682 protein-coding genes, 7 tRNA genes, 9 pseudogenes and 2 riboswitches are annotated in these 772,204 nt (G+C 65.6%); of the genes and pseudogenes, 396 read left to right on the top strand and 302 right to left on the bottom strand.

Annotated elements, in window-relative coordinates; all coding sequences use genetic code 11:
- Nucleotides 1-144: 144 nt before the first annotated feature.
- Together JFY56_RS08995 and JFY56_RS08990 are read right to left on the bottom strand one after the other, a co-directional pair.
- Nucleotides 145-2,094 (bottom strand): oxidoreductase, encoded by a 1,950-nt coding sequence (locus JFY56_RS08995; RefSeq protein WP_208313198.1) that lies wholly within the window; start codon nucleotides 2,092-2,094, stop codon nucleotides 145-147.
- 36 nt (nucleotides 2,095-2,130) lie between these two features.
- Nucleotides 2,131-2,481, bottom strand: a complete 351-nt coding sequence (locus tag JFY56_RS08990) for an AraC family ligand binding domain-containing protein (protein WP_208313196.1) — start codon at nucleotides 2,479-2,481, stop codon at nucleotides 2,131-2,133.
- Nucleotides 2,482-2,784: 303 nt separating this feature from the next.
- On the opposite strand from JFY56_RS08990, the gene JFY56_RS08985 reads away from it, so the two are divergent.
- Nucleotides 2,785-3,828, top strand: a complete 1,044-nt coding sequence (locus JFY56_RS08985) for an ABC transporter substrate-binding protein (RefSeq protein ID WP_208313194.1) — start codon at nucleotides 2,785-2,787, stop codon at nucleotides 3,826-3,828.
- Between the two features lie 301 nt (nucleotides 3,829-4,129).
- On the opposite strand, the gene JFY56_RS08980 is transcribed toward JFY56_RS08985, so the two are convergent.
- Genes JFY56_RS08980 through JFY56_RS08970 form a run of 3 tightly spaced genes read right to left on the bottom strand, consistent with a single transcriptional unit; the run spans nucleotide 4,130 to nucleotide 7,618 of the window.
- Nucleotides 4,130-4,915, bottom strand: a complete 786-nt coding sequence (locus tag JFY56_RS08980; protein WP_408004392.1) for a class II aldolase/adducin family protein — start codon at nucleotides 4,913-4,915, stop codon at nucleotides 4,130-4,132.
- Nucleotides 4,916-4,934: 19 nt separating this feature from the next.
- Entirely contained in the window at nucleotides 4,935-5,873 is a 939-nt protein-coding gene (locus JFY56_RS08975; RefSeq protein ID WP_208313190.1) for a CobW family GTP-binding protein, read from the bottom strand.
- Nucleotides 5,870-7,618 (bottom strand): amidohydrolase, encoded by a 1,749-nt coding sequence (locus tag JFY56_RS08970; RefSeq protein WP_208313188.1) that lies wholly within the window; start codon nucleotides 7,616-7,618, stop codon nucleotides 5,870-5,872. The genes JFY56_RS08975 and JFY56_RS08970 overlap by 4 nt, the downstream gene beginning before the upstream one ends.
- 101 nt (nucleotides 7,619-7,719) lie before the next feature.
- On the opposite strand from JFY56_RS08970, the gene JFY56_RS08965 reads away from it, so the two are divergent.
- The 6 genes from JFY56_RS08965 (at nucleotide 7,720) to JFY56_RS08940 (ending at nucleotide 14,106) form a co-directional block, all read left to right on the top strand.
- Nucleotides 7,720-8,745, top strand: coding sequence for a helix-turn-helix transcriptional regulator (locus JFY56_RS08965; RefSeq protein ID WP_208313186.1), 1,026 nt, complete (start codon nucleotides 7,720-7,722; stop codon nucleotides 8,743-8,745).
- 390 nt (nucleotides 8,746-9,135) lie between these two features.
- On the top strand, nucleotides 9,136-10,059 hold the full coding sequence (locus JFY56_RS08960; RefSeq protein WP_208313185.1) for a LysR substrate-binding domain-containing protein: 924 nt from the start codon (nucleotides 9,136-9,138) through the stop codon (nucleotides 10,057-10,059).
- A gap of 125 nt (nucleotides 10,060-10,184) precedes the next feature.
- Entirely contained in the window at nucleotides 10,185-11,270 is a 1,086-nt protein-coding gene (locus JFY56_RS08955; protein WP_208313183.1) for an ABC transporter ATP-binding protein, read from the top strand.
- A gap of 54 nt (nucleotides 11,271-11,324) precedes the next feature.
- Nucleotides 11,325-12,437, top strand: a complete 1,113-nt coding sequence (locus JFY56_RS08950) for an ABC transporter substrate-binding protein (protein ID WP_208313181.1) — start codon at nucleotides 11,325-11,327, stop codon at nucleotides 12,435-12,437.
- A 16-nt stretch (nucleotides 12,438-12,453) separates the two neighbouring features.
- The gene (locus tag JFY56_RS08945) at nucleotides 12,454-13,290 is read left to right on the top strand and encodes an ABC transporter permease (protein ID WP_208313180.1); all 837 of its coding nucleotides are present in this window, start codon (nucleotides 12,454-12,456) and stop codon (nucleotides 13,288-13,290) included.
- Nucleotides 13,291-13,293: 3 nt separating this feature from the next.
- Nucleotides 13,294-14,106: an ABC transporter permease gene (locus tag JFY56_RS08940; protein ID WP_208313178.1), complete on the top strand. Its 813-nt coding sequence runs from the start codon at nucleotides 13,294-13,296 to the stop codon at nucleotides 14,104-14,106.
- Nucleotides 14,107-14,250: 144 nt separating this feature from the next.
- On the opposite strand, the gene JFY56_RS08935 is transcribed toward JFY56_RS08940, so the two are convergent.
- Nucleotides 14,251-15,711 (bottom strand): TolC family outer membrane protein, encoded by a 1,461-nt coding sequence (locus JFY56_RS08935; RefSeq protein ID WP_208313177.1) that lies wholly within the window; start codon nucleotides 15,709-15,711, stop codon nucleotides 14,251-14,253.
- A gap of 174 nt (nucleotides 15,712-15,885) precedes the next feature.
- Nucleotides 15,886-15,992, top strand: a riboswitch (TPP riboswitch).
- Nucleotides 15,993-16,101: 109 nt separating this feature from the next.
- On the opposite strand from JFY56_RS08935, the gene thiC reads away from it, so the two are divergent.
- Both thiC and cytX read left to right on the top strand, forming a co-directional pair.
- On the top strand, nucleotides 16,102-17,985 hold the full coding sequence (thiC, locus tag JFY56_RS08930) for a phosphomethylpyrimidine synthase ThiC (protein ID WP_208313176.1): 1,884 nt from the start codon (nucleotides 16,102-16,104) through the stop codon (nucleotides 17,983-17,985).
- Between the two features lie 153 nt (nucleotides 17,986-18,138).
- A complete protein-coding gene (gene cytX / locus JFY56_RS08925) occupies nucleotides 18,139-19,407 on the top strand; it encodes a putative hydroxymethylpyrimidine transporter CytX (protein WP_208313175.1) in 1,269 nt (422 codons plus the stop codon).
- Nucleotides 19,408-19,545: 138 nt separating this feature from the next.
- Here the strand turns inward: cytX and JFY56_RS08920 are convergent, their stop codons facing one another.
- Nucleotides 19,546-20,298 (bottom strand): RsiV family protein, encoded by a 753-nt coding sequence (locus JFY56_RS08920; protein ID WP_208313174.1) that lies wholly within the window; start codon nucleotides 20,296-20,298, stop codon nucleotides 19,546-19,548.
- A 216-nt stretch (nucleotides 20,299-20,514) separates the two neighbouring features.
- Between JFY56_RS08920 and JFY56_RS08915 the strand changes: the two genes are divergently transcribed.
- The 9 genes from JFY56_RS08915 (at nucleotide 20,515) to JFY56_RS08875 (ending at nucleotide 29,832) form a co-directional block, all read left to right on the top strand.
- A complete protein-coding gene (locus tag JFY56_RS08915) occupies nucleotides 20,515-21,132 on the top strand; it encodes an NUDIX domain-containing protein (RefSeq protein ID WP_208313173.1) in 618 nt (205 codons plus the stop codon).
- Entirely contained in the window at nucleotides 21,123-21,581 is a 459-nt protein-coding gene (locus JFY56_RS08910) for a DUF1249 domain-containing protein (protein ID WP_208313172.1), read from the top strand. The genes JFY56_RS08915 and JFY56_RS08910 overlap by 10 nt, the downstream gene beginning before the upstream one ends.
- Nucleotides 21,582-21,743: 162 nt before the next feature.
- Nucleotides 21,744-22,559, top strand: coding sequence for a 3',5'-cyclic-AMP phosphodiesterase (gene cpdA, locus JFY56_RS08905; protein WP_208313171.1), 816 nt, complete (start codon nucleotides 21,744-21,746; stop codon nucleotides 22,557-22,559).
- A gap of 86 nt (nucleotides 22,560-22,645) precedes the next feature.
- Entirely contained in the window at nucleotides 22,646-23,254 is a 609-nt protein-coding gene (locus tag JFY56_RS08900) for a YqiA/YcfP family alpha/beta fold hydrolase (protein ID WP_208313169.1), read from the top strand.
- 10 nt (nucleotides 23,255-23,264) lie between these two features.
- The gene (parE, locus tag JFY56_RS08895) at nucleotides 23,265-25,163 is read left to right on the top strand and encodes a DNA topoisomerase IV subunit B (protein ID WP_208313167.1); all 1,899 of its coding nucleotides are present in this window, start codon (nucleotides 23,265-23,267) and stop codon (nucleotides 25,161-25,163) included.
- Nucleotides 25,163-26,170, top strand: coding sequence for an esterase-like activity of phytase family protein (locus JFY56_RS08890; RefSeq protein ID WP_208313166.1), 1,008 nt, complete (start codon nucleotides 25,163-25,165; stop codon nucleotides 26,168-26,170). Before parE ends, JFY56_RS08890 begins: the two co-directional genes overlap by 1 nt.
- Nucleotides 26,167-26,691, top strand: a complete 525-nt coding sequence (locus tag JFY56_RS08885; RefSeq protein ID WP_208313164.1) for a retropepsin-like aspartic protease family protein — start codon at nucleotides 26,167-26,169, stop codon at nucleotides 26,689-26,691. The genes JFY56_RS08890 and JFY56_RS08885 overlap by 4 nt, the downstream gene beginning before the upstream one ends.
- 7 nt (nucleotides 26,692-26,698) lie before the next feature.
- Nucleotides 26,699-28,963: a DNA topoisomerase IV subunit A gene (gene parC, locus JFY56_RS08880; RefSeq protein ID WP_208313163.1), complete on the top strand. Its 2,265-nt coding sequence runs from the start codon at nucleotides 26,699-26,701 to the stop codon at nucleotides 28,961-28,963.
- Nucleotides 28,964-29,112: 149 nt separating this feature from the next.
- A complete protein-coding gene (locus tag JFY56_RS08875) occupies nucleotides 29,113-29,832 on the top strand; it encodes a PqiC family protein (protein WP_208313162.1) in 720 nt (239 codons plus the stop codon).
- Between the two features lie 49 nt (nucleotides 29,833-29,881).
- Here the strand turns inward: JFY56_RS08875 and JFY56_RS08870 are convergent, their stop codons facing one another.
- Nucleotides 29,882-30,421: a metal-dependent hydrolase gene (locus tag JFY56_RS08870; protein ID WP_208313161.1), complete on the bottom strand. Its 540-nt coding sequence runs from the start codon at nucleotides 30,419-30,421 to the stop codon at nucleotides 29,882-29,884.
- Nucleotides 30,422-30,458: 37 nt separating this feature from the next.
- The gene (locus JFY56_RS08865; protein ID WP_208313160.1) at nucleotides 30,459-31,976 is read right to left on the bottom strand and encodes an AhpA/YtjB family protein; all 1,518 of its coding nucleotides are present in this window, start codon (nucleotides 31,974-31,976) and stop codon (nucleotides 30,459-30,461) included.
- Between the two features lie 209 nt (nucleotides 31,977-32,185).
- Between JFY56_RS08865 and serB the strand changes: the two genes are divergently transcribed.
- Nucleotides 32,186-33,409, top strand: coding sequence for a phosphoserine phosphatase SerB (serB, locus tag JFY56_RS08860; protein ID WP_208313159.1), 1,224 nt, complete (start codon nucleotides 32,186-32,188; stop codon nucleotides 33,407-33,409).
- A gap of 48 nt (nucleotides 33,410-33,457) precedes the next feature.
- Here serB and JFY56_RS08855 read toward each other — a convergent pair whose 3' ends face one another.
- From JFY56_RS08855 to rhdA, 5 genes are all read right to left on the bottom strand, one after another.
- Nucleotides 33,458-35,527, bottom strand: a complete 2,070-nt coding sequence (locus tag JFY56_RS08855; RefSeq protein WP_208313158.1) for an EAL domain-containing response regulator — start codon at nucleotides 35,525-35,527, stop codon at nucleotides 33,458-33,460.
- A gap of 63 nt (nucleotides 35,528-35,590) precedes the next feature.
- The gene (locus JFY56_RS08850; RefSeq protein ID WP_208313157.1) at nucleotides 35,591-37,393 is read right to left on the bottom strand and encodes a molecular chaperone; all 1,803 of its coding nucleotides are present in this window, start codon (nucleotides 37,391-37,393) and stop codon (nucleotides 35,591-35,593) included.
- A gap of 117 nt (nucleotides 37,394-37,510) precedes the next feature.
- Nucleotides 37,511-38,488 (bottom strand): HPP family protein, encoded by a 978-nt coding sequence (locus tag JFY56_RS08845; protein ID WP_208313156.1) that lies wholly within the window; start codon nucleotides 38,486-38,488, stop codon nucleotides 37,511-37,513.
- A 71-nt stretch (nucleotides 38,489-38,559) separates the two neighbouring features.
- A complete protein-coding gene (asd, locus tag JFY56_RS08840; protein WP_208313155.1) occupies nucleotides 38,560-39,426 on the bottom strand; it encodes an archaetidylserine decarboxylase in 867 nt (288 codons plus the stop codon).
- A gap of 3 nt (nucleotides 39,427-39,429) precedes the next feature.
- Nucleotides 39,430-40,245: a thiosulfate sulfurtransferase gene (gene rhdA, locus JFY56_RS08835; RefSeq protein ID WP_208313154.1), complete on the bottom strand. Its 816-nt coding sequence runs from the start codon at nucleotides 40,243-40,245 to the stop codon at nucleotides 39,430-39,432.
- A 239-nt stretch (nucleotides 40,246-40,484) separates the two neighbouring features.
- On the opposite strand from rhdA, the gene motA reads away from it, so the two are divergent.
- Entirely contained in the window at nucleotides 40,485-41,336 is an 852-nt protein-coding gene (motA, locus tag JFY56_RS08830) for a flagellar motor stator protein MotA (protein ID WP_208313153.1), read from the top strand.
- A gap of 3 nt (nucleotides 41,337-41,339) precedes the next feature.
- Nucleotides 41,340-42,371 (top strand): flagellar motor protein MotB, encoded by a 1,032-nt coding sequence (motB, locus tag JFY56_RS08825; protein WP_208313152.1) that lies wholly within the window; start codon nucleotides 41,340-41,342, stop codon nucleotides 42,369-42,371.
- Nucleotides 42,372-42,515: 144 nt separating this feature from the next.
- Here motB and rsgA read toward each other — a convergent pair whose 3' ends face one another.
- Complete coding sequence (rsgA, locus tag JFY56_RS08820; RefSeq protein WP_208313151.1) at nucleotides 42,516-43,547, bottom strand: small ribosomal subunit biogenesis GTPase RsgA; 1,032 nt, start codon at nucleotides 43,545-43,547, stop codon at nucleotides 42,516-42,518.
- Between the two features lie 90 nt (nucleotides 43,548-43,637).
- Here rsgA and orn point away from each other — a divergent pair, with 90 nt between their 5' ends.
- A complete protein-coding gene (orn, locus tag JFY56_RS08815) occupies nucleotides 43,638-44,180 on the top strand; it encodes an oligoribonuclease (RefSeq protein WP_208313150.1) in 543 nt (180 codons plus the stop codon).
- A gap of 112 nt (nucleotides 44,181-44,292) precedes the next feature.
- Here orn and queG read toward each other — a convergent pair whose 3' ends face one another.
- Nucleotides 44,293-45,357 (bottom strand): tRNA epoxyqueuosine(34) reductase QueG, encoded by a 1,065-nt coding sequence (queG, locus tag JFY56_RS08810; protein ID WP_208313149.1) that lies wholly within the window; start codon nucleotides 45,355-45,357, stop codon nucleotides 44,293-44,295.
- A 75-nt stretch (nucleotides 45,358-45,432) separates the two neighbouring features.
- Here queG and JFY56_RS08805 point away from each other — a divergent pair, with 75 nt between their 5' ends.
- The 12 genes from JFY56_RS08805 to JFY56_RS08750 all read left to right on the top strand — a co-directional run bounded on the left by JFY56_RS08805 (nucleotide 45,433) and on the right by JFY56_RS08750 (nucleotide 58,438).
- Nucleotides 45,433-46,932: an NAD(P)H-hydrate dehydratase gene (locus JFY56_RS08805; protein WP_208313148.1), complete on the top strand. Its 1,500-nt coding sequence runs from the start codon at nucleotides 45,433-45,435 to the stop codon at nucleotides 46,930-46,932.
- Entirely contained in the window at nucleotides 46,923-47,387 is a 465-nt protein-coding gene (gene tsaE, locus JFY56_RS08800; protein WP_208313147.1) for a tRNA (adenosine(37)-N6)-threonylcarbamoyltransferase complex ATPase subunit type 1 TsaE, read from the top strand. Before JFY56_RS08805 ends, tsaE begins: the two co-directional genes overlap by 10 nt.
- An 8-nt stretch (nucleotides 47,388-47,395) precedes the next feature.
- Entirely contained in the window at nucleotides 47,396-48,823 is a 1,428-nt protein-coding gene (amiB, locus tag JFY56_RS08795) for an N-acetylmuramoyl-L-alanine amidase AmiB (RefSeq protein WP_208313146.1), read from the top strand.
- Nucleotides 48,820-50,724: a DNA mismatch repair endonuclease MutL gene (gene mutL, locus JFY56_RS08790; RefSeq protein WP_208313145.1), complete on the top strand. Its 1,905-nt coding sequence runs from the start codon at nucleotides 48,820-48,822 to the stop codon at nucleotides 50,722-50,724. The genes amiB and mutL overlap by 4 nt, the downstream gene beginning before the upstream one ends.
- A gap of 93 nt (nucleotides 50,725-50,817) precedes the next feature.
- Entirely contained in the window at nucleotides 50,818-51,771 is a 954-nt protein-coding gene (gene miaA, locus JFY56_RS08785) for a tRNA (adenosine(37)-N6)-dimethylallyltransferase MiaA (protein WP_208313144.1), read from the top strand.
- Between the two features lie 105 nt (nucleotides 51,772-51,876).
- Nucleotides 51,877-52,125 carry an RNA chaperone Hfq gene (hfq, locus tag JFY56_RS08780; protein WP_003095657.1) on the top strand — a complete coding sequence of 83 codons (249 nt, stop codon included), beginning with the start codon at nucleotides 51,877-51,879 and terminating at the stop codon, nucleotides 52,123-52,125.
- Nucleotides 52,126-52,137: 12 nt separating this feature from the next.
- Entirely contained in the window at nucleotides 52,138-53,439 is a 1,302-nt protein-coding gene (gene hflX, locus JFY56_RS08775; RefSeq protein ID WP_208313143.1) for a ribosome rescue GTPase HflX, read from the top strand.
- A 96-nt stretch (nucleotides 53,440-53,535) separates the two neighbouring features.
- Nucleotides 53,536-54,699, top strand: a complete 1,164-nt coding sequence (hflK, locus tag JFY56_RS08770) for an FtsH protease activity modulator HflK (RefSeq protein WP_208313142.1) — start codon at nucleotides 53,536-53,538, stop codon at nucleotides 54,697-54,699.
- Entirely contained in the window at nucleotides 54,699-55,568 is an 870-nt protein-coding gene (gene hflC / locus JFY56_RS08765) for a protease modulator HflC (RefSeq protein ID WP_208313141.1), read from the top strand. The genes hflK and hflC overlap by 1 nt, the downstream gene beginning before the upstream one ends.
- A gap of 106 nt (nucleotides 55,569-55,674) precedes the next feature.
- Entirely contained in the window at nucleotides 55,675-55,860 is a 186-nt protein-coding gene (locus tag JFY56_RS08760) for a DUF2065 domain-containing protein (protein ID WP_208313140.1), read from the top strand.
- A 34-nt stretch (nucleotides 55,861-55,894) separates the two neighbouring features.
- Nucleotides 55,895-57,073 carry an ATP phosphoribosyltransferase regulatory subunit gene (locus tag JFY56_RS08755; protein WP_208313139.1) on the top strand — a complete coding sequence of 393 codons (1,179 nt, stop codon included), beginning with the start codon at nucleotides 55,895-55,897 and terminating at the stop codon, nucleotides 57,071-57,073.
- A 69-nt stretch (nucleotides 57,074-57,142) separates the two neighbouring features.
- Entirely contained in the window at nucleotides 57,143-58,438 is a 1,296-nt protein-coding gene (locus JFY56_RS08750) for an adenylosuccinate synthase (protein WP_208313138.1), read from the top strand.
- A 221-nt stretch (nucleotides 58,439-58,659) separates the two neighbouring features.
- Here JFY56_RS08750 and JFY56_RS08745 read toward each other — a convergent pair.
- Both JFY56_RS08745 and JFY56_RS08740 read right to left on the bottom strand, forming a co-directional pair.
- Nucleotides 58,660-58,746 (bottom strand) — tRNA-Leu (locus JFY56_RS08745).
- A 134-nt stretch (nucleotides 58,747-58,880) separates the two neighbouring features.
- Nucleotides 58,881-58,967, bottom strand: a tRNA-Leu gene (locus tag JFY56_RS08740).
- 205 nt (nucleotides 58,968-59,172) lie between these two features.
- Here JFY56_RS08740 and rnr point away from each other — a divergent pair.
- From rnr to JFY56_RS08660, 16 genes are all read left to right on the top strand, one after another.
- Nucleotides 59,173-61,884 (top strand): ribonuclease R, encoded by a 2,712-nt coding sequence (gene rnr, locus JFY56_RS08735; RefSeq protein WP_208313137.1) that lies wholly within the window; start codon nucleotides 59,173-59,175, stop codon nucleotides 61,882-61,884.
- Nucleotides 61,881-62,636, top strand: coding sequence for a 23S rRNA (guanosine(2251)-2'-O)-methyltransferase RlmB (gene rlmB, locus JFY56_RS08730; protein WP_208313136.1), 756 nt, complete (start codon nucleotides 61,881-61,883; stop codon nucleotides 62,634-62,636). Before rnr ends, rlmB begins: the two co-directional genes overlap by 4 nt.
- Nucleotides 62,637-62,918: 282 nt before the next feature.
- The gene (rpsF, locus tag JFY56_RS08725) at nucleotides 62,919-63,329 is read left to right on the top strand and encodes a 30S ribosomal protein S6 (protein WP_208313135.1); all 411 of its coding nucleotides are present in this window, start codon (nucleotides 62,919-62,921) and stop codon (nucleotides 63,327-63,329) included.
- A 29-nt stretch (nucleotides 63,330-63,358) separates the two neighbouring features.
- Nucleotides 63,359-63,589, top strand: coding sequence for a 30S ribosomal protein S18 (gene rpsR / locus JFY56_RS08720; protein WP_003095634.1), 231 nt, complete (start codon nucleotides 63,359-63,361; stop codon nucleotides 63,587-63,589).
- A 34-nt stretch (nucleotides 63,590-63,623) separates the two neighbouring features.
- Nucleotides 63,624-64,493 (top strand): hypothetical protein, encoded by an 870-nt coding sequence (locus JFY56_RS08715; protein WP_208313134.1) that lies wholly within the window; start codon nucleotides 63,624-63,626, stop codon nucleotides 64,491-64,493.
- Nucleotides 64,494-64,514: 21 nt separating this feature from the next.
- Nucleotides 64,515-64,961 carry a 50S ribosomal protein L9 gene (gene rplI, locus JFY56_RS08710; protein ID WP_208313133.1) on the top strand — a complete coding sequence of 149 codons (447 nt, stop codon included), beginning with the start codon at nucleotides 64,515-64,517 and terminating at the stop codon, nucleotides 64,959-64,961.
- Between the two features lie 117 nt (nucleotides 64,962-65,078).
- A complete protein-coding gene (gene dnaB / locus JFY56_RS08705) occupies nucleotides 65,079-66,473 on the top strand; it encodes a replicative DNA helicase (protein WP_208313132.1) in 1,395 nt (464 codons plus the stop codon).
- A 68-nt stretch (nucleotides 66,474-66,541) separates the two neighbouring features.
- Complete coding sequence (gene alr, locus JFY56_RS08700) at nucleotides 66,542-67,618, top strand: alanine racemase (RefSeq protein WP_208313131.1); 1,077 nt, start codon at nucleotides 66,542-66,544, stop codon at nucleotides 67,616-67,618.
- Between the two features lie 218 nt (nucleotides 67,619-67,836).
- On the top strand, nucleotides 67,837-70,089 hold the full coding sequence (locus tag JFY56_RS08695; protein WP_208313130.1) for a YgiQ family radical SAM protein: 2,253 nt from the start codon (nucleotides 67,837-67,839) through the stop codon (nucleotides 70,087-70,089).
- A gap of 151 nt (nucleotides 70,090-70,240) precedes the next feature.
- Nucleotides 70,241-71,092, top strand: coding sequence for a mechanosensitive ion channel family protein (locus JFY56_RS08690; protein ID WP_208313129.1), 852 nt, complete (start codon nucleotides 70,241-70,243; stop codon nucleotides 71,090-71,092).
- A gap of 292 nt (nucleotides 71,093-71,384) precedes the next feature.
- On the top strand, nucleotides 71,385-71,885 hold the full coding sequence (locus JFY56_RS08685) for a GspH/FimT family pseudopilin (protein ID WP_208313128.1): 501 nt from the start codon (nucleotides 71,385-71,387) through the stop codon (nucleotides 71,883-71,885).
- Nucleotides 71,882-72,424 carry a type IV pilus modification protein PilV gene (gene pilV, locus JFY56_RS08680; protein ID WP_208313127.1) on the top strand — a complete coding sequence of 181 codons (543 nt, stop codon included), beginning with the start codon at nucleotides 71,882-71,884 and terminating at the stop codon, nucleotides 72,422-72,424. The genes JFY56_RS08685 and pilV overlap by 4 nt, the downstream gene beginning before the upstream one ends.
- Before the next feature lies 1 nt (nucleotide 72,425).
- On the top strand, nucleotides 72,426-73,184 hold the full coding sequence (locus tag JFY56_RS08675) for a PilW family protein (RefSeq protein WP_208313126.1): 759 nt from the start codon (nucleotides 72,426-72,428) through the stop codon (nucleotides 73,182-73,184).
- Complete coding sequence (locus JFY56_RS08670) at nucleotides 73,181-73,750, top strand: pilus assembly PilX family protein (protein ID WP_208313125.1); 570 nt, start codon at nucleotides 73,181-73,183, stop codon at nucleotides 73,748-73,750. The genes JFY56_RS08675 and JFY56_RS08670 overlap by 4 nt, the downstream gene beginning before the upstream one ends.
- A 14-nt stretch (nucleotides 73,751-73,764) precedes the next feature.
- Nucleotides 73,765-77,343, top strand: a complete 3,579-nt coding sequence (locus tag JFY56_RS08665; RefSeq protein ID WP_208313124.1) for a pilus assembly protein — start codon at nucleotides 73,765-73,767, stop codon at nucleotides 77,341-77,343.
- Nucleotides 77,344-77,352: 9 nt separating this feature from the next.
- Complete coding sequence (locus JFY56_RS08660) at nucleotides 77,353-77,793, top strand: type IV pilin protein (RefSeq protein WP_208313123.1); 441 nt, start codon at nucleotides 77,353-77,355, stop codon at nucleotides 77,791-77,793.
- Here the strand turns inward: JFY56_RS08660 and JFY56_RS08655 are convergent.
- Nucleotides 77,790-78,377, bottom strand: a complete 588-nt coding sequence (locus JFY56_RS08655; protein ID WP_208313122.1) for an LOG family protein — start codon at nucleotides 78,375-78,377, stop codon at nucleotides 77,790-77,792. The genes JFY56_RS08660 and JFY56_RS08655 overlap by 4 nt on opposite strands.
- 313 nt (nucleotides 78,378-78,690) lie before the next feature.
- On the opposite strand from JFY56_RS08655, the gene azu reads away from it, so the two are divergent.
- Nucleotides 78,691-79,137: an azurin gene (azu, locus tag JFY56_RS08650; RefSeq protein WP_208313121.1), complete on the top strand. Its 447-nt coding sequence runs from the start codon at nucleotides 78,691-78,693 to the stop codon at nucleotides 79,135-79,137.
- Between the two features lie 62 nt (nucleotides 79,138-79,199).
- Here the strand turns inward: azu and JFY56_RS08645 are convergent, their stop codons facing one another.
- The 3 genes from JFY56_RS08645 to JFY56_RS08635 form a co-directional block, all read right to left on the bottom strand.
- On the bottom strand, nucleotides 79,200-80,219 hold the full coding sequence (locus JFY56_RS08645) for a DUF1338 domain-containing protein (RefSeq protein WP_208313120.1): 1,020 nt from the start codon (nucleotides 80,217-80,219) through the stop codon (nucleotides 79,200-79,202).
- 264 nt (nucleotides 80,220-80,483) lie between these two features.
- Nucleotides 80,484-81,311, bottom strand: coding sequence for an ammonia-dependent NAD(+) synthetase (gene nadE, locus JFY56_RS08640; protein ID WP_208313119.1), 828 nt, complete (start codon nucleotides 81,309-81,311; stop codon nucleotides 80,484-80,486).
- 264 nt (nucleotides 81,312-81,575) lie between these two features.
- Nucleotides 81,576-82,469: a LysR family transcriptional regulator gene (locus tag JFY56_RS08635; RefSeq protein ID WP_208313118.1), complete on the bottom strand. Its 894-nt coding sequence runs from the start codon at nucleotides 82,467-82,469 to the stop codon at nucleotides 81,576-81,578.
- 114 nt (nucleotides 82,470-82,583) lie between these two features.
- Between JFY56_RS08635 and amaB the strand changes: the two genes are divergently transcribed.
- From amaB to lhpI, 8 genes are all read left to right on the top strand, one after another.
- On the top strand, nucleotides 82,584-84,074 hold the full coding sequence (gene amaB / locus JFY56_RS08630) for an L-piperidine-6-carboxylate dehydrogenase (RefSeq protein WP_208313117.1): 1,491 nt from the start codon (nucleotides 82,584-82,586) through the stop codon (nucleotides 84,072-84,074).
- Between the two features lie 119 nt (nucleotides 84,075-84,193).
- Entirely contained in the window at nucleotides 84,194-85,477 is a 1,284-nt protein-coding gene (gene amaA, locus JFY56_RS08625) for an L-pipecolate oxidase (protein WP_208313116.1), read from the top strand.
- 397 nt (nucleotides 85,478-85,874) lie between these two features.
- The gene (locus JFY56_RS08620; protein ID WP_208313115.1) at nucleotides 85,875-87,008 is read left to right on the top strand and encodes a branched-chain amino acid ABC transporter substrate-binding protein; all 1,134 of its coding nucleotides are present in this window, start codon (nucleotides 85,875-85,877) and stop codon (nucleotides 87,006-87,008) included.
- Between the two features lie 224 nt (nucleotides 87,009-87,232).
- Nucleotides 87,233-88,147, top strand: coding sequence for a high-affinity branched-chain amino acid ABC transporter permease LivH (gene livH, locus JFY56_RS08615; RefSeq protein ID WP_208313114.1), 915 nt, complete (start codon nucleotides 87,233-87,235; stop codon nucleotides 88,145-88,147).
- 14 nt (nucleotides 88,148-88,161) lie between these two features.
- Entirely contained in the window at nucleotides 88,162-89,466 is a 1,305-nt protein-coding gene (gene livM / locus JFY56_RS08610) for a high-affinity branched-chain amino acid ABC transporter permease LivM (RefSeq protein WP_208313252.1), read from the top strand.
- The gene (locus JFY56_RS08605; protein WP_208313113.1) at nucleotides 89,463-90,347 is read left to right on the top strand and encodes an ABC transporter ATP-binding protein; all 885 of its coding nucleotides are present in this window, start codon (nucleotides 89,463-89,465) and stop codon (nucleotides 90,345-90,347) included. Before livM ends, JFY56_RS08605 begins: the two co-directional genes overlap by 4 nt.
- Nucleotides 90,344-91,060, top strand: a complete 717-nt coding sequence (locus tag JFY56_RS08600; RefSeq protein WP_208313112.1) for an ABC transporter ATP-binding protein — start codon at nucleotides 90,344-90,346, stop codon at nucleotides 91,058-91,060. The genes JFY56_RS08605 and JFY56_RS08600 overlap by 4 nt, the downstream gene beginning before the upstream one ends.
- A 168-nt stretch (nucleotides 91,061-91,228) precedes the next feature.
- On the top strand, nucleotides 91,229-92,152 hold the full coding sequence (gene lhpI, locus JFY56_RS08595) for a bifunctional Delta(1)-pyrroline-2-carboxylate/Delta(1)-piperideine-2-carboxylate reductase (RefSeq protein ID WP_208313111.1): 924 nt from the start codon (nucleotides 91,229-91,231) through the stop codon (nucleotides 92,150-92,152).
- Nucleotides 92,153-92,675: 523 nt separating this feature from the next.
- On the opposite strand, the gene JFY56_RS08590 is transcribed toward lhpI, so the two are convergent.
- Complete coding sequence (locus tag JFY56_RS08590) at nucleotides 92,676-93,221, bottom strand: NUDIX hydrolase (protein WP_408004387.1); 546 nt, start codon at nucleotides 93,219-93,221, stop codon at nucleotides 92,676-92,678.
- The gene (locus JFY56_RS08585) at nucleotides 93,221-94,291 is read right to left on the bottom strand and encodes a DUF2333 family protein (protein WP_208313110.1); all 1,071 of its coding nucleotides are present in this window, start codon (nucleotides 94,289-94,291) and stop codon (nucleotides 93,221-93,223) included. The genes JFY56_RS08590 and JFY56_RS08585 overlap by 1 nt, the downstream gene beginning before the upstream one ends.
- 1,714 nt (nucleotides 94,292-96,005) lie before the next feature.
- Between JFY56_RS08585 and JFY56_RS24725 the strand changes: the two are divergent.
- Nucleotides 96,006-96,530: pseudogene (locus JFY56_RS24725) on the top strand (methyl-accepting chemotaxis protein); the annotation flags it as partial.
- On the opposite strand, the gene JFY56_RS24510 reads toward JFY56_RS24725, so the two are convergent.
- The 3 genes and pseudogenes from JFY56_RS24510 to ccoG all read right to left on the bottom strand — a co-directional run bounded on the left by JFY56_RS24510 (nucleotide 96,527) and on the right by ccoG (nucleotide 99,993).
- Entirely contained in the window at nucleotides 96,527-96,655 is a 129-nt protein-coding gene (locus tag JFY56_RS24510) for a hypothetical protein (RefSeq protein ID WP_268968845.1), read from the bottom strand. The pseudogene JFY56_RS24725 and the gene JFY56_RS24510 overlap by 4 nt on opposite strands.
- A gap of 215 nt (nucleotides 96,656-96,870) precedes the next feature.
- Entirely contained in the window at nucleotides 96,871-98,280 is a 1,410-nt protein-coding gene (gene mapR, locus JFY56_RS08575) for a GntR family transcriptional regulator MpaR (protein ID WP_208313249.1), read from the bottom strand.
- 74 nt (nucleotides 98,281-98,354) lie between these two features.
- A pseudogene (gene ccoG, locus JFY56_RS08570) lies at nucleotides 98,355-99,993 on the bottom strand (cytochrome c oxidase accessory protein CcoG).
- Here ccoG and JFY56_RS08565 point away from each other — a divergent pair.
- The 3 genes from JFY56_RS08565 (at nucleotide 99,930) to JFY56_RS08555 (ending at nucleotide 102,210) form a co-directional block, all read left to right on the top strand.
- Nucleotides 99,930-100,226: a DUF934 domain-containing protein gene (locus JFY56_RS08565; RefSeq protein WP_208313247.1), complete on the top strand. Its 297-nt coding sequence runs from the start codon at nucleotides 99,930-99,932 to the stop codon at nucleotides 100,224-100,226. The pseudogene ccoG and the gene JFY56_RS08565 overlap by 64 nt on opposite strands.
- Before the next feature lie 168 nt (nucleotides 100,227-100,394).
- Nucleotides 100,395-101,279, top strand: coding sequence for a sugar nucleotide-binding protein (locus JFY56_RS08560; protein WP_208313107.1), 885 nt, complete (start codon nucleotides 100,395-100,397; stop codon nucleotides 101,277-101,279).
- Nucleotides 101,272-102,210, top strand: a complete 939-nt coding sequence (locus JFY56_RS08555; protein ID WP_208313106.1) for an NAD-dependent epimerase/dehydratase family protein — start codon at nucleotides 101,272-101,274, stop codon at nucleotides 102,208-102,210. The genes JFY56_RS08560 and JFY56_RS08555 overlap by 8 nt, the downstream gene beginning before the upstream one ends.
- Here JFY56_RS08555 and JFY56_RS08550 read toward each other — a convergent pair whose 3' ends face one another.
- The 6 genes from JFY56_RS08550 to JFY56_RS08525 form a co-directional block, all read right to left on the bottom strand.
- Nucleotides 102,211-102,567 carry a SirB2 family protein gene (locus JFY56_RS08550; RefSeq protein ID WP_208313105.1) on the bottom strand — a complete coding sequence of 119 codons (357 nt, stop codon included), beginning with the start codon at nucleotides 102,565-102,567 and terminating at the stop codon, nucleotides 102,211-102,213.
- Nucleotides 102,568-102,632: 65 nt separating this feature from the next.
- Entirely contained in the window at nucleotides 102,633-103,334 is a 702-nt protein-coding gene (locus JFY56_RS08545; RefSeq protein ID WP_208313104.1) for an OmpW/AlkL family protein, read from the bottom strand.
- A 119-nt stretch (nucleotides 103,335-103,453) separates the two neighbouring features.
- A complete protein-coding gene (locus JFY56_RS08540; RefSeq protein WP_208313103.1) occupies nucleotides 103,454-103,975 on the bottom strand; it encodes a DUF3299 domain-containing protein in 522 nt (173 codons plus the stop codon).
- A gap of 11 nt (nucleotides 103,976-103,986) precedes the next feature.
- Nucleotides 103,987-105,252 (bottom strand): ABC transporter permease, encoded by a 1,266-nt coding sequence (locus tag JFY56_RS08535; RefSeq protein WP_208313102.1) that lies wholly within the window; start codon nucleotides 105,250-105,252, stop codon nucleotides 103,987-103,989.
- 1 nt (nucleotide 105,253) lies between these two features.
- Nucleotides 105,254-105,961 carry an ABC transporter ATP-binding protein gene (locus JFY56_RS08530; RefSeq protein ID WP_208313101.1) on the bottom strand — a complete coding sequence of 236 codons (708 nt, stop codon included), beginning with the start codon at nucleotides 105,959-105,961 and terminating at the stop codon, nucleotides 105,254-105,256.
- A gap of 8 nt (nucleotides 105,962-105,969) precedes the next feature.
- Nucleotides 105,970-106,518, bottom strand: a complete 549-nt coding sequence (locus JFY56_RS08525; protein ID WP_208313100.1) for a DUF2796 domain-containing protein — start codon at nucleotides 106,516-106,518, stop codon at nucleotides 105,970-105,972.
- 128 nt (nucleotides 106,519-106,646) lie between these two features.
- Here JFY56_RS08525 and JFY56_RS08520 point away from each other — a divergent pair, with 128 nt between their 5' ends.
- Complete coding sequence (locus JFY56_RS08520; protein ID WP_208313099.1) at nucleotides 106,647-107,000, top strand: hypothetical protein; 354 nt, start codon at nucleotides 106,647-106,649, stop codon at nucleotides 106,998-107,000.
- A gap of 85 nt (nucleotides 107,001-107,085) precedes the next feature.
- On the opposite strand, the gene trxA is transcribed toward JFY56_RS08520, so the two are convergent.
- The 3 genes from trxA to JFY56_RS08505 form a co-directional block, all read right to left on the bottom strand.
- Nucleotides 107,086-107,955 (bottom strand): thioredoxin, encoded by an 870-nt coding sequence (trxA, locus tag JFY56_RS08515; RefSeq protein WP_208313098.1) that lies wholly within the window; start codon nucleotides 107,953-107,955, stop codon nucleotides 107,086-107,088.
- Between the two features lie 75 nt (nucleotides 107,956-108,030).
- On the bottom strand, nucleotides 108,031-108,687 hold the full coding sequence (locus JFY56_RS08510; protein WP_208313097.1) for a class I SAM-dependent methyltransferase: 657 nt from the start codon (nucleotides 108,685-108,687) through the stop codon (nucleotides 108,031-108,033).
- Nucleotides 108,684-109,127, bottom strand: coding sequence for a YbaY family lipoprotein (locus JFY56_RS08505; protein ID WP_208313096.1), 444 nt, complete (start codon nucleotides 109,125-109,127; stop codon nucleotides 108,684-108,686). The genes JFY56_RS08510 and JFY56_RS08505 overlap by 4 nt, the downstream gene beginning before the upstream one ends.
- A 139-nt stretch (nucleotides 109,128-109,266) precedes the next feature.
- Between JFY56_RS08505 and nrdR the strand changes: the two genes are divergently transcribed.
- The 9 genes from nrdR (at nucleotide 109,267) to JFY56_RS08460 (ending at nucleotide 116,360) form a co-directional block, all read left to right on the top strand.
- A complete protein-coding gene (nrdR, locus tag JFY56_RS08500; protein WP_208313095.1) occupies nucleotides 109,267-109,731 on the top strand; it encodes a transcriptional regulator NrdR in 465 nt (154 codons plus the stop codon).
- Nucleotides 109,728-110,831: a bifunctional diaminohydroxyphosphoribosylaminopyrimidine deaminase/5-amino-6-(5-phosphoribosylamino)uracil reductase RibD gene (ribD, locus tag JFY56_RS08495; RefSeq protein WP_208313094.1), complete on the top strand. Its 1,104-nt coding sequence runs from the start codon at nucleotides 109,728-109,730 to the stop codon at nucleotides 110,829-110,831. Before nrdR ends, ribD begins: the two co-directional genes overlap by 4 nt.
- Nucleotides 110,832-111,048: 217 nt before the next feature.
- A riboswitch (FMN riboswitch) is annotated at nucleotides 111,049-111,197 on the top strand.
- A gap of 142 nt (nucleotides 111,198-111,339) precedes the next feature.
- Nucleotides 111,340-112,002 carry a riboflavin synthase gene (locus JFY56_RS08490; protein ID WP_208313093.1) on the top strand — a complete coding sequence of 221 codons (663 nt, stop codon included), beginning with the start codon at nucleotides 111,340-111,342 and terminating at the stop codon, nucleotides 112,000-112,002.
- Nucleotides 112,003-112,012: 10 nt separating this feature from the next.
- Nucleotides 112,013-113,092 carry a bifunctional 3,4-dihydroxy-2-butanone-4-phosphate synthase/GTP cyclohydrolase II gene (gene ribBA, locus JFY56_RS08485; protein ID WP_208313092.1) on the top strand — a complete coding sequence of 360 codons (1,080 nt, stop codon included), beginning with the start codon at nucleotides 112,013-112,015 and terminating at the stop codon, nucleotides 113,090-113,092.
- A gap of 99 nt (nucleotides 113,093-113,191) precedes the next feature.
- Nucleotides 113,192-113,668: a 6,7-dimethyl-8-ribityllumazine synthase gene (ribH, locus tag JFY56_RS08480; RefSeq protein WP_208313091.1), complete on the top strand. Its 477-nt coding sequence runs from the start codon at nucleotides 113,192-113,194 to the stop codon at nucleotides 113,666-113,668.
- On the top strand, nucleotides 113,665-114,147 hold the full coding sequence (gene nusB, locus JFY56_RS08475; RefSeq protein WP_208313090.1) for a transcription antitermination factor NusB: 483 nt from the start codon (nucleotides 113,665-113,667) through the stop codon (nucleotides 114,145-114,147). Before ribH ends, nusB begins: the two co-directional genes overlap by 4 nt.
- A 17-nt stretch (nucleotides 114,148-114,164) precedes the next feature.
- Nucleotides 114,165-115,124: a thiamine-phosphate kinase gene (thiL, locus tag JFY56_RS08470; protein WP_208313089.1), complete on the top strand. Its 960-nt coding sequence runs from the start codon at nucleotides 114,165-114,167 to the stop codon at nucleotides 115,122-115,124.
- A 2-nt stretch (nucleotides 115,125-115,126) separates the two neighbouring features.
- Nucleotides 115,127-115,642 carry a phosphatidylglycerophosphatase A family protein gene (locus JFY56_RS08465; protein WP_208313088.1) on the top strand — a complete coding sequence of 172 codons (516 nt, stop codon included), beginning with the start codon at nucleotides 115,127-115,129 and terminating at the stop codon, nucleotides 115,640-115,642.
- 76 nt (nucleotides 115,643-115,718) lie between these two features.
- Nucleotides 115,719-116,360 (top strand): retropepsin-like aspartic protease family protein, encoded by a 642-nt coding sequence (locus tag JFY56_RS08460; RefSeq protein WP_208313087.1) that lies wholly within the window; start codon nucleotides 115,719-115,721, stop codon nucleotides 116,358-116,360.
- A 150-nt stretch (nucleotides 116,361-116,510) separates the two neighbouring features.
- Here the strand turns inward: JFY56_RS08460 and JFY56_RS08455 are convergent, their stop codons facing one another.
- Nucleotides 116,511-116,879: a hypothetical protein gene (locus tag JFY56_RS08455; RefSeq protein ID WP_208313086.1), complete on the bottom strand. Its 369-nt coding sequence runs from the start codon at nucleotides 116,877-116,879 to the stop codon at nucleotides 116,511-116,513.
- 356 nt (nucleotides 116,880-117,235) lie between these two features.
- On the opposite strand from JFY56_RS08455, the gene ribA reads away from it, so the two are divergent.
- Genes ribA through JFY56_RS08440 form a run of 3 tightly spaced genes read left to right on the top strand, consistent with a single transcriptional unit; the run spans nucleotide 117,236 to nucleotide 119,072 of the window.
- Entirely contained in the window at nucleotides 117,236-117,859 is a 624-nt protein-coding gene (gene ribA / locus JFY56_RS08450; protein WP_208313085.1) for a GTP cyclohydrolase II, read from the top strand.
- The gene (locus tag JFY56_RS08445; RefSeq protein ID WP_408004386.1) at nucleotides 117,856-118,272 is read left to right on the top strand and encodes an MFS transporter; all 417 of its coding nucleotides are present in this window, start codon (nucleotides 117,856-117,858) and stop codon (nucleotides 118,270-118,272) included. The genes ribA and JFY56_RS08445 overlap by 4 nt, the downstream gene beginning before the upstream one ends.
- Nucleotides 118,272-119,072 (top strand): helical backbone metal receptor, encoded by an 801-nt coding sequence (locus JFY56_RS08440; protein ID WP_208313084.1) that lies wholly within the window; start codon nucleotides 118,272-118,274, stop codon nucleotides 119,070-119,072. The genes JFY56_RS08445 and JFY56_RS08440 overlap by 1 nt, the downstream gene beginning before the upstream one ends.
- A 113-nt stretch (nucleotides 119,073-119,185) precedes the next feature.
- Here the strand turns inward: JFY56_RS08440 and JFY56_RS08435 are convergent, their stop codons facing one another.
- Nucleotides 119,186-120,499, bottom strand: a complete 1,314-nt coding sequence (locus tag JFY56_RS08435; protein ID WP_208313083.1) for a bifunctional DedA family/phosphatase PAP2 family protein — start codon at nucleotides 120,497-120,499, stop codon at nucleotides 119,186-119,188.
- A complete protein-coding gene (locus JFY56_RS08430) occupies nucleotides 120,496-121,215 on the bottom strand; it encodes a DNA-3-methyladenine glycosylase (RefSeq protein WP_208313082.1) in 720 nt (239 codons plus the stop codon). The genes JFY56_RS08435 and JFY56_RS08430 overlap by 4 nt, the downstream gene beginning before the upstream one ends.
- Before the next feature lie 186 nt (nucleotides 121,216-121,401).
- On the opposite strand from JFY56_RS08430, the gene JFY56_RS08425 reads away from it, so the two are divergent.
- The 16 genes from JFY56_RS08425 (at nucleotide 121,402) to JFY56_RS08350 (ending at nucleotide 138,448) form a co-directional block, all read left to right on the top strand.
- Nucleotides 121,402-122,667 (top strand): glutamate-5-semialdehyde dehydrogenase, encoded by a 1,266-nt coding sequence (locus JFY56_RS08425; protein ID WP_208313081.1) that lies wholly within the window; start codon nucleotides 121,402-121,404, stop codon nucleotides 122,665-122,667.
- Nucleotides 122,668-122,677: 10 nt separating this feature from the next.
- The gene (nadD, locus tag JFY56_RS08420; RefSeq protein WP_208313080.1) at nucleotides 122,678-123,328 is read left to right on the top strand and encodes a nicotinate-nucleotide adenylyltransferase; all 651 of its coding nucleotides are present in this window, start codon (nucleotides 122,678-122,680) and stop codon (nucleotides 123,326-123,328) included.
- Between the two features lie 23 nt (nucleotides 123,329-123,351).
- Nucleotides 123,352-123,705, top strand: a complete 354-nt coding sequence (gene rsfS, locus JFY56_RS08415) for a ribosome silencing factor (RefSeq protein ID WP_208313079.1) — start codon at nucleotides 123,352-123,354, stop codon at nucleotides 123,703-123,705.
- 7 nt (nucleotides 123,706-123,712) lie between these two features.
- Nucleotides 123,713-124,180 (top strand): 23S rRNA (pseudouridine(1915)-N(3))-methyltransferase RlmH, encoded by a 468-nt coding sequence (gene rlmH, locus JFY56_RS08410; protein ID WP_208313078.1) that lies wholly within the window; start codon nucleotides 123,713-123,715, stop codon nucleotides 124,178-124,180.
- A 20-nt stretch (nucleotides 124,181-124,200) separates the two neighbouring features.
- Entirely contained in the window at nucleotides 124,201-126,093 is a 1,893-nt protein-coding gene (gene mrdA / locus JFY56_RS08405) for a penicillin-binding protein 2 (RefSeq protein ID WP_208313077.1), read from the top strand.
- 44 nt (nucleotides 126,094-126,137) lie between these two features.
- Complete coding sequence (gene rodA, locus JFY56_RS08400; RefSeq protein WP_208313242.1) at nucleotides 126,138-127,241, top strand: rod shape-determining protein RodA; 1,104 nt, start codon at nucleotides 126,138-126,140, stop codon at nucleotides 127,239-127,241.
- An 8-nt stretch (nucleotides 127,242-127,249) separates the two neighbouring features.
- Nucleotides 127,250-128,272 carry a lytic murein transglycosylase B gene (gene mltB / locus JFY56_RS08395; RefSeq protein WP_208313076.1) on the top strand — a complete coding sequence of 341 codons (1,023 nt, stop codon included), beginning with the start codon at nucleotides 127,250-127,252 and terminating at the stop codon, nucleotides 128,270-128,272.
- A complete protein-coding gene (locus JFY56_RS08390; protein WP_208313075.1) occupies nucleotides 128,269-129,300 on the top strand; it encodes a septal ring lytic transglycosylase RlpA family protein in 1,032 nt (343 codons plus the stop codon). The genes mltB (JFY56_RS08395) and JFY56_RS08390 overlap by 4 nt, the downstream gene beginning before the upstream one ends.
- A 99-nt stretch (nucleotides 129,301-129,399) precedes the next feature.
- Entirely contained in the window at nucleotides 129,400-130,560 is a 1,161-nt protein-coding gene (locus JFY56_RS08385) for a D-alanyl-D-alanine carboxypeptidase family protein (RefSeq protein ID WP_208313074.1), read from the top strand.
- A gap of 71 nt (nucleotides 130,561-130,631) precedes the next feature.
- Nucleotides 130,632-130,910 (top strand): DUF493 domain-containing protein, encoded by a 279-nt coding sequence (locus JFY56_RS08380; protein ID WP_208313073.1) that lies wholly within the window; start codon nucleotides 130,632-130,634, stop codon nucleotides 130,908-130,910.
- Nucleotides 130,911-131,564 (top strand): lipoyl(octanoyl) transferase LipB, encoded by a 654-nt coding sequence (lipB, locus tag JFY56_RS08375; RefSeq protein WP_208313072.1) that lies wholly within the window; start codon nucleotides 130,911-130,913, stop codon nucleotides 131,562-131,564.
- Complete coding sequence (lipA, locus tag JFY56_RS08370; RefSeq protein ID WP_208313071.1) at nucleotides 131,564-132,538, top strand: lipoyl synthase; 975 nt, start codon at nucleotides 131,564-131,566, stop codon at nucleotides 132,536-132,538. Before lipB ends, lipA begins: the two co-directional genes overlap by 1 nt.
- A gap of 488 nt (nucleotides 132,539-133,026) precedes the next feature.
- Nucleotides 133,027-133,560 (top strand): fimbrial protein, encoded by a 534-nt coding sequence (locus JFY56_RS08365; RefSeq protein WP_208313070.1) that lies wholly within the window; start codon nucleotides 133,027-133,029, stop codon nucleotides 133,558-133,560.
- 85 nt (nucleotides 133,561-133,645) lie between these two features.
- The gene (locus tag JFY56_RS08360) at nucleotides 133,646-134,389 is read left to right on the top strand and encodes a fimbrial biogenesis chaperone (protein ID WP_208313069.1); all 744 of its coding nucleotides are present in this window, start codon (nucleotides 133,646-133,648) and stop codon (nucleotides 134,387-134,389) included.
- A 112-nt stretch (nucleotides 134,390-134,501) separates the two neighbouring features.
- Nucleotides 134,502-137,375, top strand: a complete 2,874-nt coding sequence (locus JFY56_RS08355; protein WP_208313068.1) for a fimbria/pilus outer membrane usher protein — start codon at nucleotides 134,502-134,504, stop codon at nucleotides 137,373-137,375.
- A 74-nt stretch (nucleotides 137,376-137,449) separates the two neighbouring features.
- Nucleotides 137,450-138,448 carry a fimbrial protein gene (locus JFY56_RS08350; RefSeq protein WP_208313067.1) on the top strand — a complete coding sequence of 333 codons (999 nt, stop codon included), beginning with the start codon at nucleotides 137,450-137,452 and terminating at the stop codon, nucleotides 138,446-138,448.
- A gap of 56 nt (nucleotides 138,449-138,504) precedes the next feature.
- On the opposite strand, the gene JFY56_RS08345 is transcribed toward JFY56_RS08350, so the two are convergent.
- The 5 genes from JFY56_RS08345 to leuS all read right to left on the bottom strand — a co-directional run bounded on the left by JFY56_RS08345 (nucleotide 138,505) and on the right by leuS (nucleotide 144,645).
- Complete coding sequence (locus JFY56_RS08345; protein ID WP_208313066.1) at nucleotides 138,505-139,842, bottom strand: lytic murein transglycosylase; 1,338 nt, start codon at nucleotides 139,840-139,842, stop codon at nucleotides 138,505-138,507.
- Nucleotides 139,843-140,026: 184 nt separating this feature from the next.
- Nucleotides 140,027-140,179 carry an alternative ribosome rescue factor ArfA gene (arfA, locus tag JFY56_RS08340; protein ID WP_208313065.1) on the bottom strand — a complete coding sequence of 51 codons (153 nt, stop codon included), beginning with the start codon at nucleotides 140,177-140,179 and terminating at the stop codon, nucleotides 140,027-140,029.
- 90 nt (nucleotides 140,180-140,269) lie between these two features.
- The gene (holA, locus tag JFY56_RS08335) at nucleotides 140,270-141,307 is read right to left on the bottom strand and encodes a DNA polymerase III subunit delta (RefSeq protein ID WP_208313064.1); all 1,038 of its coding nucleotides are present in this window, start codon (nucleotides 141,305-141,307) and stop codon (nucleotides 140,270-140,272) included.
- A gap of 36 nt (nucleotides 141,308-141,343) precedes the next feature.
- On the bottom strand, nucleotides 141,344-141,958 hold the full coding sequence (locus JFY56_RS08330) for an LPS-assembly lipoprotein LptE (RefSeq protein ID WP_208313063.1): 615 nt from the start codon (nucleotides 141,956-141,958) through the stop codon (nucleotides 141,344-141,346).
- A 65-nt stretch (nucleotides 141,959-142,023) separates the two neighbouring features.
- Nucleotides 142,024-144,645, bottom strand: a complete 2,622-nt coding sequence (gene leuS, locus JFY56_RS08325; protein ID WP_208313062.1) for a leucine--tRNA ligase — start codon at nucleotides 144,643-144,645, stop codon at nucleotides 142,024-142,026.
- Between the two features lie 236 nt (nucleotides 144,646-144,881).
- On the opposite strand from leuS, the gene JFY56_RS08320 reads away from it, so the two are divergent.
- Nucleotides 144,882-145,325, top strand: a complete 444-nt coding sequence (locus JFY56_RS08320) for a hypothetical protein (RefSeq protein ID WP_208313061.1) — start codon at nucleotides 144,882-144,884, stop codon at nucleotides 145,323-145,325.
- Between the two features lie 36 nt (nucleotides 145,326-145,361).
- The gene (locus JFY56_RS08315) at nucleotides 145,362-146,123 is read left to right on the top strand and encodes a YdcF family protein (RefSeq protein WP_208313060.1); all 762 of its coding nucleotides are present in this window, start codon (nucleotides 145,362-145,364) and stop codon (nucleotides 146,121-146,123) included.
- Between the two features lie 68 nt (nucleotides 146,124-146,191).
- On the opposite strand, the gene lnt is transcribed toward JFY56_RS08315, so the two are convergent.
- The 5 genes from lnt to miaB all read right to left on the bottom strand — a co-directional run bounded on the left by lnt (nucleotide 146,192) and on the right by miaB (nucleotide 151,699).
- The gene (gene lnt / locus JFY56_RS08310) at nucleotides 146,192-147,724 is read right to left on the bottom strand and encodes an apolipoprotein N-acyltransferase (protein WP_208313059.1); all 1,533 of its coding nucleotides are present in this window, start codon (nucleotides 147,722-147,724) and stop codon (nucleotides 146,192-146,194) included.
- 224 nt (nucleotides 147,725-147,948) lie between these two features.
- On the bottom strand, nucleotides 147,949-148,788 hold the full coding sequence (locus JFY56_RS08305) for an HlyC/CorC family transporter (protein ID WP_208313058.1): 840 nt from the start codon (nucleotides 148,786-148,788) through the stop codon (nucleotides 147,949-147,951).
- Between the two features lie 25 nt (nucleotides 148,789-148,813).
- Nucleotides 148,814-149,278 carry an rRNA maturation RNase YbeY gene (ybeY, locus tag JFY56_RS08300; RefSeq protein ID WP_208313057.1) on the bottom strand — a complete coding sequence of 155 codons (465 nt, stop codon included), beginning with the start codon at nucleotides 149,276-149,278 and terminating at the stop codon, nucleotides 148,814-148,816.
- Complete coding sequence (locus JFY56_RS08295) at nucleotides 149,268-150,272, bottom strand: PhoH family protein (protein WP_208313056.1); 1,005 nt, start codon at nucleotides 150,270-150,272, stop codon at nucleotides 149,268-149,270. The genes ybeY and JFY56_RS08295 overlap by 11 nt, the downstream gene beginning before the upstream one ends.
- Before the next feature lie 89 nt (nucleotides 150,273-150,361).
- Nucleotides 150,362-151,699, bottom strand: coding sequence for a tRNA (N6-isopentenyl adenosine(37)-C2)-methylthiotransferase MiaB (gene miaB, locus JFY56_RS08290; protein WP_208313055.1), 1,338 nt, complete (start codon nucleotides 151,697-151,699; stop codon nucleotides 150,362-150,364).
- Nucleotides 151,700-151,828: 129 nt separating this feature from the next.
- On the opposite strand from miaB, the gene JFY56_RS08285 reads away from it, so the two are divergent.
- Complete coding sequence (locus JFY56_RS08285; protein WP_208313054.1) at nucleotides 151,829-152,158, top strand: DUF1820 family protein; 330 nt, start codon at nucleotides 151,829-151,831, stop codon at nucleotides 152,156-152,158.
- A gap of 127 nt (nucleotides 152,159-152,285) precedes the next feature.
- Here JFY56_RS08285 and JFY56_RS08280 read toward each other — a convergent pair whose 3' ends face one another.
- From JFY56_RS08280 to JFY56_RS08265, 4 genes are all read right to left on the bottom strand, one after another.
- The gene (locus tag JFY56_RS08280; RefSeq protein WP_208313053.1) at nucleotides 152,286-152,828 is read right to left on the bottom strand and encodes a tetratricopeptide repeat protein; all 543 of its coding nucleotides are present in this window, start codon (nucleotides 152,826-152,828) and stop codon (nucleotides 152,286-152,288) included.
- Between the two features lie 233 nt (nucleotides 152,829-153,061).
- Nucleotides 153,062-154,345, bottom strand: coding sequence for a glutamate-1-semialdehyde 2,1-aminomutase (gene hemL / locus JFY56_RS08275; protein WP_208313052.1), 1,284 nt, complete (start codon nucleotides 154,343-154,345; stop codon nucleotides 153,062-153,064).
- Nucleotides 154,346-154,393: 48 nt separating this feature from the next.
- Nucleotides 154,394-155,023, bottom strand: coding sequence for a thiamine phosphate synthase (thiE, locus tag JFY56_RS08270; protein ID WP_208313051.1), 630 nt, complete (start codon nucleotides 155,021-155,023; stop codon nucleotides 154,394-154,396).
- 12 nt (nucleotides 155,024-155,035) lie between these two features.
- Nucleotides 155,036-155,833, bottom strand: a complete 798-nt coding sequence (locus JFY56_RS08265) for a hydroxymethylpyrimidine/phosphomethylpyrimidine kinase (protein WP_208313050.1) — start codon at nucleotides 155,831-155,833, stop codon at nucleotides 155,036-155,038.
- Nucleotides 155,834-156,051: 218 nt separating this feature from the next.
- Here JFY56_RS08265 and JFY56_RS08260 point away from each other — a divergent pair, with 218 nt between their 5' ends.
- From JFY56_RS08260 to deoC, 5 genes are all read left to right on the top strand, one after another.
- Nucleotides 156,052-158,439: a hybrid sensor histidine kinase/response regulator gene (locus JFY56_RS08260; protein WP_208313049.1), complete on the top strand. Its 2,388-nt coding sequence runs from the start codon at nucleotides 156,052-156,054 to the stop codon at nucleotides 158,437-158,439.
- Nucleotides 158,440-158,662: 223 nt separating this feature from the next.
- Nucleotides 158,663-159,316: a TetR/AcrR family transcriptional regulator gene (locus tag JFY56_RS08255; RefSeq protein ID WP_208313048.1), complete on the top strand. Its 654-nt coding sequence runs from the start codon at nucleotides 158,663-158,665 to the stop codon at nucleotides 159,314-159,316.
- A complete protein-coding gene (locus JFY56_RS08250; RefSeq protein WP_208313047.1) occupies nucleotides 159,313-160,962 on the top strand; it encodes an acyl-CoA dehydrogenase family protein in 1,650 nt (549 codons plus the stop codon). Before JFY56_RS08255 ends, JFY56_RS08250 begins: the two co-directional genes overlap by 4 nt.
- 120 nt (nucleotides 160,963-161,082) lie before the next feature.
- Nucleotides 161,083-162,558: an AMP nucleosidase gene (amn, locus tag JFY56_RS08245; protein WP_208313046.1), complete on the top strand. Its 1,476-nt coding sequence runs from the start codon at nucleotides 161,083-161,085 to the stop codon at nucleotides 162,556-162,558.
- A gap of 140 nt (nucleotides 162,559-162,698) precedes the next feature.
- Nucleotides 162,699-163,466 (top strand): deoxyribose-phosphate aldolase, encoded by a 768-nt coding sequence (deoC, locus tag JFY56_RS08240; RefSeq protein WP_208313045.1) that lies wholly within the window; start codon nucleotides 162,699-162,701, stop codon nucleotides 163,464-163,466.
- Here the strand turns inward: deoC and JFY56_RS08235 are convergent.
- On the bottom strand, nucleotides 163,456-164,499 hold the full coding sequence (locus JFY56_RS08235; RefSeq protein WP_208313044.1) for an MBL fold metallo-hydrolase: 1,044 nt from the start codon (nucleotides 164,497-164,499) through the stop codon (nucleotides 163,456-163,458). The genes deoC and JFY56_RS08235 overlap by 11 nt on opposite strands.
- 248 nt (nucleotides 164,500-164,747) lie before the next feature.
- Between JFY56_RS08235 and JFY56_RS08230 the strand changes: the two genes are divergently transcribed.
- Complete coding sequence (locus JFY56_RS08230) at nucleotides 164,748-165,368, top strand: pseudouridine synthase (protein ID WP_208313043.1); 621 nt, start codon at nucleotides 164,748-164,750, stop codon at nucleotides 165,366-165,368.
- A gap of 254 nt (nucleotides 165,369-165,622) precedes the next feature.
- On the opposite strand, the gene JFY56_RS08225 is transcribed toward JFY56_RS08230, so the two are convergent.
- Nucleotides 165,623-165,826, bottom strand: a complete 204-nt coding sequence (locus tag JFY56_RS08225; RefSeq protein WP_208313042.1) for a DUF2788 domain-containing protein — start codon at nucleotides 165,824-165,826, stop codon at nucleotides 165,623-165,625.
- Nucleotides 165,827-165,939: 113 nt separating this feature from the next.
- Complete coding sequence (locus tag JFY56_RS08220; RefSeq protein ID WP_208313041.1) at nucleotides 165,940-166,419, bottom strand: Lrp/AsnC family transcriptional regulator; 480 nt, start codon at nucleotides 166,417-166,419, stop codon at nucleotides 165,940-165,942.
- 429 nt (nucleotides 166,420-166,848) lie between these two features.
- Between JFY56_RS08220 and JFY56_RS24385 the strand changes: the two genes are divergently transcribed.
- A complete protein-coding gene (locus tag JFY56_RS24385; RefSeq protein WP_236032482.1) occupies nucleotides 166,849-167,844 on the top strand; it encodes a DUF6515 family protein in 996 nt (331 codons plus the stop codon).
- On the opposite strand, the gene JFY56_RS08210 is transcribed toward JFY56_RS24385, so the two are convergent.
- Genes JFY56_RS08210 through JFY56_RS08200 form a run of 3 tightly spaced genes read right to left on the bottom strand, consistent with a single transcriptional unit; the run spans nucleotide 167,837 to nucleotide 169,663 of the window.
- A complete protein-coding gene (locus tag JFY56_RS08210; protein WP_208313040.1) occupies nucleotides 167,837-168,733 on the bottom strand; it encodes a cation diffusion facilitator family transporter in 897 nt (298 codons plus the stop codon). The genes JFY56_RS24385 and JFY56_RS08210 overlap by 8 nt on opposite strands.
- On the bottom strand, nucleotides 168,730-169,245 hold the full coding sequence (locus JFY56_RS08205) for a DinB family protein (protein ID WP_208313039.1): 516 nt from the start codon (nucleotides 169,243-169,245) through the stop codon (nucleotides 168,730-168,732). Before JFY56_RS08205 ends, JFY56_RS08210 begins: the two co-directional genes overlap by 4 nt.
- A 1-nt stretch (nucleotide 169,246) precedes the next feature.
- Nucleotides 169,247-169,663: a polyribonucleotide nucleotidyltransferase gene (locus JFY56_RS08200; RefSeq protein ID WP_208313038.1), complete on the bottom strand. Its 417-nt coding sequence runs from the start codon at nucleotides 169,661-169,663 to the stop codon at nucleotides 169,247-169,249.
- 186 nt (nucleotides 169,664-169,849) lie between these two features.
- Here JFY56_RS08200 and JFY56_RS08195 point away from each other — a divergent pair.
- Nucleotides 169,850-170,233, top strand: a pseudogene (locus tag JFY56_RS08195) (DEAD/DEAH box helicase); the annotation flags it as partial.
- A 99-nt stretch (nucleotides 170,234-170,332) separates the two neighbouring features.
- On the opposite strand, the gene JFY56_RS24720 reads toward JFY56_RS08195, so the two are convergent.
- The 5 genes from JFY56_RS24720 to JFY56_RS08175 form a co-directional block, all read right to left on the bottom strand.
- Nucleotides 170,333-170,527 carry a type IV toxin-antitoxin system AbiEi family antitoxin domain-containing protein gene (locus JFY56_RS24720; protein ID WP_408004385.1) on the bottom strand — a complete coding sequence of 65 codons (195 nt, stop codon included), beginning with the start codon at nucleotides 170,525-170,527 and terminating at the stop codon, nucleotides 170,333-170,335.
- A 229-nt stretch (nucleotides 170,528-170,756) separates the two neighbouring features.
- Complete coding sequence (locus JFY56_RS08190; protein WP_208313037.1) at nucleotides 170,757-176,636, bottom strand: DEAD/DEAH box helicase; 5,880 nt, start codon at nucleotides 176,634-176,636, stop codon at nucleotides 170,757-170,759.
- A 12-nt stretch (nucleotides 176,637-176,648) separates the two neighbouring features.
- Entirely contained in the window at nucleotides 176,649-178,685 is a 2,037-nt protein-coding gene (locus tag JFY56_RS08185; protein ID WP_236032481.1) for a hypothetical protein, read from the bottom strand.
- 81 nt (nucleotides 178,686-178,766) lie between these two features.
- Entirely contained in the window at nucleotides 178,767-181,307 is a 2,541-nt protein-coding gene (locus JFY56_RS08180; RefSeq protein ID WP_208313035.1) for a hypothetical protein, read from the bottom strand.
- Between the two features lie 286 nt (nucleotides 181,308-181,593).
- The gene (locus JFY56_RS08175) at nucleotides 181,594-182,793 is read right to left on the bottom strand and encodes a DNA cytosine methyltransferase (protein ID WP_208313034.1); all 1,200 of its coding nucleotides are present in this window, start codon (nucleotides 182,791-182,793) and stop codon (nucleotides 181,594-181,596) included.
- A 63-nt stretch (nucleotides 182,794-182,856) separates the two neighbouring features.
- Between JFY56_RS08175 and JFY56_RS08170 the strand changes: the two genes are divergently transcribed.
- Entirely contained in the window at nucleotides 182,857-183,306 is a 450-nt protein-coding gene (locus tag JFY56_RS08170; RefSeq protein WP_208313033.1) for a very short patch repair endonuclease, read from the top strand.
- 147 nt (nucleotides 183,307-183,453) lie between these two features.
- Nucleotides 183,454-185,985 carry an ATP-dependent helicase HrpB gene (hrpB, locus tag JFY56_RS08165; protein ID WP_208313032.1) on the top strand — a complete coding sequence of 844 codons (2,532 nt, stop codon included), beginning with the start codon at nucleotides 183,454-183,456 and terminating at the stop codon, nucleotides 185,983-185,985.
- Between the two features lie 7 nt (nucleotides 185,986-185,992).
- Here hrpB and JFY56_RS08160 read toward each other — a convergent pair whose 3' ends face one another.
- Nucleotides 185,993-186,853 (bottom strand): LysR substrate-binding domain-containing protein, encoded by an 861-nt coding sequence (locus JFY56_RS08160; protein WP_208313031.1) that lies wholly within the window; start codon nucleotides 186,851-186,853, stop codon nucleotides 185,993-185,995.
- Nucleotides 186,854-186,987: 134 nt separating this feature from the next.
- Between JFY56_RS08160 and JFY56_RS08155 the strand changes: the two genes are divergently transcribed.
- The 4 genes and pseudogenes from JFY56_RS08155 to JFY56_RS24715 form a co-directional block, all read left to right on the top strand.
- Nucleotides 186,988-188,037, top strand: coding sequence for an agmatine deiminase family protein (locus JFY56_RS08155; protein ID WP_208313030.1), 1,050 nt, complete (start codon nucleotides 186,988-186,990; stop codon nucleotides 188,035-188,037).
- Nucleotides 188,038-188,041: 4 nt separating this feature from the next.
- Nucleotides 188,042-188,950, top strand: a complete 909-nt coding sequence (gene aguB, locus JFY56_RS08150) for an N-carbamoylputrescine amidase (protein ID WP_208313029.1) — start codon at nucleotides 188,042-188,044, stop codon at nucleotides 188,948-188,950.
- 2 nt (nucleotides 188,951-188,952) lie between these two features.
- On the top strand, nucleotides 188,953-190,053 hold the full coding sequence (locus JFY56_RS08145; protein ID WP_208313028.1) for an extracellular solute-binding protein: 1,101 nt from the start codon (nucleotides 188,953-188,955) through the stop codon (nucleotides 190,051-190,053).
- Nucleotides 190,049-190,257: pseudogene (locus JFY56_RS24715) on the top strand (hypothetical protein); the annotation flags it as partial. The gene JFY56_RS08145 and the pseudogene JFY56_RS24715, both read left to right, overlap by 5 nt.
- 128 nt (nucleotides 190,258-190,385) lie before the next feature.
- On the opposite strand, the gene JFY56_RS08140 reads toward JFY56_RS24715, so the two are convergent.
- Complete coding sequence (locus JFY56_RS08140) at nucleotides 190,386-191,528, bottom strand: endonuclease/exonuclease/phosphatase family protein (RefSeq protein ID WP_328824844.1); 1,143 nt, start codon at nucleotides 191,526-191,528, stop codon at nucleotides 190,386-190,388.
- A 55-nt stretch (nucleotides 191,529-191,583) separates the two neighbouring features.
- Between JFY56_RS08140 and JFY56_RS08135 the strand changes: the two genes are divergently transcribed.
- Nucleotides 191,584-191,823, top strand: a complete 240-nt coding sequence (locus JFY56_RS08135; RefSeq protein WP_208313026.1) for a CDGSH iron-sulfur domain-containing protein — start codon at nucleotides 191,584-191,586, stop codon at nucleotides 191,821-191,823.
- Between the two features lie 10 nt (nucleotides 191,824-191,833).
- Nucleotides 191,834-192,673, top strand: a complete 840-nt coding sequence (locus tag JFY56_RS08130; RefSeq protein WP_208313025.1) for an SDR family oxidoreductase — start codon at nucleotides 191,834-191,836, stop codon at nucleotides 192,671-192,673.
- A gap of 110 nt (nucleotides 192,674-192,783) precedes the next feature.
- On the opposite strand, the gene JFY56_RS08125 is transcribed toward JFY56_RS08130, so the two are convergent.
- Nucleotides 192,784-193,443: a hypothetical protein gene (locus JFY56_RS08125; RefSeq protein WP_208313024.1), complete on the bottom strand. Its 660-nt coding sequence runs from the start codon at nucleotides 193,441-193,443 to the stop codon at nucleotides 192,784-192,786.
- A gap of 176 nt (nucleotides 193,444-193,619) precedes the next feature.
- Between JFY56_RS08125 and JFY56_RS08120 the strand changes: the two genes are divergently transcribed.
- Together JFY56_RS08120 and JFY56_RS08115 are read left to right on the top strand one after the other, a co-directional pair.
- Complete coding sequence (locus tag JFY56_RS08120; RefSeq protein ID WP_208313023.1) at nucleotides 193,620-194,096, top strand: LabA-like NYN domain-containing protein; 477 nt, start codon at nucleotides 193,620-193,622, stop codon at nucleotides 194,094-194,096.
- Nucleotides 194,097-194,257: 161 nt separating this feature from the next.
- The gene (locus JFY56_RS08115; RefSeq protein ID WP_208313022.1) at nucleotides 194,258-195,592 is read left to right on the top strand and encodes a DEAD/DEAH box helicase; all 1,335 of its coding nucleotides are present in this window, start codon (nucleotides 194,258-194,260) and stop codon (nucleotides 195,590-195,592) included.
- Between the two features lie 288 nt (nucleotides 195,593-195,880).
- Here JFY56_RS08115 and JFY56_RS08110 read toward each other — a convergent pair whose 3' ends face one another.
- Nucleotides 195,881-196,249: a VOC family protein gene (locus JFY56_RS08110; protein WP_208313021.1), complete on the bottom strand. Its 369-nt coding sequence runs from the start codon at nucleotides 196,247-196,249 to the stop codon at nucleotides 195,881-195,883.
- Nucleotides 196,250-196,415: 166 nt separating this feature from the next.
- Between JFY56_RS08110 and fdnG the strand changes: the two genes are divergently transcribed.
- The 8 genes from fdnG (at nucleotide 196,416) to JFY56_RS08070 (ending at nucleotide 206,689) form a co-directional block, all read left to right on the top strand.
- Nucleotides 196,416-199,490 (top strand): formate dehydrogenase-N subunit alpha, encoded by a 3,075-nt coding sequence (gene fdnG / locus JFY56_RS08105; RefSeq protein WP_208313020.1) that lies wholly within the window; start codon nucleotides 196,416-196,418, stop codon nucleotides 199,488-199,490.
- Between the two features lie 11 nt (nucleotides 199,491-199,501).
- Nucleotides 199,502-200,425, top strand: a complete 924-nt coding sequence (gene fdxH, locus JFY56_RS08100) for a formate dehydrogenase subunit beta (RefSeq protein ID WP_208313019.1) — start codon at nucleotides 199,502-199,504, stop codon at nucleotides 200,423-200,425.
- Between the two features lie 45 nt (nucleotides 200,426-200,470).
- Nucleotides 200,471-201,097, top strand: a complete 627-nt coding sequence (locus tag JFY56_RS08095) for a formate dehydrogenase subunit gamma (RefSeq protein ID WP_208313018.1) — start codon at nucleotides 200,471-200,473, stop codon at nucleotides 201,095-201,097.
- A 187-nt stretch (nucleotides 201,098-201,284) separates the two neighbouring features.
- Nucleotides 201,285-202,217 carry a formate dehydrogenase accessory protein FdhE gene (fdhE, locus tag JFY56_RS08090; RefSeq protein ID WP_208313017.1) on the top strand — a complete coding sequence of 311 codons (933 nt, stop codon included), beginning with the start codon at nucleotides 201,285-201,287 and terminating at the stop codon, nucleotides 202,215-202,217.
- A 325-nt stretch (nucleotides 202,218-202,542) separates the two neighbouring features.
- The gene (gene selA, locus JFY56_RS08085; RefSeq protein WP_208313016.1) at nucleotides 202,543-203,949 is read left to right on the top strand and encodes an L-seryl-tRNA(Sec) selenium transferase; all 1,407 of its coding nucleotides are present in this window, start codon (nucleotides 202,543-202,545) and stop codon (nucleotides 203,947-203,949) included.
- Nucleotides 203,946-205,877, top strand: coding sequence for a selenocysteine-specific translation elongation factor (gene selB, locus JFY56_RS08080; RefSeq protein ID WP_208313015.1), 1,932 nt, complete (start codon nucleotides 203,946-203,948; stop codon nucleotides 205,875-205,877). Before selA ends, selB begins: the two co-directional genes overlap by 4 nt.
- Nucleotides 205,874-206,311 carry a nuclear transport factor 2-like protein gene (locus tag JFY56_RS08075; RefSeq protein WP_208313014.1) on the top strand — a complete coding sequence of 146 codons (438 nt, stop codon included), beginning with the start codon at nucleotides 205,874-205,876 and terminating at the stop codon, nucleotides 206,309-206,311. The genes selB and JFY56_RS08075 overlap by 4 nt, the downstream gene beginning before the upstream one ends.
- 99 nt (nucleotides 206,312-206,410) lie before the next feature.
- Nucleotides 206,411-206,689, top strand: a complete 279-nt coding sequence (locus JFY56_RS08070) for an antitoxin of toxin-antitoxin stability system (protein WP_208313013.1) — start codon at nucleotides 206,411-206,413, stop codon at nucleotides 206,687-206,689.
- A gap of 168 nt (nucleotides 206,690-206,857) precedes the next feature.
- Here JFY56_RS08070 and JFY56_RS08065 read toward each other — a convergent pair whose 3' ends face one another.
- Nucleotides 206,858-207,502, bottom strand: a complete 645-nt coding sequence (locus tag JFY56_RS08065; RefSeq protein ID WP_208313012.1) for a hypothetical protein — start codon at nucleotides 207,500-207,502, stop codon at nucleotides 206,858-206,860.
- A gap of 195 nt (nucleotides 207,503-207,697) precedes the next feature.
- Here JFY56_RS08065 and JFY56_RS08060 point away from each other — a divergent pair.
- Nucleotides 207,698-207,793 (top strand) — tRNA-Sec (locus tag JFY56_RS08060).
- Nucleotides 207,794-207,932: 139 nt separating this feature from the next.
- Here JFY56_RS08060 and JFY56_RS08055 read toward each other — a convergent pair.
- The 8 genes from JFY56_RS08055 to JFY56_RS08020 all read right to left on the bottom strand — a co-directional run bounded on the left by JFY56_RS08055 (nucleotide 207,933) and on the right by JFY56_RS08020 (nucleotide 212,335).
- On the bottom strand, nucleotides 207,933-208,607 hold the full coding sequence (locus tag JFY56_RS08055; RefSeq protein ID WP_208313011.1) for a M15 family metallopeptidase: 675 nt from the start codon (nucleotides 208,605-208,607) through the stop codon (nucleotides 207,933-207,935).
- Between the two features lie 7 nt (nucleotides 208,608-208,614).
- A complete protein-coding gene (locus JFY56_RS08050; RefSeq protein WP_208313010.1) occupies nucleotides 208,615-209,076 on the bottom strand; it encodes a glycine cleavage system protein H in 462 nt (153 codons plus the stop codon).
- Nucleotides 209,073-209,447, bottom strand: coding sequence for a DsrE family protein (locus JFY56_RS08045; protein WP_208313009.1), 375 nt, complete (start codon nucleotides 209,445-209,447; stop codon nucleotides 209,073-209,075). Before JFY56_RS08045 ends, JFY56_RS08050 begins: the two co-directional genes overlap by 4 nt.
- Nucleotides 209,431-209,928, bottom strand: coding sequence for a GNAT family N-acetyltransferase (locus JFY56_RS08040; protein ID WP_208313008.1), 498 nt, complete (start codon nucleotides 209,926-209,928; stop codon nucleotides 209,431-209,433). Before JFY56_RS08040 ends, JFY56_RS08045 begins: the two co-directional genes overlap by 17 nt.
- 12 nt (nucleotides 209,929-209,940) lie before the next feature.
- Nucleotides 209,941-210,504 carry a DUF4136 domain-containing protein gene (locus JFY56_RS08035; RefSeq protein WP_208313007.1) on the bottom strand — a complete coding sequence of 188 codons (564 nt, stop codon included), beginning with the start codon at nucleotides 210,502-210,504 and terminating at the stop codon, nucleotides 209,941-209,943.
- Between the two features lie 122 nt (nucleotides 210,505-210,626).
- The gene (locus JFY56_RS08030) at nucleotides 210,627-211,226 is read right to left on the bottom strand and encodes a DUF4136 domain-containing protein (RefSeq protein ID WP_208313006.1); all 600 of its coding nucleotides are present in this window, start codon (nucleotides 211,224-211,226) and stop codon (nucleotides 210,627-210,629) included.
- 54 nt (nucleotides 211,227-211,280) lie between these two features.
- Nucleotides 211,281-212,033, bottom strand: coding sequence for a methyltransferase domain-containing protein (locus JFY56_RS08025; RefSeq protein ID WP_208313005.1), 753 nt, complete (start codon nucleotides 212,031-212,033; stop codon nucleotides 211,281-211,283).
- Nucleotides 212,030-212,335 carry a nucleotide pyrophosphohydrolase gene (locus JFY56_RS08020; RefSeq protein WP_208313004.1) on the bottom strand — a complete coding sequence of 102 codons (306 nt, stop codon included), beginning with the start codon at nucleotides 212,333-212,335 and terminating at the stop codon, nucleotides 212,030-212,032. Before JFY56_RS08020 ends, JFY56_RS08025 begins: the two co-directional genes overlap by 4 nt.
- 268 nt (nucleotides 212,336-212,603) lie before the next feature.
- On the opposite strand from JFY56_RS08020, the pseudogene JFY56_RS08015 reads away from it, so the two are divergent.
- From JFY56_RS08015 to JFY56_RS07975, 9 genes and pseudogenes are all read left to right on the top strand, one after another.
- Nucleotides 212,604-212,948: pseudogene (locus JFY56_RS08015) on the top strand (helix-turn-helix transcriptional regulator); the annotation flags it as partial.
- A gap of 330 nt (nucleotides 212,949-213,278) precedes the next feature.
- Entirely contained in the window at nucleotides 213,279-214,658 is a 1,380-nt protein-coding gene (gene amrB / locus JFY56_RS08010; RefSeq protein WP_208313002.1) for an AmmeMemoRadiSam system protein B, read from the top strand.
- A gap of 36 nt (nucleotides 214,659-214,694) precedes the next feature.
- Nucleotides 214,695-215,762 carry an AmmeMemoRadiSam system radical SAM enzyme gene (gene amrS / locus JFY56_RS08005; RefSeq protein ID WP_208313001.1) on the top strand — a complete coding sequence of 356 codons (1,068 nt, stop codon included), beginning with the start codon at nucleotides 214,695-214,697 and terminating at the stop codon, nucleotides 215,760-215,762.
- 269 nt (nucleotides 215,763-216,031) lie between these two features.
- The gene (gene yedA, locus JFY56_RS08000; RefSeq protein ID WP_208313000.1) at nucleotides 216,032-216,943 is read left to right on the top strand and encodes a drug/metabolite exporter YedA; all 912 of its coding nucleotides are present in this window, start codon (nucleotides 216,032-216,034) and stop codon (nucleotides 216,941-216,943) included.
- Between the two features lie 143 nt (nucleotides 216,944-217,086).
- Nucleotides 217,087-218,097 carry a taurine ABC transporter substrate-binding protein gene (tauA, locus tag JFY56_RS07995; RefSeq protein ID WP_208312999.1) on the top strand — a complete coding sequence of 337 codons (1,011 nt, stop codon included), beginning with the start codon at nucleotides 217,087-217,089 and terminating at the stop codon, nucleotides 218,095-218,097.
- A 216-nt stretch (nucleotides 218,098-218,313) separates the two neighbouring features.
- Nucleotides 218,314-219,105 (top strand): taurine ABC transporter ATP-binding protein, encoded by a 792-nt coding sequence (locus JFY56_RS07990; RefSeq protein WP_208312998.1) that lies wholly within the window; start codon nucleotides 218,314-218,316, stop codon nucleotides 219,103-219,105.
- A complete protein-coding gene (locus JFY56_RS07985; RefSeq protein ID WP_208312997.1) occupies nucleotides 219,095-219,910 on the top strand; it encodes an ABC transporter permease subunit in 816 nt (271 codons plus the stop codon). Before JFY56_RS07990 ends, JFY56_RS07985 begins: the two co-directional genes overlap by 11 nt.
- A 260-nt stretch (nucleotides 219,911-220,170) precedes the next feature.
- A complete protein-coding gene (gene tauD, locus JFY56_RS07980) occupies nucleotides 220,171-221,007 on the top strand; it encodes a taurine dioxygenase (RefSeq protein WP_208312996.1) in 837 nt (278 codons plus the stop codon).
- A 133-nt stretch (nucleotides 221,008-221,140) separates the two neighbouring features.
- Nucleotides 221,141-221,914: a Crp/Fnr family transcriptional regulator gene (locus tag JFY56_RS07975; RefSeq protein WP_208312995.1), complete on the top strand. Its 774-nt coding sequence runs from the start codon at nucleotides 221,141-221,143 to the stop codon at nucleotides 221,912-221,914.
- A 109-nt stretch (nucleotides 221,915-222,023) separates the two neighbouring features.
- Here JFY56_RS07975 and phaC read toward each other — a convergent pair whose 3' ends face one another.
- The gene (phaC, locus tag JFY56_RS07970) at nucleotides 222,024-223,700 is read right to left on the bottom strand and encodes a class II poly(R)-hydroxyalkanoic acid synthase (protein WP_408004384.1); all 1,677 of its coding nucleotides are present in this window, start codon (nucleotides 223,698-223,700) and stop codon (nucleotides 222,024-222,026) included.
- A 291-nt stretch (nucleotides 223,701-223,991) separates the two neighbouring features.
- Here phaC and JFY56_RS07965 point away from each other — a divergent pair, with 291 nt between their 5' ends.
- Nucleotides 223,992-226,052, top strand: coding sequence for an OPT family oligopeptide transporter (locus JFY56_RS07965; RefSeq protein ID WP_208312993.1), 2,061 nt, complete (start codon nucleotides 223,992-223,994; stop codon nucleotides 226,050-226,052).
- 321 nt (nucleotides 226,053-226,373) lie between these two features.
- Here the strand turns inward: JFY56_RS07965 and JFY56_RS07960 are convergent, their stop codons facing one another.
- The 8 genes from JFY56_RS07960 to JFY56_RS07925 all read right to left on the bottom strand — a co-directional run bounded on the left by JFY56_RS07960 (nucleotide 226,374) and on the right by JFY56_RS07925 (nucleotide 235,726).
- Complete coding sequence (locus JFY56_RS07960; RefSeq protein WP_208312992.1) at nucleotides 226,374-228,026, bottom strand: alpha/beta hydrolase family protein; 1,653 nt, start codon at nucleotides 228,024-228,026, stop codon at nucleotides 226,374-226,376.
- Nucleotides 228,026-228,217 carry a hypothetical protein gene (locus JFY56_RS07955; RefSeq protein ID WP_208313256.1) on the bottom strand — a complete coding sequence of 64 codons (192 nt, stop codon included), beginning with the start codon at nucleotides 228,215-228,217 and terminating at the stop codon, nucleotides 228,026-228,028. The genes JFY56_RS07960 and JFY56_RS07955 overlap by 1 nt, the downstream gene beginning before the upstream one ends.
- Entirely contained in the window at nucleotides 228,214-229,359 is a 1,146-nt protein-coding gene (locus tag JFY56_RS07950) for a PepSY-associated TM helix domain-containing protein (RefSeq protein ID WP_208312991.1), read from the bottom strand. The genes JFY56_RS07955 and JFY56_RS07950 overlap by 4 nt, the downstream gene beginning before the upstream one ends.
- Before the next feature lie 26 nt (nucleotides 229,360-229,385).
- On the bottom strand, nucleotides 229,386-231,809 hold the full coding sequence (locus JFY56_RS07945; RefSeq protein WP_208312990.1) for a TonB-dependent receptor: 2,424 nt from the start codon (nucleotides 231,807-231,809) through the stop codon (nucleotides 229,386-229,388).
- A 237-nt stretch (nucleotides 231,810-232,046) separates the two neighbouring features.
- Nucleotides 232,047-233,012 (bottom strand): FecR domain-containing protein, encoded by a 966-nt coding sequence (locus JFY56_RS07940; protein WP_208312989.1) that lies wholly within the window; start codon nucleotides 233,010-233,012, stop codon nucleotides 232,047-232,049.
- Complete coding sequence (locus JFY56_RS07935; RefSeq protein ID WP_208312988.1) at nucleotides 233,009-233,512, bottom strand: sigma-70 family RNA polymerase sigma factor; 504 nt, start codon at nucleotides 233,510-233,512, stop codon at nucleotides 233,009-233,011. Before JFY56_RS07935 ends, JFY56_RS07940 begins: the two co-directional genes overlap by 4 nt.
- A gap of 414 nt (nucleotides 233,513-233,926) precedes the next feature.
- Nucleotides 233,927-234,835, bottom strand: a complete 909-nt coding sequence (locus JFY56_RS07930; RefSeq protein WP_208312987.1) for a sigma 54-interacting transcriptional regulator — start codon at nucleotides 234,833-234,835, stop codon at nucleotides 233,927-233,929.
- Nucleotides 234,836-234,946: 111 nt separating this feature from the next.
- Nucleotides 234,947-235,726, bottom strand: coding sequence for a MetQ/NlpA family ABC transporter substrate-binding protein (locus tag JFY56_RS07925; RefSeq protein WP_208312986.1), 780 nt, complete (start codon nucleotides 235,724-235,726; stop codon nucleotides 234,947-234,949).
- Between the two features lie 458 nt (nucleotides 235,727-236,184).
- Here JFY56_RS07925 and JFY56_RS07920 point away from each other — a divergent pair, with 458 nt between their 5' ends.
- Genes JFY56_RS07920 through JFY56_RS07910 form a run of 3 tightly spaced genes read left to right on the top strand, consistent with a single transcriptional unit; the run spans nucleotide 236,185 to nucleotide 238,762 of the window.
- Complete coding sequence (locus JFY56_RS07920) at nucleotides 236,185-237,612, top strand: cytochrome ubiquinol oxidase subunit I (protein ID WP_208312985.1); 1,428 nt, start codon at nucleotides 236,185-236,187, stop codon at nucleotides 237,610-237,612.
- Between the two features lie 3 nt (nucleotides 237,613-237,615).
- Nucleotides 237,616-238,623: a cytochrome d ubiquinol oxidase subunit II gene (cydB, locus tag JFY56_RS07915; RefSeq protein ID WP_208312984.1), complete on the top strand. Its 1,008-nt coding sequence runs from the start codon at nucleotides 237,616-237,618 to the stop codon at nucleotides 238,621-238,623.
- Nucleotide 238,624: 1 nt separating this feature from the next.
- Complete coding sequence (locus JFY56_RS07910; protein WP_208312983.1) at nucleotides 238,625-238,762, top strand: DUF2474 domain-containing protein; 138 nt, start codon at nucleotides 238,625-238,627, stop codon at nucleotides 238,760-238,762.
- A 122-nt stretch (nucleotides 238,763-238,884) separates the two neighbouring features.
- Here the strand turns inward: JFY56_RS07910 and JFY56_RS07905 are convergent, their stop codons facing one another.
- The 4 genes from JFY56_RS07905 to JFY56_RS07890 all read right to left on the bottom strand — a co-directional run bounded on the left by JFY56_RS07905 (nucleotide 238,885) and on the right by JFY56_RS07890 (nucleotide 244,197).
- Nucleotides 238,885-240,096: an MFS transporter gene (locus JFY56_RS07905; RefSeq protein ID WP_208312982.1), complete on the bottom strand. Its 1,212-nt coding sequence runs from the start codon at nucleotides 240,094-240,096 to the stop codon at nucleotides 238,885-238,887.
- Nucleotides 240,097-240,400: 304 nt separating this feature from the next.
- Nucleotides 240,401-242,425 (bottom strand): TonB-dependent receptor family protein, encoded by a 2,025-nt coding sequence (locus JFY56_RS07900; protein ID WP_208312981.1) that lies wholly within the window; start codon nucleotides 242,423-242,425, stop codon nucleotides 240,401-240,403.
- Nucleotides 242,426-242,551: 126 nt separating this feature from the next.
- Nucleotides 242,552-242,926, bottom strand: a complete 375-nt coding sequence (locus JFY56_RS07895; RefSeq protein ID WP_208312980.1) for a DUF2946 domain-containing protein — start codon at nucleotides 242,924-242,926, stop codon at nucleotides 242,552-242,554.
- Nucleotides 242,927-243,072: 146 nt separating this feature from the next.
- Nucleotides 243,073-244,197 (bottom strand): methyltransferase, encoded by a 1,125-nt coding sequence (locus JFY56_RS07890; RefSeq protein ID WP_208312979.1) that lies wholly within the window; start codon nucleotides 244,195-244,197, stop codon nucleotides 243,073-243,075.
- 70 nt (nucleotides 244,198-244,267) lie between these two features.
- Between JFY56_RS07890 and JFY56_RS07885 the strand changes: the two genes are divergently transcribed.
- Nucleotides 244,268-245,044 carry a ferredoxin--NADP reductase gene (locus JFY56_RS07885; protein ID WP_208312978.1) on the top strand — a complete coding sequence of 259 codons (777 nt, stop codon included), beginning with the start codon at nucleotides 244,268-244,270 and terminating at the stop codon, nucleotides 245,042-245,044.
- 134 nt (nucleotides 245,045-245,178) lie between these two features.
- On the opposite strand, the gene mscL is transcribed toward JFY56_RS07885, so the two are convergent.
- Nucleotides 245,179-245,577 carry a large-conductance mechanosensitive channel protein MscL gene (gene mscL, locus JFY56_RS07880; protein WP_208312977.1) on the bottom strand — a complete coding sequence of 133 codons (399 nt, stop codon included), beginning with the start codon at nucleotides 245,575-245,577 and terminating at the stop codon, nucleotides 245,179-245,181.
- A gap of 186 nt (nucleotides 245,578-245,763) precedes the next feature.
- Between mscL and JFY56_RS07875 the strand changes: the two genes are divergently transcribed.
- The 3 genes from JFY56_RS07875 (at nucleotide 245,764) to radA (ending at nucleotide 247,884) form a co-directional block, all read left to right on the top strand.
- A complete protein-coding gene (locus JFY56_RS07875; protein ID WP_208312976.1) occupies nucleotides 245,764-246,006 on the top strand; it encodes a YdcH family protein in 243 nt (80 codons plus the stop codon).
- A 76-nt stretch (nucleotides 246,007-246,082) separates the two neighbouring features.
- The gene (locus JFY56_RS07870) at nucleotides 246,083-246,325 is read left to right on the top strand and encodes a hypothetical protein (protein WP_208312975.1); all 243 of its coding nucleotides are present in this window, start codon (nucleotides 246,083-246,085) and stop codon (nucleotides 246,323-246,325) included.
- Between the two features lie 194 nt (nucleotides 246,326-246,519).
- Nucleotides 246,520-247,884, top strand: coding sequence for a DNA repair protein RadA (gene radA / locus JFY56_RS07865; RefSeq protein ID WP_208312974.1), 1,365 nt, complete (start codon nucleotides 246,520-246,522; stop codon nucleotides 247,882-247,884).
- Between the two features lie 113 nt (nucleotides 247,885-247,997).
- On the opposite strand, the gene JFY56_RS07860 is transcribed toward radA, so the two are convergent.
- Complete coding sequence (locus JFY56_RS07860; protein WP_208312973.1) at nucleotides 247,998-248,363, bottom strand: PilZ domain-containing protein; 366 nt, start codon at nucleotides 248,361-248,363, stop codon at nucleotides 247,998-248,000.
- A gap of 216 nt (nucleotides 248,364-248,579) precedes the next feature.
- On the opposite strand from JFY56_RS07860, the gene JFY56_RS07855 reads away from it, so the two are divergent.
- From JFY56_RS07855 to JFY56_RS07835, 5 genes are all read left to right on the top strand, one after another.
- On the top strand, nucleotides 248,580-249,086 hold the full coding sequence (locus tag JFY56_RS07855) for a DUF3015 domain-containing protein (protein ID WP_208312972.1): 507 nt from the start codon (nucleotides 248,580-248,582) through the stop codon (nucleotides 249,084-249,086).
- 202 nt (nucleotides 249,087-249,288) lie between these two features.
- A complete protein-coding gene (locus JFY56_RS07850) occupies nucleotides 249,289-251,355 on the top strand; it encodes a carbon starvation CstA family protein (RefSeq protein WP_208312971.1) in 2,067 nt (688 codons plus the stop codon).
- Between the two features lie 12 nt (nucleotides 251,356-251,367).
- Nucleotides 251,368-251,571, top strand: coding sequence for a YbdD/YjiX family protein (locus JFY56_RS07845; protein WP_208312970.1), 204 nt, complete (start codon nucleotides 251,368-251,370; stop codon nucleotides 251,569-251,571).
- Nucleotides 251,572-251,738: 167 nt separating this feature from the next.
- A complete protein-coding gene (gene yjiA / locus JFY56_RS07840) occupies nucleotides 251,739-252,722 on the top strand; it encodes a GTPase (protein ID WP_208312969.1) in 984 nt (327 codons plus the stop codon).
- 175 nt (nucleotides 252,723-252,897) lie between these two features.
- On the top strand, nucleotides 252,898-253,560 hold the full coding sequence (locus tag JFY56_RS07835) for a YceH family protein (RefSeq protein ID WP_208312968.1): 663 nt from the start codon (nucleotides 252,898-252,900) through the stop codon (nucleotides 253,558-253,560).
- Nucleotides 253,561-253,711: 151 nt separating this feature from the next.
- Here JFY56_RS07835 and JFY56_RS07830 read toward each other — a convergent pair whose 3' ends face one another.
- The 3 genes from JFY56_RS07830 to JFY56_RS07820 all read right to left on the bottom strand — a co-directional run bounded on the left by JFY56_RS07830 (nucleotide 253,712) and on the right by JFY56_RS07820 (nucleotide 257,412).
- Complete coding sequence (locus JFY56_RS07830; RefSeq protein ID WP_208312967.1) at nucleotides 253,712-255,337, bottom strand: NADP-dependent glyceraldehyde-3-phosphate dehydrogenase; 1,626 nt, start codon at nucleotides 255,335-255,337, stop codon at nucleotides 253,712-253,714.
- A gap of 109 nt (nucleotides 255,338-255,446) precedes the next feature.
- The gene (locus JFY56_RS07825; protein ID WP_208312966.1) at nucleotides 255,447-256,799 is read right to left on the bottom strand and encodes a GntP family permease; all 1,353 of its coding nucleotides are present in this window, start codon (nucleotides 256,797-256,799) and stop codon (nucleotides 255,447-255,449) included.
- Nucleotides 256,800-256,890: 91 nt separating this feature from the next.
- Nucleotides 256,891-257,412 (bottom strand): gluconokinase, GntK/IdnK-type, encoded by a 522-nt coding sequence (locus JFY56_RS07820; RefSeq protein WP_208312965.1) that lies wholly within the window; start codon nucleotides 257,410-257,412, stop codon nucleotides 256,891-256,893.
- A gap of 201 nt (nucleotides 257,413-257,613) precedes the next feature.
- Between JFY56_RS07820 and gntR the strand changes: the two genes are divergently transcribed.
- The 8 genes and pseudogenes from gntR to JFY56_RS24705 all read left to right on the top strand — a co-directional run bounded on the left by gntR (nucleotide 257,614) and on the right by JFY56_RS24705 (nucleotide 270,141).
- Nucleotides 257,614-258,645: an HTH-type transcriptional regulator GntR gene (gntR, locus tag JFY56_RS07815; RefSeq protein WP_208312964.1), complete on the top strand. Its 1,032-nt coding sequence runs from the start codon at nucleotides 257,614-257,616 to the stop codon at nucleotides 258,643-258,645.
- 347 nt (nucleotides 258,646-258,992) lie between these two features.
- The gene (locus JFY56_RS07810; RefSeq protein ID WP_208312963.1) at nucleotides 258,993-260,777 is read left to right on the top strand and encodes a DUF1302 domain-containing protein; all 1,785 of its coding nucleotides are present in this window, start codon (nucleotides 258,993-258,995) and stop codon (nucleotides 260,775-260,777) included.
- Nucleotides 260,778-260,828: 51 nt separating this feature from the next.
- A complete protein-coding gene (locus JFY56_RS07805; protein WP_208313238.1) occupies nucleotides 260,829-262,178 on the top strand; it encodes a DUF1329 domain-containing protein in 1,350 nt (449 codons plus the stop codon).
- Nucleotides 262,179-262,375: 197 nt separating this feature from the next.
- The gene (locus JFY56_RS07800; RefSeq protein ID WP_208312962.1) at nucleotides 262,376-263,944 is read left to right on the top strand and encodes a long-chain-fatty-acid--CoA ligase; all 1,569 of its coding nucleotides are present in this window, start codon (nucleotides 262,376-262,378) and stop codon (nucleotides 263,942-263,944) included.
- 431 nt (nucleotides 263,945-264,375) lie between these two features.
- Entirely contained in the window at nucleotides 264,376-267,042 is a 2,667-nt protein-coding gene (locus JFY56_RS07795; protein WP_208312961.1) for a bifunctional diguanylate cyclase/phosphodiesterase, read from the top strand.
- A 148-nt stretch (nucleotides 267,043-267,190) separates the two neighbouring features.
- The gene (locus JFY56_RS07790; RefSeq protein ID WP_208312960.1) at nucleotides 267,191-267,658 is read left to right on the top strand and encodes an aminoacyl-tRNA deacylase; all 468 of its coding nucleotides are present in this window, start codon (nucleotides 267,191-267,193) and stop codon (nucleotides 267,656-267,658) included.
- A gap of 488 nt (nucleotides 267,659-268,146) precedes the next feature.
- A pseudogene (locus tag JFY56_RS24710) lies at nucleotides 268,147-269,283 on the top strand (HAMP domain-containing protein); the annotation flags it as partial.
- 144 nt (nucleotides 269,284-269,427) lie between these two features.
- On the top strand, nucleotides 269,428-270,141 hold the full coding sequence (locus JFY56_RS24705; RefSeq protein ID WP_408004391.1) for a methyl-accepting chemotaxis protein: 714 nt from the start codon (nucleotides 269,428-269,430) through the stop codon (nucleotides 270,139-270,141).
- A gap of 222 nt (nucleotides 270,142-270,363) precedes the next feature.
- Here JFY56_RS24705 and JFY56_RS07780 read toward each other — a convergent pair whose 3' ends face one another.
- Entirely contained in the window at nucleotides 270,364-271,143 is a 780-nt protein-coding gene (locus tag JFY56_RS07780) for a TatD family hydrolase (RefSeq protein WP_208312958.1), read from the bottom strand.
- A gap of 11 nt (nucleotides 271,144-271,154) precedes the next feature.
- Complete coding sequence (cra, locus tag JFY56_RS07775; RefSeq protein WP_208312957.1) at nucleotides 271,155-272,144, bottom strand: catabolite repressor/activator; 990 nt, start codon at nucleotides 272,142-272,144, stop codon at nucleotides 271,155-271,157.
- Nucleotides 272,145-272,360: 216 nt separating this feature from the next.
- Here cra and ptsP point away from each other — a divergent pair, with 216 nt between their 5' ends.
- The 3 genes from ptsP (at nucleotide 272,361) to JFY56_RS07760 (ending at nucleotide 278,006) form a co-directional block, all read left to right on the top strand.
- Nucleotides 272,361-275,243 carry a phosphoenolpyruvate--protein phosphotransferase gene (gene ptsP / locus JFY56_RS07770; protein ID WP_208312956.1) on the top strand — a complete coding sequence of 961 codons (2,883 nt, stop codon included), beginning with the start codon at nucleotides 272,361-272,363 and terminating at the stop codon, nucleotides 275,241-275,243.
- The gene (pfkB, locus tag JFY56_RS07765; RefSeq protein ID WP_208312955.1) at nucleotides 275,243-276,178 is read left to right on the top strand and encodes a 1-phosphofructokinase; all 936 of its coding nucleotides are present in this window, start codon (nucleotides 275,243-275,245) and stop codon (nucleotides 276,176-276,178) included. The genes ptsP and pfkB overlap by 1 nt, the downstream gene beginning before the upstream one ends.
- A gap of 100 nt (nucleotides 276,179-276,278) precedes the next feature.
- Complete coding sequence (locus tag JFY56_RS07760) at nucleotides 276,279-278,006, top strand: PTS fructose-like transporter subunit IIB (protein WP_208312954.1); 1,728 nt, start codon at nucleotides 276,279-276,281, stop codon at nucleotides 278,004-278,006.
- A gap of 120 nt (nucleotides 278,007-278,126) precedes the next feature.
- Here the strand turns inward: JFY56_RS07760 and JFY56_RS07755 are convergent, their stop codons facing one another.
- From JFY56_RS07755 to JFY56_RS07730, 6 genes are all read right to left on the bottom strand, one after another.
- Complete coding sequence (locus JFY56_RS07755) at nucleotides 278,127-278,597, bottom strand: REP-associated tyrosine transposase (RefSeq protein ID WP_208312953.1); 471 nt, start codon at nucleotides 278,595-278,597, stop codon at nucleotides 278,127-278,129.
- A 136-nt stretch (nucleotides 278,598-278,733) separates the two neighbouring features.
- Nucleotides 278,734-280,317, bottom strand: coding sequence for a peptide chain release factor 3 (locus tag JFY56_RS07750; RefSeq protein WP_208312952.1), 1,584 nt, complete (start codon nucleotides 280,315-280,317; stop codon nucleotides 278,734-278,736).
- 148 nt (nucleotides 280,318-280,465) lie between these two features.
- The gene (gene fecA, locus JFY56_RS07745) at nucleotides 280,466-282,817 is read right to left on the bottom strand and encodes a TonB-dependent Fe(3+) dicitrate receptor FecA (RefSeq protein ID WP_208312951.1); all 2,352 of its coding nucleotides are present in this window, start codon (nucleotides 282,815-282,817) and stop codon (nucleotides 280,466-280,468) included.
- 195 nt (nucleotides 282,818-283,012) lie between these two features.
- Complete coding sequence (locus JFY56_RS07740) at nucleotides 283,013-283,972, bottom strand: FecR domain-containing protein (protein ID WP_208312950.1); 960 nt, start codon at nucleotides 283,970-283,972, stop codon at nucleotides 283,013-283,015.
- Nucleotides 283,973-283,976: 4 nt separating this feature from the next.
- Nucleotides 283,977-284,483 carry a sigma-70 family RNA polymerase sigma factor gene (locus JFY56_RS07735; protein ID WP_208312949.1) on the bottom strand — a complete coding sequence of 169 codons (507 nt, stop codon included), beginning with the start codon at nucleotides 284,481-284,483 and terminating at the stop codon, nucleotides 283,977-283,979.
- A gap of 139 nt (nucleotides 284,484-284,622) precedes the next feature.
- The gene (locus tag JFY56_RS07730; protein WP_208312948.1) at nucleotides 284,623-285,894 is read right to left on the bottom strand and encodes a cation:proton antiporter; all 1,272 of its coding nucleotides are present in this window, start codon (nucleotides 285,892-285,894) and stop codon (nucleotides 284,623-284,625) included.
- A 573-nt stretch (nucleotides 285,895-286,467) separates the two neighbouring features.
- Between JFY56_RS07730 and JFY56_RS07725 the strand changes: the two genes are divergently transcribed.
- Nucleotides 286,468-287,631 carry a type III PLP-dependent enzyme gene (locus JFY56_RS07725; protein WP_208312947.1) on the top strand — a complete coding sequence of 388 codons (1,164 nt, stop codon included), beginning with the start codon at nucleotides 286,468-286,470 and terminating at the stop codon, nucleotides 287,629-287,631.
- A 262-nt stretch (nucleotides 287,632-287,893) separates the two neighbouring features.
- On the opposite strand, the gene JFY56_RS07720 is transcribed toward JFY56_RS07725, so the two are convergent.
- Nucleotides 287,894-288,682 carry a tetratricopeptide repeat protein gene (locus tag JFY56_RS07720; protein ID WP_408004383.1) on the bottom strand — a complete coding sequence of 263 codons (789 nt, stop codon included), beginning with the start codon at nucleotides 288,680-288,682 and terminating at the stop codon, nucleotides 287,894-287,896.
- Nucleotides 288,679-289,359 carry a Fe2+-dependent dioxygenase gene (locus tag JFY56_RS07715; RefSeq protein ID WP_208312946.1) on the bottom strand — a complete coding sequence of 227 codons (681 nt, stop codon included), beginning with the start codon at nucleotides 289,357-289,359 and terminating at the stop codon, nucleotides 288,679-288,681. The genes JFY56_RS07720 and JFY56_RS07715 overlap by 4 nt, the downstream gene beginning before the upstream one ends.
- Nucleotides 289,360-289,563: 204 nt before the next feature.
- Between JFY56_RS07715 and JFY56_RS07710 the strand changes: the two genes are divergently transcribed.
- The 5 genes from JFY56_RS07710 (at nucleotide 289,564) to JFY56_RS07690 (ending at nucleotide 297,236) form a co-directional block, all read left to right on the top strand.
- Nucleotides 289,564-291,819 carry a TonB-dependent receptor gene (locus JFY56_RS07710; protein WP_208312945.1) on the top strand — a complete coding sequence of 752 codons (2,256 nt, stop codon included), beginning with the start codon at nucleotides 289,564-289,566 and terminating at the stop codon, nucleotides 291,817-291,819.
- Nucleotides 291,820-292,211: 392 nt separating this feature from the next.
- Nucleotides 292,212-294,776, top strand: a complete 2,565-nt coding sequence (locus JFY56_RS07705; RefSeq protein WP_208313234.1) for a PepSY domain-containing protein — start codon at nucleotides 292,212-292,214, stop codon at nucleotides 294,774-294,776.
- A 125-nt stretch (nucleotides 294,777-294,901) separates the two neighbouring features.
- Nucleotides 294,902-295,648 (top strand): 5-oxoprolinase subunit PxpA, encoded by a 747-nt coding sequence (locus JFY56_RS07700; RefSeq protein WP_208312944.1) that lies wholly within the window; start codon nucleotides 294,902-294,904, stop codon nucleotides 295,646-295,648.
- Nucleotides 295,645-296,319 (top strand): 5-oxoprolinase subunit PxpB, encoded by a 675-nt coding sequence (gene pxpB, locus JFY56_RS07695; protein ID WP_208312943.1) that lies wholly within the window; start codon nucleotides 295,645-295,647, stop codon nucleotides 296,317-296,319. Before JFY56_RS07700 ends, pxpB begins: the two co-directional genes overlap by 4 nt.
- Nucleotides 296,316-297,236: a 5-oxoprolinase subunit C family protein gene (locus JFY56_RS07690; protein ID WP_208312942.1), complete on the top strand. Its 921-nt coding sequence runs from the start codon at nucleotides 296,316-296,318 to the stop codon at nucleotides 297,234-297,236. The genes pxpB and JFY56_RS07690 overlap by 4 nt, the downstream gene beginning before the upstream one ends.
- A 2-nt stretch (nucleotides 297,237-297,238) precedes the next feature.
- Here the strand turns inward: JFY56_RS07690 and prfH are convergent, their stop codons facing one another.
- From prfH to JFY56_RS07640, 10 genes are all read right to left on the bottom strand, one after another.
- Entirely contained in the window at nucleotides 297,239-297,850 is a 612-nt protein-coding gene (prfH, locus tag JFY56_RS07685; protein ID WP_208312941.1) for a peptide chain release factor H, read from the bottom strand.
- Nucleotides 297,850-298,986, bottom strand: a complete 1,137-nt coding sequence (locus JFY56_RS07680; RefSeq protein WP_208312940.1) for an RNA ligase RtcB family protein — start codon at nucleotides 298,984-298,986, stop codon at nucleotides 297,850-297,852. The genes prfH and JFY56_RS07680 overlap by 1 nt, the downstream gene beginning before the upstream one ends.
- Nucleotides 298,987-299,435: 449 nt before the next feature.
- Nucleotides 299,436-300,089, bottom strand: a complete 654-nt coding sequence (locus JFY56_RS07675) for a hypothetical protein (protein WP_208312939.1) — start codon at nucleotides 300,087-300,089, stop codon at nucleotides 299,436-299,438.
- Nucleotides 300,090-300,251: 162 nt separating this feature from the next.
- Nucleotides 300,252-301,223, bottom strand: a complete 972-nt coding sequence (locus tag JFY56_RS07670; RefSeq protein ID WP_208312938.1) for a peptide ABC transporter ATP-binding protein — start codon at nucleotides 301,221-301,223, stop codon at nucleotides 300,252-300,254.
- Nucleotides 301,223-302,194 (bottom strand): ABC transporter ATP-binding protein, encoded by a 972-nt coding sequence (locus JFY56_RS07665; protein ID WP_208312937.1) that lies wholly within the window; start codon nucleotides 302,192-302,194, stop codon nucleotides 301,223-301,225. The genes JFY56_RS07670 and JFY56_RS07665 overlap by 1 nt, the downstream gene beginning before the upstream one ends.
- A 151-nt stretch (nucleotides 302,195-302,345) precedes the next feature.
- On the bottom strand, nucleotides 302,346-303,257 hold the full coding sequence (locus JFY56_RS07660) for an ABC transporter permease subunit (RefSeq protein ID WP_208312936.1): 912 nt from the start codon (nucleotides 303,255-303,257) through the stop codon (nucleotides 302,346-302,348).
- A gap of 11 nt (nucleotides 303,258-303,268) precedes the next feature.
- Nucleotides 303,269-304,279 carry an ABC transporter permease subunit gene (locus tag JFY56_RS07655; RefSeq protein WP_208312935.1) on the bottom strand — a complete coding sequence of 337 codons (1,011 nt, stop codon included), beginning with the start codon at nucleotides 304,277-304,279 and terminating at the stop codon, nucleotides 303,269-303,271.
- A gap of 223 nt (nucleotides 304,280-304,502) precedes the next feature.
- A complete protein-coding gene (locus JFY56_RS07650; protein WP_208312934.1) occupies nucleotides 304,503-306,095 on the bottom strand; it encodes an ABC transporter substrate-binding protein in 1,593 nt (530 codons plus the stop codon).
- Between the two features lie 414 nt (nucleotides 306,096-306,509).
- Nucleotides 306,510-308,111, bottom strand: a complete 1,602-nt coding sequence (locus tag JFY56_RS07645; RefSeq protein ID WP_208312933.1) for an ABC transporter substrate-binding protein — start codon at nucleotides 308,109-308,111, stop codon at nucleotides 306,510-306,512.
- Between the two features lie 209 nt (nucleotides 308,112-308,320).
- Complete coding sequence (locus tag JFY56_RS07640) at nucleotides 308,321-309,037, bottom strand: SIMPL domain-containing protein (RefSeq protein ID WP_208312932.1); 717 nt, start codon at nucleotides 309,035-309,037, stop codon at nucleotides 308,321-308,323.
- A 184-nt stretch (nucleotides 309,038-309,221) separates the two neighbouring features.
- On the opposite strand from JFY56_RS07640, the gene JFY56_RS07635 reads away from it, so the two are divergent.
- The 3 genes from JFY56_RS07635 to JFY56_RS07625 all read left to right on the top strand — a co-directional run bounded on the left by JFY56_RS07635 (nucleotide 309,222) and on the right by JFY56_RS07625 (nucleotide 312,192).
- Complete coding sequence (locus tag JFY56_RS07635) at nucleotides 309,222-310,478, top strand: ATP-binding protein (protein WP_208312931.1); 1,257 nt, start codon at nucleotides 309,222-309,224, stop codon at nucleotides 310,476-310,478.
- A 24-nt stretch (nucleotides 310,479-310,502) separates the two neighbouring features.
- The gene (locus tag JFY56_RS07630; protein WP_208312930.1) at nucleotides 310,503-311,063 is read left to right on the top strand and encodes a response regulator transcription factor; all 561 of its coding nucleotides are present in this window, start codon (nucleotides 310,503-310,505) and stop codon (nucleotides 311,061-311,063) included.
- 187 nt (nucleotides 311,064-311,250) lie between these two features.
- Entirely contained in the window at nucleotides 311,251-312,192 is a 942-nt protein-coding gene (locus JFY56_RS07625) for an AEC family transporter (protein ID WP_208312929.1), read from the top strand.
- A gap of 104 nt (nucleotides 312,193-312,296) precedes the next feature.
- Here JFY56_RS07625 and JFY56_RS07620 read toward each other — a convergent pair whose 3' ends face one another.
- Nucleotides 312,297-315,128: an AMP-binding protein gene (locus tag JFY56_RS07620; RefSeq protein WP_236032479.1), complete on the bottom strand. Its 2,832-nt coding sequence runs from the start codon at nucleotides 315,126-315,128 to the stop codon at nucleotides 312,297-312,299.
- 383 nt (nucleotides 315,129-315,511) lie between these two features.
- On the opposite strand from JFY56_RS07620, the gene JFY56_RS07615 reads away from it, so the two are divergent.
- From JFY56_RS07615 to JFY56_RS07585, 7 genes are all read left to right on the top strand, one after another.
- Nucleotides 315,512-316,819 carry an MFS transporter gene (locus JFY56_RS07615; protein ID WP_208312928.1) on the top strand — a complete coding sequence of 436 codons (1,308 nt, stop codon included), beginning with the start codon at nucleotides 315,512-315,514 and terminating at the stop codon, nucleotides 316,817-316,819.
- A 126-nt stretch (nucleotides 316,820-316,945) separates the two neighbouring features.
- Nucleotides 316,946-317,749 carry a YfaP family protein gene (locus tag JFY56_RS07610; RefSeq protein WP_208312927.1) on the top strand — a complete coding sequence of 268 codons (804 nt, stop codon included), beginning with the start codon at nucleotides 316,946-316,948 and terminating at the stop codon, nucleotides 317,747-317,749.
- A 16-nt stretch (nucleotides 317,750-317,765) separates the two neighbouring features.
- Complete coding sequence (locus JFY56_RS07605) at nucleotides 317,766-319,508, top strand: DUF2138 domain-containing protein (RefSeq protein WP_208312926.1); 1,743 nt, start codon at nucleotides 317,766-317,768, stop codon at nucleotides 319,506-319,508.
- Nucleotides 319,505-320,125, top strand: a complete 621-nt coding sequence (locus JFY56_RS07600) for a DUF1175 domain-containing protein (protein ID WP_208312925.1) — start codon at nucleotides 319,505-319,507, stop codon at nucleotides 320,123-320,125. The genes JFY56_RS07605 and JFY56_RS07600 overlap by 4 nt, the downstream gene beginning before the upstream one ends.
- Nucleotides 320,059-324,642, top strand: a complete 4,584-nt coding sequence (locus JFY56_RS07595; protein WP_236032478.1) for an alpha-2-macroglobulin family protein — start codon at nucleotides 320,059-320,061, stop codon at nucleotides 324,640-324,642. Before JFY56_RS07600 ends, JFY56_RS07595 begins: the two co-directional genes overlap by 67 nt.
- The gene (locus tag JFY56_RS07590) at nucleotides 324,642-326,282 is read left to right on the top strand and encodes a DUF2300 domain-containing protein (RefSeq protein ID WP_208312923.1); all 1,641 of its coding nucleotides are present in this window, start codon (nucleotides 324,642-324,644) and stop codon (nucleotides 326,280-326,282) included. The genes JFY56_RS07595 and JFY56_RS07590 overlap by 1 nt, the downstream gene beginning before the upstream one ends.
- A gap of 4 nt (nucleotides 326,283-326,286) precedes the next feature.
- Nucleotides 326,287-327,084, top strand: a complete 798-nt coding sequence (locus JFY56_RS07585) for a YfaP family protein (RefSeq protein ID WP_208312922.1) — start codon at nucleotides 326,287-326,289, stop codon at nucleotides 327,082-327,084.
- Between the two features lie 179 nt (nucleotides 327,085-327,263).
- On the opposite strand, the gene JFY56_RS07580 is transcribed toward JFY56_RS07585, so the two are convergent.
- The 5 genes from JFY56_RS07580 to gatC are packed head-to-tail and all read right to left on the bottom strand — an operon-like array spanning nucleotide 327,264 to nucleotide 331,322.
- Nucleotides 327,264-327,650: a carboxymuconolactone decarboxylase family protein gene (locus JFY56_RS07580; RefSeq protein WP_208312921.1), complete on the bottom strand. Its 387-nt coding sequence runs from the start codon at nucleotides 327,648-327,650 to the stop codon at nucleotides 327,264-327,266.
- 17 nt (nucleotides 327,651-327,667) lie between these two features.
- The gene (locus JFY56_RS07575; protein WP_208312920.1) at nucleotides 327,668-328,048 is read right to left on the bottom strand and encodes a septal ring lytic transglycosylase RlpA family protein; all 381 of its coding nucleotides are present in this window, start codon (nucleotides 328,046-328,048) and stop codon (nucleotides 327,668-327,670) included.
- A 51-nt stretch (nucleotides 328,049-328,099) separates the two neighbouring features.
- A complete protein-coding gene (gene gatB / locus JFY56_RS07570) occupies nucleotides 328,100-329,545 on the bottom strand; it encodes an Asp-tRNA(Asn)/Glu-tRNA(Gln) amidotransferase subunit GatB (protein WP_208312919.1) in 1,446 nt (481 codons plus the stop codon).
- Nucleotides 329,546-329,559: 14 nt separating this feature from the next.
- Nucleotides 329,560-331,014, bottom strand: coding sequence for an Asp-tRNA(Asn)/Glu-tRNA(Gln) amidotransferase subunit GatA (gene gatA, locus JFY56_RS07565; RefSeq protein ID WP_208312918.1), 1,455 nt, complete (start codon nucleotides 331,012-331,014; stop codon nucleotides 329,560-329,562).
- A 20-nt stretch (nucleotides 331,015-331,034) separates the two neighbouring features.
- A complete protein-coding gene (gatC, locus tag JFY56_RS07560) occupies nucleotides 331,035-331,322 on the bottom strand; it encodes an Asp-tRNA(Asn)/Glu-tRNA(Gln) amidotransferase subunit GatC (RefSeq protein WP_208312917.1) in 288 nt (95 codons plus the stop codon).
- 236 nt (nucleotides 331,323-331,558) lie between these two features.
- On the opposite strand from gatC, the gene mreB reads away from it, so the two are divergent.
- The 8 genes from mreB to tldD all read left to right on the top strand — a co-directional run bounded on the left by mreB (nucleotide 331,559) and on the right by tldD (nucleotide 342,516).
- A complete protein-coding gene (mreB, locus tag JFY56_RS07555) occupies nucleotides 331,559-332,596 on the top strand; it encodes a rod shape-determining protein MreB (protein ID WP_208312916.1) in 1,038 nt (345 codons plus the stop codon).
- Nucleotides 332,597-332,627: 31 nt separating this feature from the next.
- A complete protein-coding gene (gene mreC, locus JFY56_RS07550) occupies nucleotides 332,628-333,677 on the top strand; it encodes a rod shape-determining protein MreC (protein ID WP_208313229.1) in 1,050 nt (349 codons plus the stop codon).
- Entirely contained in the window at nucleotides 333,677-334,165 is a 489-nt protein-coding gene (mreD, locus tag JFY56_RS07545) for a rod shape-determining protein MreD (protein ID WP_208312915.1), read from the top strand. The genes mreC and mreD overlap by 1 nt, the downstream gene beginning before the upstream one ends.
- A 70-nt stretch (nucleotides 334,166-334,235) precedes the next feature.
- A complete protein-coding gene (locus JFY56_RS07540) occupies nucleotides 334,236-334,820 on the top strand; it encodes a Maf family protein (RefSeq protein ID WP_208312914.1) in 585 nt (194 codons plus the stop codon).
- A gap of 50 nt (nucleotides 334,821-334,870) precedes the next feature.
- Nucleotides 334,871-336,328 (top strand): ribonuclease G, encoded by a 1,458-nt coding sequence (rng, locus tag JFY56_RS07535; RefSeq protein WP_208312913.1) that lies wholly within the window; start codon nucleotides 334,871-334,873, stop codon nucleotides 336,326-336,328.
- Between the two features lie 13 nt (nucleotides 336,329-336,341).
- A complete protein-coding gene (locus JFY56_RS07530) occupies nucleotides 336,342-340,166 on the top strand; it encodes a YhdP family protein (RefSeq protein WP_208312912.1) in 3,825 nt (1,274 codons plus the stop codon).
- A gap of 54 nt (nucleotides 340,167-340,220) precedes the next feature.
- Nucleotides 340,221-341,069 carry a carbon-nitrogen hydrolase family protein gene (locus JFY56_RS07525; RefSeq protein ID WP_208312911.1) on the top strand — a complete coding sequence of 283 codons (849 nt, stop codon included), beginning with the start codon at nucleotides 340,221-340,223 and terminating at the stop codon, nucleotides 341,067-341,069.
- 4 nt (nucleotides 341,070-341,073) lie between these two features.
- Nucleotides 341,074-342,516 carry a metalloprotease TldD gene (gene tldD / locus JFY56_RS07520; RefSeq protein ID WP_208312910.1) on the top strand — a complete coding sequence of 481 codons (1,443 nt, stop codon included), beginning with the start codon at nucleotides 341,074-341,076 and terminating at the stop codon, nucleotides 342,514-342,516.
- 43 nt (nucleotides 342,517-342,559) lie between these two features.
- Here the strand turns inward: tldD and yjgA are convergent, their stop codons facing one another.
- Nucleotides 342,560-343,084 carry a ribosome biogenesis factor YjgA gene (gene yjgA, locus JFY56_RS07515; RefSeq protein WP_236032477.1) on the bottom strand — a complete coding sequence of 175 codons (525 nt, stop codon included), beginning with the start codon at nucleotides 343,082-343,084 and terminating at the stop codon, nucleotides 342,560-342,562.
- A 122-nt stretch (nucleotides 343,085-343,206) separates the two neighbouring features.
- On the opposite strand from yjgA, the gene pmbA reads away from it, so the two are divergent.
- The 6 genes from pmbA (at nucleotide 343,207) to JFY56_RS07485 (ending at nucleotide 348,491) form a co-directional block, all read left to right on the top strand.
- Nucleotides 343,207-344,556 carry a metalloprotease PmbA gene (gene pmbA / locus JFY56_RS07510; RefSeq protein WP_208312909.1) on the top strand — a complete coding sequence of 450 codons (1,350 nt, stop codon included), beginning with the start codon at nucleotides 343,207-343,209 and terminating at the stop codon, nucleotides 344,554-344,556.
- A 115-nt stretch (nucleotides 344,557-344,671) separates the two neighbouring features.
- Nucleotides 344,672-345,064, top strand: a complete 393-nt coding sequence (locus JFY56_RS07505) for a FagA protein (RefSeq protein ID WP_208312908.1) — start codon at nucleotides 344,672-344,674, stop codon at nucleotides 345,062-345,064.
- A complete protein-coding gene (gene fumC, locus JFY56_RS07500; RefSeq protein ID WP_208312907.1) occupies nucleotides 345,057-346,433 on the top strand; it encodes a class II fumarate hydratase FumC in 1,377 nt (458 codons plus the stop codon). Before JFY56_RS07505 ends, fumC begins: the two co-directional genes overlap by 8 nt.
- A 32-nt stretch (nucleotides 346,434-346,465) precedes the next feature.
- A complete protein-coding gene (locus JFY56_RS07495; protein WP_208312906.1) occupies nucleotides 346,466-346,915 on the top strand; it encodes a hypothetical protein in 450 nt (149 codons plus the stop codon).
- A 9-nt stretch (nucleotides 346,916-346,924) separates the two neighbouring features.
- Nucleotides 346,925-347,554, top strand: coding sequence for a superoxide dismutase (locus tag JFY56_RS07490; protein ID WP_208312905.1), 630 nt, complete (start codon nucleotides 346,925-346,927; stop codon nucleotides 347,552-347,554).
- A 37-nt stretch (nucleotides 347,555-347,591) separates the two neighbouring features.
- A complete protein-coding gene (locus JFY56_RS07485) occupies nucleotides 347,592-348,491 on the top strand; it encodes a ZIP family metal transporter (protein ID WP_208312904.1) in 900 nt (299 codons plus the stop codon).
- 109 nt (nucleotides 348,492-348,600) lie between these two features.
- Here the strand turns inward: JFY56_RS07485 and JFY56_RS07480 are convergent, their stop codons facing one another.
- The 10 genes from JFY56_RS07480 to JFY56_RS07435 all read right to left on the bottom strand — a co-directional run bounded on the left by JFY56_RS07480 (nucleotide 348,601) and on the right by JFY56_RS07435 (nucleotide 355,717).
- Nucleotides 348,601-348,873 carry an HPr family phosphocarrier protein gene (locus JFY56_RS07480; protein WP_208312903.1) on the bottom strand — a complete coding sequence of 91 codons (273 nt, stop codon included), beginning with the start codon at nucleotides 348,871-348,873 and terminating at the stop codon, nucleotides 348,601-348,603.
- Between the two features lie 69 nt (nucleotides 348,874-348,942).
- Entirely contained in the window at nucleotides 348,943-349,800 is an 858-nt protein-coding gene (gene rapZ, locus JFY56_RS07475; RefSeq protein ID WP_208312902.1) for an RNase adapter RapZ, read from the bottom strand.
- 5 nt (nucleotides 349,801-349,805) lie between these two features.
- Entirely contained in the window at nucleotides 349,806-350,270 is a 465-nt protein-coding gene (gene ptsN, locus JFY56_RS07470; RefSeq protein WP_208312901.1) for a PTS IIA-like nitrogen regulatory protein PtsN, read from the bottom strand.
- Nucleotides 350,271-350,279: 9 nt separating this feature from the next.
- Nucleotides 350,280-350,588 carry a ribosome hibernation-promoting factor, HPF/YfiA family gene (gene hpf / locus JFY56_RS07465; protein ID WP_208312900.1) on the bottom strand — a complete coding sequence of 103 codons (309 nt, stop codon included), beginning with the start codon at nucleotides 350,586-350,588 and terminating at the stop codon, nucleotides 350,280-350,282.
- 78 nt (nucleotides 350,589-350,666) lie between these two features.
- Entirely contained in the window at nucleotides 350,667-352,160 is a 1,494-nt protein-coding gene (locus JFY56_RS07460) for an RNA polymerase factor sigma-54 (RefSeq protein WP_208312899.1), read from the bottom strand.
- 225 nt (nucleotides 352,161-352,385) lie between these two features.
- Nucleotides 352,386-353,111, bottom strand: coding sequence for an LPS export ABC transporter ATP-binding protein (gene lptB, locus JFY56_RS07455; protein ID WP_208312898.1), 726 nt, complete (start codon nucleotides 353,109-353,111; stop codon nucleotides 352,386-352,388).
- Nucleotides 353,111-353,647, bottom strand: a complete 537-nt coding sequence (gene lptA / locus JFY56_RS07450) for a lipopolysaccharide transport periplasmic protein LptA (protein WP_208312897.1) — start codon at nucleotides 353,645-353,647, stop codon at nucleotides 353,111-353,113. The genes lptB and lptA overlap by 1 nt, the downstream gene beginning before the upstream one ends.
- Nucleotides 353,634-354,209, bottom strand: a complete 576-nt coding sequence (lptC, locus tag JFY56_RS07445; RefSeq protein WP_208312896.1) for an LPS export ABC transporter periplasmic protein LptC — start codon at nucleotides 354,207-354,209, stop codon at nucleotides 353,634-353,636. The genes lptA and lptC overlap by 14 nt, the downstream gene beginning before the upstream one ends.
- 8 nt (nucleotides 354,210-354,217) lie before the next feature.
- A complete protein-coding gene (locus JFY56_RS07440; RefSeq protein WP_208312895.1) occupies nucleotides 354,218-354,742 on the bottom strand; it encodes a KdsC family phosphatase in 525 nt (174 codons plus the stop codon).
- The gene (locus tag JFY56_RS07435; protein ID WP_208312894.1) at nucleotides 354,743-355,717 is read right to left on the bottom strand and encodes a KpsF/GutQ family sugar-phosphate isomerase; all 975 of its coding nucleotides are present in this window, start codon (nucleotides 355,715-355,717) and stop codon (nucleotides 354,743-354,745) included.
- Between the two features lie 244 nt (nucleotides 355,718-355,961).
- On the opposite strand from JFY56_RS07435, the gene JFY56_RS07430 reads away from it, so the two are divergent.
- The 10 genes from JFY56_RS07430 (at nucleotide 355,962) to hisC (ending at nucleotide 364,037) form a co-directional block, all read left to right on the top strand.
- Nucleotides 355,962-356,771 carry an ATP-binding cassette domain-containing protein gene (locus tag JFY56_RS07430; protein WP_208312893.1) on the top strand — a complete coding sequence of 270 codons (810 nt, stop codon included), beginning with the start codon at nucleotides 355,962-355,964 and terminating at the stop codon, nucleotides 356,769-356,771.
- Nucleotides 356,771-357,568 carry a lipid asymmetry maintenance ABC transporter permease subunit MlaE gene (mlaE, locus tag JFY56_RS07425; protein ID WP_208312892.1) on the top strand — a complete coding sequence of 266 codons (798 nt, stop codon included), beginning with the start codon at nucleotides 356,771-356,773 and terminating at the stop codon, nucleotides 357,566-357,568. The genes JFY56_RS07430 and mlaE overlap by 1 nt, the downstream gene beginning before the upstream one ends.
- Nucleotides 357,568-358,044: an outer membrane lipid asymmetry maintenance protein MlaD gene (mlaD, locus tag JFY56_RS07420; RefSeq protein ID WP_208312891.1), complete on the top strand. Its 477-nt coding sequence runs from the start codon at nucleotides 357,568-357,570 to the stop codon at nucleotides 358,042-358,044. Before mlaE ends, mlaD begins: the two co-directional genes overlap by 1 nt.
- A gap of 11 nt (nucleotides 358,045-358,055) precedes the next feature.
- Entirely contained in the window at nucleotides 358,056-358,709 is a 654-nt protein-coding gene (locus JFY56_RS07415; RefSeq protein WP_208312890.1) for an MlaC/ttg2D family ABC transporter substrate-binding protein, read from the top strand.
- Nucleotides 358,706-359,014, top strand: coding sequence for an STAS domain-containing protein (locus tag JFY56_RS07410; protein WP_208312889.1), 309 nt, complete (start codon nucleotides 358,706-358,708; stop codon nucleotides 359,012-359,014). The genes JFY56_RS07415 and JFY56_RS07410 overlap by 4 nt, the downstream gene beginning before the upstream one ends.
- Before the next feature lie 125 nt (nucleotides 359,015-359,139).
- Complete coding sequence (locus tag JFY56_RS07405) at nucleotides 359,140-359,379, top strand: BolA family protein (RefSeq protein ID WP_208312888.1); 240 nt, start codon at nucleotides 359,140-359,142, stop codon at nucleotides 359,377-359,379.
- Nucleotides 359,380-359,399: 20 nt separating this feature from the next.
- Complete coding sequence (gene murA, locus JFY56_RS07400; protein ID WP_208312887.1) at nucleotides 359,400-360,668, top strand: UDP-N-acetylglucosamine 1-carboxyvinyltransferase; 1,269 nt, start codon at nucleotides 359,400-359,402, stop codon at nucleotides 360,666-360,668.
- Between the two features lie 18 nt (nucleotides 360,669-360,686).
- Nucleotides 360,687-361,322: an ATP phosphoribosyltransferase gene (gene hisG, locus JFY56_RS07395; protein ID WP_208312886.1), complete on the top strand. Its 636-nt coding sequence runs from the start codon at nucleotides 360,687-360,689 to the stop codon at nucleotides 361,320-361,322.
- 266 nt (nucleotides 361,323-361,588) lie between these two features.
- The gene (gene hisD, locus JFY56_RS07390; RefSeq protein WP_208312885.1) at nucleotides 361,589-362,899 is read left to right on the top strand and encodes a histidinol dehydrogenase; all 1,311 of its coding nucleotides are present in this window, start codon (nucleotides 361,589-361,591) and stop codon (nucleotides 362,897-362,899) included.
- Nucleotides 362,900-362,981: 82 nt separating this feature from the next.
- Nucleotides 362,982-364,037 (top strand): histidinol-phosphate transaminase, encoded by a 1,056-nt coding sequence (gene hisC / locus JFY56_RS07385; RefSeq protein WP_208312884.1) that lies wholly within the window; start codon nucleotides 362,982-362,984, stop codon nucleotides 364,035-364,037.
- 34 nt (nucleotides 364,038-364,071) lie between these two features.
- Here hisC and algW read toward each other — a convergent pair whose 3' ends face one another.
- A complete protein-coding gene (gene algW, locus JFY56_RS07380; protein WP_208312883.1) occupies nucleotides 364,072-365,244 on the bottom strand; it encodes a Do family serine endopeptidase AlgW in 1,173 nt (390 codons plus the stop codon).
- Between the two features lie 112 nt (nucleotides 365,245-365,356).
- Between algW and JFY56_RS07375 the strand changes: the two genes are divergently transcribed.
- Nucleotides 365,357-366,115 (top strand): Nif3-like dinuclear metal center hexameric protein, encoded by a 759-nt coding sequence (locus JFY56_RS07375; protein ID WP_208312882.1) that lies wholly within the window; start codon nucleotides 365,357-365,359, stop codon nucleotides 366,113-366,115.
- A 58-nt stretch (nucleotides 366,116-366,173) separates the two neighbouring features.
- On the opposite strand, the gene mltB (JFY56_RS07370) is transcribed toward JFY56_RS07375, so the two are convergent.
- Nucleotides 366,174-367,268 carry a lytic murein transglycosylase B gene (gene mltB, locus JFY56_RS07370; RefSeq protein ID WP_208312881.1) on the bottom strand — a complete coding sequence of 365 codons (1,095 nt, stop codon included), beginning with the start codon at nucleotides 367,266-367,268 and terminating at the stop codon, nucleotides 366,174-366,176.
- A 308-nt stretch (nucleotides 367,269-367,576) separates the two neighbouring features.
- On the opposite strand from mltB (JFY56_RS07370), the gene cysD reads away from it, so the two are divergent.
- The 4 genes from cysD to JFY56_RS07350 all read left to right on the top strand — a co-directional run bounded on the left by cysD (nucleotide 367,577) and on the right by JFY56_RS07350 (nucleotide 371,187).
- Nucleotides 367,577-368,494 (top strand): sulfate adenylyltransferase subunit CysD, encoded by a 918-nt coding sequence (gene cysD / locus JFY56_RS07365; RefSeq protein ID WP_208312880.1) that lies wholly within the window; start codon nucleotides 367,577-367,579, stop codon nucleotides 368,492-368,494.
- Nucleotides 368,495-368,506: 12 nt separating this feature from the next.
- Nucleotides 368,507-370,408, top strand: coding sequence for a sulfate adenylyltransferase subunit CysN (gene cysN / locus JFY56_RS07360; RefSeq protein WP_208312879.1), 1,902 nt, complete (start codon nucleotides 368,507-368,509; stop codon nucleotides 370,406-370,408).
- A gap of 192 nt (nucleotides 370,409-370,600) precedes the next feature.
- Nucleotides 370,601-370,927, top strand: a complete 327-nt coding sequence (locus JFY56_RS07355) for a type II toxin-antitoxin system Phd/YefM family antitoxin (RefSeq protein WP_208312878.1) — start codon at nucleotides 370,601-370,603, stop codon at nucleotides 370,925-370,927.
- Nucleotides 370,927-371,187: a Txe/YoeB family addiction module toxin gene (locus JFY56_RS07350; protein WP_208312877.1), complete on the top strand. Its 261-nt coding sequence runs from the start codon at nucleotides 370,927-370,929 to the stop codon at nucleotides 371,185-371,187. Before JFY56_RS07355 ends, JFY56_RS07350 begins: the two co-directional genes overlap by 1 nt.
- Before the next feature lie 132 nt (nucleotides 371,188-371,319).
- Here the strand turns inward: JFY56_RS07350 and JFY56_RS07345 are convergent.
- The 10 genes from JFY56_RS07345 to JFY56_RS07300 all read right to left on the bottom strand — a co-directional run bounded on the left by JFY56_RS07345 (nucleotide 371,320) and on the right by JFY56_RS07300 (nucleotide 378,501).
- Nucleotides 371,320-371,396, bottom strand: a tRNA-Met gene (locus tag JFY56_RS07345).
- A 193-nt stretch (nucleotides 371,397-371,589) separates the two neighbouring features.
- Entirely contained in the window at nucleotides 371,590-372,690 is a 1,101-nt protein-coding gene (ychF, locus tag JFY56_RS07340; RefSeq protein ID WP_208312876.1) for a redox-regulated ATPase YchF, read from the bottom strand.
- Nucleotides 372,691-372,716: 26 nt separating this feature from the next.
- Nucleotides 372,717-373,301 (bottom strand): aminoacyl-tRNA hydrolase, encoded by a 585-nt coding sequence (gene pth / locus JFY56_RS07335; RefSeq protein WP_208312875.1) that lies wholly within the window; start codon nucleotides 373,299-373,301, stop codon nucleotides 372,717-372,719.
- A gap of 35 nt (nucleotides 373,302-373,336) precedes the next feature.
- Nucleotides 373,337-373,945, bottom strand: coding sequence for a 50S ribosomal protein L25/general stress protein Ctc (locus JFY56_RS07330; protein WP_208312874.1), 609 nt, complete (start codon nucleotides 373,943-373,945; stop codon nucleotides 373,337-373,339).
- A 121-nt stretch (nucleotides 373,946-374,066) separates the two neighbouring features.
- Nucleotides 374,067-375,008, bottom strand: a complete 942-nt coding sequence (locus JFY56_RS07325) for a ribose-phosphate pyrophosphokinase (RefSeq protein ID WP_208312873.1) — start codon at nucleotides 375,006-375,008, stop codon at nucleotides 374,067-374,069.
- A 54-nt stretch (nucleotides 375,009-375,062) separates the two neighbouring features.
- A tRNA-Gln gene (locus JFY56_RS07320) sits at nucleotides 375,063-375,137 on the bottom strand.
- Between the two features lie 60 nt (nucleotides 375,138-375,197).
- Nucleotides 375,198-375,272 (bottom strand) — tRNA-Gln (locus JFY56_RS07315).
- A gap of 32 nt (nucleotides 375,273-375,304) precedes the next feature.
- Entirely contained in the window at nucleotides 375,305-376,153 is an 849-nt protein-coding gene (gene ispE, locus JFY56_RS07310; protein WP_208312872.1) for a 4-(cytidine 5'-diphospho)-2-C-methyl-D-erythritol kinase, read from the bottom strand.
- 1 nt (nucleotide 376,154) lies between these two features.
- Entirely contained in the window at nucleotides 376,155-376,772 is a 618-nt protein-coding gene (gene lolB, locus JFY56_RS07305; protein ID WP_208312871.1) for a lipoprotein insertase outer membrane protein LolB, read from the bottom strand.
- 4 nt (nucleotides 376,773-376,776) lie between these two features.
- Nucleotides 376,777-378,501 (bottom strand): tetratricopeptide repeat protein, encoded by a 1,725-nt coding sequence (locus JFY56_RS07300; RefSeq protein WP_208312870.1) that lies wholly within the window; start codon nucleotides 378,499-378,501, stop codon nucleotides 376,777-376,779.
- Nucleotides 378,502-378,662: 161 nt separating this feature from the next.
- Between JFY56_RS07300 and hemA the strand changes: the two genes are divergently transcribed.
- The 6 genes from hemA to JFY56_RS07270 all read left to right on the top strand — a co-directional run bounded on the left by hemA (nucleotide 378,663) and on the right by JFY56_RS07270 (nucleotide 384,029).
- Nucleotides 378,663-379,931, top strand: coding sequence for a glutamyl-tRNA reductase (gene hemA, locus JFY56_RS07295; protein ID WP_208312869.1), 1,269 nt, complete (start codon nucleotides 378,663-378,665; stop codon nucleotides 379,929-379,931).
- Nucleotides 379,928-381,010 (top strand): peptide chain release factor 1, encoded by a 1,083-nt coding sequence (prfA, locus tag JFY56_RS07290; protein ID WP_208312868.1) that lies wholly within the window; start codon nucleotides 379,928-379,930, stop codon nucleotides 381,008-381,010. Before hemA ends, prfA begins: the two co-directional genes overlap by 4 nt.
- Before the next feature lie 18 nt (nucleotides 381,011-381,028).
- Nucleotides 381,029-381,859 (top strand): peptide chain release factor N(5)-glutamine methyltransferase, encoded by an 831-nt coding sequence (gene prmC, locus JFY56_RS07285; protein WP_208312867.1) that lies wholly within the window; start codon nucleotides 381,029-381,031, stop codon nucleotides 381,857-381,859.
- Nucleotides 381,853-382,608, top strand: a complete 756-nt coding sequence (locus tag JFY56_RS07280; protein ID WP_208312866.1) for a molybdopterin-synthase adenylyltransferase MoeB — start codon at nucleotides 381,853-381,855, stop codon at nucleotides 382,606-382,608. Before prmC ends, JFY56_RS07280 begins: the two co-directional genes overlap by 7 nt.
- The gene (gene murI / locus JFY56_RS07275; protein ID WP_208312865.1) at nucleotides 382,601-383,395 is read left to right on the top strand and encodes a glutamate racemase; all 795 of its coding nucleotides are present in this window, start codon (nucleotides 382,601-382,603) and stop codon (nucleotides 383,393-383,395) included. Before JFY56_RS07280 ends, murI begins: the two co-directional genes overlap by 8 nt.
- Nucleotides 383,396-383,507: 112 nt before the next feature.
- Nucleotides 383,508-384,029 carry an acyloxyacyl hydrolase gene (locus tag JFY56_RS07270; RefSeq protein ID WP_208312864.1) on the top strand — a complete coding sequence of 174 codons (522 nt, stop codon included), beginning with the start codon at nucleotides 383,508-383,510 and terminating at the stop codon, nucleotides 384,027-384,029.
- Nucleotides 384,030-384,369: 340 nt separating this feature from the next.
- Here JFY56_RS07270 and JFY56_RS07265 read toward each other — a convergent pair whose 3' ends face one another.
- Nucleotides 384,370-385,323 carry a MerR family transcriptional regulator gene (locus tag JFY56_RS07265; protein ID WP_208312863.1) on the bottom strand — a complete coding sequence of 318 codons (954 nt, stop codon included), beginning with the start codon at nucleotides 385,321-385,323 and terminating at the stop codon, nucleotides 384,370-384,372.
- A gap of 263 nt (nucleotides 385,324-385,586) precedes the next feature.
- Nucleotides 385,587-386,570, bottom strand: coding sequence for an NAD(P)/FAD-dependent oxidoreductase (locus JFY56_RS07260; RefSeq protein WP_208312862.1), 984 nt, complete (start codon nucleotides 386,568-386,570; stop codon nucleotides 385,587-385,589).
- 284 nt (nucleotides 386,571-386,854) lie between these two features.
- On the opposite strand from JFY56_RS07260, the gene JFY56_RS07255 reads away from it, so the two are divergent.
- Nucleotides 386,855-387,757: a TIGR01777 family oxidoreductase gene (locus JFY56_RS07255; protein WP_208312861.1), complete on the top strand. Its 903-nt coding sequence runs from the start codon at nucleotides 386,855-386,857 to the stop codon at nucleotides 387,755-387,757.
- A 179-nt stretch (nucleotides 387,758-387,936) separates the two neighbouring features.
- A complete protein-coding gene (gene hemH / locus JFY56_RS07250; RefSeq protein WP_208312860.1) occupies nucleotides 387,937-388,959 on the top strand; it encodes a ferrochelatase in 1,023 nt (340 codons plus the stop codon).
- Nucleotides 388,960-389,111: 152 nt separating this feature from the next.
- Here the strand turns inward: hemH and JFY56_RS07245 are convergent, their stop codons facing one another.
- From JFY56_RS07245 to JFY56_RS07220, 6 genes are all read right to left on the bottom strand, one after another.
- Nucleotides 389,112-392,171, bottom strand: coding sequence for a multidrug efflux RND transporter permease subunit (locus JFY56_RS07245; protein ID WP_208312859.1), 3,060 nt, complete (start codon nucleotides 392,169-392,171; stop codon nucleotides 389,112-389,114).
- A 1-nt stretch (nucleotide 392,172) separates the two neighbouring features.
- The gene (locus JFY56_RS07240) at nucleotides 392,173-393,300 is read right to left on the bottom strand and encodes an efflux RND transporter periplasmic adaptor subunit (protein WP_208312858.1); all 1,128 of its coding nucleotides are present in this window, start codon (nucleotides 393,298-393,300) and stop codon (nucleotides 392,173-392,175) included.
- A gap of 350 nt (nucleotides 393,301-393,650) precedes the next feature.
- Nucleotides 393,651-394,745 (bottom strand): DUF1513 domain-containing protein, encoded by a 1,095-nt coding sequence (locus JFY56_RS07235; protein ID WP_208312857.1) that lies wholly within the window; start codon nucleotides 394,743-394,745, stop codon nucleotides 393,651-393,653.
- 4 nt (nucleotides 394,746-394,749) lie between these two features.
- The gene (locus JFY56_RS07230; protein ID WP_208312856.1) at nucleotides 394,750-395,811 is read right to left on the bottom strand and encodes an imelysin family protein; all 1,062 of its coding nucleotides are present in this window, start codon (nucleotides 395,809-395,811) and stop codon (nucleotides 394,750-394,752) included.
- 14 nt (nucleotides 395,812-395,825) lie between these two features.
- Nucleotides 395,826-397,244, bottom strand: a complete 1,419-nt coding sequence (locus tag JFY56_RS07225) for a di-heme oxidoreductase family protein (protein WP_208312855.1) — start codon at nucleotides 397,242-397,244, stop codon at nucleotides 395,826-395,828.
- A 320-nt stretch (nucleotides 397,245-397,564) separates the two neighbouring features.
- Nucleotides 397,565-398,902, bottom strand: a complete 1,338-nt coding sequence (locus tag JFY56_RS07220) for an imelysin family protein (protein ID WP_208312854.1) — start codon at nucleotides 398,900-398,902, stop codon at nucleotides 397,565-397,567.
- A gap of 163 nt (nucleotides 398,903-399,065) precedes the next feature.
- Between JFY56_RS07220 and JFY56_RS07215 the strand changes: the two genes are divergently transcribed.
- Together JFY56_RS07215 and JFY56_RS07210 are read left to right on the top strand one after the other, a co-directional pair.
- Complete coding sequence (locus tag JFY56_RS07215) at nucleotides 399,066-399,638, top strand: LemA family protein (protein WP_208312853.1); 573 nt, start codon at nucleotides 399,066-399,068, stop codon at nucleotides 399,636-399,638.
- Between the two features lie 40 nt (nucleotides 399,639-399,678).
- On the top strand, nucleotides 399,679-400,554 hold the full coding sequence (locus JFY56_RS07210; protein WP_408004390.1) for a GIDE domain-containing protein: 876 nt from the start codon (nucleotides 399,679-399,681) through the stop codon (nucleotides 400,552-400,554).
- A gap of 11 nt (nucleotides 400,555-400,565) precedes the next feature.
- Here the strand turns inward: JFY56_RS07210 and JFY56_RS07205 are convergent, their stop codons facing one another.
- From JFY56_RS07205 to JFY56_RS07195, 3 genes are all read right to left on the bottom strand, one after another.
- The gene (locus JFY56_RS07205; RefSeq protein WP_208312851.1) at nucleotides 400,566-402,614 is read right to left on the bottom strand and encodes a putative bifunctional diguanylate cyclase/phosphodiesterase; all 2,049 of its coding nucleotides are present in this window, start codon (nucleotides 402,612-402,614) and stop codon (nucleotides 400,566-400,568) included.
- Between the two features lie 281 nt (nucleotides 402,615-402,895).
- Nucleotides 402,896-403,477 (bottom strand): superoxide dismutase [Fe], encoded by a 582-nt coding sequence (sodB, locus tag JFY56_RS07200; RefSeq protein WP_208312850.1) that lies wholly within the window; start codon nucleotides 403,475-403,477, stop codon nucleotides 402,896-402,898.
- A 356-nt stretch (nucleotides 403,478-403,833) separates the two neighbouring features.
- Nucleotides 403,834-404,436: a LysE/ArgO family amino acid transporter gene (locus JFY56_RS07195; protein WP_208312849.1), complete on the bottom strand. Its 603-nt coding sequence runs from the start codon at nucleotides 404,434-404,436 to the stop codon at nucleotides 403,834-403,836.
- A 96-nt stretch (nucleotides 404,437-404,532) separates the two neighbouring features.
- Here JFY56_RS07195 and JFY56_RS07190 point away from each other — a divergent pair, with 96 nt between their 5' ends.
- Nucleotides 404,533-405,435 carry a LysR family transcriptional regulator ArgP gene (locus JFY56_RS07190; RefSeq protein ID WP_208313225.1) on the top strand — a complete coding sequence of 301 codons (903 nt, stop codon included), beginning with the start codon at nucleotides 404,533-404,535 and terminating at the stop codon, nucleotides 405,433-405,435.
- Here JFY56_RS07190 and JFY56_RS07185 read toward each other — a convergent pair whose 3' ends face one another.
- Nucleotides 405,436-406,497 (bottom strand): saccharopine dehydrogenase family protein, encoded by a 1,062-nt coding sequence (locus JFY56_RS07185; RefSeq protein ID WP_208312848.1) that lies wholly within the window; start codon nucleotides 406,495-406,497, stop codon nucleotides 405,436-405,438.
- 84 nt (nucleotides 406,498-406,581) lie between these two features.
- On the opposite strand from JFY56_RS07185, the gene JFY56_RS07180 reads away from it, so the two are divergent.
- The gene (locus JFY56_RS07180) at nucleotides 406,582-407,571 is read left to right on the top strand and encodes an NAD-dependent epimerase/dehydratase family protein (RefSeq protein ID WP_208312847.1); all 990 of its coding nucleotides are present in this window, start codon (nucleotides 406,582-406,584) and stop codon (nucleotides 407,569-407,571) included.
- 299 nt (nucleotides 407,572-407,870) lie between these two features.
- Here JFY56_RS07180 and JFY56_RS07175 read toward each other — a convergent pair whose 3' ends face one another.
- Complete coding sequence (locus tag JFY56_RS07175) at nucleotides 407,871-408,140, bottom strand: hypothetical protein (protein WP_328824842.1); 270 nt, start codon at nucleotides 408,138-408,140, stop codon at nucleotides 407,871-407,873.
- 264 nt (nucleotides 408,141-408,404) lie between these two features.
- Between JFY56_RS07175 and JFY56_RS07170 the strand changes: the two genes are divergently transcribed.
- A complete protein-coding gene (locus tag JFY56_RS07170; protein WP_208312845.1) occupies nucleotides 408,405-409,259 on the top strand; it encodes an ATPase in 855 nt (284 codons plus the stop codon).
- An 88-nt stretch (nucleotides 409,260-409,347) separates the two neighbouring features.
- Here JFY56_RS07170 and JFY56_RS07165 read toward each other — a convergent pair whose 3' ends face one another.
- The 8 genes from JFY56_RS07165 to JFY56_RS07130 all read right to left on the bottom strand — a co-directional run bounded on the left by JFY56_RS07165 (nucleotide 409,348) and on the right by JFY56_RS07130 (nucleotide 416,922).
- Nucleotides 409,348-410,679 carry an OprD family outer membrane porin gene (locus JFY56_RS07165; RefSeq protein WP_208312844.1) on the bottom strand — a complete coding sequence of 444 codons (1,332 nt, stop codon included), beginning with the start codon at nucleotides 410,677-410,679 and terminating at the stop codon, nucleotides 409,348-409,350.
- Between the two features lie 103 nt (nucleotides 410,680-410,782).
- Complete coding sequence (locus JFY56_RS07160; protein WP_208312843.1) at nucleotides 410,783-412,156, bottom strand: 4Fe-4S binding protein; 1,374 nt, start codon at nucleotides 412,154-412,156, stop codon at nucleotides 410,783-410,785.
- Complete coding sequence (locus tag JFY56_RS07155) at nucleotides 412,153-413,004, bottom strand: FTR1 family iron permease (RefSeq protein WP_208312842.1); 852 nt, start codon at nucleotides 413,002-413,004, stop codon at nucleotides 412,153-412,155. The genes JFY56_RS07160 and JFY56_RS07155 overlap by 4 nt, the downstream gene beginning before the upstream one ends.
- A gap of 13 nt (nucleotides 413,005-413,017) precedes the next feature.
- Nucleotides 413,018-413,344 carry a cupredoxin domain-containing protein gene (locus JFY56_RS07150; protein ID WP_208312841.1) on the bottom strand — a complete coding sequence of 109 codons (327 nt, stop codon included), beginning with the start codon at nucleotides 413,342-413,344 and terminating at the stop codon, nucleotides 413,018-413,020.
- Nucleotides 413,345-413,403: 59 nt separating this feature from the next.
- Nucleotides 413,404-413,934: an iron transporter gene (locus JFY56_RS07145; protein WP_208312840.1), complete on the bottom strand. Its 531-nt coding sequence runs from the start codon at nucleotides 413,932-413,934 to the stop codon at nucleotides 413,404-413,406.
- Between the two features lie 234 nt (nucleotides 413,935-414,168).
- On the bottom strand, nucleotides 414,169-415,218 hold the full coding sequence (locus JFY56_RS07140) for an alkene reductase (protein ID WP_208312839.1): 1,050 nt from the start codon (nucleotides 415,216-415,218) through the stop codon (nucleotides 414,169-414,171).
- 22 nt (nucleotides 415,219-415,240) lie between these two features.
- Nucleotides 415,241-416,404, bottom strand: coding sequence for an MFS transporter (locus JFY56_RS07135; RefSeq protein WP_208312838.1), 1,164 nt, complete (start codon nucleotides 416,402-416,404; stop codon nucleotides 415,241-415,243).
- A 203-nt stretch (nucleotides 416,405-416,607) separates the two neighbouring features.
- Entirely contained in the window at nucleotides 416,608-416,922 is a 315-nt protein-coding gene (locus tag JFY56_RS07130; protein ID WP_208312837.1) for an ArsR/SmtB family transcription factor, read from the bottom strand.
- A gap of 134 nt (nucleotides 416,923-417,056) precedes the next feature.
- Between JFY56_RS07130 and JFY56_RS07125 the strand changes: the two genes are divergently transcribed.
- Nucleotides 417,057-417,674 (top strand): acyl carrier protein phosphodiesterase, encoded by a 618-nt coding sequence (locus tag JFY56_RS07125; protein WP_208312836.1) that lies wholly within the window; start codon nucleotides 417,057-417,059, stop codon nucleotides 417,672-417,674.
- Nucleotides 417,675-417,718: 44 nt separating this feature from the next.
- Nucleotides 417,719-418,582 carry a universal stress protein gene (locus JFY56_RS07120; RefSeq protein ID WP_236032476.1) on the top strand — a complete coding sequence of 288 codons (864 nt, stop codon included), beginning with the start codon at nucleotides 417,719-417,721 and terminating at the stop codon, nucleotides 418,580-418,582.
- A gap of 197 nt (nucleotides 418,583-418,779) precedes the next feature.
- Here the strand turns inward: JFY56_RS07120 and JFY56_RS07115 are convergent, their stop codons facing one another.
- Complete coding sequence (locus tag JFY56_RS07115) at nucleotides 418,780-419,541, bottom strand: lysophospholipid acyltransferase family protein (protein WP_208312835.1); 762 nt, start codon at nucleotides 419,539-419,541, stop codon at nucleotides 418,780-418,782.
- Nucleotides 419,541-420,296 (bottom strand): L-ornithine N(alpha)-acyltransferase, encoded by a 756-nt coding sequence (olsB, locus tag JFY56_RS07110; RefSeq protein ID WP_208312834.1) that lies wholly within the window; start codon nucleotides 420,294-420,296, stop codon nucleotides 419,541-419,543. The genes JFY56_RS07115 and olsB overlap by 1 nt, the downstream gene beginning before the upstream one ends.
- 144 nt (nucleotides 420,297-420,440) lie before the next feature.
- On the opposite strand from olsB, the gene JFY56_RS07105 reads away from it, so the two are divergent.
- The 7 genes from JFY56_RS07105 to JFY56_RS07075 all read left to right on the top strand — a co-directional run bounded on the left by JFY56_RS07105 (nucleotide 420,441) and on the right by JFY56_RS07075 (nucleotide 426,131).
- A complete protein-coding gene (locus JFY56_RS07105) occupies nucleotides 420,441-421,337 on the top strand; it encodes an acyl-CoA dehydrogenase middle domain-containing protein (protein ID WP_208312833.1) in 897 nt (298 codons plus the stop codon).
- Nucleotides 421,338-421,535: 198 nt separating this feature from the next.
- Nucleotides 421,536-422,651, top strand: coding sequence for a serine hydrolase domain-containing protein (locus JFY56_RS07100; protein ID WP_208312832.1), 1,116 nt, complete (start codon nucleotides 421,536-421,538; stop codon nucleotides 422,649-422,651).
- Nucleotides 422,648-422,986 (top strand): amidase, encoded by a 339-nt coding sequence (locus tag JFY56_RS07095; protein ID WP_208312831.1) that lies wholly within the window; start codon nucleotides 422,648-422,650, stop codon nucleotides 422,984-422,986. The genes JFY56_RS07100 and JFY56_RS07095 overlap by 4 nt, the downstream gene beginning before the upstream one ends.
- 39 nt (nucleotides 422,987-423,025) lie before the next feature.
- Complete coding sequence (locus JFY56_RS07090) at nucleotides 423,026-423,613, top strand: YceI family protein (protein ID WP_208312830.1); 588 nt, start codon at nucleotides 423,026-423,028, stop codon at nucleotides 423,611-423,613.
- A gap of 134 nt (nucleotides 423,614-423,747) precedes the next feature.
- Nucleotides 423,748-424,323 carry a YceI family protein gene (locus tag JFY56_RS07085; RefSeq protein ID WP_208312829.1) on the top strand — a complete coding sequence of 192 codons (576 nt, stop codon included), beginning with the start codon at nucleotides 423,748-423,750 and terminating at the stop codon, nucleotides 424,321-424,323.
- Nucleotides 424,320-425,477, top strand: coding sequence for a phospholipase D-like domain-containing protein (locus JFY56_RS07080; protein ID WP_208312828.1), 1,158 nt, complete (start codon nucleotides 424,320-424,322; stop codon nucleotides 425,475-425,477). The genes JFY56_RS07085 and JFY56_RS07080 overlap by 4 nt, the downstream gene beginning before the upstream one ends.
- 72 nt (nucleotides 425,478-425,549) lie before the next feature.
- Nucleotides 425,550-426,131: a DJ-1/PfpI family protein gene (locus tag JFY56_RS07075; RefSeq protein WP_208312827.1), complete on the top strand. Its 582-nt coding sequence runs from the start codon at nucleotides 425,550-425,552 to the stop codon at nucleotides 426,129-426,131.
- A 204-nt stretch (nucleotides 426,132-426,335) separates the two neighbouring features.
- Here the strand turns inward: JFY56_RS07075 and JFY56_RS07070 are convergent, their stop codons facing one another.
- Both JFY56_RS07070 and JFY56_RS07065 read right to left on the bottom strand, forming a co-directional pair.
- Complete coding sequence (locus JFY56_RS07070) at nucleotides 426,336-426,482, bottom strand: hypothetical protein (RefSeq protein ID WP_208312826.1); 147 nt, start codon at nucleotides 426,480-426,482, stop codon at nucleotides 426,336-426,338.
- Between the two features lie 146 nt (nucleotides 426,483-426,628).
- On the bottom strand, nucleotides 426,629-428,152 hold the full coding sequence (locus JFY56_RS07065) for a fumarate hydratase (protein WP_208312825.1): 1,524 nt from the start codon (nucleotides 428,150-428,152) through the stop codon (nucleotides 426,629-426,631).
- A gap of 228 nt (nucleotides 428,153-428,380) precedes the next feature.
- On the opposite strand from JFY56_RS07065, the gene JFY56_RS07060 reads away from it, so the two are divergent.
- The gene (locus JFY56_RS07060; protein WP_208312824.1) at nucleotides 428,381-429,319 is read left to right on the top strand and encodes an iron-sulfur-binding ferredoxin reductase; all 939 of its coding nucleotides are present in this window, start codon (nucleotides 428,381-428,383) and stop codon (nucleotides 429,317-429,319) included.
- A 16-nt stretch (nucleotides 429,320-429,335) separates the two neighbouring features.
- Nucleotides 429,336-430,109: an enoyl-CoA hydratase gene (locus JFY56_RS07055; protein WP_208312823.1), complete on the top strand. Its 774-nt coding sequence runs from the start codon at nucleotides 429,336-429,338 to the stop codon at nucleotides 430,107-430,109.
- A gap of 336 nt (nucleotides 430,110-430,445) precedes the next feature.
- On the opposite strand, the gene pyk is transcribed toward JFY56_RS07055, so the two are convergent.
- Nucleotides 430,446-431,897, bottom strand: a complete 1,452-nt coding sequence (gene pyk / locus JFY56_RS07050; RefSeq protein WP_208312822.1) for a pyruvate kinase — start codon at nucleotides 431,895-431,897, stop codon at nucleotides 430,446-430,448.
- Between the two features lie 78 nt (nucleotides 431,898-431,975).
- Nucleotides 431,976-432,884, bottom strand: a complete 909-nt coding sequence (locus JFY56_RS07045) for a universal stress protein (RefSeq protein WP_208312821.1) — start codon at nucleotides 432,882-432,884, stop codon at nucleotides 431,976-431,978.
- Nucleotides 432,885-433,010: 126 nt separating this feature from the next.
- On the opposite strand from JFY56_RS07045, the gene JFY56_RS07040 reads away from it, so the two are divergent.
- The 3 genes from JFY56_RS07040 (at nucleotide 433,011) to JFY56_RS07030 (ending at nucleotide 434,325) form a co-directional block, all read left to right on the top strand.
- Nucleotides 433,011-433,379: a tetratricopeptide repeat protein gene (locus JFY56_RS07040; protein ID WP_208312820.1), complete on the top strand. Its 369-nt coding sequence runs from the start codon at nucleotides 433,011-433,013 to the stop codon at nucleotides 433,377-433,379.
- A 103-nt stretch (nucleotides 433,380-433,482) separates the two neighbouring features.
- Entirely contained in the window at nucleotides 433,483-433,905 is a 423-nt protein-coding gene (locus tag JFY56_RS07035; RefSeq protein WP_208312819.1) for a DUF4124 domain-containing protein, read from the top strand.
- A gap of 60 nt (nucleotides 433,906-433,965) precedes the next feature.
- Entirely contained in the window at nucleotides 433,966-434,325 is a 360-nt protein-coding gene (locus tag JFY56_RS07030; RefSeq protein ID WP_208312818.1) for a PilZ domain-containing protein, read from the top strand.
- A 160-nt stretch (nucleotides 434,326-434,485) separates the two neighbouring features.
- Here the strand turns inward: JFY56_RS07030 and JFY56_RS07025 are convergent, their stop codons facing one another.
- From JFY56_RS07025 to JFY56_RS07000, 6 genes are read right to left on the bottom strand one after another with little or no spacing between them, the layout of a single operon-like run.
- Nucleotides 434,486-435,817 carry a DUF58 domain-containing protein gene (locus JFY56_RS07025; RefSeq protein ID WP_208312817.1) on the bottom strand — a complete coding sequence of 444 codons (1,332 nt, stop codon included), beginning with the start codon at nucleotides 435,815-435,817 and terminating at the stop codon, nucleotides 434,486-434,488.
- Nucleotides 435,814-436,839 carry an AAA family ATPase gene (locus tag JFY56_RS07020; RefSeq protein ID WP_208312816.1) on the bottom strand — a complete coding sequence of 342 codons (1,026 nt, stop codon included), beginning with the start codon at nucleotides 436,837-436,839 and terminating at the stop codon, nucleotides 435,814-435,816. Before JFY56_RS07020 ends, JFY56_RS07025 begins: the two co-directional genes overlap by 4 nt.
- Nucleotides 436,836-438,077, bottom strand: a complete 1,242-nt coding sequence (locus tag JFY56_RS07015; protein WP_208312815.1) for a DUF4350 domain-containing protein — start codon at nucleotides 438,075-438,077, stop codon at nucleotides 436,836-436,838. The genes JFY56_RS07020 and JFY56_RS07015 overlap by 4 nt, the downstream gene beginning before the upstream one ends.
- Nucleotides 438,074-439,654, bottom strand: a complete 1,581-nt coding sequence (locus JFY56_RS07010) for a DUF4129 domain-containing protein (RefSeq protein ID WP_208312814.1) — start codon at nucleotides 439,652-439,654, stop codon at nucleotides 438,074-438,076. Before JFY56_RS07010 ends, JFY56_RS07015 begins: the two co-directional genes overlap by 4 nt.
- Nucleotides 439,641-440,627, bottom strand: a complete 987-nt coding sequence (locus JFY56_RS07005) for a stage II sporulation protein M (RefSeq protein WP_208312813.1) — start codon at nucleotides 440,625-440,627, stop codon at nucleotides 439,641-439,643. The genes JFY56_RS07010 and JFY56_RS07005 overlap by 14 nt, the downstream gene beginning before the upstream one ends.
- Entirely contained in the window at nucleotides 440,624-441,361 is a 738-nt protein-coding gene (locus JFY56_RS07000) for an RDD family protein (RefSeq protein WP_208312812.1), read from the bottom strand. Before JFY56_RS07000 ends, JFY56_RS07005 begins: the two co-directional genes overlap by 4 nt.
- Before the next feature lie 145 nt (nucleotides 441,362-441,506).
- Between JFY56_RS07000 and sbcB the strand changes: the two genes are divergently transcribed.
- Entirely contained in the window at nucleotides 441,507-442,937 is a 1,431-nt protein-coding gene (gene sbcB, locus JFY56_RS06995) for an exodeoxyribonuclease I (RefSeq protein WP_208312811.1), read from the top strand.
- Nucleotides 442,938-443,007: 70 nt separating this feature from the next.
- Here sbcB and mvaT read toward each other — a convergent pair whose 3' ends face one another.
- On the bottom strand, nucleotides 443,008-443,382 hold the full coding sequence (gene mvaT / locus JFY56_RS06990; protein ID WP_208312810.1) for a histone-like nucleoid-structuring protein MvaT: 375 nt from the start codon (nucleotides 443,380-443,382) through the stop codon (nucleotides 443,008-443,010).
- A gap of 405 nt (nucleotides 443,383-443,787) precedes the next feature.
- On the opposite strand from mvaT, the gene purU reads away from it, so the two are divergent.
- Together purU and JFY56_RS06980 are read left to right on the top strand one after the other, a co-directional pair.
- A complete protein-coding gene (gene purU, locus JFY56_RS06985) occupies nucleotides 443,788-444,639 on the top strand; it encodes a formyltetrahydrofolate deformylase (protein ID WP_208312809.1) in 852 nt (283 codons plus the stop codon).
- Nucleotides 444,640-444,677: 38 nt separating this feature from the next.
- On the top strand, nucleotides 444,678-444,869 hold the full coding sequence (locus tag JFY56_RS06980; protein WP_208312808.1) for a hypothetical protein: 192 nt from the start codon (nucleotides 444,678-444,680) through the stop codon (nucleotides 444,867-444,869).
- Between the two features lie 154 nt (nucleotides 444,870-445,023).
- Here the strand turns inward: JFY56_RS06980 and JFY56_RS06975 are convergent, their stop codons facing one another.
- From JFY56_RS06975 to upp, 3 genes are all read right to left on the bottom strand, one after another.
- Complete coding sequence (locus JFY56_RS06975) at nucleotides 445,024-446,010, bottom strand: lysylphosphatidylglycerol synthase transmembrane domain-containing protein (protein ID WP_208312807.1); 987 nt, start codon at nucleotides 446,008-446,010, stop codon at nucleotides 445,024-445,026.
- Nucleotides 446,011-446,165: 155 nt separating this feature from the next.
- Entirely contained in the window at nucleotides 446,166-447,455 is a 1,290-nt protein-coding gene (locus JFY56_RS06970) for a uracil-xanthine permease family protein (protein ID WP_208312806.1), read from the bottom strand.
- A gap of 3 nt (nucleotides 447,456-447,458) precedes the next feature.
- Entirely contained in the window at nucleotides 447,459-448,097 is a 639-nt protein-coding gene (gene upp / locus JFY56_RS06965; RefSeq protein ID WP_208312805.1) for a uracil phosphoribosyltransferase, read from the bottom strand.
- Between the two features lie 155 nt (nucleotides 448,098-448,252).
- Between upp and JFY56_RS06960 the strand changes: the two genes are divergently transcribed.
- The 4 genes from JFY56_RS06960 (at nucleotide 448,253) to JFY56_RS06945 (ending at nucleotide 450,344) form a co-directional block, all read left to right on the top strand.
- Nucleotides 448,253-448,810, top strand: a complete 558-nt coding sequence (locus JFY56_RS06960) for a hypoxanthine-guanine phosphoribosyltransferase (RefSeq protein ID WP_208312804.1) — start codon at nucleotides 448,253-448,255, stop codon at nucleotides 448,808-448,810.
- A 154-nt stretch (nucleotides 448,811-448,964) separates the two neighbouring features.
- Nucleotides 448,965-449,456: a hypothetical protein gene (locus JFY56_RS06955; RefSeq protein ID WP_236032475.1), complete on the top strand. Its 492-nt coding sequence runs from the start codon at nucleotides 448,965-448,967 to the stop codon at nucleotides 449,454-449,456.
- A gap of 93 nt (nucleotides 449,457-449,549) precedes the next feature.
- Nucleotides 449,550-449,837: a PA4642 family protein gene (locus JFY56_RS06950; RefSeq protein ID WP_208312802.1), complete on the top strand. Its 288-nt coding sequence runs from the start codon at nucleotides 449,550-449,552 to the stop codon at nucleotides 449,835-449,837.
- Nucleotides 449,838-449,939: 102 nt separating this feature from the next.
- Complete coding sequence (locus JFY56_RS06945) at nucleotides 449,940-450,344, top strand: VOC family protein (protein WP_208312801.1); 405 nt, start codon at nucleotides 449,940-449,942, stop codon at nucleotides 450,342-450,344.
- A 135-nt stretch (nucleotides 450,345-450,479) separates the two neighbouring features.
- Here JFY56_RS06945 and mqo read toward each other — a convergent pair whose 3' ends face one another.
- On the bottom strand, nucleotides 450,480-451,967 hold the full coding sequence (gene mqo / locus JFY56_RS06940; protein ID WP_208312800.1) for a malate dehydrogenase (quinone): 1,488 nt from the start codon (nucleotides 451,965-451,967) through the stop codon (nucleotides 450,480-450,482).
- Between the two features lie 905 nt (nucleotides 451,968-452,872).
- Between mqo and JFY56_RS06935 the strand changes: the two genes are divergently transcribed.
- Complete coding sequence (locus JFY56_RS06935) at nucleotides 452,873-453,460, top strand: YajG family lipoprotein (RefSeq protein ID WP_208312799.1); 588 nt, start codon at nucleotides 452,873-452,875, stop codon at nucleotides 453,458-453,460.
- Between the two features lie 57 nt (nucleotides 453,461-453,517).
- Here JFY56_RS06935 and JFY56_RS06930 read toward each other — a convergent pair whose 3' ends face one another.
- Nucleotides 453,518-453,724, bottom strand: coding sequence for a hypothetical protein (locus JFY56_RS06930; RefSeq protein ID WP_208312798.1), 207 nt, complete (start codon nucleotides 453,722-453,724; stop codon nucleotides 453,518-453,520).
- Between the two features lie 246 nt (nucleotides 453,725-453,970).
- Here JFY56_RS06930 and JFY56_RS06925 point away from each other — a divergent pair, with 246 nt between their 5' ends.
- Entirely contained in the window at nucleotides 453,971-454,243 is a 273-nt protein-coding gene (locus JFY56_RS06925; protein WP_208312797.1) for a hypothetical protein, read from the top strand.
- 166 nt (nucleotides 454,244-454,409) lie between these two features.
- On the opposite strand, the gene JFY56_RS06920 is transcribed toward JFY56_RS06925, so the two are convergent.
- From JFY56_RS06920 to JFY56_RS06905, 4 genes are all read right to left on the bottom strand, one after another.
- Nucleotides 454,410-457,259 carry a valine--tRNA ligase gene (locus JFY56_RS06920; protein ID WP_208312796.1) on the bottom strand — a complete coding sequence of 950 codons (2,850 nt, stop codon included), beginning with the start codon at nucleotides 457,257-457,259 and terminating at the stop codon, nucleotides 454,410-454,412.
- A 176-nt stretch (nucleotides 457,260-457,435) separates the two neighbouring features.
- Nucleotides 457,436-457,837 (bottom strand): DNA polymerase III subunit chi, encoded by a 402-nt coding sequence (locus tag JFY56_RS06915; RefSeq protein WP_208312795.1) that lies wholly within the window; start codon nucleotides 457,835-457,837, stop codon nucleotides 457,436-457,438.
- A 17-nt stretch (nucleotides 457,838-457,854) separates the two neighbouring features.
- On the bottom strand, nucleotides 457,855-458,283 hold the full coding sequence (locus JFY56_RS06910; RefSeq protein WP_208312794.1) for a DNA polymerase III subunit chi: 429 nt from the start codon (nucleotides 458,281-458,283) through the stop codon (nucleotides 457,855-457,857).
- A 150-nt stretch (nucleotides 458,284-458,433) separates the two neighbouring features.
- On the bottom strand, nucleotides 458,434-459,921 hold the full coding sequence (locus tag JFY56_RS06905) for a leucyl aminopeptidase (RefSeq protein ID WP_208312793.1): 1,488 nt from the start codon (nucleotides 459,919-459,921) through the stop codon (nucleotides 458,434-458,436).
- A gap of 199 nt (nucleotides 459,922-460,120) precedes the next feature.
- Here JFY56_RS06905 and lptF point away from each other — a divergent pair, with 199 nt between their 5' ends.
- Nucleotides 460,121-461,236 (top strand): LPS export ABC transporter permease LptF, encoded by a 1,116-nt coding sequence (gene lptF / locus JFY56_RS06900; protein ID WP_208312792.1) that lies wholly within the window; start codon nucleotides 460,121-460,123, stop codon nucleotides 461,234-461,236.
- On the top strand, nucleotides 461,229-462,296 hold the full coding sequence (gene lptG / locus JFY56_RS06895; protein WP_208312791.1) for an LPS export ABC transporter permease LptG: 1,068 nt from the start codon (nucleotides 461,229-461,231) through the stop codon (nucleotides 462,294-462,296). The genes lptF and lptG overlap by 8 nt, the downstream gene beginning before the upstream one ends.
- A 119-nt stretch (nucleotides 462,297-462,415) precedes the next feature.
- Here lptG and JFY56_RS06890 read toward each other — a convergent pair whose 3' ends face one another.
- Nucleotides 462,416-462,925, bottom strand: coding sequence for an RDD family protein (locus JFY56_RS06890; RefSeq protein ID WP_208312790.1), 510 nt, complete (start codon nucleotides 462,923-462,925; stop codon nucleotides 462,416-462,418).
- A 60-nt stretch (nucleotides 462,926-462,985) separates the two neighbouring features.
- A tRNA-Leu gene (locus JFY56_RS06885) sits at nucleotides 462,986-463,072 on the bottom strand.
- A gap of 104 nt (nucleotides 463,073-463,176) precedes the next feature.
- Between JFY56_RS06885 and queA the strand changes: the two genes are divergently transcribed.
- The 6 genes from queA to JFY56_RS06855 all read left to right on the top strand — a co-directional run bounded on the left by queA (nucleotide 463,177) and on the right by JFY56_RS06855 (nucleotide 469,305).
- The gene (gene queA, locus JFY56_RS06880) at nucleotides 463,177-464,220 is read left to right on the top strand and encodes a tRNA preQ1(34) S-adenosylmethionine ribosyltransferase-isomerase QueA (RefSeq protein WP_208312789.1); all 1,044 of its coding nucleotides are present in this window, start codon (nucleotides 463,177-463,179) and stop codon (nucleotides 464,218-464,220) included.
- 12 nt (nucleotides 464,221-464,232) lie between these two features.
- Nucleotides 464,233-465,351, top strand: coding sequence for a tRNA guanosine(34) transglycosylase Tgt (gene tgt / locus JFY56_RS06875; protein ID WP_208313221.1), 1,119 nt, complete (start codon nucleotides 464,233-464,235; stop codon nucleotides 465,349-465,351).
- A gap of 35 nt (nucleotides 465,352-465,386) precedes the next feature.
- A complete protein-coding gene (yajC, locus tag JFY56_RS06870) occupies nucleotides 465,387-465,722 on the top strand; it encodes a preprotein translocase subunit YajC (RefSeq protein WP_208312788.1) in 336 nt (111 codons plus the stop codon).
- 68 nt (nucleotides 465,723-465,790) lie between these two features.
- Nucleotides 465,791-467,653 carry a protein translocase subunit SecD gene (gene secD, locus JFY56_RS06865; protein ID WP_208312787.1) on the top strand — a complete coding sequence of 621 codons (1,863 nt, stop codon included), beginning with the start codon at nucleotides 465,791-465,793 and terminating at the stop codon, nucleotides 467,651-467,653.
- A gap of 12 nt (nucleotides 467,654-467,665) precedes the next feature.
- Complete coding sequence (secF, locus tag JFY56_RS06860; RefSeq protein ID WP_208312786.1) at nucleotides 467,666-468,583, top strand: protein translocase subunit SecF; 918 nt, start codon at nucleotides 467,666-467,668, stop codon at nucleotides 468,581-468,583.
- Between the two features lie 158 nt (nucleotides 468,584-468,741).
- Nucleotides 468,742-469,305: a glycine zipper 2TM domain-containing protein gene (locus tag JFY56_RS06855; protein WP_208312785.1), complete on the top strand. Its 564-nt coding sequence runs from the start codon at nucleotides 468,742-468,744 to the stop codon at nucleotides 469,303-469,305.
- Between the two features lie 56 nt (nucleotides 469,306-469,361).
- On the opposite strand, the gene suhB is transcribed toward JFY56_RS06855, so the two are convergent.
- Complete coding sequence (gene suhB / locus JFY56_RS06850; protein ID WP_208312784.1) at nucleotides 469,362-470,177, bottom strand: type III secretion system regulator SuhB; 816 nt, start codon at nucleotides 470,175-470,177, stop codon at nucleotides 469,362-469,364.
- 152 nt (nucleotides 470,178-470,329) lie between these two features.
- On the opposite strand from suhB, the gene trmJ reads away from it, so the two are divergent.
- The 21 genes from trmJ (at nucleotide 470,330) to JFY56_RS06745 (ending at nucleotide 489,098) form a co-directional block, all read left to right on the top strand.
- The gene (gene trmJ, locus JFY56_RS06845) at nucleotides 470,330-471,109 is read left to right on the top strand and encodes a tRNA (cytosine(32)/uridine(32)-2'-O)-methyltransferase TrmJ (protein WP_208312783.1); all 780 of its coding nucleotides are present in this window, start codon (nucleotides 470,330-470,332) and stop codon (nucleotides 471,107-471,109) included.
- On the top strand, nucleotides 471,102-471,878 hold the full coding sequence (gene cysE, locus JFY56_RS06840) for a serine O-acetyltransferase (RefSeq protein ID WP_208312782.1): 777 nt from the start codon (nucleotides 471,102-471,104) through the stop codon (nucleotides 471,876-471,878). The genes trmJ and cysE overlap by 8 nt, the downstream gene beginning before the upstream one ends.
- A gap of 140 nt (nucleotides 471,879-472,018) precedes the next feature.
- Nucleotides 472,019-472,510 carry a Fe-S cluster assembly transcriptional regulator IscR gene (gene iscR, locus JFY56_RS06835; protein WP_208312781.1) on the top strand — a complete coding sequence of 164 codons (492 nt, stop codon included), beginning with the start codon at nucleotides 472,019-472,021 and terminating at the stop codon, nucleotides 472,508-472,510.
- 28 nt (nucleotides 472,511-472,538) lie between these two features.
- Complete coding sequence (locus tag JFY56_RS06830) at nucleotides 472,539-473,753, top strand: IscS subfamily cysteine desulfurase (RefSeq protein ID WP_208312780.1); 1,215 nt, start codon at nucleotides 472,539-472,541, stop codon at nucleotides 473,751-473,753.
- A 26-nt stretch (nucleotides 473,754-473,779) separates the two neighbouring features.
- The gene (iscU, locus tag JFY56_RS06825) at nucleotides 473,780-474,166 is read left to right on the top strand and encodes a Fe-S cluster assembly scaffold IscU (protein ID WP_208312779.1); all 387 of its coding nucleotides are present in this window, start codon (nucleotides 473,780-473,782) and stop codon (nucleotides 474,164-474,166) included.
- Between the two features lie 25 nt (nucleotides 474,167-474,191).
- Complete coding sequence (iscA, locus tag JFY56_RS06820; protein ID WP_208312778.1) at nucleotides 474,192-474,515, top strand: iron-sulfur cluster assembly protein IscA; 324 nt, start codon at nucleotides 474,192-474,194, stop codon at nucleotides 474,513-474,515.
- Between the two features lie 7 nt (nucleotides 474,516-474,522).
- Complete coding sequence (hscB, locus tag JFY56_RS06815) at nucleotides 474,523-475,044, top strand: co-chaperone HscB (protein ID WP_208312777.1); 522 nt, start codon at nucleotides 474,523-474,525, stop codon at nucleotides 475,042-475,044.
- 37 nt (nucleotides 475,045-475,081) lie between these two features.
- Nucleotides 475,082-476,947: a Fe-S protein assembly chaperone HscA gene (gene hscA / locus JFY56_RS06810; RefSeq protein WP_208312776.1), complete on the top strand. Its 1,866-nt coding sequence runs from the start codon at nucleotides 475,082-475,084 to the stop codon at nucleotides 476,945-476,947.
- Between the two features lie 6 nt (nucleotides 476,948-476,953).
- Nucleotides 476,954-477,292, top strand: a complete 339-nt coding sequence (gene fdx / locus JFY56_RS06805; protein WP_208312775.1) for an ISC system 2Fe-2S type ferredoxin — start codon at nucleotides 476,954-476,956, stop codon at nucleotides 477,290-477,292.
- A 19-nt stretch (nucleotides 477,293-477,311) separates the two neighbouring features.
- Nucleotides 477,312-477,512, top strand: coding sequence for a Fe-S cluster assembly protein IscX (gene iscX / locus JFY56_RS06800; RefSeq protein ID WP_208312774.1), 201 nt, complete (start codon nucleotides 477,312-477,314; stop codon nucleotides 477,510-477,512).
- A 270-nt stretch (nucleotides 477,513-477,782) separates the two neighbouring features.
- On the top strand, nucleotides 477,783-478,214 hold the full coding sequence (gene ndk / locus JFY56_RS06795) for a nucleoside-diphosphate kinase (protein WP_208312773.1): 432 nt from the start codon (nucleotides 477,783-477,785) through the stop codon (nucleotides 478,212-478,214).
- A gap of 25 nt (nucleotides 478,215-478,239) precedes the next feature.
- Nucleotides 478,240-479,388, top strand: coding sequence for a 23S rRNA (adenine(2503)-C(2))-methyltransferase RlmN (rlmN, locus tag JFY56_RS06790; protein WP_208312772.1), 1,149 nt, complete (start codon nucleotides 478,240-478,242; stop codon nucleotides 479,386-479,388).
- A 16-nt stretch (nucleotides 479,389-479,404) separates the two neighbouring features.
- Complete coding sequence (pilW, locus tag JFY56_RS06785) at nucleotides 479,405-480,163, top strand: type IV pilus biogenesis/stability protein PilW (protein WP_208312771.1); 759 nt, start codon at nucleotides 479,405-479,407, stop codon at nucleotides 480,161-480,163.
- Complete coding sequence (locus JFY56_RS06780) at nucleotides 480,160-481,230, top strand: helix-turn-helix domain-containing protein (RefSeq protein ID WP_208312770.1); 1,071 nt, start codon at nucleotides 480,160-480,162, stop codon at nucleotides 481,228-481,230. The genes pilW and JFY56_RS06780 overlap by 4 nt, the downstream gene beginning before the upstream one ends.
- A gap of 1 nt (nucleotide 481,231) precedes the next feature.
- Nucleotides 481,232-482,341: a flavodoxin-dependent (E)-4-hydroxy-3-methylbut-2-enyl-diphosphate synthase gene (ispG, locus tag JFY56_RS06775; RefSeq protein ID WP_208312769.1), complete on the top strand. Its 1,110-nt coding sequence runs from the start codon at nucleotides 481,232-481,234 to the stop codon at nucleotides 482,339-482,341.
- Between the two features lie 20 nt (nucleotides 482,342-482,361).
- Nucleotides 482,362-483,651, top strand: a complete 1,290-nt coding sequence (gene hisS / locus JFY56_RS06770; protein WP_208312768.1) for a histidine--tRNA ligase — start codon at nucleotides 482,362-482,364, stop codon at nucleotides 483,649-483,651.
- Nucleotides 483,652-483,676: 25 nt separating this feature from the next.
- On the top strand, nucleotides 483,677-484,321 hold the full coding sequence (locus JFY56_RS06765; protein WP_208312767.1) for a YfgM family protein: 645 nt from the start codon (nucleotides 483,677-483,679) through the stop codon (nucleotides 484,319-484,321).
- Between the two features lies 1 nt (nucleotide 484,322).
- Complete coding sequence (gene bamB / locus JFY56_RS06760; RefSeq protein WP_208312766.1) at nucleotides 484,323-485,465, top strand: outer membrane protein assembly factor BamB; 1,143 nt, start codon at nucleotides 484,323-484,325, stop codon at nucleotides 485,463-485,465.
- Nucleotides 485,466-485,549: 84 nt separating this feature from the next.
- On the top strand, nucleotides 485,550-487,037 hold the full coding sequence (der, locus tag JFY56_RS06755; RefSeq protein WP_208312765.1) for a ribosome biogenesis GTPase Der: 1,488 nt from the start codon (nucleotides 485,550-485,552) through the stop codon (nucleotides 487,035-487,037).
- Nucleotides 487,038-487,167: 130 nt separating this feature from the next.
- A complete protein-coding gene (locus JFY56_RS06750; protein ID WP_208312764.1) occupies nucleotides 487,168-488,316 on the top strand; it encodes a pyridoxal phosphate-dependent aminotransferase in 1,149 nt (382 codons plus the stop codon).
- On the top strand, nucleotides 488,304-489,098 hold the full coding sequence (locus JFY56_RS06745) for an amidohydrolase (RefSeq protein ID WP_208312763.1): 795 nt from the start codon (nucleotides 488,304-488,306) through the stop codon (nucleotides 489,096-489,098). The genes JFY56_RS06750 and JFY56_RS06745 overlap by 13 nt, the downstream gene beginning before the upstream one ends.
- A 195-nt stretch (nucleotides 489,099-489,293) precedes the next feature.
- Here JFY56_RS06745 and JFY56_RS06740 read toward each other — a convergent pair whose 3' ends face one another.
- A complete protein-coding gene (locus JFY56_RS06740) occupies nucleotides 489,294-490,247 on the bottom strand; it encodes an aldo/keto reductase (protein WP_208312762.1) in 954 nt (317 codons plus the stop codon).
- 130 nt (nucleotides 490,248-490,377) lie between these two features.
- On the opposite strand from JFY56_RS06740, the gene JFY56_RS06735 reads away from it, so the two are divergent.
- On the top strand, nucleotides 490,378-490,713 hold the full coding sequence (locus JFY56_RS06735) for a DUF5629 family protein (RefSeq protein WP_208312761.1): 336 nt from the start codon (nucleotides 490,378-490,380) through the stop codon (nucleotides 490,711-490,713).
- A 90-nt stretch (nucleotides 490,714-490,803) separates the two neighbouring features.
- Here JFY56_RS06735 and leuA read toward each other — a convergent pair whose 3' ends face one another.
- Entirely contained in the window at nucleotides 490,804-492,474 is a 1,671-nt protein-coding gene (gene leuA, locus JFY56_RS06730) for a 2-isopropylmalate synthase (protein ID WP_208312760.1), read from the bottom strand.
- 468 nt (nucleotides 492,475-492,942) lie between these two features.
- Here leuA and JFY56_RS06725 point away from each other — a divergent pair, with 468 nt between their 5' ends.
- From JFY56_RS06725 to JFY56_RS06700, 6 genes are all read left to right on the top strand, one after another.
- Nucleotides 492,943-493,305, top strand: a complete 363-nt coding sequence (locus tag JFY56_RS06725) for a DUF2946 domain-containing protein (protein WP_208313219.1) — start codon at nucleotides 492,943-492,945, stop codon at nucleotides 493,303-493,305.
- 118 nt (nucleotides 493,306-493,423) lie between these two features.
- Complete coding sequence (locus tag JFY56_RS06720; RefSeq protein WP_208312759.1) at nucleotides 493,424-495,511, top strand: TonB-dependent copper receptor; 2,088 nt, start codon at nucleotides 493,424-493,426, stop codon at nucleotides 495,509-495,511.
- 64 nt (nucleotides 495,512-495,575) lie between these two features.
- Nucleotides 495,576-496,943, top strand: a complete 1,368-nt coding sequence (locus JFY56_RS06715; RefSeq protein WP_208312758.1) for a PepSY-associated TM helix domain-containing protein — start codon at nucleotides 495,576-495,578, stop codon at nucleotides 496,941-496,943.
- 58 nt (nucleotides 496,944-497,001) lie between these two features.
- Nucleotides 497,002-497,499: a copper chaperone PCu(A)C gene (locus tag JFY56_RS06710; RefSeq protein WP_208312757.1), complete on the top strand. Its 498-nt coding sequence runs from the start codon at nucleotides 497,002-497,004 to the stop codon at nucleotides 497,497-497,499.
- A 160-nt stretch (nucleotides 497,500-497,659) separates the two neighbouring features.
- Nucleotides 497,660-498,070: a DUF6491 family protein gene (locus JFY56_RS06705; RefSeq protein ID WP_208312756.1), complete on the top strand. Its 411-nt coding sequence runs from the start codon at nucleotides 497,660-497,662 to the stop codon at nucleotides 498,068-498,070.
- Nucleotides 498,071-498,245: 175 nt separating this feature from the next.
- The gene (locus JFY56_RS06700; protein WP_208312755.1) at nucleotides 498,246-498,659 is read left to right on the top strand and encodes a DUF6491 family protein; all 414 of its coding nucleotides are present in this window, start codon (nucleotides 498,246-498,248) and stop codon (nucleotides 498,657-498,659) included.
- A gap of 6 nt (nucleotides 498,660-498,665) precedes the next feature.
- Here the strand turns inward: JFY56_RS06700 and JFY56_RS06695 are convergent, their stop codons facing one another.
- The 3 genes from JFY56_RS06695 to xseA form a co-directional block, all read right to left on the bottom strand.
- Entirely contained in the window at nucleotides 498,666-499,502 is an 837-nt protein-coding gene (locus JFY56_RS06695; protein ID WP_208312754.1) for a peptidoglycan DD-metalloendopeptidase family protein, read from the bottom strand.
- Nucleotides 499,503-499,574: 72 nt separating this feature from the next.
- The gene (locus tag JFY56_RS06690; RefSeq protein ID WP_208312753.1) at nucleotides 499,575-500,333 is read right to left on the bottom strand and encodes a M15 family metallopeptidase; all 759 of its coding nucleotides are present in this window, start codon (nucleotides 500,331-500,333) and stop codon (nucleotides 499,575-499,577) included.
- A gap of 5 nt (nucleotides 500,334-500,338) precedes the next feature.
- Complete coding sequence (xseA, locus tag JFY56_RS06685; RefSeq protein ID WP_208312752.1) at nucleotides 500,339-501,718, bottom strand: exodeoxyribonuclease VII large subunit; 1,380 nt, start codon at nucleotides 501,716-501,718, stop codon at nucleotides 500,339-500,341.
- A 172-nt stretch (nucleotides 501,719-501,890) separates the two neighbouring features.
- Here xseA and guaB point away from each other — a divergent pair, with 172 nt between their 5' ends.
- The 4 genes from guaB (at nucleotide 501,891) to tadA (ending at nucleotide 507,211) form a co-directional block, all read left to right on the top strand.
- Nucleotides 501,891-503,360 carry an IMP dehydrogenase gene (guaB, locus tag JFY56_RS06680; protein ID WP_208312751.1) on the top strand — a complete coding sequence of 490 codons (1,470 nt, stop codon included), beginning with the start codon at nucleotides 501,891-501,893 and terminating at the stop codon, nucleotides 503,358-503,360.
- 214 nt (nucleotides 503,361-503,574) lie between these two features.
- On the top strand, nucleotides 503,575-505,155 hold the full coding sequence (guaA, locus tag JFY56_RS06675) for a glutamine-hydrolyzing GMP synthase (protein ID WP_208312750.1): 1,581 nt from the start codon (nucleotides 503,575-503,577) through the stop codon (nucleotides 505,153-505,155).
- Nucleotides 505,156-505,301: 146 nt separating this feature from the next.
- A complete protein-coding gene (locus JFY56_RS06670; protein ID WP_208312749.1) occupies nucleotides 505,302-506,693 on the top strand; it encodes a multicopper oxidase family protein in 1,392 nt (463 codons plus the stop codon).
- Nucleotides 506,684-507,211, top strand: a complete 528-nt coding sequence (gene tadA, locus JFY56_RS06665) for a tRNA adenosine(34) deaminase TadA (protein ID WP_208312748.1) — start codon at nucleotides 506,684-506,686, stop codon at nucleotides 507,209-507,211. Before JFY56_RS06670 ends, tadA begins: the two co-directional genes overlap by 10 nt.
- 107 nt (nucleotides 507,212-507,318) lie before the next feature.
- Here the strand turns inward: tadA and mltF are convergent, their stop codons facing one another.
- Complete coding sequence (gene mltF, locus JFY56_RS06660; RefSeq protein WP_208312747.1) at nucleotides 507,319-508,788, bottom strand: membrane-bound lytic murein transglycosylase MltF; 1,470 nt, start codon at nucleotides 508,786-508,788, stop codon at nucleotides 507,319-507,321.
- Between the two features lie 299 nt (nucleotides 508,789-509,087).
- Between mltF and purL the strand changes: the two genes are divergently transcribed.
- From purL to JFY56_RS06645, 3 genes are all read left to right on the top strand, one after another.
- Complete coding sequence (purL, locus tag JFY56_RS06655) at nucleotides 509,088-512,984, top strand: phosphoribosylformylglycinamidine synthase (protein ID WP_208312746.1); 3,897 nt, start codon at nucleotides 509,088-509,090, stop codon at nucleotides 512,982-512,984.
- 46 nt (nucleotides 512,985-513,030) lie between these two features.
- The gene (locus tag JFY56_RS06650) at nucleotides 513,031-513,303 is read left to right on the top strand and encodes a CDGSH iron-sulfur domain-containing protein (protein ID WP_208312745.1); all 273 of its coding nucleotides are present in this window, start codon (nucleotides 513,031-513,033) and stop codon (nucleotides 513,301-513,303) included.
- 178 nt (nucleotides 513,304-513,481) lie between these two features.
- Nucleotides 513,482-513,799 carry a Nif3-like dinuclear metal center hexameric protein gene (locus tag JFY56_RS06645; RefSeq protein ID WP_208312744.1) on the top strand — a complete coding sequence of 106 codons (318 nt, stop codon included), beginning with the start codon at nucleotides 513,482-513,484 and terminating at the stop codon, nucleotides 513,797-513,799.
- A gap of 108 nt (nucleotides 513,800-513,907) precedes the next feature.
- Here JFY56_RS06645 and JFY56_RS06640 read toward each other — a convergent pair whose 3' ends face one another.
- Both JFY56_RS06640 and JFY56_RS06635 read right to left on the bottom strand, forming a co-directional pair.
- Nucleotides 513,908-514,408 (bottom strand): L,D-transpeptidase family protein, encoded by a 501-nt coding sequence (locus JFY56_RS06640; RefSeq protein ID WP_208312743.1) that lies wholly within the window; start codon nucleotides 514,406-514,408, stop codon nucleotides 513,908-513,910.
- 43 nt (nucleotides 514,409-514,451) lie between these two features.
- Entirely contained in the window at nucleotides 514,452-515,012 is a 561-nt protein-coding gene (locus JFY56_RS06635) for an NUDIX hydrolase (RefSeq protein WP_208312742.1), read from the bottom strand.
- A 139-nt stretch (nucleotides 515,013-515,151) separates the two neighbouring features.
- Here JFY56_RS06635 and JFY56_RS06630 point away from each other — a divergent pair, with 139 nt between their 5' ends.
- From JFY56_RS06630 to purT, 4 genes are read left to right on the top strand one after another with little or no spacing between them, the layout of a single operon-like run.
- Nucleotides 515,152-515,748: a CoA pyrophosphatase gene (locus JFY56_RS06630; RefSeq protein ID WP_208312741.1), complete on the top strand. Its 597-nt coding sequence runs from the start codon at nucleotides 515,152-515,154 to the stop codon at nucleotides 515,746-515,748.
- 40 nt (nucleotides 515,749-515,788) lie between these two features.
- A complete protein-coding gene (locus JFY56_RS06625) occupies nucleotides 515,789-516,313 on the top strand; it encodes a gamma carbonic anhydrase family protein (protein WP_208312740.1) in 525 nt (174 codons plus the stop codon).
- Nucleotides 516,310-516,498 (top strand): DUF1289 domain-containing protein, encoded by a 189-nt coding sequence (locus JFY56_RS06620; protein ID WP_208312739.1) that lies wholly within the window; start codon nucleotides 516,310-516,312, stop codon nucleotides 516,496-516,498. The genes JFY56_RS06625 and JFY56_RS06620 overlap by 4 nt, the downstream gene beginning before the upstream one ends.
- Before the next feature lie 39 nt (nucleotides 516,499-516,537).
- Nucleotides 516,538-517,719: a formate-dependent phosphoribosylglycinamide formyltransferase gene (gene purT / locus JFY56_RS06615; protein WP_208312738.1), complete on the top strand. Its 1,182-nt coding sequence runs from the start codon at nucleotides 516,538-516,540 to the stop codon at nucleotides 517,717-517,719.
- 261 nt (nucleotides 517,720-517,980) lie between these two features.
- Here the strand turns inward: purT and JFY56_RS06610 are convergent, their stop codons facing one another.
- Together JFY56_RS06610 and JFY56_RS06605 are read right to left on the bottom strand one after the other, a co-directional pair.
- On the bottom strand, nucleotides 517,981-519,267 hold the full coding sequence (locus JFY56_RS06610) for an HlyC/CorC family transporter (protein WP_208312737.1): 1,287 nt from the start codon (nucleotides 519,265-519,267) through the stop codon (nucleotides 517,981-517,983).
- A gap of 12 nt (nucleotides 519,268-519,279) precedes the next feature.
- Nucleotides 519,280-520,080, bottom strand: a complete 801-nt coding sequence (locus tag JFY56_RS06605) for a cytochrome C assembly family protein (RefSeq protein WP_208312736.1) — start codon at nucleotides 520,078-520,080, stop codon at nucleotides 519,280-519,282.
- A gap of 197 nt (nucleotides 520,081-520,277) precedes the next feature.
- On the opposite strand from JFY56_RS06605, the gene ffh reads away from it, so the two are divergent.
- The 5 genes from ffh to rplS all read left to right on the top strand — a co-directional run bounded on the left by ffh (nucleotide 520,278) and on the right by rplS (nucleotide 523,730).
- Nucleotides 520,278-521,654, top strand: coding sequence for a signal recognition particle protein (ffh, locus tag JFY56_RS06600; protein ID WP_208312735.1), 1,377 nt, complete (start codon nucleotides 520,278-520,280; stop codon nucleotides 521,652-521,654).
- A gap of 146 nt (nucleotides 521,655-521,800) precedes the next feature.
- The gene (gene rpsP, locus JFY56_RS06595) at nucleotides 521,801-522,052 is read left to right on the top strand and encodes a 30S ribosomal protein S16 (RefSeq protein ID WP_208312734.1); all 252 of its coding nucleotides are present in this window, start codon (nucleotides 521,801-521,803) and stop codon (nucleotides 522,050-522,052) included.
- A 5-nt stretch (nucleotides 522,053-522,057) separates the two neighbouring features.
- The gene (rimM, locus tag JFY56_RS06590) at nucleotides 522,058-522,591 is read left to right on the top strand and encodes a ribosome maturation factor RimM (protein ID WP_208312733.1); all 534 of its coding nucleotides are present in this window, start codon (nucleotides 522,058-522,060) and stop codon (nucleotides 522,589-522,591) included.
- A gap of 3 nt (nucleotides 522,592-522,594) precedes the next feature.
- A complete protein-coding gene (gene trmD / locus JFY56_RS06585) occupies nucleotides 522,595-523,338 on the top strand; it encodes a tRNA (guanosine(37)-N1)-methyltransferase TrmD (protein WP_208312732.1) in 744 nt (247 codons plus the stop codon).
- Between the two features lie 41 nt (nucleotides 523,339-523,379).
- The gene (gene rplS / locus JFY56_RS06580; RefSeq protein WP_208312731.1) at nucleotides 523,380-523,730 is read left to right on the top strand and encodes a 50S ribosomal protein L19; all 351 of its coding nucleotides are present in this window, start codon (nucleotides 523,380-523,382) and stop codon (nucleotides 523,728-523,730) included.
- 132 nt (nucleotides 523,731-523,862) lie between these two features.
- On the opposite strand, the gene JFY56_RS06575 is transcribed toward rplS, so the two are convergent.
- A complete protein-coding gene (locus tag JFY56_RS06575) occupies nucleotides 523,863-525,722 on the bottom strand; it encodes a cation:proton antiporter (RefSeq protein WP_208312730.1) in 1,860 nt (619 codons plus the stop codon).
- A gap of 96 nt (nucleotides 525,723-525,818) precedes the next feature.
- Here JFY56_RS06575 and xerD point away from each other — a divergent pair, with 96 nt between their 5' ends.
- The 5 genes from xerD to JFY56_RS06550 all read left to right on the top strand — a co-directional run bounded on the left by xerD (nucleotide 525,819) and on the right by JFY56_RS06550 (nucleotide 530,898).
- Nucleotides 525,819-526,715 (top strand): site-specific tyrosine recombinase XerD, encoded by an 897-nt coding sequence (gene xerD / locus JFY56_RS06570; RefSeq protein ID WP_208312729.1) that lies wholly within the window; start codon nucleotides 525,819-525,821, stop codon nucleotides 526,713-526,715.
- Nucleotides 526,716-526,856: 141 nt separating this feature from the next.
- Nucleotides 526,857-527,585: a bifunctional protein-disulfide isomerase/oxidoreductase DsbC gene (gene dsbC / locus JFY56_RS06565; RefSeq protein ID WP_208312728.1), complete on the top strand. Its 729-nt coding sequence runs from the start codon at nucleotides 526,857-526,859 to the stop codon at nucleotides 527,583-527,585.
- A gap of 114 nt (nucleotides 527,586-527,699) precedes the next feature.
- Nucleotides 527,700-529,004: a homoserine dehydrogenase gene (locus JFY56_RS06560; protein ID WP_208312727.1), complete on the top strand. Its 1,305-nt coding sequence runs from the start codon at nucleotides 527,700-527,702 to the stop codon at nucleotides 529,002-529,004.
- Nucleotides 529,005-529,060: 56 nt separating this feature from the next.
- Nucleotides 529,061-530,470: a threonine synthase gene (gene thrC, locus JFY56_RS06555; protein WP_208312726.1), complete on the top strand. Its 1,410-nt coding sequence runs from the start codon at nucleotides 529,061-529,063 to the stop codon at nucleotides 530,468-530,470.
- Between the two features lie 146 nt (nucleotides 530,471-530,616).
- Nucleotides 530,617-530,898 (top strand): DUF3509 domain-containing protein, encoded by a 282-nt coding sequence (locus JFY56_RS06550; RefSeq protein WP_208312725.1) that lies wholly within the window; start codon nucleotides 530,617-530,619, stop codon nucleotides 530,896-530,898.
- Nucleotides 530,899-531,100: 202 nt separating this feature from the next.
- Here JFY56_RS06550 and JFY56_RS06545 read toward each other — a convergent pair whose 3' ends face one another.
- Entirely contained in the window at nucleotides 531,101-532,300 is a 1,200-nt protein-coding gene (locus JFY56_RS06545) for a CaiB/BaiF CoA transferase family protein (protein WP_208312724.1), read from the bottom strand.
- Nucleotides 532,301-532,547: 247 nt separating this feature from the next.
- Between JFY56_RS06545 and JFY56_RS06540 the strand changes: the two genes are divergently transcribed.
- From JFY56_RS06540 to recJ, 3 genes are all read left to right on the top strand, one after another.
- Nucleotides 532,548-533,720: a GGDEF domain-containing protein gene (locus JFY56_RS06540; RefSeq protein WP_208312723.1), complete on the top strand. Its 1,173-nt coding sequence runs from the start codon at nucleotides 532,548-532,550 to the stop codon at nucleotides 533,718-533,720.
- A gap of 71 nt (nucleotides 533,721-533,791) precedes the next feature.
- Nucleotides 533,792-534,331: a YaeQ family protein gene (locus JFY56_RS06535; protein WP_208312722.1), complete on the top strand. Its 540-nt coding sequence runs from the start codon at nucleotides 533,792-533,794 to the stop codon at nucleotides 534,329-534,331.
- Between the two features lie 35 nt (nucleotides 534,332-534,366).
- On the top strand, nucleotides 534,367-536,082 hold the full coding sequence (gene recJ, locus JFY56_RS06530) for a single-stranded-DNA-specific exonuclease RecJ (RefSeq protein WP_208312721.1): 1,716 nt from the start codon (nucleotides 534,367-534,369) through the stop codon (nucleotides 536,080-536,082).
- 240 nt (nucleotides 536,083-536,322) lie between these two features.
- Here the strand turns inward: recJ and JFY56_RS06525 are convergent, their stop codons facing one another.
- From JFY56_RS06525 to JFY56_RS06500, 6 genes are all read right to left on the bottom strand, one after another.
- Nucleotides 536,323-538,734 (bottom strand): TonB-dependent siderophore receptor, encoded by a 2,412-nt coding sequence (locus JFY56_RS06525; RefSeq protein WP_208312720.1) that lies wholly within the window; start codon nucleotides 538,732-538,734, stop codon nucleotides 536,323-536,325.
- 103 nt (nucleotides 538,735-538,837) lie between these two features.
- Complete coding sequence (locus JFY56_RS06520; protein WP_208312719.1) at nucleotides 538,838-539,803, bottom strand: FecR domain-containing protein; 966 nt, start codon at nucleotides 539,801-539,803, stop codon at nucleotides 538,838-538,840.
- The gene (locus JFY56_RS06515) at nucleotides 539,800-540,336 is read right to left on the bottom strand and encodes a sigma-70 family RNA polymerase sigma factor (protein WP_208312718.1); all 537 of its coding nucleotides are present in this window, start codon (nucleotides 540,334-540,336) and stop codon (nucleotides 539,800-539,802) included. The genes JFY56_RS06520 and JFY56_RS06515 overlap by 4 nt, the downstream gene beginning before the upstream one ends.
- A 120-nt stretch (nucleotides 540,337-540,456) precedes the next feature.
- Nucleotides 540,457-540,774 carry a hypothetical protein gene (locus JFY56_RS06510; protein ID WP_208312717.1) on the bottom strand — a complete coding sequence of 106 codons (318 nt, stop codon included), beginning with the start codon at nucleotides 540,772-540,774 and terminating at the stop codon, nucleotides 540,457-540,459.
- Entirely contained in the window at nucleotides 540,771-541,304 is a 534-nt protein-coding gene (locus JFY56_RS06505) for a thiamine pyrophosphate-binding protein (protein ID WP_208312716.1), read from the bottom strand. Before JFY56_RS06505 ends, JFY56_RS06510 begins: the two co-directional genes overlap by 4 nt.
- On the bottom strand, nucleotides 541,301-542,476 hold the full coding sequence (locus tag JFY56_RS06500; RefSeq protein WP_208312715.1) for a PepSY-associated TM helix domain-containing protein: 1,176 nt from the start codon (nucleotides 542,474-542,476) through the stop codon (nucleotides 541,301-541,303). The genes JFY56_RS06505 and JFY56_RS06500 overlap by 4 nt, the downstream gene beginning before the upstream one ends.
- A gap of 569 nt (nucleotides 542,477-543,045) precedes the next feature.
- Here JFY56_RS06500 and JFY56_RS06495 point away from each other — a divergent pair.
- The 7 genes from JFY56_RS06495 to JFY56_RS06465 all read left to right on the top strand — a co-directional run bounded on the left by JFY56_RS06495 (nucleotide 543,046) and on the right by JFY56_RS06465 (nucleotide 550,650).
- Nucleotides 543,046-543,348 carry a ferric uptake regulator family protein gene (locus JFY56_RS06495; RefSeq protein ID WP_208312714.1) on the top strand — a complete coding sequence of 101 codons (303 nt, stop codon included), beginning with the start codon at nucleotides 543,046-543,048 and terminating at the stop codon, nucleotides 543,346-543,348.
- 15 nt (nucleotides 543,349-543,363) lie between these two features.
- Nucleotides 543,364-544,530, top strand: coding sequence for an efflux RND transporter periplasmic adaptor subunit (locus JFY56_RS06490; RefSeq protein ID WP_208312713.1), 1,167 nt, complete (start codon nucleotides 543,364-543,366; stop codon nucleotides 544,528-544,530).
- The gene (locus tag JFY56_RS06485; RefSeq protein ID WP_208312712.1) at nucleotides 544,527-546,479 is read left to right on the top strand and encodes an ABC transporter permease; all 1,953 of its coding nucleotides are present in this window, start codon (nucleotides 544,527-544,529) and stop codon (nucleotides 546,477-546,479) included. The genes JFY56_RS06490 and JFY56_RS06485 overlap by 4 nt, the downstream gene beginning before the upstream one ends.
- On the top strand, nucleotides 546,476-547,834 hold the full coding sequence (locus JFY56_RS06480; RefSeq protein WP_208312711.1) for an efflux transporter outer membrane subunit: 1,359 nt from the start codon (nucleotides 546,476-546,478) through the stop codon (nucleotides 547,832-547,834). The genes JFY56_RS06485 and JFY56_RS06480 overlap by 4 nt, the downstream gene beginning before the upstream one ends.
- 96 nt (nucleotides 547,835-547,930) lie before the next feature.
- Nucleotides 547,931-549,037 (top strand): NADH:flavin oxidoreductase/NADH oxidase, encoded by a 1,107-nt coding sequence (locus JFY56_RS06475; protein ID WP_208312710.1) that lies wholly within the window; start codon nucleotides 547,931-547,933, stop codon nucleotides 549,035-549,037.
- A 157-nt stretch (nucleotides 549,038-549,194) separates the two neighbouring features.
- On the top strand, nucleotides 549,195-549,524 hold the full coding sequence (locus tag JFY56_RS06470) for a hypothetical protein (protein ID WP_208312709.1): 330 nt from the start codon (nucleotides 549,195-549,197) through the stop codon (nucleotides 549,522-549,524).
- A gap of 88 nt (nucleotides 549,525-549,612) precedes the next feature.
- Nucleotides 549,613-550,650: a zinc-dependent alcohol dehydrogenase family protein gene (locus JFY56_RS06465; RefSeq protein WP_208312708.1), complete on the top strand. Its 1,038-nt coding sequence runs from the start codon at nucleotides 549,613-549,615 to the stop codon at nucleotides 550,648-550,650.
- 323 nt (nucleotides 550,651-550,973) lie between these two features.
- Here JFY56_RS06465 and JFY56_RS06460 read toward each other — a convergent pair whose 3' ends face one another.
- The 12 genes from JFY56_RS06460 to algD all read right to left on the bottom strand — a co-directional run bounded on the left by JFY56_RS06460 (nucleotide 550,974) and on the right by algD (nucleotide 567,705).
- Nucleotides 550,974-552,419 carry a mannose-1-phosphate guanylyltransferase/mannose-6-phosphate isomerase gene (locus JFY56_RS06460; RefSeq protein ID WP_208312707.1) on the bottom strand — a complete coding sequence of 482 codons (1,446 nt, stop codon included), beginning with the start codon at nucleotides 552,417-552,419 and terminating at the stop codon, nucleotides 550,974-550,976.
- Between the two features lie 266 nt (nucleotides 552,420-552,685).
- A complete protein-coding gene (gene algF / locus JFY56_RS06455; RefSeq protein ID WP_208312706.1) occupies nucleotides 552,686-553,333 on the bottom strand; it encodes an alginate O-acetyltransferase AlgF in 648 nt (215 codons plus the stop codon).
- 34 nt (nucleotides 553,334-553,367) lie between these two features.
- Nucleotides 553,368-554,531 carry an alginate O-acetyltransferase gene (locus JFY56_RS06450; RefSeq protein ID WP_208312705.1) on the bottom strand — a complete coding sequence of 388 codons (1,164 nt, stop codon included), beginning with the start codon at nucleotides 554,529-554,531 and terminating at the stop codon, nucleotides 553,368-553,370.
- A gap of 14 nt (nucleotides 554,532-554,545) precedes the next feature.
- Nucleotides 554,546-556,018 (bottom strand): MBOAT family O-acyltransferase, encoded by a 1,473-nt coding sequence (locus JFY56_RS06445; protein WP_208312704.1) that lies wholly within the window; start codon nucleotides 556,016-556,018, stop codon nucleotides 554,546-554,548.
- 230 nt (nucleotides 556,019-556,248) lie between these two features.
- Nucleotides 556,249-557,355 carry a mannuronate-specific alginate lyase gene (locus tag JFY56_RS06440; protein ID WP_208312703.1) on the bottom strand — a complete coding sequence of 369 codons (1,107 nt, stop codon included), beginning with the start codon at nucleotides 557,353-557,355 and terminating at the stop codon, nucleotides 556,249-556,251.
- 6 nt (nucleotides 557,356-557,361) lie between these two features.
- Nucleotides 557,362-558,780, bottom strand: coding sequence for an alginate O-acetyltransferase (locus tag JFY56_RS06435; protein WP_208312702.1), 1,419 nt, complete (start codon nucleotides 558,778-558,780; stop codon nucleotides 557,362-557,364).
- Nucleotides 558,781-558,792: 12 nt separating this feature from the next.
- Entirely contained in the window at nucleotides 558,793-560,430 is a 1,638-nt protein-coding gene (gene algG / locus JFY56_RS06430) for a mannuronan 5-epimerase AlgG (protein ID WP_208312701.1), read from the bottom strand.
- 98 nt (nucleotides 560,431-560,528) lie between these two features.
- Nucleotides 560,529-561,947 carry an alginate export family protein gene (locus tag JFY56_RS06425; protein ID WP_208313217.1) on the bottom strand — a complete coding sequence of 473 codons (1,419 nt, stop codon included), beginning with the start codon at nucleotides 561,945-561,947 and terminating at the stop codon, nucleotides 560,529-560,531.
- A gap of 83 nt (nucleotides 561,948-562,030) precedes the next feature.
- A complete protein-coding gene (algK, locus tag JFY56_RS06420; protein WP_208312700.1) occupies nucleotides 562,031-563,416 on the bottom strand; it encodes an alginate biosynthesis TPR repeat lipoprotein AlgK in 1,386 nt (461 codons plus the stop codon).
- An 11-nt stretch (nucleotides 563,417-563,427) separates the two neighbouring features.
- On the bottom strand, nucleotides 563,428-564,594 hold the full coding sequence (locus JFY56_RS06415; RefSeq protein ID WP_208312699.1) for an alginate biosynthesis protein Alg44: 1,167 nt from the start codon (nucleotides 564,592-564,594) through the stop codon (nucleotides 563,428-563,430).
- Between the two features lie 46 nt (nucleotides 564,595-564,640).
- The gene (gene alg8, locus JFY56_RS06410) at nucleotides 564,641-566,122 is read right to left on the bottom strand and encodes a mannuronan synthase (protein ID WP_208312698.1); all 1,482 of its coding nucleotides are present in this window, start codon (nucleotides 566,120-566,122) and stop codon (nucleotides 564,641-564,643) included.
- Between the two features lie 272 nt (nucleotides 566,123-566,394).
- On the bottom strand, nucleotides 566,395-567,705 hold the full coding sequence (gene algD, locus JFY56_RS06405; RefSeq protein WP_208312697.1) for a GDP-mannose 6-dehydrogenase: 1,311 nt from the start codon (nucleotides 567,703-567,705) through the stop codon (nucleotides 566,395-566,397).
- Nucleotides 567,706-568,144: 439 nt separating this feature from the next.
- Here algD and JFY56_RS06400 point away from each other — a divergent pair, with 439 nt between their 5' ends.
- The 3 genes from JFY56_RS06400 (at nucleotide 568,145) to JFY56_RS06390 (ending at nucleotide 570,087) form a co-directional block, all read left to right on the top strand.
- The gene (locus JFY56_RS06400) at nucleotides 568,145-568,552 is read left to right on the top strand and encodes a hypothetical protein (protein ID WP_208312696.1); all 408 of its coding nucleotides are present in this window, start codon (nucleotides 568,145-568,147) and stop codon (nucleotides 568,550-568,552) included.
- A gap of 80 nt (nucleotides 568,553-568,632) precedes the next feature.
- The gene (locus JFY56_RS06395) at nucleotides 568,633-569,277 is read left to right on the top strand and encodes an MBL fold metallo-hydrolase (protein ID WP_208312695.1); all 645 of its coding nucleotides are present in this window, start codon (nucleotides 568,633-568,635) and stop codon (nucleotides 569,275-569,277) included.
- A 96-nt stretch (nucleotides 569,278-569,373) separates the two neighbouring features.
- Nucleotides 569,374-570,087 (top strand): OmpA family protein, encoded by a 714-nt coding sequence (locus tag JFY56_RS06390; RefSeq protein WP_208312694.1) that lies wholly within the window; start codon nucleotides 569,374-569,376, stop codon nucleotides 570,085-570,087.
- A gap of 123 nt (nucleotides 570,088-570,210) precedes the next feature.
- On the opposite strand, the gene JFY56_RS06385 is transcribed toward JFY56_RS06390, so the two are convergent.
- The 4 genes from JFY56_RS06385 to JFY56_RS06370 form a co-directional block, all read right to left on the bottom strand.
- On the bottom strand, nucleotides 570,211-571,125 hold the full coding sequence (locus JFY56_RS06385) for an acyltransferase (protein WP_208312693.1): 915 nt from the start codon (nucleotides 571,123-571,125) through the stop codon (nucleotides 570,211-570,213).
- Nucleotides 571,126-571,197: 72 nt separating this feature from the next.
- Nucleotides 571,198-573,330: a phosphate acetyltransferase gene (gene pta, locus JFY56_RS06380; protein ID WP_208312692.1), complete on the bottom strand. Its 2,133-nt coding sequence runs from the start codon at nucleotides 573,328-573,330 to the stop codon at nucleotides 571,198-571,200.
- A 58-nt stretch (nucleotides 573,331-573,388) separates the two neighbouring features.
- Nucleotides 573,389-574,573, bottom strand: a complete 1,185-nt coding sequence (locus tag JFY56_RS06375; protein WP_208312691.1) for an acetate kinase — start codon at nucleotides 574,571-574,573, stop codon at nucleotides 573,389-573,391.
- 44 nt (nucleotides 574,574-574,617) lie between these two features.
- Nucleotides 574,618-574,980 carry a DUF3565 domain-containing protein gene (locus JFY56_RS06370; RefSeq protein WP_208312690.1) on the bottom strand — a complete coding sequence of 121 codons (363 nt, stop codon included), beginning with the start codon at nucleotides 574,978-574,980 and terminating at the stop codon, nucleotides 574,618-574,620.
- Here JFY56_RS06370 and JFY56_RS06365 point away from each other — a divergent pair.
- The 7 genes from JFY56_RS06365 to JFY56_RS06335 all read left to right on the top strand — a co-directional run bounded on the left by JFY56_RS06365 (nucleotide 574,949) and on the right by JFY56_RS06335 (nucleotide 583,040).
- Nucleotides 574,949-575,434 carry an FKBP-type peptidyl-prolyl cis-trans isomerase gene (locus JFY56_RS06365; RefSeq protein ID WP_208312689.1) on the top strand — a complete coding sequence of 162 codons (486 nt, stop codon included), beginning with the start codon at nucleotides 574,949-574,951 and terminating at the stop codon, nucleotides 575,432-575,434. The genes JFY56_RS06370 and JFY56_RS06365 overlap by 32 nt on opposite strands.
- A gap of 207 nt (nucleotides 575,435-575,641) precedes the next feature.
- A complete protein-coding gene (locus JFY56_RS06360) occupies nucleotides 575,642-576,124 on the top strand; it encodes a glutathione peroxidase (protein WP_208312688.1) in 483 nt (160 codons plus the stop codon).
- A 132-nt stretch (nucleotides 576,125-576,256) separates the two neighbouring features.
- Nucleotides 576,257-576,994: a nitroreductase family protein gene (locus JFY56_RS06355; protein WP_208312687.1), complete on the top strand. Its 738-nt coding sequence runs from the start codon at nucleotides 576,257-576,259 to the stop codon at nucleotides 576,992-576,994.
- Between the two features lie 180 nt (nucleotides 576,995-577,174).
- Nucleotides 577,175-577,765, top strand: a complete 591-nt coding sequence (locus JFY56_RS06350; protein ID WP_208312686.1) for a TetR/AcrR family transcriptional regulator — start codon at nucleotides 577,175-577,177, stop codon at nucleotides 577,763-577,765.
- Between the two features lie 37 nt (nucleotides 577,766-577,802).
- Complete coding sequence (locus JFY56_RS06345; protein ID WP_208312685.1) at nucleotides 577,803-578,915, top strand: NADH:flavin oxidoreductase; 1,113 nt, start codon at nucleotides 577,803-577,805, stop codon at nucleotides 578,913-578,915.
- Nucleotides 578,916-579,121: 206 nt separating this feature from the next.
- The gene (locus JFY56_RS06340; protein WP_208312684.1) at nucleotides 579,122-580,081 is read left to right on the top strand and encodes a DegV family protein; all 960 of its coding nucleotides are present in this window, start codon (nucleotides 579,122-579,124) and stop codon (nucleotides 580,079-580,081) included.
- A gap of 121 nt (nucleotides 580,082-580,202) precedes the next feature.
- Complete coding sequence (locus JFY56_RS06335; RefSeq protein ID WP_208312683.1) at nucleotides 580,203-583,040, top strand: autotransporter outer membrane beta-barrel domain-containing protein; 2,838 nt, start codon at nucleotides 580,203-580,205, stop codon at nucleotides 583,038-583,040.
- An 82-nt stretch (nucleotides 583,041-583,122) separates the two neighbouring features.
- On the opposite strand, the gene cysZ is transcribed toward JFY56_RS06335, so the two are convergent.
- Together cysZ and JFY56_RS06325 are read right to left on the bottom strand one after the other, a co-directional pair.
- Nucleotides 583,123-583,863 (bottom strand): sulfate transporter CysZ, encoded by a 741-nt coding sequence (cysZ, locus tag JFY56_RS06330; RefSeq protein ID WP_208312682.1) that lies wholly within the window; start codon nucleotides 583,861-583,863, stop codon nucleotides 583,123-583,125.
- A 92-nt stretch (nucleotides 583,864-583,955) separates the two neighbouring features.
- The gene (locus JFY56_RS06325) at nucleotides 583,956-585,905 is read right to left on the bottom strand and encodes a sensor domain-containing diguanylate cyclase (protein WP_208312681.1); all 1,950 of its coding nucleotides are present in this window, start codon (nucleotides 585,903-585,905) and stop codon (nucleotides 583,956-583,958) included.
- Nucleotides 585,906-586,237: 332 nt separating this feature from the next.
- On the opposite strand from JFY56_RS06325, the gene trxB reads away from it, so the two are divergent.
- The gene (gene trxB, locus JFY56_RS06320) at nucleotides 586,238-587,185 is read left to right on the top strand and encodes a thioredoxin-disulfide reductase (RefSeq protein WP_208312680.1); all 948 of its coding nucleotides are present in this window, start codon (nucleotides 586,238-586,240) and stop codon (nucleotides 587,183-587,185) included.
- 226 nt (nucleotides 587,186-587,411) lie between these two features.
- Here the strand turns inward: trxB and JFY56_RS06315 are convergent, their stop codons facing one another.
- From JFY56_RS06315 to folM, 5 genes are all read right to left on the bottom strand, one after another.
- A complete protein-coding gene (locus JFY56_RS06315; RefSeq protein ID WP_208312679.1) occupies nucleotides 587,412-587,750 on the bottom strand; it encodes a HopJ type III effector protein in 339 nt (112 codons plus the stop codon).
- 12 nt (nucleotides 587,751-587,762) lie between these two features.
- Nucleotides 587,763-588,074, bottom strand: a complete 312-nt coding sequence (locus JFY56_RS06310; RefSeq protein ID WP_208312678.1) for a DUF1244 domain-containing protein — start codon at nucleotides 588,072-588,074, stop codon at nucleotides 587,763-587,765.
- 107 nt (nucleotides 588,075-588,181) lie between these two features.
- Nucleotides 588,182-588,553, bottom strand: a complete 372-nt coding sequence (gene folX, locus JFY56_RS06305; protein ID WP_208312677.1) for a dihydroneopterin triphosphate 2'-epimerase — start codon at nucleotides 588,551-588,553, stop codon at nucleotides 588,182-588,184.
- Between the two features lies 1 nt (nucleotide 588,554).
- Nucleotides 588,555-589,115: a GTP cyclohydrolase I FolE gene (gene folE, locus JFY56_RS06300; protein WP_208312676.1), complete on the bottom strand. Its 561-nt coding sequence runs from the start codon at nucleotides 589,113-589,115 to the stop codon at nucleotides 588,555-588,557.
- A gap of 27 nt (nucleotides 589,116-589,142) precedes the next feature.
- Nucleotides 589,143-589,853: a dihydromonapterin reductase gene (folM, locus tag JFY56_RS06295; protein ID WP_208312675.1), complete on the bottom strand. Its 711-nt coding sequence runs from the start codon at nucleotides 589,851-589,853 to the stop codon at nucleotides 589,143-589,145.
- Nucleotides 589,854-590,118: 265 nt separating this feature from the next.
- Here folM and JFY56_RS06290 point away from each other — a divergent pair, with 265 nt between their 5' ends.
- Entirely contained in the window at nucleotides 590,119-590,574 is a 456-nt protein-coding gene (locus JFY56_RS06290; protein WP_208312674.1) for a flavodoxin, read from the top strand.
- 3 nt (nucleotides 590,575-590,577) lie between these two features.
- The gene (locus JFY56_RS06285; RefSeq protein ID WP_208312673.1) at nucleotides 590,578-591,045 is read left to right on the top strand and encodes a cupin domain-containing protein; all 468 of its coding nucleotides are present in this window, start codon (nucleotides 590,578-590,580) and stop codon (nucleotides 591,043-591,045) included.
- 119 nt (nucleotides 591,046-591,164) lie between these two features.
- Here the strand turns inward: JFY56_RS06285 and JFY56_RS06280 are convergent, their stop codons facing one another.
- On the bottom strand, nucleotides 591,165-592,055 hold the full coding sequence (locus tag JFY56_RS06280; protein ID WP_208312672.1) for a LysR family transcriptional regulator: 891 nt from the start codon (nucleotides 592,053-592,055) through the stop codon (nucleotides 591,165-591,167).
- A gap of 93 nt (nucleotides 592,056-592,148) precedes the next feature.
- On the opposite strand from JFY56_RS06280, the gene JFY56_RS06275 reads away from it, so the two are divergent.
- The 5 genes from JFY56_RS06275 to JFY56_RS06255 all read left to right on the top strand — a co-directional run bounded on the left by JFY56_RS06275 (nucleotide 592,149) and on the right by JFY56_RS06255 (nucleotide 595,493).
- Nucleotides 592,149-592,520: a CidA/LrgA family protein gene (locus JFY56_RS06275; protein WP_208312671.1), complete on the top strand. Its 372-nt coding sequence runs from the start codon at nucleotides 592,149-592,151 to the stop codon at nucleotides 592,518-592,520.
- Complete coding sequence (locus tag JFY56_RS06270; protein ID WP_208312670.1) at nucleotides 592,513-593,193, top strand: LrgB family protein; 681 nt, start codon at nucleotides 592,513-592,515, stop codon at nucleotides 593,191-593,193. Before JFY56_RS06275 ends, JFY56_RS06270 begins: the two co-directional genes overlap by 8 nt.
- A gap of 110 nt (nucleotides 593,194-593,303) precedes the next feature.
- Entirely contained in the window at nucleotides 593,304-593,597 is a 294-nt protein-coding gene (locus JFY56_RS06265; protein ID WP_208312669.1) for a hypothetical protein, read from the top strand.
- A gap of 110 nt (nucleotides 593,598-593,707) precedes the next feature.
- Complete coding sequence (locus JFY56_RS06260) at nucleotides 593,708-594,619, top strand: SDR family oxidoreductase (protein ID WP_208312668.1); 912 nt, start codon at nucleotides 593,708-593,710, stop codon at nucleotides 594,617-594,619.
- A gap of 106 nt (nucleotides 594,620-594,725) precedes the next feature.
- Nucleotides 594,726-595,493, top strand: coding sequence for a crotonase/enoyl-CoA hydratase family protein (locus JFY56_RS06255; protein WP_208312667.1), 768 nt, complete (start codon nucleotides 594,726-594,728; stop codon nucleotides 595,491-595,493).
- A 150-nt stretch (nucleotides 595,494-595,643) separates the two neighbouring features.
- On the opposite strand, the gene JFY56_RS06250 is transcribed toward JFY56_RS06255, so the two are convergent.
- Nucleotides 595,644-596,087, bottom strand: a complete 444-nt coding sequence (locus JFY56_RS06250) for a YqaA family protein (RefSeq protein ID WP_208312666.1) — start codon at nucleotides 596,085-596,087, stop codon at nucleotides 595,644-595,646.
- A gap of 210 nt (nucleotides 596,088-596,297) precedes the next feature.
- Here JFY56_RS06250 and JFY56_RS06245 point away from each other — a divergent pair, with 210 nt between their 5' ends.
- The 15 genes from JFY56_RS06245 to JFY56_RS06175 all read left to right on the top strand — a co-directional run bounded on the left by JFY56_RS06245 (nucleotide 596,298) and on the right by JFY56_RS06175 (nucleotide 612,286).
- Nucleotides 596,298-597,917 carry a methyl-accepting chemotaxis protein gene (locus JFY56_RS06245; protein WP_208312665.1) on the top strand — a complete coding sequence of 540 codons (1,620 nt, stop codon included), beginning with the start codon at nucleotides 596,298-596,300 and terminating at the stop codon, nucleotides 597,915-597,917.
- Between the two features lie 25 nt (nucleotides 597,918-597,942).
- The gene (locus JFY56_RS06240) at nucleotides 597,943-598,416 is read left to right on the top strand and encodes a chemotaxis protein CheW (protein WP_236032472.1); all 474 of its coding nucleotides are present in this window, start codon (nucleotides 597,943-597,945) and stop codon (nucleotides 598,414-598,416) included.
- A complete protein-coding gene (locus tag JFY56_RS06235) occupies nucleotides 598,413-599,654 on the top strand; it encodes a CheR family methyltransferase (RefSeq protein ID WP_208312663.1) in 1,242 nt (413 codons plus the stop codon). The genes JFY56_RS06240 and JFY56_RS06235 overlap by 4 nt, the downstream gene beginning before the upstream one ends.
- Nucleotides 599,647-600,333 (top strand): chemotaxis protein CheW, encoded by a 687-nt coding sequence (locus JFY56_RS06230; protein ID WP_208312662.1) that lies wholly within the window; start codon nucleotides 599,647-599,649, stop codon nucleotides 600,331-600,333. Before JFY56_RS06235 ends, JFY56_RS06230 begins: the two co-directional genes overlap by 8 nt.
- A complete protein-coding gene (locus tag JFY56_RS06225; protein ID WP_208312661.1) occupies nucleotides 600,330-602,570 on the top strand; it encodes a hybrid sensor histidine kinase/response regulator in 2,241 nt (746 codons plus the stop codon). Before JFY56_RS06230 ends, JFY56_RS06225 begins: the two co-directional genes overlap by 4 nt.
- Nucleotides 602,567-603,565: a chemotaxis-specific protein-glutamate methyltransferase CheB gene (cheB, locus tag JFY56_RS06220; protein WP_208312660.1), complete on the top strand. Its 999-nt coding sequence runs from the start codon at nucleotides 602,567-602,569 to the stop codon at nucleotides 603,563-603,565. The genes JFY56_RS06225 and cheB overlap by 4 nt, the downstream gene beginning before the upstream one ends.
- A 40-nt stretch (nucleotides 603,566-603,605) precedes the next feature.
- Entirely contained in the window at nucleotides 603,606-604,607 is a 1,002-nt protein-coding gene (locus JFY56_RS06215; RefSeq protein ID WP_328824821.1) for a diguanylate cyclase, read from the top strand.
- 123 nt (nucleotides 604,608-604,730) lie between these two features.
- A protein-coding gene (prfB, locus tag JFY56_RS06210) for a peptide chain release factor 2 (RefSeq protein ID WP_208312659.1) occupies nucleotides 604,731-605,826 on the top strand; the annotation gives its coding sequence in 2 pieces (ribosomal slippage) (nucleotides 604,731-604,802 and nucleotides 604,804-605,826; 1,095 coding nt in all).
- A 181-nt stretch (nucleotides 605,827-606,007) separates the two neighbouring features.
- Entirely contained in the window at nucleotides 606,008-607,528 is a 1,521-nt protein-coding gene (gene lysS / locus JFY56_RS06205) for a lysine--tRNA ligase (RefSeq protein WP_208312658.1), read from the top strand.
- Between the two features lie 217 nt (nucleotides 607,529-607,745).
- Nucleotides 607,746-608,459, top strand: a complete 714-nt coding sequence (locus JFY56_RS06200; RefSeq protein WP_208312657.1) for a TetR/AcrR family transcriptional regulator — start codon at nucleotides 607,746-607,748, stop codon at nucleotides 608,457-608,459.
- Between the two features lie 76 nt (nucleotides 608,460-608,535).
- On the top strand, nucleotides 608,536-609,099 hold the full coding sequence (locus JFY56_RS06195) for a hypothetical protein (RefSeq protein ID WP_208312656.1): 564 nt from the start codon (nucleotides 608,536-608,538) through the stop codon (nucleotides 609,097-609,099).
- A complete protein-coding gene (locus JFY56_RS06190; RefSeq protein ID WP_208312655.1) occupies nucleotides 609,096-610,400 on the top strand; it encodes a flavohemoglobin expression-modulating QEGLA motif protein in 1,305 nt (434 codons plus the stop codon). Before JFY56_RS06195 ends, JFY56_RS06190 begins: the two co-directional genes overlap by 4 nt.
- 148 nt (nucleotides 610,401-610,548) lie before the next feature.
- Nucleotides 610,549-611,466 (top strand): alpha/beta hydrolase, encoded by a 918-nt coding sequence (locus JFY56_RS06185; protein WP_208312654.1) that lies wholly within the window; start codon nucleotides 610,549-610,551, stop codon nucleotides 611,464-611,466.
- The gene (locus JFY56_RS06180) at nucleotides 611,463-611,786 is read left to right on the top strand and encodes a hypothetical protein (protein ID WP_208312653.1); all 324 of its coding nucleotides are present in this window, start codon (nucleotides 611,463-611,465) and stop codon (nucleotides 611,784-611,786) included. The genes JFY56_RS06185 and JFY56_RS06180 overlap by 4 nt, the downstream gene beginning before the upstream one ends.
- Nucleotides 611,783-612,286, top strand: coding sequence for an O-acetyl-ADP-ribose deacetylase (locus tag JFY56_RS06175; RefSeq protein ID WP_208312652.1), 504 nt, complete (start codon nucleotides 611,783-611,785; stop codon nucleotides 612,284-612,286). Before JFY56_RS06180 ends, JFY56_RS06175 begins: the two co-directional genes overlap by 4 nt.
- 301 nt (nucleotides 612,287-612,587) lie before the next feature.
- On the opposite strand, the gene JFY56_RS06170 is transcribed toward JFY56_RS06175, so the two are convergent.
- Complete coding sequence (locus tag JFY56_RS06170) at nucleotides 612,588-614,783, bottom strand: heavy metal translocating P-type ATPase (protein ID WP_208312651.1); 2,196 nt, start codon at nucleotides 614,781-614,783, stop codon at nucleotides 612,588-612,590.
- Between the two features lie 207 nt (nucleotides 614,784-614,990).
- On the opposite strand from JFY56_RS06170, the gene cadR reads away from it, so the two are divergent.
- Entirely contained in the window at nucleotides 614,991-615,458 is a 468-nt protein-coding gene (cadR, locus tag JFY56_RS06165; protein WP_208312650.1) for a Cd(II)/Pb(II)-responsive transcriptional regulator, read from the top strand.
- Between the two features lie 89 nt (nucleotides 615,459-615,547).
- Here cadR and JFY56_RS06160 read toward each other — a convergent pair whose 3' ends face one another.
- Nucleotides 615,548-615,892, bottom strand: a complete 345-nt coding sequence (locus JFY56_RS06160) for a pilin assembly protein (protein WP_208313213.1) — start codon at nucleotides 615,890-615,892, stop codon at nucleotides 615,548-615,550.
- A gap of 192 nt (nucleotides 615,893-616,084) precedes the next feature.
- Here JFY56_RS06160 and ppc point away from each other — a divergent pair, with 192 nt between their 5' ends.
- The 8 genes from ppc to JFY56_RS06120 all read left to right on the top strand — a co-directional run bounded on the left by ppc (nucleotide 616,085) and on the right by JFY56_RS06120 (nucleotide 623,997).
- The gene (ppc, locus tag JFY56_RS06155; RefSeq protein WP_208312649.1) at nucleotides 616,085-618,721 is read left to right on the top strand and encodes a phosphoenolpyruvate carboxylase; all 2,637 of its coding nucleotides are present in this window, start codon (nucleotides 616,085-616,087) and stop codon (nucleotides 618,719-618,721) included.
- A gap of 159 nt (nucleotides 618,722-618,880) precedes the next feature.
- Entirely contained in the window at nucleotides 618,881-619,528 is a 648-nt protein-coding gene (adk, locus tag JFY56_RS06150; protein WP_208312648.1) for an adenylate kinase, read from the top strand.
- Nucleotides 619,529-619,618: 90 nt separating this feature from the next.
- Entirely contained in the window at nucleotides 619,619-620,296 is a 678-nt protein-coding gene (gene tsaB / locus JFY56_RS06145) for a tRNA (adenosine(37)-N6)-threonylcarbamoyltransferase complex dimerization subunit type 1 TsaB (RefSeq protein WP_208312647.1), read from the top strand.
- Between the two features lie 146 nt (nucleotides 620,297-620,442).
- Complete coding sequence (locus JFY56_RS06140) at nucleotides 620,443-620,730, top strand: hypothetical protein (protein ID WP_208312646.1); 288 nt, start codon at nucleotides 620,443-620,445, stop codon at nucleotides 620,728-620,730.
- Nucleotides 620,730-621,584, top strand: a complete 855-nt coding sequence (locus tag JFY56_RS06135; protein WP_208312645.1) for a DUF72 domain-containing protein — start codon at nucleotides 620,730-620,732, stop codon at nucleotides 621,582-621,584. The genes JFY56_RS06140 and JFY56_RS06135 overlap by 1 nt, the downstream gene beginning before the upstream one ends.
- 49 nt (nucleotides 621,585-621,633) lie before the next feature.
- Nucleotides 621,634-622,464: an isocitrate lyase/PEP mutase family protein gene (locus JFY56_RS06130; RefSeq protein WP_208312644.1), complete on the top strand. Its 831-nt coding sequence runs from the start codon at nucleotides 621,634-621,636 to the stop codon at nucleotides 622,462-622,464.
- Nucleotides 622,465-622,468: 4 nt separating this feature from the next.
- Nucleotides 622,469-623,164 (top strand): extensin-like domain-containing protein, encoded by a 696-nt coding sequence (locus JFY56_RS06125; protein WP_408004389.1) that lies wholly within the window; start codon nucleotides 622,469-622,471, stop codon nucleotides 623,162-623,164.
- Nucleotides 623,165-623,208: 44 nt separating this feature from the next.
- Complete coding sequence (locus JFY56_RS06120) at nucleotides 623,209-623,997, top strand: class I SAM-dependent methyltransferase (RefSeq protein ID WP_208312642.1); 789 nt, start codon at nucleotides 623,209-623,211, stop codon at nucleotides 623,995-623,997.
- Here JFY56_RS06120 and JFY56_RS06115 read toward each other — a convergent pair.
- Nucleotides 623,994-626,369: a DEAD/DEAH box helicase gene (locus tag JFY56_RS06115; protein ID WP_408004382.1), complete on the bottom strand. Its 2,376-nt coding sequence runs from the start codon at nucleotides 626,367-626,369 to the stop codon at nucleotides 623,994-623,996. The two genes, JFY56_RS06120 and JFY56_RS06115, sit on opposite strands and share 4 nt — an antisense overlap.
- A 236-nt stretch (nucleotides 626,370-626,605) precedes the next feature.
- Nucleotides 626,606-627,469, bottom strand: coding sequence for a DMT family transporter (locus JFY56_RS06110; protein ID WP_208312641.1), 864 nt, complete (start codon nucleotides 627,467-627,469; stop codon nucleotides 626,606-626,608).
- A 161-nt stretch (nucleotides 627,470-627,630) separates the two neighbouring features.
- On the opposite strand from JFY56_RS06110, the gene JFY56_RS06105 reads away from it, so the two are divergent.
- On the top strand, nucleotides 627,631-628,986 hold the full coding sequence (locus JFY56_RS06105) for an aminotransferase-like domain-containing protein (RefSeq protein WP_408004381.1): 1,356 nt from the start codon (nucleotides 627,631-627,633) through the stop codon (nucleotides 628,984-628,986).
- Nucleotides 628,987-629,035: 49 nt separating this feature from the next.
- Here the strand turns inward: JFY56_RS06105 and JFY56_RS06100 are convergent, their stop codons facing one another.
- From JFY56_RS06100 to JFY56_RS06090, 3 genes are all read right to left on the bottom strand, one after another.
- Nucleotides 629,036-629,929, bottom strand: a complete 894-nt coding sequence (locus JFY56_RS06100; protein WP_208312639.1) for a prohibitin family protein — start codon at nucleotides 629,927-629,929, stop codon at nucleotides 629,036-629,038.
- 110 nt (nucleotides 629,930-630,039) lie between these two features.
- Nucleotides 630,040-630,801: an enoyl-CoA hydratase/isomerase family protein gene (locus tag JFY56_RS06095; protein ID WP_208312638.1), complete on the bottom strand. Its 762-nt coding sequence runs from the start codon at nucleotides 630,799-630,801 to the stop codon at nucleotides 630,040-630,042.
- A 3-nt stretch (nucleotides 630,802-630,804) separates the two neighbouring features.
- Nucleotides 630,805-631,806, bottom strand: coding sequence for an NADPH:quinone oxidoreductase family protein (locus JFY56_RS06090; RefSeq protein ID WP_328824818.1), 1,002 nt, complete (start codon nucleotides 631,804-631,806; stop codon nucleotides 630,805-630,807).
- Between the two features lie 321 nt (nucleotides 631,807-632,127).
- Between JFY56_RS06090 and JFY56_RS06085 the strand changes: the two genes are divergently transcribed.
- The 3 genes from JFY56_RS06085 to JFY56_RS06075 are packed head-to-tail and all read left to right on the top strand — an operon-like array spanning nucleotide 632,128 to nucleotide 634,270.
- On the top strand, nucleotides 632,128-632,424 hold the full coding sequence (locus JFY56_RS06085; protein ID WP_208312637.1) for a DUF3649 domain-containing protein: 297 nt from the start codon (nucleotides 632,128-632,130) through the stop codon (nucleotides 632,422-632,424).
- On the top strand, nucleotides 632,421-633,947 hold the full coding sequence (locus tag JFY56_RS06080; RefSeq protein ID WP_208312636.1) for a PepSY-associated TM helix domain-containing protein: 1,527 nt from the start codon (nucleotides 632,421-632,423) through the stop codon (nucleotides 633,945-633,947). The genes JFY56_RS06085 and JFY56_RS06080 overlap by 4 nt, the downstream gene beginning before the upstream one ends.
- Nucleotides 633,947-634,270 carry a DUF3325 domain-containing protein gene (locus tag JFY56_RS06075; RefSeq protein WP_208312635.1) on the top strand — a complete coding sequence of 108 codons (324 nt, stop codon included), beginning with the start codon at nucleotides 633,947-633,949 and terminating at the stop codon, nucleotides 634,268-634,270. The genes JFY56_RS06080 and JFY56_RS06075 overlap by 1 nt, the downstream gene beginning before the upstream one ends.
- Before the next feature lie 28 nt (nucleotides 634,271-634,298).
- On the opposite strand, the gene JFY56_RS06070 is transcribed toward JFY56_RS06075, so the two are convergent.
- The 11 genes and pseudogenes from JFY56_RS06070 to JFY56_RS06020 form a co-directional block, all read right to left on the bottom strand.
- On the bottom strand, nucleotides 634,299-635,534 hold the full coding sequence (locus JFY56_RS06070) for an EAL domain-containing response regulator (protein ID WP_208312634.1): 1,236 nt from the start codon (nucleotides 635,532-635,534) through the stop codon (nucleotides 634,299-634,301).
- A 9-nt stretch (nucleotides 635,535-635,543) separates the two neighbouring features.
- Nucleotides 635,544-636,608, bottom strand: coding sequence for a protein-glutamate methylesterase/protein-glutamine glutaminase (locus tag JFY56_RS06065; RefSeq protein WP_208312633.1), 1,065 nt, complete (start codon nucleotides 636,606-636,608; stop codon nucleotides 635,544-635,546).
- Complete coding sequence (locus tag JFY56_RS06060) at nucleotides 636,605-637,108, bottom strand: chemotaxis protein CheD (protein WP_208312632.1); 504 nt, start codon at nucleotides 637,106-637,108, stop codon at nucleotides 636,605-636,607. Before JFY56_RS06060 ends, JFY56_RS06065 begins: the two co-directional genes overlap by 4 nt.
- Nucleotides 637,105-637,947, bottom strand: a complete 843-nt coding sequence (locus JFY56_RS06055; RefSeq protein ID WP_208312631.1) for a CheR family methyltransferase — start codon at nucleotides 637,945-637,947, stop codon at nucleotides 637,105-637,107. Before JFY56_RS06055 ends, JFY56_RS06060 begins: the two co-directional genes overlap by 4 nt.
- 7 nt (nucleotides 637,948-637,954) lie before the next feature.
- The gene (locus JFY56_RS06050) at nucleotides 637,955-638,488 is read right to left on the bottom strand and encodes a chemotaxis protein CheW (protein ID WP_208312630.1); all 534 of its coding nucleotides are present in this window, start codon (nucleotides 638,486-638,488) and stop codon (nucleotides 637,955-637,957) included.
- An 11-nt stretch (nucleotides 638,489-638,499) separates the two neighbouring features.
- Nucleotides 638,500-640,143 carry a methyl-accepting chemotaxis protein gene (locus tag JFY56_RS06045; protein WP_236032471.1) on the bottom strand — a complete coding sequence of 548 codons (1,644 nt, stop codon included), beginning with the start codon at nucleotides 640,141-640,143 and terminating at the stop codon, nucleotides 638,500-638,502.
- A 60-nt stretch (nucleotides 640,144-640,203) separates the two neighbouring features.
- Nucleotides 640,204-642,378, bottom strand: coding sequence for a chemotaxis protein CheA (locus JFY56_RS06040; protein WP_208312628.1), 2,175 nt, complete (start codon nucleotides 642,376-642,378; stop codon nucleotides 640,204-640,206).
- On the bottom strand, nucleotides 642,375-642,713 hold the full coding sequence (locus tag JFY56_RS06035) for an STAS domain-containing protein (protein ID WP_208312627.1): 339 nt from the start codon (nucleotides 642,711-642,713) through the stop codon (nucleotides 642,375-642,377). Before JFY56_RS06035 ends, JFY56_RS06040 begins: the two co-directional genes overlap by 4 nt.
- An 11-nt stretch (nucleotides 642,714-642,724) precedes the next feature.
- Nucleotides 642,725-643,093: a response regulator gene (locus JFY56_RS06030; protein WP_208312626.1), complete on the bottom strand. Its 369-nt coding sequence runs from the start codon at nucleotides 643,091-643,093 to the stop codon at nucleotides 642,725-642,727.
- Between the two features lie 29 nt (nucleotides 643,094-643,122).
- Nucleotides 643,123-643,695 (bottom strand): annotated as a pseudogene (locus tag JFY56_RS24700) (methyl-accepting chemotaxis protein); the annotation flags it as partial.
- Nucleotides 643,696-644,445: 750 nt separating this feature from the next.
- Nucleotides 644,446-645,318 carry a helix-turn-helix domain-containing protein gene (locus JFY56_RS06020; RefSeq protein WP_208312625.1) on the bottom strand — a complete coding sequence of 291 codons (873 nt, stop codon included), beginning with the start codon at nucleotides 645,316-645,318 and terminating at the stop codon, nucleotides 644,446-644,448.
- 136 nt (nucleotides 645,319-645,454) lie between these two features.
- On the opposite strand from JFY56_RS06020, the gene JFY56_RS06015 reads away from it, so the two are divergent.
- The 3 genes from JFY56_RS06015 (at nucleotide 645,455) to JFY56_RS06005 (ending at nucleotide 649,251) form a co-directional block, all read left to right on the top strand.
- A complete protein-coding gene (locus JFY56_RS06015; protein WP_208312624.1) occupies nucleotides 645,455-646,354 on the top strand; it encodes a DMT family transporter in 900 nt (299 codons plus the stop codon).
- A 127-nt stretch (nucleotides 646,355-646,481) separates the two neighbouring features.
- Complete coding sequence (locus JFY56_RS06010; RefSeq protein ID WP_208312623.1) at nucleotides 646,482-647,537, top strand: MBL fold metallo-hydrolase; 1,056 nt, start codon at nucleotides 646,482-646,484, stop codon at nucleotides 647,535-647,537.
- Nucleotides 647,538-647,658: 121 nt separating this feature from the next.
- On the top strand, nucleotides 647,659-649,251 hold the full coding sequence (locus JFY56_RS06005; RefSeq protein ID WP_208312622.1) for an AMP-binding protein: 1,593 nt from the start codon (nucleotides 647,659-647,661) through the stop codon (nucleotides 649,249-649,251).
- A 406-nt stretch (nucleotides 649,252-649,657) separates the two neighbouring features.
- Here the strand turns inward: JFY56_RS06005 and JFY56_RS06000 are convergent, their stop codons facing one another.
- The gene (locus tag JFY56_RS06000) at nucleotides 649,658-650,671 is read right to left on the bottom strand and encodes a patatin-like phospholipase family protein (protein WP_208312621.1); all 1,014 of its coding nucleotides are present in this window, start codon (nucleotides 650,669-650,671) and stop codon (nucleotides 649,658-649,660) included.
- A gap of 255 nt (nucleotides 650,672-650,926) precedes the next feature.
- On the opposite strand from JFY56_RS06000, the gene JFY56_RS05995 reads away from it, so the two are divergent.
- The 8 genes from JFY56_RS05995 (at nucleotide 650,927) to JFY56_RS05960 (ending at nucleotide 661,987) form a co-directional block, all read left to right on the top strand.
- A complete protein-coding gene (locus JFY56_RS05995) occupies nucleotides 650,927-652,831 on the top strand; it encodes a gluzincin family metallopeptidase (RefSeq protein WP_208312620.1) in 1,905 nt (634 codons plus the stop codon).
- A 4-nt stretch (nucleotides 652,832-652,835) separates the two neighbouring features.
- Nucleotides 652,836-654,266, top strand: coding sequence for an MBL fold metallo-hydrolase (locus tag JFY56_RS05990; RefSeq protein WP_208312619.1), 1,431 nt, complete (start codon nucleotides 652,836-652,838; stop codon nucleotides 654,264-654,266).
- Nucleotides 654,267-654,337: 71 nt separating this feature from the next.
- On the top strand, nucleotides 654,338-655,108 hold the full coding sequence (locus tag JFY56_RS05985; RefSeq protein ID WP_208312618.1) for an N-acetylmuramidase domain-containing protein: 771 nt from the start codon (nucleotides 654,338-654,340) through the stop codon (nucleotides 655,106-655,108).
- Nucleotides 655,109-655,429: 321 nt separating this feature from the next.
- A complete protein-coding gene (locus JFY56_RS05980; protein ID WP_208312617.1) occupies nucleotides 655,430-655,948 on the top strand; it encodes an Hcp family type VI secretion system effector in 519 nt (172 codons plus the stop codon).
- Nucleotides 655,949-656,043: 95 nt separating this feature from the next.
- A complete protein-coding gene (tssI, locus tag JFY56_RS05975) occupies nucleotides 656,044-658,128 on the top strand; it encodes a type VI secretion system Vgr family protein (protein ID WP_208312616.1) in 2,085 nt (694 codons plus the stop codon).
- Nucleotides 658,125-658,964 (top strand): DUF4123 domain-containing protein, encoded by an 840-nt coding sequence (locus tag JFY56_RS05970; protein WP_208312615.1) that lies wholly within the window; start codon nucleotides 658,125-658,127, stop codon nucleotides 658,962-658,964. The genes tssI and JFY56_RS05970 overlap by 4 nt, the downstream gene beginning before the upstream one ends.
- Nucleotides 658,961-659,818 (top strand): hypothetical protein, encoded by an 858-nt coding sequence (locus tag JFY56_RS05965; protein ID WP_208312614.1) that lies wholly within the window; start codon nucleotides 658,961-658,963, stop codon nucleotides 659,816-659,818. Before JFY56_RS05970 ends, JFY56_RS05965 begins: the two co-directional genes overlap by 4 nt.
- Before the next feature lie 6 nt (nucleotides 659,819-659,824).
- Nucleotides 659,825-661,987, top strand: coding sequence for a lipase family protein (locus JFY56_RS05960; protein ID WP_208312613.1), 2,163 nt, complete (start codon nucleotides 659,825-659,827; stop codon nucleotides 661,985-661,987).
- Between the two features lie 70 nt (nucleotides 661,988-662,057).
- On the opposite strand, the gene JFY56_RS05955 is transcribed toward JFY56_RS05960, so the two are convergent.
- From JFY56_RS05955 to JFY56_RS05885, 15 genes are all read right to left on the bottom strand, one after another.
- Entirely contained in the window at nucleotides 662,058-663,383 is a 1,326-nt protein-coding gene (locus tag JFY56_RS05955; protein WP_208312612.1) for an ATP-binding protein, read from the bottom strand.
- Between the two features lie 148 nt (nucleotides 663,384-663,531).
- Entirely contained in the window at nucleotides 663,532-668,970 is a 5,439-nt protein-coding gene (locus JFY56_RS05950) for an eCIS core domain-containing protein (protein WP_208312611.1), read from the bottom strand.
- A gap of 2 nt (nucleotides 668,971-668,972) precedes the next feature.
- Nucleotides 668,973-670,295, bottom strand: a complete 1,323-nt coding sequence (locus JFY56_RS05945) for a contractile injection system tape measure protein (RefSeq protein ID WP_208312610.1) — start codon at nucleotides 670,293-670,295, stop codon at nucleotides 668,973-668,975.
- 4 nt (nucleotides 670,296-670,299) lie between these two features.
- Entirely contained in the window at nucleotides 670,300-673,527 is a 3,228-nt protein-coding gene (locus JFY56_RS05940) for a hypothetical protein (protein ID WP_208313254.1), read from the bottom strand.
- 11 nt (nucleotides 673,528-673,538) lie between these two features.
- The gene (locus JFY56_RS05935) at nucleotides 673,539-676,583 is read right to left on the bottom strand and encodes a hypothetical protein (protein ID WP_208312609.1); all 3,045 of its coding nucleotides are present in this window, start codon (nucleotides 676,581-676,583) and stop codon (nucleotides 673,539-673,541) included.
- Nucleotides 676,576-680,379, bottom strand: a complete 3,804-nt coding sequence (locus JFY56_RS05930) for a baseplate J/gp47 family protein (RefSeq protein WP_208312608.1) — start codon at nucleotides 680,377-680,379, stop codon at nucleotides 676,576-676,578. The genes JFY56_RS05935 and JFY56_RS05930 overlap by 8 nt, the downstream gene beginning before the upstream one ends.
- A 4-nt stretch (nucleotides 680,380-680,383) precedes the next feature.
- Nucleotides 680,384-680,782 carry a GPW/gp25 family protein gene (locus tag JFY56_RS05925; protein WP_208312607.1) on the bottom strand — a complete coding sequence of 133 codons (399 nt, stop codon included), beginning with the start codon at nucleotides 680,780-680,782 and terminating at the stop codon, nucleotides 680,384-680,386.
- Between the two features lie 11 nt (nucleotides 680,783-680,793).
- A complete protein-coding gene (locus tag JFY56_RS05920) occupies nucleotides 680,794-681,081 on the bottom strand; it encodes a PAAR domain-containing protein (RefSeq protein ID WP_208312606.1) in 288 nt (95 codons plus the stop codon).
- 11 nt (nucleotides 681,082-681,092) lie between these two features.
- Nucleotides 681,093-682,838, bottom strand: a complete 1,746-nt coding sequence (vgrG, locus tag JFY56_RS05915) for a type VI secretion system tip protein VgrG (RefSeq protein ID WP_208312605.1) — start codon at nucleotides 682,836-682,838, stop codon at nucleotides 681,093-681,095.
- A 4-nt stretch (nucleotides 682,839-682,842) separates the two neighbouring features.
- Nucleotides 682,843-683,550: a CIS tube protein gene (locus JFY56_RS05910; RefSeq protein WP_208312604.1), complete on the bottom strand. Its 708-nt coding sequence runs from the start codon at nucleotides 683,548-683,550 to the stop codon at nucleotides 682,843-682,845.
- A 3-nt stretch (nucleotides 683,551-683,553) separates the two neighbouring features.
- The gene (locus JFY56_RS05905; protein ID WP_208312603.1) at nucleotides 683,554-683,736 is read right to left on the bottom strand and encodes a DUF5908 family protein; all 183 of its coding nucleotides are present in this window, start codon (nucleotides 683,734-683,736) and stop codon (nucleotides 683,554-683,556) included.
- Between the two features lie 10 nt (nucleotides 683,737-683,746).
- The gene (locus tag JFY56_RS05900) at nucleotides 683,747-684,187 is read right to left on the bottom strand and encodes a phage tail protein (protein WP_043252300.1); all 441 of its coding nucleotides are present in this window, start codon (nucleotides 684,185-684,187) and stop codon (nucleotides 683,747-683,749) included.
- A gap of 7 nt (nucleotides 684,188-684,194) precedes the next feature.
- Nucleotides 684,195-684,626, bottom strand: a complete 432-nt coding sequence (locus tag JFY56_RS05895; protein ID WP_208312602.1) for a phage tail protein — start codon at nucleotides 684,624-684,626, stop codon at nucleotides 684,195-684,197.
- Between the two features lie 17 nt (nucleotides 684,627-684,643).
- On the bottom strand, nucleotides 684,644-686,110 hold the full coding sequence (locus JFY56_RS05890; RefSeq protein ID WP_208312601.1) for a phage tail sheath family protein: 1,467 nt from the start codon (nucleotides 686,108-686,110) through the stop codon (nucleotides 684,644-684,646).
- Nucleotides 686,111-686,214: 104 nt separating this feature from the next.
- Complete coding sequence (locus JFY56_RS05885) at nucleotides 686,215-686,781, bottom strand: DUF4255 domain-containing protein (RefSeq protein WP_208312600.1); 567 nt, start codon at nucleotides 686,779-686,781, stop codon at nucleotides 686,215-686,217.
- Nucleotides 686,782-687,206: 425 nt separating this feature from the next.
- On the opposite strand from JFY56_RS05885, the gene JFY56_RS05880 reads away from it, so the two are divergent.
- From JFY56_RS05880 to JFY56_RS05835, 10 genes are all read left to right on the top strand, one after another.
- The gene (locus tag JFY56_RS05880; RefSeq protein ID WP_208312599.1) at nucleotides 687,207-687,659 is read left to right on the top strand and encodes a PaaI family thioesterase; all 453 of its coding nucleotides are present in this window, start codon (nucleotides 687,207-687,209) and stop codon (nucleotides 687,657-687,659) included.
- Nucleotides 687,660-687,908: 249 nt separating this feature from the next.
- A complete protein-coding gene (locus tag JFY56_RS05875) occupies nucleotides 687,909-689,165 on the top strand; it encodes an acetyl-CoA hydrolase/transferase family protein (protein WP_208312598.1) in 1,257 nt (418 codons plus the stop codon).
- Between the two features lie 562 nt (nucleotides 689,166-689,727).
- Nucleotides 689,728-690,366 (top strand): response regulator, encoded by a 639-nt coding sequence (locus tag JFY56_RS05870; RefSeq protein WP_208312597.1) that lies wholly within the window; start codon nucleotides 689,728-689,730, stop codon nucleotides 690,364-690,366.
- A gap of 125 nt (nucleotides 690,367-690,491) precedes the next feature.
- On the top strand, nucleotides 690,492-692,702 hold the full coding sequence (locus JFY56_RS05865) for an Ig-like domain-containing protein (protein ID WP_208312596.1): 2,211 nt from the start codon (nucleotides 690,492-690,494) through the stop codon (nucleotides 692,700-692,702).
- A 408-nt stretch (nucleotides 692,703-693,110) separates the two neighbouring features.
- On the top strand, nucleotides 693,111-698,864 hold the full coding sequence (locus tag JFY56_RS05860; protein WP_208312595.1) for an Ig-like domain-containing protein: 5,754 nt from the start codon (nucleotides 693,111-693,113) through the stop codon (nucleotides 698,862-698,864).
- A 277-nt stretch (nucleotides 698,865-699,141) separates the two neighbouring features.
- On the top strand, nucleotides 699,142-703,191 hold the full coding sequence (locus JFY56_RS05855; RefSeq protein ID WP_208312594.1) for a VCBS repeat-containing protein: 4,050 nt from the start codon (nucleotides 699,142-699,144) through the stop codon (nucleotides 703,189-703,191).
- A 385-nt stretch (nucleotides 703,192-703,576) separates the two neighbouring features.
- A complete protein-coding gene (locus JFY56_RS05850) occupies nucleotides 703,577-703,783 on the top strand; it encodes a hypothetical protein (RefSeq protein WP_208312593.1) in 207 nt (68 codons plus the stop codon).
- Between the two features lie 355 nt (nucleotides 703,784-704,138).
- Nucleotides 704,139-705,422 carry a TolC family protein gene (locus tag JFY56_RS05845; protein WP_328824816.1) on the top strand — a complete coding sequence of 428 codons (1,284 nt, stop codon included), beginning with the start codon at nucleotides 704,139-704,141 and terminating at the stop codon, nucleotides 705,420-705,422.
- On the top strand, nucleotides 705,419-707,563 hold the full coding sequence (locus JFY56_RS05840; RefSeq protein ID WP_208312592.1) for a type I secretion system permease/ATPase: 2,145 nt from the start codon (nucleotides 705,419-705,421) through the stop codon (nucleotides 707,561-707,563). Before JFY56_RS05845 ends, JFY56_RS05840 begins: the two co-directional genes overlap by 4 nt.
- A 51-nt stretch (nucleotides 707,564-707,614) precedes the next feature.
- Nucleotides 707,615-708,814 (top strand): HlyD family type I secretion periplasmic adaptor subunit, encoded by a 1,200-nt coding sequence (locus tag JFY56_RS05835; RefSeq protein WP_208312591.1) that lies wholly within the window; start codon nucleotides 707,615-707,617, stop codon nucleotides 708,812-708,814.
- A gap of 82 nt (nucleotides 708,815-708,896) precedes the next feature.
- On the opposite strand, the gene JFY56_RS05830 is transcribed toward JFY56_RS05835, so the two are convergent.
- The 22 genes from JFY56_RS05830 to paaF all read right to left on the bottom strand — a co-directional run bounded on the left by JFY56_RS05830 (nucleotide 708,897) and on the right by paaF (nucleotide 731,854).
- On the bottom strand, nucleotides 708,897-709,127 hold the full coding sequence (locus tag JFY56_RS05830) for a hypothetical protein (RefSeq protein WP_208312590.1): 231 nt from the start codon (nucleotides 709,125-709,127) through the stop codon (nucleotides 708,897-708,899).
- A 107-nt stretch (nucleotides 709,128-709,234) separates the two neighbouring features.
- Entirely contained in the window at nucleotides 709,235-709,612 is a 378-nt protein-coding gene (locus JFY56_RS05825) for a type II toxin-antitoxin system VapC family toxin (RefSeq protein ID WP_208312589.1), read from the bottom strand.
- Nucleotides 709,609-709,956 carry a type II toxin-antitoxin system Phd/YefM family antitoxin gene (locus JFY56_RS05820; RefSeq protein WP_408004380.1) on the bottom strand — a complete coding sequence of 116 codons (348 nt, stop codon included), beginning with the start codon at nucleotides 709,954-709,956 and terminating at the stop codon, nucleotides 709,609-709,611. The genes JFY56_RS05825 and JFY56_RS05820 overlap by 4 nt, the downstream gene beginning before the upstream one ends.
- The gene (locus tag JFY56_RS05815; protein ID WP_208312587.1) at nucleotides 709,931-712,996 is read right to left on the bottom strand and encodes an error-prone DNA polymerase; all 3,066 of its coding nucleotides are present in this window, start codon (nucleotides 712,994-712,996) and stop codon (nucleotides 709,931-709,933) included. Before JFY56_RS05815 ends, JFY56_RS05820 begins: the two co-directional genes overlap by 26 nt.
- A complete protein-coding gene (locus tag JFY56_RS05810) occupies nucleotides 712,993-714,405 on the bottom strand; it encodes a Y-family DNA polymerase (protein ID WP_208312586.1) in 1,413 nt (470 codons plus the stop codon). The genes JFY56_RS05815 and JFY56_RS05810 overlap by 4 nt, the downstream gene beginning before the upstream one ends.
- A gap of 7 nt (nucleotides 714,406-714,412) precedes the next feature.
- Nucleotides 714,413-715,030 (bottom strand): translesion DNA synthesis-associated protein ImuA, encoded by a 618-nt coding sequence (gene imuA / locus JFY56_RS05805; protein WP_208312585.1) that lies wholly within the window; start codon nucleotides 715,028-715,030, stop codon nucleotides 714,413-714,415.
- Between the two features lie 248 nt (nucleotides 715,031-715,278).
- Nucleotides 715,279-717,333 (bottom strand): phenylacetic acid degradation bifunctional protein PaaZ, encoded by a 2,055-nt coding sequence (gene paaZ / locus JFY56_RS05800; protein ID WP_208312584.1) that lies wholly within the window; start codon nucleotides 717,331-717,333, stop codon nucleotides 715,279-715,281.
- A gap of 117 nt (nucleotides 717,334-717,450) precedes the next feature.
- Nucleotides 717,451-718,686: an OprD family porin gene (locus tag JFY56_RS05795; protein WP_208312583.1), complete on the bottom strand. Its 1,236-nt coding sequence runs from the start codon at nucleotides 718,684-718,686 to the stop codon at nucleotides 717,451-717,453.
- A gap of 24 nt (nucleotides 718,687-718,710) precedes the next feature.
- Entirely contained in the window at nucleotides 718,711-720,351 is a 1,641-nt protein-coding gene (locus tag JFY56_RS05790) for a cation acetate symporter (protein ID WP_408004388.1), read from the bottom strand.
- Entirely contained in the window at nucleotides 720,351-720,659 is a 309-nt protein-coding gene (locus tag JFY56_RS05785; RefSeq protein WP_208312581.1) for a DUF485 domain-containing protein, read from the bottom strand. The genes JFY56_RS05790 and JFY56_RS05785 overlap by 1 nt, the downstream gene beginning before the upstream one ends.
- A gap of 383 nt (nucleotides 720,660-721,042) precedes the next feature.
- Nucleotides 721,043-722,119 (bottom strand): 1,2-phenylacetyl-CoA epoxidase subunit PaaE, encoded by a 1,077-nt coding sequence (gene paaE, locus JFY56_RS05780; RefSeq protein ID WP_208312580.1) that lies wholly within the window; start codon nucleotides 722,117-722,119, stop codon nucleotides 721,043-721,045.
- A gap of 25 nt (nucleotides 722,120-722,144) precedes the next feature.
- On the bottom strand, nucleotides 722,145-722,678 hold the full coding sequence (gene paaD, locus JFY56_RS05775) for a 1,2-phenylacetyl-CoA epoxidase subunit PaaD (protein ID WP_208312579.1): 534 nt from the start codon (nucleotides 722,676-722,678) through the stop codon (nucleotides 722,145-722,147).
- Nucleotides 722,665-723,426: a 1,2-phenylacetyl-CoA epoxidase subunit PaaC gene (gene paaC, locus JFY56_RS05770; protein ID WP_208312578.1), complete on the bottom strand. Its 762-nt coding sequence runs from the start codon at nucleotides 723,424-723,426 to the stop codon at nucleotides 722,665-722,667. Before paaC ends, paaD begins: the two co-directional genes overlap by 14 nt.
- A 10-nt stretch (nucleotides 723,427-723,436) precedes the next feature.
- The gene (gene paaB, locus JFY56_RS05765) at nucleotides 723,437-723,718 is read right to left on the bottom strand and encodes a 1,2-phenylacetyl-CoA epoxidase subunit PaaB (protein WP_208312577.1); all 282 of its coding nucleotides are present in this window, start codon (nucleotides 723,716-723,718) and stop codon (nucleotides 723,437-723,439) included.
- A gap of 23 nt (nucleotides 723,719-723,741) precedes the next feature.
- Nucleotides 723,742-724,734, bottom strand: a complete 993-nt coding sequence (paaA, locus tag JFY56_RS05760) for a 1,2-phenylacetyl-CoA epoxidase subunit PaaA (RefSeq protein WP_208312576.1) — start codon at nucleotides 724,732-724,734, stop codon at nucleotides 723,742-723,744.
- Nucleotides 724,735-725,070: 336 nt separating this feature from the next.
- Nucleotides 725,071-725,424, bottom strand: coding sequence for a DUF1428 domain-containing protein (locus tag JFY56_RS05755; protein WP_208312575.1), 354 nt, complete (start codon nucleotides 725,422-725,424; stop codon nucleotides 725,071-725,073).
- A gap of 253 nt (nucleotides 725,425-725,677) precedes the next feature.
- Nucleotides 725,678-726,994: a phenylacetate--CoA ligase PaaK gene (gene paaK / locus JFY56_RS05750; RefSeq protein WP_208312574.1), complete on the bottom strand. Its 1,317-nt coding sequence runs from the start codon at nucleotides 726,992-726,994 to the stop codon at nucleotides 725,678-725,680.
- A gap of 85 nt (nucleotides 726,995-727,079) precedes the next feature.
- The gene (pcaF, locus tag JFY56_RS05745) at nucleotides 727,080-728,300 is read right to left on the bottom strand and encodes a 3-oxoadipyl-CoA thiolase (RefSeq protein WP_208312573.1); all 1,221 of its coding nucleotides are present in this window, start codon (nucleotides 728,298-728,300) and stop codon (nucleotides 727,080-727,082) included.
- Nucleotides 728,293-728,736 carry a hydroxyphenylacetyl-CoA thioesterase PaaI gene (gene paaI, locus JFY56_RS05740; RefSeq protein ID WP_208312572.1) on the bottom strand — a complete coding sequence of 148 codons (444 nt, stop codon included), beginning with the start codon at nucleotides 728,734-728,736 and terminating at the stop codon, nucleotides 728,293-728,295. The genes pcaF and paaI overlap by 8 nt, the downstream gene beginning before the upstream one ends.
- Nucleotides 728,729-730,246, bottom strand: coding sequence for a 3-hydroxyacyl-CoA dehydrogenase PaaH (paaH, locus tag JFY56_RS05735; RefSeq protein WP_208312571.1), 1,518 nt, complete (start codon nucleotides 730,244-730,246; stop codon nucleotides 728,729-728,731). Before paaH ends, paaI begins: the two co-directional genes overlap by 8 nt.
- Nucleotides 730,247-730,249: 3 nt before the next feature.
- Nucleotides 730,250-731,041, bottom strand: a complete 792-nt coding sequence (paaG, locus tag JFY56_RS05730) for a 2-(1,2-epoxy-1,2-dihydrophenyl)acetyl-CoA isomerase PaaG (protein ID WP_208312570.1) — start codon at nucleotides 731,039-731,041, stop codon at nucleotides 730,250-730,252.
- A 39-nt stretch (nucleotides 731,042-731,080) separates the two neighbouring features.
- Nucleotides 731,081-731,854: a 2,3-dehydroadipyl-CoA hydratase PaaF gene (paaF, locus tag JFY56_RS05725; RefSeq protein ID WP_208312569.1), complete on the bottom strand. Its 774-nt coding sequence runs from the start codon at nucleotides 731,852-731,854 to the stop codon at nucleotides 731,081-731,083.
- A gap of 414 nt (nucleotides 731,855-732,268) precedes the next feature.
- Here paaF and paaN point away from each other — a divergent pair, with 414 nt between their 5' ends.
- From paaN to JFY56_RS05645, 16 genes and pseudogenes are all read left to right on the top strand, one after another.
- Nucleotides 732,269-733,963, top strand: a complete 1,695-nt coding sequence (gene paaN, locus JFY56_RS05720; protein WP_208312568.1) for a phenylacetic acid degradation protein PaaN — start codon at nucleotides 732,269-732,271, stop codon at nucleotides 733,961-733,963.
- Nucleotide 733,964: 1 nt separating this feature from the next.
- Nucleotides 733,965-734,564, top strand: a complete 600-nt coding sequence (paaY, locus tag JFY56_RS05715; RefSeq protein WP_208312567.1) for a phenylacetic acid degradation protein PaaY — start codon at nucleotides 733,965-733,967, stop codon at nucleotides 734,562-734,564.
- Between the two features lie 77 nt (nucleotides 734,565-734,641).
- The gene (paaX, locus tag JFY56_RS05710; protein WP_208312566.1) at nucleotides 734,642-735,565 is read left to right on the top strand and encodes a phenylacetic acid degradation operon negative regulatory protein PaaX; all 924 of its coding nucleotides are present in this window, start codon (nucleotides 734,642-734,644) and stop codon (nucleotides 735,563-735,565) included.
- Between the two features lie 138 nt (nucleotides 735,566-735,703).
- Nucleotides 735,704-736,618 carry a transcriptional regulator FeaR gene (gene feaR / locus JFY56_RS05705; RefSeq protein WP_208312565.1) on the top strand — a complete coding sequence of 305 codons (915 nt, stop codon included), beginning with the start codon at nucleotides 735,704-735,706 and terminating at the stop codon, nucleotides 736,616-736,618.
- Nucleotides 736,619-736,846: 228 nt separating this feature from the next.
- Nucleotides 736,847-737,245, top strand: a complete 399-nt coding sequence (locus JFY56_RS05700) for a c-type cytochrome (RefSeq protein ID WP_208312564.1) — start codon at nucleotides 736,847-736,849, stop codon at nucleotides 737,243-737,245.
- 103 nt (nucleotides 737,246-737,348) lie between these two features.
- The gene (locus JFY56_RS05695; protein WP_208312563.1) at nucleotides 737,349-738,839 is read left to right on the top strand and encodes an aldehyde dehydrogenase family protein; all 1,491 of its coding nucleotides are present in this window, start codon (nucleotides 737,349-737,351) and stop codon (nucleotides 738,837-738,839) included.
- 296 nt (nucleotides 738,840-739,135) lie between these two features.
- A complete protein-coding gene (locus tag JFY56_RS05690) occupies nucleotides 739,136-741,634 on the top strand; it encodes a type VI secretion system Vgr family protein (protein WP_208312562.1) in 2,499 nt (832 codons plus the stop codon).
- A gap of 22 nt (nucleotides 741,635-741,656) precedes the next feature.
- Entirely contained in the window at nucleotides 741,657-743,834 is a 2,178-nt protein-coding gene (locus JFY56_RS05685; RefSeq protein WP_208312561.1) for a T6SS effector phospholipase Tle3 domain-containing protein, read from the top strand.
- Nucleotides 743,827-745,386: a type VI lipase adapter Tla3 domain-containing protein gene (locus JFY56_RS05680; RefSeq protein ID WP_408004379.1), complete on the top strand. Its 1,560-nt coding sequence runs from the start codon at nucleotides 743,827-743,829 to the stop codon at nucleotides 745,384-745,386. The genes JFY56_RS05685 and JFY56_RS05680 overlap by 8 nt, the downstream gene beginning before the upstream one ends.
- A 22-nt stretch (nucleotides 745,387-745,408) precedes the next feature.
- On the top strand, nucleotides 745,409-745,669 hold the full coding sequence (locus tag JFY56_RS05675; RefSeq protein WP_208312560.1) for a PAAR domain-containing protein: 261 nt from the start codon (nucleotides 745,409-745,411) through the stop codon (nucleotides 745,667-745,669).
- A 20-nt stretch (nucleotides 745,670-745,689) separates the two neighbouring features.
- A complete protein-coding gene (locus JFY56_RS05670) occupies nucleotides 745,690-745,911 on the top strand; it encodes a hypothetical protein (protein WP_208312559.1) in 222 nt (73 codons plus the stop codon).
- 52 nt (nucleotides 745,912-745,963) lie between these two features.
- The gene (locus tag JFY56_RS05665) at nucleotides 745,964-746,647 is read left to right on the top strand and encodes a hypothetical protein (protein ID WP_208312558.1); all 684 of its coding nucleotides are present in this window, start codon (nucleotides 745,964-745,966) and stop codon (nucleotides 746,645-746,647) included.
- Nucleotides 746,648-746,742: 95 nt separating this feature from the next.
- Nucleotides 746,743-746,910: pseudogene (locus JFY56_RS05660) on the top strand (hypothetical protein); the annotation flags it as partial.
- Nucleotides 746,911-746,912: 2 nt separating this feature from the next.
- A complete protein-coding gene (locus JFY56_RS05655) occupies nucleotides 746,913-748,517 on the top strand; it encodes a type VI lipase adapter Tla3 domain-containing protein (protein WP_328824814.1) in 1,605 nt (534 codons plus the stop codon).
- A 247-nt stretch (nucleotides 748,518-748,764) separates the two neighbouring features.
- Complete coding sequence (locus JFY56_RS05650; RefSeq protein ID WP_208312556.1) at nucleotides 748,765-748,971, top strand: DUF2388 domain-containing protein; 207 nt, start codon at nucleotides 748,765-748,767, stop codon at nucleotides 748,969-748,971.
- Between the two features lie 51 nt (nucleotides 748,972-749,022).
- The gene (locus JFY56_RS05645) at nucleotides 749,023-749,283 is read left to right on the top strand and encodes a PAAR domain-containing protein (RefSeq protein WP_208312555.1); all 261 of its coding nucleotides are present in this window, start codon (nucleotides 749,023-749,025) and stop codon (nucleotides 749,281-749,283) included.
- 38 nt (nucleotides 749,284-749,321) lie between these two features.
- Here JFY56_RS05645 and JFY56_RS05640 read toward each other — a convergent pair whose 3' ends face one another.
- A complete protein-coding gene (locus JFY56_RS05640) occupies nucleotides 749,322-750,821 on the bottom strand; it encodes a PAS domain S-box protein (RefSeq protein ID WP_208312554.1) in 1,500 nt (499 codons plus the stop codon).
- A gap of 201 nt (nucleotides 750,822-751,022) precedes the next feature.
- Between JFY56_RS05640 and JFY56_RS05635 the strand changes: the two genes are divergently transcribed.
- The 8 genes from JFY56_RS05635 (at nucleotide 751,023) to JFY56_RS05600 (ending at nucleotide 757,869) form a co-directional block, all read left to right on the top strand.
- Nucleotides 751,023-752,174: an acyl-CoA dehydrogenase family protein gene (locus tag JFY56_RS05635; protein WP_208312553.1), complete on the top strand. Its 1,152-nt coding sequence runs from the start codon at nucleotides 751,023-751,025 to the stop codon at nucleotides 752,172-752,174.
- A 38-nt stretch (nucleotides 752,175-752,212) separates the two neighbouring features.
- Nucleotides 752,213-752,584, top strand: coding sequence for a hypothetical protein (locus tag JFY56_RS05630; protein ID WP_207887365.1), 372 nt, complete (start codon nucleotides 752,213-752,215; stop codon nucleotides 752,582-752,584).
- A gap of 3 nt (nucleotides 752,585-752,587) precedes the next feature.
- Nucleotides 752,588-753,103, top strand: a complete 516-nt coding sequence (locus JFY56_RS05625) for a nuclear transport factor 2 family protein (RefSeq protein WP_208312552.1) — start codon at nucleotides 752,588-752,590, stop codon at nucleotides 753,101-753,103.
- Complete coding sequence (locus tag JFY56_RS05620) at nucleotides 753,100-754,248, top strand: amidase (protein WP_208312551.1); 1,149 nt, start codon at nucleotides 753,100-753,102, stop codon at nucleotides 754,246-754,248. Before JFY56_RS05625 ends, JFY56_RS05620 begins: the two co-directional genes overlap by 4 nt.
- Before the next feature lie 10 nt (nucleotides 754,249-754,258).
- Complete coding sequence (locus tag JFY56_RS05615; RefSeq protein WP_208312550.1) at nucleotides 754,259-755,527, top strand: aromatic ring-hydroxylating oxygenase subunit alpha; 1,269 nt, start codon at nucleotides 754,259-754,261, stop codon at nucleotides 755,525-755,527.
- Nucleotides 755,524-756,024: an aromatic-ring-hydroxylating dioxygenase subunit beta gene (locus tag JFY56_RS05610; RefSeq protein ID WP_208312549.1), complete on the top strand. Its 501-nt coding sequence runs from the start codon at nucleotides 755,524-755,526 to the stop codon at nucleotides 756,022-756,024. The genes JFY56_RS05615 and JFY56_RS05610 overlap by 4 nt, the downstream gene beginning before the upstream one ends.
- A 10-nt stretch (nucleotides 756,025-756,034) precedes the next feature.
- Nucleotides 756,035-756,775 (top strand): SDR family NAD(P)-dependent oxidoreductase, encoded by a 741-nt coding sequence (locus JFY56_RS05605; protein WP_208312548.1) that lies wholly within the window; start codon nucleotides 756,035-756,037, stop codon nucleotides 756,773-756,775.
- 140 nt (nucleotides 756,776-756,915) lie between these two features.
- A complete protein-coding gene (locus JFY56_RS05600; protein WP_208312547.1) occupies nucleotides 756,916-757,869 on the top strand; it encodes a PDR/VanB family oxidoreductase in 954 nt (317 codons plus the stop codon).
- Between the two features lie 307 nt (nucleotides 757,870-758,176).
- On the opposite strand, the gene JFY56_RS05595 is transcribed toward JFY56_RS05600, so the two are convergent.
- A complete protein-coding gene (locus JFY56_RS05595; protein ID WP_208312546.1) occupies nucleotides 758,177-758,821 on the bottom strand; it encodes a response regulator transcription factor in 645 nt (214 codons plus the stop codon).
- Between the two features lie 259 nt (nucleotides 758,822-759,080).
- On the opposite strand from JFY56_RS05595, the gene hpaC reads away from it, so the two are divergent.
- Nucleotides 759,081-759,593 (top strand): 4-hydroxyphenylacetate 3-monooxygenase, reductase component, encoded by a 513-nt coding sequence (hpaC, locus tag JFY56_RS05590; RefSeq protein ID WP_208312545.1) that lies wholly within the window; start codon nucleotides 759,081-759,083, stop codon nucleotides 759,591-759,593.
- A gap of 54 nt (nucleotides 759,594-759,647) precedes the next feature.
- Here the strand turns inward: hpaC and JFY56_RS05585 are convergent, their stop codons facing one another.
- From JFY56_RS05585 to JFY56_RS05545, 9 genes and pseudogenes are all read right to left on the bottom strand, one after another.
- Nucleotides 759,648-760,628 carry an IS110 family RNA-guided transposase gene (locus JFY56_RS05585; RefSeq protein ID WP_208312544.1) on the bottom strand — a complete coding sequence of 327 codons (981 nt, stop codon included), beginning with the start codon at nucleotides 760,626-760,628 and terminating at the stop codon, nucleotides 759,648-759,650.
- Between the two features lie 277 nt (nucleotides 760,629-760,905).
- Nucleotides 760,906-761,430: pseudogene (locus JFY56_RS05580) on the bottom strand (methyl-accepting chemotaxis protein); the annotation flags it as partial.
- Nucleotides 761,431-761,576: 146 nt separating this feature from the next.
- Nucleotides 761,577-762,914, bottom strand: coding sequence for an alginate export family protein (locus JFY56_RS05575; protein ID WP_208312543.1), 1,338 nt, complete (start codon nucleotides 762,912-762,914; stop codon nucleotides 761,577-761,579).
- A gap of 230 nt (nucleotides 762,915-763,144) precedes the next feature.
- On the bottom strand, nucleotides 763,145-763,669 hold the full coding sequence (locus tag JFY56_RS05570) for a cytochrome c family protein (protein ID WP_208312542.1): 525 nt from the start codon (nucleotides 763,667-763,669) through the stop codon (nucleotides 763,145-763,147).
- Between the two features lie 16 nt (nucleotides 763,670-763,685).
- Nucleotides 763,686-764,207 (bottom strand): methylamine dehydrogenase light chain, encoded by a 522-nt coding sequence (locus JFY56_RS05565; RefSeq protein ID WP_208312541.1) that lies wholly within the window; start codon nucleotides 764,205-764,207, stop codon nucleotides 763,686-763,688.
- A 14-nt stretch (nucleotides 764,208-764,221) separates the two neighbouring features.
- The gene (gene mauD / locus JFY56_RS05560; RefSeq protein ID WP_208312540.1) at nucleotides 764,222-764,836 is read right to left on the bottom strand and encodes a methylamine dehydrogenase accessory protein MauD; all 615 of its coding nucleotides are present in this window, start codon (nucleotides 764,834-764,836) and stop codon (nucleotides 764,222-764,224) included.
- 3 nt (nucleotides 764,837-764,839) lie between these two features.
- Nucleotides 764,840-765,379 (bottom strand): MauE/DoxX family redox-associated membrane protein, encoded by a 540-nt coding sequence (locus tag JFY56_RS05555; protein WP_208312539.1) that lies wholly within the window; start codon nucleotides 765,377-765,379, stop codon nucleotides 764,840-764,842.
- Nucleotides 765,380-765,392: 13 nt separating this feature from the next.
- Nucleotides 765,393-766,547 (bottom strand): amine dehydrogenase large subunit, encoded by a 1,155-nt coding sequence (locus tag JFY56_RS05550; protein ID WP_208312538.1) that lies wholly within the window; start codon nucleotides 766,545-766,547, stop codon nucleotides 765,393-765,395.
- Between the two features lie 245 nt (nucleotides 766,548-766,792).
- Nucleotides 766,793-767,506, bottom strand: a complete 714-nt coding sequence (locus tag JFY56_RS05545) for a nitroreductase (protein ID WP_208312537.1) — start codon at nucleotides 767,504-767,506, stop codon at nucleotides 766,793-766,795.
- Nucleotides 767,507-767,919: 413 nt separating this feature from the next.
- On the opposite strand from JFY56_RS05545, the gene JFY56_RS05540 reads away from it, so the two are divergent.
- The gene (locus tag JFY56_RS05540) at nucleotides 767,920-770,013 is read left to right on the top strand and encodes a TonB-dependent receptor family protein (RefSeq protein ID WP_208312536.1); all 2,094 of its coding nucleotides are present in this window, start codon (nucleotides 767,920-767,922) and stop codon (nucleotides 770,011-770,013) included.
- A gap of 37 nt (nucleotides 770,014-770,050) precedes the next feature.
- Here JFY56_RS05540 and JFY56_RS05535 read toward each other — a convergent pair whose 3' ends face one another.
- Both JFY56_RS05535 and JFY56_RS05530 read right to left on the bottom strand, forming a co-directional pair.
- The gene (locus JFY56_RS05535) at nucleotides 770,051-771,031 is read right to left on the bottom strand and encodes an IS110 family RNA-guided transposase (protein ID WP_208312535.1); all 981 of its coding nucleotides are present in this window, start codon (nucleotides 771,029-771,031) and stop codon (nucleotides 770,051-770,053) included.
- A gap of 270 nt (nucleotides 771,032-771,301) precedes the next feature.
- Nucleotides 771,302-771,712, bottom strand: a complete 411-nt coding sequence (locus tag JFY56_RS05530; protein WP_208312534.1) for a hypothetical protein — start codon at nucleotides 771,710-771,712, stop codon at nucleotides 771,302-771,304.
- Nucleotides 771,713-772,204 lie beyond the last annotated feature (492 nt).

Genomic DNA, 772,204 nt, shown 5'->3' with positions numbered 1-772,204 from the left:
CCGATGGATTCCTTATCGGCGCTTGTCGTGAGCGCGTGGGTGGGGGAAGTCTCCTACCGTCTGGCTTGCAGAAGCGGGTCTTGTCCCTCCACCCCCGACAGGTTCCTACCCTACCGCCATACAAGCGAGCCATGCCCGCGATCATCAGATCGCCCACGCGGCCTTCAGGCCCTCGAAGATCGCCTCCTCGGCGGTGCGTGGCGCCAGGCAGTCGCCGATGCGCTTGACCTCCACCAGTCCGGCGAGTTCGCCGGCCAGGGTGTCCACCGGCTCGTGGCCGTGGCAGAGCACCAGGGTGTCGATGTCCTCGAACAGCATCGGCTCGCCGCTGGCGGTGTGCTGCATGTACACGGTGGTGTCGTCGCAGCCGTAGAGGCGCGCGTAGGGCGTGACCGGAATGCCCAGGCGGTGCAGCTCGCCGGCCATGTGGTCGCGCACGTAGAGCGGCAGGCTCTCGCCGCAGTGGATGCCGTTCACCGCCAGCTGCACCTGATGGCCGTCGCGCACCAGGCGTTCGGCGATGCCCGGGGCGATCCAGTCGCAGCGCCAGTCGGTGACCAGCACCGAGCGGCCGATCTTCACTTCGCCGCGCAGCACCTGCCAGGCGTCCACTACCTGCAGCTCGCCGCCGTTCTCGAATTGCGGCCAGTAGGGCTTGGCGCCGGTGGCGACGATCACCACGTCCGGGCGCTCGCGTTCGACCAGCGCGCGGTCGACGCGGGTGTTGCGCAATACACGCACGCCGGCCAGTTCCATCTCGCGCTGGAGGTTGGTCGAGGCGCCGCCGAATTCGGCGCGACGCGGCAGCAGCTGGGCGAGGTTCACCTGCCCGCCAAGCTGCGAGGACGCTTCGCAGAGGGTGACGTCGTGGCCGCGCTGTGCCGCAACCGCCGCCGCCTTCATGCCTGCGGGACCGCCGCCGGCAACCAGCACCTTCTTGCGCTGGCGGGCCTGTTCGATGCGGCCGTAGATCAGCTCGCGGCCGGTTTCCGGGTGCTGGATGCAGGAAATCGGCAGGCCGCGGTGGAAGTGGCCGATGCACGCCTGGTTGCAGGCGATGCAGGCGCGCACGTCGTCATGGCGGCCGGAGCCGGCCTTGTTCGGCATCTCCGGATCGGCGATCAGCGCGCGGGTCATGCCGCACACGTCGGCCTGGCCGCGGGCGACGATCTGCTCGGCTTCCTGCGGCTGGTTGATGCGCCCGGTGACGAACAGCGGGATATCCAGGCGCGACTTGAAGCTGCCGGCGGTGGGCGCCAGGTAGGCGGCTTCCACGGCCATCGGCGGCACGATATGGATGGCGCCGCCGAGCGATGCCGAAGTGCCGGCGACGATATGTACGTAGTCCAGTTCGCCCTGCAGCGCCTGCACGGCCTGCAGCGACTCGTCCTCGGTCAGGCCCTCGGGGTCGCGCTCGTCGGCGGAGATGCGCAGGCCGACGATGAAGTCCTCGCCGGTGGCCTCGCGCACGGCGGCGAGCACTTCGCGGAGGAAGCGCAGGCGTGCGTCGAGGTCGCCGTTGTAGCCGTCCTCGCGGCGGTTCACCCGCGGGTTGAGGAACTGCGCCGGCAGGTAGCCGTGGCTGGCGACCACTTCCACGCCGTCCAGCCCGGCGGTCTTCAGGCGGCGCGCGGCGGCGGCGTAGCCGGCGACGATCTCGTCGATCATCGCCTGGTCCAGCGCGCGCGGCATCACGTGGAAGCGCTCGTTCGGCGAGGCGGAGGCGGAATAGGCCACCGCCAGCAGGCCGTCGGCGGACTCCATGATCTCGCGGCCGGGGTGGAAGATCTGCGACAGCACCACGGTGCCCTCGGCATGGCAGGCCTCGGCGACCCTGCGGTAACCCTCGATGCAGGCGTCGTCGGTGGCCATCAGCACGTGCGAGGTGTAGCGCGCGCTGTCGTGCACCCCGGCGACCTGCATGACGATCAGGCCGACGCCGCCTTCCGCCCGCGCCTTGTGGTAGGCCACCAACTGGTCGTTGACCAGGTTGTCGGTGGGCATGGAAGTGTCGTGGCCGGTGGACATGATGCGGTTCTTCAGGCGCTTGCCACGGATTTCCAGCGGGCTGAACAGGTGCGGGAAGGCGGTCATCGGGAGGCTCCGTTTCTTGTTATGGGTGGGACCGGATCAGGCGTTGCGGGCCTGCCAGTCCACGGGGTACAGCGCGTAAAAGACCGTCGCCTTCTCGCCCTCGTAGGCCAGCGGCGTGCGTTCCGGCACCCAGATCACGTCGCCGGGACGGGCGTCGATGACGCGGTCGGCCAGGCGCAGGCGGAAGTTGCCCTCGATCACCACGATCAGTTCGTCGTAGAGCACCGTCCATTCGATGGAACAGCCGTCGAAGCGCGCCATGCCGGCGCCCATGGTCTGGCTGTCCGCCGGGCCGATCAGGCGGCAGATGGCAGCGCGCTCGGCGGGCTGGCCGCCGTAGGGTTGGAACTGCAGTTCGGGCTTGGAGAAATGGATCACGTCGGACACGGTCGGGCTCCTGGGCGGGTCATCTAACGTAGATCCATAGAAATTTACCTTCAGTAAAAAATCAACTTGTTTTTTTAAAATCGACTGGGTAGTTTTTAGCCAGGCCCGCTGCCAAGGCGGGCGCTATCAGCGACGTGCTCCACAACAACAACAACGGAGATGCGCATGAATCCATTGCAACGGTCCGGCCGTCCCGGCCGCCGTATTCCGCTGTCTGTTCGCCCGGTGCACCCGCCACTTCACCGTCCGCCCTGCCTGTTCCCGGCCGGGTGCGCGGCATCTGTCCCGAGGAGGTAATGCCCGATGATTTTGCGGAAGAACGCTTTGCAACCCTTGCTGCTGGCCCTCGGGCTCGGTGTCGGTGCCGCCCACGCGGCGGAAAGCATGGTGGTGGTCGGCTACGGCGGCGCCGGTCAGAAGGCGCAGGAAGTCGCCTTCTTCAAGCCGTTCACGGCCAGCACCGGGGTCAAGCTGGTGCAGAGCGAGTACAACGGCGAGATGGCCAAGATCAAGGTGATGGCCGACACCGGCCATGCCGACTGGGACCTGGTGCAGATCGAAGGGCCCGACCTGGCCCGCGGCTGCGATGAAGGCCTGTTCGAGCGCCTGGACTGGAATGCCATTGGCGGCGACCAGCAACTGATCCCCAACGCGGCCAAGGAATGCGGCTCGGCGGCGCTGGTCTGGGGCGTGGCGATCGCCTACGACGCCGACAAGCTGAAGGCTGTGCCGACGTCCTGGGCGGATTTCTGGGATGTGCAGAAGATCCCCGGCAAGCGCGGCCTGCGCAAGCGCGCGGTGTACAACCTGGAATTCGCCCTGATGGCCGACGGCGTCAAGGCCGAGGACGTGTACAAGACGCTGGCGACCAAGGCCGGCCAGGATCGCGCCTTCGCCAAGCTCAACCAGATCAAGCCCTACGTGCAGTGGTGGGAAGCGGGCGCGCAACCCGCGCAGTGGCTGGCCGCCGGCGACGTGGTGATGACCTCCACCTACACCGGCCGCATCGCCGACGCGCACAAGGGCGGGCGCAACCTGGCGCTGGTCTGGCCGGGCAGCCTGTACGGCATGGACTACTGGGCGATCATCAAGGGCTCGCAGCATGTCGATACGGCCAAGCGCTTCATCGCCTTCGCCAACCAGCCGGACGCGCAGGTGAAGTACGTCGACAACATCCCCTACGGCCCGACCAACAAGGAAGCGGCCGGCAGGCTCGAACCCAAGCTGGCCAGTTGGGTGCCGACCTCGCCGCAGAACCTGGCGGTGGGGCTGGCGATGGACGATGAGTTCTGGGTCGATCACGGCGAGGAGCTGGAAGAGCGCTTCAATGCCTGGGCGGCGCAGTAGGTCGGGCATCTAGTGGTGGATGACTTCGGTCATCCACCCTACGCATTAACCGCGTTCCCGTAGGATGGGTTGAGCAACGCGATACCCATTACCTGTCGGCAAACTTCCGATGGGTATCGCTGCGCTCAACCCATCCTACGGTGTTGGGATGCCTCGCCGTAGGGCGGGTGAAACCCGCCGAATCGGTGGCACGGAGGGTGGCGGGTTGCACCCGCCCTACCGGCTGCACTCAACTCCTCCTACGACACTACGCAGAGCGGCAATGTTGGGCTTCGCAGGCTCAGCGCCAACCTACGGAACCTCAGTCCCGATATCCCGGCGAAACGCGGTCGAGCATGCGCAGCAGCGCTTGCCAGGCCAGGTCGTTGGCGTCGGTGTCGGTCAGGTCGCCTTCGGCTTGTGGCTGTGCCGGGGCGTTGAACTGGCGTTCGGTGCGTTCGCAGACTTCCTTCGACGGGATCACCAGTTCGCCGCCGGCCTGGGCGGCCAGCTGGATGTCGCAGGCCTTCTCCAGGTAGTACATGCGCAGGAACGCCTGCTGCACGGTTTCGCCGATGGTGAGCAGGCCATGGTTGCGCAGCATCAGTACGGAATGCTCGCCGAGGTCGCGTACCAGCCGTTCCTGCTCGTCGAAGGAGAGGGCGATGCCTTCGTAGTCGTGGTAGCCGATGCGCCCGTAGAACTCCATCGACATCTGGTTCAGCGGCAGCAGCCCGCAGGCCTGCGCGGCCACCGCGCAGCCGGCGCGGGTGTGGGTGTGCAGCACGCACTGGGCATCCTCGCGGGCGGCGTGGATGGCGCTGTGGATGACGAAGCCGGCCGGGTTGACCTTGTACGGCGTCGGTTCCACCGGCTGGCCGTCGAGGTCGATCTTTACCAGGCTGGAGGCAGTGATCTCGTCGAACATCAGCCCATACGGATTGATCAGGAAATGATGTTCCGGCCCCGGCAGGCGCACGGAAATGTGGGTGAAGATCAGGTCGCTCATGCGGAAATGCGCGATCAGGCGGTAGCAGGCCGCCAGCTCCTCGCGCAGTTTCCATTCCTCGGCCGGGCAACTGGCGCGGGAGATTGTTGGGGTCGGCATGGTGGTCATTCTTGTCTCCTCATTGGCAAACCGGGGCGCCCACCAGGCAGGCGGCCAGGCCTTGTTCAAGCTGCGCGCGCAGTTCGCTCTGGCGCCCGGCGATGAACACCAGGCAGTTGTCGCCCGCTTCCGACTCCGCGGCAAGGAACTGGCTGCGCCCGCCGACGTACTGCAACCACAGCGGCTCATCACGGCCGCTCAGGTGTACGCGACCCTTGAGGCGGAAAAGTCCCTGCGGCAGGCCGTCCAGCCAGGCGCGCAGGCGTTGCGGGTCGAGTTGGCCGGCGGAGCGCCACAGCCAGCTTTCGAAGAGTTCGGCGTGGTTGTTCATGGCCAGCGGCAGCAGGCGTTCCGGCCGCTCGGCGGGAAGTTCGCCGAACAGCAGTGCGTCGGGCAGTTCGGACTGGATCGTCTCGACCATCCGCTCCGGTTCGCCGAAGCGCCGGCGCAGCTCGTCCAGTTGCTCGCGGCTGGCCAGGTCGCACTTGTTCAGCAGCAGCAGGTCGGCGGCGGCGGCCTGGCGGCGTTCCAGCCGGGCGTATTCGCCATCCAGCGGTTCCGTGCGTGCGGCGTCCACTACGGTGATCAGCGCGTCGAGGTGCAGGCGCTTGCGCAGCTGTGGATAACCCAGCGCCTGGACGATCGGCTGTGGGTCGGCCACGCCGCTGCATTCGATGACGATGCGCTCCACCGGCGGCTGCACGCCCGCCAGCCGGCCGAGCTGGGCCAGCAGATCGTCCTGCATGGTGCAGCACAGGCAGCCGTTCTGCAGGCTGTACACCGCGTCGCTCTGCTCGGCGATCATCTCGGCATCGACGTTCAGTTCGCCGAAGTCGTTGACGATCAGCGCCAACCGCCGCCCCTGGCTGCGCTGCAGCAGGTTGCGCAGCAGGGTGGTCTTGCCGGCGCCGAGGAAGCCGGCGACCACCGTGACCGGGATGCTCGCCGCCGCGCTCATTTGCCGTCTCCTTCCAGCACGGGCGGCTCGCCCTGCCAGGTCGCCTGCAGCGGCGTGCCGGCGAATGCGCCCTGTTGGTCGTAGACCGGGCGGCCCTCGACGAAGGTCAGGCGCACCTGGGTGCGGTGGATGTAATTGCGCGCCGGCTGGGCGAACAGGTCGCGGTCGAGGACGATGAAGTCCGCCGACTTGCCGGGCTCGATGCTGCCGGTCAGGTGCTCCAGGTTCATCGCATGGGCGCCGTTCAGGGTGACCACGCGTAGCGCCTGCTCCAGGCTGATCGGCTCGCCGAAGCACGCCGGGTCGTCGTTCCACGGGTTCTGTCGGGTGACGATGGTTTCCAGCGCCAGCCACGGATCGATGGACGCCACCGGCCAGTCGGTGCCCATCACCGCGATGCCGCCGGCGGCCAGCACGCCCTTGTAGTCGTAGATGCGCTTCAGCCGCTCGGCGCCGTAGCCGGAGCGCGCGCCGCTGGCGAAGGGCGTCGGATACCAGGCCGCCGGGGAGAACTCGGCGATCACCTCCAGTTCGCGGAAGCGCTTGAGGTTGCCCGGATGCAGGATGGTGCTGTGCGCGCACTGGTGGCGAATGCCGCTGGAGCCGTTGCGCCGGCGCGCTTCGGCCACCGCGTCGAGGAACACGTCGGAGGCGCCATCGCCGGTGCAGTGGGCGATCACGCGGATGCCGCGGCGGTCCATGTCCACCACCATGTCGGTGATGTGCTCGGGCGTCAGGTTGAGCTTGCCGCGCCAGCTGTCCTCGCCCGGCCAGGGGCTGATGAGGAAGGACGAGCGCGGCTCGACGGTGCCGTCGAAGTGGAATTTCACCGCGTTGGCGCTGAGTCGCGCGCTGCGATAGTAGTGGCGCTCGCCGCTGAGCAGTTCCCAGCGCCGGCGCACCGGGAAGATGTCGTCCTGCCAGCTGATCGCCGCTTCCACCCGCAGGCTCAGCTCGCCGGCGTCGTCCAGTTCCTTCAGCGCCTGCAGGCGGTGCTCGCAGACGTGCACGTACTTGCTCGCGGTGACGCCGCGGGCGCTCTGGAAATGCACGCCGTCGCGGTAGGCGCGGCGCAGCACGGCGACCGGCGTCGGCGGCATGGCGGCGTGGATCAGCGCGTAGGCGCCGTCGATCAGCAGGCCGTTGGGCTCGCCGGTCAGTTCGTCGCGCTCCAGGTAGCCGTTGCGCGGATCGGGGGTGCTGGCGTCGATGCCGGCCAGTTCGAGGGCGCGGGAGTTGACCATCATGGTCCCCCACATGCGGTCGAGCAGGGCCACCGGGCGGTCCGGCATGACGCTGTCGAGCCACTCGCGACCCGGCTTCAGCCCCGCCTCGCGGAAGGTGTAGCGGACCCAGTACTGGCCGTAGATCCAGCCGTCGCCGGGGTGGCTGTCGGCGTAGGCGCGGATGGCGGCGGCCACCTGCTCCGGCGTCGGGTCCTCGATGCCAACGTCGAGATCGTCGGCGTAGCGCGGCGCCAGGGCGAGATCCGGGTGGGTGTGCATGTCGTGCAGGCCGGGCATGCAGAAGGCGCCGTCGAGGCTGTGCACGCGGGTCTGCGGACCGACCAGATGCTCCAGCTCCGCCAGGCGGCCGACGGCGAGGAAGCGGCCGTCGCGGATGGCCACCGCGTCCGCCCAGGGCTGAGCCGGGTCAAGGGTGTAGAAGCGGCCGTCCTTCAGCAGCAGGTCGGCATGGCGGCTGGTCGGCGAATGGCTGGAGCGGAAGGTATCCGGTGCGATCATGGGAGCGGTCCCGTGTTGTTTTTTCGCGAGTATAGGGAGCGCTTTTTCGATGCCGGCTAGCATAAGATGACAATCGACTAGCGCTACACGACAACTTCGCCATGCCCGACCAGCAGTCCGATATCGACTACGCCGCGCGTCAGCAATACCAGCGCTTCCTTGAGGAATGGCAGTCTCGCCCCGGCTTGCCGCCGCTCGATCCGCTGCTCGCCGGTCTCGGCCTGCCGGCGGGGGCGACGGCCGCCAGTGCGATGACCTTCGACCGCTACTACCGCCTGCTGCGCCTGGCCGCCGGGATGCTCTGGCCGGGGGATTTCTTCCTGCGCCTGGGGCAGCGCTACAACCTGTTCGACATGGGAGTGATCGGCTATGCGCTGATCAGCGCCGCCAACCTGCGGCGGTCGTGGGATATCTCGCTCGGGCAGCGTTCGAACCTGCTACCGCATCCGATCCATGTCGCGCGGGAGGAAGGGCCGCGGCACATGAATCTGGTGCTGAACCTGCCGCCTTTCAGCGAGGCCGAATGCCATGCTCTCTGCGACGAGTGGCTGAGCAGCACCTGGCGCTGGCTGTGCCAGCGGCTGCCGGAGCTGGCGGAATGCCGGGAGATCGAAGTGCGGCTGCCTTTTGCGCCGCCGCCCCATGCGGCGGTGTATTCCGAGCTGTTCCCCGGGCGCGTGCTGTTCTCGGCGGAGCGGGCGGAGATGCGGGTTCCCGGGGAATTCCACGAGCGGCCGTTCACCACGTCCAATCCTTCGGTACTGCGCCTGTGCCTGACCCAGGGCGCGGCGACGCTGGCCGGTTTCGAGGGCGGGCAGGGCTTGCCGGATGACGTGCGCTTTTTCCTGCTGCAGAACGCCCGCGTGCCGCTGCCGGACCTGGAGGAAACCGCCGCGCACTTCCGCCTGCCGCCGCACACGCTGCAGCGCCGGCTGCGGGCGCATGGGCTGACGTTCAAGGGCATCGTCTACGAGGTGCGGATGGCGCTGGCGCAGCGGTATCTGCTGGCGAGCCGGATGAGTGTGCAGGAGATTGCGTTTCTGCTCGGGTATGAGCATGTGACGAGTTTTCACCGGGCGTTCTTGCGGCAGGTGGGGACGACGCCGGAGCGGTTTCGGGAGAGGTGAGATGCTCGGGAACCTGGCGTCGTCGGAAGGTCCCTGCCACCGCAACCCTCACCCCCGCCCTCTCCCAGAGGGAGAGGGGGTATTCGAGTGGCCGGAGAGCACCGTGCCAACCACATGCACCGGACAGCCCCCTCTCCCTCTGGGAGAGGGTTGGGGTGAGGGCGATCACCAGCAAGTGGGTATTCCTGCGCGCAGTCCGTAGGGCGGGTGCAACCCGCCACGGTGCCCGGTCCGTTCTGGCGGGTTTCACCCGCCCTACGTCTGACGCATCGCCAGCAAGCTGGCTCCTACAGGTAAGGCCAAGGCAGTGCTCCCAATAACGTAGGATGGGTCGAGCGAAGCGATACCCATCGCCGCCATAATTCGAAAGACAGAAACCGGAGCCCACCCATGCGTTTCCCCTCGATGACCGCCCTGCGCGTGCTCGATGCCGTCGCCCGGCTGGGCAGCCTGTCCGAGGCGGCCAGTGAGCTGAGCCTGACCCGCAGCGCGGTGAGCCATCAACTGCACGCGCTGGAAGACTGCCTTGGTATCGCCCTTACCGAGCGCGCCGGGCGCGGCATCGTGCTGACCTACCAGGGCGAATGCTTCGCCCGCGAGACGCAGCGTGCGCTGGCGATCCTCAACGAGGCGCGGCGCTTCGCCAATGCCGAGGAGATTTCCGGGCGGCTGTGCATCAGCTGCACGCCCGGTTTCGCCACCTACTGGCTGTGCCACCAGATCGGCAAGTTCCAGCGCGCCCATCCGCAGGTGGAGCTGAGCCTGGTCTCGCCGCGGGTTCCCGACGACGTCAGCAACCGCGACGTCGATCTGTTCATCGCCTATGGCGTCGGCGACTGGCCGGACCTGCATGTCGAGCTGATCGCCACCCTCGACACCTTCCCGGTGTGCAGCCCGTCGCTGCTCAACTCCTGCGGCGGCGTCGACTCGCCGGAAGACCTTGCCAACCTGCCGCTGCTGCACATGGTCGACCACTCCGACTGGCTGCTGTGGGCCACCGCCGCCGGCGTGCGGGATCTCAATGTGCGCAATGGCATCGTCTTCTCCGATGCGCACCTGGTGCAGTCGGCGGCCATCGCCGGGCAGGGCGTGGCGATGGGCGATGCGCTGGTCAGCGGCGACGCCATGGCCAAGGGGCAGCTGGTGCGGCTGTTCAACGTCGCCATCGAACCGCCGAACCGCTACCACTTCGTCACCGACCCGGCGAAGACCGAACGTTCCGACGTGCGGGCCTTCAAGGCGTGGATGATGGCTGAGCTGCGCATGTCCGAGCAGTTCCGCAATGGCAGCCGGAATGCCTTGATTGGTGAATAAAATTGGACAATGACGTCGAAAAATAGCGATTGATGCTGAAGGAGATTTGACAATACTGCGGAAAAGGCCGGTTTTCTCACCAACCGGCTCATTCCAAGAATAAGAACAAAGACGAGGTAAGCGCAGTGGAGCAACAGCCCCAGCTTCGTGCCATCGGCATTGGCAAGAACTACGGAAGCTTCCGTGCCCTGGATTCCGTCTCAATCGATATCGAGCAAGGCGAATTCCTCACCCTGCTGGGGCCGTCCGGTTCCGGCAAGACCACCTTCCTGATGATCCTCGCCGGTTTCCAGAACCACTCCCACGGGCGTCTGGAAGCCAACGGGCAGGATATCTCCCGCGTCCCGGCGGAAAAGCGCAACTTCGGCATGGTCTTCCAGGGCTACGCGCTGTTCCCGCACATGAGCATCGAGGACAACGTCGGCTTCCCGCTGAAGATTCGCGGGGTGAAGGCCGAGGAGCGCAACCGCCGCGTGCGGCACATGCTCGACGTGGTCGGCCTCGGCGAGCATCGCGGCAAGCGTCCGAGCGAGCTTTCCGGCGGCCAGCAGCAGCGCGTCGCCATCGCCCGCGCGCTGGTCTTCGAGCCGGACCTGCTGCTGCTCGACGAACCGCTCTCGGCGCTCGACAAGAACCTGCGCGAGCAACTGCAGGCGGAACTGCAGCGCATCCACCGGCAGATCGGCACCACCTTCGTCTTCGTCACCCACGACCAGAACGAAGCGCTGGCGCTGTCCACCCGCATCGCCATCTTCAACCGCGGCCAACTGGCCCAGGTCGATACCCCGGAGCGCATCTACAACCAGCCCGGCAACCGCTTCGTCGCCGAATTCCTCGGCAAGATGAACCTGTTCCCGCTGAGCCAGGTGGACCGCTCCGGCGCACTGGCCCGCGGCCGCTTCGGCGATGCCGAGCTGCATGCCGAACCTTCCGCCGCGCTGCAGGCCGACAAGCCGCTGCTGGCCGTGCGTCCCGAACACATGCAGCTGCATGCCGCGCCGCCGACCGTCGAGGGCCATAACGTGGTGTCGGCGGTGCTCACTTCCCGTACCTACCAGGGCGCCAGCACCGAGCTGGGCCTGGCCACCGCCACCGGTGAGGCCGTGCCGATGAGTCTCGCGGTGCACGCCGATCATCACGCCTCGCGCCTGGAGCAGGGTTCGCGGGTGTGGCTGAGCTGGCCCATCGAAAAAAGCCTGCTGCTGGCCTGAGCCGGCGCAGCGATAAACAGATTTCCCCTTCGCCCCACCGTTCAGGGAACCGCCATGCACACTCCGCATCAGCAAGACTGCATCGAAATCCTCATGGAAAAAGCCCGCCGCGGGCAGATCGACCGTCGCTCCTTCCTCAAGGGCATGGGCCTGCTCGCCGCGCTGCCGCTGGCCATGCGCAGCGGCGTCAGCTTCGCCGCCGACAAGCCGCTGGTGGTGGTGAACTGGGGAGGCGACGCGATCAAGGCGTTCGGCAAGGCCTGGACCGAGAGCTTCACCAAGGCCACCGGCATTCCGGTGAAGATCGACGGCAGCGGCCCGACCGAGGGCGCCATCCGCACCCAGCTGAGCAGCGGCCGGGTGAGCTGGGACGTGGTCGACGCGGAAAGCTCGATCCTGCAGAACCTCGGCAAGGAAGGCCTGGTGCAGCCGATCGACTACAGCATCGTCTCGCGCGACAAGGTGCTGCCGGGCTTCGCCTACGACTACGGCATCGCCGACTACATGCTCAGCTACGTGATCGCCTACGACAGCGAGCGCTTCGGCGACAAGGTGCCGAAGACCTGGAAGGACTTCTGGGACGTCAAGACCTTCCCCGGCAAGCGCACCCTCTACAAGTGGATGAACGGCATGCTGGAGGCCGCGCTGCTGGCCGACGGCGTCGAGCCGGCCAACCTCTATCCGCTGGACGTGCCGCGTGCGCTGGCGAAGATCGAGGAACTCAAGCCGCACGTGCTGGCCTTCTGGGGCTCCGGCGCGGAGACCCAGCAACTGCTGCTGGAGGGCGAGGTGTCCATGGGAGCGATCTGGAACACCCGCGCGCAGGTCATCACCGAGGACAGCGAAGACCGCATCAAGTGGACCTTCGACAACGCGCTGCTCGGCTGCAGCAACTGGGGCGTGCTGAAGGGCAACCCGGGCGGCACCGAGGCGGCGATGCGCTTCATCGCCCATGCGCAGGACCCGCAGTCGCAGGTCGAGCTGTTCACCATGTTCGGCAACGGCCCGGCCAACCCGGCCGCCGCATCGATGATTCCGGCCGACCGCAGGCACCTGAACTGCACCGACCCGGACAACCTGCCGAAGCAGATCATGCTCAGCCACGAGTGGTACACAGACCACTACGCGGTGGCGCTGGAGCAGTACCTGACGCATATCTCCAAGTGAGCGGGAGGCGGAATCCATGGCCGATAACGCCCCTTCGCGGCTGAAGCTGGGAGCGCTGCTCCTGCCGCTGCCGCTGGTCCTCCTGCTGTTCTACGTGCTGCCGTTCGCCGGCGTGGTGGGCTGGAGCTTCACCCTGCCGGAACCGGGCATCGAGCAGTACCAGCGGATCGCCACCGACCCGGCGATCCACGACGTGCTCTGGCGGACGTTCCGCCTGTGCACCACGGTGACGCTGGTGTCCGTCGCCATCGCCTACCTGATGGCGTACTGCTGGGTGTTCAGCTCGCCGTTCTGGCAGCGCATGGTGGAAATCTGCGTGTTCATCCCGTTCTGGCTGTCGGTGCTGGTACGCGCCTTCGGCTGGCTGATCGCCCTGCGCAGCAACGGCATGCTCAACGGCTGGCTGCAGTCGCTGGGGATCGTCAGCGAGCCGCTGCAACTGACGCGCAACGAGCTGGGCGTGGTGATCGGCATGGTGCACTTCATGGTGCCGTTCGCGATCTTCCCGCTGGTCTCGACCATGCGCCGCCTCGACCCGCGCGTGCTGCTCGCCGCCCGCGGCCTGGGCGCCGGCCAGCTGCGCACGTTCTGGAACATCTTCGTGCCGCAGACGGTGCCGGGTGTGCTCGGCGCCTTCATCATCGTCTTCGTGTTCTGCCTGGGCTTCTTCATCACCCCGGCGATCCTCGGTGGCGGGCAGACGGCGATGGTCGCCGAGTACGTCTACCTGCAGATGTTCCAGACCAGTAACTGGGGGCTGGGTGCCGCACTCAGCGTGGTCCTGCTGGCGCTGGTCAGCGGGCTGATCTGGGCGCTGCTGCGCATGACCCGCGTCGACAAACTGGTGGGCTGACCTATGAATGAACATCAAAGCAAGGCTGGAAGCCGCCTGCTGGCGGTGATGGCGATGATCTTCATGCTGTTCCCGCTGCTGGCGGTGATCCCGGTGTCCTTCACCTCCAAGCGCTTCCTGTCGATGCCGAACGGCAACTGGTCGCTGCGTCACTACGAGGCGCTGGTGAGCAGTCCGGAGTGGATGTCGGCCATCGGCCAGAGCCTGGTGGTGGCGACGGCGACCTGCGTGATCGCCACGGCGCTGGCGGTGAGCTTCAGCCTCGGCATCTGGTACCTGCGCTCGCGCCTGGCGACCCTGCTGATCGGCCTGGTGCTGCTGCCGATGGCGATCCCGCCGATGATCTCGGCGATGGTCCTGTACTTCATGGAAACCACCGTCAGCAAGTTCGCCCCGGCGCTCGGCTACGACACCCTGTTCGGCCTGACTATCGCGCACATCGTGATGGTCGTGCCCTACGGTGTGGTGACCATGCTGGTGGCCCTCAGCCAACTGGACCGGCGCATCGAACTGGCGGCGCGCAACCTCGGCGCCAGCCTCGGCCAGACCACCTTCATGGTGGTGCTGCCGAACCTCAAGCTGGGCATCGCCAGCACCGCGCTGCTGTACTTCGCGCTGTCCTGGGAGGAGATCGCGGTGACCCTGTTCGTCACCAGCACCGAGGTGAACACGCTGCCACGGCAGATCTGGTCCGGCCTGCGCGACAACATCGATCCGGCAGTGGCGGCGATTTCCGTGCTGCTGATCGGGTTGACGCTGGTGGCGCTGATCGGGCGGATGGTGGCGCAGCGTTTTGCGGCGCGGATACCCGTGTAGGTTGGGCTGAGCCCGCGAAGCCCAACGAACCGGAGGACACTGACGTTGGGCTTCACTGCGTTCAGCGCCAACCTACGGTTACCGATCGGGACGTGCGGCGGAAACGAAAAAGCCCGGCATCCGCCGGGCTTCTTCCATTTCCACTCAGTACCGCGCGCCACCCTTCATCTGCTCTTCCGCGGCCTTTGCCAGGTCCGGCGGCAGGAAGTCCTTGTCCGGGTCGTAGTCCGGCTTCAGGTAGCTGCTCAGGGCCTGCAGGTCGGCCGGGCTGAGGGTGCCGGCGGTCTGCTTCAGGCGCAGGTTGTCGAGGATGTAGTTGTAGCGGCTGTTGTTGTAGTCGCGCACGGCACTGTACAGCTGGCGCTGGGCGTCGAGCACGTCGACGATGTTGCGGGTGCCGACCTGGTAGCCGATCTCGGTGGCTTCCAGCGAGCTCTGGTTGGAGATGATCGCCTGGCGCCGCGCCTTCACCGTTTCCACGTCGGTGTTCACCGCGCGGTGCTGGTTGCGCGCGTCCTGCACCACCTGGCGGCGCTGGCTTTCGCGCAGCTGTTCGCTCTGGCTCAGGCGCTGGTACGACTCGCGCACCTGGGAGCTGGTCAGCCCGCCGCTGTAGATCGGCACGTTCAACTGCACGCCGATGGCGGTCTGGTCGACATGACCGCCGAAGCCGCTCTGGCCAGGGAGGCCGCCGGGGGTGTTGGTGAAGCCGAGGGCGTCGTTGTCGCCCTTCTGGTATTGCACCACCGCATCCACGGTCGGCAGGTGGCCGGACTTGCGCTGGCGCAGGGTTTCCTCGGCGGAGCTCACCGCGTAGTTGCTGGCCTGCAGCAGCAGGTTCTGCTGCACGGCGGTATCGACCCAGGCCTTGGCGTCGTTCGGTGTCGGCGTGACCACCGGCAGGGAGTGCAGGATGCCTTCGATGGAGCTGTATTCGCGGTTGGTCAGGGTGATCAGGGCCTGGAAGGCATCTTCCACAGCCTGCTCGGCGATCAGCCGGTTGGCCCGCGCGGTGTCGTAGCCGGCCTGGGATTCGAGCACGTCGGTCTTGTCCGACAGGCCGACGTTGAAGCGTTCGTTGGACTGGTCGAGCTGGCGCTTGAACGCCGCTTCCTCGGCCTTGCTGGCGGCCAGGTTGTCCTGTGCCTGCAAGGCGCTGAAATAGGTGACCGCAGTCTGCAGGATGAGGTTCTGCTGGGTCGCGGAGAACTCCAGTTCGGCCTGCTGGCTGACATCCTTCGCCGCCTTCAGCTGGAACCAGCGATCGAGGCGGAACAGCGGCTGGCTGAGGCTGGCCTGGATCAACTGGGCGCTGCGGTTCAGCGTGATGTCGGGCTCGTCCAGCGAGGTGCGCAGGTCGGTGATGCTGCCCCCGGCATTGACCTGCGGCAGCAACCCGGAGCGCGCCTGCGGCACGACTTCCTTGCGCGCCAGGTAGTCGGCCTGGGCGGCGGCAAGGTCGGAGTTGTTGTCCACGGCATCCTTGTAGACGCTGATCAGGTCAGTCTTGGTCGGCAGCTGGGATGCGGCCGGAGCAGGCTGGGCCGCCCAGGCGAAGCCTGTCGTTGCGGCCACGGCGACAGCCAGGGAGAGTCTGCGCAGCATTCGTTCGTCCTGAAAAGTATGCGGGTTGGGCAAGGCTACGGGCGTCGCCAGGGGCGGTCAAGGCGCCTCTCTGCGGGCGCTCAGGTAGAAGAGTGTAGTTAACCCCGGGAAAGGCGGGCCGAACATTTGGTCCGGTGATGTTGGCCAATCGGTTACGGGTTGTTTAGACTGCGGGCGTTCTTGTCGGGGCGCCCTATACGAGGGGCTGAGATCGGATAGTTCCGGATCCCGTTGAACCTGATCGGGTTAAGACCCGCGTAGGGAACAAGAAGTACGCGTCCCCCAGAGCCTTTCCGGCCGGCCCCAGCCCTCCTGGACGTGTCCTTTCGCTGCAATTCCGCAGCGCCCGCGAAGCCAGGTTCTCCCGACAATCACCCAGGAGAGCCAGCGATGAAAGCCAGCCAGAACAACAATGTCACCCGCCTTGAACAGCTTGATCGTCAGTCGACCCAGCCTTTCCCCAATTCGCGCAAGGTCTACCTGACCGGTTCGCGTCCGGACATCCGCGTGCCGGTACGGGAAATCAGCCTCGCCGACACCCCCACCGCCTTCGGTGGCGAGAAGAACGCCCCGGTATTCGTCTATGACACCTCCGGCCCCTACACCGACCCGGACGTCCGTATCGACCTGCGCAAGGGCCTGCCGGACGTACGTTCGCGCTGGATCGACGAGCGCGGCGACACCGAAATCCTCCCCGGCCTGACCTCCGAATTCGGCCAGTCGCGCCTGGCCGACGCCAGCCTCGACGCCCTGCGTTTCGCCCACGTGCGCACCCCGCGCCGCGCCAAGGCCGGCGCCAACGTCTCGCAGATGCACTACGCGAAGAAGGGCATCATCACCCCCGAGATGGAATACATCGCCATCCGCGAGAACATGAAGCTGCAGGAAGCCCGCGCCGCCGGCCTGCTCGACCAGCAGCACCCGGGGCACAGCTTCGGCGCCAGCATTCCGAAGGAAATCACCCCCGAGTTCGTCCGTGAGGAAGTTGCCCGCGGCCGCGCGATCATCCCGGCGAACATCAACCACACCGAGCTGGAACCGATGATCATCGGCCGCAACTTCCTGGTGAAGATCAACGGCAACATCGGCAACAGTGCGCTGGGCTCTTCCATCGAAGAGGAAGTGGAAAAACTCACCTGGGGCATCCGCTGGGGCGCCGACACGGTGATGGACCTGTCGACCGGCAAGCACATCCACGAAACCCGCGAGTGGATCCTGCGCAACAGCCCGGTGCCGATCGGCACCGTGCCGATCTACCAGGCGCTGGAGAAGGTCAATGGCATCGCCGAGGACCTGACCTGGGAAATCTTCCGCGACACCCTGATCGAGCAGGCCGAGCAGGGCGTGGACTACTTCACCATCCACGCCGGCGTGCTGCTGCGCTATGTGCCGCTGACCGCCAAGCGCGTCACCGGCATCGTCTCCCGCGGCGGCTCGATCATGGCCAAGTGGTGCCTGGCGCACCATAAAGAGAACTTCCTCTACACCCACTTCGAAGACATCTGCGAAATCATGAAGGCCTACGACGTCAGCTTCTCGCTGGGCGATGGCCTGCGCCCGGGCTCCATCGCCGACGCCAACGACGCGGCGCAGTTCGGCGAGCTGGAAACCCTCGGCGAGCTGACCCGGATCGCCTGGAAGCACGACGTGCAGGTGCTGATCGAGGGCCCCGGCCACGTGCCGATGCACCTGATCAAGGAGAACATGGACAAGCAGCTGGAGTGCTGCGACGAGGCGCCGTTCTACACCCTCGGCCCGCTGACCACCGACATCGCGCCGGGCTACGACCACATCACCTCGGGCATCGGCGCGGCGATGATCGGCTGGTTCGGTTGCGCGATGCTCTGCTACGTGACGCCGAAGGAACACCTCGGCCTGCCGAACAAGGATGACGTGAAGACCGGCATCATCACCTACAAGATCGCCGCGCATGCCGCCGATCTCGCCAAGGGCCACCCGGGCGCGCAGATCCGCGACAATGCGCTGTCCAAGGCGCGCTTCGAGTTCCGCTGGGAAGACCAGTTCAACCTCGGCCTCGACCCGGACACCGCGCGCGCCTTCCACGACGAGACGCTGCCGAAGGACTCGGCCAAGGTCGCGCACTTCTGCTCCATGTGCGGACCGAAGTTCTGCTCGATGAAGATCACCCAGGAAGTCCGCGACTACGCCAAGGAGAACGGCCTCACCGATGAGCAGAAGGCCATCGAGACCGGCTTCCAGCAGCAGGCCGCGCGCTTCAAGGACGAGGGCTCGGTGATCTACAAGCAGGTCTGATCCGTTCCGCGACCCGTAAACCCGTAGGATGGGTCGGGACGCGCAGTCTGAGCGGTAAGCGATACCCATCGATGGCCGCCAGCATGGGTATCGCTGCGCTCAACCCATCCTACAAAAGAAAAAAACACCAATATCCAGAGTCAGGCGCGCATCGTGACCACCACCATCGCAACCAGCTACTCCCCGACCATCCCGGTCGCCACCGCCCAGCGTGTGCTCGGCCTGCGCGACATGTTTTCCCTGTGGTTCTCCCTCGGCCTCGGCCTGATGGTGCTGCAGACCGGCGCGCTGCTGGCGCCCGGCCTCGGCCTGGCCGGCGCGCTGGGCGCGATCCTGCTCGGCACGCTGGTCGGCGTGCTGCTGCTGGCCTCCGCCGGGGTGATCGGCAGCGATACCGGCCTGGCCGCCATGGCCTCGCTCAAGCTCAGCCTGGGCAACCACGGCGCGGCGTTGCCGGCGATCCTCAATCTGCTGCAACTGGTGGGCTGGGGCGCCTTCGAGATCATCGTCATGCGCGATGCCGCCAGCCTGCTTTCCGCCCGTGCCTTCGGCGAGAGCAGCCTGTGGAACAATCCGGCGTTGTGGACGCTGGTGTTCGGCGCGCTGGCGACCCTGCTGGCGGTCGCCGGCCCGCTGGCGTTCGTCCGTCGCGTGCTGCGCAGGTGGGGCATCTGGCTGCTGGTCGCCGCCTGCGTGTGGCTGACCGCTGACTTCATCGCCCGCGCCGATTTCGTCGCGCTGTGGAGCAAGACCGGCGACGGCTCCCTGCCGTTCGCCGTGGGCTTCGACATCGCCATCGCCATGCCGCTGTCCTGGCTGCCGCTGATCGCCGACTACTCGCGCTTCGGCAAACGCGCCGGGCAGGTGTTCGGCGGTGCGGCGATAGGCTTCTTCATCGGCTGCTTCTGGCTGATGGGCCTGGGCGTGGCCTACACCCTGGCGTTCGCCGAGGGCAGCGACGCCAATGCGCTGCTGCTGGCGCTGGCCGGTGCGGGCATGGGCATTCCGTTGCTGCTGATCCTGCTCGACGAGTCGGAGAAGGCCTTCGCCGACATCCACTCGGCGGCGGTTTCCAGCGGCATCCTGCTGCCGCTCAAGGTCGAGCACCTGGCGCTGGCCATCGGCGCAATCTGCACGCTGATCGCCTGGTTCGCGCCGCTGGCGGAGTACCAGAACTTCCTGCTGCTGATCGGCTCGGTATTCGCCCCGCTGTTCGGCGTGGTGCTGGTGGACCACTTCATCCTTCGCCGCCGCGCCGCCGCCGAAATTCCCCACGGCCTGCGCTGGGGCTCGCTGCTGGCCTGGGCCGGTGGCGTGGCCACCTACCACCTGCTGGCGAACTGCCTGCCGGACGTTGGCGCGACCTTGCCGGCGCTGGTGGTGGCAGGTGTTCTGCAGCTCGTACTGGGTCGCCGCTCGTAACGGGTAGGGCGGGTGCAACCCGCCATTGGCGCTACGGCGGGTTGCACCCGCCCTACATGTATCGCTTCGCTCAACCCAACCTACACCCGTAGGTTGGCGCTGAGCGCAGCGAAGCCCAACATCTATCCGACATTGCGACTACGACCCGCGCCCTGGAAAGTAGTTGGGCTTCACGATCCCGTTCAATCGCGGATAGGGAATCTTCAGCTCCGGATGGCCGACCGAGTGCGGCGCGATGCTGTCGATGTCGTACTTCAGGGTCAGCGCGCCGAAGGTCAGGGCGATGTGCGGGGTGCGCTGGAACGGCCAGTCCTTGAGGAAGTTCGGCTCCTGCTCCTCCAGCTTGTTCTGCACCAGCCAGGCCCGATGGGCCATGCGCGCGGTCTTCCAGAATTCCTCTTCCTGGCCGGGCAGCAGGATGTCCTGCAGGCTCAGTTCGCGATGCAGGCGGCGGTCGTAGTTGATGAAGGAACGGCCGGGCTGGCCGTATTCGCCGCCGGTGAAGCGGTAGCTGGACAGCTCGACGATCACCAGTCCGTCATGCTGCTCGCGTACCTTGGCTTGCAGATAGGCGCTCCAGCCGGGCTCGGCGCTGTTCAGGAAGGTCTTCTCGTAGCTTTCCAGCGAAAGCGGGCGCGGGCCCTGCGGACCGTTGCGGGCGAGGTCGAGCAGGTGCTCGTTGATCGCCGTGTTCAGCGCCGGCTCATCCTCGAAACTCAGGGTGTCGATATTCACCAGCGGGCACTGCTCGCCCTGGCAGCCCGGCTGCAGGTGTTCCCACGTGCTGCGCGTGGGCGTGAGCGGGTCGTCCATGCCCGGTTTGAACAGACTCTGGCAGGCCCCGAGCAAAAGGCACAGGCTGCCGGCGGCGGCGATTTTCAGAAGACGCATGCGATTCCCTGGTTATGCGTAGGAGATTGGCTTCGACCGCCGGGACCCCGTCGGGTTCGGCGCGCAAACCCGGCAGTATGGACCATCCGCGGCGGCCTTGTATGGCGGGATGACGGGCTGCGGACTCGCCGCCGGGCGGCCTGCGAAAGAGGCTGCACGTGGCGTGGCGGCGCGCTAGGATGACCCGAAGTTCACCAGATCAACGAGTGGTTCAGGATGTCGGAATTCTTCAAACCAGGCCCGGATGATGTCGAAATCACCCAACGCGAGCATTGCTTCCGTGGTTTCTATCGGGTCGATCGCCTGCACCTGCGGCACCGGCAGTTCGCCGGCGGCATGGGGCCGGTGATCAGTCGTGAGCTGTTCGTGCGCCACGATGCGGTTTGCGTCCTGCCCTACGACCCGCAGCGCGACGAGGTGGTGCTGATCGAGCAGTTCCGCGTCGGCGCGCTGGAGGCCGGGATGAATCCCTGGCTGCTGGAACTGGTCGCCGGCCTGATCGACAAGGACGAGGAGCCGGAAGAGGTCGCCCGCCGCGAGGCCGTCGAGGAGGCCGGAGTGACCCTCGGCTCGCTGTGGCCGATCAGCGACTACCTGCCCTCGCCGGGCGGTAGCAACGAGCGGGTGCACCTGTTCATCGGTCGTTGCGACAGCAGCAACGCCGGCGGCGTCCATGGTCTGGAAGAAGAGGGCGAGGACATCCGCGTGCATGTCATGCCGTTCGAAGAGGCACTGGCGGCCGTGCGCGACGGGCGCATCAACAATGCGGCGAGCATCATCGCCCTGCAGTGGCTGGCGCTGAACCGCGCCGAGGTCCGGGGATTATGGGTGTGAACCTGCTGCGCGAGCGCTACCGCGTCGACCTGGTCGGCATGCAGTCCACCTGCGAGGCCAATTACCTGCGCCTGATGCGTTTGCTGCCGGACATGCGTGAAGCCCAGTCATCCCGCCGCGTGGCGCTCAGCGAGGGCGAGCGGCTGCTCGGTGTGCTGGCGCTGGAAGTGATCGAATCCTGCCCGTACACCACCACCCTGCAGGTGCGCCAGGAGCTCGGTCTGCCGTGGCTGCCGGCGCCGCGCCTGGAAGTCCGCGTCTACCACGATGCGCGCATGGCCGAGGTGATCGGCGCGGAGCAGGCGAGGCGCCTGCTGGCGATCTATCCCTATCCGAACCGGGCGATGCACCAGCCGGACGAGAAGAGCCAGCTCAATCTTTTCCTCGGCGAATGGCTCAGCCATTGCCTGGCTTGCGGGCATGAACTGGAGCCGGTTCTGCAGCGCTGATCGCCTGGTGGCATGAATGATGGCGCTATGACATGATTCGTCCGATCAACGGCGTCCGCTAATCTGTGATCTGTGACGGTTTCCCGGTTTGCGCTGCGCCGGGGCTGTCACCATATCAGCCCAATAATTCGTGGACGCCTCGCCTCACAGGAGTAGGGCGCCTTGCCTGCACAACCGATTCCCCCTGCCGATTCCGCGGTGCTGCTGGTGCAGCTGTCCGACAGCCATCTGTTCGCCGAGGCTGGCGGCCGTCTGCTGGGCATGGATACCACCGACAGCCTGCAACAGGTTGTGAAGCTGGTGCTCGATGAACAACCGTGCGTCGACCTTCTGTTGGCTACCGGCGACCTGTCGCAGGACGGCTCGGTGGAGTCCTATCGGCGCTTCCATGAGATCAGTTCCGCCATCGCCGCGCCGGCACGCTGGTTCCCCGGCAATCACGACGAATTGCAGCCGATGCGCGAGGCCACCGCGGGCAGCGACCTGCTGCAGCCGGTGATCGATATCGGCGCCTGGCGCATCATCCTGCTCGACTCGACCATCCCCGGCGCCGTGCCCGGCCATGTGGCCGCCGAGCAGCTCGACCTGCTGGAGCAGGCGATCCAGGACGCAGCGGACAGGCATCTGCTGGTCAGCTTCCACCATCATCCGGTGCCGGTCGGCAGCGAATGGATGGACCGCATCGGCATCCGCAACCCGCACGACCTGTTCGCCGTGCTCGACCGTTATCCACAGGTGCGCTGCCTGCTGTGGGGGCACGTGCACCAGGAAATCGACCGCATGCGCGGCAACGCCCGCCTGCTGGCCTCGCCGTCGACCTGCGTGCAGTTCGCTCCGCAAAGCGCGGATTTCTGCGTCGACCGCCTGGCGCCGGGCTACCGCTGGCTGCGCCTGCTGCCTGACGGTACGCTGGAGACCGGCGTATCGCGGGTCACCGGCATCGATTTCGAGATCGATTACAGCGTCAAGGGCTATTGACCCTCCGGGGCGCAGGCGTGACGGATTTACGCTGCCGGAAGCCTGCGGCTTGCAGGGCGCAGCCCCTGCTTGTAGCCTGCCGCCCCATGACCGCACTTCTTTATATCCACGGTTTCAACAGCTCGCCCGCCTCGCACAAGGCCCGCCAACTGGTCGCGGTCATGGAGCGGCTCGGGCTGGGCGACCGTTTGCGCGTGCCGACGCTGGACAATCACCCGCACCAGGCCATCGCGCAACTGGAAGCGGCGATTGCCGAACTGGGCCGGCCGCTGCTGATCGGCAGTTCGCTGGGCGGCTACTATGCGACCCACCTCGCCGAACGCCATGGCCTGAAGGCCGTGCTGATCAATCCGGCGGTGCTGCCGGGGCAGTCGTTCGAAAGCTATCTCGGCCCGCAGCAGAACCACTACAGCGGCGAAACCTGGGAGCTGACCCGCGAACATGTCGCCGCCCTGGCCGCGCTGGAGATGCCGCCGCCGCGGGACCCGGCGCGCTACCAGGTGTGGCTGCAGACCGGCGACGAGACGCTCGACTACCGGGTCGCCGAACGCTTCTATCGCGCCTGCGCGCTGCGCATCGAGGCCGGTGGCGACCACTCCTTCCAGCGCTTCGCCCGCCATTTCCCGGCGCTGCTGGCCTTTGCCGGCGTGCCTGCGGAACTGTGGCGCGACATCGATTTTTCGACCTTTGACTGAACAGAGACCTATGGCCCAGCAGAACGCCTATACCGCAGAAGCCATCGAAGTCCTTTCCGGCCTCGATCCGGTGCGCCGCCGCCCCGGCATGTACACCGACACCACGCGGCCGAACCACCTGGCCCAGGAAGTCATCGACAACAGCGTCGACGAGGCCCTGGCCGGGCACGCCAGGAGCATCCAGGTGATCCTGCATGCGGACAACTCGCTGGAAGTGATCGACGACGGCCGCGGCATGCCGGTGGACATCCACCCGGAAGAGGGCGTGCCGGGGGTCGAGCTGATCCTCACCAAGCTGCACGCAGGCGGCAAGTTCTCCAACAAGAACTACGAGTTCTCCGGCGGCCTGCACGGCGTCGGCATCTCGGTGGTGAACGCGCTGTCGACCAACGTCGAAGTGCGGGTGAAGCGCGACGGCAACGAATACCGCATGACCTTCGCCGACGGCTTCAAGTCCGGCGATCTGGAAATCGTCGGCACAGTGGGCAAGCGCAACACCGGAACCAGCGTGCATTTCTGGCCGGACGCCAAGTATTTCGACTCCGCCAAGTTCTCGGTCAGCCGCCTCAAGCATGTGCTGAAGGCCAAGGCCGTGCTGTGTCCGGGGCTGGAAGTCAGCTTCGACGACCGCAACACCGGCGAGCGCGTCGAGTGGCACTACGAGGACGGCCTGCGCTCCTATCTGATGGACGCCGTTTCCGAATGGCCGCGCCTGCCGGAAGAGCCCTTCTGCGGCACCTTCGCCGGCAGCAAGGAAGCGGTGGACTGGGCCCTGCTGTGGCTGCCGGAAGGCGGCGAGTCGCTGCAGGAAAGCTACGTCAACCTGATTCCCACTGCCCAGGGCGGCACCCACGTCAACGGCCTGCGCCAGGGCCTGCTCGATGCCATGCGCGAGTTCTGCGAGTTCCGCAACCTGCTGCCGCGCGGCGTGAAGCTGGCGCCGGAAGACGTCTGGGAGCGCATCGCCTTCGTCCTCTCGATGAAGATGCAGGAGGCGCAGTTCTCCGGGCAGACCAAGGAGCGCCTGTCCTCCCGCGAGGCGGCGGCGTTCGTCTCCGGCGTGGTCAAGGACGCCTTCAGCCTCTGGCTCAACGCCCATCCCGAGCTCGGCATGCAGCTCGCCGAACTGGCGATCAGCAACGCCGGGCGGCGTCTCAAGGCGGGCAAGAAGGTCGAGCGCAAGAAGATCACCCAGGGCCCGGCGCTGCCCGGCAAGCTGGCCGATTGCGCCGGCCAGGACCCGATGCGCGCCGAGCTGTTCCTGGTGGAGGGCGACTCCGCCGGCGGTTCGGCCAAGCAGGCGCGGGACAAGGAATTCCAGGCGATCATGCCGCTGCGCGGGAAGATCCTGAACACCTGGGAAGTCGACGGCGGCGAAGTGCTGGCTTCGCAGGAAGTGCACGATATCGCCGTGGCCATCGGCGTCGATCCGGGCGCGGCGGATCTCACCCAGCTGCGCTACGGCAAGATCTGCATCCTCGCCGACGCAGACTCCGACGGCCTGCACATCGCCACGCTGCTCTGCGCGCTGTTCGTCCGCCATTTCCGTCCACTGGTGGAAGCCGGCCACGTCTACGTGGCGATGCCGCCGCTGTACCGCATCGACCTCGGCAAGGAAGTCTTCTACGCCCTCGACGAGGCCGAACGCGACGGCATTCTCGAGCGCCTGCTCGCCGAGAAGCGCCGCGGCAAGCCGCAGGTCACCCGCTTCAAGGGCCTTGGCGAGATGAACCCGCCGCAGCTGCGCGAAACCACCATGGACCCGAACACCCGCCGGCTGGTCCAGCTCACCCTGGACAACGCCGAGGGCACCATGGAGATCATGGACATGCTGCTGGCGAAGAAGCGCGCCGGCGACCGCAAGTCCTGGCTGGAGACCAAGGGCAACCTGGCTGAGGTGCTGGCCTGATGCGTTGGCTGCTGGCCGCTGCCGCACTGTTCGCCGGCGTTGCCCTGGCCCAGACGCCCGCCGTACCGCCGGCAGTCTCGCTGCAACTGCTTTCCGAACACGCGGTGGAGGGCATGAACGGCGGCAACCTGTCCGGCCTTGCCTGGTGTGGCGACACGCTGTGGGCGGTTTCCGATCGCGACGATGACGTGGTCTATCGCCTGCAACCCGACGAAGCCGCCGGCAGCGTCTGGCAGGCGGAGGCCGATCGCTTCGTTTCGCCGCCGGTGCCGGACACCGGTTTGTCCTGGGGCTCCAAGGCGCGGGCGCGGGTCAGTGGCCTGCTGCGTGGCGGCGAAGAGGACTTCGAAGGGATTACCTGCGACAAGTTCGGCAATCGCTATCTGGTCAGCGAAGCCTATGCTGCGGTGCTCAAGTTGCCGTTCTCTGGCGATCCGGCCTGGCTGGAACTGCCGTCAAGCCTGCTGCGCCAGGCCCGGGCCAGCGGCATGCTGATGGACATGAACGCGCTCTACGAGGGAATCGCCATCGATCCCGAAGGCAAGCGCCTGTGGCTGGCGGCGGAACGCCAGCGCCGCGGTCTGCTGGCCGTGCATCGCGATGCCAGCACGTGGAAGTGCGGCGACAGCTGCGTCCTGCTCAGCGAGGGCGGCAATGTCGAGCCGCCGGCCGAGCTGGGCGACGACCAGCCCCGTTCGCCGGACTTCTCCGATCTCGTCTGGTATGGCGACAAGCTGTTCACCCTGGAGCGCCTGGAGCACCAGATCTGCCGCCGCAGCCTGGTCAACGGCGCCGCGGAGCGCTGCTGGTCGTTCACCGCCGAACTGCTGACGCCGGAGCGCCGCTACGACTCGCAGTACGGTGGCCTGGCTGAAGGCCTGGCGATCGACGACAAGGGCGCCTGGATCGGCCTCGACAATGGCGACCATGCCCGCGCCGATGGCGACTCGCGCCCGCGCGTGCTGCGCTTCGCCGCCCCGGCGGGCGGCTGGCTGGGTGGCAAATGAGCAATCAGCCACCGGGCAAGCGCCTCGGCCGGGTCATGCTGATCCTCGCCTGGGGCGCCGGCATCGTCCTGGCGACGCGCTACTTCGGCCAGTGGGAGGCGCAGCAGCACAATCCCAACATGCAGCCGCAGTCGCTGCATGGCGACGGCTACGTGGAAGTGCGCCTGCTCGGCAATCGCCAGGGCCACTATGTGCTCGACGGAAGCATCGACGGCCATCCGGTGACCTTCCTCCTCGACACCGGCGCCACCCAGGTGGCGGTGCCGCAGGAACTGGCCCGGCGCCTGGACCTGCCGCGCGGCGCGCCGGTCACCCTGAACACCGCCAATGGTCGAACCGAAGGCTGGCGCACCCGCCTCGGCAGCCTCGACCTCGGCGACATCCGCCTGCATGACGTGCCCGCCCTGGTGGCGCCCGGCATGGAAGGCGGCGAGGTGCTGCTCGGCATGAGCGCCCTCAAGCAACTCGAATTCTCCCAGCGCGACGGCACCCTGGTGCTGCGCCAGAACACTTCCCCGTGAGGCACGCATGAGCGACATCCTCGATCTCAGCCTGGAAGGCGTGGAACGCCGGTCCCTGGCCGACTTCACCGAACAGGCCTACCTCAACTACTCCATGTACGTGATCATGGATCGCGCCCTGCCGCATATCGGCGACGGCCTGAAGCCGGTGCAGCGGCGCATCGTCTATGCCATGAGCGAACTGGGGCTGGATGCCGATTCCAAGCACAAGAAGTCGGCGCGCACCGTCGGCGACGTGCTCGGCAAGTACCACCCGCACGGCGACTCGGCCTGCTACGAGGCCATGGTGCTGATGGCCCAGCCGTTCTCCTACCGCTATCCGCTGGTGGACGGCCAGGGTAACTGGGGCGCGCCGGACGATCCGAAGTCCTTCGCCGCCATGCGCTACACCGAAGCGCGCCTGTCGCGCTATGCGGAAACCCTGCTCTCCGAACTGGGCCAGGGCACCGCCGACTGGGTGCCGAACTTCGACGGCACCCTGGAAGAGCCGGCCGTGCTGCCGGCGCGCCTGCCCAACCTGCTGCTCAACGGCACCACCGGCATCGCCGTGGGCATGGCCACCGACGTGCCGCCGCACAACCTGCGCGAAGTCGCCGCCGCCTGTGTGCGCCTGCTCGACCAGCCGGATGCGACGGTCACCGACCTGATCGAGCACGTGCCCGGTCCGGACTTCCCTACCGAGGCGGAAATCATCACCCCGCGCGCCGACCTGCAGAAGATCTACGAGACCGGCCGCGGCTCGGTGCGCATGCGTGCGGTGTACCGCGTCGAGGATGGCGACATCGTCGTCACCGCTCTGCCGCACCAGGTATCGGGCGCCAAGGTGCTCGAACAGATCGCCGCGCAGATGCAGGCGAAGAAGCTGCCGATGGTCGCCGACCTGCGCGACGAGTCGGACCACGAGAACCCGACCCGTATCGTCATCATTCCGCGTTCCAACCGGGTGGACGTCGAAGAGCTGATGACCCACCTGTTCGCCACCACCGAGCTGGAAAGTTCCTACCGGGTCAACCTCAACGTCATCGGCCTGGACGGCAAGCCGCAGGTCAAGGACCTGCGCCAGTTGCTCAGCGAGTGGCTGACCTACCGCACCGACACCGTGCGCCGCCGCCTGCAGTTCCGCCTGGACAAGGTGGAGAAGCGCCTGCACCTGTTGGAAGGCCTGTTGATCGCCTTCCTCAACCTCGACGAGGTGATCCACATCATCCGTACCGAGGACCAGCCCAAGCCGGTGCTGATGGAGCGTTTCGCCCTGACTGACGTGCAGGCCGACTACATCCTCGACACCCGCCTGCGCCAACTGGCCCGCCTGGAAGAGATGAAGATCCGCGGCGAACAGGACGAGCTGGCCAAGGAGCGCGCCAAACTGCTGGCGATCCTCGGTTCCAACGCCAAGCTGCGCAAGCTGGTGCGCGACGAGCTGATTGCCGACGCGGAAACCTACGGCGACGACCGCCGCTCGCCGATCGTCGCCCGCGCCGAGGCCCGCGCGCTGTCGGAAACCGAACTGATGCCGACCGAGCCGGTCACCGTGGTGCTTTCGGAAAAAGGCTGGGTGCGTTGCGCCAAGGGCCACGAAATCGATGCCGCCGGGTTGTCCTACAAGGCCGGCGACACCTTCAAGGCCGCCGCGCCCGGGCGCTCCAACCAATACGCGGTGTTCATCGACTCCACGGGGCGCAGCTACTCGCTGGCGGCGCATAGCCTGCCGTCCGCCCGTGGCCAGGGCGAACCGCTGACCGGTCGTCTGACGCCACCGCCGGGGGCGAGCTTCGAGCGCGTGCTGCTGCCGGAAGACAGCGCGCTCTACGTGCTGGCTTCGGATGCCGGCTACGGCTTCGTCGTCAAGGGCGAGGACATGCAGGCCAAGAACAAGGCCGGCAAGGCGCTGCTCAGCCTGCCGAACGGCGCGCAGGTCATGCCGCCACGGCTGGTCAACGATATCGAGCAGGACTGGTTGGCGGCAGTGACCACCGAAGGCCGCCTGCTGCTGTTCAAGGTCTCCGACCTGCCGCAGCTGGCCAAGGGCAAGGGCAACAAGATCATCGGCGTACCTGGCGAGCGGGTCGCCAGCCGCGAGGAATACCTGACCGACCTGGCCGTATTGCCGGCCGGCGCCACCCTGGTATTGCAGGCGGGCAAGCGCACGCTGTCGCTGAAAGGCGCGGATCTGGAGCATTACATGGGCGAGCGCGGCCGCCGGGGCAACAAATTGCCACGCGGTTTCCAACGAGTGGACAGCTTGCTGGTAGACTCTGTGTCTCAAATCTGAAACTTGTCTGGATACACTCTTCGCTGGAGCTATGGCGTCGGTTAGGGGATGATAGCTCCCCGTTATCGGCGCCAGGGCGCGTTGCCGGTAATGTTTCGGAAATAGTTGTGGGTTGTGCCGAGATCTTCGGCGAATTACGGTGATACACGATGAGCGCGTTGCGCGTCCTCGCCTATCTTTCCCTGGTCAGCCTGCTCGGGCTGACCGGTTGCACAATGAATCGACCAACGCAGTTGTACCAGCTGGATGCCGGGGTTGCCTCGGTACCCAGTCAGGACAAGGGCGTAGCCGTGCTGCTTGGTCCGATTCATCTGGCCGACTATCTGCAGCGCGAGGCCATGGTCCAGCGTCAGGCGGATGGCATTCTCAACCTGTCCAGCGATGCGCGCTGGGCCGGCAGTCTGGAAACCAACGTCAGCCAGCAGCTGCTGCGCCTGCTGTCCAGTCAGCTGGATAGCACCCGCCTGGCGCTGTTCCCGGAGAAGCCCGGCTTCGCGCCGCAGGTGCAGGTGATGCTGACCATCAGCCGCCTGGATTCCGGCCCCAAGGAGCCGGCCGTGCTGGAGGCCCGTTGGCGCCTGCTCGACGATAAGGGCAAGCTGCGCGACAGCCGCCTGTTCCACGAGGAAGAGCAGCACCAGGGCAGCATGCAGGACCAGGTTCGCGCTCAGAGCGAACTGCTGCGTCGTCTGGCTGTGCAGTTGGCGCAGGATGTCCGTCCGGTCGCGGCAGCCCTGGAGCAGCCGCCGGCGACTCCGCCGCGCAAGCCGCCCACCGCGAGCAACAGCAAAGCCAAGCCCAAGGATGAGGGGCCGAAGATTCCGCTGGTGGTGCCGACGCGCACGGATGTCGAGGTGTTCCGCTTCTGAGCGGTTCATCGGGATGAATCGGAAAACGGGTGCCAACTGGCACCCGTTTTCATTTGTGTCGTGACTCCAGGCCGCGGCGAATGGCGATTCCTCCGGCAGCCAGCGTCAGGCTGGGCAGCCAGACCCAGCGCGCCTCGGAGAGCAGCACCTGCCAGCCGCGGTCGCTGAGGAAGCGCGACAGGCCGATTGGCGATACCTCGATGGGGTGCCAGGGCAGGAAATGCCGCCGCTCGCTCCACGGCCAGAACCAGGCCACGCCCAGGCCGCCGTTGGTCAGGGCATCCAGCGCGCTGTGCGAGGCCGTGGCGAGGAACAGCCAGAGCGCTGCCTTTACCGGGCCGCAACCCAGGGCCTTGTGGGAAATTGCGCCGATCAGCCCGATAATCGCGGCGAACAGCAACGAATGGCTGAATCCGCGATGGCCAAAGGCATCCGCGTAGGCAATGCCGAGCTTGAAGGCGACGACGTCCAGATCCGGCAGGCAGGCGGCGAGCATGCCGGCGATCAGCAGGCGCGGGGGAATGAACCGGCTGCCCAGCGCCAGGCCGGCGGCAAGCACCGGCATGGGATGGGTGATCAGCGTGGTCATCGCGTCCGGCTCGCCCGGCGGGGCTTGCGCCCCGGCCTCAGTGTGCGCGTAGCGCGCGCATGCGGGTCAGCTGGCGCTCGAGCATCGACGGGTAGGGGTCCTTCAGCCACTCCACGCAGGAAGCGTCGGCGGGGGAGGCGATGGCGCGGATGCGCGCGCGCTGGCGAACCAGTTCGTCGCTGGCGATGGCACGTTCCACCAGCAGCAGGTTGCGGCTGTGCTGGCTGAGCGCGAGGGCGTTCTGCACGGTCGGCGCGAGCAGCAGCTCGGCCTGGCTGAGTTCGGCCAGGTTGTCGCCCTGGCTCATGCCCAGTTGCAGTTGCAGGGTGATGCCGCTGTCGGCTATCTCGATCTGCAGGGCATGGCCCAGTGCGCGCATCAGCTCGCCACAGCAGAGTGCGTGGGTGAGGTATTCCTCGTCGGAGTCCCGGCTGTGGAAGAGAATCAGGCTGCCGCCATCCTTCAGGGTGTGCAGCGTGCCCTTGTACAGGCGGGCGGCCTGCTCCAGGCAGTCGCGGTAGCGTTCGAGCAGGTCCACCAGGCGGGTACGCGGCAGGCGGCGCAACTGCTCCTGGTTGCCGAGCTGGATCGCCAGCACGGCGCTGGGTTTGGGCTCTGCCGTTGCTGCCGGTTCGGCGTCCGCTTCCTCGTCGGGGGTTTCGTCGGCAGCCTCGGGTTCGGGCGTCTTCGCTGCGACCGGTGGTTGCGGCAGTTCGTCCTCGGAGAAGATGTTTTCGTCGAAGACTTCGTCCTGCTCGTCGATCGGCGGCAGCGGAGCGACTTCGCTGGCGCCTTCCGCGGCGGCCGGCTGCTTCGGCTTCTGTGCCGCCGGGGCGGGTGCCGGTTCGGGAGCCGGCGGTTTTTCCGGCACCAGGCGCGCCTGCAACTGGCGGGCAAGATCGCCGATCTCGTTCTGCAGGCTGGCGCCCGGGGCGGGGTCGTCCGGGTCGCGCAGCCACACCCGCAGCTGCAGCAGCGGAGTGGATATCTGCCGGCCGAGGCGCAGGCTGAGGCTGAGGGCGAGCAGCAGCAGGATCAGGCTCAGCAGCCCCATGCTCTGCAGGCTGATGGTCATGGGCTGCTCGAACTGCTGCATGTCGAGGCTGATGCGCAGGTGGCCGGCGATCACTTCCTGGAAGGTGATCGGCGTCGAATAGAGCCCTTCCGTCTCGCCGAGCAGGCTCTGCTTGGGCCGGCTGCCGGACTCCGCGAGGATGCGGTTGTCCACGCTGTAGATGGCCGCATGGGCGACCAGCCTGTTCTTGGTGAGATTGCTGAGCAGCACATTGAGGCTGAGGATGTCGTTCGACACCAGCAGCTCGGTGGCTGACGAGGCGGTCTGGGTCACCAGACTCTTGCCGAGTTCGTCGGCCTGCTGCTGCATGGCGTGCTTGAACTGCATGCCCATCACCCAGGCGTAGATCAGCATGGCCGCAGCCAGCAACAGCAGGCTGTGGATGGCGATGCGCAGGGCGATCGGCACCCGGCGCTGGCGCAGGGCGTGGAACAGCAAGAGGAAGAAATTGTCGGGCTTGACGGAGGTGGGCCGGGTCACAGCGGGCTCGGTCTGTGCTAGGGGAGTTGCCGGGCAGTATAACGACGGGCCCGGTAGGGGCAAAGCGCTGATCGGTCACCAGGCTGGTTGATTTCCGTGGGTTTACCGGCAGCCGATCGACGGTTCGCTGCTGGCGGAGGGGCGGAGAACGAACCGCACGCCGCGAAAGTCGGTAGAATGTGCGCTTTTTCCATGGCGGAGGCTGCGCCTTGCGCGAAATCGTCCTGATCAACATCACCGGGGAAGATCGCCCCGGCCTCACCGCGGCCATCACCGGCGTGCTGGCGCAAGGCGGGGTGAATATTCTCGACATCGGCCAGGCGGTGATCCACGACACCCTGTCGTTCGGCATCCTCGTCGAAATCCCGGATACCGAGCAGGCATCCTCGGTGCTCAAGGATGTGCTGTTCACGGCCTACAAGCTCGACCAGCAGGTACGCTTCACGCCGGTATCGGAAGAGGATTACCAGCAGTGGGTCGACGGCCAGGGCAAGCCCCGGCACATCGTTACCCTGCTGACCCGGCGGGTGACCGCCGAGCAGTTGCAGCGGGTCAGCTCGATCACCGCCAAATACGGCCTGAACATCGACCATATCGACCGCCTGTCCGGGCGCATGCCGCTGAACATGCCGGCTGACCAGGGCAAGGGCTGCATCGAGTTCTCCGTGCGTGGCGAGCCGGCCGACCCTGCGGCGCTGCGCGCGGAGTTCCTCAGCGTGGCCCAGGAGCTGAATGTCGATATCGCCTTCCAGCAGGACTCGCTGTTCCGCCGCAACCGCCGCCTGGCGGTGTTCGACATGGACTCGACGCTGATCGAGGCGGAAGTGATCGACGAGCTGGCCAAGGCCGCCGGGGTCGGCGAGAAAGTCGCCGAGATCACCGAGCGGGCGATGCGCGGCGAGCTGGACTTCCGCGCCAGCTTCAAGGAGCGCCTGGCCTTGCTGCAGGGGCTGTCGGAAGAGGTGCTGGAGGATATCGCCGCCTCGCTGCGCCTGACCGAGGGCGCCGAAGTGCTGTTCGCCGAGCTCAAGCGGCTGGGCTACAAGACCGCCATCCTCTCCGGCGGCTTCAGCTACTTCGCCAAGCGCCTGCAGGACAAGCTGGGGATCGACTATGTGTTCGCCAACGAGCTGCAGATCGTCGACGGCAAGCTGACCGGCGTGGCCATCGAACCGATCGTCGACGCCCAGCGCAAGGCCGACCTGCTGCGCGAGCTGGCGGCGAAGGAAGGCCTGCAACTGGAACAGACCATCGCCGTGGGCGACGGCGCCAACGACCTGCCGATGCTTGGTCTGGCCGGGCTCGGCGTGGCGTTCCGCGCCAAACCGCTGGTCAAGCAGTCGGCCAAGCAGGCGATTTCCACCCTGGGCCTGGATGGCGTCCTCTATCTGCTGGGCTTCCGTACCCGCGAAGGTGGGGATGGGATGGTCTGATCCGTCCAGCAAGAAAGAACCCGCCATCTGGCGGGTTTTTCTTTGGCTTCACTCTTCTGCGGCGAAGTCGTAGTCCATCGCCAGGCTCGGCCCCTGCAGGTACTGGCCCTGGATGTAGTTGGCGCCGGCCTGCCAGAGGGTCGCCAGGGCGCTGGCGCTCTCGACCATCGGCACGATGGTCAGCTTGGCCTGGGCGTGCAGGCTGGCGATCAGCGCCTTGAGGTTTTCCTGGTTTTCCGGCTTGCTCAGGTCATGCACATAGGAGCTGTCGATCTTCACGAAGTCGACGGTCATGTGCTTGAGCGTGTTGAACGGGTTGAGCGCGCAGCCGAACTGGCCGAGGGCGACCTGGCAATGCAGTTCGGCGAGTCCCTGGCTGAGCGCCTTGGCCTGCTTCAGGTAGGTGACGGCATCCGGTTCGCTGATCTGGACGATCAGCGAGTCGGCCGGCAGGCGCGCTGTCTTCAGGGCGGAGCTGAGCCAGGGCAGCAGTCCGGCATCCTGCAGGCTCGAACTGGTCAGGTGGACGAACAGCTTGGTGTCGTGGCCCTTGGCCCGGTGTTCGGCCAGCAGCCTGATCGAGCTGAGCAGCACCCAGCGGTCGATCCGTTCGGCCAGGCCGGCGGCCTTGGCTGCACTGAACACCTCGCAGGTCGGCAGTTCCTCGCCCTGCGGATTGAGCAGGCGCAGGAGCACTTCGTAATGTTCGTGGGTGTCGCCGCGCAGGCTGATGATCGGCTGGAACATCAGGCGGAAGCTGTTCTGCTCCAGGGCCTGCTGGATGATCGCGACGACGTCGCCGCGGCTGGCGGCGGCGGCCAGTTCATCGGCCGGGTCGAAGAGCTTCAGGTCGTTGCCGTTCTGCTGTGCGACGGTGTCCGCGCAGCGATGCGCGCGGCCGATGACCTGCTGGGCCTTCGAGGTCTTCTCGTCGAGGCCGGCGGCGCCGATGGACAGGGTGACCTGGGCGGAGCGGCCGTTGATGTCGAACAGGTAGGATTCGACCTTCTTCAACAGGCTGGCGAGCAGGTTGCCCGCCTGTTCCGGCGTCTGGTCGCTGAGCAGCGCGGCGAATACGTCATCGCCGAAGCGGGCGAGCTGGGTGCCGCGCGGGAAATGCGCACGCAGCAGGCTGGCGAGGTCGGCGAGCAGCAGGTCGATGCTGGCGATGCCAAGGTTCAGCTGCAGCGCCGGGGCGCGGTCCACCAGCATGTAGACGAACGTCGCCGGCTGGCCGGCAGTGATGGCACGCTCCACGGCGGCATCCATCAGGTCGAGGAAATGCGCACGGTTGAACAGGCCGGTGACCAGGTCCTGGCTGCTGACTTCGCGCAGTTTCTCTTCCAGCTGGCTGCTGTCGTTCTCCGCGCGGATCACCAGTTGGATGCACGGCTCGCCGTCGTAGGTTGCCGGCGAGCAGCTCATCCGGGCGTTGAACGAGCGGCTGTCGGCGCGGATGCCGCGGCACAGCAACTCCTCACCGCTCTCGCTGTTCTGGTAGCCCTTGAGGAATTCCTTGAAGGCGGCCTGGTCGCTGCTGGCGATCAGGTCGATCATCGGCATGCCTTCCAGCTCTTCCGCATCCTCGTAGCCGAACAGGCTGGCGTAGGCGCGGTTGGCATAGATATGCATGCCATCATGTACATAGGTGATGGCGTCCACCGAGCTGTCGAGCAGCATCTGGCAGCGCTTCTCGGTTTCCCGCAGGGCCACTTCGGCGGCGCGGCGGGCGCGGCGTTCCTCGAGGTTGCCGAACTCGCGGTTGGCTACCAGCACCAGTCGCTCGTCCTCGCCTTGCGGCACGGCGTCCTGGGCGCCGAGGGCCAGGGCTTCGGTGATGGCGTCCGGATCGTTCCCCTGCACCAACTGGATGAAGGGAATGTCGCGGGCCTGGCGGCGAATGCAGTGGAGCGCCTCGGTCGGAGTCATGGCGCGGCTTTCCGGCGCCGAGATCAGCAGGTCCCAGCCCTGCTGGAGGATCTCTTCGAGGTCGGCGCTGGACGTGATGCGGTGGACGCGGGTGGCGCGTCCGGAATTGCGGAACAGGCTGACCAGACGTTCGGCCTCGTTCTGCGAGTCTTCGAGGATCAGCAGACGGATGGTTTGCTTGATGGCCATTGGCGAGCTGCTTATACCGTATGGGACGGCAGCGAGGTGGCAAGAATGGGGCGTCAGCCGAATCTACAGCGACTTCCAGAGTGAGTCAAAATCTTCCGCCCCATGCTCCAGTTGGTCTCCCGAGGCTGTGACAGGCTTATCGCTGATGGTCCTGTTTTCCTGCGTGCGGTACTCGAACTGGCTGAAGCTGCCGGTGCTGGTCAGCTTGCGAGTCAGGCTCGCGCGGCGCTCCTCGCCATGCACGTTGATCTGCACGCGGTTGCCTTCCTGGAACGGCAGGCGCGGCGTGATCAGGGTCGCCGGGCGCGAGATCACGGCGATTTCCGGCAGCAGCAGGGCACGCAGGTACTGGCTGCTCTGTTCCGGCTTGCGCAATAGCTTCAGGCCGCAGGGCTGCGCCACGGGTGCGATCAGCTCGATGCCGACCTGGGTGCCGCCGGCGCGGACCTGGCGAATCCAGCGCACCACCGCGACGCTCCAGGAGTGGTCGGGGGTGTCCTGGATGCCGAGCAGTTCACCGGCCTGCAACTGGCTGGGAATGTCCTTGGTCCAGCTCAGGCAGTAGCCGCCCGGGCTGTGGTTGACGATGGGCAGGCTGTAGATCGGGAACTCTTCGGCCTCCCCCTCCGGTTGGGGAATCTTCCCCTCAGTCGGGGTGAACGGGGTGTATTCGATGACTTCCAGCGACACGCTCGATTGCCATTCGCTGGGTTTGCCCGAGTCGAAGGCTTCGCCCCAGACATCCTGAACCCCGGTCCTGAAGGTGGGGGCCTGGGAGTACTCCTGCATCCGCAGCACGTCGGCAAAGGACTGCCGGCCGGCCAGGTAGTAATGCAGGGCGCTCATGCCGATGCAGATGGTCAGCTGGCCATGGCCCGGCGTGCGCTGGAAGCTGCGCTCGGCGATATCGCCCCAGGCGGCGGCCAGGTGCTGCAGGAGATCGATGGAGGTGCCGGTGCCGACCTTCAGCGACAGCTTGGCGCGATCCTCCGGCGTTTCCTCGATGTATTCCTTGAGTGCGTTCACCAGCATCTGCGGGTTGATGCCGATGCTGGTGCCGATGTCGCTGTCCTTGAACAGCGTGCGATAGCGCGGCGGGCCGTCCACCTGGGTGGCGACGATGAACAGCGACGAAGGGAACTCGGCGTCCTGCAGGCGGGCCAGTTCGCTCCACGACTCGAGCATCTCCGCCAGGCTGGCGATGCTGCCCTGGCGCATCTGGTTGCAGCGCGCGCTGCCCAGCAGCAGGGTGATCAGGTAGGACTGCTCGATGGTGAGCTCGCGGACCTGCTTGGCCAGGTTGTCGCGTACCGGCGTCTGCTGCACGCCGAACTCCCGGGCCACCAGATAGAGCTGGTGCAGCTCCAGCCACAGGCCTTCGGGAACCGGGCAGTACAACTGCGCGGAGCGGACCAGCGCGGCGCTGAGGCTGCGGATCGCCCGTTGCAGGGCGAGGGTGAGCGTCGGTGCGCGTTCGCGTTTGAAGTTGGAGGCACGGCGCACGACGACCAGCTTGTAGCCGATCGCCAGATGGTTCTGCAGCGCCTGGCAGAGGCTGGCGACCTTGCGCGGGCGCTCGTCGAGGACGATCGATTGCTGGAGGAAATAGCGCTCCAGGTGATGGCAGACCGAGTGGACTTCCGGGCGCAGCAGTTCGAGCAGCTGCAGACGCGCATCGGTCGGCAGCTTCATCCGGTTCAGCTCGATCAGGCCCTGGTAGAGCAGGCGTGCGGTTTCCCCGAGGTTGGCCTTGGGCAGGTGGTCCAGCCAATACTTCAGCTCGCGCGGCGTCGCGTTGCAGAAGCTCAGGCTTTCATGCGTGGGCGTTGGAACACGCAGAAGCTGATGAGGACTCGGGTTGTCCATGATTACTCCAAGATCTTGGCCGCTTGGCTGCAATTCCCCAGCACATCTGGCCTTTGTGAAACTCTAGCAAGATCCATGACAGCCCGCAGCCGTGAATGACTGGGCGTGTGATTTGACTCAATCCGTCGAGTCAAGTTGCTGCAATTGCCGGTTGAGCGCCTCGCGTGCCGAGGTCTCGGGGCTGACGCGAATCCAGCCGTCACCCTGGCGGATCACCGCATGCGCGGCCCAGTCCAGCAGGTCCTGGCGCCGGCATGCGCCGGTGTTGCCCTTGCCGGCGCCGGCCACCACCTTGTAGATCAACTGGTCCTGGCGCCCGCGCTTGCCCGGATTGTCGTCGATCACCTGGCGCACTGCCCAGCCGTCGCCGCTGAGAGCGTTGCTGTAGCAGGCGCCGAGCAGGATGTCGTCGAGCCCGAGGCGATGGGCCTGGGCATGCTGCTGGGCCAGCTGGAGAATCTTCAGCAGGTCATCGAATTGTACGTCGATGAACGAGTCCATCTGCCGCAATGCGTGGTAGAAATCTTCCGGCGCCGGTCCGGCCGGCAGCTTCGGCGATGCCGGCAGCTTCGCCAGCGGTGCGGGGTAGCGGCGCCAGGGAAACAGGCCGTTGAACAGCACGGCGACCAGCAGGATCAGCACCACGTTCAGCAGCACCGGGCTGATCACGTAGTCGAAGCCCAGGGCGCCGATCGCCGGCCCGCCGGATACCGCCGCCAGTGCGGTGGCGCCGCCGGGCGGATGAATGCAGCGGGCGTAGTGCATCACCAGGATCGCGCCGCCGACCGCCAGTGCGGGGGTGAACGGCTGGTCCGGCCAGAGCTTCTGGCAGATCACCCCGACCACGGCGGAAAGCACCTGTCCACCGAACACCGCCCACGGCTGCGACAGCGCGCCATGCGGAACGGCGAACAGCAGCACGGCGCTGGCGCCCATCGAGGCCACGACCCAGAGCGCCGCTTCGCTCGGCAGAACCCAGTGGGTGACTGCATAGATGGCAGCGATGCCGCACAGGGCGCCGAGGGCGGAAAGCCATTTTTCCAGATGGCTGGTGGCGTTGGCGCGCCAGCCCAGCAGATGCAGGACGCGATTCATACGGATGACGGCAGGCAAGACTATGGGCAATGGCGGACAGCTCATTGGCCGTCCGCCTTATGGTTGGGGCATCAGCCCCGGGCGTTGGCGATTGCCTGGCCCATGCGTACGGGGGAGCCGGCGCCCAGCTGTTCCGCCCAGCGCACCTGTTCCGGTCCGAACAGTACGATGGCGGTGGAGCCGAGCTTGAAGCGGCCGAGTTCCGCGCCTTTTTCCAGGTGGATCGGCGCACGCGCGGCTTCGTCGTAACGGAAGGTCTTCAGCTGGCGCTTCGGCGGGGTGACCAGGCCGGCCCAGACGGTCTCGATGGAGGCCACGATCATCGCGCCAACCAGCACCACGGCCATCGGCCCGCGCTCGGTATCGAACAGGCAGACCACCCGTTCGTTGCGGGCGAACAGTTCCGGCACCTGCTCGGCGGTCAACTGGTTCACCGAGAACAGCCGGCCCGGCACGTAGACCATCTCGCGCAGGGTGCCGGCCAGCGGCATGTGCACGCGGTGGTAGTCCTTCGGCGACAGGTAGACGGTGGCGAACTCGCCGCCCATGAACGGTGCGGCGAGCTCGGCATCGCCGCCGAGCAGTTCGGTCAGGCTGAAGCTGTGGCCCTTGGCCTGGAAGATGCGGCCGTGCTCGATCGGGCCGAGCTGGCTGATGGCGCCGTCGGCCGGGCAGAGGATGCTGTCCGCTGCGTCATCCAGCGGGCGGGCACCGTCTTTCAGCGCGCGGGTGAAGAAGGCGTTGAAGTGTTCGTAGGCGTCCAGCTCCTCGACCCGCGCTTCGCGCATGTCGACCTGGTAGCGGCGGGCGAACCAGGCGATCAGGCGGTTCTTGAACCACGGGGCGCGGCACTCCGCGGCGCAGCCGATCAGGCGCGACAGCAGGTGATGCGGCAGCAGGTACTGGGAGAGGATGAACAGGCGGTCTTTGAACGGCATTCCTTAAACCTCTACAGGAGTGTCGGGGTGGTTGCCCCATTCCGACCAGGAGCCGGCGTAGCCCTTGACGCGGGGATAGCCGAGGGCCTTGGCCACCAGGTAGGTGAAGCCGGAGCGGTGATGGGTCTGGCAGTGGGTGATCACTTCCTTGTCCGGGGTGATGCCGAGCTGGCGGAGGATTTCCGCCATGTCGCTGCGGATGCGCAGGGCGCGGGCCGGGTCCATGCCGGCGGTCCATTCGAAATTGATTGCGCCGGGCACATGGCCGCCCTTTGCCGCGAGGACTTTCTCGCCACGGTATTCGGCCGGGCTGCGGGCGTCCCACACCGCCAGGTCGGCGGCGCCGAGGCGGCCCTGCAGGTATTCGCGGCTGGCGGTGGGCTCGTCGTACAGGGTCAGCGGCAGCGGGCCGCCGACCGCAGCAGGAACCTCCTGGCTCCGCTCGCGCCCTTCGGCGACCCAGGCATGCAGGCCGCCGTCGAGGTAGTGGTAACGGCCGTGGCCGATCACGTCGAGCAGCCAGATGAAGCGTCCGGCCCAGCCGCCGCCTTCGTCGTCGTAGACCACGTAGACCGCGTCGGGGTTGTGTCCGAGCTCGCCGAACAGCGCTTCCAGGTCGGCCTTCGCCGGCAGCAGGCCGGGAGCGGGCGGCTGGCCCAGCTGGGTGCGCTTGGGATCGACGAAGCGGGCACCGGGGATATGCCCTTCGGCGTAGCGGGCGGCGCTGGTCAGGTCGACCAGGATCAGTTCGGCGGCGTCGAGGCGCGCGGCCAGGTCGGCCGGCTCGATCACCAGGGGCAGCGCGGAGAAGGCGGACATGTCGGAGTCTCCCTGAGCGGCCGGGCGGCCTGCGGCTGCGGGCCCGGTCCATCGATTTCGAAAACCCGGCAGTTTAACGGAAACCGACGTTCGTCGTGCCATTTATCGGGCTGGAGCCGGCGCGCCATGCATTGTGCAAGGCGGTGCAGGTTTTTGCCCGGTCGGCCCTATAGTCCTGCGCGCCCTGGCCGATAACCCGGACGAGTCCCTCCACCCTCAACTCTCGCAGTCCGGTTTCTATGGCAAAAATCATCGGCATCATCGTGGTCCTGGGGAGCATCCTCGGCGGTTACACGCTCTCCGGCGGCAAGATCGCGGCCATCATCCAGCCGTTCGAGCTGCTGATCATCGGCGGCGCGGCGCTCGGCGCGTTCCTCCAGGCCAACCCCGGCAGCACCTTCCGTACGGTGCTGAAGAAGGCGCCGAAGATGTTCAGCAACCGCTTCACCCATACCTTCTACCTGGAAGTGCTGGGCATGCTCTACGAGGTGCTGAACAAGAGCCGCCGCGAGGGCATGATGGCGATCGAGGCGGATGTCGAAGACCCGCCGGCCAGCCCGATCTTCAGCAAGTACCCGGCGATCCTCAAGGACGAGCGGATGACCGCCTACGTCTGCGATTACCTGCGCATCATGTCCTCCGGCAACATGGCGCCCCATGAGCTGGACAACCTGTTCGACATGGAGCTGGGCAGCATCAAGGAAGACCTGGCCCATGTCGGCCACGCCGTCACCCGCGTGGCCGACGCGCTGCCCGGCTTCGGCATCGTCGCCGCGGTGCTCGGCATCGTCACCACCATGGCGCTGCTGGGCAGCGGCACCCAGGCGGAAATCGGCCATCATGTGGCGGCCGCGCTGGTCGGCACCTTCCTCGGCATTCTCGCCGCCTATGGCTTCGTCGGTCCGCTGGCGAATGCCCTGGAGCACGATGCCAAGGAGGAGCTGAACCTCTACGAAGCGATCAAGGCCTGCCTGGTCGCCTCGGCTTCGGGGATGCCGCCGTCGCTGGCCGTGGAGTTCGGCCGCAAGGTGCTGCTGCCGGCCCACCGTCCCAGCTTCAGCGAGCTGGAACAGGCCGTGCGCGGGCGCTAAGCGATGGATGCGCAACCGATCATCGTCAAGCGCATCAAGCGCTACGAAGCTGGCCACCACGGCGGCTCCTGGAAGATCGCCTTCGCCGACTTCGCCACGGCGATGATGGCGTTCTTCCTGGTGCTCTGGCTGCTGTCCTCGGCGACGCCGGAGCAGCGCCGGGTCATTTCCGGCTACTTCCAGGACCCCATCGGCTTCACCGAAAGCGCCAGTCCCTACGTGATCGACCTCGGCGGCACGCCGACGCCGGCGCCGGACAAGACCCTGAACCCGCAGGTCCAGGCGCAGCCGGACACCAGCGAGACACGCATCAGCCCGAAGCCGGACATGCGCATCAGCTCCGACCAGGCTGAAGGGCTGGCCGAGCAGGTCGAGCGCGAGCGCCTGGAGCTGCTGCTGCAGGAGCTGCAGAACAAGGTCGACGAGAACCCGACGCTGAAGCGCTTCAAGGAGCAGATCCTGTTCGAGATCACCCAGGACGGCCTGCGCATCCAGATCGTCGACGCCGAGAACCGGCCGATGTTCGACCTCGGCAGCGCGCATCTGCAGCCGTACTTCGAGGACATCCTGCTGGCCCTGGCGGACACCATCAAACAGGTGCCGAACAAGATCAGCATCAGCGGCCATACCGACGCCAAGCCGTATGCCGGCGGTGGCGATTTCGGCAACTGGGAGCTTTCCGCCAACCGCGCCAACGCCGCGCGCCGCGCGCTGGTGGCCGGCGGCTATCCGGAAGGGCAGATCGCCCGGGTGGTCGGCTACGCCTCGTCGGTGCTGTTCGACGCCAGGGACCCGCTGAACCCGGTGAACCGCCGCATCGACATCATCGTCCTGACCCGGAAGGCGCAGCATCGCATCGAAGGGCAGGATGGCGGCGGCGAAGCCAAACCGGCGGAAAGGCCGGTTGCCCCGGCGCAAGGCCAGCAGCCGCCGAAGACCGAAGGAGAACCGCTATCGGCGGAGCAGTTGCGCGAGAAGCTCAACCTGTTCGATGACGGTGGCACGCTGAAGCTGGATGAGTTGCGGAGACCGTGACGCTGGCGCAGGACCTTGTAGGAGCCAGCTTGCTGGCGATCCGCGGTTTCATGCGGCTACGGCATTGTCGGTGAACACCGATGATCGCCAGCAAGCTGGCTCCTACAAAAAGCGACGCGGTCAGGCCTTGCCGTCGCATGTTCCTCAATAATCGTCTTCCGGCAGGCTGGCGATGATGTGCCGGTAGCTGGCCATCCGCTGCGGCTGCACGCGGCCTTCTTCCAGCGCCTTGAGTAGCGCGCAGCCCGGTTCGCGGTCGTGCTTGCAGTCGCGGAAGCGGCAGTGCCCGAGCAGGTCGTGGAACTCGATGAAGCCGGCCTCGACATCGTCGCGGCTGACATGGCCGAGACCGAATTCGCGGATGCCGGGCGAGTCGATCAGGTCGCCGCCGGCCGGGAAGTGGAACAGCCGCGCCGTGGTGGTGGTGTGGGTGCCCTTGCCGGTGACTTCGGAAAGCTCGCCGACGCGGGTATCCACCCCCGGCAGCAGCGCGTTGACCAGCGACGACTTGCCCACCCCCGACTGCCCAACGAACACGCTGACATGCTCGTTCAGCGCGGCGCGCAGGGCGTCCATCGCCAGTCCGTTGAAGGCCGAAACCTCCAGCAGTGGATAGCCCAGTTCGCGGTAGGTGCCGAGCAGGGTGTCGATGCTTTCGACGTTCGAGTCATCGATCAGGTCGGCCTTGTTCAGCAGCAGCAGCGGCTTGATACCGGCGTGCTCGGCCGCCACCAGGTAGCGGTCGATCAGGTTGGCGTGGGGCTCCGGGCGCGGCGAGAAGACGATGACGATGCGGTCGACGTTGGCCGCCACCGGCTTGAGCACGCCGCGCATGTCCGGCCGGCATAGCTCGGAGGTGCGCGGCAGTTGCGCGACGATCACGCCGATGCCCTGGTTGCCCGGGCGCCACACCACCTGGTCGCCGGTCACCAGCGGCGGCAGGTTGGCGCGCAGGTGGCAGCGGAATACCTGGCCGGCGCTTTCGCCCTCCAGAGCCTCGACCTCGACCTGTACGCCGAAGTGGGCGATCACCTGTCCGTGCTGCTCGGGGCCGAGGTCGCCACCTTCCAGTTCCTCCAGGGCGCGCGATTCGCGCTTGGCCGCGCGGGCGGCGCGTTCTTCCTGGACTTTTTCGATGCGCCAGCTTTGCCGGCGGGTAAGGTGACGCTTGGCCATATCCGATCCATAGGGAAAATCGCCGGCGAGTTTAGCATGCGTCCGCGCGCTTCCCGCTAAACTACCGGGCTGTAGCCTAGGAGCCGCATCATGCAGAACCCGCAGAACCTGATCTGGATCGACCTGGAAATGACCGGGCTGGACCCGGACCGGGACGTCATCATCGAAATGGCGACCATCGTCACCGATAGCCAGCTCAACGTCCTCGAAGAAGGCCCGGTGATCGCCATCCACCAGCCGGAGGAAATCCTCGCCGGCATGGACGAGTGGAACACCCGCCAGCACGGCCAGTCCGGCCTGACCCAGCGGGTCCGCGAGAGCCGCATATCCGCCGCCGAGGCTGAGGCGCAGACCCTGGTCTTCCTCGAAAAGTGGGTACCGAAGCGCGCCTCGCCGATCTGCGGCAACAGCATCTGCCAGGACCGCCGCTTCCTTTATAGGCACATGCCGAAGCTGGAAGCCTACTTCCACTACCGCAACCTCGACGTCTCAACCCTCAAGGAACTGGCGGCACGCTGGGCCCCGCAGGTGCGCGACAGCTTCAAGAAGGGCAACACCCACCTGGCGCTGGACGACATCCGCGAGTCCATCGCCGAGCTGAAGCATTACCGCGAGCATTTCATCAAGCTCTGATCCGCGAAGGGGCTTTCGTAGGAGCGGGCGCTCAGCCATCGTAGGATGGGTTGAGCGCAGCGATACCCATGCCGCCCGCTGGGTGTTGGGCTTCACTGCGTTCAGCGCCAACCTACAGGGCGCCATGCCGCCCCAGCGCCCACTGCACATGCTCGCGCACCAGCTCCGACGGAAACTCCCGCCGCGCCCTGAGCGCTTCCAGTACCGGAATGGTCGACGGCGCATTGCCCAGCCCGACGGCCAGGTTGCGCAGCCAGCGCTCGTAGCCGGCGCGGCGCAGCGGCGAGCCTTCGGTGCGGGTGAGAAACTCGTCCTCGGTCCAGAGGAACAGCTCGGCCAGCCCGGCATTGTCCAGATGGTGGCGGGGCTGGAAGTCGCCCTTGTCGGTGGCGCGGGCGAAGCGGTTCCACGGGCAGACCATCTGGCAGTCGTCGCAGCCGAACACCCGGTTGCCGATCAGTGAGCGCAACTCCACGGGAATCGAACCCTTCAGCTCGATGGTCAGGTAGGAAATGCAGCGCCGCGCGTCCAGCACATAGGGCGCGACGAAGGCCGCGGTCGGGCAGATGTCCAGGCACGCCGAGCAGCGCCCGCAGTGTTCCGTGCCGTGCGGCGGATCGACCGGCAGCGGCAGGTCGGTGAACAGTTCGCCGAGGAAGAAGTAGCTGCCGGCCTTGCGGTTCAGCACCAGGGTGTTCTTGCCGATCCAGCCGAGCCCGGCCTGTTCGGCGATGGCCTTCTCCAGCACCGGCGCGCTGTCGACGAAGGCGCGGTAGCCGAACGGGCCGACCGCCTGCTGCACGCGCTCCGCCAGTTGCTGCAGGCGCTTGCGGATCAGCTTGTGGTAATCGCGGCCCAACGCATAGCGCGAGACGTAGGCTTTCTCCGGAGCGGCGAGGACTTCCGCCATGCGCGTGTCGCCCGGCAGGTAGTCCATGCGCAGGGAAATCACCCGCAGGGTGCCGGGCACCAGTTCGTCCGGCCTCCAGCGCTTGCTGCCGTGGGCGCCCATGTAGTCCATCTCGCCGTGGTAGCCGGCCTCCAGCCAGCGCTGCAGGTGCGCGCCGTGGGTTTCCAGGTCGAGGCCGCTGATGCCGACCTGCTGAAAGCCGAGCTCGCGCCCCCAGTCCTTTATGTGCTGGGCGATATCGTGGAAGTTGGGGGCTGAATCATGCATGCGGAGCGGGAAAGCGGGGCCAGGGTGGGTATAATTCTGCCAGACCTTCACTCAGTCGCCGAATTTCCCCGCCAGATGAATCCGCATCCCCACGACGATCTGCCGACCGCTCTCTACAGTGCCGCCCAGGTGCGCGACCTCGATGCGCGCATCATCGCCGCCGGCACGCCGGGTTTCGAACTCATGCAGCGTGCCGCCCACGCCACCTGGCGCGCCTTGCGCCGGCGCTGGCCGGATGCCGGGGCAATCACCGTGCTGGCCGGGCATGGCAACAATGCCGGCGACGGCTACCTGATCGCCGCCCTGGCGCAGCGCGCCGGCTGGAGCGTGCGGGTACTGGCGGTGGGCGAAACCTCACGGCTTGCCGGCGACGCCGCATCGGCCCATGCCGAGGCGCTGACGGCCGGGGTCGCGGTGCAGCCCTGGACTGACGATTGCGAACTGCATGGCGTGCTGGTCGATGCCCTGCTCGGCACCGGTCTGGGCGGCGCGGTGCGTGAGCCCTATGCCGGGGCGATCCAGCGGATCAACGCCAGTGGTCTGCCGGTGCTGGCTGTGGATATCCCTTCCGGACTCAGCGCGGATACCGGCGAAATCCTTGGTGTGGCGGTGCGCGCACAGCTCACCGTGACCTTCATCGGCCTGAAGCTCGGCCTGTTCACAGCCCACGGTCCGGACTGCTGCGGCGAGCTGGCGTTCGCCGATCTCGATGCCGATCCGGCCCTGCTGCCGGCCAATCCGCTGGCGGTCCGCCTGGCTCCGGCCAGTCTCGGCAGGCTGGCGCCACGCCCGAAGGCCGCGCACAAGGGGCTCTACGGGCACCTGCTGGTGATCGGCGGCGACAGCGGCATGGGCGGCGCCGCGTTGCTGGCGGGGGAAAGCGCGCTGCGTTGCGGCGCCGGCCTGGTCTCGCTGGCGACCCGCGAGCAGCATGTCGTCAGCGCCCTGGCCCGGCGGCCGGAGCTGATGGCGCATGGTGTGGTGTCGTCCTCCGATCTGCTGCGCCTGGCCCAGCGAGCCGATGTGCTGGTGGTGGGGCCGGGCATTGGTCGCAATGCCTGGGGGCGCTGTCTGGTCAGTGCGGCGGCCAGCCTGGACAAGACGCAGGTGTGGGATGCCGATGCGCTCAACCTTCTGGCCGAGGAAGCGGTCACCCGGCCGACGCAGTCCTGGGTGATTACCCCGCATCCTGCCGAGGTGGCGCGCCTGCTGGGGCGTTCGACGGCGGAAGTTCAGGCGGATCGTCCCGCTGCCGCGCGCGAACTGGCCAATCGTTACCAGGCGGTGGTCGTGCTCAAGGGCGTAGGCAGCCTGATCGCAGCCCCGGACGGTCGCCTGGCGCTGTGTTCCCATGGCCATCCGGCGATGGCCGGGGCAGGGCTGGGGGATGTGCTGTCCGGTGTGGTCGGCGCCCTGCTGGCGCAGGAAATGGAAACATTCGATGCGGCCTGTCTGGCCGTCTGGTTGCATGCCCGAGCCGGCGAGAGTCTTGGTGGCGCCGGGAGAGGCCTGGCCGCCAGTGATCTGATCCCTGCCGTTCGTCAGTTACTTGAGGAGTCGAACCCATGTCTTTGAATCTGTTCGCCGATGGCGAGGAAGCCATGTACGAACTGGGCGGGCGGATCGCGGCGGTCAGCGGGGGAAGGGGCGTCATTTACCTGCACGGCGACCTGGGCGCCGGCAAGACCACCCTGTCACGCGGCATTCTGCGTGGCCTCGGCCATGTCGGAGCGGTGAAGAGCCCGACCTTCACCCTGGTCGAGCCCTATGAGATCGATGGCAAGCGCGCCTTCCATTTCGATCTTTACCGCCTGGCCGATCCGGAAGAACTGGAATATCTCGGCATCCGCGACTACTTCGAGGGCGATGCGCTGTGCCTGATCGAGTGGGCCGAGCGCGGTACGGGCATTTTGCCAAAGGCGGACCTGGACATTACCATTGTCCCGCAAGCGGGTGGCCGCACGCTGCGCCTTGAACCGCACGGTGCGCGGGGCGAAGCCTGGTGCGCCACCCTGACCACAGGAGCATGAGAATAAACATGGGTTGGGGGTTGCGCCTGCGGGCGTTGTTGACCGGTTTCATCGTTCTGCTGACATTCGGTGCCGGCGAGGTTCTTGCCGCCACGCAAATCAAGAGCGTGCGCATCTGGCGCGCGCCGGACAACACCCGCCTGGTGTTCGATCTGTCCGGCCCGGTGCAGCACAGCCTGTTCACCCTGAGCGCGCCCAATCGCATCGTCATCGACGTCAATGGCGCCCAGCTGACCACTGTGCTGGACAAGCTCAAGCTGTCCAACACCCCGATCACCGCGGTGCGTTCGGCACAGCGCACGCCGAACGACGTGCGCCTGGTGCTCGACCTGTCCACCCAGGTAACGCCGAAGAGCTTCGTCCTGCCGCCCAACCAGCAGTACGGCAACCGTCTGGTGGTCGATCTGTATGACCAGGGCGCCGACCTCGCTCCTCCAGTCCCGGCCACGCCGACGCCGAACGCACCGGCCGTGCCTGTCACGCCAACCCAGCCTGTGGCCAAGCTGCCGGCTCCGGCTGGCGGCAAGCGCGATGTCGTCATCGCCATCGACGCCGGTCACGGCGGCGAAGACCCGGGCGCACTGGGCCCTGGCGGCCTGCACGAGAAGAACATCACCCTGTCGATCGCCCGCGAACTGCAGCGGCAGATCAACCAGATGAAGGGCTTCCGCGCCGAACTGACGCGTACCGGCGACTACTTCATTCCGCTGCGCAAGCGCACCGAGATCGCCCGCAAGAAGGGCGCCGACCTGTTCGTCTCCATCCACGCCGACGCCGCGCCCAGCCGCAGCGCCTTCGGTGCCTCGGTATTCGCCCTGTCCGATCGCGGCGCAACTTCCGAGACCGCCCGCTGGCTGGCGGACACCGAGAACCGCTCCGACCTGATCGGCGGTGACGGTGGCGTCAACCTGGATGACAAGGACCGCATGCTGGCGGGCGTGCTGCTCGACCTGTCGATGACCGCGACCATGTCGTCGAGCCTGGACGTCGGCCACAAGGTGCTGACCAACGTCGGTCGCATCACCTCGCTGCACAAGCGGCGGGTCGAGCAGGCCGGCTTCATGGTGCTGAAGTCGCCGGATATTCCGTCGATTCTGGTGGAAACCGGCTTCATCTCCAACCCGGGCGAATCGCAGAAGCTGGCCAGTATTTCGCACCAGCAGGCCCTGGCGCGCTCGATCTCCAGCGGCATCCGCCAGTACTTCCAGCAGACGCCGCCGCCGGGCACCTACCTGGCTTCGCTGCGCGACAGCGGCCAGCTCGCCGTCGGTCCGCGCGAGCACGTGGTGCGTTCCGGCGAGAGTCTGTCGATGATCGCCAGCCGCTACGACGTCAGCATGTCGGCGCTGCGTAACGCCAACGAGCTGAAGAGCGACAGCGTGCGCATCGGCCAGGTACTGAAGATTCCCGCTACGGCGCTGGCGGTACAGCAATGACCGATGATCGCCGTATCCAGCTGCTGAGTCCGCGGCTGGCCAACCAGATCGCCGCGGGCGAGGTGGTCGAGCGCCCCGCCTCGGTGATCAAGGAACTCCTGGAAAACAGCCTGGATGCCGGCGCCCGGCGCGTCGACATCGAGGTGGAGCAGGGCGGCGTCAAACTGCTGCGCGTGCGCGACGACGGCGGCGGCATTCCGGCCGACGACCTGCCGCTGGCCCTGGCGCGCCACGCCACCAGCAAGATCCGCGAACTGGAAGACCTGGAACGGGTGATGAGCCTGGGCTTCCGCGGCGAGGCGCTGGCCTCGATCAGCTCCGTCTCGCGCCTGACCATGACTTCGCGCACCGCCGATGCCGAGCAGGCCTGGCAGGTGGAAACCGAGGGCCGCGACATGCAGACGCGCGTGCAGCCGGCGGCGCATCCGGTCGGCACCAGCGTGGAAGTCCGCGACCTGTTCTTCAATACCCCGGCGCGACGCAAGTTCCTGCGCGCCGAGAAGACCGAATTCGATCACCTGCAGGAAGTCATCAAGCGCCTGGCGCTGGCCCGCTTCGATGTGGCCTTCCACCTGCGGCACAACGGCAAGACCATCTTCTCCCTGCACGAGGCGGCCGATGAACTGGCTCGCGCGCGGCGCGTGGGCGCGGTGTGCGGCTCGGGCTTCCTCGAACAGGCGCTGCCCATCGAAGTCGAGCGCAACGGCCTGCACCTGTGGGGCTGGGTCGGCTTGCCGACCTTCTCGCGCAGCCAGCCGGACCTGCAGTATTTCTACGTGAACGGTCGCATGGTGCGCGACAAGCTGGTCGCCCATGCGGTGCGCCAGGCCTATCGCGACGTGCTGTACAACGGCCGTCATCCTACCTTCGTGCTGTTCTTCGAGGTCGATCCGGCGGTGGTCGACGTCAACGTGCATCCGACCAAGCATGAGGTGCGCTTCCGCGACAGCCGCATGGTCCACGACTTCCTCTATGGCACCCTGCACCGGGCGCTGGCCGAGGTGCGACCGGACGACCAACTGGCGCCGCCGGGGGCGACCACCCTGACCGTGCAGCGCCCCACCGGGCAGGCAGCGGGCGAGTTCGGTCCGCAGGGCGAGATGCGCCTGGCGGAGAGCGTACTGGAAGCTCCGGCTGCGGCGCGTTCCTGGGAGACGCGCGCGAGCGGCGCGCCGTCTTCCGGCTCCGGGTACGGCTATCAGCCGCCGCGCCAGGAGGTTCCGCCGCTGGCCGAGGCGCAGGGCGCCTACAAGACCTTCTTCGCGCCGCTGTCCGACACGTCGGCGCCACAGGCGTTGCCGGAAAGCGCGCAGGACATCCCGCCGCTGGGCTACGCCCTGGCGCAGCTCAAGGGTATCTACATCCTCGCCGAGAACGCCCACGGTCTGGTGCTGGTGGACATGCACGCGGCCCACGAGCGCATCACCTACGAGCGCCTGAAGATCGCCATGGCCAGCGAAGGTTTGCGCGGCCAGCCGTTGCTGGTGCCGGAGTCCATCGCCGTCAGCGAGCGTGAGGCCGATTGTGCCGAGGAGCATTCCGGCTGGTTCCAGAAGCTCGGTTTCGAACTGCAGCGGCTGGGTCCGGAGACCCTGGCGATCCGCCAGATTCCCGCCCTGCTCAAGCAGGCCGAGGCGACCCAGTTGGTGCGCGACGTGATCGCCGACCTGCTGGAGTACGGCACCAGCGACCGCATCCAGGCGCATCTCAACGAGTTGCTCGGGACCATGGCCTGCCACGGTGCGGTGCGTGCCAACCGCCGCCTGACCGTGCCGGAGATGAATGCGCTGCTGCGCGACATGGAGATCACCGAGCGCAGCGGCCAGTGCAACCATGGCCGTCCGACCTGGACCCAGCTCGGCCTGGACGAGCTGGACAAGCTGTTCCTGCGCGGTCGATGAGGTAGCGCGGGCGATATCCATTGATGGGTATCGCTTCGTTCGACCCATCCTACATACTCGATCCACCCTGCGTACCTTTCATACGAGCTTTCGATGTCTTCGCTGCCTCCCGCCATCTTTCTCATGGGCCCGACCGCCGCCGGCAAGACCGATCTGGCGCTGGACCTGGCGCGCGTGCTGCCCTGTGAGTTGATCAGCGTGGATTCCGCACTGGTCTACCGGGGCATGGATATCGGCACCGCCAAGCCCTCCCGCGAGGTGCTGGCAGAGTTTCCTCATCGCCTGATCGACATCCGCGATCCGTCGGAGACCTATTCCGCCGCCGAGTTTCGCGCCGACGCCCTGGCGGCGATGGCGGAAATCACCGCGGCCGGACGCATTCCGCTGCTGGTCGGCGGCACCATGTTGTATTTCAAGGCATTGCTGGAAGGGCTGGCCGACATGCCCAGCGCCGATCCCGCGGTGCGCGCGGAAATAGAGGCGCTGGCCGCCGTCGAGGGCTGGGCGGAGGTGCATCGGCAGCTCGCCGAGGTAGATGCCGAGTCGGCGCAGCGCATTCATCCCAACGATCCGCAGCGCCTGACCCGCGCCCTGGAGGTCTATCGCGTCAGCGGAATTTCGATGAGCGAGCACCGGCGGCGCCAGGCGGGGGAAAATGCGCCTGAAGGCAGTCAATTGCCGTATAATGCCGTCCATCTGGCGATCGCCCCGCTGCAACGCCAGATCCTGCACGCGCGTATCGCGCAACGTTTTCGCCTGATGCTGGAACAGGGCTTCGTTTCCGAGGTCGAAGGTCTTCGCGCAAGAGATGACTTGCACGCCGGCCTGCCGTCCATTCGCGCAGTAGGTTACCGACAGGTATGGGATTACCTGGATGGCAAACTGTCCTACGCTGAAATGGAGGAGCGCGGAATCATTGCCACCCGGCAACTGGCCAAGCGCCAGTTCACCTGGCTGCGCAGCTGGAGCAATCTACACTGGTTGGACAGCCTGGCAGGCGACAATCTGCCGCGGACCTTGAAATACCTTGGGGCCATCTCCATATAGGATCGAGACCTGATTTGGCCGTCTATCCTTGGGGCTAAAAGGACGGCGTTTAGCCAATACGACTACTACATCTAGATATTTATTACCCTTAAAGGAGTGCGGCATATGTCAAAAGGGCATTCGCTACAAGACCCTTACCTCAATACCCTGCGGAAAGAGCGCGTCCCGGTTTCCATTTACCTGGTCAACGGCATCAAGCTGCAAGGCCAGATCGAATCCTTCGACCAGTTCGTAATTCTGCTGAAGAACACCGTCAGCCAGATGGTGTACAAACACGCCATTTCCACTGTGGTTCCCAGCCGTCCGGTGCGTCTGCCGAGTGGCGATCAGCCGGCCGAGCCGGGCAACGCCTGACGGGAGCCTGTCTTGTTCTTTGAGCGCCCGGGCGGTGGGGAACGGGCCATCCTGGTCCATCTGGAAGGTTCGGACCCCGAGGCGCGCGAAGATCCTCAGGAATTCCAGGAGCTGGCTCGTTCGGCGGGCGCGGAGTCCGTGGCTTTCATCAGCATTTCGCGCCACCAGCCCTCAGCCAAGTTCCTGATCGGCAGCGGCAAGGTCGAAGAGCTTCACGACCTTGTGCAGGCCGAAAAGGTCGAGCTGATCATTTTCAATCACACCTTGACCCCCAGTCAGGAGCGTAACCTCGAGCGGGCGCTGGAATGCCGCGTGCTCGATCGCACCGGACTGATCCTCGACATCTTCGCCCAGCGCGCCCGTACCCATGAGGGCAAACTGCAGGTGGAGCTGGCCCAGCTCGAACACATGAGCACGCGCCTGGTACGGGGCTGGACTCACCTTGAGCGGCAGAAGGGTGGTATCGGTCTGCGTGGTCCGGGTGAAACCCAGCTGGAAACCGACCGCCGCCTGTTGCGTGGGCGTATCCGGCAGATCAAGCAGCGCCTGGAAAAGGTCCGCAGCCAGCGCGAGCAGGCTCGGCGCGGGCGTCGTCGCGCCGATATTCCCTCGGTTTCGCTGGTGGGTTACACCAACGCCGGCAAGTCCACACTGTTCAACGTGCTGACGACCTCCGAGGTGTATGCCGCCGACCAGTTGTTCGCCACCCTCGACCCGACCCTGCGCCGCCTCGAGCTGGAGGACATCGGGCCGATCGTGCTGGCCGACACCGTGGGCTTCATTCGTCATCTGCCGCACAAGCTGGTCGAGGCCTTCCGCGCTACGCTGGAGGAGTCGAGCAATTCCGACCTGCTGCTGCATGTGATCGACGCCCATGAGCCGGATCGCACCGCCCATATCGAGCAGGTGCATGCGGTGCTGGACGAGATCGGTGCCAACGAGCTGCCGATGCTCGAGGTGTACAACAAGATCGACCTGCTGCCGGACTTCGAAGCGCAGATCCAGCGCGACGAAAATGGCAAGCCGGTGCGGGTCTGGCTTTCCGCCCGCGAGTCACGCGGTCTTGAGCTTCTCGAACAGGCTGTGGCCGAATTGCTCGGCGACGACCTGTTCGTGGGTACCCTGTGCCTGCCGCAGCGCCTCGGACGTTTGCGTGCGCAATTCTTCGCGCTGGGTGCGGTGCAGTCGGAAGAGCACGACGAACAGGGACATGCGCTATTGCAGGTTCGCCTGCCGCGAGTGGAGCTGAATCGCCTGGTGAGCCGCGAAGGCTGGCAGCCGGCGGAGTTCATTGCGCAACACACTTTGCAATAAAGCCCGGGGCGCTGTTTTTGGCAGCGGCCCAGGCATTCTGTAGCATTGGTGGGCGCGCCGTAGGCGCGTTTTCGCGTTATTCAGATGGAGAGCGCTATGGCCTGGAATGAGCCGGGTGACAACAAGAACGACCAGGACCCCTGGGGCGGTCGCCGTGGTGGCGGTCGTCAGGGACCGCCTGACCTGGATGAGGCCTTCCGCAAACTGCAGGACAGCCTGAACGGTATCTTTGGCAAGAAGCGCAGCGGCGGGGGCTTCGGCTCCGGCGGCAAGGGCGGCGGGCTGGGCATCTTCGGCATCGGCCTGGCCGTGCTCGCCGTGCTCTGGCTGTACAACGCCATCTACGTGGTCGACGAGCAGGAGCAGGCAGTGATCCTGCGCTTCGGCAAGTTCCACGAAACGGTTGGCCCCGGCCTGAACTTCTATTTCCCTCCGATCGACAAGAAGTTCCAGGAGAACGTCACCCGCGAGCGTGCCTACACCAAGCAGGGGCAGATGCTCACCGAGGACGAGAACATCGTCGAAGTGCCGCTCACCGTGCAGTACAAGATCAGCAACCTGCAGGACTTCGTGCTCAACGTCGACCAGCCGGAAGTCAGCCTGCAGCACTCGACTGAGAGCGCCCTGCGCCACGTGGCGGGTTCCACCACCATGGACCGCATCCTCACCGAGGGGCGTGAGCAGATGGCCACCGAGGTACGCGAGCGCCTGCAGCGGTTCCTCGACACCTACAAGACCGGCATCACCGTGACCCAGGTGAACATCCAGAGCGCTGCCGCACCGCGTGAGGTACAGGAAGCGTTCGACGACGTGATCCGTGCTCGCGAGGATGAGCAGCGCGAGAAGAACCAGGCCGAGGCCTACGCCAATGGCGTGGTTCCTGAGGCGCGTGGTCAGGCACAGCGCATCATCGAGGAGGCCAATGGCTACCGCGATGAAGTCGTTTCCCGTGCCCAAGGTGAGGCGGATCGCTTTACCAAGCTGGTGACCGAATACCGCAAGGCGCCGGATGTCATGCGCGAACGCCTGTACATCGACACCATGCAGGAAGTCATGAGCCAGACCAGCAAGGTCATGGTGACTGGCCAGCAGGGGCAGAACAACCTGCTCTACCTGCCGCTGGACAAGATGGTCGGCGGTAGCCGTGCCGCGACTGGCGCGAGCGCTGCGCCCAGCACTACGAGCGGCGCGCCGGACCTGGGTTCGCGGGTGGCGAATGACTTGCAGCAGCGCGATATGCGTTCCAGGGAGAGTCGCTGATGAGTAACAAGTCTCTGATCGCCCTGATCGCGGGCGTGGTGGTCGCCGTGGTCCTGTGGAGCTCGGTGTACGTGGTCCAGCAGACCGAGCGCGCCGTGCTGCTGCGCTTCGGCCGCGTGGTCGAATCGGATGTGAAGCCGGGTCTGCATTTCAAGATTCCGTACGTCAACCAGGTGCGCAAGTTCGACGCCCGCCTGCTGACGCTGGATTCGCCGACCCAGCGTTTCCTCACGCTGGAGAAGAAGGCGGTGATGGTGGATGCCTTCGCCAAGTGGCGTGTGGCTGATGCCGAGCGTTTCTACACCGCGACTTCCGGTCTCAAGCAGGTTGCCGACGAGCGCCTGTCACGGCGTCTGGAAGCGGGTCTGCGCGACCAGTTCGGTAAGCGCACCCTGCATGAGGTGGTCTCTGGTGAGCGCGATGCGTTGATGGCTGACATCACCGCTTCGCTGAACCGGATGGCGCAGAAGGAGCTGGGCATCGAGGTGATCGATGTGCGGGTCAAGGCCATCGATCTGCCGAAGGAAGTCAACCGCAGCGTGTTCGACCGTATGAGCACCGAGCGTGAGCGTGAGGCGCGCGAGCACCGTGCCAAGGGCCGCGAGTTGGCCGAGGGCATCCGTGCCGACGCCGATCGCCAGCGCCGCGTGCTGCTCGCCGAAGCCTATCGCGAGGCGGAGGAAACCCGCGGTGATGGTGACGCCAAGGCGTCGGCCATCTACGCCAAGGCCTACAGCCAGGACCCGGAGTTCTATGCGTTCACCCGGAGCCTGAAGGCCTATCGTGAGAGCTTTGCCGACAAGAAGGACGTGCTGGTGCTCGATCCGGGCAGCGAGTTCTTCCGCTATCTGGAGAAGTCCAGGCAGTAACCGCGTTCTCCGGCGGGCGGCAGCGCCCGCCGGAGAAAACGTGTTATCATGGGTCAGCCGGGAAATCCCGGCTTTTTTGCGTCCGCGAGATTCATGTACGAGAGCCATGTGGCAGGAATTCGGCAAGGCATTCTGTCTGATGCTGGTACTGGAAGGCATCCTTCCGTTCCTCTGGCCGCGTGGCTGGCGTGACGCCGTGAGCGGGATCAGTCGCCTCGGCGACCGTCACCTGCGACTTGTCGGGCTGGGCAGCATGCTGCTCGGCACCGTCCTTCTTTACTGGATTCACTGATGAATTGCCGCCCGGCTGAAAGGGGAGAGGCGACATGGCAACGGTAGACCGCTGGCTGCTGCCAGATGGGATCGAAGAAGTGCTGCCACCGGAGGCGGCGCGCGTTGAAGCAGCCCGCCGTCAGGTGCTGGACCTGTTCCAGCGCTGGGGCTACGAGTTCGTCGTCACCCCGCATATCGAATACCTGGAGTCCCTGCTGACTGGTGCTTCCGAGGATCTGGCTCTGCGCACCTTCAAGGTGACCGACCCGGCCTCCGGACGCCTGATGGGGTTCCGTGCGGACATCACGCCGCAAGTCGCCCGCATGGATGCGCACAGTCTGCATCGCGAAGGGCCGAGCCGCCTGTGCTACGCCGGCAGTGTCCTGCATGCGCGTCCGCGCGCGCTGGCCACTTCGCGCAGCCCGATCCAGCTCGGTGCCGAGCTGTATGGCGACGCGAGTCCGGCGAGCGACATCGAGGTGATCAGCCTGATGCTCGACATGCTGGGCATGGCTCAGGTGCCGGACGTGCACATGGACCTCGGCCATGTCGGCATCTACCGTGGCCTGGCCCAGGCGGCCGGGCTCTCGGGCGAGGTCGAGCAACTGCTGTTCGATGCCCTGCAACGCAAGGCTGTGGACGAAGTGGCGGCGCTGACCGAAGGGTTGCCGGCCGATCTGGCTGCAATGCTGCGTGCGCTGGCCGAGCTGTGTGGCGGACGCGAAGTGTTCGCCCAGGCCCGCGAGTGTCTGGCTGAGGCGCCGGCGCCTGTGCAGGCCGCGCTTGCGGAGCTGGAAATCATCGCCGATGCGCTGACTGCGCGTTTCCCTGATCTGCCGCTGTACTTCGACCTCGGCGAGCTGCGTGGCTATCACTATCACACCGGTGTCGTATTCGCGGCTTTCGTGCCGGGCGTTGGCGAGTCCATTGCCCAGGGCGGTCGTTACGATGACATCGGTGCCGACTTCGGTCGTGCGCGCCCGGCAACCGGTTTCTCTACCGACCTGAAGACCTTGGTGACCCTGGGGCAGGCGGAGTTGGATGCGCCGCTTTCGGGTATCTGGGCGCCGGTCGATGGCGCTGGTTTGTGGCAGGCGGTGCAACGACTGCGCCGCGACGGTCAGCGCGTGGTTCAGGCGCTGCAAGGGCAGGACGCGGCTTCTGCGCGCGAAGCGGGCTGCGACCGGCAGCTGCTGGAGCGCGATGGTAATTGGCAGGTGGTGTCGCTCTAACCGAGTGCGGCATCCAGAGTTTTCGCCGGCCGCGGCCGGCATCGAACATCCACGATGGGGACAAGTGTTATGGGTAAGAATGTCGTAGTCCTGGGCACCCAATGGGGTGATGAGGGCAAAGGCAAGATCGTCGACTTGCTCACCGACCAGGCTGCTGCCGTTGTGCGCTACCAGGGTGGCCACAATGCCGGCCATACGCTGGTGATCGACGGTGAGAAGACCGTTCTGCACCTGATTCCGTCGGGCATCCTGCGCGAAGGCGTGCAGTGCCTGATCGGCAACGGCGTGGTGCTGGCGCCGGATGCGCTGATGCGCGAGATCGCCAAGCTGGAAGAGAAGGGCGTGCCGGTGCGTGAGCGCCTGCGCATCAGTCCGTCCTGCCCGCTGATCCTGTCCTTCCACGTTGCCCTTGACCAGGCTCGCGAGAAGGCCCGTGGCGATGCGAAGATCGGCACCACCGGTCGTGGCATCGGCCCGGCATACGAAGACAAGGTCGCCCGTCGCGGTCTGCGCGTTGCCGACCTGTTCCACCGCGAGCGTTTTGCCGCCAAGCTGGGCGAGCTGCTGGACTACCACAACTTCGTCCTGCAGAACTATTACAAGGAACCGACCATCGACTTCCAGAAGACTCTGGATGAGTGCATGGGCTACGCCGAACAGCTGGAGCCGATGCTGGCCGACGTCACTGCGACCCTGCACAACCTGCGCCGCGCCGAACAGAACATCATGTTCGAGGGCGCCCAGGGTTCTCTGCTGGATATCGACCACGGCACCTATCCGTTCGTGACCAGCTCCAACACCACCGCTGGCGGCACCGCTACCGGATCGGGCTTCGGTCCGCTGTACCTGGACTACATCCTCGGCATCACCAAGGCCTACACCACCCGTGTCGGTTCCGGCCCGTTCCCGACCGAGCTGTTCGATGACGTCGGTGCGTACCTGGCGAAGAAAGGCCACGAGTTCGGCGCCACCACTGGCCGCGCCCGCCGTTGCGGCTGGTTCGACGCGGTGATCCTGCGTCGCGCCATCGAGATCAACAGCCTGTCCGGCCTGTGCCTGACCAAGCTGGACGTGCTCGACGGCCTGGAAACCATCCGCCTGTGCACCGGCTACAAGAATGCCGCCGGCGAGTTGCTGGTCGATGCGCCGACCGATGCCGACAGCTACATCGGCCTGCAGCCGGTCTACGAGGACATGCCGGGCTGGAGCGAATCCACCGTCGGCGCCAAGTCGCTGGAAGAACTGCCGGCCAACGCCCGTGCCTACATCAAGCGCGTGGAAGAGCTGGTCGGTGCGCCGATCGACATCATCTCCACCGGCCCGGATCGCAACGAGACCATCATCCTGCGCCATCCGTTCGGTTGATCTCTCGCTGTACGTGCAACGGGCCGCTCATGCGGCCCGTTGTCGTTTCAGGGTGATGCTTTCCGTAGGAGCGAGCTCTGCTCGCGAAGCTTTTTGTATGGCCGGTGTTCGCGAGCAGAGCTCGCTCCTACAGGGGTTGGTCGATATCCGCGGATGACGAGGGAAGAATAAAAACGCCAGAAAGCAAAAAGCCGAGCAGTGCTCGGCTTTTTGCTTGAAGATGGTGCCCAGGAGAAGACTCGAACTTCCACGGTGTTGCCACCGCTAGGACCTGAACCTAGTGCGTCTACCAATTCCGCCACCTGGGCATGCTTTTCAGCATGGGGTGCGATGATCGCTCATCGTCTTGCGGTAGTGCAACCTTTCGGTCGCTGGCGGTTGATGTTCGGTTTCAGGGTTCCGAACCCGCCGTCAATAAAGCTGTAAGCTCTATCGATAAATATGGTGCCCAGGAGAAGACTCGAACTTCCACGGTGTTGCCACCGCTAGGACCTGAACCTAGTGCGTCTACCAATTCCGCCACCTGGGCACTGGAGTCGATGATTGATCATCGTTTCCGTGTTACAACGTCTCAGCGACGCTGTGGGCGCGAACTATACGGAGCCCCTTTCCGCTTGTAAACCCCTGATGTGATAAAAATTTTATTCTTGGCCGAAGCTGACCGACGAGCGGATTTCGCGCTTCAATAAGCACATGACTACTACATCTATAGACAAAAAGGTGATCTCACCCTGATGGCCGATTGGCAAAACCTCGATCCCGAGGCCGCCCGCGAGGCGGAAAAATACGAAAACCCCATTCCCAGCCGCGAACTCATCCTGGCGCATCTCGCCGAGCGCGGCGCGCCGGCGACACGGGCGCAACTGCTGGACGAATTCGGACTTGCCGGTGAGGAGCCAGAAGAAGCCCTGCGCCGTCGTCTGCGCGCCATGGAGCGCGACGGCCAGCTTATCTATACCCGCCGTGGCGCCTATGCGCCGGTGGACAAGCTCGACCTGATCCGCGGCCGCATCTCCGGCCACCGCGATGGCTTTGGCTTCCTTATCCCGGATGACGGCAGCGACGACCTGTTCCTCAGCCCGACGCAGATGCGCCTGGTCTTCGATGGCGACCGCGCGCTGGCGCGGGTTTCCGGCTTCGATCGCCGCGGGCGCCGCGAGGGTGCCCTGGTGGAAGTGATCGAGCGCGCCCACGAAGTCATCGTCGGCCGCTACTTCGAAGAGGGCGGTATCGGCACGGTGGTCGCCGACAATCCGAAGATCCAGCAGGAAGTACTGATCCCGCCGGGCAAGAGCGGCAAGGCTAAGCACAACCAGTTCGTCCAGGTACGCATCGACGTCTGGCCGAGCGTGCATCGCCAGGCCCAGGGCGAGGTGGTCGAAGTCCTCGGCGACTATATGGCGCCGGGCATGGAGATCGAGGTTGCGCTGCGCAGCTACGACCTTCCGCATGTCTGGCCACAAGGCGTGGAGAAGGAAGCGGCCAAGCTCAAGCCGGAAGTGGCGGAGAAGGACAAGGAGAAGCGTGTCGACCTGCGTGCCCTGCCTTTCGTCACCATCGATGGCGAGGACGCTCGCGACTTCGACGATGCGGTGTATGCCGAGACGCGCAAGGGCGGCGGCTGGAAGCTGTACGTCGCCATCGCCGACGTCTCGCATTACGTCAAGGTCGGCTCGGCGCTGGACGAGGAGGCGGTCAAGCGCGGCAACTCGGTGTACTTCCCCGAGCGCGTCATCCCGATGCTGCCGGAAATCCTGTCCAACGGACTGTGCTCGCTGAACCCGCAGGTCGACCGCCTGGCGATGGTCTGCGAGATGAACCTGTCCAAGGCCGGCAAGATGACCGGCTACCAGTTCTACGAGGCGGTGATCCACTCCCACGCACGGCTCACCTATACCAAGGTCAGCCAGTACCTGGAGACGCCGGACAGTGTCGAGGCCAAACGCCTGGCCGAGCAGTTGCCGGGCGTAGTGCCGCATCTGAAGACGCTCTACGCGCTGTACAAGGTGCTGGTGGCGGCGCGTCACGTGCGTGGGGCCATCGACTTCGAGACCCAGGAGACGCGCATCGTCTTCGGCGCCGACCGCAAGATCTCGGAGATCCGTCCGACCCAGCGCAACGACGCACACAAGCTGATCGAGGAGTGCATGCTGGCGGCCAACGTGGCCACCGCGCGCTTCTTGGAGAAGCATGAGATTCCCGCGTTGTACCGTATCCACGACGGCCCGCCGCAGGAGAAGCTGAACAATCTCCGGCAGTTCCTCGGTGAGCTCGGCCTGACGCTGTATCGCGGCAAGGGCGAGCCGACTCCGGGCGACTATCAGGCGCTATTGGAGAAGATCCAGGGGCGTCCGGACTTCCAACTGATCCAGACGGTGATGCTGCGTTCGCTCAGCCAGGCGGTATACAGCCCGGAGAACCACGGCCACTTCGGCCTGAACTACGAGGCCTACACCCACTTCACCTCGCCGATCCGCCGTTATCCGGACCTGCTGGTGCACCGGGCGATCCGCGGGTTGATCCGTTCCAAGCGGCAGTCCGAGCACGTCCAGCGTGTCGGCGCCGCGGCCATGCCCAAGGCGCGCATCTATCCCTACGACGAGCAACGCCTGGAGCAGCTCGGCGAGCAGTGCTCGATGACCGAGCGGCGCGCCGACGAGGCGACCCGCGACGTGGTCAACTGGCTGAAGTGCGAGTACATGCGCGAGCGCGTGGGCGAGACCTTCCCGGGGGTGATCACCGCGGTGACCGGCTTCGGAATCTTCGTCGAGCTGACCGATATCTTTGTCGAGGGGCTGGTGCATGTGACCGCGTTGCCGGGCGACTACTACCACTTCGATCCTGTGCACCATCGCCTGGCTGGCGAGCGCAGTGGCCGCAGCTACCGGCTGGGCGACATCGTCGAGGTGGTTGTGGCGCGGGTCGATCTCGATGAGCGGAAGATCGACTTCGAACTGTCCAGCAATGTGCTGAGCACGCCGGTCGGACGCAAGAAGCGCAACGACAAGGTCGAGCCGAGCAAGCCGGCCAAGGGGCGCAAGGGCAGGAACCGCGAAGAGCCGGCTCCGGCTGGCTGGACACCGGAGCCGGTGCCTGCGGCGCAGCCGCGCAAGCGCAGGGTCGGCACCGTGCAGGCGCTGCCGGCGGTTGCTCCGGAAATGCTCGCCCAGACCGACGAGATGCTTGGCAATACGGATGTGAGTCGCAGTCGTGCGCTGAAGCAGGCGCTGATGGCCGAGGCCCGGACCGGCACGAAGGAGGCCGGGAAGGGCAAGAACAAGGCAGCGTCCGGCAAGCCCGGCGGCAACGCTGCAGGCAAGGCGAAGGCCAAGGCCGCGAGCAAGCCGGCCAAGCCCGGCAAACATCGCAAGGGGCCTTCCAAGCCGAAGGCCGAAACCGGCGCCGCCAAGGGTGGCGCAGTACGCAAGCGTAAGGCCAAGTCATGAGTCAGTGGGAAAGGGTCTACGGCGTGCACGCCGTGGAAGCATTGCTGCGCCATCACCCGAAGCGGGTCAAGCAACTGTGGCTGGCCGAGGGTCGCCACGATCCACGGGTTCAGGCGCTGGTCGAACTGGCCGGGCAGGTGCGCGTGCCGGTCGGCACCCGTGACCGCAAGGAGCTCGACGAGTGGGCCGAGGGCGTGCACCAGGGCGTAGTCGCCGAGGTCAGCGCCAGCCAGGTGTGGGGCGAGAACATGCTCGAAGAGCTGCTCGAACGCACGCCAGGGCCGGCACTGCTGCTGGCCCTGGATGGGGTCACCGATCCGCACAACCTCGGCGCCTGCCTGCGTACCGCCGATGCTGCCGGCGCCATGGCGGTGATCGTGCCGAAGGACAAGTCGGCGACGCTCAACGCCACGGTGCGCAAGGTGGCCTGTGGCGCCGCCGAGGTGATTCCGCTGGTGGCGGTGACCAATCTCGCACGCACCCTGGAAAAGCTCCAGCAGCGTGGGTTGTGGGTGGTTGGCACGGCTGGCGAGGCGACCCAGACGCTCTACGAACTGGATCTCACCGGGCCGACCGTGCTGGTGATGGGCGCCGAAGGCAAGGGCATGCGCCGGCTGACCCGCGAGCACTGCGACTACCTCGCCAAGCTGCCGATGGCCGGCAGCGTCAGCAGCCTGAACGTGTCGGTGGCCACTGGCGTGTGCCTGTTCGAGATCTTGAGGCAGCGGAGTAGCCCGAAGGCTGCCGAATAGCTGTCCGCCTTACCTGTAGGAGCCAGCTTGCTGGCGATCCGGAGTTTCACCTGGCACCGAGATGCCGGCTGACACCAATGATCGCCAGCAAGCTGGCTCCTACATGACTGCAACTGCTCAAATAATCGTCAATTCGCCTTGCGCGGCCTGGGGGGCTTCTCTAGAATGTCGCCCCTTGCCGTCCGGGCAGGCGTTCGCGCGCCTTCCCAGCAGCAAGCAAAAAAGACATTCACTCCTTGCCTGACCGCGTTGTCGGCAGGCTGCAACCCGTAAGGAGCATTTATGCGTCATTACGAAATCGTGTTCCTGGTTCACCCGGACCAGAGCGAACAAGTCGGTGGTATGGTCGAGCGTTACACCAAGGCCATCGAAGAAGACGGCGGCAAAGTACACCGCCTGGAAGACTGGGGCCGTCGTCAGCTGGCTTACGCCATCAACAACGTGCACAAGGCTCACTACGTTCTGATGAACGTCGAGTGCACCGCCAAGGCCCTGGCCGAGCTGGAAGACAACTTCCGCTACAACGACGCCGTGATCCGTAACATGGTGATCCGTCGCGACGAGGCCGTCACTGGCCAGTCCGAGATGCTGAAGGCCGAGGAAAGCCGCAACGAGCGCCGCGAGCGCCGTGAGCGCCCCGAATCCAACGAGTCCGCTGACGGCGAAGACAGCCGCGACAGCGCTGACGAGTAATCACGGACCAGTATTGAGGAGCCAATTCCATGGCACGTTTCTTCCGTCGTCGTAAGTTCTGCCGTTTCACCGCTGAAGGCGTGAAAGAGATCGATTACAAAGATCTCAACACCCTGAAGGCCTACGTTTCCGAAACCGGCAAGATCGTTCCGAGCCGCATCACCGGCACCAAGGCCAAGTACCAGCGCCAGCTGGCTACCGCTATCAAGCGCGCCCGCTACCTGGCCCTGCTCCCCTACACCGACAGCCACGGCCGTTGATCGGGCAGTCGACACGAGGTGATGGATAGATCGCATGCGCGCATTGGCTGAGTTCGTCATGCGAGGCCGCATGCAGGCGACCCTGGTGGTCGTCGCAGCCGCGGTGCTGCAGCCGGTGTTCTGGCTGGGTGCCGCAGCAGGCAGTCTGGTGCTGTTGCGCCGCGGCGCGAGCGATGCCATCGGCATCATCGCCTGGGCGCTGCTTCCGGCACTGGCCTGGTGGTACCTGGGCGATCCCAGCGTGACCCTGGTGATGGTGGGTAGTGCGGTGCTGGCGCAGGTTCTGCGCAGCGGCGCTCCCTGGAACCGGGTGATGCTGGCGAGCGTGGGGCTCGGCGTGCTGTATGCGCTGCTGCTCTCCACGGTATCGGCGGGGTTGATCGAGGGGCTGGCGGAAGCATTCCGCAAGGTCCTGCCGCAAGTGCTGTCGGAGGCGAAGCTTCCGGCGGAGCAGCAGGCCAGCCTGCAGGCGGAGATGGTTCCGGCCATCACCGGTCTGATGGCGGCGTCGCTGCAGTCGATCAGCCTGTTGTGCCTGATGCTGGCGCGCTACTGGCAAGCGGCGTTGTACAACCCGCAAGGGTTTGGCCGCGAGTTCCGCGCACTGCGCCTGTCGCCGGCAACGGCGATCGCGCTGCTGCTGGGCGTGCTGGTACTGCCGATGCTGGGGCCGCAAGCCACCGTGCTGGCGCCGATCTGCGCTGTGCCGCTGCTGTTCGCCGGGCTGGCGCTCGGTCATGGGCTGGTGGCGCTGAAGCGCTTGCCGGGGCCCTGGCTGGTGCTGCTGTACCTGCTGGTGCTGCTGCTGGGAAATGTGATCTGTCTTGTCGCCGTGGTCGACAGTCTGTTTGATTTTCGTGGTCGCCTGGCCCGTCGCCAGGGCTCCACGAACGGTGAAGGTTAAAAGTTAAGAGGTAAGACTCAAATGGAAGTCATCCTGCTGGAAAAGATCGCCAAACTGGGCAACCTGGGCGACAAGCTGAACGTAAAGGGCGGTTACGCCCGTAACTACCTGCTGCCGCAGGGCAAGGCCACTGCCGCTACTCCGGCCAACGTCGCTGCGTTCGAAGAGCGCCGCGCCGAGCTGGAAAAAGCTGCTGCCGAGAAGAAAGCCGTTGCTGAAGCCCGTGCCGCTCAACTGGCCGAGCTGATCGTCACCATCGGCGCCAACGCCGGCGACGAAGGCAAGCTGTTCGGTTCCATCGGCACCCGCGACATCGCCGAAGCCGTTTCCGCTGCCGGTTACCCGCTGGAGAAGGCCGAGGTTCGCCTGCCCACCGGTCCGCTGCGTACCGTCGGCGAGTACAACGTCGAAGTGCAACTGCACACCGACGTCGAGTCGACTCTGCACGTGGTCGTGGTCGCCGAGTAAGCGATCCGTCGCAGGACTGTGCGGTCAACGCACTAGTCCGCTAACATCGGGCACGGTACTGCGAGCGGTACCGTGCCCTTTGTTTTTGTACGTCCCCCTTTTTTATTCTGCGAGCCCATGAACGACATCACCCTCCCTGAGCAATACGACCTGCAAACGGCAGCCCTGAAGGTGCCGCCGCATTCGATCGAAGCCGAACAGGCGGTGCTGGGTGGTCTGATGCTCGACAACAACGCGTGGGAGCGTGTGTCGGATGCGGTTTCCGATGGCGACTTCTATCGCCATGACCACCGCCTGATCTTCCGTTGCGTGTACAAGCTCGCCGAAAGCAACCAGCCCATCGACGTGGTGACACTGTCCGAGCAACTGGAGCGCGAAGGCCAGCTGTCCCAGGTCGGCGGCCTCGCCTATCTGGCCGAACTGGCGAAGAACACGCCGTCGGTGGCGAACATCAAGGCGTACGCGCAGATCATCCGTGAACGGGCGACCCTGCGGCAGCTGATCGGCATCAGCAGCGACATCGCCGACAGCGCGTTCAATCCGCAGGGCCGGGGTGCCAACGAGATCCTCGACGAAGCCGAGCGGAAGATCTTCGAGATCGCCGAATCGCGCCCGAAGACCGGCGGACCGGTGGGGATCGGCGACATCCTGGTGAAGACCATCGATCGCATCGACCACCTGTTCAACACCAACGACGCGTTCACCGGCATTTCCACCGGTTTCACCGACCTCGACGAGAAGACCAGCGGCCTGCAGCCGGCCGACCTGGTCATCGTCGCCGGCCGTCCGTCCATGGGTAAGACCACCTTCGCCATGAACCTGGTGGAGAACGCCGTGCTGCGCTCCGACAAGGTGGTGCTGGTGTATTCCCTGGAGATGCCCTCCGATTCGATCGTGATGCGTATGCTCTCGTCCCTCGGCCGCATCGACCAGACCAAGGTGCGTTCGGGCAAGCTCGACGACGACGATTGGCCGCGCCTGACCTCGGCGGTCAACCTGCTCAACGAGCGCAAGCTGTTCATCGACGACACCGCCGGTATCTCGCCGTCGGAAATGCGCGCGCGGACCCGTCGGGTGGCGCGCGAGCACGGCGAGATTGCCCTGATCATGGTCGACTACCTGCAGCTGATGCAGATCCCCGGCTCCTCGGGCGACAACCGTACCAACGAGATCTCCGAAATCTCCCGCTCGCTGAAGGCGCTGGCGAAGGAATTCAACTGCCCGGTGGTGGCCCTGTCGCAGCTCAACCGCTCGCTGGAACAGCGCCCCAACAAGCGCCCGGTGAACTCCGACTTGCGTGAATCCGGAGCGATCGAGCAGGACGCCGACGTGATCATGTTCGTCTACCGCGACGAGGTGTATCACCCGGAGACCGAGTTCAAGGGCGTCGCCGAAATCATCATCGGCAAGCAGCGTAACGGTCCGATCGGCACCGTGCGCCTGGCCTTCCTCGGCAGGTACACACGCTTCGAGAACCTCGCGCCGGGCATGTACAACTTCGAGGACGAGTAACCGCGCATTCCTTGCCAGCAACGGGCGCCATACTATGGGCGCCCGTTTTGCTTTCAGGACTCAACGAAATGCGCCCCCTCGTCGCCACCATCGACCTTTCCGCGATCCGCCACAACTACGCGCTGGCCAAGCGCTGCGCACCGGGGCGCCAGGCGTTCGCGGTGGTCAAGGCGAATGCCTATGGCCACGGGGTGCGCGAGGTGGTCGATGCGCTACGCGACGAGGCCGATGGTTTCGCCGTGGCCTGTCTGGAAGAGGCGGCGGAAGTTCGCTCGGTGCACGCCGATGCGCGCATCCTGCTGCTGGAGGGCTGTTTCGAGCCGGCGGAATATCTGTTGGCCGCCCAGCTGCGGCTGGACGTGGCGGTGCAGGGCGAGGAGCAGGCTTGCGCCTTGCTGGCCGCCAACCTGCCTGCCCCGCTGAATGTCTGGCTGAAGCTGGATTCGGGCATGCACCGCCTCGGCTTCGCGCCGGCTGCGCTGCGCGCATGGCATGGCCGTTTGCGCGGCGCCGCGCAGGTTGCCGAGCTGAACCTGATGAGCCACTTCGCCTGCGCCGACCTGCGTGGCGATGCGCAGAACGAGGACCAGTTGGAGTCCTTCCTCGGTCTGCTCGACCTGGATTTCGACCAGCGCTCGCTGGCCAATTCCGCGGCGATCCTGACCATCCCGGCCGCGCATATGGACTGGCTGCGTCCGGGCATCATGCTCTACGGCGCCACGCCATTCGCCGATCTAAGCGCCGCCGAACTGGGCCTGCGCCCGGCGATGAGCCTGCAGGCGCAGCTCATCGCGGTGCATGAGGTCGCGGCCGGGGAGAGTGTCGGCTACGGCGCCAGTTGGGTCGCCGGGCGGCCTTCGCGTATCGGCACGGTGAGCTGCGGTTATGCCGACGGCTATCCGCGGCATGCGTCCGCTGGCACACCGGTTCTGGTCAATGGACAACGGGTGGCGCTGGCGGGGCGGGTGTCGATGGACATGCTGACGGTCGATCTGACGGAGCTACCCGCGGCGAAGGTCGGCGATCCGGTGGAACTGTGGGGCGAGAACCTGCCGATCGACGAAGTGGCCGCCCATGCCGGCACCATCGGCTACGAATTGCTGACCAAGGTCACGGCCCGCGTTCCACGGTGCTACCGCGGCTAGTTCAGCGAATCCAGAGCTCCGATCCCGTCCTCGCGGCGCGCTCTCCCTGTGCCTGGGTGCATCGCCAGGCGCGGCGCAAGCACGGCTATATGACGGCTCTGCGCTGCTGCCTGGCAGGATTCATGTCAGAGTGCTGTGGTCGGAATTGTTCAATTTTTGTGCTATATTCCGCGCCCGCGTTTTTGCGCCCCTATTATTCGAGATTCCCGGTGCCCGTGATGCAAGCCGCCAAGCCGCTGTTCGACTATCCCAAGTTCTGGGCCGAGTGTTTCGGCCCGGCACCGTTCCTGCCGATGAGCAGGGAAGAGATGGATCAGCTCGGCTGGGACTCCTGCGACATCATCATCGTCACCGGTGATGCCTACGTCGACCATCCGTCGTTCGGCATGGCCATCATCGGCCGCCTGCTGGAAGCCCAGGGCTTCCGCGTCGGCATCATCGCGCAGCCGGACTGGCAGTCGAAAGACGACTTCATGAAGCTGGGCAAGCCGAACCTGTTCTTCGGCGTCGCCGCGGGCAACATGGACTCGATGATCAACCGCTACACCGCCGACCGGAAAATCCGCTCCGACGACGCCTATACCCCCGGCGGTAACGCCGGCAAACGCCCGGACCGCGCCAGCATGGTCTACAGCCAGCGCTGCCGCGAGGCGTACAAGGGCGTGCCGATCGTCCTCGGCGGCATCGAAGCCTCGCTGCGCCGCATCGCCCACTACGACTACTGGCAGGACAAGGTGCGCCATTCGATCCTGATGGACGCCAAGGCCGACATCCTGCTGTTCGGCAACGCCGAGCGCGCCGTGGTGGAAGTCGCCCAGCGCCTGTCCGCCGGCGAGTCGATCGAAACCATCACCGATGTGCGTGGCACCGCCTTCATCCGCCGCGACACGCCCGAGGGCTGGTTCGAACTGGACTCCACCCGCATCGACCGTCCGGGCAAGATCGACAAGATCATCAACCCGTACGTGAACACCCAGGACACCGCCGCCTGCGCCATCGAGCAGGAGAAGGGCCCGCAGGAAGACCCGAACGAGGCGAAGGTCGTGCAGCTGCTGCCGAACCCGCGCCTGGAGCGCGAGCACACGGTGATCCGCCTGCCGTCCTACGAGAAGGTCAAGAGCGACCCGGTGCTCTACGCCCACGCCAACCGCGTGCTGCACCTGGAAACCAACCCGGGCAACGCCCGCGCGCTGGTGCAGCGCCACGGCGAGCAGGATGTGTGGTTCAACCCGCCGCCCATCCCGCTGACCACCGAGGAAATGGACTACATCTTCGGCCTGCAGTACGCCCGCGTACCGCATCCGGCCTATGGCAAGGATAAGATTCCGGCCTACGAGATGATCCGTTTCTCGGTGAACATCATGCGTGGCTGCTTTGGCGGCTGCACCTTCTGCTCGATCACCGAGCACGAAGGGCGGATCATCCAGAACCGCTCGGAAGACTCGATCATCCGCGAGATCGAGGACATCCGCGACAAGGTGCCGGGCTTCACCGGGGTGATTTCCGATCTCGGCGGGCCGACCGCGAACATGTACCGCATCGCCTGCAAGGACCCGGAGATCGAGAAGCACTGCCGCAAGCCGTCCTGCGTGTGGCCGGGCATCTGCGACAACCTCAATACCGATCACTCGTCGCTGATCCAGCTCTATCGCCGCGCCCGCGACCTGCCGGGGGTGAAGAAGATCCTCATCGCCTCGGGCCTGCGCTATGACCTCGCCGTGGAGTCGCCGGAGTACGTCAAGGAACTGGTGACCCACCATGTCGGCGGTTACCTGAAGATCGCCCCGGAACACACCGAGGAAGGCCCGCTGTCGAAGATGATGAAGCCGGGCATCGGCAGCTATGACCGCTTCAAGAAAATGTTCGAGAAGTACTCGAAGGAGGCGGGCAAGGAGCAGTACCTGATCCCGTACTTCATCGCGGCGCACCCGGGCACCACCGACGAGGACATGATGAACCTCGCCCTGTGGCTCAAGCGCAACGGCTTCCGCGCCGACCAGGTGCAGGCCTTCTACCCGTCGCCGATGGCCACCGCCACGGCCATGTACCACTCGGGCAAGAACCCGCTGCGCAAGGTGACCTACAAGAGCGACGGCGTGGACATCGTCAAGGGTGAGCGTCGCCGCCGCCTGCACAAGGCCTTCCTGCGCTACCACGACCCGAACAACTGGCCGATGCTGCGCGAGGCGCTGAAGGACATGGGCCGCGCCGACCTGATCGGCAACGGTAAGCACCAACTGATCCCGGCCACCCAGCCGGTCGGGGATGGCGGCTACCAGAGCGCGCGCCGGAAGAACTCCACGCCGGTCGGCAGCAAGAAGACCGGCAAGCCGCTGCTGACCCAGCACACCGGCCTGCCGCCGCGCGCCAGCGATGGCTCGAAGCCGTGGAACAAGGCTGAAGAAGGCCAGGCCAGGAACTACGCCAAGGGCAAGAAGCGTCCCGCCCGCCAGCCGAACATCCCGCGCTGATTCCGGCGCGGGTTCTTTCCCGCAGCATCAGTACACTCCCGCGCAGGCCGAGCCGGCCTGCGCAGGACGTTCGCATCGCCTCTGCAACGGGCGCTTCGCCATTCCCGTGCTAGCTTTTCTGGGGACTTCTCAATTCGCTGGGGGACCCACCATGGACGAAACGACCATAGTCAACGTCGGCACGGAAAAGATCAGCGCCCTCTGGGCCACCGTATCGCAATACGCTGTCGCTTTCGGCATCAAGATTCTCGCCGCCATTGCCTTCTGGATCATCGGTCGCTGGCTGATCGGCCTTGCCGTCCGGTTGGTGGGAAGGGCCCTGGCTCAACAGAACGTCGATCCGACGGTAATGCGCTACGTCGGCTCGATCATCAGCGTGACCCTGAACATCCTGCTGGTGATCGGCATCCTCGGCTATTTCGGCGTGCAGACCACCAGCCTCGCCGCACTGATCGCCGCTGCCGGCGTGGCCATCGGCATGGCCTGGTCCGGGCTGCTGGCCAACCTCGCCGCCGGCGCCTTCCTCATCGTCCTGCGTCCGTTCAAGGTTGGCGATTTCATCTGCGCCGCCGGCGTGACCGGCACGGTGAAGGAAATCGGCCTGTTCGCCACGGCGATCAACACTCCGGACAACGTGCAGACCCTGGTCGGCAACAACAAGATCTTCGGCGACACCATCCAGAACTTCAGTCACAACCCGTTCCGCCGTGTCGAGTTGAAGGCCCAGCTTTCCGGGGCGGCCGATTACCAGGCGGCCGTCGCCCTGCTCAAGCAGCGCATCGCCGCGATCCCCAACGTGCTGGAAGACCCGGCGGTGGATGTGGAAATCCTCGAATTCAACCTGGTCGGTCCGGTGCTGGCGGTGCGGCCCTATTGCCACAACGACAATTACTGGCAGGTGTACTTCGACACCAACCGCACCATCAAGGACGCCCTCGGCATCGACTTCCCGGCACCGATGCCGGCACAGACGGTGATCGTCCAGCAAGCAGGCAATAGCTGAAGCGAGCGGTTGCCAGACAAAGAGCCACTCCACGGAGTGGCTCTTTTTTTGCGCTTGCCGAGGATGAGCGGTGTGTTTTGGCGGATAAGCGGTCTGTCAGATGAGGGCTGACACTAACCTCGGTTCGAGGGCTTTCTCGTACAAGAAAGTTCTGGCTCGCATTGAAGATCATCCTGATCCGCTCTCCTGCGCGATTTACGTAGCCTTTTACTGTCGTTCGACGGTCTAGCAAACATCCCACTCTGCTTCTCGCGAACGGTACTTCGGCAACCCTTCGCGTCGAGGCAAACCCATGCATCGCCCCATCGCATTGAGCGGATTCACCCTGATCGAGTTGCTGGTCACGCTGTCCCTGCTGGCCATATGCGCCACGATTGCCGTTCCCGGCTTCACCCAGTTCATCCGTAACAACCAGGTGCAGAGCGCCAGTGACGAGCTGTACGGACTGTTGCTCTACGCCCGCAGCGAGGCAGCGATCCGCGGAGTCACGGTGTCGATCGATGCGCCTGCCGCCAACCGCTGGAATGACGACCTGGTGGTCAGGACCCTCGGCGAAGTGCTCCGCCGACTGGGCGCCGCCGGCTTGAGCGCAGGCAACGTGACCGCCAAGGGCAGTGCCGCCGGTTTCGCCTTCCAGTCCAGCGGGGCGCTCGCTGCCGGCGGGAATGGTTGCCTGACCGTCTGCCATGCCGATGCGACGGATATCCGCTGCCGCTACATCGGCATTCGGGCTTCCGGCCAGGTGCTGCCGCCAAATGCCGAAAGGCCGGAGACAGGGGAGTGCGGCGCATGAGGCGACAGGAGGGATTCAGCCTGATCGAGGTGCTGGTCAGCCTGCTGCTGATCTGCATCGGTCTGCTCGGCATGGCGGTGGCGCAGGGGCGGGCAGTGCAGTACACCCACGACGCCACGCTGCGCGGCAGTGCAGTCATGCTGGCCAATGAGTTGCTGGAGCTGATGCGCAGCAACCGCGGCGCCCTGCTCGGCGCCAACGATCGTCTGGCCGCTTCTTCCGCCTACTACAAGGCGGATGGCGATGACCTGCCCACGGTCGCGGATGGTTTCGACTGTGCCGGGCGTGACCGCAGCGGAGGTGGCGCGAGTGTGGCGAAAGTCGATCTGGGGTGCTGGCGCAGGGCGGTCGAGCGCTTGCTTCCCGTCGACGATGAGCTCCTGCGCAGCGAGTTCATCATCTGCCGGAGCAAGGATGGCGATTCCCTGTGCTCGGCGGGGGCAGGCTCCAGCGTGACGATCCAGGTCGCCTGGCGCGATGCGAAGTCCCGGATGTGCGACGCGGACGTTTGCACCTACACCCTGCGTACGGAGCTGTGAGATGGGCCAGACATCCCGCACGCTGCAGACAGGCCTGTCGCTGATCGAGCTGATGGTGGCGCTGCTGCTGAGTTGTTTCCTGATCCTTGGCGTCACTCAGGTCTACGTCGACGACAAGCAGCATTACCTGTTCCAGCAGAACCAGATCGGCAACGAGGAGAGCAGCCGTTTCGCGGCGCTGTTCCTGCAGGACATCCTGGCCAGGGCCGGTTACCGGGCGAAACCGCAGGCACAGTCGATGGCGCTCGCGTTTCCTGCCCGCGGCGGACTCAACGGCTGTCCGGCGTTCGACAACGGCGAGGTCATCAAGCTGACTGCCGACCGGCAAGGCATCTGCATCCGCTACCAGCGTGGCATGGAGAGCAAGGAGAGCGACTGCACCGGCGCGGCCATCGACTTCAGCGAAACGCCAATAAACGTACTCACCCGCTTGTCCTTCACCAAGGGCGCCGCTGGCAAGGGCGGCGAAATTTCCTGCAGCAGCGTTCTGGAGAGCGGAGGTGTCCCGGTTACCGCCAGCGTCCTCGGCGGGGTGCTGGATATGCATATCTCCGCTGCGCCCGGCAGGACCATGCGGACCCAGGCTGTGCTCCTGAGCCTGCTGTTCGCCAGCGATGGCGGCACCCGCGGGGGAGAGGGAAAGCCGGTCATCGATAAGTGGAATGAACTCACCTCCAGCAAGCTGACCATCGCCGACAGCGACCGGCGCATCTTCCGTATCAGCCAGAACATAGTCACCTTGAGGAACCTCACGCCATGACGACGCGTAATCTGGGGCGCCGGGAGAGTGGTGCAGTCCTGCTGGTGGCGCTGGTCATGCTGCTGGTACTGACCGCGCTGACACTGACCGGCATGCGTGGTGCCGCACTGGAAAACCGCCTGGTCGGCAATCAGGCGGAGGAGCGGCAGGCCTTCAATGCCGGCGAGGCTGCGCTCCGCGAGGGCGAGCGCAAGCTGGCCCGGCTGCCGGGTGCGGACGACGGCCGCAACGATGTCTGCATCGCGGACATGGACCTGTGCGTGGTCGGCAGGGAGCAGGTGCAATCCGCCAATGGGGGCGCCGTCGGCTGGCGCTGGGCGGGTTCGCCGGCGGATTGGTGGATGAAAGGAAGCCATGCACTGGCTTATCGCGGCTCCGACAACCAGACCCGATTCTCGCTGGCCCCGCGTCTGAATGCCGCTCATTTCGACAGCGATTCGGGGTGTTCATTGAACGGCGATGGGGTGTGCACGGATTACTACTACGTGACGACCTATGCCACGGCAGGAGCCGGTCGCACGCCGCTGATCCTGCAAAGCGTTTTTGCACGGCGCTATTTGAACTGAGGGAGATGTTGCCAATGGACTATCGTGCCCTGCTAGGCGCATGCACCGCCGCCGGCATCCTGATCGCAACCGGGGGATCGCAGGCGGCGCAACTGGATATCAGCCAGCAGCCACTGTTCCTGCTGCAGACCGTTGCCCCCAACCTGATCCTGACGCTGGACAACTCCCAGAGCATGCGCTGGGCGTTCGTTCCCGACGCCATGGGCGACAACGTGGGGGAGGGCAGCCTGTACCTGACCCGCCGGGTCAAGTCGGCCAGCTACAACCCCATGTACTACGACCCCAAGGTCACCTACCAGGCGCCGAAGAAGGTCATCTTCAGCGGTGGGCAACTGCTGAGCGTCGACTATCCCGTCAGCGCCGGTGACGACACCTTCGACTTCACCCGGGTCTACGTGAATGGCTTCAACCCGGCGCGCGGCACCCTGGACCTGAGCAAGAACTACCGGGTGACCTGGCAGTACAAGACCAACGGGCCGGAGATTTCTAACTACGGGACCTACACCAACGAGTACGCCGTCCCCAAGGGTTCGCTGTATTCCCTGGCGCCGAACCCGGCGGCGGATTTCAAAGTGGGGTCAGTCGACAGGACCAGGGTTGGCGTACCGGCTTATTACTATGTCTACGACCCTTCCCTGGCCAGCAACTGCAACGCGGAAAACGATGCCTGCTATCGACTGGTGACGGTCTCGGCCACATCGGGGCCGGACGGCACGGATGAGCGGAAGAACTTCGCCACCTGGTACGCGTTCTATCGGATTCGCGGCCTGGCCATGCAGAGCGCGGCCAACCGGGCCTTCCTTTCGTTGCCGGAGAACATTCGCCTGACCTGGCAGGATCTCGGTTATTGCAAGACGCTCAGTGGCACCAGCGGCTGCAAGGGCATCAGCTATAGCGGCGAGAATCTGTTGGCACCGTTCAGCGGAGAGCATCGCGCCAACTTCTTCGGTTGGGCGGCCGATATCGGTTTCGACTCCGGGACTCCGTTGCCTTCCGCATTGATCCGGGCCGGGGAGTTCCTGCGGCGCAAGGACGTCAACAACCCCTACGCCCTGGTGCCGGGCGTTACGCAAGCGCCGGAATACACCTGCCGCGCCAGCTATCACCTGCTGATGACCGATGGCATCTGGGTCGACAGCAACACGTCGGTCGGCAATGCCGACAACACCGGCAGCACACTTCCGGATGGCACCCGCTATACGCCGCGTCCGCCCTTTGCCGACGTTTCGGCAAACAGTCTGGCCGATGTGGCTTTCAAGTACTGGGCGAGCGATGCCCGCCCGGATCTGGCCGACAATCTCAAACCCTATACCCGCAACGCCAATGGTACTGCTGCGGAGCGCTACTGGGACCCCGGCAACGATCCCGCGACCTGGCAGCACCTGGTCAACTTCACCGTGGGCCTCGGCCTGGGAAAATCCCTGACCCGGCCGGCATGGGGTGGCAGCACCTATGCGGGGGACTACACGGGGCTGCTGGATGGCAGCATCGGCTGGCCGCCGGTTTCCTCCAACAGCCCGAACAACGTCTATGACCTCTGGCATGCGGCGCTAAATTCGCGCGGCGAGTTCTTCAGCGCCGATACTCCCGAGCAACTGGTCGGCGCGTTCAACAGCATCCTCACCCGGATTTCCAGCCGTAATACGTCCGCAGCCAGGCCTGCTGTCATTTCACCGACGAGCGAGTCCGCCGAGACAGGGGCCTTTACCTATACGCCGAGTTTTTCCAGTGAGGACTGGAGCGGCGATCTGATCAAGTACCGGCAGGACCCGGTGTCAGGTACACAAGCGCAGGTCTGGAGTGCCAAGGCCAGGCTGTTGCAGCGCGAGCAGAAGCGCGGCATCTGGATGCGTGGGCGCAATGGCAATCTGGTGGAGTTCACCTGGAGCAACCTGAACAGCGAGCAGCAGGCCGCGTTCAACAGGACGCTGGATGGCGATGCGGATTCCCTGGGATCGGCGCGAGTCGATTACCTGCGTGGCGATCGCAGCAAGGAAGGCACGCTGTTCCGCAGCCGGCAGAATCTTCTCGGCGACATCGTCGGCTCTGCGCCGGTGGTGGTCGCTGCGCCTTCCCGGCCGGCCTATCTGATGAATGCCCTGGATGGACAGGGCTCGTACTCCGACTTCAAGGACGCACGCAAGAACAGGGCGACACGCATCTACGTCGGCGCCAACGACGGCATGTTGCACGCATTCGACCCGAACGGCGAAGAAACCTTTGCCTTCGTGCCGACTGCCGCCCTGGAGAAGATGAACCGGATTCCCGACCGCAAATACACCGGCAACCAGCACCAGTATTTCGTCGACGGCCCGCTGGTAACTGGCGACGTGTATTTCGGCGGCGCCTGGCACAGCGTGCTGGTGGGAAGCCTGGGCGGCGGTGGCCGATCCATGTTCGCGCTGGATATCACCGATCCGGCGAACATCAGACTGTTGTGGGAAATCAGTGCCGGCGACAGCGCCTACCGGGACCTCGGCTACACCCTGACGAAGCCGAGCATTGCGCGTCTGCACGATGGCCGCTGGGCAGTTGTGGCGGCCAATGGCTACGACAGCATCGACGATCATGCAGTCCTCTATCTGGTCGACATCGGCGATGGCAGCCTGATCAAGTCCATTCCTGTGAGTGACGGCGGCAGCGCCCCGAACGGGCTGTCCACCCCGCGGGTGGTGGATATGGATGGCGACGGCATCGCCGACTACGCCTATGCCGGCGATATCCGCGGCAATCTCTGGCGCTTCGATCTGTTCGCCCCGGGCACGCCGGGCAAGCCTTACGGAGAGGCCTCGTCGTTCGCTGCCACCAGCAGTTTCAGAGCCTCCTTCGGCGGCGCGCCGTTGTTCCAGGCCGTCAGCGGCAGCGGTGGTTTCCAGCCGATCACCTCCGCGCCACGGGTGGCCAGGCATCCGGGCGGTACCGGCCTGCTGGTGATCTTCGGCACGGGCAAGTATTTCGAAACGTCCGATGCGGTGGTGGGCAGCGGCAAGGCGATGTCCCTGTACGGTATCTGGGACCGGCAGACGGCGGGGGAGAGTGCGCTCAGCACGCCCAGCGTGACGCGGAGCAGGCTGCAGGAGCAGACCTTGGTGACCAAGGAGGGCGTCACCATCGGCAACGGTACGCGGAACATCCGCATCGTCAGCGACAAGGCGGTGGCCTGGACCAGCACATCCGCGGGCGCCACTGTCGTGGAGAAGTATGGCTGGTATCTCGACCTGCCCGATACCGGCGAAAGGATCGTCAGCGACCCCACCACCAGCGGAAACCTGCTGCTGATCACCACCCTCGCTCCGCGCAGCGACCCTTGCGAGGACGGCGTCCGTACCTGGCTGATGGCGCTGAATCCGCTGACGGGCGGTGCTCCAGACATGGATGCGCTGGACCTGAACCATGACGGGACGATCGATGAGCTCGATCGCGCGGCGGACTCGGTCATCGTCTCTGGCATCGAGTTTCCCGGGATCACCGGAGGCCTCGCACCTGGACTCGACAGCGAGCACAACCTGGTGGGTTGCGGCAGCGATGGCTGCCTGCGGATAGATGATGGAATCCGGCCGGGCCGCCTGAGCTGGCGGCGCATGCGGGACTAGGAGAGTGCAATGAACGTCGTTCGAGTCCGGGGCTTCACCCTGCTGGAAATGATGATCGTCGTGGTGATCATCGGCATCCTCGCCACTATCGCCTACCCCAGTTACCAGCAGTACGTGCTGCGGGCCAACCGTGCGGAGGGGCAGGCGATGCTCAACGACGCCGCTGCACGAGAGGAGCGTCACTTTGCCCAGAACAATGCCTATGTGACCGATCCGGAAGACATCGGCAAGCTGGGCATGCGCAAGACCACTGGCACTGCCGTCATGTCGGACACCGACAAATACAGCCTTGCGGTAAGCAATCCGGCCGGCAGCGGCGGCTACCTGCTGACGGCCACCCCGCAAGGAGCACAGGCCCGGGACACGCAATGTGGCAGCCTGACATTGAATGCCGTTGGCGAGCGCGGCAAAACGGGGAGTGCCGCATCGGCTGCCGAGTGCTGGCGCTAGCCCGGCGTGTGGTCCACCCACTTCGGCGCGGCGAGCGGCTTCCAGGCTTCCATGGCATCCAGCAACTGCGCGGGCGTTGAGCCGCGCTGGAGGATTTCGCGGTGCTGCGGGCGGACGAAGCGCTCCGTCACCAGGTGGTCGAGGAAGGTCAGCAGCGGATCGTAGAAGCCGTTCACTTCCAGCAGGCCGAGCGGTTTGCCGTGGTAGCCGAGCTGACCCCAGGTCCACACCTCGAACAGTTCTTCCAGGGTGCCGAGGCCGCCGGGCAGGGCGATGAAGGCATCGCTCAGCTCGGCCATGCGCGCCTTGCGCGCGTGCATGCCGTCCACTACCTCCAGGCGGGTCAGCCCCTTGTGACCGATCTCGGCGTCTTTCAGGCTTTGCGGGATGATGCCGATGACTTCGCCGCCGGCGGCCAGGGCGGCATCCGCCACCACGCCCATCAGGCCGACCGCACCGCCACCGTAGACCAGGCGCAGGCCGCGTTCGGCGAGATGCCGGCCGAGGGCTTCGGCGGCTTCGCGGTAGATGGGACTGGCGCCGGGGCTGGCGCCGCAGAATACGCAGATCGAACGCAGGGACATGGACAACTTCCGTAGCAGAACAAAGCGTTCAGGGTAGCGGTTGACGGCGTGCAGACCAAGGCTTGGGCGAGCGGCGATCACATCCTGACGCCATTCGATTGTCGAACAGGGCCGTCAGGATCGGGGATGCCGTCTATGCTAGGCGGGGTGTGCTGGTTTGCCTCGTGCCGTCTGGGATGGTCCTGTCAGGAGTTTTCCGTTGCACCGTAGTGGTTCCGCCAGTGCCGTCTTGATCCACATCAGGGGAACCTGCCTACGCTTCCGGCAGTCTCCCCCTACAGGATTCACCGCCCAACCTGCCTAGGAGGCTTGTATGTTCCGCAAACTCGCTGCTGTAACCCTGCTCGGTCTGTTCAGTGCGCCGCTTCTGGCTGCCGAATGCTCTGTGGATATCCAGGGCAATGACCAGATGCAGTTCAGCACCAACGCCATCACGGTCGACAAGAGCTGCAAGACGTTCACCGTCAACCTGTCCCACCCCGGCAGCCTGCCGAAGAACGTGATGGGGCATAACTGGGTGCTGACCACCGCTGCCGATATGCAAGGCGCCGTCACCGACGGCATGGCTGCCGGCCTCGACAAGAACTACGTGAAGGATGGCGATACTCGCGTGATCGCCCACACCAAGATCATCGGCTCCGGCGAGAAGGACTCGGTGACCTTCGACGTGGCCAAGCTGAAAGCTGGCGAGCAGTACGCATTCTTCTGCTCCTTCCCCGGCCATTCGGCAATGATGAAGGGCACCCTGGAAGTGAAGTGACCTTTCCGCGCAATCCGCAATCGTGATGCAAAAGCCCGGCCCTCGTGCCGGGCTTCTGCATTTCAGGCGCTGCGTGAATCGGTCATCTTGAAGATGCCCTGGGCGTTGCTGCTGTCGAAGTTCAGGTCCAGCCTGCCGCTCTCGCCATCTACCCTGCGCTGGATGAACTCGACGAAGGAACCCGGAACCGTGCGCGTCACCAGTTCGCCCTGCGGGCCGAGGAAATCGCGCTGCACCTGGGCAGCGCGGTAGGCGGTCTGCAGCACGCTGCCCGAGCCGGACACCTCGATGCTGTCCTTCATCGGTCGCCCCAGTGCGCGTTGTTGTTCCACCGCCGCTTCGAGGTCGCCGACCCGGTCGGTCAGGTGGTTGAACATGTTGCCCTCGGTGGCGATCCAGGCCATTTCCGCGCTTTCGCCGAGCAGGTTGCGATAGTCCTCTTCGCGCACCACGCCGTGCTGGCGGCCGAAGGCAGCGTGCAGGGCCGGCAGGACGATCCGGGCTTCCTCGACGCTGCAATGGCGGGTCAGGCGCAGGCGGCGGAGGATCGACAGGTGCTCGCTCGACAGCGGATCGCGGCTGCTTTCGACCACGCGCGTGACGCTGGCCTGGAACGCCTCGCTGAAACGTCCCGGATGCAGTTCGGAGACGAAGAACTGGGCGATCTCCTCCGGCAGGTCCTGATGGCAGTAGGCGTAGCCGGTCATCTTCAGCCTGGTCAGCGGGTAGGTGCGCACGTCGGTGAAGCCCAGTGGTTCGAGGATGCGCGCGAAGGCCAGGCGGCCGCGCGGCAGCTCGCCGTTCTCCGGCCAGTCGACCGTGCGGATCGCACCATGATCGAACAGCACCTTGCGCCCGGCCTGGCGCTGCTCGACGACATAGCGACGGCCGTCGGGCACGGCCTCGACCAGCTGGTGGAACAGGCAGAGGTTCAGCGCTTCGGCCAGCCAGGAACGGTGGACGCCCTCGCGGGTGAAGGCGAAGCGGGATAGACCCTGGGGGACTTCGACGTGATTGCCCAGCCAGTCGGCGGCCTCTGCGCCGACCACAGCGGAAACCAGTTGGAACAGACCTTCGTGCATGACGCTCGCCCTTGGTTGCATTCGAGGCCAATGAGAGCGGCACGGGCAGGGTGGTCGCAAGCGAAAAGAAGTGCTCGATGCATTCCTTTTTTTCCGCTTGCGTTCCGTAGGTTGGCGCTGAACGCAGTGAAGCCCAACACCTGCAGAGTCTGGGTGCCACCGTTGGGCTTCGTACCTCAGCCCAACCTACGGGAGTGAAGCCCAACATCTTCCGGGCGTGGCATCGTTGGGCTTCGCAGGCTCAGCGCCAACCTACGTATCGCGTTACGGGGTCTTCGGCAGTTCGCGCTTGTGGCGGGTCTTTTCGAAGGTGCGCTGGATGGTCGCGGCGGCTTCCTCGTGGACCGGGTGGCCGTGCAGGAAGGCGTCGATATCCTGGTAGGCCACGCCGTGGGCGTGCTCGTCCGGCTTGCCGGGAGCGAGGTCTTCGAGGTCGGCGGTTGGGGTTTTCATCACCAGTTCTTCCGGCGCGCCGAGGGCACGGGCGACGGCGCGCACCTGGTTCTTCACCAGGCCGGTGAGCGGGGCGAGGTCGCAGGCGCCGTCGCCGAACTTGGTGAAGAAGCCCATCACCGCTTCGGCGGCGTGGTCGGTGCCGACCACCAGACCCTGGCGGGCGTTGGCGATGGTGTACTGGGCGACCATGCGGATGCGCGCCTTGGTGTTGCCGAGGGCGAAGTCCGCGGTGCCGGCCGGCAGACCTTCGAGGGCGGCGGTCTCAGCGGCCAGCGCCTTGACTGCCGGGCCGATGTTCACGGTGTGGCGCTCGTCGGGCGCGATGACGTCCATCGAGGCCTGGGCATCGGACTCGTCGCCCTGCACGTTGTAGGGCAGGCGCACGGCGAGGAAGCGATAGGCGTCGTCGCCGGTCTGCGCGCGCAGGTCTTCCACCGCGCGCTGGCAGAGCATGCCGGCGGTGAGCGAGTCGACGCCGCCGCTGATGCCGAGTACCAGCGTCTTCATGCCCGACTCGCGCAGGCAGTCCTGGATGAAGCGGATACGCCGCTGGATTTCCGCCTGGATGTCTTCCGGGCCGTTGAACGGCGGCTGGACATTCAGTTCGCTGGCGATGGCGTGTTGGATGGATTTCATGGGGTGGTCCTTGTGAATACTCAGGCCGGCAGCTTGTAAACCCTGAAAAATACCAGCGTCGGGGCGGTTGGGTCGATGCATTTGTCGGCTGGAGATTCCGCTCCTACGGATACTCCGGCGTTGCGATTCCCTCACCCCAGCCCTCTCCCGGAGGGAGAGGGGGGCAACGGCGTTGAGTTGTATGCCGTGCCATCCGGCAACGCCGGGCAGCGAGTAGGGCGGGTGCAACCCGCCATCCTGCCGATTCGGCGGGTTGCACCCGCCCTACGGATTCGCTCGCTCGCCGATCCACTCGACGAAGGCGCGCACCTTGGGCACCGCCGCGGCGTGTTCCGGGTAGGCCAGGTAATAGGCGCTGCGGCTGGCGAGGGCGTGGTCCCAGGCGATCGCCAGCTTGCCTTCCTGCAGTTCCTCCTCCACCAGGAAGCGCGGCAGCAGCGCCACGCCGCAGCCGGCCTGGGCGGCGCGGATGCACATGTAGAAGGTGTCGAAGCGCGGGCCGTGGTAGCTGTGCTCGCTGTGCCGGTCGAGGCTGAGGAACCATTCGTGCCAGGCCTCCGGGCGCGTCGCGTTCTGCAGCAGGACCAGTTCGGCAAGTTCGGTCGGATCGCTCATCGGTTCCGCAGGCAGGACCGACGGCGCGCAGACCGCCACCATTTCCTCGCCGAACAGGCGGATGCACTCGGCGCCGGGCAGGGTGCCCTGGCCGAAGTACAGGGCAATGTCGCAGCGCGACTGCAGCAGGTCGCCGGGCTCAAGTTCCTGGCGCAGGTCGAGGTGGATGTTCGGATGGCGATGGCGCCAGCCATTCAGCCGCGGGATCAGCCAACGCGCGCCGAAGGTCGGCGGCGTCGCCACGCGCAGCACCTCGGTTTCGCCGCCGTAGGACAGCAGGTAGTGGGTGGACATCTCCACCTGGGTGAGGATCTTGCGCACTTCGGTGAGATACAGCTCGCCCGCCGGGGTCAGCTGCAGGCGCCGGCGCACGCGGCGGAACAGCAGGTGCTGGAGCATTTCCTCAAGTTGCGCCACCTGTTTGCTGACCGCGCTCTGGGTCAGGCTGAGCTCCTCGGCGGCGCGGGTGAAGCTGAGATGGCGGGCGACCGCTTCGAAGCATTGCAGGGCGGCCATGGATGGCAGATGGCGTTTACTGAGCATCGGTTGTATGAATTTAAGGAATGATGTGTGTAGGAAACGTCGTTTGTTGCGGTTAGGCAAGCCAGTTATTACTGCCGGCATTCCAACCGTTCATCGGTACGCACAGGAGTCCCCATGATTTCCGCACTGCTCGCAAAACTCGGCGTCGACGCCCGGCTGTATCAGGACGGCGAACTGGTCATCCACACCCCCATCGACGGCAGCCGCCTGGGCGCCGTGCACCTGGAGAGCGCCGCCGAGGTGGAGCAGAAGATCGGCCGCGCCGCCCACGCCTTCGAGGCCTGGCGCAAGGTGCCGGCGCCGCGGCGTGGCGAGCTGGTGCGCCTGTTCGGCGAGGAACTGCGCGCGTACAAGACCGAGCTGGGCGAGCTGGTTTCCTGGGAAGCCGGCAAGATCACCCAGGAAGGCCAGGGCGAAGTGCAGGAGATGATCGACATCTGCGACTTCGCCGTCGGCCTGTCGCGCCAGCTCTACGGCCTGACCATCGCCTCCGAGCGCCCCGGCCACCACATGCGCGAAACCTGGCAGCCGCTCGGCGTGGTCGGGGTGATCAGCGCGTTCAATTTCCCGGTTGCGGTGTGGTCGTGGAACACCGCGCTGGCGCTGGTCTGCGGCAACCCGGTGGTGTGGAAGCCGTCGGAGAAGACCCCGCTCACCGCGCTGGCCTGCCAGGCGCTGTTCGAGCGTGCGCTGCAGCGTTTCGGCGATGCACCGGCGCATCTCAGCCAGGTCGTCATTGGCGACCGCTCCGCCGGCGAGGCGCTGGTGGACGACCCGCGCGTGGCGCTGGTCAGCGCCACCGGCAGCACCCGCATGGGCCGCGAAGTCGGGCCGAAAGTGGCGGCGCGGTTCGCCCGCAGCATCCTCGAACTGGGCGGCAACAACGCGATGATCCTGGCGCCCAGCGCGGACCTGGACATGGCCGTGCGCGCTATCCTGTTCAGCGCCGTCGGCACCGCCGGGCAGCGCTGCACCACGCTGCGCCGGCTGATCGCCCACGAGTCGGTGAAGGACGAGATCGTCACCCGCCTGAAGACCGCCTATTCGAAGGTGCGCATCGGCCATCCGCTGGAAGGCAACCTGGTCGGCCCGTTGATCGACGAACGCAGCTACCTGGCCATGCAGGGCGCGCTGGAGCAGGCGAAGGGCGAGGGCGGCGTGGTGTTCGGCGGCGAGCGCCAACTGGCCGACCGTTATCCCAATGCCTTCTACGTTTCCCCGGCGATCGTCGAGATGCCGGAGCAGAGCGACGTGGTGCGCAGCGAAACCTTCGCGCCGATCCTCTACGTGGTGACCTACCGCGACTTCGACGAGGCGCTGGCGCTGAACAACGCGGTGCCGCAGGGATTGTCGTCGTGCATCTTCACCACCGACGTGCGCGAGGCCGAGCAGTTCATGTCGGCGGCGGGCAGCGATTGCGGCATCGCCAACGTCAACATCGGCCCGAGCGGCGCGGAGATCGGCGGCGCCTTCGGTGGCGAGAAGGAAACCGGCGGCGGCCGCGAATCCGGCTCGGACGCCTGGAAGGCCTACATGCGCCGCCAGACCAACACAGTGAACTGGTCGCGCGATCTTCCGTTGGCGCAGGGGATCGTGTTCGATTGATGCACGCGTAGGGCGGGCGTAGCCCGCCGTTCCAGGTGCGCGATGGGCGGATGGCGGGCTGCGCCCGCCCTACGAGTCCCGTGGCCAACATTTGAAGCCTCGTTAAGAAGGATCGCTGGATGTCGCTTCGCCAGGAATGTCTTTGGGAACACCTGACCCCCGAGCGGCCGCAGGCGCCGTCGTTGCGGGGGGAGCACAAGGCCGATGTGTGCGTCATCGGCGCCGGGTTCACCGGTCTGTCGGCGGCGCTGCATCTGCTGGAGCAGGGGCTGTCGGTCTGCGTGGTGGAGGCGCACTCCACCGGGCACGGCGGTTCCGGGCGCAACGTCGGGCTGGTGAATGCCGGCATGTGGATTCCGCCGGACGAGATCGAAGCCGGCCTCGGCGTGGACATCGGCGGGCGCCTCAACCGCATGCTCGGTGCGGCGCCCGCGCTGGTGTTCTCGCTGATCGACAAGTACGCCATCGACTGCCAGGCGCGCCATGAAGGCACCCTGCACATGGCGCACAACGCGCGCGGACTGGCCGATCTGCGCAGCCGCTGCGCCCAGTGGCAGCGTCGCGCGGCGCCGGTGGAGCTGCTGACCGGCGCCGCCTGTGCCGAAGCCTGCGGCACCGAGAGGATTGCCGGTGCGCTGCTCGACCGCCGCGCCGGCACGCTCAATCCGATGGGCTATGTCAGCGGGCTGGCGCGTGCCGTACAGGGGCTCGGCGGGCAACTGTTCCATCACTCGCCGGTCACCGGACTGGTCCGCACCAACCAGCGCTGGAGCGTGTTCACCGACGGTGGCTCGGTCAGCGCCGAGCGGGTGGTCATCGCCTCCAGCGCCTACACCGAAGGCGAGTGGACCACCCTGCGTCGCACCTTCTTCCCCGGTTACTACTACCAGGTCGCCTCGCGCCCGCTGGACGGGCCGGAGGCCGCGCGCATCCTGCCCGGCGGGCAGGGCTCGTGGGACACCCGCCAGGTGCTCAGCAGCATCCGCCGCGACGCCGACGGCCGCCTGCTGCTCGGCAGCCTGGGCAAGGGCACCGGCAAGCCGGAGTGGTTCATTCGCAGCTGGGCCGACCGCATCCAGCAGCACTACTTTCCGCGCCTCGGCAAGGTCGACTGGGAGTTCACCTGGACCGGCTGCATCGACTTCACCCCCGACCACCTGATGCGCCTGTTCGAGCCGGCGCCGGGCCTGCTCGCCATGAGCGGCTACAACGGCCGCGGCGTCACCACGGGCACAGTGGTCGGCAAGGCATTCGCCGATTTCCTGGTCTCCGGCAGGGCCGATTGCCTGCCGATGCCATTGCGGCCGATGGAGGAAATTTCTGCCTCCGGACTGCGCAGTTGCCTGTACGAAGCGGGCTTTTCCCTGTACCACGCGGGGCAGTGCCTGCGTGTCGTTATCTGAACGACGGATGTCGTTCCTGGGGATGTTTATTTCCGTGGCATAAGTGGAAAGTTCGGCACGAACCTAAGGAGTTTGGCTATAAGAAATAACGACTGATCGCACGAAACAGTGCGTAGTCGCACCAGCGGTGGGCAGCCATCGCAGTGTCGTCAGGTTTCCCCGATTTGTTGTCGTAGCCCCACCGGCTGCGGGCTGCGGCACACCGGGAGATACTTGAAAGTTTTGCCTAAGTATTTGATTTCCAATAACAAAGATAATAACGGAAAGGAGGGCTAGAGTTTTGGTGGCATGCCTGTGCACTACAAGAACGAATGGCACGCCGCTTGCTCACGCTACTTGTCGTTGCGCAAGTAGTCGTTTCAGCGCCATCACAAAAACCCTCAGGAGCAAAACTCCCATGTCGAAGACGATTTTCAGAAAAGGCTTTCTGGCTCTGGCGGTAACCTCCGCAATGAGCGTCTCTTCTCTTGCAATGGCGGACGTTGTCATCGGGGTCGCCGGCCCGCACACCGGGGCGAGCGCGTCCTTCGGCGAGCAGTACTGGCGTGGGGCGACCCAGGCTGCGGACGACATCAACGCCGCCGGTGGCATCAACGGGGAAAAGATCAAGCTGGTGAAGGCTGACGATGCCTGCGAACCCAAGCAGGCCGTGGCCGTCGCCAACCGCCTGGTGGACCAGGACAAGGCCATCGCCGTGGTCGGGCACTTCTGCTCGTCCAACACCATTCCCGCCTCCGAGGTCTACGACGAGGCCGGCATCATCACCGTGACCCCCGGCTCGACCAACCCGAAAGTCACCGAGCGCGGCCTGACCGGCATGTTCCGCATGTGCGGCCGTGACGACCAGCAGGGCATCATCGCCGGCAACTACATCGTCAACGTGCTGAAGGCGAAGAAGGTCGCGGTCATCCACGACAAGGACACCTACGGCCAGGGCCTGGCCGACGCGACCAAGGCGCAGCTGAACAAGCTCGGCGTCAAGGAAGTGCTCTACGAGGGCCTGACCCGTGGCGAGAAGGACTTCAACGCCCTGGTCACCAAGATCCGTGCGACCGGCGCGGAAGTGGTGTTCTTCGGCGGCCTGCACCCGGAAGCCGGCCCGCTGGTACGGCAGATGCGCGAGCAGGGCCTGACCGCCGTGTTCTTCTCGGATGACGGCATCGTCACCGACGAACTGGTCACCACCGCCGGCGGCCCGCAGTACACCAAGGACGTGCTGATGACCTTCGGCGCCGACCCGCGCCTGATCCCGGACGGCAAGGCCATCGTGGAGAAATTCCGCGCCAGCGGCTTCGAGCCGGAAGGCTACACCCTGTATGCCTACGCCTCGGTGCAGGTGCTCGCCGCAGCCTTCAACGGCGCCGGCAAGAACGATCCGCAGGCCGCCGCCAAGTGGCTGCATGGCAACCCGGTGCAGACCGTGATGGGCAAGAAGGAGTTCGACCAGAAGGGCGACCTGAAGGTCTCCGACTACGTGGTCTACAAGTGGGACGACAAGGGCAAGTACCACCAGTTGGAGCAGCAGAACTAAGCGCGTGGTCGCCGGTTCATGAGCGGCCGCGTGCCGGCGCCATCTCCATCGGCGCCGGTTCCGCCCGCGTTTGAACGGGCCCCGAGCCTCACGCCTGACCTGCCGGCGGCGCCACGAGCGGTGCCGGCAATCCCCGCAGGTCGTCGGTCGCATGGCTCCGGTCACGAGCCGGCCAGCCAGCGCGCCGTCAGCCTTTCCTGCCCTGTTTGCGCGAGTACCCAATCGTGGACGGTATCTTCTTCCAGCAAATGATCAACGGGCTGACCCTCGGGTCGGTCTATGGCCTGATCGCCATCGGTTACACGATGGTCTACGGCATCATCGGCATGATCAACTTCGCCCATGGCGAGGTGTACATGATCTCCGCCTACCTCTCGGCCATCGCCCTGGCGCTGCTGGCCTTCTTCGGACTCGAATCCTTCCCGCTGCTGATCCTCGGCACGCTGGTGTTCACCATCGTCATCACCGGGGTCTACGGCTGGACCATCGAACGCATCGCCTACAAGCCGCTGCGCAACTCGACGCGCCTGGCGCCGCTGATCTCCGCCATCGGCATGTCGCTGATCCTGCAGAACTACGTGCAGCTCAGCCAGGGCGCACGCCAGCAGGGCGTGCCCACGCTGCTCGACGGCGCCTTCCGGCTGCATATCGGCGAAGGCTTCGTGCAGCTCACCTACACCAAGGTCTTCATCCTGGTGGCGGCCTTCATCGGCATGGCCGTGCTCACCTACGTGATCCAGTACACCCGGCTCGGCCGCATGTGCCGCGCCACCCAGCAGGATCGCAAGATGGCGTCGATCCTCGGCATCAACACCGACCGGGTGATCTCCTACGTGTTCGTCATCGGCGCCTCCATGGCGGCGCTGGCGGGCGTGCTGATCACCATGAACTACGGCACCTTCGACTTCTATGCCGGCTTCGTCATCGGCATCAAGGCGTTCACCGCCGCGGTGCTCGGCGGCATCGGCTCGCTGCCCGGAGCGATGCTCGGCGGGCTGATTCTCGGGGTCGCCGAGGCGCAGTTCTCCGGCATGGTCAACACTGACTTCAAGGACGTGTTCTCCTTCTCCCTGCTGGTGCTGATCCTGATCTTCCGGCCGCAAGGACTCCTGGGTCGTCCCCAGGTAGCGAAGGTGTGAGCATGAGTGCAGTGATGCAAGAGCCGACCCGCTCACAGGCGGCCGCACCGACCCGGGGCTTCGACATGAAAAAGATCCTGCTGGACACCGTCCTTGCCGGGCTGATCGCGCTGATCGTGTTCGGCCCGATCGTCGGCGTGGTGCTCGATGGCTACGGCTTCAACCTGCACATCGACCGCCTGGTCTGGATCATCGGCGCGGTGATGGCGGGGCGCTTCCTGCTCAGCCTGTTCCTGCAGACCAGGTCCGGTGTCGCCCTCCTCGAACGCTTCGAGACCTCAGACTCCGGCATCAGCGTGCTGCCCCACGACTACAAGTCGCGGCTGCGCTGGATCATCCCGCTGATTCTGGTCGCCGCGGTGATCTTCCCGTTCTTCGCCAGCAAGTACCTGCTCACCGTGGTCATCCTTGGCCTGATCTACGTGCTGCTCGGCCTCGGCCTGAACATCGTGGTCGGTCTCGCCGGCCTGCTCGACCTCGGCTACGTGGCCTTCTACGCCATCGGCGCCTACGGCCTGGCGCTGGGCTACCACTACCTCGGCCTGGGCTTCTGGACGTTGCTGCCGCTGTCGGCATTGCTGGCTGCGTTCTCCGGCGCGCTGCTGGGGTTCCCGGTGTTACGGATGCACGGCGATTACCTGGCGATCGTGACCCTTGGTTTCGGCGAGATCATTCGCCTGGTGCTGAACAACTGGCTGTCCTTTACCGGCGGGCCGAACGGCATGTCCGTGCCTGCACCGACCTTCATGGGGCTGGAGTTCGGCCGCCGGGCGAAGGAGGGCGGCGTTCCGTTCCACGAGTTCTTCGGCATCGAATACAACCAGAACTTCAAGTTCCTGTTCATCTACATCGTGCTGTTCCTGGTGGTGATCGCTGTCCTCTACATCAAGCACCGCCTGACCCGCATGCCGGTCGGCCGCGCCTGGGAAGCGCTGCGCGAGGATGAGGTGGCGTGCCGCTCCATGGGCCTCAACCACGTGCTGGTCAAGCTCTCGGCGTTCATGCTCGGCGCCTCCACCGCCGGCCTCGCTGGGGTGTTCTTCGCCACCTACCAGGGCTTCGTCAACCCGTCGTCGTTCACCTTCTTCGAGTCGGCGCTGATCCTCGCCATCGTCGTGCTCGGCGGCATGGGCTCGACGGTCGGCGTGGTGATCGCCGCCTTCGTCCTCACCGTCGCCCCGGAACTGCTGCGCACCTTCGCCGACTACCGCGTGCTGCTGTTCGGCATGCTCATGGTGCTGATGATGATCTGGCGACCGCGCGGGCTGATCCGCATCAACCGTAGTGGCTTCGCCACCCGCAAGGGGGTGGCGCCATGAGTGACCCACGCACCGATAAAATACTCAGCGTCGAACACCTGATGATGCATTTCGGCGGCATCAAGGCGCTCAACGACGTCAACCTGGACGTCGAGCGCCACTCGATCACCGCCCTGATCGGCCCCAACGGCGCCGGCAAGACCACCGTGTTCAACTGCCTGACCGGCTTCTACAAGGCCACCGGCGGGCGCATCGAACTCAACACCCAGGGCAAGTCCATCGATGTGATCAAGGTGCTCGGCGAGCCTTTCCGCAGCGCCGACTTCGTCAACCCGGCGCAGTTCGGCAGCCGCCTGTACTACAAGATGTTCGGCGGCACCCATCTGGTGAACCGCTCGGGCCTGGCGCGGACCTTCCAGAACATCCGCCTGTTCCGCGAAATGTCGGTGGTGGAAAACCTGCTGGTGGCGCAGCACATGTGGGTCAACCGCAATCTGCTCGCCGGCGTCCTCAACACCCCCGGCTACCGCCGCGCCGAGAACGAGGCGCTGGACCATGCCTTCTACTGGCTGGAAGTGGTCGACCTGGTGGACTGCGCCAACCGCCTGGCCGGCGAAATGTCCTACGGCCAGCAGCGCCGTCTGGAAATCGCCCGCGCCATGTGCACGCGCCCGGAAATCATCTGCCTGGACGAACCCGCCGCCGGCCTCAACCCGGCGGAAACCCAGGCGCTGAGCCGGATCATCCGCTACCTGCGCGACCACCACGGGATCACCGTGCTGCTGATCGAGCACGACATGGGCATGGTGATGAACATCTCCGACCACATCATCGTGCTCGACCACGGCGACGTGATCGCCCGGGGCAACCCGGCGGAAATCCGCAACGACGAGAAAGTGATCGCCGCCTATCTCGGCGCAGAAGAAGAGGACCTTGCATGACCGCGCCGATGTTGGAATTCCGTGATGTCGATGTGTTCTACGGACCGATCCAGGCGCTGAAGAAGGTGTCCCTGCAGGTCAACGAAGGCGAGACGGTGGCGCTGATCGGCGCCAACGGCGCCGGCAAGTCCACGCTGCTGATGTCGATCTTCGGCCAGCCGCGCGCGGCCGCGGGGAATATCTTCTTCAGGGGCCAGGACATCCGGCAGAAGTCTGCGCACTACGTCGCCTCCAACGGCATCGCCCAGTCCCCGGAAGGGCGTCGGGTGTTCCCCGACATGAGCGTCGAGGAAAACCTGCTGATGGGCACCATTCCCATCGGCATGGACCATGCCCAGGAGGACATGCAGCGCATGTTCGACCTGTTCCCGCGCCTCAAGGAGCGGCGCAACCAGCGCGCCATGACCATGTCCGGCGGCGAGCAGCAGATGCTCGCCATCGCCCGCGCGCTGATGAGCCGGCCGAAGCTGCTGCTGCTCGACGAACCGTCCCTCGGGCTGGCGCCGATCGTGGTCAAGCAGATCTTCCAGACCCTGCGCGAACTGGCGAAGAGCGGCATGACGCTGTTCCTCGTCGAGCAGAACGCCAACCATGCGCTGAAGCTGTCCGACCGTGGCTACGTGATGGTCAACGGGCAGATCCGCATGAGCGGCAGCGGAGCGGAACTGCTGGGTAACCAGGAAGTGCGCGACGCGTATCTGGGTGGGCATTGATGCTGGCTCCATTCCCCTCACCCCAGCCCTTTCCCGGTGGGAGAGGGGGCTACACGGAGTAGCGGGTAATTGCGGAGCTCCGCCTCACACCGAACGATTCCCTCTCCCTCTGGGAGAGGGTTAGGGTGAGGGGCTCTTGGCCGCCTCCACTTGCTCAGGAACATCCCCATGCACGACCTGCGTTTCCTCACCAACGCCGACGTAGCCGCACGTCTGGCTTATCCACAACTGATCGAAGCCCTGCGCGCCGGCCTGGCCGGGCCGTGCGAGGCGCCGGTGCGTGGCTGCCACGTGCTGCCGGAGAACGCCTCGCTGCTGACCATGCCGGTCTGGCGGCCGGGGCAGGATATCGGCGTCAAGCTGGTCACCGTGTTCCCCGGCAACGGCGCACGCAACCTGCCGGCGGTGGCCGCGCTGTTCTGCCTGTTCGATGGCGAGAACGGCCGTCCGCTGGCGATGCTGGAAGCCTCCGAACTCACCGCCCGGCGCACCGCCTGCACTTCGGCGCTGGCGGCGGACTACCTGGCACGCAAGGACGCCCGGCGCCTGTTGATCGTCGGTAGCGGCACCCTCGCCGCGCACATGGTCCGCGCCCACAGCGTGGTGCGCGAATACACCAACATCGCCATCTGGGGCCGCCAGCCGGACAAGGTTGCGGCACTGGTCGAGCGGCTGGTCGCAGAGGGCTATCCGGTACGCGCCTGCTCCGATCTGCGCGAAGGCGTCGGGCTGGCCGACACCGTCACCTGCGTCACCACCTCCCGAGAACCTATCGTGCTAGGCGAATGGCTGCGGCCGGGCGTGCATCTCGACCTGGTCGGCGCCTTCCTGCCGAGCATGCGCGAGACCGACAACGAAGTGGTGCGCCGCGCCCGCATCGTCGTCGATACCCGCGAAGGCGCGCTGGAAGAGGCCGGCGACCTGCTGATCCCGATGGCCGAGGGAGTGATTGGCGAGGCAGATATCCACAGCGAACTGCGGGACCTGCTGCAGGGCAACGGGCACCGCCAGAAGGAAGACGAGATCACCCTGTTCAAATCCGTCGGCTACGCCCTGGAAGACCTCATCGCCGCCCGCCTGCTGGTCTCGTAGGTTGGCGCTGAGCTTGCGAAGCCCAACGTCGAGCGGGGAATGTTGGGCTTCGCTGCGCTCAGCACCAACCTACGGAACCTCCTCCGGTTGGGGCCGTAGGATGGATTGATGTTGGTTCCCGGAGTTTTCCAGCGAATCTGTGGGCGTTGCTGTGGATAAGATGGGAGGCAAACGCTGGAGGACTCATCGTGCGGGCTTTCCGGAGGATCGGGTGTTTTTTGAACGGTGGATTTTTGCTCTGTATAAACAACCAGTTAGCCTTTCGCGCGACTGTGGATAAGACGCGAAGGGTTATTCCCGGATTCTGTTGGAAGGGCTGTGGATAAGCTTGGGAAGGATTCTGCAGTGGCAGTGATGGCAGGGGTTTCAGAGGGGTGAGCGTTTTTTGCTCAGCGGATGCCCCCTCACCCTAACCCTCTCCCGGAGGGAGAGGGGACTGCCTGGCGTTGCAGGATGGCACGGTGCATCAGCCCGCTCCGAACGGCCCCCTCTCCCTCCGGGAGAGGGCTGGGGTGAGGGCAGCTCAACCCCCCTCTGACCCCAGATACCGCCTCAACGCCTCCAGCGAGTCCGGACAATACGGCACACCCGAATCAGCCTCGGCTACCGCTTCGCGCGGATCGATGAAGCGCGCCTCGATCACCTCTTCCGGTTGCAGCCGCAGCGGCCCGTCCCACACCGCGGAGAACACCGCGCACCACAGGCGGTTGCCCGGCCCGTCGAAGAAGAAGGTGCCGTGGTCGCGCAGCGGCACGCCGGCCACGCCCAGCTCTTCCTCCAGCTCACGCTCGGCGGACAGCGCGTAGCTCTCGTCCACCAGCACCATGCCGCCGGCGGCCGGGTCCCAGTAGCCGGGATAGAGCGCCTTGCTCAGGGTGCGCCGGTGCACGCACAGATCACCAGCGCTGTTGAACAGCAGGATGAAGCTGCCACGGCCGATCAGCCCGCGCTCGCGCAGTTCGGCGCGCGGCAGGCTGCCGAGCAACTGGTCCTGTTCGTCGACCCAGGCGATGTTTTCGGCATCCGAGGCGGCGCGGTGCGCCGCCTCCTTGTCGCTGATCCCGTCCATCAGCCCTGCGCCAGCAGTTGACGGAGGTCGATGATCGCGGCGTTGGCGCGGGAGATGTAGTTGGCCATCACCAGCGAGTGGTTGGCCAGCACGCCGAAGCCGCTGCCATTGAGCACCATCGGGCTCCACAGCGGGTCCTGGGCGGCCTCCAGCTCGCGGATGATCTGCCGCACGCTGACCGTGGCGTTCTTCTTCGCCAGCACGTCGGCGAAGTCGACCTCGATGGCGCGCAGCAGGTGCGACAGCGCCCAGGCCTGGCCGCGGGCTTCATAGAACACGTTGTCGATCTGCAGCCAGGGGGTTTCCTGAATCTCTTCCTCGACCTTCGGCGCCTCGCCCGGAGCGAGCTGTGCCTGCGCCTTGATGTTGGTGTTCAGCTTGACCCGGCCGACACTGGCGGACAGCCGCTGCGACAGCGAACCCAGGCGGGTGGCGACGTCGCCCAGCCAGTTGTTCAGGTTGTCGGCGCGGGCGTAGAACTGCGCGCCGGGCTGGTTCGGGTCGGCCAGGCGAGCCAGGTAGCGGTCCAGCGACTTGATGCCTTCCTGGTACTCCGACTCGGAAGCCGGCAGCGCCCAGCTCTTGTTGTCGAAGTTGAAGCGCGGTTCGGCGCGTGCCAGGTCGGCATCTTCGGTGGACTGCGACTGCGAGCGGGCGAAGTCCTTGCGCATGGCACGGGTGAGGTCGCGGATCTGCACCAGCACGCCGTATTCCCAGCTCGGCATGTTGTCCAGCCACAGGCCCGGCGGGAAGATGTCGTTGTTGATGTAGCCGCCCGGCTTGTTCAGCAGGGTGCTGGAGACTTCCTTGAGGGTTTCCACCGTGGTGTAGCCGACCACCATCTGCCGGCCGGCCTGTTCGGCGGCAGCCTGGGCGTTCTGCTGAACCGGGAACAGGTCGGGCTCCTGGCTCCAGTACCAGCCGATCGCCCCGGCGACCAGCAGGTAGGCGCCGAGCAGCCCACCAATCACGCGGCTCAGCCAGGGGCCGCCGAAGTAGGCACGCACATCGTCCACAGAATCGTCGACGCGATCGCGCACGGAGCCGCCGCGTTTCTTCCAGTCCCACATGGCAAATTCCTTAGCATTTCGAAAACGGAGAGTATGGACCTCTGGCAGCTCCGGGGGTTGCTTCCGTCGCTGCGCTCCATACGTCTAAGCATGCCCCAGTCGGAGCGGCATGGGCAGTCCAACAGTAGTATGAGGCCGGCAAACCCTCCCGGCCGTTCTGCCTGCGCTGCTCTGGCGCACGGTTTGCGGCCGGATGCTGGCCGCCTGTCACCATGCTGTAACCGAACCGCAATAACCTCCCGCCTCGCCGTTATGCCGTCGGTCGAGACCCGCCATGCGCCTGAAGCTGCTGACCAACCTGAATACCTTCCTCCTGCTGCTCGTCTGCGTCGCCCTGGGCGCCACGCTGTGGTGGTCGCAGCGCGCCATGGAGCGCCCGTTCGCCATGCTCGACCGTTATCTGGAGCTGTCGCGCAGCTTCGACGAGCAGGTGGCGCGCAATGTCCAGGATTACCTTGGCAGCGGCGACGCCTTGCGCCTGACCGCCGCGCAGCAGGCCATCGACGGCCTGGCCGGCGCGCTGCCGGAACTGCCCGCCAGCCTGACCGGTAACCTCGGCTCCAGCCTGGAGGAACTGCGCAGCTTCGCCGATGGCGAACTGCTCGGCGCCGGCAAGCTGGCCGGCGATCCGCAGGGTTTGCTGCTGCAGGCCGAGCGCGATATCGGCGGGGTGCTGGAGCAACTCGCCGCCTACGCCGATGCCGCGCAGAACCCGGCGGCGGCCGACTATCGTGCGCCGCTGCTGCAGGCCGGCCTGCACCTGGCGCGTCTCGCCCATGCCCGCGCCAAGCTGGTGGAGAGCGGCAATCCGGCACTGGCCGACGATATCCAGCGCGAGCTGGCCAGCCTGCGCCAGTCCGCCGAACGCCTCGACGGCCTGCCCGATCTTGGCGTACTGGAGGAACAGTCCTCGGCATCCGATGATTTCGCTGCATTGATGGGGCTGAATACCGAGGCCACCGAACGGCAGGGCGTTGATCGCGGCATCGCCCTCAAGCGCGACCTGGGCAGCCTGCTGCGGCGCTATCCCGACGAACTGGCGCGTACCCGCCAGTTGATCGAACAGCGCCGGCAACTGGCGCAAACCACCGGCGAACGCCTGGACGCGGTACGTGGCGCACTCGCCGCGCTGGAGCCGCAGGTGCGCGGCGAGCGTGCGCGCATCCAGCAGCAGGTGCGGGTGATGCAGGGCGCGCTGATCGTGCTGATCCTGCTTGGCGCACTGACCATCGATACCCTGCAACGGCGCCTGGCGCGGGTGCTCGGGCGGCTGGTGCCGCTGCTGTCGAACTGGGCGCGGGGCGACTTCAGCCAGGCCGTCGCGCTGGATACGCGCACCCGCGATCTGCTGGAGATCCAGGATTCGCTGAATCACCTGCGCAGCTTCCTCGACGGCCTGGTCGGCACCATCCACCAACGTGCCGAACAGGTCGCCGACAGCAGCCGCACCCTCGCCGAACTCAGCGGCGGCCTGCATGCCAGCGCCGAGCGGCAGGACGGCGATACCCGGCAGATCCGCGATGCGCTGGGCGACATGGAGGCGGCGATCCGCCAGGTGGCCGACGATGCCAGCCAGACCGCCGCGGCCAGTCAGTCTGCCGGTCTGGCGGTCGACCAGGGCCAGCAGGTGATCGGCGCCAGCCTTGCCGGGTTGCGCGCGCTGGCCGAGGAGGTGCGGGTCAATGCGCAGTCCATCGAAAGCCTGGCGGAGGAGTCGGCGACCATCGGCAATGTGCTGGGGGTGATCCGCTCCATCGCCGAACAGACCAACCTGCTGGCGCTTAACGCCGCCATTGAGGCCGCCCGTGCCGGCGAACAGGGCAGGGGTTTCGCGGTGGTCGCCGAAGAGGTGCGCTCGCTGGCCCTGCGCACGGCCGACGCCACCGGGGAAATCCAGCGGCTCACCGAACGCCTGCAGCAGGCGGCGCGCCAGTCGGTGGAGGCGATGCGCAGCCAGGTCGAGCACGCCGAGCTGACCGCCAGCCAGGCCGGCGCCGCCGAGGGGGCATTGGACGAGGTAGTGGCGGCGATCCGCAGCATCGCCACGATGGCCGAACGCATCGCCGATGGCTCGGCGCAGCAGAGCGGCGCGGTCAGCGATATCCGCTCGCACAGCGAACGCATTCATGCGTTGGGAAGTGAAAACCTGCGACTGATCGGCTCAGGCCGCAGCGAGGGCGAACGCCTGCTGGAACTGGGCGACGCGCTGCATACGGCGGTACGCGCGTTTCGCGTCTAGGCCAGCCAGTCGTCGCCGCGCTTCTCCGGTGCGGCGGCGCCATGGCGGATATACCAGCGTACGCCGACGTGCACGCCGAGGGCGGCCAGCACAGTGAGGATGATCTGCAGGCTTTCCGTATCCATAGGCGCTTCTCCGCAGCGCAATCCGTAGGAGCGAGCTCCGCTTCGCTACGTAGGTTGGTGCTGAACGAAGTGAAGCCCAACATTTGCCGAGCCGTTGCACCGTTGGGCTTCGCAAGCTCAGCGCCAACCTACGAACGGCAGGCGCTCGGCACACTCTATCGCTGCGTCAACCTGTCGCACAGATACAGTTTGTAAACGGATGTCCGCCGCGGCGCTCACAGGGAGTGGATGATCCTTCCCAGCGTCTCCATCGCCTGCTCGCTGCGGGCGTTCCACGGATGCCCGTAGTTGAGCCGCAGGCAGTGGCCGAAGCGCCGGGTGGCGGAGAAGATCGGCCCGGGCGCGATGCTGATGCCCTGCGCCAGCGCCAACTGGAATAGCCTCAGCGCGTCGATGCGTTCCGGCAGTTCCAGCCAGAGGAAGTAGCCGCCGCTCGGCCGGGTGACCCGGGTGTCCTCCGGGAAATGCCGGGCCACGGCGGCGAGCATGGCGTTCTGCTGGCTTTCCAGGGCATGCCGCAGCTTGCGCAGATGACGGTCGTAGCCACCGTGCTGCAGGTAGTCGGCGATAGCCGCCTGCGCCGGGATCGAGGCGGACAGGCTGGTCATCAGCTTCAGCCGTTCGATCTGTCCGCTGAAGCGCCCGCCGGCCACCCAGCCGACCCGGTAGCCCGGCGCCAGGCTCTTGGAGAAGGAGCTGCAGTGCATCACCAGCCCTTCGCTGTCGTAGGCCTTCACCGGCTTCGGCGCGTGCTGGGCGAAGTACAGCTCGGCGTAGACGTCGTCCTCGATCAGCGGCACCTGATGCTGCGCCAGCAGGGCGGCGAGGGCGCGTTTCTTGTCCTCGCTCATGCTGGCGCCGAGCGGGTTCTGGAAGTTGCTCATGAACCAGCAGGCCTTCACCGGCAGGCGCGCCATGCTGTCGGCCAGCGCATCGAGATCGATGCCTTCGCGCGGGTGTACCGGGATTTCCACCGCCTTCAGCTTCAGCCGCTCCAGCACCTGCAGGGTGGCGTAGAAGGCCGGCGCCTCGATGGCTACCAGATCGCCGGGCTGGGTCACCACCTGCAGGCACAGGTTGAGCGCCTCCAGCGCACCGTTGCTGACCACCAGTTCCTCCACAGCCAGCGGCATGCCGGCGACCATGTAGCGCAGGGCGATCTGCCGGCGCAGGGCGTGGCTGCCGGGCGTCATGTCGGCGACCACCGCGCGTGGGTCCATGTCACGCATGGCGTGGGCCATGGAGCGTGCCAGGCGCGGCAGGGGGAACAGCTCCGGCGCCGGGAAGGCCGACCCGAAGGGCACGGTGTCCGGGTCCTTGATCGAGCCGAGCACCGAGAACACCAGTTCGCTGACGTCCACCTCGGTGGTCTGCGCCTGCTGGCGGGCGATCTCCGGCTCGGCCAGCGCGCGCTTCACGTGCTCGCGGACGAAGTAGCCGGAACGCGCGCGGGCGACGATCAGCCCGCGGTCCTCCAGCAGGTAGTAGGCCTGGAATACGGTGGAGGCGCTGACCCCGTAGGTGCGGCTGGCGTGCCGCACCGAGGGGACTTTCTGCCCGGGGGCGAGCACGCCGCTGCGGATCAGCCCGGCGATCTCGTCGGCGAATTTCTCGTAGCGCTTCATCTTGTCCTGCGGTGCGGATGGATCGCTGAACTCTAAGCGCTGCGGGACGTTGCCGCCATGCCGGGCGTTCATGCTCAGCGCCTCGGTGAGACGAAGGTGCTGGGAGCGTCCACCTGCTGTGCGCCGTCGTCCGTGCGCACGCGGAAGTGCAGCGGCACCGAGCCACCTTGGCTGGTCGCAGCAAGCTGCGCCACCGATACGGCGAAGTCGCGGATTTCCCCCGGCGCCAGGCGCTGTTCCAGCTCGCCCTGCAGGCGATAGCCGGCGCCGTCGGCGAGAGTCAGTTGGTAGTGCTGCGGCTGCTGGGTCTTGTTGATCAGCTTGAGGTTGTAGACGTTCTCGATCTCGCCGGCGGCGTTCTCGCGGAACAGGCCGCGGTCGCGGGCCACGTCGAGGTTGATCAGCGGGCGGGCATCCAGCGCCCAGACGAAAGCGCCGATCATCACCAGCAGCACCGCCGCGTAACCGACCAGCCGTGGCCGCCAGAGGTTCGTCCGGCCGCCTTCGAGCGCGCGTTCCGAGGTGTAGCGCACCAGGCCGCGGGCATAGCCCATCCTGTCCATCACCGAGTCGCAGGCGTCGACGCAGGCGGCGCAGCCGATGCAGGCGATCTGCAGGCCGTCGCGGATGTCGATACCGGTCGGGCAGACCTGCACGCACTGCTGGCAGTCGATGCAGTCGCCGAGGCCGAGTGCCTTCGGATCGGCGTCCTTCTTCCGCGCGCCACGGGATTCGCCACGGGCGGCGTCGTAGGAAATGACCAGGGTGTCCTTGTCGAACATCACGCTCTGGAAGCGCGAGTACGGGCACATGTGGATGCACACTTGCTCACGCAGCCAGCCGGCGTTGGCGTAGGTGGCGGCAGCGAAGAAGGCCACCCAGAAGGTGCTTTCCAGGTCGAGGCTGGAGCTGAACAGGTCGGCCACCAGCGGGCGCACCGGGGTGAAATAGCCGACGAAGGTGATCGCCGTTGCCAGGCTGACCAGCAGCCACAGCCCGTGCTTGGCGCCCTTGCGCAGGAGTTTCCCGGCGCTGGCCGGGGCCTTGTCGAGCTTCATGCGCTGGTTGCGGTCGCCTTCGGTGATCTGTTCGCACCACATGAAGATCCACGTCCACACGCTCTGCGGGCAGGTGTAGCCGCACCAGACGCGGCCGGCGAACACCGTGATGAAGAACAGGCCGAAGGCGGCGATGATCAGGATCGCCGACAACAGGATCAGGTCCTGCGGCCAGAAGGTCGCGCCGAAGATGTAGAAGCGGCGCTCCGGCAGGTCCCATAGCACGGCCTGGCGGCCGTTCCATTGCAGCCAGAGGGTACCGAAGAACAGCAGGAACAATGCGGCGCCACCGAGGCGACGGAGGTTGCGGAACAGTCCGGTAAAGCGCTTGGTGTAGATCGGCGGGCTGACCGCGGACAGAACCTTGGCGGGTTTGCTGGGTGCGACCTCGATGACGGTCGCGGGGATTCTTTCACTCATAGTCATGGCCCATCAGGCAGGAGAGGCGCCGCGACTATAGGAATCGCCCTGTTTGCAAAACAGATTCAGATCGGCCGGCAAAAACCATATCAGATGCTCGAAACGGGCTGGATGCCGTGCTGATGCCGCCTGATCGACGGCGAGGCGCGCTGCGTGGCCGCCGATCCCTGGATGTTGCTGCGCGAGGTGGGTGAGGAACTGCCCTGTGGACAACTGATCCTGCCGCTGTCGGCATGGCTGCTCGCTGGCGACGGCCGTCGGCACGGCGTGTGGCTGGCGCCGGAGGATGATGTGGAAGTGCTGCGCGATCAGTTGAGCCATATGCGGCAATGCGGTTTCGATGCTTTCGCCGTGCGCGAGGACAAGAGCGTGGAGGATGCGCTCAAGGGATTGGCGGGGTTGAGCGTGCTCTACGGCCGCTCGGTGATCGAGCCGCGGCCGCTGTTCCGCCGGCGCACGACGGGCTAAACGGTTGCTCTCCGGGGTGTCGGGTCGCGCCCGATGCCGCCTGCGACGCAGGATTCGTCCGACCGGCACGCTTGACGCTGTGCCGGTGCACAGGAAGAATGCAGGAAATATTGCCGGCATATTCTAAAGTCCGGTTGTGACCCACCGATTTCGAGTGCCCCCCTTACGATGCGAATGCGCCTGATGCTGTTGGGTGGTGGTAGTGCCCTTGGACAGGCGCTGATCCGCCTGGGAGCCGAGGAAGACATCGGCTTCCTTGCACCCAGGCCGCCGGAACAGGGCTGGGATACCGCCAGTCTGACGCTGCTGCTGGACGAGACCCGTCCGGACGCCGTGATCAATCTCGGCTACTACTTCGACTGGTTCCAGGCCGAGTCCGTCAGCGACGAACGCCTGGCCCGCCAGGAGCGCGCCGTGGAGCGCCTCGCCGAACTTTGCCAGCACCATGACATCCTGCTGGTGCATCCTTCCAGCTACCGCGTCTTCGACGGCACCCGCGCCACCGCCTACAGCGAGAAGGACGAGCCCAATCCGCTCGGCCCGCGCGGTCACGCGCTGTGGCGCATGGAGCAGCGTGTCCGTTCGACCTGCCCGCGGCATGTGCTGCTGCGCTTCGGCTGGCTGCTCGACGACAGCGCCGACGGCATTCTCGGGCGCTTCCTGCGACGGGCCGAAACCGAGCACACGATGCTGCTGGCCGATGACCGGCGCGGCAATCCGACCCCGGTGGACGACGCCGCACGGGTGATCCTCTCAGTGCTCAAGCAGCTGGACTGCCAGGCGCCGCTGTGGGGGACCTACCACTACGGTGGTCTGGAAGCCACCACCACCATCGCCCTGGGCCAGGTCATCCTCGCCGAAGCCCGCGCTTTCCGTGGCCTCACCGTGCAGGAGCCGAGCCCGCAGGCGCACGCCGAGCGCCCGGATACCCACGAGGAACCGCAGCACGCGGTGCTCGCCTGCAAGAAGATTCTCCACACTTTCGGCATCAAGCCGCGCGCCTGGCGCGCCGCGCTGCCGACACTACTGGACCGCTACTATCGTCATGGCTGACATCACTCCCTCTTCGGCAAAACCGATCCTCATCACCGGCGGCGCCGGCTTCATCGGCTCGCATCTGGCCGATGCCTTGCTGGCGCAGGGTTTCAAGGTGCGGGTGCTGGACAACCTGTCCACCGGCAAGCGCGAGAATCTGCCGGCGGCGGTGGAGCTGCTCGAAGGCGATGTCGCCGACGCCGCTCGCCTGCGCGAGGCGGTGAAAGGCTGCCAGGCGGTGGCGCATCTGGCCGCCGTGGCTTCGGTGCAGGCTTCGGTGGATGACCCGGTGGCGACCCACCAGAGCAACTTCATCGGCACCCTCAATCTGTGCGAGGCCATGCGTGAAGAGGGCATCCAGCGCGTGCTGTTCGCCTCCAGCGCGGCGGTCTACGGGCAGAACGGCCAGGGCGCCGCGATCGACGAAGACACGCCCAAGGCGCCGCTGACGCCCTATGCGTCGGACAAGCTGTCCAGCGAGCACTACCTCGATTTCTATCGCCGCCAGCATGGCCTGGAGCCGGCGATCTTCCGCTTCTTCAATGTCTACGGCCCGCGCCAGGACCCGTCTTCGCCCTATTCCGGGGTGATCAGCATCTTCACCCAGCGTGCCCAGAATGGGCTGCCGATCACCGTGTTCGGCGATGGCGAGCAGACCCGCGACTTCATCTACGTGGGCGATCTGGTGAAGCTGCTGGTGCAGGCGCTGACCGCGAGCCAGGTGGCGGACGGCGCAGTCAATGTCGGTCTGAATCGCACCACCAGCCTGAACCAGTTGCTGGCCAGCGTCTCCGAACTGCTCGGCGGCCTGCCGCCAGTCACCTATGCCGATGCGCGGCCGGGGGATATCCGCCACTCGCGGGCGAACAACGCGCGGTTGCTGGCGCATTACCGGCTCGACGAGCCGACAGCGCTGACGACCGGTCTGGCCCGCCTGCTGGGACGCTGATCACCACCAGGGCTTCTGCAGCGCAAGGAAGAAGATGCCGCCCAGCGCACCGAGGCTGAGGGCGCTGAACAGGGCCTTGCGCGCATGCAGATCGGTGCGGATCGCCATGGCGGCGAAGCCGATATAGAGCAGCAACAGGCCGATCTTGCCCTGCAGCCATATCGGCAACGGCCAGGGCATGGCCAGATGCACCAGCCCCAGTGCGCTGAGCAGCAGCAGGGTGTCGACCAGATGCGGCGCCCAGCGCTGCCAACCCTGGGTTCGCCGTCCCCGCCAGCTCAACCCCAGCCGCCAGAGGAACAGCAGGCTGCTGACGACGGCGAGACTGATGTGCAGGTGCTTCAACCAGAGGTACATGCCTTTCTCCGTATGAACATGAAAAAAGCGCCCGAAGGCGCTTTTTTCACATGGCTTGGTGGCTATCAGAACTTATAGCCGAAACCGACCATGTAGACCCAGGGGTCGACGTCCACATCGACCTTGGTTTTCTGTACGCGCAGAGCGGTCGGGCCGTTGACACTGGCTTTGGTGTCGATGTCCATGTACCAGACCGCCATGTTGAACAGGGCGTGTTCGTTGAGCATGTAGTCGAAGCCCAGTTCACCGGCCAGACCCCAGGAGTCCTGCAGCTTCAGGTTGCTGAAGCCCTGGTCTTTGCGAGCGCTGCTCAGGTCTTCGTCGAAGAAGGTGGTGTAGTTGACGCCGACGCCGGCGTAGGGCTGGAAGGGATTCTTGGTGCCGCCCATCGGGTAGTACTGCAGCAGCACGGTCGGCGGCAGTTGCTTGATGTCGGCCAGCTTGCCGTCGAGCCCAGGAATACCGGTGAAATTGCTGACGCCTTTGACGTTCACCTGATGCTGGAACGGAGTGGCGGCAACCAATTCAACACCGATCTGATCGGTGACCAGATAGCTGAAGGTCAGGCCCAGTTGGGTATCACTGTCGACGGTGGCTTTGGTTCCGCCGGCCTTGGCGCCATCGAGCTTCAGCGCGGAGCTGTCATCGTTCGGGTCTACGGTGGCGAAACCGCCACGTACGATGAAATCTCCAGCCTGGTGTGCCTGGGCGAGAGGCGCGGCGATGGCGAGGGAAAGGGCGGATGCAGCGAGCCAGAAGGTGCGCATGTTGGACTCCATGATTTTAGAATAAGCATTGGCAGCCGTCATGCTAAAGAGCGTGGTTCCTGGCCTTTTGATTCAACTCAATAAAGTCCCTTCGGAAAATACTGAAATAGGTCGTAGTCCTATTCCTGGTCTGAGTAGTCGTAGGGTTTGATGGCGTTCGACTGCAACTGATAGCCCGCTTCGGCCAGATCGCTCTCCATCGCTTCCACCTTCAGGCGGCCTTCGACCCAGAACGGCTGGTACAGGTCGTCCATCTTCAGGCCCTTGGCGCCGTGCACGTAGACGATCTGGTTGGCCGGTGGCGGCGGGACGTGGATGCAGGCACCGTAGTAGGGCACCAGCAGGAACTGGCTGACCATCCCCTTGTCGTCGACCTCCAGCGGTACGACGTAGCCGGGCAGCTTCACCTCCAGACCGTCCAGTTCCTTGACCACCGGCGCGCGCACCGGCTGCTGCCGCGCCGCCGGGCCGCTTTCGGCGCTCAGGGCGTCGGCCAGTTGCGACAGGTCGTGCAGCGCGACCGGCGGTGGAGGAGGCGGGGCGCCCTTGGGGATCAGCTCCGACCAGCTCAACTCCCGTGGAGAGGCGCCCCAGGCAAGGGAAACGATGAGCGTCAGCAACAGTGCGACGAAAAGGCGCATCAGGGATTTCCTCAGAGTCGGACGGACAGGCCATCGGCCAGCGATTGCCGGTAGGCGCGCCACGCCGGTACGCAGCCCATCAGCAGCCCGGCGATCAGGATGCCGGCGAGCAGCGACCATTCATAGGTCGTCGGCGCCGCCAGGGGCAGGTCGATCCCGTAGTTGCCTTGCACATAGTCGCGGCCGACGGCGATGCCTAAATAAAGGAGGCCGAGCCCGATCGTCACGCCGGCCAGCGCCAGGGCGAAGGCTTCCGCCACCAGCAGGCTGAAGATATGCCAGGGTCGCGCGCCCGCCGAGCGCAGGATGGCCATTTCCCGCCGGCGCTCGTTGAGGCTGGTGAGGATGGCGGTGAGCATGCCGATCAGCCCGGTCAGCACGACGAACAGAGAAACCACGAACAGCGCCTTTTCCGCCGTGCCCATCAGGCTCCAGAGTTCCTGCAGGGCCACACCGGGCAGGATCGCCAGCAGCGGCTCGCCCTCGTACTCGTTGATCTGTCGCTGCAGGGCGAAGGTGGCGACCTTGCTTTTCAGGCCGAGCAGGAAGGCGGTGATGGCCCTGGGCTGCAGATCCATGCCGCGCGCCTGTTCCGCGCTGATCCGGCCGTCACCGTGGGCCGGCGCGCCGTTCTTCCAGTCGACGTGCAGGGCCTCCATGCCCTGTAGGGAAATGTGCAGCGTGCGATCCACCGGCGTGCCGGTGCGTTCGAGGATGCCGACCACGGTGAAGGGCTTGTCGTCGTGCTGCGTCAGGCTGATGGTGCTGACGCCGTGAGCCAGCACGATGCGATCGCCGAGCTGGTAATGCAGCGCCTTGGCCACTTCGGCGCCGAGCACCACGTCGAACAGGTCCTGGCCGAACGGACGCCCTTCCGCCAGCTTCAGCGGCTTGCCGCGGCCATAGCGGTAGTGCTCGAAATAGCCGCTGTCGGTGCCCATCACCCGGTAGCCGCGATGCGAGTCGCCCAGGGAGATCGGGATCGCCCACTTCACCAGCGGGCTGCCGGTCACGGTCCGGTAGCTCTCCCAGCGGATGTTGTTGGTCGCGTTGCCGATGCGGAATACCGAGTAGAGCAGCAGGTTGACCGAGCCGGAGCGTGCGCCGACCACCAGGTCGGTGCCGGAAATGGTGCTGGCGAAGCTGGCTCGGGCTTCCGTACGCACCCGTTCCACCGCCAGCAGCAGGCAGGCGGAGAGGGCGATGGCGAAGACCGTGAGCAGGGCGGTGAAGCGGCGGTTGGACAGGCTGGCCAGGGCCAGGCGCAACAGATACATCTCAGATCCCCGGGGCAGTGGCGGCGCGGTTGAGTTCGGCGAGCGACAGGCTGCGGTCGAACAGCTTCGCCAGGCTCTGGTCGTGGCTGACGAACAGCAGGCTGGCGCCGGCCGCGCGGCATTCGGCGAACAGCAGTTGCAGGAAGGCTTCGCGGGCGTCGGCGTCCAGCGCGGAGGTCGGCTCGTCGGCGATCACCAGTTCCGGCTGGCCGATCAGTGCGCGGGCGGCGGCGACCCGCTGCTGCTGGCCGATCGACAGGCTGTCGGCACGGCGTCCGATCAGCGCGGCATCGCCGAGACCCAGATGGCCGAGCAGCATCCCCGCAGCCTGCGCCACACTGCCGTGGCGCGCCCTGGCCCGCTCGGCGCGGGTGCGGGAGAAATGGCAGGGCAACTCGACGTTCTCCCGCACCGAGAGGAATGGCAGCAGGTTGAACTGCTGGAAGATGTAGCCGGTGTGGTCGACGCGGAAGTGGTCGCGGCGCGCCGCGGAGAGCCGGGTGATGTCCTCGCCGAGCAGGCGGATGCTGCCGCGCTGCGGCTTCTGCACGCCGCCGAGCAGGCCGAGGAGGGTGGTCTTGCCGCTGCCGGAGGGGCCCTTGAGGAACAGCGTTTCGCCGCGCTGCAGGCGGAATTCCGGGATATCCAGCAGTTCCGCCTGGCCGGGCCAGGCGAAGCCGAGGTCGTCGATCTCGATCAGTGCGTTCATGGGCTGGATCAGAATTCGAGGATGCTGCTGGCCGCGCTCAGGTCGCCGCCTTTCTGGCCTTGCGGGCCGATCACCTGCGACTGGATCTTGTGCATGCCGGGGAAGCTCTTGAACAGCGGCGCGAGATCCACCTGGGTGACGGCGCCGGGGTTGCTGCAGGTCAGCCGGTAATGGGCGTGGATATCGCTGTGCTCGTGCTCGTGTTCGTCATGCTCGTCGGCATCCGGGGCATCGCCGAACAGCGGGCTGTGCAGCTCGACTTCGCTGACGCCGCAGCCGGCCGCGGCGGGCAGGGCGATCAATTCCAGCGGCTTGCCCAGTTGCGCCTGCACCTGCACCACGCGGGCCTTGTCGGCTGCGCTGCTGGCTGCGTGCTCGAAGCCCACCAGGTTCATCGCCGGGCTTTCCAGTTCGAGTTCCAGGGTGTTGCCGTCGAGGGCCGCGTTCAGTTGGGCGACACCGTGCTCGTGCTTGCCGAGGCTGCCGTGCTGGTGTTCATCGTGGGCGTGGGCGGAAACCAAAGGCATCAGGGCCAGGGCGAGCAGCAGGGGGCGCATGGGGAGCTCCAGTCGGATCATGTTTTGTTACGTTATAACAAAGTTGATGGCGAAAGCCAGAGCGTTCTGTTCGATTGGCGGCAAGCGCGACCCGTGGGAGCATTGGGGATCGCGGGAGGAGAACGGACATGCGAATTCGCGGAATGATTGGTGACTGGCCGGTGGACCTGACCGTGGAGCTGGATGCGTCGGACTGGCAGCGACTGGCTGGCGTGCGGCAGCCGCAGGCGGGGAGTGGTGTTGCAGAGTCGGCGGCCGCGTTGACGGCAAGCCCGGCCGATCAGCTCTGGCTGGCCGCGCAGGACCTGCTGCGCCGGGCCGGATCGAGCGAGGGGCCGCAACTGCTCGATGAGCTGGAAGCGCTGGCCGGCAGCGTCGGTGGCGCCAAGGGGTTGTTGGTGCGTCTGCGCCATAACCCCCATGTGAAGGTGGAGGTGCGGGAGGGGACTCAGGTGTTTATCTGGGACGAGAATCTGGCCTGATTGCCTGATTGTTGGGCTTCACTGCGTTCAGCGCCAACCTACGTGTAGGTTGGTGCTGAGCTTGCGAAGCCCAACACCTGAGGGATCAATACATAGAATTGGCCAGCTTGCGGCGGTAGGTGACGACCAGCGGGTGGTCGTTGCCGAGCAGGTCGAACACCTGCACCAGGGTCTTGCGCGGCAGGTCCTCGCCGTAGGCGCGGTTGCGCTGGAACAGGCGCAGCAGGCCGTCCATCGCCGCTTCGTACTGCTGGCGGGCGAGTTGCTGGATCGCCAACTGGTAGGCGGCCTCGTCGTCGTTGGCGTCGGCGGCCAGGCGGGTCTTCAGCGTGGCGGCGTCGGGCAGTTCGGCGGCCTGGCGGAGGAAGGTCAGCTGGGCCTTGGCGGCGGCCAGCGCCTGCTTGTGCTCGTCGCCCTTCACCGCGCCGAGGACGATCTCCGCCTCGCCCAGCTCGCCGCGTTCGGCCAGGCAGCGGGCGTAGAGGATCAGCGCCTTGGCATTGCCGTTGTCCTCAGCGAGAAGCGCCTTGAGCTGGGCCTCGGCGTCGGCGAAGCGGCCTTCGGCGAACGCGGCTTCGGCGGTATCCAGCGGATTGCCGGCGGGAGCGGCGGGTTGCTGGACATGCGGTTCGAGCATGCCGCGGATCGCCGACTCCGGTTGCGCGCCGGCGAAGCCGTCGACCGGCTGGCCGTCCTTGAACAGCACCACGGTCGGCAGGCTGCGGATGCCGAAGCGCATCACGATGTCCTGCTCGATGTCGCAGTTGACCTTGGCCAGCAGCAGTTCGCCCTGGTAGGACTCGGTGATCTGCGCCAGCAGCGGCATCAGCGCCTTGCACGGGGCGCACCAGTCGGCCCAGAAGTCCACCAGCACCGGCTTGTGGAAGGAGTTCTGGATCACCAACTGGTCGAAATTGGCGGTTGTGACATCGAAGATGTAGGGCGTATCGCTCATGAAGGATCTCGGTGTACGAAAAGGGCGACAGAACAGCGTGCCACTATAAGTGGGGGCGCCGCGCGGCGAAACAAGTCAATCGCGACGGGCGTGATACAGGCTTACCCGGCGGAATTCGGCCGGTTCTGCGAGATCCGGCCAGGTGCAGGCGTCGAGTACGTCCAGGCGCCGGTACAGCGGGTGCTGGAAGTCGCGCACGCGGGAGTCGGCGACCAGCGCCTCGCGCCCGCGGCTGAGGAAGGCGTCGAGCAGCGGCAGGTTGGCGCGGTCGTAGAGCACGTCGGCGACGATGATCAGGTCGTAGCGATCCTCTTCCTTGAAGAAGTCGTCGGAATAGCTCAGCTCCACGCCGTTCAGCGCCGCGTTGGCGCGGCAGGCCTCCAGCGCCAGCGGGTCGAGATCGCAGGCCACCACTTCTGCCGCACCCGCCTTGGCCGCGGCGATGGCGGCGATGCCGGAGCCGGCGCCGAAGTCCAGCACGCGCTTGCCGCGCACCCATTCCGGCTGCTCGGCCAGCCAGCGCGCCAGCACCAGGCCGCTGGCCCAGCAGAAGCACCAGTAGGGCGGTTCTTCGAGGATGCGCCGGGTTTCCTCCGGGCTGAAGGCGCGGTCCATGTTTGCCGCATCGATCAGCCACAGGTCGATATCCGTGCCAGGCAGGCGTTCCGCGCTCAGGTGCGCATCGCCGAGCAGGTCGCTCAGCGCCTGTTGCAGGCTGGCCGGCGGCGTCATGGCGCACGCTCCAGGCGCAGTTCGCCGAGGGCGCGGGATTCCGCCTGGAGGATCTGCAGCGGGCGCAGGCGCCAGGCCAACTGGCCGGATTGGATGACCCGGGCGCGCAGCTCGACGCGGGCACTGTTCGGGAAGGATTGCGGATTGAACACCAGGCGGAACGGCATGGCGCCGCCGGTGGCGACCAGCCTGTCGCTGGCCAGCAGTTGCCGGGGGCGGTCGCGGTCGTCGACCACCAGCAGGGCGACTTCCACCTCGCTGCCGGCCGGCAGGTAACCCTGGGTGCTGCTGAGCATGCCGCTCAGTTCACGCATATGCGCGGGCAGCGCGGCCTGGACGGGGATGGAGGGCGTCGCTTCTTTCTCGGTGGGCGCCGGCTCGTCGCTGGCGCAGGCGGCGAGCAGGGTCAGCGCGAACAGGCAGGGCAGGCGTAGCTGCATGTGGGAGCTCCTTGCAACGGATTCCGGGCGGGCGCCTGTATAGCCTAGATGGCTGTGGTTTGTCTCGGGGCGGCGAGTGTTTCATTGCCGGGGGGATGCGCTACCATGAGGCCCCTTTCCGTTCAAGAATTGCCCGCCCATGCACTGTCCCTTCTGCAGCGCCCACGACACCAAAGTCATCGACTCGCGCCTGGTCGCCGAGGGCGATCAGGTTCGCCGCCGCCGCGAATGCCTGGCCTGCGGCGAGCGTTTCACCACCTTCGAGACCGCCGAACTGGTCATGCCGCGTCTGATCAAGCAGGACGGCAGCCGCCAGCCGTTCGACGAGGACAAGCTGCGTGCCGGCATGCAGCGCGCGCTGGAAAAACGCCCGGTCAGCGTCGAGCGACTGGAAGCGGCGCTGGCGCATATCAAGCACAAGCTGCGCGCCACCGGCGAGCGCGAGGTGAAGTCGCGGGTGGTCGGCGAACTGGTGATGGGCGAGCTGCAGAAGCTCGATGAAGTCGCCTATATCCGCTTTGCCTCGGTTTACCGTCGCTTCCAGGATCTCAACGAGTTCCGCGAGGAGATCGAACGTCTCGCCCGCGAGCCGGCCAAGCAATGATTCCGTCCGACCAGGCTTACATGGCACGCGCGCTGGAGCTGGCGCGCAAGGGGCTGTACTCCACCCATCCCAACCCGCGAGTCGGCTGCGTAGTGGTCAAGGACGGCATGGTGATCGGCGAAGGCTGGCACGTGCGCGCCGGCGAGCCGCATGCCGAGGTCCACGCGCTGCGCCAGGCCGGCGAGAACGCCCGTGGCGCCACCGCCTACGTGACGCTGGAGCCGTGCAGCCACTTCGGCCGCACCCCGCCATGCGCCGATGCGCTGGTCAAGGCCGGCGTGGCGCGGGTGGTGGCGGCCATGCAGGACCCCAACCCGCAGGTCGCCGGCAGCGGACTGCGGCGCATCGCCGAGGCCGGCATCGCGGTCGAGTCGGGGATGCTGGAAGCCGAAGCGCGGGAGATCAATGTCGGCTTCATCAAACGCATGGAAAGCGGCCTGCCGTTCGTGCGGGTGAAGCTGGCCATGAGCCTCGACGGCCGCACCGCGATGGCCAGCGGCGAGAGCCAGTGGATCACCGGGCCGGCGGCACGCCGCGCCGTGCAGCGCCTGCGGGCGCGTTCCAGTGTGGTGCTGTCCGGGGCCGACACGGTATTGCTGGATAACGCCCGCCTCAACGTCCGCCCCGAAGAACTTGGGCTGGATGCCGAACTGACCGCCCTGGCCGCCCAGCGCCAGCCGTTGCGGGTGCTGGTCGACGGGCGCCTGCGGGTGCCGCTGGATGCGCCGTTCTATCAGGCCGGGCCGGCGCTGGTCGCCAGTTGCGCGGCGGACGAACGCTATGCCGCCGCTGGCCATGAGCTGCTGGCGCTGCCGGGGGCGGACGGGCATGTCGATCTGCGCAGACTGCTGCTCGAACTGGCCGCCCGTGGCGCCAACGAAGTGCTGGTGGAAGCCGGGCCGCGCCTGGCCGGCGCCTTCGCCCGTCTCGGACTGGTGGACGAGTACCGGATCTTCATGGCGCCCAAGCTGCTCGGCTCCAGCGCCCGCCCGCTGCTGGACCTGCCGCTGGAAAGGATGGCCGAGGCGCGCGAGCTGAAGATCAGCGACATCCGCGCGGTGGGCGACGACTGGCTGATCACGGCACATCCCGTACCGTAGGTTGGCGCTGAGCGCAGCGAAGCCCAACATCTCCCGAACCTGGGCGCCAATCCCGTTGGGCTTCGTGCCTCAGCCCAACCTACGGGAGCGAACCCCAGCGATGTAATGGCCTGGCAGGTGTCGTATGGCATTCCGCGGTCTGAAAGAACCCTCCGACTTGTTCCGCAGAATTGGCAACTGTGGTAAAACGCCACACGCGGTTGCAAGGCAGCCGCGATGACGTTCTCAGGGCGGGGTGCAATTCCCCACCGGCGGTAATGGCGCGCAAGGTGCCTAGCCCGCGAGCGCTTGCCGATTCGGCAAGGTCAGCAGACCCGGTGCGATTCCGGGGCCGACGGTCACAGTCCGGATAAAGAGAGAACGGGATGAGCCAATGGGGTGCGTTCGTGCGCGCCCATGTAGTCCCTTCGATCCGATACGCCCTGTTTTTTCCAAAACAGGAGTTCGCACAGATGCAACATCCAATTCCTTCTGCCCGCGCAGCGGTGGCAGCGTTCCGGGAGGCCTCATGTTCACAGGCATAATCGAGTCCATCGGCACGATCCGTTCGATCACACCGAAGGGCGGTGACGTTCGCCTCTACGTGCAGACCGGCAAGCTCGACCTCGGCGACGTAAAACTCGGCGACAGCATCGCGGTGAACGGCGTCTGCCTGACTGCCGTGGAGCTGCCGGGCGACGGCTTCTGGGCCGACGTCAGCCGCGAGACCCTGGCGCGCAGCGCCTTCCATGATCTCAAGGTAGGCAGCCGGGTGAACCTGGAGAAAGCCCTGACCCCGACCACCCGCCTTGGCGGCCATCTGGTCAGCGGCCACGTCGACGGCGTCGGCGAGATCGTCAAGCGCGAGGAAAACGCCCGCGCCATCCAGTTCACCGTGCGTGCGCCGCGCGAACTGGCCAAGTACATCGCGTTGAAGGGTTCGATCACCGTGGATGGCACCAGCCTCACCGTCAACGCGGTGAACGGCGCCGAATTCGAACTGACCATCGTGCCGCACACGCTGGTCGAGACCATCATGGACGACTACCGTCCGGGCCGCGCGGTCAACCTCGAGGTCGACCTGCTGGCGCGCTACCTGGAGCGCCTGCTGCTGGGCGACAAGGCCGCCGAGCCGAGCGCATCCGGAATCACCGAAGCTTTCCTGGCCGAAAACGGCTATCTGAAGAATTAAGGAACTGCCCATGGCACTCAACAGCATAGAAGAACTGCTCGAGGACATTCGTCAGGGCAAGATGGTCATCCTGATGGATGACGAAGACCGCGAGAACGAAGGCGACCTGATCATGGCCGCCGAATCCGTGCGCACCGAAGACATCAACTTCATGGCCAAGTACGCCCGTGGCCTGATCTGCATGCCGATGGACCGCGAGCGTTGCGAGCGCCTCGGCCTGCCGCTGATGGTGCAGCGCAACGGCTCCGGCTTCGGCACCAAGTTCACCGTCTCCATCGAGGCCGCCGAAGGCGTCACCACCGGCATTTCCGCCGCCGACCGCGCGCGCACCGTGCAGGCTGCCGCGGCGAAGAATGCCGTCGCTGCCGATATCGTCAGCCCCGGCCACATCTTCCCGCTGATGGCCCAGCCGGGCGGTGTGCTGGCTCGTGCCGGCCACACCGAGGCGGCTTGCGACCTGGCGCGCATGGCCGGTTTCGAGCCGTCCGGGGTGATCTGCGAGATCATGAACGACGACGGCAGCATGGCCCGTCGTCCGGAGCTGGAAGCCTTCGCCGAGCAGCATGGCATCAAGATCGGCACCATCGCCGACCTGATCCACTACCGCCTGATCCACGAGCGCACCGTCGAGCGCATCGGCGAGCAGCCGCTGGACAGCGAACTGGGCCACTTCAACCTGATCACCTACCGTGACTCGGTGGAGAACGAAGTCCACCTGGCGCTGACCGTCGGCAATATCAGCCCCGAAGAGCCGACCCTGGTGCGCGTGCACAACATGGACCCGCTGCGCGACCTGCTGCAGGTCAACCAGCCGGGCCGCTGGAGCCTGCGTGCGGCGATGAGCAAGGTCGCCGAGTCGGGCGGCGTGGTTCTGCTGCTCGGCCACCAGATCGCCGGCGACGACCTGCTCGCCCACGTTCGCGAAAACGCCGCGGCGAAGTCGCCGACCACCTACAGTACCGTGGGTGCCGGTTCGCAGATCCTGCGCGACCTCGGCGTGCGCAAGATGCGCCTGATGAGCGCGCCGATGCGTTTCAACGCGATATCCGGCTTCGACCTGGAAGTTGTAGAATACCTGCCCGCTGAATGAGCCCTGGCCGTCACGCAGTCCGTGGCGGCCGGCCTTTCAACCCATTTTCGCGGAGCGCCCGAACGTGCGCTCCGGCTCTTTAACAGACGAGACCTGCACATGACCCTGAAGACCATCGAAGGTACCTTCATCGCCCCCAAAGGCCGTTACGCCCTGGTGGTCGGCCGCTTCAACAGCTTCGTGGTGGAAAGCCTGGTGGGCGGCGCCATCGACGCCCTGGTCCGCCATGGCGTGTCGGAAGACGACATCACCATCATCCGCGCTCCGGGTGCCTTCGAGATCCCGCTGGTGACCCAGAAGGTCGCCCAGCAAGGCGAATACGCCGCGATCATCGCCCTCGGCGCCGTGATCCGTGGAGGCACCCCGCACTTCGAATACGTCGCCGGTGAATGCACCAAGGGTCTGGCGCAGGTTTCCATGGAGTTCGGCATTCCAGTCGCCTTCGGCGTGCTGACCGTCGACTCCATCGAGCAGGCCATCGAGCGCTCCGGCACCAAGGCCGGCAACAAGGGCGCCGAAGCCGCTCTCTCCGCCCTGGAAATGGTAAGCCTGCTGGCGCAGCTGGAGGCCAAGTGAGCAACAACGACAGCGGCACTCCGGCGCCCAAATCGGCTAAGCCGAACAAGATCGCCATGCGCCGCAAGGCCCGCAGCCTCGCGGTGCAGGCCTTGTATTCCTGGCAGATGGCCGGCCAGCCGCTCAACGAGATCGAAGCGCAGTTCCGCACCGACAACGATTTCAGCGAAGTCGACGGCGCCTACTTCCACGAGATCCTCCACGGCGTTCCGCGCCTGAAGAGCGAGCTGGACCAGGAGTTCACGCCCTGCCTGGATCGCCCGCTGGAAGAAATCGATCCGGTCGAACTGGCGATCCTGCGTCTCTCCACCTACGAGCTGCGCAACCGCGCCGACGTGCCGTACAAGGTGGTGATCAACGAAGGCATCGAGCTGGCCAAGATCTTCGGCGCCACCGACGGGCACAAGTTCGTCAACGGCGTGCTCGACAAGCTGGCACCGCGCCTGCGCGCGGCCGAGCTGCGCGGCGGCAAGCGCTAAGCGCTACGTCCGTCGGCATGGGTGAGTTCGAGCTGATCCGCCGCTACTTCGCCTCGGCCGCCTGCGCGGCCGGGGCCGAAGGCGTGGCCCTGGGCATCGGCGACGACTGCGCCCTGCTGGCTCCCGCACCCGGCGAGCAACTGGCGGTATCCACCGACACCCTGGTCGCCGGGGTGCACTTTCCCGAAGTCTGCGATCCCTTCCTGCTCGGCCAGCGCGCCCTGGCGGTATCCGCCAGCGATCTGGCGGCGATGGGCGCAACCCCTCTTGCATTCACGCTCGCGCTGACCCTGCCGACGGCCGATGCCGCCTGGCTGGAAGGTTTCGCCCGCGGCCTCAACCGGATGGCGCACAACTGCGGTCTGGCGCTGGTCGGCGGCGATACCACGCGCGGGCCGCTGAGCATGACCGTCACCGTGTTCGGCCGGGTGCCGGCCGGGCAGGCGCTGACCCGTGCCGGTGCGCAGGTGGGCGACCTGCTCTGCGTCGGCGGCGTCGTCGGCGAGGCAGGTGGCGCGCTGGAGCTGGTGCTCGGCCGCCAGCAGGTTGCGGCGGAAATCGCCGAGCCGCTGCTGGCGCGCTACTGGTCGCCGCAGCCGCAACTGGCCTTCGGTCAGGCGCTGCGCGGCAAGGCCACGGCGGCGCTGGACGTTTCCGACGGCCTGCTCGCCGACTGCGGGCACATCTCCCGCGCCTCGGGCGTCGCCCTGGTGATCGAGTCCGAACGGCTGCCGGCGAGCGCCGCGCTGGAAACCCTGCTCGGCGCCGAACGCGCCCTGCAGCAGAAACTCGGAGCCGGTGACGACTACGTGCTGGCCTTCACCCTGCCACCGCGCCACCTGGCGGAACTGCAGGCGCAATGGCCGCAGATGGCGGTGGTCGGCCGGGCCGAGGCGGGCGAGGGCGTGCGGGTGCTGGATGCCCGCGGACAGGACATCACGCCGCGTCAGGGCGGCTATCTGCATTTCATGGAGTAGCAGTGGTAGAGCATCCCGATCAGGCGCCGGCCCAGCCGGTACCGCATTCCGTCTGGCACAACCCCTGGCACTTCATCGCCTTCGGCTTCGGCTCCGGCACCCTGCCCAAGGCGCCGGGCACCTGGGGTTCGCTGGTCGCCTTGCCGTTCATTCCGCTGTGGCAGATGCTGCCGGACTGGGGCTACTGGCTGATGCTCGGCGTCACCATGCTGTTCGGCTTCTGGCTGTGCGGCAAGGTGGCGGACGACCTGCGCGTGCACGACCACGAAGGCATCGTCTGGGACGAGATGGTCGGCATGTGGATAACCCTCTGGCTGGTGCCGGAGGGGTGGTGGTGGCTGCTGATCGGCTTCGTCGTGTTCCGTATAGTCGATATCGCCAAGCCGTGGCCGATCAGCTGGATCGACCGCAATGTCCACGGCGGCGTCGGCATCATGCTCGACGATGTGCTGGCCGGCGTCTTCGCCTGGCTGGTCATGCAGGGACTGGTCTGGGGCTGGGCCAACTGGCTGCTGTGATCGGCACGTCACTGACGGCTGGTCGCGGCGGTTGTATCGTGGCGGTCCACAGGTGAATTTCGCCAAGGAGTAGAACATGCTGCGTGCGTTGCTGGCCCTGACTCTTTCCGCGCTCACGGCGGTCGCCCTGGCGGCGCCGCAGGTGCGCGTGGTCGGCCTGTTCGCCGGGGCCGCGGTGGTCAACATCGACGGCCAGCGCCGGCTGCTCAAGGTCGGCCAGAGCAGTCCGGAAGGCGTGCAACTGGTCAGCGCCGACAGCCGCAAGGCGGTGCTGCGCATCGGCGGCGTGGAGCGCACCTTCGAACTTTCCCGCGAATACAGCGACGGCTATGCCGCGCCGCAGCAGCAATCGCTGAGCATCGCCCGCGGCGTTGGCGGGCACTACTGGGTGGCCGGCTCGATCAATGGCCAGTCGGTGCAGTTCCTGGTCGATACCGGCGCCACCGCCGTGGCGATGAACGAGGCGCAGGCGCAGCGCCTGGGACTGGATTTCCGCGTCAACGGCCAGGCGATGATGGTCAACACCGCCAGCGGCGTGGCCAAGGCCTGGCGGATGAAGCTCGACCGGGTCAAGGTCGGCGGCCTGGAAGTGCTCGGGGTGGACGCCATCATGATGGAAGGCGGCTCGCCGGCCGACGTGCTGCTCGGCATGAGCTATCTCAATCGCGTCGGCTGGCGCGAGGATCAGGGGATGCTGATTCTCGAATCCAAGCACTGAGAGCCTGTTTACGATCTGCTGCGCGTCGGCATAACTGCGTTGAAAACGGGCTCAGGATGCTCATTTACTGCGTGTAAACTCCGCTCCCTCGCCCATTTTCGCCTTGTTCTGCTCTAGCTCGCGAGATCCTAAACAGGCTCTGAGGCCTATCTACAGGTAGCGACTCCACTGCAGGGTGGCCACCGTACTCTGGTTGCCGTCACCGGGTTCGCAACCGTTTCCGCACGGCTCGTTGCCGCTCATGTCGGGAAGGCTGCACGGGTTGAAGCTGGGCGGCAGGTTCTGCAGGTCGATGGTTGTGCTGCCGCCCCATGAATTCCTGCTTGTCGAGTTACTTTGTTTTGCTGCGGTGATATAGCCGTTGATCCTGGTGCTGCCGCCGGTATTCAGAAAATCTCCGGCGACCACGCTGCCATAGATCTCTGTCGAACTACCGAGCGTAATGATTCCGCCGCTGAAGGCGTCGCCAACATAGCTGCCGGCCAGGAGCGCGACATTGCCCAGCGAATTGGACTTCATCTGGGTGGGATCGCAGAAGTTGGCCGGGTACAACCCTGCCGTTGACGTTGCGCACGCTGACCTTCATCTGGCCGTCGTACTCGAATATGTAGTTGGCGGAGTTCTTCGGTTCGTATGCGTCGACGTGCGGTTTGGGAGGGGTAAAGCATTGGAGGGGCAGACCCTGCAGGTTGACGTTGGCGTCGGATTTGCCCGATGGGCAGTTGATCGTCTTGCCACCGAGATGCAGGCCTGTGAATTCATTCCACTCCACCTTCGGGCATTGAACGTCGGTCTTGCTGCTATTTCGCCTGCCAGCCACGCCCGCCCTGCTGTTACAATGCACACCCTTTGTATTTCCAAGACAGGAGCATCCGGTGTCCGTTGTCTTTGTCGCCGCCTCCAAGCTGCCCACACCGTTCGGCGAATTCACCATGCATGGCTTCCTCGATGAGGAAACCGGCAAGGAACATGTCGCCCTGACCATGGGCACGATCGACGACGGCCTGCCGGTGCTGGGTCGCCTGCACTCCGAATGCCTGACCGGCGATGCGCTGTTCAGCCTGCGTTGCGACTGCGGCTTCCAGCTCGAAGGCGCCCTGGCGGCCATCGCCCATGAAGGCCGCGGCGTGCTGCTCTACCTGCGCCAGGAAGGCCGTGGCATCGGCCTGTTGAACAAGATCCGCGCCTACGAGCTGCAGGATGGCGGCGCCGATACGGTGGAAGCCAACCTGCAACTGGGCTTCGGCGCCGACCAGCGCGACTACGCCATGTGCCTGCCGATGCTGCAGCACCTGGGCGTCTGCGCGCTCAAGCTGATGACCAACAACCCGCGCAAGGTCAAGGCGCTGGAAGGCTACGGCCTTTCCGTCGCCCAGCGCGTGCCGTTGCAGAAGGGCCTGAACCCGCACAACAAGCGCTACCTGGCGACCAAGGCGGGCAAGCTCGGTCATCTGCTGGGCAACATGCATCAGGGTGAAGCCGAGGCCGAAGCCCAGTGAACAGGATCGCCATCCGCCGCCGCATGGCCGCCAACTGGTGGCTGCATGTGCTCCTCGCCATCGTGCCGGTGCTCGCCGTGGCCCTGCTGGTTGGCGACAACACCTGGCTGGCGGAGCTGGCCACGCCGGCCTTCGTCATCGGCCTGCTGTCGATGTTCCTGACCCTGTCGCTGTTCCGCGACTACCGCAGGGCGCTGGTGGCCACCCAGCAGGCGCTGGATACCCCGGACGAGAACTCCGCCTGGCTGCGTCTGGCCCAGGCTCGTCGCAGCGGCGCGCTGGGCGCCAGCCTGCCGGCATGGATCGCGGCGGTGGCGGCGCTGTTCGGCCTGAACGGCGTCGCGCTGATCCTGCTCGGCCTGACCAGCCTGGTCATCCTGATCCTCTACCGTATTCCCCGCCAACTGCGCTGATGCGCCTGCTTGCCTGGCTCCTGTCGCTGTTCGCGGTTCTGCCGCTGGCGGCGGCCGAGCGGGTGGTCAGCCTGTCGCCGTCGATGACCGACATGCTGCTGGAGCTGGATGCCGGCGACCGGCTGGTCGGCATGCTCGACAGCTACGAGCGGCCGCCGGCGCTTGTCAGCGTGCCGTCGATCGGCCGTTATGGGCAGATCGACATGGAGCGCCTGCTCAGCCTGCAGCCCGACCTTCTGTTGCTGTGGCCCGGCAGCGTGCCGCCCGCGCAGTTGGACATGCTGAAGAAGTTTGGCATCCCGCTGTACATCGCCGAACCACACCGCATGCAGGACGTTTCCCGGCAACTGGCCGATCTGGGCGAACGGCTCGGTCAGGGCGAGAAGGGCCGGCAACTGGCGCAGGACTTCGACCGGCGCGTCGCGCAGCTGCGCAGCGAGTACCGTCGGGAGCGGCCGTTGCGGGTGTTCTACCAACTGGGTGAACGACCGCTATATACCCTCGGCGGCAACCAGGTGATCAGCGATGCCCTGCAGGTCTGCGGCGCCACCAACCTGTTTGCCGACCTCGACCTGCCCGCCCCGCAGGTCGGCATGGAGTCGGTGCTGGCGCGCGACCCGGAAGTGATCCTCGCCGGCAGCAACACCGACCTGACGGCCTGGCGCGACATGCCGCAACTCAGCGCAACCCGCCTCGGCCAGCTCTGGCAAATCCCCGACCTCAACCTGGAGCGACCGAGCTACGCGATGCTCGCGGCGACCGAGAAGCTGTGCCGGTTGCTGGCGACGGCGAAGCGCTGATCAACATGCAACGCTGGGCTTCGCAGAGCGTAGGTTGGCGCTGAGCGCAGCGAAGCCCAACACCTGTCGAGCCGTGCTCCGTTGGGCTTCGCTGCGCTCAGCGCCAACCTACGTTAGAGCGGGGTGTAGCGGTGGATCGCTTCGGTCAGCCCCCAGCCGCTGGCGATGGCGAGCACCAGCAGGCAGGCCGGCAGCAGCGTCCACCAGATGCGTGGCGACAGCGCCGGCAGCGGCTGGCGACGCTGGCACAGCCACAGGCAGGCCGCGCAGACGGATGAGGCGAGCAGGGCGCCGGCGATGATGTCGCTCGGCCAGTGCGCGCCGAGGTAGACCCGCGACATGGCGATGCTGGCCGCCGGGATCAGCGCCAGCAGCAGCCAGACCAATCCCACCCGTGGCGGTTTCTCGCGGCTGGCGAGCAGGCCGAGGACGAGGAAGAAGGCGAAGGCGGCGGAGCTGTGCCCGCTGGGCATGCTGAAGGCACCGAGCGGGTCGGCGATCACTTCGGGGCGGGCGCGTTCGAACAGCTTCTTCAGGGTGTCGGTCAGCAGTGCGGTGCCGAGCATGCTGGCAGCGGCGAACAGCGCATGGCGCCACAGCCGCAGGGCTGCCAGCAGCAGCGCGAGGATGGCGCCGGCGGCGAGCTGGGTGCGGAAGTCGCCGACCCGGGTTACCGCTACCATCAGCTTGTTCATCCACAGCGTGCGGCGTTCCTGCACCAGTGCCATCAGGCCGTGATCGAGGGCGTCCAGGTGCGACCAGCCGAGCAGCAGGACCAGCAGCAGAATGAAGTTCAGTCCGGCCGCCAGCGGGGCCGTCCACACGTGCCGGCGCAGGTTCGCCCGCACCAGCAGGCCGATCATCAGTGCCAGTCCGGCGGCGACCACTGCCGCTTCCGTCCAGAAGCCCGGCGGCAGCGGCAGGCGCATCGCCGCGCCGGTGGTCCAGCCGGGCAGCAGGTAGGCGACCGACCAGCCGGCGGCGGCGACCACGGAAACCGCGAGGAAGCGCCCGAACGGCATGTCGAGCATGCCGGCGATCATCGGCAGGAACGGCCGGAAGGCGCCGATGAAGCGGCCGACCAGCAGGCTGGCCACGCCGTTGCGGGCGAAGAAGCCTTCCGCCCCGGCGATCCACTCGGGGTGGTGGCGCAGCACGGGCAGGCGGCGGATGTTCTGGTGGAAGTGGCGGCCGAGCCAATAGGAAAGGATGTCGCCCAGCAGCCCGCCGACGAACGCCAGCAGCAGGGTTTCGCCCAGCCCGAGGGCGCCGCTGCCGGCCAGCACGGCGATGGCGAAGAGCATCACCACCCCGGGCAGGACGATGCCGACGATGGCCGCGCATTCGAGGAAGGCGACCAGGAACAGGACCAGCGCCAGCCATTGCGGGTTGGCGCCGATCCAGGCGTTGAAGGCTTCAATGTTCATCGCAGGATGTCGTCCTGACTGCCGAGAATGTGGAAATCCTGCCCTTCGACCTGGCCGCGGCGCAGCGGGTTTCGTGTGCAGAAGGGCGCGAAGGCGGCGTCGACGAAGCGGTACATCAGGTGTTCGTCGCGGCCATGGGGAATGCCCAGGCGGGTGGTCTGGATGACCTGCGAAGGGCGTTCGCCGATGTCGTCGACGAACAGCCGCCGCGGGTCGAAGCGCTGGGCATCCCAGTCCGGCACCTTGAGGCCGAGTGCCTTGCACAGCAGGGTCTGGCCGGCACAGAGCTTGCCGTTCGGGCGGGCTGCGCCGCGGCTGTCCGGATTCAGGCGTTGCATGCAGGTCAGCGCATCGTCGCCGGAGACGCGGTCCAGCCAGGGATGCCCGGACTTGATCAGCACCGCGTTGCCGGCGCCGCCGGCGCTGAAGTTCAGCGAGTCGCCGCCGCGCGCGTAGTACATATAGATGTGCCCGCCGTCGAGGAACAGCGCCTTGCGCTTCTCGGTATAGCCGAGGGAGGCGTGGCTGCCCTTTTCCGCCAGGTAATAGGCTTCGGTCTCGATGATCCGCGCCGACAGCCAGAGATCGCCGAGCCGGTGGCGGATGATCTTGCCCAGCAGTTCGCGGGCGACCTGCATGGCGTCGCGGTTGAAGAAGCTGTCCGGGAGGGGACTGGCTTCCGGCCAGGGCAGGGCTGGAATGGGATCGCGGGGCATGGGACGGCGCATTCGCGGCAGTTGTGACGGTCGGGGATGATACTGCGGGTGCAACGGGCGGGTCATTACTGAGGGGCTGACGCACCTGGTAAGAATCGCTTGCATACCGGCCGGCTGTTGTGGCTGGGCGGGCAGGGGCAGGCTCGCTATAATCGCGCATTTCCCTCACGCCAGACGCCGAGACCCATGACCGAGTCCGTCCTCGATTATATGAGCCGCCTGGGCCGCGCCGCCCGCGAAGCGTCGCGCGTCATCGCGCGCGCTACCACCGCGCAGAAGAACCGCGCCCTGCTGGCCGCCGCCGATGCCCTGGACGCCGCCCGCGCCCAGCTGACCGAAGCCAACGAAAAGGATCTGGCCGCCGGCCGCGCCAATGGCCTGGAGCCAGCGCTGCTGGACCGTCTGGCGCTGACTCCGGCGCGCATCGACAGCATGATCGAGGGCCTGCGCCAGGTCGCCACTCTGCCCGACCCGGTCGGTGCGATCCGCGACATGAGTTCGCGTCCGTCCGGCATCCAGATCGGCAAGATGCGCGTGCCGCTGGGCGTGATCGGCATCATCTACGAGTCGCGGCCGAACGTGACCATCGACGCCGCCAGCCTGTGCCTGAAGTCCGGCAACGCCACCATACTGCGTGGCGGCTCCGAGGCGATCCACTCCAACCGTGCGATTGCCGCCTGCATCCAGAAGGGCCTGGCCGACGCCGGCCTGCCGGCTGCCGTGGTGCAGGTGGTGGAAACCACCGACCGCGCCGCGGTGGGCGCGCTGATCAGCATGCCGGAGTTCGTCGACGTGATCGTCCCGCGCGGCGGCAAGGGCCTGATCGAGCGCATCAGCCGTGACGCCCGCGTACCGGTGATCAAGCACCTGGACGGCATCTGCCACGTGTTCGTCGACGCCCAGGCCGACCTGGACAAGGCGCGCAGCATCGCCTTCAACGCCAAGTGCTACCGCTACGGTATCTGCGGCGCCATGGAAACCCTGCTGGTGGACGCCTCCGTGGCTGCCGCCTTCCTGCCGGCGATGGCCGCCCAGTACCGCGAGAAAGGCGTGGAACTGCGCGGTTGCGAGCGCACCCGCGAAGTGATCGAGGCGCTGCCGGCGACGGAGGAGGACTGGAGCACCGAGTACCTCGCGCCGATCCTCTCCATCCGCGTGGTCGACGGCCTGGAGCAGGCCATCGAGCACATCAACCACTACGGGTCGCACCACACCGACGCGATCGTCACCGAACACCAGGGCCACGCCCGGCGCTTCCTCGCCGAAGTGGACTCCAGCTCGGTGATGCTCAACGCTCCGACCTGCTTCGCCGACGGCTTCGAGTACGGCCTGGGCGCGGAGATCGGCATTTCCACCGACAAGCTGCACGCACGCGGCCCGGTCGGCCTGGAAGGCCTGACCTGCGAGAAGTACGTGGTGATTGGCGACGGCCAACTGCGCGGGCAGGCCTGAGCCCTTGCCGATGAAAGACTGCAGGCGCATCGGCCTGTTCGGCGGCACCTTCGATCCGGTGCACATCGGCCACCTGCGCAGCGCGCTGGAGGTCGCCGAACTGCTCGAACTCGACGAACTGCGCCTGTTGCCCAGCGCCCGCCCGCCGCACCGCGAAACGCCGCAGGTATCCGCTGCGCAGCGGCTGGCGATGGTCGAGCTGGCGGTGCAGGGTGTCGAGCCGTTGCGGGTGGACGATCGCGAACTGCGCCGCGACAAGCCGTCGTACACCATCGACACCCTCGAATCGCTGCGTGGCGAGCTGGGTGAGCAGGTTCCGCTGTACCTGCTGGTCGGCTGGGATGCCTTCTGCGGGCTGCCAACCTGGCATCGTTGGGAAGAACTGTTGGAGCACTGCCATATCGTCGTGCTGCAGCGTCCGGATGCCGACAGCGAAGCGCCGGAAGCCCTGCGCGACCTGCTGGCAGCGCGCAGCGTGGCCGATCCGGCGGCGTTGAGCGGCGCGGGCGGGCAGATCGCCTTCGTCTGGCAGACGCCGCTGGCGGTATCCGCCACGCAGATCCGCGCCGTGCTGGCGCAGGGGCGCTCGGTGCGCTTCCTGGTGCCGGACGCGGTGCTCAACTACATCGAGGCGCACGGGCTTTACCGGGCGTCAAACTGAACTACGAAACTAGAGAGTCATTCATGCAAACCGAACAACTCGTCGAGCTGGCCATCGCCGCTCTGGAAGATCTGAAGGCGCAGGACATCCTGCCAATCGACGTGCGCGAGAAAACCAGCGTTACCGACGTGATGGTGATCGCCTCCGGTACCTCCAGCCGCCAGGTCAAGTCGCTGGCCGAAAACGTGCTGATGAAAGCCAAGGAAAACGGCGTCAAGCCGCTGGGCAGCGAAGGTCTGGACAGCGGCGAATGGGCGCTGCTCGATCTGGGCAACGTGGTGGTCCACGTCATGCAGCCGGCCACCCGCCAGTTCTACGATCTGGAGCGCCTGTGGCAAGGCGCCGAGCAGAGCCGCGCGCACCACAGCCAGGAGTGAGCCTGCCGTGCGTCTGCGTCTGATCGCCGTCGGTTCGCGCATGCCGCGCTGGGTCGAGGAAGGCTGGCAGGAGTACGTCAAGCGCCTGCCTTCCGAGCTGTCCCTGGAGCTGGTGGAGATCCCGCTGAACACCCGCGGCAAGAACGCCGATGTCGCCCGCCTGATCCGTCAGGAGGGCGAGGCGATGCTGGCCAGGGTGCAGCCCGGCGAACGCGTGGTGACCCTGGAGGTCGAAGGACGCCCCTGGAGCACCGAGCAACTGGCGAAGGAGCTGGACCGCTGGCGCCTCGACGCGCGCACCGTCAACCTGATGGTGGGCGGCCCCGAAGGGCTGGCGCCGGAAGTCTGCGCGCGCAGCGAGCAGCGCTGGTCGCTGTCGCCGCTGACCCTGCCGCATCCGCTGGTACGGATCCTGGTCGGTGAGCAGATCTACCGGGCCTGGACCGTGCTGTCCGGCCATCCCTATCACAAGTAGTCACGAGTCGTTCCGCGCAGATGCCGCAGCCGATCCAACTGAAAGACCACGAGAAGGACGCGCGACAGGTTCGCAGCCGGGTCATCGTCGGTGCGGTGGCTATCGTCCTTCTCGCGCTGGTGCTGGTGGCGCGCATGTACCACCTGCAGGTCACGCAGTACGACTACCACTCGACCCTGTCCGAGAACAACCGCGTGCACGTGCAGCCGATTCCGCCGAGCCGTGGGCTGATCTTCGACAGAAACGGGGTGATCATCGCCGATAACCGGCCAAGTTTCAGTCTGACCGTCACCCGCGAGCGTACCGAGAACCTCGAACAGGTGATGCAGACGCTGGTGGAAATCCTCGGCCTGACCGAGGAAGACCGGGCGATCTTCCAGAAGCGCATGAAGCAGGGGCGCCGGCCGTTCGAACCGGTGCCGATCATGTTCGAGCTGTCCGAGGAGCAGATCGCCCGCATCGCGGTGAACCAGTACCGCCTGCCGGGCGTCGACGTGACCGCGCAGTTCGTCCGCCACTACCCGATGGGCGAGCATTTCGCCCACTCGGTCGGCTACGTCGGGCGGATCAACGAGCAGGAACTGAAGAAGCTCGACCCGGTGGCCTATTCCGGCACCCACCACATCGGCAAGACCGGCGTCGAGAAGTTCTACGAGGACGAACTGCACGGCACCGTCGGCTACGAGGAAGTCGAGACCAACGCCCGCGGCCGCGTGCTGCGCGTGCTCAAGCGCACCGAGCCGGTTTCCGGCAAGGACATCGTGCTGAGCATCGACAGCAGGCTGCAGGCCAAGGCCGAGGAGGCGATGGCCGGCCGGCGCGGCGCCATCGTGGCGATCGAGCCGTCCACCGGCGATGTGCTGGCGATGGTCAGCCAGCCGAGCTATGACCCCAACCTGTTCGTCACCGGTATCAGTTTCAAGGCTTACGCCGCGCTGCGCGATTCCATCGACCGCCCGCTGTACAACCGCGTGCTGCGCGGCCTGTACCCGCCGGGCTCGACGGTGAAGCCGGCGGTGGCGCTGGCCGGCCTGGACGCCGGGGTGGTCACGCCGTCCTCGCGGGTCTACGACCCCGGCTATTACCAACTGCCCAACTACGATCACAAGTACCGCAACTGGAACCGCTCCGGCGAGGGCTGGGTGAACCTGGAGCTGGCGATCATGCGCTCCAACGATACCTACTTCTACGACCTTGCCCACAAGCTCGGCATCGACCGCCTGCATGACTACATGAGCCGCTTCGGCTTCGGTCAGCGGGTGTCGCTGGACATGTTCGGCGAGGCGGACGGGCTGATGCCGTCGCGCGAGTGGAAGCGCGCGCTGCGCCGCCAGGCCTGGTTCCCCGGCGAGACGCTGATCCTTGGTATCGGCCAGGGCTACATGCAGTCGACGCCGCTGCAGCTGGCGCAGATGACCGCGCTGATCGCCAACCACGGCAAGTGGATTCGCCCGCACCTGGCCAAGACCATCGACGGCCAGCCGCCGGTCGACCCCAATCCGATGCCGGATATCGTCCTGCGCGATCAGAACAATTGGGAGCGGATCGACAGCGATATGCAGCAGGTCGTGCACAATACCCGCGGCACTGCGCACAAGGTCGGCGCCGGTTCGCTCTATCGCATCGCCGGCAAGAGCGGTACCGCGCAGGTGGTGGCGATCCGCCAGGGCGAGCGCTACGACCGCTCCAAGCTGCTCGAACGGCATCGCGACCACGCGCTGTTCGTCGGCTTCGCTCCGGCCGACAACCCGCAGATCGCCATCTCGGTGATGGTGGAGAACGGCGAGTCCGGCTCCGGCGTCGCCGCGCCGATCCTCAAGCAGGTGGCCGATGCCTGGCTGCTCGACGAGCAGGGCAGGCTCAAGCCCGAATTTGCGCCCCCGGCCCAGGTGGCAGAGGGTGCCAAACCATGAACATGAGCAGCAATTTCGACCGCACCCTGTCCAACGAGGACGTGATGCGCCGCCGTGCCAGCCTGCTGCAGCGCCTGCACATCGACGGCCTGATGCTGCTGTTGCTGGTGACCCTCGGCGCGGTCGGCCTGTTCGTCCTCTATTCCGCCAGCGGCAAGAGTTGGGACCTGCTGTTAAAGCAGGCGACTTCCTTCGGCCTGGGACTGGTGATGATGATCGTCATCGCCCAGCTCGAACCGCGCTTCATGGCGCGCTGGGTGCCGCTCGGCTATCTGATCGGCGTGGCCCTGCTGGTGGTGGTCGACGTGATGGGCCACAACGCCATGGGCGCGACGCGCTGGATCAACATCCCCGGGGTGATCCGCTTCCAGCCGGCGGAGTTCATGAAGCTGCTGATGCCGATGACCATCGCCTGGTACCTGTCCAAGCGCAGCCTGCCGCCGGGGCTCAAGCACAGCCTGGTGAGCCTGGCGATGATCGTGGTGCCGTTCGTGCTGATCCTCAAGCAGCCGGACCTCGGTACGGCGATGCTGGTGCTCGCCTCCGGCGCCTTCGTGCTGTTCGTCGGCGGCCTGCGCTGGCGCTGGATCATCATGGCGGTGTCGGCGGCGGTGCCGGTGGCCGTGGCGATGTGGTTCTTCGTCATGCACGACTACCAGAAGCAGCGCGTGCTGACCTTCCTCGATCCGGAAAGCGACCCGCTGGGCACCGGCTGGAACATCATCCAGTCGAAGGCGGCGATCGGCTCCGGCGGCGTGTTCGGCAAGGGCTGGCTGCTCGGCACCCAGTCGCATCTGGATTTTTTGCCGGAAAGCCACACGGACTTTATCATTGCCGTGCTCGGCGAAGAGTTCGGCATGGTCGGGGTGTGCCTGCTGCTGGTGCTCTACCTGCTGGTGATCTGTCGCGGCCTGGTGATCACCACCCAGGCGCAGACGCTGTTCGGCAAACTGCTGGCCGGCAGCATCACCATGACCTTCTTCGTATACGTATTCGTCAATATCGGTATGGTCAGCGGCCTGTTGCCAGTGGTGGGCGTGCCGCTGCCCTTCATTAGTTACGGCGGAACTTCGCTGGTAACCCTGATGTCAGGGTTCGGGGTTTTGATGTCGATCCATACCCATCGGAAGTGGATTGCCCAGGTTTGAGACCAAGAGTGAAAAAAGGAATGCAATTACTGCGCGCATGGGCGGCCAGGGGCGTCCATTGGGTCGGGCTTGCAGGGGCGATCGGCATTTCCGGCGCCGCTCAGGCTGGCGACTACGATGGCTCGCCGCAGGTGGCGGAGTTCGTCAGCGAGATGACCCGCGACTATGGCTTCGCCGGCGAGCAGCTGATCGCGCTGTTCCGCGACGTCGAGCGCAAGCAGTCGATCCTCGATGCCATTTCCCGCCCGGCCGAACGGGTCAAGTCGTGGAAGGAATACCGGCCGATCTTCGTCACCGACGCGCGCATCAAGCGCGGTGTGGAGTTCTGGAACCAGCACGCCGAAGTGCTGGCGCGTGCCGAGAAGGAATACGGCGTGCCGGCGCAGTACATCGTTTCGATCATCGGCGTCGAGACCTTCTTCGGCCGCAACACCGGTGGTTTCCGGGTGATGGACGCGCTGTCCACCCTCGGCTTCGACTATCCGCCGCGCGCCGACTTCTTCCGCAAGGAACTCAAGCAGTTCCTCCTGCTGGCCCGCGAGCAGCAGGTCGATCCGCTCAGCCTGACCGGCTCCTATGCCGGCGCCATGGGGCTGCCGCAGTTCATGCCGAGCAGCTTCCGCGCCTACGCGGTGGATTTCGACGGCGACGGCCACATCAATATCTGGAACGACCCGGACGATGCCATCGGCAGCGTCGCCAGCTACTTCAAGCAGCATGGCTGGCAGACCGGCGAGCCGGTGGTGTCCCGTGCCGAACTGGGCAAGCCGAACGCCGAAGAGGCGCTGACCCAGGGACTGGACCCGCAGATGAATCTCGGCCAGCTGCGCACCCAGGGCTGGCGCACCCAGGACGTGCTGCGCGATGACCTGATGGTCACCGCGATCCGCTTCGAGGGCGACCAGGGGACGGAATACTGGGTCGGTTTGCCCAACTTCTATGTGATCACCCGTTACAATCGCAGCGCCATGTACGCCATGGCAGTCCATCAGCTGGCCGGCGAAATCGCCCGTGCGCGAGGTGTCCATTGAGCAAGCGACTGAGCAACAAGGGATTCTGGCCCGCGCTGTGCTGTTTCGGCCTGACCGCGGCGCTGCTCGCCAGCTGCACCAGCAGCCGTGCACCGCAACCGCAGCCCACCACGGGCGGCGGCCTGTCCGGTCCGACCGACTACAATCGCCCGCATCGCGACGGAGCGCCGTGGTGGGATGTGGACGTGTCGCGGATTCCCGACGCGGTGCCGATGCCGCATAACGGCCCGTTCAAGAACAACCCGTACACGGTGCTGGGCAAGACCTATTACCCGCTGAACGAATCGGGTACCTACAGCGTGGTCGGCACCGCCTCCTGGTACGGCACCAAGTTCCACGGCCAGGCCACCGCCAACGGTGAGATGTACGACCTCTACGGCATGACCGCCGCGCACAAGACGCTGCCGCTGCCGAGCTATGTGCGGGTGACCAACCTGGACAACGGCCGGAACGTGATCGTGCGGGTCAACGACCGCGGGCCGTTCTATTCCGACCGGGTCATCGATCTGTCCTTCGCCGCGGCGAAGAAGCTCGGCTACGCCGAATCCGGCACCGCCCGGGTCAAGGTCGAGGGGATCGACCCGCAACGCTGGTGGGCCCAGCAGGGCCGCTCGATGCCGATGATGCTGGCGCCGCCGAAGATGGCGCCGCAGCAGCCCGCGGCGAGCGCACAGCCGCAGGCGGTTGCCATGGCCCAGCCGATCGAGGTCTACACCCCGCCGCCGGCACAGCACGCAGCGCCCGTGGCGCCGGTGCAGATCGACGCAAAAAAAAACGCTTCATTACCAGCCGATGGCCTGTATCTCCAGGTGGGTGCATTCGCCAATCCGGACGCTGCGGAGCTGCTCAAGGCGAAGCTGGCCAGCCTGACCGGAGCCCAGGTCTTCATCAGCTCGGTCGTTCGCAACCAGCAGACCCTGCACCGGGTGCGCCTGGGGCCGATCGAGACGCAGGCTGAGGCGAGCCGGATGCAGGACAACATCCGTGTGGCGAACCTGGGACAACCCACCCTGGTGCGTCCGGAGTGAAACCGGGCTGCCCTGGAAAGAAATGACGGCACAACCGATGCCGAAGAGATTTCCCGCAAGGGATCAATTGACCATTAGATAGCGACCCCCGAGAGACGGATGAACATCACCACCTTTGCCAAACGCCTGTCACTGCTTGTCCTGCTCGCCACCCCGATGGCCGGCTGGGCGGCCGAAACCATGGTCCCGGCCCCGCCGCAACTGGCGGCCAAGGCCTTCGTGCTGATGGACGGCGCCAGCGGCCAGGTCCTGATCGAGAACAACGCCGACGAGCGCCTGCCGCCGGCCAGCCTGACCAAGCTGATGACCGCCTACATCGCCACCAAGGAGATCGAGTCGGGCAACATCAAGGAAACCGACCAGGTCACCGTCAGCGAGCACGCCTGGCGCACCGGCGGTTCGCGCATGTTCATCCAGGTCGGCACCCAGGTTTCGGTGAGCGACCTGCTGCACGGCATCATCATCCAGTCCGGCAACGACGCCAGCGTGGCCCTGGCCGAGCACATCGCCGGCAGCGAAGACGCCTTCGCCGACATGATGAACACCACCGCGCAGAAGCTGGGCCTGACCAACAGCCACTTCATGGACGCTACCGGTCTGCCCAACCCGGACCACTACTCGTCGGCGCGCGACATGGCCACCCTGGCCCGCGCCATCATCTACGGCGAGCCGAAGCACTATGCGATCTATGCGCAGAAGGAATTCCTCTGGAACAACATCAAGCAGCCGAACCGCAACCTGCTGCTGTGGCGCGACAAGACCGTCGACGGCCTGAAGACCGGCCACACCGAAGAGGCCGGCTACTGCCTGGTGGCTTCCGCCGTACGTGACGGCCAGCGCATGATCGCCGTGGTGTTCGGCACCAACAGCGAACAGGCCCGCGCCGCCGAAACCCAGAAGCTGCTGACCTACGGTTTCCGCTTCTTCGAATCGCAGACCTTCTACAAGAAGGGCACCGAGCTGACCAAGTCGCTGGTGTGGAAGGGTTCTGAATCGGAAGTGAAGGCCGGCCTGGCCGAAGACCTGACCATGACCGTACCGCGCGGCCAGCTGAAGAAGCTGCAGGCCAGCATGGTCCTCGAACCGCAACTGATGGCGCCGATCCAGCAGGGCCAGGTGATCGGCAAGGTCGAGGTGAAGCTGGACGACAAGGTCGTGCGTACCTCCGATCTGGTCGCCCTCAATGCGGTCGAGGAAGGTGGCTTCTTCCGTCGCATGTGGGATAGCATCCGTCTATTCTTCTACGGTCTGTTCAACTGACCCTCTGTTCCACCCAGAATGCCCCGACCCGGGGCGTTCTTCCTGATGCGGGCCACGAGTCTGCCGCAGCCATGACCGATACCGAAGCTCAACCCCCGAAAATCGAATTCCCCTGCGAACGCTATCCGATCAAGGTGATCGGCGATGCCGGCGACGGCTTCTCCGACATGGTGATCGAGATCATCCAGCGCCACGCGCCCGACTTCGACAGTACCACCGTCACCATTCGCGACAGCCGCAACGGCCGCTTCCTGTCCGTGCAGGTGCTGATCACCGCCACCGGTGTCGACCAGTTGCAGAACATCCACAACGACCTGCGCGCCACCGGGCGCGTGCACATGGTGCTGTAAGTGCAGTCGAGGGTACTGGGCTTCCGCGAGCTGGGCCGGCTGCCATACGAGCCCACCTGGCATGCGATGCAGCGCTTCACCGCCGAGCGCGACGCGCAGACGGACGATGAAATCTGGCTGCTCGAACACGATCCGGTGTTCACCCAGGGACAGGCCGGCAAGGCCGAGCATGTGCTGTTCCCCGGCGATATCCCGGTGGTGCAGGTGGATCGCGGCGGCCAGGTCACCTATCACGGTCCCGGCCAACTGGTCGCCTATCTGCTCCTCGATGTGCGCCGTTCGGGCATCGGCGTGCGCGAACTGGTCTCGCGCATCGAACGCAGCCTGATCAGCCTGCTCGCCAGCTATGACGTGCAAGCCATGGCCAAGCCCGATGCACCGGGTGTCTACGTGGATGACAAGAAGATCGCCTCCCTCGGCCTGCGCATCCGCAACGGCTGTTCCTTCCACGGCCTGGCCCTGAATGTGGACATGGACCTGGAACCCTTTCGTCGAATCAATCCCTGCGGCTACGCCGGGATGGCAATGACCCAGCTCAGCGAGCTGGCGGCCCCCCTCACCCTGGCCGACGTGCGCGAGCGCCTGCGTGGCGAACTCGTCGAACACCTTGGCTACAAAGAACAGAAGACCCTCATGGGCGGGATCGAAATCTGATGAGTACCGTTGAGACAGCCGGCAAACCGGGCAAGGTGGAAGTCGGTGTGAAACTGCGTGGCGCCGAGAAGGTTGCGCGCATTCCGGTGAAGATCATCCCCACCGACGAACTGCCGAAGAAGCCGGACTGGATTCGCGTGCGCATCCCGGTATCGCCGGAAGTCGACCGCATCAAGCAACTGCTGCGCAAGCACAAGCTGCACAGCGTGTGCGAGGAAGCGTCCTGCCCGAACCTGGGCGAGTGCTTCTCCGGCGGCACCGCGACCTTCATGATCATGGGCGACATCTGCACCCGCCGCTGCCCGTTCTGCGACGTCGGCCACGGCCGGCCGAAGCCGCTGGATGTGGACGAGCCGAAGAACCTCGCCATCGCCATCGCCGACCTGCGCCTGAAGTACGTGGTGATCACCTCGGTGGACCGCGACGACCTGCGCGACGGCGGCGCCCAGCACTTCGCCGACTGCCTGCGCGAGATCCGCAAGCTGTCCCCCGGCATCCAGCTGGAAACGCTGGTGCCGGATTACCGCGGCCGCATGGACGTCGCCCTGGAAATCACCGCCAACGAGCCGCCGGATGTGTTCAACCACAACCTGGAAACCGTGCCGCGCCTCTACAAGTCCTCGCGCCCGGGCTCGGATTTCGAGTGGTCGCTGGACCTGCTGCAGCGCTTCAAGCAGATGGTCCCGCACGTGCCGACCAAATCCGGCCTGATGCTCGGCCTCGGCGAGACCGACGACGAGGTCATCGAAGTCATGCACCGCATGCGCGAGCACGACATCGACATGCTCACCCTCGGCCAGTACCTGCAGCCGTCGCGCAACCACCTGCCGGTGCAGCGCTTCGTGCATCCGGACACCTTCGCCTGGTTCGCCGAGGAAGGCGCGAAGATGGGCTTCAAGAACGTCGCATCCGGCCCGCTGGTGCGCTCGTCCTACCATGCCGACCAGCAGGCGCATGGCGAGAAGATCGGCTGATCCGGCTGTTCACTGAAAAAGGCGACCTTCGGGTCGCCTTTTTCATTTCTCGAATAACGTGACGGAAAGTGGCGCGAGAGACTTTCCGGCGTTTCTCGTGGTGTAGTGGTCGTAAATGATTTGATCGTGAATTTGGGTTTTTTCGAGTCCTGATTGGAATATTTTTACTTTTTAAAGTCTCGAAATTTCTTGTAGTCCAAGTCCCTCAATATTTTTTGTAATTCGATTGCTTGGAGAGGTGAGAATTTTCTCTCATAGTTCTTTGTTTGCAATACACCTTCCCTGTAAGGATGGTTCCTATGTTTGGCTTGCGTGCTGTCTGATAGATCACGAAATTTTATACCCGTAGTCTTGTTGTGTGCGGTGGCTAACGGAAAAAGTCGATCCGCCACAGGAGGGCTACTGAGTTTTGCTCGGCGTATAAGCTGATATCCCTTCGTGGAACTTGGTAGTGCTACCTGGAAATTCAAACTTCGAGGATAAGCACGATGAAAAAGATTCTCCCACTGGCTCTGCTCGGCATAGCCATTTCCACCGGTGCTTTTGCTGTAGATGGCACCATCAACATTCAGGGGAAGGTTATCGACGAGAGCTGCACCATTGACGGCAACTCTTCCCGTCCAGTCGACAAGCTTGTCGTTCTGCCGACCGTTTCCAAATCGGCACTGGCCAGTGCCGGCGCCGTAGCAGGTTCCAGGAAGTTTGACTTCGTTCTGACCAACTGCCCGGCGAAGACCATCAACGTCTACTTCGAGCCGTCCCATGTGAACGTTCTGGCAAACGGCCACCTGAAGAACACCGAGCCGGCTGCTACTGCTGCCGGCAACGTGGAAGTTCAGTTCCTGAACAACGCCGGTGCTCCGATCAATCTGCGTGATGGTAGCGGCAACACCCAGACCGTCACCGTCGCCGCTGCCGGCGGTGGCGGCACCCTGTCCTACTTCGCCCAGTACTACGCTACCGGCGCGGCAACTGCCGGTGACGTGAAGAGCGCCATCACCTACTCGCTGGAATACAACTGATTGGCCCCGGCTCGGGGGAAACTCCGAGCCTCCACCAGTTTCAGCCCGGGGTTTTCCCCGGGCATCCATGGTTTCGGTGGGTGAAATGAACAGATTTTTCTTGAAAGGATTCTGGGCGCTTTGTGCCGCCTCTCTGTTGGCAGTCAATATTGCCGAGGCGAATGTGGTAATCACCGGTACGCGCGTGATTTATCCAGCCAAGGAGCGCGAAGTAACGGTCAAATTGACCAATCGGGACAGTTCGCCGGCCTTGGTTCAATCCTGGGTCGACAAGGGCGACCCCAAGACTCTGCCCGATCAGGCCGATGCACCATTTCTGGTAACCCCGCCCATTGTGCGAATAGAGCCGGGCAAGGGACAGGCTTTGCGCCTGACCTATACCCAGGAGTCTCTGCCGCAGAACAAGGAGTCGGTCTTCTGGCTCAATGTGCTGGATGTGCCATCGGTTCCTGCCAACAAGGATGCAGCGAACTACGTTCAGTTCGCTTTCCGCTCGCGAATCAAGGTCTTTTTCCGTCCTGATGGATTGCCCGGCGACGCGGTAGAAGCGGCCCAGGGCCTCCGGTGGACGATTGTTCCCTCAACTGGCGGCTACGTTCTCCGTGCGCTCAACAGCAGTGCCTTCCATGTGTCGGTCAACGATGCCGCCATATCGCTGAATGGCAAGTCCATCCGTAGCCAGGACAGCGGAATGGTCGCGCCTGGTGGCTCGAAAGATTTCGCCCTGAAAGGTGTGGGTAGCCCGCCGGTGGGGGAGGTGAAGGTCGTTTACCACTGGGTCAACGACTACGGCGGAGTGATCGAGGAGACATCTCCGTTGGGGCATTGACCGCCCACAGCCAGTCCACTTCTGGCACCGCTCAAGTAGTCATTTTTCTCCCATGCCCCGATCTTCGCTGGAAGGGCAGGGGTTCGTTCGGCCTCGCGGCCGGGGGTTCTTTATGTCCAGGGTCAAGACAAACAATCACAGACAACAGGGATGCGATAAGTACGTTTCTTCACGTGCGGGCGTAAATGGCTTCAGTCCGCTGCTGTTGGTTACGGCCATTCTCGCAGCTCATGCCACCGGGGCAGGAGCTGCGGACTATGCCGGGCGATCCCTTAATCCGCAGGCAGATGTGGGGGGCACGGAACAATCCTTCGCCCCTGCTGGCAGTTCGGATAAGCCTGCCAGCACAGCCGGTTTGCCGTCCCTCTCCTCCGAGTCGCCATCCCAACCCGCCGAAAGCGCCAAGGGCTCTCCCATCACGGATCAGCTGCTGGCAGCAGCGAAGCCTGTCGGTAAGCGCGAGCCGCAATTCGCTGCATTCGACCCATCTTTCATCCGCGGTAGTGGAGGGGAGACAGTCGACCTGACGCGTTTCGAGCATGGCAATCCCGTAACGCCGGGAATGATGCGTCTGGATATCTATCTCAACCAGAGCTGGATCGGTCGCCAGGATGTGAAGGTCGAAGCTGGCGCCGAGCCGGGGCAGGCACGTTATTGTTTCCAGAGCCAGCAGCTTACGCAGTGGGGACTGGTCGCCAGCAAGCTGCCCGATCCGGTGGCGGCGCAGAGCATGCTGGACAGCAGTCCGTGTGTCGATCTGCAGAAACTGGTGCCGTCTGCCACCGTCGATGTCGACATGTCCGAGCTGACAGCCAATGTCACCATCCCCCAGGCATACCTGGGACGGGTTGCTCGCGGCTATGTCGATCCGAAGTACTGGGATGGCGGCGTGACGGCTGGTTTCCTGGGCTACAACGCCAGCGTTACCAAGACCGACCTGGATCGTACTGGCGAAAGCACCCAGACATTCGCCGGAGTCAATGCGGGCCTGAACGTGGCGGAATGGCGTCTGCGCTACAACGGCTCATACTCCAAATCCCGTGAGGCGAACCAGCCGAGCAGGGATCGTTACAGTTCCATCAGCACCTATGCCCAGCGCGATATCGACCAGTTCAAGTCACAGCTGACCCTGGGGCAGTACTACACCTCGAGTGAAATATTCGACAGTGTCCCCTTCACTGGCGTGCAACTGGCCAGTGACGATCGCATGCTGCCGGATTCCATGCGCGGCTTCGCTCCAACCATCCGCGGCGTGGCGGATAGCAATGCGAAGGTCACTGTGCGGCAGGGCGCGAACATTCTCTACGAGACCACCGTCGCCCCGGGACCTTTCGTCCTCGATGACCTCTATAACACCGGTTATGCCGGTGATCTGACCGTCACCATTACCGAGGTGGATGGCCGCACCAAGACGTTCGTGGTGCCTTACGCGTCGGTAGCGCAACTGCTGCGCCCTGGTGTGTCGCGCTTCAGTCTTGTGGGTGGTGAATACCGTGATGACAGGCTGAACAACCGGCCGAACTTCCTCCAGGGGACTTATCAGTACGGCATATCCAACCTCTGGACGGCATATACCGGCGGCATCGTTGCAGAGGACTATCTGGCGGCGCTGGGCGGCCTTGCCTTCAGCACCCCTTATGGCGCGTTCGCAGCGGATGTGACGCAGTCACATGCGTCAGACATGGATGTTTCCGGCTTCGGCCAGCAGCGTGACCGCCTGAGCAGCAGCATGAGTGGGCAGAGCTATCGCCTCACCTATAGCAAGTTGATGGAGGCCACCCAGACCAACTTCATGCTTGCTGCCTATCGCTTCTCCAGCGAGGGATATCTCAACCTGGCCGACTTCGCCGAACTGCGCTCCGAGCACGGCAATGGGTACATTCCCTATCGCGAACGTAATCGTTTCCAGATCAACGTCAATCAGCCGCTAGGGGATCGTGGCGGCAACATCTTTGCCAGTGGTATCGCGAGGAACTACTGGAATTCCGAACAAGGCAGCGATATCAGCTACCAGGTTGGTTACAGCAATGGCTATCGCTGGGGCAGCTTCAGCATTGGCGCGCAACGCACCCGTAACCAGGATGGAGATTTTGACACTCAATATCTGTTCAGCGTGTCCATTCCTCTTGGCCATACCGTGCATTCTCCATACCTGAGTTCGTCGGTGGCTTACGAGGATGGCGGTAATTACTCGTGGCAGAACACCGTGAGCGGCAGTGCGGGCGAGCAGAACCAGATGGGCTACAGCGTTTCCGGCATGCGCAACCGTACGGATGGCGACAACTTCGATACCGTTGCCGCGAACATGCAGTACAACGCTCCGGTGGCCACCTTCACCGCTGGTGCCAGCGCTGGAAGCGACTATAGCCAGGCCAACCTGGGGATTGCCGGAAGCGTCGTGGCTCACCCGGGAGGCGTGAACTTTACCCAATACCAGGGCGAGACCATGGCTGTGCTGGAAGCCAAGGGGGCGGAGGGCGCACAAGTCAACAGCAACGTGGGTGCGCAGATCGCAGGCAACGACCATGCGGTGGTCTCCGGCCTTATGCCCTATCGGCAGAACGACATCGAGCTCGATCCGAAGGGGACTTCCGAAGATGTGGAGATGGTGGCAACCACGCAAACCGTGGCGCCGCGTTATGGCTCCATCGTAATGCTCAAGTACCCCACCATCACCGGCAAGCCAGTCCTGATTACCGTGAGCCGCCAGGATGGGCAACCCTTCCCGGTCGGCGCCGAGGTTCTGGATGCGAAGGGCGATGTCGTGTCGATGGTTGGCCAGGGAGGGCGCATTTTCCTGCGTGGGTTGCCGCAGCAAGGGCAATTGCTGGTCAAGTGGGGGGAAGGCGCCGGCAAGAGTTGTTCCTTCGATTATCGGCTTCCGCCGGATACTCGCGGCAAGGGAAATACGAAGGCGCCGTTCCTCAAGACGAGTGCGATGTGTGTGCCAAATCTGGGTAAACCCCAGGTTGCTGGCCTGAATTGATGCAGGAAACTGAATGTATGGCGCGCAACGCAAGTCTCGTCGAGTTTGCGGAGACGGCGCCTGGTGGAGGTGCCATGAGTTATCGTCGCTGGATTCCAGGGAAACTTTCCATACTCTCCATCGTGCTGGCGGGCGTATGTTCGCCCCTCAGTACATGGGGTGCACCCTGTGATATTACGAGTGCCGGGGGGCCGCAGGTCGCCTATCTGCAGTTGAATAATGTAGGGTGGCCGCGTGATGCTGTAATAGGTAAGACTTTCTATGAAAAAATCTTTTATGAAGGGCCGGATTTTCCTGATCTGTTTTACACCTGCCCTGTCATTAATACTACAGTTAACGCGAATTTGCGTGCAGGGGGAGCGGTTCCTGGAATGCAGAATGTTTTTCAGTCTGGAATTCCGGGGATTGGAGTGAAATTTTCACGTAATACTTCGATTGGCGGTTTGAGTGGGTGGAGAAACTTTCCTTACAGTTGGCCAACTTCCAACTGGGATTATAACTTCACCACCTGGAGGATTAAGGTAGAGCTGGTAAAAATATCGAATTCAGTGAATGCTGGGGTGTCGAATCAGATCCATATTGCTGATTATGTGGCGGGAGGGACAAAGCTTTATGATTGGTATTTGCAACCCTTCGAGATCAGAAACCCCACGTGCACAGTGACTACTCCATCAATAAGCAAAGTGTTGCCAGATGTCAGCAATATGAGCTTCCCCAGTATCGGGTCTACTTACGGAAATGTGGATTTCAAGGTTGGCTTGAATTGCAGCTATGGCGCGTCCCTGTATATGACGCTGACCGACAATAGCAACGCGGGAAATCGGACCAATGTCCTTGGTTTGACCTCTGACTCGAGTGCTGCCGGCATTGGCTTCCAGATTCTACGGGGCGGCAACCCTGTGAGCTACGGGGCGGATTCGCCGGCAATCGGCAACCCCAATCAGTTCTATGTGGGAGAGTCGCCGGAGGGTCTGATGGAGATTCCGTTTTCTGCCCGCTATATCCGCACAGAACGCATCGTCACGCCTGGAATAGCGAAAGGGCGGGCAACATTCACGATGTCATACCAATAGGGGCGTTCAGACTCATGAAGGCGGACGGGAAACCATCCGCCTTTTCTCTGGAGCAGTTAAGGAGTCGACGCTCCCAGCGTTTTCAGCAATGCCGGAGTGGGATATCCATCTGCCGGCCAACCGAGGGACTGCTGGTAGGCGCGGATTGCCTTGCGGGTATTGGCGCCGATGATGCCGTCTGCCGCGCCAGGCTGATAGCCGTGATTAGCCAGCCCTTCCTGCAGGGCGATGCGTTCGGAACGGCTCAACGGCACATCCTCCAGCGGCCAGCGACCCGCGATTGCGCCGCCGCCCTTGAAGCTGTCCGCCAGCAACCCGACCGCCAATGCGTAGGAGGTGGAGTTGTTGTACCTGAGGATGGCGCGGAAGTTGTCCGTCACCAGGAAGGCAGGACCGCGATGGCCTGCGGGCAGCAGCAGTGAGGCACTGCTCTGCGGATTGGCGGGCAGGCTGCCGTTCACCGGTTGCACGCCGAGGCTCTGCCATTCGCTCAGCGGTTTGCGAATGCTCATTTCCGCCAGGGCATAGTCGAAGCTGGCTGGCAGGCGTACTTCGAAGCCCCAGGTCTGGCCTGCCTGCCACCCGGAGGCACGCAGGTAATTCGCCGTAGAGGCCAGGGCATCGGCGGATGAGCGCCAGATGTCGCGCTTGCCATTGCCGTCGAAGTCCACCGCGTACTGGTTGTAGGTGGTGGGGATGAACTGCGTCTGGCCCATGGCGCCAGCCCAGGAGCCGACCATGTCGCTGGCAGGCACATCGCCGTGTTCGATAATCTGCAGGGCGGCAATCAACTGGCTGCGGCCGAACTCCGGACGGCGCCCTTCGTAGGCCAGGGTGGCCAGTGAGCGGATGACGTTCTTGTCGCCCATGTGGCTGCCGAAGTTGCTTTCCATGCCCCAGATCGCCACCACGGCTTCCCCATCCACGGCGTAACGGGCGTCGATCTGTCCCAGCACATTGGCATTCTCTGCCAGCTTGCCCTGCCCGTTGCGCACGCGCAGCGGAGACACGGCGCTTTCCAGGTACTGCCAGACCGGGCGAACGAATTCGGGCTGGCTGCGATCGGCGTCGATTACCGCCTGGTCGGGCGTGATGCCTGCGAATGCCTGGTCGAACGTGTGGGCACTGATGCCGCTGGCCAGGGCATGAGTACGGAATTCATCGCGCCAGGTGGAAAAGCTTTCCGCGGGCAAGGGCGCGGCAGGCGGCGTCGGCGCAGTGCTTTTCGCAACCGCAGACGACTGCTGGGCGGTGTTCGAGGAATGAGCGGGGGAGTCGGCGCAGGCGGCCAGGACTCCGATGGTCAATACCGACAGGGTTGTCATGAGCAGACGGCTCGATGCAACTTCACTCACGAATTTCTTCCGCATTGCACTCCTCGGCGGATGTCTCATCAGCAGGGGCTCACCTTAGCATGGCGCCCCAGGGGCGTCTTCCCGGGACCGGCGCTGTGCCGGAGGTCAGGTCAAACTAAGGCAATCGATACGCGGAATCGTTCTGGTGGGCGGATTACCGGTCGGTGTGCAGGTAGCGAGGTGCGGGGCGAGGAGGGAGGCGGAGGGAGAGCGGGCGAGCTTTTCAGGCTGCCATAAAGCAAGAAGCCTCCCAATTTTGGGAGGCTTCGCGGCGGTAGCTGCCTTTGCCTTTCAGTGGCTTTTCCTGGCGGCTGCGGAACAGGGGTTGCGCTACCAGGGATTTGGCCTTGTTCGGCCGTTTGCTCTTCTTCGCCATGCTGCGGTCCTCATGCGGGAACTGGCGGGGTTGCCAGTTGCGCGCATGATCTGCTCATCGTGGAGCGCTGTCCAGACCTTCGGTCCGAACCTAGCCCGCTGGCAGGTTCAGGCGTTGTCCGGCGACCAGCAGGGTCAGGCGCGCCAGGCCATTCCACGGATCGCCCGGAGCCTGGCCCTTGATCTGCGCGTCAATCATCTGGGCGTCCTGCAGCAACTGGCTCCAGCGCGACGCGGTGTGGCGCTGCAGGGCCTTGCTGAGCAGCGGCCGGCGCTTTTCCCAGACCGGCGGCTTGGCGCTGGCGAAGACCCGGTCCAGCGGCACGCCCTGGCCGTGCTGCTGGGCGAAGCCGGAGAGCTGGCGGATTTCCCGGGCCAGCGCCCAGAGGATCACCGGCGGTTCGACGCCTTCGCCACGCAGCCCTTCGAGCATGCGCAGGCTGTGCGCGGCTTCGCCATTGAGGGCGGCGTCGAGCAGGCCGAACACATCGAAACGCGCGCTATCGGCGACGGCGGCCTGGACGGTGTCCACATCGATCTGGTTGCCTTCGGCGAGCAGCTTGAGTTTCTCGATTTCCTGGGCTGCGGCCAGCAGGTTGCCCTCGACCCGCGCGGAGATCAGCTCCACGGCTTCCTGGCTGGCGGCGAGACCGGCTTGCGACAGGCGCTGGCGAATCCACTGCGGCAACTGGTGGGCATCGACCGGCCATATCTGGATGAACTGCGCGACGTTACCGTCGATCAGCGCCTTGGCCCATTTGGTCTTCTGCGTGTTGCCGTCGAGCTTGGGCAGGCTGATCAGCAGGACGGTGTCTTCCGGCGGACGCTGCAGGTATTCGAGAAGGATCGGCGCTCCCTTGTCGCCCGGCTTGCCGGACGGCAGGCGCAGCTCCAGCAGGCGTTTCTCCGCGAACAGCGACAGGCTGGCGCCCGCTTCGATCAACTGACCCCAGTCGAAATTCGCTTCGGCGTTGAATACCTGGCGCTCAGTGAAGTCGCGCTGGCGACAGGCTGCGCGGATGGCGTCGCAGGCTTCCTGGCAGAGCAGCGGTTCGTCGCCGCTGACCACATAGACGGCCGCCAGATTGCCCTGGAGATGCTTGGAGAGTTGCGCGGAGGTGAGCTTCATGCGGGAGTCGGGGCCGGTTGGCCGGCCCCGTTTGCCTTACTGGGCGCGCGGTAGTTCGATCGGCGACTGCTGCGGCTGGGCCTTGGCGGCCTCGTCCGCGGCGCGGGCGGCGTCGGCTTCCGCCTGGGCCTGGGCTTCGGCCTTGCGCTGCAGCTCGTCCAGCTGGGCCGGGGTGAGCATCTGCAGGCGCAGGGACATCTGCTGGACCAGCTCGCGACGCATTTCGCGGTGCAGCTGCGCGGCTTCCTGGTCGGAGCCGGTCAGGTTGTTCTCGTCGTGCAGGTAGACCTTCTGCACCTGGATCTGGTCGCTGATCAGCAGCAGATCGTTGGCGCCACGCACCTCGTAGCTGAGGGTGTTGGTCAGCTCGTATTCGGCGCTGCGCGCAGCGCTGGTGTAGCTGGCGGTGCGCTGGGTCACGTCCTCGCGGGCCAGGACCAGGTGATAGGGCGCCCGGGTGTCGACCTTGACGCCGCTGTTCTCCAGCACGGTGCGCAGGTCCCTGACGGTTTCGCCGTAGGCGTTGCGGGCGGAAAGATCGATTTCCTTCAGGGCGAAGTTCGTCTCGCCCACGCCGCGCAGGTGAAAGCCGCAGGCGGCCAGCACGGTGGTCATGCCGATCAGCGCGATGCTGGTCAGGATACGTTTCATCAAGCTTCCCTCACTCCTGTTGATCCTCGACCCGTGGCGCGCGGCCACGGGCGGATGCGTCATGCTCAGTTGGCGACGATGTTGACCAGTTTGCCCGGAACCACGATCACCTTGCGAATGGTCAGGCCGTCGGTGAAGCGCAGCACGTTCTCGTTGGCGCGTGCGGTGGCCTCGACGTCCTCGCGGCTGGCGCTGGCCGGTACTTCGATATGGCCGCGCAGCTTGCCGTTGACCTGAACCACCAGTTGCAGACTGTCCTGCACCAGCGCTTCCTCGTCCACCTTCGGCCAGGAAGCGTCGATCACCGCGCCGTCCTTGCCCAGCTCGTGCCAGAGCACGTGGCTGATGTGCGGGGTGATCGGCGCCAGCAGCAGGGTCACGGCCTCCAGGCCTTCCTGCAGCAGGGCGCGGTCTTCGGCGTTGTCCTGCAGGACCTTCTCCAGCACGTTCATCAGGGTCATCACGGCGGCGATGGCGGTGTTGAACTTGTGGTTCTGGCCAATATCCTGGCTGGCCTGGCGGATGGCCAGGTGGATGGCGCGGTGCACGCCCTTCTGCTCGTCGTTCAGCGCGGCGCGGTTGACCGCACCGACGAAGCCCTTCTGTACGTGACCCTGGGCCAGACGCCAGACGCGGCGGAGGAAGCGGCTGGCGCCCTCGACGCCGGAGTCGGACCACTCCAGGCTCATGTCCGGCGGCGAGGCGAACATCATGAACAGGCGGCAGGTGTCGGCGCCGTAGGCATCGATCATCGCCTGCGGGTCCACGCCGTTGTTCTTCGACTTCGACATCTTCTCGGTGCCGCCGATTTCCACCGGCAGGCCGTCGGTCTTCAGGCGCGCGCCGATGACCTTGGCCTTGGCGTCACGCTCGACTTCCACGTCGGCCGGGTTGAACCAGTCCTTGCTGCCGTTCGGATTGGCGCGATAGTAGGTCTCCGCGACCACCATGCCCTGGGTCAGCAGGTCCTTGAACGGCTCGTCGCTGCCCACCAGGCCTTCGTCGCGCATCAGCTTGTGGAAGAAGCGCGCATAGAGCAGGTGCAGGATGGCGTGCTCGATGCCGCCGATGTACTGGTCGACCGGCAGCCAGTAGTTGGCCGCCTTCTGGTCCAGCATGCCGTCCTCGAACTGCGGGCAGGCGTAGCGGGCGAAGTACCAGGACGACTCGACGAAGGTGTCCATGGTGTCGGTTTCGCGCTTGGCCGGCTGGCCGCATTTCGGGCAGCTGCATTCGTAGAATTCCGGCATCTTCGCCAGCGGCGAACCGGCGCCGTCCGGCACCACGTCTTCCGGCAGGGTTACCGGCAACTGGTCGACCGGGACCGGCACGTCGCCGCAGGCGGCGCAGTGAATGATCGGGATCGGGCAGCCCCAGTAGCGCTGGCGGCTGATGCCCCAGTCGCGCAGGCGGAACTGGGTGCGCGCCTGGCCGAGGCCCTTGGCGGCGAGATCGGCGCCGATGGCGTCGAAGGCAGCCTGGTAGCCGAGGCCGTCGTACTTGCCGGAGTTGACGGTGCGGACGCTCTCGTCCTTCACGCCGTACCACTCCTGCCAGGCGCTGCTGTCGAAGTCGTTGTCGCCTTCGACCTTGGCGATCACCTGCTTGATCGGCAGGGCGTACTTGTTGGCGAATTCGAAGTCGCGCTCGTCGTGGGCCGGAACGGCCATCACCGCGCCTTCGCCGTAGGTCATCAGGACGTAGTTGGCGATCCACACCGGCAGCTTCTCGCCGGTCAGCGGGTGCTCGACGAACAGGGAAGTGGCGACGCCTTTCTTCTCCTGGGTGGCGATGTCGGCTTCGGCGACGCCGCCGCGCTTGCACTCGTCGATGAACGCCTGCAGCGACGGATCGCGCTCGGCGGCGAGGGTGGCCAGGTGATGTTCGGCGGCGACGGCGACGTAGGTCGCGCCCATCAGGGTGTCCGGACGGGTGGTGAACACCTTCATCTGGCCGGCTTCGCCGATGGACGCCTGGTCATAGGGGAAGGCGATCTCCATGCCGCGCGACTTGCCGATCCAGTTGCGCTGCATGGTCTTGACCTGTTCCGGCCAGCCCGGCAGGTGGTCGAGGCTTTCCAGAAGCTCTTCGGCGTAGGCGGTGATCTTGAAGTAGTACATCGGGATTTCGCGCTTCTCGATCAGCGCGCCCGAGCGCCAGCCGCGGCCGTCGATGACCTGCTCGTTGGCCAGTACGGTCTGGTCCACCGGGTCCCAGTTCACGGTGCCGTTCTTGCGGTAGATCACGCCTTTCTCGAACAGGCGGGTGAACAGCCACTGCTCCCAGCGGTAGTAGTCCGGCTTGCAGGTGGTGACTTCGCGGGACCAGTCGATCGCCAGGCCGAGGCTGTTCAGCTGCGACTTCATGTAGGCGATGTTGTCGTAGGTCCAGGCGGCCGGGGCGACGTTGTTCTTCATCGCGGCGTTTTCCGCCGGCATGCCGAAGGCGTCCCAGCCCATCGGCTGCAGCACGTTCTTGCCCTGCATGCGCTGGTAGCGGCTGATCACGTCGCCGATGGTGTAGTTGCGCACGTGGCCCATGTGCAGCTTGCCGCTCGGGTAGGGGAACATCGACAGGCAGTAGAACTTGTCCTTGCCGGCGACTTCCTCGACGCGGAAGGAGCTGTGTTCGTTCCAGTATTTCTGGGCCTGGGATTCGACTTCGAGAGGCTGGTATTGCTCGTGCATGGCGCTGCTTGAACCTGTGCGGAAAAGGATATGCAGTCAGGAAAGCGGATGGCCGCTTTCGCCTTGCCAGGTCTGCGGGGAGACGGCTGGCAAAGCAGCTACAGAAAGCCTCGTAGCATACATGACGCCTCCCCGAGCCGGTAGCCCGCGCCGTTTGTCGCACGCTCGGTGGGGCCTGGGCTGGAACGCTAAGCTTCCCCTGAAGGCGGGAGGTTTCCGCCTGGTTGAGGTGACTGATGGCTGAGCTGCATCGCGCAAGTGTGTCGGGGTCCGGTTTGTATGAACGGTTGCTGCAACGTCTCGCACTGGCCCTGGACGAGGCCGATACCGCCGAGCGATTGCGCGATGAACACCCCGCGGAGTTGGAATTGCGTGGGCTCAGCAGTGCGGAAATGGAGTTGATCCGGGCTTATCTCGACCAGGACGTGAACTGGCTGCGCGGCTGGCATGCGGCGGCGGAGGAACTGGCGCTGCTGGAGCGTTCTTCCTCCAGGGGAATGCGTCCGCAGCGACAGGTGGCGAGTTCGATCAAGCCGCGCCTGGCGACCCGGCGGCAGGTCCTGCAGTGCGCACTCTGCGGCACGCCGGTGCTCTGGAGCCGCAGCCAGGGCGTCCTGCCCTGCAGTTCCTGCGGCTCGCAACTGTTCCGCAGTTCGAAGGCGGGCACTTCTTCGCGTTGATCCGTTAGGCTTTGGCGCTCGTCAAAGGAGCTGCCGATGCCGTTTCGCTATTTCCTCAAGCAAATCCTGATGCCGCCAGGTCTTTTGCTGATCCTGCTGTGCCTGGCGTTCTTCCTGCGCCGGCGCTTTCCGCGCCTTGCCGCGACCTGCTTCGTGTGCGGGCTCGGAGGCTTCTGGCTGATGAGCCTGCCGGTAACGGTTGAATGGGGCGCGCGCCTGCTGGAACAGGGGCCGCCGCTGGCACGTTCGGAGTGGGTGAATCTGGCTGGGCGGGCGGATGCCATCGTCATCCTTGGCGCCGGCCGCGAGCGCGGCGATCCTGCCTGGGGCGCCGACCAGCCCGGCGTCATGGCCCGTGAGCGCCTGCGCTATGCCGCGCGTCTGGCCAAGGCCAGCGGCCTGCCGATCCTCACGTCCGGTGGCCTGCACTACGGCTCGCCGCCCAGCGAGGCGCAGATCATGGCCGACAGCCTGCGCGACGACTACGGTGTGCAGGTGCGCTGGCAGGAAGGGCATAGCCGCACCACCTGGGAGAACGCCCAGGACAGCGCGGCGATCCTGCGTCAGGCGGGGATCAGGCGGGTGGTGCTGGTGACCCAGGCGCTGCACATGCGGCGGGCGGTGTGGAGCTTCCGTCAGGTGGGGCTGGAGGTGATTCCGGCGCCGCATGGCTTCATCGGCGTCGACAATTCCCGACCGTTCGGCGGCTGGCTGCCGGAGGGCAAGGCGATGTGGCAGAGCGAGCAGTTGCTCAACGAGGCGATCGGGTTGGCGGGGTATAGGGTGTTTTACAAGTAGGTTGGTGCTGAGCGCAGCGAAGCCCAACGCCAATGTTGGGCTTCGCTGCGTTCAGCACCAACCTACGTTCAGCCGAAGATGCGGCGCTGCTCCGGATGCGTCTGGCGGCGCACCACGGTCCAGACCAGCAGGATCAGCGACAGGGCCGCCAGCGGCCAGATGCGCCATTGCAGGTATGGCGTCAGGCCCTGCATCGGCGTGACTTCGCCGTGCAGCACGCCGCGCTGGAATTGCGGGATCTGCGTGGCGAGATTGCCCTGCGGATCGATCAGCGCGGTGATGCCGTTGTTGGTGCCGCGGATCATCCAGCGGCCGGCTTCCAGGGCGCGCATCTGCGCCATCTGCAGGTGCTGGATGGGGCCGATGGAGGTGCCGAACCAGGCGTCGTTGCTGATGGTCAGGAGGATCTGGCTCTGCGCGGCGAGGCCGGCGGCGAATTCCGGGTAGACCACTTCGTAGCAGATGTACGGCGCCAGCGCGTAGCCCTTGGCCTTGAGCAGGGCCTGGTCGGCCGGGCCGCGGGCGAAGTCGGACATCGGCAGGTCGAAGAAGGCGATCAGCCCGCGCAGCACGTCCTGCAGCGGTACGTATTCGCCGAACGGCACCAGCTTCTGTTTGAGATAGTCACCCCCGCCGTCGCCGACTACGGTGATGCCGTTGTAGTAGCGAACCCCGTCCGGCGTGCGCTGGCGCACCGGGACGCCGGTGATCAGTGCCGCGTTCTTGCCCTTGGCCAGCTCGTCGACCATGCCCAGATAGCCGGTGGCGAGGTCCTTGAGTATTGGCACGGCGGTTTCCGGCCAGACGATCAGGTCGACATCATGCAGCTCGGCGCTGAGATCGCGGTACATGCCGAGCTGGGCGGCGACGTGCTCAGGATTCCATTTCATTTCCTGGGCGACGTTGCCCTGGATCGCGGCGACCTTCAGCGGCGCGCCGGCCGGAGTGGTCCAGGCGTGGCCCTTGTAGGCGATGCCGGCGATCCACGGCGTGAGCAGCAGGAGCAGGCCGGCCACCAGACGGGCGGGATTGCGGATCAGCTCTGGCAGATTGATCAGCAGCGCTGCGCTGAGGGCGATGCTGAACGAGATCAGCCATACGCCGCCGAGCGGCGCCAGTCCGGCCAGCGGGCCGTGCAGCTGGCTGTAGCCGGCATAGAGCCACGGGAAGCCGGTGAGGAACCAGCTGCGGAACAGCTCCAGGCCCAGCCACAGGGCGGCGAAGGCAAGGGCATCGCTGATCGGCGCGTTGTTGCGGCGCAGGGATCGGGCCCAGAACCAGGCCGGCAGGGCGAAGAAGAAGGCCACCCCGGCGCTGAAGCCGGTGACCAGGAAGGCCGCCAGCGGACCGGAGGCGCCGCCGAAGTCGTGGATGCTGTAGTAGATCCAGCTAGTCCCGGCCATGAAGGCGCCGAAGCCGTACCACCAGCCGCGCCAGAGCGCCGAGCTGGCCGGCGTGTGGCGCAGTCCGAGGTAGAACAGGGCGACGGAGAGCAGGGCCAGCGGCCAGTAGTCGAACGGGGCGAGGAACAGCGGGGTAAGGGCGCCGGCGGCGAGTGCCAGGAGGTGGCCCGGCCAGCCGGGGCGAGTGATCCAGCGCATCGGTATTCCTTGGGATCGGTTAAGCGATGCGCAAGAGTAATGGAGAGACGAACGGTAGGCTACCGGCGGCTTGGCAGGAAGCCATTACCGGTCATGTCGGCCGTTTCCGAAGGAATCGGCGGGTTGCACCCGCCCTACGCCTACCGTAGGGCGGGTGCAACCCGCCACCGCGTTCGCGCCGATCAGCCTGTAGGGCGGGTGAAACCCGCCACCGCAGGTGTCGCTCAGTCCTGCAGCGGAGTGAGGCGCAGCAGATGCAGTCGGCGGCTGTCGGCGTTCAGCACGCGGAAGCGGAAGCCGCCCATCTCGGTGGTCTCGTTGCGCTTGGGCATGTAGCCGAAGGCGCTCATCACCAGGCCGCCGACGGTGTCGAACTCCTCGTCGGAGAACTCCGCGCCGAAGAAGTCGTTGAAGGCTTCCACCGGGGTCAGCGCCTTGACGATGAAGTCGCCGCTGGGCAGCGGCTTGATGTAGCTGTCTTCCTCGACGTCGTGCTCGTCCTCGATGTCGCCGACGATCTGCTCCAGCACGTCCTCGATGGTCACCAGGCCGGCCACGCCGCCGTATTCGTCGATGACCACGGCCATGTGGTTGCGGTTGGCGCGGAACTCGCGCAGCAGGACGTTGAGGCGCTTGGATTCCGGGACGAAGGTCGCCGGGCGCAGCAGGTCCTTGATGTTGAAGCTGTGGCTGGCGTCGTGAAGGATCAGCGGCAGCAGGTCCTTGGCCAGCAGGATGCCCATGACATCGTCGAGGCTTTCGCCGATCACCGGGTAGCGCGAGTGCGCGGCGTCGATGATGGCGGGGAGGAATTCCCGGGGAGTCTGGGTCGACTTGATGGTGATCATCTGCGAACGCGGGACCATGATGTCGCGTACCTGCAGATCGGCGACCTGGATGGCGCCCTCGACGATGGACAGCGCTTCGCTGTCCAGCAGTTTGTTCTCGTGTGCCTCGCGCAGCAGCTCGAGGAGCTCCTGGCGGTTTCTCGGTTCGTGGGCAAAAGCCTGGGTGATCTTGCCCAGCCAGGACTTGTGCCCGTTACTCGATCGGTCTTCGCTCATTGTCGTGCTCATTGGCTCTTGTTCTTCATTGTTCGTCGGCCGCATAGGGGTCGGGATGGCCCAGTTCGGCAAGCAATTCCCGCTCCAGCCCTTCCATCTCTTCCGCTTCCGCGTCCTCGATATGGTCGTAGCCGAGCAGGTGCAGGCAGCCGTGGATAACCAGGTGCGCCCAGTGCGCCGAAAGTGCCTTGCCCTGTTCGGCGGCTTCGCGGGCGACCACCGGGGCGCAGATCACCAGGTCGCCGAGCAGCGGGATGTCCAGCAGCTCGTCGGGCACGTCGGCCGGGAAGGACAGCACGTTGGTGGCGTAATCCTTGTGCCGCCAGGTGTGGTTCAGCTCGCGGCCCTCCGCCTCGTCGACAAGGCGGATGGTCAGTTCGGAATCGTTCTGGCGCTGGCGCAGGGCCAGTTCGCACCAACGGCGGAAGTCTGCTTCCGTGGGCAGGTCATCGGCGTCCGATGCGACTTGCAGATCCAGCTCAAGCACCATTGCGGCTTTCCTTCGCCGGCTCGCCGTGCAGGCGGTTCTCGTGGCGCTCGTAGGCCTCGACGATGCGCTGGACCAGTGGGTGACGCACCACATCCTTGGGTTTGAAGTGGGTGAAACTGATCCCCGGTACGTCGCGCAGCACCTCGATCACGTGGTGCAGGCCGGAACGCGTGCCGCGCGGCAGGTCGACCTGGGTGATGTCGCCAGTGATCACTGCGGTGGAGCCGAAACCGATACGGGTCAGGAACATCTTCATCTGCTCGATGGTGGTGTTCTGACTCTCGTCGAGAATGATGAAGCTGTTGTTAAGGGTACGGCCGCGCATGTAGGCCAGCGGCGCGACTTCGATCACCTGGCGCTCGATCAGCTTGGCCACGGTCTCGAAGCCGAGCATCTCGTAGAGCGCGTCGTACAGCGGGCGCAGGTACGGGTCGATCTTCTGCGACAGGTCGCCAGGCAGGAAGCCGAGCTTCTCGCCCGCTTCGACCGCCGGGCGGACCAGCAGGATGCGGCGGATCTGCTCGCGCTCCAGCGCATCGACGGCGCAGGCCACGGCCAGGTAGGTCTTGCCGGTACCGGCCGGGCCGATGCCGAAGTTGATGTCGTGATCGAGGATCGCCTTGACGTAGCGCTGCTGGTTGGCGCCGCGCGGGCGGATGTGCGCCTTGCGCGTCTTCAGGGTGATCGCCGGGGCATCGTGCGGGCCGGCCAGGTCCTCCAGGCCTGATTCCTGAAGGAACAGGTGGACCATGTCCGGGGTCAGCTCGGTGCCGCTCTGCGCCTCGCGGTAGAGGCGCTGCAGCAGGTGCTCGGCAGCCTGGGTGCGGATCGGGTCGCCAACCAGTTCGAACTGGTTGCCGCGATTGCGGATCTCGATGTCCAGGCGTTTTTCGATCTGGTGCAGATGCTCGTCGAATTGCCCGCAGAGGTTGGCGAAACTGCGGGCGTCGAAGGGGTCCAGGGTGAAGCGGTGAAATTCCAGGGGGGCGTTCAAGGTGTTGTTTAGTTGCCGTTTTGCAGTGAAGGATGTCCGAAGAATAAACCCAGCGGCCCGACTGCGAAAGGTCGGGCGCCGGTATGGGATCAGTGGCGGGTTTCGACCAGGCGGCCGCGCAGGGAGTTGGGCAGCGCCTCGTAGATTTCCACGTCGACGAACTGGCCGATCAGGCGCGGGTTGTCGCTGGCGAAGTTGACCACTCGGTTGTTGCCGGTGCGGCCCTGCAGTTTGCCCGGGTCGCGCTTGGAGTAGTCGGTGACGAGGATGCGCTGGATGCTGCCGACCATCCGCCGGCTGATCTCGAAGCCCTGCTGCTGCAGGCGGCTGTTGAGGATCAGCAGGCGTTGCTTCTTCGCCTCTTCCGGGGTGTCGTCGACCAGGTCGGCGGCCGGCGTGCCCGGGCGCGAGCTGTAGATGAAGGAGAAGGAGTAGTCGAAGCCGACTTCTTCCACCAGCTTCATGGTCTGTTCGAAGTCCTTGTCGGTCTCGCCGGGGAAACCGACGATGAAGTCCGAACTGATGCAGATGTCCGGCACCGCCGCCTTCAGCTTGCGGATGCGCGACTTGTACTCCAGCGCGGTGTGGTTGCGCTTCATCGCCGCGAGGATGCGGTCGGAGCCCGCCTGCACCGGCAGGTGGACGAACTTGACCAGTTCCGGCACCTCGGCGTGCGCGGCGATCAGTGCGTCGGAGAATTCCAGCGGGTGCGAGGTGGTGTAGCGGATGCGCTCGATGCCATCGACCTCGGCGACCACGCGGATCAGTTCGGCGAAATCGGCGATGCGGCCGTCGTGGGTGGCGCCGCGATAGCCGTTGACGTTCTGGCCGAGCAGGGTGACTTCCTTGACGCCGTTCTCCGCCAGGTGGATGACCTCGGCGAGCACGTCGTCGAACGGCCGGCTGACTTCCTCGCCACGGGTGTAGGGCACCACGCAGAAGGTGCAGTACTTGCTGCAGCCTTCCATCACCGAGACGAACGCGGTGGGGCCGTCGACGCGCGGTTCGGGCAGGCGGTCGAACTTCTCGATTTCCGGGAAGGACACGTCCACCTGCGGTTTGCGGGTGGCGCGCGCGGCGTCGATCATCTCCGGCAGGCGGTGCAGGGTCTGCGGGCCGAACACCACGTCGACGAACGGCGCGCGCTCGCGGATGGCGGCGCCCTCCTGGCTGGCCACGCAGCCGCCTACGCCGATCACCAGTTGCGGATTCCGCTGCTTCAGGGAGCGCCAGGCGCCCAGTTCGGAGAAGACCTTCTCCTGGGCTTTTTCGCGGATCGAGCAGGTATTGAGGAGAATCACGTCGGCTTCTTCGGGCTTCTCCGTGAGCTCAAGCGCCTGTTGCTCTCCCAGCAGATCGGCCATGCGCGAGCTGTCGTACTCGTTCATCTGGCAACCGTGAGTCTGGATGAAAAGCTTCTTGGCCATGGATTTCGTCGAAGAATTGAAAAAGGACCGCGTATTATAGGGGCGTGGCGTGGTCCTTCCTAGGGTTGCATGCCGGATGGCTGTGCTATGATTCGCGCCCTATTTTTGCATGGCTGTCATCTTTCGCACATGAACAAGCGCGAGAACCCGATCTACAAGGTTGTCTTCCTGAACCAGGGCCAGGTGTACGAGATGTACGCCAAGCAGATCTACCAGAGCGATCTGTGGGGCTTCCTGGAAATCGAGGAATTCGTCTTCGGCGAGCGCACCCAGGTCGTGGTCGATCCCAGCGAGGAGAAGCTCAAGGCCCAGTTCGAAGGGGTGATCCGCAGCTTCGTGCCGATGCACGCGATCATCCGCATCGACGAGGTCGAACGCCTCGGTACGGCGAAGATCAGCGAAGCCAAGGCTGGCAGCAACGTCATGCCGTTCCCGGTGCCGATGCCGGACAAGAACTGAGGTAGGTTGGGCTGAGAGTTGTAGGTTGGGCTGAGGTACGAAGCCCAACGGACGTGGCTGTCGGCAATTGTTGGGCTTCACTGCGCTCAGCGCCAACCTGCGGCAGCGATACCCGTGGGTTCGGGAATCACGGCAGCGGCGCGAACGGCGTGTTGCCGGCGGTCTGCAGTTCGATCAGGTAGTTGCGGAAGATCTGCCCGAGCACGCGGGTAGCGATGTCCAGTTCGTCCTTGTTCATCTGCTCGGCGACCAGGTCGGCGCTGTCCATGGCGTCTTCGGCGCCGTTCACCGCTGCCATCTTCAGCACGATGTAGGCCTGCACATTGCTGGCCTTCACCCCTTCACCGCGGAAGAACATGGTGCCCAGGCGCAACTGCGCATTGGCGTGGCCTTGCAATGAGGCTTTCTCGAACCAGTGCACCGCCGCCTTGAAGTCGCGAGGGGCGCGTTCGCCGCTGTAGAAGAATTCACCCAGCTCGTACTGCGCCTGCGCATCGCCGCCGTTGGCGATCTGCTGGCAGGTCGCCAGCGCCTGCTGCAGCTGCTCGGGAACGGTATTCAGCGTGCAGCGGCCGGTCGCCGGAATCAGCAGCGTGTTGCCTCCTGCCTGCGCAAGCAGGGGAACCAGCATCAGGCAACCCAGGATCAGGGTGCGACCGGAGCGGAACATAGGGAGAAAGGGCCTCCAGAATCGGGGGCGGGCGACAGCCCGGCCAGCGAGATGCACTGACCTTCGCATTATGAAATAAGCCTGCGGCTTGTTACAAAGCCTTTGCCTGCTTTTCTGTCCGAACGGGCGGATTACGCATTGCCGACGTGTGGCCTGGAGTGGTCGTAGGTTGGTGCTGAACGTAGTGAAGCCCAACATCGCGTGACGTTGGGCTTCGCAGGCTCAGCACCAACCTACATTGCGGCGAAGGCGCGCTCGGCGGCGTCCAGGGTCAGTTTCAGCTCGGTTTCGCCGTGGGCGATGGAGGTGAAGCCGGCCTCGAAGGCGCTCGGCGCCAGGTACACGCCGCCGTCCAGCATCAGGTGGAAGAAGCGCTTGAAGCGTTCCACGTCGCTGCCCATCACGTCTTCGAAAGTCACGATGTCGTCGGCGCCGGTGAAGTACAGGCCGAACATGGCGGCGCCCGCCTGGGTGGTCACGAAGGGCACGCCGGCGGCGTCGGCACGGTCCTGCAGGCCTTGCAGCATGCGGGTGGTGTAGGCGGTCAGTTCGTCGTGGAAGCCCGGACGGCTGATCAGGCGCAGGGTGGTCAGGCCGGCGGCCATGGCCAACGGGTTACCCGACAGGGTGCCTGCCTGGTAGACCGGGCCGAGGGGGGAAATCTGCTCCATGATCTCGCGCTTGCCGCCGAAGGCGCCGACCGGCATGCCGCCGCCGATGATCTTGCCGAAGGTCGACAGGTCCGGGGTCACACCGTAGAGCGCCTGGGCGCCGCCGAGGGCGACGCGGAAGCCGGTCATCACTTCGTCGAAGATCAGCACCACGCCGTGTTTGTCGCACAGGCTGCGCAGGCCTTCGAGGAAGCCCGGGGCCGGCGGTACGCAGTTCATGTTGCCGGCGACCGGCTCGACGATGATGCACGCCACTTCGCTGCCAACTTCCGACAGGGTCTTTTCGACGGCGGCGATGTCGTTGAACGGCAGGGTCAGGGTGTGCTTGGCGAAGGCCGCCGGCACGCCCGGGGAATTCGGTACGCCGAAGGTCAGGGCGCCGGAGCCGGCTTTCACCAGCAGGCTGTCGGAGTGGCCGTGGTAGCAGCCCTCGAACTTGATGATGCTGTCGCGGCCGGTGAAACCACGGGCCAGACGGATGGCGCTCATGGTCGCCTCGGTGCCGGAGCTGACCATGCGCACCATCTCCATCGACGGCACCAGCGAGCAGACCAGGTCCGCCATTTCCACTTCCAGTGCGGTCGGCGCGCCGTAGGACAGGCCGTGCTCCAGCTGCTTGCGCACCGCATCGAGGACGTCCGGATGGCTGTGCCCGAGGATCATCGGGCCCCAGGAGCCGACATAGTCGACGTAGCGCTTGTCGTCTTCATCCACCACGTAGGCGCCGGCTGCGTGCTTGAAGAACAGCGGCGTGCCGCCGACGCTCTTGAAGGCGCGGACCGGGGAGTTGACGCCGCCGGGGATGTGCTTCTGGGCATTGGCGAACAGCGTTTCGGAACGGGACATGCGGAACCTCGCAGATATATCTGAATTCGGAATTGGGTCCGGCCAGCCTCAGTCGGCCTGGAACAGGGCGCTGAAGGCATGGGCGCGGCGTTCCACCTCGGCGGCGGAGTCGGCGGCGAACAGCGCGTGGATCACGGCGATCAGGTCGGCGCCGCGGCCGATCAGTTCGGGGGCGTTCTCCACGGTCACGCCGCCGATGGCGACGACCGGCAGGTTGAACCGGGCGCTGGCCTGTTCCAGCAGCTCGACGGTGGCTGCCGGCGCGCCGGGTTTGGTCTGGGAATTGAAGAAGCGGCCGAAGGCGATGTAGCTGGCGCCTTCCTGCACGGCCTGCGCGGCCAGGTCGAGGCTGGCGTGGCAGGTGCCGCCGACCAGCGCGTTGCGGCCGAGCAGGGCGCGGGCGGCGGAAATCGAGCCGTCGGTCTGCCCGAGGTGCACGCCGACGCCGAGACGTGCGGCGAGTTCGGCGTCATCGTTGATGATCAGCTGCGCGCCGTGGCGCTCGCAGAGTTCGCGCAGGCTTTCCGCTTCACGCAGGCGACGGGATTCGTCGCTGGACTTGTCGCGGTATTGCAGCAGGCGCGCGCCGCCTTTCAGCGCGGCCTCGACGTAGGGCAGCAGGCGGCCGTCGGCGAGCAGCTGGCTGTCGGTGATGGCATAGAGTCCACGGAGCTTCATGGGGGCCTCGGATCAGGAGCAGAAGTCCAGCGGCAGCCGGCGCGGCACGTACTGGCCACGGCCCGGTGCCTCGGCGTCGCGCAGGGTGCGCCAGGTGTAGTCGAGGGCGCTGCGCACGGCGCTGACCAGTTCCTCGCCGAGCGCCAGGCGGCCGGCCAGGGTGCTGGCCAGGGTGCATCCGGAACCATGATAGCTGCCCGGCAGGCGCTGGCAGGTGAAGGTGTGCTGGCTGCCGTCGCGGCAGTACAGGCGGTTGTGCACCTCGGCCTCGTCGCCGTGGCCGCCGGTGATCAGCAGGTGCTGGACGAACGGCAGCAGCTTCTCCGCGCACTGGTCCGCCGTGCCTTCCGGCAGTTCGGCGAGGATGCGCGCTTCCGGCAGGTTCGGCGTGGCGATGGCGGCGATCGGCAGCAGGCGCTCGCGCATGGCGTAGCCGACGTCGTCCTTGCCCAGGGCACCGCCGCCGCCGGCGCGCAGCACCGGATCGCAGACCAGCGGCACGCCGGGCAGCGACTGCATGATTTCCAGCACGGTTTCGACCATCTGCACCGAGCCGAGCATGCCCAGCTTGACCGCCGCTACCGGCAGGTCGGCGATCACGGCGTTGGCCTGGGCCAGCACCCACTCGCGGTCGAGCACGCGGAAATCGGAGACGTTGACGGTGTCCTGCACGGTCAGCGCGGTAACGGTCGGCGCGGCGTGGCAACCCTGGGCGATCAGGGCTTCGATATCGGCCTGCAGGCCGGCGCCGCCGCTCGGATCGTGACCGGACAGGCAGAGCACTACGGGGCGGGAGGTTGGTGTTTTCATGGCGCGGCAGCTTATCACTAATCGGTGGGTGAGGCCCGGCGGCGGGCGGAAGAGGCAGCTACCTACCACATCGGGGAAGACTGTGCGAGCGCCGGCGATGAAATCCCCTCTGCCCGGCCGAAGATTGGCCGTGGGCCTATGCTAGAGTTCGCCGGTTTCAGACAACGACGGCGCGCGCATCCAGCGACGCGCCGCTGCCAGGGAGTTCGCGGGGCGACATGCGCTATTGGCTGATCCTTTTCCTGTTCATGCTGTCGCCAATGGCGGGCGCCGTGGCGTTCGACGAGTCTCTGCAAAGCCTGCCGCTCGGCCGCGAAATGGATGTGTTCGAGGACGTGCGTGGCCACGCCGACATCGCCGAGATCAGCTCCGCTGCGCTGGCCGGCAGCTTCCGCCGGCACGAGGGCGACGTGCTGAATGCCGGCTACTCGCGCTCGGTGTTCTGGCTGCGGGTGGACCTCGAATACCGCCCGCGCAAGCCCAGCGATCCCACCCTGCGCCTGCTGGAACTGGCCTACCCGCCGCTGGACAAGCTGGAGCTCTACGTACCGGACGGCAAGGGCGGCTATCGCCTGCAGAGCCGCACCGGCGACACCCTGGCGTTCTCCAGCCGCGACGTCCGCCTGAACAACTACGTGTTCCGCCTCAAGCTGCCGCCGAACGAGCCGCAGCGCGTCTACCTGCGCCTGGAAAGCCAGGGCTCGATCCAGGTGCCGCTGACCCTCTGGTCGCCCATCGCCTACCTGGAGGCGCAGCCCGAGCGCATCTACGTGCTCGGGCTGATCTACGGCGTGCTGCTGGCGATGCTGGTCTACAACCTGTTCATCTTCCTCAGCGTCCGCGATACCAGCTACCTCTACTACATCCTCTATATCGCCTCGTTCGGCCTCTACCAGGTGTCCGTGAACGGCGCCGGCATCGAATACTTCTGGCCGGACAACCCCTGGTGGGCGAACGCCGCGACGCCCTTCCTGATCGGCTCGGCGGGGCTGTTCGGCTGCCTGTTCGCCCGCAGCTTCCTGCAGACCCGCGACCACAGCCCGTGGGTCGACCGCCTGCTGCTGGTGCTGGCTGGCATCGGCGCGCTGGTGATGCTGCTGGCGCTGACCGTCAGCTATGCGATTGCCCTGCGCCTGGCGACCTACCTGGCGCTGGCCTTCACCGTGCTGATCTTCACCGCCGGCATCTTCGCCTGGCTGCGCGGCCTGCGCGTGGCGCGCTACTTCATCTTCGCCTGGACGGCCTTCCTCCTTGGCGGGGTGATCAACACCCTGATGGTGCTGGGCTTTCTGCCCAACGTGTTCCTCACCATGTACGCCAGCCAGATCGGCTCGGCGCTGGAGGTCGGGCTGCTGTCGCTGGCGCTGGCCGACCGCATCAACGCGATGAAGGAGGAGCGCTCGCGCATCCTCCAGGAGAGCAGCGCCAAGCTGGAACAGCTCAACCACGAACTGGCCGCCAGCAACCGCCTGAAGGACGAATTCCTCGCCACCGTCACCCACGAGCTGCGCACGCCGATGAGCGGGGTGATCGGCTCGCTGGAGCTGATGCAGACGGTGCCGATGGACATCGAGCTGGCGCAGTACCAGAAGACTGCCACCAGCTCGGCGCGCGACCTGATGCGCATGGTCAACGACATCCTCGCCCTCACCGAACTGCAGGCCGGCAAGCTCTACCCGCGGCGCGAACCCTTCAGCCTGCGCGGCCTGTGCGACAGCCTGCGCGCGCAATACGCGCCGCGCGCAGAGGAAAAGGGCCTGCAGTTCATCCTGCAGCTCGACGAAAGCCTGCCGGACACCCTCGAAGGCGACGCGGCCAAGCTGGCCCAGGCGCTCGGCTATCTGCTGGACAATGCCATCAAGTTCACCGCCCGCGGCAGCGTGACCCTGCGGATCGGCGGAAACCGCTGCAGCGATGCCGTCGCCCTGCGCGCCGAGGTGCTGGATACCGGCATCGGCCTCACCACGCCACCGGGCGATTCGCTCTACCAGCGCTTCTTCCAGCTGGATGGCTCGATGACCCGCGAGTACGGCGGCCTCGGCATCGGCCTGGCGCTCTGCCGGCAACTGGTCGAACTGATGGGCGGTTCGCTGATGCACGACTCCGATCCCGGCCGGGGCAGCCGCTTCGCCCTGGCCCTGCAACTCAACCGGCCACTGCAGAACATCGCGCCGCCGCCCCGGCGCGCGGGCGGCCAGGCGCTGCGCCGGCCTGAGCAATGCACGGTGCTGGTGGTGGAGGACGATGCGATCAACCAGTTGGTGATCCGCGGCATGCTGCTCAAGCTCGGCTACCGCGTGCGCACCGCCGACAATGGCGCCGACGCCGTCGAGCTGCTCGGCCGCGAGCCCATCGATGCGGTGCTGCTGGATTGCCAGATGCCCGGCATGGACGGCTTCGCCACCTGCCGGGCGATCCGCGCGCTGCCGCAGGGCGCGGACCTGCCGGTGCTGGCAGTCACCGCCCACAGCCACAGCGACGACCGCACACGCTGCCTGGCCGCCGGCATGAGCGACTACCTGGCCAAGCCGGTGCGCTTCGAGGAACTGCAGACCCTGCTGCACGACTGGCTGCTGTGCCAGCCGGGTGTGACGGCGGTCCTGTAGGGCGGGTGCAACCCGCCAATCGGTGAAATGGCGGGTTGCACCCGCCCTACACCCAACTCCGCCGCCAATGGCGGGTATCGCTGCGTTCAACGCCACCCTGCGGCATGCATGTCGTTCCTTCCCTTGGCGGAAGTGCCTGCTGATTCGATTCACGCAAAATTCCACTTGACCAAATTATGAATCGTGATTCACTACATGGAAGAAATGAATCAGGATTCAGATCATGGCCTACCGCATCACCGAAGCCCGCTTGCAACGGGACAACGCCCAGCGCGAGCGCATCCTGGAGCTGGCCCAGGCGCAGGTCGCCGAAGGCGGTTTCGCCGCGCTGACCATGCAGGGGCTGGCCGAGCAGGCCGGCATGGCCACCGGCAGCCTCTATCGCTACTTCCGCAGCAAGGGCCAGCTCGCCGCCGAGGTTTTCGCCCGCGCCAGCCAGCGTGAGGTGGATGCCCTCGGCGAAGCCCTTGGCGCTCCCGGCGACCCCACCCGGCGCCTGGCCGACGGCCTCCACCGTTTCGCCGCGCGCGCCTGGGAGAGCCGCCAACTGGCATTCGCGCTGATCGCCGAGCCGGTCGATCCGGAGGTCGACGAACAACGCCTGATCTTCCGCGAAGCCTATGCCGAGCTGTTCGCCAATCTGCTCGAAGAGGGCGTCGCCCGTGGTGTGTTCCAGGTCTCGCAGATCCACCTGAGCGCCGCCTGCCTGGTCGGCGCCATCGCCGAAGCGCTGGTCGGCCCGCTTTCACCCCCGGCGCGCGCAGCCCGCGATGTCGGCGAAACCACGCTGGACCTGGAGCAAGTCAGCCAGGCCCTCGTCCAGTTCTGCCTGCGCGCCGTCGGCGCGCCACTGTTCACACAGGAGAATAAGAAATGAACCCGCACAAGTACGCCGAAACCCACGAAGTGACCAACCAGGTGCCGCCGCTGGACGGCGCCAACCTCTACCGCATCGACCTGCCGCTGCAGGAATGGGTCCGCCGCTTCGATGGCGGCTGGGCCGAGCAGAAGATGGATGCCTACGGCGCACTGGCCGGCGGCCCGCTGCTCGCGGCCGGCTTCCTCGCCAACGAGAACAAGCCGGTGTTCAAGACCCACGATCGCTACGGCCATCGCATCGACCTGGTGGAATTCCACCCGGCCTACCATGAGCTGATGCGCGCGGCCATCGAGCATGGCCTGACGTCGCTGCCGTGGACCGATCCGCGTGCCGGCGCTCAGGTCGCCCGTGCCGGCCTCTATTACCTGCATGCCCAGGCCGAGGCCGGCAGCGGCTGCCCGCTGACCATGACCTTCGCCGCCGTGCCGGCGATCAAGCTGCAGCCGGATCTCGCCGAGAAGTGGCTGCCGAAGATCCTCGCCACCCAGTACGACCCGCGCAATGTGCCGATGGAGCAGAAGGCCGGCGTCACCATCGGCATGGCGATGACCGAGAAGCAGGGCGGCACCGACGTGCGCGCCAACACCACGCGCGCCTATCCGGTGGCCGCCAACGGCCCGGGCCAGCCTTACGAACTGGTCGGGCACAAGTGGTTCTGCTCGGCGCCGATGTGCGATGCCTTCCTCACCCTGGCCCAGACCGACAAGGGCCTGACCTGCTTCCTGCTGCCGCGCCACCGCCCGGACGGCACGCGCAACGAGTTCTACGTGCAGCGCCTGAAGAACAAGCTGGGCAATTGGTCGAACGCCTCCAGCGAGGTGGAATTCCGTGGCGCCCTGGCCTGGATGGTCGGCGAGGAAGGCCGCGGCGTGCCGACCATCATCGAGATGGTGGCGATGACCCGCTTCGACTGCATGCTCGGCTCCAGCGCGCTGATGCGCCAGGCGCTGACCCAGGCCGCGCATCACTGCGCCCACCGCAAGGTCGGCGGCCGCGTGCTCGCCGAACAGCCGCTGATGCAGAACGTGCTCGCCGACCTGGCCCTGGAAAGCGAAGCCGCGCTGGCCCTGACCATGCGCATGGGGCGTGCCCTCGACCACATGCACGACGAGCAGGAGGACAAGTTCGCCCGCCTGGTCACCGCCGTGGGCAAGTACTGGATCTGCAAGCGCGCCCCGGCGATGGTCAACGAGGCCGCCGAATGCATGGGCGGCGCCGGCTACGTCGAGGAAACCATCCTGCCGCGTCTGTACCGCGAGGCTCCGGTCAACTCCACCTGGGAAGGCTCCGGCAACGTGCAGTGCCTGGACGTGCTGCGTGCGCTGTCCAAGGAACCGGGCGTGCTCGACGCGCTGTTCAGCGAACTCGGTGACGGCCATGGCGATGCACGCCTTGCCGCGCATATCGGCAACCTCAAGGCCGCTTTCGCCGACACTGCCGACATCCAGTACCGCGCCCGCCAGCTCACCGAGGACGTGGCCATTGCGCTGCAAGCCAAGCTGTTGCTGGAGGCTGGCAACAGCACCGTCAGCGACGCCTTCATCGCCAGCCGCCTGGGCGAGAGCGGCCGCGTCTACGGCACCCTGCCGCGTGGCGTGGACGTCGGGGCGCTGGTGGCACGGGCTATGCCGCAACTGTCCTGACCGACGCTTCCCCATGCCCGTCTGTCGGACGACGACGGGCACGGGGATCGAAAAATCGTCATCCCTTTCTGAGATGGATGCAGGCAAGATGTAGCTGATCGCTCAGACAGGAAGCCAATCATGAATTCCTTCATCGACGACACATTCATCGTCGCAGAGACCGCCGAGGAAGCGGTCGATCGCCTGGCGGAACTGCACCAGCGCGCCACCGGCGCCCTGAGTCAGGCGCTGAGGCATTACCTCAAGGAGCGCATGGTGCCGGACGCCGCCCAGCGCGCCATGTTCCGCTACCCGTTGCTGCGCGTGACCTACCTCTGCCAGGGCGAAGTGCCCTCGACCACCCGTGCCTACGCCAAGGTCCAGGTGCCCGGCACCTACTCCGTCACCATCACCCAGCCCGCAGCCTTCCGCAAATACCTGCTGGAGCAGCTGCGGCCGCTGATGGAGGACTTCACCGTGCGGGTGGAAGTCGGCCCCAGCGAAACCAACATCCCCTATCCCTACGTGGTCGAGCAGGGCGACGAGCTGGCCGGGTCCGGCGTGACCGCTGCCGAGCTGGCGCGGGTGTTCCCCAGCACCGACCTGTCGGCCACTTCCGACAGCATCGCCGACGGCCTCTACCAGTGGGAGAACGCCGACCCGATGCCGCTGGCGCTGTTCGACGCCGCGCGGGTCGATTTCTCCCTGCGCCGCCTGGTGCACTACACCGGCAGCGACTGGCGCCATGTGCAGCCGTGGATCCTGCTGACCAACTACCACCGCTACGTCGACCAGTTCATCCACCTCGGCCTGGAGCGCATGCGCGACGACCCGCGCTTCGTGCGCATGGTCCTGCCGGGCAACGTGATCATCGAGCGCGGCATGGACGACGGCGAGGCCAACGCCATCGTCGCCAGCGTGGAATGGCACCGCTTCCAGATGCCGGCCTACCACCTGATCGCCAACGACGGCGACGGCGTGACCCTGGTGAACATCGGCGTCGGCCCGTCCAACGCGAAGAACATCACCGACCACCTTGCCGTGCTGCGCCCGCACTGCTGGCTGATGATCGGCCACTGCGGCGGCCTGCGGCAGTCGCAGACCATCGGCGACTACGTGCTGGCCCATGCCTACATGCGGCGCGACGGCATTCTCGACCGCGTGCTGCCGCCGCACATCCCGATCCCGGCGCTGGCCGAGGTGCAGGTCGCCCTGCAGGAAGCCGCCGCGCTGGTCACCGGCGAACGCGGCGAATCGCTGAAAAAGCGTCTGCGTACCGGCACCGTGCTGACCTACGACGACCGCAACTGGGAACTGCACTGGGCGCAGGAGCGGCCGCTGATCAACCTGGCGCGGGCCGTCGCGGTGGACATGGAAAGCGGCACCATCGCCGCCCAGGGCTACCGCCTGCGGGTGCCGTACGGCACGCTGCTGTGCGTGTCGGACAAACCGCTGCACAGCGAGATCAAGCTGCCCGGCGCGGCTACGGCGTTCTACCAGCGCGCGGTGAGTCAGCATCTTTCCATTGGCATCGCCGCGGTGGACCTGTTGCGCACGCAGCTGAATTCGCTGCATTCGCGGAAGTTGCGGAGCTTTGACGAGCCGCCGTTCCGTTGAGGGGCACCCTCACCCCAGCCCTCTCCCAGGGGGAGAGGGGGTAACTTGGTGCACCTTGCGAGCACGCGACTCCGGACAGTCCCCTCTCCCTCCGGGAGAGGGCTAGGGTGAGGGGTAGAGGGAACAAGGAGGAACACCCCATGACCGATCCACGCGAAACACTAGAGGGCCGAGTATTGGCCCTGCTCGACCTCACCTCGCTCAACGACGATGACGACATGCCGCGCATCGTCCAGCTGTGCAGCCACGCCCTGACGCCGTATGGCGATGTGGCGGCGGTCTGTGTCTACCCACGCTTTACCCATATCGCCCGGCGCACCCTGAACGGCCTCGGCGGGCGCGCCATCAAAGTGGCCAGCGTATGCAACTTCCCCTCGGGCGATGCGCCTGCGGCGGAGGTGGTGGAGGAGGTGCGGCGCACGCTGGGCGACGGCGCCGACGAGATCGATCTGGTCTACCCGTACCGCAAACTGCTGGAGGGCAAGCCGACCGGCGCGGTCGAGCTGATCCGCGCCTGCAAGGCGCTGTGCGGGCCGTACCATACGCTCAAGGTGATCGTCGAAAGCGGCGAATTGCGCGATCCCGAGCTGATCCGCACGGCCAGCCGCGAGGCCATCGAGGGCGGCGCCGATTTCATCAAGACCAGCACCGGCAAGGTCCCCGTGAACGCCACGCCGGAAGCGGCGCAGGTCATGCTCGAATGCATCGCCGAGGCGGGCGGCAAGGTTGGCTTCAAGGCTTCCGGCGGGCTGCGCACGCTGGAGGATGCGCAGGTCTATCTGGAAATGGCCGAACGTCTGCTGGGGGCGCAGTGGATCAGCCCGCAGCACCTGCGCTTCGGTGCTTCCGCGCTGCTCGACGACCTGCTGCGCCGGTTGAAGGCGATGCCCGCCGATATCATTGCCTGAGCGGCTCGATCCGCCAGTGTTCGCCGGGTTTCGGCGCGCGGAAACGCTGTGGATCGACGCCCTGTTCGGCGAGCGCCTGCGCCAGGTCCTGCGGCGGGGCGAACTGGCCTTCGTCGCTCAGTTTGAAGGTGCCGAAGTGGATCGCCATGCTGCACTGCGATTCGAGGGCGCGGTGTGCCTGCACGGCGTCCGCCGGGCTCATGTGGTGGTGGCCCATGAACCAGCGCGGCTCGTAGGCGCCGATGGGCAGGGCGGCGAAGCGGAACGGGCCGAAGCGCTCGCGCATCAGGCCGAATTCCGGCCCCAGCCCGCTGTCGCCGGGGAACAGCACCGGGCCGTCCGGCGATTCGAGGACGAAGCCGAGCCACAGGCTGCGGTTGGTGTCGCGGGTGGTGCGCGCCGACCAGTGTTGCGCCGGTACACCGGTCAGCAGCATGCCGCCTGCCAGCGGCACGCTCTGCCACCAGTCGATCTCCTGCACGTTGCGGCAGCCGCAGGCGCGGATCAGCCCGGCGTTGCCCAGGCCGGTGACCACGCGGGCGTCGGGAAAGCGCCGGGCCAGTTCGGTCAGGCTGTATAGGTCGAGGTGGTCGTAGTGGTTGTGGCTGACCAGGATCAGGTCGAGCGGCGGCAACTGGTCCAGCGTCAGTCCTGGCGGGTGGTGGCGGCGAGGGCCGAGGAAGCTGAACGGGCTGGTGCGCTCGCCCCAGAGCGGGTCGGTGACGATGTTCAGGCCGCGATGCTGGATCAGCACGGTCGCGTGGTTGATGTAGGTGACCCGCAGCTCGTCGCCGCTGACCCGCTGCGGCACCTGCGGTGGCGTGTCCGGGCCCGGCTGGTCGATCCATTCCTGCTTCGGCCGTTCCAGTTGCCAGCGGACGACGTCTCTCCAGCTGTGATGCGGCCGGGCGTGGATATTGTAGAAACGGCGGCCGTCGAAATGATCGGACGACGGGCCGCGCCAACCCCGGACGAAGCGGCCGGCGAGGGTCAGCAGACTGAGCAGCCAGGCGGGGCGCGGAACGTGGGACATGGGCGATGCTCTTGCGGTGGGCTGCTACGAAACCTAGCATGCCGCTCCGCCATTGGTATCCGGCCTTTCATTGCCTGGTGGCCTGTACGGCTAATTCGTGCATTCAAGTTCGAGTGCCTGGGTTTGCCAGACAAGGCGCCATGACGAGTCGTAGCTGGCTACGGCGAGGAGTGGCAACGCCGTATGGCGAAGTCAGGCGCCGAAATTGAGTATTCGAATTAGCCACACAGGCCACTAACATTTCCGTCATGTCCAGACCTCCCCGACCCACCCAGCACCGATCTCCAGCCCGCCCCGCGCCGCGTCGCGTACCCAAGGCGCCGCCCGCGCAGCCGCGGCTGATCCTGCTGAACAAGCCGTTCGACGTGCTCACACAGTTCAGCGACGGCGAGGGCCGGGCGACGCTCAAGGATTACGTGCCGATACCTGGTGTCTACCCGGCCGGACGGCTGGATCGCGACAGCGAAGGCCTGCTGCTGCTGACCAACGACGGCCGCCTGCAGGCGCGCATCGCCGATCCGAAGCACAAGCTGCCGAAGACCTACTGGGTGCAGGTGGAGGGCGAGCCGAACGAGGAACAGCTGCAGCGCCTGCGCGACGGCGTGCAGCTCAATGACGGCCCCACGCTACCGGCCGAGGCGCGCCGTCTAGAGGACCCGCAGCTATGGGAGCGGGTGCCGCCGGTGCGTTTCCGCAAGTCGGTGCCGACGTCGTGGCTGGAACTGGTGATTCGCGAAGGACGCAACCGTCAGGTGCGACGGATGACGGCGGCGGTGGGGCTGCCGACGCTGAGGCTGGTGCGGGTGAGGATCGGGCCGTGGAGCCTGGATGGTCTGCAGCCGGGGGAGTGGCGGGAGGTCCGCCCCTGATGGGGTTTACTACGTGGCTGGACCATAACCCGCGTAGGTTGGTGCTGAACGCAGTGAAGCCCAACGATGGCGATGTTGGGCTTCGCGTTGCTCAGCGCCAACCTACGGTCAGCCGTGGCGCGAATTTCTGTAGGTAGGAGCGAGCTCTGCTCGCGAACGCCAGCAACGTAAAGGCTTCGCTGGCGGGTTGCACCCGCCCTACGGGTGCCGATCGGGTAGGGCGGGTGCAACCCGCCATATGGCCGACAGCAGGCTCAGAACCCGCCTTCGATCCCCGCCACCACGAACGACTTGATCACGAAACCGAGCACGCCCAGACCAAGAGCGAAGAACAGCACCATGGTGCCCATGCGGCCGGCCTTGGACTTCTTGGCCAGGTCCCAGACGATGAAGGCCATGAACAGGACCAGGGCGGTGACCAGCCCGTACATCATCAGGTCTTCGAAACTCGAATTCATTGCTACTCCTGCCCGGCGGGGCGTAATCGCGACCGAGCCGCGCCGGGGGCTCCGGCGGGCACAACAAAGCCGCGCATTATACGCTTCCCAGGGAGAAGTTGAGCAAATAGCGATCAGCTGCGCAGGTGCTCCAGCGGCAGCTCGGTACTGGCCATGATCTGACGCAGCACGAAGCTGGAGCGCACGCTGGTCACCCCTTCGATGCGGGTCAGGGTGCCGAGCAGGAACTGCTGGTAGTGCTCCATATCCGGCACCATTACCTTCAACTGGTAGTCCGCATCCATGCCGGTGACCAGGCTGCACTCCAGCACTTCCGGGCATTTGCCGATGATTTCCTGGAAGTGCTCGAAGCGCTCGGGGGTGTGCCGGTCCATGCCGATCAGGACGAAGGCGGTGAGGCTCAGGCCGAGCTTCTTGCTGTCGAGCAGGGCGACCTGGCGGGCGATGTAGCCGTCGTCCTCCAACTGCTTGACCCGCCGCGAACAGGGCGACGGCGACAGACCGATGCGTTCGGCCAGCTCCTGGTTGGAGATGCGCGCGTCATGCTGCAATTCGGCGAGGATGCGAAGGTCATAGCGGTCCAGCTTGTTCATATTGGCTCCTGCTTATGTATGAATTGCGCGTGATGTTTGTTTTCTGGAGATTAGTTGCGCAATCTACCCTCTGGTTAGCAATCTTCGCAATCCTCTGTCGGCGCGCCTACCTTATTATTTCTCCCAGATTCACGGCCCGGACAGCACGTCCAGCACGAAGCGCCCAATCAGGCGCATCGTGGCCGCCGACCCCACAGGGTCGAGCCGGCCCCCGGGCTACGCACCGCCCAGAAGGTGGAGCGAGGTGAGCCGGCGCCAACAGCGACGAGCCAGGACGAGTGATCCCGAAGGGAGGTCCCAGACCTCCCTTTTTCTTTGCCCGGCGAAAATCTGGAGTACTCTTTTCTGATCGAAGAGCGTGCACGGTGCCCGGACGTCAGCAGTAGGCGACACCGGCGTTTCCGGCCGGCTGGCCGGGGTGAGGAAGCCATGAGAGCGAGCGTCTGGCAGGTTGCCGGGGCGGGTTTGTTCACGGTGTCGCTGGTTGCCGCGCCGGCGGTTGCCGCCGAGGATGGCGATGCCCAGGCATCCGGGCCGCCGGTGGGGCAGTGGCTGCAGCAGTCGAGCGGCTACTACGGCGGCCAGGGCAGCGGCGTCGGGCAGTGGCTGGACCAGTACGCCTATCCGAGCTACCCGGCCTTCCCCGACAGCCAGCGCCTGAACCAGGGGCGGCGCATCGGCCAGTGGCTGGATACGATGTCCTATCCCGGCGATCCCCATGACCAGCCGCAAGCCCTCGGCCCCGGGCAACTACCCGGCACGCCGATCTACGTGGGGGCGCAGTGGGTTCTCGGGACGACCGCGCCGCTGCCGAAAGACCAGTACGGCGAAGTGATCCGCATGCAGCCCGGGCCGACGCCGCCGAAGAGTCCCGAAGAATCGAAGCCGTCGCGCGGCAACTGGGGCCCGTATCCGGCCAGTCAGCGCCCGGGGCAGGCGGTGGACCAGTTGCCGGCGGGCAACAGCCAGGTGTCCTGGCAGGGGCGCAGCTACTACTTCAAGGACGGTTACTGGTATCGCCCGATGGGCGCGCGCTACATGCTGATCGTGCCGCCCTACGGCGTGAGCATTCCGTACATGCCGACCTATGCCCAGCAGGTCTGGATCGGCGCGGTGCCGTACTTCTTCGCTGCCGGCAACTACTACATCTGGCAGCCCGATTCGCAGACCTACCAGGCGGTGTCGCCGCCGCAGGGCGAGTCGACCACCCTGGCGGAAAGCAGCTACGACGTGGTCGCCTATCCCGAGAGCGGACAGGCGCCGGAGCAGCAGGATCGCGACCGCTACGAGTGTCACCGCTGGGCCGTCGGCGAGAGCGATTTCGATCCGGCCGCGGCGTCCAATGCGCCGCCCCCGGACGTCGCCGGCAAATACAAGCAGGCGATTGGCGCCTGTCTTGCCGGGCGCGGCTATAGCATCAACTGATGGTTTCCTTGCCCACCACTTCCTGCGGGTCGGCGTGCACCAGCACCTCGGCCCGCGGGAATTCACGGTGAATCGCCAGCACCGCTTCGTCGCACAGGGTATGTGCGCGTGACAGCGTCAGTTCGCCGGGCAACTCCAGGTGCAGCTGGACGAACCAGTGGGTGCCGGAAATCCGCGTGCGCAGGTCGTGGGCACCGAGCACCCCGGGCACGCTGCGGACCAGCTGGTACATGCGCTCGCTGACCTCGGTGGGCAGTTCCTCGTCCATCAGCACGGTGACCGACTCGCGGGCGATGTGCAGCGAACTCCACAGGATGTACAGCGCGATGCCCAGGCCGAACAGCGGGTCCAGCCAGTGCCAGCCATAACTGGCGAGGACCAGCGCGACGAGAATGCTGGAGTTCAGCAGCATGTCCGAGCGGTAGTGCAGGGAGTCGGCGCGGATCGCGCTGGAGCCGGTGGCCTTCACCACCTTGCGCTGAAAGGCCAGCAGGGCGGCGGTCAGTACCAGCGACAGGACCATCACCGCGATCCCCCAGCCGGTCGCTTCCAGCGGTTCGGGATGCTGCAGACGGCTCACCGCCTGGGCGGCGATCAGCAGCGCGCTGACCGCGATGAACAGCGCCTGGGCGAGCCCGGCCAGCGATTCCGCCTTGCCGTGGCCATAGCGGTGGTCGTCGTCCGCCGGGCGGATCGCATAGTGCACCGCCAGCAGGTTGAGGAACGACGCCGCGCCGTCCAGCAGCGAGTCGGTGAGTCCGGCGAGCAGGCTGACCGAGCCGCTCAGCCACCAGGCGATGGCCTTCGTCACGATCAGGATGCAGGCGACGCTCAGCGAAGCGAGGGTCGCCAGCCGCAACAGCTTGGCGTGGCTGGCGCCTTTGATCATCGGATGTCTTGTCGTTCCGGGAGGAAGTAGATGTAGTCGAGCATTGGCGCCGGCTGGCCGAGGGCGGTCAGCGCCGCGCTCATCTGGCCGCGGTGGTGGGTGCCATGGTTGACCACGTGCTGGACGATGTTGGCCAGCGACTGGCGCTGCTCCTGGCCGGCCATGTTGCGGTACTCCAGCAGGGTGCCGAGCGAGCGGTCGCTCTGCTCGCTCAGCCAGCTCTGCCAGCCGGCCACGCCTTCGCGGAGGAAGGCGGCGAGCGCTTCGCGGTCGGGGGCCACCTCGCTGTCGAGCCGCTCGAACTGCCACGGCTCGTTGCGGATGCGGCCGAGCCATAGGCGGTCGATCAGCGCGAGGTGGTTGAACGTGCCGTGCAGGCTGCCGAAGAACAACCCGCGCGGCGCGCGGTAGGCGTCTTCATCCAGCGGCGCCACGGCTTCCAGCAGTCGCTCATAGGCCCACAGGTGGTAGGCCAGCAGTTGTTCGAGGTGTATCGCGAGGGGTCCGTGCATCTCAGGCCTCCGGGGCTAACCCCAGGCTGGCAAGTTGTTGGAGGTTGCCGCTGTGCTGGATCAGGCGCGGATCGTTCAGCGGCAGGTCGCGGCCGGTCTCGCGCTCGATGATCGCCTTCAGTTTAGCCCGGTCGATGGTGCCGTCCGCGCCGACCGCGTCTTTCAGTTTTTCCGGGGCAACCGAGTATTTGGCGTCCGGCAGGTAGATCGCGCCGGTGGCGAAGTCTACGCCGAAGGCGATCAGCCCCGGGATGACATAGAACAACAGGCCGATGGCGTCGAACACGGCGACCGCCGGGTCGATGCGGCCGTCGATCTGGCCGCGGCGATCCGGATAGAAGAGGGTGCCGCAGGCGGCCAGCTGGCTGAGCAGGGTTGCACTGAGAACCGCGCAGGAAACTCGGGTGGCGAAACGCATGGAGAACCTCCGGGGGAATGGATGCGGGCAACTATATCAATGCGGCGTGGGGCGCCTCTATCGCCCCAGGCGCAAATACTGCTGTCCTCTTTCTGAGACTGCACGGGGTGCCGGCCGGTTCGACGTTTATAATCGCCGGTTCTCACCAGCCTTCCATTGCGGATGGCCGAAGTATCAGGAGCCGGCATGAATTCCCTTCCCATCGACAGCGTGCTTCCCGCCCTGCGCGGGGCGCTCGCCGCCCGCCATGAGGTCGTGCTGGAAGCGCCGCCGGGAGCCGGCAAGACCACCCGCGTGCCGCTGGCGCTGCTCGACGAGCCGTGGCTGGCCGGGCAGGGCATCCTCATGCTGGAACCGCGCCGGCTGGCTGCGCGGGCGGCGGCCGAGCGGCTGGCCAGCGAGCTGGCCGAGAAGGTCGGCGAGACCGTCGGCTACCGCATCCGCCTGGAAAGCCGGGTCGGCCCGAAGACCCGCATCGAGGTTGTCACCGAAGGCATCCTCGCCCGCCGCCTGCAGGACGACCCGGCGCTGGAAGGCGTCGGTCTTGTCATCTTCGATGAATTCCACGTTTTGCCATTTGCATCAAAAAACCTTCGTTTCTTGTCAAAAATTCGGGCCTTGGTGAGAGCTTGGCGGCTTGAGCAGTGGTGCTCGTGGCGCACCCCAACTCTATACGCCTCGGCACACACGTTCCAGCTCGCCAGACTGCACCATCCTTGTGATGGCCTTTCCAACAGTCTCTTGAGCCTGGCTTCCCAAAGAGTTGAAACGTTTCAGTGTGAATGGGCGCCCTTTTGAAATCTCTTCACGCGTTGCCTGACCAACTCGGCGGTGGAGGCCACTTCTGAAATCATATGTAATCACCTGGTCAACTTACGAAACCTAGTCTGCGCCTGCGAAGGTTTGTCCTTCGGCTCGGTGGCGAGCCAGATGGCGTCGATGCGGATCATTGCATGAGCCTACGCACGAAGCGGGCGCAGCCTTCAGGTAGGTGGATTTGCCGGGCGGTTACATATTATTGACGACACAGGAGTTGATCCGCCAATGGGCGCGAAAAGCCCCTGGATTATCCAGCCAGGGGCTTTAAGATCGACTAACGAGCCGAGAAGGGCGAGGTCATCGCCTTGAGTGGACGACGCTCAAGGTTAAAGGTATCCACAAAACGCAGATCTGGTGACCAGTCGGATCCTAGCAATTCGGCCAGCGCACTCGACTCAAGACTCCAAAGGGGGTGAACGACCACGTATCGCGTTACGCGCCCGGCAATCCGTTCTACTAGGCAGGGCAATCCAGAATGCGGCATGCAATCAGGAGTCAATGTGCCAGGTCGCATCTGAGCAACATTGTCCGTCAGCCATTCGGCCCGAGCGCGCCAGCCATGGATTTCAGGGTAATGCGCGTCTTGCGATTTTAGCCCGCATGCGTAGTCCGGCATGGACATGGCCCGTAGATAAGCTAGACCCAAGCGCCAATCGAGTAGACCGTGATAGCGCCGGTTACCGAAACGCTGAATGCAGCGGTAGCAAGATGTGTGGCATTGCGCCGCGTGCTCGCCCTCCGCCGACAATCTTAGAAAATCCATCAGGGGCCACTGATCGTGGCTTTCCAGAATACTACTGAGAATATTGAGGATTTTCGGCCGCGAGCCGCCCGGAACAGTTTCACCAAGGCGACGGCATAAGCCGGACCCGTTGATCAACGCATCGGCAATCTGCAGCATTGGCTTTCCAGATCGCACTCGCGGCTCAAGCGCCTCGAACTCATCGGCGGACACGTCCAGCTCCAAGGCTGCCCTTTGCACAAGGATCTGCGTAGCACTGATCGCGGCCGCGCGCGTCGGCAGGTGGGCGAATTCGCCTCGTCGAGCAACGTTCGCCAAGTTCAGCCGGGGGTCAAACTGTCCAAGCTCTAGGTGAACTGAATCCGTCTGCTTGCAGGAAATCAGGCCGACCCTAGGCAGCGGATCACCAAGCTTGCCCCATCGCGCCTGGCCCCAACTGCCGTTGCGTGCACTCCTGAGCCAACCCGCCTCAAATGCCTGCGGCATCCCGTCAATTTGCGGAGACTTTTTAGAGCCCGACGGGATGGGGACCTTCAAATCTTGCGCTTCTTCGATTAGGAACCCCTCGCCGTCGCCTTCAATATTGGCGACACCATCATTCATCTGCATGATGGTGATATCAGCCCCGTGCAGCACCGTAACGTTTCCATGTGACAGGCGCTCACCCTCACGCACCAACGTCGCCATACTGCGTACAGACATGCGTCCGGCGTCTTCTTCGTCATTCTTCGGAGTGAAGTCCGTTCGAAAGCCAGCAGGCGTGACATAGGGCTTAAAATCGCTTGGCAGAATCTCTGCTTGACAGTCACTACAGGGCAATGGCACCTGCGGTAAAGCGTCCCTACGAGTCGCTGAACCACAGGCCGGACAGAGCGCCACATTCGTTTCGGTTTCATACCAGCGGGACAATGCTTTTATCGAAAGATCATCCTTTTTGAAACTTTGGGGCGTTGACAGGCTACCGGTAAAGCCGACCACTCGGTGCTTTTGCTTGTCCTTAACAAGAACCGAGCCTGGTGCGTACTCGTAGACCGCAAGATCAAGGTCACGGTCCATGGTCGACCATTCATATTCTTCCTCTTCACCCACCTTCACAGTGCGAAGGCCTAGGTAAAGATTTCGGACACGGGTAGGCATACCATACATTGGCAATAAGCCCCATTCCGCCAGGAAGCGCGCGAGCCCCATATTAGAGTCTGGAGCGTATTGTCTCAGATCCTCAATCTCATTCAGCAGACCGTCGACCTCCGCTTTCTCGGCAAGGCGAACGCACTGATGCGGGTCGAAAGAGGAGGTAGCAATGAAATTGTCTCGCTCTGCAATTGTTTTTTGCAGGGCCCCACGCAAACGCTCTGGCCAGTTCGCTTGAGCGTCATGATAGTAATCGTGGGTCGAAACGTATTCACCATGCACGTCAGGGGGCATGAGCAGATCACCCGGGTACTCGTCCCCAGAGTTGGCACACTGATCGCGCAGATACTTGAACGCAGTGCGTAGCCAATTCTTACGTACCAAACGCAGCGGAATGGGATCATGGCCTATAGCAAGGAAAGGCGGCGGCGGCGGGTCCCCAGTGATCGCGTGCGGATGTGCGAAATAGTAGGCGTCGTGACTGCGGCCACGGCAGAAAGTGATTACCAGCGAGAAGGCCTGACCACGGCGACCGGCTCGGCCAACCCTCTGTTGATAGTTGAACCGTTGGGGCGGCATGTTGGCTTGGTACACGCTTTGTAGGGCCCCAATGTCAATTCCCACCTCCATCGTGGTAGTAACCGAAAGCATGTCGATTTCCCGAGCACTTTTTTGGATCTCGTTCTCGCCGTCAACAAAGATCCCCTTGAACTTGCGCAGGCGATCTGAAAAGTCATCCGTCTGGCCTGTTAACTCCTCAACGCGCAACCGGAATCGACCGACTCCTTCCTCTTGCCCTCGAACGATGCGACTTCCCAAGAAGTTATTGCGCCACAGTTCCCCTGCCTGCCCGGTCGGTTGCTCGTCAAGGGCTTCTCCGCAGCGAGTGCATCGGCCGGGCCCTCGGTGAAGATGTACCCGTTCGCAGTTGCCACAGCGCCAATAGGAATCGTTCTCCCTTGCGACTTTGAGATACAACTTGCCAATGTGAATGATGCAGCTCTGATGCTCAAGGGCCGAGAACTCATTCAGAACGTTACTTAGGCCATCCGTGGCGGCACCGGATCCGAACACCGCCTGAGCAAAGCGCTGCACGCGCTTGTTCTTCACATCAGATCCCAACACCCATTCATTCAAACGCTCGCCGTCTACAAACTTATTGTCCAGGACACGATAAGCACCGGCAAATACACGCAGCCAGGCGTCCAGATGATCCGCTTTTGATTCATCTCCATCCATGATGGATGGATAGGCTAGGCCCGTCTCTTCCAACGCGAAAAACGTGTTCGCGAAAATTACGTCATCAATTAACTCGTACTGACCTGAGAGTATCTCTTGGTTGAGGCCAGCTTGCTGTACACCATTTAGCTTGGGCGAGTAAACGAGTCGACCACCGCTCTCGCTCTGGCTGAACAGTTCGTGCCACTGCTTTCCCTCGAAGGTCTTCTTGCCAATGCGATCGAAAGGGTGGACTCCAAGCGAAACGAATTCCGCGGTAAGCGCGCCGATGTCGGTACCGGCGCTGCACTGAAGCAGTTTGCCCAGCGGGATTTTACCGCTGCCTTTCTTCGTGCCCGAGGCCAACTGTTCGCTGTACTTCGTAATAATTGAGTTAATTTCCTCTTGGTTGCCAGCAGCGTCCGCCAAAAGTTGTTGGAGTTGCGCCGGGTCGATCCAATCTGCATCCGCCTGATCAACCAATGTGCGTGCAGCAGTAACCAGCATTTCACGTCGCAGGTCCCGGAGATGTAGTGTTTCGATTTCCAACGCTTGGTTGGCCGCATCCTGTCGGCTGTCCGAGAACACAATCCCCTTCGGTTGAGCGCCGATCGCGTGCAGCAACTCAAATAGCTCCGTAGCCACCAGCTGCGAGGTTTTAGTGACACCGGTGCGGAAGGCGCGAATCGGCGAACGCGAACGACTCGAGATGGGGCGGTTAGAGTAGTCTGTGCCGCACTTCGGACAGCAGAACGGTTGCGCCATCAACGGCCCCATTACCTTACCGTTGCGACCTTTCACCGCCGCCTCCAGCTGTCGATACAGGTACCCGCCAACATGTCCGACAGGTACGGCTTGCTCGATCGACACCAACCCTGTTTCGGGATTCAAACTAGCGGCTTCCCAAGCGTCGTAGTCCCGCTCTGAACCAGACCATTGTGTTCGTCGTGGCCAGAAGACCGCGAATTCGTCGAGCGTCATCTTGTCGTAGTATTCCGAACCGACTTTCTCGGGCAGATTGTCGAGGTCTGCCGCCGCCGGTAGCAGCTCGGTCACGCAGCTATCCGCGATCTTCTGCCCGCGCTGGCCGCCGATCAGCAGATCGCCGCAGGCCTCGCAATACAACAACTCGAAGAGTCGACGACCGCGACCGCCTTCCTTTTCGGGCTTCGCATGAGTCACCCCACGCTCCACCGTGAAATCGCTGAAGACCGGGGTAGAGCCGTCGGGTGTGACCGAGGCGAATAGCCCCTCGATGTTGCGGATGAAGGTGTGAACGCGAAATGCTGGAGTGGTTTGCGAGACGCTCACTGGCCAGGAATTCGATTCAGGAAGGGCACGCGCCAGTAACAGGCCCCGCAAAGCTTTGTCGAGGTCGACAGAACCAGCCTTGAAGATGCGTGCGGCCATATCTTTTGCAGCAGTCGCCCGAACATCGCTTCCGTCGTAGCAGGCTTGCGTCAGCACTGCTCCAGCAGCTTCGGCTAGCGCCTTAACTCGTTCTCCTGCCTCGGTCGCAGAGACGGATAGAGCATAAGCCGCCTGTTCCACGGCTAAACTCATCGCCTCCGCACTACCGATCTTTGCGACGAAATCCTTTTTGCCGCCCAGCGCTGCCTCAAGGAGGTCGACGAAAGGCTGTGCATCAATCGGTCCCTTGGCGAAAGTCGGAAGGTGTGGAGTCCCGACCACGATGCAATCGCGCCAGAAATCCAGATTGGTGACACCCGGGTCGTTCGCATTGCAGCTGGTGCCGTAGGGGGCGAATAGATCGCGTAGGTAAGCCAGCGACTGCGGCCCCTCTTCCCCGTCGATTGGCAGAGAGGCCGAAGACGCCAGCAAACGCAATTTATGCCGATGCGCCGGCTGGTCGAGACCCAGCCGTTGGATGAGCGTTTTCACTAGGAACGCTGTTTCTGTGCCGGCAGAACCGCGGATCAGGTGCAGTTCGTCAAAGACCAGATAGAAATAGGCATCCTCGTTGTTCAGCAACCATTCACGAGTCTGGGTGAATACCGGCTCTTCGACTTCTCGCGAGAGCATGGTTCCAAGCATCGAAGCGTTAGTGACAAGGATGTCCGGCGGGTTAACCTGCATGTCCCAGCGCGAAAGCATTTCGGCACCATCAACCGCCGGGAATATGTAGCGAGTCTTGTCGGACGTCTCCTTCCCCTCGCGAAGCGCAGTAGCCTCTGCTTCGCGATCGAATCGTAGCGCCGCGTCTTGGTCGCGCTTGAATCTTCGCATCGCCTCGCGCAGGCGCGTGACGCGTCGGGCCCGACGCTGCCTTTCGTCTTTGTTATCGGCAATGCGCGGGTGCCGTTCGAACCCCGTGACGGGGGTAGAGCTTGTATATTGGCCAAAGAAAATCCGATTACCTTTAAATCGCTCCTGCATCACCTCACGTGCGTCGTCCGAGTCGAGCGATTTGCGTAGACGCTGCATCTGGTCTTCGACCAGGGCGTTCATGGGATATATCACTAGTGTCCTGACAGCGCTTGGACGGCTTTCACGCTGTCGCTGCGGCGACCACTGCGCTCTATCTTCGCTCCACCAGTTCTTTTGAAGGTAATCACCGCCGGGAGCGTCCCACGTCACTGCTTCGTTGGCGATCGCTGCCAACACAGGCAACATGAAGCTTTCGGTTTTACCGCTGCCGGTTCGTGATGTAACGATACCTGGCATACCGGGTAGCAGCCCCCGTCGGAGCATTTCGACCTGGTGGTCATACGGCGCATAAGGCGATACTCGACGAATTTCATCCTCACAATGCCTACCATCGAACAGACCAGAAAGTGCAAGTTCGACAAAGGCGCGCTTACCTTCCCACGTCATCGGTGCGAGCGGACCCTCATCGTCCTGGGCGAGCTGCTCAAGTGTCTTTGAATGCGACTTGTATCGCAGCACCGGCTCAATGAACGGCTCGGTGGCGAGTACGTCTACCTTCTCCAACAGTTTGCGCCTGGCTTCGGCGGCCACCTTATTCGAAATGCGGAAGTTGGTTTCAACATAGTTGATGACGAAATCTTGGATACGGCGGAAACCGCCTATTGGGTCTAGCACGGACTCATCTCCTTATGACTTCGTTTGAGTGCGACCAGCTTGGCGGTGCTGATTCATGAATAATTCGGAAAGTGCCGCCGGGGTCTGTTCATATCGGGCTCCCTGATTCAAGCGAATCCATTCGGTGGCCGTGCGGGCCAGTCGCAGCGCATTTGCCAGCGTCAGTTGGTGGACTAGCGGTGCCACCGCCGTCATGGCGGGTGTAAGGTCCTGCGGGCGCTCACCTGGGTCTAATTGCCGAACATTGGTAGGGGCGAGAGCCATTGGCGCCAATGCAGGTGCCGACGGCGCTATAGTTCCGCTGACTTGGAGCCATGGAGAGTGGCTGCGAATTGCCCGAGCCTCTTCACAATCTCCGTCCTCGACCGTTGCGCAAACAAAGAATCGCCGCGGCAGCTCACCACGGCGAGCACGCTCCGCAAGTGCCGGGAGCCAGAAACGGGCCCCGGATCGCTCAGCGCTTTCGATAACAGCCAGTACGGTTGCAGGCTCACTTGCGCGGGCAAGTTCCAATCCATGGGTCAAAGAAGTAGCCAGCTGCGTGCCAGCGCGCAACCAGAGATCTTCGAAAGTGATAACTGTGGGATCCGCCTCCAGGCGCACCGATCGCCCGGACGAAAGTAGAGTCTCAGCCGCTATGAGGAAATCCTGCGCTCCTTCGCCATACAACACCGGTAATTCGCCCGCCAGCAACAATGCAAAAAAATGCATCATCCGCTCTTTGCCTACCGGTGTAAGCAGAATGCAGCCTTCAATTGCCTGCACCATGTCCCCAACGCCAAGAGTTGGAACGCTCTGTGGCGGATTGAAGCGCAATGCTGACTCAAGCCTGACGCTCTTCGGTACCTGGATTGAGGCAGCATCCTCTTTGAGCCGCTCGATCTCTTCGACAGCTACGGCTTCACACACCTTAAGGTCCGCCAGGGTCCGATAACCGGTTTCAATCTCGGCGTTGACCCTCTCCTGCTCACCTCTCTGCGCCTCGCGCTGCGCGGTGAGCACATCAAGGTCCTGCAGCAAGTTCTTGCGTCGCGCTTCAAGCTCGACTTCCAACTCCGCTTGGCGGGCCGCTATACGTCCCTCCATAGCCAGCATTTGCGACCTCGTCTGCTCCTTGAATTGGCTTTTCAATGCCTCAGATTGCTCTGTTTCCAGTTTCTTCAACTCGATATCGACTGCCGACAAACTCTCCTCGCGCAGCGTCACGATTTCCTGCGCTAGCTCATTCTTAAGCGAGTCACGAATAGATTCGCGCTCCTGCTCAGCAATTGCTTGAATTTCATTTTCGAGGTGAGCGCGCATCCTCGCATCCGCGAGGAGCAAATCCGTCACTTCCCCAAGCAGTTCCTTGTCAGCCAGCAGCCGTTTTGCCAGACCACCTGAACGGGCGGCTTGTTGCGCCGCCAATCTATCATCAGGGCTTGTCCCAACTTGATGTGTTGCTTCATTGGCGTGACGCTTCAACCATCGTATAACCGCCTCAGCACTTGGGTCGTGCGCCCCCGCCATAGCGCGCACGATGCGCTTGATGTACCCCTCATCAGGCGACCAGTCGAGTTCATCTAGGCATTCGGCACCCCGCTTCCCTTCGTAAAGGAGAATCTCTCCCGCACTGGACGGTATGCGATGCAATAGCTCTGATTCGTATGCATACACATAGAAACTACTGCCAGTCGCCATTCGGTAACGGTTATCTGGCGAGCGCATCAGGGCAAGCATGATGATGCGGTCTTCGCTATAGCGAATCGCCCACGCGCCAGGACGATCAGGCCCGTCTACCCCCTCTTCTGTTAAGCGGCTGCGAAGCGCATCTAGATTTCCTATGCCCTGCAGGTCAAGGAACGGCGTAAGGCGCCGAAAGGTGGATGCTTTCCATTTCCCCCGGGGCTCTTTGTAAGCAATTTGGAAACAGACCCAATCCTCCGGATGATGCTCCGATGCGGTCCGTAACCGAATTTCCACCTCGCCTGACTTAGGGAAGACCTTTTGCGGGTTGTCGAGCAGTGACCATCCTTCTTGGGACCGGATAGCAATGACCTTCACGTTCATGTTGAGATCGTGCCGCTTTGCGCATTGCCCGGCATACCACGCCAAGTTTGCTGCCATAGTTAACTTGACTCCAAGAGAAAGCTAGAGAGTGGTTGAGCCGTTGCGCCATTGCAGACGCAATCGACCGAGAGAGCGGCGGGCGAGTCCAGTCAGGTATGACGCATTCTGCGGCGTCTCGGTGGATAGACCGGAAATGCAGCCAGGCAATTGCCCAGCGAGCCAATGCGCCACTTCATAGTTCGCGGGATAAATGTACTCATCACCACACGGCCCGCCATTTCGAAGCATGCGCCGGCGTATTTCTGTAGCAAGTGCATCGGGGAGTCCGCCTTCACGTGTCTTTAGGACTAGCACCTCATCCCCCGGACGCCATTCAAGCAGTGGCATGCGGGCTAAGGCATAAGCTGAGGCGATGGCGGCGGTACGCGAAAGATAGTGACGGGTGCAACCGTTCTGCTCGACGCGGTAGATATCGTGATCCCGCCCGCCGATGTGGGTCAGTCGCACCAGTCGAACATGTTCCTTAGCACCCTTGCCGGGCAGGAAGCGCCCTACATGCCAAGCCCAGGCATCAGTCGGCGCGTAGTGAAGGGCTTGATGTCTAGTTTCGGCAAACGCGAAGGGGTTTCCTTCCGCTCCCACAGGTTCGACCACGAAGTGCCAGCCGAGAAGCTCGGCGAGCGCTTTGGCCGAAACGCCTTTAGCACCGAGCACTGGCGGGGCCCAAGGGGTATCGCCTAGATGGCGGAAAGCGGCCCCACCAAAGCCTCCAACAGCCAGCTTAAAGTCGTCGACCATCCTCGAGCAAAGCGCGCCTTCCACCAGTGCCAGCACACTATCTCCATGGTGGACTTCGATAATGCTTGGCTCTCTCAGGGTCCAAACGCGCCCTTTCCAGCCCGCACGCAGACGTGGCTCGACGATGCCAGCATCCCGCAGACTTCGTAGCAGATGCCAAGGATTCGTATTGTCCTCGGCCCGCCCCAATAGAGCGATGATCTGTGCTTCTTCCCATCCACTTCGGCCGCTGGCGTAGACCGCCTCGAGAAGATCCGCACAAGCTGGCTCTTCCGGCTCCCACGCCAGTATGGTCGGCGTACTAACGTTAAGGCGTTGCGACGCAGCCACTTTCCAGTCACGTAATGGCGGCAACTTAGAGCGCGCGCACTCAAGTGTCGCGTGTGCGAAGGCGTTGCTAACAAATTGCAAACGAATGCTCCAAGGAGCATGTTCTTCACCACGTAATAGGGTCGGATGAATAAAGAATGCGCCCTCAAGCGGCTGCAAGGCTTTGAGCTGGCCCTGCTCGATGCTCAGCGAGACCTCTGCTGAGTATGCTAACGGGCTGCGGATAACATACTCAGAGGTATCGGACTCGAGAATGGGTAGAAAGCGTGGACGGCCCAGCCAGCGGCCATTGCTGCGCACACCACTGGACAAATGAGGACGTACTATCCGCTCCTGGTTCGGAAAAAGCAGCTTGGCTTCCCTAAGTGCATCCTTGATAGCAGCAAGGGTCAGAGGTTGGGGCGTAATCCACCATGCGCCTACTTCAACAAGCACGCCAAGTCGATCACCGATTTTCCGCTTGTGTCTCTCCGCCACGGCTACATGCAAGCCAAAAGCAGAATCGTTTGCTTCCGGCTCGGCGCGCCACCGCCCAGCGCCGACCAGTCGAAAGAAGACAACACCTAATGCGGCGGCGGTTGCCAGGTTCTCGCTTTGCGCGACACCGGCAGCGGCCAGCGCATCATTCAGCGAAGCAAACGGCTCCGGCTCGCCTTCTTCATCGCTGCAAGCAAAAAAAAGCGCCCGCTTGTCCGCATCAAAAAGCATTTCGACCGTGACGCTTGGGCGAGTCGATCGCCCAGTCAACGTCGAGGCGCGCTCCAGCAGCCGCCAGAAGCGCAGATCGCCCAACGCGCGACGCTGATTGTAATAAGCGCCTCGAAATTCTTCGAACGCGCTTTGGAGGCCCCAAGAGGCGCGATCATCCGACAGTTCTCTCGGAAACGCCGCAATGCTGACGTGCAGGTTGCGGAGAACATCCGGGTGCTCTTGGCAAAAGTGGGCGACCAGGCGAAGGTCAGCGTTGCTCGGAAACGATAGGCGCCGGGTGTAGCCGATATGCGACCAACTACCAGGATTGGGTAGGATCAGGCGGCGAAACTGCTCTCCCGCCTGGACGCGCCTATCCAGCCAACTCGCGAGGCTCTCCCACATAAGAGCGATCCCGCGGAGATTTGAAACAGCAGCGTCAATCCCCAGCCATTTCATGAGCTTATGACGAAACTCTCCGCTTTGGGTTGTGTTGCCTTCCAGAAGGCTGTCGATTAGCAAAGTGAATGCAAGATAGGAAAAGCAGTTGGGCACATCCATCTTTTCATAGCGCTGGGACCCTAAGCGCAGCGAGTCCATTAGTAGTAGGTCGCGTGACAGCATGGAGCGAAAGGCATTCTCGACTTCGCTCTCAAATTCGCGTGGGGCGCCGCAGGCTAGCGCCAGTGTGCGCGGGGTGACTTCGAACGAACGGATGGGGCTAGCGTCGCCATCCGGGCCGATGGCAAGGAAATAGTTGACGAGTCGTTTTTCCCACGCATCAAAAGTACGCGGCAAATCCATAGCATCCTTCCTTGATGAACACGTGATACCCCCTCAGCCCGACTACGGTGTCCATGCTCCCTAGCCTATAAATGGATCAGGACACCTGCCAAAAAAGCCTACCATCGCGGTCAATGTAAATGCATCAACCATTCTGAGTTGGCTGCTTCCAGCCCTAGTAGTAGCAGAATTGATAATATAGAGGCCTTGTGGGTGCTCATCTAATTTGGCGCCAGCAAGCCAGTAATGCTGAGCAGAGTAATGTCATCCAATTTTGTGGCATAAAATCAATCAGCAAGGTGCTAGGCTAAGCATTTGCATAAATTTTTACAGGCCAATTTTCACTGCCAGTAGCTGTACTTTCCCGCGCAACGATAGTCAGCGGCTCTAGCAGACGATCAGCAAGAAATCGAACCGAGGGGACTGCAACACCATCTCCTATTACCTTAAATGCATGGTGATAGATTTCAGGTAGCACATATGTATTTCCCAGTCCCATCAAGGCAGCTGCTTCTTGAATAGAAAGTAGGCGAGTCCTAACCTGCCCTCTCCCCGCTACAATAATTCTTGGCCGGGAGCCCCCGCCCCTCGGCGTTCTTAGGCATCCCAAGATTGGAGCGAATGTTATCTCTGCACGCTGCTTGTTAGTGCCGCCTTCTCGGCGCATTCGTAAATAAAGACTGCCAACTGTGACGTTCTCTGCAAGCTTTGCTTCTTCTAGTCGAGCCAGATGGGTGGGCGTCATCATATTGATGAATCGTTTGGTTTCGTCAGGTGTATGCCATTCAACTCCCTCGAGCTTAATTAGATTCTCTAGAGCATTTTCCTCTAGTGCAGGAGCAGGCCCTAAGTCCCACCAGACCCACTCTTCGTGTGCCAGTTGGGGTAGTGTTTTGTGTGCACGAAGGAGAGTCGGAGTGTGCCACGAGGCCGTTGCCATTCCGTGAGAAAGCTTTCGGGGAATTTCGATGTCGCGTCGCACTGCTATGATAAAAACCCTCGGGCGTGACTGGGGCAGAAAGTGTTTTGCATCGATAATAACTGCCCCGTAGCGATACCCAATCTCTCCCAGCCTTAAACAAATCGCCGCGAAGTCACGACCTTGTTCCAGAGTTAGCAGCCCAACTACATTCTCTAGAACTAATAGAGGAGGCTGCCGGGATTCCTGGCGCATCTCTTCTATTAGATCAAGAAATGGCCAGAGCGCGCCAGACCGTGTAAATTTTTCGGTGCTAGAACTACCAATTCCCAAACCATTTCCAGCGACAGATAAATCCTGGCATGGGAACGACGCCCATGCCAGATCACCAAAAGATTTTAGGTCTTCCGTTTTAACTTCTCGAACATCTCGACCGTCGAAATGACAATCCCCCCAATTCTTTACATACGTTGACGCTTTAACGGAATCCATGTCGTTGGCAAACAAGCATTGCCATTGATCGCCAAGCCCAGCCCGAGCCATACCTCCGCCCGCGAAAAACTCAAAGAAACTATATTTGTCGCTCATTTTTTCCTTGCAAGCGGGCTAAAAGCGGGTCTCAGCACGCCATGTTGGTCTATATTAAAAATAATGGCTTTTTACTTGACGGCCAGAAACTGTGGCGCCAGTGCGCGATGCGAAGGTGTGGACGTGGAACGCGCAGAGATCATGAGGGCCGTGAAGTCTAAGAATACTGGGCCAGAACTTGCAGTGAGAAGGATCGTTCATGCTCTCGGTTATCATTATAGACTGCATAGGCGAGACCTCCCTGGTAAGCCTGACTTAGTATTCCTTGGGCGACGCAAGGTAATATTTGTCCATGGCTGCTTTTGGCACGGGCATTCTTGCTCGCGAGGAGCCCGCGAGCCGAAAACTAATGCAGAATACTGGCATTCCAAAGTTTCCCGCAACCGTGAGCGAGATGCGAAAAATGTGGCCCGACTGACGGCGCTCGGCTGGCGCATCCACATTGTGTGGGAGTGCGAACTCAGAGACCGAGCTGCGCTGACGCATCGATTAAGGTTTTTTTTGGAAGGCTAAGCTTAGTAAAAGTAGAGCAGCCTTAGGCAGTTTCGCGGCTATCTATGAGCGACCCGAACTGAGCAGGGCACCGGGCGTGATTGACATATCGCCGTGCCGTAACTGTCTCCCTCGTCTCTATAATTGGTGGCTCAGCTAGGAGCCATCATGAGTCTGTTGCCGATCGAATCTGCTTTGCCCGCTTTGCGAGATGCCTTGTCTGCACGTAATGAAGTTGTACTTGAGGCCGCGCCGGGGGCAGGCAAAACAACGCGAGTCCCAATAGCGCTGCTGGAAGAGCCATGGCTGGCTGGCCAGGCCATTGCCATGCTCGAACCACGTCGACTAGCTGCCAGAGCCGCAGCTGAGCGATTGGCGAGCCAGCTGGGTGAAAGCGTTGGGCAGACGGTTGGTTATCGAATTCGCTTAGAAAGTAAGGTCGGTCCGCAGACGCGAATTGAGGTCGTGACTGAAGGCATCCTCGCCCGCCGCCTGCAGGACGACCCGGCGCTGGAAGGCGTCGGCTTGGTGATCTTCGACGAGTTCCACGAGCGCAGCCTGGACGCCGACCTCGCCCTGGCGCTGACTCTCAACGGCCGCGCCCTGCTGCGTGACGAGCCGCCGCTGAAGGTGCTGGTGATGTCGGCGACGCTGGAGGGCGAGCGGCTGTCCGCGTTGCTCGACGATGCACCGGTGGTCCGCAGCGAAGGCCGCATGTTCCCGGTGGATATCCGCTGGGGTCGGCCGTTCCAGCCCGGTGAGTACGTCGAGCCGCGCGTCGTGCAGACGGTGTTGCAGGCGCTGGCCGACGAGTCCGGCAGCCTGCTGGTGTTCCTCCCCGGGCAGGCGGAGATTCGTCGCGTCGCCGAGCAACTGGGCGATGCCCTGGCCGGCCGCGACGAGGTTCTGCTCTGTCCGCTGCATGGCGAACTGGAACTGTCCGCCCAGCGTGCCGCCATCGAGCCGGCGCCGCCCGGCAAGCGCAAAGTGGTGCTGGCCACCAACATCGCCGAGACCAGCCTGACCATCGACGGCGTGCGCGTGGTGGTGGACGCCGGGCTGGCGCGGGTGCCGCGTTTCGATCCGGGCAGCGGCATGACACGTCTCGATACCCAGCGCATCTCCCGCGCCTCCGCCACCCAGCGCGCCGGCCGCGCCGGGCGCCTGGAACCGGGCGCCTGCTACCGCCTGTGGTCGGAGGCCCAGCATGACCAACTGCCCGCCCACGGCACGGCGGAAATCCTCCAGGCCGACCTCGCCGGCCTGGCCCTGCAACTGGCGCGCTGGGGCGTCGCGCCGGGCGAACTGGCCTGGCTGGATGCGCCGCCGTCGGCGGCTTATGCACAGGCGCTGGACCTGCTGGAACGCCTCGGCGCGCTGGCCTCGCGTACCGGCGGCGGCAGCCTGACCGGTCACGGCCAGGCCATGGCCGAACTGCCGGCGCACCCGCGCATCGCCCATCTGCTGCTGCGCGGCCATGCCCTCGGCCTCGGCCAGATGGCCTGCGATCTCGCCGCGCTGCTCGGCGAGCGCGACATCCTCCGTGGCGGCGATGCCGACCTGCATCACCGCCTGGCCCTGCTCGCCGGCGAACAGGGCGCGCCGCGTGCCAGCCGAGGCGCGGTGCAGCGGGTGCGACAGCTGTCGCGGCAGTTCCGTGGCTATCTGCGTGGCCAGCCGAACGAGCCGGTGGCCGATCCGGATCATCCACGCTGGCTCGGCGGCCTGCTGGCCTTCGCCTATCCCGACCGCATCGCTTTGCAGCGCCGCGCCGGGGGCGGGGAATACCGGCTCGCCAATGGCCGCGCCGCGCTGTTCGCCGAGCCGGATGCGCTGATGAAGGAACCCTGGCTGGTGATCGCCGACCTCGGCAGCCGTCAGGGCCAGCGTGAGGAACGCATCTACCTGGCGGCGGCGCTGGATCCGGCGCTGTTCGAGTCGATCCTCGCCGAGCAGGTGGGTGTGCGCGACGAACTGGACTGGGACGAGCGCGAAGGCGTGCTGCGCGCCGAACGCCAGCGCCGCGTCGGCGAACTGGTGCTGAGCCGCGAAGCCCTGCCGGGCCTGGACGAGGCCGCGCGCGGCAAGGCGCTGCTCGGCCTGGTGCGGCGCAAGGGGCTGGAGCTGCTGCCGTGGACGCCGGAGCTGCGCCAGTGGCAGGCGCGGGTGCTGTTGCTGCGCCGGCTCGATCTGGAAGCCAAGGGTGAAAGCGAATGGCTTGATGTCAGCGACGCGTCCCTGCTGGACTCGCTGGAAGACTGGTTGCTGCCGTATCTCGGCAAGGTCTCGCGGCTGGCGCATTTCGCCAATCTTGAGCTGGCCGGGATTCTTCACGCCGTGCTGCCCTGGCCGCTGCCGCAACGCCTCGACGAACTGGCGCCGCGCACGCTGCAGGTGCCGTCCGGCTCGAACATCCGCCTGGACTATAGCGAGTTCCCGCCGGTGCTGGCGGTGCGACTGCAGGAGCTGTTCGGCCTCGCCGACACGCCGCGCATCGCCGGCGGGCGGGTAGCGGTGAAGCTGCACCTGCTGTCGCCAGCGCAGCGACCGGTGCAGGTGACGCAGGATCTGGCCAACTTCTGGCGCAGTACCTATGCCGAGGTGAAGAAGGATCTGAAGGGCAGATATCCCAAGCACTACTGGCCTGATGATCCCTTGATAGCGGAACCTACAGCCCGAGCCAAACCGCGTAAGCCGTGAATCTCGGCTAGCCCACGCCCAGCGCCTCGCCCAGCCAACTGCAGAAACTCCGGGTCAGCGGGTCATCCGCGCTGTCGCGGTTCACCAGCCAGCTCCAGTTCGGGCCGCGCACCGTCTGTTCCGTCAGGGGCGCCAGCAATCCCTGTGCTCTGGCGCACTCTGCCAGCAGCCGGCTGACCAGGGCGATGCCCAGGCCCTGGGCTGCGGCATCCAGCAGCAGTCCCGGATCGGAGAAGTTCAGGCCCTGGCTGCGCTGGCCGACGTCGGCGCCGCCTTGCAGTTCCCAGTGACTCCAGTCCATCTCGCGTTCGCCGTGAAGGGTGCAGCGAGCGTCCTGCGCTTGTGCCAGCAGATCCGGGTGGCTGGCCGGGTAGAGGCGGTCTTCCAGCAGGATTCGATAGTCGCATTCGGCCTGGGCGCTGAGGTCGTCGCGCACGGCGATATCGATAGTCTGGGTGGCCATGTCCGGCGTGTCGTTGGTGGTGAACAGCCAGAGATCGACCTCGGGGTGACGCCGGTGGAAGTCGGCCAGATGCGGCACCAGCCAGTGCCGGGCGAAGGCCGGGGTGGTGTTGACCACCAACTGGTTGGGCTTGCGGTACTGCTCCAGGCGGCGAATGCCGACCGCCAGTTGCTGCAGCAGCGACTGGGTGGTGCTGAGCAGATCGAAGCCGGCGTCGGTCAGCGCCACGCTGCGGCCACTGCGGTAGAACAGCGGCTGTTCGAGGAAGCCTTCCAGGCTGCGGATCTGCTGACTGATGGCCGACTGGGTGAGGTTCAGCTCTTCGGCAGCCTTGTGGAAGCTGCCGAGGCGGGCGGCGGCTTCGAAACCGCGCAGGGCGTTCAGTGGGGGCCAGTGTTTGAGCATGATCGATAAGCCGTGCTGATCAGGAATGCGCAAAATCTATCGTTTGTTCGTCCGTTTTCACAGGCTTAGCATTCATTCCACCACCGCGGCCGCGGTTTCCAGCGATTAATAAAACTTAACTCAAGGAAACCTGTATGCATTTCAACGAAACGCAGAGCGGCTGGATCATGCCCGCAGAATGGGCAACCCATGCGGCGACCTGGATGGCTTTTCCACACAACCGGGCGCTGTGGGAGGCGGGTTGGCGCGTGACGCTGGCCGATGTGCAGGTGGACTTTGCCCGCGTGGCCAACGCCATCGCCCGTTTCGAGCCGGTGAAGATGGTGGTCGACCCTTCGGCGCTGGAGCGTGCCCGTGAACTCTGCGTGGCCAACGTCGAGTTGGTCGAGATGCCGATCAACGACAGCTGGTGCCGCGATTCCGGCCCGACCTTCGTCTGTCATCCGCAGCTGGGCACGGCCGGTGTCAGTTGGCGCTTCAATGCCTGGGGCGGCAAGTCGGCCCATGACCTGGACGAGACCCTTGGCCCGCGCATCCTCGCCAGCCTCGGCCTGGAATGCTTCCCGGCGATGCTGACCAACGAGGGCGGCGCCATCCATGTGGACGGGCAGGGCACGCTGATCACCACCGAGTCGGTGCTGCTCAATCGCAACCGCAATCCCGGCATGAGCAAGGCCGAGATGGAGGAAATCTTCGCCCGCCTGCTGGGGGTGAAGAAGACCATCTGGCTGCCGGGCGACCCGGATTACGTCACCGGCGACATGACCGATGGCCACGTCGACGGCGTGTGCGCCTTTGTTCGGCCCGGTGCGCTGCTGGTGGATGCCACGCGCGATACGTCGTCGGTGTACGCCGAGGTGGCGCGGGAAAATCGCCGCGCGCTGGAGCTGGCGACCGACGCCCAGGGTCGGCATTTCGAGATGGTCGAACTGTTCGAAGCCAGCGAGGCGGTGGACAGTGAGGCCGAGGTTTTCTGCGCCTCCTACACCAATTTCTACATCGCCAACGGCGCGATCATCATGCCGGCCTACGGCATCGCCGCCGACGACGAAGCGGCGGCGACCCTGCGCCGGGCGTTCCCGGGACGCGAAGTGGTACCGGTACGCATCAACCATCTGGCCCACGGCGGCGGCGGGGTGCACTGCATCACCCAGCAACAGCCGGCCTGGCCGCTGAAGGGGTGAGACGATGAGCCTGCTGACTGTCGCCACCACCCAGTTTCCCTGCAGCTGGGATCTGCAAGGCAACCTCGACGAGGCCGAACGGCTGGTGCGCGAGGCTGCCGCCCGGGGCGCGCAACTGATCCTCCTGCAGGAGCTGTTCGCCACGCCGTACTTCTGCATCGAGCAGGATCACAAGCACCTCGCGCTGGCTGAGGAATATGCGCAGAGCCGAGTCCTGAAACGCTTCGCCGACCTCGCCCGGGAACTGGGCGTGGTATTGCCGCTGAGCTGGTTCGAGCGGGCCGGCAACGCCTGCTTCAACTCGCTGGCGGTGGCCGACGCCGACGGGCGCCTGCTGGGGGTGTACCGCAAGACGCACATCCCCAACGCCATCGGCTACCAGGAGAAGGAGTACTTCAGCCCCGGCGATACCGGGTTCCGCGTCTGGGACACCGCTTTCGGCCGCATCGGCGTGGGCATCTGCTGGGATCAGTGGTTCCCGGAAACGGCGCGGTGCCTGGCGCTGATGGGTGCCGAGGTGCTGCTGTATCCCACCGCCATCGGTTCCGAGCCCGGCGCCGCGGCGCTGGATTCCCGCGACCACTGGCAACTGGCCCAGCGTGGCCACGCCGCCGCCAACATCCTCCCGGTGATCGCCGCCAACCGGGTGGGCGAGGAGGTCGCGACGACCGACCCGGAGCTGCGCATGCGTTTCTACGGCTCGTCCTTCATCACCGACCACAAGGGCGCGCTGCTGGCCGAAGCCGACCGCGACTCCACCGGCGTGCTGGTGCAGACGCTGGACCTCGACGCCATGCGTGAGGAACGCCTGAGCTGGGGCATCTACCGTGACCGCCGCCCGGAAATGTACGGCCCGCTGCTGGGTCTTGATGGTCGTCACCCGCACAACCACTGGCAGCGCCAGGGAGCCTGAACATGAACGCGATGAAGAAACTCCTGATCGTCTCGCTGGGCCTCGGCCTGGGCTGTGCCCAGTTCGCCGCCCAGGCCGAGGAAAAGCTCCTGCGCCTGTACAACTGGGCGGACTATTTCGCCCCGGACACACTGGCCAACTTCACCAGGGAAACCGGCATTCGGGTCATCTACGACGTGATGGACAGCAGCGAGACGCTGGAAGCCAAGATGATGTCCGGCAACAGCGGCTACGACCTGATCTTCCCCGGCGACACCGTGGCCGAGCGCCTGATGCGCGCCGGTGCGCTGCAGAAGCTTGACCAGGGCAAGCTGGAACACCTGGATGAGATCGAGCCGGGGCTGCGCAAGCTGCAGTCGCGCTATTCGATTTCTCGCGATGCGACGGTGCCGTACACCTGGGGCACCATCGGCCTGACCTACAACCAGGCGATGATCGACAAGCGCCTGCCCAGTGCTCCGGTCGACAGCCTGGACCTGCTCTTCAAGCCGGAACTGGCGTCGAAGTTCGCCGACTGCGGCATCTCCATGATCGACTCGCCCGACGAAGTCCTCGCCGTGGTGCTGCACTACCTGGGCCACGATCCGCGCAGCGCCAGGCCTGAAGACCTCGCCGAGGCGGTAGCTCTGCTCAAGGGCATCAAGCCCTACATCCGCAAGTTCCAGTCGCAGCCGGTCACCCAGTTGCTCAATGGCGATATCTGCCTGTCGCTGGGCTACAGCGGCGACATGACCCAGGCCCAGCGCGCCGCCAACGAAGCCGGCAAGCCGCTGCGCTTCCAGTACCGCATTCCCCGCGAAGGCACCACCGTGTGGATGGACACCATGGCCATCCCGGTGGACGCTCGTCACCCGGAGTACGCCTACGCGCTGATCAACTTCATCATGCGCCCGCAGAACATGGCGGCGATCAGCAATACCACCGGCTATCCCACCTCCAGCGCCAAGGCACGACCGATGGTCAACGACGACATGCGCAACAACCCGGACATCTACGTCGACGAGGCCACCTACGCGCGGCTGATCCCCGGCAAGGACATCCCCCAGCGCGAAATGCGCGCGCGGATGCGCGCCTGGACCACCTTCAAGACCGCCACGAACTGAGCGACCCATGCCAACCCGCAAGGTCCAACTTTTGTCGGGCAGTAGTCGTTGGGCTTCGCTGCGCTCAGCGCCAACCTACGGTCTGTTGTCGGCGCAGCGGCCGGTGCAGGTGATGCAGGACCTGAAGGGCAGGTATCCGTGCATTACTGGCCGGATGATCCATTGATCGCCGAACCGACGGCCCGGGCGAAGCCGAGGAAGTAATCCGCAACTCCAAACCTGTAGGAGCCAGCTTGCTGGCGATCAACCGTGCTCACCGGCAACGCCGTACCCGGAAGGAAACCTCGGATCGCCAGCAAGCTGGCTCCTACAGGTGCGGTAGAGCGCCGGACTCAATGCGGCAACAACAACCGCGCCGTCAGCGGCAGATGGTTGGAAATCCGCAGCGTATCCTCGCTGCGCACCGCCGCTTCGAGCCGGCTGATCGACGGGCTGTAGAACAGGTAGTCGAGGGTGCGGTCCGGCTTGTTCACCCGTGGGTCGTTGGGGAAGTGGGTGTACCAGTTCTGCTGGTCGGCGCCGCTGGCTTCCGGCAGGGAGGGGATCATCGGGTAGCGGGCGGCCAGCAGGTTCAGCTCGCTGTTGGCGCGGTACGGCCGGCGCAGCACTTCCGGCAGGTAGGGGTACTGGCCCAGCGGCAGCAGGCCGAAGTCGCCGCCGAGCAGCCAGGGCGTGTGGGCGGCCTGCAGCCTCTCCAGATGCTTTTCCAGCACGCTGATCTGCTGCTGCGGATGGTCGTTGGCCTTGCTGCGTGGGCGTTGCAGACGGGTGTTCAGCACGTTGAGGGTCTTGCCGCCGCGAATCGCCAGTTGGGTGTGCAGCAGCGCCGGCTGCCGGGCGAACAGCCGCGCCAGCGGGATGCCTTCGTGATGCAGCAGGGACAGGCGCTCTGCGCTGGCGATCTGGAAGCGGCTGAAGGTGACCAGCTTGCGGCCGACGCGGCCGAGCACGTGCGGATCGGGATTGAAGCTCGACTTCCAGTCGAACGCCTGGGCGCTGCACGGGTAGAGATCGGCCAGGCGTTCGGCGAGCAGCGCCTGCTGGTCCTGGTAGCCGGTGGCGATGGCGCCGTCGTCGACATCCTGCAGCAACAGCACGTCGGGCGCCTCGTCGCGGATCACCCGCACCACTTCGTCGAGGGTGTAGGCGATGTCCTCGGCGGTGGGTTTCTCGTCCGGCCCGGTGGCATCCGGCAGGTCGTTCCAGAACACGTAGCGCTTGCCGGCGAGGAACTGGATATTCCAGGTCATCACCTTCAATGCCTGCCCGGGCTGCAACTGCGGCGCCTGGGCGCGGCACATGGGTGTCACGTCTTCCCGTGCGGCGGGGTGCCAGGCGAGCAGGTAGGCGAGGGCGGCCAGGGAGGCGATGGCGAGGAGCAGGGCCAGCAGTACGACACGTAGCGATCGGGACAGGCTCATGGATTCCAGGGCTATGCTTTGTTGGACGAGAGCATAGAGGCTGCGACCGCGTATTTCACCCGGGATTCCCTGCGGCATGAATGCGCGAGCGCCAGCAGAGGGCAGCAGCATGACCGAACCCATGGTCGCCCAGCGCGGTCCCTACGAGGTGGCGGTAACTGCCGGCGAGGATTATTTCTGGTGCCGTTGCGGGCGCAGCGCGACCCAGCCGTTCTGCGACGGCTCACACAAGGGCACCGATATCCGCCCGCTGAAGTTCCACGCCGAGCGGGACGACGTGCTGTACTTCTGCGGCTGCAAGCACACCGCGACGCAGCCGTTCTGCGACGGAACCCACAACACCCTGTGAGGTGCTCCGGATGCAACGCAAGGTCTTCTCCAGCAAGGTCTTCCTGCACAAGGTCGTGCTGGTCACCGGCGGCTGTTCGGGGATCGGCCGGGCGCTGGTGCTGCGTTTCGCCCAGTCCGGAGCGAAGCTGGTGATCCTCGATCTCGACCAGTCCGCGCTGGACAGCCTGGTGCAGCACCTGCAGCAGCACCTCAACGTCGAGGCGCTCGGCCTGCGCTGCGACGTGGCCGACGCCGAGGCGGTGCAGCGCGCGGTGGTGCTGGCGGTCGAGCGTTTCGGCGGCATCGACGTGCTGGTCAACAACGCCGGCATCACTCACCGCAGCCTGTTCGCCGACACCGATCTGGCGGTGTTCCAGCGGGTGATGTCGGTGAATTTCTACGGCGCCCTGCATTGCACCCAGGCGGCGCTGCCCAGCCTGCTGGCGCGGCAGGGGCAGATCATCGTGCTCAGCTCGCTGACCGGCTTCGCGCCGCTGCTCTACCGCAGCGCCTACAACGCCAGCAAGCACGCGCTGCACGGGTTGTTCGACACGCTGCGGATGGAGATCGACGGCAGCGGCGTGGCGATCACTCTGGTTTGCCCGGGCTTCACCGCCACCGACCTGCGCAAGAACGCGCTGGTCGGCGACGGCTCGGTGATCCGCCAGCCGGCCTCGGTGCTCGGCAGCGAAGTGGCCTCGCCGCGCGACGTGGCCGAGGCGATCTACCAGGGCGCGCTGCGGCGCAAGCGCCTGCTGATCCTGTCCAACGTCAACTGGCGCGCACGCATCCTCGCGCGCTTCTTCCCGCGGCTGTTCGAGAAGCTGCTGGTGCCAAAGATGTCGGGGTTGAAGCCGGGCAAGTTGTGAGGTGCGGCGGTGGCGGGGGGATTGATGGGTATCGCTTTGCTCAACCCATCCTACGGTCGGGCGTGGCGATACCTGCCAATCAATGTTTGTGGGGCTCGATGTAGAGCTCGTCAGGCCGGGGGCAGTTCTTCGTCGGGGCAGAGGATGAAGATGCGGTAGGCCGCGACCGTCAGCAGCAGCTGGAAGAAGCCGCTGATCGAGTTGAGCAGCACCGCATACAGCGGCGACTCCTGGCTGACCTGGGTGACCCAGCCGTCCGCCAGCCACACCGGCATCAGGATCGCCAGGGCGGTGAGCAGCAGCAGGAAGAAGTGCCCGTTGGTGCGGCGGAAGCTTTCGCGCATGGCATCGATGGGGCGCAGGCCGTTGCCGATCAGGAGGAATTCGGCGAAGGCCAGTTTGATCATCACGTAGATGCCCGGGAGGATCAGCAGCGACAGGCCGATCACGATCAGCAGCGAGGTCAGTGCCGAGAGCAGGGCGAACGCCGGCCACAGGCGCAGCGCCGCGTTCCACAGCTCGCCCATGCCGCGCTGGCGGCCTTCGCCGCGGTCGCTCATGTAGAGGATCAGGCTGGCGGTGTAGATGGGGTAGAACACCAGCCCGGCGGCCAGCCCCCACGGGCCGATCTGCGGGCTGCCGGAGGCCTGGTTGATCTGCTGCTGGACCAGCGATTCGAAGACGATCCAGGGCAGGCACAACGGCAGCAGGGCACCGATATGGCGGCTGTAGAAATACCAGGCGTCGCGAAGAATGGAGATGGGATTCATCAGGGATGCTTGCAGACAGGGTCCTTCTGGACTCTAAACCATGCACGCAGGGCAGGCCAGAGCGACGCCGCGATGGCACGCCTGGCCCGAAGCCATGCGCGGCGGTCGGCGGGGACTGGCGGTGATCCGCAAGGTTGCGATAATGCCCATCCACAAATTCCCCCGCGGAGCTCCCGTTGAAGACCATCGCCCTGTTCGCCGATGTGCAGAACCTCTACTACACCGTGCGTCAGGCCTATGGCTGCCACTTCAACTACTCCGCGCTGTGGGCGGATGTCAGCCGCGGCGGGCGCATCGTCGAGGCCTACGCCTACGCCATCGACCGTGGCGACGCGAAACAGCAGCAGTTCCAGCAGATCCTGCGCAACCTCGGCTTCACCGTGAAGCTCAAGCCCTACATCCAGCGCAGCGACGGCTCGGCCAAGGGCGACTGGGACGTCGGCATCACCATCGACGTGCTGGACGCGGCGTCGCGGGTGGACGAGATCGTGCTGGCCTCCGGCGACGGCGATTTCGACCTGCTGCTGGAGCGGGTGCGCGCGCAGGGCGTCGAGGCGACCGCCTATGGCGTGCCGGGACTGACTGCCCACGCGCTGATCCGCGCGGCGAGCCGCTATGTGCCGATTGAGGGCGGGTTGTTGCTGAAGAGCTGACCCCAGCGCTCCGTCGGTTGGGCTGAACTCTGTAGGTTGGCGCTGAGCGCAGCGAAGCCCAACATTGCCGGCGACACAGCGTTGGGCTTCGCAGGCTCAGCACCAACCTACAGGTTCGCTACAATGCGGGCCATTCCACCGTATTGCGTTGCGAGCCTTCCATGACCTTCGCCTCCCTCGGCCTGATCGAACCCCTGCTGCGCGCCCTCGAAGGGCTCGACTACAAGACGCCCACACCGGTTCAGGCCAAGGCCATTCCCGCAGTGCTGAAAGGCCGCGACCTGCTCGCCGCCGCCCAGACCGGCACCGGCAAGACCGCCGGGTTCGCCCTGCCGCTGTTGCAGCGGCTGCTCCAGGAAGGTCCGCAGGTGGCGGCCAACTCGGCGCGCGCGCTGGTGCTGGTGCCGACCCGCGAGCTGGCCGAGCAGGTCCATACCAGCTTCCAGGCCTACGGCCAGCATGTACCGCTGCGCACCGCCGTGGCCTACGGCGGGGTCAGCATCAATCCGCAGATGATGAAGCTGCGCAAGGGCGTGGACGTGCTGGTGGCGACGCCGGGGCGGCTGCTCGACCTGTACCGGCAGAACGCGGTGAAGTTCACCCAGCTGCAGACGCTGGTGCTCGACGAGGCCGACCGCATGCTCGACCTCGGTTTCGCCCGTGAACTGGACGAGCTGTTCGCCGCGCTGCCGAAGCGTCGCCAGACCCTGCTGTTCTCCGCGACCTTCTCCGATGCGATCCGTCAGATGGCCAACGGGCTGCTGCGCGATCCGCTGACCGTCGAGGTCAGCCCGCGCAATACCGCTGCGAAGTCAGTCAAGCAATGGCTGGTCACGGTGGACAAGAAGCGCAAGGCAGAACTCTTCCTGCACCTGCAGCAGGAAAACCGCTGGCGCCAGGCGCTGGTGTTCGCCAAGACCCGCAAGGGCGTCGAGGAGCTGGTCGGCCTGCTGCAGAAGGAAGGGCTGGCGGCCGACTCGATCCATGGCGACAAGCCGCAGCCGTCGCGCCTGCGTGCGCTGCAGCGGTTCAAGGCGGGGGAGGTGGACTTCCTCGTCGCCACCGACGTCGCCGCGCGCGGGCTGGATATCGAGGAAATGCCGCTGGTGGTCAACTTCGACCTGCCGATAGTCGCCGAGGACTACGTGCACCGCATCGGCCGCACCGGCCGCGCCGGGGCGACGGGGCAGGCGGTGTCGCTGGTCTGCGCCGACGAGGTGCAATTGCTGGCGGCCATCGAGACGCTGATCGGCCAGACCCTGCAGCGCCGCGACGAACCCGGCTTCGTGCCGGACCACCGGGTACCGCAGACCGCGCCTGGCGGACAGGTGATCAAGAAGCCGAAGAAACCCAAGCAGCCGAAGGTGCCGGACGCCGGTAAGCCCGGCCGCGTCCACCTCGGCGCCCTGCTCGACGACAAGCCGCAGGTCAAGGCCATCCGCAAGGCACCCGGTTTCGCCAAGGCGGCGCCGGGGAAGGCGAAGAAGCCGAAGTAAATCGTTCCCACGCTCCCGCGTGGTAACGCATCCTGCGGCGCTCCTGCGCCCTGGGACGCGGAGCGTCCCCAACCTCGCGCTCCCACGCAGGAGCGTGGGAGCGATGCCACGGGCGTTATCCGGGTAGCGCGTAGGATGGGTTGAGCGAAGCGATACCCATGGGTTTCAGGCGCAGCGCCAATGATGGGTATCGCAAGCTCAACCCATCCTACGTTCCGCAGCAGCCGGGGCCGCATGCGCGGCCATGGTGGATCGATGGAGCGTGATCCACCCTACGCCCAGGTAACGTCAGGTGTTCTGCGCAATCCTCCACAACACCCCGCTCGGGTCATTCAGGGTGAAGTCGCGCATGCCCCACGGCTGGTCCTGCAGCTCGCCGCAGCGCACGCCATACCTGCCGGCCAGGTCGGCTTCCTGCACCTTCGCCCACCAGGCGTCCACGTCCTCCACCAGCAGGTGCATCATCAGGTTCTCGGCGAATTCCTTGACGTAGAAGTTCTGCAGCAGGAAGGCGCAGTGGTCGCCGTGGTGGAAGTAGGTCAGTTCGTCCGAGATCGAGCCGGTGGAAAAGCCGAGATCCCGGTAGAAATTCTGCGACAGCGCATAGTCGCGGGCGGGGAGGAAGGCTTTCAGTTCGACGCTGCCGAGCGTGCTCATGGGCGGGTTCCTTGGCGGAGAGGGTGGCGACCAGTCTAGCCGCCAGCACGCCTTCTGATGCAAGGATCGTGCGCCAATGCTGGCACTGCGCAGCTTCTTGACTATCTTTAAAGGTTGAGACCTCCGGCCATGTCCCGGAGTCCGCTGCCTGATCAGGAGACGCACGATGGATATGAACCGTCGGCAATTCTTCAAGGTCTGCGCCGTAGGCCTTGGAGGATCGAGCCTGGCGGCTCTGGGGGTAGCGCCCCCAGCAGCTTTCGCCGACCAGGTCCGCCACTTCAAGCTCGCGCGAACCGTCGAGACGCGCAACACCTGCCCCTACTGCTCGGTTGGCTGCGGCCTGCTGATGTACAGCCAGGGCGACGCGGCGAAGAACGTCGCGCAGAACATCATCCACATCGAAGGCGACGCCGACCACCCGGTCAACCGCGGCACGCTGTGTCCGAAGGGCGCCGGTCTGCTGGACTTCGTCCACAGCCCGAACCGCCTGAAGTACCCGGAAATCCGCGAACCCGGCTCGAAAGAATGGAAGCGCATCAGCTGGGATCAGGCGCTGGACGACATCGCCAAGCTGATGAAGGCCGACCGCGACGCCAACTTCATCGAGAAGAACGCTGCCGGGCAGACGGTTAACCGCTGGCTGACCACCGGCTTCCTCGCCGCCTCGGCGTCTTCCAACGAGGCTGGCTACATCACGCACAAGGTGGTCCGTTCCCTCGGCATTCTAGGATTCGACAACCAGGCGCGTGTCTGACACGGCCCGACGGTGGCAAGTCTTGCCCCGACGTTTGGCCGCGGAGCCATGACCAATCACTGGGCCGACATCAAGAATGCCGACCTGGTCCTCATCATGGGCGGTAACGCCGCCGAAGCGCACCCGTGCGGATTCAAGTGGGTCACCGAAGCCAAGGCGCACAACCAGGCACGGCTGATCGTGGTCGATCCGCGCTTCACCCGTTCCGCCTCGGTGGCGGACATGTATGCGCCGATCCGTGCCGGTACCGACATCGCCTTCCTCGGCGGGTTGATCAAGTACCTGATCGACAACGACAAGATCCAGCACGAGTACGTGCGCAACTACACCGACGCGACCTTCATCGTGAAGGAAGGCTTCGGCTTCGAGGATGGTCTCTTCAACGGCTACGACGCCGAGAAGCGCGCCTACCCGGACAAGTCCGCCTGGGGCTACGAACTGGGCGAGGACGGTTTCGCCAAGGTCGACCCGACCCTGCAGAACCCGCGTTGCGTGTTCAACCTGATGAAGCAGCACTACAGCCGCTACGACGCGGACATGGTGAGCAACATCTGCGGCACGCCGAAGGACGCCATGCTCAAGGTCTGGGAGACCATCGCCGAGACCTCGGCGCCGGGCAAGGTCATGACCATCATGTATGCCCTCGGCTGGACGCAGCACTCGGTCGGATCGCAGATGATCCGCACCGGCGCCATGGTGCAGCTGCTGCTCGGCAACATCGGCATGCCGGGCGGCGGCATGAACGCCCTGCGCGGTCACTCCAACATCCAGGGGCTGACCGACCTCGGCCTGCTCTCCAACCTGCTGCCGGGCTACCTGACCCTCGCCGGCGACGCCGAGCAGGACTACGCCGCCTACATCGCCAAGCGCACCACCAAGCCGCTGCGGCCGGGGCAGCTGTCCTACTGGCAGAACTACGAGAAATTCCACGTCAGCCTGATGAAGTCGTGGTACGGCAAGAACGCCACCGCCGGCAACAACTGGGGCTACGACTGGCTGCCGAAGCTGGATATCCCCGGCTACGACGTGCTCAAGGTCTTCGACATGATGTACCAGGGCAAGGTCAACGGTTACTTCTGCCAGGGCTTCAACCCGATCGCCTCGTTCCCCAACAAGGCCAAGGTCAGCGCGGCCCTGTCCAAGCTGAAGTACCTGGTGATCATGGACCCGCTGGCCACCGAGACCTCGGAGTTCTGGCGCAACGCCGGCGAATACAACGACGTGGATACCGCCGGCATCCAGACCACCGTGTACCGCCTGCCGACCACCTGCTTCGCCGAGGAGGACGGCTCGCTGGTGAACAGCGGACGCTGGCTGCAGTGGCACTGGAAGGGCGCCGAACCGCCCGGCCAGGGACGCACCGACATCAGCATCATGGCCGGCCTGTTCACCCGCCTGCGCGAGATGTACGCGAAGGACGGCGGCGCCTATCCGGACCCGATCTTCAACATCGACTGGCCGTACCTGCGCTCGGATGAGCCGAGTGCGGAAGAAATCGCCCGCGAGTTCAGCGGCAAGGCGCTGGCCGACCTCACCGACCCGGCCACCGGCGCGCTGCTGGCCAAGGCCGGAGAGCAGTTGCCGGGCTTCGCCATGCTGCGCGCCGACGGTTCCACCGCCAGCGGCTGCTGGATCTTCTGCGGCTCGTGGACGCAACTGGGCAACCAGATGGCGCGGCGCGACAACGCCGACCCCTACGGCATGGGCCAGACCCTCGGCTGGGCCTGGGCGTGGCCGGCCAACCGGCGCATCCTCTACAACCGCGCCTCGGCCGATCCCAGCGGCAAGCCGTGGGACCCGGAGAAAAAACGTCTGGTGTGGTGGAACGGCAAGGCCTGGGCGGGCACCGACGTGCCGGACTTCAAGGTCGACTCGCCGCCGGATGCGGGGATGACGCCGTTCATCATGAACCCGGAAGGGGTGGCGCGCTTCTTCGCCGTCGACAAGATGGCCGACGGGCCGTTCCCCGAACACTACGAGCCGTTCGAGACGCCGATCGGGCGCAACCCGTTGCACCCGGACAACCCGAAAGCCACCAGCAACCCGGCGGCGCGGGTGTTCAAGGGCGACATGGAGCTGTTCGGCAAGGCCGACGAGTTCCCCTATGCCGCGACCACCTACCGGCTGACCGAGCACTTCCACTTCTGGACCAAGCACTGCCGCCTCAATGCGATCACCCAGCCCGAGCAGTTCGTCGAGATCGGTGAGGCGCTGGCCAGGGAGATCGGCATCGCCGCCGGCGATCGCGTCAAGGTGTCGTCCAACCGTGGCTACATCAAGGCGGTGGCGGTGGTCACCAAGCGCCTGATGCCGCTGCAGGTGGACGGCAAGACCGTGCACCAGGTCGGCATCCCGCTGCACTGGGGCTTCTCCGGCGTGGCGCGCAACGGCTACCTGACCAACACCCTGACTCCCTTCGTCGGCGACGGCAACACGCAGACGCCGGAGTTCAAGGCGTTCCTGGTCAACGTGGAAAAGGCATGAGGAGCTGAGCCATGGCATCACAAGACATCATCGCCCGCTCCGCCACCACCACGCCGGTATCCTCGGTGCGCCAGGTCGACGAAGTGGCGAAACTCATCGACGTATCCAAGTGCATCGGCTGCAAGGCCTGCCAGGTCGCGTGCTCGGAGTGGAACGACCTGCGCGACGAGGTGGGGCCGAACCTCGGCACCTACAACAACCCGGCGGACCTCACCGCCGAAAGCTGGACGCTGATGCGCTTCACCGAGCACGAGGAGGCCGGCAAGCTGGAATGGCTGATCCGCAAGGACGGCTGCATGCACTGCGCCGAGCCGGGCTGCCTGGCGGCCTGCCCGAGCCCGGGGGCGATCGTGAAGTACGCCAATGGCATCGTCGACTTCAACCAGGACCACTGCATCGGCTGCGGCTACTGCATCACCGGCTGCCCGTTCGACATCCCGCGCATCTCGCAGAAGGACCACAAGGCGTACAAGTGCACCCTGTGTTCCGACCGCGTTTCCGTGGGGCTGGAACCGGCCTGCGTGAAGACCTGCCCGACCGGCGCCATCGTCTTCGGCACCAAGGAGGACATGAAGGTCCACGCGGAGGAACGCATCGTCGACCTCAAGTCGCGCGGCTTCGAGAACGCCGGGCTGTACGACCCGCAGGGTGTCGGCGGCACCCACGTGATGTACGTGCTGCACCACGCCGACAAGCCGTCGCTGTACGCCGGCCTGCCGGATGAGCCGCAGATCAGCCCGATGGTCAGCCTGTGGAAGGGCGTGGCCAAGCCGGTCGGCCTGCTGGCGATGGGTGCGGTGGCGCTGATGGGCTTCTTCCACTACATCCGCACCGGACGCAACGTGGTGGAGGAAGACGAGGCGCCGGTTGGCGAGTCGCCGGTGCACAAGGTCGATCCGTCGGTGCATTCCTACGATCCGAAGGGGCCGCAGTGACCAGACCAGGGAGAGGGTGAAAATCCCTGCTCCGGGGAGTTGGACATGAAAAAAGAAATCCAGCGCTACAACGCAGGCGAACGCAGCAATCACTGGGCGGTGGCGATCCTGTTCTTCCTGGCAGGCCTGTCCGGGCTGGCATTGTTCCACCCGGCACTGTTCTGGCTCAGCCACCTGTTCGGCGGCGGGCCGTGGACGCGCATCCTGCACCCGTTCCTCGGCCTGGCGATGTTCCTGTTCTTCATCGTCCTGGCGCTGCGCTTCGCCGCGCACAACGGCATCAGCCGGCAGGACCGCCAGTGGCTGAAGCAATGGCGCGACGTGGTCAACAACCGCGAGGACAACCTGCCGGAAGTCGGCCGCTACAACGCCGGGCAGAAGCTGCTGTTCTGGGTGCTGCTGATCAGCATGCTGGTGCTGCTGGTGACCGGCTTCATCATCTGGCGCGAATACTTCAGCGCCTGGTTCGGCATCGAACTGATCCGCCTGGCCGTGCTGCTGCATGCGTTCGCCGCGTTCGTGCTGATCTGCTCGATCATCGTGCACATCTACTCGGCCATCTGGGTCAAGGGCTCGATGGACGCCATGCTCACCGGCTGGGTCAGCCGCGCCTGGGCGCGCAAGCACCACTCCGGCTGGCTGAAGGAGGTCGGCAAGGGCCGCGATTCGTAGCCTCGACCAAAGCTCGCTCCTATGCCATACCGTAGGAGCGGGCCATGCCCGCGAAGCTCTTGCGGTGCGGGTATTCGCGAACCCGTAGGATGGGTTGAGCGCAGCGATACCCATCAACGTAGGGCGGGTGCAACCCGCCACGGAAAGCAACGCCTCTCGACGATCAACACCACCCAAGGAGTCCTGCGTGCCAGGCACCATTCTCGAACCCGGCCAGATCGAGGCCGCAGCGAACATCCCGCCATTCCTCAACCTGCCGCCGGCCAACCTGTTCGCCCGCCGCGCCGCCCGCCTGCGCCAGCTCGCCGATGGTCATCCACTGGGCGACTACCTGAAGCTGATCGCCAGCCTCTGCGATGCCCAGCAAAAGGTGCTCGAACAGACCGCAGCCCTGCCGCTGCCGGACACCACCGCGCTGGAGCGCAGCATGGAGCACGGCATGCCGCCGCTGGCCTACGAGACCCTGGTGCGCGACGGCGCCTGGCTGCCTCTCTTGGACGCGCTGCTCGAACTCGCCGACGCCGCCGGCAACCCCGCGGTGGAGCAGGCCCTGCAACGCCTGCGCGAGGCGGAGGACGGCCAGCGCAAGGCCTGGGCGCTGGCACTGCTCAACGGCCAGTACGACCTGCTGCCGGCGGCGCTGGTGCCGTTCCTCGGTGCGGCGCTGCAGGCCGCCTTCAGCCACTGGGTGCTGGAGCTGCCGGACGGCGCGGTAACCGAAACCGGCGCCACGACACTCTGCCCGGTCTGCGGTGCGCCGCCGGTGGCCGGGATGATCCGTCATCGCGGCAAGCAAACCGGCCTGCGCTACCTGTCCTGCTCGCTGTGCTCCTGCGAATGGCATTACGTGCGGGTGAAATGCAGCCACTGCGAAGAGAGCAAGGGCCTCGCCTACTACTCGCTGCAACGTGAAGGTATCGCCAGCGACCAGGCGCCTCTGCGCGCGGAAACCTGCCCGGGCTGCCAGGGCTATCTCAAGCAGTTCTACCTGGAATACGACGCCAATGCCGAAGCCCAGGCCGACGACCTCGCCAGCCTCGCCCTCGACCTGCGCATGACCGAAGACGGCTACCTGCGCCGCGCCCCGAACCTGCTGATGGCTCCCGGCGATGCCGAGTGATGGCACGTCCCTGTAGGAAGCCAGCTTGCTGGCGATCCAGCCAATCGTAGGGCGGGTGCAACCCGCCACAATGGTACGCTGTTGCCGCATGGGTATCGCTTCGCTCAACCCATCCTACGGAACTCCATGCCAACCCCCTCTCCCTCCGGGAGAGGGCAGGGGCGAGGGCGCCGGCAACTCCATAACCCAAATCGTAGGGTGGACAACGCTCCGCTTGTCCACCACATGGCTACCAACCCGCTCGATACTCATGCGTGATTGCCGCAATCCCCAGCAGAGCCACACGCACTAGACTGAACCCACGCCCTCCACCCAAGGACCGTCCATGACTTCGGTTCGCCTGCCCTCCATCGACCGCCTGCTGCGCAGCCCCGCCTGCCAGCCCCTGCAACAGCGCTACGGCCGCGACGCGCTGCTGAAAACCCTGCGCGACCTGCTCGACGAACTGCGCGAACCGGCCCGCCACGGCCAGCTCGCCGTCGTCGAACTGAGCGAAGCGGTGCTCGCCGGACGCGCCGGCGAACGCCTCGCCGCCTGGCATTCGAGCAAGGTGCGGAGGGTGTTCAACCTCACCGGCACGGTGCTTCACACCAACCTTGGCCGTGCCTTGCTGCCGGAGGAAGCGATCGAAGCGATCACCCTGGCCGCACGCTACCCGCTCAACCTGGAGTTCGACCTTGCCAGCGGCAAGCGCGGCGACCGCGACGACTTGATCACCGGCCTGATCCGCGAGCTGACTGGCGCCGAGGCCGTCACCGTGGTCAACAACAACGCCGCCGCCGTGCTGCTGGCGCTCAACAGCCTCGGCGCGCGCAAGGAAGGCATCATCTCCCGCGGCGAATTGATCGAGATCGGCGGCGCTTTCCGCATCCCCGACATCATGGCCCGCGCCGGCGTGAAGCTGGTCGAGGTCGGCACCACCAACCGCACCCACGCCCGCGACTACGAGGCCGCCATCGGCCCCCGCAGCGGCCTGCTGATGCGCGTGCACACCAGCAACTACAGCGTGCAGGGCTTCACCGCCAGCGTGCCGACCGCTGAACTCGCCGCCATCGCCCACGCCCACGGCCTGCCGCTGCTGGAAGACCTCGGCAGCGGCACCCTGGTCGACCTCACCCGCTGGGGCCTGCCCAAGGAGCCGACCGTGCAGGAAGCGCTGAAGGACGGCGCCGACATCGTCACCTTCAGCGGCGACAAGCTGCTCGGCGGCCCGCAGGCCGGGCTGATCCTCGGCAGCAGGGAACTGATCGGCAGGATCAAGAAGAACCCGCTCAAGCGCGCCCTTCGGGTGGACAAACTGACCCTCGCCGCGCTGGAGGCGGTGCTCACCCTCTACCGCGACCCGGACCGCCTGGCCGAACGCCTGACCACCCTGCACCTGCTCAGCCGCCCGCAGGCGGACATCCGCGCCCAGGCCGAACGCCTGGCGCCGTCGTTCGCCAGTGCCGTCGGCGAAGGCTGGAGCGTGCGCGTGGAAGACGCCCTCGGCATGATCGGCAGCGGCGCCCAGCCCATCGCCCGTCTGCCCAGCGCCGCCCTGTGCCTGCGCCCGCAGCTGTCCAAGCGCCTGCGCGGACGGGCGCTGCTGGCGCTGGAAGAACGCCTGCGCTGCCTGCCGATCCCGATCCTCGGCCGCATCGACGACGATGCCCTCTGGCTCGACCTGCGCCAACTCGACGACGAACCGGCGTTCCTCGCGCAACTGCCGCTGCTGGCGGAGGGCGAGGCTTGATCGTCGGAACCGCCGGCCATATCGACCACGGCAAAACCGCCCTGCTGCGCGCCCTCACCGGCGTCGAGGGCGACCGCCGCCCGGCGGAACGCGAGCGCGGCATCACCATCGACCTCGGCTACGTCTACGCCGACCTCGGCGACGGCGCGCTGACCGGCTTCATCGACGTACCGGGGCACGAGCGCTTCGTCCACAACATGCTGGCCGGCGCCTGCGGCATCGACCTGGTCCTGCTGGTGGTGGCCGCCGACGACGGCGTGATGCCGCAGACCCGCGAACACCTCGCCATCGTCGAACTGCTCGGCATTCCGCGCGCGCTGGTGGCCCTGACCAAGACCGACCGGGCAACCGCCGGGCAGATCGCCAATGCGCGGTCGGAAGTCGAAGCGCTGCTGGCGCCGGGCCCGCTGGCCGGCGCGCCGATCTTCCCGCTGTCCAGCGTGACCGGCGAAGGGGTGGACGAGCTGCGCCGCGCCCTGGCCGAAGCGGCCCGCGAGACACGGGACAGGGCCGGCGAGGGCGGCTTCCGCCTGCCGGTGGACCGCGCCTTCAGCGTCAGCGGCGCCGGCGTGGTGGTGACTGGCACGGCGTTCTCCGGCCGCGTACAGGTCGGCGACGAACTCCTGCTCGGCAACGCCGGGCGCCGCGTGCGGGTGCGCGGCCTGCACGCACAGAACCGCGCCGCCGACAGCGCCCACGCCGGCCAGCGGGTAGCGCTGAACATCGTCGGCGAACGCCTCGGCGTGGACGACATCCATCGCGGCGACTGGCTGCTGGCGCCACCGCTGCACGCGCCGACCACCCGCATCGACATCGAACTGCACCTGCTCCCCGGCGAACCCCGCGCGCTGGCGCACTGGACGCCGCTGCATGTACATATCGCCGCACAGGACATCACCGGTCGCGTTGCCCTGCTCGAAGGTGAGCGCCTGCTTCCCGGCGAACGCACCTTCGCCCAACTGGTGCTGAACGCCCCGGCACACGCCGTACACGGCGACCGCCTGGTCCTGCGCGACCAGTCCGCCCAACGCACCATCGGCGGCGGCTGCGTCCTCGACCCCTTCGCCCCGGCGCGCAACCGCCGCAGCCCAGAACGCCTCGCGCAACTCGCCGCATTGCGCAGCGACAGCCTGGAAGCGGCGCTGCCGACGCTGCTCGAATACGCCGACAACGGCATCGACCCAGCCCTGCTGGCCCGCCAGTTCAACCGCCCGCAGGAGAACTGGACGCTGCCCGCCGACGTACAGGAAATCGCCACCCGCCAGGGCCCGCGCCTCTTCGCCCGGGCCCGCTGGCAGGCGCTGGAAAACCAGCTGCTCGAAGCCCTGCAACGCTTCCACACCGAACAACCCGACGAACTCGGCCCCGACCGCGACCGCCTGCGCCGCTACGCCCTGCCTCAACTGGAACGTCCGGTCTTCATCGCACTGCTGGAACAGCAACTTGGTAGCGGACGCATCCACAGCAGCGGCCCCTGGCTGCACCTGCCAGACCACCGCGTCCAACTCGGCACCGACGACGAACGCCTCAAGGAACGCCTCTGGCCCCTGCTGGAACAGGGCGGCTTCGACCCACCCTGGGTCCGCGACCTCGCCCGCGAAGCAAACGCCGACGAAGCCACGGTGCGCCTGCTGCTACGCAAACTGGCCCGCCTAGGCCTGCTGCATCAGGTGGTGAAGGACCTGTTCTACTCCGACTTGACCCTCCGCCACCTCGCCACCCACGCCCTGCAACTGCGCGACGAGGACGGGATCATCCGGGCAGCAGCCTTCCGCGACCGCCTCGGCATCGGCCGCAAGCGCTGCATCCAGCTACTCGAATACTTCGACCGCATCGGCCTCACCCGCCGCATCGGCAACGAACGCAGAATCAGGGAAGACTCGGCGCTGGCGCAGTCGCCGGTTCATCCACACCCGGAGGGCAGATGATGGAAGCCAGCGTGAGAAAGCTCTTCGAAAGATACAAGCGCCTGTTCAACCAGTCCCTTGGCGGCGACACGGACATGGACGAGGTCGCATCCCTGTATGCGCCCGAATTCATAGGCGCCGCGCCTGCCGGTGTCAGGACCGGAAAGAACGACGACCAGTTCAGGCAGCTCCTGGCGCAGGGGTATGCGCACTACCGGGCAATGGGCACCAGGGAAATGCGCATACGCAACGTCCACCTCTCTCCGATCGACGACCGCCATTGCATGGCCCACGTCGCCTGGACAGCAACCTATGCCCGCAAGGACCAGCCGGACGTGGCAATCGATTTCGATGTTCACTACCTCGTCCAGAAACTGGACGGAGAGGAGCCGAAGGTCTTCGGTTGGGTGACAGGCGATGAGCAGACGCTGCTACGGGAGCATGGGATTATCTGAAGCCACTGCGGCCTTTGGTCTGGAATGGGACTCTGGAAGGGCAGAGCCGACTTGGACGGAAGGGCGTATTTACGAGAGGTTTATTTATCAGGCCCCGCTATGAGCAAGAAAGCTGTCTTCACCATGAAGCTCGAACCGGAGCTGCGGGCCGATTTCATGGCTGCGGTAGAAGCAGTTCATCGCCCGGCATCCCATGTGATGCGCGAGCTGATGCGTGAATTTATTCGGCAGCAACGTCAGTCTCAGGACTACGACGAATACCTGCGCCAGAAGGTCGACGCGGGCCGTGAGTCGATGGAAGCGGGGCGTGGTCGTTCGAATGATGACGTTGAAGTCGCCTTTGCCGCCCGTCGTGCTCAGGCACTTGGTCGTAAATGAAAGTCTGAAGTGGCATTCGGAAGATGCTAGCTATGGAAAGGATGTGAACGGGGCCAGAGCTAGGGGCCAGAAAATAAATCTGTCTCCATTTTTCCCAGTCTGCTTTCATGTCTTCACTCCCTTGAATCTTCCGGCGGTTATCCCTTTCTATTGAGCCAGCGTGGGATGCTAGTTCCGGTTGCGGTAGTGAAGCCCGACGCCGAATTTGCAATTTCGCTTCTCGATGCTGCCTTCTCGGAAGGGCCAGCACGCGGCTTCCTTCATGTCGTGGGTCTCGCCGACGATGGTGACTCGAACGCCTTTAGTCTGCTGGGGCTGTTCGGATTGGAAGCTGATAGCGGGCATGTACGACGGCACTACGTTATCTACGCCGCGAGGGGCGTAGTTGCGGTCGTTGAAGACGGTTTGCTTGGCGATCGGTATTGGCTGGTGTTGGTCGATCGACAACTTCTTGCCTGGATCGCTTCGATTTGCCACCTCTTCCACTATCTGGTCCCACTTGTCCTGTTCGTTGGCAGCTTCTGAGCGGCTGATCTGTGCGATAGGAGTGGAGTGTGGGATGTGTTTTTCCGCGAGGCTGCGGACGGTATTTTGGAGTAATGCTGAGCTACCGACGTAAAGCAGGCCAAGCGCAATGCAGGTGCCGATGATTCCGGGAACAGTCCATCTTTTGGCGGTGCGTCGCCATCCTTTCGTGCGTAGGTAAGCGGGTGCGTCGTCCCAATCTGCTTTCATTGTTGCCTTCACTCCTTTGAATTTCCCGACACCGTCGCTGCGACGGTAGTCGTTCTCCCTGTCTATCGAGCCAACCATGAGCGGCTTTCCTTGTCACCGCTCTTCCCCGTTGGGCGCGCCTCGTACAACTTTTGTTGTCTTCGCGATCAGGAGGCGTTGGTCTATCGTTACCTGAGTGATTCAGGATCGGCCCATTTTGCAAGTTCTTGAGCGTTTTCGACACTTCACCGGAAGCGACAGCGGAAGTCGAGGAAGAGCCTCGTAGATCAACATGGAAGGCAATCACGCCCGGTGGCGTGGCCGGGCTTCAAACCCGGTGGGGGACGGCAGCCGTTCCTGGGTGAGTTCGACTCTCACTGCCTTCCGCCATTTTCATTGCGAGCAAAGCCACTGGCAGCGCTACTCGTGGCTCAGTTGGCGTGCTGCTGCTCGTAGGTTGGCGCTGAACGGAGTGAAGCCCAACGATGGCGGTGTTGGGCTTCGCAAGCTCAGCGCCAACCTACGGTAGTTACTCCACCGGAAAATCGAAATACGTATCCGGCCACGGTTCGTTGCGCAGGGTGTAGTGCCACCACTCCGCTGAGTAGGCTTCGAAGCCATGCCGTTCCATCGCGCTCTTCAGCATTTCCCGGTTGCGCGCCTGTGCCGGGGAGATGAGCGGGGTGTCGTGGTGGGAGATGGGGCCGAAGAAGTCGAAGGGGCTGCCCATGTCCAGTTCCTGGCCGGTCGTTGCGTCGATCAGTGTCAGGTCGACCGTGCTGCCACGGGAGTGTCCGGAGTTCCTGGCGATGTAGCCCTTGCCGAACAGGGCGCTCTTGTCCAGGTCGGGGTAGAAGTGGCTTTTCATTCGCGTATCGGTCGGGTCCGACGCCCAGCGTCTGAAATGCTCCACGGCCCGGCGCGGGCGGTAGCCGTCGAAGATCTTCAGGTGCAGGTCTTTCCCTTCCAGCTCCTGTTCTGCTGCGGCGAGGGCGGTGGCGGCTTGTTGGCTGAGGATGATGCGTCCGCTCCGGTAGCCGTCGATGCGTTGGCCGACGAAGTTGTTGCCGTTGTGGTAGCGCGCGTCGTAGGTGGCGGTGTGCAGGACCTGGTCCAGGTAGACGAAGCCGGGGTGGGGGGAGTCGCTGCGGGTGACGCAGGCGGCCAGCAGTAGGAGCAGCAGCAGGGCCGGGCGGCGGATCATGCCTGGGTCAGTGGCGCAGGGCCTGGACGCCGTCGTCGTCCGGGTCGAAGGCGTCGAGGCGCATGCGTTCGGCGAAGGCGTCCAGCGCGGCCTGGCCGGTGAGGAGTTCGCTGCGCGCGGCCTGCCAGTCGTCCGGCTTCAGGCGGATCATCCAGCCTTCGCCGTAGCAGTCCTGGTTGATCAGGCCGGGGCGGCGCACCACGGCGTCGTTGCTCACCAGCAGTTCGCCGGCCAGCGGGCTGCGGGCTGCGGAGGCGGCCTTGGCGAATTCCACCACGCCGAAGCCGCGATCCTTGTCGATATGCCAGCCGTCGCGCTTGGGGGTGAAGGCGAATATCTGCCCGTACAGCGCGCAGCCATAGGCGGTGAGGCCGATGGTCAGGCTGCGGTCGCTTTCCGGGCGCAGCCAGAGGTTGTAGTCGGGGGCGTAGAGCAGCGTTTCCGGGAATTCCAGGCGGCCGATTTTCACAGTGTCAGCACCCGGTCGAATTCGAGGATCATCCGCGCCAGTTCGCCGCCGCTGGCGATTTCGTCGAGTTCGGTGATCAGCGTGCGTTCGTCGATGGCGATGCCCGGGGCGCGGCACATCAGCAGGCGCACGCCGGCTTCCTTGGCCTGCTGGATGAAGTGGCTGATCGGCTCGCCGCCATCCGCGGCATAGAGGTTTTCCACAACCTCGCGCTGGGCCAGGAGCATGCCTTCGCCGCTGAGGAACACGGTCACCTCGGCGTCCATGCAGGCGAGCAGGGTGGCGGTGTAGAAGGGCGCGGCGCAGCGGGCCGGGGTGCTCGGTCCGCTGTTGACGATGATCAGGACGCGCTTTTCAACTGCTTGGCTCAAGTGGCTTCTCCAGTTGCACCAGGGCGATCCGCCGGCCCTGCGGGTCGCTGCGCTCGACGATGCCGCACGGGCGATATCCCAGCCGAGTGTAGAGCAACAATCCGGCGCTGTTGGTGCAGAAGCAGGAGACTTTCATGCGCGGCGCCGCGTAGCGCTGCGCGGCGATGCGTTCCATCGCCTCGATGAGGTGGCGGGCCACGCCGTGCTGGCGCGCCCAGGGAGCGACCAGCATGTTGCCGAGGGCGCAGTATTCGCCGGGCTGCCACTGGTAGAAGTTGGCGAAGCCGGCGACGCGCCCGTCGAGCAGGGCGACGGTGCTTTCCCGGCGTTCGGCCACGGCGGCGGCGAGCTGGTCCAGCGTCAGTGGCCAGCGTGCCTTCGGGTAGGCGTAGTAGAGTTCGTCGCGGTCCTGGGGGAAGCCGATCACCTCGGCGAGGTCGCCGGCCTCGGCGGGGCGATGGGCGATATGGGGGTTATCCACAGGCGTTCCCTGTCAGTGTGGCGGGTATTGGGCGAGCACCTTCTGCACGGCTTCGCGGATGGCCGATTCGCGTTCGGTCGGGGTCGGTGCGTCGTTGTAGACGGTCTTTTCACCGCTGCCGCGCCAGACGAGCTTGCCGTCCTTGCCGTCGAGCAGGTCGACCTGGATGGTGGCGACCTTGTAGTAGACGGTGCGCGACTCGACGTACGGGGCGCCCCAGTAGCCGCCGCAGCAACCGCCCCAGTAGCCCCAGCCGCCGTAGTTGCTGGTGTACTGCTGCTGGCGCTGGTCGACGATCAGGTAGGCGCGGGCCTTGAGGTCTGCGGCGGAGCCGGATTGCGCCGGACGCAGGCCGCGCTGGTCGAGCTGGTCGGCGACCGCCTCGCGGATGCGTTGCTCGGTGATGTCGCTCTTGATCCGTGGATCGTCCGGACGGTACTCGAAGGCGGGTTGCGCCCAGGCCCAGGTACGGTACGCGGCGAAGTCGCGGCTTCTGTCGTAGTCACGGTCGAGGCTGATGGTTTCGCAGCCGACCAGGCCAAGAATCAGACCTAGAACCAACAAGCGGCGGAGCATGATCGCGATCCTCAGGACAGAGATACCATCGAAGCGCAGAGTCCCCGGCAGCGCAAGTGATTCTTATCAAGCGGACGGCTCTGGCATGCAGGTTCCTGTCCGGAAATATGGACAGTCGCCGCTCAGTATGGCGGGTAGCCGGCGAGGGCCTGCCGGGCCGCTTCGCGCAGCGCCGCGCCCTGCTCGCGCTGGCTGCCGCTGGCGTCGAATTCCGCGCTGCCGCTCCATACCCGCTGGCCGTTGCGTGCGTCCAGCAGGTCGATGCGCAGCACCCCGACCACCACGTTGTAGGTGCGGGTGACCGGGATCGCGGCGCCGTAGCCGTACCACGGGTCGTGCCAGCCGTAGTAGCCGTAGGAGGCGCTGTAGTAGTCGGTGACCTGGCGGGTGCGCTGCTCGTTGTGCGCCTCTGCGCTGACTTGCAGGTCGGGCGCGTTGCCGGGGCGCGCCGGGCGCAGGCCGAGCTGGTCGAGCTGCTGGCTGACGGCGTCCTGCAGCGGCGTGCCGTAGGTGCCGGCGACGTCAGCCGTGCCGCTCCAGTTCCACGAGCGGTACTGGCCATAGTCCAGCGGCGCTGCCGGGTAGCTGCCGGGATCGAGTGCCGGATTGGCGGCGGCTGCCGGCGCGGGCGGGTACGGCAGCGATTGCGCGGTGTAGGGGTTGCCAGCCTGGCAGGCGGCCAGGGCGAGGAAAAGCGGAAGCAGGATCGACTGACGCGGCATGGCAGGCTCCCGCACGCCGCCGGGTGCGACGTGCGACTTTCGATGATTCTGCGCCTAATCCCGCGGCCGGCACAGCCAGTGCAGATAGCGGCCGAGATTGGCGAAGGCCGGATGGCGGCGGTATTCCAGCTCCATCTCGATCAGGTCCAGCGGCTCGGCCTTGTTCTGGAATTCCACCGGCATGTAGTCGTGGAACACCCGCACGCCGCTGCGTTCCTCGATGCGCCAGGTGTCGGCCATGGCCGCTTCCAGATCGCGCGGATCGAGCGGCTGCTGCGGCGTCAGGCTCTGCCCTTCGCCGGCGAAACGGTGCTTGCGCAGCTTACGGAAATGCCCCTTCAGCAGGTTGCGGTAGATCAGCGCATCGCGGTTGTAGAAGGCCAGCGACAGCCAGCCGTCGCGGCGAGTGAGCTGGCGCAGCACCGGCAGGATCGCCTTGGGTTCGGCCAGCCATTCCAGCACGGCGTGGCAGAGCACCAGGTCGTAGGGCTCGTCGAGCTGGCCGAGCAGTTCCTGCCACGGCGCCTGGATGAAGGTGGCGTCATGGCCGGCCTCGGCGAAGCGCTGGCGGGCGCCTTCGAGCATCGGTGCGGCGGGCTCGGCGAGGGTCACCTGATGGCCGCGCCCGGCCAGCCAGAGGGACATGTGGCCGAGACCGGCGCCGACATCCAGCACCCGCAGCGGCCGTTCCGGCAGCGCTTCGGCGAGGTCGGCCTGGAGCACGGCGAGGCGGATCGCGCCCTTGGCGCCGCCGTAGATCTTCTCGGCGAAGCGTGTCGCCAGTTCGTCGAAATGCCTGTCGCTCATGTGCGGAACCGCCGTTCGCTGTCGGTCAGCTTGGCGCGGACCACCTGCTCCATGTCGATGCCCAGCTCGGAGCAGAGCAGCAGCAGATAAAGGACGATATCGCCGACCTCCTGGCCGGCGTGGTCCAACTGGTCGGGCGGCAGCCGGCGCGATTCGTCCTCGCCCAGCCATTGGAAGATTTCCACCAGCTCGGCCATTTCCACGCTGGCGGCCATCGCCAGGTTCTTCGGGCTGTGGAAACGCTTCCAGTCGTTGTGATCGCGGATCGCGTGCAGGCGGGCGGTGAGTTCGCTGAGGTTCATCGATGGGCTCCTGTGCTGCCGCATAGCTTCGGCCTTCGAGGGGCGGGCATCAAGGGCGGAAGTGCGCCAGCCTGCAGACGATTCCTACTTTCACAGGGATAGTTTCTTGAGCGGAGTTCGGATAGATGCCTAAGATTAGTGACCTCATGGATAACAAGAAAAAAACGCCATGTGCAATCCGATCGATGCTGTAACGCCGGCGCTTTCTGCGCACGGCGCCCGGGGGAGAATTGCCGGCGAGGACGCAGCCACGCAGTCCGATTCGCCGGAGCTGGTGCGGGAAGTGCGGCGGCTGATCGCCGAGCTGCTGCTGGATGGCGATGTCACGCTCGAACGCGTCGCCGCGCGCCTCGGCATGCCGGTGCGACGCCTGCGCGACCGGCTGGAGGCGGCCGGCGTGCGCTTCAATGAACTGCTCGCCGACTACCGCGCGCAACTGGCCAAGGAACTGCTGCTGCAGACCGACGAAAGCATCCAGGCGATCGTCGAGCGTACTGGCTTCTCCGAGCCGAGCACCTTCTACCGGGCGTTCAAGCGCTGGGTGGGGGAGACGCCGGTGGCGTTCAGGAAGCGCGGCAGGCCTCTGGTTCAGCTTGGCGCCGGCCCGCGCTGACCAATGGCGGTGGCCAATGTGTGACCACCACCGCGAATCGGCAATCCAATACCCGAGGCGGCTTGCGGCCGCCTCGCGATGTAAGCAACTCCGTGACTTCGGGCGGCGCCGTGCACGCGGTGCCGCCTTTTTTTGTGTTGGTGGACGGAGCACGAGGTAGGGCGGGTGAAACCCGCCACAATGCGGCGCCAATGGCGGGTTGCACCCGCCCTACAGATTTAAGCCATGCCCGCGAAAAACCTCTGCCGTTTGTCAGCGGTCTGCCCCGCATCGGTCCCGTACCGGCATGCTTCCTATACTGGATGGATCACCTTTCCCCGGGCGCCGACCATGTCTGTACAGAGCATCCGCCCGGCCGCTGTCGCCGGACTTTTCTATCCCTCCGATCCCCATCAGCTCTCCGCGCAACTGCACGAGATGCTGGAGCGCGCCGCCGTTCCCGCGGGTGTGCCGCCGAAGGCACTGATCGTGCCCCATGCCGGCTACATCTATTCCGGGCCGATCGCCGCGCATGGCTATGCGCAGCTCGCGCCGCTGCGCCAGGTGGTGCGGCGTGTCGTGCTGCTCGGGCCCAGTCATCGCGTGGCCTTCCAGGGTGTGGCGTTGCCGGCTGCCGAGGCCTTCGACACGCCGCTCGGCAGGGTGCAGGTGGACGTCGAGGCTGTCGCCACGCTGGCGCAGATGCCCAGCGTGCTGGTCGATGATCGCGCCCACAGCGCCGAGCATGCGCTGGAGGTGCAACTGCCGTTCCTGCAGACGGTGCTGGAGGATTTCCGCATCGTCCCGCTGACCCTCGGCATGGTCGAGCCGGCGCTGGTTTCCCGGTTGCTGGACGTCCTCTGGGGCGGGGTGGAGACGCTGATCGTGGTCAGTTCCGACCTGTCGCACTATCTGGATTACCGCCACGCCAGGCTGACCGACGCGGACAGCGCCGAGCATGTCCTGCGCCTGCACGCCGATCTCGATCACGAGCAGGCCTGTGGCGCCACCGGCATCAATGCGCTGCTGCTCAGCGCGCGCCGCCGCCAGTTGACCCCGCACCTGCTCGACCTGCGCAACTCCGGCGACACCGCCGGCGACCACTCGCGGGTGGTCGGCTATGCCTCTTTCAGCTTTATCGAAGCCGCGCCCGGCGAGCCGGAGCAGGTGGATTTCGACAGCCAGGCGCTGGGCCGCGCGCTGCTCAGCCAGGCGCGCGACTCCATCGATGAATTCCTCGGCCTGCCGTGCCGGGACGAGCCACTGGAGCACCCGCTGCTGGACGAGCCCGGCGCCTGCTTCGTGACCCTGCGCATCGACGGCGAGCTGCGCGGCTGCATCGGCCAGTTGCAGCCGGAACACCCGCTGCGCCATACCGTGCGCGCCAACGCCCGGGCAGCGGCGTCCCAGGACCCGCGCTTCCCGCCGCTGAGCCTGGTGGAGTGGGCGGACATCACGCTGGACGTGTCGGTGCTCAGCCCGGTGCAGTTCCACGCCTGTCCCGACCTGGACAGCGCGCTGGCGCTGATCGAGGCCGGCGTCGATGGCGTGGTGCTGGAGGGCGGCGGCTGCCGCTCGACCTTCCTGCCGCAGGTCTGGCGGCAACTGCCCAACCCCCACGACTTCCTCCTGCACCTGCTGAGCAAGGCTGGTCTGGACGTGTGGCCGGACGATATGCGGCTGGGCCGCTACCGCGTTTGGGAGCATCATGAAACAGGTGACAGCCCGTAGGTGAGCCGCCCGCGCCCGGGCGGTGAGAGGTGCGACATGAGCTATCCCGGCCGTTGGTGGCATGCATTGGAGGATGGCCGCATCCAGTGCGATCTCTGTCCGCGCGAGTGCAAGCTGCATGACGAACAGCGTGGCGCCTGCTTCGTGCGTCAGCGCGAGGGCGGGCAGATCGTCCTGACGACTTACGGACGCAGTTCCGGCTTCTGCATCGACCCCATCGAAAAGAAACCGCTCAACCACTACCTGCCGGGCTCCAGCGTGCTGTCGTTCGGCACCGCCGGTTGCAACCTGGCGTGCAAGTTCTGCCAGAACTGGGATATCTCCAAGTCGCGCGACATGGACCGCCTGATGGATTCCGCCGAGCCGGCCACCATCGCCCGCGCGGCCATCGAGACCGGCGCGGCCAGCGTCGCCTTCACCTACAACGACCCGGTGATCTTCGCCGAGTACGCCATCGACATCGCCGCCGAATGCCGGCGGGTCGGCGTGCACAGCGTGGCGGTCACCGCCGGCTACATCGGCCAGTGCGCCCGCGAGGAGTTCTACGCGGCGATGGATGCGGCCAACGTCGACCTCAAGGGCTTCACCGAGGAGTTCTACACGAAGTACTGCGGCGCGCACCTGGCGCCGGTGCTCGACACGCTGGGCTTCATCTACCACGACACCGACACCTGGCTGGAGATCACCACCCTGCTGATCCCCGAGGCCAACGACAGCGACGCTGAGATCACCGCGTTGTCGCGCTGGGTGGCGCGGGAGCTGTCGCCGGAAGTGCCGCTGCACTTCACCGCCTTCCACCCGGACTTCAAGCTCACCGACCGCCGGCACACGCCGCACCAGACGCTGCTGCGCGCACGGAGCATCGCCCTCGCCGAAGGACTGCGGCATGTGTACGTGGGCAACGTGCGCGACCTGGAAGGGGCGACCACCTACTGCACGCATTGCAGTGCGCCGCTGATCGTCCGCGACTACTACGCGATTCTCGACTACCGGCTGACCGAGGATGGCTGCTGCCCGGATTGCGGCACTCCATTGGTCGGCCACTTCGCCCGCAGCGCCGGGCATTTCGGCAATCGGCGCATTCCGGTAAGGCTGGCGTCGTAGGTTGGTGCTTTCTGTAGGAGCCAGCTTGCTGGCGATCCGGACTCACCGGCAAGCACAGAGCCGCCGGCTGACATGGCTGATCGCCGCCGTAGGGCGGGTGCAACCCGCCATATATGTATGAGCGCGTCCTGTGGCGGGTTTCACCCGCCCTACGATTTGTGATCGCCTCAAGGCAAAGTGTTCCGCTCCCTTGCACCCTGACTGTGCCTAACCCTCGCCGCAGACGGCTCCTAGAATGATCGGTCCCGCTTTCCTGCCGAGTCCGTCCCATGTCTTCCCCCGCGCGCGTCTCGCTGACGCTGATCGCCTCCTTCTTCGCCCTCTATTTCATCTGGGGCTCGACCTACCTGGTGATCCGCATCGGCGTCGAGTCCTGGCCGCCGATGCTGATGGCCGGCTGCCGCTTCCTGATCGCCGGGGCGATCATGTTCGGCTGGATGCTCTGGCGCGGCGCGCCCCTGCCCACCGCGCGCGAGTGGGTGTGCGGCGGGATCATCGGCATTCTCCTGCTCAGCTGCGGCAATGGCGGCGTCACCGTCGCCGAGCACTGGGGCGTGGCCTCCGGCGTCGCGGCGCTGGCGATTGCCACGGTGCCGCTGTTCACCCTGCTGTTCGGCATGCTCTTCGGCCAGCGCAACACCCTGCTGGAATGGGCGGGGATCGGCCTCGGGCTGGTCGGCATCGTCCTGCTCAACCTCGGCTCCAACCTGCAGGGCAGTCCGGCGGGGGCGGCGTTGATCCTCTTCGCTGCCGCCGCCTGGGCCTTCGGGTCGGTGTGGAGCCGGCGCCTGCCGCTGCCGGCCGGGCCGATGGCCAGTGCGGTGGAAATGCTGGTCGGCGGCGCCGCGCTGCTGCTCGGCAGCCTGTCCAGCGGCGAGCGCATGACCGAACTGCCGACCGCCGCCGGCTGGGGCGCGCTGGCCTATCTGGTGGTGTTCGGCTCGATCATCGCCTTCAGCGCCTACATGTACCTGCTCGACCACGTGCGCCCGGCGGCGGCCACCAGCTATGCCTACGTCAACCCGGCGGTGGCGGTGTTGCTCGGGGTGGTGTTTGCCGGCGAGCACGTCGGCATGGCGGAAGCGGCGGCGATGGCGGTGATCATCGGCGCGGTGGTGTTGATCGGCCTGCCGCAGTGGCGAGGCGGGAAGGTGGCCGAAGCGGAACCGCAAAGCACATAAATTAATTCCTAAAAATTATTTATTTTAAGTTTTTTATACCTGTAATCTTCGCTTTACCGGACCACCGGACATTTCTCTCCAGCATTTTGTCCAGTGGTCCGTCCTTGCTCCCGCAGGCGGCCCAGCCCCCAAAGGAGTACAGCATGAAACGCACCTTCTCCCCGCGCCGGCTGCTGGCCGCGCTGACCCTCGCCGGTATCGCCGGTGTCGCCCAGGCCGACATCACCCTCGGCTACCAGACCGGCATCGACCCGACCAAGGTTCCCCAGGCCGACGGCACCTATGAAAAGGCCATCGGCGAAAAACTCGACTGGCGCCGTTTCAACAGCGGTCCGGAAGTGATCGCGGCCATCGCCTCCGGCGACGTGCAGCTCGGCAATATCGGCTCCAGCCCGCTGGCCGCCGCCACTTCGCGCGGACTGCCGATCGTCGCCTTCATCGTCTCCGCGCAGATCAACGCCGCCGAGGCTCTGGTGGTGCGCAACGGCAGCAAGATCGACAAGCCAGAGGACCTGGTCGGCAAGACCATCGCCACGCCCTTCGTGTCCACCTCGCACTACAGCCTGCTGGGCGCGCTGAAGCATTGGAAAATCGATCCAGCCAAGGTGAAGATCGTCAACCTCAACCCCAGCGAGATCGCCGCCGCCTGGCGTCGCGGCGACATCGACGGCGCCTTCGTCTGGTCGCCGGCCCTCGGCGAAATCAAGAAGAGTGGCAAGGTCCTGACCGATGCGGCGGAAGTCGGCCAGTGGGGCGCGCCGACCTTCGAAGTCTGGGTAGCGCGCAAGGACTTCGCCGAGAAGCACCCGGAAGTCATCGCCAAGTTCGCCAAGGTCAGCCTGGATTCCTTCGCCGACTACAACGCGCACAAGGCCGAGTGGACCGCCGATTCCGAACAGGTGAAGAAGATCGCCCGGCTGACCGGCGCCGATCCGAAGGATGTGCCTGAACTGCTCGCCGGCTCGGCCTTCCCCGAAACGAAGGAACAGCTTTCCAGCGCGCTGCTCGGCGGCGGCACGGCGAAGGATATCGCCGGCACTGCGGCGTTCCTCAAGGAGCAGAAGCGTGTGCCCACCGTTCTCGGCGATTACTCGCCGTATGTCAGCGCGGAGTATGTGCGGCAGGCGGAGTCGGTGCAGGTGGGGCAACGCTGAGTTCGGTTTCCCCTCACCCTAACCCTCTCCCGGAGGGAGAGGGGACTGGCACGGCGTTGCCGGTAAGACCGTAGGGTGGATGGCGCTCTTCCATCCACCATTGCGCGGCCGCCTGCGCGGCCATGGTGGATCGATGGAGCGTGATCCACCCTACGCCCGCCCCGGCCCATTGGAGCGATTTCCCGAGTTTCTTCTCACCCTGCGGAGGGCAGAATCATGAGCCGTTTGACGGCCGAGGGGGTCAGCCTCTCATTCCAGCAGCATGGCCGCACCCGCCAGGTGCTGCGCGACCTGAACCTGAGCCTGGCCAAGGGCGAGTCGCTGGTGGTGCTTGGGCCGTCCGGCTGCGGCAAGTCCAGCCTGCTCAATGTGCTGGCCGGGTTCCAGGCGCCGGACAGCGGCCGCGTGCAGATCGATGGCCGCACCCTCGAAGGCCCCGGTGGCGAGCGCGGTGTGGTGTTCCAGGACGACGCCCTGATGCCGTGGCTGAGCGCGCTGGAGAACGTCGCCCTCGGCCTGCGCATTCGCGGCCTGGGCAAGGCCGAACGCGAGGCGCGGGCGCGTGAAGTGCTGGAACTGGTTGGTCTGCAGGAGCACACCGACTACCGCATTTCCCAGCTTTCCGGCGGTCAGCGCCAGCGTCTCGGGCTGGCCCGCGCGCTGGCGGTGGAGCCGGATTTCCTCCTGCTCGACGAACCCTTCGGCGCCCTCGATGCGCTGACCCGCGAGCGCATGCAGGTGCTCACCCTCGACCTCTGGCGCAAGACCGGCAAGGGGTTGTTCCTGATTACCCACAGCGTCGACGAGGCGCTGTTCCTCGCCACCGACCTGCTGGTGATGGACGGCCCGCCGGCGCGCATCGTCCGCCGCCTGTCGCTGGACTTCGCGCGGCGTTATGCGGCCGGCGAGCCGGTGCGCTCGATCAAGGCCGATCCTGAATTCGCTCGTTTGCGCCAGGAGCTGCTTGACGAGTTCCTTGAAGAACCGGAGGCCGAAAATGCCCACTGAAGCGCTCGCCGCAAAACTCCCGCCGGCCGTTCGCAAACCGCGTCCCACCGGCATCGACCAGCGCTGGGCCGCCGCGGGCTCGCTGGTCGGCCTGCTCGTCCTGTGGTGGCTGGCAACTCACCTGGGCTGGGTCGACACCCTGTTCCTGCCGGCTCCCGAACAACTCTTCGAGGCCCTGCAGCGCCTGCGCGCCGAAGGCTACGTCGACGCCAGCCTGTGGCAGCACATCGGCACCAGCCTGCTGCGCGTGCTGCTGGCGCTGGGCGCGGCGGTGCTGACGGCGATTCCGCTGGGCGTGCTGATGGGCCTGAATCCGCTGGTTGGCGCGGCGTTCGATCCGCTGGTGGAGTTCTACCGGCCGATTCCGCCACTGGCCTACCTGCCGCTGATCGTCATCTGGTTCGGCATCGGCGAGCTGTCCAAGGTGCTGCTGATCTATCTGGCGCTGTTCGCCCCGCTGCTGATCGCCACTGCCGCCGGCGTGCGCCGTGTGGACAAGTCGCGCATCCAGGCGGTGCGCTGCCTCGGCGCCAACCGCTGGCAGGTGGTGCGCCACGTGGTGCTGCCCAGCGCGCTGCCGGAAGTCCTGACCGGCCTGCGTATCGCCCTCGGCGTCGGCTGGTCAACCCTGGTCGCCGCCGAACTGATCGCCGCCAATCGCGGCCTCGGCTTCATGGTGCAGTCCGCCGCACAGTTCCTTGCCACCGATGTGGTGGTGCTGGGGATTCTGCTGATCGCGGGGATTGCGCTGGCGTTCGAGGTGGGATTGCGGTGGGTGCAGAAGAGGTTTGCATCGTGGGAGTGAGGGCATGCGTAGGTTGGCGCTGAGCGCAGCGAAGCCCAACGATCAGCAGCGCCGGGGAGAGATGTTGGGCTTCGCAAGCTCAGCACCAACCTACGGGATTGGAAGCCCCTCACCCTAACCCTCTCCCGGAGGGAGAGGGGACTGGAATGACGTGGCCGGGTGCCATTGATTCCAGCCGGCACCATTCAACCCCCTCTCCCTCCGGGAGAGGGCAGGGGTGAGGGAACGGCCTACACCCGAATCCAGAACGAGAAAACGAAATGACCAACCTCACCATCGAACCCCTCAGCCCCGCCCTCGGCGCCGTGGTTTCCGGCATCGACCTGAGCCAGCCCATCGACGAGAAACAGCAGCACGCCCTCGAACAGGCCCTGCTGCAGCATCAGGTGCTGTTCTTCCGCAACCAGCCGCTGCAACCTCAGCAACAGGCGGCCTTCGCCGCGCGCTTTGGCGATCTGCATATCCATCCGATCTACCCCAGCGTGCCGGAACAGCGCGAGGTGATCGTGCTCGACACGGCGGTCACCGACATGCGCGACAACGCCATCTGGCACACCGACGTGACCTTCCTGGAAACCCCGGCCCTCGGTGCGGTGCTGGCCGCCAAGCAGGTGCCGGCGTATGGCGGCGATACCCTCTGGGCCAGCGGCATCGCCGCCTTCGAGGCGCTGTCGAAGCCGTTGCAGACGCTGCTCGACGGGCTCACCGCGACCCACGACATCGGCAAATCCTTCCCGCAGGAACGCTTCGGCGCCACCGACGCCGACCTCGCGCGGCTGGAGCAGGCGCGCCGCGATCATCCGCCACGCGTGCACCCGGTGGTGCGCACCCATCCGGTCACCGGGCGCAAGGCGCTGTTCGTCAACGATGGCTTCACCCTCCGCATCAACGAACTGGAACCAGCGGAAAGCCGCGCGCTGCTGAATCTGCTGTTCGCCCACGCCAGCCGTCCGGAGTTCACCGTGCGCTGGCGCTGGCAGGCCAACGACGTGGCGTTTTGGGACAACCGCGTGACCCAGCACTACGCCACCGACGACTACCGCCCGCAGCGGCGGGTGATGCACAGGGCAACCATCCTCGGCGACAGGCCGTTCTGACACGCTCCGCCTTGAACGGCTTTTTCTGACAGTTTTTTCGCCCCGGTCAGCGGCTACGTTCCGATCGCGTCAACTTTTGCTAAGGTGCGATGAGAGCAGGAGTTTTCGTGATCGAACTGCCAGGGACCGACGTGTGAAGAGCATCTTTCAACTGTCTGAACAGCATCGCGCCGTACTGATGAGCAACCCCTGGTTCGCCGGCCTGCCGGAGGAGTTGCGCGAGGACATCATGGCGCGCGGGCAACTGCGCACGCTGATGCCCGACGAGTGCCTGTGCCGTCGCGGCGAGGACCCGAAGGGCTGGTATGCCGTACTGGAAGGCGCCATTCGCCTGAGCTCCGTGTCCTGCGAGGGGCAGGAGAGCGTGATGCATTTCTACGACCCGGGCAGTTGGCTCGGTGACCTGGCGATGATCGACGGACTGCCGCGCGCCTATGACTCCTACGCCCACCTGCCCAGCGTGCTGCTGCAGATCAGGCTTGCGGATTTCGTCGAGCTGCAGCAACGGCATCCGGTCTTCAGGCAGCAACTGCTGGAACTGCAATGCCGGCGCGTGCGCTACCTGCTGTCGATCTACGAAGCGGCCAGCACCCAGGCGCTGGAAAAACGCCTCGCCAGCCGCCTGCTGATCCTCGCCCTGGGCTTCGGTTCGAACACGTCCGACGGGGTCGTCAGCATCGCACTGCATCTGCCGCAGGAAACCCTGGCGCAGTTGCTCGGCGCGTCGCGCCAGCGCATCAACCAGGTGCTCAAACAGTGGGAGGCGGATGGGATGATCGAGCAGAAATACGGGCGCATCACGCTGCTCGACAAACCCCGGCTGGAACGACTGGCGGAGGAGTGCGAGCGGCCGCTCAGGGAGTTCGGCTACGACGTGCCCTTCGGCTCGGCGCGGCAGTTCATCTGAGGGCGGCTGGAGCGACAGTCGCTTCAGGGCGCTACCCTCACCCCAGCCCTCTCCCGGGGGGAGAGGGGGTTGACTGGGAAGGCCGGGACAAGTCCCGGCCTTCCTCATATCAGCACAGGTGCACGTAGGTGCCCGGCGCCGGTTCCGCGGCCGGGTGGGCCTTGTTGCCGAGGCGGGTCGGCGCCTTCTTGAACTCGCCGGAGCGCTCCTGCAGCCAGGCATGCCAGTGCGTCCACCAGGAACCGGGGTTCCTGCTCGCACCCACCAGCCACTCTTCATGGCACTCGCCCTGTTCGGCGTTGGTCATGAAGCTCGCCTTGGGGTTGCCCGGCGGGTTGAGGATGCTCTGGATGTGCCCGCTGTTGGACAGGATGAACTGGCCGTTGCCGCCGAACAGGTGGGACGAGCGGTAGCAGGCATCCCAGGTGGTGATGTGGTCGGTGGCGCCGGCGACGCAGTAGTAGTCGCAGGTCACCTGCTGCAGGTCGATCGGCGTGCCGCAGACTTCCAAGGCACCGGAGCGGGTCAGCGGGTTGTTCTGGTACAGGTCGATGAACTCGCCGTGCAGCGCCGCCGGCAGGTTGGTGGTGTCGTTGTTCCAGTAGAGGATGTCGAACGCCGGCGGCTCGTTGCCGAGCAGGTAGTTGTTGACCCAGTAGCTCCAGATCAGGTCGTTCGGGCGCATCCAGGTGAACGCCCGCGACAGGTCGCGGCCTTCGAGGATGCCGGCCTGGTAGGAGAAGCGCTTGGCGTTTTCCAGGGTCTTCTCGTCGACGAACAGCGCCATCTGGTTGTCGACATGGGTATCCAGCGCCGCGACCAGCAGGGTGAAGGCATTCACCTTGGGTTCGCCGATTGCCGCGTAATGGCCCATCAGGGCGGACATGGTGATGCCGCCGGAGCAGGCGCCGATCATGTTCAGGTCGGCGCTGCCGGTGATGGCGAGCACCACGTCGACGGCTTCCTTCAGCGCCTCGACATAGGTGGACAGGCCCCACTCGCGATGCATCTTGCCGGGATTGCGCCAGCTCACCACGAAGGTCTGGACGCCGTTCTCGACGATGAACTTCGCCATGCTCTTCTCGGGCGAGAGGTCGAACACGTAGTACTTGTTGATCTGCGGCGGCACCACCAGCAGCGGGCGTTGCTGCACCTGGGCGGTCACCGGCTTGTACTGGATCAGCTCCAGCACCTCGCTGCGGAACACCACGGCGCCCTCGGTGATGGCCAGGTTGCCGCCGACTTCGAAGGCGCTCTTCTTCACCTGGCTGGGCATGCCGCCGTTGTTGATCAGGTCCTGCAGCAGGTTGGATACGCCGTCCAGCGCGCTCTTGCCGCCGGTTTCGAAGAAGCGGCGGAGGGCTTCCGGGTTGGCGATGCCATTGGTCGGCGCCAGGGCGTCGGTCACCAGGCTGACGACGAACTGGCCGCGCTTGGTGTCGTCGTCGGAGAGATTGCTGGTGCTCAGCCAGTCGTTCAGCTCGTTGCTCCAGGCCAGGTAGGTCTGCAGGTAGCGGCGGTACAGCGGGCTTTTCTGCCAGGCCGGGTCGTTGAAGCGCTTGTCGCCTTTCTGCGGTTGCAGCTCAGAGCGGCCGAACAGGATGCTGGTCAGTTCGAGGCCCAGCGAAGTGGCGTGCTTGGCGCTGTGCACCGGTTGTTTCAGGGCTTGCACGAGCACCTTGCGCACAGTGCTGAGCAGGTCGCGCCGACGTGGGCTGATGACCGGATTGAGGCTCAGGGTGTGTTCGGATGCTTGCTGAGAGAGTTCTTGGTCTGTCTGGGACACGGGTAAAGCTCCACGCATGGCACTTAGGGGTCAATCGGCACGTCGGTCGCAGGTGTTCAGGTCGTATCGCCTGTTCGGCCGGCCATGATGCGCGTAACGAATGATCAAATCTGTCCGAAATTGGCAGTTCCGGTCACGCGATGACTATTTGTGTTTTGTGCGGTCTGCCGGGATATGGCTTGACGCACGACATGGAAGTCGCACGGCGGGCCTCCGTCGGGCGGGCCGAACCTCGCCGCCTCAGAGCCTCTGGCCTACGCTTGCCAGACTGCTGACGAAGAGATTTCCTCCATGCGAGAACGGATTCCTGACGAGGCGAACCTCGCCGAACTGACCCTGCGCGGGCTGATCCTCGGTGCGCTGATTACCGTGGTATTCACGGCATCGAACGTCTACCTCGGCCTCAAGGTGGGCCTCACCTTCGCCTCGTCGATTCCGGCGGCGGTGATCTCGATGGCGGTGCTGCGCTACTTCGCCGGCTCGAACATCCTCGAGAACAACATGGTGCAGACCCAGGCCTCGGCGGCCGGCACCCTGTCGTCGATCATCTTCATCCTTCCCGGCCTGCTGATGATCGGCTACTGGAGCGGCTTCCCGTTCTGGCAGACCGCGGCGATCTGCTCCATCGGCGGCATCCTTGGCGTGCTCTACACCATCCCGCTGCGCCGGGTAATGGTGGTGAAGAGCATGCTGCCCTATCCGGAGGGCGTGGCCGCCGCCGAGATCCTGCGGGTCGGCAGCCACAACGAGGAGGAGGGCGCGGCCAGGACTTCGGGCAATGCCCCGGGACTGCGCGACATCCTTGGTGGAGGGTTGGTGGCGGCGGTTTTCAGCCTGTTCAGCACCGGCTTCAAGCTGCTCGCGGAAAGCTGCAGCTTCTGGATCACCGCCGGGCAGACGGCCTTCCGCCTGTCCACCGGCTTTTCCCTGGCGCTGGTCGGCGCCGGCTACCTGATGGGCATCACCGCCGGCATCGCCATCCTCATCGGCCTGGTGATCGCCTGGGGCGTCGCCGTGCCGCTGCTCACCGTCAACGCCGTGCCGGCGGCCGGGCAGGGGCTGCCGGAGCTGGCGACCCAGCTGTGGAGTTCGCAGGTGCGTTTCCTCGGCGCCGGCACCATCGGCGTGGCCGCGCTGTGGACCCTGGCCTCGCTGTTCAAGCCGATGGTGCAGGGCGTCTGGTCGTCCCTCGAAGCGGTGCGCGGCGGCGGCGAGGTCAGCGAGCTGCGCACCGAGCGCGACATGCCGGCGAAATGGATCCTGGCCATCGCCGGCTTCCTGCTGGTCGCGCTGTTCGTGGTGTTCGGCTACTTCCTCGAACAGGCCGCGCCGGACATGCCGGGCTGGCAGTTCTGGAGCCTGCTGACGGTGTGCGTGGTGTTCGCCTTCTTCTTCGGCTTCCTGATCGCCGCCGCCTGCGGCTACATGGCCGGCCTGGTCGGCTCGTCGAGCAGCCCGATCTCCGGCATCGGCATCATCGCGGTGATCCTCGTGTCGCTGCTGATCCTCGGCTTCGGCAGCCTGGAAGGCGGCCTGCTCGACCGCATGGACGGCAAGCTGGCGATTGCCCTGGCGCTGTTCACCACCTCCGTGGTGCTGGCCATCGCGGCGATCTCCAACGACAACCTGCAGGACCTCAAGACCGGCTACCTGGTCGGCGCCACGCCCTGGCGCCAGCAGGTCGCGCTGATCGTCGGCTGCCTGGCCGGCGCGCTGGTGATCCCGCCGGTGCTGGAGCTGCTGTACAACGCCTACGGCTTCACCGGCGCCCTGCCGCGTGCGGGCATGGACCCGGCGCAGGCACTGGCCGCACCGCAGGCGACGCTGCTGACCGCCATCGCCAGCGGGATTTTCCGCCACGCGCTGAACTGGAACATGATCCTCATCGGCGTCGCCCTCGGCATCGCGCTGATCCTGGTCGACGTGATGCTGCGCCGCAGCACCGGCAAGGCCAGCCTGCCGGTGCTGGCGGTGGGGCTGGGCATCTACCTGCCGCCGACCATCGGCATGACCCTGTTCATCGGCTCGCTGCTCGCCTGGCGCCTGGAAGTCGGCCTGCACCGCCGCGCCCTGCTGGCCGGCGTGCCGGAGGAACGCTACGCCGAGGAACCCAAGCGCCGAGGCGTGCTGCTGGCCTCGGGGCTGATCGTCGGCGAAAGCCTGATGGGCATCTTCCTTGCCGCGCTGATCGGCGGCAGCGGCAAGGACGCCCCGCTGGCACTGGTCGGCCCCGGTTTCGAGGACGTGGCGCAATGGCTGGGGCTGGCGGTGTTCGTGGTGGTGTGCGTGCTGTTCTACCGCAAGGTGATGAACGGCTCGCACGAGGCGGCGGGGGTTACGCGGCAGAGGTAGGTGGGTGCTGAGACGCAGGTTGGCGCTGAACGAAGTGAAGCCCAACATCACGGTGCTACCGGAGACAGTTGTTGGGCTTCGCAGGCTCAGCGCCAACCTACGCGTGCCGCCCGACGTTTGTGTGGCCGGGTGTCGGGTTTCGCGGGCATGGCCCGCTCCTACGGTTCAGCCCTGGCGCGACTTTTGTAGGAGCGGGCCATGCCCGTGAAAAAATTGTCAGCACCGTAGGATGGGTTGAGCTTGCGATACCCACCAGCGGCGCTTGCCCGTATCCGATGGGTATCGCTTCGCTCAACCCATCCTACTGTCTCAATGCGCCGGTTACGGATTTGCCGGCGGGCTGCCACGCATCGCCTTCATCGCCGCGATGCGGCGTTCCCAGCTTTCCCGTTCGGCGGCCGGTTTGGCCAGCCACCAGTCGCGTACCGCGTGGTTGTCCCGGCGCGTTACCCAGCCTGGGTAGCGCGCGTACTGCGACTGTGGGAAGCCGCTGTCGAGGCCGCGCAGGTAGCGGTCGAAGAAGCCGACCACGAAGGCATTGGGCGCGCCGATCAGTACCTCGACCGGCGCCGTGCCGGCCAGCACGTCGCGCAGTGGGCGGCGCATCAGCAGGGCGTTGTCGGTGAAGCCGGCGTGCACCGAATCACGCAATACCAGTCGGTAGACGTCGTCCCGCTGCCCGGCATGTTCGAAGCGCTCGTAGGAGAAGTTGTTGAAACCTTGCAGCTCGCCCTGCGGTTCGACGCCGAGCATCCGGTAGAAGTTGCGCAGGTCGGCGTGGAACATCAGCAGCGGCACCGGCAGGTCGGTGTCGAACGGGGTGAAGTGGAAGTCGCCGCCGTCGAGGTTGACCGCCGCCGCGCAGCGCCGGTCGACCGTGCACACTGCGCCAGTGGTCGAGCCGCCATATGACATGCCCATCTCGCCGGTCCGCGTGAAATCGCTGGCGGCGACCAGCTCGGCGACATTCGCCGGCACCGCACCGCTCTGCAGCGCGTCGTGGGCGAACAGCCGGTCGGCCAGCCAGATCGGCGGGCTGAGGGTGATCACCCGGTCTCCCGGCGCGCCCAGGCCCTCCGCGGTGCGCAACTGGCCTTCGAGGCGTACGTCGAGGTCGCTGTCGGTATAGCCGCGCACCATCTCCGGCGGGAAGCCGGCCTTGAGCACATGGCGCATGTGCACCAGCAGTGCCGGGTCCATCGGCGCCACCGAGCCGTCGGGGAACAGCGTCGGCGAGGCGTCGCCGCTGTGCTGGATCGAGTAGACCGCGTAGCCGTGGCTGGCCAGCGCCTCCATCAACGCCGAGTGCGCTGCCGGATAGGCGGTATAGCCATGACTGAAGAACACCACCGGCAGCTTGCCGGTGCCGCGGCGCAGCGGAGCGTCTTCGAAGGCGTTGCTGCGCACATGCTTGAGGTGGGCGAGCAGCGGCGGGAAGCCGATCAGGCTACCGAAGCCGCGTGCGGTGGTGGACGCCTCGGCCTCGCTGAAATACGCCCGCGGCCGGGCGCCGGGCGCCGGCTCGGCCGGATACCAGACGCGCACCAGCAGACGCCGCGGCTGCTCCGGCGCGGCGCCGAGCAGGCCGTGGCGCTTCGTGTCGACCACTTCGAAGTCGCGCATGCCGACCGCGTAAGGACCGTCCGGCGGCGGCAGATCGGCCACCGGGAACAGCCACAGAGCGGTCACTGCCAACGCGCCGAGCAGGCCGAACAGCAGTCCGGACCAGACCGGCACGCCGCTCGCCGTGCGGCGACGGGCGAAGCCCAGCACCAGCAGCCATAGTGCGGCGACGGCGGCGCCCAGCCCGGCCTGCCAGCGGTCGTCCCATACGCCGTAGAGGCCGGCGCCGAGCGCCGCGAGCGCGGCCATTCCGAGCAGCCGGTTGCGTCCGGGTAGCGTCGGCCACCACCAGGCGCCGAGGAATAGCGCCAGGGCGACGACCAGCATCAGGTCAGCGGCGGTCAGACCCATCACTGCACCCCCTGCTTGCCTGGCAGACGTGCCCAGACCCAGCCGATCAGCACCAGCGGCAGACCGAGGCAGAGCCAGGACAGCACATCGTGCGCACCGTCGCCGATCAGCGCGGAGACCAGCCCGATCAGGCTGAGCAGGCCGATCAGCAGCGGCCAGCGGAAGATCATCCACAGATTGCGTTGTTTCATGCGTTGTTCTCCGTGGCCAGGGTCGACTCGTCCTGTTCTTCCAGACGTTTCTCCGCCGGAGCCTTGCGCCGGGCCAGCCACAGGTAGAGGCCGCTGCCGAGCACGACGATGCTGGCCACATCGAGCAGCGCCCAGACGATCTTCAGCGGCAGGCCGCCGTAGTCGCCGAAGTGCAGCGGCTGCGAGACGAACAGCGTCTTGGCGTACAACGGCATCTCGCGCATCGCGGTGATCTCGCCGGTGGCGGCGTCGGCCAGCGCCGGGGTCAGCAGGCGGCTGGTCAGCGGGCTGTCGCCGACCAGGTAGATGCCGTAATGGTGCGGGCTGGCGAACGGGCTGCCGGGGAAGGCAACGGTGCGGACCTTCATGTCGGGCATGGCGCGTTCGGCGGCGGCGATGGCGCTGGCGGCCGGAGCCAGTTGTGTCGGTGGCGGCAGGTCGCGGTGCGAGGCGGCCATCTCCACCAGTTCGCTGGCCTGCCACATGCGCTCGATGGGCATGGCCAGGGTGTTGATCGAGCCGGTGACGCCCACCACCGTCAGCCACACCAGGGTGACGATGCCGAGCAGGTTGTGCAGGTCCAGCCAGCGCGTGCGGGTGCCGCGCTGGCGGCGCACGGTGGCGAAGTCCAGCTTGCGCATGAACGGCGCGTAGAGCACCACGCCGCTGACGATGGCGACCACCAGCAGCAGCCCCATGACGCCCAGGAACAGCATGCCCGGCAGCCCGGCGAACATGTCCATGTGCAACCGCAGCATGATGTACATGAACCCTTCGGTGGGCTGCGCTACATCCAGGTGCTGGCCGCTACGCAGGTCGTAGAACTGGTAGAACAGCTCGTCCGGCGGCGCGGCCATGCTTCTGCCTGAAGCGACCATTACCAGTGGGTCCTCGTCGTCGAAGTAGGCGTAGGGCACCACTTCCCCCGGACGTGCCGCGCGGGCGCTGGCGATGATCGAATCGAGGCCCGGCGCCGGCGTGCCGGGCTGCACCTCGGCTAGTTCCGGCATCTGCGCGTGCTGGATCTCGTGATGGAAGATCAGCGGCAGCCCGGTGATGCACAGGAGCAGCATGAACAGCGTGCAGACCAGGCTGCTCCACTTGTGCACGAAGCTCCAGACGCGCACCGCACGATGGCTCATGAACGGCTTCCTGTGGCTTTTCATGGTCAGAAGTCCACGCTGGCGGAGAGCTGCAGGGTGCGGCCGGCGCCCAGGTACAGGTAGCCGAACGGCGAGGCGCCCCAGTAGTCCTCATCGAACAGGTTGTCGAGGTTGGCACGCAGGGTCACCGGCTTGCCGAGGGCGGCGGTCTGATAGCGGGCTCCGACGTCCACGCGGACCCAACTCGGGATGTCCAGCTCGTTGGCCTGGTCGAGGTACTGTTGGCCGGCGTAGATCGTGCGCGCGGTCAGGGTCAGACCGGGCACCGCGGCGAGATCCCACTCGCCGCCGAGGTTGAGCTGCTTGCGCGGCACGCCGATGGCGTCGTTGTCGTCGAAGGTGCCGTTGGCGGTGCTGGTCAGCTTGGCCTGGATGTAGGAGGCGCCGCCGAGCAGGCGTACGCCGGGGGCGACTTCGCCGAAGACGTTGAACTCCAGGCCGCGGTTGCGCTGCTCGGCGTTCTGGTCGAAGCGGCCGTTCTCCACCGCACCGCTCGGGCGCTCGATCTCGAAGGCGGCGAGGGTGGTGGTCAACTGGCCCCAGTCGACCTTGACGCCGATTTCCTTCTGCTTGGTCTCGATCGGTTCGAACATCTCGCCGGCGTTGCTGGTGCCCAGCGGTGCCGTCTCGCCCTGGCTGAGGCCCTCGATGTAGTTGGCGTACAGCGAGACGTTCTCCAGCGGCTTGTAGACGACACCGGCCATCGGCGTGACCGTGCTTTCGTCATACGGCTCGCCGGACGGAGTGCCGACGTTCATCACGAAGTTCTGCGCTTCGACCTGCTGGTGGCGGGCGCCGAGCATGAGCTGGTAGCGGCCATCGTCGAACGACAGGGTGTCCGCCAGGGCGTAGCTGGTCAGCTCGCTGGTGGTGTACTTGTTCGGGTGCGAGGGCAGGCCGGCGGTGCTCGGCGTATCCGAATACACCGGGTCGTAGATGTTCGAGGCGCGCGGCGCGAAGGCGCTGAAGGCGAAGGCGATATCGGAGTTCTGGATCACCCGGGTGGCACCGAGGGTCAACTGATGGTCCACCGGGCCGGTGCTGAACGCACTGCGCAGGCCGGCCTCGGACGAATGCGAGGCGACGTCGTAGAGCTGCCAGGCCGGGACGGACATGAAGTCGCCGGCCTCGTTCAGCAGCACCGGGTTGCCGGCCAGCGCATCCATTTCGCTCTTGCGGTCGCCATAGCCGGCGTAGGCGGTCAGCCAGTCGGTGAAGTCGTATTCGCCGCGGACCAGCATGGTGCGGTCCTTCATGCTCGACTGGCCGAAGCCGGGGTAGTTGGTGCTGTTGTCCGGCGCGTGGGGGACTTTGGTGAGGCCCGGGCCGAGTTGGAACTGGCGGACCACCTCCTCGATATCTTCGTGCTGGTAGATCACGTCGGCGGACAGGCGCAGGCGCTCGCCAGTGTAGTCCAGGCCGAGCGAGCCGACGGATTCTTCCAGCGACTGGCGATCTACCGTGGTGTCGCCGTTGCGGTAGGCACCGTTGAAGCGCACGCCGAACTCGCTGCCCTCGCCGAAGCGCCGGCCGAGGTCGGCCTGGCCGCCATAGATCGAGTCGGACAGGTAGCTGCCGGTCAGGCGCGCCAGCGGCGTATCCCCGGCGCGCTTGGAGACCACGTTGACCGCGCCGCCGACGCTGCCGCTGGGCGGCATGCCGTTGAGCAGGGCGCTCGGGCCCTTGAGCACCTCGATGCGCTCGGCCATCTCCACCGGTACGCGGAAGAACGGCATCAGCCCGTACATGCCGTTCAGCGCGACGTCCTGGCTGGCCATGGGGAAGCCGCGCAGGGAGAAGTCCTCGTTGAGGTTGGTGCGTGCACTGTTCAGCTGCGCGGAGGGATCGTTGACCAGCACGTCGGCGACGCTGCGCGCCTGCTGGTTCTGGATGGTCTGCTCGGTGTAGCTGGTGATGTTGAACGGCGCGTTCATGACGTCGGTATTGCCCAGCATACCCAGGCGCGCGCCCTTGGCCACCTGGCCGCCGGCGTATTCGGCGGGCAGCGCTTCGACACTGGCGGTCGCGCCGGTCACCGTGGTGGCGCCCAGCGCAAGTGCATCGCCACCCGGCAACTGGCGCAGGACGTAACTGCCGTTGGCCTGGCGCTGGGCGCCCAGGCCGCTGCCGGCGAGCAGAGTGACGAAGCCGTCGTCGACGCTGTAGCGGCCGCGCAGGCCGGGCGAGGTGCGGCCGCGGGTCAGTTCCGCATCGAAGGACAGGGCGACGCCGGCGGCGCTGGCGAAGCGGCTGATGGTTTCGTTGAGCGGACCGGCGGGAATGTCGTACTCACGGACCTGGCTTTGCGTGGCCCCGGGCTGTTCGGCGGCCTGTACCGCGATCGGTATGGCCGGTGCGGCCAGCAGGGCGATGGCGAGCGCCAGCGGTGCGCGTTTGCTGGGTGATGGGCTGAAGCAGGTGCGAGTCATGAGGTCCCCCGAAAATGGCCAAGTGGCGCTGAATACGGGTAGGGCCGGAGCAGCGGTGGAAAAAGTGCAAACGCGGGTGAAAAAAATTTCAGCCGCATGGTTCGGGTTGCCGGATGGACGTTGGGCTTCGCTCCCGTAGGTTGGGCTGAGCTTGCGAAGCCCAACGGGTGCAATGGTCCGGCTGGTGTTGGGCTTCACTGCGTTCAGCGCCAACCTACGTGGCATGGCGTCGCCAGGTCAGGTGCGCGGTTCGACGCTGACCCAGTAACGGGTGTGGCGCACGATCCGGAGCGGGAAGCCGGATTCCAGCGCGGCCAGGGCGAGGTCGGTGTCGTTGATCGGGAACGAGCCGGAAACCTTCAGCCCGGCGACCGACGGATGCCAGCGCAGGGCACCAGGACGATAGCGCGACAGCTCCGTCAGCAGGCTGCCGAGCGGCTGGTCGATGGCGATCAGGCTGCCATCCAGCCAGGCGGCGGTGGAGGAGTCGGTGGCCTGCGTCGAGCCGATCCAGTCGCGGCTGAAGTCCAGCTGTTCTCCAGCCTGGACTCGCTGCCGGCGCGGAGTTCCCAGCGGCTGCACTTCCACCGCCTTCTCCAGTACCGCGACATGCGTGGTTTCGCCGGTGAGCCGCACGCTGAAGCGTGTGCCGAGGGCGAGCACGCCGCCCTGCGGGGTTTCCACGCGGAACGGACGGGGCCGGGCGTGGCTGTCCGGTGCCGTGCTGACGGCGATCTCCCCGCGCAGCAGGCGCAGCACGCGGTACTGCTCGGTGAAGATGACATCCACCGCGCTGTCGGTGTTGAGTGTGAGCGACGAGCCGTCGGCCAGCTTCATCTCGCGGCGTTCGCCGGTGGCGGTGCGCTGGTCGGCCAGCCAGGTCTGCCACAGCGATGCGCGATGTCCGTACCAGCCCAGCGAGGAGGCCGAAGCCATCAGCAGCAGACCGGACAACACCTGGCGCCGCGACAGGCGGGCGCTGTCCAGCGTCGGCCGGGCGATGTGTCCTGGCACGCGTTCCATCTGGCTGCGCACCATCTCGACACGCTGCCAGGCGCGCTGGTGCAGCGGATCGGCGCCATACCAGTTGCGCCAGGCAGCCTGGTCGGCCTCGCTGGCGTTGCCTGAGGCGAGCCGCGCATACCAGGCTGCGGCGGCGCGGATGGCAAGGCGGTCGGCTTCGGAGAGGGCGTTCTGGCTCATGCCAGCACCAGGCAGAAGTGCTCCATGGCCTTGGCCATGTGGTTGTTCACCGTGCGCAGGGAGATGCCCAGGCGCTCGGAGATCTCCGGGTAGGTCAGGCCGTCGAACTGGGACAGCATGAAGGTGCGCTTGACCTTGGCGCCAAGGCCGTTGAGCAGGCGGTCGATTTCCTGCAGCGTCTCGAACAGCTCGGCCTGCAGCTCCGGTGACGGGTGTTCCTCTTCGGGCAGGCTGGCGAGGGTTTCCAGGTAGGCCTGTTCCAGCGAGCGGCGGCGGAAGTGGTCGATCATCAGGCCCTTGGCGATGGTCGCCAGGTAGTCGCGCGGCTCGCGGATCTCGGCGGCGTTGCGCGCCTTGAGCACACGGACGAAGGTGTCCTGCGCCAGGTCGGCGGCATCCGCGTTGTCCAGCCGCCGACGCAACCAGCCTTGCAGCCAGCCGTGGTGTTCGCGATACAGCGCACTGAGAGCCTGGTTAGGCGTGATGGTCGAGCCCGACATGGTGGAAGCCTGATGGAAAGTGCGCCAATGATAATTACTATCATTTATCCATTTCCAGGTTTTTTATCGGGTGGTCGCTGCCTGCGGCGGACATGTAGGTTGGCGCTGAACGCAGTGAAGCCCAACATCACAGTGCTGTCGGAGACAGTTGTTGGGCTTCGCAGGCTCAGCGCCAACCTACGCGTGCCGCCCGACGTTTGTGTGGCCGGGTGTCGGGTTTCGCGGGCATGGCCCTACAGGTGTGGCAAGAGCGTAGGGTGGAAATCGCGAAGCATTTCCACCTTGTCGTGGGGGCGGGGCGGTGGACAAGCTTCGCGTTGTCCACCCTACAAAAAGCACCCTCGGTGGCTGGCGCGGCTTTTTGTAGGTAGGGCCATGCCCGCGAAAAAATTGCCAGCAGGCCGGTATCTACGATTAGAGCTCCAACTTCTGCAGCAACTCCCGCACCTTCTCCGCGGCACCCGGCTGCCGCAGCAGCCGTTCGAGATCCCCATCTCCCGGCGCCGCGTCGGAGAAGTTCAGGTGTTCCGGCAGGATTTCCTCGCCGGGGCTGACCAGCAGGGCGAAGTGGATGACGTTTTCCAGCTCGCGGATGTTTCCCGGCCAGGCGTAGCCCTCCAGCGCCCGCTGCGCATCCACGCCGATCTGCGGCACCGGCAGTTCCAGGCGCTGGGCATAGACGCCGAGGAAGTACTCGGCCAGCGGCAGGATGTCGCCGACCCGCTGGCGCAGCGGCGGCAGCAGCAGGTTGCCGTCGTGCAGGTAGTGCTGCAGTCCTTCGAGGAACTTGCCGGCGCGGACCGCCTGGGCGAGGTCGATGCTGGTGGCGGCGACCAGGCGTACGTCCACCGGGATCGGCTGCTGCGATCCCACCCGGATCACCTCGCGCTCGTCCAGCGCCCTGAGCAGCTTGCTCTGCAGCGACAGCGGCAGGTCGGCGATCTCGTCGAGGTAGAGGGTGCCGCCGTTGGCAGAGCCGAACCAGCCGGCGCGGCTGCTCACCGGGCCATTGTGCGCGCCGGGCGCGTAGCCGAACAGTTCGGCCTCGGCATAGTTGCGGCTCAGCGCGCTGCAACTGACCGCGACGAACAGTCCCGGCCGCTCGCTGGCGCGGTGGATATGGCGGGCCAGCAGTTCCTTGCCGGTGCCGGTCTCGCCCTGGATCAGCACGGCCTGCGGGCCCGGTGCCAGCCGCTCGACTTCCTCGCGCACCTGGCGCGAGCGCGGGTCGAAGAACACCAGCGCCTTGGCGCGGATGCTCAGCGGGCTCTTCTCGGCATCGGGGAAGGTCAGCAGCGGTTGGGTGGGCTCGTGCCGGGTCATGGCGGCTCTCTCCAGGTAAAAAGAAACGCCGGTGCAAGGTCATCACCGGCGTGGAAGCGGACGCATGGCGTCCAGCGTGGGAGACATGCCCCGCCGCGGCGGGGCTCCGGATCAGAAGGCCGGCACCACGGCGCCGTCGTACTTCTTCTCGATGAAGGCTTTCACCTCGGGGCTGGTCAGGGCGGCGGAGAGCTTCTTCAGCGCCTCGCTGTCCTTGTTGTCCGGGCGCGCCACCAGGTAGTTCACGTAGGGCGAGTCGCGGTCTTCCAGCACCAGCGCGTCCTTCACCGGGTTGAGCTTGGCTTCCAGCGCATAGTTGGTGTTGATCAGGTCGAGGTCGACCTGGTCCAGCACGCGCGGCAGCAGGGCCGATTCCAGTTCCTTGAACTTCAGGTTCTTCGGGTTCTCGGCGATGTCCTTGGGCGTGGCCAGGGCATTGCTCGGGTCTTTCAGTTTGATCAGCCCGGCCTTCTGCAGAAGGATCAGCGCGCGGCCGCTGTTGCTGCCCTCGTTGGGCAGGGCGACGGTGGCGCCGTCGGGCAGGTCGGCCAGCGACTTGTACTTCTTCGAGTAGCCGCCGAAGGGTTCGACGTGCACGCCGGTCACGGTGACCAGTTCGGTGCCCTTGCCCTTGTTGAAGTTGTCCAGGTACGGCCTGGTCTGGAAGTAGTTGGCGTCCAGGCGTTTTTCCGCGACCTGCACGTTCGGCTGCACGTAGTCGGTGAAGACCTTCACTTCGAGGTCCACGCCTTCCCTGGCCAGGGTCGGCTTGATCAGTTCGAGGATTTCGGCGTGCGGCACCGGCGTGGCGGCGACCACCAGTTTCTCGTTGGCGTTGACCGAAGCGCTGAAGGCGGCGGCGAGGGCAGTCAGAAGCAGCAGTTTTTTCATCGCAGTGTCCTTGTGGGGCTGGCTGTACGCCTGCCGTGCATCGTCCGTGATCGGGACATTCGGGCAGGAGGAAGTCGTTTCCGGTGTCGTGATGGCGCCGGTTGATGAACAAGCTAGCTGGATTTTTTATTCCATAAAAATATTATTATTTTATTTTTATATTCTTTAAATGAATATGCATTGATGAGTCATCCGGTCGCGCGACAACGGACCGCGCGGCAACCAACCACGGCGGAATCCTCGAAAGCGCGGCGTACTATCGGATCGCTTTATTGAGCGGGGTCAAAACTTCGTTCCCGCAACTTTGCTTGCGACTGCGCGGCAAAGCCGAACCGGCAGTTCGTCGGTCATCCCGATAAGAACCTAACCTGAAGTCACGCAAGAACGCCCCGCGCCCGTGCGCGTGGCAGATTGCCCGGGCCGCGCGAGCGGCGGGCGTCGACCTGAGAGGAATCGTCATGCCCGGATTGGAGGCGTTAGACCTGGCCCGGATCCAGTTCGCCTTTACCGTGTCCTTCCACATCATCTTCCCTGCCATCACCATCGGTCTGGCCAGCTACCTGGCCGTGCTCGAAGGGCTGTGGCTGAAGACCCACGAGGAGGTCTATCGCGACCTCTATCACTTCTGGTCGAAGATCTTCGCGGTCAACTTCGGCATGGGCGTGGTCTCCGGCCTGGTGATGGCCTACCAGTTCGGCACCAACTGGAGCGAGTTCTCCACCTTCGCCGGCAGCGTCACCGGCCCGTTGCTGACCTACGAGGTGCTCACCGCGTTCTTCCTCGAAGCCGGCTTCCTCGGCGTCATGCTGTTCGGCTGGCACCGTGTCGGGCCGGGGCTGCACTTCTTCGCCACGGTGATGGTGGCGATCGGCACGCTGATCTCGACCTTCTGGATTCTCGCCTCCAACAGCTGGATGCAGACCCCGCAGGGCTACGAGATCGTTGACGGCCGGGTGATCCCGGTGGACTGGTTCGCGGTGATCTTCAACCCGTCGTTCCCCTACCGGCTGATGCACATGGCGGTCGCCGCCTTCCTCGCCACGGCGTTCTTCGTCGGCGCCTCGGCGGCCTGGCACCTGCTGCGCGGGCGCGACAACCCGGCGATCCGCAAGATGCTGTCGATGTCCATGTGGATGGCGCTGCTGGTCGCCCCGGTGCAGGCCATGATCGGCGACGCCCACGGCCTCAATACGCTGGAGCACCAGCCGGCGAAGCTCGCCGCCATCGAAGGCCACTGGGACAACAGCGAAGGCGGCCCGACCCCGCTGATCCTGTTCGGCTGGCCGGACATGCAGCGCGAGGAAACCCGCTTCAAGGTGGAAATCCCGGTGCTCGGCAGCCTGATCCTCAAGCACAGCCTGACCGAGCCGATCCCGGCGCTGAAGGACTTCCCGAAGGCGGACCGGCCGAACTCCACCGTGGTGTTCTGGTCGTTCCGCGTCATGGCCGGGCTCGGCATGCTGATGATCCTGGTCGGCGTATGGAGCCTGTGGCTGCGCTGGCGCGGCCGGCTTTACGAGGCACGCAACTTCCTGCGCCTGACATTGCTGATGGGGCCATCGGGGCTGATCGCCATCCTCGCCGGCTGGTTCACCACCGAAATCGGCCGCCAGCCGTGGGTGGTCTACGGCCTGATGCGCACCAGCGACGCGGTGTCGAACCACAGCGTGACGCAGATGAGCATCAGCCTGCTGCTGTTCGTGGTGGTGTATTTCTCGCTGTTCGGCGTCGGTATCGGCTACATGATGCGGCTGGTGCGCAAGGGACCGGTCACCGCCGAGGGACGCCGTTCCAGCAGCGGTGGCGCCGGTCAGCAGCGCACGGCGGCGCGGCCGCTGTCGGCCAGCGACGATGATGACAATGACGTCCCGGATGCGAGGAGCTGAGCCATGGGAATCGACCTTTCGCTGATCTGGGCGGTGATCATCGTCTTCGGCGTGATGATGTACGTGGTGATGGACGGCTTCGACCTGGGCATCGGCATGCTCTATCCGTTCTTCAAGGACTCCGGCGACCGCGACGTGATGATGAATACCGTGGCGCCGGTCTGGGACGGCAACGAGACCTGGCTGGTGCTCGGCGGCGCAGCACTGTTCTGCGCCTTCCCGCTGGCCTATGCGGTGGTGTTGTCGGCGCTCTACCTGCCGCTGATCCTGATGCTGGTGGGGCTGATCTTCCGTGGCGTGGCCTTCGAGTTCCGCTTCAAGGCCAAGGAGAGCAAACAGCACATCTGGGACAAGGCGTTCATCGGCGGCTCGCTGGTCGCGACCTTCTTCCAGGGCGTGGCGCTGGGGGCGTTCATCGAGGGCATCCCGGTGGCCGACGGGCGCTTCGCCGGCGGTTCGCTGGACTGGCTGGCGCCGTTCCCGCTGTTCTGCGGCCTTGGCCTGGTCTTCGCCTACAGCCTGCTCGGCTGCACCTGGCTGATCATGAAGACCGAAGGCCGCCTGCAGGAGCGCATGCACGACCTGGCGCGCCCGCTGGCGCTGGTGCTGCTGGCGGTGATCGGCATCGTCAGCCTGTGGACGCCGCTGGCCCACGAGGACATCGCCCAGCGCTGGTTCAGCCTGCCCAACCTGTTCCTGTTCATGCCGGTACCGCTGCTGGTGCTGCTGTGCTTCTACGCGCTGTTGCGCTCGGTGGCGAACAACGACCATGTGAAGCCCTTCGTGCTCACCCTGGCGCTGATCTTCCTCGGCTACAGCGGGCTGGGCATCAGCCTGTGGCCGAACATCATCCCGCCGTCGGTCTCCATCTGGGACGCCGCCGCCCCGCCGCAGAGCCAGGGCTTCGCGCTGGTCGGCGCGCTGTTCATCATCCCCTTCATCCTCGGCTACACGGCGTGGAGCTACTACGTGTTCCGCGGCAAGGTGAAACATGGCGATGGGTATCACTGAGATGAACAGTGAAGAAAAGGCGCCGCTGCGCAAACGCCTGGGCTGGCTGGTGCTGATCTGGACGGCCAGCGTGCTGGCCCTCGGCGCCGCAGCATGGCTGATGCGGCTGCTGATGAGTGCTGCCGGGTTGCACTCGTAGGTTGGCGCTGAGCTTGCGAAGCCCAACACCTGTTGGACGCGGCACCGTTGGGCTTCGCTGCGCTCAGCGCCAACCTACGTCCGTAGGATGGGTTGAGCGAAGCGATACCCATGCGGTCCGCTTCAATGCAACCTGTCCCGCTGCGCCAGGCTGGGGAACAGCTTCATCCACGCCCCGGTAACGATCAGCGTGCCGACCCCGCCCAGCACCACCGCCGGCACCGTGCCGAACCAGTGCGCGGTGACGCCGGATTCGAACTCGCCGAGCTGGTTCGAGGCGCCGATGAACAGGCCGTTCACCGCGCTGACCCGGCCGCGCATCTCGTCCGGGGTTTCCAGCTGCACGAAGGCGCCGCGGATCACCATGCTGATCATGTCCGCCGCGCCGAGCACCACCAGCACCCCGAGCGACAGCCAGAACGAGGTCGACAGGCCGAAGGCGATGGTCGCCAGTCCGAAGATGCCGACCGAGAGGAACATGATCCGCCCGACGTTGCGCTCGATGGGATAGCGCGCCAGCCAGAACGACATCAGCAGCGCGCCGACCGCCGGCGCCGAGCGCAGCAGGCCGAGGCCCCAGGGGCCGGTGAGCAGGATGTCGCGGGCGAACACCGGCAGCAGCGCGGTGGCGCCGCCGAGCAGCACGGCGAACAGGTCCAGCGAGATGGCGCCGAAGATGTCCGGGCGGCTGCGGATGTAGCGGATGCCGGCGAGCAGCGAATCCAGCGAGGCCTTGCCCTGGGTGCTTGGCTGCTGGCGCTTGGGCAGGGTCTGCATCAGCACGCAGGCGATGAAGTACAGCACGGCGGTCGGCGCATACACCCAGAACGCGCCGAAGGCGTAGAGCAGCCCGCCGAGTGCCGGTGCGGCGATGGTCGCCGCCTGGGTCGCCGAGGCGGAAGCGGCCACCGCGCGCGGGAAGAGGCCGGTGGGGACGATGTTCGGCAGCAGCGCCTGGGTGGTCGGCATCTCGAACGAACGCGCCGTGCCGAGCAGGAAGGCGAGGACGAAGATCATCTCGCGGCTGACGTTGTCGCTGCTGCTGCCGAGCACCAGCGCCAGGGCGATCAGGCCCTGGCCGATCTGGCAGATAGACGCCACCCGACGCCGGTCGTAGCGGTCGGCGACGTGCCCGGTGTGCAGCATGAACAGCACCCGCGGCACGAACTCCACCAGCCCGACCAGACCGAGGTCGAGCACGCTGCCGGTCAGCTGGTACATGTGCCAGCCGATGGCCACGGTGAGCATCTGGAAGCCGCTGGCAGTACAGACACGGGCCAGCCAGAAGGCGAGGAAGGGACGATGGCGGAGCAGGGAGGTGGCGTCGGCGGACATGGAGCGGGCTATTCATTAGGCGGCTAAGCAAGGTGCGGCAGATTAGCACGCCGTCCGAGCGGAATTGGCGTTTCCGCACCGCTGGCGAGGGCCGGCGTAGGGTGGACAACGCTCCGCTTGTCCACCGCCCCGGCCCCACGACAAGGTGGAAATGCTTCGCGATTTCCACCCTACGCCCTTGCCATACCTGTAGGAGCGGGCCATGCCCGCGAAAATCCGTGCCGCGTCATTTCGCGGGCATGGCCCGCTCCTACGAAGATGCTCTCGCGTTGCCGGCAGGGCAGGCCGGGTAGGGCGATGCCTGTTACATCCGCCACTCGATCCCCGCATACACGCTGCGCCCATCCCCCGGGAGGAACTGCGCGCTGTCGCGGCCGAAGGCGTTGGCGATCACGCCGGTGGAGGCGATGTAGGTCTTGTCGGACAGGTTGCGCCCCTCGACGAAGAAGCCGAAGCCCGACTCCGGCCGGTAGCCGCCTTTCAGGCCCCAGATCGCGTAGCCCTCGGCGTACAGGGTTTCCGCCTGGTCGACGTTGTAGTGATTGGGCGCCCACTCGAAGGTCGGGCCGGCGTACCAGCCTTCCTGCTGCCACATCGCCTCGCCCTTGATGAACTGGCGCGGCACGCCGGCCAGGCGGTTGTCGCCGAACACGTCGTCGTTGTCGAAGCGGAAGTCGTTGAACAGGTACTGGCCGCGTAGGGTGATCTGGCCGATGGTCCAGGCGCCGCCCAGTTCCACGCCGGAGTGGCGGGTGCGGTCGGCGTTGACGGTGCCGAGCGGCTGGCCGCTGGCATCGTTCAGGGACAGCAGTTCGTCGCGGATTTCGCTGCGGTAGACCGCCAGGTCGAGGTCGAAGTTGTCCTGCGTCCAGCGCATCCCGGCTTCCCAGGTGTTGGCCTTCTGCGCGTCGTTGGGGGCGAAGGCGATCACCTGGCCGCCAGTCAGTTCGCTGAAGCTCGGCGGCTCGAAGCTCTGGCTGAAATTGACGAACATCTGCATGCCGGGCATCAGGTCATGACGCAGGCCGATGCGGCCGATCCGCCCGATATAGGTCTTGTCGAAACTGGTGTCGCGTTCGTTGCCGGCCACCAGGCGGTCGTCGGAATCGCGCTGCTGGTGCAGCCAGCTCAGGCCGCCGATCAGCGCCCATTGCTCGGCCAGCGGAATCTGCAGCTCGCCGAAGGCATTCAGGTTGCGCGCGGTCTGGTTCAGCTCGTCGACCTGGCGGCCCTTGTGTCCGCCGACGTTGAGGTAGTTGGCCTGCTGGTTGCGTCCGTGGGCGCTTTCCACGCCGCCGTGCCAGCTCCAGCCGGCGTCGTTCTCCCAGATGTGCGCGAGGCGCAGGCCGTAGTCCTCGCTGTCGATATCGAGCACCTGGAAGATCGGGTGGAACAACGATTTCTCGGCGTACCAGCTGGACAGCTGCAGGCTGTGCCCGCCGCCCAGCTGCAGGGTGGTGATGTTGCCGACGCGGTCGAGGTTGTAGTTGCGCTGCTGGTCGCCGGTGATGTTGCCCGGCGCGGCCTGCTCGGGGTTGTCGCGCAGCTGCGCCTTGGTCAGGTTGCCCGGCAGGTCGGAGTCGGATTCCACGTGGGTCAGGTAGAGGCGGGTGGCGAGGTTTTCGTTGATCAGCCCGCCGAGGTTGGCGAAGTAGCGCTGGTTTTCCTGCCGGGCGTGGTCGCGGAAACCGTCCTGGCTGTAGTTGTTGGCGCTCAGGTAGCCGTCGATGCCGCCGAAATCCTGGGCCACGGCGGCGTACAGGCGGTTGTAGTCGAAGCTGCCGGCCTCGGCGCGCAGATCCAGCGGCGGAGCGGTCTTGCCGGTGGGGCTGACGAAGTTGATCGCCCCGCCGAGGGTGGCCGAGCCGTAGCGCCAGGCGTTGGCGCCGCGCAGCACTTCGATGTGGTCGACCGCCAGCGGTTCGATGGTCTGGAAGTCGAAGCTGCCGTCGGCCAGGTTGACCGGCGCGCCGTCCTGCATCAGCAACAGGCCGCGGCCGTGGAAGGTGCGCTGCAGGCCGGAGCCGCGGATCGACAGGCGCGCTTCTTCGGCGCCGAAGCGCGGCTGGATGAACACGCCGGGGGCCATGCCGAGGGCGTCCTGCAGGGTGCTGGTGCGGCCGGTCTTGTAGGTCTCGGCATCGACTACGGTAGCGCCGCCGGGGATGTGGGCGAACTCGGCCTTCTTCTCGGCGACGGTCGGCGAGGTGGGGTCCTTGTTTAGTTCGCCCTTGACGGTGGTGCTGTCCATTTCCAGATGGTCGGCCTGGGCGAGGGAGGCGAGGCCGATGTTGAGGGCGAGCACGCTGAGCATGTGGATAGTGCGCATGGCGTTTTCCTTGGTCTTGTAATCAGGTTCCATTCGCCCGCGGCCGATGGGCGCGGACGGGCGGGCCGGGCTGCGTGCGATGCGCAGGCGGGGCCGCTGCCGGTTGTGTTGAACGCTGATGTGCGACTAGGGCGCGCGGGGGTTGGCCGGAGGCCAGTTGTAGCGGGGCGAGGTGGCGCGGCGGGGCGCGGGATGGCGGAACGGGTTGGCGCCCGGGCGGATCAGCCAGGCGAGGAAGAACAGCGCGGCGACGCCGACGATGAAGGCGCCGCACAGCGGGCAGTCGAGGGCGGGGAGTTCCGCGTGGCCGGGGCTGCCGGCGAGACCGCCATCGGCTGCCGGGTCGACATGGCCCGAGGTGGAGCAGTACAGCCCGCCGATGCCGTTGAGCTGCATCCCGCTCATGTGTCCGTGGCCGATCGCGCAGGCGAGCGCGCTGAGCAGGATGCATCCGTAGAGCACCCAGGCGATCAGCGAGCGTTGGCGGCGGACAGCGTCCATGACCCAGATCCTTGTTTGTAAGACTGCCGGGCGAGCGGGGCGCCGCGGCAAGCAAGCAGAATTCTAATCTTTCCCTGTGTCCCCTGGATTGAACTTAGTCGCGGAAAACGTGCTGTCAATCTAGTGGCAAACGAAAAGAGCAGCGCTCAGCGGGTCGCCTTGAGCACCACGAATTTCGGGTTCGCCGCCACTTGTTCGACGCCACGAAACAGGCGCTTGAGCTTGGCGTGGTAGCCGAGGTGGCGGTTGCCGACGATCCACAGCTGGCCGCCCGTGACCAGCGCGTTGCGGGCCTGCTGGAACATGCGCCAGGCGAGGAAGTCGCCGACCACCTGCTGCTGGTGGAACGGCGGGTTGCACAGCACCACGTCCAGCGAGTCCGCCGGCTGCCCGGCCAGGCCGTCGCCGGCGCGGATATCCACAGGACGGTCGCCGAGCGCCGCCTGCCAGTTATCCCGGGCCGACTGCACGGCCATGTAGGACTCGTCGACCAGCGTGTAGTGCGCCTCAGGGTTGTCCAGCGCGCTGGCGATGGCGAGCACGCCGTTGCCGCAGCCGAGGTCGGCCACCCGCGCGCGGCCGAGGTTGCGCGGCAGGTGCGGGAGGAAGGCGCGGGTGCCGATGTCCAGCCCTTCGCGGCAGAACACGTTGGCGTGGTTGAGCAGTTCCAGGCGCGGCGTGTCGAGGGTGTAGCGGGTCGGGTAGGGCGAGCTGGCGTGCGGTTTGTCCTGCGGGGTGACGAACAGCAGGCGGGCCTTCTTCTCCGCCAGCGAGGCCTGCACCGGGCCGAGATACTTCTCCAGCAGATCGCCCGCCGCGCGCGGCAGATGCTTGATCATCGCCCCGGCCATCACCCGCGCGCCCGGCGCGAGCTGGCCCTGCAGGCGGATCAGCTGTTCTTCCAGCAGGGCGAGCGTCTTGGGAATGCGGATCAGCACCCGGTCGAAGGGCCCTTCGGCGCTTTCGCTGGCTGGCACGAAGCGCACGGCGTCCGCCGCCAAGTCGTTGCGCGCGAGGTTCTTCTGCAGCGCCAGGCTGGCCAGGAAGGAGTCGCCGCTGCTGGTTACCCGGGCGTGGCCGGCAAGGCTGGCGGCCAGCGCGCCGAAGCTGTCGTTGAGGACCAGCAGCCGGCTGTCGGCGGGCAGGCCGTCTTCCGCGACCTGCTTCAGCAGGTATTCATCGGCGGCGTCGAAGGCCTGCAGCGGGTCGTTCTGCTGCTCCGGCTGGCGGATCAGGTCGAGCTGGGCGAAGGGGCTGTTCAGAATAGGCATAGGAACTGGCGGTGTTTACCGGCTTCTCAATAGGAGAAACTAGGGCATTGCTTTGGATTGGGAGCGGAGTATGACCGCCAGCGAAGAGAAGTTCACCCGCCAGACGCTGCAGGAGGTGCACACGCTCACCCCGAGCCTGTTCACCCTGCGCACCACGCGCGACTCCGGTTTCCGCTTCCGCGCCGGGCAATTCGCCCGTCTCGGCGTGTACAAGCCGAGCGGCAGCATCGTCTGGCGCGCCTATTCGATGGTCTCGGCGCCCCATGACGAATTCCTCGAATTCTTCTCCATCGTGGTGCCGGGCGGGGAGTTCACCAGCGAACTGAGCCGGCTGCGCGAGGGCGACCAGTTGCTGATCGACCGCCAGGCGTTCGGTTTCCTCACCCTCGACCGCTTCGTCGACGGCCGCGATCTCTGGCTGCTGGCCACCGGCACCGGGCTGGCGCCGTTCCTGTCGATCCTGCAGGACTTCGAGGTGTGGGAGCGCTTCGAGTCGATCAAGCTGGTCTACAGCGCGCGGGAGAAACGCGAGCTGGCCTATCTCGACCTGATCGCCGGTCTCGGCCAGCGGGACTACCTGCAGGAGTACGCGCACAAGCTGCAGTTCATCCCGGTGGTCACCCGCGAGGAAGTGCCGGGCTGCCTGCACGGACGGATCACCACGCTGATCGAGAACGGCGAACTGGAACGCGCCGCCGGACTGGAGCTGACCCCGGAGCACTCGCGGGTGATGCTCTGCGGCAACCCGCAGATGATCGAGGACACCCGCGCGGTGCTGAAGAAGCGCGACATGAACCTCAGCCTGACCCGCCGGCCAGGGCAGATCGCGGTGGAAAACTACTGGTAGGGCAGTTGGTAGCTACGTAACTACGTGGCTGGGCCATGACTCGCGTAGGTTGGTGCTGAACGCAGTGAAGCCCAACGATGGCGATGTTGGGCTTCGCGTTGCTCAGCGCCAACCTACGGTGCCTGTAACCGCCGCTACTTCTGCTGGTTCTTCAGCAGATCGCGGATCTCGGTGAGCAGCTCCTGGTCCACGGTCGGTGCCGGCGGGGCGGCAGCTTCTTCGCGCTTCAGGCGGTTGATCGCCTTGACGCCCATGAAGATGGCGAAGGCGACGATCAGGAAGTCGAGCACGGTCTGAATGAATTTTCCGTAGGACAACACCACGGCCGGTGTCGCGCCTTCCGCGGCCTTGAGGGTGACGGCCAGGTCGGAGAAGTCGACGCCGCCGATCAGCAGGCCGATGGGAGGCATGATGACGTCGCCGACGAAGGACGAGACGATCTTGCCGAAGGCGGCGCCGATGATGATACCGACGGCCATGTCGACCACGTTGCCCTTGACGGCGAAGGCCTTGAACTCGCTGAGCAGACTCATGCAGAAACTCCTTGTAAGAAATGGGGACAGGGGGAGTTTAGCGGCCCTGGCGGCCACGGGCAGCCCGAATTGCACGGCTCGTGCATGACGCTGCGGAGCGCCGGGCTGCGGCGTCGGCGATTGGCGTGGGGGGAAGGGGGTGGTCTAGTCTGTAAGTGCAATCCACCGTGAAAAGGAGGACCCGCCATGCCACTCGAGCATCACCCGCTGTCCCGCGAATTCCCCGATTACAAAGCGAAAATGACGCAACTCCACGGCAAAGATGCCCATTTCACCAAGCTGGCAACCAGCTACGAGGCACTCGACAGGAAGATCTTCGAAGTCGAGGACGGCCGTGAGGCGCTGGACGATCTTTCCCTCAACAGCCTGAAGCTGCAGCGGGTCACCCTCAAGGACGAGATCGCCGAACTGCTCAAACGATCTACGTGAGGATGACTGGAGTCAAAGGCACCGGTAGGAACGAGGCGTAGGCTCTTGTCACTTTTTTCCTGCTGGTGCCATTGCCATGCCCAAATCGCAACGATTCCTCAGCAAGCACACCTCGCAAGCTCCCAAAGACAAGGAATTCCGCCGCGCGCAGGAGCGTCTGGTGCGCCTGAAACTGCAGTACGAACTGCTCGACCAGCGCATCGCCCGGGTCGAGGAGGGCATCGAGCGTCCCGAGGGCTCCATCGCCTCGTTGCTGATGCGCCGCGAAGGGCTGAAGCACGACATGGAGTGCCAGTATCGGCGGTTGCTGGCGGGCTGATTCTCAGCCTCACGCTTGCCAGCAACTGCAACCTGTAGGAGCCAGCTTGCTGGCGATCCGAACTCACCGGCGAGCACAGAGCCGCCGGCTGGCGCGGCTGATCGCCAGCAAGCTGGCTCCTACAGAAAGCAGAAAGCAATTCCCAGCCGGCATTAGCCGTTATCATGCGCACTTTGTCCTGACGGAGTCCGCCCATGGCCAAGGCCAAGCGCATGTATGGCTGCACCGAGTGCGGCGCCACCTTCCCGAAATGGGCCGGGCAGTGCGCTGACTGCGGGGCCTGGAACACCCTGGTCGAGACCGTCGTCGAAAGCCTCACCAGCCCTGCCTCGGGGCGTGGCGGCTGGGCCGGGCAGCAGGCCAACATCAAGACTCTTGCCGAAGTCAGCGTCGAGGAAATGCCGCGCTTCTCCACCGCATCCGCCGAACTCGACCGCGTCCTCGGCGGCGGCCTGGTGGACGGTTCGGTGGTGCTGATCGGCGGCGATCCCGGCATCGGCAAGTCCACCATTCTTCTGCAGACCCTCTGCAACATCGCCAGCCGCCTGCCGGCGCTCTACGTCACCGGCGAGGAATCCCAGCAGCAGGTCGCCATGCGCGCCCGTCGTCTCGGCCTGCCGGAAGACAAGCTGAAGGTGATGACCGAGACCTGCATCGAAAGCATCATCGCCACCGCCCGCCATGAAAAGCCCAAGGTGATGGTGATCGACTCCATCCAGACCATCTTCACCGAACAGCTGCAGTCCGCCCCCGGCGGCGTCGCCCAGGTGCGCGAGAGCGCGGCGCTGCTGGTGCGCTTCGCCAAGCAGAGCGGCACGTCGATCTTCCTGGTCGGCCACGTCACCAAGGAAGGCGCCCTGGCCGGCCCGCGCGTGCTGGAGCACATGGTCGACACCGTGCTGTATTTCGAGGGCGAGTCGGATGGCCGCCTGCGCCTGCTGCGGGCGGTGAAGAACCGCTTCGGCGCGGTCAACGAGCTGGGCGTGTTCGCCATGACCGACAAGGGTCTGAAGGAAGTTTCCAACCCGTCGGCGATCTTCCTTACCCGCGCCCAGGAATCGGTACCGGGCAGCGTGGTGATGGCAACTTGGGAAGGCACGCGGCCGATGCTGGTGGAAGTACAGGCGCTGGTCGATACCAGCCATCTCGGCAATCCGCGGCGGATCACCCTCGGCCTCGACCAGAACCGCCTGGCCATGCTGCTCGCCGTACTGCACCGCCACGGCGGCATTCCGACCTACGACCAGGACGTCTTCCTCAACGTGGTCGGCGGGGTGAAGGTGCTGGAAACCGCGTCCGACCTGGCACTAATGGCGGCGGTGATATCCAGCCTGCGCAACCGCCCGCTGGATCACCAGTTGCTGGTGTTCGGCGAGGTGGGCCTGTCCGGCGAGGTGCGTCCGGTGCCGAGCGGCCAGGAGCGTCTGAAGGAAGCGGCCAAGCACGGCTTCAAGCGCGCCATCGTGCCTAAGGGCAATGCGCCGAAGGAAGCGCCGCCGGGATTGCAGGTGATGGCTGTTACGCGCCTGGAGCAGGCGCTGGATGCGTTGTTCGAGTGAGCGTCCGTTGCCAGCGGGAAGCCCGGATCGCGAGCAAGCTCGCTCCTACAGGGTAGGGGTGCAACCCGCCAATCCCGATGCGTAATGGCGGGTTTCACCCGCCCTACGACGTATCACTCCCCGAGATGCGCCAGCTCGTGATCCAGCCGCTCGCCGCCGCCGAGGTTCAGTTCGAGCAGCCGGCGCAGGTGGCTGATGGAGTCGAGGTCGAGGTGCTTGCAGGTGAAGCCGAGGAAGCCCTCGCGTTCCCAGACCAGCTCCGCCTCCATGAAGATGTTGACGTCGAAGCCCAGGTAGATGCGCACCTCGAAGGGTTGCTTCGGGTCGCCGTGGAAGGTTTCCGGTCGCTGGATCAGCAACCCCTGCAGGGACAGGTCGTGCAGTCGCACTTTCCAGCGTTGATCGCCCTGAGAAAGCTCGGCGTTGGCGTCGAAGGCGATGCGCTGGAAGCGCCGGCGTTCGCGATTGCTCTCGCTCATGGGGTGAATTCCGAAAAGGTGGCGGCTTTTCGCTCCGCAGAATTGGACATTCCTGACAGTGATCAGGTACGAGCGTTCGGACTTTCCACTTGACTCTATCAGCCTTTTTACAACCGTGCAGACTTACGCTTGAGTTTGACAGTTCTGCAACCCTCGCCAAAGCTCCATAGGGGTTTCCTCCCTCTCTCATCGAAATCACTTGGGGCACAGAGCGATATGGATAAGCGACTTGTGGGCAAGGGCTTGATCGTCGGCCTGCTCAGTCTGGGCAGCGTAGTGGCACATGCCGATCAGGCCGGCGGCGGTGGCTGCGGCTGGGGCAACATGGTGTTCGAAGGGCAGCGCGGATTGTTCCCGCACCTTTTGGCCACCACCACCAACGGCACCTCGGGCAACGCAACCTTCGGCCTGACTTCAGGCACCAACGGCTGTGACTCCAGCGTGCGCCTCGGCTACGGCGGGCGCTCGATCTTCGCCATGAACGGCATGCTCGACAGCATCGCCGAAGACATGGCCAAGGGACAGGGCGAGGCGCTGGATGCCTACGCCGTCCTGCTTGGCATCGACACCAACGACCGCGCGCACTTCGCCCAGGTCACCCAGCAGCATTTCGGCGAGATCTTCGCCAGCAAGGACGTAACTGGAGAGCAGGTGCTCAGCAACACTCTGGCGGTCATGAGCCGCGACCAGGTTCTGGCGCGCTATGCCAAGCAACCGGCCTGAGTGACAACGCTCCCCTTTGCAACCCGCCTGTTGGCGGGTTCTTTTTTGCTGCTGCAAACGCCGCTGGCGAACGCCATGAGCCAGCGGCGTTTCGGCAATATCGTTGTAGGCTTTTTAGACTAAGGTTGAATGAAACGTCTGTAGGAAGAGACTAGAATTTTCCTGCGAAATCTCGCCTTTCAACCCTGTCGGAAGCCTCGCTATGAACAATAACAATAGCCTGCTACGTCACCTCGCCTGGCTGGTGGTGGCGGTAGCAGGAGCCTTTGCCTTGGGAGTCGTGGCTCTGCGCCGCGGCGAAGCCATCAACGCCTTGTGGATAGTCGTTGCGGCAGTCGCCATCTATCTGGTCGCCTACCGTTACTACAGCCTGTTCATCGCCAGCAAGGTGATGCAACTGGACCCCAACCGGGCCACGCCCGCGGTCATCAACAACGATGGCCTGGACTACGTGCCGACCAACAAGCACGTGCTCTTCGGTCACCACTTCGCCGCCATCGCCGGCGCCGGCCCGCTGGTCGGCCCCGTGCTCGCCGCGCAGATGGGCTACCTGCCCGGCACGCTCTGGCTGATTGCCGGCGTGGTGCTGGCCGGTGCGGTGCAGGACTTCATGGTCCTGTTCATCTCCACCCGCCGCAACGGCCGTTCGCTGGGCGAACTGGTGCGCGAGGAAATGGGCCAGGTGGCGGGAACCATCGCCCTGTTCGGCGCCTTCATGATCATGGTGATCATCCTCGCGGTGCTGGCGCTGATCGTGGTGAAAGCCCTGGCCGAAAGCCCGTGGGGCATGTTCACCGTGATGGCGACCATCCCGATCGCGATCCTCATGGGCCTGTACATGCGCTACATCCGCCCGGGCCGCATCGGCGAGATCTCGGTGGTCGGCGTCGCCCTGCTGCTCAGTTCGATCTGGCTGGGGGGCCAGGTTGCAGCCAGTCCGGAATGGGCGCCGCACTTCACCTTCACCGGCATACAGATCACCTGGATGCTGATCGCCTACGGCGCCATCGCCTCGGTGCTGCCGGTATGGCTGCTGCTGGCGCCGCGCGACTACCTGTCGACCTTCCTGAAGATCGGCACCATCGTCGCCCTCGCCATCGGCATCCTGATCGTCATGCCGGAGCTGAAGATGCCGGCGCTGACCCAGTTCACCGACGGCACCGGCCCGGTGTGGAAGGGCGCGCTGTTCCCGTTCCTGTTCATCACCATCGCCTGTGGCGCCGTGTCCGGCTTCCACGCGCTGATCTCCTCCGGCACCACGCCGAAGCTGCTCAACCGCGAGCCCGACGCCCGCTACATCGGCTACGGCGGCATGCTGATGGAATCCTTCGTGGCGATCATGGCCATGGTCGCCGCCTCGGTGATCGAGCCGGGCATCTACTTCGCCATGAACAGCCCGCCGGCCGTGGTCGGCACCGACGTCGCCGCAGTGGCCGCGACCGTCAGCAGCTGGGGCTTCGCCATCACGCCGGAGGTGCTCACGCAGACCGCCCAAGACATCGGCGAAACCACCATCCTGGCCCGTGCCGGCGGCGCGCCGACCCTCGCCGTGGGCATCGCGCACATCCTTCACCAGGTGCTGCCGGGTGAGAACACCATGGCCTTCTGGTACCACTTCGCGATCCTCTTCGAGGCGCTGTTCATCCTCACCGCGGTGGACGCCGGCACCCGCGCCGGGCGCTTCATGCTGCAGGACCTGCTGGGCGAATTCGTGCCGGCGCTGAGCCGGACCGACTCGTGGGGCGCCAACGTCTTCGCCACCGGCGGCTGCGTGGCGATGTGGGGCTGGCTGCTGTACCAGGGCGTGGTCGACCCGCTGGGCGGCATCAACACCCTGTGGCCGCTGTTCGGCATCTCCAACCAGATGCTCGCCGGCATCGCGCTGATGCTCGCCACCGTCGTGCTGATCAAGATGAAGCGCCAGCAGTACGTCTGGGTGACCATGGTGCCGGCCGCCTGGCTGCTGATCTGCACCACCACCGCGGGCCTGATCAAGATCTTCGACAGCAACCCGGCGGTGGGCTTCGTCGCCCTCGGCCAGAAATACAGTGCCGCGCTGGATGCCGGCCAGGTGCTGGCTCCGGCCAAGGACCTCGGCCAGGTGCAGAGCGTGATGATGAACGCGTACATCAACGCCGGCCTCACCGTGCTGTTCCTGCTGGTGGTGCTCAGCGTGCTGGTCTACTCGATCAAGGTCGGCGCTGCCGCGTGGAACAAGAAGGAGCGCACCGACAAGGAGTCGCCGTTCCAGCCGATTCCCGATGCCTGATGGAGGTGACGCATGTTCAACGACCTCAGCCGCATGGGTAAGTACCTCGGGCAGGCCGCCCGGATGCTGGTCGGCATGCCGGACTACGACAACTACGTCCAGCACATGCAGACCAAGCATCCGGACAAGCCGGTGATGACCTACGAGGAGTTCTTCCGCGACCGCCAGGAGGCGCGTTACGGCGGCGGCAAGGGACGGCCGATCCGCTGCTGCTGAACGGCACGCCCGGGGCGGAAAACGACCCGGGCTGTCGCCTCCGCGCCAGCGCGACCGAGGGTTGTCGGCAGGGATGAGGTTTTGCGACATCCTTGCCAAGCCCGATCCGATCACCACGGGCCACGAGCGATCGCGGCCCGTTTTCATTTTCCTGCCTGGAAGTACCCATGACTGATTCCGCAATCGCCACGCAGATTCCGGTGACCGTCCTCACCGGCTTTCTCGGCGCGGGCAAGACGACACTGCTCAAGCACATCCTCAAGGCCGAGCACGGCCTGAAGATCGCGGTGATCGAGAACGAGTTCAGCGAAACGCCCATCGACGCCCAACTGCTCGGCGACGAACCGGTGCAGGTGATGACCCTGTCCAACGGCTGCGTCTGCTGTACCATCAATACCGATCTGGAGAAGGCACTGTTCGTCCTGCTGGAACAGCGCGACAACGGCGAGATCGAGTTCGACCGCCTGGTGATCGAATGCACCGGCCTGGCCGACCCGGCGCCGGTGGCGCAGACCTTCTTCGTCGACGAGACCCTGCGCGAGCGCTACCTGCTCGACGGCATCATCACCCTGGTCGACGCGGTCAACGCCGAGCGCCACCTGCAGGAAACCATCGCCCAGGCCCAGGTCGGCTTCGGCGACCGCCTCCTGGTGAGCAAGCGCGACCTGGTCGAGCCGACCGACTACCAGACTCTGGTCGAACGCCTGCAGCGCATCAACCGCCGCGCGCAGGTCTTCCCTGTGGATAACGGCGCCATCGACCTCGACCGCCTGCTCGACGTGCGCGGCTTCAACCTCAACGCCGACGTCGGCCTGCGTCCACTGCAACCGCTGCGCCCAGCCGTGACGGTCAACGACCGCATCGCCACCATGGTCCTGCGCACGGATCGGCCGCTGGACATCGATCGCCTCAGCCAGTTCATGGACGACCTGCTGCAATGGCACGGCAACTCGCTGCTGCGCTACAAGGGCGTGCTGAACATCGCCGGCGAATCCCGCCGCCTGGTATTCCAGGGTGTGCTGCGGCTCTACGGGTTCGACTGGGACGCCGAGTGGCAGGAAGGCGAGGCGCGCGAGAGCGTGATGGTGTTCATCGGCGACAACCTGCCCGAGGAACAGATTCGCCAGGGGTTCGAGGCGATTACGGGCTGAGAGCTGCCCCCGTAGGAGCGGGCCGTGCCCGCGATCAGCCTCGTAGGGCGGGTGCAACCCGCCATGACATGCCATTTGCGGAAACCCGGCGGGTTTCACCTGCCCTGACGGGAGTGCCAAAGCCCCCGCATGCGGCTAGGCTAGGGCGGTTCCCACGCAAATGGATGTTGTAGCCATGACCTCTGAAACCGAAGCCACTTCCGCCCGCGAACCGCTCAGCGCGGTGGAGGCCCGCATCATCGGCTGCCTGATCGAGAAACAGGCGACCACCCCGGAGTCCTATCCGCTGACCCTCAACGCGCTGGTCACCGCTTGCAACCAGAAGACCAGCCGCGAGCCGGTGATGAACCTCACCCCCGGCCAGGTCGGCCAGGCCCTGCGCAGCCTGGAAGGGCGCGAACTGGTGCGCCTGCAGATGGGCAGCCGCGCCGACCGCTGGGAGCAGCGCACGGAAAAGACCCTGGAACTGGTCAAGCCGCAGCTGATGCTGATCGCGTTGCTGCTCCTGCGCGGCCCGCAGACGCTCAACGAACTGCTCACCCGCACCCAGCGCATGTACGAATTCGACGACACCGAGGAAGTCCGCCACCAGCTCGAACGCCTCGCCGCCCGCGGCATGACCGTGCAACTGGAACGCCAGCCGGGACAGCGCGAAGAGCGCTACATGCACCTGCTCGGCACCGAGGAAGACCGCGCCGAAGCCATCGCCGCCAGCGCCACCCGCAGCAGCTCCAGCGAGGGCGGCAGCCCCGTGGACAGCGGCCGCCTCGCCGAACTGGAAGCCCGAGTCGCCGCCCTCGAAGAACGCCTGGCGCGGCTGGAGCAGGAACGCGATTAAACCGCTGCGACGGATTTTGTAGGAGCCAGCTTGCTGGCGATCCCAAGCTCGCCGACAACGAGAGAGCCGCCGGTTGGCACGGTCGATCGCCAGCAAGGACTGGGCGTCCCCCTGGCTCCTACAGGTTCGGTGCGTGGGTGAGGTTACTTACTCAGAAGATGTAATCCGTCGTCAGGAAATTCGACTCCCGATTGCGGATGATCTCGCTGACCAGCTCCTTGTTGTCCTCCTGGAACTTCGTCGCCACCAGCGTGCGGATGGAGAACACCCGCAGTGCGTCGTGTACCGACAGGGTGCCTTCCGCCGAGTTCTTGCGGCCGTTGAAGGGGAAGGTGTCCGGGCCGCGCTGGCACTGGGCGTTGATGTTGATCCGGCCGACCTGGTTGACGAACGCATCCACCAGCCGGCCGACCTGTGCCGGGTCGTTGCCGAAGATGCTCAGCTGCTGGCCGTAGTCGGAATGCAGCACGTAGTCGATCACTTCCTTCAGGTCGCGGTACGGCACCACCGGGATCAGCGGGCCGAACTGTTCTTCCTGGTAGATGCGCATGTTCGCGCTCACCGGGCTGAGCAGCGCCGGATAGAAGAAGCTTTGCCGGTGCGCGCCGCCGCCCGGGTTGATCACGTTCGCGCCCTTGGCGACGGCGTCCCGCAGCAGGCCGTTGAGGTAATCCACCTTGCCTGGCTCCGGCAGCGGGGTGAGTGCCACGCCCGGTTCCCAGGGCATGCCCGGCTTGAGCGTGGCGAGTCTGGCGCTGAATTTGTCGAGAAACGGCTGCAGCACATCCTCGTGCACGAAGAGGATCTTCAGCGCGGTGCAGCGCTGGCCGTTGAAGGAAAGGGCGCCGGTGACGGCTTCGCTGACGGCGTTGTCGAGGTCGACCTGCGGCAGCACGATGCCCGGGTTCTTCGCATCCAGGCCGAGCGCCGCGCGCAGGCGGTGCGGGCGTGGGTGCAGTTTCTTCAGGTCGCTGGCGCCGGAGTGGGTGCCGATGAAGGCGAATACGTCGATCTTGCCGCTGGCCATCAGCGCGCTGACGGTGTCGCGGCCCTTGCCGTAGATGATGTTGATCACCCCCGGCGGGAAGCTGTCGCGGAACGCCTCCAGCAGCGGGCGGATCAGCAGCACGCCGAACTTGGCCGGCTTGAACACCACGGTGTTGCCCATGATCAGCGCCGGGATCAGGGTGGTGAAGGTTTCGTTCAGCGGGTAGTTGTACGGGCCCATGCACAGTGCCACGCCCATCGGCACACGGCGGATCTGGCCGAGGGTGCCCTGTTCCAGCTCGAAGCGGCTGGAGCGGCGGTCCAGTTCCTTGAGCGCCTCGATGGTGTCGACGATGTAGTCGCAGGTGCGGTCGAATTCCTTCTCGGAGTCCTTGAGGTTCTTGCCGATCTCCCACATCAGCAGCTTGACCACCGCCTCGCGCTGTTCGCGCATGCGGGCGAGGAAGGTTTCGACGTGCTGGATGCGCTCGGCCACGCGCAGGGTCGGCCACAGGCCCTGGCCGTGATCGTAGGCTGCAACTGCTGCATCGAGAGCGGCCAGCGCGGCGTCGGCGTCGAGCAGCGGGGTGCTGCCGAGGATCACCTGTTCGTCGCCGTTCTCGCCGGCCAGGAAGACCGGGCTGCGCACCGCGGCGAGCGGGCCTTCCCAGCGCCTGAGTTCGCCGTTCAGCAGGTACTCGCGCTGCTCGATGGGCGCGCCCAGGCGGTATTGCTCGGGGATGTCGGCGAGGGTTGGGAAGAGGTGGTCGAGGTTGTTGTTGTCGTGCATTGCCAATTCCTCTGGAGCGGGAAGACGGTAGGGCGGGTGCAACCCGCCATTGGCCGGTGACAAGGGTGGCGGGTTGCACCCGCCCTACGCGGTATTCGCCATCCGCCGCTCAGATCACCAGCGACAGCAGCAGAATGAACACCAGCCCGACCACGGAGAGGATGGTCTCCATCATCGTCCAGGTCTTGAAGGTTTCCGCGACGCTCATGTTGAAGTACTGCTTCACCAGCCAGAAACCGGCGTCGTTGACGTGGGAGAGGATCAGCGAGCCGGCGCCGGTGGCGAGCACCAGCAGTTCGCGGTTCACTCCGGGGATCATGTCGATCACCGGCACCACGATGCCCGCGCCGGTGATGGTGGCGACGGTGGCCGAACCGGTGGCGATGCGGATCAGCGCGGCGACCAGCCAGGCCAGCAGGATCGGCGAGATCTGCGCGTTCACCGCCAGATGGCCGATCACGTCGCCCACGCCGCTGGCCACCAGCATCTGTTTGAAGCCGCCGCCGGCGCCGATGATCATGACGATGGCGGCGGTCGGCGCGAGGCTGTGGTCGAGCAGCTTGAGCACCTGCTTCGACTCGAAGCCGCGCGCATAGCCGAAGGTGTACAGCGCCAGCAGCAGGGCCAGCAGCAGGGCGGTGATCGGGTGGCCGATCATGTCCAGCCAGGCGCGGATGATGTGGTCTTCCGGCAGCACCACGTCGGCGAAGGTCTTCAGCAGCATCAGGAACACCGGCAGCAGGACCGTCAGCAGGGTCACGCCGAAGCTCGGCAGGTTGCTGGCTTCCGGATCGTGGGCGAGTTGCTCGACCAGTTCCTCCGACGGGCTGCCGGGGATGTATCGGGCGATGAAGGCGCCGTACAGCGGGCCGGCGATGGCCGCGGTGGGCAGGGCGACGATCAGGCCGTAGAGGATGGTCTTGCCGATGTCGGCGCCGAACACGCCGATCGCCAGCAGTGGACCGGGATGCGGCGGCACCAGGCCGTGCACGGCGGAGAGACCGGCCAGCAGCGGGATGCCGATCTTGATCAGCGATACGCCGCTGCGCTTGGCGACGATGAACACCAGCGGGATCAGCAGGATGAAGCCGATCTCGAAGAACAGCGGAATGCCGACCAGGAACGCCGCCAGCATCATCGCCCAGTGCACGCGTTCCTTGCCGAAGGCCTGGATCAGGGTGCGGGCGATCTGATCGGCGCCGCCGGATTCGGCCATCATCTTGCCGAGCATGGTGCCCAGGGCGAGGATCACGCCGACGAAGCCGAGCACGCCGCCGAAGCCGTCCTGGAAGGATTTGACGATCTTTTCCACCGGCATGCCGGAGGTCAGGCCGAGGAAGCCGGCGGCGATGATCAGGGCGACGAAGGGGTGGAACTTGAAGCGGGTGATCAGCAGGATCAGGCCGACGATGGTGACCACTGCATCGAGCAGCAGGTAGGTGTCGTGAGACATGCCGAGCATGGCGAATCTCCTATTGTCGTTGTTGTGCCGGAGCGGTTTTCAAGGGTGATTCTGAGATAGCGCTATCTTTTTCGGGCAGGCGAAAAAGCGCTCACTCGAAACCATGCAGGCGCCACCAGTCGTTGGTGGCTTGCGCCAGGTTTTCCACCGGGCGGGTGGCGTCCAGGCGCAGGGTCAGGGGTTCGTCCAGCGGCGGTTCGAGGGCGGCGAACTGGCTTTCGATCAGCGTAGCCGGCATGAAATGCCCGGGGCGGCAGGCGACCCGTTGCGCGGCTGTGGTCGGCGTCAGCTCCAGGAACACCACGCCGAGGCCGGGCACCGCGCTGCGCAGGCGCTCGCGATAGCTGCGCTTGAGGGCGGAGCAGGTGAGCACCGGCTGCCTGCCGGCGGCGACCGCCTTGCGCAGCTCGTCGCACAGGGTATCCAGCCAGCCGGCGCGGTCTTCGTCGTTCAGCGGGATGCCGGCGCTCATCTTGCGAATGTTTTCCGCGGGGTGGAATGCATCGCCTTCGATGATGCAGGCGCCGCTCTGCCGGCAGATCGCCTCGGCGACGCTGGACTTGCCGCAGCCGGCGACGCCCATGATCACGAGTGCATTGATGGTGGGGAGCATAGGGTGCCTCTGGGCAGAGACAGCGCTATCTTTGAAAGTTGAGACAAATTGCACGGGCTGCCTCCGCATTCTTGTGATTTTAGTGGATGGCCACTGGGGCTGCGAAAGAGGGGACTCGGAGCGGCGTTCGGGCAATTGCCGTCATCGCGAGACAGCGCTACCTTAGTGCCTCGATTTTGATTTGACAAGACAAGCAGGCCGATGGCTTCCCCGAAGAACGACAAGAGCACCCGGACCACCGGGCGACCGACCCTGAACGAAGTGGCGCGCCGTGCCGGCGTCAGCCCGATCACCGCTTCCCGGGCCCTGCGCGGGGTGAGCACGGTGGCCGAGGAACTGGCGGAGCGGGTCCGACAGGCGGCCAGCGAACTCGGCTACGTGGCCAATCCGGCGGCGCGGGCGCTGGCCTCGGCGCAGAGCCATGCGGTGGCGGTGCTGGTGCCGTCGCTGTCCAACCAGTTGTTCGTCGACACCCTCGAAGCCATCCATTCGGTGCTGCGGCCGCAGGGGCTGGAAGTGCTGATCGGCAACTTCCACTACTCCCGCGACGAGGAAGAGAACCTGATCCGCAACTACCTGGCCTACCAGCCGCGCGGTCTGCTGCTGACCGGTTTCGAGCGGACCGAAAGCGCGCGGCGGATGGTCGAGGCCAGCGGCATCCCCTGCGTCTACATGATGGACCTGGACCACGGCGCCGGCCTGCACTGCGTGGGCTTCTCGCAGTTGAGCGCCGGGGCGGCGGCGGCCGAGCACCTGCTGTCGCGCGGACGGCATCGGCTGGCCTACGTCGGCGCGCAGCTCGACCAGCGCACCCTGCTGCGCGGCGAAGGCTTCCGCCGCGCGCTGCAGAAGGCCGGCTGCTATGACCCGGCGCTGGAACTGCTGACGCCGCGTCCGTCGTCGGTCGGTCTCGGCGGCGAGATGTTCAGCCAGTTGCTGGCCAGCCATCCGCAGGTCGACGGCATCTTCTTCGGCAACGACGACCTGGCCCAGGGCGCGCTGCTGGAAGCCATGCGCCGTGGCGTGAAGATTCCCGAGCAGGTCGCCGTGCTCGGCTTCAACGATCTGCCCAGCTCGGAATTCATGGTGCCGCGCCTGAGCAGCATCCGTACGCCCCGCGAAGCCATCGGCCGCCGCGCCGCCGAGCAGTTGCTGGCGCTGATCAACGGCAAGCCGGTCGGCGAGCCGGTGCTGGACCTGGGCTTCGAGCTGAAGGTCCGCGAGAGCAGCTGAATCCGCGGGCTGCGGCCCTGTCCGTAGCGGTCCCGTCCCTTCCTTCCACCCCGCCCGATCCTCCGGCGAGGGCTCTGCCATGGGCGTTTTTCGCCATGCCCGGGGAGCTGTTCGCCTGTTGTTTCCAGGCGCACGTGCTTAGCTATTAATGCTGTTACTCGCAGTATCAGGCTGGAGTACCGATCGTCCCTAATCATCCCTTTGGGTATCTCAAACAGTCCAAATGAGCGATATGGGTCGGTTTTTCCGGGTAATAGGATTACCCCATCGTGCCTGCGTACCGCATTGCCATATGCCGGGCAGCAGCCGTCCGTCAAACCATGGATCCGCAAAAACCTGGAGTTAGCATGACAAGAACAACAATGCGCGTATCTTTCCAGCCGCATCTGCTGAGCCTCGCCGTTGCGCTTGGCCTGAGTGCGCCTGCCTATGCCGTCGAGTTCAATATCGGGGAGATCGAGGGGCGTTTCGACTCGTCTCTGTCTGTTGGCGCCAGCTGGGCTGTCCGCGGTGCCGATCCGGATTACATCTCGCCGAACAACACGATGGGCAAGCGCGGCGCGGCAGGCAGCGCCACCGTCGACGACGGCCGCCTGAACTTCAAGAAGGGCGAGACCTTCTCGAAGATCTTCAAGGGCCTGCATGACCTCGAACTGAAGTACGGCGACGGCGGTGCCTTCATCCGCGGCAAGTACTGGTACGACTTCGAACTGAAGGACGAGCACCGCCTGTTCTACGATATCGACGACAGCGGCCGCGACGATCTGGCCAAGTCGTCCGGCGCCGAGTTCCTCGACGCCTTCCTCTTCTACAACTACAACCTTGGCGAACTGCCCGGCAACGTGCGTTTCGGCAAGCAGGTGGTCAGCTGGGGCGAGAGTACCTTCATCCAGAACGGCATCAACGTGATCAACCCGCTCGACGTCGCCGCCCTGCGCCGTCCGGGTGCCGAGGTGAAGGAAGGCCTGATCCCGGTGAACATGTTCTACCTGTCCCAGGGCCTGTCCGAGAACGTCACCGCCGAGGGCTTCTACCAGTTGCAGTGGGAGAAGACCATCGTCGACAACTGCGGCACCTTCTTCGGCGCCGATGCGGTCCAGCAAGGCTGTAACGATCGTCTGTCTGCGGCCGGCCCGGATTTCCCCCAGGGTGATCCGCGCCTTAACGTCGCCGCAAACAGTGCCTACGTCCCCCGCCTGAAGGACGACGACGCCCGCGACAGCGGCCAGTATGGCCTGGCCTTGCGCTGGTTCGTGCCGGAACTCAACGACACCGAGTTCGGCGCCTATTACATGAACTATCACAGCCGCAACCCGTTCATTAACACCATCGCCACCACTGGTGCGACCGGCCCCGCTGCGGCTGCGATCAATACCGTTCGTAATTCGCGCTTCTTCATCGACTACCCCGAAGATATCCGCATGTATGGTCTGAGCTTCCAGACCAACGTCGGCGGCACCTCGCTGGGTGGCGAAGTCAGCTTCCGGCCGAACCAGCCGCTGCAACTGTCTTCCCCGGACTTCCTCGGCGCTGCCCTGGGTCGCCAGACCCCAGTGAACCCCAGCGGCCTGCAGGCCAGCCAGCGTGGCCAGGAAATGACCGCCTACAAGCGCATGCCGGTATTCCAGGCACAGATGACCGCCACCCAGTTCTTCGACCAGATCTGGGGCGCCAGCCGCCTGACCCTGGTCGGCGAGATCGGCTACAACCGCATCAACGGCCTGGGTGATACCGATGGCAGCGACCTGCGCTTCGGCCGCAGCCCGGTATTCGGCGCCGGCCCGAGCGTCTTCGCCAGCAACGCCTGCGCACCGAGCGCCACCACCAACGCCAAGTGCAGTGCCCACGGCTTCTACACCACCAACTCCTGGGGTTACCAGGCTCGTGCCCGCCTGGACTACTCCAACGTGATCGCCGGCATCAACCTGGCGCCGACCCTCGCCTGGCAGCACTCCGTGGACGGCTACGGCCCGAACTTCGACGAAGGCAGCAAGGCCGTCAGCGTCGGCGTCGATGCCGACTACCTGACCAAGTACACCGCCAGCCTCAGCTACACCGACTTCTTCGGCGGCGATTTCAGCACCAACGGCGACCGTGACTTCGTCGCGCTCAGCGTCGGCGTGAACTTCTGATAACAAGCAAAAGACAGAGAAAAGACCTTGAAAGCGTGCAATGTGTTGAAAATGGGCGCCCTGGCGCTGACCCTGCTGGCCAGTAGCGTAATGGCTGCAGTCTCCCCTGAAGAAGCCGCCAAACTCGGCACCAGCCTGACTCCGGTCGGTGCCGAGAAGGCCGGCAATGCCGATGGCAGCATCCCGGCGTGGACCGGCGGCCTCAAGCCGGGCGCCGCGCCGGTGGATGCCAACGGCTTCCTCGGCAACCCGTTCGAAAGCGACAAGCCGCTGTTCGTCATCACCAAGGCCAACGTCGACCAGTACAAGGACAAGCTGAGCCCCGGCCAGTTGGCGCTGTTCCAGCGCTATCCGGAAACCTACAAGATTCCGGTGTACCAGACCCGCCGTACCGCCTCGCTGCCACAGGAGGTCTACGACCGCGCCAAGATCAGTGCCGTGACCACCGAAACCACCAATGGCGGCGACGGCCTGACCAACTTCGAGAAGTCGCGCAACTACGCCTTCCCGATTCCGAAGAACGGCGTGGAAGTGCTGTGGAACCACCTGACCCGCTACAAGGGCACCAACCTGTCCCGTATCGTCGCGCAGGCTGTTCCGCAGACCAATGGCGACTTCACCATCGTCCAGTTCTCCGAAACCACCGGCTTCCCGGAGCGGCTGCCGGATGTGGACCCGGCCAGCGCCTCCAACATCCTCATCTATGTCAAGCAGGTCACCACTGCGCCGGCGCGTCTGGCCGGCGGTGTACTGCTCGTCCATGAAACCCTCGACCAGGTCAAGGAACCGCGCATGGCCTGGGCCTACAACGCCGGCCAGCGCCGTGTGCGCCGTGCCCCGCAGGTGGCCTACGATGGCCCGGCGAATGCCGCCGACGGCATGCGCGTATCGGACGACAACGACATGTTCGCCGGCGCTCCGGACCGCTACAACTGGAAGCTGGTCGGCAAGCGCGAGATGTACGTCCCGTACAACAACTACAAGCTGTGGTCGCCGAAGGTGAAGTATGCGGACATCATCAAGCCGGGCCACATCAACCAGGACCTGACCCGCTACGAGCTGCACCGCGTGTGGGAAGTCGAGGGCACCGTGAAGCCGGGCGAGCGTCACATCTACGCCAAGCGCACCCTGTTCATCGACGAGGACACCTGGACCATCGTCGAAACCGCCCAGTACGACGGCCGTGGCCAGCTGTGGCGCGTCGGTGAAGGTTTCGCCGTACACAACTACGACAAGCAACTGCCGTATTTCGCCGCCCAGACCCTGTACGACCTCATCGCCGGCCGCTACTTCGTCGGCGGCATGATCAACGAGGCCAAGCACGCCGTTCAGTGGGACCAGAAGTTCACCATGAAGATGGACTTCACCCCGACTGCGCTGCGCCAGGCCGGCGTTCGCTGATCCCTCGACCCGGACCGGAGCCGTTCACGCACAGGGTGTGGCGTGAACGGCTCCACAACCGGGCAGCGCTCTACATCCTTTTTAAATCCCTACCTCCGGGTGCTCCTGGCTGATGCGTCGTGTCCGCAGTCGGCCAGGCCAGGAATTGCCCGGCCTTGCGTGCTGCTCCATCAAGTACCAGAAATCTGGAGGTTCAGATGTATTTCACCCAAGCCTTGCATCGCCATGTCCAAGTGCGCCCGAACAAGACGGCCATCCGTTTCGAGGGCCGCAGCCTTACCTTCGCCGAGCTCGGCAATCGCGTCGCCCGACTGGCCGCCGGGCTGAAGAGCCTGGGCGTGAACAGCGGCGATCGCGTCGCCATGCTGTCCCTCAACTCGCAGCGCTATATCGAGTATTTCCTCGCCGTGCCGTGGGCCGACGCGGTGCTCAATCCGGTCAACACCCGCTGGAGCGTGCCGGAAATCGTCTACTCCCTCGACGACTCCGAGACCACCGTGCTGATCGTCGACGAGACCTTCAAGGCCCATGCCTCCCGTATCGCCAGCGAGGCGAAGATCGCTCCGATCCTGATCTACGCCGGTGACGGCGAGGTTCCGGAGGGCATGCATGGCTACGAAGCCCTGATCGCCGGGCACGAACCGGTGGAGGACGTGCGCCGTGGCGGCGACGCGCTGCTGGGCATCTTCTACACCGGCGGCACCACCGGTTTCCCGAAAGGCGTGATGATCAGCCATACCAATGCCGGTTTCGGCATCATGGCCGTGCGCGAGCCTGGCACCAATGGCCTGAATTCCGTCGTGCTGCAGGTGATGCCGATGTTCCACATGGCCGGCTTCATCAATATCGCGGCGTTGCTGGTCAGCGGCGGCACCCATGTCGTGCGGTCGAGCTTCGTGCCGCAGGCCATGCTCGAAACCATCGCCAATGACCGGATCACCGAAGTGCTGCTGGCGCCGACCATGATCCAGATGCTGCTGGATCGCCGCGATGCCGATGCGCAGGCGGCCGAGCTCGATCTCGCCTCGCTCGAAGCCATCAGCTATGGCGCCTCGCCGATCACCCCGGCGCTGCTCGACCGCGCCCGCACGGCATTCCCCAACGCCGGTTTCTACCAGGGCTACGGCATGACCGAACTGGCGCCGCTGGCCACCCTGCTGGGCGCCGAGTACCACACCCCCGAACATGCGGCCAGCGGCAAGATGTATTCCGCCGGCCTGCCGGGCTCCTGCGTCGAGGTGCGGATCGTCGACCCCGAGGATCGCGAAGTGCCGCGCGGCAGCATCGGCGAGATCGTGGTGCGCGGGCCGAACGTGATGATCGGCTACTGGAACAAGCCGGAAGCCACCGCCGAGGCGCTGCGCAACGGCTGGATGCACACCGGCGACGGCGGCTACATGGACGAGGACGGCTTCGTCTACGTCTGCGACCGCCTGAAGGACATGATCGTCAGCGGCGGCGAGAACGTGTATTCCGCCGAAGTCGAGACCGCCATGGCCAGCCACCCGGCCATCGGCCAGTGCGCGGCGATCGGCATCCCGTCGGAGAAGTGGGGCGAGTCGGTGCACGCGGTCGTCGTGCTCAAGCCGGACGCCAGCCTCACCGCCGAGGAACTCATCGCCCACTGCCGCGAGCGCATCGCCGGCTACAAATGCCCGCGCAGCGTGGAGTTCCGCGACACGCTGCCGCTGTCGGGCGTCGGCAAGGTGCTGAAGACCGAACTGCGCAAGCCGTACTGGGAAAACCAGAAGCGCAAGATCGGCTGAGGTGTTCGTTCCCCCTCTCTTCCTGCGGGAGAGGGGGAGTGCTCCGGCGAACTGCGGCTGTCCCGGTGGTCTGAAACAGGGCGATATTTCTGCCAAACCATAAGACATTTCGATCCTGTCGGCAGCGCAGAAATCGCCTCCACCGCCATCCGCCTTGCGCCCATTGCTGCAGGCATCGTCATCGCAACGATGCGCTTTTCCGGCATTTTCGTGGCTTGCCGCGCATTTTTCCGGTTCGCCCGAAGCCCTGCATTCCCGACTGAACGGCCAGGAAATGGCCGATTGCCAGCGGCCTTTCCCTTCAAGCAGCATCCGTACCTGATCGAGCCCCCGGGCCTCGGGACATTGCCTTGGCGTCGTATCCATGGAAGGGAGATGAATGCGATGAAACCCGACTGCATCGAATGCTCATCCGTCCCGGATGGATCGTCATGAGCAGCAACCTCGATGACTTCGTCCGCACCCAGGGAATATCGCAGCACCAGCGCATCGTGCTGGTCTTCTACTCGGCCGTCGTGCTGGTCCTCACGCTGCTGATCAGCCTGACCGGCTGGAGCGTCTACCGCGACTACCAGTCCAGCTCGCGCGAGGTGCACCAGAACACCTCGGCGCTGTCGCGTGCCCTCGAAGGCTATATCAGCGCCCTGATGCAGCAGAGCCACGAGAGCATCCGCACGCTGTCCGCCGACCTGACCGACGACAGCCAGCCGGCGCGCGACGAGGCGCAGGTCCTCCGCCTGCTCGCCGATGCCATGCGCTACGACCCGGTATCCGCCTATCTCTTCGTGCTCCGCCGTGGCGAGCTGTTCGCCGTCGACAGCGAGGGGCGCCCGGCGGCCAGGGAGTTCCGCACGCAGATCCGCCAGCTGGAGTATCCGACCGGAACGAATCCGACCTTCGGCGAGGCGTTCCTGCTGCCCGGGCATTCCAGCTACCTGCTGCCGATGCTGGTCGGCCACACCGACGCACAGGGCGGCAGGCTGGTGGTTGGCGCGGTGATCGATACCGACAGGATCGGCCAGTTGCTGGGGCGCCTGGGACTCGCGGAGAACATGAGCGCGGGCATGGTGGATGGCCGTGGCATCGTGCTCTATCGCATCCCGCAGGCCATGGAGTTCGTCGGCGAACCGCTGCCCGAGGCCTCGCCGATCCGCCCGCTGTTCGGGCAGGTGAAGCCGGCGCTGGTCGAAGGCATCAGCATCGACGGCCAGCTGACCCTGTTCGCCGTCACCCCGTCGGTGAGCTTCCCGATCTACGCGGTGGTCGGCGAGACGCTCGCCAGCTACCAGTTGCCGTGGCTGCGGCGCTCGCTGTACAGCGCGGTGGTGCTGGTGCTCAGCGTGCTGATGACCGGCCTGGCGGGCTGGCAGCTGCGCCGGCTGATCCGCCAGATCAGCCACAACGGCCAGTTCTATCGGCAACTGTTCACCGATATCAACGACGGCGTGCTGCTGCTGGCCGCCGACGGCCGGGTACTGGCGGCCAACCGCCGGGCCGCCGAGCTGTTCGGGGTCGACTCGCCGGCCTGCCTGCACGAATGCCACCCCGCGCTGCTGTCTCCGGAGCGCCAGCCGAGCGGACTGCTGACGACCGGCGTGGTCGAGGACGCGCTGAGCCGGCTGCTCGACGGCGAGGTGCTGAACCATGACAGCGAATGGCAGTTCCGCCGCAGCGACAACGGCCGGCCGTTCGACTGCGAGGTGCGCTCTTCGCTGTTCCGCTGGCAGCAGGACCCGATGCTCCTGCTGGTGCTGCACGACATCACCGAGCGCAAGCGCTATCTGCTGGAGCAGGAATACTTCGCCAGCCACGACTCGCTCACCGGCCTGCCCAATCGCTACTGGCTGATCCGCCATGTCGAGCAGCGTATCGCGGGAGCGGCGCCCGCTCCCTTCGCCGTGCTGCTGTTGGACATGAACCGCTTCAAGGAGGTCAACGACACCCTCGGCCACCACTGCGGCGACGCGGTGCTGCAGGAAGTCGGCGGGCGCCTGGACGCCTGGCTGCAATCGCAGGATGCGCAGATCGCCCGTCTCGGCGGCGACGAAATGGCCATCGTCACCCACGGCGCGCCCGACGAGGCCGGCATCACCAGCCTCTGCCAGGGCATCGGCCAAGTGCTGCGGCAGCCGGTGTCGGTCGGCGGCATCCAGCTGGAACTGGCCGCGAGCATCGGCGTGGCGCGCTATCCGGACCACGGCGACAACCCCGGCGACCTGCTGCGCTGCGCGGACATCGCCATGTACCAGGCGAAGAACGGCCGGCGCAGCTTCATGCTCTACCACCGTGGCGTGGACAACTACACGCCCGAGCGCCTGGCGCTGCACAACTGGCTCAGCCGGGCGATCCGCGAGGGCGGCCTGCAACTCCATTACCAGCCCAAGGTGCGCCTGAGCGACCGCCAGGTGATCGGCTTCGAGGCCCTGCTGCGCTGGGAGCACGCCGAGCGCGGGGTGATCCCGCCCAGCGAATTCATCCCGCTGGCCGAGTCCAGCGAGCTGATCCACCCGCTGACCCACTGGGTGATCGACCAGGCCCTGCGCCAGTTGCGCGTCTGGATCGACCGCGGGCTGGGCACCTGCATCGCCATCAACATCAGCGCCAACAACCTGCGCAACCCGAACTTCGTCGGCGAACTGCACGCCCTGCTGGAGCGGCACCGGGTGCCCGCCGGGCTGGTCGAGCTGGAGGTCACCGAGGGCACGCTGCTGGAGGATCCGGAGATGGCGCTGCAGAGCCTGCGGAGCATCCGCGACCTGGGCGTGACCCTGTCCATCGACGACTTCGGCACCGGCTATTCCTCGCTGGCCTACCTCAAGCGCCTGCCGGTGCAGGTGCTGAAGATCGACCGCACCTTCGTCTCGGCGATGTCCAGCAACCCGTCCGACGCGATGATCGTGCAGTCCACCGTCGGCCTCGGCCACACCTTCGGCATGCTGGTGGTCGCCGAGGGCGTGGAGGACGCCTCCACCGCCGAGGCATTGACCCGTCTCGGCTGCGACATCGCCCAAGGCTACCACTTCGGCCACCCGATGCCCGCCGAGCGGGTCATGGCCTGGCGCCTGCAACGCCAGCTGGAAAGCCTCGACCTGGACTGACCAGTGGCCGGGATCGATGCACTAGACTTGGAGGTAAGCACCGGCGTCCCGCCGGTGCCGGACGGGGAGCTGGAGTCTCCCCCATGCATGCCGGCAGCACCGGTTTCATGGGGACCATGATTCGGCGTGCTACGGCAGGAGGTGCTTCATGAGCATGGCAACCCGTTTGCAAAGCAGCCTGACGCAGCATCATTCCAGCTACGACTTGGTGCCGCATTCCCTCTCCATGACCACCCGCGAAGCGGCCCGCCGCGCCGGCATTCCGCCGGCACAGATGGCCAAGCCGGTGATCCTCGACGACTTCCAGGGCCACTGGATGATGGCGGTGATCCCGTCGACCCGCCAGATCGACCTGGAAAAGGTCCACAAGCTGACCCGCCGTCACTGGCGACTGGCCCGCGAGAACGACTTCAGCGATCGCTTCGAGGGCTGCGAACTGGGCGCGATTCCGGCGGTGGGCAATGTCTTCGGTCTGGAAACCGTGATCGACCAGTCGCTTGCCGATCAGTCGGATATCTATTTCGAGGCCGGCGACCACACCGAACTGGTGCACATGAGCGGCAAGCAGTACCTGGAACTGATGCCCGAGGCGCGGCAGGGACGTATCTGCGAATAGGCCCCTGGAGGGGCGAAAGGCGCCGGCGGCAACGTCAGGCGCCTTTTTCCTGGCGTTCCCACTCCGTAGGGCGGGTGAAACCCGCCATGACGCGGACTGGCGGGTTGCACCCGCCCTACCTGCTTGGTTATCGGCAACACAGATCCCTGTAGGAGCCAGCTTGCTGGCGATCCCGGAATCACCGGCAAGCACAGAGCAGCCTGTTATCTCGGATGATCGCCAGCAAGCTGGCTCCTACAGGTCGCCCCCCGGCCGATGATGTCCTCACAAGAAGATTTTTTCTTTCCCTGAAATCGGTACTCCCGTCCTCAAGTCCTTCCCGCCCCGGCCGATATCAATGGCTGCGGGAGTCCGCGCGCGGTGGGGGAGCGTGTCGGATCGACCGGTGAACGAGCGGAAGGCGTGCCTGCCGCTCCTGCCCGCGACACGACATAAGAAAAAAAGGAGAGGCCTCAGTGAGGACTGTACTCAATCCGGCCATCGCGCTGATGAACCGCCTGAGCTTCGGCATGAAGTTCAGCCTGATCAGCGTGCTGTTCTTCCTGCCGATGCTGGTTACCAACTTCTATCTGGTGCGTGATTCCTACCGCCAGTTCCTCACCACACGCATCGAGGTGCAGGGCATGCAGCAGATCGCTGCCGCCCAGCAGTTGCGCCGCGACGTCGAGGCTTATGCCGACCTGATGCAGGTCGGTGCGATCTTCCAGGCGAAGAACGCCGCCGAGATCGAGGAGCGCGCGGCGCCGCTGCAGAAACGCCTGCAGGCGGCGCTGGAAGCGATGCAGCCGATCAACAGCGATCCCGGGCAGGTCGCCGCGTTCAATAGCCAGCGCGACGAAGTGCTGACCGGTCTCAAGACCATCGCCGCGGAGAGTTCGGTCCAGGCCCGCGCGGGGATGGCCTTGCGCCTGAGCAACTCGATGCGCATCTTCGTCCGCCTGCAGGTCTCGCAGGCCGGGCTCGCGCAGGACGACACCAGCCAGGTGCGGCTGATGTCCGAGCTGATCACCTCGGTGACGCCGCAGGTCAGCGAAACCATCAGCATCGGCCGGGTCACCGGCTCGATCGCCCTCGGGCAGAAGGTTCTCAACTCCGCGGCCAGCGGCAAGCTCGAAGACCTGCAGCTGGACCTGGAGAAGCTGCGCGGCGACTACGCCGTCAAGCTGCAGGATGTCCTCGCCGCCAGTCCGGAGGCCAAGGCCGCCCTGGCCGCCGATGTCGCCAGCAGCGAGGAATCGTTGAAAGAGGTCTTCAAGCTGTTCGAAGAGCGCCTGATCATGACCGACTCGCTGGACGGCGCGTGGGGGCCGTTCTTCGACGAGACCACCGCGCTGATGGCGAAGACCTACCGCCTGGAAGACCAGGTGCTGCAGTTCGTCGGCGGCGAACTGGAACAGCGCCTGGACGCCAAGCAGCGGCAGATGGTCCTGCTGGTGGGCGCGCTGGTGCTGGTGTTCCTCTCCATCGTCTACCTGTACGGCGGCTTCTACGCCTCCACCCGCGCCACCCTGGAGCGCCTGGGACGGGCGATGGACCAGGTCGCTTCCGGCGACATGACCGTCAGCACCCAGGTGCAGAGCCGCGATGAGCTGGGCGACCTGGGGCGTGCCTTCAACAACTCGGTGGAAAAGGTCCGCGAGTTGATCCGCCAGGTCGGCCATACCGTGGCCGAGGTCGAGCGGCAGGCCGTGCGGGTCGAGGCGGTGTCGGCGGAGAGCAACCACGCGGTGACCAGCCAGCGCGACCAGATCGACCAGGTCGCCACGGCGATGAACGAGATGTCCGCCACCGCCCAGGAAGTGGCGCGCAGCGCCGCCGCCGCGGTGGGCAGCGCGCAGGGCGTGAACGAGGAAACCGCCAGCGGCCGCGCGCTGGTGGAACAGCAGGTGGGCAGCATCCAGCGCCTGGCCGGGGAAATTGACGAGTCGGTGGCGGTGATCAACCGCCTGGCCGCCGACAGCGCCTCGATCAGCCGCGTGCTGGACGTGATCAAGGGCATCGCCGAGCAGACCAACCTGCTGGCGCTCAACGCCGCCATCGAAGCGGCGCGGGCCGGCGAGCAGGGCCGCGGTTTCGCCGTGGTGGCCGACGAGGTGCGCACGCTCGCCAAGCGCACCCAGCAGTCCACCGAGGAAATCGAGCAGATGATCGCCAGCCTGCAGCAGGGCGTCGGCGCGGCAGTGAAGGCCATGGGCAGCAGCCACCAGACCGCCGACGGCACCGTCAGCCAGTCGGCCCGGGTGCAGCAGGCGCTGGAGAACATCCTCGGCGCGGTCGGAATGATCGTCGACCAGAACCAGCAGATCGCCGCCGCCGCCGAGCAGCAAACCGCCGTGGCGCACGATATCGACCAGAACATCGTGCAGATCAACCAGGCCGGCGAACGCACCGCCGAAGGCGCCAACGCCACCGAACGCGCCAGCCGCGAGCTGGGCGAGCAGGTGGTGGAACTGAAGCGGCTGATCGGGGCGTTCAGGGTCTGATTTTGTGTGGGATGTTGCCCTCACCCTAACCCTCTCCCGGAGGGAGAGGGGACTGTTCGGAGCTGCCGGCTGGCACGTCACACGCTCCAACGCCGTTTAACCCCCTCTCCCTCCGGGAGAGGGCAGGGGTGAGGGGCTCTTGCCTTACGTTGGTGCTTCGCGCGGCGAAGCCCAACATCTTCCGGACGTGGCACTGTTGGGCTTCGCAAGCTCAGCGCCAACCTACGCCCAGCCAAACAACTCCATCGCATTGCGCGTACTGGCCGCCGCCAGCTCCTCCGCGCTGATTCCCTTCACCTCCGCCACCGCCGCGCAGATGTCCGGCAGGAACTCCGGACTGTTGCGCTGGTACGGGTGCATCGCCGGCGCCATGTCCGGGGAATCGGTTTCCAGCACGATGGACTCCAGCGGAATCTCCGGCACCACCTTGCGCAGGCGGTTGGCCTGCGGCCAGGTCGGCGCGCCTCCGAGGCCGAGGCGGAAACCCAGCTTCAGGTATTCCCGGGCCTCCTCGCGGCTGCCGGCAAAGGCATGGACGATGCCCTGGCGCTTCGGCTTGTAGCGCTTCAGCGTGGCGATCATCTGCGCATGGGCACGGCGCACATGCAGCAGCACCGGCAATTCGAAGTCGATGGCGGTCTGCAACTGCGCTTCGAACACCGCCTGCTGCGCGTCGCGGTCCAGTCCTTCGACGTAGTAATCAAGGCCGATCTCGCCCACCGCGCAGAGCTTCGGGTGCCCGGCGAGGCGCTCCAGCCAGTCGCGCAGCTCGGCCAGATGCTCCTGCCGGTGGCGCGCCAGGTAGATCGGATGCAGGCCCAGCGCCGCGTACAGGTCCGGCTCGGTTTCCACCAGATGCCAGACGTCCTCCCAGTTCTCGCGAAACACCCCAAGCAGCACCTGCCGCACCACGCCGCACTCGCGGCTGCGCTGCAGCACCGCCTGGCGGTCGGCAGCGAAGTCCGCGCAGTCCAGGTGGTTGTGGGTGTCGATCAGGCGCATCGGCGGAACCTCTAGGAAGCACGCAGTTTCAACGTGCGCGGAATGGCCTGCACGCCGGGCCGGTAATCCTCGTGTTCGACCGCATCCAGCGCCAGTTCCAGCACGCGTTCGGCGATCAGCGTGTGCTGCTGGGAAATCGCGTTGACCTTCAGCGGCACGAAGTCGAGCAACTGGGTATCGCCGAAGGTGGCCAGGCGCAGGTTGGCCGGCCAGCCGTCGGCCAGGTTCTGGAACACATCGAAGACGCCTTCCAGCAGCACGTAGGAGGTGGTGATCAGCGCGTCTGGCAGATGGCCCTGGCGTTGCAGCAGGTCTTCCATCAGGCGTCGGCCGCAGTCGCGGCTGAAGGTTTCGCCGTGCTCCACCTGCACTTCGCCGGCGAAATCGCGCAGCGCGGCGCGGAAGCCGGCGGCGCGTTCCTGGCTGATGATCAGTTCCGGCCGCGCGCCGAGCAGGGCGATATGCCGGGGCGCCGGCTGCAGCAGAGTGGCGGTGAGGCGCTGGCAGGCCTCGCGGTCGTCGCTGACCACCGAGCAGAAGTGCTGCGGATCGAGCTGGCGGTCGATGGCGATCACCGGTACGCGTTCGGCCAGCGAGCGCAGATGGCCGTCGTCGTTGCCCAGGCAACTGGCGACGATCAGCGCGTCGCAGCGGCGCGCGCGGAACAGGTTGAGCACCTCCCGCTCAATCTCGGGACGGTCGTCGGAGCAGGCGATCAGCAACTGGTAGCCGCGCTCGCGGGCGCCGTGTTCGAGCAGTTTGGCGAGCCGCGCGTAGCTGGGGTTCTCCAGGTCCGGCAGGACGAAGCCGAGCGTGCGGGTCTGCCCGCGGCGCAGGCTGGCGGCCTGCTGGTCGGGGTGGTAGCCGTGTTCTTCGATCACGGCCTGCACGCGCTCCACCGTGGCGGCGCTGATGCGGCGCTGCACGGCCTTGCCGTTGATCACGTAGCTGGCGGTGGTGACGGAGACCCCGGCCAGACGGGCGATATCACTGAGTTTCACCTGGTTCCCTGGGGCGACTGCCGACAATTGGGGGCTTCAAGGATCAAGCATTATCGAGTAACGTGCCAGTCTCAATAGGTGAAACGATTCAGCATAGATAATTCCCTGCCTGCGGAATGCGTCGATGAGCGCGGTCTAGGCTGATTCACCATACAAGCGGATAACCGCCCAACTGCGCTGCGACTGCCCCGGCAGGCTGTGGCGAGGAGAAACGCGATGCTCGAACTGAATGCCCGGCAGATTCGCATGGACCAGCGGGCGGCGGACAAGCAGGCGGCGCTGGTCCTGCTCGGTGCGGCGCTGGAAGAGGACGGACTGGTCGCCGCGGGCTACCTTGCCGGGCTGCAGGCCCGCGAGGCGCAGGGTTCCACCTACCTCGGCCAAGGCATCGCGATTCCCCACGGCACCCCGGACACCCGCCATCTGGTACAGCGCACCGGCGTGCGCCTGCTGCATTTCCCCGAGGGCGTGCAGTGGGGCGACAACCAGACCGTCCACCTCGCCATCGGCATCGCTGCCAAATCCGACGAACATCTGCACCTGCTGCAACTGCTCACCCGCACCCTCGGCGAGGCCGACACCAGCCACGCCCTGCGCGAGGCACGCACGCCGGAAGCGCTGATGCAGGTGCTGCAGGGCGCGCCGCAACCGCTGCTGCTGGATGCGCAACTGGTCGGCCTGGGTGTGGCGGTCGAAGACTTCGACGAGCTGCTGCTGCAGGGTACGCGCCGCCTGAAGAAGGCCGGCTGCGTGGAAAGCGGTTTCACCAGCGGTCTGCAACAAGGCGAGGCGCTGCCGCTGGGCGACGGCCTGTGGTGGCTGCATGGCGGCGAGCGGGTACTGCGGCCGGGGCTGGCGTTCGTCACCCCGGCTCACGAACTGCACCATGCGGGCGCCCCGGTACGTGGGCTGTTCTGCCTGGCCAGCCAGGGCGAGGCGCAGCGCGACATGCTCGACCGCCTGTGCAACCTGCTGGTGGACGGCCGTGGCGGCGAGCTGGCCGGCGCGACCTCCGTGCGTACGGTGCTGGAAGCATTGGGCGGCGAGTTGCCGGTGGACTGGCCCAGCGCTCGTGTGCCGTTGGCTAATCCGCATGGCCTGCATGCACGCCCGGCGCAGGTGCTGATGAGCCTGGCGAAGAACTTCGCCGGCGAGATTCGCGTGCGGATTGCCGAGAGCGACAGCGCGCCGGTATCGATCCGCAGCCTGAGCAAGCTGCTCAGCCTCGGCGCCCGTCGCGGCCAGATGCTGGAGTTCTTCGCCGAACCGCAGATCGCCGCCGACGCCCTGCCTGCCGTGCTGCGGGCGGTGGAGGAGGGGCTTGGCGAGAGCGTCGAGCCGCTGCCGGCGGTGGTCGAGGAAGCCGTCGTCGAAGCGGCGCCGGCAGCGGTCGAACTCACGGCGCCGGCCGCCGGCAACACGCTGCAGGCCATCGCCGCATCCTCGGGCATCGCCAGCGGACCGGCTTATCCACAGGTGCCGCAGAAATTCGAATTCAACCCGCGCGGCCAGTCGCCGGAAGCGGAAATGCTGCGTCTGGAGCAGGCGCGGACGGCCATCGGCACGGAGATCGAGGCGCTGGTGCAGGGCAGCCAGGTCAAGGCGATCCGCGAAATCTTCGTCACCCACCAGGCGCTGCTCGACGATCCCGAGCTGATCGAGGAAGTGCAGGCGCGCCTGAGCGAAGGCGACAGCGCCGAGGCGGCCTGGAGCACGGTGATCGGGCGCGTCGCCAGCCAGCAGGAAGCCCTGCACGACGACCTGCTCGCCGAGCGCGCGGCGGATTTGCGCGACGTCGGCCGGCGTGTGCTGGCGCGGCTCTGCGGCGTGGAAGCGGCCAGGGCGCCGGAGCAGCCGTACATCCTGGTGATGGGCGAGGTCGGCCCGTCCGACGTGGCGCGGCTGGATAGCCAGCGCGTCGCCGGCATCGTCACCGCGCGCGGCGGCGCCACTTCGCACAGCGCGATCATCGCCCGCGCCCTGGGCATTCCGGCGCTGGTCGGTGCCGGCGACGAGGTGCTGGCGCTGGAACCCGGCACGCTGCTGCTGCTCGACGGCGACCGCGGCCTGCTGACGGTCGCACCGCCCGCCGAGGTGCTGGAGCAGGCCGAACGCCAGCGCGCGGAGCGCCGGCAACGCCAGGAACAGGCCGAGGCGCGTCGTCATGAACCGGCGCAAACCCGTGACGGACATGTCATCGAAGTGGCCGCCAACCTCGGCGATACCGCCGGCGCGAAGCAGGCGGTGGAGCTTGGCGCCGAGGGCGTCGGCCTGCTGCGCAGCGAATTCATCTTCATGGACAGCGCCCAGGCGCCGGACCAGGCGAGCCAGGAGGCCGAGTACCGCCGCGTACTCGACGCCCTCGGCGGCCGGCCGCTGGTGGTGCGCACCCTCGACGTTGGCGGCGACAAGCCGCTGCCGTACTGGCCGATCCCGCAGGAGGAAAACCCCTTCCTCGGCGTGCGTGGCGTGCGTCTGACCCTGCAGCGTCCGCAAATCATGCAGACCCAGCTGCGCGCGCTGCTCGCCGCTGCCGACGGCCGCGCGCTGCGGATCATGTTCCCGATGGTCGGCCAGCTCGAAGAATGGCGGCAGGCGCGCGACATGACCCTGCGCCTGAAGGACGAACTGCGCATCGACGGCGATTTGCAGATCGGCATCATGGTCGAGGTGCCGTCCGCCGCGCTGCTCGCCCCGGTGCTGGCGCGCGAGGTGGATTTCTTCAGCGTCGGCACCAACGACCTGACCCAGTACGCGCTGGCCATCGACCGCGGCCATCCGACCCTCTCCGCCCAGGCCGACGGCCTGCACCCGGCGGTGCTGCAACTGATCGACATGACCGTGCGCGCGGCGCATGCCAACGGCAGGTGGGTCGGCGTATGCGGCGAGCTGGCGGCGGACGCCCAGGCGGTGCCGCTGCTGCTCGGGCTGGAGGTGGACGAGCTGAGCGTTTCGGCGCGGAGCATCCCGCTGGTCAAGCAGCGTGTACGTGAACTGGACATGTCCAGCGCCCGTAAACTGGCCGGCACCGCGCTGACCCTCGGCTCCGCCGCCGAGGTGCGCGCGCTGGTCGCCCAGGCGCTGGGGGAGGTGCACTGATGGCTCGCATTCTTAGTCTGACCCTGAATCCGGCGCTGGACCTCACCGTGCGCCTGCGCCATCTCGAACTCGGCGAAGTGAACCGCAGCGAGGCGGTGCTGAGCCAGGCGGCCGGCAAGGGCCTGAACGTCGCCCAGGTGCTCGCCGACCTCGGCCATTTGCTGACCGTCAGCGGCTTCCTCGGTGCGGACAACCTGGCGCCGTTCGAGACGCTGTTCCGCCACCGCGACTTCATCGACCAGTTCATCCGCGTGCCCGGCGAAACCCGCAGCAACATCAAGCTGGCCGAGCGCAGCGGGCGGATCACCGACCTCAACGGCCCCGGCCCGGAAGTCGACAGCGAGGCGCAGGAGCAGTTGCTGGCGTGCGTCGAACGCATCGCCGACGGCCACGACCTGGCGATCGTCGCCGGCAGCCTGCCGCGTGGCGTCGAGCCGGAGTTCCTCCGTGAGTTGCTGTCGCGCCTGAAGCGCCTTGGCCTGCGCGTGGCCTTCGACAGCAGCGGCGCGGCATTGAGCGAAGGACTGCAGGCGGTGCCCTGGCTGATCAAGCCGAACGGCGCCGAACTGGCCGAGATTCGCGGGCGGGAACGGCTGTCCGCCGCCGAGCTGGGCGACGTGGCGCGGGAGCTGTGCGGGCGCGGTATCGAGCATGTGGTGGTGTCCCACGGCGCGGACGGGGTGAGCTGGTTCTCGCCCGCCCCGGCGCTGTGGGCGACGCCGCCGAAGGTCGAGGTGGCAAGCACCGTGGGCGCCGGCGATTCGCTGCTGGCGGCGATGGTCCACGGCCTGCTTTCCGGCTGGCCGGCCGAGCGCGTGCTGCGCCATGCCACCGCCGTTGGTGCGTTGGCGGTCACACAGTTCGACTTCGGCATCCAGGACCCGGAGCGGTTGGAACAGCTGGAGCAACAGGTGGCTGTTCGCAGGATGGGTTGAGCAACGCGATACCCATCACCTTGCCCGCATGGGTATCGCTTCGCTCAACCCATCCTACGGTTTGGAGCCGACGCGCCTACAACGACAAGAGGTACTGAACATGAACCTTGCCCTGATCACTGCCTGCCCCGGCGGCCAGATCACCAGCGTGCTCAGCTCGCGACTGTTGCGCGCGGCGGCGGAGCGGCTGGGCTGGTCGGTCTGCGTCGAGCTGCACGATCCGGAGAAGCCGGAACAGCGCCTGAGCGCCGCGCAGATCGAGGCCGCCGATCTGGTGCTGGTGGTCAGCAGCCTGCCACTGGACCTCTCCCGCTTCGCCGGCAAGCGTCTGCTGCAGGCGGCTCCGGCCGAGGCGCTGGCCGACAGCGCGGCCTTCCTGCTGCGCGCCGAGCGCGAGGCTCAGGTTTGCACGGGCGAGTCGTCGGCGCCGGGGCCGGCCAAGATTCCACGCCTGGTGGCGATCACCGCCTGCCCGACCGGCGTGGCGCACACCTTCATGGCCGCCGAGGCGCTGCAGCAGGTGGCGCGGCAGATGGGCTACGAACTGCGGGTGGAAACCCAGGGCTCGGTCGGCGCGCGCAATTCGCTGGAACCGTCCGAAATCGCCGCCGCCGACGTGGTGCTGCTGGCGGCGGATATCGAGGTGAACACCGCGCGCTTCTCTGGCAAGCGCATCTTCCGCTGCGGCACCGGTGTGGCCCTGAAGCAGCCGCAGGCGATCCTCGAACGCGCGCTCAGCGAGGCCCGCGAGGAAACTTCCGGCACCACCGCAGCCCAAGCCACGCCGGCGAAGAAGGAGGCGGCGGGGATCTACAAGCACCTGCTCACCGGGGTGTCGTTCATGCTGCCGATGGTGGTGGCCGGCGGCCTGCTGATCGCGCTGTCGTTCGTCTTCGGCATCGAGGCATTCAAGCAGGAAGGCACTCTTGCCGCCGCGCTGATGCAGATCGGCGGCGAGGCGGCGTTCAAGCTGATGGTGCCGATGCTCGCCGGCTATATCGCCTGGTCCATCGCCGACCGACCGGGACTGGCGCCGGGGATGATCGGCGGGCTGCTGGCCAGCACGCTGGGTGCAGGATTCCTCGGCGGCATCGTCGCCGGCCTGCTCGCCGGCTACTCCGCACGGGAAATCGCGCGCCGCCTGCCTCTGCCGGCCAGCGTCGAGGCGCTCAAGCCGATCCTGATCATTCCACTGCTATCCAGTCTGTTCACCGGGCTGGTGATGATCTACGTGGTCGGCAAGCCGGTGGCGGGGATGATGTCCGGCCTGACCACCTTCCTCGCCGGAATGGGCACCACCAATGCGATCCTGCTCGGCCTGCTGCTTGGCGGGATGATGTGTGTCGATCTCGGCGGTCCGATCAACAAGGCCGCCTACGCCTTCTCGGTCGGCCTGCTGGCCTCGCAGAGCTACGCGCCGATGGCGGCGGTGATGGCCGGCGGCATGGTCCCGCCAATCGGCATGGGCCTCGCCACCTTTCTCGCCCGCCGCAAATTCGCCCAGAGCGAACGCGAAGCCGGCAAGGCGGCGCTGGTGCTGGGGCTGTGCTTCATCTCCGAAGGCGCGATCCCGTTCGCGGCGAAGGACCCGCTGCGGGTGATCCCGGCCTGCATCGCCGGCGGCTCGCTGACCGGGGCGCTGTCGATGCTGTTCGGCTGCAAACTGCTGGCGCCCCACGGCGGGCTGTTCGTGCTGCTGATCCCCAACGCGATGAACCATGCGCTGGCGTACCTGCTGGCGATCATCGCGGGGAGCGTGGTGACGGGCGTGCTGTACGCCGTGCTGAAGCGCAGCGAGGCCGAGGCGCCGGTGCTGGCGGCGGGGTAGGGCGGGGCGGCTTTTGCTTTTGGTAGGAGCCAGCTTGCTGGCGATCCGGAGTTTCGCTTGCTACCGATGTTGCCGGCTGAACCATGGATCGCCAGCAAGCTGGCTCCTACAGGTATGGCGTTACAGCCAGGCTGCGTCCCATAACGGGTAGTCGCCGACCCGCTTAACCAGACCTGCTCGTAAAGGATTCGCGACGATATACCGGGCCACGTCCTGCAGATCCTCGTCATGGCGGAGAGCGTGGTCGTGAAAACCTTTTTGCCAGACTTTCTCGGTGTGATCGACGCCAGCCTGGCGAAGGGCAATGGCACTGCGCGACTTGATGCGCTGCATGAGTGAAGGCAGTGGCAGGGAGCCAAGCTGCACCAGCCAGTGCAGGTGGTCCGGCATGATTACCCAGGCGAGGGAGGTGACCAGTTGCTGGTCATGGGCCTGGCGCATTTCCGCTACCAGCAGGCGGGCGGCACACCAGTCGGTGAAAATTGGGACGCGACCGTAAGTTACCGTGGTGAGTAGATAGGCTCTATTCGGCTCTGAGAATCGACCACTACGCAAGGCATGGCTGCGATGGGCGAAGAGGCTGGAATCCATTCCAAGCTCCGTTGTGGCAACGCTTTTTGTAGGAGCCAGCTTGCTGGCGATCCGGAGTTTCGCTTGTTACCGATGTGGCCGGCTTGAAACTTTGATCGCCAGCAAGCTGGCTCCTACAGGTTCGGCGTGAGGCGTATCAGTGGTGCTCGCGCGTCGCGCGGAATTTCACGTCTGGCCAGCGCTCTTCCATCAGGCTGAGGTTGACGCGGGTTGGGGCGAGGTAGGTGAGGTGGCCGCCGCCGTCGACGGAGAGGTTCTCGAAGGCCTTGTCCTTGAATTCCTTGAGCTTCTTCTCGTCGCTGCATTCGATCCAGCGCGCCGACCAGACGTTGATCGCCTCGTAGGCGCACTCGACCTTGTATTCCTCCTTCAGGCGGCTGGCGACCACGTCGAACTGCAGCACGCCCACGGCGCCGAGGATGATGTCGTTGTTGCGCTCGGGGAAGAACACCTGGGTCGCGCCTTCCTCGGCCAGTTCCTGCAGACCCTGGCGCAGTTGCTTGGACTTCAGCGGGTCCTTCAGGCGCACGCGGCGGAACAGTTCCGGGGCGAAGTGCGGGATGCCGGTGAAGCCGAGCGCCTCGCCTTCGCTGAAGGTGTCGCCGATCTGGATGGTGCCGTGGTTGTGCAGGCCGATGATGTCGCCGGCGTAGGCCTCTTCCAGCTGCTCGCGCTCGGAGGAGAAGAAGGTCAGCGCGTCGGCGATCTTCACGTCCTTGCCGAGGCGCACGTGGCGCATCTTCATGCCCTTCTCGTACTTGCCCGAGCAGATGCGCATGAAGGCGATGCGGTCGCGGTGTTTCGGGTCCATGTTTGCCTGGATCTTGAACACGAAGCCGGAGAACTTCTCCTCCACCGGCTCGACGCTGCGCTCGCGGGTGGCGCGCGCCAGCGGCGGCGGGGCCCAGTCGACCACGCAGTCGAGCACATGGTCGACGCCGAAGTTGCCGAGCGCGGTGCCGAAGAACACCGGGGTCATCTCGCCCTGCAGGAAGGCGGTCTCGTCGAATGCGTGGCAGGCGCCCTGGACCAGCTCCAGCTGGTCGACGAAGTCGTCGTACATGTCGCCAAGGTGCGCGCGGGCTTCGTCGCTGTCGAGCTTGTCGATGATCTTCGCTTCGGTGCGCTCGTGACCGTGGCCCGGGGTGTAGACCATGATCTTGTCTTCGAGCAGGTGGTAGACGCCCTTGAAGTCCTTGTAGCAGCCGATCGGCCAGGTGATCGGCGCGGCCTTGATCTTCAGTACCGCCTCGATCTCGTCGAGCAGTTCGATCGGGTCGCGGATGTCGCGGTCGAGCTTGTTGATGAAGCTGACGATGGGCGTGTCGCGCAGGCGGCAGACTTCCATCAGGGCGATGGTGCGCGGCTCTACGCCTTTACCGCCGTCCAGCACCATCAGCGCCGAGTCCACCGCGGTCAGGGTGCGGTAGGTGTCTTCGGAGAAGTCTTCGTGGCCAGGGGTGTCGAGCAGGTTGATCATGTGCTCGCGGTAGGGGAACTGCATCACCGAGGTGGTGATGGAGATGCCGCGCTGCTTCTCCATTTCCATCCAGTCGGAGGTGGCATGGCGGTCGGACTTGCGCGACTTCACGGTACCGGCGACGGCGATCGCCTTGCCCATCAGCAGCAGCTTCTCGGTGATGGTGGTCTTACCGGCGTCGGGGTGGGAAATGATCGCGAAGGTACGGCGCTTGGCGACTTCGGCGGCCTGGATGCTCATGGGTAGGTGCCTGCTGGAATGCGGAGACGGCGCCCGCGCGGGGCGTCTGGAAAAGCGCGGGATTATAGCGTGAAAACGTGCCGTACCGGGATGCCTGTCATCCGGGGACGAGGGCGGGGCTGCCGCAGCGGCCAGCCCCGCCAGCGCCTCAGAACCCCACCGAAGCCTGCACGTACAGGGTGCGCGGCTGGCCGACGTAGAGGCCCTTGTTGTTGTCGTCGAAGGAGCGGGTGTAGTAGCGGCGGTCGAACAGGTTCTTCACCCCGGCGCTCAGTTCGAGGCCGTTCAGCTGCGGGCCGAAGTCGTAGCTGCCGCGGGCGCTCCAGACCATCCAGCCGGCGATGCGGCCGGTGCTGCCGTCGGCGCTTTCGGCTTCGGTGTTGGCGTTGTCGGCGTACTGGCTGGTCTGGAAGCTGCCGTCGAGGTTGTAGCCCCACGGGCCGTTGCGGTAGTTGGCGCCGAGGGTGCCCTTGTGTTTCGAGGAGAACGGCACCTGGTTGCCCTTGTTCGGGCCGTCCTCGCGGATGCTGGCGTCGACGTAGGCGTAGCTGGCGTAGACGTCGAAGCCGGAGAGCAGCGGGTCGAGGGCCGCCAGGTCGTAGCCGATGGCCGCCTCGATGCCCTTGTGGCGGGTCTTGCCGCGTGCGGTGACGCTGTCGGTCTGCTGGTTGCTTTCGTACTGCTTGTCGAAGTTGATCAGGAAGACGCCCAGCTCGGCGCGCAGGATGCCGTCGTCGTAGCGGGTGCCGACTTCCCAGGTGCGCGCCTCTTCCGGCTCGATGTCGCCGCTCTTCACCGCCTTGCCCATCTGGCTGTACTGCACGGTGCCGAACGAGCCTTCGGTGTTGGCGTAGAGGTTCCAGCGCGGGTCGAGGTGGTAGATCACGTTCAGCGCCGGCAGCGAGGCGTTGTAGCGGCCGCTGTCGCGGGTGTTCTTGATCAGGTCGTCCTGGTGCGAATCGATCTTCTCGTAGCGGATGCCGGGGGTGATGGTCCAGTTGCCGACGTCGATGCGGTCGTCGATGTAGAAGGCGTTGGCCTCGGTGGCGCCGCGGGTGTCGCGGTCGTTGGGGCTGCCGGTGCTCGGCAGGATGCCGCTGCTGGCCGGGCTCCAGTAGCGCAGTTCGTGGCTGGCCTCGTTGACGTAGCGGTGGCCGATACCGACCTCATGACGCGTCTCGCCCAGCTCGAAGCCCTGGCTGAAGCGGGTTTCCAGGCCGCGCACCCAGTATTCGCGGGGCGACAGGGTGAGGTTCTTGCCCTGGTCGAGGTAGCCGCTGCGCAGGGTCTTGGTGAAGAAACCGGTGACGTTGAGTTTCTGCTGGGCGTTGGGGGTGAATTCGTAGCTGGCGCTGGCCAGGGTGCGGCGGCCCCAGAATTTGTCGAACGGGCGGGTGGACTGATAGGGATCGTCGCGGTAGTCCGCCACGCTCAGGCCGCCGGGCATGTCGGCCTCGCCGTCGTAGTACTGGGTGATGGCCGAGAAGCTGTGGAATTCGTTGGGCTGGAAGCGGCCCTTGAGGATCAGGTCGTCGATCCGCGTGTCGCTGTGTTCGCGCCAGTCGCCGCCACGGACGCCGGAGTAGAGCAGGGCGCCGCCCAGACCGTTGTCGGCGGTGCCGCCGATGAGCGCGCTGTGGGTGGTCTTGAGGCCGTCGTGGGTGGAGTCCGGGCTCTGCTCGGTGTGCACGTCGAGGTGGGTGGTGAACTCGTCGGGGATCGCCCGGGTCACGAAGTTGACGATGCCGCCGACGTTCTGCGGGCCGTAGCGCACCGCGCCGCCGCCGCGCACCACGTCGACCGCGTCCATGTTGCCCATGGATACCGGCGCCAGCGACAGCTGCGGCTGGCCGTAGGGCGCGAAGGGCACCGGGATGCCGTCCATCAGTACCGTGGAGCGCGAGGCCAGGCGAGGGTTGAGGCCGCGGATGCCGAAGTTCAGCGCCAGGTCGTGGCTGCCGGTGCCGTTGTTCAGCGGCGCGCTGACGCCGGGGATGCGGTCCAGCACTTCGCGGGTGGTGGCCGCGCCCTGCGCCTGGAATTGCTCGCGGCGCACCACGTCGCGCGCGCCAGGGTGTTCGAAGACGTCCACGGCGCTGGCGTCGGCCAGCCAGTCGCCGACCACAGTCACCGCCTGCAGATCGGCCGGCTCTTCGCTCGCTGCGACCTGCAGGGTGAAGGCGCCGTCTTCCTGCGGCTGTGCCTCCAGGCCGGAGCCGGCGAGCAGCGCGGCAAGCGCTTCGGCCGCGGTGTATTCGCCATCCAGCGGCTGGCTGCGGCGCCCGGCGGTCTGCTCCGGGCTGAAGGCGATCAGCACGCCGGCCTTCTGGCCCAGATGGTTGAGCGCCTGCTCCAGCGGTTCGGCGGGGATGCGGTAGTACTGGCGGGCGCTGCTGATCTCGGTGGCGCCGAACGCGACGGCTGGCGCCAGAGCCACGCCGCCGAGGCAGGCGAGAAGCAGGGCGCGGCTGAGCGGGGAGAGGGCGCGGGACGATGACATGAGGGGAAATGCTCCGGTTGGTATTGGTTGGCTTTCCTCCTCTGTCACGCGAGGTTGGGAAAAAGGCTCAGGCCGTAGCGAATTTTTTGGTTCTTCGAGGATTGCCGGGGAAATCCGTAGGGCGGGTGCAACCCGCCATTTCGGGGCGAGGAGCCTGGCGGGTTGCACCCGCCCTACGGTTTGGGCAAAAAATTTTCAGTCGGCGCCACGCGGATGCACGCTGACCCAGAAGCGCGTCACGCGGCGGACTTCCACCGGCAGCACGGCGGGCAGGGTGGCGAGGATGCGTTCGCTGTCGTCCAGCGGGTAGCTGCCGGAAATCCTCAGCGCACCGATGCGCGGGTCGCAGCCGAGGCGGCCCGGCCGGTAGCGCGCGACTTCGGCGAGGAAGGCGTCTAGGCGCATGGCGGAGGCCAGCAACATGCCTTCGGTCCAGGCGCCGCTACCGGGTTCCAGCGCCTGGGCGGCGCCCAGTCGGTGACGGTCGAAGTCCATCTGCCGGCCGGCTGGCACGACCTCGCTGTGTCCGCCGAGGTTTTCCACTTTCACTGCGCCCTCGTAGACGGCAACGCGGGTGCCGCCGTCCAGTTGGCGCACATCGAAGCGGGTGCCGATCGGCTGCAGGCGACCCTCCTCGCTGTACATGTGGAGCGGGCGCGGGTCGCGGCCGGTGTCGACGCGGACTTCCCCGCGCAGCAGGCGCAGGCGCCGTTCCTGGGCGTCGAAGCGGACGTCCAGCGCGCTGTCGCTGTTCAGCTCGATGCGGCTGCCGTCGGCCAGGGTCAGGCGTCGGCGTTCGCCGATGGTGGTGGCGTAGTCGGCGTTCCAGCGCTGCGGGCTGCCGTTCTCGCGCAGGCTCCAGGCGCTGCCGCCGGCGGCGAGCAGCACCAGCAGGGCTTTCAGGGCATGACGGCGTTGCGGCGAGCGGGGTGCATTCAGCACCGCCCGCGCCACGGGTGTGCCGATGCCGCCGAGCCGCCGGTTGACCGCTTCGATATGGCGCCAGGCCTGCTCATGCTCCGGCGCGGCTTGGCGCCAGTGCTGCCAGGCCTGTTGCAGGCGTTCGTCGTGCGGGCCGCCTTGCAGTTCGACCAGCCAGCGCACGGCCTGTTCGGCCACCTGCGGCGGCACTCTGGGGGCGAGGGGAAACGGCATCTTTCTATATCTCGGCGAAGTAGCAGCGCTGCGCGGCCTTGACCATGTAGCGCTTGACGCTGCTCAGGGAGATATCCAGCTGCGCGGCGATTTTCGCGTAGCCGAGGCCGTCGAGCTGGGCCAGCAGGAAGGCTTCCTTGGCCAGGCGCGGCAGGCCGTCGAGAAGGCGGTCCAGTTCGAGCAGGGTTTCCAGGACGATGGCGCGGGTTTCCTCGCTGGGGACTTCCCGCTCCGGCAGGCTGGCCAGCGCTTCCAGGTAGGCGCGCTCGACGTCGAGACGGCGGTAGTGGTTGCACAGCACGCGTTTGGCGATGGTGGTGAGGAAGGCGCGAGGCTCGTCGATGCGCGTGGCCTGGCGCGAAACCAGCACCTTGACGAAGGTGTCCTGGGCCAGGTCGGCGGCGTTCTGCGGGCAGCCCAGGCGCCGCTGCAGCCAGCCGGTCAGCCAGCGGCGGTGATCGCAATAGAGCGTGTGCAGTGCGGTGTGATGGGCGAGGTCGAGACTCGACAAGGGGCACCCCGGCTCGGAGCAGCATTAAAATGATAATTGTTATCATTTTAATGACCGGAGGCTTTCAGCAGGCTTTCAGAGGGGGGAATTCAGAGAGCAGGCCATCCGGCGGCACGCGGCCGCCGGATGGGGGAGGCGGTCAGTGTCCGGTCGCGGCGACCGGTTCCTGCCCGCGATACAGCCAGCGCACCATCGGGCCGATGGACAGGCCCTGGATGAGGATCGAGGCGAGCACCACGATGTAGGTCAGGCTGAGCAGCAGGTCGCGTTCCGGACCCAGCGGCAGGGACAGCGCCAGGGCCACCGAGACGCCGCCGCGCAGGCCGCCCCAGGCGAGGATGCGGATGGTCCCGCGCGGTACGTGGGGACGGATCTTGGCGCTCTGCCGGAGCAGGACGATGGCCGGCGCCACGGTCAGCAGGCGCGACACCAGCACCGCGCCGCCGAGGACGAAGGCGGCGACGATGTGCAGCCAGCTGAACGGCAGCAACAGCAGTTCCAGGCCGATCAGGGCGAACAGCAGGGCGTTGAGGATTTCGTCGATCAGCTCCCAGAACTTGTCCACATAGCGGCGGGTCTCGTCGGACATGGCGTAGGTGCGCCCGTGGTTGCCGATGATCAGTCCGGCCACCACCATCGCGATCGGCGCCGACACATGCAGTCTCGCGGCCAGCGAGGCGCCGCCGATGACCAGCGCGAGGGTGAGCATGACCGCCACCTGGTACTGGTCGATGCCGCGCATCATCACGAAGATCCCGTAGCCCAGCGCCGCGCCGAACAGCACGCCGCCGACCGCTTCGTGGATGAACATCCAGGAGATGGCGCCAATGGTAGGCGTGGTGCCGAGCTGGAGAATGCCGATGAGGATGGTGAACACCACCACCGCGGTGCCGTCGTTGAACAGCGATTCGCCGACGATGGTGGTGGCCAGCGGCTTGGGCGCGCCGGCCGACCTGAGGATGCCGAGCACGGCGATCGGGTCGGTGGGCGAGATCAGCGCGCCGAACAGCAGGCAATAGATGAAGCTCACGTGCCAGCCGAACAGGGCGAAGGTGTAGTAGGCCAGCGCGCCGATCACCGTGGTGGCGATCAGCACGCCGAGGGTGGCGAGCAGGCTGATCGGCCACTTGTAGTCGCGCAGGTCGCTGAGGTCGACGTGCAGCGCGCCGGCGAACAGCAGCGCGGGGAGGAACCAGGTCATGAGGACTTCGGAGAAGTCGATGCGGCTGATGATCTGCTGCATCTCCAGCTCCAGGACCGGATAGCCGAGCAGCGACAGGCCCTGGGCGATCAGCGAGAAGACCAGGGCGGTGGCCATCACGCCGATGGTCGGCGGCAGGCGGATGAAGCGGTAGTTCACATAGGTAAGGAGGGTGGTCAGGGCGATGAACGCCGCTGCGAGATCGAGCATGACGTGGGTTCCTGTATTGAACGGTATACACCTGTCCCGAGTGGCCAATCCCTGAGCCGTGGGCGCGTGCAAAAAAGGCCTGCGCGTGGCAGGCGAGCCCGGATCATAACCGCATGGGCGACTGAAGGTGGTGTGTGACTGTCGGCGAACCGGTGGGTTCCCGCCGGATTTTTCTTCGCTGGCGGGCGCTCGGGCGTCGGCCTGGCAGGAACCCTTCCGCCTGTCTCCGGTCTGTCAGAAAGGCGTGCTGGAATGACTGCTGGAAAACAGCCGGAAAGCCACGGGCTGTGCGGGATTCCATGCACTTTGTTGAGTATCTGAAACAGTACGGGACAGGTCGTAAGAAAGCGCCAATTTTTTATTGAACTCGCGTCCCCATGGCCCTAAAGTTCGCGCCCGAACGTCCATGCTGGAAACGATCCATCCGGCTCAAGTACTGACGACGAGAGGCCGCCAACCCGGTGGTTCTCGGCGACATGCCTTGGGAAGTAGGCGAACCAAAGTGGGGAAACGGATTAGACGTTCAGCTTCAACCCTACGAATCCATTTGTTTTGCCATTGGGAGTCCCAAGCATGTCCATCAAGGTCGAGGATTATTTCGCCCCTGAAACCTTCCAGCGCATGAAGGCGTTCGCCGATAAGCAGGAAACCCCCTTCGTCGTCATCGACAAGCAGACCATCGCCGATGCCTACGACCAACTGACCCATTGCTTCCCGTTCGCCAAGGTGTACTACGCGGTCAAGGCCAACCCGGCCACCGAGATCACCGAGCTGCTGCGCGACAAGGGTTCGAACTTCGACATCGCCTCGATCTACGAGCTGGACAAGGTGATGAAGACCGGTGTGGGCCCGGAGCGCATCAGCTACGGCAACACCATCAAGAAAGCCAAGGACATCCGCTACTTCTACGAGAAGGGCGTGCGCCTGTTCGCCACCGACTCCGAGGCCGACCTGCGCAACATCGCCAAGGCCGCGCCGGGCGCCAAGGTCTACGTGCGCATCCTCACCGAGGGTTCGACCACCGCCGACTGGCCGCTGTCGCGCAAGTTCGGCTGCCAGACCGACATGGCCATGGACCTGCTGATCCTCGCCCGCCAGCTGGGCCTGGTGCCCTACGGCATCTCCTTCCACGTCGGCTCGCAGCAGCGCGACATCTCCGTGTGGGATGCCGCCATCGCCAAGGTCAAGGTGATCTTCGAGCGCCTGAAGGAAGAAGACGGCATCACGCTGCAGATGATCAACATGGGCGGCGGCTTCCCGGCCAACTACATCGCCAAGACCAACGACCTGGAAACCTACGCCGAGGAGATCATCCGCTTCCTCAAGGAAGACTTCGGCGACGACCTGCCGGAAATCATCCTCGAGCCGGGCCGCTCGCTGATCGCCAACGCCGGCATCCTGGTCAGCGAAGTCGTGCTGGTGGCGCGCAAGTCGCGCACCGCGGTGGAGCGTTGGGTTTACGCCGACGTGGGCAAGTTCTCCGGCCTGATCGAAACCATGGACGAGTCCATCAAGTTCCCGATCTGGACCGAGAAGAAGGGCGAGATGGAAGAAGTGGTGATCGCCGGCCCGACCTGCGACAGCGCCGACATCATGTACGAGCACTACAAATACGGCCTGCCGCTGAACCTGGCCGCCGGCGACCGCCTGTACTGGCTGTCCACCGGCGCCTACACCACCAGCTACAGCGCGGTGGAATTCAACGGCTTCCCGCCGCTGAAGGCCTTCTACCTGTAAGGCTGACGGTCATGAAAACGCCCCGCATCGCGGGGCGTTTTCGTTTCCAGCGGGGCGTCGTAGGTTGGCGCTGAACGTAGTGAAGCCCAACACCTGAGCCGGCAATGTTGGGCTTCGCAAGCTCAGCGCCAACCTACGTTGTGCCGTCGGGCGCCTCGCCTTGTAGGTTGGTGCTGAACGCAGTGAAGCCCAACACCTGAGCCGGCAATGTTGGGCTTCGCAAGCTCAGCACCAACCTACGCGTCAGTGCCAGCCCACGTTGTTATGCGACCAGCCGCCCCGCTGCCTCGTGCAGCAACTGCAGGTCGCCGTCATCCCCCAGCTCCGCCGCGCGGCGGTAGTAGTCGAGGGCCAGTTGGCGGAAGGGGCGGTGCGGCGAGGCTTCGAGGTTGCTGCGGGCTACCCGCAGGAAGTTCAGGTTGCCCTCGTCCAGCGCCCGGCGCAGCCAGTCTTCCGCCTCGGCCAGCCGGCCCTGCCCGGCGAGCACCGCGGCGTGGCTGAACTGTCCGCGGAAGTCGCCGCCTTCGGCCGAGCGGCGGTAGCAGTCGTAGGCGAGGTCGATGTCCTGCGGCACCACCATGCCTTCCTCGTAATAGCGGCCGAGCAGGTTCAGCGACTTGGCATGGCCGAGCACCGCCGCCTGCTGGTAGAGCGCGACGGCGCGGGTTTCGTCCTTCGCCACGCCGCGCCCGGTGGCATGCAGGTTGGCGAGGTTGTACATGGCCCAGTCGAGCCCCGCGTCGGCGGCGATGCGGTAGTGCCTGGCCGCTTCCGTGACGTTGCTGGCACAGCCCCAGCCGTGCTCAAGGCAGCGCCCGAGCATGTTGCGCGCCATGGCGTGGCCGCGTTCGGCGGCGATGCGGAACCACACCAGTGCAAGGGGCTGATCGCGCTGGATGCCCTGGCCGTCGAGGAGGATCTGGCCGAGCAGCGCCTGCGCCTCCAGTTCGCCCTGGCGCGCGGCCTGGAGGATCAGTTGCGCGGCCAGCCGCGGGTTGCCGGCCAGTTCGTCGGTGGACAGTTCTTCCATCCGGCGCAGATAGAACGTCACACGTCCACCCAGCGGCGCAGCAGGTTGTGATAGGTGCCGGTCAGTTCGACCAGCGACGGGTGATCCGGCACATCGGCGGTCAGCTTCTGGATCGCCTGGTCCATCTGGAACAGCAGCGCGCGCTGGCTGTCCTCGCGCACCAGGCTCTGCGTCCAGAAGAACGAGGCGTAGCGGGCGCCACGGGTGACCGCGTTGACCTTGTGCAGGCTGGTGGCCGGGTAGAGCACCAGGTCGCCGGCCGGCAGCTTCACCTGCTGGGTGCCGTAGGTGTCCTGGATCACCAGTTCGCCGCCGTCGTACTCGTCCGGATCGCTGAAGAACAGTGTGGAGGACACGTCCGTACGCACCCGCTCGCGGCCGCCCTGGACGTCGCGCACCGCGTTGTCGATATGGAAGTCGAACGAGCCGCCGCCGGTGTAGCAGTTGAACAGCGGCGGGAACACCTTGTGCGGCAGCGCGGCGGACATGAACAGCGGGTTGTTCCACAGGCGCTGCAGCATGGCCTCGGCGATTTCCCGGGCCAGCGGATGTTCCTGCGCCAGTTGCAGGTTGTGCTTGGCCTTGGCCGACTGGTAGCCGGCGGTGACCTTGCCGTCAGCCCAGTCGGCCTGCTCCAGGGCGGCGCGGATGCGGGCGACTTCCTCGCGGGTGAAGATGCCGGGAATGTGCAGCAGCATGGGAATGTCCGGTGCTATTGGAAAGGCTGCCAATGATATTGATTCTTATTGGCGCAGTACAGAAAAACCGCACGCCGACCAGGGGTTTCAAAATGTAAATGTTGTAAATTACATGCGTATGCGAATGCTTAGTAATTGATATAGATTCGCAATTGACATAGATTGCGCGGCCTTCACGAGTAGCCCCTGGGGAGGGTCTTCCAAATGTCGCGCCAAACTTCCGAGATCGCTGGCAGCTCGCCGCGTTTGCTGGTTTCCGCCGTCGGTGTGGCGATCACCGCCATGTCCGGCACCCATGCAGTCCATGCCGCCGAGGCAGCGGAGAAAAAGCCCGCCCAGGACGTGCTGAGCCTCGAATCCGCGACCGTGGTGGGTGAGCAGGACCCGACCACCTACAACGTCGAGCAGTCGGCCTCGAAGAAGTACACCGCGCCGCTGCGCGAGACTCCGAAGACCGTCACCGTGATCCCGCAGCAGGTGATCAAGGACACCGGCGCCCTGTCCCTGGCCGATGCCCTGCGCACCACCCCCGGCATCACTTTCGGCGCCGGTGAGGGTGGCAACCCGGCGGGCGACCGTCCGTTCATCCGCGGCTTCAACGCCGAGAGCGACACCTTCCTCGATGGCATGCGCGACGTCGCTTCGCAGACCCGCGAAGTGTTCAACATCGAACAGATCGAAGTCAGCAAGGGCCCGGGCGGCGCGTTCACCGGCGCTGGTTCCACCGGTGGCAGCCTCAACCTGATCAGCAAGACCGCCAAGCAGGACAACTTCAACGACGCCGGCTTCACCTACGGTTCCGACCAGACCCACCGTGGCACCCTCGACGTCAACCACATGCTGGGCGACAACGCGGCCTTCCGCCTGAACCTGATGAAGCACGAAGCCAACGTCGCCGGCCGCGACAGCGTCAGCGTCAACCGCTGGGGCGTGGCGCCGACCGTCACCTTCGGCTTCAACTCGCCGACCCGCGCGACCTTCTCCTACTACCACCTGGATACCGACGACATCCCGGACTACGGCCTGCCGCTGACCCTCGACGGGCGCAGCAAGGCCAACCCGAGCAAGCCGGTATCGGTGGACGAGGACAACTTCTACGGCCTGACCCACCGCGACTACCGCGAGAGCACCACCGACAGCGGCACCATTCGCCTGGAACACGACCTGGCCGACAACCTGACGATTTCCAACAGCACCCGCGTGGTCCGCACCACCCTGGACTACATCGTCACCACCCCGGACGACAGCCGTGGCAACGTCGCCAACGGTCTGGCCTACCGCTCGGCGAAGAGCCGCAACTCGACCTCCAAGGGCTGGGTCAACCAGACCGACCTGAAGGCCACCTTCGATACCGGCACCATCTCGCACAACCTGGTGACCGGCATCGAGTTCAGCTACGAGGACGTGCATAACCGTCCCTACGTGATCACTCCGGGCGGTGGCACCGGTAACGTCTGTACTCCGGCGCTGATCGCCAGCGGCGACTGCACCAGCCTGGCCAACCCGACGCCGAAGGACAACTGGACCGGCACCATCGCCGACAGCGCGGCCTTCACCGATACCGACACCAAGACCAGCGCCGCCTATGTGTTCGACACGCTCAAGCTCAACGAGCAGTGGGACCTGAACCTCGGCCTGCGCTATGACGACTTCGACACCGAGTCGAGCGGCTTCAGCAACGGTGGTCGCGGCGCACCCGCCGGCACCTTCGATCGTGAAAGCAACACCCACTTCTGGAACTACCAGGCGGGCCTGGTCTACAAGCCGGCGCCCAACGGCAGCGTCTACGTGGCCTGGTCGACCTCCAGCAACCCGAGCGGCGAGACCGCCGGCGAGGGCGGTTCGGAAGTCAGCGCGGCCAACACCAGCCTGGACCCGGAACGCAACCGCAACTACGAGATCGGCACCAAGTGGGACTTCTTCGACGAGGCGCTGTCGCTCAACGCGGCACTGTTCCGCACCGACAAGACCAACGCCCGCGTCGCCTCGCCGGATAACTCGGCGGTCCAGGTGCTCGATGGCGAGCAGCGTGTGCAGGGTGTCGAACTCGGCTTCTCCGGCAACCTGACGGCCAAGTGGAAAGTCTTCGGCGGCTACACCTACCTGGACAGCGAAGTGCGCAAGTCCAGCGTGGCTACCGACGAAGGCAACCAGATGCCGCAGACCGCCGAGAACAACTTCACCGTCTGGACCACCTACGACGTGCTGCAGGACTTCACCATCGGCGGCGGCGCCACCTATGTCGACGAGCAGTTCGGCAACACCGCCAACACCGTCATGATCCCGTCCTACTGGCGCTATGACGCGATGGCCAAGTATGTGCTGAGCAAGAACGTCGACCTGCAGCTGAACGTGCAGAACCTGACCGACGAGCGTTACTTCGACCAGGTCTACAGCACCCACATGGCCCACGTGGCGCCGGGCCGTACCGCGCTGCTCGGAGTCAACTTCCACTTCTGATCGCGCCGACGCGCGACCCCGCCCGGTGCTCCTTCGGGCGGGGTTTTTCTTTGTCCAGGGACGGACCCCACCAATCGGCACACGTAGGTTGGCGCTGAACGCAGTGAAGCCCAACGCACGGAATGTCGGGCACCGTAGGATGGGTTGAGCGAAGCGATACCCATGAGCCAGGCGCAGATGACCGTTGATGGTGCTTTTGTAGGAGCGAGCTCTGCTCGCGAATCTTTTGTGGGGCTGATGTTCGCGAGCAGAGCTCGCTCCTACAGGCCGATGGCTTCCGTAGGATGGGTTGAGCGAAGCGATACCCATGCTGTACATGTGAACCGTTCTCAATAAAATGCGGGCCCTCCACCGCTTTTGGGAGAGGGCAGGTTGAAGGTGAGGCCAAGGTGTTGAAGAAAGTCTGGTTCCAGTTGCACTGGGTGTTCGGCGTCAGCGCCGGGCTGGTGCTCGCGCTCATGGGGCTGACGGGCGCAGTGTGGTCGTTCCAGGAGGAGTTGCTGGGAGTCATCAATCCCGGCCTGTCGATGGAACGGCGCGAGGGTGGCGTGCTGCCGCTGGACGAACTGGTGCGCCGCGTGGAAGGCGCCTCGCCGGACAGGAAGGTCGCCTCCGTCTGGCTGCTCACCGATGGCGAAAAGGCCGCGCGCATCTTCTATACCCCGCCGCCGGGCCAGCGCCGTGGCGAGGGCCGCTACGTCGATCCGTACAGCGGCGAACTGCTGCCGCCGGCACGGGGCGAGGGCTTCTTCGAGTTCGTCCTGCAACTGCACCGCTTCCTCGCCGCCGGCGAGGTGGGCAAGCAGATCACCGCCGCCAGCACCGTGATCCTCATCTACCTGTGCCTGTCCGGCCTGTACCTGCGCTGGCCGCGCCGCGCGTTGAACTGGCGGGCCTGGCTGACCCTCGACTGGAAGCGCAAGGGCCGCAGCTTCAACTGGGACCTGCACGCAGTAGCCGGCACCTGGTGCCTGGCCTTCTACCTGATGGCGGCGCTGACCGGCCTGTACTGGTCCTACGAGTGGTATCGCAACGGCCTCACCAGCCTGCTCGACGATGCGCCCGCCGGCGAGCGGCGCGGTCCGGGCGGCGAGGGCAAGGGCGGCAAGCGTGGCGAGGGCCGCCGCGGCGAGATGCCGTCCGGTCCGCCGCTGGTGGTGGACTACCCGGCGCTGTGGGCGGGCATCCAGCAGGCCGGCGGTCCGCAGATGAGCGCCTACAACCTGCGCCTGCCACCGGTCGGCGGCCAGCCGGCGCGGGTCTTCTACCGTCTCGCCGACGCGCCGCACGAGCGCGCCTTCAACGAGCTGCTCATCGACCCGGCCAGCGGCAAGGTGCTGCGCAATACCCGCTACAACGACAGCAGCTTCGGCAAGCAACTGCTCACCAGCGTCTACGCCATCCACGTCGGCAGCTACTTCGGCCTCATCGGGCGCATCCTGATGATGCTCGCCAGCCTGGCGATGCCGCTGTTCTTCATCACCGGCTGGCTGCTCTATCTCGACCGCCGGCGCAAGAAGCGCGCGGCACAGGCGGCGCGCAGCGGCCTGGAGGCGAGCGACGGACGCGATGCCTGGCTGATCGGCTACGCCAGCCAGAGCGGCTTCGCCGAACGCCTCGCCTGGCAGAGCGCCGGTCAGCTGCAGGCCGCCGGCCTGCCGGTGCGGGTCGAGCCGCTGGCGCGCCTGCGCCGCGACGAACTGGAGCGCGCGCGCAATGCGCTGTTCGTGGTCAGCACCTTCGGCGACGGCGAAGCGCCGGACAACGCCCGAGGCTTCGAGCGCCAGGTGCTCGGCCAGGTCATGGGCCTGAACGACCTGCGCTACGCCGTGCTCGCCCTCGGCGACCGCCAGTACCAGCAGTTCTGCGGCTTCGCCCGGCGCCTGCATGGCTGGCTGCAAGGGCAGGGCGCACGACCGCTGTTCGACGGCATCGAAGTGGACAATGGCGACGCCGCAGCCCTGCATGGCTGGCAGCAGCAGCTCGCCGCGCTCACCGGCGCGGCACCGCAGGCCGTGCTTGGCAGCGAGCCGTTCGAAGTGTGGACGCTGGGCGCCCGCGAACATCTGAACCCCGGCAGCCAGGGCGAATCCACCTGGCTGCTGCGCCTCACTGCGCCGGCCGATTCGCAGATCGACTGGCGCGCCGGCGACCTGGTGGAAATCCTCCCGCGCCAGCCCGAGCAGCGCGTCCGCCAGTGGCTGGCGCCGCTGGGTGTGGACGCGCAGACGCCGGTGCAGGTGGATGGCAGCCCGGTCCCACTCTATATAGCGCTCGCCGGCTGCCTGCTGCCGCCGTACCTGGAAGACCTGCTCGGCCTGCACGCCCAGGCGCTGTACGACGCGCTGGCGACGATCTCGGCGCGCGAGTACTCCATCGCCTCGCTGCGCAGCGACGGCGCGCTGGAACTGATCGTGCGCCAGGAACGCCATCCCGACGGCAGCCTGGGCATCGGCTCCGGATGGCTGACCGAGTACCTGCCAGCGGGCGGCAGCGTGCTGCTGCGCCATCGCAGCAACCGCAGCTTCCACCTGAGCGAGGACGACCGCCCGCTGATCCTGATCGGCAACGGCACCGGCCTCGCCGGCCTGCGCTCGCTGCTGCGTGCCAGCATCGCCGAGGGCCGCCAGCGCAACTGGCTGCTGTTCGGCGAGCGCAACATCGCTCACGACTTCTATTGCCGTGGCGAGCTGGAAGCCGCGCTGGCCAGCGGCGACCTGCAGCGCCTGGACGTGGCCTTCTCCCGCGACCAGGCGGAGAAGATCTACGTGCAGGACCGCCTGCGCGAACAGGCCGCGACGTTGCGCGAATGGCTCGACGACGGCGCGGTGATCTACGTCTGCGGCAGCCTGCAAGGCATGGCCGAGGGCGTCGACCGTGCCTTGCGCGAAATGCTTGGCGACGACGAGGTGGAGTCGCTGCTGGAAAGCGGCCGCTACCGGCGGGATGTGTATTGACGGCGGGTTGCACCCGCTCTACGTGGGGATAGCTCCGGCGTAGGGCGGGTGAAACCCGCCACCCCGGCCGCTCCGGCCCCCATGTCCTGCTTCCCGCTCCAGGCTTCCGGCTTTAAGCTTCGGGCATGACTACACGAATCCTCCTCAACTGCGACATGGGTGAAAGCTTCGGCGCCTGGAAGATGGGCGACGACACGCACGCCATGCCGCTGATCGACCAGGCCAACCTGGCCTGCGGTTTCCATGCCGGCGACCCGACCATCATGCAGCGCACCGTGCGCCTCGCGGTGGAGCATGGGGTCAGCGTTGGCGCGCATCCGTCCTATCCCGACCTCGTCGGTTTCGGCCGCCGCCACATGAGCTGCTCGCCGGAGGAAGTGCAGGCGCTGGTGCTCTACCAGGTCGGCGCGCTGGACGCCTTCTGCCGCGCAGCCGGCACCCAGGTCGACTACGTCAAGCCACACGGCGCGCTGTACAACGACCTTGTGCGCGACGACGCCCTGCTGCGCGCCGTGCTGGATGCCTGCGCCGCCTACCGCAAGCGCCTGCCGCTGATGGTGCTGGCGCTGGCCGACAACCGCCGCGAACTGGAGCTGGCCGACGCCGCCGATGTGCCGCTGATGTTCGAAGCCTTCGCCGACCGCGCCTACCTGCCCGACGGCCAGCTCGCCCCGCGCCGGCTGCCGAACGCGGTGCACCACGATTCGCAGCGCATCCTCGAACAGGCATTGGCCATCGCCCGTGGCGAACCCTTCCCGGATATCGATGGCAATCCGCTGCTGCTGCGCGCCGACAGCCTCTGCGTGCACGGCGACAACCCGGAATCGCTGGCGGTGCTGCGCCGTCTGCGCGGACTGCTGGACGCTGCATGACGCGCATCCAGCCGCTGGGCGCCGAAGCATTGCTGCTGACCCTGGCCGAACATCCCGACGAACACCTGCCGCTGCGCATCGCCGCCCTGGCGCGGCGTCTGCGCGAGCGGCTGGGCGACTGCCTGACCGACGTGGTGCCCGGCTGGACCACCCTGCTGCTGCACTACGACCTGCTGCGCATCGACCTGCCGACGCTGCAACGGCAGGTGCAGACGCTGCTGGACGGCTGGGACAGCGAGCCGCTTGCCGGCGAAACGGGGCGGCTGCATGAAATCCCGGTCTGGTATGCCGGCGACGACTTGCCTGAGGTGGCCCGCGCCTGCGGCCTGTCCGTGGCGCAGGTGATCGAACTGCACACCGGCCGTGAATACCGCGTCGGAGCCATCGGCTTCGCCCCCGGTTTCGCCTACCTCGGCGAACTCGACGAACGCCTCGCCCTGCCGCGCCGCTCCACTCCGCGCACCCAGGTGCCGGCCGGCAGCCTGGCCATCGCCGAGCGGCAGACGGCGATTTATCCACAGGCCTCGCCGGGCGGCTGGCACCTGCTGGGACGCACTGCCGCATCGCTGTTCGATCCACAGGCCGAGCCGCCCTGCCCATTGATGCTGGGCGACCGGGTGCGCTTCCTGCCCATCGACGAGGCGGCCTATCGCGCTGCGGATGGCGCATGAGCGGGCTGCGCGTGCTCAAGGCGGGGCCGCTGAGCCTGCTGCAGGACGCCGGCCGGCATGGCTGGCAGCATCTCGGCGTATCGCCGTCCGGGCCTGTGGATATCCATGCGGCGGCCTGGGCCAACCGGCTGCTGGGCAATCGCCGGGGCGCGCCGTTGCTGGAAATCGCCCTCGGTGGCGCGGAACTGGAAGCGCAGGTCGATACCTGGCTGGCGCTGACCGGCGCCGAGCTGCCGGCCAGCCTGGATGGCGTCGCCTTGCCGGGATGGTCTCGATTTCCGGTTCGAGCGGGCCAGCACCTGAAGCTGGGTTTCGCCGCCAGCGGCCAGCGTGGCTATCTGGCGGCGGCCGGTGGATTTCACGCAAGTCCGGTGCTCGGTAGCGTCGCCAGCCAGCGGCGGGAGGGATTGGGCGGACTGCATGGCGATGGCCGGGCGTTGGCGGCGGGTGATCTGCTGCCCTGCGTCGATGCTGCCGATGCCTTCGAGCGGCCAGCCAGCGTGTCGTGGAGCTATCGCCCGGACTACCGGAAAGCGCCGACCCTGCGGGTGTTGCCCGGCGCCGACGAGTTTCCTGCCGAACAGCGCGCGGCATTCTTTTCCCAGTCCTGGAAGATCAGCCCGCAATCCGACCGCATGGGCGTGCGCCTGAGCGGCCAGCCCATCGCCGCGCCGTCCCGGCAATGGTCGCTGGGCGTGGTGGCCGGCGCCATCCAGATCCCGCCGGACGGCCAGCCGATCATCCTGCAGGCCGACCGGCAGACCATGGGCGGTTATCCGCTGCTCGGTGTGCTCCATCCCCTCGACCTGGCGCGCCTCGCACAATGCCCGGCGCATGGCGAGGTGCGCTTCACCGAGGGCTCGCTGGAGCAGGCGCAGGCGGACCTGCGCGCGTTCCTGCGTTTCTTCGAGGGCTGAAATCAGCCCTCGAAGCGCTCGCCGCGAAACACCCGGCGGGGATTGCCGCGCTCCAACTGGTGATGCACCAACCGTCGTTCGGCACGCAGCTCGCTGTCCGCCTGCTCCGCACGCTCGGTCAACTTGCGGGCGATCAGCAGCAGCGCCAGGCGCTTGTTGGCGTGCTGGCTGCGCTCGCTCTGTACCTTCACGCTCAGGCCTGTAGCGACGTGGGTGGCGCGCACCGCCGAGTCGGTGGTGTTGACGTGCTGGCCGCCGGGGCCAGAGGAACGCAGGGTTTCGAAGCGTACTTCGCCTTCCAGGCTGGCCGGCGGCACGCTGAATTGCGTACCGCCGAAGTACCAGTTCTTGCGTCCGTGGTTCGGGCGATAAGGACTGGCGCAGACCCATTGCAGAGTACCGCTCCAGGCTTCGGCCAGCGTTGCCGCCGACTCGCCCTCCAGCGCCAGCAATGTCGACAGCAGGGTGTGCCGTCGCGGCCCGGCTTCTTCTTCGATCACTCTGACTTCGACCCCCGTGGCTTCGGCCTCGCTCAGCAAGCGCTGCAGGGCCTTGGTCACCGCCAGTGCACATTCGTCCGGCCCCTGTGCCGCGGAGAGTTGCAACAGGATCATCAGCAGCACTCCCCGCGGGTCTTGTAGGTCAGCACCGGCTTCAGGCGTGCGAGTATCCGCAGCAGGCCAGCGTCGTGCAGCGCACCGACTACCGAGTCGATGGCCTTGTAGGCTTCCGGCGCCTCCTCGTAGATCAGCCCGCGATCGCCGCAGATCACCCGGCTGCCCAGCGCAGTACGCGTGAGCTGCTCGACGCGATAGCGCGGCGCCAGGCGATCCCTGCATTCGCTGCGCATCCACTTGCGGCCCGCGCCGTGGGCGAGGGAGAGCAGGCTGCGCTCGTCGGCGACCGGCTCCACCAGGTAGCTGTAGTCGCCGCGCGAGCCGGGGATAACCATGACGCCGCGGTCCGCTGGTGTGGCGCCCTTGCGGTGCAGCCAGCCGTCGACGCCACCGATTCGTGCCGGGCTGACGAGGTTGTGATTGACGTCCAGTACCTGCTCGCCATGCGCGCGCAGGCGGTCGAGCATGCGCAGGGCGATCAACTGGCGGTTGGCCTCGGCGAAGCGCAGCGCACCGTCGTGGCGGGCGAGGTAGTGCGTGCAGTCGTCGCTTTCTTCCTCCAGGCCCTGGTGACTGAAGCGTTCTACCTGCTCGCGCAGGATGGCTTCGCCGAGCCCACGTGAACCGCTGTGTACCAACAGGAGCAACTGGCGACGGTCGAGCCCGAGAGTTTCCACGGCGTCGGAGTCATACAACCGCTCGAGTTGCTGCAGTTCGGCGAAGTGATTGCCGCCGCCGATGGTGCCGAGGGAATGCTCGTGGCCGCAGGGCGCGAGGCCGAAGCCGGCGATGTGCTCGCTCCAGTCTTCGTCCAGCGGACCGTCGAGGTTGCCCAGGCGCTTTTCCAGCTTGTCCAGGTTCAGCTTGGCGACGCCGATGTCGGTGCGCCACAGCGCCATGCCGCAGCCGATGTCATTGCCCACCAGTGCCGGATACAGGCGGCCGCAGGAGAAGAACGCGGCGCCGATCGGATAGCCGCGCCCCGGATGCAGGTCCGGCATGCCGGCGACCTGCCGCATGCCCGGCAGGCGGGCGGTGGTTTCGAGTTGCTGGATCGCTTTACCTTCGATCCAGGTATCGTCCGCGGCGATCAGCACGACGCCGTCGGACAGATTTTTGATGCAATTGCCCATTGTCCAATCCCATGAGGAATGAAACGAAAAAAGAGGATGGGGCAGGCCGGAGCCGGGCAATGCGATGCCGCCAGTTGGGCGGCGGGGGAAGCAATTACGCCAGGCGCGACCTGCAAAGGGTGATCAGCGTTTGCATGATGTGTCTCCTTTGCTGGGTGGGTGGAAGGTGGCGAATGATAGGCGCGGACTGGCCGGCACGCAATCGTCGTCACTTCGGCAGGTGCCGCAGCGGCGAGCGCATGGGCGCCGGCTACGCGACGGCATCTTCGCAGGAGCCGGCTCGCTCCTACGAAACACCGGCGTTGCGCTTCCCTCACCCCAACCCTCTCCCGGAGGGAGAGGGGGCACAACGGCGCGGAGTTGTGTGCCGTGCCAGCCGTTAACTCCGGACAGCCCCCTCTCCCTCAAGGGAGAGGGGGAAGCCTTGCACCGATGCAACACAGTTGCTCCTACAGGTCTTCCGGCTGAATTTTCCACAGGCGGGCCACAGACGGCTTCTGCGGATTGCGCGCGACTACCAGCAGGCCAACTTTCGAGCCGCGCAATTCGCGTAGCAGTTGCGCACCCTGGCATGGCTGCATTCTCTCGGCGAGATACCCCAGTGCGATGCTGGCCGCCGCCGGATGGGTGGCGACCGGCACGTAGCTGCCGTCGTCCATGTCCAGCACGACGTGCCTTTCGCCTGGCCCCGGAGCGGGGATGTGCAGGCTGGCCTTGAGCAGTTGCGCCATGGCCTCGTCGCGTTGTGCGGCGGTCAGTCGCCCCTGCGGCAGTGCGTGCTCCAGCGGCGAGAAGTCACCCTTGGGTTCCGCCTTCGGTTTTGCCGCGGGACGATCGGCCGGCGGCTCGGTCTTCACGGGCTTGAGCTCCGGGCGTCGAGCCGGTGCTGGAGCGGGCGGGACGAGGTCGAACGCTTCCAGGTCCAGCTCTTCCCAATCGATTTCATCGGGATCGGTCTCTGCCACGGCCGGTTCCCTGGGCGCGGCCCGCTTCCTGGTTTTCGCCGGAGTGCGGGCATCCAGACGCCGCTGGCGCTGCCATTTGTGAAGCTGGACATTCGCGACGATGGCGGCGACGAGGATGAGAAGGAGGAAGAGCAGCATGGATGACGTGGCCCTGTGAAAAACTGCCACAGCAATGCTGAGCAGTGGCGAGGCGCCACCCTAGCGAGAAATCAGGACCAATGCCGTAGGAATGGTCTTGGAACGCGGTGCGAGATATCTCTGTAGAAAGGGTGAGCCGGTGTAGGACCGGCTCACAGGCTTTCAGTTCAGAAACCGCTCCGCATGATGACAAGCCACCTGCCGCGCATCCAGCAACCGCAGTTCCGGCACTTCGGTCGCGCAACGCTCGGTGGCGTACGGGCAGCGTTTGTGGAAGGCGCAGCCGCTCGGTGGGTTGAGCGGGTTGGGCAGTTCGCCCTGGATCTTGATCTTCGGCTTGCTCGGGTCCGGGTGGATTGCCGGGGTCGCCGAGAGCAGCGCCTGGGTATAGGGATGCAGCGGGCGTTCGTAGAGCTTGTCCGCCGGGCCCATCTCCGCCGGGCGGCCGAGGTACATCACCAGCACGTCGTCGGCCACGTGGCGCACCACCGCGAGGTTGTGCGAGATGAACACGTAGGCGGTGCCGTATTCCTGCTGCAGGTCCATGAACAGGTTGAGCACCTGCGCCTGGATCGACACGTCCAGCGCCGAGGTCGGTTCGTCCGCCACCAGCACCTTCGGCCGCAGCATCATGGCGCGGGCCAGGGCGATGCGCTGGCGCTGCCCGCCGGAGAACATGTGCGGGTAGCGCTGGTAATGCTCGGGGCGCAGGCCGACGTGCTTCATCATGTCCTGCACCCGCTCGCGGCGTTCGCTGCGGGACAGGCTGGTGTTGATCAGCAGCGGTTCGCCAAGCTGGTCGCCGATCTTCTGCCGCGGGTTGAGCGAGGCATAGGGGTTCTGGAACACCATCTGCACGTCGCGGCGCAGTTGCTTGCGCTGGTCGTGATTGGCGCCCTTGACCTCCTGGCCGGCGATGCGCAGCGAGCCGGAAGTCGGTTCCTCGATCAGCGTCAACGCGCGGGCGAGGGTGGACTTGCCGCAGCCGGATTCGCCGACCACGGCGAGGGTCTTGCCGGCCTGCAGTTCGAAGGACACGCCATTCAGCGCGCGGACCAGGGCGTGCGGCTTGAACATGCCCTGGGAGATTTCGTAGTGACGGGTCAGGTCGCGGGCGGTCAGCACGGCTTCCATCAGACCACCTCCTTCAGGTTCAGCGGGTAGTAGCAGCGCACCGCGCCACGCTCATGGGGTTCCAGCGTCGGGCGCACGGCGCGGCAGTTGTCCTGCACATACGGGCAGCGCGGCGAGAGCAGGCAGCCCTGCGGGCGGTCGTAGCGGCCGGGGACGATGCCGGGCAGGGTGGACAGGCGTTCCTCGCCGGCGCTGTGCTCGGGAATCGCCTTGAGCAGCGCTTCGGTGTAGGGGTGGGTCGGTGCGTCGAACAGCGCCGGCACGCCGCCGATCTCCACCGCCTGGCCGGCGTACATCACGCAGACGCGCTGGGCGGTCTCGGCGACCACGGCGAGGTCGTGGGTGATCAGGATCAGCGCCATGCCCTGGTCGCGCTGCAGGTTCAGCAGCAGCTCCATGATCTGTGCCTGGATGGTCACGTCCAGCGCGGTGGTCGGTTCGTCGGCGATCAGCAGCTTGGGCTCGCCGGCGATGGCCATGGCGATCGCCACGCGCTGGCTCATGCCGCCGGAGAGCTGGTGCGGGAAGGCGTCCAGGCGCTGCGCCGCGCCGGGAATCTCGACCCGTTCGAGCAGCTCCAGCGCACGCTGGCGCGCCGCCTTGCCGCGCAGGCCGAGGTGCAGCTTGAGCACTTCCTCGATCTGGTAGCCGACGGTGTAGCTGGGATTGAGCGCGGTCATCGGGTCCTGGAAGACCATGGCGATGTCCTTGCCGACGATGCGCCGCCGCTCGCGGCCCCTGAGCTTGAGCATGTCGCGGCCGTCGAACTGCATGCGTGTCGCGCTGACCTTGCCGGGGGCGTCGATCAGGCCCATCAGCGCCATCATGGTCACCGACTTGCCGGAGCCGGACTCGCCGACGATGGCCAGCACTTCGCCCTTGTCCACCTTGAGGTCGAGGCCATCCACCACCGGCACGGCATCGGCGCCGCCGAAGCGCACCGAGAGGTTGTCGATTTCGAGGAGGCTCATACGGCGGTCTCCGGGCGGTGGGCTTGGCGGGATTGATGGGTATCGCTGTGCTCAACCCATCCTACGGGGTGCTCCGGGGCGCGTTTGCAGGATGGGTTGAGCGAAGCGATACCCATCGCGGCGAAAGTGATTCCGTTCATGGCTTCGCTCCTCACGCCGCGCTCTTCAGCTTCGGGTCCAGCGCGTCGCGCAGGCCGTCGCCCATCAGGTTGATCGCCAGCACGCTGAGCAGGATGGTCAGGCCGGGCAGGCTGACCACCCACCAGGCGCGCTCGATGTAGTCGCGCGCGGAGGCGAGCATGGTGCCCCACTCGGGTGTCGGCGGTTGCACGCCGAGGCCGAGGAAGCCCAGCGCGGCGGCGTCGAGGATCGCCGAGGAGAAGCTCAGGGTGGCCTGCACGATCAGCGGCGCCATGCAGTTCGGCAGCACGGTGACGAACATCAGCCGGAGGTTGCCGGCACCGGCCAGGCGCGAGGCGGTAACGTAGTCGCGGTTCAGCTCGGTCATCACCGCGGCGCGGGTCAGGCGCACATAGGCGGGCAGCGAGACGATGGCGATGGCGATCACCGTGTTCATCAGCCCCGGGCCGAGGATGGCGACGATGGCCACCGCCAGCAGAAGCGAGGGCAGGGCCAGCATGATGTCCATCAGGCGCATGATCACCGGGCCCAGTCGGTTCGGCGAGAAGCCGGCGAGCAGGCCGAGGAAGATGCCGGGGATCAGCGAGATCACCACCGACGACAGGCCGATCAGCAGCGACAGGCGCGCGCCGTGGATCAGCCGCGAGAGCAGGTCGCGGCCGAGTTCGTCGGTGCCGAGCAGGAACTGCGCCTGGCCGCCCTCCAGCCACACCGGCGGGGTGAGCAGGAAGTCGCGGAACTGCTCGCTCGGGTCGTGCGGCGCGACCCACGGCGCGAACAGCGCGCAGAACACGATCAGGCACATGAACAGCAGGCCGCCGACAGCGCCCTTGTTGTGCGCGAAGGCCTGCCAGAACTCTTTCAGCGGCGATGGATAGACCAGGCTCGGGTCGCTGGTGGGAGCGCTTTGCGTAACGGTCATCTGCAGGCTCCTCAGCGCTGGTGGCGGATGCGTGGGTTCGCCAGTCCGTAAAGGATGTCCACCACGAAGTTGACGATGATCACCAGCGTCGCGACCAGCAGGATGCCGTTCTGCACCACCGGGTAGTCGCGGCGGCCGATGGCGTCGATCAGCCATTTGCCGATGCCGGGCCAGGAGAAGATGGTTTCGGTGAGCACCGCGCCGGCCAGCAGCGTGCCGACCTGCAGGCCGAACACCGTCAGCACCGGGATCATCGCGTTGCGCAGGGCATGCACGAACACCACCCGCGCCGGCGACAGGCCCTTGGCGCGGGCGGTGCGCACGTAGTCCTCGCGCAGCACTTCGAGCATCGCCGAGCGGGTCATCCGCGCGATCACCGCCAGCGGGATGGTGCCGAGCACGATGGCCGGCAGGATCAGGTGGCGCACTGCGTCCATGAAGGCGCCTTCCTCGTCGGAAAGCAGGGTGTCGATGAGCATGAAACCGGTCTTCGGCTCGATGTCGTAGAGCAGGTCGAGCCGCCCGGAAACCGGCGTCCAGCCGAGCTTCACGGAGAACAGCATGATCAGGATCAGACCCCACCAGAAGATCGGCATCGAGTAGCCGGCCAGCGATATCGTCATCACCCCGTGGTCGAACAGCGAGCCGCGCTTGAGCGCTGCGATCACCCCGGCGAGCAGGCCGAACACGCCGGCGAACAGCATGGCGGCGAGGGACAGTTCGACGGTCGCCGGGAACAGGGTGAGGAATTCGTGCCAGACGCTTTCGCGGGTGGTCAGCGATTCGCCGAGATTGCCCTGGGCGAGGTTGCCGATGTAGTCCAGGTACTGCTGGGGCAATGGCTTGTCGAGGCCGAGGCGGTGCATGGCTTCGGCGTGCATCTGCGGATCGACGCGGCGTTCGCCCATCATCACTTCCACCGGGTCGCCGGGAATCAGGCGGATCAGGGCGAAGGTCAGCAGGGTGATGCCGAAGAATGTCGGGATCAGCAGCCCGAAGCGACGGGCGATGAAACTAAGCATGTCGGGGGATGACTCCTCATCATGGCGCCCGTCTGGTGGCGGGGCGTCTTCTTCTTGTGGCGCCTTTTGGGCGCAAGGCGTGCATTGAACAGCTTAGGACGCGGTAACGGAATCCACGGTGTCTGCGTCTGGAAAAACTCTGTCGCGTTTTCGTAAGGATTCCCGTAGAGCGGGTGCAACCCGCCATCCCGCCGCCCTGCATGTCTGGCGGGTTGCACCCGCCCTACGGATGGAGTTCGACACGGGAAAAGTTGTTCGAGCCGAGCGGGCTGAGGGTGAAGCCCTTCACGTTGAGCCGCAGCACGGCGAACTGCTTCGGGTAGGCCAGGGCGATCCACGGCGCCTCGCGCTGATAGATCGCCAGGGCCTGGCGGTACAGGCCGGCGCGCTCGTCCTGGCTGGTGCTGGCGCGGGCCTTGCGCAGCAGTTCGTCGAACCCGGCGTTGCACCAACCGGCCTGGTTCTCGCCGCTTTTGGCGGCGGCGCAGGACAGGTTGGGGGTGAGGAAGTTGTCCGGATCGCCGTTGTCGCCGACCCAGCCCATGAACACGATGTCGTGCTCGCCGCGCTTGGCGCGTTTGATCAGTTCGCCCCATTCGTAGACGCGGATGGTCGCCTGGATGCCGATCTTCGCCAGGTCTTCCTGCAGCATCTGCGCGCCGATGCCGGGGTTGGGATTGGTCGGCCCGCCGCCGGGACGGGTCCAGATCGACAGCTTCAGGCCGGGCTCGATCCCGGCTTCGGCGAGCAGCTTCTTCGCCCGTTCGGGATCGTGCGGCCAGCCCTTGAGGTCCGGATCGGAGCCCCACAGCGTCGGCGGGTAGGGCGCCACCGCCGGGCTGGCGCCGCCTTCGCCGAACTGTGCGCGAAGGTAGGCCGCGCGGTCGAAGGCGAGGTTGATCGCCTGGCGCACGCGCACGTCGTCCAGCGGCTTGTGCCGGGTGTTGAGGGCGACGTAGGCGACCAGCAGGGAGTCGAGTTCCTCGACTTTCACCTGTGGGTCCTGCTTCAGCTTTGGCACGTCGGTTGGGCGCGGGTAGACGGCGATCTGGCAGTCGCCGGCCTTGAGCTTCTGCAGGCGCACGTTCGGATCGGGGGTGATCGCCAGCAGCAGCCGCTCGATCTTTGGCTTGCCGCCCCAGTAGCCGGGGTTGGCGGCGAAGCGCACCTGAGCGTCCTTCTGGTAGCGCTGGAAGACGAACGGACCGGTGCCTACCGGAAGGTTGTTGAGCTGCTCCGGCTTGCCGGCCTTGAGCAGCAGGTCGGCGTATTCCGCCGAATAGATGGAGGCGAAGCCCATCGCCAGGTCGGCGAGGAACGGCGCCTCGGGATGGCGCAGGGTGAAGCGCACGGTGTGCGGGTCGAGCTTGTCGACGGCGGCGATCAGGCCGGAAAGGCCCATCGCCTCGGCATAGGGGAAGCCGCGCGGGGACAGGCCGTGCCATGGATGTGCCGGGTCGAGCTGGCGCTGGAAGCTCCACAGCACATCGTCGGCATCGAACTCGCGGGTCGGCTTGAAGTAGTTGGTGCTGTGGAACTTCACGCCCTTGCGCAGGTGGAAGGTGTAGGTCAGGCCATCGGCGCCGATCTCCCAGCTTTCCGCCAGCGCCGGCACCACCTTCGCGCTGCCGGGGGCGAACTGCACCAGGCGTTCGAGCAGCGTTTCGGCCGTGGCGTCGGCGGTGGTCGCGGCGGTGTACTGGACGATATCGAAACCTTCCGGACTGGCCTCGGTGCAGACCACCAGGGTCTGGCCGAAGGCCACCGGACAGGCGAGCACACCAGCCAGGACGAGCGTGCGGAACGCGTGCTTCATGGACAATTACCGTGCTCCCCCACTGCTGAAAAGGGCAAATCGCACTCGTAGGAGCGAGTTCTGCTCGCGAAGCTTTTGCGTTGCCGATGTTCGCGAGCAGAGCTCGCTCCTACGACTGTATCGACGTGCGGAGGAAATTGTAGGAGCCAGCTTGCTGTCTCCTACAAGAACACCCTCCGATATCGTCTGCAAGACAGTTGCTCCTACGAGCTGCAATGCCCACCGTAGGTTGGTGCTGAGCAACGCGAAGCCCAACATCGCCATCGTTGGGCTTCACTGCGTTCAGCACCAACCTACGCGGGCTCTGGCCTAGCCACTGTAGTTACGTAGGATGCAAGACAGTTGCTCCTACGGTCAGCCGCGGGGCGAATTCCATAGGGCGGGGCCGCCGCGAACGGGCGGCGGCCCGCAGCCTTACTTGCCGACGCTGACCCCATAGAAGGAGTTGAGCGCGAACGGGCTGATCTTGAAGTCCTGCACCGTCTTGCGCATCGGCTGGTAGACCGTCGAGTGGGCGATCGGGGTGATCGGCACCTGGTCCTTGAGGATGTGCTGCGCCTGCTTGTACAGCTCGGTGCGCCTGGCCTGGTCGGGGGTGCGCTTGGCTTCCTTGATCAGCTTGTCGTAGGACTGGTCGCACCATTTGGAGAAGTTGTTGCCGTCCACCGCGTCGCAGCCGTAGAGGGTGCCCAGCCAGTTGTCCGGGTCGCCGTTGTCGCCGCTCCAGCCGATCAGCATGGCGTCATGCTCGCCGCCCTTGGCGCGCTTGATGTACTCGCCCCATTCGTAGGTGACGATCTTCGCCTTGATGCCGACCTTGGCCCAGTCGCTCTGCAGCATCTCGGCCATCAGCTTGGCGTTGGGGTTGTACGGACGCTGCACCGGCATGGCCCACAGGGTGATCTCGGTGCCTTCGGGCACACCGGCCTGCTTGAGCAGTTCCCTGGCCTTCTCCGGGTTGTACTCGGCGTCCTTGATGCTGTCGTCGTAGGACCACTGGGTCGGCGGCATGCCGTTCACCGCCAGTTGCCCGGCGCCCTGGTAGACGGCGCCGATGATCGCCTTCTTGTTCACCGCCATGTCCAGCGCCTGGCGCACTTCCAGCTTGTCGAACGGCTTGTGCAGGACGTTGTAGGCGATGTAGCCGAGGTTGAAGCCCGGCTGCGACGGCATGTTCAGGTTCGCGTCCTTCTTCAGCGACTCCAGGTCGGCCGGGCGCGGGAAGAGGGTGATCTGGCACTCGTTGGCCTTGAGCTTCTGCATGCGCACCGAGGAGTCGGTGTTGATGGCGAAGATCAGGTTGTCGATCTTCACCTCGTCCTTGTTCCAGTAGTCCTTGTTGGCTTTGAAGCGGATCATCGCGTCCTTCTGGTAGCGGCTGAACACGAACGGGCCGGTGCCGATGGGCTTCTGGTTGATGTCGCTGGCCTTGTTCTGCTTGAGCAACTGGTCGGCGTACTCGGCGGAGTGGATCGAGGCGAAGCTCATCGCCAGGTTCTGGATGAACGCGGCGTCCACTTCGTTGAGGGTGAACGTGACGGTGTGGTCGTCGACCTTCTCCACCTTGGCGATGTTGGCGTCCATGCCCATGTCGGTGAAGTAGGGGAACTCGGTGGGGTACGCCTTGCGGAACGGATGGTCCTTGTCGAGCATGCGGTTGAAGGTGAACAGCACGTCGTCGGCGTTGAAGTCGCGGGTCGGCTTGAAGTAGTCGGTGGTGTGGAACTTCACGCCCTGGCGCAGGTGGAAGGTGTAGGTCTTGCCATCATCGGATACGTCCCATTTCTCCGCCAGCCCCGGGATGACCTGGGTGCCGCCGCGCTCGAACTGGGTGAGGCGGTTGAACATGGTTTCCGCGGAGGCGTCGAAGTCGGTGCCGGTGGTGTACTGACCGGGGTCGAAGCCCGCCGGGCTGCCTTCCGAGCAATACACCAGGTTGCTGGCGGCCTGGGCGAGCGGGGCGCTGGCGATCAGTCCGGCGGCGATCATGGAGCGAATGACGGCATTCTTGCGCATTGTGACCTCTGGTTATTCTGCTTTTCATCGAGGGGCAGCTTTGCCGGCTGCGTGCCGTGAAGCTATGCAGGGTCTGTGCCCTGTGCAAGCGGGATACCGGCTTCAGTGTAGAAGTTGTGGCGTCAACGCAAGGGAATGTCGCAAATCTGAAAAAACGCACCGAACGGTCAGAAAAACGGCGCCCGGTTCAGGGGCGCCGTCGTTGCAGATCAGGGCATCTGCACTTCGATCGTGCCGTCCGCGCTGATCGTCACCTGGCTGGTGCCGGCTTCGATCTGCGGCGCCGGGGCTCCGCCGTAGCTGTCGGCCTTGGCCATCGACATGCGCACCACCGGCACCGGTCGCGGCGCGTCGGCGCTGTTCACGCTCAGGCTGACCATCTTGTAGCCCTTGCCGCCAAGAGAATCGCTGAGCAGTTGCGCGCGGGCCTTGAAGGCGTCCACCGCGCCTTTCATCAGGGCGTCCTCGCTTTTCTTGCGAGTGGCGTCGGCGATGCTGAAGCTCATGTTGCCCAGCTTCAGCTTGCTCTGCAGGTCGGCGGTGAGGCGGGAGAGGGCGGCGAAGTCCGAGCTTTCCAGGCGCAGTTCGGCGCGCTCGCGCCAGCCGGTGATCTTCTGCCCCTTTTCGTCGTAGACCGGGTAGCTGTTGCGGCTGCCCAGGCTGACGGTGATGCCCTTGACCTTGCGCGCCTCGGCGATGGCGGCGTTCAGCGTCTCGGTGGTTTCGCCCGCCAGCCGGGCCGGGTCGGTGGCCTGGGCCTCGCTATAAAGAGTCACGTTCATCAGATCGTGGGCGACTTCCTGGCTCACCTCGGCATGCAGCGATACCTGGTTGTAGCGCGGCGCCTCGGCCAGCGCGCCGAGGCTGGTGGCGCACAGGGCGATGGCGGCGGCGAGGGTGGCGAAAGTCTTCTTCGGTACGGACATTTGGTACTCCTTGGTCCAGAGAAAAATCCTGATGGCAGGGTAGAGCCCAGCAGCGAGGATAGTCAGACCCTTTGACGTACGCCGGTGTTCAATCGGGTTAAGCTGGATAGGTTAAGCTGTGTCGCTTTGCCGCATCGGGTGGAGGATGCCCTTGGCTATACTCGCGCAAATTCCGGAAATCACTATGCGTACACCGGTCTTCCAGCCTTCGGCCGGCCGTCAGAATCTCGGCTGGCTTGTCCTCATCCGTATCCTGGTTCTCTGCGCGCAAGCCGCTTCGGTCGGCTTCGCCTGGCTCTCCGACCTGCTGCCGCTGCCCTGGCTGCCCCTGGGCATCACCCTGTGCATTTCCGCCGCGCTGATCCTGCTGACCGCCGTGCGCCTGCGCGCGTCCTGGCCGGTCACCGACCAGGAGTTCGCCGTCCAGCTGGGCTTCGACCTGATCATCCATAGCGTCCTGCTGTATTTCTCCGGCGGTTCGAGCAACCCGTTCGTCTCCTATTACCTGGTGCCGCTGACCATCGCCGCGGCGACCCTGAGCTGGGTGCACACCATCACCCTCGCCGGCCTTGCCCTGGCGTCCTATACCGTGCTGCTGGTGTGGTTCCATCCGCTGGAGATGGCGACCGGGCAACGCCAGTACCTGCTCATCTATGGCATGTGGCTGAGCTTCGCCCTGGCCGCCGCGCTGATCACCTTCTTCGTCGCCCGCATGGCGGCGGAGCTGCGCCGGCAGGAGCAGTTGCAGGCCGAACGGCGCGAACTGAGCATGCGCGACCAGCAACTGCTCGCCGTGGCCACCCAGGCCGCCGGCGCCGCCCACGAGCTGGGTACGCCGCTGGCGACCATGAGCGTGCTGCTCACCGAGCTGCGCCAGGAGCACCGCAACGTCCCCTCGCTGCAGGACGACCTGGCCCTGCTGCAGGAACAGGTGAAGCTGTGCAAGGAAACCCTGCAGCAACTGGTGCGCGCGGCGGAGGCCGACCGCCGCCAGGCCGTGTTCGAGCAGGGCGCCAACGAGTGGCTGGATGCCGTGCTGAACCGCTGGCACCTGATGCGTCCGGAAGCCACCTACCGCTACCAGATCCTCGGCCGCGGCACCGCGCCCCGGCTGACTCCGCCAACCGACCTGACCCAGGCGCTGCTCAATCTGTTGAACAACGCCGCCGATGCCTGTCCCGACGACCTCGGCATCAACCTGGACTGGGATGCCACCAGCATCTGCCTGAGCATCCGCGACCACGGCGCAGGCGTTCCGCTGGCGATCGCCGAGCAGCTCGGCAAACCCTTCTTCACCACCAAGGGCAAGGGCTTCGGCCTCGGCCTGTTCCTCAGCCAGGCCAGCGTTACCCGGGCTGGCGGTACGGTGAAGTTGTACAACCATGAAGATGGCGGCACTCTGACAGAGTTGCGCCTGCCACGAAGTTACGGCGTGGTCTGAGTACCCGCCCGCGAGGATGTACCCATGAGCGAAGAGAACCTGTTCGAAGGCGAAGAGCAGCCCCATCTGCTGTTGGTGGACGATGACCCCACCTTCACCCGCGTCATGGCGCGCGCCATGAGCCGGCGCGGCCTGAGGGTATCGGTCGCCAGCTCCGCCGAAGAAGGCCTGGTGCTGGCCAGGGAAGACCTGCCCGACTACGCCGTGCTCGATCTGAAGATGGAAGGCGATTCCGGCCTGGTCCTGCTGCCCAAGCTGCTCGAACTGGACCCCGAGATGCGCGTGGTGATCCTCACCGGCTATTCGAGCATCGCCACGGCGGTGGAGTCGATCAAGCGTGGCGCCACCAACTACCTGTGCAAGCCGGCGGATGCCGACGACGTGCTGACCGCGCTGCTCTCCGACCATGCCGATCTGGAAAGCCTGGTGCCGGAAAATCCGATGTCGGTGGACCGCCTGCAGTGGGAGCACATCCAGCGCGTGCTGGCCGAGCACGACGGCAACATCTCCGCCACCGCCCGGGCGCTGGGCATGCACCGGCGGACCTTGCAGCGCAAGCTGCAGAAGCGCCCGGTCCGCCGCTGAGCGAATCGTGACGCGATAACGCGATCAGACAGGGGAGCCCCATCACGGTGCTCCCCTTTTTGTATGCCTCGCGACCCCGAGACATGGGAACAAGCGCCTGGTATTGCGCCCCGAGTGCTGGATGCCGGATGAGGCAGCACACCGGGCCTGCTATCATCGCCGGGCCCGCCTTCCGACACTTCCTGCAATGCTCGCGATCTTCTACGAAACCCTCGGCATCACCGCGCCGGTCTTCGCCATGCTGTTCCTTGGCGTGCTGCTGCGGCGTCTCGGCCTGATCGACGCGTCGTTCATCAACACCGCTTCGGCACTGGTGTTCAACGCCACCATGCCGACCATGCTGTTCCTCGGCATCTACCATGCGGACCTGCACACGGCGGCGCGCCCGGCGGTGCTGGCGTATTTCTGCGTGGCGACCCTGATCGGCTTCCTCTTCGCCTGGGGCTGGGCGGTCTGGCGGGTGCCGCGCGAGGAACGCGGCGTGTTTACCCAGGGCGCCTTTCGCGGCAACAACGGCATCGTCGGCCTGGCGCTGGCCACCAGTCTGTACGGCTCGCACGGCCTGGCGCTGGGCTCGGTGCTCGCCGGCCTAGTGATCGTCACCTACAACACGCTGTCGGCGGTGGTGCTGGCGATCTACAGCCCGAGCCTGAAGTCCGACCCGTGGAGCATCTTCAAGAGCGTGCTGCGCAATCCGCTGATCCTCGGCGTGCTGGCGGCGCTGCCGTTCTCCTGGCTGGCCATCGCGCTGCCGGAGTGGCTGCTCACCTCCGGCGAATACTTCGCCCGGATGACCATGCCGCTGGCGCTGATCTGCATCGGCGGCACCCTGTCGCTGGCTTCGTTGCGCGACAGCGGCAGCCTGGCGGTCGGCGCCAGCCTGATGAAGATGGTCTGGCTGCCGCTGCTGTGCACCCTGGGCGCCTGGCTCTGGGGTTTCCGTGGCGTTGAGCTGGGCGTCCTGTTCCTCTACTTCGCCAGCCCGACGGCGGCGGCCAGCTTCGTCATGGCCCAGGCGGCCAACGCCAACCACCAGCTCGCCGCGTCGATCATCGTCATCACCACGCTGGCCGCTGCGGTGACCACCAATATCGGCATCTTCCTTTTGCAGTGGGGCGGCTGGATCTAGGGTTTGAGTAGGTTGGTGCTGAACGAAGTGAAGCCCAACGGTGCCACGTCCGGCAGGTGTTGGGCTTCGCTGCGCTCAGCGCCAACCTACGTAGCTCCGTCCGATCAGCTGGCGAGCAACAATCGATCCGGCTCATCCAGACGCTGTAGCAGTTCCGCCCGCGCGCGGTCCCGCAGGCGGATCGCATCCAGCCAGTCGGGGCCTTCCGCCAGCAACTGAGGGCAGACGCTCACATGCAGTTCGCCATGGTGCGGGAACCACTGGCCATCGCGCAGCAGCATGCGCGAACCGCGAATGGCCACCGGAACCAGCGGCACGTCGGCACGCGCGGCGAGGACGAATGCGCCCATGCGGAACGGCAGCAGCCCCGGCTCGCGGGTGAGCGTGCCTTCGGGGAAGAACACCAGGGATTCCCCGCGCTGCAGCGCCCCCGCCAAGACCTCGGCGTCGGCCGCACTGCGGCGGGGATCGAAACGCTCGACGAAACAGGTCCCCAGGCGGCGCAGGAAGGTCCCGGCAATGCGCTGCCCGGCCAGTTCGCGCTTGGCGACGAAGCTGAACCCGGATGGCAGCGCCGCGCAGAGTGCCAGTCCGTCGAGGTAGCTGGCGTGGTTGGCGACCAGCACGCGCACCTCGCCGCGGTACAGACGCCCCAGGCCGTCGACCCGCAGCGGCACTCCGACCAGATGCAGGAAGCCGCGTGCCGCCCGTCGCGCCAGACGCCTGCACCAGGCCGGGCGCGGCAATAGCGCGGTTGCCAGCCAGGTCAGGCTGCCGATCAGTACCAGCAGCCCCCAGAACCAAGCGGCGTAGAGCAACTCCTGCAGGGTTCGCCAGCCGCGCAGCAACTGGGCGGTCACCAGCGTACGCAGCATCCGCAGCAATTGCCGCCAGGCTGCCGGCGCTGCCCGCCCCAGTTCGCCGCGCTCGTAGAGTTCGCGGCTGGCGGCGCGGCGGATCTTGCCGCTGGAGGTCTTCAGCACGCTGTGCGGCGGCGCCAGCACGATGTCGTCCGGCGCCGCTCCGGTCAGTTCGAGGGTGATACGGGCGATTGTCCGGCGCAGGCGGTCGAGCTCCCCGGGCTCCTGTTCGCGGGTTTCCGCCAGCACCACCAGACGCTCGTTGCCCGCCGCATCGGGACAGCCGAATACCGCCACGCAACCCTTGCGCAGGCCGGCCAGCCTGCCCACGGCATTCTCCACGTCGTAGGGATAGATATTGCGTCCGCCGCGGATGATCAGGTCCTTGACCCGGCCGCTGAGGTAGATCTCGCCGGCGGCGATGTAGCCGAGGTCCTGCGAGTCGAGCCAGGGACCGTCGCGAACCCGCGCGCTTTCCTGGGGGTTGTGGAAGTAGCCAGCGGTGGTGGACGGCCCGCAGAACTGCAGATGCCCCTCGCGTCGCTCGGGCAGTTCGATTCCCGTGTCGTCGACGATGCGCACCTGATGCCCCGGCAGCGGGCGTCCGCAGGAGACGAAGCACAGTGCGCCAGGGTCGTCCGGCGCGGCACGCACGGCGCGGCCATGGGACTGGAAGGTATCGCGCTGGACCCAGTCGAACGACGGTCCGCGCCCCGGTTCCGGCAGGGTCACGTCCAGGGTCGCCTCGGCCAGCCCATACACCGGCATCAGCGCACCCGGAGCCAGGCCATAGCGGCCGAAGCGCTCGGCGAAGCGTTGCAGGGTGTCCGGATTGACCGGCTCGGCACCGTTCAGGGCCAGGCGCCAGCTGGACAGGTCCAGTCCTTCGAGCTCGGCGTCGTCGAGCTTGTTCAGGCACAACTCGTAGGCGAAGTTGGGCGCCGCCGACAGCGTGCCGCGATGTTCGTGGATGCTCCGCAGCCAGCGCCCCGGGCGGGCCAGGAAGGCCAGAGGCGACATCAGCACCAGCGGGAAGGCGTAGTAGAGACTGCCGAACCAGGCGCCGATCAGGCCCATGTCGTGATACATCGGCAACCAGCTGACGAACACGTCGTCGGGCGTGACCCGCAGCACCGAGCCCATGGCGCGCAGGTTGGCCAGCAGGTTGGCGTGGCTGACCATCACGCCCTTGGGCTGGCCGGTGCTGCCCGAGGTGTACTGCAGGAAGGCGAGGTCCTGCGCCTGTCGCTGCGGATCGATCCATCGGCCGCCGGTGGAAGACAGCTCGGCGACGCTGGCGATCATGCCCAGGCTCGGCACCTGCGCCCGCAGCAGCCGGGCGACCAGTTTGGCCTCGGGCACGGTGATCAGCATCCGGGCTTCGGCGTTGCCGAGAATGGCCGCCTGGCGCTGCAGGTGTTCCTCGATCCGGGCCAGGCGCATGGGCGGATAGATGGGTACCGGCACACCGCCGGCCAGCAGCGCGCCGAGGAAGGCATGGAGGAAATCGCGCCCGGTGGGTAGCATCAGCGCGACCCGTTCGCCCGCACGCAGGCCGTAATGCTGCAGGCCGCAGGCGACGGCCAGTGCGCCCTGCTGCAGGGCCGCGTAGCTGATCGGCTCCTGGCTGTCGCCTTCGCCGAGCAGACGCACCTGGATGCGATGGGGATGGCGATTGACGTGCCAGTCGAGCACTTCGATCAGGGTTTGCGCACGCTCGGGTGTTTCCGCGCCCGCCGGCTCGTCAGCCTCCGCCCCGATAGTCGCCACGGACGTCGCTGCGCGGTGTTCGCCCACTCCCAGAACCCGCAGCAGTTGCTGCAGGGTCTCTACCTCGCTGAACGCGGCTTCCGGCAGGCGCACGCCAAACTCACGCTCGACGCGCGACCAGAGTTCCACCCGGCCCAGGCTGTCCAGGCCGAGATCGTCTTCGAGACGGCTGTGCAGGCCGATGCGCAGACTGGCCGAATCCTGCGGACGCAACTCGGCGACGACCTGGCGGGCGATTGCCAGCAGGCGTTCCACCATCCCCTCGGGACCCGGTACGACGCGGGTGTCATCGGGCGAGTGCGGCATCGATCAGTCTCGCGAGGCGACGGCTTTACCGGCCGCCACGTTCTTGCACCATAGGCCGTTGTCCACCGCAGCGATAGCGACAGCGGACCAGTTGCATATCGCCGCCGAGTTCGCGTAACGCCCGGAGTCCGCGCGGCGTTGGGCTGAACTCGTAGGTTGGTGCTGAGCTTGCGAAGCCCAACACTGGCGGGGCCTGATATTGGGCTGAACTCGTAGGTTGGGCTGAGCCCGCGAAGCCCAACGGTGCCAGGCTCAGCAGATGTTGGGCTTCGCAAGCTCAGCGCCAACCTACGCCTGAACCCCGGATCTCCCTGTGGACGCTAGAATCTGTGCGACCCGTCGGCATGCGCCGGCCACCATCGATCAGCAAACGGAGAGCCTCAATGTCCGCCAGTCTTGTCCCGGGAGTGCAGTATCGCGAAGTCTGGGCCTGGGCCATGTACGACTTCGCCAACTCCGGCTACACCACGGTGGTCACGACGGCCGTGTTCAACGCCTTCTTCGTCGCCGTGGTGGCCGGCGGCGCGGACTGGGGCACCCTGGCCTGGACCAGCGCCATTTCCCTTTCCTACCTGCTGGTGATCCTCAGCGCGCCGCTGGTGGGCGCCTACGCCGACGCCCGCGCCTGCAAGAAGCGCCTGCTGCTGCTGACCACCATCGGCTGCGTGCTGTGCACCGCCGGACTGGCGCTGGCCGGTCCCGGCACGCTCGCCCTGGCGGTGCTGTTCGTGGTGCTGTCGAACTATTTCTTCGGCACCGGCGAGAACCTGGTCGCCGCCTTCCTGCCCGAACTGGCGCGCAGCGATGCCCTCGGCCGGGTTTCCGGCTGGGGCTGGGGGCTGGGCTACATCGGCGGCCTGCTCAGCCTCGGCGCCTGCCTGGCGTATGTCGCCTGGGCGCAGGGGCGGGGACAGGAGGCGGCGCAGTTCGTCCCGGTGTGCATGCTGATCACCGCCGCGCTGTTCGCCCTGTCCAGCCTGCCGACTTTCCTCTTCCTGCGCGAACGGGCCAAACCGCAACTACGCGCCGACGAGCGCCACACCCTGCGCGAGACCTGGGCGCGGCTGGCGCGCACCCTCGGCGAGGCACGCCGCTATCGCGACCTGCTGCGCTTCCTGCTGTGCACTGTGAGCTACCAGGCGGGGATTTCGGCGGTGATCACCCTGGCCGCCATCTATGCCGACCAGGCGATGGGCTTCAGCACCCAGGACACGCTGATGCTGATCTTCGTGGTCAACATCACCGCTTCCCTCGGCGCCCTGGCGTTCGGCCATCTGCAGGACTACCTCGGCCACCGCGCGACCCTGGCGCTGACCCTGGTTGGCTGGATTCTCATGGTGGGGCTGGTCTGGTCCGCCCAGGGACCGGCGCAGTTCTGGCTGGCGGCGAATGTCGCCGGGCTGTGCATGGGCGCGAGCCAGTCGGCCGGGCGCGCCATCGTCGGCCTGCTGGCACCGCCGACGCGGCTGGGGGAGTTCTTCGGCCTGTGGGGGCAGGCGGTGAAGCTGTCGTCGATACTCGGGCCGATGACCTACGGCCTGACCAACTGGCTGAGCGGCGGTGACCACCGCCTGGCGATGCTGGTGACCGGCAGCTACTTCGTCGTCGGCCTGTTGCTGCTGGCCGGCGTCGACCTCAAGCGCGGCCAGCGTGCCGCGCTGCTCGATGCGCCGCAGACTGCGGCCGCCTAGGTAAATGACTGCGTGGACTTACGTAACGGCGAGTCCATGTCTGCCGTTTTTTCGGAGCCGTCTGACGGCCTGCATCGGCCATGCCCGTCTAGGCTTAGCGGATCACTTTCATATCAAGGATCGATCATGCGCCCCGTCCTGCGCATCCTGCCGGTTGTGTTCGGGCTGTCGCTGCCGGTGGCCGGCACTTGCGCGGCTCCAGCGGCCGATATCGACGGGCCGTCGGCTGGCTGGCGCTATTCCGGGCTGCTCGACCGCACGGAAAACCCCCGCGTCGCCTATCCCACACCACCCATCGACCGTGGCGCCCAGCGCAATCGCAGCCTGATCGAGGGCCGCCTGCGCGAACTGGCCGGCACCCAGCGCCCGCAACGCCTGGTGGTGAACGGCAATCCGCTGCCTTTATATACGGATGAGGCCGGGCGTTTCGTCCGGCCCTATGCTTTCGGCGCCGGTTCCAACAGCGTGGAGGTGGTCAGCGAGGCGGGGCAGCCGCTGAAGCGCATCCAGTTCTACGAGGCCAATACCCTGCTGACCCCGGCGCGCCTGCGCGTGGTGCTCGGCTGGGACGATCCCAAGGCGGAACTCGACCTGCACGTGGTCACTCCGGACGGCCAGCATGCCTACTGGGCGCGACCGGTGCTGCAGGCCGGCGGCGGGCTGGATGTCGACAGCGTCGACGGGCCGGGACCGGAAATGTTCACCATGGCTGCGCCCCCGCATGGCACCTACCTGCTGTATGTGAACTACTGGGGCAACCTGAACAGCCAGGGCTACAACTTCGAGGCTGGCAGCAACCAGAACGAGGTGATCACCGCGCAGATCAGCCTGGTGTTCAACGAGAACACCGTGGACGAAAAACGCGAGACCTTCCTGGTGCCCCTGCGCACCATCGGCGACCTGCTGCTGGTCAAGTCATTCAGATATTGAGGCGGGAAGGAATCCCATGAGCGAGAACACCACACCCAGTCCAGCCTCCGCCGCCAAGGGCCGGCGCGGCCTGTTCGCGGTCCTCGGGCTGTGCCTGGCGGGCGCAGTGGCCGGCGGCCTGGCCTGGTATTTCCATGCCGCCGGACCGGCTCGCGGGATGGCCGAGCGGAGCGTCCTCGGGCTGGACCTGAAGCGCCCGGATGCGCTGATCGAAAGCGCCTCGCTGAGCAGCCTGCCGAAGGACATCCTGGCGGTGCCGCTGCTGCGCGACGTGCTCACCGAGGATTTCGTCTTCTACTACCAGTACAACGCCGACCGCCTCGGCCTTACCGGCAGCCTGCGGCGGATCATCTACGAGCATGACCTGAAGCTGCAGGACAGCCTGATCGAGGAGCTCCTCGACCAGCCGGCGCAGGTCGCCCTGTGGCGCGGCGCCGATGGCCGGCTGAAGCACTTCCTCGTCCTGATGCGCCGTGGCGGACTGGCCAAGGTGCTGGAGCCGCTGGCCCGCGCCGCCCTGGACGACACGCAGTTGCGCGAGGACGGCGAGCTGCGCGTCGACGGCGACCGCGTGCCGCTCTATCGCCTGCGCTACAACGCCGGCCGCGAACTGCTGTTCGCTTCCCATGGCGACCAGTTGCTGGTGCTGTCCAGCCCGGACCTGCTGTTCTCCGACGAGCGCGAGGCAGCCGCTGCGCAGGATGGCGAGCAGCCGGAAAACCCCGGCCCGCTGCAGTCCGCTGCGGCGACCGAAGACCTCGAAGAACTGCTTGATGGCAACGATCCCTTCCCCGAGCGTTTCGGCCTCGACAAGCGTGGCGAACTCAGCCAGCGCATCGTTCTCGGCGCGGATTTTCTCGCCCTCGGCTACCGGCATTTCATCCCGGCCTTCGCCGGCCTGCGCTTCGACAAGGGCGCTGACGGCTGGCACAGCTTCCTCGCCCTCGACGAGGTGGACGACCCGCCGAAGCTCGATTTCGCCCCGGTCTGGCAGGCCATGCCGATGGGCGCCAGCGCCTGCGTGGCGCTGCCCGTGGCGCCGGGGCAGGAACAGAAACTGCTGGTGCGACTCGGCGCCGATGAGCAGATGGCGAAAACCCTCGGCGAGCACCTGAGCGGTGCCGCCGGCCTCTGCTGGTACGCCGACTCGCGCCTGCACAGCCCGCTGCTGGTGGGCAAGCTGAGCGCGCCGGCCAGTGCTGAGATGGACGACGATCTGGGCAAGCTGTTCACCTCGGTGATCGGTGCCCATGAAGCCAATGTCCAGGACAAGGCCTTCCCGGTCGTCAGTGAAAGCCAGGGCGAGACGCATAAATGGCAGCGCCAGGTCAGTTCCAACTTCGGCCAGTATCCGGCCAGCGCGGCGGAATCGCCGGAGGCCGTCAGCGGCAAGGGCTTCTTCCGCGTCAGCCTGGCCCGGCACGGCGAGACCCTGCTGTTCTCGCTGGACGACCGGCTGGTGGACAAGGCACTCGACACCCTCGACAAGCGCTTCCCGCCGCTCGCCGAGGTGCTGCCCGGCGATGCGCTGGTTCCGCTCTACCTGGCGCCGGAGACGCTGTCCGCGCTGTTCCAGCAGGAAACCCTCGACAGCCTGCCGCAGGACATGGAGCCGGTATTCCGCAACGCCGCGGAAACACACCTGCTGCCGAAACTGAAGGTGCTTGCCGGCCAGCGCCGGTACGCCCTCAGCCTGCCGGCCGGCGTTCAGGCGGATGAGCCCTGGCAATGGCTGCCGCTGGAATGGCGTCCGCTATGAAGCGCGTGCTGCTTGCCGGCTTGCTGCTGTTCGCCTGCGTGGTGCGGGCGGAGCCGCTCGATCCGGAGCAGTCGCAGGTATTCCGCGCCTGGTTCGTGCGTATCGCCCAGGAGCAGCTGCGCCAGGGCCCCAGCCCGCGCTGGCACCAGCAGGATTGCGCCGGGCTGGTGCGCTTCGCCGCCAACGAGGCGCTCAAGGTCCACGACGACAAGTGGCTGCGCGCCAACGGCCTGTCCAATCGCTATCTGCCGCCGGAACTGCAGCTCAGCGACGCCCAGCGCACGCTGGCGCAGAGCTGGCAGCAGGGCGGCGGTCAGGTCGGCCCCTACGTCAACGCGATCAAGCTGATCCAGTACAACAGCCGCTTCGTCGGCCGCGACCTCAACCAGGCGCGCCCCGGCGACCTGATGTTCTACGACCAGGGCGACGACCAGCACCTGATGATCTGGATGGGCCGCAGCATCGCCTATCACACCGGAACCACCACGCCGACCGACAACGGCATGCGCTCGGTCGGCCTGCAACAACTGATGACATGGAAGGACACCCGATGGATACCCGACGAATCCAATCCCAACTTTATCGGCATCTATCGATTGGCCTTCCTCTCCCGCTGATCCTGCTCCTGCTGGCGCTGCTGCCGTTCGCCGGCGCCCGCGCCGAGGATTCGGTGGAGCCGAGCAACTACACGCCGATGGCCGGCGAGTCCTTCTTCCTGCTCGCCGACAGCAGTTTCGCCAGCGACGAGGTCGCCCAGGTGCGGCTGGAGGCACCGGGCCGCGACTACCGGCGCTATCGCATGGAACCTTACGGCGGGGTGGACGTGCGGGTCTACCGCATCGACAAGCCGATGGACTTCCTCAAGCGCCAGAAGAACCTGCACCGGGTGGTTGCCGAGGGGCAGTTCAAGGGCGAGGGCCTGTCCAACACCCTCGCGTACCTGTGGGACAACTGGTACCGCAAGTCGCGGCGGGTGATGCAGCGGGCGTTTTCCTACGAGTCGCGCAAGCAGGTCACCGAGGCGGTGCCGGAGCTGAAGATGGGCAACGCCATCGCCGCGCCGACCCGCTTCGACGCCCAGCCGCAGTTCGCGCCGATGCCGGGGCTGCCGATGGTCAGCCAGTTCCGCTACCCGCTGTGGGACGCCGAGCCGATCCAGCCGCCGAAGGATGTACACCTGAGCGGCTCCTCCAGCGAGTTCATCAACGTGGTGCCGGGTAACGTCTATATCCCGCTGGGCAAGCTCAAGCCGGGGCTGTATCTGGTCGAGGCGCTGGTCGGCAAGTATCGCGCGACCACCGTGGTGTTCGTTTCCAACACCGTGGCGGTGAGCAAGATCGCCGGCGACGAGCTGCTGGTATGGACCGCGCGCAAGCACGAAGGCACCGCCGTTCCCAAGGCCAGCGTGCTGTGGACCGACGGACTCGGCGTGATGACCAGCGGCAGCACCGACGCCGATGGCCTGCTGCGCCTGAAGCACGTCAGCCCGGAACGCTCCTATGTGATCGGCGAGGACGACGAGGGCGGGGTGTTCGTCTCCGAGAATTTCTACTACGACAGCGAAATCTACGACACCAAGCTCTACGCCTTCACCGACCGCCCGCTGTACCGGCCGGGTGATTGGGTCGAGGTGAAGATCGTCGGCCGCGAGTTCAGGAACGCCCGCGACTCGGTGGCCCCGCAGGCTGCGCCGATCCGCCTGAACGTGCTGGATGCCAACGGCACCGCCCTGCAGGCGCTGGACCTGAAGCTGGACCCGAAGGCCGGCACCCAGGCGCGCTTCCAGTTGCCGCAGAACGCCGTCGCCGGCGGCTACGAGCTGCGCTTCGTCTACCGCGACCAGCAGTACAGCAGCGCCTTCCGCGTCGCCGAGTACATCAAGCCGCATTTCGAGGTGTCGCTCGACCTGGCCAAGGCCGACTTCCGCACCGGCGAGCCGGTCAAGGGCAACCTGGTGCTGCTCTACCCGGACGGCAAGCCGGTGGCCGACGCGCGACTGCAGATCAGCCTGCGCGCCCAGCAACTGTCGATGGTGGACAACGAGTTGCAGTACCTCGGCCAGTTCCCCGTGGAACTGAGCAGCAGCGAGCTGCGCACCGACGCCCAGGGCCGCGCGGCGCTGGAGCTGCCCGCCGCGGAGAAGCCGAGCCGCTACCTGCTGACCATCTTCGCCAGCGACGGCGCGGCCTACCGGGTCAAGACCAGCAAGGAAATCCTCATCGAGCGCGGGGCGGCGCGTTACAGCGTCAGCGCGGCGCAGCGCTTCAGTGCCGCCGGCGAGAAGGTGCACTTCCAGTACGCCAGCGAGCAGGGCGCTGCGATCAAGCCGGTGTCCTGGCAGTCGGTGCGCCTGGAGGACCAGTCGAAGACCGAGGGCAGCGTCGCCGATGGCGGCTTCGATATCGCCTTCGAGCGGCCGGGCACCTACAGCATCCTGCTGCGGGACGAGCACGGGCAACTGCTCGGCGCCACAGGGCATTCGGTCAGCGGCGAAGGCGTGAAGGCGGTGGCCGGCACCGTCGAGATCGTCCTCGACAAGGCGGAATACCGCAGCGGCGATGAGGCGCTGGCGCTGATCACCTTCCCCGAGCCTATCGGCGATGCGCTGCTGTCGCTGGAGCGCGACCGCGTCGAGGCCACGGCGCTGCTGTCGAAGGGCGCCGACTGGCTGAAGCTGGAAAAACTGAACCCCACGCAGTACCGCGCGCGGATTCCGGTTAAGGAGGATTTCGCGCCGAACCTGACCTTCTCCGTGCTCTACACCAGGGCCGGCGACTACAGCTTCCAGAACGCCGGGATCAAGGTTGCCGCGCCGCAGGTGGAAATCGCCATCGCCACGGACAGGGAGCATTACCAGCCGGGCGAGACGGTCAACGTCGAACTGAGCACGAGCTTCGCCGGCAAACCGGCGGCCACGCGCCTGACGGTCAGCGTGGTGGACGAGATGATCTATGCGCTGCAGCCGGAGATCGCTCCGGATATCGGCCAGTTCTTCTACCATCCGCGGCGCAACAACGTGCGCACCAGCGCCAGCCTGGCGTTCATCAGCTATGACGTGGCGCTGCCCGGCAGCCCGAGCGCGCCGGGGCGGGCCAACCGCAGCGAGCGCGGGGTGAAGGTGCTGGAGCGGCCGCGGCGGGAAGATGTCGATACCGCCGCCTGGCAGCCCGAGCTGGTCACCGATGCTGAGGGCAAGGCGCGCTTCAGCTTCCGCATGCCCGAGTCGCTGACCCGCTGGCGCATCACCGCGCGGGCGATGGACGACGCCGGACAGGTCGGGCAGAAGAAGCAGTTCATCCGCTCGGAGAAGCCGCTGTACCTGAAATGGAGCGGCCCGACGCGCTTCCGTGCCGGCGACAGGCCGGACTTCGGCGTCTTCGTCTTCAATCAGGGCGAGCAGCCGGTCGCGGCCGAACTGCTGGTGCGCTATGCCGGCAAGGAGCAGCGTCTGCCGTTGCAGCTCGCCCGCGGGATCAACCATGTGGCGCTGCCCGCCACCGAGCTCGGCGAGGGCGAGTGGAGCGCCGAACTGTTGCAGGACGGCAAGCCGATGGACGCCTTGGCGGTGCGCCTGACGCTCAGCGCCGAAGGCTGGCAGGCCGTGCAGACGCAGCATGTGCCGGTCGCATCCGACAGCACGCCGCTGAAGCTGCCGGCGGATGCGCGGGATATCCGCCTGCGCCTGGACGACAGTGCGCAGGCCCTGTTCCGCGCCAATCTCGACGACCTGCTGGCCTATCCCTACTGCGGCGTCGAACAGACTGCCAGCCAGTTGCTGCCGCTGAGCCTGGCCTATCCCGTGCTGGCCGCCGGCGAGCCAAGGGTGCGCGACCGCCTGCGCCTGATCATGCAGAACAGCCGCCTGCGCCTGGTGCAGATGGCCGGGCCGAACGCCCAGTTCACCTGGTGGGGCATGGGCGAGGACGGCGATGCCTTCCTCACCGCCTATGCCTATTACGCCGACTGGTACGCCAGCCGTGCACTGGAGCTGAGCCTGCCGGCAGATCACTGGCAGCGGGTACTCGACCTGTATGCCAAGCAGGCCGCCACCACGCCGCTGCTGCAGCGCGCGCTGATCCTGGCGTTCGCCCGCGATATGCAGTTGCCGGTGGCGACCCTGCTCGGCGGCCTGATGGACGACCTGGGCAAGACCGGCGATGGCGAGGACCTGCCGATGCCGCGCGGTGGCCGGGACAGCCTGGTGATGGCCGCGCCGGATTCCACGCCTGGCCTCGCCGCTGCCCGCGTCCTGACTGCCGGGCTGGCGCGTCAGGCCGGCGTCGCCCTGCCGGCCGCCTTCGCCGCGCAACTGCCGACGGCCGAGCAGGCGCTCAAGCAGAGCGAGCAACCCTTCGCCGAAGCCCTGCGTCTGTTCGTCGAGCCGCTGGATGCGCAGCGTGCGCGGGTGGTGCTGCAGCGCCTGGCGCCGGCCCAGCCGACCCTGGAACGCGCATTGGCCCTGACCTGGCTGCAGCGCTCCGTGGAGCAGGCGCCGGCTGGCAAGTTGCCGGTTCCGGACGCAGGCTGGAAGCTTGCCCAGGGAGCCACTGGCGAGAGCTACTGGCAGTGGCAAGGGCAGGGCGTGCCGACCACGCTGGCATTGCAAAGCGCTCCGGCGCGCCCGCTGGATGCCGTGCTCAGCTTCAGCAGCGACGAAGCGCCATCTGCCGCGCTGCCGGTCCAGATCGAAAGGCGTCTGCTACGCCTCGTGCCGGGCGACAAGGCCTTCGAGTTCTCGGTGGAGGAAGTCGGCGACAAGCCGATCTCCAGCGACGACCTCTACCTCGATGAGCTGACGCTGACCACCGAACAGGCCCACGCGCTGCGCTATGGAATGCTGGAAGTGCCGCTGCCGCCGGGCGCCGACGTTGAGCGCACCACCTGGGGCATCCAGGTCAGCGGGCTGGGGACGGCGGAAGCGGCGCCGCTGGAAAAGGCCCGTCACGAGCCGGGGCAACTGCTCTATGCCGTGCCGGTGGACACCCTGGCCGGCGAACTGCGTGTGCGCCATCTGCTGCGCTTCTCGCAGAAGGGCCAGTTCAACCTGCCGCCAGCGCGCTATGTGCGCCTGTACGCCCCGGAAGAGCAGGCTCTGGAACAACAACCAGCGCTTGCCCGGCTGAAGGTCGAGTGATGCGTCTGCTCGTCTGGCTGCTCTGCGCGCTTCCGCTTTTGGCGATGGCTGGGGAAGCGCCTGTGCAACTGGCCCTGCGCACGCCGCAGGGCGATGAGCTGCTGCGGCTGGACGAGTCACGCGTGGTCGAGCGTTCGCCGCTACCCGCGACATTGCAGGCGCCGCTCGGCAGCCTGTGGAAACTGTTCGCCTACGCCTGGCTGGTGGACCACGACAGCCGCGAGCCGGCCTACGCCTGCCACGGCCAGTCGCGCGAGGAGGTGTACTGCTGCGAGCCGGGCGGCAGCATTGGCCGCGATGAAGCGCTGGTGCGTTCCTGCGGGCTGTATTTCGCGCCGGATCGGCTCGGCTTGCAGGCGTCTGACTGGCGCCGGTACTGGCAGGCCCGCCATGCTCCGGAATGGCTCGCCGACCTGTCTCGTCTGCAACCGCAGACCCGCGTTCCGGTCGCGGAACTGCTGGATGCGCTGGAGAATCTGCCGGCCCAGGCCGAGGCGCGCCGTGTGCTGCTGGATGTGGTGCTGAACGGCGGCGATGGACAGGTGGCGGGCGTGCTGGGCGGACGCCTGCGGGTGAAGACCTGGAGCTGGCTCGACGAGCGCGATGCACAGGCCCGGCAGGGCGGTTTCGCCGGTTGGCTGGCCGATGGTTCGCCGCTCTGGATGGGCGCGCCGGGGACCAGCAGGACCGTGCTGGCGCGTTACTCTGAAGTGCTCGGCAGCGTGCTGCCCGCCCCCTGGCCTGCCGAGACGGGGCAATGCGTGGAGGTCGGACTGTTCGCCCGTTATCCGCTGAAGCAGGTGCGCAGTGCGGATGGTTCATCGGCTGGCGTCGGAGCGCTGAACGGGCGCTATGAAGTCGAGTTCGAGAATACCAACCGGCTGGCCATCGAAAGCGCGGGCGAGCTTTTCCTCGAACGCGACGGCACGCGGCCGCAGCTGACCGCCCGCCTGTCGCGCGAGGAATACGTGGCCCGGGTGCTGCAGCGCGAGGCGTCGGCGCAACCGGCCGAGGCAGCCAAGGCGCTGGCCGTGGCGATCCGCTCCTACCTGCTGCAGAACGCCGAGCGTCGCGGCGATTGTCTGCGCATCGCCGACAGCAGCGCCAGCCAGCGCGTTGCTCCGCGTCCGGCGAGCCAGGCGGCACGGCGCATTGCGGCCTGGACCGACGATCTGGTGCTGGCCGGCAGTCCGGTCACCTATCACTCGGACAGCCCTGGTCCGGCGCGCATGGCCTGGCGCGATGCGGTAACGCAGGCCGAGTCCGGCGTGCGCTACGACGCGATCCTCGCCCGCGCCTTTCCGGCGGCCAGCCTGACCCGCTGGGGCAAACCGCAGGCGGCGTGCCAGCCGCTGCCGGCCGCGGCGCAATGGCTGACCGCACGGCGCCGCGAGTGGCGGCCGACGCTCGACATGCAGCCGGGCTATGCCGAGCCGGCATCCTTCGCCGTCTGCCGGCTGTTTTCCGGGCGCCCGCATGTCGACCGCGAGCGACGGCGCATCTACGTGCGCGAGTTGTTCTCGCTGCAGGACCGGTTGGACCTGACCCACGAATACCTGCACCTGGCCTTCGAGGCGCATCCCAATGGGCAGGACGAGGGCTATATCGAGAACCTCGCCCGCCAACTGCTGCTGGAGTAGTCCGATGAGACTCCGTGTTTTTTCCCTGCTATTGATCGCCGCGCTGCCGCATTCGCTGGCCGTTGCCGAGGGCGTCCGTCTGGACTCTCCGAGCGGCGGCTGGCGCGAATCTGGCGGTGAAGGGGAGCAGTTCATGCAGACGGTGAACTACCCGGCGTCCTCGGTGGGCACGCCGGCCGGACAGGCGTCCGCCGCGCGGATCAAGGGCCAGATCGCGGCCCTGCCGAAACCGCCGACGGAGCCCGCCAGGCTGGTGGTGAACGGCGTCAGCATGCCGCTCAAGCTGGACGGCGACGGCAACTTCGACCGGCCGTTCGTCTTCCCCAATGGCAGCAACAGCGTGGAGGTGCGCAGTCCGGATGGCGGGCAGCAACGCCGCGCGCAGTTCTACGCCAGCGGCGCCGGGCGGGTGCCGGCCAAGCTGCGTGTGCTGCTGTCCTGGGACAGCGACAACACCGACCTCGACCTACACTTGGTGACGCCCGACGGTGGGCATGTCTGGTACGGCGACCGCTCGCTGGCCAACGGCGCGGCGCTGGATGTCGACGTGACCACCGGCTACGGGCCGGAAATCATCGCCAGTCCCTCGCCGCTGAAGGGGCAGTATCTGGTCTATGTGAACTATTACGGCGGCGGCTATGGCGTCGGCGACGGAGAAGTGAAGGCCGCGCAGGACCTGACCACCGCGCAGATCACCGTCATTACCGAGGAAGGCACGCCGAACGAGAAGCAGGAATCCTTCCTGGTGCCGATGCGTGCGCCGGGGGAGCTGACGCTGGTGAAGCGCTTCAGCTATCCCTGACGCCGGGACCGCTCTTGGTAGGAGCCAGCTTGCTGGCGATCCGGAGTCGAATGGAGCAAGAAACGTAGGATGGGTTGAGCGAAGCGATACCCATGGACGCCGCGGATGATGGGTATCGCAAGCTCAACCCATCCTACGAAGTGCTCGGCACCGTGCCGTAGAGGGCCCTACAGGGAATCTCAGCCCTGCTCGGCCTGCCACGCGTCGATCACTTCCTGTGCGGCGCGGAAGGCGTCGATGGCGGCCGGAACGCCGGCATACACCGCGCAGTGCAGCAGCGCTTCGCGGATTTCCTCCACCGTACAGCCGTTGTTCAGTGCGCCGCGTACGTGGCCTTTCAGCTCCTGCGGGCATTTCAGGGCGGTCAGCGCGGCCAGGGTGATCAGGCTGCGGGTCTTGCGCGGCAGGCCTTCGCGGGCCCATGTCGCGCCCCAGGCGTGCTCGTTGACGAAGTCCTGCAGCGGCCGGGTGAAGTCGGTCGCGTTGCTCATGGCGCGGTCGACGAAGGCATCGCCCATCACTTCGCGGCGTACCTGCTGGCCGTGTGGCCGGTCCTGTTCGCTCATCTCGTTCTCCTTGTCGATCAGTCGAGGCTTTGCACCCGTACCGGGACGACGCCGCTGCGGGTCATGCCGATGGCGTCGGCCGCCCGGCGGGAAACGTCGATGATGCGTCCCCGCACGAACGGACCGCGGTCGTTGATACGCACCACCACGCTGCGGTCGTTCTTCAGGTTGGTGACCCGCACCAGGGTGCCGAATGGCAGGTCTCGGTGCGCTGCGGTCAGGGCCGAGGGGCTGTAGCGCTCGCCGCTGGCGGTGCGTTTTCCGGCGTGGCGGCTGCCATAGAAGGAGGCCTTGCCGGTTTCGTCATAACTGCTGTCGCCGATCTGCCCGGCACAGCCGGTGATCAGCACGGCCAGGGCGATGAAGAGCGGAAGACGAAGGAAGTTGAAGTTGTGCATGACGACTCCCGGGGACAAGAAAACGCCGGGCGTACCCGGCGTCTGGATGGCTCAGGATTCGAGCTTCTTCTTCAGCAATTCGTTCACTTGCTGCGGGTTGGCCTTGCCTTTCGAGGCCTTCATCGCCTGGCCGACGAAGAAGCCGAACATCTTGCCGCGCTTGGCCTCGTCGGCGGCGCGGTACTGTTCGACCTGGTCGGCGTTGGCCGCCAGCATCTCGTCGAGCATGCTTTCGATGGCGCCGCTGTCGGTGACCTGCTTCAGGCCCTTGGCTTCGATGATCTGGTCGGCGCTGCCTTCACCGTTGGCCATGGCCTCGAAGACCATCTTGGCGATCTTGCCGGAGATGGTGTTGTCCTTGATGCGCAGGATCATGCCGCCCAGTTGCTCGGCGGAAACCGGCGACTGCTCGATCTCCAGGCCGTCCTTGTTGAGCAGGCTGGACAGCTCGCCCATCACCCAGTTGGCAGCCAGCTTGGCGTCGCCGCAGATACCCTGGACCTTCTCGAAGTAGTCGGCCATCTCGCGGCTGGCGGAAAGCACACTGGCGTCATAGGCGGACAGGCCGAATGCGCTCTGGAAGCGCTCGCGCTTCTGGTCCGGCAGTTCCGGCAGCTCGTTGCGCAGGGCGTCGAGGAAGCTCGGCTCGATCACCACCGGCAGCAGGTCCGGGCAGGGGAAGTAGCGGTAGTCGTTGGCTTCTTCCTTGCTGCGCATGGAGCGCGTCTCGTCCTTGTTCGGGTCGTACAGGCGGGTTTCCTGCACCACCTTGCCGCCTTCCTCGATCAGGTCGATCTGCCGCTGCACTTCATGGTTGATCGCTTTCTCGATGAAGCGGAAGGAGTTGACGTTCTTGATCTCGGCGCGGGTGCCGAACTCGGCCTGGCCCTTCGGCCGCACCGAGACGTTGCAGTCGCAGCGCAGCGAGCCTTCGGCCATGTTGCCGTCGCAGATGCCGAGGTAGCGGACCAGCGCATGGATCGCCTTGACGTAGGCCACGGCTTCCTTGGCGCTGCGGATGTCCGGCTCGGAGACGATCTCCAGCAGCGGCGTGCCGGCGCGGTTCAGGTCGATGCCGCTCATGCCGTGGAAGTCTTCGTGCAGGCTCTTGCCGGCGTCCTCTTCCAGGTGCGCGCGGGTGATGCCGACGCGCTTGACGGTGCCGTCTTCCAGGGTGATGTCCAGGTGACCCTTGCCGACGATGGGATGGTCCATCTGGCTGGTCTGGTAGCCCTTGGGCAGATCCGGGTAGAAGTAGTTCTTGCGCGCGAAGACGTTGCGCGGCGCGATGTTCGCGTCGATGGCCAGGCCGAACTTGCAGGCCATGCGCACGGCTTCTTCATTCAGCACCGGCAGGGTGCCGGGCATCGCCAGGTCGACCAGGCTGGCCTGGGTGTTGGCCTCGGCGCCAAAGGTGGTGGCGCTGCCGGAGAAGATCTTCGACCGGGTGGAGAGCTGTGCGTGGATCTCCAGCCCGATTACTGTTTCCCATTGCATATCGTAATCCTTCCTCAGAAGCCGGCCGGTGCCTGTTTGTGCCAGTCGGTCGCCTGTTGGTACTGGTGCGCGACGTTGAGCAGACGGCCTTCCTGGAAGTATGGCGCGAGCAGCTGCACACCGACCGGCAGGCCGTCGACGAATCCGGCGGGCATGGACAGGCCCGGGATGCCGGCGAGGTTGGCGGTGATGGTGTAGATGTCTTCCAGGTACTGGGAGACCGGGTCGCCGCTCTTCTCGCCGATCTTCCAGGCCGGGTTCGGCGTGGTCGGGCCGAGGATCACGTCGACCTCGTTGAACGCGGCGACGAAGTCGTTCTTGATCAGGCGGCGGATACGCTGGGCCTTCAGGTAGTAGGCGTCGTAGTAGCCGGCGGACAGCGCGTAGGTGCCGACCATGATGCGGCGCTTCACCTCGGCGCCGAAGCCTTCGGCGCGCGAGCGCTTGTACAGGTCTTCGAGGTTCTGCGGATTCTCGCAGCGATAGCCATAGCGCACGCCATCGAAGCGCGACAGGTTGGAGCTGGCCTCGGCCGGCGCGATCACGTAGTAGGCCGGGATGGCGTGCTGCATGTTCGGCAGGGAGATTTCCTTGACCGTCGCGCCAAGCTGCTTGAGCTGCTCGACCACGGCCAGCACGGCGTCGGCGATGCGGCTGTCGAGGCCGGCGCCGAAGTATTCCTTCGGCAGGCCGATGCGCAGGCCGGCCAGCGGCTTCTGCAGGGCGGCCAGGTAGTCGTCGAGCGGCTGGTCGACGCTGGTGGAGTCCTTCGGATCGAAGCCGGCCATGGCGCCGAGCATCAGCGCGCAGTCCTCGGCGGTGCGCGCCAGCGGGCCAGCCTGATCGAGGCTGGAGGCGTAGGCGATCATGCCCCAGCGGGAGACGCGGCCGTAGGTCGGCTTGATGCCGGTGAGGTTGGTCAGCGCCGCCGGCTGACGGATCGAGCCGCCGGTGTCGGTGCCGGTGGCGGCGGGAATCAGACGGGCGGCGACCGCCGCGGCGGAACCGCCGGAGGAACCGCCGGGGACGCGTTCGAGGTCCCACGGGTTCTTCACCGGGCCGTAGTAGCTGGACTCGTTCGACGAGCCCATGGCGAACTCGTCCATGTTCAGCTTGCCGAGGCTGACGGCGCCGGCGTTGGCCAGGCGCTCGACGACGGTGGCGTCATACGGCGAAACGAAATTGTCGAGGATCTTCGAACCGCAGCTGGTGCGTATGCCCTGGGTGCAGAACAGGTCCTTGTGGGCGATCGGTGCGCCGAGCAGGGCGCCGTTCTCGCCTTTGGCACGCCGTTCGTCGGCTGCCCTGGCCTGATTCAGGGCCAGTTCCTCGGTGATGCTGATGAAGCTGTTCAGTTGCGGGTCGAGCTGCTGGATGCGGGCCAGCAGGGCACGGGTCAGCTCTTCGGCGGAGAACTGCTTGTCGGCGAGGCCGCGGGCGACCTCGGCGAGGGTCAGTTGATGCAGCATGTGTCCGTGTCCTTCCTTAATTACTCGATGACTTTCGGGACCAGATACAGGCCCTCTTCCACGGCCGGGGCCACGGCCTGGTAGGCGTCGCGGTGATTTTCCTCGGTCACCGCGTCGGCGCGCAGGCGCTGGGTGGTTTCCAGCGGGTGCGCCAGGGGCTCGATGCCCGTGGTGTCGACGGCCTGCATCTGGTCGATCAGGCCGAGGATGTTGTTCAGGGTTTCTGTGGTGGGTGATACATCGGCCTCGGCCAGCCCAAGGCGGGCCAGGTGGGCGATTTTCTCCACGTCGGAGCGTTCAAGCGCCATCGGAAGTCTCCAGCTAGAGCGGCCAGCGTCCTATGGTCGCAGGCCGGACGGAAAAGGGCGGGGAACGGATCCCGCGGCAGGCGGTCAGAGGCCGCTGGGACAGGGCCTGAAGGCCCGGAAAAGGGAGCAATTTAACACAATGCCGCCTTGCCCAAAATCCCCGTCGTTGTTAGAGTTTGCCGCACTTTTTTACCCGCGCATTTCTTCACCCACGCATCTCCCAGGGTTCCTTCCCCATGTTCAAAAAATTGCGTGGCATGTTTTCCAGTGATCTGTCGATCGACCTGGGCACTGCCAATACCCTCATTTATGTGCGCGAGCGCGGCATCGTCCTGAACGAACCGTCGGTGGTCGCCATTCGCAGTCACGGCAGCCAGAAAAGCGTGGTAGCCGTTGGTACCGAAGCCAAACGCATGCTCGGCCGTACTCCGGGCAATATCGCCGCCATCCGTCCGATGAAGGACGGCGTGATCGCAGACTTCAGCGTCTGCGAAAAGATGCTGCAGTACTTCATCAACAAGGTTCACGAGAACAGCTTCCTGCAGCCCAGCCCGCGTGTGCTGATCTGCGTGCCGTGCAAGTCCACCCAGGTCGAACGCCGCGCCATCCGCGAGTCCGCCCTCGGCGCCGGCGCCCGTGAGGTGTACCTGATCGAGGAACCGATGGCCGCTGCCATCGGCGCCGGCCTGCCGGTGGAAGAAGCCCGCGGCTCGATGGTCGTGGATATCGGCGGCGGTACCACCGAAATCGCGCTGATCTCCCTGAACGGCGTGGTCTATGCCGAATCCGTCCGCGTCGGCGGCGACCGCTTCGACGAAGCCATCGTCACCTACGTGCGCCGCAACTACGGCAGCCTGATCGGCGAATCCACCGCCGAGCGCATCAAGACGGAAATCGGCACTGCCTACCCCGGCGGCGAAGTCCGCGAAGTCGATGTGCGTGGCCGCAACCTGGCCGAAGGCGTACCGCGCAGCTTCACCCTGAACTCCAACGAAGTGCTCGAAGCGCTGCAGGAATCCCTGGCGACCATCGTCCAGGCGGTGAAGAGCGCGCTGGAGCAGTCGCCGCCGGAACTGGCTTCCGACATCGCCGAGCGCGGCCTGGTGCTGACCGGTGGTGGCGCGCTGCTGCGTGACCTGGACAAGCTGCTGGCCCAGGAAACCGGCCTGCCGGTGATCGTTGCCGAAGACCCGCTGACCTGCGTGGCTCGTGGCGGCGGCCGTGCGCTGGAAATGATGGATCGTCACGCCATGGACCTGCTCTCCACCGAATAAGGTGGGGAGCCCTCTCGTCTAGGATCGGGCCATCAAACCGCTATTTTCCAAAGGGCCGTCGCTGGGCGTACGCCTGGTCGCGCTGGTCGTGCTGTCTGTCAGCCTGATGGTGGTCGATGCCCGCTTCGACTACCTCAAGCCGATGCGCAGCCAGATGGGGCTGGTGCTCACCCCCTTCTACTGGCTCGCCGACCTGCCGGTGCGGGCCTGGGAAGGCGTGCGCGACCAGTTTGCCAGCCACAGCGAGCTGCTCGCCGAGAACGAGCGCCTGAAGGCCGAGTCACTGCTGATGCAGCGCCGCCTGCAGAAGCTGGCGACCCTGACCGAACAGAACGTGCGCCTGCGCGAACTGCTCAATTCCGCCGCCCTGGTGGACGACAAGGTGCTGGTCAGCGAGCTGATCGGCGTCGATCCCAACCCCTTCACCCAGCGCATCCTGATCGACAAGGGCGAGAAGGACGGCGTATTCCAGGGCCAGCCGGTGCTCGATGCCAGCGGCCTGATGGGGCAGGTGGTCGAGGTCATGCCTTACTCTTCCCGCGTGCTGCTGCTGACCGATACCACCCACAGCATTCCGGTGCAGGTGAATCGCAACGGCCTGCGCGCCATCGCGGTCGGTACAGGCAATCCGGAGCGTCTGGAACTGCGTTTCGTCGCCGATACCGCCGATATCAAGGAGGGCGACCTGCTGGTCAGCTCCGGCCTCGGCCAGCGTTTCCCGGCCGGCTATCCGGTGGCGGTGGTCAAGGAAGTCATCCATGACACCGGCCAGCCATTCGCCACCATCCGTGCGGTGCCCACCGCCAAGATGAACCGCAGCCGCTATGTGCTGCTGGTGTTCAGCGACCGCCGCACCCCGGAAGAGCGCGCCACCGATGCCGCCGAGGCGCAGGTCGAGGCCGATCGCCAGGCTGCCGAGGCCGCCGCCCAGGGCACGGCGCAGCCGCCCGCACAGGCGCCGGCCGCGGCTCCGGCGACTGCACCGCAAGCCCAGGCTCCGGCACCGGCTGCCCATCCGCCCGCTGCGCAGCAGGCGCATTCCAGCGCTCCCGCACAACCTGGCGAAAGGAGTCGCAACTGATGGCGGCCCACGGTTCGCGTAACGGCTGGGTCGTCTGGCTCAGCCTGCTGCTGGCGCTGCTGCTGTCCGTGGCGCCGATGCCGAGTTTCATGGAGATCGGCCGGCCGCTGTGGCTGGCGATGGTCCTGACCTACTGGGTGCTCTACCTGCCGCACAAGGTCGGCATGTTCACTGCCTGGGTGCTGGGTCTGGCGGCGGATGTGCTGTACGGCAGCCTGCTCGGGCAGAACGCGCTGGTTCTCGGCCTGATCGTTTTCCTGGTGCTGAACCTGCAGCAACGTCTGCGAATGTTCCCGATCTGGCAGCAATGCCTGGTCCTGCTGGTGGTCTTCGGCCTGGCGCAGCTGGTCCAGCTGTGGCTCAACACGCTGACCGGCAATCGCCCGCCGACCCTGGTCTTCCTGCTGCCCGCACTGGTTAGCGCGCTGCTCTGGCCCTGGGTGTACGCCCTGTTGCGGGGCTTGCGTGTGCGTCTGAGCATCAACTGACTGCCCAGCCCGGGCGGTCATCCTCGAGCCTGTGGGCGCGAGTACTTGCGTACCTGACTTGGGAGTCATGATGTCGCAGCTTTACCTGGCATCCAGTTCGCCGCGCCGCCGTGAGCTGCTGGCGCAAATCGGCCTGCCTTTCAACAGCGTCCCCGCGAATATCGACGAAACCCCGCTGTCCGGCGAGCTGCCGGTCGCCTATGTCGAGCGTCTGGCGCGGGACAAGGCGCTCGCCGGGCTGGCTATGCTTGCCCAGAGGGCGGACGTCTGCGTGCTTGGCGCCGATACCACGGTGATCCTCGATGGCCGCATCCTCGGCAAGCCGGTCGACCGCGACGATTCGCTGGCCATGCTGCGCGCGCTGTCCGGGCGCGAGCATGAGGTGCTGACCGCCGTCGCCGTGGCCGATCGCAACCGCTGCGAGGCTCGGGTCGTCGGCAGCCGGGTGTTCTTCCGGGAGATTTCCGAGGCCGAAGCCGAGGCGTACTGGGCCACCGGCGAGCCGCTGGACAAGGCCGGCGGCTATGCCATCCAGGGACTGGCTGCGGTATTCGTCAGTCGCGTGGAAGGCAGCTATAGCGCAGTAGTCGGCCTGCCTTTGTGCGAGACTGCAGAGCTGCTGGCTGACTTCTCGATCCCTTGCTGGCAGTCTTGAACGAGAAGAAGTAGCGCCACCGACCGGGCACGACACAAGGCAGAGGACGCATGAGCGAAGAAATCCTGATCAATATCACGCCAATGGAATCACGCGTGGCGGTGGTGGAAAACGGCGTCCTGCAGGAAGTCCATGTCGAGCGCACGCAGCGGCGCGGCATCGTCGGGAATATCTACAAGGGCAAGGTGGTCCGCGTGCTGCCCGGCATGCAGGCGGCCTTCGTCGATATCGGCCTGGAGCGCGCGGCGTTCATTCATGCGGCGGAGATTTCCACCCGCGAGGGCAGCGCGGTGGAGAGCATCAGCGCGCTGGTGCACGAGGGCCAGAGCCTGGTGGTGCAGGTCACCAAGGACCCCATCGGCACCAAGGGCGCGCGCCTGACCACCCAGCTGTCGATTCCGTCGCGCTACCTCGTCTACATGCCGCGCACCAGCCATGTCGGCATTTCCCTGAAGATCGAGGACGAAGTCGAGCGCGATCGCCTGAAGCGTGTGGTCGCCAATTGCGTCGAGACGGAAGGCATCGTCGAGCAGGGGGGCTTCATCCTGCGCACCGCCGCCGAGGGCGCCGGGGAAGACGAGATTCTTGCCGACATCCGCTACCTGCGCCGCCTGTGGGATCAGATCGCCGCGCAGATCCAGACCGTCGGCGCGCCGACGCTGATCTACGAAGACCTGTCCCTGGCCCTGCGCACCCTGCGCGACCTGGTCAATCCGCGGATCGAGAAGATTCGCGTCGATTCGCGGGAGAACTTCCAGAAGATCACGCAATTCGTCGACGAACTGATGCCGGAAATCGCCGACCGCCTGGAGCATTACCCCGGTGAGCGGCCGATATTCGATCTCTACGGCGTCGAGGACGAGGTGCAGAAGGCGCTGGAGCGCAAGGTCCTGCTGAAGTCCGGCGGCTACCTGATCATCGACCCGACCGAGGCGATGACCACCATCGACGTCAACACCGGCGCCTTCGTCGGCCACCGCAACCTCGAAGAGACCATCTTCAAGACCAATCTCGAGGCAGCCACGGCGATTGCCCGCCAGCTGCGCCTGCGCAACCTGGGCGGGATCATCATCATCGACTTCATCGACATGGAGGACGAGGATCACCGCCGCCAGGTGCTGCGCACGCTGGAGAAGCAGCTCGAACGCGATCACGCCAAGACCAACATCATCGGCATCACCGAGCTTGGCCTGGTACAGATGACCCGCAAGCGCACCCGCGAGAGCCTGGTGCAGATACTCTGCGAGCCGTGCCCGTGCTGCCAGGGGCGCGGCAACCTGAAGACCGCGGAAACCATCTGCTACGAAATCTTCCGGGAGATCCTCCGCGAGGCGCGCGCCTACCAGGCCAATTCCTACCTGGTGCTGGCCAACCAGAAGGTGGTCGACCGCCTGCTCGACGAGGAATCCGGAAACGTCGCGGACCTGGAAATGTTCATTGGCCGGACCATCAAGTTCCAGGTCGAGCCGATGTATTCCCAGGAACAGTACGACGTGGTCCTTCTCTAGGGCGCCGCGCTGAATGGAACGCCTCGGCCGCCTGGTAGCCAGCTCCCTGCGAGTGCTCCTGGCGCTTTGCGCCCTCGGCCTGGTACTGCTCGCCCTCTACGTCAGCCTGGGGCGGCAACTGGCGCCGCTGGTCGGCGAATACCGCGAGGAACTGGCCACGCGGGCGACCGCGCGGCTCGGCTTGCCGGTGCAGATCGGTGCGCTCGAAGGCCGCTGGCGCGGTTTCGGCCCGGTGGTGGTCGCGCGCGATATCCAGATCGGCGAGGGCGCCAACCTGCTGCGCCTGGAGCAGGTCCGGCTGACCCCGGATGTGCTCGACAGCCTGCTGTCCCGCCAGCCGCAGGTCGCTGACCTGGAGCTGGAAGGCCTGCACCTGGCCCTGCGCGAGGGTGAGGGCAGTCATTGGCAGGTCGAGGGCCTGCCCGCTGGGCGTGAAGGTGGCGACCCGCGCCAGTTGCTCGACCTGCTGCTGTTGCCGCGCCGCCTCTCGCTGCTGGACAGCCAGGTCGTTCTCCTGCCGCGCAATGCCGAGCCGGTGGCGCTCAGCCAGGTCGGACTGACCCTGCGCAACGGCGTCGGTCGGCGCCAGAGCCTGGAAGGCCGCCTCAACCTGCCGGACGGACAGCCGCTGGCGCTGCGCATCGATACCCGCCTGAACCGTGACGACTGGCGGCGCAGTTCGCTCAAGTCGTACCTCAGCCTGCCGCAGAGCGATTGGTCGAAATGGCTGCCGCCGAGTCTGACCCGGCAATGGAAGCTGTCCGAACTCCGCGCGGGTGGCGAGCTCTGGCTGACCGTCGAGCGCGGCGTAGCGACGGCGGCTGCCGCGCGCCTGCATGCGCCGCGCCTGGCCGCGGCCTATGACGACCGCCCGCCGGTGGTGCTGGGCGACCTCGGCGTGAGCCTGTTCCTGCAGCGCAAGGGCGACGACCTGCGCCTGCGGGTGGCGAATCTCGCCGCCAATCTCGGCGATACCCGCTGGGGCGAGGCGGAACTTGAGCTGCAGCACCAGCTCAAGGGCGAAGAGCGTTGGCAACTGCGCGCCGACCGCATCGATCTGGCGCCGCTGACCTCGACCGTCACGGCGCTGGCGCCATTGCCGGAAGTGGTGGTGACCTGGCTGGCCGGCCTGAGCCCGCGCGGGGTGCTGCATAACGTCAATCTCGACTACTGGCCGCAGCGCACCGGCGCCGAGCGGGTCAGCTATGCGATGAACCTGGAGAGCGCCGGCGTCAGCGCCTTCCATGAAGTGCCGGCAATGGAGAACGTCAGCGGCACCGTCAACGGCAACCTCGGCGGCGGCCAGTTCGACGCCTCCGCGCAGGATTTCGTCTTCCATCTGGCTCATCTGTTCCCGCAGCCGTGGCGCTACCGCGAGGCCCATGCCCGGCTGTTCTGGCGCCTGGACGAACAGGCCTTCACCTTCGGCAGCCCGCTGATGCGCGTCGAGGGCGAGGAAGGCAGCCTGGCCGGCGACATGCTGATCCGTCTGGCGCGCGATCCGGCGCAGGAGGACTACATGGACCTGCGCGTCGGTCTGCGCGATGGCGATGCGCGCTTCACCGAAAAGTACCTGCCGACGCTGCTGCCGGCGATGAACAAGAATCTTGCCGCCTGGCTGAAGACCGCGATCAAGGCCGGGCGCGTCGAGCAGGGCTATTTCCAGTGGCAGGGCTCGCTGAACCACGGCGCCGCGCCGGAATCGCACGCCATGAGCCTGTACTTCAAGGTGCACGGCGGCGAACTGGACTACCAGCCGGGCTGGCCCGAACTGAGCCAGGCCGACGGCGAAGTGCTGGTGGAAGACAGCGGCGTGCATATCAGCGCGTCCAGCGGCCGCATCCTGCAGAGCCAGGTCCGCGATGTGGTGGTCGATATTCCTCATGTGGAGCCGGGGGAAACCACCCATCTGCATATCAATGGCGATCTCGTCAGCAGCGTCGGCGATGGCTTGAAGATCCTCCAGGATTCGCCGATCGGAGCGAAGCAGGTCTTCGCCGGCTGGCAGGGCGAGGGTGCCCTGAAAGGCCGTCTGCAGCTGGACATCCCGCTGGCCAGGGAGCAGGCGAAGAATGCCCGGGTGATCGTGGACTTCGCCAGCGACGGGGCGCGCCTCAGGATTCCCCGGCCGGAACTGGATCTGACCCAGCTCAAGGGCAACTTCCGCTACGACACCGACAGCGGTCTCAGTGCGAAGAACGTCAGCGCCCAGGTGCTGGGTTCGCGGGTGACCGGCAGCATTCGCGCCGAAGGCAGTCGCGGCAACCCACGTACGCGGGTGCTGCTGGCTGGCCAGACGCCAGTGAAGACTCTGCTCGATTGGGCTGCGGTGACCCAGCCGCTGCCGTTGAACGGGCGGGTTCCCTATCAATTGAACCTGCTGCTGGCGGGCGACGACAGCCAGTTGCTGGTCGGCTCCAACCTACAGGGGGTTGCCATCGACCTGCCGGCGCCGTTCGGCAAGGCGGCGGATGAGACCCGCCAGAGCGAGTGGCGGATGACCCTGGGCGGCAACGAGCGGCGCTACTGGGCGACCTATGCGGATCGCGCCAGCCTTGCCTACTCGGCGCCGGCGGATCGGCCGCTGGCCGGGCGCGGGCAGTTGCAGCTGGGCGGTGCGCCGGCCGTGTTGCCCGGTGCTTCCGGGCTGCAGGTGCGTGGCCGGGTGGCGGAGCTGGATGCGGATGCCTGGCTGGCGGTGGCCAGGCAGTACAGCAAAGGCGGTGTACAGGGTGCTGCCGGCCTGCTGCGTGGGGTCGATCTGCAGATCGATCGCTTCAAGGGCTTCGGCCAGTCCCTGGACAATCTGGGGGTGAACCTGCGGCGGGGTGGTGGCGGTTGGCAACTCGGCCTGGTCAGTCGCCTGGCGAGCGGCCAGGTGAACATTCCCGACGCCTCCGGCCGTCCATTGCAGGTGCAACTGGACCGGCTGGACCTGCCGAAGAGCGAGACGGACCCGGCGAAGGACCCGTCGCTGGCCCCCGATCCGCTGCAGAATGTCGATCCGCGCAGCCTGCCGGCCATGGATGTGGCGATCAAGCAGATCCTGCAGGGCGGCAAGCCGATCGGCGCCTGGAGTTTCAACGTGCGGCCCACGCCGGCCGGCGTCAGCTTCACCAATCTCAATCTCGACCTGCGTGGCCTGAAGGTCGGCGGCGAGTTGCGCTGGGAAGGGCAGCCCGGCTCCACCCGCAGCAGCTACAAGGGGCGCCTGGAAGGCGAGGAGCTGGCCGATGTGCTGAAGGCCTGGAACTTCGCGCCGAGTGTCACCAGCGAGCGCTTCCGCATCGACGCCACTGGCTCCTGGCCGGGCTCGCCGGCCCACATCAGCCTGCGCCGCTTCAGCGGGACCCTGGATGCCAGCATGCGCAAGGGGCAGTTCGTCGAGGTGGAAGGCAGTGCGCAGGCGCTGCGGGTCTTCGGTCTGCTCAACTTCAACGCAATCAACCGTCGCCTGCGCCTGGACTTCTCCGACCTGCTCGGCAAGGGGCTCAGCTACGACCGCGTGCACGGCCTGCTGGCGGCAACCGACGGTGTCTATCTCACCCGTCAGCCGCTGAAGGTGGAAGGTCCGTCGAGCGACCTGGAGCTGAACGGCACGCTCGACCTCGCCCACGACAACATCGACGCCAAGCTGCTGGTGACCCTGCCGGTGAGCAACAACCTGCCGCTGGCTGCGCTGATCGTCGGCGCGCCGGCGATTGGCGGCGCGCTGTTCGTGGTGGACAAGCTGCTGGGCGACCAGGTGGCGCGTTTCGCCAGCGTGCAGTACAGCGTGCGTGGCCCCTGGCAGAATCCGCGGATCGCCTTCGAAAAACCCTTCGAGAAACCCCGCTGAGCAGAGTGGCCGCGCATCGGTTAGCATGAAAGCCAAACGATGTCGGAGCCCTTCATGTCCATCGCAGTGATCCAGATGGTCAGTCAGGACGATGTCCTGGCCAATCTCGCCGATGCCCGTCGCCTCTTGCAGCAGGCTGCCGACGCCGGTGCGCGGCTGGCGGTGCTGCCGGAGAACTTCGCCGCCATGGGTCGGCGCGATCTGGCCGAACTCGGCCAGGCCGAGGCACAGGGCGCGGGGCCAATCCTGCCGTGGTTGAAAAGCACCGCCCGCGACCTCAGGTTGTGGATAGTCGCCGGGACCATTCCCTTGCCGCCGGAAGGCGCGCCGCAGGCCAAGGCCAATGCTTGTTCCCTGCTGGTCGACGAAGACGGCGAGATCGCCGCGCGCTACGACAAGCTGCACCTGTTCGACGTGGATGTGGCGGATGCCCGCGGGCGTTATCGCGAGTCGGACGACTATGCCTTCGGCCAGCACGTGGTGGTCGCGGATACGCCAGTCGGCCGGCTCGGCCTGACGGTATGCTACGACCTGCGCTTTCCCGAACTGTATACCGCGCTGCGCGAGGCGGGCGCCGAACTGATCACTGCGCCGTCGGCGTTCACCGCGGTGACCGGCGCTGCGCACTGGCAGGTGCTGATCCGCGCCCGCGCCATCGAGACCCAGTGCTATCTGCTGGCGGCGGGGCAGGGCGGCAGCCACCCGCGCGGCCGCGAGACTTTCGGTCATTCGGCGATCGTCGATCCCTGGGGCCGGGTTCTCGCCGAGCAGGATACCGGCGAGGCCGTGCTGCTGGCCCGGCGCGACGCCGAGGAACAGGCGGCGGTCCGGCAGCGTATGCCGGTCGCCGCACACAGAAGATTCTTTCCGCCGAGCGAACCGCGTCCGGCGCGTACGGAGTGAATAAATGAGCGAGTTGTTGTCATCCGTCAGCCAGCACCTGCTGGCCCCGGGCGGGCTGGATATCGAGCAGTTGCCGCCTCTGCTGCATGAGCTGAGCGGTCCGGGCATCGATGCCGCCGACCTGTATTTCCAGAGCGCGATCTCCGAGTCGTGGATGCTCGAGGACGGCATCGTCAAGGAAGGCAGCTTCCACATGGACCAGGGCGTCGGCGTGCGCGCGCAGTCCGGCGAGAAGACCGGTTTCGCCTACAGCAACGCCATCACCCGCGAAGCCCTGAGCCAGGCGGCGCAGGCGGCCCGCTCGATTTCCCGCGCCGGGCAGAACGGCCAGGTGCAGGCGTTCAAGGCCGTGGTGCCGCAACGCCTGTACCTTGGCGAGAATCCCCTCGACGTGCTGAGCCGGGCGGAAAAGGTCGAGCTGCTGAAGAAGATCGATGCCGCCACCCGCGCCCTCGATCCGCGTATCCAGCAGGTCACGGTGAGTTTGTCCGGGGTCTGGGAGCAGATTCTGGTCGCTGCGACAGATGGTTCGCTAGCGGCGGACATCCGCCCGCTGGTGCGCTTCAACGTCGGCGTGATCGTCGAGCAGAACGGCCGCCGCGAACGTGGCGGGCATGGCGGCGGCGGGCGTACCGACTATCGCTACTTCCTTCAGGAAGACCGCGCCATGAGCTTCGCCCGCGAGGCGCTGCGCCAGGCGCTGGTCAACCTCGAAGCGGTCCCCGCGCCAGCCGGCACCCTGCCGGTGGTGATGGGCGCCGGCTGGTCCGGCGTGCTGCTGCACGAGGCGGTGGGCCACGGCCTGGAAGGCGACTTCAACCGCAAGGGCAGTTCCGCCTACAGCGGGCGGATCGGCGAGAAGGTCGCTTCCAGCCTGTGCACCATCGTCGATGACGGCACCCTGCCGGGCCGCCGTGGTTCCCTTTCGGTGGACGACGAAGGCACCCCGACCAACTGCAACGTGCTGATCGAGAACGGCGTGCTCAAGGGCTACATGCAGGACAAGCTGAACGCGCGCCTGATGGGCGTCGCCCGCACCGGCAACGGTCGCCGCGAGTCCTATGCGCATCTGCCGATGCCGCGCATGACCAATACCTACATGCTGGCCGGGCAGAGCGATCCGGCGGAAATCATCGCCTCGGTGGAGAAGGGCATCTATTGCGCCAATCTCGGCGGCGGCCAGGTGGACATCACCAGCGGCAAGTTCGTCTTCGCCACCAGCGAGGCCTACCTGATCGAGAACGGCAAGATCACCCGCCCGGTGAAGGGCGCGACCCTGATCGGCAACGGTCCGGAAGTGATGAGCCGGGTATCCATGGTCGGCAACGACCTCGCGCTGGACAGCGGTGTCGGCACTTGCGGCAAGGATGGGCAGTCGGTGCCGGTGGGTGTCGGACAGCCGACCCTGAAGATCGATGCGATAACCGTGGGCGGGACGGGAGCCTGATGCTGGATGCCGGAAGCAGGGCGCTTCCGGCTATCGGTTTTGCTTAGCGCAGTCCGCGTTTCAGCTCGTCGAGCTCGCGGATGTATTTGAAGATCTTCCGCGCCGCGGCCGGCGGCTTGTTGTGAGCGGCCTCGTGCTGGGCGTGGCGGATCAGTTGCAGGAGATGCTGACGGTCGCTGTCGGGATATTCGGCGAAGAAACTCGCCAGGGCGTCTTCACCGCCGCCGATCAGGCGATCGCGCCAGCGCTCGAGGGCGTGGAAGCGCTCGTTGTATTCGCGGGTCGAACTGTCCAGTTGATCGATCAGGGTGGTGATGGCTTCGATATCCTGGTCGCGCATCAGTTTGCCGATGTATTGCACGTGGCGTTTTTTTGCGACGTTCGCCTTGTGCTTGGGTGCATCGGCCAGTGCCTTGCGCAGCATGTCGGTGAGCGGCAGGCGCTCGAGCACGTCAGGCTTGAGCGTAGTCAGGCGTTGACCGAGGTCCTGCAGGGCGTGCAGTTCGCGTTTGATCTGCGTCTTGCTCTTCTCTTCGAAGAGCGAGTCGTCGTCGTGATATTCAGCCATGGCGGTGATCCAGTGGAAAACGCCGCCATGATAACGAGTCGAGGGCCGCTTGTCCGGCCCGGCCGGATCGGCGCAGGGCGCAGGTGCCCCGCCAACGGCGATTGGAACAGGAGAGTGGTGCGATGAATGAACATGCCACGGCCGTCGGGCCTGAGGTCCTTCCGGAGCTGCGCGAGCAGGTGGAGCGGATCATCGCCGAAGCCACGCGGCAAGGCGCCAGCGCCTGCGAGGTGGCGGTCTCGGTGGAGCAGGGGTTGTCCACCAGCGTGCGCCAGGGCGAGGTGGAAACCGTCGAATTCAACCGCGACCAGGGCTTCGGCATCACCCTGTACGTCGGCCAGCGCAAGGGCTCGGCGAGTACCTCGGCCACCGGCGATGCGGCGATCCGCGAGACTGTCGCCGCCGCGCTGGCCATCGCAAAACATGCCTCGGAAGACGATTGCGCCGGGCTGGCCGACCAGGCGCTGATGGCTCGCGATGTTCCGGATCTGGACCTGTATCACGCCTGGAACCTGCGCCCGGAGCAGGCGGTGGAGCTGGCGCTGGCCTGCGAGGCAGCGGCGTTCGCCACCGACTCGCGGGTGACCAAGGCGGATGGCACGACGCTGAATACCCATCAGGGCTGCCGGGTCTACGGCAACAGCCACGGCTTCATCGGCGGCTACGCCAGCACCCGGCACAGCCTGAGCTGCGTGATGATCGCCGAGGGCGAAGGGCAGATGCAGCGCGATTACTGGTATGACGTCAACCGTCGCGGCGAACTGCTCGCCAGCCCCGAGTCCATCGGCCAGCACGCCGCCCGCCGGGCCGCCAGCCGGCTCGGTGCGCGACCGGTGCCGACGGCCGAGGTGCCGGTGCTGTTCGCGCCGGAGGTGGCGGTCGGTCTGTTCGGGCATTTCCTCGCGGCGATCTCCGGCGGCAATCTCTACCGCAAGTCGTCCTTCCTCGAAGGCAGTCTTGGGCAGCGCCTGTTCCCCGAGTGGCTGACCCTCGACGAGCGCCCGCTGCTGCGTGGGGCGCTGGGTAGTGCGGCATTCGACAACGACGGCCTGGCCACCTATGCCAAGCCCTTCGTCGAGAACGGCAACCTGGTTTCCTACGTGCTGGGCACCTACTCCGGTCGCAAGCTTGGCATGCCGAGCACGGCCAACTCCGGCGGGGTGCACAACCTGTTCGTCACCCACGGCGATGAGGACCAGGCTGCATTGCTGCGGCGCATGGGCCGCGGCCTGCTGGTCACCGAGCTGATGGGGCAGGGGGTCAACCTGGTGACCGGCGATTATTCGCGCGGCGCCGGCGGTTACTGGGTGGAAAACGGCGAAATCCAGTTCCCGGTACAGGAAGTCACCATCGCGGCGAACCTGCGCGACCTGTTCGCCGGCATCGTGGCGATCGGCAACGATGTCGAGACCCGCGGCAACCTGCACACGGGGTCCGTGCTGGTGGAACGCATGATGGTCGCGGGGAACTGATTTCCCCGAAAACTCCCAACGTTTTCTCCTTCCTGACAAGCCGCTCCCAACGAGCGGCTTGTTTTTTTATCTCTCGCAAACAATAATCAATCTCATTATCGATTGAGAGATTGTCATGTTTGCCGAAATCGATCGCTCGGTCCTCAGCCGCTGGTACTGGATGAGCACCCGCATCCGCTGTGCGCTGCAGCCTGACGAGCCGCGGCTGCTGGACCTGTTCCTTGGCGAGACGCGCTACCTGGTCGCCTGGGAGCGGGTGCCGGCCTGGCATCTGTTCGAGAAGTGCTACCAGCTGTTGCTGGACACCGGCCATGACATCGCCCTGCCCTGGCACTGGCGCATCCACTGCCTCAATCACGCCTACCGCCCATTCCACGAACTGCAATGCCTGGCCCGCAGCGCCGAGCAGCGCCAGCGACTGAGCCAGTTGGCGCTGCGCCTGGCAAGCCAGGACATGCAGCCATCCCTGAGTTACCACGAACCGCAAGAAGGAATCGAGAATGACTGACAGCCGTATCGAACGCGACAGCATGGGTGAACTGGCGGTGCCCGCCGCCGCGCTGTATGGGGCGCAGACCCAGCGTGCGGTGAACAACTTCCCGGTCAGCGGCCGGCGCATGCCGCTGTCGTTCATCCGCGCCCTGCTGCTGGCCAAGGCTGCCGCGGCGAAGGCGAACGTCGCGCTGGAGCAGATCGATGCGGAAGTCGGCAGCGCCATCGTCGCCGCCTGCGAGGAACTGCTGGCCAGGGACTGCCTGGAGCACTTCCCGGTCGACGTGTTCCAGACCGGCTCGGGCACCAGCTCCAACATGAATGCCAACGAGGTGGTGGCGACCCTGGCCGGCCGTCGCCTGGGTCGTCCGGTCAATCCCAACGACCAGGTCAACTGCGGTCAGAGCAGCAACGACATCATCCCGTCGACCATCCACATCAGCGCTGCGCTGGAACTGCAGGAGCGCCTGCTGCCGGCGCTGAATCACCTGCAGCAGACCATCGAGCGCAAGGCCGGCGAGGTTCATCACCACATCAAGACCGGCCGCACCCACCTGATGGATGCCATGCCGGTACGCCTGAGCCAGGTGCTCGGCGGCTGGGCGCAGCAGGTACGGCAGGCCACGGCCAACCTCGAAGCGGTCCTGCCGGCGCTGCAGCAACTGGCCCAGGGCGGCACGGCGGTGGGCACCGGAGTCAACGCTCATCCGCAGTTCTCCGCACGCTTCTGCCAGGAGCTGAACGCCCTGACCGGCCTGGCGTTCCGTCCGGGCGACGACTTCTTCGCCCTGATCGGCGCGCAGGACACCGCGGTGGCCGCCTCCGGCCAGCTCAAGACCCTGGCCGTGGCGCTGATGAAGATCGCCAACGACCTGCGCTGGATGAACTCCGGCCCGCTCGCCGGCCTCGCCGAGATCGAGCTGGAAGCGTTGCAGCCGGGCTCGTCGATCATGCCGGGCAAGGTCAACCCGGTGATCCCGGAAGCCACGGCGATGGTCGCCGCACAGGTCATCGGCAACGACGCCACCATCGCGGTGGCGGGCCAGTCCGGCAACTTCGAACTGAACGTGATGCTCCCGGTGATCGCCGACAACCTGCTGCAGAGCATCCACCTGCTGGCCAACGTCAGCCGTCTGCTGGCGGACAAGGCCATCGCCAGCTTCAAGGTCAACGACGCCAGCCTGCGCGAGGCGCTGTCGCGCAATCCGATCCTGGTGACGGCGCTGAACCCGATCATCGGCTACCAGAAGGCCGCGGAGATCGCCAAGCAGGCCTACCGCGAAGGACGGCCGATCATCGACGTGGCGCTGGAAAACACCGATCTCGACCGCGCCCGCCTGGAAACCCTGCTGGACCCGGAGAAGCTCACCGCCGGCGGTCTCTGATACTTCGCGCCGCAATGCTGGAGGAAAGTGCCATGCGCCATTGGCAACGCACCATCGAAATGGGTAACCGCTGCTTCATCAACAACGAGTTGATCGATGCGCGCGAGCACTACCTCCATGCACTGGCACTGGCCCAGGTGCTGCTGGAGCGCTGGCACGACGCCGAGGAGGCGGTGGCGGCTTTCGTCATCTCCCACCACAACCTCGGTGACCTGCATCTGCAACTGGGCCAGCCGGAGGAGACCGTCGAGTATCTCTGCGCCTGTCATGAGCGCCTGCTCAGGATCGGCGCGAATGCCCGGTTGAACGAGGACCTGCGTGCGGCGGCAGTGCGGCATAGCCGCCGCACCTACGTCGAACTGCTCAATTTCATCGGCGAGCACGGCACCTATCCACGCACCGAACGGCTGCTGAGCCGCCAGGGCAGCGTGGAGCTGCGCCCGGGACTGTTCGCGACACCGCAATCGATGCGTTACCACTAAGGAGTCAGCATGCCCCACACATTGCCTGAGCTGCCGTACCGCTACGACGCCCTGGAACCGCATATCGATGCGCAGACCATGCAGATCCACCACAGCAAGCATCACCAGACCTATGTGAACAACCTGAACGCGGCGCTGGAGGGCAGCCCGTTCGCCGAACTGCCGGTCGAGGACCTGCTGCGGCGGCTGGACAGCCTTCCGCCGGAGTTGCGTACCCCGGTCATCAACAATGGCGGCGGGCACGCCAATCACTCTCTGTTCTGGCAGGTGATGGCGCCGGACGGCGGCGGCTTGCCGGATGGCGACCTGGCTGCCGCGATCGACAGTCAGTTGGGAGGTCAGGCGGCCTTCCGCGAGGCGTTCACCAAGGCCGCGCTGACCCGTTTCGGCAGTGGCTGGGCATGGCTGAGTGTGAATCCGCAAGGGAACCTGCTGGTGGAAAGCACCGGCAACCAGGACAGCCCGCTGATGCAGGGCAATGTGCCGATCCTGGGGCTGGACGTCTGGGAGCATGCCTATTACCTGCGCTACCAGAATCGCCGCCCGGAATACATCGCCGCCTTCTACAACGTCATCGCCTGGCCGGAGGTGGCCCGTCGTTACCGCCTGGCGCTGGATGAGGCGGGGCGTGTGCGATGAGAGGGCTGAATGGCGATCACGCGGACGAGGTCGGTCGATGCGCGTGATCATCCAGAACATGGTCGAGGGCAACGGTCGCAACCTGCGTTGCCTGCTCGGCGTGGCAATCCTGCTCGGCGGCGGCTGGCTGCTGGGCCAGCGCCTGCTGGAACTGGCGCAGGCGGAGTTGCCGGCGCCGATCTACCTGGCCCTGCATGGCGGCCTGTTGTGCGCCCTCGGCACGGCCATCGGAGCGCTGCCGGTGCTGGTGGTGCGCAGCATGCCGTCGCGGGTGGCCGACACGCTGCTCGGCTTCGGTGCCGGGGTGATGCTGGCGGCGACCGCCTTCTCGCTGCTGCTGCCGGCGCTGGATGCTGCCGAAGCGCTGGGCCGTTCTCCGCTCGCCGCGGCTCTGCTGGTAAGTCTCGGTCTGGGCATGGGCGCATTCGGGCTGGCAGTGTTCGGCCGGGTGCTGGAGGACGGTCATCGCAACCTCGAACAGGCCCCCTTGGGCGCATTGCCGCCGAGAATCCTGCTGTTCGTCGCCGCCATCATCCTGCACAACATTCCCGAAGGAATGGCGGTCGGCGTCGCTGCCGGCGGGGGAGTGGAGGGAGCCAGCGGACTGGCGCTGGGCATCGCGCTGCAGGATGTGCCCGAAGGCCTGGCTGTCGCCCTGGTGCTGGCTGGTGCCGGGATGTCGCGCGGGCGGGCGATGCTGGTTGGTGTCGCTTCCGGAGTGGTCGAGCCGCTCTTCTCGGTGCTGTGCGCCTGGCTGGTGGGGATTTCCCAGATGATCCTGCCATGGGGCCTGGCTGCGGCGGCGGGGGCGATGCTGTTCGTGGTCGCGCGCGAGATCATTCCCGAGTCGCAGCGTCACGGCCACGCTGGCGAGGCGACCCTCGGCCTGATCGTCGGTTTCTGCCTGATGATGGTGCTGGATACGTCGCTGGGTTAGTGCGCCGTCGCGTAACGGCTACTTGAATCGCGTGCTGCCTTGCCGTGCCTCGATGTGACGGCAAGCGTCCCTCTTCATGACTTCCGCGGCAGCAGGCCAGGCGAGTGCTTCACTCGCCTTCGTCGAACTTGTTGTTGATCAATTCGACCAGCGCCTGCAGCGCCGCTTCGTCCTGCTCGCCTTCCGCCGCGAGGTGCAGATTGGTGCCCTTGCCGGCGGCCAGCATCATCACCGACATGATGCTCTTGCCGTCCACGCTGCTCTCCGGGCTGCGCCCGACACGGATCTGACAGGGAAAGCGGCCCGCCACGCCGACGAACTTGGCGGCGGCGCGCGCATGCAGGCCGAGCTTGTTGATGATGGTGATTTCGAGAGAGGGCATCGCGAGAGGCTGTCCTTTTATTGTGTGTCAGGGCGTGTAGTCGATTGCTGCTGTGGATCGACCCGTGCCCTAGCTCAGGTCGCGGTGGCGAATCTGTACGTTCTGCAGGGTTTCGATAAGCGCCTCACCAATCCTTTCGGCCAGGTAGACCGAGCGGTGATGCCCGCCGGTGCAGCCGATGGCAATGGTGACATAAGCGCGGTTGCTGGCGGCGAAGCGCGGCAGCCATTTGTTCAGGTAGCCGAGGATGTCCTGGTACATCTCTTCGACATCGGGCTGTGCCGCCAGGTATTCCTGGACTTCCCTGTCCTGGCCGGAAAGCTCGCGGAGTTCGGATTTCCAGTAGGGATTCGGCAGGCAGCGCACGTCGAACACCAGGTCGGCGTCCACCGGCATGCCACGTTTGAAGCCGAAGGACTCGACGAGGAAGGCGGTGCCCAGCGCCGGCTTGTTCAGCAGGCGCAGCTTGAGCACATCGCGCAGCTGATAGAGGTTCAGGTGCGTAGTGTTCAGCTTCAGGTCGGCCAGGTCGGCAATGGGCGCGAGCAATTGACGCTCGTCGGCGATCGCCTCTGCCAGGGAGCGTGTGTCGGTGGTCAGCGGGTGGCGCCGGCGGGTTTCCGAGAAGCGCTTGAGCAGCGTCTCGTCATCGGCATCGAGGTACAGGATGTCGCACTGGATGTGCTTGTCCCGCACTTCCTGAAGCAGTTCCGGGAAGCGCTGCAACTGGCTAGGCAGGTTGCGCGCATCGATGGATACGGCGACCTGCGGGTGCAGCAGTTCGGTGTGCAGCAGGGCGCGTTGCGCCAGGTCGGGCAGCAGGCTGGCCGGCAGGTTGTCGATGCAATAGAAGCCGTTGTCTTCGAGCACATTGAGCGCCGTGCTCTTGCCCGAGCCGGAGAGGCCGCTGACGATGACCAGACGCATGGCTATTACCGGCCGTTCTGCACGTCCACCACGATCTGGTACAGCTCTTCACCGTTGCGCGCATTGCGCAGGCGGTCGCGTACCTCGGAGCGGTCGAGCATGGATGCGATCTGCCGCAGCAGTTCGAGGTGCTCCTCGGTGGCGGCTTCCGGGACCAGCAGGACGAACAGCAGGTCGACCGGCGCGGCGTCGAGGGCGTCGAAGTCGACTGGTGCGTCCAGGTGGAGGATGGCGCTGATCGGCGCCTGGCAACCGGTGAGGCGGCAGTGCGGAATGGCGATGCCATTGCCGAAGCCGGTGGAGCCGAGACGTTCGCGGGCCACCAGGCTTTCGAATATGTCTTGCGCGTCGAAACCCGGCAACTCCCGGGCAATCAGGTTGGCGATTTGTTCGAGTACGCGCTTCTTGCTGCCTCCCGGCACGTTCACGAGGGAACGGCCGGGGGTCAGGATTTGCTCAAGTCGGATCATAGGGAGGGGTTAACGAACTCCAACGCCTTGCTGGCGTTCGAGGAACTTTTCCTTGTGCTTGATCAGTTGGCGGTCGAGCTTGTCGGTCAGGAGGTCGATGGCTGCATACATGTCTTCGTGTTCTGCGCAGGCAACCACTTCACCACCGGCGATGTGCAGGGTGGCTTCGATTTTCTGCTTCAGTTTTTCGACCTCCATGATGACCTGAACATTGGTGATCTTGTCGAAGTGGCGCTCCAGTCGGCCGAGTTTTTCGCCGACATAGTCGCGCAGGGCGTCGGTCACATCCAGTTGATGTCCACTGATGTTGACTTGCATACCGCTTTCTCCTTGTTACCCGTGTAAAAGTGGCAGGTTAATCAACCTGCCGCCGGATCACTTTGGTGTGGGTCAACGTCATACCAGTCGCTTGCGTTCGCTCGATGGGGCAATCCCTAGGGATTCCCGATACTTGGCGACGGTACGACGCGCCACCTGAATGCCCTGTGCCTCCAGTAAACCAGCGATCTTGCTGTCGCTCAACGGCTTTTTCGGACTTTCTGCCGCAACCAGTTTCTTGATGATCGCGCGGATGGCGGTGGACGAGCATTCCCCGCCCTCGGAAGTACTGACGTGGCTGGAGAAGAAGTACTTCAGCTCGAAGATGCCACGGGGGGTATGCATGAATTTCTGCGTGGTGACCCGCGAGATGGTCGACTCGTGCATGCCGACCGCTTCGGCGATGTCGTGCAGGACCAGCGGCTTCATCGCCTCCTCGCCGTAGTCGAGGAAGCCGCGCTGATGCTCGACGATCTGCGTGGCGACCTTCATCAGCGTCTCGTTGCGGCTCTGCAGGCTCTTGATGAACCAGCGCGCCTCCTGCAACTGGTTGCGCATGAAGGTGTTGTCGGCGCTGGCATCGGCGCGGCGCACCAGGCCGGCGTATTGCGCGTTGACGCGCAGGCGCGGCACGGCTTCCTGATTCAGTTCGACCAGCCAGCGGTCGTTGTGCTTGCGTACGATGACGTCGGGCACCACGTACTCCGCCTCGCCTGACTCGATCTGCGAGCCGGGGCGCGGGTGCAGCGACTGGATCAGTTCGATGATCGCGCGCAGCTCATCTTCCTTGATCCGCATGCGCCGCATCAGTTGGCTGTAATCGCGGCTGCCGAGCAGCTCCAGGTGATCGCTGACCAGACGCTGCGCCTCGGCCAGCAGCGGAGTGCTGGCGGGCATCTGGCGCAGTTGCAGGAGCAGGCATTCACGCAGGTTGCGCGCGCCCACACCGGCGGGTTCGAGCTGCTGGATGCGCCGCAGAACGACTTCGACCTCATCCATCTCGACGTCCAGTTCCGGGTCGAGGGAGGAGAGGATGTCGTCCAGCGACTCTTCCAGGTAGCCGTCGTTATTGATGCCGTCGATGATGCTGAGGGCGATCAGGCGGTCGGTATCGGACATCGGCGAGAGGTTCAGCTGCCACGCCAGATGGCTCTGCAGGCTTTCGCCGGCGGAGGTGCGGGCGGTGAAGTCCCACTCGTCATCGTCATTGCTGGGCAGGCTGCTGGCGCTGGTCTGGTAGATGTCTTCCCAGGCGGTATCCACCGGCAGCTCGTTGGGGATGCGTTCGCCCCATTGTTCGTCGTCCAGGCTGTCGACTGTCGGCGGGGCGGATTCCTGGAAGCTGGATTCCTGGGGAGCGGCGCTGGCCGACTCGCTGCCTTCGGCGAAAGTATCGCTGCCGTCGAAGTCCTCGCCATCTTCCTGGCGTTCGAGCATCGGGTTGGACTCCAACGCTTCCTGAATCTCCTGCTGCAGGTCCAGCGTGGAGAGTTGAAGCAGTCGGATGGCCTGTTGCAGCTGCGGAGTCATCGTCAGCTGCTGACCCATCTTGAGGACGAGCGATGGTTTCATGGCAGGAACTAAGCACCTTGTTCGCTGGCGCTGGGGCGCGCCATATCCACGACTACGGACGCCGGAGCATCTAACCCGCAGCGCCGCTAGGAAGCAAATTATATGCCTGAGATTTCCGACTTTGCCTAGAGCAATGCGGATTATTCCGATGGCACTTTCGATGAAATGTAGCGCTACAAGAGCTCTGGCGACGAGGTGCGCCAGAGCCTTGCGGGGTGGGTGGGGTCAGAGGCGGAACTCGTGACCGAGATAGACTTCCTTGACCAGGTCGTTGGCCAGGATGGTCGCCGAGTCGCCTTCGGCGATCAGTTGGCCGTCGTTGACGATGTAGGCGGTTTCGCAGATATCCAGGGTCTCGCGGACGTTGTGGTCGGTGATCAGCACACCGATGCCCTTGGCCTTGAGGTGATGGATGATCTGCTTGATGTCGTTGACCGAGATCGGGTCGACGCCGGCGAAGGGTTCGTCGAGCAGGATGAACTTCGGCGCGCTCGCCAGGGCGCGGGCGATTTCCACCCGGCGCCGCTCGCCGCCGGACAGGCTCATGCCGAGGTTGTCGCGGATGTGGTGGATGTGGAATTCCTCGAGGAGGCTTTCCAGCGCCTGCTTGCGTCCGCCGCGATCGAGGTCCGTGCGGGTTTCCAGGATCGCCATGATGTTGTCGGCCACCGACAGCTTGCGGAAGATCGAGGCTTCCTGCGGCAGGTAGCCGATGCCGGAGCGGGCGCGGCCGTGCATCGGCAGGTGGGTGACGTCCTGCTCGTCGATGCGCACCACGCCCTGATCGGCGCGGACCAGGCCGACGATCATGTAGAAACAGGTGGTCTTGCCGGCGCCGTTGGGGCCGAGCAGGCCGACGATTTGCCCGCTGTCGATGCTCATGCTGACGTCGCGGACGACCTGGCGGCCTTTATAGCTCTTGGCGAGATGCTGGGCTTTTAGCGTGGCCATTACTGCGCTTGGTCCTGCTTTTTCTTGGGCTGGATGATCATGTCGATGCGCGGGCGCGGCGTGGTCACCTGGGTGCCGGTGGCGCGGCCTGCGTTGACGATCTGGCGCTGGGTGTCATAGACGATCTTCTCGCCCTCGAAGGTGTTGCCTTCCTGGATCACCTTGGCCTGGTCGATCAGCACGACGCGGTTCTGCGTCACGAAGTACTGGATGGTCAGGCCATAGGCGTGGGTGAGTTCCTTTTCCGGCTCCGGCTTCTGCTCGAAGTGGGCGGGTTTGCCCACCGAAGTGACGACTTCGATATCGCCTTCCTTGTTCTGCTTGAGCGTGACGGTGTTGCCGGTCAGCTTCATGCTGCCCTGGGTCACGACCACGTCGCCGCGGTAGACGGCGACGCCCTGCTTGTCATCCAGCTCGGCGCTGTCGGCCTGGACGCGGATGGGCTGCTCGCGGTCTGTCGGCAGTGCCCAGCTGGCGGAGCTGGCCATGGCTGCAGCGAGACCGAGAAGAAAGGGGAGGGTGTTAACGAACCTCATGCTGACCTCTTACGTTGGACAGCAGGTGCATCCGGCTGTCTTTCAGATACGCTTTCATTCCAGTTGCGGTCGTCACCCCGTTGGGCTCCTGGATCCTCACGGGCTGCTCGGTCTGCGCCAGGTCCTCGTCGGGGAAGACAGTCATGCGTGTGGTGGTGAGCAGCAGCGAGCGCCCCTTGGCATCGGTGCGGGCAACACGCACGTCGTCGATCAGTTCCACCTGCTTGCCCCCCGGCGCGACTTCGGCGCGCACGCTCTGGACATGCCAGGGCTGCGGCTCGTCGCTGCGGAAGAAGAACAGGTTCGGCGTGGTCACCTGAGTCGTGTCGGTGGTCTTCTGGTGTTCCAGCTTGTCGGCGGTCATCTCGTACTCGAGCGAACCGTCCGTGCGGTACTGGATGCTGCGCGCATTCATCGCATAGTAGTCGATGGATTCGCTCGGCTGCGGCCTGGACGGCCCTTCGGTGAACAGGTCCAGGCGCACGTTCCAGTAGTAGCCCAGCGCGATCAGCAGCACCGCGATCAGTATGAGCAACAGCTTCTGGCGGAAAGTCTTCGGCATGGTCTGCTCTAGAGATAGGCGCCTTGCGCGGCTTCGAGATTGCCCTGCGCATCGAGGATGAGTTCGCAGAACTCGCGGGCCGCGCCTTCGCCCCCGCGCGCCCGGGTCACACCGTGTGCATGCTGGCGGACGAATGCATCGGCATTGGCGACCGCCATGCCCAGGCCTACCCGGCGGATGACCGGCAGGTCGGGCAGATCGTCGCCCAGGTAGGCGACTTCTTCATAGCCTAGCCCGAGTTCGGCAAGCAGTTGGTCGAGCACCACCAGTTTGTCTTCGCGGCCCTGGTAGAGGTGCTGGATGCCCAGGTTCTGCGCGCGGCGCTCCACCACCGGGCTTTTGCGGCCGCTGATGATCGCAGTGCGTACGCCCGAGGCAATGAGCATCTTGATGCCGTGGCCGTCCAGGGTGTTGAAGGTCTTGAACTCGCCGCCATCGGGCAGGAAGTAGAGCTTGCCGTCGGTCAGTACGCCGTCGACGTCGAATACCGCCAGGCGTACCGCCCGGGCGCGTTGCTGCAGGTCTGCGCTCATTCAGATCACTCCGGCGCGGGTCAGGTCGTGGATATGCAGGACACCCACCGGCCGGTCGCCTTCGTCCACCACGACGAGCGCGCTGATCTTGTGGTCGTCCATGATCTTCAGCGCCTCGGCGGCGAGCATGTCCGGGCGCGCGGTCTTGCCATGGACCGTCATCACCTGGTCGATGCTTACCTGGCGCACGTCCAGGCCCTTGTCGAGGGTGCGGCGCAGGTCGCCGTCGGTGAAGATGCCGGCGAGCGTGCCGTCGTCGTTGAGGACGATGGTCATGCCCAGGCCCTTGCGGGTCATCTCCAGCAGGGCGCTGCTGAGCGAGGTGCCGAGGGCGACCTGCGGCAGTTCGTCGCCGGCGTGCATGATGTTCTCCACCAGCAGCAGCAGTCGGCGACCGAGGGCGCCGCCCGGATGCGAGAAGGCGAAGTCTTCGGCGGTGAAGCCGCGGGCTTCGAGCAGGGCGATGGCCAGGGCGTCGCCGAGCACCAGCGATACGGTGGTCGAGGAGGTCGGCGCGAGGTTGAGCGGGCAGGCTTCCTGCTCGACGCTGGCATCCAGGTTGACCATCGCGGCCTTGGCCAGCGGGGAATCCGGGTTGCCGGTCATGCTGACCAGCGCGATGCCGAGGCGCTTGATCAGCGGCAACAGGGTGACGATCTCGGCGGTGGAGCCGGAGTTGGACAGGGCCAGCACCACATCGTCGCGGGTGATCATGCCCATGTCGCCGTGGCTGGCTTCGGCCGGGTGGACGAAGAATGCCGGCGTACCGGTGCTCGCCAGGGTTGCGGCGATCTTGTTGCCGACATGCCCGGATTTGCCCATGCCGACCACCACCACGCGCCCCTTGCAGGCCAGGAGCAGTTCGCAGGCTCGGGTGAAGTCGGTGCCGATGCGCGCCAGCAGCGTGTCGACCGCTTCGCGTTCGAGACGAATGGTGCGTTGCGCCGACTGGATGAAATCGAGGTTCTTGCTCATGTTCGACTGGCGTGGGGCAAAGTGAAGGGCGAGATTATAACGGTAAAGCGCGTCCGGCTCATAACTCGCATATTCGATATCGTGCGCAGATTGTTGAATTCGTGCCCGAATCGGCCATCCCAGGCCCTTGGGCCGCCTCCCTCGGCGATGGTATAGTTCGCCGCCGTTCGGTCTGCCTTGCATCGAGTGCATCCGCTGCTTCGTGGGGTACTTACAGGGACAGGGCCGTCTCGCAAGGAGTTCTATGAGCACCGATGAAAAATACGCGGTCGAGTTGAAAGGAGTGACCTTCAAACGCGGCCAGCGTGCGATTTTCGACAATGTGGATATCCGCATCCCGCGTGGCAAGGTCACCGGGATCATGGGGCCTTCCGGCTGCGGCAAGACCACGCTGTTGCGCCTGATCGCCGCCCAGTTGCGCCCCGCCAAGGGCGAAGTGTGGGTCAATGGCCAGAACCTGCCGGAGCTGGGCCGCAGCGACCTGTTCGACATGCGCAAGCAGTTCGGCGTGCTGTTCCAGAGCGGCGCGCTGTTCACCGATCTGGACGTCTTCGAGAATGTCGCCTTCCCGCTGCGGGTGCATACCGACCTGCCGGAAGAAATGATTCGTGACATTGTTTTGATGAAGCTGCAGGCGGTCGGCTTGCGCGGCGCGGTGGATCTGACGCCTGATGAGCTGTCCGGTGGCATGAAGCGCCGGGTTGCGCTGGCCCGCGCGATTGCGCTGGACCCGCAGATCCTGATGTACGACGAGCCGTTCGTGGGCCAGGACCCGATCGCCATGGGCATGCTGGTGCGACTGATCCGTTTGCTCAACGACGCGCTGGGTATCACCAGCATCGTGGTTTCCCACGACCTGGCCGAGACCGCCAGCATCGCCGACTACATCTATATCGTCGGCGAGGGACGGGTGCTTGGACAGGGAACGCCGGCGGAGTTGAAGGAACTTGACGATCCGCGCGTGCGCCAATTCCTCCATGGGCTGATGGATGGACCGGTACCGTTCCACTATCCCGCTCGCGACTATCGCGCAGACCTTCTGGGAGAACGCTGATGCGCAAGACTTCCTCGCTCGAGCGCATCCGACTGCTCGGGCGTGCGGGCCTCGACGTGCTCGAGGCGCTTGGCCGCTCCACGCTGTTCCTGCTGCATGTGGTGTTCGGTCGCCGCGCGCCGGGCAGCGGCCTGCACCTGCTGATCAAGCAACTGTACGCGGTTGGCGTGCTGTCGCTGGCGATCATTGTGGTGTCCGGGCTCTTCATCGGCATGGTGCTGGCGCTGCAAGGCTTCAACATCCTGGTCAGCTACGGCTCGGAGCAGGCGGTTGGGCAGATGGTGGCCCTGACCCTGCTGCGTGAACTCGGCCCGGTGGTTACCGGTCTGCTGTTCGCAGGGCGTGCAGGCTCCGCGCTGACCGCCGAGATCGGCAACATGAAATCCACCGAGCAGCTTTCCAGCCTGGAAATGATCGGTGTCGACCCGCTCAAGTACATCGTCGCGCCGCGCCTGTGGGCCGGCTTCATCTCCATGCCGCTGCTGGCAATGATCTTCAGCGTCGTCGGCATCTGGGGCGGGGCGATGGTCGCTGTGGACTGGCTGGGAGTCTATGACGGCTCGTTCTGGGCGAACATGCAGAACAGCGTGGAATTCAACAAAGATGTGCTCAATGGCGTGATCAAGAGCGTTGTGTTCGCCTTCGTGGTGACCTGGATCGCGGTATTCCAGGGTTACGATTGCGATGCCACTTCCGAAGGGATCAGCCGTGCGACGACGCGAACCGTAGTCTATGCCTCCCTCGCAGTGCTGGGGCTGGACTTTATCCTGACCGCTTTGATGTTTGGAGACTTCTGATGCAAACCCGCACCCTGGAAATCGGTGTAGGCCTTTTCCTTCTCGCTGGCTTGCTGGCTTTCCTGCTGCTGGCCCTGCGCGTCAGCGGACTGACCATCGGCAACAACGGCGACACCTACAAGGTGTACGCGTACTTCGATAACGTCGCCGGCGTCACCGTGCGTGGCAAGGTCACCATGGCTGGCGTGACCATCGGCAAGGTGGTTGCGGTGGATCTCGATCGCGACAGCTACCGTGGCCGCGTGACCATGGATATCAGCGACAAGGTCGACAACCTGCCGGTGGATTCCACGGCTTCGATCCTGACCGCTGGCCTGCTGGGCGAGAAGTACATCGGCATCAGCGTCGGCGGCGAGGAAGCACTGCTCAAGGACGGCAGCACCATCAACGACACCCAGTCCGCACTGGTGCTGGAAGATCTGATTGGTAAATTCCTGCTGAATTCGGTCAAAAAAGAAGAGCCCAAGCAACAATGAGGATGAATGTCATGCTGACTCTCATGCGTCGCGGCCTGTTGGTCCTGCTCGCTGCGCTGCCGCTGTTCGCCAATGCCGCACCCAGCGCCCAGCAGGTCGTGCAGCAGACCGTGGACAGCCTGTTGTCCGACCTGAAGACCAACAAGCCGGCCTACAAGGACGATCCGAAGAAGCTTTACGCCAGCCTCGAGCGGATTCTCGGCCCGGTGGTCGACTCCGAAGGTATCGCCAAGGGCGTGATGACCGTGAAGTATTCGCGGCAGGCTTCTCCCGAGCAGATCAAGCGCTTCGAGGAAAACTTCAAGAGCAGCCTGATGCAGTTCTACGGCAACGCCCTGCTCGAGTACGACAACCAGGGCATCCGCGTGCTGCCGACCAGCGGCAAGCAGGACCCCGAACGTACTTCGGTCAACATGGAGATTCGCGGCAGCAGCGGCGCCATCTACCCGGTGCAGTACACCATGGTCAACCAGGCTGGTAACTGGCGTGTGCGCAACGTGATCATCAACGGCATCAATATCGGCAAGCTGTTCCGTGACCAGTTCGCCGAATCGATGCAGAAGAACGGCAACGATCTGGAGAAGACCATTGCCGGCTGGGGGCAGGTCGTCGCCAATGCCAAGGACACTGCCAAGGGCCAGCCGAACGGAAGTACGGCTGAATGAGCCAGGCCAGCGTCACCGAGGTCAGCGCCGGTCAGCTCAAGCTGGCCGGGGTGCTCGACTACCGCACCGGTCCCGCGTTGCGCGAGCAGGGCAAGCGCCTGATCCGGGAGAGCCGGGCGAGCAGCCTGGTAGTGGACTGCTCGGCGGTGGAGAAGAGCAGCAGCGTCGGGCTTTCCCTGCTGCTGGCGTACCTGCGCGATGCGCGCAAGGCCGGCAAGAGCCTGCAGGTGCGCGGAATGCCCGAGGATATGCACAAGATCGCCCAGGTCGGCGGCCTGCTGGAAATCATCCCGCTGCATGACTGATGGCGTCCCCGGTGCGGGGCGCAACAGCCCTCCGTCCGCGTCTTCCCCATGCGGGGTTCGCAGGCGGAGGGCTTTTTTGTATCATTGCCGGCCCCGTGCGCGTTAGGCGCCGATTGAGGTTGAGCATGCAGGCCGTAGAAGTCAAAACTCTCCTGGAAGCGAAGCTGCCGGGTACCCAGGTCGAAGTGGAAGGCGAAGGCTGCAACTTCCAGTTGAACCTGATCAGCGACGAGCTGGCCGGCATGAGCCCGGTGAAGCGTCAGCAGCAGATCTATGCCCATCTGAACGACTGGATCTCCAATGGCAGCATCCACGCCGTTACCATGAAATTCTTCAGCTGCGCCGCCTGGGCCGAACGCTCCTGAGACCTCGGGAAATCATTGCTATGGATAAACTGATCATTACTGGCGGCTCGCCCCTCGATGGCGAGATTCGCATTTCCGGCGCGAAGAACTCCGCGCTGCCGATCCTTGCCGCCACGCTGCTGGCGGATACTCCGGTCACCGTCGGCAACCTGCCGCACCTGCACGACATCACCACCATGATCGAGCTGTTCGGTCGCATGGGCGTGCAGCCGGTGATTGACGAGAAACTCAACGTCGAGGTCGATGCCACCAGCATCAAGACCCTGGTCGCGCCTTACGAACTGGTGAAGACCATGCGCGCGTCGATCCTCGTGCTCGGCCCGATGGTCGCGCGCTTCGGCGAGGCTGAAGTGGCGCTGCCGGGCGGTTGCGCCATCGGTTCGCGTCCGGTCGACCTGCACATCCGTGGTCTCGAGGCCATGGGCGCGGAAATCGCCGTCGAAGGCGGCTACATCAAGGCCAAGGCTCCGGCCGGCGGCCTGCGTGGTGCGCACTTCTTCTTCGATACCGTCAGCGTGACCGGTACCGAGAACATCATGATGGCGGCGGCGCTGGCCAACGGCCGCACCGTGCTGGAAAACGCCGCGCGCGAGCCGGAAGTCGTCGACCTGGCCAACTTCCTGATCGCCATGGGCGCGCAGATCCAGGGCGCTGGTACCGACACCATCACCATCGACGGCGTGAAGCGCCTGGGTGGCGGTGCCAAGTACAACGTGCTGCCCGACCGTATCGAGACCGGCACCTACCTGGTGGCGGCCGCCGCCACCCGTGGCCGCGTCAAGCTCAAGGACACCGATGCGACCATCCTCGAATCCGTGCTGCTCAAGCTGGAAGAGGCGGGTGCCCACATCAATACCGGCAACAACTGGATCGAGCTGGACATGAAGGGCAATCGGCCGAAGGCGGTGAATATCCGCACCGCGCCGTACCCGGCATTCCCGACCGACATGCAGGCCCAGTTCATTTCCATGAACGCCGTGGCCGAAGGCACCGGCGCGGTCATCGAGACCGTGTTCGAGAACCGCTTCATGCACGTCTACGAGATGAACCGCATGGGCGCGCAGATCCTCGTCGAGGGCAACACCGCCATCGTCACCGGCGTACCGCGACTGAAGGGCGCTCCGGTCATGGCTACCGACCTGCGCGCTTCCGCCAGCCTGGTGATCGCCGGCCTGGTTGCCGATGGCGATACCCTGATCGATCGCATCTACCACATCGACCGTGGTTACGAGTGCATCGAGGAGAAACTCCAGTTGCTCGGCGCGAAGATCCGCCGTGTGCCGGGCTAACGGGGACTGTTGCTGCTCATGCTGACCATCGCGCTGTCCAAGGGCCGCATTCTCGACGATACCCTGCCGCTGCTCGCCGCGGCGGGGATCGTGCCGACCGAGAATCCGGACAAGAGTCGCAAGCTGATCATTCCCACCACGCTGGATGACGTGCGCCTGCTGATCGTCCGCGCCACCGACGTGCCGACCTATGTCGAGCACGGCGCCGCCGATCTCGGCGTGGCCGGCAAGGATGTGCTCATGGAGTACGGCGGCCAGGGCCTGTACGAGCCTCTGGACCTGCGGATCGCCAACTGCAGGCTGATGACCGCCGGAGCGGTCGGCGCACCGGAGCCCAAGGGCCGCCTGCGCGTGGCCACCAAGTTCGTCAATGTCGCCAAGCGCTACTACGCCGAACAGGGCCGTCAGGTCGACGTGATCAAGCTGTACGGCTCCATGGAGCTGGCACCGCTGGTCGGCCTGGCCGACAAGATCATCGACGTGGTGGACACCGGCAACACCCTGCGCGCCAACGGTCTGGAGCCGCAGGAACTGATCGCCAACATCAGCTCGCGACTGATCGTCAACAAGGCGTCGATGAAGATGCAGCACGCGCGCATCCAGGCGCTGATCGACACCCTGCGCGAGGCCGTGGAGTCTCGACACCGGGCGTGATTTCCAGCGCAGCGAACAGCTGCGCCCGCCTATCCGTGTCATAGCCAAATTTTCTCGGGTGCCCGCACGGTAGGCTTGCTAGTCTAGCGGCGCCCGAGAACCTGTTCATGAGCTGCTGCGCTCGGCCATGCTGCGTTGAAAACGGATTCGGAATGCTCATTTACTGCTTGTAAACTCCGCTTCCTCATCCATTTTCGCCTTGCCTGACCTTCGCTCGCGACGCTCCTGAACAGGCCCTTGATTGCTTATTTCAAAGAGGCCCAGCTATGACCGCACCTATCGCCATCCGCCGACTCAACGCTGCTGATCCGGACTTCGCGCGTCATCTGGACCATCTGCTGTCCTGGGAAAGCGTCTCCGACGAGGCGGTGAACCAGCGCGTTCTCGACATCATCGCCGCCGTACGCAGCCGCGGCGACGCCGCCCTGGTGGAGTTCACCCAGCGCTTCGATGGCGTCGAGGCCAAATCCATGGCCGACCTGATCCTGCCGCGCGAGCGCCTGGAGCTGGCCCTGACCCGCATCACCCCGGCCCAGCGCGAAGCCCTGGAAACTGCCGCCGCGCGCGTGCGCAGCTACCACGAGAAGCAGAAGCAGGACTCCTGGCGCTACACCGAGGCCGACGGCACCGTGCTCGGCCAGCAGGTCACCCCGCTGGATCGCGCCGGCCTGTACGTGCCGGGCGGCAAGGCGTCCTATCCGTCGTCGGTGCTGATGAACGCCATCCCGGCCAAGGTCGCCGGCGTTGCCGAAGTGGTCATGGTGGTGCCGACCCCGCGCGGCGAGATCAACGAGATCGTCCTTGCCGCCGCCTGCATCGCCGGCGTCGACCGCGTCTTCACCATCGGCGGCGCCCAGGCCGTGGCCGCGCTGGCCTATGGCACCGAGAGCGTGCCGCAGGTGGACAAGATCGTCGGGCCGGGCAATATCTATGTCGCCACCGCCAAGCGTCACGTGTTCGGCCAGGTCGGCATCGACATGATCGCCGGTCCCTCGGAAATCCTCGTGGTCTGCGATGGCGGCACCGATCCGGACTGGATCGCCATGGACCTGTTCTCCCAGGCCGAGCACGACGAGGATGCCCAGTCGATCCTGGTCAGCCCGGACGCGGCTTTCCTCGACAAGGTCGCGGCGAGCATCGACAAGCTGGCGCCGACCATGGAGCGCGCCGAAATCATCCGCACCTCCCTGGAGAATCGTGGCGCGCTGATTTTGGTCGCCGACCAGGAGCAGGCCTGCCAGGTCGCCAACCGCATCGCTCCGGAGCACCTGGAGCTGTCGGTGGCCGATCCGGAAAGCTGGCTGCCGAAGATCCGCCATGCCGGCGCCATCTTCATGGGCCGCTACACCGCCGAGGCGCTGGGCGACTACTGCGCGGGACCGAACCATGTGCTGCCGACGTCCGGCACCGCGCGTTTCTCCTCGCCGCTGGGCGTCTACGACTTCCAGAAACGCTCGTCGATCATTTTCTGCTCGGCCGACGGTGCCTCGGAGCTCGGCAAGACCGCCTCCGTCCTGGCTCGCGGCGAGTCGCTGACGGCCCACGCACGTAGCGCCGAATACCGCATCAAGAACTGAATCCGGCCGTAGGGTGGGTTGAGCGAAGCGATACCCACCACGACAGCCTCCTGATTGCCAAGATTTCGAGGAGAGAAGGGCGATGAGCAAATTCTGGAGCCCCTTCGTCAAGGACCTGGTGCCCTATGTGCCGGGAGAGCAGCCCAAGCTGAGCAAGCTGGTCAAGCTGAACACCAACGAGAACCCCTATGGTCCGTCGCCCAGGGCCATCGAAGCGATCCGCGCCGCGGCGACCGACGACCTGCGCCTGTACCCGGATCCGAACGCCGATCGCCTCAAGCAGACGGTCGCGGACTACTATGGCGTCAAGCCGGGCCAGGTATTCGTCGGCAACGGTTCCGACGAAGTACTGGCACACGCCTTCCACGCGCTGTTCCAGCACGACAAGCCACTGCTGTTCCCTGACGTCACCTACAGCTTCTATCCGGTCTACTGCGGTTTGTACGGCATCGATTTCGAGGCGCTGCCGCTGGACGAGCAGTTCCAGATTCGCGTCGAGGATTATCAGCGCCCGAACGGTGGCATTGTGTTCCCCAACCCGAACGCCCCGACCGGCTGCCTGCTGTCGCTGGAAGCGATCGAGCGCATGCTGCAGGCCAATCCGGACAGCGTAGTGCTGGTGGACGAGGCCTATGTCGATTTCGGCGGCGAGACCGCGATCAGCCTGGTGAATCGCTACCCGAACCTGCTGGTGGCCCAGACCCTTTCCAAGTCGCGCTCGCTGGCCGGTCTGCGGGTCGGCCTGGCGGTCGGCCACGAGGACCTGATCGAGGCGCTGGAGCGGGTGAAGAACAGCTTCAATTCCTACCCGCTGGATCGTCCGGCACAGGCTGGCGCGGTGGCATCCTTCGAGGACGAGGAATACTTCCAGAAGACCTGCCGCGCAGTGATCGACAGTCGCGAGAAGCTGGTCGGCGAGCTGAAGGCGCTGGGTTTCGAGGTGCTGCCATCGGCGGCGAACTTCGTCTTCGCCCGCCATCCGCGGCATGATGCGGCGACCCTGGCGGCGGCGATTCGTGAGCAGGGCGTGATCGTGCGCCACTTCAAGCAGGAGCGCATCGCCCAGTTCCTGCGCATCAGCATCGGCACTGAAGAGCAGAACCAGGCGTTGCTCGAGGCCTTGCGGCTGCATCTGTAACGCAATGAAGAACGGCGCCGATTGGCGCCGTTCTTCATTGTGCTTCCGGATTTTCGCCGTTCGAGACTGCCGGCGGCGGGCGCAGGCCCACTTCCGCCTGGAGGGTTTGCGGCTTGCCGTTGCGCAGGATCTCGATGTCGACCTGCTTCCCAGGCTTGGTGCGGGCGACCTGGTTCATGGAGCTACGGGCGTTGTCGGACGGTTCGCCGTCGATGCTCAGGATCACGTCGCCAGCCAGCAGGCCGGCGCGTCCGGCCGGGCCGTCGCGGAACACGCCGGCGACGAGAATGCCGGTCTTCTTTTCCAGGCCGAAGGATTCGGCCAGTTCCGGGTTCAGCGGCTGGACTTCGACGCCGAGCCAGCCGCGGATCACCTGGCCGTGTTCGATGATCGACTGCATGACTTCCAGGGCCAGCTTGGTCGGGATGGCGAAGCCGATGCCCTGCGAGCCGCCGGACCTGGAGAAGATCGCGGTGTTGATGCCGATCAGGTTGCCCTTGGCGTCCACCAGCGCGCCGCCGGAGTTGCCCGGGTTGATCGCCGCGTCGGTCTGGATGAAGTCCTCATAGGTATTCAGGCCGAGCTGGTTGCGGCCGGTGGCGCTGATGATGCCCATGGTGACGGTCTGGCCGACGCCGAACGGGTTGCCGATCGCCAGGCAGACATCGCCGGTGCGGATGCCGTCGGAGCGGCCGAGCATGATCGAGGGCAGGTCCTTGAGGTCGATCTTCAGTACTGCCAGGTCGGTTTCCGGGTCGCTGCCGACCAGCCGGGCGAGGGTTTCGCGACCGTCGCGCAGGGCGACGACAATCTGGTCGGCGCCGGCGGTAACATGGTTGTTGGTCAGCAGATAGCCTTCCGGGCTCATGAGCACGGCCGAACCCAGGCTCGACTCCATGCGCTTCTGGCGCGGCAGGTTCTGGCCGAAGTAGCGGCGGAACAGCGGATCGTCGAACATCGAGTTGGACGGCTTGCTGACCACCTTGGTCGTATAGAGGTTGGCGACCGCCGGGGCGGCGTTCTTCACGGCGTCGGCGTAGCTCACCGGGCCTTCCTGCAGGCGGGTGATCAGCGGCGCCTGTTGCAGATGAACTTCCTGCTGCGACCGCGGCAGGCCCAGCCACTGCGGATTCTGCTGGATGATCAGCAGCGCCAGCAGGACGCCGGCAATCACGGGCCAGCCGAGAAAACGCAGGGCCTTCAGCATAGGGAGAATCCTTGGGGTTGCGAGGCCAGGGGGTGGCCGATATGGTGGCGGCCATTATACGGGCGGCACCGCAAGAAAATAGCCGTCTGGCAAGCAACTTGGAGGATCATCGATGGCCATTTCCCTGACCGCTCTGGTGGAAGAAGCCGACCGCTTCCTGGACGCCGCGCGCATCCAGGATTACTGCCCGAATGGCCTGCAGGTCGAAGGCAGTCCGCTGGTACGGCGTATCGTCAGCGGCGTCACCGCCAGCCAGGCGCTGCTGGATGCCGCGGTGGAGGCCCAGGCCGATGTGGTGCTGGTGCATCACGGCTACTTCTGGAAGGGCGAGAATCCGTGCGTGGTGGGGATGCGCCAGCGCCGCCTGAAGACGCTACTGAGCCACGACATCAGCCTGCTCGCCTATCACCTGCCGCTGGACTTGCATCCGGAGGTGGGAAACAACGTGCAACTGGCGCGTCAACTGGGCCTGACCGTCGAAGAGCCGCTGGAACCGGGCAATCCGCGCTCCATCGTGCTGGTCGGCACGCTGGCCGAGCCGATGCAGCCGGGCGATTTTGCCAGCCATGTGCGCGACAGGCTGGATCGCGAGCCGCTGCTGGTCGAAGGCAGCCGGCCGATCCGGCGCATCGCCTGGTGCACCGGCGGCGCGCAGGGCTACATCGACCAGGCGATTGCCGCTGGGGTGGATGCCTATCTGACCGGCGAAGTCTCGGAGCAGACCGTGCACAGTGCGCGGGAGAACGACGTCACCTTCATCGCCGCTGGCCACCACGCCACCGAGCGCTATGGCGTCCAGGCGCTGGGTGAATACCTGAGTGGGCACTTCGGTATCGAGCACATCTTCATCGACTGCCCGAACCCCGCTTGAGCTGGATGCCGGAGGGCTCGCGGGGACCGATGATCGGTATCCGCGAGCCTGCCTGCGATCAGTAGCGGTGGCGTGCCTGATCCACGGATTTCCCCAGTTGCCAGACCGCCATCGCATAGTGCGTGCTGTGGTTGTAGCGCGTGATCACGTAGAAGTTCGGCAAGCCGTACCAGTACTGGTAGTTCTTCCCCATATCCAGGCGCAGCAGGCTGGCCTGCTTGTGATTGCCGAGCGAGCCTTGCGGGCGCAACCCCGCGGCGGCCAGTGTGCTGACCGGATACTGCGTCTTGAAACCGTTCTCCAGCGATGGAGCCTGACCGATGGCCGGGACCGCCACGGTGTCGCCGGTGACCCAGCCGTGCTGCTTGAAGTAATTGGCGACACTGCCGATCGCATCGCGCGGATTCCACAGGTCGGTGTGCCCATCGCCGTCGAAATCGACCGCATACCGCGCCATGGAGGACGGCATGAACTGGCCGTATCCCATGGCGCCGGCGTACGAGCCTCTCAAGGTCAGCGGATCGCGTCCTTCCCGGCGGGACAGCAGCAGGAACTGCTCCAGCTCCCCGGAGAAGAATTCGGCGCGGCGCGGGTAGTCGAATGCCAGCGTGGCCAGTGCGTCGATGGTGCGGGTTTTCCCCATGACGCGGCCCCAGCGCGTCTCCACCCCGATGATGCCGACGATGATTTCCGGAGGCACGCCGTAGGTCCTGCTGGCCCGCTGCAGATCGGCCTCGTACTGATTCCAGAAGGCGACGCCATTCTGGATGTTGTCCGGTGTGATGAACTTCTTGCGATAACGGACCCAGGCGCCGTTCGGGCCGTACGAGCCGGCGTAGGGCATCGCCTGTCTGTCCATCAGGCGAATGACCCAGTCCAGTCGCTGGCTGCGCTCCAGCACATCCTGCAGTTGCTGGCGATTGAAGTCGTGCTTGCTCACCATCATGTCGATGAAGCGCACCGCCGCCGGATTGTTGGCGAAGTCCCCCGTCAGCGGGCGGATCGGCTGCACGGAGCCGAATGCGGGATGGGCGCGCGGTGAAAGGATGGTGGTGCCTTGCTGCTTGGGAGGCGGAGTCGGAGTGGGGGCTGGTTTGCTGCTGCACGCTGAAATCAGGACAAACAGGGGCAGGGCGAGAGCGATACGACGCATTGGAAGTCTTCTGGAATGCGGGAAAGTGATCGCTATGCTAGCTCAGCGATGATCGCAGGCAAGCATGAGCGCTGAAGTGCCTGCCCTGAGTCTGTTGCAGGAAAAGTCCTGGCTCCCGATCCCGTTTCAAAGCCGCTCTTCGGACAACGTCAAGCCAGGGTCCGCAATGGCTGCCGGAGCGAGCGCGTATGGCTATATGAGTATGTTTTTTCGGTATAAAAGGCTGTCCGGTTAGAGTCTTGCGCTGTGATAGAGTGCGCCTTCGTCTACGGCCCGCCGGCCGTCCATAAGCAATTCCGTGAGTAGCCATGGTCGACAAACTGACGCATCTGAAACAGCTGGAGGCGGAGAGCATCCACATCATCCGCGAGGTGGCAGCCGAGTTCGATAACCCGGTGATGCTGTACTCGATCGGCAAGGATTCCGCCGTGATGCTGCATCTCGCCCGCAAGGCGTTTTTCCCCGGCAAGCTGCCGTTCCCGGTGATGCATGTCGACACCCGCTGGAAATTCCAGGAGATGTACAGCTTCCGCGACAAGATGGTCGAGGAAATGGGCCTGGATCTGATCACCCACGTCAACCCGGATGGCGTGGCGCAGGGCATCAACCCGTTCACCCACGGTAGCGCCAAGCACACCGACATCATGAAGACCGAGGGCCTGAAGCAGGCGCTCGACAAGTACGGCTTCGACGCCGCCTTCGGTGGTGCCCGCCGCGACGAGGAGAAGTCCCGCGCCAAGGAGCGCGTGTACTCCTTCCGCGACAGCAAGCACCGCTGGGACCCGAAGAACCAGCGTCCGGAACTGTGGAACGTCTACAACGGCAAGGTGAAGAAGGGCGAGTCGATCCGCGTCTTTCCGCTCTCCAACTGGACCGAGCTGGATATCTGGCAATACATCTACCTGGAACAGATCCCGATCGTCCCGCTGTACTTCGCCGCCGAGCGCGAAGTCATCGAGAAGAACGGCACGCTGATCATGATCGACGACGAACGCATCCTCGAGCACCTCTCGGACGAAGAGAAGGCGCGCATCGAGAAGCGCATGGTGCGTTTCCGCACCCTCGGCTGCTACCCACTGACCGGCGCGGTGGAGTCGTCGGCGACCACGCTGCCGGAGATCATCCAGGAAATGCTCCTGACCCGCACTTCCGAACGCCAGGGCCGCGTCATCGACCACGATGCCGCCGGTTCGATGGAAGAAAAGAAACGTCAGGGCTACTTCTAAGGTTCTCGCACCATGTCGCATCAATCCGATCTGATCAGCGAGGACATCCTCGCCTACCTGGCCCAGCACGAACGCAAGGAACTGCTGCGCTTCCTCACCTGCGGCAACGTCGACGACGGCAAGAGCACCCTGATCGGGCGCCTGCTGCACGACTCCAAGATGATCTACGAAGACCATCTGGAAGCCATCACCCGCGATTCGAAGAAAGTCGGCACCACCGGCGACGACGTCGACCTGGCGCTGCTGGTCGACGGCCTGCAGGCCGAGCGCGAGCAGGGCATCACCATCGACGTGGCCTACCGCTACTTCAGCACCGCCAAGCGCAAGTTCATCATCGCCGACACCCCCGGCCATGAGCAGTACACCCGCAACATGGCCACCGGCGCATCCACCTGCGACCTGGCCATCATCCTGATCGACGCCCGCTACGGCGTGCAGACCCAGACCCGCCGGCACAGCTTCATCGCCTCGCTGCTGGGTATCAAGCACATCGTCGTCGCCGTCAACAAGATGGACCTGAAGGACTTCGACCAGGGCGTCTTCGAAGAGATCAAGGCCGACTACCTGCAGTTCGCCGAGCGCATCAAGCTCAACCCGTCGTCGATCAACTTCGTGCCGATGTCGGCGCTGAAGGGCGACAACGTGGTGAACAAGTCCGGGCGTTCGCCGTGGTACACCGGCCAGTCGCTGATGGAGATCCTCGAGACCGTCGAGATCGCCGGCGACCGCAACCTCGACGACATGCGCTTCCCGGTGCAGTACGTCAACCGCCCGAACCTGAATTTCCGCGGCTTCGCCGGTACCCTGGCCAGCGGCATCGTGCACAAGGGCGACGAAGTGATGGCCCTGCCGTCGGGCAAGACCAGCAAGGTCAAGTCCATCGTCACCTTCGAGGGTGAACTGGAACATGCCGGCCCCGGCCAGGCGATCACCCTGACCCTGGAAGACGAGATCGACGTCTCCCGCGGCGACATGCTGGTCCACGCCGACAACCGTCCGCTGGTGACCGACGGCTTCGACGCCATGCTGGTGTGGATGGCCGAAGAGCCGATGCTGCCGGGCAAGAAATACGACATCAAGCGCGCTACCAGCTATGTGCCGGGCTCGATTCCGAGCATCACCCACAAGGTCGATGTGAATACCCTGGAAGAGACTTCCGCCAGCGAGCTGAAGCTGAACGAGATCGCCCGGGTCAAGGTGTCGCTGGACGCGCCGATCGCCCTCGACGGCTACGCGCAGAACCGCACCACCGGCGCCTTCATCGTCATCGACCGGCTGACCAACGGCACCGTCGGCGCCGGCATGATCATTGCCGCGCCGCAGGCCGGTCATCATGGTGCTGCTCACCATGGCCAAAATGCCCATGTCACTCGTGAAGAGCGAGCTGCACGCTTCGGCCAGCAGCCGGCCACCGTGCTGTTCAGCGGCCTCTCCGGCGCAGGCAAGAGCACCCTGGCCTACGCCGTCGAGCGCAAGCTGTTCGACATGGGGCGCGCCGTGTACGTGCTGGATGGTCAGAACCTGCGCCACGACCTGAACAAGGGCCTGCCGCAGGACCGCGCCGGCCGTACCGAGAACTGGCGCCGTACCGCGCATGTCGCCAGGCAGTTCAACGAAGCCGGGCTGATCAGCCTGTGCGCCTTCGTCGCCCCCAGCGCGGAAGGCCGCGAACAGGCCAAGGTCCTGATCGGCGCCGATCGCCTGATCACCGTCTACGTCCAGGCCTCTCCGCAGGTTTGCCGTGAGCGCGATCCGCAGGGTCTGTACGCTGCCGGCCAGGACAACATTCCTGGCGAATCCTTCCCCTTCGACGTACCGCTGGATGCCGATCTGGTGATCGACACCCAGAGCCAGTCGGTGGATGAGGGCGTCAAGGCCGTGCTCGACCTGCTGCGTCAGCGCGGCGCGATCTGATCCTGGCGCCACAGCAAGTGGCGTGACGATCTGAAATGAAGAAAGGCCCGTATCGAAGGATGCGGGCCTTTTCTTTTGTGTGTCCCGTCCTGGGTTTGGTGGCTCGGTGCCTACCTCGCCTGTCCGTGGAGAGTTGCTACCTTTCCGTTGGGTAATTAGACTTGTCCAGTAAGTTGTACAGGAGAGACTTCCATGCGCGTGGTCAATTTCACCGACGCCCGTAACAACCTCAAGAAGGTCATTGACGATGTCGTCGATGATTCCGATTTCACCGTGATCTCGCGACGCGACGCGCCTGATGCGGTGCTGCTCTCCCTCGACAGCTTCAATAGCCTGATGGAAACCGTCCACCTGCTGAAGTCACCGGCCAACACTGCCCACCTGGCACGCTCCCTGGAACAAATGGAGCGGGGCAAAACCGTTGTGCGTGAACTGATGGAAGATGAACAGGAGAAGCCCGCCGCTGCGTCCCGTCGACCTGGCCCGGGCAAAGGATCTGGCGACAAGGCGGGTAATTGATGACGAGCCGCCTTGTCTGGTCCCTTGAAGCATGGGCGGACTACGAATACTGGCAAGGGCAGGACAAAAAGACCCTGAAGCGTATCAACCTGCTGATCAGGGATTGCTGCCGGAGTCCATTTGAGGGGATTGGCAAGCCAGAACCTCTTAAGGAAAACCTGTCGGGGTGGTGGTCACGAAGAATCGACGACACTAATCGTCTGGTCTATCGGCAGAGCGGTGAGGCCTTGGAAATCCTGTCGTGCCGCTACCACTACTGAACTGGAGTGGATGTCTTCCGGAGAACGGTCGAGGTGATGTTGGAAGGGGGCACGAAGGAGGGGATGTAGACGGGATGTAGTCAGTCGCTCAAAACAAAAAGGGGTTAGCTTGCGCTAACCCCTTGTTTTGTTTGGTGGCTACACCGGGACTTGAACCTGGGACATCAGCATTATGAATGCTGCGCTCTAACCGACTGAGCTATGTAGCCAACTGGCGCGCATTTTCCGCATCTTGAGGGGAGGTGTCAACCCCTCTTTTCAAATAATCTTCTGATGTTTCAAGCGTTTAGGTCTGAAGGTGCGGTTCGGCTCTTGTGCGTAGTGTGGTGGAAAAGAAAAACCCCTTGAGGCGGCTATCCCCAAGGGGTTTTCTGTCCGGATCCACCGGGATCCATGTTTCGATCAGACGTTAAAGCGGAAGTGCATCACGTCGCCGTCCTTGACGATGTATTCCTTGCCTTCCAGGCGCCATTTGCCGGCTTCCTTGGCGCCCTGTTCGCCTTTGAACTGGATGAAGTCCTCGTAGGCGACCACTTCGGCGCGGATGAAGCCTTTTTCGAAGTCGGTGTGGATGACTGCTGCGGCCTGCGGGGCGGTGGCGCCGACGCGGACGGTCCAGGCGCGGACTTCTTTCACGCCTGCGGTGAAGTAGGTCTGCAGGTTGAGCAGTTCATAGCCGGCGCGGATCACGCGATTCAGGCCGGGTTCTTCGAGGCCGAGGGCTTCGAGGAACATGTCCTTTTCCTCGCCGTCTTCAAGCTCGGCAATTTCCGCTTCGATCTTGTTGCACACCGGCACCACGATAGCGCCTTCTTCCTCGGCGATGGCCTTGACCACGTCGAGGTGCGGGTTGTTCTCGAAGCCGTCTTCGGCAACGTTGGCGATGTACATCACCGGCTTGCTGGTCAGCAGGTGGAAGCCGCGCACCAGGCGCTTCTCTTCGTCGCCGAGGTTCTTCAGCAGCGAGCGGGCCGGCTTGCCTTCAGTGAAGTGGGGGATGAGCTTTTCCAGCAGGGCCTTTTGCGCCAGGGCTTCCTTGTCGCCGCCTTTGGCGTTGCGAGCAACCTTCTGCAGTTGCTTCTCGCAGCTGTCGAGGTCGGCGAAGATCAGTTCGAGGTCGATGATCTCGATGTCGCGCTTGGGGTCGACGCTGTTGGAGACGTGGATGACGTTGTCGTCTTCGAAGCAGCGCACCACGTGGGCGATGGCGTCGGTCTCGCGGATGTTGGCGAGGAATTTGTTGCCCAGGCCTTCACCTTTCGACGCGCCTGCAACCAGGCCGGCGATATCGACGAATTCCATGGTGGTCGGCAGCACGCGCTCCGGCTTGACGATCTCGGCCAGCGCGTTCAGGCGCGAGTCGGGCATCGGCACGATGCCGCTGTTCGGCTCGATGGTGCAGAAGGGGAAGTTCTCCGCTGCGATACCGGATTTGGTAAGGGCGTTGAACAGGGTGGATTTGCCGACGTTGGGCAAGCCGACGATGCCGCAGTTGAAGCCCATGCTGTTTACCTCTGGCGGAGACTGGGTCAGGCCTTCTGGCTGTGCAGCTTCTGCATCGCTTTGGTCCAGTCACCTGCGAGCATTTCCGGCAGCACGCCGAGGGCGAAATCGATGCTGGTATCCAGCAGCTCCTGCTCGCTGCGCGGGGCGCGGCCGAGTACGTAGCCGGAAACCAGGCTGCTGTGCCCCGGATGGCCGATGCCAAGCCGCAGGCGATGGAATGAGTTCTGGTTGCCGAGTTGGGCGATGATGTCGCGCAACCCGTTGTGTCCGCCGTGTCCACCGCCTTTCTTGAGCTTGGCGACGCCGGGGGGCATGTCGAGTTCGTCGTGGGCCACCAGGATTGCTTCGACCGGGATGCGGAAGAATCCGGCGAGCGCCGCCACGGCCTGGCCGCTGCGGTTCATGTAGGTGGTGGGGATCAGCAGACGAACGTCGCGGCCCTGGTGGTTGAACTTGCCGACCAGTCCGAAATATTTCTTGTCGACGCTCAGGTTGACGCGCTGTGCGTCAGCCAGGCGCTCAACGAAAAGGGCCCCTGCGTTATGCCGGGTCTGGTCGTATTCAGGGCCTGGATTTCCCAGGCCGACGATCAGTTGTACGGCAGTCACGACAGGGGCCCCCTTAAAGGCTTGCGAGTAGAAAATTACTCGGCAGCGCCTTCGCCTTCTTCCTTCACCACGCGGGAAGCGTGGATGTTGGCAACGGCCAGGTCATTGCCGTGGGCCAGTTGAACCAGCTCGACGCCAGCCGGAGCCTTGAGGTCCGACAGGTGAACGATCTGACCAACTTCGACCTTGGCCAGGTCGACTTCGATGAATTCCGGCAGGTCTTTCGGCAGGCAGGAAACTTCGACTTCGGAAATGACGTGGGAGATCTCGCCACCGCCTTGCTTGACGCCAACAGCTACGTCTTCGTTGATGAAGTGCAGCGGTACGTGGGCAGTCAGTTTGTGGTCGGCAACAACGCGCAGGAAGTCAGCGTGCATGACGAAGCCTTTGGCCGGATGGCGCTGCAGGGCTTTGATCAGTACGGTTTCCTTGGCATCGCCCAGGTTCAGGCTGATCACGTGGCTGAAGGCAGCCTCGTTTTCCAGCAGTTTGGCGATTTCGCGCAGTTCCAGGGTGACGGACAGCGGGGCTTTCTCGCCGCCGTAAACTACAGCCGGAACCAGACCGGCGTTACGACGCAGGCGGCGGCTCGCACCTTTCCCCAGATCGGAACGCGCTTGGGCATTCAGAACAAACTCAACCATTGTAAATCTCCAGAATGACAAGATCGCCCGAGCGCTTGCGACCAGCGTTCGGGCGATTCTTCAAAAACTCCGCCACGAGGGCGGAGCGCTTTTCGTCAGGCCAGGTTCGTGAGGCAGGACCTCAGCGGAACATGGCGCTGATCGATTCTTCGTTGCTGATCCGGCGCATGGCTTCCGCGACAACCGGAGCGATGTCCAGTTGACGGATGCGGCCACAGGCCTGGGCAGCGGCGGACAGCGGGATGGTGTTGGTCACCACCAGTTCGTCCAGTACGGATTTGTCGATGTTCTCGATGGCACGGCCCGACAGCACCGGGTGGGTGCAGTAGGCGATGACCTTGGCGGCGCCGTGCTCTTTCAGGGCCTTGGCGGCGTGGCCGAGGGTGCCGGCGGTGTCGACCATGTCGTCGACCAGTACGCAGGTACGGCCTTCGACATCACCAATGATGTGCATGACTTCGGACTGGTTGGCTTTCGGACGACGTTTGTCGATGATCGCCAGATCGACGCCCAGGGACTTGGCGACGGCGCGAGCGCGCACCACGCCACCGATGTCCGGGGATACGATCATGAGGTTCTCGAAGCGCTGGTCCTCGATATCGTCCACCAGAACCGGCGAACCGTAGATGTTATCTACCGGAATATCGAAGAAACCTTGAATCTGGTCTGCGTGCAGGTCGACCGTGAGAACACGGTTGACACCGACGACGGTCAGCATGTCAGCGACGACCTTGGCGCTGATGGCCACGCGAGCGGAACGCGGACGGCGATCCTGGCGGGCATAACCGAAGTAGGGGATGACTGCAGTGATACGAGTAGCCGAGGAGCGGCGGAAGGCATCGGCCATCACTACCAGTTCCATCAGGTTGTCGTTGGTCGGTGCGCAGGTCGGTTGAATCAGGAAGACGTCCTTGCCGCGGACGTTTTCGTTGATTTCGACACTGATTTCGCCGTCGGAAAACTTGCCGACAGAAACATCACCAAGCGGGATGTGCAGCTGACGTACGACGCGACGTGCGAGATCGGGGTTGGCGTTCCCCGTGAAAACCATCATTTTGGACACGCTGCAGTACCTGTGTCGGCTTGAGGGTAGGCCCGGTTGAGCCAGAAAGGAAAATGGCAGGGGCGGCTGGATTCGAACCAACGCATGGCAGGATCAAAACCTGCTGCCTTACCGCTTGGCGACGCCCCTGTATCTTAAACTTGCGGTGCAAAGCTCTCGTTTCGTTGTACGTGAAACCCGGTGGGTTAATGGCAGGGGCGGCTGGATTCGAACCAACGCATGGCAGGATCAAAACCTGCTGCCTTACCGCTTGGCGACGCCCCTGTATCGTACAACCGAATGCTCTGCATTCCTTCTCAGGCCAGACCTTGAAGCTTGCGGTGCAACATGGAGATGTTGCGCCCCTGGGCGACAAAGCTCGGCAGAGTGGCCGGAAGTTGGCGGCGAACTTTATCAGCATCGCCTCGATTTGGGAAGCTCCCAAACACACAAGCTCCGGTACCGGTCAATCTGGCTGAAGTGAATTTATTCAACAAGATCAGAGCGTTACGTACATCCGGGTAACGCTTCTCGACGACCGGCTGGCAGTCGTTCCGACCGTCCACCCCGAGAAGGCTGCGAACTTTAATGGGCGGAGTATCCCGTGTCAACTCGGGATCGGAGAAAACTTCTGCTGTGCTGACAAAGACTTGCGGAGCAACGACGAGGAACCAGGGCTCCTCCAGTTCGACCGGAGTCAGCTTCTCGCCGACGCCTTCGGCGAAGGCCGCGCGCCCACGCACGAATACCGGTACATCCGCGCCGAGCGTCAGTCCGAGTGCGGCGAGGCGGTCTTCATCCCATTGCAGGTTCCAGAGGCGATCGAGGCCGAGCAGGGTGGTGGCGGCGTCGGAGCTGCCGCCGCCGATTCCGCCGCCCATGGGCAGGCGCTTGTCCAGCCAGATATCGGCGCCAAGGCGGGTGCCGGAGGCTTCCTGCAGCTTGCGGGCGGCGCGCACGATCAGGTTGCTGTCGTGGGGCACGCCGGGGATGTCGCTGCGCAGGTGGATGACACCATCCTCGCGGAGGGCGAATTGCAGTTCGTCGCCGTGGTCGAGGAACTGGAACAGCGTCTGCAACTCGTGATAGCCGTCGGGACGGCGGCCGAGGATATGCAGGAACAGGTTGAGCTTGGCCGGGGCCGGCAGGGTCAGGCGTTCCTGCATGTCACAGCCCCAGTTGGCGCGGCTGCCAGGCCTTGATCACCAGGGTGACGTCGAGATCCTGGCCGCGCAGCTTGAGTTTTTCCGGCAGCCAGTAGCCGTTCTGCTCGCTGTAGTTGCTGTACTCGACCTGCCAGCCGTCCTGCTGCAGTTGCGCCAGATGGCTGTTGCTGTCGAGGGTCAGGCGGCTCCTGCTGTCCGGCGCTGGCAGGCCGCGCACCCACCAGAGCAGGTGGGAGACCGGCAGGCGCCAGCCGAGTTGTTCTTCCAGCAGGGCTTCCGGCGATTCGGCCTGGAAGCGGCCCTGGCCGGCGACTTCCAGGGTCACCGCGCCTTCGCGCCCGGTCAGGCGCGCTGCGCCGCGACCTAGTGGGCCGGACAGGCGGATGTCGTAGTAGTCCTGGCGCTGCAGCCAGAACAGCGTGCCGCTGCCGGAGTCCTTCGGCGCGCGGATGCCGACCTTGCCGTCGATTTGCCAGCCGTCGAGGGTGGCGATCTGGGTCTTGTGGGCTTTCCAGGTGTCGGCGTTGCCCTGGCCTTCGAGGGCCTCGCGGGAAGTCAGGCCGGCGCAGCCGACCAGGGTGAACAGGGTGGCTGCGGCAAAAAGATGACGTAAACGCATTGATCTAGATTTTTCCGGAACCGGTCAGGCGCAGCAGTGTGTCGCGCAGGACGGTGCTGTCAGGTTGATTCTGCAGGGCGGTCGCCCAGACTTTGCGCGCCTCGCTCTGCTTGCCCTGGGCCCAGAGGACCTCGCCGAGGTGGGCGGCGACCTCATGGTCGGGGAAGCGTTCGAGCGCCTGGCGCAGGTAGTTTTCCGCTTCGCTGAGGTTGCCCAGGCGATAGTTGACCCAGCCCAGGCTGTCGAGGATCGCCGGATCGTCCGGGTTCAACTGGTGGGCCTTCTGGATCAGTTCCTGGGCCTCGGTGTAGCGGGTGGTGCGGTCCGCCAGGGTGTAGCCGAGGGCATTCAGCGCCATGGAGTTGTCCGGCTCGCGGTCGATGATGAAGCGCAGGTCCTGTTCCATCTGGGCCAGGTCGTTGCGTTTCTCGGCGAGCATGGAGCGGGTGTAGAGCAGGTTCAGGTCATCCGGGAACTGCCTGGTGGCCTGCTGGATGATCTGCCAGGCGCGCTCGACTTCGCCGCGATTGGACAGCCCCTCCGCCTCGATCAGATAGAGCTGGATGGCATAGTCGGGCTGGCGGTCGCGGGCTTCGGCGAGGCGCCGCGAGGCATCGTCGATGCGCTTGGCGTTGAGGAGGATTTCCGTCTGGCGCAGCTGTGCCGGGAGGAAGTCGTTGCCCGGGCCGACCAGCGCGTATTCGCGCAATGCGCGCTCGGTGTCCTTCTGTTCCTCGGCCAGGCGGCCCAGGTTGAAGTGGGCGGAATCGACATGGCTCTCGCGTTCCACCAGTTCGTCCAGGTAGACCTTGGCTTCGTCCCACGCCCGGGCTTCCAGGCAGACCAGCGCCAGGGAGAAGCGCAGATCGTCGTCGTCGGGGAACTGCTCGACCAGAGCGGAGAACTCCGCCTTGGCGTCGTCCAGGCGATCCTGCTCCACCAGCAGGCGGGCGTAGGCCAGGCGTACGCGCTTGTCGTCCGGATGTTCCTTGATGCCGTCCTTCAGCAGCGGGAGGGCTTCGTCGCTGCGTTTCATGCTCTGCAGCAGGCGCGCGCGCAGCAGCAGCGGGGCGATGTCGTGTCGGCTGGCGGAGCTGCTTTCCAGCAAGTGCAGGGCTTCCTGTGGACGGTTGTCCTGCTGCAGCAGCAGGGCCTTGCCGAACAGCAGCTGGCCGTTGTCGGGGTATTTCTTCAGCAGGCGGTCGAAGCTCTGCAGCAGTCCGGCTCGGGTGTCCGGGTCGGTTTCCGCTGCGGACAGGGCGAGGAAGTCGAAATGGGTGTCGCCCTGGCCGTTGAGGACCTTCTCCATGTAGACCATGGATTCGTCGTACTGCCCGGTGCGCGCCAGCTGGATGGCGGCGGCGCGTTGCGCGTCGAGGTTGTCCGGCGCGCTCTTGGCCCATATCAGCGCGGTTTCCAGGGCTTCCTGGTCGGCGCCGAGGTATTCGGCGATGCGGAAGGCGCGTTCGGCGACGCCGGGGTCCTGGGTCGCGCGGGCCTGCTCCACATAGTTGGAGAGCGCGATGTCGAAGCGGTTACGCTGTCCGGCGAGTTCGGCCACCAGCAGGGAATAGAGGGTCTCTTCGCTGAACGAGCCGTACTTCTGGGGCTTTTCGGCGACAGCGGCATCGCCCTTGGCCGGCGCCTGGCCTTCGGGGGCCTTGTGGGTCAGGGACTGGCAGCCGCCGAGCAGTAGCAGGGCGGTCAGCAGTGCTAGAGACTTGTTCATAGAGAAAAGAAGGTGGCCTTGCCTGCGGGGTAGCACTCATCATGACATAAGGAAAGTTGCAAGCCCATGGGGGCGGGATGCACTGAGGCGTAGTTGGTAGTTGTCGTCTTTCGGGCGACGTAGGACAATTGCGCGCTTCCCGATCAGTTCAGCGATTCTGCATGGCCTTCATTGCTCTCGGCATCAACCACAAGACCGCCTCCGTGGCCGTCCGCGAGCGCGTGGCCTTCACTCCCGAAAAAATGGTCGAGGCGCTGCAACTGCTCTGCCGGATCACGCCCAGTCGCGAGGCGGCGATCCTGTCCACCTGCAACCGCAGTGAGCTCTACCTGGAGCTCGAACATCCGGATGCCGAGGAAGTGCTCGCCTGGCTGGCCGATTACCAGCACCTGACCCTCGACGAGCTGCGTGCCTGCGCCTATGTGCACCAGGATGCGGACGCCGTGCGGCACATGATGCGGGTCGCCGCCGGCCTCGATTCCATGGTCCTTGGCGAACCGCAGATCCTCGGCCAGATGAAGTCCGCCTACGCCGTCGCGCGCGAGGCCGGGACCGTCGGGCCGATGCTTGGCCGGCTGTTCCAGGCGACCTTCAGTGCCGCGAAGACCATCCGCACTGATACCGCGATCGGCGAGAACCCGGTTTCCGTGGCCTTCGCCGCGGTGAGCCTGGCCAGGCAGATTTTCAGCGACCTCAACCGCAGCCAGGCGCTGCTGATCGGCGCCGGCGAGACCATCACCCTGGTTGCCCGCCATCTGCACGAGCAGGGCGTGAAACGCATTGTGGTCGCCAACCGCACCCTGGAGCGTGCCAGTCAGTTGGCCGAGCAGTTCGGCGCACACGCCGTGCTGCTGGCGGATATCCCCAACGAACTGGTGAACAGCGACATCGTCATCAGCTCCACCGCCAGCCAGTTGCCGATTCTCGGCAAGGGCGCCGTCGAGCGTGCGCTCAAGCTGCGCCGGCACAAGCCGATGTTCATGGTCGACATCGCCGTGCCGCGCGATATCGAGCCGGAAGTCGGTGAGCTGGACGACGTCTATCTATATAGCGTCGACGACCTCCACGAAGTGGTCGCGGAGAACCTGAAGAGCCGCCAGGGTGCGGCCCAGGCGGCCGAAGAGCTGGTGGTCAGCGGCGTCGACGACTTCATGCAGCGCCTGCGCGAGCTGGCCGCGGTGGACGTGCTGCGCGCCTATCGCCAGCAGGCCGAGCGCCTGCGCGACGAGGAGCTGCAGAAGGCCCAGCGCCTGCTGAGCAACGGCAGCGACCCGGTCGACGTCATGGCCCAACTGGCCCGCGGGCTGACCAACAAGTTGCTGCACGCGCCCAGTGTGCAGATGAAGAAACTTTCCGCCGAGGGCCGCATCGATGCGCTGACCCTGGCCCAGGAACTGTTCGCCCTCGAGGAGGGCACTGACAAGCGATGAAAGCTTCCCTGCTGAACAAGCTGGATACCCTTGCTGACCGCTACGAAGAGCTGCAGGCTCTGCTCGGCGATGCCGAGGTGATCAGCGACCAGACCAAGTTCCGCGCCTATTCCCGCGAATATGCCGAAGTCGAGCCGGTGATCCTGGCCTTCCGCGAGTTCCGCAAGGTGCAGTCCGATCTCGAAGGCGCCCAGGCGCTGCTCAAGGACAGTGACCCGGACCTGCGCGAGATGGCCGAGGAAGAGGTAGCCGAGGCCAAGGCGCGGATTATCGAGCTGGAAGACCGCCTGCAGCGCATGCTGCTGCCGAAGGACCCCAACGACGGCCGCAACGTGTTCCTGGAAATCCGTGCCGGCACCGGCGGCGACGAGGCGGCGATCTTCTCCGGCGACCTGTTCCGCATGTATTCGCGCTATGCCGAACGCCAGGGCTGGCGCGTGGAAATCCTCTCGGAGAACGAGGGCGAGCACGGCGGCTACAAGGAAGTCATCGCCCGCGTCGAGGGCGACAGCGTCTACGCCAAGCTGAAGTTCGAATCCGGCGCGCACCGCGTGCAGCGGGTGCCGGAAACCGAGTCCCAGGGCCGTATCCACACCTCCGCCTGCACCGTGGCGGTGCTGCCGGAGCCGGACGAGCAGGCGGCCATCGAGATCAATCCGGCCGACCTGCGGGTGGATACCTACCGCTCCTCCGGCGCCGGCGGCCAGCACGTCAACAAGACCGACTCGGCGGTGCGCATCACCCACATTCCGTCGGGCATCGTGGTCGAGTGCCAGGAAGAACGCTCGCAGCACAAGAACCGCGCCAAGGCCATGGCCTGGCTGGCGGCCAAGCTCAACGACCAGCAGCAGGCCGCCGCGCAGCAGGCGATCGCCAGCACGCGCAAGCTGCTGGTGGGCTCGGGCGACCGCTCCGAGCGCATCCGTACCTACAACTTCCCGCAGGGCCGGGTGACCGACCACCGCATCAACCTCACCCTGTACTCCCTCGGCGAGGTCATGGAAGGCTCGGTGGAGCAGGTGATCGAGCCGCTGCTGCAGGAATTCCAGGCCGATCAGCTGGCCGCGCTCGGCGATTGAGATTTCAAGGCAACACCGATGTCGACCATCCTCACCCTGCTCAACGACGCGCAACTGCCGGACTCCCAGACCGCCCGCCTCGATGCCGAGCTGCTGCTCGCCGCCGCGCTGGGCAAGCCGCGCAGCTTCCTGCGTACCTGGCCGGAGCGACTGGTCGACCGTGAGACGCGCGAGCGCTTCGAAGGCTGGATCGAGCGCCGCCGCGCCGGTGAACCGGTGGCCTACATCCTCGGCCACCAGGGTTTCTGGAGCCTCGATCTGGAAGTCGGCAAGGACACCCTGATCCCGCGCCCGGATACCGAGCTGCTGGTGGAATCCGCGCTGCAACTGCTGCCGGCCAGCCCGGCGAACGTGCTCGATCTCGGCACCGGCACCGGCGCCATCGCCCTGGCCCTGGCCTGCGAGCGCCTGAGCTGGCACATCACCGGTGTCGACCGGATTCCCGAAGCCGTGGCCCTGGCCGAGCGCAACCGCGCGCGCCTGCACCTGAACAATGCCGGCTTCCGCCGGAGCCACTGGTTTTCCGCGCTGGCCGGCGAGCGTTTCGCGCTGATCGTCAGCAACCCGCCGTACATTCCCAGCGGCGATCCGCATCTGCGCCAGGGTGATGTACGCTTCGAGCCATCGAGCGCGCTGGTGTCCGGAGCGGACGGCCTCGACGATATCCGCCTGATCATCGAACAGGCGCCGAATCATCTGGAGCACGAGGGCTGGCTGATGCTCGAACATGGTTACGACCAGGGCGCCGCGGTGCGCGATCTGCTGCAGAGCCGCGGCTTCGACGCTGTGGACAGCCGCCGCGACCTCGGCGGTCACGAACGTATCAGCCTGGGGCGCTGGCCATGCTGAGCGACCAGGAGCTGCTGCGTTACAGCCGGCAGATCCTGCTGCCGCAGATCGACGTCGATGGCCAGTTGCGCCTGAAACAGGGGCGCGCGCTGATCGTCGGGCTCGGCGGGCTCGGCTCGCCGGTGGCGCTGTACCTGGCCGCGGCCGGCGTCGGTGAGCTGCATCTGGCCGATTTCGACACGGTCGACCTGACCAACCTGCAGCGGCAGATCGTGCACGACAGCCAGACCGTCGGCCGCAGCAAGGTCGATTCCGCCATCGCCCGTCTCACCGCCCTGAATCCGGACATCCGCCTGGTCGGCCATCCGCGCGCGCTGGACGAGGACTCCCTGGCCGACGCCGTGGCGGCGGTCGACGTGGTGCTCGACTGCTGCGACAACTTCTCCACCCGCGAGGCGGTCAATGCCGCCTGCGTGGCCGCTGGCAAGCCGCTGGTGAGTGGCGCGGCGATCCGCCTGGAAGGGCAGCTGTCGGTGTTCGACCCGCGTCGCGACGACAGCCCCTGCTACCACTGCCTCTACGGCCACGGCAGCGAAGCCGAGCTGACCTGCAGCGAAGCCGGCGTGGTCGGCCCGCTGGTGGGGCTGGTCGGCAGCCTGCAGGCCCTGGAGGCACTGAAGCTGCTGGCCGGCTTCGGCGAGCCGCTGGTAGGCCGCCTGCTGCTGGTGGATGCCCTGGGCACGCGCTTCCGCGAACTGCGGGTCAAGCGCGATCCCGAATGCGCGGTATGCGGGGCGGCGCATGCCTGATCAGGCGCCGATCGGGGTATTCGATTCCGGCGTCGGCGGGCTGACCGTCCTCCACGAGATTCGCGCCCGTCTGCCGCAGGAATCGCTGATCTACCTCGCCGACTGCGGCCATGTGCCCTACGGCGAGAAAACCCCGGAGTTCATCCGCGCGCGCTGCCACAGCATCGCCGACTTCATGCTCGGGCGCGGCGCCAAGGCGCTGGTGATCGCCTGCAACACGGCGACTGCCGCCGCCGCGGCCGATCTGCGCGAAGCCTACCCACAGGTGCCGATCGTGGCGATGGAGCCGGCGGTGAAACCGGCCGCCGAGGCGACCCGCTCCGGCACGGTCGGCGTGCTGGCCACCACCGGGACGCTGAAGAGCGCGCGCTTCGCCGCACTGCTGGATCGCTTCGCCAGCGATGTGCGGGTGATCACCCAGCCGTGTCCGGGGCTGGTCGAGCGCATCGAGGCGGGCGACCTGTCCGGGCCGCAGACCCGCGATCTGCTCCGGGGCTTCGTCCAGCCGCTGCTGGCGGAAGGCTGCGACACACTGATCCTCGGCTGCACGCACTATCCGTTCCTCAAACCCTTGCTGCGCGAACTGGTCCCCGCCGACGTATCGCTGATCGATACCGGTGCGGCGGTGGCGCGCCAGCTCGAACGCCTGCTGCTGGCGCGCGAGATGACTGCCAGCGGGCCGGCGCGAGCGCCCGAGTTCTGGACGACCGGAGCGGTGGAAAACATGCAAGGCGTGATGCCGGTGCTCTGGGGAAGTGCCGAGAAGGTCGACTTTTTTGCCGGTTGAGACAACTTTTACCGGCGAAACCGCCCTGTTTTAAGCTAGCTTTAAGTCGATTGTGTATGAACGCTCTTATACTTATAAGGCGTCTTCATTACGTCTAAATAAGGAAGTTTCGATGAGAAAAACATTCGCGCTTGCGACAGCTGTCGCATGCTGTCTGTTGCAGTCGCTGAATGCGCAAGCAGCCGATGTGTCCGTGGCGGTCGGAGGCAGCAACGAAGGCAACATGGTGTACCGCGTGGGGGCGGGGTTCGCCTGGGACAAGAGCTGGTGGGAAAGCTCGACCGGGCGCCTGACCGGCTACTGGGACGCCGGCTACACCTACTGGCAGGGGGGAGACGACGACGACAGCGAGCACTCGCTGTCCTTTGCGCCGGTATTCGTCTACGAATTTTCCTCGGGCTCGGTACAACCCTTCATCGAGGCCGGCATCGGCGCCGGACTATTCAGCAGCACCCGAGTGAGTGGTCAGGACCTTGGCAGTGCGCTGCTCTTCGAGGATCGCCTGGGCTTCGGCCTGAAGTTCGGTGGCGGTCATACCATCGGTGTTCGTGCCCTGCATTACTCGAACGCGGGTCTGAAACAGCCGAATGACGGCATCGAATCCTACAGCCTGTACTACAGCATGCCGCTGTAAGGTCGGATTATCTGAAGAACCGGATCGTGAGGTCCGGTTTTTTTATGCCTGAATACAGCCATCCGACATCCAGAGCCGCCTGGCACGAATCGCGGGCATGGCCCGCTACGGTTAGCTCGTGCAGAACGTAGGGTGGAAAACGGCGAAGCGGATGGCCGCCCCGCCTTTCCCCCATCAAGCGCGGTGCGAGGGGGCGGTGGACAAGCTTTGCGTTGTCCACCCTACAAAAAGCACCATCGGCGGCAAGACAGTTGCTCCTGCACTTTGTGGCAGGACGGGAAACCGCCGTCCCCAATAATCGGCGATGAATCTTTTTATGCCTGTCGGGACGAGTGACGGCTTATCCCGCCGAGCCCTGGAGCAGCCGCAGTTCCTGGAGGGCGTGCAGCGTCGAGAGCGGGTCGCGGGCCAGGTGCAGGCCGGGGTTGTTGTCGGCCAGTTCGGCCAGCTCCTGCCCATGGATACACACAGCCGCTCCGCCGATCAGGCGCGGACAGTCGATACCCGCAAGTAGGCGCTGCAACTGCGCGAGGTTCAGCGTGCGGCTGGAGTACAGCAGGACGCCACGCGGTCGCAGGCGTTCCACGGCGAGCGCAAGTTCGCCGGGCGGCAGTGGCCAGTCGAACACCACGATCGGGCAGCCGGAACTGCTCGCCAGCCAGGCGCTGAGCCAGAGTCCCGGTTCCAGCGCCTGGTCCGACTGGTTGACCAGCAGCAGCGGCGCGCCGGGCTGCTGGCGATTGTGATGGTAGAGGCGGGTGCCGAACTTGCTGCGTAGCCAGGAATGGAAGAACACGCGTTCCAGCTGGTTGCCGAACTGGCCCTGCCAGCGCCGTTCGAGCTCGTCCAGCAGCGGTTGCATGAAGTGCTCGCAGAGGGTGCCGGCCGGGTAGATGGCCAGGGCTCCATTGAACAGTTCGTCCAGGCGGCGTTCGTCGATCTGGCCGATGGCGGCCAGGCTCTGCTGGAGCAGGGCATCCCATGGCGAAACGCTATCTGCCACGCGGGCGCTGTCGTTCAGCAGCAGGTCGCGGATCTTGCTTACGGCGACGCCGCGTCCCAGCCAGGTGAGGATGTTGCGGATCTGCGCAACCTGCTCTTCGGAATACAGGCGATGCCCCTTCGCCGTGCGCTGCGGGGCGACCAGGCCATAGCGCCGTTCCCAGGCGCGCAAGGTCACCGGGTTCACGCCGGTACGTCGCGCCACTTCGCGGATCGGTAGCTGGCTGTCCGTATGCGCCCCGTGTCGCTGGGCGCTCCGCCTGATTGCCGGTGCATCATGGCCTTGGGACATGTTGTGGTCCTGTCAGATGGCGGTGCGCGCCTTGAGCCCGCCGTCGCGTCTGTGCCGGTGGGCATTGGCGGCAGGTCTGGATTTTGGCGGCATGGAGGAGGGAGAGGGCATGGGCTGTCGGGGGAGTGATCGGCTCGTACGGTTTCTATTCATGATAGGTTCAAAGCTATACATGAACAAACTCGCTGTACAATTTCTGAGCAGGTTCCGCGGCAGGCGATAACGCAATCACCCGGCGTTGGAGCCGGGTGATTGATGCAGGATCAGAGGTGTTCGAGCAACCGGCGGGCGGCCTCCAGGCCGCTCAGCCAGGCGCCTTCGACCCGGCCGGACAGGCACCAGTCGCCGCAGGCGTAGATGCCCAGTCCGCCATCGGCGAGGGCGCCGATCTGGTGGGCCTCGCTCGGGCGGGCATAGAGCCAGCGGTGCGCCAGGCTGAAGTCGGGCTCGGGCACGGCGCAGCCGATCATCTCGGCGAAGGTGCCGCGCAGGGTTTCGCACACCTGCTCCTTCGGCAGATCGACGTGCTGGCGGCTCCAGCTGCTGGTGGCGTGCAGTACCCAGGTGTCCATCTGGCCGTCGCGGCCTGGCTTGCTGCGGTTGCTGGCCAGCCAGCTGAGCGGGCCTTCCTGCACGAAGCAGCCTTGCACCGGCGTTGCCAGCGGTTCCCTGAAGCCGAGGGCGACGGCCCAGGTCGGCTCCATGGCGATGCTGGCGGCAGCCGCGGCGAGCTTCGGCGCGCTGGCCAGCAGCGCCGCCGCCTGCGGTGCCGGGGTGGCGATCAGGACGTGGCTGAACGGGCCGTGGGTCTTGCCTTCGGAGTCCTGCAACTGCCAGTGCTCTTCGCCGCGATAGACCTCGGTGATCCGGCAGCAGAAGGTGGCGGTCAGGTCCTGCAGCAGGGCGCGGGTGATCGCGCTCATCCGTGGCGTACCGACCCAGCGCGGCTGTTCGTCGGGCGACGGGCTCAGGCGGCCGTCGCGGTATTCGTAGAGATCTGGGTCCCAGTCTGCGACCCAGCCCTCATCCCGCCACTTCTGCACGGCGTCGAGGAAGCGGCGGTCGCGCGCAGTGAAATACTGCGCGCCGAGATCGAGTACGCCGGCCTCGCTGCGTTTGCTGGCCATGCGGCCGCCGCTGCCATGCCCCTTGTCGAACAGTTGGACATTCTGTCCGGCGTTGCGCAGGGCGTGAGCGGCGGAGAGTCCGGCGATTCCGGTGCCAATGATGGCAATGGGGGCGCTCATGACGTGCCTCGTTGGTTGCTTTCTACAGATTAGCGAGTGGGCATGCCTTGTACAATCGAATTGATCTGTACAGATATCCCTGTTCCAATCGCGCGCTGCGATTGGCTCCGTCCTCGCCTCGCCGAGGCCCGAAATGCCGCCCTTTCCATTGCGGACTGCAGGTACGTGGGACCATGGCATTTACAGAGTAGACGGTCGGCAATCGCAGAACAGACACTTCGATGCAAGTGTCGTGCACTCGTCCAGACTGATGGTAGGTGCAGCTACGCAAGGAGGAGTTCGTCATGCACATTCTGCTGACTGGGGGAACCGGGTTGATCGGCCGTCGCCTGTGCCGGCACTGGAACGCTGCCGGCCACCGGCTGACAGTATTGAGTCGCCACCCCGAGCGGGTCGCGACCCTGTGCGGAGCTGGAGTACGCGGTATCGCCAGCTTCGAGGAGCTGGGCGACGAGCAGTTGGATGCAGTGGTCAACCTGGCCGGAGAGCCGATTGCAGACCGCCCGTGGAGTGCCAAGCGCAAGGCGCTGCTGTGGGAAAGCCGGGTGCGCCTGACCGAGCGTCTGGTGGAGTGGCTGGAGAAGCGCAGCCAGCGACCGGCGGTGCTGATCAGCGGCTCGGCGGTCGGCTGGTATGGCGACGCCGGAGAGCGTCCGCTGGGCGAAGACAGCACGGCGGCGGGCGAGGATTTCGCCAGCGAGCTGTGCCTGGCCTGGGAGCAGGTCGCGACGGAGGCCGGCAAGCTCGGCATCCGCGTGGTGCGTGTGCGCACCGGACTGGTGCTGGCGCCGGACGGAGGTTTCCTGCAGCGCATGCTGACGCCATTCCGCATGGGCGTCGGCGGGCAGTTGGGCAACGGTCGGCAGTGGATGTCCTGGGTGCATATCGACGACGAAGTGGCGCTGATCGACTTTCTCCTGCAGCGGCCGGACGCCGAGGGTCCTTATAATGCGTGCGCGCCGCAGCCGGTGCGCAACCGCGATTTCACCCGCGCCCTCGGCGCGGCGTTGCAGCGGCCGACGCTGCTCGGCGTGCCGGGTTTCGCCCTGCGCATGCTGCTCGGTGAGATGTCCGTGCTGCTGCTCGGTGGCCAGCGCGTGATTCCGCAGCGGCTGCAGGATGCGGGCTTCCAGTTCCGCTTCACCGATCTGCCGACGGCCCTCGCGGATGTGCTGAAGCCGCGCTGAGCGTGCCTGACGAAAACGATGATGAAGAACCTGTTCAAGGTCTCGCCGAGCGCAGCTCAGGCAAGGCAGAAAGCAGGCGAAAAGCGCAGTTTACGAGCTGTAAATGAGCATTTGAGCCTGCTTTTTAACGCCGCATGAGCAAGCGCAGGCAGACATTGAACAGATTCTAAGGAAGATGCATGACCGATCACGCCCTGCTGCTGGTCAACCTGGGCTCGCCGGCTTCCACCAGGGTCGAGGACGTACGCCGCTACCTCGACCAGTTCCTCATGGACCCCTATGTCGTGGACCTGCCCTGGCCGCTGCGTCGGTTGCTGGTGTCGCTGATCCTGCGCAAGCGCCCGGCGGAATCGGCGCATGCCTATGCATCGATATGGTGGGACGAGGGTTCGCCGCTGATCGTCCTCAGCCGGCGCCTGCAGGAGGCGATGCGCAAGCACTGGGCGCATGGCCCGGTGGAGCTGGCGATGCGCTACGGCGAGCCGTCCATCGAATCGACGCTGCTGCGCCTGAGCGACGACGGCGTGCGCGAGGTGACCTTCGCGCCGCTCTATCCGCAGTTCGCCGAGAGCACCACCACCACGGCGATCGAGGAAGCACAGCGGGTGATCAGCGAGCGCGGCATGCACCTGAAGCTGAAGGTGCTGCCGCCGTTCTACGACCAGGCCGAGTACCAGCAGGCGCTGGTGGAGAGCGTGCGGCCCTATCTGCAGCAGCCGCATGACCACCTGCTGTTGAGCTTCCATGGCCTGCCGGAGCGGCATATCCGCAAGCTGGTCAAGGACCCCGGCCACGACCTCGCCGCCGCCAGCAGCCGTGGGGTGGGCGACGACGTACTCGCGGTCTGCTATCGCAGCCAGTGCCTGCGTACCGCGGAGAACTTCGCCGCTGCGGCGGGGCTGGCGGACGGGCGCTGGTCGGTGTCGTTCCAGTCGCGGCTGGGCCGGGCCAAGTGGATCGAGCCCTACACCGAGGCGCAGCTCGACAGCCTGGCGAAGCAGGGAGTGAAGCGCCTGCTGGTGATGTGCCCGGCCTTCGTCGCCGACTGCATCGAGACGCTGGAGGAAATCGGCCAGCGCGGCGCCGAGCAGTTCCGCGCGGCGGGCGGCGAGGAGCTGGTGCTGATTCCGTGCCTGAACGACCAGGAGATATGGGCGCAGGCGCTGGCGAGGATGTGCGAGAGGTTGCCGACGGCGGTTTGAGGGAAGTTATGGAGTCGCGGGCTAGACCCTCACCCCAGCCCTCTCCCAGAGGGAGAGGGGGGTTGTACGGAGTAGCCGGTAAGCACGGATTTCCACCTTGGCACTGGGTAGTCCCCTCTCCCTCCGGGAGAGGGTTAGGGTGAGGGCAAGCCTCAATGCGCCGCCACCGCCTCCGTTACCACCTTGCTATCCGGCTTCGCCAGCAGCGTATACACGCACGGCAGGACGAACAGGGTGAATAGCGTGCCGATGCTCATCCCGGTGGCGATCACGATGCCGATGTCGAAGCGGCTGACCGCGCCGGCGCCGGTGGCGATCAGCAGCGGGATCACGCCGAGGACCATCGCCGCGGTGGTCATCAGCACCGGGCGCAGGCGGATCGCCGCGGCTTCCTCGACCGCCTCGCGCACCGACAGCCCGCGTTCGCGGCGCAGCTGGTTGGCGAATTCGACGATGAGGATGCCGTGCTTGCTGATCAGGCCGATCAGCGTCACCAGGCCGACCTGGGTGTAGATGTTCAGGCTCGACAGGCCGAGGAACAGCGGTATCAGTGCGCCGCAGATCGACAGCGGCACTGTGACCATTATCACCAGCGGGTCGCGGAAGCTCTCGAACTGCGCCGCCAGCACCAGGAAGATCACCGCCAGCGCCAGGCCGAAGGTGACCAGCAGCGCGCTGCCTTCCTGCACGTACTGGCGCGATGCGCCGGCGTAGTCGAAGGTGAAGCCGCGCGGCGCTTCCTCTTCGGCGATCTGGCGCACCGTGTCGATGGCGTCGCCCATGCTGGCGATCGGCATGCCGGAGATGATCACCGCGTTGAGCTGCTGGAACTGGTTGAGCTGGCGCGGTCGCGCGCGCTCGTGGACCTTGACCAGGGTGGACAGCGAGATCAGTTGGCCGCTCTCGCTCTTCACGTAGTAGTTGGTCAGCCAGCCCGGATTGTCGCGGAACTGCCTCTCGACCTGGGCGATCACCTTGTAGCTGCGTCCGTCGATGGTGAAGCGGTTGATCTCGCCCTCGCCGAGCAGGCTGGCCAGGGCGATGCCGAGGTCCTGCATGGACACGCCCATCTGCGCGGCCTTGGCGCGGTCGATGTCGATCACCAGTTCGGGCTTGTCGAAGGCCAGGTCCATGTCCATGAAGGCGAACTTGCCGGATTGCTCGGCGCGCTTCTTCACCCGCTCGGCGACCTGCAGCAGCGACTGGTAGTCGTTCGCCGTATTGATCACGAACTGGAACGGCAGGCCCTCGCCGGTGCCCGGCAGCGACGGCAGGTTGAAGCCGAACACCTGCAGGCCGGGGATCTTGTCCAGCTCGGCCTGCACCGCGAAGAGCAGCTCCATCTGCGTGCGTTCGCGCTCGTCCCAGGGTTTCAGCAGCATGCCGCCGATGCCGGTCTGCACGCCGTTGTAGCCGTTGATCTGGAACGACGAGTAGTACTCGGGGAAGCGCTTGTAGATATCCTCGAACTGCGCCGTGTAGTGGTTCATGTAGTCGAGGTTTGCGGTCTGCGGCGCGCTGGACATGAGGAAGACGATGCCCTGGTCTTCCTCGGGAGCCAGTTCGCTCCTGACGAACATCGGCTGCAGCATGAGCGGGATCAGCGCCATGACGATCAGCGCGAACACCAGCACCACCGGCCGCGAATTCAGGGTGGCGTGCAGCAGGCTCTGGTAGCGGCGCTTCAGCCCCTCGAAGATCAGGTCCAGGCGGTGCGCCAGGCCGCTGGGGTTCTCGTCATGGCGCAGCAGGCGCGAGCACATCATCGGCGACAGGGTCAGGGCGACGATGCCGGAAATGATCACCGCGCCGGCCAGGGTGAAGGCGAATTCCTTGAACAGCGCGCCGGTGAGGCCGCTGAGGAAGCCGATCGGCGCGTACACGGCGGCGAGGGTGATGGTCATGGTGATCACCGGTACGGCGATCTCCCGCGCGCCCTCGATGGCGCCTTCGTACGGCGTCTTGCCTTCCTCGATATGACGGTGGATGTTTTCCACCACCACGATGGCGTCGTCCACCACCAGGCCGATGGCGAGCACCATCGCCAGCAGCGTCAGCAGGTTGATCGAGTAGCCCATCGTCTGCATGAAGAACAGCACGCCGATCATCGACAGCGGAATGGTCACCACCGGGATCAGCACCGAACGCAGCGCGCCGAGGAACAGGAAGACCACGACGATGACGATCAGCACGGCCTCGCCAAGGGTCTTCACCACCTCGTCGATGGAGGCCTGGATGAAGCGCGTGGCGTCGTAGGCGATGGACACCTTGAGGTTCGGCGGCAGCTGTTCTTCCAGTTCGGGCATCTTCGCCCGCACTTCCTTGATCACGTCCAGCGGGTTGGAGCTGGGCGTGCCCTTGATGCCGATGTACACCGAGGGAATGCCGTTGAACGAGCTGACCGAGTCGTAGCTGGCCGCGCCCAGTTCGATGCGCGCCACATCGCTCATCAGCACGCGGCGGTCGCCGGCGGTCTTCAGCGGGATGGCGGCGAAGGCCTCGGGAGTCTTCAGGTCGGTGGCGGCGTTGACGCTGGTGAGCACCAGCTCGCCCTTCACCTCGCCGGCGGCGGAGAGGAAGTTGTACTGGCGCACGGCGTCGTTGATGTCGCTGGCGGTGATGCCGTAAGCGGCCATCTTCACCGGGTCCAGCCACAGGCGCATGGCGAACTGCTGGTTGCCGAGGATTTCCGCCTCGGAGATGCCGGGCAGGGTGGCGAGCTTGGGCTGGATCACCCGCGACAGGTAGTCGGTGATCTGCGGGTTGTTCATCTGCTCGCTGTAGAAGCTGATGTACATCAGCGCCGAGGCGTCGGCCGACTCCTTGTCCAGGATCGGGTCCTCGGCATCCGGCGGCAGTTGGGTCTTCACCTCGCCGATCTTCGACAGCAGCTCGGTCACCAGGCGGTCGGTGTTGGCGCCGATCTGCGCGTGGATGGTGATCACCGAGAAGTTCTGCCGGCTCACCGAGGTCATGTAGTCGATGCCTTCGGCGCTGGCCAGGCTCTGCTGCAGCGGCTGGGTGATGTAGCCCTGGATGGTCTCGGCGTTGGCCCCGGCGTAGAAGGTGGTGACGGTAATCAGCGCGTTTTCCATCTGCGGATACTGGCGGATCACCAGCTTGCTGAAGGCCTGCATGCCGAGCAGGACGATCAGCAGGCTGATCACCGTCGCCAGCACCGGGCGACGGATGAAGGGATCGGTAAAGGCCATGTCACTGCCCCCGCTGGGCATTGGTTTCGCGGACGATCGCGACGTTGGTACCGGTATCCAGTTTCAACTGGCCGGAGGTCACCACGTCGTCGCCGGCGGCGAGGCCTTCGAGGATCACCGCCATGCCTTCGCGGCGGTCGCCGACCTTGATGTAGCGGCGCTCGACGGTCAGTTGCGGCTGGCCCTTGGCGTCGGTCTCGGCCTTGCCGTCCTTGCCCTTCTTCGGCACTACCACGTACACCGAGTTGCCGTAGAGGGTGAAGGTCACCGCGGTTTCCGGCACCACTACGCGCCTGGCGTCGCCGGGCAGGTGCACTTCGAGGTCGGCGAACATGCCCGGCAACAGCTTGCCGTCCGGGTTGGCCATGCTGGCGCGGACCAGCAGGTTGCGGGTTTCATTGTCCACCCGCGGGTTGATCGCCTCGATGCGGGCGTGGAATTCCTGCTGTGGATAGGCGGCCACGTGCACGGACACGGTCTGCCCGGTCTTCAGCAGGGGGAAGTCCTGTTCCGGCAGGAAGAAGTCCACCAGCAGGGTGGAGAGGTCCTGCAGGGTGGCGATGGCGGCGCCCGGTGACAGGTAGTCGCCGACATCCACCTGACGGATGCCGATGGTGCCGCTGAAGGGCGCGAGGATGCGTTTCTTGGCCAGCGCCGCTCTGAGCTGGGCGACGCGCGCGTCGTTGCGCTTGAACTGTGCGGCGAGCCGGTCGTACTCGCTCTTGGAGATCGCGCCGCGACTCACCAGGTTGCTGCCGCGCTCGTACTCGACCTTGGCCAGCCCGAGATCGGCCTCGGCGGTGCGCCGGGTGGCTTCCTCGACGGCGTTTTCCAGTTGCAGCAGCGGCTGTCCTTCCTTGACCTTGTCGCCGGAGACGAACAGCACATCGCGCACGGTGCCGGAGACTTCGGCGGTGAGCGTCACGCCCTGGTTGGCGCGCAGGGTGCCGATGGCCGGCAGGCGGTTCTGCCAGGTGCGCTCCTCGGCCTTCACGGCGGAGACGCTGACCGGCGGCATGGGCGCGGAGTACTGGGCGATCTGCTCGCGAATGGAGAGGTATTTAGAGCCGGCGAGCACCGCTACAACAACGGCAACCACCGCCAGCATGATCAGCATGCGGCGCAACATCTTCCTGTTCCCTGGTATGGACCTTTCGATTAACCGTCCGGAGTTCGGCGCGATCCGGATATCGCAAGGGTTTCGACCGGTCCTGGAGTCGATTGGTGCCCCATTGCGGGGCGGGAAGAGCACCTTAGTACCAGTCACTGGCTCCAGTCAAAGATCGTGGGGTTACAAGAGGTTATTCCGGCGGGGATTTTCGGCATCCTGCGGCGATCAGGTTGATGAAGTGTCATTACGCAGGATGGGTTGAGCGAAGCGATACCCATCGCATTGGCGCCCAAAACCGGGTAGGGCGGGTGCAACCCGCCACATCGCCAATGGCGGGTTGCACCCGCCCTACGATATGCACCGCATTTTCACGCCATATGCAGGTGGTTGTCCCAGAAGGCCGGCGGCAGGTCGAGGGGCTGGGCGGCGATGCGTTCGGCGCGGCAGTCGTAGTAGCGGCAGCGGCCCTGGCCGGAGGTGACGACGAAGCCGTCCTTCACCGCGCCGACGCCGGCGCAGTCCGGCAGCGGGGCGTCGAGGCGCACGGCGCCGCTGTCCAGGTCCCAGATGAAGAAGCGGTTGCCGCGTGGCGCGGTCAGCGCGACCAGGCGCAGGTCGTCGTGGATGGCCACGCTGGCGGTGTACTGGACCATCGCCAGGCGCTGCTGCTCGCCGAGCGGGAAGGGCTGGAACGCCTGGCCCGGGCGCTTGATCGCGAGCAGGTCGGCGTGCTCGTGGGCCTCGCCCATGTACTGCTGGCCGGCGACGATGGTGCCGTCGCTGGCGATGGCCAGGTGGCGCACGCTGTTCATCTGCTGCGGCAGGGTTTCCTTCGAGATCAGACCACCGTCGCGGCGCATCAGCACCAGGCTCGGCTCCATGGCGTCGAGGTTCATCTCGACGCGGCTTTCCGCCTCGGTGCGGATGCCGCCGTTGGCCACCACCAGGGTTTCGCCGTCGGGCATCCAGGAGACCTGGTGCGGGCCGAGACCGTGGGTGGAAACCTCGCCACTGTGGCTCAGCTTTTCGCCGTCGAAGCGATAGACGCCGAGCAGGCCGCGGCCCGGGTCGGTGGTGTCGTTCTCGGTGGCGTACAGCCACTCGCCATCCTTGTGGAACACGCCGTGGCCGTAGAAATGCCGGTCCGGCTGCGAATCCACGGTCTGCAGCAGGCGGCCGTCGTCGAGGTGGATCAGATAGCTCTGCCGACCCGGGCGGCGGGCGACGAACAGCGCCACCGGCAGCTCCGGGTGCTGGACGATATCGTGGCAGCGCATGCCGACCTGGGTGGCGAACACCTGCGTACCGTCGAGGCGGTAGCCCACCGCATAGTGCCTGCCGTCCGCGTCGTCACGGGCGGACAGCAGCAGGGGCTCCTTGCCCTTGCGCGACAGCGTCCAGCCGCCGAGGGTAAGGGCGCCGAGCAGCAGGCTGCCCAGGCCCAGTACGTGACGTCGCAACATTCAGTCAGTCACCGTCGTTTGCGTTGAAACCAAGCTGTACGCCCAGCGCTTTCGCCAACTCGCCCTCGTGCAGGCGATGGACTACGTTCAGGCTGTCGTACAGCGTGTTGAGCTGGGCGATGCCTTCGTCGCTCTTCAGCAGTTCGCCCAGCGGCTGTTTCAGCGCGGCGAGCTTGGCGTGGGTGTCGGCGTAGGCGGCGTCGATCTTGCCGGCCAGTTCCTTCTGTTCGCCCGGCAGCAGGGCGCGCAGGCCCTTGCCGTCGGTACCGTTCCACAGCGCCTGGGCGCCGACCAGGCTGGAATCGAGGCTCGCCAGCGAGGTATCGCTGCGCCAGCCCTCGGCCTGGAACGGCTGCGGGATGCCCTTGCTCTGCCGGCCCAGCGGCGTGCCGAGCTTCTTCTTCAGCGAGTCGAGGGCGGTGACCTGCACGCGCAGCAGTTCGGAAATCGCCTCGCGGGCGTCGGCATAGCGGTCGTTGGGGAACTTGCTGAGCTGGGCGAGCATGCCGCCGTCGTTCTTCCAGCGACCGAGGATGTCCTGCGCCAGCGCCTGCTGGTGTTCGCCGATGGCTTCCAGCAGCGGGCAGTAGCGCGCCTTGGCCTGGGCGTCGGCGAGGTCGATCTTGGCGTCGAAGAGGATGTACTCGTAGGCGGTCAGGCCCTGCACCACCACGCTGGAGCGGGACAGCAGTTCCGGGGTGACCTGCGGGTTGGCGTTGAGCAGTTGCTCGACCTGGCGCGCCACCAGGTTCTTCTTGTCCGGCCAGAACTGTACCTGCCAGGAGCGGTTGCCTTCGGCCAGCGGGCCGACCAGCAGCGGCTGCAGCTCGGCCCAGGCCTTCTGCGCGGCGAGGAAGTCGGCGCGGGCCCTGGCCAGGTCTTCCTTGCCCTGGCAGTAGGCGAGGGCGCTGGCGGACAGGGCGCGGTCGGCATCGACCCAGCGGCTGTAGGCCGGCAGGATCACCTGCTGGGCGAGGGCGGCGCTGGTGGTCGCCTGCGGGTCCTGCGGCGAACAGGCGCCGAGGGCGATGGCAAGGCTGGTGATGAGTAGTCGGGGGCGGAACATTCCGTTTCGTCTCCTTATAGGGAATTCAGGAAGGCCAGCAGGGCGCGGCGTTCGTCGGCGTCGAAGGCGAGTACGCGCTGCTTCGATGCTTCGGCTTCGCCGCCATGCCAGAGGACGGCCTCCAGCAGGTTGCGCGCGCGGCCATCGTGGAGGAACTGGGTGTGCTCGTTGACGATATGGGTGAGGCCGATGCCCCACAGCGGCGGTGTGCGCCAGTCGCGGCCGCCAGCGAGGAATTCCGGGCGGTTGTCCGCCAGGCCGTCGCCCATGTCGTGCAGCAGCAGGTCGGTGTAGGGGCGGATGACCTGGTCGGATACTTCCGGGCCGAGCACCGCATTGCCCTTGCCGGTGATGAACTTGGGAATGTGGCAGGCGGTGCAGCCGGCGTCCTTGAACAGCTCGCGGCCGGCCAGCACGCGCGGATCGCTGACGTTGCGGCGGATTGGCACGGCGAGGTTGCGGGTATAGAAGGCCACCTGCTCGAAGATGCGCTCGCTGACCTCGGGCTTGCCGCCATTGGCGGCAGTCCGGCAGTCGCTCTGGGCCGCGGTGCAGTCGTCGGCACCGAGCTGGCCGGAGGTCAGGCCCATATCGCTGGCGAAGGCATGGGCGTTCTGCTGCGCCACGTTCGGCTGTCCGGCCTTCCAGCCGAAGCGGCCGAGCACGGTCTGCTGCAGGCTCTCGTCCCACACGCGATTGGGGCGGCCGCGGATGCCGTCGCCGTTGCGGTCATCGGGGTCGGCGTTGGTCAGGATATCCGCTTCGGGAATCGCTTCCAGCAGGCCGAGGCCGATCACCGGCGGGGCGACACGGGCGGAGAACATGGTGTCGGGGTGCATCGGTCCGTAGCCGAGCCGGGTGATGCGCAGGATCGGCTTGCGCAGTTCGACCACCGTGCCGTCCTTGAAGGTCACCGGCACCGCTTCGTAGTCCATGCGTACCTTGCCTTCGGGCGCCACGCCGGGAATCCCGACGTCCTGCAACTGGCCGCCGTAGACCGGCTCTGGCACCACGCCGAGGCGTTCGAGGGTGGCGGCATCGTCCGGCCCGGCGGGAATCGACAGGCGTACCAGCATGGACACCGCGTTGCTGGCGTCAGGCTCCGGCGGGTGACCGCGACCGTCCTTGATGTGGCAGCTCTGGCAGGCGCTGGCGTTGTACAGCGGGCCGAGGCCGTCGCGCGCGGTGGTGGTGGAGGGGGCGATCACCCAGGGGGCGGTGAAGAAGCTGTCGCCGACGCTGAAGTCCAGGCGCTGCCCGGGCAGCAGGTTGGCCGACGGCAGGGAGAAGGCGAAGCGGTCGTTGCGCTTGACCGTGGTCGCGCCGCCGGAAAGGGCCTCGCCCGGCTCGGCGACCGGCGCCGGCTTGCACGCGGCGAGCGCCAGGGCGGCAAGCAGAACGGCAAGTCGCGAAAAGGTCGGGCGGCGGGGCATCAATGAGATCCGGGAGTGCGAAAAACGGGCTGCCAATCTTAGCAGTTGGGTCAAATGCGAATATGAAAAATTTGGGTTTGCACCGACGTAGGTTGGCGCTGAGCGCAGCGAAGCCCGACATCTGCCGAGCGTGGCACCGTTGGGCTTCGCAAGCTCAGCGCCAACCTACGAATGACAAGTCTCCGGCACCCGGCATGGGTATCGCTTCGCTCAACCCATCCTACAAGCCTGGGCCTGTTGGGCTTCACTGCGTTCAGCGCCAACCTACGAACGACAAGGCCCCGCCGGGGCGGGGCCTTGTCGTTGTCAGCCGGGCTCGATCAGAAGGTGTGATCGGCGGTGTCCGGCTTCAGGTCCTGCACGCCGACGGCGGTCGCGGCCTTCTCGATGGCGCCGGTCTGGGCGACCAGCGAGGCGATCACGTCGCGGATCTTCTGCTGATCGTCCTTGGCATCGGGAGCGATCATCTGGTCGAAGTGCACGTTCTCTTTCTCGGCGCGATCGACGATGACCTGCAGCTTGGCCTGGGTGGCGTCCAGGTCGGCCTTCAGGGCGGTGTCGGCGGCCGGGTCGACCTTGGCGACCAGCTCGGACAGGCTCGGGCCTTTCACCACGCTGCCATCCACGCGCTGGTACTCGCCCAGGTAGATGTTGCGGATGCCCTTGGCATCGAAGAACAGGGTGTGGTGGGTGTCGTCGCTGAAGCAGTCGTGCTCGTCTTCGGTGGAGTTGGCTTCCAGGGCGACCTTCATGCGCTCGCCGGCCAGTTCGCCGAGGGACAGGCTGCCCAGGCCGAAGAACATCTTGCGCAGGTTGTCGTCGGTGCTGCCGGCTTCCAGCTTGGCACGGTAGTTGTCGGCGACGCCGGCCTTCCAGTTGCCGACCATCTCTTCCAGCTGGGCGACCAGCAGGTCGGTGACGGCCTTCAGGTACTGCGCGCGGCGGTCGCAGTGACCGTTGCTGCAGTCGGCGCCCTGGGCGTAGTCGGTGAACGGACGGTTGCCGGCGCCCGGATTGGTGCCGTTCAGGTCCTGGCCCCAGAGGAGGAATTCGATGGCGTGGTAGCCGGTGGCGACGTTCGCCTCGGAACCGCCCAGCTCGTTCAGGCTGGCCAGTTTCTCGCCGGTGATTTCCTTCACGTCGAGCTTGTCTTCGCCGATCTGGATCTCGGTGTTGGCGACGATGTTGGCGCTGGCGCCGGCATTGCCTTCGGCGTGCTGGTAGTCCTTGGCGACGTAGTCGATCAGGCCTTCGTCCAGCGGCCAGGCGTTGACCGCGCCTTCCCAGTCGTCCACCACGGCGTTGCCGAAGCGGAAAGCTTCACTTTGCGAGTAGGGCTTGCGCGCGACCAGCCAGGCGTCGCGGGCGGCTTTCAGGGTTTCTTCGCTGGGCTTGGCGATCAGCGCGTCGACAGCGGCCTGCAGCGCCTTGGCGGTGGTCAGGGCGTCGCCGAAAGTGGCTTCGGCGATATCGGCGTAGTTCTTCACCACGGCCTTCACGGCGGCGTCGTCGACCTTGGCGGCCGGGGCGCTGCTCTGGCTGCTGGTCGCCGGAGCGGCTGCCTGGCTGGCGGGGGCATCTTTCTTGTCGTCGCCGCAACCGGCGAGGGAAATGGCGATAGCCAGCAGACTGGCGCTTGCCCAGGACATACGAGTCATGGCGGGTTCCTTAAGCATGAGTGAAGAAGATGCGCTGCGCGAAAAAACCGCGACATAATGCGAAAGATTTTCATTTTTGAAAAGTGCGAAAAGCAATGTATATGGCGGATCAACTGGCCACATGCCGTTAGAATCCCGTCGACCCTGTTCAAGGAGAACATCGATGAGTCTTTTCCTGGTTGCGCTGTGGGTGATAGGGATTCTGCTGGCCGGCTACCTGGTGGTGCTCTACAACGGCCTGGTGCGGCTCAAGCATGGGGTCGGCAAGGCCTGGGCGAACATCGACGTGCTGCTCAAGCAGCGCCATGACGAACTGCCCAAGCTGGTGGAGGCCTGCAAGCAGTACATGCAGCACGAACGGCAGACCCTGGAGCAGGTGATCAGCGCGCGCAACGCCGTGGCCAGCGCCCGCGAGCGCGGCGACATCGGCGCCCTGGGACGTGCCGAAGGCGGGCTGCGGGCCGGCCTCGGGCAATTGTTCGCCCTGGCGGAGAACTACCCGCAACTGAAGGCCAACGAGAGCTTCCAGTTCCTCTCCCAGCGCATCAGCGGGCTGGAGAACGGCATCGCCGACCGCCGCGAGCTGTACAACGAGGCGGTCAACCTGAACAACGTGCGCATCGAGCAGTTCCCCGACCTGCTGGTCGCCCGCCTGTTCGCCTTCAAGGCCGCGCAACTGCTGCAGGTGAGCACGGCGGAAAAGGCCGACGTCGACCTCAAGGCACTGTTCGGCTGAGCGCGGCATGAGTTCCGGCAACCAGTGGATCTTCCTTGCCATGGCCTGTGCGGCCAGCCTCTATGGCGGCTGGCGCTGCATCCGCTATTTCGCCCAGGCGCGCCTGCTGTCCGACGTGCCGACCTCGAAGATCCGTTCCGCGGCGCAGGGTTTCACCGAGCTCTACGGGGTTCTCGAAGAGGGCCCCGAGGCGGAACTGCGCGGCCCGCTGACCGGCAAGCCGTGCCTGTGGTGGCGCTACCGGATCGAGGCGGAGCAGCGCAACAGCAAGGGTGAAAGCTCCTGGCGCACGGTGGAGAAGGGCGTCAGCGAGGGCTGGTTCGGCCTGCGCGATGCCACCGGCAGTTGCCTGATCGACCCGCGTGGCGCCGATGTGCGGCCGCTGACCCGCGATCGCTGGGAAGGCCGCCAGCGCCATCCACGCGGCGCCGCGCCGGCTCCCGGCCTGCTCGGCCAACTGCTCGGCGCCCCCGGCAACTATCGCTATACCGAGGAACGTCTGCAGGTCGGCCAGCCGCTGTATGCGCTGGGCGATTTCCATTCTTCCGGCGGCGGTCGCCAGGGGCTGGATATCGAGCGCGCGCAGGCGGCGGTGATCCGCGAATGGAAGGGCGATTTCGCCGGCCTGCTGACGCGTTTCGACAGCGACGGCGACGGCCAGCTCGACGAGCGCGAATGGCAGCGGGTGCGCCTGGCGGCGCAACTGGAAGCCGAGGATCGCCACCGCGCCAGCAGCGCCGCGCCGACCCGCCACCGCCTGGGCAAGCCGGCCGAGCGGCAGCCGTTCATCCTCTCCAGCTACGGCGAGGACGAGCTGGGAGGGCGCCTGCGCTGGCTGGCCGCCGGGCATGGTGCGTTGTGCCTGGGTGGAGCATTGCTGGGGGCGTGGTTCTACGTGCAGCTAGGCGGCCTCTGAGGCACCACCCATCACACCTCATTGTTCAGGCGCTGTACCTGCTTGAGCTGCTGGGTCAGTTCGCGTGCCGGCAGCGGTTTGCCGTACAGGTAGCCCTGGCCTTCGTGGCAGCCCTGGGCGATCAGGTAGATTTCCTGGTCGAGGGTCTCCACGCCCTCGGCGATCACCTGCATGCCGAGGTTCTTGCCGAGCTGGATGATGGCGCGAACGATGGTGGCGTCGTCGTCGTTTTGCTGCAGGTCCTGGACGAAGCTGCGGTCGATCTTGATCTTGTCCAGCGGCAGGCGGTTCAGGTAGCTCAGCGATGAATAGCCGGTGCCGAAGTCGTCGATGGCGATCTGCGCGCCGGCCCGGCGCAGGCTGTTCAGGTGCTGGGCGGCGGCGCCGATATCCTCCATCAGCGCGGTTTCGGTCACCTCCAGTTCCAGGCTGCGCGGCGGCAGGCGGTGCTTCTGCAGCAGGTTGCTGACCACCCGCGGCAGCGCCGAGTGACGCAACTGCACCGCCGACAGGTTGACCGCCATGCGCAGGCCGTCGAAGCCCAGGTCGTGCCATTCGCGCAACTGCTCGCAGGCCTGGTCGAGCACCCATTCGCCGATGTCGAAGATGCTGCCGTTCTGCTCCGCCAGCGGGATGAACAGGTCCGGGGCGACCAGTCCGCGCGTCGGATGCTGCCAGCGCAGCAGCGCTTCGACGCCGACCACGCGGTGATTGGTGTAGTTCACCTGCGGCTGGTAGACCAGGCGCAGTTCGCCGCGCCCGAGGGCTTCGCGCAGGTCCTTTTCCAGCTCGCGGCGGCGGCGCATCTCGCTGTCCACGCTGGCGATGTAGAACTGGTAGCGGTTGCGCGAGCGATGCTTGGCCAGGGTCATGGTCTGCTCGGCCTTCTGCAGCAGCTTCTCGGCGGTGTTGCCGTCCTCGGGATAGAGGGTGATGCCGATGGTGGCGCGCAGGTGGATGGTCTGCTCGTCCAGTTCGAACGGGGTTTCCAGGTCGTCGAGGATGCGCTGGGCCAGTCCGGCCGCTTCGTAGGGCTGCTCGATGTCGGCCTGGACCAGGGCGAACTGGTCGCCGCCCAGCCGGGCCAGCGTGCCGATGTGGGCGCTGGTCGCGCGCAGGCGTTCGGCGAAGGCGACCAGCAACTGGTCGCCGAACTGGTAGCTGTACTGTTCGTTGATCCCCTTGAAGTCGTCCAGGCCCAGGCACAGCACCGCCACCGAGCGTTTCAGGCCGCTGCTGTCCTCGAGAATCCGTTCGAGGCGCAGCTGCAGCAGCTGGCGGTTGGGCAGGCCGGTGAGGAAGTCGTACTGGGAAATGCGCAGCAGGCTGTCTTCGGCCTCGCGGCGCAGGTGGCCGTTGCGCTCGATCGACTCCAGCAACTGGTTGGCGGTCTTCACCCACAGGCCCAGTTCGTTGTCCTCGTGGCCGCGCAGCATGGGCAGCTTGCGCTGGCCGGGATGGTCCGGGTTGATCTTCGACAGGTGCTCGATGAGGCGCGACAGCGGCTTGGTCAGCAGCCAGTGGTAGATCAGGAACAGCACCAGGCCGAGGACCAGGGCGCGGAGGATGCCGGCGATGAAGATGAACACCGAGGAAGCGACGAAATCGTTGCCATAGGGGGCGGTGTCGAGGGTGATCTTCAGGTCGCCGTAGTATTCGTGCGCCTCGTCGCGGCTGGTCAGCGGGATCGAGTAGCTCATCTCGGCGCCGAAGATCGGATCGGTCAGCCAGCGGCTCGGCGATTCCAGCAGCGGGCGCGAGCGTTCGGCGAGCATGGGTTCGTCGGGCTGGCTGATGGCGGCGTAGCGCACCGCCTCGTGCTGGAACAGGCCTTCCAGGACCTGCATGGCCATGTCGCGGTCGAGGCTGTAGATCGCCTGGGTCGACGGGTCGCGGAACATCGCCAGGATGTGTTCGGCTTCGCTCTGCGCCACGTGCCGCGCCGTGTAGGCGTTGAAAACGATCTGCGCGCAGCTGAGCACCACGCCGACCGCGAGAGCGGCGAGCAACACGACACTCAACAGCTTGAACGACAGGCTGTGTCGGGGGGCCAGTTTCAAGGCGGGCATCCTTGTTCTTCGCCGGAGGTGAATGACCGGTCTGAGGACGCTTCCCTGGTCCGCTGTGCGTCAGCCATGGGCGGTGAACATGCCTGCTCTGGCTTGGGCTCGCTCTGTCCTGAGCGTTTTTCGAGTATTGGCAATCGCCCGGATAGAGTCAAAGGGCCGTCGGCATTTTTCCGTCGCTTTGTGGCGTGGGCGGCTGGCGTCATGGCTTGCTCGGGCGGAAAAAAGGAAACCCGGCTGGTGTGGCCGGGTTTCCGATGTGCTCTGGGGAGCTATCAGGCAGCGAAGTTCTTCGCCACGAAGTCCCAGTTCACCAGGTTCCAGAACGCCTCGACGTACTTCGGACGCAGGTTGCGGTAGTCGATGTAGTAGGCGTGTTCCCAGACGTCGCAGGTCAGCAGCGGGGTGTCGCCGCTGGTCAGCGGGCAGCCGGCGCCGATGGTGCTGGCCAGGGCCAGGGAACCGTCGGCCTTCTTCACCAGCCAGGCCCAGCCGGAGCCGAAGGTGCCGATGGCGGTCTTGGTGAACTCTTCCTTGAACTTGTCGAAGGAACCGAAGGCGGCGTTGATGGCGTCAGCCAGGGCACCGGTCGGCTGGCCGCCGGCGTTCGGAGCCAGGCAGTTCCAGTAGAAGGTGTGGTTCCAGACCTGGGCGGCGTTGTTGAAGATGCCGCCGGAAGAGGTCTTGACGATGTCTTCCAGGCTCTTGCCTTCGAATTCGGTGCCCGGAACCAGGTTGTTCAGGTTCACCACGTAGGTGTTGTGGTGCTTGCCGTGGTGGTATTCCAGGGTTTCCGCGGAAATGTGCGGCTGGAGGGCGTCTTTCGCGTAAGGCAGCGGCGGCAATTCGAAAGCCATGGTGTTTCTCCTATTTCTTCATCAGGTCAAGGCTGGCGCTGTAGGCGCGTTACCGGTGCACGGGGCCGGCAGGGTGATTGTCGCGGCAGCAGGACGTCACTGAAATGGATCCCGAAGGACAGGCCAGCGCGCCGGTTGTGTCCGGAAGCCTTGGCTTCCGGCACCGCGAATCGAGGATCATAGCACCCGCCCCCAGGCATATCCACGCAGCAACTGTAGGGTCAAAGCCTTGCGCCAGGGCCGTCCGCGGACTGCCCAGACTTGTAGGATGGGGTAGGTTGGGCTGAGCCTGCGAAGCCCAACGGAATTGGAGCAGTCCCCGACAGATGTTGGGCTTCGCTGCGCTCAGCGCCAACCTACGCGGCGAACACCAGTTGCGCGGCCACGCCGAGCATCATCGCCGCGACCATCAGGTCGAGCAGGCGCCAGGTCGCCGGGCGTGCCAGCCAGGGGGCGAGCCAGGCGGCGCCGACGGCGAGGGTGAAGAACCACAGCAGCGAGGCGCTCGCCGCGCCCATGGCATAGGCGCCGGGCGCGGCCTGCTGGGCGCCGAGGGAGCCGATCAGCAGCACGGTGTCGAGATACACGTGCGGATTGAGCAGGGTGACCGCCAGCGCCGCCAGCAGCACCGCTTTGCGCGAGCGCGGCCCGGCGTCGCCGTTGCGCTCCAGCCCTTGCGGAAATACAGCGCGGTGTAGCGCCTTGAGGCCGTACCAGATGAGGAAGGTGGCGCCGCCCCAGCGTGCCACGGCGAGCAGCGTGGGGCTTTCCGCCAGCACCTTGGCCAGGCCGAACACCCCGGCGCTGACCAGCAGTGCGTCGCACAGCACGCAGAGCGTGGCTACCGACAGGTGGTGCTCGCGGCGCAGGCTCTGGGCGAGGACGAAGGCGTTCTGCGCGCCGATGGCCATGATCAGGCCGGCGGCCACCAGCAGGCCGTTCAGATAGCTTTGCCACATGGGAGGAAGTCCGTCAGTCGAGTGGGAATTGCTGGCCAGTCTGCGGTGCCCGGCTGTATAAGGAAAACGAATCCTGCTGATATCCCATTAGGAAAACTGATCATGTTCGACTACAAGCTGCTGGCTGCCCTGGCCGCCGTGGTGGAGCAGGGCGGCTTCGAGCGCGGCGCCCAGGCGCTGGGCCTGTCGCAGTCGGCGATTTCCCAGCGCATCAAGCTGCTCGAAGCGCGGGTCGGCCAGCCGGTGCTGGTGCGCTCGGCGCGTCCGCAGCCGACCGAGCTGGGCCAGCGTCTGCTCAACCACGTGCAGCAGGTGCGCCTGCTGGAAGGCGACCTGCAGCAATGGGTGCCGATGCTGGACGAGGGCGGCCCGGTCGAGCGCCTGCGCCTGGCGCTCAATGCCGACAGCCTGGCGACCTGGTGGGCCGCCGCGGTGGGCGACTTCTGCGCCGAGCGCGGGGTGTTGCTGGACATGGTGATGGAAGACCAGGAAGTCGGCCTCAAGCGCATGCGCGCCGGTGAGGTGGCCGGCTGCGTCTGCGCCAGCCCGCGCCCGGTGACCGGCGGCCGCTGTGTGCCGCTGGGGGCGATGCGCTATCGCGGGCTGGCCAGCCCGGCGTTCATCGCCCGGCATTTCCCCGACGGTGTGCGCCCCGGCGAACTGGCCCGGGCGCCGGCAATCGTCTTCGGCCCGGATGACCAGCTACAGCACCGTTACCTGGCCGATCTTGGCGTGAGCGGCGGTTTCATCCACCACCTGTGCCCGTCCTCGGAGGGCTTCGTCCGCCTGACCTGCGGCGGCCTCGGCTGGGGGCTGGTGCCGGAGCAGCAGGTGCGCGGCGAACTGGAGCGCGGCGAGCTGGTGGAACTGGTGCCGGGGCAGGTGATCGACGTGCCGCTGTACTGGCATCACTGGCGCAACGGCGGCGAACTGCTCGCCGCGCTGACCGCCCACCTGCTGCGCAATGCGGCGCAGATGCTGGTGCCGATTGCCGGCTGATCAGCCGCGGATGACGATCCGGCCGCTGCCCGGCAGTTCCTCCACGCAGCGCTCGCCGAACAGCTGCGACGGCGTGAAGTAGCCGCCCGGCCCGCGATAGTCGAGCAGATGGCGCACGGCGAGCAGCGCGCCGTGGACGGTCACCTCGTAGCCGTTGGCGGTTTCCAGGCGGGCGATGCGCCGCTCGCCGTGCGCGTTGCGCGCCTCGCCCCAGACCCAGGTACGCTGGCGGCCGCGCGCTTCCTCGTCGGGACCATGGACGCGGCGCTGCACTTGCCCCTTCAGCCAGTCCTGCAGACGCCCGACGCCCAGCAGCGGACGCAGCGGATCGATCAGCCGCATGCCCACGGCTACCGCTGGCGGAGTCGGCAGGTAGACCTCGATATTGCCGATGCCGGTCGAGTAGTAGGCGGTGGCCACGTCGCCCCAGGGAATCGTCACCGCATGCCGCAGGCCACGGCCGAAATCGATGTCGCGCCGCTTGTAGCCCAGCGGCACGTCGCGCAGGGCGCCGTTCTCGCGCACCTTGCCGCCGAGCTTGAGGCCTTCCAGCGAGGTCTTGGCGGTCCCCGGCGAAAGGCCGCTGGAGCTGTCGAAGCCCAGCGCCAGGCGGCTGGCGTCGGGCATGGCGTGCTTCAGGCAGGCAGCCACGCAATCGGTGGGGATGACGTCGAAGCCGACACCCGGGCAGAGCACGATGCCGGAGACCCGGGCGACCTCGCCGAGCCCGTGGACATGCTCGAACACCGCGATTTCGCCGGTGATGTCGACGTAGTGCGTGCCGCTGTTCAGGCAGGCCTCGATCATGCGCTCGGCGGTGGCGGAGAACGGTCCGGCGCAGTTGACGACCACGGCGACGTCGGCCAGGGCCTCGTCGGCGGCGCTGCGGTGCTCCAGGTCGAACACCCGGCATTCCATGCCGAGCAGGCTGCCCAGCGCATGCACGGCGGCCGGATTACGCCCGCCGAGCAGCGGAGCCAGGCCCTGGCGGCGAGCCTCTTCGGCGATCAGGTGGCCGGTATAGCCGTTGGCCCCGTAGATCATCCAGCGGGATTTGCTCATGATTGCGCCTCGATTCGACTGAATGGATAAGGGTAGTCCCACGTACGCCTACCATTCGTATGGGGTGGGAACCAAGGAGAAAGCATGAAGATTCTGGTGACCGGGGCCAGCGGGTTCATCGGCGGGCGCTTTGCCCGTTACGCCCTCGATCAGGGGCTGGAAGTGCGGGTCAACGGGCGCCGTGCGGAGGCGCTGCAGCCGCTGCTTGAGCGCGGCGCCGAGTTCATGCCCGGCGATCTCGACGATCAGGCCCTGGTGCGCCGGCTGTGCGATGGCGTCGAGGCGGTGGTGCATTGTGCCGGCGCGGTGGGCGTGTGGGGCCGTCGCGAGTATTTCGAGCATGGCAACGTCGGCCTCACCGAGCAGGTGGTGGAAGCCTGCCTGAAGCAGCGTGTGCGGCGGCTGGTGCACCTGTCGTCGCCGTCGATCTACTTCGATGGCCGCTCGCACATCGGCGTGACCGAGGATCAGGTGCCCAAGCGCTTCTCCGACCACTACGGGGCGACCAAGTACCGCGCCGAGCAGGTCGTGCTCGGCGCCCAGGATTTCGGCCTGGAAGTGCTGGCGCTGCGTCCGCGCTTCGTCACCGGGGCCGGCGATACCAGCATCTTCCCGCGGCTGATCGAGCGGCATCGCAAGGGCCGCCTGCGCATCATTGGCCAGGGACTGAACAAGGTCGACTTCACCAGCGTGCAGAACCTCAATGTCGCGCTGTACAGCGCCCTGCACGCGGGCGTCCCGGCGCTCGGCCACGTCTTCAATATCAGCAACGGCCAGCCGGTGCCGTTCTGGGACGCGGTGAACTACGTGATGCGCCGCCTCGAACTGCCGCCGGTGGACAAGCATCTCCCATACGCCGTGGGTTATGGCCTGGCGGCGCTCAACGAGGGCATCTGCCGGGTTTTGCCGGGGCGGCCGGAACCGAGCCTGTTCCGCCTCGGCATGGCGGTGATGTCCAGGGACTTCACCCTGGATATCAGCCACGCGCGGGAACTGCTCGGCTACGACCCGCAGGTGAGCCTGTGGACCGCGCTGGACGAGTTCTGCGACTGGTGGAAGCGCAGCGGCCTTTGAGGCATCTGGTCGCTTGGGACGTTCTCCCGTAGGAGCGCGCCATGCGCGCGATATCGGCGGCGCCGGCATTTCGCGGGCATGGCCCGCTCCTACGGATGCACTGTCTTTGCTTCGTCGCGAGGCTTCCCCCTCACCCTAACCCTCTCCCTCAAGGGAGAGGGGACTATTCGGAGTTGCCGGCTGGCACGGTATGTCGCCCCACGCCAAACGTGCCCCCTCTCCCTCCGGGAGAGGGCTGGGGTGAGGGAACCGGCAATGCGAGAGCATCTTCGTAGCGCGCCATGCCCGCGAATCACTGCTCAGCCGCGCAGCGGCCCCGCGTACTGCCGCTGGCCGCCCGGCGCGGGCATGTAGCTGGGTTCCTGCACCACCTGCGGCAGGCGCACGCCGCTCAGTTCGCTGAGGCGCTGGCCGAGCGAGCGGGTGTCCTCCCGTGCGGATTCGGCGCAGGCGCTGATCATCCGCAGGATCGCGTCGTTCTGCTGGAAATGAATGTCCAGCGCCTGTTCCTCGCGCAACCGCCGACGCAGTTCGCGCATGCAATCCAGGATGGCCTTGTTGAACTCGATCACTCGACTTCCCCCCTGTGAGCGGCGTGGTAGACGCCTTGCCGTCGGGCAGGCGAGCAATCCCTGTGCCACGCCATGGGGAAGCGGCGGATTTCGTGGCATGCAGGGGAACCGCAGGGGGCCGGCGATGGTCTTCCGAGTCCTGCGAACGCGCCGCTGCGGTGCGCCGTGCCTCGTGATGGCGCAATGCCCAAGGGGCTGGCGCAACGCGATATACTGCGCTCCTGCACAGCGCCACGCCGTTTCTTTCCACAGGTTTCTTCCATGCGTAACGACACGTTAGACGAACTCGACGAAGTGCCCAGTCTTTCCACCGATGCTGCCGACCGCAGCGAGTTCGGCCACTTCCCGCGGCGGATCGTCGAGCCCGATGGCCGGCCGGTCCCGGTGGTGAAGCGCGGCGGCAATACCGCGCCGCTGTGGGCGCTGGTCGGCGCCATGGCTATCGCCCTCGGTGGCGTGGCGTGGTGGAGCCACCAGCAATTGCTGCTGATGGAACAGCAACTGATCGCCACCCAGGAAAGCTTCGCCAAAATCAGCGAGGAAGCCGCCGGTCGCCTCGACGACATTCGCGGCAAGGTGGTGGCGACCGAGTCCACCACCACCACCGATCGCGAGCAACTGCGCCTGCAGGTCAAGCAGTTGCAGGGCAAGCTCGCCGACCAGGCACGCCAGCAGCAGGCTTCGCTGTCGCAGTTCGACGGCCAGCAGGGCAAGCGTCTGGACCAACTGAGCACCGAGTTGAAGGCGCAACAGGAAAGCGCCGCGCAACTGATCAATCAGCTCGACGGCAAGCTCAAGGCACTGGCCGACGAGCAGGGCAAGCTGAAGAGCCTGCAGAACGACATCGCCGCCAGCAACGAGCGGATCAAGAGCATGACCGCCGATATCGCCAGCCTGAACACCGATGTCGGCGCGCTGAAGAAGCAGGGCAACCAGAGCCAGGCGATCAAGAGCCTGCAGGACGACCTGCTGGTACTGCGCAGCGAGGTCGACAACCGGCCGGCGCCGAGCAGCAACACGGCGGAGTTCGATGCCTTCCGCAAGCAGATGACACGCAACATCAACACCCTGCAGGCGCAGATCCAGAACCTGCAGTCGCAGATGGACAGCCGCTGACGCCAGCGGCTCGACAAAGCCCCGCGATCGAATCCTTGTCCCGCCGGGAGCCGCAAGGCTTCCGGCTCAGGACGAAGCCTGCCGGCTTCTACAGGAGGTCGTAGGGGTATTCGAGAGTCAGCCGATACTCGTCGACGCTGTCGTCCACCGCCGAATAGCCATTGGCCGTGCGATGCGCCGCCCATTCCAGCGCCACGCTCAGGTCCTTGAAGGTTCCCGAAGGCACGCTGTAGTTCAAGGCGATATCGCGCTCCCAGTGCGAGGCATCCTTGCCATCGGGGTTGTACCAGTCGGCATACCCCGGGCTGTCCGCGTCGGCCCGCGTCATGTCCAGCTTGCCGCGCGAATAGGACGCCATGGCGGTCAATCCATCCAGGTAGTCCGAGAGGTCGTAGTCGTACTGGAGTTTCCAGGAACGCTCATGCGGCCCTGCGAAATCCGAATACTGCTGCGAGTTCGCCAGATAGATGCTGCCGCCGCCGTTGATGTAGTCGAACGGCGTATCGCCATTGACCCGCTGGTAGACCAGGGTGAGGGTGTGCCGGGCGTGGGTCAGCCCGAGGGACGCGCTGTAGGCGTTGGTGCCGATTTCGCCGAGCAGCGCATCGCCCCGGTCGCGGGTGTTGTAGTAGTGCACGCCGCTGGCCAGGGAGGTTTCTTCGCCAAGCGCCAACTGGTAATCCACGGCAGCGTAGTACTGACGCCATACATCCCGCAGGTTGCCGGCATACAGCGAGGTCGTCAGCCCCTCTGCCGGCGCATAGTTGACGCCTCCCCAGCTCAGGTAGCGGCTCTGTTCGCCGTCGGGCATTTCCCCGTAGTTGGTATCCAGGCGTCGCTTGCCGCTCTGGTTGTAGGGCCGGTTGAAACTGACCCGTCCGGCATCCAGGCTGAGGCCGTCGATAGCCTCGTTGGTCACGCTGATGCCACGGAAAGTCTGCGGCAGGATGCGCTGGTCGCCGCCGATCACAGGGTTGTCCAGCAACTGGTCGCCATATTTGACCAGGGTATCGAACAGGCGCATCTTCACCGCCGCTCCGGCGCTGGAAAAGTCGCCCGGTGCCTTGCCATAGTCGTAGCCGTTCTTGTCCGGCTCGGAGATCGGCAGGATGCCCGTACCCGCGGTGCCCCCTCCACCGTCCAGCTTGATGGCCTGGAACGCCTGGGCATCCACGCCGAAACCGACCTGCCCCCGGGTAAAGCCGGACTCGAAGAAGCCCATCAGGCCCTGGCCCCACTCCTTGCTGTCGCGCACTCCCGGCTCATGTCGATCGTCCTGCTGGGCCATGTTGCGGGCGAGCAGCTTCAGCGAGGAATCCTCGACGAATCCTCCCGGCTCGTCGGCAACCGCCAGCGTACAGACGCTCCCCAACGAGCCGGACAGCACCAGCGCCCAGCTTCCCTTGTTCGTGATCCTCATGCTCTCTCTCCTTTGAACCTTGGTTCACGCAGGGCCTTGTCGTCCCCTCAAGGGGCTTCTTGGACGTTTTCGGAGTGCACGTCGCCCATCGGTCCTCGCCGGTTCAATTCCAGCCCCAGAACATCAGCCACCAGCCGGCCAGCACCGGCGCGCAGGCCAGCGCCAGGCAGGCCAGCACGCCCGGCTGGCGCAGGGAGGAAACGCCACGCCGGCGGACGATCCGCCAGCCCAGCCACAGCGCCCAGGCACAGGCGCCCGCCAGCATCAGCGCCCGCGCCGGCTGTACCCAGGCGAGGGCCAGCCCCTCGTAGCGCAGGAGCTTCACGGTGGTGGCCGAAAGCCCCAGGAACAGCCCGCAGCCACCGAGCGGAATCAGCGCCTGGGCCAGGTGCGCGTAGAGCGCCCGGCCGCGTCCCGACAGCCGGCCGGCCAGGCGCAGCATCGCCGTCAGCCAGCCGCCCATGAGCAGCGCCCAGGCCAGCACGTAGACGGCCAGCACGCCGCCATCGAGCCAGGTGAAGACGTCGTTGTTCTGCGGGTAGTGCGTCAGCAGCCACCAGGGCGCGTCGGACTCCAGCGGCCAGACGATGCCTCGCTCCACCAGCCACTCCGCGCTCATCTGCTTGAGCGCGATGAACCAGGGGCTGAGCGTCCAGTTGAAGGCGCCCATGGCCAGGCCGATCACCCCGAACAGCAGCAGGCGCACGGGCCAGGGGTTTTCCGTGTGCTGGCCGTGCACGACGATTTCCTCGTTCGGCCAGCGCGGGCTCAGGGCCACGGCGCCACGCTGGCCGCTGCAACGGCCGCAGGAATGGCACTCGGCGCATCCGGTCATGCGGCGAATGTCGATCAGGGGTGCGCAGTTCGGCGTCGGCAGGTGCGGCCCGGCATTCGCCAGCCAGCGTTCCTCGTCGACGCGGAAATGCATCGGCGCCAGCCGCGCGAGCAGGCTGAACACGCCGCTGACCGGGCACAGGTAGCGGCACCAGACGCGCTTGCCGCGCCCGTACAGGAAGCCCACCAGCATCGCCGCTACCGTCGAGCCGCCGAGGATCAGCAGCGCCGGCAGCGCGTAGTCGTAGACGCTGACCAGTTGGCCGTAGAGGGTGGTCATGCAGAAGGCCACGAACGGCCAGCCGCCCCAGCGCATCCAGCGCGGCACGCCGCGCCCCCGGCCGTGGCGGCTGGCCCATTCGCTGAGCGCGCCCTCGGGGCAGAACAGACCGCACCAGAGGCGTCCGAACAGCACCATCGACAGCAGCACGAACGGCCACCAGATGCCCCAGAACACGAACTGCGCGAACACCGCCAGGTCATCGAACATGCGCGCCTGGGGTTGAGGCAGGTCCAGGCACGCCGGGACGATCAGCAGCACCGCGTAGAACAACACCACGGCCCATTGCAGCCCACGGATCAGGCCGGCGTGCCGGCGCATGCCGTCCCCCAGCCGGGCCAGCCGGGAAGACGCGGTGCTCATGCCAGCCGGGCCTCGGCCCGGGGCTCGCCGCGCCGGCACAGGTAGCCCGCCAGCAGCCAGTAGGTTGGCAGCAGCAACACCGCCAGCAGCGACGGAGCAGCCCGGTAGCCAGCGAATCCGGCCAGAGCCGCACCCAGGCCGTGGCCGTCGCTGAGCCAGGCGGAGGTATCCCAGAACGGGTCGCCGAACAGCCCGTAGCACCACTCGGGCAGCTCCAGCGCCATGACCTGTCCCGCCACCCGGTCCAGCGCCGCCATCAGCAGGGCGCCGCCAAGCAGCACCAGGAGGATTTCGCTGACCTGGAAGAAACGCTGCCAGGTCAGTATCCGCGAGGACCACTGCAGCGCCGCGTAGGTGGCCAGGGCGAGCAGGAAACCGAGCACGCCGCCCAGCGCGAACCAGGTCCAGTCCGCGCCCTGCTGCGCGCCGACGCCATAGAGGAACACCACCGTCTCGCTGCCTTCGCGGGCCACCGCCAGCATTGCCAGCAGCAGCACGCCCCAGCCGCCGTCCCGGGCGATGCTGCGCTCGGCGTCCTGCTCCAGCTGGCGCTTCATTCCGCGCCCATTGCGGTGCATCCACACCACCATCTGCAGGATCAGCAGGCTGGCACAGAACACCATGGCGGCCTGGAACCATTCGCCGGACGGCCCCGCCAGCCATTCCCCAGCCAGCATGAAGAGCACTGCCAGCGAACAGGCCAGCGCGACGCCCAGCCCCACGCCGCTCCAGAGCATGCGCAGGCCCCGCGCCGGCTCGGGGCGATGGCTGAGCCAGGCATGCAGGATGCCGACGACCAGAAGCGCCTCGACGCTTTCGCGCCAGACGATGAACAAGGATTGCAGCATGGGTAGCTCCGGATCAGTGCGCCACGATCTCGCCTTGCGGCAGATCCATATGGAACTCGTCGAAGAAGGGATAGCGGCCGGGACGCAGGGGATGGATCACCACGAACGAGGTGACGCCCGGCGAGAGCACCTTCTCCACCCGCAGCGGCGTGCTCTCGAACTCCGCCGGCCCGCTGCCCGCGTTGCGCACGACGACCTTGAAGCGCTGCCCGGCGGGCACTTCCAGCGTTTCGGGGGTGAAGCGGCCATCGGTGATGGTCAGCTCATAGGTGGGGAGCGGTGCTGCCTTCGCGGCAACGGCGAACGACAATGCCAGCAGGCAGAAGAACAAGCGCAACATGACGGCCTCGCGACTCTCGGAAAGGGAACGCCGCACCCGCAGCGGGCGCGGCCCACGCATCAGTAGCCGCCTTTCTTGCCGATGCCGGCATAGGTGAAGTCGTATTCCACCTTGCATTCCTTGAACCAGGGCGCCACGCCGGTTTCCTTGTCGACGTGCCGGCCGAACATGTCGTGACCGGATGGAGGCAGGATGGTGTAGGTCAGGTGGTACTTGCCCGGCCCGAGCAGCTTGACGTTATCGCCGTAGTGCGGACCGTCGCTGGCCACCATGCCGTGGAAGTCGCCCTTGAGAACCTGGTCGCTGCCTTCCTTGCGCAGTTCGTAGGCCACGTGCAGGTGGGGAACCCAACTGCCTTCCTGGAAACCGTTGGTGTTGTCGGCGGTGGCGGCGATGTCGGCCTCCAGGTGCACGTCGGATTCCGCCGCGGCGCGCATCATCCCTGGCGGGTCCATTTCGATCGGCTGCAGGTACACCGCGCCGATCTCCATCCCGCCACAGGACTGCGGCGCGCCGATGGGGTACTCCTTGGCCATCACGAACGGGCTGGCAAGCGCCAGCATCACGGGAATGGCACGATTGACTCGCATGGTCTTCTCCTGGGCTTGGTAAGTAAGGAAAACGACCATGAATCTAGGGGGCACAAGATGTTATTGAGAATGATTTGTATCAATAATCTGTAATATTCAGCGGACGCGTACCTCTTCTGGGCCTCTGCCTATCCCGTCAAGCCAGTACGTAGGTTGGCGCTGAGCGCAGCGAAGCCCAACATCTGCCGGGCGTGGCACCGTTGGGCTTCGCAAGCTCAGCACCAACCTACGTCCTTACAGCCGCGGGTAGTCCAGGTATCCCACCGGGCCCCTTGCGTAGAAGGTCTCCGGATGCGGTTCGTTCCACGCCGCGTCTGCCGCCAGGCGCTCCGGCAGGTCCGGGTTGGCGATGTAGGGAATGCCGAAGGCCACCGCATCGGCCTTGCCGCTCGCCAGCCATTGGTTGGCGCCGGCCTTGTCGAAGCGCTCGTTGGCGATGTAGGTGCCGCCGAAGATTTCCTTCAGTTTCGGACCGATGCTGTCGTCGCCGGCCTTCTCGCGGGTGCAGATGAAGGCGATGCCGCGCTTGCCCAGTTCGTGGGCCACGTAGCCGAAGGTCGCCAGCGGGTCGCTGTCGCCCATGTCATGGATGTCCATGCGCGGCGCCAGGTGTACGCCGACGCGCTGCGGGCCCCACACGGAAATCGCCGCGTCGGTCACTTCCAGCAGCAGGCGTGCGCGGTTCTCGATGGAGCCGCCGTACCGGTCGGTGCGCTGGTTGGTGCTGTCCTGCAGGAACTGGTCGAGCAGGTAGCCATTGGCGCCGTGGATTTCCACACCGTCGAAACCGGCGGCCTTGGCGTTTTCCGCACCCTGGCGGTAGGCCTCGACGATATCGGCGATTTCTTCGGTTTCCAGCGCGCGCGGGGTCACGTATTCCTTGTGCGGCCGCACAAGGCTGACGTGTCCCCTGGCGGCGATGGCACTCGGCGCGACCGGCAGCTCGCCGTTCAGGTAGAGCGGATCGGAGATGCGGCCGACGTGCCACAGCTGCAGGAAGATCCGCCCGCCATTGGCGTGCACCGACTTGGTGATATTGCTCCAGCCGCGAATCTGCTCGTCGGACCAGATGCCAGGGGTGTCCGGATAGCCGACACCCATCGGCGTCACCGAGGTGGCCTCGCTGATGATCAGGCCGGCGCCGGCGCGCTGGGCGTAGTACTCGGCCATCAGCGAGTTGGGCACGCGGCCTTCGTCGGCGCGGCAGCGGGTCAGCGGCGCCATGATGATGCGGTTGGGGAGTTGCAGATCGCCGATCACGATCGGGTCGAAGAGCGTAGTCATGCTGCGTTGCTCCAGTTCGGGGTTATTCGAGGACGGGTTGAGGTTGGGTACGGTTGCCGCTGAAGCCGATCAGCACCGCGGCGAGTGCGAGCAGGGCGAGGAGGGCTGCGGCCAGTGGCACACGGGTCAGGCCCAGGCCGTGGTCGATGACGCTGCCGCCGACCCAGGCGCCGATGGCGTTGCCGACGTTGAACGCGCCGATGTTCAGGGTGGCGACCAGGTTCGGCGCCGACTGGCCGACCCGGACCACGTTGACCTGCAGCGCCGGCACGGCGGCGAACGACGCGGCGGCCCAGAAGAACAGGGTGATTTCCGCCGGCAGCAGCGCCTGGCTGGTCCAGCTGAACAGCGCGGAAACCACCGCCATGGCGGCGAACACGCCGGCCAGGGTCGCGCCCAGGCGCCAGTCGGCGAGGCGTCCGCCGATCACGTTGCCGACGGTGAGGCCGACGCCGATCAGCACCAGCGACCAGGTGATGCCGCGCGGCGTCATGCCGGTGACCTCGCCGAGCATCGGCGCCACATAGGTGAACAGGGCGAACACGGCGGCGGAGAACAGCACCGTGGTGCTCAGCGCCAGCCACAGGCTGCCGCTGCCGAGGGCGCCGATTTCCTTGCGCATGTCCACCGCCTCCTCGTCGTGAGCGGCGGGCAGGACGCGCCACAGGCCGATCAGCGCCACCACGCCGATGACGGTCACCACCCAGAAGGTCGAACGCCAGCCGGCGGCCTGGCCGAGCGCGGTGCCCAGCGGCACGCCGAGGACGTTGGCGAGGGTCAGGCCGGTGAACATCAGGGCGACGGCGGAGGCCTTGCGGTTGGCCGGCACCAGGCTGGCGGCGACCACCGAACCGATGCCGAAGAAGGCGCCGTGGCAGAGCGCGGTGATCACCCGCGCGAGCATCAGCAGGCCGTAGTTGGCGGCCACCGCGCAGAGGAAATTGCCGACGATGAAGATGCCCATCAGCATCAGCAGGGCGCGCTTGCGCGGCAGGCGCGCGGTGAGCAGCGCCATGATCGGCGCGCCGAACGCCACGCCGAAGGCATAACCGCTGACCAGCCAGCCGGCGCCGGGAATGGACACGCCAAGATCGGCGGCGACGTCGGGCAGCAGGCCCATGATGACGAATTCCGTGGTGCCGATGGCAAACGCGGACAAAGCGAGGACGAGAAGCGAAGTGGGCATGCGCCTGCTCCTGAAGTGGGAATGTCTTGGTCGGAACAACTGTCTTGCCGCCGATGATGCTTTTGTAGGAGCGAGGGGGACGCCCAGTCCGATGCTCGCGAACATCGGCCCTGCAAAAGCTTCGCGAGCAGAGCTCGCTCCTACAGGAATAAGCCCCCTGTCGGACCGTAGGGGCCATGCCCGCGAAAAAATTGGATCGAGCCTTACAACTCTTCGCTCATCTGCCGAAGGAACGCCTGGATCGTCTCTTCGTTACGCTTGAAGAAATTCCACTGGCCGATCTTCCGGCTGGTCACCAGCCCGGCGCGCTGCAGGGTCGCCAGGTGCGCCGAGACAGTGGATTGCGACAGCCCGGTACGCTGGTCGAACTTGCCGGCGCAGACGCCCAGTTCGAACGGGTGGTCCTGCTCGACGAAATAGCGCTCCGGGTCCTTCAGCCAGTGCAGCATGTCGCGCCGCACGGGGTGGGAGAGGGCCTTGATGATTTCGTCGAGATCGATTTCCGGGGTGTCTGTCATGGCCGTATCGGTATATCGCGTTGAGACGAACTATATATCGCTCCAGGACGATATGTGATTGTTTGAACCGATAATGAAGATCGACCGGCTTGATAGTTCGGCCGCCTCGCTCGCGGCTGGGGTAAGCTCAGGGCATGAACTATCTCGCTCACCTCCATCTCGGCGGTTCGCAGCCCGCGCAGCTGCTCGGCAGTCTCTACGGCGACTTCGTCAAGGGACCGCTGGCCGGGCGCTGGCCCGCCGACATCGAAGCGGCGATCCGCGTGCACCGGCATATCGACGCCTTCACCGATGCCCACCCGCTGATCCATGTCGCCAAGACGCGCTTCCCCAGCGAGCGCCGGCGCCTGTCCGGCGTGCTGGTCGATGTGTTCTTCGACCACTGCCTGGCGCGCGACTGGCAGGCCTATTCGCCCGAGCCGCTGGGTCTGTTCACCCGCCGCGTGTACGGCGTGCTGAACGAAACCCCGGGCCTGCCCGGCCGCCTCGCGTACATCGCGCCGCGCATGGCTGCGCAGGACTGGCTGGGCAGCTATCTGGAGTTCGAAGTGTTGCAGGATGTGATGGCCGGGATGGCGCGACGCCTGTCCCGCCCGGGTTTGCTGGATGGCGCCTGGGACGAACTGGTCGATCTGTACGAACCGCTGAGCGAGGACTTCCGGGCCTTCTATCCTGAATTGCAGCGGTATGTGGAGAGCCTGCCCGAGGTTCGCGAGGCGCTTGATATGTATCAAGCCACCCGCAGCCCGTAGCGAGTGGAATTGCGGTAATTGAAGGATTCTGGAGGAAGAGCACGATGAAATCTCTGATGGTCGCAACGGATCTGTCTGTCCGATCGGAAAAGGCATTGCTGCGCGCTGCGGCCCTGGCCAAGCGCTTCGCCTGCCCGTGGCACGTGGCCTACGTGGTCGACGAGGATCAGCCGGCCACCATGGCCGAGCAGGAGGCCATCCAGGTGAAGCTGCTCCTCGAAGCGCGGCTGGTGGAACTGACCCGGCTGGCCGGAAATGCGCCGAAGATCGACGTCGAGAAGGGCGATCCCAACCAAAGGATCAACCAGCTCGCCAAGGAGAAGGGTTGCGATCTGCTGGTGATGGGCGCGCATCGCAAGAGCGTGCTGCGCGACATCTTCGTCGGCACCACCGTGGAGCGGGTCCTGCGTGCCAGCGAGCTGCCGGTGCTGGTAGTGAGCCAGCCGCCGGCCGGCGAATACCGCGACCTGCTGCTGGCGCTGGATACCTCGCCGACCTCCGCCCACGCCGTGCGCACCGCCGCGCAACTGGGCCTGCTGGAGGGGGCGTGCAAGCGCAGCGTCTGTGCGTTCAGCCCGATGGCCAAGGGCATGATGGAGTACGCCGGGGTCGTCGAGGAGAAGATCGACGAGTTCGTCAGCAGCGAGACGCGCAAGGCGGTGGATGACCTGAAGGCCTTCCTGCGCGACGAGCAGTTGGAGGATCTCATCGACGAGCAACTGGTAGCGGTGGGCCTGCCCACCAGCGTGCTGCAGCGGATGGTCGACAAGCACCGCCCGGACCTGCTGGTGATGGGCACCCGCGGCATGGGCGGAGTGAAGCGCGCGCTGATCGGCAGCGTCGCCGACTACGCGCTGCGCGAGCTGGATTGCGACATTCTGGTGGTGCCGCCAGCGAAGACGGCATAGCTATCGATGGGCGCGGGTTGCCCGCTTTCGTGTAGGAGCCAGCTTCCTGGCGATCTGGTGCGCTGCCAACTGCTTCGTAGCAGCCGGCGAGTTCGGTTGATCGCCAGCAAGCTGGCTCCTACAGGTCTCGGCGATTCCGTAGGATGGGTTGAGCGCAGCGATACCCATCGAACAACCTGGCAAAGACAACGGCCGGCTCAGGCCGCGATGTCCTGCTCCACCACCTCATCGCCGATCCGCTTCAGGATCATCTCCCGCGCCCGACGGGCCAGTTGCGAGCGGTCCTGGCCGGCGCTGGGCAGCATGTCCAACAGGTGGATTTCCACCGTTCCGCGATCTTTCCCGAACAACCGCCGCAAATGACTGGTCAGTTCGTCGTCGCCAATGAAGGGCGCGATCTCATCCAGGTCCCCGTCACGCCGGTAGCGCAGCGCCACCGGTTGCAGCGGCACGCCGGCCTCGATGGCGCTGGTCAGCAGGCGGCCGTGGAAGGTGCGCACGCCGCGGCCGTCGGTGGTGGTGCCTTCCGGGAAGACCAGCAGCGAATGGCCGCGCGCCAGGTGTTCGCTGATCTGCCGGCCGACCTGCAGGCTGTCGCCCGCGCCGCGGCGGATGAACAGGGTGCCGGCCTTTTCCGCCAGCCAGCCGGCCAGCGGCCACTGGCGCACTTCGGACTTGGACAGGAAGGACAGCGGCTGCAGGGCGCCGAGCAGCGGGATATCCATCCACGAGACATGGTTGGCGACCCACAGCGCCGGCTGCTGCGGCAGTTGCCCGTGGACTTCGATGCGCAGCGGCAGGGCGGCACTCAGGCGCGCCAGCCACCAGCGGGTGAGCGTCTGCCGCAGGGGCATCCAGTCCCGTCGCGGCAGGCGTTCCAGCAGGCTCACCTTGGCGGCCAGCAGCACGCCGAGGGCGAGCACCAGCAGCAGGCGGGTGTAGCGCAGTCCGCTGCGCATCACACGGCGGCCTTGAAGTGGCGGGCGTAGCGCGGGCACAGCTCGTCGCGCTTGAGCAGGATGAACACGTCGGCCACCTGGAAATCGCGGTCCCAGCACGGCTCGCCGCAGATCTTCGCGCCCAGGCGCATGTACGCCTTGAGCAGCGGCGGCAGTTCGGCGATGAGGTTGTCCGGTACATCCAGCTGCGGCAGCGGCGTCTTCGGCTCGGCGCGCAGGTTCTGGTTGCACAGGTAGCGCTCGCGCAGGCGCTGCATTACCGCTTGCGCCTGGATGCCGCCGTCGTGCATGGGGATGCTGGCGCAGCCCATCAGGTAGCGATAGCCGCCTTCGTTGAGCACTTCCGCCAGCTCGCCCCATAGCACGGCGATGGTGGCGCCGTTGCGATAGGCCGGATCGACGCAGGTGCGGCCGATTTCCAGGATCGGCCCTTCCAGCTTGTCCAGGCCTTCGAGGCAGAATTCCTCCTCGCTGTAGAAGCGGCCCAGGCGTTGCGCGGCGCGATGATCGAGCAGGCGGGTGGTCGCCACCAGCGCGCCGCTGGTCATGTCGCGCACGCCGATGTGCGCGCAGTGGCGGTCGTAGTCGTCCATGTCCAGGCCGAGTTCCGCGCCCTGCAGGCGGGCCTCGAATTCGCTGCTGAATACCCGGTAGCGCAGCGCCTGGGCTTCGCGCAGGGCGCGGCTGCCGCGCAGGCGCACTGCCTTGAGGCGGCGTTCGGTCGATACGTCACAAGTAAGGGCGATCTGGCTCATGCGCTTGCCTCCGTCAGCCGGCCAAGCGGGTTGCGGCCGGTCGGTTTTGTTGTGCAAGCTCAGGCTAAGAACGCGCGGTGTCACCACCGTGACGTTGGCGTGATGCTTGTATGACAACGACAACACCTCGACGAGGACCTCGCGATGCCCTGGAAATGCCTGCTCGGCCCGCTCGACCGCCTGCCCGCCGGTCTCTCCCTGGAAGACTGGTATGCCGAACTGCTCTCGGCCGCCGGCACGGCGAGCAGCCTGCAACTCGCCGTGCATGGCGGGCGCGTGGCCGCGACGCCGGGGCTGGCCTTCCTCGCCGGCTACCAGGCGGCCCTGCGCGCCCTCTGGCCGGCCGCACCGATGAGCCTGGGAGCGCTGTGCGTCACCGAGAACAAGAGCGTGCGCCCGGCCGACATGCAGACCCGCATCGACGGCCTGCTGCTGCACGGACGCAAGGATTTCGTCACCGCCGGCGACAGCGCCGCCTGGTGGCTGGTGGCCGCCCGCGACGAAGCGGCCGGCCAGCCGCCGCACCTGACGCTGGCCGTGCTGCTGGCCGGCACGCCCAACGCCCGCCTGGAAACGCTGCCGGCCCTGCCGCTGATGCCGGACATCCCCCATGCCCGGTTGCTGCTGGAGGGCGCCCATTGCGAACGCCTGCCGGGCGACGGCTGGGATGCCTACTGCAAGCCGTTCCGCACCCTCGAAGACCTGCACGTACTGGCCGCACTGGGCGCCTGGCTGTACGGCGTGGGCCTCGACAGCGGCTGGCCGCGCAGCCTGTCGCTGCGCCTGACGGGCCTGCTCGCCGGCTGCGCCGAAGCCAGCCGCCAGCCGGCATACAGCCCGGCGACGCATCTGCTGCTGGCTGGGTTGTTTGCCCAGTTCGAAGCGTTGTCCGCCGACCTGGACGCGGCTTTCGCCCAGGGGCCGGCGGAGTGGGCGGCGTTGTGGAAAAGGGATCGTGGTGTGCTGGGGATTGCTGGTAGTGCAAGGGCGAAGCGGTTGGAGAGGGCGTTGGGTGAGATGGGGATCTGTCTGGGCAAGTGAGGGGCTGTCTGTTCCCCTCACCCCAGCCCTCTCCCAGAGGGAGAGGGGGCAGCACGGAGCTGCAATGAGCACGGTGTTTCGCTTGACGCAAAACAGTCCCCTCTCCCTCTGGGAGAGGGTTAGGGTGAGGGAATCCGGTTCCAAGGCGGTCACATTCCCCCTCTAGTATTCCCGCACCAAACAACAAGAGCCCCACGAATGCCCAGCATCCTGCCCCGCCTGCTGCTCTGCGCCCTCCTGGCATTCGCCATCCCAACCCAAGCCGCCGAAGCCTGGCCGGACCCCGACTGGCCCCGCGCCCCGATCCCCACAGGCCCCGCCCTGTCCGCCTTCGAGGCCTACGCCTTTCCCCTGCGCAATGAGCGGTCCCGCAAGGGCATCCGCAGCGATGCCGTGGTGGTGATCCGCGACGGCCAACTGATCTACGAGCGCTACGCCGGCCCGACCCGGCCGGAGACGCCGCATCTGGTCTGGTCGGTGAGCAAGAGCGTGATGGCCAGCGTGCTCGGCGTGGCCTACGGCGAGGGACGCTTCCGGCTCGACGATCCGGTGGCGCAGTATTACCCGCCGTTCCGCGAGCATTCGCAGATCACCCTGCGCCACCTGCTCAACTGGTCCTCCGGTCTGGCCTGGGAGGAGGACTACGAGTACGCGCCGCTGACCTCTTCGGTGGTGGCCATGCTCTATACCCGCGGCCGCAACGACATGGCCGCATTCACCGCGCCTTTTCCACAGGAAGCGCCAGCCGGCCAGCGCTTCCGCTATTCCAGCGGCGACAGCAATGTGCTTTCGGCGTCGCTGCGGCAGATGGTCGGCGATGCCTATCCCGACTACCCGTGGACCGCGCTGTTCGAGCCGCTGGGGATTCGTTCGGCGGTATGGGAGCGTGACGGCAGCGGTACCTTCGTCGGTTCCTCATACGCCTATATGACCGCCCGCGACCTGGCGCGCATCGGCCTGCTGATGCAGCGCGAAGGGCGCTGGCGGGAGCGGCAGTTGCTGCCCCGGGACTGGATTCAATTCGTGCTGACACCGTTCCCGTACTACCACCCGCAGGAGGAAAAGCCCGGCGAGGCGGTGCCGGGCGGACAATGGTGGCTCAACCGCGCGCTGGAGGGGGCGCCGGCGCCCTGGCCGAGCGCGTCGCCAGGCACCTTCGCCGCCCTCGGTCACTGGGGCCAGGCGCTGTACGTGCTGCCCGAAGAGAAGCTGGTGATCGTCCGCTACGCCGACGACCGCGACGCCAGCTACCGCCACGACGCCTTCCTCAAACTGGCCCGCGCGGCCTTCGTCAGCAAGGAGCCGCAGCCATGATCCGCCGTCATCCGCTGCTCTGCGCACTGGCCCTCCTGCTGCTGGCGCTCGCCGCACTGGCGTGGAGCTACCGCGTCCATCTCACCGCGTTCCCGGCGATCATCGGCGCCTATACGGCCAAGGAATATTGTTCCTGTCGTTATGTCATGGGGAACTCGGCGGACTATTGTCAGGCCTATACCAGACAGTACGTGCCGATAAGCGGATTTCGCGATGACCCGCGAAGTAGACGGGTCACCGCCCGCGGCCTCGGCAGTACGCAGACTGCCGTCTGGGTCGGTGCGCGCGAAGGATGCCGGCTGTTGCCCGAGGCGGATGCCTTGCCCAAGGAGTAGTGCGGGCCGCACGGGATGGCGGTTCGTGATGGAGGAAACATGCGTTATCTGATGTGTGCGCTGGCGCTGCTGGCGAGTCCGCTGGCCATGGCCGACTGGCAACTGGATGCGGAAAGTTCGCGGATCAGCTTCGTCTCGGTGAAGCGCGGGGAAATGGCCGAAGTGATGCGTTTCGACCGGCTTTCGGGGCAGATCGACGACAAGGGCGAAGCGCGCATCCTGGTGCCCATCGAGAGCATCGACAGTGGCCTGGCGCTGCGCGACGAGCGTCTGCGCGAAACCTTCTTCGAGATCCAGCGTTATCCACAGGCCACCATCAGCAGCCAGCTCGACCTGGCCAGTTTCGACGACCTGCAGGTTGGCCAGTCGCGGGCGCAGCAGGTCGATCTGAACCTCGACCTGCACGGCCACCAGCGCCGGCTCAAGGCCGAGGTGCTGGTCAGCCGCCTGAGCGAGGGCAGGGTGCAGGTCGCGACGCTGGAGCCGCTGGTGCTCAAGCTGGTCGATTTCGACCTGGAGGAGCGCCTGAAGCCGCTGAAGGAGCTCGCCAGCCTGCCGTCGATCACCCCGGAAGTGCCGGTATTCGCGGTGCTGGGGTTTCGCCAGGTGGTCAAGCAACAGCCCTGAGAGCCCGTTCTCGCCTTGTTCTGCTTTAGCTCGCGAGATCGTAAGCAGGCTCTGAAGCCGGCGCGGCGAGGTTTGCAACGGCGCGCGGGGCCGCTATCGTTTCGCCCAATCCTCCTCGCGCTACAAGGACCTCCATGCGCTCGCTGTTCGCCTTCCTCGTCGCGGCCCTCTGGGCCGCATCCGCCCAGGCCGCCTGGTATCTCGACTACGAGTCGTCGCGGCTGACCTTCGTCACCACCAAGAATGCCGACGTGGCCGAGGTGAGCCGCTTCCTCGTCATGCACGGCAGCGTCAGCGACAAGGGCGAAGCCCGCCTGCGCATCGAGCTGGACTCGGTCAGCAGCGGCATCCCCCTGCGCGACGAGCGCATGCGCGAGCAACTGTTCGACAGCAAGGACTTTCCCCTGGCGAAGATCGAGGCACAGCTGGACCTGCGGCCGATCGTCGGTCTGGCCGACGGCGTGCAGTTGGAGATGCGCCTGCCGCTCAGCCTGACCCTGCACGGGCAGAGCAGGAAATATACGGCCGAGGTGCTGGTCACTCGCCTGGATGAGCACCGCTTCCAGGTCGTGACCCTGTCGCCGCTGGTGGTGAGTGCCGCGGACTTCGGCCTGACTGCCGGTGTGGAAAGCCTGCGCAAGCTGGCCGGGCTGAAGAACATTGGCCAGTCGGTGCCGGTGGGCGCCGTGCTGATCTTCGCCTCCCGGTGAAAGGACCGGTCTTTCCCTGGCGAAGCGGCAACCGCTTCGCCCTGCTCTGCGACGGCGAGAACTTCTTTCCGCGCATGCTCGACTGCATCGCCGCCGCCGAATGCAAGGTCGAACTGGAGCTGTATCTGGTGGAAGGTGGCAGTTGCGCCGAAGCGCTGCTCACCGCGCTGCTGGAGGCCTGTCAGCGTGGGGTCAAGGTGCGCTGCCTGTTCGACGGCTTCGGCAGCCTGAAGCTGGGCAGCGGCTGGAGCCGCAAGCTGGTCGAGGCCGGCGGCGAATTCCGCCACTACAACCCGCTGCGCTGGCGCTCCGGCATGCGCAACCTGTTCCGCGATCACCGCAAGCTGCTGCTGGTGGATCAGCGGCTGGCCTATGTCGGCGGTACCGGCGCCACCGACGAGTTCTGGTCGGCACGGGACAACAGCAGCAGTTGGCACGAAGTGATGGTGGAAATGTCCGGGCCGGTGGTCGCCGACTGGCAGTCGCTGTTCGAGCGCCAGTGGCAGGCCTGCCTGGAACAGAAGGCCTGGCGGCCGAAGGACGGCATGCTGCTGACCCGCCTGCCGCCGTTTCCCAGCAGCGGTTCCGGGCTCGGCCGGGTGGCCTATGCCGACGCCAGCCAGCATCGCGACATTCTGCAGTCGCTGATCCGTGCCCTGCGCGGTGCGCGCCAGCGGGTGTGGCTGGCGACGCCGTATTTCCTGCCGAGCTGGAAAGTCCGCCGGGCGTTGCGCAAGGCTGCGCAGCGCGGCGTGGAAGTGCGCCTGCTGCTCACCGGCCGGCTCACCGACCATGCGCCGGTGCGCTACGCCGGCCAGCGCTACTACCCGCGCCTGCTGCGCGCGGGCATCCGCATCTACGAATACCAGCCGCGCTTCCTGCACCTGAAGATGGTCCTGGTGGACGACTGGACCAGTGTCGGTTCGTGCAACTTCGACCACTGGAACCTGCGCTTCAACCTGGAGGCCAACCTGGAAGCCCACGATGCGGAATTCACCGCCGCCGTGGAGCAGTGCCTGGCCGCCGACTTCGCCCAGAGCCAGGAAATCGACCTGGAAACCTGGCGCGCCCGGCCCTGGTGGAAGCGTCTGCGCCAACGCCTGTGGGGCGCGCTGGACCGGCTGGTGGTGAACTTCCTCGACCGTCGCCGCTGAGGTCGCGCCTGCGGCTACCCTAGAGGGGATGGCCCGGTCATGGTGATCGGACGTACTGCCCGGAGAAGCGAGATGGCTGCGAAGAAGATCCTGATGCTGGTCGGCGACTACGCCGAAGACTACGAAACCATGGTGCCGTTCCAGGCGCTGTCGATGGTCGGTCACACCGTGCACGCGGTGTGTCCCGAGAAGAAGGCCGGACAGACGATACGCACCGCCATCCACGATTTCGAAGGCGACCAGACCTACAGCGAGAAGCCGGGCCACAACTTCGCCCTGAACGCCGATTTCGACGCGGTGCGCGCCGAGGACTATGACGCCCTGCTGATCCCCGGCGGCCGCGCGCCGGAATACCTGCGCCTGAACGCCCGGGTGCTCGAACTGGTGAAGGCCTTCGACGCGGCGAAGAAACCCATCGCCGCCGTCTGCCACGGTGCCCAGCTGCTGGCCGCCGCCGGTGTGCTCAAGGGCCGCTCCTGCAGCGCCTATCCCGCCTGCGGCCCGGAAGTGCGCCTGGCCGGTGGCGAGTACGTGGATATCCCGGTGGACGCCGCCCACGTCGAAGGCAACCTGGTCACCGCCCCGGCCTGGCCGGCGCATCCGGCGTGGCTGGCGAAGTTCCTAGGGGTATTGGGGACGAAGATCGAGTTGTAGGAGCCTTGCCGGAGCGCCCCCTGTAGGAGCGAGCTCTGCTCGCGAAGCTTTTGCTTTGCCGGTGTTCGCGAGCAGAGCTCGCTCCACAGGAACTTCGTGCCGCGGCTGACCGTAGGAGCGGGCCATGCCCGCGATCGCGCGCATGGCGCGCTCCTACAGGGTGTGAACCACAAAAAATCCCGGCTCTGAGGCCGGGCTCTCGTTTCAGTATCCGCCACCACCGCCACCACCACCTGCGGGTTGGCTTTGCTGTGAACCGCCGTCGCCATTGCCTCCTTGGTTATCGCAAGAAGAACCACCCAGTGCGACGGCCAGGGAGAGTAGAAGCAGCGGGATCAGGCGCTTGAACATGTGCGTTCTCCTGTTCTGTGCCCCCTCGTGCATTGGACTGGCATAACGCGGGAGTCACCACAGGCAGGAGACGTGCGGTAGCGAATGATCGGAAAAATGAAAAAGCCCGACGCGAAGGTCGGGCTTTCTCATGCAGCAGCGAAGGCTTACTTCACTTCCACCGCCAGGCTCTCGGCGATCTTCTTCTGCCATACCGCCGGGCCGGTGATGTGCACCGACTCGCCGTTGGTGTCGACCGCTACGGTGACCGGCATGTCCTTCACGTCGAACTCGTAGATCGCTTCCATGCCCAGTTCGGCGAAGGCCAGGACCTTGGACTTCTTGATCGCCTGTGCCACCAGATAGGCAGCGCCGCCGACGGCCATCAGGTACACGGCCTTGTTGTCCTTGATCGCCTCGATGGCGATCGGACCGCGCTCGGACTTGCCGATCATGCCCAGCAGGCCGGTGGTTTCGAGGATCTGGCGGGTGAACTTGTCCATGCGGGTCGCGGTGGTCGGGCCAGCCGGGCCAACCACTTCGTCGCCAACCGGATCGACCGGGCCGACGTAGTAGATGAAGCGGCCTTTCAGGTCCACCGGCAGTTCTTCGCCCTTGTTCAGCATGTCGACCATGCGCTTGTGCGCAGCGTCGCGGCCGGTGAGCATCTTGCCGTTGAGCAGCAGGGTCTCGCCCGGCTTCCAGCTCTGCACTTCTTCCGGGGTGACCGTGTCGAGGTCGACGCGGCGCGCGGACGGGCCGGCTTCCCAGACGATTTCCGGGTAGGCGTCCAGCGGCGGGGCTTCCAGCGCAGCCGGGCCGGAGCCGTCAAGGACGAAGTGGGCGTGGCGGGTAGCGGCGCAGTTGGGGATCATGCACACCGGCAGCGAGGCGGCGTGGGTCGGGTAATCCATGATCTTCACGTCGAGCACGGTGGTCAGGCCGCCCAGGCCCTGGGCGCCGATGCCCAACTGGTTGACCTTCTCGAACAGTTCGAGGCGCATTTCCTCGATCTTGTTCTGCGGGCCGCGGGCCTTCAGTTCGTGGATGTCGATCTCGTCCATCAGGACTTCCTTCGCCATCACCGCGGCCTTCTCGGCGGTACCGCCGATGCCGATGCCGAGCATGCCCGGCGGGCACCAGCCGGCGCCCATTTCCGGAACGGTCTTCAGGACCCAGTCGACGATGGAGTCGGACGGGTTGAGCATGGCCATCTTCGACTTGTTCTCGGAGCCGCCGCCCTTGGCTGCCACGTCCACTTCCACGGTGTTGCCCGGGACGATGGAGTAGTGGATGACCGCCGGGGTGTTGTCCTTGGTGTTCTTACGCGCACCGGCCGGGTCGGCCAGGATGGAGGCGCGCAGGACGTTCTCCGGCAGGTTGTAGGCGCGGCGTACGCCTTCGTTGATCATGTCGTCGACGCTCATGGTGGCGCCGTCCCAGCGCACGTCCATGCCGACGCGGATGAACACGGTGACGATGCCGGTGTCCTGGCAGATCGGGCGGTGGCCGGTGGCGCACATGCGCGAGTTGATCAGGATTTGCGCCATGGAGTCGCGTGCGGCCGGGGATTCCTCCCGCAGGTAGGCCTCATGCATGGCCTGGATGAAATCCACGGGGTGGTAATAGGAGATGAACTGCAGCGCATCGGCGACGCTCTGGATCAGGTCGTCTTGCTTGATCACGGCCATGGAGCACGGTCCTCTTCAGGCGGGAAATTCAGGCTAATTAAGCTGATGGATCACGGCGCGCCGGCTCAGGCCCCGGCGCAAAAAGGCGCAGTAGTATACCGCCACCACCCCGCCGGCACACCCGGCAATGGGTCTACATTGGTCGGCAATCGCCCGCTGCGCGCCTTGCCAGGCGATGAACGGGCGCTCTACCGTGGCTGCAGCGGACGCCATTCGAGGAGAAAACGCGTGCCAGAACTTCAGGCCGGATCGCAGCGCTGGACGGTGCCGGCCGGCGCCAACCTGCTGGATGCCTTGCTCGGCGCGGGCATTGCCGTGCCCTACAGCTGCCGGGCCGGCAGTTGCCATGCCTGCCTGGTGCGCTGCAGCCGTGGCGACGTGCTCGACGACCAGCCGCAAGCGCTGGACCCGGCGCGCCGTGCGCAAGGCTGGCGGCTGTCCTGCCAGTGCCGGGTGATCGAGGACGTGGCCGTCGAGGCGTTCGATCCGCAGCGCGACGGCCTGCCGGCGACGGTGGCCGCCGTCGACTGGCCGGCTGTGGATGTCCTCCGTTTGCGCCTGCAGCCGCAGCGCCCGCTGCGCTATCGCGCCGGCCAGCATCTGATTTTGTGGAGTTCCAGCGGCGTGGCGCGGCCCTATTCGCTGGCCAGCCTGCCGGGCGAGGACCCGTGGCTGGAGTTCCACCTCGACTGCCGCGAACCCGGCGCCTTCTGCGACTTCGCCCGTTGCCTGCAGGTGGGCGACGAGGTGCGTCTCGGCGAACTGCGCGGCGGTGCCTTGCGCTATGAGCCGGAATGGCAGGACCGCCCGCTGCTGCTGATGGCCGCCGGCACCGGCCTGGCGCCGCTCTGGGGCGTACTGCGGCAGGCCCTGCGCGACCATCATCATGGTCCCATCCGTCTGATTCATCTCGCCCATGATGCCGGCGGACATTATCTCGCGGCGGAACTGGCGGAACTCTCTGCGCGGCACCCGGAGCTGGACGTGGACCTGGCGACTGCCGCGGAAGTGGCCGATGTCCTGAGCCGTTTGCGTGTTGTGTCGCGGCAGACCATCGCCTTACTCTGCGGCAGCCCCGCCAGCATCGAACTGTTCTCCCGCCGCCTGTACCTGGCTGGCGTGCCGCGTAGCCAGATGCTGGCAGATGTCTTTTTGCCTCACGCCTGAACAACAAGGAATAACCATGAGCGAACACATTCTCGTCGAGCGCGAACAGGGCCTGCTGACCCTGCGCCTGAATCGACTGGACAAGAAGAATGCCCTCACTGCGGCGATGTACGCCGGCCTCGCCGATGCGCTGGAAGCGGCGGAAGGCGATAGCAGCGTGCGCGTGGTGATGATCGCCGGCAGCGCGGATTGTTTTACCGCCGGCAACGATATCGTCGACTTCCTCGAACAGCCGCCGACCGGCCCGGACAGCCCGGTGTTCCGCTTCATGCGCGCGCTGATGGACTTCAGCAAGCCAGTGGTGGCCGCAGTGGCCGGCCCGGCGGTGGGCATCGGTACCACGCTGCTGCTGCACTGCGACCTGGTCTGCGTCAGCCGCGATGCCAAGCTGAAGATGCCCTTCGTCAACCTGGCGCTGTGCCCGGAATTCGGCTCCAGCTACCTGCTGCCGCGCCTGCTCGGCCATGCCCGGGCGGCGCAACTGCTGCTGCGCGGCGACGGCTTCACCGGCGAACAGGCGGGAGCCTGGGGCATCGCCGGCGAAGTGCTGGCCGATGGCGCCGCCACCCTGGAGCGCGCCCGGCAGGCTGCGCAGGAGCTGCTGAGCCTGGCGCCGTCCGCCCTGGCAGTGAGCAAGCGGCTGATGAAGGCGCCGTACATCGACGAACTGCGCCGCGTGGTGCGCGAGGAAGGGGATGTGTTCGTCGGGCGTTTGAGCACGCCGGAAGCCATCGAAGCCCTAAGCGCCTTTACCCAGCGCCGGCAGCCGGATTTCTCGAAGTTCATCTGAGGCTTGCCCACATAAACCATGGAAAAGCCTGTGGATAAGCCTGGGGCCGAATGCCCGGGCCGTGATGGCTGTTGGCCTCGCTGCCGTTGCTCGGGTTTTGACCTACGCCAGCCCATGAAACCGTTGGGGACGTCCGTAGGTTGGCGCTGAGCGCAGCGAAGCCCAACGTCAGCCCGATACTTCACCGTTGGGCTTCGCAGGCTCAGCCCAACCTACAAGGGCGCCAACCCCGACATTTGCCGAGGCGTTACGCCGTTGGGTTTCGCGGTACGTGTTCCGGTTATGCCAACGACAAAGGCCGTCCCTGTGGACGGCCTTTGTCGTTTTTGCAGCGGCTCAGACCAGCAGATCACCCACGTGCAGCACCTTCATGGTGTTGGTGCCGCCCTGGGTGGTGTAGCTGTCGCCCTTGGTCAGGATCACCCAGTCGCCCTTGGTCACCACGCCACGCTGCAGCAGCGCGTCGACGGCCTCCTGGCTGACCTTCTCCGGCGGCAGCGCGGCCGGGTCGAAGGGGATGGTTTCCACGCCACGGAACAGCGCCACTCGCGCCTGGGTCTCGCGGTGCGGCGAGTAGGCGAAGATCGGCACCGAGGAGCGGATGCGCGACATGATCAGCGGGGTGTAGCCGCTTTCGGTCAGGCAGATGATCGCCTTGATGCCCGGGAAGTGGTTGGCTGTGTACATCGCCGCCAGGGCGATGCTCTCGTCGCAGCGCTCGAAGGTCTGGCCCAGGCGGTGGGTGGACTTCTTGGTGGTCGGGTGCTTCTCGGCGCCCTGGCAGATGCGCGCCATGGCCTGCACCGCTTCCACCGGGTATTCGCCGGCGGCGCTCTCGGCGGAAAGCATCACCGCGTCGGTGTAGTCGAGCACGGCGTTGGCCACGTCGGAGACTTCCGCGCGGGTCGGCATCGGGCTGTGGATCATCGACTCCATCATCTGGGTCGCGGTGATCACCGCCTTGTTGTAGCGGCGCGCGTGCAGAATGATCTTCTTCTGGATGCCGACCAGTTCGGCATCGCCGATTTCCACACCGAGGTCGCCACGCGCCACCATCACCGCGTCGCTGGCGCGGATCAGGCCGTCGAGGGCCTCGTCGTCGGCCACCGCTTCGGCGCGTTCGATCTTCGCCACCAGCCAGGCGCTGCCGCCGGCTTCCTTGAGCAGGCTGCGGGCGTATTCCATGTCCTTGGCGTCGCGCGGGAAGGAAACGGCGACGTAGTCCAGGTCCATGCTCGCGGCCAGCTTGATGTCGGCCTTGTCCTTTTCGGTCAGCGCCGGCGCGGTCAGGCCGCCGCCACGGCGGTTGATGCCCTTGTGGTCGGACAGCGGGCCGCCGATCAGCACGCGGCATTGCAGTTCATCGGTGCTGGTGGATTCCACGCGCATCACCACACGGCCGTCGTCCAGCAGCAGCTCGTCGCCGACGCCGCAGTCCTTGACCAGGTCCGGATAGTCGATGCCGACCACTTCCTGGGTGCCGGCGTCGCGCGGATGGCTGGTGGAGAAGCGGAAGACGTCGCCTACGGCTAGCTCGATGCGCTTGTTGGCGAACTTGGCGATGCGGATCTTCGGCCCCTGCAGGTCGCCGAGCAGGGCGACGAAGCGGCCGTGCTTGGCAGCCAGTTCGCGTACCAGCTGGGCGCGGGCGCGGTGTTCGTCGGGGGTTCCGTGGGAGAAGTTCAGGCGGGCGACGTCGATGCCGGCGATGATGAGTTGTTCGAGGACTTGCGGGGAGTTGCTGGATGGGCCAAGGGTGGCGACGATCTTGGTGCGGCGAGGTGTCATTCTCTACTCCTTGTCTAACGCAGGTGCAGGCTACCACCACAATGTGACAGCGGCGACCCGGCGGTCGCCTTATACGCCTCAGGCACCCGGTTTGACCACCAGCAGATCGCACTCCACCTCTTCAAGCACCCGCTCCGCCGTCTGGCCGATCAGCGCGTTGTCCAGCTGGCCACGCGCCACGGCGCCCATCAGCAGCAGGTCGATACCGTGCCGGCGGACGAATTCGGGAATGGCGTCTTCGGCGAAGCCCTGTTCGAGGAAGCTCATGCGCCGGTCGATGGCCGGGTGCTGGTCGAGCAGGTTGTCGAAGGCCTGGCGATGGTGCTGCTCGGTGCGTTTCACGTAGTCGTCGTAGTCGGCCAGCAGTTCGGCGTTGAAGGCCAGGGTCTGCGGCACGGCGATGTAGCTGTGCAGGTAGTGCGCCTGCAACTGCAGGCGTTGCTCGAATTCGCGGGCGATGCCGATCAGCCGGTGGTCGAGGGCGGCCGGCTTGTCGCTCTCGTGCAGCGGGTCGAGCGCGGCGCACAGGCGTTGCCCGGTCCATTCGCCCTGGTGGACCAGCCATAGCGGCTGCGGGCAGTGGCGGATCAGTTGCCAGTCGGTATTGGTCAGGAACAGGCGTTTCAACAGACCGTGGCGGCTGGTGGACTTCAGCACCAGATCGGGTTGGTTCTGCTCGACGCGGCTGATGATCTGCCGGTACAGCGGCTTGCCCCAGAGGGTATGGCAGGTGACGGCGATGCCGTCATGGCGCAGCGGTCCGGCCATCCGCTCCAGCCAGGCCAGGCGTTCGGCCTGCTGCATCAGACGGGCGCGTTCCAGGTCGCGCTGGGCCACCAGCAGGGCGTTGTCCAGCGCCGGGGTGTAGTCGCAGGCGAGCAGTTCCAGGCTGGCGCCGCTGCGCTCGGCGATCCAGCGGGCGCGGGCGAGGGCGGGCTGTTCCTCGCGGGTGGGGTCGATGACGACGAGCAGGTTCTGCAGTTTCATTGGGGACGTTCCTCGGATCGGTCTGACCCATTGCAAAGCAAGCCTAGCCTCTGCCGCTTGATCCGGGGCAGCCCTTCAGTTCTCGAGGCCGGCGCCGATACGAATGGCAACGGAGGATTTCCAGTCATGCGCACGCTCTGCGTCCTGTTCCTGACCCTGCTGCTTGCCGGCTGCAACAGCTGGTCGAGCAACTATCACCTGAACAACGCCTACCGCTCGTACAAGAGCGGCGATTGCGACCGCGTCATGCTCGAACTGTCCCAGGCCGAGCGCCGGAGCCGTGCGCGGCCCTGGCTGCAGCCGGAGATGTCGATGCTGCGCGGGCAGTGCCTGGAGCGGCAGCGGTATTTCGTCGACGCCGCGCAGACCTACGAGTTCATCATCGCCCGCTATCCGACCAGCGAGTATGCCTACCGGGCCAAGGCGCGGCTGGAGACCCTGCGTGCCAACGGCAGGTTGCGCGGCGAGAGCAGCCACTCGGTTGCGCTGCCCTGACCGCCGGTCGTGGCTGGCTTGAGCGGGACAGGCGGGCCGCTAAGCTCAAGGAGTTGTCGAAAAGTGTCGACAACTCCTGCTGACTTCATGGAGGAAGGAGTCGATGCGCATCCTGTGCCTGTGCGCCTGGGTTTTCCCCCTGGTGGCGGTGGCGGATATCTATCGCTGGACCGACGCCGAGGGCAAGCTGCACTTCGGCGAAACGCCGCCTGCCGGGGCGCAGCGCGTCGAGGTGAAACCGCAGGTGGTGGAGCGCGATGCCGCGACCCGCGAGCGCGAGGAGCGTACCCGGCAGTTCTACCAGGCGCGCCGCGACGAGCAGGTAGCGGTGGCGCAACGGGCGGCGGAGCAGCAGGCCAGGGTAGCCACGCAGTGCCGGCGATGGCACGATGATCTCGCCCGCCTCAGCCAGGGTGGCCGTTATTACAGCAAGGAAGCCAATGGCGAACGAACCTATTTCAGCGATGCCCAGATCGACACGGCCCGTCGCGAGTTGACTTCGCGGCTGGCGTCGAACTGCCCATAGTGCGGACCCGTAGTGGGCGGCATCGTCATATTGACGGATACATCAACAGTGAAAAGCCCTATGCGTGAACAACGACATATAGAGCGTCATCAGTTGCCGTATTACCTGAAGGTGTTCAACTGCGTCACCGACAAGCCGATGGGCTACATCGGCAACATTTCGCTCGATGGCATGATGCTCATCAGCCAGCTGCCGATGCTGGTCGGCGGCCGTTTCGAAATGCGCCTGAAGATTCCCGGGCAGGACGGCAAGCTGCAACTCATCGAATTCGCCGCCACCTGCCAGTGGTGCCGCGAGGACGTCAATCCGGGGAACTACGACTCCGGCTTCTGCCTGGTGGCGCCGCCGGCCGAATATGTGGAGCTGGTCGACGCCCTGCGCCGTTATTTCAGTTTTCGCCGTCAGGTGGAGTCGGTCTGAAGCGCAGGGTGCGCTGAGCCGACCTGTACGGTCATCGGGGGCACCAGGGACGGTAGCCCGCGCTTTATCGTAGGTTGGTGCTGAACGCAGTGAAGCCCAACAGTGCCACGCCCGGCAGATGTTGGGCTTCACTGCGTTCAGCGCCAACCTACGTGTTGCTTCAGATCGCTCCCGCCTTCTTCCAGCCCAGGTAGCGGCTGACCAGTTCCGGTCCGAGCCGGCTCGGGCGTTCGTCGAGCACCGGTACGCCGTGGGCGGCGAGCTTTTCGTGGAGGTCGCTGCGCGAGTTCAGGTAGTCCAGCGTGCCGCAATAGGCCAGGGCGTCCTCGTAGCCCTGCACCGGCGTCTGGCGCAGGCGGTCGAGGACTTCCTCGCGCAGGCTCGCCACCAGCACGCGATGCTGGCGTCCCAGGCGCTTCACCGCACCGAGCAGGTCTTCGTCGTCCTCGTCGCGCAGGTTGGTCACCAGCACCACCAGGGCGCGCCGGCGCTGGCGGCTGAGCACGGCCTGGGCCGCCGCCGAGAAGTCCGCCGGGCGCTGGCTGGCGTCGAGGTCGTAGACCGTGTTGAGCAGCGCGCTGAGCTGGCCGCTGCCCTTGGCTGGCGGCAGATGGCGCGGATGGTCGCTGGCGAGGGTCATCAGGCCCACCGCATCGCCCTGGCGCAGCGCCACGTAGGCCAGCAGCAGGCTGGCGTTGAGCGCATGGTCGAAGTGCGAGAGGTCGCCGTCCTTGCTGCGCATGCGCCGGCCGCAATCGATGAGGAAGAGGATCTGCTGGTCGCGTTCGTCCTGATACTCGCGGGCGATCGGCGTGCGCTTGCGTGCGGTGGCCTTCCAGTCGATCTGCCGCAGCGTGTCGCCGTCACGGAATTCGCGCAGCTGGTGGAATTCCAGGCCGAGCCCGCGGCGCTGCCCGGAGCGTACGCCGATGCGGTTCAGCCAGTGGTCCACGGCCATCAGTTCGGCGCCGTAGAGCCGGGCGAAGTCGGGGTAGACGCGGGTCTCGTCGCGGGTTTCCAGATAGCGCCGGCCACGCCACAGGCGCAGCGGGCTGCGCAGCTGGATTTCGCAGCGCGGGAAGACGAAATGCCCGCGCGACAACGGGCGCACGCGATAGCCGAGCTGCGTGCTTTCGCCCGGGCGCAGCTCGACCGCCTGCGGCAGGTGTTCGAAATCCATGCCGGCGGGCAGGTGGTCGAACAGCGTCACGCGCTGTGCCTGGGTGAAGTTGTGATGCAGTTGCAGGCGTACCTCGCTCCAGCGCCCCAGCGGCAGGTTGCCGCTGAGCTGGCGTTCCAGGCGTGGCGAAGGCAGGCGGTGCAGCCAGAAGGCGTCGAGCAGGGCGAGCAGCACCACGGCGACCAGCAGCCCCCGCCAGAGGCTGCCGAGCAGCTCCGGCGGGTGCAGGCCGAGGGCGGTGGCGCTGCCGAGCAGGATCGCCGCGGCCAGCAGGGCGCCGAGCAGCGCGAGCAGTGCGCGCGACGGTTTCATGTGCGCGGTGCCGGTACCTGGTCGAGCAGTTGCTGCAGCACCTGGTCCACCGACAGGCCTTCGATCTCCAGCTCCGGCGACAGGCGCACGCGATGGCGCAGCACGGCGAGGGCGCTGCCCTTGACGTCGTCGGGAACGACGAAGTCGCCGCCGCGCAGCAGGGCGCGGGCGCGGGCGCAGCGCACCAGGGCGATCGAGGCGCGCGGGCCGGCGCCGAGCGTGAGACCGGGCCAGGTGCGCGTGGTGCGGGCGATGCGCACGGAGTAGTCGAGGACCTGATCGTCGATCGGCAGTTCGCTGGCGATCTTCTGTAGGGCCAGCACGTCCTTGTCCTTCAGCAGCGGCCGCAGGGCGGCAACGTCGAGCATGTCGCTGCGCGCCGAGCGGGTGACCTGGCGCACCAGGGTCTGTTCCTCGGACTCGTCCGGATAGTCGATGCGCAGCTTGAGCATGAAGCGGTCCAGCTCCGCCTCGGGCAGCGGGTAGGTGCCTTCCTGCTCGATGGGGTTCTGCGTGGCCAGCACCATGAACGGTTGCGGCACGTTCAGGGCGCGGCCCTCCAGGGTGACCTGGCGCTCCTGCATGACTTCCAGCAGGGCCGCCTGGGTCTTGGCCGGGGCGCGGTTGATCTCGTCGGCCAGCAGCAGGTGGGTGAACACCGGGCCCTTGCGCAGCTTGAACTGTTCGCTGGCGAGGTCGTACACGGCGTGCCCGGTGACATCGCTGGGCATCAGGTCGGGGGTGAACTGGATGCGCGCGAAGCTGCCGTCGAAGCAGCGGGCGAGGGCGCGCACCAGCAGGGTCTTGCCGAGGCCGGGGACGCCTTCGATGAGCACGTGGCCGCCGGCGAGGAGGGCGGTGAGCACCTCGTCGATCACGCCGACCTGGCCGATCAGCGCCTTCTGCAGCTCGTGACGCAGGGCCTGGGCCAGCTGGCTGGCGCGCTGGCGCTGAACGGCGGGGCTGGCGGGCACCGGGTCGGCCGGAGTCAGGTTCGGTTGTTCGGGCGTATGTTCGGTCATAGAGCGTTCCTGAGACTTTGCAGGTGGGCGACCTGGCGCGTGAAGTCGGCGGCGGAGAGGCGTTGGCCCGGATACGGGCGCATGGCCTGGCTGATGGCACTGCTCGGCATGCGCGTCAGGCGGCCGAGGACCTGCCATTGTTCCGCGACGGGCAGGTGTTCGAAGCCGGGCTGGCGTTGCCGCGCCCGGCGCAGGATATCGCGCTGCAGACCCTGCAGCAGGGCGACGTGGCCGCGCTGGCGGAACAGGAAGTCGGCGCTGGCGCGCAGGTGTTCTTCCAGCTGCCGGCGTGCGCGGCTGGGCGCCGGCTGCAGCGGGCCGTGACGCAGGCCGGCGCGCCACAGCACCAGCAGGATCAGCACGGCCAGGGCGACCAGCGCCTCGGGGAAGTTGCGCCAGAGCAGCACGGCGAGGTTGTCGTTGTCGGCGCGGTAGACCAGGGTGACGTCGCTGTCCTGGGTCAGGTACCAGAGCAGCCAGGCGTTGTCGTAATGGTCGAGCTTGTCGTTCTGCCAGATCCAGTTGTCGGTGAGCACGGTCACCAGGCCATCGCCCTGGCGCAGTTGCAGCAGGTGGGTGGAGCCCTGGCTGTTTGCCCAGGCGTAGGCCAGGTTGCGCGAGTCGAACAGGTGATAGTCGGTATCGAAGCCGATGTAGGCCGGCGCGCTTTCGTTTTCCAGGTAGAGCTTGGTCAGTTCCGGATAGGGATCGTCGCCGAGCAGCGAGGGCTCGTCCTTGCCGGCGCTGTCGGGAGCGTCCGAGGCTTCGCTGTCCGCTTCCGCCTGCTCTTCCACGGCCTCGTCGTTGCGCTTGTCGAAGTCCTCGCTGAGGAATTGCTGTACGCCGAGGCGGTCGAGAACCAGGTCGCCGCTCTTGCCCTGTTTCTCGTCCCACAGTCGCTCGGCGGTGACGATCAGGTGGCCGCCCTTGCTCGCCCAGTCCAGCAGGCGGTCGGTCTGGCCCGGCGTGACGTTCTCCCGGCTGGCGAGGAGGACCAGCGTATGTCCTTTGGCGGGCAGGGAGTCGAGGACTTCCAGGCCGCCAGCGGTGGCAACCTTGATGCCATGGTCGCTGAGAAAGGTTTCCGCAGCCAGATAATCGTTGGCGCGCGCGGCCGGCGATGGGCCGTGCTCGACGGTTTCGCTGTAGGGGGTCAGGTTGCGATACAGGTAGAGGCCGCCCGCCCCCAGCAGCGCAAGCACCAGCAGGCCGACCAGGTAACGGGTGGTCCGCGTCATGCCTGCACCCCGCTGCCGAACAGCTGGCGCCAGCCATCGCACAGGCTGGCCTTGAGCTCGTCCGGCGGCGCCACGTGGCCGTAGGCGAGCGCCTGCCAGTGGTGGGTGAGGGACTGCGTATAACTGTTCAGCTCGGCGCTTTCCAGTGTCCGGACCTTTTCCAGCACTTCGCCCTCGGTGTTCGAGTCGCGCAGGGGCACACGGAGTTCGTGCAGCAGGCGACTCAGCAGGGCGCGATAGAGCAGGCCCAGGGCGGCGCGCGGCTGGTCGTTCCACAGGCGTTCGGCGGTGCTGGCGACATCCTGCGGAAGACTTTCCGGCGCGAGCTCCAGACCGAACATGACGTTGGGGGCTGCGGGGGAGACGCGTTGCGCCAGCCCCAGTCGCCCGGCGAACAGGCGCAGCCACTGGCGGTAGCGCCAGAGCAGCAGGGCGATCACGCAGAACAGCGCGGCCCAGAGCAGCACCTCGATCATCAGCGTCATGGTCCTGAACACCCGCCAGTTCTCCAGGGCATCGATCAGCGAGCGCAACCCGCTTTCATCCCTGGCATCCCCGGTCGGCTGCGCGGAGCTCTTCTCGCCCAGGCGCCAGCGGGTCACGGTTTCGCTGTGCCTGAACGGCGGCGCGGCGAGGATCTCTTCCGCCGCCCTGTGCGCCTGCTCGCTGCTGAGCTTCTGCTTCATCAGCCGTGGGGCTTCCGGCCCGTTCGGGTCCTGCGATGGCAGCGCGCAGCTCTGTGCGTTGCTGGCGGCGGCCCAGGACGGCTCGGCAGGCAACAGGACCAGGCCGCCGGCGATCAGCAGCAACACGGCATAGGCGCTGCCGATCAGGCGCTGGCGCAGGCGGCGGAACACCAGCTCGATGTCCCAGGCTTCCAGTTCCGTGCGGCGGTTCAGGTAGAGGGTAAAGCCGCAGGCTACATAGACCGGCTCCCAGACCACCAACACCAGCGCGTAGAGCAGGTTGGACAGGTGATCCAGCCACAGCCAGTTGTCCTGGGTGGCGCGGATCAGCGCCTGCCATTTCCAGTCCGACAGCCATTGCTGCGGCAGCAGCAGGTAGAACAGCGCCATCAGGCCGAGCCAGAGGGCGAGTTCCAGGTGCATGCCGACCAGCGTCAGCCAGGTCGCGCCGCCGGTGTTGCGCTGGCGGAGGACGGCGAGCCGCTGCTGGCGTGCCTCCCCTTTCAGGCCTTCGAGCTGCTGTACCGGCAGCGCGAAGCTGCGTATCGGGCTGAAGCGGCGCCACAGCAGGCTGGGCAGCAGTTGCGTCTTCAGCAGACCGGGGAAGGCGCGCAGCGCTTCCTTCAGCGTCGGCGTATCGGCGAACAGCGCACGGGACAGGATGTACAGCGGCAGGCGGTCGAAGGCCGGCTTCAGCCACCAGAACAGCAGGATGACCCAGCCGGAGTAGTCCCACAGCAGCAGGCTGAGGACGAGGAACACCGGCAGGCTGACCAGCGCCCAGCTGGCCATCAGCAATCCGGCGTGGCGGCGCGCCAGGAGGATGCCGAGGTCCAGCGCTTCCCAGGCGCTGCGCGGGCGGATCGCCACGCTGGCATCAGTCAGGCGCATGGCGAGTCCGTCCGGCGAATGCGAAATAGCTGCCGACCAGCAGCCAGAGCAGGGCGCCGACCGCGTATTTGACCCTGGGGCCGAAGGCCGTCACCGACGACCAGTAGCCTTCGACGAAGGCCGCGAGCAGCAGCAGCACGATCACCCCGCCGATCAGCCGCACGCTGCGCGCCGCCGCCTGGCGCAGGGCTTCGCCGCGGCTCAGGCGTCCGGGGGCGAGCAGCGCCCAGCCGAGCTTGAGGCCGGCGGCGCCGGCGAAGGTGATGGCGGTCAGCTCGAAAGCGCCGTGGCCGATGACGAAGGACCAGAAGGTCTCCACGTAGCCGATCTGCGTCAGGTGACCGGCCACCGCGCCGATCATCAGGCCGTTGAACAGCAGGAAGAACAGGGTGCCCAGGCAGAACAGCAGGCCGCTGGCGAACGTCTGAAAGGCGATGCCGATGTTGTTCATGATGTAGAAGGCGAACATCTGCCAGTCGTCGCCGGTGTCGCGTGCGCCCATCGGGCCGAGGCGGCTGGTGTCGGGTGCGTACATCGATTCCATCTCGGCGACGCGGTCGGCGCTCAGCAGGCTGTAGACCAGGTCGGGGAAGCCGTAGACCAGCACGCCCATCAGCAGCAGGCTGCCGTAGAACAGCAGGCTGGCGACGGCGATGCTGCGCCATTCCTCGCGGACCAGGCGGGGGAAGCCGGCGACCAGGAAGCCCAGCATGCGTGAGCCCAGGTGGCTGCGGTGACGGTAGAACTGTTGGTGGCCGCGCATCGCCAGTTGCTGCAGCTGGTCGATCAGGTGGCTGCTGTAGCCGCGCTCCCGGGCCAGTGCGAGCTGCTGGCAGATGCGCCGGTAATCGGCGGCGAAATCGCCCACGGGGGTGGAGTCTCCGTTCTTTTTGCCGCCCTCCAGTTGTTCGAGGCGCTTGGCGAAGCGCTTCCACTCGCCCTGATGGCGTTGTTCGAACAGGCTCTGCTTCATCTGCCGTTCCCGCTGCCGAGCAGACCGCGGGCGATGCCGTTGATCCGTGCTTCGGCCTGCGCCGCGGGTACGCCGAGCGGCTCGGCGAGGATGCCGGCGAGTTCTTCCCGGCGCGCGGCGGAGAGACTGGCGCCGCGCTCGGCGAAGCCCATGAAGGCGCGCTGTTCTTCCAGGCTGAGCGGCCAGGGGGAAAGCTGCGGCGGGACGTCCGGCAGTTGCGGGCGGGCCGGGGTGGGCTCGCGATAGATCACCAGGGTGCCGGCGGCGATATCGCCCAGGCGCTTGAACTCGCGGTTGGACAGGCAACTGAGCAGGCCGAGGGTATAGCCGAACGGCAGGATGTCGGCGAAACGCAGCAGGTTGCGCAGCAGCGAGGCCGACCAGCCGACCGGCGTGCCATCGTCATGCACCACGCGCAGGCCCATCAGTTGCTTGCCGGGCGAGCGGCCCTGGTTGAGCACTTCGAACAGCACCATGTACCACCAGGTCAGGATGAAGGTCAGCAGCAGTCCGAGACCGGTGCCCAACTCGCCGAGGAACGCCAGCAGCATGAACATCGCCAGCATCAGCAGGCCACGGATGCCGAGGTCGATCAGGTAGGCGAGGGCACGCGGGATGACTCCGGCCGGCCGCAGCAGCAGGTCGATTCCCTCCGGGGTTTCCACCCGCTGGCGGGTATCCAGAAGGGCGCCGGGCGGAGGGTTGGCAGGGCGTGGAGGTACGGCTGCGCTCAAGGGAGCTCGCTATCGCTGGAGTTAAGGTCTGATGCTATCCAGCGCGCCGCGGCGAGGCAACCGGCCGCGTCGAGCATCGGCGCTTTCGCACATTGCCGGGTGAACGCGGTGGTAGACTGCCGCGTTCACGGAAAGAGGGAGCGCCATGAACGCCAGCATCTTCTGGTACGACTACGAAACCACCGGAACGGACCCGCGCCGCGACCGTCCGCTGCAGGTTGCCGGCATCCGCACCGACGAGGCGCTCAACGAGATCGGCGAACCGCTGAATCTCTATTGCCGGCCCAGCGATGACATCCTGCCGCATCCCGTCGCCTGCCTGATCACCGGCATCAGCCCGCAGCGCCTGGAGGAACGGGGGCTCTCCGAAGCCGAGTTCATGACCCGCCTGCACACCCAACTGGCCCAGCCAGGCACCTGCGTGGCCGGCTACAACACGCTGCGCTTCGACGACGAAGTGACCCGCTACAGCCTCTACCGCAATTTCTTCGATCCCTACGCCCGCGAATGGCAGGGCGGCAACAGCCGCTGGGACCTGATCGACATGGTGCGCACTGCGTATGCGCTGCGCCCCGAAGGCATCGTCTGGCCGCAGCAGGACGGGCAGGTGACCCTGAAGCTGGAGCGCCTCACCGAGGCCAACGGGCTCGAACACGGCCAGGCGCACGACGCGCTTTCCGACGTGCGCGCAACCATCGCCCTGGCGCGGCTGATCCGCGATCGCCAGCCGAAGCTGTACGACTTCCTCTACCGTCTGCGCAGCAAGCAGGGCGTGCTCGACCAGATTCGTCTGCTGCAGCCGCTGGTGCATATTTCCGGACGCTTTTCCGCCGCCCGGCATTACCTGTCGCTGGTCCTGCCGCTGGCCTGGCACCCGCGCAACCGCAACGCCCTGATCGTCTGCGACCTGCGCGCCGATCCGGCGCCGCTGCTGGAACTGGATGCGGAAACCCTGCGCAAGCGCCTCTACACCCGGCGCGAGGAACTGGCGGACGGCGAGCTGCCGGTGCCGCTGAAGCTGGTGCATGTCAATCGCTGCCCGGTGCTGGCGCCGCTGAATGTCCTGCGTCCGGCGGATCGCGAGCGTATCGGCGTGGATATGGAAGAGTGCCGGCGCAATGAAACGTTGCTGGTGGAAGGAAAATCTGTCTGGAAGGACAAGCTGGCCGAGATATATGCCGAGGAAAGTTTCGCCGCCAGCGAAGATCCCGAACAGCAGTTATATGACGGATTTATTGGCGATCGGGATCGGCGCTTGTGCGAGCAGGTGCGTCTGGCCGATCCGCAGCGTTTGGCCAAAGAGCAATGGCCGTTCGATGATCCGCGACTTCCGGAACTATTGTTCCGATATCGCGCACGGAATTTCCCGGAAACTTTGAACGCTACGGAACAGCAGGAGTGGTGGAATTTCTGCCGTCAGCGCCTGAGTGTCGCGGAGTACGGCGCGCCGAATACGCTGGAAAACTTCGATGCGGCATTGACGACGCAGCTGCAGGAGGCGGAGGGCGGAAATCGGGCATTGCTGGAAGCCTGGCAGTCCCATGCCCGGCAATTGCGCGAACGCTATTCGCTGTAACGGCTGAAATATTTCAGCAAGAAATAAAAAACGCCAGCCGAAGCTGGCGTTCTTTTATTGCCGATTCGAATCAGCCGAGCAGAGTGGCCCAGCTTTCGACGGTATCCGCACCCCACTTGGCCTTCCATTCCTTCAGGGTCTTGTGGTTGCCGCCCTTGGTTTCGATGACTTCGCCGGTGTTCGGGTTCTTGTACTGCTTGACCTTGCGAGCACGCTTGCTGCCGGTAGCCTTGGCAGCGCGCGAAGGCTTGCCGAGTTTGGCGTCCGGATCGAGCAGGGAGATGATGTCGCGCAGGGACTTCTGGTAGCTGCCCATCAGGGCCCGGAGTTTTTCTTCGAACTCCAGTTCCTTCTTGAGCTTGTCGTCTTTCTCAAGGTTTTTCAGGCGCTCTTGAAGTTCCTTGATGGCTTCCTCTGTGGCGCGGTACTCGTTGATCAGGGACATGTCTGGGTACCTTGTAGCTATTTTCTAGGTAGTGGTTATTGCTGTGCCATCAATAATAGTCAGCGGATATGTTCAAGTAAACCGAATCTCAAAGTTTTGTCACTGTTTATCATTGGACACCAAGTTTGTTGGCCGACATTTCGCCAATTGACTTCCGAGGTCTCGATTTTCCGGGGCTTTGCCGGCGATAGTGGACTGCGGAAATTTTCCGGCCCTGCACTGTTACTTGGAGCCCGCATTTGTCGCGCATTCAGAGGGACGCGTTATAACCCTGCGCGGAGTGTGCATTCATGGGGCGGTAATCGCTGTCCTGCGGAGTGAATTGCGGAAACCGCCCTTCGCTCGACGGCACTCCCTCCCAACGCCTAGAATGGCGCCCTTCGCGAAGTATCTGGAGTACACCCCATGCGCACTTTCCGACTGGTGATCGCCTGTCCTGACAGGGTTGGGATCGTCGCCAAGGTGAGTAATTTCCTGGCCACTTATAACGGCTGGATCACCGAAGCCAGTCATCATTCCGATAATGACAGCGGCTGGTTCTTCATGCGCCATGAAATCCGCGCCGATTCCTTGCCGTTCGATCTGGACGTATTCCGTCAGGCGTTCGCCCCGATCGCCCGCGAGTTCTCCATGGACTGGCGGGTCACCGATTCCTCGGTGAAGAAGCGCGTGGTACTGATGGCCAGCCGCGAGTCGCACTGCCTGGCCGACCTGCTGCACCGCTGGCACAGCGGCGAGCTGGATTGCGAAATCCCCTGCGTGATCGCCAACCACGACGACCTGCGCAGCATGGTGGAATGGCATGGCATTCCCTACTTCCATGTACCGGTCGATCCGAAGGACAAGCTGCCGGCCTTCGCCGAGGTGTCGCGCCTGATCGACGAGCACCGCGCCGACAACATCGTGCTGGCGCGCTACATGCAGATCCTGCCGCCGGACCTGTGCCAGAAGTACCGTCACCAGGTGATCAACATCCATCACAGCTTCCTGCCCTCGTTCATTGGCGCCAAGCCTTACCACCAGGCGTCGATGCGTGGGGTCAAGCTGATCGGCGCCACCTGCCACTACGTGACCGAAGAGCTGGATGCCGGCCCGATCATCGAGCAGGACGTAGTGCGCGTCACCCATCGCGACAACGTCGAGGAGATGGTGCGGCTCGGCAAGGATGTGGAAAAGATGGTGCTCGCCCGCGGCTTGCGCTATCACCTGGAAGACCGCGTACTGGTGCACGACAACAAGACGGTGGTCTTCGACTGATACGCCTGGCGGGCGCTGCCAGGCAGGAGGATGCGGCCATGTCCGATCCGAAGAGTCCCGGAACCGCAACCCCGCCGCCGATCCTCGGCGAGGGTTGCACCGCCCGCTATGACATCGATGCGCTGGGCGAGGAGGACGGCACCGAGTTTCCCGGTGCCGCCGAGCTGTGGCAGCGCGTTCAGGCCGGGTCCTCGGAAGAGGACGATCAGGAAAAGCCCGGTTCAACGTAGGTGGGCTGGGCGTAGTTCGATACCCGTCATTGCCGAACCCGCATGGGTATCGCTTCGCTCAACCCATCCTACGACGCTGGGGAGTTGCGCGTAGGTTGGCGCTGAACGCAGTGAAGCCCAACGAAAGCTGTTGGGCTTCGTTCCTCAGCCCATCCTACGTGCCGATGATTTTCTTCAGCAATGGCCGCCCGGCCACCAGGGCGAATACCGGTCCGCCCGCGATCAGGTAGAAGTAGTAGGTCACCACCCGCCAGATCAGGATCGCCGCCGCCGCAGTGGGTTTGCCCACCAGCGGTGCCAGCAGCGCCGCCGAGGTCAGTTCGGTGCTGCCTGCGCCGCCCGGCAGCAGCGTGGCCAGGCCGGCTACCAGCGACAGCAGCTGGATCAGGAAGGTCCAGGCCCACTGCAGTTCCTCTCCTAACGCGTGCAAGGTCAGGTAGAGCACGCTGAAACGCAGCGTCCAGTGGCAGGTGGTCAGCAGGAACACCAGCAGCAGGGTACGTTTCGGCTGGCGCAGGCTGATGGCGAGGCTGTCGCGGAAGTGCAGGAGCTTCCTGCTCCAGCGCAGGCGCTTGAGCGGCGAGACCTGCAGGCGGTCGAGCAGACGGCCGTTGAGGCGGATCACCTGGCGCTGGAAGCGCCCCAGCAGGACCACGCCGACCAGGAGGCCGCCAAGGAACAGCGCGCCCAGCGCCAGCGAGCCTTCCAGATCGGGGCTCAGCGTGTGGGAGAGCGCATAGCACAGCACGCCGATCAGCGCGCAGAGGAAGAACAGCAGGTCGCTGAGCTGGTCGACCGCGAAGATCGCGCTGCTTTGCGCCGGCCGCATGCCGCGCCGGGCCAGTAGAGCCATCAGGGTCAGTGGACCGCCGGTCCCGCCCGGTGTGGCATAGAAGGCGAATTCCGATGCCATGATGATGCCGACCGACTGCGCCTGGCCGATCCGCCCGGCGCGACCGGCGAGCAGGACGCGCAGCTTCTGGGCGTTGATCAGCCAGCACAGCACGATCATGCCGAACATCAGCAGCAGGGTGCCGAGGGGAAACCTTGCCACCTGCTCGAACATCTGCCGGCCGCCGAGGATCAGCGGTATGGCCGAGGCGCAGAGCAAGCCCGCCAGCAGCCAGTACCCACGCTTCATGGCCGGGGCACCATGCCGGATCGAGTGCGCGCCGTCATGCTGGCTGCGCATCGAGGGGTGAATACAGTTTCCATGCAGTGTGGACCGTCGTGGCGGCCGGGTGTTCGTTGTGCTTCGGAGACAGAAGCCCGGCCCTGTTCCCAGGGCCGGGACGCTTATTCCGCTTCGTCCGGACGGGAGCCTTCTTCGAGCGCCTTGTTTTCCCAGCCTTCCTCACCCGGCAGGATGAAGTTGAGGAGGATGGCGACAATCGCGCAGAGGGCGATGCCCTTCAGGCCGAAGTCATCCGGGCCGGTGCCGGTGCCGATCAGTACGCCGCCGATGCCGAACACCAGCGTGACCGAAACGATGCACAGGTTGCGCGCCTGGGACAGGTCGACCTTGTGGCGGATCAGGGTGTTCATGCCCACCGAGGCGATGGTGCCGAACAGCAGGCAGAGGATGCCGCCCATCACCGGGATCGGGATGCTCTGCAGGATGGCGCCGAACTTGCCGACGAAGGCCAGGCCGATGGCGAACAGCGCGGCCCAGGTCATGATCTTCGGGTTGTAGTTCTTGGTCAGCATCACCGCGCCGGTGACTTCGGCGTAGGTGGTGTTCGGCGGGCCGCCGAACAGGCCGGCTGTCGAAGTGGCAATACCGTCGCCGAGCAGGGTGCGGTGCAGGCCGGGTTTCTTCAGGTAGTTGCGGCCGGTCACGCCGCCCACCGCGATCACCCCGCCGATGTGCTCGATGGCTGGAGCGAGAGCGACGGGGACGATGAACAGAATCGCCTGCAGGTTGAATTCCGGTGCGGTGAAGGCCGGTATTTCCAGCCATGGGGCAGCGAGGATCTTGGCGGTGTCGACGACGCCGAAGACGAATGCCAATGCATAGCCGACCAGTACGCCAGAGATGATCGGCACCAGGCGCAGCATGCCGCGGGCGAATACCGCGACGATCAGGGTGGTGACCAGCGCCGGCATGGAAATCAGCATCGCCGTGCGATAGGGAATCAGTTCGGTGCCGTCGCCGGCCTTGCCCATCGCCATGTTGGCGGCGATCGGCGCCATGGCCAGGCCGATGGAAATGATCACCGGGCCGATCACCACCGGCGGCAGCAGGCGGTCGATGAAGCCGGTGCCTTTTATCTTCACCGCCAGGCCGAGGAAGGTGTAGACGAAGCCCGCGGCGACCACGCCGCCCATGGTCGCGGCGAGGCCGAACTGGCCCTTGGCGAGAATGATCGGGGTGATGAAGGCGAAGCTGGAGGCGAGGAACACCGGCACCTGGCGGCCGGTGACCAACTGGAACATGAGGGTGCCGAAACCGGCGGTGAACAGCGCGACGTTCGGGTCGAGGCCGGTGATCAGCGGCATCAGCACCAGGGCGCCGAAGGCCACGAAGAGCATCTGCGCGCCGGAGATGACCTGCCGCCAGAGCGGCTCGTTGAATTCATCGGCCATGGATCAGTTGTCCTTCTGCTTGGTGCCGAAGATCTTGTCGCCGGCATCGCCCAGGCCGGGGATGATGTAGCCGTGCTCGTTGAGGCACTGGTCGATGGAGGCGGTGAATATCTTCACATCGGGATGGGCGTCCGCCACCGCCTTGATGCCTTCCGGCGCGGCGACCAGCACCATGGCGCGGATTTCCTTGCAGCCGGCCTTCTTCAGCAGGTCGATGGTGGCGACCATGGAACCGCCGGTGGCGAGCATCGGGTCGATGATCATTGCCAGGCGCTCGTCGATCTCCGGAACCAGCTTTTCCAGATAGGTGCGTGCTTCCAGGGTTTCCTCGTTGCGGGCGACGCCGACGGCGCTGACCTTGGCTCCGGGGATCAGGCTGAGCACACCGTCGAGCATGCCGATGCCGGCGCGCAGGATCGGCACCACGGTGATCTTCTTGCCGGAGATCTTCTCGACCTGAACCGGGCCGGCCCAGCCTTCGATTTCATAGTTTTCCAGCGGCAGGTCCTTGGTCGCCTCATAGGTGAGCAGGGCGCCCACTTCCTGCGCCAGCTCGCGGAAATTCTTGGTGCTGATATCGTGGCGGCGCATCAGGCCGATCTTGTGACGGATCAGTGGGTGACGAATCTCGAACACGGGCATGAGGTGGGCTCTCCGTCAGGCTGGGCAAAAAAAGTGCGGTAGCGTAATGCATCCTAGACATCTTGGGCGATGATTGTGGTCTACATTCGTCCGCTGGCACTTGCTCCATGGCAGACGGGCGAGTAAGTTTGCGCACTTTTTTCGGGAGAGCCCTCATGTCCGCCGATCTCGCGCACATTCGCCAAGTCATGGCCGAAGCCGATTGCCTTTACAACGAGGCCGAGGTGGAAGCCGCCATCAGCCGCGTCGCCGAAGCGATCAACGGCGAGCTGGCCGAAAGCAACCCGGTCGTGTTCTGTGTGATGAACGGCGGCCTGATCTTCTCCGGCAAGCTGCTGCCGAAGCTGAACTTCCCGCTGGAAGCTTCCTACCTGCACGCCACCCGCTACCGCAACGAAACCACCGGCGGCGAGCTGTTCTGGAAGGCCAAGCCGGAGGTTTCCTTCATCGATCGCGACGTGCTGATCATCGACGACATCCTCGACGAAGGGCACACCCTCTCGGCGATCATCGATTTCTGCCGCCACGCCGGCGCCCGCAAGGTGCACACCGCCGTGCTGATCGACAAGGATCACGGCCGCAAGGCGCGCCCGGACCTGAAGGCCGACTACGTCGGGCTGTCCTGCATCGACCGCTACATCTTCGGCTACGGCATGGACTACAAGGGCTACTGGCGCAACGCGCCGGGCATCTACGCGGTCAAGGGCCTGTAACACCCTGGCTGCGGTAGGTTGGGCTGAGCCTGCGAAGCCCAACGTTGCCAGGCCAGACAGATGTTGGGCTTCACTGCGTTCAGCACCAACCTACGTACCATTCATCGCTGTGCCGCAGGGGCCGTGCTAGAGTGCTCCGCCACTTTCCGCGGAGATGACGATGTCCATCCGTAGCCTGTGCGTCGCGCTGGCGCTCCTGCTCAGCCTGCCGCTCGCCGCAGCCGAAAACCCGCCCATGCACGCCCAGTTCCTGCCGCCGGACGAGGCCGAGGTGCGCGGCGACGCGCCGGACCAGCAGCAGCTCATGCAGGTCACCGAGTACAGCGTGGTGCTGGGCAACCAGCGGCAGTCGAACCAGCAGCCGATCCCGATCACCACGCCCGCCCTGCTGCGCCTGAAAGGCAAGGCCCTGAACAAGGGTGCGCAGATCAGGCAGGTGCTGATCAGCTTCGATGCCGAGGGCAAGAGCCTGAAGAAGCCGACCTACGACGGCAAGACGCGGACCCTGAACCTGTATTACCCGCTTTCCGCCTACCCGCAGCTGATCGACCTGCTGCGCAACAATACCGTCTACTGCCAGTTCCTCAGCTATCCCAGCGGCCACATCTGGGCCGACCTGCACACCGGCGCGGTGCGCGCGCGTTGAGCCGTGCGGCCCGGCGGGGTTAAACTCCCGCCTCCGTGTGGCGCCCGGCCCTTGCCGTTGCGCGTCGAGACAAGCCGTGGAGAGATGCGAGCGATGCGTAAAGACAAGAAGCAAGTGATTGGCGAAGAGATCGGCGACGAGGCGATCAAGCTGTTCCTCGACGTGGAGCCGGCCGATGACACGCCGCCGTCGCTGCACAAGCTGATCAAGGCCTACCGTGGCCTGCGCATCGACGACTTCGAGCGCTTCGTCGGCTTCTTCGTCGAAGCCGGCTACGACCTCGGCGCCAAGGATGCCAAGGGCAACGACTTCGTCGCGCTGATCCAGGACCAGCGCATGGCCGAGCCGTACATCGAGGTGATCAAGGCCGCGCGCGGCTGATTCCTCCGCTGCTGAACGAGCCCGCCGAGTGCGGGCTTTTTCGTGCCTGTGTGGCCGGGTTACCTACACTGAATGTCAGGATGACAAGGCAAGGAGATTTCCATGCAGGCTGTACGACCCTACCTGTTCTTCCATGGCCAGTGCGACGAGGCCCTGGCTTTCTACCAGCACGCGCTTGGCGCGAAGGTAACGGCGCTGATGCGCTACGAGGAAGCTCCCGGACCGTCGCAGGTACCAGATGGCTGGTCGGACAAGGTGATGCACGCAAGCTTACAGGTGGGCGAAACCCAGATATGGATGTCCGATGGCCTGGGCGCCAGGCATCTGCCGTTCAGCGGCTTTTCGCTGTCGCTCAGCCTGCGCGGCCCGGTGGAGGTCGAGCAGGTGTTCGCCGCGCTGGCCGACGGCGGGCGGGTCGACATGCCGCTGGAGAAGACGTTCTGGGCGCAGCGTTTCGGCATGCTGACCGATCGCTTCGGGGTGGGCTGGATGATCAGTTGCGACTGACGCCCCAGAACCAGTTCATGATTTGCTGCGCGTCGGCCAGCCGGTGTTGAAACTGGGCTCTAGCTCGCTAAATCCTGAACTGGTTCTGAAAACACGAAGCCCGCCATGCGGCGGGCTTCGTGGGTGTTACGCGGATCAGGTGTTCAGCTGCAGGCGCTCGCTGGTCAGCTGGTTGATTTCGCGGTAGGCCGCGGCATCGGTTTCCAGTTGCTTCTCGCGGGCCGGGAAGATTTCCAGCAGCTTGGCGGTCCACTGCGCCGAGCGGGTCTGCTCGGGGAAGCAGCGTTCCAGCAGGCCGAGCATGATCGACACGGTGACCGAAGCGCCCGGCGAGGCGCCCAGCAGGGCGGCGATGGTGCCGTCCTCGGCAGCCACCAGTTCGGTACCGAACTGCAGGATGCCGCCTTTCTCCGGGTCCTTCTTGATGATCTGCACGCGCTGGCCGGCGGTTTCCAGGCGCCAGTCCTCGGTTTTCGCCTGCGGGTAGAACTTGCGCAGGGATTCCAGGCGCTGGTCCATGGACTGCATGACTTCCTTCACCAGGTAGCGGGTCAGGTCCATGTTGTCGCGGGCGACCGAGAGCATCGGCATCAGGTTGCTGGTGCGCACAGACAGCGGCAGGTCGAGGAACGAACCGTGGCGCAGGAACTTGGTGGAGAAGCCGGCGTAGGGTCCGAACAGCAGGGACTTCTTGCCATCCACCACGCGGGTGTCCAGGTGCGGTACGGACATCGGCGGGGCGCCCACTTCGGCCTGGCTGTAGACCTTGGCCTGGTGCAGCTTGACTACTTCCGGGTTGTCGCAGCGCAGCCACTGGCCGCTCACCGGGAAGCCGCCGAAGCCCTTGCTTTCCGGAATGCCGGACATTTGCAGGAGCGGCAGCGCACCGCCGCCGGCACCGAGGAAGACGAACTTCGCCTTGACCTGGCGGTTTTCGCCGGTGCGGGTGTTCTTGATGTCGACGCTCCAGCCTTCGCCTTCGCGCTGCAGGCCGGTGACTTTCTGGAAGTAGCTGACCCGGGTGCCCGATTGGGCGGCAAGGTAGCCCAGCAACTGGTTGGTCAGGGCGCCGAAGTTGACGTCGGTGCCGTTATCCATGCGGGTGGCGGCGACCTGCTCGTCGGCCGGGCGGCCAGGCATGGTCAGCGGTGCCCACTCGGCGATCTGCGCGCGGTCTTCGGTGTACTTCATGCCGGCGAAGGCGTGGTGCTGGCTGAGCAGCTCGTGGCGCTTCTTCAGGAACGGAATGTCCTTGCCGCGCACGAAACTCATGTGCGGGACCGGGTTGATGAAGTTCTTCGGCTCGCCAAAGCTGTCCTTGCCGACCATGTAGGCCCAGAACTGCTTGGAAACCTCGAACTGGGCGTTGATGTTGACGGCTTTCTTGATGTCGATGGAGCCATCCGCCGCTTGCGGGGTGTAGTTCAGCTCGCAGAGGCCGGCGTGACCGGTGCCGGCGTTGTTCCACGGGTTGGAGCTTTCGATCGCCCCGGATTCCTGCAGTTCGACGATCTCCAGATTGATGGAGGGATCGAGTTCCTTCAGCAGGGTTGCAAGGGTCGCACTCATGATGCCGGCGCCAACCAGCAATACATCCAGTGCTTCGTAATTGTTCTGCGCCATTAACGCGTCTCCAGATTCTTCAGCAGCAAATTGATGACGGTCCGTCTGGCGCCTTGGCGCTCGATACTGGCAGCCCGGAGTGGGAGATCGATTCTCCTCGTTGTTCGGGGCTGGGGACCGGCAATTCCGATACTTCGCGACATCGACGATTGCCTGGCGCCGTTCGGCGAGGATGCAATCGCATACGGGCGTCGTTGCGGCCGAGAACGAAGGGGGAGGGAGTGATGCACCTTCGGGCCCGGTTGCCTCAGGGCGGAACGCAACGCTGTCCGTGACATAACCAGATCAGTCTGTGGTGAGGCCATCAGGCTTCGTACAGAGTGGCTCCGGTGCCGACAAAGCTGTTCAGTGCTGCGGGGGCAGGCGTTAATGGTGCTTCTACCGACGCAAAACTTTTCATTGCTCGCCACACTCTCGTGAAGTAGTGAAAAACCTTCAAATCACGCTCTTATGGATACGTGAAGCTCAAAGGAAGTCGTTGTTGCGGGCACGTCCACCTCGGGGGGAGGAGACACGCTGCATCCATGCTCAAGTTCTGCGCAACAAGCGTTACAAAGCGCGACCGGCCAGTGACCGACGCGAATGGCGACTCTCTATGAGGGTGTGGCAGCGACAGGGTGCTGTCATTCTGCGGGGCCCGATCAGGAGGCGACCTTATAATCGGGGGGCGATTATAACGGTGAAATGAAAAAAATACCCTTCGCCTTAGACTTTTTTCCTAGTGGCGTACTCTGGATTTTCCCGATCCATGCACCGTGGTGGGGCGCCCTGCCCGTTGCTGGTTCATGGTCGGGAGCGTGGAACTGGATTTCTTCCCCATGCGTCCAATTGTCATGCGCTGTTAGCGCGAGCCGACGGCCGGTATACTGCCGGCCATCAAATGCCCAACCCATGGAGAGATGAGCATGCTGCCTCGTTTGTTGCTCAGCCTGATCGCCGCTGCCGGCCTGGCCCTGAGCGGCTGTGCCCTCAGCCCGCAACAACTGAATCCGCAACCGGTCTTCAAGGGCCCGATTACCGCGGTTGGCCAGGGCCAGCCGGTGGTGGTGCGGGTCGTCGATGGCCGCCCGAACACTTCGCTCGGAACCCGTGGCGGCCTGTACGCGGAAACCAGTGCGATCACCGTACGCAGCCAGGATGTGATTCCCAAGCTGCAGGCCCAGGCCGAAGCCGCGGTGCGTCTGCTCGGCTTCACGCCGTCGCCCAACGCCTATAACGCCCCGCAGCTGACCCTGACCCTGGCCGAGCTGAAATACCAGTCGCCGAAGGAAGGCATGTACGTGACCGAGGCGGATATCGGCGCGACCTTCCGCGTCGATGTGCAGAACAGCGTGCGCCGCTACAGCGGCCGTTATGGCGCGTCGCTGAACCAGCGCTTCGGCATGGCGCCGAACGAGGCGACCAACAGCAAGCTGGTCAGCGACGTCCTCAGCGACGCCCTGACCCGCGTGTTCAAGGACCCGACCATCGGCCAGACCCTCAATCAGCGCTGATCGTCTCGTCGGAAAACGAAAAGCCCGGGCCAACTGCCCGGGCTTTTTCATTGCAGCTCATGCCGCCTGGTGGAACGGGTCCATGTCGAGCAGGCCGATGCGCTCGTTGCCTTCGGGCAGGTCGAGATGCTCATGGCCGCTGGCCTGGCAGTACACCAGCCAGTGGTCATCCTGGACGTTGAACGAGAGCTCGGTGACGACGGCCTCGATCTCATCCAGGTGTTCGAGCAGGTATGCGTTTTCGTGGGGAACGATCTCGAGCATGGCGATTCTCCGGGGCTGTGGGCCAGAAGTGGTGTGGATTCCCTAGCCAGCAGCGTGCCAACTGCAGGTTACCGGAGCATGACGCTACGCTCGTCGCCAATCGGCCCGTCGCGGTGGTCCGTTCGTATACAATCCGCGCCTGTCTTTCCCATTTCACTGGCGGCCGTCCCTGGCGCGCCACGTCGTACAGACTCACCTTCAGCGTTATTTCGATAACCTGCGTGCAGTTCTGAAGCGGAGGTTTCGATGTCGCTGCAGGCCCTCTGGAATCAGTTCCTGGCCGATCCCGGGCGGATTCTCAATGATCTGGCCCTGTTCTTCACCCTGGCTGGCGCCTGGCTGCTGCTGGCGACCCGTCGCCGCGAACAGCGCGCCACGGCACGCCTGGTGCCGCAGAACGAAGCCCAGGCCGTCGCGCTGGACGAGTCGACTGCACGGATGAATCGCTTCTTCTACCGTTTCGGCTACGGCTGCCTGATGCTGGCGCTGCTGGTCAGCTGGTACAGCACCCGGTTGTAAGCCGGCGAACGAAAAAAGCCCGTATCGAGAGATACGGGCTTTTTTGTGCTTCCTGTCCCACTGCGTAGGGCGGGTGAAACCCGCCATGACGCTGCCGGGTTGGCGGGTTGCACCCGCCCTGCCTGCTTTCCCCGCTATTACGTGAAGAAGGGGCAGGCTTCCATCGTTACAGGCTGGCGATCTTTTCGCGCTGGACGAGCAGATTGCTGAGTGCCTGTTCGGCCTCGGACAGTTTGGCGCGTTCCTTCTCGATCACCTCGGCCGGCGCCTTGGCCACGAAGCCTTCGTTGGCCAGCTTGCCGCCGACGCGCTTGACCTCGCCATCCAGGCGGGCGATTTCCTTGTCCAGGCGCGCCAGTTCGGCGGTCTTGTCGATCAGCCCGGCCATCGGCACCAGTACCTGCATGTCGCCGACCAGCGCGGTGGCGGACATCGGCGCTTCCTCGCCTGCAGCCAGCACGCGGATGGTTTCCAGCTTGGCCAGCTTCATCAGCAGCGGCTCGTTGTCGGCCAGGCGGCGATGGTCTTCCGGCGAAGCGTTGGCGAGGATCAGGTCGATGCGCTTGGCCATGGAGATGTTCATCTCGCCGCGGATCTGCCGCACGCCGAGCATCAGCGCCTTGACCCACTCGATGTCGCCTTCCGCGGCGGCATCGATCTTCGACTCGTCGGCCACCGGCCAGGGTTGCAGCATCAGGGTGTCGCCCTGCTTGCCGGCCTGGGCCTTGATGCGCTGCCAGATTTCCTCGGTGATGAACGGCATGAACGGATGCGCCAGGCGCAGCGCCACTTCCAGCACGCGGATCAGGGTGCGGCGGGTGCCGCGCTGGCGCTCGATCGGGGCGTTCTCGTCCCACAGCACCGGCTTGACCAGCTCCAGGTACCAGGCGCAGTACTCGTCCCAGATGAATTCGTAGAGGGCCTGGGTGGCCAGGTCGAAGCGGAAGGCGTCGAGCTGGCGGGTGACTTCCTGCTCGGTGCGCTGCAGTTGCGAGATGATCCAGCGGTCCACCGAGGACAGCTCGACCGGCTCGCCGTTGACGCCGGTGTCCTTGCCATCGGTGTTCTCGATGACGAAGTTGGCGGCGTTCCACAGCTTGTTGCAGAAGTTGCGATAGCCCTCGACGCGGCCCATGTCGAACTTGATGTCGCGGCCGGTGGACGCCAGCGAGCAGAAGGTGAAGCGCAGCGCGTCGGTGCCGTAGCTGGCGATGCCCTCGGGGAACTCGGCCTTGGTCTGCTTGGCGATCTTCTCCGCAAGCTTCGGCTGCATCATGCCGCTGGTGCGTTTTTCCAGCAGGGCGTCGAGGGTGATGCCGTCGACGATATCCAGCGGGTCGAGCACGTTGCCCTTGGACTTGGACATCTTCTGGCCCTGGCCGTCGCGCACCAGACCGTGGACGTAGACGGTCTTGAACGGTACCTGCGGCGTGCCGTCCTCGTTCTTGATCAGGTGCATGGTCAGCATGATCATGCGCGCGACCCAGAAGAAGATGATGTCGAAGCCAGTGACCAGCACGTCGGTGGCGTGGAAGGTCTTGAGGAATTCGGTCTGTTCCGGCCAGCCGAGGGTGGAGAAGGTCCACAGGCCCGAGCTGAACCAGGTGTCCAGCACGTCCTCGTCCTGGCGCAGCGGTTGCTCGCCGAGGTTGTGCTTGGCGCGGACTTCCGCCTCGTTGCGGCCGACGTAGACGTTGCCCGCCTCGTCGTACCACGCGGGGATGCGGTGGCCCCACCACAGCTGGCGGCTGATGCACCAGTCCTGGATGTCGCGCATCCAGGAGAAGTACATGTTCTCGTACTGCTTCGGCACGAACTGGATGCGCCCGTCTTCCACGGCGGCGATGGCCGGCTCGGCCAGCGGCTTGGTGGAGACGTACCACTGGTCGGTCAGCCAGGGCTCGATGACGGTGCCGGAGCGGTCGCCCTTGGGTACCTTCAGTGCGTGGTCGTCGATCTTCTCGAGCAGGCCGGCGGCTTCGAAGTCGGCGACGATCTTCTTGCGCGCGTCGAAGCGGTCGAGGTTGGCGTAGGCGGCCGGCAGGCTGCCATCCACGTCGGCGTTGACGCTGCCGTCGAGGTTGAACACCTGGGCGGTGGCCAGCACGGCGGCGTTCTGGTCGAAGATGTTGATCAGCGGCAGGTTGTGGCGCTTGCCGACTTCGTAGTCGTTGAAGTCGTGGGCCGGGGTGATCTTCACGCAGCCGGTGCCGAACTCGCGGTCGACGTATTCGTCGGCGATGATCGGGATGCGCCGGCCTACCAGCGGCAGCTCGACGAAGGTGCCGATCAGCGCCTGGTAGCGCTCGTCTTCCGGATGCACGGCGACGGCGGTGTCGCCCAGCATGGTTTCCGGGCGGGTGGTGGCGACGACCAGGTGGTCCTTGCCGTCGGCGGTCTTGTGGCCGTCGGCCAGCGGGTAGCGCAGGTGCCAGAGGTGGCCCTTCTCGTCATGGTTCTCCACTTCCAGGTCGGAAATGGCGGTGTGGAACTTGGTGTCCCAGTTGACCAGACGCTTGCCGCGGTAGATCAGGCCGTCCTCGTGCAGGCGCACGAAGGCTTCCTTGACCGCTTCGGAGAGGCCGTCGTCCATGGTGAAGCGCTCGCGCGACCAGTCCACCGACGAGCCCAGGCGGCGGATCTGCCGGGTGATGGTGCCGCCGGACTGCTCCTTCCACTCCCACACCTTATCGAGGAACTTCTCGCGGCCGAGGTCATGGCGGGCGACGCCCTGGGCGGCCAACTGGCGCTCCACTACCATCTGGGTGGCGATGCCGGCGTGGTCGGTGCCCGGCTGCCACAGGGTGTTGCGGCCCTGCATGCGGCGGAAACGGATCAGCGCGTCCATGATGGCGTTGTTGAAGCCGTGACCCATGTGCAGGCTGCCGGTGACGTTCGGCGGCGGGATCATGATGGTGTACGGCTCGCCGGAACCTTGCGGGGCGAAATAGTTGCTCTTCTCCCAGGTCTGGTACCAGGAAGATTCGATGGCATGGGGCTGGTAGGTCTTGTCCATGATGCGCGGCGGGACCCTTAGGCGGCTAAACGGGAAAACCGGAGAGTATAGCGGTTGGGCTTCGCTGCCGGCCACAGGCGCTGCGGGATCGCAGGATGGGTATGTTGGCGCTGAACGCAGTGAAGCCCAACGATGGCGGCGTTGGGCTTCGCAAGCTCAGCCCAACCTACGGCGCGTCAGGGCTCGCGCTTGGTCAGGATCCACTGCAGGCGGTCTTCCAGGCGGCGTTGCAGTTCGGCTTCGATCTGCGGCACGAACTCGTCGATCACGTCCTGCAGGATCGTGCGGGCGGCGTCGCGCAGTTCGCTGTCGAGGCGGCCCTGTTCCGAGTTGGCGCCGGGGGCCGGAATGGTCAGCAGCGGCGGCTCCACCGGCAGATCGTCATCCAGCGGTTCGGCGGCTGGCTGCGGCGGGCGCGGGGCAGGGGTGACCACATCGGAGAGCAGCGGAATGCTGTCCGGCTCGAAGGATTCGGTCAGGAGAGGCGGTTCGTTGCCCGACTCGCCGAGCAGTTCGTGGATCGACTCGAGGTCGTCCAGCAGGTGGTCGGGGTCTTTCGGGGGCTTCTGATTTTCCATGGTTCGGCGCTGGGCTCTCAAAGACGCGACAGACGATGGTCCTGCAAAGGATAGCCGCGCTGGCGGTAGGACCGGAAATTCTCCCGTGCCGCCTGGCGGATGGCCGGCTCTTCCACCACCAGTTCGGCGATCCGTGCGAAATGCCCGGCGAACTCCGGAATGGCGAGGGTCAGGTTGATCAGCAGGTCGCGCTGGCTTTCCGGCGGAGCGTCGAGCCCCAGTGCGACCGGGGCCTCGGCATCCTCTTCGACGTCGCTGTGCGGGATGAACGCCTCGCCGCGGAAACTCCACAGGCGGGCGTCCATTTCATCGCGTTGCGTCGTGTCGGCGCACAGCAGATAGACGCGCATGCCTTCCCGCCAGGCCTTGGCGGCGAGGCGGCAGGCGAAGGTCAGGCGCGCATCCGGACTGGCGCTGGGTAGAACGTAAAAATCGACCTTCGTCATTTTTTGGTCCCAAAGCTACTGCGCTTGCTCATGCTGCGTTGAAAGCCTGCTCAAAATGCTCATTTACCAATCGTAAACTGCGCTTTTTCGCAGGCCTTCGCCTTGCCTGAGCTGCGCTCGCTACGCTTTGGGCTCCAAAAAAGCACACAGTTACTTGGCCCGATCCAGCAGGTATTGCGTCAGCAGCGGTACCGGGCGGCCGGTGGCGCCTTTTTCCTTGCCGCCGCTGATCCAGGCGGTGCCGGCGATGTCCAGGTGCGCCCAGTGGTATTTCTTGGCGAAGCGCGAGAGGAAGCAGCCGGCAGTGATGGTGCCCGCCTTCGGTCCGCCGATGTTGGCGATGTCGGCGAACGGGCTGTCCAGCTGCTCCTGGTATTCGTCGAACAGCGGCAGTTGCCAGGCGCGGTCGTCGGCTTCTTCGCCGGCCTTGAGCAGTTGGCGGACCAACTGGTCGTTGTTGCCCATCAGGCCAGAGGTGTTGCTGCCGAGGGCGACGATGCAGGCGCCGGTGAGGGTGGCGATATCGACCACCGACTGCGGCTTGAAGCGTTCGGCGTAGGTCAGGGTATCGCACAGCACCAGGCGGCCTTCGGCGTCGGTGTTGAGGATTTCCACGGTCTGCCCGCTCATGGTGGTGACGATGTCGCCCGGGCGGGTGGCGCGGCCGCTGGGCATGTTCTCGGCGCAGGCGAGCAGGCCGACCAGGTTGATCGGCAGTTGCAGCTCCAGCACCGCGCGGAAGGTGCCGAACACGCTGGCGGCGCCGCACATGTCGAACTTCATTTCGTCCATGCCGAGGCCCGGCTTCAGGCTGATACCGCCGGTGTCGAAGGTGATGCCCTTGCCGACCAGCACGTGCGGCGCCTCGTCCTTCTTGCCGCCGTTGTATTGCAGGACGATCAGTCGCGGCGGCTGTTCGCTGCCCTGGGACACGGCGAGGAAGGAGCCCATGCCGAGTTCGCGCAGTTTCTTCTCGTCCAGCACTTCGACCTTCAGGCTCTTGTGCTCCTTGGCCAACGCCTTGGCCTGCTCGCCCATGAAGGTCGGGTGGCAGACGTTCGGTGGCAGGTTGCCGAGATCGCGGGTCAGCGCCATGCCGTTGGCGATGGCCTGGGCTTCCTTGCTGCCCTGTTCGACGGCCGCGGCTTCGGCCTTGTCGGCGAGCAGGGTGATCTTCTTCAGCTTGAGCGCATCGGCCTTCTGGCTCTTGTAGCGGTCGAACACGTACAGGCCATCGGCCAGGGTTTCCACCAGCAGGCGCGCCTTGCCGTGGGCGTTGCGGCCTTTCACCGCCAGTTCGCCAAGCGCCAGTGCGGCGTCGGCGCCGCCCAGATTCTTCAGACTGCCGAGTACCGAGGAAACCAGTTTGCGGTACTGGCGGTCAGACAGTTCACGTTCCTTTCCGGCTCCGACCAGCAGGACGCGCTCCGCCTTCAGGCTGGGCACGCTTTGCAGCAGCAGGGTCTGGCCGACCTTGCCGGCCAGGTCGCCGCGCTTGAGCAGCGTCGAGATGGCGCCACCGCTGGCAGCGTCCACCGCCTGGGCGGTCGCGCCCAGCTTGCGGCCTTCGCCGACGGCGATGACCAGGGTGGCGGTTTTCAGGGTTTCCGGACGTACGCTTTTTACAAGGAATTCCATGGCAAGGTGTCCCCGGGACAAAGGGTCGGAATGGCGAGGTGGTCTGTGCATCCGCGCGCAGGCTGTGCATGACAGGTCTGGCGAATCGCAGGATAATGCCGGCTATTTTCGCCGGGCCGCGACGGCTGCCCGGCAATGCTGTTCAAGGCGGCTAGTTTGAGCGTAGCCGCCCGAGCGTGACAACCCTGGAGTGTCCGGTTTGATTGTCTTCCGTTATCTCGCCCGCGAAGTGCTGGTGACCCTGAGCGCGGTCAGCGCCGTGCTGCTGGTGATCATCATGAGCGGCCGTTTCATCAAGTACCTGGCGCAGGCCGCGCAGGGCATGCTGGAGCCCGGCGTGCTGTTCATGATCATGGGGGTGCGGCTGCCGGGCTTCCTGCAGCTGATCCTGCCGCTGGGGCTGTTCCTCGGCATCCTGCTGGCCTATGGACGGCTGTACCTGGAAAGCGAGATGACCGTGCTCTCGGCCACCGGCATGAGCCAGCAGCGCCTGTTCGCCTACACACTGGTTCCGGCGACTGTCGTCGCCGCCGTGGTGGCCTGGCTGAGCCTGTCGCTGGCGCCGCAGGGCATCGCGCAGATGCAGCTGCTGCTGAACAAGCAGGAAGCCATGACCGAATTCGACACCCTGGCGCCGGGGCGCTTCCAGTCGATGAAGGACGGCACCCGGGTGACCTACACGGAAAGCCTGTCGAACGACCGCACCGCGCTGGGCGGCATCTTCATTTCCGACAAGAACACCTCGGCCAGCGGCAAGGATCGCGGCATTTCCCTGCTGGTGGCGGAAAAGGGCGTGCAGGAAGTGCATGCCGATGGCAGCCGCTACCTGATCCTGCACAACGGCTATCGCTACGACGGCACGCCTGGGCAGGCCGATTACCGCGCGATCCAGTACGACACCTACGGCGTGCTGCTGCCCAAGCCCGAGGTGAGCAGCGAGATCGACGACCGTGACGCGGTGCCCACCACCCAACTGATCGGCAGCGAAAACCCGCGTTACCGCGCGGAGCTGCAGTGGCGCATCTCCATTCCGCTGCTGGTGTTCGTCGTCACCCTGCTGGCCGTGCCGCTGTCGCGGGTCAATCCGCGCCAGGGGCGCTTCCTCAAGCTGCTGCCGGCGGTGCTGCTGTACATGAGCTACCTGGCCCTGCTGATCGCCGCGCGCGGCATGCTCGACAAGGGCAAGCTTTCCTTCGGCCTCGGCCTCTGGTGGGTGCACGGCGTCTTCCTGGCGATCGGCCTGCTGCTTCTTTACTGGGAACCCATGCGATTGAAATGGGCTGCCTCGCGTGCCCGGAGGCTGGCTCATGGTTAAGTTGAATCGCTATATCGGCACCACGGTGTTCTTCAGCATCCTCGCGGTGCTCGGTGTCATTCTCGGTCTCGCCCTGCTGTTCGCCTTCATCGATCAGCTGGGCTCGCTGGACGACAGCTACACCATCGTCGAGGCGCTGAAATTCGTCCTGCTCACCGCGCCCAGCAAGGCCTACGAGATGCTGCCGATGGCGGCGCTGATCGGCTGCCTGGTCGGTCTCGGTAGCCTGGCCAGCAGCAGCGAGCTGACCATCATGCGCGCGGCCGGGGTTTCCCTGTCGCAGATCGTCTGGGCGGTGATGAAGCCAATGCTGGTGCTGATGTTCGCCGGCATCCTGGTCGGCGAGTACATCGTGCCCTGGACCGAAACCATGGCGCAGAGCGGCCGCGCCCTGGCGCAGAGCGGCGAAGGCGCGCAGAGCGCCAAGCGCGGGCTGTGGCACCGCCAGGGTGATGAATTCATCCATATCAACGCGGTGCAGCCGAACGGCGTGCTGTACGGCGTGACGCGCTACCAGTTCGACGCCCAGCACAACCTGCAGAGCGCCAGTTTCGCCAAGCGCGCGACCTTCCAGGACAAGCACTGGCTGCTGGAAGACGTGACCACCACCATGATCTACCCCGACCAGAAGCGCAGCGAGGTGCAGACCCGGGGCAGTGAGGAGTGGGGCGTCCAGCTCAGCCCGCAACTGCTGAATACCGTGGTGATGGAGCCGGAAGCGCTGTCGATCAGCGGGCTCTGGCAGTACATCCATTACCTCGCCGAGCAGGGGCTGAGCACCAATCGTTACTGGCTGGCGTTCTGGACCAAGGTGCTGCAGCCGCTGGTCACCGCTGCGCTGGTGTTGATGGCGATTTCCTTCATCTTCGGCCCGCTGCGTTCGGTCACCCTCGGTCAGCGCATCTTCACCGGCGTGCTGGTGGGCTTCATCTTCCGCATCGCCCAGGACCTGCTCGGGCCGGCGAGCCAGGTGTTCAACTTCCCGCCGCTGCTGGCGGTGCTGGTGCCGGCGGCCATCTGCGCCGTGGCTGGCGCCTGGCTGCTGCGAAGAGCGGGGTAGGTTGGCGCTGAGCGAAGCGAGGCCCAACACTTGCCAGGCCATGACACCGTTGTTGGGCTTCGCAAGCTCAGCCCAACCTGCGAAATGAAGAAAGCCGGCATTCACGCCGGCTTTCTTCTTTATCTCCCCTGAGTGGCCTTGCGCACCGCCTTGGGAATCTGCACCACCACGCTTTCCGAATAGCGGTCGTGCCAGGTGCGCTTGTCCTTGTCCCAGAGCATCCACAGGAATCCAAGGCCCAGGCACAGCCAGGAGGCGATGGCGATGACGAAGCGCAGCAGTGCCTGCATCAGGCTGATCGCCGTGCCGTCCGGGTTCTGCACGCGGATGCCCCACACCTGCATGCCGAGGGTCTGGCCGCTGTGTGTCCAGAACTTGGCGAAGAAGGCGAACAGGCTGAGGAACAGCAGGCTGGAGAGCAGCGGGTCGCCGATCAGGCCGCCCTGGTCGGCGATCTGCTTGAGGCGTTCGCTGCCGTAGATCAGGCGCAGGAAGCCCTGCTGATAGGCCAGGGTGACCACCATCAGCAGCGCGACGCACAGCAGGAAGTCGTAGAACATCGCCGCGCAGCGGCGCAGCAGCCCGGCGGGGGCGAAGTCGCCCTGTGGGCGCAGGAGCAGTTTCGACATGGCATTCCCCCGAAGGTGCGCGGGCATAAAAAAACCCGCCGAGGCGGGTTTTCCTGTGTTTGGTGCCTCGGGAGAGACTCGAACTCTCACTCTGTCGCCAGAAACGGATTTTGAATCCGCCGCGTCTACCGATTCCGCCACCGAGGCAATGGCCGCGCAGTATAGGGAGGCGCTCTGCGCCGGTCAATCGGCTCGCGTGGCCAGAAAAACGCATTTCCAGTAATATGTGCGGCCCTTCGAGATTGTCCCCCATGCGCGTTGCCGACTTTCATTTCGACCTGCCCGAACACCTGATCGCCCGCCATCCGCTCGCCGAGCGTCGCTCCAGTCGCCTGTTGGTGCTGGATGGACCGAGCGGCGAACTGGCGCACCGGAATTTCGCCGATATCCTCGAACTGCTGCAGCCGGGCGACCTGATGGTGTTCAACAACACCCGGGTGATCCCGGCGCGCCTGTTCGGCCAGAAGGCTTCCGGCGGCAAGCTGGAAATCCTCGTCGAGCGCGTGCTGGACAGCCATCGCGTGCTCGCCCATGTGCGCTCCAGCAAATCGCCCAAGCCGGGTTCGACGATTCTCATCGATGGCGGCGGCGAGGCGGAGATGCTGCAACGCCACGACACCCTGTTCGAGCTGCGCTTCGGCGAAGAAGTGCTGCCGCTGCTCGACCGCGTGGGGCACATGCCGCTGCCGCCCTATATCGACCGCCCCGACGAAGATGCCGACCGCGAGCGCTACCAGACGGTCTACGCCGAGCGCGCCGGTGCGGTGGCCGCGCCCACTGCCGGCCTGCACTTCGATCAGGCACTGCTGGAAACGATCCGTGCCAAGGGCATCGAGACCGCCTTCGTTACCCTGCATGTCGGTGCCGGGACCTTCCAGCCGGTGCGGGTGGAGCGCATCGAAGATCACAAGATGCACCACGAATGGCTGGAAGTCGGCCAGGATGTGGTCGACGCCGTCGCTGCCTGCCGCGCCCGCGGCGGTCGCGTGGTGGCAGTCGGCACCACCAGCGTGCGCTCGCTGGAGAGCGCCGCCCGCGATGGCGAGCTCAAGCCATTCAGCGGCGATACCGACATCTTCATCTACCCCGGCCGGCCATTCCATGTGGTCGACGCCCTGGTGACCAACTTCCACCTGCCCGAGTCCACCCTGCTGATGCTGGTCTCGGCCTTCGCCGGCTATCCGGAGACGATGGCGGCCTATGCCGCGGCGGTGGAGCAGGGTTACCGCTTCTTCAGTTACGGTGATGCTATGTTCATCACCCGCAATCCCGCGCCGCGCGGGCCCGAGGTCTGATCCATGAGTTTCATGAAGTTCGAGCTGCTGGCTACCGATGGCAAGGCCCGTCGCGGCCGCCTGACGTTCCCCCGGGGCGTGGTGGAAACCCCCGCGTTCATGCCGGTGGGCACCTACGGCACGGTGAAGGGCATGCTGCCGCGCGACATCGAAGGCATCGGCGCGCAGATCATCCTCGGCAACACCTTCCACCTGTGGCTGCGCCCGGGTACCGAGGTGATCCGCAAGCACGGCGATCTGCACGACTTCATGCAGTGGCAGGGGCCGATCCTCACCGATTCCGGCGGTTTCCAGGTGTTCAGCCTGGGGGCGCTGCGCAAGATCAAGGAAGAAGGCGTGTACTTCGCCTCGCCGGTCGACGGCGCCAAGGTCTTCATGGGGCCGGAAGAGTCGATGGCGGTACAGCGTGCGCTGGGCTCGGACATCGTGATGATCTTCGACGAATGCACCCCGTACCCGGCGGAATTCGATGTGGCCAAGCGCTCGATGGAGCTGTCCCTGCGCTGGGCCAAGCGCTCGAAGATCGCCCACGGCGACAGTCCCTCGGCGCTGTTCGGCATCGTCCAGGGCGGCATGCATGAAGAGCTGCGTATGCGTTCTCTGGAAGGCTTGCAGGAAATCGGCTTCGATGGCCTGGCCATTGGCGGCCTGTCGGTCGGCGAGCCGAAGGAAGAGATGATCCGCGTGCTCGACTTCCTTCCGCCGCAGATGCCGGCGGACAAACCTCGTTACCTGATGGGTGTCGGCAAGCCCGAGGATTTGGTGGAAGGTGTGCGCCGCGGCGTCGACATGTTCGATTGCGTGATGCCGACCCGCAACGCACGCAACGGTCACTTGTTCGTCGATACCGGCGTGATCAAGATCCGCAACGCGGTGCACAAGCACGACGAATCGCCCCTCGATCCGACCTGCGATTGCTACACCTGCAAACACTTCTCCCGCGCCTACCTGTACCACCTGGACAAGTGCGGGGAAATGCTCGGCAGCATGCTCAATACCATCCATAACTTGCGGCATTATCAACGGCTTATGGCTGGTTTGCGCGAGGCAATCCAACAGGGTACATTGGCGGACTTTGTCGATGCCTTCTACGCCCGGCGCGGTCTCCCGACACCGCCTCTGGACAATTGACCTTATATCCAAAGTTTTCGTGACAGGAGTTTCCAATGAGTTTTCTGATTCCCGCCGCCTTCGCCGACACCGCGCCGGCTGCTGCCGGCCCGGCCGGTACCGGTTTCGAGTGGGTGTTCCTGCTCGGCTTCCTGGTCATCTTCTACCTGATGATCTGGCGTCCCCAGGCCAAGCGTAACAAGGAGCACAAGAACCTCCTTTCCGGCCTGCAGAAGGGCGACGAAGTGGTCACCTCCGCGGGTATCGCCGGCAAGGTGCTGAAGGTCGCCGACGATTTCGTGGTCGTCGAAGTGGCCGACAACGTCGAGCTGAAGTTCCAGAAGGGCGCCATCGCCGCGACCCTGCCGAAAGGCACTCTCAAGGCCATCTGATCGATCTTCAACCAGAAAAACTACCGACGGGGCGCACGAAGCGCCCCGCGTCATAAACGGGCGGTGTCATGCTCAACAAATATCCTCTGTGGAAGTATCTGCTGATCCTGGCGGTCCTGGCCGTCGGTTTCATCTACTCCGCACCCAACCTTTATCCCGACGATCCGGCCGTGCAGATCAGTGGCGCGAGCACGGCGCTGCAGATCACCCAGGCCGACCTCGACAAGGCCGGCAAGGCGCTGGCCGACGCCGGCATCGCCGTCAAGGCGGGCAGTCTCGGCAAGAACAGCGGCCTGATCCGCCTGGTCAAGCAGGACGACCAGCTGCCGGCCAAGGACATCGTCCGCCGTGCGCTGGGTGACGACTACGTGGTCGCCCTGAACCTGGCGCAGACCACTCCCGACTGGCTGCGCAGCCTGGCCGCCAGCCCGATGAAGCTGGGTCTGGACCTCTCCGGTGGCGTGCACTTCCTCCTCGAAGTGGACATGGACAAGGCAGTCGACGCGCGCCTGAAGGTCTACGAGAGCGAAATCAAGAGCGCCCTGCGTAAGGAGCGCCTGCGCTACCGCAGCCTGCCGGTCCAGGATCGCGCCATCCAGCTCGGTTTCACCGACGAGGCCGATCTGGACAAGGCCAGGTCGCTGATCGCCAAGGACTTCCGTGACTTCGAAGTGCTCCAGAGCGGGCGCAACGAGATGCAGGTGCTGCGCCTGAGCATGACGCCGGCCAAGCTGACGGAAATTCGCGAATATTCGATCAAGCAGAACCTCACCACCGTCCGCAACCGCGTCAACGAGCTCGGCGTCTCCGAGCCGCTGGTGCAGCGCCAGGGCGCCAACCGTATCGTGGTCGAGCTGCCGGGCGTGCAGGATACCGCCGAAGCCAAGCGTATCCTCGGCAAGACCGCCAACCTGGAGTTCCGCCTGGCCGCTGAGCCGGACGCGCTCAAGTCCGCCACCGAATCCTTCGAGTTCCGCCAGCCCGGCCGTCCGCCGGTTGCGCTGGAGCGTGGCGTGATCATCACCGGTGACCAGGTCACCGACGCCAGCGCCAGCTATGACGAGAACGGCCGCCCGCAGGTGAACATCAGCCTCGATGGTCACGGCGGCGACCTGATGAACCGCGCTACCCGCACCAACGTCGGCCGCAGCATGGCGGTGGTGTTCATCGAGCAGAAGCCGATCACCCGCTACGCCAAGCAGATGGTCAATGGCGTCGAGCAGGAAGTCGCGGTTCCGGCCTTCAAGGAAGAGAAGAAGATCATCAGCCTGGCGACCATCCAGTCGCCGCTGGGCAACCAGTTCCGCATCACCGGCCTGGATGCGCCGGGCGAATCCTCGGAACTCGCCCTGCTGCTGCGCGCCGGTGGTCTGGCCGCGCCGATGTACTTCGCCGAAGAACGCACCATCGGCCCGAGCCTGGGTGCGGACAACATCGCCAAGGGTATCGATGCGTCGATCTGGGGCATGATCTTCGTTTCGCTGTTCATCCTGCTCATCTACCGCTTCTTCGGCCTGATCGCCACCGTGGCGCTGGCGCTGAACATGGTCCTGCTGGTGGCGCTGATGTCGGTGCTCGGTGCGACCCTGACCCTGCCGGGTATCGCCGGTATCGTGCTGACCATGGGCATGGCGGTGGACGCCAACGTGCTGATCTTCTCGCGGATTCGCGAGGAAATTGCCAATGGCATGTCGGTGCAGCGCGCGATCCACGAAGGCTTCAACCGTGCCTTCACGGCGATTCTCGACGCCAACCTGACCTCGCTGCTGGTCGGCGGCATTCTCTACGCCATGGGCACCGGCCCGGTGAAGGGCTTCGCCGTGACCATGTCGCTCGGCATTCTCACCTCGATGTTCACGGCCATCATGGTCACCCGCGCAATGGTCAACCTGATCTTCGGCGGGCGCGACTTCAAGAAGCTGTGGATCTAAGGGGGAGGCACGATGGACATCAAGATCGGAACTATCAACTTCATGGGCGTGCGCAACGTTGCGTTCGCCGCCACTCTCGCCCTGACCCTGCTTGCGCTGTTCAGCTGGTTCACCAAGGGCATCAACCTCGGCCTGGACTTCACCGGTGGTACGCTGATCGAGCTCACCTACGAGCAACCGGCCGAGCTGGGCAAGGTTCGTGAGCAACTGGTCGCGGCAGGCTACACCGAAGCCGTGGTGCAGAGCTTCGGCGATGCCAAGGACGTGCTGGTGCGCATGCCCAGCGATGATCCGGAGCTGGGCAAGAAGGTCGCCGCTGCGCTGCAGCAGGCCGATACCAGCAACGTCGCGAGCCTGAAACGCGTGGAGTTCGTCGGCCCGCAGGTCGGCGAGGAGCTGCGCGACCAGGGCGGCCTGGGCATGCTGCTGGCTCTCGGCGGCATCCTGATCTACGTCGGCTTCCGCTTCCAGTGGAAGTTCGCCGTCGGCGCCATCGTCTCGCTGGTGCACGACGTGATCGTCACCATGGGCATCCTGTCGTTCTTCCAGATCACCTTCGATCTGACCGTGCTGGCCTCGGTGCTGGCGATCATCGGTTACTCGCTGAACGACACCATCGTGGTGTTCGACCGTATCCGGGAAAACTTCCGGGTGCTGCGCAAGGCAGACCTGATCGAGAACATCAACATCTCCACGTCGCAGACCCTGCTGCGGACCATGGCGACCTCGATCTCCACCCTGCTGGCGATCATCGCGCTGCTGTTCTTCGCCGGGGACAACCTGTTCGGCTTCTCCATCGCGCTGTTCGTCGGTGTGATGGCGGGCACCTACTCGTCGATCTACATCGCCAACGTGGTGCTGATCTGGCTGAACCTGACCAGCGAAGACCTGATCCCGCCGCAGACTAAGGAAGTAGACGAACGTCCCTGAACGGAACGCTTCGTTTCCCGGAAGAACTCCCGCTACGGCGGGAGTTCTTTTTTGTAGGCGGCGTCAAATCGAGTTGTGGGAACTTTCTGGGAAAATTTCCTCTCCAAGGCAGGGAATAGGGCGTATACCCGAACGAAAATGGAAGCCAGGAGGTTTATGTGAACAAGTCGATGCTCATCGGTACCGTGTTGGGCGCAGTTGGCGTCACGGCGGGTGGTGCGGTGGCTACCTACAGCCTGGTGGACCGTGCTCCTTCCTATGCCGAAGTGATCGCCGTGCAGCCGGTCAAGGAGACCATCAAGACGCCGCGCGAGGTGTGCAAGGACGTCACCGTGACTCATCAGCGCCCGGTCAAGGATCAGCACCAGATCGCCGGCACCGCAATCGGCGCGGTGGTCGGCGGCCTGCTCGGCAACCAGGTCGGCGGCGGCAATGGCAAGAAGATCGCCACCGTGGCCGGCGCGGTCGGCGGTGGTTACGCGGGCAACAAGGTGCAGGAAGGCATGCAGGCGCGTGATACCTACACCACTACGGAAACCCGCTGCAGCACCGTCCACGACACCAGCCAGAAAGTGGTCGGCTACGACGTGAAGTACATGCTCGACGGCAAGGCTGGCCAGGTGCGCATGGGTCACGATCCGGGTGCGCAGATTCCGGTGCAGGACGGCCAGTTGGTGCTGCTCGACCCGAACCAGCGTCCGCAGGAATACTCGGACGAATAATCTGTCAGGCAAAAAAGAACCCGGCCAAGGCCGGGTTCTTTTTTATGCGGAATCGCTCAGCGCTTGAGCGATGGCGGCAGGTGCGGCTGGATGGTGGTCAGTAGCGCCTTGAAGCACTTGGTGTTGCCGGCGACGATGTGGCCTTTTTCGAGGAATTCGTGGCTGCCGGTGAAGTCGCTCACCAGGCCGCCGGCTTCCTGCACCAGCAGGGCGCCTGCCGCCATGTCCCACTCGGACAGGCCGAACTCCCAGAAGGCGTCGTAGCGGCCTGCGGCCACGTAGGCCAGGTCCAGGCTGGCGGCGCCGGCGCGGCGGATGCCGGCGGTCTGGCCGACCAGCGAGCGGAACATGCCGAGGTAGGCGTCGAGGTTGTCCATCTGGCCGTCGCGGAACGGGAAGCCGGTGCCGAGCAGGGCGCCTTCCAGGCTCTTGCGGTTGCTCACGCGCAGGCGGCGGCCGTTGAGGGCGGCGCCACGGCCGCGGCTGGCGGTGAATTCTTCCTGGCGTACCGGGTCGAGCACTACGGCGTGCTCCAGGCGGCCCTTGTACTTGCAGGCGATGCTGATGGCGAAATGTGGGACGCCGTGGATGAAGTTGGTGGTGCCGTCCAGCGGATCGATGATCCACAGGTAGTCGGCGCCTTCGCCGGAACCTTCCAGCATGCCGCCTTCCTCACCCATGATGCCGTGGTTCGGGTAGGCCTTGCGCAGGGCGGTGACGATGCTGAGCTCGGCGGCACGATCGACTTCGGTGACGTAGTCCTTGGCGTCTTTCTCGTTGACCGAGATGGTATCCAGGCGTTCGATGGAGCGGAAAATCAGTTCACCGGCGCTGCGGGCGGCGCGCAGGGCGATGTTCAGCATAGGCTGCATGGAGAGTTCACCTGGGTCGTTAAAGAAAGCCGGCCATTCTAGCAGAAAAGAAAGTCATTGTTCAGGCGGCCTGTCGCCTGCGTGGCGCTAAACCTACCTCTGCGGTAGGATTCCGTTCCTTTTTCGGCTTTCTTGTGTGGAGTGGGCAGGCGTTGCTCGACAGAATTCGCGTGGTGTTGGTGAATACCAGTCATCCCGGCAATATCGGCGGGACGGCCCGTGCGATGAAGAACATGGGGCTGTCACGCCTGGTGCTGGTGGAGCCCGAGGACTTCCCTAGCAGCGAGGCGGTGGCGCGTGCCTCGGGCGCGACCGACATTCTCGACTCGGCCGTGGTCGTGCAGACCCTGGAAGAGGCCTTGACCGGTTGCAGTCTGGTGCTCGGGACCAGTGCCCGGGACCGGCGCATTCCCTGGCCGCTGCTCGATCCGCGGGAGTGCGCGACGACATCGCTGCAGCACGTGGAGCAGGGTGGTGAGGTCGCACTGGTGTTCGGTCGTGAATACGCTGGCCTGACCAACGAAGAATTGCAGCGTTGCCAGTTCCATGTACATATCCCGTCCAATCCGGACTTCAGTTCGCTGAACCTGGCCACCGCGGTGCAGGTGCTGGCCTACGAAGTGCGCATGGCCTGGCTGGCGGCGGAGGGGCGGCCGACCAAGGTGGAGAAGCTGGAAACCACCGCCATGCTCAACAGCATGCCGGTCACGGCGGACGAGCTGGAGCGTTTCTATGCGCATCTGGAGCAGACCCTGGTGGATATCGGCTTCCTCGACCCGGAAAAGCCGCGCCACCTGATGTCGCGCCTGCGTCGCCTGTATGGTCGCAGCGGCGTCAGCAAGCTGGAGATGAACATCCTGCGCGGTATCCTTACCGAAACCCAGAAAGTCGCACGTGGTGTGTCCTACAAGCGGAGTGATGAAGATGTTTGAGCGTGTGCGCGAAGATATCCAGAGCGTATTCCATCGTGACCCGGCGGCGCGCAACGCCTTCGAGGTGCTCACCTGCTATCCGGGGCTGCATGCGGTCTGGCTGCACCGCCTGGCGAATCTGCTGTGGACTTCCGGCTGGAAGTGGCTGGCGCGCCTGGTTTCCAACTTCGGCCGCTGGATGACCGGCATCGAGATCCATCCGGGGGCGAAGATCGGTCGGCGCTTCTTCATCGACCATGGCATGGGCATCGTCATCGGCGAGACGGCCGAGATCGGCGACGACGTCACCCTCTACCAGGGCGTGACGCTCGGCGGCACCAGCTGGAACAAGGGCAAGCGCCATCCGACGCTGGAAGACGGCGTGGTGGTCGGCGCCGGCGCCAAGGTGCTCGGTCCGTTCACCGTCGGAGCGGGCGCCAAGATCGGCTCGAACGCGGTGGTGACCAAGGAGGTGCCGCCAGGCGCCACGGTGGTCGGCATTCCGGGGCGGATTATCGTGAAGGACGATCCCGAACTGCAGGCCAAGCGCCAGGCGATGGCCGAGAAGATCGGCTTCGATGCCTACGGCGTGACCCAGGACATGCCGGACCCGGTGGCGCGCGCCATCGGCCAGTTGCTCGATCACCTGCAGGCGGTCGACGGTCGTCTTGAGGGGATGTGCCAGGCGCTGACGGAGCTCGGCAGCGATTACTCCGCCAAGGAGCTGCCCGCCCTGCGCGACGAGGATTTCGCCGGGGTCAAGGCCGAGGAAGACAAGTCGGCGCAGTGATGCGCCGGCCTGACCGTTCTGCTAGAATACCGCGCCGCTCGCTGGTTAATTCCGAGTATTTTGATAGGTCTTATAGTTGACTTAAATACTCGGAAAAAGACATACTTTCCCCAGACCAGCGATTTTTCCCGGAAATCCCCATGCGATTGACCACCAAAGGCCGCTATGCCGTAACCGCCATGCTCGATCTGGCGTTGCATGCTCAGCGTGGCCCGGTTTCTCTTGCGGATATCTCGGAGCGCCAGGGTATCTCCCTCTCCTATCTCGAACAGCTGTTCGCCAAGTTGCGCCGTGGCAACCTGGTGGTCAGCGTCCGCGGGCCGGGCGGTGGGTACCAGCTTTCCCGCGATATGGCTGTCATCCACGTCGCCCAGGTGATCGATGCGGTCAACGAGTCGGTCGATGCCACCCGCTGCCAGGGGCAGGGGGATTGTCATTCCGGCGATGTTTGCCTGACCCATCACCTGTGGTGCGATCTCAGCCAGCAGATTCATGAGTTCCTCAGTGGCATCAGCCTCGCCGATCTGGTCGAGCGCCGCGAGGTTCAAGAGGTCGCTCAACGCCAGGACGAACGCCGCTGCGGTGGCCGGGCGTCACGCCTCGATAAGATAGAAGCGTCCGCCATCGATTGAGCGAACGCCAGCCTGTAGGAGTTACCTGATGAAATTGCCGATTTACCTCGACTACTCCGCCACGACCCCGGTGGACCCGCGTGTCGCTCAGAAAATGGCTGACTGCCTGCTGGTGGACGGCAATTTCGGCAACCCGGCGTCGCGTTCCCACGTGTTCGGCTGGAAGGCCGAAGAAGCTGTGGAAAACGCCCGTCGCCAGGTCGCCGAGCTGGTGAACGCCGATCCGCGCGAGATCGTCTGGACCTCCGGCGCGACCGAGTCCGACAACCTGGCGATCAAGGGTGTTGCGCACTTCTATTCGAGCAAGGGCAAGCACATCGTCACCTCGAAGATCGAGCACAAGGCGGTGCTGGACACCTGCCGCCAGCTCGAACGCGAAGGCTTCGAAGTGACCTACCTGGACCCGACCGAAGATGGCCTGATCACCCCGGCCCAGGTCGAGTCCGCGCTGCGTGACGACACCATCCTGGTTTCGGTCATGCACGTGAACAACGAAATCGGCACCGTCAACGATATCGCGGCGATCGGCGAACTGACCCGCTCGCGCGGCATCCTGTTCCACGTCGACGCCGCCCAGTCCACCGGCAAGGTGGATATCGACCTGGAGAAGCTGAAGGTCGACCTGATGTCCTTCTCCGCGCACAAGACCTACGGCCCGAAAGGCGTCGGCGCGCTCTACGTGCGACGCAAGCCGCGTGTGCGTCTGGAAGCCCAGACCCACGGTGGTGGCCACGAGCGCGGCATGCGTTCGGGCACCCTGGCGACCCACCAGATCGTCGGCATGGGTGAAGCCTTCCGCATCGCCAAGGAAGAAATGCATCAGGAAAACCAGCGCATCCTTGCCCTGCGCAATCGCTTCTACGAGCAGATCCAGGGTCTGGAAGAGCTGTATGTGAACGGCAGCCTGACCGCGCGCGTTCCGCACAACCTGAACGTCAGCTTCAACTACGTCGAAGGCGAGTCGCTGATCATGGCCCTGAAGGACCTCGCGGTCTCTTCCGGTTCGGCCTGTACCTCCGCCTCCCTGGAGCCGTCCTACGTGCTGCGCGCCCTGGGCCGCAACGACGAGCTGGCGCACAGTTCCATCCGCTTCACCTTCGGTCGCTTCACCACCGAAGAAGAAGTCGACTATGCCGCCGATAAGGTGGTCAATGCCGTTTCCAAGCTGCGCGAACTTTCGCCGCTGTGGGATATGTTCAAAGAGGGTGTCGACCTGTCCAAGGTCGAATGGCAGGCACACTGACCCGCCCCGCGAAGTGAGGATTAGCCATGTCGTACAGTGAAAAGGTCATCGACCACTACGAAAACCCCCGCAACGTCGGCAAGCTCGATGCCGAGGACCCGGATGTCGGCACCGGCATGGTCGGTGCGCCGGCCTGCGGTGACGTGATGCGCCTGCAGATCAAGGTCAACGAACAGGGTGTGATCGAAGACGCCAAGTTCAAGACCTACGGCTGCGGTTCGGCCATCGCCTCCAGCTCCCTCGCCACCGAGTGGATGAAGGGCAAGACCCTGGACGAGGCGGAGTCGATCAAGAACACCACCATCGCCGAAGAGCTGGCCCTGCCGCCGGTGAAAATCCACTGCTCTGTGCTCGCCGAAGACGCCATCAAGGCGGCCGTGCGTGACTACAAGCAGAAGAAAGGTCTGCTCTGAGAGCCTTTTCGCGTAAGGAGTTGCCATGGCCATCAGCATGACCGAAGCCGCCGCCAGCCACGTTCGTCGTTCCCTCGAAGGGCGTGGCAAGGGGCAGGGTATCCGTCTGGGTGTGCGCACGACCGGCTGTTCCGGTCTGGCCTACGTGCTGGAGTTCGTCGATGATCTGGCGCCGGAAGACCTGGTTTACGAAAGCCATGGTGTGAAGGTCATCATCGATCCGAAAAGCCTGGTCTACCTCGATGGCACGGAGTTGGACTTCACTCGTGAAGGCCTGAACGAAGGCTTCAAGTTCAACAACCCGAACGTGCGTGGCGAATGCGGCTGCGGCGAAAGCTTCAACGTCTGAGGCTCGCGTGGGTACGCCCTGTCACTTTGCACTGTTCGACCTGAAGCCGGACTTCCGCATCGACCTCGATCAGCTGGGTCAGCGTTACCGCGAGCTGGTGCGCAGCGTTCATCCCGACCGTTTCGCCGATGCCTCCGAGCGTGAGCAGCGCCTGGCGCTGGAAAACGCCGCGCAGCTGAACGACGCCTACCAGACGCTGAAAAGCGCGCCGCGCCGGGCGCTTTACCTGCTGACCCTGCGCGGTAACGCCCTGCCGCTGGAAGCGACAGTGCAGGACCCGGAATTCCTGCTGCAGCAGATGGAGCTGCGCGAGGAGCTGGAAGACCTGCAGGACAGCGCGGACCTGGATGGCGTGGCGGCTTTCAAGCGACGCCTGAAGAATGCCCAGCGGCAGCTGGATGACGCATTCGCCGCCTGCTGGGATGACGCGGCCCGTCGTACGGAAGCCGAGCGTCTGGTGCGGCGGATGCAGTTTCTCGACAAGCTGGCGCAGGAAGTGCGTCAGCTGGAAGAGCGACTCGACGATTAATCCGCGCGGTTCATACCGCGCCCGATAGTTTGAAATCATGGCCCTACTGCAGATCGCCGAGCCCGGACAGAGCCCCCAGCCGCATCAACGTCGCCTGGCCGTGGGGATCGACCTGGGCACAACCAATTCCCTGGTCGCTGCCGTGCGCAGCGGCGTCGCCGAACCTCTGCCGGATGCGCAGGGGCGGGTGATCCTGCCGTCGGCGGTGCGTTACCACGCCGATCGCATCGAAGTGGGCGCGTCGGTGAAAGACAATGCCGTCGAAGACCCGCTGAACTCCGTCATTTCCGTCAAGCGCCTGATGGGGCGTGGCCTGGAGGACGTCAAGCATCTCGGCGGCCAGATGCCCTATCGCTTCAGCCAGGGCGAGTCGCACATGCCGTTCATCGAGACCGTCCAGGGCTCGAAGAGCCCGGTGGAAGTCTCGGCGGAAATCCTCCGGACCCTGCGCCAGCGCGCCGAGGAAACCCTTGGCGGCGAGCTGGTCGGCGCGGTCATCACCGTCCCCGCATACTTCGACGATGCCCAGCGCCAGGCTACCAAGGACGCCGCGCGGCTGGCCGGCCTGCACGTGCTGCGCCTGCTCAACGAGCCCACCGCGGCGGCGGTCGCCTACGGTCTGGACCAGAACGCCGAAGGCGTGGTCGCCATCTATGACCTGGGCGGCGGCACCTTCGATATTTCCATCCTGCGCCTGACCCGTGGCGTGTTCGAGGTCCTGGCCACCGGCGGCGATACCGCGCTGGGCGGCGACGATTTCGACCATGCGATTGCCGGCTGGATCATCGCTCAGGTCGGTCTTTCCGACGATCTCGATCCGGCTACCCAGCGTCAGCTGCTGCAGACCGCCTGTGCGGCGAAGGAAGCCCTGACCGCCAGCGACCGTGTCGCGGTGAGCTATGGCGACTGGTCTGGCGAGCTGACTCGCGAATTCTTCGAGGAGCTGATCGAGCCGATGGTGGCCCGCAGCCTCAAGGCCTGCCGCCGTGCGGTGCGCGATTCCGGCGTGGAGCTGGAAGAAGTGACCGCCGTGGTCATGGTCGGCGGTTCGACCCGTGTGCCGCGCGTACGCCAATCGGTGGGCGAACTGTTCGGCCGCGAGCCGCTGACCGATATCGACCCCGATCAGGTGGTGGCCATCGGCGCCGCTATCCAGGCCGATACCCTGGCCGGCAACAAGCGTGGCGATGGCGAAGAGCTGCTGCTGCTCGACGTGATTCCGCTGTCCCTCGGTCTGGAGACCATGGGCGGCCTGATGGAGAAGGTGATCCCGCGCAACACCACGATTCCGGTGGCGCGCGCTCAGGAGTTCACCACCTACAAGGATGGCCAGACGGCCATGATGATCCATGTGCTGCAGGGCGAGCGCGAGCTGGTGAAAGACTGCCGCTCCCTGGCGCGCTTCGAACTGCGTGGTATTCCGCCGATGGTGGCTGGCGCGGCGAAGATCCGTGTCAGCTTCCAGGTGGATGCCGACGGCCTGCTCGGAGTCTCCGCCCGCGAGCTGAGCTCCGGCGTCGAGGCGAGTATCCAGGTCAAGCCGTCCTACGGCCTGACCGACGGCGAAATCGCCCGCATGCTGCAGGACTCCTTCCAGAATGCCGGCGACGACATGGCCGCCCGCGCCCTGCGCGAGCAGCAGGTCGAGGCTCAGCGCCTGCTCGAGGCCGTGCAGTCGGCGCTGGATGCCGACGGCGAGCGCCTGCTGGATGCGGAAGAGCGTCTGGTCATCGATGCGAACATGCAAACCCTGCGCGAACTGGCGGGCGGCAATGACACCGCGGCCATCGAAAAGCAGATCAAGCGTCTGTCCCAGGTGACCGACGCCTTCGCCGCGCGACGGATGGACGCCACCGTCAAGGCCGCCCTGGCAGGCCGCCGGCTCAACGAAATCGAGGAATAAGCGAAGATGCCGCAGATCGTTTTTCTGCCGAATGCCGAGCACTGCCCTGAAGGTGCGGTGATCGAGGCCCAGCCGGGCGAAACCATCATGAAGGCAGCGCTGCGCAATGGCATCGAAATCGAGCATGCCTGCGAGATGTCCTGCGCCTGCACCACCTGCCATGTGATCGTGCGTGAAGGGTTCAACTCGATGGAGCCGTCCGACGAGTTGGAAGACGACATGCTCGACAAGGCCTGGGGCCTGGAGCCGGATTCCCGCCTGTCCTGCCAGGCCGTGGTCGGCGACGAGGATCTGGTCGTCGAGATTCCGAAGTACACCATCAACCAGGTCTCCGAAGGCCACTGAGCGGATATCGAGGCGAAACATGAGCCTGAAATGGACCGATGTTCTGGAAATCGCCATCCAGCTTGCCGAGAGCAAGCCGGAGGTCGATCCGCGCTACATCAACTTCGTCGATCTGCATAGCTGGGTGCTGGAACTTCCGGAATTCAGCGACGATCCGCAGCGTGGCGGCGAGAAGGTGCTGGAAGCCATCCAGTCCGCCTGGATCGAAGAACTCGACTGAGACTGCGCGCGAGCGGCGTCTGCCTTTTGCGAGGCTTACCGCCTGCCGCCCGCGGCTGCTCTTTTTCCCGAACCCGCGTATAATTCGCGGGTTTTATTTTAGGTGAGCTCCGCTGGAACCCCGCAGTTTCCTCTGGAGCCGTCGACCTTGACCCTCTCCGGGGTCGATCCCGCGCAAAGCGCTTCGCGGCGCGGCATACCCTGAATCACAGGAGCTCCTGGCCATGCCAGGGGCTTCTTGGCTTTACCAACCTTGCTTCTGGAGTTTTCCATGGCCCTGCAACGCACCTTCTCCATCATCAAGCCCGACGCCGTCTCCAAGAACGTCATCGGCGAAATCCTGACCCGCTTCGAGAAGGCCGGTCTGCGCGTCGTCGCTTCGAAAATGGTTCAACTGTCCGCGCGCGAAGCCGGCGGTTTCTACGCCGAGCACAAAGAGCGCCCCTTCTTCAAGGATCTGGTTGCCTTCATGACCTCCGGCCCGGTCGTCCTGCAGGTTCTGGAAGGTGAAGACGCCATCGCCCGCAACCGCGAGCTGATGGGCGCCACCGATCCGAAGAAAGCCGACGCCGGCACCATCCGCGCCGACTTCGCCGTTTCCATCGACGAGAACGCCGTACACGGTTCCGACTCCGAAGCTTCGGCTGCTCGCGAAATCGCCTACTTCTTCTCCAGCACCGAGGTGTGCGAGCGCATTCGCTGATAAGCGAATGGGCGAGGGTGAATCCATGACTGATACCGTTGTAAAGGCCAACCTGCTGGGCATGACCAAGCCCCAGCTCGAGGAATTCTTCGAGTCCATCGGTGAAAAGCGCTTCCGCGCCGGCCAGGTGATGCAGTGGATTCACCACTTTGGCGCCGAGGATTTCGACGCCATGACGAACGTCGGCAAGGCCTTGCGCGAAAAGCTCAAGGCCTGTGCCGAAATTCGTGGTCCCGAGATCGTCAGCCAGGACATCTCCGCCGACGGCACCCGCAAGTGGGTGGTGCGCGTGGCGTCCGGCAGTTGCGTCGAGACCGTCTACATCCCGCAGGCCGGGCGCGGCACCCTGTGCGTATCGTCGCAGGCCGGCTGCGCGCTGGATTGCAGCTTCTGCTCCACCGGCAAACAAGGCTTCAACAGCGACCTGACCTCGGCGGAAATCATCGGCCAGGTGTGGATCGCCAACAAATCCTTCGGCACCGTGCCCGGCAAGATCGACCGCGCCATCACCAACGTGGTGATGATGGGCATGGGCGAGCCGCTGCTGAACTTCGACAACGTCGTGACTGCCATGAGCATCATGATGGAGGACTTCGGCTACGGCATTTCCAAGCGCAAGGTGACCCTGTCCACCTCCGGCGTAGTGCCGATGATCGACAAGCTCGGCGAAGTGATCGACGTTTCCCTGGCGCTGTCGCTGCACGCGCCGAACGACGAGCTGCGCAACAAGCTGGTGCCGATCAACAAGAAGTACCCCCTGGCCATGCTGCTGGATGCGTGCCGGCGCTACATCACCCGCCTCGGCAAGGAGCGCGTGCTGACTGTCGAGTACACCCTGCTCAAGGATGTGAACGACCAGCCTGAGCATGCTGAGCAGATGATCGCATTGCTCAAGGATTTTCCTTGCAAGATCAACCTGATTCCGTTTAATCCCTTCCCGCACTCCGGTTACGAGCGGCCGAGCAACAATGCCATCCGCCGTTTCCAGGACATGCTGCACAAGGGCGGCTTCAACGTCACCGTGCGTACCACTCGTGGCGAAGACATCGACGCCGCCTGCGGACAACTGGTCGGCCAGGTAATGGACCGTACTCGCCGTAGCGAACGCTACATCGCCGTACGCCAACTGGCCGCCGACGCCGAGACAACGCCGACTGCAGCCAATCGAAACTGATCGAGAGAGGATTCCGATGATCTTGCGCGCCGCGCTGTTTTTCCTGTTGGCAACCGTGCTGACGGCTTGCGTGACGACCGGCAAACCGGAACCCCTCAAGACCGAGAAGGGCCGTAACGAGGCGCGCGACGCCTATATCCAGCTGGGCATCGGCTACCTGCAGATGGGTAATACCGAGCAGGCCAAGGTTCCGCTGCGCCAGGCCCTGGAAATCGACTCCTCCAGCGCGGATGCCCACGCGGCGCTGGCGCTGGTCTACCAGACGGAAGCGGAGCCGAAACTGGCGGAAACCGAGTACCGCAAGGCGCTTTCCTCCCGCTCCGACGATGCGCGTATCCTGCGCAACTACGGTAGCTTCCTGTTCGAGCAGAAGCGCTACCAGGAGTCCTACGATACCTACATGAAGGCCTCGGAAGACGGCCTTTATCCTGAACGTTCGCGGATTTTCGAGAATCTCGGGCTGGTCTGCCTGAAGCTGAACCGCCAGGATGAAGCCAAACAGTTCTTCGACAAGGCCCTGCGGCTGAATCGCAATCAGCCGGTGGCCCTGCTGGAAATGGCCGATCTGTCCTACCGGACCCGCGACTTCGTGCCGGCCCGCAGTTACTACGAAGAATATTTGAAGCAGGGCTCGCAGAACGCGCGCAGCCTGCTGCTGGGTATCCGCCTGGCGAAAGTTTTTGACGATAGGGACACCGCTGCCAGTTACGGTCTGCAACTGAAGCGTCTGTATCCCGCTTCTCCCGAATATCAGGCATACCAGGCAGAACAATGATGATGACGTCGCAGCCAGAGGGCGTTGCAGCGAGCCGCACGAATCCCGGTGAAACCCTGCGCCTCGCACGCGAGAGCAAGGGCTGGTCGGTCACCCAGGTGGCCGCTCAGCTGAACCTCACCGAGCATTCCCTGCGTCAGCTGGAACAGGGCAATTTCGACCAACTGCCGGGGCATACCTTCGCGCGTGGCTATGTGCGTGCCTATGCCAAGCTTCTCGGTATGGACCAGGCGCAACTGGTGAGCACCTTCGACCAGTACACCGGCACCGATGCCAGTGGCAGCACCGTGCACAGCCTCGGTCGTGTGGCTGAGCCGGTACGCCTGTCGCGCAACCTGCTGCGCCTGTTCAGCCTGCTGCTGCTCGCCCTGCTGATCGCCTTCGCCTACTTCTGGTGGCAGGAGCGCAATGGCCGGGCGGTCGAGGTCAACGGCCTGACCATGGAGCATGTCGAGGTGGAAAGTGCCGATGGCACCACCGAGATCCATACCCTCGACGAGCCGGAAGACCAGGCCGTTGCCGAGGATCAGGCGAATACCCTGCCGCTGTCGAGTGCGTCCGAGGGCGCTGCCGATCAGCCGTCCGAGCAGGCTGCGGCGCCGGCTCCGGCCGATCCCCTCACAGCGCCTGCCTCCACTGCCGCCGCGCCGGTGCCCATCGCTCCCGCTACTCCCGCCGCACCGGTTGCACCTGCCGCTCCGGCCGCGACTGTACCGGCCGTTCCGGCGCCCGCACCCGAGGCGCCCGCGACCGAGCAAGCGATTGCCCCGGCCGCTCCGGCCCAGCAGCCTGCCAGCAGCGCCGCACCGGTAGTCGCCGAAGCCGGGCAGGGCGTAGTGAAGATCGACTTCGTCGCCGATTGCTGGACCCAGATTACCGATGCTGACGGCAAGGTGCTGGTCAGCGCCCTGAAACGCAAGGGCAACGCCCTGGAAATCGCTGGCAAGGCGCCGATGGAGCTGCGCCTGGGCTTCGCCCGTGGTGCGCAGGTCAGCTACAACGGCCAGCCGGTCACGGTGCAGGCTTCCCGTGGCGAAACCGCACGCCTGAAGTTAGGTGGACAGTAAGATGCATTGTGCTTCTCCGATCATCCGTAGGCCCTCGCGCAAGATCTGGGTCGGCAACGTGCCGGTGGGGGGCGATGCGCCCATCGCCGTGCAGAGCATGACCAACACCGACACCCTGGACGTCGCCGCTACCGTTGCGCAGATTCGCCGCCTGGAAGAGGCGGGCGCCGATATCGTGCGGGTTTCCGTGCCGGACATGGATGCCGCGGAAGCCTTCGGCAAGATCAAGCAGCAGGTCCAGGTACCGCTGGTGGCGGATATCCACTTCGACTACAAGATCGCCCTGCGCGTGGCCGAACTGGGCGTCGACTGCCTGCGCATCAACCCCGGCAACATCGGCCGTGAGGATCGCGTCAAGGCGGTGGTCGACGCGGCCCGTGACAAGAACATCCCGATCCGCATCGGCGTCAACGCCGGCTCGCTGGAGAAGGACCTGCAGAAGAAGTATGGCGAGCCGACCCCCGAAGCCCTGCTCGAATCGGCCATGCGCCATGTCGATCACCTCGACAAGCTGGACTTCCAGAACTTCAAGGTCAGCGTGAAGGCTTCCGACGTGTTCATGGCCGTCGCCGCCTATCGCCTGCTGGCCAAGCAGATCGAGCAGCCCCTGCACCTCGGCATCACCGAGGCCGGCGGCCTGCGCTCGGGCACGGTGAAGTCCGCCGTCGGCCTGGGCATGCTGCTCGCCGAGGGCATCGGCGACACCATCCGCATCTCCCTGGCCGCCGATCCGGTCGAGGAAATCAAGGTCGGTTTCGACATCCTCAAGTCCCTGCACCTGCGCTCGCGCGGCATCAACTTCATCGCCTGCCCGAGCTGCTCGCGGCAGAACTTCGATGTGGTGAAGACCATGAACGAGCTGGAAGGCCGCCTCGAGGACCTGCTGGTGCCGCTGGACGTCGCCGTGATCGGCTGCGTGGTGAACGGTCCAGGCGAAGCCAAGGAGGCCCATATCGGCCTCACCGGCGGTACGCCGAACCTGGTCTACATCGACGGCAAGCCCTCGCAGAAACTGAGCAACGACAACCTGGTGGATGAGCTGGAACGGCTCATCCGCGAAAAAGCGGCCGAGAAGGCCGAAGCCGACGCAGCGCTGATCGCGCGCGGCTGATTGCTATCCAAGGACATCATGTGAGCAAGTCTTTGCAAGCCATTCGTGGCATGAACGACATCCTGCCGGAGCAGACTCCGGTCTGGCGCTATCTGGAAAACACCTTCGCCGAGCTGCTGGACGGCTATGGCTACAAGGAAATCCGCCTGCCGATCCTCGAGTTCACCGATCTGTTCGCCCGCGGTATCGGCGAAGGGACCGACGTGGTCGACAAGGAGATGTACACCTTCCTCGACCGCAACGAGGAATCGCTGACCCTGCGTCCGGAAGGCACCGCCGGCTGTGTGCGAGCCGTGCTCGAACATGGCCTCACTGGTGGCGGCCAGGTGCAGAAGCTGTGGTACACCGGCCCGATGTTCCGCTACGAGAAGCCGCAGAAAGGCCGTTACCGCCAGTTCCACCAGATCGGCGTGGAAGTCTTCAACCAGCCCGGCCCGGATATCGACGCCGAACTGATCGTGCTCACCTGGCGCCTGTGGAAGAAGCTCGGCATGGCCGATGCGGTGACCCTGCAGCTGAACAGCCTGGGCTCCAGTGAAGCCCGCGCGCGTTATCGCGACGCCCTGGTGGCCTACCTGAACGAGCGCTTCGACCAGCTCGACGAGGACAGCCAGCGCCGCCTGACCACCAACCCGCTGCGCATCCTCGACAGCAAGATCGAAAGCACCCAGGTGCTGCTGGCCGAGGCGCCGACCCTGCAGGAGTATCTGGATGAGGAGTCCCGTGCGCACTTCGAAGGTCTGAAGGTGCGTCTGGATGCCGCCGGCATCAGCTACCAGATCAATACCAAGCTGGTGCGTGGCCTCGACTACTACGGCCGCACCGTGTTCGAGTGGGTCACCGCCAAGCTCGGCTCGCAGGGCACCGTCTGTGCCGGCGGCCGCTATGACGGACTGGTCAGCCAGTTCGGCGGCAAGCCCACGCCGGGTGTCGGTTTCGCCATGGGCATCGAGCGCCTGGTGCTGCTGCTGGAAACCCTCGGCCTGGTGCCCGAGGAACTCAACCGCCCGGCCGACCTCTATCTCTGCGCCTTCGGCGAGCCGGCCGAGCTGGCCGGACTGGCCCTGGCCGAGCGTCTGCGCGACGCCATTCCGGGGCTGCGCCTGCTGGTCAACGCCGGTGGCGGCAGCTTCAAGAGCCAATTCAAGAAGGCCGACAAGAGCGGCGCCCAGTACGCACTCATCCTGGGTGACGACGAACTGGCCGGCCGCGTGGTAGGTTGCAAGCCTTTGCGCGGCGAAGGCGAGCAACAGACGATTGCCTGGGATGCACTGCCCGAGCACCTGACAGCCCGCCTGGCGCGGGCCTGAGACAACACCGACTAGGAGTATTGGGGTGACCACGCGTACCGAAGAAGAACAACTGGCGGACATCAAGGACTGGTGGCAGCGCAATGGCATGCCCCTGCTCACCGGCGCCTTGCTGGCCCTGGTAGTGGTGTTCGGCTGGCAGGCCTGGAAGAAATACCAGAACAATCAGGCGCAAGGCGCCTCGATCATCTATCAGCAACTGCTGGAAACCGCTCTGAACCCGACTGGCCAACCCGATCCGGCGAAAGTCGCGGAACTCGCCAGCAAGCTGACCAGCGAATACGGCGGCACCCGGTATGCCCAGTACGGTCGCCTGTTCGTCGCCAAGGTGGCGGTGGACAGCGGCAGGCTGGATGACGCGGCCCTGGAACTCAAGGCCATCGTCGACAAGCCGGTCGATGCCACCCTCGGCGAGCTGGCGCGGCAGCGTCTGGCGCGCGTCCTGTCTGCCCAGGGCAAGGTCGAGGAAGGCCTCAAGCTGCTCGAAGGCGAGGCCGAGAAGGCCTACGTCGCTACCCGCGAGGAACTGCGGGGCGATCTGCTGGTGCAGCTGAAGCGCACCGATGATGCGCGCGCCGCCTACGAGAAAGCCAAGGCTGCACTGCCGGAAGACGCCGCGCTCGGCGCCCTGCAGATTAAGCTGGACGACCTGGCCAAGGGAGATGCCTGACATGCTGCGCTGGAAACACGTGGCGCTGTTGGCGCTGACCCTGTTGGCCGTGGGTTGCAGCAGCAACTCGAAGAAAGAACTGCCTCCGGCGGAACTCACCGACTTCACCGAAGAGGTTCGCCTGGAGAAGCAATGGAGCCGCTCGGTCGGTGACGGCCAGGGCGACCTCTACAACCTGCTGACGCCGGCCGTGGACGGTTCGGTGATCTATGCCGCTTCCGCTGAAGGCCGCGTAATGGCCATCCAGCGCGAGAGCGGCGACGTGCTGTGGAAACAGGACCTCGACCTGCCGGTTTCCGGTGGGGTCGGTGTCGGCCACGGCATGGTGCTGATCGGTACCCTGCGCGGCGATGTGATCGCCCTCGACGAGACCAGCGGCGAGCAGAAATGGCGTACCCGGGTGACCAGCGAGGTGCTGTCCGCACCAGCAACCGACGGTGACGTCGTGGTGGTGCAGACCCAGGACGACAAGCTGATCGCTTTCGACGCCGCCAGCGGCAACCGTCGCTGGATCTATGAAAGCAGCGTGCCGGTCCTGACCCTGCGTGGCACCGGTGCTCCGCTGATTGCCGGTCGCCTGGCGCTGGCCGGGTTGGCCAGCGGCAAGGTCATCGCAGTCGATGTGCAGCGTGGCCTGCCGGTCTGGGAACAGCGCGTGGCTATTCCCCAGGGTCGTTCCGAGCTGGAGCGCGTGGTGGATATCGATGGCGGTCTGACTCTGGTGGACAACGCCCTGTACGTCGCCAGCTATCAGGGCCGCGCCGCGGCGCTGGACGTCAGCACCGGCCGCGTACTGTGGCAGCGCGAAGCTTCCAGCTACGCGGGTGTTGCCGAAGGTTTCGGCAACGTCTACGTCAGCGAGGCCAGTGGCACCGTCGAAGGACTGGATTCCCGTGGCGCTTCCTCGCTGTGGCGCAACGAATCCCTGGCCCGCCGCCAGCTGTCCGCTCCGGCGATCCTGTCCAGCAATGTGGTGGTCGGCGACGTCGAAGGCTACGTGCACCTGCTGAGCCAGGTGGATGGCCGCTTCGTCGGCCGCACGAAGGTCGATGGCGACGGTGTGCGTGTGCGCCCGCTGGTAGTCGGCAACTGGATGTATGTGTTTGGCAACAGCGGTGATCTGGTCGCCTATACCATTCGCTAAGCTGTGTCTTACTGCCGGCCGCTGTCGCGCGACGACAGCGGCCGTCGTGTTTTCTGAAAATCTGAATTTTTCCTGGAGAGCCGCATGGTTCCCGTAATTGCCCTGGTGGGTCGTCCGAACGTCGGCAAGTCCACCCTGTTCAACCGACTGACCAAGACCCGCGACGCCATCGTTGCCGAATACGCCGGCCTGACCCGCGACCGCCAGTACGGCGAGGCGAAGTGGCAGGGCAAGAAATTCATCGTCATCGATACCGGGGGTATCTCCGGCGATGAGGAAGGCATTGATGCGAAAATGGCCGAGCAATCGCTGCAGGCCATCGAAGAGGCCGATGCGGTGCTGTTCATGGTCGACTCGCGTGCCGGGATGACCGCCGCCGACCAGATGATCGGCGAGCACCTGCGCAAGCGGAACAAGCGCAGCTACCTGGTGGCGAACAAGGTCGACACCGTCGATCCGGATATCGCCCGCGCCGAGTTCAGCCCGCTGGGCCTGGGCGATGCGCTGCCGATCGCCGCTGCCCACGGCCGCGGCATCACCCATATGCTGCAGACGGCACTGGGCGAGCTGTTCCTCCCGGACCCGGAAGCACCGGAAGACAACGAGGCGCCCGGCGAAACCGAGGAAGTCGCCGAAGGCGAAGAGCCCAAGCGGATTCCCGGCCCGAGCGAGAAGGATGGCATCAAGATCGCCATCATCGGCCGCCCCAATGTCGGCAAGTCGACCCTGGTCAACCGCATGCTCGGCGAGGAGCGGGTGATCGTCTACGACCAGGCCGGCACCACCCGCGACAGCATCTACATCCCGTTCGAGCGCAACGAAGAGAAGTACACGCTGATCGACACCGCCGGCGTGCGCCGCCGCGGCAAGATCTTCGAGGCGGTGGAAAAGTTCTCGGTGGTGAAGACCCTGCAGGCGATCCAGGATGCCAACGTGGTGATCTTCGTCATGGACGCCCGCGAGGGTGTGGTCGAGCACGATCTCAACCTGCTTGGCTTCGTGCTGGAAACCGGCCGTGCGCTGGTCATCGCGCTGAACAAGTGGGACGGCATGGAGTCCGCCGAGCGCGACTACGTGAAGACCGAACTGGAGCGCCGCCTGCTGTTCGTCGACTTCGCCGACATCCACTTCATTTCCGCGCTGCATGGCACCGGCGTCGGCCATCTGTACAAGTCGGTGCAGGAGTCCTTCCGTTCGGCCGTCACCCGCTGGCCGACCAGCCGTCTGACGCAGATCCTCGAAGATGCGATCCAGGTACACCAGCCGCCGATGGTCAACGGCCGCCGCATCAAGCTGCGCTACGCCCACCTCGGCGGCGCCAACCCGCCGCTGATCGTGATCCACGGCAACCAGGTGGATGCGGTGCCCAAGGCCTACACGCGCTACCTGGAGAAGACCTACCGGCGCGTGCTGAAACTGGTCGGTACGCCGATCCGTATCGAGTACAAGGGCGGCGACAACCCGTTCGAAGGCAAGAAGACCCAGCTCACCGAGCGCCAGGTGAACAAGAAGCGCCGGCTCATGTCGCACCACAAGAAAGCCGAGAAGAAGCGGAAGGACAAGCGTAAATAGCCTAGGGTCTGTTGCCGTTTCGCTCGCTCGCGACGAAATGGCGACAGAACCGAAGTCCGGGCTTCAGGCCGCAGGCTGCAGACGATAAAGTAGGTGCCCCACTTATCGCCCGCAGCCTGTAGTCGAAGCCATGCTCACCAGCAAACTGCCGAATGTCGGCACCACCATCTTCACTCGCATGTCCCAGCTTGCCGCCGATTGCGGTGCGCTGAATCTTTCCCAGGGCTTCCCTGACTTCGACGGCCCGCTCGCATTGCGCGAGGCTATCGGCCGCCACGTCATGCTCGGGCATAACCAGTACGCGCCGATGACCGGCCTGCCGGCGCTGCGCGAGCAGGTCGCGGCCAAGGTCGCCGATTTCTACGGGCGCAAGGTCAGCGCCGACAGCGAAGTGACCATCACCCCCGGCGCCACCGAGGCGATCTTCTGCGCGGTGCAGGCGGTGATCCGCCCGGGCGACGAGGCCATCGTTCTCGATCCCTGCTACGACAGCTACGAGCCCTCGGTGGAACTGGCCGGCGGCCGCTGCGTGCATGTGCCGCTGAGCCTGCCGGACTTCCGCATTGACTGGCAGCGCCTGGCCGACGCCATCACCCCACGCACCCGCCTGATCTTCCTCAACAGCCCGCACAACCCGAGCGGCGCGCTGATCGATCGCGCCGACCTCGACCAGCTGGCCGCGCTGATCCGCGATCGCGAGATCTACGTGATCAGCGACGAGGTCTACGAGCACCTGATCTACGACGGCGTCAGCCACACCAGCGTGCTCGCCCATGAGGAGCTGTACCCGCGCGCCTTCGTGATCAGCTCGTTCGGCAAGACCTACCACGTCACCGGCTGGAAGACCGGCTACGTGGTGGCGCCGCCGGCGCTGTCCGCCGAGCTGCGCAAGATCCACCAGTACGTCAACTTCTGCGGCGTGACGCCGCTGCAATGGGCGCTGGCCGATTTCATGGCCGAGCACCCCGGGCACCTGCGCGAGCTGCCGGCTTTCTACCAGGCCAAGCGCGACCTGTTCTGCGACCTGCTGGTCAGCTCGCGGTTCACCTTCCAGCGTGCCGCCGGCACCTATTTCCAGGTGGTCGACTATTCGGCGATCCGTCCGGACCTGGACGACGTGGCCATGGCCGAATGGCTGACCCGCGAGCATGGCGTCGCCGCGATCCCGGTGTCGGTGTTCTACCAGCAGGCGCCGGCCGACATGCGTCTGGTGCGCTTCTGCTTCGCCAAACGTGAGGAGACGCTGCGTCAGGCGGCGGAAAAACTATGCGCGATCTGAGCCAACTGCCCGACCTGAAACTCGCCCTGGTGCAGACCACCCTGGCCTGGCACGACGCCGAGGCCAACCGCGCGCGCTTCGCCACGCTGCTGGAGCAGGCGCGAGGCGCCGACCTGGTGATCCTGCCGGAGATGTTCACCACCGGCTTCTCCATGGATTCGGAAAGCCTCTGCGAGCCGGAGGAGGGCGCCACCTACGCCTGGCTGCGCGAGCAGGCCGCGCGGCTGGATGCGGTGGTCGCCGGCAGCGTGATCATCCGCGCCGCGGACGGCAGCCACCGCAACCGCCTGCTCTGGGCGCGCCCGGACGGCGAGATGCTGTACTACGACAAGCGCCATCTGTTCCGCATGGCCGGCGAGCACAAGCACTACACGCCGGGCGAGCACCAGGTGCTGCTGGAGTGGAAGGGCTGGCGGATTCGCCCGCTGGTCTGCTACGACCTGCGCTTCCCGGTATGGAGCCGCGACGCCCGCGATACCGACCTGCTGCTGTACACCGCCAACTGGCCGGCCGCGCGCCGCCAGCATTGGAACCGCCTGCTGCCGGCGCGCGCCATCGAGAACCTGTGCTACGTCGCGGCGGTGAACCGCGTCGGCGAGGATGGCAAGGGGCACGGCTATTCCGGCGACAGCCAGGTGCTGGATTTCCAGGGCGAGGCCCTGCTGGAGGCGGGCACGGGCGATGGCGTGTTCCACGTCAGCCTGTCCGCACAGGCGCTGGCGGCCTACCGCGAGCGCTTCCCGGCCAACCTGGATGCCGATGAGTTCGAGCTGAAGCCCTGATTCGGCCCGTTTGCGTGGCCGGATGTTGGGCTTCGCGGGCTCAGCGTCAACCTACGGGGCTGTCGTGCCGGGCATGGCGCTCGGTGCGTCGGGCAATGTAGGTTGGCGCTGAACGAAGTGAAGCCCAACGCTTGCGTGGCGGAATGTTGGGCTTCGCAGGCTCAGCCCAACCTACGGAAGGCGCCCCGATGGTGATCAATACGCACTGGCCCGGTTCAACCGCTCGATGGAGTCGGCATCCAGTTGCAGCCGGGTTGCGCCGATCAGGTCCGGCAACTGGTCCAGGCTGGATGCGCTGGCAATCGGCGCAGTAACGCTGGGGCGGGCGATCAGCCAGGCCAGGGCGACCTGGGTGGGCGTCACGTCGTACTGCTCCGCCACCTCGTCCAGCGCGGCGAGGATGGTCACGCCGCGTTCGTTCAGATAGCCCTTCACCTTGTCGGCGCGCGCCGGGCTTTTATCCAGGTCCGCCTGGCTGCGGTACTTGCCGGTCAGGAAGCCGCCGGCCAGCGAGTAGTAGCAGATCACTCCCAGACCCAGTTCGCGTATCGTCGGTTCCAGACGGGTCTCGTAGTCGGCGCGGTCGTAGAGGTTGTAGTTGGGCTGCAGGCTCTGGTAGCTCGGCAGCTTGAGCCGCTGGCATTCCGCGTGGGCCTCGCGCAGGCGCCGGGCGTCGTAGTTGGAAGCGCCGATGACGCGCACCTTGCCGCTGCCGATGAGGCCGGCGAAGGCGCCGAGGGTTTCCTCCAGCGAGGTGTGGGCATCGTCGCAGTGCGCCTGGTAGAGGTCGATGTAGTCGGTCTGCAGACGGCGCAGCGAGGCTTCCACGGCCTGTTCGATATAGGCGGCGGAAAGGCCCTTGTGGCCGTTGCCCATGTCCATGCCGACCTTGGTGGCGATGATCACCTTGTCGCGCTTGCCGGTTTTCTTCAGCCAGTTGCCGATGATGGTTTCCGACTCGCCGCCGGTGTGCGCGGGCAGCCAGCGGGCGTAGACGTCGGCGGTGTCGATGCAGTTCAGGCCGGCGTCCAGCAGCGTATCCAGCAGGCGGAACGAGGTGGCTTCGTCGGCCGTCCAGCCGAATACATTGCCGCCGAATACCAGGGGCGGAATCTCCAGGCCCGATTGGCCAAGTTCGCGTAGGGTCACCTGCTTTCCCTCCTTGCCGATGGATCATGGGGATGGACTGACAGCATAGTTCGCGGGGCAACTGACGCAGGTCCCGCCAATCGGTGCCGGTTGGTCTATCATGACCGCCTTTCACTTACGGATGGCCGAAATGCACAGCGAGAATCTCTACCTGCTGGATCAACTGGAAACCGCCGACATGCTGCAAATCGACGGCCTGCACGCCTTCCAGTTCGAGCTCAACGAGGCGCTGCTGGACCAGGCCGATGCCGCCGCCGAACTTGGCCAGCCCTTCGCCAGCGATGAGGAAGTCTTGCGTATCGAGTCGATGGACGGCCGCGACCGCCGTGTCTGGCGCTTCAGCTACAACGAGGTGATGGAGGCGGTTTACGCGCAGGAAGAAGGCTTCTGGACCCTGCTGAGCGCAGGGACGGAACATCGCCTGTTTTGCCTGGGGGCAGTCTCCGCCACTGGCGACGACGAATAACGAGGCAGGTTGGCGCTGAGCGCAGCGAAGCCCAACAACTGTGTAAATGAAAAGGGGCCCGAGGGCCCCTTCTTCATATCAGTGCGAGACTCAGGCAGCTTTCGCCTGGCCCAGGTTGACCGCGCGGTTCAGCGCGCTGAACAGGGCGCGGAAGCTGGCGGTGGTGATGTTCTCGTCGATACCGATGCCGTGCAGCGAACGGCCGCCCTCGACGCGCAGCTCGATATAGGCCGCGGCCTTGGCATTGGTGCCGGAGCCGATGGCATGCTCGTTGTAATCCATGATTTCCACGGATACCGGCAGCGAGGCCACCAGCGCTTCCAGCGGGCCGTTGCCCTTGCCGCGCCAGTGCTGGGTTTCACCCTTGCTGGCGACTTCGATGTCGACGGTGCAGACGTTGTTCTCTTCCTGCAGGCGATGGCCCTTCAGCGCGAACGGCGCGGTAGCCTTCAGGTACTCGTTTTCCAGCAGGCCGTAGATCTGCTGGGCGCTCATTTCCAGGCCGAGACGGTCGGTTTCCGCCTGGACCACCTGGCTGAACTCGATCTGCGTGCGGCGCGGCAGGCTGATGCCGTACTCCTGTTCGAGCAGGAAGGTGATGCCGCCCTTGCCGGACTGGCTGTTCACGCGGATCACCGCCTCGTAGCTGCGGCCGATGTCCGCCGGATCGATCGGCAGGTACGGTACTTCCCAGATGCCGTCTTCCTTCCGCTGGGCGAAGCCCTTGCGGATGGCGTCCTGGTGCGAGCCGGAGAAGGCGGTGTGGACCAGGTCGCCGACGTACGGATGACGCGGGTGGACCGGCAACTGGTTGCACTCCTCGACCACCTTGCGCACGGCGTCGATGTCGGAGAAGTCCAGGCCAGGGTGCATGCCCTGGGTGTACATGTTCAGCGCCAGGGTCACCAGGTCGACGTTGCCGGTACGCTCGCCGTTGCCGAACAGGCAGCCTTCCACGCGGTCGGCGCCGGCCATCAGGCCCAGTTCGGTGGCGGCCACGCCGGTGCCACGGTCGTTATGGGTGTGCAGGCTGATCAGCACGCTGTTGCGGCGGCTGACGTGGCGGCAGAACCATTCGATCTGGTCGGCGTAGATGTTCGGCGTGGCGACTTCCACGGTGGCCGGCAGGTTGAGGATGACCTTGTTCTCGGGAGTCGGCTGCCATACGTCGAGCACGGCGTCGCAGACCTGCACGGCGAACTCCAGCTCGGTGGAGGTGAAGATCTCCGGCGAGTACTGGAAGGTCCACTGGGTTTCCGGCTGTTCGGCGGCCAGCTTCTTGATCAGCTTGGCGGCGTTCACGGCGATATCGACCACGCCCTGCTTGTCCTGGTTGAAGACGATGCGGCGGAACGACGGCGCGGTGGCGTTGTAGACGTGGACGATGGCCTTCTTCGCCCCGCGCAGGGATTCGAAGGTGCGGGTGATCAGGTCTTCACGGGCCTGGGTCAGCACCTGGATGGTCACGTCGTCCGGAATGCGGTTGTTCTCGATCAGGTCGCGGACGAAGTTGAAGTCGGCCTCGGAAGCGGAGGGGAAGGACACCTCGATCTGCTTCAGGCCCACTTTCACCAGGGTCTCGAAGAAACGCAGCTTCTTCGCCGGGTCCATCGGTTCGATCAGCGACTGGTTGCCGTCGCGCAGGTCGGAGCTGCACCAGATCGGCACTTCGGTGATGGTTTTCGACGGCCAGGTACGGTCAGGCAGGTTGATGGCCGGGAAGGCGCGGTACTTGGAGGACGGGTCTTTCAACATGCTCATGAGCGGAATCCTTTTTCTTTCGGGCCAGACGGGCCTGCGCGCAAATAAATAAAGAAGGGGCTGAAACTGAAAGTATGGTCCGTTTCAGCCACGCAGTCGCGGGCTGACCAGGCGCAGGCAGGCGTGTTGGCGAAGCAGGATGAGGGTATGTGCGGTTTTCATGGATGCCACCCTAGAGATTTTGGGGTTTGATGGCAAGTGATGTTGAAAATTTGGCAGAAAACATCTTAAAAGCCATTTGCGTGAATGTTTATGCTTGGTATTTGGTGTCTTTGCGCAATAAATTGCGCCGTCACTTTTTGTGCTTAACTCCACTGTGCGGCTTCGTGCCGCACGGAAAGGGACAGGCAGCATGCGATCATCGCATCTCTCGTGCCGCCCGCCCCCGGCCAGAGTCAGGAACGACAGGGATTTCCCGTGACAGCTCATCAACGACAAGGCACAGGCATCTGGCTGGCGCTGTTCGCCATGCTGATGATCTATGTCGGCCCGCTGGTTTCCCAGTCGATGCCGATGGATCACGCCATGTCGATGGCTGGCGGCCTGGACGAGCTGGCCTGTTCCGACGATCAGCGGGTTTCCGGGCATCACGCTGCACCTGACCTGGTCGCCGCGGAGAAACAGCAGTTCTCTGCCGAGCACTTCATGGAGAAGTGCGGCTACTGCGCGCTGCTGGTCCATAGCCCGCCGCTCGTTCCTCCGGTACTGGCGACACCTGCCGCTCCGATTGCCATCGGCCTGTCCGCGCCGGTCATCGCCAGCCAATCCGCTCCCGCCTCGCCGGTCTTTCCCGGCGCCCGCTCCCGCGCTCCCCCCTTCCCGGTTGCCTGATCACTCGGTCCAGTAAGCCGTCGTTTGCCTGATTTTCCCGGTCTGGAGTTCGAGCCAGCCGCGTGTTCGTCGTGGGCATTCGTCGGCCAGGAAGTTTTCACTCGATCATGGAAACCGTATGTCCAGTATTTCCTTTCGCCGGCGGAAGTGTTCCGCCTGCCTGCGCTCGTTGCGCGCAATCACCGCAATAGGTGGAGTGGCCAGTCTCGCCCCGGTGGTAGCCGCCAGTGGCCAGGCCCTGCAGATGGAACCCAGCGTCATCACTGCGGTGGCGCAGAGTTCGCCGCTGACCGTGGTCACCGACCCGAAACAGGCACGCCAGCCGATTCCGGCCAGCGACGGCGCCGATTACCTGAAGACCATTCCCGGCTTCTCCGCCATCCGCAACGGCGGCACCAACGGTGATCCGGTGCTGCGCGGCATGTTCGGTTCGCGCCTGAACATCCTCACCAACGGCGGCGTCATGCTCGGCGCCTGTCCTGGGCGGATGGATGCGCCAACCTCCTACATTTCGCCGGAAACCTTCGACCGCCTGACCGTGGTGAAAGGCCCCGAGACCGTGATCTGGGGACCGGGAGCATCGGCCGGCACCATTCGTTTCGACCGTGAGCCGGAGCGCTTCGGCGAGCTGGGATCGCGGATCGACGGCAGTGTCGTCGGCGGCTCCAATGGCCGCTTCGACCGCGTGCTCGATGCGGCGGCGGGCGGCCCGCAGGGATACCTGCGCTTCGTCGGCAACCGTTCGCAGTCCGACGATTACCAGGATGGCGACGGCGACACCGTTCCATCGCGCTGGAACAAGTGGAATGGCGATGTCGCCACGGGATGGACGCCCGACGCCGATACCCTGGTCGAGTTGACTGCCGGCAAGGGCGATGGCGAGGCCCGCTACGCGGGGCGCGGCATGGACGGCTCGCAGTTCAAGCGCGAAAGCCTCGGCCTGCGCTTCGAGAGGTCCAACCTCGGCGAGCTGCTCGACAAGCTGGAGGCGCAGGTCTACTACAACTACGCCGATCACGTGATGGACAACTACAGCCTGCGCACGCCATCGGGCATGGGCATGATGGCCGGGCCGATGGCTTCCAATGTCGACCGCCGCACTCTGGGCGGGCGTCTGGCCGCTACCTGGCGTTGGGACGATTTCAAGCTGGTTTCCGGCGTCGATGCGCAGACCAACGAGCATCGCAAGCGCAGCGGCATGGGCATCGGCACCTACGATGAACAGCCGTGGAACAAGGACGCCGATTTCCACAACTATGGCGCGTTCGGCGAACTGACCTGGTACGCCGCCGAGCGTGACCGGCTGATCGGCGGAGCGCGCCTGGACCGCGCCTCGGCCAGGGATTACCGGCAGACCCTCGGTTCGGGCATGAGCGCCCGGCCCAACCCCACCGCCGACGACACCCGCAGCGACACCCTGCCCAGCGGCTTCCTGCGCTACGAACACGATCTCGCCGATTCGGCGACGACGCTGTACGCCGGCCTCGGCCATGCGCAGCGCTTCCCCGATTACTGGGAGCTGTTCTCACCCAATCTCGGGCCCGCCGGCTCGGCCAATGCCTTCGACGGCATCGAACCGGAGAAGACCACCCAGCTCGATTTCGGCACCCAGTACGAGGGCGAGAAGCTCAAGGCCTGGGCGTCCGGATATGTCGGCGAGATCAACGACTACATCCTGTTCCGCTACACCAGCAATGGAATGATGGGCTCCACATCCCAGGCACGGAACGTGGATGCCCGGATCATGGGGGGAGAGCTGGGCGCGTCCTACCAACTGACCGACAACTGGAAGACCGATGCGACCCTGGCCTACGCCTGGGGCAAGAACACCACGGACGATCGCGTCTTGCCGCAGATGCCGCCGCTGGATGCGCGTTTCGGCCTGACCTACGAGGAGGGTGACTGGAGCGCCAGCGGACTCTGGCGTGTGGTGGCGCACCAGGGGCGCGTCGCCGAAGGGGAGGGGAACGTGGTCGGGCAGGACTTCGACGAAAGCGCCGGCTTCGGCGTGCTCTCGCTCAATGCGGCCTATCGCCTGAGCAGGCACTTCAAGGTCAGCGCCGGCATCGACAACCTGCTGGACAAGGATTACGCCGAGCACCTCAACCTGGCCGGCAACGCCGGCTTCGGTTTCCCGGCGAACGATCCGCAATCCATTCGCGAACCGGGGCGCACGCTCTGGACCAAGGTGGATTTCAGCTTCTGACCAACACCGGTCCTCGTCGAGAGACGAGGACCGGTCCGAACAAGCCTGCGTGGAGACTATAAAAATGGAGAAGAAAACTCCCGAGTTCTACAACCTGGCCTGGCGCTGGCATTTCTACGCCGGGCTTTTCGTGGCTCCGTTCATGATCCTGCTGGCGCTGACCGGGATCATCTACCTGTTCAAACCGCAGCTCGACCAGTTGATGTACCGCGACCTGCTGGAGGTCCGGCCGGGCGCCGCGATGATGAGCGCCGACCAGCAACTGGAGCGTCTGCGCGTATCCGATCCGCAGCTCCAGATCAGCAAGTACCTGCCGCCGATGGCGGCCGATCGCAGCGCGCAGTTCGTCGGCGTGAAGGACGGGCGGGAGATCAACCTGTTCGTCGATCCGTACAGCGGCCAACTGCTCGGCACCCAGGACGCCAAGGACAACCTGCAGGCGATCGCCCGGGCGCTGCACGGCGAGCTGATGATCGGCACGGTCGGCGACCGGCTGGTCGAGCTGGCGGCCGGCTGGGGCATCGTCCTGGTGGTATCCGGCGTCTACCTGTGGTGGCCGCGCGGCAAGAGCGGGCGCGGGATTCTGCTGCCCAACCTGAAGCAGCGCGGCCGTCCGCTGTGGCGCGAATTGCACGCGGTGATCGGCTTCTGGGGCGCCCTGGCGCTGCTGTTCATGCTGCTCAGCGGCATGACCTGGACCGGCTATTGGGGCAAGAGCTTCGCCGATGTGTGGAACCGCTTCCCGGCGGCGATGTGGAACGACGTGCCGAAGTCCGCGCCGCTGGCCGGCGAACTGAACGAGGCGCACCGGCAGATGGTGCCCTGGGCCGTGGAAAACACCCCGGTGCCAAGCTCCAATGCGCATGCCGAACATGGCGGGCATGCGATGGGCGGCGCGGCTAATCCGCAGATCGGCCTGCAGCAGGTGGTGGATATCGCCAATGGCGCGGGCGTCGTGCCGGGCTATGCCATTGCGTTGCCGCAAGGCGAGGAGGGTGTGTACACCGTCTCGGTGTTCGCCGACGATCCGCGCAACGATGCGACCCTGCACGTCGACCAGTACAGCGGCAAGGTCCTGGCGGATGTGCGCTGGCAGGACTACGGCGCGGTGGCGAAAAGCGTCGAGCTGGGCGTGACGCTGCACGAGGGCAAGATGTTCGGCGTGGCCAACCAGCTGCTGATCCTCGCGGTGTGCCTGATGATCCTGTTCAGCGCTGTCAGCGGCGTGGTGATCTGGTGGAAGCGCCGGCCGCAGCGCCGCCTCGGTGTGCCGCCGCTGCCCCATGCCTTGCCGGTGTGGAGGGGCGGCTTGCTGATCGTGATCGTCCTGGGCGCCGCTTTCCCGCTGGTCGGCATGTCCCTGCTGCTGGTCTGGGGGCTCGACTGGCTGGTCCTGTCGCGTCTGGTGCGCAGCCGTCCGGCGCTGGGCTGAATGTTTTCCACAGGGGCAGGCGATGCCTGCCTACAGAGAGAGAAAAGGAGTGATGAAGATGCGTAAAACCTTGCTTGCCCTGGCTGCCCTGCTGTCGGTTTCCGGCACCGCCATGGCCCATGAGTACCAGGCCGGCAACCTGCACATCGACCACCCCTGGTCGCTGTTGCTGCCGGCCAGTTCGGCCAACGGCGCGGCCTATTTCGTCGTGCACAACAACGGCAAGGAGGCCGACCGGCTGCTCGGCGCCGATACCGAGCGTGCCGCCAGCGCCGAGATTCACGAGCATGTCCACAAGGACGGCATGATGAAGATGCAGAAGGTCGAGGGGGTGGATATCCCCGCCGGCGGTACCCTGACCTTCGCCCCCGGCGGCTACCACCTGATGCTGTTCGGCCTGAAGAAACCCCTCGCCGCGGAAGAGCGCTTCCCGGTGATCCTGCACTTCCAGAAGGCCGGCGACGTGAAGGTGGAAATCCTCGTGCAGAAGGAGGCCCCGGCCAGCGGCCAGACGCACGACATGCACGGCATGAAGATGGACATGGATCACCAGTAGAAAACACTGGAGGCCCCGTCCGGCGTGACTTTGCGCCGTGCGGGGCGATGTGTGCCAGACTCTCGGACGGGTGTCGTCGAGGTGAGGACCACCCGTTCCGTGCAAGGCTGCACCGCCGGCACTCGGTCAATGGCCATTCCATATGACTGGGAGGTGCACAATGCAAAGAATCCCATCCCTCTTCCTTCCCCTCGCTGCGCTACCGCTTCTGGCGTCCTGCAGCCATGTCCTTTCCCCCGAAGAGTCGCCGCCGCTGGACGAGCAGCTGGCCCAGCTCGGTTATCGCCAGGGTGAGGAAGTGCAGGTCGTTCCACACCTGTCCATCGACAGCTGGCGACTCGTCGATTCGCGGCACATCGCGATGGGGCTGCAACAGCAGGATGCGTACCTGGCGGAGCTGAACGTCAATTGCTATCGCCTGGACAATCAGGACTTCGTTACCACCGCTACTACCGCCGGCTGGCTGGCCCGTCTGGACAAGGTCTACGGCATGGAATTCGGCGGTAAACGCGCCGATTGCCTGTTCAAGCGCTTCCATCGGCTGGAGCGCGGGCAGTTGAGCATGCAATAAGCCAGGGCCCAGGCCGAAGGGGCAAGGATGCAGTACGCGCCGGGCCTTCGCCGCCGGTTGGCGTTGCACGGGCCCGGTGCGAAAATGCCTGATGTATCGGGAGTGCCCGGCGTTTGGTGCGGCAGCAGCTCCGATATCCGCAAAGTGGCCGTTGCCCATGGCCAGGAGGTGCACAATGCGCAAGCCCGGAGCCCTCTGCCTGCTGGCGGTGATCCCGTTGTTCGCTGCCTGCAGCCATTCATCGCTGCAAGACCAGAACCTGCCGCTGGATCAGCACCTGGCCAAGCTCGGCTATCGCCAGGGGGAGACGGTGAAGTCGGTGCCTTACTGGTATGTCGATGGCTGGCAGTATCTCGACAAGAGCCACATCACCCTCGGCCAGGGGCCTGGCCCGGCGTACCTGGTGGAGTTCTCCTCGCCCTGCAACAACCTGGATAACGGCAGCCGCCTAAGCTTCAGCACCACGGTCGGTGCCCTGACCAAGCTGGACCGGATCGTCTCCATCGACTTCGCCGGTATCCGCGAGGCCTGCCTGATCGGCGAAATGTACCGCCTGGAACGGATCCCGAAAGAGCAGAACGGGACCTGACTGCACTCAGGGCTTGAATGCGCCGATGAAGATCGCCGGGTCGACGCGGGCGTCGTTGAGGCTGATGTTCCAGTGCATGTGCGGCCCGGTGGCGCGGCCGGTAGCGCCGACCCGCCCGACCACGCCGCCGCGCGGGACCTGCTGGCCGAGCTTCACGTCGATCTTCGACATGTGGCAGAACATGCTGATGAAGCCCTGCCCGTGGTCGACGAACACCGTATTGCCGTTGAAGAAGTAGTTGCCGATCAGAATCACCTTGCCGGCGGCCGGAGCCTTGATCGGCGTGCCGGCCGGCACGGCGAAGTCCAGGCCGGAGTGCGGGTTGCGTTCCTCGCCGTTGAAGAAGCGGCGCAGGCCGAACGGGCTGGACAGCGGGCCGCTGACCGGCTTGTCGAGCAGCAGGTTGCTCGGCGTGCCAGGGCTGAAGGTGCGATAGGCGCGGGTCTGCTCGGCCAGTTCGCGCTCGATGCGCTTGAGGTCTTCGGCCAGCGGGTTGACCTGGCGTGTGTTCTTCAGCGTGATGCGCTGTTCCTTGTAGTGCTTGGCAGCCACCGCGAACGCCTGGCTGCGGCTGGCGCCACCCTGGCGCACCTGGATCTGCTGCGTGCCCGGCTTCACCGTCAGCGGGATGCCGACGATGGCGATCCAGTCGCGGCCTTCCTCCTTTACCACCATGACCGGCTTGCCCTGGTAGCTGACCTGCGGGGCTTCAGACCCGCTGCCCAGTTGCAGCACGGCAACGCCGCCGGGCACCGGCTTGTTCAGCGTACGGCTGATGAAGCCTTCGGCGTGGGCGGACAGGGTGAGGAGGGTGGCGAACAACAGACAGAACAGGCGTGGCATGGGAAATCTCGTCAGTTTCGTAGGACGGGTGCAACCCGCCGAATAATCGCGAAATGGCGGGTTGCACCCGCCCTACAGCGGCTTTCGTAGCCCATCCAGTTGCTGGCGCCATAGCTGTTCCAGCGGCAGGACCTGCGCGGGTCCATAAATCGCTTTGGAAGCGCCGGTATGCCAGGCCCACAGCTGGTCGCCATAGTCGTAGTGCCACCATTCGCTGGACAGGTTGCTGAAGCCGGCGGCCTGCATGACGTTGAACAGCAGGCGGCGATGGTCGCGTACACGCCGCTGCAGCTTGGTCGGTTGCTCGAAGGCTTCGTAATGGCGGGTATAGGAACGCGGCGTGGCTTCGTCGAACAGGCTGCCCATGTTCAGCCAGCGGCCGTCGCGGTCGGCCAGGGTCACATCCACCGCGCCGCCGGTCAGGTGCGGGCTCGGTGCGTCGGCACGGGTGCTCGGCGGGGCGACGAATTCGCGGGTGCGCCGCGTCAGTTCGGCCGGATCGGCTTCCGGCTCATGGTGCTTGAGGATGTCGTACAGCGTGTCGTAGAGATGCTGCTGCACGGCGAATGGCCGCCAGGCGTCCAGCACCACCAGGCGCATGCCGTCGGGCAGGAGATTCGCCGCGTGCAGCAGGCGATCGAATACCTCGCTGCGCGCATGGCATTCCGGCAGGGCATTGGGGATGCCGAGACGATGGTACGCCGGCCAGACCAGGAAACCCTGGCTGATGCCCAGCGCCTGCAGCGGCTGGCCGCACTCGGCGATGGGCATGCGGAACGCGGCGGCCCAGTCGGGCTCGGGTGCTTCGGGAATGGGGGCGAGCAGGTCCATCGGCATCAGTCCAGCAGGGAAAGGTTGACCGGTGTCTGGTGATTGTCCTCGACCCGCACGTCCAGTTCGCCTTCCGCCAATCGGGCTTTCAGGCGCTGGCCGACGCGGGTCTGCGCGGCGCGGCGTACGGCCTGTCCCTGTTCGTCGAGGAGGATGCTGTAGCCGCGGCCGAGGGTCGCCAGCGGGCTGACGATGTGCAGGTTCTGCGCCAGGCCATCGAGGCGCTGGCGGTGCTGGCGGAGCAGCGCGTGGGTGGCGCGCGGCAGGCGCTGGGCCAGACTGTCGAGCTTCTGCCGCAGCAACGCCAGGGTGCGGCCGGGATGCTGCGCGGCGAGGCGGGTATCCAGGCGCGCCAGGCGTTCGTGGCGCACCTGGATCTGCCGCTCGAAGGCGCGGCGCAGGCGCATGTCCAGGTCGTCCAGGCGCTGGGCCTGCTGGCGCAGCCGTTCGCCGGGATGACGCAGGCGCCGGGCGGTGCCTTCCAGGCGCAGGCGCTCGCGGGCGAGGCGGTCCTGGATGCGCAGGATCAGGCGGCGGCGCAGGCTGTCCAGGCGCTGCTGCAGTTCGTTGGTATGCGGCGCGAGCAGTTCGGCGGCGGCGGAGGGCGTCGGCGCGCGCACGTCGGCGACGAAGTCGCTGATCGACACGTCGGTCTCATGGCCCACGGCGCTGACGATGGGCGTCACGCAGGCGGCGATGGCGCGGGCCACGGCTTCTTCGTTGAAGCACCAGAGGTCTTCCAGCGAACCGCCGCCCCGGGCCAGGATCAGCGCGTCGAAACCCTGCGCGTCGGCCAGTTGCAGGGCGCGGACGATCTGTCCGGTTGCTTCGCGGCCCTGCACGGCGGTGGGGATCAGGGTCAGCTCGACCTGCGGCGCGCGGCGGCGGAACACGCTGATGATGTCGCGGATCACCGCCCCGGTGGGCGAACTGACGATGCCGATGCGCCGCGGGTGGGCCGGCAGGTCGCGCTTGCGCTCGGCGGCGAACAGGTCTTCTGCGGCGAGCTTCTGCTTCAGTGCTTCGAAGGCCAGGCGCAGCGCGCCGTCGCCGGCCGGTTCGACGGCGTCGGCGATCAACTGGTAGTCGCCGCGCCCCTCGAACAGCGAGACCTTGCCGCGCACCTTCACCGCCAGGCCGTCGCGCAGCACCTGGCGCACGCGCAGGGCGTTCTGGCGGAACAGGGCGCAGCGCACCTGGGCGTTGCTGTCCTTGAGGGTGAAATAGATGTGGCCGGAGGCGGGCTTGGCGAGGTTGGAAATCTCGCCTTCCACCCACACCTGCGGGAACACGTCTTCCAGGAGATGGCGGGCGCGCTGGTTGAGCTGGCTGACGGTCAGCACCTCGCGGTCGAGGCCGAGCCGTTGGAAGGGATCGTTGTGCATGGCGGAGGATAATAAGGTGGCTCGCCGCCGGGGGCCAGCGAGTCGCCCGGAGCGTGTCCGGCAGGGCTGCGGACAGGTCCCGAAAGCATTGGTCGGCCGCGTTGAGCCCGAGCGTCGTGCTGGGGTATAATGCCGCGCTTCCATTTTCCCGCCTCACCTGGGAGCCCCCGCCATGCTGCGCATCAGCCAAGAAGCCCTCACTTTCGACGACGTCCTCCTGATTCCGGGTTATTCGGAAGTCCTGCCCAAGGACGTGAGCCTGAAAACTCGCCTGACCCGTGGCATCGAACTGAACATCCCGCTGGTGTCCGCCGCGATGGATACCGTGACCGAGTCCCGCCTGGCCATCGCCATGGCCCAGGAAGGCGGCATCGGCATCATCCACAAGAACATGAGCATCGAGCAGCAGGCTGCCGAGGTGCGCAAGGTCAAGAAGCACGAGACCGCCATCGTCCGCGACCCGGTCACCGTGACTCCCTCGACCAAGATCATCGAACTGCTGCAGATCGCCCGCGAATACGGCTTCTCCGGCTTCCCGGTAGTGGCCGAGGGTGAGCTGGTCGGCATCGTCACCGGCCGCGACCTGCGCGTGAAGCCGAACGTCGGCGACACCGTGGCGGCGATCATGACGCCGAAGGAAAAGCTGATCACCGCCCGCGAAGGCACCCCGCTGGAAGAAATGAAGGCCAAGCTCTACGAGAGCCGCATCGAGAAGATGCTGGTGGTCGACGAGCAGTTCCACCTGACCGGCCTGGTGACCTTCCGTGACATCGAGAAGGCCAAGACCTACCCGCTGGCATCCAAGGACGAGCAGGGCCGTCTGCGCGTCGGCGCTGCCGTCGGCACTGGTGCCGATACCGCCGAGCGCATTACCGCGCTGGTCAACGCCGGGGTCGACGTGGTGGTGGTGGATACCGCCCACGGCCACTCCAAGGGCGTGATCGACCGCGTTCGCTGGGTCAAGCAAACCTACCCGCAGGTCCAGGTGATCGGCGGCAACATCGCCACCGGCGAAGCCGCCCGCGCACTGGCCGAGGCTGGCGCCGACGCGGTCAAGGTCGGCATCGGCCCGGGCTCGATCTGCACCACCCGTATCGTCGCCGGTGTCGGCGTACCGCAGATTTCCGCCATCGCCAACGTCGCCGCCGCCCTCGAAGGCACCGGCGTTCCGCTGATCGCCGACGGCGGCATCCGCTTCTCCGGCGACCTGGCCAAGGCCATGGTGGCTGGCGCCTACTGCGTGATGATGGGCTCGATGTTCGCCGGTACCGAAGAGGCTCCGGGCGAGATCGAACTGTTCCAGGGCCGTTCCTACAAGTCCTACCGTGGCATGGGCTCGCTGGGTGCCATGGCCGGTGCGCAGGGCTCCTCCGACCGCTACTTCCAGGACGCCTCGGCCGGTGCCGAGAAGCTGGTTCCGGAAGGCATCGAAGGCCGCGTGCCGTACAAGGGCCAGCTGAGCGCCATCGTCCACCAGTTGATGGGCGGCCTGCGCGCAGCGATGGGCTACACCGGCAGCGCCGACATCGAAGACATGCGCACCCGTCCGCAGTTCGTGCGGATCACCGGTGCCGGCATGGCCGAGTCCCATGTCCACGATGTGCAGATCACCAAGGAAGCCCCCAACTACCGCGTTGGTTGAAAAAATGGTTTTGACGCTGCTGCGCCTGGCCATGCTGCGTTGGAAAGACAGTCGAAAATGCTCATTTGCTACAGCAAACTCCGCTTTCTCCTGTCTTTCCGCCTTGCCTGACCGGCGCTCGCGACGCGGCAAAACCATTTTTGACGTTTTTTAGGATACGGGGCTGTTCGATTCAGCCCCGTGTCGTTTGAGAATTTCGCTACGAGAGGCGGCCATGGCCCATCAAGACATTCACGCCCACCGGATCCTGATCCTGGACTTCGGTTCCCAGTACACCCAGTTGATCGCCCGCCGCGTGCGCGAGATCGGTGTGTACTGCGAAATCCATCCGTTCGACATGAGCGACGACGCCGTCCGCGCCTTCGCCCCGCGCGGCATCATCCTCGCCGGCGGTCCTGAGTCCGTGCATGAGGACAACAGCCCGCGCGCGCCCCGTGCGGTGTTCGACCTCAAGGTGCCGCTGTTCGGCATCTGCTACGGCATGCAGACCATGGCCGAGCAGCTCGGCGGCAAGGTGCAGGGTTCCGACCTGCGCGAATTCGGCTACGCCCGTGTCGATATCGTCGGCAAGGCGCGCCTGCTGGACGGCATCGAAGACCATGTGGACGAGGACGGCGTGTTCGGCCTCGACGTGTGGATGAGCCACGGCGACAAGGTCACCGAGATTCCCCAGGGCTTCCACATCCTCGCCAGCACTCCGAGCTGCCCGATCGCCGCCATGGCCGACGATGCCCGCGGCTACTACGGCGTGCAGTTCCATCCGGAAGTGACCCACACCAAGCAGGGCGGCCGCATCCTCTCGCGCTTCGTGCTGGAAATCTGCGGCTGCGCCGCGCTGTGGACGCCGTCGAACATCGTCAACGACGCCATCGCCACCGTGCGCGCCCAGGTCGGCGGCGCCAAGGTGCTGCTGGGCCTGTCCGGCGGAGTGGATTCCTCGGTGGTCGCCGCGCTGCTGCACCGCGCCATCGGCGACCAGCTGACCTGCGTGTTCGTCGACAACGGCCTGCTGCGCCTGCACGAAGGCGACCAGGTGATGGCGATGTTCGCCGAGAACATGGGCGTCAAGGTCATCCGCGCCAATGCCGAAGACAAGTTCCTCGGCCGCCTCGCCGGCGTCGCCGACCCGGAAGAGAAGCGCAAGATCATCGGCCGCACCTTCATCGAAGTGTTCGATGAGGAAGCCACCAGGCTGCAGGATGTGAAGTTCCTCGCCCAGGGCACCATCTACCCGGACGTGATCGAGTCGGCTGGCGCCAAGACCGGCAAGGCCCACGTGATCAAGTCGCACCACAACGTCGGCGGTCTGCCGGAAGACATGCAGTTCGACCTGGTCGAGCCGCTGCGCGAGCTGTTCAAGGACGAAGTGCGCAAGATCGGTCTGGAACTCGGCCTGCCCTACGACATGGTCTACCGCCACCCGTTCCCGGGCCCGGGCCTGGGCGTGCGCATCCTCGGCGAAGTGAAGAAGGAATACGCCGACCTGCTGCGTCGCGCCGACCACATCTTCATCGAGGAACTGCGCAACTTCGACTGGTACCACAAGACCAGCCAGGCCTTTGTGGTGTTCCAGCCGGTGAAATCGGTCGGCGTGGTCGGCGACGGCCGCCGCTACGCGTGGGTCGTCGCCCTGCGCGCGGTGGAAACCATCGACTTCATGACCGCTCGCTGGGCGCATCTGCCGTACGAGCTGCTGGAGAAGGTGAGCAACCGCATCATCAACGAGATCGAAGGCATCTCCCGCGTCACCTACGACGTTTCGAGCAAGCCGCCGGCAACGATCGAGTGGGAGTGATTCCCGGTAGATGAGTTTCAGACGACAAGGGCAGCTGAGGCTGCCCTTGTCGTATCCGGGGTGCGGCATTCTGTTTCGTGCTGCAACTCGCCAGTTATGGCTGGAAATGAGAAAATCTATCATTTCCAGCCTTCGTTGGAGATTCCATGAGTTTCAGCCGCAGACAAGTACTTGGCGGCCTCGCTGGCCTCGCCGTGCTCGGCCTTGGCGCCGGTGGCGCGCGCATCTGGCTGGCACGGCCGGAAGTGGCCGCCGAACACGATTACGAGCTGATCGCCGCGCCGCTCGATCTCGAACTGGTGCCGGGCTTCAAGACACCCGGCCTGGCCTATGGCGGGCAGGCTCCGGGTGTGGAGCTTCGCGCCCGCCAGGGCGACTGGTTGCGGGTGCGCTTCACCAACAAGCTGGACCAGCCGACCACCATCCACTGGCACGGCATCCGCCTGCCGATCGAGATGGACGGCGTGCCCTACATCTCGCAGCCGCCGGTGCAGCCGGGTGAAAGCTTCCTTTATCAGTTCAAGACGCCGGACGCCGGCAGCTACTGGTATCACCCGCACCTGATGAGCAGCGAGCAGCTTGGCCGTGGTCTGGTCGGCCCGCTGATCATCGATGAGCGCGAGCCCACCGGCTTCACCCAGGAAAAAGTTCTCTGCCTGAAGACCTGGCACGTCGATGCCGAGGGTGCCTTCACCGCCTTCAGCGTGCCGCGCCAGGCTGCGCGTGAAGGTACGCGCGGGAGGCTGTCGACGGTCAATGGCGAGCACCTGCCGGCGATCGAACTGCCGGCCGGGCAGATCGTCCGCCTGCGCATCCTCAACGTCGACAACACGGTGACCTATCGCCTGAACCTGCCGAATGCCGAGGCGAAGATCTACGCCATCGACGGTCATCCGGTGGCGCCCCGGGAATTCGGCGACCAGTACTGGATCGGCCCGGGCATGCGCCTGGAGCTGGCGCTCAAGGTGCCCGCGGCAGGCACCGAGCTGTCGTTCCGCGACGGGCCGGTGCGCCTGGCGACCATCCGCTCGGTGGCTTCCAGCGAATCGGCGGCCACGGACTGGCCGGCGCCGCTGCCGGCCAACCCGGTCGCCGAGCCCGATCTGGCGAATGCCGAGACCATCGGCTTCAAGTTCGAATGGGTCGGCGCGGTTTCGGACTACTCCAAGGGCCAGTCGGCGCCTTCGCTGTGGCAGATCAACGGCGTCGCCTGGCAGGGTGGCGAGGAACACAAGCACAGCGCGCCGCCTCTGGCCAAGCTGAAGGAAGGCCAGAGCTACATCTTCGTGCTGCGCAACATGACCCAGTACCAGCACCCGATCCACCTGCACGGGCTGGCGTTCAAGGTGCTGGATTCCGACCGGCGCGAGATCATCCCGTACTTCACCGACACCTACCTGCTGGGCAAGAACGAAACCGCCCGCATCGCGCTGGTGGCGGATAACCCGGGGCTGTGGATGTTCCACTGTCACGTGATCGATCACATGGAGACCGGCCTGATGGGCACCATCGCGGTCGGCGAGGCCTGGTGCAGTTGACTATCCTGACCAACAGCAAAGGCCACCCGACGGTGAAAGGCGTGCGCTTTATCGTCGATCGCAGCCAGGACCGGCATTTCATGCAGGAAGCCCTGGTCGAGGCGGAGAAGGCCGCGGCCATCGGCGAGGTGCCGGTGGGCGCGGTGCTGGTGCGCAATGGCGAAATCATCGGGCGCGGCTTCAACCAGCCGATCTCCAGCCATGATCCCAGCGCCCATGCCGAGATGGTCGCTATCCGCATGGCCGCGGCGGCGGCCGCCAACTACCGTCTGCCCGGCAGCACCCTCTACGTGACCCTGGAGCCCTGCAGCATGTGCTCCGGCCTCATCGTCCATTCGCGCATCCAGCGCCTGGTCTACGGCGCGACGGAACCCAAGTCCGGCGTGGTGGAAAGCCATGGCCGCTTCTTCGCCCAGGAGTTCCTCAACCACAAGGTGCTGTTCGAGGGCGGGGTGATGGCAGAGGAGTGCGGGGCGGTGCTTTCGGCGTTCTTCAAGGCGCGGCGCAAGGCTCGCTGAGGTTTATTCCGCGTAGGGGTTGGTGCTGAACGAAGTGAAGCCCAACATCTGCCGAGCCGCTGCACCGTTGGGCTTCGCTGCGCTCAGCGCCAACCTACGGTCAACGGTCAGAGCGGCTTGTCGCCGTCCTCTTCCGGCTTGTCCTTGTTCACCCCGGGCAGGTGCATGCCGCTTTCGGCGAGTTGGCCGCCTTCCATCTGCGGCTGGGTCACCCAGGTGAGGATGTCGTAGTAGCGGCGCACGTTCTGCACGAAATGCACGGTCTCGCCGCCGCGCGCGTAACCGTAGCGGGTCTTGCGGAACCACTGCTTCTGCGCCAGGCGCGGCAGCATCTTCTTTACGTCCAGCCACTTGTTCGGATTCAGGCCCTGTTGCTGGGCCAGCTTGCGGGCGTCTTCGAGGTGCGCGCCGCCGATGTTGTAGGCGGCGAGGGCGAGCCAGGTGCGGTCCGGTTCCTTGATGCTTTCCGGCAGGTCGTTGCGGATCTGCACGAAGTACTTGCTGCCGCCGTGGATGCTCTGCCTCGGGTCCAGGCGATTGGACACGCCCATCGCCTGGGCCGTGCGGTTGGTCAGCATCATCAGCCCGCGCACGCCGGTCTTGGAGGTGGCGTCGGGCTGCCACAGCGATTCCTGGTAGCCGATGGCGGCGAGCAGGCGCCAGTCCGCCTCGACCTTGTCGGCGGCCTGGTGGAAGTGTTGCTCGTAACGCGGCAGGCGCTGCTGCAGGTGCTTGGCGAAGGTGTAGGCGCCGACATAGCCGAGTACGTCGACATGGCCGTAGTAGCGGTCCTTCAGTTGCTGCAGGACGCCATCCTTGCGGGCCTTGTCGAGGAAGTCGTTGATTGCGCTGAGCAGGCTGTTGTCGTCGCCCGCGGGTACGGCCCAGGCCAGCCCGCGCTCGTCGCCGAGGTCGAAGCCGACCCGCACGTTGGGGAAGTAGACCTGGTTCATCGCCAGTTCGTTGGAGTCGATCAGGGTCAGGTCGATCTCGCCGACATCGACCTTCTGCAGCAGGTCGACCATCTCGTCGGCGTCGGATTCCTCATAGGCGAGCTTTGGGAAACGTTTCTTCAGATCCGCCAGTTGGCCGGCGTGGCTGCTGCCCTTGAGCACGACGATGTGCTTGCCGACCAGGTCTTCCGGACGGGAAGGGCGCTGCTCGCCGTTGCGATAGACCACCTGGGGGGTGACTTCCAGGTAGGTGTGGGAGAAGCGCACCGTGCTTTCGTGGATTCCGCCGGGAGTGAGGCCGGCGGCGGCCAGGTCGGGGCCGTTGGCGCCGCCCAGGCGGCCATAGAGGTCGTCGAGGTTGTCCGCAGTCTGGATTTCCAGCCTTACCCCGAGCTTGTCGGCGAAGCGCTTGGCCAGTTCGTACTCGAAACCGGTATCGCCGTTGCGGTCCTGGAAGTAGGTGGCGGGGCTGTTGCGGGTGATCACGCGCAGCACACCCTCCTTCTGCACACGCTCCAGGGCTGTAGGGGTTTTCGCCTCGCTACAGCCTGACAGCAGCAGAAAGATGCAGGTCGCCAAGATCCAGGCGGTGCAACGCACGCGGGACATAGTCAGGGCAAGCATCACGGGAGTATACGCAAAGGCGCATCGGAGCCATATCTGGACAGGTTAGCGCAACTCTGTTAGCCGAAAGGCACGGTCGTTCGCGGGCGGGGCGAGGCCCTGTCCTAGAGCGTCCCATACCAGTCGTCCGGTGCTGCAGCCGGATAAGCGGCGGTTCCGGGGCGGTTACAGGCGGAACAACAGCGGATCGAAGGCCGCTGCGGGTGCCGCGTGGCAGCGGTTTGCGGTAGAATGCACGGCCTCTGTGGGCCGGCCCGTCCGGCTCCCATACTCCCCCGTCTCCAGAGGCTGTTCCGACAATGCTGATCCTGCGCGGCGCTCCCGCCCTTTCCGCCTTCCGCCACGGCAAACTGCTCGACCTGCTGACCCGGCAGGTACCCGCTGTCACCGGGCTGTACGCCGAGTTTGCGCACTTCGCTGAGGTCAATGGTGCGCTGAGCGCCGACGAGGAGCAGGTGCTCGGCCGCCTGCTGAAGTACGGCCCGAGCGTGCCGGTGCAGGAGCCGAATGGTCGCCTGTTCCTGGTGGTGCCGCGCTTCGGCACCATCTCGCCGTGGTCGAGCAAGGCTTCGGACATTGCTCATAACTGCGGCCTGGCGAAGATCGAGCGGATCGAGCGCGGCATCGCCTACTACGTCAGCGGCGAGCTGAGCGAAGCGGAAGCGCAACTGGTGGCGGCGCGCCTGCACGACCGTATGACCCAGGTGGTGCTGGACAAGCTGGAAGAGGCCGCCGGCCTGTTCAGCCATGCCCAGCCCAAGCCGCTGAGCGTCATCGATATCCTCGGCGGCGGCCGTCCGGCGCTGGAGAAGGCCAACGTCGAACTGGGCCTGGCGCTGGCCGAGGACGAGATCGACTACCTGGTGAAGAGCTTCGGCGAGATGGGCCGCAACCCGCACGACGTCGAGCTGATGATGTTCGCCCAGGCGAACTCCGAACACTGCCGCCACAAGATCTTCAACGCCAGTTGGGACATCGACGGCGAGGCTCAGGAAAAGAGCCTGTTCGGCATGATCAAGAACACCTATGAAATGCACGGCGACGGCGTGCTGTCCGCCTACAAGGACAACGCCGCCGTGATGAAGGGCTTCGTCGCCGGGCGCTTCTTCCCCAGCCCGGAAACCCGCCAGTACGCGGCGAACGACGAGCCGGTGCACATCCTGATGAAGGTGGAAACCCACAACCACCCGACCGCCATCGCCCCGTTCCCCGGCGCCTCCACCGGCTCCGGCGGCGAGATCCGCGACGAAGGCGCCACCGGTCGCGGCGCCAAGCCGAAGGCCGGCCTGGTTGGCTTCACCGTTTCCAACCTGCAGATCCCCGGTTACGAACAGCCCTGGGAAGTGCAGTACGGCAAGCCCGAGCGCATCGTCACCGCGCTGGACATCATGATCGAAGGCCCGCTGGGCGGCGCCGCGTTCAACAACGAATTCGGCCGTCCGAACCTGGCCGGCTACTTCCGTACCTTCGAGCAGGCCGTCGCCACCCCGCGCGGCGAGGAAGTGCGTGGTTACCACAAGCCGATCATGATCGCCGGCGGCATGGGCAACATCCGCGCCGAGCACGTGCAGAAGGGCGAGATCAGTGTCGGCGCCAAGCTCATCGTGCTCGGCGGCCCGGCCATGCTGATCGGCCTGGGCGGCGGCGCCGCTTCGTCGATGGCTACCGGCGCCAGCGCCGCCGACCTCGACTTCGCCTCGGTACAGCGCGAGAACCCGGAAATGGAGCGCCGCTGCCAGGAGGTCATCGACCGCTGCTGGCAGCTCGGCGACAACAACCCGATCAAGTTCATCCATGACGTCGGCGCCGGCGGTATCTCCAACGCCCTGCCGGAGCTGATCAACGACGGCGGCCGTGGCGGCCGCTTCGAACTGCGCGCCGTGCCCAACGACGAGCCGGGCATGAGCCCGCTGGAAATCTGGTGCAACGAGTCCCAGGAGCGCTATGTGATGTCGGTCGACGCGGCCGATTTCGAAACCTTCAAGGCCATCTGCGAGCGTGAGCGCTGCCCGTTCGCCGTGGTTGGCGAGGCTACCGAAGAGAAGAACCTGACCGTCGCCGACAGCCACTTCGGCAACAAGCCGGTGGACATGCCGCTCGACGTCCTGCTCGGCAAGCCGCCGCGCATGCACCGTTCGGTCACCCGCGAAGCCGAACTGGGCGACGAGTTCGTCACCGACGGCCTGGACCTGACCGAAGCCGCCGAGCGCGTGCTGCGCCACCCGGCCGTGGCCAGCAAGAACTTCCTCATCACCATCGGCGACCGCACCATCACCGGCCTCGTGGCCCGCGACCAGATGGTCGGCCCGTGGCAGGTCCCGGTGGCCGACTGCGCCGTCACCGCCACCAGCTTCGACGTCTACACCGGCGAAGCCATGGCGATGGGCGAGCGCACTCCGCTGGCGCTGCTCGATGCCCCGGCTTCCGGGCGCATGGCGATTGGCGAGACCATCACCAACCTGGCCGCCGCATGCATCGACAGGATTTCCGAGATCAAGCTGTCCGCCAACTGGATGGCCGCTGCCGGCCACCCGGGCGAGGACGCGCGCCTGTACGACACCGTCAAGGCCGTCGGCATGGAACTGTGCCCTGAGCTGGGCATCACCATTCCGGTGGGCAAGGACTCCATGTCGATGAAGACCCGCTGGCAGGACGCCGGCGTCGACAAGAGCGTGACCGCGCCGATGTCGCTGATCATCTCCGGCTTCGCGCCGGTCTCCGACATTCGCCAGACCCTGACTCCGCAGCTGCGCCTGGACAAGGGCGAGACCGATCTGATCCTGATCGACCTCGGCCGCGGCAAGAACCGCCTGGGCGGTTCGATCCTCGCCCAGACCTACGGCCGCATCGGCAAACAGGCGCCTGACGTCGACGACGCCGAAGACCTCAAGGCGTTCTTCGCAGTGATCCAGGGCCTGAACGCCGACGGCCACCTGCTGGCCTACCACGACCGCTCCGACGGCGGCCTGATGGCCACCGTGCTGGAAATGGCCTTCGCCGGCCATTGCGGCCTCGACCTGCACCTCGACGCGCTGGCCGACAGCCGCGAGGAACTGGCAGCCGTGCTGTTCAGCGAAGAGCTGGGGGCGGTGATCCAGGTGCACGAAGGCGCCACCCAGGAAGTGCTGGCGCAGTTCAGCGCCGCCGGTCTTGACGATTGCGTGGCGGTCATCGGCCAGCCGGTGAACGGCGAGGACGTGCACATCAGCTTCAACGGCGAGCGCGTCTACGATGCCCAGCGCCGCCTGCTGCAGCGCATCTGGAGCGAAACCAGCTTCCAGATCCAGCGCCTGCGCGACAACGTCGACTGCGCCACCCAGGAGTTCGACGGCCTGCTGGAAGAAGACAATCCCGGCCTGTCGGTCAAGCTCAGCTACGACGTCAACGACGACATCGCCGCGCCCTACATCAAGAAGGGCGTGCGTCCGCAGGTGGCGATCCTCCGCGAGCAGGGCGTCAACGGCCAGGTGGAAATGGCCGCCGCTTTCGACCGCGCCGGCTTCGCCGCGATCGACGTGCACATGAGCGACATCCTCTCCGGCCGCGTCAGCCTGGACGCCTTCAAGGGCCTGGTGGCCTGCGGCGGCTTCTCCTATGGCGACGTGCTCGGCGCCGGCGAGGGCTGGGCCAAGTCGATCCTGTTCAACAGCCGCGCCCGCGACGCCTTCCAGGGCTTCTTCGAGCGCAAGGACAGCTTCGCCCTCGGCGTGTGCAACGGTTGCCAGATGCTTTCCAACCTGCACGAACTGATCCCCGGCACCGAGTTCTGGCCGCACTTCGTACGCAACCGTTCCGAGCAGTTCGAAGCGCGCGTGGCGATGGTCCAGGTGCAGGAGTCGCACTCGATCTTCCTGCAGGGCATGGCCGGTTCGCGCCTGCCGATCGCCATCGCCCACGGTGAAGGCCATGCGGAGTTCGAGAGCGCCGAGGCGCTGCTCGAAGCCGACCTGTCCGGCTGCGTGGCGATGCGCTTCGTCGACAACCACGGCAAGGTCACCGAAACCTACCCGGCCAACCCGAACGGCTCGCCGCGCGGCATCACCGGCCTGGCCAACCGCGACGGCCGCGTCACCATCATGATGCCGCACCCGGAGCGAGTGTTCCGCGCCGTGCAGAACTCCTGGCGTCCGGACGAGTGGGAAGAGGACGGCGGCTGGATGCGCATGTTCCGCAACGCCCGCGTCTGGGTGGGCTGATAACCCCGATCACCCTCTCCCGTGTCGGGAGAGGGTGAAACCCGCCATGCCAGACCCCGGCCATCCTGCTCCGATCCTTCCCGAAGTCATCCATGTCCATCCCGGCGACAGGCTCAGGCTCTGCCGCTGCGGTTTCTCCCCGTCGGGCCCCGCTTGCCCGCCTGATTGCGACTCCGGCCAATTCCTCGAAATCCATCGCGAGCAGTACCTGCTGCTGTGCCGCTGCGGCCTTTCCCGCACACCACCCTGGTGCGATGGCCGCCACGCGCCTGCGCCGGCAGGTTTCCGCGAGCGGCTGAGACGATTCTTCGGTCGTTGATTCGGGAATCGCTTCACAGTTCGGGCTGAAAATTCTCCAGCCAGGGGAGAACGTGACGAAGGTCCCGCAGTCCAACGGTTTCACTGGGTTTAATCGCGGTCAAAAGGCAAAATGCCACCATATCCCATGGCTGCAGTTTCCCGCGCTGGAATGACCCTGATCCTCACGGAGTAAGCCGATGTACAAACTCTGCTTCTATGTTCCCGGAAGTCACCTGGAGTCGGTGAAGTCCGCGGTTTTCGCGGCCGGCGCCGGGCGCATCGGCGACTATGACAGTTGCTGCTGGCAGGTCCTGGGGCAGGGGCAGTTCCGTCCGCTGCAGGGCAGCAATCCCTTCATCGGCCAGGCGGGTACGGTCGAGCAGGTAGCGGAGTGGAAGGTCGAGATGGTGGTGGCCGACGAGCGCATACACGATGCGGTGAAGGCCCTGAAGGTCGCCCATCCCTACGAGACCCCGGCATACGAAGTCTGGCGCCTTTCCGACCTGGTCTTCTGACCGTCAGGTAGGTTGGCGCTGAGCTTGCGAAGCCCAACAGTGCCACGCCCGACGGTTGTTGGGCTTCACTGCGTTCAGCGCCAACCTACGTGGGGCGCCTTCTGTGGATCAGGGGCGGATTTCGATCAGCGTGCCGTCTTTCACCAGGCTCCAGACTTCGCGCATGTCGGAGTTGGTCATGGCGATGCAGCCGTTGGTCCAGTCCAGGGTCGAGAAATACCACTCCGGGTATTCGTCATCCAGCGGGGTGCCGTGGATCATGATCATGCCGCCCGCCGGATGACCCTTGTCGCGGGCGCGCGCCACGTCGCGGGCGTTGGGGTAGGAAATGTGCATCGACAGGTTGAAGTTCTCGCTGGTCTTGCGCCAGTCGATCCAGTAGAAGCCTTCCGGCGTGCGGTTGTCGCCTTCCCGGAGCTTGGGGCCGCGTGGCGACTTGCCGAGGGAAATGCGGTAGCTCTTGAGGATCTTGCCCTTGCTCAGCAGGTGCAGCTTGTGTTCGGCCTTGAGGACCAGGACCTTGTCGATCGAACCTTCCAGGGTCGGCGTCGCATTCGCCTGCGTCAGCGTGGCAAAGGTCAGACAGAGAAGGGCGAGCAGCCAGCGCATTGAAATGAATTCCCCAGTGATCGAAGGGCCTTGGAGGCGATGTTCAGGTTGGTGCTTTCTTGTATTGGGCCAGCATTGGCGCGATGCCCTCGTTGCGAACCGGGTAATCTTGCCGGATACGGTCCGCGAAGAAGCATTCTAAGGTACGGCCGACGGTGGGGAAAGCCAGCTCCCCCCAGGGAATGTCGGATTCCTCGAACAGGCCCACTTCCAGGCTTTCCTCCCCGGCGGAGAAGTCCAGGTCGACCAGGTTGGCGCGGAAGAACATGTAGATCTGGCTGATGTGCGGCAGGTCGAAGACCGTATAAAGGTGCAGGTCGGTGACGCGGGCACAGGCTTCTTCCAGGGTTTCCCGGGCGGCGGCCTGTTCCAGGGTTTCGCCGTTCTCCATGAAGCCGGCCGGCAGGGTCCAGAAGCCCTGGCGCGGGGCGATGGCGCGCCGGCAGAGCAGGATGCGTCCTTCCCACACGGGCAGGCAGCCGGCGACGACGCGTGGGTTCTGATAATGCACGGTCAGGCACCGGTCGCAGACGTACCGTGGGCGATTGTCGCCGCTGGGGATGCGCAGGCTCACACTGGCGCCGCACTGGCTGCAGAACTTCATGCTCATTCCTTGTCAGATGATGATCAATCTTGTCGCGCCGAGGGGCGTCCAGCAAGGGGCTGGACTTGGGCGGCGGAGGCCTTTCATGCCATGATTCCTCGCACTACAAGGACCAGACCACACCCGCAGGACGAACTGCATGCTGGATGAACTGCGCCAACGCCTCGCGGCGCATACCCCTCGCGATCTCTACAACGACCGCAGCTTCCCGGAAGCGGCGGTGCTGCTGCCCATCACCTGCAATGAAGAGCTGGTGCTGACCCTGCGGGCCACCGGCCTGTCCACGCACAGCGGCGAGGTGGCATTCCCCGGCGGACGGCGCGATCCGGATGACCTGGACCTGATCCAGACGGCCCTGCGTGAGGCGGAAGAGGAAATCGCCCTGCCGTCCGGCGTGGTGGAAGTGATCACGCCGCTGAGCACGCTGGTCTCCCGGCATGGCATCAAGGTGACGCCGTTCGTCGGTTTCATCCCGGACTCGGTGCCGTACAAGCCGAACGACGGCGAGATCGCCGCGGTATTCAGCGTTCCGCTCGAATTCTTCCGCGACGATCCGCGGGAAACCACCCACCGCATCGACTATTCCGGCCGCCACTGGTTCGTGCCGGCCTACCGGTTTGGCGAATACAAGATCTGGGGCCTCTCCGCGATCATGCTGGTGGAGCTGCTCAACCTTCTATACGACGCGCGGATCGACCTGCATCGGCCGCCGGAGCGTTTCGTCAGCCTGCGCTGATCCTGCCTGAAAAATAACAACGAGCTGAGGAGTGACTGCCATGAAATACCGCCTGGGCGATGACCGGGTCGAAGCCCATCCCGACAGCTGGGTTGCGCCGAACGCCGCGGTGATGGGCAAGGTGCGCCTGGAGGCCGGCGCCAGCGTCTGGTTCAGCGCCGTGCTGCGCGGCGACACCGAGTGGATTCACATCGGCGAGAACAGCAACGTCCAGGACGGCACCGTGATGCATGCCGACAGCGGGACGCCGCTGGTCATCGGCAAGAACGTCACCATCGGCCACAACGCCATGCTGCACGGCTGCACGGTGGGCGATAACAGCCTCATCGGCATCAATGCCGTGGTGCTCGACGGGGCGAAGATCGGCAAGCACTGCCTGATCGGCGCCAACACCCTGATCCCGCCGGGCAAGGAAATTCCCGACGGCTCGCTGGTGATGGGCTCGCCGGGCAAGGTGGTGCGCGAGCTGACCGAGCAGCAGAAGAAGACGCTGGAACTCAGCGCCGCCCACTACGTGCACAACGCCAAGCGTTTCGCCCGCGATCTGGCCGAGCAGGAAGAATGAGCGAAGAGCGCCCCGTCGCCTCGCCCTGCGTGCACGTCTGCGCGCTGGACGACAACGACCTGTGCCTGGGCTGCCAGCGCAGTGCGGATGAAATCACCCGCTGGGGCCGCATGGACAACACCGAGCGGCGGGCCGTCCTGGCCCGCTGTCACGAACGGGCGAAGGCCCTCGGCCTGTTGATCTGACAGGCTCCCCCCTGATTCCCATCCCCTGAGGTTCTAGTCATGACCCGTATCGGAACTCCCCTGTCGCCGAGCGCGACCCGCGTCCTGCTTTGCGGCTCCGGCGAGCTGGGCAAGGAGGTGGTGATCGAACTGCAGCGCCTGGGTTGCGAAGTGATCGCCGTCGACCGCTATGCCAACGCCCCGGCCATGCAGGTCGCGCATCGCAGCCACGTGATCAGCATGCTCGACGGCGCCGCCCTGCGCGCGGTGATCGAGCAGGAGAAGCCGCACTACATCGTCCCGGAAATCGAGGCCATCGCCACCGCCACCCTGGTGGAGCTGGAAGCCGAGGGCTACACCGTGGTGCCGACCGCCCGCGCCGCGCAGCTGACCATGAACCGCGAAGGCATCCGCCGGCTGGCCGCCGAGGAGCTGGGCCTGCCGACTTCGCCCTACCACTTCGCCGACAGCTTCGAGGACTACCGCGCGGCGGTGGCCTCGGTCGGCTATCCGTGCGTGGTCAAGCCGATCATGAGTTCGTCCGGCAAGGGCCAGAGCGTGCTGAAGACCGACGCCGACCTGCAGGTCGCCTGGGACTACGCCCAGGAAGGCGGCCGCGCCGGCAAGGGGCGGGTGATCGTCGAGGGCTTCATCGATTTCGACTACGAGATCACCCTGCTGACCGTCCGTCATGTCGGCGGCACCACCTTCTGCGCGCCGATCGGCCATCGCCAGGTGAAAGGCGACTACCACGAATCCTGGCAGCCGCAGGCGATGAGCCCGAAAGCACTGGCCGAGTCCGAGCGGGTGGCCAGGGCGGTCACCGAAGCGCTGGGCGGCCGCGGCCTGTTCGGCGTGGAACTGTTCGTCAAGGGCGACCAGGTGTGGTTCAGCGAAGTCTCGCCGCGCCCGCACGATACCGGGCTGGTGACGCTGATCTCCCAGGACCTCTCCGAATTCGCCCTGCACGCGCGGGCCATCCTCGGCCTGCCGATCCCGACGATTCGCCAGTTCGCTCCGTCGGCCTCGGCGGTGATCCTGGTGGAAGGCACGTCGCAACAGGTCGCCTTCGGCAATCTTGGTGCCGCGCTGGCCGAGCCGGATACCGCGCTGCGCCTGTTCGGCAAGCCGGAAGTCGATGGCCAGCGCCGCATGGGCGTGGCCCTGGCCCGCGACGAATCGACCGACGCCGCCCGCGCCAAGGCGACCCGCTCGGCACAAGCGGTCAGTATCGAGCTGTGAATCGCTGGGCGGGGCTGGCGTGGTGGGCGGTGACGGCAGCTTCCTGCCTGCAGTTCGCTCTTGCCGGCCGAGTGGCGGAAGCCCTGGCCAGCCGGCTGGAACGTCCGGTCGCCTGGCGGAGAGTCTGGCCCACTCCGAATGCGTAGGTTGGCGCTGAGCGCAGCGAAGCCCAACACCTGCCGGGCCATGGCACCGTTGGGCTTCGCAAGCTCAGCGCCAACCTACGTTAGAGATCGTCGTCGCGCGTCTAGGCGATCACGCTCAGGCAAGCCCGTTTTCCGCATGGCTGCTGGTTGCCTGCAGCGCGCCGGGCAGCCAGACGCGCACGCTTTTCACGCGGTTTTCGCCGGACTGGAGGATTTCCAGGCGATAGCGGCCGATCTTCAGGCACACGGCGCAGTCGGGGATCTGCTCCAGCGCTTCGGTGACCAGGCCGTTGAGGGTCTTCGGCCCGTCGCTGGGCAACTGCCAGCCGAGCGAGCGGTTGAGGTCGCGCAGGTTGGCGGAGCCGTCGATCACATAGCTGCCGTCTTCCTGCGGATGAATATCGGGGTTGCGCAGGGCGTCCTGGTTGCTGAAGTCGCCGACGATCTCTTCGAGGATGTCCTCGAGGGTGATGACGCCGATCACCTCGCCGTATTCGTCGACCACGATGCCCATGCGCCGCTTGTGCTTCTGGAAGTTGATCAACTGGGTCGACAGCGGCGTGCTTTCCGGCACGAAGTAGGGCTCCAGGCAGGCTTCGCGCAGGCCTTCCTTGGTCAGCTGGTTGTGCGTCAGCAGGCGGGCGATCTGGCGCATGTGGACGACGCCCTCGACCTGGTTGATGTCGTTGCGGAACACCGGCAGGCGGGTGTGGCTGGTGTTGCGCAACTGGCCGATGATGGTTTCCAGCTCGTCGTCGAGGTCGATGCCCTGGATCTCGTTGCGCGGGATCATCAGGTCGTTCACCGTGACCTTGTCCAGGTCGAGCATGCTCAGCAGCATGCCCTGGCGAGTGGCGACCTGCTCCTCGCTGGCCGTCTCGTGCGGCTCGTCGTCGCTCTCCTGATCCGTGTCGCGCGCCGGCGGCACGCCGCAGAGGCGCAGCAGCAGGGTGCTGCAGCCGTTCAGCAGCCAGAGCAGCGGGGTGGACAGCTTCTGCAGCCACAGCAGCGGCAGGCTGGCGGGGAAGGCCACGCGTTCCGGGTTCCGGTTGGCGATGGCCTTGCCGACACCTTCGCCGACCACCAGCAGGATCAACGGCAGCGCCACGACCGCCATGGCAACGCCGGAGTAGCCCCAGAAACGCAGGGCGAGCAGGGTGGCCAGCGCGGCTGCGGCGACCTTGATGAAACTGCCGGCGATCTGGATGGTTCCGCGCAGGCGCTCGGGGCGCAACAGCAGCCAGCTGCTGCGCCGCGCGCCGCGGTTGCCCTGCTTGGCAAGGTGGCGCAGGCGGTAGCGGTCGAGGGCGGACAGACCCGCGTCGGCGCTGGAAAGCAGCGCCGAGCAGAGGATCAGGACAAGCAGCAGACCAATCAGGTAACCGGGGTGAAAATCACCCATGTCGGACATCCTTCAGATATGCAGGATGAATTCTCGCACCAGCTTGCTGCCGAAGTACGCCAGCATCAACAGCAGGAAGCCGGCCAGCGTCCAGCGCACCGCCTTGTGCCCGCGCCAGCCGAGCTGGTGGCGTCCCCACAGCAGGACGCTGAACACCACCCAGGCGAAGCAGGAGAGGATGGTCTTGTGCGCCAGGTGCTGGGCGAACAGGTTGTCGACGAACAGCCAGCCGGAAATCAGCGACAGCGTGAGCAGCACCCAGCCGCCGCGGAGGAAGTCGAACAGCAGGCTTTCCATGGTCTGCAGCGGCGGGAAGTTGCGGATCAGCCCGGACGGATGCTTGTGCTTGAGTTGGTAGTCCTGCACCAGCAGCAGCAAGGCTTGCAGCACGGCGATGGTGAGCAGGCCGTAGGCGAGGATCGACAGCAGGATGTGCGCGAGTAGGCCCGGCTGTTCGTTGATCGGCTCGATGGTGCCGTGGGGGATCAGTACCGCCGTCAGGGTGGTCAGCGCGCCCAGCGGATAGAGCAGGAGCAGCAGGTTCTCCACCGGAATGCGCAGGCAGGCGAGCAGGGTGATCGCGGTGACCGCGGCGGAGATCAGGCTGGCGGCGTTGAAGAAGTCGAGCACCAGGCCGGCGGGTGTCAGCAACTGCTGATACAACCCGAAGCCCTGACCGAGCAGGGCCAGCAGGCCGAGCAGAAGCAGCAGTGGCTTGTGCGGAGGGGTACGTCTGGCCAGGCTTGCGCCCTGGTAGGCCGTGGCGCCGAGGTAGAGCGCGGCGGCAATCAGGCTGGGCAACAGAGAGTGCATAAGTCCTTGGAACGGGGTCCGAAAGGCCGTGAGTGTGGCATATTCCTGCCACCCTAGAAAGCGCCTGCGAACAGTTCTCGTCTCGTCATTCGCAGACGAATGATCGCCGGCGGTGTTGGCCGCCGGAGCACTCCGCTATAATCCCGCGCTTGCTGCCACGCCCACCCCCGGCTCGGTCGAGCCCGATAGGATTGCGCATGTTCGAAAACCTTACAGACCGCCTCTCGCAAACGCTGCGCCATGTAACCGGCAAGGCCAAGCTGACCGAGGACAACATCAAGGACACCCTCCGCGAAGTGCGGATGGCGCTGCTCGAGGCCGACGTTGCCCTGCCGGTGGTCAAGGACTTCGTCAACAAGATCAAGGAGCGTGCGGTCGGTACCGAGGTCTCCCGCAGCCTGACGCCGGGCCAGGCGTTCGTGAAGATCGTCCAGGCCGAGCTGGTCGAGCTGATGGGCGCGGCCAACGAAGACCTGACCCTGAACGTGACACCGCCAGCGGTGATCCTGATGGCCGGCCTGCAGGGCGCGGGCAAGACCACCACCGTCGGCAAGCTGGCGCGCTTCCTCAAGGAGCGCAAGAAGAAGTCGGTGCTGGTGGTGTCGGCGGACGTCTACCGCCCGGCGGCGATCAAGCAGCTGGAAACCCTCGCCAACGACATCGGCGTCACCTTCTTCCCCTCCGATAACAGCCAGAAGCCGGTTGCCATCGCCGAGGCGGCGATTCGCGAGGCCAAGCTGAAGTTCATCGACGTGGTCATCGTCGATACCGCCGGCCGTCTGCACATCGACGCCGACATGATGGACGAGATCAAGCACGTCCACGCGGCGATCAAGCCTGCCGAGACGCTGTTCGTGGTCGACGCCATGACCGGCCAGGACGCCGCCAACACCGCCAAGGCCTTCAATGACGCGCTGCCGCTGACCGGCGTGGTGCTGACCAAGGTCGACGGCGACGCCCGTGGCGGTGCCGCGCTGTCGGTGCGCGCCATCACCGGCAAGCCGATCAAGTTCCTCGGCATGGGCGAGAAGACCGAAGCGCTCGACCCGTTCCATCCGGACCGTGTGGCCTCGCGCATCCTCGGCATGGGTGACGTGCTCAGCCTGATCGAGCAGGCCGAGCAAGGCATGGATCGAGCGAAGGCCGAGAAGCTCGCGAAGAAGATCAAGAAGGGCAAGGGCTTCGACCTCGAAGACTTCCGCGATCAGCTGCAGCAGATGAAGAACATGGGCGGCCTCGGCAGCCTGATGGACAAGCTGCCGATGCTCGGCGGGGTCAACCTGTCGCAGATGGGCGGCGCGCAGAACGCGGCAGAGAAGCAGTTCAAGCAGATGGAAGCGATCATCAACTCGATGACGCCCGCCGAGCGCCGCGATCCGGAAGTGATCAGCGGTTCGCGCAAGCGCCGTATCGCCATGGGCTCCGGTACCCAGGTGCAGGATGTCGGCCGCCTCATCAAGCAGCACAAGCAGATGCAGAAGATGATGAAGAAGGTCACCGCCAAGGGTGGCATGGCCAAGATGATGCGGGGCATGGGCAGCATGTTCCCCGGCGGCGGCATGCCTAAGATGTGACCCATCGGGGCGCCGCCAGGCGGCGTTCCGACTAGCTGCGGCTTGCAGCTACAGGCTTAAACTCATAGAATATGCGGCCTTTCGGGCGCCTGTGCCCGAGAGGCTGCATTTCTTTTTGCAAGCAAACCTATAGGAACAACGTACGCATGGTAACCATTCGTCTGGCTCGTGGCGGCTCCAAAAAGCGCCCGTTCTACCACCTGACCGTGACCAACAGCCGCAACGCTCGTGACGGCCGTTTCGTCGAGCGCGTCGGTTTCTTCAACCCGGTCGCCACTGGTGCCGAAGTTCGCGTTTCGGTCAACCAGGAGCGCGTCAACTACTGGCTGAGCCAGGGTGCCCAGCCGTCTGAGCGTGTTGCTCAGCTGCTGAAGGACGCTGCCAAGGCTGCTGCCTGAGCAGTATGAGCACGATGCCTGCCACCGAAGAACTCATCGTTCTCGGCAAGATAGTTTCAGTGCATGGCATTCGTGGTGAGGTGAAGGTGTATTCCTTTACCGATCCGTTGGACAACCTGCTGGACTACCGGCGCTGGACGCTCAAGCGTGGCACCGAGGTTCGACAGGCTGAGTTGGTCAGTGGGCGCGTGCAGGGCAATGTCCTGGTGGCGAAGCTGAAGGGACTGGACGATCGAGAAGTGGCCCGCACCTATGCGGACTTCGAGATCCTGGTGCCGCGCAGCGAGTTGCCGGAACTGAGCGAAGGCGAGTTCTACTGGAGCCAGCTGGAAGGTCTCAAGGTCATCGACCAGAGCGGGCAACTGCTCGGCGTCATCGATCACCTGCTGGAGACCGGCGCCAACGATGTGATGGTGGTCAAGCCCTGCGCGGGTAGCCTGGACGAGCGCGAGCGCCTTCTGCCCTATACGGAGCAGTGCGTGCTGGCGGTGGACCTGGCGGCCGGCGAAATGCGGGTGGACTGGGACGCGGACTTCTGACACATGTGGATAGGTGTCATCAGCATCTTTCCGGAGATGTTTCGCGCCATCAGCGACTACGGCATCACCAGCCGTGCGGTTAAACAGGGGCTGATTCAGCTCGACTGCTTCAACCCGCGGAGCAATACCGATGACCGTCACCAGACGGTGGACGACCGGCCTTTCGGCGGTGGTCCGGGGATGGTGATGAAAATCAAGCCGCTGGAAGGCGCACTGGGCGATGCCCGGCAAGCCGCAGGCGGACCGGCGAAGGTGATCTACCTGTCGCCGCAAGGTCGCAAGCTTACGCAGGCGGCCGTACGCGAACTGGCGAAAGAGGAACGATTGATCCTCATCGCGGGACGCTACGAAGGCATCGACGAGCGCTTCATTGAAGAGCATGTCGATGAGGAATGGTCGGTTGGCGATTACGTGTTGTCCGGCGGTGAGCTGCCGGCAATGGTGCTGATCGACGCGGTCACGCGGCTGTTGCCCGGAGCATTGGGTCACGCGGATTCCGCAGAGGAGGACTCCTTCACGGATGGCCTGCTCGATTGTCCGCATTACACCCGACCTGAGGTGTACGCCGACAAACGTGTTCCGGAGGTGCTGCTCAGCGGCAACCACGAACACATCCGGCGCTGGCGTTTGCAGCAGTCCCTTGGAAGGACCTGGGAACGACGCGCTGATCTTCTGGATTGCCGCTCGCTTTCTGGAGAAGAGAAGAAGCTGCTGGAGGAGTACATCCGCCAGCGGGACGATAGTTAACGTATCGATGGCCGGCCAATTGCCTGCCTTAGGAGCACAACATGACCAACAAGATCATTCAGCAGCTCGAAGCTGAACAGATGAACAAAGAGATTCCGGCTTTCGCCCCCGGCGACACCGTAATCGTCCAGGTTAAAGTGAAGGAAGGCGACCGTCAGCGTCTGCAGGCCTTCGAAGGCGTCGTGATTGCCAAGCGCAACCGTGGCCTGAACAGTGCTTTCACTGTTCGCAAGATATCCAACGGCGTTGGCGTAGAGCGTACCTTCCAGACCTACAGCCCGATCGTTGACAGCCTGAGCGTCAAGCGCCGCGGCGACGTGCGCAAGGCCAAGCTGTACTACCTCCGCGACCTGTCCGGCAAGGCAGCGCGCATCAAGGAAAAACTGGCCTGAGCCTCGGCTTCCAGTCGATCCGGAAAAAAGCAGCCTACGGGCTGCTTTTTTTATGCCTGTGCCATTGATCGGGCGTGATGATGGCTTTCCGGCCAGTATTCGCATCGGCGACCGGCTCGATCCATTCCTCCATCAGTTTTCGCCGATTGCCTCGGGACCGGACGATTGCGCAGTGCACAGCTCCTGGCTGTCGCTGGGAGCTGGCGCTATCAGCGAAATCAGTGTCCATCCGGCTGCGGGTGTCACCGGGCTCGCCGGGCTGGCCACATGGACCCATCCCGCCGGATCGCGAGCGAACAGCAGTGTCGCACGACTGCCATGCAAGGCCTGGAACTCCGCCCAGCCGAAGCTTTCGCTTAGCTGGGTGTTGCGCACTTCCGCGCCATGCGCGATCAGGCTGGCGGCCTGCGGATAAGTGAGCGACTGCTGGCCAAGCAGCTGTCCGCGGTAGCGATCGCTGGCACGGTGCTTGTCGCTACGGCGCACTTCCTGGCCGCTGGGCAGGGTGAACAGGTGGCGGGGGCCGAACTCATGACGAAAACCCAGGCAAGCGACGGTGTTCAGTTCGCCCGCGGGGGACAGCGCAAGCAGATGGCCGATCCCGACCAGATCGAGATGCGCTTCCGCGTGCTGCGAAGTCGGGTTGCCGAAGTAGGTCGGCAGGTTGTCCATGCGCGCGGCGCGGACATTTTCCCAGCTGGAATCGGTGAGCAGCACCCTGCTGCCGGCATTCTGCAACGCCTGGCCGATAGCTCGGCCCACCGGGTTGGCGCCGACGATGAGGAAGCCGGATGGCGCCGGTTCAGCGACCTTCAGCAGGCGGGCAATGGGGCGAGCGGTGGCACTTTGCAGGACGACGGTGCCGATGATCACCAGGAATGTCAGGGGTACCAGCAACTCGGCCTGGGAATGTCCCGCCTCTTGCAGGCGAATCGCGAAAATTGCCGACACCGCCGCGGCGACAATGCCACGCGGTGCGATCCAGCCGAGGAGGGCGCGTTCGCGCCAGTTCAGCGCCGAGCCGTACGCGGACACTGCTACGTTGAGCGGCCGGGCTATCAGCTGGATCACAAGCAGCACCAGCAGAGGCGCCGGGCCGAGGCTGAGCAGGCTCTGAAGGTCGAGGCGCGCGGCGAGGATGACGAACAGGCCGGAAATCAGCAGGACGCTGAGGTTCTCCTTGAAATGCAGGATGTGCCGTACGTCCACACCCGGCATGTTGGCCAGGCACACCCCCATCAACGTCACCGCGAGGAGGCCGGATTCGGGCACCAGTTGGTTTGCGAAGATGAAGGCGCCTAGAACCGCAGCCAGCGAACCCAGATTGTGCAGGTACTCTGGAAGCCACAGGCGGCGGAGTGCGTGGCCAAGGGCGAGGCCGACGCCGATGCCGATGGCGCTCCCGCAGGCGATTACCCCGGCGAAGGTGCCCAGGCTGCGGAGCCAGCCGCTTCCTGCATCGCTGGATACCACGTAGCTGTACACAACCACCGCCAGCAGGGCGCCGATCGGATCGATCATGATGCCCTCCCAGCGCAGGATGTTCGCTACCGTTGCCTTGGGCCGCATCACCCGCAGCATCGGAACTATCACTGTGGGGCCTGTCACCAGGGTCAGGGTGCCGAACAGAAGGGCCATTTCCCAGTTGAAGCCGAGCAGGTAGTGGGTCGCGAGCGCTATCACGCCCCAGGTGATCAGCGCGCCTATGGTGACCATCCGTTGCACCACGCGACCGATTTCATCCCACTCGCTGAAATGCAGGGTCAGGCTGCCTTCGAACAGGATCAGTGCCACGGACAGCGAGACCAGGGGAAACAGCAACGGGCCGAAGAGGCGTTCCGGATCCAGCACACCGAGCAAGGGGCCGGCCAGGATGCCGCTGATCAGCAGGAAGAGGATTGCAGGCAATCGCAACCGCCATGCCAGCCACTGGCTGAACAAGGCCGCGACACCGATGCCGCCCAGTGCGAGGAGTGTGCTGTGTTCATCCATGTGTGTGGATTCCCTGAATGGAGGAAATTCTGGCCGGCGAGGACCGGCCTGTGAAAGACTAGCCGCGCTTCCAACGGTTTCGAATGTTCTGCGCTCATGACTCCCCTCCCGCTCCCGCTGATCGACCGCTTTCTCGATGCCCTCTGGCTGGAAAAGGGCCTCTCGGAGCACACCCGCGCGGCCTATGGCAGCGACCTCGCGCTGTTCAACGGCTGGCTCGCCACGCATGGCATCACCCTGGAGCAGGCTGGGCGCGAGATCATCACCGACCATCTGGCCTGGCGGGTGGCGGAGGGCTATCGGGCCCGTTCCACTGCGCGCTTTCTTTCCGCCTTGCGCGGTTTCTTCCGTTATTGCCTGCGCGAAGAGTTGATCGGCGAGGATCCGACGCTGCTGATCGAAATGCCGCAACTCGGCAAGCCGCTGCCGAAATCGCTCTCCGAGGCCGATGTGGATGCGCTGCTGCTGGCTCCCGATCTCGGCGATCCGATCGGCCTGCGCGACCGGGCGATGCTCGAAGTGCTCTACGCCAGCGGCCTGCGGGTCAGCGAACTGGTCGGCCTGACCCTGGAGCAGATCAACCTGCGCCAGGGCGTGGTGCGGGTACTCGGCAAGGGCAGCAAGGAGCGCCTGGTTCCCCTGGGCGAGGAGGCCATCGTCTGGGTCGAACGCTATCTGCGCGAGGCGCGGGCCGATCTGCTCGGCGGTCGGCCCAGCGACGTGCTGTTCCCCAGCCTGCGCGGGGAGCAGATGGCCCGGCAGACCTTCTGGTATCGCATCAAGCATCACGCCAGGGTTGCCGGGATCGCCAAGTCGCTGTCGCCACACACCCTGCGCCACGCCTTCGCCACCCATCTGCTCAACCATGGCGCCGACCTGCGCGTGGTGCAGATGCTGCTCGGTCACAGCAACCTGTCCACAACGCAGATCTACACCCATATCGCCCGGGCGAGGCTGCGGGATCTGCACGCGCAGCACCATCCACGCGGGTGAGGTGGCTGTGGCGCCAGACCGGAGGGCACTTCGGCATTCCTCGACGACCGACCGGCAGCTGAAGCTTCCGGCTACAAGCTGCCCGCTCGGCCCGCAAGGCCGGCTGTGGTAGTCTTCCCGGATCGATCACGGGAGTTTTCCATGCGTTTGTTTCGACTTCTGAGTGCCGCCGCCCTGGGCCTGGCCAGCACCTTCGCCCTGGCTGCCGAGCCCGACCAGGCGATCCGCAATACCCTGCATTCGCTGCAGCCGGATCTGCCCATCGAGTCGATTTCCGCCAGCCCGCTGCAAGGCATCTACCAGGTCCAGCTCAAGGGCGGCCGGGTGCTTTACGCCAGCGCTGACGGCCAGTTCGTCGTGCAGGGCAACATCTACCAGGTGAAGGACGGTCAGCCGGTCAACCTGACCGAGAAGGCGGAGAGCGCCTCCATCGCCAAAACCATCAATGCCATCCCGGCCAAGGACATGGTGGTCTTCCCCGCCAAGGGCGAGACCAAGGGGCACATCACCGTGTTCACCGACACCACCTGCCCGTATTGCCAGAAGCTGCACTCCGAGGTGCCGGAGCTGAACAAGCGCGGTATCGAAGTGCGCTATCTGGCCTTCCCGCGCCAGGGACCGAACTCCTCGGGCGACCAGCAGCTGCAGGCGATCTGGTGTTCGAAGGATCGCCAGGCGGCGCTCAACGACATGTTCAGCGAGAAGGAAGTGAAGGCGGCCAAGTGCGATAACCCGGTGGACAAGCAGTTCGAACTGGGACAGATGGTCGGCGTGCAGGGTACTCCGGCGATCATCCTGGCCGACGGACAGATGCTGCCGGGCTACCAGTCGGCTGGCCAGATCGCCAAGCTCGTCCTGGACACCAAGTGAGGCGGGCCTTCCGCGTCGATTGACTAACAAAGCGCCGCTTCGTAAGGTGCGGTGCGTTCAAGTGGCCGGGCTCAATGCCCGGCTTTTATTGCTGTGATGATGGGGAGTTTCAGCGTGAAACCGGTCAAAGTGGGAATCTGCGGGTTGGGTACCGTCGGTGGCGGTACCTTCAATGTACTCAAACGCAACGCCGAGGAGATTGCCCGCCGTGCCGGGCGTGGTATCGAGGTTGCGCAGATTGCCGCTCGTCGTCCCAATCCGAAGTCTGAAACTGGCAGCACCCCCATCACTGCCGACATCTTCGACGTGGCGAACAACCCGGAAATCGACATCGTCATCGAACTGATCGGCGGCTACACCCAGGCCTATGATCTGGTGATGAAGGCCATCGAGAACGGCAAGCACGTGGTCACCGCGAACAAGGCGCTGATCGCCGTGCACGGCAACGAGATCTTCGCCAAGGCCCGCGAGAAGGGCGTGATCGTCGCGTTCGAAGCGGCGGTGGCCGGCGGCATCCCGGTGATCAAGGCGATCCGCGAGGGCCTGGCCGGTAACCGTATCAACTGGCTGGCCGGCATCATCAACGGCACCGGCAACTTCATCCTCACCGAAATGCGCGAGAAAGGCCGCGCCTTCGAGGACGTGCTGAAGGAAGCCCAGGCGCTCGGCTACGCCGAGGCTGATCCGACCTTCGACGTCGAAGGCATCGACGCCGCGCACAAGCTGACCATCCTGGCGTCCATCGCCTTCGGCATCCCGCTGCAGTTCGACAAGGCCTACACCGAAGGCATTACCAAACTGACCACCGCCGACGTCAACTACGCCGAAGCGCTGGGCTACCGCATCAAGCACCTGGGCGTGGCGCGCCGTACCGACGCCGGTATCGAGCTGCGCGTACACCCGACCCTGATCCCGGCCGACCGCCTGATCGCCAATGTGAATGGCGTGATGAACGCGGTCATGGTCAACGGCGACGCCGCCGGCAGCACCCTGTTCTATGGTGCCGGCGCCGGCATGGACCCGACCGCCTCGTCGGTGGTCGCCGACCTGGTGGACGTGGTTCGCGCCATGACCTCCGACCCGGAGAACCGCGTGCCGCACCTGGCCTTCCAGCCGGACTCGCTCTCCGACCACCCGATCCTGCCGATCGACGCCTGCGAAAGCGCCTACTACCTGCGCATCCAGGCCAAGGACCATCCGGGCGTACTGGCCCAGGTGGCGACCATCCTCTCCGAGCGCGGCATCAACATCGAGTCGATCATGCAGATGGAAGTCGAAGAGCATGACGGCCTGGTGCCGATGATCCTGGTTACCCACCGGGTGCTCGAATCCCGCATCATCGAAGCCATTACCGCGCTGGAAGCGCTGGATGACGTGGTCGGCAATGTCGTACGCATCCGCGTCGAACAACTGAACTGATATCGAACGCGGCGGATAGCCCCGGGCATCCGCCGCCAACCCGAAGGTTTCACACCATGCGTTACATCAGTACCCGCGGCCAGGCGCCCGCGCTGAACTTCGAAGACGTGCTGCTCGCCGGCCTGGCCAGCGATGGCGGCCTCTACGTGCCGGAAAACCTGCCGCGCTTCACCGTCGAGGAGATTGCCTCCTGGGCCGGCCTGCCGTACCACGAGCTGGCCTTCCGCGTGATGCGCCCGTTCGTTGCCGGCAGCATCGCCGACGCCGACTTCAAGAAAATCCTGGAAGAGACCTACGGCGTCTTCGCTCATAACGCCGTGGCGCCGCTGCGCCAGCTGAACGGCAACGAGTGGGTGCTGGAGCTGTTCCACGGCCCGACCCTGGCCTTCAAGGACTTCGCCCTGCAACTGCTCGGCCGCCTGCTCGACCACGTGCTGACCAAGCGCGGCGAGCGCGTGGTGATCATGGGCGCCACCTCCGGCGACACCGGCTCGGCCGCCATCGAAGGCTGCAAGGCCTGCGAGAACGTCGACATCTTCATCATGCACCCGCACAACCGTGTGTCCGAGGTGCAGCGCCGGCAGATGACCACCATCCTCGGCGAAAACATCCACAACATCGCCATCGAAGGCAACTTCGACGACTGCCAGGAGATGGTCAAGGCCAGCTTCGCCGACCAGGGTTTCCTCAAGGGCACCCGTCTGGTGGCGGTCAACTCGATCAACTGGGCGCGGATCATGGCCCAGATCGTCTACTACTTCCACGCGGCCCTGCAGCTTGGTGGACCGGCTCGCTCGGTGGCGTTCTCGGTGCCGACCGGCAACTTCGGCGACATCTTCGCCGGCTACCTGGCGCGCAACATGGGCCTGCCGATCAGCCAACTGATCGTCGCGACCAACCGCAACGACATCCTGCACCGCTTCATGTCCGGCAACCGCTACGACAAGGACACCCTGCACCCGTCGCTGTCGCCGTCGATGGACATCATGGTCTCGTCCAACTTCGAGCGCCTGCTGTTCGACCTGCACGGCCGCAACGGCAAGGCCATCGCCGACCTGATGGACGGCTTCAAGGCCAGCGGCAAGCTGTCCGTCGAGGACGACCGCTGGACCGAAGCCCGTCGCCTGTTCGACTCGCTGGCAGTGGACGATGAGCAGACTTGCGAAACCATCGCCGAGGTGTATGCGGAATGTGGCGAACTGCTCGACCCGCACACCGCCATCGGCGTGTGTGCCGCGCGCGAATGCCGTCGCAGCCTCGCCGTACCGATGGTGACCCTGGGCACCGCGCATCCGGTGAAATTCCCGGAAGCGGTGGAAAAGGCCGGCATCGACGCGGTTCCGGCGCTGCCGCCGCACCTGACCGACCTGTTCCAGCGCGAAGAGCGTTGCACCGTCCTGCCGAACGAACTGGCCAAGGTCCAGGCGTTCGTCAGCGCCCACGGCAACCGTGGAAAGCCGCTCTGATTCGCTGTTGAGCCAAGAAAAAGCCCGCCACCCGGCGGGCTTTTTCGTTTTGTTTACCTGCCCTTCGTCGTGTTTCCGCGAACTTTAGCGGCGTTTCGGGGGTCATCTCCTTTGTGACTTTTTTAATTGAAACAAGGAGATATGACATGGACCGGCTGAGCAGACTGCTGACCGATACCTTCGCTCCCTACGACTTCAGCCTCGACGAACCGCGCCCGGACGGCGGTCGAGTGCTGACCGTGAGCAACGAGGACGGCGAGGTCGTCATGCGCCGGGTCATTGCCGGCGAGCACCTCGATGGCGGCGAGCAGGGCGTGCGCGCTATCCAGACCATGCGGCGCGACCTGGCGGTCCAGGAAGGGCAGATCGAGGACGACGTGATCGTTGCCCTGCGGCAGCGGGCACAGGTGCTGCGCTACGGGACTTGAGGGCTGCGGGCCTGGCATCGCACTTTGGCAGGAGCGGGCCATGTGCGCGAATCGCGGGCATGGTCCTACGGACGGCGATACCACCGTAGGTTGGTGCTGAGCAACGCGAAGCCCAACATCGCCATCGTTGGGCTTCACTGCGTTCAGCGCCAACCTACGCGTGTTCTGGTCCAGCCGCGTAGTTACGTGGGACCGTAGGCATCTAGAGGGCGCCTGCAGCCCGCAGTTCGGCGATCCGCGCCGCGTCGTAACCCAGTTCCGCCAGCACGCTTTCCGTATGCTCGCCCAGTTCCGGGCCGATCCATTCGGTCGAGCCGGGGGTGTCGGAGAGCTTGGGCACGATGCCGGGCATCTTGAATGGCTTGCCGTCCGGCAGTTTCGCCGAGAGGAACATCTCGCGGGCGAGGAATTGCGGGTCGGTGAACATGTCCTCGGCGGAGTAGATGCGGCTGGCCGGCACCTCCGCCCGGTTGAGCAGTTCCAGCATCTGCTCCAGCGTCTGCGAGCGCGCCCAGCGATCGATCACGCCATAGAGCTCATCGCGACGCTGGTCGCGGCCGGCGTTGTCGGCCAGGGTCGGGTCGTCGGCCAGGTCGTCGCGGCCGATGGCCTGCATGAAGCGGCGGAAGATCGCATCGCCATTGGCGCCGATCTGCACGTGCCTGCCATCGGCGCTGGTGTGGATGGAGGAGGGAGTGATGCCGGGCATGATGTTGCCGCTGCGTTCGCGGATGAAACCGAACACGTCGAACTCCGGCACCATGCTTTCCATCATGGCGAAGATGGCTTCATAGAGCGCCACGTCGACCATCTGCCCCTTGCCGCCGTTGACCTCGCGGTGACGCACCGCCATCAGCGCGCCGATCACCGCCCACAGTGCGGCGATGGAGTCGCCGATGGAGATGCCGGTGCGCACCGGCGGGCGGTCCTCGAAGCCGGTGATGTAGCGCAACCCGCCCATGGATTCGCCGACCGCGCCGAAGCCCGGTTCGTCCTTGCGCGGGCCGGTCTGGCCGAAGCCGGACAGGCGCACCATCACCAGCTTCGGATTCAGCTCGTGCAGCACGTCCCAGCCGAGGCCGAGCTTTTCCAGCACGCCGGGACGGAAGTTCTCGATCAGGACGTCGGCTTCAGCCAGCAGCTTCTTCAGCACTTCGCGGCCGTCGGGGTGCTTGAGGTTGAGCGTCACCGAGCGCTTGTTGCGCGCCTGCACGAACCACCACAGCGAGGTCCCTTCGTACAGCTTGCGCCACTTGCGCAGCGGGTCGCCGCCATCCGGCGATTCGATCTTGATCACTTCGGCACCGAATTCGGCGCAGATCCGCGAGGCGAAGGGACCGGCGATCAGGGTGCCGAGCTCTATGACTTTCAGACCGGCCAGCGGTTTGGCATGGGCGTTCATCGGATTTTCCATTCGACGGGCAATGCCCGCGACTCTAGCGCCTGGCTCGCGGCACGGGTAGCCCGCAAATTCAATCCGGCCATCGGCGGTTTGCGCACCGGCACGGTACGCGTAAAGTAGAGGCATACGCCTCCCTTTCACTGGCTTGTCCCTAACGGGCAGGGTGCCTAGAAATGCGTGCCTTCGAATCCTTCCCGCTTCATGTCGGCTTCCCGCAGTATGCGAGCGAGGCGGGCGAGGGGGTGGCATGCAACTGAGCGTCCCGACACTGCTGGTCGTCGACCTGTACATCCTGACCCTGGTCGGCGTACTGATGTGTTTCGCCTGGTATCGCGGCCGACGCGAGCCGACCCTCGGCTACATGAGCGCCGCGCTCCTGCTCGGCGCCCTGTCGACCTTCCTCGGCAGCCTGCGCAATCTCGGCATCGACTACGTGCCCATCGTCATCAGCAACGCGATGCTGTTCCTCTGCTACGCGATGGTGTGGATGTCCATGCGCGTGTTCGCCGGGCGCCCGCCGCACTGGCCGGGGCTCGTCGCTGGCGCTGTATTGTGGGCGGCGCTGTGCCTCTGGCCTGCGTTCTACGGATCGTTGCCGGCGCGCATCCTGCTCAGCTCCCTTCTGACGATCGCCTACTGCCTGCTGGCGGCCGGCGAGCTATGGCGCAGCCGGCACAGCCTGGAGGTTTCGCTGCGGCCGATCCTCATCCTGCTGTTCCTGCACATCGGCGTGTACGCCGTGCGCCTGCTTCTGGACCGGGACTTGCCCTACGCGCCGGCGCCGGAGGGCGGGATCACCTTCTTCGCCTTCCTGATCTTCGAAACCCTGCTCTTTGCCATCGGCCTTGCCTTCGCCACCCTGGCGATGGTCAAGGAGCGCGCCGAGCTGAAGTTCCGCTCGGCGGCCCTCAGCGATCCGCTGACCGGCGCCGGCAACCGCCGTGCCTTCATGGATTCCGGCGAACGCCTGCTGCGCATGTGCGCCGAGCGCGGCGAGCCGGCGGCGTTGCTGCTCTGCGACCTGGACAACTTCAAGCAGTTGAACGACGCCTACGGCCATCCCGCCGGCGACCAGGCGCTGGTCGAGTTCAGCCGCATCACCGCATCGCGCATGCGGCGCAAGGACGTCTTCGCCCGCATCGGCGGCGAGGAGTTCGCCTGCCTGCTGCCGGAGGCCGGCGCCGAGGGCGCCTACCAGGTGGCCGAACGGGTGCGCCGCGAGTTCGCCGAACTGCCGTTCATCGCCGAAGGACAGCTCAGCGTCAGCATCGGCATCGCCACCACCCGCGAGGCCGGCCACGACCTGCCGAACCTGCTCGCCCTGGCCGACCAGGCGCTCTACGCGGCGAAGGCCAAGGGCCGCAACCGCATCGAGCTGGCTGCTTCCGGACCGAGCGCCGATCGCCGCGCCCGAGAATGATTCCCGAAGGGCCGGCGAGTGGGGCTCTTTCGGGTTAAACTTGCCGGCTTCCGAAATCGCCAGGAATGACCATGGCCCTGTCCGCCACGCCCTACAAAGCCGATATCAGCCTGACCGACCTCGATCGCGGCGTTTACGAGACCCTGCGCTTCACCGTCGCCCGCCACCCATCGGAAACCGAAGAGCGCCTGGCGGTGCGTCTGCTGGCCTACGTGATCTGGTACAACGAGCAACTCGGCTTCGGTCGCGGCCTGTCGGATGTGGAAGAGCCGTCTCTGTGGGAAAAGAGCCTGGACGACCGTATCGTCCACTGGATCGAAGTCGGCCAGCCGGACAGCGACCGCCTGGTCTGGTGCTCGCGCCGCTGCGAACGTCTGTCGCTGCTGGCCTACGGCAACCTGCGGGTGTGGACCACCAAGGTGCTGGACGGCGTGCGCCACCTGAAGAACCTCAACGTCGCAGCCGTTCCCCAGGAACCATTGGAAGAGCTGGCGAAGGACCTGCCGCGTTCGATCAACTGGACCGTGATGATCAGCGAAGGGACGATCTTCGTCACCGACCAGAATGGCCAGCATGAGCTTCAACTGGAATGGCTGATGGGCGAGCGCTGAGCTCGTCTGGATACTCACGGAAACAGAGTCGTTTGATGCGCATCGAACCCCGCCCCCTGCCGGAAACCCTGCCCGACCTCGGCGACCTGCCGCCCCTGCTGACCCGCCTGTACGCCGCCCGTGGCGTGAAGTCCGCCGCCGAGCTGGACAAGGGCCTGGCGCGGCTGATTCCGTACCAGCAACTGAAGGGCATCGACGCCGCCGTCGAGCTGCTGGTCGAGGCCCTGGAGCGCGGTCAGCGCATCCTCTACGTTGGCGACTTCGATGCCGATGGCGCTACCGCCAGCAGCGTCGGCGTGCTGGCGCTGCGCATGCTCGGCGCGGCCTGGGTCGATTACCTGGTGCCGAACCGCTTCGAATACGGCTACGGCCTGACCCCGGAAATCGTCGCCGTGGCGCTGGAGAAGCGCCCGGACCTGCTGGTGACGGTGGACAACGGCATCTCCAGCATCGACGGCGTCGCCGCGGCCAAGGCCGCCGGGCTGCGCGTGCTGGTCACCGACCACCACCTGCCGGGCCCGGAACTGCCGGCAGCGGACGCCATCGTCAACCCCAACCAGCCGGGCTGCGAATTCCCCAGCAAGGCGATGGCCGGCGTGGGAGTGATCTTCTACGTCATGCTCGCCCTGCGCGCGCGTCTGCGCGAAAAAGGCTATTTCGCTGCGCGCGGCATGGCGGAGCCGAATCTCGCGGAAGTGCTCGATCTGGTCGCCCTCGGCAGCGTCGCCGACGTGGTGCCGCTGGATGCCAACAACCGCATCCTCGTGCACCAGGGGTTGGCGCGCATTCGTGCCGGGCGTGCGCGGCCGGGGTTGCGCGCCTTGCTGGAAGTGGCCGGGCGCGACTGCCGGCGCATCACCTCCACCGACCTCGGCTTCATCCTCGGTCCGCGCCTGAATGCGGCCGGGCGCCTGGACGACATGTCCCTCGGCATCGAAATGCTGCTGTGCGACGACGAAGCGCTGGCCCGCGACATGGCGGTGCAGCTCGATTCCCTCAATCAGGATCGCAAGGCCATCGAGCAGGGCATGCAGCGCGAGGCGCTGGCCCAGCTCAAGGAACTGCCGGTGGACGAAATGCCGTTCGGCCTCTGCCTGTTCGATCCCGAATGGCACCAGGGCGTGATCGGCATCCTCGCCTCGCGCCTGAAGGAGCGTTACCACCGGCCAACCATTGCCTTCGCCGATGCCGGAGATGGCAGTCTCAAGGGGTCGGCGCGCTCTGTACCGGGCCTGCATATCCGCGATGCGCTGGATGCCGTGGCGGCCCGCCATCCGGGGCTGATCAGCAAGTTCGGCGGCCACGCGATGGCAGCCGGGCTGTCGTTGCCGCAGGAGAACTTCGGCGCTTTCGCTGCTGCGTTCGACTTCGAGGTCCGCCGGCAGCTGGACGAGGACGACCTGACCGGCCGCCTGCTCTCCGACGGCCAGCTCAGCGCCGAGGAATACCACCTGGAACTGGCCCGTGCGATCCGCCAGGCCGGTCCCTGGGGCCAGCACTTCCCCGAGCCGCTGTTCCACGGCGTGTTCCAGATCGTCCAGCAGCGCCTGGTCGGCGAGCGCCACCTGAAGCTGGTGCTGAAGACCGAGTGCGGCTCGCAGCAACTGGATGGCATCGCCTTCAACATCGACCGCGACCTCTGGCCGAACGCCTCGGTACGCTGGGTCGAGCTGGCCTACAAGCTCGACGTCAACGAATTCCGCGGCAACGAGAGCGTGCAACTGATGGTGGCGCACATCGCGCCACGTTGAGCAACGTAGGGTGGATCACGCTCCATCGATCCACCGTCCGGCCTGTCCGGCGCCTGTGTGGTGGATGGAAGAGCGCCTCCACCCCATCCCTCACCCTAACCCTCTCCCAGAGGGAGAGGGGACCGTCCGGAGTTGCCAGTTGGCACGGCATGCAACCCAACACTGTTGCGCCCCCTCTCCCTCTGGGAGAGGGCTGGGGTGAGGGAGCATTACGGGCCAGCCTTATCCATCGTATTCGGCTCAGTAGGTGTATTTCAGACTCGCCATCAGGTTGCGCGGTGCGCCGTACACGCCGTAGGTGTTGACGTTGCTGAAGTACTCGCGGTCGAACGCGTTGTTCAGGTTGACCGAGGCCGACAGGTTGTCGCTGATGTCGTAGCGCGCCATCAGGTTGGCCACGTAATAGCTGCCCTGGGTGTAGTAGTGCAGGTCGTAGCCGGTCTTGCTGCTCCAGTTGAAGCCGCCGCCGACGGTGAACTTGTCCCAGGCACCGGGCATCTTGTAGGTGGTGAAGGCCTTCAGGCTGTGGCGCGGCACGTCGGCGACGATGCGGTTGTCGTCCTCGTCCGTGCTGACGCTGTAGGCGTAGCCGCTGGTGAGCTGCCAGCCGGGCGCCAGTTCGCCGTTCAGTTCCATCTCCACGCCCTTGGTGGTAGTGCCCTGCTCGGCGGCATAGGCGATGCCGTCCCAGATCGCCAGGTTGTCCTGCTCGACCTTGAACAGCGCCAGGCTGGAGCTGAGCCGGCCCTCGTAGAACGCGGCCTTCACGCCCGCCTCGTAGCTGGTGCCTTCCTCCGGATCGATCGGCTGGTTGTTCACGTCGCGGACCCAGGAGCCCTGCGGGTTGAAGATCTTGGTGTAGCTGGCGTACACCGACCAGACGTCGTCCAGTGTGTAGGTCACGCCGGTGTAGGGGATGAACACGCCGCTCTCGCGTTCGGTGTCCTTGGTGTCCGGGCCGCCGTTGGGATGGTTCTCGGTGGTGCGCTTCCAGTCGACCACGCGGCCGCCGAGGATCAGATTGGTGTCGTCGTTGACGCTGAAGCGCGAGGTCAGGAAGGCCGCGTACTGGTTCTCGCGGGTGTCGCCTTCGCCGATCTTCTCGAACACCGGTTCGGCCATCCTGTTATCCCAGGTGTGGATATTCGGGATGCTGCCGTCGAAGGAGGTCCAGGGTCCCATCCAGCCACCGTAGTCGGGATAGTCGAGCTCGCGGATCTGCGACAGGGTGGTGCCGGCGATCAGCTCGTGCTCCTGACCGAACAGCGAGAACGGCCCGGTGACGTAGGCGTCGAGGTTGTTCTGCTCCGGTTCCGATACCCAGCGCGTCGGCAAGATCACGCCGCCGGCACCGGTGGCCTGGTCGAGGTCGCCGGAGAGGTAGGTCACCACCGCGTCGTACTCGTAGCGCGAGTGGCTGAGTTCGGCCTTGCCGCTCCAGCCGTTGTCGAAGTGGTGTTCCACCGAGGCGAAGACGTTGTCCACGGTGTTCTCGTAGTAGGCCCAGTCCGGCGAGCTGTTGGCCGAGCGCTTGAAGTCGGTTTTCTGGCCGTTGCTGTAGCGCAGCGGGAAGCCGGTGCGCATCGGCGAGTCGACGTCGTCGCTGAGATGGCTGAAGCCGATGGTCAGCAGGGTGGCTTCGCTCAGGTCGAATTCGCTGATGCCGTAGACCAGCCCCTTCTTCTCGTGGAAGTCATCGACCCAGGCGTGCTGGTCCTTGTAGTCGGCCACCAGGCGGGCGCGCACCGTGCCTTCGTCGTTCAGCGGGCCGGAGACATCCATGCCGCTGCCGTAGCGGTCCCAGCTGCCGGCCTCGGCGGTGAGGGAAACCTGCGGCTCGAAGGTCGGGCGCTTGCGGATCAGGTTGATGGTCGCCGCCGGGGTGCCCATGCCGCTGACCAGGCCGGTGGCGCCGCGGACCACCTCGACGCGGTCGTAGGCCGCGGTGTTCTGCAGGTAGTTGCCGAGCAGCGACGAGGACGGCACGCCGTCGATGGAGAAGTTGCGAATCTCGAATCCGCGCGACCAGAACTGCTCGGTGTCCGCGCCGAGGCCGGAGCGCAGCACGGTGATGCCGGCGGTGGCGTCCAGGGCGTCGCTGATGCTGTCGAGCTTCTGGTCGTCGAGGCGCTGGCGGGTTAGCACGGTGACCGACTGCGGGGTTTCCTGCGGGGTCAGGTTGAGGCGTGTCGAGCTGCTCGACGAATAGGTGGTGTAGGAACCGGTGCCCTCGGTGGTCGCGCCCGGCGCCTTGCCGGAGATGGTCACCGCGTTCATTTCCAGGGCTTCGCCGCTGGTCGGCAGCAGGCGCAGCTCATAGTGGCCCTCGGCGGTCTGCAGCGCTTCCAGGCCGCTGCCGTCGAGCATGATCGACAGTGCCTCGTCGACGCTGTAGGTGCCTTTCAGCGCGTGGGACTCCCGGCCCGCCGCCAGCGCGCCGTCGGCCGCCAGATAGATGCCGGCCTCGGCGGCCAGGCGGTTCAGGCGTTCGGCCAGCGGACCGGCGGGGATGTCGTAGCGCTGGGTGCGCACCTGCGACTGTTCGGCGGCGTGCAGCGCGGCGCAGGGCAGGGCGGCGCCGAAGGCGAGGGGTAGGCACAGGCTGAGTTGGCGCAGGGTGGCGCGGGGCGAGGCGGTCTTGCGAGGGGACATTACGGGTTCCTTCAGTGAGCGGGCAGGCTGTCGTCTCCTTCTGAATCGGATGAGCGAGAAAAACCGGAAGCTCAAATGAAAATTATTTTCATGTTGCCGACGATCAGCGCGGCTCGATGCTGATCCACCAGGGCAGCGTGCGCTGGATTCGCACAGGCAGGGCGCTCTGCAGCATGGCCAGGGCGCGGTCGCTGTCGTGCAGCGGGAAGCTGCCCATCACCCGCAGGTCGGCCACCGCCGGATCGACGCCGAGATGGCCGTGGCGATAGCGCGACAGCTCCTCGGCGAAGGCCGACAGCGGCATGTCGTTGGCGGCGAGGATGCCCTTGCGCCAGGACTGCCGCGCCGGGTCGGCGGGCTGCGGCGCGTCGATGACCGCCGCGTCGAAGCGCACCTGGCTGCCGGCCTCGATCACCCGGTGCGAGGTGCCGTCGGCGGTGCGGATCTCCACCGCGCCCTCGAACACCGCCAGGCGCGTGACGCCGTCCTGCTGGGTGACGCTGAAGCGCGTACCCAGCGCGCGCATGCGGCCCTGGCTCGATTCGACGATGAAGGGGCGGCCGTCCCTGGCCGTTTCGATCAGCACTTCGCCCTGCAGCAATTGCAGGCGGCGCAGGTCGGCGCGGAAATCCACGTCCAGCGCGCTGTTGCCGTTCAGCCACAGTTGCGTGCCATCGGCCAGGCGTTCCTCGCGCATCTCGCCGGTGCCGCTGCGCAGGTCGGCCTGCAGGGCCAGCAGGCCGTTGCGCAGGCGGGCGTTCTGCCAGCCGCCCCAGCCCAGCAGCGCGCCGCCGACCAGCACGGCGAGGCCGCTCAGGGCCTGGCGCCGGGTCGGTTGCGCGCGGCGTGCCGAGCGCAGTGTCTGCAACGCAATTTCGCTGTCGCCCTGCAGCGGCTGGAAACGCTGGCCGATGCGCTCGACATAGGTCCAGGCGGTGCGGTTCAGCTCGCTCTGCGCATGCCACTGTGCCCAGCGCTCGTGCACGCGGGCATCGCCGGGGGCGGCGGCGAGGCGAGCGTACCACTGGGCGGCCTGCTGCAGCGTCGAGTGATCGGGCTTGCTGCTCATGAACCGGCCAGCGCCTCGTCGAGTTCGACTTCCAGCAGCAGGCACTGGTACATCGCCTGGGCCATGTACTTGCCGATGGTGCGTTCGGAGAGGCCCATGCGCTGGGCGATCTCGCGATAGCCGAGGCCCTGGACCTGGGCCAGCAGGAAGGCTTCGGCGACTTTCTCCGGCAGGCTTTCGAGCATGGCGTGCACCTGCTCCAGCGCTTCCAGGATCATCGCCCGCTGCTCTTCCGACGGCGCGTAGGCATCCGGGCGGCAGGCCAGCACGTCGAGCCAGGCCTGCTCCACCTGGCGGCGCCGGCGGAAGTCGATGCAGGCATTGCGCGATACCGCGAGCAGATAGGCGCGCACGTGGCTGTCGCTCTCGAACTCGCGCTTGCGCACCAGCAGGCGCAGGAACACGTCATGCGCCAGGTCCGCCGCGTCGCTGGCGTTGCCGAGCATCTTGTACAGCCAGTTGCGGACCAGGCCGTGGTGTTCGCTGTAATAGAGGTGCACCTGGCGCAGGTAGGCCTGGTCGGGTGTCGACATGGAGGAACCTTGAGATGAGAAAATTATTTATTTGAGATTTATTCTCATTCTATAGGTGTGGCCGTCGTGGCAGCAAGGCGCCACGGTGGGCCATTCGTCCAGTGGTCGTATCCGGCTTGCTCAGAGAGTGTTGATCTCGCTGTGATCGACCTCCACCGTATGTCCCGGCCCGAGATCGAACAGCACGTAGAACTCATCGGGCGGGCGGCGGAAGGTCAGGCTGGAGTCGGCGCCCAGCTTGCCGGGCAGGATCACCTTGCCGTCGTAGCCAATCACGTCGAGGGTCGCGCCGGGGGCGGCGGCGCCGTCGCTCATGCCGGCGACGCAGCGGACCTGCTCGGCGTCCAGCGCCTTGCACTCGCAGAACAGTCCGTGGGCGAAGGCGGCCGGGCTGATGGCCAGGGCGAGCAGGGCGCCCAGTCGGGAAAGTCGTTTCATTGCTTCGTACCTCGTTGCTCCAGCCAGGCAACCAGCGATGGCGATGCCTGGGCCAGGGGAATGCTGGCCTGGTGGACGCTGCCGTCCCAGCCCTCGACGGTGAGCCAGAGCTCGTCGCCTGGGCGCACCCGCGTCGGCACCGGCACTTCGGCGAAGCGCCGGTACGGGCTGCCCGACAACAGCGCTCCGGCGGCGCGCAGGCTGCGCGGCTCGCCGATGCGCAGGTAGGCGGCCCTGATTCGCGCGTCGCAATCCACGCAGAACGCCAGGGTGAAGGCTTTCATGTAGCCGGCGCGGCCTTCCAGTTCCGGGGCGCCGGTCTCCCATTCGGCCAGGCGCGCGCTCCACGGGCCGACCTGCAGTTCGCCGGCCTCGCGCTCGCCCAGCCCGGTGAGGCCGCGATCGACCTGTGCCTCGTACAGATAGACGGGCATGTAGCCGAGGGGGATCAGCACCAGCAGCGCGCTGAGATGGAAGCGCCAGCGCAGCCACAGGCGGCGCGCGGCGGAAGTTCGGGGCGTGGCGCTCATTGGCTGCTCTCCAGGCTGGCGGCGACGGCGTTGGCGGACGAGGCGCGTTTCAGCTCCTTGGCCGTGGCGATCAGCGTGCGCTTGCTCCAGATGAGCAGGCCGCTGAGCACCATCATGCTCAGCAGCAGGCCGAAGACGAACCACACCAGCTTGATCCAGATACCGCCGAAATCGCCGGTGTGCAGCGGGCGCATGGATTCGATGACGAACTCCACGCCGGTGCGGTCGCCGAGCAGGCGGGTGGCCTCGACCGTGCCGTCATAGGGATTCACCGAGGCGCTTTCGTGCATCAGCGGATACCACGCCTTGCCGCTCACCTCGATGTGGGTATAGGCGTCGCCGGGGAAGCTCAGCCACACCGGCTCCAGGCCGGGGATGCGCTCGCGGGCGGCGGCGAGCGCCTGGTCCGGGCCGACGCGCGGCGGTGGGGCGCCATCGGTCAGCGGCACCTGCTGGTGGCCGATGATGGTCGGCACGCCTTCGCTGGAGAGGGTCACGTGGTTGTCGTAGAGCAGCGCCTGGATCAGGAACCAGGTGCCGGTGATGGAAATCACCGCGATGAACCAGATCGACCAGATGCCGCTCAGGCGGTGGAAATCGCCCCAGAAGATCCGCGCGCCGTGCCGGAAACGCAGGGTTGGCTTGAGGAAGCCGCGCCAGAAGCGCTTGTACACCACCAGTCCGGTGACCAGCGAAGCCAGCATCGGCAGGCCGAGCAGCGACACCAGGTACCAGCCCCAGCTGTAGCCGTTGGTCCAGGGCACCAGCCACCAGCCATGCAGCGCGCGGGTGAACTCGCGGAAGTCGAACAGCGGACTGCTGCCCTGTACCTGGCCGGAGTAGGGGTTCACATAGAGCGTGGCGTTCTTGCCGTTCGGGTAGCTGACGGAGGCTTCGAGGGCGAAATGGCTTTCGCCGGGCACATGCAGCCGCTGCACCGACGCGCCCGGCTGCTGTTCGGCGATGGCTGCCAGCACGGCGTCGTAGCCCAGCCGCTGGGCATCGTCGGCCGGCGCGCTGGCGCGCACGTCGGGATTGGCCAGCCAGACGATCTCCTGGCTCACGGTCGCCAGGGTGCCGGTAATGCACACCAGGAAGACGAAGAACCAGATCGGCAGGGCGAGCCAGCTGTGCACCAGGAACCAGATCCTGGAACGGGATTTCTTGGACATGGGGAATCGACTGCACGGAAGTGGAAAGAAGCCCGCCGGCGTGGGCCGGCAGGCAAGAGGACACCAAAGGATGGGGTGTTCCATGAGTAAGGACGGATGAGACGGGAAAAACCGGCAGTTTCAGTTGCAAGCAATTGTTTCGGCGGGGCGGACGGCGGCTTTTGGGTAAACCGTAGGGTGGAAAACGGCGAAGCCTTTTCCACCTGCGTAGAAGCGAAAGGTGGACAAGCTTCGCGTTGTCCACCCTACGCATCCGGGCAGCATCGTCTTGCCGATGGCCCCTCACCCTAACCCTCTCCCGGAGGGAGAGGGGACTGTCCAGAGTTGCCGGTTGGCACAGGTATTTAGCCCGACGCCGGATAACCCCCTCTCCCTCCGGGAGAGGGCTGGGGTGAGGGTGCTCCAACGTCGATCTTTCCCCGCTTCTTTCGCGGCCTCCACGGCCAGGGAAATAAAAAGATTCGTTTTCTCTTGCGGGTTTTTCGTTCTCGTTCGTCTCTATCTATGAACACCACGGATTTGCCCCGGACGCTCCGCCCAAGCAGCCAATAACGAGAAAGGAGACTCGCATGACCGCCCATTCCTTCCATATCCCGACCCCGCGCCCCGCGCGCCAACTGCTGGAGCGCGCCGGACTGCGCTGCAGCCTGTCGCGGCTGAAGGTGCTCGACCTGCTGTACAACTGCCACAGCGGCACCGTCCTTGAACTGCACGCCCGCCTGCAGGGCCAGGACCTGGAGATCCCGGTCAACTGCGTGCGCCAGGCCCTGCGCCGGCTGCACAAGAGCGGCGTGCTGGAACGCGACGAGCAGAAGCGTTATCGCCTGGCAGCCAATGACGTTATCGCCGCTGAGCACCCGACCCAGCACTGAGCAAGGAAGTAATCGATGTTGTGGTACACACGGGGCCGGGTGGTCGGTCTTGCGGCGCTGGCGCTCGTCCTCGCGGGTGGCCTCGCCTGGTCGTTCGGTTCCGACCAGACGCGCTATCGGACCCAGCCGGTGGCGCGCGGCGATATCGAGTCGCTGGTCAATGCCATCGGCACCCTCAAGCCGCGCACCCAGGTGGAAGTGGGGGCGCGGGTTTCCGGGCAGATCGACCGGCTGCACGTGAAGGCCGGCGACGTGGTCGCCAAGGGCCAATTGCTCGCTGAGATCGACCCGCGCATTCCGCAGGCCACCGTGGACGCCGGGCAGGCGCAGCTGGCCGACCTGCAGGCGCAGCTCGCCGAACAGCGTGCCCGCCTGGAACTGGCGGCGCAGCAGCAGGCCCGTCAGCGGCGCATGCTCGGCGACGGCTCGACGCGGCTGGAGGACGTGCAGGTCGCCGAGGCGGAACACAAGGTCGCGGCGGCGCGCATCCGCCAGCTCGAAGCGAAGATCCAGCAGACCCGTTCCACCCTCGGTGCCGACCGCACGCAGCTGGAGTACACGCGCATCTACGCGCCCATCGCCGGCACGGTGATCTCGCTGAACGCGGAGGAGGGCCAGACCCTCAACGCCACCTACCAGACGCCGGCCATCCTGCGCATCGCCGAGCTGTCGTCGATGACCGTGTGGACCGAGGTTTCCGAAGCCGACGTCGGCCGCGTGCGGGTCGGCATGCCGGTGCGCTTCACCACCCTTGGCGGCGAGGGACGCAGCTGGAGCGGCACCGTCCGCCAGGTACTGCCCGCGCCGCAGGAGCCGAAGACCCCGGAAGGCGCTACCAATGAGACGGCGCCCGCCAGCAAGGTGGTGCTGTACACCGTGCTGTTCGATGTGGACAACGCCGACGGCGAGCTGATGCCGCAGATGACCGCCCAGGTGTCCTTCGTCAGCGCCACCGCCCAGGACGTGTTGCGGGTGCCGCTGGCGGCGCTGGATGCGGTGCCTGGCGAGCGCGGTCGCTACCGCGCGCGGGTGCTGGACGGCAGCAAGGCCCAGCCGCGGGAGGTGCGCGTCGGCGTGCGCAACCGCCTCGACGGCGAAGTGCTGGACGGCCTCGCCGAAGGCGAGACGCTGGTGCTCGGCGAACTGGACCGGGACGACCAGCCGCGGAGGTTCCAGTGGTGAGTGCGCAGCCCGCGCTGATCGAGCTGGAGGGCATTCGCAAGGAATACGGCGGCGGTACCAGTCCGAAGGTCACGGTGCTGCACGGCGTGTCGCTGCGCATCGAGGCCGGGGAGTTCGTCGCCATCGTCGGCGCGTCCGGTTCCGGCAAGTCGACCCTGATGAACCTGCTCGGCTGCCTCGACCGCCCCAGCGCCGGTACTTACCGTTTCGCCGGTGTCGATGTGGCGGAGATGGATGGCGACCAGCTGGCCTGGCTGCGCCGCGAGGCGTTCGGCTTCGTCTTCCAGGGCTACAACCTGATTCCCACCTGCAGCGCGCGGGAGAACGTCGAGGTGCCGGCCCTCTATGCCGGTCGCCCGGCAGACGAGCGTGCCGTGCGCTCCACGGAGTTGCTGAAGCGCCTGGGCCTCGGCGAACGCCTGGAAAACCGCCCGAACCAGCTTTCCGGCGGCCAGCAGCAGCGGGTTTCCATCGCCCGCGCGCTGATGAACGGCGGCCGCATCATCCTCGCCGACGAACCCACCGGCGCACTGGACAGCCGCAGCGGCGAGGAGGTGATGGCGCTGCTCGACGAGCTGTCCGCCGAGGGCCACACGCTGATCCTCATCACCCACGACCGCCAGGTAGCGGCGCGGGCGCGGCGGGTCATCGAGATCCTCGACGGCCGGATCGTCTCCGATACCGGCAGCGCGCCGGTGGAAAAGGCCCTGCCGGCGCCGGACCTGGCCGGCGCCCGGCAGTCCGGCGGCGCCAGCCTTGCCGCCGATCTCGGCGAGGCGTTGCGCTCGGCCTGGCGGGTGATGTGGCTGAACCGCCTGCGCACCGCGCTGACCCTGCTCGGCATCGTCATCGGTGTGGTCTCGGTGATCGTCATGCTCGCCATCGGCCTCGGCACCAAGCAGCAGATCGTGCGGCAGATGGCGGCCCTTGGCGCCACCGTCATGTACCTCGGCGGCGATCATCCGCCGGAGGGCGGGCCGCAGGGCGACGTGACCCTGGACGATCTGGAGGCGCTGGCCGGACTGCCCTCGATCCGCCATGCCATGCCGGTGATCGGCGACCCGGTGACGGTGCGCCGCGGCAACCTTTCCAAATCGATCTACACCTTCGCCTGCACTGTGGAAATGCCCGCCATCCACCGCTGGCCGGTGGCCCATGGGCGCTTCTTCAGCGACGCCGAGGACCGCGCCCTGGCGCCGCTGGCGGTGCTCGGGCACAAGGCCTGGAAGCATTTCTTTCCCGACGGTGACGACCCGCTCGGGCAGCAGATCCTGGTCGGCAGCGCGCTGTTCGAGGTGATCGGGGTGATGAAGGAAAAGGGCGCCGATTCCGGCGTCGAGGACTACGACGAGATGATCTTCATCCCCTACCAGGCCGGCCGCACGCGGGTCTACAAGGGTTTCACCCATCCCGACTACGCGGTGATCGACGCCATCGCGCCGGAACAGGTCGAACGCGCCGAGCGGGATATCCAGGAACTGCTGGCGGAGCGCCACGGGCGCAAGGATTTCTCCGTGGGCAACGCCGCGGCCAAGCTGCAGGCGCAGGCCCAGGCGCAGGACAGCATGACCCTGATGCTCGGCCTGATCGCCGCGGTGTCGCTGCTGGTCGGCGGCATCGGCGTGATGAACGTGATGTGGATGACCGTGCGCGAGCGCACCCGCGAGATCGGCATCCGCGTCGCCACCGGGGCGCGGCAGAGCGACATCCTGCGGCAGTTCCTCAGCGAATCGGTGCTGCTCAGCGTGGTCGGCGGCGCCATCGGCGTGGCGATCGGCCTGGCCATCGGCGGCGTGCTGCTGGCGGCCGGCGTGCCGGTGGTGTTCTCGCTGACGGCGATCCTCGGCGCCTTCGCCTGCGCGCTGGCGACCGGGCTGATATTCGGCTTCGCTCCGGCGCGCAAGGCGGCGCGGCTCGATCCGGTGGTGGCGTTGGGGAGCGATGCATGAAGCGGCGTTTCCTGTGGATGGCGAGTGCCCTGGCGCTGGCCGGCTGTGCCGGCGAGCCGGAACCCCGGGTGCCGTCCGTCGAACTGCCGGCGCAGTGGCGCCATGCCGCGCCGGGCGAGGCCGATGCGGTGGATGCCGACTGGTGGCGGCGCTTCGGCAGCGCCGAGCTGGACGCGTTGGTCGAGCGCGCCCGGCGTGACAGCTACGACATCCAGGCCGCCGAAGCGCGCCTGCGCCAGGCCCGCGCCGCCGCGACGGTGGCCGGCGCGGCGCTGCTGCCGACGGTAGACGGCGTCATGCGGGCGGCGCGCCAGGATGGTCCGGGCGATGCCTACCATGACTACCGCGTTGGCCTGGAGGCGAGCTACGAGGTGGACTTCTGGGGCCGCAATCGTGCCCTGCGCGATGCCGCCGGCCAGCAGTTCCGTGCCTCGCGCTTCGACCTCGACACCCTGCGCCTGAGCCTCACCGCCGCTGTCGCCACGGCCTGGCTGGAGCGCGCCGGGCTCGGCGAGCGGCTGCGCATCGCCGAGCTGGACCTGGCGAGCGCCGAGCGGGTTCTCGCCACCCTGCAATCCCGCGAAAGCGCCGGCGCCGCCATGCCGCTGGAACTGGCCCAGCAGCGTGCGCTGGTGGCGGGGCAGCGCGTCGCGGTGGCCAGCCTGCGCCAGCAGGCGAACGAAAGCGAAGTGGCGCTCGGCGTGTTGCTGGGCGTGGCGCCGCAGTCGCTACAGCTGTCCGGCGTGTTGCCGGACGACCTGGCCGGACCACGGATCGATAGCGGCATGCCGGCGCAATTGCTCGGACGTCGCCCGGATATCGCCCGCGCCGAGGCGCAACTGGCCGCCGCCGATGCCGATCTCGACGCCGCCCGTGCCGCGCTGTTCCCGCGCGTCACCCTCGGCGCCGGCAGCGGCTTCGCCAGCAATCATGTCGGCGACCTGCTGAACAGCCCGTTGCACGAACTGTCCGCCGCGCTGCTGGCGCCGATCTTCGACGGCGGCCGGCTCTCCGCCCTGCGCGACCTGTCTGCCGCGCGGCGCACGGAACTGCTGGCCGACTATCGGCAGAGCATCGTCGTGGCGCTGGCCGAGGTGGAGTCCGGCCTCAACGCCGTCTCCGGGTTCGACGCGCGGTTGCAGGCGCAGGCCGAGCAGGTCCGCCAGGCGCGGCTGGCCTTCGAGCTGGCCGACTCGCGCTACCGTGCCGGCGCGGAAAACCTGCTCACCCTGCTCGACGCCCAGCGCACCCTGTACGCAGCCCAGGACCTGCAGGCGGCGCTACGGCAGGCGCGGCTGCAGGCCAGCGTGGCGCTGTACAAGGCGCTCGGCGGGGGCTGGAAGGAGGAGGGCTGAAACCGCCGTACCAAAATATTGCTGCGCATTGCTTCGCCAACCCGGTCTACATTTGAAGTGTCGAGCATTCGTTTAAAGACCGAACGGAGTGATGCCATGAGCCAGTTGTTCGAGCCCTTGACCCTGCGCCAAATTACCCTGCCCAACCGAATCGCGGTTTCGCCGATGTGCCAGTACTCGGCGAAAGATGGAATGGCCAACGACTGGCACCTGGTCCATCTGGGAAGCCGGGCGGTGGGGGGCGCCGGGCTGGTGATAGTCGAAGCCACAGCGGTGAGTCCGGAAGGGCGGATCACCGACCAGGACCTGGGTATCTGGAGCGACGAGCATATCGAGCCGTTGCGCCGGATCACCCGCTTCATCGAGTCCCAGGGCGCGGTCGCCGGCGTGCAGCTCGCGCATGCCGGACGCAAGGCCAGCACCTGGGCGCCGTGGCTGGGCAAGCACGGCTCGGTGCCGATCAGCGAGGGCGGTTGGACGCCGGTCGCGCCGTCGGCCATCGCCTTCGACCCGCAGCACACCACACCGACCGCACTGAGCGAAGAACAGCTCGGTGAGGTGCTGAAATCCTTCGTCAGCGCCGCTGAACGCGCGCTGGCTGCCGGCTTCAAGGTGGCCGAAGTGCATTCCGCGCATGGCTACCTGTTGCATCAGTTCCTCTCGCCGCTGTCCAACCAGCGCCGCGACAACTACGGCGGCTGTTTCGAGAACCGCATCCGCTTCCTGCTGGAAGTGACCAAGGCCGTGCGCGATGTGTGGCCGCAGGAGCTGCCGCTGCTGGTGCGGCTGTCCGCCACCGACTGGGTGGAGGACGGCTGGAACCCGGACGAGACGGTGGAACTGGCGCGCCGGCTGAAGGACCTGGGCGTCGACCTGATCGACGTGTCCTCCGGCGGCACCGCGGTGAACGCGGAAATCCCGGTGGGGCCGGGCTACCAGACGCAGTTCGCCGAACGCGTGCGCAAGGAGGCCGGCGTCGCCAGCGGCACGGTGGGCATGATCACCGAGCCGGTGCAGGCCGAGCACATCCTGCGCACCGGCCAGGCCGACCTGATCCTGCTCGCCCGCGAACTGCTGCGCGATCCGTACTGGCCGCTGCATGCCGCCGATGAGCTGGGCGGCCAGCAGGTGCCGTGGCCGGCGCAGTACCTGCGCGCGGCGCAGCGCGGCACGCCGCGGCGGGAACCGCTCGGCAGCGTCTGATTGCATCCATGTCGGCGTCGAAAGGCCAGGGAGCAGGCCTTTCGACCGTCGGCAGGGCAATGTAAAGAAATGTGATGAAGTTCTCGGATATGCGCTCAAATGCTATGATCGCGCCTTCGCGTCAGGATTGACGCTCTCGACATCCCCGGTGAATTGCATGGACGCAAACGAATTTCCCTCCCCGACTCCCCAGCCCGACCTCGCCCTGCTGGCCAACATCCTGGCCCTGGCGACCCGCAACATGTCGAGCATCAGCGCGCTGGTCACCCAGCTTTCGGTCGAACTCAGCCAGAGCCTCGATCCGCATCTGCAGCGGCTGGGGCAGAACACCCTGGGCGATATCGCGAGACTTGCCAGCGACCTGGACAGCCAGTGGAAGCTGATCGAATCGCTGTCGCGCTATCTCCCTCCGTGCCAGGACGTGCAGGTGACGGGTTCCGAACTGATCACCGAAATCCACATCACCGAACTGCCCCAACCGGACTGAGCAATCGGGCGCAGTTGATCGGAAGCAGCGTCGTAGCCGCCGTCGCGGTCTAGCCTGAAGGAAGTTTCATTCCCGAAGGAGTCCGTCCATGAAAGCCCTGGTCTATCGCGGTGTCGGCGACATCGCCCTGGAAGATCGTCCCGATCCACAACTGCAGCAGCCCGGCGATGCGGTGGTGCGGCTGGTGAAAACCACCCTCTGCGGCACCGACCTGCACATCATCAAGGGCGATGTGCCGACCTGCCAGCCGGGGCGCATCCTCGGCCACGAGGGGATCGGCGTGGTCGAGCAGGCCGGCGCGGCGGTCAGCCAGTTCAAGCCGGGCGACCGCGTACTGATTTCCTGCATCAGCTCCTGCGGCAAGTGCGATTTCTGCCGCAAGGGCATGGCCTCGCACTGCCGCACCGGCGGCTGGATTCTCGGCCACCTGATCGACGGCACCCAGGCCGAGAAGGTGCGCATCCCCCATGCCGACACCAGCCTCTACCACATCCCTGACGGGGTGGACGAGGAGGCGATGGTGATGCTCAGCGATATCCTGCCCACCGGCTTCGAATGCGGCGTGCTCAACGGTCGCGTGCAGCCCGGCGGCAGCGTGGCCATCGTCGGCGCCGGACCGGTCGGCCTGGCGGCGCTGCTCACCGCGCAGTTCTACTCGCCGGCGCGGATCATCATGATCGACCTGGACGACAACCGGCTGGAGGTGGCGAAGCGCTTCGGCGCCAGCGACTGCATCAATGCCGGCGCCAGCGACGTGGTGGAACAGGTGCAGGCGCTGACCGGCGGCCTGGGCGTGGACAGCGCCATCGAAGCGGTCGGCGTGCCGTCGACCTTCACCCTCTGCGAATCGATCATCGCTCCGGGCGGCGACATCGCCGTGCTCGGCGTGCATGGCAAGCCGGTGGAGTTCCACCTGGAGCGGCTGTGGTCGCACAACATCACCTTGCGCACCCGCCTGGTGGACGCGGTGACCACGCCGATGCTGCTGAAGAGCGTGGAGGCCGGGAAGCTGCAGCCGGAACAGCTGATCACCCACCACTTCGCCCTGGCGGACATCCTCAAGGCCTACGAGACCTTCGGCAAGGCGTCGGAGAACAAGGCGTTGAAGATGATCATCGAGGCGTAGGCGGGTTTCGCTGCCCCCTCACCCCAACCCTCTCCCGGAGGGAGAGGGGGCCGTTCAGATACGTAGGATGGGTTGAGCGAAGCGATACCCATGGTTGTTGTCGGCCCGATCATTGATGGGTATCGCAAGCTCAACCCATCCTACGAATTGCGTCAAAAGGGACGCGGGAGCGTGGCCCGTAGGGCGGGTGCAACCCGCCAATCCGGAGGTGTCATGGCGGGTTTCACCCGCCCTACGCCAGAGCCGGGGCCGGAACCGGGAAATAAAAAATCCCCCGCACCATCCGATGCGGGGGTAGAGGACCGCTGGGAGCTACAGCGGATTCAGCGGCCGACGACCTGGAGCTTCACTTCAGGCTCCGGGGCGCGCCCGTACACATCTTCCAGCCGCTCGATATCGTCCTCGCCGAGGTAGCTGCCGGACTGCACCTCGATGATCTCCAGCGGGATCCTGCCGGGGTTGGCCAGGCGGTGGACCGAGGCGATGGGGATGTAGGTGGACTGGTTTTCGGTGAGCAGGAAGGTCTTGTCGTCGCAGGTCACCTCGGCGGTGCCGGAGACCACGATCCAGTGCTCGGCGCGGTGGTGGTGCATCTGCAGCGACAGGCGCGCACCCGGCTTGACGGAGATGCGCTTGACCTGGAAGCGGCCGCCCATGTCCACCGAGTCGTACGAGCCCCACGGGCGGTACACGGCGCAGTGGTTCTGGGTTTCGCTGCGGCCCTGGGCGTCCAGTTCGCCGACTACCTTCTTCACGTCCTGCACGCGATCCCTGTGGGCGATCATCATGGCGTCCTTGGTTTCCACCACCACGATGTCGTCGAGGCCGACCACCGAGACCAGCTTGCCGTTGCCGTGCACCAGGCAGTTGCGGCTGTCATGCACCAGCACGTCGCCCTTGGTGACGTTGCCGTTGGCGTCCTTGTCGTGCACTTCCCAGATCGACGACCAGCTGCCGACGTCGTTCCAGCCGGCGGCCAGCGGCACCACGCAGGCGCGCCGGGTCTTTTCCATCACCGCGTAGTCGATGGAGTTGTCCGGGCAGCACTCGAAGGTCGCCGGGTCGATGTTCACCAGGTCGCCTTCGCGCTGGCTACGTTCCAGGGCCATCAGGCAGGTGTCGTAGATGTCGGCGTCGTGCTTCTTCAGTTCTTCCAGATAGCGGCTGGCGCGGAACAGGAACATGCCGCTGTTCCAGAAGTAGCCGCCGTCTTCGACGAACTCGCGGGCGCGCGCCTCGTCCGGTTTCTCGACGAAGCGCCGGACGCGGATCACGCCGTCCGGCAGGCCCTGGCCGTCGCCGGCCTGGATGTAGCCGTAGCCGGTTTCCGGACGGTTGGCCGGTACGCCGAAGAGCACCATCTCGCCCTTCTCGGCGGCATTGGTGGCCAACGCAAGGGCACGCTGGAAGGCGCGCTGGTCGTCGAGCACGTGGTCGGCGGGGAGCACCAGCAGCAGTTCGTCGCGGCCTTCGGCGACCAGTTTCATGGCGGCGATGGCCACGGCCGGCGCGGTGTTGCGGCCGAAGGGTTCGAGCAGGATCGCCTGGGTCTTCAGGTCCAGCTGTTCGAGCTGTTCCTGGACGATGAAGCGGTGCTCCTTGTTGCTCACCACCACTGGCGGCTCCATGCCTTCGAAGGCGAGGCGCTCAAGGGTCTGCTGGAACAGCGTGTGCTCGCCGGTCAGGGCGAGGAACTGCTTGGGATACTGTTTGCGGGAAAGAGGCCAGAGTCGCGAGCCGCTGCCACCGGAAAGGATTACTGGGATCATCGGTTGTTCTCCATTAAGCGTTTGCGTTCTGTCGGGTGCCTGCTCCCGGGGGAGCCTCTCCTGTTCGTGCCTTGCTGGCGGGTGCCGGACTGGTGCCGGTCTTTTTTTGTTTCGTGCGGGGCGGGGAGACCCTCACCCCAGCCCTCTCCTGGAGGGAGAGGGGGTTGTACGGAGGTGTCGGTGATCACGGAGTCTGTCCCCGCGCCAATCCAGTCCCCTCTCCCCCTGGGAGAGGGTTAGGGTGAGGGGAAACCCCCGCACCAGAATCAATCCGCCTTCACCGGCCTTTTCACCCACACCGGCGCGAGCTTGCCGCCGTTGCCGGTGACGTACAGGCAGACCACCTCGCCGCGTTCCAGGGTGACCGGCTTGAGGTCGCTGACCTTCCGGTCGCCATCGAACAGCGCCAGGTTGACCTTCACCGGGTTGATCTCGCGGTCGCCGTGGCTCTGCGGGGCGACGTTGCTGACCACGTCGGTCTTGCCGTCGGCGGTCTTCAGGGTCAGTTGGCTGCCGGACAGGTTCTGCACCCGCACCAGGGCCTTCTGCTTGTTGCGGAATGGCGGCTCGGGCACCAGCTTCGGCTGGCCGCCGGGCTGGCTGACCAGGGTGTAGTAGCTGTTCGGTTCCAGTTGCACCGGCAGGCTCTGGCTGCCGACCTTGGCGGTGTAGTTGCCCGGCGGCAGGAACTTGAAGTCGCTGGAGCCGAGCGGGGCGACGTCGGTCAGGTCGGTGTTGCCGACGCTGACGGACAGCTCGCCGTTGCCGGCGTTGTAGGCCCGCACGAACGCCGAGCCCTTGGGTGCCTGCGGGCCGTAGAGGGCGCCTTCGCCGGCGTGGGCGCCGAATGCCGAGAGGCCAAGGGCCAGGGCACAGGCGTGAGCCATCCAGCTGCGGTTCTTCAGTCGGTTCATCGGATGTACCTCCATCTTCTCTACTGCGCGACGCTCATTGCGCCGCCGGTTTGCCGGGCTGGTTGGCAGCCAGGCGTTCATCGTGGTTGCCTGCGGCGCGCAGCTGCGCCAGCCAGCCCTGGTCGAACTGGCTGAGGTCGCTGTGCATCGGCAGGTAACGTTCGGGGAATTCCCAGATCAGCAGTTGCGCCGGCTTCTGCTTGAAGCCTTCGTCCTGCAGCAGTTCGAGCATGGGTTCGAGCGGGCCCTTGCCTTCCTTGGCGTAATTGACCAGGTCGGCGGAGAGCGCCTGCTTCAGCGCGCCGGCGAAGTTCCACTGCGGGTTGGCGCTGTAGCTGGTGCCGACCAGGGCGATCTGCGGCTGCTGGCTGTCGCCGAACAGGTCGGCGCCTTCGCCGTTGTCCGCCGGGCGCGTCTGGCGCGCTTCCAACTGGTCGGCCTCCGGCAGCATGTCGCTGAACAGCGGGTCGAGCGGCAGGAAGCTCAGCAGGTCGCCCTTGTGCGGTTTCTGCTTGCCGGCCTCGGTGACGAAGGACTGGCTCGGCAGGTCGAGGCCCTTGCCGTCGCGGATGGTGGCGGCCAGGCGCTGGGCCACGGCCTCGGCGCCCAGCGGTGTCCAGTGGGTGTCGGTGCGCAGAAAGACCTGGCCGTTGTCCTTGGCGTGTTCGAGGGTTTCCAGCAGCTCCGGCGCGGCCATGCCGGACTGCCAGGCGCGGCTGAGGAAGTCGCGGTAGAGCCCCGCGTGCAGCACCGCCGGCCGTTCCTCGCCGAGGTATTCCGGATAGACGCGGTTCTTCGCCGGGATGATCGCCATCACCAGCTTCACCCCGCGGCGTTCCAGTTCCTGCTGCACGCCACGGATCAGTGCCCAGTTGTCGGCGAGCTGGGTGGCGCTGGGCGCCGGCTTGAATTCCTCGTCGGTGAACAGCCAGCCGTCCTTGCCGATCACCACGCCCGGCCGGCCCTCGTCGAACAGCGTGTAGTCCAGCGCGGCCCAGAGGTTGGTGCCGAGGCGCTTGACCGGGAACTGCGCGTCGTAGTGCTTCTCGAAGGCGTGGGCCAGCTTGCCGTTGAGCAGCGGCGTGCCATCGGCTCTGGAGAAGCTCGGGAAGCTCGTCGTCGACCAGCCGGCGAGGCCCACCAGCATGCCGCCGAACAGGGCGATGTAGGTGTATTGCAGCGGTTTCGCGATTGTCATTTCGTCGTCCTCGCTCAGAACTGGAAGTAGAGGAAGGGCGAGTAGCTCTGCGCCGAGAGCTTCAGCACCGAGGCGGCGAACAGCAGGAGCAGCGCGGCGCGCATCGCCAGCACGGGCGCCAGGGCGAGGGCGCCGCCGCTGGTGGTGACGACCACCGGCGCGGCGGCTTCGGCCTTGCTGGCCTTCTCGCCCAGCGGCTGGCTGTAGAACTGGCGCAGGCCGAATACCGCCAGCACCACGTAGGCGACGATCAGGGTGCCGACCTGCAGGCCGGTGAGGCTGGCGCGGTTGAGTTCGGAGAGCTGCCAGTCGCCGAAGCTGAACATCGCCTCGTACATGCGCCAGGCCACATGCAGGTTCTCGGCGCGGAAGATCACCCAGCCGATCACCACCAGCAGGAAGGTCAGCGCCCATTTCAGCGGGTTGAACACGCGGGTGGCGGCGTTCACCCCGAGCAGGCGCTCGATGGCGAGGATCGCGCCGTGCCAGGCGCCCCAGATGATGTAGGTGAAGTTGGCGCCGTGCCACAGGCCGCCGAGCAGCATGGTGAGGAACAGGTTGCGGTAGGTCTGGAACGCCGTGCCGCGGTTGCCGCCGAGGCTGATGTACAGGTAGTCGCGCAGCCAGTTGGACAGGCTGATATGCCAGCGCCGCCAGAACTCGGTGATCGACTGGCTGATATAGGGCTGGTTGAAGTTCTCCATGAAGCGGAAGCCCATCATCAGGCCGAGGCCGATGGCCATGTCGCTGTAGCCGGAGAAGTCGAAGTAGAGCTGCGCGGTGTAGGCCAGCGCGCCGAGCCAGGCGTCGCCGGTGCTGGGGTTCTGCAGGGCGAAGCAGTGGTCGGCGACCGCCGCCAGGGTGTCGGCGATGAACACCTTCTTGACGAAGCCCTGCATGAAGCGGGTGCAGCCTTCGGCGAACTTGTCGACGGTGTGGGTGCGGTGGTTGAACTGGTCCACCAGGTCGCGGAAGCGCAGCACCGGGCCGGCGATCAGGTGCGGGAAGATTGCCACGAACGCCGCGAAGTCGATCAGGTTGCGGGTGGCCGGAGTATCGCCGCGGTACACGTCGATGATGTAGCTGATCGATTCGAAGGTGTAGAAGGAGATGCCGATCGGCAGCAGGATGTGGGTGATCACGAACGGCTGCATGCCGAACGAGGTGATGATCTCGTTGAGGCTGTCGACGCCGAAGTTGGCGTACTTGAAGTAGCCGAGCACGCAGAGGTCGACCACCACGCCGAGGATCAGCCAGCGTTTCGCCGCGAGGGTGCGCACGCCGGCCGCGCCGATGCGCAGGCCGATCCAGTAGTTGAACAGCGTCACCCCGGCGAACAGCGCGAGGAAGTCCACCCGCCACCAGGCATAGAAGATGTAGCTGGCGAGCAGCAGCAACAGGTTTCGGTAACGGTTCCCGCTCAGGTAGTACATGCCGAGGAAGATCGGCAGGAACAGGAACAGGAATACGTTGGAGGAAAAGACCATTCCACGTCTCTCTTTGGAGCTTCAATCGTTCAGATCGGTCTCGTCCGTTCGCAGGGAACGGACGGTGCGATCCGCCAGTTCCTCCCCGGTGTTGCTCAAAGTGGTGTTGCGCCCGCCCGCGTCTGTATGCGTGGGTCGGGAGTGACGCCGTCGTAGGTTGGCGCTGAGCTTGCGAAGCCCAACATCCGTGTTGCCGGCAACCATCGTTGGGCTTCGTTCCTCAGCCCAACCTACGTTTTGCCCCCGAACACCTTCGTCACCTCGCCCCCCAGCCGGTAGCTGTTGAACGGCTGCATGTCCTTCTTCCATTCGCGGGTCTTCGCCGTGCACTGGTAGAGCACGCAGTACGGCTCCAGCCAGGCGAACTTGCTGTCTTCGCGCAGGTCGCTCATGTTCTGGCTCTTGCCGGTCTTCTCCTGGAAGGTTTCCTGGTCGTCGACACCCTTCATCACGCGGTTGGCCAGGCGCTCCAGGGCGCCGTCGTTTTCCTTGCGCAGGTCGACGCCGTTGGCCTGGGCGAAAGCGGCGATCATCGTCAGCGGCGGCAGCGAGTAGTTGTGGTAGGAGAGGGCGCGCTTGCCGCGCTTCAGTTCGTTGGGCAGGAAGCCGTTCTGGTCGACCTGGTTGGCGGCGACCTTGAACTCCTTCACCGACCAGTCGAACAGGTCGCGGCGGTTGGTCACCACGGCGGTGGACATCACCGACCACGCCGCCCAGTAGGAGTGGTTGTTGATCTGCTTCAGCGGCAGGTTGCTCCAGTCGCTGACCACCTGGCTGCCGAGGCGGCCGAACCAGTTCTCGATGTTCCGCGCCTGCTGTGGATAAGCCGACAGCGGGCGGCTGCTGGAGAACTTCAGGCGCAGCCAGGACGAGGACATGCTGCCCAGCGCCCATTTGCGCATGGACTTGCCGGTGTGGTTGAAGGCGGTGCTTTCCAGCGCGCCGGCCTTGGCCCAGGCCGACAGCCAGTCGATGGCGCAGTCGAGGTCGCTCTTGTCGCCGCTGCGCATGTACTCGGTGATCAGTTTGGCGGTGCCGCGCTCCATCTCGGTGATGTCGGCGATCTGCGCGCGGAATTTCTTCTCCGCCGCCGGGTTGAGCTGGGAGCGCGAGGAGTCGGAGCCCTCGTACTTGCTGGTGAACACCAGGGTTCCGGTATAGGGCCGGGGCATCGCCGGGCACTTGCCGGAGCCGGCCTTCTGCGTGGCCGCGGCGGCGAAGTAGCCGGGCGGCGGCAGCAGGTCGGCGGCTTCGCTGCTCTGGCCGTAGAGGGTGCTGAGGATGGCGATGGAAAGGGCGCCGCTCGCCAGCTTCGACAGGTTCGATTTGCGTTTCATGGGTGCTTACCTCTTGGCCACTTCGGCAGTGGCCCTTGCGTTCGGCGTCTGGCAGAGCCGGGCCTCGACTTCCAGGCCGGCGGGCATCTCTTCGGGCGCTTCGATTTCCATCGAGAGGAACTGCTGGTCGGCCCAGTCCTCGTCCTTGCGCAGCTGGAAGACGTAGCGGCCACCGGTATCCACCGCCGAGGACTGTTCGAGCTTCAGCTGTTCGCGGCGGCCGTTCATGTACCAGACGGTGCTCTTCAGTTCGTGCACGGACGGATCGCTGTAGGTGATGTCGGCGGTGTAGCTGCCCGAGCGGATCGGCAGCGCGCCGCTGTTCAGCAGCACCTCGGTGCGCCCGGCGTGCAGCTTGACCTTGCGGCTGAGCACCGGCTTGCCGTCGGCGCAGCCGTTGCCCACCAGCGGCATGGCCTGGCGGTAGAAACTCTTCTGCGCCATGTCGTAGTGCGTGGCGAATTCCCAGATGAGGATCTTCGGCGGGTTCTTGTGGAACTCATCGCTGCTCATGTAGGCCAGCAGCGAGCTGTCGAAGCCGCCGCCGGACACGGCGTTGTTGAGGATGTCGACCTTGCCGTACTGTTCCAGGAAGCCGGGGAAGTTGTAGGCCGGGCCGCTGTTGGAGGTGCCGACCAGCGCCACCTGCGGGTTGCCGCCGTCGCCGAACAGGTCGCCGCCGCCGCTTTCGCCCACCGGCTCGGTCTCGAAGCGCTCGACGTACTGCGGCGCATAGCTGCTGCCGCAGAGTTGCGCGGCGGCCTTGTGGAAGGTGCCGAGCTTGGACAACAGGCCGACGCGCTTGCTCTCGAAGTCCTTCTTCGGAATGTCGGCGTAGGCCGGGATCCGCTTCAGCGTCTCGGCGACGATCTTCGCGCTGCGCTCCGCGCCATACGGCGTCCAGTGGTGGTCGGCCTTGAAGTAGAAGGCGTGTTCCTGCTTCTCGTCGAACAGCGGCGAGAAGTCCGGCGTCCAGATACCGGCCTTGCGGAACTGGGCGATGGTCGCCAGGTAGTTCTTCTTCGCCAGGTCGTAGTCGAACGCGGCCTTCTCCTTCGGATTGAGTTTCTCGCGGTTCACCAGGCCACGGGTCGGCTGGTAGACCACCACCAGCTCGACGCCTTTCTTCTTCAGCTCGTCGCGCAACTTCTTCAGATAGCTCCAGCCTTCGGTCGTGGTGCCGAAATCGGTGCGCAGGTCATAGGTGGTACGGAACAGCCAGTCGTCCTGGGCCGGCACCAGATGGGTGAAGAAGCCCAGGTACTTGGTGTTGTAGGCGCTGTCGTTGGCGGCGGTGGCGCACAGGCCGGCGGCGGGCTGGACCTGGTAGGTCGGCGCGTCGGCGGCATTGGCGCTGCCATGGGCCAGCAGCAGGCCGGCGGCAAGGCCGGTCAGGCCGAACATATGGATGGTGCGGGTTTTCATGCGTCTGGGTCCTCAGTCCTGGAGTTCGGCCTGGCTTTCCACGGGGTCGATCAGCACGGCGCGCTGCTGGCGCACCAGCAGGTCGAGGATCTCGTCCTGCTTCTCGCCGAGGATGCCGGGCAGGCTGATGCCGGAGGATTTGGTCGGGGCGAGCATCGCCACCTTGTAGAGTTCGAGGGACAGCGGCGAATCCACCGAGAGCGGGCCGGAGCCGTTGCCGATCAGCTTGCCGCCGACCACGATCAGGGAAACCTTGGTGTCGAACGGGTCGAGGTTGATGTTGCGGTCGGTGTTGGTCAGGTCCTTGATGTGGCCGTAGACGCCGATCAACTGGTTGCCGGCGGCGACGTTCTCGTACAGGCGCAGGTTCACGCTGTTGCGCACGCGGATGCCGTGGCGGCGGTTGCCCAGCACCTGGTTGGCGTAGATCAGGTTGTCGCCGGATTCGTAGACGGTGATGCCGTCCGACTGGTTGCGGTACACCTCGTTGTAGGCCACCAGGTTGCGTTCGGAATTACGGTCCAGGACGATTCCGGAAAGGTGGTTATCGAAGGTCTTGTTGTTGAAGATCCAGCTGTCGTTCACCTCGCGGGAAACGATGATGCCGTGCTTCTTCTTCGTCCCGTGCACGGTGTTCCCGGCGATGATCAGCCGGTGCGAACGGTCGTGCGGGTCGATGCCGTAGACGATGTTGTCGCGGTAGGTATTGCCCTTCACCACCAGGTCGTCGGCCTCGTAGCAGTAGAAGCCGTACCAGGCGTCGATGAAGGTGGAATCGAGCACCCAGCCTTTCGGCCGTGGGCGCTTCATGGTCTTGTCCATCCCCGGGCTGTACTGCGAGATGGAGATGCCGTAGGCCTTCGAGGCGTTGTAGCCGAAGCTGGTGAAGGTGCTGTTGACCAGATAGGCCTCGGCGCCGCCCCAGGACACCAGGAACGGGCGGAATTCGTTGGGCGTCCTGTACCAGGCCGGTTCCTTTTTTGCCTCGTTCCAGGCGGTGACCTTGCTGTCGCGGATAAAGAGCTTGCCGTCGTTGACCAGGAAGGCGCCGCGATCCTGGGACAGGCGCAGTTCCTTCACTCCCTTGTCGATATCCAGGGTCGCGCCCTGGTTGACCACGATCGGCAGGCGGGCGACGAACACGCCGGGCTCGACCTGTTCCAGCGCGTTCTTCGGCAGCTTGCCGGCGAGCTGGGCGAGGTTGACGTAGCCGCCGTCGATGAAGATCGCCTGGGGCATCTGCCGCTGGCGCTTGACCCACTCGCCGAGACGGTTCTGCCCGCCGGTGAATTCCTTCAGCGGCTGCTGCTGGACCATGCGCTGCACCGTGGCCTTGCCTGGCTTGCGGTCGATCTTCTTCTCCACTGCCTCGGCCGTGTAGCCGGACAGGTCCGGCAGCTTCGGCGGGTCGAGGTGCAGTGGTTCGGCGGGTGCGGCGGTTACGGTGTAGTTGCCGGATTCCTTCAGCGTCTGGGTTATGCCCGGCTGTTTGGCAGGCGTCTCCGCGGCCCAGGATGGTGCGGTGGCGAGCAGGAGGCTGCCGAGCAGCAGGGTTGCCAGGGGGGCGTTTTGGTGTTGGCTTTCCCCCCTCACCCTAGCCCTCTCCCTCAGGGAGAGGGGACTGTCTGGAGTTGCCGGCTGGCACGGCATGTATCCCGACGCCGATCTGCCCCCTCTCCCTCCGGGAGAGGGTTGGGGTGAGGGTACAGCTGCACGGAAGCTCATCCAGATACTCATCGACAGATTCCTCAGAAGCGCCAGATGAAATCGACGAAGGCGTGGTGCATGGTCGAATCGACGTCGCTGCCGTACGCATCGCCCGGCTTGAACAGGCCGCCACGGAAGCGCACCAGCGCCGACGGTTCGTCGATCGCCTGGCTCATCGAGGCCGGCAGCAGGCCGTGCTTGAAGTAGCGGGTCACCACCAGGTCGACTTCCTGGCCGATGTCCTTGTCGTCGTTGACCAGCGGCGCGGTGATCGCGCTGTTGCCGATGTCCGAATCGCCATCGACGCGCCAGAAGCGGTGGTACACGACGCTGGCGTCGTAGTCGTCGCGCAGTTGCCAGGAGCCGAACAGGGTGGCGTCCTGGAGGTTGCTCAGCTCGCCGCGGAAGGCCTCGCCGAAGCGGTGCACGCGCGAGCGGGTGCCGGTGAAGCTGGAGCGGTTGCTCTCCAGGCCGGTCTGCTCGAACTGGTCCTCGCCGTCATCGCCGCCGCCGCTGCCACGGGCATAGCCGGCGCCGACCTTCCACTGCTCGTCGATGTTCCAGCGCAGGCCGAGATCGACGCCGTAGGCATTCACGTCGCCGCTCTGCTTGCCGGTGGCGATGCGCTCGCCGTCGACCGGGGTGCTGGTCAGGCGGTCGCGGTCGCCGGTCAGCCAGGTGGCGCTGGCCCAGTAGTTCAGCGGCATCTGCGAGCGGTATTCGTAGCCGTCGCCGTTGGCCTCGATGCCCAGCCAGGTGAGCTTGCCGGTGGAGGTCTTGTCCAGTTCGTCGACCACCTCGCCCGGATTGGGCAGGTTGCCGCTGTCGTCGGCGTGGTGCAGGCGCAGGCCGACCCAGTGGTGCGGCATCCACTGCGTGGAGATGTCGCCGAACAGGTGGGTGCGGTCCTCGTCTTCCGGCGCCAGGTCGTCGAGGTCGGTACGGTACTCGGAGAAGCGCTGGGCGACGCCGGCGTGGGCGCGCAGCAGGGTGGTGTCGAAGCTCCAGTTCAGCGCTTCGATGTTGGTGTCCTGCCACAGGCCGCTTTCCTCGCGCAGGCGCTGGCGGCCGAGTCGCAGGTGCTCGCCGGGGTAGGCGGTGAGGCCGGCGTAGTCGACCCAGAACTCGCGCAGGGCGAGGTAGCTGTCGTCGCGCTGGCGGGCGTCGCTGCGGTTGCCGTTCTCGTCGGACTGCAGGGTGTCGGTCTGGATGGTGTCGGTGGCGGTCACCGCCTGGCCCATGGTGTAGGCGCTCCAGTCACCCCACTGGCCGAAGGCCCAGGGACGCAGGTCGAGGCCGATGCCGTTGACGTCGCCTTCGGGGTCGGTGCCGAGGTCGCGGTCGTCCTCGGATTCGGCGGTGATCTTCACGTCCAGGCCGAAGTTCTTCGGCGCTTCCTCGGCGGCCCAGGTGGAGGCCGAGAGCAGTGTTCCGGCGATGGTCAGGCCGGCGCCGAGCATGGCTTGCAGCAGGCGGGCGCGGCGCACGGCGCTGGCCAGGGCGAGCGGCTGGAAGGGCTGGGCGGTCATCTGGTCGGTGTACTTCATAGGGCTTCTTGTTCCTGGTTGTTCTGCAGGAGGCTCGCGGTGGCTTGCCAGTTGCCGCCGCGGGCCTGCTCTTCACGCTTGAGCAGTTGCTGCGCCTGGCTGCGTTCGGCCGGCGACAGCTGCGGTTCCAGTTGGCTCATCAGTTCGCCGGCGGACGCCACTTGCTGGCGCTGGGCGAGCTGGCCGAAAACGTAGGCGTTGACCCGGTTCGGCTGCACGCCGCGGCCCTGCGAGAACAGATGGGCGAGGGCCATGTCGGCGCTGGCCTGGCCGGAGCGGGCGGCGATCAGCAGGTGCTCCAGCGCCTTGTCCGGGTAGACCTTGCCGAGGTAGCCGCGGCGGTAGATCTGCCCGAGGTAGTAGTGCGCCTGCGGTTCGCTGGCGCCGGCCTTGAGCAGGTACTGCTCGGCCTTCCGAGGGTCCTGCGGCATCCACTTGCCGTCGTAGTAGAGGCGTCCGAGCAGCAGGTCGGCGCGTGGCTGGGCGGCGTCCTGGCCTTTTTTCAGGTAGTCGAGCATCTGCTCGACGTCGCCGAGGTCGGGGTTGTCGTACTGCAACTGGGCGAGGCTGACCCAGGCGGCCGGGTACTGCGGCGCCAGTTCGGTGAGCAGCGCCTGGGCGGCTTGCGGATCGGCATTGCCGAGTTCGCTGTTGGCCAGCACCAGGGCCACCGACTCGACGCGCTCGGGCGGCACGCGGCCGGCCTGCCAGGCGGAGCGCAACTGGTCGAGGTGGGCCTTCTGCTTATCGGCGTTGCCCTGGATCTGGTACACGGTGGCCAGCTCCATCCAGCACACGTCCATGCGCCGCAGCCAGCGCTGGCAGACCTGCTCGATCTCGCCGAGGTTCTGGTCGTAGGTGCCCTGGGTGCGGTAGAGGACGATCTGCGCAAGATCGGCCTGCGGCAGGCCCTGGGCGCGCCACTGGTCGATGCGCTGCTGCGGATTCACTTCCGGCCAGGCCTGCGGGTATTGCAGGTAGAGCACGATCAGCGGCACCAGCGCGCTGTCCACGCCCTCGTTGAAGGCGCGACTGAGCAGCTGTTCGGCTTCGCGATGCTCGGCATCGGTCGCGCCGGGCTTGGCCGCCAGCCATTTGCCCAGCCGCGCGCGGGCGCGTGGCGAGGTTTCGGCGGCTGCGCGGTAGAGTTTTTCGGCGCGCGCCTGGGCGGCGCTGTCGCCGTTGGCGGCCTGGATTTCCGCCAGGCCGATCTGCGAGTCGGCGTAACCGAGGGTGGCGAGTGCCTGGAAGTTGGCCTGGGCGGTGGCGACGTCGCCGCGTTCCAGGGCCTGCTGCGCCAGGCGTTCGTCCGGCAGGCCGGCACAACCGGCGGCCAGCGCGATCGCCAGGGGCAGGGCGAGTCGTTCGACCGGGAATCTCATGGCAGGTCCTCTCAACGGGCGGTGGCCAGGGCCATCGCCTTGTTCAGCAGGGTGCGGCCCGGCAGGCCGCCGATGCTGACTTCCACCGGGCGGCCGGCGAACATGCTGTCCAGCGGTTCGTCGGGCTGGATCTGCACGCGGATTTCCGAGGCGAGGTCGCCGTCCACCGGCGCGGTGCGGACGATGCGGCCCGGGCGTACCTGGCTGTCGCCGGCGACCTGGAAGTTGACGATGGTGCCCGGCGCCAGGTCCGCGGCATTGCGATAGGGGAAGCGCGCCTCGACGGTGGCGGTGCTGTCGTGCGGGGCGAGGGTGAAGATCACGTCGCCCTTGTTGGCGTACTGGCCGTCGGCGACGCGCTGCTCGACCACCCGGCAGTCGCAGGGGCTGGTCAGGGTGCCCTTGAGGGTGCGGCCGAAGAGCTTCTCGATGTTCGCCGGATTGAGCTGCTCGTCGCTCAGGTTGCCCTTGAGCAGGTCCAGCAGGTTGGCGGAGAAGGTGGCGATGGGCGCGCCCTTGGTCACTTCGGCGTTGGCCTGCACCAGGCTCTGCACCGTGCCTTCGCGGGGCATGGTGATCTGCTGGCTGACCACGTTGACCACGCCGGAGTCGGCGCGGGTGACGAAGTACAGGTTGTACAGCTGGTTGAGGATGAAGGCGAAGGCGCCGACGCCGACCACGAAGATCGCCGTGCTCAGGGTCACCGCGCGCACCCGGCCGATGAAGCCCATGCCGCCGGCGCCGGCGTGCTTGCGCTCCTTGGTGAAGTTCTCGCGTTGCAGGGTGTTGAGCATGTCGCCGACGCTGACCACTTCGCCGGCGAGGAAGGCGGTGATCATGTAGCGCAGCGCGGCGATGTCGCGCGGCTTGAGGCCGTGGAACTCGCAGCCGGTGCGGCGGGTGTCGGGGTTGAAGTTGCGCACCTGGAATTCCACTTCCAGCGAGAAGCTGATGCTGTCGATCTGGAACAGCAGCTTGCCGCGGTACATCTCGCCCACCTGCATCGGCGCGTTGCTGGCGCTGAAGGCGAAGCCGCCGGCGGAAAGGTCGATCAGTCGCGCATCGACGCCTTCGCGGTGGCTGCCGATGAAGCGGATGCGTGCCGGCAGCTTGACCCGCGCATGGCGGCGCTGGGCTTCGGATTCGTGCACGACGTTGAGGTTGACGGCTGTATTCATGGTCAGGGTTCCTGTCATCTGGCTTGGCTGGGCGGCAGGTTCGGGGTCACACGATGCTCATCAGCACGGCGACGAAGACGCTGGCAGCGGAGAAGGTCATGGCGCGCGACGACCAGGTGTTGAACCAGCGCTGGAAGCTGGCCAGGCCGCGGTCGAGCTTGGTGTTCTGGCGGGTCCACGATTGCTGGTCGAGGCGGAAGAACACGTAGATCTTCACCAGGGCGCCGACGATCTGGTTGTAATAGAGGATCAAGGGATAGGCCGGTCCGATGTGGTGGCCGGACAGCGACAGCAGCAGGGTCAGCACCAGGCGGGTGATGCCGATCCACAGCAGGTAGATCAGCAGGAACACGATGCTGTACTTGATGCTGGCGATGATCGACGCGGCGAGGCCGAGCAGGCAGGTCCACATCGACACGCGCTGGTCGAACAGCACCACGCTGGTGAACCAGCCCAGGCGTTGCGGGCCGAGGGCGAGGGCGCGGGAGTTCTGCCGCAGGTTGTTGCCGTACCAGCGGAACATCAGCTTGCGGCTGGCCTTGATGAAACTCTTCTCCGGCGGGTGCTCCACCGTGTCGATGGCCGCATCGGGCACGTAGAAGGTGTCGTAGCCCAGGCGCATCAGGCTGTACCAGCTGGACTTGTCGTCGCCGGTGAGGAACTGGAAGCGGCCGAGGCGCCAGTGATCGAGGTGGTCGCTCTCGACGTCGGTGATGAAGTCGGGGTTGGTCACCACCTGGGCGCGGAACACCGACATGCGCCCGGTCATGGTCAGCACGCGCTTGCTCAGGGCCATCGAGCACATGTTGATGTGGCGCTGGGCGAAGCGCAGCTTGTGCCACTCGCTCATGATGTAGCCGCCGCGCACTTCGCAGAACTCGTTGGTGGTCAGGCCGCCGACGTTGGGGAACAGCTTGAACCACGGCACGGTCTTGCGGACCACGCCCTGCTGCAGGACGGTGTCGCCGTCGATCACCGCGACCACCGCGTCTTCGTCCGGCAGGTGGCGGGAGATGGCGCGGAAACCGTGGGCCAGGCCGTCACGCTTGCCGGTGCCGGGGATGCGCACGAAGTCGAGCTGCACATGCTCCGGCGGGTTGAGCTTCTGCCACTGCTGCTTGATCAGCACCTCGTCGGACATCTCGACGATGGAGCACACCACGGTGGTGGGGAAGCCGCAGTCGATGGCCTCCCTGATCACCGAGCGGTAGACCATCGAGGTGGTCATGGCGTCGATGCGGAAGCTGGTGACCATCAGGAATACCTGGGATGGATCGGCCGCCGAGCCGAGCTTGCGCACGCGGCGGCGGTAATGCGGGTAGACCACATGGAGGAACAGCATCCCGCGCAGGAAGTGCAGGCCGCCCATCGAATAGCGCCAGATGCCGACGGCGCCGATGAGCAGCAGGAAGTCCCTGGAGTCGGCGTCGAACACCGTCTTCGGCACCATCAGCGCAAGCAGCATCAGCAGGCTGATCATCGCCAGCCAGCCGGTGGCTTCGCCGAGGATTCGCTTGTATGTGTCCATGTTCAGATCCGTCACGTGGGAACAACTGTCTTGCAGCCGAGGGCGCTTTTTGTAGGAGCGAGCTCTGCTCGCGAACGCCAGCAGCGCAAAAGCTTCGCGAGCAGAGCTCGCTCCTACAGAAATTCGCCCCGCCGTCAGTCGTAGGAGCGGACCATGTCCGCGAACGCTCTGGCATTCGCGAGTCGCGGGCATGGCCCGCTCCTACAGGGAGGGCACCGGTTACCAGTCGTAGGATGGGTTGGGCGCAGCGATACCCATCACCAGGGCACCGATTACCAGCAGATCCCTTCCGCCCGCTCGTTGCTGGTGTGCGGCATGAACCCGATCAGGTCGACCAGCTTCTTGCCCGCCGGCGTCCTGTTCACGATGTCGACGAACAGCTCGTCGCCATTGCCCAGCACCAGCACGTCGGAGGCGCGCACCACTTCGTCGAGGTCGGAAACCAGCAGCGAGGAGATGTGCGGGATCTTCGACTCGATGTATTCCTTGTTCGCCCCGTGCACGCGGGCGTACTCCACGTTGCGGTCGAAGATGCGCAGGTCGTAGCCCTTGCCGATGAGCATTTCGGCCAGCTCCACCAGCGGGCTTTCGCGCAGGTCGTCGGTGCCGGCCTTGAACGACAGGCCGAGCAGGCCGACCTTGCGGGTGCCGTGGCTGGCGATGATCTCGAAGGCCTTCTGCACCTGGTTGGAGTTGCTGCGCATCAGCGAGCCGAGCATCGGGTGCTCGACGTCGAGCTGGCTGGCGCGGTAGGTGAGGGCGCGCACGTCCTTGGGCAGGCAGGAGCCGCCGAAGGCGAAGCCGGGCTTCATGTAATAGCGCGACAGGTTCAGCTTGTTGTCCTGGCAGATCACGTCCATCACCTCGCGGCCATCGACGCCGACCGCCTTGGCGATGTTGCCGATCTCGTTGGCGAAGGTGACCTTGGCCGCGTGCCAGACGTTGCAGGTGTACTTGATCATCTCGGCGACTTCGACCGACTTGCGGATGATCGGCGCGTCCAGTTCGCGGTAGATCTCTTCCAGCAGGTCGCCGGTCTGCGCGTCCAGTTCGCCGATCACGGTCATCGGCGGGAAGTCGTAGTCCTTGATCGCGGTGGATTCGCGGAGGAATTCCGGGTTGTTGCCGACGCCGAAGTCGCTGCCGGCCTTCTTGCCCGAGCAGTCCTCGATCAGCGGGATCACCACGTCCTTCACCGTGCCCGGCAATACCGTGCTGCGCACCACCACGGTGTGGCGAGCGCCTTTCTCGCGGATGGCGTAGCCGATCTCGCGGCAGACCGTCTCGATGTAGCCAAGGTCGAGGTCGCCGTTCTTCTTGCTCGGCGTGCCGACGCAGATGAACGACACCTCGGTATCCAGCACCGCCTGCTTGAAGTCGGTGGTGCCGGACAGACGTCCCGACTGGATGCCCTTCTGCAGAAGTTCTTCCAGACCCGGCTCGACGATGGGCGATTTGCCCCGGTTGATAAGGTCGATCTTGGTAGTGGAAACATCCACGCCGACAACTTCGTGACCGCGTGCAGAAAGGCAGCCGGCACATACCGCGCCGACGTAGCCAAGACCAAAGATGCTGATACGCATCGCATTCACCTCGTGCAATTATCGAGCTGTTTAAAGTTGGCCTTTAGAGCCGTTTTCATTGCGAAGGAATAGCCTGGGAAACACTCTTTAAAGTGTTTTCCTGATTCCTTCTGGCAGGTGTGAGAAGTACTGCTAAACTTCAGAGCACAAACTTCGGGCAAAGCTTCTAATACTTGCCCTGTTATGTTTCAGGCGGATTTCAATGTTGGTGCGAAGTCCGACCTGCAGTGCTCCAGTTTGGTTCGATGACTATTCGATCATCTGTAACCTGTTGAATTTGCGAATTTTACCTTTGCGCATCGATGCGCAGTCAGGCCGTGCCCGAAGCTCCGGGAGGGCGTCGGGTGAAAGTTGACGGCCGTTGCGCAAATAGGATTTGGCAAATTCGGAGTTAGTTCCTTCGAACAGTTCAACGGTATCGGGGCAGGGCACTGCCCGATTGCCAGTAATTGATGCCGGATTGATGGCGCTTCGGCATTTCATTGCTGTCCATGCAAACTGCAACGTCGCAAAAAGTTCATTTAAATTTCTGGCTGAAATTCAACCGATTCATCCGCCGAAACAGATTTTCATTTGTTGGGCGGAGCGTTTCATTGCAACTTGCAATTGTGAAATGCAGATAATGGCGCTACGCCTGCAGTGGCCAATGGATTACAGAACGGACAGTTTTTCGGGATGTTTCCGGCCCGATCCGGCGTTCGGCGGACGGGAAAATTTTCTTCGCCACGCCGCTGCAGGCGGACGAGCGGTAGTGATTAGCCTTCTCTTCGTGTGGACATTCAGCCGGTCCGCAGCGTGCAGGACGGAGGCAATCGGCGAGGAAAAGGCTGCGGGTGATCCGCCCTGAATCGGGGCGAGGCTGTCGAGTGGTCGCCATGGCCGGCGCATTTGCGCGAAAATGCGTCATCCATCCGATCAGGTATCGCCATGCAAGCCGAGAAGCCCGCCATCATCCGAGAAACCTTCCCCGTCGGCCCCCTGCAGTGCAACTGCACGATCATCGGCGACCCGGTGACGAAGAAGGCCATCGTCGTCGACCCGGGTGGCAATCCCGAGCTGATCATGGCGAGGCTGGAGGCGCACGGGCTGAAGCTGGTCAGCATCATCCACACACACGCGCACCTCGATCATTTCCTCGCTTCCGGCGAGATGAAGAAGCGCACCGGCGCCAGCCTGCACCTGCACAAGGACGACCAGTTCCTCTGGGACAGCCTGGAAATGCAGTGCGGCATGTTCGGCGTGCCGTACAACCCGGTGCCGGCGCCGGACCAGTGGCTGCAGGACGACGAGGAACTGGCCTGCGGCTGCGGCGTGGCGCTGCACACGCCGGGGCACACGCCCGGCTCGATGAGCTTCTGGTTCCCCGAGGCGAAGCTGCTGATCGCCGGCGACACGCTGTTCTTCCGCAGCATCGGCCGCACCGACCTGTGGGGCGGCGACTACGCCACCATCGAGCGTTCGATCAAGCAGCGTCTTTATACGCTGGACGAGGACGCGACGGTCGTCACCGGCCACGGCCCGGAGACTTGCCTGGGCGATGAAATGCGCGAGAATCCCTTCATCAGGGCCTGATGGCCTTTTGCATCGGGCGGAGGAAACTTTCCTCCGACCGATGGTCTAAGCACCGCTGCCCAGCAGGGCATATCGTCACCCGAGGAGTCTTCCTTCATGTTTACCGCACGTCGTCTGTCCATGGTCGCGGCCATTACCGCTTTCGCTCTCATGGCCGGTTGCGCTTCGCAGAATCCTTATGATCCCAACACCCAGGCCCCGGCCGAGGGCGGCGTCAGCAAGACCGCCAAGTACGGTGCGCTGGGTGCGCTGGCCGGCGCCGTCGCCGGTGCGGCCATCGATCACAACAACCGTGGCAAGGGCGCACTGATCGGCGCCGCTGCCGTCGGCGCCGCCGCTGCCGGCTACGGCTACTACGCCGACAAGCAGGAAGCCGAGCTGCGTCGCCAGATGGAAGGCACCGGCGTACAGGTCGAGCGCCAGGGCGATGACATCAAGCTGATCATGCCGGGCAACATCACCTTCGCCACCGACTCGGCCAACATCGCGCCGTCCTTCTATACCCCGCTGAACAACCTGGCGAACTCCTTCAAGCAGTTCAACCAGAACAGCATCGAGATCATCGGCTACACCGACAGCACCGGCAGCCGCCAGCACAACATGGACCTGTCGCAGCGTCGCGCGCAGAGCGTCGCCACCTACCTGACGTCCCAGGGCGTCGATGGCGGCCGCGTGAGCACCCGCGGCATGGGCCCGGACCAGCCGGTCGCCTCCAACGGCACCGCCGACGGCCGCGCGCAGAACCGCCGCGTCGAAGTGAACCTGCGTGCCCTGCCGGGTGCCCAGGGCGCTACCAGCACCGTGCAGTAATAAGCCGGTGCAATAGCGAAGAAACCCGCCGATTGGCGGGTTTCTTCGTTTTCCGATGTGGCGGGTTGCACCCGCCCTACGGGATGAGACAGGTAGGGCGGGTGAAACCCGCCAACCCACACCTCAGACCCGCGCGCCGGCGGGAAACTCGCGGTGCAGCTGGGCCAGCAACTGGTCCTTGCGCTCCCACAGCTGGTTGACCCACTGCTGGAATTCCGCGCGATAGGCTTCGTCCTGGTCGTAGCTCCTGCCGAGGAACTGGCGGGGGATTTCCAGTTCTTCGAAGCGCACCACCACGTTCTTCAGCTTGCCGGACAGCAGGCACCAGAAGGTCGGGCTGCCGTCGGGATAGTGGATGGTGACATTCACCAGCGTGCGCAATTGCTCGCCCATGGCGTCGAGGACGAAGGCGATGCCGCCGGCCTTGGGCTTGAGCAGGTACTGGAAGGGCGACTGCTGCTGGTCGTGCTTGGCGCGGGTGAAGCGGGTGCCTTCGAGGAAGTTGAACACCGCCACCTTGATGCGGCTGAAGCGTGCGCAGGCTTTGCGCGTGGTCGCCAGGTCCTGGCCTTTCTTTTCCGGATACTTCGCCAGGTAGGCCTTGCTGTAGCGCTTCATGAAGGGGAAATCCAGCGCCCACCAGCACAGGCCGATGATGGGCACCCAGATCAGTTCCTGCTTGAGGAAGAATCGCAGCAGCGGCAGGCGCCGGTTGAGCTGGTATTGCAGCACCAGGATATCGACCCAGCTCTGGTGGTTGCTGGTCACCAGATAGGAGTGGTCGTAGTGCAGGCCCTGGATGCCCTGGACGTTCCAGCGCGTGTCCTGGACCAGGTTCATCCAGAACTTGTTGCAGCCGATCCAGCCCTCGGCGATCAGGCTCATGATCCTGCCGCACAGGCTCTGCGCCGCCGCGAACGGCAGGAGGATCTTGACCAGCGTCATGCCGAACAGCAGCGCGGCCCAGAACAGGGTGCTGCAGAACAGCAGCAGACTGGCCAGTACGCCGCGAACGGCGGGAGGAAGAAAGCTCAACATCGGGGATGTCCTTGTACATGAGCGCCCGGACGGGCCGGGCGCGTGGTTCTGGCACGTCCTCGTGCGGGGCGGTCAGCCCTTGTCTTCCCTGACGCTGTCTGCCTGGATCGCCGTCAGTGCGATGGTATAGACGATGTCGTCCACCAGCGCGCCGCGCGACAGGTCGTTCACCGGTTTGCGCAAACCCTGCAGCATGGGGCCGATGCTGATGCAGTCGGCGCTGCGCTGCACCGCCTTGTAGGTGGTGTTGCCGGTGTTCAGGTCGGGGAACACGAACACCGTGGCGCGTCCGGCCACCAGGCTGTCCGGGGCCTTCTGCCGGCCTACGCTGGCGATGGCGGCGGCATCATACTGCAAGGGCCCATCGATCAACAGATCGGGGCGTTTTTCCCGCGCGATGCGCGTCGCTTCCCGCACTTTCTCGACATCTGCGCCGGTTCCGGATTCGCCGGTGGAGTAGCTGATCATCGCCACCCGCGGCGGAATGCCGAAGGCCAGGGCGGAGTCGGCGCTCTGGATGGCGATGTCGGCCAGGTCGCCGGCCGACGGATCGGGGTTCACCGCGCAGTCGCCGTAGACCACCACCTGGTCCGGCAGCAGCATGAAGAACACCGACGACACCAGGTTGTAGCCCGGCGCGGTCTTGATCAGCTGCAGGGCCGGGCGGATGGTGTTGGCGGTGGTGTGGATGGCGCCGGAAACCAGCCCGTCCACCTCGTCTAGGGCGAGCATCATGGTGCCGAGCACCACGTTGTCTTCCAGTTGCTGCTCGGCCATCGGCGCGTTGAGGTTCTTGCCCTTGCGCTGGGCGACCATCGGCTCGACGTAGCGGCCGCGCACAAGATCGGGATCGACGATTTCCAGGTCTTCCGGCAGCACGATGCCGAGCATCTGCGCTACCGCCTGCACGTCCTCCTGCTTGGCCAGCAGCACGCAGCGGGCGATGCCGCGCGCATGGCAGATCGCCGCCGCCTGCACGGTGCGTGGCTCGCTGCCTTCCGGCAGGACGATGCGCTTGCCGGCCTTGCTCGCGCGCTGGGTCAGCAGGTAGCGGAATACCGGCGGCGACAGGCGCAGTTCCCTGGGTTCGCCACAGCGCTGCTTGAGCCATTCGAAGTCGATGTGCCCGGCGACGTACTCGGTGACCCGTTCCGCGCGCTCGCGGTCGTCCACCGGGATTTCCTTGTTCATGCGGTTGAGGTTGCCGGCGGTTTCGAACGAGCCGCTGCCGACCATCAGCACCGGCAGCCCACCCTGGAAGGCGCTGCGGCAGAGTTCCATGACCCGCGGGTCGGGCATCAGGTCGCTGCACAGCAGCAGGCCGGCCAGCGGCACGCCGTTCATGGCCGCCAGGCTGGCGGCGAGGATGATGTCGTAGCGGTCGCCGGGGACCACCACCAGAACGCCGGGTTTGAGCAGGTGCGCGGTGTTCGGCGCCGAGGGTGCGCAGAGGATGATCTTCTGCACCCGCCGCTGTTCGTAGTCGCCGGCATTCAGCACGCGGGCGCCGAGCAGGTCGGCGACGTCGCGGGTGCGCGGGGCGTTCAGTTCGTCCTGCCAGGGAATGCAGCCGAGCAGGCGGAAGTCGCCATCGCGCAGCAGCGGCGAATGTTCCTGCAAGCGCTGGGCGAAGTGTTCGGCGGCGGCTTCGCTGTCCAGCGGCTGGCCGTCGGCGTCGCTGACGCGGACCTTGTTGACGATCACCCCGAGCAGCTTCGGATCGCGCGGCCCGCCGAACAGGTGGGCGAGGATTTCGATGCGGTCGGACAGTTCGGAGATGGTCTCGCTTTCCGGCGCGGAAACCAGGATCACTTCCGAGTCGAAGCTCTTCGCCATGTGTGAGTTGATCCGCGCGGCATAGCTGACCTGCGGGGTCGGCACCATGCCCTCGACGATCATCACGTCCTTGTCTTCGGCGGCCTGCTGGAAGTGGTGGATGATTTCCTCCAGCAGTTCGTCGAGCTGGCCTTCGCCGAGCATGCGCTCGACCTTGGTCAGCGACAGCGGCAGCGGCGCATTCAGGCCGTGGGTGCGGGCGACCAGTTCGCTGGAGCGCTCCGGGCCTTCGTCGCCCTGGTGCGGCTGGGCGATCGGCTTGTAGAAGCCGACCTTCAGGCCGGCGCGCTGCAGGGCGCGGATCAGGCCAAGGCTGGTGGAAGTGAGGCCGACGCCAAATCCGGTCGGTGCGATGAAGAAGGTATGCATCCGGGCTCCTTAAGCCGTTCGGTTCGACACTCGCCCTTGTGGGGCGAGCGCGGAATATTCAGTGCAGTATGGCCAGCGTGTCGATAGCGATCTGCAATTCCTCGTTGGTCGGGATCACCAGCACCCGCGGGTGGCCCTGCGCATGGATTGGCCCGCCGACGCCGCGCACGCAGCGGGCGTTGGCTTCGCTGTCGAGCGCCAGGTTGAGCAGGTGCAGGTGCGCCACGGTCTTGTTGCGCACCAGCGGCGAGTTCTCGCCGATGCCGCCGGTGAAGATCACGCCGTCCAGGCGGGGCAGGGCGCAGCCCAGTGCGGCCAGCGACTTGGCCAGGCGGTAGCAGAACACCTCGATGGCCAGCGACGCGCCGGGGTGGCCCTGTTCGCGGGCCTGTTCCAGGGTGCGCATGTCGTTGGACAGGCCGGAGAGGCCGAGCAGGCCGCTCTCGTGGTTGAGCATGTGGTCGATCTTTTCCAGGCTCCAGCCGAGGGTGCGCACCAGGTGGCTGTGCAGGTTCGGATCGACGTCACCGCTGCGGGTGCCCATCACCAGGCCTTCCAGCGGCGTCAGGCCCATGCTGGTGTCGCGGCTCTGGCCGTTGACGATGGCGCAGGTGGAGCTGCCGTTGCCGAGGTGCGCCGACAGCCAGTTGCTGTCGTCCACGGCGAGGCCGGTCATTCCCGCCGCCTCATGGCTGACGTAGCGGTGGCTGGTTCCGTGGAAACCGTAGCGGCGCACGTGCTGCTCGCGGTACAGGCTTTCCGGCAGGGCGTAACGGTAGGCGTACTCGGGCAGGCTCTGGTGGAAGGCCGTATCGAACACCGCGATGTGCGGCAGCGCCGGGTAGATCGCCATGGCCGCCTCGATGCCGAGCAGGTTCGGCGGGTTGTGCAGCGGCGCCAGCGGAGAGGTATCGCGGATCGCCTGGAGCACCTCGGCGTCGATCCGGCAGGAATGGTTGAAGCGCTCGCCGCCGTGCACCACGCGATGGCCGATGGCGTGCAGTTCGCCGCCGGCGGCCTTGTCCACCAGCGGCAGCAGTTGGGTGAGGGCGGCGCGGTGGTCGCCGCCGGACAGCGTCTGGCTGTCCTTCTGGCCGTCCTGCTGCCAGTGCAGCACCGATGCGCTGGAGCCGAGGCGCTCGGCCAGGCCGTGCAGGAGGAATTCCTTTTGCCCTTCGCGTATCAGGGCGAACTTGATCGACGAACTGCCGCAGTTGATTACCAGGATGTTACGGGACGGCATGCTCACTCCTTGTCGGAATCGGCTTCGGGTTGTCCTTGCTGCGGTTATGCCGAGCCCTCGCCCGAGGAGTCCGGAGCGGGTTCCGCATCGCCGGATTCCTGGGCGCACCAGCCGCAGGGGAAGGGGCGGCCGATCTGACTGCATCGTTGCTGCTCGTCGAGCACCCACTTGCGCATCTGCCAGGGCGGCTGGTGGCGCAAGTGCTGGGTATGGCCGCACGACAAGACTGCCACCCAGTGGCCATCCTCGTCCTGATGAAAGTCAAGCAGCCGCGGAAGCCCGGCGCCGGGCCGTCTGTCCGCCGTCGGGTCGCTTTCATCCCCGGCGCAGCGTACACTTGCCCGTTCATCTTCTATTTCAGATAGGTTTCGTACCATGCAGATCGCAGCCAACAAGGCGGTTTCCATCGACTATACCCTGACCAACGATGCAGGTGAGGTCATTGACAGTTCCGCCGGCGGCGCTCCGCTGGTGTACCTGCAGGGTGCCGGCAACATCATCGTCGGTCTGGAAAAAGCCCTGGAAGGCAAGCAGGTCGGCGACGAACTGAGCGTCACCATCGAGCCGGAAGAAGCCTACGGCGAATACAGCGCCGAGCTGGTCGCCACCCTGAACCGTGAAATGTTCGAAGGTGTGGATCAACTGGAAGTCGGCATGCAGTTCCATGCGTCCGCTCCGAACGGCGGCATGCAGATCGTCACCATCCGCGACATCGACGGCGACGACGTGACCGTCGACGGCAACCACCCGCTGGCCGGCCAGCGCCTGAACTTCAAGGTCAAGGTGGTCAGCGTGCGCGACGCTTCCGCGGAAGAAGTCGCCCACGGCCACATCCACGGCGAAGGTGGTCACCACCACTGATGCGCCGTCGCTACGCTGTGATGCCGGTCACTGATGGCCGGTTGCAGTCGTAGCGAAGCTGCTAAGCTGTTCAATTGAAAGGCGCTTTCGGGCGCCTTTCGCACGCTAGGGCATTTCTTCCCGAACCGCTTGGGATGCGCCGGGTGCGGACATGGTGCCTACCCCGGTGTGCGGCACGTTGTGCCGTCGGTCTTCAAGGAGTACTCCATGAGCGCTTTTCACGATCTGACTCTGCACGCTCTCGATGGTCGCGACCTGTCCCTGGCCCCGCTCAAGGGGAAGGTGGTGCTGGTGGTCAATGTCGCTTCCAAATGTGGCCTGACCCCGCAATACGCAGGGCTGGAAAACCTCTATCAGCAATACCGCGACAAGGGCTTCGTGGTCCTCGGCCTGCCGTGCAACCAGTTCGCCGGGCAGGAGCCGGGCAGCGAGGCTGATATCCAGTCGTTCTGCTCGCTGAACTACGGGGTGACCTTCCCGATGAGCGGCAAGATCGAGGTCAACGGCCACGATCGTCACCCGCTGTATCGTCTGCTGGCCGGTGAGGGCGCCGAGTTCCCCGGCGACATCACCTGGAACTTCGAGAAATTCCTCCTCGGTCCGGACGGCCGTGTGCTGGCGCGCTTCAGCCCGCGCACCACTCCGGAAGATCCGGCGCTGGTCCAGGCGATCGAAAAGGCCCTCGGCTAAGGCGCAGCACCTTCCGGAAAGCCGGCAGAACAGGGCAGAAATGCCAATCCTGCCGGCATTTCCGTGTTTCCCTTGTTCTCGATAAAACGGGGCGGCTTAATCGGGCTCATGTCCAAGGAGCCCTGCCCCCACATGAACAGCTTCGTTTCCCAGACTCCCTGCCAGCCGGCGACCCACGAGGCGCTGCGCGCGCTGATCGAACAGCGCCGCTCGGTACGCCGCTTCACCGCCGAGCCGGTGCCCGACGAAGTGATCCGCGACTGCCTGGAAATGGCCGTCCTCGCGCCCAGTTCCTGCAACCTGCAGCCGTGGAGCTTCCAGGTGATCCGCGATCCGCAGCTGCGCGAACGCTTGCACCCCGTGTGCCTGAAGCAGAATGCGGCGAAGGCGCCGCTGCTGATCGCCGTGCTGGCGCGCCCGGACACCTGGAGCGAAGCCTGCGACAACGTCCTCAAGTACTGGCCGCAGGAGAAGATCCCGGAAATCACCCGTGTGTTCTATTCCGGCAGGGCGCAGTTCCAGTACAACCAGGGGCCGTTCGGCCTGCTCGGCTTCGTCAAGCGCCAGCTGGTGCGCCTGAAGGGCCTGCGCACGCCGCTGATGCGCGGTCCCAACAGCAAGGCGCAGATGCGTACGTGGGCGGTGAAGTCCACCTCACTGGCGGCGGCGAACCTGATGCTGGCGTTCCAGAGCCACGGCTACGCCACCTGCCCGATGGAGGGCTTCGACGAAGTGCGCCTGCGCAAGGTTCTGGATATTCCGCGCGAGGCCATTCCGATCATGCTGCTGGCGGTCGGCAAGATGGGCGAGAAGGGTATCTACAACCCGCGCCTGCGCTTCCCGCTCGATCAGCACGTTACCTGGCGGTAACCCTATGTAGGGCGGGTGCAACCCGCCATTGCTCGGTGTGGCGGGTTGCACCCGCCCTACCCTCTGGGTGTTGGGCTTCGCGGGCTCAGCCCAACCTACGAAGCGCCAACGGATATGGCCCTCGATCACCCTGATCAATGATGCTGTTCGGGCGAGACGACCGGTCATATTCTGCAGGCCATGAACAGCATTCGACTCGACAAGCGCGACCTGATCCTGGCCAACGGCTCCCGGGTGATGACCCTGCGCGGCTACCACGGCACCGGTGTGCAGGAGATCGTCCAGGCCGCCGGGGTGCCCAAGGGCTCCTTCTATCACTACTTCGCCAGCAAGGAAGATTTCGCCCTGCAGGCGCTGGAGCATCTGTATATGCCGCGCCTGCAGCACTACGCCGAGGCGCTGGCCAATCCGGCGCTGGGGCCGCGGGCGCGGATCATTGGTTACTACCACGGCCTGCTGGCGCATTTCGCGCGCCAGGAAAGGCTCGAATACCACTGCTTCATCGGCAGCCTCAGCTTCGAGATGTCGGAGCTGTCGCCGTCCATCGCCGCCAAGGTGGAGGAAATCTACAGCGAGTCGGTGGCGATCCTCCGGCGCTGCCTGGAACAGGCGCAGGCCGCCGGCGAGCTGTCCGCCGCGGAGGACTGCGCGAATCTCGCCGAATTCGTCGGCAACGCCTGGCAGGGCGTACTGGCGCGGCTGAAGAGCGGCGCCTCGCTGAAACCCATGGAAGCTTTCATCAACCGCCTCGAGCGACTGCTGCAGGCGTAACACAGACAAGACGACCGGTCATATTTGGAGATTGCTAATGAGTGCACCCGTTGAGGCCCTGTTCGAGCCTTTCCGTCTCGGAACCCTGGAACTGCCGACCCGCGTGGTGATGGCGCCGATGACCCGCAACCTCTGCCCGGGCAGCGTGCCGCACGCGCAGATGGTCGAGTACTACCGTCGCCGCGCGGCGGCCGGGGTCGGCCTGATCATCACCGAGGGCACCCTGGTCGGCCACAAGGCGGCCAACGGTTATCCGGACGTGCCGAACTTCTTTGGCGAAGAGGCCCTGGCCGGCTGGAAGCAGGTGGTCGACGCGGTACACGCCGCAGGCGGCAAGATCGTCCCGCAGCTCTGGCACGTCGGCGCGGTACGCCGCCTGGGCACCGAGCCGAACCCGGAAATTCCCGGCTACGGCCCCTCCGAGCGGCTCAAGGATGGCAAGCAGATCGTCCACGGCATGACCCATGACGACATCCGGGAAGTCATCGCCGCCTTCGCCCAGGCCGCCCGCGACGCCAAGGCCATCGGCATGGACGGCGTGGAGATCCACGGCGCCCACGGCTACCTGATCGACCAGTTCTTCTGGGAAGGCAGCAACCGCCGCACCGACGAATACGGCGGCAGCCTGGCCAACCGCTCGCGCTTCGCCATCGAACTGATCCGCGCCGTGCGCGAAGCGGTCGGCCCGGACTTCCCGATCATCTTCCGCTACTCGCAGTGGAAGCAGCAGGACTACACCGCGCGCCTGGTGCAAACCCCGGAAGAGCTCGGCGAGTTCCTCAAGCCGCTGTCCGATGCCGGCGTGGATATCTTCCACTGCTCGACCCGCCGCTTCTGGATTCCGGAGTTCGAAGGTTCCGAGCTGAACCTGGCCGGCTGGACCCGCAAACTGACCGGCAAGCCGACCATCACCGTCGGCAACGTCGGCCTGGACGGCAGCGAGTTCCAGGCCTTCTTCGCCAAGACCGATGAGGTGGCGCAGCCATCGGCCATCGACGGCCTGCTGGAGCGTCTGAACAACCAGGAGTTCGACCTGGTCGCCGTCGGCCGCGCCCTGCTGGTGGATGCCGACTGGGCAGTGAAAGTGCGCGATGGCCGCCTGCAGGACATCAAGCCGTTCAGCCGCGCCGCGCTGGCTTCGCTGGCCTGATCGTGACTGCGAAGAACCCGCCTGCCTGTCGGGCGGGTTCTTCGTTTCTGCTTCCCGCCCATAGCCGGGAATTGGGAAATTTCCTGCGAAATTACAAAATTTTTCCCAATCCCGTATTCCGTGTTGCTGACTTCCGTGTGGCAAACGTGCATTGTATCGCCGCGATCACACAACAATAGGCCGCTAAAAGGCCAGAGGAGTACGCCATGCGAGTTGGCCTGGTGGTCGATGCGACCTGCGACCTGCCCCCCGAATTTCTAGCCGCCCACGACATCCGTGTGCTGCCCATCGGCATCCGCCTCGGCGAGCGCCGCATCATTGATGCGCGGGATGTCGAAACCACTACGCGCTTCTACGCCGACGACCTGCCCAAGGTCGCTCCCGAGGACGCCAGCGAGCCGCTGTCGGCCGCGGAAACCCAGCGCTGGTTCCTGGAGGAGCTGGTCACCGATTTCGACTACGTGATCTGCCTGACGGTGACCCGCCAGCGCAGTCCGATCTTCGAGAACGCCACCCAGGCATCCTTCAGCCTGTTGCAGAACTACCACGAGCGCCGCAATTCCGCCGGCATCAGCGGCCCGTTCACCCTGCGCGTGATCGACAGCCGCACCGTGTTCGGCGGCCTCGGCGCGCTGGCGGCCGAAGGTGCGCGGCTGATCGCCGAAGGCTGCCATCCGAATGCCGTGCGCACCCGTCTGGAAGAACTCAGCCACCAAATGAGCACCTTCGTGATCGCCGACGATCTCGGTCATGTGCGCCGTCGCGGTTTCCAGAAGGGCGAGCGCAACAAGCTGGGCGACCGCCTGCGTGGCGCGTTCCTCGGCATCGGCTCGATGCTCGACATGAAGCCGGTGCTCAGCCTGGTGCAGGGCGAGGACAAGCCGGTCTCGGTGTCGCCGAGCTACGAGAAATCCGCCGAACGCCTGCTGACCTTCGCCATGGCCCGCATCGAAGCCGGCGACCTGCTGGCCCCGCAGTTGTGCCTCAGCTATGCCGGCGACCCGTCCGCGCTGCGCGATCTGCCGGGCTTCGCCGCACTGGAGGAAAGCTGCCGCGCCCACGGCGTGCAGATGCACCTGGCCATGCTCAGCCCGACCGGCGGGATCAACCTTGGCGCCGGCGCCATGAGCATCGGCTTCGCGGCGCCGCCGGTACCGTTCAACTGACGTTCCGGCGCTGCCCGGTTTGTAGTTGGGCCACTACGCCAAATACAGGATTCCATTACAGCCAGTCCCGGTAGACGAATGGAAAGCTGTTATCCAGGTCCCTTCTCCCTGGATAACAGCCATGAGCCGAAAGATCCCGCCCTTTACCCTGCTGGACAGAATCCGGCGCAACCGGCTTGCCCAGGCTGTCAGTGTCGCGCTGGCCGGGTTGTTCAGCCTGCGCGTCGCCGAAGCGGAAGCCGAGGACAGCGTGGTCGGCATCGATCTGGAGGACCAGAAGGTCCCGTCGTCCGCCGGGTTGGACATCGGCCCTCAGCCTGATAAACCAGCGCGCCTGCTGGCCAGCGGGCTGTCGGGCCAGTTCCATAGACCCGATGGCGGTGTGCACGATCTGAGCGGTGGTCATTTCACCGGTGGCCCATTGAAGGTGGGAACGTTCCCCACCACGGTGGCGATCTACCTGGGCAATGGCGCTGAGGCTACGGGCAGCGACGTCACATTGACGGCCCACAACAACGAGGCCGTGGTGGTGGGGCAGGGCAGTTCGCTCACTCTCGACAACGCGACCTTCAATCTCACCCGGGATCCCCCGTTCATCAACGACAAGGGTCAGATGTCCTACTGGGATCCGGATGGTATCGAACTGGGTACCAATGGCTATACGAACAGTGGCGGAAACCACCCTCCCACCAGCGGCAGCCTGACGCTGACCAACTCGACCATCACCGCCAATATCTCGAGGATTTTCTCCTCGTTCGGCTCCGACTCGGAGCTGACGCTCGACCACGTGGTTGTCGATACCGAAGGTGCGCTTGGTTCCATGAGTGGTACGACCCGCATCAGCGACAGCACTTTCGTTTCGGATGGAGGCATGTCGCTGGACGGCGACACGCAGATCAGGTCCAGCCGCTTCGATATCCGTAGCGACGGGCTGTCCGTAAGGGGAAGCCAGGCATTGTTCGATAAGGTCGAGCTCAATGGCGCCTACGGTATATTCAACGGCGCCGAGCAACTGACTGTCCGCGACAGTGCGATCTCGGCGGCCGAAGGCAGTGCCCTGGGCATGGGCTGGACCTCCAACTTCCGCCCGCAGGCTCATGTTGTCGATAGCCAATTGAGCAGCCAGACCGGCAACGGAATCCACCTCGACAACGAAAGTGTGTCGCTCGGCGACATCCAGTTGGAGAGGACTACCGTTCAGGCCGGCGGTGCGGTGGTCTATGCCGACAATGTTTTCTACGCCAACGAGAACAACAGCAGTTACAGCGTGAACTTCAGCGATTCGGCCCTGCAGTCAACCGGCAGCAGATTGGGGTTCAAGGCGCACCAGATGGCCGGACTGGATGTGACGCTGATCGACAGTACCCTGGATGTCGGCGACAACGGTCGCATCGCCGAAGCTACCGAAGGCGGCACGCTGCGCCTGAACACCCAGGGCAGCGACATCAAGGGCAGCATTCATACCCAGGCCGGCTATACGGATGAGTGGGGATGGCCTCATCCGGATGCCCGTCTCGACTTGGGCCTGCAGGACAGCACCTGGACCGTCACCGATGACTCGAATCTCACCGACCTGCGGATGAACAGCGGCAGCACGGTGCAGTTCCAGGCGGGCGGCCCGTTCAAGACCCTGACCGTCGAAGGCGACCTGACCGGCAGCGGCGACTTCGCCATGAACACCGACCTCGCCAGCGAGCAGGGCGACCTGCTCAAGGTGCTTGGCAGCATCGAGGGCAATCACCGCATGTTCGTCGCCGACTCCGGCAAGAACCCTGCCGCGCCGGACGGCCAACTGCTGATGGTCGACGGCAACGGTGGCGATGGCAGTTTCACTCTTGCCGGACGTTCCTATGTCGACGCCGGCGCCTTCCGCTACACCCTGGAACAGGACGGCGACGACTGGCTCCTGCGCAATACCGCGCTGGTGCCGGACGAGCCGGTGCCTCCGGCCGATCCGGTGGCTCCAGTCGTGTCTGTCGACCCGGCGAGCCCGGCCGATCCGTTGCCGCAGGTCAGGCCGGCACGCCTCGATCCGCGTCCGGAAACCCTTTCCGCCGGCGCCAACGCCGCGCTGGGCAACCAGGCCGCCACCGCGACCCTGTGGAATGCCGAGATGAACGCCCTGGTCAAACGTCTCGGCGAACTGCGCATGGGCAAGGATGAAGGCGGCGTCTGGGCACGCGGCATCGGCAAGCGCTATGAGGTCGACAACGGCAGCAGCCGTGGTTTCGACCAGGACGTCCAGGGCCTGGAGATCGGCGCCGACAGGGCCATCCTGCTGGACGGCAGCAAGCTCTATGTCGGCGGCATGATCGGCACCGCCACTTCCGACCAGGACTTCGGCGAAGGCGCCAGCGGCAAGATCGACAGCCAGCTGGTCGGCGCCTATGCCACCTGGCTCGGTGACAACGGCTACTACGTCGACGGCGTGGCCAAGTACAACCGCCTGGACAACGAGGTGAAAACCCGCAGCAACACCGGCGAACAGGTCAAGGGCAGCTACGACACCGACGGCTATGGCATCGACGTCGAGGTCGGCAAGCACATCAGTCTGAATGACGGCTGGTTCGTCGAACCGCAGGCCATGCTGACCTGGATTCACACCGAAGGCGCCAGCTACACCGCGAGCAATGGGCTGGAGGTCAAGGCTGGCGATGCCGACTCGCTGCAGGGCCGGGTCGGGGCGCTGTTCGGCAAATCCATGCAGATCGGCAACGGCATGGCTGCCCAGCCCTATGCCAGGACCTCCTATGTGCACGAGTTCGACGGCGACAGTTCGGTGACGGTCAATGGCTACAAGCTGGACAACAACATCGCCGGTTCGCGCATGGAGGTCGGTCTGGGCGGCGTGCTGCAGGTGAGCGAGAGGACCAAGGTTTCGCTGGACGTCGAACATGCCAAGGGCAACGACGTCGAGGAACCCCTGGCGGTGAACCTCGGTGTGCGCTTCCTCTGGTAGCCAGCGCGCGTAATGAAAAGCCCCGGCCAGTGACCGGGGCTTTTCGTTTCAGCTTTCCTGCGGGCGACGCTCTTTCAACGGATCATCTCACCAACGACTTGTCGCCATCCTCGCGCACCCAGAACAGCGTCGCGCCGGCCACCGCCGCCGGCATCACCAGCAGGTTCAGCCCCGGCACTAGCAGCGCCAGGTAGGTAGCGCCGCCGAAGCCGAGGCTCTGCCAGCGCTTCTCGCGCAGCCAGGCGAGCATCTCGTTCCAGCCGAGCTTGTGGTTGTCCGCCGGATAGTCGATGTACTGCACGGCCATCATCCAGATGCCGAACAGCAGCCAGAGCGGCGCGGCGATCAGGTTCAGGCCGGGGATCAGGGAGAGGATGAACAGGCCGATCATGCGTGGCAGGAAGTAGGCCAGCTTGCGCAGCTCGCGGCCGACGGTACGCGGCACCATGGCCATCAGTTCGCCCCAGCTGAATGCCGGGAAGTTGTCCTGGCCGCGCACCACCACTTCGACCTTTTCCGCGAGGAAGCCGTTGAACGGCGCGGCGATGATGTTGGCCACCAGGGTGAAGGTGAAGAACAGGATCAGCAGCACCAGCGCGACGAACAGCGGCCAGAGGATGTATTCGAGGAAGTCCAGCCAGCTCGGCAGGCTGGGCATCAGCCAGTCGACCCAGTGGTTGAACTCGTTCACTGCGAAACCGATCAGGCCGATGAACAGCAGGATGTTCACGCTCAGCGGCAGCAGCACGAACAGGCGCAGGTTGGGGCTGAGCATCAGTTTCAGGCCTTCGCTGAGATATTGCGGGCCGCGCAGGGTAGACATGGGGATCTCCATCGGTGTCCAGCCAGCGACCTTAGCAGACCACGTGAAGGCGCAGCGAGTGCTCTGTTTTGCCGGTTGTGTTGTCGTGCCCGTCAGATCGAGCCGGTGGGCGAGTAGCGGCAGCAGGTGTTGCGCTGGCGCTTGGCCCGGTACATCGCCTTGTCCGCGGCGGCGGTGAGGTTTTCCGCGCTCTGCGCGTCCTCGGGCGCCAGGGCGATGCCGATGCTGGCGCTGATCACGTCGATCGGCGTGTCGCCGTAGTGGTACGGCTCGTCGAGGGCTTTCAGCAGGCGCGCGGCGACATTGCCGGCGAGCTCGGCATCGGCGTTCTTCAGCAGCACGGCGAATTCGTCACCGCCGAGACGGAAGGCCTTGTCGTGGTCGCGCAGGTTGTTGCGCAGGCGCACGCCGACGCTGCTCAGCACCGCGTCGCCAGCGGCGTGGCCGAACTGGTCGTTGACCAGCTTGAACTTGTCGAGGTCGAAGTAGAGCAGGGCGACGCTCTGCTGCCCGTCGATCTGTTGCAGGGTCTGCGGGAGCTGTTCCTCGAATGCCTTGCGGTTGCCGAGGCCGGTGAGGGTGTCCTGGTAGGCCAGGCCGAGCAACTGGTTCTGGTAGGCCAGTTGCCCGCTGATATCGCGCAGGATTCCCCGGACGCCGGCGAATTCGCCGTGCTGGCCGGGGATGATCGACATCAGGGTTTCCAGGTTCACCTGGGTTCCGTCCGCGCGGGTGAACGGTGCGGCGAAGCTCAGGTCGGTCTCCCCGGCAAGCGCGCGTTTCTGCAGCTGACTGCCGCGCTCCAGGTCCTCTTCGCCGAGCAGCAGGCCGATGTGCCGGCCGGCCAGTTCCTCGATGCTGTAGCCGACCATCTTGCAGAAGGCCGCGTTGACCATCAGCAAGTTGCCCGTGGGGTCCATCTCGATATAACCGTCGCGGATCGTGTCGAGAATCGCCTGGTCGCGCGCCTCGCTCTGTTCCAGGCGCTCGATCATGCGGTTGAGTTCGCCGCTCAGTTGGCGCAGCTCGCTCGCGCCGCCTTCGCTCAGGCGCTCCATTCGGGGGTCATTGCCGATGACGCTGGCTTCCCGGTTCAGGCGCTGCAGCGGACGGATGATCCAGAATTCGAGGATGAGATAGCCCACCGCCAGTGCCGCCAGGATTATCGCCAGCGCTTCGCCGAGGAACAGCCGGATGGCTTGCTGGCCCTGCTGGTAGACCTGGCGGGGCAGGGTGATCTCGAAGCGGAACTGCGGTTCGCCCAGGGAGTTGAGGAACATCATGTCGATCTGCCGCCGGGCGTTGTCGAGCACCTTGCCTTCGTTGAGCATCACCCCGCCGTCCAGCCGCGGGATGGAAAGCGCGCGCCAGGAGCTGTCCAGTTGGGTGGGTGGCAGCACCTGCATCTTTGCCCCGACCTGCAACTGGTAGGTCTCCAGGCGCTTGTTGTTGAGCAGCATGCCGGCGACCAGGGCGCCGTCCGGCTTGATCTGGCCGGTGTTGTCGCTGATCGGGTGACTGAACAGCATGACTGGCGAGCCACCGACCATCAGCAACTGGGTGAAGCCGCTGAGGCCCTGCTGGAAGTCCAGCGCGCCGACCTTTATGGCGCTCCGCACGATGGCCTGCTCCAGGCGCTCGTCATCCGGCGGCGTCGGGCCGGCGGTAATCCGCTCGTCCTGGTCGGGCAGGTTCCATTTTTCGGCGATCACCTTGCCGTTGGCGTCGAGGTAGAAGACGAAGTCGAAACCGAGATGCCTGAGCATGTCGATTTCCAGGTTTTCGTTGATGTAGTTCTGGGTCGGGTTGTGGACGAATTCGTGGCTCTCGTCCCACCAGGAATAGATGCGGATGAAGTCGAGGTTGCGCTTGCGCTCGTAGATCAGGCGGTTGTAGAGGATGCGCACCTGATCGTAGAGGCGCTGGCTGTCGACGCCATCGTAGCGGCTCAGCAGGACCCGCTCGGACAGCAGCCAGACGCTTGCGAGGGCGATGGCCAGCAATGGCAGGAAGAGCCAGAAGAGGCGCTTGCGAAGAGTCATGTTCCCTCTTGCTCTCTAGCGGAGCAGTTAGCCGGGGATCGTTGAGCGAGCGGATAGCCGGGCTCTATCGGGTGAATTGAGAGGCCGCATTTCCGACGCGAAAGCGTAGTGCCTTACCCTTCGCGTCAATCTTAGTCATTGCCGTTCCGATGCTGGAGCGCCGTTTCTGATCTGTCTGACTTATCTCAATCTTGATTAGGAAATTTCAGTCAGACTTTTCGGCCTCGGAACCCTTGCAAGACTTTCACGGAGCTGCCGCTCTTTCCACCACTTCCCCCGGTATTCTGGCAGCTCCTTTTTCTTTGCCTGCCGCCGGAGGGAAGGAGTCCGAAATGTCCGAAGCACGTCACGCACGCGTAATCATTCTGGGCTCCGGCCCCGCCGGCTACAGCGCGGCGGTCTATGCGGCGCGGGCCAACCTCAGGCCGCTGCTGATCACCGGCATGCAGGCCGGCGGCCAACTCACCACCACCACCGAAGTCGACAACTGGCCGGGCGATCCCCATGGCCTGACCGGCCCTGCGCTGATGCAGCGCATGCAGGAGCACGCCGAGCGCTTCGAGACCGAGATCGTCTTCGACCACATCAATGCCGTGGACCTGGCCGGCAAACCGTTCATCCTCAAGGGCGACAGCGGCACCTACAGCTGCGACGCGCTGATCATCGCCACCGGCGCCAGTGCGCGTTACCTCGGCCTGCCTTCGGAGGAAGCCTTCATGGGCAAGGGCGTTTCCGCCTGCGCCACCTGCGACGGTTTCTTCTACCGCAACCGCGAGGTGGCGGTGGTCGGCGGCGGCAATACCGCCGTGGAGGAGGCGCTGTACCTGGCCAACATCGCCAGCAAGGTGACCCTGGTGCACCGCCGCGACAGCTTCCGCGCCGAGAAGATCCTGCAGGACAAGCTGCGCGCGCGGGTGGCCGAAGGAAAGATCGTATTGAAGCTGAATGCCCAGGTGGACGAAGTGCTGGGCGACGCCATGGGCGTTACCGGCGTGCGGGTGAAGAACAACGACGGCAGCAGCGATGAGCTGAAGGTGGACGGCCTGTTCGTTGCCATCGGCCATACGCCGAACACCTCGTTGTTCGAAGGCCAGTTGACGCTGAAGGACGGCTATCTGGTGGTGAACGGCGGCCGTGACGGCAACGCCACCGCGACCAGCATCCCCGGTGTGTTCGCGGCCGGCGACGTGGCCGACCACGTCTATCGCCAGGCGATCACTTCCGCCGGCGCCGGCTGCATGGCGGCGCTGGATGTGGAGCGGTACCTGGATTCGCTATAACGGCCCTGAGTGCCGGCGTGCAGGACGGAGCCCCGCTGGTCGGGGCTCTTTCCTTGGTGATGGAGCATTGGTTTTGTAGGGGCAACAGTCTTGCATCCTACGTAACTACGTGGCTGGGCCAGAACTCGCGTAGGTTGGTGCTGAACGCAGTGAAGCCCAACGATGGCGATGTTGGGCTTCGCAAGCTCAGCGCCAACCTACGGTGGGCATTGCGTTGCGGCGATGATCACCCGCGACGCGACAGCGGCTGGCGCTCGAAGCGCACGCCGGCCAGGCCGGTGTTCTGCAGGGCGCGGATGTTGGCGTGATCGCTGCCGTCCGGGGTTTCACGTACAGCGCGGTAGTGCTCGCCGAAGGCCAGCAGGGTTTCCTCCAGGCTCAGGCCTTCGAGGATGGCGAAGGCCAGGGTCTTGCAGGAACCCTCGTTCTGACCGGCCGGATTTTCCACGTCGCCGTTGCTGAAGGCACTCGGCGTATAGCTGTAGTGCTCGGCGATGTACGCCAGGGTGTCGGTGAACAGGTGCTGCTCGCTGCGCAGGCGCGCGCGGAAATCGGACAGGATCATCAAGGCTGGCTCTTAGTGCTTCTTGGCGGAGTCGAAGGCGGCCTGCTGGTCAGGCGTCGCCTCCTTCTGGTATTTGGTTTTCCACTCGGCGTACGGCATGCCGTAGATCTCTTCACGGGCTTCGTCGGCGCTGATCTCCACGCCCATTTCATCGGCCGCCGCCTTGTACCACTTGGACAGGCAGTTGCGGCAGAAGCCGGCGAGGTTCATCAGCTCGATGTTCTGCACGTCCTTGCGGCTACGCAGGTGCTGGACCAGGGTGCGGAAGGCGGCAGCTTCGAGTTCGGTACGCTGTTCTTCGGTGAGATTGCTGGGCTTGCTCATGGCAGGACTCTCTTATTCGTTGTACGCACACGGCCTTTCAGGGCTGGCGAGATGATAAGAGCCGGGCCCGGCGCCAGCAACGCCCGTTGGCCGGATGAGCGCGTCCTTCAGCGCTCGGCGGAGAGGGCGATCGACACCGATTCGGCGAAACGCAGGGCGTGCGGCTTGTCCACTTCCACCTCGGCGTAACGCACGGCGGGGTGCGCCATCACCAGATCGAGCAGTTCCTGGGTCAGGCGTTCGAGCAGGGCGAAGCGGTTTTCCTCGACGTGCTGGATGATCGCCTTGGTGATGGTCCGGTAGTTCAGCGCGTGCTCGATATCGTTGACCTGCACCGCATCCGTGGAGGGATAGAGGATGGTCAGGTTGATCAGCACGTCCTGCTTGTTGAGGATTTCCTCTTCCTTGATGCCGATGTAGGTGCGCACGCGCAGGTCCTTGACCCGGATGCGCGCCATGCCCGGTTCCAGTCGCGTCATTTCACTTGCTCCGTCCTATCAGTTGCAGGAATTCCTGGCGGGTACTGTTGGATGCGCGGAAGGCGCCAAGCATCACCGAAGTGCTCATCACCGAATTCTGCTTCTCCACGCCGCGCATCATCATGCACATGTGCTGGGCTTCGATCACCACGGCAACGCCTTCCGCGCCGGTCACCTGCTGCACCGCCTCGGCGATCTCGCGGGTGAGATTTTCCTGGATCTGCAGGCGGCGGGCGAACATGTCGACGATGCGCGCCACCTTCGACAGGCCGAGCACCTTGCCGTTGGGAATGTAGGCGACGTGGGCCTTGCCGATGAAGGGCAGCAGGTGGTGCTCGCACAGCGAATACAGCTCGATGTCCTTGACCAGCACCATTTCGCTGTTGTCGGAGCTGAACAGCGCGTCGTTGACGATCTCGTCCAGCGTCAGTTCGTAGCCGTGGCAGAGGTACTGCATGGCCTTGGCCGCGCGTTTGGGGGTGTCCAGCAGCCCTTCGCGCTCCGGGTCTTCGCCGAGGCCCTGGAGAATCCCACGGTAGTGGTGTGACAGCGATTCGTTCATCGGGAGTCCTTGCGCCACGGCGGGCGTCTATTTGAGGTGGCGCCCACCGTTGACGGTCAGCGTGGAGCCGGTGGCGTAGGGGTTGTCCAGCAGGTAGCGGATGCTCTGGTAGATCACGTCGGCGCCGGGCTCGATGCCCATGGCGGACTTGGCCAGGGTGCGGGCGCGGTATTCCGCGTCGTCGCCGGCGTTGAACATCACCAGTGCCGGGGCGATGGTGTTGACCTTGATCTGCGGGGCGAAGCGCGCGGCGAACGACAGGGTCAGGTTCTCCAGCCCGGCCTTGCTGGCGCAATAGGCGATGCGGTTGGCGCTGCCCTTGCGCGCCACGTCGTCGCCGATATGGATGATGTCGGCCGGCTGCGAGCGGCGCAGCAGCTCCTCGCAATGCAGGTTGATCAGGTAGGGCGCGAGCATGTGCACGTTGAACACCTCGCGGAACGCTTCGGCTTCATGGCCGGGTTCTTCCTGCAGCCAGTCCGAGGCGTTGTGCACGATCGCCCGCAGGCTGTCGGTATGCGCCTTGAGCTGCTCGATGAAGGCGAGGATGCCGGCCTCTTCGGAAAAGTCGGCCTGCAGGCAGATGGCGCCCCGCGCGCGCAGTTGTTCGACGCCCGGGCGTTCCTGGCGATAGCTGATGATCAGCGGATGGCCGTCTTCCAGCAGACGGGTCGCGCAGTGCAGGCCGACGCGCTGGCTGGCGCCGGTGATCAGGATGGGAGACGGAGCCGTACCCATGCGAGCCTCGTGCAGTTCGAAGGGGCAGGCAAATCCGACTGCCCCGGTAGGGAAATTGGGAAACTATACCAGCCGCTTGTAGGACATGGCACGGTGCCTGGCGTGGCGTAGGTTGGGCTGAGGCACGAAGCCACAACGATGGTGGGGGGCGGCAAATGTTGGGCTTCGCTGCGCTCAGCACCAACCTACGGAAGTACCGGGGCGGTTTCACCCCCGCGCTTTGCGGCATAATGGCCGGCCCTGTCGTGCTGAATGAGAATCATCGATGAAAGTCGCCATTCTGTCCGGATCGGTCTATGGCACCGCCGAAGAAGTCGCCCGCCACGCCAAACGCCTGCTCGACGCGGCCGGCCTGCAAGCCTGGTACGACTCCCGGGCAACCTTCGAATCGCTCAGCGAATTCGCTCCGGAAGCCTTCCTGGTGGTGACTTCCACCACTGGCATGGGCGACCTGCCGGACACCTTCCAGCCCATCTTCCATGCCATCCGCGACCGCCTGCCGGCCGCCTGGCGCGGCCTGCCCGGTGGGGTGATCGCCCTCGGCGACTCCAGCTACGGCGATACCTACTGCGGCGGTGGCGAGCAGATCCGCGAGATGTTCGCCGAACTTGGCGTGCGCGAGGTGGTGCCGATGCTGCGCCTGGACGGCAGCGAAACCGTCGATCAGGAAACCGATTCCGAACCCTGGCTGGCCGATTTCATCAAGGCGCTGCAAGGCTGATCGATGCACCCGCGCGCCCGCCAACTGATCGAAACCCTGCAGCTCGCCCCGCATCCCGAGGGCGGCTTCTATCGGCGCGTGTTCGAGTCGCGCCTGCGGGATGCCGCCGGCCGCCCGCAGTCCTCGGCGATCCTGTTCCTGCTGCCGGGCGGCGCGGTCAGTCGCTGGCATTGCGTGGACGCCGACGAACTCTGGCACTTCCATGAAGGCGGGCCGCTGGAACTGTTCATCGCCGAAAGTCCGCAGCAGGTACGCCGGGAAATCCTCGGCCCGGTGGGCGAAGACAGCCTGCCGCAACGCGCCGTGCCGGCCCACGCCTGGCAGGCCGCGCGTTGCCTGAGCGATTACGTGCTGGTCGGTTGCACGGTTTCCCCCGGCTTCGACTTCGCCGGATTCCGCCTGCTTGCCGGCGATATCGACGCACAACGGACCTGGCCGCGCCTCACGCAGGAATTCCCGGAGCTGACGTAGGATGGGTTGAGCGCTCAACCCATCCTACAAGTCTGCATCACGTAGGTTGGGCTGAGCCTGCGAAGCCCAACGGTGCAATGGCCCGACAGATGTTGGGCTTCGCTGCGCTCAGCGCCAACCTACGGTTCTTCATCCAGCGGATATTCCTTCATCAGTTCCAGCCATGCCTGCGCCGCGCGCGACAGGTAGGCGCCGCGGCGCCAGATGAAGCAGATGTCCCAGCGCAGGTCCGGCTCGCGCAGTTCCACCCGCGCCACCCCCGGCCGCTCCAGGTCCCGCGCCACCACCCGTGGCAGCAGCACCACGCCCTGGCCGGCGGCGACCAGTGCGCCGAGAAAGTCCGCCTGGCCGCTGCGGCCGCCTTCGCGCGGTTCGAAGCCCGCCTCGCGGCAGGCGCGCAGCAGGCGGTCGTTGAGGGTGAAACTCTGCTGGTAGAGCAGGAACGGCGTATCGGCCAGCTCCACCAGGCTCAGGCTGCTCCGGTTCGCCAGCGGATGACTGGCGGGGAGCAGGGCGTCCAGCGGCTCATTGCAGAACGGCTGCCAGTCGAAATCCGCATCGCCGGGCGTCAGGCCGCCGCCCAGTTCCAGTTCGCCGGCGCGCACCAGTTCCTCCATGGTCTTGGTGCCGCCTTCGACCAGATGCACCTCGATGTTCGGATAACGCCGCCGGTACTCGGCGAAGCGCCCGGCGAACAGCGCATCGGCGCCCAGCAGCGGCAGGCCGAGGCGCAGCTCGCCGCGATTCATCTGGCTCAGGTCGTCCAGTTCGGTGTGCAGCTCACGCTGCAGACGCAGCATGTCCTCGGCGCGGCGCAGCACCACTTCGCCGGCGGCAGTCAGTTGCAGGCGCGGGCCGCTGCGGTCGAGCAACTGCACGTGGAGGCGCTGCTCCAGCTGGGCGACCTGCTTGCTAATCGCCGACTGGCTGGCGTGCAGGTGCACGGCTGCCTGGGTGAAGCTGCCCTGGCGCACCACTTCGACGAAGCTGCGTAGCTGACGGAATTCCATTCTGGAATGGCCTCGATTCGAACAATTCGCTTTTGGGATAGTAGGCCCGGTCCTATCCTTTACGCCAACCCCGTCCCATTCGAGTTCGCCGCCATGTTCCGCCGTGCCTTGCGTCTCTGCTCCGAGCTTGCCGCTCTCGCCGCCCTCTGGTGGGTTGGCGGCTGGATAGCGCAACTGACCGGCCTGCCGGTGCCCGGCGGGGTGATCGGCCTGGCGCTGCTGCTGGTGCTGTTCGCCTGCGGCGCGATCCGTCCGGCGCTGCTGCAGGGCGGCGCCGGCCTGCTGCTGGCGGAAATGCTGCTGTTCTTCATCCCCGCGCTGATGAGCCTGCTGGACTATGGTCCGCTGCTGCGTAGCGAGGGCTGGAAGATCCTGCTGGTGATCATGTCCAGCACCGTGCTGGTGATGCTGGTCACCGCGCTGTCGGTGGAGTGGATGTGCCGCTGGAGGTCTAGCCGTGGATAAACAGGCCCTGTTCTGGCTGGCGCTGACCCTCGGCGGTTACCTGCTCAGCCGTCTGCTCTACCGCCGCTTCCAGATGTACTGGCTGTCGCCGATCGTGTTCGTGCCGGCGCTGCTGTTCGCCGTGGCGATCCCGCTGCAGGCCAGCTACGCCGAATACTCCCGCGACACCGGTTGGCTGGTGGCCCTGCTCGGCCCGGCGACCGTGGCCTTCGCCGTGCCGATCTGGCAGCAGCGCGCCATGCTCGCCCGTCACTGGCCGGCGCTGCTGGCCGGCATGTGCGCCGGCTCGGCGGTCGCCATCGGCAGCTCCTGGGCGCTGGCCCATGCGCTGGCGCTGGATGGCCAGGTGACCCTGTCGTTGCTGCCTCGCTCGATCACCACGCCGCTGGCGATGGAAATGTCCCACGACATCGGCGGCGTGCCCGAACTGACCGCTGCCTTCGTGATGATCACCGGCGTGTTCGGCGCCGTGGCCGGCAGCCTGCTGATGCGCCTGCTGCGGTTGCGCACGCCGCTGGCGCGTGGTGCGCTGCTCGGCGTCGGCGCCCATGGCGCGGGCACCAGCCGCGCCTACGAGTTCGGTGGCGAGGAAGGTTCCGCGGCGGGTCTGCTGATGGTGCTGACCGGGCTGTTCAACCTGGCCCTGGCGCCGTTGCTGGCCTACTGCCTGTGAGCGACGCGCTACTTCAGGGGTATCGTAAAAGCCTTTAGGAAGAAGCTGACAGAAGGTGTGAGGCATAGCGCCTTAAGGTGAAGGACTTCTGCGCTATCGGATTTCCTACCATGACCTGCAAGCCTTCCCTTTCCGACCGGCAATCCCAAGGTTCCTGGATCTTCCGTCTGCTCCTGCGCATACGCCGGGTGTTCGCCTGGCTCGGCCCCGTGCTGATCCTGGCGCTGGGCGTGGGCGGCGCCGCCTGCGCCTTCCTGGCCTGGGAGCGGAAGAGCCCGCTGTTCGGCGCCGTCGCCCTGCTGGCCTTCGGTTGCGCACTGCTGATCGCCATACTCTGGTCCGAGTACGACTGGTGGCTGTTCAAGCTCGGCCCGCGCGACGGGCTGGACATCCCCATCGAATAGGCATCATCCCCGCGCCTTATCCAGCACCATTCAGCGCCGCCCGTCTTGCTTGTGACCAGCCGGGAGCTGGCCGACACTCTTCGGACCAATCCCTCTTCAGGAGTCCAGGCATGAGTGATGCCCTGCGTTTCGACGACAAGGTCGTGATCGTCACCGGAGCCGGCGGCGGCCTCGGTCGCGCCCATGCGCTGCTGTTCGCCCGGCACGGTGCCAGGGTGGTGGTCAACGATCTCGGTGGCAGCACCCATGGCGAAGGCGCCAACGCCTCCGCCGCCGACCGCGTGGTGGCGGAAATCCGCGAGGCCGGCGGCATCGCCGTGGCCAACCACGACTCGGTGACCGATGGCGAGAAGATCGTGCGCTGCGCGGTGGATGCCTTCGGCCGCGTCGACGTGGTGGTGAACAACGCCGGCATCCTGCGCGACAAGGCCTTCCACAAGATGGAAGACGCCGACTGGGACCTCGTCTACAAGGTGCACGTCGAAGGCGCCTACAAGGTCACCCGCGCCGCCTGGCCGCTGATGCGCGAGCAGGGCTACGGGCGGGTCATCTTCACTTCGTCCACCTCCGGCATCTACGGCAACTTCGGCCAGAGCAACTACGGCATGGCCAAGCTCGGCCTCTATGGCCTGACCCGCACCCTGGCCCTGGAAGGCCGCAAGAACAACATCCTGGTCAACGCCATCGCCCCCACCGGCGGCACGCGCATGACCGAAGGTCTGATCCCGCAGCAGGTGTTCGAGCAGCTCAAGCCGGAGCTGGTCAGTCCGCTGGTTGGATTCCTCGGCAGCGAGGCCTGCCAGGACACCGGCGGACTGTTCGAGGTCGGCGGCGGCTGGATCGGCAAGGTGCGCTGGGAGCGCAGCCTGGGCATCGGCTTCGACCCGCAGGCGGGCTTCGACGTGGCGGACGTGGCGGCCGGCTGGCAGCAGATCTGCGATTTCGACGATGCCGCGCATCCGGCGGACAACATCGAAGCGCTGCGCGAGATGATGGCGAACCTGCAGAAATATTCGGCCTGATGGCGTAGGTTGGCGCTGAGCGAAGCGAAGCCCAACAACTGTTTCCGGCAGTGCCGTGATGTTGGGCTTCGCAAGCTCAGCGCCAACCTACTTCAGGAGCCCCGCCATGAACGTGATTGTCGAGAAGAACGGTCCGGTCACCACCCTGGTCATCGATCGCCCCGCCGTGCGCAACGCGGTGGACCGCCCCACCGCCGAGGCGCTGGCCGATGCCCTGCGTGCCTTCGAGGCGGACGAGGAGGCGCGGGTGGCGGTGCTCACCGGCAGCGGTGGGACCTTCTGCGCCGGCGCCGACCTGGCAGCGGTCGCCGAGGGCGGTGAACGGCGCAATCGCCTGGAGATGGAAGGCGACGGGCCGATGGGGCCGAGCCGCATGCAACTGGCCAAGCCGCTGATCGCTGCCATCGAGGGCTACGCCGTGGCCGGCGGACTGGAGCTGGCGTTGCTCGCCGATTTGCGGGTGATGGCCGAGGACGCCGTGTGCGGCGTGTTCTGCCGGCGCTTCGGCGTGCCGCTGATCGACGGCGGCACCGTGCGCCTGCCGCGCATCGTCGGCGAGGGCAGGGCGCTCGACCTGATCCTCACCGGCCGCCCGGTCAAGGCCGACGAGGCGCTGGCCATCGGCCTGGCCAACCGCGTGGTACCCAGCGGGCAGGCACGCCAGGCAGCTGAGGAACTGGCACGGGAAATCGCCTCTTTTCCCCAGGAATGCATGCTCGCCGACCGCGCCAGCGTGCACGGGCAGTGGGACTACTCCTTCGACGTGGCCATGGCCAACGAATTCCAGGGCGGCGTTATGGTGATCCAGAGCGGCGAAACCCAGGCTGGCGCCCAGCGTTTCGCCATGGGGCAGGGACGCCACGGCAAATTCTGAGAGCCTGTTTACGATCTGCTGCGCGTCGGCATAACTGCGTTGAAAACGGGCTCGGGATGCTCATTTACTGCGTGTAAACTCCGCTCCCTCCCCCGTTTTCGCCTTGTTCTGCTCTAGCTCGCGAGATCGTAAACAGGCTCTGAGGGCGTCTCACCAGCCCAGCGTCACCCACGCCAGCACCGCGTAGCGCCCCACCTTGGCCACGCCAACCAGCAGCAGGAAGCGCCACAGCGGTTCGCGCATCACGCCGGCGACCAGGGTCAGCGGATCGCCGATGATCGGCGCCCAGCTCAGCAGCAGCGACCATTGCCCGTAGCGCTGGTAGTGCCGTTGCGCCTTCTCCAGCGCCGCTTCGCTCACCGGGAACCAGCGCCGGCCGCGCCAGTGCTCCAGATAGCGGCCAAGCAGCCAGTTGAGCAGCGATCCCAGCACGTTGCCGAGACTTGCCGCCAGCAACAGCGACCATACGGGGTAGTGACCGGACAGCAGCAACCCGACCAGCACCGCCTCCGATTGCAGCGGCAGCAGCGAGGCGGCGCCGAAGGCCGAGAGGAAGAGTCCGGCATGGGCGGCCAGGACGGTGGCGGTAAGCATGAAATCGGGAGCCGGGAAGGGTAAGCCAGGGGGCTGCAGCCAAGGGAAAATGGCGTGTCGTCGGAAGTAATCGACGGAACTCGGAAGTTCGAAATAAAAGAATTGACCCCTGAGTTGCGGCAGTAATATATGTCAGATCGCTACAAAAAAACTGTGGGAAGAATCCTGCGGCATAACAACGACTCGCTTTGACAAGATCTGGGGACCCCTGTGAGGAATTGGACGCTTCGCCAACGCATCCTGGCGAGTTTTGCGGTTGTCATCGCGATCATGCTGTTGATGGTCGTATTTTCCTACGCACGCCTGCTCACGGTCGAAGAAGCCGCGCGGCGGGTGCATGAGGATGCCATGCCCGGCACCTATGCGCTGACCACGGTGCATACGACCTGGAGCGACAGCATCCTGCTGATCCACGAACTGGTCGCCTTCGGCAACGGCCGCAACCTCGACGAGAGCAGCCGCAAGGCCATCCGTGGCAACTACCAGACCCTGCTCGAGCGCATCGCCGCCTACGAAGAGTCGATCCACGACCAGAATGATCGCGAACTGCTGCGCCGCTTCAAGCAGGAAGTCGAGGTCTACCAGGCCCAGCTCGCCCGGGTGCTCGACCTGTACACCAGGGATCGCGAAGCCGCCCGCGTGCTGATGGACGACCAGTTGCAGCCGGGCTGGGAGGATGGCCGCAGGACGCTCAACGAGCTGATCGTGCTGAACAAGAGCATCGCCGATGCCGCGGCGGCGAAGATTCTCGAAGGAGTGCGCCTGGCCGAGCTGACCATGCTGGCCTCTTTGCTGCTGGCGATGTTGGCCGCGGGTTACTGCGGCCTGTTGCTGATGCGTGCGATCACTTCCCCGGTGCGCCGCGTGGTGAACGTCCTCGGCGTCATGGGCGGCGGCGACCTGACCGCGCGCCTGGCGCTGGACCGCAAGGACGAGTTCGGCGTGATCGAGGCCGGCTTCAACGGCATGGCCGAGGAGTTCAAGGGGCTGGTGGCGCAGGCGCAGCGTTCGGCGATCCAGGTCACCACCTCGGTCACCGAGATTGCCGCCACCTCCAAGCAACAGCAGGTCACCGCCAGCGAGACGGCCGCGACCACCACCGAGATCAGCGTCACTTCGCAGGAGATCGCCGCGACTTCCCGCGATCTGGTGCGCACCATGAATGAAGTGTCGATCGCCGCCGAGCAGACTTCGACCCTCGCCGGTTCCGGCCAACTCGGCCTGGCGCGCATGGAGGAAACCATGCGCCAGGTGATGGGCGCGGCCGAACTGGTGAACGCCAAGCTGTCGACCCTCAACGAGCGCGCCGGCAACATCAACCAGGTGGTGACCACCATCGTCAAGGTCGCCGACCAGACCAACCTGCTGTCGCTGAACGCCGCCATCGAGGCGGAGAAGGCCGGCGAATACGGTCGCGGTTTCGCCGTGGTGGCTACCGAAGTCCGCCGCCTGGCCGACCAGACCGCCGTGGCCACCTACGACATCGAGCAGATGGTGCGCGAAATCCAGTCCGCGGTATCCGCCGGGGTGATGGGCATGGACAAGTTCTCCGAGGAAGTCCGCCGCGGCATCAGCGAGGTGGGCCAGGTCGGCGAGCAGCTGTCGCAGATCATCCAGCAGGTCCAGGCGCTGGCGCCGCGAGTGCAGATGGTCAACGAAGGGATGCAGGCCCAGGCCACCAGCGCCGAGCAGATCAACCAGGCGCTGGCGCAACTCGGCGAAGCCACCGGGCAGACCGTCGATTCGCTGCGCCAGGCCAGCTTCGCCATCGACGAACTCAACCTGGTAGCCAACGGACTGCGCAATGGCGTCTCCCGCTTCAAGGTCTGAAGCGGACCGCGCCGGCCCGGAGCGCATGCGGCTCTACCTGCTGTTCAGCCTCGGCCGCGACCGCTATGCGCTGGATGTGCGCGACGTCGCCGAGGTGCTGCCGCTGTGCCCGCTCAAGCAGGTGCCGGAAGCGCCGGCCTGGGTCGCCGGGGTGCATGCCCATCGCGGCGAGCTGATTCCGGTGCTCGACCTCAACCAGCTGTGCTTCGGCCAGCCGGTGCAGCGCCGCACCAGCACGCGCCTGGTGCTGGTGGATTACCGCAGCGCCGGCAGCGGGCCGCGCCAGCGCCTGGGCCTGTTGCTGGAGCAGACCACCCAGACCCGTCGCCTCGATCCGGCGGCGTTCCGTGACTACGGGCTGCAGCAGGGTGACGCGGCCTACCTGGGGCCGGTGCTGGAAGAGCACGACGGCCTGCTGCAACTGATTCGCGTCGATGACCTGCTGCCGGACAGCGTGCGTGCACTGCTGTCGTCTGCAGCGGAGGAAGGGACGGCATGACCGAACGTTTCGCCCGCCTGCTCAAGGAGCGCATCGGCCTGGATGTCGCCTCGGTCGGCGAGACGGTGGTCGCCCGCGCCGTGCGCCAGCGCTGCGACAAGGTCACGGCGGGCGACATGCATGCCTACTGGGAACACCTGCAGGCTTCCGACGTGGAGCGGCAGGCGCTGGTCGATGCGGTGATCGTTCCGGAAACCTGGTTCTTCCGCTATCCCGAATCCTTCGCCGCGCTGGCCCGCAAGGCCGTGTCGCGCTTGCAGGAACTGGCCGGCGCGCGTCCCCTGCGGATGCTCAGCGTGCCTTGCTCCAGTGGCGAGGAACCCTACTCGATGGTCATGGCGCTGTTCGACGCCGGCATTCCGGAAGATGCCTTCCAGGTCGATGCGGTGGACGTCAGCCCGGCCCTGCTGGAGCGCGCCGAACAGGGCCGCTACCGGCGCAACTCGTTCCGCGGCGACCAGCTCGCCTTCCGCCAGCGCCACTTCTCTGCGGGCGAGCAGGAATGGCGGATCAGCGATGCGGTGCGCGGCAAGGTCCGCTTCAGCTGCGGCAACCTGCTGGCGCCGGGAATGCTGGCGGGGGAGGCGGCCTACGATTTCGTGTTCTGCCGCAACCTGCTGATCTATTTCGACCGCACGACCCAGGAACAGGCCGTGCAGGTCATCAAGCGCCTGACCCGCGACGACGGCGTGTTGTTCATCGGTCCGGCCGAGGCCTGCCTGCTGATCAACGACGGCATGCGTCCACTGGGCATGGAGCAGTCCTTCGCTTTCCGCCACAAGGGGGCCGACGAGGGCAAGACGTGGCCCGCGCCGGCCCGGATCAGCGTGCCGCCCATCCGCCCCGCGCCGGCGAAAGCGCCGGCCGAGCGCAAGTCTGCGCCACCGGTTGTCGCTCCCGTGCCCAAGCCCCAGGTCGTCGACCCGACGCAGCAGTCGCTCGCGCAGATCGCCGAGCTGTCCAATCGCGGCCAGTTCGCCGAGGCTCGCCGGAGTTGTATGGCATATCTGGCCGCCCACGGTCCTTCCGCGGCCGTCTACTACTGGCTCGGCCTGATCTGCGACGCGCAGGGGCAGGGCGACGAGGCCCACACCTTTTACCGCAAGGCCCTGTACTTGCAGCCGAACCACCAGGAGGCGCTGTTGCACCTGGCCGCGCTGCTCGCGTCCCGTGGCGATGTCGAGGCCGCCCGGCGTCTGGAGGAGCGGGCTGCGCGAGGAGTGATCGGCGATGTTTGAACGCGGCGACGGATTGCAGCTGGACTGGGCCGCGCACCCGGTCGACGATTGCTGGCGGCGCATCGGCGTGCGCGGCGACAAGTCCTGCGAGCGGCTGGCCGAGCATATCCATTGCCGCAACTGCCCGGTCTATTCGACGGCGGCCACCGGCCTGCTGGATCGCTACGCATTCCGCGAGGGCAGCGTCGCCCGCCTGGAGCATGTCGAGGAAAACCAGCCGCCCATCGATAGCCAGTCGTGCATCGTCTTCCGCCTCGGCGAGGAGTGGCTGGCGCTGGCCAGCCGCGCGCTGGTGGAGGTGGTGCCGGTCTGCGCCGTGCACTCGCTGCCGCACCCGCGCTCGCCGGCGCTGCTCGGCGTGGCCAATGTGCGTGGCGCGCTGGTGGCCTGCCTGTCGCTGGTCGAACTGCTCGGCCTGCCTCCGGGCCACGGGGAAGAGCAGGGGCGCAACCTGCCGCGCATGCTGATCCTCGCCGCGCCCGGCGGGCCGATCCTGGCCCCGGTGGACGAGGTGGCGGGCATCCATCCGCTGAGCCGGCAGGAAATCGTCGTCGATCCCTCCAGCGCCCTGGCTGCCGGCGACCGTTTCACCGAGGGTGCCGTGCAATGGCGCTCGCGCACGGTGCGCCTGCTGCAGCATGAAACGCTGCTGGACGCCGCCACACGGAGCCTGGCATGACCCCGGAACAGTTGAAGGAAGCCTCGATGCTCGAGCTGTTCCGGCTCGAAGCGGAAGACCAGGCGCAGGTTCTTGCCCAGGGCCTGCTGGCGCTGGAGCGCAATCCGACCCAGGCCGACCAGTTGGAAGCCTGCATGCGCGCCGCCCACTCGCTGAAGGGCGCCGCGCGCATCGTCGGCCTCGAAGCCGGCGTGCAGGTCGCGCATGTCATGGAAGAGTGCCTGGTCGATGCACAGCATGGCCGGCTGCTGCTCGGTTCGGAGCATATCGATGCGCTGCTGGCCGGCACCGACATCCTGCTGCATCTGGCCGACAGCATGGCGGACAAGGCCGCGCAGGCGCAGTCCGATGCGGCCGCCCTGATCGAACGCCTGCACGCGCTGGCAGCGATGCCTCCCGCGCCGCATTCCGCCGCGAGCCATCCCGCCGATGCCGCGCCTGTCGCGGAGGCGCCGCTCGATGCGCCGCTGCGGCCCGGCAACGAGTCCCTGGACGCCGGCGATCGGGTGCTGCGGGTTACCGCCGAGCGCCTCAACCAGTTGCTCGACCTGTCCGGCAAGGCACTGGTCGCACCGCGCCGACTCAAGCCGCTGCTCGATTCGCTGCAACGCCTCAAACGCCTGCAGGCCGGCGCCAGCCGCGAACTCGACAGCGCCCGCGATGCGTTGCAGGACGGTCCGCTGTCGCCGCATGCGCAACTGGTCGATGCGCGGCGCCTGCTTGGCGAATGCCAGCAACTGCTCGGCGAGCAGATCGCCGAACTGGAAGAATTCTGCTGGCGGGTCAGCCAGGGTGCGCAGTCGCTCTACGACACCGCGCTGGCCTGCCGGATGCGTCCGTTCGCCGATGTGCTCAACGGGCAGGCGCGGATGGTCCGCGACCTCGGCCGTTCGCTGGGCAAGCTGGTGCGTCTGGAGGTGGACGGCGCCAGCACCCAGGTCGACCGCGACGTGCTGGAGAAGCTCGAAGCACCGCTCACCCACCTGCTGCGCAACGCCGTCGATCACGGCATCGAGACGCCGGAGCAGCGCGTGCTGGCGGGCAAGCCGGAGGAGGGCGTGATCCACCTGTCGGCGCGCCAGCACGCCGGCATGCTGGTGATGGAACTGCGCGACGATGGCGCCGGGGTCGACCTGGAGCTTCTGAGCGAGGCCGTCGTGCGTCGCCAGTTGGCCAGTGCCGAGACGGCGGCGCGGATGTCCGAGGATGAGCTGCTGGCGTTCCTCTTCCTGCCGGGCTTCAGCCTGCGCGAGCGGGTCACCGAGGTATCGGGACGCGGCGTCGGCCTGGATGCCGTGCAGCACATGGTGCGCAAGCTGCGCGGCGGCATCCGCATGGCGCAGGTGGCGGGCAGCGGCTCGCACTTCCGCATCGAGGTGCCGCTGACCCTGACGGTGGTGCGCAGCCTGGTGGTGCAGATCGGCGGCGAGGCCTACGCCTTCCCGCTGGCGCATATCGAGCGCATGCGCAGCCTGGCGGCGGACGAGGTGGTGCAACTGGAAGGCCGCCAGCAGTTCTGGCACGACGGCCGGCACATCGGCCTGGTTTCCGCCAGCCAGCTCCTGCAGCGGCCGGAAGGCAAGCCGGCGAAGGACGAGATAGCGGTGGTGATCATCCGCGACCGCGAGACGGTCCACGGACTGGCGGTGGAGCGCTTCATCGGCGAACGCACGCTGGTGGTGCTGCCGCTCGATCCGCGCCTGGGCAAGGTGCAGGACGTCTCCGCCGGGGCGCTGCTCGACGATGGTTCGCCGGTGCTGATCCTGGATGTCGAGGACCTGCTGCGCTCGGTGGAAAAACTGATGGCCGCCGGCCGCCTGGAACGCATCGACCCGCACGGCCGGGCGGCCGACGTGCAGCGCAAGCGCGTGCTGGTGGTCGACGACTCGCTCACCGTGCGCGAGCTGGAGCGCAAGCTGCTGAGCAGTCGCGGCTACGACGTGGTGGTGGCAGTGGATGGCATGGATGGCTGGAACGTCCTGCGCTCGCAGCATTTCGACCTGGTCATCACCGATATCGACATGCCGCGCATGGACGGCATCGAACTGGTCACCCTGATCCGCCGCGACACCAGGCTGCAATCGCTGCCGGTGATGGTGGTGTCCTACAAGGATCGCGAACTGGATCGCCAGCGCGGCCTGGAGGCGGGCGCCGACTACTACCTGGCGAAGGCCAGTTACCGCGACGAGGCCCTGCTGGATGCGGTGGTCGACCTGATCGGAGGCGCCCGGGCGTGAGGATAGCCATCGCCAGCGACAAGCCAGCGGTCGTCGCCGACCTGCGCCGCCTGCTGGCCGGCGAGCCGGCCCACCATGTGCTCTGGGTGGCCGCCGATGGCGTCGAGGCCGTCGAGCGCTGTGCGCTGCAGGCGCCGGACGTGCTGCTGCTGGATCTGGACCTGGCGCCGATGGGCGGTGTCGAGGCGACCCGGCTGATCATGCAGTTCAGTCCCTGCGCGATCATGCTGGTCGCCGCCGATCTCGAACAGGGCACCTCGCGCGTGTTCGAGGCCATGGGCCACGGCGCGGTGGATGCAATGCAGTTGCCGGCGGCGCTGGCCGGCAATCCCGGACAGACCCTGCTGCGCAAGTTGCGCAACCTGGCCTGGCTGAATGCGCCGGACGACAGCCGGCCGGGTGCGGCGTGGAGCCCACGGCCGGTGCTCAGGCCGGCGAGCCGGCTGGTGGCCATCGGCGCGTCCGCGGGTGGGCCGGCGGCGCTGGCCGAGCTGTTCGCCGGGCTGCCGGAGAGTTTTTCCGCGGCGATCGTGGTGGTCCAGCATGTGGAGGACGCCTTCACCCGCGGCATGGCCGACTGGCTGACGACCCAGTCGCCGATTCCGGTGCGCCTGGCAAGGGGTGACGAGACTCCGCAGCCCGGCAGCATCCTGCTGGCGGGCGGCAGCAATCATCTGCGCCTGCTGAAGAGCGGCGAGCTGAATTACAGCGAGGAACCGTGCAGCCATGTCTACCGGCCGTCGATCGACGTGTTCTTCGAGAGCGTGGCGCAGAACTGGACGGGCGAGGCGGTGGGCGTGCTGCTCACCGGCATGGGCCGCGATGGCGCCCAGGGACTGAAGCTGATGCGCAAGCGCGGCTTCCTCACCCTGGCCCAGGACGAAGGCAGTTGCGCCGTGTACGGCATGCCGAAAGCGGCGGCGGCGCTCGGTGCCGCCGCGGAAATCAGGCCGCTCGGCGAGATCGCCAGGCGGCTTTGCGAGTTGTATGGATGATCCGGCAGAACTTTCATAACCCCCCAGGAGCGGCAACCCCGTGACGATCTCAGGCGATTCCGATGTGCTGGTGCTGCTGGTCGACGATCAGGCGATGATCGGCGAAGCGGTCCGGCGAGCGCTGGCGGACGATCCGAATATCGATTTCCACTACTGTTCCAACCCGCAGGACGCGATTGCCCTGGCGATCCAGATCCGTCCCACGGTCATCCTCCAGGACCTGGTGATGCCCGGCGCCGACGGCCTGGCGCTGGTCCGCGAGTACCGCTCCCATGCGGCGACCCGCGACATCCCGATCATCGTCCTGTCGACCAAGGAAGAGTCGACGGTGAAGAGCCTGGCCTTCGCCGCCGGGGCCAACGACTACCTGGTCAAGCTGCCCGACCCGATCGAGTTGGTAGCGCGCGTGCGCTACCACTCGCGCTCCTACCTCGCCCTGCAGCAGCGCGACGAGGCCTACCGCGCCCTGCGCGAAAGCCAGCAGCAGTTGCTGGACACCAACCTGGTGCTGCAGCGGCTGATGAACTCCGACGGCCTCACCGGGCTGTCCAACCGCCGTCATTTCGACGAGTACCTGGAGCTGGAGTGGCGGCGTGGCATGCGCGAGCAGAGCCAGCTGTCGCTGCTGCTGATCGACGTCGACTTCTTCAAGACCTTCAACGACACCTTCGGCCACCTGGAAGGCGACGAGGCTCTGCGCAAGGTGGCCGGCGCCATCCGCAGCAGCTGCAGCCGCCAGTCCGACCTGCCGGCGCGCTACGGCGGCGAGGAATTCGCCCTGGTCCTGCCGGGCACCTCGCCGGGCGGCGCGCGGCTGGTGGCGGAGAAACTGCGGCGGGCGGTGGAGGACCTGCAGATCGCCCACGAACTGCCCAACCGTGGCGCCTGGCTGACTGTAAGCATCGGCGTGGCGACCATGACGCCACAGCCCGGCACGACTTCCCGCAGACTGATCGAGATCGCCGACCAGGGGCTGTACAACGCCAAGCATGGCGGGCGCAACCAGGTCGGGGCTATGAAACTGGTGGCGGAAGGGCATTGATTGCCGGTAGTCCCGCCATCTATCGCAAGGCGGTGGGCGTTGCCGTGGGTCAGGCTGCCGGGCGGGCGGGACTCGGGTATACTTTGCGGCTTTTCGACGCATAACCCGTGAGTGCTGCCTGCCATGGAAATCAACCCGATCCTTAACAGCATCAAGGACCTGTCCGATCGCACCCTGTCTATTCGGGGGTATCTTTGACTACGATCAGAAGCATGACCGCCTGATCGAAGTCAATCGCGAGCTGGAAGACCCGAACGTCTGGAACAATCCCGAGTACGCACAGAACCTGGGCCGCGAGCGCGCCCAGCTGGCGCAGATCGTCGAGACCCTGGATGACCTGACCGGCGGTCTGGCCGATTCCCGCGACCTGCTGGACATGGCCGTCGAGGAAAACGACGAAGGTGCGGTGAACGACGTCGCCACCGAAGTCGAGCGTCTGCGCGACATCCTCGAGAAGCTGGAATTCCGCCGCATGTTCAGCGGCGAGATGGACCCGAACAACGCCTACCTGGACATCCAGGCCGGCTCCGGCGGCACCGAAGCCCAGGACTGGGCCAACATGCTGCTGCGCATGTACCTGCGCTGGGCCGACAAGCACGGCTTCGACGCCACCATCATCGAACTGTCCGAAGGCGAAGTCGCCGGCATCAAGGGCGCCACCGTACACATCAAGGGCGAGTACGCCTTCGGCTGGCTGCGCACCGAGATCGGCGTGCACCGCCTGGTGCGCAAGAGCCCGTTCGACTCCGGCAACCGTCGCCATACCTCGTTCACCGCGGTATTCGCCTCGCCGGAAATCGACGACAACATCGAGATCGAGATCAACCCGGCCGATCTGCGCATCGACACCTACCGCTCCTCCGGCGCGGGCGGTCAGCACGTGAACACCACCGACTCCGCGGTGCGTATCACCCACGTGCCGACCAACACCGTGGTGGCGTGCCAGAACGAACGCTCCCAGCACGCCAACAAGGACACCGCCATGAAGATGCTGCGGGCCAAGTTGTACGAGCTGGAAATGCAGAAGCGCAACGCCGCCGCCCAGGCTCTGGAAGAGACCAAGTCGGACATCGGCTGGGGCCACCAGATCCGCTCCTACGTTCTCGACCAGTCGCGGATCAAGGATCTGCGCACCGGCGTGGAACGCAGCGACTGCGACAAGGTGCTCGACGGCGATCTTGACGAATACCTCGAGGCCAGCCTGAAACAAGGGCTTTAAAGCTACTGCGCTTGGCCATGCTGCGTTGGAAAATGGCTCGGATTGCTCATTTACACTAGTAAACTCCGCATCCTCGCCATTTTCCGCCTTGCCTGGCCGGCGCTCGCTACGCTTTAAAACCCTTGTTACGCAATAACTTTTGAAACAGGCGATAAATCGCCTAATCGGGACCACCAAGACCATGAGCGACCAACAACTCGACCAGCAACTCTCTGTTCAAGACGACGGGCAACAGGAAGAAAACAAGCTGATCGCCCAGCGCAAGGAAAAGCTTGCCGCCGTGCGTGAAGCCAAGGCCATCGCCTTCCCCAACGACTTCCGCCGCGATTCCTACTTCGCGGACCTGCAGAAACAGTACGAAGGCAAGACCAAGGAAGAGCTGGAAGCCGCAGCCATTCCGGTCAAGGTCGCCGGTCGCATCATGCTCAACCGCGGTTCCTTCATCGTCCTGCAGGACAGCAGCGACCGCATGCAGGTCTACGTCAACCGCAAGACCCTGCCGGAAGAGACTCTGGCCGAGATCAAGACCTGGGACCTGGGCGACATCATCGGCGCCGAAGGTGTGCTGGCCCGTTCGGGCAAGGGCGATCTGTACGTCGACATGAACAACGTGCGCCTGCTGACCAAGTCGCTGCGCCCGCTGCCGGACAAGCACCACGGCCTGACCGACACCGAGCAGCGCTACCGCCAGCGCTACGTCGACCTGATCGTCAACGAGGACGTGCGCCAGACCTTCCGTGTGCGTTCCCAGGTGATCGCGCACATCCGCCGTTTCCTCAACGAGCGCGGTTTCCTCGAAGTGGAAACCCCGATGCTGCAGACCATCCCTGGCGGCGCGGCGGCCAAGCCTTTCGAAACCCACCACAACGCGCTGGACATGGCCATGTTCCTGCGCATCGCCCCGGAGCTGTACCTCAAGCGCCTGGTGGTCGGTGGCTTCGAGAAGGTCTTCGAGATCAACCGCAACTTCCGTAACGAAGGCGTCTCGACCCGGCACAACCCCGAGTTCACCATGCTCGAGTTCTACCAGGCCTACGCCGACTACGAAGACAACATGGACCTGACCGAGGAACTGTTCCGCGAGCTGGCCCAGGCTGTCCTCGGCACCACCGACGTGCCGTACGGCGACAAGGTCTTCCACTTCGGCGAGCCGTTCGCCCGCCTGTCCGTGTTCGACGCCATCCTCAAGTACAACCCGGAACTCACCGCCGCCGACCTCAACGACATCGAGAAGGCCCGCGAGATCGCCAAAAAGGCCGGCGCCAAGGTGCTCGGCCACGAAGGGCTGGGCAAGCTGCAGGTGATGATTTTCGAGGAGCTGGTCGAGCACAAGCTGGAGCAGCCGCACTTCATCACCCAGTACCCGTTCGAGGTGTCGCCGCTGGCGCGCCGCAACGACCAGGACCCGAGCGTCACCGACCGCTTCGAACTGTTCATCGGCGGCCGCGAGATCGCCAACGCCTACTCCGAGCTGAACGACGCCGAAGACCAGGCCGAACGCTTCATGCTGCAGGTCAAGGAGAAGGATGCCGGTGACGACGAGGCGATGCACTACGACGCCGACTTCGTCAACGCGCTCGAATACGGCATGCCGCCCACCGCCGGCGAAGGCATCGGCATCGACCGCCTGGTGATGCTGCTGACCAACTCGCCGTCGATCCGCGACGTGATCCTCTTCCCGCACATGCGCCCGCAGGCGTAAGGGAACCTGAAAGAACCGCCTCCGGGCGGTTTTTTCGTATAGGCAGGCGCCGTAGGTTGGCGCTGAACGCAGTGAAGCCCAACATCAGCGTCGGTCTTGGTACAGACGTTGGGCTTCGCGTTGCTCAGCGCCAACCTACGAGACTCCTGCCAATTGATTCCCCACGGAAAAGCCCGAACAATGCCGGTTACGGAAGAAGGGCTGGAGGATAAGGTCAGTGACCCGAGTGTCCCGCAAGAGCAGCCCCGCGCAGGTCGCCAGCGCGGTGGCGGGAAGTGTTCAGTACCAGGGCCGCAAGGCTGCCCGCGAGGGTAGCGAGCAACGTCGCCAGGCGATCCTCGACGCAGCCATGCGCATCATCGTCCGTGACGGCGTCAGGGCCGTGCGCCATCGTGCGGTGGCGGCCGAGGCCGGCGTCCCGCTGTCGGCGACCACCTACTATTTCAAGGATATCCAGGACCTCATCACCGATACCTTCGCCCAGTTCGTCGAGCGCAACGCGGCGGAGCTGTCGGCATTCTGGGGCAGCGTCGAGGGCAATCTGCAGGAGATCGCGTCACGGCTGACGGGCAACCCGCAATCGCGTCAGGAACTGACGGACAACATCGTCGAGATGGCGATCCAGTACGTGCTGATGCAACTCAACCAGAATCGCGGGCATCTGATGGCGGAGCAGGCCTTCCTGCAGGAGGCCCTGCTCAATCCGCGTCTGTCCAGGCTGGCGGGCAACCACCGGCGCATTCTTTCCCAGGGCGCGGTGCACTTCTTCGAGGTGCTGGGTTCCAGCAATCCCGAGCAGGACGCCCGGCTGTTGACGGCTATCATTCTGCAAATGGAGTATCAGGGCCTGCTGGTCGGGGTCGAGAACCTCCAGATAGACGTCCTGCGCGATCTGCTCAAGCGCTACCTTTACCTGGTCATGGGACTTTGATCGAACCCCGCGGACGCGGGGTTTTTCGTACCGGCATCCACTTCTGGTCGTTGGCTGGATGCCTAAGGAGAGCGTGATGAAACTCTGGCGAGCACTGCTGGTGTTGAGCTTCGGCCTGCTCAGCGGTTGCCTGGTGACCTTCAAGGACCCGATTCCGGCGAACGAAGCGGCGCCGCCCCACCTGCTCGGCGAGTGGTCGCGGCAGAACGAGTACGGCGAGGAGCAGTTCCTCGAGATCACCCGTTCGGGCCCGAACGTCTACCGCGCGATCAGCTATCTGGAAAACAAGGAGAACACCGACAGCGCCGAGGACTTCGGTTTCACCGTGGCCCGCCACGGCAAGCGCTGGTACTTCTCCGCCGGCCTGCCGAAGAGCATGGGCGGCAACTTCGTCCTTGCCGGCTTCGAAATCACCGACAAGGACGAACTGGTGATCTATAACCTGGATGTCGGGCAGATCCTCGAAGATATCGAGAAAGGCGCGCTGCAGGGGCAGAAGGTGGACTCCGAACAGGGCGCCGGCGCGCTGGTGAACAGTCCGTTGCCGAAGGTGCTGGCGTACTTCAACGACCAGGCCAACTCCGACGTGTTCGTCGAGGCGTTGCGCTTCCAGCGGGTGGTCAGGAGGGAAGGTCAATGAACTCCAGGCGGCGGAAATCCACGGTCAACGAGTACCACCAGATCATTCGCGGCCTTTCCGACCGCATCGTCGAGGCGCAGGCGCCGATCCGTGTGCTGGACGCGATCAAGTGGGACGACTCGATCCGCGAGGACTTCCTCAAGGGCCGCGGCAAGCACGCGCCGAAGGTCGACCGCGCCTATTACGACAGCCGCCCGCTGTCCTTCGACGGCACCGCCAAGAAGCAGGAATTCCAGAACATCGAGCGCGACATCACCCGTCAGCTCGGCCAGTTCAACCCGGTCGGGCAGATCATGCGGCGCATGTGCAAGGAATACCGCATGGTCATCCGCATGCTGGAGGCGCGCGGCACCCAGGACTTCGGGCTGATCTCCCAGGAACTCTACGGCTCGGCTTCCGACGCCTTCCACGCCGGCGACCCGACCCTGGCCGACCTCGGCCTGATGCTGTCGGACTACCTGAACAACATCGCCGACCGTGGCGACCTCAAGGACGAACCCAAGACCCTCACCGCCAAGGAAGTGGTGAACATGCTGCAGACGCGGCTGAACGGCGTGTTCGGCGAGGAGGAGGGCACCATCCGCGTGTTCGAGTCCGACGGCATCGTCGCCGACGCGGCGGCCGGCGCCGATTACATCAAGGTGCGCGCCGATGCGCTGTTCAACGAGCGCGACGTGCGCGCGCTGGAAGTGCACGAGGGCCTGGTGCACGTCGGCACCACGCTGAACGGCCTGAACCAGCCGATCTGCACCTTCCTCGCCAAGGGCCCGCCGTCGTCCACCGTGACCCAGGAAGGCCTGGCGATCCTCATGGAGGTGATCGCTTTCGCCTCCTATCCGACCCGCCTGCGCAAGCTGACCAACCGCACCCGCGCCATCCACATGGCCGAGGACGGCGCCGATTTCCTCACGGTGTTCCACTTCTACCGCGAGCAGGGTTACAGCGTGGAAAGCAGCTACCAGAACGCCAGCCGGGTGTTCCGCGGCTCGCTGCCGGACGGCCTGCCGTTCACCAAGGACCTGTCCTACCTGAAGGGCTTCATCCTGATCTACAACTACATCCAGCTCGCGGTACGCAAGGGCAAGCTGGAGCAGATCCCCCTGCTGTTCTGCGGCAAGGCCACCCTGGAGGACATGCGCACCCTCCGCCAACTGGTGGACGAGGGCCTGGTGGTGCCGCCGAAGTACCTGCCACCGCAGTTCCGCGACCTCAACGCGCTGTCGGCGTGGATGTGCTTCTCCAACTTCCTCAACCACCTGAGCCTGGACCGTATCGAGGCCGACTACGCAAATATTCTCTGAAGCGCCAGGCTTCACCGCGTAGGGCGGGTGCAACCCGCCACGGTGCTTCTCCAATTTGGCGGGTTGCACCCGCCCTACAAGGTTTCAGCGTTCCACAATGGGAGCGCATCCCGGACGCCCGGCGTCCAGATGGCAGGGATCGATAACCATGACTCGATGGATCTTTGTGGCGCTACTGGCGCTACTTTCCGGCTGCAGCGAACTGCTGTTCTACCCAAGCCCGGACGTGCCCTTCACCCCGGCGCGGGCGAAGCTCGAATACCGCGACGTGACCCTTACCACCAGCGATGGCGTGCAGCTCGCCGGCTGGTGGCTGCCGGCCAGGGAAGGTGTGCCACTGAAGGGCACGGTGCTGCACCTGCACGGCAACGGCGGCAACATGGCCTGGCACCTGGGCGGCGCCTTCTGGCTGCCGAAGCAGGGCTACCAGGTGCTGATGCTCGATTATCGCGGCTACGGCCGCTCCCATGGTGCGCCGAGCCTGCCGGCGGTCTATCGCGATATCGACGCCGCTTTCGCCTGGCTGGACAAGGCGCCGGAAGCACAGGGCAAGCCGCTGGTGCTGCTCGGCCAGAGCCTCGGCGGCGCGCTGGCGGTGCACTACCTGGCGGAGCACCCGCAGCGCAGCCGGCAATTGCATGCGCTGGTGCTCGATGGCGTGCCGGCCAGCTATCGCGACGTGGCGCGCTACACCCTGGACAACGCCTGGCTGACCTGGCCGCTGCAGGTGCCGCTGTCCTGGCTGGTGCCGGACGGCGACAGCGCGATCGGCGCGATGCCGCGACTTTCTGGCGCACCTGTGCTGTTCTTTCACAGCATCGACGATACCATCGTGCCCCTGGAAAACGGCCTGAGCCTGTACAAGGCGGCGAATCCGCCGAAGGTCTTCCAGCTCACCCGTGGCAATCATGTCGAAACCTTCGGCGATCCGACCTGGCGTGAAGTGATGCTGCGCTTCCTCGACGATCCGCAGCACTTCACCGGCCTGCGCCGGCTGGCCGAAATTCCCCGAACCGATCCGCCGGTCAACTCCCAGCCGGCCCAGCAGAAACAAGGCAGTCAATGAACGAGCGCAATCCGATTTCCTACATCCTCACCGTCATCGCCACCATCTTCGTCAGCGTGGCGACGCTCTGGTACTACGGCTACCTGCATTTCGCCAAGCCGGAGGATGCCCGCCTGCTGGCCGAATTCACCATGCTCAAGAGCGTTCCCGGCGAAGACACTAAACTGTCCCTTGAACCGGCAGACCAGGTCGCGCACTGCATCGACGGCGTGCTGGTACTGTTCGATACCAAGCAGAAAGGCCTGTCCGGCGTGCTGGTGGACGACCGCAAGCATGCCGTGCGCTGCCTGGGCCAGGAGACCCCGCAGGAAATCAAATGACCACGATCCGGGTCTGGCAGGGTGACATCACCCAGCTCGAAGTCGACGCCATCGTCAACGCCGCCAACAGCTCGCTGCTCGGCGGTGGCGGCGTGGATGGTGCGATCCACCGCGCCGCCGGCCCGGAACTGCTCGCCTGCTGCCGCCAGCTCGGCGGCTGCCCTACCGGCGAGGCGAGGATCACCCCCGGCTTCCGCCTGCCGGCCCGGCATGTGATCCACACCGTCGGCCCGGTCTGGCGCGGCGGCGACCACGGCGAGGCGGACCTGCTCGCCAGTTGCTACCGCAACAGCCTGCGCCTGGCCGAAGAGAACGGCCTGCTCGGCATCGCCTTCCCGGCGATCAGCTGCGGCATCTACGGCTATCCCCACGAAGCGGCGGCACGCATCGCCATCGCCGAACTGCACGCAGCGCGCTCGGCCGGCAGCCCGCTGCGGGAGATGATCCTGGTGTCCTTCTCGGCGGATATGGCCGAGTTGTACCAAAGACTGCTGCCGTAGGTTGACTCCCTCGTAGGTTGGCGCTGAGCGCAGCGAAGCCCAACATCCGGTAGGGCCTGCACCCATTTCGTTGGGCTTCGTACCTCAGCCCAACCTACGGGAGCGAAGCCCAGTTCGTAGGGTGGACAACGCGAAGCTTGTCCACCGCCCCGTCGCACCGCGCTTGATGGTGGAAAGGTGGGGCGGCCATCCGTTTCGCCGTTTTCCACCCTACGTCTGCATGAACGAACCTGTAGGAGCGGGCCATGCCCGCGAAAACCCGCAGCGCCGATATTTCGCGGGCATGGCCCGCTCCTACGGGTCAGCCAACCCGCGGCGCTGACCGCAACAGCCTCAATCCATTGAACACCACCAGCAGGCTCGCCCCCATGTCGGCGAACACCGCCATCCACAGCGTGCCTTCGCCGGCCAGGGTGAGGGCGAGGAACACCGCCTTGATCCCCAGCGCCAGGCTGATGTTCTGCAGCAGCACGCTACGCGTGCGCCGGGACAGGCGGATGAACTGCGGCAGCTTGCGCAGGTCGTCGTCCATCAGCGCCACGTCGGCGGTTTCGATGGCGGTATCGGTGCCCGCGGCGCCCATGGCGAAGCCGATATCGGCGCGGGCCAGGGCGGGCGCGTCGTTGATGCCGTCGCCGACCATGCCGACGCGGTCCGCACCGGCCTGGCGCTGCTCCACTTCGCGCAGCTTGTCTTCCGGCAGCAGGTTGCCCAGCGCCACGTCGATGCCGGCCTGGCTGGCGATGGCGGCGGCGGTGTGCGGGTTGTCGCCGGTCAGCATCAGGGTTTTCACGCCCAGTTCATGCAACTCGCCGACCGCCTCGCGGCTGGTTTCGCGCAAGGCATCGGCCACCGCGAACAGCGCCAGCGGGCCGCTGTCGTCGAGCAGCACGATCACCGTCTTGCCCTGGCTTTCCAGGGCGTCCAGGCGGGCTTCCAGCTGTGTCGAGCAGAGTCCCAGTTCCTCCACCAGACGATGGTTGCCCAGGCAGTAGCGGGCGCCATCGATCACGCCCCGCACGCCACGGCCGGGCAGGGCGGTCAGGTCACTCACCGCATGCAGGGCGATGCCATCGGCTTCCGCCGCGCGTGCCACGGCCTGGGATACCGGGTGATCGGAACGCGCCGCGAGGCTGGCGGCGAGTGCACGGGTGTCGGCGACGCCATCCAGCGGCAGATAGTCGGTCTGCCGTGGCCGGCCCTCGGTCAGGGTGCCGGTCTTGTCCAGCGCCACCCAGGCCAGCCGGTGGCCAAGTTCGAGGAACGCTCCACCCTTGATCAGGATGCCCATCCGCGCCGCCGCGGCCAGGCCGCTGACGATGGTCACGGGGGTGGAGATCACCAGTGCACAGGGGCAGGCGATCACCAGCAGCACCAGGGCGCGGTAGATCCAGTCGAGCCAGGCGCCGCCGAATGCCAGCGGCGGCAGGATGGCGGTAAGGATGGCGATGAGGATCACCGCCGGGGTGTAGATGCGCGAGAAGCGGTCGACGAAGCGCTGGGTCGGCGCCCGCGCGCCCTGCGCCTGCTCCACCGCGTGGATGATGCGCGCCAGGGTGCTGTCGTCGGCACTGCGCGTCACCCGGTATTCCAGTGCGCCTTCACCGTTGATGGTGCCGGCGAACAGCGTTTCTCCCGGCGACTTTTCCACCGGCAGGCTTTCCCCGGTGATCGGCGCCTGGTTGACGCTGGAGCGGCCTTCCAGCACCTCGCCGTCCAGCGCGATGCGCTCGCCGGGGCGCACCCGCACGCGGGCGCCGAGAGCGACGGACTTGGCCGGCATTTCCTGCCAGACGCCATCGGCCAGCACCGTGGCCTGCTCCGGAGCCAGTTGCAGCAGGCCGCTGATGGCGTGGCGCGCGCGTTCCAGGGATTTCGCCTCGATCAGCTCGGCGATGGCGAACAGCACGCTGACCATCGCCGCTTCCGGCCACTGGCCGATCAGCAGGGCACCGGTGACGGCGATGCTCATCAGCGCGTTGATGTTCAGGTTGCGGTTCTTCAGGGCGATCCAGCCCTTGCGATAGGTCGGCAGGCCGGCGCCGAGGATCGCCAGCAGGGCGAGGGCGGCGACCAGCCAGTGCGGGCCGATGGCGAACCATTCGAATGCCTCTGAGGCCAATGCCAGCAGGCCAGCGACCGCCAGCGGCCACCAGGGCTTGTGCGCCGGGGCCGGCGTGGTGGCGCGTGGCTGCTGCTCGTCGAGCGCCTCGGCGTGCATGCCCAGCGAGGCGATCAGCTTCTGCAGCGGCTCCGGCGACTCGAAGCGATGCTGCACCCGCAACAGGCGCTGCATCAGGTTGAATTCGAGATTTTCCACCGCCGGCAGCTTGCCCAGCGCATCGCGCAGCAGGCGTTCCTCCGTGGGGCAGTCCATCGCTTCGATACGCAGGCTGCTCCAGCGCAGCTCGGCATTGCCGCTCAGCCCGTCCAGGTCGAGCGAGGCGGCCCGCGGCGAATGGCTGTGGTCTTGGCAGCAGGCGTGCTCATGATTCATGGCGTCGGTTCCGATTTGACGTGTTGTCAGGGATTGCACACCCTGTAGTTACTACAGAGTCAAGGCAGAGCCTGCTGCGCTTGATCATGCTGTGTTGGAAGCAGGCGAAAAAATGCTCATTTACAGTCGTAAACTCCGCTTTTTTCGCCTGCTTCCGCCTAGCCTGATCTGCGCTCGCGACGGCTCTGCTGCTCTCGGGAGGACGTGATGAAAATCGGCGAACTGGCAAGGATCACCGGCTGCCCGGTGGAAACCATCCGCTACTACGAACGCGAGGGCCTGCTGCCGGAACCGGCGCGCAGCGAGGGCAATTACCGGCAGTACGACGCGAGCCATGTGGAGCGGCTGTCGTTCATCCGCCACTGCCGCTCGCTGGACATGACCCAGGACGAAATCCGCATCCTGCTCGGCCTGCGCGACAGCCCGCAGGCCGATTGCGGCACCGCCAACCGGTTGATCGACGAACACCTGCACCACGTCGAGGTGCGCATCGCCGAGCTGCAGTCACTGCGCCAGCAACTCACCGACCTGCGCGCTCGCTGCAGCGGCACCGGCAACAGCGAGGACTGCGGCATCCTCCGCGAGCTGGAACAGCCGGCCGAGCCGTCGACGGTGTCGGAGGAATGCGCCGGGGCCGGGCACCTGCACGTGCCCGGCGTGCACGGCAGGCACTGACGCGTAGGTTGGCGCTGAGCGCAGCGAAGCCCAACATCTGTCATGCGCGGCATCGTTGGGCTTCGCAAGCTCAGCGCCAACCTACGGAATTAGTTACCCGCCGCCTCCTTTTCCCCGGTCAGCTCATGCAGGTACTTGCGCGACAGCGCCAGGAAGCGCGGCGTTGGCCCGATGTCCTCGTAGAGCGGATCGCCCTGCTCGTCGAGGGCCACCACCTTCGGGCCCTTCACATAGGGGAAGCTGGCTTCCAGTTCCTCCAGCGCCGAGGCGACCAGCTCGCCGAGCAGTTCCTCCACGCTGCGCTTGGGGTACATGTCGTGCAGCGCGGCGAGGCGGGCGGCGGTTTCCACGTCCAGGGGAATGGTGTACTGGTGCTTGGTCATGCGCCCCCGGGCGCTCTGTTCCCAATGGCGGACAAGATCGCGGATTTTCATGATCACCTCGATGACCCGCTCGTGGCGGGATATGGCGGCCCTCATGAGGCCGGTCCCGATGATTCCCCGCATCTATCCGGGGATCACTTTCAGCCTAGACGCTGTCCGAGCAGAAGCTTTCGCATTCGTCGCGGTCTTGTCAGCCGAGGTCGCGGCCTTCACTCTGAAAACCACCGCAAAGGGAGAATCGCCATGCCGGAAATCGACGCGCGCCTGCGCGAGGATGTGCACCACCTGGGCGAGCTGCTGGGGCAGACCATCCGCGACCAGTACGGCCAGGCCTTCCTCGACAAGATCGAACTGATCCGCCAGGGCGCCAAGGCAGCGCGGCGGGGCTCGGCCGAAGGCGCGCGGCAGCTGACCGCCACCCTCGACGGCCTTGCCGAAGACGAGTTGATGCCGGTGGCGCGGGCGTTCAACCAGTTCCTCAACCTGGCCAACATCGCCGAGCAGTACCAGCACATCCGCCGACGCAAGCCGAGCGAACCGGAGCCGTTCGAGAACCGCGTGTTCGATGAGCTGCTCGGCCGCCTGCGCAAATCCGGCCATGGCGCCGAGGAGCTGGCCGCGCAGGTCGCCGGACTGGATATCGAGTTGGTGCTCACCGCCCATCCGACCGAGGTGGCGCGGCGCACGCTGATCCAGAAGTACGACGCGATCTCCGCGCAGCTGGCCGCCCGCGACCATGCCGATCTGCTGCCCGAGGAGCGCGAGCAGGTGCAGACACGCCTGCGCCAGCTGATCGCCGAGGCCTGGCATACCGAGGAAATCCGCCGCACCCGCCCCACGCCGGTGGACGAGGCGAAATGGGGCTTCGCGGTCATCGAACACTCGCTCTGGCAGGCCGTGCCGAACTTCCTCCGCCACGTCGACCGGGCGCTGCAGCGGCACACCGGGCAGCGCCTGCCGCTGAATGCGGCGCCGATCCGCTTCGCCTCCTGGATGGGCGGCGACCGCGACGGCAATCCCAATGTCACCGCGGCGGTCACCCACGAAGTCCTCCTGCTGGCGCGCTGGATGGCCGCCGATCTGTACCTGCGCGATGTCGACGGGCTGGCTGGCGACCTGTCCATGCAGCGGGCCAGCGCCGAGCTGGTCGAGCGCGTCGGGGCGGTTGCCGAGCCTTATCGCGTACTGCTCAAGCAACTGCGCGAACGTCTGCGTGCGACCCGCGCCTGGGCCGAGCGGGCGCTGCTCAGCGGCGAGGCGCCGCCGGACGAGGTGCTGACCGACAACCGCGAACTGCTGGAGCCTTTGCAGCTCTGCCATCGCTCGCTGCACGGCTGCGGCATGGGCGTGATCGCCGACGGCGCGCTGCTCGACTGCTTGCGCCGGGCGACCACCTTCGGCCTGTTCCTCACGCGCCTGGACATCCGCCAGGACTCCACCCGCCACGCCCAGGCGCTGAGCGAGATCACCGAATATCTGGGCCTTGGCCGCTACGCCGAGTGGGACGAGTCGGTGCGCCAGGAGTTTCTCCTGGAAGAACTCAACAACCGGCGGCCGCTGCTGCCGGCCAACTACCAGGCGTCGCCGGATACCGCCGAAGTGCTCGCCACCTGCCGGGTGGTCGCTGCCGCGCCGGAAGCGTCGCTGGGTTCCTATGTGATCTCCATGGCCGGCCATCCTTCCGACGTGCTGGCCGTGCAACTGCTGCTCAAGGAGTGCGGCCTGCAGCGACCGATGCGCGTGGTGCCGCTGTTCGAAACCCTCGACGACCTGGACACCGCCGGCCCCTGCATCGACCGTCTGCTGCAGCTCGACGGCTACCGGACGCGCCTGGCTGGGCCGCAGGAAGTGATGATCGGCTACTCCGACTCGGCCAAGGACGCCGGCACCCTGGCGGCGGCGTGGGCGCAGTACCGCGCGCAGGAAACGCTGGTGGAGATCTGCCGCGGGCACGACGTCGACCTGCTGCTCTTCCACGGTCGTGGCGGCACTGTCGGCCGTGGCGGCGGCCCGGCCCATGCGGCGATCCTGTCGCAGCCGCCGGGCTCGGTGGCGGGGCGTTTCCGCACCACCGAGCAGGGCGAGATGATCCGCTTCAAGTTCGGGCTGCCGGGCATCGCCGAGCAGAACCTCAACCTCTACCTGGCGGCCGTGCTGGAGGCCACCCTGCAGCCGCCGCCGGTGCCCGAGCCGGCCTGGCGCACGCTGATGGACAAGCTGGCCGCCGATGGCCTGGCCGCCTATCGCGCGGTGGTGCGCGACGATCCGCAGTTCGTCGACTACTTCCGCCAGGCTACGCCGGAGCAGGAGCTCGGCCTGCTGCCGCTGGGCAGCCGTCCGGCGCGGCGACGTACGGGCGGGGTGGAAAGCCTGCGGGCGATCCCGTGGATCTTCGCCTGGACCCAGACGCGCCTGATGCTGCCGGCCTGGCTGGGCTGGGAGAGCGCGCTGCTGAATGCCGTCGAACGCGGCGAGGGCGCGCTGCTCGGACAGATGCGCAAGGACTGGCCGTTCTTCGCCACGCGCATCGACATGTTGGAGATGGTGCTGGCCAAGGCGGACGGGGATATCGCCCGTTTATACGACGAACGTCTGGTGCAATCGGAACTGCGACAATTGGGTGCTAATTTACGCGACCTATTGTCGCAGTCGGTGCGCGTGCTGCTGGGACTGACGGGTCAGTACCAGCTTCTCGCGATGGCCACCGAGACCCGTGCGGCCATCGGTGTCCGCAACATCTACCTGGACCCGCTGCACCTGCTGCAGGTGGAGCTTCTGGCCCGTTCCAGACGTTGCGAGGGCGATGTCTGCGGCGGTCTCGAGCAGGCGTTGCTGGTGACTGTGGCGGGCATCGCGGCGGGGTTGCGCAACACCGGTTGAGCAGTTGTCAACCCTCGGTTGCGGTGTCTTGTGTGGCAGGGGTGCGCTGTGTATCTTGGACGACCTTTCGGCGCGGTTCCGTGCCATTCCAGCATGATGAGATTAGCCCCACGAGGCAGATCCAGGCTTTCGCTTAACAAGTATTAAAGGAGCATATCGATGCGTGTGATTCTGCTCGGGGCGCCCGGTGCCGGCAAAGGTACCCAGGCTCGCTTCATCACAGAAAAGTTCGGCATTCCGCAGATTTCCACCGGTGACATGCTGCGCGCAGCGGTCAAGGCCGGCACCGAACTGGGCCTGCAGGCCAAGAGCGTGATGGACGCCGGCGGCCTGGTTTCCGATGACCTGATCATCAACCTGGTCAAGGAGCGCATCGCCCAGCCGGATTGCGCCAACGGCTTCCTGTTCGACGGTTTCCCGCGCACCATTCCGCAGGCCGAGGCCATGAAGGAAGCCGGCGTGAGCATCGACAACGTGGTCGAGATCGCCGTCGACGACGAAGAGATCGTCAGCCGCATGGCCGGCCGTCGTGTACACCCGGCTTCCGGCCGCGTCTACCACGTCGAGCACAATCCGCCGAAGGTCGCCGGCAAGGACGACGTCAGCGGCGAAGACCTGATCCAGCGCGACGACGACCGTGAAGAAACCGTGCGTCACCGCCTGTCGGTCTACCATTCGCAGACCAAGCCGCTGGTCGACTTCTACCAGAAGATCGCCGCCGTCGAAGGCACCCCGAAGTACAGCCGTATCGAAGGCGTGGGCTCGGTCGAGGAAATCACCGCAAAGGTGCTTGGCTCCCTCAGCTAGATCCATCGCGTTGATTCCACCAAAGGCCCGTTCGCGGGCCTTTGGCGTTTATAATGCCCGCCCTTTTTCGTTTCTCCTGTGGATAAGTCGATGCCCACCCTCCTGGCCCTGGATACCTCTACCGAAGCCTGTTCCGTCGCCCTGCTGCATGACGGCCGCCGGTTCAGCCGTCACGAGGTGATCCCGCGCCTGCACGCCCAGCGCTTGCTGCCGATGGTGCAGGACCTGCTGGCCGAGGCGGGCATCGCCCTCTCCGCGGTGGATGCCATCGCCTTCGGCCGTGGCCCTGGCGCCTTCACCGGCGTGCGCATCGCTATCGGCGTGGTGCAGGGCCTGGCGTTCGCCCTGGAGCGTCCGGTGCTGCCGATTTCCGACCTGGCGATCCTCGCCCAGCGCGCCCATCGCGAGCATGGCGCCGTGCAGGTTGCTGCCGCCATCGACGCGCGCATGGACGAGGTCTACTGGGGCTGCTATCGCCTGGAAGGCGGCGAAATGCGCCTGGCCGGCGGCGAAGCGGTGCTGCCGCCGGAGAAGGCTGCGCTGCCGCGCGATGCGCAGGGCGAGTGGTTCGGCGCCGGCACCGGCTGGGGCACCTACGGTGCGCGCATGGCGGTGCAGGTGACGGCGCAGGACGCCAGCCTGCTGCCGCACGCCGAGGACCTGCTCGATCTCGCCGTCTTCGCCTGGGAACGCGGAGAAACGGTGCCGGCGGAACAGGCCCAGCCGGTCTACCTCCGCGACAACGTCGCCACCCCGAAGTCCACGTAGGTTGGTGCTGAACGCAGTGAAGCCCAACATTCAGTCCGGCATTGCGGTGTTGGGCTTCGTTCCTCAGCCCAACCTACGGTGCTATCAAATTGCCAAGTCACGGGCTGCTGACTAGAGTTTCCGGCATCTCCACCGAGTTCTGAGCCATGCGTATCGACGCCGCCAACAGCCTCACGCTCGACCGCGCGCCCCGACCGGGGCGGGTGGTCACGCCTGTGCGCGAGGTGCAGGGCGAGTACCAGCCGGTGGCCCGCGAACCGCGTCGTGCCGAGTCCGGCAGCTACCGCCTGCCGGTGTCCCTGCGTGACGAATTCGACCAGCAGCGTCCCCTCGACAATCGCGCCGCCCAGGCGCTCGCCAGCTACGCCAGTACCGCCAGCCTGAGCGTCGATATCGACGCCCCGGAAGTGCTCGGCATCGACCTCTACGCCTGATGTTGCCGTACTACCTCGGTTGCCCGTCGTGGAACGAGCCGGCCTGGCGCGGCAGCTTCTATCCCGCCGACCTGCGCCCCGCCGACAGCCTCGGCCACTACGTGCAGGTGTTCAACGCGGTGGAGGGCAACACCACCTTCTACGCCCGGCCGAACGCGGAAACCCTGCGCCGCTGGGCCGACAGCATGCCGGCGGACTTCCATTTCTGCGCCAAGCTGCCGCGCGATATCAGCCACGGGGGCGATCTGCGCGAACAACTGGCCGCCACCGCCGACTTCCTCGAACTGCTGGCGCGGCTGGGCGAGCGGGTCGCGCCGCTGTGGCTGCAACTGCCGGCCAGCTTCGGCCCGCAGCGGCTGGGCGAACTGGCCTACTGGCTCGACGAATTTTCCTCCCGACGGATCGCCGTGGAAGTGCGCAACCAGGCGTTCTTCGCCAAGGGCGAGGAAGAGCGGGCGCTCAACCGCCTGCTCCACGAGCGCGGCGTCGAACGCATCTGCCTGGATTCGCGGGCGCTGTTCGCCTGCCAGTCCAGCGATCCCTCCGTGCTGCATGCGCAATCGAAGAACCCCAGGGTGCCGGTACGCCCGACCGCCTTCAGCGATAGCCCGCAGGTGCGCTTCATCGGCGGCCCCGACCTGGACGCCAACGCTGCCTACCTCACACCCTGGGTGGACAAGGTCGCCGGCTGGATCGAGCAGGGCCTGACGCCGCACGTCTTCCTGCATACGCCGGACAACCACCGCGCCGCCGAACAGGCGCAGCGCTTCCATTGCCTGCTCATGCAGCGGCTGCCCGGCTTGCCGGCGCTGGTGGAGCTGAAGCCGGAAGTCGAGCAGCTCGGTTTGCTCTAACCGCCCATGCGGTTAACCTGCTGCTTTCCTCTCTCACGTGGAGCAGCCCATGACCTCTCAGGAACAACGCGGCCTGGCATTCCAGGCCTTGCACCAGCGCGACGGCTTGCTGGTGCTCCCTAATCCCTGGGATGCCGGCTCGGCGAAGATGCTGGCGAGCCTTGGTTTCGAGGCCCTGGCGACCACCAGCGCGGGACTGGCGTTTTCTCTTGGTCGACCCGACGCGGAAGCGGCGGTGAGCCGCGACGAAGCGCTGGTCAATGCGCGGGCGATCATCGAGGCGACGCCGCTGCCGGTGGCGGCGGACCTGGAGAATGGCTACGGCGACGAGCCCGAATGCTGCGCCGAAACCATCCGCATGGCGGCGTCCATCGGTCTGGTCGGCGGCTCCATCGAGGATGCCAGCGGCCGCGTGGACCAGCCGATCTATCCGCTGGATCAAGCCGTCGAACGGGTTCGCGCGGCGGTGCAGGCGGCGCGCGCGCTGCCATTCCCCTTCACCCTGGCGGCAAGGGCGGAGAATTTCCTCCATGGCCGCAAGGATCTGGACGACACCATCAAGCGCCTGGTGGCGTTCGCCGAGGCCGGCGCCGATGTGCTCTATGCGCCGGGTCTGACCACCCGCGAGGAAATCGCCGAAGTGGTCGAGGCGGTGCAGCCACGACCGGTCAACGTATTGATCGGCTCGCCGGCCCTGCGGCTGTCGCTGGATGAGCTGGCCGAGCTGGGCGTCAGGCGCGTCAGCCTGGGTTCGTGCTTCGCCCGAGTGGCTTATGGCGCGTTCTTCCAGGCCGCCGAGGCTCTCGCCCAGCGCGGCAGCCTGGAGGAGACCCAGCAGGCGATGCCGTTCGCTGCGCTCAATCAGCTGTTCCGTGGCTAGCCCGCTGCGCCGTCTCTTTGGCTGGGCACTCGTGGCGGCTCTGCTTGGAGTACCGCTGGCGATCTACCAGGGCTGGCTGGATGTCCCGCCACGCTGGAATCCCTGGGCGCCGCTGGATGTGCGCGACGCGCCGAACCTGCTGACCCGCTTCAAGCTCTGGCGCCTCGGGCGCGACGCCGGGTTGTGCCGGCAGGCGCTGGCGACTTCGGGATTGCGCGTGCAGCCGATGGCCGACAGCGAGCCGGCGCCGGGCTGCCCGTTGCGCGGCGTGGTGCGGGTGCAGGGTGCGGCGGTCGGGTTGAGCAGCAGCTTCCTCGCCACCTGTCCGATGGCGGTCAGCTTCGCCCTGTTCGAACGGCATGCCCTGCAACCGGCGGCGAAAGCCGTGTATGGCCAGCCGGTGGCCAGCGTGGAGCATCTGGGCAGTTTCGCCTGCCGCAACATGTACGGCCGCGAGAATGGCCGGCGCAGCCAGCATGCCACCGCCAACGCCCTGGATATCGCCGCCTTCCGCCTGCGCGATGGCCGGCGCATCGTCATAACCCGCGACTGGAGCGGGGAAGGCGATGCCGCGCGCTTCCTGCGCGAAGTCCATCGAGGCGCCTGCCGCAGCTTCGATATCGTGCTCGGCCCGGAATACAACGCCGCCCATCGCGATCATTTCCATGTCGATATGGGCGGTTGGCAGATTTGCCGCTGAGCCGGCTGCGCTAGAATCGCCGCTTTTCCCAAGGACTCGCGCCCATGAGCGAAACCCCGAATCCACCGCGTATCGTCGTCCAGGCCCTGAGCGCCGATTTCCAGCCGGCCGCGCAGCAGTGGGCGCAGCGCCTCGGCCTGCCGCTGGCGGACGACGCGTCGGCGGATTTCGCCCTGCAGGTGGGGGACGATGGACTGCAGCTGCTGCAGCTCGGTCCGGATTCGCCGGGGCCGGTGCGCGTGGACTTCCTCGAAGGCGCCGCCGCGCACCGCCGGCAGTTCGGCGGCGGCAGCGGGCAGATGATTGCCAAGGCGGTGGGCATCCAGCCGGGCGTTCGTCCCTTCGTCCTGGATGCCACGGCCGGCCTCGGCCGCGATGCCTTCGTCCTCGCCACTCTGGGTTGCGAGATGCGCCTGATCGAGCGCCAACCGCTGATCGGTGCCTTGCTGGAAGACGGCCTGGCGCGGGCCGGGCGGGATTTCGAGGTAGCGCCAATCGCCGCCCGCATGCGTCTGCTGCAGGGCAATGCCATCGAGCTGATGCGCGCCTGGGAAGGCGAGGCGCCGCAGGTGGTCTACCTCGACCCGATGTTCCCGCACCGCGACAAGAGCGCGCTGGTGAAGAAGGAAATGCGCCTGTTCCGCCCGCTGGTCGGCGATGACCTCGACGCCCCTGCGTTGCTGCAGGCGGCGCTGGCGCTGGCCACGCACCGGGTGGTGGTGAAGCGCCCGCGCAAGGCGCCGATCATCGAGGGAGCGAAGCCGAGCTACAGCCTGGAAGGCAAGTCCAGCCGTTACGATATCTATCCGCTGAAGAGCCTGAAGCCGGCCTAGAGCGCCTTCGGCAGCGGCGCGAACAGCGCGTCGATGTCGGCATCGTCCAGTTGCCAGTCGGTGCCGGCGCCTTCGAGGATGCCGGCGGCCAGCGCGGCCTTCTCCCGCTGCAGCAGCTGGATGCGTTCCTCCACGGTGCCACGGGCGATCAGCTTGTAGACGAACACCGGCTTGTCCTGGCCGATGCGGTAGGCGCGGTCGCTGGCCTGGTTCTCGGCGGCGGGGTTCCACCACGGGTCGTAGTGGATCACCGTGTCCGCCGCGGTCAGGTTGAGGCCGACGCCGCCGGCCTTCAGGCTGATCAGGAACAGCGGCACGCGGCCTTCCTGGAAATCCTTCACCGGCTTGCGGCGGTCGCGGCTGTCGCCCTGCAGCAGCGCATAGTCGATGCCGCGCTGGCGCAGGGCATCGCCGATCAGCGCGAGCATCGAGGTGAACTGCGAGAACACCAGCACGCGGCGGCCTTCCGAGAGCAGCTCTTCGAGCATGTCCATCAGGTAGGCGAGCTTGCCTGAGGTGACGCTCTTCGACGCCTTGCCGCTGCCGGCTTCCTTCTGCACCAGGCGGATGTCGCAGCAGACCTGGCGCAGCTTGAGCAGCGCTTCGAGGATGATGATGCGGCTGCGCGCCAGGCCGCGCCGGGCGATCTCTTCGCGGACTTTCTGGTCCAGCGCCAGGCGCACGGTTTCGTAGAGGTCGCGCTGCGCCTCGCTGAGCTCGATGTGCTGGATGAATTCGCTCTTCGGCGGCAGTTCCGAGGCCACCTGTTCCTTGGTGCGGCGCAGCAGGAACGGGCGGATGCGCGCCGCCAGGTGGGCGAGGCGCGCCTGGTCGCCGTGGCGCTCGATGGGCGTGCGGTAGTCCTGGGCGAAACGGCGGGCGTCGCCGAGCCAGCCGGGCAGGAGGAAATGGAACAGCGACCACAGCTCGCCGAGGTGGTTTTCCAGCGGCGTGCCGGTCAGGCACAGGCGGTGCCGCGCGTTGAGCTGGCGTGCGGCCTGGGCGGCCTTGGTGTCGGCGTTCTTGATGTTCTGCGCTTCGTCGAGGATCAGCAGGTGGTACTGGTGCTGGCCGAGCTTTTCCGCGTCCCGCGGCAGCAGCGCGTAGGTGGTGAGGATCAGGTCGTGCTCCTCGATCTTGGCGAAGTCGCGGCGGCGGCCGGCACCATGCAGGGACAGCACGCGCAGGTCGGGGGTGAAGCGCTCGGCCTCGTCCAGCCAGTTGGGGATCAGGCTGGTCGGCATCACCACCAGAGCCGGCGCGGTCAGGCGGCCGGCCTGCTTTTCCAGCAGCACGTGAGCCAGCGACTGCAAGGTTTTGCCCAGGCCCATGTCGTCGGCGAGGATGCCGTTGGCGTCCACTTCGCGCAGCGCCTGCATCCAGCTCAGGCCTTCGTGCTGGTAGGGGCGCAGCTCGGCGCGCAGGCCTTCCGGCAGCGGCGCCGGCTGGCTGCGGTAGTCGCGCAGGCGCTGGGCGATATGCCGGAGTTGCTCGCCGCCCTGCCAGTTCAGCGGCAGTTCTTCCAGATCGCCGAGCCGCGCGGCGTCGGCCGTGCCCATGCGCAGCCGGCGTACGGGCGCCTGTTCGGTCAGGTAGAACTCGGACAGCGTGCCGATCAGCGGCTTGAGGCGGGCGAACGGCACGGCGATGCGGATCGGCCGCTCGGATGCCGTCTGCCAGGGCTGCACCGGATTGCGCCCGGCGTCCAGGCGTAGCACCAGTTGCTCGTCGTCGGCGTGGCGGGCGAGGGCGATGGGATCGAGCAGGGCGGGCGTACGGCGGATCAGTTCGATCAGCGCCGGCAGCAGGCTGATGCGCTGGCCGTCGACCTCGATGCCCAGTTCCAGGTCGAACCACTGGCGGTCCGGCGCTTCCTCGATCTCCGCGTACCACTCTTCGACTTCGGTCAGGTCGAAGACGAATTCCGGGCGGATATCCACTTCCCAGTCCTGCTCGCGCAGGCTCGGCAGGCCGTCGCGCATGAAGGCCTGCCAGGCGGCATCGTCGGGCAGTTCGTACATTTCGCCGGCGCTGTCTTCCAGCGCGTCGCTGCGACGCATCGCCGGCTTGAAGCCGAGTCGGCGCAGCTCCAGGCGCAGCGCGTTCTCCTGCTCCAGTTGGCGGCTGACGCGGACGATGCGGTCGTCCTGGAACACCCGCAGCTCTTTGCCGGAGCGCGCGCCGATGGCGCCGGAAACCGGGGTTTCACCGTAGAGGAAGGCGAGGGCGGCGCGGTGCCGGGCGATGTTCTGCATGCGCCCGCTGCGCAGGTCGAAGCCGCTGTGCACGTGGCTGCCGAGGGTCAGGCGCGCACGCGGCGCGATTACCTCGAGCGCGGGTGGCGACGATGACGGTTCGGAGTGGGGCTTCATCCGACTTTCCTTCCGCGGACCAGGCCGCTCTGCATAAACGCCCGATATTACCAAGGCTGGGAACGGAAGGAATGAAATCCGACTGAGAGCCTGTTCAATGTCTGCCTGCGCTTGCTCATGCTGCGTTAAAAGCAGGCTCGAAATGCTCATTTACAGTTGTAAACTCCGCTTTCTCGCCTGCTTTTTCCTTGCCTGAGCCGCGCTCGGCTAGACCTTGAACAGGCTCCGCGCGGTTCTCAACGGGCGAAGCGTCGCGCGCCCATCACGCAACAGATCACCGCCAGAGTGACGCCGGCCATCAGCGGGCTGACGCTTTCATGTAGCAGCAGTGCCGCCAGCGCCAGGCCGAAGAATGGTTGCAGCAGTTGCAATTGGCCGACCGCCGCGATGCCACCTTTCGCCAGGCCGTGATACCAGAAGAAAAAGCCGATCAGCATGCTGAACAGCGAGACGTAGGCGAGGCTCGCCAGCGCCGGCCAGTCGGCCTGCAGCAGGTTGCCGGGCAGCGTCCAGAAGGTGAGTGGCAGCATCAGCGGCAGCGAGAGCACCAGTACCCAGCAGATCACCTGCCAGCTGCCGAGATGCCGGGCCAGGCGCGCGCCTTCGGCGTAGCCGAGACCGCAGGCGAGGATGGCGGCGAGCATCAGCAGGTCGCCGAGCAGCGAGGCCTGTCCGCCCTGTGCCAGCGCATAACCAGCCACCGCACCGCTGCCGAGCAGGGAGAACAGCCAGAACGCCGGGCGCGGCCGCTCGCCGGCGCGCAGCACGCCGAACAGCGCGGTGCACAGCGGCAGCAGGCCGACGAAGACGATGGCGTGGGCCGAGCTGACATGCTGCAGCGCCAGGGCGGTGAGCAGCGGGAAGCCGACCACCACGCCGCCGGCCACCACCAGCAGCGGCAGCAGGTCGCGCCGGTGTGGGCGCTGCTGGCGCAGCAGGAGCAGGATTGCGGCGGCGACCAGTCCGGCGATGCTGGCGCGGGCGAGGGTGAGGAAGGTGGGGTCGAAGGTGCCCACCGCGACCCGCGTTGCCGGCAGCGAGCCGCTGAAGATGAGGACGCCGAGAAAGCCGCTGAGCCAGCCGCCGAGATTGCCGTTCATGTATGCCACCGATGGGTTCCGATGCTGTCGAGAGTGGGCTGCGGCACGTCGGATCGCCAGTGACAGAAAGGTACAATTTGCACAAACTGTCCTGGTATTTCATCGGTACAGTCGAGGTGGTCAGCATGGTTAGGCCAGTGGAAAGTCGCGTGGATTCAGTGATGCGTACGATCCATGAGCGTCTTGCGGCGCGCTCGCTGGTGCCCGGCGAACGCCTGCCGTCGATCCGTCAGTTGGCGGAGCAGTTGCATCTGTCGAAGACCACCGTGGTCGAGGCCTACGACCGGCTCACCGCTGACGGCGTGATCGAGGCGCGGCGCGGTTCCGGCTTCTACGTCTGTGGCCATCCGCCGCCGTTGTCGCTGTCCGATGTCGGTCCGGCGCTGGACCGCAGCATCGATCCGCTGTGGATATCCCGGCAGTCGCTGGAGGCCGCCGAGGACACCCTCAAGCCCGGTTGCGGCTGGCTGCCGCAATCCTGGCTGCCGGATACGGAAATTCGCCGCGCGCTGCGGCAGATCGCCCGCGAGCCGCATTCGAGCCTGCTGGAGTACGGCCGCCCCTACGGTCATCCGGCGCTGCGCGAGCAACTGGCGCGGCGCCTGGCCGAGCACGGGGTGGCGGTCGGCGCCCAGCAGATCGTCCTCACCGACAGCGGCACCCAGGCTATCGACCTGATCTGCCGCTTCCTGCTGGAGCCGGGGGACAAGGTGCTGGTCGACGACCCAGGTTACTTCAACTTCCAGGCGCTGCTGCGCGCGCACCGGGTGCAGGTGCTGGGCGTGCCGTACACGCCGAGCGGGCCGGATATCGAGGCGCTGGCCGGCATCCTCGAACAGCAGCGGCCGCGCCTGTACATCACCAACTCGGCGTTCCACAACCCGACCGGCGCGGTGCTCTCGCCGCTGGTTGCGCACCGCCTGCTCAAGCTGGCCGAGGCCCATGACCTGCTGATCGTCGAGGACGACATCTTCGCCGACTTCGAGCGCGAGAACGCGCCCAGGCTGTCCGCCTTCGACGGCCTGGAGCGGGTGATCCAGGTCGGCAGTTTCTCCAAGACCCTGTCCGCCTCGGTGCGCTGCGGCTACATCGCCGCGCGCCCGGACTGGTGCGAGCAACTGGTCGACCTGAAGCTGGCGACCAGCTTCGGCAACAGCCCGTTCAGCGCCGAACTGCTCCACGAACTGCTGCGCAAGGGCAGCTACCGGCGGCATGTGGAGGGGATGCGTGGACGCCTGGCGGATGCCATGGGCGAGACGCTGGTGCAACTGCGCCGGCTCGGCATCCAGCCATGGCTGGAGCCGCGCGGCGGGATCTTCGTCTGGGCGACGCTGCCGGACGGGCTGGACGCCGCCGAAGTCTCCCGCGCGGCGCTGGCCGAGGGTGTGGTGCTGGCGCCGGGCAATGTGTTCAGCCTCAGCCAGTCGTGCGGCGGCTTCCTGCGCTTCAACGTCGCCCAGTGCCCGCCGCGGGTGTTCGAGGTGCTGGAGCGGGCGATGGCACGGACGCTGTTGTAGGAGTCAGGGGGACGCCTAGTTCTTGCTGGCGATCATCGTGCTGGCCGGCCTACTGCCTGTTGCGGGTGGCGTCGATGAAGGGCAGCGCCGTTCCCGGCAGCATGGTTTCCGGCAGCTTGCCGTCCCAGCGCTCGGCCTTGGTCAGCTCGATCAGGTTCTGGTTGGATGCCAGCGCCTCGGCCTTGGCGCGGATCGCATAGGCTTCGGCCTCGCCGCGCAGGCGGGTCGCTTCGGCGTCAGCCTTGGCCTGGGCCAGCTTGGAGTCCGCCTCGGCCTGCGCCTGGGTTACCTGGATCTGCGCCTGCACCTGCTCGGTGGCGAGGTTCTGCTGGCGTGTCTGGATCGCCACTTCGGCCTTCATCCGTTCCTCGATGGAGCGCTCGTAGCTTTCGCTGAAGTCGATGTTTTCCACCTGCACGCCGTCGATCACCACCGGCCCGCCAATCGCTCCCTTCACCGCGACGGCGACATCGGCGACGAACTGGCCGCGGTTCTGCACCGCCTGGATCGCGGTATAGCGGCCAAAGACGTTTTCCACCTGGGTCGGCACCTGGCGGCTGACCAGACGGTCGACCAGCACGTTGGTATCGCCATAGCCGGTGTAGACCTTGGCCACGTCGGTTGGCGCGACATGCCACGAAACCGAGACCACCAGCGTAGCGACCTGCTGGTCGCGACTGTAGGCCTGCAGCTGTTCGTAGCGGGTCGTGTGGTTCTGCACCGAAATGGTCTTCACCACTTCGATGAACGGCATCTTCCAGCCCAGCCCCGGTTCGGCGACACCCACCAGCTTGCCGTTGCGCAGGACCACCCCGCGCTCCTTCTCGTCGATGGTGTAGAACGATCCGCCAACGGCGATCAACAGCAGCAGGGCGATCAGCCCACCAGCGATCAGCTTGAGCGGAATGGAAGCAACCTGCGATTTCAGTTCGGGACTCGCCATGTTCAAGGCTCCTTATGATGGGCGGGCCATTTTCAAAGGATGCATTGAGCTACAAAACAGGACGACTCGGAAAGCTCCCTGAGAGGTATCCGGAAGCGCCGGGGTGGCTATCAGCAATCGCGGAACACCGGCTTGCGCTTCTCGACGAAGGCGCGGATGCCTTCCTGGGCGTCGTGGGTGCGGGTGATTTCCTGGCCGATGCCGGCTTCCAGCTCCAGCGCGGCGTCCAGCGGCAGTTGCAGGCCTTCCTGCACGGCGCGGCGGATCGCCTGCTGGGCTTTCAGGCCGTAGCGGCTGTGGGCGGCGGCCAGTCGGCAGGCGGCGTCCAGTACCTCGTCGACGCTGTCGACCACTTCGTCCACCAGACCGAGTTCGAGCGCCCGTCGGCTGTCCACCGGTTCGCCGCTGAGCATCATGCGCAGCGCCGGCTGTTCGCCGATCAGGCGCGGCAGCAGTTGTGTGCCGCCGTAGACCGGCAGCACGCCGAGCTTGATTTCCGGCAGGCCCAGCTTCGCTTCGGCGGCACACACGCGGAAGGTGCAGCCAAGGGCGATTTCCAGTCCGCCGCCGAGGGCGAAGCCGTTGATGGCGGCGACGCTGATCTTCGGGAACTGTCGCAGTCGCTGAGCGAGTCGGTGCATGCGGCGGATGCGTGCGCCGGCGTCGCCGCTGCCGCTCTTCAGGTCGGAGCCGGCGCAGAAGGCGCGGCCTGCGCCGGTGATGACCAGTGCGCGGGAGTCGTCGGCGGCGATGCGTTCGAGGTGCGCTTCCAGTTCGTCCAGCAGGTCATCGCTGATGGCATTCAGGGCTTCGGGACGGTTCAGCGTCAGCACGGCGCAGACGTCCTGTCGATGGTAGGCGATGCAGGTCATGGTTCACTCCTGGGCGACGGTCAGTACCGCCTTGCCGATACGGTTGCGATCCGCCGAGGATTCCAGCGCCTCGTGGAAACGCTCGAACGGATAGCGCACGCCGATCCGTGGGCGGAGGCGTCCCTCGTCGATATGTCCGGCCAACTCCCGGCGCAATGCCGTCGCGCCTTCCGGCGAGTACACCGAGGCGAACTGGCGGACGTCCACGCCGACCAGCGAGGCGCCCTTGAGCAACGCGAGGTTGGCCGGCAGGGCAGGGATCGAGCCGCCGGTGAAGCCGAGCACCAGATGCCGGCCGCCCCAGGCGAGGCGGCGGAACGCGGTTTCGAAGGTGGCGCCGCCGACCGGGTCGAACACCACGTCTACGCCGCGGCCATCGGTCATGCGCTTGAGCGTGTCGCCCCAGTCCGGCTGGGTGTAGTCCACGGCGAGGCTGGCACCGGCGGCGAGGGCGGCTTCGCGCTTGGCCGGGGTCGAGGCGGCGGCGATGACGCTGGCGCCGAGCAGGCGGGCGATCTGGATGCCCGCCTGTCCCAGGCCGCCGGCCGCGCCGAGCACCAGCACGCTTTCCCCGGCACTGAGGTTGGCGCGGTCGCGCAGGGCGTAGAACGCGGTGGTGTGGTCGATCCAGAATGCCGCGCCCAGTTCGAAGTCCATGTGCCGGGGCAGCGGCACCACGGAATTGGCCCGCGCCACGGCATATTCGGCGAAGGCGCCGCCGAAGGGGGAGGCGGCGACCCGCTGGCCGACTTCGAGGCCGCTGACCTGTTCGCCGATGGCGTCGATCACGCCGGCCAGTTCGCAGCCCGGGATGTAGGGCGTCGGCGGCTTGATCTGGTAGCGGCCGGTGCACAGCAGGCTGTCCACATAGCCGATGCCGGCACTGACGACGCGTATGCGGACTTCGCCCGGTCCGGGTTCGGGGCGGGCGACGGTTTCGATCCGGTAACTGTCGAGAGAGTCCAGGTTGCGGCCGACGACCGCCTGCATGGTGGTTCCGCTCACGCGCAAAGCTCCTTCTTGTTGTCATTGTCCGGCGGGTGCCCGATTCCTCCGGATCATAACGACGGCAAGTGGCATTCGTGCCGGCCGTGGCGGTTACGCCATCGATTGGGACAGGATCGCCATGGCTGTCGGCGCCGGGCGAGCCGCCGGTCCGGAGTGGACACAGTTTGTTCACAACTGCTGCTGCTAATCCCTTCCTATTGAGAATCGATATCATATAATTCGGCGTTTGAATTCCGTGCCCGCCAAGGGCGATCCAGCAGCAGGTAGTTGAGCGATGCGAGCATTCCAGGCAGGCCTTTCCCCGTGGGGGACCGGCGCATGAGCGACAAGGGCAAGATGAGCGCCGCGGCGCTGACCTCGCGCATCCTCGCGGCGCTGTTCGGCGGCTATGCGCTGGCCTATTCCGCCACCGCCTTCCTCAGCGTCTACCTGCCGCTGGGGCGGGCCGACCGGGTCGCCTTCGCCAGCCTGCTGTGCTTCGCCGTGTGGGTCGCGGCCATCGTCTTCGTCTTCGCCACCCGCAGCGCCTGGCGCGCCTGGTGCGGTCCGTTGCTGCTGAGCGTGCTGCTGGCGCTGGCGGCCTTCCTGCCCGGCACTTTCGGAGCCCGCCCATGAGCCTGCGCCAATCGATGTCCGGCCTGCATACCTGGAGCGGCCTGCTGGTCAGCTGGCTGCTGTTCGTCATCCTGTTCGCCGGCAGCCTGGCCTGCTTCGACAAGGAGCTGACCCGCTGGATGCTGCCGCAACTGCACGAGCCGGCGGAGAATGCGGTGAGTGCCGACCAGGTGCGCGACTGGCTGACCGAACGCCAGCCCAACGCCCACGCCTTCTGGATGCGCGCGCCGACCGAACGCATCCCGTACTGGACGGCCGGCTGGGTGCCGGCGGACCTCGGCGAGTTCGTCGACTTCAAGCTCGATCCGCGAACCGGCGAAGCCCTGCCGAAGACGGTCGGCGGCGAGTTCTTCTTCACCCTGCACTACGACCTGCACGCCGGCATGATCGGCCTGTACATCGTCGGCATCGCCGGCATGTTCATGCTGGTGGCGCTGGTCAGCGGCATCATCGTCCACCGGCGCATCTTCAAGGACTTCTTCACCCTGCGCCCGAAGGCGGCGCGGCAGCGTGCCTGGCTCGACGCGCACAACGTGCTCGGCGTGGTCGGCCTGCCGTTCCACCTGCTGATCGCCTACACCGGCCTCGCCATCTTCGTCGCCAACTACATGCCGGCCGGCATCCACGCGGCCTACAAGGGCGACGTCATGCGCTTCTTCCAGGAGACGCAGCGCTCGTTCGACCGCGAGGAACTGGGCAAGCCGGCCAAGCCGCCGAAGTCCATCGACCGCATGATCGCCACGTCCGAGGAACTCTGGGGCGACGGCAGCCGCGCCGGCTGGATCAATGTCGAGCATCCGGGCGATTCGTCGGCGATGGTGCAGATTCGCAAGGCGGTGGATTCGCGGCTGGTGAACGACCAGGAAACCATTTCCTTCGATTCCGGCACCGGCGCGCTGCTGCACCAGCAGAAGCCTTACGCGGCGGGCTACCACACCTATTCCTGGCTGGGCGGCCTGCACATGGCGCAGTTCGGCGGCAACCTGGTGCGCGTGCTGTACCTGCTGCTCGGCCTGTCCGGCTGCGCCATGCTGCTCGGCGGGCTGCAGGTCTGGCTGGCCAAGCGCGAGGCGCGCGGCAGCAGCGGCGTGACCCTGGTGCGCGCACTGAACGGCGCGGTCTGCGGCGGCCTGCCGCTGGCCAGCCTGGCGCTGTTCGGCGCCGCGCGCCTGCTGCCGGGTTCGCTGGCGTACCGCAATCGATGGGAAATCGCGGTGTTCCTTGGCGTCTGGCTGCTGGCGGTCGGGCATTCGCTGTTCCGTCTCGGCAACGGCCGCACCATGGCCCGCGAACAGGCCATGGCGGCGGCCCTGCTGGCGCTGAGCCTGCCGTTGCTCAGCCTGTTCGGCCCCGAGGCTGGCCGCCTGACATCCAGCATCGCCCGTGGTGACTGGACGCTCGCCGGCGTCGACCTGGGCTTCCTGATCGCCGGCCTGCTCAGTGCTGCGCTGGCCCGCCGTCTCGGCCGTCCCGTCGTGGTGGCGGAGAAGCGCCGTCGTGCGCTGGTCGAGGAGGTCGCCTGATGCTGCTGGTCTTCGGTCTCAACCTGCTGGCCATGACGGCCCTCTGCCTGGCGCTGTCGCGTCATCACCGCGACCTGTTCGGCGCCGCGCCGAGCGACAGGCGGGTGCTGATGCTGCGTGGTGTCGCGCTGCTGGATGGCGCGCTGGCGCTGGCCTACTGCATCCACCTGCTCGGTGTGGAGAACGGCATCATCTACTGGACCTGCCTGCTGATGCTCGCCGGCGGCCTGCTGGTCGCCCTGCTGGCCTACCGCCCGCGCTGGACGCTGCCGACAGCGGCGGGCGTGCCGCTGCTGGGTGGGGTGTTGGCGGTGGTGGGCTGAACCGGCTGCGGAACTGCCCACCGGTCCTCTATACAGCTATGCCAACCATTGCCTGCAGGCGTTCCTGATTGGCCCTCCACCATGCCGGCAGCGCATCGCCGGGCATGGGTTTGGCGATGAAGTAACCTTGCGCCTCGGTGCAGCCGAGTTGGCAAAGCAGCTCCCAGTCATCGCGGCTTTCCACGCCTTCGGCGACCACCCGCAGGTCGAGCTTGCGGGCGATGTCCAGCGCGCTTTCCAGAAGCACGCGCAGATGCAGTTTCTGGCTCGCGCCGTTGACGAAGGCGCGATCTATCTTCAGTTCCGAACAGGGCACGCGCGAGAGCTGCAGCATGCAGGAGAAGCCGGTGCCGTAGTCGTCCACCGACAGGCCGAAGCCTTTCAGGCGCAACCGGGCCAGGGTGCCGAGCGTGGTGCTGAGATCGGTCATGATCGCGCTTTCGGTGATTTCCAGGATGACGAAGCGCGGCGCGATGCCGCTGCTGGCAACCCGCGCGATGATCGCCTCGGCCAGGCGGGTATCGGCCAGGGTGTCGGCCGAAACATTGATCGAGCAACTTAGCGGCAGGCCGGCTTCATGCCAGCCGCGGCAATGCCGCAAAGCCAGGTCCAGCATCTGCAGGGTGGTCTCGGCCATGTGTCGGCTGCATTCGATCAGCCCGATGAAGCGGTCCGGGGTGAGCAGTCCATGGGTCGGGTGCTGCCAGCGGATCAAGGCTTCAACCCCAGTCAGCGTGCCGTCGAGCAACGACACCTTGGGCTGGAAATAGGCCACGAATTCCTTTTCCTGCAGGGCTCGCTGTATCTCGTGCTCGTCCACTCGCGGGCCCGGCACGGGAGCGGCCTGCCGCTCGGTGCACGGCTCGACGGCCGAGAAGCGGCTCAGGCTGGTCAGCAACTGCTCCTGGGTGATCGGCTTCTGCAGGGCGCCAAGCAGGTGCAGGCCGAGGCTCCTGCCCATGTTCTCGACCACGTTGAGCAGTACGCTGTCACGCGCACTGGCCAGGATCACCGCCGGGTTCAGGCCCAGGCGGGCCATCTCGTGCAGCGCTTCGACGCCATCCATGCCCGGCATTTCCAGGTCGAGTACGATCACCTCGATCGCCGGGCTGGCCTTCAACTGGGCAAGGGCGTCGCAACCATCCTCCGCCTGGAGAATCCGGGGGATACCGAGCGCGATGCACTGGTCAACGATGAAACTACGCTGTACGTCGCTGTCATCGACGATCAGGACATACTCGGGAAGCCGGTTGACTGTCTTCATGCTTTCTCCTTAGCGCCAGCTCATGATCACGCCGGGGATTTCCCCCAGGGCGACAACCTGATCCACTCCGCCCAGCCGGATTGCCTCCTTGGGCATGCCGAACACCACGCAACTGTCCTCGTCCTGTGCGCAGGTGCGCGCACCTGCTTCGTGCATTTCCTTCAAACCCCTGGCGCCGTCGTCGCCCATGCCGGTCATGATCACGCCCAGCGCGTTGCGACCGGCGTGCTGCGCCGCGGAACGGAACAGTACGTCCACCGAAGGGCGATGGCGGCTGACCAGCGGACCGTCCTTCACCTCGACCTGATACTGTGCGCCGCTGCGGCGGACCAGCATGTGCCGGCCACCCGGTGCGATCAGCGCCAGGCCAGGCAGCAGGCGGTCGCCATCGCAGGCCTCGCGGACCTCGATGGCGCACAGCGAGTCGAGCCGCGTGGCGAAGTTGCGGGTGAAGCGCTCCGGCATGTGCTGGACGATGGCGATGCCCGGTGCGTTCACCGGCAGTTCGCAGAGGACGTTTTCCAGTGCCTGGGTGCCGCCGGTCGAAGTACCCAGCACGACGATCTTCTCGGTGGTGCGCTGGTTGCGCAGGCCCGTGGCCGGTGCCGCGAGCAGCGCATCGGCGGTCAGCCTGGTGTCGGTCCTCGGCGTCACCGGGGCCGATGCCGGCCTTACCCGTGCATGGGAGGCCGTGCGGATGGCGTTGACCAGTTCCCGGGCGTGATCGCGCAGGAAGTCGCGCAAGCCCATGGTCGGCTTGGTGATGACCTCCACCGCCCCGGCGGACAGCGCCTGCAGGGTTATCTCCGCGCCTTTCTCGGTCAGCGTCGAGCAGATCACCACCGGTGTGGGACGAGTGGTCATGATCTGGCGCAGGAAGGTGATGCCATCCATGCGCGGCATCTCCACGTCTAGGAGGATCACGTCCGGCCAGTTGCGCTCCATCTTCTGCAGCGCCAGCAGGGGATCGAGCGCAGCGCCGATCACCTCGATGTCGGCATGGGGGGCGAGCATCTGCTGCATCGCCTCGCGCATCACCGCCGAGTCGTCGACGATCATCACCTTGATGCTCATCGCTGCGCCTCCTTTGCGGCCTGGATGTTCAAGGCCGCGCCACGGCGCACCCAGGCCGTGCCGCTGGCCGGGTCGAAGCGCACGAAGCGGCAGCCCTCGCCGCCAAGGTCGCGGCCGATCACCCGCAAGCCGGCCTCGTCCACCAGACGCTCGGCGAAGCGCACGTTCTGTCCGCCGACATCACTGCTCAGCCGTCTGTTCGGGGTCGTCAGGCTGCGTGCGCCGCCGAACAGCTTGACCTCGGCCTCGGCCGGTTTGAGCCCATGTATGCGCGCCTGCTGCTTGAGCCAGATCCATGCCTCGTTGCCGTAGCGGCCATCCAGGTTGCGCGCGTGTTCGGGGACTCTCTGGCGACCCGGCAGGAGGAAGTGGCATATGCCGCCCTTGCGTGCGCGGGGGAACCACAGGGTGATCGCCACGCAGGAACCGAGCAGGGTCTCCACCAGTTGCTGGTCACCGAAATACAGATCGCCGGGATTGAGGAAGCGCTTGCCTCTCATGCCGCCACCTTGCGGTAGATCGACGAGGTCACCAGTTCGAGCGGGTGGCGGACTTCATGCAGCGCCTCGGAGTGCCCGACCATCAGCCAGCCGCCGGGCTTGAGTCGATCCAGGACGTGGCTCAGGACCCGCTCCTTGGTCGTCTGGTCGAAATAGATCAGCACATTGCGCAGCAGCACCAGGTCGAACATGCCCAGTTCCGGCGCCGGCCGGGTCAGGTTGCCGTAGCGGAACTCGACCCGTTCGCGCAGCTGGCGTTCCACCAGGAAGTAGCCGTCGTAGCGTTCGCGGCCCTTCAGGCAATAGCGCTTGAGGAAATGCGTGGGAATCCGCTCGCCGCGTCCCATCGAGTAGAGGCCGCGCCGGGCATTGGTCAGTACCTGCTGGCTGATGTCGGTGCCCAGGACTGTCCATGGCTGCCCCAGCCGCCCGTTGTCCAGCAGCATCGCCAGGGTGTAGGCCTCCTCGCCGGTGGAACTGGCCGCGCTCCAGGCGCGGAACTCCGGCTGCCTGGCCGCCCGCGGAAGAATCTCCTTCTGGAGGAAGTCGAAGTGCTTCGGCTCGCGAAAGAAGTACGTTTCGTGGGTGGTGATCAGGTCGATGGCGATTTCCAGCTCCGCCTCTCCAGCCGGCGAGACAAGGTGCTGGTAGTACTGCTGGTAGCTGTCCATGCGCAGCGCATTCAGGCGCTTGCTCAGGCGACCGCAGATCAATGGTTTCTTCACGGGTGGCAATTGCAGGCCCACCTGTTCGTGGAACAGCCGCTGGAGATGACGAAACTCCTGCTCACCCAGCGGGATCTGCAGACCTGGCGTGAGGCACTGTGCGCTTTGGCTCATGCGGTCCTCATCCCTGCGCCTGGTCGAGGTTGCCGACCAGTTCCGCGAGTTCCTCTATGGACAGCACGCGGGGGATGTCCAGGACGATCACGAACTTCTCGTTCTGCTTGAGGATGCCGCCGATGAAGTCCGCGCGAATGTGCGTGCCGAAGGCTGGGCGCGGCTCCACCTGCTGGGCCTCGACGGCCAGCACCGCGTTCACTGCGTCGACGATGACTCCCAGCAACTGCACGCCATCGCCTTGTGCCACTTCGAGGATGACGATGCAGGTGCGCCGGGCGATCTGCGTGCGCTGGCGACCGAAGCGCACGGCAAGGTCGATTACCGGCACCACTGCGCCGCGCAGGTTGATCACCCCGCGCAGGAAGGCCGGCATCAGCGGGATTTCCGTCAGTCCGCCGAACTCGATGATCTCGCGGATGTGTTCGATCGGCAGGGCGAACAGTTCGTTGCCCAGGGTCAGTGTCAGGAACTGCTGGGTCAGCGGTTTTTCTCCGGCGCCCAGCGGGCGGCCGGGGAGGCGGGCCGGCAGACTACTCATCGCTCAGACTCCTAGAAGCGGGTGAATGCCGATTCGTCGACCGGGTCTTCCAGCAGCGCACGCTTGACCGGCGCCAGCGGCCTGGCCTGCGGGCGCTCGGCTGCGGCCGGCATATCCCGCCCCGTACCGGCTGCGGGCTTGCGTGTGGCAGCTTCGGCCAGGCGGAAGAACTGGATCATTTCCTGCAATTGCACGGCCTGGCCGCTCATTTCCTCGGAGGTGGAGGACAGCTCCTCGGAGGCCGACGCATTCACCTGGGTGGTCTGTGCCAGTTGGGTCACCGCCAGGTTGATCTGCTCCAGGCCGGTGTTCTGCTCGCGCGAGGCGGAGGCGATTTCCTGCACGAGGTCGGCGGTCTTGCGAATCGACGGCACCATCTGCTCCAGCAACTGGCCTGCGCGTTCGGCCAGGTTGACGCTGTCGCTGGCGACCGCGCCGATTTCCTGCGCCGCCACCTGGCTGCGCTCGGCCAGCTTGCGCACTTCCGCCGCCACCACGGCGAAGCCCTTGCCGTGATCGCCGGCGCGCGCAGCTTCGATAGCCGCGTTCAGGGCGAGCAGGTTGGTCTGGTAGGCGATGTCGTCGATGATGCCGATCTTGCCGGCGATCTGGCGCATGGCATTGACCATCTCGCGTACCGCCGCGCCACCTTCCTCGGCGTCCTTCGACGACTGGCTGGCCATGCTGTCGGTGACTCGCGCGTTCTCGCTGTTCTGCGCCACGGTGGCGGCGATTTCTTCCACCGATGCGCTGGTTTCCTCGACGTTGGCCGCCTGTTCGGAAGCATTCTGGCTGAGCGCCTGGGCCGAGGCTGCGACCTGTTCGGAAGCGGAAGCCAGGGAGTCGGCGGTCATGCGTACATCGCCCATGATCACGCGCAGTTTCGACACCATCTGCTGCAGGCTGTAGAGCATGCTGGTCTGGTCGCCGCTGCGGATCCGCAGGTCCATCGTCAGGTCGCCGGCCGCCACGCGCTGCAGGGCATCCATCGCCTCGACCGGCTCGCCGCCGACCTGGCGCATGATCATCCGCGTCACCAGCAGGCCGAGGGCCAGCGCCAGTACGAAGCCGACGATCATCAGGCCGATCATGAAGGTGACGATGTTGTGGGTGATCTCGGTCGACTCGCTGTTGACCTTCCGCGCGGTTTCGTCGTTGGTCCTGATCAGGCCGTCCATCGTTTCCATCACCTGGCTGAACAATGGCCGGGTTTCCTCACGCAGGACCTGCACCGCCTCGTCCTGCTGGCCTTGCTGCAGCAAATCCATGGCTTTCCTGGCCGATGCCTTGTACGCCGGCATCTGCAGGTCGTACTTCTCGATCAGCTGCTTTTCCGCATCGATCAGGAACGTGTGGCGATAGGTGTCGAAGGTCGCGTCGGCAACCTGCTCGGAGGCGCGGTTTTCCTCCACCAGCTTGGCGATCTCCGCTGGATCGTTCACCACGGCCGCCACGTAGAGGCGGCGGGCGAACTGGATGGTTTCGGCCTGCACCTTGCCCAGGTCGCGGATCGGCACCAGCCGGTCGGCGAACATGCTGGTCATCATGCCGTCCACTTTCTTGATATTGCTGATGCCGAAGGTGCCGACCACTACGGATACCAGGGCCACCAGCAGGAACGTGATGGTCAGCTTGGCGCCCAGTCGCAGGTTCATGAACCACTGCATTTTTCTCTCCCCCTATTTATTGGAATCTTTCAGTCCGCCAGTCCCGACTCAGGCCATCTCGCAGAGGAGACGCCTGGGTGCTTCGCTGGCTGAGCTGGCACGCTGGATCAACTGCGCCACATCGAGGATCAACGCCACGCTGCCGTCCCCGAGAATGGTCGAGCCGCTGAGCACCTTGTTCTGCGCGAATATCTGTCCGAGCGGCTTGATCACCGCCTGGAACTCGCCGACCAGCTGGTCGACCACCACTCCCGCGCGGTTCTGCCCGACCTGCAGCACCACCAGGCTCTCGCGCCGCGCGCCTCCGGCTTCCAGGCCGAACAGCTGGCGCAGGCGCACATAGGGCAGCGGTTCGCCGCGTAGGCTGAGCAGGTCGTGCTGGCTGACCTGTTCGCCAAGGTCGACGCACTCCACCACCTGATCCAGCGGCAGCACGAAGGTCTCGTCGGCCACACGCACCTGGAATCCGTCGATGATCGCCAGGGTCAGCGGCAGGCGGATGCGTACCGTGGTGCCGAGGCCATACTCGCTGAGCACTTCGACCTCGCCGCGAAGCTGGTCGATGTTGCGTCGCACCACGTCCATGCCGACGCCCCGTCCGGACAGGTTGGTGATCTGCTCGGCGGTGGAGAAGCCGGGTTCGAAGATCAGGCGGAACACATCGCTGTCGGCGAGGATCTGGTCGGGCTGCACCAGGCCCTTTTCGATGGCCTTGGCGAGGATGCGCTGGCGATCCAGCCCGCGGCCGTCGTCGCTGACTTCGATGACGATGCTGCCGGACTCGTGATACGCATTCAGCCGCAACGTGCCGCGCGCGCTCTTGCCGACGGCCCGGCGTAGCTCGGACGGTTCGATGCCGTGGTCCATGGCGTTGCGCACGATGTGCATCAGCGGATCGGCTAGCCTCTCCACCATGGATTTGTCGAGCTCGGTGTCGGCGCCGGTGACCAGCAGCTCGATTTCCTTGTCCAGCTCCTTGCTGATATCGCGCACGACCCGCGGGAAACGCTGGAACACTTCGCCGATGGCCACCATGCGCAGCGACAGCGAGGCGTCGCGAATACGCTCGACCAGGGTGGTGACGCCCTCGTTGGCCGCGGCCATGGCACTGGTGTCGCCCTTGTGCAGGGCGAGGCTGGTCGCCGCGCCGGCGATCACCAGCTCGCCGACCAGATCGATCAACTGGTCCAGCTTGCCCACTTCGACCTTGATGAAAACCTGTTCGAGGCTGCGCCGTTCCTCGGTCTGCTTCTGCTTGTGCAGCGCCGCCGAAACCACCGGCGGTGCCACCAGCTGTTCTTCCACCAGCAGGGTGCCCAACGGCGATGCGGGTGGCGGTGTGGCGTCCTGCAGGGCCAGCACGCGTTGCAGCTCGTAGGTCGTCAGCGCGCCGCTGCTGACCAGTAGTTCGCCGAGTCGCTGCGGCGCTTCCGGCAGGCTGGCGATCAGCTCGATGTAGGCCTCCAGCGCGCTGTGCGGGGGCAGGATGAGAAGCTGGCAATCCTCGCGGATGAACTCGAAGGCGCTCTCGATTTCCTGCTTGCTGGCCGTCGAATCGAATTCGATCTCGAAACCGAGGTAGCTGCTTTCCGCATCGAATCTGGCCGCGTCCGGGATGGCATCGGTCAGGGTGTGGATGTGCGTGATGCGCCCGAGCCTGCCGAGGTAGCGCAGGAAGGACAGCGGGTCCATGCCGTTGCGCAGTACGTCCGCGTTCGGCCGCAGGGAAATGTGCCAGAGGTCGCTGCTTGCCGTTTCGCCTTGCTGCGTATCCAGACGGCCGCTGGCCAGCGGTTGCGGCACCGTCGCCGGGTAGTCCGCCTGGACGTCGGTCTGGTCGAGGTATTCGTTCAGCTGGCTGAGCAGATAATCGCGCAGGACGGGGTTGGGGTCTTCGGCTTCGCTGTGCTCTTCGACCGCGGTCAGCAGGCTGCCGATATAGTCGCTGCAGGTCAGCAGCAGCGAAAGCATGGCGCCATCCAGTCGTTGCTCGCCGTTGCGTACCTGGTCGAGCAGGCTTTCCACCACGTGGGTGAAGCTGATCAGCCCGCACAGGCCGAACAGCCCGGCCGATCCCTTGATGGTATGGGCGGCGCGGAATATGGCATTGACGCGGTCGGCGCTGTAGCCGCTGGTTTCGATTTCCAGCAGCGCCTCTTCCATTGCCACCAGCAATTCGCGGCCTTCCTGCACCAGTGCGCCACGGGCCTGGTCGAGATTCATGGGCGCACCTCGCCGGACTCCAGCGGGATCACCAGGGGATCGCCCAGTTCGGCGACCAGGTTGAGCAGGTCGAGCGCTTCGCGCACGCGTTCCGAATGCCGGGTGTAGGTCACGCAGCCGCCGCGGCGCTGCGCTTCGCGTTTGAACATCAGCAGCAGCTGAACGCCAGTGCTGTCGAAATCGTCGACCGAGCCGAGGTCCACTTCCAGTTGTCCATGGCTGTCCAGCAAGGCGACCAGCTCATCCTTGAGCTGCGCCGCGCTGTAGATGTTGAGTTCGCCCACCACGGCGAATACCCGGCGGCCGGCCTCTTCCCGGCTAGCGATCCTGGCCATGGACATGGGCCTCAAGGCAGAATCAGCTTGGACACGGCGTCCAGCAGCACCGGCGGCTGGAATGGCTTGACCACCCAGGCGCGTACGCCGGCCGCCTTGCCCTCGGCCTTCTTCGCCTCGCTGGCCTCGGTGGTCAGCATGATCACCGGAGTGAACCGGTAGGCCGGCAGCTGTTTGGCGGACTTGACGAAGGTGAAGCCGTCCATCACCGGCATGTTCACGTCCGAGACGATCAGGTTGATCTTGCGGCCGTCCAGCTTGGTCAGCGCGTCCTTGCCATCGCAGGCTTCGAGCACGTTGTAGCCGGCTCCCTTGAGGGCGATGCCGACCACCTGCCTGAAGCTCGATGAGTCATCCACGATCAACACGGTCTTGCTCATGGTGTTGCTTCCTGTTTTGCAATCGATAGTCAGAAGAATGTGACGGAGGACTGTTCCACGCCCGACGGGTTCTGCCCGGCATGGACACGCTGCTGTTCGAGGGTGGTGTAGCTGGCTTCGAGGGCCTGCAGCCACTCTTCGCTCGATGGAATCGACTGGCTCCCCAGGGCGTCCTGCAGGCGCTGCATGTCCTGGGTGACATGGGTGGTTATCTGGGAGACCCGGTCCTGGAACTGCAGGTCTACCAGCACGGCATTGACGGTGTGCTCGACGTCGCGGGTGGTGCCCTGGAGCGAGTGCAGGCGCTGATCGAGCAGGGCGATGCCTTTGGCCAACTCGTCGAGGACATGGCCGACGATGTTTTCCGCCTCCTGCAGCTTGCCCTGGTTGAGGCATTCCATCTGCTCGGCGCCTGCGACCAGCGACTCCATCGAACGGCTCATCACCTGCACCTTCTCGGTGATCCTGGCGCCGGTGTCCCCCGACATGCTGGACAGCTTGCGCACCTCATCGGCCACCACCGCGAAGCCCCGTCCCGATTCGCCGGCACGGGCGGCCTCGATGGCTGCGTTGAGTGCCAGCAGGTTGGTCTGCGAGGCGATCTTGGCAACACCTTCGGCCATGCCATGCAGCTCCGTGACGAAGCCGCTCAGTTCGCGAATTTCGCAGAGGAAGCGCTCGCGTTCGCTGCGCGTTTCGTCGAGTACCTTCACTGCGCGGGGCAATTCGACCTGGGCATTGCGCAGCACATCGAACGTCGCCATGCCGCCCTGTGCCGCACCAGGGTCCAGTACCTCGCGCATCTGCTGGCTCATGCTGAGGAATTTCTCGGTCAGTCCGTGCGAGGCGCTGCCGGTTTGCTCGTTGACCAGATGAAGGTGGCGGCCCCAGAGGGGGAGAACCCGCTCCAGCAGGGATTTCAGGGCAAGCTGGTCGCTGTGCAACTGCTCGATCCGGTCGTCCGCGAGTCCATGCCCGGGTTGCAGTTCGGCGGGGGCGGGGCGATGGAGGAAGGCTCCCAGCCAGCCGCAGATCGCTGCGGCGGCCAGGCAGCCCCACCACCAGTGCTCGGCCAGCGACAGGCAAACGATGAAAATCAACGGGAGGCCGAGGCCCAGGCACACGCGTGGAGCCCGCACGATCAAGCGCGAATCATTAGCCATAGCCATTTCTCGAACTGCGGAAGAGGATCAAAGGGGTGGGACGACCGTGCCATTTTTTCTCGGGCAGGCGCGTGTAGCGCAGCAATCGCCCAAGTGGTTATCGGCCGCCAGTATGATAACAAAATAGTGGCACTTTGATATCTGGCAAAATTTTGTCGTCAAGTTTCGGCGATAGAGCGCAAACCGTTGTCAGGCGTGCGCTGCGCGGTATTCGCCGGGTGTGCCGCCGATGCTGTCGCGGAAGCGATTGGTGAAGTGGCTGGCGCTGGCAAAACCGCAGGCGAGGGCGATTTCGCCCAGCGGCAGGCGGGTTTCCCGCAGCAGTTGGCAGGCGCGGGACAGGCGGCGGGCGAGCAGGTAGCGGTGCGGCGGCATGCCGAAGCTTTCGCGGAACATCCGCGCGAAGTGGTATTCGGATAGCGCCGCGAGTCCGGCCAGTTCGCCCAGCGACAGCGCTTCGCCAAGGTTCTGCTCGATATAGTCGGCCACCCGCCGGCGCGTTACCGGCGCCAGTCCGCCCTTGAGCCGCAGGCCGTCGCGCAGGCCGGCCTGGGTCAGCAGCGCGTGGCTGATCAGTTCGTGGGCCATGCTGCTGGTCAGCAGGCGTTCGCCGGGTTCCTGCCAGTTCATGGCGATCAGCCGGCGGAAACGCATGGCCTGGAGGGGATCGTCGAGGAACGTCCTCTCGCACAGTTGCAGTTCGCGGGGTTCGCGGTCGAGCAGGCTGACGCAGCCGAGGGCGAAGTGCTCCTGGCTGAAGTACAGGTGCGCCAGGCGGATCTCGCCGTTGATCACCCAGGCCGATTCGTGCCCGGCCGGGAGGATGCACAGCTTGTCCGGCGCGCCCTTGCTCTGCGGCTGGCCGCGGCGGAAGGTGCCGGTGCCGCCATCCAGGTAGCAGGACAGCGTGTGGTGGCTCGGCGCATCGTAGTCGCGGGCGTCGTGGCGGTTGTTCCAGATCGCCGCGACCAGGCCGTCGCCGAGCTCCGCGCAGTGCTCCAGGCGAGCATGCGGCGACTCGTTCATCGACTGGAAAACCTGCAATTGATCGACGGCGGACATGGGTGACTCCTCCAGAAGGCCACTCTACCTGCGCGCGCCTCGCTTGCCAGCCCGGCCGTCGCAATAAGCGCAAGAATCTGCAAGCGGCGGGCGGGCTTTCCCGCAAGACTGGCGGTCAATGCCGTGGAGACCGCCCATGAACCTGTTCCTCTACCTGCTCACCGTCCTCATCTGGGGCACCACCTGGATCGCCATCAAGATGCAGATGGGGCCGGTGGCCATTCCGCTGTCGATCTTCTACCGTTTCGCCCTGGCGGCGCTGGTGCTGTTCGCCATCCTCCTGCTGTCGCGGCGCCTGCAGTCGCTCGGCAAGCGCGGCCAACTGATCTGCCTGGCGCAGGGGTTGTGCCTGTTCTGCCTCAACTTCATCTGCTTCTACAGCGCCAGCCAGTGGATTCCCAGCGGCCTGGTGGCGGTGGTGTTCTCCACTTCGACGCTGTGGATCGCCATGCTCGCGCGGCTGTTCTTCGGCCAGCGCATCGCGCCGAACGTGCTGGCCGGCGGTGCATTGGGACTACTCGGGCTGGGGCTGCTGTTCTGGCCGGAGCTGGCCGATCATGCGGCCAGCCGCGAAACCTTCTATGGGCTGGGTCTGGCGCTGCTCGGTACGTTGTGCTTTTCCGCCGGCAACCTGCTTTCCAGCCTGCAGCAGAAGGCCGGCTTGCGTCCGCTCAGCACCAACGCCTGGGGCATGCTCTATGGCACGCTGATCCTGCTCGGCTGGTGCGTCGTGCGCGACGTGCCGTGGGTGTTCGAATGGAATGCCCGCTACGTCGGCTCGCTGCTGTACCTGGCGATTCCCGGCTCGGTGATCGCCTTCACCACCTACCTGACCCTGGTCGGACGCATGGGGCCGGAGCGGGCGGCCTACTGCACCGTGCTGTTCCCGGTGGTGGCGCTGAACATTTCCGCCTTCGCCGAGGGCTACCAGTGGACTCTGCCGGCGCTTGCCGGGCTGGGGCTGGTTATGCTCGGCAACGTGCTGGTATTCCGCAAGCCGAAGCCGCTGGCGCCGATGGAGCCGGCGAAGGCCTGATCAGACATTTCGGACAGTGCATAAGGCGTATCGGCCAACTGTCCGTTTGGAGGAAGCAGGATTAGGAAAAAACTGGGTAGGGTGCTAACCAGTTGCCTGAACTACAAGAATCCAAGAGCACCCACTCATGAAGCCCGAGCCAAGTCCCCTCCTGTATCCCTGCGGCCAGGCGCCCGAGCCTGGTTCCGTGCGGGAAATCGCTCCCGGCGTACTGTGGCTGCGCATGCCGCTGCCGTTGTCGCTGGATCACATCAACCTGTGGGCAGTGCGCGACGGCGACGGCTGGGCGATCTTCGACACCGGCATGCACACGCCGCCGACGGTGGACGCCTGGCATGCATTGTTCGGCGCCGGCAATCCGCTGGGGGAGGGCGGCCCCACGCGGGTATTCGCCACCCACATGCACCCCGACCACGTCGGCATGGCCGGCTGGCTGAACCGGGAATACGGCTGCGAGCTGTGGATGACCCGCGGCGAGTACATGAACTGCCGGGTGCTGGTGGCCGACACTGGGCGCGAAGCACCGCCCGAGGCACTGAATTTCTACCGCCGCGCCGGCTGGGACGACGGAGCGATCGAGCACTATCGCCTGCGCTTCGGCGGCTACGGCAAGAAAATGGCGCCGCTGCCGCAGAGCTACCGCCGCCTGCGCGAGGGCCAGCGCATCCGCATCGGCGAGCACGAGTGGCAGGTGGTGATCGGTTCCGGCCACTCGCCCGAGCACGCCTGCTTCTATAGCCCGGAACTGAAACTGCTGATCTCCGGCGACCAGGTGCTGCCGCGGATTTCCTCCAACGTCTCGGTGCATCCGACCGAGCCTTATGGCGACCCCATGGGCGACTGGCTGGAATCGCTGGAGCGGATCAAGGCGGCGGTACCCGACGATGTGCTGGTGCTGCCGGCCCACGACGATCCGTTCCGCAACCTGCATGCGCGCCTGGATCGCCTGCTGGGCAGCCATCGGCGCGCCCTTGGCCGCTTGCACAAGTTGCTCGAAGAGGGGCCGAAGCGGGTCGTCGATCTGTTCGGCGTGCTGTTCGCCCGGCGCGTTGATGCCGAGGTGCTGCTGCTGGCGACCGGCGAGACCCAGGCCAATCTCAACTACCTGGTGCAGCGCGGCAAGGCGACGGTGAGCGAGGACGCCGACGGGGTGGCCTGGTACCAGAGCAGCCCGCGTTCATAGAAAACGGTCGCGCTGGCCGAAATGTGCCGTCAGTTGTGCCGAAAAGCCCGTTGTCCGCGGGCTTTTCCCGGTGAACAATCCGGACAGACCCTAATACAACAACAATAAGATCGAGGCGCACATGACCCCGCAACGTTTTTGCAATCCCTTCGCCGGCCAGGACTTCAACTGGTTGCTGGCAACCCAGGCCGCCGCCCATGGCGACAAACCGCTGCTGATCTGGGAACCCTTCGACCGCGCGCCGACGACCTACAGCTATGCGCAGTTCCACGATGCAGTGGGCCGGGTCGCCGCCTCTCTCGCCGCGCGCGGAGTGGGCGAGGGCGACCGGGTGCTGATCCACCTGGAAAACTGCCCGGAATTCCTCATCGCCTGGGCCGCTTGCGGCGAGCTGGGCGCGATGGCGATCAACACCAACACGCGCTCCTCGGAAGAGGAAATGCGCTACTACGTGACCCACAGCAAGAGCAGCGTGGCGATCACCCAGCCGGGCCTGCTTGGCAGCCTGTCGCGGGTGCGTGAGCAACTGCGCTGGGTCGTCTGCACCGAACACAATGCCGGCGTCCCGGCGGAACTGCCGGCCGGGACGGAAGCCTTCGCCGCGCTGCTCGACGCGCAACCGGCGGCCGAGCGCCGGCGCATCACCATCGATCCGATGCGGCCGATGTACGTGCAGTACACCTCCGGCACCACCTCGCGGCCGAAGGGCGTGGTGCTCACCCACGGCAACGCGCTGTGGGCCGCGCGGGTCAACGCCCTGCACATGGAACTGCGCAGCGACGACGTACACCTGGCGGTGATGCCGCTGTTCCACACCAACGCGCTGGCCTATTCCTTCCTCACTTCGCTGTGGACCGGCGGCAGCGTGGTGCTGATGCCGAAATTCTCCGCCAGCCGCTTCTGGGATGTGGCGGTGCGCAACCGCTGCACCTGGCACTCGACTATTCCGTTCTTCTTCAACGCACTGCTCAGCCTGCCGCGCCCGGAGAAACACTACTTCCGCCTGTGGGGCACCGGCGCCAACGACCTGCCGCAGACCCAGGCGCTGGGCATCAAGACCATCGGCTGGTGGGGCATGACCGAAACCATCTCGCACCCCATCGTCGGCCTGTGCGGCCTGCCCAACACCCCGATGGTCATCGGCCGCCCTGCGACCACCTACCAGGTCTGCGTGGTGGATGACGACGGCAATCCGGTCGCCACCGGCGAGACCGGCCACCTGCGCGTACTGGGCATGCCCGGCGTGTCGCTGTTCAAGGAATACCTGGACAACCCGGAAGCCACCGCGGCGAGCTTCGACGAGCAGGGCTGGTTCATCAGCGGCGACCGCGTGACGCTGCTGGAGGACGGCTCCATCCGCTTCGCCGACCGTGACAAGGACATGCTCAAGGTCGGCGGCGAGAACGTCGCGTCGTCGGAGATCGAGCGCGTGCTGATGGGCTGCGCGCCGGGCGTGGTGGCGGAGGTCGCGGTGGTGGCGAAGGCCGACCGCATGCTCAACGAAGTGCCGTTCGCCTTCGTGCGCCTGGCCGAGGGAACCGCTGCGGAGCAGCACGAAGCCATCGCCGAACGTCTGCTCGGCTTCTGCCGCGAGATGCTGGCCGACTTCAAGGTGCCGGTCGGCGTGCGCTTCGTCGAAGACTTCCCCCGCGCGACGCTGGAGAAGATCGCCAAGGCGGAGCTGCGCAAACAGCTGGCGGCGGAGGCTTCGTAGGTTGGCGCTGAGCGCAGCGAAGCCCAACATCCGGTAGGGCCTGCGCCAATCTCGTTGGGCTTCGTACCTCAGCCCAACCTACGGGAGCGAAACCCGGTTCGTAGGGTGGACAACGCGAAGCTTGTCCACCGCCCCGTCGCACCGTGCCTGATGGTGGAAAAGGCTTCGCCGTTTTCCACCCTACGTTCTCGCGCCGCGGCTGACCGTAGGAGCGGGCCATGCCCGCGAATCGCCAGCCAGCAGCGCAAAAGCTTCGCGAGCGGCTCGTAGGGTGGACAACGCGAAGATTGTCCACCGCCCCGTCGCATCGCGCCTGATGGTGGAAAGGTGGGGCGGCCATCCGTTTCGCCGTTTTCCACCCTACGTTCTGCATGAGCGAGGGAGCGCCTTGCCGGATGTTCCGGAATCACGGCGCGAGCAGTTCCGGCGCGTACTGCGTGATCCGTGCCTTCACCAGCGCCGCGCCATGGCGGGTCAGCACGGCCATTTCCTCGCTCGACAGCTTGCGCAGGTTGGTATCGATCGCCGAGGCGAACGCTGCGTCGCCGGCCTGTGCTTCGCCGATCCGGCTGTCGATGGAGAACCACATCGGCTTCGGTCCCTTGCCGGCCAGGTGGCGGTGTTGCAGGCGGTCGAATTCCAGGCCGCGGACCTGCTCCATCATGATGTTCAGCCCTTCCTTGAGGACGATGGCGCCGGATTCGGTGGGCCGGTTGTCGATGGCGAACGGCTTGCCGCCGTCGCTGACGATCACGTAGTCCAGCGCGTTGCGGTCGCGCAGCAGCGGGTTCACGCCCATGTTGTCGTAGACGCCGCCGTCGGTGAGCGTCACGTAATCGACGTCCGACGCGTGTGGATAGACCGCCGGATCGAGGCGCAGGGGCGGGAACACCGGCGGGAAGGCCGAGGAGGCGGCGACCGCGTGGCTGATGGGGAAGCTGGTGGCCGAGGCGACGCCGAGTTCGTGCTCGCCCATCTCGGTGTCCTTGCCGCCGCCTGCAACGAAGAAGAACAGGTTGCCGGTGGCCAGGTTGGTCGCATTGAGATAGATGCGCGGGCCGCCGCTGAGCGACGACATCTTCCGCCCCTGGAACAGATGCGTGTCGTACGACTCCGCGAGCTTCTCGATGCGCGACGAGAACGGATCGATCACGCCGCCGAGCACCGAGGACACCGCGATGGACTTCGTGCGCAGGTACTGATCCAGCAGGTCCAGCTTGTCCGGCTTCGTCCAGTTCAGCGCCACCGTCGCCCCGGCGATGCTGCCGCCGCTCACGCAGGTCAGCAGGTCCAGCTTGTCCAGCAGGCCGAGCGCCGCGAGCTGGCGCATCACGCCGAGATGGAAGGCGGCCGCGCGGAAGCCGCCGCCCGAAAGTGCAAGACCGATACGCTTCGCCGCACCGTTGATCTGAATGGACATTTCCCGGCCCTCCGAGTCGTGGCAGATGGGCATCGCCGGAGAGCGTGGAGAATGCTGGCAAATTGCCCTGCGTTGCCCGTGCCAGACACTCCGGTGACCTTACGTCGTAATTCTAGGTGGAGTTTTTGACACTGCCTGCCGATGGTTCTTCACTCCGTCAGAGAGTTGTCATCGAAATCTTCCACCGCGCAGCCGCAGTGCCGTGCGCGCTGGGAGTCATGCGTGCATTGGCCTGATCAGGCAAGGAGGCAGCGCATGGCGAAGTCAGACTATCCGACACCGGCGATGCGCAAGTTGCGGGTCTATGCCTTCGACCCGCAGGCCGCGACGCTGATGGAAACGGCGCAGATCAGCCACGCCACCATCGAGATTCCCTGGGAGGCGCGCTGGGAGGCACCGGTCACTCCCGGCCCGACCAACGAATACCTGGAAGTCATCGACATCGACCCCGCCAGCGGGCAGTTCTACGAGCCGCTGGACCTCAACCATCCCCACGTCCTGGCGCAGGACGGCCTGCCGCCGTCCGAGGGCGATCCGCGCTTCCACCAGCAGATGGTGTTCGCCGTGGCGATGAAGACCATCAAGGTCTTCGAGCGCGCGCTGGGGCGGCGGATCTTCTGGGCCGACCGCAAGCTGACGGTGAATGGCCGGACCACCTACAAGCGGGTGGAGAAGCTGCGCATCTACCCGCACGCCCTGCGCGAGGCCAACGCCTACTACAGCCCCGACAAGAAGGCGCTGCTGTTCGGCTACTTCAAGGCCTCGCTGACCGATCCGGGGGTCAACCTGCCGGGCGGCTGGGTGTTCACCGCGCTGTCCCACGACATCATCGCCCACGAAACCACCCACGCCATCCTCGACGGCCTGCACCGGCGCTATCGCGAGCCGACCAGCATCGACAGCCTGGCCTTCCACGAAGCCTTCGCTGACATCGTCGCCCTGCTGATGCACTTCACCCTGCCCGAGGCCGTCTCCAGCCAGCTCGCCTCCCGCCGTGGCGATCTCAGCGAGCGTACCTGGCTGAGCGGCCTGGCCCGCCAGTTCGGCGAGGCCACCGGACGCTACGCGGCGCTGCGCGAGGCAATCGACGACAAGACGGACGGCCAGCCCGACCCGACCCGCCTGGCGAAGCTCAACGAACCCCACGAGCGCGGCGCCATCCTGGTGGCGGCGGTGTTCGATGCCTTCGTCACCATCTACCAGCAGCGCACCGCCGATCTGTTCCGCCTGGCCGGCGTCGATGGCACGCACAAGGCGCTGCCCAACGAACTGGTCACCCGGCTGACCCACGAGGCGGTGAAGACCGCCGATCATGTGCTGCGCATGTGCATCCGCGCGCTGGACTACCTGCCGCCGGTGGACGTGCGTTTCGGCGAGTACCTGCGCGCGATCATCACCGCCGATACCGACCTGGTGCCCAACGACCCGCTGAACTACCGGCTGGCGATGATCCAGGCCTTCCGCCGGCGCGGCATCCTGCCGGACAAGACCCTGTCGCTGGCGCCGGACAGCCTGCTCTGGCAGACGCCGACCGGCAAGCTGGCCGCGCTGCGGCTGGCGGTGGCCTCGACCGACCGGGTCGGCAACGTCCGCCTCGACCTGACGCCGCAGTACCGCCGCGCCAAGAGCTACGAGCAGGCCGAGGACAACCGCCTGCGAATCTGGCAGTGGCTGATGGAATGCAAGGGCGAGCGCTCCGAATGGGAGCAGGCGCTGGGGGTGTTCCTGGTTTCGGAAAGCGCGACCCATGTGCTCGGCACGCTGCGCCCGAACCGGGTAGGCGATGCGCCGGCGGTGGAGGTCCACGCGGTGCGTTCGTCGCGGCGCTCCGGTCCGGAAGGCCAGGACCTGCGCCAGCTGATCGTCGAGGTGACGCAGAAGCGCGAGGGCTATTTCGACGCCGAGTACCAGCAGCGGCGCGATGCCGAGGCACTGGAGCGGCACGAGGACGGCGACTTCATCTTCCGTGGCGGCGCGACCCTGATCATCGATCTGCGCGACGGAGCGTTGCGCTATGTGATCCGCAAGCGCATCGACGACGATGACCGGCTGAAGGACCATCGGCGCTTCCTGCAAGTCGGCAGCAACGGACTGGCCATGACCTACCGTGGCGTGCGGGACGACGACAATCCCTTCGCCATGACCCACCGGGGAGTCTGATGCCATGCGCCAATGTGCGATCGGCGAAGTCACCGTGCGGATGTACCGGGGCATCCTCGGCGACTGCTTCCTGCTGCGCCAGCAGGACGGCCAGAAGTGGCGCAACATCCTCATCGACTGCGGCGTGCTGCAGGGCGTGCAGGGCGCCCGGGAGCTGATGAAGCGCATCGTCGAGGACCTCCACCAGACCACCGGCGGCGACCTCGACCTGGTGGTGCTGACCCACGAGCACCACGACCATCTCTCCGGCTTCAGCTACGAGAAGGAGCGCTTCTTCGGCACCGACTTCACCATCCACGAACTCTGGATGGCCTGGACCGAGAACCCCAACGATCCCCAGGCGATCGCCCTGCACGAGCGCTTCGACAAGAGCAAGAGCGCGCTGGCCAAGGTCGTGCAGCTCACCGGCATGGATGACCCGCGCATCGACACCGTGAAGGGACTGGCGGCGTTCATCGAGCCGCTGCCGCTGGACAAGACGAAGAAGAAAACCATCGACCTGCTCAAGGACAAGGCCGGCCCCCGCGCGACGCGCTACCTGGAGCCGGGCGACGTGGTCCAGCCCGTGCGCCTGCCCCTGCTGAGCGCGATGGTGATGGGGCCGCCGCGCAGCGAAAAGAGCCTGCGCAAGGATGCCCCTTCCAAGGGCGCCGCCAAGGAGGTCTACCTCACCGATGGGGAAGAAGCGCTGGCGCTGGAAGATCGCGCCCGGCGGGTGCTGAAGGAGCCGCCGCTGATCGCCGACCTGCCGTTCGCCAAGCCGCACCGGCGCGACCTCGACGAAGTGGAGCGGGGTGCGCAGGTCAGCGGCAAGGCGGCAAGCATCGAGCAGCGCTATTTCCACGAAGGCAACCAATGGCGGCGGATCGAGCGGGAATGGCTGGACAGCGCGGAAACACTGGCGCTGAAGATGGACTCCGATACCAACAACACCAGCCTGGTGCTGGCCTTCGAACTGCCCGACGGCCAGGTGCTGCTGTTCCCCGGCGACGCGCAGGTGGGCAACTGGCTGTCCTGGGGCGACCAGACCTATCCCCGCGAACCTGCCGCTGATTACGCGGCGCCGGTGACCCGCGACGACATCCTCTCGCGGGTCACGCTGTACAAGGTCGGCCACCACTGCAGCCACAACGCCACGCTGCGCGAACTGGGCCTGGAGAAGATGACCGACTCGCGCCTGGTGGCGATGATCCCGGTGGTCGCCGAAGTCGCCAAGGGCAACGACTGGAACATGCCGTTCCCCGAGCTGCTCCACGCGCTGCTGGAGCGCACCTCGGGCCGTGTACTGAGCGGCGACAGCGATCCGCAGGCCGAGCTGGACGCCTTCGCCGCCGCGCCTACCGACCTGAAGAAGCCGGCACGCCTGCGTTATGCGGACGATGGGCTGTGGGTCGAACTGGACATCACCTACCAGTGCTCGCTGGGCGCCGATTGAGGCACGCGCGGCGAGGAATGCGGACACGGACGTCGCCAACCTGACAGGCCCCTGAGGGGCTGGAGGCGATCGTGAACTTTCAAGGCAAGGGCCGTCCGTTGAGCGACGAGGGCATGGATGAGGTCTGCGACACGCTGGGCATCACCGAATCGGAAGTCTGGGCCGTGCTGACGGTCGAGACGCGCGGCTTCGGCTTCCTCACCGACCGCCGCCCGCAGATCCTCTTCGAACGCCACGTCTTCCACCGGCTGACCAAGGGCGCGCATGACGCCGGCAACGCCGACATCAGCCATCCCAAGGCCGGCGGCTACATCGGCGGCGCCGGCGAATACGGGCGGCTGGAAAAGGCCATGAAGCTGGACAAGACCGCGGCATTGCAGAGCGCCTCCTGGGGCATCGGCCAGGTCATGGGCTTCAACTTCAAGGTCGCCGGCTTCACCTCGACCGACAAGCTGGTCGCCGCCATGGTCAAGGACGAGAACTCACAACTGCTGGCCATGGCCAACTTCATCAAGGGCAACAACCTGGCCGGCGCCCTGCAGCGCAACAACTGGGTGTCCTTCGCCCGCGGCTACAACGGCCCGGAATTCAAGCGCAACGAATACGACAGCCGCCTGGCCGCCGCCCACGCCAAGTTCAAGGTGATGCTCCCCGACCTCAGCCTGCGCACCGCCCAGGCTGCCCTGCAATACCTCGGCATGGACCCCGGCCCCATCGACGGCATCCGCGGCCGCCGCACCTTCTCGGCGCTGATCCGCTTCCAGGAGCAGGAGGGGCTGGCCGAAACCGGGCTGCTGGACCAGGACACGCTGGAGCGGTTGGTGGAGAAGGCGTTTCCGTAGGTTGGCGCTGAGCTTGCGAAGCCCAACGCCGCCATAGCCGCAATTTCTTGCGCAGCTTTCGTTGGGCAGGCCTCTCTCCGATTCACTGCAGCTGAGGCTTCCAGCCGGGTGCGCAAGAACTTGCGTGGCCGACGCAACTTCTTGTGCAGCTTTTTGCGGTTCCTGGATGAAAAATGACCGGATGCCTTTTCCCTTTTGGTGCAACCGTTTGACCTGCAAAGATTAATTGGCGGATGGCATGAAGCTTGTCAGTCGGAAGTGGCCAATCAACACCCCGTTGATCTCACGGCACATCACTTTCTCAAGGCAAGGAGAGCTTTCATGCCAACACCCGCGTACCTGTCCCTCGAAGGCACCAAGCAGGGCCTGATCACCGCCGGCACCTTCACCGAGGACTCGGTGGGCAACATCTTCCAGGAAGGCCACGAAGACCAGATCCTCGTGCAGGCCTTCAACCACCAGGTCATCATCCCGCGCGATCCGCAGTCCGGCCAGCCGACCGGCCAGCGTGTGCACAAACCGCTGATGATCACCAAGGTCTTCGACAAGTCCTCGCCGCTGATCTTCAACGCCCTGACCTCCGGCGAACGCCTGAACAAGTGCCGCCTGGAGTGGTACCGCACCTCCGCCACCGGCACCCAGGAGCACTACTTCACCATCGAACTGGAAGACGCGGTGATCGTCGACGTGCAGTCGCGCATGCCGAACTGCCAGGACCCGGGCCTGGCCCACTTCACCCATCTGGAAGACGTCTACTTCACCTACCGCAAGATCGTCTGGACCCATGAAGTCTCCGGCACTTCCGGCTCCGACGACTGGCGCACGCCGATCTCGGCCTGAGCCGGGTCGCCCCTGCCTTGCCATGACCGGCAGGGCAGGCTTCGGAACGGCCGGCCTCGTGCCGGCCGTACTGTCAGCCGCCGGAGGAACAACGGATGTTCGCCCCCGCCAACCAAGCCCATTTCACCCTGACCATCGACGGCCTGGCGCATGACCTGCAGGTCCTCGAATTCCATGGCCGGGAAGCGATCAGCCAGCCCTACCGTTTCGACCTCGAACTGGTCAGCGAACGCCCCGACCTGGATCTGGAAAGCCTGCTGCACAAGTCGGCTTACCTGCAGATGTCGCCGTCGGGTGCGGGCATCCACGGACAGATTCACCAGATCGGCCAGGGCGATTCCGGCCGGCGCCTGACCCGCTACCGCCTGACCCTGGTCCCGCGCCTGGCCTACCTCGCCCATCGCATCAACCAGCGCATCTTCCAGCAACTGACGGTGCCGCAGATCGTCGCCCGGGTGCTGGAGGAGCACGGCATCCTCGCCGACGCCTACCGTTTCCAGCTCGGCTCGGCCTATCCCGAACGCGAATACTGCACCCAGTACGACGAATCCGTCCTGCACTTCATCCAGCGCCTGTGCGAGGAAGAGGGTATTCACTACCACTTCCAGCACAGCGCCAGCGGCCATGTGCTGGTGTTCGGCGACGACCAGACAGTGTTCCCTAAACTGGCTCCGGTGGCCTACCAGCAGGACAGCGGACTGGTCGCCGATACCCCGGTGATCAAGCGCCTCGGCCAGCGTCTGGAAACCCGCAGCAGCCGCGTCAGCCGCCGCGACTACGACTTCGAGCAACCGCGCCTGCGCCTGCAGGGCCAGGCCCGCAGCGAGGCACTGCCGGACCTGGAGGACTACGACTATCCCGGCCGCTTCACCAGCGGCGAGCGCGGCAAGCACCTGGCCCGCCGCGCCCTGGAGCGTCACCGCAGCGACTACCGCCTGCTCGACGGGCAGAGCGACCAGCCATTGCTGGTCAGCGGGCATTTCCTGCCGCTGCAGCAACATCCCCGCCCGGAGTGGAACGATCTCTGGCTGCTCACGGAAGTCATCCACGAAGGCAAGCAACCGCAGGTGCTGGAAGAAGGCACGATATTCCCCTCGCCCGGTGCGGGAGCTGACAACGACTTCACCCAGGGCTACCGCAACCGCTTCCTCGCCACCCCCTGGGACGCCATCTTCCGTCCCCCGCTGGCCCATCCCAAACCGCGCATCCTCGGCAGCCAGAGCGCCGTGGTCACCGGACCCGCCGGCGAGGAAATCCACTGCGACCGCTACGGCCGGATCAAGGTGCAATTCCACTGGGATCGCGAAGGCCAGGGCGACGAGAGGACCAGTTGCTGGCTGCGCGTGTCGTCGAGCTGGGCCGGTGACCGCTACGGCGCCATCGCCATCCCGCGGGTCGGCATGGAAGTGCTGGTCAGCTTCCTCGAAGGCGACCCCGACCAGCCGCTGGTCAGCGGCTGCCTGTACCACAAGCTCAACGCCGTGCCCTACGACCTGCCGGCCAACCAGACCCGCAGTGTATTCAAGACCCTCAGCTCACCGGGTGGCGGCGGCTACAACGAACTGCGCATCGAGGACCGCAAGGGTCGCGAACAGATCTTCATCCACGCCCAGCGCGACTGGGACGAGAACATCGAACACGACCAGAAGATCCGCGTCGGCCACGAACGCCACGACACGGTGGAAGCCAACAGCTACAGCGAACTGAAGGCCGAGGAACACCGCACCACCCACGGCGACCGCAAGGTCGAGGTCCGCGCCGACGATCATCTGACCGTGAGCAACCAGCAGCACGTGAAGATCGGCACTGGGCAGTTCGTCGAGGCCGGGCAGGAAATCCACCTGTGCAGCGGCCTCAAGGTCGTCCTCGAAGCCGGCAGCGAACTGACCCTCAAGACCGGCGGCAGCTTCATCAAACTCGACCCAAGCGGCATCACCATCAGTGGGCCGATGGTGAAGATCAACAGTGGGGGCAGTCCGGGTGTGGGGACGCCGGCTGCGCCATTGCTGCCGGGGCTGTTGCAGCAGGCGGATGCTGACAGGGCAGGTGCCCAGTCAAGGCCGGCTCTGGCGAATGCTCAATTGCTGATGGTGCGCCGGGCACGCCAGATGGCTGCCAGCCGCTGTCCGATCTGTGAAGCCTGTCGGGAAGGTTTCTGTGAAACAGGAGTTTCCGCATGAGTGCGCCCGTGCATGAGTGGCTGCGTGAACAAGCTGCCCGGCATCGTGAGTTGCTGCTGGTCATCGATAGCCTGGCGGAACCCAATCCCATCCAGGAGTTGTTCCGCGCGGATCTGATGCAGGACTACATCAACCTCTATGGCAACAGCGAGTTTGCCGACCTGGCGGATGTCGGTCCTTGGCTGATACGTATCGGCAATGCGAATGCGGAGGCCATTCAGGCGTTGTTGCAGGAGCCGCAGCGCAACTGGGGGTGGCTGGCCAGTATCGAGCATTTCGACATGCAGGCCCTGGAACAGCACTGGCGTGAGCGCCTGGTGATCGGCAGCGCCGGACAGCGCTCGCTCTACCGCTTCCAGGACAACCGGGTGATTGCACGGCACTTGTTGGCCCTGACTCCAGATGAGCGCGCAGTGTTGCTAGGTCCGCTGACGAGCGTTCTAGGCTGGGACGGACAGGCCTGGCAACGCATTGAAAACCCACACCCCAGCTTGTATCCGGCTCCCGTTCCGGCGCCATGGTGGAGCCTGCCCGAGCCGCAACCTGTAGCGGAAAGCATTCAACGCCACAACCTGACCCTCTGGCTCTGGGAGAACCATGCCGAGCCATTAGCGAGCCTTCTACAGACTCGCGATTTCGACGGCTGGATGGATGAGCAATTGGCAAGGGCCAGGGAGTGGCAATGGCACGCCGATGAGGAAATGCAGTTTCTTCTTCGCAGCGCCTTGAACCTTGAATTGGCGCGTCATCCTGGCTGGCAACCAATTTCCGGCGAGACTCCGGACCAGCACTTTCGACGCTGTCTGAATAGCTTCAAAGGAGATGTCCAATCATGAAAGGGCAGAGCAGATCGGGGCGTCTGAGTACGGCCAAGAGTAGTGCACGGGCTCCTATGTGTTGCGCTATTGCGGCATTTGCTTTGGCTCTGTTGGAGGGCTGCAGTTGGGTGGCTGCCGGAGCGCAGGAGGCGATATTGGCGCCCACGCTTCGCAGCGGCAGCGAGACGTTCACCATTACCGCCGAGTTACCCGCCGACTTTGCTTTGAGGGTATTGACCGGGTATAGCGGGGACAAATCGCCCTCCTGCCAAGAGCGCAATCTGGAAACAGGGAAGCCAATGAGGCGGCAGTTCGGCAAGGACTTGCAGATCGACTTCCAGGACAAGCCCCACACGGGGAGTGTGCGTATCCCACTGCGTTACAGCAAGGGCTTATGCGCCATGACGCTGGATAGCGTGGACTTCTATGTCGAGGGCCGTTTCGGCAAGGAAGATTGGCAGCAGTCATATGCCAATGGCGGACTTGTACTGGTGAGAACGCTTCCCGCAGGAACTCCTGACTTCCAAGTAGACGGAACATTAAGCAGATATCCCGAGTGTGAATGGTCCTTCAAATTAAGTAGCGCTAAATCAAGATTTGGCCAGATAGACAAGCTGTTGTTTTGTAAGGGGGCGGGGGCATATGTGATTAGAGACCATTTGGCAGGTAAAAGGCTTCGGTTCGTTTTCAGGGTGGCTTCCGAAGAAACACCCTATATGCATGACTTTTGGTTAAAAACAGAAGCAGGCTGGAAGCCCTGTACCGGACGTTGGGGAAGCAAGCTTGAGGAGCTTTGTGGTGTTCCGCCAGTTTTCAAAACATTCGAAATGAATGGCCGAACCTGTACGACTTATCCACGTTGTACGGAGTGATCAGGGATGAAAGATCAAGATAGTCAGGACAAGGTTGTAGCGTTGACGTGCCCATTGCGTGGTCAATGGGTGAGTTTTCGTTTGGTGGATGAGAATGGTGATGGTCAACCCTATGCTGGACTGACGTATCAGCTTCATGATGCCCAGGGGCAAACGTACATCGGAGCTCTCGATAATGAAGGTTATGCTCGTGTAGTAAACATATATTGCGGGCCTTCAGTGTTATCTGTCTCGGATGATTACAAAGGAGGTGATCGGTGGTATTCGATAATTGCCAACAGAGAGAAGTTTCCGCTCACTATTTCTGCTATCCAGGTCGCCGCCGAACGATCCCCCAGCGGCCCTCGTAGAAATGGCAAAACCTACTTGGCTGAGGAACGTGCCGAGAGTGAGAAAGCGAATTTCCTTCGTGTGGAAGTCAGCGATTTCGTCGAAGCCAACAAGCATCTGCCGGACCCTGATGAGCGCTGGCAGCCGCGCTCGTCCCCAAATCTGAAAAAGGCGGCAGGCGAAGCCGCCAGGCAGCCCGGAGTTGCCCTCGCTCCCAACCGCCACCATGTGCTGGAGGTCAAGGCGCTGCGAGCCTACAGCCCGCTGTTGTCGTGCGCCAGGGAGTTCTGTGCGCTGGATGCTTACCACCTCGGTTTGATGAGCGTGCTTTCCTACGCCAGTTTCAACAATCAGGATGACTCCGAAGAGTATGAGCCGCAGAAGCCGCCCTACAATCGGCCGGGCCGTATCGGCTGTGTACTGCGAGCGGAGCTGGCATGCCTGAAGAAACCGACCCTGTTCGACGATGCCGGTCCCTATCACCTGCTCTGTGAGGAGGTGCCGTATTCGAAGCGCCTGGAGATCGTGCCTTACGATCCTGAGCGCTACGCCGCCGAGGCCAGGGATGGATGGGATCTGCCGGAGAAAGTGCATTTTCTCAACCACAAGGACACCAATACCCAGGCTTTCATCACCCATAACGACAAAGTGGTGGTGGTCTCGATCCGTGGCACCCTGGGGAGAGCCGACATACTTCGGGATGGGGATGCCAGGCAGGTGCCCTATGCCGAAGGGGAAGGGCAAGCACATCGGGGTTTCTATGAATCATTCTTGGAAGTGAAGAAGTTCATCACTACCTATCTGAAAGCCTTCCACCAACCGGATCACACCCTGATCGTCTGCGGCCACAGCCTGGGAGGCGCCATTGCATTGCTGCTGGCGGAGTGGCTGAGGCGTGAGTGGTCCGGCAATGTGCTGCTCTATACCTTCGGTGCGCCCCGCGCCGGTGACAAGGCTTTCGTCGAAGGGGCCCGGCAGCTCGTTCATCATCGATTGGTCAATCACAACGATCCGATTCCCGCAATGCCGTTCACCTGGATGGATGCGGAATGGAAACTGGCGCTTCCCGGCAGTGTGCTGGCTTTCACCTCGCCGCAGGTGGGCATTGCTCTGTTGCTTGCCGGGCTGCTCAACCTGCATGGTGACCCTTATCAGCACCATGGCGAACAGCGCTATTTCATGCCACGCAAGCCTGGGGGAAAAAGCGAGGTATCGATCCTCTGGAAGCCGGGCTGTGCTGCCCTGGATGAGCAGACCTGCGCCTTGTATGCCGCTGCTGTCGATCTGAAGGGCGACGAGGCGCAACGGGTTTCGTTTATCGGGCAACTGTTTTCGATGAATGAACACTCCAGCAACAGCGGTTACACCCGGGCCGCGCTGACTACGCTGCTGCACTGGCGCGCAGCCCTGGAGCGAGATGGTGAGCTGTTCACTCCTGCGGAAAAGAGCGATATCGCGCCGCAAATTACGCATCTGGACCAGCAACTGGCAGGCTGGGAGTTCCCTTCGTATAGCGTTTTTCGCTGGAGGGTTCGCCAGCAGCAGGACACCCGTTTCTACCGGATGACCGAAGTCCAGCTTCAGGCGTTCTATCAGGATGGCAAGGAGCATGCCGAGCGCCTTCGTGTGGAGCAGCGCCAGAAGCTTTCCATTGCTCAACAGCGTCTTCTGGCGGAGGCCAAACGGGTGGTTACGCCAGAGAGCGTGTTCGGGGAGTTGAGCCAGCATCCAGGGCTGGATGAGCTGCTGCAGGAATGGCTCGGCCAGCGGGAAGTCCGTAAGGCTGAGGAGGTGGCCGCGGTCAGCCGCCAAAATTCCGGTATGCAGGTTCGGGCTTGAGCCTGCGAAGCCCAACAACGACGCCGTTGTTGGGCTTCACTTCATTCAGGGCTGTCCGCCCGGCACCAACCTATCCCTGCTCTTCGAGCAGATTCCGAAACACCTTCCCCTCCTTCTCGAACTCCCGCTGAATCCCCAGCAATGCTTCGTCCAGATGGATCGCATTGCGCCCCTTGGCGATGGCCGCCAGGGCGGCGAACTGGACTACGTTGACGATATTGCCGCCGGACAGTTCGAAGCGCGCCAGCTGCGCCGCCAGGCATTCGCGATCCGCCTGGGCGGGCAGGGTGTGGGTCCAGATGGACTGGCGTTCGGCCTCGTCGGGGAAGGGGAAGCGGATGATGGCGTTGAAGCGGCGCAGGAAGGCGTCGTCGATGTTGGTGCGGAAGTTGGAAGCGAGGATCACCAGGCCGTCGAATTCCTCCACCCGTTGCAGCAGGTAGCTGATTTCCTGGTTGGCGTAGCGGTCGTGGGCGTCCTTGACGCTGGTGCGTTTGCCGAACAGCGCGTCGGCTTCGTCGAAGAACAGTATCCACTCGCGGTTGCGCGCCTGGTCGAAGAGGGCGGCGAGGTTCTTCTCGGTTTCGCCGATGTATTTCGACACCACGGTGGACAGGTCCACGCGGTAGACGTCGCGGCCGGTGGCCTTGCCCAGCAGGGTGGCGGTGAGGGTTTTGCCGGTGCCGGGCGGGCCGTGGAACAGCACGCGGTAGCCGGGACGCAGGCGGCCGGCCATGGCCCAGTCGTGCATCAGGGTGCGGCTGTGGCGGACCCAGTGTTCCAGTTCGGCGATACGTTGCTGCACCTCCGCTTCGAGGATCAGGTCGTCCCAGTCCAGTTGCGTGGCGATGCGCCGGGCCGGGAAGCGGGTGCCGAAGGCGGGCGCCTGGGCGCTGCCGAGGGTGAAGCGTTCCACCCAGTCGCGGGCCATGACGATGCGTCCGGAAAGGATCGGTGCGCCGTCCTTCGCTTCCTCCAGGCGCAATACGCCTTCGCGGGCGAACCAGTGGTCGGGGGAGAATAGTTCCTGCACGTCGAAACGCACATCGAGGTCGTCGCCGGCGAGGAGAAAGGCGGCGGTCTCGCCGGTGGGCAGGAAGGTGCGGCTGTCTGCATCGCGGATGCCGCCGATTTCCGGGAAGTCGCCTTCGCGGGCCAGCGCCGCGCGGATTTCGTTGTCCAGCAGCGCCGGTCGTACATGGGGCGCGAGGGCGAGCAGGAGCACGGTGTATTCGGCGAACACCGGGGCGCGTTCGGCGATGAAGTTCGCCAGCTCGGAGCCGTCCTCGTAGAGCTCCAGGGTGAGGTCGGCGGTCTGGTCGCCGGCGAGGCGCGTGCGGATCAGGGCGCTGAGGAAGTCCAGGCCGCGGTAGACGTTGCTGATCGGTTTTTCCATGGTTCTTCCTCGTTCCGTAGGGCGGGTGCAACCCGCCGATCTCCCGTGCGCCGGTTCCCCTCACCCCAGCCCTCTCCCGGAGGGAGAGGGGGCAATGCACGGCATTCCACCCGCCATGACCGCTCCGCACTGGCGGGTTGCACCCGCCCTACTTCAGCAGCAGCTTGCCGCCCTTGATCGCCGCCTTGACCTTGTCCAGCCGCGCCTCGTAGTTCTCCACGCCGCGCCGGGTGTCGCCGGTGGCGCGGTTCATGTAGCGGTCGTTCATCTTGCGGGTGAAGTTGGCCTGGGTGGTGCCGAAGCTGCCGCCGAGGTCGTCGCGCAGATTGAGGATCAGCACGGCGAAGCCGCGATCGATATCGGCGGCGTCGGCGATCTCGCCGGCGGTGGTGTCGGCGTCGTTGATGTCCGGGGTGACCGCGGTGAAGGTCGGGTACGGCGGCGACTCCGATTTCTGTCCGGCTGGCGTGGTCTTGCGCACCCATTCCTTGTCGGCCGGATTGCGCTTCTCATAGGTTCCCCACTCGGCCTTGAGCAGGTTCGGCCAGGGCGATTCGCCTCCGCCGCCGGCCATCGGGTGATAGCCGATGGTGAAGCTGTACCAGATCGGTTCGATCTGCGCCGGCGGCCCTTCCACCGCTTTCTGCTTGGCGGTGCGCTCGACCGAGCTGCCGAAGGGAATGTTGTACTTCGGCCCGTTCGCCGGCGTCAGGTTGGAGTCCACCGCGTCGCCGCCCAGCTTGTGCGGCAGCAGGTGCATGCGCACGTAGGTCTGGTTCTCGCGCAGCGGCTTGGGAATCATCGTCCAGCCCTGCAGGTTGCCCTTGTGCGCGGTGGACGAGGTGCCGGTGTGCACCGGGTACTTGTAGCCGGGCGCGTTGACGATGTAGTCGGCGCTGAAGCTGCGCGCCTTCACGTTGTCGGCCATCACCGGCAGCTTCGGTGGCGGGAAGTCCTTGGCGCCGCTGCCGAACATGTGCCGGAGATAGGTCGTGCCCATATGGTCGAGGTGCTGCTGCAGGGCGTCGGCAAGCTTCTTGTTGTCCTCGACGCCCTTGGTCTTCTTGGCGGTCGACGAGCCGGTGTCGGCGGCGATCAGCGCCTGCTCGGCGGGCACCACGTTGGTGGTGTAGTAGCTCTGCGCCTGTGTCACCAGCGTCAGCTCCGGGCTGCCGGCCTTGGCCTCCTTCTGGCGCTGCTTGAGGAACACGTCGATCTGCAGCGGATTGCTGCTCGCCACGTAGAGCTTGGCCGACTTCTTCTGCCCCTTGTAGGACAGCGTATGGGATTCGCCGGAATCGTCCTTGAAGCCGGATTTTGTCTTCCACCAGTTGATGATCTTCTGCACCGTCTCCTTGGCCTTTTCCTTGACCTTCTTCGCGCCGCTCTTGACCTTCGCCACCACCTTTTTCGCGATTGCCACCGCCTTGTCCACCACCCAGTCGATGGCCTTGTTGATCGGCTTGGTGATGGTGGTGATGACGCTCTTCACCTGCTTGGCGATGTTGCCCAGGCCCAGCACCGAGGCGAACAGCGAGATCAGCACCGGCACCGAGCGGGCCAGGGCGTTCTCCACCGCCTCGGTGACCTTGGCGAAATTGCCGGCGGCCACCTCGGCGACGGCCTCGTATACCGAGAGGATGAAGTCCTTGATCTGCTGGTAGCGCTCGATGAGGAACATCACCAGGTCGAACACCAGCTTGATCGCCTTGACGATGGCCGACGCCGGGTTGGTCAGCGACAGCAGCCAGACGATGCCCTCCTTGATCGCGGTGACGATCAGCCAGTTGCGGATGGCTGCCATCACCGTTTCCTTGAGGTTGGAAAGCTGGGTCTTGATCTCCTCCCACAGCGCGCCGGGGCCCTCGTCGATCACCTTGAGCAGCAGCTCGTAGCCTTTTTCCACCAGATCGAACACCGGCGCCACGGCAGGCACCTTCTTGATCACCCGCGCCTTGATGTTGGCGTACGTCAGCCCGAGCACCTGCAGCACGATGCTGAGGATGCCGCGCGGGCTGAACTCGAACGGGCCGGTCAGGTTGACCTCGGACAAGGCGCCGGTCAGCCAGCCGATCACTCCGTCGATAAGGTGCTTCTTGATGTGCTTGAAGAAGTTGCCGAGGCCGTCGCCGACCGCGCCGAACAGTTTCTTGATGAAGCCCACCGGGTCTTCGAGGATCGACATGATCGCCTTGCCGGCGCGGTCGAAGAAGTCGAACACCGGCTTGGAATCCACCCCGGCGATCTCGCAGGCACCCTCGATGGCCGCCCGCAGCGCCTCGGCGAAGTCGCCCTGGAGGACCGCGCCGGCCACTCGCACGGCAGTCTTCAGCGCGGTCTGGAAAGTCGAGAGGATCTTGTCGAGGGCGGCGGCGAGGGCATCGGCGAGTTTGGTGATGCCCTCGATGGCCGCGTCGGCGACGGTGTTCACGCCGTCGATGGCGGCATCGGTGACCGAGTCGATGCCGTCGTTGATGCGCTTGGCGAGACCGGGGAAGGTGTCCTTCAGGTAGGTGTTGACCTTGTCCTTGGCCCAGTCGCGGAACCTGTCGAGCTTGTCCACCACCCAGTTGCGGGCGTCGTTGATCAGCTTGATCGCGGCGTTCTTCACCTTCTCGATGATCTTCTTCACCGCGTTGCGCACGGCGGTGAAGACCTTGTCGATGGCGTCGGTGATGACCTTCACCGCCTTCTTGATCGCGTTCTTGACCCTGTCCCACCAGCTGTCGTTTTCCTGCGCCTTTTCCAGTTCCTTCTTCTTCTCGGCGGCCTGGCGCTCGCCCTCGACCTTTTCCTTCTCGGCGTCCTTCTCGCCCTGTTCCAGTTCGGACTTGGCCTTGCCTTCCTCGCTCTTGACGTGCTCGCCGATCTCCTTGCGCGCCTTGCCCTGCTCGCCGGCGGCGTCCTTGTTGAAGGCGTTGACGTGCTCGTAGGCCTCGCCGATGCCGTCGCCCTGCAGCTTGGCGACCTTGCCGCGATTGTCGATCACCAGCTTGCGCTGGGCGGCGTCGGTGTCGGCGTTGAGCTGGGCGGCGGCCTCCTGCGCGGTGTCGATCTCGCGGTCCTTGTCGGTGTCGCGGGTGGTGGCGGCGTCCACCGTCTGGCTGCGCGCCTCGGCGAGGTTCGGCGTGAGGGTCTTGGCGATCCGCGCATCGGCGTTGTCGCGCACGTCCTGCGGCAGTGGCGCGGCGGCGTAGGCGGCGACATTGTCGTCGGCCTGCGGGTCGATGGTCGCCGCCGCTTCCGGGGAGACGGCGACCGGGCGCTGCTCGTCGAGCATCCGTGGCTGGATATTGGCCTGCCCGGGATTGTTGCGGAACGCCGTGACCTGCGCGTCGCGCTGGTCCTTCATCGCCGTGGTGGCTTCCTCGCGCGGGGTGTCCATGCGCCCGGGATCGGCCTCTCCGGCCAGCGACACGGACGGCCGGTCGCCGGCCGAGGTGTCGATGCTGTCGTCGGTGGTGCGGATGCCTTTGACGAACTTCCTGAGGAAGTTCATGAAACGGTCCCAGAACGATCCGGAGTCCTCTTCCTCCAGCTCCTTCTCGCGCTCGGCATTGCCACGGAATGGTTGTGGCGAGCCTTCGGATACCGTCTGCAGGTCGCCCGGGTCCGGCCCGCTCACGCCGTCGCCAAGCTCGGCATCGCCGGGAATTGGTATCTGCTCGGCTCCGGCGAGCGGTACGTCCACCGAACCGGCGGTCTTCGCCTCCAGCACCGGCGGGTTATCCACAATCTCCTGCTGCTCGGACTTCATCTTGCCGTCGATGCTCGGGCCGAGCTCGGGCTGGGTGACGGCCATGGCTGACGGGCTGGCGTCGATGAATTTCGTCGTTGCCTCGTCGGAACTGCCCGACAGGTCGGCCTTCTCCACCACCGCCAGTTGCTCGGCCGGACCGGTGTCGGCGGGCGGCGGCAGGCTCAGGTCGGGCTCTGGCAGCGCTTCGCCCATCAGGTCGCCGGGTGGGGGCGGCACTTCGCTTTCGAGGTCGACGGAATCCACGGTCGGGCCACGGTCTTCTGCCGGCGGCGCCTCCTTCTTCGCTTCGGCGGGCGGTGCTGCTTCCGCGCCTGCCTCGGCGATTTCCGTCGGCTCGCGGCCCACCGTGACCATCGGCGCCGGCGGCAGGTTGAGCTTGCCCACCGGGTCGAGGAAGTGGTTCCAGTGCTCCAGCTCGTGCCAGCGTTCCTGCACCTGGCCGCCGAGATTGTCCTCGCCCGCCGTGTTGCCGTTGATGGTGGCGACGCGGGTCAGCTTCTGCGGCTTGCCTTCGGCGTCCTTGCGGCTCTCCAGGCCGGTGACCATGGCGAAGTGGTTGTTCGGCAGCACGTCGATGGCGATATCGCCCTTGCGCGGCAGCTCGCCGGCGGGGCGCAGCTTGAGGGCGTCGAGGGCGGGCGCGCCGAGCTTCCAGTTGGGGATCGGCAGGCCGGCCTTCTTCATCGCCCACCAGGTGAAGATGCCGCACCAGCTCGGCAGCGCGTCCATCCGTGTCTTCTTGCCGTTCTCGTCGGTCTTCTCGATGGTGGTGATCTTGTCGATCACCTGCTCGCTGACCACCGGGCCGCCGAAGGCTGTGGAGAAATACTCGCGCAGGCGCTCCCAGCCGATGCGTTTGCCATCGGCGCCGCTCTTCTTCGCATTGACCTTGCCGATCTCGCCGCGCGCCAGGCGGATCGCCTCGACGATCTCCGGGCGCACCTCGTAGCTGTCGGCATCCTCGGCGGGGGAGAGGCTGACCACATCCTTGTCGGCGGCCTCGCTCTCGGGCTGTACCGCGCCCTGCTGGATGGTGTGGGTCAGTTCGTGGGCGAGCAGATGCTGGCCGGAGCGGGAGTCCGGGGCGAACTTGCCCTCGTTGAAGAAGATGTCATTGCCACGGGTGAAGGCCTGCGCCTTGAGCGACTGGGCCAGCAGTACGGCGGGGGCGTCGGTGTGGATGCGCACGCCGTCCAGTGGGGCGCCGAACTGCGCTTCCATCTTCTCGCGCACCGGGCCGGGCAGGGGATTGCCGCCACCGTGGGCGGCGCGGATCTGCCGCGCCACCTCGGTCGAAGGCGAGGCACCGCCGCCGGTGGAGCGGGCCTGCAGTTCCTCGTCTTCTTCCTTGGCCTGGGCCTGTTCTTCGTCAGGCTGTTCGCCCTTGGCTTGTACTTCTTCGTCCTTCTCTTCCCTGGCCTGGACTTCCTCTTTTTCCTCTGCCTTGGCCTGGACCTTCTCCGGTTCCTCCTCGGCTTTCGCCTGGACCTCCTTCTCTTCCAGAGACTTGTTCTGGACCGGCTCTTCCTCGACAGCCTTGGCCTGCAGTTCCTCCTCCGGCTCGCCTTCCTCGGCTACGCGCTGGGCCAGCGGAGTGACGCCCGCCGCCAGGCCGACGCCGGCGCGCTTGCCGTCGACCACCTGGTCGGCGACCCGGTCGGCCTCCAGCTCGTAGCGGTCGCCGGGGCGGCCGACCTTCATGCGCGCCTGCAGCTCGTCCTCCTTGCTCTGCGTGGCGACGTTGCTGAAGAACGGCTTGCGCGCCCCGCCGCCGCCCTTGGCCTCGCTGGTGGAGACCTTGTGTTGCGGCGACGCGGCGGTCTTCATGGCTAGCGCCAGTCCACGCTGAGCATCGACTGCATGAAGGGCGTGCGCACCCGCGACAGCGTCCAGGGCAGGTCCTGCAGCAGGATGTCGATGCCGCTCGATTCGACGCTGAGCAGCCAGCCATCGCCGCGCCGCTCCAGGCGTCCCGGCCGCATGAGGAAGCCTTCGCGCAGGCCGGCGGGCGAGGTGTTGCCCAGCCGTTGCCAATGGCCGATCACGCTGCGCAGGAGGGCGTCGACCTCCTCGCGCTCGTGCTCGCTCAGCTCGATGCGACGCGGCAGCGGTTCACTGAAGGGCAGGCCGCAGAGCAGCTTGAACAGCGGGGTTTCCGGCTCCGGCGCTTCCTCGGCGCCGGTTGCCAGGTGATGGGCGAGCAGCACCGCGCGGCATTGCGCGTCGCGGTCGCGGAAACGGCCGGGGCCGGCGAGCAGGCCGAGGCAGTCGAAGAACATGGCGAGGAACGGATGCAGCAGCACCGCACCGGCCGCATGCACCGGGCGCGGTTTGGCGTGCGTGGCCGGTTCCGTCGCCTCGGCCGATTCCGTGGCAAGCGCGGCGGGAGCGGACGTCAGCACGGCAGACGGAGGCGGCAGGGCGGGCATGGCGATGCGGTTGTCCAGCGCGACGTAGAGGCTGACCACTTCGCCCAGCTCGGGCACGCGCAAGCCACCGGCCAGGATGCGGATCATCTCGGCCAGCGCGGCGACCAATGAGCCCGGCACCAGCTCCAGCGATGCCGCCGGTGCCGTCGTATCCTCGCCGAAGGCGGCGGCCAGCGGCAGTTCCAGCGCCTCCGGCAGCAGCGTACGGAACAGCCGCCGCACCAGCGTGGCGGGCAACTGGCGCACCAGCCGTTCGGAGGCGCTGCGGCGGATCAGCAGCGGCCGCAGGCGCTCCATCAGACGGCGCAGGGCGTGGCTGTCCAGCGCGAGCAGGTTGGCGGTGAGGATCGCCAGCGCCTTGCCCGGCTCGACCCAGGGCAGTTCGCCGCTCTGCAGGAAGGCGATCAGCTCGTCGGTATCCGGCGGCTCGTCGGCGGCTGGAGCTGGCGGTATCAGTGCCGCCGACAGTTGTTCGAGCAGACGCCGGGCCAGCTCGTCATCGTCCAGTTCATCCGGGGCGAAGGCGCCCAGGTCGATTTCCACGCGGTCGAAGCGGATCAGCTCGCCGGGGCGGTCGATGCGGTCGAGGGCGGCCTGCAGCGCCGGCAGGATCACCGAGTCGAAACGGTTGCGCAGCAGCGCATCGAAGCCGCCGAGGGCGGCCCGGTCCGGCGCTGCGAGGTCGAAGACCAGCCGGCCGATGCGATGCTCCGTGCTGGCCATCCGGCTAGCCCAACGGTATCTGCAGGGTGACTGCCACCGTCGCGCCGGCCTTCAGGCCGATCTCCACCGCTGGCGAGCTCAGCGTGCCGTTGCTGGCGACGAAGGAGTACTTGCCGGCCTTCAGTTCCAGCGAGAGGGTGGCTGCCGCCATGCGCTGCTTGCTGGCCTGGCCGGTGGCGAGATCGGTGATCACCAGCGTCGCGCCCTGCAGCGGCACGGCGCGGCGGGCATCGCCGCTGAACACGCTGATATCCACCTTGCCGGTGGTCGGCCTGGGTTCCACCGGCTCGGTGGGCGCGGGCGTTGGAGTGGGTGTAGGCGTGGGGCCGCCGGCCGGCCCGCCCGGTGTGGGCGTTGGCGCCGGAGTCGGTGTCGGGGCCGGAGTGACCACCGTATCCCGCGCCGGCTGCGCCACCAGCACCGCGCGATTGGCCAGGTTGGCCTTGAGCGTGCCGACGCCCTGGTTGATCCGCCGGTCCACCACGATATCCGAGCAATCGCTGTCGCAGCACAGGTAGGGCAGGCAGAAGTCGCCGAGCACCACGAAGTCGTCGAGCTGGTCGTCGCTGCTCGGCTTGCTGCTGGCGAGCAACTGCTTGATCGATTCCTCCGGGGAAATGTCCGGCACATTCAGCTTGAGCAGCTTGGCGAACAGGTCGCCGAGGCCGCCGCGCAGTTTTTCCAGGGCGATGCGCATGCCGACGTCCAGTTCGTTGCGCCCGGCATACAGCAGCACGAAGGTGCCGCCCACCGGTGTGCCGCCCTTGTGCTCCAGGCCGGGATGCTTCTGCGCGAAGCCGGGGAAGGTCATCTCCTCGAACATCGATTTCAGGCGCTTGGCCAGCTCCTGGGTGATGGTCGCGCTGGAGGTCTGGGTGGCCGCCGCGCTGACCATGTCGCGCTTGCCGACGATGGCCAGGTTGGCGTTGGCGATCTCCACGCCGGCCTTGGCGGAGTCGGTTTCCGCCTGCGCCGCGTAGTTGACGTAGGCGTCGGTGAAGCCGCGCAGCGCGGTGTCGAAGGCCTCGCCGTCGAAATCGGCGAGGGAATCGGCGCTGGCCGCCTTCATCACGTCCTCGGCGCGCGCCATCAGCGCCACGGAGGGGTAGATGGCCTTGCTCAGTTCCTCCTTGTCGCCGGCCACGCCGAGGGTATCGCTGGCGGCGCGCACGCGTTCGAACAGCTCGCCGCCGATGGCCTTGTCGCGCACCTTGTCGTAGACGCTGGCGACCGCCACCGTCTGCAGCGGCTGCTCGGCGGCGGCGCTCTGGGCAAGGACCTTCACCGTGTCATCGGCGAAGATTTTCTGGTTGCGCGCCGTGCTGAGGAACTGGTCGCTGATCACCCGGACCTTCTGCTGCTCCTTGGGTTCGAGATTGAGCACCGCCAGGTTGGCGTTCAGCACCAGCCCGCCAACGGCGCCACCGGCCGGCGGCGCGGTGACCGGCGGGGTGCGCTTGGTCGCCTTGGTGGCGTCGAGGCGGCCGAGCACCTGCACCAGCCAGACCATGAAGGCGAAGATCGCCGCCATGATCATCAGGAAGATCACGTCGAGGTCGCGCATCCGGCATACCAGCAGTTGCTGGATCGCTGCCAGCGCGCGCTGCCGGGCCGCGTCGTTCTGCCGGGGATCGTCGCTCAGCGCGACCCAAACCGGCTGGATCGAGAACGACAGGCCGAGGCGGCGTTTCTCGCGGATCAGCTCGGCCATGGTCGAGCCGAGCGGCTTGCCGAGCACCCCCTCGATGCGGATGAAGTCCTGCTCGTCCTGGCGCAGCAGCAGCGGATGCGGATTGGCGCTGGCGCTGAACTGCCAGGAGTGGATCGCGCCGAAGCGGTTGGCCCGCGCCTTGCGCCACGACCAGTTGGCGAACAGGTCGCTGCCGGTATCGAAGCGGTAGTAGAAGGGAATCGCCCGTTCGCCCAGCGGCGCGGCGCCGTCGCGGGACGGGGTCAGTTCGATATCCGCGCCGAGCAGGCCACGTGTGGCGTAGGTCTGCGCCAGCAGCACCATGCGCGAGAACAACGCGCGCAGTTCGGCGGCCTTGTCGTAGCCGGAATCCAGCGCCGGGGAGGGCACGAAATGATGGCGGCGGCGGGCCGGCGCGCCTTCCGGAGCGGCCCCGCCCTTGGCGGCGAGGGCGTCGTACTTGGCGTATTCGGCGAGGGTCTTCGGTGCGCCGGCGAAGGCTAGCGCTCGCGGTTCCACATCGCCAGCGAGGATGTGCCGGGGGAAGCGTTCCGGATTGGGCGCGCACTCGGCGTCGAACACCGCCGCGCATTCGACGAACTCGTTGTAGCCGAGCAGCATGTCGTGCATGCCGGCGTACAGGTACTGCAGCAGCACCGGCGTCTCGGCCAGCGCGGCGAACATGTTGAGCAGGTGGTATTTGGGGATCGGTCCGTCGGGGAAGCGGGCGTCCGGATAGAGATCCTGCAGCAGCGGCTTGTAGGCGTTCCACGCCGCGTTCATCGCCGGCAGCGCATGGCTGGCGGCCTTGGCGATGCAGGCGAGGTAGCGGCCGTACAGGTCGGCCAGGGCGACCAGCGATGTGCCCGCCGGATTGACCTTCTCCATTACCAGGCGCGGCAGGCCGAGGCGCGGGTGGTTGGCGCGATCCACCGGGCGGCCGGCGATGGCCTGTTCCTGGGTCAGTATGGTGTCGGCGACTGTGCGCGACACCAGCAGGCGGCGCAGGGTCAGGTTCATTTCCGAACCCTTGTCCGAGCAGTCGTTGACGTCGCAGTTCTTCAGCGATTCGAGGTTGGTTTCGAGGAACAGCAGCACCGTCTTGTCGGCGACGAAGGCGGCCGTCAGCGGCGTCGGCGCAGCCTCGCCGGGCGCCGGCTGGAAGTCGGTGGGCAGCAGCTCGAAGGCCTGGCGCTGGGTGTTGCCGTCGAACAGGAACGGGTAGCGCGCCTTGGCCTTTTCCTCCGCCGTGGCGGTGGGGCTGGAAGGGATCGGCACCGTGTACGGGCGCACGCGGTCGAACAGGGTGTGGTCCTCGACGATCAGGTGCCCCAGCGAGGTGACGGCGACGCCGCGCGACAGCGCCAGGGTGCCGGCCGTGGGGTTCCAGTCCGGGCGCAGGCCGCAGATGGCGCCGATACCGGTGAGGTTGGCGCGGGTGGTGCGGTCCTGCGGTTCGAGGTATTCGATGATGTCGTTCAGCAGCTCGGAAGTGAGCACCTGACCGGTCTCGAACACCGGGTAGAAGGTCTGGATGTCCATGCGCCGCGCTCCTAGAAGATACCGAGGGCCGTCGAGCCCAGCCGGACTATGGGTTGTTCTTCACCCGCGTCGCAGTCGTGCAGCGATGCGGCGGGGTAGACGGTGGTGAGCGATTCGAGGATTTCGATCAGCTGTCGCGCCGTGTCGCTGACCTGCGCGGGATCAGGACCCGGCGCGGCCTTCGCGTCGAGCCAGGCGTGGTAGGCGGCGTCGAGGTCGATCATCTGCCGCTGGCCGATCCAGCAGATTTTCACCTGCACGTGGGCCGGCGCCTCCTCGCGCATGGTGCGTTCCAGCAGCGCGCGGAAGTTCAGGTTGCGGAAGCGCTCCGGCCAGTACGGCAGCACCACCGAGACGCGGAACGAGTACGGGTCCTGCTCGCCGCAGAATTGGCAGTTCTCGTCCAGGCACACCTGCATCAGCTTGTCGCCCTTGGCGAAGGGCCGCAGCAGGATGTGCTCGATCAGGTGCATGCCTTCCGAGTTGCACAGGTCGGAGGCGAGGATTTCGTCGTAGCGGTCGATGATCGCCCGCGCCGCCTGGTAGGCGTCGGCCTCGGTGTCGAAGGCGGTCCGGTGGGTCAGCGGCGTCGGTCCGGAAACGATGCGCAAGGTGAAGGTGGTGGCGCCCTGGGTTTCGGCGATCTCGAAGGCGGACTCCTCGCGCAGGCCCGGATAGACAGCGGCTGCGGCGGCTAGCGCGGCGTCTGTGTCGGCGAAGGTCTCTTCGGAAGCGAACAGCAACTGGTTGCCGGCGTTGCGTATCACCACCTGGAATGCGTCGCCGACTTTCAGCGTGCGCAGCAGTTTGTCGAAGTGCCCGGCGCAGTGCAGGTCGCGCCGGGTCAGGTCGTCGATGCCGAGCAGGCGCCCGGCGCGGCGTTCCAGGCCGGAGATGTTGTCGCTGTCCCACACCCGCGCCGGGTCCTCCGGGCGGATGTTGGCGGCCTGCCCGCGCTCGCGGGACAGGCGCGGGTACTCGGCGAGGAAGTCGATCTTGTCCTCGATCAGCTGGTCCGAAGTCTTCAGGCGGTCGCCGGAGAGACGGAACGACAGCAGCGCGTAGTCGGCGAAACGCTCGGCGAAGCGCGCGATCAGGTGGTCGAGCACACGGTTGCGCCGTTCCAGGAAGCCTTCCTCGGTTTCGTTCAGGCGCACGCGGGCGATGTCGTCGGTGAGCGTCGTGTCTGTATAGAACTCGCTGTCGAAGTCGCCCAGCGAGCCGGCGATGCCGCTCAGGCGCGGGCTGAACCAGGTGCGGTCGAGGGTCTTGTCGAGGGAGTAGAGGCGGCGCAGGTTGGCGAGCTGGCCGAGGTAGTCGGCCAGCATCTGGTCGAAGAAGGTCAGGTAGCCCTTGAGCTGGCGCGCCTTGGCGATGCGAGCGGCTTCCTCGGTCGGCGAGATGCCCGCCGCGCCGATCTTGTAGGTGGCCGGGAAGTCGTGCTGCACGCTGTAGAAGGCGTCGGTGTTGCGCCAGCGGCCGAGCGGCACCGGCAGCACCTGGTCCGGCGGCACGTACAGTTCGCGGCGGTCGAGTCCGCGCAGGTAGTCGAGGGTGCGCTGGAACTCGGTGACCTGCGCGCGGTAGGGAATACCGGCCTTGTGGAAGAGCAGCTTGGAGCCTGCCATGTAGAACACCGGCTGGTGGTCGGCGGGCACCGCCAGCGTCCACTTCACCGCGTTGCCGACGGGCTGGCCGTCGCTGCCGTAGACGCGCAGCTGCAGGTTGCTGATCGCCTCGACGCCATCGATATCCACCACCAGATTGATGATGTCGGAAGCCTGCACCTTGCGCCGCTGCTCGCTGTTGGCAAGGTCCTCGTCGGTGATGAAGCCGGGCTTGGTGAACACCGGCTGGCCGTTGCAGGTGAAGGCGAAATCGACGAAGGGGCCGTTGAATATCTCGTCGGGCTGGCGGCCTTCGCGGAGCATTTCTTCGAGGGTGCGATAGCGCACCGGCGCCGACAGGTATTTCTCGATGGCGTGGAACACCCGCGCCTGCACCTGCTCCAGATCGGCATCCGGGCGCACCTCGATATCGGCGCAGATGCCGATGCGGTAGGGGATCACCGTGGCGATGGAGAGGAAGTCCTCGCACAGCCCGCGATTGGCATGCAGCACGCAGCGCACGGCATCGAGGGACTGGGCGCGGCGCTGCTGTTTGAGCCAGAACAACGGCAGCAGATCGTCATCGGCGGCGGTCGCCAGCAGCACATTGCGGATCGCCTGGGCGGTGATGTTCAGCGCCGGGCGGTCCGGGCGCGGCCGGTCCTCGATCACACGGATGCTGCAGGGCTGCAGGGTGAGCGCCTGGCCGCCGTCGAGGGTCAGGTTGAGGGTGGCGTTGAAGCCGCCCGGAGTCGAGGACACGCTCAGCGAGTCGAGGCTGATGAGGTCTTTGGAGAAGTCGATATTGCCGGCGAGAAACGCCGGGTCGGCGCAGTCGAAGGCCAGCACCGCGCCCTTCAGCGGCCCGCGACGGACCTGGTAGAGCAGCGCCGACTCGTTCATCGAGCCGAGCAGGTCGTCGATCTCCAGTTCCACCCGCACCTTGTACAGGCCGGAGAGTTTCAGCGGATGGTTGGCCTGGTTCGCCGCGTTCTTCGCCTCGTAGCTCAGCGCGTCGGCCAGGCAGTCGGCATACAGCGGCACTTCCGAAAGTCGATAGTTGGCCGGCTCGGCCGGATTCTGCATCGGGTCGAGCCAGGCGTTGCGCAGCCCTTCGATGCGCAGCAGCAGGCGGCGGTAGTCGAAGATCGTGCGCGGCGCGGTGGTCAGCACCTCGTGGGCCGGGGCGAGGCCGGAGAGGCTGGCCGGGTCCATCCTGCCGTCCGGCCCGGTCATCAGGTCGACGGTGGCGAAGCGCGTGCGGTAGGTCAGGTCGGTCAGCGCGTAGCAGAGGATTTCCAGCGTGGTGATGCCGGGGTCGTGCAGGTTGTGGTCGGTCCACAGCAGGCCGGACAGGCGCTGGATATGCCCCAGCCCCTCGGCGCGCAGGTGGCTGTAGTCGAACGCCGGAGCCAGTTGCGGCTGGCGCGGGATGGAGGCTTCAGGCATTGCCGGGCACCTCGCTGATGTTGTGGCGGGCGGCGGATACCAGGATCGAGCGCGCCGTGGTGGCCTCGATCAGCTCCACGTCCACCGGCGTCCAGCCGCCGGCGGGGGCGGCGATGTCGACCTTGTGGTAGAGACGGAAGTCGGTGACGAAGTCCACCTGCGGCAGTTCCTCGACGAAGTCGATGATGGTGGATTTCCACAGCCGGCCGCCGAAGGTGATGTCGCCGCCGCCGGGGCGCGACCAGGGTGTGAGGAAGCCGATCAGCGCCTTGTTCAGCTCGTCGATGTAGAAGGCGATGTCGCCGATCCCGGGCATGAACTTCACCTTGAAATCCACCTGCACCTCCTCGAATTTCGGGTTCTGCACCTCCAGCCGCACGAAGGGCGAGATGCGCCGGCGCAGGAAGGCATCGACCGCCGTGAGGGTCGCCTGGTCGGTGTACGGGCGCAGCGGGTCGCGGGCGTTCTGGCCGTGGGTCCAGGGCACGGTGACCACGGTCACGGCGCCGGGCATCAGTTCGTTGTCGGGGACTATCGAGTTCTGCGCGTTGCGCTCCAGTTCGGTGGTGCCCAGGCATTTGACCCGGTACAGGCGCGGGAAGGCTTCCAGCACCAGCGCCTCGTAGTCCCACAGGGTCACGGCGCGGTCCTTGTGCCGCAGCCGCTCGCTGACGCGGGTGGCGAAGGCGCGATTGCCTTCCCGCGGGCGGCCGTCGAAGGAGCTGTAGGGCTGGGTGATCTTCTTGATCGCCAGTTCCGGCGCGGCCAGCTTGGAGATGCTCCCGGCCTGCAGCGGGGTGGCGAGGAAGGCCGGGTCGTTGCCGTTGTCGACGAAGCTGGCGCGGGCGGCCTGGGCGTCCACCGAGAGCAGGCGGTTGAGCGCATCGGCGTCGTGGCTGGCGGCGATGCGTATCCAGTGCAGGCCGGCGGGCAGCACGCGGTGATCGCGGTCCGCCGCTTCCGGCAGGTTCAGCCCGAGCACGCCGGAGCTGCTGAAGTTGCGCGTCTTGTCGTCGATGTCCTGCTCGTCCAGCGCCAGCCAGGCGTCGCCGTCGAGGTAGTGGAACTGCAGTGGCGGCGCCTGCTTCAGCGGATCGCCGGAGCCGTCCGCCACCTGCACCAGCAGGGTCAGGCGGGCGGGGGCGGCGAAGTCCTGCACGCCGATCAGCAGCGCGCCTTCGAATGGCAGGCTGGGGAACAGACGGCCGTCGCTGCTGCCATCGGAAAGCCCGAAGGGATGCAGCAGGGTGAAGTCTTCCACCGGGTCGCGGGTGGTCGCGTAGGCCGCTTCGAGGCGGGTGATCAGCGGGTTGTACGGCTCGCGTGGAAGGCTCTGGGTGGTGACGTTGACCGACGTGCTCGCCACGTACGCGGCACCGCCGGACAGGCCGATCAGCGCCCGGGTGTTCTCGCGGACGAAGGCGCTATGGCCGAAGTCCGCAGGCAGGCGCAGGCGCACGAAGCCGTTCAGCGAGGTGGCGGTGAGCGGCTGGTTCTCTAGCGTCTGTTCGGTGAGGCCGTCGATCAGGTCGGCGCTCTTCATGGCGATCTCGACGCCGGTCTCGCCAAGGCCGATATCGGTGTTGTTGGTCGCCTTGCGTCCCCGCCCGAAACGCCGCGAGGTCTTGCTGACGCTGCCTGGCACGGCGATCCACTTGCCGCCGCTGAGCACCGCCTCGCCGGGGTTGTAGCTGTCCGCCGAACGGTTCCAGAAGTAGCCGGTGGTGCTGTAGCTGGTCGCCCAGTCGAGGCTCAGCGCCCAGTCGTCGATGGACTTGGAGAAGATTTCCGCCGAACCGACGATCCACTGCGCACCGGCCAGCGGTTGCGCGCCGAACGGGGGAAACGGCTTGGCTACATCGACCACGCCGCCACCGGCGATCACCATCAGGTTCTTCAGGCCGGAAGCCTCGGTGGCGAGGGTCAGGCGGCTGGCGCGAGTGTCGCGCAGCACGGCGAAGGCGCGGGCGCTGGAGGATGCGGCGAAGTCGAAGGTGATTTCCGCCACCGGCACGCCCGGCGGGTAGTCGGTGCCGTGCAGCTTGGCGTCGAGCGGGACGATGGGCGGATCGTCGGGGTCGAGGTCGAGGGTGATCTCCAGGATATGCAGGCCCTTGCTGCTGGTCTTCCTGTCGGCGAAGGCGTTGGGTTTCTTCTTCCGCGCATTGCTTTCGGCAGTCTTGGACTGCGCCTTGCTGGGTGGCCGCGCTGCCTCTTCCTCGGCCGGCTCGCTGAAGCTGTTGTCCAGCACCGTGGATATCTGCGCCGTGCCGCTCAGTTCGAACCAGCCCTTTTCCCCGGTCAGCCGCACGACCCAGCGCGGGCTGATGGCGGTGCTCGCCAGCGGGTTCTTCAGTTCGGCACGGATGCTGATGCTGCGGGTGCCTTCGCGGAGGAACAGCTTGCGGTCGGCGACGGCGAAACCGATGCGCGCGGCCGGGCTGACTGTCGGGCCGAAGGGCGGCCAGCTCGGTTCGTCCCTGGCCAGCTCCACTTCGCCGAGGCCATCTCGCGAGCGCACCGCCAGCGCGGCCAGCGGCAGGCGGGTCGGTGCCGATGACGTGCCGCCGGCCAGCACCTGCAGGCCACGCAGTTCGGCGACGCTGGCGCGGTTGACGACGATATCGTTGTCCAGCGCGTAGGACACCGGATTGCCCAGCGCATCCTTGCCGGCGCGGAACAGCGTACCGGCACGCAGCAGGTGCGCTTCCACGCCCTTCGCCAGTTCGAACAGCAGGTGCACCCGGTCCGGCTGTGCGGCGCGGTTGTCCAGGCGCAGCACCTCGCGGAAGTAGAAGTCCAGGTGCCGCTCGGTGAAGCGGTTCATCTCGCCACGGGCGTGCTGGAACAGCTTGAGGAAGGCCAGCCACAGGCCGTAGTTCGGCGCGTGTCCGGCGAAGCTCGCCAGCGATTCCTGCAGATGCGCGACGGCGTCGCGGCGGATGCGTTCCAGCGCCTGGTAGACGTGCTCCACCGCCGTGCTCAGCAGGTTGTAGCTGAGGGCGTCGTAGATCTGCTCGTAGCGCTGGTTCGACTGGCCGATGGCATCGACGTAGGGCGACGGATCGGCGGCGGTGGCGGCGTAAAGCGAGGCCCAGCCGGCCGCATCGACTTTCGCCAGGATCGCTTTCGGCACCGGCGCCACGGAGAACTCCGGCTGGCCGGCGATGGCGGCGGCGATGGTGGCGGACAGGCGCAGGCGCGTGTCGCCCCCCGCGCCGTCGATGTTGTAGTCGGCCGGCAGCAGCGGATCGTCGGCGAACACCTCGTTGCCGGCGCCGAGGCTGGCGTCGAAGGCGCCCTTGTACCAGCCGATCAGTCCGCCCAGCGGCTCGGCCAGGTCGCGGGCGGCGAGTTCGACCAGGGTGGCGCTGAACGGATGGTCGGCGGGCAGGCGGGCGTGATGCCCGGCGGCGATCTGCAGCAGCACCAGCGGCAGGTGGAAAGCGAGGCGCATGTGCGCGGCGAGCTGCGCGGGATCGCGTGCGGGGTCGGCCTTCAGCCAGTTCTCCAGGTCGAGCTGGGTGCCGCGGAAGGCGTCCACCGGCAGCTTGGCCAGCGCGGCGAGGCTGGCGGTGACGTCGCTTTCGAAGAACGCGGTCCAGTCGCCGGCTTTCGCATTGCCTGCGTCGTAGTACTGGATGTGCCGGGCGAAGCGCTGGCCGAACAGGATCAGGTCGGCGAGGTCGCGCTCGTCGGGGAGGAAGTGGTCGGTGGCGAGTTCGGCGCGGATGCGGCCGTCCTGGGTCGTGCCGGAGCGGACCAGGGGATTCCTTTTCGCGCAGGGCTCGGTCACGGTCTCAAGCCTCGTTCAGGTAGTAGGGGTAGACGAAGTTGAAGCGCGAGTTGGAGCCGCGCACCTTGTAGCCGATGGCGATGAGCAGGCGGCCGGCGAGCTGGTCCGGCTCGACGGTGATCTGGTCGGCGTCGATGCGCGCCTCGTGGTAGATGATCGCGGTGCGGATCAGGTTCTCCAGGTAGGAGATGCGCGAGGCGTTCATCACCTCGAACACCGAGCTGTCCAGCGCGCAGCCGAACAGCGGGTTCATGATCCGTTCGCCGAGGGCGGTGCTGAAGATGATCCGCAGGCTTTCCTCGATATCGCGGATGCCAGTGCTCATGGTCACGCTGGCGGCCTTCTTGTCGAAGGCCGGCGGGAAGCTCCAGCCGCTGCCGATGAAGGGATCTTCGAGTGCCATGCATGGGCCTCCTAGCCGATCATCACGGTGAAGTCGCCGAGCACGATGCTGCCGCCGTGGGCGGTGCTGTCGCCCATGCGCGCCGCCGGCTTGCCGCCGATCATCACCGTGGCGGAGCCGGCGACGATGCTGTCCGGCGGGCCGGAGCAACTGGCGCTGTCGCCCACCACCGCAGCGGGCAGGCCGCCGATCAGCACGGTGGCAACGCCGGGGCCGAGCACCGGGCCGCCGACATGGGGCACCGTGCCGGTGACCATGGGGCAGACGTGCAGGTCGTTGAGTCGGGCGGCGGGTGGCATGTTCTTATCCCTCAGTTGATTTGCACCAGCGAGCCCTTGACCACAGTGCTGGCGCTGGAACTGACCTCCGCGCCGCCCGAGCCCTTGGCCTTGAAGCTGGCGTTGGCCGACAGCTCGACGTTGGTGCCTTCGATCTTCACGTCGCCGGTGGCCTTGAGCTTTATGTCACCGGGGCTTTCCATGGCGATGCCGTCGGAATTCAGCTCGATCTTGTTGCCGTTCTGGTCCTCGACGAGGATCGATTTGCCGTCCTCGGAGAGCACGATCCTGTTGCCGGCCGGGGTGTCGATGGTGGCGATCACCTTGTCGTCGTCCCAGTGGATGCGCATGCCGGCGCGGGTGACGATGGCCTTCTCGTGGTTGTCGTTGGAGCCGGTCAGCGGATTCGGCTTGGCGCTGGAATGCAGCGCGCCGAGGATCACCGGGTGGTGCGGGTCGCCGTCGAGGAAACCGACCACCACTTCGTCGTCCAGCTCCGGGCGGAACGAGGTGCTGCGTTTGTCGCCGGCATCCAGCAGCGCCTGGCGTGCCCAGACCAGCCCGTCGGTCTCGCTGATGGTGGCCAGGCGCACCTGGATGCGGTCCTCGCCGGCCGGGTCGCTTTCCAGCGCGGCGACCACACCGATCTGCAGGCCCGGCACCGGCGGGGCGATGCCACCGGCGGCGGGGGCGGCTACCGGGTAGCGTTCGGCGTGGGCCTTCGGATCGGAGCCGATCAGCACTTCGCTGACCCAGTCGCCACGGCCGAGGCGATGGCGCACGCCGGAGACGAAGCCGAGCCCGTTGAAGCGGCTGCCGAAGCCGCCGAGGTCGATCAGCACGCCGGGCAGCAGATCGGCATTGCCCTGCACGCGCACGCGGCCGCGTATCGCCGCCCGCCGCGCGCGGCCCATGCCGGCGGCGGCCCACTGGTCGAGCATGGCCTGGTCCAGCGCGCCGGGGTGGCGCAGCGCCGAGCCCACGCCGCCGGTACTGGCCAGGTCGCTGCCGGGGATGTCGCCGGGGCCGGGGGTGGTCACGTCGTCGGACTGGCTGGTGACGAGTTCCTGGTTGGCCATGTCCCAGGCGCCGGTCTCGACGGCGGTGAACTGGGTTTCCGCGTCCAGCTCCAGTTCGGCGGAGAACAGCCCCTGGCCGAACACTGCCGAGACGGCCGCCGCACCGGCGACGGCGGGCGGGGCGACGCTGACCTTGCCGTCGACGCAGATCACCGCGAAGCCGGCCATCTCCGCGCGCATCACCAGGAAGTCCCAGTCGCTGGCCTGGTGCTGCACCACCTGCGGATGCTTGAGGCTGGTCGAGGTGACGTCGGCGGTCAGTCCCGCGTTCAGGCCGATGACCTGTTCCATCACCTCGGAATCGGTGAGGTCGCTGAAATTCCGCGAGCGGCGGCCGAGGGTCATGCGGAACACCGGGTCGCGCAGTTCCACGGTCAGCCGCGAGCCGCCGCGCTGGCCCACCTCGATGCGCTGGCGGACGACGATGCCCTTGAACAGCGTGCTCTCTTCGGAGGAATAGCCGCCGAGGATTTCCACCTCGACACCGGGGATCAGCGTGGATTCCTCGGAGCGGGCGAAGGTCTGCTTCGCCGCGTCACCGTCCAGCAGCACGACGGTCGCCTTCGGCACGCGGTTCACTTCGCGGCGGATCTCGACCGAAACGATCTCGTACTCCGCTCCCAGCGCGGTGCCGCCGGCCTTCACCGTGAAGGTGGTGAGGCTGGTCGCGCGGGTGTCGAACTCGGGCAGTCCGGGCATCGCGTCACCTCACCGGCGGCAGGTACAGCGCGCTGCCCGGGGCGAGCCGGCGCACGGTGTCGAGCTGGTTGGCTTCGGCGACGCTCATGTAGTGCGCCGGGTCCTTGTAGATGTCGTAGACCAGCTTGGACAGGTGCTCGCCCTCGCGTACCTGGTGGGCGTGCTCGATGTCCGGCGAGGCGAGGTTCTTCAGCAGTTCGCCGAAACCCTTCGGCGTGTGCTCGCGGAAGGTCACCGACATGCTCGCGCGCAGCGGCAGGCCGGCGGGGGAGAACAGCTTGTAGGCGACCGAGTAGCTTTCCAGCACCGTGGTCACCAGCAGCCGGCCCCACACCAGCATGAGGAAGCGCGGCCGGTGCACGTTGCCGGCGAAGCCGACGGTGAGCTTGAACAGCTCGATCTGCGCCACCACCGACAGCCCGGTGGATGGCGCCACCGCATCCAGCGCGCCGGCCGGCGGCGGGGCGGCGGAGACGCCGGTGCCGTCGAGCAGCAGCTCGAAGCTGTACTTCTTCGGATTGACCCGCTCGAACTTCGCCTCGGAACCGGCCGACCCCTGCGGCGGCTCGTCGGGGCCGTACTTGAATTCGGTGGTGTCGGTGTAGGTCTCGGGGTTGAACTGCACGATGAAGGGCGGCCCGGCCGGCGGGCCCATGGCGCCCTCGGAGTCCTCGAAGGGGATGATGGTCAGCTTGAGCAGCGCGCCGTCCATGCTTCAGCGCTCCCCGATCCGGTCGAGTTCGCGTTCCAGGTAGTCGATCACCGCCTGGGTCACTTCGGCCACCAGCGCCTCGCGATCCACCGGCGTTCCTGTTGCCTGGGCAGGCTGTTGCCCGGAAGCCGGCAACGGCTGGTCGACGGTGCTGCGAATTACCACCTCGTTGATGAACACTGGCATCGCTCTTTCCTTAGTCGACGCGGAAGTACTGGTAAGCCAGCTCCAGTGTCTCCACGACGATCTCCGAGGACTCGGCGCTGAAGTCCGAGATCACCCACTTCTTCGGCCAGGCGCCGACCACCGTGTAGGTCTGCAGCGGCGCATGGGTCTCGTCGAGCAGCGTCACCCACACCGTCACCGGCTGCACCACCAGGTTGTGCACCGCGTCCAGCACCCACTTGCGCAGCCCGGAATCCACCAGCAGGCCGCGCTTGAGGACCAGGTCGGGATAGCGTCCGCGCACCGGCAGCTTGTGCGAGAAGCGGTTCTCGCCGCCCTCGTTGTAGGCGAACTCCTCCAGCTCCATGGTCAGCCCGGAAACGTCGCGGAAGCGCACGTCGCGCTCCGTCGCCCCGGGCACGTCGAAGCGGGCGTTGAAGTGGAAGCCGACCGGTGGCAGGTAGACGCTCATGGCGCCGCTACTCGTTCTGGATGGTCAGGCCGTCGTGGGCCAGTTCGATGGACTCGATGGCGATCTCGTTGCCGTCGGCCTTGAGGTCGGTGGAACCGATCTTGGTCGGCCAGGCGTTCTTGATCTTCCACACCATCACCGGTTCGTGCGCCTCGTTGAGCAGGCTGACGATCACGTCGCGGCGCTCCACGGTGTTCAGCGACACGGTGTTCCACCAGTTGAAGTAGTCGTTGTCCGACTTGAACACGCCACGCTTCATGGTGACGTTGGGGTACTTCTGCATGCCGGGAATCTTCAGCTTGGAAAATTCCCGCAGGGCGCCGTCGCGGTACTCGATGACTTCGGTCTCCACGTCCAGCCCGGAGATTTCGGTGAAGCCGATGCGCGCGCCACCCCACTGGACCTGGAAGTGGAACTTGGGAAGCGGATAGTCGCTCATGATTCATGGGTCTCCGGTCAGGCTTCGGGCATCTTCTGCATGAAGCGCAGGACGATGAACTCGGCGGGGCGGACGATGGCCAGGTGCACCTCGACGATCATCAAACCGTTGAGGATGTCGTCGGCGCTCATGGTCTGGCCGAGGCCGACCACGACGCGGAACGCCTGCTCCGGCTTGGCGCCCATCAGCGCGCCGTCGCGCCACTGGTTGATCAGGAAGTTCTCGATCATGGTCCGCGTCTTGACCCAGGTGTTGGCGTCGTTGGGCTCGAAGACGAACACGCCGACCGCCTTGCGCACCGATTCCTCGACGAAGTTGGCGAAGCGCCGCACGTTGATGTAGCGCCACTCGTTGTCGTTGCCCGCCAGCGTGCGGCCGCCCCAGACCAGCGTGCCCTTGCCGAAGAAGGCGCGGATCACGTTCACCGACTTGCCGGTGGTGGCGTCGATGTTCAGGCCGTCCTGCAGGTCGTTGGTGGCGTTCACTGCCGGGCCGAGCACCAGGCTCAGGCCGACGTTGGCCGGTGCCTTCCACACGCCGCGGGTGCGGTCGACCTGCGCATACACGCCGGCGATGGCGCCGGACGGTGGCAGGGTCACGTAGGCCTCGCCGATGAAGGCCTGGATCGCCGAGTAGACGGCGGTTTCCTTGCCCTTGATGTCGAGGGTGGCGTCGTTGAGCTTCTTGCCGGCGGCGTCGGCCACCGGGGCAGTGGTTTCGCTGCCGTCATCGGCCACCGTGACCGTGTTGAACGCGGTGAGGGTGACGTTGGCGTCGGCGCTGGCGAACGGCACGTTGGTGTTCACGTAGGGGAAGTAGGCGGCGCCGTACTTGAGGAACTCCACGGTGTTCTTGGTCACCTTGGCGCGGAAGTTGGTGGTCACCTTGGCGTTGTCGTCGGTGCCGCCGGCAATGGCGTTGCGCACGTCGGCGATGGTGAAGCGGTCCTGGGTCTTGTTGCAGCTGGTCAGCGCGGCATCCACCACGCTGCCGTAGTCGCCGTCGTTGGCCAGCTTCACTGCGTCGGGGAACACCAGCAGGGTCGGCTCGTCCACCGCTTCCAGCGCGGTGATGGCGTCGGTGAAGGCGGTCTTGCTGGCGTTGCCGTAGGCGCCCACCGAGTAGATGTAGCAGGGCCCGCCGCCGTTGGCGAAGTACAGCTGCATGGCGTAGTGGAGGAACTGCGTGGGCACCGCCGGCTTGGCGGTCCAGCTCACCGCCACGCCGAGCAGGCGGCCGCCTGCGGTGACGCGCTTGTTCACGCTGATCGCCATGTCCTGCACCGGCGGCTTGCCGAAGAAGGCTTCGTATTCCAGCAGGGAGGTGAGGCGGACGGCGGTTTTGGTCAGGTCTTCGCCCTGCTTGCCGACAGCTTTCTCGGTGTAGCCGATGAAGGCGGGAATCGCCGTGGCGACCGGCGCCACCGAGGGCGGAAAGACGGGGATTTCCTCGACGTAGACACCAGGGGTGCTGTAGCTGGGCATGATGTGTCCCTTTGTTCGAGCGGTGGAAGGGAACTGCGGGGTGGCAGGGGCTCAGTGTCGTCGTCGGCCTGATGCCGGCAGCGGAGCGGGGGAGGCGGGGCGGTTCATTCGATCACCTGGTTGAGCACGATGGTGGTGACCTCCGGCGCGTCCTCGATCTCGTCGAGCTGCACCTTGACCATCCGCACCTTGTAGACGACCGAGGGGAAATAGGCGTCGCCGAGCACGCCCCAGAGGTTGTTCAGTTCCTCGAAGTTCATGTTGACCATCTCGAACACCAGCTTTTCCAGCTTCGTCGGAAAGGCGATGGCGCCCGGCCCGGACTGGGTCGCGGCGGAGAACCAGCGCCTGGACTGGAACAGCTCGATGGTCTTGGCGAGGTGGGTGAGGCTGGCGTTGTAATCGTTGAACTTGAAGGCGAACAGCAGGTAGAGGTTGATGAATACCGGCGGCTCGATGTAGCGGGACTTGCCCAGGCGCTTTTCCACGTGCGGCGAGTTGCGCAGCGCCGGCTCTTCCTGGACGTTGATCAGCGAGATATAGGCGCCGAGGGCACTGGATTCGTCGACCAGCTTGCGCGCCGAGTTGGCGATGACTTCCGCGTCGGCCACGCCGAGATGGCGGCGCACCTCCTTGCGAATGAACTCGACTGCGGTTGCGATCATGGGCATTCCCTCGCTCCGTCGCGGTCGGAGCAAAGCGTCAACAAACCAGATCCGTCAATGAATTGTCACGCCGTACAGCCTGGTTTCTTGGTATAGGACCGGGACCTCTTCCCGTCAATTTGCGGAAAGTGCCGAAACCCGGCTAGGACGGGGCTTTGCGGCCAATTGCCACTATGCTTGAGGTCCGGTTTCAGTGCACTTGGGGTCGACTGCGCCGCTTGTCGGAGAGGTTCTTCGAAGCGGTATTCGCCGCTGCCTGACGCCGAGTTATGGAAAAGCGAATTCCCCCGGGCAGCCGTTCTTCAACAAGATTGCCGGCATTTGCCCTGTCGCCGGGCGGCGGCCCGAACCACCCGATTCTGGTAATTCCCTGCCGGGCCTCCACCATCGACAATAAGACTGCCCTTCGCATGCCAGGAAATCCCGGAACAATGAAAATCGACATCGAACAGCTGAAGCTGCTGACCGAACAGCGGGGAACCCACATCCGCCTGCTCAACGACCTGAATTTCCGCTATTGCCCGCCGGCGGACGGCGAAGGCCCCGGCCATATCGCCCTGAAGGTCGAACCCCGTCATGTGAACGGACTGAACAACACCCATGGCGGCGTGGTCATGACCCTGCTCGACGTGGCCATGGCGATGAGTGCCTCCCATGTGGACGAGCAGCAGCGCGGCGTCGTGACCATCGAGATGAAGAGCAACTTCCTGCGTCCCGGCGGCGAACTCGGGGAGGTGATCGAGGCCATCGGCTTCACCCGCCGCAATACGCGCTCCATCGCTTTCTGCGAGGCGGAACTGCGCAATTCCCGTGGCGAGGTGCTGGCTACCGCTTCGGGAACCTTCAAGTACCTCAACAGGCCCATTCCTGCCACGGATGCCTGAGAGGATGTTTCCCTCTCCCGCAACGGGAGAGGGTGAACCCATCGCGCCAACCGGCGAGCCCTCTCCAGCCCGGCAGCGCCGGATTCCTCATAGCGCATCCCTTGCACTGTCCATTCGGATGGCAGGCATTTTCGTTCGTTCGACCGACGCGGACATCTCCGGGCGCCGATTAGCATCGGGCACAACCCTCAATGCATGGCGGCAGTGGAGTTCATCGCTGCCCGTCGCGCTTCGACCGGATGCCTTTCCATGCCCGTGGTGCTCGATCCCGACGATTTCGACCTCAGCCGCTGGATTCGCTCCGGCGATACCGTGATCTGGGGACAGGCGAATGCCGAACCCCTGCCGCTCACCCAGGCCCTGATGGCGCAGCGTGCCCGCATCGGACGCTTCCGGGTGTTCCTCGGCATCGCCAATCATCCGACCTGCACGCCCGAACACGCCGATCATGTGGATTTCATCGCCTATATCGGCACCGGCGCCAATCGCGAGCTGGACAAGGCCGGCCTGCTGGAAGTGCTGCCCTGCCACTATTCGCATCTGCCGCAGCTGATCCGCAGCGGCAGGCTGCGCATCGACGTGGTGCTGCTGCAGGTCGCGCCGGCCAATGCCGAAGGCCGCTACAGCCTGAGCATGGCCTGCGAATACCTGCTGCCGGCGCTGGACAGCGCCCGCGTGGTGATCGCCGAGGTCAACCGCCAGGCGCCCTGGACCTATGGCGAGCGCACCCTGGGTGTGGAGAGTTTCGACGCCATCCTGGAAACCGACCGGCCGCCGCTGGAAAGCCCGGCCAGCCAATTGCGCCCGCTCGACCGGCAGATCGGCGCGCACATCGCCGGGCTGGTCGAGGACGGCTCCACCGTGCAGATCGGCGTTGGCGCCATACCCGATGCCGCGCTCGCCGCGCTGGGCAGCCATCGCGACCTGGGTGTCCACTCCGGGGTGATCAGCGATGGCGTGATGGAGCTGATGCGCAGTGGCGTGGTCAACAACAGCCGCAAGGGCATCGACCGTGGGCTGTCCGTCGGCGGCGTGCTGATCGGCAGCCGCGCGCTGAACGACTTCGTCCACCAGAACCCGGCGATCCTGATGCGCTCCAGCGAGTACACCCATGCCGGCGATGTGCTGGCCGGCATCGAGCGCTTCGTCTCGATCAACTCGGCAATCGAGGTCGACCTGACCGGCCAGGTCAACTCCGAGGTCGTGGGTGGAACCTACGTCGGCGCCGTGGGCGGCGCGCTCGACTTCACCAAGGGCGCGCAGCGCTCACATGGCGGCGTGCCGATCATCGCCTTGCCATCCACCGCCGGCAGCAACAGCCGCATCGTGACGCGAATGAGCGGCCCGGTGACCATCCCGCGCAGCGAAGCCGGGATCATCGTCACCGAATTCGGCGCGGCGGACCTGCGCGGCCTGACCCTGCGCGAACGGGCGCGGAAGATGCTGGAAATCGCCCATCCGAATCACCGTGCGCGGCTGGAAGCGGAGTTCTTCGCCCGGGTGTAGCGCCGCACGATGGGTATCGCTGCGAAGCGATACCCATCGACCAGATGGCAGGAAGCGATGATGGGTATCGCAGGCTCAACCCATCCTACGGGCGGCGGCGTCCGTGGATGCATTCCCTGTAGGAGCAACTGTCTTATTCCCCTCACCCTAACCCTCTCCCAAGGGGAGAGGGGACTGTTCGGAGTTGCCGGTTGGCACGGCATTCTTCCCGACGCCAATATGCCCCCTCTCCCTCCGGGAGAGGGTTGGGGTGAGGGAACCGGCAACGCGAGAGCATCTCCGCAGGATGGGTTTAGCGCAGCGATACCCATGCCGACCGGGCTCTAATGAAAATCCCGGCTCCTTCGAGCCGCGTCCCGCCTGATTGCCTTTCCAGTTCGCACTGGAAGCGCTTTGAAATTCCTGAGTTATTTCCGATTTCAACTTGGAGGCGGCGTTTGCGTGCCGGAATACGGAAGCCCCCATGTTTTTAAGGGAAATCTTAAATACTTATGGCGAGTGTGGGATATAACATCCGAGTCAAGTTGTTCCCATACAATTATCTGAACTGAATTCGACGGAAATGAAGAGATTCAGAGTTGCGTTGGCCGATGATCATCCGCTCATTCTGGTAGCAGTGAAAGGACTCATCGAAGAAGACAGTAAGTATCAGGTAGTTGGGGAGGCGCGCAGCTCCGGGGAGCTTGTAGAACTGCTGCGGCGTGAGCGAGTCGACGTGGTTGTCACCGACTTCAACATGCCGGGAGATATGGTCTACGGAGATGGAATAAAGTTTATCGATTATTTGGTGAGGAATTTCCCGGATATAAGGATTCTCGTCCTCACCATGATATCCAACAGGGCGATTCTGGATGCTCTCTACAGGCTTGGGGTGGGGGGCGTCATTTGCAAATCCGCTACCTCGCGCCAGTTGCTGGCGGCCCTGAATGCCATGGTGCATGGGCGGGGCCGCATCTTTCCCGCTCCCGCCGCCGGTGGTTCGAAGTGGGGAACGAGGGGCCGCCTGGCCGAGCTTTCGGTCAAGGAGCACGAGGTCGTCCGGCTCTTCGTCTCCGGCATGCGAGGGCATGAGATCGCGCGCCTGCTGAATCGCAGCGACAAGACGATCAGTGCCCAGAAGGCCGCTGCGAAACGCCGCCTGGGCGTGGGCTCGGACCAGGAGCTCTTGAGCTACCTGAGGGAGTGGCACTTCCTGGATTGATGTCGTGGCCCGCATTCGGGTGCCTGGAGCGGGCGCCCGGGCCCTTCGTCGTTTTCGATGTATTGCCGTGAATTGTGGTGGTTGGCCTTGAAGAAATTCATATGGACGTTCTAGTTGGGGGGGATATGACTGAAGTCGAATTGATCGCCAAGATCGGTGGGCAGGTAGTGGATGCTTCGGCTGCGGGACAGCTGCAGTTGACGCATCCAAGTGTGGTCAAGATCGCGACTTCTCTTGAAGGTGTGAAGTCCATTTCGAAGAACGGGGATGACCTGGTGGTTCGCTTCGCGTCGGGCGAGGTCAAGACCATCGAGGGCTTCTTCCTGGTGACCGATGGCGTCGGCAACGACCTGGTCATCGAGACGCCGGAAGGTCAACTGCTGGTGGCGGAGCATGCCGATCCCTGGGCCGGCGTCGAACTGGTGGAACTCGGCTCGATCGACGAGCTGCTGATCGAGCAGCAGGGCGACCAGCCCTTGCCGTTCTGGCTGCTGCCGGCCATGGGCGTTGCGGCCTTCGGCATGGCCACCGTGTTCGACAACCAGAACGGCCACAGCAACAGCACCAGGGCGGCGCCCGTGGGGCCTTCGCCCGATGCGCCCGAAGTGCATTTCAACAACCTCCAGGGACTGACCGGCATGGCCCAGCCCGGTGTCGAGATCGTCCTGACTCGGCCCGACGGCACTACGGTCACCACCACCGCCGACGAGAACGGCTGGTGGCACTTCGTGCCGAATCCGCTCGGTCACGGCGAGACCGGTACGGTGGCTGCCGTCAACGAGAACGGCAGCAGCGAGCCGGTCAGCACCGGTCCGGCCGACCTGATTCCGCCGGTGCCGCCGGTGGTCGAGCAGAATGACGCCGATGGTCTGGCCGGCACCGCCGAGCCGGGCGGCGAGCTCGTCCTGAAGCTGCCCGACGGCAGCACCCAGACCACCACCGTCGACGAGAACGGCAACTGGGTATTCCCCGTGAACCCGCTGCAGCCCGGCGAGGAGGGCATGGTCAGCGTCACCGATCCGGCCGGCAACCACAGCGAGGAGGTGCCCACCGGCACGCTGAGCGACGAACTCCCCGAGCTGGACAAGCCCATCATCGAGCGGGTCGTGGACGACTTCGGCTCGGTCCTGAGCGATGCCCTCGAAGCGGGGCAGAGCACCGACGACCGCACACCGACCGTTGTCGGCACTGCCCAGGCGGGCTTGTTGGTGACCCTGCTGGTCAACGGCGAAGCCGTGGGCAGCGCGACTGCGGATGACCAGGGGCGCTGGGAGATCACCGTCGCCGACCTGGGCCAGGATGGCCTGAAGACCATCACTGCACGGGTGAGCGACGGGCAGAGCAGCGCCCTGAGCGATCCGCTGGAAGTGCACCTGGATACCACGGCGCCGGATGTGCCCGCCATCGAGCGGCTGTGGGACGCCGCCGGCCCCGTGCACGGCGAGATCCAGATCGGCGGCATCGGCGACGATAACCGGCCTGCGCTGCATGGTCGCGTCGGAGCGGGAGATGCGGTGCGGGTGAAGCTCTACGACAAGGGCGTGCTGATCGGCTCGGCCGAGGTCGGCACCGATGGCAGCTGGTCGTTCCAGCCATCCATGCCGCTGATTTCCGGTCTGCGCGAATTCCAGGTTTCCGCGGTGGATGCGGTGGGCAACGAAAGCGCGCCGAGCCAGGTGTGGGGCTATGTGATCAACCTGCCGGGATCGTCCGAACCGGCGATCATCAACGTTTATGACGACGTTGGCGCGCAGCAGGGCTATCTGGAGAAGGAGGATGTGACCGACGACCCGACGCCGCGGCTGTTCGGTGGCGGCCGTGCGGGCGATACCCTGTATCTCTACGTGAAGCTTTCGCCCGACGAGCCGGGCATGGGCACGCTGGTCGGGACGACCACGGTCAACGCGCTTGGCAAGTGGACGCTCACCACCTCCGACCTGGGCGAGGTCGGCGGCGATGGGCACAAGTACCTGTACGCGGCATCTGTCGGCGTGTCGGGCATGGAAGGCATACCCTCGGGGTTCTTCGAGGTGATCCTCGATACCGCTACGCGCATGGCGGTTGGCCCGCAGGCCGAGCAGTCGCAGCCGGAGCCCGATGTGGACAGCCTTGTCCAGCGCCTGCTCGCGGAGCATGCCGATGACGGCTTCGGCCGGGCCGATATCGACCTGGCATTCGGTGAACTGCCTGGCGGCCATCGCGAGTCCGCTCCGGTGTCGGGGGATGCCATGGGCGGTGCGAATGCGGACAGCCGCTTCGTCGTTGAACAACTCTCCCTGCCGGATGCCAGGATCGACCTGCTGACCCTGTTGCAGAGCCAGCAACTGGTCGCCTGACCCGGGTTGTGCCCCCGTTTCCGGCATGGATGCTGGAAAGCGGGGATTTCAAAGGCGCGATTATCGAATCGCGCCTTTTTTATTTGTTGAATTCTGCAATTAAGGCCGGTCGGGATATTTGCCGCTCTGCACATCGCTCCGGACTTTTGGAAAACTCTTATTGAGTCCGGACTTATTGGCCGCTGTTTCGATTTGTCGCATTTGTCGGGCTGACTTTTAGGATGTCCCTTAATTACTTTGGCAAATCCACTTTCTAATATTCTGGCGGGAATTTCGGTGTCACTCCAGATAATCGCTTTATTTCGTCTCGGGCGCTGTCTGCACACGTCGTAGTTCGTATTTCCCTGACTGAAACTGCCTGCCCCGAATGGGGGCGAAACAACGGTATTGATAGGAGTTATTCCAGCCATGGCCGGAAAGAAACTTACCCAGGAGTCGCTGGGGTTGGAGAATGCTGCCGCTACCTCCGCTGCCGAAATGCAAGTACGCAATGTGCCAAGCATCAGCTCGATCGGCGATGACGTCGGCGCGTACAAGGAAATCATCCTGCATGACGGCCTTTACTACACCGATGACTCCGCGCCGACCTTCCGCGGCGAAGGGCTCGTCAAGGGGCAGGTGGTTCAGCTCTATGCCAATGGAGTCCTGGTGGGTTCGGCCACGGTACGCGCCAACGGCGCGTGGAGCCTCACGTCCAAGTCCGAGTTCGACCAGGGGATCGTGGAGTTCAAGGTCTCGCTCGATGGCAAGACCTTCAGCGATCCCATCCGGATTCTGATCGACTCCGAACCGCCGCTGTTCCTGGACGAGTCTTCCCTGAAGGTGGCGGGTGTCGGCGCCGGCCAGGCAACCAACATCGACAAGCCGACCTTCAGCGGCAAGCTCAAGGCGCAGCTGGACCAGCATGGCAACCCGCTGCCGATGGACACCGGTCCGACAGGCTCCTACGAAGTGGTGGTTTCCGCCAACGGCGAGGAAATCGGGCGTGCCCGTATCCAGGAGGACGGCAGCTGGAGCTTCACTCCCGACCAGCCGCTGGACGATGGCGACTACGATTTCGAGTTCACCGTGCGCGACGTCGCCGGTAACGATCCCTATCGCAAGTACGAGCTCGATCACCCGAGCCTGAGTTTCACCATCGACACCGTGCCGCCGGAACCGGTGGTGGAAGCGCTGGATCTTGTCGACGACGTGGGTGCCGTCACCGGCACCATCGCCAAGGGCAGCGTGACCGACGATGTGCGTCCGACCTTCAAGGGCACCCTTGCCGAGGGGAGCTACGAGGCGGGCATGCAGATCAACATCTATGACGGTGCGACCCTGCTCGGTTCGACCGTGGTGGATGGCGACGGCAAGTGGAGCTTCGAGCCGGCAGCCGACCTGGAGCCCGGCGAGCATTCGTTCCAGTTCTCGGCGGTGGATGCCGCCGGCAACGAAAGCGCCAGGAGCGACCCGTGGAATTTCGTCCTGGCCCTGCATGTGCCGGATGCGCCGGTCATCGAGTCGGTCCGCGACGACTTCGGTTCCGTCACCGGTGAGCTGCAGAATGGCGGCGTCACCAACGACACCTCGCTGATCGTCAAGGGCACCGCCGAAGCCGGCTGCCTGGTGATCCTGTACGCCAACGGCGTGGAAGTGGGTTCGGCCACCGCCGATGCGAACGGCGACTGGACCATCACCACCAGCGACCTGGGACTGGTCGGCGGCGACGGCCTGAAGGAACTGCTGGCCAAGGCCCAGGGCGATGCCGGGCAGATCAGCCTGCCCAGCGAACCGCTGGAAGTCATCCTCGACACCCTCGCGCCGGTCAAGCCCGGCATCGTCGTGGCGACCGACGACGTCGGCGTCGTCACCGGCCCGGTCGCCAACGGCGGCGTGACCAACGACAACCAGCCGACCCTCAGCGGCACGGGCGTGGCGGGCGACCGGGTGACCCTCTACGACAACGGCGGCGAGATCGGCAGCGTCGTGGTCGATGGGCAAGGCAAATGGACCTTCACGCCCGCGCAGCCGCTGGCCGACGGTCCCCACAGCATCACCGCGACCCACACCGATCCGGCGGGCAACACCAGCGTGGCCAGCGATGCGCTGCAGATCGCCATCTGGTCCGTGCCGCCGACGGTCACCATCGAACATGCGCTGGACCAGGTCGGCCCCATCCAGGGCGAGATCGCCAACCATGGCGCCACCGACGACAACCGTCCGGTCCTGAAGGGCACCGCGACCCCGGGGGCGCTGGTGTTCATCAAGGAAGGCGCGGTCACCTTTGGCAGCGTCATGACGGATGCCCAGGGCAAGTGGAGCTTCCAGCTGCCGCTGGCGCAGAGCGAGGGCGAGCACACCTATACCGCGCGGGTGGAAAGCGCCACCGGCGAATTCGCCCAGGCCACCTTCACCCTGGAGATCGATACCCTGGCGCCGGAGCGGCCGAGCATTCATGCGGTGCGCGACGACGAGGGCGCGATCCAGGGCAATCTGGTATCCGGCCAGACCACCGATGACCGCACCCCGATTGTGGAAGGCCGCGACGCCGAGCCGAACGGCCTGGTCAAGGTCTACGACAAGGGCGTTCTGGTCGGCAGCGTGCAGGCCGACGGCAACGGCCACTGGAGCCTGGAACTGCCCGACTTGGCAGACGGCGGGCATCTCCTCACCGCCACCGTGACCGATGCGGTCGGCAGGGAAAGCCAGCCGAGCCTGCCGTTCGGCTTTGTCATCGATTCCGTGCCGACCTCGCTGGTGATCGACCAGATGGAGCTGCTCGACGACTTCGGTCCGGTGCACAAGGCCATCGCCAACGGCGAGAAGACCGACGATGCCACGCCGCTGCTGCGTGGGCATGTCGAGGGCGCCAACGCCGCCTATGTGGAGGTGTACGACCACGGCACGCTGATCGGCACTGCCCAGGTGGACGGCAACGGCAACTGGGAATTCCAGTCGGCGGCACTGGACACCGGCGAGCACAGCTTCAGCGCCCGTCCGGTGGACAGCATCGGCCGCTTCGGCGAGATGACCGCGGCCATCGCGTTCGAAGTGGTCGGCGACGACACCCCGCCGCTGCCGGCGCCGGCGATCACCGAAGTGTTCGACGACCATGGCTCCGTCACCGGGCAGCTCAGCAATGGCGACGCCACCGACGACACCAGCCTGACCGTCAAGGGCACCGCCGAGGCGGGCCGTATCGTGGTGCTCTACGTCAACGGCGAGGTGGCGGCCAGCACCCTTGCGGACGCAGAGGGCAAGTGGGAGGTCGAACTGCCGCTGGCCAACGATGGCGAGAAGCTGATCACCGCCAGGGTGCAGGACGATGCCGGCCGTCATGGCGAGCCGAGCCAGCCGGTCACGCTGGTCCTCGACACCACCGCGCCGGAGCAGCCGGGCATCGTGGCGGCCGACGACGATATCGGCGCGGTGACCGGTCCGATCGGGCAGGGCGGCGTGACCGACGACGACCAGCCGACCCTCAGCGGCCAGGTCGAGCCGGGCGAGCGGGTGACCATCCTCGACAACGGCGAGGTGATCGGCAACGTCGTGGCCGACGGCCAGGGCAACTGGGCCTTCACTCCCGCTCCGCTGGACGAGGGCGAGCACAGCATCAGCGTGATCGTCACCGACGCGGTCGGCAATGCCAGCGAGCCGAGCGAGCCGCTGGAGTTCATCGTCAACGCCCAACCGGCCATGGTCACCATCGACCATGCGCTGGACAAGGTCGGCCCGGTCCAGGGAGAGGTGCCCGACCATGGCGCCACCGACGACAAGCGTCCGACCCTGGTGGGCACCGCCAACCCCAATGCGACGGTGACCATCAAGGAAGGCCTGTTCACCTACGGCACCGTCGTGGCCGATGGCGACGGCAACTGGAAATTCCAGCTGCCGCTGGGACAGATCGACGGCACGCACGTCTACAGCGCCGAAGTGACCACGCCGGCTGGCGGCTCCGCCAGCGCCCAGTTCACCCTGGATATCGACAGCGTGGCGCCGGATCGTCCGGCCATCGACGCGGTGATCGACAACGTCGGCGACGTCCAGGGCAACCTGGCGCAGAACGCGCTCACCGACGATACCCAGCCGACCCTGGAAGGCACCGGCGACGAGGGCGACCTGATCCGGGTATACGACAACGGCAATCTGCTGGGCAGCGTCGAGGTCGACGGGGACGGCAAATGGTCGTTCACGCCGGACCAGCCGCTGGCCGACGGCGTACACCTCTTCACCGTCAGGGCGGAGGATCGTGCGGGCAACCTCAGCAAGCCGAGCTCCGGCTTCACCATCAACATCGATGGCACGCCGCCGGGCGATATCGTCGATCTCGACCTGGTCGACGACGTCGGTGCGAAGACCGGCACCATCGACATCGGTAGCCTGACCGACGACAGCAGCCCGCTGTTCAGCGGCCGCGTCGACGGTGGCGATGCCGTCTCCGTGCGTATCTACGATGGCGACACCCTGCTGGGCTCCGCGACTGTGGATGCCTCGGGCTACTGGAGCTTCCAGTCGCCGGAGCTGAGCCCCGGCGCGCATGCGTTCAAGGCGCAGGCCGTGGACAAGGCCGGCAATCTCGGCGGAATGAGCGACGCCTGGACGTTCGAACTGGTGGATGGCGACATCCCGGTAGAAGTCCCGGTGATCGTGCAGGTGCTCGACGACCAGGGCAGCATCACCGGTGAACTGCAGGACGGCGACGTCACCGACGACACCAGCCTGACCGTCAAGGGCACCGCCACGGCGGGCAACCTCGTGCTGCTGCATGTCAACGGCGAACTGGTCGCCAGCGTGCTGGCGGACGACCAGGGCAACTGGCAGGTCGAACTGCCGCTGTCCGGGGATGGTGAGAAGAGCATCACCGTGCAGGCGCAGGACGCCGCCGGCCGCCCGAGCGAACTCGGCGATCCGATGCTGGTGGTGCTCGATACCACCGCGCCGGAAGTCACCGTGCTGGAGCTGTCCGACGACGTTGGCACGGTCCTCGGCGCGATCGCCCAGGGCGGCCTGACCGACGATACCCGGCCGACCCTCAAGGGCGAGGCCAGTGGCGCCGAGCGGGTAAATATCTTCGACGGCAACACCCTGCTGGGATCGGCGGAGGTGCAGGCCGACGGCAGCTGGAGCTTCACGCCGGACGCGGACCTGGCCGAAGGCGGGCACAGCTTCAGCGTTGTGGCGGTGGATGCCGCCGGCAACGAGAGCGATCCGAGCGACGGCTGGAACTTCACCGTGGACCTGAGCTTCGATGGCATCGTGACCGACCTGGCGCTGTGGGATAGCGCCGGTCCGGTGAACGGGGACGTACCGAACGGCGGCAAAACCGACGACACGACGCCGACGCTCTACGGCAAGGTCGACAGCGCTGGCGCCACCACGGTCAACGTCTACGGCTACAACGCACACCTGGGCCATGAAGTGCTCCTGGGGTCCGCCACGGTCAACCAGCAGACCCTGGAGTGGGCGTTCACGCCGGGCCTGCCGATGGTTTCCGGCGAGCACAGCTTCCGCGCCGCCGCGGTGGATGCCGCCGGCAACGTCGGGCCGCTCAGCGAAACGTGGAGCTTCACCATCAGCCTGCCGAAGTCCGATGCCCCGGCGATCATCAACATCTACGACGATCTCGGCGAATCGCAAGGCTATCTGGAGAAGGAAGACCTCACCGACGACACCACCCTCACCGTCAGGGGCTCCTGTGCACCGGGCGCGGTGGTGACGCTGTATGCCAACGGCGTGGCGGTGGGTTCGCAGATCACCAACGAGGATGGCTACTGGACCATCACCACCAGCGACCTCGGCCTGGTCGCCGATGGCGATGGACTGGTGTCGCTGGTCGCGAGCGCTCCCGGCAAGCCGGATACCGGCGAGTGGCTGGTGTACCTGGATACCGACGTGATCGGTGCCGGGCTGCTCGATACGCCGGCGCCGTTCGACCTGGGTCTGCATGCCGATGTGGTCGACGAGCCCGCGTTCCAGCCCGTCGCCGCCAGCGAGGCGTTCGTTCCGCCGAGCCTGGCGCAGGTGCTGGGTACGGCTCCGGCGGTGCATGGCGAGCCTGTCGAACTGGCGCCGCTGGTCGAGCCTGCGCTGCAGCCGCTGCCGGTCGAGGCAGTGGCGTTCGACGCCGCGTTCGCCAAGCCCGACCTGTTGGCTCTGCAACAGCAGCAACTGCTGGTCTGACCGACCAGCCGTTCCCGGCCGGGCGTAGGCCCCGGTCGGGGACGTTTTTCCGGGCGCGCGCACCCGCTGTGCGCCGCCCTTCCTGCCGAAGCGGCGCAATGCCCCGGGACGAGTCCTGTTTCCGGACATGCGGCCAGCTTTCGGAGGCCCCTTGAACACTTTCGTCGACTGCCTTTCCGGCATCGGCTCCGGTCGCTAGTCCATGAGCAGGTGCTGTCCGTACTCGTTCGCCAGGGGAGGCGAGGGAAGGGCCCGACATCCATTGCAGGAGTTATTCATGACTGACCAATCGCTTTCCAGGGAAGCCGCGCTCGTGACCGGGTTTGCCGAGGATCAACCCGCATTGCCGGTGCCGCCGGCCAGCCCGGTGATCGACCGCATCCTCGACGATACCGGCCCTGCCGCGTACCAGGGCGTCGTGCACTACAACGGCTATACCGACGACACCCAGCCGACGCTGAGCGGCAGCAGCGCGGAGCCCGGGCACCAGATCAGGATCTACAACAACGACCGGCTGATCGGCACTGCCACGGTGAAGGGCAACGGCACCTGGCTGTTCACCCCGACCAACGAACTGCTGGAGGGGCAGCAGAGCTTCCGCATCAGCGCCTTCGATCCGGCGAGCGGCCTCGAAAGCACGCTCAGCGAGCCGTTCGTGTTCCACATCGACCTGACCCCGCCCAGCGCGCTCGCCTCGATCCTCAGCCTCTCCGAAGCCACCGAGGACAAGCCGCTGGTCACCGCCGACCGCACGCCGCTGCTGTTCGGCACCCTGAACGAAGCCCTCGCCGCCCACGAGAAGCTGCAGATCAGCCTGGATGGCGGCGCCAGCTGGGCGGACGTTGCGGCCGTCAGCGGCGTCAACTGGCAGTACCAGGACCTGCGTGAGCTGCACAACGGCAGCTACACCTACCTGATGCGCACCGTCGACGCCGCCGGCAACCTGGGCGAGATCGCGCAGCAGCAGATCACCATCGCCAGCGAGCCGCCGCGTCCGGACATCCGCGTGAACATCACCGGCATCACCCCGGATACCGGCGTGGAAGGCGACTTCATCACCAGCGCCTCGAAGATCGTCCTGCTCGGCACCCTCAGCAGGGAACTGCCGCAGGGCGGCAAGCTGCAACTGAGCATCGACGGCGGCAAGACCTGGAAACCCGTGCCGAACCTCGGCACCGAATGGTTCTACAGCGATCCCGCCGTGCACGCCCTCGGCACCAGCGTGCGCTACGAGATGCGCGTGGTGAGTGCCGACGGCCAGGAGATACCGGGCAGCTACACCGCGCAGGATGTGATCTTCGGCGATCTGCTGCCGCCGGGCCTGCACACCAGCATCGAGCTGGTCACCGATACCGCCGTCGCCATCGTCGGCGAGTACAGCAACGCGCGGCACGCCACCAACAAGGACTTCGTCACCCGCGACGACAGCATCACCCTGTCCGGCAAGCTCAGCTCCGCGCTGCAGATCGGCCAGCACCTGCAGGTGACGCTCGACGGCGGCAAGACCTGGGAAACCATCATGTCCAACGGCGGCGCGCTGTGGAGCTACACCAGCGCGCAACTGGCCGGCAGCCAGGCACTCGACGTCGAACTGCGCCTGGCGGATGGGCACGGCAACAGCATCAGCCTGGGCAAGCGCGACGTGATCGTCGACCTCGACTCGCCGGTGCCGTTCGCCTTCGCGCCGGACATCGCGCCCATCGCCACCAGCGGCGAGCGCGCCTACTACTCCAGCGCCCGGTACGGCCTGGCCGAAGCCGGCGCCACCGTGGCCCTGGTGCAGGACGTCAACCGCGACGGCCGCTACCAGGAAGGCCTGGACCGGATTCTCGGCCATGCCGTGGCCGGCAACGACGGACGCTGGAGCTTCGACGCCGCGCTCAAGGACGGCGTGCAGCAACTGGGCTTCGTGACCTGGGACGTGGCGGGCAACACCTCCGACTTCGGCCCGCAGGTGGTGACCACCGCCGGCCGTCCGCTCAACGAGACCGGCACTTCCAGCCACGAAACCAACTGGGGCGGCACCGTCACCTCGGTGCGTGGCGTCAACTCCGCCGCCATGGCGATGAGCGCCGACGGCAGCTGGTCGTTCTTCCAGAGCAACGGTTACGCCCAGAGCTCCACCTGCTACATGAACTCCGGCACCGTCTTCAGCGGCCAGGACCGCGACAACTACCGCGCCAGCTACCTGGCCGAGCCGGTCAAGGTCACCAACGGCGGCAACGGGCACATGGTCTCCAAGGCCACCTTCGCCGACTACAACCGCGACGGCCTGATGGACGTGCTCGGCAACGTCAGCGGCAACTCCGCGTACCTGCCGCTGTGGACCGCCAGGGCGGACGGCACCTACAGCGCCGACTGGGTGAACAACCCGAACTCGCTGAACATCGGCGGGGTCATCGCCTGGGATGGCAACGGCGACGGCTACACCGACTTCATCGTGCTCGACAACACCATCGGCAAGTACGCCTTCAACCTCATCGTCAACAACGGCGGCGTGCTGAAGGGCGAGAAACGCGGCGACACCCGGTGGGCTTCGGAAGTCAGCGGCGTGGACCTCGACAACAACGGCACCGTCGACCTGGCCGGGCACAGCAACCAGTACTGCAACACCGCCCTCGGCGTGCTGCTGACCAATTCCGATGGCTCCTGGAGAGGCGAGCGGACCTTCGACAAGGTGTTCCGCAGCGATACCTCCAGCACCCTGGAATACAGCAACCTGGCGAACGCCATGACCTGGGCCGACTTCAACGGCGACGGCTACCTGGACCTGTTCCTGGCCCGCGGCACCCGTGGTTCCACCGGCTATACCGGCAACTCCGACGACAGCCGCATCTACCTGAACAAGGGCAACGATGCCGGTGGCAACTGGCTGGGCATCGACAACAGCAACCCGCTGTTCTTCAACGACGTGATCGGCCTGCAGAAGAGCGGCTTGCCGTTCCACTTCGACGGCGGTAGCTCCTTCGCCGTGGACTGGAACCACGACGGCCGGATGGACGTCGTCGAGGTGCCGCGCCACAACGCCAGCTGGTCGGGCATCAACGCGTCGATGCCGCCGATGCTCTTCCTCAACCGTGGCAATGGCGACTGGCTGAACAGCGGCAAGGCGATGAGCAGCCAGGCCTACGACAACGTCAGCGGCGCGGTGGCCGTGGACTACGACTTCGACGGCGCCGTGGACCTGGTGATGTACCGCACCAGCAACCAGGACCACCTCGGCTCGCGCACCGATACCGCGCCCTCGGTGCTGATCCGCAACGAGAACCTGGTGGCCGAGGGCAGCAGCCTGATCCTGCGCATCCTCGACAAGCACGGTCTCAACAGCTACTACGGCAACACCGTGCAACTGTTCGACTCCGCCGGCCAACTGGTGGCGACGCAGATCATCAACCCGCAGTCCGGCGTGACCAACGACAGTTCCGGTCTGGTGTACTTCTACGGGCTCGACGCCGGCGAGGTCTACAGCGCCAGGCTGCTGACCGGCAAGGGCCTGCTGCTCACCGACCAGGAACTGGGCGTCGCCAACCCGACCTGGGCCGGCCTGACCACCGGCGCGGCCGACCACGCCTACGTGCTGACCGCCGGCAAGCCGACCGTCAACTTCGACAGCCAGGGCATCGGCGCCGTCGGCAGCGGCTACAACGACAGCTTCACGGCCAGCGAGGGCAACGACGTCATCAACGGCGGCGGCGGCTGGAACATCCTGGGCAATGGCGACAAGGTGTGGAGCGCCACCCAGGGCATGGACGAGGTCGATTACCGCTGGGCCGGCCAGGGCGTGCAGGTCAACCTGCAGACCGGCGTCTCCGTGGGCATGGGCAACGACACCCTGAAGAACATCGAGGGCCTGAAGGGCGGCGCGTTCGCCGACACCTTCAGCGACAACGCCGCCAACAACCACTTCGAGGGTCGCGGCGGCGACGATGTCTTCTACCTGTTCGGTGGCGGCAACGACACGCTGATCTATCGTCCGTCCAGCTTCAAGGACATCACCGCCACCGCCGGCAACGGTCATGACGAGGTGTACGGCTTCGCCGTCGGCGACGTGCGCCACAACGGCAACGCCGACATCATCGACCTGCGCGGCATGCTCGGCTACGACGGTCCCATCGGGCTGAACAACAACGACGGCGTGCTGCAGCTCAATGCGTCGTCGCGCGGCCTGCTGGACTACCTGTCGACCCGTGTGGAGGGCAACAGCACGGTGCTGAGTATCGACCGCGACGGCATGGGCGGCCAGTTGGGCTTCACCGACCTGGTCACCCTCGTCGGCGCGCGTACCGACCTGCTGAACCTGCTGCAGAACCACCAGGTCCTGGTCTGACCCCGGCCTGTTCCCCGGCGCGCCCTGCGCCGGGGAACGACCGGTTCTTCGCGAAGCCCAACATCGCCATCGTTGGGCTTCACTGCGTTCAGCACCAACCTACGGGGTGCAGGAAAAACGCCGTCGTAGGATGGGTTGAGCACCTCGACGCAGTCGGCAAGACAGTTGCTCCTCCCCCGATAATCCGAGAAGAACCCTTTATTGCCGTATCGAGCACTGCCCGAAAGTTTCCTCTGAGTCTTATCTGAAAAGTTTATTCCGGTGTTTTCACACGTCCTGTTTTGAGAGTTTTCGAATTGCCGGGTGCATTTCGAAGTTAATAGGATGTCGTTTGCTGTTCTATCTGGAAGGCAGCATCTCGATATGAGTCTTGTCAGGAGGAAACATGCAGAAACTCGACATGCAGGAAGTTGCAATGGGCGAAGGCTGTGCCGGGAACGGTTTATTCGCCAGGCTTCGCTGCTTGGGTAGTGGCATTTCCTCGATTCTGGAAAGAGCGCTTCAGCCCTGCGAAATACACCCGTCGAGATTGGCTTTATATGAGTTTCTGCTGGTTATCTGGTTGTTCTTTATGGCTGCGGAATTGATGTGAATATCTATCTTTAACTTGTTTTAAGACGCCTCTTAAAGATTCCGGAAAATTTGATTCGTAGACTCGCTGACCTCATTTTCCAGAGTCCGGAAAGATGTACTTTGAAGATTTGCGCCGGGGGGCGCTGGCGCTTTTGCTGTGCGTTCCGCTGGCCGATGCATTCGGGATGCCGGCCGATGGCGTGCAAGCCAGGCGGCGTTTTGTCTGCACTCCCGATTGCCACTGGATCGAAGCGCAGGCTCCAGACTCCGTCCCAGCTCCAGACCCGACTCCGGCTCCGGACCCGACTCCGGCTTCGGACCCGACTCCGACCCCGACCCCGACTCCGAATTCGGCTCCGACAGCAGGGCAGCAGGTGGCGCCGGCCGCGGGCCCGACGCTGGACCTTTCGGTCGATCACCTGCCCATGCCGGCTACCGGCCCGGGGCAACTCGACCTGTGGCGGGCGGTGCTCCTGGCGGTGGAAACCTATCCCTCCATCCGCGACTCCGAGGCGTTGCTGGAACAGCAGCGCGAAGCCGTGACCGAAGCGCGGGCGGGCTACCTGCCGACCATCCAGGTGGGGATGAACACCGGGCGCCAGGGCAGCTACGGCAACGGCCAGCAGCTTTCCCTCAGCGCCTCGCAGACCCTCTACGACTTCGGCAAGGTCGACAGCTCCGTGCTCGGTGCGGAAGCCGGTGTGCGCTTCCAGCAACTCCAGCTGCGCGCGGAGATCGACGAAGTGGCCCAGCGGGCGGCCCAGGCACTGATCGAGGTCGATCGCTACCGGTCGCTGCGCAACGCGGCCCAGGCGCTGCTGGATGGCGTGCGGCAGCTTCTCGACCTGGCCCGCCAGCGCGCCCGGGAAGGCGCCAGCACCCAGGCGGACCTGGCGCAGGCGCAGTCCCGCGTGGAGGCGGCCGAATCCTCCCTGCTGGCGATATCCACCCAGTTGCGCCAGCAGGAAAGCCGGCTGGCCATGCTGATCGGCGAGCCCGTGCCCGAGTCTGGGGTGAGCATCGCCCGCGAGCGACTGCAGCGGGCGGCGTTGGCCATCGTTCCGGACATGCAGCAGGTGACCGCCGTGCGCCTCGCCCAGGCCGAGTTCGAAGTGGCCGATGCGCGCCTGTCGCTGGCCAGGGCCAATACCCGGCCGACGGTATCGGTGGATGGCAGCGTGAGCGAATACATGGGCAACGCGGGCGATGGAATGGACGACCGCGTCTACACCCTGACCGTCGGCGTCAGGCACGACCTGTTCGCCGGTGGCGCGCCGTCGGCCAGGGTGCGTGGCGCCTCGCAAGCCGTGCTGGCGGCCGAGGAGCGCATCCAGACCAGCAAGCTGGAGGCCCAGGACGAATGGGATGCGCTGCTGGAGCAGATGTCCGGCCTGGACAGCCGCATGCGCGTCCTCGCGCAACGCCAGAAGAGCATCGTCGCCACGCAGAAGCTGTACCGCGAACAGTACCTCTCGCTGGGCACCCGCACGCTGCTCGACCTGCTCAACGCCGAGCAGGAAATCTTCCAGGCGGAAACCGACTCGGTGAACGCCACGTATGACCTCCTGGGTGCCCAGATCGCCTTCATCGGCTCGACCGGCCACATGCACGAGGTTTTCCAGTTGACGGGTCTTTCTTTCGAGGGGAGCAAACCATGACCGCCCAAGCCACTACTCCGGCCTATCTCCCCTGGCTGGAAGCCATGCTGGTGCTGGCCCGGCATTACCGCCTGGACGTTTCCGAGGAGCGCGTGCGCGTCGGCCTGGAATGGCACAAGGGCCGCGCCCTCGACGAGCAGCTGCGGCAGATGGCCCGCGACATGGGCATGTCGCTGCGTAGCGAACCGCTCGACAAGGGCGTGCTGGACCCCTGGCGCCTGCCGGTGCTGGCCGAGTTTTCCGGCAACCAGGTCGGCGTCATCGAGAGTGTCGACGCAGGCGGCCTGGTCGGCGTGCGCCTGAGCGGCGAGCAGGGCGTGCTGCAGACGCTGCCGGCCAGCGAGTTGGGCGAGCGGGTGCTGCGGGTGTTCCGTCTGCGTCCGGAAGTCGCCGTGCCCGACGTGCGGGTCGACGACTACATCAAGCCCTACGAGGCGAACTGGTTCTGGAAGATCGTCCTGCACGACTGGCCGCGCTACGGCGACATCATGCTCGCCTCGCTGGTGGCGAACGTGCTGGCGCTGTCGGCGATGACCTTCTCCATGCAGGTCTACGACCGCGTGGTGCCCGCGCAGTCCGAGCCGACCCTGTGGGTGCTGTTCGGCGGCGTGATGCTGGCCATCGCCTTCGAATTCGGCATGCGCCTGGCGCGCACCTACCTGTCGGACCGCATCGGCAAGCGCGCCGACCTGCGTATTTCCGACCGCGTGTTCGGTCATGCGCTGCGTCTGCGCAACGAGGCGGTGTCGAAGTCCACCGGTTCCTTCATCGCCCAGTTGCGCGAGATGGAGCAGGTGCGCGAACTGATCACCTCCACCACGCTGGGCTCGCTGGCCGACCTGCCGTTCTTCCTGCTGTTCCTCGTCGTGCTCTGGTCGATCGGCGGGGTGATGGCGCTGGTGCCGCTGGCGGTGCTGCCGCTGCTGCTGATCCCCGGCCTGCTGGCGCAGAAGCCGCTGGCGCGGCTGTCCCGGGAGGGCATGCGCGAGTCGGCGATCCGCAACGCGATCCTGGTGGAGGCGGTGCAGGGCATCGAGGACGTCAAGCAACTGCGCGCCGAGCCGCGCTTCCAGAGCCAGTGGAACCACCTCAACGAGGTTTCCGCGACCATCAGCATGCGCCAGCGCTTCATTTCCGGCGCGCTGATGGCCTGGACGCAGGAAGTGCAGACGCTGATCTACGTGCTGGTGGTGCTGGTCGGCTGCTTCCAGGTGATGAGCGGCGACATGACCACCGGCGCGCTGATCGGCATGTCGATCCTGTCCTCGCGGATGATCGCGCCGCTGGCGCAGATCTCCGGGATCATGGTGCGCTGGCAGCAGGCGAAGGTGGCGCGCGAAGGGCTCGACGAGCTGATGAAGCGTCCGGTGGAAACCGCGGAGAAGGGCAAGCTCCTACACCGCCCGGTGATCCATGGCGACTACAGCCTGGAGGGTGTGCGCTTCCGCTACCGCCAGGAGGACAAGCGCCCGGCCATCGAGGTCGGCAGGCTGGAGATCGCCGCCGGCGAGAAGGTCGCCATCCTCGGCCGCAACGGCGCCGGCAAGTCGAGCCTGCTGCAACTGCTGGCGGGCATGTACACGCCGCAGGAAGGCAGCCTGATGCTCGACTCGCTGAAGATGGCGCTGATCGACCCCTATGACGTCCGCCGCGACGTGGGCTTCCTCAGCCAGCAGTCCAACCTGTTCTTCGGCACCCTGCGCGAGAACCTCACCATGGGCCGGCCGAACGCCACCGACCAGGAGCTGCTCGACGCCCTGCAGCTGAGCGGCGCCCTGGGCATGGTGCAGGCGCAGCCGGACGGCCTCGACCACATGGTGATGGAGGGCGGGCGCGGGCTGTCCGGCGGCCAGCGCCAGGCCCTGCTGCTGGCGCGCACGCTGATCCGCGAGCCGCGGGTGCTGCTGCTCGACGAGCCGACCGCGTGGCTCGACGAGGTCGGCGAACAGCAACTGATCCGCAACCTCCAGCCCTGGCTGCAGAGCCGCACCCTGGTGGTGGCGACCCATCGTCCGGCGGTGCTCAGGTGGGTCGAGCGGATCATCGTCGTGGAGAACGGCCGCATCGTCATGGACGACAGCAAGGACGCCGTCCTCGGCCGCCTGGCCAAACCGCAACCGGCTGCCGCCGCGGATGCGTGATCGCCGATTTCAGCCGGCCGCCGGGCCGCGCATGTGACATGTGGAGTAGCTATGCAGATCGATAACCTTCGTGCGCCGGCTCCGGGCCGGCGCACTGACTACTTCGCGAGCTCGGAGCGTACGCCCCGGGTTTCGTGGCTGGTGTGGGCCGTCTTCGCGGGCGTGACGGCGCTGTTCGCCTGGGCCTATGTGTTCAGGCTGGACGAGGTTTCCACCGGCACGGGCAAGGTCATTCCCAGTCTGCGCGAACAGGTGGTGCAGTCCCTGGAAGGCGGCATCCTCGCCGAGCTCAAGGTGAAGGAAGGCGACCTGGTCCAGGCCGGGCAGGTGCTGGCGCAGCTGGACCGCACCAAGACCGAGTCCTCGGTCGGCGAAAGCGCCTCGCGGGTCCGCGCGGCGCTGGCCACGGCGGCGCGCCTGGACGCCGAGGTGAATGGCGGCGAACTGGAGTTCCCGCCGGAGGTGCTGGAGGATGAGGCACTGGTGCGCTCGGAGACGGCGCTCTACCAGTCGCGCCGCGAGAGCCTGAAGAAGACGCTGGCGGGCATCGCCGAGGCCCTGGCGCTGGTCGACAAGGAACTGAAGATGACCCGGCGCCTGGCCGAGATGGGCGCGGCCAGCAACGTCGAAGTGCTGCGCCTGCAACGCCAGGCCAACGAGCTGGAACTGAAGGCCACCGACACGCGCAACCAGTACTACGTCAAGGCGCGCGAGGAACTGGCGAGGGCCAACGGCGAGGTTGAAGCGCAGCAGTCGGTGACCCGTGGGCGGGTCGACGCGCTGGCACGCCTGACGGTGACATCGCCGGTGCGCGGCATCGTCAAGGACATCGAGGTGAACACGGTCGGCGGCGTGATCCCGCCCAACGGCCGCTTCATGGTCATCGTGCCGGTGGAGGACCAACTGGTGGTGGAGGCGCGCATCTCGCCGCGCGACATCGCCTTCATCCATCCCGGCCTGCCGGCGACGGTGAAGGTCAGCGCCTACGACTACTCCATCTACGGCGGGCTGGCCGGCCAGGTGAGCCACATCTCGCCGGACACCATCCAGGACGACGTGCGTCGCGACCAGTACTACTACCGGGTCTTCGTGCGCACCGACAGCGATTCGCTGCGCAACAAGGAAGGGCAGGGCTTCCCGATCTTCCCGGGCATGGTCACCACCGTGGACATCCACACCGGCAGCAAGACCGTCTGGGACTACCTGACCAAGCCGCTCAACCGGGCGCGCGAGGCGTTGCGGGAGCGCTGATCGCAGGGACGGGGAGCCGGGCGGTGGCCCGGTTCCCTGTCGTGATTTCTGGTTGAGGTGTATGGGGGAGTGGCAGGGGCAGTCAGCCCAGGGCTCGATCCTGCTTGTCCGGACGGTGCGTCATCCGGCTGGCCGCCAGGGATATCGCAGCCCGCTCGAAGGCATCCTGCCCGATGGCGTCCAGATGATGGTAGAGCAGGGCGGCATTGCGCCGGAAGCGCTGCCAGACCCGCTTCTGTTCCGCAGGCGGCAGCACCGCGATCACCGCCTCGAGCATGCAGCGCAACGCCAGTATTTCGCCTTTCTTGTCCATGTCCAGACCTCTGGATGCCGAGCATGGAGGTTAGCGCGGCGCTTGGGGTTGCGGCCATCAGAGGGCTCTGAAACAGCAGGTGAAACACGAGGGGACAGAGCGCCGGATCAGACCAGTATCGCCAGGCTGGTGTACTTCGCCACGAGTGGATCGGCCGTGATCAGCCGCATGGGCTCGGTGATCGCGGTGGCAACCAGGATTCTGTCGAAGGGGTCGCGGTGATGTTGTTCGAGGTCCTTGACGGCGATGGCGTGCTCGACGGCAATCGGCAGCTCAATGAACCCGCTTTCCCTGCAGTAACCGCGGATTTCATCCAGGTCGACGTCGAGCCTTCCCTGGCTGACCTTGATAGTCATTTCCCAGAAGCTGGCCGCGCTGATGTAGATCTCGCTGGCATCCTCGATCAGCCGCCTGGCCTTGCTCGAGAGCCTTTCATCGTCGGCCAGCGCCCAGAGCAGGATGTGGGTGTCGAGTAGAACCCTCATAGGCTGCTGTTCTCGAAGTCATCGAGCAGATCGTCCGGCAGCGGCTCATCGAATCCCTGGGGAACCACCAGTTTTCCCTTCATCGCGCCGATTCGCTGGCCTGTGGGCTTGCTTGCCGGCACCAGTCGAGCCATGGCGCGACCGTGTTTGGCAATGGTGATGATCTGGCCTTCGGCGGCTTCGTCGACCAGCTTGGACAGGTTGTTCTTCGCTTCCGCCAGTGGAACCGTGATCATGGTGAGTACCTCCTGATTTATAGCCAAATATAGCCAGAATTCTTCCGAAGAAAAAGCAAGGCGTCCAAGCCAGCCTGGCCAGCTAGTGGAAATCCCGGCTCCGCACATCCAGCCCGCTCAGCAGCGGCGTCAGGTCATGCAGCCGGCCGGCGAGCACATGGCGCACGCCGCTTTCGGTTTCCAGCGTGCCGTCCACCTGCAGCAGCCGTGCTTCGAGGAAGGGGCGGCGCTGGCGCTCGGCCAGGTCGTGCCAGACGATCACGTTGGTCATGCCGAACTCGTCTTCCAGGGTGATGAAGGTGACGCCGCTGGCGGTCTGCGGGCGCTGGCGGCCGACCACCAGGCCGGCGACATGGACCAGGCGGCCGTGTTCCACGTCGGCCAGCTCCTTCGAACTGCGGCAGCGCCGGGCCCTGAGTGCGGCGCGCAGCAGTGCCATGGGATGTGGGCCGAGGGTGGTGCCGAGGGTGTCGTAGTCGGTCAGCAGGTCTTCGCCGCGCGTCGGCAGCGGCAGGGTGACCGGGGTTTCTTCGGTCGACTGGCCGGCGAACAGCGGCATCTGCGGCTCGATGCCGGCCACCGCCCAGCGTGCCTTGTGCCGGTGCCCGGCGAGGCCACGGAGGGCGCCGGCGTCGGCCAGGAGTTCGCTGGCGCGGGCGTCGAGGCTGGCGCGTACGGCAAGGTCGGTGACATCGGCGAACGGACTCTGGCACCGGCTGGCCTCGATGCGCCGCGCATCCTCCATGCGGAAGCCGCGAACCATGCGCAAACCCAGGCGGATCGCCGGCTGCTCCCGGCCACTGTCTTCCAGGCCGCAGTCCCAGCCGCTGTGGCGCACATCCACCGGACGGATTTCCAGGCCATGGCGGCGGGCGTCCTGGAGGATCTGGTCGGGGCTGTAGAAACCCATCGGCCAGCTGTTGATCAGCGCGCAGGCGTAGGCGGCCGGCTCGTGGCGTTTCAGCCAGCAACTGGCGTAGGTCAGCAGGGCGAAGCTGGCAGCGTGGGATTCGGGGAAGCCGTAGCTGCCGAAGCCTTCGATCTGCCTGAATATCCGTTCGGTGAACTCCTGCGTGTAGCCCCGTTCGAGCATGCGCCCGGTCAGCCGCTGGCGGTGCGCTTCCAGACCGCCGTGGCGTTTCCATGCGGCCATCGAGCGGCGCAGGTGATCGGCTTCGCCGGGGGTGTATTCGCCGGCGACGATCGCCAGTTGCATCACCTGCTCCTGGAACAGCGGCACGCCGAGGGTGCGCTTGAATACCGGGATCAGTTCCTCGGAGGCGTACTCGATCTTTTCATCGCCATTCCGCCGGCGCAGGTAGGGATGGACCATGTCGCCCTGGATCGGTCCGGGGCGGACGATGGCGACCTGGATCACCAGGTCGTAGAACTCCTTCGGTTGCAGGCGCGGCAGCATGGCCATCTGCGCGCGCGATTCGATCTGGAATACGCCGATGGTGTCGGCGCGGCTGATCATCTCGTAGGTTTCCGGGTCTTCCGGCGGCAGCGTGGCCAGCTCCCAGCGCTTGCCGCGATAGTCCGCCAGCAGGTCGAAGCAGCGTCGCAGCGCGCTGAGCATGCCGAGGGCGAGGATATCCACCTTGAGCAGGCCGACCGCGTCGAGGTCGTCCTTGTCCCACTGGATGATGGTGCGTTCGGCCATCGCCGCGTTTTCCACCGGCACCAGGGTTTCCAGCGGCTGTTCGGAGATGACGAAGCCGCCGGGGTGCTGTGACAGGTGGCGGGGGAAGCCGATCAACTGGCCGGTGAGTGCCAGCACGCGGCGCAGGATCGGGCTTTCCGGATCGAAGCCGGCTTCGCGCAGGCGCTCCACCGGTGGCGCGCTGCTGCTCCAGTGGCCGCAACAGCGGGCCAGGGCGTCGATCTGCTCCGGCGGCAGGCCGAGCGCACGGGCCACGTCGCGCACCGCGCCGGCGCCGTGGTAGGTGCTGACCACTGCGGTGAGCGCGGCGCGGTGGCGGCCGTAGCGCTGGAATACGTACTGGATGACTTCCTCGCGGCGCTCGTGCTCGAAGTCGACGTCGATGTCCGGCGGTTCGTTGCGCTCCTTCGAGATGAAGCGCTCGAACAGCAGGTCGATCCGGTCCGGGTCCAGTTCGGTGATGCCGAGGGCGAAGCACACTGCCGAGTTGGCCGCCGAGCCGCGTCCCTGGCAGAGGATGTCGCGCTCGCGGGCGAAACGAACGATGTCTTCGACGGTAAGAAAGTAGCTTTCGTAGCGCAGTTCGGCGATCAGCCCGAGTTCCTTCTCGATGGCCTCGCGCACCTTTGCCGTGGGGCCGTCGGGCCAGCGTTTGTGGATGCCTTTCTCGGTCAGCTCGCTCAGCCAGGTGGTTGGCGTATGCCCAGCCGGAACCAGTTCGTGGGGGTACTGGTAGCGCAGCTTCTTGAGATCGAAGGTGCAGCGTTCGGCGATGCGCAGGGTTTCCGCCAGCAGTTCGGCCGGATAGAGATCGACCAGCACCTCGCGCGGTCGCAGATGGCGTTCGCCGTTGGGGAACAGCCAGGCGCCGGCCTCGGCCACCGGGCAGTGCTGGCGGATGGCGGTCATGCAGTCCTGCAGGGCGCGGCGGCCGCGGGCGTGCATATGCACGTCGCCGCAGGCCACTGCCGGTATTCCCAGTCTGGCGGCCAGCGACTGCAGTTCCTGGAGACGCTGCGCATCGTCCGGGCCGCGATGCAGTTCCACGCCCAGCCACAAGCGGCCGGGGAACAGCTCGCGCAGCCAGCGGCCGTCGCTTTCCTGCTGCGGCAACCAGAGGGCGAGCAGGCCATCCAGCGGCTGGTCGAGGTCGCCCCGCAGCAGGCGGTAGCTGCCCTTGTCGGCGCGGCGGCGGGCGTGGGTGATCAGCCGGCAGAGGTTCTGGTAGCCGGTGAGGTTTTCCACCAGCAGGACCAGTTTGGGACCGGATTCGATCTGCACTTCGCTGCCGACGATCAGCGCCACGCCGCTTTCCTTCGCCGCCTGCCAGGCGCGGACGATGCCGGCCAGGCTGCATTCGTCGGTGATCGCCAGGGCGCGGTAGCCGAGTTTCGCGGCGCGGGTGAACAGCTCCTGCGCGCTGGAGGCGCCGCGCTGGAAGCTGAAGTTGCTCAGGCAATGCAGCTCGGCGTAGTCGGCGCTCATGCGAACCAGCCGTGCAACAGCAGCGGCCCCTCGTCGCCGACCGTGCGATAGGCCCAGCCGCGCCGGCCATCGCGGGTTTCGATCAGGTAGTAGTCGCGGCGCACGTCGCCGCCATCCCACCAGCCGGATTCGATGCGCTCGGGGCCGGCGAGGATGCGCAGGTTTGCTTCGCGCAAGGGCACGGGCTCCGTCAGCAGCCAGCCGGGGCGCGGTGCATCGTTAGGCCGGGGAACGGGTTTGCCGGCATCGCCAGCCTGCCAGGCGCATTCCGGCCGGTGATCGGCGAGGGCGCGGATGCCATGCACCGCCTCATCGCCCAGCCGTGCGCGCAGGCGCTCGCGCAGTTGTTCCCAAGGCAGGGATTGTTGCGGCCGCTCGTCGAACAGCTGGCGATGCTCGGGGACGAAGGCCGGCAGGTCGCGGGCGAGCAGGCGCAGCGACAGCACCGGTGCAGGTAGTTGCAGTTGTTCCAGGCGGCCGCGGGTCAGTTCGAAGAGCATCGCCGCCTCGCGCTCGGCAGCGAGCAGACCGACATCCAGCCGGGTGGCGCCCTGGCGATGCTCCAGCAGCAGGCTGAAACGCTGCACGCCGCTGTCGCGCCCGGCGAGATAGGCCGACAGGTCGGCGGTCAGGCGGCGCAGCGGGAACAGCAGCGCCTGGTGTGATTCCACTTCGAAGTTTAGCTCGATGCGCGAATCGAACTCATCCGGCGGCCGGTAGAAATCCAGGGCCAGCCCGCGCTGGCCGAGCAGGCTGTCCACATGCTGCAGCAGCTCTGGCGCAAAGCGCCGGGCCAGACTGGCGCGGGGCAGGGCGAGCAGCTGGCGCAGGCTGCGCACGCCCATGCGAGCGAAGGCGCTGGCGGTTTCCCGGGGAAGGCCGCTGCGCTCCAGCGGCAGGCGGCCGAGGATATCGCGCAGTTCGTCAGGGTTTTCCACAGCCAGCCCGTCATGGACGTTGGCCAGCACGCGGGCGGCGGCGGGATTGGGCGCGGCGGTGATGCGATGGTGGAAGCCGAGGCCGGTCAGCTCCTCACGCAGGCGCGCCTCGAAACGCGGCCAGGGTCCGAACAGGCCGAAGCTGGACTGCACTTCCAGCAGCAGCGCGCGGGGGTAGTGCAGGCTGACCTGCGAGCTGAAGCCATAGGCCCAGGCGGCGAGGAAGTTCTGCCAGCGCTCGATTTCCGCCAGGTCGTAGTCGGCGGTGCTGAAGTCACGGCTCAGCGCCTGGGCGGCCAGCAGCGAATGCCCGGGCTTCAGGCCGAGGGCGCGGGCGGCCGGGTTGACCGCCTGCAGCACACGGCGCTGCGGCGGACCGGAGAGCAGGGCCAGCGGCGCGTCGGCATCGGCGCGGCCGCGCAGCACGCCGTCCATTGCCAGTTGCGGCAGAAGGATGCAGGCCCAGAGCATGGCCGCCTCAGCTCCACGCCGACGCGGGGATGGGCTGCGCCGGCGCCAGTCCGCCCCGGCATTTCAGCACGCGCAGCTGGCGCGGCTTCGCCTCCAGCACCAGACGCAGCGCCGCCGGTGAGGGATTCACCGCCTCGCGCAGCGGACGATAGGCGAAGGCCAGCGTCTGCCCGGTTTCGGCGGCCACCTGCAGGCGGCGCAGGGCGCGGTCGTCGGCCTGCTGCGGCCAGCACAGCACGGCACCGCAACTGCCGGAGCGCAGGCACTGCTCGGTCGCCCACAGCGCATCGCGGCCATCCGCCTCGATCAGCATCAACTGGCGCAAGTCCACCCCGGCGGCCTGCCAGGCGTGCGGATAGGGCACATGCGGCGGCGCTACCAGCACCACCCGCTCACCAGCCGCGCTCAGGCGGGCGAGGGTCGGCCAGAGCAGTTGCAACTCGCCGATGCCTTCGCTGGGCAAAAGAATCTCGCTGAGCGCCGCCTCCGGCCAGCCGCCGCTGGGCAAGGCCGCATCCAGCGCAGCATGCCCGGTGGGCTGGGCGCCGGGCAGCGGGGCGTTGTGCTGGGCCTTCCAGACACGACGCTGGTCCAGCAGCGCATCGAGGGCGATGACAGCGCCCATCAGGAGCACCTGATGATGAGGAAGGAGTTGGCCATTGCGGAGGATGAGATAGCTGTATGGATATACAGTTTTTCACCTTGGCATGGTGGCGGTCAACACGCCTCGGAACCGCGTGGCTGAGCCAGAACCCGCGTAGGTTGGTGCTGAACGCAGTGAAGCCCAACGATGGCGATGTTGGGCTTCGCGTTGCTCAGCGCCAACCTACGGTGGGCATTGCAGCTCGCTCCGGAATATCTCCCGCTGCTGGCTTAGCCCTCGCGCTTCACCACCAGAGTCAGGATGTCGTAGCTGGCCACCAGCTCGTCGTTCTGGTTGGTGACTTCCACGTCCCACGCCACCACGCCCTGCGGTTCGCCTTTCGGGCTGACCTTGCCCTGGTCGATCTTGCGCTTGCAGGTCAGGCGCGCCTGGATGGTGTCGCCGATGCCTACCGGGGTGATGAAGCGCAGGGTGTCCAGGCCGTAGTTGGCCAGCACCGGGCCGACGCCGGGGGAGACGAACAGGCCGGCGGCCGCCGACAGCACGAAGTAGCCGTGGGCGATGCGCTTGCCGAATTGCGAGTCCTTCGCGGCGATCTCGTCGAAGTGCATGTAGAAGTGATCGCCCGACAGGCAGCCGAAGTTGACGATGTCGGCCTCGGTCACGGTGCGGCGGTGGGTCAGCAGCGATTCGCCGATCTGCAGGTCCTCGAAGTGGCGGCGGAACGGGTGCACTTCGGTTTCAACGACCCTGGCGCCGCGCACGTACTCGCCGGTGACCGCCATCAGCATGCTCGGCGAGCCCTGTACGGCGGTGCGCTGCAGGTAGTGCTTGACCGCGCGCAGGCCGCCCAGCTCTTCGCCACCACCGGCGCGGCCGGGGCCGCCGTGCTTGAGTTGCGGCAGCGGCGAGCCGTGGCCGGTGGATTCCGGCGCGGCTTCGGCATCGAGGATATGCACGCGTCCGTGCCAGGCAGCGGCAGCCGGCACTACCCTGGCAGCCACCAGCGGGTCTTTCGTCACCAGCGTGGAAACCAGGCTGCCCTTGCCACGGGCGGCGAGGGCGACGGCTTCGTCGATGTCGTCGTAGGCCATCAGGGTGCTCACCGGGCCGAACGCCTCGATGTCGTGGGCGCCGCCGTCGGCATGCGGATCGCGGCTGCGCAGCAGGGTCGGGGCGAAGAAGGCGCCTTCGGCCACACCTTCGCCGAGCGGGGCGAAGCCGTCCTTGGCGCCGAACAGCAGGTCGCTGCTCTGCAGCAGCAGCTCCAGGCGCTCGGCGACGTCGGCCTGCTGGGCGTGGGAAGCCAGGGCGCCCATGCGCACGCCTTCCACCGACGGATCGCCGACCGCGATTTTTGCCAGACGCGCGCTCAGGCGCTCGGCCACGGCGTCGATGTGTCTGGCGGGGACGATGGCGCGGCGGATCGCCGTGCACTTCTGGCCGGCCTTGACCGTCATCTCGCGGGCGACTTCCTTGACGAACAGGTCGAACTCTTCGTCATCCGGGGTCACGTCGGGCGCGAGGATGGCGCAGTTCAGCGAGTCGGCCTCGGCGTTGAACGGAATCGAATTGCGCACCAGGTTGGCGTTCACCCGCAGTTTGGCGGCGGTGTCGGCGGAGCCGGTGAAAGTCACCACGTCCTGACCCTGCAGGCGGTCGAGCAGGTCGCCGGTGCTGCCGATGATCAGCTGCAGGCTGCCTTCCGGGAGCAGGCCGGATTCGTACATCAGGCGCACGGCGGCTTCGGTCAGGTAGCTGGTGGCGGTGGCCGGTTTGACGATGCACGGCATGCCGGCGAGGAAGCTCGGCGCGAACTTCTCCAGCATGCCCCAGATCGGGAAGTTGAAGGCGTTGATGTGCACCGCCACGCCGCCGCGCGGCACCAGGATGTGCGTGCCGGCGAACTTGCCGGTCTTGCCCAGCGGGATGGCCGGGCCTTCATGCACCACGTTGCCCGACGGCAGTTCGCGCGAGCCGACGCTGGCGTAGGCGAACAGGGTGCCGGCGCCGCCTTCGATGTCGATCCAGCTGTCGGCGCGGGTGGCGCCGCTGTGGTGGGACAGCGCGTAGAGCTGCTCCTTGCGCTCCAGCAGGAACTTGCCGAGGGCCTTGAGGCGCGCGGCGCGTTGCTGGAAGTCCAATGCCATCAGCGCGGGCACGCCCTGCTGGCGGGCGTAGGCGATGGATTCGGCGAAGTCGAGGGATTCCTCGTGGGTGTAGGCGAGCGACTGGCCGTTGATCGCGCTGCGCAGTGCCTGGGCGCCGTGGCTGCCGATCCAGCGGCCGGCGATGAAGCTTTGCAGGGTGGGGGTGTTGCTCATCATGGAGTCTCCGGAGTCCGGGGCCTGTATGTAGGAGCGGACCTTGTCCGCGATGCTCTTGTCCCGGTAATGACGGTCGCGGGCATGGCCCGCTCCTACGGGGGTGGTTGTGTTGCCTTACCAGAGGGCCAGGGTGTAGCCGATGATCAGGCGGTTCTCGTCGATTGCCGTATCCAGCCCGTTGCCGGAGCGGAACGTCAGGTTGCGCCAGCGCAGGCTCACGCCCTTCAAGGGGCCGCCTTGCACCACGTAGGCGATGTCGGTATCGCGTTCCCATTCCTCGCCGTCGTCGACGGTCGCGGTCTTCACGTTGCGGCCGTCGACGTAGCGGGTCATGAAGGTCAGGCCGGGAATGCCGAGGGCGGCGAAGTCGTAGTCGTAGCGCAGCTGCCAGGAATCCTCGTCGGCGCGGGTGAAGGTGTTGAAGGTCACCAGGTTGACCACGTACGGGTCGCCGCCGTTGAGGAAGGGGAAGGCGCTGTCGCCGGACAGCTGCTGCCACGCCGCGCTGACCTTGTGGCCGCCGTGACTGAGGCTGAGCATGCCGTTGAAGTTGCGGTTGTCGATCTCGCCGGCGCGCTCCTTTCCGTCGCCGCGGCTGTCGAAGTAGCGGATGTCGCTGCGCAGGCTGAAGCCGCCGCCCAGCGGCAGGGTGTGCACCAGTCCGGCGTACTGTTGGCGATAGATGTCTTCGAGCTTGCCGTAGTAGTAGCTCAGGGCGAGTTGCGGGTTGATCGCGTAGCTGCCGCCGGCGAAGTCGAAGTGATCGCTCTGCGCCGCGCCGAAGCCGATGTCGTCGTTGCCCGAGGAGTCGCGCAGGTTGGTTTCGGTGATGCGCCCGCCGTTGAGCGTCAGGCCGGTGATTTCCTGCGAGGTCAGCATGCCACCCTTGAAGGTCGACGACAGCAGGCGGGTGTCGTTGTAGGTGACGACCGGCAGCAGCGGCTGCAGGGTGCCGACGCGCAGCACGCTCTTCGAGGCGCGCAGCTTGCCGGTCAGGCCGAGCTCGCTGTAGTCGTCCACCGGCTCCTTGCTGTCCGGGCCGAACGGCAGCAGGCCGGTGCCGCGACGATCGCGGCTGGAATCGAGCTTGATGCCGAGTTCGCCGATGGCGTCGAGGCCGACGCCGACGGTGCCTTCGGTGAAGCCCGATTCGAAGCGGGCGGTGAAGCCCTGGCCCCATTCCTCGGCCTTCGACTGCGCCGCGCCGTCCTGGCGGAAGTCGCGGTTCAGGTAGTGGTTGCGCAGCTCCAGGCTGGCCTTGCTGTCTTCGATGAAGCCCGCCATGGCCGGGCAGGCCATGGGCAGGGCGAGTGCCGCGAGCAGCGGCTTGGTGAGGCGATTCCGAGTCATTGTTCTTGTATTCCGGATCGTTGATCAGTGACGGCTGGCGGCGGCAGCGCCGATGCCGGTCATGGAGCGGATGAACTGCGCCATGTAGCGCCCGCGTTCCTCTGCGGCGCGGGCCGAGGCGTCGGTCACCGAGAACAGCCAGCCGCTGAAGAACGCCAGGCTCATGGAGAACAGCGCCGGGTTGGAGTAGGGGAACAGAGCCTGCTCGTGGTGCAGCACGTTGACCCACACCGCCGGGCTCAGCACCAGCAGGACGATGGCCGAAAGCAGCCCGGCGACGCTGCCGGCGACCGCGCCACGGGTGGTCAGGCCCTTCCAGAACATCGAGAGGAACAGCACCGGGAAGTTGACCGAGGCGGCGATGGCCAGCACCAGGCCGGAGAGGAAGGCGATGTTCTGCGACTCGAACAGCAGGCCGAGAATGATCGCCAGCACGCCGATGCCCAGGGTGGCGATGCGCGACACGCGCATTTCCTCGCGCTCGCTGGCCTGCCCCTTGCGGATCACGCAGGCGTACAGGTCGTGGGACACCGCCGAGGCGCCGGACAGCGCCAGGCCGGACACCACGGCGAGGATGGTGGCGAAGGCCACCGCCGAGATGAAGCCGAGGAACAGGCTGCCGCCGACGGCATGGGACAGGTGCACCGCGACCATGTTGCCGCCGCCGATGATGGCTCCGGCCGCGTCGCGGAATTCCGGATTGGTGCCGACCATGACGATGGAACCGAAGCCGATGACGATCAGCAGCAGGTAGAAGTAGCCGATGAAACCGGTGGCGTAGAACACGCTCTTGCGCGCTTCCCTGGCGCTGCCGACAGTGAAGAAGCGCATCAGGATATGCGGCAGGCCGGCGGTGCCGAACATCATGCCGATGCCGAGGGAGATCGCATCCACCGGGTTCGACAGCAGTCCGCCCGGCGCCATGATCGCAGAGCCCTTGGCGTGCACGGCGGCGGCGCTGGCGAACATCGCCTCGGTGCTGAAGTCGAAGTGCCTGAGCACCATGAAGGCCATGAAGCTGGTGCCGGAGAGCAGCAGGATCGCCTTGATGATCTGCACCCAGGTGGTCGCCAGCATGCCGCCGAAGGTCACGTAGCAGACCATCAGCACGCCCACCAGCAGCACGGCGTTGAGGTAGCTCATGCCGAACAGCAGCTCGATCAGCTTGCCGGCGCCGACCATCTGCGCCACCAGGTACATCAGCGACACGGTGAGGGTGCCGAAGGCGGCGGTGATGCGGATCGGCTTCTGTTCCAGGCGGTAGGAGACCACGTCGGCGAAGGTGTACTTGCCGAGGTTGCGCAGGCGTTCGGCGATCAGGAACAGGATGATCGGCCAGCCGGCGAGGACGCCGAGGGCGTACAGCAGACCGTCGTAGCCGCTCATGAACATCATCGCCGAGATGCCGAGGAAGGACGCCGCGGACACCATGTCGCCGGCAATCGCCAGGCCGTTCTGGAAGCCGGTGAGTCCGCCGCCGGCGGTATAGAAGTCGCTCGCCGAACGGGTGCGCAGGGCGGCCCAGCGGGTGATGCCGAGGGTGAACAGGACGAACAGCAGGAACATGCCGATGGCATGCCAGTTGAGCGGGCGCGCAGCGTCGGCGGCGAGGGCGAGATCGGCGGCGGAGAGGCCGCCCAGCAGCAGGAACAGGCGGGACAGCATCATTGCATGCACTCCTGCTTCAGCTTGTCGTTGAGCGGGTCGAGCACGGCGTTGGTGCGTTGCACGTAGATGCCGGTGAGGGCGAAGGACAGCAGTACGATGATCACGCCGACCAGCATGCCGACGCTGGTGACGCCACCGTTCAACGGCCGGCCGAGGATGCCGGGTGCGAAGGCCACCAGCAGCACGAAGCCGTAGTAGATCGCCAGCATGGCCAGGGTCAGGGACCAGGTCAGCCGCTGCTTGCGGCGGACCAGTTGGACGAAGTCCGGGTGTTGCCGAATGAAGTCCAGCTCTTGCGAAGTCATGTCACGCCCTCTCTTGTTGTGCATTGTCGAGGTGTGTTTGTGGGAAGAGGCGCCGCACGTTGGCGCCTCGGTTACCGGGGGGACCCGGATTCGTGCGGGCCAAGCCCGCGACCGTCGGAACATCGCGGGCATGGCCCGCTCCTACAGGTTCATCGTCGTAGGGTGGACAACGCTCTGCTTGTCCACCGTTTGTCATGGTTCGGATTCATCGGTGGAAAAGGCTTCGCCGTTTTCCACCCTACGTCTGGGGTTGCTTTTGTAGGAGCGAGCTCTGCTCGCGAAGCTCTTTACCGCGGCCTGTTCGCGAGCAGAGCTCGCTCCTACAGGGTTCGGCGTGGCAGCTCGTAGGGCGGGTGCAACCCGCCATGAATGCCCACCACGAATCAAAGCTGATCGAAATCCAGCACCACCCTGTCGCTGATCGGATACGCCTGGCAGGACAGCACGTAGCCCGCCGCCACTTCGTAGTCCTCGAGGGCGAAGTTGCTGTCCATCTCCACCTCGCCGGAAACCACCTTGCACTTGCAGGTCGAGCACACGCCGGCCTTGCAGGAGTAGGGCAGTTCGGCGCCGTGTTCGTTGCCGGCGTCGAGCACGCTGACGCTGTTGCGTGCCAGCTCGAAGCTCAGTTCGCGGCCGTCGCTGATCACGGTGACCCGGCTCTTCGCGCTGTCGAGTTCGGCGGCAGCCTGGCGGGCTTCGCGTTTCTGCTGGTTGCCGGCGGCGGCGAACAGTTCGAAGTGGATGCGCTCGGCCGGCATGCCGTTGGCCTTGAGCTGGTCGCGCACGGTTTCGGTCATTGCCTGCGGGCCGCAGATGAAGGCGGCGTCGAGGCTCTTCACGTCCAGCCAGCGCTGGAACAGCTGGCCGCACTTGTCGGCGTCGATGCGGCCGTTGTACAGGTCGACGTCCTGCTGCTCGCGGCTGAACACGAAGATCAGATTCAGGCGCTGCAGGTAGGTGTTCTTCAGGTCTTCCAGTTGCTCGCGGAACAGCGCGGCGTTGCTCGAACGGTTGCCGTAAAGCAGGGTGACGCGGCTGTGCGGTTCGGTCTGCAGGGTGGTCTTGACGATCGACAGGATCGGCGTGATGCCGCTGCCGGCGGCGACCGCCAGGTAGTTGCCGTGGCGCGCCGGGTCGAGCTCGACATGGAAGTGGCCGGATGGCGGCATCACTTCCAGGCTCTGGCCGGCCTTCAGGCTCTCGTTGGCGTAGGCGGAGAAGCGGCCGCCGGCGACCCGCTTGATCGCCACGCGCAGCTCGCCGTCGTTGACGCCGCTGCAGATCGAGTAGGAGCGGCGCACTTCCTCGCCGTCCAGTTGGGTGCGCATCACCAGGTGCTGGCCCTGGGTGAAGCGGAAGCTGTCCGTAAGGTCCGCCGGGATATCGAAGGCGATGGACACGGCATCGCGGGTTTCCGGGCGCACTTCGCGGATTTTCAGGCTATGGAATTTGCTCATTGTTCTTCTCCGGTGACGCGGTCACTCAGATGCACTTGAAGTAATCGAATGGCTCGCGGCAATCGACGCAGCGATAGAGCGCCTTGCACGCGGTGGAGCCGAATTCGCTCAGGCGTTCGGTGTGCGCGCTGCCGCATTGCGGGCAGCAGATATCGTCCTTTTCCCCGAGCAGGCTGCGCTTGCTGGTGCTGCCGGCCGGCGGGGCGATGCCATAGGCGCGCAGGCGTTCGCGGCCGTCGTCGCTGATCCAGTCGGTGGTCCAGGCCGGCGTTAGGCGGCGCTCCAGTTGCGGCGCGGCGAAGCCGGCGTGTTCCAGGGCGTGCAGGATGTCCTGCTCGATCACCTCGGTGGCCGGGCAGCCGGAGTAGGTTGGCGTGACCACCACATGCAGGTGGCCGTCCTGCCAGTCGAGGCCGCGGACGATGCCGAGGTCGACCACGCTGACTACCGGCACTTCCGGGTCCATCACCGAGCCCAGCACCTCCCAGGCATGGGCCACGTCCGTGGTCGTGCCGGGGCGGGCGCCGCGGTCGCTGGCGATCAGCTCACCAGGTCGCATCGGGATAGGCTCGCTGGAGGAACTGCATCTCGGCGAGCAGGATGCCCAGATGCTCGGTGTGCACGCCGCGGCGGCCGCTCAGGTAGAAGTTCACCGCCGGCTGCGGCACGGGAAGGGTGGCGCTGGCGAAGATGTCGGCGACCTTGGATTTCCAGGCGCTGGCGATTTCCGCCGGATTCGGCGCGACGCCTTCGGCAGCCAGGCGCTGTTCGATCTCGTCCGAGTCGGTCAATTCCACGGTGAAGCGCCACAGCTGCGGGATCGCTACAAGCATGCGCTGGTGGCTTTTCTCGGTGCCGTCGCCCAGACGTTCGACCCACTCGCCGGAGCGGCGCAGGTGATAGGTGACTTCCTTCAGGCCCTTGGCGGCGATGCCGGCGATGCGCTCGTCGCTGGACCGGGTGAGGGCGGCCAGCACGTGGAAGTGCCAGGCGTCGTAGAGGAACTGCTTGGTGATGGTCACCGCGTAGTCGCCGTTGGGTTGTTCCACCAGCAGCAGATTGCGGAAGGCGCGCTCGTCGCGGCGGAACGCCAGGTCGTCGGCGTCGCGGCCATCGTCCAGCAGTTCGACGGCGTACTCGTACCAGTTGCGCGCCTGGCCAACCAGGTCGAGGCCGACGTTCATCAGGGCCAGCTCTTCTTCCAGAGCCGGCGCGTGGCCGCACCATTCGCACAGGCGCTGACCCTGGATCAGGGCGCTGTCGGCAAGGCGCAGCAGGTATTCGATCTTGTCGTTGTTCGGATTCATGCGGGCGATCTCACATGTGGCCGACTTCGGGCGGCAGCTCGTAGAAGCTGGCGTGGCGGTAGACCTTGTCCTGCGCCGGGTCGAACAGCGGGTCCTTCTCGTCCGGGGCGGAGGCGGTGATCAGCGCCGAAGGCACCACCCACAGGCTCACGCCTTCGTTGCGGCGGGTGTACAGCTCGCGGGCGTTCTCGATGGCCATGCGGGCATCGGCGGCATGCACGCTGCCGACGTGCTTGTGATTCAGACCGTGCTTGCTGCGCACGAAAACCTCAAAAAGAGTCCACTCGGACATGGTCATATCTCCTCGCACTGGCTTCAGGCAGCGTCACGTTTCTGTTGTTGTTTGCGGGCATGGGCGACCGCGGCTTCGCGGACCCAGGCGCCGTCTTCGATGGCCTTGCGGCGGGTGGCGACGCGTTCGACGTTGCACGGGCCGTTGCCCTTGAGCACTTCGTAGAACTCTTCCCACTGGATAGCGCCGAAGTCGTAGTGGCCGCGTTCCTCGTTCCACTTCAGGTGCGGATCGGGCGCGGTGCAGCCGAGCAGTTCGAGCTGGGGAACGGTCTGGTCGACGAAGCGCTGGCGCAGTTCGTCGTTGCTCTGCCGCTTGATCTTCCAGGCCATGGACTGGGCGCTGTTCGGCGAGTCGGCGTCGCTCGGGCCGAACATCATCAGCGCCGGCCACCACAGGCGGTTGATCGCGTCCTGGACCATGTCCTTCTGCGCCTGGGTGCCGTGGCGCATCATGGTCAGGAGGATTTCGTAGCCCTGGCGCTGGTGGAAGCTCTCTTCCTTGCAGATGCGGATCATCGCGCGGGAGTAGGGGCCGTAGGAGGTGCGCTGCAGCACCACCTGGTTGACGATGGCGGCGCCATCCACCAGCCAGCCCACCGCGCCCATGTCGGCCCAGTTCAGCGTCGGGTAGTTGAAGATGCTGGAGTACTTGGCCTTGCCGCTGTGCAGCTTGGCGATCTCCTCGTCACGGTCGGCGCCGAGGGTTTCCATGGCGCTGTACAGGTACAGGCCGTGGCCGGCCTCGTCCTGGATCTTCGCCATCAGCTGCAGCTTGCGCTTCAGGGTCGGCGCGCGGGTGACCCAGTTGCCTTCCGGCAGCATGCCGACGATTTCCGAATGCGCGTGCTGGGAGATCTGCCGGATCAGCGTCTGGCGATAGGCATCGGGCATCCAGTTCTTTGCCTCGATCTTGATCTCGGCGTCGATCTTCTCCTGGAAGGCGCGCTCTTCCGGCGACATCTCCTCCAGCGTCTTCACGCGTTTCACGCCGGTCTCAACCAGTTGTGCGTACATGCCGTGTCTCCAGCTTTTTTTATTCGTTCAGTGGGGTGGTCTTGGCCATGGCTGTATTTTTAAGCGATACAAAAACAAATATCAAACAGAAAATAATGTGTCGTATGTGTTTTTTGTGTCGGTTTGACGAACGGTCGGTCCGGATTTTCATGGTTCCCACGCTCCTGCGTGGGAACCCATCCGGGGACGCTCCCGCGTCCCGCTAGACGTAGGAGCGTCGAGGGCTGCATTCCCACGCGGGAGCGCGGGAACGATAAAAAGAAAAACCCCGCCTGGGCGGGGTTTTGTCGTGATACAGATATTTTGTTTTCGTTGGCTGTAAATGTTTCTTTTGTGTCAGGCCTCGACCAGCACCTGAAACCCGCCATAGATCATCCGCTGCCCATCGAACGGCATGCTGGAGGGATCGCATTTCATCCGCGGGTCCTCCATGGCCTTCTTCATCCCGGCATCGCGGGCTTCCTTCGAGGGCCAGGTGATCCAGGAGAACACCACGGTTTCGTCATCCTTGCGCTTCACCGCCATGGGGAAGGAAGTCACCTTGCCTTCCGGGACGTCGTCGCCCCAGCACTCGACGACACTCAGCGCGCCGTGGTCCTTGAACACCACCGCCGCTTCGCGGGCGAGCTGTGCGTATTTCTCGCGATTGGCCGTGGGTACGGCGAGGACGTAGCCATCGATGTAGTTCATGGTCGATCTCCACGGGGCGCGGATGGCTGGATGCCGTCCGCCTTTGATCCATAGTCGTACCGATGAGGCGAGTATCGACAGAGAGTGGCGGGAACCTGACCGGCGGTTGCGCGTTGTAGGGCGGGTGCAACCCGCCGTTGGTGCCATGTCGTGCCATTCATGGCGGGTTGCACCCGCCCTACGCCTGATCGCCTCATGCTGCGGCACAAAAGAAGAGCCCCCGACAAGCGGGGGCTCCTTCAACCCATTTCAATCAACCCTTCGGCCGATTGTCGTAAACGTGGCAGGCCTTGCCTTCCGAGCGCTTCAGGCTGTGGCTCGGCTGCAGCAGCACGCGGGCGCTGATGCCGATGTGGGTCTTGATCTGCTTGCCCAGTTCGTTGCCCACGGCTTTCTGCTCCTCGGCCGACAGGCCCTGGCAGTCGTGGCGCAACTCGACGTGCACGTCGATGTTGTCGAGGTTGCCGTTGCGGTGCAGGTGGATCTCGTAGCACTCGGCCAGTTGCCTGATCTTCAGCACCTGCTCCTCAATCTGCGTGGGGAACACGTTCACCCCGCGGATGATCAGCATGTCGTCGCTGCGCCCGGTGATCTTGTCGATGCGCCGCATCGGCCGCGCGCTGCCCGGCAGCAGGCGGGTGAGGTCGCGGGTGCGGTAGCGGATCATCGGCAGCGCTTCCTTGGACAGCGAGGTGAACACCAGCTCGCCGTACTGGCCGTCGGGCAGCACCGCGCCGGTCACCGGGTCGATGATTTCCGGGTAGAAGTGGTCTTCCCAGACGGTCGGGCCGTCCTTGGTCTCGAAGCACTCCATCGCCACGCCCGGGCCCATGATTTCCGACAGGCCGTAGATGTCCAGCGCACTGATGCCCATGCGTTCCTCGACCGCGCGGCGCAGTTCGGCGGTCCAGGGTTCGGCGCCGAAGATGCCCAGGCGCAGCTTGAGGCTGTGCGGGTCGATGCCCTGGCGCTCGATCTCGTCGGCGATGTTGAGCATGTAGGACGGGGTGACCATGATGATGTCCGGCTGGAAGTCGCGGATCAGCTGGACCTGCTTCTCGGTCTGGCCGCCGGACATCGGGATCACCGTGCAGCCCAGGCGTTCCGCGCCGTAATGGGCGCCGAGGCCGCCGGTGAACAGGCCGTAGCCGTAGGACACGTGCACCTTGTCGCCCTTGCGGCCGCCGGCCGCGCGGATCGAGCGGGCGACCACGTTGGCCCAGGTGTCGATGTCGTTCTGCGTGTAGCCGACCACGGTCGGCTTGCCGGTGGTGCCGCTGGATGCGTGCAGGCGCGCGACCTGTTCCATGGGCACGGCGAACATGCCGTAGGGGTAGTTGTCGCGCAGGTCGGACTTGCCGGTGAAGGGGAACTTCGCCAGGTCGTCCAGGGATTTCAGGTCGTCGGGGTGAACGCCCGCCGCTTCGAAGCGCTGGCGGTACAGCGGCACGTTGTCGTAGGCGTGCTTCAGGCTCCAGCGCAGACGATCCAGCTGGTGCTGGCGCAGTTCGTCGATGCTGGCGGTTTCCATCGGGTCGAGCAAGGCGGTGTTGGTGACGTACATATTCATGGTTTCACTCATTGTTCTTGTGCTTTGGCCCATCGAGGGGCCGTGAGTGCTTGAGGGGTAGGATACCCCGCAACCCTTGTAGTTTTCAGAGTCTTTCGATGACCAGCGCGATGCCCTGGCCGACGCCGATGCACATGGTGCACAGGGCGTAGCGGCCGCCGCGTTCCTCCAGCTCGTGCAGGGCGGTGGTGACCAGGCGCGCGCCGCTCATGCCCAGCGGATGGCCGAGGGCGATGGCGCCGCCGTTGGGATTGACCCGCGCGTCGTCGTCGGCGAGGCCGAGTTCGCGCAGGACCGCGAGCCCCTGGGCGGCGAAGGCTTCGTTCAGTTCGATCACATCCATGTCGGCCAGGCTCAGGCCGGTCTGCTCCAGCACCTTGCGGGTCGCCGGTACCGGGCCGATGCCCATGATGCGCGGCTCGCAGCCCGCGGTGGCCATGCCGACCACCCGCGCACGGGGCTTCAGGCCGTGGCGTTTGGCCGCTTGCGGACTGGCCAGCAGCAGGGCGCAGGCGCCGTCGTTGACGCCCGAGGCGTTGCCGGCGGTGACGCTGCCGTTCTCGCGGAACGGCGTGCCGAGCTTGGCCAGCTGTTCCAGCGTGGTGTCGCCGCGCGGATGCTCGTCATGCTCGACCACCTTGGCCGGGCCCTTGCGCTGGGGGATCTCCACCGCGACGATTTCCTTCGCCAGACGGCCATTGGCCTGCGCGGCGGCGGCCTTCTGCTGGCTGCGCACGGCGAAGGCGTCCTGGTCGGCGCGGGAGATGTTGAACTGCTCGGCGACGTTCTCGGCGGTTTCCGGCATGGAGTCGATGCCGAACTGCTTCTTCATCAGCGGATTGACGAAGCGCCAGCCGATGGTGGTGTCGAAGATTTCCGCCGAGCGGGCGAAGGCCTGCTCGGCCTTGCCCATGACGAAGGGCGCGCGGGACATGGATTCCACGCCGCCGGCGATCATCAGTCCGGCCTCGCCGCAGCGGATGGCGCGGGCGGCGCTGCCGATGGCGTCCAGACCGGAGCCGCACAGGCGGTTGAGGGTGGTGCCGGGCACGCTGACCGGCAGCCCGGCGAGCAGGGCGGACATGCGCGCGACGTTGCGGTTGTCCTCGCCGGCCTGGTTGGCGCAGCCGTAGAACACGTCATCGACGCTGCCCCAGTCCAGCTCCGGATGGCGCTGGATCAGCGCGCGCAGCGGCACCGCGCCGAGGTCGTCGGCACGCACGGCGCTCAGCGCGCCGGCGAAGCGGCCGATGGGTGTGCGCACGGCGTCGATGATCAGGGCGTCGTTGAGAAGGTTTTCACTCATCAAGGGTCTCCTGCGCCAGCACGGTGCCGCGCACTTTGTAGGATTTGCCATGGAACAGGGCGATCAGCTGTCCGTGCTGGTTTTCGATGCGCACGTCGTAGTTGCCGGTGCGCCCGCTGCGGCTCTGTTCGAAGGCCGTGGCGGTAAGAAGGTCATCGAGGCGGGCCGGAGCGACGTAGTCGATGCTGCAGCCGATGGCCACGGTCGCCTCGTCGTAGCTGTTGCAGGCGAAGGCGAAGGCCGAGTCGGCGAGGGCGAACAGGTAGCCGCCGTGGCAGGTGCCGTGGCCCTGGATCATGTCCTCGCGCACGCGCATCGAAACGCTGGAGCGACCGGGGCCAGCGGACAGCAGGTTCATGCCCATGCGCCGGCTGGCCTGGTCGCGCTCGAACATCGTCTGCGCGCAGGCATCGGCGAGGCGTTGCGGATCAGTCATGGAAATTCCTCCCTTCGGCATCGAGACGGCGCAGCAGCAGCGACGGGCGATAGCGCTCCTCGCCATAGTCGCGTTGCAGGTTGTCCAGAACGCGCAGCACCTGGCCGACGCCGATGCGGTCGGCCCAGGCCAGCGGGCCCAGCGGGTAATTCACCCCGGCGCACATCGCCAGGTCGATGTCGGCGGCAGTGCCGACGCCCTGCAGCACGGCATCGGCGCCCTCGTTGGCGAGCATGGCGACGGTGCGCAACACGGCCAGGCCGGGGATGTCGGCCAGCGCGGTGACTTTCAGGCCGGCACGTTGCAGCAGGGCGACGGCCTGATCGCGGGCGCCTTCAGTGGTATCCGCCGACCAGCTGATGCCGATGCGTGTTGCCTTGGCGTAGTCCAGCGCCAGGTCGATCAACAGCAGATTGCGCAGGCCATCCTCGCGGGCGCGCTGGCTGGCCAGACGGCCGTCACTCAGCGCCAGCACGGCGTCGCCAACGCGCAGCAGGCCGGCACCGTCGCGACGGCTGACGCTGACGCCATTGTCCTGCAGGCGTTGCAGCAAGCCGCTGGCGACGCCAAGGTCGCCTTCCACTACGCAGCTATCTATAGATGTGGCGCTGGCAAGCTCTGCCGGCTGCGGACGTTCAGTACCTTCGGCGTAGTCATAGAAACCGCGACCGCTCTTGCGACCGAGGCGGCCGGCATCCACCAGCTCCTTCTGGATCAGCGAGGGCTGGAAGCGGAAGTCGCCGTAGTAGGCGTCGAACACCGAGCAGGTCACCGCGTAGTTCACGTCGTGGCCGATCAGGTCGGTCAGCTCGAAGGCGCCCATGCGGAAGCCTCCGGCGTCACGCATCAGCGCATCGAGGCTGGCGCAGTCGGCCGCGCCTTCCTGCAGCAGGCGCAGGCTTTCAGCGTAGAACGGACGGGCCACGCGGTTGACGATGAAGCCTGGGGTGGAGCGGGTATGCACCGGCTTCTTGCCCCACGCGCCAGCGAGCGCATGCAGGCCGTTGGCGATGGCCGGATCGGTGTCCAGGCCGGAGACGATTTCCACCAGCGCCATCAGCGGCGCCGGGTTGAAGAAGTGCATGCCGACCACGCGGCGCGGCTGCTTCAGGCCGGCGGCGAGGCTGGTGATCGACAGCGACGAGGTGTTGCTGGCGAGGATGCAGTCCACCGCGCAGAGTTCTTCCAGCTGGCGGAGCAGGCCACGCTTGACCTCCAGATTCTCGACGATGGCCTCAATCACCAGCCGCGAGTCGGCCAGTTCCTCGATGGCGTCCACCGCCTGCATGCGCGCCACGGTGGCGTTGCGGGCATCTGCGGCGAGCTTGCCTTTTTCGACCAGACGGCCGAGCTGGCGGTCGATACCTTCGATGGCCTGGGCGGCGGCGCCGGGGCGGGCGTCGTAGAGCTTGACCGGATGACCGGCCTGGGCGGCGATCTGGGCGATACCGACACCCATGGCGCCGGCGCCGATCACGGCGACTTGTTCAGTGCTATTGAGAGCAGCCATCGATCAGCGTCCCTTGAAGGCAGGCGTGCGTTTTTCCATGAAGGCGCCGACGCCCTCGCGGTAGTCCTCGCTGCGGCCGGCCAGGCGCTGCAGGTCGCGCTCGACTTCCAGCTGCTCGTCGAAGCTGTTGCCCAGGCTGGCATTGAGGCTGCGCTTGATCAGCGCGAGGCCGTAGGTCGGCTGGGTGGCCAGGTGGCGCGCCAGTTTCAGCGCCTCGTCACGCAGCGCGGCATCGTCCACCACGCGGTAGATCAGGCCCCATTGCTCGGCCTGTTCGGCGGAGAGGCGATCGCCCAGCAGCATCAGCGCCTTGGCGCGGGCCATGCCGACCAGGCGTGGCAGGGTCCAGGTGCCGCCGGAGTCCGGGATCAGGCCGATCTTGCAGAAGGCCTGGATGAAGCTGGCGGAACGGGCGGCCAGGACCAGATCGCAGGCCAGCGGGATATTGGCGCCGGCGCCGGCGGCCACGCCGTTGACTGCGCAGATCACCGGCAGCGGCAGGTCGCGCAGGGTGCGGATCAGCGGGTTGTAGAACTTCTCGATGGACTCGCCCAGGTCCGGCATCGCTGCGCCCGGTGCGACGTTGCGGTCGCTCAGGTCCTGGCCGGCGCAGAAGCCGCGGCCTTCGCCGGTGAGCAGCAGCACGCGCACGTCCGGGTTCTGCCGCACCTGCTTGAGCGCCTCGCGCACTTCGCCATGCATCTGCGTGTTGAAGCTGTTCAGCTGCTCCGGGCGGTTCAGGCTGAGGAGGGCGACGCCGTCCTCGATGGAAAACAGGATGTGCTCGAAGTTCATGGACGGATGCGCTCCATCTTTATTGTTGGAAGGTGTGGCTTAGCAGCCATGGAATTCGGCGCGGCGCTTTTCCTGGAAAGCGCGGATGCCTTCCTCGCGGTCGGCGGTGCCGGCCAGCAGGGTGAAGGCGTGGCGTTCGAAGCGCAGGCCGCTGGCGAGATCGGTGTCCAGCGCCTTGAGCAGCGCTTCCTTGGCCAGGCGTACGGCCAGCGGGGCCTTCTGCGCGATGCTCCGGGCGATCTGCAGGGCGCGTTCGACGGTGAGTTCGGGCTGGGTGACTTCGCTGACCAGGCCGGCGCGCTGGGCGTGGCGGGCGTCGATGGCTTCGCCGGTGAGGACCATCTGCATGGCCAGCGATTTCCCCACGGCGCGCAGCAGGCGTTGGGTGCCGCCGGCGCCGGGCATGATGCCGAGGTTGATTTCCGGCTGGCCGAAGCGGGCGTCTTCGCCGGCGATCAGGATGTCGGCGTGCATGGCCAGCTCGCAGCCGCCGCCGAGGGCGAAGCCGTTGACCGCGGCGATCAGCGGTTTGGAGAAGACGGCGATGCGCTGCCAGTGGGCGACGCGTGGGTCGTTGAGGATGCCGACCAGATCGCGCTCGGCCATCTCCCTTATATCGGCGCCGGCAGCGAATGCCTTGCGGCTGCCGGTCAGCACCACGGCGCGGGTCTCGACGTCCTGTTCGGCGATTTCCAGTTCGGCGGCCAGCTCACCGAGCAGTTCGGTGTTCAGCGCGTTGAGGGCCTCGGGACGCTGCAGGGTGATCAGGCGGACGCCCGGCAGAGGTGTCGAGACGACAAGGGTACGAGGCATCTGCATGTCCTCAGGCTGCACGCACGGCATCGCGGGCCGGCTCATTGTTGGAATTCCGGGTATCCCTTGCACGGCAGGCGGAGGTATCCCGGGTTTTCCGCAGTATATGCCTAAAGTGATACAAAACAACAAGTATGATTTTTGTTTATGTGTCTCGTATTGGTGAATGTGCGGATGTGTCTAAACTGCCATGACTTCTGCGGAAGTCCGGCTGCATGAGGGTTTAAAGGCAGAAATGCCGCTTGTCGGAGGTGGCTGAGGCATCCCCATGAAGTGATACGGCGAACGGCGCTTTTACGTTACGAATTGATGTGATACAAAATTCGAAACGATGTTTATCACTTTGCGAAGTATTTCAGCCATAGCCGTGCAGGCGCCGCCCAGCGAGCGCTACAACTACAAGAGGATTTCCCCATGCCTTCCGCCGCCCAAGCCTCCGCCCTCGAACTGTTCGAGCATCACCGCGCCACCCTCGAACGCGCCGTGGAGGCCATTGCCCGCCGCGACTACTGGTCGCCCCATGGGGAAAGCCTGAAGCAATATCCGGAAGAGTCGGTGAAGGGTGCGCAAGCGGCCTTCGAGAGCCTGCTGAACCGCCATTTCGAGCTGAAGGGGCCGCAGGCCGTTGGCCGCATCGGCGCCGAGCGTTCGCCCTATGGCTTCGACCTCGGCGTGACCTACGACCAGTACGATTCGGAAGAGCTGCTGACCCGCATGCAGCAAGCCCAACCGGCCTGGCGCGATGCCGGATCGAAGGCGCGCGTCGGCGCCTGCCTGGAGATCATCCAGCGCCTGTCCGCCATGAGCCCGAGCATGGCCCATGCGGTCATGCACACCAGCGGGCAGGGCTACATGATGGCCTTCCAGGCCGGCGGCGCGCATGCGCAGGACCGCGCGCTGGAAGCGGTCGCCTATGCCTGGCGGGCGATGGCCGAAGTGCCGGAAGCGGCGGTGTGGAACAAGCCGCAGGGCAAGGCCGACCCGCTGGTGATGGACAAGCGCTGGCATATCGTGCCGCGCGGCCTGTCGCTGGTGATCGGCTGCGCCACCTTCCCGACCTGGAACACCTATCCGGGCCTGTTCGCCAGCCTCGCCACCGGCAATCCCGTACTGGTCAAGCCGCACCCGGCGGCGATCCTGCCGGCGGCGCTGAGTGTTCGCGTGGCTCAGGAAGTTCTTGCTGAACTGGGCTTCGACCCAGCACTGGTCAGTCTGGTGGTGGATACCCCGGAAGCGCCGATCAGCCAGACCCTGGCTCTCGATCCGCGCGTCAAACTGGTCGACTTCACCGGTTCCAGCGCCTTCGGCAACTGGCTGGAGGACAACGCTCGCCAGGCCCAGGTGTTCACCGAGAAGGCCGGCGTCAACACCGTCATCATCGACAGCGTGTGCGACCTCAAGGCAGTGGCGCGCAACCTGGCGTTCAGCCTCAGCCTGTACTCCGGGCAGATGTGCACCACCACCCAGGCTATTTATGTACCGCGTGGCGGTATCCGTAATGGCGACGAGCATGTCAGCTTCGACGAGGTCGCCAACGCGCTGGCCAAGGCCGTGAGCGGCTTCCTCTCCGACAACGACCGTGCCTGTGGCGTGCTCGGTGCGATCCAGTCCGAGGCGACTGCCGAACGCATCCTCGCCAGCCGTGAGTTGGGCGAAATCCTGCTGGACAGCGAAAGCCGTGAACACCCGCAATTCCCCGGCGCCCGCGTGCGTACGCCGCTGCTTCTCAAGGTGGACGCTGCCGACCGCGCCGCTTATGGCGAGGAGCGCTTCGGTCCGATCGCCTTCGTCATCGCCACCGACGACAGCGCCCACAGCCTGCAGGTCGCCGGCGAGGTATTGAAGGAGAAGGGCGCCATGACCCTCGGCGTCTACTCCACCGACGAGGCCTTCCTCGGGCGCGCCGAAGACTTCGCCCAGGACGTGGCGGTCGCGCTGTCGGTGAATCTCGACGGTGGTGTGTTCGTCAACCAGTCGGCGGCCTTCAGCGACTTCCACGCCACCGGCGGCAACCCCACGGCAAACGCTTCGATCACCGACGGCGCCTTCGTCACCCGGCGCTTCGTGGTGGTGCAGAGCCGTCGTCATGCACCGGTCGAGGGCGCCTGACATGCCGTGCTACAGCCTCGAAGGCCTGGCGCCGGTGGTTCACCCGACCGCCTATGTGCATCCGACCGCCGTGCTGATCGGCGACGTGATCGTCGGTCCGGGCTGCTACATCGGCCCGCTGGCGGCGCTGCGCGGCGACTTCGGGCGGATCGTCCTGGAAGAGGGCGCGAATCTGCAGGATACCTGCGTGATGCACGGCTTCCCGGACAGCGACACGCTGGTCGAGCGCAACGGCCACATCGGTCACGGCGCGGTGCTGCACGGCTGCGTCATCGGCGCCGACGCGCTGGTGGGAATGAATGCGGTGGTGATGGACAAGGCGCGCATCGGTGAGCGTTCCATCGTTTCCGCCGCCGCCTTCGTCAAGGCCGGCTTCGAATGTCCGCCGCAGAGCCTGGTGATGGGCGCGCCGGCGGCGATGAAGCGTCAGCTCAGCGACGAGGAAGTGGCCTGGAAACAGCGCGGTACCCGCGAATACCAGGAACTGGCGCGGCGCTGCCTGGCGAGCATGGTCGAATGCCAGCCGCTGGCGGAAGTCGAGGCCGAGCGCCCGCGCATGGGTGATACAGGCTTCCGCCCGAAAGGGGATAAATCCCTATGACCACTGGTGTTCTCACCAATGGCAAGGCGGGCCGGCGGGCAGGTATAGTCGGGGCTTTGACCGCGCCCGACCGACCCATGACCGCCCTCGCTCCGCTCAACCAGTTGATCACCCGTTTCCAGGAACAGACGCCAATTCGCGCCAGTTCGCTGATTATCACGCTTTATGGCGACGCGATCGAACCCCATGGCGGCACCGTCTGGCTGGGTAGCCTGATCAACCTGCTGGAGCCGATCGGCATCAACGAACGGCTGATCCGCACCTCGATCTTCCGCCTGACCAAGGAAGACTGGCTGACCGCCGAGAAGGTCGGCCGGCGCAGTTATTACAGCCTGACCGGTACCGGTCGTCGGCGTTTCGAGAAGGCTTTCAAGCGCGTGTACAGCTCCAGCCTGCCGGCGTGGGACGGTTCCTGGACGCTGGTGATGCTGTCGCAGGTGGCGGCGGACAAGCGCAAACAGGTGCGCGAGGAACTGGAATGGCAGGGCTTCGGCGCCATCTCGCCGACCGTGCTGGCCTGCCCGCGCTGCGACCGCGCGGATCTGGTGACCACCCTGCAGGACCTCGAAGCGCTGGACGACAGCATCGTCTTCGAGACCCACGCGCAGGACGTACTGGCCTCCCGCGCTATGCGCCTGCAGGTGCGCGAAAGCTGGAACATCGACGAACTGGCGAGCCATTACAGCGAGTTCATCCGCCTGTTCCGCCCGCTCTGGCAGGCGCTGCGCGAGCAGGACAACCTGCAGCCGTCCGACTGCTTCCTCGCGCGCACCCTGCTGATCCACGAATACCGCCGGCTGCTCCTTCGTGATCCACAACTGCCGGACGAACTGCTGCCCGGCGACTGGGAAGGTCGCGCGGCGAGACAGCTGTGTCGCAATATCTACCGCCTGATCTTCGCCAAGGCGGAAGAGTGGCTGAACAGCAATCTGGAAACCGCCGACGGCCCGCTTCCGGACGTCGGGGAAAGCTTCTACCGTCGTTTCGGCGGATTGAAGTGAAGTTGGCGTGAAAACTGCCTCTCGATGCGATAGCTGTTGGCGCCGCATCGAGAGTGGCCGGCCTTGATGCCGGCCGGAGACGATTTGTTCGAAGAAGCGGTCGCTGATAAAAACAATGAGTGCGAGGCTTTGCGAGTCATGAATACCTCATCCATCTCAAGGGGCGATGCTTTCGAAGCATGGCTCGGCCGGATCAACCAGGCCTGCGGGCGCTTCGCCGCGCGCACCCTCGGTCCGGATTTCCACGGTGCGCTCAGGGAATTCCAGGGCGGCGCCATCAAGCTGAGCCAGGTCGAGTTGGCCCAGGTCAATCTCTACCGGACCAGCAAGGAAGTGGCGGCCTGCGACCTCAACAACTACTACGCGGTATTCCAGCTGGACGGCCGTTCGCGCCTGGAGCAGGGCGACAACCGCGTGGAACTGGCGGCCGGCGACATCACCCTGATCGACGCCAGCCTGCCGAGCAACATGACCTACCTCGAAGACGCCCGCCAGGTATCGCTGATCGTGCCGCGCCAGGTGTTCGAGCGTGCGCGCATCACCACGGTCAACTGCGCGACGCGCATCCCCGGCAGCGCGCCCATCGCCGTGTTGGCCAACAGCCTGGTGCAGGGCGTCAGCCGCCACGACGGGCTCGGCATGCAGGAAAGCGAAGCGACGCTGGACGCGCTGGTCAGCCTGCTGCGCCCGGCGATCAGCGCCCAGGAAAGCGAATGCGACAGCCACGAGCGGCTGTTCCGCAAGGCCGTGGCCTTCATCGACGAGCACATCAGCGCCGAGGAACTCTGCCCGGAACTGATCGCCCGCGAGGTCGGTGTTTCCGTGCGCGGCCTGTACCGCATGTTCTCGAAGAAGGGCATGGTCGTCGCCCAGTACATCAAGAACCGCCGCCTGGACTTCTGCGCCGAGTCGCTGCGCAACGCGCACTTCGAGCAGAAGCTCTCGGCGCTCGGCTATGCCTGGGGTTTCTCGGATTCCAGCTACTTCTCCACGGCGTTCAAGTCGCGCTTCGGCGTGTCGCCGGGCGAGTACCGCAAACGCTATCTCCAGTAACGAAGTAGGGCGGGTGCAACCCGCCATTGCGGTGCCTTGCAATCGGCGGGTTTCACCCGCCCTACGTCCTGAGCACCAACCTACTTGGCATTCCTGCCAACACGACTGGCACACAGGAAAAAACCTGCCTTTCTCGCCCCGGTAACAATCCTCCTCGACCTGCGCGAATCCCTCGCGCGCGCCGGCACGTCTTTACTGGCCGGCTTGATCCATTCGAGGTGGAGTCAGATGTCCTTCCACAAATCCCTCAAGAACGCTGCCGGCGCGCTGCTGCTGGCGCTGCTGCCCGGTCTTGCCCTGGCCGATGGCTGCCCATCCGCCGAGGCCGAGCAGGGCCAGAACGTATTCGCCCGCGACTGTGCGGTCTGTCATTCGGCCAAACAGAACGAGCCGGGAATGATGGGCCCGAACCTGCATGGTGTGGTCGGCCGGATGTCCGGCTCGCTGGCTGGCTTCAGCTACTCCCAGGCCTTGAAGACCAAGGGCGCGGCCTGGTCCCGCGATGCGCTGGACGCCTTTATCGCACAACCGCAGGCGGCCGTTCCGGGCACCTACATGCCCTTCGCCGGCCTCGCCGATGCCGCCGAACGCAAGGCCGTCACCTGCTGGCTGAGCCAGCAACGCTGAGCCCGCCAGACCCGCCGTAGGTTGGCGCTGAGCGCAGCGAAGCCCAACGACTCCCGACGCCGGGTCGATCTCCCATTTCGAAACCCATGATCAGGAGTTGACCATGAGCATCACCGAAACCCTGCCGCAGGTACGCAAATTCCTGAGCCGCCGCCACGGCTGCTTCATCGACGGCGCCTGGGTAGTCACCGACGGCCCGACTTCCGACGTACTCAACCCGGCCACCGGCGAAGTCATCGCCCGCGTCGCCGATATCGACGCCGATATGCTTGACCGCGCGGTGCGTTCCGCCCATGCGGCGTTCAAGTCCCGCGTGTGGTCCGACCTGCGTCCGGCCGACCGCGAACGCATCCTGCTGCGCTTCGCCGATCTGGTCGAGCAGCACGGCGAGGAACTGGCCCAGCTGGAAACCCTCAGCCAGGGCAAGTCGATCAACCTGTCGCGCATGCTGGACGTCGGCGCCACCGTCGAGTTCATGCGCTACATGGCCGGCTGGGCGACCAAGATCGAAGGCACCACGATGGACGTGTCTATCCCGCTGCCGCCGGGCACCAGGTTCACCGCCTACACCCGCCGCGAGCCGGTCGGTGTGGTGGCCGGCATCGTGCCGTGGAACTTCCCGATGATGATCGCCATCTGGAAACTGATGCCGGCGCTGGCCACCGGCTGCACCGTGGTGATCAAGCCGGCCAGCGAAACCCCGCTGACCGCCCTGCGCCTGGCCGAGCTGGCCTTCGAAGCCGGTGTGCCGGCGGGCGTGTTCAACCTGGTTACTGGTGGTGGCGCTACCGTCGGCGGCGGCCTGGCTTCGCACCCGCTGATCAGCAAGGTCTCGTTCACCGGCTCCACCGCCGTGGGCCGCAGCGTTGGCATCGCCGCCATGCAGAACATGACCCGCTTCGCCCTCGAACTGGGCGGCAAGAATCCGATGATCGTGCTGGCCGACGCCGATATCGACAAGGCCGTACAGGGCGCGCTGCTCGGTGGCCTGCTCAACAATGGCCAGGTCTGCGCCGCTGCGTCGCGCTTCTACGTGCATGAGTCGCGCTACGACGAGTTCGTCGAAAAGCTCAGCGCCGCCGTCAGCGGCATGAGTATGGGTGCCGGCATGGACGGCAGTGCGCAGATCAATCCGCTGGTATCGCGCAAGCAGCAACTGAGCGTACTCAAGCACATCGAAACCGCCCGCCGCGAAGGCGCGCGCGTGGTCTGCGGTGGCGAGGCGGTAGAAGGCGACGGCTTCTTCGTCCAGCCGACGATCATCGCCGACGTGACCCAGAAGATGGCCATCGCCCGCGACGAAGTCTTCGGTCCGGTGCTTGGCGTGCTGCCGTTCAAGAACGAAGACCAGGCCATCGAGATGGCCAACGACAGCGAATACGGCCTCGGCGCCAGCCTGTGGACCAACGACCTGACCAAGGCGATGAACCTGGTCCCGCGCATCGAGTCCGGCACCGTATGGGTCAACGCCCACGTACTGCTCGACCCGAGTATGCCCTTCGGCGGCGTCAAGCAGTCCGGCATGGGCCGCGAGTTCGGCCGCGCAGTGGTCGAGGCCTATACCGAGGTCAAGTCGGTGTGCATCGCGCACTGAAACAGCTTTCGCGTTCCACCTCTCGGCAGGCCGGTTGGCCTGCCTTTTTTCGAGAAAGACTCATCCGGAAGGTGATTTTGGAGCTTTGCGTGCGGCTGGTCTGGTTGCCGCTCCCTGTTTTAGTTATGAAATAATTAGATACAATTTACTTAAGACATTGAATTCAAAGGCGTTGGCAGGAGTTGCGCAAGAACTTGCGCAAAAGGAAGGAATTAGCATTCGCCCACGTCATGGATGGCGTGGGATCTCTCCGTAGCTCGGTGTAGATCTCCCAATTGATTGTCAGGGATGGCTCTATGCGTCAGAGGGACCTGAAATTCACCTTTGCTGTCACTTCCAGCCGACTGGAGTTCGAAGTTGTCGAGTTCACGCTGGAGGAGGCGCTCTCCGAGCCGTTCCGGCTCACTGTCGAACTGGCCAGCTATAGCAGCTCCATCGACTTCGGGCAGGTGCTCGACCAGCCGGCACTGCTGACCCTCTGGCAAGGCGACCAGCCAGTCCGCCATGTTCACGGACTGGTTTCCAGTTTTACCCAGGGCACGACCGGCTTCGAGCGCACTCGCTATAGCGCCGTGGTCGAACCGCAACTTGCCCGTCTTTCGCTCAGTTCCAACTGGCGCATCTTCCAGCAGAAGAGCGTGCCGGAAATACTGGCGCTGCTATTGAAAGAGCAGGGAATCCTGCATTACCAGCAGAGCATCCATCTGGACCACCAACCCCGCGAGTACTGCGTGCAGGCCGGCGACACCGACCTGTACCTGTTCGACCGGCTGTCCACCGAGGAAGGGCTGTTCTATTTCTTCACCTTCGATGAGTCCACCCATACCCTCGTCCACGGCGACAAACTGCTCATCCAGCCGCGCATCCAGGGTGAGCCGGTGCTCTATAGTAGGCAGCCGACCGGTGACAATCCGCAGTCGGTGCTGTACTCGTTCAGTTACTCGGAGAATGTCCGCACCGCCCAGCAGAGTCAGCGCGACTACACCTTCAAACGCCCCACCTACAACCAGCAGCACAAGGTCCGTGGCGAAACGCTGAAGCATCAGCGGCAGGACTATGAGCGCTACGACTACCCCGGCCGCTACAAGGTCAGCACGGTCGGCAAACCATTCACCGAAGACCGGCTGAGGGGGCATCGCCGGGACGCCCAGATCGCAACGGTCGAAGGCGATGATCCGCGCCTGATGCCCGGCCTGTCCTTCCAGCTGACCGGCCATCCCCGCGATGATTTCAACTGCTGGTGGCGACCGGTACGTATCACCCACAAAGGCATTCAGTACGCCAGCCAGGAGAACGAGTCCGCCGATGCCGGAATGGGCGTGAGCTACGACTACACCGCCGAACTGGTTGCCGAGGAGACGGAGTGGCGCCCCGAGCCCCTGCCGAAACCCAGCGTCGACGGGCCGCAGATCGCGACCGTGGTGGGGCCGGAAGGGGAGGAGATCTACTGCGACGAATGGGGGCGGGTGAAGGTCCAGTTTCCCTGGGATCGGGAAGGCCGCAACGACGAGTTCAGTACCTGCTGGATTCGCGTGGCGCAGAACTGGGCCGGCGCGGACTGGGGACATATGGCGATCCCGCGTATCGGCCAGGAAGTAATCGTCGACTACCTCGACGGCGATTGCGACCAGCCGATCATCACCGGACGCACCTATCGGGCGACCAACCGACCTCCCTATCAGTTACCGGACCACAAGATCCTCAGCACCATCAAGAGCAAGGAATACCGCGGCAGTCGGGCCAACGAACTGCGCATCGACGACACCACGAAGCAGATCAGCGCCGCGCTGATGAGCGATCACGGCGACAGCCATCTGCATCTGGGCTATCTGACCCACCCGCGCCCCGATGGCGGCGCGCCTCGTGGTGAAGGTTTCGAACTACGCACCGACGAGCATGGCGCGGTACGTGCGGCCAAGGGGCTGCTGCTGAGTACCGAAGAGCAATTGCAGGCCAATGGCGGGCAACTGAACCGGGGCACGGTCGTCCAGGTGCTGGAAGCCGCGCTGCAGCTGGCACGAGAGCTGGGCGACTACGCCGGAGAGCACCAGGGCGTCGACCATGACGTCGCGCCTCAGCAGACCCTCAGCGACGCGGTGCGCGACCTTGGGCACGGCGCCAACGACGAGGCAAACAAACCCAACGGCGGCAAACCGGCCATCGCCCTGAGCGGCCCGGCAGGCATCGCCGCCGGCACCCCGCAATCCCTCACGCTGGCGGCTGGCGAGCATATCGACAGCGTCGCCCAGCAGAACCAGCAACTCACCTCCGGGCAGAAATTCGTCGTCAATGCCGGCACCGACCTGGGGCTGTTCGCCCACAGCGGCGAAATGCGCCATATCGCTCACCAGGGGCAGTTGCTGCTGCAGGCCCAGCACAACGACATCCGCCTGCAAGCGGATCAGAGCGTCGAGATCAGCGCAAGCAATCGTCATGTGCTGGTGTCGGCCAAGGAGCACATCACCCTGATGTGCGGCGGCGCCTACCTCACCCTCAAGGGCGGCAACATCGAGCTGGGCATGCCTGGCAACTTCATCGTCAAGGCGGCCAAGCATAGCCATCTGGGCGCCACCAGCCTGGCGGCGGAGCTGCCTCAATTCAAGATGGGCGATACGCAGCGGCGTTTTGTCCTGACCCTTCCCGACGGTGAACGGCCAGTGGCCAACCAGAATTACCGTGTCACCCTCGGCAACGGTCAGGTCATCGAAGGCATCACCGATGCCAAGGGCGCCACCCAGTTACTTGAGGACCAGGCCATGCATATCGCCAGGTTCGACCTGATCGACACGGAATAAGAGCAGAGGGATCGACATGCTCATGACGCGAAACCGCACCGTAACTGGCGAACACACCGCGCCCCTGGCGCCGGGTCAGAACAACCTCTCCTACGTGCAGAAGCGCCAGCCCAAGCCCTGTATCGTCATTGTGGTGCACGGCGTGAACGACCTGGCTGGCGTCTACGACTCCATCGAGAGCGGCCTGTGCCAGGGCCTTAACGAGCGCCTGGACCATCTGAGCACCACCAGGGGGCAGCCCAGTCCTGCCTCGCTCATCGCTGCCCGTTACACCCTGCCCACACCCGAGGACAAGGATGCTCCCAACCCTGACAAGGTCTACTACCGGCGGCGCCACGATAGCTCCCCGCGGGGCATCGTCATCCCTTTCTACTGGGGCTCGCGCGAATCCGATGAAATCGACCCAAAGACAGGCAAACCCTATCTGCGCAAAGACACGCCCCACGGCGAATGGCTGGACCGCTATGGCAATCGCCTGGACAAGTCCGGCTCCAAGGAAGGTGGCATCTTCGCCAATGCCACCACCACCCTACCCGACATGTGGGAGCGAGGCTTCAGCGGCTACCTGTTCGGCGTGGTGCCGCTCAACTCATTCTTCGTCAGTACACCGCGTCATCCCCTGTTCCCCGGCCCACCGCGGAACTACATGGTGCTGGCCGCCAAGCGCCTGGCCATGCTGGTAAGCATCATCCGCGAGCGCTATCCCGACGATACCGTCAACGTGGTCGGCCACAGCCAGGGCACACTGCTTACCCTGCTGGCCAATGCCTTCCTGGAGGCGGGCGGACAACGCCCCATTGATGCCGGCATTCTGATGAATTCGCCCTACAGCCTTATCCAGCCGGTACTGGAACATTGGGAGGTACAAAAACTCCAGCAAACCGCCCAGGCCCGTCTGGATACCCTGGCCAACATCGTCAACTTCATTGGCGAAGGCACCCATTCCATGCCAAGCCTGGAGGAAATGGCCGATCCTGCCAGCCCACGCTGTATTGGTGGGCCGCAATGGACCGGACAGCAGTGCGCCAGCCGCCAGGACGACACCGGCATCACCTTCGATGAGCGCGACAACCGCGGTACCGTCAGCCTGTATTTCACGCCCCTCGACCAGACTGTCGGCCTGCGCAACGTGCAAGGTATCGGTTGGCAGGGCGTCCCCGACAGCCTGGAAAAGGTCACCGTTCTCAATCGGCTGGGGCCGCGCTTTCACCAGCGCATCTTCACCACTCGCACACGCGATGGGCAGCCTGAGGAAGTCGGCGCCCATGGACCGGACCATCGCTACGTGCTGCGTCAGAGCGGCGAAGGAACCTGGGATGGAGTGGGCGGCGCAATATCGCGCGCCAACTTCGATGTGGGCCAGAGCGTGCGTATCAGCGCCGCCAAGCTACCCACACCGCTTCGAGTCAATTTCGACGGCGATTTCCGCAATGTCGTCTGGAACACCGAGAAGAATGGCGTGCACCAGGTGCGCGAAGCCATGGACCCGATCGAGGCTTCCATCGCCGTTACCCACAAGGGCCTGCAACGCTATCCCAGCGGTACACGCACAATGGAAGCCCCTCGCGATTTGTATGGTGATGCCCTCAAACGTCATTTCGAAGAACAGGCCAGCGATCTGAACGATCTTGCACGTAACCCTTACACCGCTCCTGACAACAATGCATGGGCGGCAGACTGGCATCGGGTGCGCTACATGACGGTCAATCAAGAGGACCGCGGCGCCACCTACGAAGTCACCTTTGACGAAAGCCCTAACGAGGCCCGCCGGCGCCTGATGAACACGCCCAAGGACGAGCTCACCGAGGACGACGCTCTGTCCTTCCACTCCGCTATACCCGCGAACTCCGAGCACAGCCGCAAGGCCATGGCATATGACCTGGCTCTGGGGCAGGCACGCAGCATCGATGACGAGGATTTCTACCGCTATCTGTGTCGGGTGGCGGATTGGAGGTTGGGATGGAGAGGGACAGATAACGGAGTCATTCCAGCCGAGGACGCCGCGGCCACGGCTCTTGCCGGCATTCTAGATGACAAGCCTGATGCTGCCTCTCTGGCGCTCTACCAGCAGGAAAAGCCGGAGCACCGCATGCTGATCGATGCCACCGCCGACTACTACGCCTGTGGCTGTGACCAGCGCTACCCGCAGTACTTTCGCCCCGCGATGCCCTGCCTGATCAAGAGCGAACAGATTGGCTAACTACTCCCTGAAATCCTTCCGCCTAGGCGTCCTGCTGGTCTTGGGCCTGCTGGCCGCCTGCACCGCCAACCTATTCGACAAGGACGCCGCCATGAATCCCGCACTGCCCCATAGCGCCCCCGCCACCTCCCCACACCTGGACCGCCTGGCCGTGGTTAGCGTTGGCCTCAGCCTGGACACCTACCGCCAGAGGCAAGTCTGGAGCGAACTGCAGAAACAGAATGCCGCTCAGCCCGACAGCCTGCATGTGGGCAGCATCCTAACTACCGATCCGGCGAAGTATCCGATACTGGCCAGCGACAAGAACGATGCTTGGGAAAAACGTAAAACGGACACCTTTGAGTTGGGCGTCAAACGCTTCCCCGAGGCCTGGCCCATTCCCACGATGGTGGTGGTGCGCGGTTACGATCGGCATGCTGCGAACCTGCGATTTCCTCCCGAAATGACTGACGTCATGCTGCAAACACTGGCGAGCGATCGGCGCCCTGAAGCCGGCCTGCACTGGCACCGTATCCGCCAACTCGATAACGGCATCGTCACCAGCGATACACCCGAAGATGCCTTGGAAACCGTCTTCCAGACCTTCGAAGCCAACCCGGATATGCCCGCGCTACTGGTTTACGTAGTAGAGGGGCTGAATATGGCCCTGGCGCTTGCGAGTAAAGACACCCACTTTGTGGGGGCCAGCGCCGGCGAACGCAAGCCCGGCGAACTGGTCAATGCCATGACCGCTCTTATCTTCGCCCGCCCCGAGCGCATGGAATGGCTGCGCTTCTTTGCGCCCTACACCAAGGTCAATGGCGTCCCTCTCTACCCAGGTTTCGCCGGCTGGCAGCGCCAACCGCCTGTGGCCTTCCAGCCCTCGCCGTTCATCCCGCAGCCCTGGACCCGCCGTGGCATGGAACAGTGGGATGCCCTCAAGGTATTCGCCTGGGTGCAACGCCCGGTTAGCATCTCGCTGCAACACCCTGATACCCACCAACGCCTCAAGCGTGACGCACTGACTGCCCAACTCGCCAAGGGCTGGAAGCAGGCCACCGATACCATCCAGCCACAGCCGACCCGGCTATTTTATGACGGCGGCTATAACACCTCGCCGCTGGCCGATCTGATGCCGGCCCTGAAGGCAGCGCACAGCCCGCTCGACCTGTTGGACTCGAAGGAAAGCTACGACCTCACCCAGCGCCTGGGCGACACCGGCGCCGCTTCGCCTTTCGTCGGCATCGCCTTGGCTACCATGGCTAGCTACCTGAATGGCGACACCAGCGTGGTCATGCCTCTGCGTCGCCAGGAGCGGGCCACCTATATCGTCGTCACCCCCGACCAGCCTGGACACAAAGCCACCGACAACCCCTTCGGAGTAGACATCGCCCCTGCTTTTAGTAGCAGCGACCAGCCTTCGGAGCCCATGCAGAAACTGTTTGGAACCGAATGGCTGGCTGGTCAGCATCTAACGGCAATTTCACCGTCGGCCACCACAATCGAGGAAGACGGCGTCTCCGATCTAATTACCAACCTGAGTCCAACCAAGAACTGGTGGGATGACCTTTAAGTGGCATCTGAGAAGCAAGTAGATGGACATCATCCGCCTCGGCGACTCCACCAGTCACGGTGGCACCGTGATCGAAGCATTCAGCCAGACCGACCTCAATGGCAAGCCGATGGCGGGTGTTGGGCACAAGGTTGTCTGCCCACTTTGTTTGGGGGTGTTTCCCATCGCCGAAGGCAGCGCTTTGCTTGATGTGGGAGGAGTTCCAGTAGCTCTACATGGCATGAAGACGGCATGTGGAGCCAGTCTTCTTGCCAGTAATCCCAAAGGAAATGCGGAGAGTTGAATGGTGTGGGGAGCGAGGGCGTGATCGTCAAGGTGCTGCAGATCACTTCAACGCGTCCCTCCAGAGGTGGGCAGCTAGCCATCTGGACCCAGTACAACAAGAAACCCCAAACCATGGTGAGCACGCGTGAACGTGGCCGTTACTCCTATAAGTACGTGTCCACGACCGCAACAGGAGAAATGATTTTCTGGAAAGCCAATCCGGATTACATCAAGGCGACGGGCGCCAAGGAGTATCGCTGAGATGAGGGGGCATGTTCGTATGCGGGGCGTTCTGTTCGCAGGCTGCCTGCTCATGTTGGCACAACCTGCCCAGGCCCAGTTCAGTGACTATCGGACGTTCTACCGTTCGCTTGGCGACAACCTGTTCGATGGGAGTGGGCAAGAATTGGCGATGCCATGCACGGCATCGCCCAGGAAGTGCATCTGGGTCAATGCGATGCGTGCGGCAGTGGTGGGTCAGGAGCAGGAGGAGTGGGTCGTACCGGATGGCTTATCCATGGCTCCTGAGAAAAACGACCCCGACATGGCGTTCGATGGCGAGGCGCTGGTTGTCGACAAGCGGCGCTGGAGTCTACGGGACGCGATTGATCGTGCGCCTGAAACCTGGCGTGGCAGAGACCCCATTGATCCGGAAAGTCTGGAACGTGTTACGTACTGGCAGAACGGCTCTTCGATATGCCTGGAGCTCCAGTACGTGAGTAGTGGAAAAGGGGACCGCTATACCGGGGTGCTGCTTCTGCATCATCGGAGCTTGTATGTCCTGCCGCCGCTCTTCGCCTCCTGCTCGGCCGTTCGGAAGACCCCGCGGAATCAGTTCATCTATCCCCGCAACCGCTATACGGGACCTGCTCAGGAAAATCATCCCGAAGGATTGGAAGTTGACTATGTCCGGTTCGACGGCAAGTCCACGGGAGAGCGTTATCGACTGAGCTTCCCGGACCCGGATGATCCGTTCGTGTTCGATCTGGAGCCCTGATACCTGCAAATCCAGGCAGGGAAGTACGGGCAGTCACTGCTCGACGCCGCCTGTCTGGCAAGACGGAACACCGAAGACCAGCAAGGAGCTACGCCATGAACGACGCGGTTCGGATCAGGACGATCTGTTCGGCACAGGCCATCACCATGCCCAACGGCGGCGACGTGCATCTCGTCCCGCCGCCGCCCAAGCCCCGCGTGACCATCGTCGTGCACGGCGTCAACGACCTCGCCGGCTGTTATGAGCGCATAGAGCGGGGGCTCTGATGCGCTGGCTGCTCTTACCCCCATCTGTCGTGTGGATGCTGTTGACCAGCCCCTGGCTTTCCGCCGCCGAATCGCCCTTGTCCCCGCTGCGCTGTTTCGCCAGCCCGGCGACATACATTACCGCCTATGTCCCGGCCAAGGAGGCCGTCATGTCCAGCGCTGCTTACCATGCTCCCACTACCTCGCCACGCCTGGAAACCCTCGACGTGCTCAGCATCGGTATCAGCCTGGACGTCTTCCGCCAGGGCAAGCTCTGGCAGGCCCTGCAGGAGCAGAGCTCCAGGCAGACGGACGCATTGCACGTCGGCAGTATCCTGCCCATGGACCCGAAGCGGTATCCGATCACCGCGGACGACAAGGATATGGCTTATGAAAAGCGGGAGGCCGATGCCCTAGAGCTGGGGCTAAAAGATTTCCTGGAGAAATGGCCGATACCTACGATCACGGTGGTGCGGGGCTGGAACCCTGATACGCCGAATCTACGTTTCACACCCGAGGAAACGAGGGAAAGCCTGTCTGTGATGGTCAATGACCTACGGGCACCGGCAGGGTTGCATTGGCACCGCATTCGCAATCTGCAGGACGGCATCATTTGTAACGACACCCCCGAGGGCTTACTGGAGTCGCTGTTCCAGTTGTTCGAGCGCTATCCCGATCTACCGGCGGTGCTGGTGTATGCCAATGAAGGCTTCAATATGGCCTTGTCATTGATGACGAAGGGAAACAGGCCCATCGGCGTAGGGACCGGCCCACGACAGCCTGGTGAGCTTACGGACACCATGGTCGCCCTGATCGTCGGTCGGCCCGAGCGGGTCGACTGGCTGCGCCAATACGCGCCCTACACCAAGGTCAACGCGAACAAGATCGACCCTGAGTTCCGTGGTTGGGGGTGGCGCAAGCCGCCTGTGGAGTTCCAGCCTTCGCCCTTCATTCCCCAGCCCTGGACCGTACGCGCCTTCGAGCAGTGGGACGCGATGCCGGTGCTGGCCAGATTGCATCGCCCGGTCACTGTGGCGCTGACCCGCCCCGATACCGGCGAGCGCCTCAAGCGCGAGGCGCTGACTGCGCAACTCGCCGCCGGCTGGAAGAATGCTACCGATCCGCTGAGCCCCAAACCCGCCCGTCTGTTCTACGACGGCGGCCTGAATGCCACTCCGCTGGCCGAACTAACGCCGGCCCTGCGCGCGGCCCATAGCACGCTGGACCTACTGGATTCTCGGGAAAGCTACGACCTCACCCAGCGCCTCGGTGATACCGGCGCCGCATCGCCCTTTGTCGGCATCGCCTTGGCGACCATGGCTAGCCACCTCAATGCCGACACCAGCGTAGTCATGCCCCTACGACGCCAAGATCAGGCGACGATCATTGCCATCACCTCACCGACGCCGGGGAAAAAGCCTGTCGGCAGGCCCTTCGGCGTCGACCTGCTGCCGCAGAACGCCAGCAGCGAACCCGCCGTGCCCGTGCCACCGCCAGAACCAGCGCCGCAGTCGGCCTCCCTGCAAGCGGCACCGCCCGCCCGCCAGTTGCTCGACGACGACTACGCCCTGGAGGAGTTCCTGGCCAGCCTGAAACCGAAAGGGGACTGGATGGATGAGTTGTAGGTCGATTTGTTCTCTTTATGCCGAGTATTGCTTGGTTGTTTTGCTGACTCTGGTTACCGATTGATAGAAGGATGCTCCATTGATGGAAAGGACAAGGCTTCCAGGCCAGGCACTTTGCTTTTTGATCGTATTGTTTATTCACCCTTGTTGGGCCGAGCCCTCAAGTGACCTACAGGACATCAGTTGCAACGTCACCCTGGGTGCCACATTTGGTCTGCCCTTGCTGACCAGCATAGGGTCCTCCTACGTGAGTGATACCCGTCCGCGGATGTTCGCCTTCAAGAATTATGCTTATGCCCGCGAGGATGCTGCGGCCTTCGTTGCTTCGGAAGGGCGCATTCATGGCGCCCAACTGGAGCGCGCCTGGCAGGATTATCTTGTCAGCAGTGAGCCCGGGAGCAGACTCGAACAGGATTCCTTTGCCCTGGAGGTACTGGTGGGGAGTGCAATGTAATGATTTGCGCCAACAACTACTGCTGCGTGGAGTTGGAAGGAGAGTAGACACATGGACATCATCCGCCTCGGCGACTCCACCAGTCACGGTGGCACCGTGATCGAAGCATTCAGTCAGACCGACCTCAATGGCAAGCCTATGGCGGGTGTTGGGCACAAGGTTGTCTGCCCACTTTGTTTGGGGGTGTTTCCCATCGCCGAAGGCAGCGCTTTGCTTGATGTGGGAGGAGTTCCAGTAGCTCTGCATGGCATGAAGACGGCATGTGGAGCCAGTCTTCTTGCCAGTAATCCCAAAGGAAATGCTGAGAGGTAAAGGCGCGGGGAATCGACGGCTCGTCTATTGAGGGGCAGTTAGTCTTTCGACTCTGTCATCGCTGCGTCTCCAACCCTCGGCAACGAAAAACAGAACATCGCCCCGGCCGGCTCCACATTCTCCGCCCAGATATCCCCACGATGCCGGCCGATGATGTTCTTGCAGAGTGCCAGCCCAATCCCGTTGCCGCTGACTTTCGACGTGAAGAATCCGTCGAACAGCTTCTCCCGCGCGCCGGCATCGATGCCGCGGCCCCGGTCTTCCACGCAGAATTGCACGCGATCTCCAACCGCGCGGGTGTGGATGCGCAGCAGCCGGAGTTCGGCGGGCAGGTCGGTCATCTCTTCGATGGCATTGAACGCCAGGTTGAGGATCACCTGGCCGACCAGCACTTTTTCGCAGCTGACCGGCAGCGGCTCGCTGGCCGGGTCCACTTCCAGGCGAACGCCGACGTCCTGCGCCTTGAGGCTGATGAAGTAGCGCGTCTCTTGCAGCAATTCGTTGAGGTCGACGATCTGTTCCGCCTGCTCCAGCTTCACCACGTATTCGCGCACGCTCTTGATGATCACCGAGGCGTGTTCGATCTGCCGCACTGCGCTGTCCAGCCCCCAGCTCACCGAGGGATCGATCTCGCCCTGCTGGCCGAGGCGAATCGCGGTGCCTTCGATGAAGTTGCGTGTCGCCGCCAGTGGTTGGCTCAGTTCGTGGGCGATGGCGACGGCCATTTCGCCCATGGCGTTGTAGCGCGCGAGGTATTCCAGTTTGCGCTCGCTCTGTCGACGCGATTCCTCGGCGCGTACCTGTTCGGTCACGTCGCGGAATAGCAGTAGATGGCCGACCAGATCGTCCTCGATCTCGATGTAGCGGCAGGTCGCGTGGTGCCAGCGCCATTCGCCGTCGCGCCGCTGCAGGTGGTAATGCACGCTGTACGGCGTGCGGTCGGGCAGTTCCATCGACAGGCGCCGGGCCAGCCGATCGCGGGATTCCTCGTCGCACCAGTCGAGGAAGTTCTCGCCGAGCCGCACGTGTTCATCGCCCTCCAGCAGGCGCGCGGCGGATTCGCTGAGGAAGCGGATATCGCCCTCGGGACCGAGCACCGCGACGCCTTCGGCGAGGTCCTGCATGAAGGCGCGCAGGCGGCTTTCGGTGCGCCTCAAGTCGCGCTTGACCTGTTCCTCGCGGGAGATGTCGCGGAACTGCACCATCAGCACGTCGCGCTCGGCGAGATGCACCAGGGTGGCGACCGCTTCCGCGAGGATTTCCTCGCCCTGCTTGGAGCGATAGCACCACTCGATGGCGCGCTGGCCGGTGCGCGCCGCGCCTTCCAGCCAGCGCAGACCGACCGAGCGGCGGTACTTCGGCGCGTGCTTGGTCATGTCCGGCGCCTTCAGCGGGATCAGCTCTTCCAGGGTGAAACCCAGCACCTTCAGGGCCGCGCGATTGGCCCAGAGGATCTCCTTGGTCTGCGCATCGTGCAGGAGGATGCACAGCGGCATGGCTTCGATCAGTTGCTGGAAGTCTTTCTCGGCGGGCTGCATTTCGTGGCTCTCGCGGTGTACCTGCCCGTTATACCCGAGAGGCTGCCCGGCGACGCTCGGAATTTACCAGTGCGGGACTAGGGGATTCCCTTAGTTGCCGGGCTGCACGCCCCAATAGAGGGGCTTCGGCTGCGCTCCATACACTGGCCCCAATCGCCGCCCATTGCGGCATGGCCAAGAACAACAACGGAGATGACGCCCATGCTGAACCCAGCCGTCGCCGCGCAAGAAGCGCCGTGCGAAGCCGCCGCGGACTTCGAGCAGGTCCTCGACGAAGTGCGTCGGCGCCGCCAGGAATTCGACCTGCGCTCCCACGTACCGCGCGACATGATCGAGCGCTTCAAGCAGGTCGGCATCTATCGCTCCGCCACGCCGAAGTGCTTCGGCGGCGACGCCATGGCGCCGGCCGAATTCCTGCGCATGATCGAACGCATCTCGGAAGCCGACGGCTCCGCCGGCTGGGTCGCCAGCTTCGGCAGCGCCAGCACCTATCTCGCCGCGCTGCCGAAGGAAAGCCAGGCCGAGCTGTATGCCAAGGGCCCCGACCTGGTGTTCGCCGGCGGACTCTTCCCGATGCAACCCGCCGAGGCGGTGGAAGGTGGTTGGAAGGTCACCGGCACCTGGAAATTCGCCAGCGGCTGCAAGGGAGCCGACGTGCTCGGTGTCGGCATCGGCGCCGCCGGTCCCGGTGGGCGTCCGCGCACCGCGTTGCTGCCGGCGCACCGTGTGGAAATCATCGAGAACTGGGACGTGGTTGGCCTGAAAGGCACCGGCAGCCATGACCTGCGTCTCGATAGCGCCTTCGTCGAGGATCGCTGGACCTTCATCCGCGGCGGCGAAGCGACCATCGACGAGCCTCTCTACCGCTACCCGACCATCGCCTACGCCGCCCAGGTGCTCGCCGTGGTCAACCTCGGCCTCGGCCGCGCCGCGCTCGACGAAGTGACCCGCATGGCCTCCGGTGGCGGCATCACCGGTGCGCCGAAGCTGGCCGACCGCGCCTACGTCCGCATCGAGGTGGCGAAGGCGGAAGCCGATCTGCGCGCCGCGCGCAGCTTCTTCTACGACGCCACCGGGGAAGTCTGGAAATCCATCCTCGCCGGCAACCCGGTCACCCCGGATCAGGTCAGCCTGCTGCGCCTGGCCGCCGTGCACGTATCCCGCGCCGGCGCCGCCGCCGTGCAGCGCGCCTACGGCCTTGCCGGCACCGCAGCCATCTACCTGGGCAACCCGCTGCAGCGCTACCTGCGCGACAGCATGGTGGTCACCCAGCACGCCTTCCTCAGCGACGGCATGTACGACGGCGCCGGCGCGGTGTTCCTCGGCGTGCCACCGATTCCCGGCTACCTGTAAGCCACGAATTCACCCAGTTCAGCGATTAAGGATCGACCATGACCCAAGCCACCCAGGAACCCTTGCGCGTACTGTTCTGCATCGGCATCACGCAGAACTTCTTCGACCTGCCCACCGGCGAAGGTCTCGCCGTGTGGAAGGGCTTCAGCCAGATGATGGGCTCGCTCGGCGCGCTGCCCGGCGTCACCGTGCTCGGCGCGCTGGACGACGACCGCCTGATGGTCGGCGCCTCCACCACCTCGCCGTGGACCGTCTACATCATGGCCGACGTCGACTGCCACCAGACCGTGATCGACGCCTGCAACCTGTTCCGCACCACCCCGGTGAACGAATACAGCCTGTGGAAGTACGCCAAGGTCGAGGCACGCATCGGCCGTCCGCTGACCATTCCCGAAGCCGCGCGGACCTGAGCCATGAGCGAACTCGCGAACCTGCAACAGCGCCTGGCTGTGCTCGAAGGGGAGAGCCAGGTGCGCCGCCTGATGGCGCGCTACATGGACCTCTGCGATGTGCCGCGCAATGCTCCGGCGAGCCCTTCCCTTGAGATCACTGCCGAGCTGACTGCGCTGTTCAGCGAGGACGCCATCTGGGAAGGCATCGGCCGTGAAACCGCGCAGACCTTCGGCCATCACCAGGGCCGCGCAGCCGTGGCGGCCTTCGTCGCCGCCTACCTGCCGCCGTCGCCGCACTTCAGCCTGAACCTGCACTACCTGACCAGCGAGATGATCCGCGTGGAAGGCGAGGGCGCGCGCGGGCAGTGGATCATGCAGCAGATTTCCACCTACGCCGACGGGCGCAGCGAACTGTTCGGCACCCGCCTGGACATCGACTTCCGCTGCATCGACGGCAACTGGCTGATCAGCCATTTCCGTACCCAGCGCCTGTTCCAGCAGCCGCTGGGCGCACCCCGCGAGGTGCTTTCGGCATGAGCGTATTCGTCAGCGAATTCCAGCTTGGCGGCGACGGCCTGCGCGTCGCGGTCAAGGACACCATCGACATCGCCGGCCACCGCACCCAATGCGGCAGCCGCGCACTGGCCGACAGCGCTCCAGCAGAACGCAACGCCGACGTGGTGGATGCAGTGCTGGGCGCCGGCTGGCGCATCGTCGGCAAGACCAACCTGCACGAGCTGGCCTTCGGCGTCACCGGCATCAACGACTGGACCGGCACCCCGCAGAACCCGCAGGCGCCGGACCGCGTACCCGGCGGTTCGTCCAGCGGCTCGGCGGTGGCGGTTGCCTCCGGCCTCGCCGACATTGCCCTCGGCACCGACACCGGTGGCTCGGTGCGTGTACCGGCTGCCTGCTGCGGCATTGCCGGGCTGAAACCGACCTACGGCCGCGTCAGTCGCGTGGGCGTGCATCCGGCTGCCAGCAGCCTGGATTGCGTCGGCCCCTTCGCCGCGCGAATGGATCATCTGATCACCGCGATGCGGGTGATCTGCCCGGACTTCCGTGAAGTCGCGGCACCCGGCGCCGGCGCGCGCGTGGCGCTGCTTGAAGTGGCGGCCGAAACCAACCTGCTGTCGCGCATCGGCGTTGCCGCCGATCGTGCTGGCTGGCGGCGCGACAGCTTGCGACTGGAAGGCTTCGACGAAGCCTTCAGCGCCGGCCTGTCGGTGATCAATCACGAAAACTGGGCGGCGCTTGGCGCGCTGACCGGCAAGGGCCTGCTGGGCGCGGATGTCGAGCAGCGCCTGCTCGCCGCCAGCCGCACCGATGCCGCCGAACTCGCCGAAGCGGAGGCCGTGCGCCTGCGCTTCAGCCGGGCGGTGGATGCCGCCCTGGAAGACTACGAAGTCCTGCTGTTGCCGACTCTGCCGGGCCTGCCGCCACTGCTCAGAGAAGCACGTGGCGGCAGCAAGACCGTAGCCGGCATGACCGCCCTCGTGCGGCCCTTCAACCTCAGCGGGTACCCGGCGCTGTCGGTGCCGGTGGAACTGGAATGTGGCGGGCTGAAGATCGGCCTGCAGATCGTTGGCCGGAAGGGCCACGACGAACTTGTCTGCGCCTTCGGCGCGCAACTGGAACAAGCGCTGGCCGCCGAGCGACCAGCCAACAAGAAAACGGCCTGAGGAGAACCGCATGAGCCTGATCGCCAAAACCGGCGGCCTCGACGAACTGGTCCGGAACGACCGCGTCGATGTCTCGCTGTACAACGACCCCGCGCTGTTCGAGGTCGAGCTGGAGAAGATTTTCTACCGCACCTGGGTGTGGGTCGCCCACGAGAGCGAAGTGCGCAATCCCGGTGACTTCAAGACCGCCACCATCGGCCGTCGGCCGGTGATCGTGGTGCGCGACAAGAAGAACAACATCAACGTGCTGGAGAACCGCTGCCGGCACCGTGGCGCCACCGTGTGCGAGAAGCACAAGGGCAACGCCACCGGCTTCACCTGCCCGTACCACAGCTGGTCGTATGGCCTCGACGGCAAGCTGCGCGCACTGCCGTATCCGGACGGCTACGAGGACATCCTCGACAAGTCCGAGCTGCCACTGACCAGCCTGCGCGTCGGCAGCTACGCCGGCATGATCTTCGCCACCTACAACGCCGAAGCCGAGCCGCTGGAAGACTTCCTAGGCGGCGCGAAGCACTGGATGGACCTGTTCATGAAGCAGGGCGCCGGCTACCCGATCAAGACCCAGGGCGAACACAAGTTCACCTTCAAGGGCAACTGGAAGATCCAGCTGGAAAACACCACCGACGGCTACCACTTCCCGATCGTCCACAAGTCGTGGATGAGCTCGGTGGATGAAGAGACCTCGGAAATGCTCTCGTTCATGACCGACGAGAAGGCGGTGACCCACGCGCTCGGCAACGGCCACAGCGTGATGGTGATGGTCCCCGAGCACGTCGATCTGGATGAGGACGACGGCACCGAGCAGCTGCAGGAACGCTTCGCCCACGTCACCGAGGAACTGTCGAAGACCATGGAGCCTGCACAGGTCCGCCGCATCGTGCGTTCGCTGCACGGCGCCGGCTTCAACCTCAACCTGTTCCCCAACGTCGCCATGTCGATGTCGTTCTTCCGCGTGCTGCGCCCGATCTCGGTGACCGAGACGGAAATCCGCCATGTCGCCCTCGGCATGGACGGCGGCCCGGAGATCGCCAACCGCGAGCGCCTGCGTATCCACGAACACTTCCAGGGTCCGTTCGGCTTCGGCAGCCCGGACGACGCCGAAGCCTGGGATCGCGTGCAGCGCGGCTCCTACGCCGGCCCCGACGCACCGATCCTGGTCAACCGCGGCCTCAACCGCGAAGTGATCGCGGAAAACGGCGACAAGGTATCCCACGCCACCGACGAAGGCGGCATGCGCGAGGCCTACGACATGTGGAAAAGGATGATGAGCCAATGAGCACTCTCGACACCCTGAACGGCCTGTCCGGCCCGCTGGCCCAGGCCATCGAATTCATCTGGCGCGAAGCCGAACTGCTGGACCGCAAGGACTACGCCGGGTGGTCCGCGCTGTGGAGCGAGGAGGGCATCTACGTGGTGCCGATCGATCCGGACACCACCGACTTCGCCGCCAGCCTCAACTACGCGTACGACGACGCGCGCATGCGTGCCCTGCGCATCGAGCGCCTGAGCGCCGGCTATTCGCCGTCGGCGGTGGATGCGGCGAAGACCGTGCGCAGCGTGTCGCGCTTCCGCCTGGTGGAAGCCGCCGGCGACGTGGTGGAAGTGAACTCCGCGCAGATCCTCTATGCCTACAAGCGCGGCGTGCATACCCCGTTCGTGGCTGACCTGACCCACCGCATCCGCTTCAGCAACGGCGTCGGCCGCCTGGAGCAGAAGGTGGTGCGCCTGATCAACTCCACCGATGCGCTCGGCGCACTCGGTTTCCTGCTCTAAGGAGGCTGCCATGTCCCGAGTCGCACTGGTTACTGGCGCCTCCCGCGGTCTGGGCGAATGCATCGCCCGCCGCCTGCACGCCGCCGGCTATCGCGTGGCGCTGGCCGATGTACGGCTGGACGCCGTGCAGCACAACGCCGACCTGCTCGATCCGTCCGGTGAAACGGCCATGGCCATCGAGCTGGACGTGCGCGAGAAGGCCGACTTCGAACGCGCCCGCGACCTGCTCGTGGAGCGCTGGGGGGGCGCGGACATCCTGGTCAACAACGCCGGGGTGTCGAAGGTCGCGCCGCTGATGGAGATCACCCCGGAAGAGTTCGACGCGTCGATGGCCGTCAACCTGCGCGGCACCTTCGTCGCCTCCCAGGTGTTCGGCGCGCACTTCGCCGAGCGTGGCTTCGGCCGCATCGTCAACATCGCCTCGCTGGCCGGACAGAACGGCGGCACCGCCACCGGCGCGCACTACGCGGCAGCCAAGGGCGGCGTAGCGACCCTGACCAAGGTGTTCGCCCGCGAACTGGCAGGGCGTGGCGTGACCGTCAACAGCATCTCGCCCGGTCCGCTGGACCTGCCGGTGGTACGCGAGACCGTGGCGCCGGAGCGTCTGGAGCAGATCCTGCAGATGATCCCGGCCGGCACCCTCGGCTCGCCCGAGTACATCGCCGACAGCGTGCTGCTGCTGGTGGCCGAGCATGCGGCGTCGGTGACCGGGGCGTGCTGGGACATCAATGGCGGACTGTTCATGCGCTAACGGCGGAATGGCGGATGGCGCTGGCGCGCCATTCGTCCTACGACGATCTTTTCCGCCACACCGTACAACCCCCTCTCCCTCCGGGAGAGGGCTGGGGTGAGGGGCTCTTCGCTCGCACCCATGCCTATGCAGGTAAAACCATGATGAAGGTAAGAATCGAAAGGATCGTCGACGAAGCGCTGGATGTCCGCTCCTTCCGCCTCGTGCGCAGTGACGGCCAGCCGTTCGACGCCTACGAGCCGGGCGCCCACGTCGACGTGACCGGCCCCACCGGCGTAACCCGCCAGTATTCCCTGTGCAGCCCGCCGGACGACGGCGCCGCCTACCTGGTGGCGGTGAAGAAGGAAGCCGGCTCGCGCGGCGGCTCCAGCGCCCTGCACGAGCAGGTCAGCGAAGGCATGGAACTGGAGATGGGCGCGCCGCGCAACCTGTTCCGCATCGCCCCGGAAGCGCGCGAGCACATGCTGTTCGCCGCCGGCATCGGCGTCACGCCGCTGCTGAGCATGGCCTATCGGCTGAACGCCGTTGGCCATCCGTACCGCCTGCACTATTTCGCTCGTTCCGCCGAACATGCCGCGTTCGCCGAGCTGCTGGCTGGCGAGGTGTTCGCCGGCAAGGTGGAGTTTCACTACGGCGTGGAGCCGGGCGATCTCGACGCCGAACTGTCGGCCTGCCTGGAGCGTGCCGGCGGCGAGGCGCACGTCTACACCTGCGGCCCGGCGCCGTTCATGAACAAGGTGGTGGAAGTCGCCTCGCGCACGCGCCCGGCGGACAACGTCCACCTCGAGCATTTCCAGGCCGATCCGACGGCTCAGAGCGGGCCTAGCGGCAGCTTCGAAGTGGAGCTGGCCAGCTCCGGCGTGGTGCTGCACGTACCGGCGGAATCCAGCCTGGTCGACGTGCTGCAGGCACACGGCTGCGACATCGACACCGAATGCCGCGAGGGCATCTGCGGGACGTGCATCGTCGAGGTGATCGACGGCGAGCCGGACCATCGCGACAACTGCCTGTCGAACAAGGAGAAGGCTTCCAACAAGCAGATCTGCGCCTGCGTCTCGCGGGCGAAGAGTGCGCGGTTGGTGCTGGATCTGTAGCGCAGACGTAGGGCGGACAACGCGAAGCTTGTCCACCTTCTGCTCCAATGGACTGGTGGAAAAGGCTTCGCCGTTTTCCACCCTACGAACTGCTTCCCCTCACCCTAACCCTCTCCCGGAGGGAGAGGGGACCGTTCGGTGCGAGGCTGGACACTGTGCCAACCGGCAACTCCGAATGACCCCCTCTCCCTTCGGGAGAGAGCGGGGGTGAGGGCGTCCGCCACGCGATTGTTGATCGTTATTGCGTGGCAATAACGTAGGGTGGGTGAAACCCGCCTTCAGGGACTGGTGGCGGGTTTCACCCGCCCTACACCCGTCCCGCCTGCTTCGGCGGCGCTTCCTTCCCGCCCAGGTCGAGCACTTCGCGCACCAGCATGGCGATGCTCGACACGCCCATCTTTTCCTTGATCTTGGTGCGGTGCACATCGACCGTCTTGACGCTGATGTTCAGCTCGCGGGCGATCACCTTGCTCGCCTTGCCGTCGACCACCATGCCGAGCACTTCACGCTCGCGGCTGGTGAGCAGGTCGAGCTTGCTCTGCAGCTGCTGGCGCTGCGTGGCGCCGGCGTGCACCTGTACGGCGTCCTTCAGTGCGGCCTGGATGCGATCGAGCATCTGCTGCGGGTTGTAGGGCTTCTCGACGAAATCGATGGCGCCATTCTTCATCGCCTTCACCGACATCGGGATATCGCCGTGGGCCGAGACGAAGATGGTCGGCAGGGTGATGTCGCGCTGGTTGAGGATTTCCTGCAGCTGGAAACCGCTGGTTTCCGGCATGCGCACGTCCAGCACCAGGCAGGCGGGTAGTTTGGGGTCGTAATTGGCGAGGAATTCTTCGGCGCCGGCAAAGCACAGCGCCTGGATGCTGACCGACTCGAGCAACCAGGCCAGCGAGGTGCGCAGGTCCTTGTCGTCGTCGACGATGTATACAACGGGTTTACGGATTTCCATCAGGGCTGCCGCGAAATTTTCTAATAATTGTTTTCGCACCGAAGCGCGCAAGGCATGGCCGCGCAGCGAGGCGCGGCCTGTCTTGCAGGATACCCACTGCGATCCGCCGTGACGATAAAGAAACCACCTAGATGACTAGCGGCCTTCTACCCCCGGCATGGTGTTCGTCTGAATACATCCGTCTTGTCTCGGCGCTTACTCTCGTTCCATCAGCTACGGACCGCTTTGCCTGCGGTCCCACGACAGGAAGGGCGCCGAGATGGTCAACCTGAGCCAGACGCAAATCGATTTCCGCAACGCCATGGCGCAACTGCCGGCGGCGGTGAACATCATCACCAGCAACGGCCCCGGCGGGCGTTGCGGCATCACCGCCAGTGCGGTGTGCTCGGTCACCGACTCGCCGCCGACCGTGCTGGTCTGCATCAACCGTAACAGCGCCAGCCATGATGTGTTCCGTGAGAACGGCTACCTGTGTGTCAACGTGCTGCGCGGCGAGCAGGAAGAGCTGGCGAAGCACTTCGCCGGAATGACTCGCGTGCCGATGGAAGAGCGCTTCGCCTGGGATCTGTGGGATAGCGCCTGCACCGACGCACCGGTAATGCGCGATGCGCTGGTGACCCTGGCGGGTCGGATCAGCGAGTGCAAGGAAGTCGGCTCGCATTCGGTAATGTTCGTCGAACTGGAGCATGTCGCCGTGCGCGAGCAGGGCGACAGCCTGGTGTATTTCAACCGGCTGTTCCATCGGGTGGATCGGGTTGCGGCGGTAGGCTGAGGGGATGGACCGGCACCGTAGATACCATCTCTCCAATCAGTTGCAACCAGCTATTTAGGTTGGTTGCGGCTGATAGTGGGTCTGCGTCTTGAGCACACCGTAGGCAATCTGCAACAGCTTGCGCATGGCGGCGCCCAGGGCGCTTTTCTTGGCTTTTCCTCGGGCCAGCAGGCGCTGATACAGCGCCCGTACCGTCGGGTTGTAGCGTTTGGCGACGATCGCGCCCATGTACAGCTTGGCCCGCAGCCGGGGCTGCCCCGTCTTGGTCAGATGCGCCCGGCCCTTCACCGAACTGCCGGACTCCCAGGGTCTCGGGACTAGCCCTGCAAAGGCGGCACATTGTCGGGCGCTCGCAAAGTCGCGGCTGTGCAGCATCGCTAGCAGGTGGCGTGAAAGCACTTCGCCGATCCCCTGGATGCTTTGCAGGAGCTCGCGATCGCGCTTGAGGCCGTCATGTCGATCGATGTGATCGTCGATGTCCTGCCTGAGGCGCTCGGCTTCCTGGCGCAAGGCGCTGAGCATCGTGTCGATGGAGGCCAGGACACTGATGCTGCTGCCGGTGATTTCCGCCTTTTCGCGGCGATTGGCTTCGCGCTGGAGATCCTCTTGCAGCGCCTCGTAGCGCGCGATCATCGCCTTCAGTTCGCGGATCTCACGTCGCTCCGGCTGCCAGCGACGAACCTGTTGGCTGGCGCCATAACGCGCCAACACCAGGCTGTCCCGCTTGTCGGTCTTACCGCGTACCCCCAGGCTGCGCGCGTAATCGCGGACGTGGGCCGGGTTCAGGACGAAGACCTGCACCCCACGGTCGTGCAGGTAATACGCCAGGGCCTCGTGATAGACCCCGGTCGCCTCGAGGAACACTTTCAACTGCCCAGCCGTCTCTCCGGTCTGGGCGCAGCACCAGTCGATCAAGGCCGCAAAGCCGCTCGGCTGGTTGGCGAATACCTTGGTTTTGATCTTCAGACTCTCCGGGTCTCGCAACCACAGACAGTCCAGCTTCTGCTTACTGACGTCGATACCGATTACGGTCATCTCTCGATCCTTGCCTTGTTCATGCAGCCTCACTCCCGTGGAGGGGCTTGGATACCATTCAGGATTAGGAGAAAGAGAGCCGGGGGCACAATCTACAACGCAGAGTCGAACTCTCAGGTTGGCGCGGTGCTCACCCGGCTCCGGGCAAGGAGGTAGCTAATCCCATTGCCCTGGAGAGATACAAGGTTGGTGCTGAGCTTGCGAAGCCCAACATCCGGCAATGTTGGGCTTCACTGCGTTCAGCGCCAACCTACGGAGCAGCCCAGCCTGCGGCCAATCACACCCTGAACTGCCAAATCAACTGCCGCTGGTAATCTGCCATCTCGTTCAACTGATGGCTCACCTGCGCCGACTGTTCCGCCTGCCCGGACAGCGACTGGGTCACGTCGCGAATCGCTTCGATATTGCGGTTGATCTCCTCGGAAACGCTGCTCTGTCCCTCCGCCGCACTGGCGATCTGCAGGTTCATCTCGGTGATCAGGTTGACCGCCCCGGCGATGCGCTGCAGCGCTTCCACCGCCTGTTGCACCTGGCTGACGTTGGCCTGCGCTTGCGCATGGCTGCCGTGCATCGCCTGGGTCACTTCGCGGGTGCCGCTCTGCAGGTTGTCGATGACCTGGCGGATTTCCTCCACCGAGCTCTGCGTGCGCCGCGCCAGGCTGCGCACTTCGTCGGCGACCACGGCGAAACCTCGACCCTGTTCGCCGGCACGGGCGGCTTCGATGGCGGCGTTGAGGGCGAGCAGGTTGGTCTGTTCGGCGATAGCGCGGATCACTTCCAGCACCTGGCCAATCTGTTCGCTGCGCTCGGCTAGGTTCCGCACCTGCTGCATCGCCTCGCTCATGCCTGCGGCGAGGTCGCCGATGCCGTTGGTGGCGCGCCCGATCACGTACGGGAACGGGGCGGCGCCTTGCAGCGACCGCCCCGTGGGGTAATGCGCAACCGTGGTCAGAACATGAAGGCAAAGACCAACTGGCTGTACAGGTTGCGGTCGTCGTTGCCGAGTTGGGTGCCGCCTTGCTCGGCGCTCTTGTCCGGCTGGTAGATGCCGATCACCGGCATGACCAACAGGTTCTCGGTGACGCCCCATTCGGCGTACAGGTCGAGTTCCTTGCCGTCGGTGTTGCCGAGGTCCTTGTCCAGGGTGTTGAAGTCGAACCAGAGCACGCCGAGGCTGAGGTTCTCCAGCGGCGAGACCTTGAAGGCGAGGTGGTGGACAGCGGTGTTGCTGTTGAACGGACCGGCGTAGTTGCCGGCCACCTCACCCTGGAACCAGGTGCCATAGCCACGGCTGAGGCCGTAGAACAGGGTGTCGTAGTTCTCCGAGAAGCGGCTGTAGCGGTAGCTCACACTGGGCGTCCAGATCGCGTCCTTGAAGGTCCAGCCGGCTTCCAGGTACCAGGCCTTCTCATCGGATGAAGAGCCGTCGTCGACATCCTTCTTGTCCTGCCAGACGTACTCGCCGGAGAGGAACAGGTTTTCCACGCCGGCATTGCCCTGCGCGCGCAGGCTGTAGGTCTTCATGTCCTTGCGGTCGAGCTGGATCGGCGAGGCGAATTCCTCGTCGACATCGGTGACGTCGATGTAGGTCAGGCCGACGGTGCCGGCTTCCGCCACGTGTTCCAGGGTGCCGACGTAGAGTTCGGACCTGGCCTGGGCGCGGTTGTCCGACTTCAGCCACATCAGGTCGCTGCGCCAGCCTTCCTTGCCACCGAGACGCAGCACGGCGGTTTCGTCGAAGTTCTTGCGCGCCGCCAGGTAGTAGGCGCCGCCACGGTTGAACTCGCCATCGGCGACGCCGGTGCCGAGGTTCAGGGAGTCGCCGTTTATCAGGAAGCCGTCGCCGACCATGATGTTCTGCCGGCCGAAGGAAACGTCCACACCGTCTTCACCGAGGGCCGAGAAGAGATTGCCGGAACGCCAGCCGAGGGAGGCGTCCTCGATCTTGGTAGTGCGCTCGGAGCCGTCGCTGAAACCGGCGGCATCGCCATCGCCCCAGGTGCCGGAGCTGAGGAAGCCGAACGCGCCGTAAGTAGTACCCGCACCGCCGAGGCCCTGGTCGAAGCTCAGGCCGTATTTGATGTAGCCCTCGCGCCAGGACGAGGAGCCCTCGCTCAGGGTTCCGCTGGGGATGTAGTTCTCCTGGCTGTGGAAGATGCCGAAGACTGCCTCGATATTGGCGTTCAGGTGGGCGTCGTCATCGGCGTAGAGCTCGTAGGCTCCAGCGTTACTGGCGGCGATCAGCAATGCGAGGGTGGAGAGGCGAAGCAGGGGCGACTTGCTCATGGTTGGGCATCCGTTCTTGTTAGCTGTTTCGTGCCTCGATACTAAGACGAGGCTTTTCGCCAGCACTTGTGCGTGGTTGCCAAGCCGTTGCGTGTGCGTGCCAGATGCGGGGCGGGACTTTGCCGTGGACGAGATGGTGCGATCGCAGGTTGGTTCCGAGCGCAGCGAAGCCCAGCATCCGCGCGAAAAAAAGCCCGCCGGAAGGCGGGCTGCAAGAGCGACCAAAGGAATCAGGGTTGGCTGATGCCATCGTCGATGGCGATGCCCTTCGCGCGCATCTGGGCGATCAGTCCGGCTCGCGTTTGCGGCAGGTTGAGCATGGCGTCCTTGCGGATAGCCGCGACCTCCTGCTCGGTATACGGCTGGTAGTTCGCCGGCATGCTCTTACCGGCCATGCCGTCCTCACGCATGATCCAGTTGATCAGGTCGGCCAGTTGCGCGTCGTTCAGCGCCGACTGTGACATGCCCGGCACCCGCACGAGGAACTGGCGGCCGCCGTCGACCTTGAGGAAGTTGCCGACGAAGCCCTTCATCCGTGGTGTGTCGTTGGCGGCCGAGCCTTCGCCGTCGCCCAGGTGGCAGCCAGCGCACTGCAGCTGGTAGTTCACCGCAGTGCTGTAGCCGGCCTGGTCGATGGGCGTCTGCGCCGCCTCGTTGCCCGGCGCGTGTTTCTGGTTCGGGTTGGGGATGGCGCGGGCATGGGCCAGGGGAGCTGCCATGGCGCATGCCAGTCCGGCGATGATCAGGAAACGCATGGCAGCCTCCGCTCGCTTACACCGCGACGCCGCGAATGATCGAGACGGTGCAGTGGTAGATGTGCGACTTGGCGGCCAGGCACCAGTTCACGTCGTTGTTGTTGAACGGACGGTAGGCCGGTTCCTCGCTGTCGTTGCGGGTGCAGGCGCACTGGTTGCAGCTGTGCTTACCGCAGCAGTCGTTGTAGGAAATGATGTAGTCCTTGCCGTCCGCCGGGTTACGGCAGGTGCCGATCCAGGTCACCTGGGAGGCCTCGGTGCCGGGCGGGCAGGAGGTCACGCTGCCGCCGCAGCAACTGCAGAGGAAGCCGTCGACCGAGCAGTAGCGCCAGTAGTCGCAGCTGTTCGGATCGCCCGGGTCGCCGGCTTTCGGGGCTTCGGCGGCGAGCGCCTTGCCGGTGCGGTCGATTGGCAGCAGCACCGGCAGCGCGGCGCCGGCGACCATCAGGGAGCCGAGGCGGGCGAGCAGCTTGCGCCGTGACGTGGTATCGGCGACGCGGCGGGCCGAGCGCTCGAACAGGAGGTCTAGCAGTTTCATGGTGGGCTCCCTTCTCAGTGCGAGTGCGTATGCGGGTGGGCGTGCGAGGTGGCGTGCAGGTATTGCTGCAGCGTGGCGCTGCCCAGGTGCTCGGCTTCGAACAGGCTGTCCAGGTGCTCGCGGGAGTTGACCAGGCCCTTGGAACGCAGGATGCCGTTCTGGTCGATCAGCGCCGCGTAGGGCAGCTTGCCGATCTGGTAGGTCATGCCGACTTCCGGGCCGACCACATACTGCGCGTCTTCCAGCTTGTGTTCGCGGATCAGCGCCTGCTGGGCGTCCATGTCGCCGTCGCTGACGTAGATCACTTCGAGGCGGTTGGCCTGCTCCTTCGCGATGGATTTGATCGCCGGCAGCAGGGATTTGCAGATCGGGCAGGTCGGCGAGAGGAAGAACAGCAGTTGGGCTTTCTCGCCGGCGTAGCCGAAGTTCACCGGACGGCCGTTACGGTCGGCGGCGGTCACTTTCGGCGCGGGTTCGTTGACCGCGACGCCCTTGTCGACCATCAGCGCACCGGCCGGAGCCAGGCGGGAATGCAGGACACCGATCTGGCGCACCAGACCCATGACGGCGAAGGCCAGGGCGATCAGCAGCGCCCAGAGCAGGATGTTGGAGACGATCAAGGCTTCCATATTTCACCTTCCAATGAGTTTGAGCAGACGGGGGCCGTTGGCCAGCAGGCCCTCGGCGGCGGCATGGATGAACAGTGCGGTGGCGCTGGCGGCGATGACCACGAAGCCGTCGAACAGGCCGAGGTCGCGCGCTTGCGGGGCCACGCTGGCGAGCAGCGCCAGGGCGACCAGCACGCCGTTGCGTGCCAGCAGCACCGGGCGCAGCGGTTGCGCCTGATCGGGGCCGGAGCAGCCGCAATCGATATCGCTGCGGCCGCGCCACAGGTTGAAACCGATGGCCGCCGCATACAGCGCCAGCAGCGTTGCTGCGAACAGTGCCGCGAGCGGCCGGCTGGCCGGCACCAGCAGAGCCAGGGCGATGCCCAGTTCGGCCAGCGGCAGCATGCGGGCGACCGGCTTGAGCAGCGCGTTCGGCAGCAACTGGTAATCCTCCAGCTGGTTGCGGAAACGTGCCGGCGCGCGCAGCTTGTGGGTCGCGGCGCTGGCCAGCACCACCGCGATGGCGAGGGCGCTGGCTATGACGTAGATGGGATCGATGTGCATGAACTCACCTCGCTCAGTGACTCATGATCTGAGTCGCGGTCTTGTGCAGTTTGTCCATGGTGCCGGTGTGCTGGCCGCTCTTCAGGTCGAAGATTTCCATGCCTCCCTCGACGTTGATCCCCAGCAGCAGCGGGTTGGCATCGCTGGTGGCCTGCAGGCTCCAGATCGGTGCCCCCGGTGCTTGCAGGGTGCCGACCTTCTTCTGCGTCTTCAGATCGAAGGCCCAGATGGTCGGGCTCGGGTCTTCCCACTTCATTGGCTCGTGGGCGTCATGCATCAGCACGTACAGGCGATTGAGCTTCGGCGCGACGGCCATCAGCTGCCAGCCGCCCGGCCCCCAGCCGGCCTTCTGTTCCTCGTCGGTGAGCAGCGACCAGGTCGGCAGGAATTTCGGCTCCTTGCCGGAGAGGTCGACCGGATGCACGGTGCCGGTGGTGGTGACGAAGTAGTAGGTATCGCCGACGTTCACCGCGCGCTCGACCATCTTCTCCTTGTTCGGCTCGAAGAATTTGCTCTGGCTGCGCGAGGCTTCCTTGCCGTCCTCGCCCAGGCGCACCACCTGGATGGCGCCATCGCCGCACAGCGAGGCGAAGGCGCGCTTGCCCACCGGATAGTTGAGCACGCAGCCGGGGATGGCGATTTCGCCGGCGACGGACTTGCTCTGGGTGTCGACCACGGTGACCGAGGTGGACGGGGTGAAGTTGTAGACGTAGACGAAGCGGTCGTCGGCGCTGGTGCCGAGGCCGAAGCGCTGGGTCAGCGACTCGGCGCGCTTGGACGGAATCACCACTTCCCAGTCCGGCGACAGGGTCGAGGTGTTCCATGCGGTCAGCACGTCGGTGCGGGTGCCACGGGTGCCGCGCGAGTAGAACAGGTCGGCGCTGTACAGCAGCTTGCCGTCACGGCTCAGGGTCGAGGGCGCGGCGAAGCCGGTGCTGACCATGCCGAGGAACTTCTTCTGGTCCGGATCGACGACCACCACGCGGCCGGCGACGAAGCTGTCGAACTCCACATCGACCATGTAGGCGCGGTGCGGGCTGGGCGGGAACGGCAGGGTGGTCTGGCCGATGCCGGTGTCCGCCGGCAGCTCGGCGAAGGCACCGTGCATTCCGGCGAGCGACACGCCTGCGGCCAGCGTTGTCTGGGCAAGGAACCGGGTTATTCGCATTAGAGGGTCTCCCTGGATTTATTGGACTGGCGAAGCGCGGAATTGGGGCAGGGTTGCAGTCCAAGTCTGCCAGCGGGTCGGGAGGGGGGAATTGTTCTGTCTGCCAATCGGTTGTGTGGTTGTGCCAGCGGGCCGGGGAGAGGGCGGAGGGGCTGGGGACCGATTCGGATTCGGCGGGGAACTACCCCTTTCCCTTGGGAGCGGGGCAGGGGGAGACCGATTCCTCCCCCCAGGACAGAAAACGATCAGGCCGTCAGCGGCCGCACCGAAACCCTTTCATGCTGCTCGTCGAAGCCAAGGAAGGTGGTGAACCCGGCCACCGGCTCGCGCTCGGTCTCCAGGGCGTTCTCCGGCGCGCTGCGATCCTCGTGGCCGAGGGCGATGCCGCAGACCAGGATGTCGTTTTCCGCCATCGGCACGTGCTCGCGCACCACCTTGTGATACCAGGCGAACGCCGCCTGCGGGCAGGTGTGCAGGCCCTGGCCGCGGGCGGCGAGCATGATGTTCTGGATGAACATGCCGACATCCATGTAGCTGCCGATGTTGAGCCGGCGGTCGAGGCTGATCAGCAGGCCGACCGGCGCGTCGAAGAACTGGAAGTTGCGCAGGTGCTGGCGTTCGCGTGCCGCCAGGTCCTCGCGGGAGATGCCGAGGGTGTCGTAGAGGTCGAAGCCGATGGTGCGGCGGCGGCTCAGGTAGGGTTCGAACCAGTCGTCCGGGTAGTAGCGGTACTCGGCGTCGTGTTCCCCGGCCTGCTCCTTCGCGGCTTTCTGGATGTCGTCGCAAAGCGCCTGCTTGGCGCTGCCGGTCAGCACATGCACGTGCCACGGCTGCACATTGCTGCCGCTGGGGGCTCGCGCAGCCACCTCCAGGATGTGTTCGACCACCTGCTGCGGAATGTCGTGGGGCAGGAAGCGACGGACAGACTTGCGGGAGCGGATAGCGGCATCGATATGCATAAGCGATTCTCCGAAGATGGCTGGGCGATCGTTCCAGAATGGGTGGCGGAATTTTTATGTATAGACGACATTCCAGCGAAGCTGGCAAGTATTGTCGACACCCGGTCGGCAGGGCGTCTGGCGCGGGCTGCGTGACCGGTCATCCGGAGATTGTGCAATTTTTGATCAGGCTGCTAAGGTGAAATTGAGGGGCCGGTAAAGCCCCCATTAACCGCCTTATTACGGCTAAATGAATGCCTACGCGGGCCTTTTCCACGGTCGCGTAGGCATTTTTTATTGCGCCATTTCCTGCCGTTTTCCCTCCTGTTTCCGCCACCCGGTTTGCGCCTGCGCCGGGAATCTGCTTTGGTCCCTGTGTCAGGGACGATCCTGTCGCGTGCCCTGAACAGCCCTGTCAGCAGGAACATTCAGCGATGCAGAACCCTTCACCGCGTCTTGCCGGCTGCCTGGCGCTGTGCGGCGTGGCGGCTGCCGTACCGGCCGACGAGCGGCAGGAGCTGGACCCGATGGTGGTCACCGGCAGCTACAGCCTGAGCCGCAGCTTCGACCAGCCCGCCGCGGTGGACAGCGTCGACCGCCGGCAGATCGCCGAGGGGCAATTGCGCATCAACGCCTCCGAAGCCCTGTCGCGGGTGCCTGGACTGGTGGTGCAGAACCGCCAGAACTATGCCCAGGATCTGCAGATATCCTCGCGCGGCTTCGGCGCGCGGGCTGCATTCGGCGTACGCGGGATCAAGCTGCTGATGGACGGCATTCCGGCCAGCACACCGGACGGCCAGGGCCAGGCGGCGACCTTCAACCTCGACGTGGCCGAGCGCTTCGAAGTGCTGCGCGGACCGGCCGCGACGCTCTACGGCAGCAACAGCGGCGGGGTGATCCAGATGTTCTCCCGCGACGGAGAGGGGCCGCCACGGATCGGGGCGGAGACTGTCTTCGGCAGCGACGACCTGAAGAGGAACCATCTCTACGCGGAAGGTGGCAACGCTGTTGGCAACGCCGGATTCGTCCTCGACGCCTCGCGCCTGGATACCGACGGCTATCGCGACCACAGCGCCGCCCGCCGCGACCAGACTTTCGCCAAACTCAACCTGAAGCCCGACGACGACAGCCGGCTGGCGCTGATCTTCAGCAGCCTGGAACAGGACGACACGGAAGACCCGCTCGGCCAGACCTGGGAAGGCTTCGACGACGATCCGCGCTCGGTGACGGCCAACGCGGTGCTGTTCGACACCCGCAAGAGCATCGACCACCAGCAGGCCGGCCTGAACTACGAGCGCCGGTTCGGCGACGCCACCCTGCAAGTCAATGCGTATGCCGGTCAGCGCAGCGTGCTGCAGTTTCTTGCCATCCCGCGCACGGCGGTCGCCAACCGCCTGGGCAGCGGTGGGGTGGTGGATTTCGACCGCGACTTTCATGGCAGCACCTTGCGCTGGCTGCAGCCAGTGTCGGGCGTTCCGGGAGAGTTGAGCCTGGCGTTCGGCATCGATTACGACTGGAGCCGGGACGATCGCCGTGGTTTCCAGAACTTCAGCGGCGATCGGCTCGGCGTGAAGGGCGAACTTCGCCGCGACGAGCTGGATACTGCAACCAGTCTCGATCCCTACGTGCAGGCCAACTGGATGCTCGGCGACTGGACGCTGCTGGCGGGCCTGCGCCACAGCAACATGGAGATGGAAGTGGATGACCACTTCCTGGTCAACGGCGACTCCAGCGGCTCCAGACGTTTCGAGAAGAACGTGCCGTCGCTGGGCGTGCTCTATGCCTTCACCCCCAGCCTGCACGGCTATATCAGCGCGGCCAGGGGCTTCGAGACGCCGACCCAGGCGGAGATGGCCTATGCGCCGGGGCTGGTGGAGAACTTCAACTTCGACCTGCAGGCGGCGACCAGCAGCCAGTACGAAGCGGGACTCAAGGCGCTGATCGGCCGGTGGGCGCGGGTGAATGCGGCGCTGTTCGAGATCCGCAGCGACGACGAGATCGTCGTGGCCGAAGCCACCGGCGGCCGCACCAGCTTCCAGAATGCCGGACGCACCCTGCGGCGTGGCTTCGAACTGGGCATCGAGGCGGAGTTCGACGAGCGCTGGTCGGCGAGCCTGGCCTATACGCGGCTGTCGGCCACCTACGATTCGAGCTTCGAATCCGGCGGCGAAATCATCGACAAGGGCAACCACCTGCCGGGCATCCCGGCCAGTACGCTGTTCGGCGAACTGGTCTGGCGACCGCTGCAGGGCATCGCCATGGGTTGGGAAGGGCAGTACCGCAGCAAGGTCTACGTCGACGACAGCAACGAGGCGAAGCCCGCACCGAGCTACGCGGTATTCAACTGGCGCACCCAGTTCGAACAGGTGTCCGGGCCGTGGACGTTTCGGCAGTTGATCCGCGTGGACAACCTGTTCGACCGCCAGTACGTCGGCTCGGTGATCGTCGGCGACAGTAACGGCCGCTTCTACGAGGCGGCGCCGGGACGCTCCTGGTATGCGGGCGCGACGGTGGAATACGACTTTTAAGTAGATACCATCTCTCCAATCAGTTGCAACCAGCTGTTTAGGTTGGTTGCGGCTGATAGTGGGTCTGCGTCTTGAGCACACCGTAGGCAATCTGCAACAGCTTGCGCATGGCGGCGCCCAGGGCGCTTTTCTTGGCTTTTCCTCGGGCCAGCAGGCGCTGGTACAGCGCCCGCACCGTCGGGTTGTAGCGTTTGGCGACGATCGCGCCCATGTACAGCTTGGCCCGCAGCCGGGGCTGCCCCGTCTTGGTCAGATGCGCCCGACCCTTCACCGAACTGCCGGACTCCCAGGGTCTCGGGACTAGCCCTGCAAAGGCGGCACATTGTCGGGCGCTCGCAAAGTCGCGGCTGTGCAACATCGCTAGCAGGTGGCGTGAAAGCACCTCGCCGATCCCCTGGATGCTTTGCAGGAGTTCGCGATCGCGCTTGAGGCTGTCATGTCGATCGATGTGATCGTCGATGTCCTGCCTGAGGCGCTCGGCTTCCTGGCGCAAGGCGCTGAGCATCGTGTCGATGGAGGCCAGGACACTGATGCTGCTGCCGGTGATTTCCGCCTTCTCACGGCGATTGGCTTCGCGCTGGAGGTCCTCTTGCAGCGCCTCGTAGCGCGCGATCAGCGCCTTCAGTTCGCGGATCTCACGTCGCTCCGGCTGCCAGCGACGAACCTGCTGGCTGGCGCCATAACGCGCCAGCACCAGGCTGTCCTGCTTGTCGGTCTTACCGCGTACCCCCAGGCTGCGCGCGTAATCGCGGACGTGGGCCGGGTTCAGGACGAAGACCTGCACCCCACGGTCGTGCAGGTAATACGCCAGGGCCTCGTGATAGACCCCGGTCGCCTCGAGGAACACTTTCAACTGCCCAGCCGTCTCTCCGGTCTGGGCGCAGCACCAGTCGATCAAGGCCGCAAAGCCGCTCGGCTGGTTAGCGAATACCTTGGTTTTGATCTTCAGACTCTCCGGGTCTCGCAACCACAGACAGTCCAGCTTCTGCTTACTGACGTCGATACCGATTACGGTCATCTCTCGATCCTTGCCTTGTTCATGCAGCCTCACTCCCGTGGAGGGGCTTGGATACCATTCAGGATTAGGAGAAAGAGAGCCGGGGGCACAATCTACAACGCAGAGTCGAACTCTCAGGTTGGCGCGGTGCTCACCCGGCTCCGGGCAAGGAGGTAGCTAATCTCATTGCCCTGGAGAGATACAAGGTTGGCGCTGAGCGCAGCGAAGCCCAACGATGCCACGGCTCGGCAGATGTTGGGCTTCGCTGCGCTCAGCGCCAACCTACGGTAGTCAGTTCAACCTGCGGCTGTTGCGCTGTCGTTTGCGCGCGATGATCACGATGCCGATGCATACGGCAGCGACGACGCACCAGTAGAAGATCGATATGTATTCAGGCCGCAGCGGCTGCAGGATTCGGAAGTCGATCTTCTGGCTGTTGGCGGCCTCAATGGCAAGGTTGGCGAATTCCGCGAGCTGCCTCTGCCCAAGGCACAGGGCGTTGTAGTTGCCGGCACAGAACACCAGATAGCCGATGAGGATGACGACGACTTCCAGCATCGATTTCGTCGCCTTCTCGCTGCCGATGCTGAAACCGAGCACGGCCAGGGTGCAGGTGCCGAAGTAGCTCCAGAGCTTGTCCACCTGGGTGTACTGGGTTTGGTAGAGCTCCAGGGCGTCCTTCAGGCTGAGCATCTCGTTCATGTGGCCATTCCCCGTGCCGATGCTGACGTAGGTTGGGCTGAGCCTGCGAAGCCCAACGATGTGATGGGTTGCTGAAGAAGTGTAGGTGGGGATGCGGGGGAATCCTTTTTGCAGGATGGGTTGAGCTTGCGATACCCATCAATTGGGCCAAGGCCGACACTCATGGGTATCGCTGTGCTCAACCCATCCTACGTTGCACAGGTATCCGTCGAACCGTAGTAGCAACTGTCTTGCAGCCGATGCCGGGGGTGTCCTTGTAGGAGCCAGCTTGCTGGCGATCAATGGTGTCAACTGGCAACTCGGTGCCAGGTGAAATTCCGGATCGCCAGCAAGCTGGCTCCTACAGTTTCCTCCGCGCGCCGCGGCTGACCGTAGGAGATTCTATGTCAATGGGGCTTCGCCTCCTGGGGGTGATAAGCCGTCTGCGTCTGCATCAGGGCAAAGGCTATCCGGGCTAATTTGCGGGCCAAAATGGTCAGGGCCTCGGTCTTC

Source organism: Pseudomonas schmalbachii, assembly GCF_017589465.1.
Taxonomy (GTDB): Bacteria; Pseudomonadota; Gammaproteobacteria; order Pseudomonadales; family Pseudomonadaceae; genus Pseudomonas; species Pseudomonas schmalbachii.
This window is presented reverse-complemented; position numbering and strand designations above follow the sequence as displayed.

Excerpts from the sequence above, each read along its gene's own strand:
- JFY56_RS07875 (WP_208312976.1), top strand. The coding sequence starts at position 245,764 with ATGCCACTCGAGCATCACCCGCTGTCCCGCGAATTCCCCGATTACAAA.
- JFY56_RS05565 (WP_208312541.1), bottom strand. The coding sequence starts at position 764,207 with ATGAAACTGCTAGACCTCCTGTTCGAGCGCTCGGCCCGCCGCGTCGCC.
- JFY56_RS06510 (WP_208312717.1), bottom strand. The coding sequence starts at position 540,774 with ATGAAACGACTTTCCCGACTGGGCGCCCTGCTCGCCCTGGCCATCAGC.
- JFY56_RS07505 (WP_208312908.1), top strand. The coding sequence starts at position 344,672 with ATGTTTGCCGAAATCGATCGCTCGGTCCTCAGCCGCTGGTACTGGATG.
- mreB (WP_208312916.1), top strand. The coding sequence starts at position 331,559 with ATGTTCAAAAAATTGCGTGGCATGTTTTCCAGTGATCTGTCGATCGAC.
- JFY56_RS06930 (WP_208312798.1), bottom strand. The coding sequence starts at position 453,724 with ATGCTCGAGATCGTTCCCCACGAAAACGCATACCTGCTCGAACACCTG.
- JFY56_RS05980 (WP_208312617.1), top strand. The coding sequence starts at position 655,430 with ATGCCAACACCCGCGTACCTGTCCCTCGAAGGCACCAAGCAGGGCCTG.
- JFY56_RS08360 (WP_208313069.1), top strand. The coding sequence starts at position 133,646 with ATGAACAGATTTTTCTTGAAAGGATTCTGGGCGCTTTGTGCCGCCTCT.
- JFY56_RS06480 (WP_208312711.1), top strand. The coding sequence starts at position 546,476 with ATGAAGCGGCGTTTCCTGTGGATGGCGAGTGCCCTGGCGCTGGCCGGC.
- JFY56_RS08350 (WP_208313067.1), top strand. The coding sequence starts at position 137,450 with ATGAGTTATCGTCGCTGGATTCCAGGGAAACTTTCCATACTCTCCATC.
- JFY56_RS08330 (WP_208313063.1), bottom strand. The coding sequence starts at position 141,958 with ATGAAACGTATCCTGACCAGCATCGCGCTGATCGGCATGACCACCGTG.
- JFY56_RS08035 (WP_208313007.1), bottom strand. The coding sequence starts at position 210,504 with ATGCTCCGCCGCTTGTTGGTTCTAGGTCTGATTCTTGGCCTGGTCGGC.
- JFY56_RS06980 (WP_208312808.1), top strand. The coding sequence starts at position 444,678 with ATGTCCGATCCGAAGAGTCCCGGAACCGCAACCCCGCCGCCGATCCTC.
- JFY56_RS07625 (WP_208312929.1), top strand. The coding sequence starts at position 311,251 with ATGCTCGCGATCTTCTACGAAACCCTCGGCATCACCGCGCCGGTCTTC.
- tsaE (WP_208313147.1), top strand. The coding sequence starts at position 46,923 with ATGTCTTTGAATCTGTTCGCCGATGGCGAGGAAGCCATGTACGAACTG.
- JFY56_RS05850 (WP_208312593.1), top strand. The coding sequence starts at position 703,577 with ATGCAGAAACTCGACATGCAGGAAGTTGCAATGGGCGAAGGCTGTGCC.
- paaD (WP_208312579.1), bottom strand. The coding sequence starts at position 722,678 with ATGCGACCTGGTGAGCTGATCGCCAGCGACCGCGGCGCCCGCCCCGGC.
- JFY56_RS05955 (WP_208312612.1), bottom strand. The coding sequence starts at position 663,383 with ATGGAAAAACCGATCAGCAACGTCTACCGCGGCCTGGACTTCCTCAGC.
- JFY56_RS08600 (WP_208313112.1), top strand. The coding sequence starts at position 90,344 with ATGACCGCGCCGATGTTGGAATTCCGTGATGTCGATGTGTTCTACGGA.
- prmC (WP_208312867.1), top strand. The coding sequence starts at position 381,029 with ATGTCGACCATCCTCACCCTGCTCAACGACGCGCAACTGCCGGACTCC.
- JFY56_RS08255 (WP_208313048.1), top strand. The coding sequence starts at position 158,663 with ATGGCCTACCGCATCACCGAAGCCCGCTTGCAACGGGACAACGCCCAG.
- JFY56_RS07125 (WP_208312836.1), top strand. The coding sequence starts at position 417,057 with ATGAACTATCTCGCTCACCTCCATCTCGGCGGTTCGCAGCCCGCGCAG.
- JFY56_RS06515 (WP_208312718.1), bottom strand. The coding sequence starts at position 540,336 with ATGTCGACACCCGACCAGGCCTACCTGCGCCAGGTGCACCTCTATTAC.
- JFY56_RS06705 (WP_208312756.1), top strand. The coding sequence starts at position 497,660 with ATGCAAAGAATCCCATCCCTCTTCCTTCCCCTCGCTGCGCTACCGCTT.
- gntR (WP_208312964.1), top strand. The coding sequence starts at position 257,614 with ATGGCTTCCCCGAAGAACGACAAGAGCACCCGGACCACCGGGCGACCG.
- JFY56_RS07620 (WP_236032479.1), bottom strand. The coding sequence starts at position 315,128 with ATGCCGCACTCGCCCGATGACACCCGCGTCGTACCGGGTCCCGAGGGG.
- alg8 (WP_208312698.1), bottom strand. The coding sequence starts at position 566,122 with ATGGACACATACAAGCGAATCCTCGGCGAAGCCACCGGCTGGCTGGCG.
- JFY56_RS07885 (WP_208312978.1), top strand. The coding sequence starts at position 244,268 with ATGACCGCCAGCGAAGAGAAGTTCACCCGCCAGACGCTGCAGGAGGTG.
- JFY56_RS05695 (WP_208312563.1), top strand. The coding sequence starts at position 737,349 with ATGAGCATCACCGAAACCCTGCCGCAGGTACGCAAATTCCTGAGCCGC.
- fdxH (WP_208313019.1), top strand. The coding sequence starts at position 199,502 with ATGGCATCACAAGACATCATCGCCCGCTCCGCCACCACCACGCCGGTA.
- JFY56_RS07715 (WP_208312946.1), bottom strand. The coding sequence starts at position 289,359 with ATGCTGCTGCACATTCCCGGCATCTTCACCCGCGAGGAAGTCGCCCGC.
- JFY56_RS08490 (WP_208313093.1), top strand. The coding sequence starts at position 111,340 with ATGTTCACAGGCATAATCGAGTCCATCGGCACGATCCGTTCGATCACA.
- JFY56_RS08670 (WP_208313125.1), top strand. The coding sequence starts at position 73,181 with ATGACGACGCGTAATCTGGGGCGCCGGGAGAGTGGTGCAGTCCTGCTG.
- JFY56_RS08175 (WP_208313034.1), bottom strand. The coding sequence starts at position 182,793 with ATGAGCGACAAATATAGTTTCTTTGAGTTTTTCGCGGGCGGAGGTATG.
- JFY56_RS07710 (WP_208312945.1), top strand. The coding sequence starts at position 289,564 with ATGTCGCGCCAAACTTCCGAGATCGCTGGCAGCTCGCCGCGTTTGCTG.
- prfA (WP_208312868.1), top strand. The coding sequence starts at position 379,928 with ATGAAAGCTTCCCTGCTGAACAAGCTGGATACCCTTGCTGACCGCTAC.
- JFY56_RS07990 (WP_208312998.1), top strand. The coding sequence starts at position 218,314 with ATGAGCCGTTTGACGGCCGAGGGGGTCAGCCTCTCATTCCAGCAGCAT.
- JFY56_RS06535 (WP_208312722.1), top strand. The coding sequence starts at position 533,792 with ATGGCCCTGTCCGCCACGCCCTACAAAGCCGATATCAGCCTGACCGAC.
- JFY56_RS06460 (WP_208312707.1), bottom strand. The coding sequence starts at position 552,419 with ATGATCCCAGTAATCCTTTCCGGTGGCAGCGGCTCGCGACTCTGGCCT.
- JFY56_RS07105 (WP_208312833.1), top strand. The coding sequence starts at position 420,441 with ATGCCCTGGAAATGCCTGCTCGGCCCGCTCGACCGCCTGCCCGCCGGT.
- JFY56_RS05815 (WP_208312587.1), bottom strand. The coding sequence starts at position 712,996 with ATGAGCGCCGACTACGCCGAGCTGCATTGCCTGAGCAACTTCAGCTTC.
- JFY56_RS08975 (WP_208313190.1), bottom strand. The coding sequence starts at position 5,873 with ATGAGCGCGGCGGCGAGCATCCCGGTCACGGTGGTCGCCGGCTTCCTC.
- JFY56_RS06160 (WP_208313213.1), bottom strand. The coding sequence starts at position 615,892 with ATGAAAATCCGCGATCTTGTCCGCCATTGGGAACAGAGCGCCCGGGGG.
- JFY56_RS06540 (WP_208312723.1), top strand. The coding sequence starts at position 532,548 with ATGCAACTGAGCGTCCCGACACTGCTGGTCGTCGACCTGTACATCCTG.
- JFY56_RS06250 (WP_208312666.1), bottom strand. The coding sequence starts at position 596,087 with ATGCTTACCGCCACCGTCCTGGCCGCCCATGCCGGACTCTTCCTCTCG.
- JFY56_RS06710 (WP_208312757.1), top strand. The coding sequence starts at position 497,002 with ATGCGTAAAACCTTGCTTGCCCTGGCTGCCCTGCTGTCGGTTTCCGGC.
- JFY56_RS08805 (WP_208313148.1), top strand. The coding sequence starts at position 45,433 with ATGAATCCGCATCCCCACGACGATCTGCCGACCGCTCTCTACAGTGCC.
- JFY56_RS06010 (WP_208312623.1), top strand. The coding sequence starts at position 646,482 with ATGAAGCCCGAGCCAAGTCCCCTCCTGTATCCCTGCGGCCAGGCGCCC.
- guaA (WP_208312750.1), top strand. The coding sequence starts at position 503,575 with ATGGCCCATCAAGACATTCACGCCCACCGGATCCTGATCCTGGACTTC.
- JFY56_RS05535 (WP_208312535.1), bottom strand. The coding sequence starts at position 771,031 with ATGACCGTAATCGGTATCGACGTCAGTAAGCAGAAGCTGGACTGTCTG.
- JFY56_RS07440 (WP_208312895.1), bottom strand. The coding sequence starts at position 354,742 with ATGAGCGCAGACCTGCAGCAACGCGCCCGGGCGGTACGCCTGGCGGTA.
- JFY56_RS07115 (WP_208312835.1), bottom strand. The coding sequence starts at position 419,541 with ATGCGCAGCGGACTGCGCTACACCCGCCTGCTGCTGGTGCTCGCCCTC.
- JFY56_RS07435 (WP_208312894.1), bottom strand. The coding sequence starts at position 355,717 with ATGAGCAAGAACCTCGATTTCATCCAGTCGGCGCAACGCACCATTCGT.
- thiE (WP_208313051.1), bottom strand. The coding sequence starts at position 155,023 with ATGAAGCTCCGTGGACTCTATGCCATCACCGACAGCCAGCTGCTCGCC.
- JFY56_RS08715 (WP_208313134.1), top strand. The coding sequence starts at position 63,624 with ATGCGCGCATTGGCTGAGTTCGTCATGCGAGGCCGCATGCAGGCGACC.
- JFY56_RS08985 (WP_208313194.1), top strand. The coding sequence starts at position 2,785 with ATGATTTTGCGGAAGAACGCTTTGCAACCCTTGCTGCTGGCCCTCGGG.
- JFY56_RS06605 (WP_208312736.1), bottom strand. The coding sequence starts at position 520,080 with ATGCACTCTCTGTTGCCCAGCCTGATTGCCGCCGCGCTCTACCTCGGC.
- JFY56_RS07140 (WP_208312839.1), bottom strand. The coding sequence starts at position 415,218 with ATGACTACGCTCTTCGACCCGATCGTGATCGGCGATCTGCAACTCCCC.
- JFY56_RS08545 (WP_208313104.1), bottom strand. The coding sequence starts at position 103,334 with ATGCGCACCTTCTGGCTCGCTGCATCCGCCCTTTCCCTCGCCATCGCC.
- JFY56_RS08635 (WP_208313118.1), bottom strand. The coding sequence starts at position 82,469 with ATGCTCAGTAAACGCCATCTGCCATCCATGGCCGCCCTGCAATGCTTC.
- JFY56_RS06890 (WP_208312790.1), bottom strand. The coding sequence starts at position 462,925 with ATGTCGAAACTGCTCCTGCGCCCACAGGGCGACTTCGCCCCCGCCGGG.
- fumC (WP_208312907.1), top strand. The coding sequence starts at position 345,057 with ATGACTGACAGCCGTATCGAACGCGACAGCATGGGTGAACTGGCGGTG.
- JFY56_RS07155 (WP_208312842.1), bottom strand. The coding sequence starts at position 413,004 with ATGCTGCAATCCTTGTTCATCGTCTGGCGCGAAAGCGTCGAGGCGCTT.
- yedA (WP_208313000.1), top strand. The coding sequence starts at position 216,032 with ATGTCTTCCCCCGCGCGCGTCTCGCTGACGCTGATCGCCTCCTTCTTC.
- thrC (WP_208312726.1), top strand. The coding sequence starts at position 529,061 with ATGCGTTACATCAGTACCCGCGGCCAGGCGCCCGCGCTGAACTTCGAA.
- murI (WP_208312865.1), top strand. The coding sequence starts at position 382,601 with ATGCCTGATCAGGCGCCGATCGGGGTATTCGATTCCGGCGTCGGCGGG.
- folM (WP_208312675.1), bottom strand. The coding sequence starts at position 589,853 with ATGGGTACGGCTCCGTCTCCCATCCTGATCACCGGCGCCAGCCAGCGC.
- rodA (WP_208313242.1), top strand. The coding sequence starts at position 126,138 with ATGCGCCGCCGTGCCAGCCTGCTGCAGCGCCTGCACATCGACGGCCTG.
- JFY56_RS06075 (WP_208312635.1), top strand. The coding sequence starts at position 633,947 with ATGCTGCTGGTCTTCGGTCTCAACCTGCTGGCCATGACGGCCCTCTGC.
- pyk (WP_208312822.1), bottom strand. The coding sequence starts at position 431,897 with ATGACACCTCGCCGCACCAAGATCGTCGCCACCCTTGGCCCATCCAGC.
- JFY56_RS07015 (WP_208312815.1), bottom strand. The coding sequence starts at position 438,077 with ATGACGCGGACCACCCGTTACCTGGTCGGCCTGCTGGTGCTTGCGCTG.
- JFY56_RS07960 (WP_208312992.1), bottom strand. The coding sequence starts at position 228,026 with ATGGGTCTGACCGCCGCTGACCTGATGCTGGTCGTCGCCCTGGCGCTA.
- secD (WP_208312787.1), top strand. The coding sequence starts at position 465,791 with ATGCTCAACAAATATCCTCTGTGGAAGTATCTGCTGATCCTGGCGGTC.
- ispG (WP_208312769.1), top strand. The coding sequence starts at position 481,232 with ATGCATTGTGCTTCTCCGATCATCCGTAGGCCCTCGCGCAAGATCTGG.
- JFY56_RS07065 (WP_208312825.1), bottom strand. The coding sequence starts at position 428,152 with ATGGCCGTGATCAAGCAAGACGACCTGATCCAGAGCGTCGCCGATGCG.
- JFY56_RS07235 (WP_208312857.1), bottom strand. The coding sequence starts at position 394,745 with ATGTTGCGACGTCACGTACTGGGCCTGGGCAGCCTGCTGCTCGGCGCC.
- JFY56_RS07595 (WP_236032478.1), top strand. The coding sequence starts at position 320,059 with ATGGATACCCGACGAATCCAATCCCAACTTTATCGGCATCTATCGATT.
- JFY56_RS05785 (WP_208312581.1), bottom strand. The coding sequence starts at position 720,659 with ATGACTTCGCAAGAGCTGGACTTCATTCGGCAACACCCGGACTTCGTC.
- JFY56_RS05870 (WP_208312597.1), top strand. The coding sequence starts at position 689,728 with ATGAAGAGATTCAGAGTTGCGTTGGCCGATGATCATCCGCTCATTCTG.
- hemH (WP_208312860.1), top strand. The coding sequence starts at position 387,937 with ATGACCGATCACGCCCTGCTGCTGGTCAACCTGGGCTCGCCGGCTTCC.
- iscU (WP_208312779.1), top strand. The coding sequence starts at position 473,780 with ATGTCGTACAGTGAAAAGGTCATCGACCACTACGAAAACCCCCGCAAC.
- JFY56_RS07935 (WP_208312988.1), bottom strand. The coding sequence starts at position 233,512 with ATGTCGGGCTCGACCATCACGCCTAACCAGGCTCTCAGTGCGCTGTAT.
- JFY56_RS07940 (WP_208312989.1), bottom strand. The coding sequence starts at position 233,012 with ATGAGCCAGAACGCCCTCTCCGAAGCCGACCGCCTTGCCATCCGCGCC.
- JFY56_RS06915 (WP_208312795.1), bottom strand. The coding sequence starts at position 457,837 with ATGGAAAATCAGAAGCCCCCGAAAGACCCCGACCACCTGCTGGACGAC.
- JFY56_RS07965 (WP_208312993.1), top strand. The coding sequence starts at position 223,992 with ATGCGAGAACGGATTCCTGACGAGGCGAACCTCGCCGAACTGACCCTG.
- JFY56_RS07135 (WP_208312838.1), bottom strand. The coding sequence starts at position 416,404 with ATGCCCACTTCGCTTCTCGTCCTCGCTTTGTCCGCGTTTGCCATCGGC.
- JFY56_RS06910 (WP_208312794.1), bottom strand. The coding sequence starts at position 458,283 with ATGACGAAGGTCGATTTTTACGTTCTACCCAGCGCCAGTCCGGATGCG.
- JFY56_RS06645 (WP_208312744.1), top strand. The coding sequence starts at position 513,482 with ATGTACAAACTCTGCTTCTATGTTCCCGGAAGTCACCTGGAGTCGGTG.
- JFY56_RS06180 (WP_208312653.1), top strand. The coding sequence starts at position 611,463 with ATGAACGAGCGCAATCCGATTTCCTACATCCTCACCGTCATCGCCACC.
- JFY56_RS08910 (WP_208313172.1), top strand. The coding sequence starts at position 21,123 with ATGGGTGTGAACCTGCTGCGCGAGCGCTACCGCGTCGACCTGGTCGGC.
- JFY56_RS06925 (WP_208312797.1), top strand. The coding sequence starts at position 453,971 with ATGTCGCTGCAGGCCCTCTGGAATCAGTTCCTGGCCGATCCCGGGCGG.
- JFY56_RS06275 (WP_208312671.1), top strand. The coding sequence starts at position 592,149 with ATGTTCCGCCGTGCCTTGCGTCTCTGCTCCGAGCTTGCCGCTCTCGCC.
- JFY56_RS06495 (WP_208312714.1), top strand. The coding sequence starts at position 543,046 with ATGACCGCCCATTCCTTCCATATCCCGACCCCGCGCCCCGCGCGCCAA.
- mrdA (WP_208313077.1), top strand. The coding sequence starts at position 124,201 with ATGCCGCAGCCGATCCAACTGAAAGACCACGAGAAGGACGCGCGACAG.
- JFY56_RS07830 (WP_208312967.1), bottom strand. The coding sequence starts at position 255,337 with ATGCACGACAACAACAACCTCGACCACCTCTTCCCAACCCTCGCCGAC.
- JFY56_RS07355 (WP_208312878.1), top strand. The coding sequence starts at position 370,601 with ATGCGCGTGGTCAATTTCACCGACGCCCGTAACAACCTCAAGAAGGTC.
- paaK (WP_208312574.1), bottom strand. The coding sequence starts at position 726,994 with ATGAATATGTACGTCACCAACACCGCCTTGCTCGACCCGATGGAAACC.
- bamB (WP_208312766.1), top strand. The coding sequence starts at position 484,323 with ATGCTGCGCTGGAAACACGTGGCGCTGTTGGCGCTGACCCTGTTGGCC.
- JFY56_RS07540 (WP_208312914.1), top strand. The coding sequence starts at position 334,236 with ATGTCGCAGCTTTACCTGGCATCCAGTTCGCCGCGCCGCCGTGAGCTG.
- JFY56_RS08510 (WP_208313097.1), bottom strand. The coding sequence starts at position 108,687 with ATGACGCCGCCGGCCAGCCTGCAACAGGCGCTGAGCGACCTGCTCGGC.
- JFY56_RS06290 (WP_208312674.1), top strand. The coding sequence starts at position 590,119 with ATGAAAGTCGCCATTCTGTCCGGATCGGTCTATGGCACCGCCGAAGAA.
- yjgA (WP_236032477.1), bottom strand. The coding sequence starts at position 343,084 with ATGGCTGAATATCACGACGACGACTCGCTCTTCGAAGAGAAGAGCAAG.
- JFY56_RS06350 (WP_208312686.1), top strand. The coding sequence starts at position 577,175 with ATGAACAGCATTCGACTCGACAAGCGCGACCTGATCCTGGCCAACGGC.
- JFY56_RS05790 (WP_408004388.1), bottom strand. The coding sequence starts at position 720,351 with ATGCTGTCCCGCCTGTTCCTGCTGCTGGGCGGCCTCTCCGCCGCCGAT.
- JFY56_RS07870 (WP_208312975.1), top strand. The coding sequence starts at position 246,083 with ATGCCCAAATCGCAACGATTCCTCAGCAAGCACACCTCGCAAGCTCCC.
- JFY56_RS07480 (WP_208312903.1), bottom strand. The coding sequence starts at position 348,873 with ATGCCCTCTCTCGAAATCACCATCATCAACAAGCTCGGCCTGCATGCG.
- JFY56_RS07070 (WP_208312826.1), bottom strand. The coding sequence starts at position 426,482 with ATGTTCAAGCGCCTGATCCCGCTGCTTCTACTCTCCCTGGCCGTCGCA.
- JFY56_RS06640 (WP_208312743.1), bottom strand. The coding sequence starts at position 514,408 with ATGCGCTGGCTGCTCGCCCTTCTCTGTCTGACCTTTGCCACGCTGACG.
- JFY56_RS05935 (WP_208312609.1), bottom strand. The coding sequence starts at position 676,583 with ATGCCTGAAGCCTCCATCCCGCGCCAGCCGCAACTGGCTCCGGCGTTC.
- thiL (WP_208313089.1), top strand. The coding sequence starts at position 114,165 with ATGGGTGAGTTCGAGCTGATCCGCCGCTACTTCGCCTCGGCCGCCTGC.
- pta (WP_208312692.1), bottom strand. The coding sequence starts at position 573,330 with ATGCATACCTTCTTCATCGCACCGACCGGATTTGGCGTCGGCCTCACT.
- sbcB (WP_208312811.1), top strand. The coding sequence starts at position 441,507 with ATGAACGCCAGCATCTTCTGGTACGACTACGAAACCACCGGAACGGAC.
- JFY56_RS24705 (WP_408004391.1), top strand. The coding sequence starts at position 269,428 with ATGAACGAGATGTCCGCCACCGCCCAGGAAGTGGCGCGCAGCGCCGCC.
- hisG (WP_208312886.1), top strand. The coding sequence starts at position 360,687 with ATGCTGACCATCGCGCTGTCCAAGGGCCGCATTCTCGACGATACCCTG.
- JFY56_RS07645 (WP_208312933.1), bottom strand. The coding sequence starts at position 308,111 with ATGCGCAAGAATGCCGTCATTCGCTCCATGATCGCCGCCGGACTGATC.
- tsaB (WP_208312647.1), top strand. The coding sequence starts at position 619,619 with ATGCCCACCCTCCTGGCCCTGGATACCTCTACCGAAGCCTGTTCCGTC.
- JFY56_RS07630 (WP_208312930.1), top strand. The coding sequence starts at position 310,503 with ATGAGCGAAGAGAACCTGTTCGAAGGCGAAGAGCAGCCCCATCTGCTG.
- JFY56_RS06905 (WP_208312793.1), bottom strand. The coding sequence starts at position 459,921 with ATGGAATTCCTTGTAAAAAGCGTACGTCCGGAAACCCTGAAAACCGCC.
- JFY56_RS05840 (WP_208312592.1), top strand. The coding sequence starts at position 705,419 with ATGACCGCCCAAGCCACTACTCCGGCCTATCTCCCCTGGCTGGAAGCC.
- ybeY (WP_208313057.1), bottom strand. The coding sequence starts at position 149,278 with ATGGTGCTTGAGCTGGATCTGCAAGTCGCATCGGACGCCGATGACCTG.
- JFY56_RS07835 (WP_208312968.1), top strand. The coding sequence starts at position 252,898 with ATGACCTCTGAAACCGAAGCCACTTCCGCCCGCGAACCGCTCAGCGCG.
- paaH (WP_208312571.1), bottom strand. The coding sequence starts at position 730,246 with ATGGCTGCTCTCAATAGCACTGAACAAGTCGCCGTGATCGGCGCCGGC.
- pfkB (WP_208312955.1), top strand. The coding sequence starts at position 275,243 with ATGGCTCGCATTCTTAGTCTGACCCTGAATCCGGCGCTGGACCTCACC.
- JFY56_RS07855 (WP_208312972.1), top strand. The coding sequence starts at position 248,580 with ATGGATAAGCGACTTGTGGGCAAGGGCTTGATCGTCGGCCTGCTCAGT.
- JFY56_RS06185 (WP_208312654.1), top strand. The coding sequence starts at position 610,549 with ATGACTCGATGGATCTTTGTGGCGCTACTGGCGCTACTTTCCGGCTGC.
- JFY56_RS06720 (WP_208312759.1), top strand. The coding sequence starts at position 493,424 with ATGTCCAGTATTTCCTTTCGCCGGCGGAAGTGTTCCGCCTGCCTGCGC.
- JFY56_RS08145 (WP_208313028.1), top strand. The coding sequence starts at position 188,953 with ATGAACGCGATGAAGAAACTCCTGATCGTCTCGCTGGGCCTCGGCCTG.
- JFY56_RS05895 (WP_208312602.1), bottom strand. The coding sequence starts at position 684,626 with ATGAGCGACTATCCGCTTCCCAAGTTCCACTTCCAGGTCCAGTGGGGT.
- JFY56_RS06065 (WP_208312633.1), bottom strand. The coding sequence starts at position 636,608 with ATGAGCATCAAGGTGATGATCGTCGACGACTCGGCGGTGATGCGCGAG.
- JFY56_RS05635 (WP_208312553.1), top strand. The coding sequence starts at position 751,023 with ATGCTGAACCCAGCCGTCGCCGCGCAAGAAGCGCCGTGCGAAGCCGCC.
- JFY56_RS06020 (WP_208312625.1), bottom strand. The coding sequence starts at position 645,318 with ATGTCCGCCGTCGATCAATTGCAGGTTTTCCAGTCGATGAACGAGTCG.
- algG (WP_208312701.1), bottom strand. The coding sequence starts at position 560,430 with ATGCCGTGCCAGCCGGCAACTCCAGACAGTCCCCTCTCCCTGAGGGAG.
- JFY56_RS05825 (WP_208312589.1), bottom strand. The coding sequence starts at position 709,612 with ATGAGGGTTCTACTCGACACCCACATCCTGCTCTGGGCGCTGGCCGAC.
- JFY56_RS06015 (WP_208312624.1), top strand. The coding sequence starts at position 645,455 with ATGAACCTGTTCCTCTACCTGCTCACCGTCCTCATCTGGGGCACCACC.
- JFY56_RS08685 (WP_208313128.1), top strand. The coding sequence starts at position 71,385 with ATGCATCGCCCCATCGCATTGAGCGGATTCACCCTGATCGAGTTGCTG.
- lptC (WP_208312896.1), bottom strand. The coding sequence starts at position 354,209 with ATGCCGAAGACTTTCCGCCAGAAGCTGTTGCTCATACTGATCGCGGTG.
- JFY56_RS06030 (WP_208312626.1), bottom strand. The coding sequence starts at position 643,093 with ATGAGCAAGACCGTGTTGATCGTGGATGACTCATCGAGCTTCAGGCAG.
- JFY56_RS07795 (WP_208312961.1), top strand. The coding sequence starts at position 264,376 with ATGAGCAGCAACCTCGATGACTTCGTCCGCACCCAGGGAATATCGCAG.
- iscR (WP_208312781.1), top strand. The coding sequence starts at position 472,019 with ATGCGATTGACCACCAAAGGCCGCTATGCCGTAACCGCCATGCTCGAT.
- JFY56_RS07270 (WP_208312864.1), top strand. The coding sequence starts at position 383,508 with ATGAGAAAAACATTCGCGCTTGCGACAGCTGTCGCATGCTGTCTGTTG.
- JFY56_RS06055 (WP_208312631.1), bottom strand. The coding sequence starts at position 637,947 with ATGAGCCAAAGCGCACAGTGCCTCACGCCAGGTCTGCAGATCCCGCTG.
- hscA (WP_208312776.1), top strand. The coding sequence starts at position 475,082 with ATGGCCCTACTGCAGATCGCCGAGCCCGGACAGAGCCCCCAGCCGCAT.
- JFY56_RS07030 (WP_208312818.1), top strand. The coding sequence starts at position 433,966 with ATGCGTGAACAACGACATATAGAGCGTCATCAGTTGCCGTATTACCTG.
- pmbA (WP_208312909.1), top strand. The coding sequence starts at position 343,207 with ATGAATGAACATGCCACGGCCGTCGGGCCTGAGGTCCTTCCGGAGCTG.
- JFY56_RS07590 (WP_208312923.1), top strand. The coding sequence starts at position 324,642 with ATGCGTCTGCTCGTCTGGCTGCTCTGCGCGCTTCCGCTTTTGGCGATG.
- JFY56_RS08900 (WP_208313169.1), top strand. The coding sequence starts at position 22,646 with ATGACCGCACTTCTTTATATCCACGGTTTCAACAGCTCGCCCGCCTCG.
- JFY56_RS06360 (WP_208312688.1), top strand. The coding sequence starts at position 575,642 with ATGAGCGCTTTTCACGATCTGACTCTGCACGCTCTCGATGGTCGCGAC.
- mscL (WP_208312977.1), bottom strand. The coding sequence starts at position 245,577 with ATGAGTCTGCTCAGCGAGTTCAAGGCCTTCGCCGTCAAGGGCAACGTG.
- JFY56_RS08260 (WP_208313049.1), top strand. The coding sequence starts at position 156,052 with ATGCGCTATTGGCTGATCCTTTTCCTGTTCATGCTGTCGCCAATGGCG.
- JFY56_RS05640 (WP_208312554.1), bottom strand. The coding sequence starts at position 750,821 with ATGCAGCCCGCCGAGAAAGACTTCCAGCAACTGATCGAAGCCATGCCG.
- JFY56_RS07925 (WP_208312986.1), bottom strand. The coding sequence starts at position 235,726 with ATGAAAAAACTGCTGCTTCTGACTGCCCTCGCCGCCGCCTTCAGCGCT.
- JFY56_RS06035 (WP_208312627.1), bottom strand. The coding sequence starts at position 642,713 with ATGGCCAGGATCGCTAGCCGGGAAGAGGCCGGCCGCCGGGTATTCGCC.
- JFY56_RS07790 (WP_208312960.1), top strand. The coding sequence starts at position 267,191 with ATGAGCATGGCAACCCGTTTGCAAAGCAGCCTGACGCAGCATCATTCC.
- JFY56_RS07750 (WP_208312952.1), bottom strand. The coding sequence starts at position 280,317 with ATGAGCATCCAGGCCGCCGAAGTCGCCAAGCGCCGTACCTTCGCGATC.
- JFY56_RS07330 (WP_208312874.1), bottom strand. The coding sequence starts at position 373,945 with ATGGTTGAGTTTGTTCTGAATGCCCAAGCGCGTTCCGATCTGGGGAAA.
- folE (WP_208312676.1), bottom strand. The coding sequence starts at position 589,115 with ATGAACGAATCGCTGTCACACCACTACCGTGGGATTCTCCAGGGCCTC.
- lysS (WP_208312658.1), top strand. The coding sequence starts at position 606,008 with ATGAGCGACCAACAACTCGACCAGCAACTCTCTGTTCAAGACGACGGG.
- rnr (WP_208313137.1), top strand. The coding sequence starts at position 59,173 with ATGGCCGATTGGCAAAACCTCGATCCCGAGGCCGCCCGCGAGGCGGAA.
- JFY56_RS05685 (WP_208312561.1), top strand. The coding sequence starts at position 741,657 with ATGACGCGAAACCGCACCGTAACTGGCGAACACACCGCGCCCCTGGCG.
- JFY56_RS08590 (WP_408004387.1), bottom strand. The coding sequence starts at position 93,221 with ATGGACGGGATCAGCGACAAGGAGGCGGCGCACCGCGCCGCCTCGGAT.
- JFY56_RS07845 (WP_208312970.1), top strand. The coding sequence starts at position 251,368 with ATGTTCAACGACCTCAGCCGCATGGGTAAGTACCTCGGGCAGGCCGCC.
- JFY56_RS08760 (WP_208313140.1), top strand. The coding sequence starts at position 55,675 with ATGTGGCAGGAATTCGGCAAGGCATTCTGTCTGATGCTGGTACTGGAA.
- JFY56_RS07255 (WP_208312861.1), top strand. The coding sequence starts at position 386,855 with ATGCACATTCTGCTGACTGGGGGAACCGGGTTGATCGGCCGTCGCCTG.
- JFY56_RS06525 (WP_208312720.1), bottom strand. The coding sequence starts at position 538,734 with ATGTCCCCTCGCAAGACCGCCTCGCCCCGCGCCACCCTGCGCCAACTC.
- JFY56_RS06695 (WP_208312754.1), bottom strand. The coding sequence starts at position 499,502 with ATGCCACGCCTGTTCTGTCTGTTGTTCGCCACCCTCCTCACCCTGTCC.
- JFY56_RS06235 (WP_208312663.1), top strand. The coding sequence starts at position 598,413 with ATGACCGAACGTTTCGCCCGCCTGCTCAAGGAGCGCATCGGCCTGGAT.
- tssI (WP_208312616.1), top strand. The coding sequence starts at position 656,044 with ATGTTCGCCCCCGCCAACCAAGCCCATTTCACCCTGACCATCGACGGC.
- JFY56_RS06225 (WP_208312661.1), top strand. The coding sequence starts at position 600,330 with ATGACCCCGGAACAGTTGAAGGAAGCCTCGATGCTCGAGCTGTTCCGG.
- cysN (WP_208312879.1), top strand. The coding sequence starts at position 368,507 with ATGTCGCATCAATCCGATCTGATCAGCGAGGACATCCTCGCCTACCTG.
- JFY56_RS08130 (WP_208313025.1), top strand. The coding sequence starts at position 191,834 with ATGCAACGCAAGGTCTTCTCCAGCAAGGTCTTCCTGCACAAGGTCGTG.
- paaZ (WP_208312584.1), bottom strand. The coding sequence starts at position 717,333 with ATGAGCAACACCCCCACCCTGCAAAGCTTCATCGCCGGCCGCTGGATC.
- JFY56_RS07495 (WP_208312906.1), top strand. The coding sequence starts at position 346,466 with ATGCGCCATTGGCAACGCACCATCGAAATGGGTAACCGCTGCTTCATC.
- JFY56_RS05830 (WP_208312590.1), bottom strand. The coding sequence starts at position 709,127 with ATGGACAAGAAAGGCGAAATACTGGCGTTGCGCTGCATGCTCGAGGCG.
- pxpB (WP_208312943.1), top strand. The coding sequence starts at position 295,645 with ATGACGCGCATCCAGCCGCTGGGCGCCGAAGCATTGCTGCTGACCCTG.
- JFY56_RS08205 (WP_208313039.1), bottom strand. The coding sequence starts at position 169,245 with ATGCACGGACCCCTCGCGATACACCTCGAACAACTGCTGGCCTACCAC.
- JFY56_RS07810 (WP_208312963.1), top strand. The coding sequence starts at position 258,993 with ATGACAAGAACAACAATGCGCGTATCTTTCCAGCCGCATCTGCTGAGC.
- ffh (WP_208312735.1), top strand. The coding sequence starts at position 520,278 with ATGTTCGAAAACCTTACAGACCGCCTCTCGCAAACGCTGCGCCATGTA.
- mreD (WP_208312915.1), top strand. The coding sequence starts at position 333,677 with ATGGCGGCCCACGGTTCGCGTAACGGCTGGGTCGTCTGGCTCAGCCTG.
- ribH (WP_208313091.1), top strand. The coding sequence starts at position 113,192 with ATGACCCTGAAGACCATCGAAGGTACCTTCATCGCCCCCAAAGGCCGT.
- amrS (WP_208313001.1), top strand. The coding sequence starts at position 214,695 with ATGAGCTATCCCGGCCGTTGGTGGCATGCATTGGAGGATGGCCGCATC.
- JFY56_RS05545 (WP_208312537.1), bottom strand. The coding sequence starts at position 767,506 with ATGCATATCGATGCCGCTATCCGCTCCCGCAAGTCTGTCCGTCGCTTC.
- holA (WP_208313064.1), bottom strand. The coding sequence starts at position 141,307 with ATGAAGCTCACCTCCGCGCAACTCTCCAAGCATCTCCAGGGCAATCTG.
- JFY56_RS07460 (WP_208312899.1), bottom strand. The coding sequence starts at position 352,160 with ATGAAACCATCGCTCGTCCTCAAGATGGGTCAGCAGCTGACGATGACT.
- JFY56_RS07225 (WP_208312855.1), bottom strand. The coding sequence starts at position 397,244 with ATGCCCCGCCGCCCGACCTTTTCGCGACTTGCCGTTCTGCTTGCCGCC.
- JFY56_RS07410 (WP_208312889.1), top strand. The coding sequence starts at position 358,706 with ATGAGCCAGGCCAGCGTCACCGAGGTCAGCGCCGGTCAGCTCAAGCTG.
- JFY56_RS06190 (WP_208312655.1), top strand. The coding sequence starts at position 609,096 with ATGAACTCCAGGCGGCGGAAATCCACGGTCAACGAGTACCACCAGATC.
- JFY56_RS06095 (WP_208312638.1), bottom strand. The coding sequence starts at position 630,801 with ATGACCTGCATCGCCTACCATCGACAGGACGTCTGCGCCGTGCTGACG.
- JFY56_RS08455 (WP_208313086.1), bottom strand. The coding sequence starts at position 116,879 with ATGAAGTCCAATTCGCTGGGCAATGTCGCGCTCCTGGCCGGCAGCTAT.
- JFY56_RS08055 (WP_208313011.1), bottom strand. The coding sequence starts at position 208,607 with ATGATCCGCCGCCCGGCCCTGCTGCTGCTCCTACTGCTGGCCGCCTGC.
- JFY56_RS05550 (WP_208312538.1), bottom strand. The coding sequence starts at position 766,547 with ATGCGAATAACCCGGTTCCTTGCCCAGACAACGCTGGCCGCAGGCGTG.
- deoC (WP_208313045.1), top strand. The coding sequence starts at position 162,699 with ATGACCGATCCACGCGAAACACTAGAGGGCCGAGTATTGGCCCTGCTC.
- tldD (WP_208312910.1), top strand. The coding sequence starts at position 341,074 with ATGAGCGAGTTGTTGTCATCCGTCAGCCAGCACCTGCTGGCCCCGGGC.
- JFY56_RS08750 (WP_208313138.1), top strand. The coding sequence starts at position 57,143 with ATGGGTAAGAATGTCGTAGTCCTGGGCACCCAATGGGGTGATGAGGGC.
- algW (WP_208312883.1), bottom strand. The coding sequence starts at position 365,244 with ATGCTGAAGGCCCTGCGTTTTCTCGGCTGGCCCGTGATTGCCGGCGTC.
- lptG (WP_208312791.1), top strand. The coding sequence starts at position 461,229 with ATGGTTAAGTTGAATCGCTATATCGGCACCACGGTGTTCTTCAGCATC.
- JFY56_RS07900 (WP_208312981.1), bottom strand. The coding sequence starts at position 242,425 with ATGCGCACTATCCACATGCTCAGCGTGCTCGCCCTCAACATCGGCCTC.
- amaA (WP_208313116.1), top strand. The coding sequence starts at position 84,194 with ATGTCGCTTCGCCAGGAATGTCTTTGGGAACACCTGACCCCCGAGCGG.
- JFY56_RS05630 (WP_207887365.1), top strand. The coding sequence starts at position 752,213 with ATGACCCAAGCCACCCAGGAACCCTTGCGCGTACTGTTCTGCATCGGC.
- JFY56_RS06265 (WP_208312669.1), top strand. The coding sequence starts at position 593,304 with ATGACCTGCAAGCCTTCCCTTTCCGACCGGCAATCCCAAGGTTCCTGG.
- JFY56_RS07490 (WP_208312905.1), top strand. The coding sequence starts at position 346,925 with ATGCCCCACACATTGCCTGAGCTGCCGTACCGCTACGACGCCCTGGAA.
- JFY56_RS06375 (WP_208312691.1), bottom strand. The coding sequence starts at position 574,573 with ATGCCGTCCCGTAACATCCTGGTAATCAACTGCGGCAGTTCGTCGATC.
- JFY56_RS05970 (WP_208312615.1), top strand. The coding sequence starts at position 658,125 with ATGAGTGCGCCCGTGCATGAGTGGCTGCGTGAACAAGCTGCCCGGCAT.
- JFY56_RS07415 (WP_208312890.1), top strand. The coding sequence starts at position 358,056 with ATGCTGACTCTCATGCGTCGCGGCCTGTTGGTCCTGCTCGCTGCGCTG.
- JFY56_RS08605 (WP_208313113.1), top strand. The coding sequence starts at position 89,463 with ATGAGTGACCCACGCACCGATAAAATACTCAGCGTCGAACACCTGATG.
- JFY56_RS08305 (WP_208313058.1), bottom strand. The coding sequence starts at position 148,788 with ATGAGCGAAGACCGATCGAGTAACGGGCACAAGTCCTGGCTGGGCAAG.
- JFY56_RS06500 (WP_208312715.1), bottom strand. The coding sequence starts at position 542,476 with ATGTCCAAGAAATCCCGTTCCAGGATCTGGTTCCTGGTGCACAGCTGG.
- JFY56_RS06470 (WP_208312709.1), top strand. The coding sequence starts at position 549,195 with ATGGACGCAAACGAATTTCCCTCCCCGACTCCCCAGCCCGACCTCGCC.
- rsgA (WP_208313151.1), bottom strand. The coding sequence starts at position 43,547 with ATGGCCAAGCGTCACCTTACCCGCCGGCAAAGCTGGCGCATCGAAAAA.
- vgrG (WP_208312605.1), bottom strand. The coding sequence starts at position 682,838 with ATGCCCGGACTGCCCGAGTTCGACACCCGCGCGACCAGCCTCACCACC.
- JFY56_RS06445 (WP_208312704.1), bottom strand. The coding sequence starts at position 556,018 with ATGGTCTTTTCCTCCAACGTATTCCTGTTCCTGTTCCTGCCGATCTTC.
- JFY56_RS08435 (WP_208313083.1), bottom strand. The coding sequence starts at position 120,499 with ATGAACATTGAAGCCTTCAACGCCTGGATCGGCGCCAACCCGCAATGG.
- JFY56_RS06255 (WP_208312667.1), top strand. The coding sequence starts at position 594,726 with ATGAACGTGATTGTCGAGAAGAACGGTCCGGTCACCACCCTGGTCATC.
- JFY56_RS07245 (WP_208312859.1), bottom strand. The coding sequence starts at position 392,171 with ATGGCCTTTACCGATCCCTTCATCCGTCGCCCGGTGCTGGCGACGGTG.
- JFY56_RS06110 (WP_208312641.1), bottom strand. The coding sequence starts at position 627,469 with ATGAACGGCAATCTCGGCGGCTGGCTCAGCGGCTTTCTCGGCGTCCTC.
- murA (WP_208312887.1), top strand. The coding sequence starts at position 359,400 with ATGGATAAACTGATCATTACTGGCGGCTCGCCCCTCGATGGCGAGATT.
- JFY56_RS05990 (WP_208312619.1), top strand. The coding sequence starts at position 652,836 with ATGCGCCAATGTGCGATCGGCGAAGTCACCGTGCGGATGTACCGGGGC.
- JFY56_RS07610 (WP_208312927.1), top strand. The coding sequence starts at position 316,946 with ATGCGCCCCGTCCTGCGCATCCTGCCGGTTGTGTTCGGGCTGTCGCTG.
- xseA (WP_208312752.1), bottom strand. The coding sequence starts at position 501,718 with ATGCACAACGATCCCTTCCAACGGCTCGGCCTCGACCGCGAGGTGCTG.
- JFY56_RS07035 (WP_208312819.1), top strand. The coding sequence starts at position 433,483 with ATGCGCATCCTGTGCCTGTGCGCCTGGGTTTTCCCCCTGGTGGCGGTG.
- JFY56_RS08870 (WP_208313161.1), bottom strand. The coding sequence starts at position 30,421 with ATGACCACGCTGATCACCCATCCCATGCCGGTGCTTGCCGCCGGCCTG.
- algF (WP_208312706.1), bottom strand. The coding sequence starts at position 553,333 with ATGAACCGACTGAAGAACCGCAGCTGGATGGCTCACGCCTGTGCCCTG.
- JFY56_RS08540 (WP_208313103.1), bottom strand. The coding sequence starts at position 103,975 with ATGCGCCTTTTCGTCGCACTGTTGCTGACGCTCATCGTTTCCCTTGCC.
- JFY56_RS06920 (WP_208312796.1), bottom strand. The coding sequence starts at position 457,259 with ATGGACAAGACCTACCAGCCCCATGCCATCGAATCTTCCTGGTACCAG.
- JFY56_RS06385 (WP_208312693.1), bottom strand. The coding sequence starts at position 571,125 with ATGTTGAGCTTTCTTCCTCCCGCCGTTCGCGGCGTACTGGCCAGTCTG.
- JFY56_RS06935 (WP_208312799.1), top strand. The coding sequence starts at position 452,873 with ATGCTGCCTCGTTTGTTGCTCAGCCTGATCGCCGCTGCCGGCCTGGCC.
- JFY56_RS06635 (WP_208312742.1), bottom strand. The coding sequence starts at position 515,012 with ATGAAGTTCTGCAGCCAGTGCGGCGCCAGTGTGAGCCTGCGCATCCCC.
- JFY56_RS06135 (WP_208312645.1), top strand. The coding sequence starts at position 620,730 with ATGTTGCCGTACTACCTCGGTTGCCCGTCGTGGAACGAGCCGGCCTGG.
- JFY56_RS05610 (WP_208312549.1), top strand. The coding sequence starts at position 755,524 with ATGAGCACTCTCGACACCCTGAACGGCCTGTCCGGCCCGCTGGCCCAG.
- JFY56_RS06465 (WP_208312708.1), top strand. The coding sequence starts at position 549,613 with ATGAAAGCCCTGGTCTATCGCGGTGTCGGCGACATCGCCCTGGAAGAT.
- JFY56_RS05905 (WP_208312603.1), bottom strand. The coding sequence starts at position 683,736 with ATGCCAGTGTTCATCAACGAGGTGGTAATTCGCAGCACCGTCGACCAG.
- lhpI (WP_208313111.1), top strand. The coding sequence starts at position 91,229 with ATGCACGACCTGCGTTTCCTCACCAACGCCGACGTAGCCGCACGTCTG.
- JFY56_RS05795 (WP_208312583.1), bottom strand. The coding sequence starts at position 718,686 with ATGACTCGGAATCGCCTCACCAAGCCGCTGCTCGCGGCACTCGCCCTG.
- JFY56_RS06070 (WP_208312634.1), bottom strand. The coding sequence starts at position 635,534 with ATGAAGACAGTCAACCGGCTTCCCGAGTATGTCCTGATCGTCGATGAC.
- JFY56_RS06490 (WP_208312713.1), top strand. The coding sequence starts at position 543,364 with ATGTTGTGGTACACACGGGGCCGGGTGGTCGGTCTTGCGGCGCTGGCG.
- JFY56_RS08940 (WP_208313178.1), top strand. The coding sequence starts at position 13,294 with ATGAATGAACATCAAAGCAAGGCTGGAAGCCGCCTGCTGGCGGTGATG.
- JFY56_RS06745 (WP_208312763.1), top strand. The coding sequence starts at position 488,304 with ATGCGCGATCTGAGCCAACTGCCCGACCTGAAACTCGCCCTGGTGCAG.
- folX (WP_208312677.1), bottom strand. The coding sequence starts at position 588,553 with ATGACGCGACTGGAACCGGGCATGGCGCGCATCCGGGTCAAGGACCTG.
- JFY56_RS07040 (WP_208312820.1), top strand. The coding sequence starts at position 433,011 with ATGCGCACGCTCTGCGTCCTGTTCCTGACCCTGCTGCTTGCCGGCTGC.
- hpf (WP_208312900.1), bottom strand. The coding sequence starts at position 350,588 with ATGCAAGTCAACATCAGTGGACATCAACTGGATGTGACCGACGCCCTG.
- JFY56_RS08690 (WP_208313129.1), top strand. The coding sequence starts at position 70,241 with ATGGACGAAACGACCATAGTCAACGTCGGCACGGAAAAGATCAGCGCC.
- JFY56_RS07010 (WP_208312814.1), bottom strand. The coding sequence starts at position 439,654 with ATGCGCCTGACTGATGCCAGCGTGGCGATCCGCCCGCGCAGCGCCTGG.
- pcaF (WP_208312573.1), bottom strand. The coding sequence starts at position 728,300 with ATGAGTGAAAACCTTCTCAACGACGCCCTGATCATCGACGCCGTGCGC.
- tauD (WP_208312996.1), top strand. The coding sequence starts at position 220,171 with ATGACCAACCTCACCATCGAACCCCTCAGCCCCGCCCTCGGCGCCGTG.
- ribD (WP_208313094.1), top strand. The coding sequence starts at position 109,728 with ATGATTCCGTCCGACCAGGCTTACATGGCACGCGCGCTGGAGCTGGCG.
- miaA (WP_208313144.1), top strand. The coding sequence starts at position 50,818 with ATGTCTTCGCTGCCTCCCGCCATCTTTCTCATGGGCCCGACCGCCGCC.
- JFY56_RS06115 (WP_408004382.1), bottom strand. The coding sequence starts at position 626,369 with ATGAAGCCCCACTCCGAACCGTCATCGTCGCCACCCGCGCTCGAGGTA.
- rpsP (WP_208312734.1), top strand. The coding sequence starts at position 521,801 with ATGGTAACCATTCGTCTGGCTCGTGGCGGCTCCAAAAAGCGCCCGTTC.
- paaA (WP_208312576.1), bottom strand. The coding sequence starts at position 724,734 with ATGTACGCACAACTGGTTGAGACCGGCGTGAAACGCGTGAAGACGCTG.
- paaX (WP_208312566.1), top strand. The coding sequence starts at position 734,642 with ATGACCGCCCTCGCTCCGCTCAACCAGTTGATCACCCGTTTCCAGGAA.
- hfq (WP_003095657.1), top strand. The coding sequence starts at position 51,877 with ATGTCAAAAGGGCATTCGCTACAAGACCCTTACCTCAATACCCTGCGG.
- JFY56_RS07820 (WP_208312965.1), bottom strand. The coding sequence starts at position 257,412 with ATGCTCCCCACCATCAATGCACTCGTGATCATGGGCGTCGCCGGCTGC.
- JFY56_RS08530 (WP_208313101.1), bottom strand. The coding sequence starts at position 105,961 with ATGAACGCACTGATCGAGATCGACGACCTCGGCTTCGCCTGGCCCGGC.
- JFY56_RS08110 (WP_208313021.1), bottom strand. The coding sequence starts at position 196,249 with ATGAGCACGCTCGGCAGCGTCGAACTGAAAGCCTTCCTCCCCGCCCGC.
- amiB (WP_208313146.1), top strand. The coding sequence starts at position 47,396 with ATGGGTTGGGGGTTGCGCCTGCGGGCGTTGTTGACCGGTTTCATCGTT.
- queG (WP_208313149.1), bottom strand. The coding sequence starts at position 45,357 with ATGCATGATTCAGCCCCCAACTTCCACGATATCGCCCAGCACATAAAG.
- queA (WP_208312789.1), top strand. The coding sequence starts at position 463,177 with ATGCGCGTTGCCGACTTTCATTTCGACCTGCCCGAACACCTGATCGCC.
- JFY56_RS06170 (WP_208312651.1), bottom strand. The coding sequence starts at position 614,783 with ATGAATCATGAGCACGCCTGCTGCCAAGACCACAGCCATTCGCCGCGG.
- guaB (WP_208312751.1), top strand. The coding sequence starts at position 501,891 with ATGCTGCGCATCAGCCAAGAAGCCCTCACTTTCGACGACGTCCTCCTG.
- paaF (WP_208312569.1), bottom strand. The coding sequence starts at position 731,854 with ATGCCTCGTACCCTTGTCGTCTCGACACCTCTGCCGGGCGTCCGCCTG.
- rlmB (WP_208313136.1), top strand. The coding sequence starts at position 61,881 with ATGAGTCAGTGGGAAAGGGTCTACGGCGTGCACGCCGTGGAAGCATTG.
- JFY56_RS07655 (WP_208312935.1), bottom strand. The coding sequence starts at position 304,279 with ATGCTTAGTTTCATCGCCCGTCGCTTCGGGCTGCTGATCCCGACATTC.
- iscA (WP_208312778.1), top strand. The coding sequence starts at position 474,192 with ATGGCCATCAGCATGACCGAAGCCGCCGCCAGCCACGTTCGTCGTTCC.
- lipA (WP_208313071.1), top strand. The coding sequence starts at position 131,564 with ATGAGTACCGTTGAGACAGCCGGCAAACCGGGCAAGGTGGAAGTCGGT.
- JFY56_RS07350 (WP_208312877.1), top strand. The coding sequence starts at position 370,927 with ATGACGAGCCGCCTTGTCTGGTCCCTTGAAGCATGGGCGGACTACGAA.
- JFY56_RS07985 (WP_208312997.1), top strand. The coding sequence starts at position 219,095 with ATGCCCACTGAAGCGCTCGCCGCAAAACTCCCGCCGGCCGTTCGCAAA.
- JFY56_RS06390 (WP_208312694.1), top strand. The coding sequence starts at position 569,374 with ATGTTTACCGCACGTCGTCTGTCCATGGTCGCGGCCATTACCGCTTTC.
- JFY56_RS08315 (WP_208313060.1), top strand. The coding sequence starts at position 145,362 with ATGCCGTTTCGCTATTTCCTCAAGCAAATCCTGATGCCGCCAGGTCTT.
- JFY56_RS06370 (WP_208312690.1), bottom strand. The coding sequence starts at position 574,980 with ATGGAAACCGCCTTGTTGGCTGCGATCTGCATGGTACGAAACCTATCT.
- JFY56_RS06735 (WP_208312761.1), top strand. The coding sequence starts at position 490,378 with ATGCACAGCGAGAATCTCTACCTGCTGGATCAACTGGAAACCGCCGAC.
- JFY56_RS06700 (WP_208312755.1), top strand. The coding sequence starts at position 498,246 with ATGCGCAAGCCCGGAGCCCTCTGCCTGCTGGCGGTGATCCCGTTGTTC.
- JFY56_RS06970 (WP_208312806.1), bottom strand. The coding sequence starts at position 447,455 with ATGGCCGATGAATTCAACGAGCCGCTCTGGCGGCAGGTCATCTCCGGC.
- JFY56_RS07045 (WP_208312821.1), bottom strand. The coding sequence starts at position 432,884 with ATGAAACTGCAGAACCTGCTCGTCGTCATCGACCCCACCCGCGAGGAA.
- JFY56_RS08365 (WP_208313070.1), top strand. The coding sequence starts at position 133,027 with ATGAAAAAGATTCTCCCACTGGCTCTGCTCGGCATAGCCATTTCCACC.
- JFY56_RS06325 (WP_208312681.1), bottom strand. The coding sequence starts at position 585,905 with ATGACTCTTCGCAAGCGCCTCTTCTGGCTCTTCCTGCCATTGCTGGCC.
- livM (WP_208313252.1), top strand. The coding sequence starts at position 88,162 with ATGCAAGAGCCGACCCGCTCACAGGCGGCCGCACCGACCCGGGGCTTC.
- JFY56_RS08995 (WP_208313198.1), bottom strand. The coding sequence starts at position 2,094 with ATGACCGCCTTCCCGCACCTGTTCAGCCCGCTGGAAATCCGTGGCAAG.
- JFY56_RS06435 (WP_208312702.1), bottom strand. The coding sequence starts at position 558,780 with ATGAAAACCCGCACCATCCATATGTTCGGCCTGACCGGCCTTGCCGCC.
- miaB (WP_208313055.1), bottom strand. The coding sequence starts at position 151,699 with ATGGCCAAGAAGCTTTTCATCCAGACTCACGGTTGCCAGATGAACGAG.
- ispE (WP_208312872.1), bottom strand. The coding sequence starts at position 376,153 with ATGCAGGAACGCCTGACCCTGCCGGCCCCGGCCAAGCTCAACCTGTTC.
- JFY56_RS06335 (WP_208312683.1), top strand. The coding sequence starts at position 580,203 with ATGAGCCGAAAGATCCCGCCCTTTACCCTGCTGGACAGAATCCGGCGC.
- JFY56_RS08890 (WP_208313166.1), top strand. The coding sequence starts at position 25,163 with ATGCGTTGGCTGCTGGCCGCTGCCGCACTGTTCGCCGGCGTTGCCCTG.
- JFY56_RS08025 (WP_208313005.1), bottom strand. The coding sequence starts at position 212,033 with ATGAGCGACAGGCATTTCGACGAACTGGCGACACGCTTCGCCGAGAAG.
- hflK (WP_208313142.1), top strand. The coding sequence starts at position 53,536 with ATGGCCTGGAATGAGCCGGGTGACAACAAGAACGACCAGGACCCCTGG.
- JFY56_RS06550 (WP_208312725.1), top strand. The coding sequence starts at position 530,617 with ATGGACCGGCTGAGCAGACTGCTGACCGATACCTTCGCTCCCTACGAC.
- JFY56_RS07130 (WP_208312837.1), bottom strand. The coding sequence starts at position 416,922 with ATGACAGACACCCCGGAAATCGATCTCGACGAAATCATCAAGGCCCTC.
- lptB (WP_208312898.1), bottom strand. The coding sequence starts at position 353,111 with ATGGCCACGCTAAAAGCCCAGCATCTCGCCAAGAGCTATAAAGGCCGC.
- JFY56_RS08555 (WP_208313106.1), top strand. The coding sequence starts at position 101,272 with ATGGCTGACATCACTCCCTCTTCGGCAAAACCGATCCTCATCACCGGC.
- JFY56_RS05665 (WP_208312558.1), top strand. The coding sequence starts at position 745,964 with ATGTTGGCACAACCTGCCCAGGCCCAGTTCAGTGACTATCGGACGTTC.
- JFY56_RS05555 (WP_208312539.1), bottom strand. The coding sequence starts at position 765,379 with ATGCACATCGATCCCATCTACGTCATAGCCAGCGCCCTCGCCATCGCG.
- paaI (WP_208312572.1), bottom strand. The coding sequence starts at position 728,736 with ATGACTGATCCGCAACGCCTCGCCGATGCCTGCGCGCAGACGATGTTC.
- JFY56_RS06230 (WP_208312662.1), top strand. The coding sequence starts at position 599,647 with ATGTTTGAACGCGGCGACGGATTGCAGCTGGACTGGGCCGCGCACCCG.
- ndk (WP_208312773.1), top strand. The coding sequence starts at position 477,783 with ATGGCCCTGCAACGCACCTTCTCCATCATCAAGCCCGACGCCGTCTCC.
- JFY56_RS07920 (WP_208312985.1), top strand. The coding sequence starts at position 236,185 with ATGCCCGGATTGGAGGCGTTAGACCTGGCCCGGATCCAGTTCGCCTTT.
- JFY56_RS08875 (WP_208313162.1), top strand. The coding sequence starts at position 29,113 with ATGAGCGCGTTGCGCGTCCTCGCCTATCTTTCCCTGGTCAGCCTGCTC.
- JFY56_RS07755 (WP_208312953.1), bottom strand. The coding sequence starts at position 278,597 with ATGGATTCCAGCCTCTTCGCCCATCGCAGCCATGCCTTGCGTAGTGGT.
- rapZ (WP_208312902.1), bottom strand. The coding sequence starts at position 349,800 with ATGCGTCTGGTCATCGTCAGCGGCCTCTCCGGCTCGGGCAAGAGCACG.
- JFY56_RS06140 (WP_208312646.1), top strand. The coding sequence starts at position 620,443 with ATGCGTATCGACGCCGCCAACAGCCTCACGCTCGACCGCGCGCCCCGA.
- JFY56_RS07375 (WP_208312882.1), top strand. The coding sequence starts at position 365,357 with ATGGCCATTTCCCTGACCGCTCTGGTGGAAGAAGCCGACCGCTTCCTG.
- JFY56_RS08935 (WP_208313177.1), bottom strand. The coding sequence starts at position 15,711 with ATGCTGCGCAGACTCTCCCTGGCTGTCGCCGTGGCCGCAACGACAGGC.
- JFY56_RS05960 (WP_208312613.1), top strand. The coding sequence starts at position 659,825 with ATGAAAGATCAAGATAGTCAGGACAAGGTTGTAGCGTTGACGTGCCCA.
- JFY56_RS07605 (WP_208312926.1), top strand. The coding sequence starts at position 317,766 with ATGAGCGAGAACACCACACCCAGTCCAGCCTCCGCCGCCAAGGGCCGG.
- JFY56_RS05820 (WP_408004380.1), bottom strand. The coding sequence starts at position 709,956 with ATGTGCGGAGCCGGGATTTCCACTAGCTGGCCAGGCTGGCTTGGACGC.
- ribBA (WP_208313092.1), top strand. The coding sequence starts at position 112,013 with ATGGCACTCAACAGCATAGAAGAACTGCTCGAGGACATTCGTCAGGGC.
- secF (WP_208312786.1), top strand. The coding sequence starts at position 467,666 with ATGGACATCAAGATCGGAACTATCAACTTCATGGGCGTGCGCAACGTT.
- algD (WP_208312697.1), bottom strand. The coding sequence starts at position 567,705 with ATGCGTATCAGCATCTTTGGTCTTGGCTACGTCGGCGCGGTATGTGCC.
- alr (WP_208313131.1), top strand. The coding sequence starts at position 66,542 with ATGCGCCCCCTCGTCGCCACCATCGACCTTTCCGCGATCCGCCACAAC.
- JFY56_RS07635 (WP_208312931.1), top strand. The coding sequence starts at position 309,222 with ATGCGTACACCGGTCTTCCAGCCTTCGGCCGGCCGTCAGAATCTCGGC.
- JFY56_RS05945 (WP_208312610.1), bottom strand. The coding sequence starts at position 670,295 with ATGGCCAGCACGGAGCATCGCATCGGCCGGCTGGTCTTCGACCTCGCA.
- motB (WP_208313152.1), top strand. The coding sequence starts at position 41,340 with ATGGATGCGCAACCGATCATCGTCAAGCGCATCAAGCGCTACGAAGCT.
- olsB (WP_208312834.1), bottom strand. The coding sequence starts at position 420,296 with ATGAGCCAGATCGCCCTTACTTGTGACGTATCGACCGAACGCCGCCTC.
- JFY56_RS05855 (WP_208312594.1), top strand. The coding sequence starts at position 699,142 with ATGACTGACCAATCGCTTTCCAGGGAAGCCGCGCTCGTGACCGGGTTT.
- JFY56_RS06105 (WP_408004381.1), top strand. The coding sequence starts at position 627,631 with ATGCGTACGATCCATGAGCGTCTTGCGGCGCGCTCGCTGGTGCCCGGC.
- arfA (WP_208313065.1), bottom strand. The coding sequence starts at position 140,179 with ATGGCGAAGAAGAGCAAACGGCCGAACAAGGCCAAATCCCTGGTAGCG.
- recJ (WP_208312721.1), top strand. The coding sequence starts at position 534,367 with ATGCGCATCGAACCCCGCCCCCTGCCGGAAACCCTGCCCGACCTCGGC.
- hemA (WP_208312869.1), top strand. The coding sequence starts at position 378,663 with ATGGCCTTCATTGCTCTCGGCATCAACCACAAGACCGCCTCCGTGGCC.
- lolB (WP_208312871.1), bottom strand. The coding sequence starts at position 376,772 with ATGCGTTTACGTCATCTTTTTGCCGCAGCCACCCTGTTCACCCTGGTC.
- JFY56_RS07760 (WP_208312954.1), top strand. The coding sequence starts at position 276,279 with ATGAACCTTGCCCTGATCACTGCCTGCCCCGGCGGCCAGATCACCAGC.
- mutL (WP_208313145.1), top strand. The coding sequence starts at position 48,820 with ATGACCGATGATCGCCGTATCCAGCTGCTGAGTCCGCGGCTGGCCAAC.
- dnaB (WP_208313132.1), top strand. The coding sequence starts at position 65,079 with ATGAACGACATCACCCTCCCTGAGCAATACGACCTGCAAACGGCAGCC.
- mapR (WP_208313249.1), bottom strand. The coding sequence starts at position 98,280 with ATGAAGCGCTACGAGAAATTCGCCGACGAGATCGCCGGGCTGATCCGC.
- JFY56_RS07910 (WP_208312983.1), top strand. The coding sequence starts at position 238,625 with ATGAACAGTGAAGAAAAGGCGCCGCTGCGCAAACGCCTGGGCTGGCTG.
- JFY56_RS07730 (WP_208312948.1), bottom strand. The coding sequence starts at position 285,894 with ATGCTCGATCTCGCAGCGGCGTTCATCGCCCTGACCACCCTCCTTACC.
- JFY56_RS07805 (WP_208313238.1), top strand. The coding sequence starts at position 260,829 with ATGGGCGCCCTGGCGCTGACCCTGCTGGCCAGTAGCGTAATGGCTGCA.
- JFY56_RS08160 (WP_208313031.1), bottom strand. The coding sequence starts at position 186,853 with ATGCTCAAACACTGGCCCCCACTGAACGCCCTGCGCGGTTTCGAAGCC.
- JFY56_RS05540 (WP_208312536.1), top strand. The coding sequence starts at position 767,920 with ATGCAGAACCCTTCACCGCGTCTTGCCGGCTGCCTGGCGCTGTGCGGC.
- JFY56_RS07930 (WP_208312987.1), bottom strand. The coding sequence starts at position 234,835 with ATGACCCGGCACGAGCCCACCCAACCGCTGCTGACCTTCCCCGATGCC.
- JFY56_RS08550 (WP_208313105.1), bottom strand. The coding sequence starts at position 102,567 with ATGTACCTCTGGTTGAAGCACCTGCACATCAGTCTCGCCGTCGTCAGC.
- JFY56_RS08380 (WP_208313073.1), top strand. The coding sequence starts at position 130,632 with ATGACCGATACCGAAGCTCAACCCCCGAAAATCGAATTCCCCTGCGAA.
- JFY56_RS07145 (WP_208312840.1), bottom strand. The coding sequence starts at position 413,934 with ATGCGAGTCAATCGTGCCATTCCCGTGATGCTGGCGCTTGCCAGCCCG.
- mltB (WP_208312881.1), bottom strand. The coding sequence starts at position 367,268 with ATGCGTCGTATCGCTCTCGCCCTGCCCCTGTTTGTCCTGATTTCAGCG.
- tgt (WP_208313221.1), top strand. The coding sequence starts at position 464,233 with ATGAAGTTCGAGCTGCTGGCTACCGATGGCAAGGCCCGTCGCGGCCGC.
- paaE (WP_208312580.1), bottom strand. The coding sequence starts at position 722,119 with ATGAGCAAATTCCATAGCCTGAAAATCCGCGAAGTGCGCCCGGAAACC.
- JFY56_RS08155 (WP_208313030.1), top strand. The coding sequence starts at position 186,988 with ATGCATTTCAACGAAACGCAGAGCGGCTGGATCATGCCCGCAGAATGG.
- JFY56_RS08950 (WP_208313181.1), top strand. The coding sequence starts at position 11,325 with ATGCACACTCCGCATCAGCAAGACTGCATCGAAATCCTCATGGAAAAA.
- JFY56_RS08520 (WP_208313099.1), top strand. The coding sequence starts at position 106,647 with ATGCGAATTCGCGGAATGATTGGTGACTGGCCGGTGGACCTGACCGTG.
- JFY56_RS06975 (WP_208312807.1), bottom strand. The coding sequence starts at position 446,010 with ATGAAGCGTGGGTACTGGCTGCTGGCGGGCTTGCTCTGCGCCTCGGCC.
- JFY56_RS07740 (WP_208312950.1), bottom strand. The coding sequence starts at position 283,972 with ATGCCGTTTCCCCTCGCCCCCAGAGTGCCGCCGCAGGTGGCCGAACAG.
- JFY56_RS06625 (WP_208312740.1), top strand. The coding sequence starts at position 515,789 with ATGAAATACCGCCTGGGCGATGACCGGGTCGAAGCCCATCCCGACAGC.
- JFY56_RS05865 (WP_208312596.1), top strand. The coding sequence starts at position 690,492 with ATGACTGAAGTCGAATTGATCGCCAAGATCGGTGGGCAGGTAGTGGAT.
- JFY56_RS05900 (WP_043252300.1), bottom strand. The coding sequence starts at position 684,187 with ATGAGCGTCTACCTGCCACCGGTCGGCTTCCACTTCAACGCCCGCTTC.
- JFY56_RS08285 (WP_208313054.1), top strand. The coding sequence starts at position 151,829 with ATGAACAAGCGCGAGAACCCGATCTACAAGGTTGTCTTCCTGAACCAG.
- leuA (WP_208312760.1), bottom strand. The coding sequence starts at position 492,474 with ATGAGCATGTTGAAAGACCCGTCCTCCAAGTACCGCGCCTTCCCGGCC.
- JFY56_RS07955 (WP_208313256.1), bottom strand. The coding sequence starts at position 228,217 with ATGAAACAACGCAATCTGTGGATGATCTTCCGCTGGCCGCTGCTGATC.
- JFY56_RS06315 (WP_208312679.1), bottom strand. The coding sequence starts at position 587,750 with ATGATCCTGTCCGATTTCCGCGCGCGCCTGCGCAGCGAGCAGCACCTG.
- lnt (WP_208313059.1), bottom strand. The coding sequence starts at position 147,724 with ATGCGCTGGATCACTCGCCCCGGCTGGCCGGGCCACCTCCTGGCACTC.
- JFY56_RS05655 (WP_328824814.1), top strand. The coding sequence starts at position 746,913 with ATGCGCTGGCTGCTCTTACCCCCATCTGTCGTGTGGATGCTGTTGACC.
- JFY56_RS07220 (WP_208312854.1), bottom strand. The coding sequence starts at position 398,902 with ATGACTCGTATGTCCTGGGCAAGCGCCAGTCTGCTGGCTATCGCCATT.
- JFY56_RS06040 (WP_208312628.1), bottom strand. The coding sequence starts at position 642,378 with ATGAATCTCGACCAGGCCCGTGGCGCACTGGTGCAGGAAGGCCGCGAA.
- amrB (WP_208313002.1), top strand. The coding sequence starts at position 213,279 with ATGTCTGTACAGAGCATCCGCCCGGCCGCTGTCGCCGGACTTTTCTAT.
- JFY56_RS06630 (WP_208312741.1), top strand. The coding sequence starts at position 515,152 with ATGCTGGATGAACTGCGCCAACGCCTCGCGGCGCATACCCCTCGCGAT.
- JFY56_RS06280 (WP_208312672.1), bottom strand. The coding sequence starts at position 592,055 with ATGGAATTCCGTCAGCTACGCAGCTTCGTCGAAGTGGTGCGCCAGGGC.
- JFY56_RS05645 (WP_208312555.1), top strand. The coding sequence starts at position 749,023 with ATGGACATCATCCGCCTCGGCGACTCCACCAGTCACGGTGGCACCGTG.
- JFY56_RS05625 (WP_208312552.1), top strand. The coding sequence starts at position 752,588 with ATGAGCGAACTCGCGAACCTGCAACAGCGCCTGGCTGTGCTCGAAGGG.
- prfH (WP_208312941.1), bottom strand. The coding sequence starts at position 297,850 with ATGATCCTGTTGCAACTCTCCGCGGCACAGGGGCCGGACGAATGTGCA.
- algK (WP_208312700.1), bottom strand. The coding sequence starts at position 563,416 with ATGAGATTCCCGGTCGAACGACTCGCCCTGCCCCTGGCGATCGCGCTG.
- JFY56_RS07170 (WP_208312845.1), top strand. The coding sequence starts at position 408,405 with ATGCGTAACGACACGTTAGACGAACTCGACGAAGTGCCCAGTCTTTCC.
- JFY56_RS06960 (WP_208312804.1), top strand. The coding sequence starts at position 448,253 with ATGTCCGCCGATCTCGCGCACATTCGCCAAGTCATGGCCGAAGCCGAT.
- JFY56_RS05620 (WP_208312551.1), top strand. The coding sequence starts at position 753,100 with ATGAGCGTATTCGTCAGCGAATTCCAGCTTGGCGGCGACGGCCTGCGC.
- JFY56_RS08385 (WP_208313074.1), top strand. The coding sequence starts at position 129,400 with ATGAACATCACCACCTTTGCCAAACGCCTGTCACTGCTTGTCCTGCTC.
- JFY56_RS07055 (WP_208312823.1), top strand. The coding sequence starts at position 429,336 with ATGAGCGAACACATTCTCGTCGAGCGCGAACAGGGCCTGCTGACCCTG.
- JFY56_RS05940 (WP_208313254.1), bottom strand. The coding sequence starts at position 673,527 with ATGGACATCCAGACCTTCTACCCGGTGTTCGAGACCGGTCAGGTGCTC.
- JFY56_RS08945 (WP_208313180.1), top strand. The coding sequence starts at position 12,454 with ATGGCCGATAACGCCCCTTCGCGGCTGAAGCTGGGAGCGCTGCTCCTG.
- leuS (WP_208313062.1), bottom strand. The coding sequence starts at position 144,645 with ATGCACGAGCAATACCAGCCTCTCGAAGTCGAATCCCAGGCCCAGAAA.
- JFY56_RS08220 (WP_208313041.1), bottom strand. The coding sequence starts at position 166,419 with ATGAACAAGCTGGACCGCTATGACCTTCGCATCCTCGCCGAATTGCAG.
- JFY56_RS07600 (WP_208312925.1), top strand. The coding sequence starts at position 319,505 with ATGAAGCGCGTGCTGCTTGCCGGCTTGCTGCTGTTCGCCTGCGTGGTG.
- gatA (WP_208312918.1), bottom strand. The coding sequence starts at position 331,014 with ATGCTGCATCAACTGACCCTCGCCGAGGTCGCCCGCGGCCTCGCCGAC.
- JFY56_RS07265 (WP_208312863.1), bottom strand. The coding sequence starts at position 385,323 with ATGTCCCAAGGCCATGATGCACCGGCAATCAGGCGGAGCGCCCAGCGA.
- fecA (WP_208312951.1), bottom strand. The coding sequence starts at position 282,817 with ATGTCATCGTCCCGCGCCCTCTCCCCGCTCAGCCGCGCCCTGCTTCTC.
- JFY56_RS07405 (WP_208312888.1), top strand. The coding sequence starts at position 359,140 with ATGCAGGCCGTAGAAGTCAAAACTCTCCTGGAAGCGAAGCTGCCGGGT.
- JFY56_RS05600 (WP_208312547.1), top strand. The coding sequence starts at position 756,916 with ATGATGAAGGTAAGAATCGAAAGGATCGTCGACGAAGCGCTGGATGTC.
- JFY56_RS07575 (WP_208312920.1), bottom strand. The coding sequence starts at position 328,048 with ATGCACAACTTCAACTTCCTTCGTCTTCCGCTCTTCATCGCCCTGGCC.
- parE (WP_208313167.1), top strand. The coding sequence starts at position 23,265 with ATGGCCCAGCAGAACGCCTATACCGCAGAAGCCATCGAAGTCCTTTCC.
- JFY56_RS08585 (WP_208313110.1), bottom strand. The coding sequence starts at position 94,291 with ATGTGGGACTGGAAGAAACGCGGCGGCTCCGTGCGCGATCGCGTCGAC.
- JFY56_RS08885 (WP_208313164.1), top strand. The coding sequence starts at position 26,167 with ATGAGCAATCAGCCACCGGGCAAGCGCCTCGGCCGGGTCATGCTGATC.
- JFY56_RS06620 (WP_208312739.1), top strand. The coding sequence starts at position 516,310 with ATGAGCGAAGAGCGCCCCGTCGCCTCGCCCTGCGTGCACGTCTGCGCG.
- JFY56_RS08065 (WP_208313012.1), bottom strand. The coding sequence starts at position 207,502 with ATGGTTGGCTCGATAGACAGGGAGAACGACTACCGTCGCAGCGACGGT.
- feaR (WP_208312565.1), top strand. The coding sequence starts at position 735,704 with ATGAATACCTCATCCATCTCAAGGGGCGATGCTTTCGAAGCATGGCTC.
- JFY56_RS06780 (WP_208312770.1), top strand. The coding sequence starts at position 480,160 with ATGATGATGACGTCGCAGCCAGAGGGCGTTGCAGCGAGCCGCACGAAT.
- JFY56_RS07825 (WP_208312966.1), bottom strand. The coding sequence starts at position 256,799 with ATGCTCGGCATGTCTCACGACACCTACCTGCTGCTCGATGCAGTGGTC.
- JFY56_RS06365 (WP_208312689.1), top strand. The coding sequence starts at position 574,949 with ATGCAGATCGCAGCCAACAAGGCGGTTTCCATCGACTATACCCTGACC.
- JFY56_RS06650 (WP_208312745.1), top strand. The coding sequence starts at position 513,031 with ATGCCAGACCCCGGCCATCCTGCTCCGATCCTTCCCGAAGTCATCCAT.
- thiC (WP_208313176.1), top strand. The coding sequence starts at position 16,102 with ATGAAAGCCAGCCAGAACAACAATGTCACCCGCCTTGAACAGCTTGAT.
- trmD (WP_208312732.1), top strand. The coding sequence starts at position 522,595 with ATGTGGATAGGTGTCATCAGCATCTTTCCGGAGATGTTTCGCGCCATC.
- JFY56_RS06130 (WP_208312644.1), top strand. The coding sequence starts at position 621,634 with ATGACCTCTCAGGAACAACGCGGCCTGGCATTCCAGGCCTTGCACCAG.
- paaB (WP_208312577.1), bottom strand. The coding sequence starts at position 723,718 with ATGTCCGAGTGGACTCTTTTTGAGGTTTTCGTGCGCAGCAAGCACGGT.
- JFY56_RS07280 (WP_208312866.1), top strand. The coding sequence starts at position 381,853 with ATGCTGAGCGACCAGGAGCTGCTGCGTTACAGCCGGCAGATCCTGCTG.
- JFY56_RS05585 (WP_208312544.1), bottom strand. The coding sequence starts at position 760,628 with ATGACCGTAATCGGTATCGACGTCAGTAAGCAGAAGCTGGACTGTCTG.
- JFY56_RS08235 (WP_208313044.1), bottom strand. The coding sequence starts at position 164,499 with ATGTCCCACGTTCCGCGCCCCGCCTGGCTGCTCAGTCTGCTGACCCTC.
- JFY56_RS05880 (WP_208312599.1), top strand. The coding sequence starts at position 687,207 with ATGAAAATCGACATCGAACAGCTGAAGCTGCTGACCGAACAGCGGGGA.
- trxB (WP_208312680.1), top strand. The coding sequence starts at position 586,238 with ATGTCCGAAGCACGTCACGCACGCGTAATCATTCTGGGCTCCGGCCCC.
- JFY56_RS07230 (WP_208312856.1), bottom strand. The coding sequence starts at position 395,811 with ATGTTCCGCCCCCGACTACTCATCACCAGCCTTGCCATCGCCCTCGGC.
- JFY56_RS08170 (WP_208313033.1), top strand. The coding sequence starts at position 182,857 with ATGGCTTTTTACTTGACGGCCAGAAACTGTGGCGCCAGTGCGCGATGC.
- JFY56_RS07300 (WP_208312870.1), bottom strand. The coding sequence starts at position 378,501 with ATGAACAAGTCTCTAGCACTGCTGACCGCCCTGCTACTGCTCGGCGGC.
- JFY56_RS08525 (WP_208313100.1), bottom strand. The coding sequence starts at position 106,518 with ATGCGCCCCCTGCTGCTCGCCCTGGCCCTGATGCCTTTGGTTTCCGCC.
- JFY56_RS06670 (WP_208312749.1), top strand. The coding sequence starts at position 505,302 with ATGAGTTTCAGCCGCAGACAAGTACTTGGCGGCCTCGCTGGCCTCGCC.
- cysZ (WP_208312682.1), bottom strand. The coding sequence starts at position 583,863 with ATGTCTACCCTGCGCGGCCCGCAATATCTCAGCGAAGGCCTGAAACTG.
- JFY56_RS05920 (WP_208312606.1), bottom strand. The coding sequence starts at position 681,081 with ATGCCACCCGCCGCCCGACTCAACGACCTGCACGTCTGCCCCATGGTC.
- JFY56_RS06285 (WP_208312673.1), top strand. The coding sequence starts at position 590,578 with ATGCACCCGCGCGCCCGCCAACTGATCGAAACCCTGCAGCTCGCCCCG.
- cadR (WP_208312650.1), top strand. The coding sequence starts at position 614,991 with ATGAAAATCGGCGAACTGGCAAGGATCACCGGCTGCCCGGTGGAAACC.
- purU (WP_208312809.1), top strand. The coding sequence starts at position 443,788 with ATGCGCACTTTCCGACTGGTGATCGCCTGTCCTGACAGGGTTGGGATC.
- suhB (WP_208312784.1), bottom strand. The coding sequence starts at position 470,177 with ATGCAGCCTATGCTGAACATCGCCCTGCGCGCCGCCCGCAGCGCCGGT.
- JFY56_RS08655 (WP_208313122.1), bottom strand. The coding sequence starts at position 78,377 with ATGTCCCTGCGTTCGATCTGCGTATTCTGCGGCGCCAGCCCCGGCGCC.
- selA (WP_208313016.1), top strand. The coding sequence starts at position 202,543 with ATGACTTCGGTTCGCCTGCCCTCCATCGACCGCCTGCTGCGCAGCCCC.
- JFY56_RS06240 (WP_236032472.1), top strand. The coding sequence starts at position 597,943 with ATGCGGCTCTACCTGCTGTTCAGCCTCGGCCGCGACCGCTATGCGCTG.
- JFY56_RS08125 (WP_208313024.1), bottom strand. The coding sequence starts at position 193,443 with ATGAATCCCATCTCCATTCTTCGCGACGCCTGGTATTTCTACAGCCGC.
- orn (WP_208313150.1), top strand. The coding sequence starts at position 43,638 with ATGCAGAACCCGCAGAACCTGATCTGGATCGACCTGGAAATGACCGGG.
- JFY56_RS06725 (WP_208313219.1), top strand. The coding sequence starts at position 492,943 with ATGCTGATGATCTATGTCGGCCCGCTGGTTTCCCAGTCGATGCCGATG.
- JFY56_RS08460 (WP_208313087.1), top strand. The coding sequence starts at position 115,719 with ATGCTGCGTGCGTTGCTGGCCCTGACTCTTTCCGCGCTCACGGCGGTC.
- JFY56_RS08180 (WP_208313035.1), bottom strand. The coding sequence starts at position 181,307 with ATGGATTTGCCGCGTACTTTTGATGCGTGGGAAAAACGACTCGTCAAC.
- JFY56_RS07670 (WP_208312938.1), bottom strand. The coding sequence starts at position 301,223 with ATGGAAGCCGTGCTGACCGCCCGCGACCTGACCCGTCACTACGAAATC.
- JFY56_RS07580 (WP_208312921.1), bottom strand. The coding sequence starts at position 327,650 with ATGAGCGAACAGGACCGGCCACACGGCCAGCAGGTACGCCGCGAAGTG.
- rpsR (WP_003095634.1), top strand. The coding sequence starts at position 63,359 with ATGGCACGTTTCTTCCGTCGTCGTAAGTTCTGCCGTTTCACCGCTGAA.
- JFY56_RS08665 (WP_208313124.1), top strand. The coding sequence starts at position 73,765 with ATGGACTATCGTGCCCTGCTAGGCGCATGCACCGCCGCCGGCATCCTG.
- JFY56_RS07260 (WP_208312862.1), bottom strand. The coding sequence starts at position 386,570 with ATGAGCGCCCCCATTGCCATCATTGGCACCGGAATCGCCGGACTCTCC.
- JFY56_RS05595 (WP_208312546.1), bottom strand. The coding sequence starts at position 758,821 with ATGGAAATCCGTAAACCCGTTGTATACATCGTCGACGACGACAAGGAC.
- JFY56_RS05995 (WP_208312620.1), top strand. The coding sequence starts at position 650,927 with ATGGCGAAGTCAGACTATCCGACACCGGCGATGCGCAAGTTGCGGGTC.
- ptsN (WP_208312901.1), bottom strand. The coding sequence starts at position 350,270 with ATGATCCGACTTGAGCAAATCCTGACCCCCGGCCGTTCCCTCGTGAAC.
- JFY56_RS06545 (WP_208312724.1), bottom strand. The coding sequence starts at position 532,300 with ATGAACGCCCATGCCAAACCGCTGGCCGGTCTGAAAGTCATAGAGCTC.
- cysD (WP_208312880.1), top strand. The coding sequence starts at position 367,577 with ATGGTCGACAAACTGACGCATCTGAAACAGCTGGAGGCGGAGAGCATC.
- JFY56_RS08755 (WP_208313139.1), top strand. The coding sequence starts at position 55,895 with ATGGCAACGGTAGACCGCTGGCTGCTGCCAGATGGGATCGAAGAAGTG.
- aguB (WP_208313029.1), top strand. The coding sequence starts at position 188,042 with ATGAGCCTGCTGACTGTCGCCACCACCCAGTTTCCCTGCAGCTGGGAT.
- JFY56_RS05530 (WP_208312534.1), bottom strand. The coding sequence starts at position 771,712 with ATGAACGAGATGCTCAGCCTGAAGGACGCCCTGGAGCTCTACCAAACC.
- JFY56_RS06575 (WP_208312730.1), bottom strand. The coding sequence starts at position 525,722 with ATGGATGAACACAGCACACTCCTCGCACTGGGCGGCATCGGTGTCGCG.
- pilV (WP_208313127.1), top strand. The coding sequence starts at position 71,882 with ATGAGGCGACAGGAGGGATTCAGCCTGATCGAGGTGCTGGTCAGCCTG.
- JFY56_RS08560 (WP_208313107.1), top strand. The coding sequence starts at position 100,395 with ATGCGAATGCGCCTGATGCTGTTGGGTGGTGGTAGTGCCCTTGGACAG.
- JFY56_RS06610 (WP_208312737.1), bottom strand. The coding sequence starts at position 519,267 with ATGGGTGATTTTCACCCCGGTTACCTGATTGGTCTGCTGCTTGTCCTG.
- JFY56_RS07120 (WP_236032476.1), top strand. The coding sequence starts at position 417,719 with ATGAAATCTCTGATGGTCGCAACGGATCTGTCTGTCCGATCGGAAAAG.
- xerD (WP_208312729.1), top strand. The coding sequence starts at position 525,819 with ATGACTCCCCTCCCGCTCCCGCTGATCGACCGCTTTCTCGATGCCCTC.
- JFY56_RS06395 (WP_208312695.1), top strand. The coding sequence starts at position 568,633 with ATGCAAGCCGAGAAGCCCGCCATCATCCGAGAAACCTTCCCCGTCGGC.
- JFY56_RS07215 (WP_208312853.1), top strand. The coding sequence starts at position 399,066 with ATGAGTCTTTTCCTGGTTGCGCTGTGGGTGATAGGGATTCTGCTGGCC.
- JFY56_RS05615 (WP_208312550.1), top strand. The coding sequence starts at position 754,259 with ATGAGCCTGATCGCCAAAACCGGCGGCCTCGACGAACTGGTCCGGAAC.
- JFY56_RS06340 (WP_208312684.1), top strand. The coding sequence starts at position 579,122 with ATGCGAGTTGGCCTGGTGGTCGATGCGACCTGCGACCTGCCCCCCGAA.
- der (WP_208312765.1), top strand. The coding sequence starts at position 485,550 with ATGGTTCCCGTAATTGCCCTGGTGGGTCGTCCGAACGTCGGCAAGTCC.
- paaC (WP_208312578.1), bottom strand. The coding sequence starts at position 723,426 with ATGAATCCGAACAACGACAAGATCGAATACCTGCTGCGCCTTGCCGAC.
- JFY56_RS08425 (WP_208313081.1), top strand. The coding sequence starts at position 121,402 with ATGACCGAGTCCGTCCTCGATTATATGAGCCGCCTGGGCCGCGCCGCC.
- rplS (WP_208312731.1), top strand. The coding sequence starts at position 523,380 with ATGACCAACAAGATCATTCAGCAGCTCGAAGCTGAACAGATGAACAAA.
- cysE (WP_208312782.1), top strand. The coding sequence starts at position 471,102 with ATGTTTGAGCGTGTGCGCGAAGATATCCAGAGCGTATTCCATCGTGAC.
- JFY56_RS07665 (WP_208312937.1), bottom strand. The coding sequence starts at position 302,194 with ATGAGCCTCCTCGAAATCGACAACCTCTCGGTGCGCTTCGGCGGCGCC.
- amaB (WP_208313117.1), top strand. The coding sequence starts at position 82,584 with ATGATTTCCGCACTGCTCGCAAAACTCGGCGTCGACGCCCGGCTGTAT.
- JFY56_RS08675 (WP_208313126.1), top strand. The coding sequence starts at position 72,426 with ATGGGCCAGACATCCCGCACGCTGCAGACAGGCCTGTCGCTGATCGAG.
- motA (WP_208313153.1), top strand. The coding sequence starts at position 40,485 with ATGGCAAAAATCATCGGCATCATCGTGGTCCTGGGGAGCATCCTCGGC.
- JFY56_RS07095 (WP_208312831.1), top strand. The coding sequence starts at position 422,648 with ATGATCCGCCGTCATCCGCTGCTCTGCGCACTGGCCCTCCTGCTGCTG.
- JFY56_RS08845 (WP_208313156.1), bottom strand. The coding sequence starts at position 38,488 with ATGAATCGCGTCCTGCATCTGCTGGGCTGGCGCGCCAACGCCACCAGC.
- rpsF (WP_208313135.1), top strand. The coding sequence starts at position 62,919 with ATGCGTCATTACGAAATCGTGTTCCTGGTTCACCCGGACCAGAGCGAA.
- JFY56_RS07860 (WP_208312973.1), bottom strand. The coding sequence starts at position 248,363 with ATGAGCGAGAGCAATCGCGAACGCCGGCGCTTCCAGCGCATCGCCTTC.
- hrpB (WP_208313032.1), top strand. The coding sequence starts at position 183,454 with ATGAGTCTGTTGCCGATCGAATCTGCTTTGCCCGCTTTGCGAGATGCC.
- JFY56_RS08030 (WP_208313006.1), bottom strand. The coding sequence starts at position 211,226 with ATGCCGCGTCAGTCGATCCTGCTTCCGCTTTTCCTCGCCCTGGCCGCC.
- mqo (WP_208312800.1), bottom strand. The coding sequence starts at position 451,967 with ATGGCGCAGAACAATTACGAAGCACTGGATGTATTGCTGGTTGGCGCC.
- JFY56_RS08505 (WP_208313096.1), bottom strand. The coding sequence starts at position 109,127 with ATGCAGCTACGCCTGCCCTGCCTGTTCGCGCTGACCCTGCTCGCCGCC.
- azu (WP_208313121.1), top strand. The coding sequence starts at position 78,691 with ATGTTCCGCAAACTCGCTGCTGTAACCCTGCTCGGTCTGTTCAGTGCG.
- JFY56_RS07195 (WP_208312849.1), bottom strand. The coding sequence starts at position 404,436 with ATGTGGCAAAGCTATCTGAACGGCCTGCTGGTGGCCGCCGGCCTGATC.
- JFY56_RS08645 (WP_208313120.1), bottom strand. The coding sequence starts at position 80,219 with ATGCACGAAGGTCTGTTCCAACTGGTTTCCGCTGTGGTCGGCGCAGAG.
- JFY56_RS06005 (WP_208312622.1), top strand. The coding sequence starts at position 647,659 with ATGACCCCGCAACGTTTTTGCAATCCCTTCGCCGGCCAGGACTTCAAC.
- purT (WP_208312738.1), top strand. The coding sequence starts at position 516,538 with ATGACCCGTATCGGAACTCCCCTGTCGCCGAGCGCGACCCGCGTCCTG.
- JFY56_RS07950 (WP_208312991.1), bottom strand. The coding sequence starts at position 229,359 with ATGAGCCATCGTGCGGTGCGCGTCTGGAGCTTCGTGCACAAGTGGAGC.
- JFY56_RS08115 (WP_208313022.1), top strand. The coding sequence starts at position 194,258 with ATGACCTTCGCCTCCCTCGGCCTGATCGAACCCCTGCTGCGCGCCCTC.
- fdx (WP_208312775.1), top strand. The coding sequence starts at position 476,954 with ATGCCGCAGATCGTTTTTCTGCCGAATGCCGAGCACTGCCCTGAAGGT.
- JFY56_RS08345 (WP_208313066.1), bottom strand. The coding sequence starts at position 139,842 with ATGAGACATCCGCCGAGGAGTGCAATGCGGAAGAAATTCGTGAGTGAA.
- JFY56_RS07890 (WP_208312979.1), bottom strand. The coding sequence starts at position 244,197 with ATGCCTATTCTGAACAGCCCCTTCGCCCAGCTCGACCTGATCCGCCAG.
- JFY56_RS06830 (WP_208312780.1), top strand. The coding sequence starts at position 472,539 with ATGAAATTGCCGATTTACCTCGACTACTCCGCCACGACCCCGGTGGAC.
- JFY56_RS08430 (WP_208313082.1), bottom strand. The coding sequence starts at position 121,215 with ATGCCCCGCGATCCCATTCCAGCCCTGCCCTGGCCGGAAGCCAGTCCC.
- JFY56_RS05835 (WP_208312591.1), top strand. The coding sequence starts at position 707,615 with ATGCAGATCGATAACCTTCGTGCGCCGGCTCCGGGCCGGCGCACTGAC.
- nrdR (WP_208313095.1), top strand. The coding sequence starts at position 109,267 with ATGCACTGTCCCTTCTGCAGCGCCCACGACACCAAAGTCATCGACTCG.
- JFY56_RS07150 (WP_208312841.1), bottom strand. The coding sequence starts at position 413,344 with ATGTTGCGCTTGTTCTTCTGCCTGCTGGCATTGTCGTTCGCCGTTGCC.
- JFY56_RS08960 (WP_208313185.1), top strand. The coding sequence starts at position 9,136 with ATGCGTTTCCCCTCGATGACCGCCCTGCGCGTGCTCGATGCCGTCGCC.
- upp (WP_208312805.1), bottom strand. The coding sequence starts at position 448,097 with ATGCCCGTGTTCGAGATTCGTCACCCACTGATCCGTCACAAGATCGGC.
- JFY56_RS07680 (WP_208312940.1), bottom strand. The coding sequence starts at position 298,986 with ATGGGCAATTGCATCAAAAATCTGTCCGACGGCGTCGTGCTGATCGCC.
- JFY56_RS07660 (WP_208312936.1), bottom strand. The coding sequence starts at position 303,257 with ATGACCGTTACGCAAAGCGCTCCCACCAGCGACCCGAGCCTGGTCTAT.
- JFY56_RS07090 (WP_208312830.1), top strand. The coding sequence starts at position 423,026 with ATGCGTTATCTGATGTGTGCGCTGGCGCTGCTGGCGAGTCCGCTGGCC.
- JFY56_RS07905 (WP_208312982.1), bottom strand. The coding sequence starts at position 240,096 with ATGTCCGCCGACGCCACCTCCCTGCTCCGCCATCGTCCCTTCCTCGCC.
- JFY56_RS07085 (WP_208312829.1), top strand. The coding sequence starts at position 423,748 with ATGCGCTCGCTGTTCGCCTTCCTCGTCGCGGCCCTCTGGGCCGCATCC.
- JFY56_RS06440 (WP_208312703.1), bottom strand. The coding sequence starts at position 557,355 with ATGAAACGCAAATCGAACCTGTCGAAGCTGGCGAGCGGCGCCCTTTCC.
- JFY56_RS07075 (WP_208312827.1), top strand. The coding sequence starts at position 425,550 with ATGGCTGCGAAGAAGATCCTGATGCTGGTCGGCGACTACGCCGAAGAC.
- JFY56_RS07210 (WP_408004390.1), top strand. The coding sequence starts at position 399,679 with ATGGCCTGTGCGGCCAGCCTCTATGGCGGCTGGCGCTGCATCCGCTAT.
- amn (WP_208313046.1), top strand. The coding sequence starts at position 161,083 with ATGAATTCCTTCATCGACGACACATTCATCGTCGCAGAGACCGCCGAG.
- JFY56_RS07945 (WP_208312990.1), bottom strand. The coding sequence starts at position 231,809 with ATGACTCGCACCTGCTTCAGCCCATCACCCAGCAAACGCGCACCGCTG.
- JFY56_RS08855 (WP_208313158.1), bottom strand. The coding sequence starts at position 35,527 with ATGGCCATCAAGCAAACCATCCGTCTGCTGATCCTCGAAGACTCGCAG.
- JFY56_RS07615 (WP_208312928.1), top strand. The coding sequence starts at position 315,512 with ATGTCCGCCAGTCTTGTCCCGGGAGTGCAGTATCGCGAAGTCTGGGCC.
- JFY56_RS08185 (WP_236032481.1), bottom strand. The coding sequence starts at position 178,685 with ATGAACGTGAAGGTCATTGCTATCCGGTCCCAAGAAGGATGGTCACTG.
- paaN (WP_208312568.1), top strand. The coding sequence starts at position 732,269 with ATGCCTTCCGCCGCCCAAGCCTCCGCCCTCGAACTGTTCGAGCATCAC.
- JFY56_RS06520 (WP_208312719.1), bottom strand. The coding sequence starts at position 539,803 with ATGAGCAGCAAGCCCGATCACTCGACGCTGCAGCAGGCCGCCCAGTGG.
- pilW (WP_208312771.1), top strand. The coding sequence starts at position 479,405 with ATGATCTTGCGCGCCGCGCTGTTTTTCCTGTTGGCAACCGTGCTGACG.
- JFY56_RS06690 (WP_208312753.1), bottom strand. The coding sequence starts at position 500,333 with ATGGACCTGCTCGCCCCCATTCCCGAAGCACCCGAGCCCGACTGGGCC.
- JFY56_RS07640 (WP_208312932.1), bottom strand. The coding sequence starts at position 309,037 with ATGTCCGTACCGAAGAAGACTTTCGCCACCCTCGCCGCCGCCATCGCC.
- rng (WP_208312913.1), top strand. The coding sequence starts at position 334,871 with ATGAGCGAAGAAATCCTGATCAATATCACGCCAATGGAATCACGCGTG.
- JFY56_RS06000 (WP_208312621.1), bottom strand. The coding sequence starts at position 650,671 with ATGTCCATTCAGATCAACGGTGCGGCGAAGCGTATCGGTCTTGCACTT.
- sodB (WP_208312850.1), bottom strand. The coding sequence starts at position 403,477 with ATGGCTTTCGAATTGCCGCCGCTGCCTTACGCGAAAGACGCCCTCCAG.
- JFY56_RS07780 (WP_208312958.1), bottom strand. The coding sequence starts at position 271,143 with ATGCGCCTGATCGACACCCACAACCACCTGGACTGCGCGGACTTCGCT.
- JFY56_RS08230 (WP_208313043.1), top strand. The coding sequence starts at position 164,748 with ATGTCCAGACCTCCCCGACCCACCCAGCACCGATCTCCAGCCCGCCCC.
- JFY56_RS06715 (WP_208312758.1), top strand. The coding sequence starts at position 495,576 with ATGGAGAAGAAAACTCCCGAGTTCTACAACCTGGCCTGGCGCTGGCAT.
- tauA (WP_208312999.1), top strand. The coding sequence starts at position 217,087 with ATGAAACGCACCTTCTCCCCGCGCCGGCTGCTGGCCGCGCTGACCCTC.
- JFY56_RS08070 (WP_208313013.1), top strand. The coding sequence starts at position 206,411 with ATGAGCAAGAAAGCTGTCTTCACCATGAAGCTCGAACCGGAGCTGCGG.
- JFY56_RS08970 (WP_208313188.1), bottom strand. The coding sequence starts at position 7,618 with ATGATCGCACCGGATACCTTCCGCTCCAGCCATTCGCCGACCAGCCGC.
- JFY56_RS05925 (WP_208312607.1), bottom strand. The coding sequence starts at position 680,782 with ATGGCACTCGAAGATCCCTTCATCGGCAGCGGCTGGAGCTTCCCGCCG.
- cydB (WP_208312984.1), top strand. The coding sequence starts at position 237,616 with ATGGGAATCGACCTTTCGCTGATCTGGGCGGTGATCATCGTCTTCGGC.
- JFY56_RS07675 (WP_208312939.1), bottom strand. The coding sequence starts at position 300,089 with ATGCTGCTCTTCCTCCTTCTCATCCTCGTCGCCGCCATCGTCGCGAAT.
- JFY56_RS05700 (WP_208312564.1), top strand. The coding sequence starts at position 736,847 with ATGTCCTTCCACAAATCCCTCAAGAACGCTGCCGGCGCGCTGCTGCTG.
- JFY56_RS07895 (WP_208312980.1), bottom strand. The coding sequence starts at position 242,926 with ATGGACGCTGTCCGCCGCCAACGCTCGCTGATCGCCTGGGTGCTCTAC.
- JFY56_RS08355 (WP_208313068.1), top strand. The coding sequence starts at position 134,502 with ATGTCCAGGGTCAAGACAAACAATCACAGACAACAGGGATGCGATAAG.
- hflC (WP_208313141.1), top strand. The coding sequence starts at position 54,699 with ATGAGTAACAAGTCTCTGATCGCCCTGATCGCGGGCGTGGTGGTCGCC.
- imuA (WP_208312585.1), bottom strand. The coding sequence starts at position 715,030 with ATGGGCGCTGTCATCGCCCTCGATGCGCTGCTGGACCAGCGTCGTGTC.
- JFY56_RS05910 (WP_208312604.1), bottom strand. The coding sequence starts at position 683,550 with ATGGACGGCGCGCTGCTCAAGCTGACCATCATCCCCTTCGAGGACTCC.
- JFY56_RS07160 (WP_208312843.1), bottom strand. The coding sequence starts at position 412,156 with ATGAGCACCGCGTCTTCCCGGCTGGCCCGGCTGGGGGACGGCATGCGC.
- JFY56_RS06450 (WP_208312705.1), bottom strand. The coding sequence starts at position 554,531 with ATGACAATCGCGAAACCGCTGCAATACACCTACATCGCCCTGTTCGGC.
- JFY56_RS05965 (WP_208312614.1), top strand. The coding sequence starts at position 658,961 with ATGAAAGGGCAGAGCAGATCGGGGCGTCTGAGTACGGCCAAGAGTAGT.
- JFY56_RS07165 (WP_208312844.1), bottom strand. The coding sequence starts at position 410,679 with ATGAGGATCACGAACAAGGGAAGCTGGGCGCTGGTGCTGTCCGGCTCG.
- JFY56_RS08280 (WP_208313053.1), bottom strand. The coding sequence starts at position 152,828 with ATGTTCCGCTCCGGTCGCACCCTGATCCTGGGTTGCCTGATGCTGGTT.
- JFY56_RS06080 (WP_208312636.1), top strand. The coding sequence starts at position 632,421 with ATGAGCCTGCGCCAATCGATGTCCGGCCTGCATACCTGGAGCGGCCTG.
- ppc (WP_208312649.1), top strand. The coding sequence starts at position 616,085 with ATGCCGGAAATCGACGCGCGCCTGCGCGAGGATGTGCACCACCTGGGC.
- JFY56_RS08695 (WP_208313130.1), top strand. The coding sequence starts at position 67,837 with ATGCAAGCCGCCAAGCCGCTGTTCGACTATCCCAAGTTCTGGGCCGAG.
- ychF (WP_208312876.1), bottom strand. The coding sequence starts at position 372,690 with ATGGGCTTCAACTGCGGCATCGTCGGCTTGCCCAACGTCGGCAAATCC.
- hisD (WP_208312885.1), top strand. The coding sequence starts at position 361,589 with ATGACCGCACCTATCGCCATCCGCCGACTCAACGCTGCTGATCCGGAC.
- yjiA (WP_208312969.1), top strand. The coding sequence starts at position 251,739 with ATGACTGATTCCGCAATCGCCACGCAGATTCCGGTGACCGTCCTCACC.
- JFY56_RS07700 (WP_208312944.1), top strand. The coding sequence starts at position 294,902 with ATGACTACACGAATCCTCCTCAACTGCGACATGGGTGAAAGCTTCGGC.
- JFY56_RS08535 (WP_208313102.1), bottom strand. The coding sequence starts at position 105,252 with ATGTATCTGTTGCGCCTGGCCCTGGCCAGCCTGTCCAACCGCCGCTTC.
- JFY56_RS07005 (WP_208312813.1), bottom strand. The coding sequence starts at position 440,627 with ATGAAGCAGAGCCTGTTCGAACAACGCCATCAGGGCGAGTGGAAGCGC.
- mlaD (WP_208312891.1), top strand. The coding sequence starts at position 357,568 with ATGCAAACCCGCACCCTGGAAATCGGTGTAGGCCTTTTCCTTCTCGCT.
- JFY56_RS06475 (WP_208312710.1), top strand. The coding sequence starts at position 547,931 with ATGAGCCAGTTGTTCGAGCCCTTGACCCTGCGCCAAATTACCCTGCCC.
- JFY56_RS07650 (WP_208312934.1), bottom strand. The coding sequence starts at position 306,095 with ATGAAGCACGCGTTCCGCACGCTCGTCCTGGCTGGTGTGCTCGCCTGT.
- JFY56_RS06415 (WP_208312699.1), bottom strand. The coding sequence starts at position 564,594 with ATGAATACAGCCGTCAACCTCAACGTCGTGCACGAATCCGAAGCCCAG.
- JFY56_RS06355 (WP_208312687.1), top strand. The coding sequence starts at position 576,257 with ATGAACAGCTTCGTTTCCCAGACTCCCTGCCAGCCGGCGACCCACGAG.
- JFY56_RS05950 (WP_208312611.1), bottom strand. The coding sequence starts at position 668,970 with ATGAAGACCGCCGCGTCGCCGCAACACAAGGTCTCCACCAGCGAGGCC.
- JFY56_RS08225 (WP_208313042.1), bottom strand. The coding sequence starts at position 165,826 with ATGAATTCGAGTTTCGAAGACCTGATGATGTACGGGCTGGTCACCGCC.
- JFY56_RS08200 (WP_208313038.1), bottom strand. The coding sequence starts at position 169,663 with ATGCGTTTCGCCACCCGAGTTTCCTGCGCGGTTCTCAGTGCAACCCTG.
- hpaC (WP_208312545.1), top strand. The coding sequence starts at position 759,081 with ATGGTCAACCTGAGCCAGACGCAAATCGATTTCCGCAACGCCATGGCG.
- JFY56_RS06060 (WP_208312632.1), bottom strand. The coding sequence starts at position 637,108 with ATGAGAGGCAAGCGCTTCCTCAATCCCGGCGATCTGTATTTCGGTGAC.
- JFY56_RS06120 (WP_208312642.1), top strand. The coding sequence starts at position 623,209 with ATGAGCGAAACCCCGAATCCACCGCGTATCGTCGTCCAGGCCCTGAGC.
- JFY56_RS24385 (WP_236032482.1), top strand. The coding sequence starts at position 166,849 with ATGAGAGCGAGCGTCTGGCAGGTTGCCGGGGCGGGTTTGTTCACGGTG.
- JFY56_RS06175 (WP_208312652.1), top strand. The coding sequence starts at position 611,783 with ATGACCACGATCCGGGTCTGGCAGGGTGACATCACCCAGCTCGAAGTC.
- yajC (WP_208312788.1), top strand. The coding sequence starts at position 465,387 with ATGAGTTTTCTGATTCCCGCCGCCTTCGCCGACACCGCGCCGGCTGCT.
- JFY56_RS05860 (WP_208312595.1), top strand. The coding sequence starts at position 693,111 with ATGGCCGGAAAGAAACTTACCCAGGAGTCGCTGGGGTTGGAGAATGCT.
- rlmN (WP_208312772.1), top strand. The coding sequence starts at position 478,240 with ATGACTGATACCGTTGTAAAGGCCAACCTGCTGGGCATGACCAAGCCC.
- JFY56_RS06260 (WP_208312668.1), top strand. The coding sequence starts at position 593,708 with ATGAGTGATGCCCTGCGTTTCGACGACAAGGTCGTGATCGTCACCGGA.
- JFY56_RS05675 (WP_208312560.1), top strand. The coding sequence starts at position 745,409 with ATGGACATCATCCGCCTCGGCGACTCCACCAGTCACGGTGGCACCGTG.
- JFY56_RS05605 (WP_208312548.1), top strand. The coding sequence starts at position 756,035 with ATGTCCCGAGTCGCACTGGTTACTGGCGCCTCCCGCGGTCTGGGCGAA.
- nadE (WP_208313119.1), bottom strand. The coding sequence starts at position 81,311 with ATGAAATCCATCCAACACGCCATCGCCAGCGAACTGAATGTCCAGCCG.
- JFY56_RS05890 (WP_208312601.1), bottom strand. The coding sequence starts at position 686,110 with ATGCCCAGCTACAGCACCCCTGGTGTCTACGTCGAGGAAATCCCCGTC.
- JFY56_RS05570 (WP_208312542.1), bottom strand. The coding sequence starts at position 763,669 with ATGCGTTTCCTGATCATCGCCGGACTGGCATGCGCCATGGCAGCTCCC.
- JFY56_RS07020 (WP_208312816.1), bottom strand. The coding sequence starts at position 436,839 with ATGACCGAACATACGCCCGAACAACCGAACCTGACTCCGGCCGACCCG.
- JFY56_RS06310 (WP_208312678.1), bottom strand. The coding sequence starts at position 588,074 with ATGAGCAAGCCCAGCAATCTCACCGAAGAACAGCGTACCGAACTCGAA.
- JFY56_RS07850 (WP_208312971.1), top strand. The coding sequence starts at position 249,289 with ATGAACAATAACAATAGCCTGCTACGTCACCTCGCCTGGCTGGTGGTG.
- JFY56_RS05875 (WP_208312598.1), top strand. The coding sequence starts at position 687,909 with ATGCCCGTGGTGCTCGATCCCGACGATTTCGACCTCAGCCGCTGGATT.
- radA (WP_208312974.1), top strand. The coding sequence starts at position 246,520 with ATGGCCAAGGCCAAGCGCATGTATGGCTGCACCGAGTGCGGCGCCACC.
- paaY (WP_208312567.1), top strand. The coding sequence starts at position 733,965 with ATGCCGTGCTACAGCCTCGAAGGCCTGGCGCCGGTGGTTCACCCGACC.
- JFY56_RS08250 (WP_208313047.1), top strand. The coding sequence starts at position 159,313 with ATGAACCCGCACAAGTACGCCGAAACCCACGAAGTGACCAACCAGGTG.
- gatC (WP_208312917.1), bottom strand. The coding sequence starts at position 331,322 with ATGGCGCTTGAACGCTCCGACGTGGAGAAAATCGCCCACCTGGCCCGC.
- ptsP (WP_208312956.1), top strand. The coding sequence starts at position 272,361 with ATGCTCGAACTGAATGCCCGGCAGATTCGCATGGACCAGCGGGCGGCG.
- JFY56_RS06085 (WP_208312637.1), top strand. The coding sequence starts at position 632,128 with ATGAGCGACAAGGGCAAGATGAGCGCCGCGGCGCTGACCTCGCGCATC.
- JFY56_RS07185 (WP_208312848.1), bottom strand. The coding sequence starts at position 406,497 with ATGAGCAAATCCCGCTGGATGATCTACGGGGCCAACGGCTATACCGGC.
- rplI (WP_208313133.1), top strand. The coding sequence starts at position 64,515 with ATGGAAGTCATCCTGCTGGAAAAGATCGCCAAACTGGGCAACCTGGGC.
- JFY56_RS06050 (WP_208312630.1), bottom strand. The coding sequence starts at position 638,488 with ATGAGTAGTCTGCCGGCCCGCCTCCCCGGCCGCCCGCTGGGCGCCGGA.
- mltF (WP_208312747.1), bottom strand. The coding sequence starts at position 508,788 with ATGCTTGCCCTGACTATGTCCCGCGTGCGTTGCACCGCCTGGATCTTG.
- JFY56_RS06505 (WP_208312716.1), bottom strand. The coding sequence starts at position 541,304 with ATGAGCGCCACGCCCCGAACTTCCGCCGCGCGCCGCCTGTGGCTGCGC.
- JFY56_RS07690 (WP_208312942.1), top strand. The coding sequence starts at position 296,316 with ATGAGCGGGCTGCGCGTGCTCAAGGCGGGGCCGCTGAGCCTGCTGCAG.
- trxA (WP_208313098.1), bottom strand. The coding sequence starts at position 107,955 with ATGAGCGATACGCCCTACATCTTCGATGTCACAACCGCCAATTTCGAC.
- JFY56_RS08135 (WP_208313026.1), top strand. The coding sequence starts at position 191,584 with ATGACCGAACCCATGGTCGCCCAGCGCGGTCCCTACGAGGTGGCGGTA.
- JFY56_RS07240 (WP_208312858.1), bottom strand. The coding sequence starts at position 393,300 with ATGTTGCGCCGCATGCTGATCATGCTGGCGGTGGTTGCCGTTGTTGTA.
- JFY56_RS06945 (WP_208312801.1), top strand. The coding sequence starts at position 449,940 with ATGCAGGCTGTACGACCCTACCTGTTCTTCCATGGCCAGTGCGACGAG.
- JFY56_RS07800 (WP_208312962.1), top strand. The coding sequence starts at position 262,376 with ATGTATTTCACCCAAGCCTTGCATCGCCATGTCCAAGTGCGCCCGAAC.
- JFY56_RS08320 (WP_208313061.1), top strand. The coding sequence starts at position 144,882 with ATGGCTGAGCTGCATCGCGCAAGTGTGTCGGGGTCCGGTTTGTATGAA.
- JFY56_RS07485 (WP_208312904.1), top strand. The coding sequence starts at position 347,592 with ATGCGCGTGATCATCCAGAACATGGTCGAGGGCAACGGTCGCAACCTG.
- JFY56_RS07585 (WP_208312922.1), top strand. The coding sequence starts at position 326,287 with ATGAGACTCCGTGTTTTTTCCCTGCTATTGATCGCCGCGCTGCCGCAT.
- JFY56_RS07525 (WP_208312911.1), top strand. The coding sequence starts at position 340,221 with ATGTCCATCGCAGTGATCCAGATGGTCAGTCAGGACGATGTCCTGGCC.
- purL (WP_208312746.1), top strand. The coding sequence starts at position 509,088 with ATGCTGATCCTGCGCGGCGCTCCCGCCCTTTCCGCCTTCCGCCACGGC.
- JFY56_RS05575 (WP_208312543.1), bottom strand. The coding sequence starts at position 762,914 with ATGAGCAAGTCGCCCCTGCTTCGCCTCTCCACCCTCGCATTGCTGATC.
- JFY56_RS08440 (WP_208313084.1), top strand. The coding sequence starts at position 118,272 with ATGCGCCTGCTTGCCTGGCTCCTGTCGCTGTTCGCGGTTCTGCCGCTG.
- JFY56_RS05885 (WP_208312600.1), bottom strand. The coding sequence starts at position 686,781 with ATGCCCATGATCGCAACCGCAGTCGAGTTCATTCGCAAGGAGGTGCGC.
- JFY56_RS24510 (WP_268968845.1), bottom strand. The coding sequence starts at position 96,655 with ATGGATACGGAAAGCCTGCAGATCATCCTCACTGTGCTGGCCGCCCTC.
- JFY56_RS08020 (WP_208313004.1), bottom strand. The coding sequence starts at position 212,335 with ATGAACCTCAGCGAACTCACCGCCCGCCTGCACGCGATCCGCGATCAC.
- JFY56_RS06045 (WP_236032471.1), bottom strand. The coding sequence starts at position 640,143 with ATGAACCTGCGACTGGGCGCCAAGCTGACCATCACGTTCCTGCTGGTG.
- JFY56_RS08210 (WP_208313040.1), bottom strand. The coding sequence starts at position 168,733 with ATGATCAAAGGCGCCAGCCACGCCAAGCTGTTGCGGCTGGCGACCCTC.
- adk (WP_208312648.1), top strand. The coding sequence starts at position 618,881 with ATGCGTGTGATTCTGCTCGGGGCGCCCGGTGCCGGCAAAGGTACCCAG.
- mauD (WP_208312540.1), bottom strand. The coding sequence starts at position 764,836 with ATGGAAGCCTTGATCGTCTCCAACATCCTGCTCTGGGCGCTGCTGATC.
- JFY56_RS08850 (WP_208313157.1), bottom strand. The coding sequence starts at position 37,393 with ATGGACAACCCGAGTCCTCATCAGCTTCTGCGTGTTCCAACGCCCACG.
- JFY56_RS05810 (WP_208312586.1), bottom strand. The coding sequence starts at position 714,405 with ATGCTCTGGGCCTGCATCCTTCTGCCGCAACTGGCAATGGACGGCGTG.
- JFY56_RS08620 (WP_208313115.1), top strand. The coding sequence starts at position 85,875 with ATGTCGAAGACGATTTTCAGAAAAGGCTTTCTGGCTCTGGCGGTAACC.
- JFY56_RS08920 (WP_208313174.1), bottom strand. The coding sequence starts at position 20,298 with ATGCGTCTTCTGAAAATCGCCGCCGCCGGCAGCCTGTGCCTTTTGCTC.
- JFY56_RS07180 (WP_208312847.1), top strand. The coding sequence starts at position 406,582 with ATGAAGATTCTGGTGACCGGGGCCAGCGGGTTCATCGGCGGGCGCTTT.
- nadD (WP_208313080.1), top strand. The coding sequence starts at position 122,678 with ATGAAAGACTGCAGGCGCATCGGCCTGTTCGGCGGCACCTTCGATCCG.
- lptA (WP_208312897.1), bottom strand. The coding sequence starts at position 353,647 with ATGAGGTTCGTTAACACCCTCCCCTTTCTTCTCGGTCTCGCTGCAGCC.
- JFY56_RS08265 (WP_208313050.1), bottom strand. The coding sequence starts at position 155,833 with ATGAAAACACCAACCTCCCGCCCCGTAGTGCTCTGCCTGTCCGGTCAC.
- JFY56_RS07725 (WP_208312947.1), top strand. The coding sequence starts at position 286,468 with ATGTCCATCAAGGTCGAGGATTATTTCGCCCCTGAAACCTTCCAGCGC.
- dsbC (WP_208312728.1), top strand. The coding sequence starts at position 526,857 with ATGCGTTTGTTTCGACTTCTGAGTGCCGCCGCCCTGGGCCTGGCCAGC.
- JFY56_RS06955 (WP_236032475.1), top strand. The coding sequence starts at position 448,965 with ATGACGATGTCCATCCGTAGCCTGTGCGTCGCGCTGGCGCTCCTGCTC.
- JFY56_RS07100 (WP_208312832.1), top strand. The coding sequence starts at position 421,536 with ATGCCCAGCATCCTGCCCCGCCTGCTGCTCTGCGCCCTCCTGGCATTC.
- JFY56_RS06425 (WP_208313217.1), bottom strand. The coding sequence starts at position 561,947 with ATGCTCGGCGCCGGCCTGACCATCGCCGGAACACTGCTCTCGGCCTCC.
- iscX (WP_208312774.1), top strand. The coding sequence starts at position 477,312 with ATGAGCCTGAAATGGACCGATGTTCTGGAAATCGCCATCCAGCTTGCC.
- JFY56_RS08980 (WP_408004392.1), bottom strand. The coding sequence starts at position 4,915 with ATGCCGACCCCAACAATCTCCCGCGCCAGTTGCCCGGCCGAGGAATGG.
- JFY56_RS08075 (WP_208313014.1), top strand. The coding sequence starts at position 205,874 with ATGATGGAAGCCAGCGTGAGAAAGCTCTTCGAAAGATACAAGCGCCTG.
- JFY56_RS06345 (WP_208312685.1), top strand. The coding sequence starts at position 577,803 with ATGAGTGCACCCGTTGAGGCCCTGTTCGAGCCTTTCCGTCTCGGAACC.
- JFY56_RS06100 (WP_208312639.1), bottom strand. The coding sequence starts at position 629,929 with ATGGCGAGTCCCGAACTGAAATCGCAGGTTGCTTCCATTCCGCTCAAG.
- hisC (WP_208312884.1), top strand. The coding sequence starts at position 362,982 with ATGAGCAAATTCTGGAGCCCCTTCGTCAAGGACCTGGTGCCCTATGTG.
- JFY56_RS08660 (WP_208313123.1), top strand. The coding sequence starts at position 77,353 with ATGAACGTCGTTCGAGTCCGGGGCTTCACCCTGCTGGAAATGATGATC.
- JFY56_RS07025 (WP_208312817.1), bottom strand. The coding sequence starts at position 435,817 with ATGAAACCGTCGCGCGCACTGCTCGCGCTGCTCGGCGCCCTGCTGGCC.
- rsfS (WP_208313079.1), top strand. The coding sequence starts at position 123,352 with ATGCAAACCGAACAACTCGTCGAGCTGGCCATCGCCGCTCTGGAAGAT.
- JFY56_RS06195 (WP_208312656.1), top strand. The coding sequence starts at position 608,536 with ATGAAACTCTGGCGAGCACTGCTGGTGTTGAGCTTCGGCCTGCTCAGC.
- asd (WP_208313155.1), bottom strand. The coding sequence starts at position 39,426 with ATGCCGTTCAAAGACCGCCTGTTCATCCTCTCCCAGTACCTGCTGCCG.
- mvaT (WP_208312810.1), bottom strand. The coding sequence starts at position 443,382 with ATGTCCCTGATCAACGAGTACCGCGCCACAGAGGAAGCCATCAAGGAA.
- rimM (WP_208312733.1), top strand. The coding sequence starts at position 522,058 with ATGAGCACGATGCCTGCCACCGAAGAACTCATCGTTCTCGGCAAGATA.
- paaG (WP_208312570.1), bottom strand. The coding sequence starts at position 731,041 with ATGAACTTCGAGCACATCCTGTTTTCCATCGAGGACGGCGTCGCCCTC.
- mlaE (WP_208312892.1), top strand. The coding sequence starts at position 356,771 with ATGCGCAAGACTTCCTCGCTCGAGCGCATCCGACTGCTCGGGCGTGCG.
- JFY56_RS08565 (WP_208313247.1), top strand. The coding sequence starts at position 99,930 with ATGTTGCTGCGCGAGGTGGGTGAGGAACTGCCCTGTGGACAACTGATC.
- JFY56_RS08965 (WP_208313186.1), top strand. The coding sequence starts at position 7,720 with ATGCCCGACCAGCAGTCCGATATCGACTACGCCGCGCGTCAGCAATAC.
- gatB (WP_208312919.1), bottom strand. The coding sequence starts at position 329,545 with ATGCAATGGGAAACAGTAATCGGGCTGGAGATCCACGCACAGCTCTCC.
- parC (WP_208313163.1), top strand. The coding sequence starts at position 26,699 with ATGAGCGACATCCTCGATCTCAGCCTGGAAGGCGTGGAACGCCGGTCC.
- JFY56_RS07430 (WP_208312893.1), top strand. The coding sequence starts at position 355,962 with ATGAGCACCGATGAAAAATACGCGGTCGAGTTGAAAGGAGTGACCTTC.
- JFY56_RS07530 (WP_208312912.1), top strand. The coding sequence starts at position 336,342 with ATGGAACGCCTCGGCCGCCTGGTAGCCAGCTCCCTGCGAGTGCTCCTG.
- JFY56_RS05755 (WP_208312575.1), bottom strand. The coding sequence starts at position 725,424 with ATGAACTACATCGATGGCTACGTCCTCGCCGTACCCACGGCCAATCGC.
- JFY56_RS08095 (WP_208313018.1), top strand. The coding sequence starts at position 200,471 with ATGAAAAAAGAAATCCAGCGCTACAACGCAGGCGAACGCAGCAATCAC.
- hemL (WP_208313052.1), bottom strand. The coding sequence starts at position 154,345 with ATGTCCCGTTCCGAAACGCTGTTCGCCAATGCCCAGAAGCACATCCCC.
- rhdA (WP_208313154.1), bottom strand. The coding sequence starts at position 40,245 with ATGTCCGCCTTCTCCGCGCTGCCCCTGGTGATCGAGCCGGCCGACCTG.
- JFY56_RS05690 (WP_208312562.1), top strand. The coding sequence starts at position 739,136 with ATGCGTCAGAGGGACCTGAAATTCACCTTTGCTGTCACTTCCAGCCGA.
- JFY56_RS08915 (WP_208313173.1), top strand. The coding sequence starts at position 20,515 with ATGTCGGAATTCTTCAAACCAGGCCCGGATGATGTCGAAATCACCCAA.
- JFY56_RS06750 (WP_208312764.1), top strand. The coding sequence starts at position 487,168 with ATGCTCACCAGCAAACTGCCGAATGTCGGCACCACCATCTTCACTCGC.
- JFY56_RS06950 (WP_208312802.1), top strand. The coding sequence starts at position 449,550 with ATGCGTAAAGACAAGAAGCAAGTGATTGGCGAAGAGATCGGCGACGAG.